This window comes from Thermomonas brevis (assembly GCF_014395425.1).
Lineage (GTDB): Bacteria > Pseudomonadota > Gammaproteobacteria > Xanthomonadales > Xanthomonadaceae > Thermomonas > Thermomonas brevis.
The window spans coordinates 1183102-2096231 of the sequence record NZ_CP060711.1 but is presented as its reverse complement, the minus strand read 5'-3'; the positions used below and the strand labels follow the sequence as shown (position 1 = coordinate 2096231).

Genomic DNA, 913130 nt, shown 5'->3' with positions numbered 1-913130 from the left:
TCTTCGCGCTGGCCACCGCTTGGGCCGAACGCCACGATGCCATCCTGGCGGTCACGCCGGCGGCGTCGCTGGGCAGCGTGGAAGCGCGCCTGCGCCGCATGGGCATCCGCTGGGGCATGATGCCGGGCGCGCGGATCACCGGCCAATTCCCTGCGTTGCCTGCCGTGGATGAAGAAGCCGAAGACCACGCGCAAGCCTGACGCGTTTTGCCGCCGCGCAAGCGAACGGCGCAAGTTGCGACCTGGACGACCTGAGTCATCCGCTGCGCAGCGAGCAGGTGCATCGGGAATACGAGGACGCCGCTGGCCCAGCCAAGCGTGCAGAACCGCGCGCTTCGCGCCACGATTGTCCCCGGCATCGTCCTGGTCGATCATCGACGTCTGATCCGCGCGGACCATCGACCCCATGATCGATCGCGACACTCTCCATCGCGACGGCTATGCCCTGCTCCGCCAGGCCATTCCGGCCGATTGGCTGGAAGCGCTGCGCATCGCCTTCGACACGGGCGTTCTGCCTTCCGACCGATGGCCCACGCCGCGCGGTCCGGACTGGCGGCATTCGCTGCTCGACCTCGACCCGACCGTGCAGGCGGTTTGCCGCTTGCCCGCGCTGCTGGCCGCGGTCGGCGCGCTGATCGGCGAGCGCTACTTCCTCGCGCAGGTCGAAGGCCGCGAGCCGCTGCCGGGCGGCGGCCATCAAGGCTTGCATCGCGACTTCTCGGCGGAGCGCCCCGGCGATACGGTGAACGCGCTGGTCTTTCTCGACGACTACGGCCCCGGCAACGGCGCCACCCGGTTCGTCCCCGGCACCCATCGCCCCGTTGCCGGCTCGACGTCGCCTTCCGATCCCGCCGACGAATCCCGAGCGCTGCAACCCGAAGGCCGGGCCGGCGACATTCTGGTCTTCGACGCCGATCTCCTGCACGCCGCCAGCCGCAACGTCAGCGGCGCTCGCCGCCGTTCGCTTTTGATCGGCTATCGCGCCGAACCTTTATACGCCGCGCACCTCAGGAGCGCAGGATTGCGCGGCGTGCGGATGGATACGAGCGGGCGATTCGATCCTTGAGGCGGCGACCGAACGGAGCGCGTCGCTTCGACCGGCCGAATGCCCAACACATGACGAAGCGGACATGCCCGCTCCATCGAGAGAAACCCACTCGCCCGCTGCCGCCGCTTTCCGTTCCTGAACGGATCGGGCCGCCAGTGCCGCCTCGTCGGGCAAGTTGCTGTATCGTGGCGGCACTGTTCAAGGCGGGATCACGGTACATCGTGACTCCGGTGCTGTAGGTCAACCGGCTATCGGGTCCATCGCGACCCTCCGACGATCCGCCTCATCGCTTCGCGTTACCCCTTGCTCGATACAGTCCCGACGGCGCGCTGCGCGTCCGGGTTTCCCCAACTGTTCCAAGGAGTAACACCATGTCTGATCGTCAAAGCGGCACCGTGAAGTGGTTCAACGACGCCAAGGGCTTCGGCTTCATCACCCCGGAAAGCGGCGCCGACCTGTTCGTGCACTTCCGCTCCATTCAGGGCAGCGGCTTCAAGTCCCTGCAGGAAGGCCAGCGCGTTTCGTTCAAGGTCGCGCAGGGCCAGAAGGGCCTGCAGGCCGAGGAAGTGCAGGCCGAGTAAGCCTCGCCCGACGCGGCCGACGCCGCATCGTTGCAACCAGACCCCGTGCGGCAACGCGCGGGGTTTTTTGTGCTCCCAAAAAACACGAAAGGCGCGTTGCCGCGCCTTTCGGGAACATCGATGCCGAGCCGTACCTTCAGGGCTCAGGCCCCCAGCAGTTCGACCTCGAACTTCAGCGTCGCGTTGGGCGGAATGACGCCGCCGGCGCCGCGCGCGCCGTAGCCCAGGCTGGCCGGGATGATCAGCGTGCGCGTGCCGCCCTCCTTCATGCCCTGCACGCCCTCGTCCCAGCCCTTGATGACCATGCCGGCGCCGAGCGGAAAGATGAAGGGCTCGCCGCGATCCTTGCTGGAATCGAACTTGGCGCCCTGCTCGCCGTTCTCGTACAGCCAGCCGGTGTAGTGCACGGTGACGTTGCGGCCGGGCTTGGCTTCGGCGCCGGAGCCGACGGTGGTGTCTTCGAATTGCAGGCCGGAGGGCGTGGTGGTCAGAGTCACGGATGTTCCTTTGTGGGAAGCAGGATCGGGTTCGCAGTGTAGCGGCGCCACTTTGCTCACATCGTTAGAGTAAAGCCGACTTTGACCCCTATTTTCGGAAATGGCGGGACTAGCCCACCTTTCGAAATTGTCCCTGACACCTTTTTTCAGACACCTTTTTTCAAACCGGCAGGTCTGTATTCTGACTACCTGTCTGTGGAATGCGGGGCGGTCCAACCCTTTCCCGTCTTTGATGTCCTCTGGAGGAACGTATGCTTGACCGCGCCCGCTCTCCTCGCACCGTATTTGACGAATCTGGCACTTATACGATCAGTGAAGCTGGCCTCTACGAGGTCACATCGCGTTCAGTCCAGAAATATCACGAAGTAGTTTTTGCGACCCGCGATCTTCGTACAGCTCATGAGATGGTGGAAGAGTGTTGCAGGACTGATCTAGACCGGACGCACCCCCTGCTAGAGCAAAGCCTCTGGATCAGTGCCGTGATCTCATATAGCAAACCCTTCAAGCCAAACAACGCCAGACAACTATTCAATGCGAAGGAATTTGTGCGCTCGAATGCTGACGGCGAGATGCTCAACCGGCACCACTATCTGATCACACTTCGAGACAAGATGATCGCTCACGACGACGCACTGGGTGAAGGCAAACAAGTAACGATAGGCCTGCCATATCGGGAGCCCAGAAACTACCTCGAGATCGGCATTGATCCAACCAGCCCGCGCATCGTCTCACTCGGGTCGAACATCGCGCGCGAGGTAGAGCCTCACTTCCGCTTAATGTTAAAAATATTTGATGACTACCGAAATCAATTGCGGGAAGACACGCTAAGAAACTTAGTTGATTCGAAATTTAGGGAAGTGACAGTAATTGGCCGCGCGAAAGAGGCCGCCTTGGATGTCAGCCAAGAGGGCGTTATCCGGCGCTGGCCAAGAATTGAAAAAACATGAGGCGCCGTTCACCGAAGGCGATCACGCCGCGCGCCGCTCGGCGGCGTGATGGGGCCTTTGCGTTGGGACGACCGAATCTCAAAAATTGTCCCTGACACCTTTTCTGCGACACCTTTCTTGTTCGAAATTGTCCCTGACACCTTTTTTTCATCGCCGGCACCCCTGTAGCTTCCAGACAAACGAGAGGCCGGCAAGGCCGGCCTCTCGGGGATCTGACGGCTGCAGCAATCAGAGGTCGTTGGTAGCGAGGGATTTGCCATCCCTCTTCGCCTGCCAGACGTCATTGTGCAGATGCTGGTCGAAGAGCTGCACCGCAGCGTAGGTGAAATTGCTGCTGTCGGTGTACGCGGCCGGCACAACGAGGATTGCCTGCTTGCCGTCCGCCGTCTTCCAGACCGGACGCCGGAAAACGATGGAGCGATCACGCTTCGGGCGGACGATGGTCACCCTGACCTCGTTATAGAAGTCCGGCTGCCCGTACTTCATCTTCAACGCATCGGCAGCGCTGAAGGCATCCTCCTGGGTCATGCGGGTCGCGGACACGTACACCACCTTGCCATCCAGTGCGCGAACCAGCAGCTCGGCTGGATAGCCGCCGAAGGTCGTGTGCTGCACCAGGCATTGCTCAGCTGTCCCGTCAGCGTAGGAATCGCAGTCGGGATTGGTCAGGCCCGCCTTTACGGCTTCCCAGTCTGCGCCGAGAGTGATTCCCTTCAGCTCGAGAACCGGCCGAGCAGCTGCGGGAGTTTCATTCGCGGGTTCGTCGATAGCCGCAGCCTGCCCCATGCCAAGCAGCAGTGCGAAAGCGGTGATGGCAGGAAGGAGCTTCTTCATGGTGAACCTCGGTTCGTTGGTGCCGAATAGATGAGAGCGGAACGTGCCTGATTTGCGAGCTGACGACTAGTGGACACTTCAACTCCATGCGAAGCTGGACGGGCCCTCTCCCTATCTGTGGGTTTGCCGAGAAGGCGCTACCTACGACCCAGCATGCACAGGGGCTTTGCCATCATCTAGCACCCTTTCGTGCTAGCAGTTGGCACCCTGAAGCCGCTATTTCCTTACGAGTTAGCACCTTAAAGGCGCTATTTCCGCCAAATTCGCAATTTTCTTTTATATTTCAATAGCTTATAGATATCGAATTGAGCGCTTCGACGCGGGTCACAACATATCCAGAGCCGCTCACTGCTCAGGCAATGATCTGTAGCCACTCAAGCCCACGTCTTCGGATTCTCGCGTGATCCGAGGCGGCATCCCGAAATCCTCACTTTTGAAGACTCGGTTTGTGAAAGGCAACCCGGCGTTTCCCAGCTCAATGAAGTCTTCGGGAATCCCGTTTTTCACCAGTTCGCTGAGCGTTGGGATCTTCATTTTCATTCGGCTACAAATGTCAGACAGTGCATCAACGAACTAGCTTGGCGCTTCGGCTTGGCGTCGCGCGTGCAGACCTCCACTACTATTCTGCTACGAATTTCGATCATTACAGTGTCCGTCGCGAGTTCGACACGGCGCCCCCCTTAACGCAGCGACTGTGCCGCCATTTGGCCGGCCGGAGTCGAGATCGATGGCGGCAGAACCATATCAGGCCTGAAATCCTGGGGTCTTCGCGCACAAATTTGCTTGAAATCGCATTCCTCGCATTTTCGTCGCTCCGGTCGCATTGGAAAATCATTCGCAAGTATGCCGGCCACCGCCCACTCTACGTTGGCGATCGCGTTATCAACCGAATGTTCATCGATCGGAACTTCGACCCGTTGGTTGTCTTTCAACAGGTGAATCGATCCCGTTGCCGCATCCTCGCCAAGAACCTCCCGAGCGGCCTTGGCATAGAGCTGTACCTGCAATGCCATCTCGGTCCATTCCAGATCCCTGTTGGCAAGTACGTCTTCTCCGCCTTCCATAGTCTTGAAGTCGATTACCTGAGCTTCCAGAATCTGTCCATGATCCGAATAACGCATAAGCAAATCGATCGCGCCAGTTATCAAGCACCCCTGCGCCGTCAACTCAAAGCGCACCTCAACTTGGCGCCTATGCGAAAAATCATTCGCATAACTATCAACATACTCAGCCGCGATCTCCTGCGCGCGACTTTTCGCGTTCTCGTAGGCACCGGGGCGTGTATCTGGATCGCGACTCGGCGCGATATGCTTCAAATGGAAGTTCGCAGCCGCAATCTCTGCAGCCTCCTCGCGTGTCGGTGCATGGCCAAAGTAGATTTCATGCAGCTTCTCAATTGCGACATGAACCACGCGACCATATCCGAAGAGTTCTGGCACGGGTGGACTGAACCCATATCCCTTTCGGAATCGATAGTCCGCCGGACAGCGCAAGTAATATTTAACGTCGCTATATGACGTAGGCAGCATGCTGCTATCGACTCTTGCCCGTGGAGGAGATTGAGTCAGCGCCTCGGGTTCTAGTGCGGAATCTCTAGTCAGCTCATCGTGTCCCAGCCTCGCGGCGAACACCGACTGCCTATTTCTCCGCTTTCCTCCTGGCAGTGATTCGCACCCCGTCACATACAAAAAGCGCTCCGCCCTCGTCATGGCTGTGTAAAAAAGCCTAGCCTCTGCCTCAGATGTTCCGATGTAGGCTCCACGTCCGACAGAATTGCCGATCAGCTCTTCCGGAATCCAGCCATCGTAACTGGAGCGTTTACCCGGAAAGCGCCCTGGCACCACGTCCACCACGAAAACTACCGGAAACTCTAGCCCCTTCACTTGATGCACGGTGCTGATGGTCACCGCATCCGGCTTGGCGACGACGTCGTCCGTCGACGTGTCGTAACCGTCTTCCGCCACATTTTCCATGAAGCGAACGATGGAGCGGAAACGATCCGCGCTATCCACACTCAGGAACACACCTTCAACATCCTGGAGAATTCGACTGAAGAGTCCGATGTCACGCAAGTCTTCGGCGCTAAGGTTCGCAGCGGGAAGATCAAGTGCCTCCAGCACATCCAAGAGCAATTTCTGCGGATACAGCCGCACGCGCACCGCGTCGTGCGGCCGATGTATGTCACGCCCCCATCTAGTGATAACTTCGAGGAACCGCGCTTCATTAGCATACGGAAAACTTCCGATCAGATGCACCCGGAGCAGTTCAATGGCTTCCGCACGAGTCGGATTCCCATTTTCGAAAGATCGGAACAGCTCCCGCAGCCCACGGGGAATCGGTCTTTCAAATGCATTCCCCCCGGCGCTCAGCGTGTACTTTATGCCTCGCGTCGCGAGAGCTTCCGAGAAAGCTACATGACGAGGAACACCGGATTGTTCAGCTGTCTTTGTTGAACGCATAAGGATTGCAAAATCAGCGGGCGTCAGCCCGCGCTGGGTTCCGTCACGTTCGGCGAACGTAGTCCCCATCAATCTATGTATCCGATCGGCGACCCAATCCGCTTCCTGCCCTCGTTGATCGAAGAACATGACGCCAACCTGACGCGGCAGAAGATCGTGGACATGGCGTGGCGCCTTATCCAGTCGAGAAGCACCAAGCTCGGCTCTGGCGAAGGCGTCCGAAGTCTCGACGATGGCCCTAGTGCTTCGGAAGTTCTCGTCCAGCGTATGCCTGCCGGCATTGGGATAGCGCGTCTCGAATTCCAAGATGTTTTGTACAATGGCACCGCGCCAGCCATAGATAGACTGATCATCGTCGCCGACTACAAAGATCGAACTACCCAGTCGGTGTATCGTCGCGATCAAGTCTTCTTGAGAACCGGAAACGTCCTGATACTCATCGACCAGAAGGTGACGTATGCGCGTTAACCGGGCAATTACCCGGGCATCGTTCCTAGCTTTATCCACCACCAGCCTTATCATCGACGCGAAATCGATGAACTGATCGCGCTCCATCTCTTGCTCGATCGCACTCAAGGATTCGGCCAACTCGGGATCCAGCTGCGCCACCTGCTCGATCGTCACACCCTCGTCCCGTAGTACATTCCATGCGTACTGGATCGACTTGAGGGTGTCGAAGTACCGATCGTTGTTCCTCCGCCTCAAAGGACCTATCGCGAGCCTGGGGTAACGAGAGATCAGGAACAACTTGAATCTGTTGCCATCAAGAACGTCGTATTGACGATAGCGTGCATCCGCATCTCCGAGCACATTCTGACAGAAGCCGTGAATGGTTCCGATGAACATCTTGCCGAGCAGATTCGCGCTCTGCCCAGTCGTCACCAGAACTTGGGCTGTTCTGTTCTTTATGCTTTCGGCAGCTTTCTCCGTAAATGTAAATACGACGATGGACTCCGGATCAACGCCACTGGCGACGAGCCTGGCCACCCGATACGCTAAAGTTTGCGATTTCCCCGAGCCAGCGCACGCGATACATAGCACCTCACGTCGATCGTCCAACGCGGCATCTGCCTGTGGGGACCGAAGTTCGCGGCGGAGAATGGGACTGATATCTGGCACGATGACGTACTCCTTATGGCTAGCGCGGATTCCGGATCGATTCGGTCTGATGCCTTAATTTCACATCGAAGATTCGAATCGCACCGACTCCTTTCGAAAATCTAGACACATCGAACTTGGCCGGCTTCAGATACCAAGCCTGCGCGATCTTGCGATGTGCGGCGAGAACGGCCGCAGCTACGGCTTGTGCCTTCGACCCGGTTAGTCCGAGTTCGACATTCGCACCACCATCCACGTAAAGCTCAAGATAGCGTTGATCCAATCGGTCAACAAGCGAGACCAAGTCGTTGGTGTCTACACGCTCAACATTGGCGTTCTGATAGTCCTTGCACAAGAACTGAGCGGCGTAATTCGCCACCTTCGATCTCGCCCCATCGTCGTTTGGCGCCATAACGTCCACCAGATCGAACTCTCGTCGATCCATAAGAGAAAAGAGTCTCTCGTGCTTTGCGGAAGCGAATGCAATCAGAGCCCTACTTCGAGATTGATCAACGTCCTCTTCCAACATTCTGATAGACGTATAAGGCCCCACCTCCCCTTTCAGCACTCCGGCCAAGCTCTCCAGCAAACGTAGTGGATCGTTGGCACGCTCGGCGGCAAGTAGATCCTTCAAGTCTTCATCGAGCGGATAATGGAACTCAGCACCTACATGCCCGATCAGCACCCGTCCCTTCTCAATCAGTTCGCGTCTAACTGCATTGAATATCATCGGCTTTGATAGCCCCGATACATCTACCAGAACGAGTCCGTCGACGCTAGAAATCTGCGCTGGCAGCATGGGGTAATCGTGCACGATGATTCGCGCATCCGTCGACCCCCAGATATCGAGTATTTCCTGTGAATACCCTGGCTCGTCGTACTTGATCAGATGCACTACTTCTGGCGACGAATTAAGCGAGAAAGCTCGGTTCGACTCTAACGTTCTTTCTTCGAACCCAAGGCCCGACAATATGGCACCGACTCGAACCTCTTCTAGTTGAGCCAACGACAATTCGGATATCTGGATGTTTATGCCCTCAGCCAAGACCTTAGCTTCCGAAGTGCCCTCGGCGCTCAACTCGACATCCAACTCCTTCTCGAACAATTCGGATTGAGAAGGAGTACTCGTTAGCGCCGAGCTTCCTGCATCGAAAGTAATGTCCATGCCAGAGTTCGCCCCATCGACATTGGCAACGTCTTCCTCACTCTCGGATAGGTTTTTAAGTAGGATCTCTTTGTCCGGATTATTCAGCCATTGCTCGAGGTCGGCTCCGGACAACTCGAACCTGTCGCGATCCGCCAGCCCGATGCAGGCAGCCAGGCCACAAATTTTGCGGTAACTGAGCTTGAATTGTTGGATCGGATTCGAATCTTTAGTCTTCGTCCGGGCCGATCCACCCGTATACACGAAGACCCCGGCGTCGATGAGATCTCGCAACTGATCAATCTGTTGCTTTAGCTTTTGCTTGTCGTCCGACGTCACGCGCACGTAGATGGAAGAATACTGCCTGAGACGAGCTGGCGCCCCATCTTTGCGCTTCTTGCCTTTTCGATACGAACGAACGAGCAACTCGTTCGCAGCTTCGGCGAAAGTGAGCGCGTGATCCTTGTATATGCCCGCCCGACGATTTAGCTCATATAGCCTTTGCGAGCTAAGCTCTTGAAAACATTCCGACTGCATGTTGGATGCGATCGGAGCGGTTATTCTCGTTCTTCCCGAAGATGCACGTTTGACGATCTCTTCATAGAGCCTAATAACGTCACCTATATCGCCCACGCAGACATTTGTCAGGCAGGAAAGTCCTCTGTATGCCTGCTTCCTATCTTTGGAAGTTATGTTCGATGAAGCAATCTCACGTGCGACCTGTTCGAGTGTGACGTCGCCCAAAAGCTCTTTGGGGGAGAACGCCGGATGGGCAACGTGGAATCGTGCTCGTTGCAACAGGATTTGCGATACGAAATCCGTACCCTTTCCCTTTCCCGTACCGTTTATCGTCTGATGTACTAGTGGCCCAAGGTCGAACACAGAGACGTCGCGATCAATACGAATAGGATGTACTCGACCAGGCGAGTAAAGCCCCAACTCAATCGTCTGCCATTCCGAGGTGAACTTGAAAGCACAAGTTGTATTTTGGAACAACAATGCCGACAGGAGCTCCTCTACTCGCTCCACTTCTATATAGCGAGTGGATACGTCATCGAGCAGGAAGAATACCTGCGAAGAACTCCAAGTGGACGAGCATAGACGAAGCTGTTCGGCTAGATGTGGAAAGGCCTGTGCTGGCGCCTGTTCGACCGAGTAACCTGATCCTACCTTCGACGTCAGAACCGCGATCTTATTGAGGCGAAGCTCCAACTCATCAATAGACGTGACGCCCCTGAGATCATCCGCTCCCTGAAGATAGTCAGCTACCGCATTAGCCAGCGTGAGGTGCGCACTTGCGGCGACAGCGGATGGATCAAGATCATACAGATGCAATAACGCTCTTGAAGCCTGTAACGCGTAATTGGCGAATAGCCTGGTGAGTCTATGCTCGATCTTGGATACCGAATCTCGCAGATCTAGTAAACGTTGGGCCGATACGAACAGCCCTATATATCCATCGTTCTTGAGCCGCTCTAGAGTTTCAGATGACTGCTCGCCATCGCTCTCCTTCGCGGCTCGTGCGTGGAAATCCAATCCACGTAGAAGCATCGTTTTTCCGCAACCGCGCATGCCGGTAATGATCTGCGGGCCCGGTCGTGTCACTTCGTTAAGCCATTGCCCTTCCGGATCAACCAACAGTCGCGGCACGTCCCATGAAACCAACGTCTGCGCGTTATAGTGGTCAGCGAATCCTGCTAGCTGCAGAGGAGTGGCCCACGGACGCCACGGCTGGGTCGCACGGTCGTAGGCGCTGGTTATCTGCTTAACGAGATCTTCGCAGGCGGGTTGGCGGGCATTCTGTGGCGCCGAAAGATATCCCTTCACTATGCCTTGTAATGCGAGCGCAACACGATAGTCCCGGTCTTCCAGGCCGAATAGATCTGATAGCAATCGATTTAACAGCGTATCTACGTGCTGTGCGATGAAATATAGATCGCCGTGTCGCTGGTCGGTGCTTTTGCTGTCCTCCGATATGCTGCCCAAGTCGATCGCCATCACGCGAATAGATTCGGCGATTACATTCACTCGTCGTGATTTCGAATCGAGTCGCTCGACGATCAGATTGTTTGCATGTAGATCGTTGTGATTTAGTCGATGCGCCTCAAACTCCGACCTCATTCGCAGTAGGTCTATCGCAATCTGGCATACAGTCCTTACGTCTAGTTCCACCTTCCCGTCGAGATAGTCATCCAAGGGGTCGCCGTCGATAAAATCGAGAACCATTACATGGCAATCGATTCTCGTCCCTACATCGTCCGTGAAAATAACCGATGCATCGAATCGATTGATGATGCCAACAACATGTTCAGCGGTAGAGGCCAACTGATTATGTAGTTGTGTTTCATCCTCAAACGATGTTTTCTTGAGGCCGTTATAGAAAGCGATAGGCGATATCTTCAGGACGAATTTCTTCTTGAAAGGCCCCCATTCCGCCACGTAAGCCGCGCCGTAGAACCCCCGGCCGAGTGCACCTATGATCTTGTAGTCATTTATCAAATCGGGAGGATTGGAAAGCATGAATCCGTATTCCCGTCCACACTCTGGGCATGGCTGCTCGAGCCGCTTGTCGGCGTAATCGGGCAACGGACAACAGAAGCAACAATACTTACCCATTCGGTTTCACCGCCTCGAACCCCGGCCCCTCCGGGTATGCTTGGATTGTGACAAAGGCCTGGAACGCGACCACGTCCTCTCCGGAGACCGGTCGCTCAACACGCAAAGTGGCGATTGGATCGCCGCACCGAACCCATTCGCCGGGTTGGCGTAGTAGCACCATCCCTACCGGATCAGCGAAAAAGGCTTCGGGCGCGGCCGCGCGTTGCACCTCTACAATGAGCCGCCTGATATCCGCTACGGCATAACTTACGAACCCGTCCGAAGGGGCGTACAGCGTTTCGACGTGCGCATGCAAGGTTGCCTCGCTTATTCGGACGAAATCGTCTGGGGACGCTCCTTGCGCCTCTAGGTTCGCGTAGAAAATGTCCCGCAATGATTCCACATCGACATGCATGATCGCGTCCCTGCTGTCGATAGGAACGCAAGCCAAGGCTAATTCACGGCAAAGTTCGAGATGGCTTGATAGCCAAAGCCCCGCTCTTGATTCGAACAAGAGCCAGAGGGCTGCCAGCGACTCTTTCCTGCCAATGTAGGGTTGATACGGATAGGAAGCCTTGGTCAACACCGGACGAGCATCGATACCAAGCGCGTCTGCCGCACTCGCGAACAAGGTTGCGTTAGCGCGGGCTTCCTCCCACGTGCGACCAAAGTTGCCGTGCGGTGCTACTCGGATATCCAGCCCAGCATACCTAACGCCAACTGCCAGTTTCTTGGACAGCAAGCTTGCTGCTACTAAAGTTGCGACTTCCTGATAGCCATGTTGCTGGCGAAGCCGGAACATCCTGGCATCTAAGGGGGCATACTGATCCGAAGCAAGGAAGTGTGCATACCCGCATCTCTGTAGTATTGCCTCCAAAGCCTTCGTGGCCAATGCGGTCCTATACCCCGGAAGCTGCGCCAAACAATCGATCCCTCCTGCCGGCCTACCCGGCACTCCGAGCTTGACGACTACGCAGTCTGCGGCCCGTAGAAAAAGTGGGCACAACAAAGTCGACAACGACGTCGGCCCGCCGGTGGAGGCAACGTCCGCTACCCTATTTGATCCCGAATGAAACCTTTGGCCAGAATCAGCGAGTGCGATGGCTAATCGTGCGGCCACTGCCGCATCCATCGGAGAATTGTTCTTGATGTCGCCCAAAAACCGTACTATGTCGCTATCGCTGGCGGAACCATCGATCATGCTGTTCGGCGACTACCGTTAGGACGGTGGTCACATCCCAAGTGTCCGCTTAGGTTTAAGGCTTGCCGCTTGCTGGTGGGCTTTTTCTCGGCCCTCTCTGCCATCTGGATACCATTACGAAGTGATTGTGCATGCGCCTTGATGAAAGGGGGAGGTAGCGCATTGCCGATCATTAGCGCTATAGCCTCCTTGCCGTGGGACACTTCAAACCTATAATCTCGCGGAAACCCTTGTAACAGAGCCGCCTCACGCAATGTGATTGTTCGATTCTGAGAGGGATGTAAGAACCTGCCTTTTGACGGGTTGATACAACCGCTGGTGATGGTCGGAGATACGTCATCCCAAGCCATACGTCCATACACGTCGCGAAATCCGTCGTTTCGCTGATGGCAATCCAGCTGATACACGAGAGGGAGATCCGAGCGACTTCCCCCATTCCGCGGAATCAGCTTGATGATTTCGCGTACGGCGGGCGTTCTACTCTCCGGAACCGCATGCAATGTGTCTTTCGTCTTGGATGGACGTTCTATGCTGGCAAGCACGTCCCGCACGGTGACTCTGCGCTCGATTTTTTCTGCAACGGCTGGGCTATGCACTCTAGAACCCAGCAATATGAGCCGTTTACGGCGCTGTGGAACGCCGTAGTCGGCGGCATTCAGAACATGAACTACGAACTCATACTTCAGCCTCGACAGATTTTTGCATAGGCTCTTGAACCTACGGTCATCCGCCAGGGCTGGAACGTTCTCCAGCATGATCGTCTTCGGCCGAAGTACCCGCACGAAACGCAGGAAATCGTGAACTAAGTCATTCCTAGGATCATTGACGGAGGTCTTTTGGTTTCGAGTACGCAAACGCGAAAAGCCTTGACACGGAGGACAGCCAGCCAGCAGATCCAATTCGCCCGGTTCTAGTCCAGTCTCCTGGAGAACAAGTTTCGCGGGAAGTTTCCTGATGTCTTGCTCATACAGCCGAACCGAGCGGTGATTAAGACGGTACGTCCGCTGCGCCTTAGGCTCGATCTCGACCGCGGCCTTTACTCTGAATCCTGCATTCCGCAAACCTTCACTCAGCCCGCCGCAGCCACTGAACAAATCGACCGCCGTATAGGCCCGCTTGTCGTTGTCCTTTTTCCTTTGCGCGCGTGTCATTGAGGTACTCGATTGCCGTTTTATTAGGACACGCTCATCGTTCATCCTGGCCGACTCATGCTTTTCGACCGGCAATAGCTTACCTTGCGCCGGAGCGCCATTTAGTCATCTGCAATTTAACCATCCACGCCCAATTGATCAAGGGGGAAGCGTGGTGCCTACCCAGGTCGAGGCGACACCCCACGGGGCACCATGAGTCTGAGACGCCACGGTTCCGCTGGTGATCTGTCACCGGTAGAGTACGAAAAGCGCTACGCGCTAGGCGGCACGTAGGTGTCTATGAAAATCTGAGCTGCTCAGCATCGTACTTGGCGAGCACCGATGATCCCTTGCCGTAGAGCTGGAAGTCCGCCCACAGCGTGGCGCCCAGGAAGCACACGCCACCGATCACCAGCTCGCGGCGATCAAGGTAGTGCACGTGCCCGGTCGCCGCGCAGGCCTCGGCGATCCCTTGCTGCACTTCGTCGATGTTGTCGCCGTAGCCTTTGTGGTTGCCGTGCACATAGACAACGGGAAAATCAGGAAAGGCTTGATCCACCCATTCGACGGCCCGGGCGCCCACGTCGATGTCGCTGGCGAGGATTACGACATCCGGCTGCGAAACGGCCAGGTCGATCTGCGGGCACGGATCCACCATGCCCTCGTAGCAGGCCTACGAGCGATACCAGACCTCCCGGTGCAGGTCGGAAAGGATCAACAAGCGCACGCCAATGCCTCCTTGACGACGCGCTGCGAAACTGGATCGCCGAGATCCCGGTTGCAATGAGCCAGATGGACCGCGGCATGGGCTGGCCAGCCGCTGTCGTCGTCATCGATCGCCACCCAGCGATTACCGATGCTTGGGCGGATGTGCTCGCGATACCAGGCAATTTCGGCCCAGCGTGAGATGAAGCCCTTTCCTTGGCCGATCGCTCCCAGCAGCGGCAAGCGATGGTGGACCGCATCTGTGACCCGTGCGGCGAGGGGCGGCGGTAAAAGCCCCTGCAGCGTTGCGAGGTCGCGCTTGCGGCCCCATGTGGAGGAAATGACGATGTCGATGTGCGACAGATACCCGGTCAACAGCTCAACCAGAATCGGCGCGTGAACGAAAAACGGGCCGGCGTAGGCCTTCGGGCCGCGGATCCGCTCCAAGGTCCAGTCGTTATACGGCGCCGGCTCCCACAGCGGATGCAGTACGCCGTCGAAGTCGAGGAACAGGGTGAGATTGCCGGTCATGGCGTCTTGCTCAGCACGGCCGCAAATGACCATCGCAAGGCCTCAGCATCGACGCCTGCATGGCGCTGGTGGCCAGCATGCTCGGGATGCTCGCGGAAATACTGTTCGATGCCCCCCGCACGTCATCGCGCGCGATCGAAGTCTGACTGACTCGCGGTGGCGGTGGCAGCCTCGCCAGCACCGTGTCAGGCAAGTCGAAGCCACATAGGGCGTCGCCGAATAGGACACCATCTGATCGACAGTCGAACAGCACGAACGGATCCTCGAACTGCGCCAGGAACGTGCGCAGGGCAAGGGTGAAATCAACCTTCTGGTGGGCGGCATAGCCGTGTTCCAGCAGCGGATAAACGACGGCGCGAACCCACTCCGTTGGTTGCTTTGGTAGCGGGTTTACTTCGGAATAGGATCGGTGCCGGCCAGCTTCATCGACCAAAGCAAGACTCACCAGCTCGCTATCGAGCGTGCCTGCCCATTCGCAGTCGAGGAAAAGGCGGGTCACAGCTGATTGCCTGAGGATGAGCAGCGAACATCACTCATCGCATTGTTCCTTCGATCACGTACTCAAACGCCCAGCGCAGCGCCTCAGCATCGACGCTCGCGTGGTGGCGTCTGGCCCGCGCCTCGGGATGACGATCGAAATACAGCTCTCGGTGGCCAAGCACGTCGCCCTGGGTGACTTCGATCGGCGTCCACTCGGGAACCGGCCCCGGGACATTGGATCCGAAGCCGGCCAGCGCAAAACGCAGCAGTGAAAAATCTGTCGGATGGTCGGCCAGGATCAATCGCGGCGAACCCTTCAACCGATCTAGGAAATTGCGCAGGCTCAAGCAGAATTTCCGTTGGTCTTTGGCCCAAAGGCCGCGCTGCAACAGCGGATAGACCCTGTCGCGCACGAACTCGGTTGGCTGCTGTGGCAGCGGATCGATTTCGCAGTAGTAGTTGTAGCGATTGGTCGAATCGACCAACGCGAGGCTCACCAATTGCGTGGCCTCTGGATCGGCCCATTCAGTGTCGAGATAGAGGCGCACGGCACACATCCTTGATGGAGTGGTGCCCTCGGTCGGAATCGAACCGACGTTGCCGCGCTTATCTGGCACGTGCTTTCACTGGCTTATAAGGCCAGCGCTTTGACCAACGTAAGCTACGAGGGCGCTGATCGGAGAGATCGATCAGCGCGGTATTCGACGGTAGCCGGAAAACGTGGACATGGAGTCTTTGTACCACAAAATCGAAGAGAGGCAACTGTAGCCAAGAAGCTAAGATCGTTTGGATCCTTGCTATATGCACTCCGTAGCGGCGATATGAGGCACTAGAAGATGACATCGCATGAGACGAAGCCGTACTGCCATCCTAATGCCGCCTGTCTAGAGTTAATCCGATCTGTCACTAGGTCACCAAGGATCTCGGCAGCACGCGAGCAAGCCGCTCCCTGCGGCGACAAGATTTTACGGGTAGTTCCCACTCATCCCGACCTATAGTTTAAGTTGCAAGTCCTTCACTCGCGGCCAGCACATGCAGCGCGCGGGCACGCTCTTTTGAAGAGCGAATCTTGTCTAACCTTCTCCCGTGAAAAATAACCCCACCAAGCTCACCATCTATTGAATAGCGAGCCACCACGGCATCCAGCTGTCCTTTGAATCTCCTGATGTCTTCGATCGCAAAATGCCCTTGTCTCCGAGTCAACAGCATCGGCCGATAGAACTGCTCCGCTAGGAGTATCGAGAAAAAATCAGGCGATAGGCCAAGCATTGCGGAAGCCGATCGAATTTTTACTTCCGGATGCGCCGAACACTTCTGATCCTTAGCCCACTTAAGGTCCACTTTGTAGTTCCGACTTCTTCGATATATCGCTGACTCCTTGACAGGCACAACTCCCTCGCGAATTCGTTTCAACAACGTTCTTGGATCGACCCCCATCACTTCTGCTGCGTCTGGCACTGATCCCCAGCGATAGTTCTCCCCAGTGATCCGTGCTCCAGCACCTCGCTTCAACTGATTCCGCGTCCAATACGTAGCACCAAAACGGGCTGCCTCTTCGCGCAAAAAAGCCAATTGCTCGGCATGCTCCCGCAAATTCCTACCAAGCGCGAATTCAAGCCATGGAAACGCAAATCGGAAGCTTTTCCTAGCGTCTGCGTCAGAAAGCTGCTTGTCAAAATACGTGCGGAGAGCCTCCCGGAAGCTTATGGGCCATGGCACCAGAATTTTGGCAACTTCAAGAAGATCTATTTTCACTTTTCGCTCTTCGAGGCTGACCGAAAGCAGCATCTCCTTTTTGTTGCGCCTACGCTGCCAGTAAAAGGTATTGCCAAGAACCTCGACCATACGCGTCAAGCGATACAAATCGATGTGCAAGAGATGAGACATTTCATCTGGAACACGTGTATCGACATATTCACTGCCATAAAGCGCCCGTCTGAACACGAGTAGCAACCCAGAAAGCCTACTTTCGCATCGCTCTGGCGATGCTTGCACCGTCAGATCGGCACCGCAACTACAGCGACCGATTCCGGGCCTATTCCAACGAAGCTGATGACCGCATACCTGACAGTGAGTGAGAAGCCGAACTTGGTGAATCGGGCACCACTCCACGAGACGCAGATGCCAGAAAGCTTCATGGCGATCCTGTTGCGCTACACAGTGCGGGCAAATGCGGAACGATCGCATGTCGACATAAGACGCATGCAACTCTGTTCCCACAAGCCGCAAGGTGGTTCGATCACCCACCCGATCAGGGCGCACACATACGCGGCGGGCCTCATCTACCGTAAGGTTGGCGATCTCCTGCATGACGGTGGGGGTGATCCGTCGGTAATCATCGGCGTGGTAGCCATTCCTGTACGGTTCGATGATCCAGGACGGCCTGTCATAACGGTTGGCCTTGCTAAGTTGATACAGATAGCCGGAAATGCATTCGGTAGGATGCGGCTTTGGCGTCAGGATCAGCATCAGAACGTCCTCCGAAGGTCTTCCTTGTCCTTGGCCACCTTGCTGCGCGTACTCGTTTGACGGGGCGTCTTGGCGCCTACAGAGGCTTTCGGCTCAACCCCATGCAGGTGGATCTGCCCATTGCCTTCCCGATAGGCACTGGCGTCGCTGGCCATGCCGAGCGCCCGAACGAGCAAGTCGTTGCGCTCCTGCGGCAAGTCACATAGAAAGGGGCCGCCCTTGAGTGGGAAGGTCGACGCGAACCAGATCGCCCGGGTATAGGCATCGGCCAGGTCCGTCAGCTGGATCTTAGTAGTCCTGCCCTGGATGGCGTGACGCACCGCGCGATCCATCAGTTTGGCGAACAGGCCGACGCGCCCGCTGGTCGCAAGATAGGTGCGGAAGGCGAGTTCCTCGCCTCCCAAGTCCGGCAACTCAAAGGGGTGCATCTCGGCCACGAATGAGCGCACGATCGAACGGAACTGGGTCCGGTCGCTGGCCACTGTCCAATCGAACAAGGGCATGACCAGACTGTGATCAAAGCGACCTTGCAACTGGCCATTGCGGTTGATGATCGCACAAGATTCGGGAAGGCCCGCCACGACCAAGGCCCAAGGCTTTTTCTCGATAAGGGTTTTCAGCCAGTCGGTGGTGTGATCCAGCCGTTTCTGCTGACCCTTGTCGCACAGGTGCTGGAACTCATCCAGGATGATCATTTTGCAACGGGTTTTTTCGAGGAAATCCAGCAACCTCGCGGTCTGATTGGACTCACTGCCCCGTGCCCAATGCGGGTCGCCGAACGCCCGCAAGAGCGCCTCGACCAACGCCTTGACAGTGCCGTTGTAGGGGATCGTGGCTTGCACAATCGACCGCCGAACCCCTTCGGCCAGCCGTTCCGGCGGATACCGGGACATGAAATCATCGATCACGCAGGATTTGCCGGTGCGATAGCCGCCGGCGATATGCACGCATTCCGGTGTCGCTGTCTTCCCCACCGAAAGAAGCGCCCCCTCCAGCGCATCCAGGATGGACGTGTACGCGAGATGGTCGATCCGAATGGACTTGACCAGGTTGAGGTATTTCATCAGTTCATTGACTTCGACGTTCATGCGCACACCTCGAGTGGGGTAGACACCCGGCGACTGGCGAGCATCGGGACGGTGTCCTGCTCGGGCGGGGTGTGGGAATAAGGAGCAGACTCGGCATGGATGTCGACGCCGGTCTGCTGAGCGACGGCAGCCGGATCCGGCGCACTCGTCGCCGGCGGCGAGGCAAAGGCGGCGAGCTGCACCGTCCCGTCGGCCTCTTCCGTGAAGCGGGACTGCTTTTTGCGCGTGGTGCGCTTGCCGCGTTTGGCATCGTCGCGAATCAACTGCCGGATGCGCTCCTTGGCACCCGTGAGCGAGATGTCGCGCTGCTCATCGTCCAGCATGCGTCGCTGGTACCGACGGCACACCTTGTGCTGCCAGCGCGTCATCCCTTGGGCATAGGCCTGATCCAACGCGGGCACCTTGATCACCGTGCGCCCATCGGGGGCCACTACGAACAGATAGCCGAGATCCTCGTCCATTACGCGTATTTCGACCTTGAGAGTCATGCCGTGCTGCTCCCGGAGCAAGCGCATGTCGTCCGAGTTGTAGAGCAGCCCGTCGAACTCGATTCCCTTATGGCTCAACACACGAACGTCGCGACGGCTGAACGCGGAATCGAAGACAGCGGACGAACTGGGCAACCAGCGATCAGTCCGCGAGATGGCCTCGGCCCAAGCCTCGCCCGGGGGCCTCCCCAAGGCCCGATGTGGCGCTTGGTGATACACGTCCACGACCCACGTCAGCACGACCTCACGCAACGTGGCCAGACCCACCACGGCATGCTTAAGCGGCTCGTAGTCGGCCTTCTCCAGCACGTTCAAGAACGTCCGACCTGGGATGCCTGCCAACAGCCCGGTATTGAGCGTACCGAAAAAGCGCTCGATTTTGCCTTTGTACCAAGGCTTTCGGCGAGGGCAGAACTGTACGACCATGCCAAAGGCATCCATCGCCATTTCGACGGCCGTGCCATGGAATTCCACACCATTGTCCGCGACGAGCGTATGCACGGTTCCCCATGCATCCCAGCTACTAATGATCTTTGGATGGCGCTTGAGGAGATCGGCCTTAGGCATGATCGCGTTGCGTAAGGCGCGCGCAATGCTGACTGAACTGGGATCTTCGAAACCAATGTAGTAGCCCAAGGCATACCGGCTGTACTCGTCTAGCACCAGAGTCAGCCAAGGGCGTCCTAACGGCAAACCCGTTTCGTCATCGACTACGATCAGATCCAGCCGGCAATGGTCGATCGCGGCGCGTGCCAACGGCGTTTCGGCAAACACTCCGTTTCCCGCCGCCCGAAACCGGATATCGGCGATACGCTTGCCATAGCGGGCCACGCACACGTCGTAGGCCGGCAGCGCTTTGATCTTCCGCTTCAGGTACTTGTACCGAGGCCGGGCCAACTGCTCTGACGGCAACCGCGCCTGGTTGAGCTTAGCGACCCGGCCTCGCAGGGTTTCTAGGCAATCGGCGATACTGCGCCGCTCGAGCGTTAGGTACAGCGTGTTGATGATGTCGTCGGCCAGATCCGACACTTCATTGCTGTAGCGGGCATTGCCATTGCCCTTGTTGTGGTGTCGATCAGCCAAAGCACGAATGTCGTCGCCTGCATTGCGATAGGCGCACACCCATTTGGCCACAGTGGTGAAATGGGGCACCTTGGCAAACAGGCACTGGCCTTTCCACAAGGCTTTGTTTGACCAGATTTCCTGGATGAGCGGTGTGATCGTGCAGGCCGTCATCGGCAAATCTTTCAATCGCTTGACGAATGCCAACTTGGCCTTCGCCCGCTCGATGATGGGTGCCGGGTACGACTGCATGAAGGCATCGACGGCCGCCGCCTTGAAGGCGGTCTGCTCGGCGGCGCTGGGAATCGCGTTCCCAGCACCGCCGGGAAACTGCAATTCCCCGGCTTGCCATTTGGCGAGCAACTCGTCGGTGGTCGTCTCCCAGATTCGCCCGTTCGAGAGGTTCTCCACAAACCACTCCGAGGTACCAATCGCACGCATGATCCGTGACGCATGTCCCTCCAACGAGAAATGCTGCCCCACTTGGATTACACCAGCCATGGCAAGCCTCCTTTGAGGTCATTGCGCTCCACGTAGAGTTGGCTTTCGGGGCCAAGCTTGCGGGTTCGGTCGACCTGGATCGTGCCAGCGAGGATCTCGTGGCAGAGCCACGCGATTTCGGGGCTGCCAGGATCGTCCCAGCCGAACGCACCGAGGGTGATCGCCTCCGACATGCGAATCCGCTCAAAGGTCGCAAGCGACCAATGCTCGGGCGGGCGCTGCCTGCCGCGGCGCAGCAGCTTCTCGGCGCTTTCCAACGCATAGCCCGTGCGAACGTCAGACTCCGTCACCAGCCGATAGCGCCAGCCGTACGATTTCAGCAGCGTAGTAAGGCGTGCCGTCCTCGACCGAATCTCATCGTCGATGTCGGTCTCGAACTTGACCTCAATGAATTCGCGACTGGCGTCAGCCTGCACCAGGAAATCAGGGACATGGAGCCGCGGCCCGGGGTTGTCGAGGAAATAGAGAGTCGCGGGCTGCTCCGCAAAGTGAGTGACGCCCGGGGAGGCGTCCAACAGCATCGCAACCTCGACCTCCAGTCGCGACTCACACTGAACCGTTCGCTTGAGCTTGAGCGAGGCCAGTTTCGAAGCGGGCCGAGGCGCTCCGCGATGCACGAGGCGGCGCATGCGGACTTGACCGGGCTTGGGCCAGTCGAACTGGACTTCATTCGGACCCGGCAGCCACTTGGCGAACCATGGATCTTTCGGTGCGTCGGCAGTCGGCGCCCACTGACTAACTGAGGAAACTCGCATAGTAGGATCGTCCAATGAGCCGCAGGCTGGGTTCAGCCCACGGCGTTTCTGAGGATCCCGGCTGGCGCGCTCGGAAAGCCTGGATGGCTTGACAGCAAGCACGCGCCTCCTGCACTATCGCGAGTAAGCGCACTGCTTAATCGCTTTACGGGCCCGGATCTCCTGCCAGAGATCCGGGCCCTAAGTGTTTTTGGCCGGGCAGATGGTGGAAGAGATCGATCGGTTAGGTCATATCGCACCTCCCGGCCTCTGCTCGAGTTTTTGCCAGCTCTTCGAGTTGGTCTAGATAGCGTGCAACGACACACGCGGTCACGAACCAGCCACGACGCCCGGGTAGGTGTTGGACAGTCACGCCTAAAGAGCCACGCTGCCGCGCCTTTCGCACAGCCTGCAAGCTTGTGTAATTCAAGACTTCCGCGAGATCTGCAAGGGTCAGCAACTCCCCATATTTATTGCGAAGGTATTGCTCACGAGCGTTTCCAAACATGGGGCGTCATCCGGTTTTGTCGCCTCCAGTATCTGCATGTCCTCCAACGTCGTGGGGGGTAGACTTTCCGGCATGCGAGACGCCTCGGAACAACCCCACAATTTGCTCGACGTCACATTTTCTTCCGCCGAAATCCGTAGCAAGATCAGTTCGCTTCGCACATGCCTGTGGCTAGACCACGCTCTTTGGCTAACCGGATTAGAGGCAGGTGAATTCGGTCGACGCTATGTGGAGGACGGCCGTGATCGCTTCCAAGACTCGAAAGCTGTCTACAAATGGCTAGCACTCAAGCGCAACCCATCCCCCGGTCTTGTCGCACGAATCGAAACCAAGGTGCCGGGGACGGCATGGGTGTTCCGCCTTCCGCTTTACGATTTACTGCTCCCTGCGCCTCCAAGCGACTCGACTCTAAGCAAACTGCGTCAGACATATCTCGCCGACCCTTCACTTGGCTGGCACTTCCCTTTAAGTGATCGCCCTTTCACCGCGGCATTTCTACCGCCATTCAAGTCGCAGCTGCCATTCGCGCCGGCACTTCAACCGCAAGCAGTAAGTGCGCTTGTAGATCGCGGAGATGCATGGGGCTTGATTGGCCTGCTGCTTTGCATGCGATCAGCTCAGAGAGCTAACGACGTAGATGCAGTTTCACTTATCTCCCGTGACCTTTTCCGCGCCCTGCCAGGTTTTCTTCAGGCGCCTTGGACACATCGATGCTGGCCACATCTGCGGTTCTTGATGGAGGCCCTACGAGATAGCCTGCCGATGGTTACGACTGCATTTGCCGTCAATTGGCGCTTAATTGAGGCCTATCGGGATGCTGCGTGGTATCAACCGCGGCGCGAACTACGGCCGCGTGAAGAGGATGGCCGTTTTGTCGAGTATCCCGATGTCATAGTCGAGGGGTCGACAATAGAGGGATGGCGCGGTGGCCGGCTCACGCGAGCAGCTCAAGAAGAGTTGATGTATCAATCGACCGACGCAATTCTCAGCGAAATTCTTGGGGTCTCTGAATCATTCGCTAGCGGTTAGTCAGTGTGCCCGCGCCCGAGTGATGCATCACCGAGCGAGCCAATGATCATTAGTTCGCCGACGGCAACTGCGACGACCAACTCAGGGATCAGCGCAATCATGACCAACCAAGCACCTGAGAGGCTGCTGGGCGGTACACAAAGGGGCCGTCCCCTAGTTGCGAGTTATGGGTCTCGCAGTAGCGCTTTATGGGGGCCAAAGTAGCGCCTTATGGGGTACCGCACACTATCCAAGCCATGGCAAGCGGGCTCCGCTACCTCATCCACACTTCGAATAACCGCAATTCAAACAAGTCGCACACCCGTCCATCAAAACAAGCGCCTTGGTCGAACACTTGTGGCACATGGTCGCGCTGGGCGGGAAGCTGGCCCCGTCGCCGGTCACGGCGATGTCTTCCGGATGCTCCTCGGCACTGCTCAGCCCTACCGGGCCGGCGTCAGCGTTTTTTTTTGAGCGTTCTTCGAACGCGCGGCGCTTCTCGGCGATCAGCGCGCGCTGGGCGTCGCTCATCTCGGGGTCGTGCAGCATGCCGATGGACTTCAGGTGGTCCTCGACGATGCTGCCGAGTTCGGCGACCAGCGAGGGCATGTACACGCCGCCCGCCTTGAAGTAGCCGCCCTTGGGGTCGAACACCGCCTTCATCTCGTCCACCAGGAAGGTGACGTCGCCGCCCTTGCGGAACACCGCCGAGAGAATGCGGGTCAGCGCCACGATCCACTGGAAATGCTCCATCGACTTGGAGTTGATGAAGATCTCGAACGGGCGGCGGTGTTCGTGCTCGGTGCCGGCGTTGAGCACGATGTCGTTGATGGTCACGTACATGGCGTGTTCCACCAGCGGCGACTTGATCTTGTAGGTGCTGCCGATCAGGACTTCCGGGCGCTCGATGCGCTCGTGCATCTGGATCACGTTGTCGTCGGAGGCAGCGACCGGCGCGGCCTCCGCGGCCTTGGCGCTTTCCTTGGCCTTGTCGTCCGGGGTGACGACGGCGTAGCCCTTGATTTTCTTTTCGATCCTGACGGTCATGGTCCTGACTCTGCGTGTCTGCGTGCGTTGCGTGCGGGTTGCGCGCCACGCCCGGCGTGCCGGGCGGGCGCAGGGACATGCTTACTTCTTCGCGGCCTTCTTGACGGCCTTCTTCACTGCTTTCCTGGCGGGCGCCTTCTTGGCCGGCGCTTTCTTGGCGACGGCCTTCTTGGCCGGTGCCTTCTTCACCGCCTTCTTGGCCGCGGCTTTCTTCGCCGGAGCCTTCTTGGCGACCGCCTTCTTCACCTTGGCGACGTCCTTCTTGACCGCTTTCTTGGCGGCGCCGACGGCCTTCTTCGCCTTGGCGACATCCTTCTTGACGGTCTTCTTCGCCGCCGCCTTCTTGCCGGCCACCTTCTTCTTCAGCGCGGCCACTTCCTTCTTCGCATCGGCGCTGGCGCTGGCGAGCTTCTTCTTCGCCGTCGCGACGGTCTTGCCGACCGCCTTCTTGGCCTTGGCGACTTCGGTCTTGACCTTCTTCTCCGCCGACTTCGCCGCCTTCTTCGCCTTCGCCACCGTGGCGCTGGCGGTGCTGGCGACGGCGCCGCTCACTTCCGCAACCTTCTCTTTCGCAGTTTCAACGGCATCCGACAGCTTTGCCGTCACTCCATCTCCGTTGCTCATGTGCCCTCCTCAGGGCGTGGGTTGGTGGGTACAACAGCGCGATCCTATACCCGCTGGAGCGCGCGTGCAGCGGTCGTTTCCGACCCGCCGCGCGCGTCGCCCACCGGCGGATCAGAACTTGCCGTAGTACCCCTCCTTGAGGGCGTCGAAGAGGTTGGCCGCGGTGTGCAGTTCGCCGTCGTACTCGATCTGCTCGTTGCCCTTCACTTCCACCACCTGGCCGTCCTCCAGTTCGAAGCGGTAGGTGGTGTTTTCGAGGTCGGCTTCCTTCACCAGCACGCCCTGGAAGGCGGCCGGGTTGAAGCGGAAGGTGGTGCAGCCCTTCAAGCCGCTCTGGTAGGCGTAGCGGTAGATGTCCTTGAAGTCCTCATACGGGTAGTCCGTGGGGACGTTGGCGGTCTTGGAGATGGACGAATCCACCCACTTCTGCGCCGCCGCCTGCACGTCCACGTGTTCCTTCGGGCTGATGTCGTCGGCGGCGATGAAGTAGTCGGGCAGCTTGGCCGCCGCGTCCTCGGCGAACGGCATCGCCTTGGCGTTCACCAGTTCGCGGTAGGCCAGCAGCTCGAAGGAGAACACGTCCACCTTCTCCTTGGTTTTCTTGCCTTCGCGGATGACATTGCGGCTGTAGTGGTGGGCGAACGACGGCTCGATGCCGTTGCTGGCGTTGTTGGCCAGCGACAGGGAGATCGTGCCGGTCGGGGCGATGGAGCTGTGGTGAGTGAAGCGCGCGCCGATGTCGGCCAGTTCCTCGACCAGCTCCGGCGCGACTTCGGCCACCTTCTGCATGTAGCGGCTGTACTTGGCGTGCAGGGTCTTGCCCTGGATTTCCTGGCCCAGCTTCCAGCCGTCGCGCACCATTTCCGGGCGCTTGCGCAGCATTTCGGCAGTGACGGTGAACACCTCGTCCATGATCGGCGCGGCGCCCTTTTCCTTCGCAAGCTGAAGGCCGGTTTCCCAGCCGGCCACGGCCATGTCGCGGGCGATGCGCTCGGTGAACTCGCAGGACTCCTTGCTGCCGTACTTCATCCGCAGCATGGTCATGGTGCTGCCGAGGCCCAGGAAGCCCATGCCGTGGCGGCGCTTGCGCATGATCTCGTCGCGCTGCTGCTGCAGGGGAAGGCCGTTGACCTCGACCACGTTGTCCAGCATGCGGGTGAACACGCGCACGACTTCCTTGTATTCCTCCCAATCGAACTCGGCCTGGTCGGTGAAGGCGTTGCGCACGAACTTGGTCAGGTTGACCGACCCCAGCAGGCAGGCGCCGTAGGGCGGCAGCGGCTGCTCGCCGCAGGGGTTGGTGGCGCGGATGGTCTCGCACCACCAGTTGTTGTTCATCTCGTTGACCTTGTCGATCAGGATGAACCCGGGCTCGGCGTAGTCGTACGTCGAGACCATGATCATGTCCCACAGGTGGCGGGCGCGGATGTGGCCGTAGATCTTGCAGGCCACCAGGCCGTCTTCGCGGGCGATGTAGTTGCGGTGGGTCGGCCACTCGCGCCAGACCACCTGCTCGGCGTCGTCCAGGTCGATCTCGCCCTTTTCCTTGATGTTCACCGGGAACACCAGCGGCCAGTCGGCGTCGTTCTCCACCGCCTGCATGAAGCCGTCGGTGATGAGCAGCGACAGGTTGAACTGGCGCAGGCGGCCGTCCTCGCGCTTGGCGCGGATGAAGTCCTTCACGTCCGGATGGCTGACGTCGAACGTGCCCATCTGCGCACCGCGACGGCCGCCGGCGCTGGACACGGTGAAGCACATCTTGTCGTAGATATCCATGAAGGACATCGGGCCGGAGGTGTACGCGCCCGCGCCGGCGACGAACGCGCCGCGCGGGCGCAGCGTGCTGAATTCGTAGCCGATGCCGCAGCCGGCCTTCAGGGTCAGGCCGGCCTCGTGCACCTTGTCGAGGATGCCGTCCATCGAGTCTTCAATGGTGCCGGAGACGGTGCAGTTGATCGTCGAAGTGGCGGGCTTGTGCTCCTGCGCGCCGGCGTTGGAGGTGATGCGGCCGGCCGGGATCGCGCCGCGGCGCAGCGCCCAGGTGAAGCGCTCCTGCCAGTACTGCTGTAGCTCGGCGGTGGGCTCGGCCTCGGCCAGCGCCTTGGCGACGCGCTTGTAGGTGCCGTCGATGTCGGCATCCAGCGCCTGCCCGGCCTTGGTCTTGAGGCGGTACTTCTTGTCCCAGATGTCCACCGACGCCGGCTGCATCGGGATGTCCTGATTTGCGTCCGTGGTCACCGCTTCCAGCCTCGCCGTGCTCATGCCCTTCGACTCTCCTGTGTCGTTATAGACCCACGCAGTGGTGGATCCGTTGCCCATGTCCCGCCCCCGGCATCCGTCGGGGGCGACGATGCGGGCCGCGACGCCGCGCAGCCTGCCGTTGTCACTGATTGGATGGCGTTGCCGCCGGTGCTTGCATCGTCACGCGCCGCTCCCCCGCCGACGTCGTTTCCCTTGGCCGGCGGCGCCCCCTGCGCCACTAGCTTTGGGTCTTCCTGCAAAACGAACCACTAGATCTAGTGGCCCAACCGGCAAGACCTTACCACCGCCCGGGCCCAAGTCAACGCCAAAAATCCGCCCGCGACGGCTTGCAATCCGGCAGGCCGGGCTGACATCCACCAGCGACGCGGCTTTCGCGTTTTCCGACCGCGCGGCGGGGCAAAAACTGAATGCGGCGCGCATGTTGCGGTGCGTGATCGGCGCCGGCCGATCCCGCCTCCGGCCACCGCCTTCAGCCGCGATTGCGCGATCCCCGGCGAGACTCGGCAATACTTGTCCGTTGCACCGCCATTCACGCCGAATCGCCGCATGAAGACCGCCACCAAGACCCTGCTCGCCCTCACCGCCGCCGCCGCGTTCGGCGGTTTCGCCGCCACCGGCCTGAACCTGATGCTGGAACAGCCGGCGCAGGCCGCGCCGACGCCCGCCGCCGCCGTGCCGGCCGCCGCGGCCCTGCCCACCGCGGTCAACGGGGTGCCGATGCCCTCGCTGGCGCCGATGCTGAAACGCGTGCTGCCGGCGGTGGTCAGCGTCAACACCAAGCAGCGGGTGCGGGTGAACACGCCGTTCGGCGACGACCCGGTGTTCCGCCGCATCTTCGGCATCCCGGCCGAACGCATCGCGCAGTCGCTGGGCTCCGGCGTCATCGTCGATGCGCAGCGCGGACTGGTGCTGACCAACAACCACGTGGTCGAGGACGCCGACGAGGTGCAGGTGACGCTGGCCGACGGACGCACGCTGAAGGCCGAGTTCGTCGGCAACGACGCCGACACCGACATCGCGCTGATGCGCATCCCGGCGCAGCACCTGACCGCCATTCCGGTGGCGAACAGCGACCAGCTGCAGATCGGCGACTTCGTCGTCGCCATCGGCAATCCGTTCGGCGTCGGCCAGACCGTGACCAGCGGCATCGTGTCGGCGGTCGGCCGCAACAACCTGCCGGGCGCCGGCTACCAGAACTTCATCCAGACCGACGCCAGCATCAATCCCGGCAACTCCGGCGGCGCGCTGGTCAACCTCAACGGCGAGCTGGTCGGCATCAACACCGCCAGCTTCAACCCGCGCGGGTCGATGGCCGGCAACATCGGCTTGGGCTTCGCGATTCCGGCCAACCTCGCCACCCGCATCAAGGACCAGCTGCTGAACGGCGGCGTGGTCCGGCGCGGCACGCTGGGCATCGACACCCAGGACGTGGACGCGCGCATCGCCAAGGGCCTGGGCCTGGCCGAAACGCGCGGCGCGGTGGTCACCCGCGTCTATCCGGGCTCCGCCGCCGGCGCGGCCGGACTGAAGGTGGGCGACGTGGTGACGGCCGCCAACGGCCAGGCGATCGACAACGCCGAGGCGCTGCGCAACTTCCAGGGCCTGCAGGCGCCGGACGCCAAGGTGGCGCTGGACCTGCTGCGCGACGGCAAGCCGCTGCAGATCACCAGCGGCCTGCGCGAAGCGCCGAAGGCATTGGATGGCGCCCAGCTCGACGCGCGCCTGACCGGCGCCAGCTTCGCCGAACTGCCGGAATCGCTGCGCCGCCAGGGCCTGGCCGGCGTGCTGGTGGAAAAGGTGGAACGCGGCAGCCGCGCGCAGCAGAACTACCTGCAGCCCGGCGACGTGATTCTCACCGCCAGCACCGGCGACTTCAGCGACCTCACCGGCTTCCGCGCCAGCCTGTCGCGCAGCAGCGACCAGCTGGTGCTGCAGGTGCTGCGCAACGGCCGCGCCTACAACGTGCCGATGCGCTGACGCGATCCTCACCCGAACGGTGCGACACTGACCCGACACTCCCACACCGAGGACGCGGCAGATGAGCGAACACACCGAAGCGGTCAAGAGCAATCTGGGCGAGGCCGGCACGCATCTGAAGCAGGCGGCCACCGCCGCCGGCGGCGCGGTCAAGAGCGCGGCCGGCGCGGCCGGCGACGAACTGCGGGTAGGCAAGGCGCAGGTGAAGGCGGAACTGGCCGACGGCGCGATCTCCGGCCTGAGCGCCGCCGAACACCTGGGCAGCGCGGCCAGCGAACAGGCCAGCGCGCTGATGGACAAGGGCCGCGACCTGCTCGACAGCGCCGCCGAACTGATCCGCGAGCGTCCGCTGGCCGCCTTCGGCGTCGCCTTCGCCGCCGGCTGGATCATTTCCAAGCTCGGCCGCAGCGACAAGTAAGCGCCCGGCATGACCGACGGGGAGCGGACGGGCGACGCGCAGGCGGATCGCGCGCACGACGGCGCAGCCGCGCCTGGCGTCGGCGAGGCGCTGCGCCTGCTGGGCGAGGACGGCCGCGCCGGCCTGCGCGCGGCGCGCGACACCTTGCAGGCGCTGCGCATCCTGGTCACCGCCGACTTCGCGCTGGCGCGCGGCGCCTTGGCCCGTGCGCTGGTCTGCGCCGGCGTGGCGGTGGCGTTCGGCGGTTCGGCCTGGCTGCTGCTGATGGCGACGCTGATCGCCGCGCTGCAGGCCACCGGACTGTCCTGGCTGTTGTCGCTGCTGCTGGCCGCGCTGCTGAGCATCGCGACGACCGCCATCGCCGCGCTCGCCGCCGTGCGCTATTTCGGACACACCGGCATGCACGCCAGCCGCCGGCAGCTCGCGCGGCTCGGGCTCAGCGCGCTGGACGACCTGATGCGCGGCTTCGACGAAGACGACGAACGCAAATCCGCGACGCCTGCGCCTCCGCAACCTGATGACGGTGCGGATGCGACGACGCGCCCGCCGCAGGAGCCGCAGCCGTGAGCCTCGATGCGCTGGTCAACCGCGTCCGCCAGGCCGAACAGGCGGTGGAAGTGCGCGAACAGCGCACGCGCAGGCAGTGGACGCAGTTCAAGGCGACCTGGCGCGCGGCCTGGACGCCGGGCCGGATCGTCGTCGCCGGGCTAGCGGCCGGCTTCGCCGCCGGCCGCGCCAAGCCGCTGCGGCTGGCCGGCAGCGGCGGCGTGCTCGACCTGCTGCGCGCGCTGACGCCGCTGTTCGTCGGCGTGCAGGCCGCGCAGGCGGCGGCCGAGGAACTCCAACCCGATCCGTCCAACAACCCGCCTGAGACGCCGCCCTCGCCATGAACGCGCCCATCGACGCTTCCGCGCCGGTTCCCGCGACACCTTCCGCCACCGGCGAACCCGCGCCGCCCGCACCGCGCCCGCGCGCGCCGATGTCGCTGGTGGTGCTGGCGACGCTGGCGGTCGCCTACACGCTGTGGGCCAGCCAGGACCTGATCCTGCCGGTGCTGCTGGCGATGTTCTTCGCGCTGATCGGCAACCCGATCATCCGCCTGCTGCAACGCATCCGCATCCCGCGCTTCCTGGCCGCACTGGCGGTGCTGTGCAGCGGCATCGCGCTGACGATGCTGCTGGGCCAGCAGCTGGTGCAGCCGGCCGGCGAATGGATCCGCGAAGCCCCGCGCGAGCTGCGCACGCTGGCGCCGAAACTACAGAAGCTGACCAAGCCGGTGCAGGACGCCAACAAGGCGGCGGAGAACATCGCCCGCGCCGCCGGCGGCGAGAGCACCGCGAAGCCGGTGCAGATCGTGCGCACCGAAGCGAACGATCCGTACAAGTCGCTGACCGCCACCCCGCGCGTGGTCGCCGGCGTGCTGGCGGTGGTGCTGCTGACGTTCTTCTTCATGGTCTACGGGCAGGACCTGCAGCGCCACGCCATCGCGCTGCTGCCGGACCGGCAGAAGAAGAAGCTGACGGTGGAGATTCTGCAGGCCATCGAAACCGAGGTCAGCCGCTACGTGCTCACCATCAGCGCGATCAACGCGGTGGTGGGCCTGGTGTTCGCCGGCTGCCTGTTCTTCCTGCTCGACGTGCCGCTGGACGAGGCGCTGCTGTGGGGCACGATGGCGATGCTGCTCAACTTCGCGCCCTACGTCGGCCCGCTGATCGGCATCGCCGCGATGCTGCTGATGGGCTTCGCCAGCTACGACGAAACCCTGCGCGCGCTGGTGCCGGCCGCGATCTACCTCGGCCTGCACACGCTGGAAGGGCAGATCGTTACGCCCATCGTGCTTGGCCGGCGGATGGCGCTGTCGCCGCTGGTGCTGATCCTGGCGCTGATGGTGTTCGGCTGGCTGTGGGGCATCGTCGGGCTGCTGCTGGCGGTGCCGATGCTGGTCTGCGTGAAGATCGTGCTGGCCCGGCTGGAAGGCATGGAGGGCTGGGCCAGGCTGCTGGAGTAGCCGGCGCGGCCTACAATGCCGGCGTGAATCCGTCCATCCGCGCCATCACCTTCGATCTCGACGACACCCTGTGGCCGTTCGCGCCCATCGGCGAGCGCATCGAGACCACCCTGCACGCCTGGTTCGCCGAGCACAGCCCCCGCACCGCCGAACGCTTCCCGATCGCCGAGATGCGCGCGCTGCGCGAACGCGTGTTCGCCGAGTTCCCGCAGCACGCGCACGACCTCGGCCTGCTGCGGCGGCTGACCATCGAGCGCGCGCTGAAGGAAAGCGGCGACGATCCGGCGCTGGCCAGCGCGGCGTACGCGATCTTCTTCCGCGAGCGCAACCGCGTGGACTTCTATCCGGACGCGCTGGACGGCCTGCGCCGCATCGCCGCGCACCTGCCGGTGGCCGCGCTGACCAACGGCAACGCCGACCTCGCCGCGATCGGCATCGCCGGCCTGTTCCGGTTCCAGCTCGGCGCACGCGAATACGGCGCGGCCAAACCCGACGCCGGCCTGTTCCACGAAGCCTGCCGCCGGCTGGGCTTCGCGCCCAGCGAAATCCTGCACGTCGGCGACCATCCGCACATGGACGTCGCCGGCGCCGCCAACGCCGGCCTGCGCAGCTGCTGGATCGACCGCGGCGACCACGCCTGGCCGGCCGCAGTCGCGCCGGCCGACCTGCACGTCACCACCCTGACCGCGCTGGCCGACCGGCTGGACGCGGGCCTCCTCTTCGAGAAAGCCGCATGAGCCTGCCCGCCGGTTTCACCGCTTCCACCGACGCCGCGCTGCCGCTGCACGTCGTCGGCAAGTCCGGCTTCGCCGCCTGGCGCGAGGCGCAGCCAGCGCCGGTGCGGGCGTGGCTGGACGCGCAGCGCTTCGACGCCGGCGCCGGCAGCGCGCAGAGCTGGGCCGATGCCGACGGACGTGTCGCCGGCGCGGTGATCGGCGTCGAGGACGCGCACGACCCGCTGGCCCACGCGCACGCGCCGCGCGCGCTGCCGGTGGGCGACTGGCGGCTCGCAAGCGAAATGGACGACGACGCGCGCAAGGCGCTGCAACTCGGCTGGGGCCTGGGCTGCTACCGCTTCGACCGCTACAAGCAGAACAACCGCCCGCTGCCGCGGCTGGCGTCGGACGCGTTCGACGCGGAGACCTTCGACCTGCTGGCCGCCTGCGCGCGCGTGCGCGATCTGGTCAACACACCGACCGAGGACATGGGCCCGGATGAGCTGGAAGCGGCGGCGCGCGGCATCGCCCAGGCGCACGGCGCGGCCATCGAGGTGATCGCCGGCGACGAGCTGCTGGCGCGGAACTACCCGGCGATCCACGCGGTCGGCCGCGCCTCGCACCGCGCGCCGCGGCTGATCGAACTGCGCTGGGGCGACGCGTCGCATCCGCATGTCGCCTTCTGCGGCAAGGGCGTGTGCTTCGACACCGGCGGACTGGACCTCAAGACCAGCGTCGGCATGCGCAACATGAAGAAGGACATGGGCGGCGCGGCGCACGCGCTGGCGCTGGCCGAGCTGGTGATGGCGCGCAAGCTGCCGCTGCGGATCACCCTGCTGATCGCCGCGGTGGAGAATTCCATCGGCCCGAACGCGTTCCGCCCCGGCGAAGTCATCGCCACCCGCAAGGGCGTGAGCGTGGAGATCGACAACACCGACGCCGAAGGTCGCATCGTGCTCAGCGACACGCTGGCGCGCGCCTGCGAGCTGTCGCCCGACCTGCTGCTGGATTTCGCCACCCTGACCGGCGCGGCGCGCGTGGCGCTCGGCCCCGACCTGCCGGCGCTGTACGCCAACGACGAGCAGCTTGCGCGCGACTGGCTCGACGCCGGCATGCGGCAGCGCGACCCGCTGTGGCGGATGCCGCTGTGGCGCCCGTACCTGCGCTACCTCACCAGCCACATCGCCGACCTCGCCAACGCCAGCAACACGACGATGGCCGGCAGCGTCACCGCCGCGCTGTTCCTGGAGCGCTTCATCGCCGAGGGCACGCGCTGGGCTCACCTCGACGTCTATTCTTGGAACGACAGCGACCGCCCCGGCAAGCCAGCCGGTGGCGAGGCGCAGGGCCTGCGCGCCTGCTACGCGATGCTGAAAGCGCGCGCTGGCGGCTGAAACGCGCAGCGCCGGTCAGGCGTCGCCGCGCAGCAAAGGCGCCAGCCGCCGCAGCGCGGCATCAGTCGCCGGCCCCACCAGCGCGAACGCGGTGCTGCCTTCCACCCAGTATTGCGCCAGCAGGCGGCCGTCGCGACGCTCGCCGGGCTGCGCCAGCCGCGCCGTGCGCGGGCGCAGGTACAGGGCGATGCGGGCATCCCCGGCATCCCGATACACCAGCATCGCCGCCGGCCCTTCGGGCGTGGACAACAGGCGGCCACCCGCCAGGGCATAGCCTTGCGAGGTGAGGTCGGGGATCGCGCCGGTCTTGCCGAAATGGGCGCGCAGCCAGTCCTGCATGGCCGCATGGCCGCCGCCGTCGAACGCCAGCGGCGCGCCGTCCCCGGCGAACAGGCGATAGGCGGCGACGGCGTCGGCCATCGGCGGATTCCCGGCGGCCTCCTGGCGTCCGCGCGCCTGCCAGCCGAGCAGCGAACCGCAGCCCAGCGACAGCACCAGCGCGGCCGCCATCCCGACGCGCGCGCGTTTGCGCGCGGCCGTGCGCCGACGCAGCGCACGCGGCGACAGCCCCGGCGCATCCGGCAACGCCTGCCCGGCCAGCGCCGCACGCAGGGCGGCGGCATCGCAACGCCAGCCCTCCACCCGCGCTGCATCGCGCGGATGCGCACGCAACCAGGCCTCCACCTCGGCCCGGCGTGCGGCCGGCAACTGCCCGTCCAGCCAGGCATGCAGATCATCTTCGCTGACGGGTTCGCTCATTTCAGGATCCTCAAGGCGGGGGCATCGGTGCGGTCGCCCGCGTCCAGCGCATGCAGGCGTTCGCGAGCGCGCGACAGGCGCGACATTACGGTGCCGACCGGCACGCCCAGCGTCTCGGCGGCCTCGCGATAACCGAAGCCTTCCACCGCCACCAGCAGCAGCACCGCGCGCTGCTCGGCCGGCAGGCGCACGAACGCGGCCAGTTGCTCGCGCCCGGCATGCACGCGCTCGGGCGATGGTGCCAGTTCGGGCTCTTCTTCGGCGCGACCCGCGAACAGCGCGCGCAGCCGGCTCCAGCGCGCTTCGCGGCGGCGCTCGTCGAGGAAGCGTCGGTACAGGATCGAGAACAGCCATGGCTGCAGAGCCGCCCGGTCGCGACGACCACGCCAGCCCGACAGCGCGCGTTCCAGCGCGGCCTGCACCAGATCTTCGGCATCGGTCGCATCCGCGCACAGCGAGCGAGCGAAGCGCCGCAGCGCCGGCAGCAGCGCCTGCAATTCGCGTTCGTCATGTTCGTCCATTCCGCCGCGTTCCGATGGCTACCTGCGTGTGACGCGCGAAGCCGCGATTTATTCCATCGCAGCGCCGCGGAATAACCGCCGCCCTGGCGCGTCCTACCTGCATCTTCCCTCGAAGGATGCCGCATGTCCGCATTCCACTCCCGGCTTCGGCGCGCGTGGCCGCTGGCCGCCATCGCCGCCATCGCCGCCGCGCTTGCCGGCGCGTTCGCCTGGACCGCCGGCTGGGTAGGCGGCCCGCGCCTGACCGCACAACGCTTCACCGATGCCATCGAGGCCGGCAACGGCAAGGCGTATCCCGGTTTCCGCCGCGCCCATGCCAAGGGCGTGTGCGTCACCGGCCGCTTCACCGGCAGCGGCGATGGCGCGGCACTGACCCGCGCCGGCATGCTCGCGCCCGGCGCGACCACGCCGGTGCTGGGCCGTCTGTCGATCGCCGGCGGCGATCCGCATGCGCCGGACGCCACCGCGCGCGTGCGCAGCATGGCCCTGCTGCTGACCGGCACCGACGGCCAGCAGTGGCGGATGGCGATGAACAATTTCCCGTTCTTCGCGGTCAACACCCCGCAGGGCTTCTACGACCAGGCCATGGCCAGCCGCCCCGACCCGGCCACCGGCAAGCCGGATCCGGCGAAGATGGCGGAATTGCTGCGCAAACACCCGGAAATCGCGAAGTTCCAGCAGTGGGCGAAAACCGCACCATGGCCGGACAGCTGGGCCAACACGCAGTTCAACAGCGTCAACGCATTCCGCTTCACCGACGCGGCCGGGAACGTCCGCTCCGTGCGCTGGTCGATGCGCCCGCGGCTGGCGTTCGCGGCGATGGAGAAGTCCCTGCGCGAAGATGCCGAAGCCGATTACCTCGCCGACGACCTACGCGCGCGGCTGGCGGACGGCCCGCTGCGCTGGGACCTGGTGCTGACCGTGGCGGAACCGGGCGACGCGGTCGACGATCCGTCGCAAGCCTGGCCCTCGAATCGCCGGCAGGTGGTGGCGGGCACGCTGGAACTGGACGCCACGCAAGCGCAGGCCGGAGGCGCCTGCCGCGACGTCAATTACGACCCGACCGTGCTGCCCGACGGCATCGCCCCGTCCGACGACCCAGTGCTGGCCGCGCGCGCCGGCGTGTATTCGCAGTCCTACAACCGCCGTGAGCGCGAAATCGCCCGCGACCAGGCGCCGGAGGCCACCGTCCAGGGAGACACACGATGAACGCACCGACCCATTTCAACCCGCTGGCGCGGACGCTGCACTGGACGATGGCGGCGATGATCGTCGCCATGCTGTTCGTCGGCGTGGCGATGGTGGCTTCGATCAGCCAGCGCGAATGGCTGATCGCGCTGCATCGTCCTCTCGGCATCGCCATCCTGCTGCTGGCGCTGCTCCGGCTTGGCAACCGCCTGCGCCACGCACCGCCGCCGCTACCCGCCGACCTGCCGCGCTGGCAGGCGCTGGCCGCGCACGCCTCGCACTGGTTGCTGTACGCGCTGATGCTGGCGATGCCGCTGCTCGGCTGGGCGATGCTGTCGGCCGGCGGCTTCCCGGTGCAGATGACGCCCGCGCTACAGCTGCCGCCGATCGCGCCGCGCGATCCGCTGCTCTACGCCGGGCTGCGCAGCGCGCACGGCTGGCTGGCGTATGCGCTGTTCGCCATCGTGCTGGCGCATCTGTCCGCGGCGCTGCTCCATGCCTGGGTGCGCCGGGATGGCGTGTTCCCCAGCATGGCCCGCGGCGCCCGCCGGCCTGCGACGGAAGAAACGCCACTGGAGTGATCGCGTGCGGAAGCAAGCGCCCTTGCCCGCGACGCCCGCTCAGCGGATCCAGCCGCGCGCGCTTGCCCTGCGCGCGAACAGCCACAGCAGCAGCGCGACCACGATCAGGAGCAGCGGGAACGCCGCGCTGGCCGCGCCGGTCAATGCCCATGCCGGCGTGGTCGCGTAGGCCGACACCATTTGCGCGGTCACCGCCAGGAACGAGAGCAGCAGCAGCGGCCTCGCCCAGCGCCGCTTCAGCAGCAGGCCGAGCGCGCCGAGCACGCCGGCGATCACGGCGACGCCGAACAGCACGTAGACCCAGTCCGGCATCGCCGCGTGGATCTGCTGTTGCTCCGGCGGCAGCGCCACCACTGCTTCCGGCGTGAGCGTGACCTGCTTCCAGAACATCAGCAGGCCAACCAGGTTCCACAGCAGCGCCAGCGCCGATACCGGCCAGAACCACGACGGACGTTTCGTGGGATGCATCGCGGCGTCTCCTCCCCATTGGATCGGGGCAGCCTACGCCGACGAGGTGCGCGCTGCACGGCGCACGGCGGATTCTTTGACCGCTACAGCCAACCCTTCTGTCGCGCCAGCCTGTACGCCTCGATGCGGTTGCCGACGCCGAGCTTGCCGATGGCCTCGGACAGGTAGTTGCGCACGGTACCGTGCGAGAGGTTGAGCCGCTGCGCGATCTCGCCGGCGGACAGGCCCTCGCCGGCCAGCCGCAGCGCCTGCCGCTCGCGGTCGTTGAGCGGATCGGCTTCGCCCCAGGCTTCCAGCGCCAGCTGCGGGTCGATGGCGCGGCCGCCGCGGTGCACCTTGCGCAGCGCTTCGGCCAGCTGTTCGGCGGGCGCGTCCTTGAGCAGGTAGCCGCACACGCCTGCGTCCAGCGCGCGGCGCAGGAAGCCGGCGCGGGCGAAGGTGGTGACCACCACCACCTTCACCGGCAGTTCGTGGCGCTGGATGCGCTGCGCCAATTCCAGCCCGGTCAGGCCGGGCATCTCGATGTCGGTGACCAGCAGGTCGGGCTTGAGCCGTTGCAGCTCGCGCCAAGCGGCCTCGCCGTCGGCGGCGGCGCCGACCACCTCGATGTCAGACTCCATGCCCAGCAGCGCGGCCAGCGCGCCGCGCAGCATGGCCTGGTCTTCGGCCAGCAGGATGCGGATCATGCGTCAGCTCCCACGACCAGCGCCGGGTCGGCGGATGGCAGCGGCAACACCACGTCCAAGGTGGTGCCGCTGCGCTTGGATGCGAACGCGAAGTTTCCCCCGAGCTGGTGCACGCGTTCGCGCATGCCGACGATGCCGTTGCCCTCGGCGCCGTCGCTGCCGCGGCCGTCGTCGGCGATGCGCATGCGCAGCTGGCCGCCCTCGCGCGCGAACCGCACCTCGGCGCGCGAGGCGTGCGCGTGGCGGGCGATGTTGGTCGCCGCCTCGCGCAGCACCAGCGCGAGCGGGCGTTCGATGTCCGGCGACAGCGGCGGCGGCGCGTCGTAGTCCAGCGTCACCGCCGAGGATTCCAGCAGCAGCCGCGCCGACGCCAGCTCCGCAGCCAGGTCGGCGGCGCGGAAGCCAGTCACCGCCGCGCGCACTTCGGCCAGCGCGTGTCGGGCGACCTGCTCGGCGTCGGCGATCTCCATGCGCGCGCGCGCGGTGTCGCGGTCGATCAGCTTGCGCGACAGTTCCAGCTTCAGCGTGATCAGCGACAGCGTGTGCCCGAGCAGGTCGTGCAGGTCGCGGCCGATGCGCTCGCGTTCGGCGGTCGCGGCCAGCCGCCGCACCTCGTCGTGCGAGAGCTGCAGCGCCAGGTCCTTTTCGCTGGCCGCCGATTCGACGCCGACGATCACGCCGATGACCACCGTGATCGGCAGCATCGAGACCAGCGATTGCCACGGATATCCGAGCCGAAGCGCGTACAGGTAGAGCAAGCCGTTCAACAGCAGGATGCACAGCAGGTAGCGGACGATCCGGCCGCGGTAGCCGGTTCCCAGCATCACGCAACCGAACACGAAATAGCTGAGCCCGGACGGATACCACGGCAGCAGGGCGAAGCTCAGCGCCACCATGCCCAACGCGTAGCGCGGCGCGATGCGGCGCGGCGCCAGCAGGACCTTGGCGTACAGCCACAGGAACAGCGGGTAGGACGCCAGCGTCAGCAGGCACCAGCGCAGGTCGTAACCGCCGCCGAACAGCGGGGTGATGAAGATCCACACCGACCACAGCAGGTGCACCGTATCGGTCCACGGCGACTTGCCGCGGATCCGCGCGCGCGCGGCCGAGGAATCCGGCGCGGACGCGAACGCCCTGCCCAGCGCGCGCCGCGCGCGGTCGCGCCATCCGTGCCGCATCGCCACCATCCCGTTCCCGCCCATCGCGTCCGCCATCGCCCGCGCAGATGCTACTTCAACCGTGGCGGCGCAGACGGCGCGCGGCCAGCAGCAGGAACGCCACGGTGAAGCCGGCCAGCACCAGCACGTGCGGCCAGCGCGCGCCGCTGTCGAAGCCGACCGCCGACAGCGCCAGCGCGTTGAGGTGGTAGCTCGGCCAGACCGGCGCGAACTGGCGCAGCACCGCTGGCATCATGTGCAGCGGGAACCACAGCCCGGACAGGAACGCCATCGGCAGGTAGATCATGTTCAGCAGGCCGGGCGCGCCCTGCCCCTTCAGCCAGGTGCCGACCAGCAGGCCGAGCGCGCAGAACGGCAGCACGCCGAGCGCATCCACGGCCAGCAGCGCGGCCATCTGCGAAGGCGCCAGCGGCGCGTGCGACACGCCCAGCGCGAGCGCCAGCAGCAGCGCGCCGACCACCAGCGCCACCAGCACCGCCATCAGCATCTTGCCGAGCAGGTAGGCGCCCGGCGGCATCGGCAGCGCGCGCTTGAGGGTGAGCAGGCCGCTGTCGCGCTCCAGCGCCAGCGACACGCCGAAGCCGAACAGGCCCGGCGCCATCACCCCGAACGTGCTGTAGCTGGCCAGCATGTAGCGCGCGGCCTCGCCATTGCCGTGGTTCAACACGATCCCGAACATCACGTAGAACACGTTCGGGAACAGGATGATCGGCAGCAGGAAGCCGGGGTTGCGCAGGTAGCGCAGCACTTCGCAGCGCGCTTCCTCGACGTAGGCGCCGAACGTGCGCGACGGCGGCATCGAGGCGGAAACGGGGTTGGCGTTGGCGTCCATCAGGCGGCCTCGGGTTGGCTGGCGGCCGCATCGGCCGCGTCGGTGAGTTGGGTGAAGGCTTCGGCCAGGTCGGCGGTGCGCACTTCGAGCGCGGACAGCGACAGGTCTTCGGCCAGCAGGCGGCGCACCAGCAGCTCGGGGAACTCGGTGGCGAGGCACAGGCGGTCGCCGTCGCGCGCGGCCTCCACTACTTCCGGCCACGTCTTGATGCGCTCCAGCGGCAGCGCGGTCGCGCACCACACGCGCTTGCGCGCGACCCGCGCGCGCAGCGCGTCGACGCTGCCCTCGCTGACGATGCGGCCGTGCGCCAGCACGCAGACGCGATCCGCCAGCGCCTCGGCTTCCTCCAGGTAGTGCGTGGTCAGCACCACGCCGCAGCCCTCGGCGACCAGCGCGCGGATCGCCGCCCACAGCTTCTGCCGGGCCTGGATGTCCATGCCCACGGTCGGCTCGTCGAGGAACAGCAGGCGCGGCCGGCCGCACAGCGCGACCGCGAACTGCACGCGCCGCTGCTGGCCGCCCGACAGCTTGGCGTAGGGCCGCGCCAGCAGGTCGGCCACGCCGGCCAGCGCGGCGGCCTCGGCCACGCCGCGCGGCGCCGGGTAGTAGCTGGCGGTGAGCCGCAGCAGCTCGCCGACCTTCAGCGTCGGCGGCAGCGAAGCGTCCTGCAGCATCACGCCGATGTTGCGGCGCGCGTCGATGTCCTGCGGGTCGCGCCCGAACAGTTCGACCGTGCCGGCATCGGCGCGGATCAATCCCAACAGCAGGCCGATCGCCGTGGTCTTGCCGGCGCCGTTCGGCCCGAGCAGGGCCAGCAGTTCGCCGCCGCGCAGCTCCAGGTCGATGCCGCGCAGCGCCTCGACCGCCCCGTAGCGCTTGCGCGCGCCCCGCAACCTCGCCATCACCGCTCGTTCGGCCTGCATGGATGTTCTCCCTGGATGAGGGCGCCATGCTCGGCCGCGGGCGGCGGTCGTGACATTCGCCGCCGTCAGCCGAATCACCTGACAACCGTCACCTGACCGGCGCGGGCGGCGCCGTTAGCCTTGTTCGCACAGGACAGGCAAGGGAGGCGCGACGCCGCATCCGGCCACCGGCTCCGGCATGTAAAGGACGCTTGACATGGCGGTTCGCATGCAGGAAGGTGGCCGTCACGCCGCGCGGCGGCTTCCGTCGCGCCCGCCCGCCTTCCCCGTTTCCCTCTCGCGCAGCCCATGAACACATCCGCCGACCTGCTCAATTCCCTGAAGATCGACCGCGCCGCGCCGCCGCCCCCGCCTTCGCGCAAGGGGCTGTGGATCGGGCTGGCGGTGGCCGGCGTGGCGGTGCTGGCGGCGGGCGCGTTCTTCGCGCTGCGCGGCGGCAAGGGCGTCGAGGTGCGCACCGCCGAGGTCGTGGCGATCGGCAACGGCGGCACGGCCAGCGCATCGGTGCTGGACGCGACCGGCTACGTGGTAGCGCGGCGGATGGCCACGGTCTCGGCCAAGGTCACCGGCAAGGTGCGCGAGATCCTGATCGAGGAAGGCCAGCACGTCGAGGAAGGCCAGGTGCTGGCGCGGCTGGACCCGGTCGACGCCGACGCGCAGCGCACGCTGTCGGCCTCGCAGCTGGAGGCGGCGCGCAGCCAGATCGCCAGCGTGCAGGCGCAGCTGAAGGAAGCCGAAGCCAACGCCGCGCGCCTGTCCGCGCTGGTCGGGCAGAAGCTGGTGTCGCGCGCGCAGTACGACCAGGCGGTGGCCTCGCGCGACGCCCTGCGCGCCCAGCTCGCCACCGCGCAGCGCAACGCGCAGGTCGCCAGCGACGGATTGCGCATCGCCGACAATGGCGTGGACAACACCATCGTGCGCGCGCCGTTCGCCGGCGTGGTCATCGCGAAGGCGGCGCAGCCGGGCGAGATCGTCTCGCCGCTGTCGGCCGGCGGCGGCTACACCCGCACCGGCATCGGCACGATTGTCGACATGAACAGCCTTGAGGTCGAGGTGGAAGTGGGCGAGGCCTACATCGGCCGGGTGAAGCCCGGCATGCCCACCGAGACCGTGCTCAACGCCTACCAGGAATGGAAGATCCCGGGCAAGGTCATCGCCATCATCCCCGCCGCCGACCGCGGCAAGGCCACGGTGCGTGTGCGGGTGGGACTGGACGCGAAGGGCGACGCCCGCATCGTGCCCGACATGGGCGCGCGCGTCGGCTTCCTGGAGGAAACCAAGCCCGCGCAGGCCGACGTGAAGCCTGGCGTATTGGCGCCGGGCGCGGCGATCGCGCAGCGCGGCGACAAGGACGTGGCCTTCGTGGTGGCCGGCGACAAGGTCGCGCAGCGCGCGCTGAAGCTGGGCCGCACGCTGGGCGACGACCGCGAGGTGCTGGAAGGATTGAACGGCGGCGAGCAGGTCGTGCTCGACCCGCCGGACACGCTGGCCGACGGCGCGCGCGTGACGGTGGCGCGTGAGGATTCGGCCGCCGACGCGAACAACGAATGACGATCACTGTCGTTCCCTCTAACAACGAACGACGAAACGAACATCAGGAGATCCGATCCATGACCACCCTCGTCAGCATCCGCAACCTGCACAAGACCTACCAGCGCGGCCCGGAGAACGTGGACGTGCTGCGCGGCATCGACCTCGACATCGACCGCGGCGACTTCGTGGCGCTGATGGGGCCGTCGGGCTCCGGCAAGACCACCCTGCTCAACCTGATCGGCGGGCTGGATTCACCCACTTCCGGCAGCATCGAGATCGCAGGCCAGCACATCGAGAAGATGGGCTCCGGCCAGCTGGCGCACTGGCGCAGCAACAACGTCGGCTTCGTGTTCCAGTTCTACAACCTGATGCCGACCCTGAACGCGCAGAAGAACGTCGAGCTGCCGCTGCTGCTGACCAGGCTGTCGGCCGCGCAGCGCCGCCAGAACGCGGCGGTCGCGCTGGAGCTGGTCGGCCTGAAGGATCGCGGCAAGCACCGCCCGAACGAACTGTCCGGCGGCCAGCAGCAGCGCGTCGCGATCGCCCGCGCCATCGTCTCCGACCCCACCCTGCTGATCTGCGACGAACCCACCGGCGACCTCGACCGCGCCTCGGCGGAGGAAATCCTCGGCCTGCTGCAGGAACTCAACCGCACCCACGGCAAGACCATCGTGATGGTGACCCACGACCCGAAGGCCGCGGAGTACGCCACGCACACGCTGCATCTCGACAAGGGCAACCTGGTCGAGCAGTCCGCGCACGTCTGAGCCGGAGGCCACCATGAAGTACTTCCATCTCGTCTGGGCCGCGCTCTCGCGCAGCAAGACCCGCACCCTGCTCACCCTGCTGTCGGTGGTGGCGGCGTTCCTGCTGTTCGGGATGCTGGATTCGGTGCGCGTCGCCTTCAATTCCGGCGGCAGCGTGGCCGGCGCCAACCGCATGGTGACGATGTCGCGGCTGTCGATCACGCAGATGCTGCCGTACAGCCTGGACGCGCAGGTGCGCGCGGTGCCGGGCGTGAAGAAGGCCGCCTTCGCGGCGTGGTTCGGCGGCATCTACCGCGACCCGAAGAACTTCTTCGCCAACTTCAGCGTCAGCCCCGACTACCTCGACCTGTATCCGGAATTCAAGCTGCCGGACGCGCAGAAGAAGGCGTGGCTGGCCGACCAGCGCGGCGCCATCGTCGGCGAGGCGCTGGCCAAGCAGTTCGGCTGGAAGGTCGGCGACACCATCCCGATGCAGGCCACCATCTTCCCCACCCACGGCAGCAACGACTGGCAGTTCACCCTGCGCGGCATCTACCGCGTCGACGATCCCAAGCAGAAGGCGCAGGAACGCGTGCTGTTCTTCCACTGGAAGTACTTCGACGAGGCCAACGACTACGTGAAGGGCCGGGTGGGCTGGTTCATCGTCGAACCGACCAGCGGCGACGCCGCCGACCGCGTGGCCAAGGCCATCGACAAGCTCAGCGAAAACTCCGACCACGAAACCAAGACCCAGAGCGAGGCCGCGTTCAACCAGAGCTTCGCCAAGCAGTTCGCCGACATCGGCCTGATCGTCTCCGCGATCATGGGCGCGGTGTTCTTCACCCTGCTGCTGCTGACCGGCAACACCATGGCGCAAGCGGTGCGCGAGCGCATTCCCGAGCTGGCGGTGCTCAAGACCATCGGCTTCAGCGACCGCAGCGTGCTGGGCCTGGTGCTGGCCGAGTCGGTGCTGCTGGTGGTGCTGGGCGGCCTGCTGGGCCTGGCGATCGCCGCGGCCATCGTGCCGGCGGTCAGCGCCGCCAGCGGCGGGCTGGTGCAGCTGCCGGGCCTGCTGGGGCAGACCTGGGGCATGGGGCTGGCGCTGATGGTCGGCATCGGCCTGCTGGTCGGGCTGCTGCCGGCGATCCGCGGGATGCGGTTGAACATCGTCGATGCGCTGGCTGGCCGATAAGGAGAACACCACATGAAACGATTCTTCTCTGGCCTGCTGACCGTGCTCATGCTCGTCGTGCTGCTGGCCGCCTGGATCCTGCTGCCCTGGTTCGCCGTGCTCGCCGTGGTCGTCGCCATCGCACTGTGGCTGTTCGCCACCCGCGGCGGCCGGCTGGCGCGCGAGGCGACCAAGATCGGCATCGCCGGGCTGCCGCAGCGCTGGGGCGCGTCCAGCGTCATCGTGATCGGCATCGCCGGCGTGGTCGGCGTGCTGGTGGCGATGCTGGCGATGGGCGAAGGCTTCAAGGCCACGCTCGACCGGACCGGCGACGACAGCACCGCGATTATTTTGCGCGCCGGTTCGCAGGCGGAAACCAATTCGGTCATCACCCGCGATCAGTCGCCGCTGATCTCGTCCCTGCCCGGCATCGCCCGCGGCGCGGACGGCAAGGCGCTGGCCTCGCCGGAGCTGTCACAGGTGGTGAACCTGCCGACCAAGGCCGACGGCACCGACGCCAACGTGCAGTTCCGCGGCGTGGGCCCGGCGGGCTGGGCGATCCGCCCGCAGCTGAAGATCGTCGAGGGCCGCAGGTTCAACCCGGGCCTGCGCGAAATCGTGATCGGCAAGGGTGCGCAGCGGCAGTTCCGCGGGCTGGAGGTCGGCCAGCAGCTGAAGCTCGCCAACCAGATGTGGACGGTGGTGGGCGTGTTCGAAGCGAAGGATTCGCACGACTCCGAACTGTGGACCGACGCCGACGTGCTCGGCCCGGCCTACCAGCGCAACGCCTTCCAGTCGGTGACGGTGAAGCTGGCGGGCAAGTCCGGCTTCAAGCAGCTCAAGGCCGCGCTGGCCGGCGACCCGCGCCTGAAGCTCGACGTCGACACCACCCGCAACTACTACGGCAAGCAGTCCGAGGGCCTGACCAAGCTGATCAAGATCCTCGGCACCGTGATCGGCGCGATCATGGCGATCGGCGCGGTGTTCGGCGCGCTCAACAGCATGTACGCCGCGGTCGCCGGCCGCGCCCGCGAGATCGCCACCCTGCGCGCGCTCGGCTTCCGCGGCCTGCCGGTGGTCACCGCGGTGATGCTGGAGACGATGCTGCTGGCGCTGCTGGGCGGCCTGCTCGGCGCGGCCATCGCCTGGATCGTGTTCAACGGCTACACGGTCAGCACGCTGGGCAACAACTTCAGCCAGGTGGTGTTCCAGTTCAAGGTCAGCCCCGAGCTGGCGTGGACCGGCCTGAAGTGGGCGCTAGGCATCGGCCTGGTCGGCGGCCTGTTCCCCGCGCTGCGGGCGGCAAGGCTGCCGGTGACGGAGGCGTTGCGCAGCGCGTGACATGAGTGCGACGCAGCTCGCTGGATAGCGAGCTGCGTCACGCGCACGCGGCCTTCACCGCCAGCTGTTCGTTCCGATCGAAGCACCGACGCCGACCCTCGATGGCCGGCGTCTTTTTGTCTGGCGTACTAAGATCGCGGCTTTGCCCGGGCCGCCATGAAACGTCTGTTCGCCCTCCTGCTGCTGATCGTGGCGATCCTGCTGGTTCTTATCGGCGTGATTCTCCTGGGCACCTCGCCGGTGCGTGGCCTGCCCTTCCTGATTCCCGGCCTTGCCTTGGGCGGTTTCGCCTTCTGGCTGGATCGCGGGCGCGTGCAAGCCGAGAAGGAACGCCTGCAAGCAACCATCCGCGCGGCGGAAACCGCGGGCCGATTCGAAGCGAACATCCGGCAGCGCGAGCTGTTGCTGGTGTCCGGCTTCCTCGTGGCCATGTCCCTGATCTGCATCTATGCGGGCGCCGACAAGCAGGAATACGCGCTCGTGCTGGGCGGCATCGGCATGGCCTTGCTGTTCGGCTACATCGGCTGGCACGCCCTGCGCCTGTCGATGGAGCCGGGGCCCGCGTTCTCGCTCGATATGCGCGGCCTGCGTCATGTCCAGTACGGCGCGATGCCGTGGCAGGACGTCGTGGGAATCGCGCTGAAGCAGGTCACCGTCAAGGGCCGGACGATCAGCTCGCTGCTCGTCGGCGTGCGCCAGCCGCACCGCTTCGTGGGCCAGTTGCCGCTGTTCGCGCGCTGGCGCTACCGCGGCTGGCGGCCCGGCCAGCCGGCGACGGGCGAGATCGAGATTCCCCTGAACAATCTCGACCAGCCGCCCGAGGCCATCCTCGCCGCCGCACAGACGATGCTGAAGCGGCACAACCCCGACGCATCGCCGCTCTGGCATGCGGGCATGAGCGCGCGCGATCTCGACACCGTCACCCGGCTGGAGCAGATCAACCGCGAGATGGCGGCGTTGCAGGACGCCTCCGGGCCTGCGGCCGAAGCGGCGCTGGCGGCGCTTTCCTCGCGGATGGAGGCGCTGGCGCCGGACATGCAGCGGCTGACCCAGGACATGCACGACCGCGCGATCAAGCAGCGCAACCAGAGCAGGCTGGCGCTGGCCGTGACGGTGATCCTGGTGGTGCTCTGGATCGCGGCGAAGATTCTTTAGCGCGCTACGGTGCGGGAACCGCCGCGCGCCTGCGCGAGCGCCAGAGTCCGTCGGCGGCGTACAGCGCCAGCGCGACCCAGATGAAGGCGAAGCCGACGGCGCGGTCGCGGCCGAAGGGTTCGTGCAGGATCAGCACGCCGGCCAGCAGCTGCAGCGTCGGCGAGATGTACTGCAGCAGGCCGACCAGCGAATACGGGATGCGCTGCACCGCCGCGGCGAAGCCGATCAGCGGCAGCGCGGTGAGCACGCCACCGAACACCAGCAACCCGACGACGCCTGCGCCCCAACTTGGCGCGTCGGCATGCGCCAGCAGATGGGCGCGACCGCTGGCTTCGGTCCAGACCAGGAAGGCCAGCGCCGGCAGCAGCAGGTACAGGCTCTCCACGCCCAGCCCGCGCACCGGCGGCGCGCCCAGCAGTTTGCGCACCAGCCCGTAGGCGCCGAACGAAGCGGCCAGCGCCAGCGCGATCCACGGGAAGCTGCCGTAGTTGAAGGTCAGCCACAGCACGCCGACGGCGGCGATCGCCACCGACAGCCACTGCACGCGGTTGAGCCGCTCGTGCAGCACCGCCACGCCCAGCACCACGTTGAGCAGCGGGTTGATGAAGTAGCCGAGCGCGGATTCCACCACGTGGCCGGCGTTCACCGCCCAGATGTACAGGCCCCAGTTGAACGCGATCAGCACGCCGCTGAGCGCGAGCATCGAAGCCGCGCGCGGCCGGGCCAGCGTCTCGCGCAGCCAGCCGCGGCCGTACTTGAAGCCCAGCCAGCTGCAGACCAGCAGCGCGCTCCAGACCACGCGGTGGGCGATGATCTGCATCGACGGCACCACCTTCAGCAGGTGCCAGTACAGCGGCATCAGCCCCCAGGCGACGTAGGCGCCGACCGCGATCCAGACGCCGCGGCGATCCAGCTCGCCCGCGCTCACGACGCCGCCTTCGGCTTGCGCGCCTTGGCCAGCGTGATTGCGACGACGCCGGACAGGATCACGCCCATCGCCACCAGTTCGCGCAGGCCGAAGCGCTCGTGCGCCAGCCACGCGCCCAGCGCGACGGCGATCGCCGGATTGACGTAGGCGTAGCTGCCGGCCAGCGCCGGGCGCACGTGGTGCAGCAGCCAGATGTAGGCGGAGAAGCCGGCCAGCGAGCCCATCACCACCAGGTACCAGAACGCGCCGATGGCGTGCGCGCTGGGCAGGCCGTGCAGGCGCTCGCCCATCGCGAGCCCGACGACCAGCATCATGATTCCGCCGCACAGCATCTGCGCCGCCGAGGACATGAAGGGCGACGGCAGGTCGCGGCCGCGGCTCCAGATCGACCCGAACGACCACGCGACCGACGCCACCAGCAGCGCCACCAGCCCCATCGGCGCGCCGGTCAGGCTGCCGCCGGTGCTGAGCCAGACCACGCCGACGAAGCCGATGCCCAGGCCCAGCGCTTCCAGCTTCGTCGGCCTGTCGCCGCGCATCGCCGCGAACACCGCCATCCACAGCGGCGCGGACGCCACGGTGACGGCGGCCAGCCCGGACGATACCTGCGTCTCCGCCAGGTTCACCATGCCGTTGCCGAGCAGCAGCATCAGCCCGCCCATCACCGCCGCGTTGCGCCACTGCGCGCGGGTCGGCAGCGGCACGCCGCGCGAGCGCAGGAACGCCAGCATCAGCGAGCCGGCGACGAGAAAGCGGATGCCGCCGAGCAGGAACGGCGGGAACCCGCCCTCCAGCGCGAAGCGGATCGCGAGGTAGGTGGAGCCCCAGATGACGTAGACGGCGGCCAGCGCCAGCGCGACGCGGGCGGCGGGCGGTGAGGAAGACGGCATTGCAATTCCCCGAACAGCGGCGGGCGTCCGAAGACGCCCGCCCGGTACACCATGGAAAACGGAAGCGGCGGCGCGATCAGTCGGCCCAGTGGCCGGCGGCGTTGCGCGTCGCCGGCAGCACCTGCGCCGCCAAGTTCGCATCCTTGCCGAGCAGGCCGATGGCGTCGGCCAGGATCGCCGCGGATTCGCGCAGCAGCGGATCGGTGGCCTTCTTCGCCGCCGCCTCGCGCGCCACCGAGTCGGCGACGTTGCGCTCGTCGGCGGTCAGGCCGTCGTCGGCGCGCGACTCCAGCAGCGGATCCTGCTCGATGCCGAGCCGCTTGCGCTCCTCGGCGCGCTGCTTGCGCTGCGCGTCGAAGCGGTCGCGCTCGGCGCGGCGCTCGGCCTCGTTGAGCGAGATCGACTTCTTCGCCTGTTCCTCGCGGAAGCGGCGCACGTCCTCGACCCACCACTGGTATTCCACGTCCTTGGCCGAACGCGCCTGGTGGCGCGCGCCCAGCGCGCCCAGCAGCGGCGCGAAGTTGCCGTAGCGCAGGTGCGGCGCGGAGGCGATGCGCGTCCACGGCAGCGCGTTGGGATAGGTGCTCTCGCCGAACTCGCTGGAATCCACGCTGGCCGGGAACGCCACGTCCGGGGTCACGCCCTTGTTCTGGGTGCTGCTGCCGTCCGGGCGGAAGAACTGCGCGACGGTCAGCTTGACCTCGCCGAAGCGCGGCTTCTCGTTGGCCGGCCAGCGGTCCAGGTCCACCATCGTCTGCACGGTGCCCTTGCCGAAGGTGGTCTCGCCGATCACCAGCCCGCGCCCGTAGTCCTTGATCGCGCCGGCCACGATTTCCGAGGCCGAGGCCGAGCCGCGGTTGACCAGCACCGCCAGCGGCCCGTCCCAGGCCACGCCCGCGTCCTGGTCGTACTGCACGCTGACCTTGCCGCCGGATTCGCGCACCTGCACCACCGGGCCCTTGTCGATGAACAGCCCGGTGAGTTCGACGGCCTCGGTCAGCGAGCCGCCGCCGTTGCCGCGCAGGTCCAGCACCACGCCGTCGACCTTCTGCGTACGGAAGTCGGCCAGCATCTTCGCCACGTCGCGGGTGGCCGAAGCGTAGCTGGCGTCGTTGCGGCGGCGCGCCTCGAAGTCCTGGTAGAAGCCGGGCAGCTTGACCACGCCGATGCGCCGCGCGGGCGCATCGCCCGACGCCGGCACCACGATGGTCTCGGCCTTGGCGCGCTGGTCCTCCAGCCGCACCTTGGCGCGGGTCAGCTGGACCAGCTGCGGCTTGCTGTCGAGCGGCGCTTCCGCCGGCACCACGTCCAGCCGCACCTGGGTGTCGGCGGCGCCGCGGATCTGCGAGACCACGTCGTCGATGCGCCAGCCGATCACGTCCTTGATCTCGCCGGACGTGCCCTGGCCGACGCCGACGATGCGGTCGCCCGGCTTGAGCTTGCCGCTACGCGCCGCCGGCCCGCCGGCCACCATCTCGCGGATCACCACCACGTCGTCCTGGCGGAACAGCACCGCGCCGATGCCTTCCAGCGAGTTGGACATCGAGACGTTGAAGTTCTCCGCGCTGCGCGGGGTCATGTAGTCGGTGTGCGGATCGATGCTGCCCGCGTAGGCGTTCATGAAGCTCTGGAACACCTCGTCGCCCTTCAGCTGCTGCACGCTGGTCAGCAGGTTGGCGTAGCGCTTGTCGAGGGTCTTGCGGATCTCGTCCGGCTGCTTGCCGGCCAGCTTCAGGCGCAGCCAGTCGTTCTTCACCGACTGCCGCCACAGCGTGTCCAGCCCGGCCGCGTCCGCCCACGGCGCGTCCTCGCGGTCGTACTGGTAGCGGTCGTCCTTGTTGAAGTCGAACTCGCCCTTGAGCAGGCCGCGCGCATAGCCGATGCGCTGCTCCACCCGCTGCCGGTACAGCGCGAAGATCGCCCATGCCGGTTCCACCTTGCCGCTCTTGATCGCGTCGTCCAGCGCGGTGGCGTACTTGTCGAAACCGGCCACGTCCTGCGCGGTCAGGAACACCTTGCCCGGGTCGAGCGTCTTCAGGTATTCGGTCAGCACCTCGCGCGACAGCGCATCGTCCAGCGCGCGCGGGCGGTAGGCGTAGCGGCTGTCCGAGAGCAGGCCGTGGACCATGCGCGCGGTGGTGGACTGGTCCTGGGTGGGACCGTTGGACAGCGCGATGTCGCCGCTGCCGGCCAGCAGGGCCAGCGGCGCGGCCAGCGCCAAGCCGATGGACAGAACGATCAGGGGGCGGTTGCGGATCATCTGGATTCCGCGGCGTGGGGGCCGCTGTGGAGGGTGGCGGTCAGGATGCTGGCGTTTTCGACCGCGGGCCAGTGCCGGAAGTTCGCACCGCGCGGTTTATCGCACTGTAACCGTCCGGCGTGAGCTTATGTGAACGCGGATTGCACCAAAGCGTCCTGTTTTCCGGCGTGCTGGCGCAGGCCGCCGACGCGGCGACGCGTCAGTCGGTCAGCGCCTGTGGTGGCGCCGCTTCATGCCGCCAGTCCAGCCCGAAGCGCCGGCCCAGCTGTTCCAGCAGCACCGGCTTCACCGCCTCCAGCGAGGACGGCCCGCCGAGGTCGGACAGCGCCACCACCTGCAGGCCGGCGTAGCCGCAGGGATTGATGCGCGCGAACGCGGCGGTGCTTTCGCCTTCGATGTTGAAAGCCAGCCCGTGGAAGGTGCGGCCGCGGCGCACGCGGATGCCCAGCGAGGCGATCTTGGCGCCGGCCACGTACACGCCCGGCGCGCCGTCCTTGCGTGCGCCCTCGATGTTCCATTCGGCGAGGGTGTCGATGATCGCCTGCTCGATCTTGCAGACGTAGTCGCGCACGCCGATCTTCAGCCGCTTCAGGTCGAGCAGCGGGTAGGCCACGATCTGGCCGGGGCCGTGGTAGGTCACCTGGCCGCCGCGATCGACGTGGATCACCGGGATGTCGCCCGGTATCAGCACGTGCTCGGGCTTGCCGGCCTGGCCGAGGGTGAACACCGGGTCGTGCTCGACCAGCCAGACCTCGTCGGCGGTGTCGTCGTCGCGCGCGTCGGTGAACGCCTGCATGGCGCGCCAGACCGGTTCGTAGGGCTGGCGGCCGAGGTCGCGGGCGATGCCGATGCGGGCGACGCCTGCCTCCTCCCTTGCGCGCAGCGCAGGGGGAGACCGGGAAGGGGTTGCTGCTGGCTGGGAGTCATGAAAAGCACCCCTCCCCAGCCCTCCCTGCTTCGCAAGGGAGGGAGCAAAGGGCGTCACAGCGTCCACTTCACTTCCGGATGGTCGCGCAGCGCCTGGTGGGCGCGGTCGTAATCCTCGCGCGAGTTGGCGCGGAACGAGATCCGCACCGACACGTACTTGCCGTTGGCCGAATGCCTCCAGTTGACGGTTTCGTGCAGCACTTCGATGCCGGCGTCGGCCAGGTGCTGCGGCAGCGCGCTTTCCAGGTGCTTGTCGGCGGCGCCCATCGCCGACAGCTCGAACGTGCCGGGGAACTGGAAGCCGTGCTCGGGATTGTCGGAATGAATGTCCATGTGCCGGATTATGGGGGCGGCAGGGGCATTCCCCAACCGCCGCCGAATGGCGGGCGCGGGGTCGATCCGCCCCGCGTCCGCATCCAAGGACTTAGTCGTTCCACCACATCAGCAGCTCGTGCCACAGGCGCTTGAAGAAGCCGCCCTCCTCGACCGCGGCGGTCGCCACCAGCGGCGCCTGCGCGATCAGCTTGCCGTCCAGCGTCACCTTCACCGTGCCGATGTGCTGGCCCTTGGCGATCGGCGCGATCAGCGACTTCGGCAGGTCCATCGTCGCCTTCAGGCGGTCGTACTTGCCGCGCGGGGTCGACACCAGCAGCGGTTGCGCCACGCCGACCGGCACCGTGTCGCCCTCGCCCTTCCACACCTTCGGCGAGGCCAGCGGCTTGCCGGCTTCGTACAGGCGGTGGGTTTCGTAGAAGCGGAAGCCCCAGTTGAGCAGCGCCTGCGAATCCACCGCGCGCTGGTTCTCGCTGGAATCGCCCATCACCACGCTGATCAGGCGCTGGTCGCCGCGCTTGGCCGAGGCCATCAGGCAGTAGCCGGCGCTGGAGGTGTGGCCGGTCTTGATGCCGTCCACGCTGGCGTCGCGCCACAGCAGCAGATTGCGGTTGGGCTGGGTGATCGGGCCGACCGTGAATTCCTTGATCTTGTTGTACGAATACGCTTCCGGGTAGTCGCGGATCAGCGCGCGGCCGAGCAGCGCCAGGTCGTGCGCGGTGGTGACGTGGCCCTCGGCGCTCAGGCCGTGCGGGTTCACGAAATGCGAGTGCTGCATGCCGATGCGCTTGGCGTAGGCGTTCATCAGCTGGGCGAATGCCTGCTCGCTGCCGGCGACGTGCTCGGCCAGCGCGATCGCGGCGTCGTTGCCGGACTGCACCACCATGCCCTTTTCCATCTGCTCCAGCGGCGCGGTCTTGTTGACCTCGAAGCCGCTGTAGCTGCCGTCGGTGCCGGCGCCGCCCTCGCGCCAGGCGTGCTCGGTCATCATCACCGGATCGGTGGCCTTGACCTTGCCGGCGGCCATTTCCGCGGCGATCACGTAGCTGGTCATCACCTTGGTGATGCTGGCCGGCTCCACCTGCGCATCGACGTTCTCGCCGGCCAGCACCTGGCCGGTGGCGTAGTCCATCAGCAGCCACGCCTTGCTGACCTTGGGCGCGGGCGCGTCGGGCACCGGCAGGTTGTCGCTCAGCGCGGCGGGGCGGGCGGGCGCGGGGGTCTGGGCGACGGCGAAGCCGGAGGCGAACACGACGCCGGCGGCAGCCAGCGCGACGGGCAGCAGGGAACGGGGATGCATCAACGAAAACTCCTGATGGGCCGCGCGGGCGCGGCGCGAAACATTCAAGCGGGCATTCTAAGCCGCGAGGCGGGAATGGCGGGCCGATCGGCGACGCGCGCGATCAGTCGCGCACGCGCTGCGGCTGCCCGAATCCCAGACCGACGATGCGCGCCGCAAGTTCCGGCGTGGCCGCCTCGCTGACCGGCCCGATCCGCAGCCGCCAGACCTTCTTGCCGTTGACGTCCGCATTCAGCAGCTGCGCGCGCGCGATCGCCGCGCCCTGCAGCATCGACAGCGCCTGCTCGGCGTTGCGCTGGTTGCCGAAGCTGGCGACCTGCAAGGTGACTTCGTCGCCCGTCGATGCGGCGGCGGGTGCGGTGACCGCAGGCGCGGCGGACGGCCCCGTGCGACGGACGGGGAAGCGATCGCGGTTGCGGTTGCCGGCGCGGAGGCGGGCATCTGCGCCGTCTCCGCCGCCGCGAGCACGGGCGCGGGCTTGCCGGTCGCCACGCGGATGCGGCGCGAGCGCATCCACGCGTCGAATTCCTCGGCGCCCATGGTGCGTCCGTCCTGGCGCATGTCGAAGCGATGGCCGGCGGTCGCCGCCGCCTGCTCCGCGCCCGGCAGCTTCTCGACCAACCGGTCCATGCCGCTCGCCGCGCCGTTCGCCGACGCCAGCAGCGGCGCATCGCCGTCCGGCGACAGCGCCTCCACGCGCACCCGCGCGGTGCCCTTGTCGCGATAGCCCAGCTTGACCGCCGCCGCGTAGCTGAGATCGATCACCCGGCCCTTGTGGAACGGCCCGCGGTCGTTGACCCGCACCACCACCGACTTGCCGTTGTCGAGGTTGGTGACGCGGGCGAAGCTCGGCAGCGGCAGCGTCTTGTGGGCGGCGGTGAAGGCGTACATGTCGTACACCTCCTGGCTGGAGGTGCGGCGGCCGTGGAATTTCTTGCCGTAGTACGAGGCCAGCCCTTCCTCGACGTAGCCGTTGTGGTCGTCGAGCACGCGGTACTTCGTGCCCAGCACGGCGTAGTCGCGGTTGCCGGTGCGGGCGCGCGGCTCGTCGCGCACTTCCGGCTCGGGAATCGCGTCGACGTCGGGAATCTCGTCCGGCACGGTGTCGGCCACGCCGGGGCGGAACAGCCCGCCGGCCACGTAGTCGCCGCGCTTGGACAGGTCTTCCTGGGCCGGCGCGTAGGGCGAGGCCTTCTTCGGCGGATGCGCCGACGCCGACGCTCCCGTCGAAGCGGGCGGCACGTGGGCGGCCGGTGCGGACGGCTGCTTCGCGCCGCCGCCGGTGGTGGCGCAGGCCGCCAAGGCCAGCGGCAATGCGGCCAGCAGCAGCGCGCGCGGCGTCATGCCGGATCCGGGCTGCGCCCGGCGATGGCTTCGGCGAGCTGGAACACCGCGGTCGCGTACAGCCGCGAGATGTTGTAGCTGGTGATCGCCTTGAAGTTGTTGAACACGATCCAGTCTTCCGGCCCGGCCACGCCCTCCAGCGTGATCAGCGTCGCCGGCGCGGCGGCATCGGCCAGCGGCGCAGCGGCGGGGCGGTAGCCCAGCGCCGCCAGCATCGGCAGGGTGCGATCCAGCGTCACCGCGTTGCCGGGATTGGCGAAATCGGCGGCCGATGCGTCGCGCACCGCGCGCTGCATCACCGGGCCGCCGCGCTGCCACTGGCCCTTCTGCGCGAAGTAGTTGGCGACCGAGGCGATCACGTCGTCGAGATCGTTGAACAGGTCGCGCTTGCCGTCGCCGTCGCCATCGACCGCGTACTGGCGATAGCTCGACGGCATGAACTGGCCCCAGCCCATCGCACCGGCGTAGCTGCCCTTCAGCGTCGCGATGTCGATGCCTTCCTCCTTGCCCAGCGCGAACAGCTGCGCCAGTTCGTCGCGGAAGAACGCCTCGCGCCTGTCCTCGTAGGCCACGCGCGCCGGGTCGCCGCTGCGCGGATAGGCGAAGGCCAGCGTGTACAGCGCATCGACCACCGGCCAGCTGCCCTTGTTGCCGCCGTAGCTGGTTTCCACGCCGATGATGGCGGTCACGATTTCCTTCGGCACGCCGTAGGCGTCCTCGGCACGCTGCAGCGCGGCGCGGTTGGCCTCGAGGAAGGCGCGGCCGCCGTCGATGCGCGACGGCTGGATGAAGATCGGCCGGTAGTCACGCCACGGCTTCGCTTCGGCGGGACGCGACATCGCCTTGACGATGGGCTCGCGAATCTGCGCCTTGGCCAGCACCGCCTCGATGTCGGCGGCGGGGATGCCGAAGCGCTGCGAGGTGCTGCGCACGAATTCGGCGCGGGCGACGGCGGGATCCCGGATCGGCGCCGGCAAGGGAGCATCGGGCGCCAGCACGGCGGCCGGTGCCTCCGGCATGGATTTCGGCGGCGGCACCGCACAGGCGGCGAGCGCCAGCGCGGCGAGGCAGGGCAAGGTGCGTCGGATCATCGGCGCGGAGGGTAGCACGCGTCGCAAGGCGGAACCGGAACGCCGCATTCAGCTCGATGCGGCGCGGGCGGTGCGTTTCAGCGGTGGATCGGCCGCCGCGCCTTCAGCGCCATCACCACGCCGAAGCCCAGCAGGATGGTCACCGCCGAGGTGCCGCCGTAGCTCAGCAGCGGCATCGGCACGCCGACCACCGGCAGCAGGCCGGAGATCATGCCGCCGTTGACCAGCACGTACACGAACAGCGACAGGCCGATGGCGCCGGCCAGCAGCCGCGCGTAGCCGTCGCGCGAGTCGGCGGCGATCCACAGGCAGCGCGCCACAAGGAACAGGTACAGCGCCAGCGTCGCCGCCACGCCGAGCCAGCCGAAGTCCTCGGCCAGCACCGAGAAGGCGAAGTCGGTGGTGTGCTCGGGCAGGTAGTTCAGGTGCGACTGGGTACCCTGCCCCCAGCCCTTGCCGGTCATGCCGCCGCCGCCGATCGCGATCTGCGACTGCAGGATGTTCCAGCCCGCGCCCATCGGGTCGTTCTCGGGATTGCGGAAGGTCAGGATGCGGTCCTGCTGGTACGGGCGCAGGAACGAGAACCAGCGGATTGGCGCGAACATCGCCAGCGCGAAGCCGCCGCCGCCCACCACGCCGGCCGCGCCCCACCACCACCACGAGGTGCCGGCCAGGAACAGCACGAACACGCCGGTGGCGAGGATCAGCACCGCGGTGCCGAGGTCGTGCTGGAGCAGGGTCAGCCCCACCGGCAGCGCGATGATCGCCACCCCGCCCAGCAGCACGCCGAAGCGCGGCGGCAGCCGTTGGCGGTCGAAATGCCAAGCCAGCATCATCGGCAGGGTCAGCTTGGCGAGTTCCGACGGCTGCACGTTGAAGAAGCCGAGGTTGATCCAGTGGTTGCCGTACTTGCCGCTGCCGATGAACAGCACCAGCACCATCGGCAGCAGCGACAGCGCGAAGATCGCCGGCGTCGCCTGCTTGAGCAGGTGCGCGGGAATCCGCGACGCCACCCACAGCGCGCCCAGGCCCACGCAGAAGAACGCGCCCTGCATCGCCACCCCGCGCAGCGACTCGTTGCCGGCGCTGTACTGGGTCGCCAGCCCGATCCCCATCAGCGCCAGCAGCGCGGCCAGCAGCGGCAGGTCGAGGGTGCGCGCGAAGCGCAGCAGCAGGTCCAGCAGCAGGCGCAGCAGGGTCTTCATGGGGTCTTGGCCTCCCGCGCCACCGGCGTCGCGCCCGGCGTGCCGCGCACGTCGGAGAAATCGGGCCGCGTCGCCGGCGCCAGCGCGTCCGCCGGCTGCGGCGGCGCCGGCATCCTGCCGAGCAGCCAGGCGTCGAACACCTTGCGCACGATCGGCGCGGCGGTATCCGCGCCGAAGCCGCCGCCTTCCACCGCCACCGCCACCGCGATGGTCGGCTCGTCCGCCGGCGCATAGCCGATGTACAGCGCGCGATGGCGCTTCCACAGCGGCAGCGAGCGCGGATCGACGGCGGCCGCGGCGCGGTTGACCACCTGCGCCGTGCCGGTCTTGCCCGCCGAACGGTACGGCGAACCGCGGAACACGCGCGCCGCCGTGCCGGAGCCCGTCGTGGTCATCGCCATGCCTTCCTGGATCACGCGCACGTTGTCCGGACGATCGCTGATGCGCACCGCCGGCGACTGCGGCAGCGGTTGCCACGGGGCGTCGAACCCCGCGCGCTGCTCGGCCGCCAGGTGCGGGCGCCGCATCCAGCCGCCGTCGGCGATCGCGGCCACGCCGCGCGCCAGCTGCAGCGGCGTCACCTTCCACAGGCCCTGGCCGATGGACGAGTTGACCAGGTCGCCCGGATACCAGCGCTGCTTGGCGTATTTCATCTTCGACGCGGGCGACGGCACGATGCCTTCGATCTCGCCGGCCAGATCGATATCGGTCTTCTGCCCGAAGCCGTACTTCGTCATGTACGCGTCGTAGCGCTGCACGCCCATGTCCAGCGCCAGTTCGTAATAGTAGGTATTGACCGATTCGTAGATCGACTTGCGCGCATCGGTCCAGCCGTGCACGCCGTCCAGCCAGCCGCGGCCGCGCATGCCGGGCAGGCGGAACACGCCGGTGGACAGGACCCGGTCGCCGGGCGTGCGCAGGCCGCTGTCGAGCCCGGCCAGCGCGGTCAGCGGCTTGATCGTGGAGCCCGGCGCGACGCCGCCCAGCACCACGCGGTTGAACTGCGGGCGCGAGGGGTTGTCGTTCAGCGCCTTGAAGTCGGCGTGGCTGATGCCGTTGACGAACAGGTTGGGATCGAATCCCGGCAGGCTGACCATCGCCAGGATCTCGCCGCTGCGCGGATCGACCGCCACCCCCGAACCTTCCAGCTGGCCGAAGGCGTCCACCATCGCCTGCTGCAGTTCGGCGTCGATCGACAGTCGCAGGTCGGTGCCCGGCGTGGCCGGCACCGTGTCCAGCGCGCGCACGGTGCGCCCGGCCACGTTGGTTTCCAGCCGCCGGTAGCCGGGCTTGCCGCGCAGCTGCTGCTCGTAATGGCGCTCCAGCCCGGTCTTGCCGGTGTGGCTGTAGGCGCCGCCGGCATCGCCCAGCGCGGCCATGTCCTTCTCGTCGATGCGGCCGACGTAGCCGACCACGTGCGCGAATAGCGCGCCGTAGGGATAGATGCGGCCGAGGTAGGGCACCAATTCGACGCCGGGAAAGCGCCAGCGGTCCACCGCGAAGCGCGCCACTTCCTCGTCCGGCACGCGCAGCTTGATCGTCACCGGCTTGAACGGCCGCGCCGCCCGGTAGTCGCGCAGGAACTGCGCCTTCTGCTCGTCGTCGAGGGCGACCACGCCCTGCAGGCTCGCCAGCAGTTTCGCGCCGTCGCCGGCGCGCTCAGGCACCGCCTCCAGCCGCCACGCCGCCACGTTGTCGGCGAGGATGCGGCCCTTGCGGTCGTAGATCAGGCCGCGCGCCGGCGCCACCGGCACCAGCCGCAGGCGGTTGGCCTCGGAGCGGGTGGCGAACTCGTCGTGGCGCAGCACCTGCAGGCGGAAATACCAGCCGCCCAGCATGCCCAGCCCGGCCAGCACGCCGAGGAAGCCGGCCAACGCGCGGCGCCGGAACAGCGCGGCTTCGGCGGCGTGGTCCTTGATCTGGCGGGCGCGGCGCTGCATCGCTCAACCGCGCCGGCGCAGGCGCAGCACGTCCAGCAGCAGGTGCAGCGGCGGCCACAGCAGCATCCCCACCACCGGCGCGGCCCAGTACGGCCAGGGCAGCTGCGGCACGCCCATCGCCAGGTGGATGCCCGCGGTGATGACACGGTCGTTGAGCAGCAGCACGCCGATGGTCAGCGCCTGCTGCGACACCGGGAAGAACCGCAGCCGCGCGCGGAAGCGTTCGAGGATGAAGGCCAGCACCACCAGCCGCAGCGACTGCTCGCCGAGCAGGCTGCCGAAGGCGAGGTCGGCCAGCAGGCCGAGCAGGAACGCCGTGCCCAGCCCGACCCGGTGCGGCGCCTCCAGCAGCCAGTAGGCCAGCACCAGCGCCAGCCAGTACGGCCGCAGCGCCTGCAGCACGCCCGGCAGCGGCACCAGCCCCAGCAGCAGCGCCAGTACCAGGCTGGCCGGCAGCACCCAGCCGTTGCGCAGGCGGCTCATCGCGCGCGCTCCGCAGGGGGTACGGATGCGGTCGGCTTCGATGCCGGAGGCGGCGCGGAAGCGGAAGCCGCCGATGCGGCGGGCGCGGCGGTCGAAGCCGCGGACGTCGATGCGGCGGCGGCCGGCGCGCCCGCCTCGGCCGGCTTGTAGCCGCGCAGCAGCAGCACGTCGCGGCCGCGGTCGAGCTGCGCGGCCGGAGCGACATCGGCTTCGAGGAAGGCGCGGGTATCGTCGGCGCGCAACGCGCCGACCTTGCCCACCGCAAAGCCCGGGGGAAAGCGGTCGCCCAGCCCCGAGGTCAGCAGCTCGTCGCCCTCGCGCACGTCGGCCGACAGCGGCACGTCGGCCAGCCGCAGCGCGTCGCTGCGGCCGGTGCCGTAGACCACCAGCCGCACGCCGCTGCGCGCCACCATCACCGGCACCGCATGGTCGGGATCGGTCAGCAGCAGCACGGTGGCGGTGGTCGGGGTGGTGGCGATGACCTGCCCCATCAGCCCGCCGGCGTCGATCACCGGCTGGCCGGCGCGCACGCCGCTGCCGCTGCCGGCGTCCAGCAGCAGGCGCTGGCGGGTGGGATCGAGGTCGATGTCGATGACGCCGGCCAGCTGCACGTCGAGGCGGCCGCGCTCGGCGCTGTCCAGCAGGCCGCGCAGGCGCGCGTTCTCGGCGGCGGCGGTGCGCAGCCGGGCGTTGCGCGCTTCGGTGAGCAGCAGGGCCTGGCGCAGGCGCGCGTTGTCGCTGGCCAGCTGGGTGCGGGTGACCGCGTTCTCGCGCAGGCTCTCGCCTGCCCGCGACGGCAGCCCGGCCAGCCACCACAACGGCTGCACCGCCGCCTCGGCGTGGACGCGCGTGGAGCGCAGCCAGCCGCCGCGATGGTCCAGCAGCATCAGCGCGACGCCCAGCACCAGGAACGCCAGCAGCCGCAGCACGCCGGCGATGTCGCCGGGGCGGGAAGCGGAAGGGCCGGCGTGGGGCATTGAGCGAGGAGTGAGCGGAGAGAAGTAAGAAGTGAGGAAGATCGGAAGCGAGCGGAACGGAGGAAACGAGGCAGCGCTTTTACTCGCTCCTCACTTCTCTCCGCTCACTCCTCGCCCCATCTCATTCCGGCGCGAAGAACTCGTTGCCGTGCATGTCCACCAGTTCCAGCGCCCGGCCGCCGCCGCGCGCCACGCAGGTCAGCGGATCGTCCGCCACCTGCACGTGCAGGCCGGTCTCCTCGGAGATCAGCTTGTCGAGGTCGCGCAGCAGCGCGCCGCCGCCGGTCAGCACGATGCCGCGCTCGGCCACGTCGGAACACAGCTCCGGCGGGGTCTGCTCCAGCGCCAGGCGGATGCCGGAGACGATGCCGGCCAGCGGCTCGCGCAGCGACTCCAGCACCTCGTTGGAATTGATGGTGATGATCTTCGGCACGCCCTCGGCCAGGTGGCGGCCGGAGATTTCCATTTCGCGCACGTGCTGCTGCAGGTAGGCGTTGCCCAGCTCCATCTTGATCTTCTCGGCGGTCGCGTCGCCGATCAGCATGCCGTGGTGGCGGCGCACGTAGGCGATGATCGCCTCGTCGAAGCGGTCGCCGCCGATGCGCACCGACTGCGAGTAGACGATGCCGTTCAGCGCGATCACCGCCACCTCGGTGGTGCCGCCGCCGATGTCCACCACCATCGAACCGCGCGCCTCGGTCACCGGCATGCCGGCGCCGATCGCCGCCGCCATCGGTTCCTCGATCAGGTAGACCTCGCGCGCGCCGGCCTCTTCCGCCGACTCCTTGATCGCGCGGCGCTCGACCTGGGTCGAACCGGCCGGCACGCACACCAGCACGCGCGGGCTGGGCCGCAGCACGCGCGACTTGTGCACCTTGCGGATGAAGTGCTTGAGCATTTCCTCGGTGTAGGTGAAGTCGGCGATCACGCCGTCCTTCATCGGCCGCACCGTGGTCATGTGGCCGGGCGTGCGGCCGAGCATCTGCTTGGCCTCGCTGCCGACCGCCGCCACCGCGCGCGCGCCGCCGCCGCGATCCTGGCGCACCGCCACCACCGAGGGTTCGTTGAGGACGATGCCCTGGCCGCGCACGTAGATCAGGGTGTTGGCGGTGCCGAGGTCGATGGACAGGTCGCTGGAAAAATAGCCCCTGAGGAACTTGAACATGCTGGAATCGCGCCGGGAAATGGGGGAAGGCCGCGTGGGGGGACGCGGGGCAGGAGCCGGGCCCGAAACGCGCGCGACAGCGCCGCGCCGGGGGGCGATTAGCCTAGCAGAACGGCGCCGCGGAATGGGGAATGGCGGCGCCGAAACCCTGTAGAATCGCGGCCCCTGCGCACGACCCGCCGGCCCGCATCGCGGCGCCTGGGGCGCCTGCGTTTAACATCCCCTCATTCATCCTCGACGGACGTCCCGATGGCTGCGCTGATCTGCGGTTCCCTGGCTTACGACACCATCATGGTGTTCCCCGACCAGTTCAAGAACCACATCCTGCCGGACAAGGTGCACATCCTGAACGTCTCGTTCCTGGTGCCGCGGATGCGCCGCGAGTTCGGCGGCTGCGCCGGCAACATCGCCTACAACCTCAAGCTGCTGGGCGGCGACCCGATCCCGATGGCCACCGTCGGCGCCGACTTCGGCCCGTACCGCGAGTGGTTCGACGAACAGGGCATCACCCTGGACCACGTCAAGGTGATCGACGAGCTGTTCACCCCGCAGGCCTTCATCACCACCGACCACGACAACAACCAGATCACCGCCTTCCACCCGGGCGCGATGATGCGCAGCTACGAGAACCACGTGCGCGACGTGCCGGGCGTGACCATCGGCATCGTCAGCCCGGACGGCTACGAGGGCATGCTGCAGAACGCGAAGGAATTCGCCGAGGCCGGCATTCCCTTCATCTTCGATCCGGGCCAGGCGATGCCGCTGTTCAACGGCGAGGAGCTGCGCCACTTCATCGAGCAGGCCGACTACGTCTGCGTGAACGACTACGAGTCCAACCTGCTGCAGGAACGCACCGGCTGGAGCGAGCGCGACATCGCCGGCAAGGTCAAGGCCTACATCACCACCCGCGGCCCCAAGGGCGCCGAGATCCACGCCGACGGCCAGACCTACCGCATCCCGCCCGCGCACGAGAGCCGCGTCACCGACCCGACCGGCTGCGGCGACGCGTTCCGCGCCGGCCTGATCTTCGGCATCGAGAAGGGCTACGACTGGATGACCATCGGCCGCATGGGCAACCTGATGGGCGCGCTCAAGGTCGAGCACCCGGGCACCCAGAACCAGCGCTTCGACTACGAGGAATTCGCGGAGCAGTTCCGCCAGCAGTTCAGCTACGCGCTGGCCTGAGGTTCGGCGCGCGCGGGGCATTCCGCCGCCGCGCGCTCCAGCCAGGCCGGCAGGTCGCGGCGCTTCACGTCTTCCGCCTTCGCCCGCCGCAGGCAGCGCAGCATGTAGTCGCGCCGGTGCGCGTCATCGCCGGCGAACGACAGCGCCAGGTCGCGGTCCATCCAGCGCCGGATCAGCACGAACAGGCCGACGTGCAGCGCCAGCGCGGCGGCGCTGACCAGCGCGACGACGGCGATGTCGAAACCCCGCACCACCCTAGCTTCGCGTCAGCGCCTCAATTCCACTTCGGCAGCTTCGACGGCTCCAGCCCGCCGACCTCGAACTCGGCGGTGCGCCGGCCCACGGGCTTGGTCGGGAACTCGATCGACAGCTGCTGGCCGGCCTTCGCCAGTTTCCACAGGCCCTTCCAGTCGTCGATGAACATCGCGATGGCCTCGTCGGTCTTCGGCCGCGAGCCGGGCAGCGTGTGCGTCTTGCCGTCGACCACGACCTTGAGCTTGCAACCGGAATAGCAGTCGAAGTCGCCGGCCTGCAGCACCAGGTAGGCGCTGCGGCCCCATTCCGGATGGTCGCGGAAGATCAGCCGCACCGGATGCGCGCCGCCGCCGTCGGTGTCCACCGGCTCCTGCGAATAGATCGACGCCGACAGCTGGTGGCCGTCCTTGCCGACGGGTTCGTCGCCGTAGCTCCACAGCGCGGCCAGCCGTTCCTGCCGCTGCTGCGCCTCGGCGCGGGCGCGCACGTCGTCGAGCTTCGGCTTGACCCGCGCCGCCGCCGCGCTGGTGGGATGGTCCATCTGCAGCACGTCGCCGTAGCCCTTCGCCAGCCGCCAGTTCTGCGCCGCCACCGCCTCCTCGAACTGCTTCTCCATCGTCTCGGCGGCCTGTTCCTTCGCCGCGGCCTGCTCGGCCGCGGCGCGCGCCGCGGCCTCGGGATCGTCGCGCTTGCAGGCGGGCAGGAGCAGGCACAGGGCGAGCACAGCAATCTGTTTCATCATCGGGATACCGTATAACGAAAATGAAAGCAGGTGAAGCCGAGACCAAGCATGCCTAAAAACGCGGTCCCATGAGCATCACGGCCTCGGCCAGACTCGAAGCGGAATATGATTCTCACCTCTGTACTTCAGGATATTCCGATACAGCTCCATGGCACGCTCGTCGGATCTCACCATTTCCCAGCTATCGAAGCCGCCGTACTTCTGTTGTGAAATATATGCCTCTCTTGGCGCTTTCCAGTCACCCAGAAGATAAGCAACTCTATAATAGGATCGCGCTTCGGACAAAGAAGAGCTTGGAATATCTGGAGTATTGCTTCTCGCCATCTCAATAGCTGCATATGTACTCCCATCCAGCAGGGCGCCCATCAAATCAGAGCGCCCAGCAATGTGATCCTTCATCTCGATTCGCTTTCTTCCAAGCACCACTCTTGCAGAAAGATCACCTTTATGGGCAAGCGCCTCCAGCTCAGACAATGACATCGCCTCAAGTTGTTCAAGACGACGATGCGATGGGTAACCAAACTGCTTCAACCAGCGCGCCTCGGCTTCCGTAGCAGCACTAATCGGATCATCGAGACAAAGCTCTTTCCTGATGGCGCACACATATTCTTCAAGTCCATCCTCCTCTTTCACACTGGCAGAAGGCCTTTCTACGCCCAAAGAAAATTTTTCATTGCGTTCCGGGACATTGACATCGGCAATCATTCCCAGCCGCTCACTTTTCGCTTTTCCCTCTTGCTGACGAACAAGCAAGCACACAAGTGCAACAATAGCCAACACTAGCAACAGTAATGCAGATAGCCAATATCGATTTCTTTCGCTCATGGAACACACCCAGCGGTACGCACATCCTGCCGCCACAACGCGCACTTTCTATTCTTTTCGATCATGTTAGATTTATTTTCAATGGAACTGACGGTTTCCACCCAAGAAATTAAGTCCTGAAAATCAAAATTAACGCTTCCGATTGAAAAGCAAAAATTTGCACTTTTGCACTGACCCACTAACTGAATCTTTTTCATCTGATGCCGGAAGAACAAAATACAGGCCAAGCTAAATTACGTCGCGCATTAAATACTGAAGTCACACTCTCTCAGCGCCTTCCATGCAGCATTTCACTCATTGACTGAGCCGCCTCGTAATCTCGTGGCGCTGAAGCCCTCCTAATTACTTCCAGCAAACCAAATTTGCTCGAACATGGGGGCAAAGATACACACGCAGCCAATGCGGGAAAATCTGAATCACCGCACTCGCCACCGCGTCTACAAAACTCTATATAACTCAAGATCGACAATTTTTCTGCTAGTGACGGATCGGCTCTGATATCAGCCTCAGAACTCAACTCTTCAGGAACAAGATCCGCATTTGAAGCATATTCCAGAATCATTTGAGCTTGATCCGCGTTAGCACTCCGAAGCTCAGCTGACAATTCTCGTCTGGCAACATCCTTTCCCGCCACCTCCTCTACCTTTCGGAGCCTAGCCTCTAATTTTGCGCTATAGGACTGCTTTCGAAGCACATTTACACGATAATCGAACTCCTCTTTGCTCGAATAATGCATAGCGCAAAAATCTCGCAACCTCTTGACTTCCACAGGAATTTCGACACCCGGAATGACACTTACTCCACTTTCACATGCCCCTTCAAGGCGTATGAATTTATCTATTGAAACCGGATCACCACTCAAGGCTCCAGTCGAATACTTATCATACAACTCCGTATATTTTCCAGGGCTGCGCCCCTTATCGGTAGAGAATATTTCGTCGCCACTTTCAGGCCGCCGATTCTCAACAGTCTTTTCATGAGTCTGCCTTTGCTCATGCCCTAGCGGAAAATTCTTCCACAAAGCATAAGCTCCAATTACAAAAAGAAGCAGCGAGCAAACCAGAGGCATAACGATTTTTTTCATTTCCATCACCGCGGGCAGTTCAGCGAATCAGGAACGCGCGCAAGCATATCTTCCGCTGGCGCCGTTGGACTCGCCATTGTTCCAGGAATCCAAACATATCTTTCATCTCCACCTCCAAGATACGATATCTTTAAGATTTCGCCCTTTCCGTAGATTTGAGTCGTCCGAGTCGAGGCTTTCCATTTCAGGAAATCTTGTCTTGCAGACAAATAACGGGCCGGACCATCTGCGCTACACTTTACATTCTCGGGATTATTCGAATCCCTCGGCACGGTGTAAGAACCAGCCCCTCCCCCACCGCCGCCACTTGGCGGCGGATCTGGTGGATATCCACCCCCTCCCCTCCCCCTCCACCCGTATCATCCATATAAAAGCAATCACCAACGAAATACCACGTCGTATCACCCGAAGTGGTTGACGCTATGTTGCATACATATCCGCCGCCCATATCCGCTATACGCGCTGGCGACGATATCGGCGCAAGTATCAATGCAATTCCAACACATACGACTCCAACGAATCCGCGCACGCTCTCGATCCTGAATTTAGAATGACTGACCAACTCTAAAAATAGAAAAAGAAATAGCAAATTATCTTCATAAATCTTTGCATTCTAAAAACTTATTGCAGGAATCTCACCAGCGCTTCGGCCACCTCGCGCGGGCGCTCCGCGATCGACATGTGGCCGCAGCCGTCCAGCAGGACCTGGCGCGCCTGCGGAATGCGCGCGGCGTACAGCGCCAGCGCGCTGGGGTCGATCACCGCGTCCTGCCGGCCCCACAGCAGCAGCGCGGGTTGGCGGATGCGGCTGGCTTCCTCGCCGGGCAGCAGGCTCTCGTCGCCGCGGCCGATGCGGTCCAGCACCGTCTGCTCGAAGGCGGCGTCGGCGCGGCGCTTGGCGATCAGCGCGGCGGAGGCCGGCCACGGAATCCACGGCTTGGCCGCGTCGTCGAAGAACACCGTGTCGACGAAGCGCCGCAGCGTCGCCGCGTCCTCCACCGCGAACGGGTTCTTCCCGGCCAGCACGTCCAGGCCGAATTGATTGTCGTCGAAGCGCACGCCGGCGGCGTTGAACAATCCCACTTTGGCGATGCGCTCCGGCCAGCGCGCCGCCACCAGCGCGGCGATGCCGCCGCCCATCGAATGCCCCAGCAATACGACGGGCCGCTCCGGCGACAGCGCATCGATGAACGCGGCCACGTTCGCCGCCTGCTCGACGAAGCCGTAAGCCGCGCCGGGCCTGCGTTCGGATTCGCCCCAGCCGGGCAGGTCCGGAATCAGCAGGCGATAGCGGCCGCCCAGCGCGCGCGCCAGCGGATACCAGTTCTCCTTGCTGCCGGTGAAGCCGTGGACCATCACCACGACCGGCGCGGCCGGATCGGCGGCGGCGCGGTGCGCATACACCCAGCGATGGCCCGCCGCCTCGACCATGCCGCGCGACAGCCCGGCGGCGCGGCGCTGGCGCGCGAACTCGCCGCGCACCAGCCGCATGGGATCGCGCCACAGCGCGACGATCGCGGCCAACAGCGCCGCGATCAGTACCGATGCAAAGAAAAGCAGCGCCATCGCGTCCGGACCGCCCCGCGCCGGCAGCGGCCGGCGCGGGCGCGGCGGTTACTGCGCGACGGGCGCGGCCGGCGCCTTGGCCTTGGCGCCGTCGATGATCGCCTCGACCGACCCCGCGGTGATCGGGTGCGTGCCCGGCCTGGCCTTCGCGAACACCTGCTCGGCGAACGCCAGGCCGTCAGGCGTCGCCACCAGCGCCTTGTAGACCGGCAGGATCAGCTTGCGGCGGCCCACCCGCTCCAGGAACTTGCCCATCTCCTCGCGCGCGGCGGCGTAGCCGCTGCGTTCGGCCAGCGGATACCAGCGCATCGCGATCTCGCCGTTGGGCGTACCGGTGAAGTGGTAGGCCTCGTCCAGCTGCTGGAGCTGCTCCGGCTTCAGCGTCTCCGGCATGCCTTCGAGGAAGTGCACCCATTCCTGCGTGCCCCACGCGCCGGTGATGCTCTTGTCCGGCAGCTTGGCGCTGCCCTGCCAGGCGATGCGCGCGGCGTTCACCGTGCTGAACCTGCCCGACTCCACCTGCGGCGCGTTGCCGGGGATGCCCGGCTCGTACAGCCACTGGTCGACTTCCTGCATCGTCACCACGTTCGGATGCTTGTCGATCAGGTTGGCTTTCAGGTAGTCGCGGAACTGCGACGTGGTGATGCTCTGGAATGAGAAGTGGTCGAAGTAGCCCTTCAGCCACGGATCGAACACCTCGCGGCCGAAACGCTTCTCCAGGAACTGCAGGAACCACGCGCCCTTGGTATAGACGGTGGCGCTGGACTGGTCGTCCGGGTCGGCCAGGGTGCCGGGCTTGAGCGACAGGCGCTGCAGCTTGGGATCGATGGAGGCGAACTCCTGCTTGAGCTCGTCGCGGTCGATCACCTCCTCCATCTCGGCCATGTCCTTGCCGTACAGCGCCTCGGTGATGCGGCCCTGCACGTAGGTGGTGGTGCCTTCGTTGAGCCAGCTGTCCTTGTCGGTGGCGAAGGTGACCAGGTTGCCGGACCAGCTGTGCGCCAACTCGTGCGCGACCAGCGACACCAGCGACTTGTCGCCGACGATCACGGTGGGCGTGGCGAAGGTCAGACGCGGGTTCTCCATGCCGCCGTAGGGGAACGACGGCGGCAGCACCAGCAGGTCGTAGCGGCCCCAGCGGTACGGGCCGTACAGCGACTCGGCGGTGTCGATCATCTTTTCGGTGTCTTCGAACTCGGCGGTCGCCTTGTCCACCATCGCCGGCTCGGCCCACACGCCGCTGCGCTCGGAGATCGGCTTGAACACCAGGTCGCCGGCGGCGATGGCGAGCAGGTAGGACGGGATCTTCTGCGGCATCTTGAAGCTGTAGTCGCCGTCGCGCGCCGCCTTCGGGTCGTTGTCGGCGCTCATCAGCACCATCGCGTCGGCAGGCGCGACGACGTGCGCGCTGTAGGTGAAGCGGATCTGCGGCGTGTCCTGCAGCGGCACCCACGAGCGGGCATGAATCTGCTGCGACTGGCTGAACATGAAGGGCTGCTTGCCGCCCTCGGTCATCGACGGCGCCAGCCACTGCAGGCCGGAGGCGTCCGGCGAGGTGGCATAGGTGACGCGCACCTTGGCCGGGCGGGTCGGCGTCTCGATGGTCAGCGCGCTGCCCAGCACCTTGTCCTTGTCCGACAGCGCGAACGTCAGCGGGCTCCACTGGCCGTCGGCGCCCAGGCCCTCGGCCTTGTCGATGGTCAGGTCGCGGGTGTCCAGCACCAGCTGGGTGGCGGTCTTGTCGACCCAGTCCAGCGTGTAGGTGGCGGTGCCGCCGATCGTCTTCTTGTCGAAGTCGATGGCCAGATCCAGCGCCAGGTCGTTGGTGCGGACCTTGTCCGGCTGCGAGAAGGAATGTTCGTCCACGACCTTCTCCGCGGCGGCGGCCGGCGCGGCCGGGGCTTGGGCGGCGGGTGCCGGGCTCTGGTTGCCCTGGCAGCCGGTGGCGGAGACGCCGAGCGCGGCGGCGATGGAAACGGACAGAAGCAATTGGCGCATGGACACGATCCGGTGGCGGAAAACCCGAGTTTATCGCCGCGGGCGGGCGTCCGTCGCATGCCCGGCGCGCGCGCCGGCCGTTGCACGCAAGACTGGCCGCGCCCTGCGGGCATGCGAACCCCTGCCATCAGTCATGGCAACCCGCGCGGATCGCGCCGCATCCCAGCAGGCAACGACGACGATCCACACGGAGAGACCGCTTGAAGCCGTTCGTTCCAACGCCGCATGCCCTGGCCGCCGCGCTGCTACTGTGCGCCCCGTTCGCCCACGCCGCCAGCCAGGACGCCGGCGCGCAGCCGCCGCCCGCCAACTACGTGCCCGGCGGCCGCATCCCGCAGTTGCAGGGCGAGATCGCCATCGACGGCAAGCTCGACGATGCCGCGTGGCAGGGCGCGCTGGTGCAGGAAATCGCCTACGACACCCGGCCCGGCGACAACACGCCGGCGCCGGTGAAGACCGTCGTGCGCATCGGCTACACCGCCGACGCGCTGTACGTGGCCTTCCACGCCACCGACCCGGACCCGTCGAAGATCCGCGCGCACCTGCGCGACCGCGACGCGATGTTCAACGACGACTGGGTGGGCGTGTTCCTCGACACCTTCAACGACCACCGCCGCGGCTACGAGCTGGTGGTGAATCCGCTCGGCGTGCAGGGCGACATCATCCGCGACGAGACCAATACCAACAACCAGGAAGACTCCAGCTGGGACGGCCTGTGGCAGAGCGCCGGCCAGCTCACCGCCGACGGCTACGACGTCGAGTTCCGCATCCCGTTCTCCACCCTGCGCTTCCCCACCGGCGGCGGCGACCAGCGCTGGGGCATCTCGCTGTACCGCAACTGGCCGCGCGACAAGCGCCACCAGCTGGCCAGCCACAAGGTGCCGCGCGACTCCAACTGCTTCCAGTGCGAATGGGGCAAGTACGACGGCATGGCCGGGGCGCAGCAGGGCCGCAACCTGGAAGTCGTGCCGACCCTGACCATGGGCAAGACCCAGACCCGCGACGCCGCGGGCGATCCGTGGCGCAGCGGCGACACCAGCATCGAGCCGGGCATCGACGTGAGCTGGGCGCCATCGCCGGCGATGACCCTCAACGCGACGATCAACCCGGACTTCTCGCAGGTCGAAACCGACCAGCTGCAGCTGGACATCAACAACAGCTTCGCCCTGTTCTACCAGGAGAAGCGGCCGTTCTTCCTCGAAGGCGCGGACTACTTCACCAGCCAGTTCGACGTGCTCTACACCCGCCAGATCGCCGATCCGGACTACGGCCTGCGCGTCACCGGCCGCGACGGCGGCAACACCTACGGCGCGATCGTCGCCCGCGACGCCGCGCCGCAGGTGCTGATCCCCGGCACCCAGGGCTCGCAGTTCCAGGCGCTCGAAGAAAAGGCGGACGTGGCGGTGGGCCGCTATCGCTACGACATCGGCACCGAGCTCAGCCTCGGCGCGATCGGCACCTTCCGCCAGGGCGACGACTACGCCAACAACGTGGCCGGCGTCGACGCGCGCTGGCGCAAGGGCGCGCACACCGCGACCGCGCAGTTCCTGCACAGCCAGTCCGAATACCCGGACGACATCGTCGATCTGTACAAGGACGACCTGGGCAACGACGCCACCCCGTCCGGCAACGCCTGGCGCGCGCAGTACGGGTTCAGCAACCGCAACTGGAACTTCGACGCCTGGCACGAGAGCATCGATCCCGGCTTTCGCGCCGACCTCGGCTTCATCGGCATGGTCGGCTACGACAAATCGCTGGTCGGCGGACAGCGCATGTGGTATCGCGACGGCAAGGCGTTCGAGCGCATCAGCCTGTACGCCGACTGGGACATCACCCATCGCTTCGACGGCCAGCTGCTGGAGCGCGAGCTGGAAGCGCAGGTCGGCGTGAACGGGCCGATGCAGAGCTTCGCCAGCCTGCACGGCATGACCCGCATCGCGTACTGGAACGGCAAGCTGTTCGACGAGCACTACGTCGACCTCAACGCCAACTTCCGCCCGACCGGCAACCTGCAGCTGGGCGCCTACCTGCAGGCCGGCACGATGATCGACCGCGACGCCAGCAAGACCGGCCAGCGGACGATGCTGGAGCTGTTCGGCAACGCCAACGTCGGCCGCGGCATCGCGGTGGACTGGGACCTGATCCGCCAGCGCATGCGCCGCGACGGCGGCACCGCGTTCACCGCCACCGTGCTCAACGCCGGCGGCAGCTGGCAGTTCGACCCGCGCCAGCGCCTGCGCGTGACCCTGCAGGGCAGCGAGGTGAAGCGCGACCAGGCGCTGTACGTGGATACGGTCAACGAGACCGCGCGCGACTGGGCCGCGCAGCTGGTCTATTCGTACAAGATCAACCCGCGCACCGCGCTGTACGCCGGCGCGTCCTACGGCGCGTTCATGGACGACGACAACCCGACCATGTTCGGCAGCACCCGCAGCGTGTTCCTGAAATTGAGCTACGGCTGGCAGCCTTGAGGAGCGAGGAGTGAGTGGAGAGAAGTGAGGAGTGAGGAGTGAGGAAAAGCGGTGGATTGCTCTCGCTCACTCCTCACTCCTCTTCGCTCACTCCTGCTTCATCTTCGCCAACCGCAGCTGGAACAGCACCTTGGTCACCAGCAGCCGTTCCTCGATCGGCTTGAGCACCAGGTCGTTGGCACCCTCGCGCAGCAGCGCGGCCTGGTTGTCGCGGTTGTCGTCGCCGGTCATCATCACCATCGGCAGGCGGCGCTTGCCGTAGCGGAACACGCCGCGGATCTGGTTGAGCAGTTCGCGGCCGCTGAGCGCGCCCTTCAGGTACACGTCGCTGAGCAGCAGGTCGGCGCCGACGTCGCCGTCCTTGCGGCCGAGGAACTTGTGCAGGTGGTCCAGCGCGTCCTCGGCGCTGATCATGTGCAGCACCTGCATGCCGTGGCGCTCCAGCATGCGCTTGGTCGCCACCGCCACCACCTTGCTGTCCTCGACGTACAGCACGCGCGCGCCCTCGATCGGCGCCGGATGCACGTAGCCGCGGATGAACGCGGCCAGCGCGCCCTGCCCCAGCGACTTGTCGAAGTAGTCGGTGATGTCCTCGGTGAAGGCGCGCGTCTCCAGCGCTTCCTGCGCGTTGCCGGAGATCACGATCACCGGCACGTAGGCCTGCCCCGACGCCTCGCGCACGCTGCGCGCCAGCGCCAGGCCGTCGCCGTCCGGCAGCACCAGCGCGGTGGTCACCAGATCGACCGCGCCGTCCTCCAGCGCCTTGCGCGCCTCGGCAATGCCGGAGCAGCCGATCACCTGCGCGCCCGGCAGCTCCTTCAGCAGCGTGTCGCCGACCAGCTTGCGCACCAGCTTGCTGCCGTCGACCACCATCACCCGCGGCGCGTCGCTGACCACGTGGCGAAGATCCTGTTTGCCAGCCATCTCAATGCTCCAGCGGGCGGGTTTGCCGCAGATAGTGCCCGGTCACGAGGCCGGCGCCGAGCCAGCCGAGCAGGCCGGCGCCGGCCAGCACGCAGATCGCGGCCAGCGGATCGAGCCCGCGCAGCGCGAACGTGCTGCCGTAACGCGCGGCCAGCGCGGCCAGCGGCGATTGCAGCGCCTTCCACGCCAGGGTGAGGATGCCCAGCGCCAGCGCGCCCGCCGCCAGCCCGTACCAGGCGCCGAGGTAGAGGAAGGGCCGGCGCACGAAGCCGTCGCTGGCGCCCAGCAGTTGCAGCACGCCGATCTCCTCGCGCCGCGACTGGATGTCCAGGCGCACGGTGTTGCCGACCACCAGCAGCGCGCCCAGCCCCAGCAGCGCCGCCAGCACCTGCACCGCGCGCGCGCCGAAGCCCAGCCACGCTTGCAGACGCTCGCGCCACAGCGCATCGAACTGGACGCGGTCGGTTTCCGGCAGCGCCTGCGCGGCCTCGACCAGCGCGCGCTCGTCGTCGCGCGGCGTCGCCCGCAGCACCTGCGGCAGCGCCGCACGCGCCGCGTCCGCGCCCAGCGCGTCGATCGCCGCCGCCAGATCCTCGCGCTGGCGCAACTGCGCCAGCGCCTGTTCCGGCGCGACGCGTTCCACCTTCGCCACGTCGGCGCGCGCGCGCAGCATGTCGGCCAGCGCGTCCGCCTGCGCCGCGTCGATGCCGGGCTTCAGGAACACCGTCACCTCGCGCGCGGCCTGCACCTGCCCGCCCAGCCGCTGCACGTTGTGCAGCACCACCCACAGGCCCAGCGGCAGCGCCAGCGCCATCGCCATCACGCCCACCGTGAGCAGGCTCGCCCACGGCTTGCGCAGCATGCGGCCAAGGCTGGCGACGACGCTGTAGCCGTGGTGCTCCAGCCACGCGCCGGCGCGGCTGGAATGCACGTTGGCGACGCGCTGGTTGTCCTGCTTAGCCATCGACCAGGTCCTCCGGGGCGATGTCGTCCACCAGCCGGCCGTGGTCCAGCACCAGCACGCGCTTGCGCATGCGCTTGACCAGCGCCAGGTCGTGGCTGGCGACCAGCACGCTGGTGCCGCGTTCGGGCAGCGCGGCGAATAGCGCCATGATTTCCGCCGACAACGTGGGATCGAGGTTGCCGGTGGGTTCGTCGGCGATCAGCAGCGGCGGCTCGGCGACCACCGCGCGGGCGATGCCGACGCGCTGCTGTTCGCCGGCCGAGAGCTGCGTCGGCAAGGCATTCGCGCGCGCCTCCAACCCGACCCGGCCGAGGATCGAGCGCACCCGCTTGCCGATCTCGGCGCGCTTCATCCCGCGCAGCACCAGCGGCAGCGCCACGTTCTCGGCGACGCTGCGGTCCATCAGCAGCTGGTGGTTCTGGTAGACCACGCCGACGTCGCGGCGGTGGCGGGCGATGCGGCCGCCGCGCACCTTCGCCAGGTTGCGCTCCTCGAACAGCACCGCGCCGCGGCTGGGCCGCTCGGCCAGCTGGATCAGCTTGAGCAGCGTGCTCTTGCCGGCGCCGGAATGGCCGGTGACGAACAGCATCTCGCCCGCGTCCACGGCGAAGCCGACCTCGGACAGCGCGGCATGGCCGCCGGGATAGAGCTTGCTGACGTTGTCGAAACGCAGGACCGGCATGCGGGAGGAAGGCGGACGGGCGAGTGCGCAGTATCGCCCGAGCCACGGCCTGCGGCCAGCGCGGCCGCTACCGCGTTCAGTGCTGCTTGCTGGGCGAGCGCGTCACCAGCGACTTCAGGCCGCGGCCGATGCGGCTGAGCAGCGACGGCTTGTCGGCGGCCGGCGCGGCAGCGGAGGCGGACCGGTTCGCCGGCACGTACTTCGGCGACGCGGGCTTGGCGGGCTGCCCCGCCTGCGCGTGCGCCTGCACCGCGCCTTCCGCGCCCTCGACCGGACGGCCGCGACGACGGCGGCGACGCTTGCGCGCCGGCGCATCGCCCTCGGCCACCGCCGCCTGCGCCGGCGCGGGGACGACGGGCTTCGGCGGCGCGGCGGCCTCGCCTTCCACGCGAGGCTTGCGCGGCGGACGCGGGCCGCGGCCCTCGCCGCTGCGGCGTTCGCCGGACCCGCTGCGCTCGCCGGAACGCCCGCCGCTGCTGCGCCCGCCGCGGCCACCGCCGCGCTTGGCGTCCTCGGCGGCGCGCGCCTCGCGCACCTCGCGGAAGATCTCGCCGATGCTGTCGCCGTCGTCGCTTTCGCCCTCGGCCGGCTTCGGCCGTTCCGGGCGCGGCAGCGCGGTCATCAGCTCCTGCGTGACCGGCTCGGACGGGATCTTCTGCTCGATGTAGGCCTCGATGTCCGGCAGCGACATCGCGTAGCGCTCGCAGGCGAAGCTGATCGCGTCGCCTTCCTCGCCCAGCCGTGCGGTGCGGCCGATGCGGTGCACGTAGTCCTCGGCGTCGAACGGCAGGTCGTAGTTGTAGACGTACTTGATGCCGTCGATGTGCAGGCCGCGCGCGGCCACGTCGGTGGCGACCAGGATTTCCAGCTGGCCGGCCTGGAACTTCTTCAGCAACGACTCGCGCTTCTTCTGCGGCACGTCGCCGGACAGCACGCCGACGCGGTAGCCGGCCCGCTCCAGCGCGCGCGCGACGCGCTCCACGAACGCCTTGGTGTTGACGAACACCATCGTCCGCGCGCCTTCGCTGCGCGACAGCAGGCCCAGCAGCAGCGGCAGCTTCTCGTCGTCGGCCGGGTAGTAGAGCTTCTGGCGGACGCGCGCGGCGGTGATGGTCTCGGCCTCGACCACGAGCTTCTGCGGCTCGTTCATGTGTTCGTAGGCCAGCTCCAGCACGCGGTGGCTGAGCGTGGCCGAGAACAGCAGGGTCTGGCGGGTGCCGCGCTCCGGCATGCGCCGCAGCAGGAAGCGGATGTCCTTGATGAAGCCGAGGTCGAACATGCGGTCGGCCTCGTCCAGCACGCACACCTCGCAGGCGTGCAGGCTGACCACCTTGTGCTGCTTGACGTAGTCGATCAGCCGGCCCGGCGTGGCGATGATGACGTCGGCGCCGCGCTGCAGCTGCTCGCGCTGCTTGTCGTAATCGACGCCGCCGTAGACCAGCGCGAACTTCAGGCCGAGGTCGGAGGCGAACTTCATCGCGTCCTTGTGGATCTGGATCGCCAGCTCGCGGGTCGGCGCCAGGATCAGCGCGCGCGGGTCTTCCGGCTTGCGGTCGGCCAGCGCCGGGCGCTTGAGCAGGCGGTCGATCACCGCGACCAGGAAGGCCAGGGTCTTGCCGGTGCCGGTCTGCGCCTGACCGGCGACGTCGCCGCCGGCCAGCGCCACCGGCAGGGTCATCGCCTGGATCGGCGTGCAGCGGGTGAAGCCGGCGGTCTCCAGCCCGGTTTGCAGCGCGGGGGCCAGTTCGAAGGTGGAAAAGGTGATGTCGGTCAGGGGCTTGTCGGACACGGAGGCGGCCTCGGGCGTGGCTGCGCGCGCTGCGATGGAACACCGCGTTACGTTGCGCCACTTGCATGAATGGAGGGCAGCCACGCAGACTGCCGGGAAGAGTTCCGGGGCTGGTCGTTCCCGGCACGGCGCCTTGAAAAAGCCGGCGCAACCTCCCAAGTCTACCACCGGCGCGGCCTGCCGCGTCCCGCAGCCATATTGGAGCCCCCATGAGCGATACCGTCCTGCACGCCACCGACGCCGATTTCTCCGACATGGTGCTGGCCTCCGACCAGCCGGTGCTGGTGGATTTCTGGGCGCCCTGGTGCGGCCCGTGCAAGATGATCGCCCCGGCGCTGGACCAGCTGGCCACCGACTACGCCGGCAGGGCCAAGATCGTGAAGGTCGACGTCGACCAGAACCAGCAGACCGCGCTGAAGTACCACGTGCGCAGCATCCCGATGCTGCTGCTGTTCAAGGGCGGCCAGGTACAGGCCACCCAGATCGGCGCGGTGGGCAAGGCCCAGCTGGCGCAGATGATCGACAAGTCGCTCTGATCCGTATTCCCCGCGGGAAGGGCGGACGCCGCCTTTCCCGCAGGCGCCGCACCCGCGGGCGGCCTGCCGCCCGCCCAAGCTGAACGAAGCCAGTTGCGCGCGATGCCGCGCCGGTGCTAGTTTCTGCCCACCCGGCCCGCCCCGTCGCTTTTCCCGGCGCGCCGCACCCATCTGATCCACTCCCCGACGATCCCGCCTGCGCACCCGCAGGCGCTCGCAACGAAGCGAGGTTTTTCCCCTTGTCCGATACCACCAACGACGCCACCGGCGAAGTCGCCGAGAAGCGCGTGCGCAAGCCCCGCGTGGCCAAGCCGCGCGCCCCCGAACAATCCGAGATCGCGCTGGCCGACGCGCCCGCGCCGACTCCGCCGCCGGCCGCGCCCGAAGCGTCCGCCCCGGCCCCCGCCGCGCCGCAGCCCGCCGCCGATGCCGGCAACGGCCAGCCGCAGCGCGAAGGCCAACAGGCCGAAGGCGCCAACCCGCATCCCGCGCAGCACGGCCAAGGCGGCCAGCAGCACGACGGCCAGCGCAACAGCCGCCGCGAGCGCTTCAAGAACCGCCGCGACCGCCAGCGCGAACGCTACCGCGACGGCGGCATGCAGGACGACGGCGGCAACGGCGAACCCTTCGTGCCGCGCCCGCATCCGCAGGTGCCGGAAGGCTTCCCGACCTACTCGCTGGGCGACCTCAAGCGCATGGCCGCGCACAAGCTGCTGGAAATCGCCGATCAATTGCAGATCAGCGAAGGCGTGGCCCGCGCCCGCAAGCAGGACATCATCTTCGCGATCCTGAAGGTGCTGACCCGCCACGGCGAAGGCGTGCAGGCCGACGGCGTGCTGGAAATCCTGCCGGACGGCTTCGGCTTCCTGCGCGCCGCCGAGGCCAGCTATCTGGCCGGCCCCGACGATACCTACATCAGCCCGTCGCAGATCCGCCGCTTCAACCTGCGCACCGGCGACCACGTCTCCGGCCGCATCCGCTGGCCCAAGGACGGCGAACGCTACTTCGCGCTCAACATCGTGGACACCATCAACGGCGAGCCGCTGGAAGCGTCCAAGAACAAGACCCTGTTCGAGAACCTCACCCCGCTGTTCCCGCGCAAGCGCTTCAAGCTGGAGCGCGGCGACGGTTCCAGCGAGGACATCACCGGCCGCATCCTCGACCTGATGGCCCCGCAGGGCAAGGGCCAGCGTGCCCTGATCGTCAGCCCGCCGAAGGCCGGCAAGACGATGATGATGCAGCAGATCGCCAGCGCGATTACCTACAACCATCCCGATGTCCACCTGATCGTGCTGCTGATCGACGAGCGTCCGGAAGAAGTGACCGAAATGCAGCGCACCGTGCGCGGCGAGGTCATCTCCTCCACCTTCGACGAGCCGGCCGCGCGCCACGTGCAGGTCGCCGAAATGGTGATCGAACGCGCCAAGCGCCTGGTCGAACACAAGAAGGACGTGGTGATCCTGCTCGACTCGATCACCCGCCTCGCCCGCGCCTACAACAACGTCATGCCGAGCAGCGGCAAGGTGCTGACCGGCGGCGTGGACTCCAACGCGATGCATCGCCCGAAGCGCTTCTTCGGCGCGGCCCGCAACGTCGAGGAAGGCGGCAGCTTGACCATCATCGCCACCGCGCTGGTCGATACCGGCAGCGCGATGGACAAGGTGATCTACGAGGAGTTCAAGGGCACCGGCAACAGCGAAGTGCATCTGGATCGTCGCATCACCGAGAAGCGCGTCTATCCGGCGATCGGCGTGAACCTCTCCGGCACCCGCCGCGAGGACCTGCTGATCGAACCCGACCTGCTGCAGAAGATCTGGATCCTGCGCAAGCTGCTGCACCCGATGGACGAAATCGCGGCGATGGAGTTCCTGCTCGACAAGATGAAGAACACCAAGTCCAACGACGAGTTCTTCAGTTCGATGCGGAAGTGATCCGTCGCTCCATCGCTGCATGATGAAACGCCCCGCATTTCTGCGGGGCGTTTCGTTTTTCGGGCGCCGGGATTCAGGGCGCGGACGGCGTCAGCAATTTCGCGCCCTCTTCGAGCGGGAACACGCCGTTATCCGGCAAGGCATCCGGATTGCCGGCCATCTTCAGCTGCTGCTGCGCCCATGGCATGTTCATGTTGCGCGGGCCGGGAATGTAGGTTTCCCAATCCCCCGGCTTCGGCTTTTCCTGGCGCACCAGGAACTGCACCGGCAGGCGCACCAGCCAGCTGTCCTTGCCGGACGCGGCGGCATCGGCGGGCAGCGTGAACCTCCACGTCCGCGCCGCACTGATCGACGCATCGGCAAGCAGCTTGCGCATCCATGCCATCTGCTTTTCCGTGCCCACCGAGTACAGGTTGACCTGTTCGGCATCGACATTCCGCACCTTGCCGTCCGCGCCCACCTGCGCGACCAGATAGACCGTGCCTTCGCCTCCCGCGATCGCGACTTCCTTGGGATATCGGGGCGGATTTTCGGGGATCAGCTTCGGCCCCTGTTTCGGCGTGTTGTCGCCGAAGTGCGTGCTGGCGATGCGGACGCTGTATTTGCCGTCTTCGGCTCGCCGTGCGACCAGCCGCAGGGACATCGCCACCTTGGCGCGCACCGCCGAACCGTTCACCTCGACCGGCTGGAAGCGCCACTGCCCGATGGCCTGGTCGACGAAGGCCGCCAGCGCCGGCGACAGCGGCGCGCCTGGATCAAGCTGATGCTCCTGCACCGCACCATCGGTGCCGATGACCAGCGAGCCGCTCAAGCGCAGGCTGGATTCGGCCTGCCTGCGCACGGCACGCGCGTTTTGCGCCGACAGCGGCAGGGCCACCAGCAACGCGAGCGAAAACAGGAAGAAGCGCAGCATCACATTCCCCAATGGAAACCTGCGGAAAAGTATAGAACTGCGCCTGCTCCGCCGCTCCCGGCTCACTCCAGCGTCTGGCTTCCGCTCCACCGTTCGCCCGGCGCCAGTACCGCCGCCTGCAGCACCTGCCCCGCCTCCACGCAGGCGAAGCGCCGCCAGTCGTCGGGCGCGAGATCGGCGATGCGGGCGCACAGGTGCTCGCCAGGATTCCAGACCACGGCGTCGCCGAAGCCGTCCTGCTCGATGGCGAGGCTGCGATCGCCGTCGATCAACGCCAGCGGGGCCACCACGTCGTTGTAGATGCGGTCCGTCTCCCCCTCGAACGTGACTTCGTAGTCGTGCTGGCGGTGCAGGGTGCCGCCGTTGGCGCTGTCCTCGTAGTCGCAGCCCTGCAAGCCTTCGATGGCGGCCTGGGCGATGTCATCCACGCGCAGGTAGGTGTGCAGGGCGGCGGTGAAGGCCAGCGGCGCAGCGCCGGTGTTTTCGATCTCCAGCGCCACCGTCAGCCGGGTCGCGGTCAGGCCGATGCGCAGGCGGGCGCGGAAGGAATGCGGCCAGCCGGCGTCGCGACCGTCGCCGGCCAGCGCGAACACGGCTTCGTCGCCCTCCGCGCCTTCGAACCGCCATTCGCGGCTGCGGGCGAAGCCGTGCTTTTGCAGCGGGCCGCGTTCGCCGAACTGCGGGAAGATCACCGGAATGCCGCCGCGGATGGCGGCGCGGCCATCGAACACCGCGCGTTCGGAGAGGAACAGGCGCTCGCGGCCGTCGGCCGGCGTCCACGACAGCACCTGCGCGCCGTGCAGGGCGACCAGCGCAGTGGCGCCCTCGGCCTGGATGCGGATGCAGGACGTGTCGCGGAAGGTGATTGGTTCGATTTGCATGGTGGGAGTGTCGCACGCGATATGCACATCGGCGGCGGGCAGGTCCCGCAGCGAAATCAAGGAGGAGACAGCGGCCCGGCCGCTGTCGGGGGACATTCGCTGCGGGGCCTGCCCGCCGCCGATGCACGCGACAGTTCCGCCGCCGGTGCGATAATCGCCGCATGAGCGAATCGACAGGCAAGGCCGGCACCACCCACTTCGGCTACCGCGACGTGCCGGTGGCGGAGAAGCAGAAGCTGGTCGGCGAGGTGTTCTCCTCGGTGGCCGGCAAGTACGACCTGATGAACGACGCGATGAGCCTGGGCATTCATCGCCTGTGGAAGCGCTTCTTCGTCGCCACCTCGCAGGTACGCAAGGGCGACCGCGTGCTGGATCTGGCCGGCGGCACCGGCGACATCGCCGCGCTGCTGAAGGAGCGCGTGGGCGAGACCGGCGAACTGGTCTTGGGCGACATCAACGGCGACATGCTGCGCGTCGGCCGCGACCGCATGACCGATCGCGGCAACGTGCGCGGCTTCGAGTACGTGCAGTGCAACGCCGAGGCCCTGCCCTTCCCCGACGCCAGCTTCGATCTGGTGACGATGGCGTTCGGCTTGCGCAACGTCACCGACAAGGACGCGGCGCTGCGCGAGATCGCGCGCGTGCTGAAACCCGGCGGGCAGGCGCGGGTGCTGGAGTTTTCGGAAGTGCAGGCGGAGTGGTTCAAGCCGATTTACGACTTCCATTCGTTCAAGGTGCTGCCGAAGCTGGGCAGCCTGTTCGCCGGCGATGCAGACAGCTACCAGTACCTCGCCGAGTCGATCCGCAAGCATCCGCCGCAGGCCGAATTGAAGGCGATGATGGAAGCGGCGGGCCTTGCGCGTTGCAGTTTCCGCAACATGAGCGCCGGCATCGTCGCCATCCACACCGGCTACAAGGTCTGACGCCATGGCCGACGCACCGCTCCGCAGTTTCCGCGACAGCCCCTGGCGCTATTCGCAGTTCGTGATCCTCGGCCTGATCGCGGCGGGACTGGCGAAGTGGCTGAGCCCGCTGGGCTGGCCGGCGTCGCTGGGCATCGGCGCGGTGGTCGGCATCGGCTACCTGCTGCTGGAAAAGAAGCGCGGCGTGATCTGATGAGCGCTTCCGGCCCGCCCGACGTCCGCCTGGAACCGAGCTGGAAAGCGCGCGTCGGCGACTGGTTCGCGCGCGAGGACATGCGCCAGCTGTCCGCCTTCCTGCGCCAGCGCAAGGCGGCGGGGGCGACGATCTATCCGCCGGGTCCGCAGATCTTCGCCGCCTTCGACGCCACGCCGTTCGACGCGGTGAAGGTGGTCATCCTCGGCCAGGACCCGTACCACGGGCCGGGGCAGGCGCACGGGCTGTGCTTCTCGGTGCTGCCGGGCGTGCCGGTGCCGCCGTCGTTGGACAACATCTACAAGGAGCTGGCGCAGGACGCCGGCTTCGTGCGCCCGGACCACGGCTGTCTGCTGCCGTGGGCGCGGCGCGGCGTGCTGCTGCTCAACAGCGTGCTGACGGTGGAGGCCGGCCAGCCCGGTTCGCATCAGGGCAAGGGCTGGGAAGGCTTTACCGATCACGTGGTCGATGTGCTGAACCGCGAGCGCGAGCACCTGGTGTTCCTGCTCTGGGGCAGCTACGCGCAGAAGAAGGGCGCAGTGATCGACCCGCGCCGGCATCGCGTGCTGAAGGCGCCGCATCCGTCGCCGCTGTCCGCGCACCGCGGCTTCCTCGGTTGCCGGCATTTCTCCACCACCAACGAATATCTGACCCGCACCGGGCAGGCGCCGGTCGACTGGTCGCTGCCGCCACGCGCGGAGCTCAAGCTGGACTGAGCCTGCCGCGCAGGTGTTCGCCCAGGTGGCGCTTGGCCGCGTCCACCGCCGCTTCCAGCGCGTCGCCGCGGGCCAGGCCGGCGGCGATGGCGGCGGACAGCCTGCAACCGGTGCCGTGGGTATCGGCGCCGACGACCCACGGCGCGGAAAAACGGCGCGCGCCCTGCGGCTGCACCAGCAGGTCGACCGCCTCCGGCAGCGGCGCGTGGCCTCCCTTCATCAGCACCGCGCGGGCGCCCAGCGCCAGCAGGGCGCGGCCCTGTTCGAGCATCTGCGCTTCGTTCGCCGCGCGCGGGACATCCAGCAGCGCGACGGCCTCGTCGAGGTTGGGGGTGAGGCAGTCGGCCAGCGGCAGCAGCCTGGCGCGCAGCGCCGCGACGGCGTCCTCGCGCAGCAGGCACGCGCCGCTGCTGGCGACCATCACCGAATCGATCACCAGCCAGCGCGGGCGACGCCGCACCAGCGCGTCCGCCACCGCGTCCACGATCCCGGCTTCGGCCAGCATGCCCAGCTTGGCCGCACGCACCTCGCCGTCGTCGAACACCGCATCGATCTGCGCGCGCACCAGCGCCGGCGGCACTGTCTGCACCGCGCGCACGCCCGCGCGGTTCTGCGCAGTGACGGCGGTGATCGCGGTGGCGCCGTGCACGCCGAACGCCGCGAACGCGGACAGGTCGGCCTGGATGCCGGCGCCGCCCGACGAGTCCGATCCGGCGATGCTGAGCGCGACCGGCCTCATGCGCGCGGCCGCGTCGCCCGCAGCCAGGCCGCGGCGCGCGCCTCCGGATCCGGATGCAGCACGATGTCGCCGACCATCGCCAGCGCGTCCGCGCCGGCATCGAAACAGCCCGCCGCACGCTCCAGGGTGAGGCCGCCGATCGCGACCAGCGGCAGCGCGCCGATCCGCCGCTTCCATTCGCGCAATCGCGCCAGCCCCTGCGGCGCCCACGGCATCGCCTTCAGCGCGGTCGGATACACCGGGCCGAGCGCGATGTAGTCCGGAGCCAGCGCCAGCGCGCGCTCCAGTTCCTCATGGCTGTGCGTACTGATGCCCAGCCGCAGCGCATGCCGGCACAGCGCGGGCAGGTCGGCCCCGTCCAGATCCTCCTGTCCCAGGTGCACGAAATCGGCGCCGGCATCGAGGGCGATCCGCCAGTGATCGTTCACCACCAGCTGCGCGCCGTGGCGGCGGGCGCAGGCGAGCGCGTCATCCACTTCGCGGCGGATCGCCTCCGGCGGCTGCGCCTTGATGCGCAGTTGCACCAGTTTCACGCCCAGCGGCAGCAGCCGCCGCACCCAGGCGGCGCTGTCCACTACCGGATAGAACGGGTCGAGCCGGATCATGGCCGCCACGCCTGGCCCACGACCGGCGTGGACGGTTCGGCGAAATCGCGCGGCGGCATCGGCCCGGCCGCGTGCGCGGCATGGCCGGCGCGCACCGCGTCGGCGAAGGCCGCGGCCATGCGCGCCGGATCGGCGGCCAGCGCGACCGCGGTGTTGGCGAGCACCGCATCGAAGCCCAGCTCCATCGCCGCCGCCGCGTGCGACGGCAGGCCGAGGCCGGCGTCGACCACCATCGGCACGCTGGGAAAGCGCGCGCGCAGCGCACGCAGCGCGAAGGGATCGACCAGCCCGCGTCCGCTGCCGATCGGCGCGCCCCACGGCATCAGCACGCGGCAGCCGGCATCGAGCAGGCGTTCGGCCACGCCGAGGTCGGCGGTGGTGTAAGGGAACACCCGGAAGCCGTCCTCGCCGAGGATGCGCGCGGCCTCGACCAGCCCGAACACCTCCGGCTGCAGCAATTCGCCCTCGCCGATCACTTCCAGCTTGATCCACGTTGTTCCGAACACTTCGCGCGCCATGTGCGCGGTGGCGACGGCCTCCTTCACCGTGTGGCAGCCGGCGGTGTTGGGCAGCACCCGCACGCCGAGGCCGCCGACCAGCGCCCAGAAGTCCTGCCCGGCGCGCTGCGCCGCGCTTTCCCGGCGCAGCGACACGGTGACCAGATCGCAGCCCGCGCCGCGCACGACCTCGGCGAGGACGGCCGGCGAGGGATAGCGGGATGTCCCCAGCCACAGCCGCGAAGCCAGTTCGACATCGTAGACGCGCATCTCAACCTCCCTGCATCGGCGCGAGAATTTCCAGCGCGTCGCCCTCGCGCAGCGGCCAGGCCGCACGCGCGGAGGCCGGCACGAACGCGCCGTTCACCGCGGTGGCGACGTGCGCGCCGAGGTAGCCGAGTTCCTCCAGCGCGGCGGCCAATGTGCCGGCGGCAACGTCGCGCGATTCGCCGTTGACCCGCAGCCGCATCAGCCTGCTCCCAGCAGCGTGGCGGCGGCGCGCCGCGCCATCGCCGGCGCGAGCAGGAAGCCGTGCCGGTACAGGCCGTTGAGATGCCAGCGGCCGTCGCGCCGCAGCAACTGCGGCAGGTTGTCCGGAAACGCGGGCCGCAGCCCGGCGCCGAGTTCGACGATGCCGGCTTCGGCGAAGGCCGGGTGCAGCGCGTAGGCGGCGTTCAGCAGCTCCATCGCCGAGCGCGCGCTGACCGGGCCGGCGGCGTCGCTTTCCAGCACGCTGCCGCCGAGCATGAACAGCCCGTCGCCGCGCGGCACCACATAGGCCATGCCGCGCGGATGCAGCAGCCGGACCGGCCGCGAGAACGCCAGCTCGGCGCTGCGCAGCAGCAGCATTTCGCCGCGCACGCCGCGCAGCTCGGGCAGCAGCTCGCGCGCGGCGTGGCCGCGGCAGTCCAGCACGATGCGGCCGTCCGCGGGCAGCGCACTGCCGTCGCGGCCATGGCGGATCGGCACGCCCAGGTCGCCCAGCCGCGCCGCCAGCGCGGCCAGCGCCGCGCGCGGATCGAGGTGGGCCTCGTCGGGAAAGAACAGCCCGTGGCGGAAGCGGCCGGCCAGGTCGGGTTCGAGCTCGGCCACGCCGTCGGCGTCCAGCCGGCACCAGCGCTCGCTGCGGCGGGCGAAGGCGTCGAGTTCGGCCACGTCGCGCGCGGCGGCCACCACCAGGGTGCCGTTGCGGCGCGTGCCCGGGAACCGCGCCGGCCACCAGTCCAGCGCCTGCCGGCCGAGTTCGGCGACCGCCGGATCGGCGCCGACGCATTCGCACCACGGCGCCAGCATGCCGCCGGCGAAGCGGCTGGCGCCCGCGCCTCCGGGCCGCACGGCGCGCTCCAGCACCTCCACCTCGGCGCCGGCCAGCGCCAGTTCCAGCGCCGCCACCAGCCCGGTCACGCCGGCGCCGACCACGGTGACGCGCGCGCTCACGATCGCGCCTCCACGTACAGCTCGCCGCCGCTTTCGGCGAACTCCGCCGCCTTCGCCCGCATGCCGGCGTCCGCCTCCGCGCGCAGCTCCTGGCTGAGCTTCATCGAACAGAACTTAGGCCCGCACATCGAGCAGAAGTGCGCGCTCTTGTGCGCCTCCTTCGGCAGGGTGGCGTCGTGGTAGGCCCGGGCGGTGTCGGGGTCGAGCGAGAGGTTGAACTGGTCTTCCCAGCGGAACGCGAAGCGCGCCCGCGACAGCGCGTCGTCGTGCGCCTGCGCGGCCGGATGGCCCTTGGCGAGGTCGGCGGCGTGGGCGGCGATCTTGTAGCTGACGACGCCGGTCTTGACGTCGTCGCGGTCCGGCAGGCCCAGGTGCTCCTTCGGCGTCACGTAGCAGAGCATCGCGGTGCCGAACCAGCCGATCATCGCCGCGCCGATCGCCGAGGTGAGGTGGTCGTGGCCGGGCGCGGCGTCGGTGGTGAGCGGCCCCAGCGTGTAGAACGGCGCCTCCGCGCAGGCGGCGAGCTGGCGGTCCATGTTCTCGCGGATCTTGTGCATCGGCACGTGGCCGGGGCCTTCCACCATCACCTGGCAGCCATGGCCCCACGCGACCTTCGTCAGCTCGCCGAGGGTGTCGAGTTCGGCGAACTGGGCGGCGTCGTTGGCGTCGGCCAGACTGCCGGGGCGCAGGCCGTCGCCCAGCGAGAAGGCGACATCGAACCGGCGCAGGATCGCGCAGATGTCGTCGAAGCGTTCGTACAGGAAGTTCTCGCGGTGGTGCGCCAGGCACCAGCGCGCCATGATCGAGCCGCCGCGCGAGACGATCCCGGTGACGCGGCGCACGGTCAGCGGCACATGGGCCAGGCGCACGCCGGCATGGATGGTGAAGTAGTCCACGCCCTGCTCGGCCTGCTCGATCAGGGTGTCCTCGAACACCGCCCAGTCGAGCCGCGCCGGGTCGCCGCCCACCTTCTCCAGCGCCTGGTACAGCGGCACCGTGCCGATCGGCACCGGCGCGTTGCGCAGGATCCACGAGCGCAGGTTGTGGATGTTGCGGCCGGTGGACAGGTCCATCACCGTGTCCGCGCCCCAGCGGATCGCCCACACCAGCTTCTCCACCTCCTCGGCCACGCCGGAGGACAGCGCCGAGTTGCCGATGTTGGCGTTCACCTTCACCAGGAAATTGCGGCCGATGACCATCGGCTCCAGCTCCGGGTGGTTGATGTTGGCCGGGAGGATGGCGCGGCCGGCGGCGAGCTCCGCGCGCACGAACTCCGGCGTCACCAGCGCCGGCAGTGCGGCGCCGAACGATTCGCCCGCCGCCAGCCGCTGCAGCTCCTCGGCGCTGGCGGCGGTGCGCGCCAGGTTCTCGCGGTGGGCGGCGAAGACCATTTCCTCGGTGACGATGCCGGCGCGGGCGAACTCCAGCTGGGTGACCGGCTGCCCCGGCCGGCCGCGGCGCAGGCGCCGCCGCGCCGGGCAGGGCGCGACCAGCCGCTCGCCGCTGGCGTGGCCGTTGTCCTCCGGGCGCACCGCGCGGCCCTCGATGTCCTCGAACCCGCGCGCGGCCAGCCAGGCCTCGCGCGGCGCGGGCAGGCCGGCGGCGAGGTCGATGGCGGCGGCGTCCTCGGTGTAGGGCCCGGAGGTGTCGTAAAGGCGCAGCCGCGGCGAGTGCGGATCGTCCAGCGCGACCTCGCGGAACGGCACGCACAGGTCGGGATGGCCGGGCGGCGACAGATAGACCTTGCGCGAGCCGCGGATCGGCCCGGTGGTGACGGGGCCCGGACGGGCGTCGGGATGCTGCTGCATGGATCTCCTCCTCGTGCGAAACGCGGGAGATCCGGGCGGGACGATGCAACGGCGCGCGCCGCCGCATGGGCGCCGCGCGTTTTCTTCCGTTCCTACGCCGGTATGACCCGGATCAGGTTCAAGGGTCAGCTCGACGCTTTCTCAGCCCCGTACGGGGCTCCCCTCGGAATGTGCGGGAGGATCGGCGCGGTCGCCGGCGCTGTCAAGCCGGGCCGGGCTTGTCCCCGCCCGGAACGTCCCCACATCGCCTTGACGGGGTGCATGGCCCAATGGAAGTTGAACGGGCCAGCGTTCCACGGATGCAACGCTCAGAACTTCCGGCCCGGTTAGCAGTCATAGATGGCGACTGCTAGAATCGACCGCATGAGGGAACCCGCCATGACATCCACCGCGCTCGTCGCCAACAATCTGCCGATCCCCAGCGCCATGGGCTCGCTGGAGGCCTACATCAGCGGCGTCCACCAGATCCCGGTGCTGTCCGTCGAGGACGAGCAGCAGCTGGCCCGCCGCTTGCGCGAAGACAACGACATCGCCGCCGCGCAGGAACTGATCCTGTCGCACCTGCGCTTCGTCGTGCACGTGGCGCGCGGCTACAGCGGCTACGGCCTGCAGCTGGGCGACCTGATCCAAGAAGGCAACATCGGCCTGATGAAGGCGGTGAAGCGCTTCGACCCGGCCGTGGGCGTGCGCCTGGTCAGCTTCGCGGTGCACTGGATCCGCGCCGAGATGCACGAGTTCATCATCAAGAACTGGCGCATCGTGAAGGTCGCGACCACCAAGGCGCAGCGCAAGCTGTTCTTCAACCTGCGCAAGAGCAAGACCCGCCTGGGCTGGCTCAACGCCGAGGAAGTCAGCGCGGTGGCGAAGGACCTGAACGTGTCCGAGCGCGAGGTGCTGGAGATGGAGTCGCGCCTGTCCGGCCGCGACATCGGCTTCGACGCGCCCGACGACGCCGACGACGACCACGCCCCGCCCGCACCGGCGCACTATCTGGTCGCCAACGAGCAGGACCCGGCCGCCGCCTACGAATCCGCCGACAGCGAGGCCGACCAGCTGGAAGTCCTGCGCGAAGGCATGGCGAAGCTGGATGCGCGCTCGCGCGACATCATCAGGCGCCGCTGGCTGGACGCCGACAGCAAGGTGACCTTGCAGGAACTGGCCGACGAGTACGGCGTCTCCGCCGAGCGCATCCGCCAGATCGAGGCCAACGCGCTGAAGAAGATGAAGGCGCTGTTCGCGGCGTAAGCGCCGCTTCGCCATCGATGCAACACCGAACGGCCCGGAGCGATCCGGGCCGTTCGCGTTCTAGCTGCTAGGCTGCCGTCTTCCGGGGAGGACAGCCGATGAAGAACAGCCTGCGGATCGCCCTGCTGATCGATGCCGACAACGCCTCGGTGTCCACCCTCGACTACGTGCTGGGCGAGATCGCCGACCTCGGCATGGCCAACGTGCGCCGCGCCTACGGCGACTGGGGCAGCCCGCACCTCCGCGGCTGGCGCGAGGCGCTGCTATCCAACGCCATCCAGCCGGTGCAGCAGATCGCCTACACCAGCAAGGGCAACGCCTCCGACATGGCGATGGTGATCGAGGCGATGGACCTGCTGCACGGCGGCGACTTCGACGCCTTCGCGCTGATGTCCAGCGATTCGGATTTCACCCCGCTGGTGATGCGCCTGCGCAGCGCCAACATGCAGGTCTACGGCTTCGGCAAATCGCAGGCGCCGACGGCGTTCAAGCGGGCGTGCTCGGTGTTCTTCTACGTCGATGCGCAGGAAGACAGCGCGCCCGCTCCGGAACAGAGGGCGGAACCTACCGCCCCGGCGGCGGCTCCGGCGGCAACGCCACAGCCCGCGCCCGCCGGCACGGCGACGATCCGGCTGGTCCAGCCCAGCAAGAAGACGAAGAACGAACTGCGCGGCGATACCGGGCTGGTCAACCTGCTACGCAACGCAACCGAGGCGAGCAAGCGGGAAGACGGCTGGTCGCACCTGGGAACGGTCGGCCAATACCTCGTCAACCGCAGCTCCTTCACCCCGAAGAACTACGGCTACAGCACGCTGAAGCCGCTGATCGTCGCGACCGAGCTGTTCGAATTGCACGAGGACGGCAACCACCTCCGCGCCAGGCCGGTCGGCAACACCGCCAAGAAAGCCGCGAAGAAGACGGCGAAGACCGCCGCGCCCGCGGCCACGAAGAAGAAATAGCGCGCAAGAAACGGGGTTCGCGAATCCGGCCCGCCTGCGACGCTGGCGCTCCCACTGCAGGAGCGCCGCCATGAACTACATCGTTTCCGGATTGCCGCCCGAGCCCTTCGCGCCGCTGTTCGGGCTGGACGACGCCGCGTTGCGTTCCCGCGGCATCCAGCGCATCCACGCCGACAGCGAATCGGGGTTCCCCTGCCGCATCACCCTGCAAGACGCCGCGCCGGGCCAGACCTTGCTGCTGTTGAACTGGCGGCACCTCGACGCCGACTCCCCCTACCGCGCCGACGGCCCGATCTTCGTCGGCGAATGGGCGCGCACCGCCGCGCGGGTGCGCAACGCTATCCCCCGGCAACAGCTCGGCCGCCTGCTCTCGGTACGCGCCTACGATGGCGGCGGCTGGATGCGCGACGCGGACGTGGTCGAGGGCACCGGCCTCGAAGCCCTGATCGCCAGGTTCTTCGCCGATCCGCAGGTCGCCTTCCTGCAGGCGCACTACGCGCGCCGCGGCTGCTATGCCTGCCGCATCGATCGCGCCTAGACGGGCACGACTACTCCCGCGGCCGCGCCACCGGCAACCGCCAGCCGTGGCGCAGCGCCATCCAGCGCAGGCCGAAGCAGGCCAGCGCGCCGGCGACCATCGCCGGATGCTGCGGCAGGTGCAGGGCCGAGGCCAGCGCGACCACGCCGCCGCCGGCCAGCGCGGCCACCGCGTACAGCTCGGCCTGCAGCACGACGGGCGTGCGCGCCACCAGCACGTCGCGTGCGATGCCGCCGCCGATGCCCGTCACCATCCCCAGCAGCATCGCCGCGAACGGCGACAGCCCGAACGCCAGCGCTTTGCCGGTGCCGAGCACCGCGAACAGGGCGAGGCCAGCGGCGTCGAACAGCTGCACCGGATTGCGCAGGCGCTCGATCAGGCCGTGCCAGCGGAACGTGACCAGCCCGGCCGCCATCGCCGTGACCAGGTAGCGCCAGTCGGCCAGCGAGGCCGGCGGATGCGCGCCGATCAGCACGTCGCGGACGATGCCGCCGGACACCGCCGCCGCGCAGGACAGCACCAGCACGCCGAACAGGTCCAGCCGCTGGCGCACCGCCAGGGTGCCGCCACTGAGCGCGAACACGAAGGTGCCGATCAGATCGAAGGCGAGCAGCAGCGTGGTCATGGCTCCGTCCTACTCCGAGGCCGACGGCTCGCGGCCGTCGTCGCCGAGGATGATCCGCGCCGCGCGCTGGTAGCTCCAGTACGCCCACCACCAGTTGAGCAGCACGACCAGCCGGTTGCGGAAGCCGATCAGGAAGAACACGTGCATCACCAGCCAGAACCACCACGCCAGCAGGCCGGAGAAGCGCAGCCGGCCGAGGTCGACCACCGCAGCCATGCGGCCAATGGTGGCGAGATTGCCGTAGTCCTTGTAAGCAAACGGCGGCGGCGACGCACCGCCCAACAGACGCGCGCGAATGACCTGCGCGACATAGCGCCCCATCTGCTTGGCCGCCGGCGCGACGCCGGGCACGGGCCGGCCGTTGGCCTGCATCAGCGAGGCGAGGTCGCCAGCGACGAAGATGTCCGGATGCCCCGGCACGCCGAGGTCGGGCCGCACCTGCACGCGGCCGGCGCGATCCAGCGGCACGCCGAGCATCGCGCCCAGCGGCGAGGCCGCCACGCCCGCCGCCCACACCACCGTCTTCGCCGGCACGAAGGCATCGCCCAGCACGTAGCCGTCTGAGGTGATGTCCTTCACCGGCGTGCCCAGCGAGACTTCCACGCCGAGTTTTTCCAGCTGCCGTTTCGCCTGCGCCGACAGGTCTTCCGGAAACGCCGCCAGCACGCGCGGCCCAGCTTCGACCAGGCGCACCCGCGCGCTGGCCGGGTCGATGCGGCGGAACTCGTCCTTCAGCGTATGGCGCGCGATCTCCGCCAGCGTGCCGGCCAGCTCCACGCCGGTGGGGCCGCCGCCGACGATGGCGAAGCTCAGCCACGCGGCGCGCTCGGCCGGATCGGTCGCCGCTTCGGCGCGCTCGAACGCGAGCAGCAGCTTGCGGCGCAGGTCCAGCGCGTCGTCCAGCGTCTTCAGGCCCGGCGCGTGCCGCGCCCACTGGTCGTTGCCGAAGTAGGCGTGGGTCGCACCGCTGGCCAGCAGCAGGTAGTCGAACTCGAGCGTATCGCCGTCGTCCAGGGCGATGCGCTTCGCGCCGGCATCGATGCCGATCACTGTCGCCATCCGCACTTCGACGTTCTTCTGCTTCCGCAAAATATGCCGAAGCGGCGCGGCGATGTCGGGCGCGGACAGGCCGGCGGTGGCGACCTGGTAGAGCAGCGGCTGGAACAGGTGGTGGTTGCCGCGATCGACCAGCACGATCTCCACCGGCGCCGACGCCAGCGCGCGCGCCGCCCACAGGCCGGCGAAACCGCCGCCGACGATCGCCACGCGCGGACGGACGGCCGTCATCGCCGCGTCCTCAGCCCAGCTTCGCCGCCAGCAGCGCTTCCAGCTTGCGCTGGTCGGCGGCGAACTTGCGGATGCCGTCGGCGAGCTTCTCGGTCGCCATCGCGTCCTCGTTGTGCTGCCAGCGGAACGCGGCTTCGTCCAGCGCGGCCGGCGGCGCGGCGCGCTGCCCGTCGTCGGCCAGGGCGCGCTCCACGGCGGCGTCGGATTGCGCGAGTTCGCCCAGCAGCTCGGGCGAGATCGTCAGCCGGTCGCAGCCGGCCAGCGCCAGCACCTCGCCGGTGTTGCGGAAGCTCGCGCCCATCACCACCGTGCCGTAGCCGTGGCGCTTGTAGTGCTGCCAGATGCGCGTCACCGACTGCACGCCGGGATCGTCCTGCGGCGCGGCCGGCTTGGCCATGCCGTTGGCGAGATGCCAGTCGAGGATGCGGCCCACGAACGGCGAGATCAGGAACACGCCCGCTTCGGCGCAGGCCACCGCCTGCGCGAACGAGAACAGCAGGGTCAGGTTGCAGTGGATGCCTTCGCGCTCCAGGCGTTCGGCGGCGCGGATGCCTTCCCAGGTCGAAGCGATCTTGATCAGCAGGCGGTCGGTACCGATGCCGGCATCGGCATACAGCTGCACCAGGCGCCTGGCCTTGGCGACGGTGGCCTCGGTGTCGAAGCTCAGCCGCGCATCGACTTCGGTGGAGACGCGGCCGGGGATCAGCTTGAGGATCTCGCCGCCGATGGCGACGGCGAGGCGGTCGCAGGCGTCGCCCACCTTGTCGTCGCCGCTGGCCGCCGCCACCGCCGCGTCGATGTGTGAAGCGTAGGCCGGCAGCGCTGCCGCCTTCAGCAGCAGCGAGGGATTGGTGGTGGCGTCCATCGGCCGGAAGCGGGCGATGGCCTCGATGTCGCCGGTGTCGGCGACCACGGCGGACAAGGTGCGGAGCTGTTCGAGCTGGTTGGTCACGGGTGCGTGCAGTGTGGGGAATGCGGCGATTGTCGCGCATTTGCGCCGTATCGATCCGCGCGGTGGTCGGCGAAAAAAAACGGCAGCCGCCTGGGGGATGTGGCTGCCGGGAGAATGGCTGCGTGTCGCCACACAGCCCTGGAGGAGAGAGCTCAGAACTTCCAGGTCGCGCCCAAGTAGAGGATGCGGCCGGTGTAGCCGTTGGAATAGAAGCGGTCCTTGGTGTCGTTGCCCAGGTGCGAGCGCGATTCTTCCTGCGTCAGGTTCAGCACCGAGGCGGTCAGGCTCAGCGCCGGGGTGAAGCTGTACGCCACGTTGAGGTCGACCTGGCTGTACGGTTCCTCGTACACGTTCAGGCCGTTGACCAGGCCGTCCACCACTTCGCCGCGGCGGTTGTAGGACGCGCGCGCCAGGAACTTGTCGGTTTCGTAGAACACGGTGAAGTTGGTCTGGTTCTTGGCGCTGCCGACCAGCGGCGACTTGCCGATCTCGGTGCCGTCCTCAAGCGTGATGGCAGCCTCGTTGGTGTCGTTGTAGGTGTAGTTGAACTGGAAGCCGAGGCCGAAGGACAGCGTGTGCTGCGCGTAAAGCTCGACGCCCTGCGACACCGCGTCGCGGCCGCCGGCGCTGGTCGAGTAGTTCTGCACCGTCACGGTCTGGCCGCCGACGTCCATCTGCACGTCGTTGATGACCGGCACCGCGAAGTTACTGACGTTCTTGCGGAACACGCCCATGCCGAGCACCGAGCCCGGATGGAAGTACCACTCCAGCCCCACGTCGAACTGGTCGGCGCTATACGGCTCCAGGTTCTTGTTGCTGCCCGAGCCATACCAACCCACCTCGTTCGCACCGCCGGTCAGGCGGCGGTCGTTGACGTATTCCTGGCTGTAGTACTGCAGGCTGCCGGGATAGGCGATGTCGCCATAGCTCGGGCGCGAGATCACCTTGGACGCCGCCGCGCGCAGCAGCAGGTTGTCGGTCAGGTCGTAGGCGATGTTGAAGCTGGGCAGCACGTCGTCGTAGATGCGGTCGATGCCGCTGACCGCGAACGATTCGCTGCGCTGCTGGCTGTCCGACAGCTTCCAGTACCCCTCGCTGCCGCAGTTGGTGCCGGCGGGCGCACCCGTCGGTGTCGCATCGCCCTGCTGGCAGGCCAGCGGATTGCCGTTGGCATCGTCGAAGAAATAGTCGTTGTAGGACGTCACCTTGTCGGTCGAATCGGCATGCTGCCTGGTGCGCACGAAACGCACGCCGACGTTGCCGCGCAGGCGCTCGGTCTTGAAGTTGGCCTGCAGATAGGTGGAGAAGATCTTCTCGTCGACGTTGTAGACGAAGTTGTCCTCCTCGTGGGTCTGCATGTCGCCGTAGGTGCTGTTGAGGTAGGCGATGTAGGCCGGGAAATCGATGGCCGGATACGCGCTGGCGTTGATGCCGCCGGCAAGATTGGACATCGCGTACAGGAAATCCGGCGAGAATTGGGTGGCAACGCTGTTGCAGCCGCCGTTCCAGTAGCGGTTTTCGTAGTTGCCGGGATCGGTACCCGGGCACGCCCAATAGCTGTTGCCGGTGCTGCGGTGGATGCCGCCATCGCGGTACTTCGCGCCGAACTGCAACGAGTCGAGGAAATCGTCGTTGCCGTTGTGCCACGTGAAATCGGCCTGCGCGTACTTCTGCTCGGTGTCGTTGCGCGTCCACGACGAACCGGTCGAACCCAGATCGACTTGCAGGATGCCGGCTTTCAGGTTCTCCATCAGTTCCGGCGAGAACGTCATCGTCGGCGTGCCCGTCAGGCTCCACGCGCTGAGGTAGTTGCCCAGGCTCCAGCTGCCGTCCTCGTTCTGCCGGCGCGGCTTGAGCGGCACCGAGAACTGCAGCGAGGGACCGCCCTTGGCCCAGGTGCGGCCGGCCTTGAAGCGGGCGTCGATCGACTCGCCCAGCCATTCGGCCTCGAAGTCCATGGTTTGCGACAGCGCCTTTTCGAGGTTGTAGCTGCCGGTGATCTGCGGCGTCGGGATGGTGCAATCGTCCGAGCCCCAGCCGCCCGACGGCATGCCGGCGTCGGCGGCCTCGTCCTCGCTGCAGTAGTACGCCTTGCCGGCGTGCTTGCTGTACTGCGCGCCGGTGACTACCGTGCCGCTGGGATCGAAGGTCAGGCCGTCCAGCAGGCGGCCGCCGGCCCAGTTGCCGTCGCCGGCATAGCGGGCGATGTTCCACTCCGGGATCTTCAGCGTGTTGGTCTGCGAATTCTGCGAAAGCTCGAAGCGGAAGTAGTTCGCGGTCAGCGTCAGCCGGTCGGTCGGCTTGAACTGCAGGGTCACCTGCCCGCCCTTGCGCTCGCGCTGTTCTTCCTTGACGCTGAGGTTGACCGAGGTCGGCATCATGAAGTTGCAGTACTGGCCGCACTGCGTGGGCCAGCCGTCTTCGTAGGCGCCGGTGTAGGGATGGTTCTGGTCGTTGAAGCCGGACCAGCCCCACCAGTAGGAATTGAAGTCCGACGGCTTGCCGTTGACGTCGGTGGCCGGATGCGCGTTGTAGTCGTCGCCGTACCACGTCCAGCTCTCGGTGCTGGCGCCCATGGTGCGGGTGGTGCGCTTCTGCTGGGTGTAGCCGACGAACACGCCGAAGCGGTCGTCCCGGTCGTGCCAGGCGTACGAGCCGGAGAACTGGCCGTCGGTCGTCTTGGTGGTGTCGGCCCAGGTGCCTTCGACGGACACGAAGCCGGTGTTGGCCTCCATCTCCAGCGGGCGGCGCGTGTGCAGGATCACGGTGCCGCCGACGCCGCCCTCGTCGATGCGCGCTTCCGGCGTCTTGAACAGCTCGGCGCTGGACAGCATGTTCGACGGCAGCAGCGTGTAGTTGAACGAGCGCGACGGATCGCCGTTGGATTCCGCGGTGGCGATGTAGTTGCCGTTCAACTCGGTCAGGGTCAGCTCCGAGGACAGGCCGCGCACGCTGACGTTCTTGCCCTCGCCGCCGCTGCGGCTGACGATCACGCCCGGCACGCGCTGCAGCGCATCGGCCACGTTCTTGTCGGGGAACTTGCCCACGTCCTCGGCGGTGATGATTTCCACCACCGCGTTCGCTTCGCGCTTCTGGTCGAGGCTCTTTTCGATGGAGTAGCGGTAGCCGGTGACGGTGACCTTGTCGAGGTCGGTGGCGGTCTTGGCCCCGGCCTGGTCGGCCTGCTGGGCGAAGGCGACCGCGGGGGTCGCCACGACGGCGGTCAGGGCGAGCGCGAGCGCGGCGGACAGCGGATTCCGGGTGTGCAGGCGTGGCATCGGTTTCATGGCGAATCCCCTCGGATGAAAGATGGCGGCGGAAAATTTAGATCGATTCAAATCGTGGTTGCAGAACAGGGCGCGGCGTAGCAACGGGATCGTCTCCACACGGGACGGGCCTGCCGGACCGCGCCACCCCCTTGGCCCGGTCCGCAGCCGCATCGATTTGGATCGATCCAATCTGCGCGAAAAATTATTAGCACAGCGCAACGCGCCCTGCATGCTGCCGTGCAGCACGTCACGGATTGGTTCGCTTCGCGGATCGGAAACAGCAAGCGCTGCTCGGCCAAACAGCGCCGCCGGCCTGCTCCATTCGGATGAAAGCCGGCTTGGGATCGGTTTGTGCACCGCAAGATGCCGTTGCCGGGTTTTGTGCTTTACTTGGATCGATCTAAAAATTTGCCGTATCCATCCGCAGCCGCTTCTCTCCCGTGCCAGGAGCCTCCGCATGCCCGTCCTCCCGACCCGCCTTGCGCATCCCGTCGTCGCCGGCCTGGCCTGCACGCTGCTGCTGGGACTGGCCTCCACGCCGGCCGCCGCGCAGCGCGCGCCCGAGCGCGAGGTCAACAGCTTCATCGGCACTCAGGACGAGGGCAACACCTTCCCCGGCGCGTCCGCGCCGTTCGGCATGATCCAGGTGAGCCCGATCGCCGAGCACTACGCCGGCTACCGCTACGGCGATCCGAAGATCCGCGGCTTCGGCCATTCCTTCGTCTCCGGCGCGGGCTGCTGGGAACAGGGCGGGCAGGTGGCGGTGCTGCCGGTGACCGGCAGCATCGGGCCGGGCGGCGCGTTCGACACCAGCGACGCGAAGGCCGCGTCGTTCGACTACAAGCGCTACGCCTCCGCTTACACCCACGACGGCGAAACCGGGCAGGCCGGCTATTACCGCGTGCGGCTCACCGACTACGGCGGCATCGATGCCGAAACCACCGCGCTGACCCGCGCCGCCGCCGAGCGCTACACCTTCGCGGCGGATGCGAAGACCGGCCACGTGCTGGTCAACGTCGGGCAGGCCAACGAGAAGCATGAAGTCGTCGGCAGCGTCATCGAGGTTGTCGGCGACCGCACGGTCGAAGGCAAGCTGGTCACCAAGAGCTTCTGCGGCGGCAAGCAGTACACGACGTGGTTCCGCATCGAATTCGACCGCCCGTTCCAGACTTTCGGCACGTGGGACAAGGACGGCGGCGTGCCCGGCGGACGCCACAGCGTCGGCACGCAGTGGGAAGTCGCCAACGGCGCGTGGCTGAGCTTCGACCTCACCGGTGCGCGCAGCGTGACCGCGACCAGCGCGATTTCGCACGTCGATGCCGAGGGCGCGCGCCGCAACCTCGACGCCGAAGGCAAGCGCGACGGCAGGCTGCTGGCGTTCGACGCGATGCGCGCGCAGGCGCAGGCCGCGTGGCGAAAGGAGCTGCAACGCGTGCGCATCGACGGCGCATCGCCCGACGACCGCACAGTGTTCTACACCGCGCTCTATCACGCGCTGCTGCACCCGATGACCGGCAGCGACGCCGACGGCCGCTATCGCGGCTACGACGAGGCCATCCACCGCGCCGACGGCTGGACGTACTACGAGTATTTCTCGCTGTGGGACACCTACCGCGCGCAGAACCAGTGGCTGGCGCTGACCCAGCCGGCGGTGGCGCGCGACATCGCCCGCACGATGCTGGCGATCCACGACCAGATGGGCTGGCTGCCGCGCTGGGGCTACGCCAATTTCGACACCAACATCATGACCGGCGACCCGGTGACGCCGTGGCTGGTCGACCTGTGGCGCTTCGGCGCGCTGGATGGGCGCGAGCGCGAGGCGTGGAGCGCGCTGTGGCAGAACGCCAGCGGCCGGCCGCCGGCGATGAATCGCGCGCAGGGCCGCGCCGGCAACGACACCTACCTCGCCGACGGCTTCGTGCCCTACGACCGCGCGTATCCGTCGAAGGGCATGGACGTGGACCAGCACCACGGCGGTTCGGCGACGCTGGAATACGCGCTGGCCGACTGCGCACTGGCGCAGATGGCGAGCGCGCTGGGCGAAACCGACGCGGCGGCGACGCTGCGCGAACGCGGCCGCAACTGGCGGCGCGTGTGGGACGCCGACACGGCGGACAAGGAACTCGGCTTTCGCGGCTTCCCACGCCCGCGCGTGGAAGGCGGCGGCTTCTACGTTCCCGCGCACGGCGCCTACGACCCGCGCTCCAACCACGGCTTCCACGAAGGCACGGCGTGGCAGTACCAGTGGCTGACCCAGCAGGACGTGCCGGGGATGGTCGCGGCGATGGGCGGGCTGGCGCGGACGCGCGACCGGCTGGACGCGTTCTTCGGCTACGACGCGCTGGCGAAGGACGTCGCCGGCGGCGCGCGCAAGCTGTGGGTGGTGGGCCCGTACAGCTACTACAACCAGTACCGCTACAACCCGAACAACGAGCCCGACCTGCACGCGCCGTGGATGTACACCCTGCTCGGCCAGCCGTGGAAAACCGCGACCGTGCTGCGCGCGGCGCAGGCGCTGTTCACCAACGCGCCCAACGGCGTCACCGGCAACGACGACCTCGGCACGATGTCGGCGTGGTACCTGTTCAGCGCGCTGGGCCTGTATCCCGCCGTGCCGGGCAGCGGCCAGGTGCTGCTGCACGCGCCGCGCTATGCGCATGCCGATATCGACCTCGGCGACGGCCGCCGCCTGCGCATCGACGCGCCCGGCGCCGATCCGCGCGGCGTGCGCTACGTCGACGGCGTGCGCGTCGACGGCCAGCCGCAGCGCAACGTCTGGCTGGACGTGGCGCGCCTGCGCCAGGGCGGCGAGTTGCGCTTCCAGCTGGGCCGGCAGGTGCATGAAAACGGCTGGGGCACCTCCCCCGATGCCCTGCCCGCCTCCGCCTGCGCCGCGCCGGGCGCGATGCTGGAATGACCCGTCGGGCAATCCTTTAGGCTGCGACGTTTCCGCCAACACCCGAGCGACGATGAGCAACGATTCCACCACCACCGGCAAGACAACGCGCAAGCCCGGCAAGCGCGCGGTCACCGTGACCGACATCGCCCGCGCGGCCGGCGTCTCGCGCGCCACCGTGTCGCTGGTGCTGCGCGGCAGCCCGCTGGTGGGCGCCAACACCCGCGCCCGGGTCGAGGCCGAACTGCGCAGGCAGCGCTACGTCTACAACCGCACCGCCGCCAACCTGCGCCGGCGCACTTCGTCCAGCATCGCGCTGGTCATCAACGACCTGTCCAATCCGTTCTTCGCCGAATTCGCCTCGGGCGTCGACGGGGCACTGGGCGGCAAGGGCTACGTCACCTTGCTCGGCAGCACCGGCGAATCGCCGGAGCGCCAGCAGGCGGTGCTGGCGACGCTGATGGAACACACCCCCAGCGGCTTCATCCTCTCGCCAGCCGAGGGCAGCGATGCGGCGCAGTTGAAGCAAGTGCTGGGCGCGCACGCCAATGTGCTGCTGTTCAATCGCGAACTGCCGGGCGCGGACGACTGGGACTTCCTCGCGCTGGACAACCAGCAGGGCGCCTACCAGGCCACCCGCCACCTGATCGAGCGCGGCCACCGCGACATCGCCTTCTTCGGCGGCCACGACCAATCGAGCTCCTGCCACCAGCGCCGCGCCGGCTACCGGCAGGCGCTGGACGAAGCCGGCATCGCGCCGCGCGCGCAGTGGTTGGTGGAATCCGCGCCGAACCGGGTGGACGCGGCGGCGCGCGCCGGCGACCTGTTCGCCGGCGCCGGTCACCCCAGCGCGGCGGTCTGCTACAACGATTCGGTGGCGCTGGGCCTGATGCTGGGCCTGGCCGCGCGCGGCATCCATCCGGGCCGCGACTTCGCCGTCACCGGCTTCGACGACATCTCCGAAGCCGCGCTCGCCACGCCCTCACTGACCACGCTCGCCGTCGATCCGCGCGAACGCGGCCGGCAGGCGGCGCTGCTGCTGCTGCAACGCCTCGACGCCCCCGACGCGCCCGCCTTGCGTACGGTCGCCCCGGTGCGATTGTGCGTGCGCGACAGCAGCGCCGCGCATGCCGACTGACCCTTCCATCCACCGCCACCAAGGCCCGCCGATGTCCGCACCTCCGCTCCAGCCCGCGCCGCTCGCATCCGACAACCCGCCGGCGGCCACCCAACGCGTGGCGCTGGCGGTGGTCACCAGCATCTTCTTCATGTGGGGCTTCCTGACCTGCCTCAACGACATCCTGATCCCGCACCTGAAGGCGATCTTCGAGCTCAACTACGCCCGCGCGATGCTGGTGCAGTTCACCTTCTTCGGCGCGTACTTCCTGATGTCGCTGCCGGCCGGCCGGCTGGTGGCGCACCTGGGCTACAAGCTGGGCATCGTCGCCGGGCTGGTGATCGCCGGCATCGGTGCGCTCGGCTTCTGGCCGGCGGCGGCGATGCGAGAATACCCCGCCTTCCTCGCCGCGCTGTTCGTGCTCGCCACCGGCATCACCGTGTTGCAGGTCGCGGCCAATCCCTACGTCGCGCTGCTGGGACCGACCCGCACCGCCTCCAGCCGGCTGACCCTGGCGCAGGCGCTGAATTCGCTGGGCACCGCCATCGCCCCGATCTTCGGCGGCATGCTGATCCTCGGCGGCACGATCAGAAGCGGCGACGAACTGGCGGCGCTGCCGCTGGCTGAACAGGCCGCCTATCGCGCGGCCGAAGCGCAATCGGTGCAGGGGCCATATCTCGGCCTGGCGGTCGCGCTGTTCCTGCTGGCGCTGTTCGTGTTCCTGTTCCGCCTGCCGCTGCTGCGCGAAAGCACCGAGCAAGCCGATCCCGCCCGCCACGGCTACGGCGAGGCGCTGCGCCACCGCCACCTGCGCTACGGCGTGCTGGCGATCTTCTTCTATGTCGGCGCGGAAGTCGCCATCGGCAGCTTCCTGGTCAACTACCTGTCGATGCCGGACATCGGCGGCATCAGCGAACAGGACGCCACCCGCTACGTCTCGGCCTACTGGACGATGGCGATGGTCGGCCGCTTCGCCGGCTCGGCGCTGCTGGCGCGCTTCTCGCCGCGCCTGCTGCTCGCCCTGTTCGCCGCGGTCAACATGGCCCTGCTGGCGGCCACCATGGCCAGCGGCGGACAGCTCGCGACGTACTCGGTGGTGGCGATCGGACTGTTCAACTCGATCATGTTCCCGACCATCTTCGCGCTCGGCATCGAACGCCTCGGCCCGCTGACCAACAAGGGCTCCAGCCTGCTGATCATGGCCATCGTCGGCGGCGCCGCGGTGCCGTTCCTGCAAGGGCTGCTGGCCGACGCGATCGGCCTGCACCGCAGCTTCGTGCTGCCGCTGCTGTGCTACGGCTACATCATCTTCTACGGCTTGTCGGGTTCGCGCCTGCCTGCCGCCATCCAACAGGGCGAATGATTCCACGATGGGCAAGATCGTCTGCTTCGGCGAAATCCTGATCGACATGCTGGCGCAGCCGCCGGCCACGGCGGACGCGCCGCGCGCGTTCCTGCAGTACGCGGGCGGCGCGCCGGCCAACGTCGCGGTGGCGGCGGCGCGGCTGGGCGCACGCAGCCATTTCGCCGGCATGGTCGGGCGCGACATGTTCGGCGACTTCCTCGTCGAAAGCCTCGCCGAGGCCGGCGTCGCCACCGACCTGATCGTGCGCACCGACGCCGCCAAGACCGCGCTGGCCTTCGTCGCGCTGGACGCGCACGGCGAGCGCAGCTTCAGCTTCTACCGCCCGCCCGCCGCCGACCTGCTGTTCCGCGACGAACACTTCCGGCCGGGCTGCTTCGACGGCACCGGCTGCTTCCACGTCTGCTCCAACAGCCTGACCGAAGCCGGCATCGCGGACGCCACCTTCGCCGGCATGGAGCGCGCGCGCGATGCCGGCGCGCTGGTCAGCCTCGACCTCAACCTGCGCCCCGCACTGTGGCATGCCGCCGTCGATCCGATACCGCGGCTGTGGCAGGCGCTGGAGCGCGCCGAGCTGGTGAAACTCTCGCGCGAGGAGCTGGACTATCTGGCACAGCCGCTCGGCCATGAAGGCGAAGCGCAAGTGCTGCACCGGCTGCTGGCCGCGCGCGCGCGCTGGGTGATCGTCACCGACGGCGCCGCGCCGCTGCGCTGGTGGACGCGCGACGTGCAGGGCATCGCTCCCAGCTTCCGCGTGCCCTGCTTGGACACCACCGCCGCCGGCGACGCCTTCGTCGGCGGCGTGCTGCACGCGCTGGCCGAACGCGGCGCCAGCGGCGCGGGTTTCGCGGCGTTCTGCCGCGACCGCGACGCCATCGCCGAAGTGCTGCGCTTCGGCGCGGCGGTCGGCGCGCTGGCGGTCACCCGCAAGGGCGCGTTCGCCGCCATGCCCACGCTCGACGAAGTGCACCAGCTGCTGGAACAACAGGACGCCATCGCATGAACCTGCCCGCCACGCCCATGCCCGATTTCCGCTCGCCCGCTGTCCTGCGCGCGCACATCGCCGACACCCTGGCCTTCTACCACCCGCGCTGCATCGATCCCGCCGGCGGCTTCTTCCACTACTTCAAGGACGACGGCACGGTCTACGACGCCGGCCATCGCCACCTCGTCAGCAGCACGCGCTTCGTCTTCAACTACGCGATGGCGTACCGCGCGTTCGGCAATCCCGAGTATCTGGATGCGGTGAAGCACGGCCTGCACTACCTGCGCGACGTGCACCGCAATCCCGCCACCGGCGGCTATGCGTGGACGCTGCGCGACGGCCGGGTCGAGGACGACATGAACCACTGCTACGGCGTGGCCTTCGTGCTGCTGGCCTATTCCTGCGGCCTGAAGGTCGGCATCGAGGACGCGCGCGGCTGGATGGACGAGACTTGGCAGCTGCTGGAGCGCCACTTCTGGGAACCGCAGCACGGCCTGTACCGCGACGAGGCCGACGCGCAGTGGAACTTCACCGGCTATCGCGGCCAGAACGCCAACATGCACATGTGCGAGGCGATGCTGGCGGCGTTCGAGGCCAGCGGCGAGCAACGCTACCTGCAACGCGCGCTGCAACTGGCCGACAACATGACCCGCCGGCAGGCGGCCAAGGCCGGCGGACTGGTGTGGGAGCACTACGACCGCGACTGGAACATCGACTGGAACTACAACCTCGACAACCCCAAGCACCTGTTCCGCCCTTGGGGCTTCCAGCCCGGCCACCAGACCGAATGGGCCAAGCTGCTGCTGATCCTCGACCGCCACGTCGATGCCGACTGGCTGGTGCCGACCGCGCGGCAGCTGTTCGACACGGCGGTCGCGCGCTCGTGGGACGAGGCGCGCGGCGGGCTGTACTACGGCTTCGCGCCGGAAGTGCGCCGCCAGCCCGGCATGGACGGCGCACCCATCGGCGGCGACAGCTTCGTCTGCGACGACGACAAGTATTTCTGGGTGCAGGCCGAATCGCTGGCCGTCGCCGCGCTGCTCGCGCACCGCACCGGCGATGCCGCGTACTGGCAGCAGTACGACAGGCTGTGGGCGTATGTGTGGCGACACATGGTCGATCACCAGTACGGCGCGTGGTTCCGCATCCTCGACGCCGACAACCGCAAGTACGACGACGAGAAGAGTCCGGCCGGCAAGACCGATTACCACACGATGGGCGCCTGCTACGAAGTGTTGAACGTGGTGGGCTGAGCTTTGCTTCTCCCCTTGCGCGCAGCGCAGGGGGAGGTCGGGAGGGAGTCGCTTTTCGCGCGAACAGCAACCCCTCCCCAACCCTCCCCTTCGCCTGCGGCGAAAGGGAGGGAGTTTTCGCGAGACGCGGCGACGACGAGTGAAGCTCGTCATCAGAGCAACTCCCGCCTTCGCGGGGATTGAGTGGACAGGAGGCAAAGGCAGCATGCAGCACAGACGCACTCGATTTGGATCGATGCAAGCCCGCGCCTTCCGGCTGTGGCAGGCCGCGCTGCTGCTTGCCCTGTGCGGCGTCGTCGGCATCGCCACCGCCGCTCCACTGCGCGCGCAGTGGAGCTTCCGCCTGCTGCCCGGCGATGCACAGCTTCAAGCGCATCCCGGCCTCGACGCATGGCGGCCGGCGCAGGTGCCGGGCAGCGTGCACACCGATCTGCTGGCGGCCGGCGTCATCGGCGATCCCTATGTCGGCGCGGCCGAAGCCGGCCTGCAATGGATCGGCCTCGCCGACTGGGAATACCGCGCGCGCTTCGACGTGGATGCTGAGACGCTGGCGCGCCCACACGCCGAACTGCGCTTCGACGGCCTCGACACCTTCGCCGAGGTCAGCCTCAACGGCGCGCCGCTGCTGGACGCCGACAACGCGCACCGCATCTGGCGCGCGCGCGTCGATGGCCGCCTGCGCGCGAAAGACAATGAACTGCGCATCGTGTTCCGCTCGCCGATCCGCACCCTGCTGCCGCGCGTGCAGGCGATGCCGCACAAGATCGCCGGCAACTACCCCTCGCCCTACGGCGACGAACCGGCGGACGCGATGGTCGGCAACTTCGTGCGCAAGCCGGCCTATCACTTCGGCTGGGACTGGGGGCCGCGCTACGTCACCGCCGGCGTGTGGCGCGAGGTGCATCTGGAAAGCTGGAACGAACGCCGCATCACCGATCTCGCGGTGCGCACCGACGCGCTGGACGCGCAGCGCGCGGCGCTGACCGTGCAGTTGCAGATGGACAACGCGGCGGCGGGCAAGGTGCGCGTGGCGGTGGAGATGTTCGATCCCGACGGCAAGCGCGTCGCCCGCAGCGAACGCCGCGTGATGCTGCAAATCGGCGACAACGCGCTGCAACTGCCCGTGCAGATCGCGCAGCCGCGCCGCTGGTGGCCGGTGGGCTACGGCGCGCAGGATCGCTACCGCGTGCAGGCGACCGTGGAAGGCGCACAGGACGCTTCGCTGCGCACCGGCCTGCGCACCGTCGAACTGCGCCGCGACGAGGACGCCGACGGCGGGCAGGGCTTCGCCTTCGTCGTCAACGGCGTGCCGGTGTTCGCCAAGGGCGCGAACGTGATTCCGTTCGACATGTTCCCGGCGCGGGTCACCCGCGAGCGCCTGCGCCGCGACCTGCAGGCCGCGCGCGACGCCAACATGAACATGCTGCGCAACTGGGGCGGCGGCTATTACGAGAGCGACGACTTCTTCGACATCGCCGACGAACTCGGCCTGCTGGTCTGGCAGGACTTCATGTTCGGCGGCGGCATGCAGCCCGCCTTCGATCCCACGTTCCGCGCCAGCGTGGTGGCCGAGGCGCGCGACAACATCCGCCGCCTGCGCCATCACCCCAGCCTCGTGCTGTGGTGCGGCAACAACGAGGAAGAAACCGCGTGGAAGGATTGGGGCCACGGCAAGGCGCTGACCGCCGCCGATCCCGGGTTCGCCGCCACGGTTTGGCAGGGCTACGCCGAGTTGTTCGGCAACGACTTGCGCAAGGTGGTGGCCGAGGAAGGCTTGGGCGTGCCGTACTGGTCGAGTTCGCCGAGCAACGATCTCGATGCCAAGGCCAACGATTCCAGGCGCGGCGACAAGCACTACTGGGACGTGTGGGGCGGCCCGGCGCTGCCGCCGACCGCCTACCTGCGCGAGACGCCGCGCTTCATGTCCGAATACGGGTTGCAGGCGTGGCCGCAGCTTTCCACCGTGGATGCGTTCGCCGCACGCGATGAGCAACGCATCGACGGCCCGGTGATCCGCGCCCACCAGAAGTTCATGGCCGGCAAGGGCAACGAGCGCCTGCTGCTCTACATCGAGCGCGACTACGGCACGCCACGCTCGTTCCCCGACTTCATCTACCTCAGCCAGGTGATGCAGGCCGAGGGCATCGAACTGGCCGCGCTGCACCATCGCGCTTCGCGTCCTTACACGATGGGCTCGCTGTACTGGCAGCTCAACGACGTGTGGCCGGGCGCGTCGTGGTCGAGTCTCGATTATTTCGGCCACTGGAAGGCGCTGCACTTCCACGCGCGCCGCTTCTTCGCCGACGTGGCGGTGGCGGCGCTGCGCGACGACGACGGCGTCACCCGCTTCAGCCTGCTCAACGACGGTCGCGACGCGGTCACCGCGCAATGGCGCGTGCGGGTGATGGACGTCGAGGGCCGCGAGTTCGCGCGCCAGCAGGAAACCGTCACCCTGTCGCCGATGGGCGTCACCGACGTGGCGCGCTTCGTCGATGCCGACCTGCTCATGGGCCACGATCCGAAGCGCAGCGTGGCCGTATTCGAGCTGCTGCGCGACGGCGCAGTGTTGGCGCGGCGGCTGGTGCACTTCGTACCGGCAAAAGAACAAGCGCTGGCCGCCCACCAGTGGCAGGCCGAACTCCGCACCGAAGGCGACCACGCCGTCCTGCGCCTGCACGCCAACCAGCTAGTGCGCGCGGCATGGATCGCGTTCGACGGCCTCGACGCCGTCATCGACGACAACGCTATCGACCTGCTGCCCGGCGAAACCCGCGAGCTGGCCGTGCGCAGCAGCGCCGACCTGCCCGCCCTGCGCGCCGCGCTGCGCGTGCAGACGCTGGGCGACGTCCTGCATTCCGCTTCCCTTCCACGCGACACCGCTTCCCCGACGAGGACACGATGATGACCCGAGCCCTGCGCACCGCCCCGCTGGTCGCCGCCCTGCTGCTGGCGCTGTCCGCCTGCAACGGACAGGCGCCCGCCGCTTCCGCTCCCGCCGCCGCGACGGCCACCGCCGGACCCGCCGCGCTGGCCGAGGTGCCGAAGGTGGACGACGTCGAAGCCGCCCGCCTCGCCGAACAGGTGCGCGCCGAAGTCCGCCATGCCTGGCAGGGCTACATGCAGTACGCCAAGGGCCACGACGACCTGAAGCCGATCAGCGCCGCACCGCGCGACTGGTACCCGGTGCCGCTGCTGATGTCGCCGGTGGATGCGCTGGACACGCTGCTGCTGCTCGGCATGGACAAGGAGGCGAACGAGGCGCGCGAGCTGATCGTTACCCAGCTCTCGTTCGACCAGGACATCGACGTGCAGAACTTCGAGGTCACCATCCGCCTGCTCGGCGGCCTGCTGTCCGGCTACCAGATGACCGGCGACAAGCGCCTGCTGGCGCTGGCCGACGACCTCGGCACGCGCCTGTCGCCCGTGTTCGACAGCCCCACCGGCCTGCCCTACACCCACGTCAACCTGCGCACCGGCAAGGTGAGCGGCAAGGTCAGCAACCCGGCCGAGACCGGCACCCTGCTGCTGGAGTTCGGCACGCTGGCCAAGCTGACCGGCAAGCAGGCGTACTACGACAAGGCCAAGCGCGCGCTGATGGAGACGTACAAGCGCCGCTCGAAGATCGGCCTGGTCGGCCTGAACATCGACGTCGAAACCGGCAAGTGGACAAACACCGACAGCTCGATCGCCGGCGGCATCGACTCGTACTACGAATATCTGCTGAAGTGCTGGAAGCTGTTCGGCGACGAGGACTGCAAGCGCATGTGGGACGACAGCATCGGCCCGGTGAACAAGTACCTCGCCGACGAGGTGCGCGACGGCGAACTCTGGTACGGCCACGCCGACATGGACAGCGGCCAGCGCACCTCCACCACCTACGGCGCGCTGGATGCGTTCATGCCCGGCCTGCTGGCGCTGGGCGGCGATCTCGACCGCGCCAAACGCCTGCAGGAATCCGGTTTGAAGATGTGGCGGCTGCACGGCATCGAGCCGGAATCGCTGGATTACGCGGCGATGGACGTGCGCTCGCCGGGCTACGCGCTGCGGCCGGAGATCGTCGAATCCGCCTATTACCTGCATCACTACACCGGCGACGCGCGCTACCGCGGCATGGGCAAGGTGTTCTTCGAGGATTTCGTGCGCGCCACCCGCACCGAGCACGGCTTCGCCGCGCTGAAGGACGTGCGCACGAAGGAGAAGCTCGACTCGATGGAGAGCTTCCTGTTCGCCGAGACGTTCAAGTACTACTACCTGCTGTTCGCCCCGGCGACGGCGCTGGACTTCGACGGCATCGTGTTCAACACCGAGGCGCATCCGCTGAAGCGGACGTGGTGACGCGCTAGTACAGGTCGACCGGATCCACGTCCAGCGACCAGCGCACCCGCCTCGCCTCGGGCGAGGCGTACAGCGTCGGGACCAGCGCATCCAGCGCCGCGTGCAAGTCGCGGCGCTGCGGCGCGGACAGGATCAGCTGCGCGCGCTGGTAGCCGGCGCGGCGCGGCATCGGGGCGGGCAGCGGGCCGGAGGCGTCGACCGGAAATTCGCGCAGCGCCTCCTTCGCTTCGTGCAGGAAGCGCAGCGGCGGATCGGCGTGCTTCGCCTCCGCGCGCAGCAGCGCCAGGTGCGCGAACGGCGGGAAGCCGGCCAGTTCGCGCATCGCCAGTTCCGCTTCGGCGAAGGCGTGGTAGCCGCCGCCCACCAGCGTTTGCAGCAGCGGATGCTCGGGATGATGGGTCTGCAACAGCACTTCGCCGGGCTTGTCGGCGCGGCCCGCGCGGCCGGCCACCTGCACCAAGAGTTGCGCGAGTTTTTCGCCGCTGCGGAAATCGGCGGAGAACAGGCCTTCGTCGATGCCGACCACCACGACCAAGGTGAGGTTCGGCAGATCGTGTCCCTTCGCCAGCATCTGCGTGCCGATCAGGACGCCGGGCCTGGCGCCCAGCGCATCGAAATGCTTTTGCAGCGCGTCGCGATGACCGGTGCTGCCGCGGTCGATGCGCAGCACCGGCACGTCGGAGAAGCGTGCCCCCAATTCCTCCTCGATCCGCTCGGTGCCGTTGCCCTGCGGCTGCAACGCCAGGCTGGCGCAGTCGGGACAGGCCGGCGGCGACGGCTTGCGGTAGCCGCAGTGGTGGCATTGCAGGCGCTTGCCGTGCGCGTGCACGGTCATCGGCGTGGGCTTGTCCTCCGTGCTGCAGCGCGGGCAGTGCGCGCTCCAGCCGCAGTCGTGGCAGAGCAGCACCGGCGCGTAGCCGCGGCGGTTGCGGAACACCAGCACTTGGCCGCCGGCGTCCAGCGCGCTCCTGATCGCACCCAGCGCGTCTTCCGACAGGCCGGCCTGCAGCGGCCGCTTGCGCACGTCCAGCACGCGCACGCGCGGCGGCTGCGCGGCGCCGGCCCGCTGGCGCAGGCGCAGATGCGCGTAGCGCCCGGCCTGCGCGTTGTGCAGCGTCTCCAGCGAGGGCGTGGCGCTGCCCAGCACGATGGGCACGCCCAGCGCGCGCGCGCGGACGATGGCGAAATCGCGGGCGTGGTAGCGGATGCCGTCGAACTGCTTGTAGCTGCCGTCGTGTTCCTCGTCCACCACGACCAGTCCGGCCTCCGGCAGCGGCACGAAGATCGCCGAGCGCGTGCCGACGACCACCCGCGCCTGCCCGCTGGCCGCCGCCCACCAGGCCGCCGCGCGCTCGCCGTCGTTCAATCCCGAATGCAGCGCGTGCACCGGCACGCCCAGCCGCGCGCGGAAACGCGCCAGCGCCTGCGGGGTCAGGCCGATCTCCGGCACCAGCACCAGCGCCTGTTTGCCGCGCGCGAGGCAGTCGGCGATGGCCTGCAGGTAGACCTCGGTCTTGCCGCTGCCGGTGACGCCGTCGAGCAGGAACGGGGCGAAGCCGTCGGCCGCGCGGATCGCATCGATGGCGAGCTGCTGTTCGGCGTTGGGCGAGAAAGTGGGGTCGGAGTCGCCTTTGCCTCGGAAAGGCGACTCCGACCCCACTTTCTCCTCCGGCACGACGCGCTCCACCAGCCCGCGCTCGCGCAGCCCCCGCAGCGGCGTGCGCCAGCCCGGCGAGGCATCGTCCAGCCAGTCTTCGCCGCGCGCTTCCGCCAACAGCGCGGCCAGCGCTTTCGGCTTGCCCGCGCGCATCGCCGGCAGCGCGGTGCGGCCGGCCTCGTTCAATACCCAGCCGTGGCGGGCGATGTCCGGCAGCGGTTCGCCGCGGCGCAGCGACGCCGGCAGCGCGGTCGCCAGCACCTCGCCCAGCGGCGCGTGCAGGTAGCCGGCCAGCCAGCGCAGCGAGGCGAGCAGTTCGCCGTGCAGCAGCGGGCCGTCGTCCAGAATCTCCAGCGCGGCGCGCAGTTCCACGCCCGGCTCCGCCTCGCCGTGCCCGACCACGACGCCGCAGACCTCGCGCTGCCCGAACGGCACCCGCAGGCGCTGCCCGACCGCCACCGCCCCGGCCTCCGCGCCTGGCGGCGGCAGGTAGCCGAACAGGCGCGGCAGCGGCACCGGCAGGGCGACGCGCAGCACGGGAAGCGGGATCGGCATCGCGCCAGTCTAGCGGTGGCCGCAACTCCGCATGGCCGGCTTGCGCGCCACACCTGACGAATCCCGCACGAACATGACGCAACGCATTGTTGTTGCTGGGGAATCGCCCTTATCCACATCGCCTGTGGATAACGCTGTGCATGTGTGGCCGGCACGGGTGCGCGAGGGCCGTTCCAGCAGCGCTCCCAAGCGCATGGTCAAAAAAGTGCCACGCCGGCAAAGTAATTTAATATCAATAGGTTGCGCGTGGAACGCGGCAGCGAGATCGCATCCCGAAATCGTGGAACCAGGGTTGAGGGCGGTTCTTTCCCGGCTGTGCACAACCGGTTCGCCCGCGACCCGCCCGCCGGCTCGCGGAGCCGCCGTCCACGCGGCTGTCAAGCGGCCATCGGATACCCCGCCTCCGTTCAGCTACCGCGCAAAGTTGAGAAATCGCGCACGAAATTCCAGCAAGCTCATGTTTCCAAAAGGAAACTGTCCTTATCCACACTTGCTGTGGATAACTCTGTGCATGCGCCCGGGAAGGGGGTGCGCAGGTCCCGTTCCAATGGACTTCCGGCCCCGATGGACAAAAAACCGCCACACTCTCAATCTCCATTGAAATCAATCGGTTGAGCGTGGAACCCGGTACCCCGCCGACAACCCTCGGGCGTGGAACAGGCAGATGTGACGGTTTTTTCACGGCTGTGCACAACCGCCAAGGCCGCAGCCCGCACGGTGGCTTGCGGAGCTTGCGCGTTCCGGCCTGTCAAGCATCCGTTGGCACCCCAAGCCCGGCTTGTGCGCGGACCGGTTCAGACCTTCCTCATTAAGATGCAGCGTGCCTGCCCGCCTGCCATGACCGCGAATACGCCCCCATCCCCACGACCTGCGGCGGTGGCCGCGTTCCTGCGCGGCCTGGACCGACGCGCCCGCCTGCTGGTCCAGGTCCAGGCCGGCGATGCCGACGCCGCGCGGCGCGCGCTGGCGGTGGCCGCGCGGGTCTTCGCCGCGGATGCCGGCCAATGGCCGCTGGCGCAGTGGCCCCGGCAATACTGGCGCCTGCTGCTGTCGGTCCCGGCGATGGCGCAGACCGTCGCCGGCACGCCGGGCCCGCTGCCCGGCGTCGCCCGGCTCGCCCCGCCGGTGCGGGCCGCCGTCCTGCTGCATCTGGTAGCCGCACTGGAGGACGCCGACGCGGCGGCCGCGCTGGGCATCGGCATCGACGCCTACCAGCAGCGGATCCGCGACGCCCTGCCGCGCACCCCGCTCGGCCAGCCGGACGTGGACGTCTGGCGCGCGTGGCGCGCCACCGCGCAGCGCGCGCTGGACGCATTGCCTGACACGCCACCGGAAGCCGCGCCCATCGCCGACGCCTCGTCGCCGGCGCAAGCTCCCGGCACCGACGCCGGCCCGCCCCATCGCCGCCGCCTGCGCTGGCTGTGGCTGGGCGTCGCCGCCTGCGCGGTGGCGCTGGCCGCGACCTTCTTCCTGCATCCGCGCGGACGCGAGCTGTTGGACGAATGGCGCAACCAGGTGAAGCGCGAAGCGCTGCCGCCGGCCGATGCGCCGAAGGCGCGCTTCGACGCCGCCGATCCGGCCCTGCATCCCGACCGCGACCTGCTGGCCGCGCCATACGAGTTGCAGTTGGCCCTTCGATTGCCGCTGCTGGCTTGGCTGCACGCGGAAGCCAGCGACGCCCTGCCGCTGGACGCCGCCACCCCCGCGCTCATCGCGGAAGACGGCGACATCGCCGGCCGCATGCAGGCCTGGGATCGCCTGTCGCCGCAGGCGCGTGCGGCGCAGCGCGGCGCCTGGACCGAATGGCAGGCGCTGACCGACACCGAGCGCGCCACCCTGCGCGCCACCGCCGCCCGCTTCGACGCGTTGCCCATCGACCAACAGGAAGCGCTGCGCAGCCGCTACGCGCAGCTGCCGTTCGACGCCCACCGCGGCTGGCACCTGGGGCCGCAGCTGGGCCGATTCTGGCCGCGCATCGTCGCGCTGTTCGCGCAGGTCGATGCCGATGAACGCGAACCGCTGCTGCGCCTGCTGCGCGAAGCGACGCCCGAGGACATCGACGCGCTGGCCCGGCTGGCGCAGACCACGCCGCCGGAAGCGCGCGCCACCCTGCGACGCGAACTGCTGGCGCAGTCGCCCGCGCAGCGCGGCGCCTGGCTGCGGGAGCGGTTGCAGCGCTGAGCGGTGCGGTCGGCGGCCCCTGGCCGTCCATCGCGAGCCGCTACACTGGCCGCGCCGGGACAGGGGCACGCATGAACGATTTTCCCACCGTGGCGCTCGCGCCCGCCTTGATCGTGGAGGACGACGCCTTCGCGCAGCAGCGCCTGCGCGGCCTGCTGACGGAAGTGGCGGGCGCGGACGCGCGCATCGACGCGGCAGGCACGCTGGCCGATGCGCGCCGCCTGGCGACGGGCGATGTTCCCTACGCGCTGGCCCTGGTGGACGTGCAACTGCCCGATGGCTGCGGCGTGGATTTCATCGGCTGGCTGCGCCGTACCCGGCCCGCGCTGCCAGCGGTGATCGTGTCGAGCTGGGCGGAGGAAGGCACCATCCTGGCCGCGCTGCGCCATGGCGCCTCCGGCTACCTGCTCAAGCACGCCGAGAACATCGAACTCGCCATGCAGCTGCGCTGCCTGCATCGCGGCGGCGCGGCCATCGACCCGGTCATCGCCCGCCGCCTGCTGGCCCTGCTGCCGCAGGCCGAACCGCCGCCGCCCGCGGATGAGACCATCCATCTGTCCGCGCGCGAAACCGAGATCCTGCGGCTGGTGGCGCGCGGCTTGTCCAACCGCGAGATCGCCGACAGCACCGGGCTGTCGCGGCTGACCATCGAAACCCATACCCGCAACATCTACCGCAAGCTGGAAGTCGGCTCGCGCACGGCGGCGGTGTTCGAAGCGCAGGCGCTGGGCCTGCTGCACTGATGCGGAATCCGCTCGGCGTCCTGCTCCTGCTGCTGTTGGCCCTGCAGGCCTGCAACCCTGCCCGCGCGCAGGCGCCGCGGACGCTCGTCCGCGCCGAAGCCGTGCGCGGCCACTGGAACGACGCTTCACCGCCCGCCACCGGCTGGACGCCGGTGACGCTGATGGACCAGTGGCAGACGCGCTGGCCGGAGCACGACGGCGTGGTCTGGTATCGCGTGCGCTGGCAGCAGGCCGACGCGCACGCGCCCACCGGCCTGCTGCTCGATTACATCTGCATGGCCGGCGCGGTGTACGTCAACGGCAGTCTGATCGGACGCGGCGCCTCGCTGTCGGAACCGCTGTCGCGCGCGTGGGTGGCGCCGCAGTACTACCTGCTGGATGCGCCGCTGCTGAAGCCGGGCGAGAACGAACTGCTGGTGCGCGTGTCCGGCCTCGTCGCCTACCAGCCCGCGTTCGGCACCGTCACCGTGGGCGATCCGGAACAGGTGCAGGCGCTGTTCCGCGCCAACAAGCGCGTGCGCTTCGACCTGCAGATGCTGGACACCGCCATCGGCGCGGTGCTGGCGGCGGTGTTCGGCCTGTTCTGGCTGCTGCGCCGGCAGGACACGACCTACGGCTGGTACGCGCTGAACGGCCTGTTCGGAATGCTGTACGGGTTGAACTGGGTGAAGGCCAGCCCGTGGCCGTTTTCCACCACCGACGGCTGGCAGGCGTTCGTGGCCGGTTGCTACATGGCGATGGCGGCCTGCTACCTGATCTTCCTGCTGCGCTTCGCCGATCGCCGCTGGCCGCGCACGGAGCGCGCGCTGCTGGGCGTGGCCGCGGTCGTGTTCGCACTGGCGCTGGCGCTGCCGCAGGTGTTCGGGCCGCACCGCAACGTCTACGTCATGCCGATGATCGGCCTGCACTACGCAGCCAGCGCGGCGTTCATGGTCTGGGCGTTGCGCCACGGCCGCACCGACCAGAAGGTGCTGGGCCTGTGCATCGTCATCCCGTTGTTCACCGCGCTGTACGACTTCGCCATCTACATCGGCCTGGTGCGCGCGGATACCATGATCGGCTCATTCGCCTCGCCCATCATGCTGCTGGGCCTTGGCTTCGTGCTGGCGCACCGCTTCGCCGCCACGATGCGGCGGGTGGAAGGCTTCAACGCCGAGCTGCAGCGCGAAGTGGCCGTGGCGACCGGCGAACTGTCGGCCATGCTGACCCAGAAACACGCGCTGGAACTGGCGCACAGCCGCGCCGGCGAGCGCCTGCAGCTGGTGCGCGACCTGCACGACGGCTTCGGCGGCACGCTGGTGGGCGCGATCGCGCGCCTGCAGCAGGCGCCGGAGGACACCTCGAAAGCCGACCTGGTGGCGCTGCTCAAGGAGATGCGCGACGACCTGCGGCTGGTGATCGACACCACCGCGCAGGAGCAGGCAAGCCTCGCCGAATTGATCGCCCCGTTGCGGCACCGCGCCAGCCGCCTGCTCGATGCCGCCGGCATCGACGCGCGCTGGCAAGTCGAGGGACTGGACGGCGTGCATCTGGAGCCGGCACACAGCCTGGATCTGCTGCGATTGCTGCAGGAAGCGCTGACCAACGTGTTCAAGCACAGCCGCGCACGGTGCGTGGACGTGCGCATCGAGCGCGAGGGCGCACGCCTGCGGATGCGGGTAACCGATGATGGCGTCGGCCCGATGGGCATGGCGTCACCACGGGCCGATGGCGGCGGCGCCGGGTTTGCCAGCATGCGCCTGCGCGTGCAGCGGCTGGGCGCATCGCTGGAGGTTCGCGATGCCGCGCCCGGCACCGAATTGCGGCTGGATATGCCGCTGGCGGCCTGACAGCCACCGATCCGTAGCCGCTACCTGATTTCGTGGATACCGCGCAGACACGGGCGGGACTAGCGTGCGCGCACCATCCACGGACCACGGTATTTCCTCATGCAACGCTTGCTTCCCGCTTCCCGCCGCCCCTCAAGCCGCCCGCTGGCCGCGGCCGTGTCCCTGATCCTGCTGGCCGGTGCCACGCCTGCGTTTGCGCAAGTCGCGGGCGGCACCACGGCCACCGAGCCCTGCACGCAGGACACCACCACCGGCGCGATGGCGTGCATGCCCGGAAGCAACGTCGGCAAGAACGGCAACGGCGGCCCCTCCGGTTCCGGCGGCAGCGGAGGCGCGGGTGGTCAGGGCACCGAAACCGACAACGTCGCCATCGGAAAGAACAGCTCCGCCGGCAGCGGCGGGAATGGCGGATACGGCAATTCGGGCGGCACCGGCGGCGCCGGCGGCATCGGGGGAACAGGCAATCTCGCCTTTGGCATAGGCAGCAGCGCAGGGCGCGGCGGCGATGGCGGCGAAGGCAACTCGGGGGGCTTCGGTGGAGCCGGCGGCAAGGGCGGCAACAACAATATCGCCATCGGCAACGGCAGCAGCGCAGGCACCGGCGGCACCGGCGAGGAGGGCTGCTGCGGCGGCGCGTTCGGAGGCGCGGCAGGCGCCACCGGCACCGACAACAACATCGCGCTCGGCAGCAGCGCGTGGGCCAACGGTGGCGGTTCGGTGGCGTTGGGCTACAACAGCAACGACGGCGGCCAGGCCAATGTCATCTCGATCGGCAATTCCGGTTTGCAGCGAAGGCTGATCAACCTCGCCGCCGGGATCAACGCCACCGACGCCGTGAATGTCGGCCAGCTCAACACCGCCATTGCCGGCAGCGGCTGGAGCCTGAGCGCCGGCGGCGGCGCCCAGGAAGCGATCAGCAACGGCGAAAGCGTGGATTTCGCGACCGACGATCCCAACAACAACCTCACCGTCACCCGCAGCGGCAACACCATCCGCTACGGCTTCAGCGGCACGCCCACGTTCACCGGCCTGACCGTGGGCGGCGGTGGCGCCAGCTTCACCATCGTCAACAACACCGTAGTCAATATGGGGAGCAACGTGGTCGGCGGCGTCGCCAACGGCGTGGCCGCGACCGATGCGGTCAACAAGGGCCAACTGGACACCGCGGTGGCGGGCGCGAACGCCAATGCCGCCACTGCGCAGGCCACGGCCGATGCCGCGCAGGCCACGGCCACCGGCGCCGCAACCGCCGCCGGCGCCGCGCAGGTCACCGCCGATGCCGCACTGGCCAATGCCGCGACTGCACAGACAACCGCCGACGGTGCGGCATCCGCCGCGGCCACCGCACAGACCACCGCAGATACCGCGCTGACCAATGCGGCCACTGCACAGGCCACCGCCGACACCGCGCTGACCAATGCGGCCACTGCGCAGGCCACCGCCGACACCGCGCTGACCAACGCGGCCAACGCGCAAGCCACGGCCGATTCCGCGCTGACCGCCGCCAACAACGCGGTCGGCACGGCCAACGCGCATGCCGATGCCGGCGACGCCGCCACCCTGGCCTCCGCCAACGCGCATGCCGACGCCGGCGCTGCGGCATCGCTGGCATCGGCGCAGGCCTACGCCAACACTGGCGATGCTGCCACCCTGACCGCCTCGAAGTCCTACACCGACACGCAGTCCGCCGCGACGCTGGCCTCGGCCAACGCCTACACCGACCAGAAGTTCGCCGCGTGGAACGACAGCTTCACCCAGTTCCAGCAGCAGACTGACCGCCGTTTCGCCCAGACCGACCGCCGCATCGACCGGATCGGCGCGATGGGCAGCGCGATGACGCAGATGGCGGTGAACGCGGCGATCGGCAACAGCCCGCGCGGGCGGATGGCGATCGGCGTGGGCGCGCAGGGCGGGCAGGGCGCGGTGTCGATCGGCTACGGCAAGCGCATCGGCGATCGCGGTTCGTTCTCGGTCGGCGCCAGCTTCGGCAGCGGCGAATCCAGCGCCGGCGCGGGCTTCGGTTTCGATCTGTAATCCGGTTCCGCACTGTCCGAGGGGGCGCTCAGGCGCCCCCGTCGCGTTTCAGACGATCCGCAGCACCCGCCGGCTGGCGCGGAATTGGTCGCCGAAGCGCGCCATGCCGTCGCCGCGCATGCCGGTGGCGTGGCGGTCGAAGTAGTCCTGCAACGCCGCCTCGTCGCGCAGGTGGTAGTGCACGCAGAAGACGACGCGGCCCGGCGCGGGCGCGGGGTCCAGCACTTCGGTCATGCGCGCGTCGACGAAGCCCGGCAGGGCCAGCATCCGCGCCACGTGGTCGTGCAGCCAGGTGCGATAGTCCGCCTCGATGCCGGCATCGACGTCGAGGTTGACCTCGTAGATCACCTCGTCGCTCGCGCTCACATCGCCACCAGGCCGATCGCCATGCTGGCGACGATCGCGAAGCTCAGCAGCACCGTGTAGCAGGTGCCCAGCACGAAGTACTTGAGCAGCGTCATCGGCCAGCCCTGCCCGTACACCCGCTTCTGCATCAGCAGCAGGTAGACCGGCATCCACACCAGCAGCGCCTTCTCGATCAAGCCGAGCAGCCCGTGCAGCACGCCCGCTTCCGGCGCCACCGCGCTCTGCAAGGCGAGCACCAGCAGCAGCAACAGCAGGTCCAGGCACAGGAAGGCGTGGCTGTGCAGGGCGATTACCAGATGCTCCATGTACAGCCGGCGCTTGAACAGGTAGGCCAGCTTCAGCATCAGCGCGAAGATCGGCACCAGCACGAACAGGGTGGATGGCACCGCGCTCAGCACCGCGTCCTTGAACGCGGATTTGTCGTTCTGGAGGCGCTGGATGTTCTCGTTGCTGCGTTCCAGCTGCTTGTTGAACCAGCGGTCGCCGAACGCGGGCAGCCAGGTGTCGAGCGGGTTAGTCTCGGCATTCCAGGGTTTGCCGTTGACCTTGAAGTTGAGGCCGTGGTTGCCGTCCTTGTCCGGCGCCGGCGGCGGTTCGCCCTTGGCCTGCGCGCCCTGCAGCTGCTTGATGCGCCTGTCGGCTTCCTCGCGCACCGCCTGTTCGCCGACTTCCATGCCGATGATGCCGGTGGCGGCGGGCGTGCCGATCATCTTCTGCTTGCCCTCGGCCAGTTGGGCCAGCGCGGCGTCGCGGCGTTTCTCCACTTCGGACACGGTGGTGGCGGCGGCGATGCCGTCCGCTTCGCCGCCGATGTTGAAGTTCGGCCCGTCGGTGGTGAGCTGGGCCACGAAGAACGTGACCACGGCCAGGAGGAAGAACAGCCGGAACGGGGTGACGTAGCGGATCTGGCGGCCAGCGAAATATTCGCGGCTCAGGAAGCCCGGCTTGGCGAACAGCGGGCCGATGGTGCGGAACACGCGGAGGTCGAGGTCGAACACGCTGTCCAGGATGTCGCCGAACAGATTGCCCAGCGGCCGCATCAGCCCTTTCACCGGCTGGCCGCAGGCGTAGCAGTGCTCGCCCAGCAGCGGCGTGCCGCAGTTGCGGCAGGCGCCCTGCGGGGCGGGAACGGTCGAACTGTCGGTGGCGTCGTTCATCGGCATCCTCCTGGCGCCGGGTAAGATGGCAGCCCGCGCGCGCTGACGCCAGCGTGCGAATCGTCATCCCTCTTCCAATTTCGTCATTCCCGCGCCGCTGCTGACAGACGAATGTCTGTCCAAAGCGGGCATGGCGAGAAATACCTGCATGCCCGCCATTCCATCCGCCCCGCCCCGCTTCCTCGACGAAGTGCGCCACAGCGCGCGCCTGGCCGCGCCGTTGGCGGCCGGGCACCTGTCGCACGGGCTGGTCGGCTTCATCGACACCGTGGTCGCCGGCCACCACGGCACCGTCACGCTGGCCTCGGTGGCGGTGGGCGCGGCGCTGTTCTGGCTGCCGATGATGATGCCGATGGGCACACTGATGGCGCTGCCGCCGTCGGTGTCGCAGCTGGACGGCGCGGGCCGTCGCAACGAGATCGCGCCGCTGTTCCGGCAGGCGCTGTGGCTGGCGGCGGCGCTGGGCGTGCTGCTGTTCGCGCTGATGTCGCTGTTCCCGCTGGCGCTGGGGCCGATGGGGATCGCACCGGACATCGTGCCGGGCGCCACCGCCTTCATCCACGCGATCCGCTGGGGCATTCCGGGCTTCACCCTCTACCTGTGCATGCGCTACCTCAGCGACGGCCTGCACTGGTCGATGCCGACCATGCTGCTGGGCTTCGGCGGCCTGTTGCTGCTGGCGCCGGCCGGCTATGTGATGACCAACGGCCTGCTCGGCTTCCCCGAACTGGGCGCGGCCGGCGTGGGCTACGCCTCGGCGGCGATGTTCTGGCTGCAGGCGCTGGCCTTCGCGCTGTACCTGTGGCGGGCGAAACGCTTCGCCGACCTGCGCCTGTTCGCGCGCTTCGAGCGGCCGAAGCCGGCGGTGATCCTCGACCTGCTGCGCACCGGGTTGCCGATCGGGGTGACGGTGACGATGGAGGGCGGACTGTTCGTCGCCACCGCGCTGCTGATCGGGCGGCTGGGCGACGTGCCGGTGGCTTCGCACCAGATCGCGCTGAACGTGGCCTCGATGTGCTTCATGGTGCCGTTCGGCGTGGCCGAGGCGACCACCGTGCGGGTCGGCCACGCGCTGGGCCGCGGCGACCGCGCCGGGCTGCGCCGCGCGGCGTTCGCCGGCTTCGCGCTGGCGCTGGGCACGCAGGCGCTGTCGGCGCTGGTGATGCTGTTCGGCCACCACGCCATCGCCGGGCTGTACAGCACCGACGCGGCGGTGATCGCGCTGGCCGGCAGCCTGCTGCTGTACGCGGCGCTGTTCCAGTTCCCGGACGGCATCCAGGTGGTCTCCGCCGGCGCGCTGCGCGGGCTGAAGGACACCCGCGCGCCGATGTGGCTGGCGGCGCTGGCGTACTGGGGCATCGGCATGCCGGTCGGCGCCGGGCTGGGCCTCGGCTTGGGCTGGGGCGCGCCGGGGATGTGGCTGGGCCTGACCGCCGGGCTGACCGTGGCGGCGGTGCTGCTGTGCCGGCGCTTCCTGCGCAGCAGCGCGCGCCTGCCGATGCCGGCGCCCGCTCCGTCGCCATCCGTCACCGTGACCGATTGCGCATGAAGCCTTGACGCCGGCCCGTTAGCATCCATCTTCGAACTTGCCGTCCTTCCCGTTTTCGGGGAGACGACGAATCCTCTTCCCCGTTCCATCCGTTCCACCGGAGCCCTCCATGAACGAACCGCGCCGTCGCGGCCCCATCGCCCGCCTGGTGGTCGGCACCTGGGACGCGATCAACTTCACCCGCCGGCTGGTGTTCAACCTGCTGTTCCTGCTGGTGCTGGTGATCGTGCTGGTGGCGATGTTCGGCGGCGGCAAGCTGGCGCCGCTGGAGCAGCGCTCGACCCTGGTGTTCGCGCCCGAAGGCCGGCTGGTGGAGCAGTACAGCTGCGACGCCTTCAGCCGCAACCTGGCGCGCGCCACCGACAGCCGCGACTGCCGCGAAGTCCGCCTGCGCGACGCCCTGCGCGCGCTGGAATCGGCCCGTACCGACAAGCGCATCGAACGCGTGGCGCTGTACCTCGACGACCTGCAGCCCAGCGGCTTCGCCTCGCTGCGCGACGTGGCGGCGGCGCTGGCCGCAGTGCGCGCGGCGGGCAAGCAGGTGGTGGCCTACGGCGACAGCTACGAGCAGGGCCAGTACCTGCTGGCCGCGCAGGCCAGCGAGATCTACCTCGACCCGATGTCGCCGGGCGGCGTGAGCCTGGACGGCCTGGCCTCGTACCGGCAGTACTACCGCGAGGCGCTGCAGGACAAGCTCGGCATCGACATGCACCTGTTCAAGGTCGGCCAGTACAAGTCGGCCGCCGAGCCCTACATCCTCGACGCCGCTTCGCCCGCCTCGAAGGAGGCCGACCTGTTCTGGATGGGCGACCTGTGGAAGCGCATGCTGGCCGACGTCGGCAAGGCGCGCGGCCTCGACCCGGCCGCGCTGGAGAACGACGCCAACACGCTGCCGGAACAGGTGGCCGCCGCCCGCGGCGACATGGCCCAGCTCGCGCTGCGGCAGAAGCTGGTCACCGGCCTGAAGACCCGCGAGGACGTGGACAACCTGCTGGCCGAGCGCGGCGTGGCCGACGACAACGCCGAGGGCGGCTTCCGCCAGGTCGCGCTGGACACCTACCTGCAGCACCTCGACGGCGCGCTGCCGCAGGCCGACATCCGCCCGCAGGTCGCGGTGGTGGTGGCCGAGGGCGAGATCGCCGGCGGCACCGCCGCGCCCGGCCGGATCGGCGGCGAATCCACCTCCGCCCTGCTGCGCCAGGCGCGCGGCGACGACGACGTGAAGGCGGTGGTGCTGCGGGTCAACTCGCCGGGCGGCGAAGTGTTCGCCTCCGAGCAGATCCGCCGCGAGGTCGCCGCGCTGAAGGCCGCCGGCAAGCCGGTGGTGGTGTCGATGGGCGACGTGGCCGCCTCCGGTGGCTACTGGATCAGCATGAACGCCGACCGCATCTACGCCGATCCGTCCACCATCACCGGGTCGATCGGCATCTACGGCCTGATCCCCACCATCGACCGCACCCTCGGCAAGCTGGGCGTGCGCACCGACGGCGTCGCCACCACCAGGTACGCCGGCGCGTTCGACGTCACCCGCCCGCTCGACCCGGGCGTGGCGGCCACCGTGCAGGCGATGATCGACAAGGGCTACCGCGACTTCACCGGCAAGGTGGCGCAGGCGCGCGGCAAGACCGTGGAGCAGATCGACGCGGTGGCGCAGGGCCGCGTGTGGAGCGGCGCGCAGGCGAAGGAGCGCGGGCTGGTCGATGCGTTCGGGGGCCTGAAGGACGCAGTGGCCGATGCCGCCGCGCGCGCCAAGCTGGGCAAGCCCGAGCAGTGGCAGACCCGCTACCTCGAAGACAGCGCGGTGCCGCTGTCGCAGCTGCTGGCCGGGCTGATGCGCAGCCGCGCCGGCCTCGGCCTGCTGCATACCGGCGTAGGCGAACTGCTGCTGGCCAGCCGCGCGCACGCGCTGGCGCAGGACGCGCCGCTGCGCTTCGTGCAGGACGCGCTGGAAGGGCGCGGCCGCGGGCGGACCAAGGCGCTGGCGTACTGCTTCTGCGAGCCGCGCTGAGCCCGTAGCGGCGGCGTTCGCGCCGCGCGCGCATCTTCCTATCGCGCGGCCTCGTTCGCCGCGCGCGCCTGTTCGGCGGCCTGCGTCCGGGTCGCATCCACCGCGTCGCGCGCCGCGTTCTTGTAGGCGTTGGCGGCGGCGACGGTGGATGCCGCCGCCTTCGGTTTCGGCGGCTGCTCCGGATCCGGCGGCGATGGCGCGCTGCACGCGACGAGCAGGCACAGGCTTGCGGCGAGGGAAAGCAGCGGGGTTTTCCGGCGCATGGCGGTCTCCGATGCGGGCCGTGCCCTATCCTACGCCGGTCGTCCGGATGGAGAGTCGCCGATGCATTCGCCCCGCTGGAACCTGTCGGGACAACGCGCGCTGGTCACCGGCGCCAGCGCAGGAATCGGTCTGGCGATCTGCCGCGAGCTGCTCGGCTTCGGCGCGCAGGTGCTGATGGTGGCGCGCGACGCCGAACTGCTGGAGGCCGCGCGCGCCGAGCTGGAGGACGAGTTCCCCGGCCCGGAAGACCCGGTGCTGGCGCTGCCGGCCGACGTCACCGACGACGAACAGCGCGCCGAGATCCTCGACTGGGCCAAGGACCAGGGCGGGCTGCACCTCCTGGTCAACAACGCCGGCGGCAACGTGACGCGCCCCGCGCTGGACTACGGCGAGGACCAGTGGCGCGGCATCTTCGAAACCAACCTGTTCTCCGCCTTCGAGCTGTGCCGGCTGGCGCATCCGCTGCTGTCGAAGCACGCGGCGTCGAGCATCGTCAACGTCGGCAGCGTCTCCGGCATCACCCACGTGCGCAGCGGCGCGCCCTACGGCATGAGCAAGGCGGCGCTGCACCAGATGACCCGCAACCTGGCGGTCGAGTGGGCCGAGGACGGCATCCGCGTGAATGCCGTCGCGCCGTGGTACATCCGCACCCGCCGCACCAGCGGCAAGCTGGCCGATCCCGACTATCTGGACGAAGTGCTGCTGCGCACGCCGATGGGCCGCATCGGCGAGCCGGAGGAAGTGGCCGCCGCGGTCGCCTTCCTGTGCCTGCCGGCGTCGGGCTACGTCACCGGCGAGTGCATCGCGGTGGACGGCGGCTTCCTGCGCTACGGTTTCTGACCATTGCCGCGCAGCGGCCGTTCCGGGGAGGGCGGATGATGCAGGACGACACGCTGAGCAGGAAGATCGCGGACATCCACGCGCAGATCCGGGGCCATGTCGGCGACATCGGCCGCATCGGCATCGCGCTGTACCACGCCGACAGCGGCCAGCTCAGCACCTTCGTCCACAGTTCCGACGGGCAATCGCCGCTGGAGCGCTACCAGGTGCCGCTGGCGGAGGTGCCTTCGCTGCGGCGTCTGCACGAGGACGGCCGCAGCCGGATCATCGACGACCTGGCCTCGCTGGCCGGTTCGCCCAGCGAACATACCCGGCGGATCCTGGCGGCCGGCTACCGCTCCAGCTACACCTGCCCGCTGTACGCGCAGGGCGAACTGCTGGGCTTCCTGTTCTTCGATTCGCGCCAGCCCGGCCATTTCCGCAACGACGTCACCCTGCGGCTCGACAGCTACGCCGGGCTGATCTCGTCGCTGGTGTCGCACGCGCTGTCCGCCACCCGCGCGCTGCGCAGCGCGATGGCGCTGGCGCGCGAGCTGGGCCGCCATCGCGACGAGGAAACCGCCGGCCACCTCGACCGCGTCGCCCACTACACCCGCTCGATCGCGATGGCGCTGCCGGAGCGGCTGGGCCACAGCGACGAGGATGTCGAGTTCCTGTTCCAGTTCGCCGGCCTGCACGACATCGGCAAGATCGCGATCCCGGACCACATCCTGCAAAAGCCCGGGAAGCTGGACGCGGACGAATACGAAATCGCCAAATCGCACGTGCAGAAGGGCAGCGAGATGATCGGGACGATGATGCGCGAGTTCGGCCTCGCCAACGAACGCTACGCCGGGCTGCTGCACGACGTCATCGCCTGCCACCACGAACGCTGGGATGGCGGCGGCTACCCGCGCGGCCTGGTCGGCGAGGCGATCCCGCTGGCCGGCCGGATCGTGGCGGTGGCCGACGTGTTCGACGCGCTGACCAATCCGCGGCCGTACAAGCGCGCCTGGACGCTGGACGAGGGCATGGCCTACCTGCGCGACAACAGCGGCGGCCAGTTCGACCCGCAGTGCGTGGCGGCGGCCGAGCGCTGCTTCGACGACTGGCGCCGCATCCACGCGCGCTTCCACCCGCTGGACGCGGCCTGACGGCGGGGCGCGGGCATGCTGCCGGGCTGGGCGCTGCTGCTGGTATCGGTGGGCTATGCCGCGCTGCTGTTCGGCGTGGCCTGGCTCGGCGACCGCCATCCGCTGTATCCGCAGAGCCGCCGCCTGCGCCCGCTGGTCTACAGCCTGGCGCTGGCGGTGTACTGCTCGTCGTGGACGTTCTACGGCGCGGTCGGCACCGCCGCGCGGCAGGGCCTGGGCTACCTGCCGATCTATCTCGGGCCGCTGCTGTTCCTGCTGTTCGGCTGGCGCATCCTGGAGCGGCTGGCGCTGATCGCGCAATCGCAGAGCACGGTGTCGATCGCCGACTTCCTCGGCGCGCGCTACGGCCGCTCGCAGCAGATGGCCGCACTGGTGGCGATCATCGCGCTGATCGCAGCGGTGCCCTACCTCGCGCTGCAGTTCAAGGCGGTGGCGATCAGCCTGGACGTGCTCGGCGGGCGCGGCGCGCAGTCGCCGGCGTGGGGCGACCCGGCGCTGTACGTGGCGGCGCTGATGGCGCTGTTCGCGATCCTGTTCGGTACGCGCCAGGTCGACGCCACCGAGCACCGCCCCGGCCTGATGCTGGCGGTGGCGCTGGAGTCGCTGGTCAAGCTGGTAGCGCTGGTGGCGATCGGCGTGTTCGCGGTGGGCTGGCTGGACGCGCGCGCGATCCCGCTGGCCGACGCCACCCGCGCGCTGGTGGACAACGCGCCGCCGGTCGGCTTCGTCGCGCAGACGCTGCTGGCGTTCGCCGCCATCGTCTGCCTGCCGCGCCAGTTCCACGTGGCGGTGGTGGAATGCGCGGACGTGGCCGACATCCGCCGCGCGCGCTGGCTGTTCGGCGCGTATCTGGTCGCGATCAGCGTGATGGTGCTGCCGATCGCGGTGGCCGGCGTGGCCCGCTTCGGCAGCGACGGCGCGGTGCCGGCGGACAGCTTCGTGCTGGCGCTGCCGCAATCCGACGGCCACAGCGCGCTGGCGCTGCTGGCCTACGTCGGCGGCTTCTCCGCCGCCACCGGCATGGTGATCGTGGCCAGCGTGGCGCTGGCGACGATGGTCAGCAACGACCTGGCGATGCCGCTGCTGCTGCGCCGCGGGCTGGCCGGCGCCAACGTCGCCTCCACCGTGCTGTGGATCCGTCGCGCCGCCATCGTGCTGCTGGCGGCGCTGGCCTGGGGCTATTACCGCGCCAGCGCCAGCGACACCGAGCTGGCCGCGTACGGGCTGATGGCGTTTGCGGCGATGGCGCAGTTCGCGCCGCCGCTGATCGGCGGACTGTACTGGCGCGGGGCCAGCCGGCGCGGCGCGGAGAGCGCGCTGCTGCTGGGCTTCGCGGTGTGGGCCTACACCCTGCTGCTGCCGGCGCTGACCCGCTCCGGCTGGCTCGATCCGGGCTGGCTGGACGCAGGCCCGTTCGGCATCGCCTGGCTGCGTCCGCAGCAGCTGTTCGGATTGTCCGGCTGGGACCCGCTCACCCACGGCACGGTCTGCTCGCTGCTGGCGAACGTGGCCGCGCTGCTGCTGGTGTCGATGCGCTGGCGGCCGAGCCTGGACGAGCGCCTGCGCGCCGCGCCCTTCCTCGATCCCTACGCCAAGCGCCGCACCCTGGGCAGCGGCGAATGGCTGGGCAGCGTGCGGGTCGGCGAGCTGCTGTCGCTGGCCGGGCGCATCGTCGGCGAACGCACCGCGCAACGCGCCTTCGCCGAGCAGGCGCAGGCGCTGCAACGCGAGCTGGCACCGGCCGCGCAGGCCGACCGCCAATGGATCCAGTTCACCGAGCGCCTGCTCGCCGCCGCGCTGGGCGCGGCCTCGGCGCGGCTGGTGCTGACCAGCGCGCTGCACGGCTCCGGCATGGAAGTGGCCGAAGTCGTCGCGGTGCTGGACGAGGCCGGGCAGGAGCTGCGCTTCAACCGCGAGATCCTCTCCAACACGCTGGAGAACATCGACCAGGGCGTCAGCGTGGTCGGCCGCGACATGCGGCTGGTGGCATGGAACCGCAGCTACCAGCGGCTGTTCGACTATCCCGACGGGATGCTCTACGTCGGCCGGCCGATCGCCGACATGATCCGCTACAACATCGAGCGCGGCGAACTCGGCGAACTCGGCGAGGGCGACATCGACGCGCAGATCGAAAAACGCCTGGCCTACATGCGCGCCGGCTCGCCGCACGTGGCGGTGCGCGTGCGCGCCGACGGCAAGGTGATCGAGCTGCGCGGGCAGGCGCTGCCGGGCGGCGGCTACGCCACCAGCTACAGCGACGTGACCGAGCACGTGCGCGCCCAGCGCGAGCTGCGCGAGATCAACGAGACGCTGGAGCAGCGCGTGACCGAGCGCACCCGCGAGGCCGAGGCCGCGCAGGAAACCCGCGCGCGCTTCCTCACCGCGATCAGCCACGACGTGTTGCAACCGCTGAACGCGGCGCGGCTGTTCGCCTCCGCGCTGCGCGAAACCGGCGACGCCGCGCAGCAGCGGCACTTGGCCGAGCGCGTGGACGCTTCGCTGCGTGCCGCCGAGGAACTGCTGGACGGCCTGCTCGACGTGTCGCGGCTCGACGCCGGCGCGCTGACGCCGACGATCCGCGATCTGGATGCCGGCCAGCTGCTGCGCGAACTCGCCGCGCAGGCTGCGCCGATGGCGGCGGCGCGCGGCATCGACATCCGCGTGCACGCGCCGCCGCTGGCGGTGCGCAGCGACCCGCGCCTGCTGCGCCGGGTGTTGCAGAACTTCCTCGCCAACGCGCTGCGCTACACCCCGCGCGGTCGGGTGGTGCTGGCCGCGCGCCGGCGCGGCGCGCAGGTGGCGTTGCAGGTCTGGGACACCGGCCCCGGCATCCCCGCCCACCACATGCGCCAGATCTACGACGAGTTCCACCGCTACGAGCAGCCGTTCGACTGGGACGGCCGCGGCATGGGCCTGGGCCTGTCGATCTGCCAGCGCATCGCGCGCCTGCTCGGGCATGCGCTGGACGCGCGCTCGGAGATCGGGCGCGGCTCGATGTTCTCGATCGCCGCCCCGTGCGGCGAAGCCGCGGCGCTGCCTGCGCCCGTTGCGGCCATCGCGGCGGCATCGGAGTCCGGCCTCGACGGCCTGCGCGTGCTCTGCCTGGACAACGATCCGGACATCCTCGCCGGCATGCGCGCGCTGCTGGAGCGCTGGAACGTCGAAGCGCTGTGCGCGGGCACCGTCGACGCCGCGCTCGCGCTGGCGGCGCGGCGGCCCGGCGTGTTGCTGGTGGACTATCACCTGCACGACCGCCTCGACGGCCTGGACGCGCTGGACGCCCTGCGCGCCGCCTGCGGCGACGTCCCCGGCGCGCTGCTCACCGCCGACGGCAGCGCCGCGCTGAAGCAGGCCGCGCGCGAACGCGGCTACCGGGTGCTGACCAAGCCGGTGAAGCCGGCGTCGCTGCGCGCGTTCCTGGCCGCGCAGCACGGTTTCCCCGCGGCGGCGGGCGCAGAATGAACCGGCCTGCCGTCCCGCGGCATCGTTGAGTTCCTCCGGCGCTCGACTATCCTGCGCGCGGGGCTCCAGGGACTGGACCGATGCTCGACCTGCCAATGCGACTGCCGCCGACACTGCGGACCCTGATCTCCAGGCGGGGCCAGACGCAGCGCTATGCCGCCGACGAGGTGCTGTTCCACGAAGGCGACGCCTCGGACGGCCTCTACCTGCTGCTGTCGGGCCGGCTGAAGGTCTACGCCACCGCCAGCGACGGGCGGGAAGTGATCTACAACGTGCTGGAGCCGGGCGAACTGCTGGGCGAACTGTCGCTGGACGGCGGCGCCCGCACCGCGTCCGTGCGGGCGGTGACCGACGCCCGGTGCCTGGTGCTGGACAACGGCGCCGCACGGGCGCTGATGCGCGCGCAGCCGGAGTTCGCCGAGCACGTGCTCGCGATGGCGGCGGCGCGGGCCAGGCACAGCACGCGCATGGCCCGCAGCATCGCGCTGGACACCGTGCGCGACCGCGTGGTCGCGCTGCTCGAAGCGCATGCGATTGCGGACGGCAACGTGGCGCGCATTCCCACCGAGCTGACCCAGCAGGAAATCGCCGACCGCATCGGCGCCAGCCGGGAAACGGTGCACAAGGTGATCGGCGCGCTGGTCAGGGACGGCGTCCTGCACAAGGACGCCGGGCACAGGATGACGCTGCTGAAGCCGCTGCCGGGAAAGCCCGGAAAAGCGCGGCGCCCGCGCTCCACCGATTGAAGCCGGCCCGGCTTCGGGCCGAGGTGTGCAAACAGTCGTTCCATGCGGGCGAAGATGGGCAACGTCCCTGTCGCCCAAACCGTTCGGCCGGATCACGCGCGGCCGATGCGGTTATTCAGGCGTTGCAGCGGATGCAAGGCCAGTGGCGATTTCACTTGACTTCGCGCGCCGCGACGGCAACCGGGCATCAACGAACGAAGCCGCGCACGCTCAGCCGGGCTCGTCCTCGCCCGGCGCCACCGCGCTGCCCGGATCGACCAGCAATCGCCCGGCCAGCAGGATCGCCTGGGTGCGGTTGGACGCGCCCAGCTTGCGCAGGATCGCGCTCATGTGGGCCTTGATGGTGGCTTCCGAGACGCCCAGCTCGTAGCCGATCTGCTTGTTGAGCAGGCCGGCGCCGAGCATCTGCAGCACGCGGAACTGCTGCGGGGTGAGTTCGCGGATGCGGGCGGCGATGGCGCGCTCCTCGTCGGCCATCGGGCTGGCGCCGAGCGCGGCCTCGGGAATCCAGCGTTCGCCATCGAGCACCTGCCGCAGCGCGGCGGCGAGGATGGCGGCGTCGGAGGATTTCGGGATGAAGCCCATCGCGCCGTGGTCCAGCGCGCGGCGCATGATCTCCGGCTCCTCGCGCGCGGACACCATCACCACCGGCAGCTGCGGATGTGCGGCGCGCAGGTGCACCAGCGCGGAATAGCCCTGCACGCCGGGCATGTTGAGGTCGAGCAGCAGCAGATCGGCGTCGGGCTCGGCGTCCACCAGCGCGTACAGCGCGTTGGCGCTCTCGGCCTCGCGGATCCGCGCGTCGGGCAGCAGGCGCAGGGCCACGCCGCGCAGCGCCTCGCGGAATAGGGGGTGGTCGTCGGCGATGAGGAGCGTGGTCATAAAGGCCAGAAGTGAGCGAGGAGGAGTGAGAAGTGAGGAAAATGCTCTCGCTCACTTCTCACTTTTCTCCACTCGCTTCTCGCTCTTCACGCTTGCCGCCGGTTCTGCACCAGCGAATCCACCACCGAGGGGTCGGCCAGCGTGGTGGTGTCGCCGAGCTGGTCCGGCGCGTCCTCGGCGATCTTGCGCAGGATGCGGCGCATGATCTTGCCGCTGCGGGTCTTGGGCAGGCCCGGCGCCCATTGCAGGAAGTCGGGGGTGGCGATGGGACCGATCTCGCGGCGCACCCAGGCGACCAGTTCGTTGCGCAGCGCGTCGCTTTCGGTCTCGCCGGCCACCAGCGTCACGTAGGCGTAGATGCCCTGGCCCTTGATGTCGTGCGGGAAGCCGACCACCGCCGCTTCGGCCACCTTCGGGTGCGCCACCAGCGCGCTTTCCACTTCGGCGGTGCCGATGCGGTGGCCGGAGACGTTGATGACGTCGTCGACGCGGCCGGTGATCCAGTAGTAGCCGTCCTCGTCGCGGCGGCAGCCGTCGCCGGTGAAGTACATGCCGGGATAGGTCTTGAAGTAGGTGTCGATGAAGCGCTGATGATCGCCGTACACGGTGCGCATCTGGCCCGGCCAGGAATCCAGCAGGACGAGGTTGCCCTCGGCCACGCCGTCCAGCAGCGCGCCGTTGGCATCGACCAGCGCCGGTTGCACACCCGGCAGCGGCTTGGTCGCGGAGCCCGGCTTGAGGTCGGTGGCGCCGGGGATCGGGGTGATCAGCATGCCGCCGGTCTCGGTCTGCCACCAGGTATCGACCACCGGGCAGCGCGAATCGCCGACGTTCTCGTAGTACCAGCGCCAGGCTTCCGGATTGATCGGCTCGCCCACGCTGCCCAGGATGCGCAGCGACTTGCGCGAGGTCTTCTTCACCGGCTCCACGCCTTCGCGCATCAGCGCGCGGATCGCGGTCGGCGCGGTGTAGAAGATCGTGACCCGGTGCTTGTCGATGACCTCCCAGAAGCGCGAGAAGCTCGGGTAGTTCGGCACGCCCTCGAACATCACCTCGGTGCAGCCGTTCGCCAGCGGGCCGTAGACGATGTAGCTATGGCCGGTCACCCAGCCCACGTCGGCGGTGCACCAGAACACGTCGTCCGGCTTCAGGTCGAAGGTGACGTCGTGGGTGTAGGCCGCCCACAGCAGGTAGCCGCCGGTGGTGTGCAGCACGCCCTTCGGCTTGCCGGTGCTGCCGGAGGTGTAGAGGATGAACAGCGGGTCTTCCGCGTTCATGCGCGCAGGCGTACAGGTGGCGGGCTGGTCGTCCACCACCGCATCAAACCAGCGGTCGCGCGGCATCTGCATGTCGATGGCGCCGCCGGTGTGGCGCACCACCAGCACGGTTTCCACCGAGTTGGTGCCGGGCAGTTTGAGCGCGGCGTCCACGTTCGCCTTCAGCGGCACCTTCTTGCCGCCGCGCAGGCCCTCGTCGGCGGTGATGATGAGCTTGCTGGCGCAGTCGGAGACGCGGTCGGCGATGGAATTGGGCGCGAAGCCGCCGAACACCACCATGTGGATCGCGCCGATGCGCGCGCAGGCCAGCATCGCGACGGCCGCTTCCGGGATCATCGGCAGGTAGATGGTGACGCGGTCGCCCTTGCCGACGCCGAGACTGCGCAGCGCGTTGGCGAGCTTGCACACGCGGGCGTGCAATTCGCGATAGGTGAGCTTCTGCGCCGGCGCGTCCGGGCTGTCCGGCTCGAAGATCAGCGCGACTTTGTCGCCGTGCTGGTCCAGGTGCCGGTCGAGGCAGTTGACGCTGGCGTTGAGCTCGCCGTCGGCGAACCAGCGGATGCGGAAATCCTTGAGGTCGTAGCTCACGTCCTTGATGACGGTCGGCGCCTTGTACCAGTCGAGGCGCTTCGCCATGTCGCCCCAGAAGGCGTCGGGAGCGTTCAGCGCCTGCGCGTACGCGCGCTCGTAGGCGGCGCGGTCGATGTTCGCCTGCGCCGCGAAGCCGGGTTCGACCGGATAGACATCGCTCATCTTGTTTTCTCCCTGGTTCGTCGCGGCCGCACCGCCCGTTCCAAGTGTGCCGCATCCGCGCTGTTGCGACGCAGCAAGCGGCTTAGACCTTGGTCGAATGCGGCGCCAACTTCGACCAATGGCGAATAGGCGCGCGCCGCCGGCCGCCGCACGCTCGGCCGGTGCACTGATCTCTGGGAGGGGAACGATGGACGCACGCAATCTCCGCAGGCCGCTGGCGCTTGCGATCGTGGCGGCGCTGCTGCTGCCCGGCATGGCCTTCGCGCAGACCGCGAAAGAGAAAGAGCTGGAAGCCCGCATCGTCCAGCTCGAAGCGCAGGTGCAGGCGCTGCTGGGCGCACAGCAGCGGCAGCAGGACGCGCTGGCGCAGCAGCAGGGTTCGATCGAACAGGCGCAGGCGAAGCTCGACGCGGTGCAGGTGGCGCAGGCCGACGGCAAGCCGAAGCTCCAGTCGACGCCGATCCTCACAGCGGGCAATCCGGACACGCGCTTCAGCTTCGGCGGCTTCATCAAGGTCGATGCGATGGCGACCAGCACCAACGCCGGCGAGATCGCCGACGGCAGCGCCGGCCGCATGTTCTACCTGCCCAGCGCGATCCCGGTGGGCGGCGCGGACGAATCGCGCACCGACCTCGACACCCACGCGCAGTTCTCGCGCTTCTGGTTCGCCAGCGACGGCGAGGTGCAGGGCCACAAGGCGCGCGCCTACCTGGAGTTCGACCTGTTCGGCGGCGGCATGGGCAACCTCGGCAACCAGGCCTCCACCAACACCCACGGCGTGACGTTGCGCCAGGCCTACGTGAGCTGGGACAAGTGGCTGGCCGGCCAGACCTGGTCGAACTTCCAGGACGTGGCGGCGCTGCCGGACGCGGTGGATTTCGTCGGCCCGACCGAGGGCACGGTGTTCGTGCGCCAGACCCAGCTGCGCTACAGCAGCGGGCCGTGGGCGGTGTCGCTGGAGAATCCGCAGACGGTGGTGTCGGCGTATCGCGGCACCGCGCGCACCACCAGCGACGACGGCAATCTGCCGGATATCACCGCGCGCTGGACCAGCAAGGGCAGCTGGGGCCACTTCAGCGTCGCCGGCATCGCCCGCCAGCTGCGCATGGACACCGCGACCTCGCACGCCAGCGGCAACGGCTACGGCCTGAGCGTGTCCGGCAAGGTCAACCTCGGCGCCAGCGACGACCTCCGCTACATGCTCACCGGCGGCACCGGCATCGGCCGCTACGTCGGCTTCGCGCTGGGCCCGGACGGCACGCTGGACGCGGCCGGCGGCGACATCGAATCGACCGGCGTGCTGGCCGGCTTCGTGGCCTGGCGGCACGTGTTCGATCCGAAGCTGCGCGGCAGCCTGATGCTCTCGCGCGCGCAGCTCGACAACGAAACCGGCTGGACCGGCTTCGGGGTCACGAAATCCGCGCAGTCGATCCACGCCAACCTGATCTATTCGCCGTTCCCGAAGCTCGACGTGGGCGCCGAACTGATCTGGGGCAACCGCGAACTCGAAAGCGGCGCCGACGGCGATCTGCGCCGGCTGCACGCCACTATCAAGTACAGCTTCTGAGGGAGAACCGCATGTCCAGCATTTCCGCCACCGGCGCGGCCCACGCCAGCGCGCTCACCCAGGGCCACAAGAAGGTCATCTTCGCCTCCAGCCTCGGCACCGTGTTCGAGTGGTACGACTTCTACCTCTACGGCTCGCTCGCCGCGATCATCGCCAAGCAGTACTTCAGCGGCCTCAACGACACCAGCGCATTGATCTTCGCGCTGCTGGCGTTCGCCGCCGGCTTCGCGGTGCGGCCGTTCGGCGCGATCGTGTTCGGCCGGCTCGGCGATATGATCGGGCGCAAGTACACCTTCCTGGTCACCATCGTGATCATGGGCCTGTCCACGTTCTGCGTGGGCCTGCTGCCCAGCTACGCCAGCATCGGCTTCGCCGCGCCGGCGATCCTGATCGCGCTGCGGCTGCTGCAAGGCCTGGCGCTGGGCGGCGAGTACGGCGGCGCCGCCACCTACGTGGCCGAGCACGCGCCGCACGGCAAGCGCGGCCTGTACACCAGCTTCATCCAGACCACCGCCACGGTGGGCCTGTTCCTGTCGCTGCTGGTGATCCTGGGCTGCCAGACGATGCTGGGCAAGGAGGCGTTCGACGACTGGGGCTGGCGGGTGCCGTTCCTGCTCTCCATCGTGCTGCTGGGCGTGTCGGTGTGGATCCGCATGCAGCTGCACGAGTCGCCGCTGTTCCAGCAGATGAAGGCCGAGGGCAAGACCTCGAAGGCGCCGATCACCGAGAGCTTCTTCTCGAAGAACGGCAAGATCGTGCTGCTGGCCCTGCTCGGCGCCACCGCCGGCCAAGCCGTGGTCTGGTACGCCGGCCAGTTCTACGCGATGTACTTCCTGTCGCAGACGCTGAAGGTGGACAACACCACCACCTGGCTGATGATCGCCGCCGCGCTGGCGCTGGGCACGCCGTTCTTCCTGTTCTTCGGCTGGCTGTCGGACCGGATCGGCCGCAAGAGGATCGTCATGGCCGGCTGCCTGATCGCCGCGCTGACCTACTTCCCGCTGTTCAGGGCGCTGACCCACTACGCCAACCCGGCCATCGAGGAAGCCGCCGCCACCAGCCCCACCGTGGTGCACGCGGACCCGGCCACCTGCTCGTTCCAGTTCGATCCGGTCGGCAAGAAGAAGTTCACCAGCTCCTGCGACATCGCCACCACCGCGCTGGCCAAGGCGGGCGTGCCCTACGCCGTGGAAGCCGCGCCGGCCGGCAGCGTGGCGCGGGTCACCGTCGGCGCGACGGCGGTGGACGGCTACGAAGGCGCGGGCCTGGGCAAGGACGAAGCCAAGGCCAGGGCGGACGCGTTCGGCGGCGAACTGAAGGCGGCGCTGACCGGTGCCGGCTATCCGGAGAAGGCCGATCCGGCGCGCGTGGACAAACCGATGGTGGTGCTGATCCTGACCGTGCTGGTGATCTACGTGACGATGGTCTACGGGCCGATCGCGGCGTGGCTGGTGGAGCTGTTTCCCACCCGCATCCGCTACACCTCGATGTCGCTGCCTTACCACATCGGCAACGGCTGGTTCGGCGGCTTCCTGCCGACCATCGCCTTCGCCCTGGTCGCCGCCACCGGCAACATCTACTACGGCCTGTGGTACCCGATCGTGATCGCGCTGATGACCTTCGTGATCGGCTCGCTGTTCCTGCGCGAGACCAAGGACGTGGACATCACCCAGTAACGCCCCGCCCCCACGCGGATGCAGCGGACGCCGGCCATGCGCCGGCGTTCGTCTGTCCGGCGGTCTGACTTCCTGCACTTGCCGCGGGCGCCGATCGGCGCAGGATAGGCCGGCCTTTCCACCGGACCGACTCCGCATGAACACCGCTTCCGTTCGCCGCACCCCGCTCGCTCTGGCGCTGCTGTGCGCCATTGGCGTCTCCCTGACCGCCTGCAAGCCGTCCGCCGGCGACGCGCCGAAGGCCGAAGCCGCCGCGCCCGCCCCGGCGGCGGCGCCCACCGTCGGCATCGACCTGGCCGGCATCGACAAGTCGGTGCAGCCGGGCGACGACTTCTACGCCTACGCCAACGGCAACTGGCAGAAGACCACCGAGATCCCCGCCGACCGCGCCAGCACCGGCGTGTTCTACACCGTGTTCCAGACCGCCGAGAAGCGCCTGTCCGACCTGGTGCAGGGCCTGCAGAAGAACAACCCGGCCGCCGGCAGCAACGAGCGCAAGATCGCCGACTACTACGCCGCCTACATGGACGAGGCCGGCATCGAATCGCGCGGGCTGGCCCCGCTGCAGCCGACGCTGGACGCGGTAGCGGGCATCGGCGACGGCAAGGCGCTGTCGGCCTACCTCGGCGGCGCGCTGCGCGCCGACGTCGATCCGGTCAACGCCACCAACTACTACACCGAGAACCTGTTGGGCCTGTTCGTGGCCGCCGGCCTCGACTCGCCGGACAAAAACACCGGCTACCTGCTGCAGGGCGGCCTGGGCATGCCCGACCGCGAGTACTACCTGTCCGCCGACAAGGACATGGCGAAGAACCGCGACGCCTACAAGGCCTACATCGCCGCGCTGCTCAAGCAGGCCGGCGACGCCGACGCCGACAAGAAGGCGCAGGCGGTCTTCGACCTCGAAATGAAGATCGCCAAGGCGCAGGCCAGCGTGGTGGACACCCAGGACATCCACAAGGCCAACAACCCGTGGCCGATCGCCGACTTCGGCAAGCAGGCGCCGGGCATCGACTGGCCGGCGTTCTTCGACGCCGCGCAGCTGTCCGGCCAGCCGTCGCTGGTGACCTGGCAGCCGGATGCGATCAGGAAGCTGTCCGCGCTGGTCGCCAGCGAGCCGCTGCAGACCTGGAAGGACTACCTGCGCTTCCACGCGATCAACCACAGCGCCGCGCTGCTGCCCAAGGCCTACGCCGACCTGCGCTTCGGCTTCTACGGCACCCAGCTGTCCGGCACCACCCAGCAGCGCAACCGCTGGAAGCGCGCGCTGGCCGCCACCGACGGCGCGCTGGGCGACGCCATCGGCCAGCTGTACGTGAAGCAGTACTTCCCGGCCTCGTCGAAGGCGCAGGTCGAGGCGATGGTGAACAACATCCTCGCCGCGTTCCGCGACGGCGTGGACAAGCTGGAGTGGATGACGCCGGAAACCAAGAAGCTGGCCAAGCAGAAGGCCGAAACCATGCTGGTCGGCGTCGGCTATCCGGACAGCTGGCGCGACTATTCCTCGCTGGAAGTGAAGGCCGACGACGCGCTGGGCAATGCGCTGCGCGCCGGCCAGGCCGAATACCGCCACCAGCTGGCCAAGCTCGGCAAGGCGCCGGACCGCAAGGAATGGTGGATGACGCCGCAGACGGTCAACGCGGTGAACCTGCCCCTGCAGAACGCGATGAACTTCCCCGCCGCGATCCTGGAAGCGCCGTTCTTCGATCCCAAGGCCGACGCGGCCGCCAACTACGGCGCGATCGGCGCGGTGATCGGCCACGAGATCAGCCACGGCTTCGACAACCTGGGCGCCGAGTTCGACGCGCAGGGCCGCCTGCACAACTGGTGGACGCCGGAGGATGCCGCCCACTTCAAGGCCGCCGCCGACCGGCTGGCCGCGCAGTACGACGGCTACGAGGCGCTGCCGGGCCTGCACATCAACGGCAAGCAGACGCTGGGCGAGAACATCGCCGACGTGTCCGGCCTGCAGGCCGCCTACGTGGCCTACCACAAGTCGCTGGGCGGCAAGGACGCGCCGGTGATCGACGGCCTGAGCGGCGACGAGCGCTTCTTCCTCGCCTTCGCCCAGGCCTGGCGCAGCAAGATGCGCGACGCCGCGCTGCGCGCGCAAGTGGTCGGCAACGAGCACGCCCCCGGCCAGTGGCGCGCGCTGACCGTGCGCAACATCGACGCGTGGTACGACACCTTCAAGGTGGCCGAAGGCCAGAAGCTGTTCCTCAAGCCCGAGGACCGGGTGAAGATCTGGTAAGCCGCGCTCGCCCGCGACGCCAGGGAACGCCGGCCCCGTGCCGGCGTTTCCTTTTTCAGGCGGCCGGAACGCCGCAGGCGTCGCGCAGGCGCTGCACCTCGCGCGGGATCGCGCCGCCCTCGGGAAGCGCCTGGCGCATTTCCGCCAGCACCGCGTCGAACGCCGCCTGCGCCTGCGCGGGTTTTCCGACGCACTGCGCCTGTGACGCGTAGGCGCGCGCCAGCCAGGCGGCCTTGCGCTGCTCCAGGTCGACGCTGCGCGTCTGCCCGTAGCCGGCCAGGCGCAGCAGCGCTTTGAGGTCGCCCTCGCGGGCCTGGAAGCGGGCCAGCGCGATTTCCGCGCGGCGGGTATGCGAGTGATCGGGGCCGAAGCCGTCGCGGGTCAGCCGCACCGCCTTCTCCAGCGCGGCGCGCGCGGGCGCGGTCTGGTCCAGCGCGGCCAGCACTTCGCCGAGCAGGCGCTCGGCATCGCCCACCAGCGCGTGGTCGGCGCCGAGCTGGCGGCCGCGCAGGGCGACGGCTTCGTTCGCCAGCGGCAAGGCTTCGCGGTCGCGGCCGGCGTCGTGCAGGACCAGCGCCAGGTGGAAGGCGCCACCGGCGATCAGGCCGGCGTTGCCGGTCTTGCGCCAGGTCGCCAGCGACTGGCGCAGCAGGCGCAGCGCGCGCTCGCTGTCGCCGCGCTCCCAGGCCACCAGGCCGAGGCTGTCGTTGGCGCGCGCCAGGTCGGGATGGTCGCCGTCGAGGCGCGCGCGCATCCATGCGGTGGTGTCCTGCAGGATCGCCTCGGCCTCGTTGAAGCGGCCGAGGTCGACGTACAGCGCGGCCAGCTGGCGGTTGGCGTCGATGACGGCGCGATGGTTGCGGCCATGCAGTTCCTCGGCCAGCCGCAGCGAGGCGCGGCAGTCGCGCACCGCTTCGGCCATCGCGTCGGTGGTGCGCTCCAGCACGCACATCGCGCGCAGCATGTCGATCGCCTGCGGATGGTGGTCGCCGGCCTTGCGGCGCAGCTGCGCCAATCCGGTTTCCAGCGCGCGCAGCGCCGCGCGCGGCTGGCCGGCGTCGGCCTGCAGGTTGGCCATGTCGAGCAGGGTCGCGGCGGTGCCGGCGGCATCGTCCTGGCGGCGGCGCAACTCCAGCGCGCGCGCGAACAGGCGTTCTGCCGCCGCACCTTCGTCCAGGTCGCGGCGGCAGCGGCCGAGCTGAGAATAGAACTCGGCCGCCTGCAGCGGCAGCCGCTGCTCCTCGTCGCGGGCGGCGGATTCCAGCGGCTGCATTCGCGCCGCGCAGCCGCGCGCGTCGCCCAGCTGGCGGCGCGCGTTGCCGTGCAGCGCGGCCGCCTCCAGGCGCAGGCTGGCCGGCGCGTCCGGCAGCACCGCTAACAGCACGGACTGGCGCTGCAGCAGGTCGTCGGCCTCGCGGTAGTCGCCAAGGTTGAGGCGCAGCTGCGCCACCGCGCCGTAGAGTTCGGCGCGCGCCTGCGGCTGCCGGGCCAGGCTGCGCTCGCCGCGCAGGATGCCCATGTCGAGCAGGCTGCGCAGGTCGATCGGGGTGTTGGGCGAGCTGCCGGCGTCCTGGAACAGTTCGGCCACGAAGCGCTGCATCGCCTGCGCGCGGGTCGCCTCGCGCAGCGCGCGCTGCGCCTGCCAGCCGACCACGCCCAGCGCCGCGCTCAGCACCAGCAGGATCGCGGCGCCGGCGGCGATCGCCCAGCGGTGGCGGTGGAAATACTTGCGCACGCGGTAGCCCAGGCGTTCGCCGCGCGCCTGCACCGGCCGCCCGCGCAGGTAGCTCAGCAGGTCCTGCGACAGCGCCTCGGCGGAGACGTAGCGGCGCGGCGGCGACTTCGCCAGCGCCTTCAGCACGATGTTGTCGAGGTCCCCGGCCAGCTCGCGCGCCAGCCGCGCCGGCGAATACGGGCGGATCACGTCGGGCTCGGCCTGCGCCGCCGCCTGCGAGGGCCGCTGCGGTTCGCCGTCGAGGATCGCCTCCTCCCACTCGGCGTCGGTCTGGCGCTTGAGCCGGTACGGCTTGCCGCCGGTCAGCAGCTCGTACAGCACCACGCCCAGCGAATACACGTCGGTCATGGTGGTGACCGGCTCGCCGCGGATCTGCTCCGGCGCGGCGTAGTGCAGGGTGAACGCGCGCACGCCGGTGCGGGTCTGCTCCACCGGCAGCGGCTGCACGTCGAGCAGCTTGGCGATGCCGAAGTCGAGCAGGCGCACGTGCCCGGCCGGCGTCACCAGGATGTTCGACGGCTTGAGGTCGCGGTGCACGATCAGGTTGGCGTGCGCGTGGCTGACCGCCTCGCAGACCTGGCGGAACAGGTCGAGGCGCGCGGCGATGTCGAGGTGGCGCGACTGGCAGTAGCTGGTGATCGGCTCGCCTTCGACGTATTCCAGCGCGAGGTAGGGCTGGCCGTTGTGGTCGATGCCGGCGTCCAGCAGCCGCGCGATGTAGGGATGGGCGAAGCGCGCCAGGATCTCGCGCTCGCGGTCGAAACGCTGGCGCAGCTTGGGATCGGCCAGCCCCGGCCGCAGCAGCTTGAGCGCGACCTTGCGCTCGTACATGCCGTCGGCGCGCTCGGCCAGCCAGACCTGGCCCATGCCGCCCTCGCCCAGCAGCCGCTCCAGCCGGTACGGGCCCAGCCGCGCGCCGGCGGTGACGCCGGCCGGCAGGGTCACCACCGGGGTGTCGAGGAAGCTAGCGTCGTCGGCGTCCAGCGCCAGCAGGCGTTCGAGTTCGTCGGCCAGCGCCGGGTCTTCCGCGCGCAATGCGCGCAAGTGTTCCTCGCGCTGTTCGTCAGGCAGCTCGAGCAGCGCGTCGAGCAGGGGGGACAGGCGTTGCCAGCGTTCCAGATCCATGCGGGCCGCCGCGTTCGCCCGACCTCGCGGTCAGCCGTCCGCCGGTTCCTTCAGCGAGGCCAGCAGGAACATCCGCGCCTTCTGCCAGTCGCGGCGCACGCTGCGTTCGGAACGCTGCAGCAGCGCCGCGATTTCCAGCTCCGACAATCCGGCGAAATAGCGCAGCTCCACCACCTGGGTCAGGCGCGGATCGACGGCGGTGAGCCGGTTCAACGCGGTGTCCAGCCCCAGCATGTCCTCGTCGAGGCTGAGCCCGCCCTCGATGTTCTCCGGCAGCTCGGTGACCCGGTGCAGGTCGCCGCCGCGCTTCTGCGCCAGCCGCTGGCGCGCGTAGTCCACGATCACCGAACGCATCGCCGACGCCGCGTAGGCGAAGAAATGCGCGCGGTCGTCGAACTGCGCGCTGCCGTTGCCGCGCCCGACCAGCTTGAGGTACGCCTCGTGCACCAGCGCGGTGGCGTCGAGCGTGTGCCCGTGCTGCTGCCCGGCCAGCTGCCGGCGCGCCATCCCGTGCAGTTCCTGGTACAGCGCGGAGAGCACGCGGTCGAGCGCGCCGCGATCGCCATCGCGCGCGGCGTCCAGCAGGACGGTGATGTCGCCATCAAGGGGCATCGCGACCAACGGGCGGCTCGGGGGAAGGCCGGACTATAGCGAATGCGGGAAGCGAGTGGAGAGGAGCGAGGAGTGAGCAAGAGCCGAATGGCTTCCTCTCGTTCCTCACTCCTCTCCACTCACTCCTCGCCCTTTCACCGCTGGCAATGCCCGCACCACACCGTCGCGCGCTGGCCGATGCTGGCCTGCTTCATCGCGCGTCCGCAGCGCGGGCAAGGTTCGCCGCCGCGTCCGTAGGCCAGCAGCTCCTGTTCGAAATAGCCGGGCGCGCCGTCCGGGCTGATGAAGTCGCGCAGGGTGGTGCCGCCGCGCGCGATGGCGTGCGCGAGGATCGACTTCACCGCCTCCGCCAGCGCCGCGTAGCGCTCGCGCGACACCTTGCCCGCCGCGCGCAGCGGCGAGAGCCCGGCCATGAACAGCGCCTCGGCGGCGTAGATGTTGCCCACGCCCACCACCACCGACTGGTCCATCAGGAAGGTCTTGACCGGCGCCTTGCGGCCGCGGCTCAGGTCGAACAGGTAATCCCCATCGAACGCATCGGACAGCGGCTCCGGCCCGAGCCCGGCCAGCAGCGGATGCGTCTCGCCCGGCATCTGCCACAGCAGGCAGCCGAACCGGCGCGGATCGTTGAAGCGCAGCACGCGGTCGTTGTCGAGCGCGATGTCCACGTGGTCGTGCGCCCGCACCGGCGTGTCCTCCGGCAGCACGCGCAGGCTGCCGGACATGCCGAGGTGCAGCAGCGCGCTGCCGGCGTCGGTGTCCAGCAGCAGGTATTTGGCGCGCCGGCGGATCGCGTCGATGCGCCGCTCCGGCAGCAGGTCCTCCACCTCGCGCGGGATCGGCCAGCGCAGGTCGGGCCGGCGCAGCAGCACGCGCTCCACGCGGCGGCCCTCGACGTGCGGCAGCAGGCCGCGGCGGGTGGTTTCGACTTCGGGCAATTCGGGCATGCGCGCATGATGCCGCGCCGGCTGGCGTACAGCCATGCCGTGGCATGATGACGCCGCACCTTCCCCCACGAGTCACCCGATGCCCGCGTCCTTCCTTGATTTCCTTGCCGGCGGCCTGCTCCAGTTCGGCTGGTGGGAAATGCTGCTGTACCTGCTGGTCGTCACCCAGATCACCATCTTCACCGTCACCCTGTACCTGCATCGCAGCCAGGCGCATCGCGGCGTGGATTTCCATCCGGCCGTCGCGCATTTCTTCCGCTTCTGGTCGTGGCTGACGACGTCGATGATCACGAAGGAGTGGGCGGCGATCCACCGCAAGCACCACGCCAAGTGCGAGACCGAGGACGACCCGCACAGCCCCATGCACAAGGGCATCGGCAACGTGCTGTGGAAGGGCGCCGACATGTACCGCGAAGCGCGGCTGGCGCGCGCCGATATCGAGCAGTACGGCAAGGGCTGCCCGGACGACTGGATCGAGCGCCGCCTCTACACCCGCTTCGCCAACGCCGGCGTGGTCCTGCTGCTGGTCCTGAGCTTCGTGCTGTTCGGCGCCAAGGGCGTGGCCGTGTGGGCGATCCAGATGGCGTGGATTCCGTTCTGGGCGGCCGGCGTCATCAACGGCCTCGGCCACTGGTGGGGCTACCGCAACTTCGAGACTACCGACACCGCCACCAACCTGACCCCGTGGGCGGTGTGGGTGGGCGGCGAGGAACTGCACAACAACCACCACGCGTTCCCGTCCTCGGCCAAGTTCGCGCTGCGCCGCTTCGAGTTCGACATCGGCTGGGCGGCGATCAGGCTGCTGGAGAAGCTGCACCTGGCGAAGGTGCTGCGCGTCGCGCCCTCGCTGGACCTGCGCCCCAACATCGCGATGCCGGACGCCGAAACGCTGAAGGCGCTGCTGGCGCACCGCTTCCAGGCGATGACCGATTACCAGCGCAACGTGCTGAAGCCGGCGCTGAAGGAAGAAGCCGCCGCCGCGGGCGCGAAGCTGCGCGCGCTGCTGCCGCGCAAGCTGCGCAAGGGCATGGTCGACGACGGCCGCTGGCTCAAGCCCGACGCGCGCGCGCAGCTGCAGGCGTGGATCGATGCGCGCCCACGCATCCAGGCGCTGGTCGAGCACCGCAAGCGCCTCGCCGACGTGCTGGAAAGCCGCAGCCACGACGCCGCCGAACGCCTGCGCCGCCTGCAGGCCTGGTGCGCCGAGGCCGAGGCCAGCGGCGTGCGCGCGCTGCAGGACTACGCGGCCCGCCTGCGCGGCTACGCGCTGGTGCAGGCCTGATCCGAAGGGGCCGCAAGGCCCCGCTCCGCGCATGAGGTTCGCCGCCGCCCTCGCGCTGTCGCTGGCCTTGCCGGCGGCGGCGCATGCGCAGGTGCAGCGCACCGACGACTATCTTTCGCGGATGGATGCGGACGGCGACGGCAAGGTGTCGCTGCCCGAATACCTCGACTGGATGGGCTACGCCTTCGACCGCATGGACCGCGACCGCGACGGCGTGCTGTCTCCCGCCGAGCAGCCGGGCGGCAAAGGCAAGCCCATCACCCGCGACGCGCACCGGGCGCAGCTCGCCGAACGCTTCCGCAAGCAGGACGCCAACCGCGACGGCCACCTCGATGCCCGGGAACTGGCCGCGCCGCCGCGGTAGGCCGGCTCCGCCTCCTACAATGCCGCCATGCTCGCCCTGATCCAGCGCGTGACCGAAGCCAAGGTGACCGTCGACGACGCCGTGGTCGGCGCCATCGGCCCCGGCCTGCTTGCATTGGTGGCGGTGGAGCCCGGCGATGGCGAGCCGCAGTTCCGGCGGCTGGCGCAACGCCTGCTCGGTTACCGCATTTTCGGCGACGATGCCGGCAAGATGAACCGCTCTTTGTCGGATATCGGCGGCGGCCTGCTGTTGGTCAGCCAGTTCACCCTGGCCGCCGACACCCGCAGCGGCATGCGCCCCAGCTTCACCACCGCCGCCCCGCCCGTTGAAGCTGAACGCGGCTTCGACCGGCTGGTCGCGATCTGCCGCGCACTGCATCCGCCGGGGGTGGAAACCGGGCGTTTCGGTGCCCATATGGTGGTCAGCCTGGTCAACGACGGCCCGGCCACGTTCCTGCTCCGGCCCTGATCCCGCCACGCTGGGTAGGCCGGCCACCCCGCCGGGCGGTATAATGCTTGGTTCTCTTTCTGCGGTCGCCCGCGGATCCCCACGACACGGTAGCACCCTCCATGGCCAACGAACGGCAGATCGCCCCCCAGTCCGACATCAAGCTCCTGATTTCCAAGGGTCTGGAGCAAGGCTATCTGACCTACGCCGAGGTCAACGACCACCTGCCCGACGACATGGTCGATCCGGAGCAGCTGGAAGACATCATCGGCATGATCAACGGCATGGGCATCGAGGTGCACGAAGTGGCGCCCGATGTGGAAACCCTGCTGCTGGCCGGCCAGCAGGCCGGCGGCCGCGAGGTGGACGAAACCGCCGCGGAAGAAGCCGCCGCCGCGCTGACCTCGGTGGACACCGAGGGCGGCCGCACCACCGACCCGGTGCGCATGTACATGCGCGAGATGGGCACGGTGGACCTGCTGACCCGCGAGGGCGAAATCGCCATCGCCAAGCGCATCGAGGAAGGTCTGGCGCAGATGAACGCCGCGCTGGCCAGCTTCCCGTGGTCCACCCAGCTGCTGCTGGAGGACTGGGAACTGCACAAGGCCGGCAAGAAGCGCCTGGCCGAACTGGTGGTCGGCTTCAACGACGAGGAACCGGAACCGGAGCCCGCGCCGGTGGCCACCGACGACGTCAATGACAGCGACGCCGAGGAAGACGAAGACGAGGACACCGGCGGCGACGCCGACGAGCCGGCACCGACCGGCCCGGACCCGGCCGAAGTCGCCGCCCGCATGGAGGCGCTGGCCGCCGCCTACGGCCGCTTCGAGAAGGCCTACGCCAAGGGCGGCCCGGAGGCCAAGGCCGCACTGAAGGCGCGCGAAGAGATCGCCGCGATCTTCGTCACCCTGAAGCTGCCGCTGCCGCTGACCGACGCGCTGGTGCGCAAGCTGCGCGACGCCGTCAACCAGGTGAAGGAACACGAGCGCCGCATCCTCGACCTGTCCACCCGCGTCGCCAAGATGCCGCGCAAGGACTTCCTGAAGGCGTGGGACGGCAACCAGACCAACCTCGAATGGGTCGACGAGCTGCTGAAGCGCAAGCAGAAGTGGGGCTCGGCCCTGCGCGACGTGCGCGAGCAGATCATCGCCGAGCAGGAAGCCACCATCGCGCTGGAGAAGGCGATGCATGTGAGCCTGGCCGACCTCAAGGAAATCAATCGCGCGATGGCCTACGGCGAAGCCAAGGCGCGCAAGGCCAAGAAGGAGATGGTCGAGGCGAACCTGCGCCTGGTGATCTCGATCGCCAAGAAGTACACCAATCGCGGCCTGCAGTTCCTCGACCTGATCCAGGAAGGCAACATCGGCCTGATGAAGGCGGTGGACAAGTTCGAGCACCGCCGCGGCTTCAAGTTCTCGACCTACGCCACGTGGTGGATCCGCCAGGCGATCACCCGCTCGATCGCCGACCAGGCGCGCACCATCCGCATCCCGGTGCACATGATCGAGACGATCAACAAGCTCAACCGCATCTCCCGCCAGATGCTCCAGCAGTACGGCCGCGAGGCCACGCCGGAAGAGCTGGCGAAAGAGATGGACATGCCCGAGGACAAGATCCGCAAGGTCATGAAGATCGCCAAGGAGCCGATCTCGATGGAGACGCCGATCGGCGACGACGAGGATTCCCACCTCGGCGACTTCATCGAGGACACCAACGTGATGTCCCCGATCGACGCCACCACCGACATCAACCTGATCGAGACGGTGCGCAACGTGCTGGCCGGGCTGACCCCGAGGGAAGCCAAGGTGCTGCGCATGCGCTTCGGCATCGACATGAACACCGACCACACGCTGGAAGAAGTCGGCAAGCAGTTCGACGTCACCCGCGAACGCATCCGCCAGATCGAGGCGAAGGCGCTGCGCAAGCTGCGCCATCCGTCGCGTTCGGAAACGCTGCGCAGCTTCCTCGACATCGACTGACCGCCCTTCCCTTCTCCCCGCCTGCGGGGAGAAGGTGCCGAAGGCGGATGAGGGGCGCTTCCCTCGCAAAACCCCGCTCCGGCGGGGTTTTGCATTTCTGCCTCTGCACCCGCGTGATAGCGTTCGACCTCCCAATGCGGAACCGGAGGTGCGGGATGCGAAGCGGAATGCGGATGGCGTTCGCGGGACTGGCGCTGCTGCTGGCGGCGGGCGCAGCGGCGGCGGACCGGGACGATGCCGGCCAGCGCGCATTCGCGGCGGTCGATCCCTTCATCGGCACCGGCGGCGAAGGCCACACCTTCCCCGGCGCGACGCGGCCGTTCGGCATGGTGCAGCTCAGCCCCGACACCCGCATCCAGACCCGCAAGGACGGCTACGGCTGGGCGGCGGGCTACCGGCATTCCGACAGCACCATCGTCGGCTTCTCGCACACGCACTTTTCAGGCACCGGCCATTCCGACCTCGGCGACGTGCTGCTGATGCCGACCGTCGGCGAGTTGAAGCTCGAACGCGGCGATCCCGACAAGCCGGGCTCTGGCTACACCTCGCGCTTCTCGCACGCCACCGAAACCGCCGAGCCCGGCTACTACGCGGTGACGCTGACCGACGGCGGCATCCGCGCCGAACTCACCGCCGGCGCGCGCGTCGGCGTGCACCGCTACGCCTTCCCGCAGAGCCAGCCGGCACACATCGTGCTCGACCTGCGCACCTCGATGTACGACTACCCGGGCAAGGTGCAGTGGTCGCGCATCCGCGTTCGGCCCGACGGCACCGTCACTGGCTTCCGCGAAACCCGCGGCTGGGCGCCGGGCCGGCAGCTGTACTTCGCGCTGCGCTTCTCGCAGCCGATGACCGGCCATGCGCTGCACGACACCGAGCAGAACGTGCCGTACAAGGGCTTCCCGCCGCCGGGCGAGAAAGACCCGGCGCAGCGCGCGCAGATCGAGGGCCGTCAGCTGGTCGCCGGCTTCGACTTCGGCAGCGCGCTGCGCGGGCCGCTGGTGGCGAAGCTGGCGATCTCGCCGGTCAGCGAGGACGGCGCCATCGCCAACCTCGACGCGGAAATGCCGGGCTTCGACTTCGACCGCGTTCGCGCCGACGCCAAAGCAGAATGGGCAAAGGCGCTGGGCGTGGCCGAGATCGACGCGCCTGAACCGCAACGCAAGGCGTTCTTCACCGCGCTCTACCACGCGCTGCAGGCGCCCAGCCTGTTCATGGACAGCGACGGCCGCTATCGCGGCCCGGACAACGCCGTGCACCAGGCGAAGGGCTGGACGAACTATTCCACCTTCTCGCTGTGGGACACCTACCGCGCCCTGCACCCGCTGCTGACCATCGTGCAGCCGGAGCGGCGCACCAGCGACATCGTCAACTCGCTGCTCGCTTCGCGCCGCGAAAGCCCCTACGGCGTGCTGCCGGTATGGGCGTTCCACGGCCTGGAGACGTGGTGCATGATCGGCTACCACGCGGTGCCGGTGATTGCTGATGCATACATGAAGGGCATCCGCGACTTCGACGCCAATGAAGCGCTAGATGCGATGGTGGCGAGCGCGAGCTATGGCCCGTATGACGGCATCGCCCAGTACATGCAGCTCGGCTACGTGCCGATCGACGAGGAAGGCGAAGCCGCCAGCAAGACGCTGGAATACGCCTTCGACGACTGGACGATCCACCGCATGGCGCAGGCGATGGGCCGCAAGGACGTCGCCGACGCATTCGGCCAGCGCGCAGGCAACTGGCAGCACGCTTTCGATCCCGACACCGGCTTCATGCGCGCCCGCAAGCGCGACGGCAGCTTCCGCACCCCGTTCGATCCGGACGCTAGCGGCTACGGCACCGACTACACCGAGGGCAACGCCTGGCAATACTCGTGGTACGTGCCGCAGGACGTGGCCGGCCTCGCCGCCGCGCACGGCGGAACGGACAAGCTGCTCGCGCGCCTCGACGCGGTATTCGACGCCAAGGTCGATCCCAAGGTGTTCGAGCACATGGAGGACATCACCGGCCTGATCGGCTGGTACGCCCACGGCAACGAACCCAGCCACCACGTCGCCTACCTCTACGCCTACGCCGGCCAGCCGTGGCGCACGCAGGCGCGGCTGAAGCAGGTGATGGACACCCAGTACAAGCCCACGCCCGACGGCCTGGCCGGCAACGACGACCTCGGCCAGATGTCGGCCTGGTACGTGTTCACCGCGCTCGGCTTCTACCCGGTCGCGCCGGGCAGCAACCAGTACATCCTCGGCCGTCCGTTCGTGCGCAAGGCGACGCTCAACCTGCCGAACGGCAAACGCTTCAGCGTGATCGCCGACGGCCTCGACGACGCGCATGGCTACGTCGGCAGCGTGACCCTCGACGGCAAGCCGCTGAATCGCGTCTACATCACCCACCAGGAACTGATGGCCGGCGGCGAACTGCGCTTCGCCATGCAGGCGCAGCCGAACCGCGAGTGGCCGGGGGCGAAGGCGAAGTCGCCTTATTCGATGTCGAACCCAGAAGAATGATCGGACTTCTTCCTCAAGCGTTGCACCGAACTCATGTCGAGTTCGGGAAAGTGCGCTTCGGCATGACAGTTGGCGCACAGCAGGATGCACTTGCGAAGTTCGGCGTCGATGGCATCGCGGTTCCGGTTGGATAGCGAGCGCACATCGAGATTGAACGCCTTCAGTTCCGGATCGAGGTGGTGCCAGGACAGGGCGGCCATGTTGCGGGCGTATCCGCAGCGGCTGCACTTGCCACCGCAGACCTCGACCAGCTCCAGCTTGCGCGCGAGCCCACGTTCCTGCTGACTCGAATAAGTCTGATGGCGATTATTCGTATCGCGGTTCTTGCAGATTCGGGAACAGAAGCGCCGCTGGCGTCCATGCAGGACAGCACCACAGACATGGCACGATTCGGATTCCATCCAATCAGGATAATCCGAAATCAGCGGATGACCGTTTCCGGCTGCGTTGCTACGATGTCGGGAACGGGCCTATAGCTCAATGGTTAGAGCAGAGGACTCATCGAAAGGTGACCCCGGCACCGGAAGGGCCGGCGGAAAAACGGGATGAATTCAGGGAAACCCTAGCGGTTCGGCCGAGGGCAATCCTGAGCCAAGCCGGCGGTACACCGCCGGAAGGTGCAGAGACTACCTGGGGGCTGCAGCGCCCTTGATGACAGGCTTGAGCCTCCCGCACCCCACCAGCGCAGGCTGAGGGTGATGAGATAGTCCACGCCGGTGCGAAAGCGCCGGGCAGCGTGAATCCTTTGGTTCCAGGTTCGAGTCCTGGTGGGCCCACCAGATCAGTGCAGGCGAATCGAAATCCGCCCGGGCGCGTCGAACGCCATCCGCCAGCCCAGCCGCGCGGCGAGGCGATCCAGCAGCGCGGAGCCGGTGCCGATATCGGCGCGCATCGATGCGCTAACGGCATCCATCTGCTCCGGCTCGATCCGCAGCAGCAGGCATTCCGGCTCCAGGTCCAGATGCAGCGTGCCGTCGGTGCGCGACTGCACCAGCTGGCGCGCCAGCCCCGCAATCAGCAGCACGGCCTCGCGCGACGCGGTTTGCAGCTCGCCCTCGGCGTCGACGTGCACGGCGATCCCGGGCCTGCCGGCCAGCGCCATGTCGGCCGCCTCCCGCAGCAGTTGCTCGACATCCACGGTTTCGATCTGCAACGGCTTGCGCCGCGCCGCCGCCAGCATCGCTTCCAGCAGGCGGCGCATCTCGGCGACGCCGCGCTCCAGCCGCGCGTGGCGCGCGCGCTGCGCGAGCGATGCGGTGTCGTCGTCCTGCAGCACTTCGGCCACGCCCTGGATCACCGCCAGCGGCGTGCGCAGTTCGTGGCTGGCGTCGGCCAGGAACGCCTGCTCGTGCGCGTCGGCGTCGACCAGCCTGGCCTGGTAGCCGTCGATGGCGCGCGCCAGCCGGCCGAGGTCGTCGTCGCTGACGCCGGCCGCCAGCCGCGTGGGTTGCGGCTGCACGGGCAGGGCTTCCACGCCTTCGGCCAGCGCTTGCACCGGGCGCAGCGCGATGCCGGCCAGCAGCCAGCCCAGCCAGCCGGACAGCGCGGTGCCGAGCACGAGCATCGCCGCCACCAGCAGGCTCAGGTGGCGCTCCGTCGCTTCGATGTCGCCCAGGTCGATGACGAACACCAGCCGCCCCGCCGCGGTGTCGAACACGCCCACATGGGCGTTCTCGTTGTCCGGATCTTCGTGCACGCCGAGCGGGAAGCCGGCGTAGACGCGCGGCAGCGCCGGATCGTCGATGCGATAGCCGCGCAGGCGCTGGGTCTGCGGCAGTTGCGCCGGCAGGCGGTTGGCAAGCCGAAGCCCGTAGTCCTCGGCCTGGCCGCTCAATATCTCGTTGGCGAACACGTATTCGTAATCGTCGGCCACCGCCAGCAGCGCGAACGACGCCAGCCCGCTGAGCAGCAGGCCCAGCAGCGTCGCCAGCAGGGCGAAACGGTGGCGCAGCGACAGCGGCATGCGCCTGGCGGTTGCCGACCCGGTCGAAGCGTTCATGCCGCCTCCACGATGCGGTAGCCGACGCCGCGCACGGACTGCAGCATCGCCCGTGCGAACGGCCGGTCGACCAGCGCGCGCAGTTCGTAGATCTGCGTCTGCAGGGCCGCCGCGCCGGCGCCGTCCGCGCCCCATGCGGCTTCGATCAGGCGCGCGTGCGGGACGATGCGCGGGGCGTCGCGCAGCAGCGCTTCCAGCAGCGCGCCCTGCAGGCGGGTCAGCGGGATGCGCCGGCCTTCGCGCTCCGCGGTCAGCGCCTGCGGATCGTAGGCCAGCGCGCCGTGCGCCAACCGCCCGGCCGGCGGCCGGCCGCGCCGCTGCACCGCGCGGATGCGCGCTTCCAGTTCGCGCATCGCGAAGGGTTTGACCAGGTAGTCGTCCGCGCCTTCGGCGAAGCCGCGCAGCTTGTCGTCCAGGGTGTCGCGCGCGGTCAGCATCAGCACGGGCACGCCGCGTCCTGCCTCGCGCAGGCGGCGGCACAGTTCCAGCCCGTCCATGCGCGGCAGGCCGAGGTCGAGCACGATGGCGTCGAAGTCGCCACGCATCGCCCGCGCCAGGCCGCTGATGCCATCGGCGCAGTGGTCCATTTCGTAGCCGCGCCGTTCGAGGAAATCCCAGATGTTGGCGGCGATGTCGTGCTGGTCTTCGATCAGCAGGACGCGCAGACCCAATGCGGGCAAGCCGGGCGGGTTCGGGCTGGACATGGCGATAGCCTGCCACCGCCGGCCGGCGCGGCGTTAACGGACGGCTGAGATTCGGCTGAGGCGCGCTTACCGGCCGCGCCACAGGCTGGCCGCATGACCTGGTTTTCCGACGCGCGCTTCGGCCGCTTCCGCCCGCTGCTATGGCTGGGCGCCTGTTTCCTGGCGATCTCCGCCCTGACACGGCTGGCGCTGCTGGCCGCCGCCGGCAGCGGCGTGCCGGCTTCGCCCGGGCTGTGGCTGTACGCGTTCGGCGTGGGGCTGGGCTACGACCTGCTGGCCTTCGTGTATTTCGCCTGGCCGCTGGTGCTGCTGCTGTGGCTGCTGCCGGCGGGCTGGCTGCTGCGCCGGCGCGGGCGCCTGCCGGTCGGCGCGCTATGCCTGGCGTTGCTGTTCGCGCTGCTGTTCGTGGCCGTCGCCGAGTGGACGTTCTGGGACGAGTTCCAGGCGCGCTTCAACTTCATCGCGGTGGACTACCTCGTCTACACCACCGAGGTGATCGGCAACATCCGCGAGTCGTATCCGGTGGGTTGGATCCTGGCGGCGCTGGCGGGCGCGACGCTGGCGATGTTCTTCCCGACCCGCCGCTGGCGGCAGCCGCGGCGCGACGATGCCGGCTTCGCGTTGCGCTCGCTGGTGGCCGGCGCATGGCTGGCGCTGAGCCTGCTGGGCGGCTGGCTGGTCAGCGGCGACATGAAGGACCGCACCGCCAACACCTACGTCAACGAGCTGGCCGGCAACGGCATCTACCAGTTCTTCGCCGCCTACCGCAGCGCCTCGCTCGACTATCCGCGCTACTACCGCACCGTGCCGATCGACGAAGCCTGGGCGCAGGTGCGCGCGCAGGTGGCGACGCCCGACGCGACCTTTTTCGGCCCCACCGGCATCGCCCGCCACATCCACAACGCCGCGCCGGAGCGGCGGATGAACGTGGTGCTGATCAGCGTGGAAAGCCTGTCGGCCGAGTTCTCCGGCAGCTACGGCCGCAAGGAGTCGCTGACGCCGAACCTCGACGCGCTGACCCCGCGCAGCCTGCTGTTCTCCGACCTGTGGGCCACCGGCACCCGCACCGTGCGCGGGCTGGAGGCGCTGTCGCTGTCGGTGCCGCCCACGCCCGGCGAATCCATCGTCAAGCGCGAACGCAACGCGGGACTGGCGACGCTGGGCGAGGTGTTCCGCCGCAAGGGCTACCACGCGCAGTTCCTGTACGGCGGCTACGGCGCGTTCGACAACATGAACGCCTACTTCGGCCACAACGGCTACGACGTGCACGACCGCACCGAAATCCCGTCCAAGGACATCCACCACGAAAACGTCTGGGGCGTCGCCGACGAAGACCTCTACACGATGGCGCTCAAGCGGTTCGACGCCGACTTCGCCGCCGGCAGGCCGTTCTTCGCGCACGTGATGACCACGTCGAACCATCGCCCCTACACCTTCCCCGCCGGCCGCGGGCCGTGGCCGCAGGGCAGGCGCGAAAGCGCGGTGGCCTACACCGACTGGGCGATCGGCGATTTCCTGCGCCGCGCGCGCGGCAGGCCGTGGTTCGACGACACCCTGTTCGTCATCACCGCCGACCACTGCGCCTCCAGCGCCGGCATCGCCGCGCTGCCGGCGTTCCGCTACCTCATCCCGCTGTGGTTCTACGCGCCCGGCGGGCAGGTCGCGCCGGGGCGCTTCGACCGCATGGCCAGCCAGATCGACATCCCGCCGACGCTGCTCGGCCTGCTCGGCATGGACTACGACAGCCAGTTCTACGGCGTCGACGTGTTCCAGCAGTCGCCCGGCCGCGAGCGCGCGCCGATCGGCACCTACCAGCTGCTGGGCTATCTGCGCGGCGGCAGGCTGGTGCAGCTCTCGCCGCACCGGAAGGTGGACACGCTGCGGCCGGCGCTCGCGCGCGACCAGCCGCAGCCCGAACTGCCGGAAGATCCGGCGCTGACGCTGCAGGCGATCAGCGCCTACCAGACCGCCGCCGCCGCGTTCGCCGACGGCGCGATGACGCAGGCCGCACTCGACCGGGCCGCACGCAGGATGCGGCCATGACCAAGGGAATCCCGACGATGGGCAACACCTCACTTCACCGCATCGCGCACGCGTTCTGGAGCGCCGCGTTCGTGCTGTTCGCATGTCTGGCGTACCGGGGCCGCTTCGATCACCGCGGCGACGGCCGGCGTTGAGCGCGCGGCATAATGCCGGCGTCCTCCGCCTGGAACCGCGCATGCTGCTCGATACCGTCGAACACGAAACCGGCCCCGATCCGCAGTGGTGCGTGCTGTGGCTGCACGGCCTCGGCGCGGACGGCAACGACTTCGCGCCGATCGTGCCGGAGTTGGTGCGTAGGGAATGGCCGGCGCTGCGCTTCGTGTTCCCGCACGCACCGGTGCGCGCGGTGACCATCAACGGCGGCGCGCGGATGCGGGCGTGGTACGACATCCGCGATTTCGATCTCGCCAACCGCGCCGACCTGGAAGGCGTCGACGAATCGGTCGCGCAGACCAACGCGCTGATCGAACGCGAAGCCGCACGCGGCATTCCGCCGCAGCGCCTGCTGCTGGCCGGGTTCTCGCAGGGCGGCGCGATCACGCTGGCGGCCGGTCTCGCCCGCGCGCAGCCGCTGGCGGGACTGATCGCGCTCTCGACCTATCTGCCGATGCCGCTGGCACTGGCGCAGCAGCGGCTGCAGCCGCAGGCCGCGTCGCAGCCGCTGTTCATGGCGCACGGCGCGTTCGATCCGGTGGTGCCGCCAGCCGCCGGCGAGGCCGCGATGCAGGCCATGCGCGGGTTCGGCTTCGACGCGCAGTGGCGGCGCTATCCGATGCAGCACCAGGTCTGCGCCGAGGAGATCGGCGACCTCGCCGACTGGATGGGCGCGCGCCTCGAAGCCGGCTGAGGTGACGCGCGCCGCGCCGCGCGGCTACCATCGCCCGCAGGGCCGGGAACGAGTCGGGGACGACGCGCCATGACCGCACCACCGCTGCGCGTGCTGATCGTCGACGACGAGCCGTTGGCCCGCGCGCGCCTGCGCGCGCTGCTGGAATCGCAACCCGGCGTGCAGGTGGCGGGCGAAGCGGGCGACGGACAAGCGGCGCTGGCCGCCTGCGTGGCGCAGGCGCCGGATCTGGTGCTGCTGGACATCGCCATGCCCGGCATCGACGGCCTGGAAACCGCGCGCCACCTGGCCGCGCTGCACCCGCGCCCGGCGGTGGTGTTCTGCACCGCGTTCGACGCGCACGCGCTGTCCGCGTTCGAGGCGCAGGCGCTGGACTACCTGGTCAAGCCGGTGCGCGGCGAGCGCCTCGCCGATGCGCTCGACAAGGTGCGCACCTTCCTCGCCGGCCGCGGCAACCGGCAGGCCGACGCCGCGCCCGCGCAGGCGCGCAGCCAGCTGTGCGCGCGGCTGCGCGGCAGCCTGCGGATGATCCCGGTCGAGGACATCCGCTACCTGCAGGCCGATGAGAAATACGTGGTGGTGCACCACGCGCGCGGCGAGGACCTGATCGAGGAATCGCTGAAGTCGCTGGAGACCGAATTCGCCCACCGCTTCATCCGCATCCACCGCAACTGTCTGGTGGCGCGCGAGCAGATCATCGAACTGCGCCGTTCGCCGGAAGGTCACATGCAGGCGGTGCTGCGCGACGTCGCCGAGCCGCTGGAAATCAGCCGCCGCTGCCTGTCGCATTTGCGCGAGACGCTGCGGCATCTTTGATTCACTGCGAGCGGCGTCGCCCTGCCCGCCGGGGTTCGCCGCTTGGGCTCCGCATCCGGCTCCGATGCGCGGCCGCGCGCCATCCGTGGCGCGCTCGAACCCCGGCGGGCGGAGCGACGCCGCAACAACCATCCCGCGCGCACCACTGGTAAAAGCGATAATGCGCGCATGACCACGCTGCGCATCGCCACCCGCAAGAGCCCGCTCGCCCTCTGGCAGACCGAACACGTGGCCGAGCGGCTGCGCGCGGCGCATCCCGGCCTGCGGGTCGATCTGGTGCCGCTGAGCACGCGCGGCGACGAGATCCTCGACCGCTCGCTGGCGGCGATCGGCGGCAAGGGCCTGTTCCTCAAGGAACTGGAGATCGCCATGCAGCGCGGCGAAGCGGACTGCGCGGTGCACTCGCTCAAGGACGTGCCGATGACGCTGGAACCGGGCTTCGCACTGCCGGCGATCCTCGCCCGCGCCGACCACGCCGACGCCTTCGTCAGCAACCGCTTCGACGACATCGACGCGCTGCCGCAGAACGCGCGCGTCGGCACCTCCTCGCTGCGCCGGCAGGCGCAGCTGCACGCGCTGCGTCCGGACCTGGAACTGCTCGACCTGCGCGGCAACGTCAACACGCGGCTGGCGAAGCTCGACGCCGGCGACTACGACGCCATCGTGCTGGCCTGCGCCGGCCTGCAGCGGCTGGGCTTCGATGCGCGCATCCGCACCCGCCTGGACGCGCCGCGCTGGCTGCCGGCCCCGGCACAGGGCGCCATCGCCATCGAAACCCGCGACGACGATCCGCGCGTGGCGTCGCTGTGCGCGGCGCTGGACGATGCCGGCACCCGCACCCGCGTCGCCGCCGAGCGGGCGATGAACCGCGCCCTCGACGGCAGCTGCCACGTGCCGGTGGCGGCGCTAGCGACGCTGCACGGCGACACGCTGCACTTGCAGGGACTGGTCGGCTCCGCGCGCGACGGCCGCCACGTGCGCGCGCAGGCGGAAGGCCCGGCCGACGCGCCGGAGGCGCTAGGGATCGCGGTGGCGGAAGCCCTGCTGGCGCAGGGCGCGCGAAGACTGATCGACGACTGAAGGTTCCGGCGACATGGTTCAGGGGGTACGGAACTCCCTCGCGACGACGACGCAATCGCTCTTGATTGGGTAGTACCGCCTAATCCGACTAAGGCCTTTTGCGTCCGGAATAGAGAGCCAAATCTTCGGTCGTGATGTCCGAGGCGGACACAAGCTCGTAGTGCTCTTCGGAGACGATCTTGATGTCTCCGTTCTGTTCGGCGAGTTCGAACATCGCGATCTTGTTCCGCGTGATGAATTGGGCGGATACCGGGCGGCAACGCAAAGAAGGGAATTTCTCTTTGCAGCACGCGATGTCCTGTTCCGTCTGCTGCCGGCCGTGCTTGTCCTTTCCGCCTTTCGCTTGGACCGGAATCACGTACTGGCATCCGTTGCGATCCACCCCTACATAGAGCTCGTCGATCTCGATCTGACCGATCCCACCCACAGTTGTGCGCAAGTGGTTCTGCAGCGACGAAGCCGCAATCCCAAGAAAAACGTCGATGAGCCGGTTATAACGGACTTTGGCGAGCAGCGCCTGCTCGTCCCCTTGAGCGTATGCTCCGATGATTTCTGGCGTGGCGTCCGGGATCTTGACGACGATCTTGTCCCTTCTCGGCGAAATGTCCAACGGTCGGACGAGCCTGAACTCGTACTTCGCGCGACCTGCGCCCGCAATGATCCATTCGTACCCTTCCGGCGCGGTCGAGACGATGGCCTCCGGCATCCCTACGCGATATTTGAACGAATAGATCGCATCGCCAAGATTCTTAGGAAGCTCGATCCCCTTGGCACGCGCAACGGACGCGAATTCGCTTCGTTCGAAACTCAGCCGAGTAGCTCCTTTCCGGTAGTGTTTCCGGAATACGGCCGAAACGATCTCCGCATACCTGTTCGCTTTGGATGCCCTTCCTGCCACAACGCCTCCTCTATCGCCCACCCATCCACAACATCATTCGCCCAACGTAGCGCGCATTCTCCGAGCCAACCGTTCCGACCGTTTGATTTCGCACTCCCAAACTATCACGACCTTCCATCCCAGCTCCCTCAGCTCCTTCCGCTTCCTCGCATCCCGGCGTCGGTTGCCTTCGATCTTTTCGAGCCAGTAGTCCTCTCTAGACTTCGGCATCTTCGTCCGCTTGCAGGCATGTCCATGCCAGAAGCATCCATGGACGAACACCACGACCCTTCTTCCAGGAAGAACGATGTCCGGCGTCCCCGGAAGGTCGCGACGATGCAACCGAAACCTGTACCCCATTCGATGCAGCAAAGAGCGTACCTGGATCTCCGGCTTGGTGTTCGCTCCTCGGATTCGGGACATCAGCCAGCTTCTACGCTCAGGACTCAACCTATCCATCCTCACCCCGATTCGCGCCGCATGAGACCGACAAGCGGCATCTTATGTCAGAAGGTTCCGCTTCAATCTCGGAATTTTCCGATCGACTTTCGCCAGACCGCCGCCTATACTTTCCCCATGACCAGACCAATTGGAATCGACCTTTTCGCCGGCGTTGGCGGATTGAGCCTAGGCTTCGAACAAGCCGGCTTTGACGTCGTGGCCGCCGTCGAGATCGATCCCGTGCACGCGGCCGCACACGCTTACAACTTCCCGAATTGCGCCGTCATTCCGCGTTCTGTCACGGACCTGACCGGAGCCGAAATCCGGCGCGCGGCGGGCATTGGCCTAAGGTCGGTCGATGTGGTGTTCGGAGGCGCTCCTTGCCAAGGCTTCTCTCTAATCGGCCAACGCGCGATGGACGACCCCCGGAATTCGTTGGTTAGGGATTTCGTTCGAATCGTGAGCGAATTGGAAGCCGACTATTTCGTTTTCGAGAACGTCAAAGGGCTCACCATTGGCAAGCATCGACGATTTCTCGACGAAATCATCCTGGAATTCGGCCGCATTGGCTACGACGTTCTGGAAGACTGGAAAGTGCTCAACGCATGCAATTTCGGAGTGCCCCAAGACCGGCAACGACTGTTCCTTCTCGGCGCGAAGAGAGGCATGAAGCTACCGGAATACCCCGCTCACATCACGTCGAAACCCGGCTCGAACGGCAAGCTACCGACAGCCCCGACCTGCGCCGAGGCTCTTGAAGATCTGCCCGACGCCGAGCGTTTCGAGCAGTTGATCCTCACCGACGAGATCAAGGCCAAGAAACGGGCGGCCAAGAGCGACTATTCAAAACTCATGCGTTGCGAAACGCCCGAAGGCTGGGCGTTCGGCTACAAGCGCAAATGGGATGAGGACATCCTCACTTCCAGCATGCGATCCGGGCATACCGAAGTCTCGCGCGAACGCTTCGCCCGGACAAAGCCGGGAGAGGTCGAGCCCGTCTCGCGATTCTTCAAGCTTCCGCCCCATGGCGTCAGCAACACGCTTCGCGCAGGAACCGATTCGGCCCGTGGGGCTTTTACGAGTCCCCGCCCCATCCATTACAAATGGAACCGCTGCGTCACTGTGCGCGAGATGGCCCGTTTGCACGGCTTTCCGGATTGGTTCCGCTTCCATGAAACGAAATGGCATGGAGCCAGGCAAATCGGAAATTCGGTTCCACCGCCGCTCGCGCGGGCAGTCGCTTCGCAGATCATGTCCGCAATAGGCTCCGAGCCAACCGCACCTTCCGAAGAAATCGCTTTAGGCGACGCCTCGCTTTTGCGGATGAACCTCGCCCAAGCATCCGCGCATTGGGGCATCGCCAATCCTATCAGCCAGCGTGATCGGAAAAGCGATTCGAAAAAATCCAAGCGGCCGATCCCCCAGGCGGAACGCTCAGCATCCCTTTTCTAGTTCTGGCATGAGTGAAAGTCTTCCGTTCGCGCCGAACGGTTCCGCGAGCTGCCGCATCCATTTCAGAACGCATATTTCAGCCTCAGCGTCGCGTCGGTCTGGTTGCGGCCGACCAGGTCGCTGTCGCGGCGCATCTCCACGCCGGAACTCAGCGTCAGCATCGGCTGCAGCTGCACGTTCACCAGCAGGCTGTTGCGCAGGTAGGCGCCGTGCTGGCCGGTTTCGATGCGGGTGGTCTGCGACAGCCGCGCGCGCTTGCCCAGCGCCTGGTTCCATTCCACCTGCCCGCGCAGGATCGGGCCGGTGCCGGCGGTGCCGTCGTCGGCGTAGCCCTGCAGGCGGTAGCCGGTGTCCACCGACACGCGCACGCTGGTGTCGCGGGTCTTCATCGCCTGCACGCCGTACTGCATGCCGACGCGGGCGTTGCTGCCCTGCGCCTTCATCCAGTCGCGGCGCTCGTCGGGCAGGCGCAGCCGGCCGCCGCTGCCGGGCAGGTCGTCGGCATCCAGGCGGCGCTGGCCGGAGGGGATGTCCGCCATCGCATCCACCGACCACTCGCCGTTCACGCAGCGCGCCTTCAGGCAGCGTGGCGGATCGATCAGGCGCTGCACCACCTCCGGCTGCAACACCGGCAGGGGCGGTAGGGCGATGGCGGTCGGCGGCGCGGAAAACGCCAGCCACAGCAGCGGCAGCATGGTCGTCCGGAACGGGAATCCGCCCGCATTCTAACCGCGCCCGCCGCCCACGGACCGTGAACGGCTGCCGCATAATCGGGGCATGGACCGCTACGAACGCATCATCGCCCTGCACCGCCACCTGCAAGCCGCGCGCCGGCCGGTGACGGTGGCCCGGCTGCAGGACGAACTGGGCTGCTCGCGCGCCACCGTCTACCGCGACATCGCCTTCCTGCGCGACGCGCTGATGGCGCCGGTGGTCGGCGACGGCGAGGCCGGCTTCCACTACGACAAGGACGAGGCCGAACGCTTCGAACTGCCCGGCCTGTGGCTCAATTCGGAAGAACTGCACGCCCTGCTGGCCGCGCAGCAGCTGCTGGCGCGCAGCAGCGGCGGAATGCTGTCGGCCGCGCTGGCGCCGCTGCAGCAGCGGGTGGAGAAGCTGCTCGACGCCCACTCCGGCGGCAAGCGCTGGCCGGTGGAACGGGTGCGCGTCATCCCGCACCGGATCCGCCGGATGGACGAGAACGCGTTCCGCATCGTCGCCTCCAGCGTGCTGGAGCGGCGCAAGCTGGCCTTCGACTACCGCGCCCGCTCCACCGACGAGAAGACCCGCCGCACGGTCAGCCCGCAGCGCCTGACCCACTACCGCGACAATTGGTACCTGGACGCCTGGGACGAAGACCGCGAGGGCCTGCGCAGCTTCTCCATCGACCGCATCGCCGGCGCGCGCTTCGTCGACGGCGGCGCGCGCGATGTGGCCGAGGACGACCTCAATGCGCATCTCGCCGGCAGCTACGGCATCTTCTCCGGCGCGCCCAAGGGCTGGGCGACGATCCGCTTCAGCCCCAAGGCCGCGCGCTGGGTGGCCGACGAGCACTGGCATTCGCAGCAGCAGGGCCGCTTCCTGCCCGACGGCCGCTACGAGCTGAAGGTGCCGTACTCGGTGCCGCGCGAACTGCTGATGGACGTGCTGCACTACGGCGCCGACGCCGAGATCGTCGAACCGAAGGCGCTGCGCGAGCAGCTGCGCGCGCACCTGCAGCTGGCGCTGTCCAACTACGGGGACGGTTGATGCGCGCCGGCGCGGGCGATGCGTCGGTGGTGCTGGCGCTGGGCGCCGGCGGCGCGCGCGGACTGGCCCAGATCGGCGTGATCGAAGTCCTGCAGGAGCGCGGCCTGCGCATCGAGGCCGTGGCCGGCACCTCTTGCGGCGCGCTGGTCGGCGGCGCGTTCGCCGCCGGCAAGCTGGGCGAACTGCGCGACTGGATGCTGCGCACCGGCCGCAACGAGATGCTGCGCCTGCTCGACCCCGGCTGGGGCCGCCCGGCCATGTTCACCGGCAACCGGCTGGTGCGCACCCTGCGCGACGTCATCGGCGAACCGCGCATCGAAGACCTGCCGATCGACTTCACCGCGGTCGCGGTGGACCTGCTGCGCCAGCGCGAAGTCTGGCTGCGCCACGGCGACCTGTGGAACGCCCTGCGCGCCTCGTTCGCGATTCCCGGCATCTTCACCCCGCTCACCCTCGACGGCATGGAGCTGGTCGACGGCGGCCTGCTCGCACCGCTGCCGATCACCGCCACCCGGCTGGCCGGCCCGCACCGGGTGGTGGCGGTGGACATCCACGGCAGCACGCCGCAGCGCAGCGACGATCCGGTGCGGGTGGTCGACGCCGTCGCCGAGGCGTCCCCGACCAACCCGCTGGGACGCTGGATGGAACAGCATTTCGGCAACAGTGAAGAGACCGCCCGCCCGACCCACCGCTTCGGCCTGATGGAAGTGATGTCGCGCGCGCTGGACACCATGCAGGAACGCATCGCCCGCGTGCAGATGGCGCTGGAACCGCCGGACCTGCTGATCCGCATTCCCCGCGACGCCTGCCAGTTCTACGAGTTCTGGCGCGGCGCGGAGCTGATCGAGATCGGCCGCAGCGAGGCGAAGAAGGCGTTGGACGCGGCGGGGTATTGAATTCCCGACCGGAAATTTGATTTTCGAATAATCCACGAACACGCATCGTGCGCGAATACGGAATTATTCCAGATTATCCGCCAGGTAAATCCCGGCATGCGCCTCGACGGTTTTGATGATCCGCCCCTGCTGGCGCCGCGGCACCGCGCGCAAGGCATGCAGCAGCCGGAGCTCCAGATGGTCGCTGACAAGCTCCATGCCGATCACGCCGGGAATGTCGTCCAGCAGCGGCTCGTATTTGCAGGCGCCGCGCCCCGTGGCCAACCATTCGAATGACACCCCGGTTTCCTGCGCGATGCGCTGGAGCCGCTCGGTTGCGGGAACCACCCCGTTGGCACCTTCCCAGTTGGCCACCGCGCCGCGGGTGACCTTCAACCGTTCTGCCAATTGCTGTTGCGATATACCCGCGCGCAGGCGCGCCTTGCGGATTCGTCCGGCCAATGTCGTCATTGCATGAAACCCCAGCGATGCAGCCGGCGTGAAACAAGACCGCTGCACCAAGGCCGCATAGCATAGCGCAATCAGTATCGAAGCTTTACTCCTTTGACCGCCAGCTGTCGGAAATGCGGACGCAAGCAATATTGACGAAGAGACGTACAGTATTGCTTGCATGATTCGTCTAAATCATTGACGACAATGATTGCTGCGATGCAGCAAAAGGGCAAATCGAGGCGGATTTCCCCCTTCCCGAGGGTTGTGCGGACATCCCCGGATCAGTCCAAATAAACGCTCGGGGACGTTATGCAAATTTGGAATGTCGGAATCACTTTTTCGCAGGGAAGCGCTGGAAGCCAAGCGCGGTAGCTGGCTGGGGAGCATTTCCCTGGCCCAGCCCCTGCCGCTATGGGCCATGACCGCCTTCGCAGCTGGTGCGGCATTGGCGATCGGGCTGTTCCTGACGCTGGGCAGCTACACGCGCCGCTCCACCGTGGTCGGGCAACTGGTGCCCACCAGGGGCTTGGCCACCGTCCTGGCACCCGCCACCGGCGTGGTAACGGAGCTGGACAGCGCGGAAGGCAGGCGAGTCCGTGCCGGGCAATCCCTGGCGGTAGTCAGCCTGCCGCGCGCCACCGTGAACGAGGGCGACACCGCCGCTGCCATGGCCCAGCGGCTGGCGCGGCGCCAACAAGGCTTGCAGGACGCGCACCGCGCGCAGAGCCAGCTGCTGAATGCACAGGCCGGCGGCTTGCTGGCGCAGCTGGACGCCGCCCGACGCGAACTGGCGCAGCTGGAACAGGAAATCGCCACCCGGCAGGGGCAGGTATGGATTGCCGACGAAACCCTGCAGCGCCTGCGCCAGCTGCAAGCGGACAAATACGTCAGCGCCCTGCAGGTGAAGCAACAGGAGGCCGCATGGCTGCAGGCCGTCAGCGACGTGCAAGCCATGCAGCGCCAAGCCATTACCGCACGCCGCAGCCTCGCCCAGCTCCAGCAGGCCCGGCAGGAGCTGCCCGGGCAACGCCTCGCCAGCAATGCCGACTTCCAGCGCGATCTGGCAGCGCTGGAACAGGAGCAAGTGGAAACGGAAGCACGCGGCGCCCTGGCAGTCAGCGCGCCGGTGACCGGCGTCATCGCCACGCAGCTGGTCAAGCCCGGACAGGCCGTGCAGGCAGGCCAGCCCTTGCTCAGCCTGCTTCCGGGCAACGGAATGCTGGAAGCGGAACTGCTGGTGCCCAGCCGCGCGATCGGTTTCATCGAACCCGGCGACAAGGTGCTGCTGCGTTACCAAGCGTACCCGTACCAGAAGTTCGGCCATCAGCAGGGCACGGTGACCCGGATCAGCCGAAGCGCCTTGAGCTCCGGTGAACTCGGCACGCTGATCGGCAATGCACAGCAGGGCGAACCGTTCTATCGCATCACCGTGGCGTTGGCGCGGCAGACCGTCACCGCCTACGGCAAGGCCGAGCTGCTGAAACCGGGAATGCTGCTGGAAGCCGATGTGCTGGGGGACAAGCGCCGGCTGATCGAATGGGTGTTCGAGCCTTTGTATTCGTTACAGGGGAAGGTCGGCAACAACTGAATCCCATGAATAACCCGACTGCAAATCACTACAGGGTTTGCAACCGAATTCTCAGCGCCTTTCGAGGCGCATCTACCCAAGGAAGCTCTATGTTCAATCGACACCTGCGCATCCGCTCACTCGCTCTTTCCCTATCTTTGGCACTGTCCACCGTGGCACTGGCCGAGACGCCAGCGGCATTGCCCAAGAGCGTCGCGGCCGCTCCCTGCATCGAGGGTCTCTGCGAATACCGCCTGCAGAATGGGTTGCGCGTGCTGCTGTTCCCGGATGCAAGCAAGCCCACCGTGACCGTCAACGTGGTGTACGGGGTCGGTTCGACGGACGAGAACTACGGCGAAACCGGCATGGCCCATCTGCTGGAACACATGCTGTTCAAGGGCACGCCCACCCATCCGGACATTCCCGGCGAGATGAAGCAGCGCGGCGTCGCCAAAAACGCCAGCACGTCGTTCGACCGCACCAATTACTTCGCCTCGTTCCCGGCCAACGACGACACCCTGGACTGGCTGCTCGGCCTGGAGGCCGATCGCATGGTCAATTCGAAGATCGCCAAGAGCGACCTCGACAGCGAAATGACCGTGGTCCGCAACGAGATGGAAGCCGGCGACAACAACCCCGGCGCCGTGCTGATGAAGCGCGTGCGCGCCGTCGCCTACGACTGGCACAACTACGCCAATCTGCCGATCGGCGCCCGTTCCGACGTGGAAGGCGTGCCGATCGCGAACCTGCAGGCGTTCTACAAGACCTGGTACCAGCCGGACAATGCGCTGCTGATCGTCGCCGGCCGCATCGACCCCGGCAAGACTTTGGTTCGCATCGCCAACCACTTCGGGCCACTGAAGAAGCCGGTCCGCGCATTGCCGGAGCGGCATACCATCGAACCCGCCCAGGACGGCGAGCGCGAAGTCACCGTGCGCCGCACCGGCGATATCGGCCTGATCGCCACCAGCTATCACGTCCCCGCGCTTGCACAGGCCGACAGCGCTCCCCTGGCGGTGCTGGCCAACGTGCTCAGCGACAACCCGAACGGTCGGCTGTACAAGGCGCTGATCGAGACCAAGCTGGCCGCGTTCGCCACCGCCTCCGGCGACGGCCAGCGCGATCCCGGCCTGTTCACCGCCATCGCGGCGCTGCCGAAGACCGGCGATGCGGTGAAGGTGGAAGCGGAGTTGCTGAAGCAGACCGAGGACGTGACTGCGCGCCCCGTGACGGAGCAGGAAGTGGCCGCAGCCAAGCAGCGCATCGCCAACGGCTATGAAAAACTGCTGGCCGATGCGAATGCGGTGGGCATGGCGCTGTCCGAGTCGCAGGCTGCCAGCGATTGGCGGCTGCTGTTCGTGCAACGCGACGCCATTGCCAAGGTCACCGCGGCCGACGTCAACCGGGTCGCGGCCACCTACCTGAAGTCCGGCAACCGCACCCTTGGCCGGTTCGTGCCGACCGACAACCCCGACCGCACCGAGGTTCCCGCGGCGCCGGCGATCGCCAGCCTGGTCGATGGGTATGTCGGCAAAGCAGCGGTGGCTGCCGGCGAAACGTTCGAGGCAACGCCGCAAAACATCGCCGCCCGCACCCAGACCTTCACCCTGGGCGATGGCCTGAAGGTCTCGCTGCTACCCAAGAAGACCCGCGGCGAAACCGTGGTGGTGAACGCCAATTTCGAATTCGGCAACGAGCGCGCGATCACCGGCCGCACGGATGCCGGCGCGCTGGTCGGGCCGATGCTGATGTTGGGCAGCAAGAGCATGACCCGCGAGCAGATCGCGGCCAAGTTCGATGCGCTCAACACCCAAGCGCAGATCGGCGGCAGCCTGCAGGGCGCTCAGATCGCGCTGCTCGGCAAGCGCGGAACGCTGGCCGATGCGCTGGCGCTTGCAGCCGATGTGTTGCGCAATCCCGCGTTCCCGGCAAACCAGTTCGAACAGCTGCGCCTGCAGGCAGCCACCGGCATCGAGTACCAGCGCAAGGAGCCCGGCCCGCTGGCCTCCATGGCGCTCGCTCAGCACTTCGATCCCTGGCCCGCCGGACATCCGCTGCATGTGGAGGGATTCGACGAATCCTTGGCCAAGCTGAAGACGCTCAAGCTCGAAGACGTACAGGCGTATCACCGCGACTTCTACGGCACGTCTCAAGGTGAAATCGCCGTGGTCGGCGACTTCGATCCCGCAGCGGTCAAAGCGCAGCTGGAACAGCTGTTCGCCGGCTGGAAGGCACCGGCCGCCTACGCACCGATGCCCACGCATTACACCGACACCAAGGCGACGCTGGCGAGCTTCACCACCCCGGACAAGCCGAATGCCGTCCTGGTCGCCCGCCAGAACCTGTCCCTGAACCTGGTCGATCCGGATTTCCCGGCCTTGAGCATCGCCGCCAGCATCCTGGGCGGTGATCCACTGAAGGCGCGGCTGGCCGACCGCATCCGCCAGAAGGAAGGGCTGAGCTATGGCGTGACCGCCGCGCTGCGCGCGGACGAAAGCCGCCAGGGCCGCGACGACGATGGCTACCTGACCATCCAGGCGATCGCCGCGCCGCAGAACATGGCCAAGGTCGAAACCGCCGTGCGCGAGGAGCTCGCGCGCCTCGTGAAGGACGGCATCACCGAGCAGGAACTCCGGGATGCCGTGCAGGCCAAGCTGGTCGCGCGCGAACAATCGCGGGCACAGGACGGCGCCGTGGCCGGCGTCCTGACGGAAAACCTGCAATACGGCCGTGACATGCAGTTCGAAATCGACCGTGATGCGGCGTACCGGGCGCTGACCGTCGCTCAGGTGAACGCGGCGATCCGCAAGCATTTCAGGCCGGACAGCTTGAGCGTGTTCGCAGCGGGGGATTTCTAGTAGGAGAAGGCAAACAGGTAGTCGCAAGCTACCTGTAGATGAAAAAGCGCACGGCTGACCAAGCGGGCACTCAAATCCTCATATTCGTTCATTGAGCAAGTTGGTTGACTCAAGAGCTATGAAATTGTTGGGGTGTATCCCCTTCCCTTCAGCGCAGAGGAACTGCGTTATTCCAATGGAGATGAAAAAATGCGTGAACTAGATGCTTGTGAGATCAGCCACATTGGCGGCGCCCTCAAGCCGGTGGATAATGCCGAATCAGAAGTTGGGAAAACCATTAATGATGTTATGCAGCTGTGCGACAAGATTGGAAGTTGGCTTGGCGGTAAAATCTACGATTGGACGCATTGACTTTATATAATTAAGTCCGCGCCATATGCCGATCATGGATGATCGATCGCAGACCAATCATACAAGTGACGGATCTGCGTGCTGGGCTCGGGGTGTGCTGACAAGTTCAGGATGGGCTTGTCAGCGTTGCGCCAATTGCGGCAAATGAGTTTTGTTTTTGTGTCTTTTATCCGTCCGGTTGATTTCATTCTAAAGCGAAGCGACCCGAATCCAGCTCAAATGACTTCCGGCTTACGGAAATAAATCCTAGGCTTGATCACCCAAGGACTTATCAAGATCGCTGGACACAAATTAATATACGAAACTCAATTTTAACCATTTAAATTATCAAACCCTATCCGAGGACCACAGAAAATGCGCGAACTTGGAGTAAGTGAAATTAAATTGACGGCTGGCGGAGTCAAACCCATCGACAATCCCGAATCGGAACTTGGAAAAAGGATTAATGATGCCGCGGAGCTCTGCGAAAAGATTGGAGCATGGCTCGGTAGTGCCATTTATGATTTAACGCACTAAGTCACGCATTTATCCCAGTCCCGCTTGACGATAGGCGGGATTGGGTTTTTCTTGGAGGGCGCATGAGAAATGGCAGAATGCGATTCATTGATTTGTTTTCATGTATCGCCGTATCCATGATAGTTGTAGGCACTGCGGCATCATATATAGCCCGCCTTTTCCCTATTGACAAGACTATTTCGACCAATGGCAGGCTTGTAATTGTATATTGCGCAATGTTTTTATTTGCAAGACATGTTGCGCGAGCAGCTGGAGTTTCGTTTAAGGCCATTTCAGGAGCAGGATTAAACGCAGCATCAATCCTAGTAGCGGCAATTTGCGCCGCGCTGCTTCTTATGTTTTCTTATGGAGAAAACTTTATAGAGGTATATCTTGCTGCACAGCATTATCCAGATTTCGCCCATGAATACTGGGGATTCCATGTGGCGCCATACGATCTTCACGAAACATTTTTCGGATTTGTAACTATAGGATTTGCTCAGCTTATAGCTGCTCCTGTCGTTGAAGAGTACTTATTCAGAGGCTTATTTCTTAGAGAAATGACCGCCAGATGGGGGGCAATGAGGGCCGTCATTGCGAACTCACTGCTTTTTGCTGCATTTCACATGCAGAAGCCGTATTTTCTTAGTACGCTTGTTTTTGGGATAGTCTTGTGTGTTCTTTACATTAGGTATCGTTCGATCTGGGTGAATGCATTGACTCATGCGATCTTCAACGCCTCCGCATTTATTCTTCAGTATATATTTAATTTTCACTGGATGAAATCTACGACTGATTTGAGGGAGTTATCAAGCTGGATTCCAGAAATTATGATGCTGCTGATATCAACTCCTGCTTTATTTTTTATGATTAAAAACAACTTCAGGCAGTTAAATTGTGGTCGCGCCTGAAGCCCTATTCTGTAAATTTATGATGCTGCTTGCATGACCCTCCAATCCGAAGCCGCTGAATGCGGCCTCGCCTCGCTAGCGATGGTGGCCGATGCCCACGGCCTGCGGATATCTCTGGCCGAGTTACGCCAGCGTTTCCCTCTCTCCCTCAAAGGCGCCAAGCTCAACCAGCTGATCCATGTCGCCCAGCAGTTGGGTTTCCAGACCCGCCCGCTGCGGCTGGACATGGACGACCTGGGCAAGCTCAAACTGCCCTGCATCCTGCATTGGGATTTCAACCACTTCGTGGTGCTGGCCAAGGTCAGACGGTCGAAGGTGACGATCCTCGACCCGGCCATCGGCGAGAAGACGCTCGCCTTTTCCGAGGTCTCCGATCACTTCACCGGCGTGGCGCTGGAACTGGCGCCCGGCCATGAGTTCAAGCCGCGCAAGGCCTCGCCATCGGTGTCGGTGCGCCAGCTGACCGGACGCGTGACCGGCCTGTGGCGGGCGCTGGGGCAGATCCTGCTGCTGTCGGTGGCCTTGCAGGTGTTCGTGGTGCTCGCCCCGTTCTTCATGCAGTGGGTGGTGGACCAGGTGCTGGTCTCCGCCGACAAGGACCTGCTGACGGTATTGGGACTGGGCTTCGGGCTGGCCCTGCTGCTGCAGATCGGCATCGGCCTGCTGCGCGGCTGGTCGGTGGTGTATCTGTCGTCCCGATTGGGGCTGCAATGGATGGGCAACGTGTTCGCGCACGCGCTGCGGTTGCCGCTGGATTTCTTCGAAAAGCGCCATCTGGGCGATATCACTTCGCGCATGGCCTCGGTGCAGGCGATCCAGCGCACCTTGACCACCAGCTTCGTCGAGGCGCTGATCGACGGCCTGATGGCGGTGGTGACGTTCGGCCTGATGCTGGTCTACAGCTGGAAGCTGGCGCTGGTTACCCTGCTGGCGGTGGCGCTGTATGCCGGCATTCGCCTGGCGGCCTACCGGCCGCTGCGCGACGGTACCGAGCGTCAACTGGTGGCGGCGGCGAAACAGCAGACCCATCTGCTGGAATCGCTGCGCGGCATGCAAAGCGTCAAGGTGGCCGGGGCGGAGGGGCTGCGCCGCTCCACTTACGACAATCTGATGGTGGATACCGTCAACCAGGACGTGCGCATCGCGCAGTTGGGGCTGGGCTTCACCAGCGCCAGCCAGTTGGTATTCGGGATCGAGCGCATCGCGGTGATCTGGATCGGGGCGCTGCTGGCGCTGTCCAACGTGTTCTCGGTCGGCATGCTGATCGCGTTCCTCGCCTACAAGGACCAGTTCGCGCAGCGCATGTCGGCGCTGATCGACAAGGGCATCGAGTTCCGCATGCTGCGCCTGCACGGCGAGCGCCTGGCCGACATCGTGCTGACGCCGCCGGAGGACGCGGAGCTGCGGCCGGAGCTGCCCGCGCCCGAAGTCTCCTCCATCGAGGTGGAGAACCTGGGCTTCCGCTACGCCGATGGCGAGCCGTGGGTGTTGAAGGGCTGCAACCTGCGCATCGAACCGGGCGAAGCGGTGGCGATCGTCGGCGCGTCCGGCTGCGGCAAGACCACGCTGGTCAAGCTCCTGCTGGGCCTGCTCAAGCCGACCGAAGGCACGATCCGCATCGGCGGGCAGGATCTGCACAAGGCGGGACCGGCGAACATCCGCCGGATCGTGGGCGCGGTGATGCAGGACGACCAGCTGTTCGGCGGCAGCATTGCCGACAACATCAGCTTTTTCGATCCGCAGATGGATCAGGCACGGGTGGAGCAGGCGGCACGCATGGCGGCCATCCACGGGGAGATCGCGGCGATGCCGATGGGCTATCACAGCCTGATCGGCGACATGGGCAGCAGCCTGTCCGGCGGGCAGAAGCAGCGGGTGATCCTGGCGCGGGCGCTGTACCGGCAGCCGAAGCTGCTGTTCCTGGACGAAGCCACCAGCCATCTGGACGTGGGCAACGAGCAGCTGGTGAACGCGGCGGTGAAGCAGTTGGAGGTGACCAAGGTGATCGTGGCGCATCGGCCCGAAACCATCGCCAGTGCCGATCGCGTGCTGGTGATGCACGGCGGGAAGATCGTGCAGGAGGTCAGGCCGGAGCCGGTGCAGGCCGCGGCCTAGGCGCGTCGCAGCCCGTGAGATGGCGGCAAAGCAACCTGCGCGCCATCCTGAACGGAGCGCTGCCATGACCCACCGCGATCTCGATTCCTGCCTGCGCCAGCTGGTGATCCTCGGCGCGCTGGCCGTGCTGCTGGTTCCCGCCGCGCGCGGCACCAGCGCGTGGCTGGGCTGGCTGCCGCTGTGGCTGCTGGGGATGCCGCTGGCGGCGTGGTGGAGTCTGCGCCGTTTCCCGCTGCCCACGGTCGCGCTGCGCCTGCCGCGGCGGCGGCGCGCGCAGGCCCGGCGGCGGATGCGCCACCCCGCGGCGAACCCGCGGATGGCCCGCCGCGCCTAGCGCTTCCGGGCCATTCCCGCGCCGGCGGGGCGTGCTAGCGTGGCGGTTTCCCCGACCGCAGCACGGAGCGCCTCCATGTCCCAGTTGTCCACTGTCTGCCAAGCGATGAGTGTCGCTGCCGGCCTTGCCCTCACCGGCGCCGTCTCCGCGCAGAACGCGCCCGACGGCGATCCCTACGCCTGGCTGGAAGACGTGCAGGGCGACAAGGCGCTGGACTGGGTGAAGGCGCGCAACGCCAAGGCGGAAGCCGAGATCGCCGGCACGCCGGCGTTCAAGACGCTGGAGGCGCAGATCCGCGCGGTCCTCGATTCCGACGCCAAGATTCCCAGCGTCGAGAAGATCGGCGAGTACTACTACAACTTCTGGAAGGACAAGCAGCACGAACGCGGCCTGTGGCGCCGCACCACCCTGGCCGAATACCGCAAGCCGGAACCGAGGTGGGAAACCGCGCTCGACCTCGACGCGCTGAACAAGGCCGAGGGCGCGAAGTGGGTCTGGCACGGCGCCGACTGCCTGCGGCCGAAGTACCAGCGCTGCCTGATCGCGCTGTCGCCCGGCGGCTCCGACGCCGACGTCACCCGCGAGTTCGACCTGGCCACCAAGCAGTTCGTGCAGGACGGCTTCTTCCGTCCGGAAGCCAAGGGCGGGCTGTCGTGGATCGACGAGGACACGGTCTACGTGTTCACCGACTTCGGCCCCGGCACGCTGACCAGCTCCGGCTATCCCAACATCGTCAAGGAATGGAAGCGCGGCACGCCGCTGGCGTCGGCGAAGACCGTGTACGAAGGCAAGCCGGGCGACATGTACATCGCCGCCGGCCGCGACCACACGCCGGGCTACCAGCGCGACTTCGTCAACCGCACCATCGCCTTCTACAACGACGAGCTGTACCTGCGGAACGCGGACGGCAGCCTGACCAAGGTCGACGCGCCGAACAGCGCGCAGAAGGGCGTGCACAAGGACTGGCTGGTGCTGGAGCTGCGCGAACCGTATGAAGCCGGCGGCAAGACATGGAAGCCGGGCTCGCTGATCGCGACGGACTTCAACGACTTCATGGCCGGCAAGCGCGACTTCACCGCGCTGTTCGAACCGACCGACAACGCCGCGCTGGCCGGCTCCACGTGGACGAAGGATCACCTCGTCCTCAACGTGATGGAGGACGTCAAGAACCGCCTGATCGTGCTCACGCCGGGCAAGGACGGCTGGGCGAAGTCGGCCTTCGTCGGCGCGTCGACCATCGGCACCATTGGCGTGGGCGCCGTGGATGCCGACGACAGCAACGCGGTGTGGCTGACCGCCACCGACTTCCTCAGCCCGACCACGCTGTCGATCGCCGAGATCGGACAAAAGCCCGAGGTGCTGAAGTCCAACCCGGTGTTCTTCGACGGCAGCAAGGACGTGATCGAGCAGCACTTCGCCGCCAGCAAGGACGGCACCAAGGTGCCGTACTTCCTGGTCCGCCCGAAGGACCTGGCGTTCGACGGCAAGGCGCCGACCCTGCTGTACGGCTACGGCGGCTTCGAGGTGTCGATGACGCCGGCCTATTCCGGCAGCATCGGCAAGGCCTGGCTGGAAAAGGGCGGCGTGTACGCGCTGGCCAACATCCGCGGCGGCGGCGAATACGGCCCGCGCTGGCACCAGGCCGCGCTCAAGGCCAACCGCCACAAGGCCTACGAGGACTTCGCCGCGATCGCCGACGACCTAGTGGCGCGCAAGATCACCTCGCCGCAGCATTTGGGCACCATGGGCGGCAGCAACGGCGGCCTGCTGATGGGCAACATGCTCACGCAATATCCGGAGAAGTTCGGCGCGATCGTGGTGCAGGTGCCGCTGCTGGACATGAAGCGCTACAGCCACCTGCTGGCGGGCGCCTCGTGGATGGCCGAGTACGGCGACCCTGACACCAGCGACTGGTCGTTCATCCAGACCTTCTCGCCGTACCACCTGTTCGACGCGAACAAGACCTATCCGGCGACGCTGTTCACCACCTCGACCAAGGACGACCGCGTCCATCCCGGCCACGCGCGCAAGATGATGGCGAAGATGGAAGCCGCCGATAAGGACGTGCGCTACTACGAGAACATCGAGGGCGGCCACGGCGGCGCGGCCAACAACGCGCAGGCGGCGCACATGAACGCGCTGGCTTACACCTTCCTGTGGAACCAGCTGACGAAGTGATGTTCGTCTCCTCCCCTGCGGAGGCAGGGGCAGCTGCTCTCCTTCCCTTTGCGCGCAGCGCAAGGGGGAGGTCGGGAGGGGGTGCTCTCGCGTTGACGCGCACCAGAAGCATCCCTCCCCAACCCTCCCCTTCGCTGTGCGAAAGGGAGGGAGCCAAAGCGTTCCCGTCACCCGCGGTGAACGGACCGATTGCAATCCGCTTCGCGGAGCCCCATCCATGAACTCCCACGTCCTGATCGCCGGTCTCTTCCTCATGAGCAGCCTCGCCAACGCCCAGACCCCGCCCACGCCGCCCGACGCGGACAAGAAGACGCACGTGGTCAAGGCGCCGTTCGGCGCCGAGCGCCAGGACGAGTACTACTGGCTGCGCGACGACAGCCGCAAGGACGCCGCGATGCTCGGCTACCTGATGGCCGAGAACGCCTACGCCGACGCCGTGCTGGCGCCGACCAAACCGGTGCAGGACAAGCTCTACGACGAGATCGTGGCGCGCATCAAGCAGGACGACGCCAGCGTGCCCTACCGCGATCGCGGGTACTGGTACTACTCGCGCTTCGAGACCGGCAAGGACTACCCGATCCACGCGCGCCGCAAGGACGGCCCGGGCATCGACGCGCTGTCGATCCAGCAGGCCAACGCGGCGGGCGACTTCGCCGGCGAGGACGTGCTACTGGACGTCAACGCGCTGGCCGCGGGCAAGGACTACTACAGCGTGGGCGACTTCGAGGTCAGCCCGGACAACCGGCAGCTCGCCTACGCCGACGACGACAACGGCCGCCGCCAGTACACCATCCGCTTCCGCGACCTCGCCACCGGGCAGGCGTATCCGGAAACCATCGCCGGCGTCTCGCCCAACCTGGTCTGGGCGGACGACAACAAGACCCTGTTCTACGTCGAGAACGACCCGGAGACCCTGCTCACCGTGCGGGTGAAGAAGCACGTGCTCGGCACCGACCCGAAGGACGACCCGGTCGTCTACGAGGAAGCCGACGACAGCTTCTACATGGGCATCGACCGCACCCGCGACGAGCGCTACATCGTCATCGGCGTGAGCAGCACGGTTTCCGACGAACTGCGCTACGCGCCGGCCGCCGATCCGCGCGAGTTCACCGTGCTGGCGAAGCGCGCGCGCGACGTGGAGTACGACGCCGACCATTTCGGCGGGCGCTGGGTGATCCGCACGAATGCCGATGCGGCGACCAACTTCAAGCTGGTCACCGCCGCCGACGGCGCGACTTCGCGCAAGGACTGGAAGGACTGGGTCGCCCATCGCGACGACGTGTTCATCGAAGGCTTCGAGCTGTTCGACGGCTTCACCGCCGTGGCCGAGCGCTCCGGCGGACTGGAGCGCGTGCGCCTGCTGAAGCCCGATGGCGAGGAGTACATCCAGGCCGACGAGTCCGCCTATTCGATGGGCCTGGACGTCAACAGCGAGCCGGACACCGACTGGGTGCGCTACGGCTACACCTCGATGACCACGCCGGCCACGGTGTACGAGCTGAACGTGACCACCGGCGAGCGCCGCCTGCTCAAGCGCCAGCCGGTGCTGGGCGGCTTTGATCCGTCGAACTACGTCACCGAGCGCCTGTGGGCGACCGCGCGCGACGGCACCAGTATCCCGGTGTCCATCGTCTACAGGAAAGGCTTCGAGAAGAACGGCAAGGCCGCGCTGCTGCAGTACGGCTACGGCAGCTACGGCGCGTCGATGGATCCGGGCTTCTCGGTCACCGCGGTCAGCCTGCTGGATCGCGGCATGGCCTATGCCATCGCCCACATCCGCGGCGGCCAGGAAATGGGCCGCAGGTGGTACGAGGACGGCAAGCTGCTGAAGAAGAAGAACACCTTCACCGACTTCATCGACGTGACGGATTTCCTGGTGAAGGAAGGCTACGCCGCGCCGGACCGCGTGGCCGCGCACGGCGGCAGCGCCGGCGGCCTGCTGATGGGCGCGATCGCCAACATGGCGCCGGACAAGTACCGCGTGATCCTGTCGCAGGTGCCGTTCGTGGACGTGGTGACGACGATGCTCGACCCGTCGATCCCGCTGACCACCAACGAATACGACGAGTGGGGCAACCCGGAGCAGAAGACGTTCTACGACTACATCGCCACCTATTCGCCCTACGACAACCTCGAAGCCAAGGCGTATCCGGCGATGTTCGTCGGCACCGGGCTGTGGGATTCGCAGGTGCAGTACTGGGAGCCGGCGAAATACGTGGCGCGGCTGCGCGACCTCAATACTTCGTCCGAACCGGTGGTGTTCCGCACCAACATGGAAGCCGGCCACGGCGGCAAGTCCGGGCGCTTCCGCCGCTATCGCGAACAGGCGGAAATGTATGCCTTCATGCTGGAGCGGCTGGGCGTCGAATAACGTTGCCGCCATTGCCGCGGACACCGAAAGCGCGCGTAGGGAGACGCCATGACCCGCCACCTGTGGGCCTTGCTGGCCTGGACCAGCCTCATCCTCGGCATCATCGGCGCGTTCCTGCCGGTGATGCCGACGGTGCCGTTCATCCTGCTGTCGGCGTTCGCCGCCTCGCGCGGCTCCGACCGCCTGCGCGGCTGGCTGCTGGCGCATCCGAAGTTCGGCCGCGCGATCCTCGACTGGGAGCAGAACGGCACCGTGTCGCGGCAGGCGAAACGGCTGGCGATCGCGATGATGTCGGTGTCCTCGGTGTCGATGGCGATCTTCGCGCCGCGCTGGTGGATGGCGGCGATCGGCATCGCGACCATGGCGCTGGTGTCGGTCTGGCTGTGGCGGCGCCCCGAGCCGCGACAGTGACGCGCGCGCGCGGGTACACTGCGGCGATGACCAAGCGCATCGCCCTGCTCACGCTCCTGTCCTGCCTGCTGGCCGCCTGCGGCAACAAGGGGCCGCTGGTGCTGCCGGACGCGCCGGCCCCGGCCGAGGCGCCGGCTGGAACGCCCGCCGACGCTCCGTCCGAAAGCCCGGCCGCGCCCGCGACGGAGCAGCCGGCCGGCGACGCTGCCGGCACGCCCGCCACCCAGCCCTGAGCCCGCCATGCGGTTCTCGAAGATGCACGGCGCCGGCAACGATTTCGTCGTGCTGGACCTGCGCAGCGACGTGCCGCCGCTCTCGCCGGACCTGTGCGCTCGGCTGGCCGACCGTCACTTCGGCGTCGGCTGCGACCAGATCCTGACCGTCGAAGCGCCACGCAGCGCGGGCACCATCGCCGCCTACCGCATCTGGAACGCCGACGGCTCGCCGTCCGGCCAGTGCGGCAACGGCGCGCGCTGCATCGCCGCCTGGCTGGTGCGCGACGGCGCCGCGCCGGCGGATGCGGCGTTCGCCATCGAAAGCCCGGCCGGCGTGCATCCGGTGACGCGCGACGGCGACGGCGGCTTCGTCATCGACATGGGCGCGCCGCGCTTCGCGCCGGCCGACGTGCCGCTGGCCGGCGTCGATGGCGAGCGCGACGAATACGCGCTGGAGATCGACGGCGAAACGCTGCGCTTCGGCGCGGTGTCGATGGGCAATCCGCACGCGGTGATCGAGGTGGCGGACGTGGATGCGGCCGACGTCGCCCGCATCGGCCCGGCCATGCAAAGCAATGCGATGTTCCCGGCCTCGGCCAACGTCGGCTTCGCCCAGGTGCTGGCGCCCGACCGCATCCGCCTGCGCGTGTTCGAGCGCGGCGTCGGCGAAACGCTGGCCTGCGGCAGCGGCGCCTGCGCGGCGGTGGCGGCGCTGGCGCGGCGCGGACGCGTGCTGAAAGACGCCGACGTCGCGGTGGAGCTGCCGGGCGGCACGCTGCGCATCCGCTTTGATGCCGCCGCCGGCACGGTCTTCATGGGCGGCCCGGCCGCGTTCGTTTTCGACGGGATCATGTCCGTCTAGGAGCAGGTTGTGACGATGGATTTCAACGACGCCACCGAGAAACTCGGCGCGCACGAAGTGGCCGCCTGGCTGCGCCGGCATCCCGGCTTCCTACAGCAGTTTCCGGACCTGGCGCTGACCCTGGTGGTGCCGCGCGACAACGGCCCCACCGCCTCGCTGGCCAGCTACCAGCTGGACATCCTGCGCGAGAAGAACCGCGAGCTGACCAAACGCCTGCACGAGCTGTTCGCCAACGCGCAGGAGAACGAGCGGCTGGCGGTGCGCACCCACCAGCTTACCCTCGCCCTGCTGAAGCAGGACAGCGCGGCCGACACCCTGCGCGCGATGGCGGCGGCGATGGCCGAGGATTTCCATGGCGACCTGGTGCGCATCGTCGGCTTCCGCGCCGTCGACGGGCTGGAGGATGCCGACTGGTTCCAGCACATCGCCGCCGACAGCCCACGCCTGGCCGGCTTCCAGGACATCCTCAACGCCGGCGACCCGGTCTGCGGCCGCCTGCATCCGGACAAGAACGCGCTGCTGTACGGCGTGCGCGCCGACGAAGTGCAGAGCTCAGCGCTGCTGGCGCTGCCGGGCGTGGGCCTGGTCGCGGTGGGCAGCCACGACGCCAACCGCTTCTTCCCCGGCATGGGCACGCTGTTCCTGCGCATGATGGGCGAGGCGCTGGCGGCGGCGCTGCAGCGGTTCGGTGGCTAACGACAACGCCCTGCTTTTTGCTCGTCATCCCCGCGAAGGCGGGCATGTTTTCGCAGACGAATGTCTGTGTATCCAGTTCTTGCGCCCTTGCAAGAAAACGGTGAAAAGCTTGACTCCCGCCTTCGCGGGAGTGACGGCCTGATCGCATGAATCCCATCCATGACTTCCTCGCCCACCTCGCGGTCGAACGGCAGGGCTCCGCGCACACGCTGGACGCCTACCGCCGCGACCTTGCGGCGCTGGCCGCCTGGGCCGGTGAACGCGACCTGCTGGCGCTGGACGGCAACGACCTGCGCGCCTTCGTCGCTGCCGAACACCGCCGCGGCCTGTCGCCGAAATCCCTGCAACGCCGGCTCTCCGCCTGCCGCAGCCTGTACCGCTGGCTGCTGAAACAGGGCCGCATCGACGCCAGCCCCGCCGACGGCGTGCGCGCGCCGAAAGCCCCGCGCAAGCTGCCGCAGGTGCTGGACGTGGACGAGGCGGTGCAGCTGGTCGAGCTGCCCACCGATGCGCCGCTGGGCCTGCGCGACCGCGCCCTGCTGGAGCTGTTCTATTCCTCCGGCCTGCGCCTGTCGGAAGTCTGCGCGCTGCGTTGGCACGACCTCGACTTCGAGACGGGCCTGGTCACCGTGCTCGGCAAGGGCAGCAAGCAGCGCATCGTGCCGGTGGGCTCGCATGCGCGCGCCGCATTGCAGGCATGGCGCGAGGACTCGGCGGGCCAGCCGGACGGCTTCGTCTTCCCCGGTCGCGGCGGCCGGCAGATCAGCGCGCGCGCCATCCAGCTGCGGATGAAGCAGCTGGCGATGCGCCAGGGCGTGCTCAAGCGCATCCACCCGCACCTGCTGCGCCACAGCTTCGCCAGCCACGTGCTGGAATCCTCCGGCGACCTGCGCGGCGTGCAGGAGCTGCTGGGCCACGCCGACATCGCCACCACCCAGATCTACACGCACCTGGATTTCCAGCACCTGGCGAAGGTGTACGACGCCGCGCATCCGCGCGCGAAGCGGGAGCGCTAATCATGTATGTAAGCGAGGGAAGCGCATGAAGAAAACCTGGATTCCGCTGATTGTTCTGGTCTTGCTCGCAACGGCTGCGGCGCTTTATTTCGCAACATCCAGGCCGGGCACCCCCAGATCGGCCCTTGGGCATTCGGACGCAACCTTGTCCGATACGGGTGAAAGCGTGTCGATTAAGCCTTTTCCTAGGGGGAAAGAACGCCCACTCCCGCCCACGGATCTCCCGCTAAGTGCGGTGATTGACGACCTGAAACGCAGGGCCGACCGCGGCGAGGCCAATGCCGCCTGCCGACTCGCCACAGAATGGACAGAGTGTCTTGGCCTGCAAAAACAGCTGCAGCGGAATGAAACCATCCTTCAAAACCGTGAACACATCGCGCTGCGCCTGTTGCCGGAGGGCAATAGCGGAAACTCGCAACGGAAGGACATATCTGTGGATGCGATCGAGCGGGGTGTCGACTACGCGGTGGCTGAAGTCGAACGCAGCAAATCAGCGCTTGTCCATTGTGAGGGTGTCCCTTCTCCCCAGCCAGAAGAAGTGACCCGCTATTGGCGTCAGGCTGCGCTTGCCGGGCATCTGCCGTCGATGCGCAACTACGCCGTGGGCAACGCATTCCGCCGAGACGAAATCCTGAACAATCTGCCGGCGCTGATGATCTATCGGCAGGAAGCCGAAAAAATCGCCCGACAAGCTGCCGATCGAGGCGATCTGCGTGCCGCCATCGCGCTTGCCGGTGCCTATTCTCCATTGACCGCCCGCCGCGGCAGCTTTCTTTCGCAGATCGTGGAGCCGAATGCCGCTGAGTCGCTGGTGTTGTCGTATCGCATCCATGCCGCGATGGAAGGAATCCAGGATCCTCTGATGCGTAGTGCGCGTTCGGAACTGGCGGGCATGATCAATGGCTTGGAAACGATGCTGTCTCCCCAGGATGCCCGTATCGCAAAGGATCGCGCCGAAAAATCCCGTCCGCTCGCGGCGGAAGCGCAGGATTTCCGGGGTCTGTACACCCTCGAAGGAGGGTTCGTACCCGATGCATCCAAGGAGGAATGCGATACGGCGACATTGCGCAAGGATCCATAGCCGGCAGAAAAGAGCCAACGGAAGGCCGCCGGCTTGAAGCGAAGGCGACAGGCCCCACATCGCCAACTGCAATGGAGAAAACGATGGACCCCAGCCAGAACCCCAACGTGTTCCACGCCACCACGATCGTGTCCGTGCGCCGCAACGGCCAGGTGGTGATCGCCGGCGACGGCCAGGTCACGCTCGGCCATACGGTGATGAAGGCCAACGCGCGCAAGGTGCGCCGGCTGGGCAAGGACGGCCGCGTGCTGGCGGGTTTCGCCGGCGCGGCGGCGGATGCCTTCACCCTGTTCGAGCTGTTCGAGGCCAAGCTGGAAAAGCACGGCCAGCTGACCCGCGCGGCGGTGGAGATGGCGAAGGATTGGCGCACCGAGCGCCGCTTCGGCAAGCTCGAAGCGCTGCTGGCGGTGGCCGACGCCGACACCTCGCTGGTCATCAGCGGCACCGGCGACGTGATCGAGCCGGAGGACGGACTGATCGCGATCGGTTCCGGCGGCATGTACGCGCTGTCCGCGGCGCGCGCGTTGCTGGCGCATACCGAACTCGACGCGAAAGCCATCGCCACCGAGGCGCTGAACATCGCCGGCGACATCTGCATCTATACCAACCGCAACATCGTGGTGGAGCAGCTTTGACAGTTGCGCTGCGGGCCAACCCGGCAGGGCGGCCCCATCAAGTCACTCCCCGATACTCGTTTTGCTGATGGGGCCGCCCTGCCGGGTTGGCCTCCGAAGGATTTCTCGATGACCGATTCCTCTTCCATGACCCCGCGCGAGATCGTCGCCGAGCTCGACCGCCACATCGTCGGCCAGCACGCGGCCAAGCGCGCGGTCGCCATCGCCCTGCGCAACCGCTGGCGGCGCGCGCAGCTCGCACCCGAGCTGCGCAACGAGGTGATGCCGAAGAACATCCTGATGATCGGCCCCACCGGCGTCGGCAAGACCGAGATCGCGCGCAGGCTGGCGACGCTGGCCAACGCGCCGTTCGTGAAGGTGGAAGCCACCCGCTTCACCGAGGTCGGCTACGTCGGCAAGGACGTCGAGCAGATCATCCGCGACCTCGCCGACACCGCGGTCAAGCTGTACCGCGCGCAGGCCAAGCAGCGCGTGCGCACGCAGGCCGAGGAGCGCGCCGAGGATCGCATCCTCGACGCGCTGCTGCCCAGGCGCGAGGCCGCGCCCGCGTTCGGCTTCAACGCCGGCGCGACGACCACCGTGGACATCGGCGCGGAACCGTCGTCGCAGGAATCCTCGACCCGGCAGAAGCTGCGCAGGCAGCTGCGCGCCGGCGAGCTGGACGAGCGCGAGATCGAGCTCGACCTCGCCATGAACATCGGCGTGGACATCATGACTCCGCCCGGCATGGAGGAGATGGGCCAGCAGCTGCGGCAGGTGTTCAGCCAGATGTCCGGCGGCAAGACCCACAAGAAGGCGATGACGATCAAGGCGGCGCGCCCGCTGCTGATCGAGGAGGAGGCCGGCAAGCTGGTCAACGAGGACGACGTGCGCGAACAGGCCATCGAAGCCTGCGAGCAGCACGGCATCGTCTTCATCGACGAGATCGACAAGGTCGCCAAGCGCAGCGAGGGCATGGGCGCCGACGTGAGCCGCGAGGGCGTGCAGCGCGACCTGCTGCCGCTGGTCGAAGGCAGCACGGTCAGCACCAAGCACGGCCCGGTGAAGACCGACCACATCCTGTTCATCGCCAGCGGCGCGTTCCACCTCGCCAAGCCGTCCGACCTGATCCCGGAGATGCAGGGCCGCTTCCCGATCCGCGTCGAACTGGGCGCGCTGGGCAAGGACGAGTTCGTGCGCATCCTCACCGAGCCGAAGGCGGCGCTGACCAAGCAGTACGTCGAACTGATGCAGACCGAGGGCGTGACCCTGGCCTTCGCGCCGGAAGCCGTGGAACGGCTGGCTGAGATCGCCGCGCACGTGAACGAGCGCCAGGAAAACATCGGCGCGCGCCGCCTGCACACGGTGCTGGAGCGGCTGCTGGAATCGCTGAGCTTCGACGCGCCGGATAAGGGCGGCGCGTTGACCATCGACCGCGCCTACGTGGACGCGCAACTCGGCGAGCTGGCGCAGGATCCGGATCTGAGCCGGTACATCCTGTAACGCATGCGGTGCGCCTCCTGCGGGAGGCGCGCCGTTCAACGCTTGACCAACTCCACCCGGCGATTCTGCGCGCGGCCGATGTCGGTGGCGTTGGAGGCGATGGGCGAGCCCGCGCCCTTGCCTTCGGCCTGCAGGCGGGCGGCTTCGATGCCGGCGCGAACCAGCCAGTCCCTGACCGCGTCCGCGCGCTTTTCCGACAGCGCCTGGTTGTAGCCGGCGCCGCCGACATCGTCGGTATGGCCCTCGATGGTGATGCCCAGGTCGGGCTGGCCGCGCAACAGGTCGGCGATCTGCCGCAGCACGGTTTCGGATTCGGCGCGGAGGGTATGCGAATTGAAATCGAAGTTGATGCCGTACACCGTGACCCGGCCGTCCTTGTCCAGTCCGTCGGCCAGGCGGCTGTCCTCCCGCGTGTCGCCGCCGCAGGCGCCGGCTTCGGCGCCGCTGCGCGGAACGTCGCGGAATTCGTCCAGGCCGTTGCCGTAGGCGTTGACCTGGGCGAAGAACAGGCGCGAGCCGTCGCGGGCGAACACCAGCAGCGCAGGCACGGGTTCGCCCGGCACGCCGTCGTCGCCGGTTTCCGCGTACAGGATCCTGGCCACGTTGCCCTCGATGCCGCCGCTGAACGTGCCCGGCCGGGTGGACTGGCCCTCGGGCCGGTAGCAGCCGCTGATCGCGGTGCCGTCCTGCACCACCTCGTAGCGGCCCCAGGCGTTGCCGTACGTGCCGCCGGCGTTGCCGGACAACGGCACCGGCGGCGCATCGCCGAAGGCGCGGATCTCGGCCAGCGAGAACCAGTCGCCGCCGTGGTTGCTCTTGAAGTTGGCGCGCACCCAGCGTCCGGCCACGGGCTTCGCCACGTCGAAGCGCTGGCCGTTGACGCCCTTTTCCAGCGTCCCGGAAAAAATCTCGCGGTAGCCGTCGCTGGCCGACGTGTCGGACACCTCCACCGTGAGTTCGCGCACCCCCGAATCCACGCCGCCCATGCCGCCGGTGTCGTCGTCGAATTCCAGACGGCGGAGGGTGGCGGTCTGCGGCAGTTCGAACACGAACGATTGCGGCCGGCCATCGCCCACCCAGTTCTGCATCGGCGAGCCGTCGATCATCAGGATCGGCGCGGTGACGCGCTCGCCTTCGAAGCGCGCGGGCATGATGGTGCCGTTGGCGAACGACAGCAGGTTCTGCGCCGGCGGCGCGGCTTCGGTCGCGGCAGCGGCGTCCCCGCCGGCGGCCGCATCGGCCGGGATCGCGGCCGCCGATGCTTGCGCCGGCGCCTCGGCCGGCGGCGCGGTATCGACCTTGGAACAGGCGCAAAGCGCGAACAGGGCGGTCAAGGACAGGACGAAGCTGCGCATGGCGTCACCGGGATGGGGAAGTGGCTCGGGAAACCGCCCGGACTCCACCAGTCCGGACGGACCAGCGTTCAGAACGAATAGCGTCCCTGCATGAACTGGTAATAGACCTCGCCGTAGCGCACGTACCAGTCGTCGTTGTCGAAATAGCGGGCTTCGCACTGGGCGAGCTCCTGCAGGCTGCCTTTGAGCTTGCCCAGCAGTTCGGCGTTCTTCTGGTGGACGGTGGCGTCGAACTGGTCCAACGCGCCTTCCACCTTCTGCACCTCGGCCACCGCGCCCATGTGCGAGACGCCGCCGCCGGCTGCACCGGCCGCGTACATCAGTTCGGTGCCGTTGCGGACGATGCGATGGGTGTAGTCGTAGATCGCACGCACCTTCTCCAGATTGCGGCGCTGCGTGTCCAGGCCGGCGTTGGCCTGCTCGAAGCAGGGCCGGCAACCGGCGTTCTCCGCGCATTGCGAAGGCATCTTCGGCGCGCCGGGCGGGTTGTGGTTGGGCGCCATGCTGGCGTCCAGATCCGTGAGGTAGGGATAGTCCTGGTTGGCGTTGCCCGCCTGTCCACCCTTGGCGTGATTCCCGCCGCCGGAAGCCTGCATGTTGTCGGTGCCGGGGGTCGGACCGGATTTGTTGTCGCCGTAGCCTTGCAGGTTGCCGGCTTCGGAGGGCGGACCGGACTTGCTGGCTTGCTGGTTATCCGTGGCGGGCGTAGGGGGACCCTTGTGGCCGCCGGAAGCCTGCATGTTGTCGGTGCCGGGGGTGGGACCGGATTTGTTATCACCGTAGCCTTGCAGGTTGCCGGCTTCGGAAGGCGGGCCGGACTTGCTGGCCTGCTGGTTGTCCGTGCCGGGCGTAGGGGGACCCTTGTGGCCGCCGGAGGCCTGCATGTTGTCGGTGCCCGGCGTCGGCCCGGCTTTGTTGTCGCCGTAGCCTTGCAGGTTGCCGGCTTCGGAAGGCGGGCCGGACTTGCTGGCCTGCTGGTTGTCCGTGCCGGGCGTAAGGGGACCCTTGCGGCCGCCGGAGGCCTGCATGTTGTCGGTGCCGGGGGTCGGCCCGGACTTGCCGCCGTTGCTTGGCTGGCCCTGGTCGTTCACCGGCTTGCCCAGCAGCGGCTCGTCGTTGTGCAGCAGTTTCGGCGGGCCCGATTCCTGCCCGTTCCTGGCGAAGTAATCGCCGTTGCCGGCGCCTGCCGGCAGTGCAGCCGCCAAGGTCAACGCCGTGGCGCAGCGGATAAAGCGGTTCATGCGACCTCCCTGGATGACCGGTTGCGACGCAGGAAGAACGCGGCGCTGGCGACCAACACCAGCAGCAGGGCCGCGCCGAGCCCGTGTTTCCACAGCGGACGGCGGGTGCCCGTCGCGCCGGCGTTGGCCGGATCGGCCGCGTATTCGCTAGCCGGGATTGCCGCCGGCGGCGGCGGCGGCGCGACGATTTTCTCGCCCAGCCAGACCACCAGCTGGTAGTCGGACGGTTCGGCCGCGCTGACCCACAGCTTGAAGCCGTCGTACGTGCGGAAATACAACTCGGCACGCCCCTGCGCATCGGTCTGCACCTCGCGCACCGGCTCGCCGAAGCTGTCCTTGACCACGCGGATGCGCAGCGGCCGGGCCGGATCGACGGCGTACAGGCCCACCGAGATCGGCTGGTCCAGCGCGATACCCTCGACCTGGAACTGGTGGCCGTAGGGCGTCGCCGTTCCCTTCAGGAAAGCGGACTTGCCGGTGGCGATGCGCACATCCTCCTTGAGCTCGATGTCGTAGACGGTGCGCACCTGATCGCCATCGCCCGCCTGCGCGATGGACGGCGCGGCGGCGGCCAGCCACAGCGCGGCGAGCAGGACGGCCAACAGCGGACGGACGGCGTTCATGCGCCCGCCTTCGGCAGCAGGCCGAGGCGCACGTAGGCGCGGGTGACGAGGTCGCGCAGCTGCGCATCGCTCAGGCCGCTGTGGCGGATCGCGATCTGGACGTCGCCCTTGCGGGTGTTGAACTGCAACGGCGTCTTCACCGCTTCGTCCCATGGCCCGTCCAGCGCCTGGTCGGCGGTCAGCACGTCGCGGCCATGTTCGGCGCGCAGGCCGGCGGCCAGGCTGGCGCTGGTGCGGTTGTCGTTGCGGTACATGCGCGCGCCGTTGCGCAGGGTGACGACGCTCATGAACATCTTGCCGCCGCCAAGGCCCAGCATGTCGTTCAACGGACCGCCGCCGCGCTTGTCGCCGTAGCGGTAGGTGCAGGTGTTGTCGCTGGCTTCCGGTTCGCCCTGCAGCGGGCCGGCGACGGCGGCGATGTCCGCCGCGTCCCACAGCCCGCAGAAGCCGTCCAGCGCCGGTCGGGTCTTGCGGCGCTGTTCGGCGGCGGCGGTGCCGGCGGCGCCGTCGATGGGAAGCGGGGACTCCAGCCGGGCCAGCGCTTTTTCCGCCAGCTGCGCGGCCTGCTCGAAGCTCGCGGTGGAGCCGCCGATGTCCACTTCGACCATGCTGTCGCCGCGCAGGGCGACGAAATTGCAGCAGCCGGTGATCTTCGCTTCGTCCCAGTCGCCTGCCAGCTCGGTGCCGTCCTGCAGGCGCAGCTGGCCGCGCGCCGCGCCTTCCGCCTTGTCCAATGCGGCGCCGACGCCGGCCGCGACCGCACCGGCATGCGTCCAGGTCGCCTGCACGGCGATGTTGGTGAAATCCGCGGCTTCGTACCAGCAGGCGCCGCCGGTGGGATCGGCCACGCCGGCGCGGTCGCCCAGCGGATTGCCGGTGCGGAACGGCGCGCCGGCCAGTGGCTTGCCGAGTACGGCTTCGACCTCGGACGGTTGCAGCAGGCGGCAGGGATCTTCGGGATCCAGCGCGGCGGACGTGGCGCCGGCGACGGGGCCGCCGCCGTTGCCGGCAGGCGGGGCATCGCCGCCCGGCTTGCCGCCGCAGGCGGATAGCGCGGCGACGAGGCCGGCGGACAACAGGCTGTTGCGGAGCACGGAGATCGCGTTCATCGGATGTCCTTGGCGGAGTGGATCAGCGGCATTGGCGGACGAGTTCCACGCGGCGGTTGGCCGCACGGCCTTCGAGGGTGGCGTTGGTGGCGACGGGCCGGGTCAGGCCCAGGCCGGTGGCGGACAGGCGCGACGGCGCGATCCGGGCCTGCGCGACCAGCGCGTCGCGCACGGCGGCGGCGCGACGGTGGGACAGCGCCAGGTTGTAGGCCGCGCCGCCCACGTTGTCGGTATGGCCTTCGATCGCCAGCCGCCAGTCCGGATGCCGTTGCAACAGCTGCGCCGCGGCGTCCAACGCGGGCTGCGAGCGCGGCAGCAGCTGCGCGCTGCCGGTGGGGAAGTACAGGCCGTCCAGCGGCGCGCGGCAGCCCTTGCCCGCCAGCGCCCGTTCCAGCACGCCCGCCTGCGGCTGCGGGCCCGGCCAGTCGATGCGCACCACCTGGCTGCGGCTGGCGCCCTGCCGGGTGACCAGCAACAGCGGGTTGGCCGGATCGTCCAGCGCCCAGACTTCGACGTCGATGCGCGTCCCGGCCACGGCCAGTTCGCCGCCGGCGCGCACCACCGGCAGCGCGACGGGCCTGCCGTTGGCCAGCACGGTGAGCGTGGCGGGACCGGCGAGGCGCTTGAGCGTGCCGCGGAAATACTTGCGGCCCGCCGGGGCCAGCTGCCAGTCGGCGCTATCGCCGAGGTCGGCCAGCGTGCCCAGCACCAGCGGCGCCCGGCCGTCGCGCTTGAGCGCCGCCAGCGTGGCCGCCGACAGGTGGTCGAGCAGCGCGCCGGGGAACGACTCCGCATCGCCCGCCTGGAACACCACGTTGAGGCGCGTGGCTTCGGCCAGATCGACGCGGCGCACACGGCGGGTGCGCTCGTGGACCGTCACTCCTTTGCCGTCGGCGATGCGGAACTCGACCTGCGTGGTCACCTGCGCGGCATCGGCCGCCGTCACCAGCGAGAGATGCTCCTCGTCCCCCGACGGTCGGCTGACCGCCGACACCACGACCAACCCTTCGCGCAGCGGAATGGTGGCGGCACTGGCCGCAACGGCGGCGGCCAGCAGCGCCAGCGCGGCCAGCAGGCGCACGAACGATCGCCGAAAGGGAGACGGCATGACAGGTATCCCCGCCGGGCGGATGCCCGGCTCCTGAGATAGCTATCGCAAAGCGGCGACGAATCCCGACATGCCCAACCGCCGCATTCCGCAAACCGACACGGCGCGCATCGCCGGATGCGCACGTGCGTCCGGATCAGGCCGCGCCGCCGAAGAGGTGGAACAACAGGACGGCGAGGGATGCGAGCCAGGACACGCCGATGTAGAACCTGAGCTGCTCGGCGGTCAGCATGGCGGCGAACCAGCCGAACAGGAACCAGGACTTCCAGCCTTCCAGCACCTCGGCGCCGTCCATGAAGACCGCCCAGCCGCAGAACGCGGTGTAGAGGGCGAAGACCAGCAGTTCCATCCTGCGTCCTTCGGTCCGGGCGGGAAGCGTCAGCCGTTGAGGCTGTAGGTGCCGTAGATCGCCGCTTCGCCCAGCACGTGGCCCTGCATCGCGCGCAGCGCGTCGGCGGCGGTGAACGCCTGCGGCAGCGCCAGCGACGCCACGTCCAGCGCGAACAGGCGGAAGAAGTAGCGGTGCGTGCGCAGGTCGTGCGGCGGCGGATACGGGCCGTCGTAGCCGAAGTACTGCCCGCCCATGCCGGCGTCGCCGGCGAACCAGCCGGTGTAGTCGTTGAGGCCGCGCGCGCCGCCGGCATCGCGGCCCGCGGGCTTGCCCTTCGCGGTCAGGCCGTCGCTGCAGCTGCCGGCGGCAATCTCGCGGACGTCGGCGGGAATGTCGGCCACCGCCCAGTGCACGAAGTCGCCGCGCGGATGCGCCACCGGGATCGGCGTGGTCGCGTCGGCCACCAGCGCGCCGTCGGTGGGCGCGTCGGTGTCGATGCACAGCAGCACGAACGAGCGCGTCCCGGCCGGCGCCTCGTCCCAGGCCAGGTGCGGATTGCGGTTGCCGCCGAAGCCGCCCTTCGCGCCGAGCGCGAACTCGGCGGGGAGCGGCTGGCGGTGTTCGAAGCTGTCGCTGTGGAGGCGCATGCGGGTTCCTCGCTGCAAGAAGTCGTCTCGATTCTACGGCGCGGCGCGGCGCACGTCGGCGCTACGGAAGCAGCGCCGACGCCAGCCGCCCGGCCACCCAGCGTTCGGCGTAGCCGTCCAGCGAGGCGCTCTCGATGAAGCCGCAGTGGCCGCCGTGCGCCGCCAGTTCCAGCGCGACGTTCGGATAGCCGGCGATGCGCTGGAATTCGTCGGCCGGGATCACCGGATCGTCCTGCGCCATCAGCACGTCGGCCGGCACCTGCAACGCGCGCAGGCGGTCGCGGGCGATGGAATAGCCTTCGAAGTACGCGTCGAGGTCGGGAAAGCCGGTGTTGTGCGCCACCATCCACGCAGTCAGCGCGCGCATGCGCAGCCGCAGCACGTCGTCGCCGAAGCCGTGCGCCTGCGGGAACAGCGCCCGCTTGCGCGCCAGCGAGCGCCGCCATTTGTGCTCGAAGTAGCGCATGTAGATCGCCGGGCCGGTTTCCATCGCGTCCATCGTCCGCGCCGGGTCGAGCAGCGGGCAGACCGCCGCCACCCGCATCAGCGGCAGGCCGGCTTCCGGCGCGCGCAAGGCCAGCCGCAGCGCGAAGTTGCCGCCCAGCGAAAAGCCGGCGGCGGCCATCGGCAAACCGGGCCAGCGGCGGGCGATTTCGCCGGCCGCGCCCACCACCTCGTCCAGCCGATTGGAATGGAACAGGCCTTCGTTGAGGTGGTGGCTGCCGCCGTGGTCGCGGAAGTCGAGGCGAAACACCGCGAAGCCCGCGCTCAGCAGGCGCGCGGCGGTCAGCCGCATGTAGCTGGATTCGGCGCTGCCTTCCCAGCCGTGCAGCAGCAGCGCCAGCGCGCGCGGTTCGACGCCGTCAGGCAGGCTGGCGATGCCCTGCAGGCGCACGCCCTCGCCCGCATCCAGCACCAGCGCTTCGTGGATGGCCGGCGCCTGCCGCAGGCGCGCCCGTGCGCGCAGGCCGCGCAGCGGGCTCGACGCGAGCACGGACTGCAGGTGCGGGCTGCGCAGCCAGCCCGGCGGATCGAAGGCGGACGCCGCCAGGCTCACGCCGTCGCCATCGCCCGTTCGACGCGTTCGCGCGCGGTTTGGGCGATGCCGCGCCGTCCCTCGTGTTCGCCCGGCAGGATCGGCTGCAGGAAGCAGACCCGCACCGGCCGCGCCGGCTCGCCGAGCAGGCGCACCAGGTTGGCGACGAAGCTCTCGCGCGGGGCGAACGCGACGATCGCCTGCGCCTCGCAGCGCGCGCCGTAGCACAGCGCCACCGGCTGCACCGGCGCGTTCGCGTCCACCGCGGCGGTGAAGATGCGCGCGTGGAAGGCGCCGAGTTCGCGGCCGTTGCGGGTGCCGCCTTCCGGGAACGCCGCCACCGCGCGGCCGGCGCGCAGGCGCTGCGTCATTTCGGCCATCACCAGCCCCAGCGAATCGCCGTTGCCGCGCTGCAGGAAGATGGTCTCCGCCTGCGCCACGATCCAGCCCAGCACCGGCCAGCCGCGGATTTCCGACTTGGCGATGAAGCCCATCATGTGCTGCGAGTGCAGCGCCATGATGTCGATCCAGCTGACGTGGTTGGCGACGAACATCGTGCCGCCCGGCAGCGGCGTGCCCTCGCGGCGCAGGCGCATGCCGAACACCCGCAGCAGCCCGCCCGACCACCAGCGCACCGCCGCGTGCGACAGCGCGCCGCCGTTGCCGACGGCGATCAGCAGCAGGGTGACCGGCAGGTGGATGAGCGCGTGCCAGGCCAGCATCGGCACGCGGTAGAGATAGCGGAACGCACGCATGGAATCGACGGTGGGGAGCGTCGTGGCGAAGCCGATAGTGTAAAGGCGCGCGCGGCAAGCCGCGCCGACGGAATCAGCCGCCGGACGCGGGCGGCTGCGGCAGCACCGCCAGGGTGATGCGGCTGATGCAGACCGGCTGGCCGGCCTCGTCGGCGATGTGGATCTCCCACACCTGGGTGCTGCGGCCGATGTGGATCGGCCGGGTGGTGCCGGTGACCGTGCCGCTGCGCACCGCGCGCAGGTGGTTGGCGTTGATCTCCAGCCCGACCACCGCGTTGCCGCCGGCCACCAGCGCGCCGGCGCTGCTGCCGAGGGTTTCGGCCAGCGCCACCGAGGCGCCGCCGTGCAGCAGGCCATAGGGCTGGTGGGTGCGCGCGTCCACCGGCATGGTGGCGCGCAGATAGCCCTCGCCCAGCTCGGTGAAGACGATGCCGAGCGACTCCATCAGCGTGCCCCTGGAGCGCGCGTTCAGCGCCTCCAGGGTCGCGCCTTCCGGCCAGGCGAAGTCGCGGGCGGCCAAGCGCGGATCAGCGGACGGTGAACACGCCCGGGCGCCAGGCGCGGACGTAGGAGCTGCGGCCGTAACCGCTGCTGCGGCCGTAGCCGATGCCGAAGTCGCGCTCGCGGCGGGCGTGCATGCGCTCCACCAGCTCCTCGCGGCGGCTGTCCAGCCAGTCGGTGCGGCCCAGCGTGGCCGGCTCGACGCCGCGGCGCGAGGCTTCGCGGGCGCGGTAGTCGCAGAAGTCGTCGTAGGCGTCCAGCTCGTGCGCCAGCTCGCGGCCCGACAGCTCGATCATCACCGCGTCGTCCAGGAAGCCCAGCACCTGCACGTTGTCCGGGATGATGTCGTTCGGGTCGGCGAAGTAGGCCAGCGCCGACAGCACCCGCTCGCGGTCCTCGGCGGGCATCGCCCAGGCGGTGTCGCGCACCATCGCGATCATGTCGTCCAGGCGCAGCAGGCGCTCGCGGATGAAGTCCGGCAGCGTGGCCTTCTGCGCGTCGTCCAGCAGGGCGACCGCCGCGTTGACGATCTCTTCGGCGCTCTTGCCCTCGACCGCCTTGCGCGAGCGCTCCGCTGCCGCCTGGAAATGGGCCAGATCGTGGTCGTTGAGCTCGAAGTTCAGGGTGATCGACATGGGGGCCCCGGCAGGCTTGGGAAAAGTGAGCTTGGCAGACTAGGGTGCGGGCGCGGGCGCGTCAATTGCCGTCGGTCACACCGAAGGCGACGCCGCTCACAGGATCGGCGAGAGCCCGGAGCCGAACGCGGTGAACGCGCGCACGCCCAGCCACTTCAGGCCGATGTCCACTTCCGGGAAGTCGCCCACCGGCCGGTTGCAGCGGCGGAATTCCGGCGCGAACGGCGACGGCGGTTCCACCGTCGGCGGGCAGCCCGGGCCCGGCGCGTAGTCGTAGCTGGTGGCGTACTTGTACGGCCACAGGTCGAAGATCGGCATGCGTTCGGACAGCTTGGCCAGGTTGTACTCGACCCCGGACAGGATCGGCGCGTCGTCGCGGCGGCCGATCGTCCAGGCGTTGGCCGGCGCCATGTCGCGGCGGATGCTGGCGGCCAGCGCGTGGGCGAAGCCGGGGTCGTCGATCACCACCGCGCTCTCGGTGTTGAGGGTGTCGCCGCGCGGATCGAAGTTGTGGGTGCCGACCACGCCGATGCGGCCGTCGATCACCATCGACTTGGCGTGCAGGCCCATGCGCAGGCCGGCGCGCTTGAGCCGCACCGGCATGCCGCCGGACGAGGCGAACGGCGACGGCCGCCCGGCCTCGCTGTCGGGTTCGCTGCGCAGGCCGCGCTCGGCCAACCGGCGCTCGCGCAGAGTGGCGGGCCGCGCCGCCGAGGCCGAGGCCGCCGCCGGATCGGCATCGTCCAGGCCCAGGTCGGCGCCGGTGGCGCCCAGCTCGAACGGCGCGTCGGCGGGAAACGGCTTGAACTCGTGGATCTCGAAGCCGTAGTCGCGCAGGTAGCGGCGCTTGTACTTGTACGACAGCGCGTAGGCGATGAAGGCGTCGGTGGAGGCCAGGCTGTTGGTGGACACCAGCACGCGCGGCGGTTCCGGCCGCTGGTGCAGGTCGCGGAACAGCGCCTGCGCCGGCTTCGACAGCACGAGGTAGGGCGTCTGCAACAGGATTTCCCCGTCGGCGCCGGCGATCAGCTCGCGCAGGCCGGCGCTGGTGCCGCCCTGCATGGTCGGGCCGGCGGCCTCGCGCCGGTGCTTGAGCGGCAGGTCGGCGATGAAGCGCACGCCCTGCACCGGCTCGGCCGGCTCGACGAAGCGCGCGCGCAGCACCGCGTCGTCGGCCACCTCGGCCAGCAGCGCGCGCACCCGGCCGGGCTTGTGGAAGGCGTGGTGCGGCGCAGGCGGCGGGCCGTGCGCGCGCAGGTAGCGGGCGACGTCGCCCAGCTGTTCGGCCGGCACGCTGCGCTTCGAATCCCAGAACGCCTGGAAGTTCGCCACCATCTCGCCCACCACCGGGCCGGCCAGCAGCAGGTCGCGGTCGCGGAAATTGAAGTCGGCGCCCCAGTCGTAATAGTCGTCCTGGTAGTTCCGGCCGCCGACGATGCCGACCTCGCCGTCCACCACCAGCAGCTTGTTGTGCATGCGCCGGTTGAGCTGGCGCCAGCAGCAGGCCGCCGCCACCGCGTACATCGGCAGCGACAGGCGGGCGCGGTCCAGCACCGGGTTGTAGACGCGCAGCTCCAGGTTGGCGTGCAGCGCCGACAGCGCGGCCAGCGTCTCCACCTTGCGCAGCGCGGCCAGCTGATCGACCAGGATGCGCACCTTCACGCCGCGGAAGGCGGCGGCCTGCAATTCGTCCAGCACCAGCTGGGCGGCGTCGTCCTCGTCGAAGATGTAGGTCTGCAGCTCGATGCTGCGCTTCGCCGCGCGGATCAGGTGGATGCGGGCGAGCAGCGCGTCCGGGGCGTCGTCGAGGATCAGCGCGCGGTGCTTCGGGGCTTCCGGCGTGGAGGCGGCCAGGGCGTCGCGCGCCATCGCCAGCAGCGGCGAGGGCAGCGCGCAGGCGTCGTCGCGCGCGCAGTCCACCTGGGTGCTGCGCGCGGCAACGGCTATTCCGGCGGCGGCGCTGCGCTGCTGCGGCGACAGGCTGGCGCAGCCGGCCAGCAGCAGGGCGAGCAGCCCCGCCAGCGAGCGGCGGGGGGAACGCGGGCTCATCGTCGTGGCGGGGCCCGTCTCACGGCCACCAGAAGCGCGACAGCCGCGCCGCGCCCGGCTCGATGGCGGCGTCCGGCGCGAACTCCAGCACCGCGATGCCGCCCGGCGGCATGCCGCGGTAGTCGCCGGACTGGCCGCTGTGCAGCAGCGCGGCCAGCTGCTCCAGGCCGGGGTTGTGGCCGACCAGCAGCAGGCGGCGGGCGTCGGCGTGGGTGTCGGCCAGCGCGATCAGGGTGCCGGGACTGGCCTCGTAGATCGCTTCCTCCTCGCGCACGTCGGCGCAGCCGGTGTCGCCCAGCGCGGCCAGGGTCTGGCGGGTGCGCAGCGCGGGCGAACACAGCACGCGGTCGGGCGCCAGGCCGTGCTCGCGCAGCCAGTCGCCGGCGGCCTGCGCTTCGGCCTGCCCGATCGGAGACAGCGGGCGGGCGCGGTCGTCCTGGCCGGGCGCGGACGATTCGGCGTGGGCATGGCGGAGCAGGATCAGTTGGCGCATGGGGCGACCTTTCCGTTGTCGTTCGCGATGTCCGCAGGGTACACGCAGGCGGTCAGGCCGGGTATCGGTCGGCGACGTGCACCTGCAGCCGCGCGTGCGCGGCGTGCAGCGCCTCCGCCAGCGCCGGCACGTGCGCGCGGTCGCCGCCGCGCAGCGCCGCCTCCAGCGCCGCCGCGGCCGCCGCCAGTTCCTGCGCGCCGACCAGCCGCGCCGCGCCCTTCAGGCGGTGCGCCTGGCTGATCAGCGTGGCCAGGTCGTCGGTGCCGCGCAGCCGCTCCAGCTCGCGCATGTCGTCGTCGGTGCAATGGAGGTAGTCCTCCAGCAGCGGGCGGATGTCCGCCGGCTTGCCGCCCACCAGTTCGAGCAGCACCGCATCCGACAGGATCTCCTCCGCATCGGATCGAGGCCGGGACGGGGCTTGCGCCTGCGGCGCCGGCGCGCGCGCCTCCACCCGCGCGTTGTTCTCGCTCTGGATGCCGGCGCGTTCCTCCGCCGACAGCTCGCCGCCGGCCGTGTGCGGCAGCCAGCGCTGCAGGCAGACGCCGAGGCTGGCGATGCCGACCGGCTTGGCGAGGTAGTCGTCCATGCCGGCGCCCAGGCAGCGCTCCGCCTCGCCCTTCAGCGCCGAGGCGGTCAGCGCCACGATCGGCGTGCGCGGCAGACCGCGCTGCGCTTCCTCCTCGCGGATCGTGCGCGCCAGCTGGTAGCCGTCCATGCGCGGCATGTGCACGTCGCTGAGCAGCAGCGCGTAGCGCCCGCTGCGCCAGCGCTCCAGCCCGTCCAGCCCGTCCTCGGCGGTTTCCGAGGCGTAGCCGGCCAGCGCCAGCTGGCGCTGGATCACCTGGCGGTTGGTGACGTGGTCGTCCACCAGCAGGACCAGGCTGCGGTCGCGCACCGCGTCCTCCACCGACGGCAGCGGGCGCGGCGCGAAGCCCGGCGCCGCCTTGCCCGGCAGGGTCAGGTCCGGCAGTTCGTCCGCCGGCGCGCGGTGCAGGCGTACCTTCAGCCGCATGGCGGTGCCCTTGCCGGGCGCGGATTCCATCTCGATGGCGCCGCCCATCAGCTCGGCGATGCGGCGGCTGATCGCAAGGCCGAGCCCGGTGCCGCCGAACCGGCGGGTGGTGTCCGCCTCGGCCTGCGAGAACGGCTGGAACAGCCGCGCCTGCGCCTGCGCGCTGATGCCGATGCCGGTGTCGGTGACGCTCAGCACCAGCGCATCGGCGCCGAGCGCGCCGTCGCCCGGATCAAAGCGTTCCAGCGCCACCGCCGCGGTCACGCCGCCGTGCTCGGTGAACTTGATCGCGTTCGACAGGAAATTGCCCATCACCTGGCGCAGCCGCACCGGGTCGACGTAGTGCGCGGGCGCCACCCGCGGATCGATCGTGCAGTCCAGCACCAGCCCCTTGCTCGACGCCGAGCCGGAGAAGTTGGCGGCGACGCTGCGCACCAGCTCGGGCAGCGAGGTCGGCACCGGCTCGATCTCCATCTTGCCGGCCTCGATCTTCGAGAAGTCGAGGATGTCGCCGATGATCCGCAGCAGCGTCTCCGCCGAGGCCTGGACGACGCCCAGCGAACGCCGCTGCTCGGCGTCGAGGCGGGTGTGGCCGAGGATCTCGATCATCCCGGTGACGCCGATCATCGGGGTGCGGATCTCGTGGCTCATCGCTGCCAGGAACGCGCTCTTGGCGTGGCTGGCGTCGCGCGCGCGCGCCTCGCTGTCGCGCAGCGCGCGTTCCAGCCGCTTCTGCATGGTCAGGTCGGTGGCCACCGCCAGCAGGCCGATCATGGTGCCGGTGTCGTCGCGCATCGCCGACAGCGCCAGCAGCACCGGCAGGGTGCGCCCGCGCTGGTGGCGCAGCGCGAACTCGCGCGGCGGCTCGCGGTGCCGGGCCAGCTCGCGCAGCACCGTCCAGTCGGCCGGCAGGGTGTAGCCGTAGGCTTCGCTGAGCGAGCGCGCCAGCGCGCCCAGCGCTTCCGGGTCGAGGATCGCGTCGAGCTTCTCCCGCCCCAGCAGCGAACCCGCCGGCCAGCCCAGCAGCTTCTCCGCGAACGGGTTGACCTGCGAGAACACGCCGTCCTCGTCCACCGCGAAGATCGCGGTCTGCGCCGCCTCCAGCAGCAGCCGCTGGAACTGCTCGCGGCGCTCCAGCGCCACCCGCACGCGCTCGTTGCGCGACAGCTGCTCGGTCAGCTGGCCTTCGATCCTGCGCACGTGGTCGCGCATGCTCAGGAAGCTGTCCATCACCTCGCCCAGCTCGCCGCGCGGGATGTAGTGCGGCTGCGCGGTGTAGTCGCCCTGGGTCATCCTGCGCGCGAGCCGGGTCAGGCTCTCCACGCCGCGGTAGCCGTTGCGCAGGATGCGCCGGCCGAACAGCGCCACCAGCACGAAGCACAGCAGCGACAGCGCGAAGCGCGTGCGGCTCATCCACTTGCCGCTGGCGATCTCCTCCCGCACCAGCGCGTCGGCGCGGTACTGGCCGCGCTCGGCGACCGCCAGCAGGCGCTCCGCCAGCGGGTCGGTGGCCGGGTACAGCTCGCGGTCGGCGAACCGGCCCAGCGCCAGGATGTCGCGCTGGCGCAGGATCCGGCGCAGCGTCGCGGCGGCCTCGTCGGCGCGCGGGCGCGCTTCCAGCGCCTGTTCCAGCAGCGCCTCGTCCTCGCCTTCGTAGCGGTGGACCTCCACCTGCTTCCATTCGGCCGCGGCTTCGGCCTGGGTGCGGTCCAGCGTCGCCAGCGCCTCATCCCAGTCGACCAGGTAGTTGCGGGTGCGGAAAGTGTTGTCGACGACGCCGCGCCGGTAGGCCTCGGACAGGCGGCGGAAGCGGCGGATGCCGGCCTCCATGTCGTCGCGCATCGTGACCATCAGCTGGCGCGAGCGGTACTGGTCGATCTCGTCCAGCACCAGCACCAGCAGGCCGGTCAGCAGGAACAGGCCGAACAGGCCCAGCAGCTGCTGGCGCATGCCGAGCCGGGACAGGTCCAGGCGCATGCGCTCAGCGCGGCTCCGGGCGATGCCGACGGCGCGCCGTCACGGTCACAGCACCGGCCGGCGCCAGCGCGCCACCGCGGCCTGCAGTTCGCTGCCCGGCACCGGCCGCCCGATCAGCCAGCCCTGGGCGATGTCGCAGCCCAGCTCGGCCAGCAGCTGCCAGTCCTCGGACGTCTCCACGCCTTCCGCCACCGTGGTCAGGCGCAGCTTGCGCGCCAGATCCAGGCTGGCCTCCACCATCGCCCGCTTGCGCGGCTGCGAATGCGAGGAGAATACGAAGTCCTTGTCGATCTTGAGCTCGGTGAACGGCACCTGCGCCAGCTGCGCCAGCGAGGAATAGCCGGTGCCGAAATCGTCGATCGACAGGCCGAAGCCCTTCAGCCGCAGCCGCGCCAGCAGACCCAGCCCGCGCGCGGCGTCGGCCATCACCGAGCTTTCGGTGATCTCCAGCACCACGTCCTCCGGCTTGATGCCGTGGCTTTCCACGATGGCCTGGTAGCGATCGGCCGCCGACGGATCGGCCAGCGACAATGGCGAGACGTTGACCGACAGCTTCAGCCGGATGCCGTCCATGCGCCAGCGCTGCAGCCAGCGGCAGCCCTCGTCCAGCATGTGGTCGGTGAGCGCGTTGGCGCGGCCCTCGCGCTCCAGCAGCGGCACGAACAGCGCCGGCCGCACCACGCTGCCGTCGCTGCGCTCCCAGCGCGCCAGCGCTTCCACGCCCACCGCCTTGCCGTTGCCGAACTCCACCTGCGGCTGGAACCACGGCACGATCTCGCCCTTGTCCATCGCCTCCAGCAGCGCCGGCACGCTGAAATCGGCCTCGCCCTCGTCGAGCGGCTCGCCGGCGTGTTCGCCCAGCCGCCCCAGCACGCCTTCCAGCTTGTCGCGGGTCAGCGGCTTCTCCACGCTGCCCAGCACGCGCAGCCCGTAGGCGCGGGCCATCGTCTGCACGGTGTTGAGCAGGGCCGGATCGAGCGCGCTGACCACCACCACCGCGCGCGCCAACCGCTCCTGCGCGATCTGGCCGATGCATTCGATGCCGTCCATGCCGGGCATGTCCAGATCGACCAGCACCACGTCCGGCGGCGCCGGCTGGCCGCGCAGCACGTCCAGCGCGTGCAGCCCGTCGGCGCCTTCGAGGGTGCGCTCGACGCCGAGCTCGGCCAGCAGGCGCAGCGCGATGCGGCGCTGGAAGCCGTGATCCTCGACCACCATCACCAGCAGTTCCGACCAGCTCATGCCATCTCCCCAAGACGCATGCGGCGAACGCCAAGCCTACCGCATGCGGCGGGCGGTGGAGGGTTGCTTCTTCTTTAGGTCGCGGTGAGGAATGGTGAGCGGCGCATCGGGCGCCGTGAGCCGAGCCCTCTCCGGAGAGAGGACTCGGCGAAGCGATGGCATCCGGATTCCGTTGACGTTGCCGAACCCGCGTCCAGCCTTCGCGGGCACCTTCTCCCGGAAGGAGGACGCGTTACTTCGGCTGCAGCGTGACGCGATCCAGCACCCACATCGCCGGACGGGTGTCGCCGGTGAACCACAGGCAGAGGTCGGCATCGGCCGGCGCGTCGTGCAGCGGCGCGCGCAAGGTGACGAAGCCGTCGGCGTTGGGCTTCTCCGGCATCGGCAGCGTGGCCAGCAGCGGGCCGTCGCAGCCGGCGTGCAGTTCCAGTTCGCCGTGGGCGGTCTTCGCCGGCTTGAAGGTGCGGTGCGGTTCGTCGTGGGCGAGCTGGAAGAAATACGGGATGCGCCCGGCGCGCACTTCGATCGCGCCGATGCCGGCCAGCGGCGCGCGCTTCCACGTCCAGCACGGATTGAAGATGTCGACGTTGAAGATCGCGCGGTCGCCGAGGCGCGGGCCGTCGTCCTCCAGCCGCAGCATCAGCTGATCGGTGCACATCGCCAGCTCCTCGTCGCTGCGGGTCAGCAGCGAGGCGGCGCTGAACGTGCGCGTCGCCGGCGCGCCCAGCGGCCGGTCATCGAAGAACGTCTGCACCGTCAGCGTGGCCGGCAGCGGCAGCGCCAGCGACGCGAAGTACAGCGGCGAAGCCGCGGTGGGCGCACTGCCGTCGGTGGTGTAGCGCAGCGCGTAGCCCAGCGGCTGCTGCACCGCCACTTCCGCGCTGCCGTCGGCCAGCGGCGTGCCGGCGTCGATCTGCGGCTGGAACGGCGTGGTCGCCACCGCCAGCCCCTGCGCCTTCCAGCGCGGCAGCATCGCCGGCAAACGCTGCAGGAAGCCGGCGTAGTCGCGCTCCGCCTTCGGCGACCACGCCACTTCCGCCAGCGCGGCGATGCGCGGGAAATACGCGTGCTGCACGCGCGCGAAGTTGCGCATGTGCTCGGTCCACACGTTCGCCTGCACGCCGAGGATGTGTTTCGCCTGCTGCGCGTCCAGCGCCTTCGGCACCGGCTCGAAGCCGTAGACCTGATGCAATTCGATGGTGGCGGGCCGGCCCGGCGGTTCGTCCGGCGAATGGGTCTGCAGGTAGTCGAGGTAGAGCACGTCGGACGGCGCCATCACCACGTCGTGGCCCTTCTTCGCGGCGTCGATGCCGCCCTCGATGCCGCGCCACGACATCACCGTGGCCGACGGCGGCAGTTCGCCCATCAGGATTTCGTCCCAGCCCAGCAGGCGCTTGCCGTGCGCGGCCAGCGCGCGCTCCAGCCGCGCGACCATCCACGCCTGCAGGCCTTCCTCGCCGTCCACGCCCAGCTCGCGGATGCGCGCCTGCATCTTCGGCGACGCCTTCCACTGGTCCTTCACCGCCTCGTCGCCGCCGATGTGGACGAACTTGCCCGGGAACAGCTTCGCCACCTGCGTCAGCACGTCTTCGAGGAAGCGCATCGTCGTCTCGTCGGCGTTGAACAGGTTGACGTTGACGCCCCATTCGTTGGACACCGCGACCGGCTCACCGGACACGCCCAATTGCGGATACGCGGCGATGGCGGCGGTGGCGTGGCCGGGAATGTCCACCTCCGGCACGACGTCGATGTGGCGCTCGGCGGCGTAGGCCACCACCTCGCGGATCTGCGCCTCGGTGTAGAAGCCGCAGTACGGCGCCGGCTTGCCGGTGGCGGCGTCGATGCCGCCGTCGCCGGCGGGCAGGCGGCAACTGCCCACCGTGGTCAGCTTCGGCCAGCCCGGCACCGGGAAGCGCCAGCCCTGGTCGTCGGTCAGGTGCCAGTGGAAGACGTCGAGCTTGAGCTGCGCCATCGCGTCGAGCAGGCGCTTGATCTCGTCCACCGACTGGAAATGCCGCGCCGAGTCCAGCATGAAGCCGCGCCAGCCGAAGCGCGGCGCGTCGTCGATGTGCAGCGCCGGCAGGCGCACGCTTGCGCCACCGGCATCGCCCGAGGTGAGCAGCTGCGCCAGCGTCACCGCGCCGTAATACAGGCCCTTGGCGTCGCCGGCGTACACGCGCACGCCGCGTTCGTCGATGTCGATGCTGTAGGCGTCCGGTGCGGACCATTTGCGCGTGGCGTCGAGCGCGAATTCGATGTTGTTGCCGCGGCTGCCGTCCTTCGCCAGGTCCAGCATCAGCGGCAGGCGCTCGCCTAGCATCGCCTTGAACTGCGCGCCGACATGGCGCAGCGCCGGCCCGTCGGCGGCGCGCACCGGCGTGTCCGCGGTGACCGTGAAGCCGCCCGGCTTGCGCACCATGTGCGCGGGCAGCGGCACCAGCTTCGGGACGACGACGGCATCGTCCGCCCGCGCGCCCGGCGCGGCGAGCAGGGCAAGGCAGAGGGCGGCGGGCAGGAAGGCGGTGCGTGGCTTCATCTCGGGCTCCTTGTGCGACGCGCGGATTCTCGCATCGCGGAAAAAAAGCGGGGCCCGGAAAGGGCCCCGAGGGGAGGGTTACGCCAGTGAAACGGAGTGCTCAGAACTTGAAGCGGAAGTTGAGGTAGTACTGACGGCCGTTGCTGTAGAACGCCGTCGGGATGGTGGGGCTCTGGTAGTAGTAGAGCGACGGGTTGTTGAGGTTCATGGCGTCCAGGCTGATGTTCAGCCAATCGGTGGCCTTGTAGTTCAGCGACGCCGAGACCGAGCCGTAGTCAGCCTGATAGAACGGGTTCGCACCCGACAGGCCGATCAGGAAGGCCGAGCGATAGGTGTAGCTGACACGCGCACCGAACCGGTCGTTTTCGAACCACACGCCCAGGTTGTAGGTGTTCTTCGACGTGCCAACCAGGCTGTCGCTGCCGTCGGCCCACTGGAAGCCGTTCACCTTGCCGTCGGCATAGGTGTAGTTGGCATCCAGGCCCACGTTGTCGCCCAGCGGCTGCTGGTAGGCAAGCTCGAAGCCGCGCACGTCGCCGCTGACATTGATCGGAACCGACACGTGATAGGTGCGCAGCCCCTGCGCCTGCTCGCTGAACATTTCGCGATCGACCACGCCGAACGCCACGTAATCCTTCAGGTGCATGCTGTACACGCTGGCGGACAGCAGGCCGCGCGGCATGAAGTACCACTCGTAGGACGCGTCGAAGTTGGTGGACATCACCGGCTTCAGGTTCGGATTGCCGCCGCCGCCGGTCAGGTTCAGGTCCGAACCCCAGCTGGAAGCGCCCAACGCGGAATAATCCGGCAGCGTCATCGTCTGCGACGCCGCCAGGCGGAAGACCTTGTCATCGGCCAACTCGTACTTGAAGTTGGCGCTGGGCAACACTTTGTTGTACGTGTTGCGGTAGGTCATGATCTTCCAGCCGCCCCACACCGGGCAGCCCCAGCCACAGACCGGCCCCGGCCCCTGGGCGAACAGACTGCTGACGTCGGCATTGGCGATGTCGGACACCGACTGGTAGGTCAGGATGTCCTGCTTGATGTTGACGTAGCGCAGACCGACGTTGCCGCTCCAGCTGTCGCCGGTGAAGTTGGCCTGGAGGTAGGCCGCCAGGTTCTTTTCCTCCACGTGCCAGTCGGCGCCCCAGTTGTGGCGGCCGTTCTTGCTGTCGTCGTCGGACAGCCACGTGGAGTTGTTGACGATGGCGTCCTTCAACGCGTCCGGCGTGAAGTACCAGAGGTCGCGCGGGAAATCGCCGCCGATGCCGCTGGCGAAACCGCCCGGATACGGCGCGGTGGCGCCGCTCTGCAGTGCGGCCCAGATGTTGCCCGGGCTGGCGCCTTCGGGCGAGATGGAGTCGCGCTTGTGATTGGTCCAGTGGGCGCCGAAGTTGATCGAATTCACCGCGCCATCGAAATAACGGGTGAAGTCGAGGCTGGCCCAATGCTCCTTGTCCAGGGCGATCACTTGCTGGTTGCCCCAGGTGCCGAAGCTGGTGACGCCGGCGGGCGTGATGTCGCCGCCCACGCTCCAGTCGAGCGGCGCGCTGTTGCCATGGCTGGTCCAGCTGGCGCCACCGCCGTTGGCCAGCGTCACTTCGGCGATGAACTGGCGGTCGGTCGAGCCTTCGCCCTTGGTCGTGCCGGCCTGGAACTTGGCGCTCAGGTTGTCGCTGATCTGCCAGTCGGCGTCGAAGGTGATGTAGCGGGTCTTGGCGTTGGCCTCGCGGGAAATCATGTCGTACACGGCGTAGTCGGTGCCCGCCACGCCGGTGTACGTGGCGTCGGTCAGCACGCCGTTCTTGACCACGTAGCCGGCGTCGGGCGCCTGGCTCCTGGCGAAGCTGCTGCCCCACAGCATGAAGTTGCGGTTGTAGTTGTTGGCCTTCATGTCCGAGCTGAAGCCCTCCAACCCGAGGGTCAGGTTGTCGGTGGGCTTGAACTGCAGCGAAACCAGGCCGCCCTTGCGGTCGCGCACCTGCTCGAACAGGGTGGAACCCAGCAGGCCCGGTGCCCACACGCCGACCAGGTCGGGATTGGTGGCGGCCACCGGATCGCTGGCGCCGATCTGGAAGAAGCCGCCCGGGATTTCCTGCGCCTGGCGGCTCAGGTGGCGCTTCTGCTTGAACGCCTGCACCATCACGCCGAAGGTGCCTTCGTCGTTGCGGTAGTTGAACAGGCCCGACAGCTGCGGATCGGTCGCATCGGCATTGTCGGAACGCACCGCACCGATCGACGCTTCGCCGGTGATCTTGTCGGCGAACTCCAGCGGCCTGCGGGTCTTGATGTTGACGGAACCGACCGTGCCGCCTTCCATCACCTTGGCCTGCGAGGTCTTGCTGACTTCCACCGAACTGACCAGCTCGGACGGCAGTAGCGTGTAGCTGACGCTGCGGCCCACGGTATTGCCCTGGCTGAGCACGAACCAGTCGGCGCTGCCGACGCTGTGGCCGTTGATCAGGGTCTGGGTGAGGCTGGGGCTGGTGCCGCGCAGGCTGACGCGGTCGGCTTCGTCGAAGCCGCCCTCGTCGGCGGAGGACGAGCTGATGTTCACGCCGGGCAGGCGTTGCAGGGTGTCGGCGACGTTGTGCGCCGGCAGCTTGCCGACGTCTTCGGCGGTCACCACTTCCACATGCGCGCTGGCATCGCGCTTCACATCCAGCGATTTCTCCTGCGAGCCGCGGATGCCGGTGACCACCACTTTGTCTAGATCCTTGGCCTCCTGCGCCGCAGGCTTCTGATCCTGCGCGTGGACGGTGCCGGCCATGCCAAGCACGGCCACGATACTGAGTGTCAATACGTTCTTGCGGACTTGCATTGCTGGTTCTCCAGGGCTGTTGTGGCGTCGGGTCCCGCTCTCCATCGGGCCTTCCGCTGTTGGGTCATGGTGCTGCGGCGGCCTGGCTCTGCTTGTGCGCGGCCTTTTCCCGGTGTCGACGCTCCTGCTGGTGCTGCAGGTACCAGCTCGCCGCACCGAGGACGCCGAGCCTTTCGTTTTCCACAAGCCGCACCGGCACCCGCTCCAGCACGGCGCGCATCGCGCCCTTGCCGACCAGGCGCGCGCGGAATTCGCTGCGCGGCAGGAAGTCGGCGATCTGCGGCACGATCCCGCCGGCCACATAGACGCAGTGGGCGCTGGCGGTCATGGCGAGGTCGCCGATCACGCTGCCCAGCAGCGCGCAGAAGGTGAGCACCGCTTCCAGCGCGACCGCCTCGCCCATGCGCGCGGCCTGGCTGATCGCCGCCGGCGCGTCCAGCCGCGGGGTCACGCCGCGCAGCTCGCACAGCGCTTCGTACAGGTTCACCAGACCGGGGCCGGACAGCAGCTGTTCGGTGCAGACGTGGGCGTGGCCGCGCCGGCGCAGCCAGCGCAGGATTTCGATCTCGCGCTCGTCGCCGGGCGCGAACGCGGCCATGCCGGCCTCGGTGGGCAGCACCACCACACCGTCCGCCCGCGGGATGCAGATCGCCGCGCCCAGCCCGGTGCCGGGGCCGATCACCAGGGTCGGGCCGGGTTCGGCCGTCGCCACGTCCGGGGTCAGCAGGCGCGATTCGCTGGCGGCCAGCCGGCCGGTGCCGTGCGCGGCGGCGGCGAAGTCGTTGACCACGTGCAGTTCGCGCAGGTGCAGGTCGCGGCGCAGTTCGGCCAGCGAGATCCGCCACGGCAGGTTGGAATTGATGACCTCGTCGTCCAGCAGCACGCCGGCGCTGGCGATGACCATGCAGTCGATGCCTTCGCGGGCCGGGTGATCGGCGACGAACTCGGCCAGGATCGCGCCCAGCCCCGGATAGTCGGCGCAGGGATAGCGGCGCCACGACAGCACTTGGATGGCGCCGTCGGCATCGGTGCGCACCAGCGAGATGCGGGCGTTGGTGCCGCCGACGTCGGCGGCGATGAAGCAGTCGCCGGCGACGGGCGCGGCCATCCGCACGACGTGCGCTTCCGCCGCCGCTGCCGTTCCGTTCGCGATGCCGATCGCCTCGCCCATGCCTGTCTTCCCCCAGTGCAGGGGGCCGACTCTGCACAACGGATGACATCGTTGTCAACAACTTGACCCGAAATTTTCACGAGTCTGCGGCAAGACCGTCCGGATCGCCCCATTCATGTTGCAAGGCAGCACTGGCGCGGGTCTCCGCATACGCCGGCGTAGGTCATATCGGCCGCCGTTCGTCGCGATTCCGATGGATCTCGGCGGTCTGTTTGACATCGTTGCACCTTCGCTTGTCCTGTGCGTCAATCGGCCGTCCGATCCGTTTCATCGAGCTGCTATCGTCCGTCCGCTTACCACCGGAGTCCCGACCGCCATGTCCACGCCGTCCACCGCCGCAGCACCGCGCACCCACTACGGCGCGATCGCCATCGTCGGCGCGCTGTTCTTCATCTTCGGTTTCGTCACCTGGCTCAACGGCCCGCTGATCCAGTTCGCCAAGCTGGCCTTCAACGTCAGCGACAGCCTCGCGTTCCTGATTCCGTTCGCGTTCTACATTTCCTACTTCTGCCTGGCGCTGCCGTCCTCGGCGATCCTGCGCAGGACCGGCATGAAGAAGGGCATGGCGCTGGGCCTGTTCGCGATGGCGGTGGGCGCGGTGGTGTTCGGCCAGTACACCACCGGTCGCGTGTACGCGGGCGCGGTGACCGGCATCTTCATCATCGGCGCCGGCCTTGCGATCCTGCAGACCGCGTCGAATCCCTACATCAGCATCCTCGGCCCGATCGAAGGCGCGGCGCAGCGCATCGCGGTGATGGGCATCTGCAACAAGCTGGCCGGCATGCTGGCGCCGCTCGTGATCGGCTCGCTGGTGATGCACGGCATGGGCGATCTGAGCGCGCAGGTGGAAGCCGCCGATTTCGCCACCCGCGAGCAGCTGCTCAACGAATTCGCCGCGCGCATCCACGACCCGTACATGCTGATGGCCGGCCTGCTGGCGCTGCTGGCGGTCGGCATCCTGTTCTCGCCGCTGCCGGAGCTGCGCCCGGAGGAAGCCAACCGCGAGGCCGGCGGCGACGGCGGCCGCACCAGCATCCTGCACTACCCGCACGTGTGGCTGGGCGCGCTGTGCATCTTCGTGTACGTGGGCGTGGAGGTGATGGCCGGCGACGCCATCGGCACCTACGGCGCGGGCTTCGGGCTGCCGCTGGACCAGACCAAGTTCTTCACCTCGTTCACCCTCGGCGCGATGCTGCTCGGCTACCTGGCCGGGCTGGTGCTGATCCCGCGCGTCGTCTCGCAGGAGCGCTGGCTGGCGGTGTCGGCGGTGCTGGGCGTGGCGTTCACGGTCGGCGCGTTCGCCACCCAGGGCATCGTGTCGGTGGCGTTCGTCGCGGCGCTGGGCTTCGCCAACGCGATGATGTGGCCGGCGATCTTCCCGCTGGCGATCCAGGGCCTGGGCCGCTTCACCGAGCAGGGCTCGGCGCTGCTGATCATGGGCATTTCCGGCGGCGCGATCATCCCGCAGCTGTTCGTGCACCTGAAGGAATCGCTCGACTTCCAGCTAGTGTTCCTGCTGCTGATGGTCCCCTGCTACCTTTACATCCTCTATTTCGCCGCGCGCGGCCACCGCGCCGGCCGCTGACCGCCTCCGCGAGACCATCCGTGCGCAAGCCCACCATCAAGGACGTCGCCGCCCGCGCGGAGGTGTCGCTGAAGACCGTCTCGCGGGTCATCAACGACGAGGCGGGCGTGCACGCGCGCACCCGCGAGCAGGTGCGCAAGGCGATCGCGGAGCTCGGCTACCGGCCGGACCCGTCCGCGCGCAGCCTGCGCAGCGCGCAGTCGTACGCGATCGGACTGCTGTACGACAACCCGAACCCGTACTATGTCATCGCGATGCAGAACGGCGTGCTGTCGGTCTGCCGCGAGACCGGCTACGGCTTGCAGATCCACCCCTGCGACGCGTCCTCGCCGGGGCTGGCCGACGAGATCGTGCAGCTGGTGCGCAACGCGCGGCTGGCCGGCATCGTGCTGGCGCCGCCGATGTCGGAGCAGCAGCCGCTGGTGGACGCGCTGGTCGCGGCCGGGGTGAAGCTGGTGCGGATCGTGTCGGCGTCCAGCGATCCGCAGGACGGCAGCCCCTGCGTCTACGTGGACGACCGCGACGCCGCCTACGCGATCACCGGCCACCTGATCCAGCTCGGCCACCAGCGCATCGGCTTCCTGTGGGGCGGCAAGTCGCACGGCTCCTCGTGGAGCCGCCACCAGGGCTATGCCGACGCGCTGCGCGACTACGGCATCGCCGCCGATCCCGAGCTGGTGGTGGAAGGCGACTATTCCTTCGACGACGGCTTCCGCGGCGCGCGCCGGCTGCTGGCCTTGAGCGATCCGCCCACCGCAATCTTCGGCAGCAACGACGAAATCGCCGCCGGCGTGCTGGCGGCGGCGCGCTCCAGCGGCCTCAACGTGCCCTACGACCTGTCGATCGCCGGCTTCGAGGACAGCCCGTTCTCCAAGCAGAGCTGGCCGGCGCTGACCACCGCCAAGCAGGCCACCGAGGACATCGGCCGGCTGGCCGCGCGCCGCCTGCTGGCGGAAATCCGCGAGCAGCCGGAAGCGCCGCTGGCGAACGCCGGGATCAGCCCGGAGCTGGTGGTGCGCGGCTCGACCGCGCCGCCGCGGCCGAAGCGCTAGGACGCCCCGAGCAACGCGCTCCTGATCGTCATTCCCGCGAAAGCGGGGATCCATGGACGTTAAGCCCTTGAAAGTAAAGTCCATGGTTTGGACAGACAGTCGTCTGTCATAAGCGGCTCACTTTCGCGGGGATGACGGCAATTGGTGGCCTCTCCTCGCTCCATCGCGCGGCCGAAGCCCCGCGAAGCCGACTCCCCCTGGTTCCCGCATGGCGCCGATCAGGCGCGCGCCGGGAAACAGCGCCAAGTGAGCGCCGATCAGCGCCGACACCGCACATCGATCCCGGCTTGTTGCCGGCAGCCATGGCAATACCAATCAGGCGGTCGAAGAGACCAATCGACCAAAATTCGCCCGGATGGTTGGATTTTGGTATCTGATTGGTATTATCCAATCATGGACGACTATCTCGCCGCCGAGTTCCGCCGCCAGTCCGCGGCGCAGCGCGCGCCCGCCTACCAGCACCTGCGCCGCGCGCTGCAGCACGCCATTGAGCAGGGCGCGCTGGCGCCCGGCCAGGCGCTGCCGCCGGAGCGCGAGCTGGGCAAGCAGCTCGCGCTGTCGCGGGTCACCGTGCGCAAGGCCATCGCCGGGCTGGTCGAGGACGGCCTGCTGCTGCAGCGGCAGGGCTCGGGCACCTTCGTCGCCGAGCGCATCGTCAAGTCGTTCTCGCAGCTGACCAGCTTCAGCGACGACCTGCGCGCGCGCGGCCTGGACCCGAAGTCGGTGGTGCTGGACAGCGGCAGCGGCGCGGCCACGCCGGAAGAGGCGATGGCGCTGGGCCTCTCCCCCGGCGCGCAGGTGGCGCGCTTCTACCGCCTGCGCACCGCCGCCGGCCAGCCGCTGGCGCTGGAACGCAGCAGCGTGCCGCTGGCCCTGCTGCCCGACGCCGAACTGCTGCGCGGCTCGCTGTACGCCACCCTGGCCGCGCGCGGCATCCGCCCGGTGCGCGCGCTGCAACGCCTGCGCGCGATCGCCTTCGACGCCGAACAGGCGCGCCTGCTCGGCCTGCCGGAAGGCGGCCCCGGCCTGTACATCGAGCGCCGCGCCTTCCTCGCCGACGGCGCCGTGGTCGAGTTCACCCGCTCCTGCTACCGCGGCGACGCCTACGACTTCGTCGCCGAACTGCACGCTTGACTCACTTCCCTCCGCCCCCCACCGGACACCGACATGCCCGCCCCCGACAGCACCTGGATGCATACCGAAGCCGCCGAAGCGGCCAACGCCGTCGCCCGCCAGTTCGCCGCCAACGCAGCCACCATCGACGCGCTGGTGGAACGCCTGCGCGCGCAGCCGCCGCGCTTCATCGTCACCTGCGCGCGCGGCAGCTCCGACCACGCCGCCACCTATGGCAAGTACCTGTTCGAAACCACGCTCGGGCTGGTGACCGCCTCCGCCTCGCCCTCGGTGGGCTCGGTGTACGCGGTGCAGCCGAAACTGGACGGCGCGCTGTTCGTCGCCATCTCGCAGTCCGGCAAGAGTCCCGATCTGCTGCGCAATGCCGAGATCGCCAAGGCGGGCGGCGCGCACGTGGTGGCGCTGGTGAACGTTGCCGACTCGCCATTGGCGCGACTGGCCGACACCGTGCTGCCGCTGCACGCCGGCCCGGAGAACAGCGTGGCCGCGACCAAGAGCTACCTGTGCTCGCTGGCCGCGCTGCTCCAGCTCACCGCGCGCTGGAGCGGCGACGCCAAGCTGCTAGCCGCCGTCGACGCGCTGCCGGACGCGATGCGCCAGGCGTGGGCGCAGGACTGGTCGCCGCTGGTGTCCGGCCTGCGGCTGGCCGATCACCTGTTCGTGCTCGGCCGCGGGCTGGGCCTGGGCGCGGCGCAGGAAGCGGCGCTGAAGTTCAAGGAAACCTGCGGCCTGCACGCGGAGGCGTTCTCGTCCGCCGAGGTGAAGCACGGGCCGATGGCGATCGTCGGCCCGGACTTCCCGGTGCTGGCCTTCGCCCAGGACGACGACACCGGCGCCGGCACCGCAGCGGTGGCCGACGAGTTCCGCGCGCGCGGCGCGCCGGTCTGGCTGGCGCGGCCCGGCGAAGCCGGCCCCGGCGTGCTGCCGCTGCCGGCCTCGCCGCATCCGGCGGCCACGCCCATCCTCACCGTGCAGGCGTTCTACGCGGTGGCGAATGCGCTGTCGGTGGCGCGCGGCTACGATCCGGACGTGCCGCCGCATCTGAACAAGGTGACGGAGACGGTGTGATCCATTCTTCTCCCCTACGCCGCATGAGAAGGAGGGGCGATGCTGTGCTCCTCCCCTTTCACCGCAGGTGAAGGGGGAGGTTGGGAGGGGGTTGGTTTTTGATTCCTTCCGAACAGCACCCCTCCCCAACCCTCCCCTTCGCTGCGCGAAAGGGAGGGAGACCCGCAGGAGCACCACCGCATGACCACCCGCATCTTCCACAACGGCCACGTCCTCACCGAGCGCGGCTTCGAGCGCGACGCCTGCGTGGTGGTCGAGGACGGCCACATCGTCGCGGTGCTGCACGGCGACGCGCCCACCGGCGCGGACCGCGTCGACCTGCAGGGCGGCTGGCTGGCGCCCGGCTTCATCGACGTGCAGGTCAACGGCGGCGGCGGCGTGCTGTTCAACAACGACACCAGCGTCGACGCCATCGACGCCATCGGCCGCGGCCATCGCCGGTTCGGCACCACCGGCTTCCTGCCGACGCTGATCAGCGACGACGCCAAGGTGATGCGCCGCGCCATTGCCGCCACCCGCGATGCCATCGCGCAGAAGGTTCCCGGCGTGCTCGGCATCCATCTGGAAGGCCCGTACATCGCGCCCGCGCGCAAAGGCACCCACGACGCCGGCAAGTTCCGCGTGCCGGACGCCGACGAGATCGCGATGGCGACTTCGCTGGACAACGGCGTCACCCTCATCACCCTTGCGCCGGAACGCGTGCCGGCATCGACCATCCGCGCGATGGTCGAGCGCGGCGCGATTGTGTGCGCCGGCCATACCGCCGCCAGTTTCGATGAAACCCGCGCCGGCCTCGACGCCGGCATCACTGGCTTCACCCACCTCTACAACGCGATGACCCCGCTGCAGGGCCGCGAACCCGGCGTGGTCGGCGCGGCGCTGGACGACGACGCCAGCTGGGTGGGCGTGATCGTCGACGGCGTGCACGTGCACCCGGCCAGCCTGCGGGTGGCGCTGAAGGCCAAGCCGCGCGGCAAGGTGCTGCTGGTCACCGACGCGATGCCGATGGTCGGCGGCGACGATCCCAGCTTCGACCTGTACGGCGAAACCATCACCGCCATCGACGGCGTGGTGCGCAACGCCGCCGGCTCGCTTGCGGGCTCCGCGCTGGACATGGCCAGCGCCGTGCGCAACACGGTGCGCCTGCTCGACCTGCCGCTGGACGAAGCCTGCCGGATGGCGGCGCAATATCCGGCGGAGGTCCTCGGCCTCGGCGGCGAACTGGGCCGCATCGCGCCCGGCTACCGCGCCGACCTGGTGCTGCTGGATGCGGAGATGCACGTGCGCGGGACGTGGGTCGGCGGGCGCTAGCGCCTGCGGTCAAACGGCTGGTTTTTTCGACGCGGATCAACGCGGATAAGCATCCGATCCGGACGCTTTGATCCGCGTCCTTCCGCGTCGATCCGCGTCCGGTGTTTTCGCTCGCAGCGCGCCAAACCGGGCGCCCGGAGGCCCGCTGCTAAAATGCGCGGTCTTTGCCCGGGCGCAGCCGCGCCCCTTCGCCGGATCAAGCCGCCGCCATGACCAGCACCGCCGAACTGTCCTCGCCCGAATCCGCCAAGTCGCTGCTCACCCACGACGTGCTGGACGCCGACTACACGCTGGAAGACAAGTACCGCCGCACGCAGGGGCGCATCTACCTCTCGGGCGTGCAGGCGCTGGTGCGGCTGCCGCTGGTGCAGAAGCTGCGCGACGAGCGCGCCGGGCTGAACACCGCCGGCTTCGTCAGCGGCTATCGCGGCAGCCCGCTGGGCGGGTTCGACCTCGAACTGTGGCGCGCGCGCAAGCATCTGGAAGCGGCGCAGGTGAAGTTCACCCCGGGCCTCAACGAAGACCTCGGCGCGACGATGGTCTGGGGCACCCAGCAGACCAACCTGTTCCCCGGCGCGAAGCACGACGGCGTGTTCGGCATGTGGTACGGCAAGGGGCCGGGCGTGGATCGCTGCGGCGACGTGTTCAAGCACGCCAATGCCGCCGGCACATCCAAGCACGGCGGCGTGCTGGCGCTGGCCGCCGACGACCACGCCTGCCGCAGCTCCACCCTGCCGCACGGCAGCGAGGACGAATTCGTCAGCGCGATGATGCCGATCCTCAACCCGGCCGGCGTGCAGGACATCCTCGACATGGGCGTGCTCGGCTGGGCGATGAGCCGCTACACCGGCCGCTGGGTGGGCTTCAAGACCATCGCCGAGACGGTGGAATCCTCGGCCTCGGTGCAGGTCGATCCGTTCGCGCTGCAGATCGTGCTGCCGGGCGACGACGAGTTCGCGATGCCGGCCGGCGGCCTCAACATCCGCTGGCCCGATCCGCCGATGGAACAGGAGATGCGCCTGCACCGCTATGCGGTCAAGGCGGCGCAGGCGTTCGCGCGCGCCAACCGCATCGACAAGCTGGTGCTGGACGCGCCGAACGCGCGGCTCGGCATCGTCACCACCGGCAAGTCCTACCTCGACGTGCTGCAGGCGCTGGAATACCTGGGCCTCGACGAGGTGACCTGCCGCGACATCGGCATCCGCGTCTACAAGGTCGGCATGACCTGGCCGCTGGAGCCGCAGGGCATCGAGCGCTTCGCGCGCGGGCTGGAAGACATCGTCGTCGTCGAAGAGAAGAAGGCCTTCATCGAGCGGCAGATGAAGGAGCAGTTCTACAACTGGCCGGCGAGCTGGGGCGCGCGGCCGTCCATCGTCGGCAAGTACGACGAGAGCGGCGAGTGGATCCTGCCGTCCACCGGCGAACTGACGCCCGCCACCATCGCCGGCGTGATCGGCCGCCGCCTGCAGCGCTTCCACCGCAGCGAGAAGATCGACGCCGTGCTGGCGTGGATGGAGAGCAAGGAAGGCGAACTGGCGCTGCCGCGCGCCAACTTCCCGCGCGTGCCGCACTACTGCTCCGGCTGCCCGCACAACACCTCGACCAAGGTGCCGGAAGGCAGCCGCGCGCAGGGCGGCATCGGCTGCCACTACATGGTGACGTGGATGAACCGCGACACCGACACCTTCACCCACATGGGCGGCGAAGGCGTGACGTGGGCGGGGCAGGCGGCGTTCACGGAAACGCCGCACATTTTCCAGAACCTCGGCGACGGCACCTATTTCCACAGCGGCTCGCTGGCGATCCGCCAGTCCATCGCCGCCGGGGTCAACATCACCTACAAGATCCTCTACAACGACGCAGTGGCGATGACCGGCGGCCAGCCGGTGGACGGCACGCTGTCGGTGCCGCAGATCGCGCAGCAGATGCGCGCGGAAGGCGTGCAAACGATCGCGCTGGTGTCCGACGACATCGACAAGTGGACGGATCCGTCGATCTTCCCGAGCGGCGTCAGCTTCCACGACCGCCGCGACCTCGATGCCGTGCAGAAGATGCTGCGCGAGGTGAAGGGCGCCAGCATCCTGATCTACGACCAGACCTGCGCCACCGAGAAGCGCCGCCGCCGCAAGCGCGGCAAGCTGGTCGATCCGCAGAAGCGCGTGATGGTCAATTCGCTGGTCTGCGAAGGCTGCGGCGACTGCGGCGTCAAGAGCTTCTGCGTGTCGGTGCTGCCGAAGGAAACCGAGTTCGGCCGCAAGCGCGAGATCAACCAGAGCGACTGCAACAAGGACTTCAGCTGCGTCGAAGGCTTCTGCCCCAGTTTCGTCACCGTGCACGGCGGCAAGCCGCGCAAGGGCAAGAAAGCCAATGTGGCGGAGCGTCTGGAAAACCTGCCCGCGCCGGCGATCCGCAGCGACCTGTCGCAGCCTTGGAACATCCTCATCACCGGCGTCGGCGGCACCGGCGTGGTCACCATCGGCGCGCTGCTCGGCATGGCCGGCCACCTGGAAGGCAAGGGCGCGACCGTGCTCGACCAGACCGGCCTCGCCCAGAAGGGCGGCGCGGTGACCACCCACATCCGCATCGCGAAAACGCCGGACGACATCCACGCCGTGCGCATCGCCGCCGGCGAGGCCGATCTGGTGCTGGGCTGCGACATGGTGGTGGTCAACGACTACTGGGTGCTGTCCAAGATCCGCCCCGAGCGCAGCACCGTGGTGATGAACACCTACGAGGCGATGCCGGGCACCTTCACCACCCGCCCGGACATGCAGTTCCCGGCCGCCGACATCGTCAAGGCGGTCAGCAGCGCGCTGGGTGGCAACGCGCCGCTGCAGATCGACGCCACCAAAATTGCAAATGCGCTGATGGGCGATGCGATCGCCGCCAACCTGTTCATCCTCGGCTACGCGTGGCAGCAGGGCCTGGTGCCGATTTCGTTCGACGCGCTGATGCGCGCCATCGAGCTCAACGGCGCGGCGGTGGACATGAACAAGACCGCGTTCGCGTGGGGGCGTCTGGCCGCCATCGACCTGCCCGCCGTCATCGACGCCGCCGGCATCGTGCGCAACGCGCCGACCGCCGCCGAAGCCACCCCGCACGCGCTGCCGCTGCTGGGCGCGACGCCGAACGAAGCCGCCGAATCCGGCCTGATGCCGCAGGCCGCCCACCTGCGCGACGAGGACGCGCTACGCCACGTGCCGGCGTCCGGCGACGGCGAAACCGCGTTCGCGCCGCTGGACGATGCGCGGCTGTCGCGCTCGCTGGACGAAGTGATCGCCCGCCGCGTCGCCTTCCTCACCGGCTACCAGAGCGCGAGCTACGCGAAGCGCTACGGCGATTTCGTAACGAAGGTGCGCGCGGCGGAAACCGCCAGGGCGCCGGGCTCCACCGCGCTGTCGGAAGCGGTGGCGCGCTACTTCTTCAAGCTGATGGCGTACAAGGACGAGTACGAGGTCGCGCGCCTGTACACCAGCGGCGACTTCCGCAGGAAGCTCGAAGCCCAGTTCGAGGGCGACTACAAGCTGCACTTCCACCTCGCCCCGCCGCTGCTCGCCAGGAAGAATGCGCAGGGCCAGCTGCAGAAGAAGGAATACGGCCCGTGGGTGTTCACCGCGTTCCGCGTGCTGGCCAAGCTGCGCGGCCTGCGCGGCACCCCGCTGGACGTGTTCGGCTACACCGCCGAACGCCGTGGCGAACGCGCGCTGATCGGCGAGTACGAAACCACCGTGGCGGGCCTGCTGGACAAGCTCGACGCCGGCAACGCCGGCTTGGCCGCCGACATCGCCAGCATCCCCGAACACATCCGCGGCTACGGCCACGTCAAGGAAGCGCACCTGCACAAGGCCAAGGCGCGGCAGGCGGAGTTGCTGCGCGAGTGGGACAACCCGCTGCGGATCGTGCAGGCGGGGTAATCATCACGCCGAGCGCATGAAAAAAAGGCCCGCGCGAGCGGGCCTTTTTTATAGGCGATGCCGCAGCACTGCGCTGTTCGCACCTCCATTAATCTATTCAATAATCTATTCACATTAGATCCATAGCAGTCCATAGCAGTCCATAGCAGTCCATAGCAGTCCATAGCAGTCCATAGCAGTCCATAGCAGTCCATAGCAGTCCACCTTGATTATCTATTCAAATATCTATTCAATCAGCACATGGCCGATGACCGCCTCAACCTGCTGGAAGACCTGCTCCGCCGCGACGGTCCGCTGACCGCGGCAGCATTGGCTGCAGCGCTAGGCATCAGCCAACCGACTGTCTCTCGGCTATTGGCATCCGCAGGCGAGCGTATTGTTCGCATCGGCAAGGCGCGTTCCAGCCGCTACGCGCTGGCCCATGACATCGGACGTGCCGGCAGCCGCTGGCCGCTGTACCGCATTGACTCACAAGGCCTCAGCGAAGCACTGGGCGAACTGAGTGCCCTGCACGGTGGCAGTTTCCACTTCGCACCAGCAAGACCGACTCCCGCCCTCCTGCATGGCGACTTTGCTGCCGGCGTGTTTCCCGAACTGCCTTGGTTCCTGGACGACCAGCGTCCTCAGGGCTTCCTGGGCCGGACCTTCGTGCGTCGCGTCGCCACAGACATCGGCGCACCGGATGATCTGACCCGCTGGCAAGCCGACGATGTCGTACTGGCGTTGTTGCGTTACGGCGAAGACGAGCCGGGCGACCTTGTTCTCGGCGAGCATGCCTTGCAACACGCACTGCAGGCGGCGCTTTCACCGGAGGCACTCTCCGCCAACCAGCGCGAAACGCGCTACCCCGCACTTGCAGATGCGGCGCTCGCAGGCGAGGACATCGGTTCCTCGGCCGGTGGCGAGCAGCCCAAGTTCACCGCGCTGCTGCGTATCGACGCAGGCATCCACGCCGTCATCGTCAAGTTCAGCGAGCGCGCCGGCACTCCCGCCGCGCAACGCTGGGCCGACCTGCTGCGCTGCGAACACATCGCCGGCCAGACCCTGCGCGCACACGGCATCGCCGCGGCAGAAACAACCGTGCTGGAAGCCGATGGCCGCGTGTTCCTGCAGTCACTGCGCTTCGACCGCACGCCGGTCCTCGGGCGACGCGGGCTGGTGTCGCTGGCGGCGCTCGATGCCGCGCATTACGGGCATGGCCGCATCGACTGGTGGAAGTTCGCGCCGCAGCTGCGCCGCGACGGCTGGCTGGACGCCGACGACGCGCGCACGCTGGCCGTGCGTGGCTGGTTCGGCGCGCTGATCGGCAACAACGACATGCACCTGGGCAACGCCAGCCTGGTACTGGCAGATACGCGCCCGCTGGCGCTGGCGCCGAACTACGACATGCTGCCGATGGCGCTGCGGCCCGCCTCCACCGGCGAAATGGTGGCGCGGGAGATCCCGGTCGCGGTGCCGCTGCCGGAACAGCGGGAAGACTGGCAGGCAGCGGTGGACATGGCGCGCGGATTCTGGCGGCAGGTGGCGGATGAAGCCGCGATTTCATCCGGATTCCACGCCATCGCCGAGACACAGCTCGCGAAGCTGGACACGGCGCATGCGCGTTTCGCCTGAGCACTTGCCCATTGCACACTGAAGGCTGTGATATCGGACAGCCTGCTCAACGGCCCCTTTCGATACCGTCCATTTTTCCGCCACTCAACCAGCGCTCCCGCAACCTCCGCTCCACCGGATCGCTGAAGAAACGCGCGACTACCTCACCCAGTCCCCAGCACAGCAGCACGGCCGGCACGTACCAGAGCCAGCCGCCGCGCATGTCGCCGCCGCCGGCCTTGAACAGCGCGACCAGCGAATACACCACGAACATGTGGGTGAGGTAGATCTCGTAGCTGCGCCGGCCCTGCGCGCGCAGCCAGCCCAGGCCGCGCAGTCCCGCACGCGGCGCCAGCTGTTGGCGCCAGTGCAGGCCGAGCAGCAGGCAGGCCGTCGACAGCGTGAGGACGAGCATCGTGCCGTTGCCGACCAGCTTCCACAGCCACGGGCCCCACAGCAGCGCGACCAGCAGGCCGATGCCGCCGGCCGCGCACAGCCAGGACGCGACGGCCAGGTTAGGACGCGCGCGCGCCGCGACGATCGCGGCGGCGATGCCGGCGGCGATCGCGGACATGCCGGGCAGGTAGGCCTTCTCCTGCCAGATCTCGTTGCTGCCCTCCAACCGCGCCAGGAACAGCGGCAGGGCCAGCGCCAGCGCGATCATCGCCGCGAACAGCCAGCGCTCGCGGCGCAGCAGCAGGCAGGCCAGCGGAAAGCCGAGGTAGAACGCTTCCTCGATCGACAGCGACCACAGCACGTCCCAGTTGCCGGGCAGCCAGCCGGTCGCGCCCTCGTACCAGTTCAGGTGCAGGCCGAGCGCGGCCAGCAGCGCGCCGCCGAGCGACTGGCCCTCGCCGTGGATGACGTAGTCCTGCGCGCCCGCCAGCTGCAGCAGTGAGAGCACCGCGAGCAGGGCCAGCAGCAGCGGCAGGATGCGGGTCGCGCGCAGCAGGTAGAACGCGCGCAGGTCGGGCCGGGCCAGCGTGCCCCAGCGGGCGATCGCGTGGCCGGCGATCAGGAAGCCCGAGATCACGAAGAACACGAACACCGCGCTCCAGCCGTTCCAGCTCAGCGCCGCCAGCAGGCGGGCCGGGACGAACCCGGCCAGCGCGGTCTGCTTCAGCGGGATGCGCAGCGCGAGGTGGTGCAGCACCACCAGCAGGATCGACGCGCCGCGCAGCGCGTCGATCCCGGGATTGCGCGGCACTTACTTGCGCGCGGTCAGGATCGGCGTCAGGTAGTCCGGCTTGCCTTCGATGCGCTCCAGGTGCGGGTAGCGCAGGCCGCCGCGGTAGTCGACCTTCACCGTGCGGTAGCGGTCGAACTCCTTGAGCATCAGTTCGATCGGCGCCTTGCCGTCCTTGTTCGCTTTCACCGCGTCCTCCAGCACGTCCTTGTCGTAGGCCTGGCCGTTGACCGCAACGATCGTGGTGCCGCTGCCGATGCCGGCGTTGAACGCCGGGCTGTCCCAGCGCACGTCGCCGACGCTGCCGTCCTTGCCGATCGACAGGCCCAGCGAATACACGAAGTCGCCGCCACCGCCGCCGCGCGAGCCGCCCTTGGCGTAGGCGTTCGGCGTGTCCTTGAACACCAGCTTCCAGCCCGCCGCCTCGATGCCGCCGGTCAGGCCCTTCTTGCCGTCCAGGCGCTCGCGCAGGAAGGTCGCCCAGTCGTACGGCACCACGCCGTTGAGCACGGCCACCACGTCCTCGAAGGTGTAGGTGTTCTGCTGTTCCCATTCGCCGTCGTTGACGCCGAAGAAGCCCTTGGCGAAATCGTCCAGCGACTTCTTGCCGCCGGTCTTCGCGCGGATCAGCGCGTCCGCCTCCAGCCAGATCATCTGGCCGCCGGAGTAGTAGTCCTCGCTCATCTGGTAGTTGCGGTAGGCGCGCGGGGCGCGGCTGGCGATGATCGGGTCGTTGGTGGTGTCCTGCACGTTGCGCCAGGTCAGGCCCGGGCGGTTCTCGGCGTAGGTGGCGGCGACCAGCGCCAGCGCGTCGATCGACGCCGGCAGCGGGCGCATGCCGCTGCGCGCGGCCAGCACGTTGCCCCAGTACTGGGTCTGGCCTTCGTAGACCCACAGCAGGCTGTCCTGCATCGGCACGTTGAAGTTCGGCGTCCACAGATCCTTGCCGCGGCGGTACTTGCCGTTCCAGCTGTGGGTGTACTCGTGCGCCAGCAGGTCGGTGAAGCCGGTCTTCTCGTTCCAGCCGGTGAAGTAGTCGGTGCCGACGCCATTCTCGCTGGAGCGCTGGTGCTCCAGGCCGTTGCCGCCCATCTGCTCGGACAGCGAGAACAGGAACTGGTAGTGGTCGTAGTGCTGCGCGCCGTACAGCTTCAGCGCCTGCTCGACCATCGCCTTGTGCAGTTCGATCTGCTTCGGCTTGGTCTCCAGGTATTTGGCGGCGTCGGCAATCACGCCCAGCTTCACCGGCACCTTGCCGCCGGCAGGGGTCAGGTCGATGTTCCTGGCGTAGCGGCCGGCGTAGACCGGCGAGTCGACCAGGATGTCGAACGGCACGTCCTTGTAGTCCACGGTGTCGCCGCTGCGGCCGTCCTCGTGCAGGGCGGTGAACGCGGTCCAGCCGGCCGGGTAGGTGACGCGCGGATCGACCATGATCCGGTGCGTGTAGTGGCCGGCCGGGTACAGCGCCGCCGACAGGAACTGCAGGTTGAGCATGTTCGGCGTCATCACCACGCGGCCCTGACCGCCGCCGGTGGGGGTGAGGAAGTCGAACTCGGCGGTGATCTCGGTGGCGCCGGCCGGCACGTCGATGTGGAAGGCGGCCACGTCCAGCGTGTCGCGCTTCCAGTCCAGCTTCTGGCCGTTGGCCTTGAAGGTGATGCCGGCGATCTTGTCGATGGCGTTGCGCGGGGTGTGGCCGCCCGGCACCCACATCGGGTACAGCAGGGTCAACGGGCCGGGCTGCGCCGGAATGGTTTCCTTCACCCGGAAGATGCGCTGGCCGAGGTTGGTGGCGTCGATCTCCAGCTTGATCGTGCCCGGATACGGCACGTCCTGCGGCTGCGGGATCGTCGATGCCGCGTTCTGGGCGTAGGCGCCGCCGGCGAGCAGCAGGGACAGGGCGAGGGGCAGCAGGCGGCGGGTCATGGCAACTCCGGGTGGACGGGCAAACCCGCATCCTACTGGCGGCATCCGGCGCGCCCCCCCTGCCGAAAGCCATGCACGCGGTGTTCATCGCCAAGCCGGGATGATGGACGGATCACATTTCCGCGAGATCGCCCATGAACCTGCGTCTTTCGATGCTGTCCCCGCTGCTCCTGCTGGCCGCCTGCGCCAGCCAGCCGGCCGCGCAGTCCTCCACCGATGCCGCCGACACGGCGCCCGCGGCCTGCAACGCCGACGCGGCGAAGGGCTACGTCGGCCAGCCGGTCAGCGAGGCCAACGTCGAGGCGGTGCGCAAGGCCACCGGTTCCAAGCTGGTGCGTTCGCTCAAGCCCGGCCAGGCGGCGACGATGGACTACCGCATCGAGCGCGTGAACGTGCTGCAGGACGCGGCCGGCAACATCGAACAGATCACCTGCGGCTGATCGCACGCAGGCCCGCCGGTCGCGCGATGCAACGCGCGCGATCGGGCATCACGGCCGTCAGTCGTGCTTGCCGCTGAAATCGACCTTCGCGCCCTTGCCGCTGGTCCAGCTGGTGCTGCCTTCCTGCTTGCACCACGGCGCCGGCGCCTGGCCGGGCGTGGCCGGCTTGTCCATGCAGCGCGGGTCGCGCGCCACGGCGGCGGCGTTGTCCTTGTATTCCGCGCCGGCGCAGCCGGCGAGCGCGATGGCCAGCAGGGACAGGAACAGGATGCGGCGCATGGACGGTCTCCGGTGGGCGTTGTGCCCTTGATACCGCATCGGCGCCGCGCCCGCCCGTGCCGATGGTTCAGTCGGCCACCGCCTCCGCATCGCCCTGCGCCGATGCCGGCAGGTGCGCGGCATCGGTGAAGCGCCAGGCGACCAGCGCGGCGACGGCGAGCAGCAGCGCCGCGATCAGGAACGCCACGCCCGGCAGCCGCACCGGCGCGTGCGGCCCGATGAAGAAGCCGAACGCGCCCGCGAACAGCCCCGGCGCCACGATCCCCGCCAGCGACACCAGGCTGCCCAGCGACCCCTGGATGCGGCCCTGCACGTCGGCCGGCACCTGCCGGGTGATCAGCGCCATCGTCGCCGGCGCGGCGATCGCCCACAGCGCGCTGACCGGCAGCCCGAGCAGGAACATCCAGCCGGCGCCCGCCAGCCCGTACATCACGAAGCCGACGGTGCCGCAGGCCAGCCCCAGCAGCAGCGCGCGGCGCTCGCCCAGCGCCTTCACCAGCCGCCCCACCAGCGCCACGTTGACGATCACGCTGAGCACGCCGACCGCCGCCAGCACGTAGCCGGCCTGCTTCTCCTTCCAGCCGAAGGCGGCGTCGGCGAACAGCACGAAGGTGCTCGGATAGACGTAGTGGGCGAAGTTGGCGACGAACACCACCGCCACCAGCCCCCAGATGCGCGGGTATTCCAGCAGCATCTTCACCCCGCCCATCGGCCGCGCGTGCTTCCAGTCGAAGCGCGGCGAACGGCGCTCGCGCGGCAGCGATTCCGGCAGCACGAACAGGCCGTAGAGGAAGTTGAGCAGGGCCAGCCCGGCGGCGAACCAGAACGGCAGGCGATGGTCGACGTCGCCCAGCACGCCGCCGATCAGCGGGCCGACGATGAAGCCCAGCCCGAACGCCGCGCCGATCATGCCGAAGCTTTTCGCGCGCTGGTCGGCCGGCACCACGTCGGCGATGTAGGCGTTGGCGGTGGAAAAGCTGGCCGAGGTGGCCGCCGACAGCAGCCGGCCCACGAACAGCCAGGCCAGCGTGGGCGCCAGCGCCATGAACACGAAGTCCGCGCCCAGCCCGAGGCAGGACAGCAGGATCACCGGGCGGCGGCCGAAGCGGTCGGACAGCGCGCCCTGGATCGGCGTGCAGAAGAACTGCACCACCGAGAACGCGAACGCGAACACGCCGGTCCAGTAGGCCGCCACCGACAGGTCGCCGCCCACCATTTCCTGCACCAGGTGCGGCAGCACCGGGATGATCACGCCGAACGCGATCACGTCGATCAGCACGGTGACGAAGATGAAGGCGAGCGCGGCCTTGCGCGCGCCGGAAGTGGAAAGTGCGTTCAAGCGGAAATCCTTGGAAGTTTCGGTGTTCCCTCTCCCCATCTGCGATGGGGAGAGGGTGCCGAAGGCGGGTGAGGGGTGCTCTTGACTTGGTATCGCCGAAAGCACCCCTCATCCGCCCTTCGGGCACCTTCTCCCCGCGCAGCGGGGAGAAGGAATTGCTCAGGCGATGAACGCGTCCGCCGCCAGCAGCGCAGCATGATCGCGCACGTCGTCCGGCCAGTGCTGGATCTTTTCCTCGAAGCCGCCGAAATCGCCGGCGAACAGCGCCCGCGCGGCGTCCTCGAAGCCCGCCTCGTTGCCGGCCATCGCCTGCATGAAGCGGTAGGCGGCTTCCTGCGCGGCGCGGCGGCGGTCGTCGCCGGCCGACACCTTGCGCGCATCGTCCACCAGCCGGCGCAGCGCCACCGACGCCCCGCCCGGCTGCGCCGCCAGCCAGTCCCAGTGGCGCGGCAGCAGGGTCACCTCGCGCGCCACCACGCCCAGCTTCGGCCGGCCGGGCCGGCGCGGGCGCTCCGGCTCGGCGCCGGTCTCGCCCAGCTGCGGACGGGACAGCCAGGCCAGCAGGTCGGCGGCCGGCAGCTCCAGCGGCAGCTCCAGCGTGCGCGCATCGGCGTCGTCGAACACCAGCACCGGGCGGTCCGGATGGCCGTCGAACGCCTGCTTGGCCTTCAGCGCCACGTGACGCAGTTCGCCGCTGGCGATCCGGTAGCTGCCGGAAAACGCGGTGCAACGCAGGGACGGGCTGGACACGGGCGGAACCTCCGGAAGCGGGAGGCGAATATTACCCGGATCAAATCAAGGCAACAAGCCCCGATTTCAGCGCCCCGGGCCGACCTCGATGAAGCGCAGGAACTCGGCGCGGGTGCGCGCGTCCTCGCGGAAGCTGCCCAGCATCTTCGAGGTCACCATGCTCACCCCGCGCTTATGGATGCCGCGCGTGGTCATGCACTCGTGCGCGCCCACCACCACCACGCCGACGCCGCGCGGCTGCAGCGCGCGCTGGATGCAGCCGGCGATCTGCGCGGTCATCTTCTCCTGCACCTGGAAGCGGCGCGCATAGGCCTCGACCACCCGCGCCAGCTTGCTGATGCCCACCACCTTGCCGTCCGGCAGGTAGCCGACGTGCACCTTGCCGATGATCGGCGCCATGTGGTGCTCGCAATGGCTTTCGTACTCGATGTCGCGCAGCACGATCATCTCGTCGTAGCCGCAGACCTCCTCGAAGGTGCGGGCCATGTAGTCGTCCGGGTCCAGCGCGTAGCCGCTGAACCAGTCCTCGTAGGCCTTGGCGACGCGCTTGGGCGTGTCCAGCAGGCCCTCGCGCGCCGGATCGTCGCCGGCCCACTTCAGCAGCGTGCGCACCGCGTCCTCGGCCTGCTGGCGGGTGACGTCGTGGCGCACGTCGTCGGGACGGTGGTCGGACATGGCGGCTCCGGGCGAAACGGGGGCGGGTATGGTAGCGCGGCGGCGCGGCCGTATCGGGCGATGCGGCGGCGCATCGTCCGGCGGGCGGCATCCGTGCTTTCATGCCGGCATGACTCCGCATCGCCTTCCGCTGCTGGCCGCGCTGCTGTTCCTGTCCGGCTGTTCGCTGCACGCGGGCGCGCCGCCCGCGCTGGTGCTGGGCGATTTCGTCGACGACTACGGCATCGCCCACCGCATCACGGCCGAAGAGTGGCGGCAGCTGCCGGACACGCGCTACCGCGTCGTACGCTGGGACGCGCGCGGGCAGTACCTGATCGCGCGCAACGACGCCGCCAACGCGGCCGATCCCGGCCTGTGGACGCGCATCGACTGGATGGCGCTGCCCGGCATGCCGCCCTACGCATGGGCGTTCTGCCTGAGCGCCTACGCGGCGAAGACGCAGGCGAACGCCGAAAGCACGCGCATCGCCAGGCGCGATACGCCGAAGACCGGCTGCAACGGCTATCCCTTCTCGCGGATGCGGCGGGCGGCGCGCTGATCCGCCGCGATCGCGCGGCCTGGCGGCAACGCTCCACGGCCGCACAAACGGCAACGCGCGCCGCCGGCCCGATGGCTTCAACGGGCCGACGACGCGCGCTGCGAACTCGAATCAGGCCGCCTGCGACGCCGGCTTCGGCGCCCCGCCGCCCAGCAGCCGCGCCGGCAGCATCAGCAGCGCGCGCAGGAAGGCGAACAGCGCCGAGAAGGTGATGCCGACCAGCCGGAACGGCAGCGACAGCAGCCACGCCACCGGCCACAGCACCAGCGCGAGCAGGGCCAGCGGCCAGCACAGCACCAGCAGCAGGCACCACAGCAGCAGGGCGGTCAGGGTTTTCATGGCGCGGCTCCGTCGTTCGCGCTGCATCGGCAGCGCCGTTACCGTCGCAATGGCGCCCCCGCCTGCGCAAGCGGTTTGCGACGAAGCCGGGAATGCGGCGACGAAACCGTCCGCCGCGCCCGTTACCGGCCGATGCCGAGCAGCCAGAGGTAGCTCGCCGCCGACCAGCTGAAGTTGCGCGCCTGATAACCCTTGCCGGTGGTCGGGTCGTAGTTCTCGTACATCGGCGCCTGCGCGTCCAGCCCGTCCGCCTGCAACAGCAGCCGCGCGGTCAGCGCGTCGGCGTCGGCCGCATGGCCGTAGCGGCGCAGCGCCTCCACGCCGAAGCGCGCCTGGTCCAGCCACAGCGGCCCGCGCCAGTAGCCCTTGACCGGCGAGAAGCGCGGATCGTCGGCGGCCAGGGTCGGCAGCGGCATCGGCGTGGCGAAGCGCTTCGGGTCGAGCATCGTGGCGATCACGCCGCGCGCCTCCACCTCGCTGGCGATGCCGGCCCACAGCGGCGTCCAGCCCTCGCTGCCGAACACGCGGACGTGTTCGCCCGAGCCGAGGCGCGCATCGAAGAACCAGCCGGCAGCGGCGTCGAAGAAGCGATTGCCGATGCGCGCCTTCATCGCCTCCGCGTCGCGCCGCCACGCCGCCGCCTCGTCGCGCTTGCCGAGCACGTCGGCCAGTTCGGCCAGGTCCAGCTTCTCGCGGTAGAGGTAGGCGTTGAGATCGACCGACTCCTGATCCAGCGACCACGCACCCTTGCCGTTCGCCAGCATCTTCGCACCGTCGAAGCGCACCGCGTTGTCCATCCCGCTTTCCCAGGCGGCGGCGATGCGGGTGCCGTCGGTGGCGCCGAACTCGGCCAGCCCGTTGCGGTCGTGGTCGCGCTCGGCGAACCACCAGCGGTGGTAGCGCACCAGCTTGTCGTACAGCTCGGCGACGAAGGCCGCATCGCCGGTGGCGCGGTGGATTTCCAGCGTGGCCCAGGCCGCCAGCGGCGGCTTGGTGTTGCGCCAGTTGTTCTCCTTCGCGTCGAGATAGACGCTGTCGGCGACCATGCCGTTGGCGGACTGGAAATCGAACATCGCGCGCATCTGGTCGCGCGCGAGATCCGGCGCGACGTGGGCCAGCGCGGCCGCATGCTTCCACGAATCCCAGGCCCAGAAGCCGTTGAAGTAGTCGGCCGAATACGAGGGGATGACGCCGTCGTGGCGCAGGTCGCCGCGCGCGGAACGCCAGTTGCCGATCAGGGTTTCGACCGCCTTCACCGCGATCCGGCGCGCGGTTTCGTCCGGCACGCCATCGACGTGGGCGGAGGCGACCGCGCGCAAGTAGCCGTCCCAGCGCGCGCGGTTCGCTTGCCATGCCGCGTCCGCATCGACATCCGCAGGCGCGGCTTGCGCAGCGGGCAGCAGCGCCTGCTCCAGCACCAGCGTCAGCGGCTGCCCGGCCTGCAGGCGCAGCGGCGCGTCGGCAGCGAAGCGATAGCCGCGCGCATCCCGCGTGGCGCGCAGATCGCCGGCGTCGCCTTGCAGGCGCGTGCGCAACCTTTCGCGCGAATCGGCGAAGGTCTGCACCCATGCGCCGGAATCCGGTGCGAGGCGGTCGCCGTCGGCCAGTATCGGCTCGCCTTCCACCGCCACGGCGAGCGTGCGCGCGGCGTCGGCCACGAGTTCGATCCGCACCAGCGCGCGGCGCGCGTCAGCGAAGAACAGGGTCTGCCGCAGCGCGAGGCCGTCGCCCTCGAAGCGCCGCTCCAGATAACCCGGCGCGGCGCGGCTGGCGACTTCCCGCAGCATGATCGCATCGCCGCCGCCGGCGTCCTTCAGCACCACCCGCGCGAAGCGTCGGCCGGCCCAGCGGCCGGGCCCGACGCTGTGCACGAACGGGCCGGAAAACCCGCTGCCGGCATCGCCCACGGCGGGCAGGCTGTAGCCGTGCCACGCGCCCGCGTCGAAGAAGATGTTGAAGCCGCGGTCGCCGGCCTTCGCCGGCGTGCCGCGCAGATCCAGCACGTCGGCGTAGGGATCGACCGGCTGCGCCGCCGACGCGAACGGCCCGGCAAGGACCAGCGCGCCGGCCAGCAGCAGGCGCAGGCGAACGGGCGTCGGCGCCATGTCAGAACGAATTGTCGCCGTCGAGGATGCGGCCGATCCCGCCCAGCACCGAGCCCTCGCCGCGCGAACCGCCGTTCTGCGGCGCGGCGGCCAGCATGCGGCCGGCCAGGCGCGAGAACGGCAGCGACTGCAGCCATACCTTGCCGGGGCCGGTCAGCGTCGCCAGGAACACGCCTTCGCCGCCGAAGAACATACTCTTGAGGCCGGCGACCGGGCGCACGTCCATGTTCACGCTGGCGTGGAAGCCGACCACGCAGCCGGTGTCCACGTCGATGCGCTCGCCCGCGGCGAGTTCGCGCTCGACCACGCAGCCGCCGGCGTGGATGAACACCCAGCCGTCGCCTTCGAGCTTCTGCATGATGAAGCCCTCGCCGCCGAACAGGCCGGTGAGGATCTTCTTCTGGAAGTGGATGCCCACCTGCACGCCGCGCGCGCCGGCCAGGAAGCTGTCCTTCTGGCAGATGATGCGGCCGCCGTGCTCGTCCAGCTTCATCGCCATCACCGTGCCCGGATACGGCGCGGCGAACGCGACCTTGGCCTTGCCGCTGCCGGCGTGCGTGTAGAGCGTGGTGAACAGGCTCTCGCCGGTGATGACGCGCTTGCCGGCGGAGAACAGCTTGTCCATGAAGCCGCCGCCCTGGGTGCCATCGCCGAACACGGTGTCCATCTGCACCGCGGCGTCCTTGAACATCAGCGCGCCGGCCTCGGCGATGGCGGATTCGCCCGGATCGAGCTCGATCTCGACGAACTGCATCTCCTGCCCGTGGATGCGGAAGTCGATCTCGTCGCTGCGGCCCTTGCCGCCATTGCGCGGCGGCGGCGGCGGGCCGCCGGCGGGGTCGCCCGGCACGCCGTCCACCAGTTCGGCGATGTTGTGCGCCGGCAGCCAGTCGCCCATGCCTTCCTTCCACGCCAGCAGCGACGGATTGCGCGCGGCCTCGGCGCGCGCGGCGTCCGCGTCCATCGGGCCGAGGCGGCGGTTGGCGGACGGATCGTGCAGATACCACTGGCTCATGGGGAACTCCTTTCCGGGATGGCTTGGAAGTGGAAGCGTATGCGACGCGGCCCACGGCGCGACGGCCGGAGGTCATGCCGGCGAACGCGGATTCAGGCGGAGGCGGCGACGCGGGCGAGAGCGGCATCGGCGTCGATGCCCGCCGGCAGGCCGCCGTAGGTGGCCGCACGCGCTTCGCCCAGCCGCGCCGCGCACCAGTCATGCGCCAGCGGATGGCGCGCGCGCAGCAGGGTCGCGCCTTGCAGCAGCAGCGCCAGCCGTTCGACGAAGGCGCGCGCGCCGGCTTCGTCCGCGCCCGCATCCAGCATCGCGAGGCCCACCCGCAGCGCCGCGTCGAACTGCGCATTGATGCCGGCCGCGGCCTGCCACTCGGCGCGCAGCGCGTCGCCCGTTTCCGGCTCGCGCGCCAGCGCGCGCAGCACGTCCAGGCACTGGATGTTGCCGCAGCCTTCCCAGATCGAATTGAGCGGCGCCTGCCGGTACAGGCGCGGCAGCAGCGTCTCCTCGATGTAGCCGATGCCGCCCAGGCATTCCTGCGCCTCGTTGACGAAGCCCGGCGCGCGCTTGCAGATCCAGTACTTGCCGATGGCGGTGGCGATCCGCGCCAGCGCCGCGTCCCGCGGATCGTGCGGCGCGCGGTCCACCGCGCCGGCCACGCGCAGCGCCAGCGCGGTGGCGGCTTCCGACTCCAATGCGAGATCGACCAGCACACTGCGCATCAGCGGCTGCTCGATCAGGTGCCTGCCGAACGCGCTGCGATGGCGCGCGTGGTGCAGCGCCTGCCGCAGCGCCATCCGCATCAGCCCAGCCGAGCCGAGCATGCAGTCCAGCCGGGTCAGCATCACCATCTGCAGGATGGTGGCGACGCCGCGGCCTTCCTCGCCGATGCGGTGCGCCCAGGCGCCCTCGAACTCGACCTCGCTCGACGCGTTCGACCAGTCGCCCAGCTTGTCCTTCAGCCGCATCAGCCGCAGCGCGTTCTTGTCGCCATCGGGCCGCCAGCGCGGCAGCAGGAAACAGCTCAAGCCGCCGGGTGCCTGCGCCAGCACGAGGAAGGCGTCGGACATCGGCGCGGAGAAAAACCATTTGTGCCCGACCAGCGCATATTCGCCGTCCGCCGCCAGCGGCGTGGCGCGGGTGGTGTTGGCGCGCACGTCGCTGCCGCCCTGCTTCTCGGTCATCCCCATGCCGAGGGTGACGCCGCGCTTGTGCGCCATCGGCACGTCGCGGCCGTCGTAGTCGAACGCGCAGGCCTTGTCCGCCCATTCGCGCAACGCCGGCGCCTGCCGCAGCACCGGCGCCGCCGCGTGGGTCATGGTCAGCGGACAGCTGCTGCCGGGTTCGGCCTGGTAGTGCAGGTAGCTCAGCGCCGCGCGCGCGACGTGCGCGCCGGGCAGCGGCTGCGCCCCGGACAGTGAGTGCGCCCACGACAGGCCGGCCACGCCGTGTGAAATCGCCGCGTCCATCACCGCGTGCCAGGCGGCGTTGAACTCGACGCGATCGAGGCGGCGGCCGTAGGCATCGTGCGTCTTCAGGCGCGGGCGGTCGCGGTGCGCGTCGTCGGCCAGGCGCAGCAGTTCGCCGCCGGCCAATGCGCCGTAGGTCGCGAGGCGCGCGGAAAATCCGTCGCCGCCTTCGCGCGCCACCGCTTCGCGCAGGCCGGGGTCATCCGCCCACAGGTCGAACGGGCCGGGCGGCGGCGGCTGGTTGTCGACGGCGTGGGTGGCGAACGGCGCCTGCATCGGACTGCCTCGCTGTGCGTTGGCTGCGAGGCTACTCCTCCGACGCGGCGTCCGGCGCGCAGATGCCCTTGCCGTAGATGCCGGACCGGTCGAAACAGCAGATCCGGCGCTTGCCGGCGGCCAGCATGTCGCAGGCGTTGCGGATGCGGCGCGCGCGGGTGTCGGCCTGCTTCGCCGTGCCCAGCCACTTGATGAAATCGCGCCGCGCCGCCGGCGTGATCGCCTTCCACTGCGCCAGCGCGGCGGGCGCATCGGCCAGCGCCTTGCGCAGGTCGGGCGGCACGACGGGCTCAGGCTCCTTGGCCGCCGGCGCGAGTTCCAGCATCACCGAGTCGCCGGCCTCGACGCCCGCCGCTTCCCGCAGCGCGCGCGGCACCTTCAGCCAGTGGCCGCCTTCGCCGTCGGGCTCCAGCATCGCGGTGAAGGCGTGGCCGTCGAGCGTGCCGTCCACGCCGACCATCCCGCGGGATGGCAGCTTCGCGCTGGCCGCCTGCGGCAGGCGCAGGAAACGCCAGCTGGCGTTCTTCGGATTGGCCGGTTTCAGCAAAGCGGCCTTGCAGCGAACGGCAAAGGCGCGCGCGGCCATCGGCGGATCAGTTTTCCGCCGCCACGCGCGCGGCCACCGCATCCGCGTGCAGCGCCTCGTTCAACTCGTCCACCACGATCGCCCAGTCGGCGTCCTCGCGCCATTCCTCGCGGATGAACTGGCGCTGGCCGTCGCTCCAGAACGGCGCTTCCGAGACCAGCACCGCCTCGGGCAGCTGGTGGTCGCGGATGAAGGCGGCGATGTCGTCCTTGCCCTCCGGCAGGCCCAGCTGGAGGAACAGGTTGGTCATGCTGGATTCGGTGGTGTCCATGCGGGTTTCCTTGATGTGGGACGCGCCCAGTATCCGCGGTGCGGCGTCAATGCGGCATCGCAGCCGCGAGCCTAACCGGGCGGCTGACCGGCTTCGCGAGCAGTCAGGTATAGCCGCAGGTCGAGTTCGAGTTGGTGATAGTCCGACTCGATGTGCGTGCACAGCTGGTAGAACGCCTTGTCGTGCTCGGGCTCGCGCAGGTGCGCCAGCTCATGCACCGTGATCATCCGCAAGAAGGCTGCGGGCGCATCCCGGAACACCGAGGCGATGCGGATCTCGCGGCTGGCCTTGAGGCGCCCGCCGTGCACGCGCGAGATGCTGGTGTGCGTGCCCAGCGCGTGCCGCACCACGTGCAGCTTGCCGTCGTAAAGCACCTTGCCCAACGGCACCGCCTTGCGCATGTGGCGCTCCTTGAGCGCCTGCACGTACTCGTACAGCTGGCCGTCGTTGCGCACCGCATGCGGCTCCGGGTATTTCGCACCCAGCATCGGGCCCAACCGGCCCTGTTTCAGCAGCGTCCGGGCCTGCGCCTGCAAGGAGGCGGGATAGCCGGCAAGGTACTTGAGCGGACGCGTGGACACGGTGCGGGCGGATCCGGCGGGGACGGCCGGTATCATGCCTACGATTCCAGGCAATACAGCGCGCGATGGCGAAGACGAACCCGCTCCAGGACCAACTTATCAAGGCCGGCCTAGCCAAGAAGTCCAAGGTCGCGGCCGTTGCGCGCGAGCAGCTCAAGCAGGCCAAGGCCGGCGCCGGTCCCAGCGAGATCGCACGGGACGCCGAACGCGCGCGCGCCGAGAAGGTGGAGCGCGACCGTGCCCTGGAGGCCGAGCGCAAGGCGCAGGCCCGCGCCGCCGAACTGCGTGCGCAGGCGCGCCAGATCATCCGCGACAAGCAGCTGCCTCGCAGCGGCGAGGGCGAATACCGCTTCGATGCCGATGGCGCTATCCGCACCTTGCTGGTGGACGACGATCAGCGCCGCAAGCTCGCGTCCGGCGCGGTGGTGATCGTCCGCTTCGGCGACGGCTACACGCTGCTGCCGCGCCCGGCCGGCCTACAAGTGCGTGAGCGCGATGCCGACTGCATCGTGCTCGACCACGGCCTGGCCACCGACACCACGTCCGACGCGTCCGACGACGACGCCTACTACGCGCAATTCCAGGTGCCCGACGACCTGATGTGGTGATACCCGATCAGGTGTCCGCCGCCCGCGCCTCGATCATCTTCCAGCCGTTGCCGGACGGATCGCGGAAGCCCGCGTCCACCGCGCCGTAGCGTTCCACCGGTTCCTGGGTGAACTCCACGCCGGCATCGCGCATGCGCGCGTACGCGGCGCGGCAGTCGTCCACCGCCAGCACCAGCGGCGGCATCGCGCCCTTGGCCACGGCCTCGCGCAGCGCCTGTGCGGTGGCAGCGTCGTGCATCGGCGGGCCGGGCAGGAACAGGCCCAGCTGGAATGCCGGCTGCGCCGGGTGCCGCACGGTCAGCCAGCGGTAGTCGCCGTTGCGCGCGTCGGTATGCGCCTGGAAGCCGAGCTTGTCGACGTAGAACGCCAGCGCCTCGTCCTGGTCCCGCACGTACACGCCCATTGTCGCGATGCCCTGCATCATGTCGCCTCCTTCGATTGGTGCGCCATCCTCGCCGCCGCCTGCGCCCGCCGCTTCTCCGAAACTGCTGTCTTCAGGTCGGGCCTGCGCACCGCGCGCGCCACGCACTCGGGCACCGGCATGGGCAGCGCGGCCTGCTCGCGCTCGCGCAGGTCGCCCGGATTGCGGCCAGTGATGTCGCGGAACACCCGACCGAACGTGCCCAGGCTCTGCCAGCCGGTGCGGTAGGCGATCTCGGTCACCGGCAGGCCGGTGTCGCGCAGCAGCGCCGCCGCGCGCTCGATCCGCCGCGCCAGCAGGTAGCGATGCGGCGGCAGCCCGAATGCCTGCTTGAACGAGCGCGCGAAATGCGCCGCCGACACCGCGCTCACCTGCGCCAGCCGCGCCACCGACCACGCCTCGTGCGAAGCCGCGTCCATTCGGTCCTTGGCTCGCAACAGGCGGCGCAGCAGCTGAGGGGATTGCGGCATGGCGCGCCGCTACACCTGCACCGTCTTCCACCGCCCGCGGCTGAACAACCACAAGGTGAACAGACCCACCGACGTTTCCGACACGAACACCGCCCAGAACACGCCGCGATGACCCAGTTGCAGGTGCAGCGCCAGCAGCCAGGCCAGCGGGATCTGGATCAGCCAGAAGAACACGACGTTGATCCAGGTCGGCGTGGCGGTGTCGCCTGCCCCGTTGAAGGCTTGCACGCTGACCATCCACCAGCCGTACACGAACAGCGAATACGACAGGATGCGCAGCCACTCGGCGCCGATCGCCACCACCTGCGCATCGCCGCTGAAGAAACCGACCAGCTCGCGCGGCAGCAGGAAGAACAGCACTGCGATGCAGATCAGGTAGCCCATGTTGTAGCGGCCGATCTGCCAGACCGCGGCTTCGGCGCGGCCGGCCTGCTGCGCGCCGAGGTTCTGGCCGACCAGCGTCGCGGCAGCGTTGGACATGCCCCAGGCCGGCATCATCGTGAACATCATCACCCGGATCGCGATGGTGGCGCCGGCCACCGCCTCGCTGCCGATGCTGGCGAGGATGCGCATCAGGAAGATCCACGAGGTCATCGCCACGATCATCTGGCCGACGCCGCCCAGCGAGGTACGCACGATCTGCCAGGCCACGCCCGCGCGCCACGCCAGCTGCGCCGCGCCCACGCGGATGTGCTTGCCGCCGTGGAACAGGATCCACAGCTGCAGCAGCACGCCGACGCCGCGGCCGGCGGTGGTGGCGATGGCCGCGCCCTCCACGCCGAACGCCGGCACCGGGCCCCAGCCGAAGATCAGCAGCGGGTCCAGCAGGATGTTCAGGCCGTTGGCCACCCACAGCACGCGCATGGCGATGGCGGCGTCGCCGGCGCCGCGGAAGATCGCGTTGATCACGAACAGCAGCAGGATCACCACGTTGCCGCCCAGCATCCACCGCATGTAGCCGACGCCGTGTTCGAGCGTCCACGCATCCGCGCCCATCAGCGCCAGCAGCTCGCGCGCCCACACGACGCCGGCGACGGCGAAAGGCACCGAAGCCAGCACCGCGATCCACAGCGCCTGCGCGGCGGTGACCGAGGCCTCCTCCGACGCGCCTTCGCCCACCCGGCGCGCCACCAGCGCGGTGATGCCCATCGCCAGGCCCATCGCGATGGAATAGAGCAGGAACAGGTAGCTCTCGGTCAGCCCGACCGTGGCCACCGCCGACGGCCCGAGCTTCGACACGAAGAAGATGTCCACCACCGCGAAGGTGGATTCCAGCACCAGCTCCAGCACCATCGGCACCGCCAGCAGGAACACCGCGCGGCGCAGCGGGATGCGCGTGTAGTCGGCGCTGGTGCCGCGGACGGCGTCGCGCAGGCCCGCCCAGAGCGATTCCGGCGGCGCGGCGGCGGGGGTGTCGGACGAAGGCGTCGGCTGCATGGAAGGCTCCCGTGGTGTGGCGATCCTACCTGCGACGGATGACGGGACGCGGAATCGACACCGGGGACGCGAATGCGGTCAGGAAATGCGGCGGGCGTCTGTCCGCTCTACCACACGCTCGGGGCTATTGACGTCTTCTGTATCGTGGAATCGACGACCTTGCGGACATGTCCATGGACCAGCAGCAGCTAGACGCCCTCTTCGACCAGCAGGCCGCGGGCTACGACACGCAATGGGCGCGGATGGCGCCGATCCGCGAGAGCCTGCACTTCCTGCTGGAAACCGTGTTCGCCGACCTGCCCGAAGAGGCACGGCTGCTCTGCGTGGGCGCCGGCACCGGCGCCGAGATCGCGCACCTGGCGCGGCGCTTCCCGCGCTGGCGCTTCCTGGCGCTCGATCCGTCCGCGCAGATGATCGCGGCCTGCCGGGCGCGCGCCGAACGCGAGGGCTACGCGGATCGCTGCGAGTTCCATGCCGGGCTGCTGGACTCGCTGCCGGACGCCGCCGCGTTCGACGGCGCCACCTGCTTCCTGGTGTCGCAGTTCCTGCTCGATCCCGCCGCGCGCACCGCCTTCTTCGCCGGCATCGCCCGCCGCCTGCACCCAGGCGGCACGCTGGCTTGGGCCGACCTCGCCTGGGACACCGCCGCTCCCGACTATCCGGCGATGCTGCGCCTGTGGCTGCGCACCATGTCCGGCGCCGGCCTGGACGCGGAGGCGATCGAGCGGATGCGCGCGGCCTACGCGCGCGACGTCGCGATCCTGCCGCCGGAGCGGGTCGCTGCCCTGGTGGCCGGTGCCGGCTTCGACGCGCCGCTGCGCTTCCACCAGGCGGGGATGATCCACGGATGGTGCGCGCGGCGGACATGACGCTTCCGCACTGCGCGCGGATGGCTCAGAGCTGCGAGCGGATCGGCAGGACGAACTTCTCCACCAGCTTCTCGCGCAGCGGCCGGTGCCGCCACATCGCATGGGTGTAGCGAACCGTCGGCTTCAGGTCGGCCTCGAACACCTCGGTCATCCGCGCGGCGAAGCCGGCGTCGTACACGTTGAGGCTGGCCTCGTCGTTGAGCTGGAAGCTGCGCACGTCGAAGTTGGTCGAACCCACCGACGCCATCAGCCCGTCCACGATCAGCAGCTTGTTGTGCATCATCGTGGGCTGGTACTCGTGGATCTCCACGCCAGCCTCCAGCAGCTCGCCCCATTGCGCCTTGGACGCCAGCCGCACGGTGTCCGAGTCGATGTGCTTGCCGGGTACCACCACGCGCACGCGCACGCCGCGCTGGCGGGCGGCCAGCAGCGCCTTGATGATCAGCGGATCGGGCACGAAGTAGGCGGCCTCCAGGTCGATGCTGCGCTCCGACGCCGCGATCGCCATCAGGTACATCAGGTGCATCGATTCGCTGCCGCCCGCCGGCGAGGCCACGAACACGTGCGCGTCCATCCCGCCCACCTGCTGCTGCGGCGGAAAATACGCCTCGCCGTTCAGCACCACGCCGGTGGTCTTGATCCAGTTGTCGTTGAACGCCGCCTGCATCTGCGCCACCACCGGCCCTTCGATGCGGAAATGCATGTCGCGCCAGTGCTCGGCATCCTGCGCATGCCCGGACCACAGGTCGGCGATGCCCACCCCGCCGGTGAAGCCGACCTTGCCGTCCACCACCAGCAGCTTGCGGTGGGTGCGATTGTTGAGCCGGCCCAGGTTGTACCAGCGCAGCGGCCGGTACTGGTGCAGCTCCACGCCGGCCGCGCGCATCCGCTCGATCAGCGCGTTCTCCATCTTGATGCTGCCCACCCAGTCCACCATCACCTTCACCGCCACGCCATCGCGCGCACGCTCGGACAGCGCGTCGGCGAACGCACGCCCGACCTCGCCCGACCAGTAGATGTAGGTTTCGAAGGTGATGGTGCGGCGCGCGGCGCGGATGGCCTGCAGCATCGCCGGGAAAATCTCGTCGCCGTTCTCGAGGTCGGCCACCGTATTGCCCGGCACGATGCCCGGCCCCAGCAGCACGCCCATCTCGCGGCGGAACTGCGGGTCGGCGACCGCATAGCGATGCTCGATCTTTCGTTCAAGTGCCTTGTCCGGCGTCTTGAAGTTCATCGCCACGGTCACCGCCAGCACGGTCAGCAACACGGTGGCAATGACGATCCAGCTCACGGACTTGCGGCTCCAGCGGCGCGGCATTGGCTCGGTTCGGTTGGCGCGAATGCGGCGGACAGGATGGGCGCGGGTTGTTCAGGATGGCGTGAACGCCCGCCGCGCTAGCCCGCGGCCAGATAGAACTCCAGCGGGATCAGCTCCACCGCCCATCCGCCCGCTTCGCCGATCTGCGCGGCCGGATGCATCGACGCGATGCGCAGCGCCTCGTCCTCGCTGTCCGCCTCGATGATGAACAGCCCGCCCACCACTTCCTTGCTTTCGGTGTGGGGCCCATCGGTGATGCGGGTCTTGCCGCCGTCCGGACGCAGCGTCCGCCAGCGCTCCAGATCGCCCAGCGACGCGGATACCCGCACCTTGCCGGTGGCGCGCATCTTCTCGTCCAGCGCAGGGCATTGGCCCACCAGCGCCTTGACGTCCTCCGGCGCCATCGCGGCGAACTTGTCGGGGGTGAAGTAGGCGAGGCCGAGGTATTTCATGGGGTGCTCCGGGGTGGTGGGATGCCTTGGCAACGATGCAAGGTGGGGCGAATCGACATTGGATGGTCGACTCTGACCCGGGTTTTTCCATGGCTGCGATGTACCCATCGGGGCGAAAAGGGGACGGAGGGAATTAAGACGCCTGAATCCCCTCCGTCCCCTTTTGCTTTGTCCCTGACACCGCTTTATTCGCACCTTTTCCGTCGTTGACTGTCGACCTCGACGGGTCTAGGCTGATGAAGCCTCGAAAGAGGCGCGCTTGCCGGATGGCAGGCAGTCCCGGATGGGACAACGGATGAAGCTCGACTGAGAAGTCGGCTGGTCGATATCAGTGCAACGCATTGCGTCTCCTGCCGGCTCCTTGTTCCGAGTTTCGTATTCACGAAACCGCAAGGAGTTCAAATGAAAAGTCATACCGTAATCCTGAAGTTCGATGAAGCTTGCCGTAGCGAGCGCTACAGCCTGCAACGCATCGAAGGAACCATCACTGCCGACAGCATGATCCGCCTTATTGATATTGCGGACTTGCATGCGAATCCGCGTGAAGCAAAGGTCGGCTCGGTCACTGAAGCGATCACTGAGACGCTGGAAACGTCTACTGACTTGTTTCCCTTCAAATCGAAGGGAATTCTGATTGCATCGGCCAACTGCCGCGAGCTGGAGCGCAGTCGCTTCGAACTTTCGTTCGGAGACGAAGACATCGAAGGTGTCCTTGATGGCGGGCACAACATGCTCGCGATTGCCCTTTTCATCATTCGTCAGGCTCTTGGCGAGAAAGAAGCCAAGAAGGCACTGCGCTCTGTCAGGCGCTGGGAAGAGGTTTCCCCTGTTTGGACGAAGTACAGGAGCGAGATCGAGGACGTAAAGAAGGATCTCGGGTTCTTCGTGCCTACGGAGATCATCTTTCCGAAGGATTCGGCCGAGGGTCGCGACGCGTACGAAGGTGCAATTCTCGAGATTGCCCAGGCCCGCAACAACAATGCCCAGCTGACTGAAGAGACCAAGGCCAACAAGGCAGGGCACTACGACGCATTGCGTGATGCATTGGATCGCCCTCTTGTCGAAGAGGTCGAGTGGAAGACCAATGACGGCGGCCGGATCAAGGCTCGCGACCTTGTCGCGTTGACCTGGGTTCCCCTTTCGGTGCTTCCCGAGAGCCTTGGACTGTCTGAGGTCAACTCGTTCAATCCGGTGAACATTTACCGGAACAAGGGCTACTGCGTAAACGCGTTCAACCTTCTGATGCAGCGAGATGAAGTGAGTCAGAAAACTAAGGGCGACATCCGTGAATTAACCAACCCGGCTGTAAAGAGCGCTATCAAGATCATGAGGGAGATCCCTGAGCTCTTTGACTACGTCTACACCAGCTTCCCGGACGCCTACAACGACGCTTCTCCGGGCTTCGGCCGAATCTCTAGCGTGAGGATTTTTGAGCCTGGGAAGTACAACGCACGCGAGAAAAAATACTTGGCCGCTCCTCCTAAGACCAAGTTTTATCAGCGCGATACTAAGTTCGATTTCCCGGAAGGTTTTATTGCCCCAGTCGTCTGGGCATTGCGAGAACTACTGGAGTTCAAAGAAGGGGCTGTGGCCTGGAGGACCGATCCCAAGAAGTTCCTCGACGCAAATCTCCGGAAGTTCATGCAGGTCTACCACGGCTTTATCGCCATGGCGAATTACGATCCGCAGAAGGTTGGCAAGACAAACTCTACTTATCAGCTGGCGTGCAACGACTTCAAGGCACGTCTCAAGTAATGGCAACTTTGACTACAGGGCCTCTTGGCCCTGTAGTCACCTTTCTAGGAGCGGAATCAGATTCCGTTCCCCAACCTCCACCCCAACCCCGACACCCGTCCCGCATGCCGCGCCAACGCTGCAGCAATCACGTCCACGCTCCCTGCGATATGCAACGTTGTCCGCGCGCGGGTCAGGCCGGTGTAAAGCAGTTCGCGGCTGAGCACGCGGGCATCCGCGCGCGGTAGTTGCAACCACACTTCGTCGAACTCGCTGCCCTGCGCCTTGTGCACGGTCATGGCGAAGGCGCTCTCGTGCGTGGGCAGCGCGGCGGGGTGGAACGCGCGCGCGCCGTCGCCGCCGGGGAACCATGCCAGCAGCGCGCCGTGTTCGTCGGGCAGGCAGACGCCCACATCGCCGTTGAACAGGCCGTGGCGATAGCTGTTCTCGGTGATGAGCAGCAGGCGGCCGGGGAACCACGCGGGCGGGCTGCCGATGCGGCGGCCGGAGAGTTGCGCTTCGATGCGGGCGTTGAGGCCGCGCGCACCCTGCGGGCCGTCGCGCAGGGCGGTGAGCAGGCGCAGGTGGTTGGCTTGGGCGAGGGCTTCGGCGGGATCGGCGCTGGCGGCGAGGCGGCGGAAATGCGCCAACAGGTCGAGACCACGTGCGGCCAGCGGGTCGTCCGCGCCTTCGTGGAAGTGGACGTTGGAGAGGGTGCCGCCACACAGCAGGGCGAGGGTTGCGTCGGCGTCGCCGCGACGCACGGCGTCGGCCAGCGGGGCGAGGTCGAGGGTGTCGCTTTGGCGCCAGCCGCGGTGGAGGTGGATGCGGTGGCCTTGGAGGCTTTGCCGTTGTTCCTGTGGTTCATCGCTTCCGCGAAAACGATTCGCTTCCGACGGACGTATGGCAGTGCCATCCAGCGTCTCCTGCGGTTCTCCCGCCAAGAGCGAAGACGCTGGACTTCCGCCTTCGCGGGAGTGACGGGCGGAAGCCTCGCCGAGCAACGATTGCAACGCTTCGGCGTCCTCGTCCAACAGCGTCTCGCCGTCGCCCGCCACGCGCAGGATGCTGGCCAGCACGTCGCCGGCTTCCACCGAGGGCAGCTGGTCGGGGTCGCCCAGCAGGATGAGTTGGGCGCCGTCGGGTACGGCTTCGGCCAGCTTGCACATCAGCGGCAGGTCCACCATCGAGGCTTCGTCCACCACCACGATGTCGAACGGCAGCGGGTTGTCCGCGTGGTGGCGGAAGCGCGGCGACTCGGGGATGACGCCGAGCAGGCGGTGCAGGGTGCTGGCGCCGTCCGGCAGCGCGGCGAGCAGGGCGGGGTCGATGCCGAGCGCGTCCATCTGCCGCGCGGCGCGACGCAGGCTTTCGGCCATGCGGTCGGCGGCACGGCCGGTGGGGGCAGCCAGGGCGATGCGCGGCGGCGGGTGGCCGGCCTGCAACGCCTGCGCGATGCGCAGCACCAGCAGTCGCGCGATCGTGGTGGTCTTGCCGGTGCCGGGCCGCCGGTCACCAACAGCAGGTTGCGGCGCAGGGCGAGTGCGGCAGCGCGGGCTTGGGCGTCGTCGGCAGAGGTCTGCGCAAGAGCGCCCTCGTCCGTCCTGCGGGCACCTTCTCCCGCAAGTGTGGGAAGGAGCGCTTCGCGGGGAAAAAGCGCTGCGAACAGCGGGGCGATGGGGGCGATGTCGCTTTCGATGCGCGGCGCGGCGATGGCGCGCAGGCGCAGCGCCAGCCGGCGTTCGTATTCGCGGTAGCGGCGCAGATAGAGCAGGCCATGCTCGAAGACCAGTGGCGCGACGTCGGACTGCGCGTCCTTTGATCCCGGGGTGGCGATGAAGGGCGATGCCGCCAGCGACTGCATCCACGCCTCGGCTTCCGGCCACGGCAGGTCGGCATCGACCAAGAGGCGCGGTTGCGCGGGGTCGAAGCCGGCGTGGCCCTGCGCCACCGCCAGCGAGGCCAGCGCGGCGGCGGCCAGCACGACGTCCGGCGTATCCGGAGCGAGGCGGCGCAGGGTGTTCGCCAGCGCGTCGTCCAGCGTGCGCAGCGCGCCGATGCGGTTGAGTTCGCGGAGAAGATTCATGCTTGAACCTCCTTCGGTTTTGCCGAACCCTCACCCCAACCCCTCTCCCGAGGGGAGAGGGGCTTTTCGGAGCCGAACAATGCGTCAAGCTCGTGCACCAACTCGGGCGCGAAGCGCTGCGCGTGGATGCCGGGCGACGCGGCAACGCCGGCGTCGAGGCCGCGGCAGAACAGGTAACGGATGCCGCCGAAGTCGCGCGCGTAGTCGTAGCCGTCGCCCAGCCGGAAGCGCAGCCAGCGGTGCAGGGCGAGGGTGTAGATCAGCGCCTGCAGGTCGTATTCGCTGTGCGCCATCGCGCGCTGCAGCGATGCGGCGTCGTAGCCGGGCAGGCGGTTGGATTTGTAGTCCAGCACGTACCACTTGCCATCGACGCGGTAGGTCAGGTCGATCAGCCCGGTCATCAGCCCTTCCAGCCGCTGGCGCAGGCCGAAGCCGTGGCGGTCGCGCACCACGCCATGCGCGTGCAGCAGGTCGAGCAGGGCGTCCACGCGGGTGGGTTGCAGGGCGAACTGGAACTCGATTTCCGGGCGGCGCTCGTCCACCGGCACGTTGCTCAGGCGCACGCCTTCGGGCAGCGCGACGGTGAGCGTGTGGCCGATCAGGCGCGTGGTCAGCGCGATGCCGTCCGCCATTGCGTCCTCGGCGTAGCCTTCCCCGCCCAGCGCGTCGGCGATGATGCCGGCCTGCTCGCCCGGCGCGGCATCACCGGCCTGCCAGCCGCGCCACGCGGCGAAGTCGGCATGTTCCAGCGCGGCGTGCAGGGCGACGCCGTAGCGGTTGCCGGCGAAGCGGGAGTCGAAGGCTTCGGTCTCGCCCGTCCCTTCGGCGAGATCGGGTTCGTCGTTGCCGCCAGGCGCGGGCAGGGTGGCGGCGCTGCTGGCATCGCCCGCTTCCGCCTTCGCCAGCTGGCTGAAGCTGTGCACCCACCAGTCGGCGTGCAGCGCGCGGGTGGCGGTGCGCGCGGGCGCGATGGCGGCTTCGGCGGCGAGCGGCAGGCGCGGCAGCTGTTCCGGCGGCGGCGTGGCGTCGATGATGACGCCAACGGCGGCGAGCGCGGCGGGATCGCCCAGCATCTTCGCCAGCGGCGTGCCGGCGTGCTGGTGGAACGGGCCGGTGGCGAGCCACAGCGCGTGCTTGGCGCGGGTCAGGCCGACGTAGAGCAGGCGCGCGTCCTCGGCGCGCTGTTCGGCCTTCCAGGCGTCGCAGGCGTCCTTCCATGCCGCATCGGGCAGGGTCTCGAATTTCCAGTGCAGGCGGCGACGCCCGCTGGCGCCGTCGTGCACCGCGCAGAGGTTGCCGGGCGCGCGTTCGCCGCCGCCGATGCCGACGAACGGCAGGAACACCAGCGGGTATTCCAGGCCCTTGCTCTTGTGCAGGGTGACGATCTGCACGCGGCGCGCGTCCGATTCCAGCCGCAGCTGCTGCGCTTCGTCGTCGGGATCGGCGTCGGCGATGCGCCGGCCCAGCCAGTCCACCAGTCCTTGCAGGCCGAGCGCCTGCGCCTGCGCTTCCTGCAGCAGTTCGGCCAGTTGCAGGTAATTGCTGATCCGGCGTTCGCCATCGAGCAGCGCCAGCAGGCGTTCGGCGTTGTCCGCGCACAGCTCGCCGACCAGCGCCAGCGGACCGCCGCCGCGCAGGCGGTCGCGCCAGTGCTGCGCCTGCAATTGCCAGCGGCGCTGGCGCTCGCCGTCGTGCTCCAGCGCGTCGATGCCGGCCGCGTCCACGCCGACCAGCACGGTGCCCAGCGCGGCGCGCAGGCGGCCCTCGTCGCCGCCGTGCAGCAGGGCCAGCAGCAGGACATGCAGGTCGCGCGCCTCAATGGTGGCGAACAGGCTCTGCTTGCCGGCCGCGACGGCGGGGATACCGGCCAGCGCCAGCGCCTGCTGCACCAGCGTCGCTTCGTTGTGCGAGCGCACCAGCACGGCGATGTCACCGGGCTGTACGGGCTCGCCGGCCAGCGTCGCCTTGCCGTGGCGCGCGGCGGTCAGCACGTCGTGGATCGCGGCCACGCAGGCCTGCGTGGCGAGTTCGCGCGAGCGCGGTGCGCTCCAGGCCTTCGGCTTGCCCTTGGCGTCGAACTCGCCGCTGTCCGGCGCGCGCCATACGGTCAACGCGGGAGCGACGGCGGCATCGCACAGGTAATCGGTATCGCTGCGTGCGTCGCCGGCGTCGAGCGGATGGAAGCGGATGCGCGCATCGACGAAGGCGTGCTCGCCGGCCTGCGCGTACAGCGCGTCGAGCGCCGCCAGCAGCAGCGGCCGCGAGCGGAAGTTGCGCGCCAGCGGCGGCGCACGCTTGGCGCGTTCGCCGGCGTCCAGATAGGTGTGCACGTCGCCGCCGCGGAAGCCGTAGATGGCCTGCTTGGGATCGCCGATCAGGAACAGCGACGGCGCGCCGCCATCGTGGCCGAACACGCGCGCGAAAATCGCCCACTGGTGCGCGTCGGTGTCCTGGAATTCGTCCACCAGCGCGACCGCGTACTGCGCGCGCAGGCGCTGCGCCAGCAGCTCGCCGTGCGGGCCGGCCAGCGCATCGGCCACCTGTTCGATCAGGTCGTCGTAGGTCTGCACGCGGCGCTGGCGCTTGAGCGTGGTCATGCGCGCCTGCGCGGCGGCGCGCAGTCGGTGCAGCAGGGCGGCGCGGCGGCGCGCGAGGTAGTCGGCGCGCGCCTGCACGGCGTCGAGGTAGGGCGGGATCAGCGCGCACAGCGGCGAGGCGGGCGTCTTGCCCTTGTGGGCGGCCTTGGTGCCTTTCTCCAGCGCTTCCGTCGTCAGTTTCTCCAGCTTGGGATGCGCTTCCGCGACGCTCGCCGCATCCGCCGCGAAACCGCAAAGCCAACCACGGAGATCGGCAAGCCACTCCTGGCGATAGCTGTTGCGGTTCATCACGTCCGCATCGATGGCGGCCGCCAACGCATCGAAGAACGCCTCGCCCTGCGCGTGGAACGCATCGGCCAGCGCCTGCCCCGCCGCCTGCACGCGCGGCAGCGGATCGGGTGGCAGCGGCGCGTCCGGCAGCAACAGCGGTTCGCGGCCCAGCAGCGCGCGCAGATCCTTCGCCAGCGCGCGGTAGCCCTGCGGCCACAGCGCCAGCAGGTCGTCGGCGTCCGCCGCGTCCTGCGCATGCGCGCGCCACAGGTCGGCGGCGACCTCCTCGCGCAGTTCGCGCTCGTTCGCCAGCAGCTCCGGCGCGTCGAAACCGTGGCCGGTGTCCAGCGCGTGTTCGCGCAATACGCGCGCGCAGAAGCCGTGGATGGTGAAGATCGCGGCCAGGTCGATGTCCACCACCGCCTGGCGCAGGCGGCGGCGCAGCGCGGCGTCGGATTCCTCGCCGCGTTGGCGGTGCGCGTGCAGCAGGGCGCGGGTCAGCGCCGCTTCCGCCGGTTCGTCGGCGCGCGGCGGCGCGTCGAGCAGGTCGAGGGTGAGCTGCAGGCGTTCGCGGATGCGCTTGCGCAGTTCCTGCGTGGCCGCTTCGGTGAAGGTCACCGCGAGGATCTGGCCGATGCGCAAACGGCGCTCCACCACCAATCGCGTGACCAGCGTGGCGAGGGTGTAGGTCTTGCCGGTGCCGGCGCTGGCTTCGACCAGCTGCACGCCGTCGAGCGGAACGCCCAGATAGGGATCGGGCAGATGCGGATCGGGCGCGCTCATGCGGCGTCCTCCGCGTCGTCGTCGGGTGCGTCGGCATCGCCGATGTCGATGGACGCGGGCGCGCCTTCCGTCACCGCGCCGTAGACGAGGCCGGCGACGCGGGCGAACTCGCGCAGCGAAGCCGCATCGGCGAACGGATCGCGCCCGCGCAGGGCGAGGCGCAGCGCTTCGCCGTCGCCTTCGGCCCAGCCGCCGTTGCCGGCGCCGCGCCATTTCTTCGCCGCCTCGCGCAGGCCGCGCGCCACGTCGTCGCGCTGGGCGAACAGCTCCCATGCGCAGTACGGCGCGAACGGCAGCGGCCGGCGCAATCCCTCGCCGCGCAACGCCAGCAGCGCGCGCAGGGCGTCGATGGCGACCTCGCGGGAAATCGCGTCGCGCGGATGCGGGCCGATGCCGCCGTCCTTGCGTTCCTGGAACTCGACGAACGGCGCGTCGAACCCGGCCGCGCAGGCCAGCAGCCAGTCGAGGCCGTCGCGGATCGCGTTGCGCCCGCCCGGCTTGCCGAACTGCAGCCGCGCGATGCCCTGCGGCCACACGTCATTGAGGCGGCCGTGCAGGCGCAGGCCGTCGATCGCGACCTCCAGCGGCTGCGAAACCGCCGCCGCATCGCCGCGCCAGCGCGCGAACGCGTCGGCGTACGGCGCGATGTCGCGCACCGCGCCTTCCAGCACGCGCCGACCCAGCGGGCCGGACGGCAGCTGTGCACGGGCGCGCAGCGTCGCCGCCATCGCATCGACGTCGCGGCCGGCCAGCAGCTGGTCGAACACCGCGCGTTGCAGCTGCGCGCGCTCCAATCCGCGCTCCGGCGCCTGCAAGGGTTCGATGTCCTCGGCCACGCCTTCGATGTCCGGCAGGCGTAGCTGCAGGCGCTGGCGCAGGAATTGTTCGGCCGGCGCCAACAGGAAGCGGCGCAAGGCGTCTAGCGAAAGCTCGCGCTCGGGTTCGCCGGACGCTGCCAGTTCGCTGCCGGCGTCCATCCATGGCGGCAACCTGCCGCGCGCGCCGGACAGGCGGCCGGCGGCCGGATGCCACTGGCGGCGGTAGCTGAAGCGGCGCGGATCGCCGTCGCCGCCGAACGCGGCGGGCGAGAACGGTTGCAGCGGATGCCGCAGCACCAGCTGCTTCCGCGCGCTGGCGGGATCGGCGTGCTGCGCGCCGGCGGCGGCCAGCAGCTCGGACACCAGCGCGGACGGTTCGCGCACGCTGCCGTCGCGCGGATCGGCGCCCAGCCAGCTCACGTAGAACACGTCCTGCGCGGCGGCGAACAGTTGCAGGAACAGGTAGCGGTCGTCGTCGCGGGTGCTGCGGTCGCCGGGGCGGCGGCGGTCGCTGCCGAGCTCGGCGGTCAGGCGGTTGAGGCCGGCGGCGGGATCGCGGCGCGGGAAGTCGCCGTCGTTCATGCCGAGCAGGCAGATGACGCGGAACGGCAGCAGCCGCATCGGCACCATCCGCGCGAAGCTGACGCCGCCGGTGAGCAGCGGCGCACGGGTGTCGGCGTCGCCCAGCACCTGCGCGAAGTGCGCGCGCACCGCTTCCACCGGCACGTCGCCGCTGAAGCCTGCGGCTTCCGCCTGTTTGGCGAACTCGTCGATCAGCTTGCGCAACCGTTCAAGCGCGCGCTGGGCGGAGGCCGAGGCCGGTGGTTTCGGCAGCAGCGCGTCGAGCAGGCGCAGCAGCGATTCGCGCCACTGCGCCGGCGGCATCGCCCGGCCGAACTGGCGTTCGCGGCGGGCCAACTCGCGCAGCAGCCGCAGCAGGCGGTCCAGCGCGTCCAGCGCGCCGCCTTCCAGCTCGCTCCACGGCGCGACGCCGGCGATGTCGTCGTCGCTGCCGCTGGCGTGGCCCAGCAGCAAGCGATCGAGCGCGAACTGCCAGGTGCAGGCGTCGTCGGCCGGCGCGCCCAGCCGCGCGCGGTGCGCGGCGTCCAGCCCCCAGCGCGCGCCGGCGGCGTGCAGCCAGCCGTGCAGGCGCTCGAAGGCGGCGGCGTCCAGGCCGGCCGCGTCGGCCAGCGGCGGGCTGGCGAGCAGGTCCAGCGTTTCCTCCAGCCCGAAGCGCGCCACCGGCAGCGCCAGCAGGCGCAGGAACACATCGGCCAGCGGTTCGTGCTGCAGCGGGCTGGCGTCGGCCACGGCATAGGGGATGGCGTCGCCGGGTGCGCCGAACACGGCGTCGAGGCAGGGCAGGTAGGGATCGATGTCGGGAGCGAGCACGGCGATGTCGCGCGGTTGCAGCGGCGGGTCGAAGCGCTCGTCTTCGAGCAGCGCGCGCAGGCGGTCGTGCAGCACCTGCAGTTCGCGCAGGCGGGTATGGCAGGCGTGGAATTGCAGGCTGGGATCGTCGAGATCGACGCCGGCACGCGGCGACGGCGGTGCGGCGCGACGGTGGAACAAATCGGCCTGCATGCGGTGCAGCAGGCTGTCGCCCGCGCCGCCCTGCGCCTGCTCGGGATCCACGCAGGCGTCGATTTCGCCCGAGGGCCGCACCGCGTCCTCGCTGCCGAGCAATGCCATGAAGTCGCGGCCGGCCGCGCCCCAGTCGCGCAGCAGCGGGTTCTCACCGGCATCGTCCGCGTCGTCCTGCGCGCCGCGCGCCTGCAGGTCGCCCCAGTAGCCGCGCGTCGGCGTCGGCAGGTAGAAGTGCAGCGTGCCGACACGCGCCTGGGTGGCGATCACCCGCAGCACGTCCGGCGAGACGTTGAGGATGGCGAAGGCGAACAGCCGCGCCGGCAGGCCGGCGGGCAGGGCGGCGCCGTCGTCGAAGCGGGCGAGGTACTGCTGGATGCGGCGGGCGCGATGCGCGCGGCCGCCGGCGACATGGCGCCACAGGATCGCCTGCGGGTCGTCGGGGTCGGCGCCGCCCTCCCAGCGCAGCAGCCAGTCGCGGCGCCACGCCTGGTATTTGCCGAACACGCCGGCCAGCTCGGCGGCCAGCGTCCACGGCCGGGCCGGATCATCGGCCACGTGCGCGGCGATCTGCGCCAGCGCCGGGTTCGCCAGCAGCGCGGGATCGGCCAGCGCGGCGTACAGGCGCCAGTGCAGGCCGGCGGCATCGAGGTCGTCTGGCGCCTTGCCAAGGTTGGCGTCCAGCGCGCGGGCGACGAATTCGCCGGGGGTGAGGAACTCGAGATTGGCGGCGATGCCGTGGCGCTGCGCCAGCGTCGCCTGCAGCCAGCGGCGCATCGCCACCTGCGGGATCAGCACGATGTCCGGCGCCAGCAGCGGCTGGCCGGGCGCGGGCCGGCGCAGCTCGTCGGCCAATAGCTCCGCCAGCACGTCCAGCGCGTTGGAGTGGTAGAGGCGGAAGTCGGAGGCGGCCGGCATCCGGGCATGATGCCGGAGCCATGTCTCATACAGTGCGCCTCATGCAGTGAGTCTCGGAAGCGAGACCGCGACCGGCGGGACGCTGCATTCCACGCCGCGATCCGGGCCGCCTGCACAAGCCCGGCCGGATGGGCGATAATTCCTGTACCAACCGGTTCAGTCGCTTCGTCCCTGTTCAGCCGAATCCACGCAAGCTGTGCGGCCTTGCGCCCACGCGCGCCGGATTCCGCTTCCTTGCCACGGTCTCCCGCATGCCCGCTTCGTCCGCCATCGCCGTGCGCCTGTCGTCCGTCCGCCTCGACCGCGGCGGGCGCACCATCCTGCGCGGGCTCGACCTGGACATCCCGCAGGGCAGCATGACCGCCGTGCTGGGGCCCTCCGGCACCGGCAAGTCCACGCTGCTGGCGGCGATCACCGGCGAACTGGTGCCGACGGAAGGCCATATCGAGGTGTTCGGCGCCGAAGTGCCGCGCACCGCGCGCGGGCTGCTGGAGATGCGCAAGCGCCTGGGCGTGCTGCTGCAGGGCAACGGCCTGCTGACCGATCTCACCGTGGCCGAAAACGTAGCGCTGCCGCTGCACGCGCACGCCCGCCTGCCGGATGCGGACGTCCAGCGCATCGTGCTGGAAAAGCTCGATGCCGTGGGCCTGCGCGCCGCCGCCGACCTGTACCCGCGCGAGCTGTCCGGCGGCATGGCCCGCCGCGCCGCGCTGGCGCGTGCGCTGGCGCTCGACCCGCCGCTGCTGCTCTGCGACGAGCCGCTGACCGGCCTCGACCCGATCGCCTCCAGCGTGATCATGCAGCTGCTGCGCAGGCTCAACCAGACGCTGGGCCTGACCTGCATCGTCATCAGCCATCACGTCCGCGAAACCCTGCCGGTCTGCGACCAGGCGGTGGTGATCGCCAACGGCGGCGTCGCCTTCTCCGGCACGCCCGATGCGCTGGAAGCCAGCGACGATCCGCTGCTGCGCCAGTTCCTCAACGGCGACGCCGAAGGCCCGATCAATTTCGAGGGCGCGCCGCCGGCGCGGGAGGCCGCCTGATGGCCTTCGCGTCCTCCCTGCGCTCGCTGGGGCGCTCCGGCCTGTTCGCGCTGTCGGTGCTGCGCGCGTCGAAGCCGGACGCCGACTTCTTCGCCGAGCTGGTGAAGGAGATCTACAAAGTCGGCGCGCGCTCGCTGCCGATCATCGTGGTCGGCGGCGCCTTCGTCGGGCTGGTGCTGACCTTGCAGGGCTACCGCACGCTGGCGACCTTCGGCGCCTCGGATGCGCTTTCGACGCTGTTGGGCCTGTCGCTGTACCGCGAGCTGGGCCCGGTGCTGACCGCGCTGCTGTTCATCGGCCGCGCCGGCAGCTCGATCGCCGCCGAACTCGGCCTGATGCGCGCCACCGACCAGATCAAGGCGCTGGAGCTGATGGCGATCGACCCGTTGGCGAAGGCGGTGGCGCCGCGCTTCTGGGCGGCGATCCTGTGCGTGCCGCTGCTGACCGGCTTCTTCTGCTCGCTGGCGATCGCGGCCAGCTGGTTCGAGGCGGTGCGCGTGCTCGGCCTCGACAACGGCACGTTCTGGTCGGCGCTGCAGAACAGCGTGGATGCGTGGGACGACTTCGGCGTGGCGCTGCTGAAGTCGGCGGTGTTCGGCGGCACCTCGGCGCTGGTCGCCGCGTATGCCGGCTTCCACGCCGAACCCACCATCGAAGGCACCTCGGTCGCGACCACCCGCGCGGTGGTCAACGCCTCGCTGCTGGTGCTGATGCTCAATTTCGTGATGTCGGCGCTGTTGTTCAAGTAAGCCCCTTATCAAGCGCCCGCGCCGCCATCGGCGCGGGATTCGGCAACAAAAACCGGGCATCCGCGGATGTTCCGGATGTTCGGACAGAGGTAGGTTCCCCATGGCAATCCGTGGCCCCAGGCTCGAATTCGCGGTCGGCGCGTTTCTGCTGTTGGCGCTGGCATCGCTGTTGGTGCTGGCCTTCGCGTCCACCAACCGCCAGTTCGGCGGCGGCGGCGACAGCTATCCGCTGACCGCGCGCTTCTCCTCGCTCGGCCAGCTGCGCCTGCAGGCGCCGGTGCGCATCGGCGGCGTGGCGGTGGGCCGGGTGGCGAAGATCGACCTCGATCCCACCCGCTTCGACGCGGTGGTGACGCTGGACATCCAGAAGCGCTACCAGCTGCCCGCCGACACCTCCGCCGGCATCTTCACCAGCGGCCTGCTGGGCGAAAGCTACGTCGGCCTGCAGCCCGGCGGCGACCCGGAAAACCTCAAGGCCGGCGAGGAAATCGCCTACACCCAGCCGGCGGTCGACCTGATCCAGATGGTCGGCAAATACATGTTCGGCGGCGGCGGCAGTGCGTCCGCGCCGGCGTCGAAGACCGAACCGTCCCCCACGGAAACCACCCCATGAAGACCCTGATCCTGTCCGTTTCCCTCGCCCTGTCCGCGCCGCTGCTGGCGCTCGCGCCGCTGGCCGCGCAGGCCCAGCAGGCCGCCGCCACGCCGGGCCAGCAGGTGGTCGCCACCGGCGGCCGCATCCTGTCCACCTTGCAGCAGCGCCGCGCCGAGTTCCGCAAGAACCCGGCGGCCCTGCGCAGCTTCATCGACGGCGAACTGCGCGGCAGCTTCGACAGCGACTACGCCGCGCGGCTGGTGCTGGGCGCGCACGGCCGCGGCGCCAGCGACGCCGACATCAAGCTGTTCGCCGACGCGATGATCGACAACCTGATGCAGCGCTACGGCTCGGCCCTGCTCGATTTTGAGGGCAAGCCGCGGCTGCGCTTGAAGTCGGAAACCCCGCTGCCGGGCGGCCGCGGCGTCAAGGTTTCCACCGAACTGCTGCGCGACAACGGCGCCGCCGTGCCGGTGGACTACCTGGTGCGCAACAACGGCGGCTGGAAGATCTTCGACGTGATGATCGAAGGCGTGTCCTACGTGCAGACCTTCCGCGGCCAGTTCGACACGCCGCTGCGGCAGAAGTCGATCGCGCAGGTCGCCGCCGACCTGCGCAGCGGCTCGTTGCAGGCCGCCGGCGGCAATGGCAAGCGCTGACGCCAGCGCCTCGATGGAACGCGCGGGCGCGCTGCTGCGCCTGCGCGGCCGGCTGGCCGGGCTGCGTGCCGCCTGCCGCATGACCCCGGATCTGATTCGTTCGGAAGGAACCGCATGAACCGCCTGCTGACCGGCGCCGCCCTCGGCGTCCTGCTCGCCACCGCCGGCTGCGCCAGCCAATCGCCCGTGCGCGACGCGCCGGCCGCTACTGTCGAAATCGCGACGCCTGCGTCCGATGCGACGGTCGCCGTCGATGCGGCGCCGGCCGACGCGGCCACGCTGCCCGCCGCGCCCGCAGATGTCGCGACTGCGACGGCGGATGCCGCCGCGTCTCCAGACGCCAACGTCAACGCCGGCGCCGCTGCCACGGTCGATGCCGATTCCAGCGCCGCCCCGACCGGCGACGACGACTTCGCCGCCATCTACGGCACCGACGCGACCGCCGGCGCCGACAGCGCCGACGGCTTCGCCGCGCTCGATCCCTGGGAGCCGATGAACCGCCGCGTGCACGCGTTCAACACCGCCATCGACCACGGCTTCATGCGCCCGCTGGCGCGCGCCTACGTGAAGGTCCTGCCCGGCCCGGTGCGCACCGGCGTCAGCAATTTCTTCGACAACCTCGCCGCGCCGCTGGCGTTCGGCAACCTGCTGCTGCAGGGCCGCCCGCGCGAGTCGGTGGAGACGCTGGGCCGCTTCCTGGTCAACACCGTCGTCGGCCTCGGCGGTCTGTTCGACCCCGCCACCAAGGCGCTGAAGATGCACCGCCACGGCGCCGACTTCGGCCGCACCCTGGCGCGCTGGGGCTGGCACGAGTCGCGCTACCTGGAGCTGCCGTTCCTCGGCCCGCGCACCGTGCGCGACGCGGTGGGCGCGGTCGGCGACATCTCGATGGCGCCGATGACCTACGTCGAGCACGACCGCACCCGGCTGTCGCTGGAAGCGCTGTGGCTGATCGACGTGCGCTCCGGACTGCTGTCGCTGGACGACCTGCGCGAAACCGCACCGGACGAATACGTGCTGACCCGCGACGCGTGGCTGGCGCGCCGCCGCTACCTGGTCGGCGCCGACCGCAGCGCCCGCGACGAAGGCAACGAAGCGCTGCCGGCGTATCTGCTGGAAGACGAACCGGACACCAAGCCGGAAACCCAGCCCCAGCCTTGAGCATCGGCCCGAAGTCGTTGCCGGGAAGACGATGCGCCGGGACTGGAGCCCGACCGCAAGACGAACGAAGCAGGCGAGCCATCAGGCTCGCCTGTTTTTTTGCTCCCGAAGCTAGGGCGACGGCGCAGGCGCTTCCAGCGCGGGGGTCGCCTCGCCCTCGCCGGGCAGGCTCTCCACGTCGCGCAGGCTGCGCTCGATGGCGCGGGTGCGCACGCCGGTCTGCTCGATCTGCTTGCTGGCCTGGTCGAGCTTGGCCTTCACGTTGTCGAGCACGTCGCCGAACTTGCCGAACTCGGTCTTGGCCTTTTCCAGGATGCGCCAGACTTCGGCCGAGCGCTTCTCGATGGCGACGGTGCGGAAGCCGATCTGCAAACTGGTGAGCAGCGCCAGCAGCGTGGTCGGGCCCGCGATCGTGATGCGCTGGTCGCGCTGCATCGCCTCGAACAGACCCGGCCGGCGCAGCACTTCCGCGTACAGCCCCTCGGTGGGCAGGAACATCACCGCGAAGTCGGTGGTGTGCGGCGCAGAGACATATTTGCGGATCTCCTTGGCCTGCGTCTTCACCGCACGCTCCAGCGCGTCGCCGGCCTGCCGCACCGCGTCGGCGTCGTTGCGCTCCTGCGCGTCCAGCAGGCGCTCGTAGTCCTCACGCGGGAACTTGGCGTCGATCGGCAGCCACACCGCGCCGTCGCCGGACGCGCCCGGGAAGCGGATCGCGAATTCCACCCGCTTGTTGCTGCCCGGAACGGTTTCGACGTTGGCGGCGTACTGCTCCTGCGCGAACACCTGCTCCAGCAGGCCGGCCAGCTGCACTTCGCCGAACACGCCGCGCGTCTTCACGTTGGTCAGCACCCGCTGCAAACCACCGACGTCGGCCGCCAGCTTGCTCATGTCGCCCAGGCCCTGGTGCACCTGCGCCAGCATCGCGGTGACGTTGCCGAAGCTTTCGGTCAGGCGCGTCTCCAGCGTGGCGTGCAGCTTCTCGTCCACGGTGGCACGCATCTGCTCCAGCCTGGCGGCGTTGTCGGCCTGCAGTGCCTTCAGCTGCTGCTCCAGGGTGGTGCGCATCTGCGCGATGCCCTGCTCGTTGCGCTGGGTCAGCTCGCGCAGCTGCTGGCCCAGGCCGTCGGCGAACTGCTGCTGGCGCACGCCCGATTCCAGCCGCGCCTTGTGTGCGTCCTCGGTCAGCGCCGCGCGCAGCTCGTCCAGGCGCGCGTCGGTGCGCTGGGTGAAATCGACCAGGTTGCGGCCGAAGCCGTCGATGCGCTGGTCCTGCTGGCGCGACAGGCTCTCCAGCTGCTCGCGCAGTTCGCCGCGGCCGGCGCGCTGTTCCTCGCGCAGCAGCGCGCCCAGCGCGTCGCCGGGCCGGCGCAGCAGCAACACGACCAGCAGGCCGACGGCCGCCAGCACGGCGACGAGCAGCAGGACCAGCAACAGCGTGTTCGTTTCCATGCCGCCAGTGTAGCGGCGGCGGTCGCAGCGGCTGCGACGTCAGCCGGCGCTGACGCCGAACAGCCAGCCGATCAGCGCGGTCGCGGCCTGCGCCAGCGCGCCCCACAACAGCACCCGCAGCGCGCCCTTGACGCCGCCGCCGCCGGCCACGCGCTCGGCCGCGTAGCCCAGCACCGCCAGCAGCAGCATCGTGCTGGCGACGATGGCCATGCCCAGCCCCGGCCCGCGCCACAACCAGGCCAGCAGCACCGGCGGCAGCGCGCCGAGGGTGAACGACGCGGCCGACGCCAGCGCCGCCTGCACCGGCCGCGCGCGCTGCGCCTCGTGGATGCCGACTTCGTCGCGCAGGTGCGCGGCCAGGTCGTCGTGCGCGGTCAGCTGCTCGGCCACCTGCCGCGCCAATCCCGGTTCCAGCCCGCGATGGACGTAGATCCGGGTCAGCTCCGCCAGCTCCGCTTCCGGATGGTCGCGCAGCGCGCGCGTCTCGATGCGGATGTCGGCGTGCTCGGCGTCGGCCTGCGAACTCACCGAGACGTATTCGCCCGCCGCCATCGACAGCGCGCCGGCCACCAGCCCGGCCAGGCCGCTGAGCAGGATCGTCTCCGGCGCCGCCTGCGCGGTCGCCATGCCCAGCACCAGGCTGCCGGTGGAGATCAGGCCGTCGTTGGCGCCCAGCACCGACGCGCGCAGCCAGCCGCTGTGCTGGCTGCGGTGCGGCTCGTGATGCGGCGCGTGCGTCCCTGCTTCGCTGATGTCCATGTCGTTGCTGCGTCCACGGCGCCGTGCCGGCATTGCCGCGCATGCTACCGCGCGTCGTGGCGGCGGTCAGCGCGGCGCCTGCTCCGCGTCGGCCGCGTCCATTTCCTCAGCGCGGGCAGGGCGTCGAACCAGGGCGGTGCGAAAAACCGACCGCGACGCCGGGCTGGAACTTCAGTCCAGCACCCGGCAGAACACCGCCTTCAGATAGCGGCTTTCCGGCACCTGCGCCAGCCACGGATGGTCGGGGCCGGCGCCGGCCACCTTCAGCACCTGCACGGTGCGGCCGGCGTAGAACGCGGCGCGGCGCAGCATGTCGAGGAACTGCTCCTCGCTGACCAGGCCGGTGCAGGAGAACGTCGCGAACAGGCCGCCGGGCTTGACCACGCCCAGCGCCAGCTTGTTCATGTCGAGGTATTTCTTCAGCGCGTTGATGACCTGCTCGCGGTCGCGGGTCATCTTGGCCGGGTCGAGGATCACCGCGTCGAAGCGCTCGCCGTTGAGCGCGGCGTCGCGCAGCCACGGGAAGATGTCGGCCTGCACGAAGCGCGGTTTCACGTGATTGAGGTGCGCGTTCTGCTTGGCGATCTCGATCACCGCCGGGTCGATGTCGATGCCCGTCACCTCGGACGCACCGTGCGCCGCCGCGTACACCGCGAAGCCGCCGGTGTTGCAGCACAGGTCGAGCACGCGCTTGCCCTCGATCTGCCGGCTGAACCATTCGCGGTTCTCGCGCTGGTCGGCGAAGAAGCCGGTCTTGTGCGCGCCGGCCGGATCGGCGCGGAACTTCACGCCGTATTCGGTGACCACGGCCGGCTCGGTGCCCTGGGTGTCCTTGTAGTCGAAGCTTTCCTGCTTCTGCACGTGCTCGTCGGCGAAGCTGTGGAAGCGGCAGCCGGGGAAGTGCTCGCGCAGCGCGTCGAAGATGATCGAGCGGTGCCGCCACGCGCCGGCGCTGAAGAACTCGACCACCAGCAGGTCGTCGTAGCGGTCCACCACCAGCCCGCTGATGCCGTCGCCCTCGCTGTGCACCACGCGCCAGGCGTTGCTGATGGCGTCCAACTTGAGGATGTCGCGGCGCAGATGGATCGCCTCGCCGATCTTGCGCACGAACCAGTCGGCATCGACGGCGACGTCGGGATCGCGCTCCAGCATGCGCAGCGCGATCCGCGAATGGCCGTTGTAGAAGCCGCGGCCGATGAACACGCCGTCCACGCCGACCACGTCGACGATGCTGCCCGGCTTGGGCCGCTGCGCCGGCTTTTCGACCAGGCGCTGGAAGATCCACGGGTGGGTGGAATTCCAGGCGTTCTTGAGGCGGACGACGGGCAGGGGTTCGGCCATGACGGCATTCACGAGCGGGCAGCGGGAATCTGCTATTGTCGCCCAAGAAGGGGAGTAACTCCGCGCACGATCGTCGTCATGACGGGCCAGCTGTCATCAGCACAGCGGCCCCGGCGTCGTGGCAGGCCAAGGGCCTGTGAGTGAGACCTTCGCCGAACGGCGAAGCGCGCTCCCTTTCCATGTGCCCTGCATGGACGCCTCCGTCGCTCGAACGGAGCGTATGGCATGGACACGATCGGTACTCCTTTCCTCTGGCTGGTGTTCGGCGCCGTGGTGGTGGTCGCGCTGCTGGCCGACCTGGTGCTGATGCGCCATGGCGGCCCGCACAAGGTCGGCTTCAAGGAAGCCGCCTGGTGGAGCGTGGGCTGGGTGGCGCTGGCGCTGGCGTTCAACGCCTGGCTGTGGTGGTACGCGGGCCAGCGCTTCGGCGCCGCGGCCGGCGAGCGCATCGGCATGGAATTCCTGACCGGCTACCTGGTCGAGAAGGCGCTGGCAGTCGACAACATCTTCGTGTTCCTGATGATCTTCGGCTACTTCGCGGTGCCGGAGATGCAGCGCCAGCGCGCGCTGGTGATCGGCATCGTCGGTGCGATCGTACTGCGCGCTATCCTGATTTTCGCCGGCGCGCTGCTGCTGTCGAAATTCCACTGGATCTTGTACGTGTTCGGCGCGTTCCTGCTGTTCACCGGCGTGAAGATGTGGCGCGCGGCCGGCGAGGAGCCGGACCTGGAGGGCAACCCGGTGCTGCGCTGGCTGACCACGCACGTGCCGTTCCTGCGCCGCTACGTGGGCAGCGCGCTGTGGGTCGGCAGCGGCAGGCGCCGCAAGTTCACCCCGCTGTTCATCGTGATCGCGATGATCGGCATCACCGACGTGATCTTCGCGGTGGACTCGATCCCGGCGATCTTCGCCATCACCACCGACCCGTTCATCGTGCTGACCTCCAACGTGTTCGCGGTGCTGGGCCTGCGTGCGATGTTCTTCCTGCTGCAGGGCATGGCCGACCGCTTCCACCTGCTGCCCTACGGGCTGGCGCTGGTGCTGGTGTTCATCGGCACGAAGATGCTGCTGATCGACCTCTACAAGCTCCCGATCCTGCTCTCGCTGGGCGCGGTGGCCTTGATCATCGGCGGCACCATTGCGCTCAGCCTGCTGCGGCCGAAGCAGGAGCATGCGCCGCCGGCCCCTTGAAGCCGGCTCGCAGCATGACCACCTGATCGGGATGTCCGCTTCCTCCGCCCGCGACGCCCAGCGCCAGGCCGACCGCAGCCGCGTCCGCCGCGCGCTGAACGCCAGCCTCAGCGTCGTGCTGCTGCTGTGGGCCTGCTTCGCCGCGCAGCAGGGCTTCGACTGGACGTTCCTGACGGTGATGCCGCACACCACGGAAGGATTGCTCGGCCTGCTCGCCGCGCCGCTGCTGCACGGCTCGGTGGAGCACGCGCTGGCCAACACCACCGCGCTGCTGCTGCTCGGCACGCTGGCCGGCACCGCCTATCCGAAGGCGACGCTGCGTGCGCTGCCGCTGCTGTGGCTGGGCTCGGGGCTGAGCGCGTGGCTGCTGGGCCAGCCCGGTTCGCACCATCTCGGCGCCAGCGGCGTGACCCACGGGCTGGGCTTCCTGGTGTTCGTGCTCGGCCTGCTGCGGCGCGACCGCGCGGCGATCGCGGCCGGCATGATCGCGTTCCTGTTCTACGGCGGGATGCTGATGTCGGTGCTGCCGCGCGAGGCCGGCGTGTCGTGGGAATCGCACCTCGGCGGCGCGCTGGCCGGCATCGTGGCGGCGTTCCTGTTCCGCCGCAGCGACCCGCAGCCGGTGCGGCAGAAATACAGCTGGGAGATCGAAGAAGAAGCCGAAGCGGCGCAGGCGCGGGAGCGCACCGAGGCCCGCTTCGAGACCTTCGAAACCCGCGCGCCGGACGACGTGCCGGTGCTGTGGCGTCGCGATGCGCAAGAAGACGCACGCGACCCGGAGCCGCGCGGTCAGGTGCTGCCGTTCCGCCGCCGCGACGGGTGAGTGCGCTCAGGCGCCGAGCGATCCCGCCTTGCGCCGCCGCTTCCCGGCATCCGTCAGTTCCACCAGCACCAGTCACCCCACGTGCCCTGGTGGGCGCAACTAAAATATCCGGCCCGTCCATGGCGGATGGGGTTCATTCGACAAGGAGTTTTCATGAAGAAGTTTCTGGTGCTGGCCTGTGCGCTGGCGCTTTCCGGCCTGTCCTCCGCCGCGCTCGCGGGCGAAGGCTTCGTTCGCGGCGAAGCCGGCCAGAGCGACGTCAAGGTGAAGGTGGACGGCCTGGGCAGCGACAGCGACAAGGACACCGCCTATTCCCTGCGCGGCGGCTACTGGTTCAATCCGAACTTCGCCGTGGAAGGGCACTACAGCCGCTTCTACGACAAGACGCTGTACGACGACGGCACCGACTACGTGGACGGCAAGCTGTCGGCGATCGGCCTCGGCATCGTGGCCAAGGAGCACTACTCCGAATCGAACCTGGGCTTCTTCGTCCAGCTGCGCGCCGGCGTGGCGCGCGGCAAGGTGTCGGTGGACACCTCGGAAGGCAGCGGTAGCGCCACCTCGACCAAGCCGTACTACGGCATCGGCGCCGGCTACGACTTCAGCCGCAGGTTCGGCCTGAGCCTGAACTACGACCACAACCAGGGCTCCGGCGACGGCCTCAAGATCACCGCCAACACCCTGTCGCTGGGTCTGGAAGCGCGCTTCTGATCCATCGCAAGACCGCGTCTCCGCAGCTGCCGCCGCAAGGCGGCAGTTGCGTTTCCGGCACCCGGCCCCGACGCTATTTGCCCGCCAGCACCGCCGCGCCCAGCTGCCGGTCGTGCCAGCGCGAGAGCAGCAGCAGCGAGACCGCCGCGCCGCACAGGCACAGGAACATGTCCCACTGCGTGTCCCACTGGTCGCCCTGGGTGGCGAGGAAGGCGTCGGCGTCCGCGCCGTAGATCAGCGCCGACCACCATTCGATCAGTTCGAAGAACGCCGAGAAGCTCAGGCAGGCGGCCAGCACCAGATAGACCAGCCAGCCGCCGCGGCGCAGCGGGGTGAGCCGCAGCAGCAGCTCGCGGGCGAGGATCGCCGGCACGAAGCCCTGCATCCAGTGGCCGAGCCGGTCCCACGGATTGCGTTCGGTGCCCAGCAGCTCCTGCAGCCAGAAGCCCAGCGGCGTTTTCGCGTAGGTGTAGGCGCCGCCGTGGATCAGCACCAGCGCGTGCAGCGCCAGCAGCCAGCACAGCAGGCGGGTCAGCGGGAAGCGCGGCCAGCGCCAGGCGATCAGCGCCAGCCCGACCATCGCCCAGATCACCTCCAGGAACCAGGTCAGGCGATCCTTCGCCACGGCGAACGACACCGCCAGCGCGGCCACCATGCCGACGGCCAGCAGCCAGCGCTCGCTGCGGGTGGGCGGAAGGGCGATGGCGCCCGCGGGTTCGGTCGGCATGCGCGGATGCTAGCGCACGGTTCCGCCGCCATTGCGGAAACGCGCATTAAGCTCTGGCCCTCTCGCCGGCCGCGCACGCGGCGCGGCGCATCCGCCGGGAACCACACGCCATGCTCCGCGCCTTCTCCATCGCCCTGTCGACCGTCCTGCTGGCCGCCTGCGCCAGCGCGCCCGTGGCGCCGCCCGCCGCACCCACCGCCGCGGCGCCAACGCTGCCGCCGGTGAAAGTGGGGCTGGCGCTGGGCGGCGGCGCGGCCAAGGGCTTCGCCCACATCGGCGTCATCAAGATGCTGGAAGCCAACGGCATCCAGCCGGCGGTGGTGGCCGGCACCAGCGCCGGCAGCGTGGTCGGCGCGCTGTACGCCAGCGGCATGGACGCCTACGCGTTGCAGGAGAAAGCGTTCGCGCTGGACGAATCCAGCATCCGCGACGTCAGCCTGTTTTCCGGCGGCGTGGTGAAGGGCGCGAAGCTGCAGGACTACGTCAACCAGCTGATCGGCAACCGCACCTTCGAGAAGCTGCGCAAGCCGTTCGCAGCGGTGGCGACGCGGCTGGAGGACGGCCAGCGCACCGTGTTCGTGCGCGGCAACGTCGGCCAGGCGGTGCGCGCATCCAGTTCGATCCCCGGCGTGTTCGAGGCGGTCGCCATCGGCAAGCACCACTTCGTCGACGGCGGCGTGGTCAGCCCGGTGCCGGTGGACGCCGCGCGCGAACTGGGCGCGGACTTCGTCATCGCGGTGGACATCTCCAGCAAGGCCGACGGCGTGGCCGATCCGTCCAGCATGCTCGGCAACCTCAACCGCAGCATCACCATCATGGGCCAGAAGCTGGGCGCGCAGGAGCTGGCGCGCGCCGACATGGTGATCCGTCCCGGGGTGAACGGCATCGGCGCGGCCGATTTCGCGCAGAAGAACCGCGCCATCCTGGAAGGCGAGCGCGCCGCGCAGGCCGCGCTGCCGCAGATCCGCGCGAAGATCGCCGCGCTGCAGTCGCAGCGGCTGGCGCAGGCGCGGCAGGCCGCGGACGCGAAGGCGGCGCAGCAGCGCGAAGCCGAGCGCAAGGCGCGATGCGCGCAGCAGACCGGCTGGCTGGACAGGCTGCGCCGCGATCCGGATTGCCGGACCGATTGAGCCGGCGGACTAGCGCCGCCCGGCCACGCCCACGCCGTGGCCATAGACCAGCTTGCCGCCCATCCAGCCGGCGGCCAGCAGGACCGCGAATCCCAATCCGCTCGCCGCCAGCGCGGCGGCGCCCGGCGCCAGCAGCAGCCGCGCGTCGACGTCGATGCGCAGGCCGAGACTGCCGGCGTACAGGCACCAGGCGGTCAGCGCCAGCGCCATGTGCACGGTGGCGTCGCGGCCCGCCGGATGCGCGGGCGGCAGCCCGAGCAGCTCCACGAAGCCCGCGACCGCCGCCAGCAGCCCGGCCGCGCAGCCGATCGCCAGCAGCACCGCCGCGTACTGCGCCAGCAGCGCATCCGGATGGAACGCGCCGGTCGCATCGGCCAGCGTCCCCAGCGACCAGCAGGCCACCGGGAAATGCACGAGAGCCGGATGCAGGGGATGCTTCATGACATCAGGATCGCGGCGATCAGCAGGCCGACGCCGGTGACCGCAACGCCCGCGTGGGCCAGCACCACCCGCTTGATCGCCACCGTCTTGTTGTAGTGGATCGTCGCCAGATAGAAGCCGAAGCCGGCCGCAACCAGCAGCACGCACAGCGCCGCGATCGCCAGGGCGCCGCCTTCGGCGTCGACCACGCCGAGCAGCAGCAGGGCCAGCCCGCTGGCGCCCAGCAGGGCGTGCAGCAGCGACACCGCCCAAGGCGCCAGCCGTCCGCGCAGCACGAACGAGGCCAGGAACAGGCCGCCCAGCGCGCCCACGAAAAACACCATCAATGCGTACTTCAACATGCGCGTCTCCTTCCGTTCCGATGTCGTTGGTGTTGCCGGCGCGCAGCGCGCGCGATCGCTCAGGCGTCGACGGCGGCGATCCGCGCCATCACCGCCTCGGTCATGCGCGCGCAGCGCGCGCCGAGGAACGCGAACGCGTCAGGCAGGCTGGCCGCCACGCGCTCGTGCAGCGCCTCGCGCAATTGCCGGCGTGCGCGGTGCAGGCGGGTCTTCACGGTTTCCTCGCGCAGCCCCAGCGCCGCGGCGGTTTCCTCGACCGAGCAGCCCTCGACCTCGCGCAGCACGTAGACCAGCCGGAACGCCTCCGGCAGCGCGTCCACGGCCTGTTCCAGCAGGCTCCGCATCTGCGCGCGCGCCGCCGCGTCGGCCGGATCGGCCTGCAATGCATGGCCGGGGAAGGCGACCACCTGCGCGGAGGCGCGCAGCAGCGCCTCGTCCTGTTCGATGTCCACGCTGTCGCGCCTCCGGCGCAGCCGGCCATAGGCTTCGTTGAGGGCGATCCGGGTCAGCCACGTGGCCAGCGAGGAGTCGCCGCGGAAGGTGTCGATGCGTTCGTAGGCGCGGACGTAGGCCTCCTGCACTGCGTCCTCGGCGTCGGCATCGGCATGCAGCACGCCGCGCACCACCCGGAACATGCGCTGGTTGCAGCGCTGCACGATGTGGCGGAACGCGTCGCGCTCGCCGGCGCGCACGCAGGCCACCAGCGCGCCGTCCTCCATCGCGGCGTAATCGCGCGCGGCGCTTGCGGGCATCGTGTCCATCGCCTCTCCCGGTTGCGGCCGCGGCGCCAGTATGTCGCCACGGTCCTGTCCCGGCAGATGCGCCAGCGCGGAAAAGGTTCCCGGCCGGCCGCTACTCGCCCGCCGGCGACAGCGCCTGGGTGCGCTTGACCGTGCGCAGCACGAAGCTGGAATTGACGTCGGCCACCTCGGCCTGCGCCAGCAGCCGGTCGAGCAGGAAGCGCGAGAAATGCTCCAGCCCGGCGACCACGACGTGCAGCAGGTAGTCCATGTCGCCGGTCAGCGCGTGGCAGGCCACGACTTCCGGCCAGTCGTTGACCTGCCGTGCGAAGGTCGCCACCCGCTCGGCATCGTGACTCTTGAGCTGCACCCGCACGAACGCCTGCAGGCCCAACCCGAGCCGCTCGGGATCGACCTCGGCGCGGTAGCCGACGATCACGCCTTCGCGCTCCAGCCGCTGCACCCGCCGCAGGCAGGCCGAGGGCGACAGGTGCACGCGCTCGGCCAGCTCGGCATTGGTCTGGCGGCCGGCGCGCTGGAGTTCGGCGAGCAGGACGAGGTCGATGCGGTCTAGGTCGACGGCGCTCATTTGTTCCCGTATCCAACGTGATCACGCACGAATCATGCGCTTCGAGCGGATTTTCGTGCAACAACGCAGGCACCTTGCGCCGATGCGCGCCTATTCTTGGCGGTGAGCCCGTCAGCGAGCCCGCCACCATGTCCGCGCAGCCCCAGCCCCGCCGCCTCGAAAACGTCCAGACCGACCGCGGCTCGGTGCCGGTCTACGCCACCGGCACGGTCGAGCAACCGTGGGACAGCTACAGCGCCGCCGATCACGACGTCTGGCGCCGGCTCTACGCGCGCCAGCGCGAGATCCTGCCCGGCCGCGCCTGCGACGCCTTCCTGCGCGCGCAGGACGCGATGGGGATGACGCCGGACCGCATTCCGAAATTCTCCGATCTCAACGCGGCGCTGGGCGCGGCCACCGGCTGGCAGATCGTCGGTGTGGAAGGGCTGCTGCCGGAGCTGGACTTCTTCACCCATCTTGCCAACCGCCGCTTCCCGGTGAGCTGGTGGATCCGCCGCGCCGACCAGATCGACTACATCGAGGAACCCGACCTGTTCCACGACCTGTTCGGGCACGTGCCGCTGCTGATGGACCCGATGTTCGCCGACTATCTGGAGGCCTACGGCAAGGGCGGGGTGAAGGCGCACGGCTTCGGCCCCGAGGCGCTGATGCAGCTGGCGCGGCTGTACTGGTACACGGTGGAGTTCGGGCTGATCCGCCAGCCGGACGGGCTGCGCATCTACGGCGCCGGCATCGTCAGCTCGAAGGGCGAATCCATCCACTGCCTGGAGTCCGCCGCGCCGAACCGGATCGGTTTCGACCTCGAACGGGTGATGCGCACGCGCTACCGCATCGACACCTACCAGAAGACCTATTTCGTCATCGACAGCTTCGAGCAGCTGATCGAGGCGACGCTGCCGGATTTCGCGCCGCTCTACGCGCGGCTGGCGGGGCAGCCCGAGCACGCGCCGGAAGCCGTGCTGCCGGCGGACCGGGTCCTGCACGCGGGCACGCAGCAAGCGGACTGACCGTTCACGGCGGCTGCACGCGGCCGTGGCTAGCGTGGCCCGGTCTTCCACGATCGGAGTTGCCGCCATGCTCAAGTGGGCTCTCATCTTTGCCGTGATCGGCCTGGTCGCCGGCGCGCTCGGCTTCGGCGGCATCGCCGGCGGCGCGTTCGGCATCGCCAAGTTCCTGTTCTGGGCCGCGATCATCATCGCGGTGGTGCTGTTCCTGCTGGGCGTGACGATTTTCCGGAAAGTCACCTGACGGCATCAGTCCGAAGTGAAAGCGCGGCGCGGGCTTGAAGCCGCGCCGCGCGGCGTCAGTCCAGCCTCACCTCCGGCCCCGGCGCCTCGGCGATGGTCTGGTCGATGGTGACGATGGCGTCCTTCAGCGTCGCATGCGCCGGGTCGAGAGCGCTCAGCACGAACCCGCTCGCGGCCGCGCCGGCTCCGCCTGCGCCCCGCGACGACGCTCCCGCAGCAGATGGTGCGCCAGGTTGCGCGCCGCCACCCGCAGTTCCGCCACCGCCGTGATTTCCCACAGCTGCCCGCGCAGCAGCGGCCCCAAGCAGTACAAACCCTGCACCGGCAGGCCATGCCGGTTCAGCGCCTCGAACTGCGGCGTCACCCGCACGCCGAGTCCGAACGGATCGGCGGACAGCAGGCCGTCGTCGCGCATCTGCGAAACCAGTACGTGGCTGGTGCGCTCGATGTCGGTGTCCAGCCCGGTGGCGCGGATCAGCACGTCGTAGCGTTCGGCCACGGCGTGACGCTGGCCGCGTCCGCGGATCAGCGTCTCCACCGCATCCGCGCCCACCCCGGCCCGCAGGAGCCGGCCGGCACGCACCTGCAGCCGGCCCTCGGCCCGCAACGCCTGCAACATCGCATGCGTCTCGGGCGCGAGGCGATGGCGCGCGGCTTCCCAGTGCGAGCGCAAATGCCGGAGGAAGCGCGCGCGCTGGGCCTTCGGCAGGGTTTTCCAGTAGCTCTGCAGGTAGGGCCGCAGCGCATCGACCAGGCTGCGCCAGTCGGGCACGATCGGCAGCAGCTGGCGCAACGCGCGCAGCAGCGCGCGCACGCTGCCGCTGTTCATCGCATGCAACACCGCCGGCGGCAGCGCGATCGGCGGCAGCGGCGCGTCCGCATGCGGCTGCGGCAGCAGACCGTGCCGCGACAGCACGGTGATCGGGCCGCGATGCCCGCGCCGCTGCAGGCTCGCCACCGTGTCGGCCATGGTCAGGCCGGTGCCGACGATCAGCACGCGCGCCGCGGGCGCGATGCGGTCCATCGCCTCATCGCCCGCCAGGCTGCGCTGCCAGGGCCAGGCGATGTACTTCGGGTCGACCAGCAGGCGCGGGCCGACGCCGTGCAGGCGCTGCGGCGGCAACGCGCCCACGGCCAGCACTACGACGTCGCTGGCGAGGTCGCGCCCGCCCGCCAGGGTGACCCGGAACGCTTTGCCGTCGCGCTCGATCGACACCGCCTCGCGCGCGTACAGGCGCACGCTGGCGCGCGCGGCCAGCACGCTGTCCAGCAGGCGTGAATGCAGGTATTCGCCGTAGGCCAGGCGCGGCAGGAACGTCCGCCGCGCGCTTTCGCCCAGGTGCAGCCACGCGGCGAATCCGTCCGGATCGTCGGGGTCCGCACCCAGCTCCGAGGCACGCACGTTGAGCAGATGCTCCACGCGCGCTTCTCCATAGGCGACGCCGCGGCCGAAGCTGTCCGGCACGCCGACCAGGTGGATTTCGGTGCCCGGCGCGGCGTGGCGGGCGAGTTCGGTGGCGAGCACGCCGCCGCTGAAGCCGGCGCCGACGATGGTGATCCGCATTGGAGTTTCTCCCTTGCCTGTGCGCGGCCAGTGATAGCCGGTCCGGGCGCGGCGCTTGTAAAACGCCGGTTATCCCCACCGTCCGATTCGGCAAGCCCGCATGAGCGATTGGAATGGGCTGCCGTCGCCGCGCGAACATCGGCGACAATGGCGGCCTCGCCGCAACGCATGGCCGCCATGACCAACCCGAACATCTCCCTGACCCGCTTCCTGATCGAGGAACAGCGCGCCGGCCGCATCAATTCGGAGCTGCGCCTGCTGGTGGAGGTGGTGGCGCGCGCCTGCAAGCGCATCTCGATCGCGGTGGGCAAGGGCGCGCTGGGCGGCGTGCTGGGCGATGCCGGCACGGACGGGCAGGCCAGCATCAACGTGCAGGGCGAGGCGCAGAAGAAGCTCGACGTGCTCAGCAACGAGATCCTGCTGGAAGCCAACGCCTGGGGCGGCCACCTGGCCGGGCTGGCATCGGAGGAGATGGACACCTCGCAGCCGATCCCCGACAAGTACCCGCGCGGCAACTACCTGCTGCTGTTCGATCCGCTGGACGGCAGCTCCAACATCGACGTGAACATCTCGGTCGGCACCATCTTCTCGGTGCTGCGCTGCCCGGACGGGGTGACCAACCCGACCGACGAGCACTTCCTCCAGCCAGGCACCGCGCAGGTCGCCGCCGGCTACTGCACCTACGGGCCGAGCACGATGCTGGTGCTGACCGTCGGCCACGGCACCCATGCGTTCACCCTCGATCGCGAAGTCGGCAGCTTCGTGCTGACCACGCGCGGGATGACGATTCCGGAGGAGACGAAGGAATTCGCGGTCAACATGTCCAACCAGCGCTTCTGGGAAGCGCCGATGCAGGCCTACGTCGGCGACCTGCTCAAGGGCAGTGAAGGCCCGCGCGGCAAGGACTTCAACATGCGCTGGGTGGCCTCGATGGTCGCCGACGTGCACCGCATCCTCACCCGCGGCGGCATCTTCAGCTATCCGCTGGACAGCAAGTGCGCGCCCAAGGGCGGCAAGCTGCGGCTGATGTACGAGGCCAACCCGATGAGCCTGCTGGTCGAACAGGCCGGCGGCGCGGCCAGCACCGGGCGCATGCGCATGCTGGAGGTGCGGCCCACGGGGCTGCACATGCGCGTGCCGGTGTTCCTGGGCTCGAAGGCGGAAGTGGAAGCGGCGGTCGGCTACCACCGCGCGCACGATACGGCGTCGACCTGAAGCGCCGCGCCGTCCGGCTCGCCCGCCGCATCCGCCATCGGCCCGTGATGCGGCACTCGACCGCGACTTGGGCAGAATGAGCCCATGCACCTGGACCCCCATCTCTGGCCGCAACTCGCCTTCGGCCTGATCCTGGCCGGCGGCCTGTACCTGTTCATCAGCGAGAAGCTGCGGGTCGACGTGACCGCGATGCTGATCCTGCTCGCGCTGGTGCTGACCGGCGTGCTGGACAGCCGGCAGGCGCTGTCGGGCTTCTCCAGCGAGCCGGCGGTGATCGTCGCCGCGGTGTTCGTGATCTCCGGCGCGCTCGGCGGCACCGGCATCAGCGAGCGCCTGGGCAGCTGGATGGAGCGCGCGTCGGGCAACCACGAATGGCGCACGATCGCGGTGGTGATGCCGCTGGTGGCGCTGCTGGCCTCGTTCACCCACCACGTGATGGTCACCGCGATGATGCTGCCGCTGCTGCTGCGGCACGCGCGCAATCGCCGCCTGCCGGCCTCGCGGCTGCTGATGCCGATGTCGCTGGCGGCCTCGCTCGGCACCACGCTGACGCTGTTCAGCGCGCCGGCCTTCCTGCTCGCCAACGACATGCTGCAGCGCGCCGGCGGCGAAGGGCTGGGGATATTCTCGATCACCCCGATCGGCGTCGCGCTGGTGCTGGTGGGCACCGCCTACATGCTGCTGACCCGCTGGCTGCTGCCCAAGCGCAGCGGCGAGCAGAACGAGGACGACTATCTGCGCCTCGACCGCTACCGCACCGAGCTGGTGATCGTGAAGGAAGGCCACTGGTGCACGCGCCCGCTGGCCGAACTGCAGAAGGCGCTGGGCGAACGCTTCCGCCTGCTCGGCTGGCTGCGCGACGGCGCGCGCCGCGACGACCTGGGCACGAACAGCCCGCTGCTGGCCGGCGACGTGCTGCTGGTGGAAGCGGCGGCCGACGAACTGCTGTCGCTGCACGACGACGCCGGCCTGGACCTCAACGCGATCGCCCGCTTCGGCGGGCTGGCGAGCGGCGAGGGCAAGGCGCAGCTGGTGCAGGCGGTGGTCGCACCGGGCTCCGAGTTCATCGGCCGCAGCATCCGCGAGCTGGATTTCGCCCGCCAGTTCCACACCGTGATCGCCGGCCTGTGGCGGCGCGGCGAGCAGATGGCCGACCGCCTCTCCGACGCGCGCCTGCGCGAAGGCGACCTGCTGGTGCTGTGGGGCCGGCCGGCGCGTTTCAACGAACTGGCGGCGCACCACGGCTTCCTGATGCTGGTGCCGTTCGCCGGCGAGGCCAAGCGCCGTCTGCGCGCGCCGCTGGCGCTGGCGATCCTCGGCCTGACCGTGCTCGCCGCCGCCACCGAATGGCTGTCGCCGCCGCTGGCCTTCCTGTCCGGCGCGGTAGCGATGGTCGCCACCCGCTGCATCGACGTCGAACAGGCCTACCGCGGCATCGACGTGCGCATCTTCGTGATGATCGCCGGCGTGATCCCGCTCGGCATCGCGATGGAGCAGACCGGCACCGCCGCGCTGCTGGCGCAGGGATTGGGGCAGGTGATCGCGCACTGGCCGCCGCTGGCGATCCTGCTGGTGATGTTCTCGCTGGCCGCGCTGCTCACCCAGGTGATGAGCGACGCCGCCACCACCGCGCTGCTCGGACCGATCTCGATCGCCACCGCCCAGGTGCTGGACCTGCCACCCGAACCGTTCGTGGTCTGCACCGCGCTGGGCGCGGTGGTCGCCTTCCTCACGCCCATCGGCCACCATGGCAACCTGCTGATCCTGCGGCCGGGCCAGTACCGCTTCGGCGACTTCCTGCGCGTCGGCCTGCCGCTGACCGCGCTGGTCGCACTGGTCAGCGCGTGGATGGCGCGCTGGCTGTGGATGGGCGGGCCGCTGCTGCCGTATTACGGTTGAACCACACCGGGAGACGCGCCATGACCACGCTGATCGCTCCACGCACGCACGACCTCGGCGGCTTCCAGGTGCGCCGCGCGGTGCCCAGCCTGCGGGCGCGCAGCGTCGGGCCGTTCGTGTTCGTCGACCACATGGGGCCGGCCCTGTTCGAACCGGGCCGCGGCATCGACGTGCGCCCGCATCCGCACATCGGCCTGGCCACGGTCACCTACCTGTGGGCCGGCGCGCTGCGACACCGCGACACCCTCGGCAGCGTGCAGGACATCCTGCCCGGCGACGTGAACTGGATGACCGCCGGGCGCGGCATCGCCCATTCCGAGCGCACGCCGCCGGCGCCGCGCGCGGCCGGCCACGACGTGCACGGCATGCAGACCTGGGTGGCGCTGCCGAAGCCGGACGAGGAGGTCGAACCGTCGTTCCACCACCATCCGGCGTCGAGCCTGCCGCTGCGTGAGCACGCGGGCGCGCGGCTGCGGGTGATCGCCGGGCGCGGCTTCGGCATGGAGTCGCCGGTGCGGGTGTTCGCCGACACCTTCAACGTCGCCGTCGATCTCGAACCGGAAGCGGAGCTGGCCATCGCGGCGGACGCGCCGGAGCGCGCGCTCTACCTGCTGGAAGGCGAGGCGCAGCTCGACGGCGCGGACATTCCGGAAAAGCACCTGCTGGTGCTCGACCGCGGCGTCCGCCACGTGCTGCGCGCGAAGACGCCGCTGAAGGCGATGCTGTTCGGTGGCGAGCCGCTGGATGCGCCGCGCCACATGTGGTGGAACTTCGTTTCCTCGTCGAAGGAGCGGATCGAGCAGGCCAGGGCCGACTGGAACAGCGGCGCGTTCGGCCTGATCCCCGGCGACGACGTGGAGCGGATTCCGCTGCCCGCGTATTGACGGCCGCGCGAACGCGGACGAGGAGGGCGCATGCGCCAGGAGAAGGTCTTCGCGATCCGGTTTTCCGGCCTGTATCCGCTGTACGTGAAGAAGGTGGAATCCAAGCGCCGGTCGAAGGACGAACTCGACCAGGTGATCCGCTGGCTGACCGGTTACGACGCCGACGGCCTGCAACGGCAACTCGCGTCCGACCACGACCTCGAAACCTTCTTCGCGCAGGCGCCGGCGTTCAATCCGGCCGCGGCGTCGATCAAGGGCGTGGTCTGCGGCATCCGCGTGGAAGAGATCGAACATCCGCTGATGCGGAAGATCCGCACTCTGGACAAGCTCGTGGACGAGCTGGCGAAAGGGAAGGCGATGGAGAAGATCCTGCGGCGATGAGCCTTCCTCGACCGGCGCCGCACCCGCATCAGAACAGTTCGCCCTGCGGCGACAGCTTCCGCGGCGCAATAAACAGGTCGCCACGCAGCGGCGGCAGGTGACCGAAGCCAAACCGCTTGCGCGCCTTGGCGAAGCGCATCGCGATCAGGTCGGCGAACGGGCCCTGTCCGCGCATCCGCGAACCGAACGCACTCTCGTAGTCCTTGCCGCCGCGCATCTGCCGGATCAGGCTCATCACGTGCTCGGCGCGCTCGGGATAGTGCAGGCGCAGCCATTCGCGCCAGATCTCCTTCAGCTCGTGCGGCAACCGCAGCAGCACGTAGCCGGCGGACTGCGCGCCGGCTTCGCGCGCGGCTTCGAGGATGTGCTCGAGGTGCATGTCGGTGATCATCGGGATCACCGGCGCCACGATCACGCCGGCGGGCACGCCGGCCTCGCGCAGCGCGGCGATCATTTTCAGTCGCGTGTGCGGCGCGGCGGCGCGCGGTTCCAGCTTCGACGACAGCGCGTTGTCCAGCGAGGTGATCGACACGTACACGCTCACCAGCCGGTGCTTCGCCAGTTCGGCCAGCAGGTCGAGGTCGCGCAGCAGCGCGCTGCCTTTGGTGACGATGCTGAGCGGATGCCGGGTTTCCAGCAGCACCTCCAGGCAGGCGCGGCTGATGCCGTGACGGCGCTCGATCGGCTGCCAGCCGTCGGTGTTGATGCCGAGCGCGATCGGCGCCGGCACGTAGCCGGACTTCGCCAGCTCCGCGCGCAGCAGGTCGGCCGCGTTGGTCTTGGCGAACAGCTTCGTCTCGAAATCCAGCCCCGGCGACAGGTCGAGGTAGGCGTGCGACGGCCGCGCGAAGCAGTAGACGCAGCCGTGCTCGCAGCCGCGGTACGGGTTGACCGACTGCGAGAAGGCGATGTCCGGCGACTGGTTGCGGCTGATGATGCTGCGCGCGCGCTCCTCGGTCACCTGGGTGCGCAGCGCCGGCGCTTCGTCCAGTGCGTCGTACACCGAGCCCCAGCCATCGTCCTCACCGCGCAGCTCGCGCTTCTCGAAGCGCCCGGCCACCTTCGACGCCGCGCCGCGCCCCTTGGTCGGCGCCAGCGCGCGGCGCGCGTCGTCGTCCGGATGGGCCTGGTCGGGTGCAATCTTCATCCGATCACCCTACCCTGTGCCCGTCGCAGCGGCTGTGACGGAGGAGCGATGCTGGAGGGGCTGTGGCAGGCCTGGAATGCGTTCTGGGCGATCCCGCACATCCGCGCCTGGCTGACCGCCGGCTGGGCGCTGTACCTGCTCTGGCTGGGCGGCTGGATCGTGCTGCAGAAGCGCGAGCCGGCGGCCACCCTGAGCTGGCTGGTCAGCCTGGCGGCGCTGCCGTACATCGGCTTCGCGGTGTACTACGTATTCGGCCCGCAGCGGATCGTCCGCCACCGCGCGCGGCGCAGGCGCCACCACGCCCACCTGCCGCGCGATCCCGAAGGCCCCGGCGATGAAAGCATCGAACTGCGCACGCTCGCGCACGCCACCACCGGCCTGGCGCCGAGCACCGCGCGCGACGTGCGCCTGCTGATCGACGGCGGCCACAAGTATCCGGCGCTGCTGGAGGCGATCGCGCAGGCGCGCGACCACGTGCACCTGGAGTACTACATCTACAACCCGGACCGCACCGGCGGCGCACTGCTGGACGCGCTGGTGGAGCGCGCCCGCGCCGGCGTCAAGGTGCGCCTGCTGGTCGACGCGATGGGCTCGAAGCTGGCCAAGCGGCGTTTCTTCGCGCCGCTGGTCGAGGCCGGCGGGGAACTCGCCTGGTTCCATCCGGCGCGACCGTGGACGCTGTGGAAGCGGCCGTGGATGAACCTGCGCACCCATCGCAAGATCGTGGTGATCGACGGCCGGGTCGGCTTCCTCGGCGGCATCAACATCACCGACGAGGAGGACGAGCGCCTGCGCGAGGACGCCTACCGCGACCTGCACCTGCGGGTGGAGGGCGACATCGTGCGCTCGCTGCAGGAGGTGTTCGTCGAGGACTGGGCCTACGCCACCCAGCGCACCGATTTCGTCGGCGACGTGGTGCGCGCGATGCCGCCGGCGCAGACCGGCCCGATGCGCGCCCAGCTGCTGACCTCCGGCCCGGATTCGCCGTGGGAGGCGATCCACCGCATGTACGTCGGCGCGATCCACGCGGCGACGCGGCGGGTGTGGCTGACCACGCCCTATTTCGTCCCCGGCGAGGCGGCGATGATGGCGCTGACCTCGGCCGCGCTCGGCGGCCTCGACGTGCGCCTGCTGGTGCCGAGGATGAGCGACAGCAAGCTGGTGACCTACTGCGTGCGCTCCTACTACGACGACCTGCTGGCCGCCGGGGTGAAGGTGTACGAGTACGGGCCGCGCATGCTGCACACCAAGGCGCTGCTGGTGGACGACGCGCTGGCGGTGATCGGCAGCGCCAACTTCGACCACCGCAGCTTCCGCCTCAACTTCGAAGCCTCGCTGCTGTTCGAGGACGCCGCCGTCGCGGGCGAACTGGCGCAATTGATCGAGCGCGAATTCGCCTCGGCGCCGCGGGTGCGCGCCGACCGTCCCCGGCCGCTGCTGTCCGTCCGCCTGCCGGAAGCGCTGGCGCGGCTGATGGCGCCGCTGCTGTGAGCCCAGCCGCGTCGTAAACTGCGCGCTATCCGTCCCGGAGCCGCACGCATGCACTGGCTGTTCCTGCTCCTCGCCATCGCCGCGATGGCGTTCGCGTTCCTGACCACCTCGATGGGCGTCCTGCTGGGCTGCCTGCTGGCCGCGCTGGTACTGTTCGTGCTGTGGGTACTCGGCCTGTACCAGAGCCGGGTCGCCGGCAGCGGTCGCGACGAGACCCTGATGATCGACCCGGGCGAGCTGCGCCGCCTGCGCGAGCAGGCGCAGGCGCGCAAGGACGAATCCGACGCGTCCGGCGCCGCGCCGTGACTGCGCTCAGCGTCAACCTCAACAAGATCGCCGTGCTGCGCAATTCGCGCGGCGGCGACGAGCCGGACGTGCTGAAGGCCGGCATCGCCTGCCTGGACGCCGGCGCGCACGGCCTGACCGTGCATCCGCGCCCGGACGCGCGCCACATCCGCAGCGACGACGTGCATGCCCTGGGTGCGCTGTGCGAGGTGCGCGGCGTGGAGTTCAACGTCGAGGGCAATCCTTTTGCACCGCCGCGGCCCGGCTATCCGGGCCTGCTGGCGCTGTGCGAGGCGACCCGGCCGGCGCAGGTGACGCTGGTCCCGGACGGCGACGGCCAGCTCACCTCCGACCACGGCTTCGACTTCGTCCGCGATGGCGATGCCCTGCGCCCGCTGATCGCCGCGTTCAAGGCGCTGGGTTGCCGGGTCAGCGTGTTCGTCGACGTCGGCGATCCCGAGGTGGCGCGCGCCGCGGCGCTCGGCGCCGATCGCGTGGAGCTCTACACCGGCCCGTATGCCGAAGCCTTCGCCAACGGCCATCCCGAGCACGCCCTGCGCGCCGCCGCCGGCACCGCCCAGCTGGCGCAATCCGCCGGCCTGCAGGTCAATGCCGGGCACGACCTCAACCAAGCCAATCTCGGCGTCTTCCTGGTGCAGGTGCCGGACGTGCGCGAAGTCTCCATCGGCCATGCGCTGATCGGAGAAGCGCTGTATGCCGGGCTGGACGCCACCGTGCGCGCCTACCGGCGCATCGTGGATGCCGTCGCGCCGTAGAGACATCCTCGCACGCCGTTCGGGCATCACTCCCCGATCAGTTGATGGAAAGCCCGATGCCTCGGGCCGAACAGAACACTTCTGTTTTCATCGCACAGACAAAAAAACGCCGCCCAATGGGCGGCGTTTCGTCATCCACGACGTGCTCCGGAAACCGGAGCCTGAATTGCTTATTTCTGGACGAAGCCGATCTTGATCATCTCGGCGTTCTTCGCGGCCGCCAGCACCTTGGCCAGCACGCCGTATTCCGCCGCATCGTTGGTATCGATCTGCAGTTCGGGCTGGTTGCTCGGGTCACGGGCAACCTCTTCCTCCATCATCTTCTGCAGCGCGCTGACCGCGGTCGGCGAGTTGTTCCAGAAGACCTGGCCGGAGGCGTCGATCCGCAGTTCGATCGGATCCGGCGGTTCCTTCAGGTTTTCCGGCGGCTTGTCCGTCTTCTGCGGCAGATCGACGTCCACCGGCACCGACTGGATCGGCATCGTCACCATGAAGATGATCAACAGCACCAGCATCACGTCGATCAGCGGCGTGACGTTGATGTCCGCCATTGCGCCGGCGCTGGCTTTGGCAAAGGCCATCGTGCGTTCTCCTTACTGCCCTTTCTTCGGCGGCGTGGTGATGAAGCCGACCTTGGCCATGCCCTGCGCCTGCGCGATCTTCACGACTTCGTTGATCAACCGGTACGGCGTGGTCTTGTCGCCACGGATCTGCACGGGCGGCTGCGGGGTCTTCTGAGCCTCGACCGACAGGCGGCTTTCGATCGCCTGCCGGGTCGTGGGCTCGTCGTTGAGGAAGAGCTCGCCCGCTTCGGTCACCGAGATGGTGATCGGCGGGATCTGTTGCTTCTTGTCTTCCTTCTTCTGGACCACCGCCTCCGGCAATTGCACCTTGACCTTGTGGTTCATCAGCGGCGTCGTGATCATGAAGATGATCAGCAGCACCAACATCACGTCCACGAGGGGCGTGACGTTGATTTCGGCCATCGGCGCGCCGTCTTCCTTATTACCGACACTTGCTCCCATGGTCAGGGGCCTCCGTCAGGTTCCGGTCGCCAACGATCAGCGCTTGCCGGCCGCGTCGCCGACGCGCGCGCCGGTGGCGAAGAAGTCGTGCAGGTCGTGCGCGAAGGTGTCGAACTGGTTGTTGGTGATGCGGTTCGAGCGCACGAAGGCGTTGTACGCCAGCAGCGCCGGGATCGCCACGAACAGACCGATCGCGGTCATGATCAGCGCCTCGCCCACCGGGCCGGCCACCGCGGAGATCGAGGCGTCGCCCGACGAACCGATCTTGATCAGCGCGTGGTAGATGCCCCACACCGTACCCAGCAGGCCGACGAACGGCGCCGACGAACCGGTGGTGGCGAGCACGGTCAGACCGGCTTCCAGGTTCAGCGACTCGCGGGTCACGGCCTGGCGCAGGGCGCGGTCGACGAACTCGGAACGGTTCAGCGACTCGGCCAGCTTGGAACCGTCATGGCGCTGGTGGTGCGCGGCGGCCTGGGCGGCGTCGAGGGCGATCTTGGAGAACGGCTCGGACTTCGGCTGTTCTTCCATGTAGCGGATCGCGTCCTGGGCGTTGGTGGTCTCCCAGAAGGTGCTGACCACGCGGTCGGCGCGGCCGCGCAGGCGCATGTTCTTGATGAAGTTGATGATGATCCAGTACCAGGACATCACCGACATGATGCTCAGGGTCAGGAAGACGATCCAACCGACGCCGTCGAAACCCTGAATCAGATGGTCGAAGCCCATCTGCTGCAGCGCGGCGGCGTTGTTGCCTCCGGCAGCGGCAGGTGCGGCAGCAGCAGTTTCTTGCAACATACGCTTAACCTTTGGTGTCGTGGATGAAGTGGTTCAAGAGGGAGTGAAGCAAGGGGTGGAACGGGTGGAGCAAAACAGCATTACATCTTGAATTCGACCGGGACGCGCACGCGGCTGGCGACCTTCTGCCCGTTCTTGACCTCGGGATTGAAGCGCCAGCGCTTGGCGGCTTTCATCGCTTCGCGGTCGAGATTGCGGTTGCCGCTGGACTTCTCGACTTCCACGTCGAGCACGCCGCCGTTGGCGTCGATGCTGACGATCAGGATGGCCGTGCCCTGGATGCCGCGGCGCATTTCCTCCGGCGGATACTTCGGCGGATTCATGTTGCGCGAGGACGGGTCCACGCTGGAACCGATATCGGGCACCGAGGCGGGCGGTGCGGGCGGCGACGGCGGCGGCGCGGCGACGTCCATCGGACGCGATTCGCTCAGCACCACCGGCGGATCGTCCGGCGGCGGCGGAATCGGGCTGGGCCGCGGCGGCGACAGCGTCTTCGGCGGCGTCAGCGGCTTGGGCTGATCCGGCGGCGGCGGCGGCGGCGGCGGGGGAGGCGGCGGCGGTTCGATGAACGTCACGCTCACCACATCGTCCTTCTCCACCTCCTGGGCGGGCGGGGAGAGCGGCGCCAGCAGCACCAGCAGCGCGGCGGCGTGCAGCGCGATGGCGAAACTGAAGCCGGCGATGCGCGGCCAACTCAGGCCGCCATCGCGGTTGTCTTTCTTCTCGATGTGGGCGAGATCTTCCGTCATGCGCACGGCTCTGGTATGGGGGGCCCCGGCCGGTTCGACTGGGGCGGATCACGGTGCGGCTTCTCGGCCGCAGGAATCTCGTAGTTTATACCAGTTGCCTCGACTTGTTCCAAGCATTGCGCCGGTGTAGGTCGGAAAACTGGGGCGTGCGTCTCAGCGCGCGAGAATGCGGTTGGCGTCTTCCGGCTTCTTCACGCCCTTCTCCAGCGCCTTCTTGGCGGCGGCCTTCGCCTCCGCCTTCTTGCCCGCGTAGTCCAGCACCTTGGCCAGGTTGAGATAGGCCTCGCCGTCGGCCGCCATCGGGGCGGCCTTGGAGTACAGCGCGATCGCCAGCGGGATCTTGTCGTCCATGTAGGCGTTCTGCGCCAGCACCTGGTAGTCGCGCGCCAGATCCGGGCCGGCCTGCAGGATGCCCTTGGCGATGCCGTCTTCGATCACCTTCTGTGCGTCGTCCCAGCGCTGAGAGTTCATGTAGCCGACATACAGTGCGCGCAGTTCGCGCGGCTCGGTCAGCATGCCCCGCTTGTAGGCGCCTTCCATCAGGACGTTCGCCTCGTCGAACTTGTCCGCGCCCTGCAATGCGGCCACGCCGTTCATCAGGATGCGCTTGTCGTCGGGATTCTTGGCGATCAGGTCCTTGTAGATCGCCGCGGCTTCGTCGTTGCGATCCAGATTCGCCAGAATGCCGGCGCGAAGCCCGAGATGTTCCGGTTTTTCCGATTTCGTCTCGGCCAGGAATTTATTCAATGTGGCCAGCGCGTCGGCGTATTTTTCCTCGCCGTACTGGATGACCACGAGGTTGTACATCGTCGAGTAATGGCTGTTGTTGTCCAGCCCGTTGGATTCGATCGCCTTGGCGAAGAATCCCGCCGCCTTGTTCTGGTCGTCCAGATTGGCGGCGGCGTTGCCTGCCATCGAATACGCGAAGGACTTGTCGTACGCATTCGCCGTGGGCATCGCCGCGATTTCCTCGGCCTTGGCGATCACTCCAGTCCAGTCGTCCTTCTCGTAGCGCGCCTGCATGTCCTGCAGATGCTTGATGAGTTTCGGAGAGACCTGGGTTTCCTCCGGTTGTTGACGGGTCGCGTTGGGATACAGCGCAGGCTGCGTCTCCGCCTGATCCTGCTTGTCCTGCTTGCCCAGCTCCGCCCGGCGTCTGGCACGCTCCTCGCGCATGGTCGATTGCGGATCGGCATGGACGATCGGCGCCAGGATCGCCAGCCCCAAGGCAGCGGTCACGGCGACGACGAGCGAATGGCGGAGTTGCTTGGACATGGAACACCTCGATGAAAAGGGCGCCGCGGCAAGCGCGGCCATGGGCGGAAACGTAGCAGAAAGCCGCTCCGGCGGCTTGTGCCGGAAGCCGGTTATCGGCAGCGTGGAGTGTGCCCCTGCTTGCGCGCTGCCTGCATGATCGGGGTCAATCCGGCCGCACGCGCCTGCAGTTCGCGCAGGCGCGACGCCGGATCGGGATGGGTGGACAGCCATTGCGGCGGACGCCCGCCGCCCGCGGCGGCCATGTTGCGCCACAGGGCGACCGCGCCCTCGGGGTCGAAGCCGGCCTTGGCCATCAGTTCCTGGCCGACCACGTCGGCCTCGGATTCCTGCGCGCGCGAATTCGGCAGCAGGAACGCGCCCTGCAGCAGCGCGCCGCCGAGCTGGCCGGTGGTCTGCTGCGCCGCATCGCCGTAGCGCGAACCGGCCAGCGCGCCGGCCACGCCCAGACCGGTCTGGGCATAGACCTGACGGGTGATGCGTTCGTCGTGGTGGCGGGAGACGACGTGGCCGATCTCGTGGGCGATCACCGCCGCCAGTTCGTCCTGGTCCTTCGCCACCTTGAAGATGCCGGTATAGACGCCGATCTTGCCGCCGGGCAGCGCCCAGGCGTTGGCTTCGTCGTTCTGGAACAGCAGGTACTCCCAGCGCACGCCGCTCCACGGCGCCGGCAGCTGCGCCGTGACTGCGCGGATCACGCAGCCGACGTACGCGGTTTGGCCGCTGTCCTTGCTCTGCGGGTTGGCGGCCTTGGCTTCGGCGAACGCCTGCGCGCCCATCTGTTCCAGCTGCGCCTGCGAGACCGCGCCCACGTACTGGGTGCGGCCGGTCGGCGAAGTGGTGGTGGCGCAGGCGGCCACCGACAGGACGATGGAGGCGCCCAAGGCGAAGGTCTTGGCGTACATGTCGATCTCCGGAACCGATGCGGCCGTCCGTTCTAGACGACCGCACTTCAAGAGGGCGTCAACCCGACGCGGATCAAATGTCGAGATTGGCGACCTTCAGCGCATTGTCCTCGATGAACTCGCGGCGCGGTTCGACCACATCCCCCATCAACGTGCTGAAGATGGCATCGGCGGCCACCGCGTCCTCCAGCCTCACCTGCAGCAGGCGGCGGGTCTCCGGGTTCACCGTGGTGTCCCACAGCTGCTCCGGGTTCATTTCGCCCAGGCCCTTGAAGCGCTGGATCTGGCGGCCCTTCTTGGCCTCTTCCAGCAGCCACGCCTGCGCATCGGCGAAACTGGCGATCGGCTGCGCCTTGCTGCCGCGCACGATCCGCGCGCCGTCGCGCACCAGTCCGTGCAGATGGATGGCGGCTTCGCGCAGCGGCTTGAGTTCGCCGTGCTCGAACAACGCCAGCGGCAGCACCTGGGTCAGTTCCTCGCCCATGTGCGTGCGGGTGGCCAGCAGCGCGGCCGGGCGGCCCTCCTGCGCCGGCTGCCAGCGCAGCGCATAGCGCGGCTTGCCCAGTCCGCTCTGGTTGAGGCGCGCGGCCAGCGCATCCAGGTCGTCCTGCGCGGGCTCCGTCGCCGCATCCAGCGGGACGAAGTCGATCAGCGCGTCCAGCACGCCTGGATCGAAACGGTGGGCATTGCGGGCGATGGCTTCGCGCGCACGCGCGAAGGTCAGCAGCAGCGTCTCCAGGGCCAGACCCTCGATCGGCGGCTCGCCCTTGGCGGGCACCAGGCCAGCGCCTTCCACCGCGTTGCCGGCCAGGTAGGCGTCCAGCGCGGCATCGTCCTTCAGGTACAGCTCGTTCTTGCCCTGCTTGATCTTGTACAGCGGCGGCAGGCCGATGTAGATGTGGCCGCGATCGATCAGCTCCGGCATCTGCCGGTAGAAGAAGGTCAGCAGCAGCGTGCGGATGTGGCTGCCATCCACGTCGGCGTCGGTCATGATGATGACGCGGTGGTAGCGCAGCTTGTCCGGGTTGTATTCGTCCTTGCCGATGCCGGTGCCGAGCGCGGTGATCAGGGTGCCGACCTCGGCGCTGGCCAGCATGCGGTCGAAGCGCGCGCGTTCGACGTTGAGGATCTTGCCGCGCAGCGGCAGCACCGCCTGGGTCTTGCGGTTGCGGCCCTGCTTGGCGGAGCCGCCGGCCGAATCGCCCTCGACGATGAACAGCTCCGACAGCGCCGGATCCTTCTCGGAGCAGTCGGCCAGCTTGCCGGGCAGGCCGGCGATGTCCAGCGCGCCCTTGCGGCGGGTCAGGTCGCGGGCCTTGCGCGCGGCTTCGCGGGCGCGAGCCGCGTCCACGATCTTGCCGGCGATCGCCTTGGCTTCGTTGGGATGCTCCTGGAGGAAGTCCTCGAACTTGGCGGCGAAGACCGCATCCACCACCGCACGCACCGGCTCGGTGACCAGCTTTTCCTTGGTTTGCGAAGAGAACCCCGGATCCGGCACTTTCACCGACAGCACCGCGATCATCCCCTCGCGCATGTCGTCGCCCGACAGCGAGACCTTGGCCTGCTTGGCGACGCCGCTGTTCTCGATGTAACGGGTCAGGGTGCGGGTCAGCGCGGCGCGGAACCCGGTGAGGTGGGTGCCGCCGTCCTTCTGCGGGATGTTGTTGGTGAAGCAGTACATCGTTTCCTGGTAGGAATCGCTCCACTGCACGGCGCAATCGACGACGATGCCGTCCTGTTCGCCGCTGATCGAGATCACGTTGGGGTGCAGCGGGGTCTTCAGCTGGGCCAGGTGCTCGACGAAGCTGCGGATGCCGCCTTCGTACTGGAAGACGTCGTGCTTCCCGTCCGGGCGCTCGTCGATCAATTCGATGCGGACGCCGGAATTGAGGAAGCTCAGCTCCCGCAGGCGCCGCGCCAGGATGTCGTAGTGGAACTCGACGTTGTCGTTGAACGCCACCACCGAGGGCCAGAAGCGGACTTCGGTGCCGCGCTTGTCGGATGCTTCCAGCTGCTTGAGCGGGTACATCGGCTCGCCATGCCGGTATTCCTGCTGCCAGTGGTGGCCGTCGCGCCAGATGTCGAGCGTCAGCTTCTCCGACAGCGCGTTCACCACGGACACGCCCACGCCATGCAGGCCGCCGGACACCTTGTAGCTGTTGTCGTCGAACTTGCCGCCCGCGTGCAGGACGGTCATCACCACCTCCGCGGCGGAGATGTCGCGCCCCTGCTTTTCGCTTTCCTTGGCGTGCCGGCCTACCGGAATGCCGCGGCCATTGTCCCAGACCGAAACCGATCCGTCGTCATGGATGGTCACCTTCACCGCATCGGCATGCCCGGCCAGCGCCTCGTCCACGCCGTTGTCGACCACTTCGAACACCATGTGGTGCAGACCGGAACCGTCGTTGACGTTGCCGATATACATGCCCGGACGCTTGCGGACGGCTTCCAGCCCTTCCAGCGCGGTGATGCTGTTGGCATCGTAGTTGCCGGCGTTGGCGGGCGTGTTGGCGGCTTCGGGCTGCTGGCCCGGGGTCTGTTCGTTCTGCGACATCGACGCGATCGGCTCCCGAGGCGCGCCGGAGAGCGCGCCAAGACACATTAGCTATAGGAACCCGCAGTATAGCCGACGCGGGAGGGCTGGCCCTGCTAGGGGCTGAGCGGGCCGGCGATGGCGCCATGTTCCACGTGGAACATGGCAATCGGAAGCTGCATCGCCGCCAGCGCAGGTGGCGGCTCGGTCCCCGTCACCAGTACCTGCGCCCCACTCGTCGCCAGCACGTCCAAGACGCGATGTTGGTGATGCCGATCCAGTTCCGACCCCAAGTCGTCCAGCTGCAGCATCGGCCAATGCCCCAGGATGTCGGCCAGATGCGCCGCCTGCGCCAGCAGCAGGGCCAGCGCCAGCTGCTTGGCCTGCCCGCGAGAGAGTCCGTCCCGTCCCGGCAGATCGCGCAAGGCGAAGCGCAAGTCGGCGCGATGCGGGCCCAGCGACGTATGGCCCAGCGCCAGATCGCGCTCGCGGCCAAGCAGCAAGGCATCCGCGAGCGCCAGTTCCTGCCGCTTCCATCCCGGCGACAGGCTCAGTTCGACGCTGCCTGCGGCCGGCAACAATTCCGGCAGCAACCGGGCCAGATGCGGTTGCAGGCTGGCGACGTAGGCATCCCGCAGCTGGGTCAGCGCTTCCCCGGATTGGGCAAGCTCGTGTTCCCAGGCATCCAGTTGCCCCTTGCCGCCGGACTGACGCAGCAGGGCATTGCGCTGCTTGAGTGCCCGCGCATAGCGGCGCCATTCCGGCATGAAGCCATGTTCCACGTGAAACATGCCCCAATCCAGATAGCGCCGGCGCACTTCGCTGCTGCCGTCCACCAGCGCGTGGCTGCCAGGTTCGAAACTGATCACGGCCAAGGCTTCGCACAGTTGGCCCAGTTGACGCACTTCCGCACCGTCCAGGCGCGCTTCCCAGCTGCTTCCGGAATGGCGCAACCCGGCTCGATGCATAGCGCTGTCCGGCGCTTCCCACTCCACATAGGCTTGCAGCGCCGGTTCGCCCTGCCGGATCAATCCGTCGCGAACGCGGCCCCGGAAGCTGCGCCCGTGCGCCATCAGATGCAGGGCTTCCAGCAGGCTGGTCTTGCCGCTGCCGTTGTCGCCGGTGATCAGGTTGAAACCGGGCTGCGGCAGGAACTCCGCCTCATCGAAGCGCCGGAACGCCTGCAGGCGCAAACGACGGATCAGCACCTCGCGTCACCCAGAACACAGACAAAATGACGACGCCCGGCGGAAACCGGGCGTCTTGAGCGATGTTCCACGTGGAACATGATGTCGGGGAAGCCGGGCTGCGCGTGGCCGGATTCCCGTGAAACTGTCTGGCCGGTCACAGACGCAGCGGCATCACCACGTGGCGCGCGTGCTGGCTGCCCGCGCCGCGCACCAGCGCCGAGGAGTTGGCATCGCGCAGCTGCATCACCACGTATTCGTCGCGCAGGGCGGAAAGCGCTTCCAGCAGGTAGGTGACGTTGAAGCCGATCGCCAGCGAATCCACCGAGGTCTCGGCTTCCACGTCTTCCTGCGCTTCTTCCTGCTCCGGGTTGTGCGCGCTGATCTTGAGCAGATTCGGCGTGACTTCCACGCGGACGCCACGGTACTTCTCGTTGGACAGAATCGATGCGCGTTGCAAGGCGGCGCGCAGGACTTCGCGATCGATCTTGACCTCGCGATCCGCGCCGATCGGGATCACCGCCTCGTAGTCGGGGAACTTGCCGTCGATCAGCTTGCTGGTGAAGGTGACATCGTCGCGCTTGATGCGGATATGGCCCTTGCCCAACTCCAGCTCGATCTGGCGGTCGCCGCCCTCCAGCAGGCGCTGCAGTTCCTGCACGCCCTTGCGCGGGACGATGATCTGGCGCTTGCCGCCGTGGCCCGCTTCCAGCGCCGCTTCGCACAGCGCCAGACGGTGGCCGTCGGTGGCCACGCAGCGCAGCACGTCGTCGCGCAGGTCGAACAGCAGGCCGTTGAGGTAGTAACGCACGTCCTGCTGGGCCATCGCGAAGGCGGTGCGTTCCAGCAGCTCCTTGAGCGAGGCTTCCGGCACGCTGACCTGCTCGGTGGCATCGACTTCGTCCAGCGAGGGGAAATCGTTGGCCGGCAGGCTGGCCAGGCTGAAGCGGCTGCGGCCGGCCTGCACCGTCACCTTGTCGCCGCTCTGGCTGACCGTCACCCGGCTGCCGTCGGGCAGCGCGCGGACGATCTCGAAGAACTTGCGGGCGGGAATGGTGGTCTCGCCGTCCTGGGCGTCCTCGACCGCCGTGCGCGCCACCATCTCCACTTCCAGGTCGGTGCCGGTCAGCGCGAGCTGACCGTTCTGGATCCTGACCAGCAGATTGGCCAGCACCGGCAGGGTGTGGCGACGTTCGACGACATTGACGACTTGCGCCAACGGCTTGAGCAGGACTTCGCGTTGCAGGGAAAACCGCATGTAAACCCCTCACCCTTAAGGCTGGTTCGTGAGCGATGCCGGCTGGCAGGCTCTGCTTCTTGAATATGGATAAATCTAAAAATCAGGTGGTGCTGGAGGCGCGAAAAAGCCGGGATAACTGATGCAACCGATTGTTTCTACTTGATTTTATGCGACTCGAAAGGCGCTGGAAAACCCTCGTGGAAGCTGCGGACAAGCTGTGGATGGTTTCGGCGGCCTGGCGTTGTCCAACGGTTGTCCACAGCTTGCCCCGGCGTCATTCACTGAGTTTGCGGATCAGCTTCTCCCAGTCCTCGTGCAGCTTGCCGTCGCTTTCCATCAGCTGGCGGATCTGCCGGCAGGCGTGCAGGACGGTGGTGTGGTCGCGGCCGTCGAAGGCGACGCCGATCTCCGGCAGGCTGTGCTCGGTCAGCTCCTTGGCCAGGGCCATCGCCATCTGCCGTGGGCGCGCCAGCGAACGGGTCCGCTTCTTCCCCAACATCTCCCGCAGTTGCAGACCGTAGTAGTCTGCCACGGCCTTCTGGATGTTGGCGATGCTGATCGCCTGCTGCTGCGCGCGCCACAGGTCGCGCAGGGTTTCCTGTGCGAATTCCATGGTCACCGGGCGGCCGAGCAGGCCGGCCTGGGCGGTCAGCTTGTTGATCGCGCCTTCCAGCTCGCGCACGTTGCTGCGCATCTTCTTGGCGATCAGCTGGGCCACTTCGTCCGGGATCGCCGCGCCGCGCTCGCGCGCCTTGGACAGCACGATCTGCGCGCGGGTCTCGAAGTCCGGCGGATCGATCGCCACCGACAGCCCCCAGCCCAGCCGCGACTTCAGCCGCGGCTCCAGGCCGTCGACCTCGCGCGGGTAGCGGTCGCAGGTCATGATGATCTGCTGCTTGCCTTCGAACAGCGCGTTGAAGGTGTGGAAGAACTCTTCCTGGGTGCGGTCCTTGCCGGCGAAGAACTGGATGTCGTCGATCAGCAGCGCGTCGATCTTCTGGAACTGGCGCTTGAACTGGTCGGTGGTCTTTTCCTGCAGCGAGCGGAAGAACGCGTCGTAGAACGTGTTGGAGCGCAGGTAGAGCACCCGCGCGGCCGGATTGATCCGGCGCATCTCGTTGCCGGCGGCGAACATCAGGTGGGTCTTGCCGAGGCCGGTGCCGCCGTACAGCAGCAGCGGATTGTGGGTGCGCTCGCCGGGCTTCTGCGCGGCATGCCAGGCGGCGGCGCGGGCCAGCTGGTTGCTGCGGCCCTCGACGAAGTTGTCGAAGACGTAGTGCGGATCGACGTTGCCGTGGAACGGTTCGATCGCCGCATCCGCTTCCTGGGGCGCGGGCGTGGCGATGCCGGCCGGCGCCGTTGCGGCGCGGCGCGGCGCGCCGATGTCCAGCGCCACCTCCACGCCGCCGCCGTAATGCCGGGCCAGCTCGCGGATGCGTTCCAGGAAGCGCGCCTGCACCTCGTCGCGGACGAAGGCGTTGGGCGCATACAGCACCAGCCCGCCCTCGCGGGGGCGGCCTGCAGGGGCTTGAGCCAAGTGCGCACGTCCTCCTGCGGGTATTCGGTTTCCAGGCGTTGCAGGCAGGCGGGCCAAACGGACATGTGCGGGGGATCCGGAAAAGCGCAGCGCCGCCGGGGCGCGGCCTCGGCAGGCTGTGGATAAGACAGGGGATGCCGCAGGTTACCACCGCGTTCCGGTGCCGCCAAACCCGGGACGCGAACCGGCCCGCGCATCTCCGGTTGCATGCGGTGCTTGCCAAGGCCGCGTTTCCCCCGTATAGTCCCGCTTCTTTTTCGCTGAAACCAAGCAAGCAGGCTCCGCCATGGCGACCAAGCGCACCTACCAGCCCAGCAACCTCAAGCGCAAGCGCGATCACGGCTTTCGCGCCCGCATGGCAACCGCCGATGGCCGCAAGGTGCTGGCGCGTCGTCGTGCCAAAGGCCGTCGTCGCCTGACCGTCTGACCCTCGGGTCGGATCGCGTCTCCGGCACATGCGCCGGAACCGAATGACGTTGCCGATGATGTTCCCGACGCCGGTATCCGCACAGGATGCCGGCGTCGTCGCGTCTGCGCGTCCCGCACCGGTCGGTTTCCCGCGCGTCGCGCGGGTGCGCGCCAAGGCGGAATTCGCCCGCGTGTTCGACGGCGGTCGGCGCACCGCCGAGCCGCGCCTGGCGCTGCACTGGCTGGCCGACGACGCGCTGCCCAGGCTGGGGCTGGCGGTGTCGCGCAAGGTCGACCCGAACGCGGTCGGCCGCAACCGCATCAAGCGCGTACTGCGCGACGGCTTCCGCCGGCTGCGCCCGCAGCTGCGGGGTGGCGCCTACGTCGTGGTCGCCCGCAGCGGCGCCGCGCGCGCCGACAACGCGGCGCTGCGGGCCGCCTTCGTCCAGCTGCTGCAGCGCGCCGGCGCGTTGCTCCCGTCGCCCGCGGCCGGCACAATGCCGCCCGCCGATTCCCTGACTTCCCCTGACGCGGCCGCGCGCTGAGCGGCCCTCCAACCACGGCTGTCCGAATGAACCAGTTCCGAACTTTCCTCCTGATTGCCTGGCTGATGGTGGCGTTCCTGCTCTGGCAGGAGTGGGGCAAGGAGAAAACCGCCGCCGCGCAACCCGCGCCGTCGGTGCCGGCTGCTGCGCAGGCAGACGTGCCCGGTGCGCCGGTGCCGCAGGCGGTGGTGCCGGGCGGCGCGCCGGCGGCGCAGGCCGTCGTGTCGGCCGCCGCGCCCAGCCTGCGCCTGAGCAACGACGTGCTGGCGCTGGAGCTGAACGGCCGCGACCTTACCCGCGCCGAACTGCTGAAGTATCCGCAGAACCGCGAGGCCGGCAGCCCGCCGGTGGTGCTGTTCGACGCCACCCCGGCCAGCCGCTTCGTCGCCGAGGCCTTCTGGCGCGGCAGCGACGGCCGCGAACTGGCCCTGCAGCCGCAGGGCGAGGCCCGCGACATCGCGCTGGCCGACGGCACGCAGACTGTGCAGGCGCGCTTCGTCGCCGACGCCGGCAACGGCCTGCAGCTGCAGCGCACCTACACGCTGTCGCGCGGCAGCTACGCGGTGGGCGTGCGCGACGAATTGGTCAATGGCGGCAGCGCCGCCTGGACCGGCGACATCGAGCGCCGCCTGGAGCGCGTCCCGCCGGTGGTCAAGACCGGCTTCACCAATCCCGAATCGTTCAGCCTGAGCGGCGCGGCCTGGTACAGCCCGGAAGACAAGTACAAGAAGCGCAAGTATCCGAAGTTCGTCGACGACGGCCCGCTCAACCAGACCGTGACCGGCGGCTGGATCGGCCTGTCGCAGCACTACTTCCTGGTCGCATGGGTGCCGCAGAAGGATCAGGCCGCGCTGTATTCGCTGGGCCAGAAGGGCCATCTCTACGACGTCGCCGCGCGCGGCCCGCAGGTCACGCTCGCGCCGGGCCAGCGCTTCGCCAGCGACGCAGTCCTGTGGGTCGGCCCCAAGCTGGCCGACAGGCTCGATGCCACCGCGCCCGGCCTCGGCCTCGCCATGGACTACGGCATCTTCACCGTGTTGTCCAAGCCGATCCACTGGCTGCTGACCCAGCTGCACAAGCTCACCCACAACTGGGGCTGGGCGATCGTGCTGCTGGTGGTGCTGATCAAGCTCGCGCTGTATCCGCTGTCCGCCGCGCAGTACAAGTCGATGGCCAAGATGCGCAAGTTCCAGCCGCGCATCGAGCAGCTCAAGGAGCGCTACGGCGACGACAAGCAGAAGTTCCAGATGGCGATGCTGGACCTGTACAAGAAGGAAAAGATCAATCCGGCCGGCGGCTGCCTGCCGATCCTGGTGCAGATGCCGGTGTTCCTGGCGCTGTACTACGTGCTGCTGGAAGCGGTGGAGCTGCGCCAGGCGCCGTGGATCGTCGGCTGGGTCAGCGACCTGACCGCGCGCGATCCGTACTTCATCCTGCCGGTGCTGAACGCGGCGGTGATGTTCCTGACCCAGCGGATGACGCCGACGGTCGGCATGGATCCGATGCAGAAGAAGATGATGCAGATGATGCCGCTGGTGATGGCGGTGATGTTCGCCTTCTTCCCCGCCGGCCTGGTGCTGTACTGGGTCACCAACGGCGCGCTGGGCCTGCTGCAGCAGTGGTGGAACACCAAGCGGTTCGCCGAGGAACCGGCGAAGGCCTGATTCCGGAATATGCCGCCGCGACGCTGCTGATGGCGGCGCACGGCAGGCCATGAAACTCCCGGCGGCGCGGATGCCGCCGGGAAGTCCCGGTGAACCACGCGCATGCCGGCATGATTCGCCACGCGCTGCCATCCCGCGATGCGCGGTCGATTCTGCAATCATCTCCCCATGCAAGACACCGACACCATCGTCGCGATCGCCACCGCGCCCGGCGCGGGCGGTGTCGGCATCGTGCGCCTGTCCGGGCCGACGGCGTTGTCCATCGGCGAGCGCATCTGCGGCCGCGCCCTGCGCGTGCGTTCTGCGCAGTACGCGCGCTTCACCGATGACGCCGGCGAGACGCTCGACGACGGCATCGCCCTGTATTTCCGCGCGCCCGCCAGCTTCACCGGCGAGGACGTGGTGGAGCTGCAGGCGCACGGCGGCCCGGTGCTGCTGCGCGAACTGGTCGCGCGCTGCATCGCGCTGGGCGCGCGCCCGGCGCAGCCAGGCGAGTTCAGCCAGCGCGCCTTCCTCAACGGCAAGCTCGATCTGGCCCAGGCCGAAGGCCTCGCCGACCTGATCGCGGCCGGCGATGCGCGCGCGGCGCGCGCGGCGCGGCGGTCGCTGGACGGCGCGTTCTCGCAGCGCGTCGATGCGCTGATGGCGCGAGTGCTGGCGATCCGCGTGCACGTGGAAGCGGCGATCGACTTTGCCGACGAACCGCTGGACACGCTGGGCGGCGCCGCGCTGCGCAAAGGGCTGGACGAGGCGCGCGCAACGCTGTCGCAGTTGCTCGACGAAGCGGAGCGCGGGCGCAAGCTGCGCGATGGCCTGCACGCGGTGCTGGTCGGCCCGCCGAACGCCGGCAAGAGTTCGCTGCTGAACGCGCTGGCCGGCAGCGACCGCGCCATCGTCACCGACATTGCCGGCACCACCCGCGACCTGCTGCACGAAACCCTGCGCATCGACGGCGTGGAGCTGACCCTGGTGGACACCGCCGGCCTGCGTCGCGCCGACGACGCCATCGAAGCCGAAGGCATCCGCCGCGCCCGCGGCGAGCTGGCGCGCGCCGACTTGGCACTGGTGGTGCTGGACGCGCGTGAACCCGAAGCCGGCCGCGCCGCGGTGGCCGTCGATCTGGACGGCGTGCCGCAGGTGCTGTGGCTGCACAACAAGGCGGACCTGCTGCCTTCGCCGCCGGCGCTTGGCGACGACGCGCTGGCGGTGTCCGCGCAGACCGGCGCCGGGCTGGCGGAGCTGCATCGGCGCCTGTTCGCGCTGGCCGGCGGCGGCGCGGGAGAAGGCGCTTTCTCGGCGCGCGCGCGCCACGTGCAGGCGCTGGCCCAAGCCGAAGACTGGCTGCGCCAGGCGGCAGGCGAACTGGCCGGCGAGCGGCTGGAGCTGGCTGCGGACGCGCTGGCGCAGGCACATGCCGCGCTGGGGGAGATCGGCGGCCGAGTGGATGCGGACAGCCTGCTCGGTCACATTTTCGGCACGTTCTGCATCGGGAAGTAGGGCGGATCCCTTGACAAGAGCTACCCGATTGCCGCGTGCTATTCTCGAAAACGTTGCGCATCAACAGGGGAAACAGAATGTCTGCAAGCGATAAAACGCGTGGCGGGTGGGCGCCGCTCGTACTGACCGTGGCCGTGGCCTGCGCGCTGACGGCGTGCAAGAAGGACGATGCCGCGGCCGCCGGCCAGCAGGCCGCGCAACAGGCCAAGCCCGCGCCCACGCCGGAATCGGTGGTGGCCGCTTCGGTGTCGGCGATGAGCGTCGACCAGCTGCGCGACGCGGCCAACAAAGCCTACAACGACAACCGGCTGTACGCGCCGGCCGGCGACAACGCGATGGAGTACTACCTCGCGCTGCGCGACAAGCAACCGGGCGACGCCGGCGCGTCCAGCGCGCTGAGCGACCTGCTGCCGATGACGGTGATCGCCACCGAGCAGAGCATCGCCCGCGACGACATCGAGGAGGCTTCGCGCCTGCTCGCCCTGATCGGCAAGGCCGACGGCAACCATCCGGCACTGGGGCGGCTGAAGGCCAGCATCGCCAGCGGCGAGGCCAAGCTCAAGCAGCAGGCCGATACGCAGAAGCTGACGGCCGAGGAAGAAGCCAAGCGCAAGGCCGACTTGGTCAAGCAGCGCGAGGAAGACCAGCGCAAGCAGCAGGAGCAGCAACGCCAGCAACAGGCGGCCGACCAGCAGCGCCAGCAGCAGGCCGCCGCCGATGCGGAAGCCGAGCGCCAGCGCCAGGCCGCCGCCGAGCAGCAGCGCCAGCAGCAGGCCGCCGAGCAGCAGCGTCAGCAACAGGCGGCGCAGCAGCAGGCCGCGCGTCCGCGTCCGGCGGCACCGTCCACCGAGCTGCGCCCGATCGCTCAGCCGGGTCCCAAGTATCCGGCGGCGGCCCAGCGCGCCGGCGCCACGGCCACGGTGCAGGTGGAGTTCACCGTCGGCACCGACGGTGCGGTGAGCAGTGCGCGGGTGGTGTCTTCCGATGGTCCGCGCCAGTTCCAGCGCGAATTCGAGCGCGAGGCGCTGGCGGCGGTGAAGCGCTGGCGCTTCCAGCCGGTCGGCCAGGCCACCACCAGCCGGCGGACGATCGCGTTCGAGCAGTAAGCGCGGCGTTTCGTGCGGCAAGAAAAAGCCCGGCGATCGCCGGGCTTTTTCGTTGCTTGGCGGAAGCGTTCGATCAGGCGGAAATCGCCAGCTTCTCCTGCTTGTAGCGCCATACCGCCAGTGCCCAAAGCACCGCGGCCAGCGCCAGCGAGCTGGCCAGATAGGTGCCCCACTGTTCGACGGATGTCACGTCGCCGCGGGTGATCTTCTGGATCAGCTGGTTCTGCGACAGGAACGGCACCGCGTACTGCCACAACGTGGTGTCCTTGAGCGGATACGCGCTCAGCACAACGCCCGACAGCATCGGCAGCATCATCAACCACACCATGTGGCTGCCGGCTTCCTTCATGCTCTTGGCGCTCGCCGCCAGCGCGGTGATCAACGCGGTGCCCATCAGCACCAGCGGCAGCAGGGTGAGCAGCAGCTTGCCCATCGCCAGGAAACTGACGTCCATCTGCTTGGCCATGCCGCTGGCCAGCGTCGCCGACAGCTTGAACGAGACGAGGATCAGCAGCATCGAGGCCAGGCCCAGCATTGCCGCCGCCAGCATCTTGCCGCCGACCAGCGCGGCGCGCGACGCCGGCGTCGCCAACAGCGGTTCCAGCGACTGCCGCTCGCGTTCGCCGGCGGTGGTGTCCATTGCCAGGTGCGCGCCGCCGATGAAGGCGAAGAGCGTCAAGATCATCGGCAATAGCATCGACATGAACTGGCTGTTCTTGGCTTCGGGCGTGGCCATGTCGCGGGTGCCGACGTGCAGCGGCGCGGCGATGCCGGGATTGATGCCGCGGATCAGCAGGCGCATCGCGCCCACGCCCTGTCCATAGCTCTCCAGTACCTTGCTGACGCGGGCTACGGCGACGTCCGCGTTGCGGCGGGTGGTGTCGGTGATCACGTCGACCTTGGCCGGCTTGCCGGCATGCCAGTCCTCGGCGAAATGCTCGTCGATGTTCAGCGCCAGGTCTTCCTGCTGGGCGCGTACGCGGGCCTCGATGTCGGCGGGCGCCGGGCGCGCCTCGATGCCGTAGCTGGCGAGGAACTTCACCAGATTGGGCGCGCGCTCCATGCCCACCACCGGCACGCTGAGGGTCTTTTCCAGCTGGGTTTCGGCGCGCATCTGGGTGAGCTTGCCGATGCCGAGGAACATCGCTGGATACAGCAGCGGCGCCACCATTACGCTGAGGAAGAAGGTACGGCGATCGCGGGCGAAGTCGCGCCACTCCTTGCGCATCACGGTGAACAGCGTGGCGAGGAAACCGCCGTGGTTGCGGGTGTTGGCGTTCATGCGTGCAGTCCTTCCTCGCTGCCGATCAGCTTCACGAATGCGTCTTCGAGATTGGGTTCGCCGGTGGCCGCGCGCAGCTCGTCCGGCGTGCCCTGCGCGGCGACGCGGCCCTGCGCGATCACCACGATGCGGTCGCACAGCGCGGCGACCTCCTGCATGATGTGGCTGGAGAAGATCACGCAGCGCCCTTCCGCGCGCAGGTCCTTGAGGAAGCCGCGCAGGCCGCGCGTGGTCATCACGTCCAGGCCGTTGGTGGGTTCGTCGAGGATCACGTTGCGCGGGTCGTGCACCAGCGCGCGCGCGATCGCGGTCTTGGTGCGCTGGCCCTGCGAGAAGCCTTCGGTGGCGCGGTCGAGGAAGTCCTCCATCTGCAGCGCCGCCGCGAGCTTGGCGGTGCGCGCGGCGATCTCCTGCGCACCCATGCCGTGCAGCTGGCCGAAGTAGTCGATGTTCTCGCGCGCGGTCAGGCGCTTGTACACGCCGCGCGCGTCGGGCAGCACGCCCAGGCTGCGGCGCACGCGCTCGGGATCGGCGGCGACGTCGACGCCGTCCACCAGCACGCGCCCGGTTTCCGGCGACATCAGGGTGTAGAGCATGCGCAGCGTGGTGGTCTTGCCGGCGCCGTTGGGGCCGAGCAGGCCGGTGATCTCGCCGTCGCGCGCGGTGAAGCCGACGTCGTCGACGGCGATCACCGGCGTCTTGTCCTTGCCCCGTCCGGGGAAGGTCTTGCGGAGGTTTTCTGCAACGATCATTGCAAAGGTCCTGTTGGATGGAGGCTTACGGCTCGGCGCCGTTGAAGCTGGTGAAGGGGGCGGCGTAGGCGAGCGTGTCCAGGCACTTGCCGTCCAGCGCCCTGGCGTCGGCCTTCTCCATGAACTGGGCGAACAGCTTCGGCATGCAGCCGGCGCCGATCACGTTGTGGCCCTGGCCGCGCAGCACGAACAGGCGGCCGTTCGGCAGCGTCTTCACCACGTCCTTGCCGTAGCGCGGCGGGGTGACCGGATCGAACTCGCCTTCCAGCACCAGCGCCGGTACCCGGGTGGCGAGCGGCTTGTGGAAGTCGGCGGGCACGTTGCCCTTCGGCCAGGCCTTGCACATCGCCGCCATGCCGTCCGGCATCAGGTTGCCGAGCACGGTGCCGGCGTCCTCGGCGCGCGACACCATGCTGTCGGCGTCCTCGCTGCACACCACCGACAGCTGCATGCCCATCGCCATGGCGTCCTTCATGCCGCTGGTCATCATCTTGGACAGCGCCATCAGGTTTTCGTAGCGGCCGGCGTTGGCCTCGTGGATCAGCTTCGGCAACAGCCCGGCGGCCAGCGGCATGTAGGCGTACATGCGCACCAGCGCGGCCACGGTTTCGGCGCGCAGCGTGTCCTGCCTGGTTTCGCCGCTGGTGGCGTCGCGATACTGCACGGCCACCGGCTGCGCGCGCAGCTTGACCAGCAGCGTGTCGAGTTCGGCGCGCGGATCGCCGAGCTTGTCCTTGCAGGTCGGTTCCTTCGTGCACAGCGCGAACTGCAGCGCCAGCGCGTCGTCCAGGTTGCGGGCGAAGATGTTGCCCAGCCCCAGCGCGTTCGGCACCACCGAATCCAGCACGATGCTGCGGATCGCCTCGGGATGGCGCATCGCATACTGCTGGGCGACGCGGGTGCCGTAGCTCACGCCGACCAGATTGACCTGCGCCGCGCCGATGGCTTGGCGCACGGCGTCGAGATCGGCGACCGCGTCGGTGGTGGTGTAGAAGCGCAGGTCGGCCTTCTTCGACAGCGCCTGCGCGCATTGCGCGGCCTGTGCCTGCATCTTCTCGGGCGCGTCGTCGCCGGCGCCGTCGTCGCCCTCGGCGATGGCGGCGCAGGACAGCAGGTTGGATTTGCCGGTGCCGCGCTGGTCGACCAGGATCACGGCGCGATGCTTGCGCACTTCCTTGAACACCGGATCGAGGGCCGGATAGCTTTCCACCGCCGCCTGGCCGGGCCCGCCGGCGAGGAAGAACACCGGATCCGGCATCTTCTCGCCGTTGCCGGTCGCCTGCAGCCAGGCGATGTTGAGCGCGATGCGGCGGCCACCCGGATTGGCGCGGTCTTCCGGCACGTCGAAGGTCGCGCATTGCGCGTCCACGTTGTCGCGGCTCATCTCCGAACTGAGGCTGCACGGCGTGAATGCGATCTTGCCCAGCATCACCGGTTTGACGGCTGCGACGGGCGCGGCGTCCTGCCTGCCGGCGGGCGCCTTGTCCGCGTCCGCGCCGGATTTCTGTTGCATGGCCTTGTAGCCGAAGATCGCGGCGGCGATCGCGACGGCAAGGACGACTCTGGTCTTGCGGGAATTCATCGGGAACAACCTCGTTGGATGGTTGCGGTTGGAAAAGGAAACGGGATCAGGCTTCGTCGGGCAGGAACACGTCTTCGATGCGGCAGGCGAACAGGCGGGCGATGCGGAAGGCCAGCGGCAGCGACGGGTCGTACTTGCCGGTCTCCAGCGCGTTGACGGTCTGGCGCGATACTTCCAGCCGCAGCGCAAGCTCCGCCTGCGACCAGCTCTCGCGTTCGCGCAGTTCGCGCAGGCGGTTGTTCACGGCGCGCGCCTCACATGTACCTCCGGGTCAGCACCATCTTGGCGATGCCGTAGATGGCGCACAGCAGCGGGAACACCCAGATCATCGCGGCGGCCGCGTCCAGGTGGATGACCTTCGCCTTCTGCAGCAGGCCGCCGGCGAAATACACCAGCGACACCAGCAGGCTGGCGATGCCGATCGCCTCGGTTTCGATGCGGCGCTGCAACTCGTCGATCTCGCGCAGGTAGCGCAGCGCGGCGCGCATCAGCAGGGCGATGGCCAGCGCCGGCAGCACCGCCACCGCCGCGCGCAGCGGCACCGATTCGATGCCGCGCTTCACCAGCCAGATCGACAGGAACAGGGTCAGCGAATAGCCGACCATGATCGGCCACAGCGCGCGCAGATAGCGACGCCCGGCCGGCTGCGCGTACATCTCGTCGCAGTGCTGCCGCCACCAGCGCGGCAGCAGCAGGAACAGCGCCGCGCCCAGCAGGTAGCCGGCGCCGATGCCGGCCCACAGGCCCACCGGCTCGGATGGCCAGCCGAGCAGCCACTGGCCGGCGGCGGCCAGCGCCAGGGCAGCCAGGCCGATGCCGACGAAGATCCACATCCAGCGGCGCATGGTCATGGTGAGTCCTTGCGCGATTTGGCGATGAAGGCGATGCCCAGCCCGAGGAAGGCCATGCCCACGCCGATGAAGGCGAACTGGTGGCTGATGACGGCGGCGGCCAGAAACGTGGTGCCGGCGCACAGCCAGATGATGCCGGTCGCTTTGAGATTCCGCGGCTTGTTCATCATGCAACTCCCGCATGTCAAGGATGCTTGACAAGAGGATGCGCACCGCCGCACGTAATGTCAAGCGACCTTTACATGATTTCTGGCGAATCTCAGTGACATATTTCCAATTGTCATAAGTGCTTGCTTTACACGTCACGAAACATCGTTACTATGCCAATTAACGTCACTAAGTGACGTTTTGCGCCATGGCTTGGGCCTTGGCGCTCCCGCCATGGCTTGGGCGGCATTGCGAGTCATGGACGAACAACACGCTGAAGGCTTCTCGACGCCCGATCCGGGTGGAGATGACGGCGCGTCTGCACGGTGTGCGGCGTAAGCGAAAACCTTTCCGGGGCAATCCCCTTAACCACGAGGTAGCAAGGATGAATCGCAATCGCATTTTCCGCAGTGGCCGTCACCAGGCGGGTCAGGGCATGACCGAATACATCATCATCGTCGCCCTGATCGCGATCGCCGCCATCGGCGTGTTCTCGATGTTCGGCAAGACCGTGCGCAACCAGGCGGCCGGCCTCGCCAAGGAATTGAGCGGCAACAAGGCGGATACCGCGATTCAGCAGGCCGGGACGGCAGCGGCTTCGGCGCAGACGCGCGCCAATACCGACAAGGGCATGAAGGAATACAACAAGGACAACGACGCCAAGTGAGTCGTTCCGCGCCTGCGCCTGTCCGGCGCAGGCGCGGTGTTGTTCCTTGCTGACGGAGAAAGAAGACATGGCTCGTTCCCCTTCCGGCACCACCGGCCGCCGCATCCAGCGCGGTCAAGGCATGACTGAGTACATCATCATCGTGGCGTTGATCGCGATTGCCGCCATCGGCGTGTTCTCGATGTTCGGCAAGACCGTGCGCAACCAGACGGCGGGCCTGGCCAAGGAGTTGAGCGGCAACAAGGCCGACTCCGCGATCGAGAACGCGAACAAGTCCGCCAATGCCGCGGCAGGGCGTGCCAACGATCCGCAGAAGGAAGGCATGGCGAAGTACAACTACGCCAACGACGCCAAGTAACGCGTCGACGCTGCCCTGCCCGCCTGAATGGCCGATTCGGTTGCAAGCGCATCGGATGGGCACCTTTGACAGGACGTCACATGCAACGACTTGCATCCATCCATCGCGGCAGGCAACAAGGCCAGGCATTGCCGCTGGTGCTGGTGCTGCTGATCGTGCTCTGCATCGGATTGCTGGTGACCTTCAACACCGGGCAGGTGGTCGGCAGGAAGGTGGAAGTGACCAACGCGGCCGACGCGGCCGCCTACAGCATCGCCGTGGAACAGGCGCGGGCGCGCAACCTGGCCGCCTATCTCAACCGCGGGCGGGTGGCGAACGAAGTGGCGATCGCGCAGATGGTGAGCCTGAACTCCTGGCTCACGATGGTGCACTCCACCTCGTACCACTTCGAGAAGTTCATGGACGTCGTCTCGGTGCTGCTGAGCTGGGTGCCGGGACTGGGCGAGGTCCTCATCGCCATCGACCGGGCGATGACGGCGCTCAACAAAGCGCTCAAGGGGTTCCGAAATGCCTTCATCCCCGGCGTCAATGCAGCGATCGGCACGCTGGATCAGGTGTTCGATCATCCGTACGCGCTTGCGGCGTCCGCGGCGTTGAGCGTGCCGGCCACGGAGGCGAATGTTTTCGCGATGGCCAGCAAGGTGGTGCGGGACAACGCCCCCGACGCGGAGATCACGTCAATCGGCCGCGGCGTGCTCGCCAAGAACGTGTATCAGGCGGCTTCACAGCTGGAGCACTACAAAATGCCCGGCAAAGGGCAGGGGCTGAACAACACGAATGCGGGTGCCGAGCGTTACCGCAACGTGGTGATGGCATCGCGCGATACCTTCACGCGCGCGCGCGAAGGTACGGCGTTCGGCGTGTTCCGCAATCGCGGCGGCACCGACCTGGTGGAATACGACCGCTGGGCGGCGGTGGACGTATTCGAATTCCACCTACCGTTGCCGTGGCCGTTGGACGATGTCGATTTCCCGCTGGGCTGGGGCGGCACCCAAGCGGTCAATGGCCGCAAGCCGAATTTTTTCCCCGGCATGCGCAATGGCCGCGGTTGGAAATCGCCCTACGACAACCGTACGTATGCGGCATACAACGGCACTTCCCGTGGAAGCATCTCCGGGCGCTTCATCGAGGGTGATCCTGCCGGTCAGGAAATGGGCTTCAAGCGGGACAAAGCCTATCTGAACCAGTATCGGCATGGCTTGAATCTCGCCTACGACGACGTCAAACAGCGCGATGCGAAGCATGCCTATTCGGAAATTCCGGAAGGGGCTGACGCGGGGCCGATCTATACGGTCGAAGTCGGCATGGCGATTGCCGCCGCCCCCACCAGCAGCGCGCTGGGAATCGGTGCCGGGCGGATGGCGCTGAAGGACGAGGCGCGCCACGACCAGATCCGCGCGATGGCCAGCGCGCAGGTGTATTTCAACCGACCCCACGAATATTCGCCGTTCCGGCGTTCAGTCTGGGGCAGGAGCGACGGGAAGTTCGAAATGGGCAATATGTTCAGTCCGTACTGGCAGGCGCGGCTGGTTGCCACGCCCGACATGGACCGTCGTCTGCTGGTAGGTGCGCCGTGAGCCTGCGGCGACTGACCCTATCCGCCTTGCTGTTGTCCTGCTGTGCAGCCTGTCAGCCCGCGGCGATTGGAAAAGACGCCGGGAACGCGGGAGATGCCGCACCGGATGGCATCGCGAACTTGCCGGCCGTCCATGCAGTGCTCCACTGGGAAAATCGGTTGAGCGGGGACAACCCTGAAACGAAAACCTACTACCTCAACATGAAAACCTGCCGCGATGCCGGCTGGGCAGTGCACGAACTCAGTGCGCAGGACGTGGCCAAGCTGGGAACTGGCCGGGTCGAGATCCGCATTGACCGGCGCCAGCAACGCATCACCGAAACCCACTGGACGCTTGGCGGCGGAGATCCAGACACCACAGCCGGCATCTGTTCTCCCCGGTTGATCGAGGACCACCGGGTCGAGGAGGCCGCGCCCGGACAGGGTTATTACCTCCCGCTTGAGTCGGATCCCGGTGGGGAAAAGAAGTTGCAGGCATCGCTGGGCTGGACGTTCGTCGGCGAAGACCAAGTGCAGGGCCAGCCGTGCAAGCGTTGGCGCAGCGAAAAATACGAGGTCTGCACGTGGTCGGGCGGCCGGCAGTGGGGATTCTCGGACGCACCGGTGAACATGATTGCCTGCCTCGATTCGAGCGGCGCTGATTACCTCACCGAGATCCCGCTGGAAGGCAAACCCGCAGGCGATTCGGGCTGCATCGTCCGCTTGGAATCCTTCAGCCTCGGCAAGGGCCTGTTGCCCGGCAACCTGCCGGCAGCTAGCAGCAAGGGAGCGCACTGAGATGCGCGCGATGCCTTCGCGCCGCCGGATGCGTGGCCAGGCGCTGACCGAGCTGGCGGTGTGCGCCGCGGTGCTGACGCCGCTGTTCCTGCTGATCGCGATCGTCGCCAAGTTCGGGCATGCCAATCAGATGGCGCAGCAGGCGGCGCGCAATGCGGCGTGGTCGGCCACGGTGTCCGACGGCTACGACGTGCCCGCGCGCGCGCGCCTGCAGCGCGAGGCGCTGGACCGCAGCTTCGCCGCCGCCGATGCGCCGATCCGCAGTAATCCCGCGGGCGATGCCCAGGGCGAATTCGACGACCAGATGCTCAACACCTTTTCCGGTAAGAAGTTGCTGGAGCGGGACAATCTGCGGGTCGCGGACATGCGCAACGCGTCCTCGCCGGGCTACATGGACGAAGCACTGAAGTTGCTGCCCCGGCTCGGCAGGTTTCCGCCGAATCCGAATGGCTACGTCACTGCCGAGGTGAGGCTGGATTACCGCAACCTGCAGAACCGCGACGGCAGCCGCCCTGCCTACCTGGCGCCGTTCGATCAGCTCGACGTGGTGCAGACCCGCAGGCAATCGCTGCTGGCGGATGCCTGGAACGCGTCTGGTCCGCGCAGCGGCCGCCGCAGCGTCGTCAATACGGTCGAACCACTGGTGCCCGCCGCGACGCTGTTGCCCAGCGGATTGACCGACATCTTCAGCGCGCTCAAGCCGATCGCGCCGCTCCTGCCCATGGTCGGTTCGCTGGGCGACCTGAAGATCGGCACCATCGAGCCGGACGTGGTGCCTTCCGACAAGCTGCGCGACTACCCGGTGCATCAATGAGCGCCGCGCGCCTCGTGACGACACTGGCATTGCTCCTGTCCGCGGCGATGGCCCCGGCAAACGCCGTGGACTGGCCGTCGGTGCCGGTTCCGCAGGGCGCGCGCGGCGAACGGGTCAGCGACCACATGATCTACAACGGCTTGTCGATGAGCGCCAGCAGGTTCACGGTCGACCAGCCGATCGCCCGCGTGCGTGCCTTCTATCTTCGCCAGTGGAAGGATCAGGTGGCCGACACGCCGATGCCGCATGGCCGCAGCGTGCTGGGGCATCTGTCCGGCGGGCGCTATTACGTCACTGTCGAACTCACGCCCGTCGGCGATTCGACCGAGGGCCAGATCGGGGTGATGCGGCTCCCCGACCGTGACCTGTCCCGGCAGGTGCTGGGCAAGGGGTTCGAGCGGATGCCGCAGACGCAGGTGGCCGAGGACATCGTCTACATGGACACGCCGCAGCGGGTGCGCAGCCTGCGCCTGAGCAACGCCTACAGCCCCTTCCAGAACGAGCGGTTCTACACCCGCCGGCTGGCTGCGCAGGGCTACGCGAAGACGCCGGCGGACACGCCCTGCGCGGCCGCGAGCGATCTCTGCCAGGTGCGCTACACCCGCGGCGAACGCCGGATCACGGTAACCGCGATCCGCGCGCGCGCCGGCAGCGAGATCGTGGCGGTGCTCGAATGACCGCGCGTTCCGACTGCCGCGCGCCTTCCCGCCAGCGCGGCCAAGCCACCATTGAATACTCGATCGTGGTGATCGCCCTGGTCATCGTCCTGATCGCCAAGCCCGACGTGATCGACGAGATCGTCATCGCACTGAAGGACGCCTACGCGGCGTTCGTCCACGCCATTTCCGCCTCCGACATCTTGGTCGGTTGACTCCCTTTCCCACACGTTGCGTCCCATGCAGAAGCCGAAGATCAGCAGGAATCACATCTACATCGTCGTCGCCCTGGTCATGGCGCTGCTGGCGGCGCTGGTCGCCGTCAACTACGTGCAGACCACGGTGGCCGAGCGCACCCAGGACAACCGCCGGATGATCGACGTGGCGGTGCCGCTGGCGGACATGCCGCAAGGAGCGATCGTGCAGCCGGGTGACCTGGCGGTGCGCTCGATGCCGGCGGAGTTCGCGCCCGCCGATGCGGTGACGCCTGATAACCATGCCGAGTACGAGGGCCGGATGCTGCGGGCCGCCGTCCGCGGTGGCGCGCCGCTGAGCGCCAGCGCGCTGATCCCGCTGAACGAGCATTTCTCGTCGCTGATCCCACAGGGCAAGGTGGCCTACACGCTGAGCGTGGACGAGAACAATTCGATCTCGGGGATGATCGTGCCGGGCGATCTCATCGACATCCTGTTCGTGAAGGACAAGAGCGACGGCCAGACGGCAGCGCCGGCGAACGCGCGTGCCGGTACGCGGGTGATGCCGCTGCTGCAGCAGGTGCGCGTCCTCGCCACGGGTACCCGGATCGGCGAACGGATCGCGCGCGAGGGGCAGCCGGAGGGCGATGCGCAGGGATTCTCCAGCGTGACGCTGGAGCTGGACCAGGTGCAGGCCAAGAGCCTGGTGATCGCATCGCAGGTCGGCGCACTGCGCGTGCTGCTGCGCGACGCCAAGGATCGTTCGCCGGGGCCGGTGCAGGGATTGACCGAGCGCGAATGGCTGCGCTCGCTGGGCGTGCTCGACGGCGGCAACGACGCGGAAGGAAGCGGCAGGCGCGCGAGCGCATCGCGGATCGAATTCATCATTGGCGGAAGGGGTTGAGGATGAGGTACAGCAAGGATCGCGGCGGCGTTTGCCGCGGCGTGGCGATGGCGTGCGCGTTCGGCGTGTTGGTGGGGATGCCGGGCTGGACAGCGCATGCGCAATCCGCCGATGCCGCAACGACGGCGCAGTCGGTGGACACGCCCACTGCCGGGACGGCGCCGGTGCAGGCGCCCGCGGATCCGCAGCGGCAGCCGCAGCGGCCCGCGGGCGGCACGATCCAGGAACTGGCAGGGGGGATGTCCGGTGGCAAGGCGTTGGCCGGCGACACCCGTGCGTCCAGCGCTCCGCTGGTGGCGCCGCGCATGTCGCTGTATGCCGGCGAAGCTGCGATCCGGCGCGTGCCGGGCGCATTGCGCCGGGTCGCCGTGGGCGATGGGGAAGTCGTCACCGTGTTCACGGTGGGCAAGAGCGAGCTGGTCTTCATCGGCAGCAAAGCAGGGGAAACCAACGTGCACCTGTGGCTTGCGGACGGCAGCCAGCGCGACATCAGCGTGGACGTGAGCGGCGGCAAGTCCGAGGGGCTGGCGTCGACGGTGCGCGAGTTGCTGGGCGATGCGCGCGGCGTCGACGTGCGCCCGGTCGGCGCGAACGTGGTCGTCTCCGGCAGCGAAATTGACGCCGGGATCGCCGCCCGGATCGCGGCGTTGCAGAAGGTGTATCCGCAGATCCTCAACCTCACCGGCACCGATCCGGTCGGCATGCGGCCCATGGTGCGGATGGACGTGACCATCATGGAGTTCAACAAGGACGCGGTGGAGGATCTGGGCATCCGCTGGAACAGCACCATCAGCGGCCCGGTGGGCGGCCTCATCCGGGACGCCACGACCAACGATTATTTCCGCGTGTTGCCGAAGGACGAGGACACCTTCCAGCAGATCCGCGACAGCCTGCCCAAGCGCGTGCCGGGGCCGCAGGGCTATTTCGGCATCGCCACCACCATCGGTTCGCAGATCAACTTGCTGATGAGCCGCGGCAGGGCCTGGGTGCTGGCCGAACCCAAGTTGAGCGCCAAGAGCGGCAGTAGCGCCTCGTTTCTGGTCGGCGGCGAGGTGCCCATCGTGATCCCCTCGGTGCTGGGCCAGACCCAGGTCGAATACAAGGAATACGGCATCCGCCTGAACATCAGTCCGACCGTCAACAAGGCCAGCGACGTGGCCACGTCGATCATGGCCGAGGTGAGCCGCATCGACCCGTCGGTCACGGTGCAGGGTGTGCCGGGCTTCCTGACCCGGCGCGTGGAGACGGAGATCAACGTGGCGGCGGGCGAAACCATCGTCATTTCCGGCCTGCTCGACCGCACCGCGTCCAAGGCGGCGGACAAGCTGCCGATCCTTGGCGACATCCCGATCCTCGGCAAGCTGTTCCGTTCCGACGCCTTCCGCGGCAACAGGACCGAGCTGGTGATCTTCGTGACGCCGCGGATCGTGACGCCGGAATCGCCGGAGAACCAGGAGCAGTTGCGCCAGGGCGAACGCATCGGCGAATCGCTGGAGAGCGACATCAGCCAGCGCCAGAACAAGCTCATCCACTGAGGCCCGCAGGAAAGCCCATGTTCACCGTTCTGATCGACGCCCCCGGACGCGACCCGCGACAGGTCAAGTGCATGCATCGCGAATGCGGTATCGGCCGCGGCGACGCCAACCTGGTGATGCTCCAGGGATGGAACATCGCCAGCCGGCACGCCACCCTGATGCGCGAGGAACATGGCGTGTTCATCCTGCCGCTGGGCGGCAAGGAGCCGATCATCCTCAACGGCAGGGCGGTGCTGGCGAAGCAGGGGCCCATCACCGGCCGGGACGAGCTGAAGATCGGCAACTACACCCTGCGCATCGCCGGCGACGAGGCGCGCGTCGCGGTGCTGCCGCAGGCGGCCAACGAGCAATCGCTGTCGCCGCAGGACGTCGAGCCCGCGCTCAAGCCGGTCGCCACCGACATCACCGTGCGCGGCGCCGGCCCCTCGGACATGACCGAATGGCGCACCCGCCTGCACATGGCGCTGGTGCGGCAGATGGACCTGCGCCGCACCGACGTGCGCAGCATGGACGACCAAGCGCTACGCGACACCACGATCAATCTGATCGACGACATCCTCAAGCGCGAATTCACGGATCTTCCCAAGGACATCAACCCGCGTCGCCTGGCCAAGCAGGTGCTCGACGAAGCCATCGGCCTGGGTCCGCTGGAGGACCTGATCGACGATCCGACCGTCACCGAGATCATGGTCAACGCGCACGACGACATCTTCATCGAGCGCAACGGCCGTATCCAGAAGTCGGAGGTGGTGTTCTCCACCGAGCGCGCCTGCCTCGCGGCGATCGAGCGCATCGTCACGCCGCTGGGCCGGCGCATCGACGAAAGCTCGCCGCTGGTGGACGCGCGTCTGAAGGACGGTTCGCGCGTGAACGCGGTGATTCCGCCGGTGGCGCTGCGCGGGCCGAGCATCAGCATCCGCAAATTCGCCAAGCGCCGACTGATGGGCGAGGACCTGCTCAAGTTCGGTTCGCTCGATGAGCGCATGCTGGAGTTCCTGACCATCGCCGTGCGCGAACGCCGCAACGTGGTGGTGTCCGGCGGTACGGGTTCGGGCAAGACCACGCTGTTGAACATCCTGTCCAACTTCATTCCCGATGGCGACCGCGTGGTCACCATCGAGGACGCGGCCGAACTGAAGTTGGTGCAGCCCAACCTGGTGGCGCTGGAAGCGCGCCCCGCCAACATGGAAGGCAAGGGCCAGATCACCATCCGCGACCTGGTGAAGAACGCGCTGCGCATGCGTCCCGACCGGATCGTGGTCGGCGAATGCCGCGGCGGCGAATCGCTGGACATGCTGCAAGCAATGAACACCGGCCACGAAGGCTCGCTGACCACCGCCCACGCCAACAATCCGCGCGAAACCCTGTCCCGCCTCGAAGTGATGGTGATGATGGCCGGCATGGACCTGCCGATGACGGTGGTGCGCGAGCAGATCGCCTCGGCGGTCAACCTGATCGTGCACCAGCGCCGCTATCCGTGCGGCTCGCGCAAGGTCAGCCACATCACCGAGATCACCGGCATCGAAAGCGGCACCATCCAGATGCAGGACATCTTCCTGTTCAAGCCGACCAGCTACCACGGTCCGGACGGCAAGGTCGTCGGCAGCTTCGTCGCCACAGGCGCGGTGCCCGAGTTCTACGAGGAGCTGGCCGAACGCGGCGTGCCGGTCGACCTGGGCATCTTCCGCAACCAGGGCGGATTCGCATGATGGCGGTCTGGCTGATCGCGGCGCTGGTGTTCGGCGGCACCGCGCTGGTGCTGCTGTTGTCGCTGCGGGTCGGCGAAAAATTCCTGGGCGAATACCGCGCCAACTTCCTCAGCCAGGCGCGGGTGAACCTGGCCGACATGTTCATGTTCATGGAGCCGGGACAGCTGTTCCGGGCCAACGCGGTCGCGCTGCTGGTGATTCCGCTGCTGGTTTGGCTGCTGGCCGGCGGGCTGTTCGCCATCCTGGCGGCGGTCGTGCTGGTGTTCGCGCCGCGCAAGATCTATGTGTGGCTGCGCGCGCGCCGGATCGAGCGGATCCAGGAACAGTTGCCCGACGCGTTGCAGATGCTCGCCAGCAGCCTGCGCGCCGGCGTCGGTTTCGCGCCGGCGATGGAAGTGCTGGTGCAGGACGGCCAGCCGCCATTGGCGCAGGAACTGGCGCTGGTGCTGCGCCAGCAGCACATGGGCGTGCGCGCCGAGGCCGCGCTGGACAGCTTCGCCAAGCGCGTTCCCATCGTCGATGCGGAGCTGTTCGTGTCGGCGGTGAACATCTCGCGCGAAGTCGGCGGCAACCTGGCCGAAACGCTGGCCACACTGGCCGAGACATTGCGCCGCCGCCTGATCATGGAGAAGAAGGTCAAGGCGCTGACCGCGCAGGGCAAACTGCAGGGCATCGTGATGGCCCTGCTGCCGGTGTTCCTGATCGGCTACCTGTCGCTGATGTACGCCGACACCATGCAGCCGATGTTCCACAGCTGGCACGGCTGGCTGGTGACCAGCGTCTGCCTGGTGATGGAGTACCTCGGCTACCGCATGTGCAAGAAGATCATGACGATCGACGTATGAACTGGATACTTGTCCTGGTGGCGTTGCTGGCGGCGGGGGCTGTGGTCCTGGCGATGCTGGGCACGCGCGGCGCGATCAACGAAGTGGCGCTCGAAGACCGTACCTACTACGATCCGCTGCCGAAACTGATGCAGATGATGTGGCCGCTGGTGACGGTGCTGACCCGGCGCATCGCGCCGCGGTTGAACGTGGTCCAGCTGGAGCATACCCATCGCCAGCTGCAGGCGGCGGGCCAGGACTACACGCTCACGCCGGAGGAGTTCTACGGCCTGCGCCTGTCCAGCGCGATAGTGACAGCGGTGTTCTTCGCGCTTTGCCTGCTGATGCTGGGGCGGCTCGATGTCGGATCGGCGTTGCTGTGTTTGGTGTTCGGCGGCTTCCTTGGCTGGTTGTATCCGATGCTGTGGCTGACCGAGAGACGCAAGCTGCGGGAACGCGCGGTGGTGCGCGACCTGCCGGTGTACCTGGACTTCATCACCATGTCGGTGGAAGCCGGCCTGAACGTCACCGGCGGCATCGAACAGGCGGTGGCGAAGGGACCGGCCGGCGCCTTGTCTCAGGAGTTCTCGCGGATGCTGCGCGACGTGCGCGCCGGCCTGCCGCGCGCGGAGGCGTTGAAGCGGATGGCCGAACGCATGGACATCGGCCAGATCACTAGTTTCACCAGCGCGTTGATCCAGGCCGACAAGGTCGGCGCCAACCTCAGCGACACTCTGCGCGCGCAGGCCAACCAGCGGCGCGAGGAACGCTTCCTGCGCGCGGAAAAGCTCGCGCTGGAAGCGCCGGTGAAGATGATGCTGCCGCTGGTGATGTTCTTCTTCCCGCTGATTTTCCTGTTCATCGGCTACTTCATCTATCTGAAGATGCTGCAGGAGGGGATCCTGTGAGATTGGGGCGGATCGAGCGCGGCGATGCGGCGCCCATTCCGCAAGTGTGGGCAGCGGATCGCTGGTGGTCGCGCATGCGTGGATTGCTGGCGCGCCCGCCGCTGGCCGCCGACGGCTCGCAGGCACTGCTGATCACGCCATGCGCCAGCGTGCATACCATCGGCATGCGCTACCCGCTGGATCTGGTGTACCTCGATCGCACCGGTATGGTAGTGGGCTGGCGCGAACACGTGGCGCCGTGGCGGCTGTCCGCCTGCCGGGGCGCCGCGGCGACGGTGGAGTTCCACGGCGGTGCATTGGCGCGCCTGCATCCTCGCCAGGGAGAACGTTGGCAATGGCGGAGCGCGCGGGAACTTCCGCACGAAGGCGGGCAGGCATGACGAAGCGTCGGGACAAGGGTGCGCATCGTGATCGTGCAGCCGGTCAGGCGATGGTCGAACTGCTGATCGTCGCGCCGCTGGTGTTCTTCATGATCCTGATGGTGGTGCAGGCGGCGCTGCTGTACCGGATGAAATCGACGCTGGACTATGCCGCGCTGATGACCGCGCGCGCCGGCGCCGTGAGCGGCGCGAATCCGGGCGAGATGCGAGTCGCCTTCGCCAAGGGCATGCTGCCGCTGTACGCGCACAAGACCGGTATGGCGGAGATGGAAGCGGCGTATGCCAAGGCACGGGCGGATCTGCTCCTGCACGGTAGGATCACCGTCGTCAATCCGACGCGAGCGGCCTGGGACGAGTTCAAGGAACGCCAGTACAACGGCCAGTACGCCTTGCCGAACGACACCTTGGCTTACCGCAGCCATGCCGCGGGCAGCAGTGGCGTGAACGTGCAGGACGCCAACCTGCTGAAGGTGAAGGTCACGTACGACGCGCCGTTGGTGGTGCCCTTTGTGGGCTGGGTGCTGGGCGGAAAGTCCGCCTACCTGAAAGCGGGGACGTTCGAATCCTCGCCCCTGAATGCCTTCAGTGGCCGCCTGCCCATCGAGGCGTATGCGATCGTGCGCATGCAGAGCCCCATCTACCAACGGGCGAACCTGGACAAATGAGCCGATTGGGAGTGTTCGCCGCGTTGTTGCCGACGTTGCTGGCCTTCCCTGCGGTGCAGGCGGCCGAACCGCTGTCCGGCACGGCCAGCGTGTTGACCAACCAGCTGAGCGCGTTCACCCGCACCCGGCCGCGCGGCGCGATGGATGAGGCAACGGTGTTCTTCCGCGGCGACGCCGTGCGCATCCAGTTCCGCGACAATACGGGCAAGGCGTATGCGCTGGTGTTGCCCGCAGGCAAGGCCGCTGGCTGGATCGAGGACGAGCACGGCGGCGTGCTGCCGTTGCCGTCCGGGCGCTGGCCGTTGCACGCCGACCCGGGACAACCGTGCGCCGGGCAGGGCCTGTTCGCCGACTGCCAGCGCATGGGCGAAGGCGTGTACGCCGGGCGCAATGCCAGGCAGTGGCGCTACCGACTGGCGAATCCCACCGGTCCCGGCATGACCCGGCAGGGCCGGATGTGGCTGGACGAGGAAACCGGCTTCGTGCTCGGCTACGAAGGCGATGCTAGTGCTGGATTGGGAAAGCGCTGGCAAGTGCGTTCGGTGCGTTACGAACCGCTGCCGGATGCGCTGTTCGAGAGGCCGGTGCCGACGGATCCTGCGGACTCCAGATAGCGCGACGTCCGTCTTGGGGCGTTCGCTAAAATCATGATTTGCAGACTCAAGGAGCGATAGATGCGTTTGGAAAAAATCGGATTGGCGATGGGCATGGCTGCGGCCATCGCGGCAGCGCTGCTGCCTGGCTGCAAAAACGAAAAAACGAACGAAACAATAAAGAACGCGGACGCGTCGGCGCTGGAAAAAGCCATCGATGCGAAGAAGGCCAAGGCCGAGGAAAGCTCGAAACCGGCCGAGTTCGACATCTCGGCGATTCCGGTGAGCACGGCGACCTTGGGCGACTTCCCCTACATCAGCCTTCCGCCGGGCTACATGAGCAACGGGGAACCTGAAACCAAGCGGTTCGCGCGCTTCCCGTTCTGGGTGAAGGCCCAGGCGCATTGGGTGGAAGGGCGCTTCTATCTGGTCAACGTCTATCCGGACGAGGAAGGCGAATACAACCCTTACGAGTTGCTCAGGAACCTGGAAGCCCAAGTCGAGCAAATAGGCGGGTCGAAGGTTTCGGACGAACACATTCCCTACGAGACCGTCAACGGCTGGGGCGAAGAGATCACCATGGGGTTCCTCAAGGGGCTGGGCGATGTCTACAGCGAAGACGTGAAGGTCAAGACGTACTTGGTGCGCCGCAACGACGGCAATATCTGGATCCATTTCGCCCAAGGCACGACCCAGGGCGGCATCATCGTCGGTCAAGAGAAAGCGTTCCAGCAGACCGCGCAGCTGCTGCCTGCGAGCGAAATAAAGAAGCAGCTGGACGCGGTCGGTAAGGTGGCGCTGCAGGTCAACTTCGCCACCGACAAGACCGATGTGCTGCCGGACTCGTTGCCGCAGATCGAGCAGGTCGCCGCACTGCTGAAGGATGATCCTTCGCTCAAGCTCGCCATTAACGGCCATACCGACAACACCGGCGACGCCGCGCACAATCAGCAGCTTTCCGAGGAACGCGCTAAGGCAGTCGTTGTGTTGCTGACCGGCAAGGGCATCGACGCCGCGCGCTTGAGCGCTGCAGGCTTCGGTTCCGCGCGGCCGGTGGCCGACAACGGCACGGGTGAGGGCAAGGCGAAGAACCGGCGCGTGGAGCTGGTCAAGCGCTGAGTGTAGATGCACAGCAACGTGTAACTCCTCCTTTTCTAGGAAGGAGGAGGAGCATGCGTTGAAGCGGGCGGCCCTTGAGCGGCTATGTCGACAGCAGTGGTAAAGCGATACCGCTGTGGACTCCTCAGGCGGTTCCGCCCGCGCCAGCCGCCAGCTCGTCGCAGACCACCCGGTTGCGGCCACTCGCCTTGGCCCGGTAGAGCGCAGCGTCGGCCCGCGCCAGCAGCTGGTCGAGGCTCGCGCCGACATCGGCCTCGGATACGCCGATGCTCACGGTCAGCGGAATCGCGGGCTGCTCTACGCGAGCCAGCGGATGCGCGGCCAGGGTTGCGCGCAGCCGCTCCGCGAGCGCGCACGCCTGCGCCATCGCCACTCCCGGCAGGAACAGCACGAACTCCTCGCCGCCGTAGCGGCCGAACAGCACGTCGTAGCTGCGCAGGTCGTCGCGCAGGGTGCGGAAGCTGTGGCGCAGCGCGTCGTCGCCGGCCTGGTGGCCCCAGGTGTCGTTGATGCGCTTGAAGAAATCCAGGTCCAGCAGCAGCGCCGAGAACGGACGCTGCTGGCGCTGGCACAGGGCGAGCTGGTGCTGGCCGTCGTCCAGCAGCGCGGCGCGGTTGAGCGCGCCGGTGAGCTCGTCGGTGCGCGCCAGCCGGCGCAGCTCCACCAGCTGCCGCTCGACCAGCAGGATCATCAGGGCGAAGGTCTGGGCGAGGATGACGAACAGGCCGCCGATATAGCCGATGTAGATCGGCAGGCCCGCGCGCATCACCTCGTTGCCCGCGTCGGGCGCCGTCGGCAGCAGGCCGCGCAGCAGGAACAGCGCGGCGTCGAGCAGGAACACGGTCGCCGCCAGCCGGCAGCTGACCCGCAGTTCGGCCGGCGCGTGGCGCAGCAGCAGCCAGGCTTCCCAGAACTTGAAGGCGGTGAGCACCACGCCGTACATCAGCAGCCGCGTGCCGAGGTCGGGCGTGACCAGGCTGAACCAGGCGATGCCGAGCAGGTAGGCGCCGCCCAATGCCGACGCCGCGCGCCAAGGCGGGCGGCGGCCGACGTGCATCGCCACGCCGGCGACCATCAGCACGCTGCTGAGCATGCCGAAGCCGTTGCGGATCAGGATCGACGCCGCTTCCGGGATCGGCAGCGGCAGGCCGAACATGGCGGTGTTGATCGCGGCGGCCCACAGGCTGGCGGCCCACAGGCGCGGCACCGGCTGGCCGCGCAGCATGAGCATGACCAGCGAGAACCCGACGGCGATGCCGAAGTACAGCAGCAGGCCGATGACGGCGATGGTGGGGAGATGCAGGGTCATCGGGAACGCGGGTGCGCGGACGCGGTGCGGTTATCGTGCCTCATTCTTCTTCCGCCCCGCGTGAGCGCGCGGCGCGTTCGGCGCTACTTGTTGCTGACGTATTTCTCGCGCCGGATCATCGGCACCGGCAGGCCGATCGCCTTCAATGCCTCGAAGCTGGCATCGACCATGTCGGGATTGCCGCACAGGTAGGCGATGTCGGCGGCCGGGTCGGGCGCCAGCTCCGGCAGCACGTTCTGCACGTAGCCGTGGCGCACGTCGGGATGGGCCAGCGGCGAATCGGCGGCCGGCAGCTCGCGCGACAGGCAGGGCATGTAGCGGAAGCGCGGATGGGCTGCGGCGAAGGCGCGGAACTCGTCGCCGTACAGCAGTTCGGCCGGCGTGCGCGCACCCTGCAGCAGCACGACCTCGACGCCGCGCTCGGCCATCTGCCGTTCCAGCTGCGGCAGCATCGCCCGGTACGGGGTGATGCCGGTGCCGGTGCCGATCAGCAGGTAGCGGCGGTTGGCGTCGTTCGGATACAGGCAGAAGCGCCCGAACGGGCCGCTGGCGTCGACCGTCGCGCCGAGCGCCAGCGCCTCGAACAGCGCGGTCGCCGCGCCGCCCGGGACGTAGCTGACCGCGATCTCCACCCGCGCGTCCGGCGCGGCGTCGGGGTCGCGGCCGATGGCGATGGAATAGCTGCGCCGCGCGGCGCTGCCGTCGGCGTACTGGAAATGGATCTGCACGAACTGGCCGGGGATGCAGGGCAGCGGCTCGCCGTCGTCGCGCAGGAACGACAGGTGCGCCACGGTGGGCGCGATCATCCGGCGCGCGGTCAGTTTCAGCGGGAAATGGGTGATGGCCACGTCGTTGCAACACAGCGTGGCAAGGGTGGCGCCACGAGGCTGCCTATACTACCGGCTTCCCGCGCGGGCTCCGCGCACGAGGCCATGCATGAGTTCCCATACCGCGGCTGATCCCGCTGCGCCCGCGCTGCGCGTGCGCGACCTGTGCAAGATCTACGACAACGGCGTGGAGGCGCTGAAAGGCGTCTCGCTGGACGTCGGCGCCGGCGATTTCCATGCCCTGCTCGGCCCCAACGGCGCCGGCAAGAGCACCCTGATCGGCATCGTCAGCTCGCTGGTCAACAAGAGCGGCGGCACGGTGGAGGTGTTCGGCGTGGACATCGACGCCGACCGCAGCGCGGCGATGCGTCTGATCGGGCTGGTGCCGCAGGAATTCAACTTCAACATGTTCGAGAAGCCGCTGGACATCTGCGTGAACTACGCGGGCTTCTACGGCATACCGCGCGAGCAGGCGCTGGCGCGCGCCGAGGAGGTGCTGAAGGACGCGCACCTGTGGGACAAGGCGGACAAGATGAGCCGCACCCTGTCGGGCGGCATGAAGCGGCGGCTGATGATCGCCCGCGCGATGATGACCAGGCCGCGCCTGCTGATTCTCGACGAACCCACCGCCGGCGTGGACATCGAGATCCGCCGCGGCATGTGGAAGACGCTGAAGGACATCAACGCCGGCGGCACCGCGATCATCCTCACCACGCACTACCTGGAGGAAGCGGAGAGCCTGTGCCGCAATCTCGCCATCATCGACCACGGCACGATTGTGGAACGCGGGCCGATGAAGTCGCTGCTGGCCAAGCTCGACGTGGAAGGCTTCCTGTTCGACGTCGAGGGCGAGGTGCCGGCCGTGCTGCCGCAGATCGAGGGCGCGACGCTGCTGGCGACCGACGCGCACACGCTGGACCTGGACATGCCGCGCGCGATGGACCTCAACCGCGTGTTCGCCGCCTTCGACGCCGCCGGCATCCGGGTGCGCTCGATGCGCACCAAGAGCAATCGGCTGGAGGAACTGTTCGTCCGCATGACCGCGCGCGAAGGAGCACAGGCATGAGCAACCCCAACCTGACTGCGCTCGCCACCATCGCCCGCCGCGAGATCATGCGCATCCTGCGCATCTGGACGCAGACGCTGATCCCGCCCGCGATCACCATGACCCTGTACTTCCTGATCTTCGGCAAGCTGATCGGCGCGCAGGTGCGGGAGATGGACGGCGTGCGCTACATGGACTTCATCGTCCCTGGCCTGGTGATGATGAGCGTGATCCAGAACAGCTACGGCAACATCAGCAGCTCCTTCTTCGGCGCCAAGTTCGGCCGTCATGTCGAGGAACTGCTGGTCAGCCCGATGCCCAACTGGGTGATCCTGGGCGGCTACGTGGCCGGCGCGGTGCTGCGCGGGCTGATGGTCGGCGTGATCGTGCTGGGCATCGCGATGTGCTTCACCCGCGTCGAGATGCCGCATCCGCTGGTGACGCTGACCTCGGTGCTGTTGGGCGCGACGATCTTCTCGCTGGCCGGCTTCGTCAACGCGGTGTACGCGAAGAAGTTCGACGACATCGCCATCGTCCCGACCTTCATCCTCACCCCGCTGACCTACCTCGGCGGCGTGTTCTATTCGGTCAAGCTGCTGCCGGGCTGGGCCGAGGCCGCCACCCACGCCAACCCGATCTTCTACATGGTCAACGCCTTCCGCTACGGCCTGCTGGGCGTGAGCGACGTGCCGCTGTGGGTGGCCTACGGGCTGATGCTGGGCTTCGTGGCCGCGCTGTCGGCGCTGGGGCTGTGGCTGCTCAAGCGCGGCGTGGGCTTGCGGAGCTGACGCGGGCGCGATTTCCGCCGCGATCCCATCGCTTACACTTCGCCGCTCATTCCCCCGAACTGGAGCCGAAGTGATGTCGATGAAGTCCGCCGTTCCGATGCTGGCGCTGGGCCTGGCCGTGGGCGTGGCCCTGACGGCGTGCAAGAAGCCGGAGGCCGCCGCCGCCGCCGCGGAGGCACCGGCCGCCGCCGATGCGCCCGCCGCGCAACCTGCCGCGGACACGGCGCCCGCCGCCGCACCGGCTGCCACCGCTGCTGCCGCCGCCTTCGACATCGGCGCCATTCCGGTCAGCGACAAGCCGCTGCCGGCGTGGCCCTACGTCGCGCTGCCGGCGGGCTACGAGTTCGACTACGCCGACAACCTGTCGTCGCGCAGCAAGGACCTGGCCCGCGTGCCGGTGTGGACCGGCGGCCAGCTGCTGTGGGTGGAAGGCAAGGTCTTCAGCGACGAGATCGACAACAGCGACGGCAAGACCTATTCCAGGTTCGAAGTCCGCAAGAACGTGCAACAGGCCATCGAGGCGCTGGGCGGCGTGCGCGTCACCGAGCGCAGCTTCGACGAGGCGACCTGGGATGCCAACGAGAAGGTGTTGAGCGATTTCCGCCAGGAATTCAGCCGCATGCAGAACGCCTACTGGTACGACGCCGACGCCGACACCTACGTCATCCGCCGCGCCGACAAGGCGATCTGGATCGTGTTCCAGAGCGGCAACGACCAGGGCGCGCTGATGGTGGCGGAAGGTCCGTTGCCGGAGGCGCCGGCGAAGTAAGCCGCGCCGCTTTGCGCGACACCGCGAACGCCCGGCTCATGCCGGGCGTTTTGCCGCGAGTAACGCAGCATGCGTGGGAGTGAAGCGAGAGGCCTACGTCGCGACGACGAAAACGAAGTCGCCATCGAAGTCGCGTTCGCTACACTTCGCGCTCCCCCGACCGCTGGAGTGAACCGTGCGTTTGAACAAGATGGCCCTGGCCCTGAGTATGGCGATGGTGGTGGTATGCGGTTGCAAGAAGGAAGCCGCCGCGCAGGACGCTACAACCCCGGAGGCCGCGGCTGCGGCGGTTCCGGCGGAAGCGCAGGAGGCCGCGGGCACGGAGGATGATTCGGCCAGCGCGTCGACGCTGAAGAAGTCCGACGCTTACAAGCTGGGTGCGGCGATGGCGGCGATGACCGTGGTCTGCGGCGTGGCCAAGCCGGCCGAGGCGGAAGCGGGCCTCGCCAGGATGAAGGTCGAGGCCGCCGTGAATGGCGTGAGCGCTGCCGAGATCGAGGTGCTTTATCGCAGTGCGCTGGCGCAGGGTGAGGCTGCCAAGGTGCAGAACCCGGCCAGGTTCGAGGAGGAGTGCGCGGGCCTGCGCAAGATGGCCGACCCGGCCGAGGTTAAGAAGATGGAGCAGGCGGCCAAGGAATTGGAAGCCTGGGCCAAGAAGATGGAAGCCAAGGCGAAGTAAGTTTCCGCGCGCCGCGCAAGCAAACGACGCCCGGCATCCGCCGAGCGTTTCGTTTTCGGGATCAGGCCGGAAGCCGGAAGAACGTCGCCGCCGTCGTCATACTGTTGGCGGCGGTGGCGGTGATGTCCTCGCTGCGGTCGCGTGCCAGCTCCTCGACGATGTGCGGCAGGAACGCAGGCTCGTTGCGGCGATCCTTCGGCATCGGCTTGAGCGTACGCGGCAGCAGGTAGGGCGCGTCGGTCTCCACCATCAGGCGGTTGGCGGGGATGTGCTTCACCAGCTCGCGAAGGTGCGCGCCGCGGCGTTCGTCGCAGAGCCAGCCGGTGATGCCGATGTGCCAGTCCTGGTCGAGGCAGTCGAACAGTTCCTCGCGGGTGCCGGTGAAGCAATGCACCACCGCCGGGCCGAGCCGGCCGTCGAAGTTGCGCATCATCGCCATGAAGTCGGCGTGGGCGTCGCGCTGGTGCAGGAACAGCGGCTTGCCCACGCCATCGACGGCAAGGTCCGCGGCGATCTGCAACTGCCGCTCGAACGCGCGCCGCTGCGCCGGGCGCGGCGAGAAGTCGCGAAAGTAGTCCAGCCCGCATTCGCCCACCGCGACGACTTCCGCATGCGCATGCAGCGCGCGCAGTTCGGCGTCGCATTCCTCGGTGTATTCCGTCGCGTGATGCGGATGCACGCCGGCGGTGGCGAACCATTCGCCGGGGCGGGTGCGGGCCAGTTCCAGCGCCTTCGGCGAATGCTCGCGGCTGGCGCCGGTGAGGATGGCGCGGGTCACGCCGGCGTCGCGCGCGCGCTGCCACACCGCATCGCGGTCGCGGTCGAAGCTGTCGTGGGTGAGATTCAGGCCGATGTCGATGAGCTGCATGCGTCTATTGTAAGAGTGTGCTCAGCGCGTCATTCCCGCGAAGGCGGGAATCCAGCTTTTGATCTTCTCTTCGAAGCAAAAAAGCCAGAACTGGATTCCCGCCTTCGCGGGAATGACGGGCAAAAAGCGAGAAAATGCGCGCATGCAATTTCCGATCACGCCGCTGCTGCCGGACATCGTCGCCTCGCTCGCCGCGCATCCCCGGCTGGTGCTGGAAGCGCCGCCCGGCGCGGGCAAGACCACGCAGGTGCCGCTGGCGCTGCTGGCTGCCGAGTGGCTGCAGGGCCGCAAGATCGTGATGCTGGAGCCGCGCCGCGTGGCCGCGCGCGCCGCAGCGGGGTTCATGGCCAAGCAACTCGGCGAGGCGGTGGGCGAGACCGTCGGCTACCGCATCCGCTTCGAGAACAAGGTGTCGGCGAAGACCCGCATCGAGGTGGTCACCGAGGGCATCCTCACCCGCATGCTGCAGGACGATCCCGAGCTTGGTGGGAGCGGGCTGGACGGCGTCGGCGCGCTGCTGTTCGACGAGTTCCACGAGCGCCACCTGGCTGGCGACCTCGGCCTCGCGCTGGCGCTGGACGTGCAGGCGGGATTGCGCGACGACCTGCGGATCGTGGCGATGTCGGCGACGCTGGATGGCGAGCGCCTTGCCGCGTTCCTCGATGCGCCGCGCCTGTCCAGCGCCGGCCGCAGCTTCCCGGTCGAGGTTGCGCATTTTCCGGCGCGCCGCGACGAGGCGCTGGAGCATCAGGTCCGTCGCGCCGTCGAGCAGGCGTTGGCCACGCATCCCGGCGATCTGCTGGTGTTCCTGCCGGGGCAGCGCGAGATCGCGAAGGTGTCGGCCCTGCTCCCTCCCTTTCGCGAAGCGAAGGAGAGGGCTGGGGAGGGGTGCTCTTCCGTGGATGGACAAAAGCCACCCCCTCCCGACCTCCCCCTTCGCTTCGCGAAAGGGGAGGAGCAGGGCATTGAAGTGCTCGCCCTGCACGGCGAACTCCCGATCGAACAGCAGTCGCGCGTCCTGCAGCCCGCATCCGACGGCCGCCGCCGGGTAGTGCTGGCGACCAACGTGGCCGAGTCCTCGGTGACGCTGCCGGGCGTGCGCGTGGTGATCGACAGCGGATTGGCGCGCGAGCCGCGCTTCGATCCGAACAGCGGCTTCTCGCGGCTGGAAACGGTGTCCATTTCGCAGGCGTCCGCCGATCAGCGTGCGGGCCGCGCGGGCCGCGTCGCCGACGGCTGGGCGTATCGGCTGTGGCCGCAGTCGCAGCGACTGGAGCCGCAGCGCCGTCCGGAAATCGCGCAGGTCGAACTGGCGTCGCTGCCGCTGGAACTGGCGGCCTGGGGCAGCGCCGACCTGCGCTTCGTCGATCCGCCGCCGGCCGGCGCGCTGGCGGCGGGCCGCGATCTGCTGCATCGGCTGGATGCGCTGGACAAGGCCGGCAGGCTCACGCCGCGCGGCAGGAGGATGCTGGCGCTGGGCACGCATCCGCGCCTCGCCGCGATGCTGCTGGCGGCGGACGATCCGTCGCGCCTCGCGCTGGCCTGCGACATCGCCGCGCTGGTCGAGGCGCGCGATCCCTTGCGCTCGCGTTCCGACGCGCTGGCGCCGCGCTGGCAGGCGCTGGCCGCGTTCCGCAATGGCCGTGTGGGTGCGGACGCCAGCCGTTCCGGCCTCGCCGCCATCGACGCCGCCGCGAAGCAGTGGCGTCGCCGCCTGCGCTGCGACGCGCCGCCGCCCGCGTCCGCACCGGCGCACGCGATCGGCGACCTGCTGGCGCATGCGTTTCCGGACCGCATCGCGAAACAGCATCCGCAGGACCCGCGCCGCTATCTGCTGGCGAACGGCCGCAGCGCGCGGTTGTTCGACGACAGCGCGCTGTACGGCGAGCCATGGCTGGTCGCCAGCGAGCTGCGCTTCGAGGCCAAGGACGCGCTGCTGCTGCGCGGTGCGCCGGTCGACGAAGCGGCGCTGCGGCGCGAGTTCGCCGCGCATTTTTCCGAGGCCGACGAAGTGCGCTGGGACGCGGACAGGCGCGCGCTGGTCAGCGAACGCATCGCCCGCTTCAACGGCATCGTGCTGGCGGCGAAATCCGCCGGCCGCGCCGATCCCGCGCTGGCCGCCGCCGCGTTGACGGCGGCGGTGCGCGAGCTCGGCCTGTCCGCGCTGCCTTGGAGCGAGGCGCTGTCGCAGTGGCGCATCCGCGTGCAGTGCCTGCGCGCTTGGCTGCCCGAGCTCGCGCTGCCGGATCTGTCCGACGCCGCACTGCTGGCGTCGCTGGACGATTGGCTGAAACCCGCCTTCGCCGGCAAGACCCGGCTGGACGCGCTGGGCGGCGACGAACTGGCCGAGGCGCTGAAATCCGGCGTCGACTGGAACCTGCGCCAGCGCATCGACCAGCTCGCACCGACCCGGATCGAAGTGCCTTCCGGCATGCAGCGCGGCATCGACTACGCGCTGGACGACCATGGCGAACCGGCCTCGCCGGTGCTGGCGGTGAAGCTGCAGGAACTGTTCGGACTGGCGGAAACCCCGCGCGTCGCCGACGGCCGCGTCCCGCTCACCCTGCACCTGCTCTCGCCCGCCGGCCGCCCGCTGCAGGTGACCCAGGACCTGCACGGGTTCTGGGAGCGCACCTATCCGGAAGTGAAGAAGGAAATGAAGGGGCGCTATCCCAAGCATCCGTGGCCGGACGATCCCTGGAGCGCCACGGCGACGCATCGGGTCAAGCCGCGCGGGACGTGATGCCGACCTGCCCTTGGATGCGAGAGAAGCGGCAACAGCCTTTTGGACACGGATCAACGCGGAAGATGCGCATCGAACCACAGGCATCCGCCTTTCATCCGCGTTGATCCGCGTCCAAATGCTTTTTGCACGATGGGACAGCTCCGCATCCGCAAGGGGCAGCGCAACAATCACGCGCCATGAACGCGGCGGCGACGACACTGCGGCGCAGCCACCAATCCTGAGGAGCGCACCATGGGCAAACTGGACAAGGCGCAGGATCGCGCGATGGAGCTGATCGGCGAGATCGGCGACGGCCTGCGCAGCAAAATGCCGGACAAGGCGATGCACTGGGTGGAAACCGGCGCTGCGCTCGGCGCGCTGCGCGCCGGTTCGAAGGTCGCGGGCGGATTCGTGCGCCGCAACCCGGTGCTGGTGGGCGCGGCGGTCGCCGGCGCCGGCCTGCTGTGGCTGGCGGCACGCCGCCGCGCCAAGCAGCAGGTGTTGATCGAAGGCCGCGCCACCCGCGTCGATGCGGTGCGCCGGAAATCGCAGGAACGGCAGGAACAGGACGAATACGGCGCCTGAGCCCTAGGCGCAGTCTTCGCCGCAGTCGATCTCCGGCAGCTCCAGCAGAAAGCGGGCGCCGCCGCCGTCGCGGTCCTCGTACCACAGCCGGCCGCCGGCATTGATCGCGATCTGCCGCGCCAGCGTCAGGCCCAGCCCGCTGGAATGGCTGGCTGCGGCGTCGTTCTCGTGCGCGCGCTTGAACGGCGTGAACAGCTGCGGCCGGAAGCCGGCGGGAACGCCTGGGCCGCGATCCTGCGCCACCAGTTGCCAGAAGCCGGGCGCTCCCGGCTTTGCGATCAGCTCCAGCTCGCCGCCGTCGCGGGCGTATTTCAGCGCGTTGCTGATCAGGTTCTCGCCGAGCTGGCGCAATACCTGCCCGCCGATCGCCACGCAGGCGTCGGGGTCGGGTGCCTCGATGCGCAGGCGCAGGCCGCTGGCCTCCAGCTGCAGTTCGTAGCGCGCGGCCAGCCAGCGCAGGGTTTCGCCCAGATGGGCGCAGGCCTTGCCGGCGGGCTGGGCGGAGGCGTGCGCCTGGCTTTGCAGGTAGTTGCGGATGTAGCCCAGCGCCTCGCGCGTGCTGTCGTCGATGACCTGCAGGTAGCGCGGCGCGCGCTCCGCCTTGCAGTCCGGCAGCGCCAGCATCTCGCAGGCGAACAGCACGCTGGTCAGCGGGTTCTTCAAATCGTGCGCCACCAGGGTGACCAGTTCCTGGCGTTCGCGCGCCACCTGCTCCAGGCGGTCGCGGGTCAGCTTCAGGCGCAGGTGCACGTGCACGCGCGCCATCATTTCCTCGGGCGAGCAGGGCTTGCCGATGCAGTCGACCGCGCCGGCTTCGAACGCGCGCAGCAGGCGCGCGTGGTCCGACGCGGAGGCCAGCACGATCACCGGGATCGGCCGCAGCGCGGGCTGTTCGTGCAGCGTGACGAGCAGCTCCAGCCCGACCTGCCCCGGCATCGGCAGGTCCAGCAGGATCAGGTCGGGGACGTGTTCGGCGGCGCTGGCGAGCGCTTCTTCGCGGGTCGCGGCGATCATCGCCGCGTGGCCGTGGCGCTCCAGCAGCGCGGCGATCGAGGCCGCGCTGGCCGGCTGCGCGGTGACCACGAGAATGCGGCCGGTCCTGGCGATCTGGTTCGGCATCGGCGAAGCGCTCCCCGCGCCTGTCAGTGCGGCGACGGTAGCAAACGCGCGCGGCGGAAAACAGCGATGCGATCCCGGTTCAGCGAACGCCCGTGTCCCGCCACCGCCCCGGCGGCAGTCCGTCCAGCCGATGCGGCCCGATCGCCGCCCGCACCAGCCGCAGCGTCGGCAGTCCGACCGCCGCGGTCATCCGCCGCACCTGGCGGTTGCGGCCCTCGCGGATCGTCAGTTCCAGCCACGCATCCGGCACGGTCTTGCGGAAGCGCACCGGCGGGTCGCGCGGCCACAGCGCGGGCGCGTCGATGCGGTGCGCCTGCGCGGGCAGGGTCGGGCCGTCGTTGAGGTCGACGCCGCGGCGCAGCGCGTCGAGCCGCGCCTCGTCCGGTTCGCCTTCCACCTGCACCCAGTAGGTCTTCGCTTCCTTGTGGCGCGGATCGGTGAGCCGATGCGCCAGCCGGCCGTCGTCGGTCAGCAGCAGCAGCCCTTCCGAATCGAAGTCCAGCCGCCCCGCCGGGTACACGCCCGCCGGCAGGCCGAAACCGGCCAGCGTCGGCCGCGGCGGCACGCTGCGGTCGGTGAACTGGCAGAGCACGCCGTACGGCTTGTTGAAGGCGATCAGCACGCGGCGTCGATCAACCCGGCTTGCGGAACCGCAGGGTCATCCGATCGCTTTCGCCGATGGCCTGGTATTTGGCGTCGTCGGCCGCCTCGTGGCGGTTGGTCGGCGGCAGCGTCCACACGCCGTTCGGATGCCGGGCATCGTCGGCCGGATTGGCGTTGGCCTCGCTTTTCGCTTCCAGCACGAAGCCGGCGCGGGTGGCGGTTTCGATCACCAGCGCTTCGGTCAGGTAGCCGGAGGCCTTCATCGCGTCCAGATCGGTTCCGGGCTTCGCCCGGTGATCGACCACGCCCAGCGTGCCGCCGGGCTTGAGCGCATCGAAGAACGCCTTGAAATAGGCGTCGGCGGTGCCGGCCGCCACCCAGTTGTGCACGTTGCGGAACGTCAGCACCGCATCCGCGGAGCCCGCGCCGCCGAACGCCGGCGCCTTGCCGTCGTAGTCCAGCCACTGCGCGCGGCCGTAACGGGCGGGGGCGGCGGCGAACTTCGCCTTCAGCGGGCTTTCGCGTCCGCTGGCCGGAACCGCGGCCACGTAGCGGCCGCCCGCGCGCAGCCACGGCGCCAGGAGTTCGCTGTACCAGCCGCCCGACGGGTTGATCTCGATGACGGTGTCGGTCGGCTTCACGCCGAAGAAGGCCAGCGTTTCGGCGGGGTGGCGATAGCGGTCGCGGGCGACGTTGGCCGGCGCGCGCCAGTCGCCGGCGATGGCGGCGGCCAGCGTCATGTCCTCTTGGGCCGGCGTCGCCTGCGTGGCGGCTTCCTGCGCGATCGACGGCGCGCCCGTGGCGAACAGGAGAACGGCGGCGATGGCGGCGGACAAACGGGTCATGGCACGGCTCCGGTCGAGGGGAAAGCAGAGGGTAGCGCGTGCCCGTCACGCATCCGGGCACGCGCGCCGCAGACGGTCAGCCCAGCGTGGCGAGCGCGGCGCTGAGCGTGGCGCTCGGCCGCATCGCCGCCGACAGCTTGCCCATGTCCGGCTGGTAGTAGCCGCCGATGTCCACCGGCTTGCCCTGCACCGCGACGAGCTCTTCGACGATTTTCGCCTCGGCTTCGGTCAGCGCCGAAGCCAGCGGCGCGAACTTCGCGGCGAGCTCGGCGTCGGCGGCCTGTTCGGCCAGCGCCTGCGCCCAGTACAGCGCCACGTAGAAATGGCTGCCGCGATTGTCGATGGTGCCGAGCTTGCGGCCCGGCGAGCGGTCGTTGTCGAGGAACTTCGCGTTCGCCGCGTCCAGCGCGTCGGCCAGCACCTGCGCGCGCGCGTTGCCGGTGGTGTTGGCGAGGTACTCGAACGAGGCCGCCAGCGCCAGGAACTCGCCCAGCGAATCCCAGCGCAGGTAGTCCTCTTCCACGAACTGCTGCACGTGCTTGGGCGCGCTGCCGCCGGCGCCGGTCTCGAACAGGCCGCCGCCATTCATCAGCGGGACGATGGAGAGCATCTTCGCGCTGGTGCCCAGCTCCATGATCGGGAACAGGTCGGTGAGGTAGTCGCGCAAGACATTGCCGGTGGCGCTGATGGTGTCCTTGCCCTCGCGGATGCGCGCCAGCGAGAACGCCATCGCTTCCACCGGGCTGAGGATGCGGATGTCGAGGCCGGCGGTGTCGTGGTCGCGCAGGTACTGCTCGACCTTGGCGATCAGCGCGCGGTCGTGGTCGCGCTGCGGGTCGAGCCAGAACACCACTGGCGTGTCGGACAGGCGCGCGCGGCTCACGGCCAGCTTCACCCAGTCGCGGATCGGCGCGTCCTTGGTCTGGCACATGCGCCAGATGTCGCCGGCCTGGACCGGGTGCTGCATCAGCACGGTGCCGGCCTCGTCGATCACCTTGACCACGCCGTCGCCGCTGATGCGGAAGGTCTTGTCGTGGCTGCCGTATTCCTCGGCCGCCTGCGCCATCAGGCCGACGTTTGGCACGCTGCCCATGGTCGCCGGGTCGAACGCGCCGTGCGCCTTGCAGTCCTCGATCACCGCCTGGTAGATGCCGGCGTAGCAGCGGTCCGGGATCACCGCCTTGGTGTCCTGCAGCTTGCCCTCGGCGTTCCACATGCGGCCGCTGTCGCGGATCATCGCCGGCATCGAGGCGTCGACGATCACGTCGCTCGGCACGTGCAGGTTGGTGATGCCCTTGTCGGAATTGACCATCGCCACCGCCGGGCGCTGCGCGTACAGCGCGGCGATGTCGGCCTCGATCTGCGCGCGCACGCCGTCGTCCAGCTGGCCGAGGCGCGCGTACAGGTCGCCGATGCCGTTGTTGGGGTCGAAGCCGATGCTTTCCAGCGCGTCGGCGTGCTTCTCCAGCACCGGCGCGTAGAAGCGGCTGACCACGATGCCGAACATGATCGGATCGCTGACCTTCATCATGGTCGCCTTCAGGTGCAGCGAGAACAGCACGCCCTTCGCCTTCGCGTCGGCGATCTGCGCATCGATGAACCCGGCCAGCGCCTGCGCGCTCATCACCGACGCGTCGATCACCTCGCCCGCCTGCAACGGCACCGGGCCGCGCAGCGGAAAGCTGCTGCCGGTGACGCTGGTGTATTCGATGCGCACGCTGCCGGCGGCGCCCATCGTGAACGACTGCTCGCTGCCGTAGAAATCGCCGGCCTCCATGTGCGCCACGTGCGAGGCCGACTCCGCGCTCCACGCGCCCATCCGGTGCGGATGCTTCTTCGCATACGCCTTCACCGCCTTCGGCGCGCGGCGGTCGGAATTGCCCTCGCGCAGCACCGGGTTCACCGCGCTGCCCTTGACCCTGTCGTAGCGCGCCTTGACGTCCTTCTCGCGATCGCCCTGCGGCGCGTCCGGGTAGTCCGGCAGCGGATAGCCTTTGTCCTGCAATTCCTTGATCGCCGCCTTCAGCTGCGGGATCGAGGCGCTGATGTTCGGCAGCTTGATGATGTTGGCTTCGGGCGTTTTCGCCAGCGCGCCCAGTTCGGCCAGGTCGTCGGTCACTGCCTTGTCGCCCAGCAGATCCGGGAACTGCGCGAGGATGCGGGCGGCCAGCGAGATATCGCGCGTGTCCACGTCCACGCCGGCGGTCTTCGCGTACGCCTGCACGATCGGCAGGAACGAGGCGGTGGCGAGGAACGGCGCTTCGTCGGTCAGGGTGTAGAGGATCTTGGACATGGCGGCTCGGAGTTCGCGGAGGAAGTCCGCCATTGTCGCGCCTAGCCGCCCCGGCGGGCAAAACCGGCGCGCATGCCGGCATGCCGCCGGCCAGGAACCGGCGCACGAAAAAGGGCGCGGCAGAAGCCGCGCCCTTGGCGTCGCGTTGGACGAAGCGCGATTACCGCACTTCGAACTCGCGCGTCTGTACCACGTTGCCGTCCAGCGAGACTTCCACCTTGTACTTGCCGGTCGGCCAGCCGCTCGGCTTGCTGATCTGGAAGTCGGTGACGCCGTCGCCGGCGAAGGTGATGTCCTTGGTTTCCTCGTTGACGGTCTGGTTGCTGTCCACGTGCGTCCACTTCACGCCCAGCTTGCCGGGCACCGAGGCCATCGGGTCGGAAGTGGCGGTCGCGACCGCGGCGTAGATGGTGTCCTTCGGCGCGAAGGTGGTCATCGGCGCGGTCACGCGCATGTCGGCGCCCACCGCGTTGCCGAGATCGACGCTGCCGACGGAGGCGGTGGCCGCCATCGGCGCGGGGGTTTCGGCGGGGGCGGGTTCGGCGGCGACCGGCGGCGGCGCGGGTTCTTCCTTCTTCTTGCAGCCGACCAGCGCGGCGCTGCCCAGCAGTGCGGCCAGCACGGCCATGTGGAGGCGATTGATCTTCATGCGGATGTCCTTTCTGTGATGGGGTTGAAGCGGCGGCGATCGCGCGGCGATCAGGCTTCGCCTTCCGGCGCGGGGATCTTCAGCACCTGGCCCGGCTGGATCCTGTCGGGATCGGAAAGCTGGTCGCGGTTGGCGTCGAAGATGCGCTTCCAGTCCTGCTTGCCGTAGAAGTGCTTGGCGATCTTCGACAGGTTGTCTCCCTTCGCCACGGTGTAGGTCTGTTCGCCGCCATCGCTTTCCGCGATGGCCTCGGTCGACGTCACCTTGGACTGGACGTCGGAGAAGTCTGGCTTGATCTGCTCCGTGCTCTGCACGCCGCTTTGCACGTCGGAGAAGTCGGGTTTCTTGTCGTTGCTCATGGGGACTCCTTGCCCGGTAGTCGGACAGGGCCACGCTTGCACGAGCCGCGTTAAGAAAACATGGCGGGCGTTGCCCGCGGTTCAGTCCGCTTCACTGCCGCGCAGTGCGCCACGCCTGCGGGACGAGATGGCCGGGCGTGGCCCGCCACGGATTGATGTCCAGTCCGCCGCGCCGGGTGTAGCGGGCTTCCACCGACAGCCGCTGCGGCGCGCAGCGGGCCATCAGGTCGATGAAGATGCGCTCCACGCACTGCTCGTGGAACTCGGCGTGGTCGCGGAAGCTGACCAGGTAGCGCAGTAGTCCCGCGCGGTCGATGCGCGGGCCGCGATAGGCGATGGCGACGTCGGCCCAGTCGGGCTGGCCGGTGACCGGGCAGTTGGATTTCAGCAGCGCGCTGGTCAGGGTTTCCTCGACGATGTCGCCGGCATCCGCCGACAGCAGCGCCGCATCCGGCGGGCCGTAGCGGTCGATGGCGACGTCGAGGCCGTCGATGTTTTCGGCGACGGTGCCCGCTTCCATCGACGGCAGGCCGAACGCCATTTCGACCGGCGCGCCCGCCGCCTGCGACAGATCCGCTTCGACGCGTGCGCGTACCGCCTCGGCGGCGTCGAAGCGACTGGCGTTGAAGGAGTTGAGGTAGAGCTTGAGCGACTTGGATTCGACCAGGTTCGGCGACTGCGCCGGCACCCGCAGCGTGGCGGTGGCGACGTGCGGTTTGCCGCGCCCGTCCAGCCACGACAGTTCGAACGCCTGCCAGCGGTCGAAGCCCACGAACGGCAGCGCATCGCCCGCGATGCCGAGCTCCGCGCGCGCTGCCGCGCGCGGGATCGGGTACAGCAGGCCGGCGTCGTACTGCGCGGGATAGGCGGTGTCGCGGCCAAGCGGCGAGCCGGTGGTGGTGTTGGCGTTCATTCGCTGCGGTGCTCGAAGGCGAGGTAGTCGGACGATTGCATTTCGATCAGCCGCGAGGCGGTGCGTTCGAACGCGCCGGTCAGGCGTTCGCCCGAATACAGCGCCATCGGCGCGGCGTCGGCGGTGCAGATCAGGTTGACGTGGCGATCGTACAGCTCGTCGATCAGGTGCACGAAGCGGCGCGCGGCGTCGTCGCGCAGCGCGTCGAAATGCGGGATGCCGCCGACGAGGATGGTGTGGAACTCGCGCGCGATCTCGATGTAGTCGGCGTTGCCGCGCGGGCCTTCGCACAGCGCGTCGAAATCGAACCAGCACAGCCCCTTGCTGCGCGCGCGCACCGGGATGCGGCGGCCGTCAACGACGATGCCGGCGTCGCGGTGCGCGTCGTCGCCGCCCAGCTCGCGCCAGCGCCGCTCCAGCCACGCGTCCGACTCCGCGTCCAGCGGTGCGCGGTAGACCGGCGACTTGGTCAGCGCGCGCAGGCGGTAGTCGGTGTCGCTGACCAGTTCGACCACCTCGCACTGGCGTTCGATCAGGTCGATGGCCGGCAGGAAGCGCGCGCGCTGCAGGCCGTCCTTGTACAGGTCCCGCGGCGCGGCGTTGGAGGTCGTCACCAGGGTCACGCCTTCGGCGAACAGGCGTTCCAGCAGCCGCGCCAGCAGCATCGCGTCGCCGATGTCGCTGACGAAGAATTCGTCCAGCACCAGCACCCGCAGCGAGCGCCGCCATTCGCGGGCGATGGCGACCAGCGGATCGCGCTGGCCTGCATGCGCGCGCAGGCGCTCGTGCACCTCGCGCATGAAGCGGTGGAAGTGGGTGCGGCGCTTCTCCCTGATCGGCAGCCCGGCGAAGAACAGGTCGATCAGGAAGGTCTTGCCGCGGCCGACGCCGCCCCACAGGTACAAGCCGTGGATGCCGGCCGGGGCTTCGCCGCCGCCGAACAGTCGATCCAGCAAGCCGCGCGTAGGTGCTGGTTGCAGCAACGCGTTGTGGATGCGGTCCAGCGCGCGCAGTGCGCCATGCTGGGCCGGATCGTCGCGCCAGTCGCCGCGCGCCACGCCCTCGGCGTAGCGCTGCGAAGGGGATGCCGCTTCGCTCATGCGGCGGGCGGCGACGGCAGCCAGCCGCGCACGCCGTTCTTCAGCGCGCCGCGCAGATCCATCAGCTTGCGGTGGAAGAAATGGCTGGTGTCGGGCATCTCGACCAGTTGCGGCGGTGTCGGCAGCGAGGCGACCCACTCGCGCACCGCCTCGGCATCGACGATCTCGTCGGCATCGCCCTGGATCACCAGCCACGGCACGGTGGGCAGTGCGATGCCGTCGAAGTCCCAGCTGCGGCCTACCGGCGGGGCGATGCTGACCAGCGCCTTCGCGTCCAGTTCCACCGCGCCGCGCAGCGACACCCAGGCGCCGAAGCTGAAGCCGGCCAGCCACAGCATCTTGTCCGGATGCTGCGCGCGCGCCCAGGCGGCGACCGCGCGCAGGTCGTCCAGTTCGCCTTCGCCGTCGTCGAACGCGCCTTCGGAGGCGCCCACGCCGCGGAAATTGAAGCGCAGCGTGTCGACGCCGCATTCGCGCAGCGCGCGCGCGGCCATCGTCACCACCTTGTTGTGCATCGTGCCGCCCTCGGTGGGCAGCGGATGGCAGACGATCGCCAGCACCGGCTGCGGCGTCGCTTCGGCGTCGGAGGCATCGAACGCGGCCTCGATCTGGCCGGCGGGACCGGGGATGGACAGCGTAGCGTTGGCGGTGGCTTCGTTCATCTCGACATGATGCCGCAGCCGGCGTTAAACCGGCTGCCGGAAACGCGGACGCCGCCCGCAGGCGGCGTCCTTACTTCTTGCTCTGCGCCACCATGTATTCGACCACGGCCTTCATCTGGTCGTCAGTCAGCGCCGGATTGCCGCCCTTGGCGGGCATCACGCCGGCCGAGCCGGTGAAGCCTTCGATCGCCTTCTTGATCAGCTCTTCCACGCCCTGCTGCGCCGCGCGCGCGCCGATGCCGGCCGCGTCGAGCTTGGGCGCGCCGCCCACACCGGCGGTGTGGCAGCCGGTGCAGGGACCGTTGTTGAAGATCTCGGCGCCGTCGGTGCGGCCCTCGAACGGCACGTTGGCGGTCAGCGCCGCGGTGGCGGCGGCCGCGGCGGCGGCCTGCGCGGCGGCGCCGGTGGCGCCCGCATAGACCGCGCCGACCGGGGCGATGCGGTCCTTCATGTTCTGCTCCACGACCGGATCGGCCGGGTACACGACCTTGTTGTTGAGGTGGTGGGCGAACAGGATCAGGCCCAGCGCCACCAGCACCAGGAAGGCGATCACCATCGAAAAACGCTTGAGGAAGGCCAGATCGTGAGTCCGCATGTTGCTCTCGCACAGTCGTGGCCGGTCGCGGCCGTCAAGCGCCGGATTATTCCAGAACCGACGCGGGGACGCGAGGTTTGTCCTCATTGGCCCGAGTTTCGTGGTGCGATGGCGTCATTCGATGAATGGGGACAGGCGTCACGCTTGGTTGACTTGATCGATTGGTTTCGGCGATAACTGAACGGTAGGCAACGCGTTGAGGGGAACGCGCGTCTGCCATTCGCTTCACCACCGCAAAGCCAAGGCAACGGGGCTGCTGTCGGGCCTCGATCTTCGAGCATTTCATCTGGAGGGGACATGGGCGACATCCGGAACGTCAGCAAGTCGGGCAAGGCGCGCAACCGCCGCATCATCAAGTTGGCTCCCATGACCCACGCGGTGCGTTCCGCGCTGGCGGTGTCCGCGTTGGCGTTTGCCTTCGGCGCCCCGGGTGCGGCGCTGGCGGCCGGCCCGAAAGTCACCGTCGGCCATGTCTTGCAAACCGGCCAGGGCGCGATCGATTTCGCCCCGGTGTTCGACTTGACCGCAGTGGTGGGCGCCCCGATGGCGCTGCCGCCCATCGACGTGACCGAGCCGGGGGACGTGTCGATCGACAACGTGGATTCGATCGACGTGGTCGGCGGCATCTACGACGCGATCGCCATCCGCGGCTACAGCGTCGAAGGCAGCGTCGACATCATCAATCAGGCCGACGGCGCGCTCTCCGCCGATTCCGTTTACGGCAATGCGATCGGCATCTACGGCTATGCGCTGTCCGGCGATGTGTCGATCGACAACGCCGGCGACATCGCCGCCACGTCCGCGTATGGACTGGCTGACGGTATTTTCGCGTCCGGTGCCAATGTCGGAGTGACGAACTCGGGCAACATCACGGCCGAGGGCTACACTTGGGCGGCTGGAATCGAAGCGCAGGGCAGCAACGCCACCAACGTCAGCAACAGCGGCGACATCAGCGTCTCGGCAACGCCTTTCTTGCAGATTGAAGATGACGCCGGGATCGTCGCCAGTTTCGCGGGTTACCAGGCGTTCGGCATTTACGCCACCGCGGGCAGCGGGGGGCGGTGGTGGGCAACACGGGCAATATGCATGTCGAGGGAGGCAATGCCACCGGCATCTATGTGCTGTCCGAAGGCGATGCCTCGGTAAGCAACGGCGGCAACATCTACGCCGGCAGCGGTCTGCACGGGTTTAGCGGGCCGCTCTACGACTACTACTACGGCACCGGATTTGCCGTCGGCATCAACGCGTCCAGCAGCGGCGTCGATGCTGGGGTCGAGGTCGACAATGACGGCATCATCGTCGCCTCCGGCATCCAAGGCGGCATCGGCATCACCGGCGCGGCCGGCGTCGAGGGCGGCACGATCAGCGTGAACAACGACGGCGTCGTCGTGGGTGCCAGCTACTTTGGCTCGGCCGAAGGCATCACGGTGTCCGGTTACGCCAGCGCCACCATCGAGAACAATGGTGATGTCGGCGCGTATATCTATTACGGCACGGCCTCGGGCGTGACGGCGCTGTCTTTCGGTGGCGACGCCAGCGTGACCAATGTGGGCAACGTCATTGCGGCCGGCTTCGATGGCGTGGCCATCGGCGCGATCAACGCCTACGGCATCGTTTCGGCCTCGGGCTTCGGCAATGCGTCCGTGGACAACAGCGGATACGTGAGAGCCTCGGGTGCCGTAACCGGCACCGGTATCGACGCCAGCGCCGGCGCAGCCGGCAACGTGAGCGTGACCAACAGCGGCGACATCGTTGCTGAAACCGGCCTCTTCAACAACGCGCGTGCCGACGGCATCAAGGTGTCGTCGGGCGAGGGCGGCATCGAGGTGGAGAACAGCGGATCGATCTACGCCAACAGCGCCCTGCTGGCGTTTGGCATCTACTCTTCGTCCACGGCAGGCGATACCCACATCGAAAACGCCGAATCCGGCAGCATCGGGTTCTATTCGTACCTGAACCGCGGCTTCGGCATGTTCGCGTTCGCGGAACAAGGCGATGTGAGCATCGACAATGCCGGCGACATCAGCGGTTACGCCTGGCAGCAGGCCTACGGCGCGCGCGTGCGCGACCTGTACGGCGATGCGAGCATCGTCAACAGCGGCACCGTCTCGGTCGAAAGCGGCGGCAACAAGGCGTTCGGCCTGCTGGTGTCCGCCACCTATGAAGGCACGGCGGGCATCACCAACAGCGGCGACATTGAAGTCGTCAGCCGCACCGGTTCCTACGGCATGCGCGCCTATGGTTACGCGGGTGCGGATGTCGGCAACAGCGGCACCATCTACGCGGCAAGCACCAATGGCGTGGCGGTCGGCATGATGGCGCAGGCGGGGGACGGCGACACCACGGTCACCAATACCGGCGGCAGCATCGAAGTGAAGGCCGCGACGGCGGCGTTCGGCATCTATGCCAGCTCCGTGTACGGCAACGTGACCGTTTCCAACGGCAGCGAAATCAATGCGCTGGGCGTCAACAGTGGCGCCACGGGCATCAAGGCCACGGCGGCCGGCGACGTGGACATCGCCAACAGCGCCTACATCTATGTCGCTTCCAACGGCAACGCGATCGGCCTCTACGGCTACACGGATGCGGGCAGCGTCACCGTCGACAACAGTGGCGACATGTTCGTGTACAGCGTGAACGGCCTTGCCGACGGCATCTTCGCATCCGGCGCGGATGTCGACGTGGCCAATTCCGGGGCGATCTCCGCAGTAGGTCGCAGTTGGGCTGCCGGCATCGAAGCGCAGGGCATGCAGACCAGCATCCAGAACGATGGCGATATCTACGCCGTCGCGGTGGGCGCGGGCGCGCACGCCTTCGCGCTCTACGCTACCGGCGATCAAGCCGTTTCGGTCGGTAACGCCGGCGCCATCGAGGCGCAGGGCTATAACGCCACCGGCATCGAGGCGCGCTCCTACGGTGATCTCGCCATCGACAACAGTGGCGGCATCACCGCCGGTTACGCCACCGAGGACGGCAGTTTCTACAGTGCACTGGCGATCGGCATCAACGCCACCAGCGGCGGTGCGGGTGCATCGATGGAGATCGGCAACAGCGGCGACATCAGCGCGGTCGGTTTCTATGGCGCGACCGGCATTTCCGCCGCGTCCAGCGGCGAAGGTGGCACCGTTTCCGTCAACAGCAGCGGCAACATCGATGTCCTGCAAGGCAACAAATACGGCTATGGCGCCTACGGCATCATCGCTTCGGGCGATGGTGATGCGTCCGTTACCAGCAGTGGTGCTATCACGGCGTATTCCGCCGGCGGCGCTACCGGCGCGGCCGCACTTTCCTTCGCTGGCAATGCCAGCGTGGTGAATGCGGGCGACATCGAGGTGGTTAGCGTCGCGCAGGCCTATTACGGCGCGACTGGCCTGCTAGCGTTCGGCGCCAATGGGTCGGCGTCCGTCGAGAACGCCGGCTCGGTATCGGCAACGGCGGCCGGCATCGCCTATTCGGAAGCTCGCGCGGTGGATGCGCAGGCATTGGGCGACGTGTCGGTTGAGAACTCCGGCTCGCTGTACGCCAATGGTGAGAAGTATGCGTTCGGCGTGTACGCCGTCACGGGTACCGGGGACCTGATGGTGGACAACGCGGGGGGCGACATCGGCTTCTATTCGTACTCGGGGCGCGGTTGGGGCGTGTTCGGTTACGCGACCCAAGGCGATACCGCTATCAGCAACGCAGGCAGCATCGAGGGTTACGCCTACGGCCAGTCCGCCGGCGTGTTCGCGGTCGCCGCCCAAGGCGACGTCGGTGCCACCAACAGCGGCGACATTTCGATTGCCAGCGGCGGCGATGCGGCCATCGGCATCTTCGGCCGTGCCGATCATGGCACCGCCAGCGTGACCAACAGCGGCGACATCGAGGCGGTGAGTGGTTATGTCGCCTATGGCGTCCTCGCGCGCGGCGCGGAGGTGGTGGTTACCAACAGCGGCGATATCTCCGCCGAAGGATATGGGGCATCCATCGGCATCGCGGTCAACGGCACCGAAAGCTCGACGGTCAACAACACCGGCACGATTCATGCGGGCGAAGGCGGATTCAACGCAGGTGTGCTGTTCGGCAACGGCGGCGCCAATATCCTGAACAACACCGGCGCGGGCGTCATCGGCGCCAGTGGTGACGAGGGCTATGCGTTTGCAGTGGTGGGCGGCGACGTGGCCGACACCATCAACAACGGCGCCCGCATCCTCGGCGCGGTTTCTTTGTACGGCGGTGCCGACGTGTTCAACAACAAGGCCGGCGGCGTGTGGGATGTCGGCGACAGCCGCAGCACTGACTTCGGCGACGGCGACGACGCCATCAACAATCAGGCGGGTGGCACCATCCGCCTGGCGGGTGGCGCGCTGTATCTCGGCAGCGCCAGCTCGACCGGGAACGCGTTCACCAACGCCGGCACGATCAAGGTGGTGGGCGACGACAATCTCATCGACATGGGCAGTGGGATCGCCCTGGTTCCCGCGCTGAACCCCCTGCCGCTGGTCAATAACGGCATCATCGACTTCGTCGACGGAGCCACCGACGATGTACTAACCATCGAGGGCGATCTCGGCGGAAGCGGGGCGATCAACGTCGATATGGACCTGGCCATTCTGACCAGCGACCAGCTCTATGTGGATGGCAGCATGGCCAGCGGCGCGGCGCAGAAGGTCAACGTCAGCATCACCCAGATGCCCAAAACGGCCAGCACTACGGCCGTGGAATTCGCCCATGTGGCGGGAACGTCGTCTGCCGGGGCGTTCGTTGGCGGCGCGTTGGTGGGGTACTCGCCTTCCAATTTCCTCGATATCGGCGTGCATACCAGCCGGCAGGCCGGCGCTGGCGATAGCGCAAGCTTCCTGGTGTCACTGGACGTGCTGGGTCTGAACGACACCGGCGCCTTGGCGGCGGCGACGGCTTCGGGCGCGGCGGCTTTCATGAACGCCCAAGTCAGTACGTTCCGTCAGCGCCTCGGCGTCAATCCCTACGGCGATGCCGGCAAGGTGATGAACGCCTTCGTCCGCTTCTATTCGAGCGAGGGCGATGTCGATCTCGCCCATACGGCGGGCAATTTCGGCCAAGGCGGAAATTTCGGCTTCAGCCAGAAGACCTGGGGCAAGGAATTCGGCATCAACGCCAATCTGTCCGAGAAGATCCACGCGGGCCTGGTGTTCGGCAATGCCGATAGCCGCCAACGGCTGAGCGAAGGCGTCGGCGAGAACCGCATGGACGGTGCCACGGTCGGCGCCTATGCGACCTGGCAGGCGCCGGAAGGCTTCTACGTCGATCTGACCGGTCGCTGGATGGCGGCGGACATCCGTGCGACATCCGCAGCGGGTGTGATGGCCGGACGCGTCCATACGCAGGCCACCAGCCTGGAGGCCGGCTACGAATGGAAGGTCGGCAGCTTCAGCGTGGTGCCGCAGGCCCAGTACACGAGCACCAAGGTCGACGGCATCCGTGCGTTCCACGGACAGATGGCCGATTTCGAAGCGCATGGCGGCACCTTCTCGCAGGGCCGTCTCGGCGTGGAGATCAACAGGACGATCCAGTCCGGGGATCTCCGCTGGACGCCGTACGGCGCACTCAGCGCAGTTCGCGAATTCGACGGCAAGACCACCTATACCGTGGCGGATAACTTCTTCGGCAGCACCAGCAGCAAGGGCACCAGCGCCTTGGCGGAGCTGGGCCTGGGCCTGCAGAAGGGCGCCTTCGGGTTTGGCGTGGGCGTGAACTGGACTGACGGCGGCGCGTACAAGAGCATCGTCGGCGGGCAGGCCAACGTCAGGTTCTCCTGGTAATCCTCCCGCGGCCCGGCTTCGTGCCGGGCCGCAGCGGTACACGCAGTCTGGACAACAAGTGACCAACGACAACAAGCAGAACGATCCCGACATCCAGTCCAACCAGGACAAGCCCGAGCTGGATACCGGGCTGGATGCGGTAGCAACCGGGGCGCCCGCTCCCGCGCAGGCCGATGCCGCCGCCGAACCCACGCAGGCCAAGCAGGCCCCACGCGACATCACCAAGCTGAAGGTCGAGAAGAGCTGCTCGCGCGGGCTGGCCGGCTGGCTCGGCCAGCACCGCCTGTCGCTGGCGATCACTTCCTACCAGACCGGCCGGATCTATCTGGTCGGCAGCGACAAGCAGGGCCGCGTCTCGTTCTTCGAGCGCATCTTCGAGCGCGCGATGGGCGTGGTCGGCAACGCCCAGCGCATCTACCTGGGCGGTCTGTACCAGCTGTGGCGGTTCGAGAACGTGCTGCGCCCGAACGAGATCATCCACGGCCAGTTCGACAAGTGCTACGTCCCGCGCAACGCGCAGACCATCGGCGACCTGGACATCCACGAGCTGGGCATCCGCAAGAACGGCAAAGTGGTGTTCGTCAACACCAAGTATTCCTGTTTGGCCGAGCTCAGCCAGACGCATAGCTTCAAGGCAATCTGGAAGCCGAAGTTCGTCAGCAAGCTGGCGCCGGAGGACAGGTGCCACCTCAACGGGCTGGCGATGGTCGACGGCGAGCCCAAGTACGTGACGGCGGTGTGCAAGAGCGACAGCGTCGACGGCTGGCGCGATCGCCGTCGCGACGGCGGCGTGGTGATCGACATCGACACCGACGAGATCGTCTGCGAGGGCCTGTCGATGCCGCATTCGCCGCGCTGGCACAACGGCCGGCTGTGGCTGCTCAATGCCGGCACCGGCCAGCTGGGCTGGGTGGACTTCGAGAAGAAGGCGTTCGTGCCGCATGCGTTCGTGCCGGGCTTCGCGCGTGGCCTGTCGATCATCGGCAACGTCGCCGCGGTCGGCCTGTCGAAGCCGCGCAACCAGCGCTTCGAGGGTCTGCAGCTGGACGACGAGTTGAAGAAGCGCGACGCTGATCCGTGGTGCGGCGTGCAGATCATCTCGCTCACCAACGGCGACGTGATGAACTGGATCCGCTTCGAGGGCGACATCAGCGAGATCTTCGACATCAGCTTCCTGCCGAACGTGAAGCACCCGATGATGATCGGCCTGCGCACGGCCGAAATCCGCGACCTGATCACGTTCGAATCCGACATCCCCGCAGAGGCCCCCGCTGCATGATCCGTCTTCTCGCTACCGGCGTCCTTGCTCTTGTCCTGTCCCAGGCGGTTCATGCCCAGCAGGGCAAGCCGGTCGCTATGCCGCAGGCGCAAGCAGCCGCCGATCCCGCAGCCGCCATGTTCAAGGCCTGGGACAAGAACAGCGACGGGCAGTTGTCCCTCATGGAGTTCCGGGCCGGCTGGCAGCAGGCGCAGGCCGTCGTCAAGACGCAGGCTGCCTTGGGCCGCCAGTTCGCCGCCCTCGACGCCAACCATGATCGCGCCATCGACGCGGGCGAATACGGCAACCTGCTGCTGGTGAAGAATGCGGGCAAGGCCGCACCGCCGCTGGCCCGGTTCGACGCCAATGCGAACGGCAAGCTGGAGTTCGCCGAATACGTCAAGCTGGTCGAAACGCTCGCGCCGCAAGAAGAGGCGCGCAAGGGCACGAACAAGTGAAGATCGAGTTCGTCCCGGTCTGGAAGCAGGTGGCGCCTGAACTGGTGCAAGAGCTGGTCGCGTTCTGGCGGGACAACAAGGCCATCGCCAGCGAAGCGGGAGCGGCCCTGCGCGCGCAACAGGCCATCTGCGTCGCGCGAGATGAGGATGGCGTGTTGTGCGGCGTTGGCACCGCCGTAGTGAAGGTGCTTCCGCGACTGCGCCAACCGACTTATTACTATCGCCAATTCTTCGCCAAGGCGCTTCGTGGGCGGCATCAGGAATTGCCGTTCTTCCAGCGCTGCAAGCGAATCCTGCAGGATTACAACGGTGGTCTGGCACGCCCGGAGAGCCTTGGCATCCTGCTGGAGATTGAAAACGCCAAGATCGCGACCGCCTACCGGCGTGCCGTGGAGCCCGGCTTCGATGCCGCCTTCATCGGTTATTCCCCGCGCGGCCTGCAGCTGCGCGTGTCTTGGTTCGAAGATGCCCTGTTGCAAGCCCCGGTACCGATCCGCATCGAATCGGCGCCGGGGCGCCTGCGCGCGGGTGCTGCACATTGATGGAATTCCAACGACTCACTCCCGGCATGCCAACCGCCGTCGGGCCGATCACCACGGAGAACGCGCCATGAAAGTAAAAGCAAGTCTGCTCTGCCTCGCTATCGCTTCCGCCATTGCCTCCGCGCACGCCTCCACGGCCACCAAGCCCCTGACGCCGGAAGAAGCGGCTGCCGCCTTGAAGGCCGCCGTGGTGGCCCGTGCCAACGTCTTGGTCAACAACAATGCCAAGGGGATCCATCGCGCCGCGGCGGATGCTTTCGCCGTGAAGGACGTGATCGTCGACAAGGACGGGACGGAACACGTCCGCTATGCGCGCACCTTCAACAACCTGCCGGTGATCGGTGGTGATTTCGTGGTTCATTCGCGTGAAAGCAAGCTGGGTGGGTTCAGCCAGGCGCTGGAGACCGAGAACCGCCCGGGCCTGGTCGGGCGCATCAACGCCGACGAGGCCATCGTGGAAGCCGGCGCGCGCTTCGCGCTGCGGTTCATCGGCGCGCCGACGTCCCGCCTCGTGGTCTACGCACGCAACAAGGAGCCGGTGCTGGCGCACGAGGTGGTGTTCAACGGCATCAAGGTCGACCAGACGCCGACGGAAATGCACTATTTCGTCGATGCCAACAGCGGCGCGATCCTCGACCAGTGGGATAGCATCCAGACCGCCAAGCCCGGTCCGGGTGGCGGCAGCAGCTGCACCCTGACCGCAGCCGTGGGCACGGGCAATACCATGGCCGAGGGCGCGGTCACGCTGAACACCGCCAAGTGCGGTAATACCTACCAGATGGTAGACACCACCCGCGGCGGCGGTGCCACCCACAACATGTCGATGCTGACGGCCGGTATGGGCGCGCTTGTCACCGGCAGCACCAATGTCTGGGGTACCGGTGTGATCAGCAACGCCCAGACCGTGGCGGCCGACGCTCACTACGGTATCGCCACCACCTGGGATTACTACAAGAACAAGCATGGCCGCATGGGCATCGCCAATGACGGCGAAGGCGCGATCAGCCGCGTCCACTACGGCCGCAACTATCAAAACGCGTTCTGGAGCGACGGCTGCTTCTGCATGACCTTCGGCGACGGCGACAACGGCGCGTCGATCCTGCCGCTGGTAGCGTTGGACGTGGCCGGCCACGAAATGTCGCACGGCGTCACCAGCCGCACTGCGGGCCTGGTCTACAGCAAGGAGTCAGGCGGCCTGAACGAGGCGACCTCGGACATCTTCGGCACCATGGTCGAGTATTACGCCAACAATCCCAACGATCCTGGCGACTACGTGATCGGTGAAAAGTTGTACCCCAACAATGCCGCCATGCAAGGGCTCCGCTATATGTTCAAGCCTAGCCTGGATGGCGCCTCGCCGGATTGTTATACCAGCACCCTCGGCAATCTCGACGTGCACTACAGTTCGGGCGTGGCCAATCACTTCTACTATCTGCTGGCGGAAGGGGCGGTGGTCCCGACTGGTTTCGGTTCGGGCACTTGGGCCAACCTGACGCCAGCGAAGCTGGTTTGCAACGGCAATACCTCGCTCGCCGGCATTGGCCGCGATAAAGCCGGTGCGATTTGGTATCGCGCATTGACGGTGAACATGAACTCCACCACGAACTATGCTGGTGCGCGTGCCGCGACCATTGCGGCTTCCACTTATCTTTACGGAGCGGATTCCGCCGAAACCAGCGCGGTCAAGGCCGCCTGGTCCGCGGTCAGCGTCAACTGATCGACTCGACCGACAAGCGACAAAACGAACGGCCCGCGCAAGCGGGCCGTTTCGTTGCGGGGGCGTGCAAACCGGGCGATCCATGCGAGAATAGCCGCCCGTTACCGCTTCGGTAACGCGACGCGCCCGTAGCTCAGCCGGATAGAGTAGTGGCTTCCGAAGCCATTGGTCGGGGGTTCGAATCCCTCCGGGCGCGCCACTTTCCGTATCGACGATGTCCCATCCGCGCGACGCCGCCCCGGAGCCTCAACCCGAGCCCTATTGGCGCGAACGCTTGCGTCAGTACTGGGTGTTGGTGCGTGGCGACCGCCCGATCGGCTGGCTGTTGCTGCTGTGGCCGACGTGGTGGGGGCTGTGGATCGCGGCCAAGGGCGTGCCGCCGTGGTGGCCGCTGATCGTGTTCTCGGTGGGTGTGTGGCTGACCCGCGCGGCCGGCTGCGTCATCAACGATTACGCCGATCGCTGGCTGGACGGCAGCGTGGAGCGCACGAAGCACCGTCCGCTGGCGACTGGCGCCGTATCCGGACGCGAAGCGCTGGCGGTGTTCGCGGTGCTGATGCTGCTGGCGTTTGCGCTGGTGCTGACGCTGAACCGCCTCGCCGTCTACATGAGCGTGGTCGGCGTGTTTCTGGCCGCCAGCTACCCGTACCTGAAGCGCTACACCTACCTGCCGCAGGTGTACCTGGGCATGGCGTTCGGCTGGGGCATCCCGATGGGGTTCGCCGCGCTGACCGGGGCGGTGCCGCCGATCGCGTGGGTGCTGTACGTCGCCAACATCTTCTGGGCCACGGCCTACGACACCTGGTACGCGATGGTGGATCGCGACGACGACATCCGCATGGGGGCGAAGTCCACCGCGATCCTGTTCGGCGAGATGGATCTGGTCGCGCAAGGCGTGCTGTACGCCTGCATGTTCTTCGCGCTGGCGTTGGTCGGGCGCGATGCCGGCATGGGCGCGTGGTACTGGGCCGGGCTGGGCGTCGCGGTGGTGCTGGTGGCCTGGGAGTTCGGGTTGGCGCGCGGACGCGAGCGCGACCAATGTTTTCGTGCGTTCCTGCACAACAACTGGGTGGGGATGGCGATCTTCGCCGGCATCGCCCTGGACTTCGCGCTGCGGGCCAAGGCCGTGGCGGCCTGAATCCCAAGTCGCGTGGTTACGCCACCCGCGCGCAAACCCACGCTTCCACCCGCGCGACGCCGGCGTTGCGCAACGCCGCTGCGGCGGCGTGCAGAGTGGCGCCGGTGGTCATCACGTCGTCGAGCAGGACGACATGCGCCGGCAGCGGCGCAGCCGGATTTACCGTGAACGCGCCGCGCAGATTGCGTCTCCGCGCGTCCGCATCCAATCGCGACTGCGCGGCAGTGGCTTTGGACCGATGCAGCACATCGGTACGCAGAGGCAGACACAACGCCTTCGCCAGCGGGCGCGCCAGTTCCAGTGCCTGGTCGTAGCCGCGCCGGCGCAGGCGCGCACGATGCAGCGGCAAAGGCACCAATGCATCGGGTCGCGGCAACGCGGCGAAGCGCTCGGCCATGCATTGCGCCAGCACCCGGCCGGCGGCGAAGTCGCGATGGAACTTCAGTCTCGGCAGCAGCCGATCCAGCGGAAAGGCATAGTCGAATGCGGCATGGACGGCATCGAGTGGCGAAGCGTGTCGCAGGCATTGCCCGCAGAGGCCTGCCTGCGGCAGCGGCAGCGCGCAGCGGGAACAGGCAGAACCCTGCCAGGGAAGATCGGCATGGCAGCCGGCGCACAGATCGCGCCCCGGCATGCCCGCATCGCCGCAGACGACGCAGCGCGGCGCGAACAGCCAGCACAGCGGCGCGCGCAGGCATCCGTCAACTTTCTGGATTGATGATTGGTTGACGGTGCCCGGCATGCATCCCAGACTGCGCGCTTCCCCGCATCGCGTCAGTCGGAAAATCCCCATGCCCGAGGTCGCCGTTTTCCCCATCCGCCACGACTGGAGCCGCAGCGAGGTCGAAGCGCTGTTCGACCTGCCCTTCCCCGAGCTGCTGCATCGCGCCGGCAGCGCGCATCGGCTGCATTTCGATCCCGCCGAAGTGCAGGTTTCGACGCTGCTGTCGGTCAAGACCGGCGGCTGCCCGGAGGATTGCGGCTATTGCCCGCAGGCGGCGCGCTACCACACCGGCGTCGATGCGACGAAGCTGATTGAGCTGGACGCGGTGGTCGAAAAGGCGAAGCAGGCGAAATCCGCTGGCGCCTCGCGCTTCTGCATGGGCGCAGCGTGGCGCTCGCCGAAGGATCGCGACATCCCCAAGGTGGCAGCGATGATCCGCGAGGTGAAGGCGCTGGGCCTGGAAACCTGCGCCACGCTCGGCATGCTGTCGGGCGAGCAGGCGCACGCGCTGCGCGACGCCGGCCTGGATTACTACAACCACAACCTCGACACCGATCCCGAGTTCTACGGCGACATCATCCATACCCGCGAGATGCAGGATCGCTTCGACACGCTGGAGCGGGTGCGCGACGCCGGCCTGAAGACCTGCTGCGGAGGCATCGTCGGCATGGGCGAATCGCGTCGCCAGCGCGCCGGCTTGCTGCGCACGCTGGCCAACCTGCCGGCGCATCCGGATTCGGTGCCGATCAACCGACTGGTGCAGGTCGAGGGCACGCCGCTGCACGGCACGGTGGAACTGGACCCGTTCGAGTTCGTGCGCACCGTCGCGGTCGCCCGCATCCTGATGCCGAGGTCGATGGTGCGCCTGTCCGCCGGCCGCGAAAGCATGAGTGACGAACTGCAGGCGTTGTGCTTCACTGCCGGCGCGAACTCCATCTTCTACGGCGAGAAGCTCTTGACCACGGGCAACCCGGACACCGAACGCGACCTGGCCCTGTTCGCCCGCCTCGGCCTGCGGCCGATGCAGGTCGAAGCCGCCCGCGACGACGCCATCGACGCCTGCACCGCCACGGCGCACGCGGGCATCACCGAAGCGGCCTGATCCGTGCCGCGCGAGTCGCTGCCCGCCCGCATCGCCGCGCAGCGCGAGCAGCGCATCGGCGAACACCGCATCCGCATCCGCCGCACCGTCCTGCGCCGCGATGGCGCGCGCTGCGAAGTGGCGGGCGCGGACGGTGTGCCGCGCTGGTTGCTGAACTTCTGCGGCAACGACTATCTCGGCCTGTCGCAGCAGTTCGCGGTGGCCGGCGCGTTGCAGGACGTGGTCTCGCGCGAGGGCGCGGGCGGCATGGCCTCTCACCTGGTCTGCGGCCACCACGCCGAACACGAGGCGCTGGAGCGCGAAGTCGCCGACTGGCTGGGCGTGCCGTCGGCGCTGTTGTTCGGCAGCGGTTACATGGCCAACCTCGCGGTGGTGCAGGCGTTGCTCGGCAGGGCCGATGTGTGCGTGCAGGACAAGCTCAACCACGCCAGTTTGATCGACGGCGCGCGGCTGGCCGGCTGCGCGCTGCGCCGCTATCCCCACGCCGATCCCGAAGGCGCGCTGCGGCAGCTGCGAATGACGCCGGACGGCGCTGCGCTGCTCGCCACTGACGGCGTGTTCAGCATGGATGGCGACGTCGCGCCGCTGAAGCAGCTGGCGCTGGTCGCGCGCGTGCAGCATGCGACGTTGTACGTGGATGATGCGCACGGCATCGGCGTGCTGGGCGAGGAGGGGCGCGGCAGCATTGCCGATGCCGGCCTCGATGCCGCCGCGGTGCCATTACGGTTGGTCACGCTGGGCAAGGCGCTGGGCAGCTACGGCGCGGTGGTCGCGGGCGATGCCGATCTGGTGCGCCATCTGGCCGAAACCGCACGGCCCTACATCTACACCACCGCGCTGCCGCCGGCGCAGGCTGCGGCATCGCTGGCGGCGGTGAAGCTGGCGCGGCGCGAGCACTGGCGGCGCGAGAAGCTCGCCGCGTTGGTGCAGAGGTTCCGCGCCGGCGCGCGCCGGCACGGGCTGGACCTGCTGCCGTCGGACACGCCGATCCAGCCGCTGCTCTGCGGCAACGATGCGGTCGCCGTGGCGATGGCGGCGGCACTGGAACGCATGGGTTTCTGGGTCGCGGCGATCCGCCCGCCAACGGTGCCGGAAGGCAGCGCGCGGCTGCGCGTCACGCTGTCGGCCGCGCATGCGGATGGCGATGTCGACAAGCTGGTCGATGCGCTGGCGCGCGCCCGCGATTACGCACAGGCCGGTGCGTCGTCCGGTGCCGTCGTGGTGTGATGCTGCGCGGTGCGCGTATGGAGAGCGGTTCTGAACGCGGATCAACGCGGATGGGACGCGGATAAAGAAACCAAAGGGGCGTTTGCTTGATCCGGCTTTTTCCGCGTTGATCCGCGTCAAAAATGCCTACACGCCGCCGACGCAGACGTACTTGAGTTCGGTGTAATCGTTCAATCCGTACTTGGATCCCTCGCGGCCCGTGCCGGACTGCTTCACCCCGCCGAACGGCGCGACCTCGGTGGAGATCAGGCCGGTGTTGATGCCGACGATGCCGCATTCCAGCGCTTCGGAGACGCGCCAGCTACGCGCCAAGTCGCGGGTGTAGAAATAGCCGGCGAGGCCGAATTCGGTAGCGTTCGCCATGGCGATCACCTCGTCTTCCGTCTGGAAGCGGAACAGCGGCGCGACCGGGCCGAAGGTTTCCTCCCGCGCGATCAGCATGCCGGCATCGACGTCCAGCAGCACGGTCGGCTCGAAGAAGGTGCTGCCCAGCGCGTGGCGCTTGCCGCCGGTGGCGACGCGCGCGCCCTTCGCCGTCGCATCGGCGACGTGCTCCTCCACCTTCGCCAGCGCCTTGGCATCGATCAGCGGGCCTTGATCCGTTGCGCCCTGCAAGCCGTCGCCGACGCGCAGCGCCGCCACCGCCGCAACGAGTTTTTCCGCGAACGCCTCATATACCCCTTCCTGCACGAACAGGCGGTTGGCGCAGACGCAGGTCTGCCCGGTGTTGCGGTACTTGCTGGCAATCGCACCGGCGACCGCCGCGTCGAGATCGGCGTCGTCGAACACGATGAAGGGCGCGTTGCCGCCCAGCTCCAGCGACACGCGCTTCATGCCCTCGGCGCACTGCGCCATCAGCCGCTTGCCGACCGCAGTGGAGCCGGTGAAGCTGAGCTTGCGCACCTTCGGGTTGCCGGTCATCTCCTCGCCGATGGCGGCGGCGTCATGGCCGGTGACGATGTTGAGCACGCCCGGCGGCAGCCCGGCGCGCTGCGCGATCACGCCGAGCGCCAGCGCCGAGAACGGGGTCTGGGTCGCCGGCTTGCAGACCACGGTGCAGCCCGCCGCCAGCGCCGGGCCGATCTTGCGGCCGAGCATCGCCGAGGGGAAGTTCCACGGCGTGATCGCGGCGACCACGCCCACTGGCTGGCGCAGCGTGAGGATGCGCTTGTCGCCGGCGTGGCCGGGGATGGTGTCGCCGTACATGCGCTTGGCTTCCTCGCCGAACCATTCGAGGAAGCTGGCCGAATACGCGACCTCGCCTTTCGCTTCCGCCAGCGGCTTGCCCTGCTCAGCGGTCATCAGCGCGGCGAGGTCGTCCTGATGCTGCAGCATCAGATCAAACATGCGGCGCAGGATCTGCGCGCGTTCCTTCGCTGTTTTTTTCGCCCATGCGGGAAACGCGGCATGCGCGGCGTCGATGGCGCGGCGGGTTTCGTCCGCGCCCATGTCTGGCACCGTGCCGAGCAGTTCGCCGCTGGCGGGATTGGTCACGTCGCAGGCGTTGCCGTTGTCGGCATCGAACCACTCCCCGTCGATGAGCGCACGCTGGCGCAGCAGGTCGGGATCGGAAAGAACGAGGCTCATGGTGCGGATTCCTTGTCGAGGCGATGCGCGCCCGCCAGCGTGGCGACGGCGGACAGCGCGAGTATGGTCAGGGCGGTGGCGATGAGCGCGTGATCGCCGCCGCCGCGCAGCACCCAGCCGGCCAGCAGCGGGCCGGAGGCCAGGCCCATCTTGGAAACGAAGCCGGCCAGCGTCGCCAGCCGGCCGCTATGGTCGATCTTCGAGAGCATGCCGAACAGGCAGGGCACCACGAACGACCAGGTGATCGCGGTGCCGACGTTGGCGGCGAAGAACACCGCCTTGCTGCCGCTCCAGAAAAATGCGGCGGTGCCGACCAGTGTCAGCGCGAAGGCCACCAGCAGCGGGTGCAGCCGGTTGCGCGGCGTGCCCATCGCGATGACGGCCACCGCGCCCAGCGCGCCGATCCACGTCGCCCAGCCCAGCGTGTGACTGATGAAGTCGCGCGCCAGCCCGAAGCGTTCGCCCAGCCCGATGATGAAGGCGGACAGCGCCATGTTGCCGCCCTGGAACAGGAACATCGCCAGCAGCGCGAACGCGGCGGTGCGGCGCGCGGTCGGGGTCAGTGCCTGCCGTTGCTCGTCCTGCGCGGCGGCGGCATCGTCGAAGCGCGGCAGCATCGGCAGGGCCAGCAGCGCAACGGCGGAAAAGCCGGCCAGCACCATGAACAGCAGTTGCGCGCCATGCGTCGGCACCAGCGGCGGCAGCACCATCAGGCCGAGCCCGGCCAAGCCGAACTGCACCAGCAGCAACATGCCGAAGGCGCGATCCGGCGACTGCGTGCGCGCCATCACCGAGTACGAGATGCCCACCGCCATGCCGCCGACGAAGCCGTGCACGGCGCGCAGCAGCGTCAGCGGAGTCGGTTCGCGCACCGCGACGGAGGCGATGTCGAGCAACAGCAGCACGCCCAGCAGCAGCGCCAGCGTCGGCCGCCAGCGCAGCTTGCGCACTACCAGCGCGGCGGTCAGCGCGCCGGCGCTGGCACCGTAGATGTTGGCGGCGGCGACGGTGCCGGCCTGCGCGTTGTCGAAGCCCCAGCCAGTGACTAGGCCATCGACGATCGCCGACATGATGTTGATGTAGAAGAAGCCGGCGGTGGCGACGAAGGCCAGCAGCGCGTACACCCACAGCGGCGTGGATGTTGCGGGGGATGCAGTTGTGGCGGGTGTCGTGTTCATCACTCGGCTTTATTGGGTGGGCTTTTGTTGCTCGTCATTTCTGCGGTGGGGATGCTTTGCTCGTCATTCCCGCGAAGGCGGGAATCCAGCTCTTGATCTTCAAAGCGAAAGCTGGATTCCCGCCTTCGCGGGAATGACGGCAGTTATTTGGGACGGGAGTCGTCATCAAGAAACGGCCTTGTCCTCGATGTCGATACCGGCAGCACGCAACGCCTCCGCCAAGGGAGCCAGCTCGCTCTCATAGCGCCGCCACAGCCCGACCGAGCTGCGGTACATCGGCTGCCGCACCTGCGCGGCGCTGGCGGTGAGCGAGGCCTGTTGGTTGCGCTCGAACTGCAGGCAGGCGTCTTCCCAGTCCAGCCCGGCATGCGCGACCAATCGGCGGCTGACGGCTTCCTGATTCGCCACGAGGTCTTCGTAGTCCACTTCGAGGAAGCGCTCCGTCGGCAGCAGCTTGCGCCAGTGCGCCATCAGCGCGTCGTAGGCTAGCCAGTAACGCGCCAGATCGTCGAGGTCGTAGGAGAACGGATAGCCCATCCGAAACAGCGTCTTGTACATCGCATGGCAGGCGTCCATTGGATTGCGGCGCAGATGGACGATGCGCGCCTGCGGCAGCGCTGCGGCGACGATGCCGAGGTAGAGAATGTTCAGCGGCGTCTTGTCGATCTGGCGCAGCGCGCCGCCATCGGACAGGTGCGCGCAGTAGCGTTCGCCCAATGCGCGGAAATCCAGCGTGGTGGATTTGCGCACCAGTTCGGCCTTGCCGCTGGCCGGGCCGGCGCATTGCATCAGCGCCATCGCCAGGTCGGTGCTTTCGCCGCGACTGGTGACGCGCGAATGCGAACCCAGGATGCGATCCACCAGCGTGGTGCCGCTGCGAGGCAGGCCGACGACGAACAGCGGGCGCGCGTCCTCGCAGCCCGCGTGCTTGCGGGCGAAGAAGCCGGCATCGAAGGCGTCGGCGATCAGGCGCATCGTCGCCACGTCGTCCTCGACGCGATAGCTCAGGCCGCGCCGGCGCGCATCCGCGCCCTGTTTCAGCGCGGCGAACGCGGCCGCGTATTCGCCGAGGTCTTCCAATTCCTTCGCCAGCGCATAGTGCAACGGCACCTGCATCGGCGACGCGACGGGCGTGGCTTCGCACTGCGCGCGCAGCGCATCGACGTGGTTGCGCGCCGGTGTCTGCTTGCGCAGCGTGGCGCGGTTGTACCAGGCGTCGCCGTCGCCGGGTGCTTTCGCGATCACCGCGTCCAGCGCGGCTTCCGCTTCGTCCAGTCGGCCCAGCGCGATCAGCGCAGTCGCGTGGTTGTAGAGGTACTCGGGATCGTCCGGGCACAGCGCCAGCGCGCGAGCGCTGCAGCGCTCGGCGTCTTCGTGCCGGCCCAGCGCGGCGAGGCGGCTGGCGATCTCCTGCAACAGCCGCGGGTCGTCCTGCGCCTCGCCGGCCAGCGCCAGCAGCGCCGCGATGCAGGCGGCGGCATCGCCTTGCCGCAACGCCAGTTCGGCAAGGCGCAGGGCCTCCATCCGCTGGCGCGTGATGGCGGCGTCAGCGGACGGCATGCCCATGCCTCAGAAGCGGTAGCTGACGGTCACGCCCACGGTGCGCGGCAGCGCGGTCAGCGCCTTCGACCCGTTGCCGAAATAGTGCTGTGCGGGCGAGGTGCCCATGTACTCGGTGGTGTAGACGCCGGTCACGCCCGCTTCGTTGCCGATGTTCTTCAGCCACAAGGTCGTGTCCCAGTTGCCGCGGCTGTAGGTCGCCGATGCGTTGAAGATAGCGAACCCGTCCAGCGTGCGCTGGAACTTCGGGCTCAGGCTCATCGCGTTCTCGGTCTCGGACTGGTAGTAGGCGTCGGCGCGCAGCACCAGCCAGGCTTCGCCCAGCGCGATGTTGTAGTTGCCGGACGCGTTGAAGCGGTGCTTCGGCGCGCCGGGCAGGGCCATGCCCTTCAGGCCGTAGGTGTAGGTGCCGTCCTGCGAGACTGCGTCGGCGTCGAGCTTCGCGTCGGTGTAGGCATAGCCCAGCGAATAGCCGAAGCCGTTGTCGAAGCTGCCGGCCAGTTCGAGTTCCACGCCGCGGGTGCTGGCCTTCTGCGCGTTGGCCACGGCGAAGAAGCCCCAGAGCGGCGTGGAGCTGTTGATCTGCGGGTCCTTCCAGTCCACGTAGAACAGGTCGGCGTTGTAGGTGAGGCGGCCGACCGCGCCCTTCACGCCGATCTCGTGGTTGCGCACGGTGTCGGCGCGGTAGGTCGTCCAGGCCGGGTCCTCGGCGAAGTTGCCGGCGGTCGGGGTGCCGTTGGTGCCGCCGCGGCGGAAGCCCTCGGACACGGTCGCATAGAGCTGGTTGCGCGGCGAGAACGCCCACGCCACGTTGGCCTTGAACAGGGTCTTGCCGGCCGACTCGTCCGCCGTGGAAGTGCTGGCCGCCGAGCCGGCCCACGGGCTCACCCGCATGGTCTGGCTGGCCTCGGACTCGACGCGGAAATGGCGGAAGCCGCCGGTGAACTGCACGGTGTCTGTCGCGTGCCAGGTCAGCTCGCCATACACCGCAGTTTCCTTGAAGTGTTCCTTGGTGCGGTAATGGAAGTCCTGGTCGTCGACGATCAGGTCCTCGTAGCCGGGGCCCCAGGCGTCGTTGCTGTAGGCGTCCCACCAGCGCTTGAAGCCGCGCAGGAAGCTGTCCTGCCCGCTGTTGCGATCCTGCTTCTGGTAGTACGCGCCCAGCACGTAGTCCACGGCGCTCCCCGTCTTCGAAACCAGCCGGAACTCCTGGGTCAGCGCCTTGTCGCCGTAGTCGCGCACCGCCGTCGCCAGCGGGCGCGGGTAGTTGTAGTAGAACGCCGCCAGCCAGCCGTTCTGTGCGTAGAAGCCGGTGTTCTCGCTGACGATGTCGCCCTTGTGGTCGTACTGCGAGGTGCTGGAGGTGAGGGTGGCGAAACCGAGGTCGATGCTGGCTTCCAGCGCGGCCATGTTCACGTGGCGGCTGGATGGCTCCAGCTGCACCGAGCCGATCTCGTTGTCGCCGTAGGCATCGCCCCAGCCGTCGGTGCCCAGGCTGGTGCCGCGACGGCCGCCGAAGCGGTCGGCCTGCGCGGTATAGCTCAGGGTGGCGTCGAAGCGATCGTTCGGCGTCCAGCGCAGCGCGATGCGGCCGTAGCTCTGCTCGACGGTGTCGGCGTCCTTGTGGTTCTCGTAGACGGCATCGTCGGCCAGCACGCCGTTCGGCGCGGTCGGCAGGCCGTCGGCGTCGAGCGCATAGACGTTGCGATAGTCGGTGACGCCGGGGAAGTCGTTGCGGGTGCCGTTCACGCGCAGCGCGAAGGTGTCCGACAGCGGCAGGTTGAAGGTGAACGAGCCGGACTTGCCGATGCCGCCGGAGCCGTCGACGCTGGACAGGCCCAGGCTCACGCGGCCTTCGGTGCCGGACGTGTCCGGCTTGCGCAGGATGTAGCGCACCGCGCCGCCCAGCGCGCCGGAGCCGTACAGCGTGCCCTGCGGGCCGCGCAGCACTTCCACCCGGTCGATGTCGGAGAGCAGGAAGTTGGCGAACAGCGGCGTGCTGTCCACGTAGGTGGCGACGGTGGCCGAGGCCGACACCGCGTAGTCGCCCAGCGCGGAGCTGTCCACGTTCAGCCCGCGGATGCGGATGCCGCTGACCACGCTGGAATTGCGCGCGCCGCGATCCACCACGCCGACGCCGGCCACGCCGCGCATCAGCTCGGCGTTGTCGAGGATGTTGCCCTGCTCGATGGCCTCGCCGGACACCGCGCTGATGTTGTAGGGCACGTCGAGGATGTCCTGCGCGCGGCCCAGCGCGGTTACCGTGACCGTTTCCAGTTCGGTCACGCCGGCTTTCTTCTGCGCGTCCTGGTCGGGTGCGGCGTCCTGTGCATGGGCGGCCTGCGCGCCGAGGCCGGCGGCGATGGCGAGCGCCAGCAGCGACAGGCGGCGCGGCGCGTGGTTGGTGCGGTGCGTGGTCATGGTGATCTCCCCCGGGAAAAGAATGACGTGATGAATGGGCGGACGGTCAATCGCGTTGCGGGCGTTCGAGCGGGCCGAGCCGCGCCAGGGCGTCGGAATCGGCGCGGCCGGCGCCGTAGGCCGGGTAGACGACCGGGTTGTCGCGGAAGCTCTTGAGCGGCTGCCCCAAGCCCTGCCAGCCGCGTTCGCGGCAGCGGCGCAGGTAGGCGAAGTCGATCTCAACGGCGATGATTTCCCGCCCGCTGCCGGCCTGGTGGATCACCTCGCCGCCCGGTCCGCAGATCACCGAACCGCCGACGCCGAGATCGCCGGCCACGTTGACGTCGATGAAGTAGCACTGGTTGGTGGCGGCGCTGGCGCGGGCGATGGCGACCTCGACATCGCGGTCGATGGTGTTGGTCATGGTCGGGTGCAGGATCACCTCCGCGCCCATCGAGGCCAGCGAACGCGTGGTTTCCGGGAACCACATGTCGTAGCAGATCGAGATGCCGAAGCGGCCCGCGCCGGGCACGTCGAACACCACGAACTCGTCGCCGCACGCGATGCCGCGCTCGTAGGGCGCGAACGGGAACACCTTGCGGTAGCGCGCGACCACTTCGCCCCGCGGGTCGATCACTGGCGTGGTGTTGAACACCGCGTCGTCGCGCCGCTCGTACAGCGAGCCGGGCACCAGCCACAGATCGTGCCTGCGCGCGAGATCGCGGAAGAAGCCTTCCGCCTCGCCCGGCATGCACTGCGCGAACTCCGGCGAGGCGCCGAAGCCGCACAGCTCGCCGGTCATCACCATCCGCACCCACGGGAAGCGCTTGGCCACCGCGGCCACTTCCGCGCCGATGCGCTCCAGGTTGTCGCCCGGGCCGTAGGCCAGCTGCAACCCGGCGATGCCGAACCCACCCGCGTTTGCGCTGTGTTCCAAGACGCGCTCCCCAGACTCCTGTGATGGAGCGACGGTAGCTGCGGCGGCGCGCGCGGTGTGGGGCCAGTTCCGGGAAACGGGTGGTGCCAGTGGCGCCAGCGCCGCCGTATGCCGGCGCGCTGGCTCCATCTGATGCGCAGGACTGGCGCTATGGTTGCGGCGGGAAGGGAGACAGCCTTCGGGTTGTCGTTCCCGCGAAAGCGGGAACGACGAGCAAAAGAACGGCCTTTCCATCGCCTGCCAAGCAACCGGAACATCGAACCAGATGAAGCGACGCACTCAATCCGGCTGGACGATGGCGGCGCTGCTGGCGCTGTCGGCGGCCTGTGCGGCGGGCGATGGCGCGCGCGGTGCGCTGGGCTTCGAGGTGTTGATGCACGGCGCCGATCCCGGCCAGCCGGTGGACTTCGCGTACTACGCGCCGCAGCCGAACAGTTCGACCACGCTGCCGCGCAACCGCTTCGAAGGCCGCCTGCGCCTGTCCGGCGCGGTCGAGCGTGGCGGCTTCCTCGCGCACGTGGATCGCTATCGCGCCGCCAGCGACGGCGACAGCCCGCGCAGGCACCTGCCCGATTTCGACTTCGAACTGGTGCAGGCCGGCAGCCATCTGATCCCAGTACGGCGCGACTCGGTGGCGAACGCGCATCCGGACTGGGAGTTCGTGCTGTCTCCGGGCCGCGTCTGGGACGAACTAGGCGACGCCGGCTACAGCCGCGCCGCGCTGCCGTTCGCCCTGCAGCAGAAGAACGCCAACTGCATCCACAACGGTGTGCTGACGTTCCTGTTCAAGGACGATGGTTCGGTCTCGCAGGCGAGCTACCAGATCGCCTCGGAAACCTGCGCCTACTTCAAGGCGGATTTCTGGGGCCTGCTGCCGGCGCGCTATACGCCGCAGGCCGTGGATGGTTCGGACAAATTGATCGCCGACTACCGCGCGGAGGTCGCCGCGCGCATGCCGGTCAAGCCGCTGGCCGGGCTGGCGAACGACCATCCCGGCATCGACCCGCTGAAGTTCGCCGCGCCCAACGGCAAGGACCCGCGAGAGATGTCGCTGGTCGGCCTTGTCATCGACGGCATCCACTACAGCGGCGGCTGCGCCACCCGTTACGGCGCGTATCCGTATTGCGAATCGCTGGTGGTGCCCTCGTACTCGCTGGCGAAAAGCGTGTTCGCCGGCCTCGGCATGATGCGGCTGGAAACGCTGTATCCGGGCGCGTTCGATGCGCGGATCGAAGACTACGTACCGGCCTGCACCAACGGCTGGAAGGACGTGCGCTTCGGCGACGCGCTGGACATGGCGACCGGCCACTACGCCAGCGCCGCCTACATGCGCGACGAGGACGCGGACACCGGCAGCGCCACCGGCCTGTTCCAGTCCGAACGCCACGCCGACAAGATCGCCTACGCCTGCACCCACTACCCGCGCAAAGCCGCACCCGGCGCACGCTGGGTCTATCACACCAGCGACACCTACTTGCTCGGCACCGCGATGAGCGCACTGCTGAAGAAACGGCGCGGCGCGGATGCCGACATTTTCGACGACCTCGTGTATGCCGACGTGCTGCGCCCGCTGCACATCGGCCCCACCGCCGCCTACACCCGCCGCAGCTACGACGACGTGCGCCAGCCGTTCGCCGGCTGGGGCCTGATGTGGCTGCGCGACGACGTGGCGAAGATCGCGCAATTCCTCGCTGCGGGAAGCCGCACGCAGACCGTGCTGGACCAGGCGCAACTGGACGCCGCGCTGCAACGCGATCCGAATGATCGCGGCCTCGTCGCGCTCCCCGGCTTCCGCTACAACAACGGCTTCTGGGCCCACGACATCGGCGCGCGCCTGCCGGGCTGCAAGGGCGACGTCTGGGTGCCGTTCCTGTCCGGCTTCGGCGGCATCACGCTGCTGGTATTGCCGAACGGCGGCGCCTACTACTACTTCTCGGACGACGAGAGTCCGCTGTGGATGGACGCGGCGCTGGAAGCGCACCGCATTCGCAGCCTGTGCCCATGAATGCAGGCCGCTCTTACTTGCCCTTCCGCCTCGCCGCCGGCAACAGCACCGCCGTATCCGCCAGGAACCCGTCCTCGCCGTACAGCCGCAGCTGGTCGCCGTCCACCACCAGCGCGTAGCCCGAGGCTTCGCCGTAGGCCCACTGCTGCCATTGCCGGTACCAGCGGTCGCCTTCGATCCACCAGTGGCCGCGGTCGCAGTCCTCGCCGTCGTAGCCGGCGGTGCCGGCGAGGTTGCCGTCGGCGTGGATTTCGAGGGTGCAGGGTTCGCCGTACACGGTGCTGTAGAGCAGGGACGCGCCGGCCACCGCGCGGCGCAGCGCCTTGCCCTGCAGCGGCGGGATCGCCTCGTCCTCGATCCGGCGCGAGGACGGCGAGAGGTCGCCGCGCAGCAGCCGCGCCAGGCTGCGCACGCCGTCGCGGATGCGGCTGGCGTCGATGCCGGTGACGCCCATGCACAGGGCGTCGCTTCCGTCCGCGTGGCAGCCGGGTTCCACCAGCACGCCGATCGCCGCCGCCTGCCGCGCCAGTTCGCGCGCGTCGATGCCGGCGGGCATGCTGACCCAGTAGGCGCTGGCGCCCGGGAAGGTTTCGATGCTGACGCGCTGGTGCAGGTAGTGGTTGAGCGCGTCGCGCAGCGCGGTGCGGCGTTCGGCCAGCACGCGGCCGGCGCGCACCAGCCCGGCCGAGTAGTGGCCGAGGCCGATGAAGTAGGCCCAGGCGCGCTGCATCACCCGCGGCGGCGCGGTGCCCTGGTTGCGGCGCAGCTGGCGGGCGCGGTCGATGAAGTCGGCGGAGGCGGCCAGCACGCCGGGCGGTTCGCCGCAGGACACCGCCGGCGCGAGGCCGCCCACGTACACCACCCGGCCCTGGGTGTCCAAGGCGCGCAGGGCGGGCGCGACGCGACCGCCGTCCTGCACGCCGGCGGGGATGTCGTGTTCGATCAGCACGCCGTCGGCTTCGGCGACGCGCGCCAGCAGGCGGGCCGGCCAAGGCGAGCCGGCGGCGATGCCCCGGCGCGCGCTGGTGACGACCACCGCGCCTTCCGGCAGCGGCGCGGCCAGTTCCGGATCGAGGAAGGCGATGTCGGCGTGGCGCTCGCGCAGGCGGCGCTCGAAGGCGGGATCGACGGGGCGCTCCAGCACGACGGGCGTGCCGCGCCGCACCAGCAGGTCGCCCGCCAGTTGCAGGGCATGGCCGCAGGAGGTCGCCATCAGCACTTCGTCGGCGCCGGCCTGGATGCCGCGCATCGGCAGGAGTTTGCCGCGCACTTCCTCGACCAGCATGGCGTCGTCGGCGTCGCCGCTTTCGCGGTGCCATTGCAGGACTTCGTGGCGCGAGCCGGCCAACCGGATCGCCTCGCCCCATTCCGGTGCGGGCGTGAGTTCGGCGTCGACGCAGCCGTCGATGAAGGGGAACGGGAAGCGGTGCCAGTGCTGCGGGGCGCGGAAGCCGGCGTCGTCGGTCGCCGGCGGCAGCCGCGCGGCCAGCGGCGATTCCGGCGCGGGACGCCGCCGGCCCGCGCCGATGCGGGTGCCGGCGAGGTCGGCGGCCACATAGATGCCGCTGCGCGCGCGGCTGGCCAGATAGCCTTCGGCCAGCAGCGCATCAAAGGCCAGGCTGACGGTGTTGCGGGAGACGCCGATGCGCTCCGCCAACTGGCGCGAGGACGGCAGCCGCTGGCCGGGCCGCAGCACGCCGCGATGGATGGCATCGACTAGTTTTTGCCGCAGCTGCTGCTGCAGGCTGAGCGGCGCGGCCGGATCCAGCGCAAGGCGAAGCGGATCGAGCGCGCGCGGTTCGGCCTTCATCGCGGGCGCGGGCGGCTCAGCCGGCCCCGTCCGCGGCCAGCGCCTGCTCCAGCAGCGCCATGCCCTCGTCCAGTACCGCGTCCGGAATGGTCAGCGGGAACAGCAGGCGGATCGCCTCGCCCTGGCCGCCGCAGCCGAGCAGGATCAGGCCCAGCGCATGCGCGCGCTTGAGCACGGCCTGGGTGGCGGCCGGATCGACCTCGACGCCGCCGCGCTCGCGCAGCAGGTCGAAGGCGATCATCGCGCCCAGCCCGCGGATGTGGCCGATCGGGCGCAGGTCGCCGCGCTGCGTCCAAGCATCGAGCCTGGCGACGACGCGCGCGCCCAGCGCATCCGCGCGGTCGAGCAGGCGCTCCTCCTCGAACACGTCCAGCACCGCCAGCGCGGCGGCGCAGGCCAGCGGCGAACCGGCATAGGTGCCACCGAGCCCGCCCGGCGCCGGCGCGTCCATCAGCGCGGCGCGGCCGATCACGCCCGACAGCGGCAGCCCGCCGCCCAGCGACTTGGCGGTGACGATCAGGTCCGGCTTCACCCCGGAATGCTCCATCGCGAACATCCGCCCGGTGCGGCCGATGCCGGTCTGCACCTCGTCGGCGATCAGCACGATGCCGTGGGCGTCGGCGATGCCGCGCAGCGCCTGCAGCAGCTCCGGCGGTGCGGCGTTGAAGCCGCCTTCGCCCTGCACCGGCTCGACGATGATCGCGGCGATCTCCTCGGCGGAGACGTCGGCCTTGAACAGGTCGTGCAGCGCCTGCAGGCTGCGCGCCACGTCGATACCGGCGTGCGCCACCGGGAACGGCAGGTGGTACACGCCGCCGGGCAGCGGCCCGAAGCCCTTCTTGTACGGCGCGGTCTTGCCGGTCAGCGCCATCGCCATGAAGCTGCGCCCGTGGAAGCCGCCGCCGAAGGCGACCACCGCGTGCCGGCCGGTGGCGGCGCGGGCGATCTTGATCGCGTTCTCCACGGCTTCCGCGCCGGTGGAGAACAGGATGGTCTTGGCCGGGCCATCGATCGGCGCCAGCGCGTTGAGGCGCTCGGCCAGCGCGACGTAGGACTCGTAGGCGTTCACCTGGAAGGCGGTATGGGTGAAGCGCTCCAACTGGTCGCGCACCGCCGCCATCACCTTCGGATGCCGGTGGCCGACGTTGAGCACGGCGATGCCGCCGGCGAAATCCACGTAGCGGCGGCCCTCCACGTCCCACAGCTCGGCGTTTTCGGCGCGGTCGGCGAAGGCGGTCATGGCGGTGCCGACGCCGCGCGGGATGGCGGCGTTGCGGCGTTGCAGCAGGCTGGCGTTGTCGGTCACGGCGGGGCTCCTTGGCTCGCTTGCCAGACTGCGGGGGCGCCGGGGGCTGTCATAGGGCCAGATTGAAACATGGACTGGTGCCAGCGGCGGTGGCGGCCCGCGCCGCGCCTCGACAGGCCCCGGCCTTCGTCCCACACTAGTGCGGTATTCCGCAGGTTTCTGGCTCGTCGTTCCCGCGCCGCTTCTGACAGGCGAATGCCGGTCCGAAGCGGGAACCCGAGACGTTGATCCGTCGAACGCCGACCTCCATGCATCCCCGTTTCCGGGGCGATGGGCGAGGGCTTCTCGCGGATCGGACATTCGACCGTCCCGCCGCCGCGCCGGACGCCGTCATCGCAAGGTGCAGTTTTGAGCAGCAGCAACGACGCCCCGCTGGCGGGGCTGAAGGTGGTGGAACTGGCGCGGATCCTGGCCGGCCCGTGGATCGGCCAGACCCTGGCCGACCTGGGCGCCGACGTGGTGAAGGTGGAAGCGCCGGAAGGCGACGACACCCGCCGCTGGGGCCCACCCTTCGTCCGCAACGCCGACGGCAGTGAGGGCGATGCCGCCTATTTCCACGCCTGCAACCGCGGCAAGCGCTCGGTGGTGGCCGACCTGCGCAGCGAGGAAGGCCGCGCGCTGGTGCGCGATCTCGCCGGCGATGCCGATGTCTTCATCGAGAACTTCAAGGTCGGCGCGCTGGCGAAATACGGCCTCGACTACGCCAGCCTGCACGCGCTCAACCCGCGCCTGGTCTATTGCTCGATCACCGGCTTCGGCCAGGACGGCCCGTACGCGGCGCGCGCCGGCTACGACGCGATGATCCAGGCGATGGGCGGGATCATGTCGCTGACCGGTGAACCCGACGGCGGCCCGCAGAAGATCGGCGTCGCTTTCGCCGACCTGTTCGCCGCCCAGCACGGCGTCATCGCCATCCAGGCCGCGCTGCTGCAGCGCGCGCGCACGGGGCGCGGCCAGCACGTCGACATCGCGCTGCTGGATTCGATGGTCGGGATGTTGGCGAACCAGGCGATGAATTACCTCGTCTCCGGCATGTCGCCGACGCGCATGGGCACCGCGCATCCCAACATCGTGCCGTACCAGGCGTTCGCCGCCAGCGACGGCGCGCTGATGCTGGCGGTGGGCAACGATGCGCAGTTCGCGCGCTTGTGCGACGTGCTGGACGTGCCGCAGCTGGCGAACGATCCGCGCTTCGCCACCAATGCCGACCGCGTGCGGCATCGCGACGTCCTGGTGCCGCTGCTGGCCGATGCGTTCGCGCGCAGTTCGCGCGACGACGTGCTGGCGAAGCTGGAAGCGCAGGGCGTGCCGGCCGGGCCGATCAACAGCGTCGCGGAGGTGTTCGACGATCCGCAGGTGCGCCATCGCGGCCTGCGCCTCGATCTCGATGCGCCAGACGTGGCGGATGGGCGCATTCCCGGCGTGCGCACGCCGATCCGGTTCTCGGGAGCAAAGCTGGCGCTGGATCGCCCGTCGCCCAAGCTGGGCGCACACACGCAGGAAGTGACCGCCGCACTGGCGAAGGAGCGCATCCCATGAGCCTGCACGTCGACGTGATCGGCAACGGCCCGCCGCTGGTGCTGCTGCATGGCTGGGCGATGCACGGCGGCATCTTCGCGCCGCTGGTCGAACGCCTGCGCGCGCACCGCACGCTGCACGTGGTCGATCTGCCCGGCCACGGCCACAATCGCGACTGCGGCGTGCCGCTCGAGCTGGCTGCGTGCGCGCAGGCGCTGCTCGACGCGGTGCCGGAGGCGCCGTGGTGCGGCTGGTCGCTGGGCGGGCTGATCGCGCTGCATGCGGCATCGACGCAGCCGGCGCGCGTGCCCGCGCTGGCGATGGTCTGCGCCACGCCGAAGTTCGTGGTCGCCGACGACTGGCCGGAAGGCATGCCGGCGAACGTCTTCCTCGGCTTCGCCGCCGGCCTGCGCGCCGACTGGCAGGGCACCATCGACCGCTTCATCGCGCTGGAAGCCTTCGGCTCCGACCGTATGCGCGAGGAGCTGCGGATGCTGCGCGACGCGGTGCTGGCGCACGGCGAGCCCTTGCCGCGCGTGCTGGCGGAAGGGCTGCGGGTCTTGCAGGCCAGCGACCTGCGCGACGCGCTGCCGTCGCTGCCCGTGCCCAGCCTGTGGCTCGGCGGACGCCGCGACCGGCTGGTCAACCCGGCGGCGATGCAGGCGTCCGCCGCGATCGCGCCGGACGCGCGCTTCGTGCAGATCGAGCATGCCGGCCATGCGCCGTTCCTGACCCATGCGGATGACGTGGCGGATGCGCTGCTCGATTTTCTTGATGTTTCCGACCGTCATTCCCGCGAAGGCGGGAATCCAGTTTTTGATTCTCAAGGGCAACCGCAAGAGCTGGATGGGACAGACCTTCGTCTGTCAGAAGCGGCCCGCCTTCGCGGGAATGACGAGCAAGGGCCAGATGACGGGCATAAGCAATGAACGCACCTCTGTTCGACGCCAAGCAGGTCCGCCGCGCGTTCTCGCGCTCCGCCGCCGGCTACGACGCCGTGGCGCAGTTGCAGCGATTGGCCGAGGCGCGGCTGATCGAATCGCTGGACTACCTCGACGATCCCGCCCTGAAGCGTGAGCCGCCGCGCCGCGTGCTCGACCTCGGCTGCGGCACCGGCCACGCCAGCGCGCTGCTGCAAAAGCGCTGGCCGAAGGCGGAAATCCTGTCGTTCGACCTCGCCTTGCCGATGCTGCGGCAGGCGCGCGCGGCGTCGAAGCCGGCATCGCGCTGGCTGTCCAACCCGTTCGCGCGCGCGCCGGTGCAGGTCTGCGCCGACGCGCGCCGCCTGCCGCTGGCCGAGGGCAGCGTCGACGTGATCTTTTCCAACCTGTGCCTGCAATGGGTGGAAGACCTCGACGCGGTGCTCAACGGCTTCCGCCGCGCGCTCAAGCCGCAGGGCCTGCTGCTGTTCTCCACCTTCGGCCCGGAAACGCTGTGGGAGCTGCGCGGCGCGTTCGCGCAGGCCGACGCCGCGCCGCACGTCAGCCCGTTCGTGGACACCGCCGGCATCGGCGATGCGCTGGTCAACGCCGGCTTCTTCCAGCCGGTGGTGGACCGCGACGAGGAGGTCACGCTGTACCCGGACATGCCCGCGCTGATGCACGAACTGCGCGCGCTGGGCGCGACCAACGCGCTGGCCTCGCGCCGCGCCACCCTGACCGGGCGCGGGCGCTTCGCCGCCGCCGCCGCCGCGTATGAGACGCACCGCGTCGACGCCGGCCTGCCGGCGACCTGGGAAATCATCAGCGCGATGGCCTGGGCGCCGGAGCCGGGCGCGCCGATCCGCGAAGGCGGCGCCGATCTGGTGGCGGTGCCGGTGTCGCGGATTCCGATCCGCCGCCGGGCGTAGCGCAAGCCGATACGGGATGCCGGCGGTCGTCGGCATCCCCTGGAAAGAAGTTCGCGCTGGATGCTACGTGCGGCCCGCGCGCGCAGGCATGGCGCGGCGATCAGACCGAGGATGAAGCCCGCGTCGACGCGATGCGGTTAGGCTAGGCCGTTTTCTCCGCCGGATGCATGCATGATCTCCCAGGAAGCCCGCCAGCAAGCCGTCTGGATCGCCATCGGATTGACCCTGGCGTTCACCCTGTTGCTGGATGCGGTCACCCCGCTCGGCTATGCGGAGTGGTGCCTGTACTTCGTCGCGGTGGCGCTGACCATCTTCCAGGCGCGCTCCGGCGCCCCGCTGGCGGTGGCGGGCATCGCCTCGATCCTGCTGATCGCGGGCAGCTGGATGTCGCCGGACGGCATCGACCCGTTCATGTCCAACGTCAACCGCCTCACCGGCGGAGCCGGCTGCTGGGTGATGGCCTGGGTGGTGCGCAATGCGCTGCTGGCGCGGGAGGACGCGCGCGAGGCGCTGTGGCTGGAGGAAAGCCTGAGCGAAGTGATGGTGGCCCTGCGCGGCACCCAGACGCCGGACGCACTGGCGCACAACGCGCTCGCGGTGCTGGGCACGCGTCTGGACGCGCCGGTGGGCGCGCTGTACCGGAGCACCGAGAGCGGGCTGACGCTGGTGGGCGGACTGGCGATGCCGCCCAACCAGCCGCGCAACCTGCGCCTCGGCGACGGCGTGCTGACCGAGATCGTGCGCAACGGGCGCGCCCAGCGCATCGCGCCGGTGCAGGCTTCGCACCTGGTGCTGGCGAGCAGCCTGGGCACCAGCGCGCCGGGCGAGCTGCTGCTGGCGCCGGTAACGGTGGAAGGCGAGATCACCGGCGCGTTCGAACTGGGCCGCATGGACGGGCAGTCGGTGTCGCCGCGGCTGGCGCTGAAGCTGATCCGCGCCGCCGGCGAACCGATCGGCGTGGCGCTGCGCGCCGCCGACGTCCGCCAGAAGCTGGTCGACCTGCTGGAGGAAACCCAGCGCCAGAGCGCCGAACTGCAGGCGCAGCAGGAAGAACTGCGGGTCGCCAACGAGGAGCTGGAGGAACAGAGCTCCTCGCTGCAGCAGTCGCAGGCCACGCTGGAGGCGCAGCAGGCGGAGCTGGAGCAGACCAACGTGCACCTGGAGGAGCGCACCCACGAGCTGGAGTCGCAGCGACGCATCCTGCTGGCCGCGCAGGCCGACCTGGAGCGCAACGCGCAGGCGCTGGCCGAAGCCAGCCGCTACAAATCCGAATTCCTGGCCAACATGTCGCACGAGCTGCGCACGCCGCTCAACAGCGCGCTGATCCTGGCCAAGCTGCTGGCCGACAACAAGCCGGGCACGCTGACCGAGGAACAGGTGCGCTACGCCAGCGCCATCTACGCCTCCAACAACGACCTGCTGACCCTCATCAACGACATCCTCGACCTGTCGCGGATCGAGGCCGGGCACGTGGAGCTGGCGGCCGAACCGCTGGATCTGCAATGGGTGGCGACGCGCCTGCGCGACACCTTCCAGCCGCTGGCCGCGCAGAAGGGCCTCGGCCTGCGCATCGAAGGCGATTTCGACGCCACGGCCGTCGGCGATGCGCAGCGCCTGAAGCAGATCCTCAAGAACCTGCTGGCCAACGCGATCAAGTTCACCGACCGGGGCGAGGTGTCGCTGCGGCTGGAAACGCGGCCGCAAGGACGGCTGGCGTTCGTGGTATGCGACACCGGCATCGGCATTCCCGACGAACAGCAGGACGTGATCTTCGAGGCGTTCCGCCAGGCCGACGGCAGCACCAGCCGGCGCTTCGGCGGCACCGGGCTGGGGCTGTCGATCTCGCGCGACCTCGCCCTGCGCATGGGCGGCGTCCTGACCGTGCGCAGCACGCCGGGCGAAGGCAGCTGCTTCACCCTGGAGGTGCCGGCCGACATGAGCGCGGCCGCGCAGGCGCCGGCGGTCCACGTGCCCGCGCCCCATCACGCGCCTGCCCCCGCCCCCGCGCCTGCCGCCGCGTCGACCGCGGCCCGCGCCCACAAGCCGGCGAAGCCTGCGCGGCCCGCGCCGGAACCGCGCGAGGTGCCGGCCATGGGGCTGGTGCCGGACGATCGTTCCTGCCGCGCCCGGCCGGGCCGGCTGGTGCTGGTGGTGGAGGACGAGCGCGTGTTCGCCACCGCGATGGTGGACATCGCCCACGAGCTGGACTTCGACTGCGTGGTCGCCGCCAGCGCGGAGGAAGCGATCGCGCTGGCCGGCGAACTGGCGCCCTGCGGCATCCTGCTGGACATCGGCCTGCCCGACGGCTCCGGCCTGGGCGTGCTGGAACGGCTCAAGCGCAACCCGGCCACCCGCCACATCCCGGTGCACGTGGTGTCGGCGCTGGACCGCACCCAGCTCGCGCTGGAAATGGGCGCGGTCGGCTACCTGCGCAAGCCGGCCACGCGCGAGATGCTGAGCGGCGCGCTGCGCGAACTGGAGTCGCGCAGCCGGCGCGGCAGCCAGCGCCTGCTGATCGTGGAGGACGACGCCGAGCTGCGCGCCAGCCTGTGCGAGCTGCTGGCGCGCGAAGGGCTGACCATCGACGCCGTCGGCAGCGCGGACGAGGCGCGCCAGGCGCTGGCCGGCGCGCCGTTCGACTGCGTGGTGACCGATCTCGCGCTGACCGACGGCAGCGGCGACGCGCTGCTGGAGCAGATCGCCCAGCGGCACGGCGAGTCGGCGCCGCCGGTCATCGTCTACACCGGCCGCGCGCTCGGGCGCGAGCAGGAGCAGCGCCTGCGGCGCTTCTCCAAGAGCATCATCATCAAGGGCGCGCGCTCGCCGGAGCGGCTGCTGGACGAGGTCACCCTGTTCCTGCACAGCGTCGAGGCGCAGCTGCCGAGCGACCAGCAGCGCCTGCTGGCCGAGGCGCGCCGCCGCGACAGTACGCTGGACGGCCGCCGCGTGCTGCTGGTGGAAGACGACGTGCGCAACATCTTCGCCCTGTCCAGCGTGCTGGAGCCGATGGGCGTGCGGCTGGAGATCGCGCGCAACGGCCGCGAGGCGCTGGAATCGCTGGAGCAGCAGGAATTCGACCTGGTGCTGATGGACATCATGATGCCGGAGATGGACGGGCTGGAGGCGATGCGCCGGATCCGCGCGCAGCCGCGGCTGGCCGAGCTGCCGATCATCGCGCTCACCGCCAAGGTGATGAGCGACGACCGCCAGCGCTGCTTCGACGCCGGTGCCAACGACTACATCGCCAAGCCCATCGAGGTCGACAAGCTGGTGTCGCTGTGCCGGGTGTGGTGCTCGCGGCCGTGAACGAGGAGGCGCTGTTCGACCTGGAGGTGCGGCTGTTGCTGGAAGCCGTGTTCCAGCGCTACCACCACGACTTCCGCGACTACGCGATGGCCTCGGTGCGCCGCCGCGTGCGCCAGGCCATGCAGCGCCTGGACTGCGCGCGCGTGGCCGATTTGCAGCACCTGGTCCTGCACGAGCCGGAGGCGTTCGCCCAGACCCTGCCGTTCTTCACCGTGCAGGTCTCGGAGATGTTCCGCGACCCGGCCTACTTCCTGGCCCTGCGCGTGCACGTGGTGCCGATCCTGCGCACCTATCCGTCGATCAAGATCTGGGTGGCCGGCTGCAGCACCGGCGAGGAAGTCTGGTCGCTCGCCATCCTGCTGGCCGAGGAAGGGCTGCTGGAACGCACCCTGATCTACGCCACCGACATCAACCCGCAGGCGCTGCGCGCGGGCGAGGCCGCCACCTACGAGAGCAGCCGGGTGGCGGGCTTCAGCCGCAACTACCAGGCGGCCGGCGGCACCGGCTCGCTGTCGGACTACTACAGCAGCGCCTACGGCCGCGCGGTGTTCGACCGCCGGCTGCGCAAGCACGCGGTGTTCGCCGACCACAGCCTGGCGACCGACGCGGTGTTCTCGGAAGTGCACCTGGTGTCCTGCCGCAACGTGCTGATCTACTTCAACGCCGGCTTGCAGGATCGGGCCGTCGGCCTGTTCCGCGACGCGCTGGTGCACCGCGGCTTCCTCGGCCTGGGCAGCAAGGAATCGCTGCGCTTCGGCGCGAACGCCGACGCGTTCGAGCCGCTGGTCGCCGCCCAGAAACTGTTCCGGAAGCGGGCATGACCCTGTTGCAGCCGCCGCCCAGGGCCATCGTGATCGGCGCGTCCGCCGGCGGCGTGGTGGCGGTGCGCACCCTGCTCGCCGGCCTGCCGGCCAGTCTGCCGTGTGCGGTGCTGGTGGTGATCCACCTGCCGCGCGAGCGCCCCAGCCTGCTGGCGGAGCTGATGGCGAGCGCCGCCGCGCTGCCGGTAGCGGAAGCCGAGGACAAGCAGCCCATCGCGCCCGGGCAGGTGCTGCTGGCGCCGCCGGACTACCACCTGATGGTGGAGGACGCCGGACACGTCGCGCTGTCGGTGGACGCGCCGCAGCTGTATTCGATGCCGTCGATCGACGTGCTGTTCGAATCCGCCGCGCACGTCTGGCGCCACGAGCTGCTGGCGATCGTGCTGACCGGCGCCAGCGCCGACGGCGCGCGGGGAGCGGTCGCCGTCCGCCATGCGGGCGGCAGGGTGTGGGTCCAGGATCCCGACGAGGCGGAGATGCCGGTGATGCCGGCCGCGGCGCTGGAAAGCGCCGGCGCGGACGCCGTGCTCACGCTGCGCCAGATGATCCAGCAACTGTCAGGGGTGTGCCGATGAATCTTACGCAGGCGGAATCGACGCTGCCGCAGGCCAACGTGCTGATCGTCGACGACGTGCCGCAGAACCTGCTGGCGATGCGCGCCATCCTGGAGGGCGAGGGCCTGTCGGTGCTGACCGCCGGCTCCGGCGCGCAGGCGCTGGAGCTGCTGCTGACGCATTCCATCGCGGTGGCGCTGCTGGACGTCAACATGCCGGAGATGAACGGCTTCGACCTGGCCGAACTGATGCGCGGCTCCAACCGCACCCGCGAGGTGCCGATCATCTTCCTCACCGCCTCGCCGCGCGATCCGCACCGGATGTTCCAGGGCTACGACAGCGGCGCGGTGGACTTCCTGTACAAGCCGGTGGAGCCGCACGTCATCCTCAGCAAGGTGCGGGTGTTCGTGGAGATGGCCCGGCAGCGCGAGCTGATGCGGCAGAGCAACGAGCGCCTGGCGCGCGCGCTGGCGCTCAACGAAACCATGATCGCGGTGATGACCCACGACCTGCGCACGCCGCTGTCGGTGATCAGCCTGTGCGCCGAATCGCTGGACCTGATGCCGCCGGAGGCCGACCGCGGCCGCATCGCCGGGCGCATCCTCGACAGCGCCCACCGCATGGCGCGGATGATCGCGCAGCTGCTGGACTTCTCGAAGATCCGCTCCGGCGTGCTGCGGCTCGAACCGCAGGAGGGCGACCTGCGCGCGGTGGCCGAGGAGGTCGTGGAGGAGTTCCGCCAGTCCGCGCCCGGGGTGGCGGTGGAGGTGGTGCGCGAAGGCGCGCTGTGTGGCCGCTTCGACGCCGACCGCATGACCCAGGTGCTGTCCAACCTGGTGGGCAACGCGGTGCGCCATGCCGACGACGCGCGGGTGTCGGTGCACCTGGACGGCGGCGATGCCGACCGGTTGCGGGTGCGGGTGCGCAACCGCGGCCGCATCGACGACGCGCTGCTGCCGCGCCTGTTCGAGCCGTTCAAGAGCAGCTTCCACGCCAGCAGCGGGCTGGGGCTGGGGCTCTACATCGTCGACCAGTTCGTGCGCGCGCACGGCGGCGAGGTCGGCGCGGCGAACGTGGACGGCGAGGTGGTGTTCACGCTGTGGATCCCGCGCCAGCCCGCCGCCGCCACGCCGGACGGAACGCGCACGCAGGCCGCGCCGCTGGCGCTGGACTGACGCTCAGGCCGCGAGGGCCAGCAGCGCCGGCAGGGCGTCCAGATCCACGTTGCCGCCGGACAGCACGATGCCGACCCTGCGTCCGGCGAACCGTTCGCGCTGCGCCAGCACCGCCGCCAGCGCGACGGCGGACGACGGCTCCACCAGCTGCTTGGTGCGCGTCCACAGCAGGCGCATCGCGGCGACGATGCGCGCGTCGTCCACCGTCAGCACCCGCGCGTCGGCCGCGCGCAGCAGTTCGAAGTTGATCGCACCGAGGGTGCCGCGCAGGCCGTCGCAGACGGTGTCGGGCACGAAATCGTGATCCAGCGCGCCGCGCGCGAACGAGCGCGCGCCGTCGGCCGCACCTTCGGGTTCGGCCAGGAACAGGTCGCAGCCCGGCGCCAGCGCGCGCATCGCCAGCGCCGTGCCGGCCGCCAGCCCGCCGCCGCCCAGCGGCACCACCAGCGCGTCGAGATCGGGCTGCGCGGTCAGCAGCTCCAGCGCGGCGGTGCCCTGGCCGGCGATCACCCGCGGATCGGTGTACGGATGCACGACGGTGCCGCCGGTGTCGGCCTGCACCTGCGCGCAGGTCTCTTCGCGCGCCCGGATCGTCGGCGCGCAGTGGTGCAGCTGCGCGCCGTAGTGTTCGATGGCGGCGAGCTTCGCCCGCACCGCGCCTTCCGGCACCACCACGTGGCAGGGAATGCCGCGCAGCTGCGCCGCCAGCGCCAGCGCCGCGCCGTGGTTGCCGGAGGAATGCGTGACCACGCCGCGCGCGGCCTGCGCGTCGGCCAGCGCGAACACCGCGTTGCACGCGCCGCGGAACTTGAACGCGCCGATGCGCTGCAGGTGCTCGGCCTTGAAGCGCAGCGCCGCGCCGGCTTCGGCGTCGAGCGCGCGCGAATGCAGCACCGGCGTGGCGTGCGCGTGCGGGGCGATGCGCGCGGCGGCGGCGAGGACGTCGTCGAAGCGCGGCGCGGGAAGATCGGGAGTCGTCATCGCCGCATGCTAGCGCATGCCGCGGATCGGTCCGGAACGCGCCGCAAGGTGCGGATTTACATGCGGATTTTCGCAACGCCGCGCGAAAGCGTGATGCCGTTCACAGGCTGAACCGCGGATTGTCGCGAGGTTGACCGAGGGCGTCACTTCGCGCCGGATCGCGCTACTCTAGCCGCGCCGGTGCCTGGCGGGATTCTCCGGATCCCCCCTGTTCCGTCTCGTCCTGCGGGCACCGGCGCTTCTCGCTTCCGCGCAAGACGCATGCGCGCGCCGCGCAAGCCGCGGCAGCCAAGGCGCGCAGCCGGATCGAAGACGAAAAAAGAGGGCCGGATGTCCCCCGACACCCGGCCCCCGAGCTTCCCCGACGCACGCAAGATCGGCCCCTGTTCAGTCCGACCATCGCCTGCTGGCGTGCCACGCCGAGTGCTGCCAGGTACAAAGCAGGAAGCGTGCCAACCTTGCGCGCCGTCCGGATCGCGCCGAAACGCGGGCGCTTCGCCCGACGCGCGATAATTCCCCGATGAGCGAGTCCTTCTACAGCTTCGACGTGATCGTGATCGGCGGCGGCCACGCCGGCACCGAGGCCGCGCTGGCGTCCGCCCGCGCCGGCGCGCGTACGCTGCTGCTGACCCACAGCATCGACACCGTCGGCGCGATGAGCTGCAACCCGGCCATCGGCGGCATCGGCAAGGGCCATCTGGTCAAGGAGATCGACGCACTGGGCGGGATCATGGCGAAGGCCGCCGACGCCGCCGGCATCCAGTGGCGCACGCTCAACGCGTCGAAGGGCCCGGCGGTGCGCGCCACGCGCTGCCAGGCGGACCGCGCGCTGTACCGCGCCTTCGTCCGCCGCGCGGTGGAGACGCAGGACAACCTGACCGTATTCCAGGCCGCCGTCGACGATCTGGTCATCGAACATGACGCGGTGCGCGGCGCGATCACCAATACCGGCCTGCGCTTCCACGCGCCGGCGGTCGTTCTCACGGCAGGGACGTTCCTCGCCGGAAAAATCCACATCGGCGAAACCCAGTACGCGGCGGGCCGCATGGGCGATCCGCCTTCGACCGCGCTGGCGCACAAGCTGCGCGACGGCCGCTTCGTGGTGGACCGGCTGAAGACCGGCACGCCGCCGCGCATCGACGGCCGCACGCTGGATTATTCGGTAATGCAGGAACAGCCCGGCGACGATCCGCGTCCGGTGATGTCGTTCATGGGCAGCAACAAAGACCAGCCGGCGCAGGTGAGCTGCTGGATCACCCAGACCAGCGAGCGCACGCATCAGCTCATCCGCGACGCGCTGCACCGCAGCCCGCTGTATTCCGGCCAGATCGAAGGCATCGGCCCGCGCTACTGTCCGAGCATCGAGGACAAGGTGGTGCGCTTCGCCGAGAAGGCCAGCCACCAGATCTTCGTCGAGCCGGAAGGGCTGACCGTCAGCGAGATCTACCCGAACGGCATCAGCACCTCGCTGCCGTTCGACGTGCAGCTGGAACTGGTGCGCAGCATCGCCGGCTTCGAGAACGCGCACATCACCCGCCCCGGCTACGCCATCGAATACGACTTCTTCGATCCGCGCGGCCTGAAGGCGTCGCTGGAAACCAAGGCGGTGGCCGGCCTGTTCTTCGCCGGCCAGATCAACGGCACCACCGGCTACGAAGAAGCCGCCGCGCAGGGCCTGCTGGCCGGCGTCAACGCCGCGCGCTTCGTACGCCAGCAGGACGCGTGGAGCCTGCGCCGCGACGAGGCCTACCTGGGCGTGCTGGTCGACGACCTGATCACCCACGGCACGTCCGAGCCCTATCGCATGTTCACGTCGCGCGCCGAATACCGGCTGCAACTGCGCGAGGACAACGCCGATGCGCGCCTCACGCCGGTGGGCCGTGAACTGGGATTGGTCGATGACGCGCGTTGGGCGCGCTTCAATCGCAAGCGCGACGCGGTGGCCGCCGAAACCACGCGCCTGTCCGCGCTGTGGGCCGCGCCTAACAACGCGCTGGGCGCGGCATTGGCGCAGCATCTGAACATCGAGGTCAGCCGCGAGAACAATGCGCTCGACCTGCTGCGCCGCCCCGAACTGGACTATGCCGCGCTGATGCGCGTGCCGGAACTCGGCCCCGCCGTCGAGGACGCGAAAGTCGCCGAGCAGGTGGAGATCGAAACCAAGTACGCCGGCTACCTCGACCGCCAGCGCGAGGAGATCGCGCGGCAACGCCGCAACGAATCCACCGCGATCCCCGACGCGTTCGACTACGCCGGCGTGCGCGGCCTGTCCGCCGAAGTGCTGCAGAAGCTCCAGCGCGTGCGTCCGCAGACCGTGGGCCAGGCGCAGCGCATCCCCGGCGTCACCCCGGCGGCGATCTCGCTGCTGCTGGTGCACCTGGAACGCGCAAGACGCGAACGCGCGGCCTGACCCGTTGTTCGTCATTCCCGCGAAAGCGGGCATCTTTCGCAGGCCGCGCGTCTGCGTATCCAGCGTCTTTGACCTTTGCCGCACCTCGCGAAGCCGCACAAACGTCACTGGACGGGACAGACATTCGTCTGTCGGAAGCGGCCCGCTTACGCGGGAATGACGACACGAAGCCGCCCAAGCCGCTTCGGTCGAAGCGCAGGCGTATCCTTCCCGCATGAACACACGCGCCGCATTCGCTCTCGTCCTCGCCCTGTCCGCCCTTACCGGCTGCAAGCGCGACGCCCAACCGCCCAAACCCGCCAACGGCGACTACGCGGTGCAGACCTGGGTGCTGCCTGCCGAAGCTGGGTCGGTCGCGCCGGACCTGGCGACCGCGCCGGGCGGACGCGTGCTGCTGGGCTGGATCAACCGCCGCGAGGGCCGCCGCAACGCGTTGCAGTTCGCGTCCTATACCGACGAGACCGGCTGGCAGAGCCAGCCGCGCACGATTGCCGTGGGCAACGCACTGGTCGCCAACGCCGCCGACACGCCGCACCTGCTGGCCACCCCGGACGGCGCGATGTGGGTGCAGTGGCTGCAGGCGCAGCCGGACGACGCGGCCGGCTACGACGTGGTGCTGGCGCGCTCGCGCGACGGCGGCATGCGCTGGGAACAGATCACCCGCGTGAACGGCGACGGCATCGAGGCCGAGCACGGCTTCGCGTCGCTGTGGCCGGACGGCGCGGACGCGCTCGGCATCGCCTGGCTGGACGGCCGCGCGCAGGGCGGCGGCGAGGACGAAAGCCACGGCCACCACGCCGCCGGCGCGATGCAGCTTCGCGCCAACCGCTTCGATATGAGCCTGCAGCGCGGCGCCGACGCGGTGGTCGATGCGCGCGTCTGCGACTGCTGCCAGACCGCGGTGGCGATGACCACGCGCGGCCCGCTGCTCGCCTACCGCGACCGCAGCGACGACGAGATCCGCGACGTCGCGGTGGCGCGCCTGGAGAACGGCGTATGGCGCGCGCCGAAGACCGTCCACGCCGATGGCTGGAAGGTGGACAGCTGCCCGGTCGCCGGCCCGGCCCTGGCCGCGGCCGGCAACGCCGCGGTGGTGCTCTGGTACAGCGAGGCCGGCGGCAAGCCGGCGCTGCGCCTCGCCCGCAGCGCGGACGCCGGCGACAGCTTCGCCGCGCCGGTCGCGGTGGAGGAAGGCGAACAGGTGCTGGGCCGCGCCGCGGTCGGCATCGACGCGCGGCAGGTATGGGTGGCGTGGCTGCGCGAACGCCCGCAGGGACAGACGCTGATGCTGGCCCGTTATGCGCCCGACCTGTCGAAGAAACTGCAGCAGCTCGAAGTGGCGACGCTGGGCGCGCGCGGCATGGCCAGCGGCTATCCGAAGCTGGCCGTCGATGCCGGCGGCGCGTGGCTGGTGTGGACCGACGTGGTCGATGGCGCCGCGCATCTGAAGGGCGCGCGCGTTACGCGCTGATTGTGTTCGCAGCTGCCGCGTTTCGCCGCCGCTAGACCCGCTCCCAGTCCGCTACGCCGCCCTCGACCATCACGAACAGCGGATGCGCCTCCGCCGCCGCATCGCGCCAGCGCGCGTGCAGCGCCGGATTGCGCACTTCCAGCTTGCGCAGCAGATGCGTCCATTCGTGGTCGAGCTGGCCGCGCGTCACTGCGATGGGCGCGACGCGGTGGATGCGGCCGAGCTTGCCGCGGTCGAACCGGTAGCCGCGCGCCGTCGCTTCTTCCTGCACCGCTGCGAGATAGGCGTCGATCGCGCGCTTCGGCTGCGGGTGCGCCTTGAAGCGGTCGAGCTGCGGATGCATGCGGTAGCCGCGGGTCTGCTCGTGCAGCACGGCGCGGGCCAGCAGGCCCTCGCGCCACAGGGCGACCAAGCCCTGCGGGTCGAGGTGGCGCGGATGCAGCGACCACAGGCGCATCGCGCTATTTCTCCTTGCGCCAGTTCACCGACGCGCGGTTCTCGACGGTGGAGGATTCGATCTGGATGTCGAAGCCCTTCCGCAGCAGGTATTTCAGGGTGACGATCTGGCCGGTGCCGAGCAGCGACACGCCGTAGCTGACGTACAGCTTCGGCGACAGGTACTTGCCGACGCCCAGCACCTCGCCGCCGAGCGCGCGCGAGGTGCTCACGCCGGCTTCGTCCAAGCCGATGCGCGCGCCCAGCTGCGCGGTCAGCATGCCCACGCCGGCGTTGAGCGCGGACTTGGCGACGTCCACCTGCTGCATCTCGCGGCTGCTCAGGCTGGGCAGCGGGCGGCCCAGGGTGAGGTAGGCCAGCGCTTCCGACTGGCTCATCGCCGGGTTCGACCAGACGCTGGCCTGCGGCGCGGAGGCGCGGCCGTTCACCTGCACGCCGGCGGTGACGTCGCCGATCTCGCGTTCGGCGCGGATGTCCAGCAGCGGGTCGCCGGCGAGCGCGTTCGACCAGATCAGCTTGCCGCGGGTGATGCGCAGATCCTGCCCGTAGGCGCGATAGCGGCCGCCCACGTCCAGCGCGCCGGTGGCGCGCAGCTCGCGGCCGGGCTGCTGGCGCACGCGCAGGCTGCCGCCGAGGGTGCCGGCCAGGCCGTAACCGTCGATGCGCACCTTCTGGCCCACGTCCACCGTCACGTCCAGGTCGATGGCCAGCGGCGTCGCGACCTTCTGCGGGTCGGCCGGGTCCAGCACCACCACGTCGGGCGAGGGCGAGACGCCCATCTCCAGGCGTTCGAGGTGGAGGTCGGCCTCCGGCACCGCGACCGTGCCGCGCACCTGCAGCGGCGCGCCGGCGCGGTAGCTGACCGCGATGTCCGGCGAGGCCAGCACGCGCACCTGGCGGGTGTCGGCCAGCAGCACGTCGGTGCCGCGCAGGTTGAGCTGCAGCGGGGTGGCGTCGTCCAGCCAGCCCAGGCTGCCGTCGATGCGCAGCGCGCCCTTGCCGGTGCCCAGGCTGCCGTCGATCAGCGCGCTGCCGTCCTCGCGCGCCTGCAGGCGCACGTCGCCGTCTTGCACGGCGATGCCCAGCGCGGGCAGTTCGGCGGCGAACGCCTGCAACCGCCCGTTGCCGCCCAGCAGCGGGCGCGCGCGGGTTCCCGCCAGGCGCAGATCGACGTCGAGCGTGCCCGCCGGTTCGACGATGTCGGGCGAGAACAGCTCCAGCCAGCCGAGTTCGCGCACGTTCGCTTTCAATGTGCCGGCCAGCGGCGTGTAGGCGTCCCAGCCGGTGGCGACGTGGGCGTCGATGCGGCCGCCGGCGTCGAGCCCCGCGCCGACGGTGGCGTCGATGCGCTGTGGGTCGATGGTGGCGTCCAGCTTCAGCTCGCGGTAGCCGAACAGGTTGCGGCGCGAGCGCGCGCTGTTGCGCAGGCCGCCGCTGGCCGAAGCGACGCTGGCGGTGGCGCGCCAGGCGTTGCCCTGCGGGCGCAGCTGCGCGTCGAGATCGACGCTGCCGTCGAAGGCCCACGGCCGGCCGTTCTCGCGCTTCGGCAGCCAGTCGGACACCAGCGCCAGCGGCAGGCCGTTGCCGTGCAGGTCGAGACCGCGACGCGGCCAGTCGGCGCTGGCGCAGAGCGCGCCGCCGATGGTCGATTGCAGGCAGGCCTGCGAGAGCGCGCCGTTGCGGCCGTCCCAGCTCCAGCGCGCCGGCGCCTGCAGCGTCCATGCCGCGGCCTGCGCGGGTGCGAGTTTCAGTTGCGCGAGCTGACCCTGCCAGCGCGCGCCCTGCTTCTGCGCGTCGCCGGCCAGCGCCAGCGTGCCGAAGCCGCCGTGCGCCTCGGCGTCCAGCCGCAGGCGTTCCACCGCGCCGCGCAGGGTGGCGCGCAGGCTATCCAGCGGCAGCCCGGCCTGCAGGCCGCCGGCGTCGATGCGCAGGGTGCCGTCGCCGCGCCGCCACGGCAGCGCGCCCTGCGCCTGCAACCGAGCGGCGCGGTAGTCGCCGAAGGCGAGGTCGCTGCCGGTGAGGTCCACGGCGACGTCCGGCGCGTTGCGCGCGCCGCGCAGCTTCAGCGTGCCGCGCAGCACGCCCTTGCCATCCGGCAGCAGGTCGTCGAGGTGCAGCGGCGCGAGGTTCGCATCGACCTCGATGGCCGAGGCGACCTTGCCGCGCGCGTCGATGCTGCTGCCGCCGAGCGTCAGCGCGATGTCGCCGGCATACGCATCGCCGTCCACGTCGGCGCTGGCATGGCCGGACAGCGCGCGGCCGCGCAGCTTGCCGCCGAGGTCGCGCGCATCGACGTGCGCGAGCAGGCCCTTGCCGTCGCGCAGAATGCCGTCGCTGCGCAACGTGCCGTGGATCGCGCCCGGCCAGTCCGGCGCGAAGTAGCCGGGATCGAAGCCGGCCAGCTGCGCCTGCGCCTTCCATTGCAGCGCCGGCGTCCATGCCAGCGTGCCCTCGGCATCCAGCCGGCCCTGCGGCATCGCGGCCTGCAGCGACTCGATGCGCATGCCGTCGCGGTCGCCGTTGCCGGTCACGTCGACGGTGGCGCGATCCTTACCGCGCGCCAGCCGCGCCTGTCCCTTCAGCGCCCAGCGCTCGGGCTTGCCGGCGACGCCGAGGTCGGCGTCGGCGAGGATCGCGGTGTTGCCGGCGGCGTCGCTCCAGCGCAGCCCGCGCGCGTTCAGCGCCAGCTTGAGCGATGTGTTGTCCGGGTCGTGCAGGTCGGCGAAGCCATTTGCGACGATGCGCCCGCCCAGCGTTTCCACCGCCAGCGGTTGCAGCTCCAGGCGCTGATCCTGCAATCGCAGCTTCGACGGCAACACGGTCAGGGCGAAGTCGCCGCGCTGCAACATGCCGTGCAACTGCGCATTGCCGCCGGTGCCTTCGGCGTCGAACTTGAAGCGCAGCGGCAGGCCGGTTTCGCCGCTGCCCGCGAGCAGGCCGATGTCGAGCGCGTCGCTGTTCGCATCCAGCTGCCAGCGCGGCGCGTCCTCGTCGCCGTACAGCATCAGCGTGGCGCGCAGCGATGCGGGCGCGCGGCCGGCGACGGCGACGACCATCCGCGACAGGTCGCCGCGCGCCACCAGCCCGAGGCGCGGTGCAGTGCGTCCCGCCAGCGCGGGCAGCACGGCGGTGGCGAGCAGGTCGCTGCGGAAATCGCGGCGCGGCGCGTAATCGCCGTGCAGGGTAAAGCGGCCGCGGTCGCTGTCCACGGCAAGGCGTTCGACGTGCAGGCTGCCGCTGCGCGCGTCCAGCCCGCCGCGCGCGCTGCGGATGTCGATCATCGGCTCGCCGTCCTGCAGCACGCGGAAGCCGTCGATGCGGATCGCGTCGGCCTCCAGGTTCAAGGGCGGTTCGATCTGCGGCAGCACGTCGGGCCAGGTCGGCAGTTCGAACGGCGTGTCGCTGCGCGGCAGGTCGAGCACGGCGCCGGCCACGTTCAGCGCGTCCAGCCGCAGGGTGCGGCCGAACAGCGGGCGGATCGCCGGGTCGAGCACCACGGTCTGCGCGTCGAAGGTAATGGTGCCCATCGCGCAGCTCGCCTGCGCGGTCGGCTTGCAATCGGGATCGCGCTGGCGCGGCATCGAGAAATGTACGCCGTGCAGGGTCATCGGCCCGGACACCGGGCCTTCCGCGCTTTGCCAGGTCAGCACCGTGTCGGCCGGCAGCCGCGCCACGATCTGCCGCAGCAGGAAGTCGCGCCCGCCGATGGTGGTCACCAGCCAGTAGATCAATGCCACCGCGGCCAGCGCCACCAGCAGGGTGCCGACGCCGCTGCGGATCGCCACCTTGCGCCGGCGCTTGCGGCGCAGCGCGCGCAGTTCGGCGATGCGCGCCTCGCGCTGCTCGCGGGTGGCGTCGTCCGGCAGCGGATCGAGGCCGTAGCGGCGATAGCGGCGGTAGCGTTCGCGCCAGTTCACGGCCGTGTCCTCACGCGCGCTTTCATAAATCGGCGCCGATGTTGAGGTGGATGGTCACCGGCGAGTCGGGCGACTTCAGCCCGTGCGCGATGTCGATGCGCACCGGTCCCACCGGCGAGCGCCAGCGCAGGCCGATGCCGACGCCCGTGTGCATGTCGGGGCGGCGGCCCTCGAACGCGCTGCCGCTGTCCACGAATACCGCCGCGCCCCACGGGCCCTTGAAGTAGCGTTCGTATTCCAGGCTGGCGGTGACCACGTTGGGCGCGCCGGTGTAGTAGTCGCCGAAGTCGGTGTCCACCTTCGGGCCGATCTCGTGCCAGCCGTAGCCGCGCACGCTGCGGTCGCCGCCGGCGTAGAAGCGCAGGCTGGGCGGCAGGTCCAGCAGGTCCTTGGTGAAGGTGTGGCCCAGCTCGCCGCGCGCGATCAGCCGGCTGTCGGCGTCGAAGCCGTGGAACCACTGCACGGTGGCGTGCAGCTGGGTGAAGGTGGCCTTGCCGTCGCTGCCGCCGGTGCCGCCGCGCAGGGTCAGCGTGCCGCCGGCGCCGCGGCGCGGGGCCATGCGCTCGTCCACGTCGATGTATTCCGCGCGCAGCGACGGGTAGACGAAGCTGGCGAAGCGGTAGTCGATCGGCGCCATCGCGCCGCCGCCGTCGTCGGCGACGTTGTAGGCCCAGCGCTCGCGCAGCACGTGCATCGAGGCGACCAGGTTGAGGTGGTCGTTGTATTGCCCGCTGCGGCTGGCGACGAGCTCCAGCCGCCGGCTGTTGACGTAGTCGGTGACTTCGTCGGCGGCCTGCAGGCTGGCGGTGTACCAGCCGTCCAGCCAGGCGAAGGCGGGGATGCGGTATTGCAGGGTGGCGGTCTTGCGCTTGTCGGCGTAATCGATCTGCGCCAGCGCCTTGTGCCCGCGCGCGTTGAGGTAGCGCCGCTCCACGCCCGCGCTGATGCCGGGGCCGCTGAGGGTGCCGTAGCTGGCGCCCCACGTGTAGATGCTGCGCCGAGCTGGGGTCAGCTGCACGTCGACCGGCACGCGCCTGTCGGCGGCGGCGTCCGGCGTGGCCTGCACGTCCACCAGGCCGAAGTAGTCGAGCGCGACCAGCGACTTGCGCAGGCGGTCCAGCTCGGCCTCGTCGTAAGCGTCGCCGAGCGTCCACGGCACCAGCTTGTCGAGCAGGCGCGGATCGATGACGGCGTTGGGCGCCTGGGTGAAGCGCGCCTCGCCCAGCGCGTAGCGCGCGCCGCTGGTCCAGCGCAGGTCGAGGTCGGCGGCGTGCTGCGCGCGGGTCACCTCAATCCGGTGGCTGGCGAAGCCGGCGTCGAAATAGCCGTGGTTGGCCAGCGCCAGCGCCACCCGCGCCTTGCCGGCTTCGTAGCGCTGGTGGTCGAGCACTTCGCCCGCGCGCGGATGGAAGGCGTCCAGCGCGGAGGCCACGCCGGCGTCGGCGGAGGCCGGGCCGTCGACGCCGAGGTCGAAGCCGCGCACCCGCACCGGCTCGCCCGGCTGGATGTCGATCGTCACCGTCAGGGTGCGGTCGCTGGCGGCGCTCCGGCGGGCGTTCGCGTCGTCGCCGGCGGCGTCTTCGGCGTTGCCGTCGCCGGCATCGTCGCCGTCGTCCCGGGCGCGGGCGCCGCTGCCGTCGTTCGCGTCCGCGCTCGCGCGGTCGCTGCGAGTCACCGTGACCGTCGGCGCGTAGTAGCCGAACGGCTCCAGCGCCTGCCGCGCCTCGTCCTCGGCCACGCGCAGCAGATAGCCCAGCCGGCGCGCGCGCAGGTCCTTGCCGAGCTCGTCGTTCAGCGACAACGCGCTGCGCACGTTGGCTTCCATCGCCTCGTCGGGCAGGCCGCGGATTTCGACCTTGGTCACCTTGGCCGCCAGCGCCGGCACGGCGGCGAGGCAGCAGGCGAGGAACAGCGTCAGGCGCGCGCGGGAGGGTGGCATCGGCGCAGCATACCGGGGACGCGTCAACGCGCGATTAACTGCGGGGCGGCGGTGCGTCTTCGCGCGATGGGAGCCCGCGCCTGTTCGTCACTCCCGCGCAGGCGGGCGTCCAGCGTCTTTTGACCGGACATTCCAGAAGAACGCTCGAAGAGCGAAAACGCTGGATACGCAGACACGCGCTCTGCGAAAGATGCCCGCCGGCGTGAGACGACGGGCAAAAGGCAAGCGGGCCGGCGTGCGCCGGCGCGTCCGTCAGACCGACAGGTGCTCGATCGCCGCCACGCTGCCCAGCCGGTCGGCCAGCCGCTTGAGCAGGGCCAGCCGGTTGGCGCGCACGGCCGGATCGTCGGCGTTGACCATCACCGCATCGAAGAACGCGTCCACCTGCGGGCGCAGCCGCGCCAGGTGCGCCAGCACGTTCACGTAGTCGCCGTGGGCCAGCGCGTGGCCGGTCTCGCCGTAGGCGGCTTCCACTGCCTCGGCCAGCGCCAGTTCGGCGGGCTCGGACAGCAGCGCCGCGTCCTCCATCGCCGGGATCGCGATGTCGGCCTTCTTCAGGATGTTGCCGATGCGCTTGTTGGCGGCGGCCAGCGCGGCGGCCTCGGGCAATTGCGCGAAGGTGCCGATGGCGTCGAGGCGGCGGTCGAAGTCGTACAGCGAGGTCGGCTTCAGTTCGGCGACGGCGTTGAAGTGCGCGGCCGGCACGCCGCGGTCGGCGTAGTAGCCGCGCAGGCGGTCGAGAATGAAGTCGTAAACCTCATTGACTTCTGCGAGTGACGTGCTGCCAACGGGCACTTCGATTCCAGAGACCTTCACGCCCGAAGCTTTTGCGGTTTCTGCGGCCAATGCGCGTTTATTGAACTCATCGAAGGTCTTGTTGGTGGCGATTTGATCCTGAGCCTGACCAACAAGGTTATGAATGTTTAGATCGTACCCACTCTCGATGATCGTCCGCGCCAACCCCAGCGCATTGCGCCGCAGCGCGAACGGGTCCTTGTTGCCGGTCGGCTTCAGGCCCGCCGCAAAACCACCGGCCAGCGTGTCCAAGCGCTCGGCGATGGCCAGCACTTTGCCGAGTGTGGATGCGGCGATGTCGTCGGCGGCGAAGCGCGGGCGGTAGGCCTCGTCGATGGCCAGCGCCACGTCATCGGGCTCGCCTGCACGCTGCGCGTAGTAGCGGCCGGCGATGCCCTGCAGTTCCGGGAACTCGTTGACCATGCGGCTTTGCAGGTCGTTCTTCGCCAGCTCTGCCGCGCGCCGCGCCATCGCCGCATCCGCGCCGACCTGCGTTGCGATGATCTCGGCCAGCCCTGCCACGCGCGCCACCTTGTCGGCCACGCTGCCGAGCTTGGCTTGGTAGGTGACGGTCTTCAGGCCGTCGCCCATCGACGCGAGGCCCTGCTTCAGGTCCTCGTCGAAGAAGAACTTGGCGTCGGCGAAGCGCGGGCGGATCACGCGCTCGTAGCCCTTGCGGATTTCCGAGGCGTCCTTCGATTCGATGTTGGCGATGCCGATGAAGCGTTCGGTCAGCCGGCCCTGCGCGTCCAGCACCGGGAAGAATTTCTGGTTGGCCTCCATCGTCTCGACCAGCGCTTCCTGCGGCACCGCCAGGAAGTCGCGCTCGAACGCGCAGGCCACCGCGACCGGCCATTCGTTGAGGCAGTTCACCTGCTCGAGGTTGCCTTCGTCGATGCGCGGGCTGCCGCCGGCGGCCTTGGCCGCACGTTCGACTTCATCGACGATGCGCGCGCGGCGCTCGTCGGCGTCGACCAGCACCTTCGCGCCGCGCAGCGTTTCCACATACTCCTGCGGACGCGCGATGGCGATGCTTTCCGGGTGGTGGAAGCGGTGCCCGCGCGTCTCGCGGCCGGCGCGGATGCCGAGCGCTTCGACGTTCGCCACGTCGTCGCCCAGCAGCGCCACCAGCCAGTGCAGCGGGCGGGCGAAGCCGTAGGCGTGGTCGCCCCACCGCATCGGCTTGGGGATCGGCATGCCGGCCAGCGCCTCGTCCAGCACTGCCTGCAACAAATCGAGAGTGCGCGCGCCCGGCTTGGTGGCGCGGTGCACGAAGCGCTCGCCCTTGGCGTCGCGGGTCTTCTCCAGCGCGGTCCATTCGACGCCGGCCTTGGCGGCGAAGCCTTCCAGCGCCTTGGTCGGCGCGCCGCTGCCGTCCAGCGCGATGTTGAGGTACGGGCCGAGCACTTCGGAGGTCTGCTCCGGCTGCTCGGTCGCCACGCCCGGCAGCAGCACCGCGAGGCGGCGCGGCGAATACAGCGGCTTGGCATCGCCACGCTCGACGGCGATGCCGCGCTTGTCCAGCGCGGCCAGCACGCCGTCGAAGAAGGCCTGCGCCAGGCCCGGCAAGGCCTTGACCGGCAGTTCCTCGGTGCCGAGTTCGATCAGGAGCGGTTGCATCGGCGAGGTGGTCATGCGGCGGCCTTGGAAGTTGGAACGGGAGCGTCGAACGGGATGTAGTGGGCACGGAACAGCGGCAGCGCCTCGCAGCGGTCCACGCGCATGCGCAGCGCGGGCCACGGCGACAGGTCGAGCGGCAGCGCCTCGCGCAGGTGGGTGACGAAGCAGGCGGCGGCGATGTCGGCGTGGGTCATGGCGTCGCCGACCAGCCAATCGTGGCCGGCGCGCGCGACGCAGTGCTGTTCCAGCGCCCCGAGCGCGCCTTCGACCTGGGTGCGGCAGCGCGACAGCCAGGCGTCGCTGTGCATCTCGACCGGGCGGAAGATCCGCTCCAGCACGATCAGGATGGCCTTGTCGATGGCGCCGGTGGCCAGCGCGATCAGCCGCTGCGCGTCGCGGCGGGCGACGCCGGTGGGCGGCAGCAGCGCGCGCTGCGGGCCGACGAGGTCGTCGAGGTAGTCCAGCATCATCGCCGACTCGGTCAGCACCTCGCCGTCGTCCAGCACCAGCGTCGGCGCGCGGCCGAGCGGGTTGTACTCGCGGATGCGGTCGAAGTCGCGGCCGACCGACCAGGCGCGGTGCTCGAACGGCAGGCCGTACAGGGCCATCGCGATCGCCACGCGCCGCGTGTACGAACTGTCGTACATGCCGATCAGGATCATGCAGCGTCGGCCTGCTGCTTCTTCAGGCTAGGGAAACCGAGCTTCTCGCGCTGCGCGTAATAGCTTTCGGCCACCGCCTGCGCCAGCTTGCGCACGCGCAGGATGTAGCGCTGGCGCTCGGTCACGCTGATCGCGCGGCGCGCGTCCAGCAGGTTGAAGCTGTGGCTGGCCTTGGTCACCTGTTCGTAGGCGGGCAGCGGCAGGCCGGCTTCGACCAGCTTGAGCGCCTCGGCTTCGCAGGCGTCGAAGCGATGGAACATCTCGGCCACGTCGGCATGCTCGAAGTTGTACGCGCTCTGCTCCACCTCGTTCTGGTGGTAGACGTCGCCGTAGGTGACCGGCAGCCCGTCCGGGCCGTAGGTCCACACCAGGTCGTAGACGTTGTCGCAGTTCTGCAGGTACATGCACAGGCGTTCGAGGCCGTAGGTGATCTCGCCCAGCACCGGCCGGCATTCCAGGCCGCCGGCCTGCTGGAAGTAGGTGAACTGGGTCACCTCCATGCCGTTGAGCCAGACTTCCCAGCCAAGACCCCAGGCGCCGAGCGTCGGCGATTCCCAGTTGTCCTCGACCAGCCGCAGATCGTGCACCAGCGGATCGATGCCCAGCGCCTTCAGCGAATCGAAGTACAGCTCAACGATGTTGTCGGGCGAGGGCTTCATCACCACCTGGTACTGGTAGTAGCGCTGCAGGCGGTTGGGGTTCTCGCCGTAGCGGCCGTCGGTGGGGCGGCGCGAAGGCTGCACGTAGGCGGCGTTCCACGGCTCCGGCCCGAGCGCGCGCAGGAAGGTGGCCGGGTGGAAGGTGCCTGCCCCGACTTCGAGGTCCAGCGGCTGGATCAGGACGCAGCCCTGCTCCGCCCAGTAGGCGTTGAGGCGCGAGACGAGTTGCTGGAAGGTGATCGGAACGGCCATGGCGGGCTGGGAAGTGCGATGTAGCCGATTAGTATAAGGGCGCCCGTTTTGCCGCCCCGCCGCTCCCGCCTTCCGAACGCCGATGACCGCGCCCTTCCTCATCATCGAAACCGGCCAGCCCGTCGCCTCGATGCGCCGCCACGGCAGCTTCGCCCACTGGATCCGGGTGGCGGCCGGGCTGGAACGCGACGAGGCGGTGGTCATCGACGTCCAGCGCGGCGACGCGCTGCCCGGCCGCGAGGGGTTCGCCGGGGCGATCGTGACCGGTTCGGCGGCGATGGTCACCGAGCGGCACGACTGGAGCGAACGCAGCGCCGGCTGGCTGCGCGAGGCGGCCCACGCCGGGCTGCCGCTGCTCGGCATCTGCTACGGCCACCAGCTGATCGCGCACGCGCTGGGCGGCGAAGTCGGCGACAACCCCAACGGCCGCGAGATGGGCACGGTCCGCATCGACCTGCACGCCGAGGCGCAGGCAGACCCGCTGTTCGCCGGCCTGCCCGCCGGCTTCCCGGCCCAGGCCACCCACCTGCAGAGCGTGCTGCGCCCGCCGCCGGGCGCGACCGTGCTGGCCCGCAACGGCCACGACGCCTGCCACGCCTTCCGCTGGGGCGAAGCCGCCTGGGGCGTGCAGTTCCACCCGGAGTTCAGCGCGATGCACATGCGCGGCTACATCCGCGCCCGCGGCGACGCGCTGGCCCGCGAGGGCCGCTGCCACAAGCGGCTGGCGGGGGACGTTTCGGCCGCGCCGCAGGCGCGCAAGCTGTTGCGCCGCTTCGTCCGTCACGCGCGGCGCTGACGCGCGCTCCGGTATCCTGTGCGTCTCTTTCCGGGGCGCAGCATGGACATTCGCAGATTGCCGGCCAGCCAGGGGCTGGTGTGGTTCCGTCAGGCCATCGACCTGGGCGCGAAGAACCCGCGCGCGGTGTTCGGCGCCTCGCTGCTGGCGATCGCCGCGCTGTACGCGGCGGCGCTGGCGCTGGCGGTGATCCTGGCGGCGCTGGTGGTCGGCGGCAAGGCCGAGGGCAAGACGCCCGACCTGGGCCTGCTGATGGCAGTGGCCGTGCCGTTGACGCTGGCGGTGATGCTGCTGGTGCCGGTGCTGCTGGGCGGGCTGATGCACGTGATCCGCGAAACCGAGGCCGGGCGCCCGGCGCGCGCGCGCGACGTGTTCGCGCCGCTGCGCAGCGCGCACGGCCGGCGGCTGGCCTGGCTGGGGCTGGTGCAGGTGGCGCTGGCGGTGCTCGGCGGCGCGCTGATGGTGGCGGTGGCCGGCAGCGACTACTGGAGCGACTATCTGCAGGCGATGCACGTGGCGATGCAGGGCGGCACGCCGACGATCCCGCAGCCGCAGAACTCCGGCCTGCTGTTCCTGGTGCAGCTGGTCTTCAACTATTTCAGCTACGGCCTGATGCTGTTCGCGATCCCGCTGATGCTGTTCTCCGGCGCCGGCCTGGGCGATGCGCTGCGCGACGGTCTGCGCGCGTCGGTGCGCAACGTCGGCGCCAACCTGCTGGCCGGCGTGCTGTTCATCGGCGCGCTGGTGGTGGCCGCGATCGTGGTGGCGCTGGTCGCCACCCTGCTCGCTCTGGTGGGCGGCGCCATCCATCCGCTGCTGGGCACGGTGCTGATGCTGCTCACCATGTACGGCTTCGCCGCGGCGGTGCTGGTGCTGGTGGTGGGCGCGGCCTACCTGGCCTGGCGCGACACCTTCGGCGCCGCCCCGCTGCCGCCGCAGGTGCACGGCTTCGAGGCCTGACCCGCGCTCAGGCGCGCGCGCCGTCCGCGCCGGGCGCCACGAACTTCGCGGCGATGATCCCGGCCTCGTACAGCAGGCACATCGGGATCGCCAGCATCAGCTGGCTGACTACGTCCGGCGGGGTCAGCACGGCGGCGACGACGAAGATGCCGACGATGGCGTAGCCGCGCCCCTCGCGCAGCTGCGCCGGCGTCACCCAGCCCAGCAGGGCCAGGATCACCAGCGCCACCGGCAGCTCGAAGCTCAGGCCGAAGGCGAGGAACAGCACCAGCACGAAATCGAGATAGGCGCTGATGTCGGTCATCATCGCCACGCCGGTCGGTGTCACCCGCGCGAGGAAGCCGAACACCATCGGCAGCACCAGGAAATAGGCGAACGCGCAGCCGGCGTAGAACAGCAGCAGTGCCGAGCTCAGCAGCGGCAGCGCCAGCCGCTTCTCGCGCCGGTACAGGCCGGGCGCGACGAACGCCCAGGCCTGGTACAGCAGCCACGGCATCGCGATCATCAGTGCGGCGAAGAACGCCAGCTTCATCGGCGCGAAGAACGGCGAGGCGACTTGGGTGGCGATCAGCTGGCCGCCCTTGGGCAGCTTGTCCAGCAGCGGCTGCGCCAGCAGCGCGTACAGCTTGTTGGCGAACGGCAGCAGGCAGGCCAGCACCAGCAGCAGGCCGACGATGCCGCGCAGCAGCCGCGTGCGCAGTTCCAGCAGGTGGGCGATCAGCGGACGCTCGCTGTCGTCGACGGCGTCAGTCATCGCGCTTCACCGCATCGGCGGGCGTGGCGGACGCGTCGTCGGACGGCGGGGCGATCGCGCGCGGCGCTTCGCTGGTCGCCTCGCGCAGCTGCGCCTCGGTCTCGCGCAACGCCTGCTGACTTTCGCGCAGGCTGCGCCGCAGTTCCTCGCTGGCCAGTTCCTGCTCCAGCTCGTTCTTCATCGAATACCACTGCGCGCGCGCCTTGCGCACCCACAGGCCGGCGAAGCGCGCGGCCTTGGGCAGGCGCTCGGGGCCGAGCACGACCAGCGCCACCAAGGCGACGACCAGCATCTCGCCGAGGGAGAAATCGAACATCGACCGCGCCTGGCGGCGTCAGCGCGCCGCGTCGTCGCGTTCGCGCTGCTCGGAGCCGGTGGACGCCGGCTTGTCTTCGCCGATCCGTGCGGCGGGCTGGTCGTCCTGCCCGCCTTCGCCGTGCATGCCCTTCTTGAACTCGTGCACGGCCTTGCCGAGGTCGCGCGCGCCCGAGGTCAGGCGCTTGGTGCCGAACACCAGCAGCACGATGACCAGCACGATCAGCCAATGCCAGATGCTGAAACCGCCCATGGATACGCTCGCTGTGGTGGGGAAGATTGCGGATTCTAGCTTACGGCCTGGTCGCCGTTGCCGGTTCCAGCGGCGTGGTGGTCGCGGCGTTGCCGGACTCCAGCGGCTGCACGGTGACTTCGCCCGAGGCGGTGGCGACGGGCGGCGCTGCCGGGGCGCTGGCGCCGCCACGGGCGTAGCGGGCGGCGGCGGTGGCCTCCTCCAGCGTGTCGCGGAAGGCGACGATCGCGGCCGACGGCGCCTGCGGCGCGCGGCCCTCGAAGATCATCCGCGGGGTCACGCCGGCGCCGTAGGCGCTGCGGTTGGCGCCGTTGTCGATCGACAGCACGGCGCCGTCCAGCGCGACGCCGGCGAACAGTCCGCGCGCGCGCGACCACGACCAGATTTCCGCCTTCAGCCCGCCATCGGTGGCGGCGGCGGCGTTGCGGCCCACCGGGCCGGCGGCCACGCTGGCGTCCGCGCCGAGGGTGAATTTGCCGTTGACGATGTTGTCCAGCCCGCGCTGGCTGCGGAACACCAGGATCACGTCGGCCGACTGCACGCCGGCCTGCAGGCCGAAGCTGGCGCCGGAGAGCTTCACGAACACCGGGTTCGACCAGGTGCCGTCGGAATTCTTCACCGCCATCACGCCGAGGCCGTGGCGGCCGCCGAGCATGAAGCCGGCCTTGATCGTGTCGGGCACCACCACGATGCCCTTGGCGTCGTCCAGCAGGCGATCCGGGATCGACGCCTCCGGAATGGCCTGGATCTGCTTCACCACCCGCACCGCGTCGTCGGCGCGGACGTTCTCGCGGTCGCCGGCCACGGCGGCGTTGGCGATGAGCAGGGCGGCAAGGGCGAAGGCGAGGCGGGTCGGCGCGTGGGACATGCGGGGAACTCCGGAGACGTTGGCGTTCAGGCTAGGCGCGGGGTGATGAACCGGTGTGGAACCGTCGCGGCGTGCGCCCGGTTCAACCGGCGAGTTCCAGGCGTTGTTCGATGCGCTCGACGCGGGTATTCAACCTGTCGAGCCGGACGCCCTGTTCGGCGACGATGCTGCGCAGGTTGGAGGCGTCCTGGTGCAGGACGGCGATGCCCTGCTCGACGCCGAGCAGGCGATTCTTGATTTCGCCGACATCCGTACGAAGCGCGTCGACCGACGAACGGATGCCGCGCAGGTGTTCCAGTACGAGATCGGTCATATCCATTTCTCCAGTGTACCCCGCAGGTGGATAGGCAGCCTGCGCCAGGCAGGGTGCGCCCGCCATCGGGGATTCCCGCATCCGCATGTCATCCTATGCGGATGCCGCAAGCCACCGACACGGCCCTGATCCTGGCCAATCTCGGCACGCCCGCCGCGCCCACCGCGCCGGCCGTGGCCGCCTACCTCGACGAGTTCCTGTCCGATCCGCGCGTGGTGCAGCTGCCGCGCTGGCTGTGGCGGCCGCTGCTGCGCCGGGTGATCCTGCCGCGCCGCAGTCCGGTGGTGGCGGAGAAGTACGCCGAGATCTGGCTGCCGGGCGGCTCGCCGCTGGCCGTGCATACGCGCGCGCTGGCGCAGGCCGTGCAGCAGCGCCTGCCGGACTGGCGGGTGGAGCATGCGATGCGCTACGGCGCGCCGTCTCTGGCCGATACCTTGCAGCGGCTGCGCATGGACGACGTGCGGCGGGTGCGGGTGCTGCCGCTGTATCCGCAGTATTCGACCACCACCACCGCCAGCGTGGCGGACGCCGTCGCCGCGCACGGCAGTGGCATGCAGGTGGAACTGCTGCATGACTACCACGCCGACGCCGGCTGGGCGGCGGCGGTGGCGGCCTCGATCCGCGCGCACTGGGACGCGCACGGGCGCGGCGAGCGCCTGCTGCTGTCGTTCCACGGCATCCCGCAGCGATTGGTGGATCGCGGCGATCCGTACGCGACGCAGTGCGAGGGCAGCGCGCGCGCGATCGCCGATGCGCTGGGCATCGCGCGCGAGGAGATCGTGCTCACCTACCAGTCGCGCTTCGGCCGCGAGCGCTGGCTGCAGCCCTATACGATGCCGACGTTGCAGCAGCTCGCGCGCGACGGCGTGCGCCGCATCGACGTGGCCTGCCCCGGCTTCGCGGTGGACTGCCTGGAAACGCTGGAGGAGATCGCGATGCAGAACGCCGAGGCGTTCCAGCAGGCCGGAGGGCAGGCGCTGCGCTACATCCCCTGCCTGAACGCGGATGCCGCGCACGCCGGCGCGCTGGCGTCGCTGGCGCAGCGCGACGCCGGGTGGCGCTGATGCGCGAGATCGGCTTCGACGTTCCGTTAGGCCGCATTGCCGCGCTGCGCAACGACGGCCGCGGCCCGCGCGTGCTCGCCCTGCACGGCTGGCTGGACAACGCCGCCAGCTTCCTGCCGATGGCGCCGCACTTGCGCGAGCTGGACCTGGTGGCGATCGACCTGCCCGGCCACGGCCGCAGCGCGCATCTGCAGCCCGGCGCGGAGTATTCCTTCAGCGTCGCAATTGCCACTGTGCTGGACGTGGCCGACGCGCTGGGTTGGGACAGCTTCCGCCTGCTCGGGCATTCGATGGGTGCGGGCATTTCCAGCCTGATCGCGGCCGCCTGCCCAGACCGCATCGAACGGCTGGCGGTGATCGAGATGCTGGGCGCGCTGGCCGACGTGCCGGAACACACTGCGGCCCGCATGCGCGAGGCGGTGGCGGCGCAGCGGCTGGTCGCGGACAAGCGGCTGCGCGTGTTCCCCGACATCGACACCGCCGTGCGCGCCCGCCTGCACGCCGGCCGCGTGCCTGGCAGCGGGCTGGACGAGGCGCTGGTGCGGCTGCTGGTGGAGCGCGGCGTGCGCGCCGTGGACGGCGGCTGGTGCTGGAGCAGCGATCCGCGCCTGACCCTGCCGTCGCTGACCCGGCTGACCGAAGCGCAGATCGACGACCTGCTGGCCGGCATCGCCTGCCCGACGCTGGCGGTGTTCGCCGATCCCGCCCAGCCCTACCTGCCGGACGCGCAGCGCCGCCGCCGGGCGGCGCTGCTGCCGCAGGGGCGATTGCTCACGATGCCGGGCGGCCACCATCTGCACATGCAGCAGCCGGCCGAAGCGGCGTCGGTGCTCCGCGATTTCCTGACCGGTTGAACCTCAGCCGTCGTTGCCGGTGCGGACGGTGAGCTGGGTGCCGTCCGCATTGAGCAGCAGGTAGAACATCCGTCGCCTGTCCTTGCTGTTGCGGGTTGTCGTCCCCGAGATTCTCCTGCCCGTGGACCATGCGTTCCGCTTCGTCAGCCGGCCAGCAGCTGCCGCAGCCGGCCCTTCAGGGCGCGTCCTTCCGCGCGCAGGTAGTCGCGTTCGCCGCGCCAGTGCGGGAAGCGTGCCTCCACTTCGTGCCAGAACCGGCGCGAGTGGTTCGCGTGCAGCAGATGGCAAAGCTCGTGCACCAGCACGTATTCGAACGCCGAGGGCCGCGCCAGCAGCAGCGCGAGGTCGAGCGCCAGCGTGCCGTCCGGGGCCAGCGAGCCCCACAGCGAGGAGGTGCGCTTGAACACGATCCGGCGCGGCGTGCGTGGCAGGCCGGCGATGTAGGTCGGCAGCCAGCGGCCGACGTCGGCGCGGCCCTGCGCTTCGTAGAAATCCTTCAGCGCGCGGCGCAGCGCGGCGTCGCCGGCGGTGGCCGGGGCGATGAAGCGCAGGTTCTCGCGCTCATCGGCGAACTCCAGCCGGGTGGCGCGGCCGCTGTCCCATTGCAGCGGCACGTCGATGCCGCGCAGCGGCAGCGAGGCGGTGATGCCGCGCGCCAGTTCCATGCCGGCGGCGTCCGCATGCGTGGCGAGCTGCGCGGCCAGCCAGGCGCGATGTTCGTGCAGGAAGCGTTCGCCGGAGACCAGGCTGGCGCGCAGCGGCAGGGTCAGCCGCGCGCCGCGTTCGTCGACCGAGAGCTTGATCCGCCGCGCGCGCGGGTCGCGCACGCGCAGCACGTCGATGCGGCGGCCGTCGTCCAGCAGGAACGCGAGGCTGTCGCGTTGCACCGCGGGCGCTTTCGGCGCGATGCGGGCGGGAGCGAGCAGGCGGAACAGGGAGCGCATGCGGCGATTCTAAGCGCCCTTTCTTTCGGCGAAGGGGAAGAGTGGGCGGCGCGATTGCGAACCAAGGAGCGTGCGTTGGCGGGTCGGGGAGGTGCCGCGCAAGGTGCAACCCCCTCCCGGCCTCCCCCTGCTGCGCAAGGGGAGGAGGAAATCCTCAGTCCGCCTTGCTGAGCTTGAACGCCTTCTCCAGCACCGCGAACAGCCGCTTGAACTCGCCGGCCATCAGCGCGAAGCGGGCGTCGAGTTCGGCGGCGATGTCGTCGCGCTCGGTGGATTCGAGCTGGTCCACGGCGCCGTCCAGCAGCTTGAACTTGCGCACGATCAGGTCTTCGCCGATCACGAAGCTGACGTGGTCGTCCAGGGTCAGCGCCAGCCGCGTGCACTGCTTGCCGGCTTCGAGGTGCTTGGCGATCTCGTCGCCGACCAGCTCCATGCGCTGGATCTTCACCACCGCGCCGGAGTCGGCGGGATCGCGCAGCTCGCATTCGTCGCCCAGCGAGAGGCCGTCCGGCAGCGGGTCGCCGGCGATCCAGCCGGTGAGGATGGCGCGCGGCGCGACTTCGGCGTTCACCGGCAGCGCCGGGAAGCTGCCCAGCGCGCGGCGCACTTCCGACACCACCGACTCGGCGTTCTTGCGCGAGGAGCTGTCGATGGCGATCACCCCCAGCCTGGTGTCGATCAGCGCATCGCAGCGCACCGGACGCACGAAGGCGCGCGGCAGCAGCTCGGTGACCAGTTCGTCCTTGATCCGCTTGCGCGTGCGTCCGCCGGGCTTGCGGCCTTCCTTCTCCTCGATGGCGGCCAGCTTCTTCTGCAGCAGGTCGTTGACCACCGCGCCGGGCAGCAACTTGTCCTCGCCGCCGACGGTGATCCACAGCGATTCCTCGATGGCATGGCTGAGCGCCTCGCCGTGGTGGCCGAACGGCGAGACGAAGCCGCGGCTGGACAGCTCCATCGGGCCGACCGGCTTGAGCGCGCATTCGGCGAGGTGGGCGTCGAGGTCGGACAGGTCGAGCGCGACGGGGAAGCGGAACAGGGTCAGGTTGCGGAAGAACATCGGAAATCCTGTTTGTGCTCCCTCCCTTGCGAAGCAGGGAAGGGCTGGGGTGGGTGCTTTTTCCGTCATTCCCGCGAAGGCGGGAATCCGGCGTCTGATTTTTGCCTGAAATGGCAAGGGCTGGATTGGACAGACATTCGTCTGTCAAAAGCGGCCCGCCTGCGCGGGAATGACGATGATGAGGGGTCAATCGTCGTCGCGCTGCGTCTCGCCGCCCGCCAGCCATGCATGCGCATCCGGCAACGCATCGTCGCCGCGCTTGCCCAGCGCCATGAAGTCGAACAGCTTCGGGTCGCTCAGCTGCGACGGCCGGATGTCGCCCAGCGCGCGCGCCATCGTCTCGATGCGGCCCGGCGCGTCCTTCTCCCACTGCGCCAGCATCTTCTTGACCTGCTTGCGCTGCAGGTTCTCCTGCGAGCCGCACAGGTTGCAGGGGATGATCGGGAACCGCTTCGCCTCGGCGTAGGCTTCGATGTCGTCCTCGCGCACGTAGGCCAGGGGGCGGATGACGACGTGCTTGCCGTCGTCGCTGAGCAGCTTGGGCGGCATGCCGCTCAGCTTGGCGTGGAAGAACAGGTTGAGGAAGAAGGTGTTGACCAGGTCGTCGCGATGGTGGCCCAGCGCGATCTTGGTGAAGCCGTGTTCCTCCGCATACGTATACAGCGCGCCGCGGCGCAGCCGCGAGCACAGCGAGCACATGGTCTTGCCTTCCGGGATCACCCGGCTGACCACCGAATAGGTGTCCTGCTCGATGATGTGGAAATCCACGCCGATCGACGTCAGGTAATCCGGCAGCACGTGCTCCGGGAAGCCGGGCTGCTTCTGGTCGAGGTTGACGGCGGTGATCGAGAACTTCACCGGCGCCTTCTTCTGCAATTGCAGCAGCACGTCCAGCAGGGTGTAGCTGTCCTTGCCGCCGGACAGGCAGACCATGACCCTGTCGCCGTCCTCGATCATGCCGAAGTCGGCGATGGCGCGGCCGACCTGGTGGCGCAGGCGCTTGGCCAGCTTGTCGGCCTCGTGCTTGTTCGCCGGCGGTTTGGCGCGCTGCGAACGCGAGGGCGGCTCGGCGATGGGGAGCGGAATGGTGTTCATCTGGCCGGCATTTTACCCCGCGCGCTCCCGGCCTCCGGGGCGGCGCGTTATGCTCGGCGCATGAACCAGCCCTCCGATCCGGCCGAACTTTCGCGCATGGCGCGGCGCGTGGTGGAACTGCGCCAGGAGCACCGCGACCTGGACCTGGCGATCGAGCGCCTGCAGGTCGACATCGCCAACGACGAGCTGGCGATCAAGCGGATGAAGAAGCGCAAGCTGCAGCTGAAGGATCAGATTTCCTGGCTGGAGAACGCGCTGATCCCGGACGAACCGGCCTGACGACCCGCCCGTTCAGGCCGGCCGCCGCCAGCCGCCCGGCACGCCGTCCTTCGACAGCAGCCATTGCCACAATTGCAGCTCGCGCGCGCGGAAGGCGCCGGCGCAGCTGAGCAGGTAGTAGCGCCACTTGCGCCGGAAGGTTTCGCCCAGCGCGCCGGCGAAGCGCGGCCAGGCGGCCTCGAAACTGGCGTGCCAGGCCATCAGCGTCGGGTCGTAGTCGGCGCCGAAGTTGTGCAGGTCCTCGCAGACGAACAGGCCGTCCAGCGCGTCGCCGATCTGGCCGATCGAGGGCAGGTCGCCGTTGGGGAAGATGTGGCGGTCGATCCAGCGGTCCGGCACCGACTTGCGGCGGTTCTTGCCGATGGTGTGCAGCAGGACCAGGCCGTCGTCGCGCAGGCAGCGGTGGGCCACTTCCATGAAGCGGCGATGGTTGCGCCGGCCGACGTGCTCGAACATGCCGATGCTGGCGATCCGGTCCACCGGCCCGCCGAGGGCGTCGGCGTCGAGCTGGCGGTAGTCCTGCAGGCGGAACTCCAGCGGCAGGCCGGCGTAGCGCTGCTGCGCGTAGGCCGCCTGTTCCTCCGACACGGTGACGCCGATGCAGCGCACGCCGTAGCGCTCCGCGGCATGGCCCATGAAGCTGCCCCAGCCGCAGCCGATGTCCAGCACGCGCATGCCCGGCTGCAGCCCCAGCTTGCGGCAGACCAGGTCGAGCTTGGCCTCCTGCGCCTGCGCGAGATCGGCCGCACCGCCCTGCCAGTACCCGCAGGAATAGGCCATGCGCGGCCCCAGCATCGCCGCGTAGAAATCGTTGCCGAGGTCGTAGTGCGCCTTGCCCACCTGCCAGGCGCGGCGGCGGTTCTGGCGGTTGAACAGCTTCACCTGCAGCGCGTGCCAGGCCAGCTGGGCCGGCTGCACCTCGCGGTCGAGGTGCGCGCGCAGCAGGTGCTCGAAGAAGACGTCCAGCCGCTCGCAGTCCCAGGCGCCGGCCATGTAGGCCTCGCCGAGGCCGAGGTTGCCTTCGGCCAGCGCGCGGTCGAGCGCGGCCGGATCGTGCAGCCGCATGTCCCAGGGGCGGTCGCCGTTGACGCGGATGTCGGCGCGGCCGAGCAGGCCGGCCACCCACTGGCGCGGGGCGGTGTCGAGGACGGCGTCGTCGTGGCCGGCGGGTGCGCTCATGGCGGCAGGTCTCCCGGAACCCTGCCGCGAGTATTCCGCCGGCGGCGTTAACCCGGAGTGCTGTCGCCGTCCGCCGGCGGTGCGGCCTCGTCCGGCAGCGCCGGCCGCTCGCCGGTGGTGCGACCGGTGTCCGGGCTGATCTTCTCGATGGTGTGGCGCAGCTCGCGGCCGAGCACCACGCGCGCGTCCTTCGCCCATGCCTTGAGGCGGTCGTCGAAGGTCAGCTTGCTGTTCTCGTCCGGCCAGACCAGCTTGAGCTCGCGCAGCTTCTGGATGAAGCCGCGGAACAGGGTCTTGTCGAAGAACTCCGGCGCGGCCGGGGCGTACAGCAGCGACAGCCGCTGCGCGGTGAGCTGGCACAGGCTTTCCAGCTCGCCCGCACCGAGCACGCCGGAGCCGTTCTTCACCAGCACCGCGATGGCGATGTAGTAGCGCTCGAACGCCTGCTGCAAGGTGTGGCCGAGCGCGCGCAGGCGGAACACCTCGTCGCTCTGGCCGGCGTTGCGCTGGAGGATGCCGCCGTCCTCGTCGCTGACCTGCTCCAGCAGGCCCTCGCGGATGAACACCTCGATGGTGCGGTCGATGCGGCTGGCGAAGGTGTCCTCGTCCCAGGGCAGGAACAGCTCGGCCTGCAGGAACGGATACAGGGTGCGGCCGATCTGCTGGAGCTGGCGGCGGCCCATGCGGCGGTTGTTCTGGAAGCAGACCGCGATCCACGAGGACGCGGTGAACAGGTGCAGCACGTTGTTGCGGAAGTAGCTCAGCAGCACCGCAGCGTCGCCGTCAACGCCGAGCACGTCGCCCAGCGGGTGGCGGGTGCGGGCGATCAGGCCGATCTCCTCGCCGTGGGCGATGATCTGCTCCGGCGTGTGCGGAGTCACCGTCACCCAGTCGGAGTACGGCACTTCCGCCAGCAGGGTCTTGGACAGCGCGATCTGCGCGCGCAGGTCGCTTTCGCCCATCGCGTGCTTGGGCGTGGACAGCAGCGCCAGCGCCAGCAGGTTGATCGGATTGACGTCGGCGGCGCGGTTGACGTTGGTCTGGATCTTCAGCGCCAGCGCGTCGACGGCGCGCGCGAACCACGCGGGCTTCTCGTCGTCCGGCACTGCCTTGCCGTCCCAGTCCGGCGCGTGCTCGGCCAGGATCTGGTCGAGCCGGATGCGCTCGCCGAAGTTCACCACCACCTGGCCGTAGTTGCTGCGCAGCACCTTGGGGATGCCGGTCAGCAGCTGCCAGATGGATTCCTTCTCCTTCGGCTTGCCGGACAGCTCGTCGAGGTAGCTGCGGCCCTCCATCAGCTTCTCGTAGCCGATGTAGACCGGCTGGAACAGCACCGGCCGCGTGGGCTGGCGCAGGTAGGCGCGCACGGTCATCGCCAGCGAGCCGCCCTTGGGCTGCAGCAGCCGGCCGGTGCGCGAGCGCCCGCCCTCGATGAAGTATTCGATGGAATAGCCGCCGGCGACGAGCTGCGCCATGTATTCGCGGAACACCGCCGAATACAGCGCGTTGCCCTTGAAGCTGCGGCGGGCGAAGAACGCGCCGCCCTTGCGCAGCACGGTGCCGACCACCGGCAGGTTGAGGTTGATGCCGGCGAAGATGTGCGGGGCGACGATGCCGTGGCTGTAGAGCAGGTAGCTCAGCAGCAGGTAGTCCATGTGGCTGCGGTGGCTGGGCACGTAGACCACTTCGTGGCCCGGCGCCTCCTGCTTGAACTGGTCGAGGTGGTGCACCAGCACGCCGCGGTAGATGCGGTTCCACACCGAGGTCAGCAGGAAGCTCAGCGAGCGCACCACCGTGTTCGAGTAGTCGGCGGCGATTTCCCAGAAGTAGGCGTTGGCCTTCTTCCACGCTTCCCCGGGCTTGCTGTTGTCGCGCCGGGCCTGGTCGGCGATGGCGTCCTTGACCAGCGGCGCGGACAGCACCTGGTCGGCGAGCATGCGGCGGGTCGACAGGTCGGGTCCGATCACCACCTCGCGCACGCGGCGGAAGTGGGTGCGCAGCACGCGCGAGAGCTTGCGCACGGTGCGCTCGGGCTCCAGCCCCTCGGCGACGATGTCGCGCAGCGGAATGGGGATTGCGAACTGGACGAGCGTGTCGCGGCCGTTGAGCAGGATCGCCAGCAGCCGGCGGAAGCGGCCCACCAGCGTCCAGTTCTCCGAGAACAGCACGCTGAACCAGCCGCTGCTGCGCTTGGGCGCCTGGCCGACGAAGATCGACACCGGGACCAGCTGCACATCCAGCGACGGGTCGTCGCGGTGCGCCTGCAGCAGCCGTGCCAGCGAGCCGGAATGGGTCTTGTGCTCGGCGCCCGGCAGCAGGCCCAGCGCGTTGGCGTGGCGGCGCGACAGCGCCACGTAGGCGCGCTTGCGGCCCAGCGGGTCGCCGGCGATGGGCTGCAGCGGGGGCGGCAGGCCCGCCTCGCGGCAGGCGCGCTGCAGGATCAGCGCGTTGGACAGGCCGTAGTCTTCCAGCACGTAGCAGACCGGGCGCGGGTCGCCGGCGATCTGCGGATCTGTTTCGATGTCCAGCTTCAGCCAGGGATGCAGCGGCCGGCCGAGCAGGCGCGCCCACAGCGGCACGCGCACCTTGCCCGCGCGCGGCGGCGGGGGGGCGGGCGCGTCGGCGGCGGCATCCGCGGCGAGGAAGCCGGGCAGCGGCAGCGGCGGCGCCTCGGCCTGCGCGGGCGCCTGCCCGGCATCGGCGGCGGTGCCGGAGGGGGCGGCGGAAGGCGTCGGCGCGTCGAACAGGCCGGCCTGGGCGGGAGTCTGGCGATCTGGCATCGCCGCCATTATGGACGAGGCCCGTCGGGGGCAGGCAAAGCCGCCCCGGCGCTGGCTGGCGCGTTTATGTGAATCGCGTCACGGATTTCCGGCCGCCACCGGCCTCTCCAGCCAGTGCGAGGCGGGTTCCGGCCGGCCGAACAGGAAGCCCTGCGCGTGCGGGCAGCCCACCGCCAGCAGGGCCTGGCGCTGGCATTCGGTCTCCACGCCCTCGGCCACCACGTTCAGGCTCAGCGAGCGGGCCAGGCTCTGCACCGCCTCGATGATCGCCGAGCTGCGGCGCGCGCCCTCCTGGCCGAGGTCGCGGATGAACGAGCGGTCGATCTTGATCGTCCGCAGCGGGAAGCGGTGCACGTAGCTGAGCGAGGAATAGCCGGTGCCGAAGTCGTCCAGCGCGGTGCCGACGCCGGCGTCCTGCAGCCGCTGCAGGATCCGCGCCGCCGCCTCCGGGTCGCCCAGCAGGGTGCTTTCGGTGACCTCGATGCGCAGCTGCGCCGGCGCCAGCCCGGTGTCGCGCAGCAGCTCCAGCAGGCGCTGGTCGAAGTCCTCGTACTGGAAGTGCCGCGGCGAGATGTTGATGCTCACGTAGCCGCCGCCGGCCACCAGCGCCGCGCCGGCGGTGCAGGCCAGCCGGTACATGTGCCAGTCGATCGCCTCGATCATCCCGCTTTCCTCGGCCACCGGCAGGAACTCGCCCGGGCCGAGCACGCCGCGCGTCGGATGCTGCCAGCGGATCAGCGCCTCGTAGCCGACGGCGGCGCCGTCGTCCAGGCGCACGATCGGCTGGAAGTACGGGCGGAACTCGCCGGCGTGCAGCGCGTTGCGCAGTTCCAGCTCCAGCTCCAGCACGTTCATCGCGGCCTTCTGCTGGGTTTCGTCGAACAGTACGAAGCGCTGCCGGCCGGTCGCCTTGGCGCGGTACAGGGCCACGTCGGCGTCGTGCAGCATCTCGTCGATGGTCAGGTAGCGCGGGTGGCTGATCGCGATGCCGATGCTGACCGAGGCCTGCAGCTCGCGCTCGCCGACGTGGATCGGCTCCTGCATCCGCGCCTGGATGCGCTGCGCGATCTTGCAGGCGGTGGCCGGCTGCTGGCCTTCCTCCAGCAGGATCGCGAACTCGTCGCCGGACAGGCGCGAGACGATGTCGGGGCCGCGCACGCATTCCAGCAGGCGGCGCGAGACCTCGCGCAGCACCGCGTCGCCGGCGAGGTGGCCGAGGCTGTCGTTGAACAGCTTGAAGCGGTCCACGTCGAGGTACAGCAGGGCGAAGCCGTGCTGCGGGTTGCGCTGCTGGCTGGACAGCGCGCGCTCCAGCCGGTCGCGCAGGTACAGGCGGTTGGGCAGGCCGGTGAGCGGGTCGTGCATCACCTGGTGCTTGAGCTGGGCTTCGACCTGCTCGCGCACCGAGATTTCCCGGCGCAGCTCGCGGGTGCGCACCTGCACGCGCTGTTCGAGCTCGGCGTTGAGGTTGCGCAGCGCCTCGGCGTGCTGGCGGCGCTGCACGCTGCTGGCGATCTGGTGGGCGACGAAGGTCAGCAGCTCGGCGTCCTGCGCGCTGTAGATCAGGTCGGGCCGGTAGCTCTGCACCACCACCAGCCCGATGACGCCGTCCGGGCCGAGCAGCGGCGCACCCAGCCAGCACACCGCCGAGGTGCGGGTGTTGTGGTGCTGCCGGTCGATCTCGCCGGCATCGACCAGCCCGCGCACGCCGGCGGTGTCGATCAGCAGGGTCTTGCCGTGGCGGAGCATGTATTCGCTCAGGCCCTGGCTCATCGGCCGCGCCTCGCGCTGTTCGCCGGCGGCGTCGACCGAATACGGGAAGCGCAGGGTGGCGCCGTCGTCCGAGACCAGCGCGATGTAGAAGCTCTCGGCGTCGATCAGCTCGCCGACCGCCTGGTGGATGCTGCGGTAGAAGTCCTCGTCGCTTTCCTGGTTGTTGGCCAGCGCGGCGATCCGGTACAGGGTGGCCTGCAGGTGGGCGGCGCGCTCGCGCTCGGCGATCTGCGCCTGCAGTTGCGCGTTGGCTTCCGCCAGCTCGCGGGTGCGGTCGGCCACGCGCTGCTCCAGCGCCTCCTGGCCGCGCTTGCGCTCGACCGCGTTGAGCACGTGCTCGGCCACGAAGCCCAGCACCGCGCAGTCGGACTGGGTGTAGCCCATGCCCTCGCGATAGCTCTGCACCACCAGCGCGCCGACGATCTGCCCGTCGCGGCGCATCGGCACGCCCATGAAGTCGATCGACGGCGTGCCGAACGCGCCGTCCTCCGCCAGCCCCAGCATCTCGGTGATCTGCGCCGAGGCGCCGCGCACCGGGCGGCCGTGGCGGATCAGGCCGAGGGTGATGCTGTTGCCCATCTGCGAGGTCGGGATGTCCACCTCGGGGTCGTACATCCGGCCGTCCATCTCGTCGGCGAAATAGATGAAGCGGATGGTCTCCTGCTGGCGGTCGTACAGCGCGATGTAGAAGTTCTCGGCGTACATCAGCCGGCCGATGATCTGGTGCAGGCCGCGCAGCAGGCTCTGCATGTCGCGGTCGGAGGCGGCCATGTCGGCGATCGCGAACAGCGCGTGCTGCAGCTGCTCGGCCTGTTCCAGGTCCTTGACCGAGGTTTGCAGGCGCTGGATCGAGAACAGCTCGGACAGGCGCCGCCCGGCCAGCGCCAGCAGCCGCGCCTGCGCGGGCTCCAGCGCGGCCAGGCTGCCCGGCGGGGCCAGCAGGACCGCGCCCGCGTCCTCGGCGCCGGGCGGCAGCAGGCGGGTGTCGAGCGCCTGCGCGGAGGCCGGCGCGCGGCCGGCGAAGGCGTCGGTGGCCGCCTGCACGCGGGCGGGCGAGGCGGCTTCGGGCGGCTCGAACAGGATCTCGCCGTGGTCGGTCCAGGCCACCGCGACGGGCGGCACGCCGCCGTCGCGCAGGCCCTGCAGCAGGGTGGCGGCGGCCTTGCGGATGTCGGCGGCGGCGAGGATCGACAGGCCGGCGGTGGCGAACCCGGACCCGCCTTCCGCGTGATCGTCGCCGCCCCGGTCCGGAGATTGCCTTTCGCTCATGCCTTGGTCCTGTGTCGATGCGGGCCGGCCGCGGGGCCGCGCGTCCCCAGTGTATCGGCCGGCGCGGCCGGTTCTTGGGCGGAAATCCCCGGTTCTGCGCGCCAATCGTGGTTTTCGGCGCCGATCAGCGCGGCCCGCCGTCCAGCGACTGCCGCGCCCGCCGCACGTAGCCGGCCAGGTACCAGCGCCCGTCGATGCGCACCGCCGGCATCCGCGCATCCACCGGCAGCCCGGCCAGCGCGTACTGCACGCGCAGGGTGGCCTCGTCGCCGGTCTGCCGTTCCAGGGTGACGCGCAGGCCGCGCAGGGCGGCGTCGATGTCCAGCCCGTACTGCTGGCGCAGCTGCGCCAGCAGGGTGGCGAGGAAGGGCGACAGCCGGTTCAGGCTCTGGGTCATGCCGAGCGCGGCGAAGGCGGCGTTGCCGGCCTTGCCGTCGATGCCGCTGCGCACCGCGGCGGCGGACAGGGTGGCGAAGAAGCGCTGCGCGCGCTTCGGGTCGGCCAGCGGCGCAGCCAGCGCCCAGCGGCCCAGCGCGGCGATCGCCTGGGCGATGTGGTCCCGGGCGTCGGCGTCGTACTCGGGGTCGTTTTGCACGTATTCGCCGCCGAACACCATCAGGGTGCGGACCGCCTGGTCGATGTCGCGGTCGGCGTTGGCGAACTGTTTGCGGAAGGTCGCCATCAGCGCCTTGTCCGCCTGCGGCACCTGCAGCGCGGCCAGCATGCCGGGGATGTGCGCGTCCAGCGGCAGCTCGTCCAGCGGCCAGCGGCTGCGGCCCTGCGTCCACGCCGTCTCCAGTTCCGCGTGCAGGTCCGGCGGCACCGCCAGCCGGGCGAAGCCGGCGCCGTCGCGTTCCAGCAGGCGGTCGCGCAGCAGGTAGACGGCATCGACCGGACGGAGCGCGGCGGCCTCCGTGGTGCCGGGCCGGGCCGGACCGGGACCGGCGCCGCGCTGGCAGGCCGGCAGCCAAAGCGCCGCCAGCGCCAGGCACAGGGCCAGCGCAAAACGGCGGAGTCGGGCGGGCGTGTCCCCGGCGGGCATCGGCGGAGTGTCGTGGCGCAGGCCGGCTTGTGCAAGCCGCCCGCGCCGGGGCGGGCGGCAAAGAAAAAGGAGGCGCGTGGCCTCCTCGAAATCCGGCTGAGCCGGTGGACGACAGTTGTGGCATGGCTCCGGCCGCAGCCGGATGCCGTGCAGGTTAGCGTCGCCCGGAAGTTTATGCAACAGGCAAGAAAGTCAACGTAACCGATTGATTCTCAATAAGCGCAATGCCCGCTTTCGAGGGCTTGCAGGCGCTGCGGGTAGGCGCCGGCCAGCAGCTGCCGCCAGGCCTGCCAGCCGGCGCGGCCGGCGTCGGCATCGGCCTGGTCGATGGTCTTGTCGACGCGGGTGTAGTGCAGGCCGAGGTAGTCGATGCCGGCCGCGCGCAGCGCCGCGCGCATGTTGTCGATGTTCTTCTGGCCGTCGTCCACCAGCACCACGCGCGGGTAGTGCAGGTTCGCGCGGCGCAGCAGGTCGAGCAGCGCCAGGCCCTTGTCCTGGCCGGTGGTCATGAACACGCCCTGGTCGTAGAGCACGCGCACGGGCTTGGCGTCGGGCGCCTTGCGGAAGTCCCAGCTGCGGCCCTCGGCCTGCCCGCCCAGCATCGTCGGCAGCGCGTAGCCGGCGTCGTGCAGGGTGCGCAGGGTGCCGCCGCGCGACAGCGGATTGCGCGAGGTCAGCAGCAGCTTGTCGTTCGGAAGCGCGTTGATCAGCGCCGGGCCGTCGGGCTGGGTGGCGCGCTGGGTGCCGGTCTCGTAGTTCAGCGAGATCACGTCGAACAGGCAGGGCACCTTGCCCGGATCGCCGGCCGGCAGGGTCTTCTGCCACTCGTACCAGGTGTCGCTGCCGAAGAACCCGGCCGAGGTCAGCAGGGTGTCGTCGATGTCCAGCACCAGCAGGGTGCGCTGACCGGTCTCCGCCAGCGCGGGCGCGACCAGTGCCAGATCGTCGATGTCGCGCACGTCCGAGGCCGCCGCGTCGGGGCGGACCGCGGGCGCGGCGCAGGCGGCGAGCAGCAAAGCGAAGGCGACGGGAAGCAGGCGGCGCATGGGCGGTTCCGGGAAGTGCGGTGGGGCGAGTGTAGCGGCCTTCGATGACGCGTCCGCGGCCGGATCACTCGGCCAGCATCGCGCGGATGTTGGCGAGGCTGGCGCTGCGGCGCTCGGCCTTCTGCATCGCCTCGGCCTCCGGGTCGGCGCCGTCGCGCTGCAGCTCGGCGGCCGGCAGCTCGTCGAGGAAGCGGCTCGGCGACAGCCGCAGCTTGTCGCCCCAGCGCTGCGCCTCCTTCGCGTAGGACAGCCACAGCCGCTCCTTGGCGCGGGTAATGCCGACGTAGAACAGCCGGCGCTCCTCGTCGATGCGGCCTTCCTCGAGGCTGGCCTCGTGCGGCAGGTTGCCGTCCTCGACGCCGACGATGAACACGAAGCGGAACTCCAGCCCCTTCGCCGCGTGCATCGACATCAGCCGCACCTGGTTGCCGGCCTCGCCCTTGTCGGCGTGCGAGAGCAGCGCCAGCGCGGCGGCGAGTTCGCCGGGGCCGGAGGTCTTCGGGCCGTCGAACCAGTCCGCCAGCTCGTCCAGGTTGCGCCGGCGCATCTTGAACTGCGCCTCGTCCTTGCAGCTGGCGCGCAGCGCGGCCAGCAGGCCGGAGCGTTCGTTGAGCTTGCGCACCAGCTCGGCCGGCGGCAGCGCGCGTGCGTCGCCGCGCAGCGCGTTGACGATGTTGGAGAAGCCTTGCAGCGCATTCGCCGCGCGCGCCGGCAGCTGCTGTGCCACCACCATCGACTCGGCCGCGCGCGCCAGCGGCAGGTGCTTGTGCGCGGCCAGCTCGCCCAGCTTCGCCAGCGTGCCGGCGCCGACGCCGCGGTTGGGCGACTGCACCGCGCGCAGGAAGGCGGCGTCGTCCTCGGGATTGGCGAGCAGGCGCAGCCAGGCCAGCGCGTCCTTCACTTCGCCGCGATCGAGGAAGGCGGTGCCGCCGCTCAGGTGGTAGGGAATGCGCAGCAGTTGCAGCGCCTTTTCCAGCGCGCGGCTCTGGTGGTTGCCGCGGAACAGGATGCAGAACTCGTTCCACGGCGGCGTGCCGTCGGCGGCGGCGTGCTTCTTGGCGACGAAGTCGATCTCCGCCGCCACCTTGTCCGCCTCGTGGGCGGCGTCGCGGCATTCCCAGACGCGGATGCGCTCGCCGTCGGCGGCCTCGCTCCACAGCGTCTTCGGATGCTCGTGCGGGTTGTGGGCGATCAGCGCGTTGGCGCTGCGCAGCACGCGGTTGGAGCAGCGGTAGTTCTGCTCCAGCTTGACGATCTTCAGCGCCGGATAGTCGCTGCCCAGCGCCAGCAGGTTGTCGGGATTGGCGCCGCGCCAGGCGTAGATGCTCTGGTCGTCGTCGCCCACGCAGGTGAACTGCCCGGCGTCGCCGGCGATGGCCTTGAGCAGGCGGTACTGGGCGTCGTTGGTGTCCTGGCACTCGTCCACCAGCAGATAGCCGATCCGCTCGCGCCAGCCGGCGCGGGCGTCGTCGTCGGTTTCCAGCAGCTGCACCGGCAGCCGGATCAGGTCGTCGAAATCGACCGCGTTGAACGCGGAGAGGCGCTGCTGGTAGCGCGCGTACAGCGCGGCGGCCTCGCGTTCGCGGGTGCTGCGCGCGGCCTCCGCCGCCTGCTCCGGCGACAGCCCGGCGTTCTTGGCGCGGGAGATCAGCTGCTTCATCGCCTCGATCGCGTCCGGCTTGCTGCCCGGCGGCAGCAGGTCCTTGATCTGCGAAGCGGAATCGTCGGCGTCGAAGATCGAAAAGCCGCGCCGCAGCCCGAGCTTGGCGTGGTCGATCTGGACGATGCGCAGGCCCAGCGCGTGGAAGGTGGACACCGTCAGCTCCTGCGCGGCGTCGCCCCGGATGCGCTTGGCGACGCGCTCGCGCATCTCGCGCGCGGACTTGTTGGTGAAGGTGATCGCGGCGATGCGCTTGGCCGGATAGCGCCCGCTCTGGATCAGGTGCGCGATCTTCTCCACGATCACCCGCGTCTTGCCGCTGCCCGCGCCGGCCAGCACCAGCAGCGGGCCTTCGACATGGAGGACGGCTTGGCGTTGCGGGGGATTGAGGCCGTTCAGCGCGGGGTGGTGCATCCGCGCATTCTCGGGCGCGGCCGGCGCGGTCGCCAGCCTTGTGCGCGGCTAGAATCCGTGCATGGCGAAGCTCTATTTCTATTTCTCGGCGATGAACGCCGGCAAGACCACCACCCTGCTGCAGTCCGCGCACAACTACCGCGAGCGCGGCATGCGGGTGGCCATCCTCACCCCGAAGCTGGACCACCGCGCCGGCAGCGGCACGGTGGCCTCGCGGATCGGGCTGAAGGCGGAGGGCATCGCCTTCGACCGCCACGACGACCTGCAGCGGATCGTGGAGGCCGACATCGCCGCGCACGGCCCGCTGCACTGCGTGCTGGTGGACGAGGCGCAGTTCCTGACCAAGGCGCAGGTGTGGCAGCTGTCGGAAGTGGTCGACGCGCTGCGCATCCCTGTGCTGTGCTACGGCCTGCGCACCGATTTCCGCGGCGAGCTGTTCGAGGGCAGCCAGTACCTGCTGGCGTGGGCGGACGACCTGCAGGAGATCAAGACCATCTGCCACAGCGGCAGCAAGGCGACGATGACGGTGCGCGTGGACGACGCCGGCCGCGCGGTGCAGGACGGGCCGCAGGTGGAGATCGGCGGCAACGAGCGTTACGTCTCGGTGTCGCGGCGCGAATTCAAGAAGGTGATGCGCGGCGAGGGCGGCATCGAGCCGATGCAGGCGCCGCTGCCGCTGTAGCGATGCCGCGCCTTCTACAATGGCGGCGATGACCGAATTCGCCGCCGCCCTGCTGTACGCCCTGGCCTGGAGCGCCGCGCGCCTGCCGTGGCCGCTGCTGCGCGCGCTGGCCGACGGCATGGCGCGGCTGTGGGTGCTGCTCGACGCGCGCGAGGCGCGGGTGGCGCGGCGCAACCTGGAGCTGATCCGCCCGGAGCTGGACGCGACCGCGCGCGAGGCGCTGCTGGCCGACATCCTGCGCACCACCGCGCGGCAGGCGTTCGAGACGCTGCGGCTGTGGACGCGCCCGGCCGCGCGCAACCTGGCCGACATCGCCGAGGTCCACGGCGAGGCGCTGTTCGACACCGCCCTGCGCAGCGGCGACGGCCTGATCGTGGCCGCGCCGCACATGGGCAACTGGGAGCTGCTGAACCAGTGGCTGGCGAGCAAGACGCCGCTGGCGATCCTGTACCGGCCGCCGGAATCCGCGATCGGCGAAGCCTTCCTGCGCCGCGTGCGCGCCAATGCCGGCGGGCAGGTCGAGCAGGTGCGCGCCGAGGCCGCCGGCGTGCGCACCCTGCTCAAACGCCTGCAGAAAGGCGGCGTGGTCGGCATCCTGCCCGACCAGCAACCGCGCGTCGGCGACGGCGAATTCGCGCCGTTCTTCGGCAGGCAGGCGCTGACCATGACCCTGCTGGGTCGCCTCGCCCACCGCAGCGGCGCGCGGGTGCTGCTGTGCTGGTGCCAGCGCCTGCCGGGCGGCGGCGCGCCGCGCTTCGCCCTGCACGTCGAGGCGGCGCCGGACGGCATCGCCGACGCCGACCCGCGGCGCGCGGTGGCGGCGCTCAACGCCGGCGTGGAAGCGGTGGCGCGGCGCGACTTCGCCCAATACCAGTGGACCTACAAGCGCTACAAATACCGGCCCGCCGGCAGCGGCGAGGAAAACCCGTACGTGGGCATGGGCCAGTGAGCCGCATCGAAGGGACCGCAGCGCGATGACCACACCCATCCTCGTCGTCGGCGGCGCCGGCTACATCGGCTCGCACATGGTCAAGCGGCTGCGCCACGCCGGGTTCGAGGCGGTGGTGGCCGACGATCTCAGCAGCGGTCGTCGCGAAGCGGTGCTCGGCGCGCCGCTGCACGTCGGCGACATCGGCGACGCGGCGTTCGTGGACGCAGTGCTGTGCGAGACCCGGCCGGCGGCGGTGATGCACTTCGCCAGCTTCATCCAGGTCGGCGAGTCGGTCGCCGATCCGGCGAAGTACTACCGCAACAACGTGGCCGCGACGCAGGCGCTGCTGGACGGCATGCGCGCGCACGGCGTGGCGCGCTTCATCTTCTCCTCCACCGCGGCGATCTTCGGCGACCCGCAGTACGTGCCGATCGACGAGGCGCATCCGAAGGCGCCGATCAATCCCTACGGTCGCAGTAAGTGGTTCGTGGAGCAGATGCTGGAGGACTACGACCGCGCCTACGGGCTGAAGTCGGTTTGCCTGCGCTACTTCAACGCCGCCGGCGCCGATCCCGACGGCGAGCTGGGCGAATGCCACGAGCCGGAGACGCACCTGATCCCGCTGATCCTGCAGGTCGCTTCCGGCCGCCGCCCGCACATCACCGTGTACGGCGAGGACTACGCCACCGCCGACGGCACCTGCGTGCGCGACTACATCCACGTCGAGGACCTGTGCGACGCGCACCTGCTGGCCCTGCGCGGATTGATCGAGGGCGGCGGCAGCGCCCGCTACAACCTCGGCAACGGCAACGGCTATTCGGTGCGCGAATTGATCGAGGCCGCGCGCCGGGTCACCGGGCACGCCATCCCGGAGGCGGTCGGCGAACGCCGCGTGGGCGATCCGCCGGTGCTGGTGGCCGACGCGCGCGCCGCGCGCGAAACGCTCGGCTGGCAGCCGCGCCATGCGGCGCTGGACGCCATCGTCGCCCATGCCTGGGCGTGGGAGCGCCGCGCCGCCGCGGTCTAGCTAGGCGCGGGCCAGCGCTTCGGCCAGCGAGCCGATCCGCGCTTCCAGCCACGCGGTCAGGCGGGCGGCGGTGTCGCGGTCCGCCTTGTCGAGGCTTTGCACGCAGGCGAACGCGTAGGACGGATCGCGGTCGGCGCGCCGCAGCTTCGCCCACATCCGCAGCGGCAGCTGTTCGTCGGGCTTCAGATGCGCCAGCTTCAGGCGGCTGTCGAGCTTCGCGCGGTCTTGCGCGAGGTCCAGGTGCGCCGCCAGGCATTCGGTATTGAAGTTGCGCGGCGAGCGCAGCCGGTGCTCCAGATTGCGTTCCAGCTGCTCGGGATGGGCGGCGAAGTACGCTTCGAGAGTGGAGCGCCGCATCGGATAGGGCGTGTGGAACAGGCGCACGAACGTCCGCTCGTAGCCGGCCATGCGCGCGCTTTCCTCCTGCGCGGCCTGGTGGCCGACCCGCGCGCCGGGCTGCGCCGCCGACGCACGACCGACCAAGCGGCGCAGGGCATGGGCCAGCCGCTTCACCGGCCGGTAGGCGGCCTGCGTCTGCCAGCGGCCGCGGACCAGCATGGTGTCGCCGTCGAAGAAATCCTCCGGCCGCACCTCGCGAATCAGCGAGAAATCGTCGTTGAAATAGACGAAGCGATCGCCGAGGCCGTCGATCCGCCACAGCGCGGCGATGATCGCGTAGCTGTTGAACGAGGGCAGGTGGCGCTCGTATCCGGCGAAGATCTCGCGATGGTCGACCAGCCGCACGCGGTCTTCCCACGGCGTGCCGCGCAGCGCGTCCAGCAGCGGCGGGCGCTGGTCGTCGGTGACGATGTGGATGCGCCGGAACCACGGCGCGAAGCGGAGGATCGAGGCCAGGCAGAACGGCAGCTCGCCGGCGTCGTCGAAGCGGGTCGGATCGGCCGCCGCCGGCCGCGCCCGGTTCAGGCTGGCGAGGTAGTCGTCCAGCTTGCGGCGATGGGCGGGGTCGTTGCCGTTGACCCAGGTGACGACGGCGTCGATGGGCTCAGTCGTCATTGTCGTCTCCGTCGTCGGGCGCCGGGCCCGGCTTCGCCGCCGTGGCGGCGGATGCCGTGCAGCCGCGCGCCGCCGCCGCGTCCATCAGCCACCAGCGCCTGCCGTTCGCCACGTCCATGTCGCGCGCCAGGGCCTTGTCCGCGCAGTCCGGCAACGCGCTTTCCTCCACCAGCAGCCGGCGCGATGCCGGCGCCTGCCGCAGCCACGCCACGCCCGCCGCGAACTGCTCGGGCTTGGGCCGCTTGAAGCCGAAATCCACCGCCGGGCGATCCGCCATCAGCAACTGCTGTTCGCGCCAGCCGACCAGCCCGAGCTGCGCGTCCGGCCCGATCGCGATGCCGACGTCGCGCATCAGCCCGCGCGAGGAGCTGCCGTCGTTGAGCAGCGGCGCGCCGATCAGCGAATACAGCACCCACAGCGCCGCCAGCAGCGCCACCAGCGCGGCGTGCGCGTGGCGGCGGCCGAACCACAGGCAGCCGGCGAGGCCGAAGCCGCCGACCGCGACGAACATCCACGCCAGGCCGTGCGCGACATGGGCGTCGCGGCCTTCCATGAACCTGCGCTCGAAGCCGGGTTCGCCCAGCAGCATCGCCAGGCCCGCGCCCAGCGCCGCCAGCGCGAACAGGACGACGAACGCCAGCAGCAGGCGCTGCGCGCCGCGCCTGCGCAGGATGCCCGGCAGCAGCGGCGCCAGCGCCAGGCACAGCATCGGCAGCGCCGGCAGGATGTACATGTCGCGCTTGCCGGTGGGGATGCTGAAGAACGCGAACACCAGCAGCACCCACGCCAGCGGCAGCAGGAAGCGCGCGTCGCGCCGGCGCAGGCGGCGGCGCCACGCGGGGATCGCCCACGGCAGTGCCAGCACGGTCGGCAGCCAGGCGGTCAGCGCCACCTCGATGAAGTACCACCACGGGTGGCCGTGGTGCCAGGAATTGGCGTAGCGGGTGACGGTCTGGCGCAGCAGGATGTCGTCGACGTAGGCGCGGTAGTCGCCGCCGCCGTTGCCCAGCGCGGCGACCAGCATCGGCACCAGCCAGACGCAGCAGGCGGCGACGAAGGCCAGCGGGCCGAGCCAGAATTTCGCCTCGCGCGCGCCCACGCGCACGCCCGGCCAGCCGCGCAGCGCAGCGATGCCGGCGGGAATCAGCATCAGCAGCGCGATCACGCCGACGCCCTTGGTGATCGTGCCCAGGCCCGCCGCCGCCCAGCCCAGCATCCACATCCGCCAGTCGGGGCCGCGCAGCGCGTGCCGCAGCAGGCCGTAGCAGGACAGGGTGATCCAGAACACCACCATCGGGTCGATCTGCGCCTTCTTAGCCTGCCAGGCGAACTGGATGGTCAGCAGCGTCGCCCAGCCGGCGTACAGGCCGACGCGGCGCGTCCACAGCCGCGCGCCGAGGTCGGTCACGCACCACAGCGTGCCCAGCGCCGCCAGCAGCGAGGGCAGCAGGAAGGCGATGCGCGGATCAAAGGTCAGCCACAGCAGCGCCGCCTGCATCCACATGAACAGCGGCGGCTTGTCCGAATACAGTTCGATGCCGCGGTGCGGGAACAGCCAGTCGCCGCTTTCGACCATCTGCTTCGCCACCAGCGCGAAGCGCGGTTCGTCGGCCGGCCACGGGTCGCGCAGTCCCAGCCCGGTGGCGAGGATCAGCAGGGCGAACAGCCAGAACAGCCAGGTTTCGCGGCGGGTGCTTGTCATCGCCGAATGATAGTGGCGAAGCGTTACGCCTTCCTCAGCCGCGCGCAGAAAAAGCCGTCCATGCCGCCTTCGCCGGGCAGGTGCTGGCGGCCGGAGCCGGTGTCGTGGCCGAAGCGCGCGTCCAGCGGTTCCAGCGCGGCAGCCGGCGTGCGGGCGAGGAAGGCGTCGACCTGGGCCGCGTTCTCCGCGCGCAGGATCGAGCAGGTGGCGTAGAGCAGCGCGCCGCCGGGGGCGAGCAGCGGCCACAGCGCGTCCAGCAGGTTCGCCTGGGTGTCGCGCAGCGCGGCGATGTCGCTTTCGCGCCGGTGCAGCAGCACGTCGGGCTGGCGACGGACGATGCCGGTGGCGCTGCACGGGGCGTCGATCAGGATCGCGTCGAAGGGCGTGCCGTCCCACCAGCCTTGCGGCCGGGTGGCGTCGCCGGTGCGCGCGGCGATGTCGAGCCGCAGCCGCGCGAAGGTGTCCTGCATGCGGCGCGCGCGGCGCGCGTCCGCGTCCAGCGCGAGGACGCGCAGCGACGGATCGCGTTCGGCCAGGTGCGCGGCCTTGCCGCCGGGGGCGGCGCAGGCGTCGAGCACGCGCGATCCGGCGGCGGGCGCCAGCGCATCGGCCACCGCCTGCGCCGCGCCGTCCTGCACCGAGACGGCGCCGGCGTCGAACCCGGGCAATTGCTGCACCGGCAGCGGTGCGTGCAGGCGCAGCGCGTCGGGCAGCGCATCGTCGGTGGCGGCGTCGATGCCGGCCTCCTGCAGCAGCGCCAGATAGGCGTCGCGCGATTGCGCGCGGCGGTTGGCGCGCAGCCACATCGGCGGCACGGCCATGCTCGCGGCGAAGATCGCCTCGGCCTGCCGTGGCCAGTCCGCGCGCACCTGCCGCGCCAGCCAGTCCGGCCAGGCGGCGTCGGCCGCGCCTTCGGGCAAGGGTTCGCGGGTGGCCCGGCGCAGCAGCGCGTTCACCATTCCGGCCTGATGGGCGCGGCCCAGCGCGCGCGCCGCATCCACCGTGGCGGCCAGCGCCGCGTGCGCGGGCAGGCCCAGTTCGAGTTGCGCGAAGCCGGCCAGCAGCAGGGCGCGCAGCAGGCCGTCGCGCTGCCCCAGCGGGCGGGCCATCCACGCGTCGAGCGCCGCGTTGTAGCGCACGCGCTGGCGCAGCGCGGCCAGCACCACGGCTTCCACCAGCGCGCGGTCGCGCAGGTCGTCGAGCTGCGGCAGCGCCGCGCCCAGCGCCGCCTTCAGCGAGCGCCCGCGGTGCAGGACATCGTCGAGGACGCGGGCGGCGGCGGCACGGGCGGCGGCGCCGTCGCTCATGCGGTCAGGTCGCGCCGCGCGTTGAGGTAGTCCTGCGCGCTGACCGGCTTGCCGCCGTCGCGCTGCAGGGTGCGGATGCGCAGCGCGCCCTGCCCGCAGGCGATGTCGATGCCGTCGCGGGTCGCGTGCAGTACGCTGCCGGGAGCCGCGTCATGGGTGTCGTCCAGCGCAACGGCGGCATGGATGCGCACCCGCTCGCCGGCCAGCTGCGCTTCCGCCACCGGCCACGGGTTGAAGGCGCGCACCTTGTTCGCAAGCCGCGAGGCCGGCTGCGACCAGTCCAGCTTCGCCTCGGCCTTGTCCAGCTTGTGCGCGTAGGTCACGCCTTCGGCCGGCTGCGGATGCGGCGGCAGCTGGATGGTGGCGCGCAGCAGGCCCAGCGCGTCGGACAGCACCTTCGCGCCCAGTTCGGCCAGGCGGTCGTGCAGCTGGCCGCCGGTTTCCTCGGGGCCGATGTCGATGGCCTGGGCCAGTAGCACGGGGCCGGTGTCCAGGCCCTTTTCCATCTGCATCAGGCAGACGCCGGTGCGGGCGTCGCCGGCCTCGATGGCGCGCTGGATCGGCGCGGCGCCGCGCCAGCGCGGCAGCAGCGAGGCGTGGACGTTCCAGCAGCCGTGTTCGGGGATGTCCAGCACCGACTGCGGCAGGATCAGGCCGTAGGCGACCACGATCATCACATCGGGGTTCAACGCGCGCAGCGCGGCTTTCGATTCCGCCGAGCGGAAGTTCTCCGGCTGGAGCACCGGGATGCCGCGCTGCACGGCTTCCAGCTTGACCGGCGACGGCGTCAGCCCGCGCCCGCGTCCGGCGGGGCGGTCCGGCTGGGTATAGACGGCCACCACCTCGCCCTTCGAGGCGGCGGCGCGCAGGCAGGGCACGGCGAATTCGGGCGTGCCGGCGAAAACGATGCGCATCGGGTCAGGCGGCGCTGCGCTTGGCCTTCAGCAGCTTCTTCCGCACCATCTCGCGCTTGAGCGGCGACAGGTAGTCGACGAACAGCTTGCCGTCCAGGTGGTCCATCTCGTGCTGCACGCAGACCGCCAGCACGCCGTCGGCCTCCAGCGAGAACGGCTGGCCGTGGCGGTCCAGCGCTTCCACGGTGATGGTGTCGCTGCGGGTCACGTCGGCATAGATGCCGGGCACCGACAGGCAGCCTTCCTGGTAGACCTGCTCGCCGGCGCGGGCGGTGATCCGCGGATTGACGAACACCAGTGGCCGGCTGCGGTCTTCGGTTACGTCAATGACCATGAAACGCTTGTGCACGTCGACCTGGCTGGCCGCCAGGCCGATGCCGGGGGCCTCGTACATGGTCTGGAACATGTCGTCGAACAGCGTCTGGAACGCCGGCGCGGCCAGTTCGGCGGGATCGACCTCGGCCGCCTTGGTGCGCAGGCGGGGGTCTGGAAATTCGAGAATCGGGAGCAGGGCCATGACGGAAATCCGGGGATCGGCGGCCGAAGCGGCCGCGACGGGGGCGATTGTATCGCGCCCAGGCTGCATGGCCGCTTGCCAGGGGGCGCGGTTTGTGGGCTATATTGGTCGGGCTTCAGGGGGTTTTCGCCATAGGAAGCGGGGAGATAGCGAACATGCTTGAACGGGTTTCCAACCTGGCGCGCACCGTTGCGCCGCGTCCGCGCGGACTGCGCACCATGCTCGCCGCGGCGCTGCTGACGGTGGCCACCTACGCGGCGGCCGTCGAACTGCGCGGCGACCATCCGGACTCCTACGTGGTGAAGCGCGGCGACACCCTCTGGGACATCTCCGCCCGGTTCCTGAAGAAGCCGTGGCTGTGGCCGGAAATCTGGCAGGCCAATCCGCAGATCAAGAACCCGCACCTGATCTATCCGGGCGACGTGATCAGCCTGGCCTACCTCGACCGCGTGACGGCCAAGGTGACGGCCGGTGAGCGCACCGCCAGCCCGGTGAACGCGGTGCCGCTGGAGGAGATCGAGCCGTTCCTGCGCGATACCCGCATCGTCTCCGACATCGACAACCTGCCCTACGTGGTCGGCCTGGAAGACAACCGCCTGCGCGGCGTGCGCGGCCATGTCGCCTACGTGAAGGGCCTGGACGGCATTCCCGCCGGCCAGCGCTACCTGGTGGTGCGCCCCGAGAAGCGCTACCGCATGGTCGAGCGCGCCGGCCTGTGCTGCGACCTGTTCCAGAGCCAGGACCTCGACGCCCGCGGCCGCCCCGGCCCGGACGACGGCACGTTGTGGAGCAACGCGGTGTTCCCGAGCAAGAACACCGAGTTCATGGGCTACGAACTGGTCACCCAGACCACCGGCACCGTGACCCGCGGCGAAGTCGGCGGCATCCAGGCCAGCACCCTGCTGCTGGACACCGAAGGCCGCGACGTGCGCGTCGGCGACCGCCTCCTGCCGGTCGAGGCGCAGCCCTACGACCTGCAGTTCTTCCCGCATCCGCCGAAGCAGCAGGCCAAGTACGGCCGCGTGACGGTGATGTCGGTGGCCGACCGCTACACCACCGGCGGCACCCACGACGTGATCGCGATTTCCGGCGGCGCCCGCGAGGGCATCGACAACGGCACCGTGTTCTCGCTGTGGCGCCGCGGCGATTCCGTCACCGACAAGGTGAAGGACGGCCTGGACCGCGACGAAGACCTGACCATGTTCGAGAACAAGGTGCGCCTACCGGACGAATTCGCCGGCCACGCGATGGTGTTCCGGACCTTCGACAACGTCAGCTACGCGCTGGTGATGAGCAGCGTCAAGCCGGTGCGCGTGGGCTACGAGCTGAAGCATCCGGACGCGCCCTACTGAGTTTCAGGGTTTCCTGACGCAAGACCGCAACGGCGCCCGAGGGCGCCGTTGTCGTGTGCGGGCGATGCTGGCCGCATGCCCGTCGCTGCCGACCACGAATCCCTGCTGCGCCTGCTGCACGGTGGCGCCCCGGCCTCTGCCCTGCGCCGCCTGCTGGACACCCATGGCGGTGCCGCAGCGGCGGTTGCCGCCGGCCCGCGCGACTGGGCCAGCCACGGCCTGGGCGCGGGGGCCTGCAACGCCATCCGCCATCCCGATGCCGCCACGCTGGGGCGCAGCCTGCATTGGCTGGAGGATGACGGCCACCACCTGCTGGGTTGGGGCGACGACGGCTACCCGCCCTTGCTGCGGCGGATCGCCTCGCCGCCGGCGATACTGTTCGTGGCCGGCGATCCGGGGTTGCTGTGGCGGCCGGCGGTGGCCGTGGTCGGCAGCCGCGCCGCCACTGCCGGGGGGCGCGCCAATGGGGCGCAGTTCGCCACTGCGCTGGCCCGCGCCGGGCTGTGCGTCGCCAGCGGCCTGGCCGCCGGCATCGACGCCGCCGCGCATGCCGCCACGCTGGAGGCCGGCGGCGCCACGGTGGCGGTGCTCGGCACCGGGCCGGACGTGGCCTATCCGGTCCGCAATCGCCCGCTGATGGCGCGGATCGAAGCCGAAGGCGCGCTGGTGTCGGAGCATCCGCCGGGGACGGGGCCGCTGCGGGCGCACTTCCCCAGCCGCAACCGCATCCTGGCCGGGCTGGCGCTGGGCACGCTGGTGATCGAGGCCGCGCTGCAGTCCGGCGCCCTGATCACCGCCCGGCTGGCGGCCGAGGCGGGGCGGGAGGTGTTCGTGCTGCCGGGCTCGATCCACAACCCGATGGCGCGCGGCTGCCACCGCCTGCTGCGCGACGGCGCCGCGCTGGTGGAAACCCCGGACGAGGTGGTCGAGGCGCTGGCGCCTGTGGCGCTGGAGTTGGCGCGCGCCCTGCGAGGCGTGCTGGAAACGTCCGCTGCGGTTCCTTCGCCCATCGGGACGCCGCCGTTGGTGGAGGATTCGGACACCCACAGGTTGTGGCAGGCCCTCGGTCACGACCCAACCACTATGGATGAACTGGTGGAGCGCTCCGGATTGACGGCGGCAGCGGTGTCGTCCATGCTGCTGGCGCTTGAGCTGGAAGGACGGATCGCGGCCGAGCATGGCCGCTACAGCCGGATCGGTGGCTGATGCCGGGAAGATCCCCGCCATTCGCCTCCGTTTCACCCGCGTGGCGCGCGCCTGGGGGACAATGCGGACATGAAAGAGAGCATCCTGGACGTCCTGCTGTACCTCTTCGAGCACTACTTCGCCAACGAGGACGCGCCGAAGACCGAGGGCATGTTCGCGTCGCGCGACGGCACCCTGACTGGCGAACTGCTCGAAGCAGGCTTCTCCCGCGCGGAAATCCACAAGGCCTTGGACTGGCTGGATGCACTGGCGCAGCAGCGCCCCGATCCGGGGCTGGCGCGGGCCAGCGGCCCGATGCGGGTGTTCCACGAATCGGAGCTGGACAAGCTCGATGTCGAGGCGCGCGGCTTCCTGCTGTACCTGGAGCAGCACGGCGTGCTGGACGCCGACCAGCGCGAGCTGGTGCTGGACCGCGCGATGGCGCTGGACCAGGACGAACTGGACCTGGACGACCTGAAATGGGTGGTGCTGATGGTGCTGTTCAACCAGCCCGGCTCGGAAGCGGCCTACGCCTGGATGGAAACCCAGATGTACCTGGACGAGCCGGAGCCGGTGCACTGAACGGCCGCGTCCGCCCGCCGCCTTCCGCCTGCGGCGGGATGGCGCCGCTTGACAGGGGGGCGTCCCCCGTGATTCCACTATAAATAAAGCGCCCGGGGCCACCGCCCCGGGCGTTGGCTTCTCTGCGGCGTCGCCGACGCCGCCCTGACCGCACACCGGAACCCGCTCCGCCATGGCCAAGAACCTGCTCATCGTCGAATCGCCCGCCAAGGCCAAGACGATCAACAAATACCTCGGCAAGGACTTCACCGTCCTCGCCAGCTATGGCCACGTCCGCGACCTGGTGCCGAAGGAAGGCGCGGTCGATCCTGACCACGGCTTCGCGATGCGCTACGAGACCATCGAGAAGAACGAGAAGCACGTCGATGCGATCGCCAAGGCGGCCAAGGCGGCCGACCACCTCTATCTCGCGACCGACCCGGATCGCGAAGGCGAGGCGATCAGCTGGCACATCGCCGAGATCCTGAAAGAGCGCAACCTGCTCAAGGACAAATCGCTGCAGCGCGTGGTGTTCACCGAAATCACCCCGCGCGCGATCAAGGAAGCCATGCAGCAGCCGCGCGCCATCGCCAGCGACCTGGTTGATGCGCAGCAGGCGCGCCGCGCGCTGGACTACCTGGTCGGCTTCAACCTCTCGCCGGTGCTGTGGCGCAAGATCAAGGCCGGCCTGTCGGCGGGCCGCGTGCAGTCGCCGGCGCTGCGGATGATCGTGGAGCGCGAGGAAGAAATCGAAGCCTTCATCGCCCGCGAATACTGGACGATCGAAGCCGAATGCGCACACCCGTCGCAGGCGTTCACCTCCAAGCTGGTGAAGCTGGACGGCAAGAAGTTCGAGCAGTTCACCATCACCGACGGCACCACCGCCGAGGCCGCGCGCCTGCGCATCCAGCAGGCCGCCGCCGGCGCGCTGCACGTCACCGACGTCGCCAGCAAGGAGCGCAAGCGCCGCCCAGCGCCGCCGTTCACCACCTCGACCTTGCAGCAGGAAGCCGCGCGCAAGCTCGGCTTCACCACCCGCAAGACCATGCAGGTGGCGCAGAAGCTGTACGAAGGCATCGCGCTGGGCGACGAAGGCACGGTCGGCCTGATCTCCTACATGCGTACCGACTCGGTGAACCTGTCGCAGGACGCGCTGGCCGAAATCCGCGACGTGATCGCCCGCGATTTCGGCACCGCCTCGCTGCCGGATCAGCCCAACGCCTACCAGACCAAATCGAAGAACGCGCAGGAAGCGCACGAAGCCGTGCGCCCCACCTCCGCGCTGCGCACGCCCGCGCACGTCGCCCGCTTCCTCACCGACGACGAGCGCCGCCTGTACGAACTGATCTGGAAGCGCGCGGTGGCCTGCCAGATGATCCCGGCCACCCTCAACACCGTCACCGTCGATCTGTCCGCCGGTAGCGAACACGCCTTCCGCGCCAGCGGCACCACCGTGGTCGTGCCCGGCTTCCTCGCCGTCTATGAAGAAGGCAAGGACAACAAAGCCAAGGAAGACGAGGACGAAGGCCGCAAGCTGCCGGTGATGAAGCTGGGCGACCGCGTCCCGCTCGACCGCATCCACGCCGACCAGCACTTCACCCAGCCGCCGCCGCGCTACACCGAAGCCGCGCTGGTCAAGGCGCTGGAGGAATACGGCATCGGCCGGCCCTCCACCTACGCCGCGATCATCCAGACCCTGCTCGGCAAGCAGTACGCCGTGCTGGAAGGCCGCGCCTTCAAGCCCACCGACATCGGCCGCGCGGTCGGCAAGTTCCTGTCCAGCCATTTCGCCAAGTACGTCGATTACGACTTCACCGCCAACCTCGAAGACGAGCTGGATGCGGTGAGCCGCGGCGAGGAGGAATGGGTGCCGCTGATGGAGAAGTTCTGGGGCCCGTTCAAGACGCTGGTGGACGACAAGAAAGCCACGCTGGACAAGGCCGATGCCGGCAGCGTGCGTGTGCTCGGCGGCGATCCGGTCAGCGGCCGCCCGGTCAGCGCGCGGATCGGGCGGTTCGGCCCGCTGGTGCAGATCGGCACCGTCGAGGATGAGGAGAAGCCGCGCTTCGCCTCGCTCAAGCCCGGCCAAAGCATCTACAGCATCACCCTCGACGAGGCGCTCAAGCTGTTCGAGATGCCGCGCAAGCTGGGCGTCGATGGCAACGGCGAGGAAGTGAGCGTGGGCATCGGCCGCTTCGGCCCGTTCGCCAAGCGCGGCAGCACCTACGCCTCGCTGAAGAAAGAGGACGACCCCTACACCATCGACCTCGAGCGGGCGGTCTTCCTCGTCGAAGAAAAAGAGGAAATCGCGCGCAACCGCGTCATCAAGGAATGGCCGGGGCACGACGTGCAAGTATTGAACGGACGCTTCGGCCCGTACATCAGCGACGGCAAGCTCAACGGCAAGATCCCGAAGGATCGCGAGCCGTCCTCGCTGTCGCTGGAAGAAACGCTGAAGCTGCTGGAGGAAACCGGCAAGCCGGCGCGCAAGGGCTTCGGTGCGAAGAAGGCGGTGGCGAAGAAGGCCGCAGTGAAGAAGGCGCCGGCGGAAAAAGTGGCGAAGAAGACCGCCGTGAAAAAGGCCGCGACCAAGAAGCCCGCAACGAAGAAAGTGGCCGCGAAGAAAGCCGCACGCCCGTTCTCCGGCGATATCGAACCCGCCAAGCCGCTGCTGACGGCGGCCAAGGTGGAACCGGGCAAGAAGCGCGTGGTGAAGAAGCCCTCGCCGGAGGATGCGCCGTTCTAAGGATTGCACGCGCAAGCGCGTGCGGTTCGCAGTGGTCGTAGTCAGGCGTCAATGAGGCCCACATGCTCGTCAAGCATCTAACGCCGATTCTGAATGTCTCCGACATTCAGCAGTCTTTCTCGTGGTTCGAGAAGTTCGGTTGGAAGAAAGGCTGGGACTGGGGTACGCCCCCGACGTTCGGCGGTGTCTGCTCGGGGCATTGCGAGATTTTCCTTTGCCAGAACGGCCAAGGCGGTCGGGGAGCCAGCGGCTATCCGGCGACATTCGGCCCGGCATCCAACGAGGCTGCGGAAAAGGCTGTTTGGATGTCGCTGTGGGTGGACGACGTGGATGCCGTGTACCGGCGTTGCCTTGAGCAAGGGATCGAAGTGACGTGGCCGCCGACGGACATGCCGTGGAATGTCCGGGAAATGCATGTCCGCCACCCGGATGGGCATGTGTTCAGGGTGAGTCGCGGGATCGAGGCGCGGGACGGTGCATCGGGAGATGCCTAGCCATTCGATCAAACCAATGCGCTTTTCGGCGCGGCTTGCGGGGATCAGGAAGCCGCAAACGGTGATCGCATGATGTTCTACATCGGCCAAGGCGAGCGCACCGTGCCCATTGGCCCGACGGAAGAGCGGCATTGCCCGCGCTGCGACGAAGCGACGGCGTTCCAGCCGCAACTCAAATACAAGTTCGGCCAGTTCGATTTGCTGTTCGGCTTCGTTTACGGCAAGCGATACCAACTCGCATGTTCTCAGTGCAACCACGGCTGGGTGCTCGACACGAAGGAAACGGAACGGGGCTTGGACAAGGTGCCGATTCCTTTCCATCTGCGCTATGGGTCTCTCGTGCTCGTTGCCATCGCGGCGCTGGGTGCGTCGGTCTATTTCGTTAGGCATGCCGGCTAGCTTTCACGCCGCCGCTGTAAGCTTCGCGCATGACCGACATTACTGCCGCCCTCGCTTCGCTTCGCAATAGCGGCGTCATCGCCTACCCCACCGAAGGCGTGTGGGGCTTGGGTTGCGATCCGCGCGATGAAGCAGCGGTGCTGCGCCTGCTGGCGCTCAAACAGCGCGACGTCGCCAAGGGGTTGATCCTGATTGCATCGGATGAGGTGCAGCTCGCGCCCTTCATCGACACCGCATCGCTTGCCGCCGCGCAGTTGGCCGAAGTGCGCGCCAGCTGGCCGGGGCCGAACACGTGGATCGTGCCGGCGTCCAACGACGCGCCGCGCTGGATCACCGGCGCGCACGACGGCATCGCCGTGCGGGTGACCGCGCATCCGCTGGTGCGCGGGTTGTGCGATGGCTTCGGCGGTGCGCTGGTGTCCACCAGCGCCAACATCGCCAGCGAACCGTCGCCGCGTACGCGAGAGGAACTCGATCCGCGCATCGTCGCCGGCGTCGATGCGGTCAGCGGCGGCGAAACCCTGGGCCGTGCGCAGCCCAGCGCCATCCGCGACGCGCGCAGCGGCGCGACGTTGCGCTGAAACCCGCGCCCAGCTTGTCTTTGCGGACAATTCGGAAGTTTCGTCTGCAACAATAATTTCTTCGCCAAACCCTCTTGTTGCGCCGCACAAACTATGCTCTAGTCGGGGTGCGCGTCGCGTTCCACAGGGAGATCGGGAACGCGGGCGTTCCCCACCTTCTGCACGGACACGACGATGCGGCGCAGCCCGACTCGGGGTCTGTACGACCCTGCCAGCGAACACGACAGTTGCGGTTTCGGCCTGATTGCACAGGTCGAGGGCAAAGGGTCGCGCGCCATTGTCGATGCTGCGCTGGAAGCCTTGTCGCGGATGGTGCATCGCGGCGGCGTAGCGGCGGATGGGTTGTCCGGTGATGGTTGCGGCGTGCTGATCCACGGCGCGGATGCGTTCGTGCGTGCGTTGGCGAGCGAAGCCGGCATCGCGCTGCACGCGAGCCTCGTCGCCGCCGGCAATGTGTTTCTGTCGCAGGACGATGCGCTCGACGCGCAATGTCGCGCCGCGTTGGAGCAGGAACTGCAAAACGCCGGCCTGCGCATCGCCGGTTGGCGCGCGGTGCCGGTCGATCCCGCCGTATGCGGTGCGCTGGCACGCGCGTCGCTGCCGCGCATCGCACAACTGTTCGTGGAGAGCGACGGCGACGATGCCGACGCTTTCGAGCGCGCGCTGTTCCTCGCCCGCAAGCGCGCCGAACAAACGCTGCGCGACGTGCCGGATTTCTACATCGTCAGCCTGTCTGCGCGCTTGCTCGGCTACAAGGGCATGGTGCTGCCGAAGCACCTGCGGCAACTCTTTCCCGACCTCGCGCATCCGCTGCTTGCTGCGCGCGCGGTGGTGTTCCACCAGCGCTTCTCCACCAACACCCAGCCGCGCTGGCCGCTGGCGCATCCGTTCCGCCGGCTCGCCCACAACGGCGAGATCAACAGCATCGAGGGCAACCGCCGCTGGGCGCAGTCGCGCAAGGATGTGTGGAAGTCGCCTCTGCTGGACGTGAGCGGCTTCGACGACGTGGTGTCGATGCACGGCTCCGATTCGCAGTCGCTCGACAACGCGCTGGAATGGCTGCTGCTGGGCGGCATGGACTTGCCGAAGGCGATGCGCATCCTGATGCCGCCGGCCACGCAGTCGCTGGAATACAAGGACGCCGACCTGTCTGCGTTCTACGAGTATTACGCGATCAATTCCGAACCGTGGGACGGCCCCGCCGGCGTCGTCACCTGCGACGGCAAGCACGCCGCCTGCACGCTCGACCGCAACGGCCTGCGCCCCGCGCGCTGGACGCTGACGACCGATGGCGTGTTCGCCATCGCGTCCGAGGCCGGCGTGCTCGACATCGAACCCGCGCGCGTGCAGGCCAAGGGCAAGCTCGGCCCCGGCGAAATGATCGCGGTCGATTTGGTCAACAACCGGCTGCTGGACAACGACGCCATCGACGCGCTCAATCGCGCGCGCGCGCCGTACAAGCAATGGCTGCGGCAGGGCATGACCTACCTGCACACCGAGCTGATCGACCCGGCGCTGTGCGACGAGCCGTTCGACGACGCCACCGTGCTCGGCTTCCAGAAGCTGTTCCAGCTCACCCGCGAGGAACAGGAGCGGGTGCTGCGCCCGCTGGCCGAAACCGAGCAGGAAGCCATAGGCTCGATGGGCGACGACATTCCGATGGCCGCGATCAGCCAGCGCGTGCGCCCGCTGTACGACTGCTTCCGGCAGGCGTTCGCGCAGGTGACGAACCCGCCCATCGACCCGCTGCGCGAAGCTTGCGTGATGACGCTTTCGACCCAGATCGGGCGCGAGGGCAACCTGTTCCATGATGGGCCCGAGAACGTCGACCACGTCCTGCTGAACTCGCCGGTGCTGTCGCAGCGCAAGCTGCACCAGCTGCTGGCGCTGCCGCGCTTTGCCACCGCGTACCGCTACATCGACCTGTATTTCGACGACGCCACCGCGCTGCCGCAGGCGCTCGACCGCATCTGCGCGCAGGCCGAGGAAGCGGTGCGCGCGGGCGATGAACTCCTGATCCTATCCGACCGCCGCCCGCGTCGCGGCACCGCCGCCGTGCACGCGCTGCTCGCCACCGGCGCGGTGCACCAGCACCTGGTGCGCGTCGGTTTGCGCTGCGACGCCAACCTGATCGTCGAAACCGGCACCGCGCGCGATCCGCACCACTTCGCCTGCCTGATCGGTTTCGGCGCGACGGCGGTGTATCCCTATCTCGCCTACCAGACCCTGCACGCGCTGGGCCGGCGCGGCATCCTCGGCGGCAAGACCAGCGGCGAGACGCAGCAGATCGGCCGCAGCTACCGGCGCGGGGTGAAGAAGGGACTGCTGAAGATCCTGTCGAAGATGGGCATCGGCAGCATTTCCAGCTATCGCGGCGCGCAGTTGTTCGAGATCGTCGGGCTGGACGATGCCGTGGTGGCGCGCTGCTTCGACGGCACGCCTTCGCGCATCGGCGGCGCGGGCTTTGCGCGATTGGAAGCCGATGCGCGCGCCTTGGCCGCGCACGGCTGGGACGACGACGCGCTGCCGGAGATCGGCGGCCTGCTGCACTACGTCCACGGCGGCGAATACCACCAATACAACCCGGACGTGGTGCAATCGCTGCAACATGCGGTGCTGACCGGTGAGCGCGACGATTGGAAAACGTATGCGAACCACGTCGATACCCGCCCGCCGGCTGCGCTGCGCGACCTGTTGCATCTGAAGCTGGCCGATGCGTCGCTGCCGCTGTCCGACGTGGAGTCGGTGGAAAGCATCGTGCGCCGCTTCGACAGCGCGGCGATGAGCCTCGGCGCGCTGTCGCCGGAAGCGCACGAGGCGCTGGCGATCGCGATGAACCGCCTCGGCGGCCGCAGCAATTCCGGCGAAGGCGGCGAAGACCCGGCGCGCCACGGCACCGAGCGGCGCAGCAAGATCAAACAGGTCGCGTCGGGCCGCTTCGGCGTCACGCCCGAATACCTGATCAGCGCCGAGGTTCTGCAGATCAAGCTGGCGCAGGGCGCGAAGCCCGGCGAAGGCGGGCAGTTGCCGGGCAGCAAGGTCAATCCGCTGATCGCGCGGCTGCGCTACGCCAAGCCCGGCATCGGCCTGATCTCGCCGCCGCCGCACCACGACATCTATTCCATCGAAGACCTCGCGCAACTGATCTTCGATCTGCGGCAGGTCAATCCGCAGGCGCTGATTTCGGTGAAGCTGGTCTCGCACGCCGGCGTCGGCACGATTGCCGCAGGCGTCGCCAAGACCGGTGCCGATCTCATCACCATTGCCGGGCACGATGGCGGCACTGGGGCCAGCCCGCTCGGCTCGGTGCGCTATGCCGGCGTGCCGTGGGAGCTGGGCCTGTCCGAAGCGCGGCAGGCGTTGCAGGCGAATGACTTGCGCGGGCGCGTGCTGCTGCAAACTGACGGCGGCCTCAAGACCGGCCTCGACGTCATCAAGGCCGCGCTGCTGGGCGCGGACAGCTTCGGCTTCGGCACCGCGCCGATGATCGTGCTGGGCTGCAAATACTTGCGCATCTGCCACCTCAACAACTGCGCCACCGGCATGGCGACGCAGGACGAACGCCTGCGCCGCGACCACTTCAAGGGCCTGCCCGAGCGCGTGGAATGCTTCTTCCGCAACGTCGCCGAGGACGTGCGCGAATGGCTGGCGCAGCTGGGCCTGCGCACGCTGGACGAGGCCATCGGCCGCACTGACCTGCTGGAGCAAACGCTACGCGCGACCCGCGATCAGGTCGATGTCGATCTGTCGCGGCTGCTGGCGCGCGATCCCGCGCAGGCCGCCAGCTTCTGCGGCACGCCCGCGCTGCAAGCGCCGCCGGATGGGTTGGCCGCGCAGCTCGATGCCGCGCTGGGCGATGCCATCGACCAAGGTGCAGGCGGCGCATTCGTCGGCACCATCCGCAACACCGACCGCAGCATCGGCGCGCGCCTGTCGGGCCGCATCGCCCGCAGTCACGGCAACACCGGCATGAGCGCCGCGCCGCTCGACGTGCGCCTGACCGGTAGCGCCGGCCAGAGCTTCGGCGCGTTCAACGCCGGCGGCCTGCATCTGCATCTGCAGGGCGAGGCCAACGATTACGTCGGCAAGGGCATGGCCGGCGGTCGCATCGTGCTGCAACCTCCACACGGCAGCCGCTTCGCCTCGCAGGACACGCCGATCCTCGGCAACACCTGCCTGTACGGCGCGACCGGCGGCGAACTGTACGCGGCGGGCCGCGCGGGCGAACGCTTCGCGGTGCGCAATTCCGGCGTGACGGCAGTGATCGAAGGCGCGGGCGACCACTGCTGCGAATACATGACCGGCGGCGCGGTGGCGGTGCTGGGCCGCACCGGCCTGAACTTCGGCGCGGGCTTCACCGGCGGGCTGGCCTACGTGCTCGACCTCGAACGCGATTTCGTCGATCGCTACAACCACGAACTGATCGACATCGCCCGCATCACCCCGGAAGGTCTGGACGGCTACCGCCAGCACCTCACCGACCTGATCGACGCGCATGCGCAGTTGACCGGCAGCGCCTGGAGCGCGCACATCCGGGAGAACTTCCGCGACTTCGTGGGCAAGTTCTGGCTGGTCAAGCCGAAGGCGGCGAGTCTGGAAGCGTTGGCGAATGAATTGAAGAGGGCGGCGTGATGACAGGCACCACGAACGCCACGTCTTTGCTCGTCATTCCCGCGAAGGCGGGAATCCAGCTTTTGATCTTCAAGGAAAAAACTAGAGGCTGGATTCCCGCCTTCGCGGGAATGACGACACAGGGTCCCACGTACTGCACTTGTCGAGACAGTCCATGAGCAAGAAGCACCTCTTCCAATTCCTCGACTCCCCGCGCGACATGCCGCCGAAAGTGCCGCTGGCAGCGCGTGTGGCCGGCAGCTTCGACGAGTTGTACGGCAGCTTCGGGCAGGCCGAAGCCTCGCACCAAGCAGGTCGCTGCCTCGACTGCGGCAATCCGTACTGCGAGTCGAAATGCCCCGTCCACAACTACATCCCCAACTGGCTGCAACTGGTGCAGGAAGGGCGCATCGTCGAAGCGGCGGCGCTCTGCCACGAAACCAATCCGCTGCCGGAAATGTGCGGGCGCGTCTGCCCGCAGGATCGCTTGTGCGAAGGCGCATGCACGCTCAACGACGGCTTCGGCGCGGTCACCATCGGCGCGGTGGAGAAGTACATCGTCGATACCGCGTTCGCGCAGGGCTGGCGGCCGGATCTGTCGAAGGTGAAGCCCACCGGCAAGCGCGTGGCGATCATCGGCGCGGGGCCAGCCGGTTTGGCCTGCGCGGATCGCCTCGCGCGCAGCGGCATCGAGGCCACCGTGTTCGACCGCTACGAACAGATCGGCGGGCTGCTGCAATTCGGCATTCCCAGCTTCAAGCTGGACAAGGCGGTGATCGCCACGCGGCGCGCGGTGCTGGAAGGCATGGGCGTGCATTTCCGCCTCGGCGTCGATGTGGGACGCGACGTCGCCATCGACGAATTGCTGAGTGAGTTCGACGCGGTCTTCCTCGGCCTCGGCGCGTACCGCTACACCGACGGCGGCCTGCCGGGGCAGGAGCTGCGCGGCGTGCTGCTGGCGCTGCCCTTCCTCGTGCAGAACGGGCGCATCGTCACCGGCGGCGATCCGCAGGGCCGGCCCATCGCCGGCTGGGAAACCGCGCTGGCGCTGCCCGACCTGCGCGGCCAGCGTGTGGTGGTGCTGGGCGGCGGCGACACCGGCATGGACTGCGTGCGCTCGGCGATCCGCCTCGGCGCGGCCAGCGTGACGTGTGCCTACCGCCGCGACGAGGCCAACATGCCCGGCTCCGCGCGCGAGGTGGCGAACGCGCGCGAGGAAGGCGTGCAGTTCCTGTTCAACCGCCAGCCGCTGGAGATCGTCGGCGACGGACAGGCCAGCGGCGTGCGGATGGTGGAGACGCAGCTCGGCGAGCCCGACGCCAACGGTCGTCGCGCGGCGCAGCCGATTCCCGGCAGCGAATCGATCATCGACGCCGATGTCGTCGTCATCGCCTTCGGCTTCAGCCCGCGCGCGCCGCAGTGGCTGGAAGCGCTGGGCGTGCAGGCGCAGGCCAACGGCCGCATCAAAGTCGGTGGCAATGGCCGGTTGCCGTACCAGACCGGGCACGACGCGCTGTTCGCGGGCGGCGACTGCGTGCGCGGCGCCGACCTGGTGGTGACCGCCGTGCAGGAAGGGCGCGACGCGGCGGCCAGTATCGCGCGCATGCTGCGCGGCGTGAAGGCGATTCCGGCGGCGCTGACGGCCGCCTGAAAGCCGACGCGGCGCGGGGTTCCGTCGCGCGCTCCGGCGCGCCAAGATACGGGCATGCGCCTCGCCGCCGCACTTGCCGTCTGCCTGTTGCCGTTATTGGCCGGCGGTGCGCGCGCGCAATCGGCGTCGAAACCGCCGGTCACCGTCACCGTCTATCGCTGCACCGACGCCGCCGGCAAGGTCAGCCTGCAGGATGCGCCCTGCGCAAAGGGGCAGGCGCAGCAGGCGCGCGAGATGCTGCGGCCGGTCGATGCGCCCGCGCTGCCCGCCATGCCCTCGAAACCGTCATCCGCGGCTCCCGTGCCGGCATCGCCGTCGGAGTCCCGCACCGTGTACCTGGCGCCGCCGCGGCCGATGTACGAATGCGTCACGCCGGAAGGCAAGCGCTACACCAGCGACGACGGCCGCGGCAATCCGCGCTGGGTGCCGCTGTGGACGCTGGGCTATCCGGCGGTGCGGCCCCGGTCGATGCTCGGCGACAACATCGGCCAGCCCGACAAGGTGATGCACCCGCCGCGTCGCGACATCAATTGGCCGGTCGCCACCGGCGGCGGCACCTGGATTCGCGACGACTGCACGATGCTGCCGCCGCGCGAAGCCTGCGCGCGCCTGCGCGATCGCCGCAGCGAACTGCGCACCCGCTTCTTCAACGCGCAGGAAAAGGAGCGCGACGCGCTGCGCGCCGAGGAACGCGACATCAACGAACGTCTCGACAACGACTGCGGGGGCCGCTGAGATGCGCCGCCTCGCCATCGCGCTGCTGCTCCTGTGCCTGCCATGGATGGCGCGTGCGCAGGAGACGGTGTTCTACAAATGCACCGACGCCAAGGGCAACGTGTCGATGCAGAACGGCACGCCCTGCGCGGCCGGCATGAAGCAGGAGATCCGCCGCATCGGCTCGGTCAGGACGGTGCCGGTGCCGGCGAAGAAAGCGAAGCCCGAGGAGCCGCCGCCGGAGCCGAAGCAGTACGGCGAGTTCGTGCTGGTCGGCGGCCCCAACAGCCAGCGCACGCCCGCGCCGGAAGCCGCCGGCCTGCCCGCGCCGCCGCCGCTGTACCAGTGCGCGAGCTGGAAGGGCGACACCTACTACGGCGAAACCGCCACGCCCGAGCCGAGCTGCGTGCCGCTGCAGGTGACCGGCATCGACGGCAGCGCCGCGCTCGGCATGGGCAGTGCCTGCGAGATGAAGCAGGACAGTTGCACCGAAGTGCCCGCCGAGCAGCTGTGCGCCGCGTGGTACCGGCGGCTGGATGAGGCCGACTTCAAGCTGCGCTACGCCGACGACGACACCCGCCGCGCGCGCCAGGCCGCATACGACGCCGTGGACGCGAAGATCAAGGCCAGCCGCTGCTCGACCACCGCGCCCGCGCCGCCTGCCGTGCCGTAAGCTGGTTGCCGGTTGGCATGGAAGGATCGGATGGATAGCGGCGGCCTGGAACTCGCGTTGGTCTTCCTGCTGGCGGCGGTGCTGGCGGTGCCGCTGTTCAAGCGCTTCGGGCTGGGCGCGATCCTCGCCTACCTCGCCACCGGCGTGCTGCTGGGGCCGCACGAACTGGCGCTGGTGCGCGATCCCGGCAAGGTGCTGGCGGCCAGCGAGATCGGCGTGGTGATGCTGCTGTTCGTGATCGGGCTGGAGCTGTCGCTGCCGCGGTTGAAGGTGATGCGCAAGCCGATCTTCATGGTCGGCGGGTTGCAGGTGCTGCTGTGCGGCGCCGCGCTGGGCGGGCTGGCGTTCCTCGCCGGGCTGGGCTGGAAGGCGGCGCTGGTGGTCGGCCTGGGATTGGCGTTGTCGTCCACGGCGGTGGGCCTGCAGCTGCTGGCCGAACGCAAGGAGCTGGCCGCCGACCACGGCCGGCTGGCGTTCGCGATCCTGCTGTTCCAGGACCTCGCCGCCATCCCGCTGTTGGCCGCCATCCCGCTGCTGGGCAAGGCCAAGAGCGTCGGCCTGGAATGGAGCGAAGTGGTGCGCGCGGTGGCGCTGATCGCGGCGCTGGTGTTCGGCGGCCGCTACCTGCTGCGCCACCTGTTCCGCGCGATCGCTCGCACCGACCTGCCCGAAGTGTTCACCGGCGCGGCGCTGCTGGTGGTGCTGGGCAGCGCCTGGCTGATGGAGCTGGCCGGGTTGAGCGCCGGCCTGGGCGCGTTCCTGGCCGGCGTGCTGCTGGCCGAATCCGAATACCGGCATGAACTCGAAGCGCAGATCAAGCCGTTCGAGGGCCTGCTGCTGGGCCTGTTCTTCATGGCCGTGGGCATGGGCATCGACGTGCAGCGGATCGTCGCCGAGCCGCTGCTGATCGCCGGCGGCGTGGCGACGCTGCTGGCGGTGAAGACCTGCCTCTTGTTCGCGTTGGGCCGGCGGCCGGGCGGGCTGGACACGCGCGGCGCGTTCCTGCTGGCCGGCGTGCTGGCGCTGGGCGGCGAATTCGCGTTCGTGGTGTTCGGCGAGGCGAGGAAGGCCGGGCTGCTGGACGCCGCCACCCGCGACCGCCTGACCGCCATCGTCGGCCTGTCGATGGCGGCCACGCCGCTGCTGCTGATGCTGGCCTCGAAGTTGCTGCCCGACAGGCTGGCGTCGCAGGCGCGCGAGTACGACACCATTCCCGACGACCGCCACCCGCAGGTGCTGCTGGCCGGCTTCGGCCGCTTCGGCCAGATCGTCGCGCGTCTGCTGCGCGCGCAGGGCATCGCGTTCATCGCCATCGACCCGGACATCGAACAGGTCAACCTGTCGCGCAAGATCGGCACCGACCAGATCTACTACGGCGACCCCACCCGGCTGGCGCTGCTGCGCTCGGCCGGAGCGGCGCGGATCAAGGTGTTCGTGGTCGCGATCAACGGCGTCGAGGCGAGCCTGCGGATGGTGCGGCTGGTGCGCAAGCACTACCCGCAAGCGAAGGTATTCGCGCGCGCCCGCGACCGTCGCCATGCCTGGCAGCTGGTGGACCTGGGCGCGCAGGCGCTGCGCGAAACCTATGGCAGCAGCCTGGAGATGGGCCGCGACGTGCTGGTGGCGCTTGGCATGGAGCGCGCGCAGGCCGACGATCGCGCGCGCCGCTTCCGCGAGTGGGACGAGTCGCTGCTGGAAACGCAGCGCCTGCTGCAGGACGACGAGGACGCGCTGCTGCAGGCCGCCCGCGACGCGCGGCGGGAGCTGGACGGCTTGTTCGAGGCCGACGCGGGGGAGGGCGCGATGGCGCAGGCGGCGCGCGGGGAGCAGCCGCAGTCATCTTGAATCAAGCGAGGAAACCGCCTGTCTTGCATCGTTGCGGCGGAAGGACGATGCAATGGTGCCGGTTGCTTAACGGCGCGCGCTTTCTTCGCTACTCGCGCAGGAAGCGCGCCATCGACACGCCGCCCGGCGGCGGTGCGGCGGGCGGCACCAGTTCGGCGGCGATGTCCACGTAGCCGCGCGTCAGCGCGATGTCGCGCGGGGTGCGGTCGGCGTTGTCGCGCAGGTCAGGGTCGGCGCCGGCGCGCAGCAGCGCCTGCACGGTGCGCTGCAGGCCGTGCAGGGCGGCCAGATGCAGCGGGCCGAAGCCGCGCGGGTCGCGCGCGTCCAGCCGCACGCCTTCCTCCAGCAGCAGGTCCAGCGCGGCCAGCAGCACGTCTTCGCTGCTCGGCGTGCCGGGCTCGGCGCGCGCGCCCAGCAGCAGCAGCAGCGGGGTGGTGCCGTTGCCCGCCGTGCGGTGCGGGTCGGCGCCGGCCAGCAGCAGGCCGTCCAGCAGGGCCAGCAGACGGGCGCGGTCGCGAGCGGTGAAGCCGTACAACGCGGCGCAGTGCAGCGGCGTCAGGCCCTGCGCGTCGACCGCGTTGAGGTCGGCGCCGGCCTGCAGCAGGCGCGAAACCAGTTCCGGCAGGCCCAGCGCGGCGGCCAGCATCAGCACAGTGACGTCGCCGGGCAGCCGCTGTTCCAGCCCGCAGCCGGCCTGCAGCAGACGGTCGACGATTTCGAGGTGGCGCATGCTCACCGCCGCCGACAGCGCGGTGGCGCCGGTGTTGGCGGTCAGGCCGGGATCGGCGCCGCGCGCCAGCAGGTCGTCCACCAGCTCGCGGTGGCCGCCTCCGGCCGCACGCAGCAGGGCGGTGCAGCCCTGGCCGTCGGTGGTGTCGATGGGGAAGCCCAGGTCCAGCAGCCGGCGCACCGCGTCGCGGTCGCCGGCGACCGCTGCGGCAGGCAGGTCGGTGGCGGCCAGCGGGCGCCGCGGCAGCCGCCAGCCGCGCCAGTCCAGCCAGTCGGCGAGGTCGCGCTGGCCGCTGGCCAGCGCGATGCCGAGCGGCGTCTGGCCGTCGGCCGCGCGCCGGTCGGGCGAGGCGCCGGCGGCCAGCAGCGCGGTCAGCGCGTCCTTGCGGCCCAGCGTGGCGGCGAAGTGCAGCGCGCTCATGCCGCGGCCGTCGCAGGCATCGGGATCCGCGCCCAGCGCGATCAGCCGTTGCAGCAGCGCCGGCCAGTGCAGCCGCACGGCCAGCAGCAGCGGCGGTTCGCCACCGGGGCCGGAACCGAACGGGTCGGCGCCACGCGCCAGCAGGTCGAGCGCGAAGGCTTCGCCCTGTCCGTCGTCCGCGGCGTCGAGGCAGGCGGCCAGATAGCGGGCCAGCCTGCCGCCGCCGGCCGGCGAGGCGCCGTGCGCGAACAGCAGGCGGGCGGTTTCCATCCCCGCCGCGCCGCGCGCCAGCGCGGCATCCAGCGGCGTCGACGTGCCGGGCGCGCGCAGTTCCGGGTTGGCGCCGTGCCGCAGCAGCCAGTCCATGCGTTCGGGCTGGGCAGCGACGTCGGCATCGCCCAGCAGGTGGTCGAAGTCGCTGCGCTCCAGCGGCGCGGCCAGCGCGGCCAGCCGGCGCGGATCGGCGCCGTCCAGCAGCGCTTCGCGCAGTTGCAGCAGCGGCGGGCGTTCCGGCGGCGCCGCATCGTCTCCGGCCAGCGAGGCCGGCAGCGCGCGGGACGGGTCCAGCACCGCGACCAGCGGCCAGCGGCCGGCGTCGCTGGCCACGTCCAGCGCGCTGCGGCCGTAGGCGTCGCGCGCCTGCGGGTCGATGCCCAGCGCCAGCAGATGCTGCACCAGCTCCGGCGCCGGGCTTTCCGCGGCGCAGGCCAGGTGCAGGGCGTTGGCGCCGTTGGCGTCGCTGGCCAGCGGATCGGCCTTGGCGGCCAGCAGCACGTCGAGCGCCTCCGATGCGCCGGTGCGGGCGGCATCGAGCAGCGGCGTGCGGCCTTCGCCGTCGCGCGCGTCGATCTCCGCGCCGGCGTCCAGCAGCGCCTGGCAGATAGCGGCGTGGCCGGCGGCGGCGGCTTCGTGCAGGGCGCTGCGGCCGCGCGCGTCGCGGGTATTGGCCTTGGCCTTGTGGCGCAGCAACAGCTGCACGCCGGCGGCATCGTCCTCCTCGCTGCCGGCCGCGGCCAGCAGCGCCGGCTGGCCGCTGGCGGGTTCGGGCTTGGCGCCGCGTTCCAGCAGGAAGCGCGCCAGCCGCCAGTTGCCGCAGGCGCAGGCGCTGCCCAGCGGCGACTGGCCGCCGGCGTTGAGCGCGTCGATGTCGGCGCCGGCGTCGCGCAGCAGCGCGGCCACGCCAGGGTCGGAGCTGCGCGCGGCGTGGTGCAGCGGCGTGTTGCCGTCGGCGTCGGCGCTGCGCGGGTCGGCGCCGTTGGCGAGCAGGGTCATCACCGCTTCCGGGCGACCGTGCCAGCTGTCGCGGGTGGCGGCCAGCAGGGGGGTCATGCCGTCCTGCATGCGGTTGACGTCGACGCCGCGTTCGATCAGCGCGCGCAGCAGGCGCAGGTCGGGCAGCACCGCGGCCAGCACCGGCAGGCTGCGGCGGTCGCGGGTGTCCGCATCGGGCGCGGCCATCGGGTCGGCGCCGGCGCCCAGCAGGGCCAGCGCGCGCTCCACCCGGCCGTTGCGCGCGGCCGCGTACAGCTGGCGGTTGAGGCCGGCGAGGTCGGCGGCGGAGCTGGCTTCCGTGGCGGCCGGCAGCGGCGCGGTGGCGAGCTCGGCCTGGAGAATGTCGTCATCGGCATCGGCCGGATCCGACGCGTCCATTTCGACCACCGGCAGGCCGTGCAGCGCGGGCTGGCCCGACGCCGATTGCAGGACCAGGTGCGCCAGCGGCAGGACCAGCGCATAGACGGCGCAGGCGACGATGCGCGCGCCGCCGGCCAGCAGGCCGGACCACGCCAGCAGCACGCCGCCGGCCAGCAGCAGGAACGCCGGCAGCGCAGCCATCAGCAGTCCGCGCCAGCTTTGCTGATCCAGCGATTGCCGCGCGGCGAAGCGCGCCTGCGCGCTGCCGCCACTGCGTTCCAGCAGATGCCAGTCCGGCCAGCGCCACCACAGCGCGATCAGCAGGACGCCGGCCAGCCCGGCCAGCAGCAGTGCGTGGCCCAGCGACGGCGCGGCCAGCAGGCGCGACAGCGGCCACGCCAGCAGGACGCCGGCGCCGACGAACCCGCCGCCCCACAGCAGCGCCAGCCGGCCGGCATCGGCGCCGAGTCCGCGCCGGCTCCGGCCGCGCAGCAGCGCCATGCCCAGCGCGGCGGGAATCTGCGCCAGCCAGGCGATGCCGGCCACCGCCGCGCCGCCATCCAGCCAGCAGGCGCCGGCCAGCAACACGCCCAGGGCGAGCAGCGCCGTGCCGGCGACGGGCGCGCCCGTGGAGAGCGTGCGCTCAGGCATCGGTGCCCCAGTCGTCGCTCATCGGGTCCTGCACGGTCGGCGGGAACTGGATGTGGAAGCCGCGCGCGGCGAGGTTCGCGCGCACCACCGCCGGGTCTTCCTGCGCGAGCCTGCGCTCCGGCGTCAGCGCCACTTCCAGCACGAAGCGCAGTTCGCCCAGCTGCGCGCGCAGCGGCTCGGGCAGGCGGGCGAGTTCGTCGCGGCCGGCGAGATAGACGTAGGTGTCGGCCTTTTTCAGGCTCTTGTAGACGTAGGCGAGCATCGCGATCCGGGGGAATCGGTGTGCGGAACAGCCATGGATTGTGCGGGAAAGCGCGCGCCTGCGGAACCGGCGCGCGTCCGCACGTCCATGGCGGCCGCGTCAGTGATAGCCGGAATCCGCCGCCACCTTGCCCGCGAACACCCGGTACGACCACCACGTGTAGCCCAGGATCACCGGCAGCAGCACCGCCAGACCGACCAGCACGAACAGCTGCGACGACGGCGGCGACGCGGCCTGCCACAGCGTCAGCGTCGGCGGCACCAGGTAGGGCCAGAGGCCGAACACCAGCCCGGCGAAGCCGAGCCCGAAGAAGCACAGGGTCAGCACGAACGGACGCGCGTCGCGGCCCTGCGCGGCATACACATTCCGCCACAGCGCGACCGCGTTCGCCAGCACCAGCAGCGGCACCGGCGACAGCCACCAGAAGTTCCCGTCCTCGAACCAGCGCGCCATGACCCGGCTGGCGAGGAACGGCAGCCAGGCGCTGACCAGGCCCATGAACGCCACCACCAGCAGGGTCAACGGCCGCGCGAAGGTGCGCGCCACCTGCTGCAGGCGCCCCTCGGTCTTGAGGATCAGCCAGCCGGCGCCGAGCAGCGCGTAACCGGCCACCACCGCCATCCCGGTCAGCATCGAGAACGGGCTGAAGAAGCCGAACACGCCGCCGGCGTAGTGGCCGTCCTGCACAGGCAGGCCCTGGACGATCGCGCCGAGGATCACGCCCTGCCAGAACGCCGTGCACAGCGAGCCCAGCGCGAACGCCCAGCCCCACAGCGCCTTGCTGCGCTCGGCCTTGAAGCGGAACTCGAAGGCCACGCCGCGGAAGATCAGCGCCACCAGCATCAGCAGCACCGGCAGGTACAGCGCCGACAGGATCAGCGCGTACGCCTTCGGGAACGCCGCCAGCAGGCCGGCGCCGCCGAGCACCAGCCAGGTCTCGTTGCCGTCCCAGATCGGCGCGGCGGTGTTCATCATGTGGTCGAGCTGGTCCTCGTCCTCCGCGAACGGGGCGAGGATGCCGAGGCCGAGCACGAAGCCGTCCAGCAGCACGTACATCAGCACGCCGAAGCCGATCACGCCGAACCAGATGATGGGAAGCCAGTATTCCATCGCCAACCGCCTTTGCTCTTGCCGTCATTCCTGCGCAGGCAGGAATCCAGTGTCGTTCGCCTCTGACCCGATGATTCGCGGCCACAGGTCGTTCCAGTACGGATTGAACTCCTCGATCAAGCGGATTTTCCATTCCCGCTTCCAGGCCTTGATCTGCTTCTCACGCCGGATCGCCGATTCCATATCGCCGTGCATTTCATGCCAGACCAGCATCGTCACGCCGTATTTGCTGGTGAATCTTTCGGTCGCATGTTCCCGGTGTTGCCAGGTTCTGGCGATGAGATCGCTGGTGACCCCCGTGTACAGGGTGCCGTTCCGGCCGCTCGCAAGTATGTAGACGGCGGGCTGCTTCATCGAAGCGGACTCGAAGACGCAAAGACACTGGATGCCTGCCTGCGCAGGCATGACGATGAGGACTTCATGCATCGCCCTCCACCGGCTCGTCGGGCAGCGACAGCGGCCGCGCCGGGGTCTTCTCGCCGCCTTCGGTGTCCTTCGGCGGCTGCTTCACCGGGCCCTTGCGCAGCAGCTTGCGCAGGTACCAGATGCCGAAGCCGAACACGAAGCAATACACGGCGGCGTACACGATCAGCGACGACAGCACCGCCGCCGCCTGGATGTTCGGGCTGACCGACTCGGCGGTGCGCAGCACGCCGTAGACCGTGTACGGCTGGCGGCCGATCTCGACCACGTACCAGCCGGCGAGCAGCGCGACGAAACCGGCCGGGCTCAGCCAGCGCCAGCCGTCGAGCAGCCATCTGGATGCGAACAGGGTCCTGCGCTTCCACGCCCACAGCGAGGCGAAGGCGAGCAGCAGCATCGCCACGCCGAGGCCGACCATCACCCGGAACGCGTAGAACACCGGCTTCACCGGCGGGCGCTCGCTGCGCGGCACCGCGGTCAGCGGCTGGATCTCGCCATCGAGCGAATGGGTGAGCACCAGGCTGCCGAGCCGGGGGATCGCGAGTTCGTAGTCGTTGCGCTCGGCCGTTTCATTCGGCACCGCGAACACCACCAGCGGTACGCCGCGACCCTCGCCCTCACTGCGCCAATGCGCCTCCATCGCCGCCAGCTTGACCGGCTGGTGTTCGCGCACGTTGAGCCCGTGCAGGTCGCCGACGAACACCTGCGCCGGCACCGCGATCGCGGCGAACGCCACCGCGTGCACCAGCATCCGCTTGCCGGCCTCGACGTGCACGCCGCGCCGCAGGTACCACGCGGCGACGCCGCCGATCACGAAGCAGGTGGTGATGAACGCCGCCAGCACCATGTGCGCCAGCCGGTACGGGAACGACGGGTTGAACACGATCGCCCACCAGTCGGCGGGCTGCAGCACGCCCTGCGCGTCGATCGCGTAGCCCTGCGGCGTCTGCATCCAGCTGTTCGCGGAGATGATCCAGAACGTCGAGATCAGCGTGCCCAGCGCGACCAGGCAGGTGGCGAGGAAGTGCAGCCGGTCGGACACCCGTTTCCAGCCGAACAGCATCACGCCGAGGAAGCCGGCTTCGAGGAAGAACGCGGTCAGCACCTCGTAGCTGAGCAGCGGGCCGAGGATGTTGCCGGCCTTCTCGCTCAGCACGGCCCAGTTGGTGCCGAACTGGAAGCTCATCACGATGCCGCTGACCACGCCCATGCCGAACGACACCGCGAAGATCTTCAGCCAGAAGAAATACAGGTCGCGCCAGAGGTCGTCCTTCGTTCGCAGCCAGCGCCATTCGACGAAGGCCAGCCAGTTCGCCAGCCCGATGGTGAAGGCCGGGAACAGGATGTGGAACGAGATGACGAATCCGAACTGGATCCGCGACAGCAGCAATGCATCCACGCAGCGCGCTCCGCGCCGCGCGAGGGCGACGCCCGCTGCATAGTGTGCGCCGCCGCATCGTTCGCGGCCAGTGACGACGCGCGTGCCGGACGTTTGGCACAGCCTTCCGCGCGGCGCGGCTGCTACCCTGCGCCGACTTCGATTCCGGACCGCACCATGCGCCTCGCTCCGCTCGCCCTCGCCCTCCTGCTCGCCTCGCTGTCCGCGCAGGCCGCCGACCCGATCACGCTCTCGCAGGCGATGGCCGACCCGGACTGGATCGGCCCGCCGGTGGAGAACGCGTGGTGGCGCTGGGACGGCAAGGCCGCGCTGTACACGCTGAAGCGGCCGGGCGCGCTGGTGCGCGATACCTGGCAGGCCGGCCTCGACGGCGCCGCGCCGGCGAAGGTGGACGATGCCGCGCGCGCCGGCCTCGACGCGGACGGCGCCGTCATCGACGCCCGCGGCGAGCGCAGCGCCTTCGCCCGCAACGGCGACGTGTTCGTGCGCGACCTGCGCAGCGGCGCGCTGACCCAACTCACGCGTGGCAGCGACGCCGCCTCGCGCCTGCAATGGGGCAGCGACGGCGCGCTGGTCTGGCGCACCGGCGACAGCTGGTGGCACTGGGACGGACACGCCATCGCGCAGGCGGCGACGGTGCTGGCGGCGGACGCACCGGGCAAGCCGCCCGCGGCCGACGATCTGCGCGACCGCCAGCTGCGCCTGATCGAAACGTTGAAGAACGACCGCGCCCAGCGCGAGGCCGCGCGCGCGCAGGGCGACGCGTGGCGCAAGGCCGACCCGACCCGCGCGCCGGCACCGGTCTATCTCGGCAAGGGCGTGGACATCGTCGATTCCTCGCTGTCGCCGGACGGCCGCTGGCTGCTGGTCGCCACCAGCGAGAAGGGCGCGGACGCGGGCCAGGGCGGCAAGATGCCGAAGTACGTCACCGAATCCGGCTACGAGGAGTTCGAGGACGCGCGCACCCGCGTCGGCCGCAACGATCCGGTGCCGCAGACGCTCTGGCTGGCCGAGGTCGCCACCGGCAAGGTCAGCGAGCTGAAGTTCGACCCGCTGCCCGGCATCAAGGACGACCCGCTGGCCGCGCTGCGCAAGGCCGCCGGCAAGGACGCATTGACCGACAATCGCGCGGTGCAGGTCGCCACCAGCGGCGACAACGGCGACGCGCCCACGCTGCGCTGGAGCGCGGACGGCCGCAACGCGGCGGTGATGGTCCGCGCCATCGACAACAAGGACCGCTGGATCGCCACCGTCGATCTCGCCGGCGCCGCGCTGCAGCCGCGCCACCGCCTGCACGACGACGCCTGGATCAACTGGAGCTTCAACGAGTTCGGCTGGCTGCCGGACGGCACGCTCTGGTACCTGTCCGAGGAAAGCGGCTGGTCGCACCTGTACGCGCTGAATGGCGCGCGCCGCCGGCAGCTGACCGACGGCAAGTGGGAAACCTCGCAGGTCGTCGCATCGAACGACGGCGCGACGTTCTGGTTCCTGTGCAACCGCGTTTCGCCGGTGGACTACGAAGTCTGCAAGGTGCCCGCGCGCGGCGGCGAGGTGCATGAAGTGACCGCGCTGGACGGCGTGGAGAACTTCGCGCCGTCGCCGGACGGATCGAAGCTGCTGGTGCGGCATTCCGCCGCCTGGCTGCCGCCGCAGCTGTCGGTGGTCGATGCCGGCGGCGGCGAGGCGCAGCGCCTCACCGACACCCGCAGCGCCGACTTCAAGTCGCGCGAGTGGATCGTCCCGCAGAGCGTGCAGGTGCCCAGCAAGCACGGCGCCGGCAGCATCTGGGGCAAGTTCTATGGCCCGGCGACGATGGAGCCGGGGAAGACGTACCCGGTGGTGATGTTCGTGCACGGCGCCGGCTACCTGCAGAACGCCGAGCTGCGCTGGCCCGACTATTTCCGCGAGCAGATGTTCCACAACCTGCTGGTCAACGAGGGCTACGTCGTCCTCGACCTCGACTACCGCGCCTCCGAAGGCTACGGCCGCGACTGGCGCACCGCGATCTACCGCTGGATGGGCAAGCCCGAGCTGGAGGACTATCTCGACGGCCTCGACTGGGTGGTGGCGAACAAGCAGGGCGACCGCGACCGCGCCGGCATCTACGGCGGCAGCTACGGCGGCTTCATGACCTTCGTCGCGCTGTTCAAGGCGCCGGGCACGTTCAAGGCGGGGGCCGCGCTGCGCCCGGTCAGCGACTGGTCGCAGTACAACCACGAATACACGTCCAACATCCTCAACACCCCGGAACTCGACCCCGAGGCCTACCAGCGCTCCTCGCCGATCGAATACGCCGACGGCCTGCGCGACAACCTGCTGATCGCCCACGGCATGATCGACGACAACGTGTTCTTCAAGGACTCGGTGATGATGACGCAGAAGCTCATCGAGCTGCGCAAGGACAAGTGGGAGCTGGCGCCGTATCCGCTGGAGCGGCACGGCTTCACCCACCCCGACAGCTGGTACGACGAATATCGACGCATCCACGAGCTGTTCGAGAGGACGCTGAAGCCGTAGTGGCGAAAACCGCACTGCCGCCGTCGCTGGACCCCGCGGATCTGCCGCGGGTCTTGCCCGGCTTCCGCCACTGGTTCCGCTACCCGCTGCACCGCCACGACTTCCACGTCCTGCGCGACGCGCGGGCGCGGCGGCTGCTCGGCTACTACAGCGCCAAGCCGCTGTACGGAACGCTGGACGCCAACGGGCGGGTGGACCGCAGCGCCGGATTCGACGGCCGCATCGCCGGCGTGTTCGTGCCGTCGCCCGCGCGCTCGTGGGCGCAGGCGGAGCTGTTCTTCGCGCAGATGCCGAAGCGGGATGTCGCCCGCGCGGACGGGCGGCGGAATTGGCCGGCGATCAATGCGGCGGTGGAACGCGAATTGCGCAACTGCCTCGGTTAACGCTCATCGTCATGCCCGCGAAGGCGGGCATCCAGCGTCTTATTCGCGCTAGAGCAAGTTCAGGTTCTCTGAAATGGTCGGTATCCAGCCGCTTTACGACATGTCGCTATGGTTTTGTTCGCTCAATGTCGAGTTGGTAGGCGGTCGATTGAGTCCAAATCTATTTTTTGGTCGATTGTTCTTGATTGAAATCATGTCAAGCTGCAAGACGATTGAATCACTATCCCAGCATGAGCGGCGCAACTGTTGAGCTATATCTGCTCGCAGGGATGAGTAATCAATCTGATCCAGGAGCGAGAGCGCCGAACTGAATTTTCCGAGCTCACGGAGTATTTCTGCTTTCATGATCAGGTAGTGATCGCGGATGTCGTTATTTTCATCGTGTAGCCCACTGCCTGCCAATTCGGCAAGAGCCTCCAAATTTTCCTGCCTCTCCAAGGACGTCATGGAGATTGTCGCGGCGTCGGAATCCGTATGCCTGCGAAATGCGTCATTGCTTCTACGCCATGCTGCGGTCCGCAGTGATAGTTGTTGGCTGCGAGTTTTTGCGAATCCGTCGGAAATCAATTGATAATATTCTTTTTCAGTTGGCTTGTCGGGATGTCTGGCAAATGCGGTGAGTATTTCAGGAATGCTTGTGTGTTCTGATTCGAGTTCTCGATCCTGGTGGACGTAGTGGCAAACGTCTTCGGCCTCATTCCACCAAAAATAATTTTTGCATTTTATGCATTTCGCGGGATTGTCCGAACATCCCCTGCCCAGTCCGAATGATGTTCTTCCGTCCGACCATAATTCCCTAACTAATTTGATTATGGTTGGAAGAAGGATGTATGGGGAATCGCCTTGGGATTTGACGATAGGCGCCGCGCAGTGCGGACAAGCGACAATCCAATCAGCTCCTAGTTGCATAATTCACCCGTTGTTATGAGGTCGGCGGCTTGCAGAGTGATGCTTGGCACGTCAAGAAGCCTCGCTTAAGCTGTTAACTTCGGGAAGTTGCTAATAAGTCATATACGTCCAAAAGCTGAAGCATGCCTGAGGTAACGTACTGTGCGGCGTATCCATTGATCAGATTATTTCTGGGGACGCCAGAAATCTCAAAGGCTCGGCACCAAATCGGTGAGAGTAGGTGGATTGCGGGTTCTATGGCGGCGCTTGATGAAAGAACGTTGGTAGAGTTGATGAGGTTGATAAATTGATTAATTGAATAGTGGGTATCTTCCTTGATTTCAGAAAAATGCGGAGTCCCACGGATATTTCCAAGTGGTTGAAGTGCTATGCCGCTAGCGAGGTTCCATACATCTTTCCCGGAGACGGGGGAAAATTCTGTGACGGATGAGGGGATGGCATCGGATGATTCTGCAATTGCATAGGAAGCTACGGGAAACAGGGATGTGGCTAATCGGGCAAGTGCGATTCCGCGAACATTAGGATGCGCTCCTAGTGTTTCCATTTGCGCACGATATGCGCGCTCACCTACTTCTGCTGCATTTTTAATTGATTCAAGGTATCCATCAAAGATTGCCTTTGATGAAGCCTTATTTTTGCCTGCGCGGGCGATGAAAAAAACAGCTAAAAGAAAGGCGATGATGATTCCTATAATAATAGTCACGGCGCATCCTTGATGCTTAATATAATATTCATGAAAAATATGGTAATCGCATGGGTCATTTCCTAAGCCAGTCGCGGCATGCTTTATTCAGTTCTTATATTTGTCAGAATGAGCATCGTCAGTGCCGCTGCCGAAAAGCCGAAAAGCACCGGCTGCACGGGAAACAGCAGCCACATTGTCGTTCTCAGCTTCCAAACGAACGCTCTGTCTGATGCCAAGCTATCGTCCGTCGCACCGTCCTCCTTGCCCGACACAATCCGTGTCGTTGCCCTGAAATCTTTCAGCCGGTTCACGGCACCCCATAGGGCAACCAGCACTGAAAGCCCTGCAGCCCGAACGCCGCTAGAGCGAAGGCAACGGTGCACGGTACAAGCGGATTTCCGTCCCATAGCAGATTGCCCAGAAATGCGACCGCACCTGATGCCAAGCCCAGAACTAAAGTCTGATCCCCGACTCATGTGCTCGCGTGTGACGGCTTGCCAACGGATGAAGCTCTCTTTAGCTTCGGTCACGGCACCTCCGTTTCTTCAATAGCTAATTGAAGCAGCTGTTCAATTTCTGAATGAAATCAAACTTCAACAAAGAGTGCAAGCGGCGCTTCAACGTAGCCGCATGGATGATAAGCAGCAGTTTTCCAAGCGGCTGAAGGCCGCGATGGCGGCCGCCGGCCTGGAGATCAGGCCAACGGCTTTGGAAAAGCTGTTCAACTTGCACTACCGAGGTACACCGGTCACGTACCAAGGCGTCAGGCGCTGGCTGATTGGTCTGTCAATACCGGAGCAAGACAAGCTGGAGTTGCTGGCTAGCTTGCTGGATACCGACGCGGACACGCTGCGCTACGGCACGAAACCGCGCGCTCGTGCCCATATGCCTAAGACGGCATGGGCGGAAGCGACAACGGTTGACGACAGGATTGCCATCGAAATCTATCTGCGCCTGCCGTCGAAGAAGCGGCAGGCAATCCGGCAGGTCATCAAGGCGATGGCGGACAAGACCTGAAACGCTACCGTTCCCGATTCAGTGCGGGGCAGAATGAGCGGATAAATCCATGCCGTCGTGCAGCAGGCGGAGCACGTCAATGCAGTGCTCGTCGCTGACGCGGAATACGATGAAGCAGCGGCCTTTGCAGTCCTGTTGCGCGACGTGCAAGGTGCGAATGCCCGTACCGAGATCTACGCGGGGTTGGCTGCCGATGATGTGCGGGCCGGATGCCGGTACGGCAAATTCCAGGAAGGTTTCAGCCTCTGAGCCGCCAACTACTAATTCGAGACAAATTAGTAGAAAACTGACAGTTCCCTTCAAGTGATTGTCTGGAAAGGAATTACCTTTCCAGAATCGCCACCACGCCCATCCCGCCCGCGGTGCAGATGCTGACCAGGCAGCGCCCGCCGCCGCGCTGCTTCAGCTCCTTCGCGGCGGTGGCGACGATGCGTGCGCCTGTCGCCGCGAACGGGTGGCCGGCGGCCAGCGAGGAGCCGTTCGGATTGATCTTGGCCGGATCGATGCGCCCCAACGGCGCGTCCAGCCCGAGGCGGTTCCTGCAGTAGTCCTCGCTCTCCCACGCGCGCAGCGTGCACAGCACCTGCGCGGCGAAGGCTTCGTGGATCTCGTAGAAGTCGAAATCCTGCAAGGTCAGGTTGTTGCGCTTGAGCATCTCCGCCACCGCCACGGTCGGCGCCATCAGCAGGCCTTCGCCGTGGACGAAATCGACGGCGGCCACCTGCGCGTCGCGCAAATGGCACAGTACCTCGTGGCCGTGCTGCGCGGCCCATTCGTCGGTGGACAGCAGGCAGGCGGAGGCGCCGTCGGTCAGCGGGGTGGAATTGCCGGCGGTCAGGGTGCCCTTGCCGGAGGTCTTGTCGAACGCCGGCTTCAACGTCGCCAGCTTCTCGATGCTGGTGTCCGGGCGCAGGTTGTTGTCGCGCGAGACGCCGCGGAAGCTCACCACCAGGTCGTCGAAGAACCCGCGCGCGTAGGCGGCGGCCAGCTTGTGGTGCGAGGCCACGGCCAGCTCGTCCTGCGAATCGCGGGCGATGTTCCACTCCTTCGCCATGTCCTCGCAGTGCTGGCCCATCGACTTGCCGGTGCGCGGCTCGGCCACGCCGGGGAAGTCCGGCTTCAGTTCGGAGAAGCGGAAGCCCTTGAACGCCGCCAGCTTGTCCTTGAAGGTCTTGCCCGCGGCGGCCTTGAGCAGGCGCTGGCGCAGCGCCTTGCCGTAGACGATCGGTACGTCCGAGGTGGTGTCGGAGCCGCCGCCGATGCCGGCTTCGATCTGCCCGGTCGCGATCTTGCCGGCGATGTGGACGATGGTGTCCAGCGAGGTGCCGCAGGCGCGCTGCAAGGTGATGCCGGGCGTCAGCGGCGACAGGCCGGAGGACAGCGCGGCCTCGCGGCCGAGGTTCCAGTCCGACGAGTGCTTGATCACCGCGCCCATCGCCACTTCGCCCAGCTGCTGCCCGTGCAGGCCGAACTTCTCCACCAGCGCGCCCAGCGTGCGCACCGACATGCCGAGGTTGCCGACGTCCGCATAGGCCGTGTTCTGCCGGCAGAACGGGATGCGGACGCCGCCCAGGATGGCGACAGGACGACCGTGTTGCATGGGTTCACCTCGGGCACGCGCATAATGACGGGACGAGTGTAGCGTCGCCCTTCCGAGTCGGGACTCCACATGCCGTTCACCCCCACCGATTCCGATCCCGTCGCGTTCCGCGGCGTCATCGCCATCGAGCTGCGCGACGGCGGCCTGCCGGAGCGCGCGGCGCTTCCCGCCGATGCCGCCGGCGAGGTCGCCGCCTTGCTGGGCCGCGACCTGGCGCAGCTGGCGCCGGACGTGGCCGGCTGCGACCTGGCCCTGATGGCCGCGCATTTCGACCCGGCCGAGGCGCTGCGCCCCGGCTGGCCGCTGCACCGGCGCGTGCTGGAACTGCTGCAGCGCGCACCGGGGCAGGCGCAGGGCGCGCGCATCATTGGATTCGGCGCGGACGCGCAGGGCGAAGTGCCGGCGCCGCTGCGCTGCGATCCGACGCTGGCCGGCGGCGGGCTGCGGCTGCTGCCGTTCGTGCTGCGCGGGGCCACTCTCGACGCCGCCGCCGCGCAGCTGGAGCTGATGCTGTTCGACACCGGCATGGCCAAGCCCGACACCGCGCTGGCGTTGCAGGACGGGCTGGGCGCGCGCATCGAGCACGTCCGCTACCTGAGCCTGCACGACCTGCTGGCGATGATGGCGATGCAGTACCGCAACGTCGGCCTGGACGGCCTGTGGGCGCTGCTGGAAACCGCGTTGCTGGAACCGGCCGGCGAATGCCTGCTGGACGCGCCGCCGGAACCGCTGGTGCGCTACGGCGACGGCGAAGTGCGCATCGCGATGCTCGACCCGGCCGCATGGCGCCGCCGCAACGCGCCGGAGGACAGCGACGGCGACGCGCTGGAGCGCGGCTTCGGCCGCTTCCAGAAGCGCCAGCGCCAGTACGCGGCGGTGTTCGAGGTGCACGGCGTGCCGGTGCAGTTCGTGCACTGCGCGGACGGCGACGCGGCCTGCCTGCGCTGATCGAGGGCGGAAACGGCGCGGCCATGCGCGCCGCGCCGTCGCCTCACAGCCCCTGCCAGTACACCTGGAAGGTCAGGTCGCGCGGCAGCAGCGTGCCCCACGGCCGCAGAAACGGCCGCGAACGCGCATCGAGCCGCGCCTCGCCCGCCGCGTAGGTATCGCCCTGCGGGCCGTACCAGAGCTGGCAGGTGCCGCCGACGGCGTCGAGGACGAACGCGTACAGGCCCGGCTGCACCCGCGCCGGGCGGTCGAACGGGATCATCCGCAGGCCGACCTCGCCGACCGTGCCCGGCACGGCGTCGACCCGCCAGCCGCGCGCGCGCTGCACGGCGAGGGTGGTGCCGCTGGGCCGGCCGAGGCTGTCTAGGGTCTGGATGCTGACGGTCAGGGTCGGCTCCGGCGAGGTCACGCAGTTCACCGGCACCATCAGGTGGGTGATGTACCCGTCGCCGCGCACCTGGAACACCTGCGCGAACCGCTGGTTCACCGCATCGCCGAACACGGCGCCGGCGCCGTAGTCGATCGCGGCCTGCTCGGCGATGGCGATGGGCGGATCGCCGGCAACGGCGATCCCGGTGGAAAGGCACAGCGCGGCGGCGAGGCCGAGCTGCTTGCTGCATCGATGGCGTTGCATGGTCGATTCCCCGATGGAGGGCGTGGCGCGACGGCGCGCGCCACGCCGTGGTGGCGATGGATTACAGGTCGAAGCCGAAGCCCGCGCCGGCCGACGATTCGCCGCTGCCGAACGCCGCGCCGAGGCTGAACGAGCCGCGGTCGCCGATGCGCTTGCCGTAGCCGATCGACACCGCGCCCTGGCCGCCCTGCGCGCCAATACCTATTGCGATGCGCCCGCGCGGGCTGGCGCCGATCGCCGCGTTCACCGCCATGTGGGTCATCGCGCTGCCCATCGCGCCGATCCGGTCGATGCGGCGGTCGGTCTGCACGAAGCGGCGGTCCACCTGCTGCTGGTACTGGGCGAACGTGTCGTTCCAGGCGGCGAACCTGCTGTCGGTATAGGTCTTCGCGGACGACAGCGTGGCGGCGTCGCCCGCCTGCATCTGCCGCACGTTCACCGCGTCCATCGGCGCGACGCCATCGGCCAGGTTCTTCACCTGCGTGCCTTCGTTGCCGCCTTCGCCGCTCGCGCCCGCGAGGGTGATGCTGGCGCGGTCGGCGTCGTCGTATTCCACCGCCAGCGCGGAGCCGCCGCCGGTGCCGTCCGCGCCCGCCGGCCCCTGCGGGCCTTGCGGACCGGCCGGTCCCTGCGGGCCAGCGGGACCCTGCGGCCCGGCAGGGCCCTGCGTGCCGCCGGTGTTGCCGCTCATCCACGTGTCGATGGCGGCGAGGGCGTCGCCGACGTTGCCGTAGCTGGTGCCCTGGATGGTGTAGCTGGGCGGCGTGAAGATGCCGCCCGTCCATGCCGCGCCGCCGCCGAAGGCCGCCACCATGCCGGAGAAGTCGGCGAAGCCGCCGGCCGTGGCGATGGCCGTGTTCAACTGGCCCACGTTCACCGCGTCGGTATCGTCGATGCCGCCGGCGATATGGATCAGGCGCGCGTCGAGATCGCTGCCGTAGCCGTTGCCGTTGCCGTCGAGGTCGCTGGCCGCATGCCCGAACGACACCACGAACGATTCGTTGGCGACCGCCTGGAACCCGATCGCGGTGCCGTAGTCCGCCTTGGCCAGCGCGCCGGCGCCAAGGGCGGTGCTCCAGTTTCCGCCCGCCTGGCTAGAGAAGCCGAACGCGCTGCTGCCCGTCCCGCCGGCCGCGTTGCCGTAGCCGAAGGCGCTGCTCTGGAGGCCGCTGGCGGTGTTGCCGGTGCCGAAGGCGCTGCTGCCCGAAGCGGTGGCGTTGTTCACCAGGCCGAACGCGTTGGCGTTGTCGCCGGTGGCGTTGTTGAAGCGGCCGAAGGCGCTGCTGTAGTCGCTGGCGGTGTTCATGTCGCCGAACGCCATGCCCGACGTGCCGCCGACCACGTTGTTGATGCCGACGGCCTGGGCATAGCTGCCGCTGGCCGTGTTGTTGTTGCCCACGGCCGTGCTCATCTCCCCCGAGGCCGTGTTGCGGGTGCCGACGGCGCTGCTCTGGTTGGCGCTGGCGAGGTTGTTCACGCCCGCCGCGATCGCATCCGTGCCGGACGCGCCGTCGTTGTTGTAGTTGCCGGCGCCGCTGTCGGTGGAATTGACGCTGAAGAAGTGTGCGTCGGCGCCGCCGCCGCTGACGCCGGCGATGGCCGCGTTCAGCTGGCCCAGGTTGACCGCGTCGGTATCTTCGGTGCCGGCGGCGAGGTGGATGATCTGGTGTTCGGCGCCCGCCTGGCCGATGGACACCGCGTAGTTGCGGTCGGCGATGGCCTGATAGCCGATGGCGGTGCCGCCGACGTTGAGCACCTGCGACTGGTAGCCGAACGCGCCGGCATAGTCCGCCGAGACCGTGTTGTACATGCCGAACGCGGAGGAGCCGGTTCCCGCCACGGTGCTGTAGCCGCCGACCACCACGCTGTCGCCGCCATCGGTGCGCACGCCGCCGCCGATCGCCACGGAATTGCGCCCGGTGGCGATGGCGCCGCGGCTGCTGGCATCCATCATCCCGTCGCCGTCCAGATCGATGTCCAGCCCCGAACCCTCGCCCGCGAAGAACGTGGACAGCGCCAGACTGCCGTCGCCCGTGGCCGCGCCATGCGAGCCGAACACGCTGCTGTCGGCGCCGCGCGCGGTGTTGGCCACGCCCACCGCCACGCTGCGGTTGCCCTGCGCCAGTACCGCGCCGCCCACCGCGACCGAATAGTTGCCGACCGAGCGCGCCGCCTCCGTGCTGCCCCAGCATTCGCCCACCATCGGATCGCAATTGGGATCCAGGCCGCCGATGGCGATGTTCCAGTCCATGTAGCCGTTGCCGTCGAGGTCGTAGAAGCTGGACAGCGCCAGGCTGCCGCGCCCGGAGGACAGGCCGCCGTAGCCGATCGAGCTGCTGTACATCGACTCGGCGTTGCTCCAGATGCCGATGGCGTTGCTCCAAGGCGCCATGGCGTTGCTTGCCACGCCCATGGCATTGGAGTTTTCGCCGCTGGCGTAAGCGCCATTGCCGATCGCGATGGCGGAGTCGCCGAACGCGGTGGTGCCGCGCCCCATGGCCACGCTGTACGGGCCGCTTGCTTCGGCACCGACGCCGAAGGCCACGCTCTCCTCGCCACCGGCGGCTGCATTCACGCCGACCGCGACGGCATAGCTCGCGGTCGCGTTCGCCCCGGCGCCCAACGCGACGGCCGAGGTGCCGGTGGCGCGCGAGGTTTCATCCAGATCGAAATTGCCGTCGCGGTCGCGGTCGTACCACCCGGAAAACACCACGCTGCCCACCCCGACGCGATGCCCAGGAGGCCGAACGCGCTGCTCCGCAGCCCGGTGGCCTGGTTGAACGCGCCGAATGCGCTGGCCCATTGGCCCGAGGCGAAGTTGCCGTTGCCGAAGGCGGAACTTTCCATGCCGGTGGCCACGTTGTAGTTGCCGAAGGCCATGGACGCCACGCCGCTGGCGTTGTTCCGCACGCCATACGCGCTGGCGCCGGTCGAACAGGTGCTGTTTTCCTGCCCGTGTTCGCTGCCCTGGTCGGTCGATGCGCCGGTCGGGTTGCCGGCGGTGTCGATGCAGGCCGGATCGGCGGCGAATGCGGGCATCGACAATGCGGCCAGCAGGGCCAGGCTGAGGACGGACAGGACCGGCGACGGCCGGCGATTCCTGGAGTTCGTGTTCATGGTATTCCTCGCAGATGTGGTGCCGGCGGAATGCCGGCGTTGATCGGATAGGTCGTTGATCGGGAAGGCCCGCGGGCTCACCAGCTGAAACCGGTACCTGCGGAAACGGCGTGGTCGTTGCCGGAGAAGGCGCCAGTCAGCGACACGCTCACGTTCGGACGCACCAGCCTCTGGTAGCCGATGGCAACGGCGGTGCGGCCGTTCTGCGCGCCCACGCCCACGCCGACGCGGTTCTGGCCGGGCAGGCCGGCGGTGTTGATCGCGGCCGCGGCCATCGCGCTGCCCATCGCGCCGACCTGGTCGATGCGCTTGTCGGTCTGCGCGAAGCGGTGGTCCACCTGCTGCTGGTACTGGGTGAATGTGTCGTTCCACGCGGCGAACTTGCTGTCGGTGTAGGCATTCGCCGAAGCCAGCGTCTGTGCAGACCTCGTGTCCGTGTAGGTCTTCGATGACGCCAGCGTGGCCGCATCGCCCGCCGTCATGTCGGCGCGGATCGCGGTTTCGCGCGTGTCGGTGTACGTGTTCGCCGTCGTGATGGCGTTGCCTGCGGCGGCCAGCGCGGTGTCCGCCGTGGCCTGCGCGGCGTCGGCCTTGGTGACGGCGGTGTTGGCCGTCGCTTGCGCGGCATCCGCCTTGGTCACGGCGGTGTTGGCAGTGGCTTGTGCAGCATCCGCCGACGCCTGCGCGGCGTTTGCGGCAGTCAGTGCCGTGTCTGCCGTGCCCTGCGCTGCTGCGGCATCGCTCACCGCCTGATTCGCGGTGTTCTGCGCCGCGCCTGCGGCGGTCAAGGCACTGTTCGCGGTGGCTTGCGCCGCCGCCGCGTTGTTGTTGGCGGTCAGAAGGCCGGCATCCAGTTGCCCCCTGTTCACCGCATCGGTGGAGGCGACGCCATCAGCCACGCCGCCCACCACGTTGCCACCCATGTTCACGATGGTGTTGTTGACGATGGTGAAGCTCGCGCCACCGCCCCCCACGGTCAGGCCGCTGAAGGTCGGCGCGGCGGCGAAGCCGTAGGTGATGGTATTGCCGGTGCGCGATACGGTGAGGTTGCCGTTCGGGTCGGCGTCGGCGAAATCGACGGTTTCGCCATCGCCAATCGCTTTCGCCACGCCACCGTTCGCGCTGATTGAGAACCCGCCGAAACCATCCACGCCGGCAATCGCCGCGTTCAACTGGCGCAGGTTCACCGCGTCGGTGTCTTGCGTACCGTCGGCCAGGTGGATGATCTGCTTTTCGCCACCGGTCTGGCCTACCGAGAGCGCATAGGCACGGTCGCCGATGGCGCGATAGCCAATCGCGGTGGCGCCGACTTCCAGCGCCTGGGACTGGAAGCCGAACACGCTGGACGCGGAACCGCTGGCGATGTTGTCCACGCCCACCGCCGTGCTGGCGTAGTTGGTGGCCTGCACGCCCGCGCCCACGGCCACCGAACTCCTGCCGCTGGCATAGGCGGTTTCGGTGGAATCGGTACCGGCGATGTCGATGTCTTCATGCCCATTGCCGTTGCGGTCGAAGAAGCCGGCGATCGCCACACTGCCGATGCCTCTGGCCGCACCGCGCAAGCCAAGGGCGGTGGCGTAGGTATTGCTGGCGCTCCACAGACCGAAGGCATTGCTGTAGTCGCCATAAGCCCTGTTGCCATCGCCGAGCGCGCTGGAGTCCTGGCCGGAAGCCCAGTTGTTGCGGCCGAAGGCGCTGCTGTTGATGCCGGTGGCGCGGTTCGACGCGCCGAAGGCGCTGGTTTCCCACTCGCTGGCGGTGTTGTCGTAGCCGAAGGCGCTGCTGCGGTAACCGCTGGCGACGTTGTAGGCGCCGAAGGCGCTGGCGGCATAATTCCAGGCATCGTTTTGCCAGCCGAACGCGCTGCTGATGTCACCGCTGGCGTTGTTGTACTGGTCGAAGGCGCTGGCGAACATGTAGCAGGTCGTGTTGTCGAGACCGCCTTCGCTGCCTTTGCCGGTGGGGGCGCCGGGAGTACCTCGCTGCCATCGGGGTACTTGCATGGCGGATCGGTCGCCATCGCCGGCATCGACATCGCCCCCAGCAACGCCAGGGTCAGGACGGACAGGACCGGCGACGACCGGCGGCGAAGGATGGCGTGCATGGTGTTCCCCGTTGGATGAAACCGGCGGCTCTGCCGGCGTGATTGGGGTATGCGAAACTCCGCCGCGAAACAGGACACATTCGGACGCAGGCCATGGAAGCGAGCCCCGGAACCGAGGTCACCGTGCTGCTCGCCCGTGCCCGCGCGGGCGACGACGCGGCGCTGGGGGCGGCCTATTCCGCCGTGTACGACGAGCTCAAGCGCGCCGCGCGCCTGCAGCTGCGGCGCATGCGCGACGACTTCCAGACCACCGCGCTGGTCCACGAGGCCTATCTGAAACTGGCCGGCGGCGCGCGGCTGGCGGCCATCGACCGCAACCACCTGCTGGCGCTGTCGGCGCGGGCGATGCGGCAGGTGCTGGTGGACGACGCGCGCGCGCGCAAGGCGGACAAGCGCGGCGGCGGCCAGGACGCGCTGACCCTGACCGCGTCGCTCGGCAGCGGCGACGCCGCCGCGATCGAGGTGCTGGCGCTGGACGAACTGCTGACCTCGTTGCACAGGCTCGACGAGCGCGCCGCGCAGATCGTGGAACTGCGCTACTTCGGCGGCTACGAGGAAACCGAGATCGCCGCGATGCTGGGCATCACCGACCGCACCGTGCGCCGCGACTGGCGCAAGGCGCGCGCCTTCCTGCTTGCGGAAATGGGCGCATGAACGACACGCAACGCCGCCAGCGCGCGCTGGCGATCTTCGACCTCGTCGCCGACCTCGAAGGCGAGGCGCGCGAGCGGCGCCTGCGGGAACTGTGCGCAGGCGACGACGCGCTGCTGGCGCAGGTGCGCACTCTGCTCGACGCGGACGCGGCGGCCACCGAACCGTTCGGCAACGCGCCGCGCTGGGGCGAGGCGCTGGCGGTGGAGGCGGGTGACGGCGACCACCAGGTCGGCCGCAGCATCGGCGCGTGGAAGATCGTCGGCGTGATCGGCCGCGGCGGCATGGGTGCGGTGTACGCGGCGGAACGCGGCGACGGTGCCTACGCGCAGCGCGCCGCGCTCAAGCTGATCCGCGCCAGCGCCGATTCGCAGGCCGCGCGCGAGCGCTTCCTGCGCGAGCGGCAGATCCTGGCCGGCCTGCAGCATCCCAACATCGCCACCCTGCTGGACGGCGGCATCAGCGCCGAGGGGGAGCCGTATTTCGTGATGGAGCGCGTCGACGGCGAGCCCATCGACCGCTGGTGCGACGCGCGCAAGCTCGGCCTGCGCGGGCGCATCGTGCTGTTCCTTCAGGTGCTCGACGCGGTGCGCTACGCGCATCGCAACCTGGTGGTGCACCGCGACCTCAAGCCGTCCAACCTGCTGGTGGACACCGACGGCCGGGTCAAGCTGCTCGACTTCGGCATCGCCAAGCAGCTGCAGGACAGTGGCGCCACCGCCACCAACGACCGCGCGCTGACCTTCGAATACGCCAGCCCCGAGCAACTGCACGACGCGCCGATCACCACCGCCACCGACCTCTGGCAGCTCGGCGTGATCCTGCACCGGCTGCTGTCCGGCGCGCACCCGTTCGGGCTGACCCGCGACACGCCGGTTGCCAACCAATTGCAGCAATTGGAGCGCGACCCGGAACCGCTGACCCGCGCCGCTGCGCAGGCCACGCCGGAACAGGCTGCGCAGCGCGGCGGACTGAGCCCGGCGACCTTGTCGCGCGCCCTGCGCGGCAGCCTGGCCGACATCGTGCAGGCCTGCCTGCGCCGCGACCCGGAACAGCGCTACGCCTCCGCCGACGCGTTGGCGAACGACCTCAAGGCCTGGCTGGACGACCGGCCCATCGTCGCGGTGCCGCTGTCGCGCGGGAAACGCGCGAAGCTGTGGTTGCGACGCAATCGACTGTTGGCGGCATCCATCGGCGCGGTGAGTGTCGCGCTGCTTGCAGGCACTGGTGTGGCGCTGTGGCAGGCGCGCATCGCGGAACGGGAAAGCGCGGTTTCTCGGGCGACCCTCGGCTTCCTGACCCGCACGCTCGCCGCTGCCGCGCCTGAGCAGGCATTCGGCCGCCAAATCAGCGTGCATCAACTGCTGGATGCGGGCCGCACTCAGCTCCGTGACCAGCGCCTTGTGCCTGAAGTCCGCAAATCCATCCAGCGCACGCTGGGCCAGCTGTACTTTTCCATCGGCGATTACGCGGCCGCCGAATCCCTGCTCGCCGCCGGCCTGACAGGTATCGAGCCGACCCGCAGGGAAGACGCATTGGCGCTGGCGGACGAACTGGTGGCCTATGCCGAAACGCTGGACATGCGCGACAAGCCCGATCAGGGCATGGCGCCGGCCCAGCGTGCGATCGCGCTGCGCAGGCGGTTCGCACCCGGCGATCCGATGCAGAATTTCCTGGCGCTCGCACACATAAGCCTCGGTCAATTGCAGCGACAGGGCGCTGAGCCGCTCATCGCGCAGGGAAACCGGGCGCTGGCGCTGGGCCGCAGCCTGCCCGATGTGTCGGTGCCGGTGATGTTGAAGCTCTATCAGAACGTGACCGAACTCCACGGCGTGGCCGGCGACCACCTGCGGCAATTGCGCACGGCGAGCGAAGCCCTCATCTATGCGGATCGGCAGCATGTTCCGAAAGCCTCGCCGTTGCGGCTGGGGCTGTACCACGAGAAGGCGATCGGTCTGACGTTCGTCGGCAGGCCGGACGAGGCCGTCGTCCTCTTCCGGCAGGTCATCGCGCAGCAGGAAAGCACGGGTGCCGGCGGGCAGAAAAGCGTGGACGTGCTCTACAACGGACTGGCGCTGGCGTTGCAGCGCAGCGGTCGTTATCGCGAGGCGATCGCAGCGATGGAGAAAGCGAACGGCCTGGGCACGGCGATCGGGATGACGTCACCGTTGCAGCGGGCGATCGGCCTTGCCAACCTGGCCAATGCCAAATCGGAATTCGGCGATGTCTCCGGCGCGATCGCCGACGCGCGCGCGGCCATGGCGTTCATCGACGAAGCGAAACTCGCACCGAACGATCCGTTCCGCATCAGCCTCGAACGTCATGTCGCCTTGGTCATGGCGGCCGACCGCGGGCACGCGCGGGAACTGGCGCGGTTGCGGGAGCTGCGCGTGATCGCGCAGGGCATGGGCGAGGACGGTGCCAGCGAATATCGACTGCTGACGCTGCAGATCCTGCGGATCCTGCTGGAAGACGGCGATGGCGCCGCAGCTGTCGCCCTGCTCGGAGAAGCGAACAGCGCGTTTGCGGCAGCACCCGGTTCCGACCCGCAGATGCAGACCGTGCTGACTCGCGTCAATGCGGGTTTCGCGCGCCTGCGCGGCGATTTTGCCGTCGCGGAGCGCGAACAGGACAAGGCGATCGCGCAGTATCAGGCCGGTCAAAACCCGGTCAAGACCGCCATCGCCCAAGCGGAAATGGCCGCCATCCTCGCCGCGCAGGGCAAGCAGAACGATGCACGCACATTGCTGCAGCAAGCCTTGCCCGTGCTGCGCGAATCCCTCCTGCCGCAGGAACTCAACCGAGCCGCCGCCGAGTCGCTGGCGAAGCAACTCGGCCTGCACTGACCGCGCTTCGCCCTTCTCGCCTCAGCCCGACCGCCGCCCACAGCGGAAATCGCCGCTCTTGATGCTCTCGCCCGGTCGCGGATTGCCGTAGTCGTTCTTGCGAAACACGATGGCCTCGCCCCGGCGCGCGCCGCGCCAGCCATCGTAGGTGCCGCTGTGGAAGCCGACGACATCGCCGCCGGCCTCGATCCTGCCGCCGCCCGATTGCGCCGAATACGTGCCGCCCTTGATCGTGAACCACATCCCGGTGGGCCGGTATTGGGTGACGTAGCTCACGCCGTCGAACTGCAGCGCGGCCATCTGGCAGTCGTAGCGGCCGTCGAGCCCGGTCGCGCCGCCGGAGGCGGTCGCCTGCGTGGTCGGCGCACTGGCAACAGGCGTGCCCGCACCGCCACCGGCACCCAGCATCCCGGTCAGTTCCCGCATCTCCATGTTGAACAATTTGCGACCGAACCCCGCCGCCATCACCTTCGACTGTTCCACCAGTCCGGCATTGTTCTTCTCCTTGCCCTCCACGTAGATCACCAGCGGCAGGCCGGCGCTGGCCAGCAGCACGTTGTACAGCCCGGTCTTCTCCGCGTTCGAGGCGCGCACGATGTCCGATTGCGCCAGCATGGCGTTGAGCGAGTTGAACAGCGCATTTTCCGCCTCGGCGCTGGGCTGCTGTTCGGTATCGACGATGTACGCGGCGACGACGAAGAACGTCATCGCACCGGCCAGCGTGTTGTCCCACTTGCCCTTGTACTTCTGCGCGAATATTTCCTTGCCTGCGCCGGCCAGTTGCAAAATCTGCCCGCGTTCCTCCGGCGTGTTGCCCAGGCTGTCGGCCAGCTGCTTCACCGAATCGTCGCCGGCGACCGGGGTGAACCGGGTCGCCGCCGGCGACGCTGGCACCGCCGATGCCGCCGGCTTCGACGGCGCCATCTTGCCGTTGACCCGGTTCATCAGCATCCGGTTGGTGTCCTGCATCATTTGATAAGACGACCGCTGCGCTTGTGCCGGCAAGGCGATGCACGGCATGGCGAGCAGGGCGAGCAGGGCAGCATGGCGTGGTCTCACGGCGGGTTCCTCGATTGGATGGTGGGCGGACGGATCACTTCACGCCGACGTAGAGATCGTCTTCGGTCTGGCCGCCGCCGGTCTTTTTCTTCGCGGCGCGCAGCGATTGGGGTTGCGGCTGCGCGGGTTTGTCGGCGGCGTTGACGGCGCTCGCTTTGGCGGCCGCTGCCGGCAATGCCTGCGCGGACACGACGACGGGCGCGGGCTTGGCAGCGGCGTCGACAGGCTTCTTGTCCTGCGCCATGACGTCGATGGCGAAGGCGAGCAGGAGGCTGGCGATGAGGAGATGGCGGGTGTTCATGGGTGTTCTCCGTTGGTGGTGGGTGGTCGCTCGTTGTCGATGCTCAATACGCCCAGGTGCGCACCGTTTTCGCCGCCGGGTCGTAGCGGCGCAGCAGGTGGTAGTCGATGACGTACAGGCTGCCGTCCGTGGCGAAGCACATGTCCCCGCTCGCGCGGAAATTGCTGGTGCTGGCGGTGCCGTCCACCGGATAGCTTTCGTTGCCCGGCGCGAAGCTGGTGTAGCCGGTGCCGGTCAGGAACGTCGTCTTGCCGCCGGCTTCGTCCAGCCGCAGGATCGATTGGTTGCGGCCGGGCCGGCCCACGCCCGCGTGCAGGGTGCCCTGCGCGTCCAGTGCCAGGGAGTGGATGCCGTCCAGCGCCAATGCAGTACCGCCGTTCTTGCGGGCGTACAGCACGCGGCGCGCCTGCCCGTCGGGACGGATGCGCCAGATCGTGTGGTACAGGTCGTGCGGCTTGGGACGGATGAAATTGCCGCCCACGATCAGTTCGCCGCGCTGCGCGTCCCAGAGCATGTTGTCGGGGATGATCTGGTCTTCCGCCGCCGTCTGCGCGGGGTTGCACAGGCGGTCGGGGCCGATCAGCGTGCTGACCGTGCCATCGGCGGCGATCTTGCGGATCGCGCAGCCGTCCTGATCGGCCAGCCACAGATTGCCTTGGTCGTCCTCGACCGGACGCCCCGGATGCTTGAAGCGCACCGCGCTGCCGGTGCCGTCGGCAAAGCCCTGTTCCCCCGCCTTGCCGGCCACGCGCCGCACGCGGCCGTCGCGCGCGATGCGCACCACGACATCGCTCGCGCCCAGCAGGAGGTCGCCGTTGCGTCCCAGGCCGAAGCCATCGACGCGGTAGTACGAATAGCCGGGCGACGGGAGATTGCCGTCCGCCCAGGACTTGTTGGGCGGATTGGCCGGCAGCATGGGCGCGTTTGAGCGCACGCCGCCGTCCTTGTAGCGGCGGCTCAGCAGCGGCGTGATGGCACCGTCGGCGGCGATGCGCCAGTAGCCTTCGCCGATGGGGTTGCCGTTCGCACTGAAGCCGGCATCGCCGGCGACGATCAGGCCGCCTTCCGCCGGGCACTGCACGCCGGCCATGCCGGAGAAAAAGATGTCGTCCGGTTGCAGGTAGGGATTGACCGCGATGATCTGCGGCTTGCCCTGCGCCGGGTCGAACTTCTTGCCGACCGCCGGCTTCAGCAGCAGGTGCTGCGGCACGTCGCCGGCGCGCACGTCCCGGCTCGGCGCGGCGTAGTCGCGGTCGGACGACGAGGACGCGCCGGCGCTGTTGCGTGCGTCCTTCGCGGGCCGGGTTGCGGCTTCGCGCGCACTGTTCTCGACCTTCCGTTCGATCTGCTGCCTGGCGTCGTCGAGCGCGCGCTTGAACATGCCGCTCAAACTCTGCGCACCGGCGGGCGGGGCCAGCAGCAGGGCCAGCGCGGGGACGAGCAGGGTCAAGGTGTTCCGGGGTTTCATGGGCTGGCTCGCTTCAAGTCGGGAGGGAGACGGGTTCGATCCGGTCGCCGTCGGCAATGTCTGCGCGGGCGCATCGGCCGGCGGCCCTTCGCGGCGGGCATGCATCAGCAGTCCTTGACCTTGATCCAGGTGGACGAGAACTGCGCTTTCTTCGCGGCGGCGCACACGGTTTTGCCCGCCGCGCTGCCGCAGACGGCGGCGGCGGCGGTCATGGTGCCGGTCATGCGTTCCTCGGGCCCGCTCAGCGTGTAGTCGTAGGTGGTATCGGCGGTGCCTCGGGCATTGCCGAAATGGAAGCGCATCTGCCCACGCTTGTCGTCGGCAGGCGTGAACTGGAGGGTGATCTGGCCGCCGCCGATCTTGCCGCTGAACGGCTGGGTGATGTCGCAGGTGGTGATGGATTCGCCGTTGTCCAGCACGATGCGGTAGCCGTTCCTGGTGTCGAACTCCAGCGTCGCCTTGCCCACGCCGCGCTTGCTGCGCGCCTCGAAGTCGATGGTCGCGCTCTGGCCCTTCTTCTCCGGATTGGCGTAGTCGAACTTGGCATCCGCCTTCACCTTGCCGGTGGGATTGAGGCGGTTGCCGCCATTGAGCGTGGCCTTGACCGTGCCGCCGGTGGGCCGGCCGTCGGTCTTCGCGCGCGGTTCGGCGAACAGGGTGTAGGCGGTGTTGGGACGCGCGCCCTTGCGCTTGGCCGGGTCGCTGCGCACTTGCAGATCGACGCACTTGCCGGATTGCCAGGCCTTCTGCGCGCCCATGAGTACCGCCGAAAGTGCGGCGTAGCGCCCCATCCCCGCCATGCCTTGCGCCATCTGCCCGTCCTGGGCGCTGGCACCGCCGCCGAGGTTGGCCGTGCTTTCGACCTTGCCGCTGCTGGTGGAGATCGTGCTGGTGGCATCGACGGTGCCGCCGTTGCTGGTGCTTTGCTGCGCGCGTGACTCCGAATCCATCTTGTCGTTGATCAGGTTGGCGTCGTCGTCCACGAACACGTCCATGCTCGTCCTGACCGTGCTGTTCGCGCTGCCGCCGCCGGCGGCGACGCTGGACACCGACTCGAACTCGACCGTCACCTTGCCCTCGGGATCGGGGCAGGTCTTCATCTTCACCGTGGTCTTGACCGTGCCCTTCAGGCCGTCGATGTCGGCCTTGACCTCCGTGGTCATGGTCACCGAGTCCGGCGTCCAGTCCACCGAGACCTGATCGCCGGTGACATTGGATTCGGCATGGCCGGTGGTTTCGCCGCGATCCACGCCGTTTCCCCAGGCATCCGCCGCCGTTGCGGCCTGCGACCCGCCCAGCACCGTCGACGCCGCCGCGCCGCCCCAGCCCTCCGCGCCCGTACCGCCGCCGCCGCCCTCGTTCGCGGGTGCAAAGGCCGTCGGTAGCTGCGCCTGCAGGGCACGCGCCTTGCGCTCGTAGTCCATGTACAGCGCGGTGAGCGCGGCATCGGCCTTGGCTTCGCCGCCCAGCGCGGCATCCAACCCGCCGGCCTGCATCAGGCGGCGGGTCAAGGGGTATTCGAGCTGGGTGATTTCGCGCGCGATCGCGTCGGTGCCTTGCGCCTGCAGGCGGGCGAATTCGGCATGGACCGTGGCCGCCGGCGAGGCGGACGCGCTTGCGGCGTCCTGTTCCGCAGCGGGCCTGGAGCAGGCCGCCAGCACCAGCAGAGCCAGCGGGAGGGTGGTGCGGAACGAAGGGCGCATGGCGGGCTTCCGGCAACGGGGCTAGTCCCGTTAGCGGAAACCCGCACTCGAAGCGGACATCGATCCGCGGCGCGCAGTTACTGGGTGACGCGAATCACTCCGCAGGCCACGCGCGCACCGGCGTTGCCGGCCGGCTGGCTGCTGTAGTCGTCGGCCACGGCATGGATGATGATCGCGCGGCCGGCAACATCGTTAGCTGCGCCGCCGCCGAGGCTGACGCCGGACACGTGCGCATCGACATGGGCCACGCCGTTGGCGTCGGCGACCAGGTTGTCGCTGTCGCCGGCATGGTGCGCGCCGTGGCCGGCGCGGCCGTGCGGCTGCGCGCCGGGATTGAAATGGCCGCCGGCGCTGCTGGCATCGACCGCGCTGCAGTCGCCCTTCTCGTGGATGTGGAAGCCGTGGCTGCTGCCCGGCTGCAGGCCGCCGATGTCGCCGGCGAGGTGCACGCCGTCGCCCATCGGCGCCAGCGTCAGCCGGCCGCTGACCAGACTGCCCGAGGCCGAGGCGAGGTTGGCGACCGCCTGCTTCGCGGTGCTGGCGTTGTGCGCGGCCGGCGCGGGCGCACTTGGGGTGGCGGTCTGCGGCGGCGCGCTGGCGCAGGCGGCGAGCGTGGCGGCGACGGCAAGGGCGAGGGCGGCGTGGGACAACGGCTTCATGGGGAGTCTCCCTTTGCGTGGATGGGCACTATGCCGGCGGATGGCTTCAGCAGGCATGAAGAGGCGTCACCGGCGCTTGCGCGAGGAGCCGAGCTTGCGGGTGACGGTGTTGCGGGACAGGCCGAGCAGGGCGGCGGCGTCGCCGCGATGGCCGCCGCAGCGTTCCAGCGCGGTTTCCAGCAGGCTGCGGTCGAGCTGCTCGCGGGCCTGAGCGTGCAGGTCGGTCGCGCCGGCGGCGAGTCGTTCGCGCGCCCAGTCGGCCAGCGCCTGCGTCCAGTCGGCCGGCGTGGCGGTGACGTCCGTCGCGACGGCATCGGGAAACGCCAGCGCCAGGTCGGCCGCGCCGATGGTGTCGCCGGGGGCGAGCGCGGCCAATCGCCAGCACACGTTCTCCAGTTCGCGCACGTTGCCCGGCCAGGCGTGCGCGCGCAGGCGCTCCAGCGCGGGCGCGGACAGCGTCTTCGCCGGCACGCCCAGCTTGCGCGCGGCGTGGGCGAGGAAGCGCGCGGCCAGCTGCGGGATGTCCTCGCGGCGCTGGCGCAGCGGCGGCAGGCGCAGGCGCACCACGTCGAGGCGATGCAGCAGGTCGGCGCGGAAGCGGCCCTGTTCGACCAGCGCTTCCAGCGGTTGGTGGGTGGCGGCGACGACGCGCACGTCGACGCGGATCAGCTCGCGCCCGCCGACGCGGAAGAACTCGCCTTCGGCCAGCACGCGAAGCAGGCGGGTTTGCAGCGCCGCCGGCATGTCGCCGATTTCGTCGAGGAACAGCGTGCCGCCGTCGGCCTGTTCGAAGCGGCCGATGTGGCGCTTGTGTGCGCCGGTGAACGCGCCGGCCTCGTGGCCGAACAGTTCCGATTCCAGCAGCTCGGCGGGAATCGCGGCGGTGTTCAGCGCCACGAACGGGCGCGACGCGCGCGGCGATTCGCGGTGCAGCGCGCGCGCCACCAGCTCCTTGCCGGTGCCGGTTTCGCCGGTGATCAGCACCGACAGCGGCACCTGCGCCAGCCGGCCGATGGCGCGGAACAGCTCGCGCATCGCCGGGGCCTGGCCGATCAATGCCTGCGCCGGTTCGGGCGGCGAAACCGCCGGCAGCGCGGCGCGCTCGATCGATTGCTCCGGCAGCGCGCGGCGCACCAGCGCCACCGCCTCGTCCATGTCGAACGGCTTGGACAGGAACTCCTGCGCGCCGCCGCGGAACGCGCCCGCGGTGCTGGCGACGTCGGTATGCGCCGACATCACGATCACCGGCAGCCGCGGCCGCTGCGCCTTGAGCTTGTCCAGCAGCACCAGCCCGCTGTCGCCCGGCATGCGCACGTCGGTGAGCAGCAGGTCGGGCGCGCGGCCCGAGGCCAGCGCGTCCAGCACTTCGCCGGCGTCGGCGAAGGCGGTGACGCGGAAGCCGGCTTCGCCCAGCGCGGCGGCCAGCACGAAGCGCACCGAGCGGTCGTCGTCGACGATCCAGACCTGCGCCGCCTCAGCCATCGGCCTGCTCCGTTTCGACGCCCAGCGGCAGCAGCAGGGTGAACACGGTATGCCCCGGCCGCGAGCGCCAGGTCAGCGCGCCGCGATGCTCGCGCGCCACCTGCTGCGCCAGCGCCAGCCCCAGCCCGGTGCCGTCGGCGCGGCCGCTGACCAGCGGCAGCAGCAGGTGCTCGGCCAGTTCCGGCGGCACGCCGCGGCCGTCGTCGGCCACTTCCAGGCGCAGCGCCAGCGGCAGCAGCGCCTCGCCGATGCGCGCGCCGTGTTCGACGCGGGTGCGCAGGGTCACCGTGCCGGCGTCGGCTTCGATGGCGTTGCGGACCAGGTTCCAGATCGCCTGCGAAAGCCGGTCGGCGTCGCCCGGAAACTCCGGCAGCGAGGGGTCGTAGTCGCGCTGCAACTGCACTGCCCAGCCGGCGTCGCTTTCCGCCAGCCGCAGCACGCGCTCCAGCACCGCGTGGATGTTGAGCGGCGCGAACGCCTGCGGCGGCGCCGGGTTGAGCAGGCCGTCCACCAGCGCGGCCAGCCGCTGCACTTCGCTTTCGATGATGGCGGTGAGCTCGCGCGCATCGGCATCGACGCGCCGCGCCAGCAGCTGCGCCGCGCCCTTGATGCCGAGCAGCGGGTTGCGCAGTTCGTGGGCGAGGCCCTTCAGCGAGGCGGCCAGCGCCGAGGGCAGCAGCTGCGCCGGATCGTCGCCGGGGAACTCGTCCACCGGGTGCGCCTCCAGCCACAGGCCGTCCTCGGCCGGGGTCAGCCACAGGTCGGCGAAGCGCAGCGCGTCGCTGCCCGGCAATGCCAGCCCGACCCGGCGCAGCCGCGTCGGCGCGTCCTGCGGCTGCGCCAGCCGCGCGGCCAGCTGGTTGCCCTCGCGCTCCAGCGCGGCGGCGTGCAGGCCGGCCAGGCGGCGGCGGCTGACGCCGAGCCAGCGCGCCATCGCCGCATTGGCGAACGCCACCGCGCCCTGCGCGTCCAGCCGCAGCAGCGGGGTGGTCAGGGCGTCGAGGACGCTGTCGGCGGGCGCGGGCTCCATTTGCACTAATTTAGTGCAAATGCGGCAGCGCTGCGGCAATCCGTTTCGTAGGAACGCACTGGGCAGAACTCCATAGTTGGTACCGTTCAGTACCAACTATGTGCTCCGGGGCTCACTCGACGGGCAAATTCCAAGCCTATGCCGCCTACGAGGCACGCTGAAAGGGTGCAGCACATCGCCATAACCCCATTGGCACGTCGCGACGTGGTCAAAGCAGCCGCTATCTAGACATCTAGGGGCGCGCAGAAGCCGCTTCTCTTTGGTGAGCGGATAAGTTGTTGTGACTACTTTGGCAGTTGCTTCGAGTGAACAAACGGAAAAGTACGATCGGTTTGATGGTGCGTTTGTCTCGATGCATCCAGTCAGGAAGCGGAAGAGGCCGATGCTAGCCAGCGCCATCCTTCAGGAGGCGCCAGGCCTCAATTTCCAATCCCATGGCAACGCGTTCAAACGTGTCTAAGCGCATCGTCTTCTCACCGCGCTCGATAGCCCCATAGTAGTTCCGGTGCATGCCAATTCGGTCAGCAAATGCCTCCTGACTAAGTCCCAAGGCTTCGCGGCGCTTGCGCACCACGGCACCAATGCGTTCGGGCAGGGAGGTTGTCATGCCCGACACACTAGAAATGGACCACCTAAAGCTCTACAGTCTTATAGATGGGCCATCTTTAGGTGTTGAAGGGAACGCGATGAAGCAACTGACTATGCTTGTGCTTTTTTGCCTAACTGGCTTTGCATTGTTGGGCAACGTCTCCGGCCAGCAACGAGAGCCATCCGATGGAACTCTGGAATTCATCGGTCCTGGAGACAATGAGCTTCGGGATGCGGCGGACGCATGCGGCATGGCATTTGGCTTTTCATATGTCATCAGCCAAACGGAAGGGCTACGCAAAGGCAACGTGGATGACATCTCCGCAAACCAAGTCAAGGTGACGACGTTCAAGGGCGCGGCAGATGGGACAATCGGGAAGGGTGCTCGGCAAGTTTTCCATCGAGAGATTGCGCGCTCAACCGAGCGATGCTCCCTCAAATTCAAAGCGGAGAGCGAGCCGGAGCCTTACAAGGCGGGCAAAATCATGAACTGGTGGGATGAGCCGAATTTTTCCCCAACAGATGTACTCCGAGACACGTACAAGTTCAGGTACCGCTTTTCTTTAGCAACCAACTATCCAGCCGATGCTGTCATCGCAAATTTCGATCGGATCGCAGACAAGGGATGCCAGAACAGCACCTATTCGCGCGGAACTGGCGGAGTTGGATTCGACTATCGAAATGACGTAGGCGATCCGGTGTACTGCATCCATGTCGGTGGCAACGTACAGCCAGTCCAGCTTGGGTGTGTGCCTTATCGGAATGGTTCGAAATGTACGGCGTTCGCTGTGCTGCAATCGACTAGGGATAGGGATACGGTCTTTGCTCTTGAAGGGGCAAAGCTGCTTCGCGAGCGAATTGATGCGATTGCCAATGACTAAGCCGAATGGGTAGGCGGCAAGGTATGGCGATGAGATGGGAATGGCGTACCCACTGCGCTAGTCGGCACTCTGTGGTGAGTCCGTCCCATCATATTGACTCGCCAAATGGAAGGCGTAGCATTGAACTCAAGCCAAGGGACAGACCCGAGGCAATTCACCGTGAGGGAGCCTCATGGACTTCGACTATCTCGTCTTCATCGGGCGATTCGAGCCCTTCCATAACGGCCATGCCGCCGTTGCCCGCCACGCACTGGGCCGGGCCAAGAAGCTCATCTTCCTCGTCGGTTCCGCCGACACCCCCCGCACCATCCGCAATCCATGGACCGTCGCCGAACGGGCCGTGATGATCCAGTCCGCGCTGGACGGGGCGGAGGATCGTCTGCTCATCCGCCCGCTGCGTGACCACCTCTACAACGAGAGCCAGTGGATCGCCAACGTGCAACGCACCGTGGCAGAAGCGATCCAGGTGGATGGCGGCAGCGCCGATGCCAAAGTCGGCCTGATCGGCATGAGCAAGGACACCTCCAGCTACTACCTGCAGGAGTTCCCGCAGTGGGCGCTGGTGGACGTGCAACACACCGAAACCCTGTCGGCGACGGAACTGCGCCGCTACCTGTTCTCGGCCGGTCACATCGACTTCCACGGCGCGCTGCTGATGCTGCGCGGCAATGTACCGGCACCGGTGTTCGACATGCTGGAGGCCTTCCGCAAGAACTCACCGGCCTACGGCCAATTGGTGGCCGAGTACCAGTTCATCGAGCACTACAAGGCCGCCTGGAAGGACGCCCCGTATCCGCCGACCTTCGTCACCACGGATGCGGTGGTGGTGCACTCCGGCCACGTCCTGCTGGTGCGCCGGCGGGCGGAGCCCGGCAAGGGTCTGTGGGCGCTGCCGGGCGGCTTCGTCAACCAGGACGAAGGCCTGCTCGAATCCTGCCTGCGCGAATTGCGCGAGGAAACCCGCCTCAGGATTCCGGTGCCCGTACTCAAGGGTTCCCAGAAAGGCCAGCACGTCTTCGATCATCCGGAGCGCAGTCAGCGCGGTCGCACCATCACCCACGCCTTCCACTTCGACTTCCCGGCTGGTGAACTGCCGGAGGTGCGCGGCGGCGATGACGCCGACAAGGCGCGCTGGATCCCGGTCAGTGAGGCGCTGGAGATGGGTCCGAAGCTGTTCGAAGACCACCTGCACATCCTGGAGTTTTTCCTGGGCCGGGGTTGAACCCGACCTTTCCCGCCGGCGGATAGACCGCTGGCTTCACCCGACGCGAAGGAGCTTCCGTCATGCAATGCCTCAACAACCTGCTGCTCAACACCGACAGCTACAAGGCCAGCCACTGGCTGCAATACCCGCCCGGCACCGACGCCACCTTTTTCTACGTGGAGTCCCGTGGCGGCACCTATGACCGCACCGTGTTCTTCGGGCTGCAGGCCATCCTGAAGGAATACCTGGCCAAGCCGATCACCCACGCCGACGTCGATGAGGCCCGTGACGTGTTCGCCGCCCACGGCCAGCCGTTCAACGAGGCCGGCTGGCGCTACATCGTCGACCACCATGGCGGGCTGCTGCCGATCCGCATCCGCGCCGTGCCCGAGGGTACGGTGGTGCCGACCCACAACGCGCTGATGACGATCGAGTCCACCGATCCTCAGGCGTTCTGGGCGCCGTCGTATCTGGAAACGATGTTGCTGCGCATCTGGTATCCAGTGACGGTAGCCACGATCAGCTGGCATGCCAAGCAGACCATCCGCCAGTTCCTGGAGCGCACCAGCGACGATCCCGAGGGGCAGCTGCCGTTCAAGCTGCATGACTTCGGGTCGCGCGGTGTGTCCAGCGTGGAGTCCGCCGCCTTCGGCGGCGCGGCGCACCTCGTCAACTTCATGGGCACGGACACCGTCTCCGGCCTGCTGCTGGCCAAGGCCCACTACCACGAGCCGATGGCGGGCTTCTCGATCCCCGCCGCCGAGCACAGCACGATCACCAGCTGGGGCCGCGAGAACGAAGCCGAGGCCTACCGCAACATGCTGCGGCAGTTCGCCAAGCCCGGTTCGATCGTCGCCGTGGTGTCGGACAGCTATGACATCTTCCACGCCATCCGCGAGCACTGGGGCAAGACGCTGCGGCAGGAGGTCATCGATTCCGGGGCCACCGTCGTCATTCGTCCGGATTCCGGGGATCCGGTGGCAGTCGTGCACCAGTGCATGGAACTGCTGGACGAGGCCTTCGGCCACACCGTCAACGGCAAGGGCTACAAGGTGCTGAACCACGTCCGCGTGATCCAGGGCGACGGCATCAATCCGACCAGCATCCGCGCGATCCTCGAACGCATCACCAGCGCCGGTTACGCCACCGACAACATCGCCTTCGGCATGGGTGGCGCGCTGTTGCAGCAGCTCAATCGCGATACCCAGAAGTTCGCACTGAAATGCTCGGCGGCCCGGATCAACGGCCACTGGATCGACGTCTACAAGGATCCGGTCACCGACAAGGGCAAGCAGAGCAAGCGCGGACGGATGACGCTGCTCAGGCATCGCGAATACGGCAGCTACCGCACGGAGCCGGTGCCACCCGAAGCGGCATCGTTGGCCGACATCCACAAGCCGATGGGCCATGAGGACGCGATGGTGACGATCTGGGAAGACGGCAGGATCGTCAACGACTGGACGTTCGCGCAGGTGCGTGAGCGCGCCAACGCCGAGCGGCTCTGAGTTCCTGATTGATCGATTCGAGTCCTGTGGCCGGGAGTGTCCCGGCCGCAAGGGTTTCCTGCATCCAACGTCCCCTTTCCAGGAGAACATCCATGTTCGGTTTCCGCTACGTCAAATCCTCTCCCAGCCAGTACCTGTTCCAGTACCGCGACGGTCGTGTCGTCCGCGAAGGAACCGGATTGGCCTTCTGGTACTTCGCTCCCAAGTCCACGCTGGTCGGCGTGCCGGTCACGGCGGTCGAAGCCCCCTTCATGTTCGAGGAGGTCACCCGCGACTTCCAGCAGGTGACCTTGCAGGGCCAGGTCAGCTACCGGATCGCCGATCCGAAGCGCCTGGCCGAGCAGCTCGACTACACCCTGCAAGCCGACGGCAAATACGCCTCCGAGGATCCGGAGCACCTGCCGGTACGCGTCCTGAACGCGGTCAAGGCCATTTTCCGCAACCTGCTGCAGGAGCTTGATCTGCGTGATGTGCTGCAAGGCACCGAGCGACTGTCCTCATCTGCCCATCGTGGAGTTGCCGGCACCGGCAGCCTGTCCAGCCTCGGCATCGAAATCACCGCGTTGAATCTGTTGGCCGTGAAGCCCAATCCGGAAACCGCCCGTGCCCTGGAAGCGCCGATGCGCGAGGAGATCCTCAAGCAGGCCGACGATGCGACCTACGCCCGCCGCAACGCTGCAATCGAGCAGGAGCGGATGGTCAAGGAGAACGAACTGCGCAGCGAATTGTCGATCGAGCAGAAGAAGCGGCAGGTGCGCGAGACGCAGGTCGAGTCCGAACGGGCTCTGCTGGAAAAGCGCCAGCAGATGCAGGCGCAGGAACTGGCCGGCAAGGTCGAACTGGAACAGGAAAACGCGAAGCTGGTGCAGTTGCAGACCGAGAACAAGAAGCAGGAGGCTGATGCCAAGGCATACGGTGTGCAGGCCTTGGTTAATGCGATGAAGGGGCTGGATGCCCGTTCGTTGCAGGCGCTGGTGCTGGGGCAAGCGAGCCCTGAAACGCTCATGGCATTGGGCTTCCAGAACATTGCCGACAACGCCGCCAAGATCGGCGAGTTCAACTTCTCCCCCGACCTGTTGCGGCAGCTGGCCAAGCAGAAGGCGTAAGCCATGGGATCGAACGATCTGAAGATCATCCTGGTGACGCGGCGCACGCGTCTCCAGGAACTGGTCGCCCGCTACAACACCGTCGAGCAGGCCCGCTTCCAGGCCGAGCATCTGGGCATGGACTTCGGGGACTTCCTCGAGGAAGACCGGAACTACCGTGCGGCGGTCGATGCGGTGAACGTCGCGCTCCAGCCTCACGGACGACTGCAGCAACTGGATCGTGGCTTCCTGCCGAACTTCCTGTTCCCGCCCGGTTGTCTGGTGGTGGTGCTGGGGCAGGATGGTCTTGTCGCCAACACGCTCAAGTATCTGGATGGGCAGTCGGTGCTGGCCGTGAACCCGGATCCCGCCCGCTGGGAGGGCGTGCTGCTTCCTTTCCAGGTGGACGATGTGTCCAAGGTGCTCCCGGAGGTGGTGCGGCAACAGCGGCCGATCCGGGAAATCACGATGGCACGGGCCACGCTCGGCGATGGCCAGACCCTGCTGGCGGTCAACGACCTCTTCATCGGCATGCGCAGTCATGTTTCGGCGCGCTATGAAATCGCCTTGGGTGATCGGAAGGAGCGTCAATCCTCCAGTGGCATCATCGTCTCGACGGGGCTCGGATCGACAGGTTGGCTGCGCAGCATCCTGACCGGTGCCCATGCGGTGGCAGGGCGGGATGCAAGCAAGGAAATGCTGGACATCCGCGAACATGGCATGGCATGGGACAGCCAGACGCTGATTTTCAATGTCCGGGAGCCTTACCCCAGCCGTTCGACCGGAGCGGAGCTGGTGTTCGGGCATGTTGGCCGCCGGCAACCCTTGCGCATCCGCTCGCTGATGCCGGAGAACGGGGTGATTTTCAGTGACGGTATGGAAGCTGATGGGCTGGACTTTCGGTCGGGACTGGAAGCTACCATCGAGATGGCACCAAAATGTGGCGTGCTCTTGACCTGACGGGGCATCCCTGCACCGCTCGATGCGATCTCCTGGTGAAGGATCGCGCTAGCTAGTGCCCTCCAACGGGGAGAACACTATCTGATGCAAACATTGGCCGATGCCATTTTTCAAATGAACCTTGCCAGGCGAGCCCACGAAAAGGCGTCTCATGAAGTGTGGCTTTGTCTGTTGGCAACTTGTCCTGAAGTTAGAGCAGTCCTCGACGAGTGGGCTATGCCAGAGCAGAAGGCTGCGCGGTGGTTCTGCGATCCTCACTTCGATGGTGGAGCGAAGAGTGCAGCAGAGCTCTTTCAAGAAGGCCGAGCTAGTGAAGTCATGATGCGGATAGGGCAGATTGCGCACGGCATTTATTGACAGCTAGGGCAGCACACGTGCCCGCGCTTTCATGCGGCGATTATCAGCTCTTCGTAACAGCTGTAGATGCCGACACACTGTCCACTGCGATCAGTGGCATCGGTGCGTCGCCAATCTCAGGAACGCCAATGCTTTGCCTGATCAGCAACGATGCGTGATGTGTCACAGACCTGTGCCCGGGAACAGGGATCTGGTTGGAACATAGCCCGCCTCCCATCGCTGCGTCACGGTCTTGAGCCATGCCTACAAACAACCAGGCAGCTGGCAGCGTCGCCAAACGAACTGGACGCTACCGCCAGCCAGTTGGACATATGGCATGGCTCCGATGACAGCTTTCGGCCAGAAGCAGACATCAGAGATGTGGGGAATTTGAAACCTTGTGCCTTCGCCATATCCCCACGGCGCTCTGTCCTTGCCTCTTGGCAGCGCGATGGACAACCGCTGCATTCGGGGAGATCCACGCAGGCAGCTATTCGAGGGCACCGATGAACCCATGCACGTCGGGCGACTGAAGGCGGTCAAGCTGCGCAACAATGGAAGCCTGCTCTATATCCAGCCTGAGCTAGATCTACAAATCCCCCCGATCCCGTTCGATCGGATTGAACCGCTGCAAATGGTCCTGGACATACGCAACTGGGAGCTGAATCGGACGCACTGGGCGATCAAGGATGAGGATCTTTTCGAGGTCTTGAGGACTGCCGGCCTCATGCCCGCTCGCATGCCCAGCCTCAAGGTCTCGAAGGCAGATCTGCCACCTGCTTTGATCCCGGAATTTCAGGCCAACAGCGTCAGTTCCTTCATCAAGAACGTGCTAGACATCGATCATCATGGCTGCGAGGTGTTCTACCGCGGGCACTCCAACCGGGCCAAGTACCGGCTTGAACCGTCCATCTTACGTAAGGACGACCGCGGCAATTTCATCTACCGCGATGCCGAGGATCGAATGTACCGGGAGTTGCTGGTATCCAACTCCGTCGACTTCCACGGCGATGTCTACACGCTCGACCGTCTCGTCAGGATGCAGCACTATTCGCTGCCAGCGCGCCTGCTCGACATCACCTCTAACCCGCTGATCGCGTTGTACTTCGCCTGCAAGAGCAATCCAGACGACGATGGCGAAGTAGTCGTGTTTTCCATGGAGCGCAGCCAGATCAAGTATTTCGATCCGGACACCGCCAGTTGCATCGCGAACCTGACGCGGTTGCCGCAGGACTCGAAGGAATCGATCGACTACAGCAGCAACGACTTGCGCAAGTTCACCGGTAGCCGGCCGTCAAGCGATTGCTGCATTTCGTCAAGGAAGAGAAGCCGTTCTTCGAAAGCCGGCTGGACCCGCGGCATCTTCGATCCGTCATCTGCGTCAAAGGGAAGCACACCAACAGCCGAATCACGTTCCAATCGGGGGCGTTCTTGCTGTTCGGCCAGGACGCAACGTTGGATGAGGGAGGAAGCCCGGAGATTTCGGTTCAGCGCATCGGCGTTTCAAACAAGCGGACCGTTCTCAAGCAACTGGATCAGCTGAACATCAACGACAGCACAGTATTCCCGTACATCGAAAACTCCGCGAAGTACATCGCGTCGAAGTTCCAGTTCAAGGAAACGTGACATAACCGGCATAGCTCTCCGTGCAGGCAGGCTAAGCCGTCAGGCGGCAAGCTTGGACGGAACAAGCAGCCAAAGGTGAATGACAACCACGTCCACGCAGGACGGTACGAGCGCTCGGCGGGGGTGCTGCGTAGAGCATGTATCCTCGGATCTCCCGCGCGTGATGGTTGTTGCGCCATGCAGTGGGAGCAAAGGTTCAAGGCTGTCAGCCGGCCGCCTATTGCCACGTACAAACGCGATCATCATGGCTGACGGCATCCGCGCCGCATACTCGCCAACGGCAAATCGTCGAATACCTTCGTCGCTATAAGACTTGACCGTGCGGGAGTCATGACCATCTTCGATGAGCTTGCATTCGACAAAACAGCCCCAGCTGGCGGTATTCGTGACACGCTGGTAGCGGGAAGTCGGTGGCCTGAACGTAAGATCGGGTTGCTTCTCAATACGCCCGTCCGCTGTGCGCTGCTTTGCGCCACGAACAGGGTGGTCGAAGTCCTTTAGTCCAGGTGCAACACGGCACCCATGCTCCATTCGACCGAGCTGGGTTTCGAGCGCCGCAGTGATGGCCTCCTCGGAACCGTCATTCAATACGACGTCATTTGCCGCAACAAGTTGTTGCCAAGCCCATCGCAGCGCTCCCTCAATGGCTCGCTTATGGGCGGGTGAAAGATCCGGCTCTGCCGCAAGCTGCGTAGGCGGATCCGCAAGGGAGGGCCGTTTAGCCATCGCCAAACGGCCCTCCGAGAAGATCGTGTGCTAGGAGCACTGCTTGTGTTCTTGTCCAATACCGATAGCGGTCTGGCAGGCCTACGTAGACATGCGACTTGCTCACTGGAACCACCACTAAGCTTGCGCCGGACTCATCGGCTTCCTTGAGTAGCGCATCCACTGACAAAGACTTTCTCGGAGTGGAGCGAGTAGCGATGGAAAGTACTCGCCACGGGATGGTCCTGATTGATACCTCTTCTATCGTCGCTTGGAGATTCGATGCCTGAAGTACGTCATCGAGTGAATTCTTCAATGCCGCGATGAACACCGCACGTTCTTTTATGTCAGGCGGAGTCACTGCCCGTTCCACCGATGCGGATGTTGGTCCCCGCGTTTGAAGCGTGTCCTCGATAGCTTGGCGCTCTAGATTTCCAAGCCCATAAAGGTCAAACACGAACGTGTTCAGCCTCTCGAAATGCGCATCGCCAAGCCCACCCTCCATCTCCTTTGAAATCTGCCGCATCTGCGCCAATTGGCCATCCGAAAGCCGGTCAAGCGGGATCACTGGGATGGCATCGAGGCTTTCTTGGTAGATCGTATCGCGCTCGACACCGAACCTCGCATCCATAAGCAAGGACACAAATGGACTTATCTGCGATTGGAGAAGTATTTGCAGCAATCTTGCATGGTCCGCTCCGCTGGTAACTCCAGAGAACGAGATCCCATGGAACGACTCGTGGAATGCGACTGGTGATTCGGTGCGGAGCGCCCGCGGTCGGAGCGGGTCTGCCGGGATCGTCTGCCGCACGAGCAACAAAGGCGATTTATAGATCGCCTGATCACGCGGGAACAGAAGCGTCTTTCTCTTGAACTTGGGAAGTTCCGACGTAGTGACGAGGAATTCATCGGCATCTGTGTCTTTCAGATCCGGCATTCCGTGCATCTGCCTTGCGGATTGCTGTGTGCCAGCCTTGCCACCAACCTGATAGCCATTCCTGAAGCGTAGGCCCGGCTTTAGACCGTCCAGGTAATTTCCGAGCGGAACGCCGACCGCACGCAACGTCTCGAATGCGCGGCGCGCCAGAGGATCACCCCGGAAGCGAACCTTGAGTATCCACGGCGTGGATCTAACTTCCTCATGAGGAACGACCTGCGCATCGGCCCAATCAACCCGGAGAACCGTTTGCTCTTTCGTGTCATCAGCTTCCACGAATGGGTTGACAAACTGAAACGCACCGTTCTCTGGCGCAACCTCATTCCGCGCAAAGACAAGGCAAAAAGGAGCTGTAACGTTTGGCCAAACCCTTGTCTGGCGAAGCGCGGCGCCGTTCAAGACACCCGTCACGTTGAACGCAGTGAAAATCCGGCTACGCGCCTTGAGCAATCGTTCCGACAGCCCAAACAACCAGCGCGCATGAATAACAAGCGCGATCTGCCCCTTGGGTTTCGCCCATTCACCAGCGCGCCACAGGAACGCCAAGTCGGGATTGGCGTCTGGCAAATCGAACGAACTAGATTCCGAGTCTAGCCGCCCCAGGATCGCCTTTCCTGTGTTGGAAACCCAGCGTCGCTTTGCGGCGTTGTCGTGTCCGGTCCATGGCGGATTACCTACGACCAGATCGAATTGGCCGGCATCTTCCTTCGCTACACCCGCGAGGCTCCCATCAATCTCATCGCGCAACCGCAGCACCGATTCGAGATCATCGAACTTTAGATCTTCGACAGGCGTCGGGCTCGGATCGAGTTCCAGGGCAGTGAGATAGAGGCCCAGTTGCGTCAGGCGCAAAGCACGCTTGTCCACATCAAATGCCGAAAGCTGATTCGAGAGGATGCGACGAATCTGCCGCCGCTTTGGGCGCGTCCCGGTTCTTTCCCACTCGCGCTGCACAAGATGACGGAACGTGGAGATTAGGAAAACACCCGCACCAACTGCCGGGTCAAGTACGCGGGGACGATCAATGTCCCGGATGGCGCTGAGCGCTTCGCCGACTACGAACTCGGCGATGTGCTGTGGCGTGTAGTGGATGCTTGTCTTTTTTGCGTTGGGAGCATCGAGCGTCGTTGCGAATGCCTCATAGACTTCGCTGAGCAAGCCCACTGGAACATGGGAGAAGTTGATTTCGTCCCAATCGGTAGGCAGGCGCAGTTGGCCTTGTGGCGTAGCGCCGGCCGCAATGTTCCCGAGCACTTGCGAGAACACTTCTGGGGCGTACTCCTTGGGCGACGTCTCGAACGGCAGCAAGCCACCATTGAAGGTGCCCTCCAACCATTTCAGTGTCTTCAGGGCGCGACCCTTCGTGCTAAGGCAATCTGTCCATGAATTGGCGCCATCGGCGATAGCATCCGGCGTTTTCCCCACGAGCAAGTCGCGGTCCACAAGAAAGCGCCAGAAGAGACCCCAACCAACGAGCGACACGGCATCGATGTGCGATACGCCCAGATCAACGGCCTGCCGCATCGATTCCGAGAGCAGATCCTTGAGGTACGCACGCCGCGGCAGGTCGGCGGCGCCACTGCGCACGTCGTGGATGAACCGCGTAAGCCCGCCCGAATCTGGCGCGATCGACTCTATTGAAGTGGCTACGTCCTTGCCATGGATCTCGAACGAGAGCACATCAAGGCGGCCGGGCCGGAGGATCGCAGTCCACGCGGGATCCCCACGCAGCAGAATCCGCCGGCACCACTGGTCAACGATGGATTGGGAAACTTCCCCGGACTGGCTTCGACCATCAAAGATGAACACCCGGGGGACATGCTCATGCTCCGCTACGACTGGCGGCGACCAGGCCTCATCCCCATTTTTCAGGTCGGCGTAGCGCAACGCCCGAGGCGAGCTGCTCCCAAGCTCGACTAGCTGATCCGGCTGCGCGCCGTACGAGTGCAGGGCTTTGGCTAAGGCGGAAGGCACTAAGGACAATTTCTTTTTGTTTCAATGGCATAGGATTTGGCGTGGAATTTAAGCGCCTCCAGCCTCACGGGTTGAGACTATAACTTTGTCTGCGCCACATGTGTTCGAGCGACCCTCTTGAACTCAGGACGTCATGGCCAATTTCCCGCGAGTGACCCAGTCGTTGTCGATGTCCGCTTTGGGTCGAGAGCTGCCTGATCGATCGGTCGTAGGCCCGGTCATTGAAGACCGTTTGCTGATGCAATCGGGCCGGCGCACGAAGCATCCTCACCTACGAAGCAGTCGGGCTCGTGACCAGTGGACTTCGCAAGCCGCTCCCTAGCTCATCATCAAGCGTCTGACGCGTCACTCGGATTCAGATTGGTACCGACTATGCGCTTTCACTGTATTGATGTAATCGCAGTAACTTATTGATTTTTTTATGTGACTCATCGTACGTGCGCATAGACGAAGCGCATAGTTGGTAGCGAATATGATTCTGGAGCGACGGACTACTTGCCCTCGTTAGTACCGACTATCGAGTTCTGGCCAGCACTCCGGGGGCGCGATTGCTTTTCTCTCCTTCCCCTTCAAGGGGAAGGCCGGATGGGATGGTGTTGATTGCGGCAATTTCGCTTGAACACCATCCCCACCCAACCCTCCCCTTGAAGGGGAGGGCTTTGATCGCGCTTGCCGGAACCGGGCGGGATGGGCGGCTCAAGGGAGCGCGCGGTCGCTCCACGCGCCGTCCACCCGTCGCTGCAGGCCGATCGGATTGGCGTCGCGCAGTTCGGCGGGCAGGCGGTCGTCGCGCACGTTGTCGTAGCTCTGCCACTGCGCGAAGCGGTGGATCGCGCCCGGCATGCCCACCGAGGTGAAGCCGGCGTGGCTGGTGCTGGGATACGGGCCGCCGTGTTGCATTGCCGCACTGACCGCAACGCCGGTGGGCCATTTGTCGTCGATCAGCCGGCCGACACGCGGGCGCAGGGCGGCGGCGATGCGGCGCCAGGCCACGTCGTCGCTGCCGTCGGCGGCGCTGTGCAGGCTACCGGTGAGGTTGCCGTCGAAGGCGCGGGCGAGCGCGACCGCTTCGTCCTCGTCGCGGTAGCGCACCAGCAGCGAGACCGGGCCGAACGCTTCCTGCTGCAAGGCCTGCGCGTTGGCGAGGAAGGCGGCACCGCCCACCTCCAGCAGCGTGGGCGCATAGCGTGCGCCGGGGCCATCGGTCTGCGCCTTGCCCGCCGCCACCCGCGCACCGGCGGTGCGCAAGGCCTGCACGCCATCGGCCAGGTGCCGCTGCACGCCCAGGGAGAACAGCACCATCGGCGCGGCGGCATCGAACTTTTCCGCCGCACGCGCGACGAACGCATCGCCGTCCGCGTCGGCGGGCACCAGCACGATGCCGGGATTGGTGCAGAACTGGCCGCTGCCCATCGTGCAGGAGGCGAAGAACTCCTGCGCCAAGGCGTCGCCGCGTTCGCGCAGCGCGCCCGGCAGCAGGAACACCGGGTTCACGCTGGACATCTCGGCGTAGATCGGGATGCCGGCCGCGTCCGCTGCCGCCTTCAGCGCAAGGCCCGCGCTGCGGCTGCCGGTGAAGCCGATGGCGCCGATCCGGCGGTCGCCGGCCAGCCGCAGGCCCAGCGCGGGTTCCACGTCGTAGAACAGCTGCACCGTCGCCGCCGGCAGGCCGTTGGCGACGGCGGCGTCGAACGCCAGCGCCGCCAGCAATTTGCTGGTGGCCGGATGCGAGGGATGCGCCTTGGCGATGACCGGGTTGCGCGCGGCGATGGCGGAGGCGAAATCGCTGCCGGCCACCGCGTTGAACGCGAACGGGAAATTGTTTGGGCCGAACACCAGCACCGGCTTGTGCAGCGGCGCGAAGTGCGCGCGCAGGCCGGCCTTGGTGTCGATGACCGGCTGCGTCCACGCATGATCGCGCACCGCCCGCGCGGCCTGCCGCAGCTGGCCGCTGGCGCGCGGCAGCTCGACGTCGGCCAGGCGCGGCGAGACGGGCAGGCCGGTTTCCGCGTGCGCGGTGGCGACGAGCGCGTCCTTCGCCGCGTCGATGGCATCGGCGTAGGCGTCGAGGAAGGCGGCGATGCGTTCCGGCGCCGTCGCCGCCAGCGCGTCGGCGGCCTGCGCGGCGGAGACGATCGCCAGCTCGATGTCGTCTTCGCCTGAGCGTGGGAACGCCGGGCCGATGGCGTCGCCGGTGGCCGGATTCACCGCGCGGAAGCTGCCGGTGGCGTCCGTCGGGTTGCGCCATTCGCCGGCGAGCAGTACCTGTTCCATCCGTTCCACCTTATCGCAATGGTTCGATTCGTCACTCCCGCGAAGGCGGGAGTCCAGTGACTTGGCTTTTAAGACAATCAAAGACGCCGGATTGGACAGACATTCGTCTGTCGGTGGCGACCCGCCTTCGCGGGGATGACGAGCAAAAATCTTAAAGGGTCGGACGCGAGGTGATCGCGGCGTCGATCACCCGCAGCGCCTGCTCGCGCTCCGCGCCTTCCACCACCATGCGCGGCGCGCGCACGCGCTCGCTGCCCTGCTGCACGCGCTCCTGCATCAGCTTGATGAGCTGCACGAACTTCGGCACCGTATCCATGCGCAGCAGCGGCAGCAGCCAAGCGTACAGCGCCATCGCCGCGTCGGAACCGCCGGCGCGCGCCTGCTCGAACACGCGCACCGATTCCGCCGGGAACGCGTTGACCACGCCGGCGATCCAGCCGGTCGCGCCCATGGTGACGCCCTCGACGATGGCATCGTCCATGCCCACCATCAGGTCGAGGCGGTCGCCGATCAGCGCGCGGATCGCGGCGAAGCGGCGGATGTCGCCGGAGGATTCCTTGACCGCTTCGATCTGCGGGAACTCGGCGGCCAGCTCGGCGATCTGCTCGGCGCTGAAGTCGGTCTTGTAGGCGACCGGGTTGTTGTAGAGCAGCACCGGCAGCTTCGTGGCGCGCACCACCGCGCGCACGTGCGCCCCCATCTCGCGCCAATCGGTGGAATACACGTAGGGCGGCAGCACCATCAGGCCGCGCGCGCCGAGGCGTTCGCATTCCTGCGCCAGCCGCACGGCTTCGTCGGTGGACAGCGCGGCGATGCCGGGGATCACCGGCGCGCGTTCGCCCAGCGCCTCGACCAGCGTCTTCACGATCGCCAGCTTCTCGTCGAACGACAGCGTCGCGCCCTCGCCCAGCGAGCCCAGCGGTACGATGCCGGTGCAGCCGGCGTCGATCATCCAGTTGGCATGGCGGGCGAGGAAGGCGTGGTCGACGTCGCCGTCGGCGGCGAAGGGCGTGGTGATGGCCGGCACGACGCCGCGCCAGAAAGTGGCTTTGCTCATGGTGGGGTGATCCGTGGTGGCGAACGTGGAAGGGAACCGCCGCGCTCAGCGCGCGACGATGCCCCAGGCGAAGGGATCGTCGTCCTCGACCAGCAGCCGCCCCTCGCCGGAGAGGTGGGCGCGGCCGGTGATGCGCGGGCGGATGCGGCCGTCCGTGGCCGTAGCGTAATCGGCTTCGAACACGCTGCCGATCACGCTTTCCATGCGGAAGACCTCGCCCGGCGCCAGCCTGCCGTCGGCGGCGAGGCAGGCGAGCTTGGCGGACAGGCCGGTGCCGCAGGGCGAGCGGTCGTAGGCCAGGCCCGGGCAGAGCACGAAGTTGCGCGCGTGGTTTGCGGGGTCGTGGGCTGCGGCGTTGAGTTCTATGTGGTCGATCTCGGCGCCGTCCGCGCCGCGGATGCCGGCGGCGTCCAGCGCGTCGCGGATCGCGGCGGTGCATGCGGTGAGTTCGCGCCAGTGCGCGTAGTCCAGCGGCAGCGGCGCGTCGTCGCTGATGAAGAACCAGTTGCCGCCCCAGGCCACGTCGCCGCGCACACGGCCGACGCCGGGCACGTCGAGTTCGACGTCCTTCGCTTGCCGCCAGCTCTCGACGTTGTCGATGGCGATGCGGCCGTCGTCGTGCAATTCGGCGACGACGGTGCCGACCGGCGTGTCGATGGCGTGGCGGCCGGGCCGGATGCGGCCCAGGTGCGCCAGCGTGCGCACCACGCCGATGGTGCCGTGGCCGCACATGCCGAGCGCGCCGACGTTGTTGAAGAAAATGACCGACGCCACCGAGCCGGCCCGTTCCGCCGGCAGCAGCAGCGCGCCGACCATCGTGTCCGAGCCGCGCGGCTCGCAGGCGATCATGCTGCGCCAGCGGTCGTGCTCGCGCACCAGTGCGGTGCGGCGTTCGGCCAGCGTGCCGCGCTCCATGCCGGGCAGGGCGGTGAGCACCACGCGGGTCGGTTCGCCGCCGGTGTGGGAGTCGATGTAGTCGATCTGGCGCATGCCGGCCAGCATCCTCCCGCGCCGCCGGGCCGTCTAGCCGCGTTCCCGCCATGCAGATGCCGAAGTCGGCACAATTCGGCGGCCAAGCCGAGGCCATAATCGGGCCATGGAGACGCTGCCCGCCCACGTCGACGCCGACCAGCTGCAGAAGCTGCTGGACACGCTGCCGGACACCGTGTTCTTCCTCAAGGACGCGCGCGGCCGCTACACCCACGCCAACCTGACGCTGGTGCGCCGGCTGGGGTTGAGCCGGCGCGAGGACGTGGTGGGGCGCACGCCCGCCGAGCTGTTCCCGCAGCGGCTGGGCGACGCCTACGCCTCGCAGGACCGGCGCGTGCTGGCCGGCCATGCGATCAGCAGCCAGCTGGAGATCCACCTGTTCCCGAACCGCGCGCCCGGCTGGTGCCTGACCCACAAGACGCCGCTGCGGCGGGACGACGGCATCGTCGGCCTGATCGGCATTTCCCACGATCTGCAACAGCCCGATGGTCGCCACCCCGGCTTCGCCCGCCTGCGCCGCGTGCTCGACCACATGGAGACGCATTACGGCGAAGGCGTGCGCATGCAGGCGCTGGCGAAGCTGGCCGGGCTGTCGCTGTCGCAGCTGGAACGTCAGTTCCATCGCGTGTTCCACCTCACCCCGCAGCAGTGGCTGACGCGCCTGCGCATCGAGGCGGCGATGGAGCACTTGCGCGGCGGCGACAGCGTGGCGGCGATCGGCCAGGCCTGCGGCTTCAGCGACCAGAGCGCCTTCAGCCGGCAGTTCAAGGCGTCGGTGGGCACCACCCCGCGCGACTACCGGCGGCTGGTCGCCGGCGCGGGCGGCTGATGCGTCCGCGATCCGTCTCCGCGATGCGGATTGCGGCATAGCCTGCGCGGCGCGATGCGCCTAGCATGGCCGCTTCGCCACGCCGCATCGCGCCCATGACATCGTCGTCCGCATCCGCTCTGGTCGTTGGTGGTGGCGTGGTCGGGCGCGCCTGCGCGCTGGCGCTGCAGCGCGACGGCTGGCGGGTGACGCTGGCCGACGCCGATGCGAACGGCAACGCGCCGTCGTGGGGCAACGCCGGGCACATCGCCATCGAGCAGACCGAACCGCTGGCCTCGCTGGCGACGCTGCGCAGCGCACCGCGCCGCTGGCACGCGTTCGGCGGGCCGCTCGACCTGCGCGAGCCGCTGCGGTTGCTGCCGTGGGTGGCGCGCTACCTGCGCGCCTGCGCGCCGTCGCGCTTCGAGGCCGGGCACGCGGCCCTGCGCGGCCTGCTGGCGGAAGCGCTGCCCGCGTGGCGCAGGCTGGCGCAGGCGGTCGATGCGCCGTCGCTGTTGCAGGAGCAGGGCCATTGGGTGTGCTGGGAAAGCGCGGCCAGCGCGCGACGCGGCGAAGCGGCGTGGCGCGGCGCGGATATCGGCACCGCAACGCTTTCGAGCCTGGGCGATGCGCAGCGCGCGACGCTGCAATCGCAGCTGTCGGTGCCGGTCGCGGGCGGCCTCGCGTTCGAGGGCACCGCGCAGATCGCCGACCTGCCCGCGCTGGCGCAGCGGCTGATGGCGGCCTTCGTCGAAGCCGGCGGCGTCCAGCGGGCGCTGCGCGTGCAGGCGCTGCGGCGCGAGGGCCGGCACGTCCACGCCGTCGCCGCCGACGGCGCGCGCCTCGACGCCGATCTGGTACTGGTTTGCGCCGGCGTGCGTTCGCGCGAACTGATGGCGACGCTCGGCCTGCGCGCGCCGCTGGTCGCCGAGCGCGGCTACCACCTGCAATGGGCCGCGCACGACTGGCCGGCGCTGCCGCCGGTGGTGTTCGAGGACCGCTCGATGATCCTCACCCGCTTCGCCGGCGGGCTGCGCGCGGCCAGCTTCGTCGAATACGCCGGCGTCGACACGCCGCCCGATCCGCGCAAATGGGCGCGGCTGCGCGAACACGTGGCACAGCTCGGCATCCTGGTGCAGGGCGAACCCGCGCCGTGGTTCGGCGCGCGCCCCACGCTGCCGGACTACCTGCCGGCGCTGGGCCGCAGCGGGCGCTTCGACAATCTCGCCTACGCCTTCGGCCACCAGCACCTCGGGCTGACGCTGGCCGCGATCAGCGGCGAACTGCTGGCCGACTTGTGCGCAGGGCGGCCGGGCGCGGTGGCGTCGGCGGCGTTCGATCTGGAGCGTTTTGCCTAGCGCGGGCGCCGTCCTCTCCGGGTGCGTCATCAGCGCGCTGCAAGGCATATGGTGCGCGTCGCCAGAAAAAGCGGGCTGCTTGTTGAAGGCGGCAAAGTCCATCGCGGAGAAGCAGGTACGCAGGAACGTGCGCAAAGCGCGCCGCGCACCAGCGGCTTGTGCCTGATTCCGCGCGGCGCCGGCGGGATCGGCGCTAGTCCGCGCCGTCCATCGCGCCGAGGATGGACGCGGGGTCATCGGCGGAGCCATCCATGAACGAGCAGATCGGCCAGCTGTCGTCGGCGCAGGTGCGCGAACGGCTGGCGATGCCGCTGCCGGCGCGGCCCGCCGCGATCGCCGCGGCGGAATACGAGGCGCGGCTCGAACGCGCCCGCGCGCTGATGCGCGGCTGCGGCGCGGACGCGCTGCTGGTGACCGCGGGCGCGTCGCTGCGCTGGTTCACAGGCATCGCATGGGGCGCGAGCGAGCGGCTGGTGGCGATGCTGCTGACCCTGCGGGGCGATCCCGTGCTGATCTGTCCGGCCTTCGAAGAAGGTTCGCTGGACGCGGTGCTGAAGATCCCCGCGGACAAGCGGCTGTGGGAGGAACACGAAGACCCGCACGCGCTGGTCGCCAGCGCGATGGCCGAACGCGGCGCGCGCACGCTGGCGCTGGACCCCGAGGCGGCGTTCCGCATCCACGCCGGATTGCGCCGGCACCTGGACGCGAGCGCCATCCTCGACGCGCAGCCGGTCATCGACGGCTGCCGCATGCGCAAGTCGCCGGCCGAGCTGGCGCTGATGCAGCACGCCTGCGACATCACGTTGCAGGTGCATCGCCTCGCCGCCGGCATCGCCCGCGAAGGCATCGGCACCGACGAGCTGGCGCGCTTCATCGACAGCGCCCATCGCGCGCTGGGCGCGGACGGCGGCTCGACCTTCTGCATCGTCCAGTTCGGCCACGCCACCGCGTTCCCGCACGGCATCCCCGGCGTGCAGCACCTGCGCGAGGGCGAGCTGGTGCTGATCGACACCGGCTGCAGCGTCGAGGGCTACAACTCCGATGTCACCCGCACCTGGAGCTACGGCCGCGCAGGCGACGAAGCGATCCGCATCTGGAACCTGGAGCGCGCCGCGCAGCAGGCGGCGTTCGACGCGGTGCGCCCCGGCGTGGCCTGCGAGGACGTGGACCGGGCCGCGCGCGACGTGCTGGAAGCGGTCGGCCTCGGCCCCGGCTACCGTCTGCCCGGCCTGCCGCACCGCACCGGCCACGGCTGCGGATTGACGATCCACGAGGCGCCCTATCTGGTGCGCGGCAATGCGCTGCTGCTGGCGCAGGGCATGTGTTGCAGCGACGAACCGATGATCGTGGTGCCGGAGCGCTTCGGCGTACGGCTGGAGGACCACTTCCACGTCACCGACGACGGCGCGCAGTGGTTCACGCCGCCGTCGATCGCCATCGACCGTCCCTTCGCCGACTGATTTCGCTCGTCATTTCCGCGAAGGCGGGAATCCAGTTCTTGCCGCCCGTGTTTTCCAAAAAGCTGGATTGGACAGACATTTCGTCTGTCAGCAGCGACCCGCCTTCGCGGGAATGACGGTCACGAATATCCGGAGTGCATTCCATGTCAGTGTTTCGCAACTTTCGCATCACGAGTTGCATCGTAGTTCTGCTGCTCATCAGCGCCCCAATGCAGGCATTGGCGCAAACCGCCATGCCGAAAGCGCCCGACGAAGCCGCCTACGACCGCTCGCTGCATCTGCGCGAGCAATGGATGTACCTGACGAAAGGACTGGCCGGCCCGGCGACGTGGATCGACGCCGAGCGCTACCGCTACCGGCGCACCGCCGAGGGCGGCTTCGAGTTCGTCGTCCGCCGCGTCGGCGTCTCGCAGGCACAGCCGGCCTTCGACCAGCAGAAGCTGGCGTCGGCGCTCGGCAACACGCTGGGCATCGCCATCGACGGGCGTCGCCTGCCATTCGCCGAGTTCGAGTACGAATCCGGCGAGCGCGCGATCCGCGCGTGGACGGACTCGGGCCGCGTGCGCTGCGAACTCGGCGACGCCTATCGCTGTGAGCGCATCGGCGACGACATCAACAAGTCCCGCCCGCGCGCCTGGGGCGTGGTGCGCGACCTGTCGGTGCCGGCTGACGACACGCCGCGCCGCTCGCCCGACGGCCGGTACGAGGCGTTCGTGCAGGGCGACAACCTCATGCTGCGCATCCTCGCCAGCGGCGAAACCCGCACGCTCAGCCGCGACGGCTCGCCGGGCGATTTCCACGATCCGGACACCCTCGTCTGGTCGCCGGATTCCAGCCGCGTCGCGCTGTACCGCGTGCGTCCCGGTTTGCAGCGCCGCGTCACCCGCGTGGAAACCTCGCCGCGCGACCAGCTGCAGCCGAAGCTGCAAACCCAGCTCTACCCGAAGCCAGGCGATCCGGTGGACGTCGAGCGGCCGGTGATCTTCGAGGCCGCCAGCGGCAAACGCATCGACGTGCCCGACGCGCTGTTCGCCAATCCGTTCCAGCTCTCGCCGCTGGCGTTCCGCGCCGACGGCCGCACGCTGGCCTTCCGCTTCACCGAGCGCGGCCACCAGCGCGTGCGCCTGATCGAAGTGGATGCGCGCAGCGGCGCGACGCGCACAGTGGTGGAGGAGCGCAGCGACACCTTCGTCAACGACTGGTGGCAGCGCAGCGAGTTCCACGACGTCGGCAACGCAGGCCGCGAACTGCTGTGGATGTCCGAGCGCGACGGCTGGAACCATCTGTATCTGGTCGATGGCAAGAGCGGCCGGCTGCGCCAGCTCACGCGCGGGCCGTGGGTGGTGCGGCGGATCGTGAAGGTGGACGAGGCGCGCCGGCAGGTCTGGTTCGCCGCCAACGGCCGCGAGCCGGGCGATCCGTACATGCAGCATGTCTACCGCGTCGATTTCGATGGAAAAAATCTCGTCCACATGACGCCCGGCGACGGCTGGCACGAGATCAGCCTGTCGCCCGACCTGGCGCACTACGTCGATACCTGGTCGCGCCTCGACCAGCCCAACGTCACCGAGCTGCGCGACGCGCGCGACGGCCATCTGCTGGCGGAGGTCGAACGCGGCGACGCCAGCGCGCTGTTCGCCGCCGGCTACAAAGCGCCGGAAACTTTCGCCGCGCCGGGCCGCGACGGCAAAACGCCGATCTGGGGGTTGGTGGTGCGGCCCACGCACTACGATCCGTCGCGCAAGTATCCGGTGATCGAAAGCATCTATGCCGGCCCGCACGATTCGCACGTGCAGAAGAAGTTCTGGCCGTTCGATGCGCAGTCCAGCAACGAGCGCCTGGTCGGCGCGCAGGCGCTGGCCGACCTCGGCTTCATCGTCGTCCAGATCGACGGCATGGGCACGATGAACCGCTCCAAGGCCTTCCACGACGTGGCCTGGAAGAACCTCGGCGACGCCGGCTTCCCCGACCGCATCGCCTGGCACAAGGCGATGGCCGCGCGCGATCCGTCCTACGACATCGGTGGCGGCGTGGGCATCTACGGCGCGTCGGCCGGCGGGCAGAATGCGCTGGGCGCGCTGGAGTTCCATCCGGAGTTCTACACCGTCGCCGTGGCCTACGCCGGTTGCTACGACAACCGCATGGACAAGATCAGCTGGAACGAGCAGTGGATGGGCTGGCCGGTGGACGACAGCTACGCGCGCGCGTCCGGCGTGGACAACGCGGACAAGCTGCGCGGCCACCTGCTGCTGATCGTCGGCGAGCAGGACGAGAACGTCGATCCGGCGTCCACCTATCAGGTGGCCGACGCGCTGATCCGCGCCGGCAAGGATTTCGATTTGCTCGCCGTGCCCGGCGCGGGCCACGGCGTCGGCCGCGGCAACGGCGAAACCGACCGCTACGTGCAGCGGCGCAAGTTCGATTTCTTCGTGCGGCATCTGCTGAAGCGGCAGACGCCGGATTGGAACCAGTAGCGGGGTTCGCGGACGGGCGATCCGGAGGGGGCCGGATCCGGGCGCTGTGCGCCGGCCTCGTTCGCGTCGGGGATTGAGTTCGTCTTTCTGGCGGCGTTCCCGTCCGCTCCAGCCGGCAGCCCGTGCCGCCGGCGTACGTATCGGCAGCGCCCGGGAGGGGCGCCGCCGATTGCGGCCATGCGCCGCATCATCCCAACGACGGAGACGATCCAATGCCATTACCAAGCAAACACCGCGCGTATCGGTTGGCGGTCCTCGGCGGCATCGCCGCGCTCGCCAGCCTGGTGGCCTATGCGGGCCAGAACCTGGCGCTCTGGCGCACGTCCGCCACCGCGGCCGAAGCGCTCGCGGTCAGCCAGTCGCAGGCCGCGACGCCCGCGAACGCCATCCAGCGACGAAGTCCGCTGCTGTATTCGGGAAACGGCGCGCAGCGGCGCGCGGCGAGGACGCGCGCCATCGAGAAATCGCCGCAGACCGAGCGCCAGGTGTTCGGCGGCCACGTGCAGGACGGGAAACTCGACGCATCGCAGCGGATGCCGCTGCAGTCGCCGCTGAGCCGGTGGGTGGACGCCACCTTCGACCAGGGCGGCAGTCGTGAGAACCTCCTCGACCGGCCATCCCTCGCCGCGCGGAAGGGCCTGCGCGCCGCCGCCACAGCAGCGTGCAGCAGCACCCAGTTCGCCAGTCTGAGCGGGCAGGCGCTGGTGGCCGCGGTGACGGCCGCGCCGGTGAGCTGCATCAACGACCTGTTCGGGCTGACCGGCAGCGTCGCCGCCAGCACCTTCCCCGAAGCGAAGATGGCCACGATCGCCGGCGCGTTCGCCACGGTGGCCGGGCGCTACGACGGCACCAACCGCGACGGCGCGCTCCAGCTCATCCTGTTCCTGCGCGCCGGCTATTACGTGCAGTTCTACGACCCGGCGGTCGGCAACTACGGCGCGACGCTGCGCAACGCGATCCGGCCGGCGCTGGATGCGTTCGCGAACAACGCCAACTTCGGGCTGGTGAACGACGTCCACGGCGAGATCCTCGCGGAGTACGTCACCCTCATCGACAGCAGCTCGGAGAACGCGCGCTACCTGCCCGCGATCAAGCGCCTGCTCGACGGCTACGGCAGCGGTCACAACGCCTACTACTGGATGCTCACCGCGGTGAACAACACCTACACGGTGCTGTTCCGCGGCCACCAGCAGGACGACTTCCGCCAGCTGGTGCAGACCGACACCTCGATCATCGACACCCTGTACGGCTTCGCCAACCGCAACTTCGGCCTGATGGGCGGCGCGAACGACTATCTGGTGAGCAACGCCGGCCGGGAGATGGCGCGCTTCCTGCAGTACGCGGGGCAGCCGAAGACGCTGGCGCGCTCGCGGGTCAAGGCCTTGCTCGACCGCTCCTCGGTGACCGGCCCGACCGCGCCGCTGTGGATGGGCTTGGGCGACATGGTGAGCTACTACGACGCCGCCAACTGCAGCTACTACGGCATATGCGACTTCAAGGCCCGCGCGGAAGCCGCGGCGCTGCCGATCCGCCACACCTGCAGCGCCACGCTGACCATCCGCGCGCAGGCGATGACCGCGTCCGAACTGGCCGACACCTGCACGATCGTGGGTGGCGAGGAAGGCTACTTCCACGACCTGCTGAAGACCGGCCGCGTTCCCGTCGCGGGCGACAACAACGCCGCGCTGGAAATGGTGGTGTTCAACAGCAGCACCGACTACGGCACCTACGCCGGGGCCATCTTCGGCATCGACACCAACAACGGCGGCATGTACCTGGAAGGCAACCCGTCGGCGGCCGGCAACCAGGCCCGCTTCGTCGCGTATGAAGCCGAGTGGCTGCAGCCGCAGCGCTTCGAGATCTGGAACCTGACCCACGAGTACATCCACTACCTCGACGGCCGCTTCAACATGTTCGGCGACTTCTCCGCCGCCATGGCGCAGCCGACGGTGTGGTGGGTGGAGGGCTTCGCCGAATACATGTCGTATTCGTACCGCAACGTCGCCTACGTCGACGCGCAGCAGGAAGCCGCCAAGGGCACCTACAGCCTCAGCAGCATCTATGCGAACGACTACAACAGCGGGCAGACCCGGATCTACAACTGGGGCTACCTGGCGGTGCGCTACATGTTCGAGCGCCAGCCCGCCCAGGTGAGCGCGATCCTCGGCTACTTCCGCCCCGGCAACTACGCCGGCTACGGCAACTACATGCGCAGCATCGGCACCGGCAACGACGCCGACTTCCGCGCATGGCTGCCCTGCGTCGTCAGCGGCTGCACGCCGGCCAACCAGCCGCCGGTCGCGGCCTTCAGCGTCGTCACCAACGGCCTGAACGCGAGCTTCGCCGACGCCTCCACCGACGCCGACGGGCGCATCGTCTCGTACGCTTGGCGCTTCGGCGACGGCGCCACCGCGAGCAGCGCCTCGCCGTCGCATGCCTACGCGGCAGCGGGCACCTACACGGTGGAGCTCACGGTGACCGACGACCGCGGCGCGAAGGCGGTCAGCACCAAGCCGGTGACGGTCACGGCCACCCAGGCGAACAAGCCGCCGGTCGCCGCGTTCACCGTGGCGGTCAACGGCCTGTCGGCGCAGTTCACCGACGGTTCGAGCGATCCCGACGGCCGCATCGTCTCCCGTGCCTGGAACTTCGGCGACGGCGGCACCGCGACCTCGGCCAATCCCGCGCACGCCTATGCCTCGGCGGGCAGCTACACCGTGCGGCTGACGGTGACAGACGACTCCGGCGCCACCGCCACGGTGCAACGCACGGTGACGGTCAGCGCCGGCGGCCTGTCGGAATGCCCCGGCGTACCCGCCGCGCTCGGCCGCAACTGCGTGCGCAGCAACCTGACCGTGCCGCTGCGCGATTACGTGTACATGTACGTGTACGTGCCGAAGGGCATCGCCTCGCTGCGGATCACGACGCAGGGCGGCACCGGCAATGCCGATCTCTACGTCAACAGCCTCGGCAGCTGGGCCACCCGCGAGTACCACAACTACCGCTCGACCAACGCCGGCAACAGCGAAACCGTGCTGGTGAACTATCCGCCGGAAGGCTACCTCTACGTCAGCCTGTACGGCGCGAGCCAGGCGCAGGGGGTGTCCGTGAGCGTGGAGTACTGACTGCACCCGCACAGGCCGGCAGTCGCTGGCTGTGCGATATACGACCGATCGGATGCGATGGCCGGTCCTGGTCAAGGAAGCGCCCCGCGATATGCGGGGCGTTTTTTTGCATGCGGAACTGGACGGGGATTGAAGCGCCTGCGGTCGAATGATTGGTGTCAAGCAAGATCGACGCAAGGATCTAAAGCATCCTGATCGAATGGTTTGTTTCGATCCTCAGTTGCCAATCCAGAAACCCAGCCAGCCTGAAGCTGCCGAACCCGTCGTGCAGATCCAGACCGGCATCCGCGCACCGCATGGCCTCGTCACCGCGCGTCGGGTTGGTCATGGAGCCGCAGCAGCTCCATCGCCGCTTCGCGGGTGGCAGTGATTGCGGCCTCGTTTCCCGTGTTGGTCAGGACCGCGACCGCAATGTCCCGTTCCGGCAGCATGATCACGCGGGAAAAGAACGCCTTCGTGGCGCCCGTGAACCAGTGCGCCTCCATTCCGTCGAATTCGCGCAGGAACCACCCCATTGCGTATTCATCGGGGCCGTCGTGCAGGGGCGGGATCGAACCGGCATGCAGATGCCGTATGGACGATGCCTTGAGCAGCCCGTCGCGACCCGCAAGCCCTGCAAGGTGGAGCTTGAGGAATGTTGCGTAATCGGCAAGTGACAGCGAGTAATCGCCCGCCGGCTCGAAGATGACGCTCAGCGCCCAGCCGTCCCCGGGGGGCTGCGGCTCGACGACATTCTGGTGGGACGCCATGCCGAAGAATGCGGGCTTCGCCGTGTGCCCCCACGGTTGCGGGCTGTCGCCGCGTGCAGGCAGGCCATGCGTCAGGTGGATTCCAAGGGGTCGGGCCAGCCTGCTCTCGACCAGCGACTCCCACGCCTCTCCGGTGACGGCTTCGGCCATCGCGGCGGCAACGGGATAGCCTGCGTTCGAGTACTCCAGCCTGGTTCCCGGCGTGACGTACGGCCGTTGCTGCAGGAGCCAGACGCTGAACGCGCGGCGTTGGTCGCGCGCGGAGCCGGAACTCGCTCGCGCCGTCGCCCCTTTTATTTCGGCGATCGAATCGTACTTCGGCGTGCCGCCCTGGTGCCGCAGCAGCTGTTCGATGGTGACGTTCCGATAATCCGGATGGATGGTCTTTGCGAGTTCCGGGAAGACGTCGACGGGCCGCGTGGTCCACGAAAGCGTTCCTTCCTCGACCAGCCGGGCGATCACGGTGGCGGTGATCGCCTTCCCCATGGAGCCCAGATGGAAACGGTCGGTGGGTTCGACCTTTTCCGGTTTTCCTTGTCGCCGCAGGCCGGTCGCGGCCAAGTCGAGCGTCGTGTCCGAACGCACGACGACGGCGGCGAGCGCCGGCAGTTCGTGCTGCTCGCGGAGCCGGGTCAGCAGCGCTTCCGCGCGGTGCGCCTGGCTTCCGGGCGCTTCGGCAGCCGGACGAGCGGGTGCATTGATTTCGGGGGGCGGCGCTGCCGCGGTGGTCAGCAGGGCGAACGCGAATGCAAGGCTTTTCAAGCGTTCCCTTGGATGGCGTGGGTTGGCAGGCGAAATTCTACCTGCGTCCGGCGGGTGCGCCGCCTCGGGATTCGTGGAACCTATTCGGTTTGACGCTGGCAGCAACCTCGATGCCGTGGTGCGTCCCGGAAACCAATGTTTCTGCCATCCAATGACCGCACTGCGGTTCCGATGACGTGCAGACTGTTGAATGTCTCTTCCTGACCGTCAGGTTGCCAAACGGCCCAAAGCCGCCATGAACTCCAGTTCAGTGACAGCCCTGAAATCGCCGGCATCGTGATGCGGGAAACCCAAGCAGCGGGCGCTCGGACGACGAGTACCCAGCGCCGCTGCCTGGACCCCTTGCGGGGATTATTTGCCGTCGGTGTTGTTCTTTCCGTCCGCCGAAGCGTTGGCTTCTTCCGCGGCGTCCTGCGCCTGCTTGGCGGCGTCTGCTGCATTTTCAGCAGCATCGGCCATATCCCCGCGACTGGACGCGTCGCTGCCTGCGACATTGCCTGCGGCGGTGGCCGCTGCGTCTGCCGAGGCCGCCGCCGCGTCCGCCGCGGCCTGTGCGGTGTCGGCCGCTGCGGCGTCGCCAGTAGCGGCGGCGTTGTCCGCAGCCTGCTGGGCTTCCGCAGCGGAGGCCTGAGCGTCGTTGGCCGAATCGGCCGCTTGATCGCGGTTGCATGCGGTCAGGCCGAGACCCAACGCCACGGCCAGAAGTGCGTATTTGATCGTCATGACAATCTCCAGTTGATGCCTGTCGGCGTTTTGAGGATATGGGTACGGTGTCAATGCCGCGCGAAGGCGGTTGCAACGGCAGATAGGCCGGGCTGTAGTCCGCTTTCGGCCAGAAGCGGTCACCACTGACACGCGGTTGAGGCCGACGGATACTACGCGCATGAGTGAACCAATCCGAATCGACGCAGTCACGCTGCAGATCTTGATAAATCGAGCAGAACGCCTGCACGCCGCGGCCTTCCCGCCCGCAGACTGCGGCCGCGTCGACGTGCCACGCGAGTTGGATGCAGTCAGACAAAGATTGAACGCGCAGCGTGAAGAACATTTGCAACCATGGTTTGTCCTGCTCGACGAGGGCATTCAATTCTTCATCCAGTTTGAGCGCTATCTGTACGAGGTTCCGCCCAGCAGCAACCTCATGTCATACGCCGTAACCATTTCAAAATTGAAGCGAGATCTCGTCTCTATTCGCGAGCTCCTCGCGTTTGGCCAGGACATGGCGGCCAACGTACTTGCCAGAACTTTCATTGAGAATATCGAGATCGCCATGGCACTCGCATTGGACGCGGCCACGTGCGAGGCATTTGCTCACACGACCGATACGAACGCTTTTTGGAATAAGCACATCGGGTACGGACGAGTCTACGAGCAGATGCTTCAGTACTCGGCTGCATGCGACGTGGATGATGCACGCGCAAGACAACTTGTTGAACGCCACAAAGAAGCTAAGAAGCTTTTCTCCGATAGCACACACGGTGGGCGCGAGTCATCATTGTTCACCGCATTCAGCCCCTCGCTGACGAATTCGGACGAGGTCCACTTTTTGTCACTCGGCGCCCACACCTATCACACCCAGTTCCTTGCGCTATTTGTGGCACAAGAAATTCAGGCTTTTGCCGGTTCGATTGTCAAAGGGACGATGAGTCGCAATCCCCTTCATCTCTACAGAGGCTTCAAGTCCACTGGGCGCTTCATGAATGCCGCGGCCTCAGCTCATGTACTACAAGAACTGCTCGCGCGATACGAGACACAGCTTGAATCCAGCGCGGCAACCTGACTTCGCATATGTCGTTGGGCCGGATCTTGAAGCGTGCCACACAGTCTTAGCCTCGCCAGATGATTCAAGAACCCCAGGTCATGTTTCGGGTTTCAATGGTAACGCCTCACGGCCAGGAGCGGACCTTGGCTTTCGCTGGGCGCGTAAGCCGAAGGCGTGATGCGACATGACACGTCGTCTCGTGAATTAGCTCAAAGAAGGTGCATGACGCTTCGCTTATATGCGCCTAACGGCTTTAGCTAAAGCAACCCGAAGCGACCATCCTCCGGATTGCCCGTGAATACGTTCATGACGAGGCGCTCCTCGAAATGCTCTGGGGGATGCTGGTTCTCTATCACGAGAATCTGACTATTCTCGCCGTGATGTTTGACAAGGTAATCGTAGAACCGCTCCTTCAGATCCGTGCCTTTCAACGCAAGGTCATCGTCCCCTTCTGGCTTGAAGTACGCAAGCAATGGGGAATCGAGCACAACGAATCCGGGATGCGATAGGCCTCTCTCTTGGCAGTACTCCAGCAACGCAATGTTTACGGCGGCATGCGTGATTGCGCGCAGGCCCTTACCCCGGCTAGCACGTGGCTTTCCATCAATGACGAAATCCGTGGACTGCTTGTCGAAGTAGACATGACATTCGCCGGGAAAATTCCATGCCGTGAGGATAGTCGCGACCTTCGAAGACAACGCATGCGCGACAGAGTCTGGGATTCCCGCCTTGACAGGCTCTTCCCCGACGCTGCCCTCTCCGTCGTCCTGCAACGATCGCTTGCGGTCTTCCAGCTTCTCGCGCCTAGTGAACATCTCGACGAGTTTCTGGACACCTGCCCGTTTCTCCACGAGTTCCGAAAATGAAGCTTGATAGCCCCTCAAGTCCGGCGCGACTGTTTCTTGGATCGCCGCATCTAGATCTTGGTAAACGGCGTCTCTCTCAACGATTGAACCCCTTAGACCGACCTCCTCAGACCTGATGTCGGAGACAGTGCCTTCAAGCTCCCCGAGAAGCCTCTCGATCTTCTCTATCTCGGAATTGGCCGCAAAGACGATCGCGTCAATATCACCCTCGCATGTCGCGTCGATGTGCTGCGCCTCTGGCTTCGCTCCGCAAACCGGGCACGGTATAGCCTCGACATGCGAGAAAAGAGATCCGCTCTCGCGGATCGCCTTCAACCTATCGATATCGACGTTGTAATGATCACGGAGCAAGTCGAACCGGGCGAGGAGTTCGCCGATTTCGCTCAAGCGGTCCTGCATGCTGCTTCGTTCTTCAAGCACCTTCCGTCGCTGTGCTAGCAGCTCATTGAGCTGGCGCTGCGCAAGATCCAGCGATTGGCGCTGACCCGAAATCGAGACCTCGAGCCGACCGAGCTGGGCGACGAGCTCATCACGATCCTCTCCTGCATCCTCGATCTCACTGGCCAGATCGGCCAGAAGCTCGTCGATGAGCGCGATCTGCTTTGCACTATCCGGACCGGCATCGGCGGCAGGCACGACCGCGGAATCATCGATTCCGGTAAGCAACAGCTTGACTGTCGCCAGCTCGGCGGTCTTGGTCGTGAACTGGCCGCTCCAGAACGGAGATCCCCGTTGCTGGATCTCGCCTTCCTGGACGATCACGAGTCGCGCGAGATCACGAAAGCTGAGGCTTCGGGTCGTGGCCTTCGCACTGCTCTTCAGGACCCGCTTTCCCAGCAAGCCGATCTTCTCAAGCAGGAAGCCGGACAGGTTGTCGGTCTTGTCATGAGCATGGATCTGCTTGAGGACAGTCACGGCATGGTCGGGCTGGTCGAGGTCGACCAGGGTGAAATTGCCTCCGGATGCGGCTCTCCGTAGACGCCAGTGCTCCCCGTGCTGACGCATAGGTCAAGCTCAACCTCCCCATACGGCACGCGTTCCGGAATTTCACGAAGCTCTGAACCGCCAAGCATGTAATCGATCGACTCGGCGAGGAACGATTTACCCGTATCGGATGCACCGCAGACCACGTTTACGCCCGAAATAAAGTCGAGATTCGAGTCTCCCTTCGGGCCCTTGAACACGATCCTGCGAAGCTGGAGGTAGCCGTCACTCACTGGCTGCCTCCGCTCGACTGCACCAGCTGGAACTCGCTCGACCATCGTTCGAATAGGCGATGGGTTATGCGGCGAATCTCTTCCGTGGACACACCCTGGAAACGCCCGACCGCCCACTCGGCGCGCTCCCTGAGTCGGCAAGAGTAATCGGCGGCGAGTGACGAAATGAACGGCGCGGCCGTTTCCTCGGCTACGAAGCGGAATCCGTCCTGGGACGGCATGCGCTTCACCAGACCCCGACTCATCATCAAGATCAATCCCTTTTCAATCAGGCCTCGTCTCACAAGAAGCTCTCCGGCACGCAATGGCAGAGGCGCATGAAGGCTCTCAGGACCATCGGCATCTCCCGAGTGGACCACGAGGTAGTCCATCTCCACCAATCGTTGCAGGTCGAACGCCGCAGGGAACGCAACGACCAGGATCGTAAGCGAGCGCACTCCCGTTTCCAGGGAGCTGTTGAACGGGTTAGGAAGGGACGCCCTAGTCATTCTCCGGCACCCAGTTCAGACGGTCCTCGTTTGCCAACTGATGGCATATCCCTTGTCGATCCTGCGTCTTCATCGTCGACACCAGCGGATTCGAAGTCGCAGCAACAGTCGCGGCCTGTGTGATGGTGGCTTTCATCCGCTCGAAGCCATTGGCGTGAGAATTTTCACAGACGTCAACAACACCGTGATAGATCTCATCCTGAAGTGCGCCGAAGGTTCCCTCCGGAACAGTGTCCCTTGCGAAGTTCTTCAACGACTCGGCATGGTAGAAGCGCTCGCGTTGCCGCAGATAGTCCCGCTTGAGGGAATCATGGGAATCCAAGGCAGCGGCATCGGCCAGGCTGGTTCCAAGATGATCGCCGTAAGCATCGAGAATCTGCCGGATGTAGCGGCTTTCGTTCTCGGTCGGCGTATCCGGCGGCAAGTCTGGATTCGGGCGCTGCGGAAGCCCACCACCAAAACGGACCGTATGGAATCCGGTCTTGCTGTGTTCTTCGATGATTTCGACAAGTGATCTTGAAGAGAAAATCGAGAAGTCGAAGGCATCAAAGTAATCCCTCAGCGCACCAGTGAGTGCGACTGGAGAGGTGGACGTGATGCCATTGAGACAATGCTTGTCCCAATTCTCAAGCATCTTTTCTTTCAGCGTGCCCGGCGTATTCAGCAGTTTCTCCAAGCTGGTGCCGACACCCTGCGAGCATACGAAATAGTGTCGCCGCGGAGGGCTATATTCAACAAGGTGCGAGTAGTAGATGATCTTGCCGATTTCTACCCAAATGTCCCCGGGGCGCAATGGATGGTCATACCTTTTGCACTGGAAGCTGTCCCAGTCACCAAGAAAACCCTGGTCGGTGCAGAACCCGGCGATATCCACGCCAAGATCACCGGCACCACCGAAGCGCCGCACTTTTGCGTAGAGAGAGTTAAGCGCGCTCGCCCATTCTTCGATGAACTCCTCCCACTCGTCAGGGCTGAAATGCCTGATCCGAATCGCTTTGGGGACGGGAACCCCGCTCTGAACATGTGAAGGAGACGACACATGGCTAGGCGTCTTCGGTTGGATTTCCTCTAGATCGGACTCCGAAATCACATGAGCCCCCCGCTCGTGATTGGATCGGTGTATGGCGCGCTGCTTGATTCTAAGTGAACCTAGACTCGATCAGAGCCGCAGGCGCGCTAGCTCGACCCAGCTGCCCATTTGGCAACTGGGACAATACCCGATATCGGCAAGCTCAAGCAGCGGGATCGTAGCCGCCCTCCGTCTCACGGTCTGCGCCTTGCGCAGCCAGTCCTACCCTCACTACCCGCGGCGGAAAATCGAATCAGCATGCACTGATTGAACCAGCCACTTGTTGAGATCACCAGAGCAGATGCATGAGTCAATGTCCGCTCAGGGTCGGAAGCCGCCATCGCTTCCCTGATGAAGCGGACAGGAACCTATCCCGCTTTTCGTACCTGATTCGAACGTTCCATCCGAGGATCAGATGCCGGCAGGCAATGCCCACACACTGTTGCGTTCGCCCGTGCGCGAGCGCCTGCCGGTCAGCCAGGCCAGCCATGCGAAGCCCGCCGCCATCGCCAGCGCGCCGGCGTCGATGGCGAACAAGGCGGTGTGGCCCGCTGCGGCGCTGCGCCACAGCCAAGCGCCGGTCATGGCGCCGTGGGCGAGCGGCACGAGGGCGGTGACGATCGCGGCGGCCCAAAGCAGTTCGATCGCGGCGCGGATCGGCGGACGCACCGCCGCCCATGCCAGGCAGGCGGCCCAGCTGCCGAAACAGGCGACGTTGAGGCCGGTGGCCGTGTCCATTCCCCAGGCCGCGCCGTGCGATTCCAGTACCTGCGCGGCGACGAAGGCCGTCGAGATCGCCACGCACGCGCCGATGCAGAAGCCGACGGTCGCCTTCGCCATCCACACCTGCGGCTTGCCCTGCTCGGGTTGCCGCCGCTTGCGGCGCGATTCGATCCACAGCAGGTTGCCGGAAAAGAACAGGAAGGCGCCGCCGATGCCGAGCAGGAAATAGAGCCACCGCACCCATGCGTTGCCGTATTCGCCGAAGTGCAGCCGGTAGGCGATCGACAGGGTGGCATGGTTGATGTCGCGATGGCCGGGCAGCTGGCTGGCGACGACTTCCCCGGTGTTCGCGTTCAGGGCCACGGCGCCCAGCGAGCCCAGCGTGCGCGGGACTTCGCCGGTGATCTCGACCAGCGCGTTCGCGTCGCCGGCATGGGTCAGCTTCAGGTAGGTGGGCTCGAAGGCGTCCAGTCCCCGCTTGCGGGCTTCTTCCTGCGCGCGTGCGCGCCACATCGCCAGGCCGCCCGGCGACGCCGGCGTGCCCGCCGCCGCCATCTGCGGCGCGGTGTCCAGCGCGGCGGGCATCGCCTCCGCCAGCTTGCCGCCGTAGATCAGCGGATTGAGCGCGAGCGCCACCACCGTCGCCAGGCAGAGCAGCGCGCCGGTGGCGGCGAACATCACGTGCATCGGCAGGCTGAGCACGCCGATGACGTTGTGCGCGTCCTGCCAGAAGCGCTTGAGGTTGCGGCCCGGTCGCAGCGCGAACAGGTCCTCGACGAGCTTGGGCAGGTGGATCACGACGCCCGACACCAGCGCCACGCCGTACAGCAGGCTGACGATGCCCATCAGGTAGAGGCCCGCCACCGGCAGGCCCAGCGAGAAATGCAGCGCGTTGACCAGTTCGGACAGCGCGGCCGAGGGCGGTTCGGCGCCGCCCTGCAGATCGTCGGGCGTGGCGTAGTGCCAGCGGCCCTGCGCGTCGGGCCAGTACGCGAGCGGCTGCGCGGATTCCTCGCCCGGGAACAGCATGCCGACCCAGTTGCGTGCCTCGGGATGGCGCTTGAGCGTCTCGTCGAGCAGGTATTGCGCATCCTCCAGGGTGCCGACCGGCTGCTCCACTGCATGCGGCGACTGCCAGACCATCAGGTCGTGGTGGAAGACGGTGATCGCGCCGGCGTAGAAGGCGACGAACAGCGCGAATCCCGCGACCAGGCCGACCCAGGTATGCAGCGCGGTGAAGGTGCGCAGGGTGGAGGATTTCAGTTTCACCGGAAGGCTCCTACTGCACCCACTGGAGATGGCGCAGCAGCGCCAGCCCCGCCAGTCCCGCGGCCGCCAGCAGGCTGTAGGCCAGCCAGGCGCGCGCGCCGCTGCGGAACAGGAAGCCGAGGCAGAACACGCCCACCCAGACCGGGAAGAACGCCAGCCCGCCCAGCACCAGCGTGGACTGCCAGGGCCCGGGCAGCAGCCAGCTGGCCAGGCCCACGATGGCCGCGGACAGGAAGAAGCCGGGCACGATGCCGGCGGTGGCGCGCGCCCACATCAGGCGTCGCTCCCCGCGTTGCCGCCGACGCGCATGCCCGCCATGTACGGCAATGCCATCAAGGCGAGCATCCACGAGCCGAGCATCGCGCAAAGCCCGGCGCCCGCGCCCAGCGCGCGCATCCACAGCGCCAGCGCGACCACCGCCAGCAGCAGCCCGAGCCACGTGCCCACCCGCCCGATGCGCCGCCAGCTTGGCCAGCGGCAATGGCGCGAGCCGGCGTACAGGCCCGCCGCCGACGCCCAGGCCGCGAGCGCGGCCGCCATGCTCATCCACGCCATCGCATCGTCGCCCTGCACTTGGTCGTCTTCATCGTTTGCTGCGCCACGGGAACGTGCGGGCCAGGGTAATGCCCATCACCGGCACCGCGGCGAGCGGCCCGCACGACGTCCATGCGGCGCCGTGGCGTTACCAGGCGTAACGCACGGTGGCGGTGACGGTGCGCGGATAGCCGTAGTAGCACCAGTCGCCCGAATTGCAGGTGCCGACGTATTCCTTGTCGGTCAGGTTCTGCACGTTCAGCTGGAAGCGCCAGGCGCCGAAGTCGTAATGCGCGGACGCGTCGAACAGCGTGTGCGAGGGCGCCTCCCAGGCGTTGGCCGCGTCGCCGAAATGGGTGCCGACGTAGCGCACGCCCGCGCCGAAGCCCAGCCCGGACAGCGCGCCGCCGGCGACGGTGTAGTCGCCGCCGAGCGAAGCGGAATGGCGGGGCTGCAGCGGGATCCGCTTGCCCAGCATCGCCGGGTCGGTGGTCTTCGTGACTTCCGAGTCGATGTAGGCGTACGCGCCGTGCACGCTGAGGCTGCGCCCGATGTTCCAGCGTCCTTCCAGCTCGGCGCCGCGCGAGCGGTACTGGCCCTGCTGGATCGTGTACGACACGTAGTCCGGGTCGATCACCGCGACGTTGTTCTGCTTGATCTCGTAGGCGGCCAGGGTGAGCAGCACGTCGCCGCCGGCCGGCTGGTACTTCAGGCCGAGTTCGACCTGCTCGCCGGTGGTCGGATCGAACGCCTTGCCGCCGCGCTGCGGCGCCTCGGTGCCGCTGACGACTTCGAACGACTGGCTCCAGCTCGCGTAGGGCGCGAAGCCGTTGTCGAACAGATAGGTCAGGCCGACGCGGCCGGAGAACTTGTCGTCGCTCTGGTGCTGGCCGTTGGTGTCGGTGCCGACCCAGTCCTGGCGCCCGCCGACGGTCAGCAGCCACTGGCCGATCCTGATCTGGTCCTGCAGGTAAAGGCCGAGCTGGCCGGTCTTCTGCAGCGTGTTGCCGGTGAAGGTCGGCACCGCGTTCGGCATCGTGCCGTAGACGGGGTCGAACGCGTCCAGGCCGGTCGCGTCGAAGCCGAAGCCATAGCTGTAGTCGCTTTCCAGGCGGCGGTAGTCCAGCCCCGCCAGCACCGTGTGTTCGGCCGCGCCGGAAGCGAAGCGCCACTGCAGGTTGTTGTCGATGCCGAAGGTCTTGGCGTCCTCCTTGATCGACCACGTGTAGCGGTACAGCGTGCGGTTGTCGCCGAGGTAGCCCCACGGCACCACCATCACCGTCGGATCGACTTTCGAATCCTCGAAGCGCACGTTCTGCTGGAACACCGTGCCGCCGCCGAAATCGTGGCGGAAGTCGTAGCCGATCGCGGCGACGGTCTTGACGTAGTCGTTGGTGTTCGGCTCGCCGGTGTACAGGCTCGGCGAAATCCTGCCGTTCGGGTTCGGCAGCAGCGTGCCCACCGACGGTAGGAAGCCGGCGCCGTTCTTGGTGTCGGCCTTCTGCCAGCGCGCCAGCACGGTGAGTTCGTTGGCCTCGTCCGGCTTCCAGGTCAGCGCCGGGGCGAAGTAGTAGCGGTCGTCGCGGATGTAGTCGACGAAGTTGTCGCTGTTGCGCGCCAGGCCGGTCAGCCGGTACAGCAGGGTGCCGCTTTCGTTGACCGCGCCGCCGACGTCGAAGGCGACCTGCTTCATGGCGTCGCTGCCGACCTGCAGCTCGACTTCCTTCGGCATGTCCGCGTCCGGACGCTTGGTGACGTAGTTGACCAGGCCGCCCGGCGGCATCGCGCCGTAGTTGACCGAGGCCGGCCCCTTCAGCACCTCGATGCGCTCCATGCCGTAGGGCTCGATGCGGGTCTGGCCGCTCCAGGTGCCGATCGGCAGGGCCAGGCCGTCGAGGTAGCGCGCCGGCTGGAAGCCGCGCACCAGCAGCCACTCGCTGCGGGTATCCATGCCGTAGACGCCGCCCTGGGCGCCGGCGACGTACCACATGGCCTCGTCGACGGCGTGCAGGCCGCGATCCTGCAGGTCGCGCGCGGTGACGATCGAGATCGACTGCGGCACTTCGACGAGCGGGGTGTCGGTCTTGGTCGCGGTGCCGGTGTCCTTCGGAATCGGCGCCTGCACCACGACGGTGTCGAGGGTGGTGGCGTCGCCGGAGGCGGACTGGGCCAGCGCCAGGCCGGGAACGGCCAGCGCGGCGAGGATGGCAAGGCTGAGGGTGCGGCGGGAAACGGCGTTCATGGCGACGGCTCGAAAGCGGCCGGCGCCCCTGCCGCCGCCTATCGGTCGACACCGGGCCGCGGGCATGGCCCGCTACCAGCCAATTTAAGAATGATTCTCATTTTAGACCATACGCCCCGGTCCGGACAATCGCGCGCCGCCGCCGCAACGCGAACGGCCCCGGTTCCCCGGGGCCGTTCGCCATCGCGCCAACCGCCGCGACCTCACTTCAACTTGTATTCCACCGTCAGGAAATACTCCGCGCCGGTCGGGTTGTACTTGCTGATGTCGGCGTAGGGCCACCACTTCTCCGAGTCCACCAGGTCCGGCCGGCGGTCCAGCAGGTTGGTCACGCTGATGCCAGCCCAGAGCGCGTCGCTGAAGCGCCAGCCCAGCGACAGGTTGGCGGTCGTCCACGCGGGCAGGCGCTTGTAGGTGTCGGCCCAGCGCTCGGGCGAGGTGCCGAGGCGGTTGACGTGCAGGTTGGCGTTGAAGCGGTCGATCTGCCAGCCCAGGGTGGCGTAGCTGCGGGTGCGGAATTCGCTGTTCCACTGCGCGTCGCGGACGTCCTCCACGACGTCTTCCGGCAGGTAGCGCTCCAGCGTCTTCAGGATGTGGGTGTAGCCGAAGCGGAGGCTGAAGTCGCCGTAGGGCGTGCCGTTGTACTGGCTCAGCCAGGTGAAGTCGAAGCCGTCCTGCTGGCGCATGCCGGTGTTGAACGGGCTGGTGATGACCGAAGTCACCCGGTCCTTCTGGCCGCGGGTCACGCGCGCCAGCATCGCCAGGCACTTCGGCGAGCCGGCATCGACGGCGGCGCCGGTGGCGTCGAAGCCCAGCTCGCATTCCGCCGCGTAGCGCAGCACGGTGTCGGCGCCGATGACGCCGACCTGGTCTTCGAGGTGGATGCGGAAGCCGTCCAGGGTGAACGAGTGGTGCGTGCCGAGCTGCGCCACCACGCCGAGCGAATCGGTGTAGCCGGTTTCCTCGCGCAGGTGCGGGTCGCCTTCCGAATACTGGCGGATCGAGCCGGTGCCGTACTTGGTGCCGCAGCCCTGCCAGCTCTGGCCGGGCTGGAGGTGTTCGGTCTGCACGCAGGTCAGGTAGTCGACGCCGCTGGTGTAGGACGAGCTGCGCTCGGCGAACATCACGTGCATGTCCGGCGCGCGGAACGAGGTGGCACGCGAGGCGCGGAACATCAGCGATTCGATCGGCTTCCACGACAGGCCGATCTGGTAGGTGCTCGCGCCGGACACGTCGGAGGCGTCGTCGTAGTAGTCGTAGCGCGCGGCGATCTTCGCATCCAGCTGGCCGATCGCCGATTCCTGTTTGGCCAGCGGCACCGCCAGTTCGCCGCCCACGGCGTAGCGGTTGCGCTTGCCCTGGCCGCGGATGCCGCTCCAGCCGTAGATTTCGCCGTCCACCGTGGTCTGGTCGGTGAGGAAGCTGTACGAGTCGCGGCTGGCTTCCACCACCGCCGCGAAGCCCAGCGGGCCTGCCGGCAATTGGAGCAGGTCGCCGCTGATGTCGGCGCTCAGCGTCTGCGAGGTGGAGCGGCCGTCGCCCACCGAGGTGCGCACCGCGCTGGCGAACATGTCCGGCGTCAGCGCGCCGAAGAAGTCCAGCCCGGTCGGCAGCAGGTTGGCGTCCAGCGAATCGCGGCTGACGGTCAGCCAGCGGTCGGGCGCCCACGGCCGCGCCCAGTCGGTGCCCTTCTGCCCGAACACCAGCGCCATCATCGCCTGGTCGTCGAAGCGGTCGACCGAATCCTTGTAGCGGTAGGTGCCGTAGGTGTAGCCGAGGTTGTAGTCGAACCTGCCCAGCGGCCCCTGCAGCCCGGCGCTGAAGATGTGGCTGGTCTCGCTGAAGTGCTGGTTGCTGGTGGGCGTCTCGAAATCGCGGAAGGAGCGGTAGACCTGGCGCGAGCCGTAGTAGTCGGAATCGAGGTCGTTGGCGTCCTCCAGCACGTCGTAGTCCACGGCGTAGCTGTAGCGGTACAGGCCGGCGTCGGCCTTGGAGCGCGCCGACATCAGGTTGGCGCGGAATTCGTGCTCGCCGAAGCTGTGGCTGAGGTTGGCGAAGCCGAACACGCGCTCGCGCCCGTTGCGCACGGTGTAGGTGTCGAAGGTGTTGTCGCCGCAGTACTGCTCGCTGCCGGGGCCGGCCCAGCCCGGACGCACCGCTTCATAGCCCAGCGCGCTGCAGCGGCCGCCGACGTCCAGCAGGCCCCAGCCGCCCGCCGCGCCGCGGTCCCAGAACGACATCACCTGGTCGAGCGCGCGGTAGTCGGGATCGGGCGACTTCGACGGATCGGAGAACCAGTCGCGCTGGTCGCCGCGGATCGGCCGGCGCCGGTCCCATTCCAGCCCGTAGCTGACGTGGGTGTCGCCGCGCGAGAAACCCGACGACACGGTGAAGTTGTCGGAGCGCCCGCCGCCGTTGGCGGTGTCGCCGTAGCGGTACTTGAAGGTGGTTTCGTCGATGCCGTCCTTGAGGATCACGTTGACCACGCCGGCCACCGCGTCGGAGCCGTAGATCGCCGAGGCGCCGCTGGTCAGCACTTCCACGCGCTGCACGGCGGAGGCCGGAATCATCGCCAGGTTGATGACGTTGCCGGAGATGTTGCCGGCGGGCTTGGGCAGCATCGGCATGCGCCTGCCGTTCAGCAGCACCAGCGTGTAGCCGGGGCCGAAGCCGCGCAGGTTCAGCGCCTGCGCGTTGGCGTTGAAGTTGTTGGTGTTCTCTTCGCCGACGAACACGCCGGTGTTCACGCTGAGGTTGGAGAGCGCGTCGTACAGGGTGGAATAGCCCTGTTTGGTCAGGTCTTCCGCGGTGAACACCTGGATGGGATCGACGGTCTCGATCTCGGTGCGCTTGATGCGCGAGCCGGTGACTTCCACCTTCTCCAATGTCTTGGCGGCGTCCTGCTTGTCCGCGGTCGCGCCGTCCTGCGACTGGGCGACGGCTGGCGCGGCATGCAGCGCAAGGCAGATCGCCAGCGCCAGTGCGCCCGGCAGGCATGTGGATTTCGTCGACATCGGTGCTCCCCCAGAGTTTCGATTGGTATGGCGGACGCGCGCGGCCTGCGGGCCGGGCATCACGTTTGCCATGCTCCAATGCGTCGCTCTGCGGCAGCTAGCCGCGAATGCGCCCGCGCCGTGCGGATTTCCGCACAGTGGAACGCGTCGTCAGGGCGGCGATGCGGACATGTCGCCGACGCGCTGCGCAGCCAGCGCGTGCAGGATGCGCAGGTCGTCGGCATCGAACGCCGCCTGCGGATCGTCGCCGTCGTTGCGGCCCCGGTAGTGGCGATGGAAGGCGCGCACCGCGGCGGCGCGGTCGTCCAGCGGATAGCCGATCGCGGCCATCGCCAGCCACGGATCGAAGCCGGGCGGCGGATCGCGCAGCTCGCCGCGCGGCCACAGGCCGTAGCCGGCGTCGGCCAGCCGCTGCCACGGGAAGTGAGCGCCGGGATCGCGCTTGCGGGTGGGCGCGAGGTCGGCGTGCGCGATCACCTGCGTCTTCGGGATGTACAGGCGCGCGGTGAGGTCGTCGAGCAGGCGCAGCAGCGCGGCGATCTGCGCGTCGCTGTACGGCTCGCTGCCGTCGTTGTCGATCTCGATGCCGATCGACGCCGAATTGAGGTCGGTGATGGTGCCCCAGCGCCCGCCACCGGCGTGCCAGGCGCGGTCGGCGTCGGCGACAAGCTGGTAGATGCGGCCGTCGTCGCCGACCAGGTAGTGCGCGCTGACCGGGCCGCCGCTGTTGGCGGTGCGCAGCGTGTCCAGGCTTTCGCGCGCGGAGCCCTGCTCGGTGGCGTGCAGGACGATGAGCACCGCGCGCCGCGCGTCGAAGTTGGGCGAGGGCACCCATTCGGCCAGCGGATTGCGCGTCGGCGCGGCGACGTGCGCGCAGGAGGCGGCCAGCAGGCAGGCCAGGAACGGCAGCAGGAATCGGCGCATGGCTTGATCTTAGCCCGTGCGCCTGGCCGGATGGGCTGATAGCCTGCTCGCTTCGTCAGCCGATCCACGCAGCATGCCTCGGCCATCGCCCCCATCCGCGGACGCGTCGCGTCCGGCCCTGTTCCAGCGGCAGCAGCAGCGGCGCCTGCAGCAGATCCTGTGGGCGCTGGTGTCCGTGTTCGGCCTGCTGATCGTGATGAACCTGTTCACCGGCCGCTTCCGCAGCGCCGGGCTGGAAGGGCTGATCGTGTCGCTGCTGGCGCTGGCGATGCACTGGAACGTGCGCGAACAGGCGGCGCGCGCGGTCGCGTTGACCGTGGCGACGCTGATGCTGGGGCTGTGCGTCCTGATGATCAACAATCAGGGGCTGTACGACGAGGCGCCGCTGGCATTCCCGGCGCTCCTGCTGTTCACCGGGCTGTTCGGTTTCCGGCGCATGTTCTGGGTGCTGATGTGCAGCATGCTGGCGGTGGTCGCGCTGCTGTTCTTCCTGCACCGGGCCGACGTGTTCCACAGCGCGCCGGTGGTGCCGCTGGACTGGCGGCGGCCGTTCGTCATCAGCCTGATCGTGCTGGTCACCGGGCTGTTCGCCTGGCTGCTGACCAGCGACCTCGGGCGGACCATGCTCCAGTTGGAGACGGAGAAGCGCGCGCTGGAGGAGTCGCACGCGCGCATCGAGGTGCTGGCCCAGCGCGACAGCCTCACCGGCCTGCCCAACCGCGCGCTGGCCCGCGACCGGCTGGCGCACCTGCTGCGGCAGGCGCGGCGCAGCGGGCGGATGGTCGCGGTGATGTTCCTCGACCTCGACAACTTCAAGACCATCAACGACTCGCTGGGCCACGCGGCCGGCGACGATCTGCTGTGCCAGGTGGCCGCCAAGCTGCGCGCCTGCGTGCGCGAGACCGACACGGTGGCGCGCGTCTCGGGCGACGAGTTCCAGATCCTGCTCGGCGACCTGCAGGACGAGGACGCGATCGTGGCGGTGGTCGCCAAGGTCACCCACCTGCTGGGCCGCGCCTTCGTGCTCGACGGCATCGAAGTGCTGGTGACCGCCTCGCTCGGCATCGCGGTGGCCCCGCGCGATGGCGCGGAAGGCGACGTGCTGCTGAAGAACGCGGACATGGCGATGTATCAGGCCAAGGATTCCGGCCGCAACACGTTCTGCTTCTTCGACGCGAGCATGAACGAGAGCGTGGTCGAACACCTGCACATCGCCTCCGGCCTGCGCGCGGCGCTGAGCCAGGGCGAACTGCAGTTGCACTACCAGCCGCAGTTCGACCTGCGCAGCGGGCGCATCCTCGGCGCCGAGGCGCTGCTGCGCTGGAAGCATCCGGAGCTGGGCATGATCCCGCCCGGCAAGTTCATCCCGGTGGCCGAGCGCAGCGGGCTGATCAACGAGGTCGGCGCGTGGGTGTTGCAGCAGGCCTGCCGCGAGGCGCAGGCGTGGCGCGGGCAGGGGCTGGGCGCGCTGAACGTGGCGGTGAACGTGTCGCCGCTGCAGTTCCGCCGCGACGACATCGAGCGCGAGGTGGCGAAGGCGCTGGCCGCCAGCGGCCTGTCGGCGGACGCGCTGGAGCTGGAGCTGACCGAATCGCTGCTGGTCGCCGACGCGCGCAACATCGGCGACGTGCTGCAGCGGCTCAGCGCGCAGGGCGTGCGGATCTCCATCGACGATTTCGGCACCGGCTATTCCAACCTCGGCTACCTGCGCCGCTTCGCCGTGCACCGGCTCAAGATCGACCAGTCGTTCGTGCGCCGGATGCGCGCCAACGCGCACGACGAGGGGCTGGTGCGCGCGATCATCGAGATGGCGCATTGCCTCGACCTGCAGACGGTCGCCGAAGGCGTCGAGGACGTCGAAACCCTGGACCGCCTGCACGCCTTCGGCTGCGAGATCGGCCAGGGCTTCCACTGGTCGCCGGCGCTGCCGGCGGAGGCGTTCGTCGCCTTCGTGCGCGAGCGCCAGGTCGAGGTCGGCTGACCGCGGCCCGGCGCCCGCCGCGGTTCACGACTGGTAGGCGGTTTCGCCGTGGGTAGCGATGTCCAGGCCCTCGCGCTCGGCGTCCTCGCTCACGCGCAGCCCGCCGAACGCCAGCCTGGCGACCAGGAACCCGACCACCGACACCAGCCCGATCCAGACCAGCGTGATCGCCACGCCCAGCGCCTGCACGCCGACCTGTGCGGCGATGCTGTAGCCCTCGGCCACAGCCTTGGTGCCGCCCAGCGAATCGGCGGAGAACACGCCGGTCAGGAGCGCACCGACGATGCCGCCGAGGCCGTGCACGCCGAACACGTCGAGGCTGTCGTCGGCGTCGAGCAGCTTCTTCAGGCCGTTGACGCCCCACACGCAGACGATGCCGGCGATGAAGCCGAGCGCGATCGCGCCGAACGGACCGACCGTGCCGCAGGCCGGGGTGATCGCCACCAGCCCCGCCACCATGCCCGAGGCCACGCCCAGCGCCGACGACTTGCCCTTGACGATGCGTTCGGTCAACGACCAGCCCAGCACCGCCGCCGCCGTCGCCAGCAGCGTGTTGAGGAAGGCCAGCGCCGCGCCGGCGTTCGCCTCCAGGTTGGAACCGGCGTTGAAGCCGAACCAGCCCACCCACAGCAGCGACGCACCGACGAAGGTCAGCGTCACGTTGTGCGGCTTGAGCGCGGTCTGGCCGTAGCCCAGCCGCTTGCCGACGAACCACGCGCCCACGAGGCCGGCCACGCCGGCGTTGATATGCACCACCGTGCCGCCGGCGAAGTCCAGCGTGCCCTTCTCGAACAGGAAGCCGCCGGTGGCCCAGACCATGTGCGCCATCGGCAGGTAGCCGAAGGTGAACCAGATCGCCGCGAACAGCAGGATCGCGCCGAACTTCGCGCGCTCGGCGAACGCGCCCACGATCAGCGCGCCGGTGATGCCGGCGAAGGTGGCCTGGAAGCCGGCGAACACGTATTCCGGCAGGGCGACGCCTGCGCTGAAGGTGGCGGCCAGCGACGCCGGGGTGACGCCCCGAAGGAACAGCTTGTCGAGATCGCCGATCCACGCGCCGCCGCCCGAGAAGGCGAGGCTGTAGCCGTAGCAGGCCCACAGCACCACCAGCAGCGAGAACACCACGGCGACCTGGATGAGCACGGACAGCACGTTCTTGGCGCGCACCATGCCGCCGTAGAACAGCGCCAGGCCGGGCACCACCATCATCAGCACCAGCAGGGTCGAGACGAGCATCCAGGCCACGTCGCCCTTTTCGACGACGGGCGCGGCGGCGTCCTGCGCGAGCGCCGGCGCGGCGGACAGGGCGAGGGCCAGCATTGCGTACAGCCGGGTCGTCCACCCGGAAACGGAAGCGGTTTTCATGTGGGTCTCCGTGGGGTGGTCAGAGGGCGTCGGCGTCGAGTTCGCCGGTGCGGATGCGCACCACGCGGTCGAGCGCGACCGCGAAAATCTTGCCGTCGCCGACCTTGCCGGTGCCGGCGGAGGCGACGATGGCGTCGATGGCGGCGTCGAACAGCGCGTCCGTCACCGCGACTTCGATCTTCAGCTTGGGCAGGAAATCGACGACGTATTCGGCGCCGCGATACAGCTCGGTATGGCCCTTCTGGCGGCCGAAGCCCTTGACCTCGGAGACGGTCAGGCCGGACACACCGGCCTCGCCCAGCGCTTCGCGCACGTCGTCGAGCTTGAACGGGCGGATGATGGCGGTGATCAGTTTCATCTTGGCTCCCTGGTGTGTGCCGTCAGAACGCCCTGGAGAGCGACAGCACGAAGGCGTCGTCCAGGCCGTTGAGGTCGGTGTCGTTGTAGGACGCGGCGACGCTGAAACCGCTGCCGAAGCGTCGGGTCACGCCGAGCTTCCAGTAGCCGTAGTCGAGGTCGCGGTTGCGCTTGACCCATTGCCTGCCGACGCCGGCGTCGAGCGTCCAGCCGGGCGTGAATTCCCAGTTGGCGGTCACGTCGAGATCGCCGCTGCCCTTCGAGCCGGGCACGCCGAACAGATCGGTGGTCGAGTGGCAGTACTTCGCGCCGAGGATCTTCCAGGTCACGCCGGCGTAGAGTTCGAGCGTGTTCGGGCTGTTGAAGCCCGCCGGATAGTCGCCGGGATACCAGTAGTAGTTGGCGCCCACGTCATAGCCGACGCCGCTGTCGCCGAACGCGCCGGAATAGCCGAGGAAGCCGTCGAGCTCGACCTGGCTGGACACGCCCGGATCGGCATCGGACAGCCAGCCGATGCTGCTGCCCCAGGCGCCCGCATAAGTGCCGTTATCGGCCGTCCAGGTGACGCCGCCCTGCAAGGCGGGCTTGCGGCCGGTCTGGCTGACGCCGCGGAAGAGATAGTCGCTGGTGACGGCCACGCTGCCGCTGGTATTGCCGGCGTGCGCGGTGGCGGCGGATCCCGCCAGTGCGAGCGCCATCGCGGCGCCGCGGATGCAACGGATGAAACGGTGCTGAGACGACATGACGCAGGCTCCTCATAAGCGGCAGCCCTCCCCGGTCATTGGTTTCGTGCTCGTGCAGCACAGGGACGATGCGTGTCCTGCCTGCCGCGATCGGCGATCGCGTGCGTTCTCCCGTGGTCGCGTGTCGCGCGGCGCCGCCGCGCATGGCCCCGCTTCGCACCCTCCGCCAGCCGCATAGGCGCGGGAGGGACGCACCCGTCGGTGCGCCCTCCCGTCCCGTCCGATCCTCGCCGGGGAGGGGAGCGAAGCGAGGATCAGCCTGCTTCGCTCCGACGCGTCTGGCGCGTCAGATCGTGTAGTACATCTGGTATTCCAACGGGTGGGTCGCCGCGCGGAACGCGGTGACTTCCTTCATCTTCAGCGCGATGTAGGCGTCGATGAAGTCGTCGGTGAACACGCCGCCGGCCTTGAGGAACTCGCGATCGGCGTCCAGCGCTTCCAGCGCCTGGTCGAGCGAGTGGCAGACGATCGGGATGCCCTTCTCCTCTTCCGGCGGCAGGTCGTACAGGTCCTTGTCGCTGGGCGCGCCCGGGTCGATCTGGTTGCGGATGCCGTCCAGGCCGGCCATCAGCAGCGCGGCGAAGGTCAGGTAGCCGCTGTTCATCGGATCGGGGAAGCGGATCTCGATGCGGCGCGCCTTCGGGTTCGCCACGTACGGGATGCGGCAGGATGCCGAACGGTTGGACGCCGAATAGGCCAGCATCACCGGCGCCTCGAAACCCGGCACCAGCCGCTTGTAGCTGTTGGTGGTGGAGTTGGCGAAGGCGTTGATCGCGCGCGCGTGCTTGAACACGCCGCCGATGTACCACAGCGCCATCTGCGACAGGCCGCCGTAGCCGTCGCCGGAGAACAGGTTCTTGCCGTCCTTCGCCAGCGACATGTGCACGTGCATGCCGCTGCCGTTGTCGCCGACGATGGGCTTGGGCATGAAGGTCGCGGTCTTGCCGTTGCGGTGGGCGACGTTCTTGATGACGTACTTCATCGTCAGCAGGTCGTCCGCCTTCTTGGTCAGCGAATTGAACTTGGTGCCGATCTCGCACTGGCCGGCGTTGGCCACTTCGTGGTGGTGCACCTCGGTTTCGATGCCGACTTGTTCCAGCGTCTTGCACATCTCCGCGCGCAGGTCGTGCAGCGAATCCAGCGGCGCCACCGGGAAGTAGCCGCCCTTCACCATCGGGCGGTAGCCGCTGTTGCGGCCGTCATAGTCGCGGCTGGAGTTCCAGTGCGCCTCTTCCGAATCGACGTGGAAGAAGGTGTGGCCCATCTCGTTGGCGAAGCGCACCGAGTCGAAGATGAAGAATTCGGGCTCCGGCCCGAAGAAGCCCTGCTCGGCGATGCCGCTGGCCTTCAGGTAGGCCTCGGCGCGACGGGCCACGCCGCGCGGGTCGCGGGTGTAGGCCTGCATGGTGGTGGGATCGAGGATGTCGCAGGTCAGCACCAGCGTCGGATCGGCGGTGAACGGATCCAGGAAGGCGGTGGACGGGTCGGGCAGCAGCACCATGTCGGAGTTCTGGATGCCACGCCAGCCGCTGATCGAACTGCCGTCGAACATCTTGCCGTCCTCGAACAGGCTGGCGTCGACGATGGACTTCGGGAAGGTCACATGGTGCTGCACGCCGCGCATGTCGGCGAAGCGCAGGTCGATGAACTCGACCTTGTGATCCTTGATGAGCTTTTCGACGTGTTCGAGGGACATGGTGGCTCCGGGCGGTATGAGGACGGATTCGGACGATGGATCGCGCGCTGGCGATGCGCTGGATAAAGCATGGGGCGTGCCAATTCGCGCGGTTTCGCAAGCCATTGATTTTCAAGGTCAAGCGATCAAGGGGTTCACTCAATTGCCCGGTCTTTGCGAATTTATCTAGAACAATGCACGTTAATGGTGCAATCGCCGCTTCGGGTTAAGCTGCGCGCCTGCCCGTGCGGCCACCGCACCTTCCTCCGGCGCCCGTTCCCCCATGTCCGACCTGCTTGCCGCCCTGCTGCTGGGCATCATCGAAGGCATCACCGAGTTCCTGCCGATCTCCAGCACCGGCCACCTGCTGATCGCCGAGCGCTGGCTGGGCCACCGCAGCGACCTGTTCAACATCGCCATCCAGGCCGGCGCGATCCTGGCGGTGACCGTGATCTACCGGCAGCGCCTGTGGGGCCTGCTGGCCGCGTTCGCCGGCCGCGACCTGCGCGCGCCCTTTGATCCGCTGGGCGTGGACGTGCGCCCGGCCGAGGTGCGCAACTACGGCTTCAAGCTGATGCTGGCGTTCGCGGTGACCGCGGTCGGCGGCCTGCTGCTGAAGAAGATGGGCTGGGAGCTGCCGGACACGGTGCGGCCGATCGCCTGGGCGCTGATCCTGGGCGCGTTCTGGATGGTCGCGGCGGAGCAGCTCGCCGCGCGGCGGGCGGCGAGCGAGGGCGAGCGCACCGCGATCGCGTGGCGCACGGCGGTGCTGGTCGGCGTGGCGCAGGTGGTGGCGGGCGTGTTCCCCGGCACCTCGCGCAGCGCCGCCACCATCTTCGTCGCGCTGCTGGCCGGCACCACCAGCCGCGCGGCGGCCACCGAGTTCGCCTTCCTGGTCGGCATCCCCACCATGTTCGCGGCCACCGGCTACGAATTCCTGTCGATGCTGAAGGACGGCGGCATCGCCGGCGAGGACTGGAACGCGCTGGGCGTCGCCTTCGTCGCCTCCGCCGTCACCGCGTTCGTGGCGGTGAAGTGGCTGCTGCGCTACATCCAGAGCCACCGCTTCACCGCGTTCGCCGCCTACCGGCTGGCGCTGGGCGTGGCGCTGCTGCTGTGGCTGCCCGCCGGCGGCTGACGCCCCGGCCGGGCGCGCCCGGCGTACGCTTGGCATCCGGCTGCAACCCCATCGGCCGGCTTCGGCCGTTCACCCCGGTTCCCCCGCTGGAGACACCTCTCGTGCGCAATCCGATCCCCGTCCTGTTCCTGCCCCTGATCCTCGCCGCCTGCGCCGCGCCCACGCAGCCGGGCTCCGCCGTGACACCCGCCGCAACGCCTGCGACGCAGGAGGCCGGCGCGGCGAAGCCGAGCGCGCTGCAGGCGGCGCTCACCCTGAGCGGCCATCACTGGCGGCTGACCGACGCCCGCGACGCCGGGGGCAAGCGCATCGACGCGCTGTTCGCGCGCGCGGACAAGCCGCTGCAGCTCGACTTCAATGCCTCAATGCTGTCGGTCGTCAACGGCTGCAACTCGATGAGCGCCCACCACGTCCTCGCCGGCGACTCGCTGACGGTCAACCCGATGGCCTCGACCATGATGGCCTGCCAGGACAAGGCGCTGATGGCGCTGGACCAGGAGATCGGCAAGCGCCTGCAGGGCAAGCTCGCGATGCGCATCGACGAGGGCGACGCGCCCACGCTGGTGCTGACCAACGCCGCGGGCGACGTGCTCACCTTCGCCGGCGAGATGACCGCCGAAACCCGCTACGGCGGCCCCGGCGAGCGCATCTTCCTGGAAGTGGCCGCCGCCGCCCGCCCGTGCAGCCATCCGCTGATCCCCGACAAGCAGTGCCTGCAGGTGCGCGAGGTCAAGTACGACGACAAGGGCCTGAAGATCGGCGAGCCCGGCGCGTTCCAGAACTTCTACGACGACATCGAGGGCTACGAGCACCGCGACGGCGTGCGCAACGTGCTGCGCGTCGACCGCTACACGCGCAAGGACGTGCCGGCGGATGCGTCGAAGTACGCCTACGTGCTCGACATGGTGGTGGAGAGCGACGCGTCCGGGAAGTGAACCGGGCGATGTCCGCGCAAAAAGAAACCCGCCGTGAGGCGGGTTTCTTCGTTGGAAGAGCTGGATCCCCGCCTTCGCGGGGATGACGTCCTTGCAAAGGCGCTTTCACGTTGTGAAAGCGCGTCAGGACGTCACTTGATCTTGCCTTCCTTGTACATCACGTGCTTGCGAACGACGGGGTCGTACTTGCTGACCTCCATCTTGTTCGGCGTGTTCTTCTTGTTCTTGTCGGTGGTGTAGAAGTGGCCGGTGCCGGCCGAGGAGATCAGGCGGATCTTGTCGCGCTTGGTAGCCATGGTTCAGTCCTCCTCAGACCTTCTCGCCCTGCTTGCGCAGGTCGGCCAGGACGGCGTCGATGCCGTTCTTGTCGATGGTGCGCAGCGCGGCGGTGGAAACACGGAGCTTGACCCAACGGTTCTCCGAGGCGACCCAGAAGCGGCGCTCGTGGAGGTTGGGCTGGAAGCGGCGACGGGTCTTGCGGTTGGAGTGCGAGACGTTGTTACCGGTCGTCGTGCGCTTGCCGGTGACTTGGCAGACTTTGGACACTGGGCACCTCGATGGTGTGGTGGATGGCTTCCGTAGCCCGGAAACCGGCGGCCCCGCCGCGGATGGATCCGGCGACGGGAGGTGCTGCGGGACGCAGCGAGCCGCGCATTATGCGGGGGTTTCCCTTGTCGCGCAAGCACTTAGGGGATTGCATGGCCGGCCGGCGCAAACGCCGCGTCGCCAGCCGCCGCCCCGGGTGAAGCGGAGCGCCTGCCGTCACCGGGTTGCGCGACGGCACAAGTCAGGTCCTTCGCGGGGCTCAGGGCGACGTGGACGCGTTGCCGGCCAGGGCCTGTCCGCCGTCCTCGCCGCGTTCGCGCCGCACCCATCCGGCCAGGATCGCGAAGATCGCCAGGTGCACCGCCGCCGACACCAGCCGCGCGCCGGCCACGTCCTCGACCGGACCGGGCCAGGCCTGCGACAGCAGCGCGTTGGCGAGGTTCCAGCCCCAGTGCAGGCCCACCGCCGCCCACAGCGAGCGGAACCGCCACGCCGCCGCCCCGTAGGCCAGGCCGAGGCAGAACAGGCGGAGCTGCTCGGTGGCGCCCCAGTCCAGCCGCCACAGATGGTTGGCGGTGTAGAGCAGCGCGCTCGCCAGCGTGTAGCCCCAGAATCCCAGCGGCTTCGGCGCCAGCCGCAGCAGGAAGCCGCGGGTGAGGATGTCCTCGGCCAGCGAGGGAATGAACGTCGTGACCAGCAGCAGCGCGACCGCCGACAGCGGCAGCGCCACCGGCGCGGCGAAGGTTTCGATGCCCAGCCACAGCGCGATCGCTTCCGCGGCCAGTTTCGCCAGCATCGCCAGCAGCAGGCCGCCGCCGAGGATGCCGACCCAGCGGCGGCCATGCAGCCCGAACGCGCGCCAGCCGCTGCCGTCGAGCCAGCGTCCCACCGGCCACGCCAGCAACAGCGCCAGCAGCATCAGCGCCGGTCCGAGCGGATTGCCGGGTGCGAACACCGTCTGCAGGCCTTCCGACGTCTGGTAGACGACGAACAGCAGCAGGAAGCCGAGTACGAGGCGCTTGTTCATTCCGATTCCCCTGCGATGGAGCGGTTCGCCCGTCTCACTTCACCTGCTGTGCCACCACCCACGCCCGCACCTGCGACTCCAGCACCGGCAGCGGTACCGAGCCCTGCGACAGCACGGTGTCGTGGAAGGCGCGCACGTCGAACTTCGCGCCCAGCGCGGTTTCCGCCTCGCGGCGCAGCCGCATGATGGTCAGCTCGCCCAGCTTGTAGCTCAGCGCCTGCGCCGGCCAGCTGATGTAGCGGTCGACCTCGGTGGTCACCTCGTGCTCGGACAGCGCGGTGTTGTCGCGCAGGTAGGCCAGCGCCTGTTCGCGCGTCCAGCCTTTGTGGTGGACGCCGGTGTCGATCACCAGCCGGCAGGCGCGCCACATCGCGTAGGTCAGGCGGCCGAAGTCCTCGTAGGGCGTCTGGTAGATGCCCATCTCCTTGCCCAGCCATTCGCTGTACAGGCCCCAGCCCTCGCCGTAGGCGCTGATGTATTCCTTGCGGAAGCCGGGCAGCTCGCCCTGTTCCTGCACCAGCGACTGCTGCAGCGAATGCCCCGGCGAGGATTCGTGCAGGGTCAGCGCCGGCAGGTTGTACAGCGGGCGGCTGGGCAGGTTGTAGGTGTTGACCCAGTAGGTGTCGGCGCCGCCGCGGCCCGCCGTCCAGAACGGCGCGATGCTGGGCGGCACCGGCACGATGGTGAAGCGCCCGCGCGGCAGCGTGCCGATGAGCTTGCCCACTTCGCCATCGACGCGCTTGCTGATCCAGGCGGCGTCGTTCAACAGTTCCTGCGGCGTCTTCGCGTAGAACTGCGGGTCGGTGCGCAGGAAGGCGAGGAAATCGGCGAAGCGGGTGTCCCGCGCTTTCCCCTGGAAGCCGAGCTTGTCGATGATCGCGTCCATCTCGGCGCGGATCGCCGCGACTTCCTTCAGGCCGATCGCGTGGATCTCGTCCGGCGACAGGTCCAGCGTGGTGTAGTTGCGGATCTGCTCGCGGTACCAGGCCACGCCGTCCGGCATCGCCTCGGCGGCCAGCGTGGTGCGCGCGTGCGGCACGTAATCCTCGCGGAAGAACGTCAGCAGTTTGGCGAACGCGGGGATCACCGCGTCGCGGATCGCGGCAACGCCCTCGGCGCGCAGCGCGTCCTGCTCGGCCGCCGGGATGGTCGCCGGCATCTTCGCGTAGGGCGCGTACAGGCTCGACTCTTCGGGCGTCTTCAGCTCGGCGGTCATCGCGATGGACACGTCGCGGCCGTCCAGCACCGCGCGCGGCACCGAGAAACCGCGCGCCAGCCCGGCGCGCATGTTGGCGATCTGCTGGTCGAAGTAGCGCGGCACGTCGCGCAGGCGCGCGGCGTAGGCGCGGTAGGCGTCGGCGTCGCGCAGATCGGCGCGGGCCATGAAGTCGAGGTTCGACCAGAACGAGCTGTCGGCGTTGAACGGCATCTCGTAGTCGCGGAAGCGGAGCGACGCCGCCTTGTGCTCGATCTGGGGACGGTAGATTTCGTAGTTCACCCGCTCGGCCGGCGACAGTGCCTGCACGTCGACGGCGTCGAGCCGCTTCAGCACGCCGTCCAGGTAGGCCAGCTTCCTGGCCTGCGCCTGCGGGCCGACATCGGGCAGGCGGGTGCTGGCCGAAGCCGCGTCGTTGTCGCTGTCCTCGTCCCAGCCGGCGGCCTGCTGCGTCCGCCACGTCCATTCGGACTGGTAGATCGCGCGGAAGGCGGCGTCGGCCGGCGTCGCCGGCGCGGCTTGCGCGACCGCCAGCGCGGGCATCAGGCACAGGGCGAGTAGGCAGGCGCGGAGCGGTGTCTTCACGATGCGGCGTCCAGGGAGCGAGGCTGCGGATCGTAGCATCGGGCCACGAGGGGCTCGCCTGTGCTATTCGCCTGCGTGCCTGCGCCACGGCTTTTGCTCGTCATTCCCGCGAAAGCGGGCCGCTACCGACAGACGAATGTCTGTCCAATCCATGGACTTCAGTTCTCGCCAATCCGAAGGCAACGTCCTTGGATACACAGACATTCGTCTGCGAAAGACGCCCGCTTTCGCGGGAATGACGGAATTGAGTCAATGCCCCGCGCGGTCGCGCTTCCATCCGCGATGGCGGATGTCCAGATACAGGCTGTAGCAGGCGGTGAAGCTGGGGAACAGGTTCTGCAGGATGCCGACCGCGTCGTTCTTGCCGAAGATGAAATAGGCCAGCGTCATCAGGCTGCCGAGGATGCTCATGTACCAGAACAGCCGCGGGATCACCGGCTTGCCGTGGCGCTTGCTGGCGATGAACTGCACCAGCCAGCGGCCGCCGAACATCAGCGCGCCGACCAGCCCGATCAGCTTCCACGGGCTCATGTGGATGCCGGTCCAGGCCAGCGCGGCCAGCGGCGTGTCCATGAAGCCGGGCGGCGGCGCGGCGATCATCGCGGCCCGCCTTGACCGGGCAATTCCTCCACCGCGGTGCGCCGGCTGCGCTGGATCAGCCAGGCCACGCCGAACAGGTCCTTGATGCCGACCAGCGCGCGGCCGAGGTTGTTGTACTTCGACACGCCGGCGGTGCGGTGGCGGTGGTTGACCGGCACGCTGACGGTTTGCCAGCCGGCGCGCTGCATCAGCGCGGGCAGGTAGCGGTGCATGTGGTCGAAGTAGGGCAGGTCGAGGAAGGCGTCTCGCTCGAACAGCTTGATGCCGCAGCCGGTGTCCGGGGTGGCGTCGCGCAGCATGCGGCTGCGGATCGCGTTGGCGAACTTCGACGCCCAGCGCTTGCTGCCGGAATCCTGCCGGTTGACCCGCCAGCCGGCGAACAGCTTCACCTCGGCGGGCGAGGCGTCGCGCCTGGCGAGCAGGTTCGGGATGTCGGCCGGATCGTTCTGGCCGTCGCCGTCGAGGGTGGCGATCCACGGCGCGCGCGCGGCCTTTACCCCGTTGCGCACGGCAGTGCTCTGGCCGGCGTTCGCCAGGTGGCGGACGACGCGCAGCTCCGGCGTTGCCGCCTGCAAATCGCGCAGGCGTTGCAGGGTGCCGTCGCGCGAGGTGTCGTCGACGTAGACGATCTCGAACGCGACCCGCCCGCGCAGCGCGGCCAGGATTTCGGCTACCAGCGGCGCGACGTTGTCCTCCTCGTTGTGGACGGGGACGACGACCGAGAGTTGCGGCAGTTCGCTCATGCGGCGGGCGCGGTCAGGCCTTGTTGCGCAGGCGTTCCAGCACGCCGTCGAGCGCGTCGAGGTTGGCGTAGTGGATCACCAGCTTGCCCTTGTTGCCGCGGCCGTTGAGCACCGCGACCTTGCTGCCCAGCGTCTCCGACAGCTCGCGCTCCAGCGCGGCGATGTCGGCCTGCGGCGCCTTCGCCTTGGGCGCGGCCTTCTTCGGCTCGGTCGGCACCTTGCCGGCGGCGAGCTGCTGCACGCGGTGTTCCACCTGGCGCACCGACCAGCCTTCCTCGGCGGCCTGCTTCGCCAGCGCGATCGCCATCGGTTCGGCCAGCGGCAGCAGCGCGCGGGCGTGGCCCATTTCTATTGCGCCGCTCTGCACCAGCGCGCGGATCGGCTCCGGCAGTTCCAGCAGGCGCAGCAGGTTGCTCACCGCGGCGCGCGAGCGGCCCACCGCCTCGGCGGCGGCGGCGTGGGTCAGGTCGAACTCGTCGATCAGCCGCTGCAGCGCCTGCGCTTCTTCCAGCGGGTTGAGGTCTTCGCGCTGGATGTTCTCGATCAGCGCCATCGCCACCACGGTGCGGTCGTCCACCTCGCGGACGACCACCGGCACTTCGGCCAGGCCCGCGCGCTGCGAGGCGCGCCAGCGACGCTCGCCGGCGATGATTTCGTAGGTGCGGCCGCCCTTGCCGCCGCGCTCGCGCACCACGATGGGCTGGATCACCCCCTGTGCGCGGATCGAGGACGCCAGTTCCTCGAGTTTTGCGTCGTCCATCGTGCGGCGCGGCTGGTACTTGCCCGGCACCATCGCATCGACCGGCAGCGTGCGCAGCACGTCGCCCGGCATCGCCTGCAACGCCGGCGCCTCGGCGGCGGCCTTCGGGCCGAGCAGGGCTTCCAGGCCGCGGCCCAATCCGCGCTTCTTGGCGCTTCCCTTCACCGCATCGCTCATGCGGCCTTCTCCTTGTTGTCTCCGGCGCGCTGCTGCCGTTCGCGCTGGCGGCGGATGATTTCGCCGGCGAGGCCGAGGTAGGCCACGCTGCCGCGGCTGGCCTTGTCGTAGCCGATGATGCTCTGGCCGTGGCTCGGCGCTTCGGCCAGGCGCACGTTGCGGGGAACAATCGTGCGGAACACGAGGTCGCCGAAGTGGTTGGTCAATTCGGCCGAGACGCCGTTGGCGAGGTTGTTGCGCACGTCGAACATGGTGCGCAGCACGCCTTCGATCTCGAGATCGGGATTGAGCCGGCCCTTCAGCGCGTTGATGGTGTCGAGCAGCGCCGACAGCCCTTCCAGCGCGTAGTACTCGCACTGCATCGGCACCAGCACCGAGTCGGCGGCGTTCAGCGCGTTGAGCGTGAGCAGCGACAGCGAGGGCGGGCAGTCGATGATGATGAAGTCGTAGTTGCCGCGCACCATTTCCAGCGCGACCTTGAGCTTGGCTTCGCGGCCTTCCGCATCCATCAGCTGGATCTCGGCGGCGGTCAGGTCGATGTTGCCGGGCAGCAGATCAAAGCCGTCCTCGCAGCGCGCGATCGCGGCCTGCGGCTGCGCCTCGCCCAGCAGCACGTCGGTGATCGACACCTCCAGCTCGCGCTTGTCCACGCCGCTGCCCATGGTGGCGTTGCCCTGCGGGTCCAGGTCCACCAGCAACACGCGCTTGGGCGTGCGGGCCAGCGCGGCGGCGAGGTTGACGGCGGTGGTGGTCTTGCCGACCCCGCCCTTCTGGTTGGCGATGGCGATGATGCGGGCCATGCGGCGTGTGTTCCTGCGTCTGGGCCTGCGCGGCGCGCAGGCAGGACAGGGGATTATGCCCTATGCCCGCGTCCGCACGATTTCGACCAGATGCCGTTCGGCGGGAAGCCCCGGCACCCGCAGCGGATGCAGCGAGGACACGCGCCAGCCGGGCGGCAACGCGGCGATCTCGTCCTCCGGCACCACGCCTTTCATCGCCAGCAGCTTGCCGTCGGGGCCGGGCAGGTGCCCGCCCAGCTCCAGGATCAGCGGCAAGGTCGCCAGCGCGCGCGCGGTGATGGCGTCGAAGGTGGCGTCGGGCTGGAACGCCTCGATCCGCGATTCGGCCACCTGCGCATTGGGCAGCTTGAGCTGGCGCACGGCTTCGCGCAGGAAGCGCGCCTTCTTGCCGTTGCTTTCCACCAGCGTGACCTGCAGGCCCGGCGTGGCGATCGCCAGCGGGATGCCGGGCAGGCCGGGGCCGGTGCCGAGGTCGGCCAGCGTTTTGATGTCGCGCACGAACGGCTGCATCGCCAGCGAATCCAGCAGGTGCTTGACCAGCATCTCGCGCGGGTCGCGGATCGCGGTGAGGTTGTAGGTGGCGTTCCAGCGCGCCAGCAGCGCGAGGTAGTCGAGCAGCGGGCCGGCCAGCGCCGGCTCCAGCGAAAGCTGCGCGAGCCCGGCTTCGAGCTCGGGGCGCAGGGCGTCGGTGTCCACGGTCATGCGCACAGTATGCCGCGCCGGCGGCCGTCTTCACGCGGCGACGGCATCGCTGAACGCACGTTCGGCGACGCCAACGCGGTCATCACGCGGGGTGGGGAAGACTGCCGCCGTCCCCCGCTCGTCCGCGCCGGGGCGTCGTGCAAGCCGCAGCCCGTCCGGGCCCACTTCCTCTCTTTCGGAGGCAACGCAATGAATCTCATCGTCTGGTTGATCATCGGCGGCATCATCGGCTGGCTGGCCAGCATCGTCATGCGCACGGACGGCCAGCAGGGCATCGTCCTCAACGTGGTGGTCGGCATCGTCGGCTCGTGGATCGGCGGCTGGCTGATCGCGCCGATGATCGGCGGCGCCGGCTTCATGGGCTACGTCTCGGCCTTCCTCGGCGCGGTGATCCTGCTCGCCATCGTCAACCTGCTTCGTCGCGGCCGCGTGCGCTGAAACGCGGCACGACACGGAGGTCGCACGAAGGCCCGGCTTGCCGGGCCTTCGTTCTTTCCGGGGCCGCTTCGATCAGCCGAGCACGACGAACGCCGGCGCGTGGTCGCTGGGGCGCTCCCATTCGCGCGGCGTGCGGTCGATGCCGGACGCCACCGCGGCGCCGCGCAGCGCGTCGGACACCAGGGTCAGGTCGATGCGCAGGCCGAGGTTGCGGCGGAACGCCGCCTGCCGGTAATCCCACCAGCTGAAGATGCCGCCTTCGTCGTTGTGCAGGCGGAAGCCGTCGTGCAGGCCCAGCGCCAGCAGGTGCCGCAGCGCGTCGCGCTCGGCGGCGGAGGTGAGGATGTGGGCGTCGTTCCAGACCGCCGGGTCGTGCACGTCGCGCGCGTCGGGCGCGATGTTGAAATCGCCCAGCACCACCAGCTTCGGATGCGCCAGCAGCTCGGCCGCCAGCCAGCCGCGCACCGCCTCCAGCCAACGCAGCTTGTAGGCGTATTTCTCGGTGCCGACGTCCTGGCCGTTGACCACGTAGAGATTGACGATGCGCACGTCACCGACGGTGGCGGCGATGGCGCGCGCCTGCGCGTCGTCGAAGCCGGGAATGGCCATCTGCACGTCCTCAATGGCGCGGTCGCGCGCCAGGATCGCCACGCCGTTGTAGGTCTTCTGCCCGTGGAACACGCTGCGGTAGCCGAGCTCGGCCAGCGCGGCGTCGGGGAAGCGGTGGTCCTCCAGCTTGGTTTCCTGCAGGCCGATCACGTCCGGCGCGAAGTCGCTTAACCACTGCTGCAGCTGCGGCAGGCGGACGTTGAGGGAGTTGACGTTCCAGCTGGCGATTTTCATGGAGTCCCGAACGGTGTGATGGGCCGGAGGCGGCGCTGCGGATGCGGCGCAGCCTACCGCACCGGGCGATGACGCGATGCGACGCGCGTGGACGGCGGGTGAGCGGCGTCGCGCCGGCCGCCTGTATCCTGCCGCCATGCCGAGCGCCCGCCACGGCCCCGCGTTCCTGTACGTGCTGCGGATGAGCGGCGCGGAGGACCTGCTCAAGGTGGGGCTGACCGCCGATCCGGTCGCGCGCTGGTCGGGCTTCCACCGCCGCTGGTTCGAGGCGTTCGACCTGGAGCGCAGCCTGCTGGTCGAAACCGAATCCCGCCGCGACGCGCAGCGGCTGGAAACCGCCCTGCATCGATTGCTGAAGGAGCACGGCTGTCCGGTCCCGCTCACCATGCGCGCGTTCGCCGGCGGCGCCACGGAATGGTATCGGGGCGCATCGGCCGCGGCGCGCGGGTTCGTCGCCCGCTGCGGGGACGAGGGCTTCACCGTGCATGCGGACGCGCGCCCGCACGTCGCCTCGGCGATGTATGCGCAGCGGCACATGCTGGCGTCGGTGCTCGACCAAGTGGCGCGGAACGAACGCGACGGCGTGCTGACGCCGGAGGAAATCGCGGCGGTGCGTGATCTCGCGGACGCGCACCGCGCGTTCGGCGCGGAGTTGTCGGCGCTGATCCCGGCGGACGTGCTGGAGCTGCTTCGCCTGGACGATCAGGCGGGCGGCGGATAGAGCACCTGACAGCGCACGCAGAAGAAGGTGCGGCGATTGCGCACGCCCATGTGCTGGCGGGCCAGCTTGCCGCCGCAGTTCGGGCACAGCGACTTGTTGTGCACCAGCCAGTGCTGACGCAGCACGTACTGCTTCTTCCATTCGAGGAACTGGAAGCTGTAGGCGCGCGCGTCCTCGATCATCCGGCCGAGCGTGCGCGGCGGCAGCGCCCCGACCTTGCTGGCGGGATGCACGCGGATGCGGAACAGCACCTCGTTCTTGATGATATTGCCGACGCCGGCGAAGACGTCCTGGTCGAGCAGCGCGTCGCAGACCAGCGCGTCCGGCTGCTTCTTCAGCTTGGCTCTGGCCAGCTTCGGATCCCATTCCGGCGCCATCACGTCGCCGCGCCAGTCGTAGGCCTCGTCCAGCGGGCCTTCGATGTATTTCAGCGAACAGGCGTAGAAGTTCAGCGTGCCGTTGTCGAAGCGCAGCGACACCCGCGGCGCCGCCTCCTTCTCGGCGTCGATCAGGTAGGAGCCGAACAGCAGCAGGTGCACGCGCAGGCTGAAGCCGCGAAACTCGATCAGGAAGTGCTTGCCCCAGCTGCGCAGCGCGACGATCTTCCTGCCACGCATCCGTTCCAGGTCCAGCTTGCTGTTGCCGGAGACTTCGCGCACCGTCCTGCCGCGGAACTTCGCCGCCTCTTCGCGCAGGATGACGATGGACGGGCCTTCAGGCATCGCCGCGTCCTGCCGTCGCGCCGGTCGCGGCCAGCAGTTCCCGCAGGCGGTTCGCGTTGGCGATCGCGTGGCCTTGCGCGGTGTTGTCGAAGATCACCCAGGTTTCGCGGCCCGCGCCGATGCCGGCGATCCCGGCGGCCAGCGCCTGCAGGCGCGCCTCCTGGTAGTCGCTGTAATAGACCTCGGGCGAACCGTGCCAACGCCAGTAGCGCCAGCGCGCGTCGCCGGCGGGAACCGCGCCGACCACGGCGCGCGGAGGATCGGCCGCCACCCGCGACACACCGTGCTCCGCCAGCAGGGTTTCCGCGGGCGGCGTGAACCAGCTCGAATGACGCGGCTCGCAGGCAAGCAGCGCCTCGCTGCGCTGGCGGTAAGAGCGGAAGAACGCGGCGGCGATGCGCGCGTCGAACGCCAGGTTGGGCGGCAGTTGCAGCAGGAAGCCGCCGAGCCGGTCGCCGAGCGCGCCGGCTTCGCAGAGGAAGCGGTCGAGCGGCGCATCGGCATCGCGCAGGCGGCGTTCGTGCGAGATCGTGCGCGGCATCTTGACGGAGAAACGGAAGCCCGCCGGCACGCTGTCCGCCCAGCGCGCATAGGTCCTGGTCTGGTGCGGCCGGTAGAACGAGGAGTTGATTTCCACCGCGGAAAACAGGGTGGCGTAGCGCGCGAGCACGCTGTCCCCCTCGCCGAACAGGGCGCGATGCCGCGCCGGGATCGACCAGCCCGCGCAGCCCACCCGGATGGCGGGCGTCCGTGGCACACGCGCGTCTTCGTCGCGGATTCCGGTCTCCGCGGGTTCAGCCGGCTCCGGGGCGCCGGAGGTCGAAGGCGAACGGTCTGCCATGCGCACACAAGACCCGTCCGCCGATGAAGATGCCGTGAGCGGATGCGCTGGCGCGGCAGCGCAAGTGAAGACGCGCGCGATGCATCAACGGCGCGCCTTTACGGCATTCGTAGCGGCATCGCCGATGAAGCGCGTGCGCTTACCGCACGATCAGATCGATCAGCCACTTCGCCTTCGAATACGGCGGCTTGAGCAGGTCGCCGCCGGTGCGGCGCGCCTGCCACAGCACCGGCAGCAGCTTGCTCATCGCGTCGAAGCCGACGCGGCTGTGGTACGCGCCCATGCCGCTGGCGCCGACGCCGCCGAACGGCAGGCCGGTGATGGCGAAGTGGAACAGCGTGTCGTTGACCGACACGCCTCCGGCGATGGCGTCGTGCAGGATCTTCTCGATGGCCGTGCGGTCGTGGCTGAAGGGATACAGCGCCAGCGGGCGGTCGTGCGCATTGATGTAGGCGATCGCCTCGTCCAGCGTGCGGTAGCTCTTGACCGGCAGCAGCGGGCCGAAGATTTCGTCCTGCATCACCTTGGCATCGTCGCCCGGCTCCAGCAGCACGGTCGGCGGCAGCAGGCGCTGCGACGGATCGGCGCTGCCGCCGAGGGTGACGATGTCGATGCCGCGCTGCTTCGCGTCGTCGAGATAGCCTTGCAGGCGCGCGTACTGGCCGTCGTTGACGATGCGGGTGTAGTCGCCGAGGTTGGCGAAGTCGGCGCCGTAGCGCGCCGCCACTTCGCGGCGCAGCGCCTCGATCAGCGCGTCGCGCTTGTTCGCCGGCACCAGCACGTAGTCCGGCGCGATGCAGGTCTGGCCGCAGTTGAACCATTTGCCGGTGGCGATGCGGGCGGCGGCCTTTTCGACAGGATAGTCGTCGCAGACCAGCGCCGGCGACTTGCCGCCCAGCTCCAGCGTCAGCGGCGTGAGGTGGGGCGCGGCAGCGGCCATCACCTTGCGGCCGACGGCGGTGGAACCGGTGAACACCAGGTGGTCGAACGGCAGCGCCGCGAACGCCGCGCCCACTTCGGCGCCGCCGGTGGCGACGGCGACGCGGTCGGCCGGAAACACTTCGGCCAGCAGGTCGCGCAGGAAGGCGCTGGTGCGCGGCGTGTGCTCGGAGGGTTTCAGGTAGACGTGGTTGCCGGCGGCGATCGCGGTCGCCAGCGGGATCAGGGCGAGATTGACCGGGTAGTTCCATGGCGCGATCACCCCGACCACGCCCAGCGGCACCGGCCGCACCTGCGCGCGCGCCGGCAGGAAGCGCCAGCCCACGCCGACCCGGCGCGGCTTCATCCAGCCGCGCAGGTGGCGGATGAGATGGTCGATCTCGTTGAGCGCGGTCATGCCGTCGGCGATGCGGCTTTCGTCCAGCGAGCGGTGGCCGAAGTCGGCGGAGATCGTGCGAGCCATCTCGTCCAGCCGCCGCTTCAGCGCATCGCGCAAGCGCTGCAGGTCGTCGCGGCGCTGCGCGTAGTCCGGCTTGCGGGCCTGCCAGGCGGCGCGCAGGCGCTGCAGGGTGGGAGCGAGGTCGGCGGGCTGGGTGTCGGCGATGGCGTCCATGCGCCGGAGTGTAGTGCCGGTCTTCCGCGGCGTGGCCCTAGAATGGCGGCATGCACACGAAAATGTCCGTTCTGCGCCCCTACCGTGGCCGTTTGCCCACCCTCGGCCAGCGCGCCTACGTCGATCCCGCCGCCAGCGTGATCGGCGACGTGGTGCTGGGCGACGACGTCTCGGTCTGGCCGTTCACCGTGATCCGCGGCGACGTCAACTTCGTCCGCATCGGCGATCGCACCAATATCCAGGACGGCACCGTCGTCCACGTCAGCCACGACGGCCCGCACGCCAAGCTGGGCGGCTTCGCCACCCGCATCGGCAGCGACGTGACCATCGGCCACAAGGCGATCATCCACGCCTGCACCATCGAGGACGCGGTGCTGATCGGCATGGGCGCGATCGTGCTGGATGGCGCGGTGGTGAAGAAGCATGGCTTCGTCGGCGCCGGCGCGCTCGTCGCGCCCGGCAAGGTGGTGGGCGAAGGCGAGCTGTGGCTGGGTAATCCGGCGAAGAAGGCGCGGATGCTCAGCGATGCGGAGATCGAGGCGCTGTATTACAGCGCCGGGCATTACGTGCGGTTGAAGGATGAGTATCTGGCGGGTGGCGTGGACTGAGCGATTCCACACGTGCCGCGTGTAGCATGATCCGGCTTCGCGGGGGCGAAGCCGACACATTGCTGGGGAGAATGGGGATGCACAACACGTTGAGGTTTGGACTGCTTGCATTGCTGCTGGCGTCCGCGGGCGCTTGGGCCGGCGATCGGCTGGCGGTGCAGGCGGGCGGCGAAAGCGTGATGACGATGCGGGTGGATGGCGAGCTGACCATCGGCTCGGAAGGTCAAGTGCTGGAGTACAAGCTGCGCACGCCGCTGAGTGCGAACTTGCAGCAGATGCTGGACAAGGCGATTCCGGCGTGGAAGCTGGTGCCGATGCAGCAGGGCGGTCGAGCGGTCAATGCCAGGACGCCGATGCGGATTACCTTGGCCGCATCGGAAGTGGCCGGCGGGTACGAAGTGCGGATCGACAACGTGGTGTTCGCGCCGTTGACCAAGGAAGACCATGAAGCGGCACGGGCCGCGGAGCGAGCCGCCGCCGAGGCGGGCGAAGCCATCGCGCCGGTGGGTGAATCGGCGCAAGCGCCGGTGCTGATTTCGGCACGCAGGCTGCAGCCGCCCGGTTATCCCGTCGGGCTGATGCGGGCCGGCGTCGAGGGCATCGTGTTGCTGAACCTGCGCCTCAATCCGGACGGAACGGTGGCCGAGGTGTTCGCGGCGCAGTCCAGCCTGCTGAATGTCAAGGGCGGATCGGAGATCCTGGACAAGGCGCGGGCGCTACTGGAGAAGGAATCGATGCGGGTAGCGCGACACTGGACGTTCAATATCGAAGCCCAGGATCCGGCAGCGCTGGACAACGATGCCGTGACCGTCAGGATGCCGGTGGAATACGTGATGGACGTTCCAAGGAAAGACAAGGGGGCGCATTTTGCCGGTGCATGGCGCTATGAGTTCCGTGGTCCGAATCTGCCAGCCCCATGGCTGCGCGCCAAGCCCGGCGAACAGATCGTCGGCGTCTCGGATCTCGCCGGCAGCGAGCAGGTGTCCGGCAGCACGCCATTCCGCCTGACCGACCGCAGCGTGCTGAACCGGGCGCTCTGATCCTTCGGGTTTCGATGCGCCGGAGCGGCGCGCGCTTTGCCGCTACTCAGTCCGCCGTCACCAGCGCATCGCCCTGCCCGTTGAGCGCCGCGTACACGGGATCGGTTTCCGGGCGCACGCCGTGCCAGAGCAGGAAGCTTTCCGCCGCCTGCTCCACCAGCATGCCCAGGCCGTCCATCGCGTGGGTGCAGCCGGCGGCGCGGGCCCAGGCGAGGAAGGCCACCGCCGCTTCGCCGTAGCTCAGATCGACCGCCGCGCTGCGCAGGCCGGCCAGGGCCATCGGCAGCGGCGGCAGCGCGCCGCCGCGGGTGGCCGAGGTGGCGTTGACGAGAAGGTCGAATTCGCCCAGCGCGGGCAGCGCGTCCCAGCCGCGCGCGTGCACGCGGCCCGGTTCGCCCATCGCATCGGCCAAGGCGTCGGCGCGTTCCGGCGTGCGGTTGACGACGAACAGGGCGCTGATTCCGGCGTCCAGCAGCGCCGGGGCCACACCGCGCGCGGCGCCGCCGGCGCCCAGCAGCAGCACGCGGCGTTCGCGCAGGTCGAGGCCGTGGCGTTCGGTGAGGTCGCGCACCAGGCCGAGGCCGTCGGTGTTGTCGCCGCGCCAGCCGTCGCCGTCGCGGATCAGGGTGTTGACCGCGCCGGCGCGGCGTGCCCGCTCGCTGGTCTCGCGGCATAGGGCGAAGGCATCTTCCTTCAGCGGCAGGGTGACGTTGGCGCCCTGCGCGCCGCTAGCGGCGAGCTTCGCCGCGAAATCGTCGTGGCCGGCTTCGATGGAGACATAGTCCAACTCGATGCCGGTCTGCCGCGCGAACGCGGCATGGATGCGCGGCGATTGCGAATGCGAGATCGGCGTGCCGAACACCGCGTAGCGCTTGCCCATCGGAATTTCCCTGTCAGATCCGCTTGAGGTAGACGTGCTGGGTCTTGGCGTGCGCGTAGCCCAGCGCCGGGTAGAAATCGTGCGCTTCGCCGCGCGCGACGTTGGAGCGCACCAGCACGCGGTCGATGCCGCGCGCCCGCGCCCAGTCCTCGGCGGCGGCGACCAGCCTGCGGCCCGTACCACCGCGTCGTATGTCGGCATCGACCACCAGCGCCACGATTTCCGCGCGGTCGCCGCTTTCGATCATCAGCCGATGTTCGGCGCCGATGAAGCCCACTAGCCCGCCGGCCTCGCCTTCGCAGACCAGCACGGCATGGGTGGGCATCGCCGCGATCCGTTGCAGGCGATCTTCGAAGACCGGCGCGTCCGCCACGTAGCCGAGCTGCGCGGACAGGCGCGCGATTTCGGCGGCATCGGCGAGGTTGGCGTCGCGGATCACTTCGTCTCGCGCATCCAACGCGCCGCATCCAGCGCGTAATAGGTCAGCACGCCGTCGGCGCCGGCGCGCTTGAACGCGGTCAGCGCTTCCATCGCCACCATCTTCTCGTCGATCCAGCCGTTGGCGGCGGCGGCCTTGATCATCGCGTACTCGCCGCTGACCTGGTACGCATAGGTCGGGCGCTTGAACTGCTGTTTCACCCGATACAGCACGTCGAGGTAGGGCAGGCCCGGCTTGACCATCACCATGTCGGCGCCTTCGGCGAGGTCGAGGCCGACTTCGTGCAGCGCCTCGTCCGAATTCGCCGGATCCATCTGGTAGGTGTACTTGTTGCCCTTGCCGAGGTTGCCGGCGCTGCCCACCGCGCTGCGGAACGGGCCGTAGAAGGCGCTGGCGTACTTGGCGCTGTAGGCCATGATGCGGGTGTGGATGTGGCCGGCGGCTTCCAGCGCGTTGCGGATCGCGCCGATGCGGCCGTCCATCATGTCGCTGGGCGAGAGGATGTCGACGCCGGCCGCTGCGTGCGCCAGCGATTGCCTGATCAGCGCTTCAATGGTCTCGTCGTTGAGGATGTAGCCGGTGTCGTCGATCAGGCCGTCCTGGCCGTGGGTGGTGTACGGATCGAGCGCCTGGTCGCTCATCACCCCGAGTTCGGGGAAACGCGCTTTCAATGCACGAATCGCGCGCGGGACGATGCCGTCCTCGTCCCAGGCGATGCGGCCGTCGGCGGTCTTGGCGTCCGGGTTCGGCACGCCGAACAGGTCGAGCACCGGCACGCCGAGTTCCAGCGCCTGCTCGCCGACCTTCAGCAGTTCGTCGATGGACAACCGCTCCACGCCCGGCATCGAGCCGACCGGCGCGCGGCCTTTCTCCTCGTGGACGAAGACCGGGTAGATCAGGTCGTTGGCAGTGAGCACGTGCTCGCGCATCAGCCGGCGCGAGAACTCGTCGCGGCGCATGCGCCGCGGGCGGACGGGGAATCGGTTTGCGGGGGTGTTCATGGCGGCAAGTTTACGCCCGTGCCCCGTCGCGGCTTTGCGTCAGGTCAAGTCAGACCAGCCCGCCGCCCAGTACGAGGCGGAACGCGCCGACCGCGATCGCGACCAGGTTCAGGATCAGGCCGGCCTTGGCGCGGCCGCGCTTTTCCGGAGAGGTCATCGCCAGGCCGATGGCGGCGATGATCGCGCCCACCGTCGCGAACGGGATCATGAACCAGTTGCCCCAGCCCAGCAGCGGGATGAAGGCCAGCAACATCCACAGCAGGGCGAAGATGCCCCAGATCAGACTGATGATGCCCATGCGCGGTTGCCCCCGTGAGTGAACGATGGGGACGATATGCAGGATGCCGGCGGGCAATGCAAGCGCCGGCGTGGCCAGCCTAGCCGTGGGTGCCGTCGATCTCCACCAGCAGCTCGCGCCGGCAGACGTGGCCGTGCAGCACGATCCGCGGCACGCCGGGCAGGCGCGCCTGCATCAGCGCATCGACCCGCGCCAGCGCGCCGGCGTCGCGCACGTAGACCTTCAATTGCGATGCCGCACCGGGCTGCGCCGGCAGGCCGGGCCGCTGCGCGCGCGCCGTTTCGATCAGGCTACCGAGATTGGCCAGCACTTCGTCCAGCTGCGCTTCCAGCGAGTCGCCGTGCTGCGAGGCGTGGCCGACCACCGCGGCGGTGCCGGACAGCAGCAGCGGCATCGCGCCGGAAGCCGGCAGCAATGCGCGGGCGAAGCCGGGCGGCTGCGGGCCGTACTGGCGCGGGTAGCGCCAGGCCTGCACCTGGCGCGGGTTCTCCAGCGGCGTGCCGGCGCTGCGCGCGGACAGCCAGTACAGTTGGAAGCGGCCGGTGCGGGCGGGATGGCCGATGGCGGTAGCGGCCGGCAGTTCGCCCGGCGCCAGTTCGCGGCCGATGCCGCGCGCGCGGCCCACGCAGAAGCGGCGGTAGCGCTCGGCGTCGTCCTCGCCCTCGGTGATCGCGTCGAGGTAGTTCCAGATCCGCAGCGGATGCGGATGGTCGCTCTCCGCGAGCCAGCGCTGCAGGCGCGCGTAGCCGATGTCGGCGGCGGTTTCGATGTCGCCGTCGTCGGCGATTTCCAGCGCGCCGAACTGCAGTCCGTCGCCCGCGCTCCAGGCGATGTCGCCGTCGCGGCCGTGCGCCACTTCGCCGTCGACCCGCCAGCATTCCAGCGGCGCGCGGCCGAACGCCGGCAGCGCCACGCGCAGGTAGCGCGGATCGGCATGGGCGGCGGGCGCGTCGGCGCCGAAGCCGAATGCGGCCAGCAGCCGCGGGTCGGCCAGCGCCTCGGCCAGCGGCGCATCGGCGTAGGCGACGCGCAGCGCGGCGGCGCGGGCGGGGGGTGCGAAGGGAAGCAGGGACATCAGGGCGCGGATGATACCGCGCCGGCCCGCCGCACCCCGTGCCGACCCCACCAACGGCACGGGTGCCGGATGCGCCGGCGCGCTAGGATCGGAGGACTGCGCACGGGCGCGAGGACTTCACGGGGATGCGATGGCAGGACATTCGAATGCGGTCTGGCTGCTGGGCGCGCTGCTGATGGGCGGCGCGGGCACGGCAATGGCGCAGACGGTGACGGCGGCGGACTACGAGCGCGCGGCGAAGATGCTGGGCGATCGCACCGGGCCGCTGGTCGATCACATGGTGAGCGGCGCGAGCTGGCTGGACGACGGCAGCCTGGTGTACCGCGAGCAGGCCGAGGGCAAGACCCGCGCGCTGCGCTTCGATCCGGCCACCGGCAAGACCGCGCCGGCCTTCGACGCCAAGGCGCTGGCCGACGCGATGAACGCGGCCGCCGGCGGCAAGGGCCGGCCGGTGCAGGCGGACAAGCTGCCGCCGATGACGGTGAAGCGCAACGCCGACGGCTCGCTGACGCTGACCAGCCTGTTCGGCGGCAACGCGTTCCGCTGCGAAGTGACCGCCTGCACGGCGGTGGCGCAGGCCAAGGCGAAGTCCGGCAGCGAGCCGGGCGCGGCTTCGCCCGACGGCAGCCGCGAAGCCTTCGTGCGCGACTGGAACCTGTGGCTGCGCGACGTCGCCAGCGGCAAGGAAACCCAGCTCACCTTCGACGGCAAGGCGGACTACGGCTACGCCACCGACAACGCCGGCTGGAAGCACACCGACAACGCCGTCGTGGTGTGGTCGCCGGACGGCAGCAAGCTCGCCACCTTCCAGCAGGACCAGCGCAAGACCAGCACGATGACGCTGGTGGGCACCGGCGTCGGCGCGCCCAAGGTCGAGCAGTGGAAGTATCCGTTCGCGGGCGACGCGGACGTGACCATGATCGAGCGCGTGGTGATCGACCTGTCCGGCGCCAAGCCGCAGGTCGTGCGCCTGCAGATGCCGCCGGACCAGCACCGCTCCACCTGCGCGGACGACGTGGTCTGCAACGACGGCTGGGAAGACGTGCAGTGGGCGAAGGACGGCAAGACGCTGGCCTTCGTCAGCACCGACCGCGGCCACAAGTCGGCGCAGCTGCGCGTGGCCGACGCCGCCACCGGCAAGGTGCGCGACGTGTACAAGGAAACCGTGGCGACGCAGTACCAGAGCGCGCCCGCGCTGGATTCGGTGAACTGGCGCTATCTGCCGGAGAGCAACGAGTTCCTGTGGTTCAGCCAGAAGTCCGACTGGGGCCACCTGTACCTGCACGACCTCGCCACCGGCAAGGAAAAGCGCCAGATCACCAGCGGCGACTGGAACGTCACCCAGATCGTGCGGCTCGATCCGGCCAGCCGGACGCTGTGGATTCGCGGCGTCGGCCATGAGGCGGGGCGCGATCCCTACTTCGTGTACCTCTACAAGGTCGGCATGGATGGCGGCGACGTGCAGCTGCTGACGCCGGAGAACGCCAACCACGCGGTCACCCTGGCGGACGACGGCAAGCATTTCGTCGATGTCTATTCGACCATCGACACCGCGCCGGTGGCGGTGGTGCGCGACGGCGACGGCAAGCAGGTCGCCGAACTGGCCCGCGCCGATCTGTCGCGCCTGAAGGCGGCGGGCTGGGTCGCGCCGGAGTCGTTCACGGTCAAGGCGCGCGACGGCAAGACCGACCTGTACGGCCAGATGTTCAAGCCGTCGAACTTCGATGCGTCGAAGAAGTACCCGATCGTCACCTACATCTACCCCGGTCCGCAGGTCGGTTCGGTGCGCAGCCGCAGCTTCATGGCCGCGCACGGCGACCACCAGGCGCTGGCGGAGCTGGGCTTCATCGTCATCGCCGTGGACGGCATGGGCACGCCGCTGCGCAGCAAGTCCTTCCAGGACGCGTGGTACGGCAACATGGTCGACAACACCCTGCCGGACCAGGTGGCCGCGCTGAAGCAGCTGGCCGCGAAGTACCCGTGGATCGACGCCACCCGCACCGGCATGTGGGGCCATTCCGGCGGCGGCAACGCCACCGTGGCGGCGATGTTCGGCTACCCGGACGTGTACAAGGTCGGCATCGCCGAATCCGGCAACCACGACAACCTCACCTACGAGGACGACTGGGCCGAGCGCTACCACGGCCTGCTGGAGAAGAAAACCGACGGCACCACCAACTACACCGGTCAGGACAACGCGCCCAAGGCGAAGAACCTGAAGGGCAAGCTGTTCCTCTTGCACGGCCTGATGGACGACAACGTGCCGCCGCAGTCCACCCTGCAGGTGGTCGATGCGCTGATGAAGGCCAACAAGGACTTCGACCTGCTGCTGCTGCCGCACGCCCGCCACGGCTTCGGCGCGGACAGCTACTACGTGATGCGCCGGCGCTGGGACTACTTCGTGAAGAACCTGCTCGGCGTGGAGCCGCCGACGCAGTTCGAGCTGAAGCCGGCGGGCATGTGATGCGCGACGGGGCGATCAACTTCGAGGCCAAGCTGGTCCGGTTCTCGGAGCACTGGTCGCCCCGCGTCATCGCGGAGATGAACGACTACCAGTTCAAGCTGGCCAAGTTCCAGGGCGAGTTCGTCTGGCATTCGCACGCGGAGACCGACGAGGTCTTCATCGTCCTTTCCGGCGCGATGGCGCTCGAGTTCCGGGACGGAACGGTGCCGCTCGCCGCCGGCGAGATGTACGTCGTGCCGAAAGGCGTCGAACACCGCCCGGTGGCGCCGCAGGAATGCTGCGTGCTGCTGGTCGAGCCGCGCGGCGTGGTCAACACGGGCGATGCGGGCGGCGCCTATACCGCGCGCAACGACGTGTGGGTGTAGCGAGGCGTTCGGCATGCGTCCCTTCGGGACGTGGCTGGATGGCCTGATCCTCGATGGCATGCAGCGACGGCGCCGCAGGGCGCCGTCGCCGTCTCCGGCCTCAGCGCGCGCCCTGTCCGAACAGGATCTTCTTTTCCTCGTCGCTCAGCGGCTTGCCCGCGTCCGGGTTGACCTGCTTCGACAGCGCGTAGGCGCGCTGCGTGGCCGGGCGCGCGGCGATGTCGGAATGCCAGCGCTCGACGTTGGGGAAGCGGGTGATGTCCAGCGGCGCCTTCGTGTACGGATTGATCCACGGATACGCGGCCATGTCGGCGATGCTGTAGTCGCCGCCGGCGATGAAGGCGCGGCCTTCCAGCCGCTTGTCGAGCACGCCGAGCAGGCGCTCGGTTTCCTTGCGGTAGCGCTCCTTCGCGTAGGCGATGTCCTCCGGCGCATACACGTGGAAGTGGCCGTACTGCCCGGTCATCGGGCCGAGCCCGGCCATCTGCCAGAACAGCCATTCGTTCACGGCGATGCGCTGGCGCAGCGCGGTCGGCGCATCCGCGCCCTCGGGGATGCCGAGGAAGCGGCCGGTCTTGTTGGCGAGGTAGAGCAGGATCGCGCCGGACTCGAACATCGGGATCGGCGCGCCGCCGTCGGCCGGGGCGCGGTCGACGATCGCCGGCATCTTGTTGTTCGGCGAGATCGCCAGGTAGTCCGGTTCGAACTGCGCGCCCTTGCCGATGTCCACCGGCTTGATCGCGTAGTCCAGCCCGGCTTCCTCCAGGAACAACGTCACCTTGTGGCCGTTCGGCGTGGGCCAGTAGTACAGGTCGATCATCGCGGATGCTCCGTGCGTGGGAGCGCCACTCTAGCGCCGGCAGCGTTGCGTTGGAGGCAACATCGCGTTGCGATTACCGATTGGTCATTCCCGCGAAGGCGAGAATCCAGCTCTTGACGTTGCCAGTTCGAACAAATGGCAAGAGCAAAGGCTGGATGGGACAGACGTTCGTCTGTCAAAAGCGGCCCGCCTTCGCGGGAATGACGGGCAAGGGCGGGCTCGCTACGGCAGCGGCCGGCGCTGCGCGGGTTCCGGCGCCACCAGTTTCGCGTCCGCGCCGACGGTCGCGCAGCCGCTGCCGTCGGGCCTGCCCGCGCCGCAGCGGTACACGCGCACGTAGTCCACCAGCATCGCCTGCGGGAACGCGGCCTCGTCGATGCCGGTTGCGTTGACCTTGCCGGCCCAGTCGCCGCCGACCGCGAGGTTGAGCAGCAGGTGGTACTTCGACGCCGCATCGAACGGCGCGCCGGCCGGCGGATCGCTCCACCGGCCGTCCTTGCGCAGCTGCGACCACCAGCCGTCCGCGCGCTGGGTCGCGTAGTGCACGCCGTCGACATACCAGCGGATCTCGCCGGCTTCCCATTCCAGCGCATAGACGTGGAAATCGTCGGCGGGATTGGCGCCGTCGGGCAGCCGGTGCCAGGTGCCCGTGTGCACGTTGCCGGGCGGCGTGCGGCCGTAGTGCAGGGTGCCGTGCACGCGCGTCTCCGGCGTGCCGGGCGCGACGCCGGGTTCGTCCGAGGGCGCGCCCAGGTTCACCGCCTCCATGATGTCGATTTCGCCCGACGATGCCCACGCGCCGTAGGGCGAGCCGGTGGGCAGCATCCAGATCGCCGGCCAGCTGCCCTGCCCGCGCGGCAGCCGCGCGCGGATCTCGAAGCGGCCGAACGTCCATTCCTGCCGGTGCCGGGTGCGCAGCCGCGCCGAGGTGTAGGGCAGGGTGGCCATCGCCTTGCCGCCGCCGTCCGGCGCTGCCGACGCAGTGTAGCGCTCCCGGCGCGCCACGATGTGCAGCAGGCCGTCCGCGAGGAAGGCGTTGGCGCGCGGATGGCGGTCGCGGCGGCGGGTGTAGCACTGCGACTCGTGGTTGCCGCCGCCCCAGCAGTTTTCCTCCAGGTCCCACTTCGACAGGTCGATGGCCTCGCCGTCGAATTCGTCCTGCCAGACCAGCGTCCAGCCCGCGCCCGACCCGGCGGCGGCGCCACCGCCGGGTGCGAGCAGGGCTGCGGCGAGCGCGAGCGCGTGCATGCTCAGCGGACGGGGCAATCGACCTTGCGGTCGTAGTCGGTGCTGGCGGTCACCTTCGCCAGCGCCAGCTGGACCCCGTCGCTGCCGTGCAGGGTGAACGGCATGTCCAGCCTGCCGGTGTCGGCGCCGGCCACGCGCAGGCATTTCAGCTGCACGCCCAGCCGCGTCCATTCGCCCTTCGGCAGCTTCGCCAGCGCGTCGCCGACCGGCACGTCGCCCTTGCAGCTTTCGCCGCAGCCGGCGCCGATCGACGCCTTCGCGCCGACGGGCAGCGCGTCCACGCGCACGGTGGCGACCACGAACACGTCGCCGTTGGTTTCGCGCACCAGATCGACGGGCGTGTTCGAGCGCAGTTCGACGGCGCCGTCGCCCCGGAACGCGAACCGCCGCGCGCCGTCCTGCACCTCGGTGTTGATCGCGGTCATCGCCACCGAGCCGTCGCCGGTGGCGGCGTTGGGATGCACCACGTCCATGGCGTCGCCATCGGCGCCGACCAGCCGCAGGGTGAGGCCGGTGGTGGCGCTGCCGCGGTCGAACCACAGGTTGGTGCGCACGGCGTCCGGGTCGATGCCGGAGTCTTCCGGCAGCGGCGTCCACGCGGGCTTGTCGGCATAGGTCAGGCCGTAGCCAAACGGGAACAGCGGGTCGTAGCCTTGCTGGCCGACGTTGTTGGCGTACTGGTCGGCGCGCTTCGGCCAGGAGAACGACAGCTTGCCGTGGAAATCGAATTGCACGCCGCCGTCGGGCTTGCGCAGCAGCACGTCGGCGATGCCGGCCCCTTCCGAGCCCGGCAGCCACGCGGCGACGAAGGCGTCGGCGGCGTTGAGCTCGCGGTTCATCCACAGCGGACGACCGCTCAGGAACACCGCCACCACCGGGATGCCGTCGGCCTTGAGCCGCTTGAGCAGTTCGAGGTCGCCGGACTTGCCGGCCTTGAACATCAGGTTGGGCAGGTCGCCTTGGAATTCGGCGTAAGGCTCCTCGCCGAACACCACGACGGCGACGTCGGGCTTCGCCCTGTACTTGCCGTCCGCCGCCAGTTCGGCCTTGCCGCCGGCCGCTTCGACCTGCTGGCGGAAGCCGTCCCAGATCGAATCGGCGTTCGGGAAATCCGCGCGTTTGGTGCCGTCGCCCTGCCAGGTCAGCGTCCAGCCGCCGGTCTGCTGGGTCAGGTTGTCGGCGCCGCCGCCGGCCAGCAGCACGCGCTGTTTCGGCGCGAGCGGCAGCAGGTGGCCTGCGTTCTTCAGCAGCACCAGCGATTCGCGCACCGCGCGGCGCGCGACGGCGCGGTGTTCGGGCGAGCCCAGCAGTTCGAACCTGCCGCCCAGCGCGCGCTGCGAGGGCTTCGGCTTCTCGAACAGGCCCATCCGGAACTTCGCGCGCAGGATGCGGCGCACCGCGTCGTCGAGGCGCGCCATCGGCAGCGTGCCGGCCTTCACGTGCGCCAGCGTCGTTTCGTACAGGCCCTTCCAGCTGTCGGGCGCCATCGCCATGTCGAGGCCGGCGTCGAAGGTCTGCGCGCAGTCGGTATTGCTGCAGCCCTTCACCTGCCCGTGGCCGTTCCAGTCGCCGACCACGAAGCCGCCGAAATGCATGCGGTCCTTCAGCACGCCGGTGAGCAGCGCCTTGTTGCCGTGCATCTTCTCGCCGTGGAAGCTGTTGAACGAGGCCATCACCGATTGCGCGCCGGCCGCGATCGCCGGCACGTAGCCGGCGGCGTGCACGTCGCGCAGCGTCGCTTCGCTCACGAGGGTGTCGCCCTGGTCCTTGCCGTTGGTGGTGCCGCCGTCGCCGAGGAAGTGCTTGACCGTGGTCATCACGTGGGCGTCGTCGAGGAAGTCGGCGGCGCCGGCCTTGCCCTGCAGGCCTTCCACCATCGCCGGCGCGAACTGCGCCACCACCTCGGGGCTTTCCGAATAGCCTTCGTAGCTGCGGCCCCAGCGATCGTCCTGCGGCACCGCCACGGTCGGCGCGAACGTCCATTCCATGCCGGTGACGCGCGTCTCGGCGGCGGTGATGCGGCCGATCTCGCGGATCAGCTCCGGGTCGCGGGTCGCGCCCAGCCCGATGTTGTGCGGGAACAGCGTCGCGCCGACGATGTTGCTCTGGCCGTGCACGGCGTCGATGCCCCAGATGACCGGAATGGCATGGCCGCCGCCGGCCGTGTCCATCGACGCTTCCCAGAACGCGTCGGCCAGCGCCAGCCAGTCCTTCGCCGGGGCGTTGTAGCGCTTGCCGGGGTCGGAGCCGCCGCCGGCCAGGATCGAACCCAGCCGGTACTTGCGCAGGTCGTTCGGGGTGATCGAATCGATGTCGCCCTGGATGATCTGGCCGACTTTCTCCTCCACCGTCATCGTCGCCATCAGCGCGTCGATGCGCCGCTCCAGCGCCGGATCGGCGGGCAGCGGCCACGCCGGCTGCGGCCATTCGGCGGGATGGATCGTCACCGGGCCGGCAGATGCGGCCGGCGCCTGCGCGGCGTGCAGCGAACAGGTGCAGACGGCCACGGCGGCGGCCAGCGCGCCGATGCGCAGCGGCCGGCGGCGCGTGGACAGGGAAGAGGCGGAGAGGCGAAGCTTCATGGACGGCGGGCTCCTGAGGGTTCGATGGGCGGCGACGGAAGATTTGGTGCAGGGCGCCATGACAGCGTTGTCACGTGGCCGCAGAATAGCGGCTGCGGCCCGCGATGGCTTGTTGCATAGCGGCATGCCGCGGCGGGTAAGGTGGCGGCAGCGCCCGCATGCAGCCGGCGCAGGGGCCGGCGGTCGGAACCGGAAGTCGAATCGGAAGGTTATGGGCAACAGGAAGCGCGAAGGAAGCGACGACGCCGTCGGCAGGCCCAAGGCCGGCCGCGTGCGCATCGAGGACGTGGCCGAGCGCGCGGGCGTGTCGATGAAGACCGTCTCGCGCGTGCTCAACAACGAGCCGAACGTGTCCGAGCGCACCCGCCAGCGGGTCGAGGCGGCGGTGGAGACGCTGCGCTACCGCCCGCTGCCCTCGGCGCGGGTGTTGGCCGGGCGGCGCTCGTACCTGGTGGCGCTGCTGTTCGACAACCCGTCCGCCAACTACCTGATGGAAATCGAGATGGGCGTGCTGGACGCCTGCCAGGCGCAGCACTACAACCTGATGCTGGCGCCGCTGAGCTACGGCGCCGACGACCTGGTCGAGAAGGTCGAGGCGCTGGTGCTGCAGTCGCAGCTGGACGGCGTGGTGCTGACCCCGCCGATCACCGACCACGTGGCCCTGCTGCGCCGCCTGGAGGAGCTCGGCATTCCCTACGCCAGCATCTCCGCCAAGGAGCAGAACCGCCACGTCGGCGTGGTGGTGGACGAATACGGCGCGGTCTGCGAGCTGATGGCGCACCTGGCCGCATTGGGGCACCAGCGGATCGGCCACGTCATGGGCCACGCCGCGCACGGAGCCAGCGGCTGGCGGCTGGCCGGCTACCGCGAGGGCCTGCGCCGCGCCGGCCTGCGCTACGACCCGGCGCTGGTGGTGGAAGGCGAGTTCTCCTACGAATCCGGCGTCGCCGCCACCCACCGCCTGCTCGATCTGGAGCGCCCGCCGACCGCGATCTTCGCCGCCAACGACGACATGGCCGCCGGCGCGATCTGCGCCATCGGCGAGCGCGGGCTGTCGGTGCCGCGCGACGTGTCGGTCTGCGGCTTCGACGACACGCCGATCGCGCGCCAGATCCACCCCGCGCTGACCACCATCCGCCAGTCCACCCGCGACATGGGCCGGCTGGCGGCGGCGGAGCTGCTCAAGGACATCCGCGAGCTGGGGGCGGGCGGGATCGTGGACGTGCCGTACACGCTGCAATTGCGGCGTTCGACGGGGCCGGTCGGCGCATAGGAAGCGGCGTTTTCTGCACCTCACTATGTCGATGGGGACAGGGAAGTCGCCCTTCATCGGCCTGCTTTCCCTTTTGCAGCGCAGCAAGAATTTCTCCGGATTCCGCATTGCGGCGCCATTTGCGTTCTCTGCTGCGCCGCAATTTGACAACGCTGTCATATTGCCTTCCTAATGCCGGCGCGACACCGGGGAGGTGGCGCTCGGTACCCGCCGCTTCCCCGGCACTCATCAATCCGTTCATGCGAATCCTGGAGGGGAGAAGACCATGAAGCACCGTCACGCAGCACCCAGAAAGCGCCTGCTCGCCACCGCCATGCTGTTCGCGCTGGGTGCGCCCGCATTGGCGCAGGAAGCCGCACAGGCACAGTCGTCGAACTCCGCCCAGGCGGACGACAAGGAAGCCAAGGACCTGGACACCGTGGTGGTGAAAGGCATCCGCGGCAGCATGCAGTCGTCGATGAACCTCAAGCGCGACTCGCAGGGCGTAGTGGACGGCATCGTGGCCGAGGACATCGGCAAGTTTCCGGACACCAACCTCGCCGAATCCCTGCAGCGCATCACCGGCGTGTCGATCGACCGCTCGATGGGCGAAGGCTCGAAGGTGACGGTGCGCGGCGTCGGCCCCGACTTCAACCTGGTGCTGCTCAACGGCCGGCAGATGCCCGCTTCCAGCATCGAGGCCACCAATGCCTCCAACTCGCGCGCGTTCGACTTTGCCAACCTGGCGTCCGAGGCGATTTCCGGCGTCGAGGTCTACAAGACCAGCCGCGCCGCCACGCCCACCGGCGGCATCGGCGCGACCATCAACATCAAGACCACCCGGCCGCTGGAAAGCGGGCCGCTGGCGAGTTTCGGCGTCAAGGCCGTGCACGACACCTCCGCGGGCAACCTGCCGGACGTGATGAAGGGAAGTTCGTGGACCGGCGAATACTCCGGCATCTTCAGCCGTACCTTCGCCGACGGCCGCTTCGGCTTCGCCCTGACCGGCAGCTACCAGGATCGCGACCTCGGCTACAACGAAGCCGGCGCCGCCGGCGGCTGGTACGCCTGCCCGAAGTGGTGCGGGCCGTTGAGCCAGCCCGGCCCCGCCGCCAACGCGACCAATCCGCCGGGCGCGGGCGACGTCTATTCGCTGCCGCAGAACATGCTGTATGCACTGAACGCGGTGAAACGCAAGCGCACCAACGCGCAGGCCACGCTGCAGTTCAAGGCGACCGACAGCATCACCGCCACGCTCGACTACACCTTCTCCGAGAACCGCATCCAGCAGCGCCGGCACGAACTGTCCACTTGGTTCAACCAGCTCGCCACCGCGACCTCGTGGACGGACGGCCCGGTCGCCGCGCCGATCACCTACACCGAAGCCGCCAACGGCGCCGACCTGGCGATGGCCGGCGCGCTGTTCGCGACCAAGAACGAGAACAAGTCGCTGGGCTTCAACGTGGAATGGGCGGCCAGCGACGCGCTGAGCCTGGAGTTCGACTACCACAGTTCCAGCGCCGAATCCGGCGCCGACAGCCCGTACGGCTCCAATAACGTGATCGGCACCGCGGCGTTCGTGCGCGGCACGACCAGCGTGGATTACAGCGGCGACCTCCCGATCCTCAACGTGCAGCTGCCGGCCGGCATGACCCAGGTGCCGGCCAGCGCGATGATGGTCACCGGTTCCTCGTTCCGCAACAGCTACATGAAGTCGAACGTGGACCAGGGCCAGGTGCGCGGCCAGTTCGTCTTCCAGAATTATTCCAAGCTCGACTTCGGCGTTTCGCATACACGCGTGAAAAACCGAACCGCCTACAATTTCGTCCAGCGCGACGATTGGGGCGGCTTCGCCGGCGGCGCCGCGGACTACGCGGACGATCTGTGGATCGCCGACGACATGAGCCGCTACTTCAGCAGCTTCTCCAACAGCGATTCGCTGTTCGGGCAGTTCTTCGTGTTCGATTTCGACAAGGTGCGCGATGCCGCCATCGCCGCGCGCGGCGGCGACGCCGTGCCCTACCTGTCGCCGACCGGATTCACCACCGATCGCCGCGCCACCGAAACCTCGCAGAGCGCCTATGCGCAGTGGAGCAACGTCTGGGGCGAGAAAATGCCGTTGCACACCGCGGTAGGCCTGCGCTACGAGAAGACCGACGTGGTGTCGCGCGCGCTGGTGCCGATCGCCACCGGGCTGGTGTGGACGGGCAGCAACGAGTTCTCGGTGCAGTACGGCGCGCCCGACTTCACGGAGCTGAAGGGAAGCTACAAGTACTGGCTGCCGAGCCTCGACTTGGGCCTGGAGATTTCCGACCAGGTGATGTTGCGTGCCAGCTACGGCGAGAGCATCGGCCGCCCGCAGTGGAACTACATCCAGGGCGGCCAGACCATCGACTCGTTCGCTGCCTACGAAGGCGGCACCGGCAACCAGGGCGATCCTGGCCTGAAGCCGCTGGAGGCCCGCAACTTCGACCTGTCGCTGGAGTGGTACTACGGCGAGGCGAGCTACGTGTCGGTGGGCTGGTTCCGCAAGAACATCGACAACTACATCGGCACGTCCAGCATCGAACTGACCCATCCCGACCTGCACACGCCGGTCGGCGGCGCCTACTTCAACGAGGCGGTGGCCAACGGCTGCGATCCGGCCGGCACCGATTTCCGCGCCTGCGTGCGCCAATACATCTTCACCAACCACGCGAACGATCCTGGCGTGACGGTGACGGGCCTCGACCAATCCGGCAATCCCACCGGCACCATCGCCGGCCAGCCGGGCGATCCGTCGGCGGTGTTCCGCATCACGGTGCCGGTCAACAAGGACTCGAACATGCTGCGCGGCTGGGAGCTCAACGTGCAGCACATGTTCGGCGACAGCGGCTTCGGCATGTCCGCCAACTACACCATCGTCAAGTCCGACCTGACTTACGACAACTACAACCTCGAGGAGCAGTTCCCGCTGGTGGGCCTGAGCGATTCGGCGAACCTGGTTGGCTTCTACGACAAGGGGCCGTGGCAGATCCGCGCGGCCTACAACTGGCGCGACGAGTTCCTGACCAGCACCTGGGACAGCTGGCGGCCGAACCCGATCTACGTCGATCCGTACGGCCAGCTCGACCTCAATATCAGCTACCAGTTCAACGAGCACCTGACCCTGATGGCCGAGGCGATCAACCTGACCGACGCGACCATGCGCACGCACGGACGCAACGACCTGCAGACCTTCCTTGCCACGCAGACCGGGCCGCGTTACATGCTGGGCCTGCGCTACAAGTTCTGATGTTTCTCCAGTGGAGGGCGGCGGCGTTTTGCCGCCGCCCTTTTTTTCGGGTCGGCCCAACACATATGGAACGCGAGCGATGCGTTTCCGTCGGCCTGATGTGATCCGGTCCGCGCATGACGATCCGCCGGTTCGGGTATCGTGAACCTCCGGCCCGCTGGTCGTGGACGCCGCATGCTGCCGCAGATCGATCCCACTCCCATCCATGAAGTTCCAGCGCATACGCCGCTGGAAGCGGTGCTGTCGTCGTCGCGGCCTGCGGTGATCCGCGGACTGGTGTCGGGGTGGCCGCTGGTGGCTGCCAGCCACAGCGGTGACGAGCAGGCGGTGGCCTATCTCAAGCGCTACGCCAACGACGCGCTACCGGCCATCGCCACCGTCGCGCCGCCGCAGGCGCGATTCTTCTACGACGACGACTTCCGCGGCTTCAATTTCCGCCGCGAGCCAGTGGCGCTGACGGCCGCGCTCAACACCCTGTTGCGCGACCGCGTGCGTGCCGACGCGCCCACCATATATCTCGGCGCGACCACCTGCGAGACCTTCCTGCCGGGGCTGTGCGCCGACAATCCGCTCGACCTCGGCGGGCGCGACGCGCTGGCCAGCATCTGGATCGGCAACCGCAGCCGCGTTCCCGCGCACCAGGACCTGCCGGACAACCTGGCTTGCGTCGCCGCCGGCCGTCGCCGTTTCCTGCTGTTCCCGCCTGAGCAACTGCCCAACCTCTACGTCGGTCCGCTGGACGTCACGCCCGCCGGCCAGCCGGTGAGCCTGGTGGATCCGCTGGCACCCGACCTCGAACGCTTCCCGCGTTACGCCGAAGCCATGCGGCATGCGCAGACGGCGATACTGGAATCGGGCGACGCGCTGTTCATCCCGTCGATGTGGTGGCACCACATCGAGGCGCTGGAGCCGTTCAACGTGCTGGTCAACTACTGGTGGCGCTCGGCGCCCGCGTACATGGACGCACCGGTGAACGCGCTGATGCTCGCCATCCTGTGCCTGCGCGATCTGCCGCCGGAGCAGCGCGCGGCCTGGCAGGAAACCTTCCGCCACTATGTGTTCGAGTTCGATGCCGAACGGGTCGCCGGCCACATCCCCGAACACGCGCGCCACGTGCTGAGCGCGCTCGATGCCGACAAGGCCGCGAATCTGCGAGCGCACCTGCTGCGCAACCTGCAGAAACAGGACGCGGCGCAGGGCTGACGCCGCCGCGCCCGTCCGCACCGGCGCTTAGTGCCCGCCTTCCGCCGTCAGCTTGTCCAGGTCGATGCCCTGCGCCTTGAGGATGCCGGCAGCGCGCAGCGCGTAGAACGCGAGGTAGGCGAAGCAGATCACGCCGACCCAGAAGCTCATGTGGATGCCCACCGCATCCGCCAGCAGGCCTTGCAGCAGAGGCACCAGCGCGCCGCCCATGATCATCATGATCAGCAGGCTGCTGCCCTGATTGGTGTGGCGGCCCAGACCGGCGATCGCCAGCGCGAAGATGCACGGCCACATCGTGCTGCAGAACAGGCCGGAACTGATGAAGGCCACGGCGCTGGCATTGCCGTCGCTGAACATGCCGATCAGCAGCGCGGCGATCCCGCACAGCGCGAAGTACAGCAGCATCCGCGCCGGGTTGCCGCGGCTGAGCAGGGTGGCCGCGATCATCAGCACGATCACGCCCGCATAGCCGTAGAACTGCGCCACTTCATGGCGAAGGATGGCGTTCACCGCGAGAAAGACACCGAACGCGATGAACGGCAAGATCAACGTCAGCATCTTCTTCGCGCCGGAGCCGATCTCGAACGCACCCGCCGCGCCCGTCCAGCGGCCGATCATCAGGCTGGCCCAGTACAGCGACACATAGGGCGCAACCGAGGCCGTTTCCACGCCGAGGTTCTCGCGCATATACGCCGGCAGGTGCGCGCCGGTGGACACTTCGACGCCGACGTACAGGAAGATCGCGATCATCCCCAGCACCAGCTGCGGATATGCGAAGGCGGAGCGCCGGTGCGCCAGCTTCGAGCTGTCCTCGGCTTCGTCGCGCGCCACCTCCTCCAGGTCGATGTGATTGGGCACCGACGAGAACTTGATGAACAGCGCCACCAGCACGAACGCCGCGCCCAGCACCAGATAAGGCGTCTTGACGCTTTCGATGCTGGCCTCGGTATTGCCGGTGGCGACGCTGCCGAAGATCGCCACGCTGACCAGCAGCGGGCCGATGGTGGTGCCGAAATTGTTGACGCCGCCGGCCATGGTCAGCCGCTGCGCGCCGGTGGCCGGGTTGCCCATCACGATCGCCAGCGGGTTGGCGGCGATCTGCTGCAGCGAGAAGCCGAGGCCGACGATGAACAGGCCAGAGAGCATCAGCGCGAACGAACCGCTGTTGGCCGCCGGATAGAACAGCAGCGTGCCCAGTGCCGAGATCAGCAGGCCCACGCAGATGCCGTTCTTGTAGCCGATCCGGTTCAGCAGGTCGCTGCCGACCGATTTGGACACGCCGAAATAGATCAGCGAACCGACGGTGTAGGCAATGTAGAACGCGAATGACACCAGCTGGCTTTGGGTGTGGCTGAGATTGAAGGCCTTCTGGAAGACCGGGATCAGGATGTCGTTGCTGGCGGCGACGAAGCCCCAGAAGAAGAACACCGTGATGAGGACGCCGAACTGCGACCAACGTGTTTGCTGGTGGGCCATGGGTTCCTGCCGTGTCGAATGTTGTCGTGTGCGCCACGGCGGCGGACGCCGGCCGTGTTCCCCGGGCGCCCGATCGCGGGCGCAGCGATGCTTGTACAGGGCCTTTGACAACGCTGTCAAATAACCTCGGGAAATAGTCGGCGCGCGGTTGACGGGCCTGCGGTTTGCCGCTGCAATGCAGCAATTCCGCGCGGCGCCCGACCTCGCTTCGCGCATCCATGACCCAGACCGCCGACCGCCCGCCGATGACGCCCGACCCCAATTCCCGCCTGCGCCCGCTGCCCACGCTGATCTTCGCCTCGCGCTGGCTGCAGCTGCCGCTCTACCTCGGCCTGATCGTGGCCCAGGGCGTCTACGTGGTGCTGTTCCTGAAGGAACTGTGGCACCTGATCCACGGCGCGGTCAGCCTGAGCGAGCAGGACATCATGCTGCTGGTGCTGGGCCTGATCGACGTGGTGATGATCTCCAACCTGCTGATGATGGTGATCGTCGGCGGCTACGAGACTTTCGTCTCGCGCATGCAGCTGGAGAACCATCCCGACCAGCCGGAATGGCTGAGCCACGTCAACGCCAGCGTGCTCAAGGTCAAGCTGGCGATGGCGATCATCGGCATCTCCTCGATCCACCTGCTCAAGACCTTCATCGAAGCCGGAACGCTGGGCGGCTTGCCGCTGTGCGGCGGCGTCGATGCGGCCGCCGCGGCGGCGCTCGCCACCACCGCCGCCAAGACCTGCACCAAGGTCACCTCCACCGGCGTGATGTGGCAGACCATCATCCACTGCGTGTTCATCCTGTCCGCGCTGGGCATCGCCTGGACCGACAAGGTGATGACCGCCAGCGCCGGCAAGCGCGAGCACGCGGCGCACTGAGCGCTCGCTCGTCTTCCCGCGAAAGCGGGAATGACGGAGTCGGTTCCGCATTGCCTTAAAATGCGGCGATGGATGTCTCCCACCTCCTCGACGGGCTGAACCCGGCCCAGCGCGAGGCCGTTTCCGCCGCGCCCGGCCACTACCTCGTGCTGGCCGGCGCGGGCTCCGGCAAGACCCGCGTCCTCACCCACCGCATCGCCTGGCTGCACGAGGTGTTCGGCGTGCCGCTGCACGGCATTCTCGCCGTCACCTTCACCAACAAGGCGGCGGGCGAGATGCGTTGGCGCATCGCCGCGCAGCTGGGCGGCGAACCGCGCGGCGCGTGGATCGGCACCTTCCACGGCATCGCCCATCGCCTGCTGCGCCTGCACTGGCAGGAAGCGAAATTGCCGGAAGGCTTCCAGGTGCTGGACAGCGACGACCAGCTGCGGCTGGTCAAGCGCGTGGCGCAGCAGCTCGAACTCGACGACGGCCAGTTCCCGCCGCGCCAGATCGCCTGGTGGATCAACGCGCAGAAGGACGAGGGCCGCCGCCCGCAGCATATCCAGCCCGCCGCGAACGATCCGTGGAACGACGCGCTGCTGCGCGCCTACGCCGCCTATCAGGAGCGCTGCGAACGCGCCGGCCTCGTCGATTTCGCAGAACTGCTGCTGCGCGCGCACGAACTGCTGCGCGACAACCCGGCGCTGCTGGCGCACTATCGCCACCGCTTCGGCCAGATTCTGGTCGATGAGTTTCAGGACACCAATGCAATCCAGTACGGCTTCGTGCGCCTGCTCGCGGGCGACTCCGGGCAAGTGTTCGTGGTTGGCGACGACGACCAGGCCATCTACGGTTGGCGCGGCGCGAAGGTGGAGAACGTGCAGCGCTTCCTGCGCGACTTCCCCGGCGCGCAGACCATCCGCCTCGAACAGAACTACCGCTCCAGCGCCAACATCCTCAACGCGGCGAACGCGGTCATCGCCCACAACGACGACCGCCTCGGCAAGCGCTTGTGGACGGACGCCGGCGAAGGCGAAACCATCGACCTGTACGCCGCCTACAACGAGATGGACGAAGCCGCCTACGTGGTGGACCGCATCGCCCAGTGGGTGCGCGACGGCGGCAGCCACGGCGACGCCGCGATCCTCTACCGCAGCAACGCGCAGTCGCGCGCGTTCGAAGAGGAACTGCTGAAACGGCAGATCCCGTACCGCGTCTATGGCGGCATGCGCTTCTTCGAGCGCGCCGAAATCAAGGACGCGCTGGCCTACCTGCGCTTGCTCGCCAACCGCGACGACGACGCGGCGTTCGAGCGCGCGGTCAACACGCCCGTGCGGGGCATCGGCGACCGCACGCTGGACGAGATCCGCCGCACCGCGCGCGAACACCGCGAATCGCTGTGGCGCGCCTCGCGCCGGCTGTGCGAACACTCGGCGCTGGCCGCGCGCGCGCGCAACGCCGTGGCTGGCTTCCTCCAACTGATCGACACGCTGGCCGGTGAAACCGCCAGCATGCCGTTGGCGGAAAAGACCGACCACGCGCTGGCGCGCTCCGGCCTGCGCGTGCACTACGAAAACGAATCGCGCGGCCAACAGGATTCGCGCACCGACAACCTCGACGAATTGGTGTCGGTCGCCTCGCGCTTCGTGCGCGGCGACGAGGAAGACGCCGCGTCGATGCCGGAACTGATCGCCTTCCTCGCCTACGCCGCGCTAGAAGCCGGCGAGGGGCAGGCGCAGGCGGGCGAGGACGGCGTGCAGCTGATGACCCTGCACAGCGCCAAGGGACTGGAGTTCCCGCTGGTCTTCCTCGTTGGTCTGGAAGAAGGGCTGTTCCCCAACATGCGCTCGGCGGAAGAGCCGGGCCGCATGGCCGAGGAGCGCCGCCTCGCCTACGTCGGCATCACCCGAGCCCGCCAGCAGCTGGTGCTGTGCCACGCCGAATCGCGCCGCATCCACGGTAGCGACATGTACGGCCTGCCGTCGCGCTTCCTGCGTGAAATCCCGAAATCTCTACTGCGCGAAATCCGTCCGAAGCCGCAGGCCACCTTCGCACGCGGCGGCTTCGCCCAACAGCCGCGCCGCGACTTCGGTCACGCCCCGCTGGAAGCCCCGCCGATCCGCCTCGGCGCCAACGTCCGCCACCCCAAGTTCGGCACCGGCTTCGTCACCGACGTGGAAGGCAGCGGCGCGCACGCGCGCGTGCAGGTGAATTTCGATGAGGTGGGCAGCAAGTGGCTGGTGATGGCCTACGCGAATCTGACGCCGGCGTGAGTTGTTTGCTCGTCTGCCAGCGAAGGCGGGCATCCGGCTTCTGGAGTTGCCGGCTTGTCACAAGAATCCAAAGATAAAAGCTGCACTCCGGCCTTCGCGGAAGTGACGGATCGAGGCGTGGTGCGGGACTACAGCTGGAACCCCACCGACCGTACCAGCCCTTCGCCCACGTCGCGCCACCATCCCGGTGCGCGCGCTAAATAGACCGACGATTCGGCTCGCCGCATCGCGAACCACCCGGCCAGCGCGTCGGTCTGCGCGGCGTCGTGGAACAGCACATTGAGTTCGTAGTTCAGGAACAGGCTGCGGCCGTCGAAGTTGATCGAGCCGCAGCTGGCGAAGCCGGCGTCGATCACCAGCGCCTTGGCATGCAGCATCCGCGGCAGCAGGCGGATCCGCGCGCCGGCGGCGGCGAGTTCGCGCAGGCTGCGTTCGCGGGCGATGTTGGCCAGTGCGTGGTTGGACTGCGCCGGCAACACCAGTTCGACCTGCACGCCGCGCCGTGCGGCCAGCACCAGCGCCAGTTGCAGGGCGTCGTCGGGGACGAAGTAGGGCGTGGCCAGCAGCACGCGCGCGTCGGCGCGGTGGATCGCGCTCAGGAAAAGATCGTAGGCGGTGTCGTCGCGGCGGTCGGGGCCGCTGGGGAGCAGCTGCGCCAGCGGGCCGTCGGCAGCAGCGGGTGCGGCAGGCGGCGCGGGCGCGGGCTCGCCGCCGGCCATCGCCCAGTCGCGGGCGAAGCCGGCGATGGCGTCGATCACTATCCCGCCTTCGACGACCACGCTGAGGTCGTGCCACGCCGGCGCATCCGGCGCATCGAGGAAGTATTCGCGGGCGAGGTTGCGGCCGCCGCTCCACAGCGCGCGGTCGTCGACGATGACGAGCTTGCGGTGGTCGCGCAGGTTGTCGCGGGCGAACTGCGGGCGCAGCCGCAGCGGCGAGAACCAGCGGATCGCCGCGCCCGCCTCGCGCAGCATGCGCAGGCTCCGGCGACGCCCCGCGAACGCGCCGACGCCGTCCAGCAGCACGCGCACCGCCACGCCGCGCGCGCGGGCGCGCGCCAGCGCCTCCGCCACCGGCAGGCCGACGACGTCGTCGCGGAAGATGAACATCTCGATGTCGATGCTGCGGGTCGCGCCGTCCAGCAGCGCGAGCAACGACTGCAGTGCGCGCGGGCCTTCGGTGTCGAGGACGATCGAGGCGCAGCGGCGCGCGGGCGGCAGGTCCAGCCCGCGCGTCAGCGCCGCTGCCCATGCGGCATCGCCGCCCTGCGCGGACGGCGGCGGATCGTCGGCGGCGCGCGCGTGCGCCAGCTTGCGGGTGCCGAACAGCAGGTAGACCGGCAGCGCCATGTAGGGGAAGGCGATGAGCGCGATCACCCACGCCATCGCCGACGCGGGCGAACGCCGCTGGCGGCCGGAATGGGTCAGCGCGACGTACAGCAGCAGGCCGGTCGCCACCGCCGCCGCGTGCAGCAGCGGCAGCGCATGGACGACGGCGGGCGGAAGCGCGAGCGGCATGCCCGCGCGGCTTACCAGCTGAACAGCTTGTAGTAGGTCATCGGCCCGCCGTTGGCGTCGGCGTCGTTGACCACGCCGTCGCCGTTGCGGTCGTAGATGTAATACGCCGGGCCGCGCTGCGGCACCACCTTGACCATCGTCAGCCGTTCGCCGACGCGGTACTCGGTGACCACGTCGCCATTGGCTTCGGTGCGCGTGGCCGGCACGGCGTCCTTCGCCAGCATGTCTTCCGGCGAGGCGGTGGCGCAGGCGGCCAACGCGAGGGTGAGGGCGAGGGGAAGGGCGATGCGCATGGCGGCGGCCTCGGGAGGGATGCCGCCAGTATGCGCGATGCGCGGCGGGCCGGCTCAGGCGTCCGCCGCCGCCTCCAGCTCCAGGAAGCCGCCGGACTGCCGCTTCCACAGCTGCGCATACAGACCGCCCTTCGCCAGCAGTTCCTCGTGCGTACCGGTTTCGACGATGCGGCCGGCGTCCATCACCACCAGCCGGTCCATCGCCGCGATGGTGGACAGCCGATGCGCGATGGCAATCACCGTCTTGCCCTGCATCAGCCGGTACAGGTTCTCCTGGATCACCGCCTCCACTTCCGAATCCAGCGCCGAGGTCGCCTCGTCCAGCACCAGGATCGGCGCGTTCTTCAGCAGCACGCGGGCGATGGCGATGCGTTGGCGCTGGCCGCCGGACAGCTTCACCCCGCGCTCGCCCACCTGCGCGTCGAAGCCGCGCTGGCCCTTGGCGTCGACCAGTTCGGCGATGAAGCCGTCGGCGTTGGCCTGGCGCGCGGCGTCCAGCATCTCGGCTTCGCTGGCGTCGGGGCGGCCGTAGAGGATGTTCTCGCGCACCGAGCGGTGCAGCAGCGAGGTGTCCTGCGTGACCACACCGATTTGCGCGCGCAGCGAATCCTGCTGCACGCCGGCCACGTCGATGCCGTCCACGGTGATGCGGCCGGCTTCGACGTCGTGGAAGCGCAGCAGCAGGTTCACCAGCGTGGACTTGCCCGCGCCGCTGCGGCCAACCACGCCGATCTTCTCGCCGGGCGCGACGTGCAGATCGAGATGCTCGATCACCCCGCCGCCCTTGCCGTAGTGGAAGGCGACGTTCTCGAAGCGGATGTCGCCGCGCACCTGCGGCAGCGCCAGCGCGCCGGGCGCATCGTCCACCGTGGGCGGCAGCGAGATCGAGCTGATCCCGTCGTGCACCGTGCCGATGTTCTCGAACAGCGCCGACAACTCCCACATGATCCAGTGCGACATGCCCAGCAGGCGCAGCGCCAGCGCCGCAGCCACCGCCACCGCGCCGGTGCTCACCGCGCCCTGCAGCCACAGCTGGATGCCGAGCGCGGCCACCGCGAACAGTAGCGCCATGTTCAGCGCGTACAGCAGGCTGTACACGTTGGTCGCCAGCCGCATCTGCCGGTACACGGTGGCGAGGAAGCCGCCCATCGCTTCGCGCGCATAGGCCTGCTCGCGCTGCGAATGCGAGAACAGCTTGACCGTGGCGATGTTGGTGTAGCTGTCCACGATGCGACCGGTCATGGTCGAACGCGCGTCGGCCTGGTCCTGCGACACCTTGCCCATCTTCGGCACGAACCAGCGCATCAGCACGCCGTAGCAGACCAGCCAGCCGGCGAACGGCAGCATCAGCCGCCAGTCCGCGCTGGCCGCCACCAGCAGCGTGCCGCCGAAATACACCAGCACGTAATTGCCGATATCGAACAGCTTGACCACGGTCTCGCGCACCGCGAGCGAAGTCTGCATCAGCTTGGTGGCGATGCGGCCGGCGAACTCGTCCTGGAAATAACCCATCGACTGCCGCAGCAGGTAGCGGTGCACGTTCCAGCGGATCCGCATCGGGAAGTTGCCCAGCAGCGTCTGGTGCTGCACCGCCGAGTTCAGCCACACCAGCAGCGGCAGGCCGAGCAGGACGAGTGCCGCCATCCACGCCAGGCGCGCCCCTTCCTGCGCGAGGAAGCCGCCGACGCCCAGCGCCGTCATCCGGTCCACCAGTGCGCCGACGTAGGCGTACAGCGCCACTTCCGCCAGCGCGATGCCGGCGGTGGTGGTCGCCATCAATAGCAGCCACGGCTCCGCGCCGCGGGTGAAGTGGCGGCAGAAGGCGTACAGGCTTGCCGGCGGCTGCGTCGGCGGCGCGTCGGGGAACGGATCTAGGCGGGTTTCGAACCAGCGCAGCATGCGGGCGTTCCGTGGGGGATGCGGGCATTGTGCCGCTTTTGCTCATCATTCCTGTCCGCTCCACGCCCGTCATTCCCGCGAAGGCGGGAATCCAGCGTCTTTAGTTCTCCGGTCGGATTGCCGTGGACTTGAAAAAAGTCACTGGATTCCCGCCTTCGCGGGAATGACGGCAACAGGGCTTCCGCGTCTGCACGCCGCCGGCGGCATTTCCTTAGAATCCCCACATGACACGCCTCGTTCTGATCGACGGTTCCTCCTACCTCTACCGCGCCTTCCACGCGCTGCCCCCGCTCACCAACGCGGCCGGCGAACCGACCGGCGCGCTGTTCGGCGTGGTCAACATGCTGCGCGGGCACCTGAAGGAGAAGCCAGAGCACATCGCCTTCGTGGTGGATGCCTCCGGGCCGACCTTCCGCGATGCGCTGTATCCCGAGTACAAGGCCAACCGCCCGCCGATGCCGGACGAGCTGCGCGCGCAGATCGAACCGATGATGGAGATCGTGGCGGCGCTCGGCATCCCGATCCTGCGCGAGCCGGGCGTGGAGGCCGACGACGTGATCGGCACGCTGGCCCTGCAGGCGGCGGAGGGCGGGCTCGAGGTGACGATCTCCACCGGCGACAAGGATTTCGCGCAGCTGGTGCGCCCGCGCGTCGCATTGGTCAACACCATGAGCGGCAGCCGTATGGAGTCGGACGCGGCGGTGATGGAGAAGTTCGGCGTGCGTGCCGATCAGATCGTCGACTTGCTGTCGCTGATGGGCGACGCCATCGACAACGTGCCCGGTGTCGAGAAATGCGGGCCGAAGACCGCCGCCAAGTGGCTGGCGGAATACGGCAGCCTCGACGGCGTGATCGCCGGCGCCGATGCGATCAAGGGCAAGATCGGCGACAACCTGCGCGCCGCGCTGGCGCGCCTGCCGCTGAACCGCGAGCTGGTGACGATCAAGACCGACGTGGCGCTGGCGCAGTCGCCGGCCGACCTTGCATTGCGCGAGCGCGACGTCGAGGCGCTGCGCGGGCTGTACGCGCGCTACGGCTTCAACCAGGCGCTGAAGGAACTCGACGGCGGCGCGGCGGCGGGCGCGATCGCGGAGAAGGAGCCGGGCGTGGCGCGCGGCGGCGGGTTCGTCGCCGCGGCGGTGCCGGCATCGGTGGAAGGCCTCGATCCCGCGCTGTCCGCGCCGGGCGAATACGAAACGGTGCTGACCGATCCGCAACTGTCGGATTGGATCGCAAAGTTGCAGGCCGCCGACGAATTCGCCTTCGACAGCGAAACCGATTCGCTCGACCCGATGCGCGCGAACCTGGTCGGCCTGAGCTTCAGCGTCGAACCGGGCAAGGCCTGCTACATCCCGCTGGGCCACGACTATCCCGGCGCGCCCGGGCAGCTGCCGCGCGACGCGGTGCTGGAGGCGCTGCGCCCGCTGCTGCAGGACCCGGCGAAGAAGAAGCTCGGCCAGCACGGCAAATACGACCTGCACGTGCTGCGCCGCCACGGCATCGTGGTCGCGGGCTACGCCGACGACACCATGCTGGAGAGCTTCGTGCTCAGCGCCGGCATCGCGCGGCACGACATGGATTCGCTGGCCAAGCGCCATCTCGGCTACGAGACGATCAAGTACGAGGACGTGGCCGGCAAGGGCGCCAAGCAGATCCCGTTCTCGCAGGTCGCCATCGACGACGCCACGCGCTATGCGGCCGAGGACGCCGACATCACCCTGCGCCTGCATCGCGTGCTGTCGCCGAAGCTGGAAGCGGAGCCGTCGCTGCTGTCCGTCTACCGCGACATCGAGATGCCGCTGGTGCCGGTGCTGGCGCGGGTCGAGGCCAACGGCGTGATGATCGACGCCGAGGAACTGCGCCGACAGTCCGCCGAGCTGTCGCGGCGGATGCTGGCCGCGCAGCAGAAAGCCACCGAACTGGCCGGGCGCAGCTTCAACCTCGATTCGCCGAAGCAGCTGTGCGCGCTTCTGTTCGACGAGCTGAAGCTGCCGGCGCTGGTGAAGACGCCCAGCGGCGCGCCTTCGACCAACGAGGAGGCGCTGGAGGCGATCGCCGACCAGCACGAGCTGCCGCGCGTGATCCTCGAATACCGCGGTCTCGCCAAGCTGCGCAGCACCTACACCGACAAGCTGCCGGAGATGATCAATCCCGACACCGGCCGCGTGCACACCAGCTACCACCAGGCCGGCGCGGCCACCGGGCGGCTGTCCTCGTCCGATCCGAACCTGCAGAACATCCCGATCCGCAGCGAGGAAGGTCGCCGCATCCGCACCGCCTTCGTCGCGCCGCCCGGACGCCGGCTGGTGGCCTGCGACTACTCGCAGATCGAGCTGCGGATCATGGCGCACCTGTCGGAAGACCCGGCGCTGCTGCGCGCGTTCGCGGAAGGCGCGGACATCCACCGCGCCACCGCCGCCGAGGTGTTCGGCAAACCCATGGCCGAGGTGTCGGCGAACGAGCGTCGCGCCGCCAAGGCGATCAACTTCGGCCTGATCTACGGCATGGGCGCGTTCGGGCTGGCGCGCCAGCTCGGCATCGGCCGCGGCGAGGCGCAGGACTACATCGCGCTGTACTTCAGCCGCTATCCGGGCGTGCGCGACTACATGGAGCGCACCCGCCAGCAGGCGCGCGACGCCGGCTACGTGGAAACGGTGTTCGGCCGGCGCCTGGCGCTGGACTACATCCACTCGCGCAACGCGTCCCAGCGCGCCAGCGCCGAACGCGCCGCGATCAACGCGCCGATGCAGGGCACCGCCGCCGACATCATCAAGCGGGCGATGGTGCGGGTGGACGATTGGCTGGCCGACAAACGCAGCGCGTCTGGCGAAAGCAGCGCGCTGATGATCCTGCAGGTGCACGACGAACTGGTGTTCGAGGCGGACGAGGCGTTCGTGCCTGAATTGCTGGAGCGGGTGCCGGCGCTGATGGCCGACGCCGCGCAGCTGCGGGTGCCGCTGGTGGTGGACAGCGGCGTCGGCATGAATTGGGAAGAAGCGCACTGAAACTGCTTTCGTTTTTGGCGCTGAAAGCGTGATGTGGAGCGGGTTTGGAAGGATTCCGTGGAATTGCAATGAATCATTCCTGAACCGAACGGTTTTTTAACCCGAATCTTCACGAACCATCCATGTGCGGAGTGGTCATATAGCTCGCAACAGGTGCAACGCCTGTTGCCGATCACTACCCCTCCCCTGGTGTGATCACCCCGGAAGGCAATCGGTCCTCCCCAACCGGCCTTCCCCCGGCCCCGCAGTCCCCCCTGGCTGCGGGGCTTTTTTATGCCTGCGCTTTTTTGCGCAGGCATAAAAACCCAAAGTTTGCTGCGCAAACCTTGGGCCCCGAGCCGCGACCTCCAAATCCCCGCGGCTTCGCCGCGCCCCCTTTACTAAAGGGGGCTCTCCTCCAGATGAAATTCCTTTGTCGTCATGCCATTCCCCACGGCGGCAATAGAGGGCAGGCTAGCGAAGGCGACCATCCTGGGGATTCCGAATGAACGAGCTGTTCCAGCTGTCTGCGCCGTGGTGGGTGTTCGTGTTGCGGGCGACGGCGGTCTACGTGCTGGTGATGCTGCTGGTGCGGGTGTCGGGCAAGCGGGCGGTGGGACAGTTCACGCCGTTCGACCTGGTGCTGCTGATCCTGATCGGCAACGCGGTGCAGAACGGCATCAACGGTGGCGACAACTCGCTGACCGGCGCGGCGATCATGGCGGTGACGCTGATCGTGCTGAACTACACGGTGGCGCTGCTGACCTCGCGCAGCCGCCGGGCGGAACGGTTGCTCGAAGGCGTGCCGGTAGTGCTGGCGCGCGACGGCAAGGTGTTCGACCGCGTATTGCGGCGCGAGCTGGTCAGCAGCGAAGACTTCGCCGAGGCGCTGCGCAGCAACCAGATCGAGGACATCGGCGAGGTCCGCCTCGCGCTGCTGGAGACCAACGGCCACATCACGGTGATCGCGCGCAACCGGGATTGATTCATCCGCGGTTTTGCCTGGCTCGCCGGCGTGCACATCTGCTTCACGCCGGGCCGGGATAAATGGAGGCTCACACGACAGCCGTAGGAGGCTCCATGAAGCGCATGTTCGCCACGCTCATTCTGGTCATGTTCGTCAGCGCGGGCCTCACGGCTTGCAACACGATGGCCGGTGCCGGCAAGGACGTGCAGAAGGCCGGCGAGAAGGTCGAGCAGAAGGCCGAAGACTGCAAGGACATGAAGTGCTGATCGTTTCCGCCCGCCGCGCCGGTACTCCGCAGGGACGCGGGTGCCGGCGCGGCGGGCGGCGTCTTGCTGCGCTCCCCGCCGCCCGGTAATGTGCCGCCGAACGCGAGGAGAACCGCATGAACAAGACGATGAAACTGGCCGTGCTGGCGCTGACCTGCATGGCCTTCTTGGCCGGTTGCAACACCATTGCCGGCGCCGGCAAGGACATCCAGAAGGCCGGCGAGAAGATCGAGGGCGCGGCGAAGTAAGCCGCGCCTTCATGCTGTCCGATCTGCCGATTCAGCGCTCGCGGTAGCGCGGCGGGTCGGGCACGAACCCGTTCGGGAACGCGCGCGGCCCATCGCCCGCGTAGGCGGGGTGCCGGCGCGGCAGCACGCCCATCGCGACCAGCGCATCGACGCTGTCATAGCGCAACTGGCTGACCTGCTCCGGTGCGTAACTGGCGCGCACGAACTCGGTCCGGCCGACCGGCGCCCGTTCGCGCTGGCCGTGGCCGGTGCCGATGCGCTGCGGCATCGCCTCCGCCGCCATCGCGCGGTCCGCGCTGGCGGGCGCCGCGGCCTTCGCCGCGCCGCGGGCTTCCGCCACCGGCGGCGGTGCGGGCATCGGCGGCGGCACGGCGCGTTCGCGGAACACCGCGATGCCGACCACGCCCACGTTGTCCGGCCGCCCGGTGCGCGCGGCGTAGCTGTCGGGAAGCGCGGTGAACACGAATTGCGCGACGTCGTCCAGCGACTTGCGCCAGCCGGCGATGTCGGCGGTCTCCCATGGGCCCAGCACGTAGCCGGCCTGCGACGGCGCGGCGGTCTCGCCGCTCACTGCGTTGACGCCATCGACCGACAGCACCACCAGCACGCGCTCGCCGGTGGTATTGGTCAGGCGCACCGAATAGCGGTGCGCGGGCGTGCCGGCGATCCAGTCCTGGCCGCGATGGCGGTATTCGGGCAGGGTCTGCCCGAGGTCGCGGTCGACCACGTCGAGGCGGACGAGCTCGCGCGCCGGCAGCGGCAGCGCGCAGGCGAGCAGGGAGGCAGCGGCGAGGGCGGGCAGCAGGCGGCGGAACATGGCGGTCTCCGGGGGCGCAGCGATCGCGCTGCATCCCTGCCAACGCGCCACGGGCGGGAACGGGGTTGCGGCCTCGCCAGTTAGAATGCCCGGCACATCGCAGACCGCAGCCACGCCGCATTCCATGAGCAAGACCCGCATCCTGACCGGCATCACCACTTCCGGCACGCCGCACCTCGGCAACTACGTCGGCGCCATCCGGCCCGCGCTGGCCAGCGCCGGGGCGACCGACGTCGAGAACTTCTACTTCCTCGCCGACCTGCACAGCCTGATCAAGGCGCAGGACCCGGCGAAGACGCAGCGTTCGACGCTGGAGATCGCCGCGACCTGGCTGGCCTGCGGCCTGGATCCGGACAAGGCGTGGTTCTACCGGCAGAGCGACATCCCCGAGATCACCGAGCTGACCTGGCTGCTGACCTGCGTGGCCGGCAAGGGCATCCTCAACCGCGCGCACGCCTACAAGGCGGCGGTGGACAAGAACCGCGCCGAGGGCGAGGACGACGACGCCGGGATCACCGCCGGGCTGTTCATGTACCCGGTGCTGATGGCGGCCGACATCGTCCTCTTCAACGCCCACAAGGTGCCGGTGGGCCGCGACCAGATCCAGCACATCGAGATGGCGCGCGATTTCGGGCAGCGCTTCAACCACGTGTACGGCAAGGACCACTTCGTCCTGCCCGAGGCGGTGATCGACGAGCAGGTGGCGACCCTGCCCGGCCTCGACGGCCGCAAGATGAGCAAGAGCTACGACAACACCATCCCGCTGTTCGCGCCGCGCGGCGAGTTGAAGAAGCTGATCGCCGGCATCGTCACCGATTCGCGCGCACCGGGCGAGCCCAAGGACACCGAAGGCTCGGCGCTGTTCCAGCTCTACCAGGCGTTCGCCTCGAAGGAGGAAACCGCCGCGTTCGCGCAGGCCTTCGCCGACGGCATCGGCTGGGGCGACGCCAAGCAGCGGCTGTTCGAGCGGATCGACGCGGAAATCGCGCCGCTGCGCGAGAAGTACGAGGCGCTGATGGCGAAGCCCGCCGAGATCGAGGCGATCCTGCGCGACGGCGCGGCCCGCCTGCGCGCGCTGCACGCCACGCCCGCGCTGGTCCGCCTGCGCGAAGCGGTGGGCCTGCGCGACCTGTCGGCGATCGCCGCCGTCGAAGCGAAGGCGGCGAAGAAGGACGCCGACGCGCTGCCCGCGTTCAAGCAGTACCGCGACGCCGACGGCAAGTTCTACTTCAAGCTGGTGCAGGGCGAACGCGTACTGCTGCAGAGCGTCGGCTTCGATTCGCCGCGCGACGCCGGCCAGCGCGTCGCCTCGATCAAGAACGGCGCGCTGGATGCGGAGATGACCGATTTCGCGTTGGGCGAAGGCGTCGGCAGCGACGAGGTGAACGCGGCGCTGGCGGCGTTCGTGGCGGCGGCGCTGGAAGGCGAGGGCGGCCAGGCGTGAGCAGCGCGCTGTCGACGCTGCCGATCCTGGCGCTGATCCTGTTCACGCCGTGGTTCCTGATCCTGGCGGCGCTGTACTGGCTGTATCCGCGCCAGCCGCGCGGCGCCGCGCGCGCGCGTTTCGACGCGGCGGCGCTGCTGCTGGCGTTCGCCGGCTGCGCGGCCAGCCTGTACTGGAGCTACGGCTACGCGGATCGCAGCTACGGCGCGCTGTGGCCGCAGATCCTCGCCACCTCGGTCGGCTACGGCGTGTTCCTGGCGGTGCTGGGCGGCGCGTTCTGGCTGCGCCGCAGGGTGCTGGCGCACGCCTGACGCGGTTCAGTCCGCATCCGTCGCCAGCGTGAGCTTGCGCAGCAGGCGGGCCAGTTCCTTGCGCTCGGCCTGGTTGAGCCCGGCGACGCGCCGATCCGCTTCCGCGAAGCGCAGGGGCAAGGCCTTGTCCACCAGCGCCCGGCCTGCCGGCGTGAGTTCGGCGTGGATCGAGCGGCGGTCGTGTTCCGATGGCGTGCGCGCGATCAGGCCCGCGCGTTCCAGCCGTCCCAGGCAGGCGGTCATCGCGCCGGACGTCAGCAGCACCGACGCCTGCAACTGGCTGGGGCTCAGCCGGTACGGCCGGCCGCTGCGCCGCAGCGTGGCCAGCACGTCGAGATCGGTGTAGTGCAGGCCGAACGGCGCGAGCACGCGCGTCGCATCGGCCTCGAACCGGTGCCCGAGGTGGATCACCCGGCCGACGACGCCCATCGCGCCGGTCGCCAACTCCGGCCGCTCGCGCGACCAGTCTTCTTGCAGGCGGTCGATCAGGTCCTGTGCGGGCGCGGGCGTCTTCGGCATCGCCGCAGCGTAGCAAACCTTGCCAATGGCTTCATGTGAAGCTAATTTATTTCACGTAAAGATAAACCCGGAAGGGGCAGGCGATGTCGCGAAAGCGCGCATGGGGCAGGAAGCTGGGATGGACGCTGGCGGCGGCGTGCGTGCTGGCGCTCGCGGGGCTTGCCGCCTGGCTCGAGAACGCACAGGTGAAGCAGACCGCCGGCGGCGTCGACGTCCGCCTGTTGCTGCCGTTGCCGCGCGTCGGCTCGATCGCGGTGCCGCTGTACGCCGACGGCGCCGGGCAGGCGCGGATCGCCGGTTTCCTGGATGGCCCGGTGGTGCGGCGGGACGCGGAGGGCGGCTGGCATGCGGCATGGTTCTGCGAGGATCGCGTCATGCGCGCGGACGGCAGCGGGCCGGCGCTGTCGTTCGAATGCGCGGGCCAGCGCCACGCGCTGCGGATCGAACAGCCGACGCCGCCGGTCGCCGATGGCGCGATGCCCGACGAGATCACCGTGGTCAGCGACATCGAGGGCAACGCGCGTTTCCTGGACGACACCCTGCGCAAGCTGGGCATTGCGGACGGCGACGGGCAGTGGCGCTACGGCAAGGGCCATCTGGTGGTCCTGGGCGATTCGGTGGATCGCGGGCGCGCGGTGTTCGGCGTGCTCTGGCGCCTGCACCAGCTTGCGCTGCAGGCGCAGGACGCGGGCGGTGCCGTGCACGTGCTGCTCGGCAACCACGAGCAATACGCGCTGCGCGGCAATTTCTCGCGCGCCGATCCGGAGCATGCCTACGCGCTGGAACGCCTGGGCGGCTATGCGGCCGGCTATGGGCCTGGAACGCTGCTCGGCGACTGGCTGCGCGCGCAGCCGGTGATGCTGAAACTCGGGCGCACCCTGTTCGTGCATGGCGGCATCAGCCCGCAGCTCGCCGCCGGGCCGGACGATCTGCCCGCGCTCAACCGGCGCATGCGCGACTACTGGCGCGCGCCGCGCGCCGGCGCGGCGGAATTCGAACCCGTGCTCGGCTTCACCGGGCTGACCCAGTATCGGGGCATGGTCGCGGCGCTGGACGGGAAATACCCGCGCGCCACGCAGGCCGACGTGGACCGGGCCGGCGCGCGATTCGGCGTGGACCGCATCGTCGTGGCCCATACCCAGGTGCCGCGGGTGACGTCGTTGTACGGAGGCCGGGTGTGGGCGGTGAACACCGGCGACGCGGACGTGCGCCAGCAGGTGCTGCAATTCCACGCCGGCGAGCCGGCGGTGGTGGAGACGGGCGTGTCGCGCAGCAGCGACAAACCGGAAGGCCGCGTGCGCGCGTTCTCGCTGTCCAGTGCGCGCGACCGCGCGGTGCTGGCCGCCGCGTGGCGGCGGATGCGGCAACTCTCAAGCCTGCCGCATCCGTATTGACGGTTCAGTCCCAGGTCTTCGCCGGCGCGCCGCGCTCGGGGTACTTCATCTTCACCACGCAGAAGCGCTGCCCGGTCGGCGCTTCCATCACCCACCAGCGCTTCACGAAGGCGATCTTCCTGGCGCCGAGTTTTTCCAGCCGTTCGGCTTCGGCGTCGATGTCGTCGGCCTCGATGTCGAGGTGCACGCGCGAGGGGTGATCGACCTTCTGCACTTCGATGTGCAGATCGCCCGGCGTGTCGCCCAGCATCTGGTATTCGGCGGTGGCGTCGCCGGCATCGCGGTCGGCGACGGTGCAGCCCAGCGCCTGCGCCCAGAAGTCGGCGGCGGCGTCGAGGTCGCCGGTGTTGCAGTCGATGATGAAGCCGGAGAGGCGGCTGCGGTGGGTCATGTAAGGGCTCCTGCGGGGCGACCGTGACGTTTGATTCTCGCCATTGGTCAGGGTTGCGGGGGTGAAAAGGATGGTTTAGTGTTGTACTTCAATACAACACTAGGATTAGTGTCATGCGTTCGATCCCCTCCTTGGCCGTCGCCCTTGCCTTGGTCACCATGTTTCCGCTTCCCGGCTCCGCCGCCGCAGCGCCAGCGGACGGGCCCGGATCGGCATCGCCGGTCGCGCTCGGCGATTTCATGGGGCGCAAGCGGGACATCAAGATCGAAGTGGCGGGCCAGCAAGGCCGGTTCCTGCTGGATACCGGCGGCGGCGTCACCGTCTTGGACAAGGCCTTCGCCAAGCGGATCGGCTGCGCGCCGTGGGGCCAGATTTCCGGTTTCCGCCTGACTGGCGAACGCCTCGACATGCCGCGCTGCGAGAACGTGCAGATCGCGCTGGCGGATGGCCGCACGCTGGCCCCCATCACCGCCGGCGTGTTCGATCTTGCGGCCGTGCTGGCCAAGGGCGACGAGCCGGTGGACGGATCGCTGGCGCTTGATGCACTGGACGGCCAGGTCTTCACCCTAGATCTGCGGGCCGGGACGCTGACGTTCGAAACGCAGCAGAGCCTGGCGGCGCGCGTGGCGGACGCGGTGGAATTGCCGATCAGGGTGAGCCGATACGGCAGCAGCGCGCGCGGCGTGGGTGTCTACGCGCGCTCCAAGACCGACAAGGGCGACCTGTGGCTGGAACTGGACAGCGGGGGCGATGCGCCGGTGCTGCTGCCCACCGCGATGGCCGCCGAAGCCGGCGCCGATCCCGCCGTGGAGAAGGCCCAGCCGTACGAGCTCACGTTGAACGGCAAGGGGCGCGACCTGACCCTGAAGACCCGCGCGCTGGTGCGCGACATGGTGCGCGATGGCGTGGTGGGCATCCCGGTGCTGGTGAACTGGCAGATCACCTTCGATCTGGCCGCCGACCGCTTGTGGATCGCGCCGACCAAGGGATGACGCTGGCGCACTGATCCTCCGCAGACCGTAAGCCTTGCGATTGCGTGCGGGGCGTCGGCATTCGCCACGCCCCGATGCTTCCCTATTCCGGCTGCGATGCCGGCGGACGTTCCGAACAATCGATACCCGACGAGGGCGTGGCGGCAGCGGCACAGCCGAGGCCGCCGCCGTTGCGCCTCAGTTCGGCTGCGCCAGATCGTCCAGCAGCGCCTTCAGGAAGCGCGCGGCCTCGCCGCCGGTGCAGGCGCGGTGGTCGAAGGTCAGCGAGATCGGCATGCGGCGGTGCACTTCGATGCCGCCCATCACCGCCACCACGTCGTGGCAGAGCTTGCCCGCGCCGACGATCGCCACGCACGGCGGCACCACCACGGGCGTGGCGTAGCGGCCGGCGAACATGCCGAAGTTGGACAGCGAGATGGTGTAGCCGGACAGTTCGCTGGCCGGGATCGTGCGCGATTCGACCTGCGTGCGCAGGCGGTTGATGCCCTCGCGGATGCCGCGCGCGTCGAGCATGTCGGCGTTGCGCAGGGCCGGCACGAACAGGCCGTCGTCGGTGTCGACGGCGATGCCGATGTCGACGTGCGGGTGCAGGGTGCGGGCGAGGTTGTCGCCGTCGAACCAGGCGTTGAGCGCGGGCACCGTCTTGCAGGCGGCGACAATGGCGCGGATCAGGCGCGCGGTGATGTCCTGCTTGCCGATCCAGGCGTGCAGGTCGGCGTCGTCCGCCAGCGTGGTCGGCACCACCTTGGCGTGGGCGTCGGCCATCACGCGGGCCATGTTGCGGCGCACGCCCTTGAGCTGTTCCGGCTGGCCGGAGGCGGCCACGCCCGGTGGTTGGGTGCGCATCGGCTTGCCGGACTGCGACAGGGTGCTGCGCTGCGCCGGCGCGGCGGGCGCCGCAGCGACGGCCGGGGCTGCCGCGCGCGCGGCGGCGGGAACGGCGCCGGCCTTGGCCGAGCCGTCCGCGGCGGCGCGCTTCACGTCGTCCATGCCGACCGTGCCGTCGGGGCCGGTGGCGCGCACGCGGGCGATGTCGACGCCGAGCTTGCGCGCCATCGCGCGCACCGCCGGCACCGCCTTGACGCCGCCGGAGGCGACCGCCGCCTCGCTGACCACCGCATCGCCGACCTGCATCGCGCCGACCACGGTGCCGGCGTCGTCGCGCTTGCCGTCGGCGTGGCCCTTCGCCGCCGGTGCGCCCTCGGCCGGGATCGCGCCGCCTTCGTCGGAGGCGACCACGCGGTCGCCCGGCGCCGGGTCCTGCGAGCCGACGCCGTGTGCGGGGCCGTGGTGGTGGCCGGTGTCCTGGCCTTCCGCGCGCTGCGGCAGGCTGGGGTCGATCTCGAACTCGGCAAGCCAGGTGCCGGTGACGATCACGTCGCCCGCGCCGCCGGCCAGCTTCACCACCTTGCCGGACACCGGCGAGGGCACGTCGACCACGGCCTTGGCGGTCTCCATCGAGACCAGGTTCTCGTCGAGGCGGATCACGTCGCCTTCCTTGACATACCACTCGACGATGGTGGCGTCCGGCAGGCCTTCGCCGAGGTCGGGGAGATTGAAACGCTTGTTGCTCATGCGGAGGTCTCGTCGATGATTTCGAGGTTGCGGGCGGGAATCCAGCCCCGGGTGCCGTCGCCGCGCTCCGCCCACCACCAGCCGCCCAATTCCTGGTGCAGGTGGAGGGCGTCGCCCGCGTCGGCGTCCAGTTCGCGCGCGCTGTAGTCGCGCAGGGCGGTGGCGCGGCCGTCGTCGCGCGGTTGCAGCCAGTCCGCCGGGCCCCAGCCGGCGTTGCCGTCGGCGGTGGTGATCCAGGCGAAGTCCGGCCATTCGGTGTCGCGCGCGCCGACCGCGACGACCTCGCCCGCGCGCCAGCCGATCGGGCTGGCGTACTGGGTGCGGTACGGCGTGTGGACGCGCGCCTGCATGGTCAGCGGTAGGCCATCGCGCGCTTGGCGGCGGCGACCACCTTGTCCACGCTCGGCAGGTACTTCATTTCGAGGCGGAACAGCGGGATGTGGGTGTCGTAGCCGGTGACGCGCTCGACCGGGGCCAGCAGGTCGAACAGGCATTCCTCGGCGACGCGGGCGGCGATTTCCGCGCCGAAGCCTGCGGTCTTCGCCGCCTCGTGCACGATCACGCAGCGGCCGGTCTTGGCCACCGATTCGGCGATGGTGGCGAAGTCCAGCGGCTTCAGCGTGGCGACGTCGATGACCTCGGCGCTGATGCCCTCGGCGGCCAGCTTGTCGGCGGCCTCCAGTGTCTCCTTCACCTGTGCGCCCCAGGTGACCAGGGTGATGTCGGACCCGTCGCGCAGCACGTAGCACACGTCCAGCGGCAGCGCTTCGCCGTCGTCCGGCACCAGCTCCTTGTACTGGCGGTAGATGCGCTTGGGCTCCATGTAGATCACCGGATCCGGGTCGCGGATCGCGGCCAGCAGCAGGCCGTAGGCGCGCTGCGGGGAGCTGGGCATCACCACGCGCAGGCCGGGCACGTTGGTGAAGATGGATTCGTTGGCTTCGGAATGGTGTTCCGGCGCGCGGATGCCGCCGCCCCACGGCACGCGCAGCACCATCGGGCAGGTCAGGCGGCCGCGGGTGCGGTAGCGCATGCGCGCGGCGTGGCAGACGATGAAGTCGACCATCGGGTACATGAAGCCGTCGAACTGCGCCTCGGCCACCGGCTTCATGCCCTGCGAGGCCATGCCGACGGTCAGGCCGGCGATGGTGGTTTCGTCCAGCGGCGTGTCGAGGATGCGCTCCGGCCCGAACTGCGCGGACAGGCCGGCGGTGGCGCGGAACACGCCGCCGTTGACGCCCACGTCCTCGCCCAGCACGACCACGGATTCGTCCTTGCGCAGTTCGAAGGCCAGCGCCTGGGTGATCGCTTCGATCAGCGTAATCGGCTGCGCGCTCATGCCCGGCCCTCCAGCGCGAGTGCGGCTGCGCGCTGCGCCAGCACGTCCGCCGGCATGTCGCCGTACAGGTAGTCGAACATCGCTTCCACCGGCTGCACCGGGGTGTTGAGATAGGCGTTGATTTCCTCGTCCACGCGCTTGCCGCTCTCCTCGATCCAGGCTTTCTCCTGCGCCTCGTCCCACAGGCCGGCGTCGGTCAGGAACTGGCGCAGGCGCAGGAACGGTTCCTTCTCCCACGCGGCCTTCACTTCTTCCTCGCCGCGATAGCGGCGGGCGTCGTCGGCGGTGGTGTGGTCGTGCAGGCGATAGGTGATGAACTCGATCACGCTGCCGCCTTCGCCGCTGCGGGCGCGCTCGTGCGCGCGGCGCATCGCTTCCAGCACCGCGACCAGGTCGTTGCCGTCCACCTGCAGGCAGTGCAGGCCGCCGGCCAGACCCTTCTGCGCCAGCGTCTGCGCGCCGGTCTGGGCCTTGCGCGGCACGCTGATCGCCCAGCCGTTGTTCACCACGCACAGCACCAGCGGCAGGGTGTAGGCGCCGGCGGAGTTCACCGCGGCGTAGAAGTCGGTCTTCGACGAACCGCCGTCGCCGCAGCAGGCCACCGCGACGCGCGGCTGCTTGCGCAGCTTGAAGGACAGCGCCGCGCCCGAGGCCATCAGGCATTGGGTGGAGATCGGCACGCACCACGGATAGTCCTGCGCCGGCGCGCCGGTCAGCAGGTTGCCGCGTTCGTCGCCGCCCCAGTACATCAGCACTTCGCGCGGCTGCATGCCGCGCGCGAACTGCGCGCCGTATTCGCGGTAGCTGGGGGCGAACACGTCCTCGGGCTGCATCGACGCGCCGATGCCGACGTGGGTGGCCTCGTGGCCCAGGCAGGCCGCGTAGGTGCCGAGCTTGCCGGTGCGCTGCAGGGCGATCGCCTTGCCGTCGAAGGTGCGCAGGAACAGCATCTGCTTGAACAGCGGCAGCAGCGCCGCCGCGTCCGGCACCGCCGGCGGCAGCGGGGCGGCCAGCGTGCCGTCGGGCCGCAGGTATTGCAGGTATTCGATTTCGAAGGTGGCGGCAGTGGTCATGGTTGCCTTGGCATTGGAGCAATTGCTCAATGATACCGGCGGCGCGCTAACAAACCGTTGCGCGCTGCGGCATCGCACGGCACTTGACGCCGGTCAGCGCGATGCGCTGCGGGGGCGTGCGAGAATCGCGCGATGAGCAGCGAACACGACACTGCGGGCGCCAACCGCCGCGACCTCGAAGCCGACATTCACACCGACCTGGCCGGCCGCATCACCTACGGCGGCTACCTGCGGCTGGATCGCCTGCTGTCCGCGCAGCAGCCGCTGTCGAACCCGCCGCACCACGACGAGATGCTGTTCATCGTCCAGCATCAGACCAGCGAGCTGTGGCTGAAGCTGCTGATCCACGAATTGAGCGCGGCGGTGGAGCACCTGCGCAACGACCGCGTCTGGCAGTTCGGCAAGGCGGCCGCGCGCTGCAAGCGCGTGCTCGACCAGCTCACCGCGCAGTGGTCGGTGCTGGAGACGCTGACGCCGTCGGAATACATGGAGTTCCGCGACATCCTCGGGCCGTCGTCCGGCTTCCAGTCGCTGCAGTACCGCACGGTCGAGTTCCTGCTGGGCAACAAGAACGCGGCGATGCTCAAGGTGTTCGCCCACGACGCGGAAGGCCAGGCGACGCTGGACGCGGCGCTGCGCGCGCCCAGCCTGTACGACGAGTTCCTGCGCTACCTGGCGCGTTGGGGCCATCCGGTGCCGGAAACGCACCTGGTGCGCGACTGGACCCAGCCGCACGTGCTGGACGAGGCGCTGGTGCCGGTGTTCGAGCGCATCTACGAGGACACCAACCGCTACTGGCGCGAGTACCAACTCTGCGAGGACCTGGTCGACCTGGAGACCCAGTTCCAGCTGTGGCGCTTCCGCCACATGCGCACGGTGATGCGGATCATCGGCTTCAAGCGCGGCACCGGTGGCTCCAGCGGCGTGTCCTTCCTCAAGCGCGCGCTCGACCTGACCTTCTTCCCGGAGCTGTTCGAGGTGCGCACCTCGATCGGACCGGGCCGCGACTACGCCGCGCCCTGAGGGTCGTTTCTGCTGCGTTGCAGCACGTCGTCCTGAATGCGTGCGGTTTGACGTTGCCCGCGCGCCTCGGCGATGCTCCCCCGGTTCCGCGCCCGCCGTCGGCCGGTTCGACACGCCAATTCCTATAACCAAAAACGGGGGGAGTCCGCATGAGCGGAGCCGCTGACACGACGCCGGGCGCAGTTCCGGAATTCAAGCAGGTGATGGGCCATCCGCGTCCGTTGTGGATGCTGTTCATGACCGAGTTCTGGGAACGCTTCGCGTTCTACGGCATCCGCTGGGCGCTGACGCTGTACATCGTGCAGCAGTTCTACGCCGGCAGCGGCGAAGGGCAGGCGCCGGCGAGCCGCGTCTACGGCGCCTACCTGGCGCTGGTCTATGCCGCGGCGATCTTCGGCGGCTACATCGCCGACCGGGTGATCGGTTACCAGCGTTCGATCCTGCTCGGCGCGCTGGTGATGGCGGCGGGCTTGTTCATGATCGCCTGGCCCGACGAGACGGTGTTCAAGATCGGCCTGGCCACGGTGATCGCGGGCAACGGCCTGTTCAAGCCGAACATCTCGACGATGGTGGGCAAGCTGTATTCGCAGGGCGACGAGCGCCGCGACTCCGGCTTCACTCTGTTCTACATGGGCATCAACCTCGGCGCGATGATCGCGCCGCTGCTGACCGGCTGGATGGCCGAGCGCACCTTCGGCGGCACGCCGGAGCTGCCGACCTACAAGATCGTGTTCATCACCTCCGGCATCGGCATGCTGATCAGCCTGGTGTGGTTCTGGTTCGGCCGCCGCCAGCTCGGCGGGATCGGCCGTCCGCCGGAAGGCGACGGCGGCATGCAGAAAGTGCTGTACGTGCTGCTGTTCTGCCTGGTGTCGGTGCCGGTCTACTACTTCCTGCTCGCCATCGACGCGGCCAAGCTGCAGCTGGTGCTGACCGCGCTGTTCCTCGCGCTGTGCGCCATGCTGCTGATGGAAGGCATCCGCGAAGGCAAGGTCGCGCGCGACCGCGCCATCGCGATGCTGATCATCTTTACCTTCAACATCCTGTTCTGGTGCTTCTTCGAGCAGGCCGGCAGCTCGTTCAACTTCCTCGCCGAGCAGATCGTCAACCGCGATTTCGGCGGCTGGATCTTCCCGGTGGGCTGGTTCCAGTCGGTGAACTCGCTGGCGATCATCACCCTGGCGCCGGTGGTGGCGTGGACGTGGATCAAGATGGGCCGCTACAACCCGTCGATCCCGCGCAAGTTCGGCCTGGGCATCATCTTCAACGGCCTGGCCTTTCTGCTGCTGATGGCGGCGCTGTCGGGCATGGTGGTGGCCGGCAAGATCCCGTTCTGGACGCTGTTCATGGTCTACGTGATCCAGTCGGTGGGCGAGCTGTGCCTGTCGCCGATCGGCCTGTCGATGACCACCAAGCTGGCCCCGGTGCGCCTGGTCGGCTTCGGCATGGGCGGCTGGTTCCTGTCCACCGGCATCGGCAACAACCTGTCCGGCATCTTCGCCAGCCACGCCAGCGGCGAGACCGGCATGACCACGGCGTCCGCGCTGTCCAGCTACACCCAGGGCTTCTGGATCCTGATGGCCGGCGGCGTCGCGCTGTTCCTGGTCGCGCCGCTGATCCAGAAACTGATGCACGGCGTGAAGTAAGACGCGCCCTGCACGTCGGATCGGAACGGCGCCTGCGGGCGCCGTTTCCGTTTGCGCGCCGCTCAGGCGACGATCAGCTCGATGCCCAGCCGCTGCAGCCCGTCGCGGTATTCCTCGCCGATCCCGGCGTCGGTGATGACGGTGTGGATCTCGTCGAGGCGGGCGATGCGGTGCAGGCTGACCTTGCCGAACTTGGACGAGTCGGTCAGCACCACGATCCGCCGCGAGCGTTCCACCATGCGGTGGTTGAGGCTGGCTTCCGGCTCGTGGTGGGTGGTCGCGCCGAACTGCAGGTCCAGCCCGTCCACGCCCAGGAACAGGGTGTCGAAACCGTAGCTGTGCAGGCTGGCCTCGGCCTGGCTGCCGTGCAGCGACAGCGACGGCTGGTGCAACAGGCCGCCGGTCAGGCGCAGCACGATGCCGGGCGCGCCGGCCAGCTCCCAGGCGATGTTGAGGCCGTTGGTCATCACCGTGACGTCGCGCTGGCCGCGCAGGTGGCGGGCCAGCATCATCGTGGTGGAACCGGAGTCGAGGATGATGTTGTCGCCCGGCTTCACCAGCTGCGCGGCGCGCGCGCCGATGGCGTCCTTCAGCGGCAGGTTGAGCGTGTCCTTCTCGTGGATGTCGCGCTCCTGCGGCGGCATCCGCAGCAGGCTGGCGCCGCCGTGGCTGCGCACGGCCAAACCCTGCGACTCCAGGTGGTTGAGGTCGGCGCGGATGGTCACCGCCGACACGCCGTGGCGTTCGACCAGCTCGCCGACCTGCACGCTGCCCTGCTGCAGCAGCTGTTCGACGATCCGCTGCCGGCGCTGGCGGGTGTTGCGGGTGGTGGGAGCGGGCGTTGCGGTCATGCGCCGAAGCTTAGCCTTGCGGCAGCGGTTGCGCGCGCCCGGCGTCGTTGCCGTCGCGCGGGTCGGCCTGGTTGCGGGCGCAGGCGCGCGCGTACTCGGCCAGCTTCAGCGCGATCCTGTGGCGCACCAGCGCCAGCGGCTCCGCCGGCAGCCGGCCCGCGATCACCTCGGCATGCTGCTCGGGCAGGTACTGGCTGAGCAGGATGGCCGGCGGCGCATGGCGTTGCAGGTTATCGATCAGCGTGTCCACCGCCGCCGCGACCCCGGCGTCGCCCCAGTAGTAGCGGCAGCGGTCGCTGAGGGCGTAGGCGCGCAGCAGGCGCAGCTGCCGCTCGTCGCCATGGTAGTGGCCCTGCCAGTACTTCGGGTTGTCGCGCATCGCGCGGTCCAGCACGTCGATCAAGTGCGAGCGTTCGCTTTCCGGCAGCAGCTCGTCCTCGATCCTCGCCAGCGCGAACAGCGCCTCGCGGTAGGCGAAGGTCGCCGCCGGGCCGACCTTGAGGATGGCGAAGTGGTCCCGCACCAGCGCGTGCAGCGAGGCTTCGAGCTGGTAGTCGGTGGAATGCGCCTCGAATACGATGCGCGGCTGCGCTTCGAGGAAGGCGGACAGGTCGCGCGCGGCGGCGGGCGCGTAGTGCTGCACGTCGCTGTGGTCGAAGTCCACGCCGGGCTGCACCACCATCGCGATTACGCGCTGCCAGGCGTCGCGCAGATCCGGCGTGTCGAACGCGACGCGGTGGATCTCCAGCGTCTTCGCCGCCGCCTCCGGCGTGGTCGCCTGCACGCCCCCGCCCAGCGAGCTTTCGCCGCCGGGGATCGGGACTTCGGTGCCGATCACGTACACCGGCGGCGGCAGTCCGGCCGCGCGCGCGGTGGCTTCGGCGACGCGCGCCAGTTCCGCCGAGCGCGCCGCCACGATGTCGTCCGGCAAAGGCACCGGGTCGCCGGCGCAGGCCATGCTGCAGTCGAGGTGGATCTTGTGGAAGCCGGCGGCGACGTAGGCGCGGATCAGCTCGCGCGCATGCGCCATCGCATCCTCGGCGGGCTGTTTCTGCCAGGCGTTCGGGCCGAGGTGGTCGCCGCCGAGGATCAGGCGCTCGCGCGGGAAGCCCTGCGCGTCGGCCAGCCGCTCCACGTAGGCGCGGTACTGCGGCGGGGTCATGCCGGTGTAGCCGCCGAACTGGTCGACCTGGTTGGAGGTCGCCTCGACCAGCAGCGGCGTGCCGTAGAACTGCGCGACCAGCATCGCCGCCAGCAGCGCCTGCTCGTTGCTGCAGCAGACGCTGTACAGGCCGATGGGTTCGCCCTTGCGGTGGGCGTCGATGAGCGATTGCACGAGGGACATGGAGGTCTCCGGAAGGATGTCAGGCGCGCGCCAGCAGCGCCGCGCCGCGCGCGCCGCCGGCGTCGCCGAAGCGCGGCGGCAGGATCGGCGGCACGCGCATGCCGGCGAACAGATGCGCCTGCACCGCCGCCGGCAGCACGGCGTAAAGGGGTTCGTAACGCGACAGGCCGCCGCCCAGCACGATGACGTGCGGATCGAGCGCCATCACCAGGCTGGCGAAGGCGTGGCCGAGCAGGTCGAGGTGGACGGCGAGCGCCTGCCGCGCGGCAGCGTCGCCGGCCTGCGCCGCCGCGATCACGGCGGCGGCGTCGGCGGATGCGCCGCCGAGGTGCCGGTGCAGCGCGGCGACGCCGCTGCCGGACACATAGCGTTCGAGGCAGCCGCGCAGCCCGCAGCCGCAATCCAGCAGCGGCAGGCCGTGCTTCGCCAGCAGGTGCGCGGGAATGCTCCAGTGCCCCCATTCGCCGGCGATGCCGTTGTGGCCCGTCACCAGCCGGCCGTCGAGACAGTAGCCGCCGCCCGCGCCGGTGCCGAGGATCGCGCCGAACATGCTGGGGTAGCCGTCCGCCGCGCCGCCGTTGGCTTCCGAGAGGGCGAAGCATTGCAGGTCGTTGCCGAGCTGCAGCGGGCGTTGCAGCCGCGCTTCCAGATCGGCGCCGACGCGCTGGCCGGTCAGCGCGGGCACGTTGGCGCTGAGCTGGCGCCCGCTGGCGCGGTCGCGCACGCCGGGCAGGCCGATACCGATGGCGGCGCAGCGGCTGCCGAGCGCGGCGTCGGCCTGCGCCACCAGCGTGCAGACCGCATCGAGGAAGGCGGCGTAGCTTTCATGCGGCGTGTTGATGCGCTGGCGGTGGACCGCCCGCATTGCGCCGTCGAACGCGACCAGCTCGATCTTGCTGCCGCCGATGTCGAGGCCGTAGCAGGTGCCGCCGGTCGGGTCGCGTTCGCTCATGGCCGGTCAATCATGCCGGTGGATGACGACGCCCTGCACGACGCGGTTCACGGTGCCGTCCGGGAACGGATTGTCGGGGGTGAAGCCGAGCGCAGCCGAGCGGCGCAGCGCGTAGCGCTGGGCGAAGCCCAGCCACAGCGGCGCCAGCCACGGATCGGGCAGGTCGGGCACGGCGAGCGCCACGTCGTCGGCATCGCCTTCGACTACCGGGCCGAGCGACAGCACGCGGCCGGCGACGCCGTCGCGGCGCAATTCGTCGAGCAGGTCGCGCTCGTAGCGGCGCGCCAGCGGCTGCGCGCTGCGCACCACCACCACCAGCGTGTCGCGGTCGAGCAGCGACTTCGGACCGTGGCGAAAGCCCAGCGGCGTGTTGGCGAAGGCGGGCACGCGGCCGGCGGTGAGCTCCAGCAGCTTCAGCGCGGCCTCGCGCGACCAGCCTTCCAGCGGGCCGCTGCCGAGGTAGATCACGCGTGCGTGCCCGGCCGCCGTCAGCGCCTCGACCGCGGGCTCCCACCGCGTTGCCGCCTCGTGCCCGAGCGCGGCCAGCGTGCGCAGCCGTTCCAGCCGCCGCGGCCACGGTGCGGCGTCGAACACGGCGAGCGCCGCCAGCAGCATGCAGGTCAGGCTGCTGGTCATCGCGAAGGCGCGGTCGCAGCTGGTCGGCGGCATCAGCAGGGTGCAGGTATCGGCGCGGTCCTTGCCGCGTTTCGCCAGCTCGCCGTCGGCGTTGCAGGTGATGTCGAGGAAGCGGGTTTCGTCCACGCAGGTGCGCACCAGCTCCACTGCGGCCACGCTTTCCGGGCTGGAGCCGCTGCGGCCGAACGACACCAGCAGCGTCGGGCGGTCCCGTTGCAGGTACAGCGCCGGATGGGTCAGCAGGCTGGTGGTGTGCACCGCGCGCGCATCGGCGGGGAACGACGCGTTGACGTGGTCGGCGACCATCTCGGCGATGAAGCCGGAGCTGCCCGCGCCGGTGAAGATCACCTTGCGCAGCGGGTCGCGCAGCCAGTCGCCGAGGAAGCCGTCGAGCTGCGCCTGCGCGCGTTCCAGTCCGTCCGCCAGTGCGTTCCAGAGGGCGGGCTGCTGGGCGATTTCTTCGGCGGTGTGTTGGCCGCCGGGAGGCGACCAGAGGGTCGCGTCGGGGATCGGGGAGGCGTGCATTCCACTTTCCTGTGAGGCCGATGCAAGATCGGCCTTTTCTTTCGAAATGTCAAATATCGAAAACAAATTGAAAGATCGGGTTTCCGGACTTGTCCAGCGACTGCGGCAAGGCGAGGGCCGCAGGACGCCGGCGTATGGCGATCCTGAATGGGGATTTGCGAAACTCCCGCCCAACACAATCTTTCGATAATCGCATTAATCTTGCTATTTGGTTTCTTTTTTGTTGACACATCGAAAAAAACTGCCCTAGAGTCGAAACGTCGATTCCATCAGCCGCGCGGGACGCGGCGCCGGGGGCTTGCTTGTCGGATCGCGTACCACGCAGGAACGGATTGGTCGCCGCGCTGGCGGTGGCCTTGCTGGCGCTGGCGCAGCCGGTCTGCGCCGCCTCGGTCGGCGCGCTGCGCACGGTCGCGCCGGTCGCCGCCGCCGACGGCGCGCAGGCCTGGCAGATCGCCACCGACACCGGCGCGGTGCTGCGCATCGACGTGCTGCGGGCCGACCTGATCCGCGTGCAGGCCGGCCGCGACGGCAGGCTGGTGCCGGCCGGCGACAAGGCCGCGCCCATCGTGCTGCCGCAGCCGGCGGGCAACGTGACAGCCACGCTGGAGCAAGACGCCGGCGAGCTGCGCATCCGCACCGACGCGCTGGTGCTGCACATCCAGCGCGCGCCGCTGCGGTTGTCGCTTGCGCGCATCGAAAACGGCAGGGCGATCCCGCTGTGGCATGAGTTGCAACCGCTCGACCTCGCGAAAGAGCAGAGCGTGCAGGTGCTGTCCAGCGACGCCGGCGAACAGTTCTACGGCGGCGGCCAGCAGAACGGCCGCTTCGCCTTCAAGGGCCGCGAGCTGCCGATCTCCTACTCCGGTGGCTGGGAAGACGGCGACCGCCCCAGCCCCGCGCCGATGCTGCTCAGCTCGCACGGCTGGGGCATGCTGCGCAACACGTGGAGCGATGGCAATTACGACCTGCGTGAACCTGAAGCCGCCACGCTGCTGCACCAGGAAGACCGCTTCGACGCCTACTACTTCGTCGGCGCCGACCTGCACGCGCTGCTCGACCGCTACACCGCGCTGACCGGCCGCGCCGGCCTGCTGCCGCGCTGGGCGCTCTCCTACGGCGACGCCGATTGCTACAACGATGGCGACAACAGGAAGAAGCCGGGCACCGTGCCCGCCGGTTGGAGCGACGGTCCCACCGGCACCACGCCGGACGTGATCGATTCCGTGGCGAAGCAGTACCGCGAGCACGACATGCCCGGCGGCTGGATCCTGCCCAACGACGGCTACGGCTGCGGCTACACCGACCTGCCGAAGGTCGTGCAGGGGCTGGCGAAGTACGGCTTCCGCACCGGGCTGTGGACCGAGAACGGCGTCGACAAGATCGCCTGGGAGGTCGGCAAGGCCGGCACCCGCGTGCAGAAGCTCGACGTGGCCTGGACCGGCAAGGGCTATCAGTTCGCGATGGACGCCAACAAGTCGGCGTTCGACGGCCTGCGCGACAACTCCGATTCGCGCCCGTTCCTGTGGACGGTGATGGGTTGGGCCGGCATCCAGCGCTACGCGGTGGCGTGGACCGGCGACCAGAGCGGCAGCTGGGACTACATCCGCTGGCACATCCCGACGCTGATCGGCTCCGGCCTGTCCGGCTACGCGTATGCGACCGGCGACGTGGACGGCATCTTCGGCGGCAGCGCGGAAACCTTCACCCGCGACCTGCAATGGAAGGCGTTCACCCCGGTGCTGATGGGCATGTCCGGCTGGTCGGCGAACGAGCGCAAGCATCCGTGGGCGTTCGACGAACCCTACCGCAGCATCAACCGCGACTACCTGAAGCTGAAGATGCGGCTGACGCCGTACATGTACGGGCTGGCGCGCGAGGCCGCCGACACCGGCGCGCCGATCGTGCGCGGGCTGATGTGGGACTACCCGGCCGATCCGCAGGCGCAAGGCGAAGCGCACAAGGACCAGTTCCTGCTCGGCCGCGACCTGCTGGTCGCGCCGGTCTACCGCAGCCAGGCCGCGAGCCGCGGCTGGCGGCGCGGCATCCACCTGCCGCAGGGCCGCTGGTTCGACTACTGGGACGGCCGGCAGGTCACGGCGGGTGCGCAGGGCCGCGACCTCGATCGCAAAGTCGACCTGGCGACGCTGCCGGTGTTCGTGCGCGCCGGCGCGATCCTCCCGATGTATCCGGCGATGCTGTTCGACGGCGAGAAGCCGCTCGACGAGGTGACCTTCGACCTGTATCCGCAGGGCGAGTCGCAGTACGTGCTGTACGAGGACGACGGCAACACGCGCAGGTTCGAGCAGGGCGAGTCCAGCACTCAGGCCGTCGCGATGTCCGCGCCGGCGCAGGGCAGCGGCGAGGTGCGCGTGCGCATCGACGCGGTACAGGGTAGCTATGCGGGCCAATTGCCGCAGCGCCGCTACGCGCTGCGCGTGCTCGCCCGCAATGCGCCCAAGTCCGTCGAGCTCGATGGTCGCGCGCTGCCGCAGCTGACCGACCGCGCCGCCTTCGACGCCGCGAACGAAGGCTGGTACTTCGACGCGAGCGAGCGCCACGGCAGCGTCCACGTGCGCACCGCGCCGGTCGACATCCGCAGCGCGCTCGCGTTCCGCATCGACCTGCCGGCGGCGAAGGATGGCGCCGACGACGTCTTCCCGGCCGCGCCGGAGCAGGGCCGCGCGCTGCCGCCCGACGGCCTGCTGGTGGTCAACCGCCCGGCCGAGGAGCCCGGCCATCCGCTGGAGAACGCCTTCGACGACGACCCGGCCACCTGGTTCCGCACGGTGCGCGACCAGGCCGTGCGCACCGGCGCGCACGAATGGACGGTGGCTTTTAGCGAACGCAAGCTGATCGACGGCGTCGAGCTGGCGCCGCGCAACGACAAGAACTGGAAGCACGGCCAGGTCCGCGACTACGAGGTCTACGTCGCCGACAGCAACGGCGAATGGGGCGAACCCATCGCCGCCGGCCGGCTGAAGCTGGAACAGGGCCTGCAGCGCATCGACTTCGCGCTGCACGCCGGCCGCCTGCTGCGCTTCCGCGTGCTAAGCGTGCAGAACCCGGACGGCGACGGCGCGAGCGCGCTCGATCCGATGGTCACCGCCGCGCAGGGCGACGCGGCGCGCGCGGTCGATGCCTTGCAGCCGCGCGACGTGGGCCCGATCGCGCTGTCCACCTTCCACGTCCTCGAACATCGCGAAGACGAGCGCCCGCCGCAGCAGCGCTATCTCTCCGAGCTGGCGATGCCGGCCGCGCTGGCGAACGCCGTCGCCCGCGACAAGGCGTTCGGCGGCGGCGCGGACATGCGCATGAACGGCCTGCAGTTCCGCCGCGGCCTCGGCGTCGGCGCGGACAGCCGCATCGAGCTGAAGCTGGACGGCGGCTGGCGCCTGCTGCGCGCCGACCTCGGCATCGACGACACCTGCCGCGCCGCCGGCGGCATGCGCTTCCAGGTCTGGGGCGACGGCCGCCTGCTCTACGACAGCGGGCTGGTGAAGGCCCCCGGCGTGGTCAAGCCGGAGCTCGACGTGCGCGACCTGCGCGCGCTGAGCCTGCGCACGCTCGGCGCCCAGTCGCCGCAGGTCTGCGGCAACTGGGCCAACGCCGTCCTGATCGGACAGGAGGGCGACGCTGCCAGTCTCGTTTCGCCCTGACCGCCCCGAGCTTCCCCGCGCATCCGCTGTCCATCCATCACCCAACGCCGCAGCCGCTTCGCTGCCGAACGAGGAAACACCGATGTCTTCCAGCCGCCGCCAACATCGCATCGCCCTGAGCACGCTGTCCGCCGCCCTGATCGCCGCGCTCGCCGCCGGCCCGCTGTACGCGCAGCAGGCCGGAACCGACCAGGACAAGAAGGACGACAAGGTCACCGAACTGGAGCGCGTCCAGGTCACCGGTTCCAACATCAAGCGCGTCGACGCCGAGACCGCCTCGCCGGTGCAGATCATCACCGCCAAGGACATCGAGAACATGGGCGCGCGCACGCTGCTGCAGGTGCTCGACAACCTGCCGGCGGCGCGCCCGGCGCAGGTCGATTCCAAGTCGCTGTTCACCGGCTCGGACGGCGCTTCGCAGGCCAACCTTCGCGGCCTCGGCGCGCAGGGCACGCTGGTGCTGCTGAACGGCCGCCGCCTCTCGTACTACGGCGCGCCGGCCGGCTTCCAGACCCAGTTCGTCAACATCGACTCGATTCCCGCCGCCGCCATCGAGCGCATGGAAGTGCTGACCGACGGCGCCTCTGCCGTGTACGGCACCGACGCGGTGGCCGGCGTCATCAACGTCATCACCAAGCACACCTACCAGGGGCTGGAAGTCAGCGGCATCTGGGACACCGCGCCGCGCTTCGATTCCTACGGCGAGAAGCAGGCCAGCATCACCGGCGGCTTCGGCGACCTGTCCGAGGACCGCTACAACGTCTACGCCACGGTCAACCTGTACCAGCGCGACGGCATCCCGCTGAGCGAGTGGTACGACAAGAACCCGGCGCAGTACTACGTCAACAACCCGAGCTACGTCGAGAACCTGCGCCTCGGCACCGGCAGCGCGCCGGGCGTGTTCAACCCCGGCTACTACTTCGCCATCGACCCGGTGACCAAGGTGCGCCGGGACGAGGCCGCGCCGGGCTGCGACAACGTGCTCGCGGTGTCGAGCGGCACCCGCTGCATCTGGCAGACCTGGCTGAACAACGAGATCAACGGCGGCGCCGAATCCAAGCGCATGACCGCCTACGTCAACGCGCACTTCCTGCTCGGCGAGAGCACCGAGGGCTTCGCCGAGGCCACCTTCACCGACATCGACCTGCGCGCCAACGGCGGCACGCCGCGCGCCTACGGCACCACCACCGGCAACCCGCAGAGCTGGTTCTCGCGCAACACCGGCACCACCGTCAACCAGTTCCTGACCCCGTGGCTGGGCCCGAACAACGAGTACAACCACGCCAGCCCGGAGCTGCGGGCGATGAACGGCGGCGTGGTCGGCCTGAGCTACCTGCTGCAGGACGTGGGCGGCAACCACTTCGGCCAGCGCAACACCGACCAGAGCTACCGCTTCCTGGCCGGCCTGCGCGGCGCGCTCGGCGAGGACTGGAGCTGGGAAACCGCGTTCGCCACCGCCGGCTCGCACTCGGTCACCTACCAGACCACCAACGTCAACATTGACGGCTTCATCAAGGCGTTCGGCCCGTTCACCATCGACCCGGGCACCGGCCGCGTGATCATCTCCGACCACCCGGCATACAAGTTCGGCGAGATCAGCGACGCCAACGCCGCGCTGATCCGCGAGGCGTTCCCGACTTTCGACATCCAGTCGTGGACGCGCCTGCACACCCTGGACGGCAAGATCGAAGGCCCGCTGTTCAACCTGCCGGCGGGCGAGGTGCGCGCGGCGTTCGGCTTCAACATCAGCCGCGAGAGCTTCTTCACCCCCGGCAACGAGGATGCTGCCAACGGCAAGATCACCCAGCAGGGCGGCTCTTGGTTCGACGGCAAGCGCACCACCTACGCGCTGTTCGGCGAGGCGGTGGCGCCGCTGACCGAGAAGCTGGAGCTGGACGCCGCACTGCGCGTGGACAAGTACCCCAACTTCAGCGCCAACGTCGCCCCGAAGATCGGCCTGAAGTACCAGATGCTGCCGGAGCTGGTGCTGCGCGGCACCTATTCGCAGGGCTTCCGCGCGCCCAGCCTGGCCGAATCCGGCACCGGCGGCGTGTACGCGCAGATCGGCGGCTATCGCGACGAAACCCGTTGCGCCGAGACCAACGCGATCGCCAACCTGCTGCGGCAGTCGCAGCGCCAGACCGACAAGGACCTCGGCAATTCGCTGTACAACTCCGACTGCAGCCGCAACGTCGCGCGCATGACCCAGCCGAATCAGGACCTGGCGCCGGAGAAGGCGAAGATCGCGACCCTGGGCTTCGTGTTCGAGCCGGCCAAGTGGCTGTCGGTGTCGGCCGACTGGTGGTTCGTGTACCGCCGCAACGAGATCGTCGCGCCCGACTACTCCAACGAGGAGGAGATCATCGCGAAGACCCGCTTCCCGATCACCGAGACCGACCTCGCCAACCTGGCCGCGCTGGCCGCCATGTGCAACGACCCCGCCAGCGGCGTGACCTGCCCGAGCGTCCTGCCGAGCTACAGCATCGGCAACGTTGCCAGCGTGATCGGCCAGTACAAGAACCGCGGGCGCACCCTGATCGACGGCTTCGACGTGGACGCGCGCAGCCGCTTCGACCTCGGCGAATGGGGCCGCCTGAACATCGGCGTGGCCGCGACCATCGCGCGCCGCAACATGTACAACTTCGACGACGGCGAAGGCTGGTACTACGGCAACTTCGTCGGCTACTACAACAACCCGCGCGTGCGGGCCACGTTCAACGCCGACTGGAACTACAAGAACTGGGACACCGGCTTCTACATCAACTACGTCGGCCCGACCAAGTGGGCCTGGGACCAGATCGACGCGCAGGACAACAACGCGGAGACCTGCACCGGCGGCTATCTGGATGTGCCCGCAAGCCAGTGCGACGGCGCGCCGTCGTGGTGGACGGCCAACCTCAGCGTGAACTGGCGGCCGATCGAGAAGCTGACCCTGGGCGTGACGGTGAAGAACCTGTTCAACCGCCTGCCGTTCTACGACCCGAACGACTGGATGAACTTCCCCGGCTGGACCAACAACTTCGGCCGCGTCTTCAGCGTGAACGCGACCTACAAGTTCTGAAGAAGCTGTCTGCGCTCGTCATTCCCGCGCAGGCGGGAATCCAGTGTCTTTGCTTTTCCAGGGCTTAAAGTCGCTGGATCCCCGCCTGCGCGGGGATGACGGGCCTATTTCTTTCCGCCTATTCCGGTTGCATCCACAATTCAAGTCACTGGTATCGCCATGAAACGACGCGACTTCCTGATCTCCACCGCCGCCGCCGGCGTGGCCGCCGCCACCTTCTCGCCCGCCTTCGCCAAGGGCCGCGGCGGCGACAAGCTGCGGGTGGCGATGATCGGCACCGGCCTGCGCGGGCAGTCGCAGCTCGGCCCGATCCTGAGCCGCGACGACGTGGAGCTGGTCGCCATCTGCGACACCCAGCAGGTGATGCTGGGCCACGCGCTGGCGAACATCGACAAGGCCGGCCGGCGCAAGCCGAAGGTGTACGGCGGCAACGGCGACGCCAACGCCTGGAAGGCGCTGCTGGCGCAAAAGGGCATCGACGCGGTGTTCATCGTCACGCCGTGGGAATGGCACGCGCCGATGGCCATCGCGGCGATGGAGGCCGGCGTCGCGGTGGGCTGCGAGGTCGTGGCCGGCATCACCCTGCAGGACCACTGGGACGTGCTGCGCGCGCAGCAGCGCACCGGCACGCCGTACATGCTGCTGGAGAACGTCTGCTACCGCCGCGACGTGATGGCGGTGCTGCAGATGGTGCGCGCCGGCCTGTTCGGGGAACTCGTCCACATGCAGGCCGGCTACCAGCACGACCTGCGCGGGGTGAAGTTCAATTCCGGCAATCCGGACGAGCCCTACGGCAGCGGCGTCGAGTTCGGCGCCAAGGGCTTTTCCGAGGCGCAGTGGCGCACGCAGCATTCCATCGACCGCAACGGCGAGCTGTACCCCAGCCACGGCATCGGCCCCTGCGCGATGTACGCCAACATCCACCGCGGCAACCGCTTCACCCACATCAATGCGTTCGCCACCAAGGCGCGCGGGCTGCACGACTACATCCTCAAGCACCCGAAGGGCGGCCCGGACCATCCGAACGCCAAGGTGCAGTTCAAGCTCGGCGACGTGGTCACCACCACGCTGCGCTGCGAGAACGGCGAGACGATCATCCTCCAGCACGACACCTCGCTGCCGCGCCCGTACTCGCTGGGCTTCCGCGTGCAGGGCACCGACGGGCTGTGGATGGACGTCAACAAATCGATCCACATCGAAGGCAGGAGCCCGCCGCACAAGTGGGAAGACGCGCAGGCGTACTACGACCAGTACGACCATCCGCTGTGGCGCAAATACGCCGACAAGGCCGCCGGCGCCGGCCACGGCGGCATGGACTGGTTCGTGGTGCACGCCTTCATCGAGGCGGTGAAGGCGAGCGCGCCGATGCCGATCGATATCTACGATGCAGTCGCGTGGAGCGCGATCACGCCGCTGTCGGAGCAGTCGATCGCCGAGGACTACCGGACGCTGGCCTTCCCCGACTTCACCGAAGGCAAGTGGAAGTCGCGCCGGCCGATCTTCGCGCTGGACGACCGCTACTGAGCCGACGCGCCGCGCACGAACGCGGCGGCCAGCTGCAGCGCGTCGTCGCCGTCCGGATCGCCGCGCAGCGCGCGCACCAGCCGGGCCGGGGTGATGCCGGTCCAGCGCTGCAGGTCGTGGGTGGCGTGCGCCTGATCGCTGTAGCCGTGGCGCGCGGCGGCGTCGGCGATGCCGGCGCGCTCCGCATCGAGCGTGCGCAGCAGCGCCTGCAGGCGGCGTACGCGGGCGTATTCCTTCGGCGTCATGCCGACGCCGTCGAGGAAGCGCGCCTGCAGCGTGCGCAGGCCGACGCCGAGCCGCTCCGCCAGTTCGGCGATGCGCAGGTCGCCGTCCGCGCCGTCGAGGAGCTCGACGGCCCGTTCCGCCAGCGGGTCGGGCGCGAAGCCGGCGCAGCGTTCGCGCAGCAGCGCCCATAGCGGTTCGGGCGAACCGGAATCGACGACGGTCTGCGCGGCGGCGCGGAACGCGCCGGCGAACGCGGCATCCAGCGTGTGCAGGTCGGGCGCGTGGTCGCGCAGCGCCGGCAGCCGCTTGCCCGCGACCAGCCCGCTGCACGCCGGCGCCAGCCGCAGGCCCAGGCACAGCACCGGGCCGGTCGCCTGCAGGCGGATCGGGCCGAGCTGCTGCGCGGCGAAGCACAGCGGCTGGTCGGCGCGGACCGCGCCGTCGGCGCCGTGGAAGCGCAGCGGCACGCCGAGTTCGGCCAGCAGCTCGCAGCGGCCGTCGGGCCAGATCGTCTGGATGCCGTCGCCCGGCGCGTCGTCGCGCAGCAGCCACAGGCACTGCACGTGGCGGCGTAGATCGTCCGGCGGAAGGTGTTCGGCGTAGTCCATGCCGGCATCGGACCGCGGCCTGCGCGTTTTTACAAGCGGCCCCTGCGAGGCGGCGCTAGCCTGCGTCCGTCCATCACGGGAGAACGGCGATGCGGAAGGCGAAGGCGATGCTGGGCGCGGGACTGGTGCTGGCGGCGGGCGCGGCCACGGCGGCCGGGCCGGAGTTCGACTGGCTGGCCGGGCATTGGTGCGGCGGCAGCGCGGGCCGGGCGATCGACGAGGTCTGGCTGCCGGAGGCGGGCGGCGTTCTGCTCGGCATGTCGCGCACCGTGCGCGGCGGCAAGACCGAATCGTTCGAGTTCATGCGGATCGTGCCGGCCGGCGACGACGCGGGCTTCCACGTCCAGCCCAACGGCGTGGCGCCGACGGTGTTCGCGATCGCGGAACGCGGCGAGCGGCGCGTCCGCTTCGAGAACGCCGCCCACGATTTCCCCAACCGGATCGAATACCGGCGCGAAGGCGACGCCCTGCACGCGTGGATCGCCGGGCCGGGCCGCGACGGCAAGGAGATGCGGATTCCGTTCGAATATCGCCGCTGCGGCGGATAGGCGGCGCTCGGGCTCTGCGTCGGGAGAGGGCGTCGGACGCGGATCAACGCGGAAAGACGCGGATCAAGCTTTTCCTGATCGGAATTTTTATCCGCGTCGATCCGCGTCAAAAACCCATGCGTCAGGCGTACGACGATCCCGCTTCCGCGCGCAATTCCAGTTCGTCCAGCCTGTCGAGCAGGCGGAACAGCAGCTCGCGCTGCTCCGCCGGCATGTCGCCGAGCAGCTGCTGCTCGAAGCCCAGCGCCATCGGGACGATCTGGTCGTAGACCGCGTAGCCCGCTTCCGACAGCCGCAGCACCGAGCGGCGGCGGTCGTCGTCGTCGAAGCTGCGCAGCAGCCGGCCCGACTCCAGCAGCCGCGCCACCGCGCGGCTCACCGCCACCTTGTCCATCGCGGTGCGCTGCGCCACCTGGTTGGCGGACAGATCGGGCGCGCGGCCCAGGATCGCCATCACCCGCCATTCGGTGACGGTCAGGTCGAAGCGCTGCGAATACGCGCCGGCGATCGCGCCGCTGATCCGGTTGGACAGCACGCTGAGGCGGTAGGGCAGGAAGCGTTCGAGTTCGAGGGCGGCGTGGTCGGGCATGGCGGGCGGCATCTTGTGATGGTTGCAATTGCAACTATAGAATGGGGGCTCACGGCGTTGAGGACACCGACATGAGCGCGCACCCCAATCTTGGCATGCAGCCGACCACCTTCGACAACCCGATGGGCATCGACGGCTTCGAGTTCGTCGAATACACCGCCCCGCAGGCGCAGCTCGGGCATTTGCACGACTACTTCCGCAAGCTCGGTTTCGTGCAGGTCGCGCGCCACAAGACCCGCCCGATCCATACCTATCGGCAGGGCGATTGCACCTTCCTGATCAACGAGGACCCGGACTCGTTCGCCGCGCGCTTCGCCGAGCAGCACGGCCCGTCCGCCTGCGGCTTCGCCATCCGCTTCAACAAGCTGGCCGAGTGGGTGCGCGTGCAAGCGCTGAAGAACGGCGCGGAAGCGTTCGACGCCAGGGACGAGCTGACCAAGGCGGTGGCCGCGCCGGTCATCAAGGGCATCGGCGGCTGCATGCTCTACATCGTCGATCGCTACGACGACAAGGGCACCATCCACGACCCGGACTACGAATACCTGCCGGGCGTCGAACTGATGCCCAAGGGCTTCGGCCTGACCTTCATCGACCACCTGACCCACAACCTCTACCAGGGGAACATGGCGCAGTGGTCGGGCTACTACGAGCAGCTGTTCAACTTCCGCGAGATCCGCTACTTCGACATCAAGGGCGCCAAGACGGGCCTGCTGTCGAAGGCGATGACCGCGCCGGACGGCATGGTGCGCATCCCGCTGAATGAGTCGTCCGATCCGAAGTCGCAGATCAACGAATATCTCGACGTGTACAAGGGCGAGGGCATCCAGCACATCGCCTGCTTCACCGACGACATCTACGACACGGTGGAGAAGATGCGCGCGGCCGGCGTGGAGTTCCTCGACACGCCGGACACCTATTTCGACGTGATCGACCAGCGCATCCCCGACCACGGCGAAGACGTGGCGCGGCTGGCGAAGAACAAGATCCTGATCGACGCCGACCCGGAGACCAAGCAGCGCAAGCTTCTGCAAATCTTCACCCAGAACGCGCTGGGCCCGATCTTCTTCGAGATCATCCAGCGCAAGGGGAATGAGGGGTTCGGCGAAGGCAACTTCCAGGCGCTGTTCGAGAGCATCGAACGCGACCAGATGCGCCGCGGCGTGCTGTGACGATGATGCGCGGGCCGGTTTCGCCCGCGCGATGAATCAATGGAAAGGCGGGCCGGGCCCGCCTCTGCGGGGGCAACGATGGAATCGAACGGCTACCAGTCCGGCTTCGGCAACGAGTTCGCCAGCGAGGCCATCGCCGGCACGCTGCCGGTCGGCCGCAATTCCCCGCAGCGCGTCGCCCACGGCCTGTATGCGGAGCAATTGACCGGTACCGCGTTCACCGCGCCACGCCATGCCAACCGCCGCAGCTGGCTGTACCGCATCCGGCCGGCGGCGATGCACGGGCGCTTCGAGCCGTTCGCCCAATCGGCGTTCCACAACGATTTCAGCCAGAGTCCGGTGACGCCGGAGAAGCTGCGCTGGAACCCGCTGCCCATGCCGCAGGCGCCCACCGACTTCATCGACGGCCTGTTCACCATGGCCGGCAACGGCGGGCCGGAAGCGGGCACCGGCGTCGGCATCCACCTCTACGCCGCCAACCGCGACATGCAGGGTCGCTGGTTCTACGACGCCGACGGCGAACTGCTGATCGTCCCGCAGCAGGGCCGCCTGCACATCGAAACCGAGCTCGGCGTGCTCGACGTGGAGCCGCAGGAGATCGCGGTGATCCCGCGCGGCATCCGCTTCCGCGTGGCGCTGCCGGATGTGGATCAGGCGCACGATGCACAGGGACGTGCGGGTGTCGCGGGCGCAGGATGCGCAGGAGCGACCGGTTACGTCTGCGAGAACTTCGGCGCATTGCTGCGCCTGCCCGACCTCGGCCCGATCGGCAGCAATGGCCTCGCCAATCCGCGCGATTTCCTCGCGCCCAATGCCGCCTATGAAGACGTCGAAGGCGACTTCGAACTGATCGCCAAGTTCCAGGGCCACCTGTGGCGCGCGGCCATCGACCACTCGCCGCTGGACGTGGTCGGCTGGCACGGCAACTGCGCGCCGTACAAATACGACCTGCGCCGCTTCAACACCATCGGCTCGATCAGCTTCGATCATCCCGATCCGTCGATCTTCCTGGTGCTGCATTCGCCCAGCGACACGCCCGGCACCAGCAACATGGATTTCGTGATCTTCCCGCCGCGCATCCTCGCCGCGCATGACACCTTCCGGCCGCCGTGGTTCCACCGCAACATCGCCAGCGAGTTCATGGGGCTGGTGCACGGCGTGTACGACGCCAAGGCGGACGGCTTCGCGCCCGGCGGCTGCTCGCTGCACAACTGCATGACCGGGCACGGACCGGACGCGGCGACCTTCGAGAAGGCCAGCGCGGCGGACACCTCGAAGCCGGATTACATCGACGGCACGATGGCCTTCATGTTCGAGACGCGCGCGGTGATCCGCCCGACCGCGCAGGCGCTGGACGCCGCGCATCGGCAGCAGGATTACCCGGACTGCTGGGCCGGGCTGAAGAAGCGCTTCCCGGGCTGAGCCGGGCGCTCAGCCGCCGACCAGCTTCAGCTGCGGCGCGCTGCCCGCCGTTTCGGCCGGCGGCGCGTGCAGCGCCGCCACCGCGCGCTCCAGCGCGGGCAGCAGGGCTTCCGGCAGCGCCTCGCCGAGGCGCACGACGATCCGCTGGCCGTAGCTGGCGCTGGTCAGCCGGTGCAGCACGCGCAGGCCGTCGAGGATCGCGTCCAGCAGCTCGGCGTCGCCACCGGCGAACTGGATGCGCGCCTTGCATTCCACCGCGTCGGGATGCCGCTGCAATTGCAGCATGTCGATCATGTACATCTTCGCGGCGACCAGCGAGCGGCGCTGTCCGCGCGCGGGACTGGGCGATGCCGGTGCGACTTGCGTGATGGCGGGCGTCACCGTTGGCGCGCTGGACGATCGTGAAAGCGTCGGCGCAGTGATTGCCGGCGCGGGCTGCCGCGCGATGCCGGCGCGGATCTGTTCTGTGCGCGCCTGCAAGGCCTCGGTGGTGGCGCGCAGCAGTCCGGTGAAGGCGCCGGTCACGCCGCCGCCGGACGAAGCGGCATCGGCATGCGGATCGGATTGCCGGATGTAGCCGTCCTTCAGCAGGCGGTCGAGCGCCGGCAGGATGCCGGGCCCCAGCAGCGCCACCACCTCGTCGAGCGTGCGCTTGCCGTCGATGACGATCAGGATGCGCCGCTCCGGCAGGCTCAATCCGGCGCGGGAACCGGCCTGCAGGGCGTCGTGCGCGAGTGCGGTCTTGGTGAGCGGCATGGGATGGCCCTGTTCGACGCGCAGCACGCTAACGGCGGCCCGTGTCGCCCGCATGACGGTTGCACGACGCGGCAGTCGGCGCGCTTCGCGCCGCGTTCACCACGGTCGGCGACACTGCGGATTCCGTCGGAACAAGGAGTCCCGCGATGCGCACCCTGCTGTCACTGGCGTTGCTCGCCGCGCTCGCCGCCTGCGGGGGCGCGCCCGACCGCGCTCCCGAAGACGCCGCCGCGCCGCCGCCGGCCGTTTCGACAACTCCGGCTCCCGTACCCGCGCCGGTGGATGCCGCTGCGCCGGTCCCATCGGTCGAACAGACCGGCCTGGCCGGCTTTTCCGGCTACGGCGACGTGAAGCTCGGCATCGCCGCCGCCGACATGGAGCAGGCATGGGGCGGCGCGCTCGAACGGCTCGGCCCGCCGCAGGACGACGCCTGCTACTACCTGCGCCCGAAGCGCGCCGCGCGCTCGGACAACGATCCGGCGTTCATGGTCGAAGGCGGCACGTTCGTCCGCTACGACATCGCCGGCGACAAGGAGGTCGCACCTGGCGGCGGCAGGATCGGCATGAGCAAGGCGGACATCGCCCGGCTCTATCCGGGCCGGATCGAGGAGCAGCCGCACAAGTACACCGACGGCCAGTACCTGCGCATCAAGGATCCCGCCGGCGGCAAGGGCGTGCTGCTGTTCGAGACCGACGGCAAGGGCGATGCGGCGAAGGTGGTGCGCTGGCGGGTCGGCCTGGCGCCGCAGGCGGATTACGTCGAGGGCTGTTCGTAACGACGAGGGCGGTTCGCGCGGCCTCGCCTTCTATACTGCGGCGATGATTCCAAGCGCTCCCATCCTCGCCCGCGCCCAGCGCGCGTTGGCCGAGTTCTTCCGGCTGGAAGCGGCCGGCGGCATCGTCCTGATCGCCGCCGCCCTGCTTGCGATGCTGGCCGCCAATTCGCCGCTGGCGCATGCCTACGAAGTGTTCCGCGACACGCCGCTGGGCGGCGGCGCGTGGGCGAAGTCGGCGCACTGGTGGATCAACGACGGCCTGATGGCGGTGTTCTTCCTGCTGGTGTCGCTGGAGATCAAGCGCGAGGTGGTGTCGGGCCAGCTCTCCAGCCGCGACCAGCTGGCGCTGCCGGTGGTCTGCGCCTGCGCCGGCGTGGCGGTGCCTGCGCTGCTGTTCGTCGCGCTCAACCACGGCGACGCCGGCGCGATGCGCGGCTGGGCCGTTCCCACCGCCACCGACATCGCCTTCGCGCTGGGCGTGCTGGCGCTGCTCGGCCCGCGCGTGCCGCTGGGGATGAAGCTGCTGCTGTCGACCATTGCGGTGGCCGACGACCTGATCGCGATCCTCATCATCGCCCTGTTCTATTCGCAGGGCCTGGACTGGGCCGCGCTGGCCGGCGCGGGGCTGGTGACGCTGGCGATGTTCGCGCTCAACCGGCGCAAGGTGACGCGGCTGGCGCCCTACCTGCTGCTGGGCCTGCTGCTGTGGGCGCTGGTGCTGAAGTCGGGCGTGCATGCGACGCTGGCCGGCGTGGTCACCGGGCTGATGATCCCGCACGTCGATCCGCGCAACGCCATCGACGACGAGGTCGAGCATTCGCCGCTGGAGACGCTGGAGCACGCGCTGCATCCGTGGGTGGCGTTCGCGATCCTGCCGCTGTTCGCCTTCGCCAACGCCGGCCTCGCGCTGGCCGGGCTGCGCCTCGACGACCTGCTCTCGCCGCTGCCGGCGGGCATCGCGCTGGGGCTGGTGCTGGGCAAGCCGGCCGGCATCGTCGGCGCGGCGCTGCTGATGCGTGCGCTGGGGCTGGCGCGCTTCCCGCAGGGCATGGACCTGCGATCGATGCTGGGCCTCGGCCTGTTGTGCGGCATCGGCTTCACCATGAGCCTGTTCATCGCCTCGCTGGCCTACGCCGGCCAGCCGGCGCACTACACCGAAGGCGTGCTGGGCGTGCTCGGCGCGTCGGTGATCGCGGCGCTCGCCGGCACCGCCTGGCTGGCGCTGGTGCTGCCGCGCGGAGTGCGGCAATGACCAGCGCGCTGGTGTTCGGCGGCAGCGGCCAGATCGGTGCGGCGCTGCTGGAGCGGCTGCGCGGTGCGGGGTGGAACGTGCACGCGCTTTCGCGCCAGCCGCGGGACGATACGACCGGCGTGCGCTGGCTGCACGGCGATTTCGCGCACATGCCGCCGCTGCCCGACGCGGTGGACGCGATCTTCAGTTGCGGCCCGCTGGACCAGTTCGCGCGCTGGCACGTGCAGGCCGGCATCCGGTGCCCGCGCGTCGTCGCGTTCGGCTCCACCAGCGTCCACGTCAAGCAGGATTCGGGCGATGCCGGCGAGCGCGACGTGGCGCGCCGCCTGCGCGAAGCCGAGGCGCTCCTGTTCGCCGTTGGCCAGGAACGCGGTGTAGCGGCCACCGTGCTGCGTCCCACCCTGGTCTACGGCGCCGGCCGCGACGCCACCCTGACCCGCATCGCGCGGATGGCGCGCCGCTTCGGCCGCTTCGCCTTGCCGGGCGGCGCGGACGGCCTGCGCCAGCCGGTGCACGTCGAAGACCTCGCCGACGCCGCGCTCGCCGCGGCGCCGCTGCCCGCCACCCATGGCCGCGCCTACGACCTGCCCGGCGGCGAAACGCTGCCCTACCGCGAAATGATCCGCCGCGTGCTGGCCTGCCAGTCGCCGCCGCTGCGCCTGCACGCGCTGCCGATGCCGCTGTTCCGCGCGCTGCTGGCGGCGGCGCGGGCGCGCGGCATCGCGCGCGACCTCACCGACGACGCCATCGCGCGCATGCGCGACGACCTGACGTTCGACGCGGAACCCGCGCGCCGCGATTTCGGCTATGCGCCGCGCGCGTTCGCGCCGGACGCGCGGATGTTCGGCGAATCCTGAGGCGTCATCCGAACCGAAGCGATGCTTGCTCTGTCGGCATCGCGGAGAGTGAACGAGCTCGGCCGCGCATGCGTGCGCGGCCGGCCCGGCTCCCGCTCAATCGACCGAAATGCCGGCCAGCTTCTCCAGCGCCTCGGCGTACTTGGCGCGGGTCCTGTCGATGACCTCGGCCGGCAGCTTCGGGCCGGGCGCGGTCTTGTTCCAGTCCAGCGTTTCCAGGTAGTCGCGCACGAACTGCTTGTCGTAGCTCGGCGGGCTGGTGCCGACTTCGTATTGCTCCGCCGGCCAGTAGCGCGACGAATCCGGCGTCAGCATCTCGTCCATCACGTAGAGCTTGCCGTCCTCGTCGGTGCCGAACTCGAACTTGGTGTCGGCCAGGAGGATGCCGCGCTGCGCGGCGTAGTCGCGGGCGAAGGCGTACAGCGCCAGCGTCGCGTCGCGGACCTGCTCGGCGCGCTCGCGGCCGACCAGGTTCGCCGCGGCGGCGAAGTCGATGTTCTCGTCGTGGTCGCCCACCGCCGCCTTGGTGGAGGGGGTGAAGATCGGCTCCGGCAACCGCTGCGCCTGTTGCAGGCCGGCCGGCAGCGCGATGCCGCTGATCGCGCCGCTGCGCTGGTAGTCCTTCCAGCCGCTGCCGATGATGTAGCCGCGCGCGATGCACTCCACCGGGACGGGTTTCAGCTTCTTCGTCACCACCGCGCGCTTCGCGTACAGCGCGGCGTCCGCGCCGGCCGGCAGCACGTTGGCGACGTCGATCCCGGTCAGGTGGTTGGCGATGATGTGCTGCGTTCGGCCGAACCAGAAGTTGCTGATCTGGCAGAGCATTTCGCCCTTGCCGGGGATCGGGTCGGGCAGCACCACGTCGAAGGCGCTCAGGCGGTCGGTCGCCACCATCAGCAGGGTGCCGTCGCCGAGATCGAACACGTCGCGGACCTTGCCGCGGTGGATCAGGTTCAGGCCGGGCAGGTCGGACTGGAGCAGGGTGGTGGCCATGGGCGCGCGCGGGACGAAGGGGCCGCTAGTTTAAGGCCGGGGAGCGCCGCCCGCCCTGTAAACTGCGCGGATGCGACGCTGGTACGGACAATTCTTCGGGTTCATCGCGGGCTGGCTGCTGCTCCGCCATCCGGTCGGCGGCCTGCTCGGCCTGCTGGTCGGCTATGCGTTCGATCACGACGCCTTTTCCCCGTCGCGCAAGCCCGCGCCGAAGCGCGATGCGCCGCCGCGCCCGGACGCCGGCAACGCGGACGTGGACTGGGCCTATCGCGTGTTCGATCTGTCCGAAAGCGCGAGCGACGCCCAGATCGACCGCGCCTACCGCAAGCTGATGAGCCAGTACCACCCGGACCGCGTCGCCAGCGCCGCGCCGGAGTTGCAGAAGCTCGCCGAGCAGAAATCGCGCGAGATCAACGCGGCCTACGACCGCATCCAGAAACTACGGAAGAAGTGACCATGCAATCCACCCTGCTTCAAGACACGGTGATCGCCCCCTCGATCCTCTCCGCTAACTTCGCGAAGCTGGGCGAGGAAGTGGACAACGTGCTAGCGGCCGGCGCGGACTGGGTGCACTTCGACGTGATGGACAACCACTACGTCCCCAACCTCACCATCGGCCCGCTGGTCTGCGAGGCGCTGCGCAAGCACGGCGTGACAGCCCCCATCGACGTGCACCTGATGGTGGAGCCGGTCGATGCGCTGATCCCGATGTTCGCCGACGCCGGCGCCAGCCACATCAGCTTCCATCCCGAGGCCAGCAAGCACGTCCACCGCAGCGTGCAGCTGATCAAGTCGAAGGGCTGCCAGGCCGGGCTGGTGTTCAACCCCGCGAGTTCGCTGGACGTGCTCGACACCATGCTGGACGAGATCGACTACGTGCTGCTGATGTCGGTGAACCCCGGCTTCGGCGGCCAGTCCTTCATCCCGTCCGCGCTCAGGCAGCTGCGCAAGGTGCGGGCGATGATCGACGCCGGCGGCAGGCCGATCCGCCTGGAGATCGACGGCGGGGTGAAGCCGGACAACATCGGCGAGATCGCGAAAGCGGGCGCGGACACCTTCGTCGCCGGCAGCGCGATCTTCGGCAAGCCGGACTACGCCGCGGTCATCGCGCAGATGAAGCAGGCGGTGGCGGCGGCACGCGCCTAGCGCCGCAGCGCCAGCACCGCCACGCCCGCGGCGATCAGTCCGATCCCCAGCCAGTCCCGCCCCGCCGGGCGTTCGCCCAGGAACATCAGCGCGAACACCGCCACCAGCAGCACGCTCAGCTTGTCGATCGCCGCCACCTGCGCGGTAGGCCCGGCCTGCAAGGCGCGGAAGTAGCAGACCCACGACGCGCCGGTCGCCAGCGCGGACAGGCCGAGGAACAGCCACACGCGCGGAGCGAGCGTGGTCGGATCGCTCCATTTGCCGGTGCCGACGACGAAGACGGCAAGCACGCCCAGAATCATGGCCGTGCGGATCAGCGTGGCGTAATCGGAATCGACGCCCTGCAAGCCGGCCTTGGCGAAGATCGCCGTCAGCGCGGCGAAGGCGGCGGACAGCAGCGCCCAGTGGAGCCATGTCGAAGCCATGCGGTGTCTCCGTGACGGTGACGCGTGCGCCCAGCCTGACACGCCCGCACCGAATGGGTTAACGCGGCGCTGAGATTCCCCTGAGCGGCGCTTACGCAGCGAGCCGCAGGCTGTCCGCCATTGCCGATGCGGTGGAGATTCACGATGAACGAACGCATGACCGAAGCAGGCGTTGCCACGCCGTTTGCCAAGGTGCCGGCGGTAACGCTGGCGTTCTGGATCACCAAGATCGCCGCCACCACGCTGGGCGAAACCGGCGGCGATGCGGTGACGATGTCCTGGTTGGGCGAAACCACGTCGGCTGCCGACGGCATGGGTTATCTGATCGGCACCGTCCTGTTTGCCGCGGTCTTCGCGGTGGCGGTATGGGTGCAGATTCGCGCGACGCGCTTCCGCCCGGCGCTGTACTGGTTCGCCATCATCGCCAGCACCACCGTCGGCACCACGCTGGCGGACTACGTGACGCGCTCGCTGGGCATCGGCTACGCCGGCGGTTCCGCCTTGCTGCTGGCGATGGTGTTGGGCGTGTTGTGGCGGTGGAAGCGCGCGCTCGGCACCGTGTCCGTCGAAAGCGTGGGCGAGCCGGCATCGGAAGGCTTCTACTGGCTGACCATCATGGCCTCGCAGACGCTGGGTACCGCGCTGGGCGACTGGGTGGCGGACACGGCTGGGCTGGGCTACACCGGCGCGATGCTGATCTTCGGTGGCGCGCTGGCGATCGTTGCGGTGCTGCATTTCCGCTCGAAGCTCTCGCGCACGCTGCTGTTCTGGGCCGCTTTCATCCTGACCCGGCCGCTGGGTGCGGTGGTCGGCGATTTCCTCGACAAGCCGGTGGAAAGCGGTGGCCTGGCACTGAGCCGGTTCGCCGCCACCGTGGCATTGCTGGTGTTCATCGCCGGCTGCGTGATGTTCTTCCCGCAGCGCGCAGCGGCCAAGGCGCACTGAGTCGTGCGCCTGTCGCGATACGCCGCCTTGGGAGCGACGGGCGCGCGAAGCCGGGCAATCTCCGGGCCAGTGGAAGCGTGCGTGCACCCTCTTGCTGCCGGCAGCGCGATCTTCGCCAAGCCCGACTGCGCCATCGCGATCGCGCAGATGAAGCAGGCGTGGTTGCCGCGCGTTGAGCCCGGCGCGGCGCGGGCGAAGCCGTCGGGTCTTGCCGTCATCGCGTAAAAAAGAAGCCGGCGCCACGAGGGGGAGGCGTGACGCCGGCTGCCGAGAGAACTGGGCGTCCTGCCCGTCAATCGTCCCTGCGATGGACTCCCATGCTGCCCGCGCCGGATGACGGGGATATGACGGACGCGTTTGCGCCGCCGCGCCGGCTGCCGCTACAGTGGCGGCATGAACCGGGCGATTCCCTCTTTCGAGCATGGCTGGCGATGGTGGCGTGGCAATGCCGCCCCGTTCGTTTCCGTGCATTTCTCGAAGGACGCTTCCCGTGACCACGCAGGCCCGGTTCCAGCAGTACGCATCTGACGGCTTCACCCTCGTTCCCGTGGTGCGCGAGGTGCTCTCCGACCTCGACACGCCGCTGTCCGTCTACCTGAAGCTGGCCGACGGCCCGCACACCTACCTGTTCGAATCGGTGGAGGGTGGCGAGCGCTTCGGCCGCTATTCGATCATCGGCTTGCCGGCGCGGCGGGTGTACGAGTTCCGCGGTTGCGACCTGTCGGTGCGCGAGCACGGCGAGGTGGTGGAGACGCGCACGCTGGCCGATCCGCTGGCCGAGGTCGAGCGCCTGCGCGCGATGCACAAGGTGCCGGAGATCGAGGGGCTGCCGGGCTTCACCGGCGGGCTGGTGGGCTGGTTCGGCTTCGAGTGCATCGAATACATCGAGTCGCGCCTGCGCGCGAATGCGAAACCCGACGAGCTCGGCACGCCCGACATCCTGCTTATGCTCAGCGACGAGCTGGCGGTGTTCGACAACCTCAAGGGCCGCCTGTACCTGATCGTCCACGCCGACCCGCGCGAGCCGCAGGCGTGGGCGCGCGCCAACCGCCGGCTGGACGCGCTGGCGCATCGCCTGCGCCACGGCGGCGCGCCGTATCCGGAAACCCTGCAGCCGGCGGCGCTGGACGAGGCCGATTTCGTCAGCGGCTTCACCCGCGAGGGCTTCATCGCCGCGGTGGACGAGGTGAAGGACTACATCCGCGCCGGCGACGCCTTCCAGGTGGTGCTGAGCCAGCGCATGAGCGTGCCGTTCCACGCCCGCCCGGTGGACGTATACCGCGCGCTGCGGGCGCTGAACCCGTCGCCGTACATGTATTTCCTCGACGTCGGCGGCACCCAGGTCGTGGGGTCCTCGCCGGAAATCCTGGTGCGGCTGCAGGGCGGCAAGGTCACCGTGCGTCCCATCGCCGGCACCCGCCCGCGCGGCAAGACGGTCGAGGAAGACCTGGCGCTGGAAGCCGAGCTACTGGCCGACCCGAAGGAGCGCGCCGAGCACCTGATGCTGATCGACCTCGGCCGCAACGACGTCGGCCACGTCTCGCAGGCGGGCAGCGTCGAAGTCGGCGAGCGCTTCGTGATCGAACGCTACAGTCATGTCATGCACATCGTCAGCGAAGTGACCGGCAAATTGCAGGACGGCCTGAGTTACGCCGACGTGCTGCGCGCCACCTTCCCGGCCGGCACCGTGTCCGGTGCGCCGAAGATCCGCGCGCTGGAGATCATCCGCCAGCTGGAGCCGGTCAAGCGCAATGTCTACGCCGGCGCGATCGGCTACATCGGCTGGCACGGCGACGCCGACACCGCGATCGCGATACGCACCGCCGTCATCCAGAACGGCCGCCTGCACGTGCAGGCCGGCGCCGGCATCGTCTACGACTCCGATCCGGAAAAGGAATGGGACGAGACGATGAATAAGGGCCGCGCGCTGTTCCGCGCGGTGGCGCAGGCGGCGAGGGGCTTGTGAGCGGGATTCCAGCCGTGGGCCATCGGCCTGGCTCTCCTACTTCGGTCCGGGCTTCCGGCTACTTGCCGCATGTGGATGGATTGCGCTGCGTCGCGGTCATGGCGGTCCTGCTGTATCACTTCGGCGTTCCTGGGCTGGATGGCGGCTACGTCGGCGTCGATGTGTTCTTTGTCATCAGCGGCTTCCTCATCACTCGGCTCATCGCGGATGAAGTGGCAGTCACTGGTCGCTTCGATTTTCGCAACTTCTACGCACGGCGTATTCGACGAATTCTTCCGGCCTTGCTTGTAACCATGGCGGCGACTGCGGCGGTGGCCATCATCAGCCTGGCGCCTACCGATCTGGTGGCGTTCGGAAGATCGTTGGTGGCATCGGCGATGTCGCTGTCGAACATCCTGTTCTGGTCGGAAAGTGGCTATTTCGATGCCGCTTCCGAAACCAAGCCGCTGTTGCACACGTGGTCGCTTGGTGTGGAAGAACAGTTCTATCTTGTCTGGCCAGCGCTTCTGTATCTGTGCAGTCGCAAGTACGGCAAGCGAGGGTTGTTCTGGGGCATTGTGGTGGTGGGTGCAGTCAGCTTCCTGGCGAACCATGCCGCCGTCATCGCCCGAGGCGTTGGTTACCAATCCAGCCTTTTTTTTCTCCCGCACTTCCGGGTGTTCGAGTTCGCCATTGGTGCTTTGGGGTGTCTGCTGTCGAGCAGGTTGATCGCAAACCGCTGGGTGCACGAGGCGATGATGATTTCGGGGTTGGCCCTGATCGGATGGTCGATCGTTCGCCTGGACGAAGGGGCGATCTTCCCTTACGTCAACGCGATTGCACCTTGCCTGGGGCACTGCTGGTGATCGGCGCGGAGGGCTCGCGCCTGACGGGCAGTCTGCTTGCCAATGGCGTGTCTGTTTGGATAGGCAGAATCAGCTATTCGCTCTACCTAGTGCACTGGCCGATTGTGGTGTTTCTTGGGCAATCCATGCCTACGGCGCCATGGGGAATGAAGTTCCTGCTGATGGCGTCGCTGTCGTTGGTTGCCGCCATCGCCCTTCATTATCTGATCGAAGTGCGCTTCCGCCATCCAACCCCCGGTACCGGTAAGCGCGGAAGGCTATCGGGGATCCTGGCCGGCGCGGTTGCGCTGGGCATGGCCGGTGGAGCGTTGTCTGCATCCAACGGGATGCCGGGGCGCTATCAATATTTCACGCCGGGGTCTTGGGGGAAGCCGGCCGGGACAGGTTCCCCGCCTCCGGGCGGAATCAAGGATGAAGGCCCTGCCGGGCAACCGCCTGCCTTCCTGCCTCTGGACGCGGCGATGGTCGATGCCGGCAAGGTGCGGCGCCTGGAAGATCTGGCCGGTGCATGCCGGATCGATGCGCTTGCGGATGCCGACCGCTGTTTCATGCGCAGGCCGGCACAGGTGTTGCTGTTCGGAAATTCCCACGAACCCGATGCCTTCAATGCATTCAATCAAATCTACGGGCAGGATGATCGCGTCAACCTGATCAACTTCGGCACCGTCAACGAGTGTCAGATCGTGTTCGATGCGGGTGGCTTTTCCTCGCCGACGCAGGAGCTTGGCTGTTCGGAACGATTCCGCGTGCTGAACGATCCTGCCTTTCTCCGGCAGGTGGGTGTGATCATCTACAACACGCATCAGGGGTTTGATCCGGTGGCGCGCGACTTGTGGCGAGTGCTGGAGAATGTGAAGGTCAGAAATCCTGGAATCAGGATCGTGGCGATCGGTTCTTATCTGCAAACCACGATGGAATGCGCTGCCCTGTACAACAGGTTCAGAACCTTCGATGCCTGCCGGCGGGCGGAATTCGTGGACTACCACAATCCACGGGAGCGGGTGGACAGTGCCGTCGATCAGGTGCATTCCCTCGACTACCTTTACATCAGCAAATACCGGCTGCTGTGTGGCGGGGACGCGCTGGAGCATTGCGAGACATCCGCCGGTGGCGAGCCGGCGTTCTATGACAAGCACCATCTTTCCAGGGGCTTTGCCCGCCATCTCGGCGATCGGATTGCACAGGTGCATGGCGCCGACCTCGTCCGTCTTGGGCTGCCGGCCCCGGCAGGCAAGGGGATGGAAGGAGACCATGCGCGGTGACTGCATGGCCGCGTGACAGCGGGATATTGTGAGCATCCAACTGGAGGAGCAGGCATGAAACGTATCAGTGTGTCGCTTGTGCTGGCGCTTTCTGTGCTGGGCGCACAGGCGCAGTCCATCAGCGGGCAGCCCTTCATCGCTGTGCACGGCAAAGCGAAGACCGAGGTGGTTCCGGATGTGTTTCCGCTGGAAATCACCTTGAAGGACACCAGTCTGGATGCCGCGGCAACGCAGGCGGAGATCGAAGGTCACGCGCAGCAGGTGGTTGCGCTGACCAAGGCCATGACGATGGCGGATCGCGATGTGGAGATTTCCAATCTCAGCGTGTCGCCGGAGTATCGATGGGACGACAAGGAAGACAAGCAGGTTTTCCTCGGGAACACCTATGCGCGCACGATCAAGCTGCGCTTCCACGCATTGGCGGATCTGCAGAAGGCCATCGACGCCCTGCCGAAATCGAAGCAGGTGCAATTGGACACGGGCAACTTCCAGTCGTCGAAGCAGGATGACATTCGTCGCCAGTTGCTGGCGCAAGCGGTGCAGGATGCGCGCAAGACGGCGGACATCATGGCCGGCGCGGTAGGCAAGCGCATCGGCAGCGTGCACAACATCTCCAACCAGGGTTTCAACGTGCGCTATGTGGAATCGAACGAGGCCGGCACCCTCGATTCCGTGATGGTTTCGGGCGCGCGAGCGCCTGCGCCGGCCCCGCCGGTCGCGCTGCGTGAAGGCGTGATCCAGCTTGTCCAGGACGTGTACATCATCTACACGATGGCGGATTGACGCGGCGCTGGCGGGCATTGCCCACCACGTCGCTGGATTAACGATTTTTCATGTTGCCGCAAGCGCGCGGTGAGGCGCGCCGGCGCAGTCTGGCCTGGCGTTGGGGATGTCCCCCATCGAACCCGAATCCAGACTCCGAGGAATCCGCCATGAACGTCATCCGCAAGTCCCTGTTCGCCGTCGCCTTCACCGCCCTGGCCGGCGCCGCCGTCGCCGCCACACCGGCCGCCCCGGCCAGCAGCGCGGCCAAGCCCGCCGCCCACGCCAAGGCCGCCAAGCACGACAAGGCGAAGAAGGAAGACGCCAAGACCGGCAAGACCGAAACCGCCGCGCCGGCCGCCGCTCCCGCCAAGAACTGATCGTGCGTTGCGCGGATCCGTCCGTTCTCCGGGCGGATCCGCGGTTTCCCCGTCCTGCCCGCCGTGTGCGGGCCACGCCCCGCGTGCGCGAGCCCGCGGGGTATTCTTTTTCGGAAGTCCGAGGAACCGTCATGCGCGTCCTGCTGGTCGAAGACGATGCCCACACCGCCGCCTTCATCGCCAAGGGCCTGCGCGAGGACGGGCATGCGGTGGACCACGCCGCCGACGGCAAGCAGGGTCTGTTCCTGGCCAGCACCGAGCCGTTCGACGCGGTTGTCCTCGACCGCATGCTGCCTGGACTGGACGGCCTGACGCTCCTGCGCACGCTGCGCGGTGCGGGCAACGCGACGCCGATCCTGCTGCTGACCGCGCTGGGCGATACCGACCATCGCGTCGAGGGCCTGCGCGCCGGCGCCGACGACTACCTGGTCAAGCCGTTCGCCTATGCCGAACTGAGCGCGCGGCTGGACGGCATCGTCCGCCGCAACCGTCGCGAGGACGGACGCGAATCCACCCGCCTGCACGCCGGCGATCTCGAACTGGACCTGCTCTCGCGCGAGGCGCGCCGTGACGGCCGCCGCATCGAATTGCAGCCGCGCGAGTTCCGCCTGCTGCAATACCTGCTGCGCCATGCCGGCCAGGTGGTGACCCGCACCATGCTGCTGGAGGCGGTGTGGGACTACCACTTCGACCCGCAGACCAACGTCATCGACGTGCACATCAGCCGGCTGCGGCAGAAGATCGACCACGGGTTCGCGAAGCCGCTGCTGCACACCGTGCGCGGCGCCGGCTACCGGCTGGGCGAATGAGCCGCGCCTTGCCCTCCACCAGCACGCGGCTGGCGCTGCTGGTGATGGGGTTCTTCCTGGCCTCGTTCGTGCTGATCGGCGCCGGCGTGTACGTCGCCGTCTCCACGCTGCTGCTGCACGACGCGCGCGAGCTGGCGCGCGCCGATGCCATCGCGCTGGTGGACACCTACCGCGACGGCGGACGCACCGCGTTGCTGGCGGAGTTGCAGCAACGCATCCACGGCGACGAGGGCGACCCGGACGCGGTGTACGCGCTGGCCGATGCCGAAGGCCGCGCGCTGCTCGGCCGCCTGCCCGACATGCGGGCACCCGGCCCGCGCGGGCGCTGGGTGGAATTTGTCGAACTCGCCGCGGAAGGCGCGCAGGCGCAGCGCGTGATCGCCTTCGAACGGCGGTTGCCGGGCGGCGAAACCTTGCTGGTCGGGCAGCGCCTGCAATCGCAGGATCGGCTGCTGGCGCTGATGCAGCAGGCGGCGCTGCTCGCGCTGCTGATCGCCGCCACGCTGGGCGCGCTGGTAGGCTGGCTGACTTCGCGCTGGGTGGCACGGCGGCTGCGCAGCCTGGACGCCACCGCGGCGCGCGTCGGCGCCGGCGAGCTGGGCCTGCGCGTGCCGCTGGACCGCAGCGGCGACGCTTTCGACCGGGTGGCGCAGCGCTTCAACGCGATGCTCGACCGGATCGAGGACCTGCTCGGCGGCGTGCGCCACGCCACCGACCACATCGCCCACGACCTGCGCACGCCGCTGACCCGTCTGCGCAACCGGCTGGAGGACCTGCGCCAGCAGCCGTCCGGCGACGCCGCGCGGCACGAGCTGGAGCGGGCGCTGGCGGACACCGACCAGCTGTTGCAGGCGTTCGCCGCGCTGCTGCGGCTGGCGCGGATCGAGGCGCAGGCGACGGATGCCGACGCACCGGAACTCGACCTGTGCGCCCTGATCGACGATGCGGCGGAACTGTACGCGCCGGTCGCCGCCGAATGCGGCATTCGCATCGCGGTGGCGACGAACGAAGCAAGCGTGCGCGGCGACCGCGACCAACTGTTCCAGCTCGTCGTCAACCTGCTGGACAACGCGCTCAAGCACGCGCCGCCGGGCAGCGAAGTCGAACTCGCGCTGGACATCGCGCCCGACGGCGTGCGCCTGCAGGTCGCCGACCACGGCCCCGGCATCCCCGAGGCCGAGCGCGAGCGCGTGTTCGACCGCTTCCAGCGGCTGGAGGCGCACCGCGGCACGCCCGGGATCGGTCTCGGCCTGAGCCTGGTGCGCGCCATCGTCCGCCACCACGGCGGACGCATCCAGCTGCTGGACAACGCGCCGGGCCTGCGCGTGCAGGTCATGCTGCCATCGCCATAGGTTGGGGCGGGCGGCAGGGCGCTTGCGCTATCCTGCGCGGCTCCCCCACGCATCGCCCGCATCCGGGCGCAGGCCGCCATGCTGCTGATGCTCGACAACTACGACAGCTTCACCTTCAACCTCGTCCAGTACCTGCAGGAACTGGGCGCCGAGGTGCGGGTGGAGCGCAACGACGCGCTGACGGTGGACGAGATCGAACGGCTCGCGCCGCAGCGCATCGTGATTTCGCCGGGGCCGTGCACGCCGAACGAGGCGGGCGTGTCGCTGGAGCTGATCCGCAGGCTGGGGCCGACCACGCCGATCTTCGGCGTCTGCCTGGGCCACCAGACGCTGGGGCAGGTCTACGGCGGCGACGTGGTGCGCGCCGGCCGGATCATGCACGGCAAGACCTCCAGCATCCGCCACGAGGGCAAGGGCGTGTTCGCCGGCCTGCCGGACGGCTTCGAGGCGACCCGCTACCACTCGCTGGTGGTGGACAAGGCGACGCTGCCGGACTGCCTGGAAGTGACCGCGTGGACGGAGAACGAGGACGGTTCGGTCGAGGAGATCATGGGTCTGCGCCACCGCGAGCATCCGGTGGAAGGCGTGCAGTTCCATCCCGAGTCGATCTTGACCCAGCATGGCCACGCGATGCTGAAGAACTTCCTGAGCCGCTGACGCCATGCCCATCACTCCGCAGGAGGCGCTGCAACGCGCCATCGAACACCGCGAAATCTTCTTCGACGAGATGGTCGAGCTGATGCGCCAGATCATGCGCGGCGAGGTCAGCCCGGTGATGACCGCGGCCATCCTGACCGGCCTGCGCGTCAAGAAGGAAACCGTGGGCGAGATCGCCGCCGCGGCGACGGTGCTGCGCGAGTTCGCGCGCCCGGTCGAGGTCGCCGACCGTCGCCACATGGTGGACATCGTCGGCACCGGCGGCGACGGCGCGCACACCTTCAACATCTCCACCGCGTCGATGTTCGTGGTCGCGGCGGCCGGTGCGAAGGTCGCCAAGCACGGCAACCGCAGCGTCTCGTCCAAGTCCGGCAGCGCCGACGTGCTGGAGGCGCTGGGCGCGAGGATCGAACTGCAGCCGGAGCAGGTGTCGGCCTGCATCGAGCGCACCGGCATCGGCTTCATGTTCGCGCCGGTGCACCACCCGGCGATGAAGGCGGTGGCGCCGGTGCGCCGCGAGATGGGCGTGCGCACCATCTTCAACATCCTCGGCCCGCTGACCAACCCGGCCAATGCGCCCGGCATCCTGATGGGCGTGTTCCATCCCGACCTGGTCGGCATCCAGGTGCGCGTGCTGCAGGAGCTGGGCGCCGAGCGCGCGCTGGTGGTGTGGGGACGCGACGGCATGGACGAGCTCTCGCTGGGCGCGGGCACGCTGGTCGGCGAGCTGCGCGACGGCCAGGTGCGCGAATACGAACTGCATCCGGAAGACTTCGGCATCGCGATGGCGCACAGCCGCAACCTCAAGGTCGCCGACGCGACGGAATCCAGGGCGATGCTGCTGGAGGCGCTGGAGAACCGCGACGGCCTGCCGCGCGAGATCGTCGCCTACAACGCCGGCGCGGCGCTGTATGCGGCCGGCGCGGCGGAAGACATCGCCGGCGGCATCGCGCGCGCGCGCCAGGCCATCGCCAGCGGCGCGGCGCGGGCCAAGCTGGACGAGTACGTGGCCGCCACCAACGCGCTGGCCGATGGCTGAGGCCGCGTCCCCGGCGTTCGCCGCGCTGCCGTCGCCGCCCTTCTACGCGGCGATCTTCTCGTCGCTGCGCAACGGCGACGACGAGGCCGGCTACCAGGCCGCCGCCGCGCGCATGCTGGAACTGGCCGCGCGCCAGCCCGGCTTCCTCGGCGTGGAATCCGCGCGCGGCGCCGACCGCTTCGGCATCACCGTGTCGTACTGGGAAAGCGAGGCGGCGATCGCGGACTGGAAGCGCCACGCCGAACACGCCGCCGTCCGCGCCCACGGGCGCGGCCACTGGTACGACCACTTCGAACTGCGCGTGGCCAAGGTCGAGCGCGCCTACGGAAAATCCGCATCCCGATGAGCACCATCCTCGACACCATCCTGCGCCGCAAGCATGCGGAAGTCGCCGAGCGCCGCGAGCGCGTCTCGCTGTTCGAACTGAAGACCCGCGCCGCGTCCGCGCCGCCGACCCGCGGCTTCGCCGACGCCGTCGCCGCGAAGATCGCGGCCGGCCGGCCGGCGGTGATCGCCGAGGTGAAGAAGGCCAGCCCGAGCAAGGGCGTGATCCGCGCCGACTTCGACCCGGCGGCGATCGCGCGCAGCTACGAAGCCGGCGGTGCGGCCTGCCTGTCGGTGCTGACCGACGTCGATTTCTTCCAGGGCAGCGACGAGTATCTGAAACAGGCGCGCGCCGCGTGCGCGCTGCCGGTGCTGCGCAAGGACTTCATCGTCGATCCATACCAGTTGTACGAGGCGCGCACGCTCGGCGCCGACTGCGTGCTGCTGATCGCCGCCGCGCTGGACGACGCGCAGCTGTCCGAGTTCGCCTTCGTCGCCGCCGAGCTCGGCATGGACGTGCTGGTGGAAGTGCACGACCTGGACGAACTGGAGCGCGCGCTGCCGGTGCCGGCGCGTCTGCTCGGCATCAACAACCGCAACCTCAAGACCTTCGATGTGTCGCTGCGGGCCACGCTGGACCTGAAGGACGCGGTGCCGGCCGACCGCGTGCTGGTGACCGAGAGCGGCATCCTCGCGCCCGCCGACGTGGCGCTGATGCGCGAGGCCGGCGTGCACGCCTTCCTGGTCGGCGAGGCGTTCATGCGCCAGCCCGATCCGGGCGTCGCGCTGCGGGAGCTGTTCGCGTGAGTGGTGCGTATCCGCCGCCGCGCGACGATGCGCCGCTGGTGGTGTTCGACTTCGACCACACCCTGTACGACGGCGATTCCGGCAGCCACCTGTTCAAGTGGCTGATCGAACGCGCGTGGTGGCGCGTGCTGCTGGCGCTGCTGGTCGCGCCGGTGGCCGGGCCGATGGTGGCGTGGCTGCCGACCCGGCGCGCCGGCATCTCGGTGTTCGTCTGGACCGGCACGCTGGGCGTGCGCGACCGCGCCGCGCTGGACGCGCTGATCGACCGCTACGTCGCCTCGCACGTCGAGGCGGTCAAGGCGCGGCTGCTGCCGCTGGCGCTGGACGTGTTCCACCAGCACCGCGAGCGCGGCGACCGCGTGGTGGTGGCGACCGGCGCGCCGCCGGAACTGGCGCGGGCGATCCTGTCGTTCGTCGCGCACGAGGACGTGCCGGTGATCGGCACCCTGCTGGGCCCGAAGCTGGGCGGCATGGGCGCGCTGCGCCATTGCCACCACGCGATGAAGATGACGATGCTGCGCGCGGCCGGCTTCACCGGGCCGGTGGAAAGCGCCTATTCCGACAGCAGCGCAGACCTGCCGCTGCTGCGGGCGGCGCGCAGGCCGGTGGTGGTGAACCCGAAGGCGGCGCGGGTGGCGCTGTTCCGCCGCGTGCTGCCGTCCGGCACGCCGATCCTCAACTGGGGCTGTCCGGGCAGGGCGGGGGAGCCGGCAGGCGGCTGACGCGAGGGGAACGGGCTTGACGGTCGCATTCCGGTTTAATACGTTACGTATTACGAAATACGTAATGAAGAGGGTCCGATCATGCAGTTCCTGTTCGATCAGGGCGTCCTCGCGCTTGGCAGCCGGTTCAAGGCGCTGAGCGATCGCTGCTACGACGCGGTCGACCAGCTCTACCGCGATGCCGGCATTGCCCTGCAGGCGCGCTGGTTCCCCATCCTCCGCCTGCTGCAGGCCGCCGGGCCGATGCCGGTGACCGCGATCGCCGATGCCGTGGGGCAGACCCATTCGGCGGTCAGCCAGCTGGCGTCGCGGCTGGAGAAGGACGGCTGGCTGCGCTCGGAGGCCGATCCCGCCGACCGGCGCCGGCGCACGCTCGCGCTCGGCGCGCGCGCGGAAGCGGAGCTCCGGGTCGCGCAGCCGCTATGGGACGCCCTGGAGGAAACGCTGGAGCGGCGGCTGGCCGCGCAGGGCACGGGACTGCTGCATGCGCTGGCGTCGTTCGAGGAAGACCTGGCCGCCAATCCGCTGGCGGGCGAGGTGCTGGCCCGGCTGCGCGAGCGGCAGGGCGCCGCGGTGCGCATCGTCCCGTTCTCGCCGGAGCTGCGCGCGCATTTCTACCGGCTCAACGCGGAATGGTTGAGCCGGCATTACAGCATCGAGCCGATCGACCACGCGGTGCTGTCCGAACCGGAACAGCACGTGCTCGCCCCCGGCGGCGCGATCTTCTTCGCCCTGCTGGATGGCGAGCCGGTCGGCACCTGCGCATTGCTGCAGGAGGCGCCCGGCGTCTACGAGCTGTCGAAAATGGCGGTGACGGAGCGCTGCCGCGGGCTCGGCACCGGGCGGAAGCTGCTCGACGCCGCCATCGCCGACTTCCGCGCGCGCGGCGGGCAGCGCCTGTTCCTGGAATCGCACAGCGCCCTGCGGCCGGCGTTGCGGCTGTACGAAAGCGCCGGGTTCGAGCTGCAGCCGGGACTCAAGCCCGGCTCGCATTACCAGCGCTCCGACGTCTACATGATCTATCGCGGAAGCCGACGCCCGCTCATGCCGAGCCCAGCGGCTTGACGAAGCGCACCGAGCTGTCGCTGTAGCCGCAGGCCCGGTAGAACGCGTGCGCCTCGACGCGCTGGGTGCCGGAGGTCAGTTCGATGCGCGCGGCGCCGCCGCCGCGGGCGCGGCGTTCGGCCTCCTTCAGCAGGTGCCGGCCGATGCCTTGGCCCTGCGCGCTGGGCGTGACCACCAGCGCGGTGACGCGGCAGGTGGTGGTGCCCAGCGGCAGGTAGTACATGAAGTCCAGCGCCACCAGCCCGCACACCGCGCCTTCGCGGCGCGCCAGCACCAGCGCCTGGCGCTCGTTGGCGAGGATCGCGCTGATCCGTTCGGAGGCGTCGTCGAGGTCGCAGGGATAGCCCAGCTCGGCCAGCAGGTGCGCCACGTCGTCGGCGTCGGCCGGCACCGCGTTGCGCAGGTCGACGTCGGGGGCGCGGTGGCCGGGGGAAAAGGCGTGGCTCATGCGCACCGTGCTCCGTTCGGGGAATCGCTAGCGTGTGCCGTACACCACCACGGTCTTGCCGCGGGCGTGCAGCTTGCCGTCGGCCTGCAGCTTCTTCAGCACGCGGCCGGCCATCTCGCGCGAGCAGCCGACCAGCCGCGCCAGCTCCTGCCGCGACACGCGCAATTGCGTGCCCAGCGGATGCGACATCGACTCGGGCTCGTTGGCCAGGTCGAACAGGGTGCGGTAGATGCGGTCGGTGACGTCGAGGAACGCCAGCCGGCCGGCTTTGCGGCTGGTGGTCAGCAGGCGCTGGCTGATCTGGGTGCCGATCGAATACAGCAGGCGGGTGGCGTCGTTGGCCTGCGCCACCAGCAGCGACTGCAGGCGCTCGTAGCTGATCTCGGCCAGCTCGCAGGCGGTGCGCGTGCGCAGCGCCACGCCGCGCTGTTCGGTCTCGATGAACAGGCCCATCTCGCCGACGAACTCGCCCGCGCCGATGTAGCCCAGCACCAGCTCGCGCTCGTCGTCCTCGCGGGCGATGATGCTGACCGAGCCGGAGATGATGTAGTACAGCGTGCCGGCCGGATCGCCCGGGTGGAACACCTCGGTGCGCGCCGGATACTTCCGCCGGTGGCAATTGGCGATGAAGCGCTCGATGGTGTCGGGATCGGCGCCAAGCGGGTTGAATGCGCGCGGCATGGCGGGTTTGGGGAATCTGCTGCTCATTCGGGCGGACATTCGTGAATGCCCAAGCTTAGGCCGATCCGTGATGGGGGGCAAACTTCCCGAACCCGCCCGGGAGCCGGCCTCGACGCGCCGCCGGGCGCTTTGCCGCATAATCGCCGCCCTGTCCCGTTTCCGCCGGATGCCAACCGCCGTGGTCAAACCGCTGCCGCGCCTGAAGCTGCAAGGCTTCAACAACCTCACCAAGTCGCTCAGCTTCAACATCTACGACGTGTGCTACGCCGCGTCGGAGGACGAGCGCAGGCGCTACATCGAGTACATCGACGAGGAATACAACGCCGACCGCCTCACCCAGATCCTCACCGACGTGGCGGAGATCATCGGCGCGAACATCCTCAACATCGCGCGCCAGGACTACGACCCGCAGGGCGCGTCGGTGACGATCCTGATCTCCGAACAGCCGGTGATCGACAAGGCCGACGCCAAGGGCGTGATCTCCGACGCGGTGGTCGCCCACCTCGACAAGTCGCACATCACCGTGCACACCTATCCGGAAACCCATCCGGACAACGGCATCGCGACCTTCCGCGCCGACATCGACGTATCCACCTGCGGCGTGATCTCGCCGCTGAAGGCGCTGAACTACCTGATCGAGTCGCTGGAATCCGACATCGTGGTGATGGACTACCGCGTGCGCGGCTTCACCCGCGACGTGAAGGGCCGCAAGCACTTCATCGACCACAAGATCAATTCGATCCAGGACTACCTGGCGAAGAACATCCGTTCGCGCTACGAAATGCTCGACGTGAACGTGTACCAGGAAAACATGTTCCACACGAAGATGCACCTGAAGGACTTCGACCTCGACCAGTACCTGTTCGAGGAGAAGGCGCGCAACCTGTCGTTCAAGGAGCGGATGAAGATCGAGGCGCGGCTCAAGCGCGAGATCGAGGAGCTGTACCACGGGCGCAATCTGGTCGACTGAGGTCGACGCCCCGCGGAACCGGAACGCCGGCGCAAGCCGGCGTTTTCGCGTCCGGGCCCGGTCAGCCGGCGCCGGGACGCGCGGACATACCCAGCGCGCCGGCGACCAGCTGCATCGCCTCTTCGTCGCGTTCGTGGGTGATCCAGCCGGCCAGGGTGGCCTCGCCGGTTTCCACCGTCCACAGGCTGTAATGGCGTTCGCGCAGTTGGACGAACGCCGCTTGCAGCAGCGCGCCGGTGTCCGGCGCCTCCCGCGCGTCGTCGTCCATGCCCCAGTCGATGCGCTGGCGCCAGCGCGACGCCAGTTCGTCCAGCGCCTCCATCAGGCCCTCCGCGTCCTCTTCGCCGACGTGGAAGCCGGCCCTCCAGTCGATGGCGTCGCGCAGCAGCAGGGCCGGGTCGGCCTCCCCGCCGGCCTCCTCCAGCGCGGCCCGGAACGCGGCGAACTGTTGCAGCGCCGCGTCCTCGTCGTCCGGGTTCACCAGCAGCAGGAATTGCCACGCCACCACATCCAGCGCGTCCTCGTCGTCTGCCTCGATGTGGCGGGGGAACGCGTGGCTGAAGTTGTCGTCGGGGTCGTACTCGTGGCCGGACATCGGAAGGTTCCCGTCTGCGCGCAGGTGCGCAGGATACGGCCGCAGCGTCGTCCCGCGCTTGCGTGTCCGTAGAATGGCGCCCTCCCGATCCGGCCGCGTGGCCCAGGACGCGCCATGGCCGCCAACGCCACCATCTACAAGATCGAGTTGCAGGTCACCGACCTGGACCGCCACTACTACGCCAGCCATGCGCTCACGCTGGCCCGGCATCCGTCGGAGACCGAAACCCGCCTGCTGGTGCGGCTGCTGGCCTTCGCGCTGCACGCGGACGAGCGCCTGGAGTTCGGTCGCGGGCTCAGCGACGAGGACGAACCCGCGCTGTGGCGGCGCGACTACACCGGCGACATCCAGCAATGGATCGAACTGGGCCAGCCGGACGAGAGCCGGCTCCGCAAGGCCAGCGGCCGGGCCGCGGGCGTGGTGGTGGTCGGCTATGGAGGGCAGGCGGCGGAGGTATGGTGGAAGCGCAATGCGCCTGCATTGGCGCGGCTGCGCAACCTCACCGTCATGGAACTGGACGATGCGGCCATCGCGCAGGCGATCGGACTGCTGGAGCGCGGCATGCGGGTCACCGCGATGATCCAGGACGGCGAACTGCAGCTGATGGACGATGCGCGCAGCGTCTCGCTGCGGCCGCGCCTGCGGATGGTCGCCGGGACCGCGTTGCCCGAGTGAACGGGCGCTGGCGCGCGTCGCCGCGACCGCGCGCTCAAATCCGGTAGGCCACCGTCTTCATCACCGTCGACATCGCCGCCATCACCGTCGGGATCGGCCACGGCAGCACGCGTGCGCCGGCGGCCAGCGCATTGTCGGCGTGGCGGGCCTCGTCGTCCTTCATCACCGACAGGATCGCGCGGCTGCGCGCGTCGGCCGGCGGCAGCGTCTGCAGGTGTTCTTCCAGGTGCGCTTCGACCTGGCGCTCGGTTTCGACTACGAAGCCCAGGTTCCAGCCGTCGCCGCGCAGCCCGGCCGCCGCGCCGATGGCCCAGCTGCCGGCGTACCACAGCGGGTTGAACAGGCTGGGCCGGCTGTCCAGCTCGCGCAGGCGGTCGGCGCACCAGGCGAGGTGGTCGGTTTCCTCCTGCGCCGCCTCCAGCAGGTGCGCGCGGGTGGCCGGCTCGCGCGCCACCGCGGCCTGGCCGATGTACAGCGCCTGCGCGCAGACCTCGCCGACGTGGTTGATGCGCATCAGCCCCGCGGCGTGACGGCGCTCGGATTCGTCCAGCACGACGTCGGGCTCGCCCAAACCGGGATTGGGGCGTTCGGCGCGCGGCGCGCCCAGCACGGTGGACAGGGCGTTCTGGGCCGAATCCAGCAGGCGGTCCAGCGGGTTCAGGTGGCGAAGGGTGTCCATGCCGGCATTCTAGGCCGCCGCCGGCGTGGACAGGGGGCGGCTTGCGCCGGCCCGGCGGGGCGGTTATGATTCCGCTCCTTTCGCGCCCGGAATGCTGTCTGGCCGGCCCGAAACGAGACACAACGCGAGGCGACGTTCCGCAGTCAGGAACCAGCCCGACCAGGCACCCCCGATCAAGAGTTCCCAATGAAGACTTTCATCGCCAAGAACGAGACCGTCCAGCGCGACTGGTACGTCGTCGACGCCGAGGGCAAGACCCTGGGCCGTCTGGCCGCAGCACTGGCCTATCGCCTGCGCGGCAAGCACAAGCCCGTTTTCACCCCGCACGTCGACACCGGCGATTACCTCGTCGTGATCAACGCCGACAAGATCGCGGTGACCGGCAACAAGCTGCAGGACAAGATGTACCACCGCTTCACCGGCTACATCGGCAACCTGAAGACCGAGAGCCTGGGCCAGGCGCTGGAGCGCCATCCGGAGCGCGTCATCGAAATCGCGGTCAAGGGCATGCTGCCGAAGGGTCCGCTGGGCCGCGCCATGTACCGCAAGCTCAAGGTCTACGCCGGCGCCGAGCATCCGCACGCCGCCCAGCAGCCGCAGCCGCTCGAACTCTAAGGCACACGATCCCATGGCTATTTCCCAGAATTACGGCACCGGCCGCCGCAAGTCCTCCACCGCCCGTGTGTTCCTGCGCAAGGGCACTGGCACCATCACCGTCAACGACCGTCCGCTGGACGAGTTCTTCGGCCGTGAGACCGCGCGCATGATCGTGCGCCAGCCGCTGGAGCTGACCAAGAACACCGAAAGCTTCGACATCGTGGTCACCACCACCGGCGGCGGCACCACCGGCCAGGCCGGTGCGATCCGCCTCGGCATCGCCCGCGCGCTGGTCGAGTACGACGAAACCCTGAAGTCCGAGCTGCGCAAGGCCGGCTTCATGACCCGCGACGCCCGCGAGGTCGAGCGCAAGAAGGTCGGCCTGCACAAGGCGCGTCGCGCCACGCAGTTCTCCAAGCGCTGATCCTGCTTCGCCTTCCGGCCTTTTTGGCTGGAAGGCGATGGCGAAGCGCCTGTCGGCATTCATCCAGCAGGCGCGTTTCACGCTACAATTCGCTGCATAGCCCCGTCGCCAAGCGGTAAGGCACCTGACTCTGACTCAGGCATTCGGTGGTTCGAATCCATCCGGGGCTGCCATCTCTCCGAAACCCGCCGCAAGGCGGGTTTCGTCTTTTCCGGCCGCCGATTGCGGCGGCGCGATCCGATGCGGTGCGACAATGGCGCCCTCATTCGCGGAGACGCCGATGGTCGCCGGTTTTGCCGCCCCGCAGACGCCGCTGGACGGGCTCGATGCCGCCCTGCGCGATCGCGGCTTCGCCGTGCTCGCCCCCGACGCCGTGGCCGCGCTGGCCGGCGTGCCGCGCGCCGCCTTCGACGCGCTGCTTCCCAGCTGGGACGACCTGTGCAGCGACGAATACCTCAAGGACGGCGGCCGCTACCGTCGGCGCCGGCATGCCTGTTTCGTGGTCGAAGGCGACGCGCTGCGCCAGGTGCCGCACCGCATGCACTGGCAGCCGGTGGAATACAACGCGCTGCACGGCGGCATGGAACGCTGGTTCGAGCCGATCGAAGCGGCCACCATTGCGCAGCCCGCCTGGACCGCGCTGATCCGCGCGCTGGCGCGGGTCTGCTCGGCGCGGATGCCGGCGCCGCGCTGGCACGTGGAAGCGCACCAGTTCCGTATCGACACCAGCGACGGCCTCGGCCGGCCCACGCCGGAAGGCGCGCATCGCGACGGCGTGGATTTCGTCGCGGTGCTGCTGGTGTCGCGGCACGCGATCAAGGGCGGCGAGACGCGCGTGTTCGAGGCCAACGGCCCGGACGGCCAGCGCTTCACCCTCGCCGAGCCGTGGTCGCTGCTGCTGCTGGACGACGCGCGGGTGATCCACGAATCCACCCCGATCCAGCCGCTGGCCGCGGAGGGCGGGCACCGCGACACGCTGGTGCTGACGTTCCGCGCGCAGGGTTTCCAGGGCGACGCATGAGCGGCGCGGACGTTTGCGACGGACGTGCATGCAGGCCGCGATGATCGTTACAATTGCAACAAATAAAATCGACGCAACGAGGTCACGATGAAGCTGGGTTCTCTCAAGGAAGGCGGGCGCGACGGCACCCTGATCGTGGTATCGCGCGACCTCGCGAAAGCCGTACGGGCCGCCGGCATCGCCCTGACTCTGCAGCAGGCGCTGGAGGACTGGGAGAACGCCGCGCCGCGCCTGAACGCGCTGTATGAGGCGTTGAACGCCGGCGCTGCCGAGGGCGCGTTCGACCTCGACGCGCAGGCGCTGGCCGCGCCGCTGCCGCGCGCCTACGAATTCGTCGACGGCAGCGCCTACCTGCCGCACGTCGAGCGCGTGCGCCGCGCGCGTGGCGCGCAGGTGCCGGAGAGTTTCTACGTCGATCCACTGATGTACCAGGCGGTCAGCGCCGGCTTTCTCGGCCCGCGCGACCCGGTGAAGGTGGTCAGCGAGGACTACGGCATTGACCTCGAAGCCGAGATCGTCATCGTCACCGACGACGTGCCGATGGCGGTAACAAGGGAGCAGGCCGCCGGCCACATCCAGCTGGTCGGCATCATTAACGACGTTTCGCTGCGCAATCTGATCCCGCCGGAGCTCGCCAAAGGCTTCGGCTTCCTGCAGTCCAAGCCGCGCAGCGCGCTCGGCCCGGTGTTCGTCACGCCCGACGAACTGGGCGAGGCCTGGCAGGGCAGCAAGGTGCACCTGCCGATGCTCACCCACATCAACGGCGAGTGGTTCGGCGCGCCGGAGGCGGGCGTGGACATGCAGTTCGACTTCGCCCAGCTGGTGGCGCACGCGGCCAAGACCCGGCCGCTGTCGGCCGGCACCATCGTCGGTTCCGGCACCGTGGCGAACGAGGACACCGCGCTGGGCGCGTCCTGTTTCGCCGAGCGGCGCACCGTGGAAACCCTGCGCGACGGCAAGCCGAGCACGCCGTTCATGTCGTTCGGCGACACCGTGCGCATCGAGGTGCTGGACCGCGACGGCCGCAGCGTCTTCGGCGCCATCGAACAGCGCATCGAACGCCAGCCCGCGCTCTGAGCCGGACCGGGCGGTCGAACCGGCATCGCCAACGGTTTTCGCGCCGCCCGCGCGGCGCGCTAAGGTGGCCCTCATGAGCGAACCGCTGCAGCTGTATTCCTATTGGCGCTCCAGCGCGGCCTACCGCGTGCGCATCGGCCTGAACCTGAAGGGGCTGGCCTACGAGATCGTGCCGGTGCACCTGGTGCAGGACGGTGGGCAGCAGCACACGGACGCCTACCGCCAGCTCAATCCGCAGGAGCTGATCCCCACGCTCGGCCACGGCCAGCGGCGGATGGGGCAATCGCTGGCGATCCTCGAATACCTGGACGAAGTGTGGCCCGAGCCGCCGCTGCTGCCGGCCACCGCGCGCGCGCGCCAGCGGGTGCGCGCGCTGGCGCTGCTGGTCGCCTGCGACGTGCATCCGCTCAACAACCTGCGCGTGCTGCAGTACTTCGAGCGCGAGTGGAACGTGCCGCCGCCCGAGCGCGATGCGTGGGTGAAGCACTGGATCGAGGACGGCTTCCGCGCCGCCGAGGCGCTGCTGGCCGGGCATCCGTCCACCGGCGACTTCTGCGAGGGCGAAGCGCCGACGCTGGCCGACTGCTGCCTGATCCCGCAGATCTACAACGCGCGCCGGTTCGGCGTGGACATGGCGGCGTATCCCACGTTGCAGCGGATCGAGGCGGCCTGCCTCGCGCTGCCGGCCTTCGACGCCGCGCGCCCGGAAAACCAGCCGGACGCGCCCGCCGCGAACTGAGCGCGGCGCGCCCGGCGCGTGCCGTTACTGCGTCGCGAACACGTCCGCGTAGGGGTCGTGCTCGCTGCTGGCGCCTTCCGACAGGCGGAACTTGAGCGCCAGGCCGTCGCGCGAATCGGCCGCCTTCAGCGCCTCCTCCAGCTCGATCCGGCCTTCCTTGTGCAGGCGGAACAGGCACTGGTCGAAGCTCTGCATGCCGTCCTGCAGCGATTCCTCCATCGCCGCCTTGATCTCGTGCACCTGGCCGCGGCGCAGCAGGTCGCGGATCAGCGGCGTGTTGATCAGCACTTCGGTCGCCGGCATGCGGCGGCCGTCCACGCCCAGCACCAGGCGCTGGCTGACCACCGCCTTCAGGTTCAGGGCGAGATTCATCAGCACGTTCTTGTGCGCACCCTCGGGGAAGAAATTGAGGATGCGCTCGATGGTCTGGTCGGCGTTGTTGGAATGCAGCGTGGCCAGGCAGATGTGGCCGGTCTCGGCGAAGGCGATCGCCGCCTCCATCGTCTCGGCATCGCGGATCTCGCCGATCAGGATCACGTCCGGCGCCTCGCGCATCGCGTTCTTCAGCGCGGCGTGGAAGCTGTGCGTGTCCAGCCCGACCTCGCGCTGGTTGACCACCGACAGCTTGTGCCGGTGCAGGTATTCGATCGGATCCTCGATGGTGAGGATGTGGCCGGTGGTGGTGGTGTTGCGGTGGTCGATCATCGACGCCAGCGTGGTCGACTTGCCGGAGCCGGTGGAACCGACGATCAGCACCAGTCCGCGCGGCGCCATGATGATGTCCTTCAGCACCAGCGGCAGCTGCAGCTCCTCGATGCTGGGGATGATGCTGCGGATGGTGCGGATCACCATCCCCACTTCGCCGCGCTGCTGGAACACGTTGACGCGGAACCGGCCGCAGCCCGGCACCGAGATCGCCATGTTCAGCTCCTTCTCGCGCTCGAACTCGGCGATCTGCGCCGCGTCCATCAGCCCGTAGGCGATGTCCTTGCACTCGCCGGCGGTCAGCGGCGCATCGCTCATCGGCTGCAGCATGCCCTCGATCTTCACGTTCACCGGCGCGCCGGTGGACAGGAACATGTCCGACGCGTCCTTTTCCGCCATCAGCTTGAAGAAATGGCCGATATCCATCCTGGTTCCCCTTGCTGCGCGCGCCGGCGTTTGCATCGTCGGCGGCGGCTTCCCACAATGGCCGCGACGTACCGACGAGCCGCGACCTCCCATGCGCCAAAGCTTCGCACACTTCCGCACCGCCCTGTATGCCCCGGTCCTCTGCGGCGCGCTGTTCGCCGCCGGTTGCGCCAGCCTGCCGCCGCCCACCGCCGAGCTGGACGCGGCGCGGCAGGCGGTGACGCGCGCCGAGTCCGCCGATGCCGACCAGTACGCGCCGGACGCGCTGGCTAGCGCCCGCGACGCGCTGCAGCGCGCGCAGGCGGCGATGGCGCGCGGCCGCGACGACGACGCCCGCGACGCCGCGCTGGCCGCCGCCGCCGATGCCGACCTGGCGCGGGTGCGCAGCGGCGCCGCACGCACCCGCGCCGAATACCTGCAGAAGCAGGCGGAGATCGCCGAGCTGCGCGCGCGCCTGCGGATCGACGACATGCCTGTCGCGGACGACCCGCTCGACATCCCGGCCCCGGCCGGCCCGGTCGAACAGCGCCTGCAGCAGCTGGACGCCGATGCCCGCCTGGGCCAGTTCGCGCAGTACGAACGCCTGCAGGCGCGGCAGGCGCTGGCGGCGCTGCCGGGCACGCCGCGCCGCAACCTGCCGGCGGCGCTGGCGCGCGCCGAGCGACGGGTCGGCATCGCCGAACAGGCGGCGCGGATCGAGGCCGCGCGCCGCGAGATCGACAGGCTGGAGCGCGAGCGCAGCGAACTGCTGGTCGAAGCCAGCCGCCGCGAAGCAGAGCGCGCCCGCGCCGAAGCCGAGCAACTGCGCATCCAGACCCAGATCCAGGCCGAGGAAGCCGCACGCCTGCGTGCGCAGGCGGAACAGGTCGAGCTGGTGCTAGACGGCGCGCAGGCCGAGCAGCAGGGCAAGGTGGACGCCGCGCGCGAGAAGGAAGCGGCGCTGGCGCGCAAGGAGGCGGAACTGGTCGCAGGTGCGAAGCTGCCGCCGGTGCGGCGCGACGCGAACGGCGAGGTGTTCACCCTGGCCGGCGACGCCTTCGCCTCCGGGCAGGCCCAGCTCACGAAAGCCGCCTCGGCCAGCATCAAGGCGCTGGGCATCTACCTGGCCGCGCTGCCGGGCGGCGCGGTGCAGGTGGTCGGCCACAGCGACAGCCAAGGCGATGCCGCCACCAACCAGACGCTGTCCGAAAAGCGCGCGCAGCAGGTGCGCGCCGGCCTGGTCGCGGCCGGTCTGCCCCGCGCGCGGGTGACCGCGCAGGGCCGCGGCGCGGCGGAGCCGGTGGCGGACAACGGCTCCGCGGCAGGTCGCGCGAAGAACCGCCGGGTCGAGATCGTCGTCGCCGGAAAACCCTGAAAAATCATCCGTTTGGGTGCGGTTTTGGCGGCTTCGCCGGCGCATCCCGCCGTTCATCGGGCGCACTTGCCAAGCCGTTTTGGCAGGCGTAGGGTCGGATACCCGGAGATTGCGATTTCCCGCAATCCTCCGGCCGGAGACCGGCCGATGATTGATCCGTTCGACAACCCGGAGATCGCCGCCGCAAGCCGCAAACGCGGCGGGGGCGGCCGGGTGGCGAATGCCGCAATCCTGACCGGTCGATCCTGCAACCCCGAAACGCCCCGTGCCCGACCGTGCCGGGGCGTTTTCGTTTCCGCCGCCCGCGCGGCGCTTCCCCTTTGCGCAACCGGGCCGAGGCCCGGCCGCGTCATCCCGGCAGCTCCGCTGCCATCCCCCGTGCCGGCCGCACCGCAGGCGAGGCCGGCGCCTTGCCGATCAGGAGGTCTCCATGTTCGAAGGGCAACCCCAGGCTGAACTCGACGCGATGATGAAGGCGAACAGCGAGTTCAGGCAGCTGTACTTCCGCCACAAGGAACTCGACAAGCAGGTACTGGATGCCGAGCTCGGCGTGCTGCCGATCGACGACACCACCCTGGGCCAGATGAAGCGCGAGAAACTCGCCGCCAAGCAGCGCCTGCTGCAGATGTACGAACGCGCCAACTGAGGCGCAGGCCCGGTCGCGCGGGCGGCGGTGGCGACTTGCTGCACCGCCCGCGTCGTTTTCGTTCAGAAGGCATTCCGGCTGGCGCCGCCGGCGGGGGCGGGCGGGGGCGAATGGTAAACTTGCGCGTCGGCGGCAATGGACGCAGCCGATGAACAACGCCCCTCCGAGACGCCCTCCATGCAAGCCGATGCCGCTTCCTCCCACGGCGACCTGCGCGACCTGATCCCACGCCCGTTCGCCGACCGCGATACCGTCATCGTGGCGCCGGCCGAGTCGCTGAACACCGCCTGGCAGCGCATGCGCGAACACGACATCAGCCAGCTGCCGGTCATGGACGGCGAGCGCATCGTCGGCATGCTCGACGAATCCGACGTGCTGCTGCACGTCTACGGCGACGAAGCCCGCTTCGCCGACCCCGTCTCCGCCGCGATGGTCGCCCGCCTCGACAAGGTGGACGTGCATGCCCCGATCGAAGCGCTGCTGCCGGTGTTCGACCGAGGGCATGTGGCGATCGTGATGGATGGCCAAAGCTTCCTCGGCCTGATTACCCGGATTGACTTGCTGAATTACTTGCGACGGAGAATGGGTTAACCCATCTGAGAGGGGGTCGCCCAAAAAACGAAGGGGCTTGCGCCCCTTCATTTTCAGATCAGCAATTCATGCCGACAAGGGACATCATTCCTTGACTTCGGCAAAGGTCGTACAGGCGATCTGGATGTGCTCCTTGCTCGCTTCCGCCAAGGTCTTCCAATAGAACGGACAGGCCAAGAGATTTTCCGACGCTGCGGCCTTGGCTGAGGTGACATTGATGGTCAGCTGCACTTCGCCGACGATGGAATCCAGGCGGGTTTTGTCGATCACATCGTCCTGAAATACCACCGAGCCGGCGCCGTCCAGGGTCTGCTTGTTTTCGCCCAGCTTGATCATGCCGGACTGCGGGTCGGCCATCTTCTGAGCCTGTTCCGTGGCGCGAGGGTCGCCTGCATAGGTCGCGAGGACCATCACTTTTTCCGACTTTGATGCGAGCAGCGTTTGCGCCTTGGGTGACAGCATGATCTGTACGTTCACTGGTGCGATGGTGGCCTTCGGCACCAGTTTTTCCACCTCCGCCTCGGAGACGGGAGCGGCAGCCTGCGGGGGCGTTTGGGGTTCCGGCTCTTCCCGGCGTGCGCAGCCAGCGAGAGTCAGGATGGCGAGCAAGGATGCAGCAAGGAGGTTCTTGTTCATGGGTTTTCGGATCAGCGACGGGGGGGGGGTGTTTGCGTTTCCGGATTCGCCGGTGCGCGTTTCGGGAACTGTTCGAGTTCGAGGAATTCGGCTCGATCCATGATTGCCTGGCTGACCGCTGCCGCATGCTCATCGTTCTCGACGATGTAGGGAACAATGACTAGCACAAGCTCCTTCTTTTCGGTCACCTTCTTCCTGCTCTTGAACAGATTGCCAAGCAGGGGGATGTCCTTGACCAAGGGCACACCGGTATTGCCGTCGCTATTGTCGCTGCTCATCAGGCCACCCATGATGATCGTCTCGCCATCCTTGAGGGTGAGCGACGTGTTGAGTACGCGATTCCTGATGGTGGGCGAAGCGGCGGACGCGGCGGTGGATTGTGAGGGGGCGTCGTCGCTTGCCTTGCTCACTTCCTGGGAAAGGTCGATGTCCACTCTGTTGTCCGAGTAGACGGTAGGCTTGATCTTCAGGAGAACGCCGGTCTTTCGGTACTGGATCGACTGGAGCAGATTGGACGAGCCACCGGTCTGCTGGCCCGAAGTCGTGGTCATGGAGACGGTCGGGATCTCGTCGCCCACGTCCATGGAGGCTTCGCTGCCGCTTTTGACCATCAGGCGCGGAGTGGACAGGATATTGACGCGGCTGTCCTGGGCCATCGCTTTGAGTACGGCGCGGTTTTGTCCTGCGGCATCGCTCAGCAGCCAAGTCAGGCCAGAGCCGACCGCAACCGGCTCCGTGCCGCCGGCGCCGGAGCCGGACCAAAGCTTGCCGTTGAAGCGACCGAAGCCGTGTAAGGCAAACCAGTTGAGGCCGACGTCAGTGGTGTTGCTGAGTGTGATTTCGGCGATGGTCACTTCGATCATCACTTGGCGCGGGGCTTTGTCCATCTGCCGGATCAGGGTCAGCATCCGCTCCCATTGCGCGGGCTCGCCTTGATAGATCAAGGCATTGCGCGGTTCATCCACCTGCAAGAAGCCCTTCATGCCTGAAGATGATTGCGGCGTCGTGTTCGGGTTGGTTGGCGCGGGTGCAGCGCCGGCTGCAGATGTGTCTGCGCTGGCAGGGGAGTTTACTCGGCCACCGGACAAGACATTCGCGATGTCGGAGGCTTTGGTGTTCTTCACCTGGTAATAGAACAGAGACTGGGCGCCGGCTTGTTTGCTGGGCTTGTCCAGCTCGCGTGCCCAGGACACCGCATAGTCGAGCGCTTTCTGGGTGCTGGCGAAGATCAGTACGGAATTGGTTGCTGCAATGGGCAGGGCGATGATGCTCGAGGGCGAGCCCACGCTTCGATTTGCGCCATAGCCTTGCACATTCAGTACGTCCACCAAGCGATCCGACAACTGTTCGGCGCTGAGGAATGCCGGTTCCAGGCGCATGCTGAGCCTGCCCCGCATCAAGGGGCGGTCGAAGACCCGCAATGCCTCGACGGCTTGGCGAACCTGTTCGGGCTTGCCGCTGACGACGATCGAGTTGCGGCCGGATTCGTCCAGCACCTTGATGTCCTGCCCGAAGATCGTGCTGAGCCAGCGCGCCGCATCGCCGCTGCGCACGACATCCAGTTCAATTAGCTGGAAGACGGGGCGGTGGGATGCAGGTACCTGGGGAAGGGCATTTCCACTGAAGATCAGGGGTGGCGACGCCGAGTTGGATGTCGCTCCCGTCGCCAACCGCACCAGCTTGCCCTCCACCGTCACTGCGACGCCGTATTCGGCGAGGAGCTGTCGGGTCAGCAAGAACAGATCCTGGGGTTTCTGGCGGGCTTCGGTGCGAAGGGTTACAAGATCCTGGAGCTTGGAAACCTCTGGAGTCATCGTCATGTTCAGGCCGAGCAGGTTCCCGAAGACCTCGTTGGCGAAAACGGGAACCGGCACGTTCTGCACGTTGACGCTAACCGGCGTGGTGCCCATCGGCGGCAGCGCGTCATGGATTTGGGTGCCTGCGGCGGAGGGGCCCAAGTCTTCGATGCGCGGCGTCTCCACCTGCGTCAGCGTTCGATGCAGATCCCCCGAGGAATCCAGCTCTTGTTCCGCGGCAATCTGCTCCTTTGCCGGTACGTCCAACCCCGTGGGTACGCGGAACGGCGGAGGCGTAGCGCAGCCGGCCAGCAGTGCCGTGCCGAATGCGGCGAGGCTGACGAGAAGGCGGCGATGGACGATCATTGAGAGTTTCCTTGAGCGGGTGCTTCCGGTTCCTCGCACTTGCCGGACGAATCGACGGCCTCGGCTTGGAACAACTGATAGGTCTTGATGCAAGCGTCGAGCTGAGTGGTGGCATGATCGCCCCTTGCGGATTGCAGGAGGCTGCCGTCCGGCAGTCGTCCACCGATTACGATGCGCTGTGGTTCTTCGGGCTTGTCTGGCGTCGTGACCAGAATCGCGGGGCCGTCCTTGCTGACGATGCCCGCCAGCCGCCAGGCGCTGCGCTCACCCAGCGATCCGCCTGCGTCCCCCTTCCAGCGAACCTGGGCGACAACAGCGGCCATGTCCTGTGGGACATGGCGCTGAATGTCCGTGGCGGCAGGCAGGCTCCATGTGACGCTGTCGTGTTGGGCTTTGGGCAATGGCGGGGGAGGCCAGGCCGCACCTGCCGCGATGCCGGCGATCAGTGCTGTCGCCAAGTACAGCCAGCTACGGCGGGCGATCATGGTGCGGCATCTCCGCCGGAGATCCGGTAATACGCATTGAGCGTGAGGTGCAGGGTATTGCTGGTATCGCTTTGCAGATTGATCGTTTCCAGCACAACCAGATTCGGAGCACTTTCGATCTGGCGCAGCATTGCTAGTGCCTGCCGGGGGTTGAAGGTGCCATTGAGGGCGATGTTCACTCGTAGGACGCCCGGCATGTTTTCCACCGGCGCGGAGCGGTTGATGCGTATAGTTGCTGCTTGTTGCGCATCGAATCCAGACGTGATGCCACGCAGCCAGTTCTGTAGGGCCGCCTGCGCTAGGCCCGGTGTAGCAACCTCGGGCAGCTGCGCTTTCAGCGCGTCGCGAAGTTGCAGCGCGCTTTTCTCGCGCGCCAGCCAAGCATCCTGGCCCTTGAGCGCTAGCGTCCGGCGCAGGGTTTGTTCAGCTTCGATGCCGGCTTTCTGGCGCGCTACGCGCCACGCATCCAGGCCTTGGAGCGCGAAGCAGGCAACCAGTACGGCGATGGCAAGTCCGGCCCATTTCAGCCAAGGAGCAGCATCGACCTGCCGTTTCAAACTCTGGATCTGTGTGTCGAACGCCTTCACGGTGCGGGCTCTCCGCTCAGGCGAGTGGGAGGTGTGACCGTGGCCTTGACGACAAGTTCATTGTCGCGGCCCAGCTCCGTGGTGACATTCTTGAACATTGGCGAGGCTTCCCATTCGGAAACCAGCTGTTCCGGATTGCTGCCCGGGGCGACCAAGCTCACCTCCAAGGTGTCGGGCGTAGGCTGGCTCCACCGTTTGATCTGCCAATTGCCGCCCGGCATCAATCGGATCAGCTCCGCCATCAGCGATGTGGTGGGGCGTGGGCCATGTAAAGACAGCAGGCTGGTGATTTCGGCGCTGGCCTCGTCCGCGGCATCGCGTGCGGCAAGGATGCGCTTAAGGGGGGCATCCAGCCGGTTGACAGCGGACTGGGCGCGCCAAATGTCGATCTGCGCTCGCGCACCGCTGCCGAGTTCGGCACCTGCCGCCAGCAGCAGAACCACTGCAGCCGCGAAGATCGCTTTCGGTAGATATTGATCGAGTCCGGATAGCTGGAGTGCGTCGGTACTTATGGGTTGCTTGGTCCAGGGCGATGCGGCGAGCTCAACGGCTACCGGTTCGGGGACGACGTTCTCGCGCGGGAGAGCGTGCCCTGTGCCGCGCAGGAAATCCGCCCATTGTGCGGGTGCAGGCAGTTGTGGCCACCACCGGCTGGCATGAAGCTGGCCGGCCTTCCAGGCACGCGCCTCGACGCCCTCAGCCAACTGGAACAGCTCCACGCCCTCTTCGATGGGGCGACCCATATGCAGCGCTTCTGCCGCGAAACGCTTGCGCTTTCCGGGTTCTCCCGCCGCAAGAGCGGCGACGCGGGCGCGGGACCAGTACCAAATAGCCGCCGATCCATCGGCAGACCAGGCGGCATCGAAATCGGGATCGGGAAATGGTGCGACGCGGCGTACGGCCAAGGCCGCGAAAGCCTTGCGCTGTTTCACTGGAACCTGACGGGCATCCAGGATTGTGAACAGGCAAAGCTCCCGCCCGACGAGGAAGAGAGTGGTATCGCTTGCGCCAACTTCCAAAGGAAGGTTATTGGCGCTCCCCAGCCTGATCCGGTTGGGCGAAAAGCGGCGTTTGAGGCGTGCCAACCACGGCCTGATCGGATTCGTTGCCACGTGGGAGGGTGACCTCGTAGTCAATACGCCAAGGAGGTCCGTCGGTCTCGAGAGGCGTAAGCGTCCAGTGCAGGAGCCGACGCGCACCTGAGCGTTCATCCCATAGGATAAGGTTGCCCGACGGAATTGCAAAGAGGGACAGAACTTCTTCGAAGACGGGAGTGATGCCGAACGTCTCCTGCGCCTGTCGGATGGACAGGAAAGGTGCCGCCCGGCGCAGTTCCGTCATCCTGGCCGCATTCTGAGGAGACAGTCCGGGTAGCAGTTCCAGAAGGGGAGCCGGGGCCGTGTTGATGTTCAGGTCCACGGTCTGGGCCAAGGTCAGCGTTGACAACAGCCGGGCATCGTCCATGTCCGCCAGTATCTTGTTCCAGCCGGGGATGCGGCGAAGCTCGAGCGGTGTTGTCAGGGTGCGATTGGTAGGAGGGGGCAGGCCTTCTCGCTGGTATTGCGCTTTCTCGGCCCCGTTCAGCCGGTGCAGGTCGTCCGGATCCTGATAGTCCAGGCGCTTGGCATCGAGGCCGTTCCAGTCGCCGTCAGGGACGTCAAGTGATTTGTAGAGCGCGAAGCGCAGAATGCTGCCCGCCCAGTTGACGCTCAGCAACCCACGGTCATCCTGCAAGGCGAATCGGGTCTGGGCCAAGCCCTGGTAAGGGGTGCTGTCCAGACGGATCTCGTTGCCTACCGGCAGTGCGGTGAAGCCGTCCGGATCGTCGTTTTCGCCGGGTGGCGTGGCCGAGGCAGAGGCATCGGATTCGTTGACCGTCAGTCCGGCAATCGTCTGTCTCTGGGTGGCGAGCAGGAACAACAGGGTTTCACGTGTCCCGGTCATCGCCAATTCACTCTGGAACCGGTCAGCATCGGCTTGTGCAGCCCGGATGGCGCGTTCGGCAGACGTGGCCACTGCGGTGGCCAGCAACGTCAGCACTACCAGCACCGCGAGCACGATGATGAGCACGAAGCCGTGTTCGGTTCGGGCGCGAGCCTCACTCAAGGTCGACCTCGAATGGATTGAAACGTGGATTGCGGGCGCCGGAAATAGTGGCGGCCCATACGCGCTGGCTGCCGTCTTCCATCTCCTGTTCGAGCACGACAACGGTGGGAAGATGGGCATGCAGGCCAAGTTCCGGCGGCCATTGCGTGTGCAGACGTCCATCCTCGTCCATGTAAACGAAACTCGCTCGGTTTGCGCCGGGCAGCGCGAGGTCGAGGCGGCGGTCTTCGTCTTCCTTCAGAAGCAAATGCTGGACACCGCCTTCATTGCGAATCGACCATTCGATGTTGGTGGCGCCGCCTTGATGGGACTGCACGGGCTGGGTCGTCACACCTTCCAGACGATCCTGTTCTCCCTTGAAGGGTTGTTCCTGCACCGGTATCAAACTGCGCAGCGATTCCTCCAGCCAGGCTTCCGTCAAAGCGGCCTGCTGGGTGGCGCCGCTGATTTCGGAGATGGCCGCATTGGCGCGCTGCCATTGCCCGAGCGATTGGAAGCCGAGGGTGATCGCCATGCCCGCGATCAGCAGCACCACCATCATTTCGAGCAAGGTCAGGCCGTGTTGCCATGTCCGCCGGGATTCAGAAGTCATCGGGGGCAACCCTGCGGGCGGCAACCCACCCGGTCTTGCGCAGGTTGAACTCGCGTATCGACCGGCCGTTGCGCAGGACTTCCACGTCCAATTCGTACAGCCGGAAATCGAACTGCGTGGCGCCACCGGCAGGACTCATTCCAAGCCGGAGATCGGTCAGCGGGCGCGCCTTCCAGCGGATTTCCAGCGGCGGCAGATCGCGCTTTCCGTTCGGCTCGGCCATCGGGTTGATTGTTTCGACAACGGCCATGGCTGCGCGGGCATCGGCCAATGCCAAGGCGCTGGTGCGGACGTGGCCCAATGCGAGCGTACTGGTGGAGAGCCAAGCGTAGAGGGCCAATAGGCATGTCGCCATGATGGTGAGCGCGACGATGGCTTCCAGCAGTGAGAAGCCTTGTTGTCGCGGAGCGGCGGCCATCATGTTTCGATCCGTTGCACGCGGCAAAAGGGTGCCAGGATCCGGAAGGCGATGATTTGGTTTCCCGTGTTCAAAGCGCCCTTCGTATCCGAGCACGCACCATTGGCCCGTACGTGGAGGGGAGCCTGTAGTTGCAGCGTCCAGCCCGGAGGCAGGGCGACGATTGCAATGCTCTCGTCTGTCTTGAGATCGAGCGGATTGCCACTGTCGCGCACAGTGCCTGGCAAGTGCGCTATCTGTTGCAGGACATCGTCGACCTGGGTTGCTTCTTGCCAGGAGCGAATCATCCGATAGCTGGGGGGCGCCGCGATCGCGGTCGCCATCGCCAGGATCGCCATGACCACCACCAGCTCAAGCAGGGTATAGCCCGGCTGGCGTCGACTCATTGCTGGGGCAGCATCCCGACGTCCGAATCATATCCGTCGCCGCCGTTCTTGCCGTCCGCGCCGAAAGAGAAGAGCGCGAAAGCATGGGTGCCGGTCGACTTTGGCGAATACTGGTAAGGGTTCCCCCAAGGATCGTCGGGCAGCCCGTCTTCCAGATAGGGGCCTTTCCAGCGCTGCGCCAGCTTGGCGTCCGTAGGCTGCTCGACGAGGAGAGTCAGGCCTTCTTCCTGGGTCGGGTAGCGTCCGGTATCCAGCCGCATGGTTTCCAGGGCGCCCTTCAACATCTTGACCTGCGTCTCGGCAGTCTGCACCTTGGCCTTGTCGGCTTGGTTGAACAGGCGAGGACCCACCAAGCCCATGATGAGGCCGATGATGACCAACACCACGATCATTTCCAGCAGGGTGAAGCCTTGCGCGGAGGCGCGGTGAAGGCCAAGCGGGCGGCTTGGGCGGAACTGGGTGGCATTCATGGGGTCGGCCTCGCTTGGAGCGCCGCAAATTCTAGCAGCTTGCCCGGTGGCGGCGGCAGGAGGGGCCTGCGGCTGTTAACCTATCGGTCGAACAGCATGCCGCAGTATCGTCACTCGATGAAACCCCACTTCTTTTCCCGAAGCGCCGGGTACGTCGCCCTGTGGCGAACCTTGGTCCAACAGGATCTTGCGGTGAAATACCGTGGGACTTTGCTGGGCCGGGCATGGCCATTGTTGATGCCCTTGATGTTGTTGGCGATCTATGGCTTCGTGTTCGGGGCGGTGTTCCGTGCGCGTTGGCCCGGATTGGCGGAGGGGGACCATCTGGGGTTTGCCCTGAATCTGTTCCTCGGACTGCTGGTGCATGGGGTGCTGGCGGAATCGGTCGGGCAGGCTCCATCCCTGTTCCAACGCAACAGCAATTTCGTCCGGAAGATCGTTTTCCCGCTGCCGGTGCTTGTGGCGGTTCCATTGGGCAGCGCGCTCTTCCATATGCTGTTGGGAGTGTTGCTGGTCGCCCTCGTCAATGCAATCTGGGGCACAGGATGGCAGTGGCAATCGTTGGCATTGCCGCTGATCCTGGCGCCTTATGTGTTGATGCTGTATGGGATCTCGCTTGTCTTTGCCGCATTGGGCGTGTATTTGCGGGATCTTGTCCAGATCGTGACCGTGCTGGTCATGCTCGTGCTCTTCACGGGAACCGTGTTCTATCCGCGCACGATGGTGCCGTCGGTTTTCGCCTCCATCGTTGGCGCCAACCCCATCAGCTGGCCGACCGATGCGCTGCGCGGCGCGCTGCTGAATGGGCAATGGCCCGGCGTCATGCCGCTGGTTGTTTACGGATTCGTTGCTTTACTGGTGTTGTTGTTTGGGGCGTTGGTGTTCCGGGCATTGCGCCCGGGATTTGCCGACGTGCTTTGATGGCTCAATTCTCTCCTCGGTCATGACCTCTATCGTTCCCATTGCAACAGTATCGGATGTCGCTGCTGGGGAGAGCGCTCTGCTTGGGCAAATGCTCATCGCGCGCGACCTGATCGGCGTGGCCGATTTGGAGCGGGCGCTGGAGCTGCAGGCCAGCATGGGTGGGCGTATCGGCAACTTGTTGGTACGTATCGGCGCACTGTCCGAAGAGCAGTTGCTAGCCGTGCTGTCGGATCAGCTGGGGTTTCCTCTGGCCGGCCGGGATGTCGCGTTGCCGGAGCTGGATGCATGGGTGATTCCGGGAGATGAGCCTGTCCCGGTGGACTGGATGCAGGATCGCGGTGTCCTGCTCTGGCAGGATCCCGAGGGCGAAACAATTTGTGCCAGTCGAGATCCCTTGGAGCCATCGCTGCGGGAAGCGATCGACTATCTGTTTCCGTCGACGCCCGTGCGGCATGTGTTGGCGCCAGCCCAATTGATGGACAACACGCTGGACAAGTTGGCGAACGGCCTGTTGTCCGCAACGCAGGGCGGTGACGATGTTCGTCACCTGCGCGAGCTTGCGGAAGAGGCGCCGGTGGTGGAACTGGTCAATAGCCTGTTGGCGCAAGCGGTGGAGCAGCGCGCTTCGGACATCCATCTTGAGCCCGACGAGCATGAATTTTTCGTCCGCTTCCGTATCGATGGTGTGCTCTATACCCGGCTGCAACTGCCTCGCGAGCGCTTCAATGCGGTCGCTTCGCGCCTGAAGCTGATTTCCGGCATGGATATCGCCGAACGGCGGTTGCCGCAGGATGGCCGCCTGAGCGTCCGCGCCAGTGGTCAGGCGATGGATATCCGTGCATCGGCGCTGCCCGGTGTGCACGGGGAGTCCATCGTATTGCGCTTGCTGCCCAAGGAGCGCAAGGATCTTGGCCTGGAACGGCTGGGTATGGAGTCGGATCATCTCGCGCTGTTGCACGACTGGAGTCGGGAGGCGCACGGCATCATCCTGGTGACCGGGCCAACGGGTTCGGGCAAGTCCACCACGCTGTACGCCACACTGGCGGCGGCCGACGACGGGATGAAGAAGATCATCACCGTCGAGGATCCTGTGGAATTCCAGTTGCCGCGGATCACCCAGATTCAGACCCACGCGGACATCGGATTGACTTTTGCCGGCGCGTTGCGCTCCATCCTGCGCCAGGATCCGGATGTCATCATGGTCGGCGAAATCCGTGATCGCGAAACGGCGGAAATCGCCATCCAGTCCGCGCTTACCGGCCACTTGGTGCTGTCCACGGTGCATACCAACGACGCCATTGGTGCGTTCACACGACTCATCGACATGGGCGTGGAGCCATTTCTCGTGGCAACGCCGGTCAAGGGACTGCAGGCCCAGCGCCTGGTGCGACGGTTGTGCCCGCATTGCGCGCGTCCCGCGGCGCATGTTCTTCCGGCGATTGTCGAAGAGGCGGCTCAGTGGGCAGTCAGGGTGTTGGGTGATGTGCCCATGCGCTGGCATGAGCCAGTCGGATGCGCGCGTTGTCAGCATTCGGGTTATCGCGGGCGCGTCGGCATCTACGAACTGATTCCCGTGGATGAGGCCATGCAGCAGGCGGTGGTAGCCGGTGCTGGACACGCCGAATTGAAGGCGATGGCGCGCACTCGCGGGTATCGGTTCTTGCGCGAGGATGGCTTGCTCAAGGCTTGGCAAGGGTTGACCTCGGTGGACGAGGTATTGCGCGTGACGGCGGTCTGACCCCTTGATGAGCCAGTATCGTTACAAGGCATTCTCCGCGGAAGGTGCCGCGCTGGAGGGCGTGGTCACTGCGCAATCCGAGCGCGAAGCGGCTCGCCAGTTGGAGCGGCGTGGATTGTCTGTGGTGTCGGTGCAACCGGTTGTCGCTCACGGCCGAGGTCCGTCTGGAGCGCGCGTTGCACGCCTGAGGCAACGTGACTTGATCCTGGCTCTGCATGAGCTGTCCACGTTGCTTGGCGCTGGCGTAGGCCTTGCCGAAGCGGTGACGGCTCAAGGACGGTCTGCTTATCACCCGAGGCTGGTTGCTGCGTTCGATGCAATTGCTGCCGGATTGCGTCGAGGCCAGACCTTCTCTGCGGCATTGGAGGGGGCGGACTTGCCCTTGCCTCGCTATGTCCTGACCCTGGTGCGTAGCGGCGAGAAGTCCGGTTTGCTGGGGCGGGCATTGCAGGATGCAGTGGGGCAGATGGAGTACGACCAAGCCGTTCGAGGCGAAATCCGGCAAGCGCTCACCTATCCTGCAGTGCTCATCTGCGCAGGCTTGGGCGCAGTGGTGATGATGTTCACGTTCGTGGTGCCCAAGTTCGCCGTCCTGCTCAAGCGCGCCGACGATCTCCCGCTGCTGGCCTCGGTGGTGTTGAACACCGGTATGTTCTTGCGCCAGTGGTACTGGGCTGCCCTACTCTTGCTGCTGGCCTTGGGAATAGGCTTGGCGAGAGTTTTGCGCGATCCCGGTAAGCGCGCCCAGTGGCTGGAGGCCATGGAGCGGTTGCCGGTGCTGGGAGTCTGGCGGGTGGAGTCGGAAACTGCCACTTGGGCGCGGGTTTTGGCTACCTTGTTGTCCAACCGCGTGGCGCTGATGGAGGCGCTGGGGTTGGCGCAAGAGAGTGTTCTGGCGCCCGGTCGTCGCGCGCGACTGGAAGAGGTGGCACGCAACGTGCGTAGCGGTGTCCCGCTCGCGGATGCGTTGGAGGAGCAGCAAACCCTCACCGCCACGGGATACAATCTGGTGCGTGTGGGCGAACGTTCGGGCGAATTGCCGGCAATGCTGCAGTCGTTGGCGCGGCTGTGTCAGGAGGCTGGTCGCGCCCGTATGAAGCAGTTTCTGGCCTTGTTGGAGCCGGCGGCCATTCTGCTGATCGGCGGCGCCATCGGCGTCATCATGATCGGCATCATCCTGGCCATCACCAGCGCCAACGATGTCGTTGTCTGAGCCGGAATTGAGGCTGGCAGGGGGTCCCTAGGCGCGTGCGGTTGCCTCGGTTTGCCGGTATCGACCAAAGAATTGCGTTTTTGCGGCCCATCCGGGCTTGACGCCCCGGTAATGCTTGGTTAACGTTCCGCCGGTAGCTTGCTCTACGGGGAACCATGGGGAAGGACTCTCTTACCTGTGAATCACCTAAAAGCGGCCGGATGCCAACGGGCTGGCCCGTACGGTACCGGGGTAGGTCTGGCGACCGGTAACGCTACAGCGGTACCTTTTAGTTAACTAAAAAACCTTCAATGGAGTTGATTCACATGACGAAGTTCAACAAGAACCTGCTGGCCGCTGCTGTGGTCGGCGCCCTGGCCCTGCCGGGTATGGTTTCGGCAGCGTCGCTTACGTATCCGAATGGCAAGCAGATCACCTTTGCCAAGGATCTGATCGTCAACAACGGCACCACCATCTACACCCCGGCCGACCTGACCCTGGCGGGCGATGCTTCCGACACGACGCGCCTCGCCACTGTTGCCGCGGGCAGCAATGTCACCTTCAAGGTCACCCTGACCGACGGTGCCAAGTTCGATTCCACCGCCGATGCCGCGACGCTTGTCGCCGGTTTCGTGGTCGGCAATCAGCTGGGCGGCGGCGGTACCGTTGTCGGTACCCCGTACTATTCCGCCAGTGGCCAGGAGTTGAACTTCACCATCAGCGTCACGGGCCCGGGTGCCTACATCGCTGGCGGCGAAGCGCTGGTGTTGAACAGCATGCAGGTGACCAACCTGGTGCAGGGCCTGTTCACCGGTTCCAAGATCGGCGTGGAAATCACCGCGCAGAATTCCTCGGGTCAGCAGATCCTTGCGCAGAAGGCCGATCTGGCTTACTCCAAGTGGGGTCTGACCGCGGCTGCCGACCTGAGCGGCACCGACTCGGCGGCGGGCGCCACCAAGAAGATCGACGTGGGCAGCACCAACAACGACGGCACCCCGGATCCGCGCACTTGGTTCTCGCCGAGTGGCGCAGTGGGCGGCAGCGGCCTCAATGGCGGCGTGGCCGGTTCGGCTTGGTTCAACATCGGTGCCGTGGTGATCGATGTCGCCAAGGCCGCGCAGACTGGCGTTGTCACCCAGAGCTACATCAACAACTACAGCGCCGTGCTGCCGAACCCGCAGTACAACGTGGTCAGCACCGCCAAGTTCTCGCTGGCGCTGACGGCGGATGGTTTCGCTGCCTACAACAACGCCATCGGCTTCTACACCGATACGGCCTGCTCGGTTTCGGTCGGCGGCACCACCACCCAATCGGGTGACACCGTGACCCTGAGCATCCCGGCCTCGTCGCTGCCCTCCCCGGGCGTGACCGATGCCTCGCCGTCGCCGACCAAGCTGTATGTCTGCGCCATCGCCAACGGTACCCGCGAGCTGGTGAAGGTCGAGTCGGTCTCCGCCAAGCTGAGTGTGGACTATCAGCTGTCGACCCAGCGCGTCAACCCGACCCTGGATCCGTTCAGCTTCGGCGCTATCGGCTACAACGGCACCGATCTGGTGTTCCAGAACGTCAACCCGGCCGGTAATCCGACCGCGCAGTCCTTCCTGCGCCTGACCAACAACAACGGCGCTGCATGCCGCGTCGAGCTCGAAGGCAAGGACGATCTGGGCCGTTACAACAAGAACACCACCGTGCTGAACATCGACAAGCACGCGTCGGTGACCGTCAACTCCGACGATCTGGAAAACGGCAACTCGGCCAAGAACATCACCGGTGGCTTCGGTGACGGCACGGGCAAGTGGTATGTCCGTGTCAACGCGCAGTGCAACAACTTCAAGGCTTCGGCCCTGAACCGCAATGCGCAGACCGGCACTGTGACCGATCTGACCGCCGAGAAGACCATCGGTGGTGAGTGGTCGGTGGACAAGACCGTTCGCGTCCCGTAATCGGTAAATTGGCGGTTAGTCGCCAAACTGATCGGTGAGCAACACCAAGGCGGATGGCAGCAATGCCATCCGCCTTTTTTTTGTCTTCGTATCCCGGAGATGCGCATCGGCGATGCGGGGCGGTATCCTGTATGGCTAACCTTTCCTTGTACTTAAATGACCCAGGCGCCTGCACTAGAGCTGAGGGGTATCGCCAAGATCTACCGGCTGTGGGCGACGCCGGGCAGTCGGCTGTGGGTGCCCCTTCTATATCGTTTGTCCATGTTGCTGGCGCCGGTGCCTGCACTGGCTCGTAGAATGCGCGCAAAGGCCGAGGCGCGTGTCCACCATCATCATGCACTCAGTGAGGTGGGGTTCACCCTGCGCCGCGGCGAGGCATTAGGCATCATTGGCCATAATGGCAGCGGCAAGAGCACCTTGTTGCAGATCGTGGCCGGCGTGCTGGAACCCAGTGCCGGATCGGTGCATGTGCATGGGCGGGTGGCGGCGTTGTTGGAGCTTGGCTCCGGTTTCAATCCCGAATTGACCGGGCGAGAGAACGTGCGGGTCAATGCCGCGATCCTGGGGCTGACTCCTGCGCAGATCCGCGACCGGATGGAGACTATCGTTGCTTTCGCCGACATCGGCGACTACATCGATGAGCCGGTCAAGACGTATAGCTCGGGCATGGCGCTGAGGTTGGCGTTTGCAGTGCAGGTGCACACCGATCCGGACATCCTGATCGTGGACGAAGCCTTGGCTGTGGGCGACGCCGCGTTTCAGGCCAAGGCCATGGCGCGCATTGACGAGATCCTGCGACGCGGAACCACGCTGCTGTTTGTCGGCCATGATCTCAACGCGGTGAAGGCGTTCTGCCACCGCGCGATGCTGCTAGAGAAAGGGCATATCGTGCTGGAGGGGCTGCCTGACGAGGTCATCACCGAATATCTGCATCGCACCCACAAGCGAGCGCTGGCTGCGCGGCAGGATGCGCGCGCGGACGCATTGGAGCAACTAGATGGCGGCTATGGTTTGCAGGACGCATGCGTGGTGCGGGCCAGCGTCAATGGCATTCGGCATGCGTCGGTTATGTATGGGGCTCATCTGTGCTTCGAGTTGGCGGTACGTCGCAACGCCGGCATCGATGCGCCGTACTTGATCTTCGACGTCCTCGACGGGCGTGGACTTCAGCTCACCGGCCGCCGCATCGCGCTTGGGCAGGGTGACGGCGAGGCGATTGTGCGAATCGCCTTGGACGCCATGTTCCAGCAGGGCATCTACAGGATCCGTACGAGGGTGGTGGATGCGCCCACGATGGATCGTACTACGGTGCTGGCGCGGCAAGAGGGATGGCTTTCGTTCGAGATTGTGGACGACAGCCGGCATGTGTTCACTGGCTTGTTCCCTGTGCCGATGCAAATCGAGGTGGATGCCTGACGATGCCCCGTATCCTGTTCCACCGCAGCTTTACTGAATATACCGGTGGGCACGGCAAGGTCTGGAGTTATTTCCAGCATGCGTTGGCATTGGGCTGGGATGCACGGGTATATCTCACGCCGGATTCGTTGCTTGATGCCAATAATCCCTGGATGGCGGTGAAGGAACGTATTGCCCCCACTTGGCAGCCGAGTGATTGCGATTTGTTGTTCTTGGCCGGCATGGATTGGTTGGCCTTGGATGATGTCCGGCGTCCGCCACGCCCGGTGATCAATCTACTGCAGCATGTACGTCATGGTCGATCAGGGCACCCGTTGCGAAGCTTCCTACCCTCCCCGGCATGGCGCGTTTGTGTCAGCCAAGCCGTTGCCGAGGCCATCCAGGATACCGGCGAGGTCAACGGGTCAGTGACGGTGATTCCGGCCGCGCTGGATCTACCGGAATGCTCCTTACAGCTCCAGCATGCCGCAGATCGTCGAGTGCTCGTCGCAGGCATGAAGGCGCCAGCGCTTGCACGCGCGTTGGCGGACGCTTTGCACACGCGCGGTGTTGCGGTCGAACTGCTGGATCGCTGGTTGCCGCGCCATGAGTACCTTGCCAAAGTGGGCTCGGCAGTCTTGGCGGTTACCTTGCCGCATCCCGAGGAAGGCTTCTATCTGCCTGGACTTGAGGCAATGGCCTTGGGCGTACCAGTGGTGCTCGCAGACTGTCTGGGGTCGCGGGAATACGCACGGGATGGCGAGAACTGCCTGTTGGCGGCATTTGAATCCCAATCCCTTGCCGACGCCGTGCAACGTGCGCTGCAACCGCCCGTGGCCGCCCGGTTGCGTCGACAAGGGCTCGCAACAGCGGCGCGGCATGGGTTGGAGGAAGAGCGCAAGCGTTTTGCGGAGGTATTGAAGCAAGTGGAGGCGGACACTTGAAGCCACGCGAATTCGTCTTGACGGGCGTGCCGCGGGCGGGCACCACCTTGTGCTGCGAACTGCTAGGCCGGGCCGACGATACCGTGGCCCTGATCGAGCCAATCCCTGTGCATTGCTTGCCGCTCGGTCATGGCGAAGCGGTGGCGGAAATCCGAAGGTTCTTCGAGGCGGAGCGCACGCGCTTGCTCGAAGCCGGCACGGCTGCAAGTCAACAGGTAGATGGCCGGGGAACGGACAATTTTTTCGACGCCGAGCGTCGGGAGAGTGACGGCATGCGCATACGCAAGGCGTCGCTTGCCGACATCCGAATCGAGAAGCCCCTGTCCGCCGATTTCACATTGGTCATCAAGCACAACGCGGCATTTGCGGCACTGTTGGCGCCGCTCGCGACTGCCATCGATTGCATCGCAGTGGTTCGTAACCCATTGGCGGTTCTGGCATCGTGGAACTCGGTTGATCTGCCGGTGAGGTCGGGCCGTCTCCCTGCTGGAGAACGGCTGGAGCCAGCATTGGCCGCTTGCCTGGACGCTGAGCCGGATGCTTTAGAGCGACAGTTGCAGTTGCTGAACTGGCTGTTCGGTAGATTTTCGCAGTGTCTCCCGGCCGAGAGGATTCTTCGCTACGAAGATGTGGTGAGAAGCGGTGGCGGTGTGCTGGCGAATGCTTCGGGAATCGCCTTTCCGATTTCATCGCTTTCGAGCCGCAATGCGAGCCGTCTGTACGACGCCCAGGCGTGCGCCGGATATGCCGAGCGTCTGCGCCGCGACGATGGTGCTTGGCGCAAGTTCTATGGAAATGAGGATGTGTCGTGCGTGCTGGAAACGATGCGGGCGGGCGGGTGAGCTCGCCGAGGATCGCTTTTGTTGTCGGTGGCGTGCAGAAGGGCGGAACGACGGCGCTCGCGCGATGCCTTGCCCAGCATCCGCACATCAGGTTGCCGCGCAGCAAGGAAGCGCACGTGTTCGATGCGCCCGATTTCGATGAGACTTGGGAGATGCAACGGATCGATGCTCGTTTCGAGCCGCACTTCGATCCTGCGCCGGAAGATGTCGTGCACGGAGATGCGACGCCCATCTATTGCTTCCATCCGGCCTTCGTGCGACGCATTGCTGCGTATAACCCGGCGATGCGTTGGATCCTGATCCTGCGGGACCCTATCGAGCGGGCTGTTTCGCACTACTGGATGGAGAGGAGGCGCGGCGTTGAGCGTTGGCCGTTCTGGCCGGCTATGCTGCTGGAACGCTGGCGATTGGTCGGGCATGCCGATGACTTTTCCGCAGACTCGCCCTTGCGTCGCTTCAGCTATCGGGCACGCGGAGACTATGCGCGGCAGTTGGACGTGCTGTATTCGCATTTTCCTCACGAACAAGTATTGCTGATACATAACACCGAGTTGGCAAGCGCCCAGGAAGAGACGCTTTCGAAAGTTTTCCGCTTCCTTGGGCTGAAGCCATTGGTGGGACTGGCATGCCATCGGGTATTCCAAGGCGACTATGAAGCGTTGCCGCAGGGTGGTTGGAAGCGACGGTTGCTGGCATGGCTTCTGCGGCGCGAACTTGCGGCAGCACAAGCTCGTTATGGGCTGAATCCGGAGTGACCCGGGAGGCCGAGGGAGTGAGTGCGGCACCGTATAATTGATCTGATGAGTAACGCCCGTTTTAGGCCATGACTCCCATCGCTAGTCATCCCCATTCCGGCAAGCCCCTGGCTGTGCTGGTACTGGGCATGCATCGCAGCGGCACATCGGCAGTGACGCGGGTTTTGAACCTGCTGGGCGCCGAGCTGGGCGACGACCTGATGCCAGCAGGCTCCGACAATCCGGGAGGATTCTGGGAGCACCGAGGCGTCGTAGAGTTGCACGAGCGCTTATTGGCTGGCTTGGACATGGCATGGGACGATCCTCGTCCGCTTCCTCGAGATTGGCTGGAAAGCACGCCTGCACGTGAGGCCAAGGCCGCGCTTCGGACACTCTTGCAGGATGTCTTCGGTGGACATGCTTTCTGGGCAGTCAAGGATCCGCGCATGAGCAGGTTCTTGCCTCTATGGGCAGAAGTGCTGCACGAAATGGGAGTGCAGCCGAAGGTGCTGCTGGTCACCCGTAGCGTGATCGAGGTCGCCGAGTCGCTGCAGAAGCGCGATGGCTTGCCTTCGGCTGTGGGGCAACTGCTGTGGATCCGCTATCTGCTGGAGGCGGAGGAGGCTTCGCGGCGGATGGACCGTCATGTCGTCCGTTATGAAACATTGCTGAGCGATTGGCGCACGACGATGGCTGCCGTGGAACAGGCATTGGCGTTGCCGCTGATTCGTACGGAGGAGATCGAAGACGCGGTGGAAGCTTGGCTCGTTCCGCAACTGCGTCATCATTGGGCGCTCGCTGCGGATGAGTCGGCGGCGCCGTTGGCGTATCCGCTCGATGCTGCGAGTCGCCTACGTCCGATGGAACTGCAATCTGCGGTGCAAGTTTTCGAGCGCTTGCTGGCACCGGCTAGGGGAGCGGTGGACGGGCTTGCGGCGATGCTGGCCAAGTCGAGGAACGCTCTGCAGCGCCAAGCGGAGGTGGCGAAGGAAGAGCTGGACCGGCGTACGTCATGGGCCAAGGCGCTGGACGGTGAGCTGGATCGGCTACGTGCAGCGCATGCCGCGACCGTATCGGAACACGCCGGTGCGGTGGCGTGGGCAAGGGCGTTGGACAGCGAGCTGGAGCAGCTTCGGGCTGCGCATGCCGCGACTGTATCGGAGCATGCCAAGGCGGTCGCTTGGGCAAAAGCGCTGGACGGCGAGTTGGAGCAATTGCGGGCGAGCCGCGATGAAGCGCTGGTGCGAGTGGGAAGTTTGCAGCTGGCTGCGGCCAACGATGCGGAAAGGATGCTGGCACTTGAGCAGCGCCATGCCGCATTTGTTGCCGAATTCGACGAGCGGACACGGTGGGCCATGGCGTTGGATGCCGAATTGCAAAGCATGCGTGCGTCGCGTTCTTGGGCATTGACGCGCCCACTGCGGCTGGCCGGCAGATTGTTGCGGGGCGACTGGGCTGCCGTGGTGCAGTACTTACGAAAGTCCCCACTGGCAAGATCGACATGGCTGGCGCCGCTACGGATGCCTGTGAAACGCTGGTTTCTGCGTCGACTGGAGTCAGGAGCCAGGCCTCTGGAGGGGTTGCTGCTGCCTTCTTCCCAGGACGTATCGGTATCCGTACCCGAGGAATTGCGGTTCTTGGAGGAAGCGGATCCGGTTGTCACCGTGATCGTGCCCACTTACGGCAATTTTCCCTACAGCTTGGCTTGTGTTCGATCATTGGCCAATAGCGGGGCCAAGGTGCCGTTTGAAGTGTTGGTGGCCGAGGATGCGTCTGGTGACCCCGACATCGATGCGCTGGCTGCTATCCCCGGACTTCGTTACCACCGGAATTCGGAGAATCTCGGATTCCTGAGGTCGTGCAATCGTGCCGCCCTGTTGGCGCGGGGTGAGTACTTGGTGTTCCTCAACAATGACACCGAAGTAACCTCGGGCTGGCTGGATGCGTTGCTGGACGTGTTCCGCACCCGTTCCGATGCAGGCATGGCCGGCTCCAAATTGATCTACCCGGATGGCCGGCTGCAGGAGGCCGGGGGCATCGTATGGAGCGATGGTTCCGCGTGGAACTACGGTCGCCTGCAGGATCCGGCAGCCTCCGGTTTCAATTATGTCAAGGAAGTCGATTACATCTCCGGGGCGGCCATCATGTTGCCGACATCGCTGTTCCGCCGGCTTGGCGGCTTCGATGAGCATTTCGTCCCGGCTTATTGCGAGGACACCGATCTCGCTTTTCGGATTCGTGCCGACGGATTGAAGGTTTACTACCAACCCGCCTCGACCGTGATCCATCATGAAGGGATTTCCCACGGTACCGACACTGGGCAAGGCGTCAAGGCCTACCAAGTGATCAACCAAGGAAAGATGCTTGAACGCTGGGGCGCGGTATTTGCCGGGCAGCATTTTGCCAATGCCGAATGGCCGTTCCTGGCACGGGATCGCTCGCAGCTGAAAAAGACCGTCTTGGTCATCGACCACTATGTGCCACAACCGGACCGTGATGCCGGTTCGCGCACGATGTGCCAGTTCATGCAGCTGTTCCAGCGGCATGGCATGAACGTGAAGTTCTGGCCGGACAATCTCTGGTACGACCGGACCTACACGCCGCTTTTGCAGCAGGCGGGGATCGAGGTGTTCCATGGCTCGGAGTATGCGGGGCGCTTCACAAAATGGCTTGAGCAGAACGGCGCAGCCATCGATTACGTGCTGTTGAGCCGGCCGCACGTTTCCGTGGGCTACATCGAAGCACTGCGCAGGTACAGCGATGCCGTCGTGCTGTATTACGGTCACGACGTTCACCACCTGCGGATGCGCGAACAACTGAAGGTTGAGCCAGAAGAGAAGCTGGAGCGCGAAGCGATGCGATTCCAGCAGTGGGAGCATGCACTATGGGGCCGTGTCGACACGGTCTACTATCCGTCGACAACGGAAACGGAGATGGTCGCAGGCTGGTTGCGGCAACAGAGTGGTCAGACGAAGGCGCGGACCATTCCGGTTTATGCCTTCGACAGCTTCCCGGATGCGCCTTGGGAAAATCTGGCTTCGCGCCAGGGTCTGTTGTTCGTCGCGGGATTCGCCCATGCGCCGAATGCGGATGCTGCGGTATGGTTCGTTCGCGAAGTCTGGCCGCTGCTGCGTGAGCGCCATCCCTGCCTATGCCTGTCGCTGGTGGGCTCCAATCCCACCGAGGCCGTGCGCGCGCTGGCCGGGGGCGGAGTGGAGGTGACCGGCTTCGTGTCGGACGAGACGTTGGCAGGGTATTACCGACGCTCTCGGGTTTCGGTTGCGCCTTTGCGCTATGGCGGTGGCATGAAGGGCAAGGTTGTCGAGGCGATGCGATTCGGCATTCCCTGCGTCACTACTGAGGCTGGAGCGCAAGGCTTCTTCGGAGCCGAAGCCTTTCTCGCCGTGGCTGAATCGCCCAAGGCATTCGCCGATGCGGTAAGCGCGCTGCTTGACGATGATGCGGCATGGCTGGCCGCATCGCGGGCATCGCAAGCGTTCGCCCGTGTCAATTTCTCCGAGGATGCACTGTGGCACGTGGTGGCCGAAGATGTTGACCCCACTCCCTACGCTTCAGTGGCCGAGCGCAGGAAGCGGATGGAGCGGGCGAAGTTGAACATCGGGAGAAAGGCATGAACATTCTTGTGCTGGGCGCGACCGGCTTTGTAGGTAGCTACCTGATGGAGCGAGCGATCGCCGCAGGCCACTCGGTGGTTGGCACGCATTGCATCGCGACCATCGATAACGGGGACTGGGCCGTCTACCAAGACAGACTGATCCGTTGCGATATTCGTTATCGGGAGCAGGTGGATCAGGCCATAGCCCAGTCGAAACCGGACGTCATCTATCTGCTGGCGGCGCAGAGCTACCCGGCTTTGTCTTGGCGGGCGCCGATCGAAACGCTGGATACCAACGTGCTGGGAACCGCCAATGTATTCGAGGCGATCAAGGCTGCGGCGCTGGATCCCATGGTTGTGGTGGCGTGTTCCAGCGCCCAGTACGGCGAGGTGGCTGCCGAGGACATCCCCGTAAAAGAATCGCACCCCATGCGGCCCCTCCATCCCTATGGAGTCAGCAAGGTCGCCACCGAGCTGCTGGCGTTGCAGTATTGGGCAAATGATCGTGTGCGCAGCGTCTGCGCACGTATCTTCAACACCACCGGGCCGCGCAAGACCGGAGATGTTTGTGCTGATCTGACCCAACGTGCGGTACGCGCGGAACTGGGTTTGATCGAACCGGTATTGAAGGTCGGGAATCAGGACACTTGGCGTGCAATCACCGACGTGCGCGATCTGGCGAATGCGTTAGAGTTGCTTGCCGCGCATGGCGAGGCGGGCGGTGTGTACAACATCAGTGGCGCCAAGACCTATCAGATCCGCGGAATCGTGGATCTGGTGCTGGCAGGCGTGCACACCGATCTGACGGTGGAAACCGAATTGGCGTTGCTGCGACCGAGCGACGAGAAAGTGATTTTCGGCGACTCATCCCGGCTTGTCGCGGCCACTGGGTGGAGGCAGCAGGTGGCACTAGAACAGACGGTCGGCGACATGCTGGACTATTGGCGCGGCAAGTATGCGGTCAGAGTAAGGTGATGATCGTCCGCGCGCGCGCGCCTTTGCGTTTAGGGCTTGCCGGTGGCGGCACCGACGTATCGCCGTATTGCGACCGGCATACGGGATTCGTCATGAATGTCACCATCGACAAGTTCGCATATGCGACTCTCGATGCGGCGCCATCCGGGATGGCGGAGTTTCATGCGCTCGATGCCCAATCCGTGCAGCAGATCGATCCTGTCGCGGTGGATGCTGGGCCAGGCCCGCAACAGCTCATGCGCGGCGTGTACCTGCATGTTGCCGATCGCTTGTTGGGAGGGCGCCGCCCGGCATTGCGCATCCGCACCCATTCCGATGCTCCACCCGGCTCGGGTCTTGGCTCGTCTTCGACAATGGTTGTCGCGTTGGTCACCGCGTTCAACGAGTATTTTGGCCTCGCATTGGGTGAGTACGAGATCGCGCAACTGGCCTACGAAATCGAACGCAAGGGTCTTGCCCTCGCCGGTGGAAAGCAAGATCAGTATGCGGCCGCATTCGGTGGTTTCAATTTCATGGAGTTCTATGCCGACGATCGTGTGATCGTGAATCCGTTGCGGATCAAGGAATGGGTCTGGAACGAACTGGAAGCCAGCCTGGTGCTGTACTTCACTGGGGTTTCGCGCGCGTCGGCGAAGATCATCGATGAGCAGTCGCGCAATATTCGCGAGGGTCGAAGCGATTCGCTCGATGCCATGCATCGCCTCAAGCAGGAAGCGGTACAGATGAAGGAAGCGTTGCTGCGCGGCGATCTGGCCCGCTTTGGGCAAGTCATGCAGTCCGGTTGGCAAGCAAAGAAGCAGAGCGCATCGAGCATCACCAATCCGATGATCGACGAACTGGAGGCGTTGGCATTCGCCAACGGCGCGCATGCAGCCAAAGTTTCCGGCGCCGGCGGCGGAGGCTTCATGATGTTCGTTTGCGATCCGGCCGAACGCATACGCTTGGTGCGCGCGCTGGCGGGGCCCGGAGGGACCGTATATGACACGCATTTTACTCAGCATGGAGCCTCCTCTTGGAAAGTCGCATGAATGAATTCGTCCAGGGCGAATTCGACAAGACCCTGTCAAACTTCAATGCCATGGCGGCTGATGCCGCATTGCGCTTGCAGATCGCGCAAGCGGTGACGCTGTGCGTGGATGCGCTGAGCGCCGGTGGCAAGATCCTGTTCGCCGGAAATGGCGGCAGCGCTGCCGACGCCCAGCATTGGGCCGGCGAGCTGGTCAGCCGGTTTTACTATGATCGTCCCGGTCTTCCGGCGATCGCGCTGACCACGGATACATCGATTCTTACCGCGATCGGCAATGACTACGGTTATGACTACACCTTTGCCAGACAGGTCGAGGCGCTGGGCCGGGAAGGGGATGTATTCGTCGCCATCTCCACGTCGGGAAATTCGTCGAATGTCGTCCGTGCGGCGGAGGCGGCACGGGGGCGAGGCGTGAAGGTGGTGGGATTTACGGGGCAAGGCGGCGGCAAGTTGGCGCCGCTCAGCGACATCTGCTTCCGCATTCCGTCCAATGAGACACCGCGCATCCAGGAGGGGCACGAATTCATCGGCCATCTGCTGTGCGCGCTGATCGAACAGGCGATGTTCCCGAAGTGAGCATGACCGACGAAGCCATCGTGCTCGCAGGTGGCCTTGGCACGCGCCTGCGCACGGTCGTGGCCGACGTGCCCAAGCCGTTGGCACCGGTAGCGGGGCGGCCATTCCTGGCATGGTTGCTGGACCGGCTGGCGAATGCCGGATTGCGCCGTTGCATCCTGGCCACCGGTCATCGGGCCGGGATGATCGAGCAGGCGATCGGAGCGCGCTGGCGGGACATGGAGATTGCGTACTCGGTGGAATCCGAGCCGCTGGGAACCGGCGGCGCGATCAGGCTTGCGGCTTCGCACCTGCAGGGCAGCGCCGCGCACGTTCTCAATGGCGATACATGGCTCGATTACCTGCCAGCTGCGCTGGAAGCGGCAGCGCTTACGGCGCGCGCGCCGATGGCCATTGCATTGGCCAGGATGGACGACGTGACGCGCTATGGCGCGGTGGACGTTTGCGGCACACGCGCGATGGATTTCCGTGAGAAGGGCGAATCAGGGGTGGGTTGGATCAACGCTGGGTGCTATTTCCTTGGTGCCGCCGCGTTGTCGGCATTGCCGGCGCGAGCGGCGTTCTCGTTCGAGCGCGAGGTGCTGCAGCCGTGTGCGCTGGCCGGCCAGGTCGCCGCGTTCACTGATACGTCCGGGTTCATTGACATTGGCGTGCCCGAGGATTTTGCGCGGGCACAATCGATGTTCGCTGCACGCATGTGAACATGCCCACGCTTCGCGATCCCTACCTCGATCCTGCCGTGGCGGCGTTGCTCGCTGCGAATCCCGCGCCACGCATGGCGCTGTTCCTCGACCGCGACGGGGTGGTCAACCTCAATCACGGCTACGTGCATACCCCCGAGCGCACCGAATGGGTGCCCGGCATTTTCGAACTGGTGGCGCGGGCGCATCGACGTGGCTACCTGCCGATCGTGGTCACCAATCAGGCCGGCATCGGGCGCGGGCTTTACGACGAAGCCGCATTCCTCGACTACACCGCATGGATGCATGAGCAGTTTGCAGGACGTGGCACGCCATTGCTCGCCACGTTCTGGTGTCCGCATCATCCCGAAGCAGGTATCGGCGAATACCGCGTCGCATGCGGATGCCGCAAGCCGCAGTCGGGCATGATGCTGGCTGCCATCGAGCGGTTCGACATCGATCCGGTTCGTTCGCTGCTGATCGGTGACCAGCCAAGCGACGTGGAGGCCGCGCATGCGGTCGGCGTTGCTGCGCGCTTGATCGCCGAACGCGACTGGGGACGGGGCATGGCCGGCGTGCTCGGAGCGGAGCCATGAGTGCGGGCGCGGCAAGCGTGAGACGGGCGCCGACGAAAAGCGTCTGGTTGCTGCTGATTTCGCTATTGCTGAGCCTGGCGTTGCATCAAGCCTACTTGACCCGCGCCTATCCTGATGCGGTCTACATGGACAGCTTGCGCTTGTTGAGCCAGTTGTCCGAGTGGCAGCGCGGGCAATTGTCGTCGCTGGAGTTCTGGAACCAAGGCCAGCATCGCGGCTTGGTGTTCCAAGCGGCGCTGCTGGCGAATGTCGAGTGGTTTTCCCTCGATCCGCTGCTGGCGAATCGAATGACCGGATTCGCGATCTTGGCGCTGTCGGGTTGGCTTGGGTTCGCTGCAAGCGGTGCTGGTGGCAAGGAGAAGGCGACGCCGCTCCGGCTTTCGCTGGCGTGCCTGATCCCTTTATTGCTGTTCAGTTGGGCCGGTTTCGAACTCCTGACCCTCGATCTCGGTTGGCCATTGTGGGGGAAGAATCTCCTTGTCGTGGCGTATTTCGCCCTGCATGCCTGCTCTCTCCGACGTGCACTATCCGGAGAAGGCGTTGCGCCTGGCCGACTGGTGCTGCTTACAGTGACCGGCGTTTGCCTTGTCCTGCTGATCGCCATGGGATGGTCGTATGCGTTCGTCGGCGCCGTACTGGGGGTGCAGATGCTCGTGTTCGCGATCGGGCCTGCGAGCAGCAGGCGGCGGATCTGGTCGGCGTGGCCTCCTGCGGCTGGGCTGATCGTGGCCTTGCTGGTGTACGTGGCAATCGGCAGCAACAGCGGCACTAGTGCTGGCATGTCGTTGGCCCAGACGGTGAGTAGCTTGTTGCGCGCGCTGGCCTTGTTGCCCGATGCCTTGGGCTCGACCTGGATCGGGCTGGAGACGGTACGGGCGCTAGGAATCAGCCGTGATTGGCTTTGGGTGTTTGGAATGGCCAGCCTGCTGCTGGCGGGTTTCGGCGTCCTTGGCCGTTGGCGGCGCGGCCTCGCTTCGAACTCCCTGCTGCCCCTGTATCTGCTGGCATACGGCGTGTTGACGGCATTTTCGATTTGCGTGGCGCGAGGCGGAACCGATCCCGCCGCCGTTGGCGCCTCGCGATACTACATGGACTTCGTCCTATTTCAGGTGGGCATGCTCTGGTTGCTTGCGGAGCAAGCGGACGAATCGCCTGCAGGCCATGGCCGTCTAGCCGCGGCGACGTATGTCCTGGCATGCGTGCTGGTCCTTGCGGGGCAATTGCTTACCTATCGCCAGGAATGGAAGGCAGCGCCTTATCGGAAGGAAGCCTTCGCCGCGATGAACCGTGCGCTGCTGGCGGGAGTGCCGGATGCCGCCGCCGCGCAATTGCTGCAAGCACCGCTGGAGGATGCGCGGCTTGGTGCCAAGGTCATGCGCGAACGCTATCTGGGCGCATTCGTCTCCTTGCGGCCTGCGCGCAGCTGCGATCCGGCCGGGATTCGATTCTTGTCGGGCTGGCACCAGCCGGAACCGGGTGGGGTGTGGATGTCGGGCAAGGCGCGTTTGTTGATCCCCGCTTGCGCGTGCGCATTCGAGGCCAAGGCTTATGTTCCCTCCGATTTCGGCAAGCGCCGGCTCCGGCTGTCGGATCCGTTCCAACCGGCTTTTGTGCACATCGACTTGCCTGCGGGAGCGACCACAGGCATACGCTTGCCGGGCGGCAGCTCGAGCCGGGCGGTGGAGATCAACATCGACCGTATCGTCATTCCAGCGCGCGATCTGGCTGGCGGGCGGGACGTGCGCGAGTTGGGGGCGTTCTGGAGCCAATCCGCTTTCGCGTGCGGAGTCGGCGCGGGTGGCGGGACGCGATAGGCTGCGTCCCCTCGCGCACGGTTATTTTCCTGCGGCGGACGTCTTGCGCCGGATGACGGCACGGCTGATCAGGTAGGTCAATGGGACCGTCGCGACGATGATGACGAGCGGCGCCCACTCGGCCGGAACCCCGATCCTGTCGACCAGGACCTTGAACATCAGGAAGGCCGCGGCCGCTTGCGTCAGATAGACCAGCGGATAGCGCATGAAGCTTTGCCAGCTCGGCGCCGTATGGAAGACCCAGTGCGAATTTGCTAGGTACGACCATATGTAGCCGGCGACGTAGGAAATTGCATAGGCAATGTCAGCGCGCATGGCCGTCGTGAGCAGCAGATACGACGCATACGAGGCGAGCGTGGTCGACGCACCGACGACGAGGAAACGGATCTTCTCGTTGCCCAGAGCATCGGACAGCACTTTGCGCATGGCGGGAGCGGGCTGGTCAGCCCGCGGCGGCCTTGCAGGCTTGCAGGAATTCGTCGTACGAACGGATGTAATCGTCGTTGTCGTACGGGTGCGACGCGAATACCAACAGCACCGCATCCGCGGAATAGTCGTATTGCGTGCCCCAGGTCATCGGCGGCAGGTGCAGGCCCTTGTTCGGCGCGTCCAGCAGCACGTCTATCCGCTTGCGCCCGTCATCGGCCAGCACTCGGCAGCTCCCTGCCACGCAAACCAGGTATTGATGGCAGATGCGGTGGGCGTGTTCACCTCGCGTCTCCCGGCTGGGAACGCCGTAGACCATGAAGAAACGCGCGGGCGCGAATGGCACATCTGCGCCGAAATTGCCGACGGTAAGTGAGCCGCGGATGTCGCTGAACACCGGTAGCTTCACGGGGATGCTTCCGGATCCATCCGCTGCCGTCGCAATGGCGATCGCCGCTTCGGCCGGCTCGCCTGCGACCGACGCAGGAGCGTCCTGCGTGACATAGCCCTTGATGCGCCCCGGATTGCCGACCACGATCGCGTTCGGCGGCACCGAACGGGTCACTACCGCGCCTGCGCCGATCATCGCGCCGCGGCCGATGGTGATGCCCGGCAGGATGGTGGCGTTGGCGCCGATCGATGCGCCGTCTTCCACTACTGTTGCGGGATAGGCAGGCAGGTGTCGCCGGCTGCGCGGAAAGCCGTCGTTGGTGAACGTGGCGTTCGGTCCGATGAAGACATCGTCGCCGAGCCGCACGCCGTCCCACAGTTGCACGCCGCATTTCACGGTGGTTCTGTCGCCCACCGTCACGTCGCCTTCGATGAAGACGCCATCGCAGATGTTGCAATCGCGCCCGATCCTCGCTCCCGCCAGGATGTGCGCGAACGCCCATATCCGCGTGCCGTCGCCGATCTTGGACGATTCACAGAGGGCCTTGTCGTGGATGAATGGATTCATCTGGGATTTTCCTGCCCGAATCGTTCGGTCTGTTGCGCGATGGTGAGCGGGCGTCCCTTGGTGTTTTCGAACGCGCGCCAGACATAACTGCCGATGATGCCGAGACCGAGCGAGTTGAACGCGCCGAAGAACAGCACCACAAGAATGGTCGCCGCATAACCGGGCACTGCGACGTGCCCGGTCAGCTTGGCCGCGACGACGGCGATCGCCAGCGCGACCGAGAATGCCAGGCCGCCCAGACCCAGTCCGAGCAGAATGCGGATCGGCAGGTCGGTGAAGGAGAAGGCGCTGTCCATGAGATAGCGCAGCTTTTTGCGCAACGTCCAAGCACTCTTGCCGACTTCGCGTTCCCGCCGGACATATGGAACGAACGCGCGCCGCCCACCCAGCCAGAACAGTTGCCCAAGCAGACTGGTATTGGCTTCCGGCATCGCCATCAGCGCATCGCGGACGCCATGGCTGACGGCGAAGATGTCGACGCCGCCCTTCGGGATGTCGGGCAGCACCCAACGTCGGTAGAGCGACCAGTAGGTATTGGACAACGCCTTGGACAAGGCCGGATCGTTGCGGCCCTGCCGCGTGCCGAAAGCGATGTCGGCACCGGCCTCTACCCGCTTCAGGAGATCGATGGCGAGTTCCGGCGGCTCCTGCAGGTCGGCGGCCATGACCGCGATCTGCCGACCCCTGGCTTCGCCGAGCCCATGCCGGATTGCCGCGAAGGCGCCGAAATTCCGGGCGAGCGAGACCAGAGTGGAAGCGAACGGCTGTGCGGGCAGTGCCTCATTGAGGCGTCGATGGCTTTCATCAGGGCTGCCGTCTACAACGAAGACGGCTTCGAAAGACGGACCAAGTTGCCTGTGCATGTTCGCCATGGCCGCCAGCAGTGCCGGAATGTTGTCTTCGTTCCGGTACACCGGAACGACAATGCTGTAGCTCAGAGCCGGTTGCATGCGTCGATGACCGTGGACACTTCGAAGTCGGTCAGCTCGGGGAAGCAGGGAAGCGTCAGCACGCTGCGCGCGTCGGCTTCCGTGCAGGGCAGCGGTGATGCGTCGGCCTTGCCCTGCACAGATGGCTGCAGATAGTCCGGGATGGGATAGTGCAAATCGGTCTGGACGCCCATCGATGCCAATTGCTCGCGCGTCGAATCCCGATCCTTGCAGCGGACCACGTACAAGTGCGCCACGTGTTCCCCGCCGCAGGCGGGCGGCAGCGCCAACGCCTCACTACGGATCTCGCGCGAGTAACGGTTCGCGATTTCGCGCCGGCGTTCGTTCCAGCCATCGAGTTCAGGCAGCAACTCCAGAAGCAAGGCCGCCTGCATTTCATCCAGCCGGCTGTTCCTGCCGCCGGCCAGTTCATTGACATACTTCGCCGACCAACCGTATTGGCGCAGTTGCCGCGTGCGTTCCGCGAAAGCATCGTTCGATGTGGCTACAGCGCCGCCATCGCCCAGCGCACCAAGGTTCTTGGTGGGATAGAAGCTGAAGCTGGCGATGTCGCCGAATGCGCCGGCACGGGTTCCGCTGATATCCCGTGCGCCATGCGCCTGGGCGCAGTCCTCCACCACGAGGATGCCGTGTTTGCGGCACAAGGGCAGTAAGGACGCCATGTCGGCCAAGCGGCCGTAGAGGTGGGTGACGATGACCGCCTTGATCGGCCCGGTTGCGAGGACGGATGCCAGCGCTTTCGGGCACATGGTGTGCGTGGCGGGGTCGATGTCCACGAACACCGGCGTGCCGCCGCAGGCGAGAATGGCGGTGGTGCCGTACATCGCGGCGTTCGCCACCACGGCAACGCGGTCGCCCGGGCCGATTTCAAGAGCGCGCAGGGAAAGCTCCAGTGCATCGGTGCCGTTGCCGACGCCCATTACATGCCGCACGCCGCAGTAGGCGGCGAACGCCTGCTCGAAACGCTGGACGTGCGGGCCGAGTACGAAATAACCGCTGTCGATGACTGCGCGCGACGCGGTGGCGAGGCGGTCGGCCAGCGGTTGGATGTGCCGTTGCAGGGAGTTGACGGGGATCATGGTTGTTCTCGGTGCCGGTCGAAGTCAGAGTGCCGCTTCCAGCTCCGGCAAAATCGCGAACAAATCCCCCACCAGCCCGATATCCGCAATCTCGAAAATCGGCGCATCGCCATCCTTGTTGATGGCGACGATGGTGCCGGCGTCCTTGATGCCGGTCAGATGCTGGATCGCGCCGCTGATGCCGACTGCGACGTACAGCTCCGGCGCGATGATCTTGCCGGTCTGGCCGACCTGCAGCTCGTTCGGCACGTAGCCGGCGTCGACCGCCGCGCGTGACGCTCCGACCGCCGCGCCGAGCTTGTCGGCGAGGCTGTAGACGATCTTGAAGTTTTCTTCCGAGCCGACGCCGCGCCCGCCCGAGACTACGCGCTTGGCGCTCTGCAGGTCGGGACGGTCGGACTTGCCGGCGGCGAGGCCGACGTAGCGCGTATGGGCGGGCAACGCGGCATCGACGCTGGCCGCTTCGATGGCGGCGCTGCCGCCCTTGGCCGCTTCCGGCCACGAGGCGGTGCGCACGGTGGCGACCACGATCTGGTCGGCCGGCGCTTCCACGGTGATGATCGCGTTGCCGGCGTAGATCGGGCGCTTGAAGGTATGCGCGCCTTCCACCGCCATCAGGTCGGACACCTGGTTCACGCCCAGCAGCGCGGCCACGCAGGGCATCAGGTCCTTGCCGAAGGTGGTGGAGGGGCCGAACACATGGGTGTAGTTCTTCGCCAGCGCGGCGACCTGCGGGGCCTGCACCTGCGCGACGGCATGCGCGTTGGCGGCGTTGGCGATGGTCAGAACCTTGCCGACGCTGGCAATTTGCGCGGCTTCGGCGGCGACACCGGCCGGATCGGCGGCCAGCACCACGACGTCGATGGCTTCCGGCGACAGCGCCTGCGCGGCGGCCACGGTCTTGGCGGTGGCGGCGTTGAGCTTGCCGTCCAGGTGTTCGGCAACGACGAGAATCTTGGCCATCACAGGAGCCCCTTCTGCTTGAGCGCGGCGACCAGTTCGGCCGCATCCTTCACCATCACCCCGCGGCTGCGCTTGGCCGGCGCGGCGTAGTGGACGGTGTTGAGCGAATCGTTGGCGTCCACGCCGAGGTCGGCGAACGCGATCGTCTCCAGCGGCTTGCTCTTGGCCTTCATGATGTCCGGCAGCTTGATGAAGCGCGGCTCGTTCAGGCGCAAGTCGGTAGTGACCACCGCCGGCAGATCGACTTCGAGGGTTTCGAGACCGGCATCGACTTCGCGCACCACCGTGGCCTTGCCGTCGGCGATGTCGAGCTTCGACGCGAACGTCGCCTGCGGGCGGCCCCACAGCGTCGCCAGCATCTGGCCGGTCTGGTTGGCGTCGTCGTCGATGGCCTGCTTGCCGAGGATCACCAGATCCGGCTGCTCCTTCTCGATCAGCTTGAGGAAGGCGCGCGCGGCGGTCAGCGGCTGCACCGGGCTATCTGCCACCACGTGGATGGCGCGGTTGGCGCCCATCGCCAGGCCGTTGCGCAGGTGCGGCTGGGCGTCTGCGGGCGCGATGGTGGCGACCACCACCTCGGTGGCGATGCCCTTGTCGCGCAGGCGCAGGGCTTCTTCCAGCGCGATGTCGTCGAACGGGTTGGGCGACAGCTTGACGCCGTCGGTGACCACGCCGGAACCGTCCGGCTTGACCTGGATGCGGACGTTGAAGTCCACCACGCGCTTGTAGCCGACGAGGATTTTCATCGTGCGGAAGTCCTTGGAGGAAGCGGAAAGCGGCCGTCGCCGGCCAGCCCGTCATTTTAGCGGACGCCCGCCGCCGCTGCCCGCGCGGGGCGGCGATTGCCCGAAGGTACGCTGGGCGTTGTCGCACGAATGGCTAGAATGACGGCTCTACCGGTATTGGAGACGCGCTCGTGGGCAAGCAGTACGCAAGCGCCGCCGCCGCCCTGGACGGGCTGGTGGCGGATGGTCAAACCCTGGCCGTGGGCGGTTTCGGCCTGTGCGGCATCCCCGAGGCGCTGATCGCCGCGTTGCGCGATTCCGGCGCGAAGCACCTGACCGTGATCTCCAACAACGCGGGCGTCGATGGCTTCGGGCTGGGCCAGCTGCTGGGCACGCGACAGATCAGGAAGATGATTTCCTCCTACGTCGGCGAGAACAAGGAGTTCGAGCGCCAGTTCCTGGCTGGTGAACTCGAACTCGAATTCAACCCGCAAGGCACGCTGGCCGAACGTCTGCGCGCCGGCGGCGCGGGCATCCCGGCGTTCTTCACCGCCACCGGCTACGGCACCGTGGTGGCGGAAGGCAAGGAGACGCGCGAGTTCGACGGCCGCATGTACGTGATGGAAACCGCGCTGAAGGCCGACGTGTCGCTGGTCAAGGCGTGGAAGGCCGACAAGGCCGGCAACCTCGTGTTCCGCAAGACCGCGCGCAACTTCAACCCGGCCTGCGCGATGGCCGGCAAGGTCTGCGTGGCCGAAGTCGAGGAGCTGGTGGAGATCGGCGACCTCGATCCCGACCACGTGCACCTGCCCGGCATCTACGTGCAGCGCATCGTGGTGAACCCGACTCCCGAGAAGCGCATCGAACAGCGCACCATCCGCCAGGAGGGCAACTGACATGGCCTGGACCCGCGAACAGATGGCGCAGCGCGCCGCGCAGGAACTCACCGACGGCGCCTACGTGAACCTCGGCATCGGCTTGCCGACGCTGGTGGCGAATTACATCCCGGACGGCGTGAACGTGTGGTTGCAGAGCGAGAACGGCCTGCTCGGCATCGGCCCGTTCCCGACCGAAGCGGAACTCGACGCCGACCTCATCAATGCCGGCAAGCAGACCGTTACCGCGCTGCCCGGTGCGAGCTTCTTCGGCAGCCACGATTCCTTCGCGATGATCCGCGGCGGACACATCAACCTCGCCATCCTCGGCGCGATGGAAGTGACCGACAAGGGCGATCTGGCGAACTGGATGGTGCCCGGCAAGATGGTCAAGGGCATGGGCGGCGCGATGGATCTGGTGGCCGGCGTGCAGCGCGTGGTGGTGCTGATGGAGCACGTCACCAAGGCCGGCACGTCGAAGATCCTGCCCGAGTGCACGCTGCCGCTGACGGGCGTGGGCGTGGTGGATCGGATCATCACCGAGCTGGGGGTGTTCGACGTGACGCCTGATGGCCTGAAGCTGGTGGAGCTGGCCGAGGGCGTGAGCCGCGAGGAAGCAGTCGAAAAGACCGGCGTGCCTCTGCACTGAAAATGCGGTGCGCAGTGCGGCAGTCAGGCGGGCCATGCCCCTGCCGCGAAATCAAGGAGGAGGCAGCGGCCACAGGCCGATGCCGGGGGACATTCGCGGCAGGGGCATGGCCCGCCTGACCCGAAATCCCCGCGCACGACGAAGAAGCCGCCCATCGGGCGGCTTCCTTGTTTGCGACAGATGCTTCGATGTCACATGTTCTGGTAATTCGGCCCGCCGCCGCCCTGAGGCGCGACCCAGACGATGTTCTGGGTTGGATCCTTGATGTCGCAGGTCTTGCAGTGGACGCAGTTGGCGGCGTTGATCTGCAGGCGCTCGTTGCCGGCCTCGCCGACGAATTCGTACACACCTGCCGGGCAGTAGCGCGCTTCGGGGCCGGCGTATTCCTTCAGGTTCACCTCGACCGGAATCGCCGGGTTCTTCAGGGTCAGGTGGGCGGGCTGGTTCTCGTCGTGGTGGGTGCTGGACAGGAACACCGAGCTCAGGCGGTCGAAGGTCAGCACGCCGTCGGGTTTCGGGTATTCGATCTTCGGCTGCGTCGCCGCCGGTTCCAGGCAGGCGTAATCGGGCTTCTGCTTGTGGATGGTCCACGGCGGGTTGCGGATGCCCAGCTTCGGCAGCAGCCATTGTTCGATGCCGGTCATCAGCGTGGCGAAGCTGCGGCCCTTCTTGAACCACTGCTTGAAGTTCTTCGATTGCAGCAATTCGGCGTGCAGCCAACTGTTCTCGAAGGCGGCCGGGTAGGCGGCCAGCTCGTCGCGTTCGCGGCCTTCGCCCAGCGCCGCGAACGCGGCCTCGGCGGCCAGCATGCCGGTCTTGATCGCGGCGTGGCTGCCCTTGATGCGGCTGGCGTTGAGATAGCCGGCCTCGCAGCCGACCAGCGCGCCGCCGGGGAACACCGTCTTCGGCAGGCTCAGCAGACCGCCGGCGGTGATCGCGCGCGCGCCGTAGCCGATGCGCTTGCCGCCTTCCAGGTGCTTGCGGATCGCCGGATGGGTCTTGAAGCGTTGGAACTCGTTGAACGGGCTCAGCCACGGGTTCTTGTAATCGAGCCCGATCACGAAGCCGACCGCGATCTGCCCGCCTTCGGCGTGGTACAGGAACGAGCCGCCGTAGGTGTCGCCGTTCAGCGGCCAACCGGCGGTATGCACGACGAGGCCAGGCTGGTGCTTCGCCGGATCGGCCTGCCACAGTTCCTTGATGCCGATGCCGTAGCTCTGCGGATCCTTGCCTTCGTCGAGCTTGAACTTCGCGATCAGCTGCCGGCCGAGCTGGCCGCGCGAACCTTCGGCGAAGATCGTGTACTTGGCGTGCAGCTCCATGCCCGGCTGGTACTGGTCGGTCGGCTGGCCATCCTTGCCGATGCCCATGTCGCCGGTGGCCACGCCCTTGACCGCGCCGGCCGCGTCGTACAGCACTTCGGCGGCGGCGAAGCCGGGGAAGATTTCCACGCCCAGCGCTTCCGCCTGCTGCGCCAGCCAGCGCGTGAGCGCGCCGAGGCTGACGATGTAGTTGCCGTGGTTGTGGAAACACTCCGGCAGCAGCCAGTGCGGCGTCGATTTCGCGCCGGTTTCGTCGAGGAACAGGAATTCGTCGCGGGTCACCGCCTGCTTCAGCGGCGCGCCGCGCTCGGCCCAGTCGGGGAACAGTTCGGTCAGCGCCTTCGGATCGACGATCGCGCCGGACAGGATGTGCGCGCCGGGTTCGGAGCCTTTTTCCAGCACGCAGACCGAGACTTCGCGACCGGTTTCCGCGGCCAGCTGCTTGAGCCGGATCGCGGTGGCCAGTCCGCCCGGGCCGGCGCCGACCACGACGACGTCGTAGTCCATCGATTCGCGTTCGACGGCGTGCTGGCTCGGTTGGCTCATCGGGCTCTCCTGTGGCTAACCCCGGATTGTCCGGGCTTTGGCTGGAGCCGGCAATCCAGCGGGTCGGGCTAGGGCGTCGCGCGATGCGCCTGTTGCTGGTGCGCCTGCCCGGTCTGCAGCGTCCAGCCGGCGATGTCGTGACCCAGCGCGCTCAGGCCCTGCGCGAAGGCGTCCGCGACCTTTGCCACTTCGACGCCCGCGGCGGGTTGCGCCTGCCGGAAAGTGCGGCTGCCGACCAGCGTCTGGTCGTCCTGGTGCAGCAGCTTGGCGTTGACCTCGATCACTGCGGAGGGCGTAGCGTTGCCGGCGTAGTCCGCCTTGAACGTGCGCACGTCCAGCAGCAGCCGGTAGTTGGAGCCGATGCCGCTGCCCTGGCGCATGACCGCCGCGATCCGGCCGCTGTCCTCCAGCGTGCGCAGCACCGCGTCGTCCGCCATCTCGGCGGGCGTGCGCGCCCACAGCGCGGCGCGATAGACCTGCAGCTCGCCGGGCACCGGGCTGACCACGATGCGCTGGCCTTCCGTCGATCGTCCCTCGCCGAGGCGCGCGATGGTCAGCGTCCAGGTCGCCGAGGGCCAGCCGGGATCGGGTCGGATGGCGGGTTCGGGGGCGTAGATCGTCGGCGTTTCGCGGGGCCGCCGATCAGGCTGCTGCAACCCGTCGCCAGCAGGCAGGCGGCGAGCAGCGCGGGGAACAGGCGCGGTGCGTGTGTCATTTCGGATCGAACTCCTTCGGCGCGTCGCGGCCCAGGATGTAGCGCGCGGGATTGCCTTCCAGTCGCCCGCTCAGGGCGCGCAGGTCGCGCAGCAGCGCGCGCAGTTCGGCCAGCGTCGGGCCCATCTGCGCCAGCCCGTCGCGGGTGAAGCTCTGCAGCCCCGGGCGGTTCTCCGCGATCATCGCGTTGGCGTTGCCGGCGGTCGCGTCGAGCTTGGTCACCACGGCGTCGAGCTTGTCCAGCAGCGCCGGCAGCCGCTGCACCAGGTTGCGGTCGATGCCTTGCAGCGTGCCGTTGGCGTTGTCCAGCGTCGCCTTCATCGAAGCGGTGGCGTCGCGCGCGTTGACGATCAGCTGGCCGATCTCTTCGCGGCGTTCGGCAATGCTGCCGCTGGCCTGTTCGAGGTTGGCGAGGGTGGCGGAGATGCGGCGGATGTTCTCTTCGCTCAACACCTGGTCGAGCCGCGCCACCAGCCGGTTGGCGGTGTCGGCGATGTTCTGCAGCGCCGACGGTTCGGTGCGGATGACCGGCAGGCGGCCGTCGGCGGATGCCTGCAACGCGGGCGCGTCGGGGCTGCCGCCGGTCAGCTGGATGAAAGGCACGCCGGTGATGCCCTGTTGCGAGAGCTTGGCGCGGGTGTCGGTCTTGACCGGCGTGTTGGCCTTCAGCTTCAGGCGGGCGATGACCCGGCGCGCATCGTTGTCGTCCAGGCTCAGGCTTTCCACCGTGCCCACCGCCAGGCCGTTGTACTGCACGCTGCCGCCCTCGGTGAGGCCGGTCACCGGTTCGGTGAACACCACCATGTATTCGCGCCAGTTGCGCGACGCCGAGAAATTGCTGGCCCACAGCGCGAACAGCAGCAGGAGCACCGTCGTGACGATGGTGAAGGCGCCGATCAGCACGTAGTTGGCACGCGTCTCCATCAGATGTGCTCCATCAGTCGTTTCCTTCCGCCGTCGCCTGCGCGGCGCGCGCGCGCGGCCCGTTGAAATACTCCTGCACCCACGGATGGTCGAGCGTCTCCAGCTCGGCCACCGGCGCGGTCGCCAGCACCTTGCGGTCGGCCAGCACCGCCACCCGGTCGCAGATAGCGTATAGCGTGTCGAGGTCGTGGGTGATGAGGAAGACGGTCAGGCCCAGCGCGCGGCGCAGGGTCAGGATGAGCTGGTCGAACGCCGCCGCGCCGATCGGGTCGAGGCCGGCGGTGGGTTCGTCGAGGAACAGCAGCGGCGGGTCCAGCGCCAGCGCGCGCGCCAGCGCGGCGCGCTTGCGCATGCCGCCGGAGAGTTGCGAGGGCAGCTTGTCGATGGCGTCGGCGGGCAGGCCGGCCAGCTTGATCTTCAGCAGTGCCAGCTCGTAGCGCAGCGATTCCGGCAGCTCCGGGTAGTACTCCTTCAGCGGCACCTGCACGTTCTCGCCGACGGTCAGCGAGGAGAACAGCGCGCCGTCCTGGAACAGCACGCCGCTGTTGCGCTCGATGTGCCGGCGCACCGCCGGGTCGGCGGACATCGCGTCCATGCCCAGCACGTCGATGCGGCCGGCGTTGGGCCGGCGCAGGCCGAGGATGGAGCGCATCAGCACCGACTTGCCGGAGCCCGAGCCGCCGACCACGCCGAGGATCTCGCCGCGCCGCACGTCGAGGTCGACGCCGTCGTGCACCACCTGCTCGCCGAAGCGGTTGACCAGGCCGCGCACGCGGATCAGCGGCGCATCGCCGAGGTCGGCGCCGTCGAAGCTGCGCATCACCGTCGCGCCGGCCATGCTCAGTAATCCATCTGCATGAACCAGAGCGCGGCGAAGGCGTCGATCACGATCACCATCGAGATCGCCTGCACCACGCTGGAGGTGGTGCGTTCGCCCAGCGACTGCGCGGTGCCCTGCACCTGCAATCCTTCCAGGCAGCCGATCAGGCCGATCACCAGCGCGAACACCGGCGCCTTCACCATGCCGACCACGAAGTGGCGGATCTCGATCATCTCGTGCGCGCGCGCCAGGTAGGCGGCGACGGGGATATCGAGGTTGAACGCGCCCACCGCCATGCCGCCCAGCATGCCGGCCAGCATGGCGATGAAGGTCAGCAGCGGCAGCATCGCCAGCAGCGCCAGCACGCGCGGGATCACCAGCAGGTCGATGGGATCGAGGCCGAGCACGCGGATCGCGTCGACTTCCTCGCGGTTCACCATCATGCCGATCTGCGCGGTGAACGCGCTGGCGGTGCGGCCGGCCAGCAGGATCGCGGTGAGCAGCACCCCGAATTCGCGGAGAAAGGCGGCGTTGACCAGTTCGACCACGAAGATGGTCGCGCCGAAGTCGGCCAGCACCATCGCGCCGAGGAAGGCGATCACCGCGCCGACCATGAACGACAGCAGCGCCACCAGCGGCACCGCGTCCAGGCCGATCTGCTCCATGTGGTGGACGGTGGCGGTCAGGCGGAAACGGTGCGGCTGCTTGACCAGCCGCAGCAGCTTGAGCTGCACTTCGCCGAAGAAGCCGATCAGCGCCATGGCCTCGCGGCTGTTCCCGACCACCGCCCGGCCCAGTCGCTCCAGCGCGGCGCCTACCCCGTATTCGCGCTTGCGCTGCGGGCGGTCGTCGTGGACGTCCTCGATGGCGTCGACCAGCGGCTGTTGGTCGGCGCGGAAATGCAGCGCCGAATACGCCAGCCCGCGCCGGTCGGCGAAGCGCAGCAGCTGCAACACGCCCAGCGTGTCCAGCCGCTCGCAGTCGCGCGCGTCGACCGTGGCGACGCCGTCGGGCGCGCCGGCCAGCGCGTCGGAGATGCCGCCCGCATAGCGCAGCGTCCAGCGCCCGCGCAGATGCAGGGTGCCGGCATCGTCCGTGGCGACGCCGGCCGCCGGCGCGTAGTGGTCGCTTGCGTGATCCATGCGCGGCCAAGCTTACGCAATGCGGCGTGTGAATGTGGTGCAGCGCATGCCATGCTTGCACGATGCCGACCCGCAACCCGCTGTCCGAAGCCACCTATACCGAACGCATCGCCTTCGTGGTGGACCTGGCGCGGCACCTGCACGCCTACGGCACCACCTCGCAGCGCATGGAGGCGGCGATCGAATCGGTGGCCCGCAAGCTGGCGCTGGAATGCGAGCCGTGGTCGAACCCGACCGGGATCATCCTGGCCTTCAGCGACCCGGCGCGCCCGGCCGGCGAATCCGACACGACGCGGGTGATCCGGCCGGGGCTGGGCGACACCAACCTGCGCAAGCTGTGCGAGGCCGACCGCATCGCCGAGGACGTGATCAACGGGCGCATCGGCGTGTCCGCGGGGCGCGCCGCGCTGCGCGAGCTGGACCGGCCCGGCAGCCGGCGCGAGCGGTGGATGCTGGCGCTGGGCTTTGCGCTGGCGTCGGCGGCGGTGGCCGGGCTGCTGCGGCTGCCGTGGCTGGACATCGGCACCTCCGGCGCGATCGGGTTCCTGATCGGCGTGATGGCGCTGGCGGCGCAGTCGCGGCCGCGCCTGCACGAGAGCTTCGAGGCGGTGGCCGGCCTGCTGGCGGGCACGGTCACCATCCTGGTCAGCAGCGTGGTCGGGCCGCTGAACCTCAATACCGTGATCATCGCCTCGCTGATCGTGCTGCTGCCCGGCATGACCCTGGCGCTGTCCACCAACGAGCTGACCAGCCGGCACCTGGTGTCGGGCACCGCGCGGTTCGCCGGCGCGCTGATGACCATCATCAGCCTGACCATCGGCACCGCGATCGCGCTCGGGATCGCCGGCGCGGTCGGCATCGAGCCGCAGGTGCGCGCGCTGCGGCCGCAGCCGGAATGGGTGGTGTGGTGCGCGCTGGCGCTGGCCGCGTTCGCGTTCGCGGTGCTGTTCCAGGCGCAGCGGCGGGATTATCCGCTGGTGATGCTGTCGGTGATCGGCGGCTATTTGATTTCGCGCTACGGCGGCGAATGGTTGGGGCCGCAGGCGGGCGTGTTCCTGGCGGCGCTGGCCGCGACCGCCGCCGGCAACGCCTACGCGCGCTGGTTCAACCGGCCGGGCGCGCTGGTGCGGCTGCCCGGCATCATCATCCTGGTGCCCGGCAGCATTTCCCTGCGCGGGGTGATATCGCTGGTGCAGTCGCAGGACATCGGCGCGGGCGGAGCGGCGGCGATGGCGGCGCTGAATACCCTGATGGCGCTGCTGGCCGGGCTGGTGTTCGGCAACCTGCTGGTGACGGCGCGGCGCAGCCTCTAGATTCCGGGGCGAAATCCCGAAAGCGGCGCTCCGTCGCGACAAACGAAAAACGCCGGCGCAGGGCCGGCGTTTCCGATATCGGGAAGGATGTCTTCCCGCGATTACTTGATCAGGAACTCTTCCACCTTGCGGCCGTTGGCGATTTCCGCCGCCAGCCAGCGCGGCTGCTTGCCGCGGCCGGTCCAGGTGTCCTTCGGGCTGGCCGGATTGCGGTACTTCGGCGCGACCTTGCCGGTGCTGCGGCCCTTGGTGGCGCCGCCCTTGCGGGCCTTCTTCGGCGCCGCTGCCGCGGCGGTGGCGCCGCCGGCCTTGCCGTACAGCTCCTCGAACGTCCAGCCTGCGCTCTTCAGGACCTTGGCCACCGCGGCCTTGGTCTGCGCGGCGGGCTTGCGCTTGGACAGCACCTTGCGGCGGCTGTTGGCGCGCTTGATGAGGGCGGCCAGTTCCTGCGGATTGAGGTTCTCGATATTCAGGCTCATGGGCGATTATTCTTTTATGGGAATGAAGGGAATTATCCAGTCCTTGGACGATCGGATCATAATCGCCTCGTTATTCCACGGCAACGGCCGCGAATAATTCCGTTCAGCCCGCGAGCTTCGCCAGCAGGGCCGCCTTGTCCAGGTTTTCCGATTCCGCCGCGGTGCGCGCGCGGTATTCGTAGGTGCCAGCTTCCAGCCCGCGCCCGGACACCACCACCCGGTGCGGAATGCCGATCAGCTCGATGTCGGCGAACATCGCGCCGGGGCGCAGACCGCGGTCGTCGAGCGCGGTGTCGATGCCGGCGGCATTCAATTCCGAATACAGCGCTTCGGCCGCAGCGGCGACCGCCGGGTCGTTCTTCGGATTGATGACGCAGACCGCGACCTGCCACGGCGCCATCGCTTCGGGCCAGCGGATGCCGGCGTCGTCGTGGTTCTGCTCGATCGCGGCGGCGACGATGCGCGACACGCCGATGCCGTAGCAGCCCATCGCCGGATTGACCGCCTTGCCGGCGGCGTCCAGCACGGTGCATTTCATCGCCTCGGAATATTTGCGGCCGAGCGCGAACACGTGGCCGACCTCGATGCCGCGGGCGATCTGCAGAATGCCCTTGCCGTCCGGCGAGGGATCGCCGGCGACCACGTTGCGGATATCGGCGGTTTCCGGCTCCGGCAGGTCGCGGCCCCAGTTCACGCCGGCGATGTGGAAACCGGGCCTGTTGGCGCCGACCACGAAATCCGCCATCGCCGCGACGCTGCGGTCGGCGATCACGCGGATCGCTTTCTTCGCGTTCAACGGGCCGAGGAAACCGGGTTCGCTGCCGAGGGCTTCGGCAATCTCGGCTTCGGTCGCCAGGCGGTAGTCGCCCATGCCCGGCAGCTTCGCCAGCTTGATCTCGTTGACCACGTGATCGCCGCGCACCAGCGCCAGCACGAACTGGTCATTGCCGTCCGCATCGACGCCGATCATCGCCACCGATTTCACCGTGCGCTGCAGCGGGATGTCCAGCAGCGCGGCCACGTCTTCGCAGGTTTTCTGCACGGGCGTTTCGACGTCGCGCAGGGATTCCGACGCGGCGGGACGCGGGCCGGGCGAAACGGCTTCCGCCAGCTCCACGTTGGCGGCGTAATCGGAGCCGTCGGAAAACACGGTGGCGTCCTCGCCGGACTCGGCCAGCACCTGGAATTCGTGCGAGGCGCTGCCGCCGATCGCGCCTGTATCCGCGGCCACCGCGCGGAACTTCAGCCCCAGCCGGGTGAAGATGCGCGAATACGCGTCGTACATGTTGCGGTATTCGGCGTGCAGCGAATCGTCGTCGATGTGGAAGGAATAGGCGTCCTTCATGACGAATTCGCGCGCGCGCATCACCCCGAAGCGCGGGCGGATCTCGTCGCGGAACTTGGTGGTGATCTGGTAGAAATTGACCGGCAGCTGCTTGTAGCTGGCGATTTCCTGGCGGAAGAAATCGGTCACCGCTTCCTCGGCGGTGGGGGTGAAGCAGTATTCCTGCTCCTTGCGGTCGCGGATTTTCAGCAGCTGCGGGCCGAATTTCGCCCAGCGCCCGGTTTCCTCCCACAGTTCCTTCGGCTGCACCGAAGGCATCGCCATTTCGATCGCGCCGGCGCGGTTCATTTCCTCGCGCACCACACCTTCCACCTTGCGCAGCACGCGCAGCCCCAGCGGCGACCAGGTGTACAGGCCGGCGGCGAGCTTGCGGATCATGCCGGCCTTGAGCATCAGCTTGTGGCTGACGATCTCGGCGTCGGCGGGAGTTTCCTTTTCGGTGCGGAGGTGGAACTGCGAAAGGCGCATGGGGCGGGCTGGTGGGGAAAACCCGCATTCTGCCATGCGCGGATTCAGCCGCGGCCGCCGTGGACTTCGATGCCGTCCTTCGGCGCGCGACTGATCCGCTCGTAGCGGCGGCCCTTCGGCGGGTCCTCGGTGACGTGCAGGTTGCCGGCGTCGTCGCGCCAGCGGTACAGCGTGTTCGCGCGCTCGGCCTGGATGGCGGCGGCCTCGGCGGCAGCGGCGCGCTCGTGCTGGCGGCGCGGCATCTCGGCGGTGAACCACCACCACGCCGCGGCGGCCAGCGCGATCGCCAGCGCCAGCATGCCCAGCTGTTTCATCGTGCGGCCGGGGTGCAGAACGCCTTGACCGCGGCCTGGTTCAGTTCGATCTGCGGCTTGCGCTCGTCGTCGCTCATGTTGCGGTCGGGCTTGCCGTCGCCGTTGGTGTCGATGCCGATCGGGCCGCCGCCCTCCAGGCGCACGAGGTTGGCGCGGGCGTTGGTGCACTGCTCGCTCTCGGGTTTCTTGGCGGCGGCTTCGGCGGGCTTGCCGTCCTTCACGTCGAGGTCGCGGGTCTGGTGGGCCTGGGCCGGCGGCACGTCGGTGTAGTGGGTCACGCCCTTGGCGTCCTTCCACTGGTAGACCCGCTGCTGCTGGGCCAGCGCCGGTGCGGCCGCCACGGTCACGGCCAGCGCGAGGGCGAGGGTGCGGAGGGTGTTCATGCGGGCGCTCCGGGGGAATGTCCGCCGATTGCAGCACCGCGCCGCCGCCGCCGCAAGCCCGTACACTGGGCGGATGGACGAAAACCACGCCCCCACGCCGCGCCCGCGCGGACGCGGCATCTACCTGCTGCCCAACCTGTTCACCACCGGCGGGCTGTTCGGCGGCTTCTTCGCGATCATCGCCGCCTCGCAGGGGAAGTTCGAGGCCGCCTGCATCGCCGTGTTCGTGGCCGCGGTGCTGGACGGGCTGGACGGGCGGGTGGCGCGGCTGACCAACACCCAGAGCGAGTTCGGCGTGCAGTACGACTCGCTGGCCGACCTGATCAGCTTCGGCATGGCCCCGGCGATGGTGATGTACCACTGGGCGCTGGTGGCGATGAAGCTGGACAGCCCGACCCTGGGCAAGATCGGCTGGCTGGCCGCGTTCCTGTACGCCGCCTGCGCGGCGCTGCGGCTGGCCCGCTTCAACAGCCAGGTGGGCACGGTGGACAAGCGCTGGTTCATCGGCCTGGCCAGCCCGGCGGCGGCGGGGCTGATGGCGAGCTTCGTCTGGACCTGCCAGATCTTCGGCTGGTCGGGCGAGGAGCTGCGCTATGCGGCGCTGGCGCTGACCGTGATCGCCGGTCTGCTGATGGTCAGCCGGATCCGCTACAACAGTTTCAAGGGCAGCGGGCACGGACCGAAGGCCGACCGGGTGCCGTTCTTCACCCTGGTGATCGCGCTGGCGGTGCTGATCGCGCTGTGGATCGCGCCGGCGGTGACCCTGCTGACCGCGAGCACGCTGTACGCGCTGTCCGGGCCGCTGCTGTGGTTCCGCCGGCGGCGGCTGCCGGGGCCGGACGCCGCGGCGTGAACTGGGACCCGTTCCAGCGCGCGGTGTTGTCCGAGCTGGGGCTGGCGCTGTACCGGCTGCCCGGAGCGCCGTCGCCAGCGCCGATGCCGGCCGTGGCGGCGGATGCGGCCGGCGATGCCGGCATGCTGGCGCGCCTGGCCCGCGCGGCGGGGGTGGCGCCCGAAGCGCTGCTGGCGCACGCCGAGATCGCGGCCACGGCCGCCCGGCTGCGCGGCGACGCCGCCGCCAAGCGCGCGCTGTGGCCGCGCCTGCGCGCCCTGCGGCGGAGCGCGGGATGAGCGCCGTGCAGGCCTATGGCGCGCTGGCCGCGCCCAGCCTGCGGCCGATGCGCGAGGCCGACCTGGACGCGGTCATGGACATCGAACTGCGCGCCTATCCGTTCCCGTGGACGCGCGGCATCTTCCGCGACTGCCTGCACGCCGGCTACCCGATGTGGCTGCAGGAGCGGCAGGGCGCCATCGTCGGCTACGGCGTGCTGAGCATCGCCGCCGACGAGGCGCACGTGCTGAACCTGTGCACCGCTCCCGGCAACGAGGGACAGGGGCTGGGCCAGCGCATGCTGCAGGCGCTGCTGAAGATCGCGCGCGGCCACGGCGCGCAGCGGGTGTTCCTGGAGGTGCGGCCGTCCAACCCGCGCGCCATCGCCCTGTACGAGCGCAGCGGCTTCAACGAGATCGGCCGTCGCCCGCGCTACTACCCGGCGCACGCCGGCCGCGAGGACGCCATCGTCATGGCGATGGAACTGCTGGACTGACGCCCGGTTCCGGGTCGCCGCGCCGCGCGCCGTAGAATGCGCGGCATGGACATCTTCAAGACCTTCACCCTCGAAGCCGCGCACCGGCTGCCGAACGTGCCGGCCGGGCACAAATGCGCGCGTCTGCACGGGCATTCGTTCCGGGTCGAACTGCATGTGTCGGGCGAGCCCGATCCGCACGCCGGCTGGGTGATGGACTTCGCCGAGCTGAAGGCGGCGTTCCTGCCGCTGTACGAGCAGCTCGACCACCATTACCTCAACGACGTCGAGGGTCTGGAAAATCCCACCAGTGAGCGGCTGGCGCAGTGGATCTGGGCGCGGATGAAGCCGCGGGTGCCGCTACTGTCGGAGGTCGTGGTGCACGAGACCTGCACGTCCGGCTGCCGCTACCGAGGCTGAATGGGCGGCGGCTTGATCGTCGTCAATTGACAATCATTCGCAGTTGCGATTCAATCGCGCCCAACGGCAATCAACGGGTGGCGTGCGATGTACGTCTGCATCTGCAACGGGGTGACGGATCGGCAGATCCGCGAGGCGGCGGAAGCCGGCTGCGCCTCCGTGCCCGAAATGACCATGCGCACCGGCGCGGGCGCCAACTGCGGCTCCTGCCTGGGGCTGGTGGCCGAGATGATCGAGGAAACCCGCGCCCGCCGCGCGCTGGACCTGCCGGTGCTGGCGCGCGCCGCCTGAGCCGCGCCGCGGGGCGATCCCGAAGCAAGAGGAAAAGTGCGGACGATTCGCGTTCCGCCGCGCCGCCGCGGCGCGCGCTACAGTGCGCGCAGTTCACGCACGGAGCGCAGCCATGCAGGGCGACGCCAAGGTCATCGGGTTCCTCAACAAGGCGCTCTACAACGAGCTGACCGCCATCAACCAGTACTTCCTGCACGCCAAGATGCTGAAGAACTGGGGGCTGAAGGCGCTGGCCGCGCACGAGCACCACGAGTCCATCGACGAGATGAAGCATGCCGACGCGCTGGCCGAGCGCATCCTGTTCCTCGACGGGCTGCCCAACTTCCAGGCGCTGGGCAAGCTGAAGATCGGCGAGACTCCGGTGGAGATCCTGCGCTGCGACCTGGCGCTGGAGCTGGAGGCGGTGCCGCTGCTGCGCGAAGCCATCGCCTACTGCGAATCAGCGGGCGACTACGTCAGCCGCAAGCTGTTCGCCGACATCCTCGATTCCGAGGAGGAGCACATCGACTGGATCGAGACGCAGCTCTCGCTGGTCGAGCGCCTCGGCGAGCAGAACTACCTCGCCCAGCAGATCGAAGAGGATTGATCCGCGCGGCCCGCGGCGTCGGCCGCGGGCGTGCCGGGGTTCAGCGCGGCAGCGTGGCCTGCAAGGCGGCCCGCACCTGCGCGAATTCGCTGACGATCCGCGCCACCGCGTTGCCCGGCTGCGCCAGCGTGCCGTCGCGTGCGCCGTGCTCCAGATCGCGCGCGGCCTCGGCCAGGGTGGTGGCGCCGACGTTGGCGCTGGACGATTTCAGGGTGTGCGCGGCGACGCGCAGGGCGATCGGGTCGTTGTCCACCGCCGCGCGTTCGAGCTGGGCGATCAAGCGCGGCGCGTCCTCCAGGTAGACCGCGACGATGCGGTCCACTTCCGGGCCCAGCACTTCGCGCAGCTCGCCCAGCACGCCGCCGTCGAGCACCGGCGGCGAGCGTTCGGCCAGTTCGGCGGCCGGCGGCAGGCTGTCCGGAACCGCCAGGTTGGAACCCTTCCAGCGCGCCACGCACTGCTCCAGCTCGGTGCGGGTGACCGGCTTGGCCAGGTAGTCGTCCATGCCGGCGTCCAGGCACTTCTGGCGGTCGCCGGCCATCGCGTTGGCGGTCATCGCCACGATCGGCAGGCGGCGCTCGACGTTGCGCTCCTGCTCGATCTCGCGCCAGCGGCGGGTGGCGCTGTAGCCGTCCAGCACCGGCATCTGGCAGTCCATCAGCACCAGGTCGTAGTCGCCGCCGTCCATCTTCTCGATCGCGGCCTGGCCGTTGCCGGCGGCGTCGCAGTCCACACCCAGCACCTGCAGCAGCCGCTGCGCGACCATCAGGTTGACCGGGTTGTCCTCGACCAGCAGCACCCGGGTCTTGCGGGACGAGGCCGGGCGCGGCGCGCGCGGCGCCGGCGCGGGATGCGGGTCGTGCTGCGCCCAGGACACGCCGGAGGCGGACAGCACCGCGCGCAGGTCGGCGTCCTCGACGTTGCGGGGGACGATCGTGGCCGACATCGGCAGGTCGAGCGAGGTCACCTCGTCACCGCGCAGGTACACCAGCCGCACGTCGCCGAACTGGGCGCGCCGCTCCATGTTGCGCGCCAGCGACAGCGCGGTGCTGCGGATGCTGGACAGGTCGGCCAACACCACCGAATACGTCCACGGCTCGCCCTGGCCGCGCGCCGCGCGCAGGCGCTCAAGCGCGTCGTGGGTGTTCTCGACGGTGGTGACGCGCAGGCCCCAGTTCGGCAGCAGCATGGTCAGGCGCATGCGCAGGCGCTGGTCGGTGGTGATCAGCAGCACGCGGCCGCCGTGCAGGTCCTCCTGATGGGTGGGCATGTCGCCCTGCACCTTGAGCAGCGGGATCTCGAACCAGAAGGTGGAGCCGCGCCCCGGTTCGGAGTCCACGCCGATCCGCCCGCCCATCAGCGAGACGATGCGTTGCGAGATCACCAGCCCCAGCCCGGTGCCGCCGTACAGGCGGGTGGTGGAGGCGTCGGCCTGGCTGAACGGCTGGAACAGCTTCTCCCGCCCGGCCGCGTCGATGCCGATGCCGGTGTCCTGCACCTCGAAGCGCAGCTGGTGCTGGGCCGCGGTTTCGCCGAGGCGTTTCACGCTGATGGCGACGCTGCCGCGTTCGGTGAACTTGATCGCGTTGCTCAGCAGGTTGCTGAGGATCTGCCGCAGCCGCACCGGATCGCCGCGCACCGGCAGGCGCACCGAGGCGTCGATGTTCAGCAGCAGGTGCAGGCCCTTGGCCTCGGCCGGGCGCTCCATCAGGGTGATGACGCTCTGCAGCAGCTCGCGCAGGTTGAAGCCGGTGGTTTCCAGCTCCAGCCGGTCGGCTTCCAGCTTCGAGTAGTCGAGGATGTCGTCGACGATGCGCAGCAGCTGCTGCGCGGAGGCGGTAGCGGTTTTCAGGATTTCCTGCTGGTCCAGCGCCAGGCGCGAGCTGGACAGCAGGTCCAGCATCGGGATGATGCCGTTGAGCGGGGTGCGGATCTCGTGGCTCATGGTGGCCAGGAACTCGCCCTTGGCCATCACCGCCGATTCGGCCGCCTGCTTGGCGCGGGTCAGCTCGGCTTCGAGCTGGGTGTGGCGATCGATCTCGCGCTGCAGCGCGCTGATCTCCTCGACGTTGCGGCGGCCCTGCTCCTCCTGCCGGTGCAGGCGGGTTTCGCGCTTGCGCACGGCGAAGGCCAGGGTGACGGTGGCGAACAGCGCCAGCAGGGCCAGCACCAGCGCGACCAACTGCCAGGGGCCTTCCACCCCGAACCGCTCGACCAGCAGGGACAGCGAGGCGCCGGCGGCCGCGCCCAGCGCCAGCCAACGGGCGGTCAGCAGGTTGAGGCCGCGCTCGGCGTCGTCGTCGCTCACAAGGTCGCGCTCCGGAAATCGAAGTCGAGCGCCTGCTCCGGGCGCTGCACCAGGTTGCCCTGGATGAAGTCGATGCCGCCCACCCACAGCGCCGCGGCGGCCTGCGGGTCTTCCACCGCCTGGCCGATGACCTGCAGGCCCAGCCGGTGCGCGCGTTCGATGACCTCGCGCATCTCGTCGTGCAGCTCCGGCGGCAGCGGCTGCTGGGCGAAGTCCGCGGACAGGCGCAGATAGCCCAGCGGCAGTTCCTGCAACAGCTGGTTGGCGTCTTCGCCGCGGCGGAACTGGCTGAGGCAGAACTGCACCCCGGCCGGAACCAGCTGCTCGCAGAACTGGTGCAGCAGCACCACGTGCACCACCGCGTCGTCCAAGCGCAGGTCGATGACCAGCGAGGGCGGATCGACGTTGTGGCGCTCCAGCGCCTGCAGCAGCCAGCCGACGTAGCTGTCCTGCGCCAGCGTGCTGGGCGACTGCGAGACGAACAGCCGCATCGGCCGGCTTTCCGCGCGCCGCTTCTGCAGCAGCGCCAGCGCCTGCTCCATCACCCAGCGATCCAGCTGCGGCATCAGCCCCGCGTGCTGCGCGGCGGACAGGAATTCGCCGGCGCGGCGCACGTTGCCGTCGGGGCCGCGCATCCGCACCAGCACCTGGAACTGCGCGTCGTCGCCGCCGGCCACCGCGACCACCGGCTGGAATGCGAGGTAGAGGGTGTCGTCGCCGGAGGTCAGCGCGGCGCGCAGCTCGTCGGCGATGTCGCTGGTCGCGGCGGTGTCCGGCGGCACGTAGGCGGCCAGCCCGATCGGCGAGCCCTGCGCTTCGCGGGCCGCGTCCTCGCAGGCCGACAGCACTTCGCCGGCGTCGGTGAAGCCGTGTTCGAAGGTGGTGTAGCCGATGGTGCAGCGCAGCCGCAGGGTTTCGCCATCGGTCTTGAAGTCGTGGTAGCCGACGCCGTCGCGCAGGTTGCGCGCGTAGCCGTCCAGCCAGCCGCGGTCGCCGCCGCGCACCACCACCAGGAAGGCGTTGTCGCTCAGGCGGGCGGTGGCGTGCTCGCCGGTCAGGCTGCCGAGGAAGCGGCCGGCGTCGTTGATCAGGCTCTCGAAGGCGGCATAGCCGTAGTGCTTGCGCAGCGCGGCGGCATTGCCCATCTCGACCAGCAGCGCGCCGCCGGGCGTGCCGCTGGCCAGCTGCGCGGCCAGCAGCTTCATCAGCAGCGGGCGGGTGTGCAGGCCGGTGACCGGGTGGCGGTCGGGCTCGGCCGGCGCCTGCCGGCTGCTGCTGAGCGCGCGCGCGCGGCGGACGCGGTTCTGCACCGCCGCGATCAGGTGGCGCGGTCGCACCGGCTTGAGGATGTAGTCGTCGCCGCCGTGCTCCAGCACCTCGACCTGCTTCTCCGGGTCTTGGTCGCCGGTCAGGAACACCACCGGCGTGTATTCGAAGCGCGGGTGCTCGCGGATCTGCGAGGTCAGCGCGGTGCCGCTGGAGCCGGGGATGTGCAGGTCCATCAGCACCAGGTCGGGATCGAAGCGCTCCATCGCCTCCATCATGCGTTCGGGGATCGCCACCACTTCGGCCTGCATGCCGGCGCCGCGCAGGATCGCCTCGGCGAACACCGCCTGGCTGCGGTCGTCCTCGACGATCAGCACGCGGAACGGATCGGCGTCGGCGGCGACGTCGTTCTGGCCGCTCATGCCCGCACTCCGTGTCCGCCGTGGCATAGACGGGTCGGCGAGATGGCGCGTGCCTGCGAAAGGGGCGGCACGGCGTCCGTGGCGGGCAACTTCATGGTTCTCCTTGGGGGCATGGCGACGATGTACGGCATCTTCATATCTGGTTTCTGACGCAAAACGGTACTACGGACGGCCGGGCCGGGGCGAGGTGAAGGCGCCGCGCAGGCGCGCCATTCCGCGCAGCATCGCCCGGCACAGCCACCAGGCGAGCAGCGCCAGGCACAGGCTGACGGCGACGGTCGCGCCCAGCGCCAGCCACGGATGGCTGAAGGCGAGCGTCAGCGCGCCGACCACCAGCGCGTCCTCGGAGATCGACGCCATCCAGTTGCTGACCGGCTCCGGCGAGCCGTTGATCAGGCCGCGCGTGCCCGCCTTCAGCGCGTGGCTGGTCAGCGCCACGCCCGCGCCGGTGGCGAGCATGCCGGCGCCGAGGTGGCCATCCGGCGACAGCGCGGCCGCCGCGAGGAACGCGCCGGCGGGGATGCGCAGCAGCGTCTGCAAGAGATCCCAGGCCGAATCCACGCCCGGGATCTTGTCGGCGAAGAACTCGGCGACCGCCAGCGCGCCCGAGGTGCCCAGCACCCACGGCGACTGCGCGACCTGCAGCGCGGGCGGCAGCTCCAGCCAGCCCATCAGCCCCGCGACGCCGACGCCGAACACCGTCAGGTAGGCGCGGATGCCCGCCAGCCAGGCCAGCAGGATGCCGATCGCGAACACATGGGCCGTCTCCATCGTATGGATTCCGAAGCCAGCGCAAGGCAGCCCAGTCTATACGCCTCCGCGTCCGCGCGGCGTCGCGGCTTGACGCGGGCGCGGGCCGGATGCGATACCACGGCGATGCCGATGTCCGAGCACATTCCGCGGCCGCGCGGCGCGGGCCAACCGCGTGTTGCCTTGATCGCGCTGGTCGCGGCGGCGCTGCTGCTGGGCCTGTGGGGCGCCTGGCGCAGCTTCGCGCCGCAGCCGGCGAACGCGCGCGAGCAGCTGCGCGCGCAGGCCGGCAGGATCGCGACGCTGGAACAGCAGAACGCCACCCTCGCCCGCTCCGACCAGATCAGCCGGCAGGCCAATGCCGACCTGCAGGCGACGCTGGCCGAACGCGACGAGGAAATCGCCGGCTTGCGCGCCGACGTCGCCTTCTACGAGCGCTTCGTCGGCGCCACCGGCCAGCGCCACGGACTGGCCGTGCACGACCTGCGGCTGGAACCGCAAGGCGACCCGCAGCTCTGGCATTTCGTCGCCACCCTCACCCAGAACCTGAACCGCGGCGCGGTCAGCAGCGGCCATCTGCAACTGGCGCTGGAAGTCACCGACGGCCGCAGCATGCGCCGGCTGGACTGGAACGTGCTGCGCCAGCAGGCCGGCGCGGCGGAGGTCGCGTATTCGTTCCGCTATTTCCAGCAGGTCGAGGGCGACATCGTGCTGCCGCGCGGGCTCAAGCCGGTGCGGGTGATCGCGCGGCTGCTGCCCGCCACGGGCGCGCCGGTGGAGCAGTCGTTCACCTGGAGCGCGGCGACCGCGCCGGCCGGCGCCGCCGGAGGTTGAATCGGCGGCATTCGCGCCCCATGCTGGATGCATGGAAATCGCCGTACTCGACCAGCCCGCCGCGTCCCCGCCGCCGGCCCCGCTGCGCTTCACTGCCGCTGCCGCCGCCAAGGTGCGCGAACTGGTGGCGGAGGAAGGCAACGCCTCGCTCAAGCTGCGCGCCTACATCCAGGGCGGCGGCTGTTCCGGTTTCCAGTACGGCTTCGAGTTCGACGAGGGCCAGAACGAGGACGACATCGCCATCGTCACCGACGGCGCCATCCTGCTGGTCGATCCGCTCAGCCTGCAATACCTGATGGGCGCGGAAGTCGATTACAGCGAATCGCTGGCCGGCGCGCAGTTCGTGATCCGCAATCCGAACGCGAAGACCACCTGCGGCTGCGGCAGCAGTTTCACGGTGTAGCGCGGCCCCGCGGCGCGGGCGACAGGAACCGAGCGGCGCGATTGCGGGCCGGAGCCGGCCTGCGCGGATAATGGCGCCGCAGCGACGGGGCAACGCGGAGCGAAGATGGTGAGTCCTTTTTCATTCGTCGATGGCGCGCTGGATCGCGCCGACCACCTGCGCGACGATCCCGCCGCGCTCGCCGCCGCGTGGCCGTCGGCAGGCGTGATCGCGCTGGACGCCGCCGGCAACGCGCTGGCCGATGCCGCATCGCAACTGCTGCCGCTGGACGGCGCGGCGCTGGCCGATGGGCCGGGCGCCGCCGTCTTCCTCGGCCAGCGCGAGGGCCGCGCGTGGTTCTTCGTCGACGCCGACGCACCCGGCGTCGACGCGCCCGCCCGCATCGACCTGCGCCGCGCCGCATCGCGCTGGCCGGCCTGGCAGGCGACGCTGTTCGCGCAGGCGCGCGCGGTGCAGCACTGGCACCAGCGGCACCGCTACTGCGCGGCCTGCGGCGGCGCGCTGCGCTTCGTCCGCGCCGGCTGGCTCGGCACGTGCGACGCCTGCGGCAGCGAGCACTACCCGCGCACCGACCAGGCCATCATCGCCGCGATCACCGACGGCGAGCGCCTGCTGCTGGGCCGGCAGTCCGGCTGGCCGGCGCGGCGCTGGTCGGTGGTGGCCGGCTTCGTCGAACCCGGCGAAACGCTGGAGCAGACCGTGGCGCGCGAGGTAATGGAGGAAACCGGCGTGCGCGTGCACGTGGACAGCGCGCGCTACCTCGCCTCGCAGCCGTGGCCGTTCCCCGGCTCGCTGATGCTGGGCTTCATCGCCCGCGCCGAGCCGGACGCGCCGCAGGCCAGCGAGGAGCTGGAGGACGCGCGCTGGTTCGGCGCCGACGAGGTGCGCGCCGGGCTGGAGCGCGACTGGCGCGATGCCGACGCTGCGGGCGAGGGCATCGTGCTGTCCTCGCCGATTTCCATCGCCCGCCACGTCATCCGCGCGTGGCTGGACGAATACGACGCGGCTCAGCGCAGCCAGTAAACTCCGGCCATGGCCGCCACCCTGCTCGCCGTCGTCGCCGCGCTCGTCATCGGGCATCTCGCGCCCGCGCTCGCGGCCGGCCTGCGCCAGTTCGGCTGGTTCCGCACCTGGCTGCAATGGCTGAACGGCCAGTTTCCCGAGCACAGCTTCTGGCGCGGCCCCTACGGCATCGCGCTGGCGCTGGCGGTGCCGCTGTTGCTGCTGGGCCTGCTCCAGCTCGGCCTGCGGCATTCGCTGTGGGGACTGCCGGGCCTGCTGCTGGGCATCGCCGTGCTGTTCTGGTGCTGGGGGCCGCGCGATCTGGACGTGGACGTCGAGGCGATCCTCGACGCACCCGATCCCGCCGCCCGCCGCGCCGTTGCTGCGCGGCTGTGGCCGCCGGGCGTGTCGCCGCAGCTGGACGGCGCATCGCTGGTCGAGGCGGTGTTCCGCAACGCCTTGCAGCGCTGGTTCGGCGTGCTGTTCTGGTTCTGCCTGCTCGGGCCGTTCGGCGCGCTGCTGTACCGGCTCGCCGTGCAGGCCGCGCAGCAGGACGCCGACGCGCTGCCGCACGAGACGTCGCAAGGCGCGCGCACCTGGCTGGCGCTGCTGGAATGGCCGGTCGCCCAGCTGGCGACGCTGTCGCTGGCGCTGGTCGGCAACTTCGACAGCGTGGCCGGCGCCTGGCGCGAACCGGGCGCCTTCGGCCTGCACGGCCGCCTGCTGGCGAACGCCGCACGCGCCAGCGTGCGCAGCGAGATTGCCGAGGAAGTGGCCGACTACACCGAATCCGGCATCCCCGCCTCGACCGCGCTGGTCGAAGCCTTCGGCGAACTGCCGGAGCTGCGCGACGCCATCAGCCTGGTCTGGCGCGTGCTGGTGCTGTGGCTGGCGCTGATCGCGCTGTTCGTGGTGGCGGGCTGGGTGGGCTGACGCCTACGGTCCCCTCGCGGAACGCCTTCAGTGCTTTCCATGCCCGCTTGAGGTCGAATCAATCGACTGGAATATAGATGGCGATGGCCTTGCCCACTTTGCTGGTCTGCGTCGAAGAGATGCCAAGCCCGGACGTGTAGGCGGAGCTCCCGCTGATTGAGGTATTGGCGTAGCCGCTGCCGATGGCGCCCGTGATCTGGGTGTCTATGCCCTGAAGAAGGATGGCATTGGCGCCAAGGCTGGCCGCTTCCGCCTTCAAGCGCTTCATGACCTTGTTCATCCTGCTTTGCGCGGAAAAGCCATTCGCGCCCAGATCCGAGGCTTCCAACAGTGCGACGGTTTCATACGTCGCGGGCGGTTCCAGCAGGATTTTCACTTGGTCTGGCGATATCGGTTCGCGGGCTTTCCCGACAAGCACATGCGAAGAAGCGCATGCGGACAGCAAAACTGCAAAGACAACGACGAGTGCGGCCTTGACTGCATTCATTTCTTTTTCCCCCTTTGGTTTCTTGATTGACCGATTGCCAGAGCGGCAGGCATGGCACGTCAGCTGTCCTTGGGACTGGAATCCGACAGCACGTAGCCGGCGATGGTGCCGAGCAGGGCGGTCAGCGCTTCCGGCCGGAAGTCGGTCAGCAGCGCCAGCATGAAAAGGATCGGCAGGAACATCACGATGCCGAGGGCACGTATCGAGTTCGGCCCGAATCCTTGCTCTTTCGCTGCAAGCCGCGCATGCACCTTGTACAAGCCATACAGCATCGCGACCGTGGCTCCGAGCACCGCCAGCGTCTTCAACGCAATCAAATACCGATCGTCGACCAGCACACTTTTTGTCCCCTGACGGATTCGAGGTCATCTATAGTCTATTTTGGACTATTCCGCAATGGACTTTAGCGTGCCGTGGCCTTCCGGTCGCGGCGCGATGACAGGTTCGACTCACAACTCCGATTACCGCTTGCTGCTTGGTGTCTTGCGCGACGCAAGGCAGAGGCAGGGGGTGTCGCAAGTCGAACTGGCTTCACGACTGGGCAACACCCAGACTTTCGTGTCCAAGTGCGAGCGTGGCGAACGCCGCATCGATTTCGTGGAGTTCGTGGAATTTGCGGAAGCTTTGGGCGTTCCGCCGGAGACCTTGCTCGCCGATTATCTAGGGCAGCGCAGTAACAGTGGCTTCAAGGACAGGAAGGCGGCCCGGCGCGGAAAGACGCGCAAGGGAATGTAGTTTCCAGGTCGAAGGCTTGCCCGCGGACTTTGCGTCCCCGCTGCTTCATTTCCGCCCATTCCGAAACGCTTCCAATGCCTTCCAGGCCTTCGCGCTTCCCCACCGTCCGGTGGCGATGCCGTTCACGTCCCAGATCGCGATGCCCGCGCCGACGGCTTGCACGTCCTTCAGTTGCGCCGGCAATGCCCTGCGGCCTTTGCCTGCGCCCCACGCGTATTCGCCGCCGGGAATCCCCATCAGCACCTGCGATGCGTCGATGCCATGCTGCGTCGCCCAGGCTGCCTGCCAGCTGTAGCGGAACAGCGCCGCACCCTGCGCGCATGTTTCGCCGCCTTCGGGCGTGAAGGTTTCGACGCTGCCTTCGTACAGGTCGCCGTAGCCCATCGAGTGGATTGCATCCACGTGGCCTTGCCAGTCTTCCCACCACACCATGTTCGGCGCGTTGAAGCAGGGGCTGTGGAAGCTGTCGATGGTCAGTTCCTTGCCATGCGCCTTCAGCGCCGCCGACAGCTTCGCCACGAAGCCGGCGAATGCCGCGCGATCCGCGTCCAGCGCGCCGTTGCCTTCGAGGTCGAGATCGACGCCGGCAAGGCCGTGGCGTTCCACCGCCGCCAGCAGGTTGGCGACCAGCGCGTCGGGATGATCGCGGAAGGCGCTGCGGGCGAGCTCCCAGTCCCAGTGGTCGTTGCGGAAGTTGTACAGGGTCAGCAGCACCTTGACGTTGTTGCGCCGGCCCCAGTCGGCGAACCAGTCGGCGTCGGCGGGGCCGAGCGGTTCGCCGCGTTCGGCGAACACCAGCTCGCCGGTTTCCGTCGGCAGCCAGAACTGCAGGCCCAGCCGGGTGATCCACTGGCCGGCGGTCACGTCGCCCGCCTCGTGTTGCAGCGACAGGCGCGATTGCTGGAGCTGGTAAGGCGGCACCCAGGTCGTCACTTCGCCGGCGGACGCGGCGGTTGCGTACAGCACGCCGGCCAGCATCGCGATGGCGAGGCGATGCCGGTTCACGCGTCCGCTCCGCGCAGCGTGCGCACCTTGTCTTCCAGCAGCGCCGCCGTGGCGATGCCGCCGTCCACCGGCTCGCCGGCCACCACTTCGACGTGCGCACGCAGCCGTCGCGGCACGCGCATGCGGCCGAGCCGCGAATCGCGCTTGCTCCACATGCTGCCCCACATGTTCTTCAGCGCCAGCGGCACCACCGGCACGGTTTGCCCGCGCGCGGCGGCGCGTTCAAGGATCTTCTCCACCCCGGATTTGAACGGGGCGATGCTGCCGTCCCTGGTCAGCGCGCCCTCGGGGAAGATGCAGACCAGTTCGCCTTCGGCCAGCGCCGCGTCCACGGCGTCGAAGGCGCGTTGCATGATCTCGGGATTCTCGCGCGCGCCGGCAATCGGGATGGCCTTGGCGGTGCGGAAAATCCAGCGCATCACTGGGATGTTGAAAATCTTGTAATACATCACGAAGCGCGCCGGACGCGGGATGCACGCCGACAAAATCAGCGCGTCCATGTAGCTGACGTGGTTGCAGACCAGCAGCGCCGCGCCTTCGTCCGGCACGTGCTTTTCGATGCCGTGCAGCTTCAATCGGTACAGCGTGCGCACCATCGCCCAGCTCAGGAAGCGCATGAAGAACTCGGGAACGATGGTGAAAATCCAGATCGCCACCAGCGTGTTGGCGATGGCCAGCGCCAGGAACACCTGCGGAATCGTCCAGCCCAGGTAACGCTGGAGGGCCAGGCCGATGACGGCTGCGGCGACGATGAACATCGCGTTCTGGATGTTCATGCCCGAGATCACCCGCGCCAGCTCGTGCTTCGGCGAGCGGCTCTGGATCAGCGCGAACAGCGGCACCACGAAGAAGCCGGTGAACAGGCCGATGCCGACCAGGTCGAACATGATCCGCCAGCTGCCCGCCGCTTCGACGAATTGCATCACCGACAGCCCATGCGCCAGCGCCTGTCCGGGCCGCGCGAAATACAGGTCGAGCAGGAAGGCGCTGACGCCGAACGCACCCATCGGCACCAGGCCGATTTCCACCGTGCGCCCGGACAGCTTTTCGCACGACATCGAACCGATGCCGACGCCCACCGAGAACAGCGCCAGCGCGAAGATGTAGAGGTTCTGCGTGCCGCCCAAATTGGTTTCGGCATACACCGGCAGCTGCGCGGTCAGCACCGTGCCGACGAACCAGAACCAACTCACGCCCAGCACCGCGTTGCGCACCGCCAGCTGCCGGCGGGTGAGCTGCCAGATGCGCCACGATTCGCGCAGGATGTTCCAATCCACCTTCAGCGATGGATCGCCCGCGTCCACCTTCGGGATGCGCCGCGCCACGGTGTTGCCGGCAATCGCCATCAGGATCACCGACACCGCCGCCACCTGTGGCCCGTGCTCGCCGGCGACCTGGAAAATCAGCCCACCGAAGATCATGCCGATCAGGATCGACAGCGAGGTGCCCATCTCTACCAGCCCGTTGCCGCCAGTGAGTTCCTCGGGTTTGAGCACCGAAGGCAGGATCGAATACTTCACCGGCCCGAACAGCGTGGACTGCATGCCGGTGCCAAACAGCGCCACCAGCAGGATCGGCATGCTCTGCAGCAGGAAGCCCAGCGCCGCCAGCGACATCACCGCGATCTCCATCGTGGTGGTGATGACGATCAGCCTCTGCTTCTCCAGCTTCTCCGCGATCTGCCCGGCGGTGGCGGAGAACAGGAAGTAGGGCAGGATGAAGATGGCGGGCGCGAGGTTGGCGTACAGCCCCATCTGGCTGCTGCCGACGGCCATGTAGGCCAACAGGCCGATGATCGCCTGTCGATAGACGTTGTCGTTGAATGCGCCGAGCGACTGCACGACGAAATAGGGCAGGAAGCGGCGCTGCTTGAGCAGGTCGAACTGGCTATGGCCGGACATGCGGATCCCCGTCTGGATGGGCGAAGGATAGCGGAGGTACGCGCATCGGTTCGTTCCATCCGCCGCACGCTTGCTGCATGCGGCGGTTGATAGAGTGCCGGCATCCACCGATGGATGCCGCCATGTCCGCTTCCCCAATGCCCGCCGTCTTCCTCGGCCACGGCAGCCCCATGAACGCGCTGGAGCGCAATCGCTATACCGAGGCGTGGCGGGCGTTCGGCGCCTCGGTGCCGAAGCCGCGCGCGATCCTGGCGGTGTCGGCGCACTGGTATGTCAACGGTCTTGCGGTCACGGCGATGCCGAACCCGCGCACGATCCACGATTTCTACGGTTTCCCGCAGGCGCTGTTCGACGTGCGGTATCCGGCGCCGGGACTGCCGGAATTGGCCGAGGAAGTGGCGGACACCGTATCGCCGGATTTCGTGGTGGGCGCCGACCGCGATGCCTGGGGGCTGGACCACGGCACCTGGTCGGTGCTGGTGCATGCCTTTCCCGATGCCGACATTCCGGTGGTGCAGCTGTCCATCGACGCGCGCCGTCCGCTGGACTGGCATCTGGCGCTGGGCACGAAGCTGGCGGCGCTGCGCGAGCGCGGCGTGCTCGTGGTCGGCAGCGGCAACGTGGTGCACAACTTGCGTGCGATCGACTGGCAGCGGCCGGACGGTGCGTTCGATTGGGCCGAGCGGTTCGATACCGAGGCGAAGCGGCTGATGCTGGAGCGTCCGTACGACATCGCATCACTGGCCTCGCATCGCGACTATCGGATGGCGGTGCCGACCGACGAGCATTTCCTGCCGCTGCTCTACATCGCTGGGCTGGCGTCGGCTGCGGGCAAGCCGGCCGAGATGCTGGTGGATGGCTATGCCTACGGCTCTCTGTCGATGACGGCGTTCACGCTGGACGCGCATTGCCCGGAGGCGACTGACGAAACGGGTGGCGCGGCCTCGCTGGACACGACGCTGCCGCCGGAGGATGCGAACATCTGAGTCAAGCTGCGTCGCCGTGACGCGGTCAGGGAGCGTCAGTGAAAAACATCGGGCTTGGTCGTTGGGTGCTTGCATTCCTGATTTGCCTGGCTTCTGCCCAGGTTTTAGCGGTGTCGGAAATTTCCGGAACGGCCGATCCATCGTCACCCGAAATTGACCGGGTGGTCGATGCGCTTTGCTCGAAAGACGTTGTGCTTCTCGGGGAAGACGCTCACCACGCGGGAGCGACGACGATTGCCGTGAAGGTGGAACTCATTGAACTGCTGACGCGGAAATGCGGATTTCGAGGCGTGGTTTTCGAAAGTCAGTTTTACGACCTGCTGGATTTCGAACATGCGGTCGCAGCCGGTTCCGCGACCAGGGAGCAACTTGCCGACGCAATCGGCGCGGTGTGGTCTCGCTATCCGGAATTCAGGAGTTTCGCCGGCTGGCTGCATGAGGAAGCCAGCGTCGGGCGCATCCATGTGGCCGGAATGGATGCCCAGGCTGGCGGCGTTGCGCAGAATTACTCGCTGCAACGGTTGCCGGGTGTCCTTTCGTCAGTTCTTGCGGGCGCGCGTCGAGTGGACTGCGAAACCCGCATTGCGCGTCAGAACGGATGGGGCTATGACGACACCCATCCGTACGATGCCGATGCCTTGGAGGAATTGCACCGCTGCCTGCGCGATATCCGGGACAACCTGGATGCGGCGAAGGCGTCCGTGGATTTGCGTGCGATGGCCGATTCGTACGCGCGCTATCTGGAATTTTCCGATGGCGACGAGCATGGCCTGCGCGACAGGGCCATGTACGAAAACCTCCTGTGGATACGCTCCCATTGGCCGAAGGGTGTTCGGGTGATTGTCTGGTGTGCGAGCGTGCATGCGGCAAAAACGGCGGACGGCGTGCGGGAAGGATTTCGGCCGCTGGGCAGTTACATGCACGAGGCGTTCGGCGACAAAGTCGCGGCAGTTGGTTTCAGCGCGCTCGACGGCAGTTACGGAAATGTCGGCGGCGGTGGTACGCCGCATGCGCTTGGCATCTCTTCGGAAGGTTCGTTGGAGACGCGCGCCTACGAGGATGTGAGCGGACAGGCGTTGCGATTCCTGGATTTCCCGCAGCTCAAGGCCATGGGCGTGATTTCGGCGCGTGCCTTGAATTACGTCAAGCCCATGACCGTTGACTGGTCGAAGCTGCTGGATGGGATGATTGTGCTGCGCCGGGAAACGCCGGCAGTAGCTAAGCCGTGATCTGAATCTGCGGCATGTCTCACGGTCGCACCGGTCGTTGCTGAAACGCCCATAGCCCCGCTGCCGATCTCAGTGCGCCGCCGACAGCGTGCTGCGCACGGTGGCGCGCAGGTGGCGGCGCATGCTCAGCCAGCCGGCCAGCATCGCCGCCAAGGTGCCGACGATGGCACCGGTGGCGAGCGTGGAAACGCTCCACGTCGGCGGCAGATCCAGCACGCGCTGGGCGAAGGCGGTGCCGATGCCGGCGGCGGCCACTGCGGCCACGCTGCCGGCAATTGCCCCGATCGCCCCGAACTCCACCAACTGCGAGCGTCGCAGCTGCGCGGTACTGGCTCCCAGCGTGCGCAGCACGCCGAGTTCGGTGGCGCGTTCGGCGCGGGTGGCGGTCACGGCGGCCACGAACACCAGGCAGCCGGACAGGAAGGCGAACCAGAACACCACCTGGATCACCATCGCGGCCTGGTCGCCGATGCGCTGGATCTCGCCGGTGACGGCATCGATATCGATGACGTTGGCGTTCGGAATCTCGCGCGACAGCGCGGTGGCCAGCGTGGCGTCGCCGCGCGGGACGCGCACGGCGGTGATGTACGTGCCGGGCAAATTGCGGGCGAGATCGGGCGAGGCCAGCACGAAGAAGTTGGGCGTGAAGCTTTCCCAGCGCACGTCGCGCAGGCTGGTGATGGTTCCTTCGATGCGTTGGCCGGCGACGTCGAAGGCGAGCATGTCGCCGAGTTGCCAATGCAGTTGGTCGGCGAACTTGCGCTCCACCGAGAACTCCTGATGTGCGGTCGCCGGGTTCCAGAACCTGCCCGCCTTCAGCGTATTGCCGTTCGGCAACGCATCGGCGGTGGACAGGTTGAACTCGCGATCCATCAGCCGCCCGCCGCGACCGCTCGGTTCCGGGCGTCCGCGCTGGGTCGCACTGATGCCGACATAGCGCGCGCGGATCATCGGCGACAGTTCGGCGGTCTGGAAGCCGAGCCGTTGCAGCACTGCATCGAACGTCGGCCGTTGCTCCTGCTGCACGTTGATGACGAAGCGGTTGGGCGCATCGCCGCGCACCGTGGCCTGCCACTGTTCCCACACGTCGGTGCGCACCAGCAGCAACAGCAGCAGCGCCATCAGGCTGGTGCCCAGCGCGACCACCTGCGCGATGGTCAGCCGGCGGCGGCGCGACAGGTTCAACAGCGCATAGCGGACGATGCCGCTGCCGCCGCGTCCCAGCCGCGCGACCAGCGCCGCCAGCAGCCAGCCGGCGATGCCCAGCACCAAGACCGTGGCCAGCAGGCCGCCCAGCAGCACCGTCGCAGCGGTGGCGCTGCCGGCCGCCTGCCAGAACATCGCCAGCATGCCGGCCAATGCCAGCGCGAACAGCAGCAGGGCCGGCGGCGACGGCGTGCGCAGGTCCTGCCGCAGTACGGCGAGCGCGCTGACCCGGCGCAGTGCCAGCAGCGGCGGCAGTGCGAAGGTGAGCAGGATCCAGGCACCGACCAATGCGCCCTGCAGCAGCGGCCACGGCGTCGCCGCCGGCAGCGATGTACCGAGTTCGCGCGCGATCCAGAGGCCGGCGATCTGCTGCAGTACCAGCGCCGCCAGCAGCGCGGCGAGGATGGCGATACCGCCAAGGATCGCCAGCGTGCCGACGTACAGGCCGGCGATGTCGCGCTGCTGCGCCCCGAGCGCGCGGAAGGTGGCGGCGATGCCGCGATGCCGCTCTGCATGCTGGCGCGCGGCCATGCCGATGGCGACGGCGGCCAGTGCGGCGGTCAGCACCAGCGACACCGACAGGAAGCGCCGCGCCCGATCCAGCGCGTTGCGCAACTGCGGGCTGATGTCATCGCCGGTCTCGACCCGCGCGCCCGGTGAAGGATCGGCTTCTCGCTGCTGCACCCAGGTCTTGATCGCGGCCGGCGCGCCGGCCACCGCGATCCGCTTTGATGCGCGCGCGCCGGGGCCAAGCAGGCCGCCGGCTTCGACTTCGGCCAGCGGCAGGATCACGCGCGGGCCGAGTTCCACGCCGTTGAGCGGGCGATCCGGTTCCTCGACCACGACGCCGGCCAGCGTCAGCGGGCGGCCGCCGACCATGATCGTTTCGCCGAGCTTCGCCTGCAATCGCTGCGCGCCGCTGGCGCTCAACCACAGCGTGCCTGCATCGGGGCGCGCGCGTTTTTCCGTGCCGCGCGCGGTGCGCACCGTGTACGGCCCGAGCAGCGGCGCATCGTCCGACAGCGCCTTCAGCGTGCCGAGCTGCGGCGCGCCATGCGCGGTGCCGACCATGCTGGACAGCTCGACGCTGCGATAGAAGCGCAGCGCGAGTTTGCGCGCATCGTCCGCAGCGGCTTCCACGTCGCCGCTGTCGCGGCTGAAGGCCGCATCGCCGCCGACCAGACGCCGGCTCTGTTCGGCCAGCGCGTCGGTGGTGCGTTGCGCGATGCTTCCCACGCCGGCCAAGGCCACCACCGCCACGAACAGCGCGGCCAGCAGCACGCCGAACTCGCCGTTGCGCCAGCCCTGCCACGCCTGTCGCGCGGCCAGCTTCCACAGCCCGGTCGCGGTCACGGCAGCAGGCGTCCGGCGTCCAGCCGCAGCTGGCGGTCGCAGCGCGCGGCCAGGCGCTCGTCGTGCGTCACGATCACCACGGTCGCGGCGCGCGCGGCGTCCATGTCGAACAGCAGGTCTTCGATGGCAAGCCCGGTGCGGCGGTCGAGGTTGCCGGTGGGTTCGTCGGCGAACAGGATGCACGGCCGCGCGACGAAGGCGCGGGCGATGGCGACGCGCTGCTGCTCGCCGCCGGAGAGCTGGCGCGGCAGATGGTGCAGGCGTTCGCCCAGGCCCACGCGCTGCAGCAGGTCGCGCGCGGCGTCGCTGCCGGATTTGCCGCGCAGCTCCAGCGGCAGCGCCACGTTGTCGAGCGCGCTCATCGCCGGCATCAGTTGGAAGTTCTGGAAAACGAAGCCCACCGCCTCGGCGCGCACGGCGGCGCGCGCGTCCTCGCTGGCCGCGTGTATCGGTGTGCCGTCCAGCCACACCTCGCCGCGGCTGGGCAGATCCAGCCCGGCCAGCAGCGACAGCAGCGTGGTCTTGCCCGAGCCCGATGCGCCGACGATGGCCACGCGCTCGCCCGGCGCGATGTCCAGGTCGATGCCGTCGAGGATGGTCAGCGGCGCGTCGGGCAGCGGCACGGTCTTGCCGACGCCGCGCGTTCGCAGGCTGCCGCGTTGCGGCGTGCTAGCGTCTGCGTTCGGTTTCGGATCGGACGGTGCATCGATGGCGGCAAGATGGCGGGCGTGGGTGCTGGGCGTGTGTTCCATGCTGGCGATGCTAGCGGCTCCCGACGCAATTGCGCGTGAGCGGAAAGTACTGGTCATGGGCGACTCGCTGTCCGCCGCCTACGGCTTGCGCCCGGAGCAGGGCTGGGTAGCGCTGGCCGATGCGAAGTCGGACAAGTACGGCTTCCACAACGCCAGTATCTCCGGCGAAACCAGCGCCGGCGGGCGCAGCCGCATCGCCGACGAGCTCAAACGCGTGAGGCCGGATATCGTGGTGATCGAACTTGGCGCCAACGATGGCCTGCGCGGGCTGCCGCTGAAACAGATGGGCGCGAACCTGGGGTGGATGATCGGCAGCGCCAAGGCGGCCGGCGCGCGCGTGCTGCTGATCGGCCTGCAGCTGCCGCCGAACTTCGGCGTCTACGCCCGCGATTTCCAGCGTAGCTATGCGCTGATCGCGCAGCGCCTGGACACCGGCCTGATCCCGCATTTCCTTGCGCCGCTCGGCGTGGAGCGCAACTGGTTCCAGGCCGACAACCTGCACCCGGTGGCGGAGGCGCAACCGCTGCTGGCGGACGAGGTGCTGGCGGCGCTGGATGCGTTGCCCTGAGTGATTTGCTCGTTATTCCCGCGAAGGCGGGAATCTAGCATTTGACGTGGCTTGATGCGGTTCCGGAATGGCAAAAAGCAAAAACCGGATTGGACAGACATTCGTCTGTCACAAGCGGCCCGCCTTCGCGGGAATGACGGTTACTGCTCGCGGATGATCGCGCGCCAGCCGAGCAAGCTCGGCACTACGGGGCGGGGTGTTCCCGCGCGATCGCGCGCCAGCCGATGTCGCTGCGATGGAACTCGTTGGCCCACGTGATCGCATCGACGCCGGCGTAGGCATTGCGCTGCGCGTCGCGCACGGAGTCGCCCAGCGCGGTCACGCACAGCACGCGGCCGCCGGCGCTGACGGTGTGGCCATCCGCATCCAGCGTGGTGCCGGCGTGGAACACCTTGGCATTCGCGGAAACCGCATCGAGGCCGGAAATGACGTCGCCGGTGATCGGCGTGTCCGGGTAGGGCCTGGCCGCCATCACCACGCCCAGCGACGGACGCGGATCCCACTGCGCGTCGATGCCGTCGAGCTTGCCGTCGATGGCGGCTTCGACGAGTTCGACCAGGTCGGATTGCAGGCGCAGCATCACCGGCTGGGTTTCGGGATCGCCGAAACGCACGTTGAATTCGATCACCTTCGGCGCGCCGCTGGCGTCGATCATCAGGCCGGCGTAGAGGAAGCCGGTGAACGGCACGCCGTCGGCGATCATGCCGGCTACGGTGGGGTTCACCACCTCGCGCATCACCCGCGCGTGGACTTCGGGCGTGACGACGGGCGCGGGCGAGTACGCGCCCATGCCACCGGTGTTGGGGCCGGTGTCGCCATCGCCGACGCGCTTGTGGTCCTGCGAGGTCGCCATCGGCAGCGCGGTCTTGCCGTCCACCATCGAGATGAAGCTGGCTTCCTCGCCGTCCAAAAATTCCTCGATGACGACGCGCGCGCCGGCGTCGCCGAAGGCGTTGCCGGCGAGCATGTCGCGTACCGCCGTTTCGGCCTCGGCCAGTGTCATCGCCACAATCACGCCCTTGCCGGCGGCGAGGCCGTCGGCCTTGATGACGATGGGCGCGCCCTTCTCGCGCACGTAGGCGAGCGCCGCATCCACATCGCTATGCACGGCATAGAACGCGGTGGGGATGCCGTGGCGGGCGAGGAAGTCCTTGGCGAACGCCTTGCTGCCTTCCAACTGCGCGGCGGCGGCGGTAGGGCCGAAGATGCGCAGACCGGCGGCGCGGAAGCGATCCACCACGCCCGCGACCAGCGGCACTTCCGGGCCGACCACGGTCAGCGCGACGCCTTCGTCCTGCGCCAGCTTCAGCAGGCCGTCGATGTCGGTCACTTTCACGGCGGCGTTGCGGCACTTCGCTTCACGCGCGGTGCCGGCATTGCCGGGGGCGACGATGACTTCGGAGACGCGCGGCGATTGCGCCAGCTTCCACGCCAGTGCGTGCTCGCGGCCGCCGGAACCGATGACGAGGAGTTTCATGCGTGGCTCCAGTGCGAAGACATCCGGTCAGGCGACCGAGAAGGCAGGGTGGTAGGCGACATCGGCGGACGGAAACGCCGCGTCCGCCGACAGTGCCATGAAGTATTCGGCCGGCGCGCCGGGGTAGCGCAGCGAGGTGTGCCGGCGGAAGCCGAAGCGCGTGTAGTACGCGGGGTCGCCAAGCACCACGCAGCCGGCTGCGCGCAGCGCGGAAAGTTCCGCCAGCGCTGCACGGATCAGCGCGCTGCCCACGCCGCGTCCCTGGTCGCGTGGATCGACGGCGACCGGGCCCAGCCCGTACCAGCCGGTGGAACCGTCGTCCAATGTCACCGGCGACAGCGCGACGTGGCCGGCGACGCGCCCGTCGATGTCGGCCACCAGCGACAGGCTCAATGCGCCTGCGTCGCGCAGTGCATCGACAATGCGCGCCTCCGTGCCCGAAGCGTGCTTCGCGCTGGCGAACGCCGCCGCGGTCAAGCGATGGATCGCGTCATGGTCGGCAACGGTTTCGGCACGAATCCACATGGCGCGGCGGCTTCAGTGGCGGAAGTGGCGGACGCCGGTGAACACCATCGCGATGCCGTGCTCGTCCGCCGCCGCGATCACTTCCGCGTCGCGCATCGAGCCGCCGGGCTGGATCACCGCCTTGATGCCGGCTTCCGCCGCCGCGTCGATGCCGTCGCGGAACGGGAAGAAGGCGTCGGACGCCATCACCGAACCTTCCACTTGCAATCCGGCGTCCTGCGCCTTGATGCCGGCGATGCGCGCCGAGTACACGCGGCTCATCTGGCCGGCGCCAACACCAATCGTGCGGTTGTCCTTCGCATAGACGATGGCGTTGGACTTCACGAACTTGGCGACCTTCCAGGCGAACAGCAGATCATTGAACTGCGCGTCGGTCGGAGCCAGCTTGGTCACCACCTTCAGCTCGTCGCGCGTCACCACGCGATCGTCGGCGGTCTGCATCAGCAGGCCGGAATTGACGCGTTTGGTGTCGATGAAGAACTTCGATGGCGGCGCCAGCGGAATGCGCAGCACGCGCACGTTGACCTTCTTCTTCGCGTAGGCCAGCGCCTCCTCGTCGTAGTCCGGCGCGATCAGCACTTCGACGAACTGGCGGTCCAGGATGGTCTTGCAGGTCGCGCCATCCAGCCTGGTGTTGAAGGCGATGATGCCGCCGAAGGCGGAGGTCGTGTCGGTGGCGTAGGCCGCCTCGTAGGCGTCGGCGCAGCCCGCGCCGACCGCCACGCCGCAGGGATTGGCGTGCTTGACGATCACGCAGGCCGGCGCATCGAACTGGCGCACGCATTCCCAGGCCGCGTCGCTGTCGGCGATGTTGTTGTAACTCAGCTCCTTGCCCTGCAACTGGGTGAACGTCGCCAGCGAACCCGGCGCGGGCCACAGGTCGCGGTAGAACGCGGCCTGCTGATGCGGGTTTTCGCCGTAGCGCAGATCCATCACCTTCACGAAATTGCCGTTGGCCTGCGCCGGGAACAGCGCCTGCGCGCCGTCGTCGCCGAGCGAGGACAGGTGGCTGCTGATGCTGGCGTCGTAATGGGCGACGTCGTTGAACGCGGCGACCGCGAGCTGCCAGCGGGTCTTCGCCGACAGCGCGCCATCGTGGGCGTTCAATTCTTCGACGATGCCGGCATACTGCGCCGGCGCGGTGGCGACGGCGACGCGGGCGAAGTTCTTGGCCGCGCTGCGCAGCATCGCCGGGCCGCCGATGTCGATGTTCTCGATCACGTCCTCGAAGCTGCTGTCCGGGTTCGCCGCCACCCGCGCGAACGGATACAGGTTCAGCACCAGCAGGTCGATCGCGCCGATGCCGTGTTCGGCCATCACCGCGTCGTCGATGCCGGCGCGGCCGAGCAGGCCGCCGTGCACCTTCGGATGCAGGGTCTTCACGCGGCCGTCCATCATCTCGGGAAAACCGGTGACGTCGGACACGTCCTTCACCGCCAGGCCGGCGTCGCGCAGCGCTTTCGCGGTGCCGCCGGTGGAGAGCAGTTCGACGCCGTGCGCGGCCAGGGCCTTCGCGAGGTCGATCAGGCCGGTCTTGTCGGAAACGGAGAGCAGGGCGCGGCGGACGGTCACCGGCGCGCCGGAAAGGAAGTCGGCGGACATGCGGGGGCGGTGCGGTGGGGAAGCGCCGATTATACGGGCCGTGCCACCTCCGGCCCATTCGTCCGCGTCGCGCGGCTCAGGCCATCGAATAGTCGCGCAGCTTCTTGCGCAGGGTGGCGCGGTGGATGCCGAGCATCGCGGCGGCGCGGCTCTGGTTGCCGTCGCAGTGTTTCAGCACTTCGGCGAACAGCGGGATTTCCAGTTCGCGCAGGGCGATGCTGTACAGGTCGTCGGTGTCGCAGCCGTCCAGGTCGCGCAGATAGCGGCGCACCGAATCGGCGACATGCTCGCGCAGCGGCGCGCGGGTGGCGGCGTCCTGGCGGTGGTTGGAAGAATTCAACGGAGGCCCCTCGAAGCTGCCCGCATCGGCACGGCGCGCGCGACACGGGCGGAGGAGTCTAGCGCGATGCCCGCGGCGGCGTCAGTGTCGACGCGCATTCATCGCCGCTTTGTTGATCGGGGTCGCGCTTCGCGCCGGCCTTCACTCGAAGCGGAAGTCGAAGCCGACCACGCCGGGCGCGGGTTCGGCGATGTCGAAGGCGATCTGGCTGGCCTGGCCGGGCGCGATCAGGTCGGTGCGCGCACCGCCGGCGGGCAGGTAGTCCGCAGGCAGGAAGCGGCGCGCGCCGAGCGTGCGGCCGTCGACGTCGCTCAGGCGCAGCGAGAGCGTCGGCCACGGCTGCGGCCAGCGCGCGTCGTTGCGGAAGCTGGCCTGCACGCGCAGCACCCCGGGCCGATCCGGCGGCGCGATCACGTCGCGCGAGAGCAGGGCGAACGCGGACGGTTCGCGCCAGGGCGGCAGGACGCAGCCGAGCGTGCCGCAAACGGAAGCAAGCAGCGGCCGCAGCTGCGGGCTGGCGGCCAGCCGGTCGTGTTGCAGCCAGCCCAGCTGCGCCAGCAGCGCCAGCGCGAGCGCGGCGGCGGCGAAACCTTCGCCGCGACGGCGCGACGGCGCGCGGGCGGCGGAGGCGGCGAAGCTGGGCGTGCGGCTCATCCGGCCACCGCGGTCGCGTTGCGCACGCCATCGATGCGCATCCAGTCGTCTTCGCGCGTCGCGCGCAGCGCATCGAACCAGGGCGCGAAGCGTTGCAGCAGTTCGTCTTCCTGCCCGGCCAGGATGCCGGACATCGCGATGCGTCCACCGGGCGCGGTGCGCGCCGCCAGCGTTTCCGCCAGCGCGTCCAGCGCCGAGGCGAGGATGTTGGCGACCACGACGGGATACGTCGCCGCCGGTTCTTCCTGCGGCAGGTGCGCGTCGATGGCGACGCCGTTGCGCTGCGCGTTGTCGCGGGTGGCGATGATGGCCTGCGGATCGTTGTCCACGCCGACCGCGCGCGCCGCGCCCAGCTTCAGCGCGACCAGCGCGAGGATGCCGCTGCCGCAGCCGAAGTCGAGCACGGCCTTGCCGCGGAGGTCACCGGCGGTCGCCAGCTCGTCCAGCCAGCGCAGGCACAGCGCGGTGGTGGGATGGGTGCCGGAGCCGAACGCCAGCCCCGGATCGAGGCGGACGATGGCGGCGTCGGGCGTGTCCGCCTCGGCCGGGAGGTCGTGGTTCCACGGCACGATCCAGGTGCGCGCGCCGAAGCGCATCGGCTGGAAGGTATCCAGCCACGCGCGTTCCCAATCCTGGTCTTCGACCTTCTCGAAGCGGGCCTTGCTCCAGTCCAGCTCCGGATCGAACGCCTCAAGCGCGGCGAGCAGCAGCAGCGCGTCGGTGTCGGCGTCGAACAGCGCGGTCAGCGTCATTTCGTCCCACAGCGGCACTTCGCCGACGCCGGGTTCGAAGATCGCCTGCTCGTCGGCGGCGTCGAGGTGCGCGTCCTGCAAGGTCACCGCCAGCGCGCCGACGTCTTCCAGCGCGCGTTCGAGGCGCGGTTGCAGGGCTTCGGTGCAGGGGGCGGACAGTTGCAGGTAGGGCATCGGGAATGGGCGCGGTGCGACCGCGCCATTCTCGCAGGTTCCATCCCGGCTGCGCGGCGGGTCAGTGGCCGAGCAATCCCTTGAGCAGCCCCTTCATCGTCGGCTTGGTCTGCTGCTGCCGCGGCTGCTGGCCGTTGCCGCCGTCCATCCGCTGCACGCCGCCCAGGTCGACGCCGAGCATCGCGGTGGCGCTGGACTTGGCGCGCAGCCGCACGCTCCATTCCGGATTCCAAGGCTGCTTCGGATCGGCCGGCTTGGGCGGCCAGGTGATCCAGCGTTCCGGGCCGTAGGCGGTCATCGCCAGCATGCCGGGCATGGCCTGCTGCTGGCCCTGCACGGTGGAGGCGCCGGCGAAAATGCCCTTGGGGATGGTGCAGCCGGTGGCGGTCGCCGGCAGCAGGATCTTCTGCTTCAGCCATTTGTCGATCTGGCCGCCGCCGAGGTAGGCGTGCAGCTCGCTGCCGGCGCCCGGCGCTTCGGCGCTGCTCCACACGGTCATCGCGAACGAATGCTCGCCGAGCATCTGCATGTGCACGCCGGTGATGAAGTAGGCGCGCGCGCGCTCCACCGCCGGCCAGTCCAGGCCGATGGCGTCGTCGAGCCCGCCCTGCGTGCGCAGCGCGAGCTTCGGCATGAAGTCCGCATCGTCCTCGACCGCGAACCGCATCGAGGCCGGGATGCCGTCGCCGGTGATCCGATGCTCGCCGGCCAGTCGCGCGCCGGTCGGCACCTGCTTGCCGTAATCGCGGTTCGGCCAGTAGACGTAGCCGGGCTTGAGGTCGATGTCGCGGTCGGGCGCGTAGAGGCCCTTCGACAGGCTGCCGGTGGATTCGATGCCGACGCCCTGCATGCCGGCCATCGGGTTCTTCGGGTCGATGGCGCGGTCGCCGCCCTTGATCTTGAAGGTGGCGACCTTGGGCTGGCCGGGCCGAACCGATTCGCCGCAGCCCCAGTATTCGGAGATCTTCACTTCGACGTCGGGCACCTTGCCGGGCGGGCTGTCGCCTTTGGCCGGCGTGGTCGGTTCGACCGGGATCAGGGTCAGCGACTTGCCCAGTTGCAGGCCGCCCGGGATCAGGTCCTGCGCCTCCGCGCCCGGCTTCAGTGCGTTGTGCAGGGCGATGTCGAGGAACTGCCCGGTCGTGCCGGCATGGCGCGCGGTCGGGTAGGTGGGCTTGCCCGCGTTGCCGCCGCCCATGCGGCGGGCCATGAAGCCGCCCAGCCCGCCCATCATCCCGCCCATGTCGGGCATCCCGGCCATGCTGTGGGTGGCGACGTCGATGTAGAGGTTGGTGGGCGGCGCCTTGCCCTGCTGGCTGGCGGCGGGCAGTGCGGCCAGCGTGGCGGCGAGGGCGGCGTAGAGGGCGTGGCGGCGTTGCATGGCGGCTCCGGCGTTGGGCGATATCCCGTTAGCGGGATATCGCCTGCGGAGCGGACATGCCGCCGCCTTCAATCGCGCCTTACAGGATCGACAGCGCCTTTTCCTTGCGCTCGGCCAGCTTCTTTTCCAGGTAGTGGATGTTCTGGCCGCCCTGCGAGAAGCCGCCGTCGGCCATGATCCGCTGCTGCAGCGGGATGTTGGTCTTGATGCCGTCCACCACCATCTCGGAGAGCGCCACCCGCATGCGTGCGATCGCCTGCGCGCGGTCGGCGCCGTGCACGATGAGCTTGCCGATCATCGAATCGTAGTTCGGCGGGACGCGGTAACCCTCGTAGATGTGCGAATCCACCCGCACGCCCGGGCCGCCCGGCGCGTGGAAGTGCTGGATCAGGCCGGGGCAAGGGAAGAACGTGTCCGGGTCCTCGGCGTTGATGCGGCATTCGATGGCGTGGCCGCGCAGCACCACGTCGCTTTGCTTGATCGACAGCCTGTGCCCGGCGGCGATCAGCAGCTGCTCGCGCACCAGGTCGATGCCGGTCACCAGCTCGGTCACCGGATGTTCTACCTGGATGCGGGTGTTCATCTCGATGAAGTAGAAGCGGCCGTTCTCGTACAGGAACTCGAACGTGCCGGCGCCGCGATAGCCGATGCGCAGGCAGGCTTCCACGCAGACCTTGCCGATCTCCGCGCGCTGCTCCGGCGTGATGCCGGGCGCGGGCGCTTCCTCGACCACCTTCTGGTGGCGGCGCTGCATCGAGCAGTCGCGTTCGCCGAGGTGGATGGCGCTGCCTTGGCCGTCGGCGAGCACCTGGATCTCCACGTGGCGCGGGTTCTCCAGGAACTTCTCCATGTAGACCATGTCGTTGCCGAACGCGGCCTTGGCTTCCTGCTTGGTGGTGGCGATGGCGTTGGTCAGCGCGGCCTCGGTGTGCACCACGCGCATGCCGCGCCCGCCGCCGCCGCCGGCCGCCTTGACGATGACCGGGTAGCCGATCTCCGCCGCGATCTTCACGTTGGTCGCCGGATCGTCGCCCAGCGGGCCGCCGCTGCCGGGCACGCAGGGCACGCCGGCGGCCTTCATCGCGCGGATCGCTTCCACCTTGTCGCCCATCAGGCGGATGGTGTCGGCCTTCGGGCCGATGAACACGAAGCCGGACTGCTCCACGCGCTCGGCGAAGTCTGCGTTCTCCGACAGGAAGCCGTAGCCGGGATGGATGGCCTGCGCGTCGGTCACCTCGGCGGCGGCGATGATCGCCGGCATGTTGAGGTAGCTCTCCGCCGAGGGCGCGGGGCCGATGCAGACGGACTCGTCCGCCATCGCCACGTGCTTGAGGTTGCGGTCGGCGGTGGAATGCACGGCCACCGTGCGGATGCCCATCGCATGGCAGGCGCGCAGGATGCGCAGCGCGATTTCGCCGCGGTTGGCGATGACGACTTTTTCGAGCATGGGAAGGCCTCGTTCAGCCGATCACGAACAGCGGCTGGTCGAACTCCACCGGCTGGCCGCTTTCGCACTTGATCGCCAGCACGGTGCCGGAGACGTCGGCTTCGATCGGGTTGAACATCTTCATCGCCTCGATGATGCCCAGCGTGTCGCCGGCCTTGACCGTCTGGCCGACGCTGACGAAGGCCGGCTTGTCCGGCGACGGGCTGGCGTAGAAGGTGCCGACCATCGGCGCGCGCATCACGTGGCCGGCGGGCAGTTCCGGGTCGGCGGGCTTGGGGCTGCCGCCGGTGGCGGCCTGCACCGGTGAGTTCATCGGCATGGCCGGGGCGGGCGCGGCGACGTGCTGGACGACCGGCGCCGGCGCGGCGGCGAAGCCGCCCTTCGGCACGCGCGCCAGGCGGACGGACTCTTCGCCTTCCTTGATCTCGATCTCGGCCAGGTTCGATTCTTCGAGCAGGTCGATCAGCTTCTTGATCTTGCGCAGATCCATGAGGGTTTCCTTTTTTCCTTCCTCGCGCCGACGGGCCGAGGGATGGTTGAGCCGGGGTGTCAGGGCAATCGCGCCAGCGCGGCGTCGAGCGCGTAGCGGTACGAATCCGCGCCGAAGCCGCAGACCACGCCGACCGCCTTGTCGCTGAAATAGCTGTGCTGGCGGAAGGGTTCGCGGGCGTGCGGGTTGGACAGGTGGATTTCGACGAAGGGGATGGCGACCGCCGCCAGCGCGTCGCGCAGGGCGACCGAGGTGTGGGTGAAGGCGGCGGGATTGATGAGGATGAAGGCGGTGCCGTCCTCGCGCGCGGCCTGCACGCGGTTGACCAGCTCGTGCTCGGCGTTGGACTGGAACGCCTCCAGCGCATGCCCGGCGGCCTGCGCGCGGGCGCCGAGGTCGGCGTCGATGTCGGCAAGCGTGGTGCGCCCATAGACCTCCGGCTCGCGCGTGCCGAGCAGGTTGAGGTTGGGGCCGTGCAGGAGCAGGAGCTTCGCCATCAGGCGCGCAGTGTCCCGCGAATGGAGGATGCTGTCCAGTTCGGCGAACTTTCGCCGGATAACGCATTTTTAAGCGGATGTTTGAGTGACCGCTCTAAACGGCGCCAGCGCTGCGTTTCGCTAACGCACCCAGCCGGCGATCTCGCCGCCGTCCGCGAACGGCCCGATCCGCGTCTTCAGCACGCGCCCATCGGCCGAGACCAGCACCGAATAGGGCAGCACGCCGGCCGGATTGCCCAGGCGCACGCCGGCGTCGGCCGGGCCGGGCGCATCGACCAGCACCGGGTAGGCGATGCCGTGCCGGTGCAGGAAGGCGCGCACCGCCTGCACGTCGTCCAGCGCGATGCCGACCACCTGCACGCCGTTGCCGCCCTGTTCGTCGGCGAACGCCTGCAGGTCCGGCATCTCCTTGAGGCAGGGCGCGCACCAGGTCGCCCACAGGTTGACCAGGGTGGTGCGGCCGGCCCAAGCGCGGGGAAGCTCGACCCGATTGCCGGCGACGTCCTTCAGCGTCATTGCCGGCACGATGCCGTCTTTTTCGGCGATGTCGAGCCCGGCCGGCGGTTTTGGCGCCTGCGCTTTCAGGGATGCGTCCAGCACCTGCTGGCCGACTTCGGTGCCGGCCAGCCGGTAGGCGAGGGTCGGCTCGAAGAACAGGCTGGCCGCCGCGCCCGCGAGGGCGGCGGCCAGCGCCACCAGCAGCACCGCGCGGTTGGACGGCATCAGCGCGCCGCCTCGCGCAGCGCGTCCTCGGCCATGCCGGGCGTCAGCAGGGTCGGCAGGATGCGGCCTTCGCCGCCGCCGCGCGGATACACCACGTACAGCGGCACGCCGACCGCGCGGTGGCGCTGCAGGTAGGCGGTGATGGCGGGATCGACGTCGGTGTAGTCGCCGGTCATGTAGACGGCGTTGGCGGCGGCCAGCGCTTTGCTGAAGCGGTCGCGCGAGAACACCGTCTTCTCGTTGGCCTTGCAGGTGACGCACCAGTCGGCGGTCATGTTGACGAAGACGACGCGGCCCTGCGCGCGCAGGTCGGCCAGCTGCCGTTCCGACCACGCCACCGTGGCGAGGCCGTCGTTCGCGGCGGCGGCCGTCGCCGCCTGCGGACGCGGCAGCGCGTGCAGCTTCGCCAGCGGCATGCCGAGGGACAGCAGCGCCAGCAGCGCCAGCGCCTGCCAGCCGCGCGCGCCGCCGCTGCGCCCGCGCGTCCACGCCCAGGTGGCCAGCGCCAGCAGGATCGCGGCGGCCAGCCACAGGCCCACGGCGTCGGCGCCGCGCAGCTTCGCCAGCACCCACACCAGCCAGGCGGCGGTGGCGTACAGCGGGAACGCCAGCAACTGCTTGAGCGTGTCCATCCACGCGCCTGGTTTCGGCAGCAGGCGGGCGAAGGCCGGCACGAAGCCGATCAGCAGGAACGGCAGCGCCAGCCCCAGCCCCAGCATCAGGAACACCAGCAGCGCGCCGGCGGTCGGGCCAGTGAAGGCGTAGGCCAGCGCCGCGCCCATGAACGGCGCGGTGCAGGGCGTGGCCAGCACCACCGCCAGCACGCCGGTGAAGAAATCGGCGCGGATGCCGTCGCCTTGCAGCAATGCGCCGCCGCGCTGGCCGATGCCGACGTTGGCGTGCCACAGCCCGGACAGCGACAGTCCCAGCGCGAACATCACCAGCGCCAGCCCCGCCAGCACCAGCGGCTGCTGCAACTGGAAGCCCCAGCCCAGCGCAAGCCCGGCCTTGCGCAGCGCCAGCGCCAGCGCGCCCAGCGCCAGCATCGACAGCAGCACGCCGGCGGCGTAGGCCAGCGCGTGGCGGCGGGCGTGCTGCCGGCTTTCGCCGCTCTGCGCCAGCGACAGCGCCTTCAGCGACAGCACCGGCAGCACGCAGGGCATCAGGTTGAGGACGAGGCCGCCGCCCAGCGCCAGCAGCAGGGCGGCGAGCAGGCCGGGCGTCTTCTGCGTCGGCGGCGCTTCGCGCGCGGGCTGCGGCGGGAGGATCGCGGCGTTGCCGGTTTGCGCTGTTGCGTCGGAAGCGTCGGGCGATGCGGCGCTGGTCTGCGTCGAGCCATCGGCCGCGTCGGGCGCGGCGATCGCGGTGTCCGCTGGCGAGCCTGCAGTCGAAGCCGTGGCGTCCGCGGCCGGCTTCACCGTGCCCGCCGGCAGCGACACCGCCAGCCGGCGCGTCATCGGCGGATAGCAGATGCCGTCGGCCTGGCAGCCCTGCAAGCCCAGCGTCAGCGCGCCGCTGGCCGCGCGCGGCGTGGTGCGCGCCACCGGCAGCGGGATCTCGACCTGGCCGAAGTACACCGCCACGTCGCCGAAATGCTCGTCGCGGTGCGAAGTCGCCTTCGGCAGCCGCGCGATTGGCGGCAGCGCGGTGGACAGGCCGTTGCCGGCGTCCAGCTTCACCGAGAGCTTGTCGCGGTACAGGTAATAGCCGCGCGCCGGGGTCAGCCGCAGCAGCAGGGTGTTGCCGTCCAGCGCGATGACCTCGCTGGCGAACGCCTGCTCCGGCGGCAGCGGCGCGGTATCCACCGTGCCGGCCGCGCCGTTGCCGAGGCCGAACAGCCCGCCGCCGGCCTTGCGTCCCAGCCCGAAGCCGCCGCCCGCGGCCGCCTGCGGCAGCGCCACCCGCAGCTTGCGGGTCTGCGGCGGATAGCAGACGCCGGCGTCGGCGCAGCCCTGGTATTTCACCGTCAGGATGGTGGCGGCGGCATCGACGCCGGGCGTGCCGGTCAACGCGCCCACCAATTGCTTGCGGTAGGTCTCGACGTCGCCGAAGAACTCGTCGCGGTGCTTGTCGCCGTCCGGCAGCGCCAGCCGCGCGCCGGGGAACGCGGCGTCAGCCTGCACCGAGGTGCGGTGGCGGTACAGGTAGTAGCCGTCGGCGATCTTCCAGCGCACCTCGATGCGGTCGTGCGCGGTCGCCGTGGCCGAAAGCACGAACACCTCGTCGACCGGCGGCAGGTCGACGTCGGCGGAATGGGCCGGCGCGGCCAGCAGGCCTGCGAGCAGGGCCGGCGCGGCCAGCCAGCGGCGCAGTCGGAAAGGCAGTCGGAACATGGACTTATTCTAAGGGACGGGCGGCGTCGGCCACCCAGCGCAGGTAGGCGGGCAGGCCGTCGGCGACTTCGACCGCCACCAGCTCCGGCAGTTCATGCGGATGCAGCGCCGGCAGCCGCGCCTGCAGCGCCGGGTAGCGCGCCCGCGTGGTCTTGATCAGCAGCAGGACTTCCTCGTCGCGTTGGACCGCGTCCTGCCAGCGGTAGACCGAGCGCAGCCCCGGCACGATGTTGACGCAGGCGGCCAGCCGTTCGCCGACCAGGGTTTCCGCGAGTTGCCCGGCAGTGGCGGCATCGGGGCAGGTGCACAGGCAGAGCAGGACGTCCATGCGCCTAGGGTAAGGCCGCGCGGGAAATTTGCCCGCGGCCCCTTGAAAGCCCCGCGGCCCGCCCCATCTCCCCGGCATCCCGGTCGCGGGATTTTCTCGTCCCGTGCATTGGCACTCGGCTCGGCCGGCTGCTAAAATTTCCGGGTTTTTCCCACACAATCAACCATTTGCAGAGGTTGCACATGTCCAACATCAAGCCGCTGTACGACCGCGTGGTCATCAAGCGCATGGAAGAAGAGAAGCTGTCCGCGGGCGGCATCGTCATCCCCGACAGCGCCACCGAGAAGCCGATCAAGGGCGAAGTGATCGCCGTGGGCACCGGCAAGGTGCTGGACAACGGCCAGGTGCGCGCGCCGCAGGTCAAGGTCGGCGACAAGGTGCTGTTCGGCAAGTACAGCGGCACCGAGGTGAAGCTGGACGGCCAGGAACTGCTGGTGGTCAAGGAAGACGACATCTTCGCGATCCTCTGATCGCGCGTCGCCTCCTTTCCTCTCAATCGATTGAATTCTTACTGAGGTAATTCGCAATGGCTGCCAAGGACATTCGTTTCGGTGAGGACGCCCGCGCGCGCATGGTGCGCGGCGTCAACGTGCTCGCCAATGCCGTCAAGGCCACCCTCGGCCCGAAGGGCCGCAACGTCGTGCTGCAGAAGAGCTTCGGCGCGCCGACCATCACCAAGGACGGCGTCTCCGTCGCCAAGGAAATCGAACTGGCCGACGCCTTCGAGAACATGGGCGCGCAGATGGTGAAGGAAGTCGCCTCCAAGACCTCCGACAACGCCGGCGACGGCACCACCACCGCCACCGTGCTGGCGCAGGCGTTCATCCGCGAGGGCATGAAGGCGGTCGCCGCCGGCATGAACCCGATGGACCTGAAGCGCGGCATCGACAAGGCCGTGACCGCCGCCGTGGGCGAGCTGAAGTCGCTGTCCAAGCCGTCGTCCACCAGCAAGGAAATCGCCCAGGTCGGCACCATCTCCGCGAACTCGGACGCCAACATCGGCGACCTGATCGCGCAGGCGATGGACAAGGTCGGCAAGGAAGGCGTGATCACCGTCGAGGACGGCTCGGGCCTGGAGAACGAGCTGGACGTGGTCGAGGGCATGCAGTTCGACCGCGGCTACCTGTCGCCGTACTTCATCAACAACCAGCAGTCGATGCAGGCCGAACTGGACGACCCGTACATCCTGCTGCACGACAAGAAGATCTCCAACGTGCGCGACCTGCTGCCGGTGCTGGAAGGCGTGGCCAAGGCCGGCAAGCCGCTGCTGATCGTGGCGGAAGAGGTCGAGGGCGAAGCGCTGGCGACGCTGGTGGTCAACACCATCCGCGGCATCGTCAAGGTCTGCGCGGTCAAGGCGCCGGGCTTCGGTGATCGTCGCAAGGCGATGCTGGAAGACATGGCCATCCTGACCGGCGGCACCGTGATCTCCGAAGAGGTTGGTCTCTCGCTCGAGAAGGCCACCATCAAGGATCTGGGCCGCGCCAAGAAGGTGCAGGTCTCGAAGGAGAACACCACCATCATCGACGGCGCGGGCGACACCGCCGGCATCGAAGCGCGCATCAAGCAGATCAAGGCGCAGATCGAGGAAACCTCCTCGGACTACGACCGCGAGAAGCTGCAGGAGCGCGTGGCCAAGCTGGCCGGCGGCGTGGCCGTCATCAAGGTCGGCGCGGCGACGGAAGTGGAGATGAAGGAAAAGAAGGCGCGCGTCGAAGACGCCCTGCACGCCACCCGTGCTGCCGTGGAAGAAGGCATCGTCCCGGGCGGCGGCGTGGCCCTGATCCGCGCCAAGGCCGCCATCGGTGAGCTCAAGGGTGCCAACGAAGACCAGAACCACGGCATCCAGATCGCCCTGCGCGCGATGGAAGCCCCGCTGCGCGAGATCGTCACCAACGCCGGCGACGAGCCGAGCGTGGTGCTGAACCGCGTCGCCGAAGGCAAGGGCGCGTTCGGCTACAACGCCGCCAACGGCGAGTTCGGCGACATGATCGAGTTCGGCATCCTGGACCCGACCAAGGTCACCCGCACCGCGCTGCAGAACGCCGCGTCGATCGCCGGCCTGATGATCACCACCGAAGCGATGGTGGCCGAGCTGCCGAAGAAGGACGAGCCGGCGATGCCGGGCGGCGGGATGGGCGGCATGGGCGGGATGGACTTCTAAGTCCTGCCATCCGCAAGCTTGACCACGAAGCCCGGCCCTGTGCCGGGCTTCGTGTTTCTGCCCGTCGGGCTGGGCCGGTGGCCTTGTCGGAGGGGGCGGCGTTTTGTCGAACGAAAGGCTATGCTCGCGCCATGAGCCGACATCCCGCCTCGCCGCCTTTGCTCGTTTCGCGCCGCCGCGCGCTCGCCATGCTGTCTTCGACCCTGGTGCTTGCCGCGTGCGGCGGGGGCGGGGGTGGAGGCAAGCCGCATACGACGCCTTCGCCGCCTTCTCCGCCGACGCCGCCTCCACCGCCCCCGCCCACTACGGTGACGGGACCGGCATGGTTCGGCTATGGGCACGATGCGCAGCACACGGCGGCGAGCGCGATCGCCTCACAGGATCTCGGGCGCATCGCGTGGACGACCCCCGTCGACCTCGCCCCCCAGTACACGCCGTCCGGCGCGCTGTTGACCCACTACGGCTCCCCGGTGGTGACGACGCACAACACCGTGGTCATCCCGTTGAAGACGATGGCCACCGGCAGCTATCGCATCGAAGGCCGCAACGGCGCGAACGGCGCGCTGATCTGGTCGGCGACCACCGACTACGTGATCCCGCCGCACAACTGGGTGCCGCCCTACAACCTGCTGCTCACCCCGCAGGGCCGCCTCTATGCGCCGGGCGCCGGCGGCAAGCTGCTGGTGCGCAACGACGGGGACGCGGCCAGTGCCACGTTCGCGCCGCAGGTCTTCTATGGCGCCGCCCAGTACAACACCAATTCCGCAGCGTTCGACGGCAGCGTCTTCATCAACACGCCGCTGACCTCGGACGCGCAGGGCAATGTCTTCTTCGGCTTCCATGTGACGGGAGCGAATCCGGCCGGCTTGGTGAGCGGCATCGCCCGGATCGCGCCGAACGGCACGGGCATCTGGGTCGGGGTCGCCGCGGCGGCCGGCGATCCTTCGATCCTGAAGCCGGTGTCCAATTGCGCGCCGGCGCTTTCGAACGACGGCGCCACCGTCTACATCGCGGCGAACCGTGGCGCGACGAGCGCGACCCAGAACGGCGTCCTGCTCGCCCTCGATAGCACGACGCTCGCGACGCGCGCCAGCGTCGAACTGCTCGATCCGTACCTGGGCGGCCCGGCCCGCCTCAGCGACGACGGCACGGCGGCGCCCGTGATCGGGCCGGATGGCCGCGTGTTCTACGGCGTGCTGGAAAGGACGTTCGCGACCCACAACGCCCGCGGCTGGCTGCTGCAGTTCGACGCCGCGCTCAATCCGGTGGGCGCGCCGGGCAGCTTCGGGTGGGACGTGTCGCCGAGCGTGATCCCGGCGTCGATGGTGCCGTCCTACACCGGCACCTCGACCTATCTGCTCGCGCTGAAATACAACAACTATGCAGGCACCGGCACGGGCACCGGGCTGAACCAGCTCGCCGTCCTCGATCCGGGCGCGAGCCAGACCGACACGATCACGCCGACCATGCAGGTGATGCGCGAGGTGCTGACCATCCTCGGGCCGACGCTGGACGTCGGTTCGGCCACGGCGCGGCGCGAATGGTGCATCAACACCATGGCGGCCGATCCGGCGCGGAAGTCGATCCTCGCCAACAACGAGGACGGCATCCTGTATCGCTGGGACCTGACCACGAACACGTTCTCGCAGAGCGTGCGGCTCAACGCCGGGCTCGGCCAGGCCTACACGCCGACGTGGATCGGCGCGGACGGCGGGGTCTACGCGATCAGCAACGCGACCCTGTACGCGATCCGGGCCAGCTAGCGCCGGAACGGATCGCCGAAGCGGGGATCCGTGGCGAGCACGGGATCGTCCAGCGTCTTGAGGAAGGCGACGAGCGCTGCGCGGTCGGCGGCGCTCAGGTTCAGGCGGCGCGGCTCGTCCCCTTCGCGCAGGCGAGGGTCGAGCGCCGGGCCATCGCGCACGCCGGACGCATAGAAATCGACCACCTCCGCCAGCGTGGCGAAGCGGCCGTCGTGCATGTACGGCCCGGTCAGGCCGACGCTGCGCAGCGATGGCGCCTTGAACAGGCGCGTCTCGCCGGTGTCCAGGCCGTTGCTGCGCGCGTTCGCCGCCAGTGCGAAGGTCGGCGGCAGGTGGCAGGCCGCACAACCCGCACCGCCCTTGTCCACGGCGGCCATGAACAAGTGCCGGCCGCGATTTTCCTCCGGGGTGAAGTTCGGAAGATCGACGTCCAGCGCACGGTTCGGCGCGGTGGCGGAAAAGACCTGCGCATACCCCGTGTCCCAGCGGCTGTCGTGCGAAACCATCGCGCGCACGAACTGGGCGAGCGCTTGCTGGATGCGCGGCTCGGTGATCGTCGCGCTGCCGAACGCCCAGGCGAACAGCTCCGGGTAATCGCGCGTGGCCGACATCTTGCGGATCAGGCCTTCGATGCCGCCCATGTTCTCGCCCCAGCCCATCTCGACCAGGCTATGGAGCGGATGGCTGGCCTGCGCCTCCGCATCGGCGACGCGCCGATCCCAGAACGTGGTGCCCGGCTGCCAGTAACGCAGGTTGCCCAGCCGCATGGCGTGGAAATCGGTGGTGCCGGCGGTGCTGATCCCGTTGCTGAACCGCATCGGATCGGTGAAGCCGAACCGTTGCTGGTGGCAGGCGGCGCAGGAGGCGCGGTTGTTGGTGCTCAGCCGCAGATCGTGGAACAGCACGCGGCCGAGCGTCGCCACCCGATCATCGATGGGATTGGATGCCGGGCTGTTGTCCAGCGCGGCCACCGTCCCGTCGAAATAAGTGGGAAGCGGCGGCGCGGCGTAATTGGCGACATGCGCGAAATCGAGGGTGGTGGTCGCCGCGACGCCGGCCGGCGTGGACGGCTGGGCGCGTTCTCGGCCACATGCGGCCAACGCCAGAATCGCAGCGGCCAGGAACAGTCCTTTCAGGTCCTGCAAGTCCAATCTCCCCCATGTCCGCAGACCCATCCTAGCCCGGCTTGCGGCCGAGCGAAGGCTTGTTTTCCCCGCACCAGAAACGCGGCAGGGTCGGATTTTCTTATAGCTACGCGAGGCCGTCATCAGTGCCGACGACGAGACGGCGTGTTGTTGAACCGCGTTGCCGAAGGCGGGGGCGCGTTTCGGCGAAGTGATCGGGATCGGTCTTCCTGGGTCTCCTGCACGCCGCTTCCATCACCGATGCCAAGGGCAAGCTGCAGCAAGCGCTGGAAGCGCTCTGAACCCGGGCCGCCGAGGCGCCGCGCCGGATGCCCTGCCAGGCCCGCTACGGCGGGCCTTTCGCTTTTCCGGCGCCGCGCGGATCATCGGCTTCTTTCCGCCAGCGACGATGCGCATGCAAACCCGGCAACACGACGACGTCCTCATCATCGGCGGCGGCCACAACGGTCTGGTCTGCGCCGCCTATCTCGCTGGCGCCGGGTTGAAGGTGCGGGTGCTGGAACGCCGCGCTCTCGTCGGCGGCGCGGCCGTCACTGAGGAGTTCCATCCCGGCTTTCGCAATTCCGTCGCCAGCTACACGGTCAGCCTGCTCAATCCGGCGGTGATCCGCGACCTGCGCCTGGCCGAACACGGGCTGCGCGTGGTCGAGCGGCCTTATGCCAACTTCCTGCCGCTGCCGGACGGGCGCAGTTTCCGGCTCGGCGGCGAGCACACGCATTCCGAGGTGGCGAAGTGGTCGGCACGCGATGCGCAGCGCTTGCCCGAGTATTACGCGATGCTCGACCGCATCGTCGTCGTCCTGCGCGAGCTGATGCGGCGCACGCCGCCGAACGTGTCGGATCGCTTCGTGCTGGCGGACTGGCTGAACTCCGTCGCCGTCGGCACGCAGTTGAAGTCGCTGGACATGCGCGGCCGCCGCGACCTGCTCGACCTGTTCACCAAGTCCGCCGGCGAGCTGCTGGACGACTGGTTCGAGGGCGAACCGCTGAAGGCGGCACTGGGCTGGGATTCGGTGGTGGGCAATTTCGCCAGTCCCTACACGCCGGGCAGCGCCTACGTGCTGCTGCACCACGTGTTCGGCGAAGTGAATGGCAAGGCCGGCGCGTGGGGGCATGCCATCGGCGGGATGGGCGCGATCACGCAGGCGATGCGCAAGGAGTGCGAGGCGCGCGGCGTCGCCATCGAAACCGATGCGGAAGTCGCGCGGTTGCTCGTCGAAGGCGGCAAGGCGGTGGGCGTTGCGCTGGCCGACGGGCGCGAGCTGCGCGCGACGACCATCGCCAGCAACCTCAATCCGAAGCTGCTCTACACGAAGCTGGTCGAACCCGGTCAGCTCGACGACGACACCGCGCAGCGCATCCGCCGCTACCGCTGCGGTTCCGGCACCTTCCGCATGAACGTGGCGCTGTCCGAGCTGCCGGATTTCACCGCGATGCCGGGAACGCAGCTGCAGCCGCACCACCAGAGCGGCATCCTGATCGGGCCGTCGCTTCAGTATTTCGAGCAGGCGTATTTCGATGCGAAGTCGAAGGCGCACAACGCCGGCTGGGCGCGCAAGCCCATCGTCGAAGTCGTCATTTCCTCGACGCTGGACGACACGCTCGCGCCGCCCGGCCAGCACGTCGCCAGCCTGTTCTGCCAGCAGGTGAACCCGGAGGTGGACGGCGGCTGGGACGCGCACCGCGATACGGTGGCGAAGCTGATGATCGACACGGTGACCGAGTACGCGCCGAACTTCGCGCGCAGCGTGCTCGGTTACGAGGCATTGAGCCCGCTCGATCTGGAGCGCCGCATCGGCCTCGTCGGCGGCGACATCTTCCACGGCGCGCTCGGTCTCGACCAGATGTTCAGCGCGCGCCCGCTGCTGGGGCAGGGCAACTATCGCGGCGCGTTCAAGAGCCTGTACCTGTGCGGTTCCGGCACGCATCCGGGCGGTGGCGTCACCGGCCTGCCGGGGCGCAACGCGGCGCGCGAAATCCTCAAGGACCTGGGCCGGACGCCGCGCCCCGACTGAGTTCGCCATACGCCATTCGTGAACCGGCGAGTGCTTTTTTGCAGTGCAGCGTGCAAGACCCTAACGCTTCCTTCACGATCGCCCGGCGTCCCGACGTGGGGGAGGGAGCAGGCCCGCTGAGACTTCGGTCTAAGCGGGCTTTTTTATTGCCTGCCGTTTTCGTCCGGTCATCATTGCCGCAGGGACATTCCGGGGATGGGCACCATGTTGCGTCGCTGTGGATTGCTGCTGCTGTCGCTCGCGCTGGCCGCGTGTTCGGGCGTGAACAAGGACTTCACCCAGTCCTTCGTGGACGCGAATCGCGGGCTGGACGACGACGCCTGGGCGGCGGCGTATTCGCCGGAGATGAAGCTGCTGGCGGTGGGTCGCGATTCCGGCCGGCTGGAGCTGTGGGACGCGCGCAAGACCGATGCGCGGATCGCGCGGCAGGCGCATGCGCTGCGCGTGCAGGGCATCGCCTTCGGCCCGGAGGACGGCATCGTCATCACCAATTCGGCGTCCGGGAACGTCGACTTCGGCGAAATCGTCGAGCGCGAGAACGGGCCGAAGGTCTGGAACGCGCGCACCGGCGAACTGCTGCACGCCTTCCGCGAGGACGACTGGCTGCCGGGCGCGGTGTCCGCGACGCCGGTGCGCGGGCTGTACCTGCTCGCCAGTTACGACGAACTACGCATCTACGACCATGCGCGGCGCGCGCTGGTCGGCGCGCCGCTGGAGCTGCAGGCGGACGGCGGCATCACCGCCATCGACTGGGACAAGAACTCCGGCCTGATCGCGGCCGGCACCGACAAGGGGTTGATCGTCCTGCTGCGGCTGCATCGCGAGTCGGAGGGCGGCGCGCGGCTGGAGGTCGTCGGCACGCATGCGCCGCACGCGCGCGGCCCGCGCAGGAACATCCTGGCGGTGAAGTTGCTCGATGGCGGCAGCAAGCTGGTGACCGTGCAGTATTCGCCGGCGCGTACGGAGGCGCTGGGCGACGACGTGCCGGCGCTGTACCGCGGGCACCAGCATGAAACCGTGCGCTGGGACGTCGCCAGTTGGCGGCGCGAGCACGTGTATTCCAGTTCGCTGATCGCCGCGCACCACGCCACCCATACCCACGGCGAGGATTGGCTGGTGCTGGCCGGCGTGGCCGGCGGCACCGCGCGGGTCGAGGGCAAGATCGAACTGGTTGACCTGCGCAGCGGCGTGTCGTGGCTGTACAAGGCGAACACCAGTCATCCCACCGCGGTGCTGCTGCCGGAGGCGCGCGAGGGGCTGGTGCTGCAATACGGCCGAGCCACCCGCATCCGCTACCTGGACCAGCAGGACGACGTGCCGTGGTCGGCGCCGCGCTAGCGCGACGCCGGCTTCAGTCCGCCGGCACGGTGCGCGGCAGCGCCCAGTCGCGCAGCGCCTGCACCTGTTCGGCCATCAGCACCGACAGCGGGCGGGTATCGCGGATCGCCTGCATCAGCAGGTGCGTGTCCAGCGTGGCGCCGGTGGCGTGCGCGGCGTACAGCGCGCTGACGATGACCTGCTCGATCTCCGCGCCGGAATAGCCGTCCGCCGCGGCGGCCAGCGCCGACAGGTCGATGGCCTCGCGCGGCAGCGCGCGCCGGTCGAGGTGCAGGGCGAAGATCTCCGCGCGAGTGGCGGGGTCGGGTAGGTCGACGAAGAACAACTCGTCGAAGCGGCCCTTGCGCAGCAGCTCCGCCGGCAGCTGCTGCACCTGGTTGGCGGTGGCGACCATGAACACGCGCGCGCTGCGCTCGGCCATCCAGGTCAGCAGGTAGCCGAGCACGCGGCGCGACAGCCCGCCATCGGTCTCGCCGCCGTCGGTGGCGAGCGCCTTTTCGATCTCGTCGATCCACAGCACGCAGGGCGCGAGTTGTTCGGTCGAGGCCAGCGCCTCGCGCAGGTTCTTCTCGGTTTCTCCTTGGTATTTGTCGTACAGGGTGCCGAAGTCCAGCCGCACCAGCGGCACGCCGAAGCCGCCGGCCACCGCCTTCGCCAGCAGCGACTTCCCGCAACCCTGCACGCCGAGCAGCAACATGCCGCGCGGGGGAGGCAGCCCGGCCGGCGGCGGGTCCTGCACGAAGGCCGGGCGGCGCTGTTCCACCCAGCGCTTCAGGCGCGTAGCGCCGCCCACGTCGGCGAAGCGTGCGGTGTCGTATTCGTAGTGCAGGTGGCCGCTCTTGTTGAGCAGCTCGAACTTCAGCCGCGCCAGCTCCGGCAGGTCGTCGAAGTCCAGCGCGCCGTCGCGCCAGATCAGGTGGCGGGCGATGCGGCGGGCGTCGGTCGAGGTCAGGCCGTGCAGGTTGCGGACGATCTGCCGCACCGCGTCGGCGTTCGCCTCCACCCGCCGGCCGCCGTTCTGCGCGGCGTAGTCGCGCGCCTCGTCCTTGACCAGCTTGAGCAGGGCGTTGGCGTCCGGCAGCCGCAGCGAGAAGCGCGCCGCGAACGGCTCCAGCGCCTCCGGCAGTTCCACCTTGGTGCCCACCAGCACCACCACGTGCGGCTGGCAGCCGCGCCGCTGGATCACGTCGCGTAGCGCGCGCTGGTAGCTGGCGTAGCCGAGGTAGGGCGTGGCGTCCAGCAGCAGGTAGATGCCGCGCTGGTTGGCGTCGCGCATCGCGTTGAGGGTGGCGCTGAGGTCGGGCGCCAGTTCGCTTTCGTCCTCGCGGTCCAGGTCGACCCGGCGCAGGCCCTCGGTGACGCTCCAGCGGTACAGCGCGCGCCAGACGTGCATCAGCGACTGCCGGAACAGTTCCAGCACCCGCGCTTCGTCGGGCGTTTCGATGACCAGCAAGGGGGTTTCCGCGCGGATCAGCGCGGCCAGGTCCAGCAGTTCGCTCATGGCGGTGCACGATAGCGGCGCGCCGGCGATGCCACAATCGGCGCATGAGCGACGACATCACGCCGGCCTTGGCCGGCCTCCGCGAACGCGCCCTGCAGCGCCTGCGCGCGGCAGGCTGCCACATTCCCGCCGAGGCGGAAGAAGCGGTGGCGCGGCTGGCCGTCGCCAGCGATTTCGCCATCGACGTGCTGGCCGCGCAGCCGGGACTGCTGGCGCAGTTGCGCACCGATGCGCGCGCGCCGCTGGCCTCGCCCCTGCTGGAGCCCGACGCGCAGGGCGACTGGCCGCGCCTGCTGCGCCGCTACCGGCAGGCGGAATCCGCGCGGCTGGTCTGGCGCGACGTGGTGGAGAGCGCGCAGGTCGAGGAAATCCTCGCCGGCAGCAGCGCGCTGGCGGAAACCTGCCTGCGGCTGGCGTTGGAGGCGCTGGAAGCCGATTTCGCCCGCCGCTTCGGCACGGTACGCGACGCCGATGGCATACCGCAGCGGCTGGTGGTGTTCGGCCTCGGCAAGCTCGGCGGGCGCGAGCTGAACTTCAGCTCCGACATCGACCTCGTCTACGCCTACGAACACGAGGGCGAATCCGACGGCGCGCGCGCGCTGCACGCGCAGGACTACTTCGCGCGGCTCGGGCAACAGCTGGCGAAGCTGCTGGACGAAGTGACGGCGGATGGCTTCTGCCATCGCGTCGACCTGCGCCTGCGCCCGTTCGGCAACGCCGGGCGCGTCGCGCTTTCGTTCGCGGCGATGGAGCTGTATTTCCAGCGCGAAGGCCGCGACTGGGAGCGCTACGCCTGGCAGAAGGCGCGGCCGGTGGCGGGCGATATCGATGCCGGCGAGCGCCTGCTCGACGCGCTGCGGCCGTTCGTCTACCGGCGCTACCTCGACTACGGCGCGCTGGACGGGCTGCGCGCGATGAAGGCGATGATCGCCGCCGAAGTGGCGCGCAAGGACATGGCCGGCGACATCAAGCGCGGCCCCGGCGGCATCCGCGAGATCGAGTTCCTCGCCCAGGCGCTGCAGCTGATCCGCGGCGGGCGCGAGCCGGCGCTGCGCAGCCGCCATCTGCTGGCGACCCTGCGCGCGCTGGCGCAGGCGGGGCACATGGAAACGGAGGCGTCGTCGGCGCTGGCGTCGGCCTACCGTTTCCTGCGTCGCCTGGAAAACCGCCTGCAAATGCTGGCCGATGCGCAGACCTACGCGCTGCCGGAGGATGGGCTGGCGCGCACGCGCATCGCCATCGGGCTGGGCCATGCGGACTGGGAGGCGCTGGCGGCGGAGCTGGACGCGCAGCGCGCGCGGGTGTCGGAGGAGTTCGGCGCGCTGCTGGCGCCGCGCCGCCGGCGCGCGACCGGTGGCGACGAACTGGTGGCGTACTGGCGCGCGCTGCCCGACCACGGCGAGGTGGCGCAGCTGGACGCGGCCGGCTTCGACAACGCGGCGGACCTGCACGCCAGCCTCTGCGACTTCGCCCGCGCGCCCGGCGTGCGCGACCTGTCCGACGCCGCGCGCGCGCGCCTCGACCGCGTGCTGCCGGCACTGCTGCAACACGCATCCGCATCGGCGCAGCCGGACGCGGTGCTGCGCCGCGTGCTGCCGCTGCTGCACACCATCCTGCGCCGCGCCAGCTATCTGGCGCTGCTGGACGAACAGCCGGCGGCGCTGGCGCGGCTGGCCGACACGCTGGCGCGCAGCGCGCTGCTGGGTGAACGGCTGGCCGCGCATCCGCTGCTGCTGGACGAACTGCTGGACGTGCGCGTCGGCGGCGAGCTGCCGGATGCGGCCTCGATGCGCGCGCAGTGCGAGGCGGTGCTGCGCGACGGCGATGCCGAAGCCTCGCTGGACGCGCTCAACGAGGTGCGGCAGGCGCTGAGCTTCCGCTTCGCGCTGGCCCTGCTGGACGGCCGCATCGACGCGCAGGACTGCGCGTGCCGGCTGGCCTGGCTGGCCGACGCGGTGGTGGCCTGCGTGCTGCGGCTGGCCGAGGACGAACTGCGCGCCGCGCACGGCGGCATCGACGGCGGCCGCTTCGCCGTGCTCGGCTACGGCACGCTGGGCGGCGAGGAGCTGGGTTTCGGCTCCGACCTCGACCTGGTGTTCCTGTTCGACGCGCCGGCCGAGGCGCATTCCGACGGCGCGCGCCCGCTGGACGCGCCGCGCTGGTACGCGCGGTTGGGGCAGAAGATCGTCGCCCTGCTCGGCGTGCGCACCGGCGCCGGCCGGTTGTTCGACGTGGACGTGCGGCTGCGCCCGGACGGCGCCAAGGGCCTGCTGGTGTCCAGCCTGCCCAGCTTCACCGACTACCAGCGCCACCGCGCGTGGGCGTGGGAGCACCAGGCGCTGGTGCGCGCCCGCGCGATCGCCGGCGACGCGTCGCTGGCGGAGGCGTTCGAGGCGCTGCGCGCGGAAGTGCTGTCGGCGCCGCGCGACGGGCAGAAGCTGATCGACGACGTGGCCTCGATGCGCCGCAAGATGCGCGCCGAGCTGGACCGCAGCGACGCGGCGATGCTCGACCTCAAGCAGGGCGAGGGCGGGCTGGTCGATCTGGAGTTCCTGCTGCAGTTCCTGGTGCTGCGCGATGTCGGCGCGCATCGCGAGCTGCTGGCGTCGCGCGCCACCCGCGCCCTGCTCGACGCCGCGCAGGCGGCGGGCCGCTTCGACGCGGCCGTCCACGCCGCGCTCGTGCAGGCGCATGCCGACCTGCTGGACACGGGGCTGCGCTGCACCCTCGATCGCCGTCCACGCCGCGCCGCGCGCGACGAACGGATCGAGCGCGCCTGCGCGGCGATCGGCGCGGCGGTGCGCGCGCAGGGGCTGCGGTTCGTGGACGCTTCCGTTACGCCGCCTTCTGCCGCGATGTAGGCGCATCGCAGAGGCGTGTTGAGCCCTCCCCTTCAAGGGAAGGGTTTGGTTGGGGATGGTGTTCGGCGATGTTGCTGCAATTGCAATCCACACCATCCCCGTCCCGGCCATTCCGGCCTGCGCGCATAGCGCTCCGGCGTTCAGACGGATGCCGAGCCAGTGGCTCGCAAGCAATCCGTCTTCACCCCCTTGAAGGGGAAGGAGAACAGCCTCGCGCCCTTGCGGCGCGCGCCTACAGTGGCAGCGCCAGGCGCCGCCGGATTTCCTGCGCGACCCGCGCGGTTTCGCGCAGCGGTTCGGCCGCGAACGGGCCCATCGCCTCGTCCAGCGCGCGGGCGCGGCCGCGTTCGAGCAGGGCGTCGACGAAATCGCGCGGCCGCCCCTGCACGCATTGCGGCGACCAGACGTGCAACGGCGCGCGGGTGGCCGCCGCCTCGCTGAGCATGTTCACCGAATCCGGCGTGCAGACGATGCGGTCGGCGCAGGCCAGCAGGCCGGCGTAGGGATTGGCGCCGTCGCCGGTGTCGCGCCAGCGCAGGCCGGGCAGCCGTTCGTCGATGCGGCCCAGCGCGTCGCGCCATGCGGGCGGCGTGCGCCGCGAGGCGATCGCGCTGAAGCTGCCGCCTTCCTCGCGCGCCCGTGCGGCCAGCCGTTGCAGCAGCGCCTCGAAGCCGGCGTCGTCCAGCGGCGCGTGCCGGGTCGGGCCGCCGACCAGCAGCACGCTGTGCGGGGACGGCAGCGCGGTCAGCGCCGGGAAGGCGGCGATCGCGCACAGCAGGTAGTCGTCGTCGACCGGATGCAGGCTGCCCAGCGTGGCGACCACGTTGCCGCCTTGCAGGCCGTCGTGCGCGGGCGCGACCACCACGTCCCAATGCGCGGGGTCGATGCGCGGATCGAGGATCTGCACCGCCTTGCTGCCGCGCGCGCGCAGCAGCCGGGTCGCCAGCGCGGCCTGCCGGCCGCAGCCGATGGCGAGGAGCGGCGGAGTTGCGCGTTCGGTGCGGAACGCCGGCCCGAACGCGTCGCCGGCGCCGGGCAGCCGGCGCGGCGCCAACCAGCGCCACGGCGCGCGCGGCGCCAGCACGGTTTCCGCGGCGCGGGTGTCCAGCGCATGCGCCAACGCCAGCGCCTGGCGCGCGTTGCCGGCGCGGCCGTCGTGCAATGCGCGCAGCCCCGACAAGGTGGAAGAGACGGAGCTTCGTTGCATGACTGGCATCTATTCGTTCCGAATATGCTGCATTACATGCGCCCGTGGAACTATACACTGTGCGCCATCGCCCAGACACGATACAGAGATTGCCATGTCCCAGCCGCTGTCCGACGCCGCCCTCGACCAGTTGTTCCGCACCGCCCGCACCTACAACGCCTTCACCGGCGAAGTGTCGGACGAGACCCTGCACAAGCTCTACGACCTGCTGAAGTTCGGCCCCACCGAGGCCAACACCACGCCGGCGCGGATCGTGTTCGTGAAGTCGGAGGAGGCCAAGGCCAAGCTCGGCCCGGCGCTGAGCGAGGGCAATTACAAGAAGACGATGGCGGCGCCGGCCGTGGCCATCGTCGGCTACGACATGCGCTTCTTCGACAAGCTGCCGGTGCTGTTCCCGCACACCGACGCCAAGCCGTGGTTCGAGCACCGCGACGAGGCCAATTTGGCGTGGGTGGCGATGCGCAGCAGCGCGCTGCAGACCGCCTACCTGATCCTGGCCGCGCGTTCGCTGGGCCTGGACTGCGGGCCGATGACCGGCTTCGACAACGCCAAGGTGGACGAGGCATTCTTCGCCGGCACGCCGATCCGTTCCAACATCCTGGTCAACCTGGGCCACGGCGACCCGGCCAGCATCTTCCCGCGCTCGCCGCGTCTGCCGTTCGACGAAGCCTGCCGCATCGCCTGAGCCGCCTTTCCTTTTTCCCCTTCCGGAGCCATGCCATGAACAAGATCCGCACCCTGCTGTTGCCGCTCGCCATCGCCGCCGCCGTCGCCGCCTGCGGCAAGCAGGCCGAACCCGCCGCCAATACCGCTGCCGCGCCCGCCGCCGCCGAAGCCGCCGCCGCGCCGGCCGAAGCGCCCGCCGCCGAGGCGATCAAGCCGGTGGCCGGCACCTACCAGCTCGATCCGTCGCACACCGACGTGCTGGTGCAGTGGACGCACTTCGGCTTCTCGCAGCCCAGCGCGCAGTTCGGCATCAGCGAAGGCACGCTCATCTGGGACGCGGACGACGTGTCGAAGTCCAGCGTGCAGGTGAGCATCCCGGTCGCCGCCATCGACACCTTCGTCGACAAGCTCGACGAGCACCTGAAGAGCGGCGACTTCTTCGACGCCGGCAAGTTTCCGAACGCCACCTTCAAGAGCACCAGCGTGGCCGCGGCCGGCACCAACAAGCTGACCGTCACCGGCGACCTCACCATCAAGGACATCACCAAGCCGGTCACCCTGGACGTCACCCTGAACGGCGCGGGCGAGCACCCGATGCTGAAGAAGCAGGCGATCGGCTTCTCCGCCACCGGCACCATCAAGCGCAGCGACTTCGGCGTGGGCGCCTACGCGCCGAACGTCAGCGACGACGTGCAGCTGCGCATCACCACCGAAGGCACGCTGGCCGACGCGCCGGCCGCCGAAGCCGCGCCGCAGGGCTGATACCGTGATCGTCGAACGCCCCTCCGCTGCCCGCGGCGAAGTGGACCTGGGCTGGCTGCGCAGCCGGCACACGTTCTCCTTCGGCCACTACTACGACCCGGCGTGGATGGGCTTCGGCGTCCTGCGCGTGATCAACGACGACACCGTCGCCCCCGGCGGCGGTTTCGCCCCGCACCGCCACGCCAACATGGAGATCGTCAGCGTGGTGCTGGACGGCGCGCTGGCACACAAGGACAGCGCCGGCAACGCCGGCGTGATCCACGCCGGCGACGTGCAGTGGATGAGCGCCGGCCACGGCATCGAGCACAGCGAATACAACGGCTCCGACGCCGCGCCGGTGCACTTCCTGCAGATCTGGATCCAGCCGGAGCGGCTCAACCACGCGCCGGCCTACGACCAGAAGCATTTCGCGCCGGACGCGCGGCGCGCGCGCTGGGCGACGCTGGTGTCGCCCGACGGCGCGGACGGTGCCATCGCCATCCGCCAGCAGGCGACGCTGCGCGCGACCCGGCTGCTGCCGGGCGATGCGGTCGCCGCGACGCTCGATCCGGCGCGGCGGTATTGGCTGCACGTCGCCACCGGCGAAGTCGCGCTGGGCGAGCGCGCGCTCGCGGCCGGCGATGCGCTGGGGTTCATCGTGGAGGACGGCACGCTGGAGCTGCGCGGCATCGCCGAAGCCAGCGACGTGCTGCTGTTCGAGCTGCCGACGTAGCTGGTACGGCTCGTCATTCCCGCGAAGGCGGGAATCCAGCTCTTGGCTTCCTGCATTGATCTAAAAAGCTGGATTCCCGCCTTCGCGGGAATGACGAGCATTAAGGCTGTGCGGGAATGACGAGCAAAAGCGACGCGGGAACGACAGGGGCGCGGTAAACTGGCCGCGTTTCCGCAACCGCGCCGCTATCGTCATGGCACAGCCCGCTTCGTCCGCTCCGTCGTCCGCCCTCGCCCAGCAGACCTACGAGGTGCGCCGCGCCGATCTGCCGCTGAGCTGCCCGCTGCCGTCGATGGCGGTGTGGAACGAGCATCCGCGCGTGTATCTGTCGATCGTGGAAGACGGCGGGCGCAGCAAGTGCCCGTACTGCGGCACCAACTACGTCCTCGTCGACTGATCCCCCGGCGCGGACGATGCGCCGCCTGACCGTGGTGCAGCTGCTGCCGGCGCTGGATGCCGGCGGCGTGGAGCGTTCGACGCTGGAGATCGCCGAGGCGCTGGTGCGCGCCGGCCATCGCGCCATCGTCGTGTCCGCCGGCGGGCGGCTGCTGCCGCAGCTCGAAGCGCTGGGCGCGGAGCACGTCGCGCTCGACATCGGCCGCAAATCCCTTTTGAGCCTCCGCCATGTGCCGACCTTGCGCCGCCTGTTCGCGCAGGCCGACATCGTGCACGCGCGCTCGCGCCTGCCGGCGTGGCTGGCCTGGTTCGCGCTGCGCGGCATGGGCGAGGGCAGGCCGCATTTCGTCACCACCGCGCACGGGCTGAACTCGCCGTCGCGCTACAGCGCGATCATGGCGCGCGGCGAGCGGGTGATCTGCGTGTCGAACACGGTACGCGGGTACCTATTGCGCCATTACCCGGACGCCGATCCGGCGCGGCTGGTGGTGATCCCGCGCGGCATCGATCCGGCCGCATTCCCGCGCATGCCATGGCCCGACCGCGCCGCACGCGACCGCATCGCGGCGCTGCATCCGCAGCTCGGTGGCGACGGCCCGCTGCTGCTGCTGCCGGGCCGCGGCACGCGCCTGAAAGGCCACGCCGATGCCATCGCCCTTCTCGCGACGCTGCGCGCGGACGGCGTCGCTGCGCGGCTGTGGATGCCGGGCGCGGCGCAGGGCGGGCGCGAGGACTACATCGAAGAACTGACGGTTCAGGCGCGCAACGCCGGCGTCGCCGACGCGCTGGCGATGACCGCGCCGACCGCCGCCATCGCCCAGGCCTACGCCGCCAGCGATCTGGTGCTGCAGCTGTCGCGCAAGCCGGAGGCATTCGGGCGCACGGTGGTGGAGGCGCTGTCGGTGGGCCGGCCGGTGCTGGGCTGGGCGCACGGCGGCGTCGGCGAGCTGCTGGCCGAACTGCAGCCGGAAGGCGCGGTGCCGCCGTTCGATGCGCAGGCGCTGGCGCATGGCGCACGCCGGCTGCTGGCCGCGCCGCCATCGCCACCGGCGGCGATCCCCTATACCCTGCAAGCCATGCAGGACGCCACGTTGGCGCTGTATCGGACGATGGGGACGGAATGAACGCGCAGGCGAACGAGGCGATGCCGGTAGCGGGATGGCGCTGGGCGCCGGCGTGGGTGCTGGCCTTCGTCGCGCTGTGGCCGGCGCGCGGCATCGCCGAGGCGGTGCTGGTGCTGGGCGCGCTGGCGGGGCTGTGGAAGCTGATCGCCACCCGCTTCCGCGGCGGCGCCGCGCTGCTCGGCGGGCCGGCGTGGGCGCTGACCTGCGTGCTGTTCGCCGCCTACTGGCTGCCCGAGGCGATTTCCGCCGTGGACGCGCAGGACCACGCGCGCGCGCTGCGCGAAGTATTGATCGATCTGCGCTACCTGCCGTTCCTGTGGGTGGTCGCCGCCGCCGTCGCCAGCGAGCAGGGGCGGCGCAAGACCTTCGGCGGCCTGGCGGTGATCGCGCTGGTGTGGACGGGCGATGCGCTGATCGAGGCGGCCACCGGCACCAGCCCGCTGTTCTGGCTGCTGGATCAGGCCAAGCACGCGATCAGCGGGCATGGCATGTGCACCGCGCGCGAGGCCGCGGCGGCGGACCGCCTGGCCGGCGTGCTGGGTCCGTGCAACCTCAAGCTGGGCATCGTGCTGGCGAGTCTTTCGCCGTTCGCGCTGGCGGCGGCATGGCGTCGGGCCGGGGCGACCGGCTGGCTGCTGGCGGCTTCGGCCGTCGGGCTGGTGGTGCTGCTGGCCGGCTCGCGCGCGTCGTGGCTGACCTACGGGCTGGTGCTGCTGTGGACGGGCTGGCGCAAGCTGGGCAGGCGCAAGCTGTTGATGGTATTCGCGGCCGGGGCGCTGGCGCTGGCCGCGGCCACCGCGCTGTCGCCGCAGGTGCGCGAGCGCGTGCAGCGCACCACGCTGGCGCTGACCGCGCAGCCGGACGGCGTGGACGAGGCGCTGTCGGGCCGCAGCCGGATCTGGTCGGCGGCGCTGTGCATGGTGCGCCAGCATCCGGTGAACGGCGTCGGCCCGCGCGCGTTCCGCGAGGCGTTCCCGGCCTGCGATCCGGAGCCGGGCGTGGTCGCCGCCTGGGGCAGCGGCGCCGCCTTCCACGCGCACCAGATCGTGCTGGAGGTGCTCAGCGAAACCGGCGCCATCGGCCTGCTGCTGTGGCTGGCCGGCGCGGCGCTGGCGTGGCGCGCGTGGCGCTACGCGGACGAGGCCGCGCGCGAGCGGGCGCGGCCGGCGATGCTGGCGTTGGCGGCCAGCGTGTTCCCGTTCAACACCCACCTGGCGGCGTATTCGACGTTCTGGGGCAGCGTGCTGCTGTTGCTGGCGGCGCTGTATGCCGGCAGCCTGTGGGGCACGCCCGGGACTTCCGAGCCTTCGGCTCAGCCGTAGCGCGAGCGCCCGTCCGGCTGGCGCTTGAAGCGCCGATGCAGCCACAGGTACTGCGACGGCGCCTCGCGCACCATCGCCTCGATGGCGGCGTTGACGGCGGCGGTGTCGGCCACCGCATCGTCGGTGGGGAAGGGCGCCAGCGGCTCGCCGACGCGCAGCACGTAGCGCCCGCCCTCGCGTCGATGGAAGAACGGCACCACCGCGCAGCCGGTCATCCGCGAAAACTGATGGGTGGCGGTGATGGTGGCGGCCGGGATGCCGAAGAACGGCGCGAACACCGTGTCCTTGCCGCGCATGTCCTGGTCCGGCGCGTACCACAGCACGCCGCCGCGCTTGAGGTGGCGGATCGCCGCGCGGGTGTCGCTGTTGGCGAACATCGCGCAGGCGTAGCGCAGCCGTCCGCGCAGCACCGCCCATTCCATCACCGGGCTGCGGTGCTTGCGGTACATGCCGGCCAGCGGCACGTGGTCGCACAGCAGCCGCCCGCACATCTCCAGGGTCATGAAATGGCCGGACACCAGCAGCACGCCGCGGCCCTCGGCCTGCAGCCGCTTGAGCGTGTCCAGCCCCTCGATGGAGGCGGTGGCGCGCATCGGCGCGGCGTCGCCCCACCAGGCGCGGGCGAATTCGAACAGGCCGATGCCGAGGTCGCGGAAGTTGGCGCGCAGCAGCGCCTCGCGCGCGGCCTCGTCCAGCTGCGGCAGGCACAGCGCCAGGTTGGTGCGCGCGGCCTCGCGGCGGTCCGGCAGCAGCCGCAGCGCCAGCCAACCGACGCCCGCGCCGAGCCGGCGCTGCAAGCCCCATGGCAGCCGCGCCAGCGCCATGCACGCGCCCACGCCCAGCCACGCCGGCCAGTGGCGCGGGGCGAACGACGGGCGATCGGGGGAGTCGAAGCCATGCGGGGATTCTACCGGGCGCCGCCGCTTCAACCCGCAATGCCGGGCGCTGAGCCGTGGAGCCTGGGCCGTGTTGCCGCGTTCGCGTCTGCGGAATCAAGGAGGAGATGCCGGCCGCAGGACGGCATCGGGGGACATTCGCGGACGCGAATGCGGCAATACGGCGCGCGCGGAATCTCCGCCATGGCTATCCTGTGCGCATGCGGGCCGATCTCACAGAGCGTGTGCTGCGCGGCCTGTATTCGGCCGCGCTGTACCTGCTCGTGCCGGTCACCCTGTACCACCTGATCTGGCGCGGCTTCCGCCAGCGCGCCTACTTCCAGCGCTGGGACGAACGCTACGCCAGCTATCCGGCCGGTGCGCCGGGCGCGCCGCTGTGGCTGCACGCGGTGTCGGTGGGCGAGGTCAACGCCGCCGCGCCGCTGGTGAACCGGCTGCTCGCGCAGCGCCCCGACCTGCGGCTGGTGGTCACCACGATCACCCCCACCGGTTCCGAGCGGGTGCGCGCGCTGTGGGGCGACGCGGTCGCCCACGTCTACCTGCCCTACGACCTGCCGGGCGCGGTGGGCCGCTTCCTCGACCGCTTCCGGCCGACGCTGGCGCTGATCGTGGAAACCGAGCTGTGGCCGAACCTGCTGTTCGGCTGCCGCGACCGCGGCATCCCCGCCTACATCCTCAACGCACGGCTGTCCGCGCGTTCGCTGCGCGGCTACCGGGTGCTGGGCGCGCTGATCCGGCGCGCGCTGGGCAGCGTGCGGCTGGTGGCGGCGCAGTCGAAGGCCGACGCTCGCCGCTTCCTCGAACTGGGCGCACGGCCGGAGTGCGTGCACGTCGCCGGCAACCTGAAGTTCGACATGGCGCCGGTGGAGGCGGACGGCTTCGTCGCCGGGTTCCGCGCGGCGCTGGGCGAGGCGCGCCCGGTCTGGATCGCCGCCAGCACCCACGAGGGCGAGGAAGCGGCGGTGCTGGAAGCGCACCGCGCACTGCGCGCCAGCCATCCCGACGCGCTGCTGCTGTGGGCGCCGCGTCATCCGGAGCGGTTCCGCGCGGTGGCGCAGGCCGCGCGCGACGCCGGCTTCGCCGTGGCCAAGCGCAGCGGCGACGGCTGGCCGCGCGCGGACACCGGTGTGTTCGTGATCGACACCCTGGGCGAACTGCTGCGCTTCTACGCCTGCGCGCCGGTGGCCTTCGTCGGCGGCAGCCTGCAGGCGATCGGCGGGCACAACCTGCTGGAGCCGGCCGCGACCGGCGCCGCGATCCTCAGCGGCCCGCACCTGCACAACTTCGCCGACATCGCGCGGCGGCTGCGCGAGGCGCAGGCGATGCGGATCGTGGCGGACGCGCCGGCGCTGGCGGACGCGCTGCGCGCGCTGTTCGACGACGAGTCCGCGCGGCGGCGCATGGCCGACAACGCGTCGAGGCTGCTGGAGGACGGGCGCGGCGCGCTGGCGCGGACGCTGGCGTTGATCGAGCCGATGCTGCCGGAATGACGCCAAGCCTTGGGGCTTGGGGCGCACCGACTGCAACGATGGCAAACAGCGCAGTGCTTTTCGTCGACGCACGGCGACAGTCGACGCGACGGCCCGCAGGCACAAAGAAAAATCCCCGCTTTCGCGGGGATTTTCGTATCGCAGGTTTGTTCGGGGCTTACTTCGTGCTGATCGCGTTGGCGACCGATTCGTTGGTGGTGAGCAGGCGGTTCACGTCTTCGAGATCGGAGACGTCCAGGGTGCCCGCGGCCTGTTCCAGCAGCAGGCGGTTCTGCAGGAAGTTGTACTTGGCCTGCGCGTAATCCTGCTGCGCGGAGAACAGGGTGCGCTGGTTGTTCAGCACGTCCAGCACGGTGCGCGTGCCGACTTCCAGGCCGACCTGCGAGGCGTCGTAGGCGCTCTGCGCGGACACCAGCGCCAAGCGGCGCGCTTCCACTTCGCTGATGCCGGCCACCAGGGCCTGATAAGCGTTGCGGGTGTTGCGCTCCAGCGCGCGCTTCTGCTGTTCCAGCTGGTCGCGCGCGATGTCGCGCTGGGCCAGCGAGCTGCGAACGTTGGACTGGGTGGCGAAGCCGGAGAAGATCGGGATGCTCAGGGTGATGCCGACGCTGGTGTTGGCGTCGTTGTTGCCGAAGTAGGCCGGGTTGTCGTACAGGCCGGGAATGGCCTTGCCGTAGGACGCCTGCAGGCCCAGCGTCGGGTAATGGCCCGAGCGCGCGGTGGCGACATTGGCTTCGGCCGCCTCCACGTCCGCGGACTGCGCCTTGAGCGACGGGTTCTCGGCGAGCGCGGTGGCGACCCAGCCTTCTGCGTCGCGCGACTCGGGCAGCGCCGGCTTGAAGTCGTCCGGCAGGCCCTTGAGGTTGGCGACCGGCGTGCCGGTGATCTCGACCAGCGCCTGATAGGCGTCCTGCACGGCGTTGCGGGCGAGGATGGAGTTCGCGCGGGCCGCGTCGTACTGCGCGCGCGCCTCGTGTACGTCGGTGATCGGCGCCAGGCCGACTTCCAGGCGCTTGCTGGCGAAGTCGAACTGCTTCTTCAGCGCGGTTTCCGCGGCTTCGGCGGCGGACAGCGTTTCCAGCTGCACCAGCACGTTGAAGTAGGCGGCGGACGTGCGGGTGATGAGGCTGTGGCCGGCCGCTTCCAGGTCGAACGCGCCGGCGCGGTCCTGCGCCTTGGCGGCGCGCAGCGCGGTGAAGTTGCCGTAATCGAAGATCGACTGCTGCGCACCGACCCGCCACGAGGCGCTGCGGGCCGTGCCGTCGCTCTGGCCGTCGCCATCGGTGTCGCCGCGATTGGCGAGGTCGTAGCCGACGGTGCCGTTCACCTGCGGCAGCAGCGATGCGCGCGCCTGCACCGGGCGCTCGGCGGCGATGGCGCGGTTCGATTCGGCGGCCGCGAATTGCGGGTCGCTGCTGCGCGCGTTCTGGTAGCTCTGGAGCAGGTCGTCCGCTTGGGCCGCGGCGGGCAGCAGGGCGACGGCGAGGGCAAGGGCGAGCGGGCGAAGCGACATGGGGGAGTCCTTGGCGGCTTACAGGGTGAAGGCGGGCACCGGCTCGGCGCCCGCGAGATAGGGAAGGTCGGTTTCGAACAACGATTCGACGCGGGTGCCGTTGACAGTGCGGTGCACCAGCGCCGCTTCCATCGCCGGCGAGCGGCCGTGCACCACGAACATGCGGCCGCCCGGATTGAGCCATTCGACGAAGCGCGCCGGGATCGCCGCCATCGCGCCGCTGACGCAGATCACGTCGAAGCCGCGGCCCGGGTTCCAGGCGAACGCGTCGGCGGCCTGCACGGTGGCGTTATTGATTCCCTGCGCCGCCAGCCGCGTCTGCGCGGCCTCGGCCAGGTCGGCGTGGCGCTCGATGCCCACCGTCTCGCGCGACAGCCGGGCGAGGCAGGCGGTCAGGTAGCCGTTGCCCGCGCCGATCTCCAGCACGCTTTCCGCTTCGGTCGGCAGCAGCGCCTGCAGCGCGCGGCCTTCCAGCACCGGCTTCATCATCGTCTCGCCGTGGCCGATCGGCAGCGCGGTGTCGGCATAGGCCAGGCTGCGCAGCGCGTCGGCCACGAAGGCGTCGCGCGGCAGGCGGGCGAGGGTGTCCAGCACGCGCACGTCCAGCACGTCCCAGGGACGGACCTGCTGTTCCACCATGTTCTCGCGGGCGAGGGCGAAGTCGATGCTCATGCGGGGAAAATCCGTTGCGGGGAACCGTGCATTGTAGTGCCGGCGGTTCCCGATCTGGCGGGCAGTCTGGCCGTACCGGTACACCAGCACGCAGTGCCGGAAGTCACCGCGACCAAGGGCAGGGCCGACTGCCGTTCAGGCGACGGAACGGCGGGCCGCAGGGCGTCAGCGCTTCGCATAGGCGCGCAGGAACAGGTCGACGACGCTGGCGATGTGCGCGTGCGGCGTGTCGTGGCGGCCGCTGCAGCAGTAGCCGAACACGGCCTGCGCGTGCGGCTCGCCCTTGAGCAGGGTGAAGAAGTGGCCGGCGGCGCGCACGGGATCGTCGATCTCCAGCTCGCCGGCGGCGATGCGCCGCTGCAGCAGCGCGGTGAACGCGTCCTGCACGCGCTGCGGGCCGGCTTCCCAGAACATCGCCGGCATGTGGCTGGTGGCGATCTGCGGCGAGCACAGGATGCGGTGCCCGGCGATCGCCTCGGGCGTCATGACCATCGCGAAGAACGCCTCGGCGATGTCGGTCAGGCGTTCGCGCAGCGGCACGTCGGGGTCGGGCTCGAACAGCCGGGTCGGCATGCCCTGCTCGCAGTGCGCGCGCACTGCGTCGGCGAACAGGCTGTCCTTGTCGCCGAAGTGGCTGTACACGGTGAGCTTGGACACGCCGGCCTCGGCCGCGATCTGGTCCATGCTGACGCCGTCGAACCCCTGCAGGACGAACAGGCGCTTGGCCGCTTCCAGGATCGCCGCGCGCTTGGCGAGATCCTTCGGGCGGCCGGGACCGGCGGGCTTGCTGGCGGGGGTGGTGCGGGTCATGCCTTGATACTGGACTGCGAAGTTTCGTAATTATACCATACCGGGCAGTTCAATTATGGCGCAGGCCGACGGAGCGGGCATGGAGCAGGGCGGAAAGAGGCTGCGCGACGCGCTGCCGGTGCTGGCGATGGCATTGGCGCTGGTCGGCTGTGGCGGCGCGACGCAGGCGCCGGAAGCGGCGCGCAAGGTGCTGGTGGTGCAGCCCGGCGCCGCCGCCGACATGGCCGCCGAAGCCTTCGCCGGCGAAGTGCACGCGCATCAGGAAAGCGCGCTGGCGTTCCGCGTCGGCGGCAATCTGAGCAAGCGCTTCGTCGATGCCGGCCAGCCGGTGAAGCAGGGCCAGGTGCTGGCCGAACTCGATCCCGGCGATGCGCAACTGCAGGCCAGCGCCGCGCAGGCCGACATGGCCCGCCTCGGCGGCGACCTGGAGCGCTACCGCAAGCTGCTGGCGCAGAAGCTGGTCAGCCAGTCCGCGTTCGACGCGCAGCAGGCCGCCTACCGCGCGGCGCGCGCGCAATACGAACTGGCGCGCAACCAGTCCGCCTACACCCGGCTGCGCGCGCCGCGCGACGGCGTGATCGCCGCCCGCCAGGCCGAGGCCGGGCAGGTGGTGGCGGCCGGTCAACCCATTTTCCTGCTCGCCGCCGACGGCGGACGCGAAGTGGCGATCGGCCTGCCGGAAGCGCGCATCCGCGACTTCCGCACCGGCCAGTCGGCCATCGTCGAACTGTGGAGCGCGCCCGGCCGGCGCCTGCCGGGGCATATCCGCGAGATCGCCGCCGCGGCCGATCCGCAGACCCGCACCTACGCCGCGCGCGTCGCGCTGGACGGCGCGCTGGCGGCGGAGGTCGGGCTCGGCCAGAGCGCGCGCGTGTTCGTGGCCGATGCGGCCGGCGGCGGCCTGCGCCTGCCGCTGGCAGCGGTGCAGCGCGACGACGGCGGCGCCACCGCGGTGTGGGTGGTCGATGCCGCCGGCACGGCGCGCCAGCGCGCGGTGAAGCTGGGCGGCTACGGCGAGGACAGCGTGCCGGTGCTGGACGGCGTGAAGGCCGGCGAATGGGTGGTGGCCGCCGGCGGGCACCTGCTGCGCGAGGGCGAGAAGGTCGCGCCGGTGGACCGGCGCAACCGCCCGGTCGCGGTCGGGGCGCGCTGAGCCGTGGGCCGCTTCAACCTTTCCGAATGGGCGCTGCGCAACCGCGCGCTGGTGCTGTTCGCGATGATCGTGCTGGCGCTGGCTGGCGCGTGGTCGTACCGCCAGCTCGGGCAGTCCGAAGATCCGCCGTTCACCTTCAAGGCGATGGTGGTGCGCACGCTGTGGCCGGGCGCGACGGCGGAGCAGGTGTCCAAGCAGGTCACCGAGCGCGTCGAGAAGGCGGTGATGGGCACCGGCAAGTACGAGTTCGTGCGTTCGTATTCGCGGCCCGGCGAATCGCAGGTGATCGTGATGGCGCGCGATTCGATGCCGTCGAAGGACGTGCCGGAACTCTGGTACCAGGTGCGCAAGAAGGTCGGCGACATTCGCGCGACGCTGCCGGCCGAGGCCATCGGCCCGTTCTTCAACGACGAGTTCGGCGACACCTTCGGCAACATCTACGCCCTGACCGCGCCCGGTTTCGACTACGCGCTGATGAAGGACTACGCCGACCGCATCCAGCTCGAATTGCAGCGTGTGCCGGACGTCGGCAAGGTCGAACTGATCGGCCTGCAGGACGAGAAGATCTGGATCGAGCTGTCCAACACCAAGCTCGCCACGCTCGGCATCCCGCTATCGGCGGTGAAGCAGGCGCTGGACGAGCAGAACGCGGTGGCGCAGGCCGGTTTCTTCGAGACCGGCAGCGACCGCGTGCGCCTGCGCGTGGACGGGCAGTTCGATTCGGTCGAGCAGATCCGCGCGTTCCCGATCCGCGCCGGCGAGCGCACCGTGCGGCTGGGCGACATCGCCAGCGTGGCGCGCGGCTTCGCCGATCCGGCCGCGCCGAAGATGCGCTTCATGGGCCAGGACGCGCTCGGCATCGCGGTGGCGATGCGCGACGGCGGCGACATCATCCGTCTCGGCCAGACGCTGGAAAGCGAGTTCCTGCGCCTGCAGAAGACGTTGCCGGCGGGCATGCAGCTGCGCAAGGTGTCCGACCAGCCGCAGACCGTGCACGACGCCGTGGGCGAATTCGTGCGCGTGCTGGCGGAGGCGGTCGCCATCGTGCTGCTGGTCAGCTTCTTCTCGCTGGGCCTGCGCACCGGCCTGGTGGTCGCGGTCAGCATCCCGCTGGTGCTGGCGATGACCTTCGCGGTCATGCACTTCTTCGACATCGGCCTGCACAAGATTTCGCTGGGCGCGCTGGTGCTGGCGCTGGGCCTGCTGGTGGACGACGCGATCATCGCGGTGGAGATGATGGCGATCAAGATGGAGCAAGGCTACTCGCGGCTGAAGGCGGCGAGCTTCGCCTGGGAGTCGACCGCGTTCCCGATGCTCACCGGCACGCTGGTGACCGCGGCCGGCTTCCTGCCGATCGCCACCGCCGCGTCGAGCACCGGCGAATACACGCGCTCGCTGTTCCAAGTGGTGACGATCGCGCTGTGCGTGTCGTGGGTGGCGGCGGTGTTGTTCATCCCGTGGCTGGGCGACAAGATGCTGCCGGACCTGCACGACGCGCACTTGCGGCCGACCCTGATGCAGCGCCTGCGCCAGCGCTTCGGCGGCGCGCCGGCGGCGCCGGCCGGCGAGGCCGCGCACGATCCCTACGCCAGCGCGTTCTACCGCCGCCTGCGCGGCTGGCTGGACTCCTGCCTGCGCCACCGCTGGCTGGTGATCGGCGCGACGGTGCTGGCGTTCGCGGCGTCGATCGCGCTGTTCCGGTTCGTGCCGCAGCAGTTCTTCCCGGATTCGGTACGGCCCGAACTGATGGTCGATCTGGAACTGGCCGAAGGCAGTTCGCTGCGCGCCACCGACGCGCAGGCGAAAAAGCTCGAAGCGCTGCTGAAGTCGCGCAAGGACATTGACAACTTCGTCGCCTACGTCGGCACCGGCTCGCCGCGCTTCTACCTGCCGCTGGATCAGCAATTGCCGGCGGCGAACTTCAGCCAGTTCGTGGTGCTGGCGAAGGACATGGACGCGCGCGAGGCGACGCGGCGCTGGCTGATCGAGGAGGTCGCGCCGCAGTTCCCGGAGATCCAGTTCCGCGTGACCCGGCTGGAGAATGGCCCGCCGGTGGGCTATCCGGTGCAGCTGCGCGTGTCGGGCGAGGACATCGGGCAGGTGCAGGCCATCGCCCGCCGCGTCGCGGACAAGGTGCGTGCGAACGCCAACGTCACCAACGTCAACCTGGACTGGAGCGAGCCGAGCAAGGTGGTGCGCCTGCGCATCGACCAGGATCGCGCCCGCGCCCTGGGCGTGAGCAGCGCGCAGCTGGCGCACTTCCTGTCCGGCTCGCTGTCGGGCCTGCCGGTGAGCACCTACCGCGAGGACAACGAGCTGATCGAGATCCTGCTGCGCGGCACCGCCGACGAGCGCGCGCGGCCCGACCTGCTCGGCAGCCTCGCCGTGCCGACGCCGAACGGCAGCGTGCCGCTGGCGCAGATCGCCACGCTGGACTACGGCTTCGAGGACGGCATCATCTGGCACCGCGACCGCCTGCCCACGGTGACGGTGCGCGCCGACCTCCGCACCGACGCGCTGACCCCGCCCACGGTGGTAGCGCAGATCCTGCCGACGCTGGACGACATCCGCGCCTCGCTGCCGGAGGGCTACCTGCTGGAAACCGGCGGCACGGTGGAGGACTCCGCGCGCGGGCAGAACTCGATCAAGGCCGGCATGCCGCTGTTCGTGCTGGTGGTGACCGCGCTGCTGATGCTGCAGCTGCGCAGCTTCCCGCGCACCGCGCTGGTGCTGCTGACCGCGCCGCTGGGGCTGATCGGCGTGGTCGCGGCGCTGCTGCTGTTCCGGGTGCCGTTCGGCTTCGTGGCGATGCTGGGCACCATTGCCCTGGCCGGCATGGTGATGCGCAACTCGGTCATCCTGGTCGACCAGATCCAGCAGGACATCGACGCCGGTCACGACCGTTGGCACGCCATTGTCGATGCCACCGTGCGCCGCTTCCGGCCCATCGTGCTGACCGCGCTGGCGGCGATCCTGGCGATGATCCCGCTGTCGCGCAGCGCCTTCTACGGTTCGATGGCGGTGGCGATCATGGGCGGCCTGACCGTGGCGACCCTGCTCACCCTGTTCTTCCTGCCGGCGCTGTACGCGGCGTGGTTCCGGGTGCGCGAGGACGAGGCGCGCGGCTGACGTTCCGGCCCGCCGGCGCCGCCGGTGGGCCGCGCCGCAACGGTGGTAGATTGGCTCCGGGCAAGGCCTGCAGGGGGCTGGTTTGCCAAACGGGAGCGGTCATCGCAGGAGGGGCGCGGAGGTTTGCCGACGCTGGTGGCGTCGCGCCTGCCTGCTGGCCGTGCTCGCGCTGGCGGCGCCATGGGTGCCGGCGCATCCGGGCAAGCCGCATTTCACCGTCAACGGCTGGTCGATGGCCGACGGCCTGCCGCATCCGCTGGTGCACGCGGTGGCGCAGGACCGCGACGGCTTCCTGTGGGCGGGCACCTGGGAAGGCGTGGTCCGCTTCAACGGCCGCGCCTTCACCCTGTTCGACCGCCAGAACACGCAGAACGCCGAATTGGCGGGCGTGTTCCGGATCGTCCCCGAGGCCGACGGCGGCGTGCTGTTCGGCACCGCCAGCAACGGCATCTTCCGCTACTACCAAGGCCGCTGGCAGCGGCTGGGCGGCGCCGCCGCGCGCAAGCTGGCGGTGATGGCGATGCTGCGCGACCGACACGACGGCGCGCTGTGGATCGCATCCGACCAGCGCCTGTTCCGGCTCGACGTCACCGGTCGCCTCGGCGAGGCGGGGGCCGGCTCGGGATTGCCGGCGGCGGAGATCAACGACCTGGAGCAGGACGACGCCGGCGATCTGCTGGTGGCGAGCGAAGCCGGCGCCTTCCGCTTCGCGCAGGGCCGCGCGGAACGCTGGGGCGGGGACTGGCTGCGCGCGGGCGCGGTACGGGCGCTGCTGCGCGACGGCAACGGCGGCTGGCTGGTCGCGGGCGACGACGGCGTCAGCTGGCGGCATGCCGACGGCCGCGTCGAACACATCGTGCCCGGGCGGCGCGTGGACGCGGTGGCGCGCGACGCGCACGGCGCGCTGTGGATGAACATGAACACCGGCGTGCTGCTGCGGCGCGACCCGGACGGCAGCCTGTGGCCGGCGCCCGTGCAGGGCGCGGTGAGCCGGGCGCTGCTGGTGGATCGCGAGGGCCTGGTCTGGGCCGGCAGCACCGATGGCCTGTACCGGGTGGCCGACGGCATCGCCAGCGGCATGACCCGCAAGGACGGATTGAGCAGCGACTACACCCGCGCGGTGTTGCAGGACGACGACGGCACGGTCTGGGTCGGCGACAACAACGGCCTGAACCGCTGGGCGCAGGGTCGGGTGCGGCACATGCGGCTGGGACCTGCCGGCGCGGGACGCGATACCTCGGTGCTCGCGCTGGCCTGGCGCGACGGCGCGCTGTGGGTCGGCACCTACGACCTCGGCGTGTTCCGGCTGGATCGCCAAGGGCGCGTGCTGGAGCGCATCCGGCTGGGCGAAGGCGCGCAGCCGCTGGTGCGGGTGGTGCTGCCGGATGCCGACGGCGGCGTCTGGATCGGCGGCAGCCACGGCCTGGCGCTGCGCCGCGGCGGCCGCACCCGCCATTATCTCGGCGGCGAGGGCGGGCAGCCGGCGACGATGGTGCAGGCCCTGTACCGCGACCCCGACGGCACGCTCTGGATCGGCAGCAACGACGGCATGGCGTCGCTGGACGCCGCCGGCCGGCTGCGCCGCTGGCGGCCCGACGCCGGGCTTCCCGCGCAATACGCCTTCGACTTCCTGCGCGATCCGGACGGCGACCTCTGGATCGCCAGCGACCGCGGCCTGCTGCGCATGCGCGGCGGCCGCTTCCGCGTCTACGACCACCGCGTGGGCCTGCCGCGCGACCGCCTGTTCCGGATCATCGACGACGGTGCCGGCAACCTCTGGCTGTCCAGCAACGTGGGTGTGTTCCGCGTCGCCCGCGCCGAATTGGACGAGATCGACGCCGGCAAGCGCGGCCTGCTGGCGGTGCACGTGGTCGACCACAGCGACGGCATGCCGGGCAACCAGTGCAATGGCGCGACCATGCCGGCCGGCTGGCGCATGCGCGACGGCACCCTGCTGTTCCCGACTTCGGCGGGGCTGGCGATGATCGATCCGGCCGGTACCGGCGAGGCCGCAGACCGTCCAAAGGCGCCGCCGGTGGCGTTCGAGAGCATCGCCGTCGACGGCGCGCAGCAGCCGCTGGAGCCGAACCTGCGGCTGGAGCCGGGTGCCAACCGCCTCGCCATCGGCTATGCCGGCATGAGTTTCCGCGCGCAGGGAAAGCTGCGCTACCGCTACCGCCTGCACGGTTTCGACCAGGACTGGGTGGATGCCGGCGGCAGCACCGACGCCGTCTACACGCGCCTGCCGCCGGGCCGCTACCGGCTGGAAGTGCAGGCGATGGCGATGCCGCTGGACTGGACGCGCCAGGCCGGCATCGGCGCGTCGAGCATGGGGATCGACGTGGTGCCGGCGCTGTGGCAGCGGCCCGGCATGCGCGCGCTGGGAGCCGGGCTGCTGCTGGTCGGCGTGGTCCTGATCGGCTGGCTGCGCACCGCCAGCTACCGGCGCAACCAGCATCGCCTGAGCCGGGTGATCGCCGAGCGCACCGAAGAGCTCAGCGAAAAGAACCGCCAGCTGGAAGTCGCCAGCAGCCGGCTGGAATACCAGGCCAGCCACGACGAGCTGACCGGCCTGCCGAACCGGCGCGCCGGCGACCGCCATCTCGATGCCGCGGTCGCGCGCGCGCATGCGCGGGACGGACGGCTGAGCGTCGCATTGCTCGACATCGACCACTTCAAGCAGATCAACGACCGCCACGGCCATGCCGCCGGCGATGCCGCGCTGCAGGCGTTCGGCGGCATGCTGGGCGGATTCGCCGCCGGCCAGGGGTTGTTCGCGGCCAGGTTTGGCGGCGAGGAGTTCCTGGTATGCATGGAGGGACTGCCGCTGGAGGAGGCCGCGCAGCGGATGCGAGAGCTGCTGCTGCGCATCGCCGGCCACGAGATCGCGCTGGGGAGCGACGTGCCGGTGCGCTGCACGTTCAGCGCGGGCGTGGCCGGACTGGAGCCGGGACAGGCCGCGCATGCGCTGCTGGCGCAGGCGGATCTTCGCCTGCTGCGCGCCAAGCAGGGCGGCCGCCGCTGCGTCGTGTCCGATTGAGGCGGCGGCTCAGCCGGCCGTTTCCTCCCGCAGCAGGGCGATGAACGCCTGCGCCGCACGCGACAGCGTGCGTCCGCCGTGCGCCACGCAGCCCAGCGTGCGCGACAACCGCACGCCGGCCACCGGCAGCGCGCGCAGGCTCCGGTCCAGCATGGTCTGCGGCAGCACGCTCCAGGCCAGTCCGACGCCGGCCAGCATCTTGATCGTCTCCATGTAGTGCGTGGTCATCCGCAGCTGCAGCGGCAGCCCGCGCGCGGCGAAGGCGTCGGCGACGATGCGATGGGTGAAGGTGCCGGGATCGGGCAGCACCGCCGGATGCGCGGACAGGTCGGCCAGCGTCGGCCGCGCCTTGCGCGCCAGCGGATGGTCGGGAGCGGCGACGAAGCACAGCGGGTCGTTCCAGAGCTTCGTCGCCCGCAGCGGCGGCGTGGCCGGGCCGAGCGTGGTCAGCGCCAGCTCGATCCGCCCCTGCAGCACCTCCTGCCAGGCCTGTTCGGAATCCATGAAGCGGATGTCCAGCGCCACCTGCGGATGCTTGGCCGCGAACCGGCGCAGCAGCGGCGGCAGCCGGTGCAGGCCGATGTGGTGGCTGGTCGCGAAGCGCAGCGAACCGCCGACGCCTTCGCCCATCCCGCGCAGCGCCTGCCGCGCCGCCTCGGCCTCGGCCAGCAGCTGGCGCGCGCGCGGCAGCAGCAACTGGCCGGCTTCGGTCGGCGCCACCTGCCGGCCCAGCCGGTCGAACAGGCGCGCGTCCAGCGACGCCTCCAGCTGCGCGATGCGCTTGCTCACCGCCGGCTGGGTGAGGTGCAGCTGCTCGGCGGCGGCGGAGAAGCCGCCGTGTTCGGCCACCGCGACGAAGGCGGCGAGGTTGGCGAGTTCCATGTTCATTCCTAATGGGAATCGAATGGATGAAAAATATCCATTTGAGTCATCGAAGGAAAGGCGGCAGTCTGGCTCCAGCGGTCGTCATTCCCGCGAAGGCGGGAATCCAGCGTCTTGGCTCACCGTTGCAAATCAAAACCACTGGACTCCCGCCTTCGCGGGAATGACGTGCCCCACAAGACGGCGCCAGGAGCGCAATCGAGCGAGACACCCCATGCCCGGCAAAACCCTGTACGACAAACTCTGGGAGATGCACGAAGTGAGCCGCCGCGACGACGGTTCCTCGCTGCTCTACATCGACCGCCACATCCTCCACGAGGTGACCTCGCCGCAGGCGTTCGAGGGCCTGCGGCTGGCGGGCCGCAGGCCGTGGCGGGTGGACGCCAACCTCGCCACGCCCGACCACAATGTGCCGACCACCAAGGCCGAGCGCGCCGGCGGCCTTGCCGCCATCGCCGACGAAATCTCGCGCACGCAGGTGCGCACGCTGGACGAGAACTGCGCGGACTTCGGCATCCTCGAGTTCCCGATGAACGACGCGCGGCAGGGCATCGTCCACGTGGTCGGCCCCGAACAAGGTGCGACGCTCCCCGGCATGACGGTGGTCTGTGGCGATTCGCACACCTCCACGCACGGCGCGTTCGGCGCGCTGGCGCATGGCATCGGCACCTCGGAAGTGGAGCACGTGCTGGCGACGCAGTGCCTGGTCGCGCAGAAGATGAAGAACATGCGGGTGCGCGTCGAAGGCGAGCTGCCGCTGGGAGTGACCGCCAAGGACATCGTGCTGGCGATCATCGGCCGCATCGGCACCGCCAGCGGCAACGGCCACGCGCTGGAGTTCGCCGGCAGCGCGATCCGCGCGCTGTCGATGGAGGGCCGGATGACCGTCTGCAACATGGCGATCGAAGCCGGTGCGCGCGTCGGCATGGTCGCCGTCGACGAGAAGACCATCGACTACGTGCGCGGTCGTCCGTTCGCGCCGACCGGCGAACAATGGGACGCGGCGGTGACGCTGTGGCGCACGCTAGTCTCGGACTACGACGCGAGGTTCGACGCCGACATCGAACTGCAAGCCTCCGACATCAAGCCGCAGGTCAGCTGGGGCACGTCGCCGGAAATGGTGCTGGCGGTGGACCGCAGCGTGCCCGACCCGGCGAACGAATCCGACCCGGTGAAGAAGGACTCCATCGAGCGCGCGCTGAAATACATGGGCCTGCGCGCCAACCAGCCGATCACCGACATCCGCCTGGATCGCGTGTTTATCGGCTCCTGCACCAACGCGCGCATCGAGGACCTGCGCTCGGCGGCGGCGGTGGCGAAGGGCCGCAAGGTCGCCGCGACGGTGAAGCAGGCGCTGGTGGTGCCGGGTTCCGGGTTGGTGAAGGCGCAGGCCGAGCGCGAAGGGCTGGATCGCATCTTCCTCGATGCCGGCTTCGAGTGGCGCGAGCCCGGCTGTTCGATGTGCCTCGCCATGAATCCCGACCGGCTGGAAAGCGGCGAGCACTGCGCCTCCACTTCCAACCGCAATTTCGAGGGCCGGCAGGGCGCAGGCGGCCGCACCCATCTGGTCAGCCCGGCGATGGCCGCCGCCGCCGCGATCGCCGGCCACTTCATCGACGTGCGGGAGCTGCAATGACGCCTTTCACCACGCATACCGGGTTGGCCGCGCCGCTGGATCGCGCCAACGTCGACACCGACCAGATCATCCCCAAGCAGTTCCTGAAGTCGATCCGTCGCAGCGGCTTCGGCCCCAACCTGTTCGACGAATGGCGCTACCTCGATGTCGGCCAGCCGGGGCAGGACTGCGCGACGCGTCCGCGCAATCCCGATTTCGTGCTCAACCGGCCGCGCTACGCCGGCGCCAGCGTGTTGCTGGCGCGTGCCAACTTCGGCTGCGGCTCCTCGCGCGAGCATGCGCCGTGGGCGCTGGCCGAATATGGCTTCCGGGCGATCATCGCGCCGAGTTTCGCCGACATCTTCTTCAACAACAGCTTCAAGAACGGGCTGCTGCCGATCGTGCTGAAGGACGAGGAAGTGGATGCGCTGTTCGCGCAATGCGAGGCGACGGAAGGCTATGCGCTGTCCATCGACCTTGCCGCGCAGACCGTGACTCGCCCGGACGGCGTGCAGCATCGCTTCGAGGTGGATGCCTTCCGCAAGCACTGCCTGCTGCACGGACTGGACGACATCGGCACCACCTTGCAGGCGCGCGACGCCATCGCCGCGTTCGAGGCGAAGCATCGCGCCGCGCAGCCGTGGTTGTTCGCTGCGCCGTGATTGCACGGCCATAGAGGGAACCCTCGCGCGGCAAGCCTATGGTCGCGCACGGCGAGTCGCGTTGCCCTGGCGGGGCGGCCGGAACTTCCGGCCGTTCCGGCGGTCGATGCCGGGGTTGCCGGCAGCGGCGCAGGGACGGGCTTGGGCATGGAAGCAGTGCGGGCGATGCCCGGTGGCGCATTTCCGTTGCGGCGTGTCCGAAGGGCGGATGCGCGCCTGTTGCGCATCGAGCGCTGGGGCGTCGGCCTGCTGGTCGCCGTGTTGCACCTGTTGCTGGTGGCTTCGGTGCAGCGGCTGCTGTTCGGACGGACGCCGTCTTCCGATGAGCCGGCCATGCAGCTGGTGTACGTCGATTGGCTGCCGCCGCTGCCGGAGCCAAAGTCGGAGCCGGAGGCTGTTTCGCCTGCGTCGGACCCTGCAAGCGTCGCGCGCGTGGAGGAATCGCATCGTGTGCTGGAAAGTGCGGCACCTGCGCGATCCGCGCCAGCGGATGCGCCATTGGAGCTTTCAATGCCGGCGGACGACGGTTGGGATGCAACGGCCGCACAGCGTTCCGCGCAGGCGCGCGACGCGCACGCATTTGATCGCCGCAATCCGGTCACGCCACCGCCCCCGGAGCGGTTCCCGATGATCGACCGCAGTCCCGCAGCCCTCGTTCGGAGGATCGCGATGGGCCTGTTCTGGCCGCCTGGCTACAGCGACGATCCCTGCGCCGGCGTGAACGAGGCCATCGAGGCGTTCAGCCGGCAAGCCGCCAGCGAACGCCACCGCCGCATGCTGGCGGATGCCGTACTGCAACGGAACCGCTATTGCCCGCCGTAGATGAGGGGCTTGGTCCGGATGGCGCGTGGCGGGGCAAGCCTTCAGTCCACGGCGATCCTGCTGACGCAGGTGCGGGACAAGCCCCGCACCTGCGCATCACGGATCAGTCGCGCAGCTCCATCACCTGGCAGGGCAGCTCCAACTGCTCCAGCACCGCCTCGGTGACGGCGCGGGTGCCGACGGCACGCGTGCGGTCGCAGGTCAAGTCGGCGGTGAACACGCCGGCGTCCAGCGCGCGCGACACCGCCAGTTCCAGGCACTGCGCTTCGGCATCCAGCCCCAGCGAGTGGCGCAGCAGCATCGCCGCGCTGAGGATCGCCGCGTACGGATTGGCGACGCCCTTGCCGGCGATGTCCGGCGCGCTGCCATGGATCGGTTCGTATAGCCCGATTCGATGTTCCGGCTGCGCCGATCCATCGGGCCCGTTCGTGCCTTCGCCCAGCGATGCGCTCGGCAGCAGGCCCAGCGAGCCGGCCAGCATCGAGGCTTCGTCGGTGAGGATGTCGCCGAACATGTTCTCGGTGACGATCACGTCGTATTCGCGCGGGCGCGCCAGCAGGTGCATCGCCATCGAATCGACCAGCTGGTGTTCCAGCTGCACGTCCGGGAACTCCTCGCGCACGATCCGCGTCGTTACGTCGCGCCACAGCCGCGAGGTTTCCAGCACGTTGGCCTTGTCCACCGAGGTCAGCTTGCCGCTGCGCGTGCGCGCCAACGCGGCGGCGTGGCGTACCACGCGTTCAATCTCCGCCACGCTGTAGCGGCACAGGTCGCTGGCGTCGCTGTCGCTGCGGGTCTTGTCGCCGAAGTAGATGCCGCCGGTGAGTTCGCGCACCACGATCAGGTCGACGCCCTGCAGCAGATGCGGCTTGATCGGCGAGGCGCCCAGCGTGGCCGCGTGCGGCTTCACCGGACGCAGGTTGGCGTACAGGCCCAGCGCCTTGCGGATCGCCAGCAGGCCCTGCTCCGGGCGCACCTTGGCGTTCGGGTCCGACCACTTCGGGCCGCCGACCGCGCCGAGCAGGATCGCGTCGGCATCGCGCGCCGCCGCCAGCGTGTCGTCCGGCAGCGCGCTGCCGGTGGCGTCGATGGCGGCGCCGCCGATCAGGTGTTCGCGGAAATGGAAGTCGTGGCCGTAGCGCGCAGCGACGGCGCGCAGCACTTCGACCGCGGCGGCGGTGACTTCGGGGCCGATGCCGTCACCCGGCAGTACGACGATGTTGGCGTGCATGGAAGAAAGTCCGGAGTTGAAAGGGAAGGGGATCAGGCGGTGGCGGCGACGCGCTGCGTCGCCTGCGCGCGCAGCACGCGGTTGGCGACGTCGAGCCAGGCGATGGCGCTGGCTTCCAGCACGTCGCGGCTTGTGCCCTGGCCGCTCAGCGTGTCGCCGTCGATGCGCGCGCTGAGGTTGGCTTCGCCGCGCGCGTCGCGGCCCACGCCCATGCTGTGCACCTCGTAGCTTTCCAACTCGAAGTCCACGCCGGTGGCCTGCGCCAGCGCGGCGAACAGCGCGGCGACCGGGCCGTCGCCCTGCGCGTCCTGGCGCACGCGGCGACCGTGGGGATCGGAGAGTTCCACCTGCGCGCGGGTGTGCTGGCCGGCGTCGATCAGGCTCATTGCGGCGATGCGCCAGCCGGGGCCGAAGCGCTCGCCCTCGACCAGCCGCAGCAGGTCGGCGTCGCCGATCACGTGCTGGGTCTGGGTCAGCGCCTTGGCATCGGCGATCACGCGGTCCAGCAACGCGTCGTCCAGCACGTGGCCCAACGCGCGCAGGCGGTCGGCCACCGCCGCGCGCCCGCTGTGGCGGCCAAGCACCAACTGCGAGTCGGGCCAACCCACGTCCTGCGGGCGCATGATTTCGTAGGTGTCGCGGTTCTTCAGCATGCCGTGCTGGTGGATGCCGGATTCGTGCGCGAACGCGTTCAGGCCGACGATGGCCTTGTTGCGCTGCACCTGGATGCCGGTGATGCGCGACAGCAGGCGCGAGGTGTCCAGCAGTTTCGGGGTATCGATGCGGGTATCGACGCCGTACCAGCCGCCGCGCACCTTCATCGCCATGACCAGTTCTTCCAGCGCGGCGTTGCCGGCGCGCTCGCCGATGCCGTTGATGGTGCATTCCACCTGCCGCGCGCCGCCCTCGATGGCGGCCAGCGAGTTGGCGACGGCCAGGCCCAGGTCGTTGTGGCAGTGCGCGCTGAACACCACGCCGTCCGCGCCCTTCACGGTGGCGCGCAGGAAGCGGAACAGGTCGCGGATTTCCTCGGGCGTGGCGTAGCCCACGGTGTCCGGCACGTTGACGGTGCGCGCGCCGGCGGCGATGGCCGCTTCGAATACTTCGACGAGGAACTCGCGTTCGGTGCGGAAGGCGTCCTCGGCGGAGAACTCCACGTCGTCCACGTGCCTGCGCGCCAGTTCGACGGCCATGATCGCGCGCTCGACCACCTGTTCCTTGCTCATGCTGAGCTTGTGCTCGCGGTGCAGCGGGCTGGTGGAGATGAAGACGTGGACGCGCGGCGCGGCGGCGGCGTCCAGCGCGCGCGCGCAGGCTTCGATGTCGCCGGCGTGGCAGCGGGCCAGCCCGGCGATGGAGGCGCCGCGCACTTCGCGGGCGATGGTCTGCACCGCGCCGAAATCGGCCGGCGAGCTGTTGGGGAAGCCGGCCTCGATCACGTCCACGCCGAGATCGGCCAGCGCGTGGGCGAAGGCGATCTTCTGCGCGGCGCTCATGGTGAAGCCGGGCGACTGCTCGCCGTCGCGCAGGGTGGTGTCGAAGATGGTTACATGATTAGAGGAAGCGCGGTCGGAAGCGGTGTGGCGGGGGGGAGCGTTCATGCGGTGACGGTCTCGATGGGTTCGGCGCACGCCGGGCGCTGCGTGGAAGCGGAAGGGGAAGCGAAGGGAGAAAGGCCGGCAGGAGGCAGGGGCGTCCTCGCTGCCGGCAATGGAAGTCGCTCCTGTCGCCGCTGCCGCGGCTTGCGCGGCGGACGCGGACGCACGTCCTGCAGCAGCGCCGCCAGCACGCCGGCATCGAGGTTGCCGCCGGACACCACCGCGCATTTGCGCTTGCCGGCCACGCGCTTGCCGGCGGCCAGCGCCAGCGCGCCCGCGCCCTCGGCGATCAGGTGTTCCTCCAGTGCCAGCCGCACCAGCGTCTCGCGCAGTTCGGCCTCGCGCACGATCACCACGTCGTCCAGCAGCGCGTGCAGCACGCGACGGGTGAGCAGGCCGGGGACTTTCACGCGCACGCCGTCCGCCAGCGTCGCGGTTGGTTCGACGATGGCGTCGTCGCCCTTCAGTGCGCGCGCCATCGCATCCACGCCTTCGACCTGCGCGCCGACGATCTTCACGCCCTGCGCCTTCAGCGCCAGCGCGACGCCGGAGGCCAAGCCGCCGCCGCCGATCGGCACCAGCACCACGTCGGGTTCCAGCGCGGCGGCGATTTCCAGCCCGACCGTGCCCTGCCCGGCGATCACGTCGGGATCGTCGAAGGCGGACAGCAGGCGATAGCCGTTCTGCGCGGCCAGATCATTGGCGAAGGCCTTGGCCTCGTCGTAGGTTTCGCCGTGCAGGCGCACCGTCGCACCCCAGTGGGCGACGCCGGCGATCTTGGTTTCCGGCGCGGTTTTCGGCATCACCGTGATCGCCTGCATGCCCAGCCGATACGCCGCCCACGCCAGGCCTTGCGCATGGTTGCCGGCGGAGGCGGCGATGGTCGGGCGCAGGTCGCCGCGCTCGCGCGCCGCCAGCAGCGCGTTCATCGCGCCGCGCACTTTGTAGGAGCCGGTGCGCTGCAGGTTTTCCAGTTTCAGCCAGCAGCCGGAACGCTCGGCGTAATGCAGCGGCGTGGGGCTGAGGTAGCGGCGCAGCCGCGCCTGCGCCGCCAGCACGTCGCTGGCGGTCACGGAGGCGGCGCTGGCTACGTCGGAGTCCATCAGGCCTTCGCCGGTCGATGGTTGCAGGCGGCTTCGCGCCTGCACGTCGTGCGCGCGTTCGGCATCGCCGGTTCGCGCGCGCTCACGGACACGGCTGCACCTCCACCGCCAGGCAGTCGTACAGCTTGGCCAGTTGCTGTTGCAGGCCGTCCGGCTCGCGCGCGCCTTCCACGGTCATGCGCAGGTGCCAGCGGTCGCCGTCGTCGCGGGCTTCGCCATCGACGCTGACCGGCTGGAAGCCGCGCCGTTCGGTGGTGCCGAGCACGCGGGCCAGCGCGCCCTCGGCGCGGCGCAGGGTGAGGTCAAGCCGGTAGCGCATGGGACGTCTCCGTGGGCGTGCGGGCAGGGGCGGCCGCCTCGTCGAGGGCGGGATCGAGCATCTGCGCGTTGTTGCGGTTGGGCGGCACCAGCGGCCAGACGTTGGCGGCGGTGTCGATGGCGACGTGCAGCAGGGCGGGGCCGTCGGCGTCCAGCAGCGCCTGCAACGCGGCATCGACGCCTTCGGCCTTGTCCACGTGCAGCGCCTTGATCCCGAAGGCGGCGGCGACGGCGGCGAAGTCCGGGTTGTCGGACAGGTCGATCTCGGAATAGCGCTTGTCGAAGAACAATTCCTGCCACTGGCGCACCATGCCCAACGCCTGGTTGTCGAGCAGCACGATCTTCACCGGCGAGCGGTAGCGCTTCAGCGTCGCCAGCTCCTGGATGTTCATCATGATCGAGCCATCTCCGCTGACGCAGATCACCTGCGCACTGCGGTTGGCCTCCTGCGCGCCCAGCGCCGCCGGCAGGCCGAAGCCCATCGCGCCGAGTGCGCCGGAGGTCAGATGCTTGCGCGGGTGGTCCATGCGCCAGTGTTGCGCCACCCACATTTGGTGCTGGCCGACGTCGCAGGCGACCGTGGCCTCGGGCGCCAGTTCCGACAGCCGCTTCAGCAGCGCGGGCGCGTACACGCCGTCGCCGGGCGCGTCGTAGCGCGGCGCGAACTGCTGCACGCGCTGCCGGCACTGCGCGCGCCATGCCTTGCGCGCTTCGCCGTGGCGGCCGTGCAGGTGGGCGGCGCAGGGCAGCGTCAGCTTGGTCAGCGTGGTGACGATGTTGCCGCGCACACCGGCGTCGGCGTGGCGCAGCTTGCCGATTTCGCAGGCGTCGATGTCCATGTGGACGACGCGCGCGTTCGGCGCGAACTCTGCCAGCTTGCCGGTGGCGCGGTCGTCGAAGCGCGCGCCGACCACGATCAGCAGATCGGCCTCCTGCACCGCCAGATTGGCGGCGCGGCTGCCGTGCATGCCCAGCATGCCGAGGTTGAGCGGATGCTCCGTGGGCAGCGCGCCCAGGCCCCTCAGCGTCAGCACGGTCGGGATCTGCGTCGCATCGACGAAGGTGCGGAACGCCTGCACCGCCTCGCCCAGCGCGATGCCGCCGCCGCCGTACAGCACCGGCCGCTGCGCCTGCGAGATCAGCGCCAGCGCTTCGTGCAGGAAGGCGTCCTTCGGCGCTTCCGGCGCATCGGTGCCGGAGGAGGCGTGCGCGGGCAGGTGCGCGGCGTCGGCGATCTGCACGTCCTTCGGCAGATCGATCAGCACCGGACCGGGGCGACCGCTGCGCGCCAGCCGGAACGCCTCGCCCACCATCATCGGCAGGTCCTCGACGCGCCGCGCGATGAAGCTGTGCTTCACCATCGGCATGGTCATTCCGAACACGTCCAGTTCCTGGAACGCATCGGTGCCCATCAGCGCGGTCGGCACCTGCCCGGTGATGACCACCATCGGCACCGAATCCAGCATCGCGTCGGCGATGCCGGTGACGAGGTTCGACGCGCCGGGGCCGGAGGTCGCCACGCATACGCCCACGCGCCCGCTGGCCCGCGCATACCCGTTCGCCGCGAACGCCGCGCCCTGCTCGTGGCGGGGCAGCACGTGCCGCAGCTGCGGGGTGTCGTGCAGGGCGTCGTAGAACGGCATGATCGCGCCGCCCGGATAGCCGAACAGGGTGTCCACCCCTTCGGCCACCAGCGCCTGCGCCAGCCAGCGGGCGCCGTTCATCACGCGGCCTCGCTCTGCGGCTGCGCGGCGGCGGGCTTCGGCGCGGCCTGCGACGATGCCAGCCACTTCATGTTGGCGCGGAGCTTCTTGCCGATGGCCTCGATGGGATGCTCCAGGTCGGCCTGCTTCATCGCCTTGTAGTTGGCGTTGCCGGCGGCGTATTCGGCGATCCACTGGCGGGCGAAGGTGCCGTCCTGAATCTCGGTCAGCACCTTCTTCATCTGCGCGCGTGTGTTGGCATCGACCACGTAGTCGCCGCGCGTCAGCGCGCCGTACTGCGCGGTTTCGCTGATGAACTCGTGCATGCGGGTGATGCCGCCTTCGTAGAACAGGTCGACGATCAGCTTCAGCTCGTGCAGGCATTCGTAGTAGGCGACCTCCGGCTGGTAGCCGGCTTCCACCAGCGTTTCCCAGCCGGCCTGCACGAGCCGCGTCGCGCCGCCGCACAGCACCGCCTGCTCGCCGAACAGGTCGGTTTCGGTTTCTTCCTTGAAGGTGGTCTTGATCGCGTTCTGGCGCGCGCCGCCGATGCCGGCGCAGTAGGTCAGCGCGAACTGCTCGGCGTTGCCGGAGGTGTCCTGATGCACGGCATAGACCGACGGCACGCCGCGGCCGATCTCGTATTCGCGGCGCACCAGCGCGCCGGGGCCCTTCGGCGCGACGAGGACGACATCGAGATCCTCGCGCGGGGTGATCTGCCCGTAATGCACGTTGAAGCCGTGCGCGAACAGCAGGCAGGCGCCCTGGTCCATGTTCGGCTCGATCACCTCGCCGTACAGCTGCGGCTGCACCATGTCCGGCGTGAGGACGGCGACGATCTGCGCGCCCTTCACCGCCTCGGCCGGCGTCTTCACCGCGAAGCCATCGGCCTTGGCCTTGATCTCGGTGGGGCCGCCGGGGCGCAGGCCGATGGTGACGTCGAAACCGGAGTCGCGCAGGTTGAGCGCATGCGCGCGGCCCTGGCTGCCGTAGCCGACGATGGCGATGCGGGGTTTGCTGCTGGTCATTGCGGGAGTTCCTGAGAGGGAGGGTTGTTGGCTTTCGGGAAGGCCAGAAACGAAAAACCCCGCACCTTGCGGTGCGGGGTTTTGCGATTCGGGCGTTGGTTTGTTGCTTGCTTACACGCCGGATCGTCCCGCACCTGTGGGCGAGGTAATAAGTACGAGGACGAGAATGGAGGCCGCCTGCGAGGCGGTCCGATGGGTCGGCAGTGGCGTGTGGCGCTGCAACATGTTTTTCAGGAAAGCACGCCCTTGATGGGGCTGTCAACAGTTTCATTCATGCCGATTTCGCATGAGAGAAAGTTGCAGCCGAAACCGCGCAAACGCAGCAGAATCAAGGCGTGCAGCGCTTCCCCCACGGCGCGCGATCCTTCCCACGATGCCCGACTACCGCTCGAAGACCTCCACCGCCGGCCGCAACATGGCCGGCGCCCGCGCGCTGTGGCGCGCCACCGGCATGCGCGACGACGACTTCCACAAGCCCATCGTCGCGGTCGCCAATTCCTTCACCCAGTTCGTGCCGGGCCACGTGCATCTGAAGGATCTCGGCCAGCTGGTCGCGCGCGAAATCGAACTCGCCGGCGGCGTCGCCAAGGAGTTCGACACCATCGCCGTGGACGACGGCATCGCGATGGGCCACGACGGCATGCTGTATTCGCTGCCTTCGCGCGAAGTGATCGCCGATTCGGTCGAGTACATGGTCAATGCGCACTGCGCCGACGCGCTGGTGTGCATCTCCAACTGCGACAAGATCACGCCCGGCATGCTGATGGCCGCGCTGCGGCTGAACATCCCCACGGTGTTCGTCTCCGGCGGGCCGATGGAAGCGGGCAAGACGCGGCTCGCCGAGCACAAGCTCGACCTGGTCGATGCGATGGTGATCGCCGCCGATGCCTCCGCCTCCGACGCCACCGTCGCCGAGTACGAGCGCAGCGCCTGCCCGACCTGCGGCTCGTGCAGCGGCATGTTCACCGCCAACTCGATGAACTGCCTGACCGAAGCGCTGGGCCTGTCGCTGCCGGGCAACGGCACCGTGCTGGCGACGCATGCGGATCGCGAGGCGCTGTTCAAGCGCGCGGGACGGCTGGTCGTGGAGCTTTGCCACCGCTGGTACGGTGCGGAGGACGCGCGCGCCTTGCCGCGCGGCATCGCCACCGTCGAAGCGTTCGAGAATGCGATGGCGCTGGACATCGCGATGGGCGGCTCCACCAACACCATCCTGCACCTGCTGGCCGCCGCGCAGGAGGCCGAGGTGGCGTTCGACCTGCGCGACATCGACCGGCTGTCGCGGCGCATCCCGCAGCTGTGCAAGGTCGCGCCGAATTCGCCCAAGTACCACATGGAAGACGTGCATCGCGCCGGCGGCATCATGGCGATCCTCGGCGAACTGGCGCGCGGCGGGCTGCTGCGCGCGGGCGTGCCGACCGTGCATGCGGACACGCTGGGCGAGGCGATCGCGCAGTGGGACATCGCCACGGTCGATGACGAGTCCGTGCATACGTTCTACAAGGCCGGCCCGGCGGGCATCCCGACGCAAACCGCCTTCAGCCAGGCCACCCGCTGGCCGACGCTGGATGCGGATCGCGCCGAAGGTTGCATCCGCGACGTGCCGCACGCCTATTCGCAGGAGGGCGGCCTGGCCGTGCTCTACGGCAACATCGCCCGCGACGGCTGCGTGGTGAAGACCGCCGGCGTGGACGAATCCATCCACGTGTTCGAGGGCAGCGCGCGCGTCTACGAAAGCCAGGACGCAGCGGTGGCCGGCATCCTCGGCGACGAGGTGCGGGCCGGCGACGTGGTCGTCATCCGCTACGAAGGCCCGAAGGGCGGGCCGGGCATGCAGGAGATGCTGTATCCGACCAGCTACCTGAAATCGAAGGGGCTGGGCAAGGCCTGCGCGCTGCTCACCGACGGGCGCTTCTCCGGCGGCACCTCGGGTCTGAGCATCGGCCACGTGTCGCCGGAAGCGGCGGCGGGCGGCGCGATCGGTTTGATCCGCGACGGCGACCGCATCCGCATCGACATTCCCGCGCGGCGCATCGATCTGCTGGTGTCCGACGACGCGCTTGCGGCGCGTCGCATCGAACAGGATGCGAGCGGCTGGAAGCCTGCGCAGCCGCGCGCGCGCAAGGTCAGCCTGGCGCTGAAGGCGTATGCGCTGCTGGCGACCAGCGCCGACAAGGGCGCGGTGCGCAACCGGGAATTGCTGGACGGGGCGTGACGCCCCGCCTCAGAACACCTGCGGCGGCTGCCCGCCGACGATCACCACGTCGGCCGGGCGGCGCGCGAACAGGCCCACGCTGACCACGCCGGGAATTTGGTTGAGCTCGCGCTCCATCGCCACCGGATCGACGATGGACAGGTTGTGCACGTCGAGGATGACGTTGCCGTTGTCGGTCACCACGCCGTCGCGCCACACCGGCTGGCCGCCGGTCAAGCGCACGATCTCGCGGGCGACTAGGCTGCGCGCCATCGGGATCACTTCCACCGGCAGCGGGAACCTGCCGAGCACGTCGACGCGCTTGCTGGGGTCGACGATGCAGACGAACTTCGCGCTCGCCTCGGCGATGATCTTCTCGCGGGTCAGCGCCGCGCCGCCGCCCTTGATGAGGTGCTTGCGCGGATCGCATTCGTCCGCGCCGTCCACGTACAGCGACAGCGGGCCGGCGGCGTTGAGGTCGATCACGTCGATGCCGTGGGACTTCAGGCGCGCGGTGCTCTGTTCGGAGCTGGACACCGCCCCCTGGATGCGGTCCTTCCACGCCGCCAGCGCGTCGATGAAGTAGGCGACGGTGGAGCCGGTGCCGACGCCGACGATCATGCCGTCTTCCACGTAGTCGATGGCTTTTTCGGCGGCGAGTTTCTTGGCGTCGGACATGGGAATGGATTCCGTGGCGTGGTGGCGGTGCGCCGGGGCGCATGAGGTATCGCGGACGACGCGCCGATGCGTGCCGTCAACCGAGGATCATTCCAGCGAGAGCAGCAGCTTCCATTGCGCGGCCGTCACCGGGAACACCGACAGCCGGCTGCCGCGCGCGGTCAGCGCGAAGCCTTCGCCGAGTTCGTCGGTGTGCTGCTTGATTTCCTCCAGCGGGATCAGCCGCTTGAGCTTGCGCTCGAAGGCGACATCGACCAGGAACCAGCGCGGCGTTTCCTGCGTGGCCTTGGGATCGTAATAGTGCGACTTCGAATCGAACTGGGTGCTGTCCGGATAGGCGGCGCTGGCGACGGTGGCGAGGCCGGCGATGCCCGGCACCTTGCAGTTGGAATGGTAGAGCATCACGCCGTCGCCGATGCGCATGCCGTCGCGCATGAAGTTGCGCGCCTGATAGTTGCGCACGCCGTTCCACGGCTCGGTGCCGACGCGCGCGAGGTCGTCGATGGAGAACGCGTCGGGCTCCGACTTCATCATCCAGTAGCGCTTGCGCGTGCTCATGCAATGTCCTCGGCGATGTGGGTGGCGTCCTCGCAGCAGACGGCGTCGAGGCGCACGTCCCACGCCTCGCGCGGCAGCGCGTCCACGCGCTGGACGGCGAAGGCCGCGCCGACCAGCCACGGCGGCGCCGGCCGTTGGTGGCGGAACGCGAGGCTGCGATCGTACCAGCCGCCGCCCATGCCCAGCCGGTGGCAGGCGGCGTCGAAGCCGACCAGCGGCATCACCAGCACGGCCATGTCCTCGGCGCGCAGCGCGCCGTCGGGGGTGACGTCGGGTTCGGGGATGCCGAAGCGGTTGGTGACCAGCGGATCGCCCGGGCGCCACGGCGCGAAACGCAGACTGCCGTCGTCGTGCAGCAGCGGCAGGCAGTAGACCAGCGGGGCCGGCAGGCGCAGCTGGAAGGCGTGCAGGCCGATCTCGCCGTCCATCGCCCAGTAGCCGGCGACGTAGCCGGAAGCGGGCAGGCTCTCTCGGGAAAAGAATGGAAGCGACAGCAGCCGGTCCGCCAGCGTTTCGGCGGCGGCGATGCGGTGCTGCGGCGGGAGGCCGCGGCGGCGTTCGCGCAGTTGCTTGCGCAGCGTGGCGCGGTCGGAGGGCGTGCTCACGCGGGGGCGACGGGCTGCGGGGGAAAGAGGAAATGTCTCCGCCGTGGCGATGCATGCGAAACGACCTTGAACCCGGGGTTCAAGTGGGAACGCTCGGCGGCCATCGGGCTTTCCGCTCGGGGCGGACTTGCACTCCCGGTCATCGTTGCGTCCCCGCGGTCGTCATTAAGGGACAAGGCGAATGTTGCGCACGCCGTCGCACACAGCAGAGGACGCGCGCAGTATAGCCCGCCGTGTGCGTGGTGGAAGCGCCCGCGGGCGCCGCGGTTCAGTTTTGCAGCAGCGCGTCCAGCTTGCGGTTGGCTTCGTCGATCAGCGCGAACGGATCGCCGCCCTGCGCCGATGCGCCGGCGCGGCCCTGCTGCAGTTCGTGGGCGAGGTTGAGCGCGGTCAGCACCGCCAGCCGGTCGGGTGCGACCATCTTGTTGCCGCCGCGCAGCTCGCGCATGCGCGCGTCCAGCATGCGCGCGGCGGCGGCCAGGCCGGCGCGCTCCTCCTCGCCGACGCCGACGGTGTATTCGCGGTCGAGGATGCGGACGGTGACCGGCTCGCTCATGTGTGCTGCTCCAGCGACTTCAGCCGGCCGATCATCGCTTCCACCCGGCTGCGCGCCTGTTCCTGCTTGGCCAGCAGCTGGGCGCGTTCGCCGTTCATCTGTTCGACCTGCTGGCGCAGGCTGCGGTTCTCGTCCTGCAGGCGCTGCATACGGGTCGCGAGCAGGTCGATCCGCGCCAGCAGTTTGTGCAGTTCGCCGTGCAGGTCGCGTTCGCTCATCCGCGCACCTTAGGCAGGCGCCGTGTCGGGGTCAAGCCGCGGCGCGGGCTGCGCCTGGCGCTCCAGCAGGAAGCGCAGGCAGGCGTCCTCCGTCAGCGGGCGCGAGATCCAGTAGCCCTGCGCGATGTCGCAGGCGTTCTGCTCCAGGAACGCCAGCTGGCCTGGGGTTTCCACGCCCTCGGCGACCACCCGCAGGCCGAGCGTGCGCGCCATCGCGATGACGGTGGTGGTGATGGTGGTGTCCTCGCGGTCGTCCGGCGTGGCCAGTCCGTCGATGAAGGCCTTGTCGATCTTCAGCGTGTTGATCGGCAGGCGGTGCAGGTAGGACAGCGAGGAGTAGCCGGTGCCGAAGTCGTCCACCGCGATGGACACGCCCAGCCGGCGGAACGCGTGCAGGCGCTCGCTGGCGACTTCCGCATTCGCCATCAGCATGCTTTCGGTCAGCTCCAGCTCCAGCGCGGAGGCCGGCAGGCCGCAGCGGCGCAGCGCCGAGGACACCGAATCGGGCAGGTCGCTGCGCAACAATTGCAGGGCGGAAACGTTGACCGACACCTTCAGCCGTTCGTCCACGCCGGCACGGTGCCAGCCGGCCAGCGTGCGGCAGGCTTCGTGCAGCACCCATTCGCCGATCGAGATGATCGTGCCGCTTTCCTCGGCCAGCGGGATGAACTCGCTCGGCGAGACGTCGCCGAACTCGGGATTGTGCCAGCGCAGCAGCGCTTCGACCGCGCCGATCCGTCCTTCCGCCAGCACCAGCTCCGGCTGGTAGACCAGCGACAGCTCGCCGCGCTCCACCGCCTTGCGCAGCGCGGCGATCAGGTTGGCGCGGCGGCGGATGTCGCCGTCCATCGCGTCCGCGTAGCGCAGGAAGGCGCGCTTGCCGCTGGCCTTGGCCTTGTACATCGCGGTGTCGGCGTGCTTGAGCAGGTCGGTGGGCACCTGCGCGTGGTCCGGGAACAGGCTGATGCCGATCGACGGCGAGATGGTGAACTCGTAGCGGTCGTCGAGCCGCAGCGGCGCGTCGAAGGCGTCGATGATGCGCTGCGCGCAGGCTTCGGCCTCGGCGAGGTCGCCGATGTCCTCCAGCACCGCGGCGAATTCGTCGCCGCTGACCCGCGCCACCGTGCGCTGCGCACCCACCGTTTCCTGCAGGCGCTGGGCGGCGGCGCGCAGCACCCGGTCGCCGGTGGCGTGGCCGAGCGAATCGTTGACGTTCTTGAAGTTGTCCAGGTCGAGGAACAGCACCGCCAGCCGCGTGCCCTGCCGGCGCGCCCGCACGATGGCGCGCGACAGCCGCTCGGCCAGCAGGGTGCGGTTGGGCAGGTTGGTCAGCTGGTCGTAGTTGGCGAGGTAGCGCAGCTCGTGCTCGATCCGGCGGCGCTCGGTGATGTCGCTGGCCACCAGCACGTACAGGCGGCGGTGCGTGCCCGGCTCGTCGAGCGCGTTGCACTGCATCGCGCAGAGGAAGTCGCTGCCGTCCTTGCGCTGCTGCCACATTTCGCCGGCCCAGCTGTCGCGGGTGCTGATCGCCTGCCGGGCTTCCTGGTAGAACTCGGGTTCGTGGCGCTCGCCGTTGAGCAGCGAGGTGTCCTTGCCGATCACGTCCGCCTCCGGATAGCCGGTCATCCGGCTGAAGGCGGGATTGACCGCGACGAAGCGGAAGCCGGCGTCCAGCACCGCCACCGACTCGGCCATGCTGCGCATGACTTCGGTGGCGATCTGGCGCTGGCGTTCCATCTCGCGCAGCGAATCGATGTTGCGGGCGGTGCCGGCGATGCGCACGACCCGGCCGTCGGCGTCGTGCTCGACCGCGCGGCCGCGCGCGCGCATCCACTGCCACTGGCCGTGCTCGCCGCGGATCCGGTGTTCGGACAGGAAGATCGGCGCGTCGCCGCGCAGGTAGGCGCGCAGCCGCAGCAGCAGGCCCGGCATGTCGTCCGGGTGGACCTGCGGGTCGGCGTCGCGGGCGCTGTGCATGGTCAGGCCGTCGCCGCCGTCGGGCGCGACCCGGGTGATTTCCACTTCGCGCCGGCGCAGGTCGTACTGCCAGTAGAGTTCGTTCGAGGCCCACAGCGACAGCCGCAGCTGCTGCTCGCTTTCCTGCTGCTCGTGCAGGTGCTTGCGCTGCTCCTGCTCGCGGCGGCGGTGCGCGGCGATCGCCAGCCACGCCAGCAGCAGCACCAGCATCGACAGGGGCAGCACCAGCGGATGCCCGGAAGAGGCGTCGCCCTCCGCCGCGAGGGCGGGCAGCGACGCCAGCAGCGCGCTGCAGGCCAGGCCCTGTTTTGCCGGAACGACGCGATACCCCATCCGCGGAGTGTAGGCACGTGTCCACGGCGGCAACAAGCGCGATACGGCGGTTGTTACACTGACTTCTCACTTTTCCCCGGGGGTTCCCGTGAGCGAAACCGAGTTGCCGGCCTGGGGCGACGTGGCCGGGGCGGCCGACCGCCTGGCGCTGTCCAGCAGCCCGGCCGAATTGCACGGCGCGCTGTGCGGCTGGCTGGCGGCCGGCGGCGCCGACGTGGCCGGCTGGCTGGCGCCGGTGATGGCCGACGCCGCGCTGCCCGCGCCGCAGCCGGGCGACGCGCTGGACCGCCTGCGCGTGGTCAGCGCGGCGCAGCTGGGCGATCCGTCGTTCGGCTTCCAGCTGCTGTTGCCGGACGACGAGCGCGCGCCGCAGCGCGCGGAAGCGCTGTTCGCCTGGTGCCGCGCTTTCCTCGGCGGGTTCGGGCTGGCGGTGGGCGACAAGCCGTTGTCCGACGAAGGCCAGGAAGCGTTGCGAGACCTCGCCAACCTGGGCGCGGCGCAGATCGACGAGGCCGACGACGACAGCGACGAGGAGGCGCTGGCCGAAATCGAGGAATACCTGCGGATGGCGGTGCTGTTGCTGCACGCGGACTGCGCGATGGGCGAGCAGCATCGCCAGAGCCTGCATTGAGCCGCGCATGCGGCCGATGACCGCCCACTGGCGCAAGGCGCTGGCCCGCCGCCGCCGGCAGCTGATGCAGGCCGCCGGCGACGGCGCGATCCTGATCCTGCCGGCCGCGCCGGAACGCATCCGCAGCCGCGACACCCATTACCCCTACCGGCAGGATTCCGATTTCTGGTACCTGACCGGTTGCGACGAGCCCGACGCGGTGCTGGTGCTGGTGCCGGGCCGCAAGCACGGCGAAGCGATCTTGTTCTGCCGCGAGCGCGATCCCGAGCGCGAGGGCTGGGACGGCCCGCGGCTCGGCCCCGAGGGCGCGGTCGACGCGCTCGGCCTGGACGACGCCTATCCGGTGTCGGACATCGACGACATCCTGCCCGGCCTGCTGGAAGGCCGCCGCCGCGTGCATTACCACCTGGGCCGCGACGCCGACTTCGACCTCAAGCTGATCGGCTGGATCAACCGCGTGCGCGCGCAGGCCCGGCAAGGCGCGCAGCCGCCGCAGGAGTTCCTCGAACTCGGGCACCTGCTGGACGAGATGCGGCTGTTCAAGTCGGCCGACGAACTCAAGCTGATGCAGCGCGCCGCCGACATCAGCGTGGAGGCGCATCGCGCGGCGATGCGCGCCGCCCGCGCCGGCATCCACGAATACGAATTGCAGGCGGAGATCGAGCGCGTGTTCCGCCTGCACGACGCGCAGCCGGCCTACGCCAGCATCGTCGGCGCCGGGCCCAACGCCTGCGTGCTGCACTACCGCGCCAACGCGGCGAAGTCGCGCGCCGGCGAGCTGGTGCTGGTCGATGCCGGCGCCGAATACCGCGGCTACGCGGCCGACATCACCCGCACGTTCCCGGTCGACGGCCGTTTCACGCAGGAGCAGCGCGCGCTGCACGATCTGGTCTGCGCCGCGCAGGCCGCCGCGCTGGCGCAGGCGCGGCCCGGCGTGCCCTACGAAGCCGGCCACGAGGCGGCGGTGGAAACGCTGACCGACGGCCTGCTCTCGCTCGGCCTGCTGCAGGGCACGCTGAAGGCGGCGCTGGCCGAAGGTGCCTACCGGCGCTATTACCGCCACAAGACCGGCCACTGGCTGGGCCTGGATGTGCACGACGTCGGCGAATACCGCATCGACGGCGCCTCGCGGCTGCTGGAGCCGGGGATGGTGTTCACCATCGAGCCGGGGCTTTACGTGCCGGCCGACGACGCGACGGTGGCGGCGAAGTGGCGCGGCATCGGCATCCGCATCGAGGACGACGTGCTGGTCACCGCCGACGGTCACCGCGTACTGACCGCTGCGCTGGAGCGCAGCGCGGACGAGGTGGAGGGCTTGATGGCGCGGTAAGCCGCCCGCTTCGGAGCGAGCGGCGTTCGAGCGCGTGGCAGCGGGCCTGCACGGCGATCTTCGTGCAGGCAGATTGACGGATTGCCGCTTGGGCGAGGGACAGCGCGAAGGCGATGCGGCATTGCCATCCCGAACCCTCATCCGCCCTGGGGGCATCTTCTCCCGGGGGGAGAAGGAACGTCTCCAGTCAGGCGCGCGCGGTCGCGCGGCCCAGCCAGGCGCCGATGCGCGGCCACAGCGCGATCACCGCCAGCCCGGCCAGCAGCAGCGCGCAGGCGCCGAGCTTCCACGCCGGCAGCGGCTCGCCGTAGGCCAGCGCGGCGGCCAGCATGCCGAACACCGGCACCAGCAGCGAGAGCGGCGACACCGTCGCCGCCGGGTAGCGCGCCAGCAGCCAGTTCCACGCGCCGTAGCCGAACAGCGTGTTCGCCGCGCCCTGCCAGAACGCGGCGCTCCAGCCGATCCAGTTGGCCTGCGCCAGCGCCTCGCCGATCCGCTGCGGGCCTTCGAAGACGAGGCTCGCCAGCAGCAGCGGCGGCACCGCGAACAGGCTCGACCAGACCATGAAGCCGAGCATGTCGATCCGGCCGGCGCGCTTGGCGATCAGGTTGGCGACCGCCCAGGACAGCCCGGCGCCGAGCGTCAGGATCAGGCCGCGCACGGTCAGCGAGGCGTCGGTATGGGCGAACAGCACCGCCATGCCGGCCACGCACAGCGCCAGTCCGGCGGCCTGGAACCCGCGCAGGCGTTCGCCCAGCAGGAGCATCGACAGGCCGATGGTGAAGAACGCCTGCGTCTGCACCACCAGCGAGGCCACGCCCGGGGTGATGTCGGCGCGCATCGCGATGAACAGCAGCCCGAACATGCCGAAGCCGAGGAACACGCCGTTGCCGACCAGCCAGCGCCACGCCACCGGCGGCCGCTTCACGAACAGCAGCCACGGCAGGAACGAGAGCGCGAAGCGCAGGGTGGCGAACAGCAGCGGCGGGAATTCCGCCAGCCCCAGCTTGATCACCACGAAGTTGGTGCCCCAGACGATGACGACGGCCAGGGCGAGCAGCAGATGGGCGGGCGACATGCGTCAGGCGTCGGCGGCGAACGCCTCGCGGGTCAGGTTGAGCGGTTCGCCGTCGGTGCAGACCACGTCGTCCTCGATGCGGATGCCGCCGTAGGGCTTGAACGCCTCCACGCGCGCCCAGTCCACCGCGTCGCCCAGGCCCTTGGCCTTGAGTTCGTCCAGCAGCATGTCGATGAAGTAGATGCCGGGTTCGATGGTCACCACCATGCCCGGCGCCAGCGTGCGGGTCAGGCGCAGATAGGGATGGCCGTCGGGCTTGGGCAGCGTGCCGCCCGTGTCGGATTCGGCGAAGCCGGCCACGTCGTGCACCTGCAGTCCGATGCCGTGGCCGACGCCGTGCGGGAAGAACGCGCTGCTCACGCCGCTGGCCAGCGCGTCTTCTGGCGAGATCTTGAGGACGCCGAAGTCGCGCAGCACGCCGGCCAGCAGCAGGTGCGCCTGCAGGTGGATGCGCGCGTAGTCGGTGCCGGCGCGGACCATGTCGCACAGCTGCAACTGCGCGGCGTCGACGGCGCGGATCATCGCCGCGAACTCGTCGTCGGCCGCGGAATAGGTGCGGGTGATGTCGCAGGCATAGCCGCCGAAGCTGGCGCCGGCGTCGATCAGGAAGCTGCGCACCGGCTTCGGCGGCAGGCGGTCGCGGTGGGTGTAGTGCAGCACCGCGCCGTGTTCGTTGAGGGCGACGATGTTGCCGTAGGGCAGGTCGTTGGCGTCCTGGCCGGCGGCCTGGCAATAGGCGAGGTGGATGCCGAATTCGCTGGAGCCGGCGCGGAACGCGCGCTCGGCGGCGCGGTGGGCGCGCGCGCCGATCCGGCTGGCCTGCCGCATCATCTCGATCTCGTACGCCGTCTTGAACGCGCGATGGTATTCCAAGTAGGCGATCACCGGCTGCGGGTTGTTCGGCGCGTAGCCTTCGATCGCGCTCTGCGGCTCGCCGAGGATGGCGCTGCGGGCGGCGTCCGGCAGGTGCTGCGCGGCTTCTTCCGGCGTGCGGATGACGACGATTTCGAACTGATCCACCCAGTAGCCGCTGGGCGCGGCCGGCACCACGTGCCAGTAGTCGTGCGGCTGCAGGAACACCAGCTTCGGCTTCGAGCCCGGCGTGACCACCAGCCAGCTGCCCGGCGTCTGCGTCAGCGGCAGCCAGGCCTTGAACTGCGGGTTCACCGCGTAGGGATAGTCGCGGTCGTCGAACGCCTGGTAGTGCAGGGTGCCGCTGGGCACGACGAGATGGTCGAAGCCGCCGCGGCGCAATGCTTCGGCGGCGCGCGCCTGCAGGACGTCGAGATGCTGCGGGTACAGGGACGAAAGCGTGGCGTGGGACATGGCGTGCGGATCGCGGCGTGGGGAATGCGATTGTCGCGCATCGCCCGCCGCGCCGCAGGCTTCAGCCTTCCGGCTGGGCCGTCCACACCCGCAGGCGGTGCGCGGCTTCCGGCGACAGGCCGAGGAAGCGCATGCCGATCCACGACTGCCCCGGCGCGCCGGCCTTGTCCTGCCACAGCACGTGCGCGCCGACTTCCAGCGGCTGCGACGCGTCGAGGTCGTCCGGCAGGTTGAAGCGGAACTGGAACAGCGCGTCATCCGGCAGGCTGCGGTTGGCGATCAGCAGCATGCCGCCGATCGACAGGTTGCCGAGGTAGCCCACCGGTTCCTCGATGATGGTGTCGTACACCTCCACCATGCCCGGCACCGGCCGGCGCGGCTGGCGGCGCGATTCAATCCCCATAGCCGGGCTCCCCGTCCAGCGGACCTTCGCTCATCGCGATTCGCTGCAGGCTGTTCATGGTCGCGTCCCAGGCGGCTTCGGCCGGCGTGGGATCGCCGTCCAGCAGGCGCATGCGGCCGGCGGCGAGCTTGCGCGCCAGCGCTTCCAGGTCGTCGTTGCCGACGCGCAGCCCGCGCCGGTTGACCACCAGCGCCTGCCCCGAATTCGCGCTGACCCAGGCCAGGCGGCGGCGCAGCGATTGGTCGTCGTCCTCGAGTTCGATCCAGACCGGGCGCTGCAGCGCGCGCAGCTGCTCGCGGGCGGCCCGTTCTTCCGGCCCGTGCGCGGCCGATGCCTCGGCGGCCGGCGCGGTGGCGGCGTTGCCTTCGCCCAGCCGCGCGCGCGCGCGCAGCTGCACCAGCAGCTCGGTGCGCGAGGCCAGATCGTCGGTCTCGCTGCGGCCGTGGGCCAGCTGGCGGGCGATCGCGTTGGCGTCCTCGGCGTGGTAGCCGACCTGCTCCAGCGCACCGCGCACCTGCGCGACGAACTCCGGATCGGCCTCCTGTGGCGCGTCGGCGGTGCTGGCGTCGATGATCCGCGCGGTGACGTCCAGCAACTGCTGCCAGTCGGCGGAATGCTCGCCGCTGCGCAGGTGGACCAGCGACAGCACGTCGGCCCAGGCCTGCTCCATCAGGATCGAATGGAAGCGCGGCAGGTCGCGGCCGTGCAGCAGGCGCTCGATCTCGGCGTGGGCGCGCTGCCGCGCCAGCGCCAGCTTTTCGCGCCCGCGCGCGGCTTCCACCTGCCGGCGTTCGGTCATCTCCGCCTTGCGGGCTAGCGCCTGCAGGCCGGATTGCAGGGTCTGGTTGGCTTCGACGAAGGTGTCGAACGCGCCGTCGCTGTCCTGCTGCACCGAGGAGACGGCGCGCTGCAGCAGGCCCAGCCACTGGCTGTCCATGTCGTCGTCGGCCAGCCAGTGCGCGCCGGCCACGGACACGGCGCTGAGGATCTGGCGCGCCGGATGCGCGGCGTCGGTGAAGAAGCGGTGGTCGCGCAGCGCCAGCTGCGCCAGCGGCAGGCGCAGGCGCTCCACCAGCGCCTCGCCGGGGCTGGCCTTGCGCAGGTCGCGATGCAGCTGGGCGGTGAACAGGGCGAGCAGGTCGAAGCTGTCGCTGTCGGCGTCGGCCAGGGTGACGCCGTGGCCGTGCATTTGCCGCGCCTGCGCCAGCAGGATCTGCCGGTAGTCGGCCAGGGTGTCCGCCTTGGTGGCGGTGTTGCGCATGCGCTGCAGCGCGTCCAGCACCTCGTCGCGGCGCAGCGGCTCGCGCACGCGCTCGTCGTTGCCGCCGGGACGCAGCTTGGCCAGCAATACGCGGCGGCGTTTCAGCAGGTTCTGAAGCAGGGCGAAGCCGGCATTGGCCGGTTTCGCCGGCGCGGGTTGCTGCGGCGAGCCGGGCGCCCAGCCGCGGTTGGAGGATTCGGCGCCGGTGGGCGCCTGCATGCCGCGACCGCCCGTCATGCCGGCGGCATGGCCCGAGCCGGCATGGCCGCCGCCACCGCCACCACCGGGTTGGGGAGCGCCGCCAGGCGCGCCTGCGCTGCCGTGGCCGCCCTGCGCCTGCTGATCTTCGGCTTCTTTCGCCGCCCGCGCCGCGGCCGGCGCGACCGAGCCGGGGCGCACCCGCACCGGCACGAAGCTCAGGTGCGGCAGGATGCCGTCCTGCGCCAGCCGCGCGTTGAGCGCGTCCACCATCGCCGGGTAGAACGCGGTCATCGCCTTCTCGAACTGCTGGAACAGCTGCATCCGCGCGTAGCGCGACAGCTCCAGCGCTTCGATGGCGTCGGCCAGCGCGTTGCACAGGGCATACGGGCCCAGCGGCAGGCTTTCGCCGTCGAAGGCGGGCGCGCCGGCCAGCACGCCGAAGCGCTGGCCCAAAAGCTGCAAGCCCAGGCTGTTGCGCGCCTCGATCCGGTTGGCCATGTTCTCCAGCACCGACTGGTCGCTTACTGCTTCCTCGTCGAGCAGGCTGAGCGTCAGCACCGGCGGCATGTCGCTGGGGTCGGCGTGCTTGCGGCGCGCGGCCTGCAGATGGGCCAGCGAGCCTTCGATCTGCGCCATGAAGCGGCGGGTGACCGCGGCCGCGCCGCCGCCGAGGCTGCGCATCGAGGAAAAGCGCGCGGCCTCCAGCTTGGGGTCGTTGCCGGGGGCGGTGCGGGCCAGCGCGAGTTCGGCGTCCTGCAGGAGCTGCGGAAGCTGCTGGCCCATTTCGGCGCGCACGTCCACCAGCAGGCGTTCCAGCGCGTGGCGCGCGCGCCGCGGCAGCGCGGCTTCCGCGAGCGTGGTCGTCTGCGATGTCGGGAAAGTGGATGCGGGCACGTCCGGTCTGCTCCCCCCTGGGCGCTTGACGAGTCCCCGCATGGTATGCGCGAAGCGCCGTCGCCTCAATGCACGCGAGTCAGTCCAGGAACAGGCCAATCACGTCGTTGGCGAAGCGCCGGCCCAGTTCGGTGGGGCGCAGCCAGCCGGCGTCGGGTTCGAGCCAGCCGCGTTCATGGGCGACGGCGAGCCGGTCGGCGATGGCCGCGCGCGGCAGTCCGGTGCGCGCCTCGAACATCGCCATCGGCACGCCTTCGTTCAGGCGCAGCGCGTTGAGCATGAAGTCGAACGGCAGCCGCGCGTCGGTCAGCGTTTCGTCGCCGCCGATCGCCGCCTCGCTGCCGGCCTTTTCGAGATACAGGGTGGGATGCCGGATCTTCCAGCGCCGCAGCACTTGCTGCGCGGCGCCCAGGGTCAGCTTGCCGTGCGCGCCCGCGCCGATGCCGAGGTAATCGCCGAAGCGCCAGTAGTTCAGGTTGTGCGCGCACTGCCGGCCGTCGCGCGCGTAGGCGCTGATCTCGTACTGGGCGAAACCGGCCTCGGCCAGCCGCGCCTGGCAGGCCTCCTGCATGTCCCAGGCGCCGTCCTCGTCGGGAATGCCCTGCGGCGGGCGCGCGGCGAAGCGCGTGTTCGGCTCCAGCGTGAGCTGGTAATGGCTGACGTGGGTGGGATGCAGCGCGAGCGCGCGTTCGACGTCGTCCAGCGCCATCGCCAGCGTCTGCTCCGGCAGCGCGTACATCAGGTCGAGGTTGAAATTGTCGAAGCCGGCGTCCTGCGCCGCCTTCACCGCGCGCACGGCATCGCCGCTGGAATGGATGCGGCCCAGCCGCTGCAGGCAGCCGTCGTCGAAGCTCTGCACGCCGAAGCTGAGCCGGTTCACGCCGGCCGCGCGGTAACCGGCGAACGGGCCGTGCTCCACCGTGCCGGGATTGGTTTCCAGGGTGATCTCGACGTCGGGCGCGAAGCGCAGCCGCGCCGCGGCTTGCTGCAGGAAGCGGTCGATCGCCTCGGACGGGAACAGCGAGGGCGTGCCGCCGCCGAAGAACACGCTGTGGACGACGCGGCCCCAGGCCAGCGGCAGGTCGAAATCGAGGTCGCGGATCAGCGCGTCGACGTAGGCGTCGAACGGCAGCTCGCCCTTGCGCTCGTGCGAGTTGAAGTCGCAGTACGGGCATTTGCGCACGCACCACGGCAGGTGGACGTAGAGCGAGAGCGGTGGAGTCGTGAGCATGGAGGTTCGTTTTTTGCCCGTCATTCCCGCGCAGGCGGGCATCGTTTCGCAGAGCTTGTCTCCGCGCATCCAGCTTGCGCTTTTTGGGGAGATCCCGTGCGGGAGTGCCGGGGACTCCGGAGTCGCGCTTGCGCGGGAGTTTCGGAATTCAGGGTTGCCGCAATCCGTCCCGCAGCTTCGCCAGCGCGACGCCGCGATGGCTGTCGCGGTTCTTCACGTCGGCCGGCAGCTCCGCCGCGCCGCAGCCGTGCGCGGGCGAGAAGAACACCGGATCGTAGCCGAAGCCGTTGCCGCCGCGGCGCTCGCGCAGGATGCGGCCTTCCCACGTGCCTTCGGCGACCAGCGGCATCGGATCGTCGGCGTGCCGCACCAGCGCCAGCACGCAGACGAAGCGTGCGTCGCGTGCGTCGTCGGGCACGCTGTCGAGCTCGTGCAGAAGCTTGTCGATGTTTGCCTCGCTGTCGCCATGCCTGCCGGCGTAGCGCGCCGAATACAGCCCGGGTGCGCCGTGCAGCGCATCGACGCACAGGCCGGAATCGTCGCCCAGGGCGGGCAGGCCGGTGGCGCGCGCGGCGTGGCGGGCCTTGAGGATGGCGTTCTCGATGAACGAGAGTCCGGTTTCCTCGGCGTCGGCCACGCCGAATTCGGACTGCGCGTGCAGCCCGAAATCGCTGCCCAGCAGCTCGCGCAGTTCGGCCAGCTTGCCGGTGTTGGACGAGGCGAGTACCAGCTTCATGCGATGACCTTTCGTCGTGTGATGCGTCGTGGGCATAAGAGCCCGTTGGACGCGGATCAACGCGGATGAGCGCGGATCAATTTCGATCGGCTTCGGGTTCATCCGCGTTCATTGGCTCTGATCCGCGTCAAAACGCGTTCAGTTTCACGAGGCCAGCGCGGCCCGCTGCGCGGCGAACAGCTCGGCACAGCCCCGTTCCGCCAGCGCCAGCAGCGCGTCGAGTTCGTCGCGGCGGAAGGCGTGGCCCTCGGCGGTGCCCTGCAGTTCGATGAAGCCGCCGCCGTCGTTCATCACCACGTTCATGTCGGTGTCGCAGGCGCTGTCCTCGGCGTAGTCGAGGTCGAGCACCGGCACGCCTTTGTAGATGCCCACCGAAATCGCCGACACCGCGCCAACCAGCGGCGTGCGCCCGCTCGCCGGCAGCTTGAGTTCGCGCCGGTCGATCAAGCCCTGCACCGCGTCCGCCAGCGCAACAAAGGCGCCGGTGATGGCGGCGGTGCGGGTGCCGCCGTCGGCCTGCAGCACGTCGCAGTCCAGCGTGATGGTGCGCTCGCCCAGCAGCGCGCGGTCCACGCAGGCGCGCAGGCTGCGGCCGATCAGGCGCTGGATCTCCAGCGTGCGCCCGCCCTGCCTGCCACGCGCGGCCTCGCGGTCGCTGCGGGTGTGGGTGGCGCGCGGCAGCATGCCGTATTCGGCGGTCACCCAGCCCTCGCCCTTGCCGCGCAGGAAAGGCGGCACCTTGTTCTCCACGCTGGCGGTGCACAGCACGCGGGTATCGCCGAAGCTCACCAATACCGAACCTTCGGCGTGGCGGGTGAAGCCGCGCTGGATGGAGACGGCGCGCAACTGGTCCGCGGCGCGGCCGCTGGGACGGGAAAAGGACATGCGGGGGAAGCCGGAAATCGACGGGGTGCTAGATTAACATTCGCATCCCGACGGCCCTGGATTCCGCATGATCCGCAGCATGACCGCCTTCGCCGCCGGCGAGCGCGCCACCGAATGGGGCGTCCTCTCCGGCGAGTTGCGCGCGGTGAACCATCGCTTCCTGGAGCTGGGCCTGCGCCTGCCGGAGGAGCTGCGCGCGTTCGAATCGCCGCTGCGCGAACGCGTCGCCGCGCGGGTCTCGCGCGGCAAGCTGGATCTGGTCATCCGCCTGCGCGCGCCGGAGTCCGATGCCGGCCTGCATCTCGACGACGCGATGGTCGCGGACCTGGCGCGGCTCAACCTCGACTTGACCTCGAAGTTCCCCGGCCTGCGCACCAGCCTGACCGAACTGTTGCAGTACCCCGGCGTGCTGCGCGGGCGCGACGCCGACCCCGAAGCGATGCAGCGCGAAGCCCTGGCCCTGCTCGACGCCGTGCTGGACGACTTCACCGCCGCGCGCGAACGCGAGGGCGGCAAGCTGGCGGCGGTGATCGCCGAGCGCGCCGACGCCATCGCGAAGATCGCCGGCGAAGTGCGCACGCTGGTGCCGCTGATCCGCGCCGGCCAGCGCCAGAAACTGGAAGCACGGCTGGCCGACCTGGCCCAGCCTGCCGATCCAGGGAGGCTGGAACAGGAGCTGGTGATCTGGCTGCAGAAGCTCGATGTCGATGAAGAGCTGGATCGCCTCGACAGCCATCTGGTGGAACTGCGCCGCATCCTCAAGGGCGGCAAGGAGCCGGTCGGCCGCCGCCTCGACTTCCTGCTGCAGGAATTCAATCGCGAGGCGAACACGCTGGGCAGCAAGTCGGTCGACGCGCGCACCAGCAACGCGGCGGTGGAGCTGAAGGTGCTGATCGACCAGATCCGCGAGCAGATCCAGAACATCGAGTGAAAGGCAGCTGAGCCCATGCGCGGAACCCTCTACATCGTCGCCGCGCCCTCGGGCGCCGGGAAATCCAGCATCGTCAACGCGGTGCTGGCGCGCGACACCAACATCCGCCTGTCGATCTCGTTCACCTCGCGCGGGCCGCGTCCGGGCGAGCGCCATGCCGAGCACTACAACTTCGTCACCGCCGAGGAGTTCAAGGGCATGATCCGCGCCGGTGATTTCTTCGAGTACGCCGAGGTCCACGGCGACTGGAAGGGCACCGCCCGGCAGTCGGTGGAGCCGCTGCTGGCGGCCGGTCACGACGTGCTGCTGGAGATCGACTGGCAGGGCGCGCGGCAGGTGCGGGCCAAGGTGCCGGATGCCGTCAGCGTGTTCATCCTGCCGCCCTCGCGCGCCGCGCTGGAAGAGCGCATGCGCAAGCGCGGGCAGGACAGCGAGGAGGTCATCCAGCGCCGGCTGGCCGCCGCGCGCGAGGAAATGAGCCATTACGGCGAGTTCGACTACGTGATCGTCAACGAGGTGTTCGACGTCGCCGTGGCCGAGATGTGCAGCATCTTCACCGCCAGCCGGCTGCGCAAGGACGCCCAGGTGGCGCGGCACGCGCGGCTGATCACCTCGCTGCTGGTCGATCCGTAGCGGGCCGCGAGCCGTCCCGCGGGGCCGCCGTGGCCGGTCGAAATCGCCCTATGTGATTGATTTTCAAGAGCGCGACTTGCGATTCCGGTCGCGCACGGCTACACTCCCCGGTTCTTTCGAACCCTTGCGCGGCCCATCGCCGCAGGACAGACATGGCCCGTATTACCGTCGAAGACTGCCTGCAGGTGGTCGACAACCGCTTCGAACTCGTGATGATGGCCTCCAAGCGCGCGCGCCAGCTGGCCGGCGGCGTGGAGCCGAAGCTGGACAACAGCGAAGCCAACGACAAGCCCACCGTGCTGGCCCTGCGCGAGATCGCCGCGCGCGCCATCGACACCGACTTCATCGACGCGGTGGAGAAGGCCGAGCGCGAGCGCAAGGAGCGCGAGGCGCTGGAATGGGCCGCCGCCGAAGTGGTGGCCGCCGACGACGACATGAAGGGCGACGACTGATCGCAGGCCTGCGACCGCGTCCACGAAAACGGCCCTGCGGGGCCGTTTTCTTTTGCGGCGTCCATTGCTGAAACCGTTTGCCGGCATGACGTTGCGAGGTTAGTCTCGACGCATGACGCCCGGCGATCCCGCGCTTGCCCTGACCGACACCGTGCCCGACGCGGCGGTGCCGGACTACGTGCGGTCGCTGGAGCGCGCGGGGTATTACCTCGACGAAGCCCAGCGCGCGCAGCTGCGGCGCGCGTGGATCGCCGGCGCGGCGGCGCATGAGGGGCAGACGCGCAAGTCCGGCGAGCCCTACATCACTCATCCTGTGGCGGTGGCGCAGGTGCTGGCCGAGCTGGGGCTGGACGTGGAGACGCTGGTCGCGGCGATCCTGCACGACACCATCGAGGACACCCCGCTGACCCGCGCCGATGTCGCCGCGCAGTTCGGCGAGACGGTGGCCGAGCTGGTCGACGGCGTCACCAAGCTGGACAAGCTGCGCTTCGCCGACCGCCAGGAAGCGGCGGCGGAGAGCTTCCGCAAGATGCTGCTGGCGATGTCGCGCGACCTGCGCGTCATCCTGATCAAGCTGGCCGACCGCCTGCACAACATGCGCACGCTGGGCGCGCAGTCGGCCGAGGCGCGCCGCCGCATCGCCGTCGAGACGCTGGAGATCTACGCGCCGATCGCGCAGCGGCTGGGCATGAACCTGATCAAGGCCGAGTTGCAGGATCTCGGCTTCAAGGCGCTGCATCCGTGGCGGCACGCGGTGATCGACAAGCGCATCCGCAGCCAGCCGCTGGTGCGGCGCGAGGCGCTGGGGCAGATCGAGGCGCGGCTGGCGCAGCGGCTGGCATTGGAAAAGCTCGAACACCGGCTGGTCGGGCGGGTGAAGACGCCGTGGAGCGTCTACACCAAGATGCGCGGGCAGCGCCGCAGCTTCGATCAGGTCATGGACGTGTTCGGCTTCCGCGTGGTGGTGGACACGGTGGCCGACTGCTACCACGCGCTGGGCGTGGTGCACGCGGTGTACAAGCCGCTGGACGGGCGCTTCCGCGACTTCATCGCGATCCCCAAGGCCAACGGCTACCAGTCGCTGCACACGGTGCTGTTCGGGCCGTACGGCTCGCCGATCGAGGTGCAGATCCGCACCCGCGAGATGGACCTGATCGCCGAGCGCGGCGTGGCCGCGCACTGGGCCTACAAGATCGGCGTGGACGGCGGCGGCAACAGCGCGCAGAGCCGCGCGGCGGCGTGGATCGCCAATCTGGTGGAGACCCAGCGCGGCACCGGTTCGTCGCTGGAATTCCTGGAGAACGTCAAGGTCGACCTGTTCCCGGACGAGGTCTACCTGTTCACGCCCAAGGGCGACATCCTCTCGCTGCCGCGCAATTCCACCGCGCTGGATTTCGCCTACGCGGTGCATACCGACGTCGGCAACCACGCGGTCACCGCGCGCGTGGACAAGCGGCTGGCGCCGCTGCGCACCAAGCTGGCCAGCGGGCAGTCGGTGGAGATCATCACCGCGAAGTCGGCGGCGCCGACCACGCAGTGGCTGGAGTTCGTCGCCACCAGCAAGGCGCGCACCGCGATCCGCCAGCAGCTCAAGCAACTGGAGCACGAGGACGCGGTGCAGCTGGGCCACTACATGCTGGACCGCGCGCTGGGCGCGCAGGGCACCGCCTTGGACCGCATCCCGATGGAGCGGCTGGAGGCGTACCTGGCCGACAACCGCTACACGCGGCTGGAGGCGATGCTGGCCGATATCGCGCTTGGCAACCGCATGCCCTCGCAGGTGGCGCTGGCCTTGGCGCAGCAGCAGAGCGCGGGTGGTGCGCAGCGACCGGGCGCACCTGCGCCGCAGGAGCGCATCCTCATCACCGGCAACGAGCGCGGCGTCATCAGCTTCGCGCAGTGTTGCCTGCCGATTCCGCGCGACGAGATCATGGGCTACCACAGCGCCGGCAAGGGGATCGTGGTGCATCGGCTGGAATGCCCGAACGTGGCCGAGTACCGCAAGTCGCCGGAGCGCTGGGTGGCGATCGGCTGGGATCGCGAGGTGTCCGGCGATTTCAGTTCGGCGATCCGCATCGAGGTGGAGAATCGGCCGGGCGTGCTGGCGCAGGTGGCGGCGGCCATTGCCAATGCGGATTCCAACATCGACCGCGTCGAATACCTGGAGCGCGACAGCAACATCGCGGTGCTGCGCTTCGGCATCGACGTGACCGACGGCCGCCACCTGGCCGAAGTGATCCGCGGCGTGCGCCGGCTGCACGTGGTGCAGGACGTGCAGCGCACGTAGGCGGAACGACCTGTCCGCATGGGACATCCGGCGCGAAGCAATTCGGACGCGGATCGACGCGGATCAAATGCCGATAAAGCAAAAGAATCCGCGCTCATCCGCGTTGATCCGCGTCAAAGAATGGTTTCCGGGGGAAGACCGCTGCGCCACGTGTTCGGTAACGGCGGGCCTGCGGCGACGGAGCAATGCCACGGCCTACAATGGGATGGTTGCCAATTCCCCGAGGAAATCCCCCATGCCCCGCACCGCCATCCATACCGATTCCGCTCCCGCCGCCATCGGCCCGTACTCGCAGGCTACCCGCGCCGGCAATACGGTGTTCTTCAGCGGCCAGATCCCGCTCGATCCCGCCACCGGCGACCTGGTCGGCGCGGGCGACGTCGCCGCGCAGGCGCGCCGCGCGTTCGAGAACCTGAAGGCGGTGTGCTTCGCTGCCGGCGGCACGATGGACGACATCGTCCGCGTGGGCCTCTACCTCACCGACCTGTCGCAGTTCGGCGCGGTCAACGCGGTGATGGGCGAGTACTTCGCGCAGCCCTATCCGGCGCGTTCCACCATCGAGGTGTCGGCGCTGCCCAAGGGCGCGGCGTTCGAGGTCGATGCGGTGATGGTGCTGGGCTGATCGTCGTCGGTCGCCTCGCCGCGGCGCAGCGCGCCCGGCAGGCGGCCGGTCCAGCGCTTGAACGCGCGGCGGAAGTCGCGCGGGTCGGAAAAGCCCACCGCCGCCGCCACCTGGGCGAGCGGCAGCGCGCGCTCGCGCAGCAGCCGGCGCGCGGCGCGTTCGCGCACGCGGTCCAGCAGCGCGCGGTAGCTGGCGCCTTCCGCCTGCAACTGCCGGCGCAGGGTGCGCTCGGTCATGTGCAGTTCGGCGGCCAGTTCGGCCAGCCGCGGCGCCTTGGCCGGTTGCAGCGCCAGCCGCTGTTCGACCATCGCGCAGATGCCGCCGGCCGGCTGGCCGGGCGGCATCTGCGCGCGGCACAGTTCGGCCAGCTGGCGCGCGGTGTTGGGATTGGCGGCCGGCATCGGCAGGTCCAGCCAGCGGCGGGCGACCACGATGCGGCTGTCGGCGCAGCCGAAGCGGACCTCGGCGCGCAGCAGCGGGGCGTAGCGCTCCGCGTAGGGCGGGGGCGGATAGGCCAGTTCGACTCGTTCGGGGCGGAACGCTTCGCCGAGCACCGAGCGGCACAGGTTCAGGCAACTGGAGACCAGCTCCTCGCAGAGATACACCTCCAGCTGCGGGTCGGGCCGGTACATCCGCATCGTCACCGCGATGCCGGCCGGGTCGTCGGCCAGGGCCAGGTCGAGCATCGCCCCGGAGATCGGCGCGTAGCGGATGCCGGTGTGCAGCGCCTCGCGGAAGGTGGGCGCGGCCAGCATCGCCAGGCCCAGCACGCCGAAGTTCGACAGCGACTGCCGGCCGCCCAGCTCCAGCCCGTGGCCCTCGCCGGGCAGCGAGGCCAGCGCGCGGCGCAGGATGCCGCAGACCTCGCGATAGGACAGGCAGGGCGGGTCCGGCGCGTCGAAGTCGGCCGGGCCGATCCGCAGGCCGTCGAACCACGGCGCGCTGCACACGTCCAGCTCGACCGCGCGGGCGAGCAGCGCGGCGATGATGTTGCCGTGGAAGTGATTGCTGCCCGGTAGCCGGGCGTCGAGGCCGGAATGACGATGGGGCATGGGCGCGTTCTGTCCGTTTCGCCCCCATTCTAGGGCGAATGTCCCCTAGGCATGCGCGGGCCCGCGTGCCCACACTTCGGCATCCGGGGAGGAGAACAAGACATGAAGCGTACCTGCGTCGCATTGGCCATCGGATTCGCGTTGTCGCTGTCGGGCTGCGGCAAGCAGGGCGGAGACGCCGCGCCGGCCGGCAAGGCCGAAGCCGAGGCCGGCTTCGCCGCCGAACTGCGCAACAAGCTGCTGGACGCCAAGCCGGGCGACGTCATCGACGTGCCGGCCGGCACCTTCCACTTCGACCGCAGCCTCAGCCTGCGCGTGGACGGCGTGACCCTGCGCGGGCAGGGCATGGACAAGTCGATCCTCAGCTTCAAGGGCCAGAAGGCCGGCGCCGAGGGCCTGCTGGTGAACGCCAACGGCTTCACCCTGGAAAACCTGGCGATCGAGGACAGCAAGGGCGACGGCTTCAAGATCAGCCAGGCCGAGAACGTCACCGTGCGCGGCGTGCGGGTGGAGTGGACCGGCGGGCCGAAGACCAGCAACGGCGGCTACGGGCTGTACCCGGTGTTGTGCAAGAACGTGCTGATCGAGAACTCGGTGGCGATCGGCGCGTCGGATTCCGGCATCTACGTCGGCCAGTCGCGCGACGTGATCGTCCGCGGCAGCCGCGCCGAGCGCAACGTGGCCGGCATCGAGATCGAGAACACGATCAACGCCGACGTCTACGACAACGTGGCCACCGGCAACACCGGCGGCATCCTGGTGTTCAACATGCCGGCGCTGACCCAGCAGGGCGACGCGATCCGCGTGTTCCGGAACAAGGTGTTCCAGAACAACCTCGACAACTTCGGCGCCAAGGGCACGCCGGTGGCCAGCGTGCCGGCCGGCAGCGGCGTGGTGATCAACTCGAACGACAACATCGAGATCTTCGACAACGACATCGCCGACAACCAGACCGCCAACATCATCGTCTCCAGCGTGTATTCCACCGGCTACAAGGACGACAAGGCCTCGGGCGAGTTCGATCCGTACCCGGAGCGCATTTACGTGCACGACAACCGCCTGTCCGGCGGCGGCGACTCGCCCGACCGGATGGACTTCAAGGCGCTGAAGGTGGCGATGTACGGCCTGGGCGGCCATTTCCCGGACGTGCTGTTCGACGGCTACGTCAACCCGCAGCGCAAGGAAGGCCCGCAACTCTGCCTGCGCGGCGTGTCCGGCGTGCTCAACGCCGACGGTCCCGGCGGCTACAAGAACCCGAGCAAGGACGCCAAGCCCTTCGACTGCGCGCTGCCGTCGCTGCCGGCGGTCGACCTGAAGCGCGGTTGATGCCGATGCGTCGCTTCCTCGCCGCGCTGGGGCTGGCGCTGCTGGCCGCCTGCACGCGCGCGCCGGCGCCGGTGGCGTTCTTCGCCGAGGGCATGCCGGAGCGGCTGTCCGACTGGAACGTGGTCTACGTGGCCGACGGCCGCCTGCGCCTCAACGCGCGGGTCGAGCCGTACACGCTGGACTCGCCGCTGTTCACCGACTACGCGCACAAGCTGCGCACGGTGTGGATGCCGGAAGGCAAGGCGGCGCGCTACCAGCCGGTGGACGCGCTGGACTTCCCGGTCGGCACCATCATCAGCAAGACCTTCTACTACCCCGTGCCCGACGGCGGACGCGGCGGCGACGTGGTGCTGCGCAGCGCCGACACCGGCCCGGAGCCGGACGGCGGCCTGGCGCTGGACAAGGTGCGGCTGGTGGAGACGCGGCTGCTGGTGCGGCGCGAGGCCGGCTGGATCGCGCTGCCCTACGTGTGGAACGCGGAGCAGACCGAGGCGCGGCTGATGCGCAGCGGCGAGCTGTTGTCGCTGACCCTGCTTGCCGCCGACGGCAGCAAGGCACAGGTGGACTACACCGTGCCGGACGAGAACCAGTGCGCCGGCTGCCACGGCACCGACCTGAAGTCCAAGGCGATCTTCCCGATCGGGCCGAAGGCGCGCCATCTCAACCGCGACTTCGCCTATCCCGGCGCCGGCAGCGAGAACCAGCTCGCGCACTGGCAGAAGATCGGCTACCTCACCGACGTGCCGGCGGGCGAGCTGCCGAAGAATCCGTCGTGGGACGATCCGGCCGCGCCGCTGGATGCGCGCGCGCGCTCGTACCTCGACATCAACTGCGGCCATTGCCACAGCCGGAAGGGCGCGGCGCGCACCTCCGGCATGTGGCTGGACGCCACCACCCGCGACCTGCTGCGACTGGGCCGCTGCAAGCTGCCGATCGCCGCCGGCCAGGGCACCGGCAACCGGCCCTGGGACATCGCGCCCGGCAAGCCGGACGATTCGATCCTGCCGTACCGGATGGAAAGCGTCGATCCGGGAGTGATGATGCCGGAGCTGGGGCGCAGCGTCGTCCACGCGGAAGGCGTCGCGCTGATCCGCGACTGGATCGCGGCGATGCCGGCGCAGGACTGCGGGAGCTGACCGCTCCGCAACGACGGAACCGATAACGACAACCGTTCGCGGCACTGCACGCGAATCCAACCAGAGGGGACTTGCGATGACGTACGACAAACTGGCCGGAAGCATCCGCCGCGCCTTGCTGGCTTCGCTGCTGGCGTCCGCGGCGCTGTCCGCGCAGGCGCAGGACAAACCGCAGGACGCGCCGCAGGACAGGAAGGACGCCACCACCCTCGACCGGATCGTGGTCACCGCGCAGAGCCGCGAGCAGGAACTGCAGGACGTGCCGATCGCGCTGCAGGTGCTCGACGCCAGCGCCATCGAAACCACCGCCGCGTCCACCATCGGCGACCTCGACAGCTTCGTCCCCGGCCTCGAAGTCAGCGACGGCCAGGCCACCCAGACCCGCTTCAAGCTGCGCGGCCTGAGCACCGACGACATCGGCATCGGCACCGATCCCACCGTGGGCGTCTACGTGGACGGCGTGTACGCCGGGCGCGGCGGTGGCACCGTGCTGCCGTTCCTCGACGTCGAGCGCATCGAAGTGCTGAAGGGCCCGCAGGGCACGCTGTTCGGCCGCAACACCGCCGCCGGCGCGATCTCCATCATCACCCGCCGCCCGTCGCAGGAAAACGAGGGCCGCATCCGCGTGCGCGCCGGTAACCACGACGCCCGCCACATCGACGGCACCTTCAACGCGCCGCTCAACGACACCATGGCGCTGCGCATCAACGCGCTGCACGACGAAACCGGCGGCTGGCTGCGCGACGCCGCCACCGGCAAGCGCCTGGACGACGGCCGCAACGACGCGCTGCGGCTGGCATTCGGCTGGAACATCGGCGACAACACCCGGCTGCTGCTGAGCTGGGACCACGAGAAGCTCGACCAGCGCTCGCACCCGTCGATCGGCATCGTCGACCTCGATCCGGACACCGGCCTGCCCGAGTTCCCGGCCGATCCGGCGCACTACCGCAATCCCTTCGACATGCCGGCCTACACCGACGTGGCCGGCAACGACGAGACGCGCGACTTCGACGGCAGCACGCTGCAGATCGAGCACGACTTCGAATGGGGTCGGCTGACCTCCACCACCGCCTGGCGCCACTACGAGACGATGAACCGCGCCGAGGAGGACGCCACCAACCGGCAGTACCTCTACATCGACACCAACAACGTCGAGGACAACACCACCTGGTACCAGGAATTCAAGTTCAGCGGCAACACCGACCGCATCGACTGGGTGGCCGGCGCCAGCTGGTTCAAGGAGAACGCGAAGCAGTCCAGCATCGTCGACCTCAACAGCAGCAGCGTCGACACCGCGGCGATGTACGCGCTGGGCGTGCCGATCTTCAGCGTGCTGCAGATGGTGGCGGACATGTACGAGGTGCCGGTGCAGCTGCTCGGCAACCCGTGGACCGAGTCCTACGACAACACCCTGCATTCCACCGCCTACGCCGCGTTCGGCGACGTGATCTGGCACGCCACCGACAAGCTCAACCTGACCTTCGGCCTGCGCTACACCCGCGACCAGAAGAAGTTCACCTGGTACAACGGCTACCACAGCGCCGACGCGCTCAACGCTGCGCTGCAGGTGCTGGACGACGCCGGCATCCTGGCGGCGGTCGGCCAGGACGCGGGCATGCCGCTCAGCGCCGAGATGCTGGCGGCGATGGACCTGGCCTTCCAGGATCCGATCTCGATGGCCAACAAGGGCGTGCTCAACCGCGCCTCCAACAGCTGGAGCGACTTCAGCCCGCGCTTCGTCGTCGACTACCACCTGACCGACGACACCATGCTGTTCGCCTCGCTGGCGAAGGGCTACAAGGCCGGCGGCTACAACGCGTTCTCGCCGGGCGCGCACTTCGAGAACGAGGATGTCTGGAACTTCGAGACCGGCATCAAGCGCTCGCTGGCCGGCGGTCGCTTCCAGTTCGAAGCCTCGGCCTACCGCTACAAGTACGACAACCGCCAGGCGATCTGGCTGGACACCAGCTCGGCGGTGCCGCGCTACGTCACCAACGTCAGCGACCTCACCGCCACCGGCGCGGAGCTGAGCGCGCGCTGGTTCCCGACCTCGGCGCTGCAGTTCGACTTCAACCTGGGCTGGATCGACTCCACCTACGACCGCTACGTCACCCCCGAGGGCATCGACCTGTCCGGCAAGCCGACCGGCGAGCCGCAGTTCTCCTATGCGCTGGGCGGCAGCTACCGCTTCGAGCTTAACGACGCCGGCAGCCTGACCCTATCGGCGCGGCACGGCCACCGCGGCGCCTCGCGCTGCAACGACGCGTCCTCCACCCAGGGCAACTGCGGGCGCTACGCGGCGTTCCGCATCGGCGGCGCCAGCAACCGCACCGACCTGTTCCTGCAGTGGCGCTCGCCGCAGGACGCCTGGAGCGTCGCGGCCTACGCCAACAACGTGTTCGACAACCGCTACGTGACCGGCCTGAACCAGTACGGCACCACGGTGTTCGGCACGGTCGGCGCCAACGTCAGCGAGCCCCGCCAGGTCGGGCTGGAAGTGCAGTACCGCTACTGATCCGCGCCGTCGCGGACTGGCGCAATCGCGCGCGCGCCGGCATCCTTGCGGGATGCCGGCAGCGCCCCTCCACGCCATCGCGGGTGCCGACACCCCGCTTTCCGTTCTTGCCGGCGTCGGCCCCGCGCTGCGCGAAAAGCTCGCCGCGCGCGGGCTTTCGACCCTGCAGGACCTGTGGCTGCACCTGCCGCGCGAATACGAGGACCGCACCGCGCTGACCGCGATCCGCGACCTGCGCCCCGGCGTGGCCGCACAGGTGGAAGGCCGCGTCGAGGCGGTGGAACGCGGCTTCCGCTACCGGCCGATGCTGCGCGTGGCGCTGTCCGACGCCGGGCGCGGCACGCTGGTGCTGCGCTTCTTCCATTTCCGCGCGCAGCAGGTGGCGCAGTTCGCGGTCGGCGCGCGCGTCCGCGCCTACGGCACGCCGCGCCCCGGCCAGCTCGGGCTGGAGATCGTGCATCCCAGCTACCGCGTGCTGGACGACGGCGAGCACGCGCTGGGCGAGGCGCTCGATCCCGTCTATCCCGCCGTCGAGGGCATCGGCCCGGCCAGCCTGCGCAAGCTGGTGTTGCAGGCGCTGCAGCGGCTGCCGGACGAAGCGGCGCTGGAGCTGCTGCCGCAGGCGTGGCTGCGCGAACTCGGCCTGCCGTCGCTGCGCGAGGCCATCCTCACCCTGCACACACCCCCGCGCGACGCCGACCTCGCCGCGCTGCAAAGCGGCCTGCACCCGGCACAGCGGCGGCTGGCGCTGGAGGAGCTGCTGGCCCACCAGCTCAGCCTGCGCCGGCAGCGACTGGCCTTGCAGGCCGAGGGCACGCGCGCGCTGCGCGGCGACGAGAAGCTGGTGGCGCGGTTGAGGAAATCGCTGCCGTTCGCGCTGACGAAGGCGCAGGCGCGCGTCTATGCGCAGCTGCGCGACGACCTGCGCCAGCCGCGCCCGATGCTGCGGCTGGTGCAGGGCGACGTGGGCAGCGGCAAGACCGTGGTCGCGGCGATGGCGGCGCTGCTCGCCGTGGCCGACGGCCGGCAGGCGGCGCTGATGGCGCCGACCGAGCTGCTGGCCGAGCAGCACCTCAACAACCTGCGCGCCTGGCTGGAGCCGCTGGGCCTGCGCGTGTGCTGGCTGGCCGGCAAGGTGACCGGCAAGGCGCGGGCGAAGGCGCTGGAGGAAGTCGCATCCGGCGCGGCGCAGGTGGTGGTCGGCACGCATGCGCTGATGCAGGAAGGCGTGGATTTCCATGACCTCGCGCTCGCCATCGTCGACGAGCAGCACCGCTTCGGCGTGCATCAGCGCCTGGCGCTGCGCGACAAGGGTCGCGGCAGCGTGCCGCACCAGCTGGTGATGACCGCCACGCCCATTCCGCGCACGCTGGCGATGAGCGCCTACGCCGATCTCGACGTCTCCGCCATCGATGAACTGCCGCCCGGACGCACGCCGGTGACGACGATTGCCTTGTCCGCCGAACGCCGCCCCGAGCTGGTCGAGCGCATCCGCAATGCCTGCGCCGAAGGCCGGCAGGCGTACTGGGTGTGCACGATCATCGACGAGTCCGACGAGGTGGTGGCGCAGGCCGCGCAGTCCACCTTCGAGGCCCTGCAGGCCGCGCTGCCCGGCGTGCGCGTGGGGCTGGTGCACGGCCGCCAGAAGGCGGCGGAGAAGCAGGCGACGATGCGCGCCTTCAAGGCCGGCGAACTCGGCCTGCTGGTGGCGACCACCGTGATCGAAGTCGGCGTGGACGTGCCCAACGCCTCGCTGATGGTGATCGAGAACGCCGAGCGCCTCGGCCTGGCGCAGCTGCACCAGCTGCGCGGGCGGGTGGGGCGCGGCAGCGCGGCGTCGAGCTGCGTGCTGCTGTACCAGCCGCCGCTGTCGATGATGGCGCGCGAGCGGCTGGACACGCTGCGCCAGACCAGCGACGGCTTCGCCATCGCCGAAAAGGACCTGCAGCTGCGCGGCCCCGGCGAACTGCTGGGCACCCGTCAGACCGGGCTGGCTGCGTTCCGCATGGCCGACCTGGCGCGCGACGCCGACCTGCTGCCGCGCGTGCACGGATTGGCCGACCGGCTGCTGCGCGAGCAGCCCGATATCGCCCACCGCATCATCGAGCGTTGGGTGGGCGGCGCAGCGCGCTACGCCGCCGCGTAAGGCGCGCACTCGTCATTCCCGCGCAGGCGGGAATCCAGCTCTTGAATTTTGTGATTCTGGGAAAGCTGGATTCCCGCCTGCGCGGGAATGACGAGCAAAGGATGCCCTGCTCATTCTTTCCCGAAATGGTCGATCGGCAGCTTCAGATAGCGCACGCCGTTGTCCTCCGGCTCCGGCAGCGCGCCGGCGCGGAGGTTCACCTGCACGGCCGGCAGGATCAGCGCCGGCATCGCCAGCGTGGCGTCGCGCGCTTCACGCATCGCCACGAATTCGGCCTCGGATACGCCGTCGCGCACGTGGATGTTGGCGCGCTTCTGTTCGCCAATGGTGGTTTCGCAGGCCACTTTGCGTCCGCCCGGGCCGTAGTCGTGGCAGACGAACACGCGGGTGGCGTCGGGCAGCTCGAACAGGCGGCGGATCGAGCGATAGAGCGTGGCCGCGTCGCCGCCCGGGAAATCGCAGCGCGCGGTGCCGCCGTCGGGCATGAACAGCGAGTCGCCGGTGAACAGTGCATCGCCGATCAGGTAGGCGTTGCTGTCGCTGGTGTGGCCGGGAACGGCGATCACCCGCGCGTCCAGCGCGCCGATGCGGAACGCTTCGCCGTCCTCGAACAGATGGTCGAACTGCGAGCCGTCCACCGGGAAATGCTCGCCGAGGTTGAAGATCGGCCGGAAGGTCTTCTGCACGCTGCGGATGCCCGCGCCGATGGCGAGCGTGGCGTCCGGCCAGCGCGTCGTCTTGAGCCAGTGCGCCGCGCTGAGGTGGTCGGCGTGGGCGTGGGTTTCCAGCAGCCAGCGCACGTCCAGGCCATCGGCGGCGACGCGTTCGGCGATGCTTTGCGCCGACGCCGTGGACGTGCGTGCCGCCTTGGGATCGAAGTCCAGCACCGCGTCGATCACCGCCGCCGTATTCGAGGCGGGGTCGCGCACCACGTAGCTCCACGTGTTGCTGTCCCGGTGGAAGAATGGCGTGACGCTGGGCGAGCCGGGCATGTCAGGCCTCGCAGGCGGCGTCGGCGCCGCAGTAGATCGCATGCAGGGTTTCGATGATGCGGTGCGCGGGGCCATCCGCCAGCGAGTAGTAGATCGTCTGCGCCTCGCGCCGCGTCGCCACCAGCCCGTCCGCGCGCAGCACCGCCAGGTGCTGGGACAGCGCCGACTGGCTCAGGTCCACCTTCGCGTTCAGCTCGCTCACCGAGCGCTCGCCCTCCACCAGCAGGCACAGCAGCATCAGCCGCTTGTCGTTCGCCAGCGCGCGCAGCAGCTGCGCGGCGTCGGCGGCGTGCGCGCGCATCCGCTCGGGGTCCATGGCGGGGGCGGCTTTGCGGCGGGGTTTGCTCATCTGTCTACCGTACCACCCGACGTCCGCGTGGCCTGTCGTTCCGGCATCAAAATATCAGTTGACACTAATATAAGCAATTGCTAATTTAATGTCGTTGCCGGAACGGCGTGCTGGAAGGGGCGGGGCGATGGCCAGGATCGTGGTGATGGGAGCGGGGCTGGGTGGGATGAGCGCGGCGTACGAGCTGCGCGAGACGCTCGGCAAGGGGCACGAGATCGTGCTGGTGGGCAAGGGCGAGACGTTCGACTTCACGCCGTCCAACCCGTGGCTGGCGGTGGGCTGGCGCAGGCAGGAAGAGATCACCCTGTCGGTGGCCGAGCACGTCGGCCGGCACGGCATCCGCTTTGATGGCAGCGGCGTGGAACGCATCGATGCCGACGCCAACGCGGTCGTCACCGGCGGCGGCGAGCGCATCGGCTACGACTACCTGATGATCTGCACCGGCCCCAAGCTGGCCTTCGACGAGGTGCCGGGTACCGGCCCCGACGGCGGCTTCACCCAGTCGGTCTGCACCACGCCGCACGCCGCGCACGCCTGGGAGGCGTACCAGCAGTTCCTGCACAACCCCGGCCCGGTGGTGATCGGCGCGGTGGCCGGCGCGAGTTGCTTCGGTCCGGCCTACGAGTTCGCGATGATCGTCGATGCCGACCTGCGCAAGCGCAAGCTGCGCGACAAGGTGCCGATGACCTTCGTCACCAGCGAGCCCTACATCGGCCACATGGGCCTCGGCGGCGTCGGCGATTCCAAGGGATTGATGGAGTCCGAGCTGCGCCAGCGCCACATCAAGTGGATCGCCAACAGCAAGGTCGCCGAGGTACACGACGGCGAGATGACGGTGGTCGAGCACGACGCCAAGGGCCAGCCGGGCGAAGCGCACGCGCTGCCGTTCAAGTTCGCCATGCTGCTGCCGGCGTTCAAGGGCGTGGACGCGGTGGCGGCGATCGAAGGACTGTGCAATCCGCGCGGTTTCGTGGTCGTCGACAGGCACCAGCGCAGCCCAAGGCATCCGAGGATCTTCGCCGCCGGCGTGTGCGTGGCGATCCCGCCGGTGGAAGCCACGCCGGTGCCGACCGGCGCGCCCAAGACCGGCTTCATGATCGAGTCGATGGTCACCACCATCGTGCGCAACATCCAGGCCGAGCTGAGGGGCGAAACGCCGGACTACGAAGGCACGTGGAACGCGGTCTGCCTGGCCGACATGGGCGACACCGGCGCGGCCTTCGTGGCGCTGCCGCAGATCCCGCCGCGCAACGTGACGTGGACGAAGATCGGCAAGTGGGTGCACCTGGCCAAGATCGGCTTCGAGAAGTACTTCCTCTACAAGATGCGCAACGGCACCAGCGAGCCGATCTACGAGAAATACATCCTCGGCCTGCTCGGCATCGAGCGGCTGAAGGACGTGAAGCGTTCCAGCTGATTCCCGACCCCCAAGGAGAAATGCAATGACCCTCGACCGTGCCGTACAGGCATTCGCCGGCGTGATGGTGCTGGTCAGCGTGGCGCTGACGCAGTTCGTGCACCCCGCCTTCTTCTGGCTGACCGTGTTCGTCGGCGCCAACCTGTTCCAGTCCGCGTTCACCGGGTTCTGCCCGGCGGCGATGGTGATGCGAAGGCTCGGCGTCGGCTGCGGCGAAGCGTCGTCCTGCAATCGCTGCTGACGGATAGCGACATGCGCACCCTGCGAGTCCTGCTGCTGCCCGCGCTGCTGGCGCTGTCCGCCTGCGGCACCGACAAGCCGGCCGCCGTGCCGCCGCTGCCGAAGGATCTGGCCACCTTCACCGTGGCCGCCAACGGTGCGCTGCCGGGACGCGGCTGGGACGGCGTGGTGGAAGCGGTGCGCCGCGCCGACCTCGCGGCGCAGACGGCGGGGCGGGTGTCGGCGGTGAACGTCGACGTCAACGACCGGGTGAAGGCCGGCGATGTACTGCTGCGGATCACCGCGGTGGAGCAGGACGCCGGCGCGAACGCGGCGCGCGCGCAGCTGCGCGCCGCCGAAGCCGCCGCCGCCGAAGCGGAGCAGAACTACCGCCGCTACGCCGCGCTGGCTGACGGCCAATACGTGTCGAAGGCGCAGATCGACCAAGCTCGCGCCGCCCGCGATTCGGCGGCGGCCGCGCGCAACGCGGCGGCGGCCATGCTGGCGCAGGCGTCCCAGCAGGCGGCCTACACCGTGGTGCGCGCGCCGTTCGACGGCGTGGTGGCACGCCGCGACGTGGAGCCCGGCGAAACCGTCGCTCCCGGCAGGCCGCTGGTCAGCGTGCATGCGCCGGACGCGCTGCGCATCGAAGTGGCGGTGCCGCAGAGCCGCGCCGAGGCGATCCGCCGCGATCCGCGCGCGCAGGTGCGGCTGGCCGATGGCCGCGCGCTGACGCCTGCCGAGGTCATCGTGTTTCCGGCGGCGGATGCCGCCAGCCACAGCGTCAACGTGCGGGTGGCGCTGCCCGCGCTGGGCGCGCCGCCCGCGCCGGGCACCACCGCCAAGGTGGTATTCGCGGTCGATGCGGCGGACGCGGATGCCGGCCTGCGCGTGCCTGCTTCCAGCATTGCCCAGCGCGGCGAACTGTCCGCCGTGTACGTCGTCGCGGACGGCCGCCTGCTGCTGCGGCAGCTGCGGCTGGGCGCGCGCACCGGCGACGAGGTCGAAGTGATCGCCGGCCTGCGCGCGGGCGAGGTGGTGGCGGCCGATCCGGTCGCCGCGCTGCAGGCCATCGCGGCGCAGCGCAAGGCGGCGGACGCGCGCCATGACTGACCGGCAGCGCCTCGGCATCTCCGGCCGGCTGGCCGCCGCCTTCCAGGCCAATCCGCTCACGCCCATCCTCGCGGTGATGGGCCTGCTGCTGGGCCTGCTGGCGGTGGCGATCACTCCGCGCGAAGAGGAGCCGCAGATCGACGTCACGATGGCGAACGTCATCGTCCCGTTCGAGGGCGCAGGCAGCCGCGACGTCGAACAGTGGGTGGCGACGCCGCTGGAGCAGAAGCTGTCCGAGATCGAAGGCGTCAAGCACGTCTATTCGATCAGCCGGCCCGGCGCGGCGGTGCTGACCGTGGAATTCGAGGTCGGCGTGCAGCGCCAGCCGGCGCTGGTGCGGCTATACAACCAGGTGTTCTCGAACGCGGATTTCCTGCCGCAGCGCGCCGGCGTCGGCCAGCCCCTCATCAAGCCGAAAGGCATCGACGACGTGCCGGTGATGGCGCTCACGCTGTGGAGCGACGATCCGCACGTCGACGCCACCGCGCTGGCGGAAGTGGCGCACACGCTGGAAGCCGAGCTCAAGCGCATCCCCGGCACCCGCGACGTCTACACCATCGGTGCGCCCGACCGCAGCGTGCTGGTGACGCTGGACGCCGCGAAGCTGGCCGCCTACGGCATGGGCGCGGACGAACTCGCGCAGGCATTGCAGGCGGCCAACGCGGTGCGGCAGGCAGGCGAGCGCGTGGACGCGGTACAGGGCGCGGTGCCGGTGACAGCAGGCGCGTATCTTGCCGATGCCGACGACGTGGCCGGCATCGTCATCGGCAGCCGCGACGGCAAGCCGCTCTTGCTGTCCGACGTGGCGACCGTCGAGCCGCGCGGCGACCTCGCCAGCCGCTACGTCTGGCACGGCGCGCCGCCCGGTCGCGCCGGCCCGCAGGCGGGCATCGCGCCCGCCGTCACCCTCGCCATCGCGAAGAAGCCCGGCAGCAACGCCGCCGACATCACCACCGCGATCGCGAAGCGCATCTTGCAGCTCAAAGGCGAACTGATCCCCGCCGGCGTGCAGGCCAGCGTCACCCGCGACTACGGCGTGACCGCCAGCGACAAGGCGCAGAAGCTGATCCAGAAGCTGGTCTTCGCTACCGCATCGGTGGTGCTGCTGGTGCTGTTCGCGCTGGGCTGGCGCGAGGCCGTCGTGGTCGGCAGCGCGGTGGTGCTGACGCTGGCGGTGACGCTGTTCGCCTCGCACGTGATGGGCTTCACCCTCAACCGCGTCTCGCTGTTCGCGCTGATCTTCTCCATCGGCATCCTGGTCGACGACGCCATCGTGGTGGTCGAGAACATCCACCGCCACATGGCGCGCGACGGAAAATCGCTGTTCGAGGCGATCCCATCGGCGGTGGACGAGGTGGGCGGCCCGACCATCCTCGCCACCTTCACCGTGATCGCCGCGCTGATGCCGATGGCCTTCGTGTCCGGGCTGATGGGGCCGTACATGCGGCCGATCCCGATCAACGCCTCGGTGGGCATGCTGCTCTCGCTCGCCATCGCGCTGATCGTCACGCCGTGGCTGTCGCTGAAGCTGCTGGCGCGGCACGGCCATGGCGCGCAGGCCGGGCATGCGCACGAGGAGAAACAAGCGGGCTGGCTGCATCGCCTGTTCGAGCGGGTGATGTCGCCGTTCCTGCGCGGCGATGGTGCGGGAAAAAAGCGCGGCCTGCTGTTCGCGGCGATGGCCGGGCTGGTGTTGCTGGCCGCCTCGCTGGCCGTGTTCAAGCTGGTGGTGCTGAAGATGCTGCCGCTGGACAACAAGTCGGAAGTGCAGGTCGTGGTGGACATGCCGGAAGGCAGCACGCTGGAGCGCACCAACGCGCTGCTGGTGGAACTGGCGGCGAAGCTCGACAGCGTGCCGGAAGTGCTGGACTACGAGGGCTATGCCGGCACCGCCGCGCCGATCAATTTCAACGGCCTGGTGCGGCAGTACTTCCTGCGCAGCGGCAGCAACGTCGGCGACCTGCAGGTCAATCTGGTGGACAAGCACCACCGCGAGCGCCAGAGCCACGAGATCGCGCTGGCGATGCGGCCGATGCTGGCGAAGCTCGGCGAACAATACGGCGCATCGGTGAAGGTGGTGGAGGTGCCACCCGGTCCGCCGGTGCTTTCGCCGCTGGTGGCCGAGGTGTACGGCCCGGACTACGCCGGCCAGCGCCGCGTCGCCCGCGCATTGGCGAAGGAGCGCTTCGCCGCCAGCGACGGCATCGTGGACATCGACACCAGCGTGGAGGCCGACGCGCCGCGCGAACGCATCGTGGTGGATCGCGAGCGCGCCGCGCGCCTCGGCGTGCCGCAGTCCGCGATCGCCGACGCCATAGCCATGGCCGTGTCCGGTTTCGATGCCACCTGGGTTCACGACGGCGCGTCGAAATACCCGCGCCCGGTGCGCCTGCGGCTGCCGGCGCAGGACCAGGCCACATTGGCTTCGCTGCTGGCGCTGAAGGTGCGTGGTGCGCAGGGACAGCTGGTGCCGCTGTCGGAGCTGGTGCGCGTCGAGCGTGCGACGTGGGATGGCGCGATCCACCACAAGGACGGCCTGCCGGTCGTCTACGTGACGGCGGACGAGGCCGGCAAGCTCGACAGCCCGCTGTACGGCATGTTCGGCATCGTCGGCCAGCTCGATGACCACAAGGTCGCCGGGCAGACGCTGGCGCAGACCTTCATCGCCCAGCCATCCGACACCAGCGGCTACGCGGTGAAGTGGGACGGCGAATGGCAGATCACCTACGAGACCTTCCGCGACATGGGCATCGCCTACGCCGCCGGCATGGTGCTGATCTACCTGCTGGTGGTCGCGCAGTTCCGCAGCTACCTGGTGCCGCTGGTGATCATGGCGCCGATCCCGCTGACCGTCATCGGCGTGATGCCCGGCCACGCGCTGCTGGGCAAGCAGTTCACCGCCACCAGCATGATCGGCATGATCGCGCTGGCCGGGATCATCGTGCGCAATTCCATCCTGCTGGTGGACTTCATCAACCAGGAGACCGCGCGCGGCGTGCCGCTGGTCGATGCCGTGATCGACGCCTGCGCGGTGCGCGCCAAGCCCATCGTGCTGACCGGCGTGGCGGCGATGCTGGGCGCGTTCTTCATCCTCGACGACCCGATCTTCAACGGCCTCGCCATCTCGCTGATCTTCGGCATCTTCGTCAGCACGCTGCTAACGCTGGTGGTGATTCCATTGCTGTACTTCGTGCTCAAGCGCCGCGAGGCGCAACGGGAGGTGCAGGAATGAATGCGAATGTCGAGGCCGTGGTGATCGCCTGCCCGCGCTGCAACGGGCTCAACCGGGTGCCGCAGGCGCGGCTGGCGGACGCGCCGAAGTGCGGCAAATGCGGCGCCGCGCTGTTCGACGGCCATCCGCTGGCGCTGGACGCCGCCGGCTTCCACGCCCATGTCGAACGCGCCGGGCTGCCGGTGCTGGTCGATTTCTGGGCGCCGTGGTGCGGCCCGTGCCGGATGATGGCGCCGCAGTTCGAGGCTGCCGCCGCGCAGTTGGAGCCGCGGATTCGGCTGGCGAAAGTGGATACCGAGGCGCAGCTGGCGCTGGGCGGCCGTTTCGGCATCCGCAGCATCCCCACGCTGGTACTGTTCCGGCAGGGCCGGGAGCTTGCGCGCCAGTCCGGCGCGATGGGCGCGGCCGACATCGTGCGCTGGGCGCGCCAGTTTCTTTGACTGCAGGAGTTCCGCGTGAGCCAGTCCTTTCCCGACCTGATCGACGACCTCAACGCCGCCATCGCCAAACTGCGCGAAGGCGCGGCAGAACCGATGCGCGGCTTCTCCGCGCTGGCGCGTGAGGCGCTCAAGCCCGGCGCGCTGGACGTGAGGACCAAGGAGCTGATCGCGATGGGCATTGCCGTCGCGGTGCGCTGCGACGGCTGCATCGGCTTCCATGCCAAGGCCGCGATCAAGGCCGGCGCCAGCCGCGAGGAACTGCTGGAAACGCTGTCGATGGCGATCTACATGGGCGCGGGGCCGTCGATGATCTATGCGGCGGAGGCGCTGCGCGCCTTCGACGAACTGTCGCCGCAAACGGAGGCATGAAATGAACCGTCGAATCGCGTTTTCGCTGCCGCTCGTTGCGGCACTCCTCGCCGGCTGCGCACATGCGCCCACCGGCAGCGCGGCCACGATCGCCGTTGCGCCCGCAATCGCCGTGGAACTGAAGCAGCCGCTGCCCGGCCTCTACACCGCCGGCCAGCCGGCCGCGACGGACTGGAAGGCGATCCGCGCGCGGGGCGTGCGCACCGTCGTCAACCTGCGTCCGCCAGGTGAACTGAAGGAACGCGACGAGGCCGCCGAAGTGCGCGCCGCCGGTCTGCGCTACGTGGAAATCCCGGTGGCCGGCGCGGACGGCATCACCGCCGCCAATGCGCGCGCGCTGCACGACGCGCTGTCGCCGAGCCACGGCGGCGTGCTGGTGCACTGCGCCAGCGGCAACCGCGCCGGCGCGCTGCTGGCGCTGGAGCAGGCGGACTTCGACGGCGTGCCGAAGGAGGCCGCGCTGGAACTGGGCCGCAAGGCCGGCATGACCAGCACCGAGGCCAGGCTGCGGCAGGCGCTGGGCATCGGCGACTAGGAGAACGGCATGGCCGCACGCATCACCGTGGTGGGCGCGGGTTTCGCCGGCCTGACCGCGCTGCGCACCCTGCGCAGGCAGTCGCGCGAGGCCGACCTGACGCTGGTCGCGCCCGCCGCCGAACTGCATTACCTGCCGGGCACGATCTGGCTGCCGTCGGGCAAGCGCAGCCGCGCCGATCTGGTGGTGCCGCTGGACGCCTTCCTGCGCCGCGAGCAGATCGCCTTCCATCGCGCACGCGTCACCGGCCTGTCGGCCGACGGTCGCGTGCTGCACACCGATGCCGGCGACGTGGAGAACGATGGGCTGATCGTCGCCACCGGCGCGCGCTTCCTCCGCAAGCTGCCGGGCATCGAGCACGCGATCGTTCCGTGCGAAGGCGTCGATGCCGGCGAAGCGATCCGCGACCGGCTGGCCGCGCTCGACGGCGGCACGCTGTGCTTCGGCTTCGGCAGCAATCCGAACGAACCGATCGCGATGCGCGGCGGCCCGATCTTCGAATTCGTCTTCGGCATCGACACTCTGCTGCGCAGGCAGGGGCGCCGCGAGCGGTTCCGGCTGGTGTTCTTCAGTCCATCGGAGAAACCCGGCCAGCGGCTGGGCGAGAAGGCGGTGGGGATGATCCTCGGCGAGATGCGCAAGCGCGGCATCGACACGGTGCTGGGCGAGAAGCCGCAGCGCTTCGAACCCGGCGCGGTGCAGCTGGAGCGCAGCCGCATCGACGCCGACCTGATCCTGTTCATGCCCGGCCTGACCGGACAGGCGTGGCTGGACGCGACGCCGTTGCCGCGCTCGCCCGGCGGCTTCGTGCAGGGCGACGCGCAATGCCGCGTGCCCGGGCTCGCCTATGTCTACGTGGCCGGCGACGGCGGCAGCTTTCCCGGCCCGGACTGGATGCCCAAACAGGCGCACCAGGCCGATCTGCACGCCGAGGTCGCCGCCCGCAACCTGCTGCGTGAACTGCGCGGCGAGCCGGCGACTGAGCCTTTCCGCAGCGAGTTGATGTGCATCGTCGACACGCTCGATCGCGGCATGCTGGTGACCCGCAGCGAGCGCGGCGGTCGCGCGCTGCCGCCGCTGCGGGCGATGCACTGGGCCAAGGCGATGTTCGAGAAGCGCTACCTGCGCCGCTACCGTTGAGCCCGTGCGGGTTGCGTCCATAATGCGGCGATGAACGAATCCCGCATTCCCCTGTTGATCGATACCGACCCCGGCGTGGACGACGCACTGGCCCTGCTGATGGCCTTCGACGACCCGCGCTTCGAGGTGGTCGGCCTGACCATCGCCGCCGGCAACGTCGGCCTGGAGCACACCGTCGCCAATGCGCTGAAGCTGTGCGAAGTCTGCGGCGTCGACGTGCCGGTGTTCGCCGGCGCCGACGCCCCGCTGGTGCATCCGGCCCGCGACGCCGCCTACGTGCACGGCCGCGACGGCTTCGGCGACACCGGCTACGCCAGGGCCGCGCGCTCCGCCGAGGCCGAGCACGCCGCGCTCGCCATCCTGCGCCTGTCGCACGAGCACGCGGGCAAGCTGCTGCTGGTCGCGCTCGGCCCGCTGACCAACCTCGCGCTGGCGCTCAAGCTCGACCCGACCCTGCCGCAGCGCGTCGCCCGTTGCGTGGTGATGGGCGGCGCGGTGACCGCCCACGGCAACATTACCCCGGCGGCCGAGTTCAACATCGCCTTCGATCCGGAGGCCGCGCACGTGGTGTTCGCCGCGTTCCCGAGGATCGAGCTGGCCGACTGGGAAGCGGTGCTGGCGCACGGATTCCTGCACGGGGATGCCGAACGCTGGCTGGCCGCGGACTCGCCGCGGGCCCGGTTCTACGCCGGCATCTCCGCGCATACCCGCGCCTGGTCGAGGCAGGGCCGCGGCGAACGCTGGCACGCCGCCGATGCGCTGGCGATGGCACTGGCACTGCAGCCGGAGGGCGCGCTGGAGATGGTCGAGCGGCCGCTGGCGGTGGAAGTGGCCGGCATCCACACCCGCGGCGCCACCGTGGTGGACTGGAACCGGCAGGGCGGCCGGGCGGACAACGCGGCGATCCTGATGCGCTACGACCAGCGGCGGTTCGAGGACACGATCGAGCGCGCCCTGGCCGCTTCCTGAGCCGGGAAGGGCGCGTCGCGCCGGGCCAGTTGCGCCGGCGGCCAAAGAGCCGCTACAATACGCGGCTCCGTCCCGTTCCAATTCAGGTTTTACGCCATGAAAGCCGGCATCCATCCCGAATACCGCGACGTCGTCTTCCAGGACGTGACCTCGGACTTCAAGATCCTGACCCGCTCGACCCTCTCCAGCAAGGAGACGGTGAAGTGGGAAGACGGCAACGAGTATCCGCTGGTCAAGGTGGAAGTCTCGTCGTCCTCGCACCCCTTCTACACCGGCCAGAACAAGGTGATCGACACCAGCGGCCGCGTGGACAAGTTCCGCAAGCGCTACCAGAAGTAAGCGCGCGCGTATCGCTGTGCAGGAACGGCCGCCTCCGGGCGGCCGTTTCCGTTTTTCCGGCACGACGGCCTGATCCGGATCAGGCGGCTGCGACTTTCGTCCAGGGTCGCAGGCGGGCGGCTATGCGATAATTCCGTTTTCCCATGCGCCGGCGCATGGCCCGCGGGCCGCGTGCAGCGCACACCAGATTGGAGTTGCGTCGTGTCCGAACTTGACCAGATCACCCTGACCGCAGGCGACAAATCGGTCGCCCTGCCCGTGCTGAAGCCGACCCTGGGCCAGCCCTGCGTGGACATCGCGAAGCTGCCTAAGGAAACCGGCTGCTTCACCTACGATCCTGGTTTCGGCGCGACCGCGAGCTGCAAGTCCGCGATCACCTACATCGACGGCGACGCCGGCGTGCTGCTGTACCGCGGCTACCCGATCGAGCAGCTGGCCGAGAAGTCCAGCTTCACCGAGGTCGCCTACCTGCTGATGCACGGCGACCTGCCGAACGCGCAGCAGCTGGAGGGCTTCGAGCACGAAGTCACCCACCACACGATGATGCACGAGGCGTTCCGGACCTTCCTGTACGGCTTCCGCCACGATGCGCATCCGATGGCGATGCTGGTCGGCATGCTCGGCTCGATGGCGAGCTTCTACCACAACGACCTCGACCTCGAAGACCCGGCCCAGCGCCGCTTGGCCGCGATCCGCCTGATCGCCAAGGTGCCGACGATCGCCGCCGCCTGTCACCGCTATTCGATCGGCTGGCCGATCCGCTACCCGCGTAACAACCTCGAATACACCACCCGCTTCCTGCACATGATGAAGGAAGTGCCGAGCGAGCCGTTGGAGCTGAACCCGGTGGCGGCCAAGGCGCTCGACCTGCTGTTCATCCTGCACGCCGACCACGAGCAGAACGCCTCGACCTCGACCGTGCGCCTGGTCGGCTCCACCGGCGCCAACCCCTACGTCAGCGTCGCCGCCGGCGTGGCCGCGCTGTGGGGCCCGGCGCACGGCGGCGCCAACGAGGCGGTGCTGAAGATGCTGGAGGAGATCGGCCGCCCGGAGAGCGTGCAGTCGGCGGTGGACAAGGCCAAGGACAAGGAATCCGGCTTCCGCCTGATGGGCTTCGGCCACCGCGTCTACAAGAACTTCGACCCGCGAGCGAAGATCATTCGCGAGATGACCTACAAGGTGCTGGGCGAGCTGGGCGTCAACGATCCGCTGCTGGACGTGGCGATGAAGCTGGAAGAGGCGGCGCTGAAGGACGATTACTTCGTGCAGCGCAAGCTCTACCCGAACGTCGATTTCTACAGCGGCATCATCTACAAGGCGCTGGGCATCCCGGTGGAGATGTTCACCGTGATGTTCGCCATCGCCCGCACCGCCGGCTGGGTCAGCCACTGGCTGGAGCAGCAGGAGGATCCGGAGAACCGCATCGGCCGTCCGCGCCAGATCTACACCGGCTCGGCCCAGCGCGACTACGTGGCGATGGGCCAGCGCTGAGCCCGTTTCCCGCGCGATCCGAAACGCCCCGCATCGCGGGGCGTTTTCGTTTGGGCGGCGGTCCGGTTCAGGGCGTGCCGGCTTCGTAGCCGGCGATCTCGTCCTCGGCCAGCAGCGCGCGCAATTGCGATGCCGAGGCGCGGCGCATCGGCCGCTCGTCGACGCCGGACAGCGGCGCCTGACGCAATCCGTCCAGCGGCAGCACGGTGGCGTCGAAGGCCAGCCCCTCCGCGCCGAACAGCCAGGCCGGCGCGTCGAGGTCGCGCTCGCGGTCCAGCCGCAGGTGGCGGCTGCGCGCCTGCGCGGGGATGCCGTGCTCGTCCAGCCAGCGCGGCACCGCGTCGGGATCGTCGCTGTGCAGGTGCAGGGCGACCGGCGAATGGGCGTCGGCGGTGCCGTCCAGCACCGGGCCGACCAGGCGCGGCTCGAACGCGGCGAAGAACTCCAGCGCGCGCAGGGCGGCTTCGCGGCGGCGGCGCAGTTCGGTAAGCTGGCTGTCGCCGAGGAACAGGCGCTGGTATTCGCGCAGCGCGTCCTCGATCTCGCGGTTGCGCGGCAGCGAGGCGTCGTCGTGGATGCCCAGCCGCTGCGCGGCCTTGCGCTTGGCCATCTGGAAGTCGCGGATGCCGCCTTCGGCCATCAGCCGGGCGGCCTCGTGGGCCAGCCGCTGGCGGCGTTCGCGGACGCGGGTCTGGGCGTGCAGGTGGGCGTGGGCGTGCTGGCGGGCATCCGACATCGCGACTCTCCACTGCGGCCTGGGCAGACTGTACCCGAGCCGGCGTGAGCGTGTCCGCGCCGGCCGCCGCCGCCGGCCGCGTCAGAAGATGTCGAACGATTCCTCGGTCGGCTGCTCGTCGGTCTCCGGCTGGGTCAGCGCCTCTTCTTCCATGCGCTGCAGGTCCTCGGCCTTCACCCATTCGACGATGCCGCCGCCGTCGCCCGGCAGCAGCCGGCCGCTGGCGCTGACGCTGACCTTGATCATGCCCTCGGGCGGGTCGGGCAGCCGCTCGGGCTGGTCCTTCAGCGCCGTCTGCATGTAGCTGATCCAGATCGGCAGCGCCGCCTTGCCGCCGTATTCGCGGTAGCCGAGCGAGCGGAAGTCGTCGCGGCCCACCCACACGGTGGTGACGTAGGGGCCGCCGAAGCCGGAGAACCAGGCGTCGCGGTGGTCGTTGGTGGAGCCGGTCTTGCCGCCGATGTCCTCGCGGTTCAGGACTCTGGCGGCGGTGGCGGTGCCGCGCTTGACCACGTCGCGCATCATCGAGGCCAGCTGCCAGGCCACGCGCGGATCGATCGCGCGCGGGGCGACCAGCAGGTCGGGATCGGCGGGCTTGGCGTCGGCGGCGGGGATCGCGTTGGCGGCTTTTCCGGCGTCCGCGGGCTTGGCGGGTGCCGCCGGCGGCGCGGTGCCGGCCGGGCCGAGGTCGAAGCCGTCCACCTTGCCCGACGCCGCCACGGTGGCGGTCTGGCCGGGTAGCGCCGACGCGGCGCAGGCCGGGCAGGCGGTGGGCGGATGCTCCTTGAACACCTCGCGGCCGTCGCGGTCGCGCACGCTGTCGATCACCCAGGGCGTGACCAGGAAGCCGCCGTTGGCGAAGGCGGTATAGCCGCGCGCCACCGACAGCGGAGTCAGCGAGGCGGTGCCCAGCGACATCGACAGGTTCGGCGGCAGGCTGGCCTCGTCGAAGCCGAAATGGCTGATGTAGCGGCGCGCATAGTCCACGCCGATGCTGTCCAGCAGCCGCACCGACACCAGGTTGCGCGACTGCACCAGGGCCTCGCGGATGCGCATCGGGCCGGCGAAGTTGCCGGAATCGTTCTGCGGGCGCCACTCGTGGCCGCGCCGGTCCTTGAACACCACCGGCGCGTCCAGCACGATCGAGGCCGGGTTGAAGCCGCGCTCGAACGCCGCCGCGTACAGGAACGGCTTGAAGCTGGAGCCCGGCTGGCGGCGCGCCTGGGTGGCGCGGTTGAACTTGTTGCCGGCGAAGCTGTAGCCGCCGACCAGCGCCCGCAGCGCGCCGTTGTCGGCGTCCAGCGACACCAGCGCCACCTGCGCGCGCGGCAGCTGCTCGATTTCCCACTGTGCCGGCGCATCGGGCTTGTCGTCGGGCAGCCGGCGCACGCGCACCACGTCGCCGGGCTGGGCCAGCGCCGAGGCCGGCTTGCCGGTCCAGAAGATCGCCTTGCCGGCCAGGTCCAGCTCGTTGCCGTTGGCCAGCACGACGTGCAGGCTGCCGCCCGCATTGCCGGTCACTACTGCCGGCAGCAGGCCGCCCTGCGTCGGCGTGCCGCGCAGCAGGCGGCCGATGGTCGCGGCGTCGGCACCGCTCGGGACCTGCACCGTCTGCTCCGGCTTGCGCCAGCCGTGGCGGTGGTCGTAGACGCGCAGGCCGTCGATCACCGCGCGGTCGGCGGCGGCCTGCAGGGTCGGGTCGATGGTGGTGATGACGTGGTAGCCCTTGTTCAGCACGTCGCCGCCGAAACGTTCGACCATCTGCTGGCGCACCATCTCGGCCACGTAGGGCGCGTACACCTCGATCTGCCGCTCGTGCGGCGCGGCGTGCATCGGCGCCCGGCGCGCCGCGTCTGCCTCGGCGCGGCTGACGAAGCCCAGTTCGGCCATGCGCGGCAGGATGTAGTTGTCGCGGCGCAGGCGGGCGCGCTCGGGATTGCTGATCGGATTGCCGCTGGACGGGAACTTGGGGATGCCGGCCAGGGTGGCGGCCTCGTCCAGGGTCAGCTGGTCCAGCGGCTTGCCGTAGTAGTACTCGGCGGCTGCGGCCACGCCGTAGGCGCGGTTGCCGAAGAAACTCTTGTTGAGGTACAGCTCGAAGATCTCGTCCTTGTCCAGTTCCCGCTCCATCTTCATCGCCAGCAGCATTTCCGCGAACTTGCGGCGGAAGCTGTACTCGGAGCTGAGGAAGAACTGCTTGGCGACCTGCTGGGTGATGGTGGAGCCGCCGGCCACCCGCTCCTGCCCGCCGGTCTTGGCCAGCAGCCAGACCGCGCGCAGCACGCCCTTCACGTCGATGCCGTGGTGCTGGTAGAAGTTGGCGTCCTCGGCGGCCAGGAAGGCCTGCTTGACCCGCGGCGGGACCTTGCCGATCTCGACCGGATAGCGCCGCATCTCCCCGAACAGGCCGATCAGGCGGCCGTCCCTGGCGTACACGTACATCGGTTCCTGCAGCTCGATGCTGCGCAGGCTCTGCACGTCCGGCAGGCGGGCGCTGACCGCATAGACCACGATGCCGAAGGCGAGCGCGCCGGCCAGGCAGGCGAGCGCGGCGCCCAGGAGAAGCCAGCGCAGCAGGCGGGGGAGGCGGGGCATGGATGCAGATTCCGATTGCAGCAGGCGGAGCCGCGGAGTATAGATTAGGCGCTGGCAGCAGCCGGCCCACGGGGGTGGCCGGTTCCCGTTCGCGCATGCGTATATGGAAACCGGACAGGGCAGAATGGAGGGCGCGCGACGGGGCGATCGACCGAAACCGGTTGCCTTGGCGTGAAAAGTCCGTTATTCATGTATTACAGCACCTGTGGCGCGTAAGCGCCCGTGGCAAGGGGAGATACCGTGGTTCTGGGGACGAAGACGCAACCGCCGTTGATCGGCGTGGACATCAGTTCGACCGCGGTCAAGCTGTTGCAGCTTGCGCGCACCGGCGATCGCTACCGCGTGGAGCACTACGCGGTCGAGCCGCTGCCGCCCAATGCGGTGGTCGAGAAGAATCTGGTCGAGGTCGAGGCCGTCGGCGAGGCGATCCGCCGCGTCGTGGCCCGCTCCGGCACGCGGGTCAAGAACGCCGCCGCCGCGGTGTCCGGCTCATCGGTGATCACCAAGGTGATCTCGATGCCGGCCGCGCTGGACGAGGACGAGATGGAATCCCAGATCGAACTCGAGGCGGTCAACTACATCCCGTACCCGGTCGAGGAAGTGAACCTCGACTTCGAGGTGCTGGGCCCGATGCCCGGCAACAGCGAGATGGTGCAGGTGCTGCTGGCGGCCTCGCGCTCCGAGAACGTCGAAGTGCGCGCCTCGGCGCTGGAACTGGGCGGGCTGACCGCCAAGGTCATCGACGTCGAGGCCTTCTGCATCGAGAACGCCTTCGCGCTGATGGCGCCCACCCTGAACGTCCCGCGCGACGGACTGGTGGCGCTGGTCGACGTCGGCGCGACGATGACCACGCTCAACGTCCTGCGTGGCGGCCGCAGCATCTATACCCGCGAAAATGTCTTCGGCGGCAAGCAGCTCACCGACGAGGTGATGCGCCGCTACAGCCTGAGCTACGAGGAAGCCGGCCTGGCCAAGCGCCAGGGCGGGCTGCCGGAAAGCTACGAGATCGAAGTGCTGGACCCTTTCAAGGAAGCGATGGTCCAGCAGGTCAGCCGCCTGCTGCAGTTCTTCTACGCCGGCAGCGAATTCAACCGCGTCGACCAGGTCGTGCTGGCTGGCGGCTGCGCCTCCATTCCCGGCATCGCCGCGATGGTGGAGGAGCAACTGGGCATCCCGAGCGTGATGGCCAATCCGCTGGCGCAGATGACCCTGGGGCCGCGCGTGCAGGCGCACGCGCTGGCGCAGGACGCCCCGGCGCTGATGATCGCCTGCGGGCTCGCACTGAGGAGCTTTGACTGATGGCACGGATCAATCTCCTCCCGTGGCGCGAAGAGCGCCGCAAGGCCCGCCAGAAGGAATTCATCGGCATGCTGGGGCTGGCCGTCGCGGCCGGCGTGCTGCTGTCGTTCCTGATCTACAGCTTCTACAGCGGCCGCATCTCCAGCCAGACCGCCCGCAACGAGTACCTGCGCGGCGAGATCACCAAGGTCGACGGCCAGATCAAGGAGATCGAGGCGCTCGACCAGAAGAAGTCCAAGCTGCTGGCGCGCAAGGAAGTCATCGAGCAGCTGCAGTCCAACCGCTCGCAGATGGTGCACCTGTTCGATTCGCTGGTGCGCACCATCCCCGACGGCGTGGCGCTCACAGGGATCAAGCAGGAAGGCGACATCCTCACCCTGAGCGGCCGCTCGCAGTCCAACGCGCGCGTGTCCACCTACATGCGCAACCTGGAGAGCTCGGGCTGGATGACCAACCCCGACCTCAACGTGATCGAGGCGAAGGAAGGCAATCCCGGCCTTCCCTACGAGTTCAATCTGAAGGTCAAGCTCGCCAACCCGAACGCGCCCAAGGATGAGGACGGCGAGGCGGCGACGCCCGCGACCGCGCCGGCCGCCGCGCCTGCTGCTGGAGGAGCCGCGTCGTGAACAACAAGAAGAAGATCAATTTTCGCGAACTCGACATCAACAACATCGGCAACTGGCCGCGCCAGGCGCAGCTGATTTTCTGCGGGCTGGTCGCGCTGCTGATCGTGGTGCTGGCGTGGTGGGTGATGGTGCGCGGCAAGCAGGACGAGCTGAAGACGCTCGAATCGCAGGAAACCGACCTGCGCACCGAGTTCGAGACCAAGCAGGGCCGCGCCGCCAACCTGGAACCGCTCAAGCAGCAGCTGGCGCAGATGGAGCAGCAGCTGCAGCAGATGCTGCGGCAGCTGCCCAGCAAGACCGAAATGCCCGACCTGATCGTGGACATCTCGCAGACCGCGCTGGCCACCGGCATCCAGAACGACCTGTTCCAGCCGGGGCCGGAAGCCAAGCAGGAGTTCTACGCCGAGAAGCCGATCATGCTGCGGATGGTGGGCACCTACCACCAGTTCGGCGCCTTCGTCAGCGGCGTGGCCTCGCTGCCGCGCGTGGTCATCATGACGATGCACGACATCTCGCTGCAGCCGAAGAAGACCAAGGACAACCCGAACGCCCGCATCGGCGCCAACAGTGCGCTGGAGCTGGCCGGCACGGTCAAGACCTACCGCTATCTGGACGAGGATGAAGCGGCGCAATCCGAAGCGGCCGCGGCCGACGCCGCCAAGAAGGAGGGCAAGTGACCATGCGCCTGTCATCGCTTCGTCGCGTCTCCGGCCTGCTGGCCCTGCTGCTGCTCTGCGGCCTGTTGTCCGCCTGTGGCGGAAGCCGCGGCGACCTGGAGAAATGGGTGGCCGAGGTGAAGGCCAAGCCGGCCCCGCCGCTGGAACCCCTGCCGGTCATGCAGCAGTTCGAAACGTTCGAATACACCGCGCAGAACATGCGCGACCCCTTCGACCAGGCCTTCAGCGGGGAAGGCTCCGGCAACGGCCCGCGGCCCGATCCGGGCCGGCGCAAGCAGACGCTGGAAATGTTCTCGCTCGACAGCCTGAAGCTGGTGGGCTCGCTGGGCGCCGGCAAGGGCCTGGTGGCGCTGGTCATGGCCCCCGACAAGGTGACCTACCGGGTGAAGCCGGGGGACTACATGGGGCAAAGCGACGGCCGGGTGACCGGCGTCTATGAAGACCGGGTCGAACTGGTCGAACTGGTTCCGGATGGCGCAGGCGGCTGGCTGGAACGTCCCGCCAAGCTGGCGCTCGAAGACAATTGATTGGGGAATAGACCGATGACCGTCAACAACGCCAAGCAAACGCTGCCCGTCCGGCGTCCCTTGCACCTCGGGGTTCTCGCGGCAGGACTCGCCGCGGGCCTATACGCCGCCGGCTCCAGCGCGCTGCCCGTCACCGTGGTCGCCGCCGGCATGGGCCAGGCCGCGACCGGCGCGCTGGCCGATCCCGCCAAGCGTCTGCCGGATGCCGTCAGCGTGTCCGCGATCGACTTCAAGCGCGGCGACGGCGGTTCCGGCAAGCTGATCCTGCGCTTCTCCGGCGACGGCGCGGCTCCGGACCTGCGCAACATGGGCTCCAGCGTGGTCGTGGACATCGGCAACGCCCAGCTGCCGGCCGCGCTGCAGCGCCCGATCAACGTCACCGATTTTGCCACCCCGGTGCAGCGCATCGACGCGCGCGCCACCAGCAGCGGCGCGCAGTTGGTGCTGGGAACCAAGGGCACGTTCGAGTCGATGGCCTACCAGAGCGGAAGCGAATACATCGTCGAGATCGTGCCGCGCGCCGCGGCGCCGGTTGCCGCCAAGGTGCAGGACAAGACGCCTGCCGCCATGGGGGCGGTGGCCAGCACCGGCAGCAGCAATGCCGCTGTGCGCTACAGCGGCAAGCCGGTCACCTTCAACTTCCAGGATGTGCCGGTGCGCACCGTCCTGCAGCTGATCGCCGACGAATCCAACCTCAACATCGTCGCCGCAGACACCGTGCAGGGCAACGTCACCTTGCGCTTGGTCAACGTGCCGTGGGATCAGGCGCTGGATCTTGTGCTGCAGGCCAAGTCGCTGGACAAGCGCCGCAGCGGCAACGTGGTCTGGGTGGCCCCGCAGAAGGAAATCGCCGACTTCGAGCAGGCCAAGGAAGACGCCCGCATCAACCTGGAAGAGCGCGCGGAGAAGGTGACCGAATACATCCCGGTCAACTACGCCAACGCCGAGGACATCGCCCGGCTGCTTACCGAGGAAAGCAAGGGCAACCAGCAGGGGGGGCAGCAGCAGGGCCAGAATTCTCAGGATCGCGGTTTCCTGTCCGGTCGAGGTAGCATTAGTTACGACAAGCGCACCAACACTCTGCTTGTGATCGACATCCCCCAGCGCGTGGCGAACATCAAGGATCTGGTGCAGAAGCTCGACAAGCCGGTCGATCAGGTGGTGATCGAGGCCCGCATCGTGCTCGCCAACGAAAACGTGGCGCGGGAGCTGGGTGCCAAGTTCGGCATTACCGGAAACAAGGATAATGTGTCCTACGGCGGTAATCTGAGCGACACTCTGACCAACCGTCAGTCGGTAACGAATACGAACAACGCCAACAACAAGCTTTACGCAGATGCCCTGAAGACCTATCTGACGGGGGGTGCTGGCCGGTTACCCACCGATGCCGATGCGCCGCAGGCACCCGGTTCCGGCCGGTGGAGTACCAATACCCCGACCTATGGCGTGAACACCATCACGCGCAGCCTGATGACCAATCTTCCGGCAGCCATGACCGGGACGAACCCGGGTTCCTTGGCATTGTCCATCCTCAATGCCGGTTACCTGCTGGATGTCGAGCTGTCGGCAATCCAGACCCAGGCGCGTGCTGAGGTCATCTCCAATCCGCGCATCGTCACCAGCAACCAGAAGGAAGCGGTGATCCGCCAGGGCAAGGAGATCGGCTACCTCACCGTCACCGGCGCCGGCGGCCAGCTCACCCCCACGGTGGCGTTCAAGGAAGCCCTGCTGGAGCTGAAGGTGACGCCGACCATCACCAACGATGGCCGCGTTTTCCTGAACATGGCCGTCAAGAAAGACGAGCTGGATGGTTGGGTGGACATGGGCAATTTCGGCCAAGTGCCGCAGATCGCCAAGCGCGAGGTCAATACGGCGGTGCTGGTCGAGGACGGGCAGACTGTGGTGATCGGTGGCGTTTACGAATTCAGTGATTCCTCCGACATTTCCAAGGTGCCCTTCTTGGGCGATATCCCGGTGCTGGGCAACCTGTTCCGCAACAAGAACCGCAGCAAGAGCAAGGCCGAGCTGCTGGTGTTCGTGACCCCGAAGGTGATGCGCGTCGCGCAGCGCTGAGCCGCCTGGAACGCGTAGGCAGGAAACGGGAGCCGCAAGGCTCCCGTTTCGTTTTCGGTCGTGTGGTGAGGATGTGGCGTCACCTGCGGACAATCCAGGGTGCCGGCATTCACCCGCATGATCGCCATGCATGCGAACCTTTCCCTTCACGATGGGTCGAAGCAGCCTGCGCCCAGAGAGTCGATATGGACACCCCCGTGCCGGATACTTCCCGCCTCCACGCCGTCTTCCATGCTCTGCGCGACGACCTGTCGCGCGAGATTGTCGGCCAAGCCGCACTGATCGAGCGTCTGCTGATCGCCCTGCTCGCGGACGGCCACCTGCTGGTCGAAGGCGCGCCGGGCCTCGCCAAGACCACCGCGATCCGCGCGCTAGCCTCGCGCCTCGAAGCCGATTTCGCTCGCGTCCAGTTCACCCCCGACCTGCTGCCGGCCGACCTGACCGGCACCGAAGTGTGGCGCCCGCAGGACGGCCGCTTCGAGTTCCAACCCGGCCCGATCTTCCACTCCATCCTGCTGGCCGACGAGATCAACCGCGCGCCGGCCAAGGTGCAGTCGGCGCTGCTGGAGGCCATGGGTGAGCGGCAGGTGACGGTGGGCCGCACGACCTATCCGCTGCCGCCGCTGTTTCTGACGATGGCGACGCAGAATCCGATCGAGCAGGAAGGCACCTTCCCGCTGCCGGAAGCGCAGCTCGACCGCTTCCTGATGTACGTGCGCATCGGCTATCCGCAGGCCGACGCCGAAACCGAGATCCTGCGCCTCGCCCGCGAGCGGGCCCGCGACGCATTGCAGCCGGCATCGGCGCCGCCGTCGAGGATCGCGCAGGCGGACGTGTTCGCCGCCCGCCGCGCGGTGCTCGACCTGCACATGGCGCCGGCGCTGGAACGCTATCTGGTGGAGCTGGTGCTGGCCTCGCGCGATGCCGGCCGCTACGACACTGCGCTGGCGCGGCGCATCGCCTGGGGCGCCAGCCCGCGCGGCTCGATCGCGCTGGAGCGCTGCGCGCGGGCGCGGGCCTGGCTGGCCGGGCGCGATTTCGTCGCGCCCGAGGACGTGCGCGCGGTCGCCCCCGACGTGCTGCGCCATCGCGTCCTGCCCAGCTTCGAGGCCACCGCCGAAGGCTGGGACGGCGAACGCCTGGTGGCCGATCTGCTGCGGCTGGTGCCGTTGCCATAGGGTGCGCCTGGCCCGCCGAGCGAGACGCCATGTCCGGATCCACCGCCAGCCCCGAGCCCGCAAGCGGCGGCATCGTGCCGACGCTGGCCGAACTCATCGGCCTGCGTGCGCTGGCGCAGGGCCGGCGTACCGCGCGGTTGGGACGCCACGGCGCGCAGGGACACGCGTTGTCGAACCTGCGCGGACGCGGCATGGAATATGCGGAATCTCGCGAATACGCCATCGGCGACGACGCCCGCCACATCGACTGGCGGCTGACCGCGCGCAGCGGCAAGGCGCACACCAAGTTGTTCCAGGCCGAGCGCGAGCGGCTGACGCTGGTGGTGGCGGACACCTCGCCCGCGCTGTATTTCGGCACGCGTACGCGCTTCAAGTCGGTGCAGGCCGCGCGCGCGGGCGCGCTGGCGGCGTGGCTGGCGGTGCGCGACGGCGACCGCATCGCCGCGCTGCGCGGTTCCGCGCAGGAGCCGCCGGTGCCGCCGGCGTCGGGCCAGCGCGGCGCGCTGCGCGTGCTGGATGCGCTGGTGCGCTGGTACGCGCGGCCACCCGCCGACGATGCGGGTTTGCCGGTCGCGCTGGACCATGCGCGGCGCCTGCTGCGGCCAGGTTCGCGACTGGTCGTGCTCGCGGATCCGGCCAGCGTGCTGGCGGTGCCGGCCGAACGCTGGGCGGGCGTGGTGCAGCACACCGATGCCGTCGCGCTGCTGCTGACCGATCCGCTTGAGCGCCAGCCACCCGCCGCGCGCCTGCCCTTCGCCAGCGAGGGCGGGCGGATGGAACTGGCGCTGGACGCCGCCGCCGTGCGCCAACGCTGGAAGCAGGCGTTCGACGCGCCGCTGGACGCCGCGCTGGAACTGCTGCGGCGCCAGCGCGTCCGCGCCATGCCGTTGTCCTGCGACGCGCCCGACGATGCGTGGCTGGGCCTGCTGGATCGACCGAAGGGCCGCGCGCGATGAGCCTCCAGCCCGCGCCATCGCTTCCGCTCAAGGATGTCCATCCGGGCCTGGCGCCCGCATGGTGGCCGCCGGCGCCGGGCTGGTGGATGTTGCTGTCCGCACTGCTGTTGCTCGTCGTCGGCATCGGGCTGTGGTTCCACCTCCGTCGCAGGCGCATCAATGCGGTATCGCGTTATTTCGACGATGCGCTGGCGCGGGCCGAAACGCCGGTCGCGAAGATCGCGGCGATGTCCGAGCTTCTGCGCCGCGCCGCGCGTCGGATCGACCCGCAGGCCGACCGTTTGCAGGGCGACGATTGGCTGAGTTTTCTCGATGCCGGATCGAAGCGGCCCGCGTTTCTGGATGGGCCGGGTGCGCTGCTGCGCGACGGCGCGTTCCGGCCCGAGGCCGATCCCGCCGACGTGGAGGCGTTGCGCCTGGTCGCACGGCGGCGTTACCTGGACTGGATGCGCCGCGCATGAACATGCTGCGCGAGCTGTTGGACATCGACGGCTTCGCCTGGCCTTGGGCGCTGCTGGCCGTGCTGTTGCCGTGGCTGGTTCACTTCGCGCTGCCGGCACGCGCGAGCGCCGATGCGGCGGCGCTGCGCGTGCCGTGGAGCGAGCGGCTTCGCCAGGTGGCGGATGGCCACGCCGGATTGCCGCGCCCGCGCGGCTTCCCGTGGCTGATGTGGCTGACGTGGTGCCTGCTGTGCGTGGCCGCCGCGCGCCCGCAGCAGCTCGGCCCGCCGGTCGCACCGCCGCAGGCCGGGCGCGACCTGATGCTGGCGGTGGACCTGTCGGCCAGCATGGGCGAGGAGGACATGCAGCTCGGCGGGCAGGTCGTGGATCGCCTCACCGCGGCGAAGGCGGTGCTGGCGGATTTCCTCGACCGCCGCGCCGGCGACCGGGTCGGCCTGATCGTGTTCGGCGACCGCGCCTTCGCACTCACGCCGCTGACGCTGGATCGCGACAGCGTGCGTCAGCAGCTGGACGATGCGGTGGTCGGGCTGGCCGGTCGCGCCACCGCGCTGGGCGATGCGATCGCGCTGGCGGTCAAGCGCCTGCAGCGCCAGGACGCCGCGCAGGGCGAATCGCGCGAGCATGTATTGATCGTGCTGACCGACGGCGTCAACACTGCCGGCGTGCTGGAGCCGGACAAGGCCGCGGAGATCGCGCGCGACGCCGGCGTGCGCGTCCATGCCATCGCCTTCGGCGGCGACGGCAGCGCGATGTCGGTCTTCGGCTTCCGGCTGCCGCTGGGCGGCGGCGACGAGGTGGACGAAGCGGGACTGGCGCGCATCGCCAAGCTCACCGGCGGCCGCTTCTTCCGCGCTCGTGCGGCCGACGAGCTGGCCGGCATCTACGCCGAAATCGACCGGCTCGAACCGGTCAAGCGCGCGGGGCAGGCGGTGCGTCCGCGCATCGAGCGCTACCCGCTGCCGCTGGGCGCGGCGCTGGCGCTGGGCATGCTGGCCCTGCTGCTGCGGAGGCGCGGCGCATGAGCGCGTTCCTCGCCGATCTCGCGCAGCTGCATTTCCTGCGCCCGTGGTGGCTGTCGGCGCTGCTGCTGTTGCCGCTGCTGGCATGGCGCGCGCGGCGTCGGGCGCGCGAACGCTCGCCGTGGCGCGAGGCGGTGGATGCGCACCTGCTGCCGCATCTGCTGGAAGAGGCATCGCCGGCGGCGCGGCGCGACCGGGCCGCCCGGCTCGCCCTGCTGGGACTGGCGCTGGCGATTCTGGCGCTGGCCGGGCCGAGCGTCCGCAAGGACGAACAGCCGCTGTGGCAGAGCCGGCAGCCGCTGGTGATCGCGCTGGACCTGTCGCGCGCCGTGCTGGCCCGCGACCTGCCGCCCAACCGGCTGGCGCAGGCGCGGGCCAAGCTGGCCGTCCTGCTGCGCGAGCGTGCCGGCGGCCAAGTCGCGCTGGTGGCGTTCGCCGACGACGCCTACACCGTCGCGCCGCTCACCGACGATGCCGCCAACGCCGCCCTGTTCCTCGATGCGCTCTCACCGGACGTGATGCCCGCCGACGGCCAGCGCATGGATCGCGCCATCGCCTGGTCGCAGCGCCTGCTGCAGCAGACCGGCGCCGCGCGCGGCGAGATCCTGCTGCTCACGGATCATGCCGATGCCGCCGCCATCGCCGCCGCCGCGAAGGCGCGCGCCGCCGGCTACACGGTGTCCGCGCTGGGCCTGGGCACCGCGCAGGGCGGCGTGTACGAAGCGTCGACCGGATTGGCGCGGGCGAACCTGGATGCGACATCGCTGCGCGCGCTGGCGAGCAGCGGCGGTGGACGCTATCAACCGCTGTCCGCAGACGATGCCGACCTGCGCGCGCTGGGCGTGCTGGCGCCGCGGCAGGACGAGGGCGTGTCCGCGCGCGGCGAAACCGTGGCCCGCTGGCGCGACGACGGCTACTGGCTGCTGCCGCTGGCGCTGCTCTGCTTCCTGCCGCTGTTCCGCCGTGGCGGCGGCGTGATGCTGATGCTCGCGTTCGTTCTATGGCTTCCGCTCCCGCAAGCGCAGGCGCAGCAGGCGGAATCGCAAGGCGGCACGCTGTGGCGCCGCGCCGACCAGGCCGCGCATGCGCGCATGCAGGAGGGCATCGCCGCCTATCGCGGCAAGGAGTACGCGCGCGCCATCGAACGCTTCTCGACGGTGGGCGACGCCGACGGTCAGTACAACCTCGGCAATGCGCTGGCGCAGGCGGGACGCTTCGACGAGGCCATCGCCGCCTACGACCGCGCGTTGAAGCTGCAGCCCGGCATGCGCGACGCCATCGACAACAGGAAGGCGGTGGACGCGGCGCGCAAGCGGAAGCAGCAACAGCAACAAAACCAGAACCAGAAGAACCAGCAGAAAGACCAGAGTCAGCAGAAGAACGAAAACCAGCAGGGCCAGCAGCAACAGCAGCAACAGCAGCAACAGCAGCAACAGCAGCAAGGCCAACAAAACCCGCAGGACGATCCAAACCAGCCCCGCAAAAGAACGCGCAGCCGCAACCGCCGCAGGACGGCAAGCCATCGCCCGCGCAGTCCGACAAGCCGCAGGATGCCCGGCAACAGGCGCAGGCCGATGCCGCGCAGCGCCAGCGCATGCAGGAGGCCTTGCGCAAGCAGCAGGGCGAACAGGAAGAACGGCCGCAGCCCGAACCCGGAAAGCCGAAGGAAACGCCGGAGCAGCGCGAACGCCGCCTCGCCAACCAGGCGTGGTTGCAGCGCGTGCCCGACGATCCCGGCGCGCTGCTGCGCGCGCGCTTCCAGCTCGAAGCGCGGCGCCGGCGCGGAGACGGCGAGCCATGAGCCGCGGCATCGCCCGCTGGCTGTGCCTGCTGCTGGCGTTGGTCGCGCTGCCGGCGTTCGCGCAGACGCGCGCGTGGCTGGATCGCGCCGAGATCACCTACGGCGAAACCGTGGCCCTCAACATCGCCACCGACCAGTCCATCGCGCAGATCGATTACGGCCCGCTGCGGGCGCAGTTCGACCTCGGCGGGCAGAGCGTGCGGCGCAGCTTCGAGCTGGCGAACGGGCGCTCGCGCACTGTCTCCGTGTTCTCGGTCGGCCTGCGCCCGCGCGCGCCGGGGCTGGCCAGCATTCCGGCGCTGCGCGTCGGCAACGCCAGCACCGCGCCGCTGCGGCTGGTGGTGCTGGAACCCACCGTGCAGCCGGCCGGTGCGAACGCCGACGTGTTCGTGGAGACCGACGTCGACGCCGCGCGCCCCTACGTGCAGCAGGCGGTGGGCGTGACCGTGCGGCTGAACTACGCCATTCCGCTGATGTCCGGCCAGCTCGATCTGGACGCGCCCGCGCACGCCAGCCTGCAGCGGGTGGGCGAGGACATACAGTATCAACGCATGCTCGACGGCCGCCGCTACAACGTGGTCGAGCGCCGCTTCCTGCTGATCCCGGAGCGCAGCGGCCCGCTGCTGCTGCCGGGCGCGCGCCTCAATGGCGTGACCGGCAGCGGCTTCATGGGCTTCGACGGCGAGCGCCAGCCGGTGTCCGCCGCCGCGCCGGCGAAGCGGCTGCAGGTGCTGCCGATTCCCGCGAATGTGCCGCAGCCCTGGCTGCCGCTGCACGGGCTGACGCTGCGCTACCTGCAGGCGCCGAAGCAGGCGTTCGCGGGCGAGGCGGCGAGCGTGCAGATCGAAGCGGTCGCCGATGGCGCCACCGCCGCGCAGATGCCGGAGATCGGCATCGCCGACGTGCCGGGCGCGCAGGTATTCGCCGAGCCGGCGCAGGTGGATGAGCAGTTCGTCGAAGGCCGCCCGCGCACCACCGTGCGGCGCACGTTCTCGCTGGTGCCGGCGCGGCCGGGCGCGCTGGTCGTGGCCGGGCCGCGCATCGCGTGGTGGGATGCCGCGAACGGCGTGGCGCGCGTCGCCGAACTGCCACCGCTGCAGATGCAGGTGGCGCCGGGCGCGCATGCGGATGCCGCGCCTGATCCTGCCTCGCCCGCTGCACAGCCGACGCACGACTTGGAGCCGACTGCCCCGCAATCCGCCGCATCGCACGCATCAGGCGCGCGCGAATGGCGAGGCATGTTGCTCGGATTGCTCGCGTTGATGGCAGCGGCGCTGATCGCTTTCCTGTGGTGGCGACGTCGAGACGCCACGCGCGCCGTGACCAAGGAAACGCCCGCTGCTCCGAGCACGCCCGGCGTGTCGTTGGCGTCGGCCCTGAAGGCCGGCGACCTGGCTGCCATCGCGCATGCGCTGGCGAAGGACGCCGGACTGGCGACGGACGATCTCGACGCGCTGCGCGCGCGCCTCGCCGACTCCGCACAGGTGGACGCGCTGCATCAACTGCAAGCGGCGCGCTGGGGCGGCGGCGACGTGCAGGCCGCGCTGCGGGCGCTGCGCGCGGCGTTCGCCGGCGGCGCGCGCTGGCGGCAGACGAAGCAGAAGGCGGAATCCCTGCTTCCTCCGCTGTATCCGGAGTGAGCCGCGGCGTTTGCTAAGCTGCGCCATTGCTTCAATCCGCGAGCGCCGCATGCACACGATCGACACCGCGTCCCCCACGCCCGCCAAGGGCATGCCGCTGCACTTCAAGGTGCTGATCGGCTTCGTCCTCGGCACCGCGCTGGGATTGACCGCGCACGCCATGGCGACGGACGCGGCGTGGCTGCACGGCCTCATCGACTACGTCACCAAGCCGTTCGGGCAGATCTTCCTCAACCTGCTGTTCATGCTGGTGGTGCCGCTGATCTTCTCGGCGCTGGTGCTGGGCGTGGCCGAACTGGGCGACATCGCCGCGCTCGGCCGGCTCGGCTGGAAGACGCTGATCTACACCGCCACCGTCACCGCGGCGGCGGTCGGCGTCGGCCTGCTCTGCGTCAACCTGTTCCAGCCCGGCCTGCACATGGATCCGGGGCTGGTGGAGAAGACCCTGAGCGGCAACGTGCTGCAGGCCGGCGAGATCGTCAGCAAGGGCAACGAACTGCGGCTGATGGACCTGTTGGTCAACATCGTGCCGCACAACATCGTCGGCGCGATGGCGGACGACAAGCAGAAGCTCGGCATCGTGTTCTTCGCGCTGATGATCGGCATCGGCCTGGTGATGAAGCCGACCGCCGGCACGCAGGCGTTCAAGAACGCGATGCACGGGCTGTTCGAAATCTGCATGCACCTGATCGGGCTGTTCATCCGCCTGGCCCCGTATGCGGTGGCGGCGTTCATGTTCAACCTGACCTTCCAGCTGGGCTGGGACGTGATCCGCAGCCTGGTGTGGTTTGTGGTGACGGTGCTGGTGGCGCTGGCGATCCACGGCTTCGTGATCCTGCCGCTGTGGGTGCGGCTGATGGGCGGGATGTCGCCGCGCCTGTTCTTCCGCGAGACCCAGGAAGCCACGCTCACCGCGTTCGCAACCGCCTCGTCCACCGCGACGTTGCCGGTGACGCTGCGGGTGGCCGAGGAGAACCTGCGGCTGCCGCGCAAGGTCAGCCGCTTCGTGCTGACCGTGGGCGCATCGGCCAACCACCACGGCACTGCGCTGTTCGAGGGCATCACCGTGCTGTTCCTGGCGCAGGTCTACGGCCTGCACCTGCCGCTGACCCAGCAGCTGATGGTGCTGGTGCTGTGCATCCTCGGCGGCATCGGCACCGCCGGCATCCCGTCCGGCTCGCTGCCGGTGATCGCGATGATCTGCGGGATCATCGGCATCGACCCGGCCGGCATCGGCATCATCATCGGCGTCAACACCTTCCTCGACATGTGCCGCACCTCGCTCAACGTCACCGGCGATCTGGCGACCGCGGTGGTGGTGGCGCACCGCAGCGGCGAAAAGGACCTGGACGAGTCGGCGCTGGAGAAACTGGACGAGATCGTGCGCTGAGGCGCCGCATGGCAAGTGCGTCAACGCACTCGCCATGCGAATCGGTCCATCTAAGCTGCGCGGACGTGCGGGATGTCGTGTCGGCTAGCGGCTCGCAACTGGGTCGCCAACAGCGTTTCCAGCGCGACGGTGGCGCCGTCCAGCGAGAGGAATTCGACTTCGTAGGCTTCACCGCCGCGATGTACATGCACGACGACGCCCACGTCGCCTACCTGCAAGCCGGAAGCGGGGAGGTCCTGCGTCAATACGACAGAAGCGTGTTCCTGCAACATGCGAACCTCATGCCGGAAAAGCGGTGATCAAGCGCGGCCGTTGCGAGGTGGCGGATTCCAGGAGCCACACAGTGGCGATTCTGGCAGGTGGCCATCGGCCATCCGGACTGAGCAGCGATCCTTCCACAACGTAGCGCGTGCCGTAAGGCGAATCAAATTGCGAGCAGACCGGGTTGCTGGAAGCCTGGTGCCGAAGTGCATCGGCCAATTCTTCCCAGCGATCCGAGTGAAAACCGAGTCTGCGGAAGAATCCAGCTTTGCCCCTACCGTTCCCGTCGCTCAACAAGTAATCGACAATTTTGGCTCGTTCGATATGCAGTCGATCACATTCAGGCAGATAGATGGCAGACGGGCGATGTCCCATGCCGACAGCCTGCAGCGGCATCACGGCGCGAAGCAGTCGGCGTTTGCCGCATCGATGGGTTGGGAAGTGGCGCCCCAGCGAGCGCCGGCCGCCTCAATCCGCCGGCCGGATCAGATCCAGCAGCGCCGCGCGGCGCTTGGCGGGCAGGGTGCGGTAGCGCAGCAGCAGCGCGCGTTCCTTTTCGTTGCGGGCGACCGGCGAGGCTTCACCGGCGGCGTAGGTCAGGGGTTCGTCGCCGATTCGGCCGTCGCCGGGCGCGACGCCGCAGATCAGTTCGTCCAGCGAACGCCCGAGGTGGCGACGCAGTTCCGGCAACATGCGGAAGCTCGGCGTCTCGCGGCCGTTTTCCCAAGCCGAGACCGACGACTTGGTGATCCCCAGCGCGAAGCCCAGCTGCTCCTGCGTCATCCCCGCGGCCACGCGCGCTTCGCGAAGGCGGTCGGCGAATCGCTTCATCCGCGGGCTCCATGAATGGGGCCCTAGACAGTATGGCGACGCCGCACCGGTGTCGTGCGGGCATCGGTTGACAGCAAAAGTTCGGAAATACAATACTTCGGGATCAGGTACGGCTTGACTTGCGTGCCGGGACGACGGCCGGCGCATCGGATGGATGACGGGAGGACAGGGTGTCGTGCATGGGGTGCGGCAAGGAGCCGCCCGAAACCGCGCCGGTGTGCCTGCGCTGCGGGGAACCGCGGCAGGTAGCGGCGCGACGGGCCGATCCCGACATGCGGGAAAACCCGCTGCGCAACGCGGCGATCACCACGCTGGTGCTGGGCGCGCTCTGCGTGCTGGCGGCCCTCGACGATTCCGCGTGGAGCAGCGACGCCACCGCGGGCATGGCGCTGTTTTCCGTGGTCGGCCTGGCGCTGGGCATCGTCAGCCTGCGGATCAGCCGGCGCGGCAGGGGCATGGCCGTCGCCGGCATCGTGGTGTCGGCGATCGGCCTGCTCGCCAGCCTGTGGCTGGTCTGAGCGGACCGCGCCGCGACACCGCCCCGCCCGGGATGGGACAATAGGCGTTCCCTCCGCCTTGCCCGATGCCATGACTGCGCCCAGCCGCCGCGACCTTGCCAACGCCATCCGTTTCCTCGCCATCGACGCGGTGCAGGCCGCCAACTCCGGCCATCCGGGCATGCCGATGGGCATGGCGGACATCGCCGAGGTGCTGTGGAACGACTACCTGCGCTGCAATCCGGCCAACCCGCACTGGGCCGACCGCGACCGCTTCGTGCTGTCCAACGGCCACGGGTCGATGCTGCAGTACGCGCTGCTGCACCTGAGCGGCTATGACCTGACCCTCGCCGACCTCAAGCACTTCCGCCAGCTGGAATCGAGGACGCCGGGCCACCCGGAAAACTTCATGACCCCGGGCGTGGAAACCACCACCGGCCCGCTGGGGCAGGGCCTGGCGAACGCGGTGGGTTTCGCGCTGGCGGAGAAGCTGCTGGCGCAGCGTTTCAACCGCGATGGCCACGACATCGTCGACCACCGCACCTGGGTGTTCCTGGGCGACGGCTGCCTGATGGAAGGCGTCTCGCACGAAGCCGCGTCGCTGGCCGGCACCTGGGGCCTGCACAAGCTGGTCGCGTTCTGGGACGACAACCACATCAGCATCGACGGCAACACCGACGGCTGGTTCACCGACGACACGCCGAAGCGCTTCGAGGCCTACGGCTGGAACGTGATCCGCGGCGTCGATGGCCATGACGCAACCGAGATCAAGACCGCCATCGAGACCGCGCTGAAGTCCAGCGACAAGCCGACGCTGGTCTGCTGCCGCACCACCATTGGTTTCGGTTCGCCGAACAAGGCCGGCAAGGAGTCCTCGCACGGCGCGCCGCTGGGCAAGGACGAGATCGCGCTGACCCGCGAGGCGCTGGGCTGGACACACGGCGCGTTCGAGATCCCGCAGGACATCTACGCCGGTTGGCGCGCGCGCAACCGCGTCGCCGCCGAGGGCGAGTGGACCGCGCGCTTCGCCGCGTACAAGGCCGCGCATCCGGACGCCGCCGCCGAGTTCGAGCGCCGCCTGCGCGGCGAGCTGCCGGACAGCTTCGCCGCCGATGCGCTGGCCTATGTCGCGCAGACCCAGATCGACGCCGCCACCATCGCCAGCCGCAAGGCCTCGCAGAACGCGATTTCCGCGTTCGCGCCGCTGCTGCCGGAGCTGGTGGGCGGCTCGGCCGATCTCGCCCATTCCAACCTGACCCTGTGGAAGGGCAGCAAGTCGGTGGCTGGCAGCGACCCGGACGCGAACTACGTCTATTACGGCGTGCGCGAGTTCGGCATGAGCGCGATCGGCAACGGGCTGGCACTGCACGGCGGCTTCATCCCGTACGACGCGACCTTCCTCGTCTTCAGCGACTACGCCCGCAACGCGGTGCGCATGAGCGCGCTGATGGGCGTGCGCGCGATCCACGTCTATACCCACGACTCCATCGGCCTGGGCGAGGACGGCCCCACCCACCAGCCGGTCGAGCACCTGGCCTCGCTGCGCTACATCCCGAACAACGATGTGTGGCGCCCTTGCGACGCGGTGGAATCGGCGATGGCGTGGAAGCGCGCCATCGAGCGCACCGACGGTCCCAGCTGCCTGATCTTCAGCCGCCAGAACCTGCCGCACCAGCTCCGCGACGAAGGCCAGGTGCTGGACATCGCGCGCGGCGGCTACGTGCTGAAGGACAGCGTGGGCGCGCCCGACGCGATCCTGATCGCGACCGGCAGCGAAGTCGGCCTGGCGATGCAGGCGGCGGCACAGCTGGGCGACAAGGTGCGCGTGGTGTCGATGCCGTCGAGCGACGTGTTCGACCGGCAGGACGCGGCCTATCGTGAAAGCGTGCTGCCGAAGGCGGCGCGCAAGCGCGTCGCCGTGGAAGCCGGCGTCACCGATTTCTGGCGCAAGTACGTGGGCCTGGACGGCGCGGTGGTCGGCATCGACACCTTCGGCGCCAGCGCGCCGGCGGAGGCGCTGTTCCCGCACTTCGGCATCACCGTCGAACGCTTGATCGAGGTCATCAACGCGCTCTGAAAACGGGCGTAACTTGGTCGACGCGATGAACCTGCGCTCCCGCCGCTTCCAGCACTGGATGGCCCGCCTGGCACTGGCGGCCGTCCTGCTGGTGTCGGTCATGCCGACGGTCAGCCGCTGGCTGGAAAGCGGCGCGCAGCGATTGCCGGCCGCCGTGCTGGCGATGTGCACCATGGACGGACTGGCGATGAAGCCGGCCAATCTGCTGGACGACGCGGGCAAGGCGCCCGCGCCGTCCGGCGCGATGCCGGACGAGTACTGCGGCTACTGCCCGCTGCTGTCCGCGCTGGCGCCTGTGCTGCTGGCGCTGGCGATCCTGCTGCCGCCGGTGCGGCGCGTATTGTTGCCGGCGTGGACGCTGCCGGCAGCGCCCGCGCCGCCGCTGCTGCGCGGCCTCGGCGCGCGAGGGCCGCCACTCCCGCTCTGAACCACGACGCATTCCCCGCGGGGCACCGCCCCGCCTTCTCGTGATTTGGAGCCACCATGTCTTCCTTCCGTTCCGCGACGGCGCGTCCGTCGCGTCGCGCGCTTGCCTGCGCGCTCGCCATCGTCCTGTTTCCCGTCGTCGCTTCCGCCGCCGATGTGGATGAGGACGCGAAAACCCTCGACCGCGTGGTGGTCATCGGCATGCCCACCCAGCCGCTGACCTTCGAAACCGATCCCAAGCTGCCGCGCCAGCCGGTGCCGGCCAGCGACGGCGCCGACTACCTCAAGACCATTCCCGGCTTCTCCGCCGTGCGCAACGGCGGCAGCAACGGCGATCCGGTGCTGCGCGGCATGTTCGGCTCGCGCCTCAACCTGCTGTCCAACGACGGCGGCATGCCCGGCGCCTGCCCGGCGCGGATGGACAACCCGCTGTCCTACGTCTCGCCGGAAACCTACGACAGCTTGACCGTGGTGAAGGGCCCGCAGACCGTTCTTTGGGGGCCGGGCGCATCCGCCGGCACGGTGCGCTTCCAGCGTGCGACGCCGCGTTTCGATGAAGCTGGCGTGCGCGCGCAGGCCAGCCTGCTGGGCGGCAGCTTCGGCCGCAACGACCAGGTGCTGGATCTCGCCGCCGGCGCGCCGCGCGGCTACGCGCGGCTGGCCGCCAACCGCTCGCAGGCGGACGACTACGCGGACGGCGACGGCGAGCGCGTGCCGTCCGCGTGGAAGAAGTGGAACGCCGACGCGGCGCTGGGCTGGACGCCGGACGAGGACACGCTGCTGGAGGTGTCCGCCGGCATCGGCAACGGCGAAGCGCGCTACGCCGGGCGCGGCATGGACGGCGCGCAGTTCCGCCGCGACAGCCTCGGCCTGCGCTTCGAGAAATCCTTCCACGGCGCGCTGCGCACGCTGCAGGCCAGCGCCTACCGCAACGCCGCCGATCACGTGATGGACAACTACACGCTGCGCGATCCCAATCCGATGAGCGCCATGCCGATGCCGATGGCCTCGAACGTGGAGCGCGTCACCACCGGCGGGCGCGTCGCCGCCGATTGGGCATGGGGCGACGTGGCGCTGACCGCCGGCATGGACGCGCAGCGCAGCACGCACCGGTCGCGCAGCGCGATGGGACGTGGTGCGTACGCGGCGCTGCCGTGGTCGCAGGACGCGCGGTTCCGCAACCTCGGCGCCTTCGCCGAAGCCACCTGGACGCCCGCGCCGGGGCGGCGCGTGGTGGCGGGCGCGCGCGCGGATCGCGCCGAAGCGACCGACACCCGCGCCACCGCCGGGATGATGCACATGCCGAATCCGACCTTCGGCCAGACCCGCCGCGAAACCTTGCCCAGCGGCTTCGTCCGCTACGAGCGCGACATCGCCGGCAGCGGCCTCGGCTGGTATGCGGGCGTGGGCCACGTCGAGCGCATGCCCGACTACTGGGAGCTGTTCTCCGCGAACATGGGGCCGATGGGCGCGGCCAACGCGTTCGCCGGCATCGCGCCGGAGAAAACCACCCAGCTCGACGTCGGCGCGCAGTGGCGAGGCGAGCGCGGCAGCGCGTGGGTGTCGGCCTATGCCGGGCGCATCGGCGACTACATCCTGTTCCGCTACACGGGCGGCGGGATGATGGGCATGACCAGCGCGGTGTCGAACGTGGATGCGCGCATCCACGGCGCCGAAGCCGGCGGCGAGTTCCGTCCCGCGCCGGACTGGACGCTGGGCGGCAGCGTGGCCTGGGCCTGGGGCGCGAACGCCGACGCGGGCGCGCCGCTGCCGCAGATGACGCCGCTGGAGGGCCGTTTCACCGCCGCCTGGGACAACGGCCGCTGGAACGCCGGCGTGCTGCTGCGCGCGGTGGCGGCGCAGCGGCGCGTGGCGCTGAACCAGGGCAACGTGACCGGGCGCGATCTCGGCCCGAGCGCGGGCTTCGCCACGCTGGCGCTCAACGGCGGTTACCGCTTCAATGAGCGGGTGCGGCTGACTGCGGGCATCGACAACCTGTTCGATCGCGCCTACAGCGAGCATTTGAACCTGGCCGGCAGCGCCGATTTCGGCTATCCGGCCGAGCCGGTGCGGATCGCCGAGCCCGGCCGCAACCTGTGGCTGAAGCTGGAGTTCGCGCTGTGACGCGGGCGCGCGAAGAAGCGAAGGCGCGGCAGGCGATGCCGCGCCGGATCATCGGACGAGGAGGACGCATGGGTCGGAACACGGGTTGGCTCCTGGCGCTGCTGCTGGCGGCATCCGCCGGTGCGATGGCGAAGAACGGCGGCGTGCGCGTCGAGAACGCGTGGACGCGCGCCGTGCCGGCGGTGGCGCCGGTCGCGGGCGGCTTCCTCACCGTGGTCAACGACGGCGGCAGTGCGGATCGCCTGCTGCGCATCGAAACCGACGCGGCGCAGCGGGTGGAAATCCACCAGATGCGCAACGACGGCGGGGTGATGCGGATGCGCGCGCTGCCCGACGGCGTGGCCGTGCCCGCGCACGGCCGGGTGGAGTTCAAGCCTGGCGGCTACCACCTGATGCTGATCCAGCCGAAGCGCGCGCTGGCCGAAGGCGGGCGCTTCGACGCGACGCTGGTGTTCCAGCGCGCCGGCCGGGTGAAGGCCACGTTCGAGGTGCGCGGGATGGGTGCGGGCGGCTAGGCGCCGCTCGCCGCGCGATCGTCATGCCCGCGGAGGCGGGCATCCAGCGTCTTGGCTTTTTGAGAAATGGCGCCTGCACATCGCAGGCGCCAGCCATCGGCGTCGCCGCGCATCCGCTTGACATGAGCATTTACATCTGTAATCTGAAAAAAGATTACGGATGTAAACGATGCAGATCAGCGAAGCCGAATCGGTGGTGATGGACATCCTGTGGGCGCGCAGCCCGCTGGGTGCGGACGAGGTGGCCGCCGCGCTGGCCGACCGCCGCGACTGGCAGGAGGCGACCATCAAGACCCTGCTCAACCGCCTGCTCAACAAGGGCGCGGTGGAAGCGGTGCGCGACGGCCGCCGCTATCTCTACTCGCCGAAGATCCGCCGCGAGGACTGGGTGCTGGAGGAAAGCCGCGGCCTGCTGGAGCGCCTGTTCGACGGCCGCGTCGCGCCGCTGGTCGCGCATTTCTCCGCGCATCGGAAGCTGAGCCGCAAGGACATCGCCGAACTGCGCAAGCTGCTGGAGGAGATCGACGATGGCAAGCAATGAGCTGTTGCAGGGCTTGGTCGAAGCCACGCTCGCCGGCAGCGCCGCGATCCTGCTGGTGCTGGTCCTGCGCCGGCCGCTGCGTCGCGCGTTCGGCGCGCGGGCGGCGTATGCGCTGTGGCTGCTGGCGCCGCTGGCGATTCTGGCGACGCTGCTGCCGGCCGCGACCGTCGATGTCGGGCGCACGCAGGTGGCGCAGGCCTTGGTGCTGCCGCCGGTGTTCGCCGCGCCGGCCGCGCCCGCGCAGGGCGGCCTCGACGGGAGCAGCCTTCTGCTTGGGCTGTGGTTGTTCGGAGCCGCGGCATCCGCCGCGTGGCTGTGGCGCACGCAGATCGCGTTCCGCCGCAGCCTCGGCCCTCTGCTGCCGCACGGCGACGCGCTGCGCGCGCAGGCCACGAACGCGGGGTTGCCGGCGACGCTCGGCCTGTGGCATCCGCAGGTGGTGCTGCCCGCCGATTTCGAGACCCGCTTCGATGCCGTCCAGCAGGCATTGGTGCTGGCGCACGAGCGCCGCCACATCGCCCGCCGCGACGCCTGGGCCAACGCCGCCGCCGCGCTGCTGCGCTGCCTGTTCTGGTTCGACCCGCTGTTCCACCTGGCCGCCGCGCGCATGCGCCACGACCAGGAACTGGCCTGCGACGCCGACGTGCTCGCGGCCCACCCACGGCAGCGCCGCCATTACGGCGACGCCCTGCTCAACGCCCAGCTCGCGCTGCAGACCGCGCCGCTGGGTTGCCACTTCGGCTTCGGCCATCCGCTCAAGGAGAGAATCGCCATGCTTGCATCTTCCGTATCGACAACACGGCGCCGGGCGGGCAGCGGTGTTCTGCTCTGCATGTTGCTGGGTGGTGGTTATGCCGCATGGGCAGCGCAGCCGGCGGTGCCGGTGGCCGTCCCGGCAGATGGGATCGCCGCCGACATCGTGTTGCGGGTGGACGAGGAGGCGCCGCGGGCGCTGCGCATCGTGAGCGAGGCGGACAAGCCGTTTTCATTGAAAACGGATGCAGGCGGCAAGCACTTCGCCATTGCCGGAACCGTGTCGCGCATCGAGCATCAAGGCCAGCCCGCGCTGGCACTGAAAATGGACATAGACGAGGACGGGAAGCGGATCGCGGCGCCGTCGCTGGTCGTGCTGAGCGGCAAGCCGGCTGCCGTCCAACTCGGTTCCGAGATCCAGGCAAAGGATGGAAGCAAGGCATTCAAGGGGCTGCGACTCGATGTCACGTTAACCGACGCGTCGGCATCCAGCCAAACCCTCTCCGTCAAGCCAGCACCGACCAAGAGCGATACCCTCCAACCGGGACAAGTGTTGGACGAATCGCGCGCGCTGCATCCGCCGCGCTATCCCGCCGACGCGCTGAAGGAAGGCAAGACCGGCGTGACAGTGCTGGTGGTCGCCATTGACGCGCAGGGTGGCGTCATCGACGTGAAGGTCGAGCGTTCCTCCGGCGATGCGCGGCTCGATGTCGCCGCGCAGGAAGCGGCGGAGAAGTGGCGGTTCAATCCGGCGATGAAGCAGGGCCAGCCGGTAGCCGGCAAGGTGCGGGTGCCGGTCGAGTTCGCGATGGACGAACCTGCCGATGCGCAGGTCGGCGAACGTCCGGCCCGGATCGCGGCGACGATGCCGCCCGCGTATCCGGCTGCGGCGAAGAAGCAGGGCATTTCCGGAAACGTGGTGCTGCTGGTCGATGTCGATGCGCGGGGCAAGCCGACCCGCGTGACGATTCAACAGTCGAGCCCGGCCGGCGTGTTCGATGCCGCCGCGCTGGACGCGGTGCGCCAGTGGCGCTTCGAGCCCGCGCTCAAGCAGGGTCAGCCGGTGGCCGGCCGGGTGCGCGTGCCGCTGGGCTTCGGGCCGCAGGGCGGCGCGGGGAACGGTTCGGACTTCTATTCCCAGCCGACTGCCGACGCGCGCGGAAGCTGAGCCGTGCGTTTCGTCGTTCTCCGCGTTCCATTGGCCGGTGCGTTGTCCGCGATGCTCGCCGCCGGCTGCGCCTCGTCGCCGCGTGCGCCGGAGCCGCGCGAAGGCTACGCCGCCGATGGCGCAGTCAGCGCGGAGATCGTGGACGCGGCGGACGAGAGCGCGCGCTACCAGCCGGTGCCCGGCAGCAGCTACCTGAGCCCGCTGCCGGTGCGCGAGAACGCGAAGCCGGAATACCCGCCCGCATTGCTGGACCGGCGCCTGCCGCCGGTGACGCTGGTCGTACGGCTGATCGTCGACGGCGCGGGCAAGGTGGCCGACGCGCGCATCGTCGAAGATGGCGGCGGCGAAGCGGCGTTCGCCGACGCGGTGCTGGCGGCGGTGCGGGGCTGGACGTTCTTCCCGCTCAAGCGCGTGACCGGCAGGCAGGTGGAGCCGCTGCCGTTCACGCAGGACTACCGCTTCACCTTCCGCCAGCTCAACGGCCGCGCGGTGGTGGAAGCGGGCGGCTGAGACGCGCGATCAGGGCGCCTGTTCGCCGATGGTTTCGTTGAGCAGGCGCGCCAGCCGCCATGCCGCCTGCCGCACGCGCTGCTCGGCCAGCGGCCGCAGCGCGTCGAGGTAGGCGCTGTCCAGCGTGTGGGTGGGCGGATACAGGCCGCGCGCGTCGATCAGGCGGCAGGATTCCCTGGCCCACGGCATCGGCATCAGGTCCTGCGGCGCCGGCGCCGCATAAGGCGGCCACGGCAGCTTGTCCAGCCGGTCCGCGTAGTCCTTCAGGCTCAGGCCCTTGTCGGCGAGGATGTAGTAGTCCCAGATCGAATGCAGGTTGGTGCCCATCACGCCGTCGACGTAGTTCTTCTTCGCGTAGGCCTCGGGTTCGATCGGCGTGCGCAGGCTGATCTGGTAGCCGTTGCCGCCGCTGTCGGTGCGGTTGCCGGCGTGCATCGGCTGGTGCGCGTCGCCGACCAGGTGGACGACGAACTTCAGCGCGTCGCGGCGCGCGTCCAGCGGCTGGCTGCGGTCGGCCAGGATCGCGCGCTGCTTCTCGATCGCGCCGACCACGCAGTTGCCGTCCGGGCAGTCGCGGGCCATGTCGAAGTCGCAGCCGCCGCCCTTGGCGTTGATGTAGTGCCAGCGCGAGGTCTGCTTGAAGCGCTCGGGATCGGTGTTGCGCAGGTCGTCGGCCCAGGAGGCGATGCCGCCGAGGGTCGGATCGGGTTCGCCGGCCAGCAGGCGGACCACTTCGGCCTTCGCCTTCGGGTCGAGGTGGCGTTCCGCCAGTTCGCCGACCAGGCCGTGGCCGAGGCGGCTCCAGGCATAGGCGGTGGTGGCGATGCCCAGGCAGAGCAGGGCGGCGATCAGGAGGCGGGAGCGGCGGCGTTTGGTCATGCCGGCAGGATACCCCGGCCTTGCGTCCGCGGCATGACGTCATGCCGTTCGCGCATCGCGCCGGCGTTGACCGGGATCAACCTTGGCGGCCGGGTGCGGGGAGGGGATTCGGTAGAATGGCGGTCTGCCCAGTCCTGTCAGGAGTTCGTTCCATGGCCATCAAGGTCGGTATCAACGGTTTCGGTCGCATCGGGCGCTGCGTGTTCCGCGCGGCGGTGCAGAACTTCGGCGACGACATCGAGATCGTCGGCATCAACGACCTGCTGGAGCCGGACTACCTGGCCTACATGCTGCGCTACGACTCCGTGCACGGCCGCTTCCAGGGCGACGTGAAGGTCGAGAACGGCCAGCTGGTGGTGAACGGCAAGACCATCCGTCTGACCGCCGAGCGCGATCCGGCCAACCTGAAGTGGGATGCCGTGGGCGCCGACGTGGTGCTGGAATCCACCGGCCTGTTCCTGACCGAAGAGACCGCGCGCAAGCACATCGACGCCGGCGCGAAGAAGGTGCTGATGTCGGCGCCGTCCAAGGACGCCACGCCGATGTTCGTGTACGGCGTGAACCATGCGAAGTACGCGGGCGAGCAGATCATCTCGAACGCTTCGTGCACCACCAACTGCCTGGCGCCGGTGGCGAAGGTGCTGAACGACAAGTGGGGCATCAAGCGCGGCCTGATGACCACCGTGCACGCGGCCACCGCGACGCAGAAGACCGTCGACGGCCCGTCCAACAAGGACTGGCGCGGCGGCCGCGGCATCCTCGAGAACATCATTCCGTCCAGCACCGGCGCGGCCAAGGCGGTCGGCGTGGTGATCCCGGAGCTCAACAAGAAGCTCACCGGCATGAGCTTCCGCGTGCCGACCAGCGACGTGTCCGTGGTCGACCTGACCGTCGAGCTGGAGAAGCCCGCCACCTACGCCGAGATCTGCGCGGAGATGAAGGCGCAGAGCGAAGGCGCGCTGAAGGGCGTGCTGGGCTACACCGAGGACAAGGTGGTCGCCACCGACTTCCGCGGCGACGCGCGCACCTCGATCTTCGACGCCGAGGCCGGCATCGCGCTGGACGACAGCTTCGTCAAGCTGGTGAGCTGGTACGACAACGAGTGGGGCTATTCGAACAAGTGCCTGGAAATGGTGCGGGTGATGGCCGGCAAGTAAGCCGCCATCCATTCGATGCCGCGAAGCCCGCCACGCGCGGGGCTTCGCGTTTCCGCGGTCGCGCGATGCCGCGTCAAGGCCGCCTGCACGCGGCAGGCGATAATGGCGAGCCGTCGGCGCACGCCGCGCCGCGAGGACCGCAAGCAGCATGACCCGGACCGCATGAACCAGACCGACGCATCGCCGGACACCGACGGCGCGATCCCCGGCTTCGAGCAGATCGAAGCGCTGGTGGACCGCTTCTACGACCGCATCCAGGCGCATTCCGACCTCGGCCCGGTGTTCAACGCCGCCGTGCACGACTGGCCGGCGCACAAGCGCCTGCTCACCTCGTTCTGGACCTCGGTGATCCTGCGCGCCGGCACCTACCGCGGCAATCCGATGGCGGCGCACCACGGCCATCCCATCACCACCCGCCACTTCGTGCAGTGGCTGGAGCTGTGGCGCGCGACCGCCGACGAGTTGCTGGCGCCGGCGCAGGCCGAGCTGGTGCACGAATACGCCAGCCGCATCGGCCGCAGCCTGCGCTACGGGCTGGGGCTGCCGGAGCCGGGACGCGAACCGCTGCCGCTGGGGCCGCGCCTGCCGCTGCTGCGCGGCGGCTGACGGCGCGACCGCCGATCAGACGTAGAACATCAGCTTGGCGAGCACCACGATGCCGACCATCAGGGCCAGCACGATGCGATGGGTGTGGCGGAACCGGCACGGATCCATGCCGCCGCGCAGCCCCGCGCGGATCGCGCCGATGAACACCGCCAGCACCGCGAACGCCAGCGCCGCCTTGAGCAGCAGCAGCCAGCCCCAGCCGAACGTCGGCCCGATGCAGGCGAAGCCGTTGCAGCGGATGTCGAACAGGGCGAAGCCGCTGAGGAACAGCAGCGCCACCACCACCGGCATGAAGCGGCGCACGCGCGCCATCACCGCCGCTTCGATCCGTTCCATCAGCGCGTGGTCGAAGCTGCGGTGGAACGACTCCAGCACCAGCACCTCGAAGCACACCGCGCCGACGAACACGATGGCGCAGGACAGGTGCAGCAGCAGGATCAGCGGATACCACGAAGCCATGGCGCCAGCTTACGCCGCGGGCCCGCGCGCCCCGCATGACCTGGATCAAGCGCGGGCTGTGCGCCCGGCGTGCCTATGGTAGAAGGCATCGAATGATCGAACCGGCGGCCAAACCACCGTGGAGCCTGCGCCGGCGGCTGGCGCAAGGACTGGTGTTGACCGCGCTGCTGCCGGTGCTGCTGTTCGGCGCGGCGCTGCTGCTGAGCCAGTGGCAGCGCAATCGCGAAGACCTGCTGCTGCGGCTGGACGCCAACGCGCGCCTGAGCGCCAGCGTCATCGACGACTTCCTGGACGCGCAGCTGGCCGGCGTGCGCCTGCTGGCCGACCGGATGTCGGAAGACCCGGCGGTGCGCAGCGAGGAACTGGCGCGGCTGCTGTACGTGTATCCGGCGATGCTGCGCGCCTTGCAGGTCGACGCGCACGGCGACGTGGTCGCGGTGCGCGACGCGCGCGGGCGGACGCTGCTGCCGATCGCGGGGCTGGTGTCCGACGAGGACTGGTTCAACGCGGCGCGCAGCCAGTACCGCCCCTACGTGTCCGACGTCTACCAGCGCCGCGCCTACGGCAGCGAAGCGGTGGTGGGCGTGTCCGCGCCGCTGGTGCGCGGGCGCCGCTTCGAGGGCGCGCTGCAGGCGGAGATCCCGGTGCAGGGCTTCGTCCGGCTGAGCGCCGAGAGCCTGGCGCGGCGCAACCTCGAACTGCTGCTGCTCGACCGCGCGGGCCGCGTGGTCTATGCCGGCGACCGCCTGCGCCTGGCGCTGCTGGAGGACGCCGGTGCGGCCGGCGAGGCGATCCGCCGCACCGCCGTCGAGCCGGACAGAGCGGGCCACGCCACCCTGCGCGAGGGCCTGCTGCGCGACGGCGACAAGGCCTACGTGCAGGCGGTCGCCATGCGCAACGGCTGGACGCTGGTGCTGGTGGCGCCGCATGGCCAGCTGCTGGCGCCGATCCTGTCGCGCATGCTGCTGCTGGCCGCGCTGGTGGCGGCCACCCTGCTGGGCGTGCTGTGGGCGCTGTGGCGGCAGCGCCAGCTGCTGCGCAAGAGCATGGGCTACCTGCTCGCGAGCCTGCGCGGCTACGCCCTGGGCGGCAGGCTCGGCCCGACCCAGGCGGACACCTTGCCGGAGGAACTGCAGCCGCTGGCCGCCGGCATCGGCGAACTCGGCGCGCGGATGAACGCCGCCTTCGACGAACTGCAGCAGGTGCTGGACGAACGCGAGAACGTGATCGCCGCGCGCACCGATTCGCTGCGCCGCGCGGTGGCCGAGCTGGACCGGCTCAGCCGCACCGACGCCATGACCGGCAGCCTGAACTACCGCGGCTTCGTCGAGGCCGGCGAGCGGCTGTGGGAAGAAGCTGCTGGAAGCGGCAAGCCGCTGGCCGTGCTCGCCCTCGATATCGACCACTTCAAGCTCTACAACGACCTCTACGGCCACGCCGAGGGCGACAGCGCGCTGCGCCGGTTCGCCGGCGCGGTGCGCAGTGCGCTGCTGCATTCCGACGACGTACTGGCGCGGCCCGGCGGCGAGGAGTTCATCGTGTTCCTGCCGGCCACCACCCATGAACAGGCGATGCACGTGGGCCGGCGCGTCTGCCAGCGCGTGCGCGACGCCGACATCGTGCACGCCGGCTCGCTCAAGGGCCGGCTGACGGTGAGCGTGGGCGTGGCGGCGCTGGAGCCGGGCGATGCCGAGATCGAGGACATCCTCAAGCGCGCGGACGCCGCGCTGTACCGGGCCAAGGCGGCGGGGCGCGACGGCATCAGCGATTGACCCGGCGCGCGGGCCGGGGCGGCGACAGCGCGCGGTTCGCCGGTATCCTGCATCCGGCCGATGACGGGATCGGCAACGGATGGGGACGGCATGGAAGGTCTGATCGGATTGTTGGTGCTGGCGGTCCTGGCGGTGCCGGTGCTGCTGGTGGTAGCGCTGGTGTCCGTCTCTGGGCTCAAGCGGCGCGTGGCCGACCTGGAGACGGAAGTGGCGCAGCTGCGCCGGCGGCCGGCATCGGACACGGTGCGCGCGGCGGCGCCTGCCGAGCCCACGCTGGACGACTGGATGCGGCAGGCGCCGCCATCGCCGCAGATGTCGCCGTCGCCGCCTGTGGCGCCATCCGCGCCTGCGCCGGTGGAGCGCGCTGAGCCGCAGCCTTCCGCGCCATCGCCGCCGCCCGCGCGTCCGGCTGCCGCCGAAGCGTCGCTACCGCCACGACCGCTGCCGCCGCGTCCGGCGCCGACTCCCGAGCCCGCGCGCCCGGACGTGGTCACGCTCGCCTTCCGTGCGGTGAAACGCTGGTTCAGCGTCGGCAACGTGCCGGTGAAGATCGGCATGCTGGTGCTGTTCGCCGGCGTCGCCGCGCTGCTGAAGTACGCGGCCGACCAGGGCTGGCTGACGCTGCCGCCGGAGCTGCGGCTGGCCGGCGTCGCCGCCGCCGCGCTGGGCGCGCTGGCGTTCGCCTGGCGCAAGCGCGAGAGCAACCGCAGCTTCGCGTTGAGTTTGCAGGGCGGCGCCATCGGCGTGCTGCTGCTGGTGGTGTTCGCGGCGTTCAAGATGTTCGGCTTCCTGCCGGCGGGCGCGGCGTTCGCGCTCAGCATCGTGCTGGTGGCGGGCGCGGGCGTGCTGGCGGTGTTGCAGGACGCGAAGGCGCTGGCGGTGTTCGCGCTGCTGGCCGGCTTCCTCGCGCCGATCTGGCTGTCCACCGGCGGCGGCAATCACGTCGCGCTGTTCTCCTACTACGCGGTGCTGAACGCGGCCATCGTCGGCATCGCCTGGCGCAAGGCGTGGCGGCTGCTCAATCTGCTGGGCTTCGCCTTCACCTTCGGCATCGGCACGGTCTGGGGCGCGCTGGACTACGCGCCGGAGAAATACGCCAGCACGCAGCCGTTCCTCGCGCTGTTCTTCCTGTTCTACCTGGCGATCCCGCTGCTGTTCGCGCGCCGCCAGCCGCCCGGCCGGCGCGACGCCATCGACGGCTGCCTGCTGTTCGGCGTGCCGCTGGTGGCGTTCTCGCTGCAGGCCGGCCTGCTGGAAGGCCAGCGCATGCCGCTGGCGTTCTGCGCGCTGGGCCTCGGCGCGCTGTACGTCGCGCTGGCGTGGTGGCTGCGGCGGCGTCGCGACTACGGCGTGCTGGTGCAGGCCTACGCGATGCTGGCGGTGGGCTTCGCCACGCTGGCGGTGCCGCTGGCGCTGTCGGCGCGCGCCACCGCCAGCGTGTTCGCGCTGGAAGGCGCGGGCCTGGCGTGGCTGGGGCTGCGCCGGCAGCGGCGGCTGCCGCAGTTCGCCGGCGCGGGCTTGCAGCTGGCGGCGGCGGTCGCGTTCGCCATCGGCCTGGACGGCAGCGCGACGGACGGGGCGATGTTCGCCAACGCCGGCTTCATGGGCGCGCTGCTGATCGCGCTGGCCGGCTTCGCCAGCGCGTGGACCTATCGCGCCGCGCGCCGCGACGACGTCGCCGGCCCGTACTACGGCTGGGCGCTGCTGTGGTGGCTGGGCAACGGCGTGCACGAGATCGACGCCTTCCTCGCCGACGGCGTCGTGCCCGACGCCCTGCTCGCCTTCGCCGCGCTCACCGGCTGGCTGGCGGCGGAAGCGCATCGCCGCAGCCCGGCGCGCGCGCTGGCGTGGACGACGCTGGCCGCGCTGGCCTCGGCGATCCCGCTGGCGCTGTGGCAGAGCGCGGCGCACCAGCAGCCGTTCGCCGGCTACGGCCTGTGGGCGTGGCTGGCGTACGTGGCGCTGGGCCTGCGCGGCCTGCTGTGCCTGCGCGACAGCGACGACAAGACGATGGCGCCGGTCGCGCAGTTCGTGATGTGGATGGTCTGGCCGCTGGCGGCCAGCCTGCTGCTGACGTGGCTGCCGGGACGGTTCGAGGCGATGGGCGAGGGCTGGCGCATCGCGCTGGTCGCGCTGCCGTGGCTGGCGACGGCGGCGCTGGCGCTGCTGCGCTGGGCGTGGGTGGCGACGCCGCTCGGCGACCTGTTCGACGGCTGGCGCGAACGCCTGCTGTCGGTGGTGTTCGCGCTGCTCGCGCTGTGGTGGCTGGGCGCGCTGTTCCAGGCCGGCGACGCCGCGCCGCTGCCGTGGCTGCCGCTGCTCAATCCGCTGGAGCTGGCCCAGCTCGCCGCGCTGGCGTTGGCGCTGCGCTGGCAGCTGGGCGATGCGCGCACGCTGCCGCCGCGTCGCATCGTGCTGCTGGCGGCGCTGGCCTTCGCCTGGGTGACCGCGCTGGTGCTGCGCACCGTGCACCACTGGGGCGGCGAACCGTGGGGCGACGGCCTGCTCTCGACCAGCCTGGCGCAGACCAGCCTGACCGTGATCTGGAGCGTGCTGGGCGTGATCGGCTGGGTGGTGGGGTCGAAGCGCGGCCAGCGCATGCTGTGGCTGGCCGGCGCGGTGCTGATGGGCGTGGTGCTGGCGAAACTCGTGCTGGTGGACCGCCAGCACCTGGGCAACCTGCTCGGCATCGGCTCGTTCATCGCCTACGGCCTGCTATGCACGGTGGTGGGCTATTTCGCGCCGGCGCCGCCGAAGCGCGCCGACGAGGATGCGACGGAGGTGTCCGCATGAAGACGATGACGCGATGGGCATGGCTGCTGGCGCTGCCGCTGGCCGCGTTGGCGGCGGTCGGCGACGACTACGCCGGACGCTGGCCGCTGGCGCTGGAACGCGGCGACGGCGGCGCCTACAGGGTGGTGCTCGACGCCAGCGTGTATCGGCAGATGCAGTCGCCCGGCCTGCGCGACCTGGTGGTCGTGAACGCCGACGGCGCGCCCGTCGCCACCGCCGTGTTCCCGCCCGACGCACCGCTGGCGCAGGCCGGCGACAGCGTCGCGCTGCCGTGGTTCCCGCTGCCGGGCGATGCCGGCGCGGCGACGCTCGACATCGCCGCGATCAGCGAAATCGCCACCGACGGCAGCCTGCGCCGGGTCGAGCTGCGCGGCGCGGATGCCGGCGCGGCTGGCGACAACGGCTTCGTGATCGACGCCAGCCGCCTGCGCGAGCCGGTCGTCGCGCTGCGCTTCGCCTGGTTGGATGCGGAGGCGTTCGACCGCGGCTATCGCGTCGGCGCGTCCGACGACCTGCGCCAGTGGCGCGAGGTCGAAGCCGACGGCCGGCTGCTGCAGCTGCGCAACGGCGATCGCCGCATCGTCGAAGACCGCATCGTCCTGTCGGGCGTGCGCGCGAAGTACCTGCGCCTGCTGCCGAACGCGCGCCAGCCCGCGCCGCTGGCGCTGACCGACGTGCGCGCGGAGCTGGCCGGCCACGTCGCCGCGCCGGCGCTGCAATGGGAGGAACTGCGCGGCCGCCGCATCGAGGGGCGCGACGGCGTGGCCTTCGAATACGCATTGGAAGGCCGCTTCCCGGTCGAGGCCGCCGACGTGACCGTGGCCGGCAACAGCACCCGCAGCTGGCTGCTCGAAAGCCGCGACGGCGCCGACGCCGCGTGGCGCGAAGCGGCATCGCCGTGGGTCGCCTACCGTGTGGACAGCGGCGGCCAGTCCAGCCGCTCGCCGCCGCAGCCGCTGCACGGCCTGTCGCGCGACCGCCAATGGCGGCTGCGCACGCGCGACGGCAGCGCGATCGAGGCGCCGCTGCTGCGCCTCGGCTATCGCCCGGAAACCGTGGTGTTCCTCGCCGAAGGCCAGCCGCCGTTCGCCCTGCTGGCCGGCAGCGCGCGCGCCGCGCGGCCGGTTTCGCCGCTGCCGCAGCTGGTCGATGCCCTGCGCACCGCGCGCGGCAAGGACTGGCAGCCGGCGGCCGCCACGCTCGGCGCGCGCCAGGCGCAGGCCGGCGACGCCGCGCTGCAAGCGCTGCCGCGCGCCGACTGGAAGCGCTGGCTGCTGTGGGCGCTGCTGGTGACCGGCGCGGCGCTGGTGGCGGGATTCGCGCTCTCGCTCCTGCGAAAAAAATAGGGCGGGGTGGGGCCTGCTTCGGCATCGGCTCCCTTTGCTCGAAAAGCGTCTTTCATCCGCCTGACGCACGCCGCCATCGCGTTCGTCCTTCGGGCCGGCTTTGCTCGCGGGCGCTCATGCGCCGCAGCCGGCATCCTCTTTTCAGCGGGGAACAGAAAGCGCCCCGCGTTTCCTTCTCCCAGCGGGAGAACGTGCCGAAGGCGGATGAGGGTCGCTCCCGTTTGCGACGCCCGCCACCGACCCGGACAATGGCCGTCTTCGCCCACGCAGGAACCCCCATGTCCATCCTCCGCATGACCGATCTCGACCTCGCCGGCAAGCGCGTGCTGATCCGCCAGGACCTGAACGTGCCGATCGACGGCAACGGCCACATCACTTCGGAGCAGCGCATCCTCGCCTCGCTGCCGACGCTGAAGCTGGCGCTGGAGAAGGGTGCGGCGGTGATGGTGACCTCGCACCTCGGCCGGCCGAAGGAAGGCGTGTGGAGCGAAGCCGATTCGCTGGCGCCGGTGGCCGCGCGCCTGTCCGAATTGCTGGCGCGCGACGTGCCGCTGGTGAAGGGTTGGACGGACGGCGTCGAAGTCGCACCGGGCCAGCTCGTGCTGCTGGAGAACTGCCGCATGAACGTCGGCGAGGGCAAGGACGACGAGGCGCTGTCGAAGCAGTACGCCGCGCTGTGCGACGTGTTCGTGATGGACGCCTTCGGCACCGCGCACCGCGCGCAGGCCTCGACCCACGGCGCGATCCGCTTCGCTCCGATCGCCTGCGGCGGCCCGCTGCTGATGGCCGAGCTCGACGCGCTGGACAAGGCGCTGGCGAACCCCGCGCGCCCGCTGTTGGCCATCGTCGCCGGCAGCAAGGTCAGCACCAAGCTCGAACTGCTGGGCAACCTGGTCGGCAAGGTCGACCAGCTGATCGTCGGCGGCGGGATTGCCAACACCTTCATCGCCGCGCTGGGCCACGGCGTCGGCAAGTCGCTGGTGGAAATGGACCTGCTCGACACCGCGAAAAACATCATGGCCGACGCGAAGGCGCGCGGCGCGGAGATTCCGCTGCCGGTGGACGTGGTGGTCGCGCCGGCCTTCGCCGCCGACGCGCCGGCCACGGTCAAGCCGGTGGACGCGGTGGGCGAGGGCGACATGATCCTCGACATCGGCCCGGCCACCGCCGAGCGCTACGCGGAAATGATCGCCAAGGCCGGCACCGTGGTCTGGAACGGCCCGGTCGGCGTGTTCGAGTTCGACGCCTTCGCGGCCGGCACCGAAGCGGTGGCGCGCGCGATCGCCTCGTCCCGCGCCTTCTCCATCGCCGGCGGCGGCGACACGCTGGCGGCGGTGGACAAGTTCGGCATCGCCTCCGACGTCTCCTACATCTCCACCGGCGGCGGCGCGTTCCTGGAGTTCCTGGAAGGCAAGCCTCTGCCGGCGGTGGCGGCATTGGAAGCGCGCGCCGGCTGAAGTCGATTGCAGTGCCCTGCGACGGCGTTCCCGCGCCGCAGGGCTGTGGTAGCGTTGGCGATCATCTCTGACAACGATGTCATCGCCGTCCATGACCGCTCCCGCCGCCTCCGAACAACGCCGCCACACCCGCATCGTCGCCACCCTCGGCCCGGCCACCGATCCGCCGGAAGTGCTGGAGGCGGTGCTGCGCGCGGGGGTGGACGTGGTGCGGTTGAACTTCTCGCACGGCGACCCGTCCGCGCAGGTCGCGCGCGGCGAGGCGGTGCGGGCGATGGCCGCGAAGATCGGCCGCGAGGTCGGCATCCTCGCCGATCTGCCGGGGCCGAAGATCCGCATCGAGACCTTCGCCGACGGCAAGGTGCAGCTCAAGGCCGGCAACCGCTTCGACCTGGTCGCCCGCCTCGACGCGCCGCCCGGCGACGTGAGCCAGATCGGCGTCAGCTACCTCGAGTTGCCGGGGGACGTGAAGCCCGGCGACGTGTTGCTGCTGGACGACGGCCTGGTGCAGCTGCAGGTGGACGCGGTGGAAGGCGAGCGCATCGTCACCACCGTGCTCAACGACGGCGTGCTGTCCAACCGCAAGGGCCTGAACAAGCAGGGCGGCGGGCTGTCGCTGGGCGCGATCACCGAGCGCGACCGCGAGCTGATCGCGGTCGCCGCCGGCATGCAGGTGGACTTCATCGCCGTCTCGTTCTGCCGCAACGCCGAGGACATGCACGAGGCGCGGCGGGTGGCGAAGGCGCACGGCAGCAGCGCCGCGCTGGTGTCGAAGATCGAGCGCGCCGAGGCGATCGAGAACCTGGCCGAGATCGTCGAGGCCAGCGACGTGGTGATGGTGGCGCGCGGCGACCTGGGCGTGGAGATCGGCGACGCCGAGCTGCCCGGCCTGCAGAAGAAGATCATCCGCGAGGCGGTGGCGCGCGAGAAGGTGGTCATCACCGCGACGCAGATGCTGCAGTCGATGGTGGACAGCCCGATGCCGACCCGCGCCGAGGTGCTGGACGTCGCCAACGCGGTGATCGACGGCACCGACGCGGTGATGCTGTCGCAGGAATCCGCCGCCGGCAGCTGGCCGGCGCGCGCGGTGGAGACGATGGCGCGGATCTGCCGCGGCGCCGAGCGGCAGTTCGCCTCCGACATCGACTTCGAGAAGGCGCGGCGCGGGCTGGAGCGCGCCGACCAGGCCATCGCGATGGCGACCATGTTCCTGTCCGAGCACATCGGCGTGCGCGCGGTGGTGGCGATGACCGAATCCGGCGGCACCGCGCGCTACCTGTCGCGCTTCCGCTCGGCGGTGCCGATCTACGCGTTCTCGCATCACGCGCACGCGCGCCGGCGCATGGCGCTGATGCGCGACGTGTTCCCGATGGACTACGACAGCCGCGGCCAGACCCCGCGCGAAGCCGCGCGCGGCGCCATCCGGCTGCTGGTCGAGGCCGGCCTGCTGGCGCCGGGCGACCGCGTGGTCTTCACCAGCGGCGAGCACATGCAGACCCACGGCGCCACCAACACCTTGCGCCTGCTGGAAGTCGGCGTCGACGGCTACGCCACCGGGCTCGGCGAGCTTTGACGCCGGGCGGCAGCGCGCCGCCGCGCATGTGATCTCGCGCATGTAATCATTCGGCGATGAGCATGTCGTTGCGGGTGCGGGCCTTCCGCGCATTGGCCGGTTGGGTCGCGGGCAGGACGCCGGCGCGACGGCTGGCGCTGGCGCGCTGGCTGGCGCCGGTCGCCGCCGTGCTGGCCGCCAAGCGCCGGCGTGTCGCCCGCACCAACCTGCGGCTGTGCTTCCCCGACATGCCGGAGCGGGAGCGCGAGGCGCTGCTCGGCCGCATGCTGGTGGCGAACGTGAAGGGCCTGCTCGACGCCTGCGCCGCCTGGTACGCGGACGAACTGCGCGTCGAGGAACTGTACGAGGTCGAGGGCCTGGAGCACCTGCGCGGCGCCGTCGCGCAGGGCCGGGGCGTGGTGATCCTGGGCGCGCATTTCCACGGCAGCGAGCTGCACATGCGCGCGATCCGGCAGCTGGCGGGGATTCCCGTCAGCCCCATCGTGCGCGCGTTCCGCGACGCCGGCGTCGACGGCGAAATCAACGCCCGCCGCCGCCAGCGGCTGGGCGGGACGATCGCGCGCAGCGACCTGCACGCGTTCTGCGCCACCGTGCATCGCGGCGAGGCCGCCGTGTACACGCCGGACGTCAACGTCCGCGTGCGCAACGTGTTCGCACCCTTCTTCGGCGTCGCCGCGTCCACGCTGGATGCGATGCCGGTGCTGCTGCGCCGGGCCGGCGGCACCATCGTCCCGACCTGGACCCGGCCGCTGCCCGACGGCCGCTACGCGCTGGTGTTCGAACCGCCGCTGCCGGACTTCCCCGGCCGCGACGGCGTCGCCGCGGCAGCCCGCTACAACGCCTGGGTGGAAGCCCGCGTGCGGCGGGCGCCGGAGGCCTACGACTGGGGCGTGAAGCGGTTCAAGACGCGGCCGGCCGGCGAAGCCGACCTGTATGCCCGGCGGCTATAATCGCGGTCTTTCCCGCCGCCGGACCGCCAGCCATGAGCATCGAACAACTCGCCGAAACCGCCCGCGCCATGGTCGCCCCGGGCAAGGGCATCATCGCCATCGACGAATCCTCCAGCACCTGCAAGAAGCGCTTCGACGGCGTCGGCATCGAGTGCACCGAGGAAAACCGCCGCGCCTACCGCGAGCTGCTGCTGACCGCACCCAACGTCAACCAGTACCTGTCCGGCGCGATCCTGTTCGACGAGACCATCCGCCAGTCCACCCGCGACGGCGTGCCGTTCGCCAAGTACATGGCCGACCACGGCATGATCCCGGGCATCAAGGTAGACAAGGGCACGCATCCGCTGGCCGGCTTCCCCGGCGAGCTGGTGACCGAGGGCCTGGACGGCCTGCGCGAGCGCCTGAAGGAGTACTACAAGCTCGGCGCGCGCTTCGCCAAGTGGCGCGCGGTCATCACCATCGGCGAGGACATGCCCTCCGGCACCTGCATCGAGGCCAACGCCCACGCGCTGGCGCGCTACGCGGCGCTGTGCCAGGAGCAGGGCCTGGTGCCGATGGTCGAGCCCGAGGTGCTGATGGACGGCGACCACGACATCGAGACCTGCTACGAGGTCACCGAGGTCACCCTGCGCGCGCTGTTCGACGCGCTGTACAACCAGAACGTGATGCTGGAAGGCACCATCCTGAAGGCCTCGATGGTCGTGCCGGGCAAGGGCTGCGCGGAGCAGGCCAGCGTCGAGGAAGTGGCCGAATCCACCCTGATGTGCCTGAAGTCGGCGGTGCCGGCGATCCTGCCGGGCATCGTGTTTCTGTCCGGCGGCCAGAGCGACGAGGACGCCACCGCGCACCTCGACGCGATGAACCGCATGGGTCCGAATCCGTGGCCGCTGTCGTTCTCCTACGGCCGCGCGATGCAGCAGGCCGCGCTGGGCCTGTGGGCCAAGGACATGGCCGGCAACTGGGCCAAGGCGCAGCAGACGGTGTTCGAGCGCGCGAAGGCGAACGGCCTGGCGGCATTGGGGCAATGGGAGGGTTGATCTTCCCGCGCATCGCGCCGCCGTCGTCCTGAAACACAGCGAAGGATGACAGCGAAAAAACGCCGGCTCCGCGCCGGCGTTTTTCGTTTTCGACTCCCCGCCGCGATTGCGTCGTATGCTCCGATCATCGACGCGGGGAGCAGCGATGGCGGACGAATTTCTGGCGGCGCAGGTCATGCAGGCATTGGCGCGGGGCGACAAGCTCGCCGCGGTGAAGCTGGTGCGCGAGGCCGGCGCCGGTTCGCTGCGCGAGGCGATGCAGTACGTCGAGGCGCAGGCGGTGAGCCGCAATCCCGCGATGAAGGACGGGTTGCAGCGGGCCGCCGCCGACCTGCACGGCCTGCAGTCGCACGCCCGCAGCGCCGCGCAGGCGCTGCACGCCCACAACCGCACGCCGACGGTGGTGATGGGCGAGGCGCCCGGCCACCTGCGCTGGGTGATGATCGTGCTTGGCCTGCTGGCGCTGGCGGCCTGGCTGGCGTTCGGCGGACTGTGAGCCGGGTCGGGGAACGCACCGGCGCGGCCCGCGTTGACAGCGCCCGGCCCAGCCGATGGCACAGGAGGCGCTTCATCCGCACCGGCTAGAATCGCGGGCCCCCGCAAGAGCCGCGCCATGCCGCAGATCCGCCGCGTTTCCCCGCTGTTCGCCGCCTGCGCGGCCCTCGCCCTTTGCGCCTGCGGCAAGCAGGCCGCGCCAGGCCAGGGCGGGCCGGGCGGCGGGCGCGGCAACCAGCCGGTGCCGGTGGAGATCCAGACCGTGCAGCAGCAGGACTGGAGCGACACCCTGCGCGCGCTGGGCACGGTGCAGGCGCACGAGGCGGTGACGGTGACCGCCAAGGTCAGCGAGACCGTGCAGCAGGTGCATTTCGAAAGCGGCCAGGAGGTCGCGCGCGGCGCGCCGCTGGTGACGTTGAGCGGCCAGCAGCAGCAGGCCGCGCTGGCAGCGGCCGAGGCCACGCAGAAGGACGCCGAGCAGCAGTTCCGGCGGATGGAGCAGCTGGTGAAGCAGCAGCTGGTGGCGCACGCGTCGCTGGACACCGCCCGCGCCACCCGCGACGCCGCCCGCGCGCAGGCCGCGCAAATTCGCGCCAATCTCTCCGACCGGGTGATCCGCGCGCCGTTCGCCGGCGTGCTCGGCATCCGCCAGGTCAGCCCCGGCGCGCTGGTGACGCCGGGCACCGCGATCGCCACGCTGGACGACATCGCCCGCGTCTACGTCGATTTCCCGGTGCCGGAAACCGAGCTGGCCGAAATCGCGCCGGGCCAAGCGCTGACCGGCGGCGCCGGCGCGTATCCGGGCCGCCGCTTCGACGGCAGCGTCGCCACCGTGTCGGCGCGGCTCGACGTCGCCACCCGCGCGGTCACCGTGCGCGGCGAGTTCGCCAATCCCGAGCGCCTGCTCAAGCCCGGCATGCTGGTCGAGGTGGCGCTGGTGCGCGGCACCCGGCCGGCGCTGGTGGTGCCGGAGCTGGCGGTGCAGCAGATCGGCACCGAAACCTTCGTCTGGCGGGTGAAGCCGGACGACACGGTGGAGAAGGCCGACGTGGTCGTGGGCGGGCGCATCCCCGGCAAGGTGATGCTGAAGGACGGCATCCGCGCCGGCGAGCGCATCGTCGTCGAGGGCACCGGCAAGCTGCAGCCGGGCGCGAAGGTGGCGGAAGGCGGCAGCGCGCCCGCCGCCGACGGCGCGAAGAAGTAAGCCATGAAGCTGTCCGACCTTTCCATCAAGCGGCCGGTGCTGGCCGTGGTGATGAGCCTGCTGCTGATCGTGCTGGGCACGATGTCGTTCCTGCGCCTGACCCTGCGCGAGCTGCCGGCCATCGATCCGCCGATCGTCTCGGTGCAGGTGGACTATCCGGGCGCCTCCGCCGGCGTCGTCGAGACTCGTATCACCAAGCCGCTGGAAGACGCGCTGGCCGGCATCGAGGGCATCAACACCATCGATTCCAACAGCCAGAACGGCAGCTCGCGGATCAGCATCGAGTTCTTCGCCTCGCGCGACATCGAGGCCGCCGCCAACGACGTGCGCAACGCGGTCAGCCGGGTCGCCGACCGCATGCCGGAGGAGGCCGACGCGCCCGAGATCAGCAAGGTGGAAAGCGATTCCGACCCGATCATCTGGTTCAACCTGCGCTCTACCGGCATGGATCAGATGCAGATGTCGGACTACGCGCAGCGCTACCTGGTCGACCGCTTCTCCAGCCTGGAGGGCGTGGCGCAGGTGCGGCTGGGCGGCAGCCAGCGCTACGCGATGCGGGTGTGGCTCAACGGCGACGCGCTGGCCGCGCGCGGGCTGACCGCCGCCGACGTGGAGAGCGCGCTGCGCGCCGAGAACGTCGAGCTGGGCGCCGGCAGCCTGGAGTCCACCAACCGCGACTTCATCCTGCGCGTGGCGCGCGACTACACCAGCCCCGGGCAGTTCGCGCAGCTGCCGCTGGGCAAGGGTAAGGATGGTTACGTGGTGCGTCTCGGCGACGTGGCGCGGGTCGCGCTGGAGTCGGCCGAGCGCCGCGCCTACTACCACAGCAACGGCGAGCCGGCGCTGGGCATCGGCATCGTCAAGACCTCCACCGCCAACAGCCTGGAAGTGGCCGACGCGGCCAAGGCCGAGGCCGACCGCATCCGCCCGACGCTGCCCAAGGGCACCGACATCTACGTCGCCTACGACAGCACCACCTTCATCTCGGCGGCGGTGGAGCGCGTCTATCACACCCTGCTGGAAGCGCTGGTGCTGGTGCTGCTGGTGATCTGGCTGTTCCTCGGCAGCGTGCGCGCGGCGCTGATCCCGGCGGTGACCGTGCCGGTGTGCGTGATCGCCTCGTTCATCGCGCTGTACGCGTTCGGCTTCTCGATCAACCTGCTGACCCTGCTGGCGCTGGTGCTGTGCATCGGCCTGGTGGTGGACGATGCCATCGTGGTGGTGGAGAACATCCAGCGCCGCGTCGACCTGGGCGAACCGGCGCTGGTCGCGGCCAAGCGCGGCACCGCGCAGGTGGCGTTCGCGGTGATCGCCACCACCGCGGTGCTGGTGGCGGTGTTCCTGCCGGTCGGCTTCCTGCAGGGCAACACCGGCCGCCTGTTCCGCGAGCTGTCGGTGGCATTGGCGGCGGCGGTGGCGATCTCCGCCTTCGTCGCGCTGACCCTGACGCCGATGATGGCCAGCAAACTGCTGCGCCCGCACACCGGCCCGCACGCGGTGCACGGCAACCGCGTCAGCGAATGGATCAACGCGCGCTTCCAGACCCTGGCCGGCGGCTACCGCCGCGTGCTGGACCGCCACGTGCATCGCGCCGGCCTGTTCGGCGCGCTGATGCTGGCGGCGGTGGTCGGGCTGGTGCTGCTGTTCAAGCTGCTGCCCACCGAGCTGGCGCCGACCGAGGACCGCGGCGCGTTCCAGCTGACGATGGAAGGCCCGGAAGGCGCCGGCTTCGACTACACCGTCGGCCAGATGAAGCAGGTGGAGGCGATCCTCGCCGGCGAGACCGGGCCGGACAAGCCGATCCTGCGCGCCAACCCGCGCGTGCCCGGAAGTTTCGGCGCCAGCCAGGAGATGCATACCGGCCGCGCGATGATCTTCCTGCAGGATTGGGGCAAGCGCGACCAGAGCACGGTGGAGCTGGCCGCCGAGCTGGAGAAGAAGTTCGCCGGCCTGACCGGCGTGCGCGTGCGCACGCAGGCGGGCGGCGGGCTGGTGCGCACCCGCGGGCAGCCGTTCCAGATGGTGCTGGGCGGGCCGGACTACAAGGAACTGTCGGCCTGGCGCGACATCATGCTGGCGAAGATGGCGGACAACCCGGGCCTGGTCGGCGCGGATTCCGACTACAAGGAAACCCGCCCGCAGATGCGCGTGGTGGTGGACAAGGCGCGCGCGGCCGACATCGGCGTGTCGGCGGCGGCGATCGGCGCGGCGCTGGAGACGATGATGGGCGGCGTGCGCGTCACCACCTTCGTCGACAACGGCGAGGAATACGACGTGATGCTGCAGGCCGACCGCAAGGGCCGCGATTCGGTGGCCGCGCTGGACGCGTTGCAGGTGCGCGCGGGCGACGGCTCGCTGGTGCCGCTGTCCAACCTGGTCACGCTGAAGGAGATCGCCGAGCCGGGCACGCTCAACCGCTTCAACCGCCTGCGCTCGATCACCCTCAGCGCGCGGCTGGCGCAGGGCTATCCGCTGGGCGACGCGGTGGCGTGGGCGCAGCAGACCGCGCGCGCCAGCCTGCCGGACTACGCGCAGATCAGCTGGAAGGGCGAGGCGCGCGAACTGCAGCAGTCGGGCGGCGAGGTGCTGGTCACCTTCGCGCTGGCGCTGCTGATCGTGTACCTGGCGCTGGCGGCGCAGTTCGAGAGCTTCCTGCATCCGCTGGTCATCATGCTGACCGTGCCGCTGGGCGTGCTGGGCGCGCTGATCGGCCTGTGGGTGACCAAGGGCACGGTCAACCTGTTCTCGCAGATCGGCATCGTGATGCTGGTGGGCCTGGCGGCGAAGAACGGCATCCTGATCGTGGAGTTCGCCAACCAGCTGCGCGACGCCGGCAAGTCGGTGCACGACGCCATCGTCGAGGCCGCGTCGGTGCGCCTGCGCCCGATCCTGATGACCTCGATCGCGACAGTGATGGGCGCGGTGCCGCTGGTGGTGTTCGGCGGGCCGGGTTCGGCCAGCCGCGCGACCATCGGCATCGTGGTGATCTTCGGCGTCACCTTCTCGACCCTGCTGTCGCTGTTCGTGGTGCCGGCGTTCTACGCGCTGCTGGCGAAGTACACGCGCTCGCCGGAAGAACTGGCGCACAAGCTTGACACATTGGAAGCGGAAACCCCGCAGGCGGGCGGACATGCGTGATCGCGACGGCAACTCCCCGTGGAAGCCGCGCGGCCCGCGTCCGCCGCGCGAGGGCGCGCCGCCACAGCGGCACGCGCCGCGCCACGAAACCTCGCGCGATGCGATGCCGCGCCACGACGCGCAAACCGAAGACGTGCCCGCGCATCCCGCGCGCGAACGCCGCGACGCGGAGCTGCGTCTCTACGGGCTGAACGCGGTGCGCGCGATGTTCGAGCGCCGGCCGCAGGCGCTGCGCAAGCTCTATCTGCTGGAGTCGCGCATTCCGCAGTTGCAGCCGCTGCTGAAGTGGTGCGTCGCCCACCGCGTCGGCTATCGCGTGGTCGAAGACGGAGATTTGCAGAAGCTCGCAGCCAGCGCGCACCACGAAGGCGTCGTCGCCGAGGTGCTGCGCGAGGAGCCGTTGCCGCTGTCCACCTGGCTGCGCGACCTGCCGGCCGGCCCGCAGTGCGCGCTGTGGCTGGACGGCGTGGGCAATCCGCACAACCTCGGTGCGATCCTGCGCAGCGCGGCGCATTTCGGGATCAACGCGATCCTGCTGCCGAAGCATTCGACGCTGGCGCTGTCCGGTGCGGCCGCGCGCGTGGCCGAAGGCGGCGCGGAAGCGGTGCCGATGGTGCGGCTGGGCCGCGAGGACAACAGCATCGCCCAGCTGCGCGGCGCGGGCTTCACGCTTGCCGCCACCGTGGTGCGCGGAGGCGAGGATCTGTTCGCGGCGGAATTGCCGCGGCGGCTGGTCTACGTGCTCGGCGCGGAAGGCGAGGGCATGTCGGCGGAGCTCGCCGCCGCCTGCGACATGCGCCTGTCGATCCCCGGCAGCGGCGCGGTGGAAAGCCTCAACGTCGCATCGGCGACGGCGGTGCTGCTGGCCGCCTGGGCGCGCGGCTGAGCTGTTCTCCTTCCCCTTGAAGGGGAGGGGCAAAAACGTTGCATTTACCAGCCGGTCGCGCCCTGTTCCTCGGTGGCGCTGAAGTTGGAATGCGCGCCGCTGGAATCGTTGGCGACGCCGGTGGCGAAATAGGCGACGCCGGTGCCGGCGACGCGGTCGATCCAGAGGCCAGAAAGCAGCCCGTAAGCGTTGCCGCTGTGGCCGATGCGCGCGCGGCCGTCGCCGAACAGATCGTCGCGGCAGGTCTTGCCGTCGCCCTGCGCGAGGTGCTGGGTCGCCAGTCCGTAGGCGCAGAAGAAGCCGCCGCGGTTGGGCTCGTCCTCCTCGCCGATCACGCCGTTGCTACCGTCGTAGCGCCACACCGGTGTCGCCAGCAGCGCCACCGAGGCGGGCGTCAGCACGCGCACGCCGTCCAGCTCGCCGTCGCCCAGCAGCATCCGGCCGATGCGGGACAGCCCGCGCGCGGAGATGCGCAGGCCGCCCTGCGGCGAGAACAGGGTGCCGTTCACGCCCGCCTGCCAGCGCGACAGGTCGCAGCTGCCGTCGCGGGCTTCGATCACCGGGCAGGACGAACGCTTGCCGTGCAGGTCGTCCTTCTGCGGCTTGCCGGCTTCGTCGTACAGCACCACCGCGCGCGCGACCGCACCGTCGCTGCAGCCCGACCAGTTGAAGCAGGCGTCGATGCCGAGCGGGAACAGCACCAGCCGCCGCATCAGCCGGTCGAAGCGTTCGCCGCTGGCGCGTTCCATCGCCTGCGCCACCAGCGGGAAATTGAGGTTGGTGTAGCGGAAGTAGGTGCCCGGCGCGTGCTTCGCGTCCCAGGCCTCGGGCTTGCCGGTGATGAGGCGGATGTCCTCGCCCAGCGGCACGTTCCAGTAGCCGGCGTCGTCGGTCAGGCTGGAGGTGTGCGAGAGCAGCATGCGCAGGGTGATCGGCGCGTCCGGGAAGGCGGGGTTGCGCAGCGGGAAGCCGAGCAGGACGGAGGCATCGGCATCGAGCGACAGCTTGCCGGCTTCGACCAGCCGCAGCGCGCCGATGGTGGTGACCAGCTTGCTGACCGAGGCGATGCGCGCCGGATCGTCGGCGGTCAGCGCGCGGCCGGCGGCCACGTCGGCCAGGCCCTCGGCGCGCACGCCGGTTTCGCCGTCGCGGTCGAAGGCCACGCGCACGCGCGCCTGCGGCGAAGCGGGCGCCGGTTCGGCGGCTTGCGCGATGCCGATGCAGGCGAGCAGGGCCAGCGGGAACAGCAGAGGCATGCGGTGCGTCATCGGGAGAGCTCCTTGCGTGCATCGTCCACGGATTTGCGGGCGAAGCAGTCGTGCTGGTGGTCGTTGACCAGCCCCATCGCCTGCATGAAGGCGTACAGCGTGGTGGGGCCGACGAACTTCCAGCCGCGCTTCTTCAGGTCCTTCGACAGGGCGATGGCTTCGGGCGCGGTGGTGATGCCGCGCAGGACGTCCTGGGTGAGTTGTTTCGGGCGCTTCGACACGTCCACTTCGTACCGCCAGAAATAGCGCGCCAGCGTGCCGAATTCGCGCTGCAGCTCGATGGCGCGGCCGGCGTTGTGGATTACTGCTTCGATCTTGCCGCGGTGGCGGACGATGCCGGCGTCGTCCAGCAGGCGCGCCACGTCGCGCTGGGTGTAGCCGGCGACCTTGTGGAAGTCGAAGCCGTCGAAGACGGCGCGGAAGCGTTCGCGCTTCTTCAGGATGGTGATCCAGCTGAGGCCGGCCTGGAAGCCTTCCAGCGAGATCTTCTCGAACAGGCGCACGTCGTCCGTCACCGGGCGGCCCCATTCGTGGTCGTGGTAGGCGTCGTACAGCGCCGAGCCGTCGACCCAGAAGCAGCGTTTCAACGCGATGGCGGCGTGCGGCATCGAACTTCCCTGAGGACGGGCGGGCAGGATAGCTGAACCGCTCCCTGCCGGGCTCTCTGCCTGAGTCGCGACCATGACTTCCTGCCCATGTCCGCAATGGTCTGGTGTATTACATTACTAACACACTAATTCAGGAGGCAGTCATGTTCACGTCCCAGCTCCCCCGTCCGGTCTTCGTCGAACGCCGCAAGAGCGAGCGCAGCGCCAACGCCCGCGAATTCCAGCCGCGCGCCGCCGGTGAACGCGAATTCGGCATCGGCTACGGCCGCAGCAGCGGCTACGTCCGCACCCGCAGCTACGTGGCCTCGCAGCCGGCGCTGTTCCGCTGCCGCTGAACCGGGAAGGATTTCGGGTATCGTCCCGCCACCCTTTCCCCTTCAACCCTTCCGAATCGCACCCATGAAGACTCCGTTCCTCGCCGCGAGCGTCCTGGCTCTCCTCGTCCTGCCGCTCGCGGGCCACGCGGGGAACTGCAAGCTGGACATCAATCCGGTCACCAGCGGGTTCTTCCTCAATCCCACCCTGGACAAGCTGACGGTGCGCTCCATGAAGTCGGTGAAGCCGGGATTCGACTGCAAGCTGCAGCAGGGCGACGAGATCGTGCAGATCAACGCCCAGCCGGTGCCGGGCCGGAAGGCCAAGGACGTCCAGTCCTACTGGAAGGCGTTGAAGCCGGACCAGCCGGTGACGTTCAAGGTGCTGCGCCAGGGCAAGCCGCTGACGCTGGTGCTCGAAGACTGAAGCCCCGCGCTTCGTCTGCCCGATCGGTCAATCGTCGACGCGGAGCGCGTCCCGCATCCGCGCCGCGGCCTCGACGAGATCCGGGAAGAACGCTTCGAACGCCGCCTGCGCCGCGTCCTCGTTGGCGCGCAGCACGTCCAGGCAGGCCACCAGCTTCTCGCCGTTGCGCGACAGCCGCGTGGCGATGCCGCGCACCGCGTGGTCCACGCTTTCGCGATGCGCATACGACCCCAGCCAGTCGTGCGCGGCCATGCGCGGCGCGATGGCGGCCAGCCGCGGCGGCAGCTCCGCGCGGCGTTCGGACAGGATGCGATAGACGCGCGCGGTGAACCCGGCCAGCGGCGCGGCGTTCCAGCGCGTCCAGCCGCGCGCCAGGCAATGGTCGAAATACACGTCCAGCACGATCCCGGCATAGCGGCGCAGGCCGGCGGCGTCGAACAGGCCGCGCGCGGCGACCACCGCCGGATGGTCGTCGGTATAGCGGTCGATGCGGCGGTGGCGCACGATCTCGACGCGCACCGGCGCCGGCCAGTCCGGCAGCGCGCTCTGTCCGAACACGAAATCGCCGAGCAGCGCGCCGAGAATGGCGTCGTCCGAATGTCGCGCCAGCCAGGCGTGGGCGAGGTAGTTCATGCGCCCATGGTAGGCGCTGGGCGATGACGCGAACGCTTCAGCGCGACGCGTCCAGCACCTATTGAAAGAATGCGGTGGAGCGCCTTGCGGTCGTGGCCGACGCGGCAGCAGTTCGAAGCGCGCGGCCGCGCCCAGCAGCAGGCGCAGCGTTTCGGACCGCCGTCAGGGCGCCTTGCCGGCCGGCTGGCAGTCCGGGCCCAGCGCGGCGGCGTCGATGCCGACGCAGACGCGGAACGCGTCGAGCCCCGCGACCTGGCGGGTTTCCCCGCGCGCCACGCTGAAGCGTTGCAGCGGCGCCAGCGTGCAGTCCGCCTTGCCGGCGCAGGCATCCGGGTACAGCGTGTAGTGGCAGGCGCCGCTGTCGCTGGCCTTGCATTCGAAGCGGGCGACGCCGTCCTTCACGTGCGCCTTGCTGTACAGCACGTCGTGGCCGTTGCTGCCGATGCGGTTGCTGTAGCTGGTGCCGCCGACGCCGCAGGCGGACAGGATCAGCAGCAGCGGGGAAAGCAGGAGTCGGGCGATCATGACGAGCTCGGCCATTGGAATGTCCCGTGGTGGCGCGCCGCGCGGGAGGCGTGGCGCCGTGGCTGTTGCGGATGCGGGCGTCGTGCCGCGCATCCTTCCTGTGGACCGTCTCCGCCGGCGCCTCGCGCACGTTCGACGCGCACGGCATGGCGCGGCACGGGCAGGCCTACATGTGCTTGAACAGCGCCATGAACGGCTGGCTGACGATCAGCGTTTCCGGGCGCTGCTTCAGCCGCACGGTGCCGCGTCCGCTGTCGTCGCGGACGATGCCGGCGATGGCCTTCAGGTTGACGATGGTGGAGCGATGGATCTGCTTGAAGAGGGTGCCGTCCAGCCGCGGCAGCAGTTCGCGCAGCGAGCTGCGCAGCAGTGCTTCGCCGTCGGCGGTGACCACCGTGGTGTATTTCTGGTCGGCGCGGAAATAGGCGACGTCGTCGATCAGGATCAGCTTCGTCTCCCGTCCCGCGCTGGCGGTCAGCCAGGTCAGCGGCTCCACCGCGCCGGCCTGCTTCGGCAGCGCGCCCAGCTTGTCCAGCAACGCCGCCAGCGACGCCGCATCCGGCAACGCGTCGCGTGCCTGCAGGCGTTCGACGGTGGCGGCCAGCCGCTCGGGCTTCACCGGCTTGAGCAGGTAGTCGATCGCGCCGCGCTCGAAGGCGTCGATGGCGTACTGGTCGTAGGCGGTGACGAACACGATCTGCGTGCGCGGGCTGGCCTCGGCGGCGACCTGCGCCACTTCGAGGCCGGTCAGGCCGGGCATGCGGATGTCGAGGAAGGCGACGTCGGGCTGGTGCTCGGCCAGCGCTTCCACCGCGCTGGCGCCGTCCTCGCATTCGGCCAGCACCTGCAATGCCGGCCAGGCGCGCTTGAGTTCGGCCACCAGCGCCTGCCGCAGCAGCGCTTCGTCCTCGGCGACGACGCAGGTCCAGGTCTTGGTCGGATGGGTTTCAGTCATGGCGGCCGGCTCCGTTGGAAGGCACGGTGATCGTGGCGGCCACGCCGCTGGGGAAGTTGGCGATCACCGACAGGTTGGCGCCGCCGGCATAGCGCAGGCGCAGGCGCTCGCGCACGTTCTTCAGGCCGATGCCGGTGCCGCTGGTCTTGCTGTTGAAGCCCTCGCCGTCGTCGGCCACCGTCACCGCGACCCCGCCGTCGTCGCGGTGCGCGCGGATCCACACGGTGCCGCCGCCGGTGCGCGGCTCCAGCCCGTGCTTGATCGCGTTCTCCACCAGCGTCTGCAGCATCATCGCGGGCAGCGGGGTGGCGCGCAGCGCCTGCGGCACCTCCACCTGCACGGCGAGGCGGTCGCCCATGCGGATCTTCAGGATTTCGAGATAGGCCAGCGCGCGTTCCAGCTCCATGCCCAAGGTGGACATGTCGTCCTCGGCGTTCGGCAGCGAGCGGCGCAGGTACTGGATCAGGTGCCCCAGCATCGCCTCGGCACGGGCCGGGTCGCTGCGGGTCAGCAGCTGCGCGCTGGCCAGCGTGTTGTAGAGGAAGTGCGGTTCGACCTGCGCGTGCAGCAGATGCAGCTTGGCCTCGGTCAGTTCCTTCTCGGTGGCCGTCTGCGCGGCGCTGGCGCGTTCGCCGCGGCGGCGCTCGCCAATGCGACGGGTGATCGCGCGGGCGATGGCTTCGGCGTTCTCGAAGTTGGTGCCGTCGTCGACCAGGAACCAGTCGCTCCACGCCGGGCTTTCCGGCTCGCAGATCAGGGTCACGCGGCCGCTGTCGCCGGCCGGCGTCACCGTGGCCTGCAGCTGGTTGTAGTCGGGCGCGAACCAGAGCAGCGGGTTCCAGCGCCGCAGCGGCGGTTCGCCGTACAGGTGCGGGCGCGCGATCTTCGCCCGCACCTGCAGGCTGTCGCGCGCGCTGCGCACGCCTTCGACGCCGGGCAGCTCGCGGATCGCGGCATCGACCAGGTCGAAGGCTTCGCCGGCTTCCAGCGGGATTTCGATGATCCGCTTCTGGCGGTTGTCGAGCGTCTCGTTGTCGACCCGCCCGGCGATCAGCCGCACCCGGTGCAGGTGCGAGAACGCGCCGGCGATCACCAGGCTCATGGTGAACAGCGAGAACAGGATGGCCGGGAACTCCAGCTGGCCGATCAGCGGCAGCGCGGAGTACAGCCCGACCACCAGCATCACGCCGAGGCCCCAGGCGGTGGCGATGCGCAGGAGGAAGAACAGCTTCTTGAACATGGAGGTCGGGTCGCGGAGTGGATGGCGGCGAGGATAGCCGCGTCGGCCGCAGGCGGAAGCGGACGTGCGACGAAGCCGCCGGCCCGGCGACGAACGCGGGGATCGGCGCGCCGAAGCGCGCGCTGCGATCGTATTCACGCCATGCCGGGGATGTTGCGATGCACAATGCGCGGATGACGACTGCCACCGGAACCGCGCCACCCCCGCACGCCCCGCTGACCCCGCGCCAGGCCGCGTGGGTGCTGTTCGCACTGTCGATGGGCGGCTTCGCCATCGGCACCAGCGAATTCGTGGTGATGGGCCTGATCAGCGAGATCGCGCGCGGCTTCGGCGTCACCGAGCCGCAGGTTGGCCACGTGGTCAGCGCCTACGCGCTGGGCGTGGTGGTGGGCGCGCCGCTGCTGGCGATCCTCGGCGCGAACATGCGCCGCCGCAGCCTGCTGCTGTGCCTGATGGGCTTCTACGCGGTCGGCAACCTGGCCAGCGCGCTGTCGCCGTCCTACCACTGGATGATGGCGTTCCGCTTCGTCGCCGGTTTGCCGCACGGCGCCTACTTCGGCGTGGCGGCGCTGGTGGCCGCGCACGTCAGCCCGCCGGAGCAGCGCGGCATCGCGGTCGGCAAGGTGATGCTGGGACTGTCGGTGGCGCTGCTGGTGGGTAATCCGCTGGCGACGTGGATGGGACAGACGTGGAGCTGGCGGGTGGCGTTCGTGCTGGTGGCGGCGATCGCGCTGGCCACCGTGGCGATGACCGCGTGGCGCCTGCCGTCCGGCATGGGCGCGCCGCGCACCGACGCCAGGCGCGAACTGCGCGCCTTCAACCGCGCGCCGGTGTGGCTGGCGCTGGGCATCGGCGCCATTGGCTTTGCCGGCATGTTCGCGGTGTTCAGCTACCTGCCGCCGACGCTGGTGCAGGTGACCGGCGTCAGCGAAGCCTTCGTGCCGGCCGGGCTGGTGGTGTTCGGCGTCGGCAGCATCGTGGGATCGCTGGCCGGCGGCTGGCTGTTCGACCGCTTCGGCTTCCGCGCCGCGGCGCTGGTGCTGTTGTGGTCGATCGCCGTCCTGTTGCTGTATCCGTGGGCGGCGCATTCGGTGTGGACGGTGCTGCCGGCGGTGCTGGCGGTGGGCACGATGGGCGCGCTCGCCACCATCCTGCAATCGCACCTGATGGACGTGGCCGGCGACGCGCAGACGCTGGCGGCGGCCTCCAACCATTCCGCCTTCAACACCGCCAATGCGCTGGGCCCGTGGCTGGGCGGGATGGCGATCACCGCCGGCTACGGCTGGACTTCGACCGGCTATGTCGGCGCGGCGACGGCGGTGGGCGGGCTGCTGGTGTATCTGGTCGCGCGGCGCGAGCGGCGTGCGGCATTGGCGACGGGCGTCGCTGCGACGGACTGACCTCGAAACAGGCGGCGCGTGCCGGACGTGCCGATCTGCTAACGGCGCGGATGAACGGCCGAGTCCCGCATGCCTTCGCGCATGACCTCCGGCCCGCGCCCGCAGACGCGGATGGCGCATGATGCGCGAAACATCCACCGGGAACCCGCCATGCGCTTGCCCCTGCTTGCCACCTGCCTTGCCGTCGCCACGCTGTCCGGCTGCGCCGGCGTCAGCATCAACGAATCCGCCGGCATCGAGCGCGTGCTCGCCAATCCCGCGCGCAGCGCCGCCGACCGCGAGCGCGACGCCCGCGACAAGCCCGCCGAGGTACTGGCGCTGGCGAAGTTCAAGCGCGGCGACACCGTGGCCGACCTGCTGGCTGGCGGCGGCTACTACAGCGAGATCCTGTCCGGCATCGTCGGTCCGAACGGCAAGGTGCTGCTGGTCAACAACACCGGCTACGAGGCCTTCGGCAAGAAGGCGCTGGCCGAGCGCCTCGCCAACGACCGCCTGCCCAACGTGGTTCACGTCGTCGGCCCCAGCGACGCGCTGGGCATGGGCGAGAACGTGCTGGACGGCGCGGTGATCGTGATGTCCTACCACGACCTCTACTGGGTGGACGAGAAGGAAGGCTGGCCGAAGATCGACGCCGGCCAGTTCCTCGACCAGATCGTGCGCGCGCTCAAGCCCGGCGGCGTGCTGTTGGTGGTGGACCACAGCGCGAAGTCCGGCACCGGCAGCAATGATGCGCAAACCCTGCACCGCATCGACGAACAGTTCGCCATCGCCGACTTCCGCAAGCACGGCCTGCAATGGGAAGCGGCGATGCCGATGCTGCGCAACCCGGCCGACGACCACAGCAAGAACGTGTTCGATCCGGCGATCCGCGGCAAGACGGATCGTTTCGTGCATCTGTACCGCAAGCCCTGACGGCGCAACGCGGCAGCGCGGCTTGCCGGTCGCGCCGTTCGGCGTGAAAGCGCGCATCGGGTGGTGCCACCCGGTGTGCGTCGGGAGTAGAAGCATGCAACCGGCCGTGCGCCGACCGTATCCGGATAAGCACCTTTCTCCGGAATCGCATCATGGCCGGTTGCTTCGCCTTGCTTCTCGCCGCGCTGCTACCCCTGGCGGCGCACGCTCAATCAACGGCGCCTGCCGCAGCCCAGGCCATCGCGCCTGCCAGCGATCCCGCGCGACAGGCGCTGGACGCGTGGCTCGACGCCTTCAACGCGAACGATCACGCGCGGCTGGAAGCGTTCCGCGATCGCTATCTGCCCACGTTCGACGTGAACGGCATGCTTGATTTCCACGGCCAGACCGGCGGTTTCCGCCTGCTTCGGCGCGAGCCGTCCGCGCCGGGATCGGCGCGCGCGCTGGTGCAGGAGGCGGAATCGGAAACCGTCGCGCGGGTGACGCTGCGCGAGGGCAAGCCGCTGGCGTTGGATATCGAGGCGATCGAACGGCCCGCCGACCTGCGCATTCCGCGATTGGACCATGCGCGCGCGATCACGGCGCTGGCCGCCAAGGCGGACGCGGACGCGGCGAAGGATGCGTTTTCCGGCGTGCTGCTGGTCGCGCATGGCGACGAGGTGCTGCTGCAGCGCGCGTGGGGGCTCGCGGATCGCGCCGCCGGCACGCCGGTGACACTGGACACCAGGTTCCGTCTTGGTTCGATGGACAAGATGTTCACCGCGGTGGCCGTGCTGCAACTGGTGAATGCCGGCAAGCTGTCGCTGGACGGCAGCGTCGGCCAGTACCTGCCGGGCTATCCGAACGCGGAAATCGCCAAGGTCATGATCCGCCAGTTACTGACGCACGCCGGTGGCACCGGCGACATCTTCGGGCCCGAGTTCGACAAGCATCGGCTGTCGCTGAAGACCCATGACGACTACGTGCGCCTGTACGGGGCGCGCGGCCCGACCCAGCCGCCGGGCAAGGGCTACGAATACTCGAACTACGGCTACGTGCTGTTGGGCGACATCATCGAGCACGTCAGCGGGCAGTCGTACTACGACTACGTCGAGCAGCACGTCTTCGCGCCCGCCGGCATGCGCGACACCGGTTCGCTGCCGGAGGACGCCGAGGTGCCTGGACGCGCGCATGCCTACACGCGCAAGGACGGCAAATGGATCGACGCCGCCGGCACCCTGCCATACCGCGGCACCGCGGCACCGCGGCCGGCGGCGGCTACAGCACCGCGGCCGACCTGCTGAAGTTCGCTCGCGCGCTGCGCGCCGGCAAGCTGCTGCCGCCCGCGCTGCTGGCCGAGGCCACGCGCCGGCAGACACCGTGGTACGGCTACGGCTTCATGGTCGGCGAGCGCCAGGGCGTGGCCGGCTTCGGCCACGGCGGCGGTGCGGAAGGGATGAACGGCGCGCTGGAACTCTTTCCGGCGCAGGACGAGATCGTGATCGGCCTCGCCAACCTCGATCCGCCGGAAGTGGAGCGACTGGTCGATTACTACACCGCGCGGATGCCGCTGGGGCGGTGAGTCAGTGAGCGAGTCAGTCGCGTGCGCGGGGCAACTCCCCGCGCACGCGCAGATAGCGGGCGAAGCGCGGCGTGCCCTTGGCGGTCAGGCCGTTGTAGCGGAAGGTGACCCACTGGCCCTGGCGTGGCGGATGCCGGCGCTCGGCGTCGGACAGGCCGCTTCCCAGCGCGAAGCGGCGGCCGTGCGCGTCCTCCACCAGCAGCGCGCCGACCATGCCGGCGTATTTGCCCTGGCCGGGGCGGTAGCCGACGACGCGGGCCTCGGCATCGTCGGCGGGCTTGTACTTGCGCAGGTCGTCGCTGCGCCCGCCGCGGTAGTGGGCGTTCGCGCGATGCAGCATCAGCCCTTCGCCGCCAGCGGCCACCACCGCGTGCAGGCGGGCGTCGAGCGCGGCGCGGCTGTTCATGCTGGTCTGCGCGATGGCGTGCAGCTGCGGCGCGTTCGCCTGCGCGACCAGCGAGCGCAGGCGGTTTGCGCGCTGCGAAAACGCGCCGGCGTTGCCGGGCAGATCGAAGGCCATGAAGCGGACGGTGCGCCAGCCGGCCTCGTCCGGGCGCAGGGCGCGCACCAGGTCGCTGACCTGCTGGAAGCGGCCGTGCGCGATCCACAGTTCGCCGTCGATGGCCTGCGCCGGCCAGCCGGCGGTGAACCAGCCCGGCGCGTCGATGGGATCGCCGTTGCGGGTCAGCAGCCGGCGGCCGTCCCAGCGGGCGCGCACGCCGTCGAGCTTTTCGCTGACCAGCCAGGTGGAGAGATCGCCGCTGTCGTGGAAGCGGGTCGCCAGCATCGGCGCGGGCAGCGAGGACGACGCGAACGCGGGCGATGGCGACAGCAGCGCGGTCGACAGCAGCAGGGCAAGCAGGGCGGTGCGCGGCTCCATGACGAGGCTCGATGCGGGCGTGGAACCAGCATCGCGCCCGTAGCGCGGCGGCGCCGTCGGCGCGCGGCGCGGATCGGGGTCAGGCTTTCCCGCGGCTCAGGCCGCGCCCACCCGCTCGCGCACCGCCTGCATGTCGCGCACCGGGCGAACCTCGATACTGCCGAAGCGCGACCACGGGAACTGGCGGGCGATCTCCATCGCCGCGTCCATCGACTCGGCCTCGATCAGGTTGAAGCCGGCCAGGAACTCGCGCGTCTCGGCGAACGGGCCGTCGGTGATCCGCGCCAGTCCGTCGCGCACGCGCAGGGTGCGCGCGGTGTCCGGCTCCAGCAGCTGCTGCGAGCCGTGCAGGTGGCCGGCGTCGCGCAGGGCGTCGGCCTTCTCGAAGCAGCCGCGCATCAGCCGGTCGTAGTCGTCCTGCGGCAGTTCGGCCAGCAGCGCCGGATCGATGTGGATCAGGGTCAGGTACTGCATCGCGCGCTCCGCGGGAATGGCCCGCGGATGATGCCGGCCCGGTTCGGTCGACACAAACTGAATGCGCGAAAGAATTTTTTCGGACGTGTCGATCCCGGCCGCCGCCGGTCGTCGCCTTCCATGCAAGCGGGCAACGCCGCCCGCGCGGAGGACGACATGAAAGTGATGGTGATGGTGAAGGCCACGGCCGATTCCGAAGCGGGCGCGATGCCCAGCACCGAGCTGCTGGAGGCGATGGGCAAGTTCAACGAGGAGCTGGTGAACGCCGGGGTGATGCTGGCCGGCGAGGGGCTGCATCCCAGTTCGCGCGGCGTGCGCGTGGCCTTCGACGGCCCGCAGCGGCGGGTGATCGACGGCCCGTTCGCCGAAACCCGCGAATTGGTGGCCGGGTTCTGGCTGTGGGAGGTTCGCTCGATGGACGAGGCGATCGAATGGGCCAAGCGCTGCCCCAACCCGATGCCCGGCCCGTCCGAGCTGGAAATCCGCCCGCTGTTCTGTTCGAAGGATTTCGGCGCCGAATTCATCCCCGAGCTGCGCGAGCGGGAAGACCGCCTGCGCGAACGCCTCGATCATTGACGACTATCCGCCAGAGGAGAACCACATCATGAAAATCGTCACCAGCCTGAGCTTCCGGGGCCAATGCCGCGAAGCGTTCGAGTTCTATGCCGACGTTCTGGGCGGCAGGATCACCGCCGCCTTCGCGTATGCCGACGCGCCGCCGGGCATGCCGACCGACGAGAAGTACAAGAGCTGGCTCATGCACTGCTGGCTCGAAGTCGGCGACCAGGCGCTGATGGGCGCCGACATGGACACCGACTGGGCGCCCAACGTGGACAAGCCGAAGAACGGTTTCGACGTCACCCTGCACACCGAGGACGCGGACGAGGCCCGGCGCTGGTTCGAGCGGCTGTCCGAAGGCGGCCGGACGGTGATGGCGTTCGGCGAGACCTTCTGGTCGCCCGGCTTCGGCTCGTTGGTCGACAGGTTCGGCGTGCCGTGGATGATCAACGTCGTGGCCGCCGCCGACTGGACGCCCTCGCAAGGCTGATCGCACCTTCCGCAATCCAATACAAAGGACATCCCATGCCCCGCAATCTCTACGTCACCCTGCCGGTGAAGGACCTGGAGCGCAGCGTCGATTTCTTCGAGGCGCTCGGCTTCTCGTTCAATCCGCAGTTCACCAGCGAAAACGGCGCCGCCCTGGTCATCAACGACAGCACCAGCGTGATGCTGGTGGCCGAATCGTTCTTCTCCACCTTGTCCAAGGTGCCGATCACCGATCCGCGCAAGGCCACCGAGGCGCTGTTCTCGCTGTCGCTGGACAGCCGGGAGGAGGTGGACGCGCTGGTGCGCAAGGCGATCGCGGCCGGCGCGACGGAAGGCCACGACCCGGAAGATCTCGGCTTCATGTACTCCTGGGCCTTCGTCGATCTCGACGGCCACCAGTGGGGCGTGTTCCACATGGACGCCGCGCCTGCGCCGCAGCAGTAAGCGGCCGCTTGCGTGGCGGGGGCGGGCGATGGTGTCATCGGCGGGATGAACGCCGACGACCTCCATCGCCGTCTCGACGCCCTGTGGCGGATGGAATCGCCGAAGCTGCTGGCGCGGCTGGCCCGCATCACCGGCAACATCGACACCGCCGAGGAACTGGCGCAGGACGTGCTGCTCGCCGCGCTGGAGCGCTGGCCGCGCGAAGGCGTGCCGGACAATCCGGCCGCCTGGCTGATGACCGCGGCCAAGCACCGGGGCATCGACCACGTCCGCCAGCGCCTGCTGCATGCGCGCAAGCAGGACGAATTCGGCATCGAACTCACGCTGCACGGAGCCGACATGCAAGGCGACGATGCCCAGCGCTACGCGGACGACGACATCGGCGACGACCTGTTGCGCCTGCTGTTCGCCAGCTGCCACCCGGCGCTGCCGATGGAGTCGCGGGTCGCGCTGACCCTGCGCATGCTGGGCGGGCTGTCCACGCCGGAGATCGCGCGCGCTTTCCTGCAGCAGGAGGCGACGGTGGCGCAGCGCATCGTCCGCGCCAAGCGCACGCTGGCCGAGAAGCGGGTGCCGTTCGAGGTGCCGCGCAAGGCGGAGCTGCCGGAGCGCCTCGATGCGGTGCTGGAGGTGCTCTACCTCGTCTTCAACGAAGGCTATGCGGCCACCAGCGGCGAGGACTGGATGCGCCCGGCGCTGTGCGAGGAGGCGCTGCGGCTGGGCCGGGTGCTGGCCGGGTTGTTGCCGCGCGAGCCGGAAGTGTTCGGCTTGCTCGCGCTGATGGAGCTGCAGGCCTCGCGCATCCCCGCGCGCACGCGGGCCGACGGCGCACCGATCCTGCTGGCCGAGCAGAACCGCGCGCGCTGGGACCGGCTGCAGATCCAGCGCGGCCTGCAGGCGCTGGAGCATGCGCGCCGGCTGGGCGGTGCGGACGGCGCCTACGCGCTGCAGGCGGCGCTGGCGGCCTGCCACGCGCGCGCGCTGCGCTTCGAGGACACCGACTGGACCGGGATCGCGGCGCTGTACGCGCGGCTGATGCGGGTGGCGCCGTCGCCGGTGGTCGAACTCAACCGCGCGGTCGCGGTGGGGCGGGCGCAGGGCGCGGCGTCGGCGCTGCCGATCGTGGACGCGCTCGCGGTCGATGCGAAGCTGCGCGACTACGCGCCGCTGCCGGCGGTGCGCGGCGACCTGTTGCAGCAGCTGGGCCGGCTGGACGAGGCGCGCGCCGAGTTCGCTCGCGCGGCGTCGCTGACCGGCAATGCGCGCGAGCGCGAGACGCTGCTGGCGCGCGCCGCCGCCTGCGCCTGCGCCTGAAACGACGAAGCCGCCCGCAGGCGGCTTCGCGCATGGCGCATCGCGGTGGGTTCAGCGCGCCGCGACCGGCTCGCGCAGCTCGCGGCGCAGCCAGCTGTCGATCATCCGCTTCTCGTAGCGCAGCGGATCGGTGTCGTTGAACGGCGCGGCGTTGACGAGGAAGGCCGGGTCGGTGATCTTGCGCTCGCCTTCCGCGACCACCGCGCCGCTGGCGTCGAAGCGCTTGTATTGCACGGTCATGCGCGGCGGATAGATGTCGCGGATGATGCGGATGTCCTGCTGGCCCGGATGGCGCCACGGCTCGTAGTCGCCGGCGCGGTCGATGTCGACGATGGTGAGCTGCAGGCGCTCGCCGGCCGGCAGCTGCGCTTCGGCGCGCTTGCGCATGTACTTGGCCAGATCGGTCAGCCAGCTGCCGCGCTCGCTGTCCCAGCGGTTGCGGCTGTGGCGCAGCTCGGTGAAGGTGGCCGGGTCGGCCCAAGCGACGCCGACCGGGCCGGCGTCGGGCAGGGCGCGGGGGGCGTCGGCGGACAGCATGTTGGCGCCGCCGCTGGAGGCGCAGCCGGCCAGCGCGAGGGCCAGTGCGAATGCGGTGAGCTTGGCGTGCATGGGCGTTCTCCGCGTGGGGTCTGCCCGCAGTGTGCCCCCGCCGCAGCGCGGGCGGGAGGTGCGCCGCGCCGATCAGTCAGCCGGCGTTTCGGCTTCCCCGGCGGCGTCCAGGAACCACGCTTCCACGCTGCCCTTGACCTTCATCGTCATCGGCATGCCGCGGCGATCCAGCGAGCGGCCCGCCTGCACCCGCACCCAGCCTTCGCTGATGCAGTATTCCTCGACGTTGTTGCGCTCGGTGCCGTTGAAGCGGATGCCGATGCCGCGTTCCAGCAATTCCGGCTGGTAGAACGGGCTGCGCGGGTCGTTGGAAAGGCGGTCGGGCGGTGCGTCGGACATGGGCATGCTGTCGGCGTTGCGGGGCCGACAGCATACCGGAGTCGATCAGCGCAGCTTGCGCGAAACCGCGAAGAAGACCAGGTTGCCCAGCCCCAGCGCGCCGACCAGCACCGCGATCGCGCCCGGCGTGATCTGCTCCCAGCCGCGCGCTTCGACGATGCCGAAGCCCAGCGACAGCGCCACCAGGGTGATGCCCCAGCGTAGCGAGGACAGGCGGCGTGCGGTTTCGTCGCCTTCCAGGATGTTGCGCACCAGCGAGGGATCGCCGTTGCTGGCGACCAGCTGCTTGCGCACGCGGGCATCGACCACGGCCTTGATCGAGTAGGCGATGCAGAGGAACAGGGTGATCGGGATCAGCAGCTCGAAATTCATGGGTGTCTCCTTGGGGTCGGGCGGCCGTGCTGGCCGTTCGGGGCAAGGGATACGGCCGGGCGGCGGGCGGTTGCAGTCGATTATTTCGAAATCCGTTGCAACCCTCCGGCCCCTCGGCGTATCCCATGCCGGATGGATGCCGATCGCGCCCTCGTCGAAGCCGTGCTCGAAAACCGCCCCGGCGCGTTCGAGCGGCTGGTGCGCGACTACCAGGGGCTGTGCTGGCACGTGATCCAGCGCATGGTCCGGCATCCCGAGGACACCCGCGAGCTGTGCCAGGACGCCTTCCTGCGCGTGCATCGCTACCTGCACCAGTACCGCTTCGACAGTCCGCTGAAGTCGTGGATCGGGCAGGTGGCCTATTCGGTGGCGAAGCGGCACCTGGAGCGCAAGCGCATCCCGCTGGCGGAACCGGCGGGCGACGAGGACGGCCTGTCCCTGCTCGACAACATCGGCGACGGCTTCGACCTCGCCGCCGCGCACGCCGGCGCCGAGGCCGAGCGCGAACTGCACGCCGCCATCGAGCGCCTGCCGCCGCTGCAGCGCACGATCCTGACCCTGTACCACCTGGAAGAGCTGCCGATCGGCGAGATCGCGACCATCACCGGCCTGGCCGACGGTACGATCAAGAGCCACCTGTTCCGCAGCCGCAACAGATTGCGCGAGCTGCTCGCCCCGCGCATCGGAGTCGCCGCATGACCACCCACGACCGCGAACACGACCGCACCGCGCATGCCATCGACGCCCAGCGCTGGCTGGCGCAGGAGCAGGCGCGCCGGGGCGATCCCGACGCCGATGCCGGCGACCTGCGCATCGCCCGCGCGCTGCGCCGCGCGCCGCCGGTGGACCTGCCGCCCGATTTCGCGACTGCCGTCGCGAGAAGCGCCGCCGCGCAGGCGCGCGCGCGGGCCGAGGCGTCCACGCTGCTGGAACAGCGCCTGCTGCGCGGGCTGGGCTTCGTGTTCGCGCTATCGGCGGCGGTGGTCGTGGCCTGGTACGGGCGCGGCTGGGCGGCGGCGCTGGCGGCGACGCTGCCGGGCGGTGGTGAGGCGCTGGGGTGGTGCGCCGCCGCTGCCGTTTGCCTGCTGGGGAATTGGGGGTTGGGCGCAATGAAGCGGCGGTGGGTCGCGCCGGCCTTTTGAGCGAATGACTCCCTCCCTTTCGCCGCAGGCGAAGGGGAGGGTTGGGGAGGGGTGCTTTTGCTTCTCAAGAACAACCCCCTCCCAACCTCCCCCTTGCGCTGCGCGCAAAGGGGAGGAGCACGCATCACCTCCGAATTTTTCTCCGGATAGTCCTGCGCCTCCGGAAATGATGGAAGGTGTGCCCTGCGCACGGCATCGAGAGACGGGCCTGTAAACTTTGCCCATGTCTTCCGGCCTGCGCGACAACCCCCTCGACGCCCTCATGCACCCCTTCGCCGACGGCCCGCTGCGCTGGCCGGGCGAAGGCGGCGTGCTGTTCCTGCGCGCCCGCGAAGGCGCGGCCCTTCACGCGGCGCGTCCGTCCGCGCTGGTCGCGACGCAACCGTTCCGGCCGGAAGCCGAACGCCTGGAGCGCCTCGGTATCGACCTGTTGGACGAGGACGCATTGCCGGACGCCGCCTACCCGCTGGCGCTGGTACTCCCGCCGCGCCAGCGCGAGGAAGCGCGCGCGCTGCTGGCGAAGGCCTGCGTGGCGGTAGCGCCGGGCGGCATGGTGGTCGCGGCGGTGGCGAACGACGAAGGCGCGAAATCGCGCGAGGCCGACCTGAAGCAACTGGCCGGCGGCGTCGCCGCGCAGAGCAAGTTCCATTGCCGCACGTTCTGGACGCAGCCCGGCGCGGCCTTCGATGCGGCGCTGGTCGCGCAGTGGCGGCAGTTCGACGCGCCGCGCCGGATCGCCTCGGCCGACGTGCCCGGCGGCGGCTTTCATAGCCGGCCCGGCGTGTTCGCCTGGGATCGCGTGGATGCCGCCTCGGCCATGCTCGCCGCCGTGCTGCCGGCCGATTTGCAGGGCCGCGTGGCCGACTTCGGCGCGGGCTGGGGCTATCTGTCGATGCAGGCGCTGGCGCGCTGCCCGCGGATCGCCTCGCTCGACCTGTTCGAGGCCGACGCGCGCGCGCTGGCGCTGGCGCGGCGCAACCTGGCGGACGCTCGTGTCCCAGTGGCGTTCCACTGGCATGACGTCGAACAGGGCGTGGCCGAACGCTTCGACGCCATCGTCTGCAACCCGCCGTTCCACGCGCTGGGGCGCGGCGAGCGGCCCGACATCGGCCGCGCCTTCATCGCCGCCGCCGCGTCGTCGCTGAAGCCCGGCGGCCGGCTGTGGCTGGTCGCCAACCGCCATCTTCCCTACGAGGACGCGCTGGGCGCGGGCTTCGCGCGGGTGCGCATCGTCGCGCAGGACGGCGGCTTCAAGATCGTGGAAGGTGAAAAGGCGCGCGCCTAGCGGACGCCTTCAAGGCATCTGCTGCGCCTTTGAACGACCGGCCATGGATGGCCGGGCCATGGTGTCCGGAGACTGCATGGTTTCGCCATGGATGACATCGATACGTTGCAAGGAATCCGAATGAAGCTGGTCAAGCACATCGCCAACCTCGGCTACGGCAGCCGCCGGGACGTGCAGTGGATGTTCCGCGAAGGCCGCGTCACCGACGCGGCGGGCGAGGTGCTGTACGCCGACGACCGGGTCGAGCACGACGCCATCCGCATCGACGGCGAGCCGCTCGATCCGCCGTCCGGCCTGCTGCTGATGCTGCACAAGCCGGTCGGCATCACCTGCTCGACCAAAGATCCGGGCCGCGTCGTGTACGACCTGCTGCCGCCGCGCTTCCGCCTGCGCAGCCCGGCGCTGTCCACCGTCGGCCGGCTGGATCGCGACACCTCCGGCCTGCTGCTGCTGACCGACGACGGCCAGCTGCTGCACCGGATCATCGCGCCGAAGTCGAAGCTGCCGAAGGTGTACGTGGCGCAGCTTGCGGACGAACTGCGCGGCGACGAGGCGGCGGCTTTCGCCAGCGGCGCGCTCATGCTCGACGGCGAGAAGACGCCGCTGCTGCCGGCGGAACTGGAGCCGCTCGACGCGCGCACCGCGCGGCTGACCCTGCACGAAGGCCGCTACCACCAGGTGCGGCGGATGTTCGCGGCGGTCGGCAACCACGTCGCCGCCCTGCATCGCGAACGTATCGGCGGGCTGGCGCTGGGCGAGCTGCCGGCCGGCGAGTGGCGAACGCTGGACGATGCGGCGCGTGCGGTGCTGTTCGCAACGGACACGGCATGAGCGCGGTCGCGCCGCTGCCGTTCCGTCCCGAGGCGGTGCTGTTCGATATGGACGGACTGATGCTGGACAGCGAGCGCGCGATCAACGCCTGCATGGCGCAGGCCGCGCGGGAGCTCGGCCATGACGTGCCGGACACGCTGTGGCTGCGGATGATCGGCGGCGGGGAAGGGCTGTGCCGGCGCCTGCTCGCGGGCCACATCGGCGACGCGGCCGGCGTGGCGCTGCTGGCGCATGCGGAAGTCCTGTACGACGCGGTCGCCGACGCCGGCATCGACCATCGGCCGGGCGTCGTCGCGCTGCTGGAATGGCTGATCGCACGCGGGATGCCGCGCGCGGTGGCGACCTCCACCCGCCGCCCACTGGCGATGCGCAAGCTGGCCGCCGCCGGGCTGCTGCCGTACTTCGATGCGGTCTGCACCAGCAGCGACGTGCAAAGGCCCAAGCCCGCACCGGATGTTTATCTGCTGGCGGCGTCAACGCTAGGCGTCGCGCCGGCCCTCTGCTTGGTGCTGGAGGATTCGCCGACCGGCGTGCGCGCCGCGCTGGCGGCGGGCATGACGCCGGTGCAGGTGCCGGATCTGCTGGCGCCGGATGAAACCACGCTCGCGCTGGGGCATCGCATCGTCGCGTCGCTGGACGATGCGCGGCTGTTGCTGGAAGCGCGCCTGGCCGCCTGACGTCTTGCGGGCGCTGTTGCCCGCATCAGTGCGCACCGCGCGTCGTCGTCGAGTGGATTGCGTTGGCCGGGATGCCGCCGTTTACCGCTGCGGGTTGTCGCGGCGGAAAAGCGCCCATTCCTCCACGACGGTGCCGTCGGGAAGGTGGCACATGCCCTTCTCGCCGGAGGCGTCCCTGACGATTTCGAGCTTGCCGCCTTGCTCGACGCAATACTCGGACGCGGGGTTGGCGATGGCTGCAGCCTGGCCCGGTTCGTTGGAGGAGCAGCCGGCAAGGAGGGCAAGCGCGAAGGCGCTGGAGAAGCGCGCGATTTTTCCGGAGGAAATCTTCATGGAGCCTCCTGCTGTGTCGACGGCCTGACGCCGTTTCGGGTTCTGTTGATCGTTTCCGCGAAGCGGCGATCGCCGGGATGTTCTTTCAGTCTTCCAGCAGCTTGTCCCAGCCGTCGAAGCCAAGCTCGCGCACCGTGGCGATGTTGCGTTCGATGATCGCGTCGGGCTCCGGATACGCCGCCACCGCGCGGTCGATGCTGGCCTCGCGCAGCAGGTGCAGGATCGGATACGGCGCGCGGTTGGTCAGGTTGGCCGCGTCGTCCGGCGCGCTGTCGGCGAACTGGTAGTCCGGATGGAAGCTGGCGACCTGCAGCACGCCGTCCAGTTCCATCGCCTCGACCAGCGCATCGGCGTCGCCGAGGAAATCGTTGTAGTCGAGGAAGTCGGCCAGCACCTGCGGATGCACCAGCAGGGTAGTGTCGATGGCGTCGACGGGCGTGTCGCGCAGCAGCGCCAGTTCCTCGCCCAATTGCTCCAGCAGGGCGCGTTCGGTGCTGGCGTCGCTGACCACGATCCGCACTTGCTGCTTCACGACCACGGCCTTGGCGAACGGGCACAGGTTCAGGCCGATCACCGCGCGTTCCAGCCAGCGGCGTACGCCGGTTTCGATCGCTTCGGCGTCGAATGTGGTGTCCTGCGTCATCGGATCAGTCTCTGCGGGTGAGCGCTTGCGCGAGCCGATCAATCGCGGAAGTTGTCGAACTGCAGCGGCAGTTCGAACTCCTGTCCGCGCAGCAGGGCCATCGCCGCCTGCAGGTCGTCGCGCTTCTTGCCGGTGACGCGCAGCTTGTCGCTGTTGATCTGCGAATCCACTTTCAACTTGGCATCCTTGAGCGCGGCCTGGATTTTCTTCGCCAACTCGCGCTCGATGCCCTGCTTCACCGTCACCTTCTGGCGCGCGCCGGCCAGGTTGGTTTCCACGTCGCCGAACTCCAGGCAGCGCACGTCTATCTTCCGCGCGATCAGCCGCGCGCGCAGGATGTCGGTCATCTGCTGCAACTGGAAGTCGCTGGGCGCGGATTGGTTGATGACGTTCTCCTCGCGGACGAACTTCGCGTCCACGCCCTTGAAGTCGAAGCGCGTGGACAGCTCGCGGTTGGCCTGGTCCACGGCGTTGGTGAGTTCGTGGGTATCCACTTCGGAAACGATGTCGAAGGAAGGCATGGCATTCGGCACGGTGACGGGGCGCGCAGGTTACCGCATGCTGGACGGATGCCGCCGAAACCCGCCATGCCCGATCCGCAGCCGCGCCGCGCCCTCTGGCTGATGCTGGTCTCGGTGGCGCTGTTCGCGCTGATGGACGCGGCCCTGAAGACCCTGTCCGCGCATTACCCGCCGATCCAGGTGGCGGCGCTGCGCGGGGCGGCGTCGCTGCCGCTGGTGCTGGCCTGGGCGCTGTGGACGGCGGGGCCGCGCGCGCTGCTGCGGGTGCGCTGGCCGCTGCACCTGCTGCGCGGCGCGCTGGGCATCCTGATGATGGCGAGCTTCGTCTACGCGCTGAAGCGCCTGCCGCTTTCGACCACCTATTCGATCTTCTTCGTCGCGCCGCTGATGATCACCGCGCTGTCCGTGCCGTTCCTCGGCGAGCGGGTCGGCCCGCGCCGCTGGACGGCGATCGCCATCGGCCTGCTCGGCGTGCTGGTGGTGCTGAGGCCGACCGGGCAGGGCATGCTGACCCTGGCCGGCGGCGCGGTGCTGCTGGCGGCGTTCGGCTACGCGGTCTCGGCGATCACCGTGCGGGTGCTGGCGCGCACCGACAGCACCCAGGCGATCACCTTCTGGCTGCTGGCGCTGATGGCGCTGGGGGCGGGGCGCTGGCCCTGCCGGACTGGGTGGCGCTGCGCGGCGAGCACCTGTGGATCGTCGCTGCGATCGGCGTTGCCGGCGCGCTGGGCCAGTACACCATCACCGAGGCGTTCCGGGTCGGCGAGGCGTCCCTCATCGCCCCGCTGGAATACACCGCGCTGGTCTGGGGCGTGGCCTTGGATCTGCTGCTGTGGGGCGTGCTGCCGGATGCGGTGACGTGGGTCGGCGCGGGGATCATCGTCGCCAGCGGGTTGTACCTGTTGCGCCGGGAGCGGGTGCATGCGGAAGCGGAACATCCGTGATTTCGCCAGGGATGAAAACCATCTGTTCGGCGTGTCCGTGAGCGGGTTTCCGCTATTTTTCGCTCTGAGAATGTAATTGCCCGGATAAAACATGGGAATTGCTGCGCTGCGATTTGTGCCGCGCGCCGGGATGTGCTGACATGGCGGTTTCCCACCTAGCGGAGTCCCGGCCATGGCCGAGCTGAAGGAAGCGCGCGTCCCCGACATCGGCGGGCACAACGACGTGCCGGTGATCGAACTGCTGGTCAAGCCCGGCGACACGGTGACCAAGGACCAGGGCCTGGTCACGCTGGAATCCGACAAGGCGACGATGGAAGTGCCGTCGCCGTTCGCCGGCGTCATCAAGGAAGTGAAGGTGAAGCTGGGCGATACCGTCTCCGAGGGCGGGCTGGTGGCAATCATCGAGAGCGCCGAGGCCGCGCGCGCCGAACCGGTTGCCGCCCCCGAAGTCGCCAGCGCGGAAACTGGCGCGAAGGTCGAGCCGGTGGCCGTGTCGGTCACGCCTGACCGCCTGACACAACAGTCGATCACAACCGCCGCCGCGCCGGTGGAAAGCGGCGCGCCGGTGCCGGCGCTGGCCCCGGTGGCCGAACCCGGCCAGCTAGGCATCCCGCCGATGCGCTTCGAGGCCGACGCGGTGCTGCCGGCCAAGGTGCCCTACGCCAGCCCTGCGGTGCGCCTGTTCGCGCGCGAGCTGGGCGTGGACCTGATGCAGGTCGCGGGCAGCGGGCGCGGCGGACGCATCGCCAGGGAGGATGTGCAGAAGTTCGTCAAGGCCGCGTTGGCCGGCGGCATCGCCGCGCCGGTGGCGGCGTCGGGCGGTGGCGGCGGTGGCCTCAACCTGCTGCCGTGGCCGAAGGTGGACTTCGCCAAGTTCGGCGAGATCGAGACGAAGCCGCTCTCGCGCATCCAGAAGATTTCCGGCGCGAACCTGTCGCGCAACTGGGCGATGATCCCGCACGTCACCCAGCACGACGAGGCCGACATCACCGAGCTGGAAGCCCTGCGCGTCGCCCTCAACAACGAGAACGCCAAGGCCATCGCCGCCGGCAAGAGCGGCAAGGTGACGATGCTCGCCTTCCTCATCAAGGCCTGCGTGGCGGCCTTGCAGAAGTTCCCGACCTTCAACGCCTCGCTGGAGGGCGACAACCTCGTCCTCAAGAAGTATTTCCATATCGGCTTCGCCGCCGACACGCCGAACGGACTGGTGGTGCCGGTGCTGCGCGACGCCGACAGGAAGGGCGTGGTGGAGATCGCGAAGGAAATGGGCGAGCTGGCCGCGCTGGCGCGCGACGGCAAGCTCAAGCCCGAGCAGATGCAGGGCGGCTGCTTCACCATCAGCTCGCTGGGCGGCATCGGCGGCACTGCGTTCACGCCGATCATCAACGCGCCGGAGGTGGCGATCCTCGGCGTGTCGAAGTCCGACACCAAGCCGGTGTGGGACGGCAAGCAGTTCCAGCCGCGCCTGATGCTGCCGCTGTCGCTGAGCTACGACCATCGCGTGATCGACGGCGCCGCCGCCGCGCGCTTCACCAGTTATCTGGGACAACTGCTGGCCGACCTGCGTCGGGCCATGCTGTAAGGAGCGCGACATGGCAGACATCGAAAGCAAGGTTCCGGACATCGGCGGTCACGACAAGGTGCCGGTGATCGAGCTGTTGGTGGCGGTCGGCGACAGCGTGAAGAAAGACCAGGGCCTGGTCACGCTGGAATCCGACAAGGCGACGATGGAAGTCCCGGCGGTCGCCGACGGCGTGATCAAGGCGCTGAAGGTGAAGCTGGGCGATACGGTGACGGAAGGCAGCGTGATCGCCGTCATCGAGAGCGTGGCGGGCGACACTGCGGCGGCGCCGACGGCCCCCGCCCCGGCCAAGGCCGAAGCGCCGAAGCCTGCCGCCGCGCCGGCCGCGAAGGCGGAGCCGGCAGCGCTCGCCCCGCAGGCCGCCGCGTCCTCGGGCCGCAAGGCCGACGTCGAATGCGCGATGGTGGTGATCGGCGCCGGCCCCGGCGGCTACACCGCCGCGTTCCGCAGCGCCGACCTCGGTCTCGACACCGTGCTGGTCGAACGCTACGCCACCCTTGGCGGCGTCTGCCTCAACGTCGGCTGCATCCCGTCGAAGGCGCTGCTGCATGCCGCCGACGTGATCGAGCAGGCCGCGCACGCCAGCGACTACGGCGTTGATTTCGGAAAACCACGCATCAGCATCGACAAGCTGCGCGACTACAAGGAGAAAGTCGTCGGCCAGCTCACCAAGGGCCTGGCCGGCATGGCCAAGCAGCGCAAGGTGCGGACGGTGCAGGGCACGGCGAAGTTCGTCTCGGCAAATGAGTTGGAAATCGCCGATGCCGACGGCAAGACGCAGCTGCTGCGCTTCGCCAATTGCATCATCGCCGCGGGCAGTCAGCCGGTGAAGCTGCCGTCGTTTCCGTGGGATGACCCGCGCGTCATGGATTCCACCGACGCGCTGAACCTCGCCGACGTGCCGAAAAAGCTGCTGGTCGTCGGCGGCGGCATCATCGGGCTGGAGATGGCGACGGTCTATCGCGCGCTGGGCGCAGAGGTCACCGTGGTCGAGTTCATGCCGCAGCTGATCCCCGGCGCGGACGCCGATCTGGTCAAGCCGCTGGCCGATCGCCTGAAGAAGCAGGGAGTCGCCATCCACCTCAAGACCAAGGTGGTCGAAGCCAAGGCGCAGAAGAACGGCATCGCCTGCAGCTTCGAGGGCGACAGCATCCCCGAGGGCAAGCTGTTTGATCGCGTGCTGGTCGCGGTGGGCCGCAGCGCCAACGGCGGCAAGCTCGATGCCGAAAAGGCCGGCGTGCGCGTCGGCGAGCGCGGACTGATCGCGGTCGATGCGCAGATGCGCACCAGCGTGCCGCACATCTTCGCCATCGGCGATCTGGTCGGCCAGCCGATGCTGGCGCACAAGGCCACGCACGAGGGCAAGCTGGCCGCCGAAGTCGCCGCCGGCGAGAAGAAGGAATGGGTGGCGCGGGTGATCCCGAGCGTGGCCTACACCGATCCGGAAATCGCGTGGGTCGGCGTCACCGAAACCGAGGCGAAGGCCAAGGGCCTGAAGATCGGCGTCGGCAAGTTCCCGTGGGCGGCGTCCGGCCGCGCGATTGGTTTGTCGCGCACCGAAGGATTCACCAAGCTGGTGTTCGACGAGGACAGCCACCGCGTGATCGGCGGCGGGATAGTGGGAGTGCATGCGGGCGAGCTGATCTCGGAGATCGCGCTGGCCATCGAGATGGGCTGCGAGGTGCACGACATCGGCCACACCATCCACCCGCATCCCACGCTGGGCGAGTCGGTGGGCATGGCGGCCGAGGTGTACGACGGCAGCATCACCGACCTGTACATCCCGAAGAAGAAGTAGGGCGGTCTCGATCCGCCGATGCGGCATCGTCGACGGCGCGGCCTGATCCGCGCCGTTTTCGTTCAGGCCGTGACGACGTCCCGATCCGGCGTGCGATTGGCGTTGCGGCGCGCCTCGATCCGCTTCCATACCTTCTCGTGGAAGTGGAACACCACCGTGTTGCAGGCCGGCTCCACCAGCGCCAGCGCGCCGCCGACCAGCCAGCTGCCGGTCATCAGCCAGCCGACCGAAAACGCCACCGTGAAGTGCAGGGCGGCAAAGCTCAGGGTCTTGCGCATGGCGACCTAGAAGATGGGAATTATTCTCATCTTACCGCCGGAGCGCGCGCTGTCCAATGGAGGCTGTCGATGGCTGCGATCCGCGCCCTGCATGGCGGATCGGACGGGCGCGCAAAAAGAAGCCCCGGCCGGGGACGGGCCGGGGCTTCGCGCACGCCCGCACGGGGATCGACGAGGATGTTGCGGACGCCACGGTTGTGACAGGCGCCACGACGGGAAGTTCCGGCGGATTCCGGCAGCTTTTGGCGGTTGCCGGTGAAAAAGAGCGCCTGCTATAATTCGGCGGCTTCGCAGGACGGTTTTCGCAACCGCCCCGCGAGTCCGTGCCGATACCGGCTGATTTTGCAGGGAACGTCCGCGTGCTCAATTCCGTCAACGCGGGCTGGCGGCTGGCGCTGCGGGTGGTGGTCTTCCAGATCATCGCCACGCTGGCGACGGCGGCGGCCTGCTACATCAGCGGCCCGCGCGCCGCCCTGGCAGCGCTGGCGGGCGGCGGGTCGATGGCGCTGGGCAGCATGCTGGCCGCCTGGGGCGCCTTCGGCGGCGGCGTGGCGGGAGCCGGCGTGGCGCTCGGGCGCCTGCTGCTGGGCACCGCGGTGAAATGGCTGGTCGTCATCGTCGGGCTGTATCTGGCGATGGCGGTGTGGAAATTGCCGGCGGTGCCGGTATTGGCCGGAGCGGCGATGGCCGCGGCGGCCTTCGTGGTTTCGATGAGATTCGTGGCGCAGCGCAGTACGACGAGGACGAACGCGTGATCCTGGAAGCAATGGGGCTGGCACCTGAAGGCGGCGAAACCGGCGGCGGTCTGACCGGTTACATCGTCCATCACCTGACCCACAACACCAAGCAGTTCTCGTTCGGCGAAGTCCATATGGACTCGTGGATCGTCGCGCTGGCGCTGGGCCTGCTGGCCAGCTTCTGGCTGTGGTGGTACGCCCGCAAGGCGACCTCCGGCGTGCCGTCCAGGGGTCAGGCCTTCGTCGAGCTGGTGGTCGAGTTCGTCGATTCCGAAGTGAAGAACACCTTCCACGGCGACCGCCGCTTCATCGCGCCGCTGGCGCTGACCATCTTCGTCTGGGTGGTCTTCATGAACGCGATGGACCTGCTGCCGCTGGACATCCCCAGCGCCGCCGTGGAAGCCGTGGCCGGCAAGGAAGCCGCGCACCACACCTATCTGCGCTGGGTGCCGACCGCCGACATCAACACCACCTTCGGCCTGTCGCTCACCGTCCTGCTGCTGATCATCTTCTACTCGATCAAGGCCAAGGGCGCGGGAGGCTTCACCAAGGAGCTGTTCACCGCGCCGTTCCACGCCGAGGGCACCTTCGCCAAGATCGTGCTGGCGCTGCCGAACCTGTTCCTCAACGTGGTCGAGTACCTGTCCAAGCCGGTCAGCCTGGGCATGCGGTTGTTCGGCAACATGTACGCGGGCGAGCTGGTGTTCATGCTGATCGCTGGCCTGTTCGTCTCTTGGTTCACCTTCCTGCCGGGCATCGTGTTCCAGTCGATGTGGGCGATCTTCCACATCCTGATCATCCTGCTGCAGGCCTACATCTTCATGGTGCTCACCGTCGTCTATCTGGCGATGGCGCACGAGCACCACTGATTCGCGTTCCAGCATCTTCGCTTCACCTTCCGTCGTTCCACCTTCAATTCACCGCAAGCACCGCAACTGGAGATCCACCATGGAATTCATCGCCCAAGTCCAGGCCTACACCGCCATCGCCATCGGCATCATCGTCGGCCTGGGTGCCCTCGCCGCCGCCCTCGGCATCGGCATCATGGGCAGCAAGTTCCTCGAATCCGCCGCCCGCCAGCCGGAGCTGGTGCCGATGCTGCAGGGCCGCATGTTCCTGCTGGCCGGCCTGATCGACGCGGCGTTCCTGATCGGCGTCGGCGTGGCGATGATGTTCGCGTTCGCCAACCCGCTGCTGGCCGCGGTGCAGGCTGCCGCCGGCGCCTGATCGCGCTGGGCGACAAGGCGCGCGCAACCTTCGGGACGCGCGCGCCGGCAACACCGCGCTGCGGCATGTCGCCGCAGCGCAGCCTTGAAAGGCCCGGCGCACTGGGCCTTTTGGAACGTCAGGTCACGACATGAATCCGAATATCACCCTGCTGGGCCAGATGATCTCGTTCGCGATCCTCATCTGGTTCTCCGTCAAGTTCATCTGGCCGCCGCTGATCAAGGCGATCGAGGAACGTCAGCAGAAGATCGCCGAAGGCCTGGCCGCCGCCGACAACGCGCAGAAGAATCTCGCGCAGGCCGACGCCAAGGTCGCCGACGAGCTGAAGGCCGCCCGCGCCAAGGCCAACGAGATCATCGAGCAGGCCCACCAGCGCGCCAACGCGCTGATCGACGCCGCCAAGGCCGACGCGATCGCCGAAGGCGCGCGCCAGAAGGCGCTGGCCGAGGCCGAGATCGAGGCCGCCGCCAACCGCGCCAAGGAAGACCTGCGCAAGCAGGTGTCCGCGCTGGCCGTGTCCGGCGCCGAGAAGCTGCTCAAGCGCGAGATCAACGCCAACGACCAGAAGGCGCTGATCGACGAACTGGCCGCGCAGCTCTGAGGCCCGAACGATGAGCCTGACCCTCGCCCGTCCCTACGCCCGCGCCGCCTTCTCGGTGGCGCGCGAGGCCGGCGCGCTGCCGGCGTGGTCGGCCGCGCTGGGCTTCGCCGCCCGCGCCGCGGCCGAGCCGCAGGCCGCCGTGCTGCTGGACAACCCGAAGCTGACCCGCGCCGACGTGGTCGCGCTGCTCGCGCCGGAAGGCGCGGACGAGACGTTCCGCAACCTGCTCGGCCTGCTGTTCGACAACCGCCGCCTGGCGCTGCTGCCGGAAGTCGCCGGCCTGTTCGACGAGCTGCGCTTCGAGGCCGAGCGCGTGGTGCGCGTAAAGGTCACGTCCGCCGCGACGCTGGCGGACGGCGAGCTGGAGACGATCAAGGCCGCGCTGCGCAAGCGCTTCGGTCGCGACGTCGAGGTCGAGACCGCGATCGACGAGAGCCTGATCGGCGGCGCGCTGATCGACGCCGGCGACATCGTCATCGACGGCTCGATCAAGGGCAAGCTGGCGCGCCTGCAGACGGCGCTGTCGCACTAATTCATTTGCATACGCGGGCGGCAACGCCGGCACCAAGGAAACCAAGATGGCCACCACCACGCTCAACCCGTCCGAAATCAGCGAACTGATCAAGACCCGCATCGAGAAGGTCGCGCTTTCCGCCGAAGCCCGCAACGAAGGCACCGTGACCTCGGTGTCCGACGGCATCGTGCGCATCCACGGCCTGGCCGACGTGATGCAGGGCGAAATGATCGAACTGCCGGGCGGCACCACGGCGCTGGCGCTGAACCTCGAACGCGACTCCGTGGGCGCGGTGGTGCTGGGCGACTACGAGCACCTGCGCGAAGGCGACGTGGCCAAGACCACCGGCCAGATCCTGTCGGTGCCGACCGGCCCCGAGCTGCTGGGCCGCGTGGTCAACGCGCTGGGCGAGCCGATCGACGGCAAGGGCCCGATCGACGCCAAGACCACCTCGCCGGTGGAAACGATTGCTCCCGGCGTGATCTGGCGCAAGTCGGTCGATCAGCCGGTGCAGACCGGCTACAAGTCGGTCGACTCGATGATCCCGATCGGCCGCGGTCAGCGCGAGCTGGTCATCGGCGACCGCCAGACCGGCAAGACCGCGCTGGCCATCGACGCCATCATCAACCAGAAGTCCTCCGGCATCCGCTGCATCTACGTGGCGATCGGCCAGAAGAACTCGACCATCGCCAACATCGTGCGCAAGCTCGAGGAATACGGCGCGATGGCGTACACCACGGTCGTCGCCGCCTCGGCCTCCGAGTCGGCCGCGATGCAGTACATCAGCGCCTACTCCGGCTGCGCGATGGGCGAATACTTCCGCGACCGCGGCGAAGACGCGCTGATCGTGTACGACGACCTGTCCAAGCAGGCCGTGGCCTACCGCCAGATCTCGCTGCTGCTGCGCCGCCCGCCGGGCCGCGAAGCCTACCCGGGCGACGTGTTCTACCTGCACAGCCGCCTGCTGGAGCGCGCCGCGCGCGTGTCCGAGGAGTACGTGGAGAAGTTCACCAACGGTGCCGTCAAGGGCAAGACCGGTTCGCTGACCGCGCTGCCGATCATCGAAACGCAGGCCGGCGACGTGTCCGCGTTCGTGCCGACCAACGTGATCTCGATCACCGACGGCCAGATCTTCCTCGAAACCGACCTGTTCAACGCCGGCATCCGCCCGGCCGTGAACGCCGGCATCTCGGTGTCGCGCGTGGGCGGCGCGGCGCAGACCAAGATCATGAAGAAGCTGTCCGGCGGCATCCGCATCGCGCTGGCGCAGTACCGCGAGCTGGCCGCGTTCGCGCAGTTCGCTTCCGACCTGGACGACGCCACCCGCAAGCAGCTGGAGCGCGGTCAGCGCGTGACCGAGCTGATGAAGCAGAAGCAGTACGCACCGATGTCGGTCGCCGAGCAGGCGCTGTCGATCTACGCGGTGGACAAGGGCTATCTGGACGACGTGCCGGTCGGCAAGGTGCTGGCGTTCGAAGCCGGCCTGCAGGCCCACTTCGCCAACACCGCAGGCAGCCTGATGGGCGACGTGGCGGCCACCGGCAACTGGAACGACGAAATCGAAGCCGCGTTCAAGAAGGGCATCGAGGACTTCAAGACCACCGGTAGCTGGTAAGTCATTCCGTCACTCCCGCGCAAGCGGGAGTCCATGGACGTTGAACATCAAGACGCTGGATTCCCGCCTTCGTGGGAATGACGAGCAAAGAGAAAAGAGATGGCAGGCGGACGCGAAATCAAGACGAAGATCAAGAGCGTGCAGAACACCCGCAAGGTGACGCGCGCGCTCGAAATGGTCTCGGCCTCCAAGATCCGCAAGGCGCAGGATCGGATGAAGGCGTCGCGCCCGTACGCGCGCGCGATGAAGCAGCTGATCGGCCATTTGGCGCAGGCCAATACCGACTACCGCCACCCGTACCTGGTGCAGCGCGAGAACGTGAAGCGCGTCGGCTACGTCGTGGTGTCGTCGGACCGCGGCCTCGCCGGCGGGCTGAACAACAACATGTTCCGCAAGCTGCTGGTCGAGTTCCGCGCCTTGCAGGAACAGGGCATCGAGGTCGATGTCGTCACCATCGGCCAGAAGGCGTCGGTGTTCTTCCGCCGCGTCAAGGTCGGCATGCTGGCCTCGGTCACCCACCTGGGTGACGCGCCCAAGCTGGAACAGCTGATCGGCGTCATCAAGGTCATGCTGGACGCCTACACCGAAGGCAAGGTGGACAAGGTGTTCCTGTCGTACAACGACTTCGTGAACACCATGACCCAGAAGGCCACCTTCGACCAGCTGCTGCCACTGCCGGCGGCGGAAACGCAGATGGCCAAGCACGAGTGGGACTACATCTACGAGCCGGACGCGGAATCCGTGCTGGAGCACGTGCTGACCCGCTACATCGAGTCGCTGGTGTACCAGGCGGTGATGGAGAACGTCGCCTCCGAGCACGCCGCGCGCATGGTGGCGATGAAGGCCGCCAGCGACAACGCGACCAAGCTGATCGGCACGCTGAACCTCGTCTACAACAAGGCGCGGCAGGCGGCGATCACGCAAGAGATTTCGGAAATCGTCGGCGGCGCCGCGGCGGTTTGACACAACGAAGCAGCATTCAAGAGTTTTCGAGGAAACAACCATGAGCAACCAGGGCAAGGTCGTACAGATCATCGGCGCGGTCGTCGACGTCGAATTCCCGCGCGAGAGCGTGCCGAGGGTGTACGACGCGCTGAAGGTGCAGAACACCGCCATCACGCTGGAAGTGCAGCAGCAGCTGGGCGACGGCGTGGTGCGCTGCATCGCGCTGGGCTCGACCGACGGCCTGAAGCGCGGCCTGATCGCCGACAACACCGGCCGCGCCATCTCGGTGCCGGTCGGCATCGGCACGCTGGGCCGCATCATGGACGTGCTGGGCAACCCGATCGACGAGGCCGGCCCGGTCGCCGCCGACACCACGTGGGAAATTCACCGCGCTGCGCCGTCGTACGAAGATCAGGCTTCCACCACCGAGCTGCTGGAAACCGGCATCAAGGTGATCGACCTGATGTGCCCGTTCGCCAAGGGCGGCAAGGTCGGCCTGTTCGGCGGCGCCGGCGTGGGCAAGACCGTCAACATGATGGAGCTCATCAACAACATCGCCACCGAGCACAGCGGCCTGTCCGTGTTCGCCGGCGTGGGCGAGCGCACCCGCGAGGGCAACGACTTCTACCACGAGATGCAGGAGTCGGGCGTCGTCAACGTGCAGGAGCACGCCAAGTCCAAGGTGGCGATGGTGTACGGCCAGATGAACGAGCCGCCGGGCAACCGCCTGCGCGTCGCGTTGACCGGCCTGACCATGGCCGAGTACTTCCGCGACGAAGGCCGCGACGTGCTGCTGTTCGTGGACAACATCTACCGCTACACGCTGGCCGGTACCGAAGTGTCGGCGCTGCTGGGCCGCATGCCGTCGGCGGTGGGCTACCAGCCGACCCTGGCCGAGGAAATGGGCGTGCTGCAGGAGCGCATCACCTCGACCAAGACCGGTTCGATCACCTCGATTCAGGCCGTGTACGTGCCCGCGGACGACCTGACCGACCCGTCGCCGGCCACCACCTTCGCGCACTTGGACGCGACCGTGGTGTTGAGCCGCAACATCGCCTCGCTGGGCATCTACCCGGCGGTCGATCCGCTGGACTCGACCTCGCGCCAGCTCGACCCGAACGTGATCGGCAACGAACACTACGAAACCGCGCGCCGCGTGCAGTCCACGCTCCAGAAGTACAAGGAGCTGAAGGACATCATCGCGATCCTGGGCATGGACGAACTGTCGGAAGAGGACAAGCTGGCCGTGGCCCGCGCGCGCAAGATCGAGCGCTTCTTCAGCCAGCCGTTCCACGTGGCGGAAGTGTTCACTGGCTCGCCGGGCAAGTACGTGCCGCTGAAGGAAACCATCCGCGGCTTCAAGGGCATCTGCGACGGCGACTACGATCACCTGCCGGAGCAGGCGTTCTACATGGTCGGCTCGATCGAAGAAGCCGTCGAGAAGGCGAAGAAGCTGGCGGCCTGATCCGCCCGCTTCCCGTAACCTGAGGAATCACGATGGCATCCACCATCCGTTGCGACATCGTCAGCGCCGAAGCCGAGATCTTCCACGGCGACGCCGAGCTGGTCGTGGCCACGGGCGAACTCGGCGAGCTGGGCATCGCGCCCAAGCACGCGCCGCTGATCACCCGCCTGAAGCCGGGCAAGGTCGTCGTCACCCTGCCGGGCGGCGAGAAGCTGGACTTCGCCATCTCCGGCGGCATCCTCGAGGTGCAGCCGACGGTGGTGACCGTGCTGGCCGACACCGCGGTCCGCGCCGACGAGATCGACGAAGCCGCCGTACGTGCCGCCAAGGACGAGGCCGAGCGGATCATCGCCCACCGCGGCGAGGCGATGGAGATCGCCGAGGCGCAGAAGCGTCTGGCCGAAGTCACCGCGCAGCTGCAGGCGCTGGAGCGCCTGCGCAAGAACCTGCGCCACTGACCGGGCCCGATCCGGTTGGTCGACGCGAAGCCCCGCACTGCGGGGCTTCCGTTTTTGCGGCGCCGGCCGCCGTTCATGCGCCGTATTCACGCCGGTGCGATCATCCTCCAAGACGTCCCGCCGGGAGAGCCACCATGCGTTCCATCCGAATCCTTGCCTGCGCCCTGCTGGCCGCCGCCACGCTGGGGCTTTCCGCCTGCGCGACCGGTCCGACGGTGCGCACCGATTCCGATCCCACCGCCGACTTCGGCCAGTACCGCACCTGGGGCTTCTACAAGCCGATCGCGATGGAGCAGTCCGGCTATTCCAGCTGGATCTCCGAGCGCATCCGTGCCGACGTGCAGCGCGAAATGGAAGCGCGCGGCTACCGCTACGCCGCCGAAGGCGCCGACCTGCTGGTCAACTTCCAGGGCGTGGTGGAAGACAAGACCGCCGTCTGGAGCGTGCCGCGCAGCGACGTGCAGTGGTTCTACAGCTACCGCCGCCGCAGCTACGTCGCGGTGCCGGTGTGGTACGACGAAACCCAGGTGAGCCGCTACCGCGAGGGCACGCTGACCGTGGATCTGGTCGACGGCAAGCGCAACCGCATGGTGTGGACGGGCGCGGCCAGCGCGCCGGTGGCGGGCAAGAACACGCCGGCGGAGAAGCGCATGGCCGGCATCGACCAGGCCATCACCGCCATCTTCGTCAAGTATCCGTACCGGGCCACGCCGTAACCGGGGACGCCGGCGGCGGGGGAAATCCATGGAGATGGGATCCTGGCGCGCGCGCCGCTGGCGGGTGATCGTCAAGCGGCATCCGTCCGCGTTCCTGCTCGCGGCGCAGTTGCTGAGCCTGCTGCTCTATCCGCTGATGAACGACGGCAGCGGCGGGCGCCTGCTGTTCGGCGCGGTCGCGCTGGTGGTGGTGCCGCTGGCGCTGTGGGTGGTGATGCGCAGTCCGCTGATGAGCTGGATCGGCTGGCTGCTGGCGATCCCGGCGATGGTGCTGACGGTGTTCGGCGTGCTGTTCGAGCACGCCGCGTTGCTGCCGGTGTCCGCGATGCTGGAGGCGGCGCTGTACTTCTACGCCGCAGGCGGATTGATCGCCTACATGCTGCGCGACCACAAGGTCACCTCCGACGAACTGTTCGCCGCCGGTGCGACCTTCACTTTGCTGGCCTGGGGCTTCGCCTACGCCTATTTCGTCTGCCAAGCCTGGTTCCCCGGCAGCTTCTCCGGCATCGAACCGGAGCGGCAGCGCCGCTGGCTCGATCTGCTGTTCTACAGCTTCAGCAACCTGTCGGCGACCGGCCTGGGCGACACGCTGCCGCTGACCGCGCCGGCCAAGGTACTGACCATGCTGGAGCAGTTCGCCGGCGTGGGCTACATCGCCGCGGTGGTGTCGCGGCTGATCGGCCTGACCATCGTGCGCGGCGACGCGCGCGGGTAAGCGTCAGGGCAGGGCGGCCAGCGTCTTGCGGATGTCGCCGGCCAGCGCGGACAGGGCCGGATTGGCGCTGACTGCGGTGGCGCTGCCCAGCGCATTGAGGAAGTTCTCCAGGTTCGCGCGCCGCGTCCACCATGCCGCCTGCGGATCGGTTTCCGGCCGCGTTCCGAGTGTAGAGACCAGCCGGTTCAGCCATGCCGCAACTGCCGTCTGTTCGAGATCGCCGCGCGCGATTAGATAGACGGCCGCGCGCGCGAGCCGGGCGGGTTCGCCGAAGGCATAGGCCCGATCGTCGGCAGGCATCGACTGGCTGCCGACGGCATCGAGCAGCGCCGACACCTGCGCCGGTTGCAGCGCTTCGTTGAGCGCCAGCTGCATCGCCCAGTCGGCGCCGTGCGCGACGCCGTGCCGCCAGCCTTCGCCATCGACATAGCCGCGGTAGTCGCGCACCGAGCGCAGATAGGCCGCCGCGGCATCGACCAACCGCGTGCGCTGCTCCTGCGTCATCCACGGGCGGATGCGGTCGGTGCGCGCGACTTCCGACAGCACCAGCGCCGCGAACGGCTTGCGGAAGCCGTCGCCGTCTTCGCCATCGAGCTGTGCCAGCAGCCGGGGTTCGATCGCAAGCAGCGACGCATCGTCGAGGAGGCCGCCGCGCATCCAGCTCGAAAGCGCCTCGAAGGCGATGCCGTCGCGCAGGAACGGATCGGCGTCGCCCAGGCAATCCACCAACGCCAGCGCGCGAGCGTTGCGTCCCACAGCGTCGGCGACGTCGAAGCCGGCGGCTTTCCAGCGCTTCAGGGAATCGTGCGCGTCGGTGGAGAGCGCGCAGCGCGCATGCGCCGGAAGCGTCGCCAGCATTGCGAGCAGCAGGAACAAAGCGCGAATCCTGAAGGACATGGCGGGCAGGGCGAAGATGAGTGGGCGGACAGCCTATGCCAGCGGAGCGTCGGAGCGTTTTTCCCGGTTTGTCGGAATGCTCCGGAACTGCCCGCGATGCGCCGCGTGCTTGCCAAGGGCATGACGGCCGCACTTATGATTCCGGTTCCTCCGGCGCGCAGTACAGAAGCCATGCCTCCCAACCGACCGGGCCCGACCGATGCGCTGCCGGCGAATCGCCTGCGGGTCGGTGCGTGCACGGTGGACGTGCCGCTGCGCGAGATCGTGCGCGCCGATGGTGCGAAAACGCGCGTCACCGTGAAGTCGATGGCGGTGCTGGTGCTGCTGGCCGAGCACGCGGGGCAGGTGGTGAGCCGCGATGCCCTGCTGCACTCGGTCTGGGCGGGCACCATGCCGACCGACGATGTGGTGACGCAGGCCGTCACCCTGCTGCGCAAGGCGCTGGGCGACGACCGCGATGCGCCGGCCTATGTCGAGACGATTCCGAAGGCGGGCTATCGCCTGCTGGCGGATGTCGAATGGTCGAGGGGCGCCGAGGTGCCGATGCCGAAAGCCCCGCTTCCCGCCGGAACGATGGGCGACCGTCGCCGCGGATGGATGGTGGCGCTGCTGGGCTTGGCCACGGCAGCGGCACTGGCATGGGGAACGCTGCACTGGCGCAAGCCGCAGGCATCGCCGCCGGAGAAGGCCGCTGCCGATGCGCCGACGACCGATCTGCCCTACACATTGCTGACGGCGCGCCCCGGCCCGGAAACGCAGCCCGCGCTGTCGCCGGACGGCGCGCTGGTGGCGTACGCGATGCCGCCGGGTGCTCCGGAAGATGCGCCGGCGATTTTCGTGCAGACCGCGCAGCCGACCCCGCCGCGCCAGCTGACGGCGCCTCCGGCCGGTCATTCCGACCACCTGCCGCGCTGGTCGCCCGATGGACGCCAGCTGATGTTCGCCCGCATCGACGACACCGGCGGCTGCGAACTGCTGCTGATGCCGGCCAGCGGCGGCGCGACCCGCGCGGTGGGGCGCTGCGACCGCCTCAACGGCCGCTACGACTGGCTGCCCGACGGTACGGGCATCGTGGCGGGATTGAAGCCCGAAGGCGGCGCATCCGCACGCCTGTCGGTGCTGCGCCTGGACAGCGGGCAATGGCGGCCGATGGCGTATCCGGCCGACGCCGGCAGCGTGGATTTCGACCCGCGCTTCTCGCCGGACGGCACGCGGCTGGGATTCCGTCGCGGCCTCAGCCATTCGGACCTGTGGGCGATGCCGGCGGCGGGCGGGGCGCCGACGCGGCTCACGCGCCTGCAGGGCAACATCACCGGCTGGGACTGGACGCCGGACGGACGTGCGCTGCTGTTCGGCTTCCTCGGCAATCCGCCGCAGCTGTTCCGGCACGAGTTGGCCAGCGGCCTCACGCGGGCTTTGGGGCGGTTCCCGGCGAGCGGACTGGACGTGGCGGCGCGGCGCGGCGCGATGGTGTTCGCTGTCGACGACGCGCGCGTCGCGATGTTCCGCTACCCGCTGCCGTTGCGCGCGGGCGTTCGCGCCGAGCCGCTGTTCGCTTCGACCGGCGACGACATGCTGCCGTCGCCCTCGCCGGACGGACGCTTGCTGGCCTTCCTCTCCGACCGCAGCCGCGAGGCGCGGCTGTGGCTGGGCGAGCCCGACCAACCCGAACACCTGCGCATGATCGAAGGCATCACGCCGGTGGCCCGGCATCCCGCGCAATGGTCGGATGACAGCCGGCGCCTGCTGGTGATCGGCGATGAGGCCGATGCGGACGGCGTGCATCGGCCGCGGCTGTACGAGGTCGATGCCGCCAGCGGCCGGTCGCGGGTGCTGGCGGTCGCGGATGCGACGCCGTATTTCGCCCAGTACCTGCCGGACGACCGTTTGTTGCTGGTGGTGGACAGGGGCGCCGGCAGGCTGTCGCTGTGGATCGTGGTGGGGACGGCGCCGATGCGGATGATGGCGACGCTGGACGACGTGGGCGAGGCGCGCTTCGACCGCGACAGCGGGAACGTGTACTTCGTGCGCGTCGGGCAGCCGGGACTGTGGCGGGCCGGGCCGGATCTGCGCTCGCCCGTGTCGGTGGATGACCGCAGGCCGACCGGCTACTGGCTGCGCCGCTGGGGCGTGCTGGCCGGGCGGCCGTTCGCGCTGCGCACGGCCGCGCCCGCATGCCTGGCGGACTGGCATTGGCTCGGCCCCGGCGAGCAGGCCGCGCCCGGCTGCCTCGACCCCGACCGGCGCGGGGTGCCGACGCAGGCGCTGATGGTGTCGCGCGACGGGAAATGGCTGTACGCGGGCATGACCGCCGGGCAGGAAAACAGCGATATCGGCCTGATGGATCTCGACGCATTGAAGGACTTGGCTTCGGCAACCCTTTGATTCCATAGGGTTCGGAAAAATTTCGGGCGGTTTTCGCCGGGATTTCCTGACGTTCCGAACCGCTCGCCGCAGTGATGGCGGCCGACCCTTTCGCAGGAGCCGGCCGTGCCTCCCATTCCTTCCTTCGCCGGGCGGAACCGCCCGTGCGTTCCGACGCCCGGCGCCGGTAACCGGCTGCATCTGTCCGCCGCGTCAGGCGCCGTTTCGATGGATGCGGCGGGACATGCCGCCGTGCTCTGGCTGGTGCTGCGCGGACAGGTCGATGTGTCGGCGCGCGAGGGAGAGTTCGTCCTCGGCCCCGGCGACTGGATCTCGCTGGCCGGCGACTCCGCGCCCCGCGCGCTGGGCCGCATTGGCACGTTGCTGCTGGGCGTCGGCGTGGCGCCGGGCGTGGCCGTGGAGTCGGGACTGCTGTTTCCGGCGCGCGGCCGGATGCCGCCGCGCGCGCGCGGGCAGGCGCTGCGGATCTGGCGCTCGTGCGGGGCCTTCGACGGCGCCGCCACGCTCGACGCCCCGGATGAGGTGCCTGCGTTTCTGGCCGCGCTGCAGGCCGATCTGGCCGATCGGATCGGGCGCTGTCCCGGCCATTCCGAGCGCCGCAAGCGGCAGGTGCTGTTGCGCATGCAGCGCGCGCGGCTGTGCCTGGAGGGACAAGTGGATGGCGGGCTGCGGATCGGCGAGCTGGCGCAGCGCATCCATTTCTCGCCCTGGTATTTCAGCAAGCTGTTCCAGGCGCTGTACGGGATCGGGCCGTTGCAGTTTTCGGCTCGGATGCGGCTGGAGCGCGCGCGCCGGCTGTTGGCGACCACGGCCATGCCGATCACCGAGGTGTCGGCCGCCTGCGGTTTCGACAACCCGTGCAGCTTCGCGCGCGCGTTCCGCGCGCGCTTCGGCACTACCGCGTCCGACTATCGCCTGCGCCATGCGCGCGGCGGCGATGCGGGCGGCGCGGCCGCCGCATGCGCGTGGAGCGTGCGATGAACCGGTGCTTCCGCTATTCCGCTTCGCGCAAGGTCGAAGCGGTGCGCCGCGTGGTCGAGGACGGCTGCCGCGTCTGCGACGTGGCCGCGGAGCTGGGCGTCAGCGAAGGTTCGCTGTTCTTCTGGGTGCGTCGCTACCGCGAATTCGCGTCGCGCGCCCACCAGCGCTCCGCCGGACTGCTGCCGGCGCCGCCGCGTGCGGAAACGGAACCCGTGCGCGAGGCCGGCAGCCTAGTGGCCTGGTTGCGCCGAGCGAACGGCGCGCGCGATGCGCACCCGTCCGCGGCATCGCGCATACCGCCAAGTCCGGCAAAGCGGACCGGTATGGGCCGCACCTAGCATCGAATCGTTAAGAAATCCTGAAGCCGCATCGCCGCGGTTTCGGGTTCACCGCCACCATCACGCTGGAGAACCGAAGTGACGATCAACACCCGTTCCAACCGGCAGCGCCGCAAGGCGCTCGCCCTCGCCGTAGCCCTTTGCTTCGCTGCCGGCGCGCAGGCGCAGACCAACACCGCAGGTGCGGTGACCGGCCGCGCCGTCGCGGGCGACACCCTCACCATCAGCAATCCGGCGACCGGCTTCAGCCGCACGATCACCGTGGGCGGCGACGGCAGCTACCGCTTCGCCCAGTTGCCGACCGGCCAGTACCAGCTGAGCCGCAACGGCGGCGCGGCGCGCAGCGTGACGGTCAACGTCGGTACCGCCACCGGCGTCGATTTCGCCGGCGACGCCACCACGCTGGACGCGGTGACCGTGGTCGGCAGCGGCGTGGTGAACCCGATCGACGTGTCCTCGGTCGAATCCGCCACGATCATGACCGAAGCGCAGATCGACCGCCTGCCGGTGGGGCGCGACGCCACCAGCGTGGCGCTGCTGGCGCCGGGCACGGTGCGCGGCGACAACCGCTTCGGCAACCTGGCCTCGTTCGGCGGCGCGTCGGTGGCCGAGAACGTCTATTACGTCAACGGCTTCAACGTCACCAACATCGTCAAGGGCCTGGCCTTCAGCCAGATCCCGTTCGAGGCGCTGGCCGAGCAGCAGGTCAAGACCGGCGGCTACGGCGCGGAGTTCGGGCGCTCGCTGGGCGGCGTGATCAACATGATCACCAAGCGCGGCACCAACGAATGGAAATTCGGCGGCAACGTCTACTGGAGCCCCGATTCGCTGGCCAGCGGCCTGCGCTTCGCCTATGACCCGCAGCGCGACGGCAGCTATACGGTCGAGGAGGGCGGCAAGCGCGACGAGCTGCGCTACAACCTGTACGCGAGCGGTCCGCTGGTGAAGGACAGGCTGTTCGTGTTCGCCCTGTACCAGGGTCAGAAGAACGACGAGGGCCAGATCTTCGAGGGCGGCAGCGGCATGATCAAGGAAGATTCGCCGCAGGGCCTGGTGAAGCTCGACTGGCAGATCAGCGACGACCACAGCCTGGAGCTGACCGCATTCCGCGACACGCTGGAAACCGACACCGTGACCTACCTGCGCACGGCGGGCGACCTGGGCCTGGGCGGCGGCACCGAAAACGGACGCAGCTATGCGAAGACCGGCGGCGAGAACTACGTCCTGCGCTGGAACGGCTACATCACCGACAACCTCACCCTGTCGGCGCTGTACGGGCGCGGCGAATATTCGCGCGGGGCCACCGACACCAATTCGGCCAAGTGCCCGCTGGTGGTGGATGCGCGCAGTTCGGCCGCGGTCGGCCCGCTGGGCGTGCAGGGTTGCTGGATCGGCACCGGGCAGGTGGCCGACGCCAATGCCGGCGACGTGCGCAAGGCGTGGCGCTTCGACGGCGAGTGGGCGCTCGGCGACCACCTGATCCGCTTCGGCCTGGACCGCGAGGAGTTCTCGACGGTGGACGGCTCCGTGTACACCGGCACCGACTACGAGCCGGAAACCCCCGGCGGCGTCTACTGGCGCTATTCCAACGTCATCGCCGGCCAGGTGCTGCCCGGCAACGGCGCGGTGGTGCCGGGCGGCATCACCGAGGTCGTGCGCCTGCGCTACTTCGAGAACGGCGGCAGCTTCGTGACCAGGAACAGCGCCTGGTACATCGAGGACAACTGGAGCGTCACCGACAACTTCCTCGCCTACCTCGGCATCCGCAACGAATCGTTCACCAACCTCAATTCGCTGGGTGGCGCCTTCATCGACGTCAAGAACACCTGGGCGCCGCGGCTCGGCTTCTCCTGGGACGTGCGCGGCGACTCCAGCCTGAAGGTGTTCGGCAACGCCGGCCGCTACTACATCCCGGTGTACGCGAACACCAACGTCCGCCTGGCCGGCTCGGAGCTGGACTACATCGAGTACTACACCTTCACCGGCATCGACCCGGCGACCGGCGCGCCGACCCTGGGCACGAAGATCGGCGACCGCTTCTACACCGGCGACGGCGACGTGCCCGACCCGAAGGCCGTGGTGGACAACGAGCTGACCCCGATGTACCAGGACGAATACATCCTGGGCATGCAGCTGGCGCTCAGCGAGAAATGGTCGCTCGGCCTGCGCGGCATCCACCGCAACCTCAAGTCGGGCATGGACGACGTGTGCGACGGCACCGGCGCACAGAAATGGGCGGTCGCCAACGGCTACACGCCGGACGAGGCGGAGGCGATCCGCGACGCCATCGGCCACTGCTTCCTGACCAACCCCGGCAACGACCTGTCGATCAACGCCGACCTGAAGGGCGACGGCAAGCTGGTGCGCGTGGACGTGCCGGCGTCGGCGATGGGCTATCCGATGGCCAAGCGCAAGTACAGCGCGCTGGAAGTGTTCGTCGAGCGTTCCTGGGACGAGAAGTGGTCGATGCAGGCCTCCTACACCTGGGCCAGGAGCGTCGGCAACACCGAGGGCTACGTGCGTTCCGACAACGGCCAGGACGACGCCGGCATCACCACGTCGTTCGACTTCCCCGGCCTGATGGACGGCGGCTACGGCTACCTGCCGAACGACCGCCGCCACAGCCTGAAGGTGTTCGGCGCCTACAAGCTGGCCGAGGAATGGACGCTCGGCGCCAGCCTGCTGGTCCAGAGCGGGCGTCCCTACAACTGCTTCGGCGTGTACCCGGACAGCGGTCCGAATCCGACCGCGGGCAACTACGGCGCGGAATCGTTCTATTGCGGGTACTACGATCCGGAAACCGGCGGCGGTGACTATGCGTCATATCTGAAGCCGCGCGGCACGGCGGGCCGGGTCGGTTGGGCGCACGAGCTGGATTTGCGGCTGGGCTACGAGCCGAAGTGGGCGCCGGGCCTGAGGCTGAGCGTGGCCGTCCGCAACGCGTTGGACAGCAAGGACTACTACCGGGTGCAGGACGCGCGCGACGACGGCACCGCCGGCGCGCCGCTCTCGACCTACCTGCATCCGCGCGGCTTCGTCGCGCCGCGCACGGTGACGTTCTCGGTGCAGTACGACTTCTGACCGAACCGTTCGACGCTCCGTAACGAAAAACCGCCGGCATTGTTGCCGGCGGTTTTTTTTTCGTGCTGCGGTTGCAGATGCGGCGTCAGAATTTCGGCTTGTCGTCGCTCGCCTGGTAGCGGGCCATCGCGTCGACCAGGATCTGCTTGGCTTCGGCGGCGCCGCCCCAGCCGTCCAGCTTCACCCACTTGCCGTCTTCGAGGTCCTTGTAGTGCTCAAAGAAGTGGCCGATGCGCTGCAGCCAGTGCTTGCTGACCTTTTCGATGTCGTCGATGTGGCTGTAGCCGGCGAATACCTTGTCGATCGGAACGGCGAGGATCTTCTCGTCGCTGCCGGCCTCGTCGCTCATCTTCAGCACGCCGACCGGGCGGCAGCGGATCACCGAACCCGGCACCAGCGGCAGCGGCAGGATCACCAGCACGTCGGCGGGGTCGCCGTCGCCGCAGACGGTGTAGGGCACGTAGCCGTAGTTGCAGGGATAGCGCATCGGGGTGGACAGGATGCGGTCCACGAAGATCGCGCCCGAGGCCTTGTCCACCTCGTACTTGACCGGCTCGGCGTCCTTCGGGATTTCGATGATGACGTTGATTTCGTCCGGCGGGTTCTTGCCGGTGGGGACGAGGTCCAGACCCATGGGGAATTGCTCCGACGTGCTGGCCGCACCCGGAGGGGGCGCGGCGGTGATGAATGGGGGAGAGAACGCGCATTTTAGCGGAGCGGGGCGGCGCCATGCGCCCGCGCGTGTCCGGCGGCGTCGGTGCGCTTGACGGGTGGGAGCTAGATGCGCATGATGAATGCGCATTCGATGAGGACATGTCATGCGCATCCGGGATGAATACGCCGCCTACGGCAAGCGCGCCGCCAACGTCAGCGTCAACCAGCGCCTGCTGGAGGACGCCAAGGCGCTGGACATCAACCTGTCCGCCACGCTGGAGCGCGCGCTGGAAGCGGAAGTGCGCGCGCGCCGGCGCGAGCAATGGCTGGAGGAGAACCGCGAGGCGATCGCGGCGTACAACGCGCGGATCGCCCGCGACGGGCTTGCCGGCGATCAGGTGCGCGCCTTCAAGGCGGCGCTCAAGGCGTCGTCCACGGCATGAGCCAGTTCTGCGTCTATGCGAATGAGGATGCGGCATCGAAGCGCGCCATCCCGTATTGGCTGAACGTGCAGAGCGATCTGATCGGCATCGCGGATTCCCGAGTGGTCGTGCCGCTGATCGCGCTCCAGCAGGCCGGGCCGTTGATCAAGGATCTGATGCCGTTGCTGGACGTTGCGGGCAGACGGATGGCGATGGACACCGCGCAGATCACCAACGTGCCGATCCAGATGCTGGGCCGGCAGGAGGCGGATTTGTCCGCCGAGCGCACAGCCATCGTCAGTGCGCTGGACTTCCTCACCCACGGAATCTGAGATGACTTCCCCCTCCGCATCGCGATGGCGCAATTCGATTTCCCGGTCGGCGACGTGGCCGGGAACGCGCGGCGCATCGCCGACATGATCGCGTTCGCGCGCGACGAGTACGCCGCCGACGTCGTGCTGTTCCCCGAGCTGGCGCTGTCCGGCTACCCGCCGGAAGACCTGCTGTACCGGCCGGCGTTCCTGCGCGCGTGCGAGGAGGCGATGAACGACGTGGCGAAGGCGGCCACCGGCATCGTCGCCGTGGTCGGCTGGCCGCAGGCGGCCGGCAGCGTGGTCTACAACGCCGCCAGCGTGCTGCGCGACGGCGCCATCGAGCAGACCTACCGCAAGCGCGAGCTGCCGAACTACGCGGTATTCGACGAGCGCCGCTATTTCGACGTCGATCCGGACCGCGAGGACTGCGTGTTCGAGGTCGGCGGCGTGCCGGTCGGGCTGGTGATCTGCGAGGACCTGTGGTTCGCCGAGCCCATCGCTTCGACCGTGGCCGCCGGCGCGCAGCTGGTGCTGGTGCCGAACGCCTCGCCCTACGAGCACGACAAGCACGCGCAGCGCGACGCGCTGCTGGCGGAGCGCGCGCGCGAAACCGGCGCGGCCATCGCCTACCTCAACGTGGTCGGCGGGCAGGACGCGCTGGTATTCGACGGCGCCTCGGTGGTGGCCGACGGCGACGGCACGGTGCATCCGGCGGCGCTGGCGTTCGACGAGCAGTGGCTGGTGGTGCAGTTCGATCCGGCCACGCGCCGCTTCGCGCCGCTGCAGTGGACGGTGGACGGCGACGAGAGCCGCGACGCGCTGGCCTGGCGCGCGGTGGTGCGCGGCACCCGCGACTACTGCCGCAAGAACGGCTTCGACAAGGTGTGGCTGGGGCTGTCCGGCGGCATCGATTCGTCGGTGGTGCTGGCGATCGCCGCCGACGCGCTGGGCGCGGAGAACGTCACCGCGGTGCGGATGCCGTCGCGCTACACCGCCGGCCTGTCCAACGACCTGGCGCAGGAGCAGTGCGACGCGATGGGCGTGACGCTGCTGACGCTGCCCATCGAAAAGCCGTTCCAGGGCTATCTGGACACGCTGGCCGAGGTTTTCGCCGGCAGGCCGGTGGACACCGCCGAGGAGAATCTGCAATCGCGCACCCGCGGCGCGCTGATGATGGCGCTGTCCAACAAGTTCGGCGGGCTGCTGCTGACCACCGGCAACAAGAGCGAATACGCGGTCGGCTACGCGACGATCTACGGCGACATGTGCGGCGGCTATGCGCCGATCAAGGACCTGTACAAGACCGAGGTGTTCGCGCTTGCGCGCTGGCGCAACACGGTGGGCGACCGGATCATCCCGCAGGCGGTGATCGACCGGCCGCCGTCGGCGGAGCTGCGCGAGAACCAGCTCGACCAGGATTCGCTGCCGCCCTACGACGTGCTGGACGCGATCCTGCTGCGCCACGTCGACCAGGAGCAGTCGCGCGCGGAGATCGTGGCCGCCGGCTTCGACCCCGCCGTGGTGGACCGGGTGCTGCGGCTGGTGCGGATCGGCGAGTGGAAGCGCCACCAGGCCGCGCCGGGGCCCAAGGTCAGCAGGCGCGCGTTCGGGCGCGAGCGGCGCTACCCGGTCACCAGCGGCTGGCGCGATTGAGGCATCGAAACGAAGAAGGCCGGCGTTTCCGCCGGCCTTCCTTTATCCGCGTTCGGGCGAGGATCAGCGCGATTCGCCGGTGAACGGATTCAGGCGCTTGAACACGCTCGGATCCTTCGGCCAGTGGCCGGCCAGCCACGGGTGCTGCGGGTCGTTCTGCTCCAGCACGCGGCGGGCGTCCGCCGCCAGTGCGGTGTTGCCCATGCGGGTGTAGGCCTCGCCCAGCAGCGCCACCGCGTCGTTCTGGTATTGGCTCTGCGGATAGGTTTCCAGCAGGTAGGTGGCGCGGTCGGCGGCCGACACCCAGGCGCCGCGGCGCAGGTAGTACAGGCCGGTGTTCAGCTCGAAGCGGGCGAACTCGTTGCGCAGGAACACCATGCGCTGGCGGGCGTCGCCGGTGTAGCGGCTGTTGGGGTAGCGGGTGGCGACGGTGTTGAAGTCGGTGTACGCCTGCAGCGGCGCGGCCAGGTCGCGGGTGCTGGTGTCGAGATTGAACGCGCGCGCCATGAACACCGTGTTGCGGGCCATGTTGGACAGGCCGCGCAGGTAGTAGAGGTAGGCGATGTTGCGGTGGGTCGGATAGGTGCGGATGAAGCGGTCGATGCTGGAGATCGCGTCTTCGTGCTTGCCGGCCTTGTATTCGGCGTAGGCCTGCTCCATCAGCGCCTGCTCGGTGTACGGGCCGTAGGGGTACTGCGCGATCAGGCGGCCGAACACCTCGCCCGCGTTGCTCCAGCGGCCCTTCTCCATGTAGCCGTGGGCGCGGTCGTACAGTTCGCTGACCGGCAGGCCTTCGTTCTTGTCCTTGTCCTTGAACTTGTTCTTGATGCTCGCGCAGCCGCTGGCGGCAAGGACGAGCATGAGCACGAGGACGGGGCGCAGCAGGGCGGAACGCTGGGTCATGGGCATCGAACGGGCGCCGGGGGCATGAACGCTGGATAATACCAGCCCCCGGCCGCGATCAAGCCCGGGCGCTTCCCGCCGTTGCCGGCGGCTTACGGAACTTTCATGCCCCAGACCGGATCCCGCACCGCCCTCGTTCCCGACACCTGCGCCGGCCGCCGGCTGGATGCGGTGCTGGCCGAGCTTTTCCCCGAGTATTCACGTTCGCGGCTGTCGGCCTGGATCAAGTCCGGCGACGTGACCGTGGACGGCGAGTCCGCCCGCCCGCGCGACCCGGTGCGCGGCGGCGAGACCATCGCCCTGGACGCGGTGGAGGAGGTGCAGACGCACGCCGTCGCCGAGGACATCCCGCTGGACGTCCTGTACGAGGACGAGCACGTCTTCGTCATCGACAAGCCGGCCGGGCTGGTGGTGCATCCGGGCGCGGGCAATCCGGCCGGCACGCTGGTGAACGCGCTGCTGCACCGCGACCCGGACCTCGACAAGCTGCCGCGCGCCGGCATCGTCCACCGCCTCGACAAGGACACCAGCGGCGTGATGGTCGTCGCCCGCACCCTGCAGGCGCATACCGCGCTGGTGGCGCAGCTGTCCGCGCGCGAAGTGCACCGCCAGTACCTGGCGGTGGTGGTGGGCGCGCTGGTCTCCGGCGGCACTGCCAATGCGGCGATCGACCGCCACCCGCGCGACCGCCTGCGCATGGCCGTGCGCGAGGACGGCAAGGACGCGGTGACGCATTACCGCCTGCGCGAGCGCTTCCGCGCCCACACCGCACTGGAGTGCCGGCTGGAAACCGGCCGCACCCACCAGATCCGCGTGCACATGGCGCACCTGAAGCATCCGATCGTCGGCGACCCGCTGTACGGCGGGTCGCTGAAGCTGCCGAAGGGCGCGTCGGAGGAACTGATCGTGGCGCTGCGCGGCTTCAAGCGGCAGGCGCTGCACGCGGAAGTGCTGGAGTTCGCGCATCCCGTCACCTTTGATCCGGTGCGCTGCGAAGCGCCGGTGCCCGAGGACATGCAGCGGCTGATGCGCCTGCTGCGCGAGGACGCCGCGGCGCACGCGGAAGCCGAGCGCGCGCGGCGATGAGCGCCTTCCTCGGCGCCGACTGGCCCGCGCCGCCCGGCGTCCGCGCGCTGACCACGACGCGCTTCGGTTTGGGCATGTCGCAGCCGCCGTTCGACACGTTCAATCTCGGTTCGCGCTGCGGCGATGATGCCGAAGCCGTGGCCGAAAACCGCCGGCAGCTGGAAGCCGCGCTGGCGCTGCCGTCTGCGCCGCGCTGGCTGCGGCAGATGCACGGCGTCGAGGTGGCCCGCTTCGCTCCCTCCCTTTCGCGCAGCGAAGGGGAGGGCCTGTCATCGGCACAACAAGCGGAAGCGACCCCCTCCCGACTTCCCCCTTCGCTGCGCGAAAGGGGAGGAGAAAGCGAGGAGCCAGAAGCCGATGCCGCCGTCACGTCCACGCTCGGCACCGTCCTCGCCATCCTCACCGCCGACTGCCTGCCGGTGGTGTTGGCGGCGAAGGACGGCTCCGAAATCGCCGCCGCGCACGCCGGCTGGCGCAGCCTGTGCGCCGGCGTGCTGGAAGCCACGGTGGCGGCGATGCGCACGCCGCCGGATCGATTGATGGCCTGGCTCGGCCCCGCGGCCGGGCCGCAGGCGTATGAAATCGGCGAGGAGGTCTTCGACGCCTTCACCGCCCGCGACGGACGCGCGCGGATGGCCTTCCTGCCCACGCGGCCCGGTCATTGGAAGGTGGACCTGTACACGCTGGCGCGGCAGCGCCTGCTCGATGCGGGCGTGTTCGACGTGCACGGCGGCGGCCTGTGCACGATCTCCGATCCGGCGCGGTTCTTCTCGCATCGCCGCGACGGTCGCAGCGGCCGCATCGCCACGCTCGCATGGATCGCGCCTTGAACAACGCGCCGCAGGCGACGCTGTTCCAGCAGGCGCTGGGCGCGGCCTTCTACAACCTGCCCGAAGCCGTGCGCCGCCTGCACGCGGTGCGCGGCACGGCGCGTTTTGCCGGCGTCGCCGCCGTCGAGCGCGGCCGCAATCCGCTGGCGCGGCTGTGCGCGCGCATCGCCGGGCTGCCGAAGCCGATGCGGGACGTGCCGCTCACCGTGGAGTTCGTCGCCGATTCGAAGCGCGAAACCTGGCGCCGCGATTTCGGCGGCACGCGCATGCAGACGCGGCTGGCGTTCAGGGGCGGGCTGCTGCGCGAACGGCTGGGGCCGCTGCAGTTCCGCTACCACCTGCATCCGGGCTTTGATGCGCTGTGGTGGCAGGTGGCCGGCGTGCGTGCGTTCGGGCTGCTGCCGCTGCCGGCCGGCTGGTTCGATGGCGTGCGCTGCCGCGAGCGCGAACACGACGGTCGCTACGAATTCCTGGTCGAAGCGAGCCTGCCGCTGATCGGGCTGGTCGTCCGCTACGAAGGCTGGTTGCTGCCGGTGGACGATGCCGAGCGCTGACGCTGGCCGAGCCGTCATCGTCTTCGATGGCGTGTGCGTGCTCTGCAACGGCTGGGTCGATTTCCTGCTGCGGCACGACCGCACCGGCCGTTACCGCTTCGCCGCGATGCAGTCCGAATCCGGCCGCGCGCTGCTCGCGCGGCACGGGCTCGATCCCGACGATCCGGCGTCCTTCCTGCTGCTGGAATACGACGCCGGCCCGACGCCGCGCGCCTCCACCGATACCGATGCGATCCGTCGCGTGCTGGTCGGCCTGGGCGGCGGTTGGAAGCTCGCGCACGCGATCGCGCTGCTGCCGCGCGGGCTGCGCGATGCGGCGTACCGCTGGCTGGCGCGCAACCGCTACCGCTGGTTCGGCCGGCACGACGCCTGCGCGCTGCCTGCGCCCGAACATCGGCAGCGCTTTCTCTAGACGCTTCCGAACACTTCCGCTTTTGCTTGTCATCCCCGCGAAAGCGGGGATCCATGGACGTTAGCCCGTTGAAATCCAAAGTCCATGGATTGGACAGACATGCGTCTGTCGGAAGCGGCCCGCTTTGGACAGACATACGTCTGTCAGCAGCAACGCGGGAACGACGGCAATCTTTGAGCCCTTTCCCGACTGACCGCTACGTCGCCGCATCCGCCTCGGCCAGCAGCCACGCCAGCTTGCGCGCCTTCGGCTGGCGCTTGAGCGCGCACTCGGCGCGCAGCGCGCTGCCGCGATCCGGATAGGCGCGGCTGCCGAGCACGCATTCCGGCGGATGCGAGCGGGTGTACTTCGCGCCCTTGCCGGTCGCGTGCTGGCGGAAGCGGCGTTCGACGTTGGTGGCGATGCCGGCGTACAGGCTGCCGTCGCGGCAGCGCAGCAGGTAGAGGTGCCAGCCGTCGCTCATCGCTCTGCGCTCATCGCGGCGCTTGCGCCAGCCGATGCATCAGCAGCGCGGCGCGCCTGGCCTGGCGCGGCAGCGAATCCAGTTCGACGTACTCGCCATCGGCATGGCTGTTGCCGCCGGACGCGCCCATGCCGACCAGCCCGTCCACGTCGGCGGCGACGAAGGAAATGTCGCCGGCGCCGCGCGCGAGCGGATCGAGTTCGCCCATCTCCGCCAGGCCGAGGTCGCGGTTCACGGCGTTGAGCTTCGCCAGCAGCGCGCGGTTGCCGGCGGTGGGCGCCATCGGCGGGTAGTTCTCCTCGATCTCCAGCGTCGCGTCGGTGCGCGGCAGATGGCGGGACACGATCGCGCGCATCTTCTCGCCGACGCGTTTCGTCTGCTCCGCGCTCAGCGTGCGGAAGTCGCCGCGCGCCAGCGCGACGGGCGGCACGATGTTGTCCTTGCCGCTGGCGCTGAGCCGGGTCCTGCCGGCGTCGAACGCGGCCTGTTCGCCGCCGCCGAGCAGGCCGACGTTGAAGGTCAGGTTCGGCTCCGGCAGCTCCGTGCGGAACGCGGCCAGGATGCGCGCCAGTTCGAATGCCGCGCCGTCGCCCATCGATTCGGAGAAGATGCCGGAGCTGTGGCCTGTCTCGCCGCGCACGGTCAGCGTCCAGGTGTTCGAGGAGCGTCGCGCGATCGAGCCCATGTCGCGACCGTCGGCATGCGAGAGGTTCTCGAAATCCAGCGCCACGTCGGCGCGCTTGCCGGCGGCGATCAGGTCGGCGCGCGCCTGCGCCACCGGCTGGCCCACGTCCTCCTCGTCGCCGGTCAGCACCACGACGACGTCGGCGTCGCGCAATGCGCCGGCGTCGTGCAGCGCGCGCAGCGCCAGCAGCATCACCGCCACGCCGCCCTTGTCGTCGCCGACGCCGGGGCCGATGGCGCGGTTGCCTTCGATGCGGAATCCGGTGAAGGCGCTGTCCGGCTCGAACACGGTGTCGAGGTGTCCGATCAGTAGCATCCGCTTGCCCTTGCCGTTGCCCGCGTGGGTGGCGATCAGATGGCCGGCGCGGCCGGCATGCGTCATCGGTTTCCATTCAACCGCGAAGCCCAGCGTCTCGAACTCGGGCCGCAGCATCGCCGCCACCGCTTCCACGCCGGCGTGGTGATAGGTGCCGCTGTTGCGTTCCACCAGCCGGCCGAGTAGGGCGACGGCGTCTTCGTTGCGCGCATCGACCGCCGCGGCGATGCGCTGCTCGGTCGGCGCCAGCGCCGGCTGCGCGGCGGCGGGCAGGGCAAGCAGCAGGGCGCAGGCGAGGGCGGCGAGTCGGGGCATCGGCGTAAGAGCGTGCGAGGATGGCGCGACCATAGCGCAGCCGGCGCGGCGCCGGAACGCCGCGATGGCATGCTGGATCCGGTTGGGCGTGCAGGGAAGGACATGACGGCAATGCGCGGGGCGCCTGCTTTCCTCGGATGGATCGTGTCGCTGGCGTGGCTGCTGGCCGCGCCGCCGGTGCCGGCGGCCGATGCCGCGCGAGCGCCGGAGGACGCGCTCGCCCTGCATTCGCCGCCGGTGCTGCGCCACTACGGCGCGGCCGACGGCCTGCCGCAGGTCAGCGCCAACACGCTGCTGCGCACGCACGACGGGTTCCTGTGGATCAGCACGTTCGGCGGGCTGGTCCGGTTCGACGGGCACGAGTTCCGCACTTTCCGTTCCGATGGCGGCGACGGCGGGCCGCCGAGCCGGCGCATCGTGTCGCTGTACGAGGACGCGAGGCTGCGGCTGTGGATCGGCACCGAGGATGCCGGCATCAGCGTCTACGAGCGCGGCCGCTTCCGCCAGCTGCCGGTCTGCGGCGGGCGCTGCCTGGTCCATCGCGTGTTCTCGACGGACGGCCGCGACGTCTGGGCGCTGACGTCGAGCGGCATCGTCCGCATCGACCCGGACCGCCTGCGGGAAGTGGACTCGGCGGTGATCGAAGGCGAATACAGTCTCAGCGCGCGCATCGGCAGGCAGGTGCTGGTGGGCGGCCTGTCGGGATTGCTGCGCTACGCGGGGGCGGGCTTCGAGCCGGTGCCGCTGCCGGACGGGCATCGCTGGGTCGGCTCGATGGTCGGCGACGGCAACGCCGCCTGGATGACGCTGGACGGCAGCGCGCTGTATCGCCTCGACCTCGACAGCGGGCGCTGGACCGCCATGCGCGGCAATCTGGGCCGGGTGGCCCGGGTGCTGTCCGACGGCGCCGGCGGCCTCTACGTGTCCGACGACATCGAAGGCACGCGCCGGCTCGCGCGCGACGGCGTCGAGACGCCGCTGGAAGGCGCGGAGCGGCTGCACGCGATCAGCCTTGTCGCCGACGCGGACGGGGCGCTGTGGATCGGCACGCCCGGCAAGGGCCTGTGGCTGCTGCGGGATTCGCGGGTGGACCTGCTGCGTTCGACGGCGGTGCCCGACGCGCCGGGCCGCGTGCTCGCCGCGGACGGCGCCGGCGGGATGTGGCTGGCGATGAGCTGCATGTCGCTGTGGCACCTCGATGCCAAGGGCCGGCAGACCGCCTGGCCGGTCGAGGCGAGCGTCGGCGAAGGCTGCATCCACAGCCTGCTACACGATGCGGCCACCGGCACGCTGTGGATCGGCACCTCGGGCGGCAGCCTGGCGCGCCTGGCCGGCGGGCGCGTCGAGCGCGTGGCGACGTGGCCGCAGTCGAGCCAGGTCGGCATCTGGAAGATGCGGGACGGCAGCTTCTGGACGGCGAACCTGCGCTTCGTCGGCCGCCTGCGCTTCGCCGACGACGGCACGGTGGAAGTGGTCGAACACGTTCCCGAGCTCGCCGGCATGGAGGTGAAGCGCATTCTCGACGCGCGCGCCGGCGGCGTCTGGGTGGTGGGCGACCGCGGCGCGTTCCGGGTGGCCGGCGGCGCCGTGGTCGAGCGCTGGACGCCCGCGCAGGGCATCAGCGGACGCTTCTTCCGCGCGCTCCACGAGGATGCCGACGGCGTGCTGTGGATCGGCAGCTACGGCTACGGGCTGATCCGCATCGAGCGCGGCAGGGTGCGCCAGTACACCGAGGCGAACGGCCTGTTCGACGACACCGTGTCCTGCATCCTGCCGGGCGCCGACGGCCGGCTGTGGCTGGCCGGCAACCGCGGCATCGGCCTGCTGCTCGATCGCGACATCGGCGCCGACGGTCCGCTCATGCGCACTCTGACCGTCGACGACGGGCTGGATCCGTCCGAACTCAACGGCAGCCCGGTGCCGCCCTGCGCGGACGACGGCGCGGGGCACCTGTGGTTCGCGATGATGACCGGCTTCGCGCGGGTGACGCCGGCGCGGCTGCGCGGCTGGATGGGCAGCGCCGTGCCTGCCGCCTACATCGACCATGCGGCGGTGTCGCAAGTCGCGCTGGACGTGTCGCGGCCCGTCGCGCTCGGCGTCAACGCCGCGAACCTGGAAATCCGCTACGGCGCGATCGACCTGCTCAACCCCGACAAGGTCCGCTTCCGCTACCGCGTCACTGGTCTCGGCGACGAGAGCGGCTGGATCGACGCCGGCGACAACCGCAGCCTGCTGCTGCCGTCGGTACCGTGGGGACGGCTGGCGTTCGAGGTGCAGGCGCGCGAGCTGGGTGGCGCGTGGTCGCCATCCGCGACGCTGCGCCTGGATCGCCCGCGGCCCTGGTACCGATACCAGTGGGTGTGGATGGCGGTGAGTCTCGCAAGCCTGCTGGCCCTGCTGTGGATGACGCGCGAGCGCGCGGTGCCCGACGTGGACGACGCATTGCTGGCGCGCCTGCGCCAGCCCGATGCGGCGCGGGACGATTGAGTCAGAGCGTCGATGCCTTCATCGCGGCGGTCGGCGCCGCGCGCAGCGGCAGGCGCAGGGTGAAGCAGGTGCCTTGCCCCGGCGCGCTGTCCACGTCGACGCGGCCGCCGGATTCGGTGACGGTGCGGTAGACCACGGACAGGCCGATGCCGGTGCCCTGCTTCGCCGGCTTGGTGGTGAAGAAGGGGTCGAAGATGCGCGCGACGACACCGGGCGGCATGCCGCAGCCGTCGTCGGCGAGGCGCAGGAGGACGTCGCCGTCGGCGATCTCGGTTTCGATGCAGAACGTGCCTTCGCCCGTCATCGCGTCGCCGGCGTTCTTGGCGATGTTGAGCACGCCGGCCTCGAACTCGGCCAGATCCATGTGGATCCACGCGGCCTGCCGGCAAAGCGTCGCGACCACGCGGATGCGCTTGCCGAACATCGATTCGATCATCGGCAGCAGTTCGGCGACGGCATCGTTGACGTCGAAGGTCTCGCGCCGCGGCGGCGTCGCCCGCGCCAGCGTCATCAGCTTGTCGGTCATCTGCTTGCCGCGCTGGGTGGCGGCGGCGATCCCCGCCATGCGTCCGGCCGCGTCGCCGCCGTCGCGCTGGGTGGCGTAGCCCAGGATCACGCTGAGCAGATTATTGAAATCGTGGGCGACGTTGCCGGCCAGCTTGCCCAGCGCGTCCATGCGCTGCGAATGGACCAGCTGCGCCTGCGAGCGTTCCTTCTCCTGCATTTCCACTTCCAGCTGCCGGCACAGCAGCGCCAGATCGTGGCTGCGCCGTCGGCTGGCGTCGGATTTCAGGATCAGCCGGTCCAGGATCAGCGCCACGATCGCGCAGCCCATGACCGGCTGCAGCAGGTTGGACAGCGCTTCGGTCCAGGTGGACGCATCGGCGACGCCGTGGCGCTGGTCGGCCCAGGCACCGATCAGCAGGACCGCGAAGTAGGCCGCGGCCGTCGCCCACAGCCCCGTGCGGCCCAGCAGCAGGCCCGCGAACAGCAGCGGCACGATGCCGATCAGCAGCCCCTGCTGCGCCGCCAGCCCGTAGTGGTAATGGCTGAGCGCGAGCAGGCACAGCCCGAAGGCGGTCAGCAGGACGGCGAGCTTGCGGGGCAGCGACATGGCGCGAGTATCGCGCGGCGGCCGGGATCTCTGTACCGCTCCTGCTTTCCCGGCCACCTGGCGGGCATGAAAAAGTGGAATGTGCCCGGCGTCGCAAAAAAACTAGAATGCGCATGTCGCTTGTCGCTCACTCCCCCCGGTCCGCATGCAGACAAACACTGGTAGACCCTCCGTCATGGTCGTCGAGGACGACGACGAATTGCGCGATCGCATCCTCGTGCCCGGACTGCGGGGCGAAGGGTTCGATGCGGATGGCGTCGATAGTGCGATGGCGTTGTATCGCGCGCTGAACCTGCGGTCCTACGGCATGTTCGTGGTGGACATCGGCCTGCCGGACGAAAGCGGTTTCGCGGTGGTGCGCCACCTGCGCGAACTGGGCGGCGTCGGCATCGTCATGCTGACCGGGCGCGCCGATGAAGAGGACCGGGTGCGCGGCCTGGACGGCGGCGCGGATGCCTATCTTGCGAAGCCGATAGGCGTGAACGTGCTGGCCGCGACGTTGCGCAGCGTCCTGCGTCGCATGGCGCCCGACGCTTCGACCGTGGAGCCGGCGCCGCACGCCTCGTCCGGCTGGCGTCTGGAGCAGCAGGGCTGGCAGCTGGTGTCGCCGTCGGGCAGCCAGGTCGCGCTCTCCAAGGGCGAGCGCCTGCTGTTGACGCTGCTGGCCGATTCCGCAGGGACGGCGGTGGAAAAGGAGACGATCCTCCAGCACCTGTGCGGCAACGACGACGACTTCGATCCGCACCGGCTCGAGATGCTGGTGCATCGGCTGCGGCGCAAGGTGCAAACGCTGGCCGGCGAGGAACTGCCGCTCGTCACCGTGCGCGGCGTAGGGCATCTGTTCCTGCCTTGACTCGCTCCAACTTCACCGAATTTCACCTTTCATTGCATATGAGGTGAGCTTGCGTGCGTGCATTGCATGCCCCTTGCTCTCTACATTGCCGCCTGCAATCAGGGGTTCCAGGCGTGATTCCGCAGCACCGAACGCATCGGCGCGCGTCCGTCCTGGCGTTTCGGAGTTGCTGGCGGGCGGCTGCTCGGGTGCGACTGACGCATTGCGTCAGATATGGGCATCGAAGGGCTAGTGAATCAGAAAAGCGAAGTCAAGGGGCATTTCAGGAAGCGTGATTGAAGTAACATTTGCAGCAAGACCCTGATCTCGATCCTGCTTTGGCGCCGTTCCGGTTTCCGGACTATGGCGCAGGGACGACAGGGGCTGAGCGGATGTGCATGAGCGAAGTGGTGCCTGACCGGGCATCGCACAGTGGAGGAGCGGTCAGCCGCTCGACAGGGGAATCTCGGGGTCGTGGCAAGTTTCGGAATTGCAGCGCGCGCTGGAAATGCAGGAGTGCGGATGGCGTTTGCCGTCCGCTGCTGCGTTGCCGTGGGTCTGTTGCTCGCCGCGAGCCTGTCCGCCGCCGCGCAAGGCGCGAAGAAGGCCGCGGATGCAGGACACGCCGATCCGCGCGCCAGCCTGCCGGTGCGCAAGGCCGGGCTCTGGGAAGTGACTGTGCAGGCGCATGCGCCGCGGGGCATGGGCGGAATGCGGCAACCGCCGCAAACAGTGCAGCAATGCACCAATGTCAAGGCGGAGCGGGTGATGCTGCTGTCCATCCTGCCGGGACAGGAAAACTGCAGTCAGTTCAAGGTCGCGAAGCGCAAGGGTCAAGGCGGCTACGACATCGCCGGGGCGTGCAGGGTGCATGACCAGCGCGTCGTCATGAATGTGCAGTTGCGGGGCGATCTGCAATCGATTTACAGCGGTACCTACAAGGTCGAATACCCGGGAGCCCCGATGGGGAACACCGGATCCGTCGATTTCCAGGGGCGCTGGTTGGGGAGCTGCAAGCCGGGCCAGCGCCCGGGCGACATGACGCTCCCCAACGGAATCAAGGTGAATGTGGTCGATGACATCGGACGTGCGGAAAAGCACGCCCATTGAGGATATGTCCATGAAGGTTTCTCGTTCGTCTGCAATCGGGACAAGGTGGGTCATGCGAATTGCCGAGGCATTGCGCAATCTGCGCACGGATATCCGGAATCGCCTGTGTGGCGGAGCCGTGCTTGCCCTGTTGCTGGTCGCTCCGGTGGCGCAGGCGCAGATCCAGAACGGCGGTTTCGAAACCGGGAGCTTCTCCAGTTGGACGTTGCGCGATTACAACCGCGGCAATTCGACGATGCCGGTCACGAGCAGCTCGCAGCTGGGCCTGACGGCGACGGGCACGGTCTCGAACGGAGGCAACGGCACCGGCTTCCGCAGCTCGGTGCTGACCAGCCCGGGCACGGCGCCGAACACCAACGGCAACCTGAAATATCCGTTCTCCGGAAACGCGTCGGCGCTGATCGGCGGCAACGGCGGCCTCAAGGGCACCTCGATCGAGCAGGTGGCCACCATGGCCCTGTCCGATGTCGATCCGGTGGATGGCAAGGTGCACATCCGCTTCGCGATGGCGCCTCTATTGAACAATCCGAGCCATCCCGCGAACCAGCAGCCCTTCTTCTATGTCGAGGTGATCAACCAGACCAAGGGCAACAGCACGCTCTTCAACACCTTCAACTATTCGAACCAGCCGGGCATTCCCTGGCAGAGCGTGGGCAACTACCAGTACACCAATTGGCAGGGGTTCGACATTTCTCCCGGCAATGGATTGCTGGACGTGGGCGATCAGGTATTGCTGAAGATCTACGTCTCCAACTGCGCCCAGGGCGCCGCGGATCACACCGGTCAGGTCTACGTTGACGTGTTCGGCTCCAAGATGCCCGGCCTGAGCGTCTACGCCACCGGGCCGGCCATCACCAAGCCCAGCGAGCAGATCACCTACACCTACAACTACATCAACAACAGTGGCGTGTTCGCCATTGACTCGTGGGTGCGCCTGGCCGCGCCGATTACCGAGAACGGATTGCATCTCACCTTCGTGCCGGGCTCCTGGCCGCCCGGATGCACGGGCATCCATACGGGCACCTCGCCGCGCGCGGATTACATCGATTGTCCGGTGGGCAATCTGAACGACGGCGACGGCGGCAATTTCCAGGTCACCTTCACGGTTCCGGCCGGCGCGGCCACCACGTCGCCCAACAACGTCATCAACAACGGCGACTACGACATCCGTGCGAGCACAGTCAGTCCGTTCATCGGGCCATTGGTCAAGACCATCATTCTGCCCAGCGCCACGCCCACGGTGGACCTCGGCATCACCGTCAGCAACGGCGGCGTGCCGTCCTATGTGGTGGGCGGAGCGGTTGCCTATACGGTGACAGTGACCAACAACGGTCCGATCGACGTCACCGGCGCGATCATCACCCAGACGCTGACGGGCGTGAGCGGCACGGCTGCATGGACCTGCGCCCCGGCGCCGGGAAGCACCGCAGTCTGCGGCGTCGCGAGTGGCACCGGACCGATCACGACCACCGGCAATCTGCCGTTGAACCAAAGTCTGATCTATACCGTCTCCGGCATCACCGCGACGGCGGCGGGCACGCCGGTCGTCACCGTGGTCAAAGTCGCCCCGCCTGCTGGAACCTCGGACAGCGTGTCGTCGAACAACACCGACGGCTTGAGCACGCCGGTCAGCGCGGAACAGCACACCCTGACGGTCAATACCACCGGCTCGGGCACGGGACGCGTCAATGCGGTTCCCGCCACCTTGGCCTGCGCCTCGCCCGGCGGAGCGCCTTGCAACAGCCAGCTTCTCGGCAAGGACCAGGAGGCCTACCTGACGGCGGTGGCCGATCCGGGTTCCATCTTCAAGAACTGGACCGGCGACTGCACCACCATCACCGGCAACCAGTGCTACGTGAAGATGGGCACGGTCGATCTCTCCGTCACGGCGGTGTTCGCCAAGGTCTGGACGGTAACGCCTTCCATCGTGGGCGGCACCATCACTCCCAATACTCCGCAGACGGTCGAGGACGGCCAGGGCACCAGCTTCACCATCACCCCCGGCACGCCGGGCCAGGTGCCGGTGATCACCACGCCCGGCGGCGCGAACACCTGCCCCGGCACGCTGACCGGTCCCGTTGGCGGCAACTACACCTACAGCGTCAGCCCGGTGACGGAGGACTGCGCGTTCCATGTGACGTTCTCGACCCCGGATCCCAAGCTTACGGTAACCAAGAGTGTCACCTCGACCGGCCCGTATACCCTGGGCAACGCCATTGCCTATGGCTTCGTGGTCGAGAACACCGGCAACGTGGTTCTCACCGGCATCGTGGTGAATGATGCGCAGCTGGATGCGCCGGCCAACTGTCCGGTGACCACGTTGGCGCCGGGTGCGTCGACGACCTGTACTGGCAGCCACACCGTGACCGCGGCGGAAGTCGCCGTGGGCAATGTGCACAACAGTGCCACGGCATCCGGTACACCGCCCAGTGGCCCGGCAGTCAGCAGTCCGCCGAGTACGGTGGACACGCCGACTGCGCAGAACCCGGCGATGACGGCGGTGAAGTCGGTGACCTCGGCCGGCCCGTACACCGTCGGCAGCGTGATTGCCTACCAGTTCGTGGTGACCAACACGGGCGACGTGACCCTGACGGGCATCGTAGTGAACGATGCGCAGCTGAACGCGCCGGCGGTCTGTCCGCTGACGACGCTTAATCCGGGCGACACAACCACCTGCACGGGCAGTCACACCGTGACCGCGGCAGAAGTGGCTGCGGGCAACGTGCACAACAGCGCGACGGTGACCGGCCAGCCGCCGACCCCGCCGGGTGGCCCGACGCCGCCGCCGGTGACGACCCCGCCGAGCACGGTGGATACGCCGACTGCGCAGAACCCGGCGATGACGGCGGTGAAGTCGGTGACCTCGGCCGGCCCGTACACCGTCGGCAGCGTGATTGCCTACCAGTTCGTGGTGACCAACACGGGCGACGTGACCCTGACGGGCATCGTAGTGAACGATGCGCAGCTGAACGCGCCGGCGGTCTGTCCGCTGACGACGCTTAATCCGGGCGACATAACCACCTGCACGGGCAGTCACACCGTGACCGCGGCGGAAGTGGCTGCGGGCAACGTGCACAACAGCGCGACGGTGACCGGCCAGCCGCCGACCCCGCCGGGTGGCCCGACGCCGCCGCCGGTGACGACCCCGCCGAGCACGGTGGATACGCCGACTGCGCAGAACCCGGCGATGACGGCGGTGAAGTCGGTGACCTCGGCCGGCCCGTACACCGTCGGCAGCGTGATTGCCTACCAGTTCGTGGTGACCAACACGGGCGACGTGACCCTGACGGGCATCGTAGTGAACGATGCGCAGCTGAACGCGCCGGCGGTCTGTCCGCTGACGACGCTTAATCCGGGCGACACAACCACCTGCACGGGCAGTCACACCGTGACCGCGGCGGAAGTGGCTGCGGGCAACGTGCACAACAGCGCGACGGTGACCGGCCAGCCGCCGACCCCGCCGGGTGGCCCGACGCCGCCGCCGGTGACGACCCCGCCGAGCACGGTGGACACGCCGACTGCGCAGAACCCGGCGATGACGGCGGTGAAGTCGGTGACCTCGGCCGGCCCGTACACCGTCGGCAGCGTGATTGCCTACCAGTTCGTGGTGACCAACACGGGCGACGTGACCCTGACGGGCATCGTAGTGAACGATGCGCAGCTGAACGCGCCGGCGGTCTGTCCGCTGACGACGCTTAATCCGGGCGACATAACCACCTGCACGGGCAGTCACACCGTGACCGCGGCGGAAGTGGCTGCGGGCAACGTGCACAACAGCGCGACGGTGACCGGCCAGCCGCCGACCCCGCCGGGTGGCCCGACGCCGCCGCCGGTGACGACCCCGCCGAGCACGGTGGACACGCCGACTGCGCAGAACCCGGCGATGACGGCGGTGAAGTCGGTGACCTCGGCCGGCCCGTACACCGTCGGCAGCGTGATTGCCTACCAGTTCGTGGTGACCAACACGGGCGACGTGACCCTGACGGGCATCGTAGTGAACGATACGCAGCTGAACGCGCCGGCGGTCTGTCCGCTGACGACGCTCAATCCGGGCGACACGACCACCTGCACGGGCAGTCACACCGTGACCGCGGCGGAAGTGGCCGCGGGCAACGTGCACAACAGCGCGACGGTGACCGGCCAGCCGCCGACCCCGCCGGGTGGCCCGACGCCGCCGCCGGTGACGACGCCGCCGAGCACAGTGGATACGCCGACTACGCAGAACCCGGCGATGACGGCGGTGAAGTCGGTGACCTCGGCCGGCCCGTACGGTGCGGGCGATCAGATCGCCTACCAGTTCGTGGTGACCAATACGGGCGACGTGACGCTGACGGGCATCGTAGTGAACGACGTGCAGCTGAACGCGCCGGCGGTGTGTCCGCTGACGACGCTCGCCCCAGGCGCTACGACCACCTGCACGGGCAGTCACACCGTGACCGCGGCGGAAGTGGCTGCGGGTTTCGTGCACAACAGTGCGACCGCGACCGGTCAGCCGCCGACGCCTCCGGGTGGTCCGACGCCGCCGCAGGTGACGACGCCGCCGAGTGAAGTGGATACCGCTACCGCGCAGAATCCGTCGCTGGGCATTGTCAAGTCCGTGACGTCAGCAGGCCCGTACGGTGCGGGCGATCAGATCGCCTACCAGTTCGTGGTGACCAACACCGGCGACGTGACGCTGACGGGCATCGTGGTGAACGATGCGCAGCTGGATGCGGCGGCCGTATGCCCGATGACCACGCTGGCGCCTGCCACCTCGACGACCTGCACCGGCAACCACACCGTGACGGCGACGGAAGTCGCCGCAGGCAACGTGCATAACAGTGCCACCGCGACGGGTACGCCGCCTGCAGTGCCGAATGGTCCGGTGCCGACCCCGGTGACCAGTACGCCGAGCGCCACCGACACGCCGACCGCGCAGAACCCGGCGATGACGGTGGTGAAGTCGGCGACCTCGACCGGTCCGCACGGCGTGGGCGATCAGATCGCCTACCAGTTCGTGGTGACCAACACCGGTGACGTGACGCTGACGAGCATCGTGGTGAACGATGCACAGCTGGATGCGGCGGCCGTGTGCCCCGTAACCACGCTGGCGCCGAGTGCCTCGACCACATGCACTGGCAGTCATACGATCACGGCTGCGGAAGTGGCCGTCGGTTACGTGCACAACAGTGCGACGGTGACCGGCCAGCCGCCGACCCCGCCGGGTGGCCCGACGCCGCCGCCGGTGACGACGCCGCCGAGCACGGTGGATACGCCGACTACGCAGAACCCGGCGATGACGGTGGTGAAGTCGGTGACCTCGGCTGGTCCGTACGGCGTGGGCAGCGTGATCGCCTACCAGTTCGTCGTGGAAAACACGGGCGACGTGATCCTGAGCGGCATCGTGGTGAACGACGCGCAGCTGGACGCGCCGGCGGTGTGCCCGCTGACGACGCTCGCTCCGGGCGCTACGACCACCTGCACGGGCAGCCACATGGTGACCGCGACGGAAGTGGCCGCGGGCAACGTGCACAACAGCGCGACGGTGACCGGCCAGCCGCCGACACCGCCGGGCGGCCCGACGCCGCCGCCGGTGACGACGCCGCCGAGCACGGTGGATACGCCGACCGCGCAGAACCCCGCGATGACGGCGGTGAAGTCGGTGACCTCGACCGGCCCGTACGGCGTGGGCGACCAGATCGCCTACCAGTTCGTGGTAACCAACACGGGCGACGTGACCCTGAGCGGCATCGTGGTGAACGATGCGCTGCTGGATGCGCCGGCCGTGTGTCCGGTGACCACGTTGGCGCCTGGCGCCTCGACCACCTGCACCGGCAGCCACACCGTGACCGCGGCGGACGTCGCCGTGGGCAACGTGCACAACAGTGCGACGGTGACCGGCCAGCCGCCGACCCCGCCGGGCGGCCCGACCCCGCCGCCGGTGACCACGCCGCCGACGACGGTGGACACGCCGACCGCGCAGAACCCCGCGATGACGGTGGTGAAGTCGGTGACTTCGGCGGGCCCGTACGGCGTGGGCGACCAGATCGCCTACCAGTTCGTGGTGACCAATACCGGCGACGTGATCCTGACCGGCATCGTGGTGAACGATGCGCTGCTGGACGCGCCGGCGGTCTGCCCGCTGACCACGCTCGCTCCGGGTGCCTCGACGACCTGCACCGGCAGCCACACGGTGACCGCGACGGAAGTCGCCGCGGGCTTCGTGCACAACAGCGCCACCGCGACCGGCCAGCCGCCGACCCCGCCGGGTGGTCCGACGCCGCCGCCGGTGACGACGCCGCCGAGCGAAGTGGATACGCCGACCGCGCAGAACCCCGCGATGACGGTGGTGAAGTCGGTGACCTCGGCCGGCCCGTACGGTGTGGGCAGCGTCATCGCCTACCAGTTCGTGGTGACCAATACCGGCGACGTGACCCTGACCGGCATCGTGGTGAACGATGCGCTGCTGGACGCGCCGGCCGTCTGCCCGGTGACCACGCTCGCTCCGGGCGCCTCGACGACCTGCACCGGTAGCCACACGGTGACCGCGCAGGAAGTCGCCGCCGGCTACGTGCACAACAGTGCGACCGCGACCGGCACCCCGCCGACCCCGCCGGGCGGTCCGACGCCGCCGCCGGTGACCACGCCGCCGAGCACGGTGGACACGCCGACCGCGCAGAACCCCGCGATGACGGTGGTGAAGTCGGTGACCTCGGCCGGCCCGTACGGCGTGGGCAGCGTGATCGCCTACCAGTTCGTCGTGGAAAACACGGGCGACGTGATCCTGAGCGGCATCGTGATCAACGATGCGCTGCTGGACGCGCCGGCGGTGTGCCCGGCGACCACGCTGGCCCCGGGCGACACGACCATCTGCACCGGCAACCACACGGTGACCGCGCAGGAAGTGGCCGCCGGCTACGTGCACAACAGCGCGACCGCGACCGGTACGCCGCCGACCCCGCCGGGCAGCACGGTGCCGCCGGCCCCGGTGACCACGCCGCCGAGCGCGGTGGACACGCCGACCGAACAGCATCCGGCGCTGTCGGTGGTGAAGTCGGTGACCTCGACGGGTCCGTACACGGCCGGCAGCGTGATCGCCTACCAGTTCGTGGTGACCAACACCGGCAACGTGACCCTGGACGGCATCGTGGTGAACGACGCATTGCTGGACGCGCCGGCGGTGTGCCCGGTCACGACGCTCGCTCCGGGCGCCTCGACCACCTGCACCGGCAGCTACACGGTGACGGCCGCGGACGTCGAAGCGGGCAACGTGCACAACGTGGCGACCGCCACCGGCACGCCGCCTTCGGTGCCGGGCGGTCCGACGCCGACGCCGGTCACCAGCGAGCCGCATGAAGTGGACACGCCGATCGCGCAGCATCCGGCCATCGCCACCGCCAAGACGGCGACCCTGACCGTGGACAACGCCACGCCGGGCAAGGCCAACATCGGCGACGTCATCACCTACGCGGTGACGGTGACCAACACCGGCGACGTGACCCTCAACGACGTGGCGGTGGAGGACACCATGGACGGCTATGCCCCGACCACGCTAGCCTGCACGCCGACCACGCTGGCTCCGGGCCAGACCGCGACCTGCGCCACCTATACCCACACGGTGACGGTGGAGGACGCCAACCGCACCGGCGGCAGCCTGGACAACAAGGTGGTGGCCACCGGCATCGCGACGACGGGAGGCAGCGTGTCGTTCAGCGTCACCGCGCTCGGCAACGCGGTGGTGATGGTCGAACCCGACCCGATGCAGATCCGCATCGTCAAGTCGGCGACCCCGTACGACGTGAAGGTGGGCGACCTGGTGCGCTACACGCTGGCGATCCAGAACACCGGCACCACGCCGCTGGTCGGCGGCACCATCGTCGATACGCCGCCGGCGGGCTTCAGCTACGTCGACGGTTCGCTGGCGGTGGACGATGCCGACAAGGCGGGCCAGTTGACCGGCATCCACCCGATCACCATCGCCAACATCGACCTGCCGGCGGGCCAGACCGCGATGGTCACCTACCTGCTGCGCGTGGGCGCGGGCGTGCGCGCCGGCATCCACACCAACAGCGCGCTGATGCGCGACGGCGGCGAGACGGTGTCGAACGTGGCCACGGCCAGCGTGCAGCTGAGCGCCGATCCGATGCTGGACGAATCGCTGATCGTGGGCACGGTGTTCGACGACCGCGACGGCGACGGCTGGCAGGACAGCGCCGCGCTGGGCGGGGTGAAGGTGCAGGGCGGCTTCGCGCCGGGCGCCTACGTGGCCGGCTCGACCACGGTGGACCGCGGCAACGGCGCGCAGCCGGAAGCCGACGCCAGCGCGCCGCTGCTGCACGGCATCGCCCTCGGCGCGATCGCCGGGCGCGAGTCGGAGGCCGATCCGGCCGCGAAGCACCGCGTGGTGGTCAGCCAGACGCTGTCCGCGCTGGACTTCACCGGCGACTTCGTGCTGACCAGCGACGAAGGCGTGACGGTGCGCATGGACGCCGCCGGCAACACCACGACGGAGCGCGCGGGCCAGGCCGCCAAGGGCCTGACCGCCGCCGCGCCGACGGTGTCGCGCACGGTCAGCCAGGTGGCCGACGGCTACCGCGTGGACTACGTGATCGAGAACGCGGGCGTCGACGAGCGCGGCATCCCGGGCGTGCGCATCGCCTCGGTGGAAGGCTTGCTGGTGGAGACCGACCAGTTCGGCCGCTACCACCTGACCGGCATCGACGGCGGGCGCTGGGAGCGTGGCCGGAACTTCATCCTGAAGGCCGACCCCGCCACCCTGCCGCCGGGCAGCGTGTTCACCACCGAGAACCCGCGCCTGCGCCGGGTCACCCCGGGCCTGCCGGTGCGCTTCGACTTCGGCGTGAAGCTGCCGGCCGGGCTGATCGAAGGCGGCACGCAGCCGGTCGAGCTGGAGCTGGGCGAGGTGCTGTTCGATCCCGAGAGCGCCAGCCTGCGCAGCGAGTACCTGCCGGTCGTCGAGAAGATGGCCGCGCAGATCCGCGAACACGGCGCCGGCGAAGTCGTGATCTCCGCCAACGGCGAGCGCGAGGCCTTGGCCTACGACCGCGCGAAGGCGGTGCGCGAGGCGCTGCTGGCGAAGCTCGATCCGGAACTGGCGCAGGCGACCACGGTCAGCCTGCGCACCGACCTGGCCGACCCGCGCAGCACGCTGCTGTCGCTGGGCGAGTCGCCGGTGCTGGGTACGGTGCTGTTCGACACCGACAAGTCGGCGATCAAGCCCGAGTTCGCGCCGGTGATCGAGAAGATCGCCGCCGACATCGAGAAGCTGGGTGGCGGCGTGGTGGGCGTGATCGGCCATGCCGACCGCCGCGGGTCGGACGCCTACAACGTGGCGCTGGGCCTGCGCCGGGCCAAGGCGGTGTACGAGGCCATCGCGGCCAGGCTGGGCGCGGAGGCGCGCAGCCGGCTGCGGGTGGAAATCAACGATGACCCGACGGCCCCGGTCGGCCTGAAGAGCCGCTGAGGGGAACGGTGATGAAGACGATGAAGATGAAGGTTCTGGACTGCGCCCTGATCGGCATCCTGGCCGGCCTGGCGTCGCAGGGCGCGGTAGCGCAGGAAGCGGCCGCGCCGGCCGCCGATGCGGCCACCGGCGTGGACTGCACGGACGCCGGCTGCGCCGCGAAGGGCGAGATCCTGATGCGGGTGCGCACCCGCGGCGAGCGCCAGCCCGAGACGGCCGGCGCGGCGGACACCTCGCCGGCGCTGCAGCCCGACCGCCGCGTCACCGTGGAAACCGAGCAGCCCGGCAAGGCCGTGGCGCTGGGCAAGTGGTCGGTGCAGCTGCCGAACGGCGGCGTGCTGTGGGCGACCGAAGACCCCAGCCTCGGCCAGCCGCAGCTGGACGTGTCGGCCAGCGCGATCGTGCCGTTCGACGGCAGCCGGATCACCAAGCCGGTGCGCTTCTACGGCTACAGCAACTACAGCGCGTTCATCGAACGCGCCGAGGTGCTGGTGTTCCGCGCCAGCGACGCCGACCTGGTGACGCCGGTGGCGACCATTCCGCTGCCGGTGGCGGCGGTGGCCGACGCCGAATGGGACGGCACGCTGCCCGCCAGCTTCCAGGCGCGGGCCGGCGACGAGCTGGTCTACCTGGTGCGCGCCTACGGCCAGGACGGCAGCTTCGACGAGACCTATCCGCGCCGCATGCAGCTGGTGACGCCGGACGAGGCCGAACGCGGCAGCCAGGCCCTGCGCAATGCCACCGAGCGCAAGCTGGGGCAGAGCCTGGGCGCCGACGACGCGGAATCCGCCAGCCTGGTGGACGGCGTGTTCGGCAGCAACAACCTGCGCGTGCAGAACATCCCGATCCACGGCTCGCGGATCCGCATCCAGGGCCGCAACCTGCCGGACAACGCCAGCGTCAGGATCAACGGCCGCACCTTCCCGCTCGACATCGAGCGCAAGCTGGTCGCCGAATACCTGGCGCCGGTCGGGCACCACCGCTTCGACATCGAAGTCGGCGGCGCCGGCCTGCCCGCGCCGATCCAGCGCACGCTGGACGTGGACGTCAGCGGCAAGTACATGTTCGCGGTGGCGCTGGCCGACGTGACCGTATCCGGCAACAGCGTGTCCGGTTCGATCGAGCCGCTGGCCGGCGACGACCACTTCGAGAAGGACCTGACCGTGGACGGCCGCCTGGCCTTCTACCTGAAGGGCAAGATCCAGGGCAAATACTTGGTCACCGCCCAGGCCGACACCCGCGAGCGCGAGGTGAGCGACCTGTTCAACGGCTTCTGGAAGGCCGAGCCGCAGGACATCTTCCGCCGCCTCGACCCCGACCAGTACTACCCGGTCTACGGCGACGACTCCACGACCTACCGCGACGTGGACACCATGGGCCGCCTGTACGTCCGTGTGGACTGGGACAAGAGCCAGGCGCTGTGGGGCAACTTCAACACCGGCATCACCGGCACCGAGTACGGCCAGTACTCGCGCTCGCTCTACGGCGGCGCGCTGAGCTGGCGCAGCCGGCGAAGCACCGCGCAGGGCGAGGCCGGCAGCGAGCTGAAGGTGTTCGGTTCCGAGGCGCAGACCGCGCCGGGCCACAGCGAATTCCTCGGCACAGGCGGCAGCCTGTACTACCTCAAGCACACCGACGTGCTGCCGGGCTCCGAGCGCGTGGTGCTGGAGGTCCGCGATCCGGCCACCGGCCGCACCGAGGCCCGCGTCGAGCTGCAGGACGGCGCCGACTACCAGATCGACGACATGCAGGGCCGGATCATCCTGACCCGCCCGCTGTCGGTGGTGACCCGCGAGAACGTGCCCAGCCTGACCCGCGACACCCCGCTGGACGGGCTGCTGCAGGTGCTGCTGGTGGACTACGAGTACATCCCGCAGGGCTTCGACGCCGACGAGATGACCGCCGGCGTGCGCGGCAAGCACTGGTTCGGCGACCACCTCGCCATCGGCGGCACCTACGTCGACGAGAACCGCGCGGGCGACGACTACACCCTGGCCGGGGTGGACATCACCCTGCAGGCCGGGCGTGGCACCTACCTGAAGGTGGAGCAGAGCCGCACCGAGGCGACCAGCGCGCCGGTGTTCTTCTCGAGCAACGGCGGCCTGAGCTTCACCCAGACCAACCCGACGTCCGGCGTCCGCAAGGGCGACGCGCGCGCGGTCGAGGCGCGGGCGAACTTCAAGGAGCTGGGCTGGACCGAGCTCGACTGGTCGAGCGCCGCGTGGTGGCGGCAGGTCGATGCCGGCTTCTCGATCTCGCGCTTCGACACCGGCATGGACATCGAGGAATACGGCGGCGAGCTGCTCGGGCAGTTCACGCCGAACCTCAGCCTGCACGCCCGCTACAGCCGCGCCGAGCGCGGGCTGGAAGCGCTGACCCAGGGCCAGGCCACGGTCGAATGGCGGATCAGCGACTTCGACACCCTGGCGGCCGAACTGCGCCGCGTCGAGGAAAATCGCATCGGCGGCAGCGCCGCCGGCCTGCTGGCCGCAGTGCAGTACAAGCACCGCTTCGGCACCTCGCTGGAGCTGTACGGCACCGCGCAGAAGACCGTGGACGACGATGGCGGCAAGTACGCCGACAACGATGCGATCACCATTGGCGGCAAGTACCTGTTCGGCGACCTGTCCAGCGTCAACGCGGAGTTCACCAGCGGCGACCGCGGCGACGCGGCCGTGGTCGGCGCCGAGTACCGGCTCAACCCGAACCACTCGCTGTACGCCAACTACACCCACAGCACCGACCGCAGCCCCTACGACCCGCTGTTCAACGCCCGCCGCGACACCGGCTGGACGCTGGGCCAGCGCTGGCGGCTGTCCAACCAGGTGAACCTGTACAACGAAAGCCAGTGGCTGAAGGCGCCGAACCAGTCGGGGCTGGCGCACACCTTCGGCATGGACTTCTACCCGGCGCTGGGCTGGAACGTCGGCTTCGCGCTGCAGCAGGCGGACCTGGACACCGGCGCGGGCGACGTCGACCGCCGCGCGGTCAGCGTCAACGGCGGGCGCACCTCCAACGCCACCCAGTGGCAGAGCAAGCTGGAGTTCCGCCGCGACACCGGCGCCGAGCGCCGCGAGCAGTGGGTGACCACCAACAGCCTGACCCACAAGATCAGCGAGAGCTTCCGCATCGCCGCGCGGCTGAACTACTCGAAGACCACCGACGAACTGGACGCCAGCGCCGGCGCGAAGTTCATCGAAGGCAACCTGGGCTTCGCCTGGCGGCCGTGGGACAGCACCCGCTGGGCGCTGTTCGGGCGCTACACCTACCTGTACGACGTGTCCGCGCTGCCGCAGATCGGCGACAACGTGGCCAACTACGACCAGCGCAGCCAGGTGCTCTCGCTGGAAGGCGTGTACAAGGCGGACGACCGCTGGGAGTTCGCCGGCAAGCTGGCGCGCCGCACCGGCGAGGTCCGCATGGGCCGGTTGGAAGGCGTGTGGGCGGACGCGACCACCAGCTTCGCGGCCGGGCAGGTGCGCTACGACATCGGCGGGCAGTGGCACGCGCTGGGCGAGTTCCGCTGGCTGGGCGTCACCGACGGCGGCAACCGCTCCGGCTTCCTGGCCGGCGTGGACCGCGACATCGGCCGCAACTTCCGCATCGGCATCGGCTACAACTTCACCGACTTCAGCGACGACCTCACCAACTTCGACTACGACCACAAGGGCTTCTTCCTCAACGTGGTCGGTCGCTACTGAGCCGGGGTCGGCGCAAGCCGGCGATCGTTCGCACGAGGGCGCCCCATGGGCGCCCTCGCTGTTTTTACGGGAACCCAGAACGTCGTCTCAACGGCCCGTGCGATTTGACTTGAATCACGGCGCGTGGACCGCATGTAGCGGACATTCCTTCACCGCTCGTCATTCCCGCGAAGGCGGGAATCCAGCTCTTGACTTCCACGGCCAAGGGCGAAAGCTGGATACGCAGACATAGGGTCTGCGAAAAGATGCCCGCCTTCGCGGGAATGACGGCATCCCCCAATGGCGGAGTCTTCACCATGCGCATGGACAAGCTCACCTCGCGCTTCCAGCAGGCCATCGCGGACGCGCAGTCGCTGGCCGTCGGCCGCGACCACAACTTCATCGAACCCGCGCACCTGCTGCTGGCCTTGCTGGACCAGCAGGGCGGCGGCGCGCGCCCGCTGCTGGCGCAGGCCGGGGTCAACGTGCCGGTGCTGCGCGAGCGGCTGGCCGAGGCGCTGGACAAGCTGCCCAAGGTCAGCGGTCAGGCCGGCAACGTGCAGGCCGGCAACGACCTGGTCCGCCTGCTCAACGTCACCGACAAGCTGGCGCAGCAGCGCGGCGACGCCTACATCGCCAGCGAGCTGTTCCTGCTCGCGGCGCTGGACGATTCGGGCGAGGCCGGCAAGGCGCTGAAGGCCGCCGGCGCGAACAAGCAGAAACTGGAAGCGGCCATCGACAAGCTGCGCGGAGGCGAGAAAGTGACCGACGAGAACGCGGAAGACGCGCGCCAGGCGCTGGAGAAATACACCATCGACCTGACCGCCCGCGCGGAGAGCGGCAAGCTCGATCCGGTGGTGGGGCGTGATGAGGAGATCCGCCGCACCGTGCAGGTGCTGCAGCGGCGCACCAAGAACAACCCGGTGCTGATCGGCGAACCGGGCGTGGGCAAGACCGCGATCGTGGAAGGCCTGGCCCAGCGCATCGTCAACAACGAAGTGCCCGAGGGGCTGCGCGGCAAGCGCCTGCTGTCGCTGGACATGGGCGCGCTGATCGCCGGCGCCAAGTTCCGCGGCGAGTTCGAGGAGCGCCTGAAGGCGGTGCTCAACGACCTCGCCAAGAACGAAGGCCAGATCATCCTGTTCATCGACGAGCTGCACACGATGGTCGGCGCCGGCAAGGCCGAGGGCGCGATGGACGCCGGCAACATGCTCAAGCCCGCGTTGGCGCGCGGCGAGCTGCACTGCATCGGCGCGACCACGCTGGACGAATACCGCAAGTACATCGAGAAGGACGCCGCGCTGGAGCGCCGCTTCCAGAAGGTGTTCGTGGGCGAGCCGTCGGTGGAGGACACCATCGCCATCCTGCGCGGGCTGAAGGAGCGCTACGCCGTGCACCACGGCGTGGAGATCACCGATCCGGCCATCGTCGCCGCCGCCACGCTGTCCAACCGCTACATCGCCGACCGCCAGCTGCCGGACAAGGCCATCGACCTGATGGACGAGGCCGCCAGCCGCATCCGCATGGAGATCGATTCGAAGCCGGAGGAGATGGACCGCAAGGAGCGCCGGCTGATCCAGCTCAAGATCCAGCGCGAGGCGCTGAAGAAGGAGAAGGACGCCGAATCCAGGCAGCGGCTGGCCGACCTCGAAAAGGAGATCGAGGTGCTGGAGCGCGAATACAGCGACCTCGAAGAAGTGTGGAAGGCCGAAAAGGCGACGCTGCAAGGCGCGACCAAGATCAAGGAGCAGATCGAGGCCGCGCGCCTCGAACTGGAAGCCGCGCAGCGCAAGCAGGACTTCGCCGCGATGAGCGAGATCCAGTACGGGCGCATCCCGGCGCTGGAGAAGCAGCTCGCCGTCGCGCAGGAGGCCGAGACCAAGGGCTTCACCCTGTTGCAGGACAAGGTCACCGCCGAGGAGATCGCGCAGGTGGTGTCGCGCTGGACCGGCATCCCGGTCAGCAAGATGCTGGAGGGCGAGCGCGAGAAGCTGCTGAAGATGGAGGAGCAGCTGCACGCGCGCGTGGTCGGCCAGGAGGAGGCCATCAAGGTGGTGTCCGATGCGGTGCGCCGTTCGCGCGCCGGGCTGTCCGATCCCAACCGGCCCAGCGGCTCGTTCCTGTTCCTCGGCCCCACCGGCGTCGGCAAGACCGAGCTGTGCAAGGCGCTGGCCGAGTTCCTGTTCGACAGCGCGGACGCGATGGTGCGCATCGACATGAGCGAGTTCATGGAGAAGCACGCGGTCAGCCGCCTGATCGGCGCGCCTCCGGGCTACGTCGGCTACGAGGAAGGCGGCTACCTGACCGAAGCGGTGCGCCGCCGCCCGTACAGCGTGATCCTGCTGGACGAGGTGGAGAAGGCGCATCCGGACGTGTTCAACATCCTGCTGCAGGTGCTGGACGACGGCCGCCTGACCGATGGCCAGGGCCGCACGGTGGACTTCCGCAACACCGTCATCGTGATGACCTCCAACCTCGGTTCGCACCAGATCCAGGAAATGAACGGCGACGACAGCCCCGAGGCCTACATGCAGATGAAGGCGGCGGTGATGGGCGTGGTGCAGGCGCACTTCCGCCCGGAGTTCATCAACCGGCTGGACGACATCGTGGTGTTCCATCCGCTGGACAAGGCGCAGATCAAGCAGATCGCGCGCATCCAGCTGCGCGGGCTGGAAAAGCGGCTGGCCGAGCGCGGCATCCGCATCGAGCTGTCCGACAAGGCCTACGATCTGCTCGGCAACGTCGGCTTCGATCCGGTGTACGGCGCGCGCCCGCTCAAGCGCGCGATCCAGCAGCAGATCGAGAACCCGCTGGCGCAGGAAATCCTGTCCGGCCGGTTCGGCAGCGGCGACGCGGTCAAGGTCGACGCCGAGGGCGGCAGGCTGGCGTTCGCCAGGGACTGACCGCCCGCGCCCGCGCGATCCTGCACGCCGTCCCGGCCATCGCCGGGGCGGCGTGTTGCTTTTGGCGGAGCGGTGGATGTATTTAGAGGTCTGGGGCGACGCCGCCGGCACGGGGCACAAGCGACCGGTCGGGGGATCGGGATGCACCAATGGGCCACAACCCGCGGCGGCAAGATCCTGTTGCTCGGCGGACTGTGTCTGTTGTTGCAGCAGGTGGCCGTTCCCTATGCGCTGGAGCTGGGAGGAACGCGCGAGGACGCCTCGCTGATCCATCTCCAGACCGGCCTGCTGCTGGCCATCGCCATGCTCTCGCGCGACCGCTGGGTGATGCCCGGCTGCTACGCGCTGATCATCGTCGGCTGGCTGGTGCGCGCGTGGGCGTTCGCCTACACGCCCGCGCAGATCGGCATCGGCGTGGTCGTGTCCGCCATCGGCTGCGTCTGGACGCTGCTGTGCGCGCAGGCGATGGGCTGGCCGCGCCCGCCGGAGCGTGAGCACGCCTCGCGCGCCGACCTGCTGCGGTTCATCGCCTTCGGGCTGCTGGCGTATCCGCTGGGGAACGCGGTGCTGGCCCTGCTGTACGGCGCGCCGTTCGGCGTCACCAGCCAGCTCAGCAGCCTGATCCAGACCCTGTTCGCCAAGTATTTCGGCGTGGTGGTGGTCACCCTGCCGCTGGTCATCGCCTGGACGGAACGCAGGCGCCCGCCGCTGGTGGAAAGCAGCGCGCGCCGGTCGTGGCTGCTGCTGCTCGGGTTCGGGCTGCTGGCGAGCGCGGCGCTGGGCATGCGCGTCCGCAGCGGGCTGCCTGCGCTGGGCGGCGGCGACGTGGTGTTCAGCGACTACCGGATCGCCGCGCTGGCGGTGGTGGCGTGGTGCATGCTGCACTTGCGGGTGGCGCTGGCTCTGCCGCTGCTGTCGCTGGCGCTGCTGTCGATGGTGTTCGGGCTGGGCCGCACCGCTGAGCTGGGCAACACCTCGCTGGGCTTCGTCAACCTGCTGCACCTGGCGCTGGAGCTGGGCATCGTGTCGATGGCGATGCTGTACTACCTGGTCGCCAACCGCGACCGCGAGGACATGGCGCAGCGGCTGGCCGACCAAGCCCAGCACGATTCGCTGACCGGTCTGCCGAACCTGCGCGCGCTGCGCCAGCAGGCCGCGCGGCGGCACGGCGTGCGCGAGCTGGGCTGCCTGCTGCTCGACCAGGCCGACGCGTTGGCGGTGGGCTACGGACTTGGCGCGCAGTCGTCGGTGATGACCGCGGTGGCCGCGCGGCTGGGCGAGAGCGGGGTGACGCCCTGCTATCTCGGCAGCGGCCAGTTCGCGCTGCTGGCCGGCGGCTGCGGCGAGACGCCGTGGGCGGAGCTGCTGCACGGGATCGAGCAGCCCGGCTTCAGCGTCGCCGGGCAGAACGTGCGCCTGCTGCCGTACCTGGGCGTGGCGCGTTTCGGCGGCGACACCGGACTGGACCTGGACGCGGCGCTGATGCAGGCGTCCAGCCTGGCGTTCGAGGCGCGCGGCAGCAACGAGGTCGAGCCGCTGCACGCGGACGCGGCGCAGGCCACGCTGCAGCAGGCGCAGGCGCGGATGCAGGGCGCCAGCGAGGCGCTGGCGCACCTGCGCCGGCCCGACGGACTGGAGCTGTATTTCCAGCCGGTGCTGCCGCTGCGCAATCGCGCCCTGCGCGACGGCCGCATCGTCGGCGAGGTGCTGTGCCGGCTGCGCGACGAGCACGGCCAGCTGTTGGCGCCGGGCCAGTTCCTGCCGGCGCTGGAAGCGGCGCGGCGCGGGCCGGAGCTGGACTTGGCGGTGATCGCCGCGCTGTTCGCGCAGCTGCGCGGCGAGCCCGAGCTGGTCGAAGCCTGCGCCAGCGTGTCGGTGAACCTGACCGGGCAGAGCCTGGCCTCGGCCAGCTTCCGCCAGCACCTGTTCGCGCTGCTGGAACAGGCGCCGCTGCCGCTGTCGCGGCTGTGCTTCGAGGTCAGCGAGACGGTGGCGGTGTTCAGCGCCGAACAGGCCAGCCGGCTGCTGGACGAACTGCGCGCGCGCGGCTGCCGCATTGCCATCGACGACTTCGGCGTGGGCATGCAGAGCTTCGCCCGGCTGAAGGAGATGCCGGTGAACGTCATCAAGATCGACGGCTCGTTCGTGCGCAACATCGTCCGCGACCACCGCGACTACGCGATGGTGCAGGCGTCGGTGGCGGTGGCGCGCGCCTGCGGCGCCGAAGTGGTGGCCGAGTACGTGGAGGACGAGGAAACCGCCGGCTGCCTGCACAAGCTGGGCGTGCACTGGGGCCAGGGCTACCTGTACGCGAAGCCGATGCCGCTGCTGGACGGCATGCGCTGGATGCACCGGCAGGAAGGCGGAACCCGGCCGGAACCGCCCGAGGCGGCGCCGGCCCGCATCGGCCACGGCTGATGCCGATGGCGAATCAGGCCGGCTGCGCGGCGGCCTGCGTGCGCAGCGCGCGGTAGGGCGGCGTCGCCATCACCATCTCGGTCAGCGAATAGGCCAGCTCGCGCTCGGCCAGCACCGCCGCGTCCGCGCCGTGCTGCAGCAGATGCTTCACCTGCGCCTCGCTGTGCGCGCGGGCCAGCACGCTGAGCGCGGGGTTGATCGCCTTCAGCCGCTCGATCGCCTCGCCGGCCTCCAGCGCCTGCGGCATCGCGAAGATCGCCAGGTTGGCGCGCTCCGGCGCCGCCTCCAGCATCACCCGCCGGTTGGCGACGTTGCCGCGCACGGTGGGGAAGCCGTTGCCGCGCGCCTGCGCTACCCGGTCGGCGTCTTCCTCGACCACCACCACCGGCACGCCGCGCTCCTGCAGCAGCTGCGCCAGCTGGCTGCCGACGCGGCCGTAGCCGACCACGATGGCGTGGTTGGCGATGTCCACCGGTACCACTTCCGGTTCGGGTTCCGCGCGCGCGGCGACGCGCGCGTCCTCGCGCGCCTGCCAGCGGTCCAGCACCATGAACAGCAACGGATTGAGCATGATGGTGATCAGCGCGCCGGCCAGCACCAGGTCGTGGCCGTCCTTGGGCAGGATCTTCAGGGTCATGCCGAGGCCGGCGATGATGAAGGCGAACTCGCCGATCTGCGCCAGGCTGGTGGAAATGGTCAGCGCGGTGGCATTGGGATGGCCGAACGCGCGCACGATCGCATAGGCCGCCACCGACTTGCCGAACACGATGATCAGCGTGGTCGCCAGCACCTGCAGCGGCTGTTCGACGAGGATGCGCGGGTCGAACAGCATGCCGACCGAGACGAAGAACAGCACCGCGAACGCGTCGCGCATCGGCAGCGAATCGTTGGCCGCCTGGTGGCTGAACTCGGATTCGTTGAGCAGCATGCCGGCGAAGAACGCGCCCAGCGCGAAGCTCACCCCGAACAGCGCCGCCGAGCCGAACGCCACGCCCATCGCGATCGACAGCACCGCCAGCGTGAACAGTTCGCGCGAGCCGGTGCCGGCGATCCGCTCCAGCACCCACGGGATCGCCTTGCGGCCGACGATCAGCATGAAGGCGACGAACGCGGCGACCTTGCCGAAGGTGACCGCCAGCGCCTTGGCCACGTCGCCGGCGCTCACCGAACCTCCGCCGCCGTCGCCCAGCGCGCCGGCCAGCGCCGGGATCAGCACCAGCGCGATCACGCAGGCCAGGTCCTCGACGATCAGCCAGCCCACGGCGATCTTGCCGCGGCGGGTATCGAGCAGGCGGCGCTCCTCCATCGCCCGCAGCAGCACCACGGTGCTGGCGGTGGCCAGCGAGAAGCCGAACACCAGCCCTTCGATATGGCGCCAGCCCATCAGCTCGGCCAGGCCCCAGCCGAGCAGGGTGGCGACCGCGATCTGCCCGACCGCGCCGGGAATGGCGATGTTCTTCACCGACATCAGGTCGCGCAGCGAGAAATGCAGGCCGACCCCGAACATCAGCAGGATCACGCCGATCTCGGCCAGCTGCGGCGCCAGCTCCGCGTCGCCCACGAAGCCGGGCGTGAACGGCCCGGCCAGCACACCCGCAAGCAGATAGCCCACCAGCGGCGACAGCCGCAGCTTGTTCGCCAGCGCGCCCAGCACGAAGGCGAGCACGAAACCGAACACGAGGATGGCGATCAGCGAGGTGTGGTGTGGCATGGGCGCTCCGTGGGGTCGATGCCCCGATCATCGCACGCGAAATTGCAGGGCCGGAGACAAAAGCGCCCCGGATGGCCGGGGCGCGAGTGCAAAAATGAACCGCGGATTCAGCTCACCATTTGTAGGAGACGCGGCCGTACACGTAGCGGCCGTTGAAGCCGAACGGCGAGTACAGGCTGTACGGGATCAGGCCGAACGTCGAGTTGGCGGGCGTGTTCTCCTCGGGGTATTCGTCGAGCGCGTTGTCCGCGCCCAGGGTGACGATCCAGTGCTCGCTGGGGCGGAAATTGGCGGACAGGTCCAGCGTCCACTTCGCGCTGTAGGTCTGGTCCTGCGCCGGGTTGGTGGCGTGGCGGCCGGTGAAGCTGCCGTAGCGGGTGGCGCCGGCGTTGAAGTCCCAGCGCTGCAGGTTCCAGCCGGCGGTCAGCGCGAACTTGTCGCGCGGGAAGCCTTCCTCGATGCGCCCGCGCTCGTCGCGGCCCATGCGCTCCAGGTTGGCGCCCAGCGCGTCCAGCGCCGCCGGGTTCGGCGCGATCCGCGTCACCTCGGTCTTGTTGTAATTGTAGCTGGCGGTCAGGTTGAGGCTGCTGGCGTCCAGCGGCACGTTCCAGGTGCCGACCACGTCGATGCCCTTGGTGCGGGTGTCGATGGCGTTGTTGAAGTAGCGCGCGCTGGTGACGTTGGTGATGCCGAGATTGGCCAGCAGCGCCTGCGCCGCTGCGTTGCCTGCGATGTTGAGGTTGGACGAGAGCACGATGCGGTCGTCGATGTCGATCTGGTAGGCGTCGACGGTCACGTAGACGCGCTCGGCCGGCTGCAGCACCAGGCCCAGGCTGTAGGACAGCGAGGTTTCCGCCTTCAGCGGCTCCGCGCCCAGCGCCTGCGCCGCCGCGCCGGCGGCCGGGAAGGTGCCGGTCTCGTAGGCGACGCCGCTGTTGATGTTGGTGGTGACGGCCTGGTAGTGCTGCTGCGCCAGCGACGGCGCACGGAAGCCGGTCGCGACGGTGGCGCGCAGCGCGGCCGCGTCGGTGAACGCGTAGCGCGCCGACAGCTTGCCGGAGAACTGGTCGCCGAAGTCCGAGTAGTCCTCGTAGCGGCCGGCCAGGCCGGCGGAGAACTTGTCGGTGAAGTCGCCTTCCAGCCCCGCGTACACCGCGTAGTTGTGGCGCTCGTAGTCGCCGGCGTTGCGCGGCGTGAAGCCGCCGAAGCCCTGCGCACCGGGCAGCGAGCCGGGGATGCCCAGGCCGCCATCGATGTACGAATTGGGTTCGCCCGCGATCTGTTCCCAGGCTTCCTGCCGGTACTCGGCGCCGAACGAGAACGTGGCCGGATATGCCAGGCCGATGTCGATCGGCTTGGAGAAATCCGCGTTCACTACCTGCTGGGTGTACTGCAGTGCGCCGTCGTAGAAGCTGCGCGGGCTGGACGCGCCCAGGGTGTAGTTGACGGTGTTCTGGGTGCGGAAATCCAGCCGGTTGTCGCCGAGGTTGTAGCTGACGTCCCAGTTCCAGCCGCCCGCGCTCGTGCCCTTCAGGCCCAGCACGACGCTGCGGTCGCGCGCGTCCTGGTTGATCTCCGGCACGTAGCCGTCCGGGTAGACCTGCGCCAGCAGCGCGCCCTGGTTGTTGTGGGTCTTCGAGCGATAGAACGCGAACGAGGTGATGTCGCGCTTGCTGCCCATCGCGGTCAGGTAGAGGCTGGTGTTGTCGCCGACCTTCAGATCCGCGTTGACCGACAGCGCCGACTGGTCGACGTCGGGATCGCCCAGCTTGAACGCGGTTTCGCCCACGCCCGGGAAGTTGCCGGTGTTCGGGGCCGTGCCGGTGTAGGCGCCGGAGCGGTTGGTCATGTCCTGGTGGCCCGTCTGCGCCGCCACGTGGATCGTGCCGCCGCCGCCGCTCAGGGTGATGCCGGTGTCGCCGGACAGCTGCCACTGCTTGCCGTCGCCCTCGGAATACCGGCCGCCGCCGAGCGCCAGGCTGCCGCCTTCGCCGGAGCCCTTGAGCACGATGTTGACCACGCCGCCGATGGCGTCGGAGCCGTACTGTGCGGAGGCGCCGTCGCGCAGCACTTCGACGCGTTCGATGGCGGCCACCGGGATGGTGTTGAGGTCGACCGCCGAGGAGCCGCGGCCGATGGTGCCGTTGACGTTCACCATCGCCGAGATGTGGCGGCGCTTGCCGTTGACCAGGATCAGCACCTGGTCCGGCGACAGCCCGCGCAACTGCGCCGGGCGCACGCCGCTGGTGCCGTCGGCCATGGCCGGGCGCGGGAAGTTCAGCGAGGGCAGGGCGCGCGCCAGCGCGGTCGCCAGCTCCGTGGTGCCGGTGGCTTCCAGCGTTTCCGGGGTGATGATGTCGATCGGCGACTGCGATTCGGCCACGGTGCGGTCGGCCACGCGGGTGCCGGTGACGATCAGGGTGTCGAGGGTGCGGGCGTCCTTGCCGGCGTCCTGCGCCAGCGCCGGGGTGGCGGCCAGCAGCGAGGACAGGGCGAGGGCGAGCGGGGAGATGCGGGGCATGGGGCCTTCCTGGTTCGGTGACGACAGTCACCTGTTTAACACCGGCTTAACCCCGCTGCAAACAAGCCCGCGCCATGCGGACATGCGCTAAGGTATGGAGTTTCGCACCCTTGATATCGGCGGCCCCGTCGCCACCGGCTGGCAAGCCGCCGGTCGGAAGGCGTTGGCCGGCGGGCGTTGACGGTAGAATCGCCGCCCCATGATTTCCTTCCGCAATTTCGCCCTCCGTCGCGGCGAACGTCTCCTGCTGTCCGATGTCGATCTGGCCCTGCACGCCGGCTGGCGCGTGGGCGTGGTCGGCCGCAACGGCGCCGGCAAGTCCAGCCTGTTCGCCGCGCTGCTGCGCGAGGTCGAGCCCGACAAGGGCGACCTCGACCTGCCCGGCAAGGCCCGCGTCGCCTCGGTGGCGCAGGAAACCCCGCACCTGCCGAACCCGGCCATCGACTTCGTGCTGTCCGGCGACGAGGCCGTGCACGCCGCCATCCAGATGGAGGCCAATGCCTTCGCCAACGAGGACTGGGAAGCGGTGGCCGAGGCGCACCAGCGGCTTGAGGAAGTGAACGGCTACGACGGCAGCGCCCGCGCCGGCCGGCTGCTGCACGGCCTCGGCTTCCCGACGGAGACCCACGAAAAGCCCGTCTCCGACTTTTCCGGCGGCTGGCGCGTGCGCCTGAACGTGGCGCGCGCGCTGATGTGCCCGTCCGACCTGCTGCTGCTCGACGAACCCACCAACCACCTCGACCTCGACGCCGTGGTCTGGCTGGAGGAATGGCTGAAGCGCTATGACGGCACGCTGCTGGTCATCAGCCACGACCGCGAGTTCCTCGACAACGTCACCACCCACATCCTGCACCTGCACGACGGCACCGCGAAGCTGTACGTCGGCAACTACACCGACTTCGAGCGCCAGCGCGCCGAGCACCTGCGCCAGCAGCAGATCGCGCACCAGAAGGAACAGGCCGAGCGCGCACATTTGCAATCGTTCATCGACCGCTTCAAGGCCAAGGCCAGCAAGGCGAAGCAGGCGCAGTCACGGGTCAAGCGCCTGGCGAAGCTGGCCGGCACCGAGGCGGTGCGCGTCGAGCGCGCGCTGCGCATCGACTTCCCCGAGCCGCTGAAGCTGCCGAACTCGCTGCTGTCGCTGCACGATGCGGACTGCGGCTACGGCGACGACGCGCGCATCCTCGCCAACGCCAATTTCGGTCTCGAGGCCGGCGATCGCATCGGCCTGCTCGGCCCCAACGGCGCGGGCAAGTCGACGCTGGTGAAGACGCTGGTGGGCGAACTCGCGCCGATGACCGGCGAGCGCAAGGCGCATCCCGACCTGCGCATCGGCTATTTCGCCCAGCACACGGTGGAATCGCTGGTGGCCGGCACCTCGCCGCTCGACCACCTGCGCAAGATCGCGCCGGACGTGGCCAATCAGGAACTGCGCGACTTCCTCGGCAAGTGGAACTTCCCCGGCGACCGCGCCTTCGAGGTCATCGACACCTTCAGCGGCGGCGAGAAGGCGCGCCTCGCGCTGGCGCTGATCGCCTACCGCCGCCCCAATGTGCTGCTGCTGGACGAACCCACCAACCACCTCGACCTCGACATGCGCGAGGCGCTGGCCGAGGCGCTGGCGGACTTCGACGGCGCCATCGTGATGGTTTCGCACGACCGCCACCTGATCGGCCTGGTCTGCGACAGCTACTGGCGCGTGGCCGGCGGCAAGGTGGAACCGTTCGACGGCGACCTCGACGAATACGCGGCGTGGCTGCGCTCGCGTCCCGGCAGCGACAACCCCAAGACCCCCGCGCCGAAGGCCGAACCCGCATTGCCCGCACCGCTGCCGCCCGAACCGAAAAAACCGGCGGCCAAGGTCAACCCGCACAAGTTGCAGAAGGCCGAAGCGCGGGTGGCGCGGCTGGAAGAAAAGCTGGCCGAGTGCGCCGCTCTGATGGCCGACCCGGCGGTCTATGCCGACGCCGGCAAGGTCGCCGACCTCGGCCGCCAGCAGATGCAGCTGCGCGGCGAGCTGGACGAGGCCGAGGCCGAGCTGCTGGCGCTGTACGGCTGACGGATTCGTAACGCGATGCCTGCCGCATTCAGGTACGGTCGCGGCATCGTCCAAGCGCAACGGTCGTCCGCATGAGCCGCGAACTCGTCTATCTGCTGCTGATCTTCGGCCTGCTGGTGATCCCGCGCGCCCTGCAGCGCTTCCGGCTGCCCGCGCCGATCACCTGCCTGGCGTTCGGCATCGGCGCGATGCTGGTGCTGGGCGGCGGCGTGCACGACCCGGTGGTGACCCTGCTGTCCACGCTCGGCATCTCCTCGCTGTTCCTGTTCGCCGGGTTGGAAGTGGACATGCGCGCGCTGCGCAAGGGGCTGTGGCCGCTGCTGGCGCACCTGGCGATCCGCATCGCCAGCCTGTGCCTGCTGGCATGGCTGGGCTGGCGGTATCTCGCGCTCGGCTGGCAGGCCGCCGCGCTGCTGGCGCTGGCGCTGCTCACGCCCTCGACCGGCTTCATCCTCGACACGCTGGAGCGGCTGGGGCTGGACGAGGAAGAGCGCTTCTGGGTGACCAGCAAGGCGATCGCCGGCGAGCTGCTGGCGCTGGCGGCGCTGTTCGTGGTGTTGCAGGCAGGCGATCCGGTGCAGCTGGGCCTGTCCACGCTGGCGATGCTCGCGCTGCTGGTCGGGCTGCCGCTGCTGTACGTCGCGTTCGGGCGCTGGATCGTGCCGCACGCGCCGGGCTCGGAGTTCTCGCTGCTGGTGATGGCCGGCTTCATCGCCGCCTTCATCACCTACAAGCTGGGCGTGTACTACCTGGTCGGCGCGTTCATCGCCGGGCTGGTCGCGCGGCTGCTGCGCGCGCGCATCCCGCGCATGGCCTCGGACGAGAACATCCACGCGCTGCGTCTGTTCGCCTCGTTCTTCGTGCCGTTCTACTTCTTCCACGCCGGCACCCAGATCGCCCGCGACGCGCTGACGCTGGAGGCGCTCGGCCTCGGTCTGCTGCTCACCGCGCTGGTGGTGCCGCTGCGGGTGGGAATGGTGTGGCTGCAGCGGCGGGTGCTGTTCCGCGAGCATCGGCACAGTACCTTCCGCGTGTCCGTGGCGCTGACGCCCACGCTGGTCTTCACCCTGGTGCTGGCGGAAATCCTGCACAGCCGCTTCGGCCTGTCCGGCACCCTGACCGGCGCGCTGGTGCTGTACACCACGCTCAACACGCTGCTGCCGTCGCTGCTGCTGCGGGTGCCGTTCGACGTCGACCCGATGCAGGAGAATGCCCCCGCAACGCTGGCCGACATGCCCGCCGCGGTTGAAAATACGGCCGCCGTCCCCACTCCGGGGCAGTAATCCGGACCACACGATTCCATCGCCATGCCGATCTACGCCTTCGCCTGCGACGCCTGCGGGCACACCTTCGACCGTTTGCAGAAGCTGTCCGACGCCGACCCCGCCGTTTGCCCGGCCTGCGGCGCGGAAGGGCGCGTGCATCGCCAGCTGACCGCCCCGCAGTTCCGCCTGGCCGGCGGCGGCTGGTACGAGACCGATTTCAAGAAGGACGGCGACAAGAAGCGCAACCTGGCCGGCGACGCCGCCAAGCCGGCGGACGCCAAGGCCGAGGCGAAGCCGGAAGCTGCCAAGCCCGCGACTGAAAGCAAGCCGTAAGCCACGTCGCCGTCATGCCCGCGCAGGCGCGCTGAAAGGCTGGACTCCCGCCTGCGCGGGAGTGACGAGCTTTTCATGTCACAAGCCGCCCGAATCTCTCCAGCGGGACAGGGGCGGCATCGCAACCAAGCGAGTATCGGGAAGCGACTTGCGATGCCGGCCCTGTCCCGCCCGCGTAGCCCCGCCTTTCCGCACCCGCCCATCAGCTAAAATACCCGGCTCCGCGCAGGCCACCGCCCGCGCGCCCTCGCGTCCCCCGGAGCTTCCATGCGTACCCATTTCTGCGGCCTGATCGACGAAGCGTTGATCGGCCAGACCGTCACCCTGTGCGGCTGGGCCGACGTCGCCCGCAACATGGGCCAGATCGTGTTCATCGACCTGCGCGACCACGAAGGCATCGTGCAGATCGTCGCCGAGCCGGCCGAGGTCGAAGGCAACGCCGACATGCTGGCGGCCGCCGCCGCCGTGGGCTACGAGGACTGCCTGCGCGTCACCGGCACCGTGCGCCGCCGCCAGTCGGTGAACGACAAGATCAGGACCGGCCAGGTCGAAGTGGTGGCCGAGCGCATCGAACTGCTGAACAAGGCCGAGCCGCTGCCGTTCCACCACCACGAGAACCCGGGCGAGGACATCCGCCTGAAGTACCGCTACCTCGACCTGCGCAGCCCGGACATGCAGCGCAAGATGCGCACCCGCACGAAGCTGGTGTCGGCGCTGCGCCATTACCTTGACGCGCGCGGCTTCCAGGACATCGAAACCCCGATCCTCACCAAGGCCACGCCCGAAGGCGCGCGCGACTTCCTCGTCCCGGCGCGCATGCACCCCGGCGAGTTCTACGCGCTGCCGCAGAGCCCGCAGCTATTCAAGCAGATCCTGATGATGGCGGGCTTCGACCGCTACTACCAGATCGCCCGCTGCTTCCGCGACGAGGCCCTGCGCGCCGATCGCCAGTTGGAGTTCACCCAGCTCGACATGGAGTTCGCGTGGGTGTCCGAGCGCGACGTGCAGGATCTCACCGAGGACATGATCCGCAGCGTGTTCCGTGAAGTGATCGGCGTCGAGCTCGACGGGCAGTTCCCGCGCATGACCTGGGCCGAGGCGATGCGCCGCTACGGCTCCGACAAGCCCGACCTGCGCATCGCGCTGGAACTGGTCGACGTGGCCGAACTGGTGAAGGACTGCGAGTTCGGCGTGTTCACCGCCGCTGCCAACGATGCCGACGGCCGTGTCGCCGCGCTGCGCATTCCCGGCGGCGCGGCATTGAGCCGCAAGCAGATCGACGAATACGCCGCCCACGCCGCCAAGTACGGCGCGAAGGGTTTGGCCTACGCCAAGATCGACGAGGCCGGCGCGGTCAATTCGCCCGTCGCCAAGTTCTTCGCCGAGGGCGCATTCGACGCGCTGCTCAAGCACGTGGGTGCGGGCAACGGCGATATCGTGTTCTTCGGCGCGGGCGCGTACAACAAGGTCAGCGACTTCATGGGCGCGGTGCGCCTGAAGGCCGGCAAGGACTTCGGTCTCGTGCAGGACGGCTGGAAGCCGCTGTGGGTGACGGACTTCCCGATGTTCGAGTGGGACGCCGAGGAAAACCGCTACGTGGCCTTGCACCATCCCTTCACCGCGCCGGCGGTGGATTCCATCGACGATCTGCGCGCGAACGCCAAGACGGCGGTGAGCCGAGGCTACGACATGGTGCTCAACGGCAACGAGATCGGCGGCGGCTCCATCCGCATCCACCGCCCGCAGATGCAGTCGGCGGTGTTCGACCTGCTCGGCATCGGCGCGGAGGAACAGCGCGCCAAGTTCGGCTTCCTGCTGGACGCGCTGAAGTACGGCGCGCCGCCGCACGGCGGCATCGCTTTCGGCATCGACCGCATCGCCGCGCTGATGGCCGGCACCGAGTCGATCCGCGACGTGATCGCCTTCCCCAAGACCACCTCGGCGCAATGCCTGATGACCGATGCGCCGTCGCCGATCGCCGACGCGCAGCTGGCCGAAGTGCACGTGCAGGTGCGGGAAAAGCAGGAGTGAGTGTGGAGGAGTGAGAAGTGAGCGAGAGCAACGCTCTGGTTTCCACTCACTCCTCGCTTCTCTCCGCTCACTCCTCGCTCATGCCCATCCGCCGCGCCACCGTCGCTGACGCCGCCACCCTCGCCGAACTCGGTGCGGCGACGTTCGTGGAAACCTTCGGCCATCTCTACACGCCCGAGGATTTGCAGGCGTTTCTCGACGAGAGCCATACCATCGAGGCGTACGCCAAGGCGCTGGCGAATCCGCACTACGCGCTGTGGCTCGCCGAAGACGAAGCAGGCCGCGCCATCGGCTACGCGCAGGCCGGCTGCTGCGGGTTGCCGCATGAAGACGTGCGGCCGGAAGACGGCGAACTGAAGCGGCTGTACGTGCGCGCCGGCATCCAGGGCGGCGGCATCGGGCGCGCGCTGATGGACGCGGCGATGGCGTGGCTGCTGCGCGACGGCCCGCGCACGCTGTGGCTGTCGGTGTGGTCGGAGAACCTCGGCGCGCAGCGCTTCTACGCCCGCTACGGCTTCGACTTCGCCGGCGAATACGCCTTCGTCGTCGGCGAGCAGCGCGACCGCGAGTTCATGTACCGGCGGCCCGCGCAGCCGTAAGCCGCGCCAGCGGCGGCTTGCCGAGCGGCGTCGGCGGCCATAGGTTTCCTGGAACCGCCCCGCCGATCGCCCGCCCATGACCCGCCGCCTGCTCCTCGTCCACGGCCTGCACAACGCCCGCTGGTGGCTGCGGCCACTGGCCGCGCGGCTGCGGAGCGAGGGCTTCGAGCCGGAGCCGTTCGGCTATGCCAGCGTGTTCGGCGGCCCGGAGCGGGCAATTCCGGCGCTGGTCGAGCGCCTGCGGGCCGCGCCGGTCCATGGCGTGATCGGGCACAGCCTGGGCGGATTGATCGCGCTGGAAGCGCTGCGGCGGGCGCCGGATGCGGCGGTGTCGCGGGCGGTCTGCCTGGGCTCGCCGCTGCGCGGCAGCCGGATCGCGCGCCATCTGGCCGCGCGCGGATGGACGCGGCCGCTGCTGGGACGCAGCGCCGCGCTGTTGCAGGCCGGACTGGTGCATTGGGACGGAACGGCGGCGCTGGGCGTGGTCGCGGGCGACGTGGCGCAGGGCATGGGGCAGTTGTTCGCCCGCTTCGACGACGCCTCCGACGGCACCGTGGCGGTGGCGGAAACCCGCCTGCCGGGCCTCGCCGACCATTGCGTCGTGCATTGCAGCCATACCGGCCTGGTGTTCTCGGCGGAAGCGGCGGCGCAGGCGGCGCACTTCCTGCGCGAGGGACGCTTCGCTCGCCCGGCCTGAGCGCCGCGCCGCTATCCGTCGCTGGCCAGCAGGTATGCCTCGAATTCGTCCGCCGGCAGCGGGCGCGAGAACAGGTAGCCCTGCGCGAAGTCGCAGCCCATGCGCTGGAGGATGTCCGCCTGCTGGGCGGTTTCGACGCCTTCGGCGACGGTGCGGAAGCCGAGCTTGTGCGCCATCACGATGATCGCCTCGGTCAGCGCGTGGTCGTTCTCGTCGTTGGCGACGCCGCGGGTGAAGGACGCGTCGATCTTCAGGAAGTCGATGCTGAAGGTTTTGAGGTAGGACAGCGACGAGAAGCCGGTGCCGAAGTCGTCGATGGACACGGCGATGCCGTGGCGGCGGAAGTCGAGCAGGCAGTCCTTCACCCGCTGCTGATCCTCGATCAGCACGCTCTCGGTGATCTCGATGCCGAGGCGGCCGTCCGGCGGCGGCAAAGCGGCCAGCTTCGCGCCCCAGTCGATCGCGCCGGCGCCGTGCGCGGCGAACTGCACGGCGCTCATGTTGACGCTGATCTGGACGGTGCGGCCGAGCCGCCGCGCGAGGCGTTCGGCCTGCGCGGCGGCTTCGTCGAAGACCCATTCGCCGACTTCGTGGATCAGGCCGGTTTCCTCCAGCAGCGGGATGAAGTCCAGCGGCGGGATTGCGCCGCGCTGCGGGTGCCGCCAGCGCAGCAGCGCCTCGGCCTTGGTCGCGCGGCCGTCGGCGAAATCGATGATCGGCTGGTAGTGCAGCGAGAACTCGCCGCGCTGCAGCGCGCCGTGCAGGTCATCGCTCAGCGCGCGGCGCTTCTGCGCGCCGTCCTGCATCTCCGGCGAGAAGCGGACCACGCGGTTGCGCCCGCCGGACTTGGCGGCGTACATCGCCTGCTCCGCGTACTTCAGCAGGTCGGGGGCGGTGAGCGCGTCGTCGGGGCAGGTGGCGATGCCGGCGCTGGCGGTGAGGTAGAGCGGCTTGCCGTCGATGTCGAACGGCACGCTCAGCTTCTCCACTAGCCGCTGCGCGGTGCGCTCGGCGGCGTGCAGGCCGTCCAGCCCGGGCAGGATCAGCGCGAATTCGTCGCCGCCCAGCCGCGCCAGCGCGCCGTGCGGGCCTGCGAATTCGCGCACCCGTTCGGCGGTGTGGGCCAGCAGGCGGTCGCCGGTCTCGTGGCCGAGCGTGTCGTTGATCTCCTTGAAGTGATCGAGGTCGAGCAGCAGCAGGGCGAGCCGGCCGCCCGGCGGCTGTAGTGCGGCGACCAGCGAGTCGCGGAATTTCTCGCGGTTGGGCAGCCCGGTGACCGGATCGAACGGCGTGTGCGCGTCGCTGAGGTCGCGCACGATCAGGCACAGCGACGGCCCGGCGCTGGTCTCGATGTAGGTCGGCGAGACCTTCGCCGGGAACGCCTGGCCGTCGCGGCGCTGCGCGCTGAAGGTGGGCATGTCGTCCGTGGCGTGCGCGGCGTGGCGGGCGAACGCCTGCTCGCGCAGCACGTGCCACGCGCCGCGCTCCTGCTCGCTCAGCAGCAGTTCGAACGGCTGCCCGGCCAGCATCTCGCGCGGATAGCCGAACACCGATTCGGCGCTGCTGTTGACGGCGCAGATCCGTCCCTGCGCGTTGCACAGGATGACCGGGTGGATGCCGGTTTCGAGCAGGCTGTGCAGGCTGCTGTCGCGGTGGCGGCGCGCGGCGGTCTCGGTCTGGTGGCGGTGCATCGCCAGCCGGATCGCCATCACCAGGTCCTGCTCGCGCCAGGGCTTGATGAGGTAGCCGAACTGGCCGGCGATCTGCGCCTGCTGCAAGGTGTCGCGGTCGGAATGCGCGGTCGAGAACACCACCGGCACGCCGAGTTCGCCGTGGATCAGGTCGGCGGTCTCGATGCCGTTGAGGTCGCCCTTGATGCGGATGTCCATCAGGATCAGGTCGGGCCGCGTGCGCCGCGCGATGTCGATCGCGTCGGCGCCGTTGTCGGCGACGCCGACGACCTCGTGGCCGAGGCATTGCAGGCGGTCGCGGACCTCCTCGGCCAGCAGCGCCTCGTCCTCGACGACCAAGATCTTCCAGTGGGGGTCGGCGTTCGCGTTCATCCAGTCGCTGGTTTCCTCGGCGGGACGTGGAGGGTCAGCCGCGCCAGCGTGCCGGGCGAAGCGGGCAGGAACTCGTAGGCGCCGTCCACCTGCCGCGTCAGCGAGCGGATCAGGTGCAGGCCGAGCGAGTGCCCGCCGGCGGGGTCGAAGCCGTCCGGCAGGCCGGTGCCGTCGTCGCGCACCTCCAGCACGCAGGTGCGCGGATCGGGCTGCGACAGCGACAGGTGGATGCTGCCGGCGCGGCCGTCCGGGAAGGCGTGCTTGACCGCGTTGGCGACGATCTCGTTGAGGATCAGCCCGCACGGCACGGCGGTGTTGATGCTCATGCTCACCGGTTCGAGCGTGGTGGTCAGGCGGATGTGGTCGTCGCGGCTGTAGCTGTCGATCAGCTGGCGCGCGAGGTTGTCGGCGTAGTCGGCGAAATCGACCTCGGCCATCGAATCGGAGTTGTACAGGCTCTCGTGCACCATCGCCATCGAGCGCACGCGGTCCTGGCTTTCCTGCATCACCCGGATCATGTCCGGGTCGCTCAGGTCGCGCTGCTGCAGGTAGAACAGGCTGGCGATCACCGCGAGGTTGTTCTTCACCCGGTGGTGCACTTCCTTCAGCAGCATCTCCTTCTCGTGCAGCGAATCGAGGGTCAGCTTCTCCGCGCGCTTGCGCTCGCTGATGTCGCGGATCGCGCTGGACACCAGCATGCCGCTGTCGGTTTCCAGCGGCGAGAGCGACAGCTCAATGGGGAACTCGCTGCCGTCCTTGCGCTGCCCGAACAGCTCCAGCCCGCTGCCCATCGGCCGCACACGCGGCGCGCTGGCGTAGTCCTTGCGGTGGCCCGGATGGCGGCCGCGGAAGCGCTGCGGCATCAGCAGCTCCACCGGCTGGCCGATCAGCTCCGCCGCGGCGTAGCCGAACATCCGCTCGGCCTGCGAATTGGCGAGCTGGATGACGCCGCTCGCATCGGCGATGACCATCGCGTCCGGCGCCGATTCCAGCAGCTGGCGGAACTGCCGCTCCATGCGCCGGCGGTGGCTCAGGTCGTTGACGATCTTCGAGGCCGACACCACCTCGCCGTTGGCGTCGCGCACCGGCGAGACGGTCAGGCCCACTTCGACCAGCGAACCGTCCTTGCGCCGGCGCACCGACTCGTAGGATTCGACGCGCTCGCCGGCGCGGATGCGCAGCATGATCCGCGCTTCCTCTTCCACCAGGTCCTCGGGGATCAGCATCGCGATGTTGCGGCCGATGGCTTCCGCTGCGGTGTAGCCGAACAGCAGTTCGGCCGACGGATTCCAGACCTGGATGGTGCCGTCCAGATCCTTGCCGATGATCGCGTCGGTGGCCGATTCGATGATCGCCGCCAGCCGCGCGCGCTCGTCGTGGATGCGCTTGCGCTCGGAGATGTCGCGGACCACGCACAGCACGCGCTCACCCTGTTCCAGCGGGCTGAGCATCACGTCCACCGGGAATTCGCCGCCGTCCTTGCGCTGGCCGAACAGGCTCAGGCCGCCGCCCATCTCGCGGGTGCGCGGCGCGGCGACGTAGCGGTCGCGGTGGCCGGCGTGCGCGCCGAAGCGGCGCGGCACCAGCAGATCGACCTGCTTGCCGATCAGCTCGTCGGCGCCGTAGCCGAACAGCGCCAGCGCGGCGGCGTTGGCCTGGACGATCAGGCCGTCGTGGTCGACGACCAGCATGCCGTCCGGCGCGGCGTCGAAAATGTGCCGGTACTCCTGCATCCCTCCTTCTCCCCCTGTCCCTGGGATGCCCGGATCGGTCACGGGCGGCCCGAATGGCACCGTGAAGGCGTTATAGCAGCATGCAACGGGAAGGGGAGGACGGGACCGGCCATGTCGGCCGATGCGGGCGCAAGCTCACGCATGTTCACGTCACATCACGCCGAATCACTCCGGATCGTCGGGCACATCCAGCAGCGCCGGCAGCGGTTCGCGGCTGCCGTCCAGCAGGCCGCGGCTGAGCGTGTCGCCGTCGATGAACAGCAGTTGCCCGGACTTGCCGCGCTTGATGCCGCTGTCGATGGCGATGATCTTGCCGTCGTGGAAGCTGGCGACCTCGCCGATGGTGGTGTGGCCGACGACGATCCGCGCGACGCCCAGCTTCGCCACCAGCGCCCGCACGCCCGGCGTGTCCAACTGCCCGTTGAAATAGCCGCGGTACCAGACTGGGCTCGCCTTGGAGTCGTACAGGCGGGCGATGGCCGGGTCGGCCTTCACCTGTTCGCGGGGCATGCCGAGGGTGCGCTGGTAGCCGGCGTTGGTGGCGTCCATCGCGGCGACCAGGTCGAGGTTCTCCGGCGAAACCCCGCCGTGCAGGAACAGCGTGTCGCCCAGCTTCAGCAGCACCGGCCGCGTGCGCAGCCAGCCGCCCAGCACCGAGTCCGGGCCGAACAGGTCGGCGTAGGAGCGGCCCAGCCGTTCGGCGGTGGCGACGTATTTCGGATTGACGTAGCGCAGGCTGCCGTACAGCGCCATCGTCTCGTGGTTGCCCAGCAGGAAATGCACCGCGCCGCCGGCCGCGCGCGCCTGCTGCTGCAACTGGAACAGCAGCCACAGCGCCTCGGTGACGCCGGGGCCGCGGTCGAACACATCGCCGGCGACGACCAGATGGTCGCGACCCAGCGCCCAGCGGTCGCGGCCGTCGATGACGTGATGGGCGCGCAGCAGCCGCACCAGCAGCCCGTACTGGCCGTGGATGTCGGACAGCGCGACGATCCGCGCGCCCGGCGCCAGCGGCGCCTCGCCCGGTTCGATCGCGGCCGGGATGACCAGCGGATGCGGATAGCCGCAGCGCGGCTTGATCGTGGCGCCGTCGCGCGCGGGCCGGGTCGTGCGCACCAGCTTGCCGTCGCAGATCCAGACGGCGTCCAGCTTGCTCCCTTCCGCCCGGAACACGTAGGGGCCGTCGTCCGCGGCTGCCGGCGTGGGCGCGGTGCCGGCGCAGGCCGCGGCGCCAACGGCCAGGCAGACCAGCAGCAGGAGCGCGCGCAGCGCCGTCGGGGCGGATCGGGAAGCAAGGCGCATGGCGGGTCCGGAAGCGGGGTCCGCCGCATGGTACGCCGGGGCCGGCGATTCGAGCGCGCAGTCGAACCGGCCGCCGTATAATCCGCCGCTTCGCATTTCCGGCCGGATATTGTCATGGGACGTGGCCCCTCCATCGAAGCCCGCAAGAACGCGCAGGACGCGCAGCGCGGCAAGATCTTCACCAAGGTGATCCGCGAGATCTCGGTGGCGGCGCGCGCCGGCGGTGGCGACCCGCACAGCAATCCGCGCCTGCGCGTGGCGATCGACAAGGGCCTGGCCGCGAACATGACCAAGGACGTCATCGAGCGCGCCATCAAGAAGGCCACCGGCGAGCTGGAAGGCGTCACATACGAGGAGATCCGCTACGAGGGCTACGGCGCGGGCGGCGTGGCGGTGATCGTCGACTGCCTGACCGACAACCGCGTGCGTACCGTGGCCGACGTGCGCCACGCCTTCGGCAAGTTCGGCGGCAACCTCGGCACCGAAGGCTCGGTGGCCTTCATGTTCAAGAAGCTGGGCGTGCTGAGCTACGACGCCGGCGCCGACGAGGACAGGATCACCGAGGCCGCCATCGAGGCCGGCGCGGACGACGTGGTGGTGTATCCGGAAGACGGCGCCATCGACGTGCTGACCTCGCCCGACGCCTTCGCCGAGGTGAAGGCGGCGATGGAGGCGGCGGGCCTGGCGCCCGGCTTTGCCGAAGTGACGATGCGCGCGGACAACGATTCGCCGGTCGACGGCGAGACCGCCGAGCAGGTGCAGAAGCTGCTGCGCTGGCTGGAAGACATGGACGACGTGCAGAACGTCTATTCCAACGCCGCGGGCCTGGGCTGAGCCTCGACGCCGCCCGTCGGCCATCCCGCCATGCTTCCCGCGTCACCTTCCACGCTCCAGCGCCCGGCCTCCGTCCGCGTGCTGGGCATCGATCCCGGCTCGCAGCGCACCGGCGTCGGCATCATCGACATCGCCGGCGACGGCAGGGTGACGCACGTGCATCACCAGCCGCTGGTGCTGCTGGATGCGGAGACCTTTCCGCTGCGCCTGCGCAAGCTGCTGGACGGGCTGTGGGCGCTGATCGAACAGTACGCGCCGGACGAAGTGGCGGTGGAGCAGGTGTTCCTGTCCAACAACGCGATGAGCGCGCTCAAGCTGGGCCAGGCGCGCGGCGCGGCGGTGGCCGCCTGCGTGGCGCGCGACCTGCCGGTGAGCGAATACGCGGCGAAGGAAATCAAGCTGGCGCTGGTCGGCAGCGGCGGCGCCGACAAGGCGCAGGTGCAGCACATGGTCGGCGCGATGCTGGGCCTGACCGGCAAGCTGCAGGCCGACGCCGCCGACGCGCTGGCGGTGGCGATCACCCATGCGCACGTGCGCGCCAGCGCCAACCGCCTGGGCGTGGCCGCGCGCGAGGCGTGGGGCCGCAAGGGCAGGGGGCGGCGATGAGCGCGCGGATGGACGAGCCCGCGGCGCATCTGCAACGCAACGCCGGGATGCTTGCCGCGGTGAGCATGGCCGCGTTCGTGGTCGCGGCGCTGGCGTGCTTCTTCCTCGATGGCCCGGCCGGCCTGGAGCGGACGCTGCTGCTCGCGCTGTGGGCGGCGTGGTGTTTGTCGGCCATCGGCGTGCTCGCGGCCTATGCGCGGACCGGTGTGATCGTCTCCACGCTCGGCCTGCGGTTCTCGCATTCGCAGGTATTCCGGAAGGATGCGTCGAAGGCCGCCTTCGGGATGTTCCTGTTCCTGTTCGCCCTGCTGCTGGTCCTGCTGGGCGGGCTCATGTATATCGCGGTGCTGTTCCTCGGCGCCGGCGCCGGAGTGCAGCCATGATCGGTCGTCTCAAGGGCATCCTCATCCACAAGGCGCCGCCGTGGCTCGTCATCGACGTGCACGGCGTCGGCTACGAGCTGGAGGCGCCGATGAGCACCTTCTACGACCTGCCGGACGTGGGCCGCGAGGTATTCCTGTTCACCCACTACGCGCAGAAGGAGGACAGCGTCTCGCTGTACGGCTTCCTGCGCGAGGCCGAGCGGCGGCTGTTCCGCGACGTGCAGAAGGTCAGCGGGATCGGCGCGAAGATCGCGCTGGCGGTGCTGTCCGGCGTGTCGGTGGACGAGTTCGCGCGGCTGGTGCAGACCGCCGACGTCACCGCGCTGACCCGCATCCCCGGCATCGGCAAGAAGACCGCCGAGCGCATGGTCGTCGAACTGCGCGACCGCGCGGCCGACCTGGCCGGCGGCCCGGTCGCGGCCAGCGCCGGCCTGCCGGGCGATCCGCTGTCCGAGGCCATCACCGCGCTGCAGGCGCTGGGCTACAAGCCGGCCGAAGCCGAACGCATGGCGAAGAAGGCCGCGGGCGACGGCGACGCCGCCGAAACCATCATCCGAAAAGCGCTACAGTCCGCGCTCCGCTGAGCCGGGCCGGCAAGGACACACGGTCGAACCCATCATGGCGAACGCAAACCACAAGCCGGCGGGCCGGCGCAGCCGCGGGCACGGCCAGGTCGGCCTGACCGGGCTGGTCGTCGGCGCGATCGGCGTCGTGTTCGGCGACATCGGCACCAGCCCGCTGTACACGATCAAGGAAGCCTTCATCCCGCACTACGGGCTGGACGCGCGCGATCCCGCGGAAGTGCTCGGCCTGCTGTCGCTGATCTTCTGGGCGCTGATGGTCATGGTGACGCTGAAGTACGTCGCCATCATCATGCGCGCCGACAACGAGGGCGAGGGCGGCATCATGGCGCTGATGACGCTGGCCCAGCGCACCTTGCCCAAGGGCGGGCGCGGCGCGTACGCGGTCGGCATCCTCGGCATCTTCGGCGCCTCGCTGTTCTTCGGCGACAGCGTGATCACGCCGCCGGTGTCGGTGCTGGGCGCGCTGGAAGGCATCGAGGTCGCCGCGCCGCAATTGCACGACTGGATCGTGCCGCTGGCGGTGGTGATCATGCTGGTGCTGTTCTCGACGCAACGCTTCGGCACCGAGAAGGTCGGGCGGGTGTTCGGGCCGATCACGCTGGTGTGGTTCCTGTCGATCGCCGCGCTCGGCGTCCTCAACATCCGCCACAACCCGGAAGTGGTGCAGGCGCTCAACCCGTGGTGGGGCGTGAAGTTCTTCATGGCCCACGGCTGGCACGGCATCTTCATCCTCGGCGCGGTGGTGCTGGCGGTGACCGGCGGCGAGGCGCTGTACGCCGACATGGGCCACTTCGGCGCCAGGCCGATCCGCTACGCCTGGTATTTCCTGGTGCTGCCGGCGCTGATGCTGAACTACCTGGGGCAGGGCGCGTTGGTGCTGGAGAACCCGGACGCGGTCAAGAACCCGTTCTACGTCGGCGTGCCGGACTGGGCGCAGTGGCCGATGATCGCGCTGGCCACGATGGCCGCGATCATCGCCTCGCAGGCGGTCATCACCGGCGCGTTCTCGGTGTCGCGGCAGGCGATGCAGCTGGGCTACATCCCGCGCATGCTGGTGCGGCACACCTCGAAGGACACCATCGGCCAGATCTACGTGCCCGGCATCAACTGGCTGATGATGCTCACCGTGATCGCGCTGGTGCTGGCGTTCCGCAGCTCCACCAACCTGGCCTCGGCCTACGGCGTGTCGGTGTCCGGCACGATGCTGATCGACACCCTGCTGCTGGCCTTGCTGGCCAAGTCCACCTGGACGCGCGCGCGCTGGTGGGTGCTGCCGGTGTGCGCGGTGGTGCTGGTGATCGACCTCGGCTTCCTGGTCGCCAACGGCGCCAAGTTCTTCCACGGCGCGTGGTTCCCGATCGCGCTGGGCCTGCTGGTGTTCACCGTGCTGCGCACCTGGCGCCGCGGCCGCGAGCTGCTCACCGCCGAGGTGCGCAAGGAAGGCATCCAGCTCGACACCTTCCTGCCCGGCCTGATGCTGGCGCCGCCGGTGCGGGTGCCGGGCACGGCGGTGTTCCTGACCGCCAGCCCCGACGTGGTGCCGCATGCGCTGCTGCACAACCTCAAGCACAACAAGGTGCTGCACGAGCGCAACGTGTTCCTGACCGTGGAGACGCTGGGCGTGCCGTACGCGCCGCGCGAGAAGCGGATGAAGATCTCGCCGATCGCCGGCGACGACTTCCACCGGGTGATCATCCGCTACGGCTTCATGGAAACGCCGGACGTGCCGGTGGCGCTGATGCGCAGCTGCGACCAGTGCGACCTGGTGTTCAACCCGATGGACACCACCTACTTCGTCAGCCGCGAGAGCATCGTCGCCAGCCGCCACCGCGGCATGCCGATCTGGCGCGACAAGCTGTTCGCCTTCATGCACCGCAACGCCGCGCCGGCGACCACGTTCTTCCGGATTCCCGGCAACCGGCTGGTCGAGCTGGGCGCGCAGGTGGAGATCTGAGGCGCGCGCGGCGCCGCGTCCGGGTTCAGGACGCGGACGCGCGCTCCGGCCAGGTCGGCGCGACCGCCAGCCGCCAGGTGTTCCGGCCGGCGGCCTTGGCCTGGTAGAGCGCCTCGTCGGCGAGCCGCATCAGCGCCGCCGCGTCCGAATGCCCCGGCCCGCTCATGCCGATGCCGATGCTGGCGCTGATGCGCAGCGGGATGCCCTCGAACCGGATCGGCTCGCGCATCGCCGCGACCAGCTTGTCCGCGACGAACTGCGGGCTCTGCGGGGTGGCGATGTCCTCCACCAGCACCGCGAACTCGTCGCCGCCCAGCCGCACCGCCAGGTCCACCGAGCGGATGCAGCCGCCCAGGCGCAGCGCGAATTCGCGCAGCGCGTGGTCGCCGGCGGCGTGTCCGTGGGTGTCGTTGATCGCCTTGAAATGGTCCACGTCGATGTACAGCAGCCCGACGCGGGTGCGGTTGCGCCAGCCGCGCGCCAGCGCCAGCGCTAGGCGCTCGTCGAACAGCAGCCGGTTCGCCAGGCCGGTGAGCGGATCGCGCCGGGCCTGCTGCTCCAGCGCCTGCTCGGCCTCGATGCGCGAGGTCACGTCGCGGCCGGAATACACCAGCGCCGGCTGGCCCTTGCCGTCGCGCGCGCTGCGCACGTTGGCCGCCAGCCAGATGTAGTGCCCCTGCTTGTGCCGGCAGCGGTACACGATGCTCGCCATGCCGCCGCTTTCGTACAGCGGCGACATCGTGTTCTGCAGGATCGCCACGTCCTCCGGATGGATCAGCTCCCAGCGCGCGCGTTCGTATTCCTCGCGCGTCCAGCCCAGCAGTTCGGTCACGGAGGGCGAGATGTAGTCGAGGCTGCGTTCCGGTCCGATGCGGATGATCAGGTCGCGGGAATAGTCGGCCAGCATCCGGTACTGCTGCTCGCTGCGCGCCATCCGATGCGTCAGCACGCGGCGTTCGGTCAGCACCGAGGCGACCGGGAACGCGACCCAGCAACAGCACAGCAGGAACAGCTGCAGCATGCGCGAGCGCGCCACGTCGTCGTCGGCGCCGGCGCCCAGCACGAGCGGGCCGTGGCCCGCCGCCGTGGCCATCGCCGCGATCAGCGCGATCAGCGCCATCGCCGGCACGAAGCCGCTGAAGCGGTGCCGCAGCACGCAGAGCAGCAGCGGCGGCAGCAGCAGGAACGAGACCGGCAGGGCCGACTGGGCGAAGATCAGCCAGGTGCTGGCCGCCACCAGCGCCACCGTCGCCGCCAGCTCCAGCCGCCGCGCCGGCGGGCCCAGCATGCGGCGGCCTTCGACCCGCGCGATCACCGTCAGCGTCCCGAAGATCACCATGCCCAGCGCGTGCGAGGCCAGCCAGGTCTCGAACAGCACGCCGAAGCCGTGCTGCTGCGGCATCAACGCCTGCCGCGCGGTGGCGGCGGCCAGCGCGGAGAGCGTGCAGGCGAGCAGGGTGGCGACGCCGCCGACGCGCAGCGTGCGGTTGATGCTCGCCAGCTGGCCGACATCGCCCACCCGCGACGTGACCAGCCGCGCCGCGAACCACGCGTCGAAGAGGTTGCACAGGCTGAGCGCCAGGGTCAGCAGGCCCGCGCCGTTGCGCTGCAGGTTCGACGCCAGGAACGCCAGCAGCGCGCAGACGAGGTAGGCGGGCCAGTGGCCGCGCGGCGAGGTCAGCAGGACGCCGAACAGGATGCCGCTGGGAATCCACAGCATCGAAAAGCCCGACGGCCCCAGCGCCATGTGGATGGACCACCACCCGCAGGCGGCGACGGCCAGGGTGAACAGGGCAAGTCGCGGCAGCCTCTCGGCGAGCGGTGCGGGCGTTTTCACGGCCTGCATCATGCCGGCAGCTTAGTCGCCGCGTCGGGGGAGGACAACGGCATGGCGCCTGCCTGCGGGCATGCCGGCCGGGCCGCATCGCGACGGCCGCGGCAAAAGCCGCGATAATCGGGGCATGACCGACCCCCGCATCATCGCCCCCGGCGCCACCCGCGAAGACGAGGCGCTGGAGGCCAGCATCCGCCCGAAGCGGCTGGACGAGTACCTCGGCCAGCAGCCGGTGCGCGAGCAGATGCAGATCTACATCGAGGCGGCGAAAGGCCGCGGCGAGGCGCTCGACCACGTGCTGATCTTCGGCCCGCCCGGGCTCGGCAAGACCACGCTGTCGCACGTCATCGCCAACGAGCTTGGCGTCAATCTGCGCGTCACCTCCGGCCCGGTGATCGAGAAGGCCGGCGACCTCGCCGCGCTGCTGACCAACCTGCAGCCGCACGACGTGCTGTTCGTCGACGAGATCCATCGCCTGTCGCCGGTGGTCGAGGAAATCCTCTACCCGGCGATGGAGGACTGCCAGATCGACATCATGATCGGCGAGGGCCCGGCCGCGCGCTCGATCAAGCTCGACCTGCCGCCGTTCACCTTGATCGGCGCGACGACGCGCGCCGGCCTGCTGACCGCGCCGCTGCGCGACCGCTTCGGCATCGTGCAGCGGCTGGAGTTCTATTCGCCGGAGGAACTGACCCGGATCGTGCGCCGCTCCGCGCAGATCCTCGGCATCGCCTGCGACGCCGAGGGCGCGGGCGAGCTGGCGCGGCGCTCGCGCGGCACTCCGCGCATCGCCAACCGCCTGCTGCGGCGCGTGCGCGATTATGCGCAGGTGAAGGGCAATGGCAGCATCGACGCCGACGCCGCGCGTGCGGCGATGGACATGCTGAAAGTCGATCCCGAAGGCTTCGACGAACTCGACCGGCGCATGCTCGGCATCATCATCGACGCCTTCGACGGCGGCCCGGTCGGCGTGGAATCGCTGGCGGCGGCATTGAGCGAGGAGCGCGGCACGCTGGAAGACGTGATCGAGCCCTACCTGATCCAGCAGGGCTTCCTGGTGCGCACCGCGCGCGGGCGCATGGCGACGCCGAAGGCGTACCGCCACCTCGGCTTCAAGCCGAAGGCGGCGACGCCCGGACTGTTCGAGGCCGACAATGGCTGAAGCGTTCGTCTGGCCGGTCCGCGTCTACTGGGAAGACACCGACGCCGGGGGCGTCGTGTACCACGCGCAGTACCTCGCCTTCATGGAGCGCGCGCGCAGCGAATGGCTGCGCGGCATCGGCCTGCACCAAGACGCGATGCGCCAGCGCGACGACCTGGTGTTCGTGGTGCGGGCGATGGACGTGGACTTCCGCGCCCCGGCCCGGCTGGACGATCAGCTTTCGGTCAGCGTGCGCCTGCTGGAATGCCG

Annotated in this window: 798 protein-coding genes, 3 tRNA genes, 1 other RNA gene, 11 pseudogenes and 1 riboswitch (2 of these 814 only partly in view); of the genes and pseudogenes, 423 read left to right on the top strand and 390 right to left on the bottom strand. The window is 68.8% G+C overall.

The annotated features are described in order from the left end of the window. From H9L17_RS09620 to H9L17_RS09610, 3 genes are all read left to right on the top strand, one after another. Positions 1-200, top strand: the 3' portion of a protein-coding gene (locus H9L17_RS09620) for a hypothetical protein (RefSeq protein WP_187569253.1). 97 nt of this gene lie to the left of the window's left edge; 200 of the gene's 297 nt are visible here — the last part of the coding sequence; its start codon lies off the left edge, out of view; the stop codon is at positions 198-200. 205 nt (positions 201-405) lie between these two features. After that, on the top strand, positions 406-1065 hold the full coding sequence (locus tag H9L17_RS09615) for a phytanoyl-CoA dioxygenase family protein (RefSeq protein ID WP_187569252.1): 660 nt from the start codon (positions 406-408) through the stop codon (positions 1063-1065). Positions 1066-1418: 353 nt separating this feature from the next. Next, entirely contained in the window at positions 1419-1628 is a 210-nt protein-coding gene (locus H9L17_RS09610; protein ID WP_187569251.1) for a cold-shock protein, read from the top strand. 143 nt (positions 1629-1771) lie between these two features. On the opposite strand, the gene H9L17_RS09605 is transcribed toward H9L17_RS09610, so the two are convergent. Beyond that, positions 1772-2125, bottom strand: a complete 354-nt coding sequence (locus tag H9L17_RS09605) for an FKBP-type peptidyl-prolyl cis-trans isomerase (RefSeq protein WP_187569250.1) — start codon at positions 2123-2125, stop codon at positions 1772-1774. Positions 2126-2376: 251 nt separating this feature from the next. On the opposite strand from H9L17_RS09605, the gene H9L17_RS09600 reads away from it, so the two are divergent. Next, positions 2377-3072, top strand: a complete 696-nt coding sequence (locus tag H9L17_RS09600; protein ID WP_187569249.1) for a hypothetical protein — start codon at positions 2377-2379, stop codon at positions 3070-3072. Between the two features lie 228 nt (positions 3073-3300). On the opposite strand, the gene H9L17_RS09595 is transcribed toward H9L17_RS09600, so the two are convergent. From H9L17_RS09595 to H9L17_RS09525, 15 genes are all read right to left on the bottom strand, one after another. Further along, positions 3301-3906 (bottom strand): hypothetical protein, encoded by a 606-nt coding sequence (locus H9L17_RS09595; RefSeq protein ID WP_187569248.1) that lies wholly within the window; start codon positions 3904-3906, stop codon positions 3301-3303. Between the two features lie 345 nt (positions 3907-4251). Continuing rightward, on the bottom strand, positions 4252-4446 hold the full coding sequence (locus tag H9L17_RS09590) for a hypothetical protein (RefSeq protein ID WP_187569247.1): 195 nt from the start codon (positions 4444-4446) through the stop codon (positions 4252-4254). A 140-nt stretch (positions 4447-4586) separates the two neighbouring features. Further along, positions 4587-7484: an ATP-dependent helicase gene (locus H9L17_RS09585; protein WP_223158042.1), complete on the bottom strand. Its 2898-nt coding sequence runs from the start codon at positions 7482-7484 to the stop codon at positions 4587-4589. Positions 7485-7503: 19 nt separating this feature from the next. After that, positions 7504-11127, bottom strand: a complete 3624-nt coding sequence (locus H9L17_RS09580) for an ORC-CDC6 family AAA ATPase (protein WP_187569246.1) — start codon at positions 11125-11127, stop codon at positions 7504-7506. Between the two features lie 88 nt (positions 11128-11215). Then, a complete protein-coding gene (locus tag H9L17_RS09575; protein WP_187569245.1) occupies positions 11216-12097 on the bottom strand; it encodes a hypothetical protein in 882 nt (293 codons plus the stop codon). A 305-nt stretch (positions 12098-12402) separates the two neighbouring features. Then, the gene (locus H9L17_RS09570; protein WP_187569244.1) at positions 12403-13557 is read right to left on the bottom strand and encodes a DNA cytosine methyltransferase; all 1155 of its coding nucleotides are present in this window, start codon (positions 13555-13557) and stop codon (positions 12403-12405) included. 277 nt (positions 13558-13834) lie between these two features. Further along, on the bottom strand, positions 13835-14191 hold the full coding sequence (locus H9L17_RS09565; RefSeq protein WP_187569243.1) for a metallophosphoesterase family protein: 357 nt from the start codon (positions 14189-14191) through the stop codon (positions 13835-13837). A gap of 59 nt (positions 14192-14250) precedes the next feature. After that, complete coding sequence (locus H9L17_RS09560) at positions 14251-14772, bottom strand: HAD domain-containing protein (RefSeq protein ID WP_187569242.1); 522 nt, start codon at positions 14770-14772, stop codon at positions 14251-14253. 10 nt (positions 14773-14782) lie between these two features. Next, the gene (locus H9L17_RS09555; protein WP_187569241.1) at positions 14783-15271 is read right to left on the bottom strand and encodes a hypothetical protein; all 489 of its coding nucleotides are present in this window, start codon (positions 15269-15271) and stop codon (positions 14783-14785) included. Between the two features lie 34 nt (positions 15272-15305). Then, positions 15306-15800 (bottom strand): hypothetical protein, encoded by a 495-nt coding sequence (locus H9L17_RS09550; RefSeq protein ID WP_187569240.1) that lies wholly within the window; start codon positions 15798-15800, stop codon positions 15306-15308. A 20-nt stretch (positions 15801-15820) separates the two neighbouring features. Then, a tRNA-Ile gene (locus tag H9L17_RS09545) sits at positions 15821-15923 on the bottom strand. 328 nt (positions 15924-16251) lie between these two features. Then, the gene (locus H9L17_RS09540) at positions 16252-17721 is read right to left on the bottom strand and encodes a TniQ family protein (protein WP_187569239.1); all 1470 of its coding nucleotides are present in this window, start codon (positions 17719-17721) and stop codon (positions 16252-16254) included. After that, positions 17721-18809, bottom strand: coding sequence for a TniB family NTP-binding protein (locus tag H9L17_RS09535; RefSeq protein ID WP_187569238.1), 1089 nt, complete (start codon positions 18807-18809; stop codon positions 17721-17723). The genes H9L17_RS09540 and H9L17_RS09535 overlap by 1 nt, the downstream gene beginning before the upstream one ends. Further along, positions 18806-20860, bottom strand: coding sequence for a Mu transposase C-terminal domain-containing protein (locus H9L17_RS09530; protein WP_187569237.1), 2055 nt, complete (start codon positions 20858-20860; stop codon positions 18806-18808). The genes H9L17_RS09535 and H9L17_RS09530 overlap by 4 nt, the downstream gene beginning before the upstream one ends. Continuing rightward, positions 20848-21489: a TnsA endonuclease N-terminal domain-containing protein gene (locus H9L17_RS09525; protein WP_187569236.1), complete on the bottom strand. Its 642-nt coding sequence runs from the start codon at positions 21487-21489 to the stop codon at positions 20848-20850. The genes H9L17_RS09530 and H9L17_RS09525 overlap by 13 nt, the downstream gene beginning before the upstream one ends. A 649-nt stretch (positions 21490-22138) precedes the next feature. On the opposite strand from H9L17_RS09525, the gene H9L17_RS09520 reads away from it, so the two are divergent. Further along, positions 22139-23131: a hypothetical protein gene (locus tag H9L17_RS09520; RefSeq protein WP_187569235.1), complete on the top strand. Its 993-nt coding sequence runs from the start codon at positions 22139-22141 to the stop codon at positions 23129-23131. Between the two features lie 258 nt (positions 23132-23389). Here the strand turns inward: H9L17_RS09520 and H9L17_RS09515 are convergent, their stop codons facing one another. The 3 genes from H9L17_RS09515 to H9L17_RS09505 form a co-directional block, all read right to left on the bottom strand. Then, a complete protein-coding gene (locus H9L17_RS09515) occupies positions 23390-24157 on the bottom strand; it encodes a TSCPD domain-containing protein (RefSeq protein WP_187569234.1) in 768 nt (255 codons plus the stop codon). Positions 24158-24238: 81 nt separating this feature from the next. Continuing rightward, positions 24239-24709, bottom strand: coding sequence for a hypothetical protein (locus H9L17_RS09510; RefSeq protein ID WP_187569233.1), 471 nt, complete (start codon positions 24707-24709; stop codon positions 24239-24241). 183 nt (positions 24710-24892) lie between these two features. Next, positions 24893-27043, bottom strand: a complete 2151-nt coding sequence (locus H9L17_RS09505; protein WP_187569232.1) for an adenosylcobalamin-dependent ribonucleoside-diphosphate reductase — start codon at positions 27041-27043, stop codon at positions 24893-24895. 546 nt (positions 27044-27589) lie between these two features. On the opposite strand from H9L17_RS09505, the gene H9L17_RS09500 reads away from it, so the two are divergent. The 7 genes from H9L17_RS09500 to H9L17_RS09470 all read left to right on the top strand — a co-directional run bounded on the left by H9L17_RS09500 (position 27590) and on the right by H9L17_RS09470 (position 33556). Next, complete coding sequence (locus H9L17_RS09500) at positions 27590-29020, top strand: Do family serine endopeptidase (RefSeq protein WP_187569231.1); 1431 nt, start codon at positions 27590-27592, stop codon at positions 29018-29020. A gap of 61 nt (positions 29021-29081) precedes the next feature. After that, complete coding sequence (locus H9L17_RS09495; RefSeq protein ID WP_187569230.1) at positions 29082-29438, top strand: hypothetical protein; 357 nt, start codon at positions 29082-29084, stop codon at positions 29436-29438. A gap of 9 nt (positions 29439-29447) precedes the next feature. Continuing rightward, positions 29448-30005: a phage holin family protein gene (locus H9L17_RS09490; protein WP_187569229.1), complete on the top strand. Its 558-nt coding sequence runs from the start codon at positions 29448-29450 to the stop codon at positions 30003-30005. Next, positions 30002-30328: a hypothetical protein gene (locus H9L17_RS09485; RefSeq protein WP_187569228.1), complete on the top strand. Its 327-nt coding sequence runs from the start codon at positions 30002-30004 to the stop codon at positions 30326-30328. The genes H9L17_RS09490 and H9L17_RS09485 overlap by 4 nt, the downstream gene beginning before the upstream one ends. Beyond that, positions 30325-31446 carry an AI-2E family transporter gene (locus tag H9L17_RS09480; protein ID WP_187569227.1) on the top strand — a complete coding sequence of 374 codons (1122 nt, stop codon included), beginning with the start codon at positions 30325-30327 and terminating at the stop codon, positions 31444-31446. The genes H9L17_RS09485 and H9L17_RS09480 overlap by 4 nt, the downstream gene beginning before the upstream one ends. A 23-nt stretch (positions 31447-31469) precedes the next feature. Next, complete coding sequence (locus H9L17_RS09475) at positions 31470-32183, top strand: HAD family hydrolase (RefSeq protein WP_187569226.1); 714 nt, start codon at positions 31470-31472, stop codon at positions 32181-32183. Next, a complete protein-coding gene (locus tag H9L17_RS09470) occupies positions 32180-33556 on the top strand; it encodes a leucyl aminopeptidase family protein (RefSeq protein ID WP_187569225.1) in 1377 nt (458 codons plus the stop codon). The genes H9L17_RS09475 and H9L17_RS09470 overlap by 4 nt, the downstream gene beginning before the upstream one ends. A 15-nt stretch (positions 33557-33571) precedes the next feature. On the opposite strand, the gene H9L17_RS09465 is transcribed toward H9L17_RS09470, so the two are convergent. Both H9L17_RS09465 and H9L17_RS09460 read right to left on the bottom strand, forming a co-directional pair. Further along, positions 33572-34315: an anti-sigma factor family protein gene (locus H9L17_RS09465; protein WP_187569224.1), complete on the bottom strand. Its 744-nt coding sequence runs from the start codon at positions 34313-34315 to the stop codon at positions 33572-33574. Then, complete coding sequence (locus H9L17_RS09460; RefSeq protein ID WP_187569223.1) at positions 34312-34836, bottom strand: RNA polymerase sigma factor; 525 nt, start codon at positions 34834-34836, stop codon at positions 34312-34314. The genes H9L17_RS09465 and H9L17_RS09460 overlap by 4 nt, the downstream gene beginning before the upstream one ends. Positions 34837-34959: 123 nt before the next feature. Here H9L17_RS09460 and H9L17_RS09455 point away from each other — a divergent pair, with 123 nt between their 5' ends. Both H9L17_RS09455 and H9L17_RS09450 read left to right on the top strand, forming a co-directional pair. Further along, positions 34960-36045 (top strand): catalase family peroxidase, encoded by a 1086-nt coding sequence (locus H9L17_RS09455; protein ID WP_187569222.1) that lies wholly within the window; start codon positions 34960-34962, stop codon positions 36043-36045. After that, positions 36042-36605, top strand: a complete 564-nt coding sequence (locus tag H9L17_RS09450) for a cytochrome b (RefSeq protein ID WP_187569221.1) — start codon at positions 36042-36044, stop codon at positions 36603-36605. Before H9L17_RS09455 ends, H9L17_RS09450 begins: the two co-directional genes overlap by 4 nt. Positions 36606-36644: 39 nt before the next feature. On the opposite strand, the gene H9L17_RS09445 is transcribed toward H9L17_RS09450, so the two are convergent. The 5 genes from H9L17_RS09445 to H9L17_RS09425 all read right to left on the bottom strand — a co-directional run bounded on the left by H9L17_RS09445 (position 36645) and on the right by H9L17_RS09425 (position 40692). Then, positions 36645-37073: a hypothetical protein gene (locus H9L17_RS09445; protein WP_187569220.1), complete on the bottom strand. Its 429-nt coding sequence runs from the start codon at positions 37071-37073 to the stop codon at positions 36645-36647. An 83-nt stretch (positions 37074-37156) separates the two neighbouring features. Then, positions 37157-37759 carry a response regulator transcription factor gene (locus tag H9L17_RS09440; RefSeq protein ID WP_187569219.1) on the bottom strand — a complete coding sequence of 201 codons (603 nt, stop codon included), beginning with the start codon at positions 37757-37759 and terminating at the stop codon, positions 37157-37159. After that, positions 37756-38937, bottom strand: coding sequence for a sensor histidine kinase (locus H9L17_RS09435; protein WP_246455066.1), 1182 nt, complete (start codon positions 38935-38937; stop codon positions 37756-37758). The genes H9L17_RS09440 and H9L17_RS09435 overlap by 4 nt, the downstream gene beginning before the upstream one ends. A gap of 55 nt (positions 38938-38992) precedes the next feature. After that, positions 38993-39769, bottom strand: coding sequence for an ABC transporter permease (locus tag H9L17_RS09430; protein WP_187569218.1), 777 nt, complete (start codon positions 39767-39769; stop codon positions 38993-38995). Next, a complete protein-coding gene (locus H9L17_RS09425; RefSeq protein ID WP_187569217.1) occupies positions 39769-40692 on the bottom strand; it encodes an ABC transporter ATP-binding protein in 924 nt (307 codons plus the stop codon). Before H9L17_RS09425 ends, H9L17_RS09430 begins: the two co-directional genes overlap by 1 nt. 288 nt (positions 40693-40980) lie before the next feature. On the opposite strand from H9L17_RS09425, the gene H9L17_RS09420 reads away from it, so the two are divergent. From H9L17_RS09420 to H9L17_RS09400, 5 genes are all read left to right on the top strand, one after another. Then, positions 40981-42243 carry an efflux RND transporter periplasmic adaptor subunit gene (locus H9L17_RS09420; RefSeq protein ID WP_187569216.1) on the top strand — a complete coding sequence of 421 codons (1263 nt, stop codon included), beginning with the start codon at positions 40981-40983 and terminating at the stop codon, positions 42241-42243. A 59-nt stretch (positions 42244-42302) separates the two neighbouring features. Next, entirely contained in the window at positions 42303-42992 is a 690-nt protein-coding gene (locus tag H9L17_RS09415) for an ABC transporter ATP-binding protein (protein ID WP_187569215.1), read from the top strand. Positions 42993-43005: 13 nt separating this feature from the next. After that, complete coding sequence (locus H9L17_RS09410; RefSeq protein ID WP_187569214.1) at positions 43006-44163, top strand: ABC transporter permease; 1158 nt, start codon at positions 43006-43008, stop codon at positions 44161-44163. A 12-nt stretch (positions 44164-44175) separates the two neighbouring features. Further along, complete coding sequence (locus H9L17_RS09405) at positions 44176-45483, top strand: ABC transporter permease (RefSeq protein ID WP_187569213.1); 1308 nt, start codon at positions 44176-44178, stop codon at positions 45481-45483. 156 nt (positions 45484-45639) lie between these two features. After that, positions 45640-46638: a hypothetical protein gene (locus H9L17_RS09400; protein WP_187569212.1), complete on the top strand. Its 999-nt coding sequence runs from the start codon at positions 45640-45642 to the stop codon at positions 46636-46638. Between the two features lie 4 nt (positions 46639-46642). Here H9L17_RS09400 and rarD read toward each other — a convergent pair whose 3' ends face one another. The 13 genes and pseudogenes from rarD to H9L17_RS09330 form a co-directional block, all read right to left on the bottom strand. After that, positions 46643-47566, bottom strand: coding sequence for an EamA family transporter RarD (rarD, locus tag H9L17_RS09395; RefSeq protein ID WP_246455065.1), 924 nt, complete (start codon positions 47564-47566; stop codon positions 46643-46645). Beyond that, complete coding sequence (yedA, locus tag H9L17_RS09390) at positions 47563-48456, bottom strand: drug/metabolite exporter YedA (RefSeq protein WP_187569211.1); 894 nt, start codon at positions 48454-48456, stop codon at positions 47563-47565. Before yedA ends, rarD begins: the two co-directional genes overlap by 4 nt. Before the next feature lie 76 nt (positions 48457-48532). Then, a complete protein-coding gene (locus tag H9L17_RS09385) occupies positions 48533-50716 on the bottom strand; it encodes a carboxy terminal-processing peptidase (RefSeq protein WP_187569210.1) in 2184 nt (727 codons plus the stop codon). A 199-nt stretch (positions 50717-50915) separates the two neighbouring features. Beyond that, positions 50916-51599: a lipoyl(octanoyl) transferase LipB gene (gene lipB, locus H9L17_RS09380; RefSeq protein WP_246455214.1), complete on the bottom strand. Its 684-nt coding sequence runs from the start codon at positions 51597-51599 to the stop codon at positions 50916-50918. Positions 51600-51697: 98 nt separating this feature from the next. Next, positions 51698-51976, bottom strand: a complete 279-nt coding sequence (locus H9L17_RS09375) for a DUF493 family protein (protein WP_187569208.1) — start codon at positions 51974-51976, stop codon at positions 51698-51700. A 91-nt stretch (positions 51977-52067) separates the two neighbouring features. Then, positions 52068-53276, bottom strand: a complete 1209-nt coding sequence (locus tag H9L17_RS09370; protein ID WP_187569207.1) for a D-alanyl-D-alanine carboxypeptidase family protein — start codon at positions 53274-53276, stop codon at positions 52068-52070. Between the two features lie 103 nt (positions 53277-53379). Further along, positions 53380-54620: pseudogene (locus tag H9L17_RS16150) on the bottom strand (septal ring lytic transglycosylase RlpA family protein). Further along, a complete protein-coding gene (mltB, locus tag H9L17_RS09355; RefSeq protein WP_187569204.1) occupies positions 54617-55711 on the bottom strand; it encodes a lytic murein transglycosylase B in 1095 nt (364 codons plus the stop codon). The pseudogene H9L17_RS16150 and the gene mltB overlap by 4 nt, the downstream one beginning before the upstream one ends. Positions 55712-55788: 77 nt before the next feature. After that, positions 55789-56916 (bottom strand): rod shape-determining protein RodA, encoded by a 1128-nt coding sequence (rodA, locus tag H9L17_RS09350; RefSeq protein WP_187569203.1) that lies wholly within the window; start codon positions 56914-56916, stop codon positions 55789-55791. Between the two features lie 83 nt (positions 56917-56999). Continuing rightward, a pseudogene (gene mrdA / locus H9L17_RS09345) lies at positions 57000-58856 on the bottom strand (penicillin-binding protein 2); the annotation flags it as partial. A 3-nt stretch (positions 58857-58859) separates the two neighbouring features. Then, entirely contained in the window at positions 58860-59339 is a 480-nt protein-coding gene (gene mreD, locus H9L17_RS09340; RefSeq protein WP_187569201.1) for a rod shape-determining protein MreD, read from the bottom strand. Beyond that, on the bottom strand, positions 59336-60316 hold the full coding sequence (gene mreC / locus H9L17_RS09335) for a rod shape-determining protein MreC (protein WP_187569200.1): 981 nt from the start codon (positions 60314-60316) through the stop codon (positions 59336-59338). Before mreC ends, mreD begins: the two co-directional genes overlap by 4 nt. Positions 60317-60437: 121 nt before the next feature. After that, positions 60438-61481 carry a rod shape-determining protein gene (locus H9L17_RS09330; RefSeq protein WP_187569199.1) on the bottom strand — a complete coding sequence of 348 codons (1044 nt, stop codon included), beginning with the start codon at positions 61479-61481 and terminating at the stop codon, positions 60438-60440. A 249-nt stretch (positions 61482-61730) separates the two neighbouring features. On the opposite strand from H9L17_RS09330, the gene H9L17_RS09325 reads away from it, so the two are divergent. Further along, the gene (locus tag H9L17_RS09325; RefSeq protein WP_187569198.1) at positions 61731-62666 is read left to right on the top strand and encodes a carbohydrate kinase family protein; all 936 of its coding nucleotides are present in this window, start codon (positions 61731-61733) and stop codon (positions 62664-62666) included. Here H9L17_RS09325 and H9L17_RS09320 read toward each other — a convergent pair. The 6 genes from H9L17_RS09320 to H9L17_RS09295 form a co-directional block, all read right to left on the bottom strand. Next, positions 62651-62917, bottom strand: a complete 267-nt coding sequence (locus H9L17_RS09320) for a hypothetical protein (RefSeq protein ID WP_223158041.1) — start codon at positions 62915-62917, stop codon at positions 62651-62653. The genes H9L17_RS09325 and H9L17_RS09320 overlap by 16 nt on opposite strands. Positions 62918-62940: 23 nt before the next feature. Further along, on the bottom strand, positions 62941-63660 hold the full coding sequence (locus H9L17_RS09315; RefSeq protein WP_187569197.1) for a hypothetical protein: 720 nt from the start codon (positions 63658-63660) through the stop codon (positions 62941-62943). Positions 63661-63738: 78 nt separating this feature from the next. Further along, positions 63739-64488 (bottom strand): hypothetical protein, encoded by a 750-nt coding sequence (locus tag H9L17_RS09310; protein WP_187569196.1) that lies wholly within the window; start codon positions 64486-64488, stop codon positions 63739-63741. Between the two features lie 268 nt (positions 64489-64756). After that, entirely contained in the window at positions 64757-65572 is an 816-nt protein-coding gene (locus tag H9L17_RS09305) for a hypothetical protein (protein WP_187569195.1), read from the bottom strand. Positions 65573-66193: 621 nt separating this feature from the next. Further along, the gene (locus H9L17_RS09300) at positions 66194-67138 is read right to left on the bottom strand and encodes an alpha/beta fold hydrolase (RefSeq protein ID WP_187569194.1); all 945 of its coding nucleotides are present in this window, start codon (positions 67136-67138) and stop codon (positions 66194-66196) included. Positions 67139-67186: 48 nt separating this feature from the next. Continuing rightward, on the bottom strand, positions 67187-69136 hold the full coding sequence (locus H9L17_RS09295) for a M1 family metallopeptidase (protein ID WP_187569193.1): 1950 nt from the start codon (positions 69134-69136) through the stop codon (positions 67187-67189). 200 nt (positions 69137-69336) lie between these two features. On the opposite strand from H9L17_RS09295, the gene H9L17_RS09290 reads away from it, so the two are divergent. Further along, the gene (locus H9L17_RS09290; protein ID WP_187569192.1) at positions 69337-71607 is read left to right on the top strand and encodes a carbohydrate binding family 9 domain-containing protein; all 2271 of its coding nucleotides are present in this window, start codon (positions 69337-69339) and stop codon (positions 71605-71607) included. An 87-nt stretch (positions 71608-71694) separates the two neighbouring features. Here H9L17_RS09290 and H9L17_RS09285 read toward each other — a convergent pair whose 3' ends face one another. From H9L17_RS09285 to rhlB, 4 genes are all read right to left on the bottom strand, one after another. After that, on the bottom strand, positions 71695-72531 hold the full coding sequence (locus H9L17_RS09285) for a response regulator (RefSeq protein ID WP_187569191.1): 837 nt from the start codon (positions 72529-72531) through the stop codon (positions 71695-71697). Position 72532: 1 nt separating this feature from the next. Further along, positions 72533-73495: a permease-like cell division protein FtsX gene (gene ftsX / locus H9L17_RS09280; protein WP_187569190.1), complete on the bottom strand. Its 963-nt coding sequence runs from the start codon at positions 73493-73495 to the stop codon at positions 72533-72535. Continuing rightward, the gene (gene ftsE, locus H9L17_RS09275) at positions 73488-74177 is read right to left on the bottom strand and encodes a cell division ATP-binding protein FtsE (RefSeq protein ID WP_187569189.1); all 690 of its coding nucleotides are present in this window, start codon (positions 74175-74177) and stop codon (positions 73488-73490) included. Before ftsE ends, ftsX begins: the two co-directional genes overlap by 8 nt. 76 nt (positions 74178-74253) lie before the next feature. Beyond that, on the bottom strand, positions 74254-75966 hold the full coding sequence (rhlB, locus tag H9L17_RS09270) for an ATP-dependent RNA helicase RhlB (RefSeq protein WP_187569188.1): 1713 nt from the start codon (positions 75964-75966) through the stop codon (positions 74254-74256). Between the two features lie 209 nt (positions 75967-76175). Here rhlB and trxA point away from each other — a divergent pair, with 209 nt between their 5' ends. After that, positions 76176-76502, top strand: a complete 327-nt coding sequence (gene trxA, locus H9L17_RS09265) for a thioredoxin (protein WP_187569187.1) — start codon at positions 76176-76178, stop codon at positions 76500-76502. A gap of 239 nt (positions 76503-76741) precedes the next feature. Beyond that, positions 76742-78433, top strand: coding sequence for a transcription termination factor Rho (rho, locus tag H9L17_RS09260; protein WP_187569186.1), 1692 nt, complete (start codon positions 76742-76744; stop codon positions 78431-78433). A gap of 73 nt (positions 78434-78506) precedes the next feature. Here rho and H9L17_RS09255 read toward each other — a convergent pair whose 3' ends face one another. Next, positions 78507-79346: an energy transducer TonB gene (locus tag H9L17_RS09255; RefSeq protein ID WP_187569185.1), complete on the bottom strand. Its 840-nt coding sequence runs from the start codon at positions 79344-79346 to the stop codon at positions 78507-78509. A gap of 62 nt (positions 79347-79408) precedes the next feature. Further along, entirely contained in the window at positions 79409-80227 is an 819-nt protein-coding gene (locus H9L17_RS09250) for a D-hexose-6-phosphate mutarotase (protein WP_187569184.1), read from the bottom strand. A 161-nt stretch (positions 80228-80388) separates the two neighbouring features. Here H9L17_RS09250 and ubiE point away from each other — a divergent pair, with 161 nt between their 5' ends. Genes ubiE through ung form a run of 3 tightly spaced genes read left to right on the top strand, consistent with a single transcriptional unit; the run spans position 80389 to position 82059 of the window. Next, positions 80389-81150: a bifunctional demethylmenaquinone methyltransferase/2-methoxy-6-polyprenyl-1,4-benzoquinol methylase UbiE gene (ubiE, locus tag H9L17_RS09245; RefSeq protein WP_187569183.1), complete on the top strand. Its 762-nt coding sequence runs from the start codon at positions 80389-80391 to the stop codon at positions 81148-81150. Between the two features lie 4 nt (positions 81151-81154). After that, a complete protein-coding gene (locus tag H9L17_RS09240; protein WP_187569182.1) occupies positions 81155-81343 on the top strand; it encodes a hypothetical protein in 189 nt (62 codons plus the stop codon). Further along, positions 81343-82059 (top strand): uracil-DNA glycosylase, encoded by a 717-nt coding sequence (gene ung, locus H9L17_RS09235; protein WP_187569181.1) that lies wholly within the window; start codon positions 81343-81345, stop codon positions 82057-82059. Before H9L17_RS09240 ends, ung begins: the two co-directional genes overlap by 1 nt. Here the strand turns inward: ung and thiD are convergent. Genes thiD through thiC form a run of 6 tightly spaced genes read right to left on the bottom strand, consistent with a single transcriptional unit; the run spans position 82046 to position 87145 of the window. After that, a complete protein-coding gene (thiD, locus tag H9L17_RS09230; protein WP_187569180.1) occupies positions 82046-82798 on the bottom strand; it encodes a bifunctional hydroxymethylpyrimidine kinase/phosphomethylpyrimidine kinase in 753 nt (250 codons plus the stop codon). The genes ung and thiD overlap by 14 nt on opposite strands. Then, complete coding sequence (locus H9L17_RS09225) at positions 82795-83403, bottom strand: thiamine phosphate synthase (protein ID WP_223158040.1); 609 nt, start codon at positions 83401-83403, stop codon at positions 82795-82797. The genes thiD and H9L17_RS09225 overlap by 4 nt, the downstream gene beginning before the upstream one ends. After that, on the bottom strand, positions 83400-84170 hold the full coding sequence (locus H9L17_RS09220) for a thiazole synthase (protein WP_187569179.1): 771 nt from the start codon (positions 84168-84170) through the stop codon (positions 83400-83402). Before H9L17_RS09220 ends, H9L17_RS09225 begins: the two co-directional genes overlap by 4 nt. Before the next feature lies 1 nt (position 84171). Further along, positions 84172-84369 (bottom strand): sulfur carrier protein ThiS, encoded by a 198-nt coding sequence (gene thiS, locus H9L17_RS09215; protein WP_187569178.1) that lies wholly within the window; start codon positions 84367-84369, stop codon positions 84172-84174. Continuing rightward, the gene (locus H9L17_RS09210) at positions 84369-85337 is read right to left on the bottom strand and encodes an FAD-dependent oxidoreductase (protein ID WP_187569177.1); all 969 of its coding nucleotides are present in this window, start codon (positions 85335-85337) and stop codon (positions 84369-84371) included. The genes thiS and H9L17_RS09210 overlap by 1 nt, the downstream gene beginning before the upstream one ends. Continuing rightward, the gene (gene thiC / locus H9L17_RS09205) at positions 85334-87145 is read right to left on the bottom strand and encodes a phosphomethylpyrimidine synthase ThiC (protein ID WP_187569176.1); all 1812 of its coding nucleotides are present in this window, start codon (positions 87143-87145) and stop codon (positions 85334-85336) included. The genes H9L17_RS09210 and thiC overlap by 4 nt, the downstream gene beginning before the upstream one ends. A 72-nt stretch (positions 87146-87217) precedes the next feature. After that, a riboswitch (TPP riboswitch) is annotated at positions 87218-87319 on the bottom strand. A 204-nt stretch (positions 87320-87523) separates the two neighbouring features. Here thiC and rpoH point away from each other — a divergent pair. From rpoH to H9L17_RS09190, 3 genes are all read left to right on the top strand, one after another. Beyond that, entirely contained in the window at positions 87524-88390 is an 867-nt protein-coding gene (gene rpoH, locus H9L17_RS09200; RefSeq protein ID WP_187569175.1) for an RNA polymerase sigma factor RpoH, read from the top strand. A 98-nt stretch (positions 88391-88488) separates the two neighbouring features. After that, entirely contained in the window at positions 88489-89349 is an 861-nt protein-coding gene (locus H9L17_RS09195; RefSeq protein WP_187569174.1) for an NYN domain-containing protein, read from the top strand. A gap of 70 nt (positions 89350-89419) precedes the next feature. Continuing rightward, positions 89420-89887 carry a DUF1203 domain-containing protein gene (locus tag H9L17_RS09190; protein ID WP_187569173.1) on the top strand — a complete coding sequence of 156 codons (468 nt, stop codon included), beginning with the start codon at positions 89420-89422 and terminating at the stop codon, positions 89885-89887. Between the two features lie 10 nt (positions 89888-89897). Here the strand turns inward: H9L17_RS09190 and H9L17_RS09185 are convergent, their stop codons facing one another. From H9L17_RS09185 to H9L17_RS09170, 4 genes are all read right to left on the bottom strand, one after another. Next, positions 89898-90512, bottom strand: a complete 615-nt coding sequence (locus H9L17_RS09185) for a trimeric intracellular cation channel family protein (RefSeq protein ID WP_187569172.1) — start codon at positions 90510-90512, stop codon at positions 89898-89900. Between the two features lie 9 nt (positions 90513-90521). After that, a complete protein-coding gene (locus H9L17_RS09180; protein WP_187569171.1) occupies positions 90522-91799 on the bottom strand; it encodes an NAD(P)/FAD-dependent oxidoreductase in 1278 nt (425 codons plus the stop codon). Positions 91800-91809: 10 nt separating this feature from the next. Then, the gene (gene tal / locus H9L17_RS09175; RefSeq protein WP_187569170.1) at positions 91810-92751 is read right to left on the bottom strand and encodes a transaldolase; all 942 of its coding nucleotides are present in this window, start codon (positions 92749-92751) and stop codon (positions 91810-91812) included. Between the two features lie 152 nt (positions 92752-92903). Beyond that, complete coding sequence (locus H9L17_RS09170; RefSeq protein WP_187569169.1) at positions 92904-96038, bottom strand: TonB-dependent receptor; 3135 nt, start codon at positions 96036-96038, stop codon at positions 92904-92906. Positions 96039-96477: 439 nt separating this feature from the next. Here H9L17_RS09170 and H9L17_RS09165 point away from each other — a divergent pair, with 439 nt between their 5' ends. The 7 genes from H9L17_RS09165 to H9L17_RS09135 all read left to right on the top strand — a co-directional run bounded on the left by H9L17_RS09165 (position 96478) and on the right by H9L17_RS09135 (position 107969). Then, entirely contained in the window at positions 96478-98937 is a 2460-nt protein-coding gene (locus tag H9L17_RS09165) for a GH92 family glycosyl hydrolase (protein WP_187569168.1), read from the top strand. 52 nt (positions 98938-98989) lie between these two features. Continuing rightward, a complete protein-coding gene (locus H9L17_RS09160; protein ID WP_187569167.1) occupies positions 98990-100054 on the top strand; it encodes a LacI family DNA-binding transcriptional regulator in 1065 nt (354 codons plus the stop codon). A gap of 31 nt (positions 100055-100085) precedes the next feature. Beyond that, complete coding sequence (gene fucP, locus H9L17_RS09155) at positions 100086-101396, top strand: L-fucose:H+ symporter permease (RefSeq protein WP_187569166.1); 1311 nt, start codon at positions 100086-100088, stop codon at positions 101394-101396. Positions 101397-101403: 7 nt separating this feature from the next. Next, positions 101404-102399 (top strand): carbohydrate kinase family protein, encoded by a 996-nt coding sequence (locus H9L17_RS09150; RefSeq protein ID WP_187569165.1) that lies wholly within the window; start codon positions 101404-101406, stop codon positions 102397-102399. Then, entirely contained in the window at positions 102396-103634 is a 1239-nt protein-coding gene (locus tag H9L17_RS09145) for an AGE family epimerase/isomerase (RefSeq protein WP_187569164.1), read from the top strand. The genes H9L17_RS09150 and H9L17_RS09145 overlap by 4 nt, the downstream gene beginning before the upstream one ends. A 235-nt stretch (positions 103635-103869) precedes the next feature. Then, on the top strand, positions 103870-106536 hold the full coding sequence (locus H9L17_RS09140) for a beta-mannosidase (protein ID WP_187569163.1): 2667 nt from the start codon (positions 103870-103872) through the stop codon (positions 106534-106536). Next, positions 106536-107969, top strand: coding sequence for a glycoside hydrolase family 47 protein (locus tag H9L17_RS09135; protein ID WP_187569162.1), 1434 nt, complete (start codon positions 106536-106538; stop codon positions 107967-107969). The genes H9L17_RS09140 and H9L17_RS09135 overlap by 1 nt, the downstream gene beginning before the upstream one ends. 4 nt (positions 107970-107973) lie before the next feature. Here the strand turns inward: H9L17_RS09135 and H9L17_RS09130 are convergent, their stop codons facing one another. Then, positions 107974-110181 carry a primosomal protein N' gene (locus tag H9L17_RS09130; protein WP_187569161.1) on the bottom strand — a complete coding sequence of 736 codons (2208 nt, stop codon included), beginning with the start codon at positions 110179-110181 and terminating at the stop codon, positions 107974-107976. An 837-nt stretch (positions 110182-111018) separates the two neighbouring features. Here H9L17_RS09130 and H9L17_RS09125 point away from each other — a divergent pair. The 4 genes from H9L17_RS09125 (at position 111019) to H9L17_RS16145 (ending at position 116968) form a co-directional block, all read left to right on the top strand. Further along, positions 111019-112362, top strand: coding sequence for a DUF3106 domain-containing protein (locus H9L17_RS09125; RefSeq protein ID WP_187569160.1), 1344 nt, complete (start codon positions 111019-111021; stop codon positions 112360-112362). A gap of 71 nt (positions 112363-112433) precedes the next feature. Continuing rightward, positions 112434-113105: a response regulator transcription factor gene (locus tag H9L17_RS09120; protein WP_187569159.1), complete on the top strand. Its 672-nt coding sequence runs from the start codon at positions 112434-112436 to the stop codon at positions 113103-113105. Continuing rightward, the gene (locus tag H9L17_RS09115; RefSeq protein WP_187569158.1) at positions 113105-114934 is read left to right on the top strand and encodes a sensor histidine kinase; all 1830 of its coding nucleotides are present in this window, start codon (positions 113105-113107) and stop codon (positions 114932-114934) included. Before H9L17_RS09120 ends, H9L17_RS09115 begins: the two co-directional genes overlap by 1 nt. Before the next feature lie 156 nt (positions 114935-115090). Further along, entirely contained in the window at positions 115091-116968 is a 1878-nt protein-coding gene (locus H9L17_RS16145) for a hypothetical protein (RefSeq protein WP_187569157.1), read from the top strand. Positions 116969-117016: 48 nt separating this feature from the next. Here H9L17_RS16145 and H9L17_RS09105 read toward each other — a convergent pair whose 3' ends face one another. After that, on the bottom strand, positions 117017-117334 hold the full coding sequence (locus H9L17_RS09105; RefSeq protein ID WP_187569156.1) for a DUF4286 family protein: 318 nt from the start codon (positions 117332-117334) through the stop codon (positions 117017-117019). Next, on the bottom strand, positions 117331-118491 hold the full coding sequence (locus tag H9L17_RS09100) for a DUF3667 domain-containing protein (RefSeq protein ID WP_187569155.1): 1161 nt from the start codon (positions 118489-118491) through the stop codon (positions 117331-117333). Before H9L17_RS09100 ends, H9L17_RS09105 begins: the two co-directional genes overlap by 4 nt. Before the next feature lie 148 nt (positions 118492-118639). Between H9L17_RS09100 and H9L17_RS09095 the strand changes: the two genes are divergently transcribed. Both H9L17_RS09095 and sppA read left to right on the top strand, forming a co-directional pair. Beyond that, on the top strand, positions 118640-120040 hold the full coding sequence (locus H9L17_RS09095; protein WP_187569154.1) for an MATE family efflux transporter: 1401 nt from the start codon (positions 118640-118642) through the stop codon (positions 120038-120040). Between the two features lie 109 nt (positions 120041-120149). Beyond that, positions 120150-122048, top strand: coding sequence for a signal peptide peptidase SppA (sppA, locus tag H9L17_RS09090; RefSeq protein ID WP_187569153.1), 1899 nt, complete (start codon positions 120150-120152; stop codon positions 122046-122048). A 38-nt stretch (positions 122049-122086) separates the two neighbouring features. Here sppA and H9L17_RS09085 read toward each other — a convergent pair whose 3' ends face one another. Beyond that, on the bottom strand, positions 122087-122311 hold the full coding sequence (locus H9L17_RS09085; RefSeq protein ID WP_187569152.1) for a hypothetical protein: 225 nt from the start codon (positions 122309-122311) through the stop codon (positions 122087-122089). Between the two features lie 61 nt (positions 122312-122372). Here H9L17_RS09085 and H9L17_RS09080 point away from each other — a divergent pair, with 61 nt between their 5' ends. The 4 genes from H9L17_RS09080 (at position 122373) to H9L17_RS09065 (ending at position 128493) form a co-directional block, all read left to right on the top strand. Then, the gene (locus H9L17_RS09080) at positions 122373-123152 is read left to right on the top strand and encodes an SDR family oxidoreductase (protein WP_187569151.1); all 780 of its coding nucleotides are present in this window, start codon (positions 122373-122375) and stop codon (positions 123150-123152) included. Positions 123153-123187: 35 nt separating this feature from the next. Further along, the gene (locus H9L17_RS09075; protein ID WP_223158039.1) at positions 123188-124285 is read left to right on the top strand and encodes an HD-GYP domain-containing protein; all 1098 of its coding nucleotides are present in this window, start codon (positions 123188-123190) and stop codon (positions 124283-124285) included. Between the two features lie 15 nt (positions 124286-124300). Beyond that, complete coding sequence (locus H9L17_RS09070) at positions 124301-127747, top strand: hybrid sensor histidine kinase/response regulator (protein WP_187569150.1); 3447 nt, start codon at positions 124301-124303, stop codon at positions 127745-127747. An 80-nt stretch (positions 127748-127827) separates the two neighbouring features. Continuing rightward, positions 127828-128493 carry a Crp/Fnr family transcriptional regulator gene (locus H9L17_RS09065; RefSeq protein WP_187569149.1) on the top strand — a complete coding sequence of 222 codons (666 nt, stop codon included), beginning with the start codon at positions 127828-127830 and terminating at the stop codon, positions 128491-128493. A 210-nt stretch (positions 128494-128703) separates the two neighbouring features. On the opposite strand, the gene H9L17_RS09060 is transcribed toward H9L17_RS09065, so the two are convergent. Both H9L17_RS09060 and acs read right to left on the bottom strand, forming a co-directional pair. Further along, complete coding sequence (locus tag H9L17_RS09060) at positions 128704-129375, bottom strand: response regulator (RefSeq protein ID WP_187569148.1); 672 nt, start codon at positions 129373-129375, stop codon at positions 128704-128706. 86 nt (positions 129376-129461) lie between these two features. Beyond that, the gene (acs, locus tag H9L17_RS09055; RefSeq protein ID WP_187569147.1) at positions 129462-131405 is read right to left on the bottom strand and encodes an acetate--CoA ligase; all 1944 of its coding nucleotides are present in this window, start codon (positions 131403-131405) and stop codon (positions 129462-129464) included. 187 nt (positions 131406-131592) lie between these two features. Between acs and H9L17_RS09050 the strand changes: the two genes are divergently transcribed. From H9L17_RS09050 to H9L17_RS09040, 3 genes are all read left to right on the top strand, one after another. Continuing rightward, positions 131593-132972 (top strand): DcaP family trimeric outer membrane transporter, encoded by a 1380-nt coding sequence (locus tag H9L17_RS09050; protein WP_187569146.1) that lies wholly within the window; start codon positions 131593-131595, stop codon positions 132970-132972. Positions 132973-132983: 11 nt separating this feature from the next. Continuing rightward, positions 132984-134648, top strand: coding sequence for an MFS transporter (locus H9L17_RS09045; RefSeq protein ID WP_187569145.1), 1665 nt, complete (start codon positions 132984-132986; stop codon positions 134646-134648). 136 nt (positions 134649-134784) lie between these two features. Continuing rightward, positions 134785-136899 carry a M13 family metallopeptidase gene (locus H9L17_RS09040; RefSeq protein WP_187569144.1) on the top strand — a complete coding sequence of 705 codons (2115 nt, stop codon included), beginning with the start codon at positions 134785-134787 and terminating at the stop codon, positions 136897-136899. A gap of 55 nt (positions 136900-136954) precedes the next feature. Here the strand turns inward: H9L17_RS09040 and H9L17_RS09035 are convergent, their stop codons facing one another. The 3 genes from H9L17_RS09035 to mutM form a co-directional block, all read right to left on the bottom strand. After that, the gene (locus tag H9L17_RS09035; protein WP_187569143.1) at positions 136955-139759 is read right to left on the bottom strand and encodes a serine/threonine-protein kinase; all 2805 of its coding nucleotides are present in this window, start codon (positions 139757-139759) and stop codon (positions 136955-136957) included. A gap of 30 nt (positions 139760-139789) precedes the next feature. Beyond that, on the bottom strand, positions 139790-140371 hold the full coding sequence (locus H9L17_RS09030) for an ECF-type sigma factor (RefSeq protein WP_187571919.1): 582 nt from the start codon (positions 140369-140371) through the stop codon (positions 139790-139792). 134 nt (positions 140372-140505) lie between these two features. Next, positions 140506-141318, bottom strand: a complete 813-nt coding sequence (gene mutM / locus H9L17_RS09025; RefSeq protein WP_187569142.1) for a bifunctional DNA-formamidopyrimidine glycosylase/DNA-(apurinic or apyrimidinic site) lyase — start codon at positions 141316-141318, stop codon at positions 140506-140508. Positions 141319-141397: 79 nt separating this feature from the next. On the opposite strand from mutM, the gene H9L17_RS09020 reads away from it, so the two are divergent. The 5 genes from H9L17_RS09020 to H9L17_RS09000 all read left to right on the top strand — a co-directional run bounded on the left by H9L17_RS09020 (position 141398) and on the right by H9L17_RS09000 (position 147894). Next, a complete protein-coding gene (locus H9L17_RS09020) occupies positions 141398-142600 on the top strand; it encodes a DesA family fatty acid desaturase (RefSeq protein ID WP_187569141.1) in 1203 nt (400 codons plus the stop codon). Positions 142601-142631: 31 nt separating this feature from the next. Continuing rightward, the gene (locus tag H9L17_RS09015; RefSeq protein ID WP_187569140.1) at positions 142632-142964 is read left to right on the top strand and encodes an EF-hand domain-containing protein; all 333 of its coding nucleotides are present in this window, start codon (positions 142632-142634) and stop codon (positions 142962-142964) included. A 27-nt stretch (positions 142965-142991) separates the two neighbouring features. Further along, entirely contained in the window at positions 142992-143432 is a 441-nt protein-coding gene (gene dtd / locus H9L17_RS09010) for a D-aminoacyl-tRNA deacylase (RefSeq protein ID WP_187569139.1), read from the top strand. 101 nt (positions 143433-143533) lie between these two features. Further along, entirely contained in the window at positions 143534-145390 is a 1857-nt protein-coding gene (rpoD, locus tag H9L17_RS09005) for an RNA polymerase sigma factor RpoD (RefSeq protein WP_187569138.1), read from the top strand. 155 nt (positions 145391-145545) lie between these two features. After that, entirely contained in the window at positions 145546-147894 is a 2349-nt protein-coding gene (locus tag H9L17_RS09000; protein WP_187569137.1) for a GH92 family glycosyl hydrolase, read from the top strand. On the opposite strand, the gene H9L17_RS08995 is transcribed toward H9L17_RS09000, so the two are convergent. The 3 genes from H9L17_RS08995 to H9L17_RS08985 form a co-directional block, all read right to left on the bottom strand. Further along, the gene (locus H9L17_RS08995) at positions 147867-148295 is read right to left on the bottom strand and encodes a hypothetical protein (RefSeq protein ID WP_187569136.1); all 429 of its coding nucleotides are present in this window, start codon (positions 148293-148295) and stop codon (positions 147867-147869) included. The two genes, H9L17_RS09000 and H9L17_RS08995, sit on opposite strands and share 28 nt — an antisense overlap. A 380-nt stretch (positions 148296-148675) precedes the next feature. After that, positions 148676-149893, bottom strand: coding sequence for a sensor histidine kinase (locus H9L17_RS08990; protein WP_187569135.1), 1218 nt, complete (start codon positions 149891-149893; stop codon positions 148676-148678). Then, positions 149890-150597: a response regulator transcription factor gene (locus tag H9L17_RS08985; protein WP_187569134.1), complete on the bottom strand. Its 708-nt coding sequence runs from the start codon at positions 150595-150597 to the stop codon at positions 149890-149892. Before H9L17_RS08985 ends, H9L17_RS08990 begins: the two co-directional genes overlap by 4 nt. A 93-nt stretch (positions 150598-150690) precedes the next feature. Here H9L17_RS08985 and H9L17_RS08980 point away from each other — a divergent pair, with 93 nt between their 5' ends. The 5 genes from H9L17_RS08980 to hemC all read left to right on the top strand — a co-directional run bounded on the left by H9L17_RS08980 (position 150691) and on the right by hemC (position 155383). Further along, entirely contained in the window at positions 150691-152640 is a 1950-nt protein-coding gene (locus H9L17_RS08980) for an LTA synthase family protein (RefSeq protein WP_187569133.1), read from the top strand. Continuing rightward, the gene (locus H9L17_RS08975; protein ID WP_187569132.1) at positions 152637-152774 is read left to right on the top strand and encodes a hypothetical protein; all 138 of its coding nucleotides are present in this window, start codon (positions 152637-152639) and stop codon (positions 152772-152774) included. The genes H9L17_RS08980 and H9L17_RS08975 overlap by 4 nt, the downstream gene beginning before the upstream one ends. A gap of 41 nt (positions 152775-152815) precedes the next feature. After that, entirely contained in the window at positions 152816-153487 is a 672-nt protein-coding gene (locus H9L17_RS08970; RefSeq protein ID WP_187569131.1) for an alpha/beta hydrolase, read from the top strand. A 69-nt stretch (positions 153488-153556) separates the two neighbouring features. Beyond that, positions 153557-154303: a LytR/AlgR family response regulator transcription factor gene (locus H9L17_RS08965; protein ID WP_187569130.1), complete on the top strand. Its 747-nt coding sequence runs from the start codon at positions 153557-153559 to the stop codon at positions 154301-154303. 168 nt (positions 154304-154471) lie between these two features. Next, on the top strand, positions 154472-155383 hold the full coding sequence (hemC, locus tag H9L17_RS08960; RefSeq protein ID WP_187569129.1) for a hydroxymethylbilane synthase: 912 nt from the start codon (positions 154472-154474) through the stop codon (positions 155381-155383). Between the two features lie 88 nt (positions 155384-155471). On the opposite strand, the gene H9L17_RS08955 is transcribed toward hemC, so the two are convergent. Then, positions 155472-156281: an endonuclease gene (locus H9L17_RS08955; RefSeq protein WP_187569128.1), complete on the bottom strand. Its 810-nt coding sequence runs from the start codon at positions 156279-156281 to the stop codon at positions 155472-155474. 33 nt (positions 156282-156314) lie between these two features. Continuing rightward, entirely contained in the window at positions 156315-156719 is a 405-nt protein-coding gene (locus H9L17_RS08950; RefSeq protein ID WP_187569127.1) for a very short patch repair endonuclease, read from the bottom strand. Positions 156720-156836: 117 nt separating this feature from the next. Here H9L17_RS08950 and H9L17_RS08945 point away from each other — a divergent pair, with 117 nt between their 5' ends. Further along, positions 156837-158153, top strand: a complete 1317-nt coding sequence (locus tag H9L17_RS08945) for a DNA cytosine methyltransferase (RefSeq protein WP_187569126.1) — start codon at positions 156837-156839, stop codon at positions 158151-158153. Positions 158154-158215: 62 nt separating this feature from the next. Here the strand turns inward: H9L17_RS08945 and H9L17_RS08940 are convergent, their stop codons facing one another. Beyond that, entirely contained in the window at positions 158216-158848 is a 633-nt protein-coding gene (locus tag H9L17_RS08940; RefSeq protein ID WP_187569125.1) for a DUF481 domain-containing protein, read from the bottom strand. An 82-nt stretch (positions 158849-158930) separates the two neighbouring features. On the opposite strand from H9L17_RS08940, the gene H9L17_RS08935 reads away from it, so the two are divergent. After that, entirely contained in the window at positions 158931-159902 is a 972-nt protein-coding gene (locus H9L17_RS08935) for a helix-turn-helix transcriptional regulator (protein WP_187569124.1), read from the top strand. After that, positions 159902-160798 (top strand): patatin-like phospholipase family protein, encoded by an 897-nt coding sequence (locus tag H9L17_RS08930; protein WP_187569123.1) that lies wholly within the window; start codon positions 159902-159904, stop codon positions 160796-160798. The genes H9L17_RS08935 and H9L17_RS08930 overlap by 1 nt, the downstream gene beginning before the upstream one ends. A gap of 63 nt (positions 160799-160861) precedes the next feature. Here the strand turns inward: H9L17_RS08930 and H9L17_RS08925 are convergent, their stop codons facing one another. Further along, positions 160862-161248, bottom strand: coding sequence for a helix-turn-helix domain-containing protein (locus tag H9L17_RS08925; protein ID WP_187569122.1), 387 nt, complete (start codon positions 161246-161248; stop codon positions 160862-160864). Between the two features lie 304 nt (positions 161249-161552). On the opposite strand from H9L17_RS08925, the gene H9L17_RS08920 reads away from it, so the two are divergent. The 16 genes from H9L17_RS08920 to hslU all read left to right on the top strand — a co-directional run bounded on the left by H9L17_RS08920 (position 161553) and on the right by hslU (position 180808). Further along, positions 161553-162818: an HlyD family secretion protein gene (locus tag H9L17_RS08920; RefSeq protein WP_187569121.1), complete on the top strand. Its 1266-nt coding sequence runs from the start codon at positions 161553-161555 to the stop codon at positions 162816-162818. Positions 162819-162907: 89 nt separating this feature from the next. Beyond that, entirely contained in the window at positions 162908-165655 is a 2748-nt protein-coding gene (locus H9L17_RS08915; RefSeq protein WP_187569120.1) for a M16 family metallopeptidase, read from the top strand. A 132-nt stretch (positions 165656-165787) separates the two neighbouring features. Continuing rightward, a complete protein-coding gene (locus H9L17_RS08910) occupies positions 165788-166006 on the top strand; it encodes a hypothetical protein (protein WP_187569119.1) in 219 nt (72 codons plus the stop codon). A 593-nt stretch (positions 166007-166599) separates the two neighbouring features. After that, positions 166600-167412: a CPBP family intramembrane glutamic endopeptidase gene (locus tag H9L17_RS08905; RefSeq protein ID WP_187569118.1), complete on the top strand. Its 813-nt coding sequence runs from the start codon at positions 166600-166602 to the stop codon at positions 167410-167412. A gap of 33 nt (positions 167413-167445) precedes the next feature. Beyond that, the gene (locus H9L17_RS08900; protein ID WP_187569117.1) at positions 167446-169527 is read left to right on the top strand and encodes a peptidase domain-containing ABC transporter; all 2082 of its coding nucleotides are present in this window, start codon (positions 167446-167448) and stop codon (positions 169525-169527) included. A 19-nt stretch (positions 169528-169546) separates the two neighbouring features. Further along, the gene (locus H9L17_RS08895; RefSeq protein WP_425507320.1) at positions 169547-169861 is read left to right on the top strand and encodes a hypothetical protein; all 315 of its coding nucleotides are present in this window, start codon (positions 169547-169549) and stop codon (positions 169859-169861) included. A 105-nt stretch (positions 169862-169966) separates the two neighbouring features. Next, entirely contained in the window at positions 169967-172039 is a 2073-nt protein-coding gene (locus tag H9L17_RS08890; protein WP_425507420.1) for a prolyl oligopeptidase family serine peptidase, read from the top strand. A gap of 217 nt (positions 172040-172256) precedes the next feature. After that, positions 172257-174410, top strand: a complete 2154-nt coding sequence (locus H9L17_RS08885) for a S9 family peptidase (protein ID WP_187569114.1) — start codon at positions 172257-172259, stop codon at positions 174408-174410. A gap of 48 nt (positions 174411-174458) precedes the next feature. Continuing rightward, the gene (locus H9L17_RS08880; protein ID WP_187569113.1) at positions 174459-174821 is read left to right on the top strand and encodes a YbaN family protein; all 363 of its coding nucleotides are present in this window, start codon (positions 174459-174461) and stop codon (positions 174819-174821) included. A gap of 26 nt (positions 174822-174847) precedes the next feature. Beyond that, the gene (gene lptM / locus H9L17_RS08875) at positions 174848-175054 is read left to right on the top strand and encodes an LPS translocon maturation chaperone LptM (RefSeq protein WP_187569112.1); all 207 of its coding nucleotides are present in this window, start codon (positions 174848-174850) and stop codon (positions 175052-175054) included. A 7-nt stretch (positions 175055-175061) separates the two neighbouring features. Beyond that, positions 175062-175898 carry a diaminopimelate epimerase gene (dapF, locus tag H9L17_RS08870; RefSeq protein WP_187569111.1) on the top strand — a complete coding sequence of 279 codons (837 nt, stop codon included), beginning with the start codon at positions 175062-175064 and terminating at the stop codon, positions 175896-175898. A 15-nt stretch (positions 175899-175913) separates the two neighbouring features. Further along, a complete protein-coding gene (locus tag H9L17_RS08865; protein ID WP_187571918.1) occupies positions 175914-176594 on the top strand; it encodes a DUF484 family protein in 681 nt (226 codons plus the stop codon). Positions 176595-176740: 146 nt separating this feature from the next. After that, entirely contained in the window at positions 176741-177610 is an 870-nt protein-coding gene (gene xerC, locus H9L17_RS08860) for a tyrosine recombinase XerC (RefSeq protein ID WP_187569110.1), read from the top strand. Positions 177611-177635: 25 nt separating this feature from the next. Continuing rightward, positions 177636-178691: an SEL1-like repeat protein gene (locus H9L17_RS08855; protein ID WP_187569109.1), complete on the top strand. Its 1056-nt coding sequence runs from the start codon at positions 177636-177638 to the stop codon at positions 178689-178691. A gap of 83 nt (positions 178692-178774) precedes the next feature. Beyond that, the gene (gene hslV / locus H9L17_RS08850) at positions 178775-179326 is read left to right on the top strand and encodes an ATP-dependent protease subunit HslV (protein ID WP_187569108.1); all 552 of its coding nucleotides are present in this window, start codon (positions 178775-178777) and stop codon (positions 179324-179326) included. A gap of 108 nt (positions 179327-179434) precedes the next feature. Continuing rightward, positions 179435-180808, top strand: a complete 1374-nt coding sequence (gene hslU / locus H9L17_RS08845) for an ATP-dependent protease ATPase subunit HslU (RefSeq protein WP_246455063.1) — start codon at positions 179435-179437, stop codon at positions 180806-180808. 35 nt (positions 180809-180843) lie between these two features. On the opposite strand, the gene H9L17_RS08840 is transcribed toward hslU, so the two are convergent. The 18 genes from H9L17_RS08840 to H9L17_RS08755 form a co-directional block, all read right to left on the bottom strand. Next, positions 180844-182163, bottom strand: a complete 1320-nt coding sequence (locus tag H9L17_RS08840; RefSeq protein WP_187569107.1) for an OmpA family protein — start codon at positions 182161-182163, stop codon at positions 180844-180846. 68 nt (positions 182164-182231) lie between these two features. Beyond that, positions 182232-183404 (bottom strand): dermokine domain-containing protein, encoded by a 1173-nt coding sequence (locus H9L17_RS08835; protein WP_187569106.1) that lies wholly within the window; start codon positions 183402-183404, stop codon positions 182232-182234. Continuing rightward, positions 183401-184027: a hypothetical protein gene (locus H9L17_RS08830; protein WP_187569105.1), complete on the bottom strand. Its 627-nt coding sequence runs from the start codon at positions 184025-184027 to the stop codon at positions 183401-183403. The genes H9L17_RS08835 and H9L17_RS08830 overlap by 4 nt, the downstream gene beginning before the upstream one ends. After that, complete coding sequence (locus H9L17_RS08825) at positions 184024-185136, bottom strand: hypothetical protein (RefSeq protein ID WP_187569104.1); 1113 nt, start codon at positions 185134-185136, stop codon at positions 184024-184026. Before H9L17_RS08825 ends, H9L17_RS08830 begins: the two co-directional genes overlap by 4 nt. A gap of 22 nt (positions 185137-185158) precedes the next feature. After that, positions 185159-186244 (bottom strand): OmpA family protein, encoded by a 1086-nt coding sequence (locus H9L17_RS15920; protein WP_223158038.1) that lies wholly within the window; start codon positions 186242-186244, stop codon positions 185159-185161. Positions 186245-186380: 136 nt separating this feature from the next. Further along, positions 186381-186593, bottom strand: coding sequence for a hypothetical protein (locus tag H9L17_RS08815; RefSeq protein WP_187569103.1), 213 nt, complete (start codon positions 186591-186593; stop codon positions 186381-186383). 29 nt (positions 186594-186622) lie between these two features. Beyond that, the gene (locus H9L17_RS08810; RefSeq protein ID WP_187569102.1) at positions 186623-187222 is read right to left on the bottom strand and encodes a YbhB/YbcL family Raf kinase inhibitor-like protein; all 600 of its coding nucleotides are present in this window, start codon (positions 187220-187222) and stop codon (positions 186623-186625) included. A 61-nt stretch (positions 187223-187283) separates the two neighbouring features. After that, entirely contained in the window at positions 187284-188273 is a 990-nt protein-coding gene (locus H9L17_RS08805) for a YheT family hydrolase (RefSeq protein WP_187571915.1), read from the bottom strand. Between the two features lie 2 nt (positions 188274-188275). Further along, on the bottom strand, positions 188276-189013 hold the full coding sequence (locus tag H9L17_RS08800; RefSeq protein WP_187569101.1) for a lysophospholipid acyltransferase family protein: 738 nt from the start codon (positions 189011-189013) through the stop codon (positions 188276-188278). A 73-nt stretch (positions 189014-189086) separates the two neighbouring features. Further along, positions 189087-189458, bottom strand: coding sequence for a hotdog fold thioesterase (locus H9L17_RS08795; protein ID WP_187571914.1), 372 nt, complete (start codon positions 189456-189458; stop codon positions 189087-189089). 82 nt (positions 189459-189540) lie between these two features. Then, entirely contained in the window at positions 189541-190149 is a 609-nt protein-coding gene (locus H9L17_RS08790; protein ID WP_187569100.1) for a YkvA family protein, read from the bottom strand. A 96-nt stretch (positions 190150-190245) separates the two neighbouring features. Next, the gene (locus H9L17_RS08785) at positions 190246-192198 is read right to left on the bottom strand and encodes a phospholipase D family protein (RefSeq protein ID WP_187569099.1); all 1953 of its coding nucleotides are present in this window, start codon (positions 192196-192198) and stop codon (positions 190246-190248) included. Positions 192199-192217: 19 nt separating this feature from the next. Then, positions 192218-192691, bottom strand: a complete 474-nt coding sequence (locus H9L17_RS08780; RefSeq protein ID WP_187569098.1) for a SixA phosphatase family protein — start codon at positions 192689-192691, stop codon at positions 192218-192220. Between the two features lie 52 nt (positions 192692-192743). Further along, positions 192744-195680: an ATP-binding protein gene (locus H9L17_RS08775; RefSeq protein ID WP_187569097.1), complete on the bottom strand. Its 2937-nt coding sequence runs from the start codon at positions 195678-195680 to the stop codon at positions 192744-192746. Positions 195681-195725: 45 nt separating this feature from the next. Beyond that, entirely contained in the window at positions 195726-196922 is a 1197-nt protein-coding gene (locus H9L17_RS08770) for an EAL domain-containing response regulator (protein ID WP_187569096.1), read from the bottom strand. A gap of 232 nt (positions 196923-197154) precedes the next feature. After that, positions 197155-199458, bottom strand: coding sequence for a beta-N-acetylhexosaminidase (locus H9L17_RS08765; RefSeq protein WP_187569095.1), 2304 nt, complete (start codon positions 199456-199458; stop codon positions 197155-197157). Between the two features lie 100 nt (positions 199459-199558). Continuing rightward, positions 199559-202279, bottom strand: coding sequence for a TonB-dependent receptor (locus H9L17_RS08760; protein WP_187569094.1), 2721 nt, complete (start codon positions 202277-202279; stop codon positions 199559-199561). A gap of 64 nt (positions 202280-202343) precedes the next feature. Further along, on the bottom strand, positions 202344-203450 hold the full coding sequence (locus H9L17_RS08755; RefSeq protein ID WP_343044048.1) for a glucokinase: 1107 nt from the start codon (positions 203448-203450) through the stop codon (positions 202344-202346). Between the two features lie 316 nt (positions 203451-203766). Here H9L17_RS08755 and H9L17_RS08750 point away from each other — a divergent pair, with 316 nt between their 5' ends. The 7 genes from H9L17_RS08750 to yjjJ all read left to right on the top strand — a co-directional run bounded on the left by H9L17_RS08750 (position 203767) and on the right by yjjJ (position 215128). After that, positions 203767-205035, top strand: a complete 1269-nt coding sequence (locus tag H9L17_RS08750) for a sugar MFS transporter (RefSeq protein WP_187569093.1) — start codon at positions 203767-203769, stop codon at positions 205033-205035. A gap of 20 nt (positions 205036-205055) precedes the next feature. After that, positions 205056-206087 carry a LacI family DNA-binding transcriptional regulator gene (locus tag H9L17_RS08745; RefSeq protein ID WP_187569092.1) on the top strand — a complete coding sequence of 344 codons (1032 nt, stop codon included), beginning with the start codon at positions 205056-205058 and terminating at the stop codon, positions 206085-206087. 393 nt (positions 206088-206480) lie between these two features. After that, positions 206481-207221, top strand: coding sequence for a GntR family transcriptional regulator (locus H9L17_RS08740; protein ID WP_187569091.1), 741 nt, complete (start codon positions 206481-206483; stop codon positions 207219-207221). 33 nt (positions 207222-207254) lie between these two features. Beyond that, a complete protein-coding gene (locus H9L17_RS08735) occupies positions 207255-208289 on the top strand; it encodes an SIS domain-containing protein (RefSeq protein WP_187569090.1) in 1035 nt (344 codons plus the stop codon). Between the two features lie 180 nt (positions 208290-208469). Continuing rightward, complete coding sequence (gene nagA / locus H9L17_RS08730; RefSeq protein ID WP_187569089.1) at positions 208470-209600, top strand: N-acetylglucosamine-6-phosphate deacetylase; 1131 nt, start codon at positions 208470-208472, stop codon at positions 209598-209600. 269 nt (positions 209601-209869) lie between these two features. Further along, positions 209870-213514, top strand: a complete 3645-nt coding sequence (locus H9L17_RS08725; RefSeq protein ID WP_425507419.1) for an indolepyruvate ferredoxin oxidoreductase family protein — start codon at positions 209870-209872, stop codon at positions 213512-213514. A 240-nt stretch (positions 213515-213754) separates the two neighbouring features. Further along, positions 213755-215128 (top strand): type II toxin-antitoxin system HipA family toxin YjjJ, encoded by a 1374-nt coding sequence (gene yjjJ / locus H9L17_RS08720; protein ID WP_187569087.1) that lies wholly within the window; start codon positions 213755-213757, stop codon positions 215126-215128. A 46-nt stretch (positions 215129-215174) separates the two neighbouring features. Here the strand turns inward: yjjJ and H9L17_RS08715 are convergent, their stop codons facing one another. After that, complete coding sequence (locus H9L17_RS08715) at positions 215175-216314, bottom strand: acyltransferase family protein (protein ID WP_187569086.1); 1140 nt, start codon at positions 216312-216314, stop codon at positions 215175-215177. Continuing rightward, positions 216315-218219 carry a M61 family metallopeptidase gene (locus H9L17_RS08710; RefSeq protein ID WP_187569085.1) on the bottom strand — a complete coding sequence of 635 codons (1905 nt, stop codon included), beginning with the start codon at positions 218217-218219 and terminating at the stop codon, positions 216315-216317. A gap of 134 nt (positions 218220-218353) precedes the next feature. Here H9L17_RS08710 and H9L17_RS08705 point away from each other — a divergent pair, with 134 nt between their 5' ends. Next, positions 218354-218659, top strand: a complete 306-nt coding sequence (locus tag H9L17_RS08705) for an I78 family peptidase inhibitor (protein ID WP_187569084.1) — start codon at positions 218354-218356, stop codon at positions 218657-218659. A 57-nt stretch (positions 218660-218716) separates the two neighbouring features. Here H9L17_RS08705 and H9L17_RS08700 read toward each other — a convergent pair whose 3' ends face one another. From H9L17_RS08700 to folE, 4 genes are all read right to left on the bottom strand, one after another. Continuing rightward, the gene (locus H9L17_RS08700) at positions 218717-218938 is read right to left on the bottom strand and encodes a hypothetical protein (protein WP_187569083.1); all 222 of its coding nucleotides are present in this window, start codon (positions 218936-218938) and stop codon (positions 218717-218719) included. Between the two features lie 67 nt (positions 218939-219005). Next, positions 219006-220316, bottom strand: a complete 1311-nt coding sequence (locus tag H9L17_RS08695) for a TCR/Tet family MFS transporter (protein ID WP_187569082.1) — start codon at positions 220314-220316, stop codon at positions 219006-219008. Positions 220317-220436: 120 nt separating this feature from the next. Beyond that, complete coding sequence (locus H9L17_RS08690) at positions 220437-221027, bottom strand: DUF2239 family protein (protein ID WP_187569081.1); 591 nt, start codon at positions 221025-221027, stop codon at positions 220437-220439. A 66-nt stretch (positions 221028-221093) separates the two neighbouring features. Next, a complete protein-coding gene (gene folE, locus H9L17_RS08685; RefSeq protein WP_187569080.1) occupies positions 221094-221702 on the bottom strand; it encodes a GTP cyclohydrolase I FolE in 609 nt (202 codons plus the stop codon). A gap of 109 nt (positions 221703-221811) precedes the next feature. On the opposite strand from folE, the gene H9L17_RS08680 reads away from it, so the two are divergent. After that, positions 221812-222240, top strand: a complete 429-nt coding sequence (locus H9L17_RS08680; protein WP_187569079.1) for a hypothetical protein — start codon at positions 221812-221814, stop codon at positions 222238-222240. A gap of 111 nt (positions 222241-222351) precedes the next feature. On the opposite strand, the gene H9L17_RS08675 is transcribed toward H9L17_RS08680, so the two are convergent. The 7 genes from H9L17_RS08675 to H9L17_RS08645 all read right to left on the bottom strand — a co-directional run bounded on the left by H9L17_RS08675 (position 222352) and on the right by H9L17_RS08645 (position 228915). Continuing rightward, positions 222352-222579, bottom strand: a complete 228-nt coding sequence (locus H9L17_RS08675; RefSeq protein WP_187569078.1) for a hypothetical protein — start codon at positions 222577-222579, stop codon at positions 222352-222354. A gap of 122 nt (positions 222580-222701) precedes the next feature. Next, the gene (locus tag H9L17_RS08670; protein ID WP_187569077.1) at positions 222702-224684 is read right to left on the bottom strand and encodes an MGH1-like glycoside hydrolase domain-containing protein; all 1983 of its coding nucleotides are present in this window, start codon (positions 224682-224684) and stop codon (positions 222702-222704) included. Between the two features lies 1 nt (position 224685). Then, the gene (locus H9L17_RS08665; RefSeq protein WP_187569076.1) at positions 224686-225699 is read right to left on the bottom strand and encodes a TIGR00266 family protein; all 1014 of its coding nucleotides are present in this window, start codon (positions 225697-225699) and stop codon (positions 224686-224688) included. Positions 225700-225791: 92 nt separating this feature from the next. Then, positions 225792-227441, bottom strand: a complete 1650-nt coding sequence (locus H9L17_RS08660; protein ID WP_187569075.1) for an acyl-CoA dehydrogenase family protein — start codon at positions 227439-227441, stop codon at positions 225792-225794. A 31-nt stretch (positions 227442-227472) separates the two neighbouring features. After that, the gene (locus H9L17_RS08655; protein ID WP_187569074.1) at positions 227473-228027 is read right to left on the bottom strand and encodes a YdeI/OmpD-associated family protein; all 555 of its coding nucleotides are present in this window, start codon (positions 228025-228027) and stop codon (positions 227473-227475) included. 7 nt (positions 228028-228034) lie between these two features. Further along, positions 228035-228298, bottom strand: a complete 264-nt coding sequence (locus tag H9L17_RS08650) for a DUF2789 domain-containing protein (RefSeq protein WP_187569073.1) — start codon at positions 228296-228298, stop codon at positions 228035-228037. A 71-nt stretch (positions 228299-228369) separates the two neighbouring features. Further along, positions 228370-228915, bottom strand: a complete 546-nt coding sequence (locus H9L17_RS08645) for a YgjP-like metallopeptidase domain-containing protein (protein WP_187569072.1) — start codon at positions 228913-228915, stop codon at positions 228370-228372. A 29-nt stretch (positions 228916-228944) separates the two neighbouring features. Between H9L17_RS08645 and H9L17_RS08640 the strand changes: the two genes are divergently transcribed. Further along, positions 228945-229487 (top strand): DUF2058 domain-containing protein, encoded by a 543-nt coding sequence (locus H9L17_RS08640; RefSeq protein ID WP_187569071.1) that lies wholly within the window; start codon positions 228945-228947, stop codon positions 229485-229487. Between the two features lie 7 nt (positions 229488-229494). Here the strand turns inward: H9L17_RS08640 and H9L17_RS08635 are convergent, their stop codons facing one another. Genes H9L17_RS08635 through H9L17_RS08625 form a run of 3 tightly spaced genes read right to left on the bottom strand, consistent with a single transcriptional unit; the run spans position 229495 to position 231815 of the window. Beyond that, positions 229495-229911: a VOC family protein gene (locus H9L17_RS08635; RefSeq protein ID WP_187569070.1), complete on the bottom strand. Its 417-nt coding sequence runs from the start codon at positions 229909-229911 to the stop codon at positions 229495-229497. Then, the gene (locus H9L17_RS08630; protein WP_187569069.1) at positions 229908-230378 is read right to left on the bottom strand and encodes a helix-turn-helix transcriptional regulator; all 471 of its coding nucleotides are present in this window, start codon (positions 230376-230378) and stop codon (positions 229908-229910) included. Before H9L17_RS08630 ends, H9L17_RS08635 begins: the two co-directional genes overlap by 4 nt. 9 nt (positions 230379-230387) lie before the next feature. After that, a complete protein-coding gene (locus tag H9L17_RS08625) occupies positions 230388-231815 on the bottom strand; it encodes an MATE family efflux transporter (protein WP_187569068.1) in 1428 nt (475 codons plus the stop codon). Between the two features lie 167 nt (positions 231816-231982). Here H9L17_RS08625 and H9L17_RS08620 point away from each other — a divergent pair, with 167 nt between their 5' ends. After that, entirely contained in the window at positions 231983-232684 is a 702-nt protein-coding gene (locus tag H9L17_RS08620; RefSeq protein WP_223158037.1) for a class I SAM-dependent methyltransferase, read from the top strand. 25 nt (positions 232685-232709) lie between these two features. Here H9L17_RS08620 and H9L17_RS08615 read toward each other — a convergent pair whose 3' ends face one another. Both H9L17_RS08615 and H9L17_RS08610 read right to left on the bottom strand, forming a co-directional pair. Next, entirely contained in the window at positions 232710-233975 is a 1266-nt protein-coding gene (locus H9L17_RS08615; protein ID WP_187569067.1) for a phospholipase D-like domain-containing protein, read from the bottom strand. A gap of 104 nt (positions 233976-234079) precedes the next feature. Further along, positions 234080-234454 (bottom strand): YciI family protein, encoded by a 375-nt coding sequence (locus tag H9L17_RS08610; protein ID WP_187569066.1) that lies wholly within the window; start codon positions 234452-234454, stop codon positions 234080-234082. Between the two features lie 402 nt (positions 234455-234856). Here H9L17_RS08610 and H9L17_RS08605 point away from each other — a divergent pair, with 402 nt between their 5' ends. Continuing rightward, positions 234857-236209 (top strand): hypothetical protein, encoded by a 1353-nt coding sequence (locus tag H9L17_RS08605; protein ID WP_187569065.1) that lies wholly within the window; start codon positions 234857-234859, stop codon positions 236207-236209. Here H9L17_RS08605 and recD read toward each other — a convergent pair. The 3 genes and pseudogenes from recD to recC all read right to left on the bottom strand — a co-directional run bounded on the left by recD (position 236202) and on the right by recC (position 245244). After that, positions 236202-238274, bottom strand: a pseudogene (recD, locus tag H9L17_RS08600) (exodeoxyribonuclease V subunit alpha). The gene H9L17_RS08605 and the pseudogene recD overlap by 8 nt on opposite strands. Continuing rightward, positions 238271-241924 (bottom strand): exodeoxyribonuclease V subunit beta, encoded by a 3654-nt coding sequence (gene recB, locus H9L17_RS08595; protein WP_187569064.1) that lies wholly within the window; start codon positions 241922-241924, stop codon positions 238271-238273. The pseudogene recD and the gene recB overlap by 4 nt, the downstream one beginning before the upstream one ends. Further along, a complete protein-coding gene (recC, locus tag H9L17_RS08590; protein ID WP_187569063.1) occupies positions 241921-245244 on the bottom strand; it encodes an exodeoxyribonuclease V subunit gamma in 3324 nt (1107 codons plus the stop codon). Before recC ends, recB begins: the two co-directional genes overlap by 4 nt. 251 nt (positions 245245-245495) lie before the next feature. Between recC and H9L17_RS08585 the strand changes: the two genes are divergently transcribed. The 6 genes from H9L17_RS08585 to H9L17_RS08565 all read left to right on the top strand — a co-directional run bounded on the left by H9L17_RS08585 (position 245496) and on the right by H9L17_RS08565 (position 249451). Then, the gene (locus H9L17_RS08585) at positions 245496-246287 is read left to right on the top strand and encodes an ATP-binding cassette domain-containing protein (protein ID WP_187569062.1); all 792 of its coding nucleotides are present in this window, start codon (positions 245496-245498) and stop codon (positions 246285-246287) included. Continuing rightward, complete coding sequence (locus H9L17_RS08580) at positions 246287-247036, top strand: MlaE family lipid ABC transporter permease subunit (RefSeq protein ID WP_187569061.1); 750 nt, start codon at positions 246287-246289, stop codon at positions 247034-247036. Before H9L17_RS08585 ends, H9L17_RS08580 begins: the two co-directional genes overlap by 1 nt. A 100-nt stretch (positions 247037-247136) precedes the next feature. Then, a complete protein-coding gene (gene mlaD / locus H9L17_RS08575; protein ID WP_187569060.1) occupies positions 247137-247649 on the top strand; it encodes an outer membrane lipid asymmetry maintenance protein MlaD in 513 nt (170 codons plus the stop codon). Continuing rightward, positions 247646-248290: an MlaC/ttg2D family ABC transporter substrate-binding protein gene (locus tag H9L17_RS08570; protein ID WP_187569059.1), complete on the top strand. Its 645-nt coding sequence runs from the start codon at positions 247646-247648 to the stop codon at positions 248288-248290. Before mlaD ends, H9L17_RS08570 begins: the two co-directional genes overlap by 4 nt. Continuing rightward, the gene (locus H9L17_RS16140; protein ID WP_281401878.1) at positions 248277-248408 is read left to right on the top strand and encodes a hypothetical protein; all 132 of its coding nucleotides are present in this window, start codon (positions 248277-248279) and stop codon (positions 248406-248408) included. Before H9L17_RS08570 ends, H9L17_RS16140 begins: the two co-directional genes overlap by 14 nt. Continuing rightward, positions 248405-249451, top strand: coding sequence for an MlaA family lipoprotein (locus H9L17_RS08565; protein WP_187569058.1), 1047 nt, complete (start codon positions 248405-248407; stop codon positions 249449-249451). The genes H9L17_RS16140 and H9L17_RS08565 overlap by 4 nt, the downstream gene beginning before the upstream one ends. Before the next feature lie 111 nt (positions 249452-249562). Here the strand turns inward: H9L17_RS08565 and H9L17_RS08560 are convergent, their stop codons facing one another. The 3 genes from H9L17_RS08560 to H9L17_RS08550 all read right to left on the bottom strand — a co-directional run bounded on the left by H9L17_RS08560 (position 249563) and on the right by H9L17_RS08550 (position 253003). Beyond that, positions 249563-250903, bottom strand: a complete 1341-nt coding sequence (locus H9L17_RS08560) for a DNA recombination protein RmuC (RefSeq protein ID WP_187569057.1) — start codon at positions 250901-250903, stop codon at positions 249563-249565. Positions 250904-250942: 39 nt separating this feature from the next. Further along, positions 250943-251662 carry a VIT1/CCC1 transporter family protein gene (locus H9L17_RS08555; protein WP_187569056.1) on the bottom strand — a complete coding sequence of 240 codons (720 nt, stop codon included), beginning with the start codon at positions 251660-251662 and terminating at the stop codon, positions 250943-250945. A 171-nt stretch (positions 251663-251833) separates the two neighbouring features. After that, positions 251834-253003: a class I SAM-dependent rRNA methyltransferase gene (locus H9L17_RS08550; protein WP_187569055.1), complete on the bottom strand. Its 1170-nt coding sequence runs from the start codon at positions 253001-253003 to the stop codon at positions 251834-251836. Positions 253004-253228: 225 nt separating this feature from the next. On the opposite strand from H9L17_RS08550, the gene H9L17_RS08545 reads away from it, so the two are divergent. The 3 genes from H9L17_RS08545 to H9L17_RS08535 all read left to right on the top strand — a co-directional run bounded on the left by H9L17_RS08545 (position 253229) and on the right by H9L17_RS08535 (position 255728). Then, positions 253229-254194 carry a TerC family protein gene (locus H9L17_RS08545; protein WP_187569054.1) on the top strand — a complete coding sequence of 322 codons (966 nt, stop codon included), beginning with the start codon at positions 253229-253231 and terminating at the stop codon, positions 254192-254194. Positions 254195-254225: 31 nt separating this feature from the next. Continuing rightward, complete coding sequence (locus H9L17_RS08540; protein ID WP_187569053.1) at positions 254226-255017, top strand: rhomboid family intramembrane serine protease; 792 nt, start codon at positions 254226-254228, stop codon at positions 255015-255017. Positions 255018-255170: 153 nt separating this feature from the next. Further along, positions 255171-255728 carry a porin family protein gene (locus H9L17_RS08535; protein ID WP_187569052.1) on the top strand — a complete coding sequence of 186 codons (558 nt, stop codon included), beginning with the start codon at positions 255171-255173 and terminating at the stop codon, positions 255726-255728. 73 nt (positions 255729-255801) lie between these two features. On the opposite strand, the gene H9L17_RS08530 is transcribed toward H9L17_RS08535, so the two are convergent. After that, entirely contained in the window at positions 255802-256455 is a 654-nt protein-coding gene (locus H9L17_RS08530; RefSeq protein ID WP_223158036.1) for a DUF2238 domain-containing protein, read from the bottom strand. A 110-nt stretch (positions 256456-256565) separates the two neighbouring features. On the opposite strand from H9L17_RS08530, the gene H9L17_RS08525 reads away from it, so the two are divergent. Further along, positions 256566-257585, top strand: a complete 1020-nt coding sequence (locus H9L17_RS08525; protein WP_187569051.1) for a patatin-like phospholipase family protein — start codon at positions 256566-256568, stop codon at positions 257583-257585. 9 nt (positions 257586-257594) lie between these two features. Here H9L17_RS08525 and H9L17_RS08520 read toward each other — a convergent pair whose 3' ends face one another. The 4 genes from H9L17_RS08520 to H9L17_RS08505 form a co-directional block, all read right to left on the bottom strand. Beyond that, on the bottom strand, positions 257595-258026 hold the full coding sequence (locus H9L17_RS08520) for a DUF2231 domain-containing protein (RefSeq protein ID WP_187569050.1): 432 nt from the start codon (positions 258024-258026) through the stop codon (positions 257595-257597). Beyond that, entirely contained in the window at positions 258023-258367 is a 345-nt protein-coding gene (locus H9L17_RS08515; protein ID WP_187569049.1) for a hypothetical protein, read from the bottom strand. The genes H9L17_RS08520 and H9L17_RS08515 overlap by 4 nt, the downstream gene beginning before the upstream one ends. A 59-nt stretch (positions 258368-258426) precedes the next feature. Then, the gene (locus H9L17_RS08510) at positions 258427-259128 is read right to left on the bottom strand and encodes an RNA polymerase sigma factor (RefSeq protein ID WP_187569048.1); all 702 of its coding nucleotides are present in this window, start codon (positions 259126-259128) and stop codon (positions 258427-258429) included. A gap of 91 nt (positions 259129-259219) precedes the next feature. After that, positions 259220-259696, bottom strand: a complete 477-nt coding sequence (locus tag H9L17_RS08505) for an Lrp/AsnC family transcriptional regulator (RefSeq protein ID WP_187569047.1) — start codon at positions 259694-259696, stop codon at positions 259220-259222. A gap of 128 nt (positions 259697-259824) precedes the next feature. Between H9L17_RS08505 and phhA the strand changes: the two genes are divergently transcribed. Both phhA and H9L17_RS08495 read left to right on the top strand, forming a co-directional pair. After that, positions 259825-260703, top strand: coding sequence for a phenylalanine 4-monooxygenase (gene phhA / locus H9L17_RS08500; RefSeq protein WP_187569046.1), 879 nt, complete (start codon positions 259825-259827; stop codon positions 260701-260703). A gap of 67 nt (positions 260704-260770) precedes the next feature. Next, complete coding sequence (locus tag H9L17_RS08495) at positions 260771-260944, top strand: DUF1328 family protein (RefSeq protein ID WP_187569045.1); 174 nt, start codon at positions 260771-260773, stop codon at positions 260942-260944. Between the two features lie 153 nt (positions 260945-261097). On the opposite strand, the gene H9L17_RS08490 is transcribed toward H9L17_RS08495, so the two are convergent. Next, positions 261098-262507: an FAD/NAD(P)-binding protein gene (locus tag H9L17_RS08490; protein WP_187569044.1), complete on the bottom strand. Its 1410-nt coding sequence runs from the start codon at positions 262505-262507 to the stop codon at positions 261098-261100. A gap of 177 nt (positions 262508-262684) precedes the next feature. Here H9L17_RS08490 and H9L17_RS08485 point away from each other — a divergent pair, with 177 nt between their 5' ends. The 4 genes from H9L17_RS08485 to H9L17_RS08470 all read left to right on the top strand — a co-directional run bounded on the left by H9L17_RS08485 (position 262685) and on the right by H9L17_RS08470 (position 266886). Further along, positions 262685-263722, top strand: coding sequence for a class 1 fructose-bisphosphatase (locus H9L17_RS08485; RefSeq protein ID WP_187569043.1), 1038 nt, complete (start codon positions 262685-262687; stop codon positions 263720-263722). Between the two features lie 84 nt (positions 263723-263806). After that, positions 263807-265621 (top strand): SLC13 family permease, encoded by a 1815-nt coding sequence (locus H9L17_RS08480; protein ID WP_187569042.1) that lies wholly within the window; start codon positions 263807-263809, stop codon positions 265619-265621. Positions 265622-265641: 20 nt separating this feature from the next. After that, positions 265642-266505, top strand: a complete 864-nt coding sequence (locus H9L17_RS08475; RefSeq protein WP_187569041.1) for a pirin family protein — start codon at positions 265642-265644, stop codon at positions 266503-266505. Positions 266506-266535: 30 nt separating this feature from the next. Continuing rightward, positions 266536-266886 carry a DUF2200 domain-containing protein gene (locus H9L17_RS08470; RefSeq protein ID WP_187569040.1) on the top strand — a complete coding sequence of 117 codons (351 nt, stop codon included), beginning with the start codon at positions 266536-266538 and terminating at the stop codon, positions 266884-266886. Positions 266887-266914: 28 nt separating this feature from the next. On the opposite strand, the gene H9L17_RS08465 is transcribed toward H9L17_RS08470, so the two are convergent. Beyond that, entirely contained in the window at positions 266915-268033 is a 1119-nt protein-coding gene (locus H9L17_RS08465; protein ID WP_187569039.1) for a PA0069 family radical SAM protein, read from the bottom strand. Positions 268034-268081: 48 nt separating this feature from the next. Here H9L17_RS08465 and cls point away from each other — a divergent pair, with 48 nt between their 5' ends. Genes cls through H9L17_RS08450 form a run of 3 tightly spaced genes read left to right on the top strand, consistent with a single transcriptional unit; the run spans position 268082 to position 270585 of the window. Then, positions 268082-269524, top strand: a complete 1443-nt coding sequence (gene cls, locus H9L17_RS08460) for a cardiolipin synthase (RefSeq protein WP_187569038.1) — start codon at positions 268082-268084, stop codon at positions 269522-269524. Between the two features lie 48 nt (positions 269525-269572). Further along, on the top strand, positions 269573-269830 hold the full coding sequence (locus tag H9L17_RS08455) for a hypothetical protein (RefSeq protein ID WP_187569037.1): 258 nt from the start codon (positions 269573-269575) through the stop codon (positions 269828-269830). Continuing rightward, the gene (locus H9L17_RS08450; RefSeq protein ID WP_187569036.1) at positions 269827-270585 is read left to right on the top strand and encodes a pyridoxine 5'-phosphate synthase; all 759 of its coding nucleotides are present in this window, start codon (positions 269827-269829) and stop codon (positions 270583-270585) included. The genes H9L17_RS08455 and H9L17_RS08450 overlap by 4 nt, the downstream gene beginning before the upstream one ends. A gap of 170 nt (positions 270586-270755) precedes the next feature. On the opposite strand, the gene H9L17_RS08445 is transcribed toward H9L17_RS08450, so the two are convergent. From H9L17_RS08445 to dnaA, 10 genes and pseudogenes are all read right to left on the bottom strand, one after another. After that, entirely contained in the window at positions 270756-271166 is a 411-nt protein-coding gene (locus H9L17_RS08445; RefSeq protein ID WP_187569035.1) for an ExbD/TolR family protein, read from the bottom strand. A gap of 12 nt (positions 271167-271178) precedes the next feature. Continuing rightward, on the bottom strand, positions 271179-271610 hold the full coding sequence (locus tag H9L17_RS08440; protein ID WP_246455061.1) for an ExbD/TolR family protein: 432 nt from the start codon (positions 271608-271610) through the stop codon (positions 271179-271181). Positions 271611-271646: 36 nt separating this feature from the next. Further along, the gene (locus tag H9L17_RS08435) at positions 271647-272405 is read right to left on the bottom strand and encodes a MotA/TolQ/ExbB proton channel family protein (protein ID WP_187569034.1); all 759 of its coding nucleotides are present in this window, start codon (positions 272403-272405) and stop codon (positions 271647-271649) included. An 80-nt stretch (positions 272406-272485) separates the two neighbouring features. Beyond that, positions 272486-273154 (bottom strand): energy transducer TonB, encoded by a 669-nt coding sequence (locus H9L17_RS08430; RefSeq protein ID WP_187569033.1) that lies wholly within the window; start codon positions 273152-273154, stop codon positions 272486-272488. Between the two features lie 153 nt (positions 273155-273307). Beyond that, complete coding sequence (locus H9L17_RS08425) at positions 273308-274429, bottom strand: tetratricopeptide repeat protein (RefSeq protein WP_187569032.1); 1122 nt, start codon at positions 274427-274429, stop codon at positions 273308-273310. A gap of 92 nt (positions 274430-274521) precedes the next feature. Beyond that, positions 274522-275334, bottom strand: coding sequence for a M48 family metallopeptidase (locus tag H9L17_RS08420; protein WP_187569031.1), 813 nt, complete (start codon positions 275332-275334; stop codon positions 274522-274524). A 73-nt stretch (positions 275335-275407) separates the two neighbouring features. Beyond that, positions 275408-277888 carry a DNA topoisomerase (ATP-hydrolyzing) subunit B gene (gene gyrB / locus H9L17_RS08415; protein ID WP_187569030.1) on the bottom strand — a complete coding sequence of 827 codons (2481 nt, stop codon included), beginning with the start codon at positions 277886-277888 and terminating at the stop codon, positions 275408-275410. A gap of 95 nt (positions 277889-277983) precedes the next feature. Beyond that, positions 277984-279075 (bottom strand): DNA replication/repair protein RecF, encoded by a 1092-nt coding sequence (recF, locus tag H9L17_RS08410; RefSeq protein ID WP_187569029.1) that lies wholly within the window; start codon positions 279073-279075, stop codon positions 277984-277986. A 136-nt stretch (positions 279076-279211) separates the two neighbouring features. Then, positions 279212-280312, bottom strand: a complete 1101-nt coding sequence (gene dnaN / locus H9L17_RS08405; protein WP_187569028.1) for a DNA polymerase III subunit beta — start codon at positions 280310-280312, stop codon at positions 279212-279214. Between the two features lie 256 nt (positions 280313-280568). Continuing rightward, positions 280569-281896: pseudogene (gene dnaA, locus H9L17_RS08400) on the bottom strand (chromosomal replication initiator protein DnaA). 221 nt (positions 281897-282117) lie between these two features. Here dnaA and rpmH point away from each other — a divergent pair. From rpmH to H9L17_RS08375, 5 genes are all read left to right on the top strand, one after another. Continuing rightward, positions 282118-282258, top strand: coding sequence for a 50S ribosomal protein L34 (rpmH, locus tag H9L17_RS08395; protein WP_028840469.1), 141 nt, complete (start codon positions 282118-282120; stop codon positions 282256-282258). A gap of 58 nt (positions 282259-282316) precedes the next feature. Next, the gene (rnpA, locus tag H9L17_RS08390) at positions 282317-282784 is read left to right on the top strand and encodes a ribonuclease P protein component (RefSeq protein WP_187571909.1); all 468 of its coding nucleotides are present in this window, start codon (positions 282317-282319) and stop codon (positions 282782-282784) included. Between the two features lie 26 nt (positions 282785-282810). After that, positions 282811-284448: a membrane protein insertase YidC gene (gene yidC / locus H9L17_RS08385; RefSeq protein ID WP_187569027.1), complete on the top strand. Its 1638-nt coding sequence runs from the start codon at positions 282811-282813 to the stop codon at positions 284446-284448. A 168-nt stretch (positions 284449-284616) separates the two neighbouring features. Beyond that, positions 284617-285945 (top strand): tRNA uridine-5-carboxymethylaminomethyl(34) synthesis GTPase MnmE, encoded by a 1329-nt coding sequence (mnmE, locus tag H9L17_RS08380; protein WP_187569026.1) that lies wholly within the window; start codon positions 284617-284619, stop codon positions 285943-285945. Positions 285946-286022: 77 nt separating this feature from the next. Then, positions 286023-287051, top strand: coding sequence for an energy transducer TonB (locus tag H9L17_RS08375; RefSeq protein ID WP_187569025.1), 1029 nt, complete (start codon positions 286023-286025; stop codon positions 287049-287051). Between the two features lie 73 nt (positions 287052-287124). On the opposite strand, the gene H9L17_RS08370 is transcribed toward H9L17_RS08375, so the two are convergent. The 6 genes from H9L17_RS08370 to H9L17_RS08345 are packed head-to-tail and all read right to left on the bottom strand — an operon-like array spanning position 287125 to position 291685. Beyond that, positions 287125-288333 (bottom strand): ABC transporter permease, encoded by a 1209-nt coding sequence (locus tag H9L17_RS08370; RefSeq protein ID WP_187569024.1) that lies wholly within the window; start codon positions 288331-288333, stop codon positions 287125-287127. Beyond that, on the bottom strand, positions 288330-289085 hold the full coding sequence (locus H9L17_RS08365; RefSeq protein ID WP_187569023.1) for an ABC transporter ATP-binding protein: 756 nt from the start codon (positions 289083-289085) through the stop codon (positions 288330-288332). The genes H9L17_RS08370 and H9L17_RS08365 overlap by 4 nt, the downstream gene beginning before the upstream one ends. Before the next feature lie 25 nt (positions 289086-289110). Beyond that, a complete protein-coding gene (locus H9L17_RS08360; RefSeq protein WP_187569022.1) occupies positions 289111-290667 on the bottom strand; it encodes an alpha/beta fold hydrolase in 1557 nt (518 codons plus the stop codon). Between the two features lie 46 nt (positions 290668-290713). Continuing rightward, positions 290714-290911: a helix-turn-helix transcriptional regulator gene (locus H9L17_RS08355; RefSeq protein WP_187569021.1), complete on the bottom strand. Its 198-nt coding sequence runs from the start codon at positions 290909-290911 to the stop codon at positions 290714-290716. A 10-nt stretch (positions 290912-290921) separates the two neighbouring features. After that, positions 290922-291518 carry a hypothetical protein gene (locus H9L17_RS08350; RefSeq protein WP_187569020.1) on the bottom strand — a complete coding sequence of 199 codons (597 nt, stop codon included), beginning with the start codon at positions 291516-291518 and terminating at the stop codon, positions 290922-290924. Beyond that, positions 291515-291685, bottom strand: a complete 171-nt coding sequence (locus tag H9L17_RS08345) for a hypothetical protein (protein ID WP_187569019.1) — start codon at positions 291683-291685, stop codon at positions 291515-291517. Before H9L17_RS08345 ends, H9L17_RS08350 begins: the two co-directional genes overlap by 4 nt. A gap of 416 nt (positions 291686-292101) precedes the next feature. Here H9L17_RS08345 and H9L17_RS08340 point away from each other — a divergent pair, with 416 nt between their 5' ends. The 16 genes from H9L17_RS08340 (at position 292102) to H9L17_RS08265 (ending at position 305344) form a co-directional block, all read left to right on the top strand. Next, positions 292102-292332, top strand: coding sequence for a pilus assembly protein (locus H9L17_RS08340; protein ID WP_246455059.1), 231 nt, complete (start codon positions 292102-292104; stop codon positions 292330-292332). Positions 292333-292399: 67 nt separating this feature from the next. Beyond that, the gene (locus H9L17_RS08335) at positions 292400-292690 is read left to right on the top strand and encodes a pilus assembly protein (RefSeq protein ID WP_187569018.1); all 291 of its coding nucleotides are present in this window, start codon (positions 292400-292402) and stop codon (positions 292688-292690) included. A gap of 80 nt (positions 292691-292770) precedes the next feature. After that, on the top strand, positions 292771-294267 hold the full coding sequence (locus H9L17_RS08330; RefSeq protein WP_246455054.1) for a pilus assembly protein TadG-related protein: 1497 nt from the start codon (positions 292771-292773) through the stop codon (positions 294265-294267). After that, a complete protein-coding gene (locus H9L17_RS08325; RefSeq protein WP_187569017.1) occupies positions 294264-295043 on the top strand; it encodes a hypothetical protein in 780 nt (259 codons plus the stop codon). The genes H9L17_RS08330 and H9L17_RS08325 overlap by 4 nt, the downstream gene beginning before the upstream one ends. A 1-nt stretch (position 295044) precedes the next feature. Then, on the top strand, positions 295045-295857 hold the full coding sequence (locus H9L17_RS08320) for a TadE family protein (protein ID WP_246455052.1): 813 nt from the start codon (positions 295045-295047) through the stop codon (positions 295855-295857). Next, the gene (locus H9L17_RS08315; protein WP_187569016.1) at positions 295854-296534 is read left to right on the top strand and encodes a hypothetical protein; all 681 of its coding nucleotides are present in this window, start codon (positions 295854-295856) and stop codon (positions 296532-296534) included. The genes H9L17_RS08320 and H9L17_RS08315 overlap by 4 nt, the downstream gene beginning before the upstream one ends. Continuing rightward, positions 296531-296728 carry a hypothetical protein gene (locus H9L17_RS08310; protein WP_187569015.1) on the top strand — a complete coding sequence of 66 codons (198 nt, stop codon included), beginning with the start codon at positions 296531-296533 and terminating at the stop codon, positions 296726-296728. Before H9L17_RS08315 ends, H9L17_RS08310 begins: the two co-directional genes overlap by 4 nt. Positions 296729-296753: 25 nt before the next feature. Further along, positions 296754-297611, top strand: coding sequence for a Flp pilus assembly protein CpaB (cpaB, locus tag H9L17_RS08305; protein ID WP_187569014.1), 858 nt, complete (start codon positions 296754-296756; stop codon positions 297609-297611). A gap of 2 nt (positions 297612-297613) precedes the next feature. Beyond that, complete coding sequence (locus tag H9L17_RS08300; RefSeq protein WP_246455051.1) at positions 297614-299146, top strand: type II and III secretion system protein family protein; 1533 nt, start codon at positions 297614-297616, stop codon at positions 299144-299146. A gap of 17 nt (positions 299147-299163) precedes the next feature. Then, entirely contained in the window at positions 299164-300855 is a 1692-nt protein-coding gene (locus tag H9L17_RS08295; RefSeq protein WP_187569013.1) for a TadA family conjugal transfer-associated ATPase, read from the top strand. Further along, positions 300855-301700, top strand: a complete 846-nt coding sequence (locus H9L17_RS08290; protein WP_187569012.1) for a type II secretion system F family protein — start codon at positions 300855-300857, stop codon at positions 301698-301700. Before H9L17_RS08295 ends, H9L17_RS08290 begins: the two co-directional genes overlap by 1 nt. After that, positions 301697-302587: a type II secretion system F family protein gene (locus H9L17_RS08285; RefSeq protein WP_187569011.1), complete on the top strand. Its 891-nt coding sequence runs from the start codon at positions 301697-301699 to the stop codon at positions 302585-302587. Before H9L17_RS08290 ends, H9L17_RS08285 begins: the two co-directional genes overlap by 4 nt. Then, positions 302584-302967, top strand: a complete 384-nt coding sequence (locus tag H9L17_RS08280; protein WP_187569010.1) for a DUF192 domain-containing protein — start codon at positions 302584-302586, stop codon at positions 302965-302967. Before H9L17_RS08285 ends, H9L17_RS08280 begins: the two co-directional genes overlap by 4 nt. Beyond that, on the top strand, positions 302964-303632 hold the full coding sequence (locus tag H9L17_RS08275) for a TadE/TadG family type IV pilus assembly protein (RefSeq protein WP_187569009.1): 669 nt from the start codon (positions 302964-302966) through the stop codon (positions 303630-303632). The genes H9L17_RS08280 and H9L17_RS08275 overlap by 4 nt, the downstream gene beginning before the upstream one ends. After that, complete coding sequence (locus H9L17_RS08270) at positions 303629-304246, top strand: hypothetical protein (protein ID WP_187569008.1); 618 nt, start codon at positions 303629-303631, stop codon at positions 304244-304246. Before H9L17_RS08275 ends, H9L17_RS08270 begins: the two co-directional genes overlap by 4 nt. 60 nt (positions 304247-304306) lie before the next feature. Beyond that, positions 304307-305344: an OmpA family protein gene (locus H9L17_RS08265; RefSeq protein ID WP_246455049.1), complete on the top strand. Its 1038-nt coding sequence runs from the start codon at positions 304307-304309 to the stop codon at positions 305342-305344. Positions 305345-305468: 124 nt separating this feature from the next. Here the strand turns inward: H9L17_RS08265 and H9L17_RS08260 are convergent, their stop codons facing one another. Then, the gene (locus tag H9L17_RS08260) at positions 305469-306653 is read right to left on the bottom strand and encodes a GGDEF domain-containing protein (RefSeq protein ID WP_187569007.1); all 1185 of its coding nucleotides are present in this window, start codon (positions 306651-306653) and stop codon (positions 305469-305471) included. Between the two features lie 83 nt (positions 306654-306736). Beyond that, on the bottom strand, positions 306737-307459 hold the full coding sequence (locus tag H9L17_RS08255; protein ID WP_246455210.1) for an FAD-binding oxidoreductase: 723 nt from the start codon (positions 307457-307459) through the stop codon (positions 306737-306739). A 130-nt stretch (positions 307460-307589) separates the two neighbouring features. On the opposite strand from H9L17_RS08255, the gene H9L17_RS08250 reads away from it, so the two are divergent. From H9L17_RS08250 to H9L17_RS08235, 4 genes are all read left to right on the top strand, one after another. Beyond that, positions 307590-308546, top strand: a complete 957-nt coding sequence (locus tag H9L17_RS08250) for an ABC transporter ATP-binding protein (RefSeq protein WP_187569006.1) — start codon at positions 307590-307592, stop codon at positions 308544-308546. After that, positions 308543-309313 (top strand): ABC transporter permease, encoded by a 771-nt coding sequence (locus H9L17_RS08245; RefSeq protein ID WP_187569005.1) that lies wholly within the window; start codon positions 308543-308545, stop codon positions 309311-309313. Before H9L17_RS08250 ends, H9L17_RS08245 begins: the two co-directional genes overlap by 4 nt. A 73-nt stretch (positions 309314-309386) precedes the next feature. Next, the gene (locus tag H9L17_RS08240) at positions 309387-310082 is read left to right on the top strand and encodes a hypothetical protein (protein WP_187569004.1); all 696 of its coding nucleotides are present in this window, start codon (positions 309387-309389) and stop codon (positions 310080-310082) included. Between the two features lie 175 nt (positions 310083-310257). Next, positions 310258-310761, top strand: a complete 504-nt coding sequence (locus H9L17_RS08235) for a hypothetical protein (protein ID WP_187569003.1) — start codon at positions 310258-310260, stop codon at positions 310759-310761. Between the two features lie 61 nt (positions 310762-310822). Here H9L17_RS08235 and H9L17_RS08230 read toward each other — a convergent pair whose 3' ends face one another. Beyond that, positions 310823-311629 carry a TatD family hydrolase gene (locus H9L17_RS08230; protein ID WP_187569002.1) on the bottom strand — a complete coding sequence of 269 codons (807 nt, stop codon included), beginning with the start codon at positions 311627-311629 and terminating at the stop codon, positions 310823-310825. 21 nt (positions 311630-311650) lie between these two features. Continuing rightward, positions 311651-311773 (bottom strand): hypothetical protein, encoded by a 123-nt coding sequence (locus tag H9L17_RS16135; RefSeq protein WP_281401877.1) that lies wholly within the window; start codon positions 311771-311773, stop codon positions 311651-311653. Here H9L17_RS16135 and hrpB point away from each other — a divergent pair. Both hrpB and H9L17_RS08220 read left to right on the top strand, forming a co-directional pair. Next, positions 311742-314372 carry an ATP-dependent helicase HrpB gene (gene hrpB / locus H9L17_RS08225; RefSeq protein WP_425507316.1) on the top strand — a complete coding sequence of 877 codons (2631 nt, stop codon included), beginning with the start codon at positions 311742-311744 and terminating at the stop codon, positions 314370-314372. The two genes, H9L17_RS16135 and hrpB, sit on opposite strands and share 32 nt — an antisense overlap. 234 nt (positions 314373-314606) lie before the next feature. Then, positions 314607-314939, top strand: a complete 333-nt coding sequence (locus H9L17_RS08220) for a hypothetical protein (protein WP_187569000.1) — start codon at positions 314607-314609, stop codon at positions 314937-314939. Between the two features lie 3 nt (positions 314940-314942). Here the strand turns inward: H9L17_RS08220 and H9L17_RS08215 are convergent, their stop codons facing one another. The 10 genes from H9L17_RS08215 to H9L17_RS08170 all read right to left on the bottom strand — a co-directional run bounded on the left by H9L17_RS08215 (position 314943) and on the right by H9L17_RS08170 (position 324077). After that, entirely contained in the window at positions 314943-316058 is a 1116-nt protein-coding gene (locus tag H9L17_RS08215; protein ID WP_187568999.1) for a hybrid sensor histidine kinase/response regulator, read from the bottom strand. A gap of 79 nt (positions 316059-316137) precedes the next feature. Further along, the gene (locus tag H9L17_RS08210) at positions 316138-316680 is read right to left on the bottom strand and encodes a pseudouridine synthase (RefSeq protein WP_187568998.1); all 543 of its coding nucleotides are present in this window, start codon (positions 316678-316680) and stop codon (positions 316138-316140) included. Between the two features lie 10 nt (positions 316681-316690). Continuing rightward, a complete protein-coding gene (locus H9L17_RS08205; RefSeq protein ID WP_223158035.1) occupies positions 316691-317506 on the bottom strand; it encodes a class I SAM-dependent methyltransferase in 816 nt (271 codons plus the stop codon). A gap of 76 nt (positions 317507-317582) precedes the next feature. Further along, complete coding sequence (locus tag H9L17_RS08200) at positions 317583-319799, bottom strand: NADP-dependent isocitrate dehydrogenase (RefSeq protein ID WP_187568997.1); 2217 nt, start codon at positions 319797-319799, stop codon at positions 317583-317585. 160 nt (positions 319800-319959) lie between these two features. Further along, a complete protein-coding gene (locus H9L17_RS08195) occupies positions 319960-320448 on the bottom strand; it encodes a hypothetical protein (RefSeq protein WP_187568996.1) in 489 nt (162 codons plus the stop codon). 50 nt (positions 320449-320498) lie between these two features. Further along, positions 320499-320807 (bottom strand): LysM peptidoglycan-binding domain-containing protein, encoded by a 309-nt coding sequence (locus H9L17_RS08190; RefSeq protein ID WP_187568995.1) that lies wholly within the window; start codon positions 320805-320807, stop codon positions 320499-320501. Positions 320808-320898: 91 nt separating this feature from the next. After that, on the bottom strand, positions 320899-321720 hold the full coding sequence (gene queF / locus H9L17_RS08185) for an NADPH-dependent 7-cyano-7-deazaguanine reductase QueF (RefSeq protein ID WP_187568994.1): 822 nt from the start codon (positions 321718-321720) through the stop codon (positions 320899-320901). Continuing rightward, on the bottom strand, positions 321717-322820 hold the full coding sequence (gene zapE / locus H9L17_RS08180; RefSeq protein WP_187568993.1) for a cell division protein ZapE: 1104 nt from the start codon (positions 322818-322820) through the stop codon (positions 321717-321719). Before zapE ends, queF begins: the two co-directional genes overlap by 4 nt. Next, positions 322817-323482 carry an alpha/beta hydrolase gene (locus tag H9L17_RS08175; RefSeq protein ID WP_187568992.1) on the bottom strand — a complete coding sequence of 222 codons (666 nt, stop codon included), beginning with the start codon at positions 323480-323482 and terminating at the stop codon, positions 322817-322819. Before H9L17_RS08175 ends, zapE begins: the two co-directional genes overlap by 4 nt. A 70-nt stretch (positions 323483-323552) precedes the next feature. Beyond that, positions 323553-324077 carry a c-type cytochrome gene (locus H9L17_RS08170; RefSeq protein WP_187568991.1) on the bottom strand — a complete coding sequence of 175 codons (525 nt, stop codon included), beginning with the start codon at positions 324075-324077 and terminating at the stop codon, positions 323553-323555. Between the two features lie 297 nt (positions 324078-324374). Between H9L17_RS08170 and H9L17_RS08165 the strand changes: the two genes are divergently transcribed. From H9L17_RS08165 to ubiA, 8 genes are all read left to right on the top strand, one after another. Beyond that, entirely contained in the window at positions 324375-325223 is an 849-nt protein-coding gene (locus H9L17_RS08165; protein ID WP_187568990.1) for a hypothetical protein, read from the top strand. Beyond that, positions 325142-329857 (top strand): autotransporter outer membrane beta-barrel domain-containing protein, encoded by a 4716-nt coding sequence (locus H9L17_RS08160; RefSeq protein ID WP_187568989.1) that lies wholly within the window; start codon positions 325142-325144, stop codon positions 329855-329857. Before H9L17_RS08165 ends, H9L17_RS08160 begins: the two co-directional genes overlap by 82 nt. Positions 329858-329915: 58 nt before the next feature. After that, on the top strand, positions 329916-331136 hold the full coding sequence (locus H9L17_RS08155; protein WP_246455043.1) for a TIGR03032 family protein: 1221 nt from the start codon (positions 329916-329918) through the stop codon (positions 331134-331136). Beyond that, positions 331133-331573 carry an EF-hand domain-containing protein gene (locus H9L17_RS08150; protein WP_187568988.1) on the top strand — a complete coding sequence of 147 codons (441 nt, stop codon included), beginning with the start codon at positions 331133-331135 and terminating at the stop codon, positions 331571-331573. The genes H9L17_RS08155 and H9L17_RS08150 overlap by 4 nt, the downstream gene beginning before the upstream one ends. Next, positions 331570-332115, top strand: coding sequence for a hypothetical protein (locus tag H9L17_RS08145; protein WP_187568987.1), 546 nt, complete (start codon positions 331570-331572; stop codon positions 332113-332115). The genes H9L17_RS08150 and H9L17_RS08145 overlap by 4 nt, the downstream gene beginning before the upstream one ends. 67 nt (positions 332116-332182) lie before the next feature. After that, positions 332183-333832: a M4 family metallopeptidase gene (locus H9L17_RS08140; protein ID WP_187568986.1), complete on the top strand. Its 1650-nt coding sequence runs from the start codon at positions 332183-332185 to the stop codon at positions 333830-333832. A gap of 122 nt (positions 333833-333954) precedes the next feature. Next, a tRNA-Arg gene (locus tag H9L17_RS08135) sits at positions 333955-334031 on the top strand. A 15-nt stretch (positions 334032-334046) separates the two neighbouring features. Next, entirely contained in the window at positions 334047-334970 is a 924-nt protein-coding gene (ubiA, locus tag H9L17_RS08130; RefSeq protein WP_187568985.1) for a 4-hydroxybenzoate octaprenyltransferase, read from the top strand. 16 nt (positions 334971-334986) lie between these two features. Here the strand turns inward: ubiA and H9L17_RS08125 are convergent, their stop codons facing one another. Further along, the gene (locus tag H9L17_RS08125) at positions 334987-335712 is read right to left on the bottom strand and encodes a ComF family protein (RefSeq protein ID WP_187568984.1); all 726 of its coding nucleotides are present in this window, start codon (positions 335710-335712) and stop codon (positions 334987-334989) included. 49 nt (positions 335713-335761) lie between these two features. On the opposite strand from H9L17_RS08125, the gene bioB reads away from it, so the two are divergent. Both bioB and bioF read left to right on the top strand, forming a co-directional pair. Further along, the gene (gene bioB, locus H9L17_RS08120; RefSeq protein ID WP_187568983.1) at positions 335762-336796 is read left to right on the top strand and encodes a biotin synthase BioB; all 1035 of its coding nucleotides are present in this window, start codon (positions 335762-335764) and stop codon (positions 336794-336796) included. A gap of 3 nt (positions 336797-336799) precedes the next feature. After that, the gene (gene bioF / locus H9L17_RS08115; protein ID WP_187568982.1) at positions 336800-338023 is read left to right on the top strand and encodes an 8-amino-7-oxononanoate synthase; all 1224 of its coding nucleotides are present in this window, start codon (positions 336800-336802) and stop codon (positions 338021-338023) included. Positions 338024-338149: 126 nt separating this feature from the next. On the opposite strand, the gene H9L17_RS08110 is transcribed toward bioF, so the two are convergent. The 5 genes from H9L17_RS08110 to H9L17_RS08090 all read right to left on the bottom strand — a co-directional run bounded on the left by H9L17_RS08110 (position 338150) and on the right by H9L17_RS08090 (position 345685). After that, positions 338150-339610, bottom strand: a complete 1461-nt coding sequence (locus H9L17_RS08110; protein WP_187568981.1) for an NAD-dependent succinate-semialdehyde dehydrogenase — start codon at positions 339608-339610, stop codon at positions 338150-338152. Continuing rightward, on the bottom strand, positions 339607-340788 hold the full coding sequence (locus H9L17_RS08105) for an MFS transporter (RefSeq protein ID WP_187568980.1): 1182 nt from the start codon (positions 340786-340788) through the stop codon (positions 339607-339609). Before H9L17_RS08105 ends, H9L17_RS08110 begins: the two co-directional genes overlap by 4 nt. A gap of 165 nt (positions 340789-340953) precedes the next feature. Further along, positions 340954-342348, bottom strand: a complete 1395-nt coding sequence (locus H9L17_RS08100) for a tetratricopeptide repeat-containing sulfotransferase family protein (protein ID WP_187568979.1) — start codon at positions 342346-342348, stop codon at positions 340954-340956. A 9-nt stretch (positions 342349-342357) separates the two neighbouring features. Then, a complete protein-coding gene (locus tag H9L17_RS16130) occupies positions 342358-344769 on the bottom strand; it encodes a TonB-dependent receptor (protein WP_187568978.1) in 2412 nt (803 codons plus the stop codon). A gap of 46 nt (positions 344770-344815) precedes the next feature. Beyond that, the gene (locus H9L17_RS08090) at positions 344816-345685 is read right to left on the bottom strand and encodes a carbon-nitrogen hydrolase family protein (protein ID WP_223158034.1); all 870 of its coding nucleotides are present in this window, start codon (positions 345683-345685) and stop codon (positions 344816-344818) included. Positions 345686-345950: 265 nt separating this feature from the next. On the opposite strand from H9L17_RS08090, the gene H9L17_RS08085 reads away from it, so the two are divergent. Continuing rightward, complete coding sequence (locus H9L17_RS08085) at positions 345951-347690, top strand: serine hydrolase (RefSeq protein ID WP_187568976.1); 1740 nt, start codon at positions 345951-345953, stop codon at positions 347688-347690. A 13-nt stretch (positions 347691-347703) separates the two neighbouring features. Here the strand turns inward: H9L17_RS08085 and H9L17_RS08080 are convergent, their stop codons facing one another. Both H9L17_RS08080 and gabT read right to left on the bottom strand, forming a co-directional pair. Then, complete coding sequence (locus tag H9L17_RS08080; RefSeq protein WP_187568975.1) at positions 347704-349500, bottom strand: aminotransferase-like domain-containing protein; 1797 nt, start codon at positions 349498-349500, stop codon at positions 347704-347706. A 16-nt stretch (positions 349501-349516) separates the two neighbouring features. Next, complete coding sequence (gene gabT / locus H9L17_RS08075) at positions 349517-350806, bottom strand: 4-aminobutyrate--2-oxoglutarate transaminase (RefSeq protein ID WP_246455041.1); 1290 nt, start codon at positions 350804-350806, stop codon at positions 349517-349519. Between the two features lie 348 nt (positions 350807-351154). Between gabT and H9L17_RS08070 the strand changes: the two genes are divergently transcribed. The 7 genes and pseudogenes from H9L17_RS08070 to H9L17_RS08040 all read left to right on the top strand — a co-directional run bounded on the left by H9L17_RS08070 (position 351155) and on the right by H9L17_RS08040 (position 360029). Continuing rightward, on the top strand, positions 351155-352345 hold the full coding sequence (locus H9L17_RS08070) for a CaiB/BaiF CoA transferase family protein (RefSeq protein WP_246455039.1): 1191 nt from the start codon (positions 351155-351157) through the stop codon (positions 352343-352345). Positions 352346-352347: 2 nt separating this feature from the next. Beyond that, positions 352348-353097, top strand: a pseudogene (gene bioH / locus H9L17_RS08065) (pimeloyl-ACP methyl ester esterase BioH); the annotation flags it as partial. Between the two features lie 152 nt (positions 353098-353249). Then, on the top strand, positions 353250-354173 hold the full coding sequence (gene bioC / locus H9L17_RS08060) for a malonyl-ACP O-methyltransferase BioC (protein WP_187568972.1): 924 nt from the start codon (positions 353250-353252) through the stop codon (positions 354171-354173). A 171-nt stretch (positions 354174-354344) separates the two neighbouring features. After that, positions 354345-357479, top strand: coding sequence for a response regulator (locus tag H9L17_RS08055; protein WP_187568971.1), 3135 nt, complete (start codon positions 354345-354347; stop codon positions 357477-357479). Then, positions 357452-358300, top strand: a complete 849-nt coding sequence (locus H9L17_RS08050) for a CheR family methyltransferase (RefSeq protein ID WP_187568970.1) — start codon at positions 357452-357454, stop codon at positions 358298-358300. Before H9L17_RS08055 ends, H9L17_RS08050 begins: the two co-directional genes overlap by 28 nt. Then, positions 358297-358875 carry a chemotaxis protein CheB gene (locus tag H9L17_RS08045; protein ID WP_187568969.1) on the top strand — a complete coding sequence of 193 codons (579 nt, stop codon included), beginning with the start codon at positions 358297-358299 and terminating at the stop codon, positions 358873-358875. The genes H9L17_RS08050 and H9L17_RS08045 overlap by 4 nt, the downstream gene beginning before the upstream one ends. Then, positions 358872-360029, top strand: coding sequence for a hybrid sensor histidine kinase/response regulator (locus tag H9L17_RS08040; RefSeq protein ID WP_187568968.1), 1158 nt, complete (start codon positions 358872-358874; stop codon positions 360027-360029). Before H9L17_RS08045 ends, H9L17_RS08040 begins: the two co-directional genes overlap by 4 nt. A 3-nt stretch (positions 360030-360032) precedes the next feature. On the opposite strand, the gene H9L17_RS08035 is transcribed toward H9L17_RS08040, so the two are convergent. Then, positions 360033-361010, bottom strand: a complete 978-nt coding sequence (locus H9L17_RS08035) for a pyridoxal-phosphate dependent enzyme (protein ID WP_187568967.1) — start codon at positions 361008-361010, stop codon at positions 360033-360035. A 520-nt stretch (positions 361011-361530) separates the two neighbouring features. Here H9L17_RS08035 and mnmG point away from each other — a divergent pair. Together mnmG and H9L17_RS08025 are read left to right on the top strand one after the other, a co-directional pair. Beyond that, positions 361531-363420: a tRNA uridine-5-carboxymethylaminomethyl(34) synthesis enzyme MnmG gene (gene mnmG / locus H9L17_RS08030; RefSeq protein WP_187568966.1), complete on the top strand. Its 1890-nt coding sequence runs from the start codon at positions 361531-361533 to the stop codon at positions 363418-363420. Between the two features lie 214 nt (positions 363421-363634). Then, the gene (locus tag H9L17_RS08025; protein ID WP_187568965.1) at positions 363635-364891 is read left to right on the top strand and encodes a hypothetical protein; all 1257 of its coding nucleotides are present in this window, start codon (positions 363635-363637) and stop codon (positions 364889-364891) included. Between the two features lie 31 nt (positions 364892-364922). On the opposite strand, the gene H9L17_RS08020 is transcribed toward H9L17_RS08025, so the two are convergent. The 6 genes from H9L17_RS08020 to glyQ form a co-directional block, all read right to left on the bottom strand. Then, a complete protein-coding gene (locus H9L17_RS08020) occupies positions 364923-365348 on the bottom strand; it encodes a pyrimidine dimer DNA glycosylase/endonuclease V (RefSeq protein WP_187568964.1) in 426 nt (141 codons plus the stop codon). A gap of 4 nt (positions 365349-365352) precedes the next feature. Further along, positions 365353-369264: a translocation/assembly module TamB domain-containing protein gene (locus H9L17_RS08015; protein WP_246455036.1), complete on the bottom strand. Its 3912-nt coding sequence runs from the start codon at positions 369262-369264 to the stop codon at positions 365353-365355. 22 nt (positions 369265-369286) lie between these two features. Further along, complete coding sequence (locus H9L17_RS08010) at positions 369287-371203, bottom strand: autotransporter assembly complex protein TamA (RefSeq protein WP_187568963.1); 1917 nt, start codon at positions 371201-371203, stop codon at positions 369287-369289. Between the two features lie 252 nt (positions 371204-371455). Then, positions 371456-373633 (bottom strand): glycine--tRNA ligase subunit beta, encoded by a 2178-nt coding sequence (gene glyS / locus H9L17_RS08005; RefSeq protein WP_246455029.1) that lies wholly within the window; start codon positions 373631-373633, stop codon positions 371456-371458. Continuing rightward, on the bottom strand, positions 373630-374280 hold the full coding sequence (locus H9L17_RS08000; protein WP_187568962.1) for a glutathione S-transferase family protein: 651 nt from the start codon (positions 374278-374280) through the stop codon (positions 373630-373632). The genes glyS and H9L17_RS08000 overlap by 4 nt, the downstream gene beginning before the upstream one ends. After that, positions 374277-375191, bottom strand: a complete 915-nt coding sequence (gene glyQ / locus H9L17_RS07995; protein ID WP_187568961.1) for a glycine--tRNA ligase subunit alpha — start codon at positions 375189-375191, stop codon at positions 374277-374279. Before glyQ ends, H9L17_RS08000 begins: the two co-directional genes overlap by 4 nt. Before the next feature lie 82 nt (positions 375192-375273). On the opposite strand from glyQ, the gene H9L17_RS07990 reads away from it, so the two are divergent. Further along, positions 375274-375987 carry a glutamine amidotransferase gene (locus H9L17_RS07990; protein ID WP_187568960.1) on the top strand — a complete coding sequence of 238 codons (714 nt, stop codon included), beginning with the start codon at positions 375274-375276 and terminating at the stop codon, positions 375985-375987. A gap of 42 nt (positions 375988-376029) precedes the next feature. Next, complete coding sequence (locus H9L17_RS07985) at positions 376030-376947, top strand: hypothetical protein (RefSeq protein WP_187568959.1); 918 nt, start codon at positions 376030-376032, stop codon at positions 376945-376947. Between the two features lie 7 nt (positions 376948-376954). Here H9L17_RS07985 and tatC read toward each other — a convergent pair whose 3' ends face one another. The 5 genes and pseudogenes from tatC to H9L17_RS07960 all read right to left on the bottom strand — a co-directional run bounded on the left by tatC (position 376955) and on the right by H9L17_RS07960 (position 379450). Continuing rightward, positions 376955-377701: a twin-arginine translocase subunit TatC gene (gene tatC, locus H9L17_RS07980; RefSeq protein ID WP_187568958.1), complete on the bottom strand. Its 747-nt coding sequence runs from the start codon at positions 377699-377701 to the stop codon at positions 376955-376957. Positions 377702-377720: 19 nt separating this feature from the next. Then, positions 377721-378017 (bottom strand): annotated as a pseudogene (gene tatB, locus H9L17_RS07975) (Sec-independent protein translocase protein TatB); the annotation flags it as partial. An 18-nt stretch (positions 378018-378035) separates the two neighbouring features. After that, positions 378036-378269: a Sec-independent protein translocase subunit TatA gene (tatA, locus tag H9L17_RS07970; RefSeq protein WP_187568956.1), complete on the bottom strand. Its 234-nt coding sequence runs from the start codon at positions 378267-378269 to the stop codon at positions 378036-378038. A 55-nt stretch (positions 378270-378324) separates the two neighbouring features. Then, positions 378325-379137 (bottom strand): annotated as a pseudogene (locus H9L17_RS07965) (lipid-binding SYLF domain-containing protein); the annotation flags it as partial. An 82-nt stretch (positions 379138-379219) separates the two neighbouring features. Further along, positions 379220-379450 (bottom strand): hypothetical protein, encoded by a 231-nt coding sequence (locus H9L17_RS07960; RefSeq protein ID WP_187571785.1) that lies wholly within the window; start codon positions 379448-379450, stop codon positions 379220-379222. 101 nt (positions 379451-379551) lie between these two features. Here H9L17_RS07960 and hemH point away from each other — a divergent pair, with 101 nt between their 5' ends. Further along, positions 379552-380514 carry a ferrochelatase gene (gene hemH, locus H9L17_RS07955; RefSeq protein ID WP_187571784.1) on the top strand — a complete coding sequence of 321 codons (963 nt, stop codon included), beginning with the start codon at positions 379552-379554 and terminating at the stop codon, positions 380512-380514. Further along, the gene (locus tag H9L17_RS07950; RefSeq protein WP_187571783.1) at positions 380514-381368 is read left to right on the top strand and encodes an alpha/beta fold hydrolase; all 855 of its coding nucleotides are present in this window, start codon (positions 380514-380516) and stop codon (positions 381366-381368) included. Before hemH ends, H9L17_RS07950 begins: the two co-directional genes overlap by 1 nt. A gap of 143 nt (positions 381369-381511) precedes the next feature. Here the strand turns inward: H9L17_RS07950 and H9L17_RS07945 are convergent, their stop codons facing one another. The 3 genes from H9L17_RS07945 to ttcA form a co-directional block, all read right to left on the bottom strand. Continuing rightward, positions 381512-382312: a YgjP family zinc-dependent metalloprotease gene (locus tag H9L17_RS07945; RefSeq protein ID WP_187571782.1), complete on the bottom strand. Its 801-nt coding sequence runs from the start codon at positions 382310-382312 to the stop codon at positions 381512-381514. A gap of 154 nt (positions 382313-382466) precedes the next feature. Then, the gene (locus tag H9L17_RS07940; RefSeq protein WP_187571781.1) at positions 382467-383369 is read right to left on the bottom strand and encodes a recombination-associated protein RdgC; all 903 of its coding nucleotides are present in this window, start codon (positions 383367-383369) and stop codon (positions 382467-382469) included. Positions 383370-383555: 186 nt separating this feature from the next. Continuing rightward, positions 383556-384464: a tRNA 2-thiocytidine(32) synthetase TtcA gene (ttcA, locus tag H9L17_RS07935; RefSeq protein WP_187571780.1), complete on the bottom strand. Its 909-nt coding sequence runs from the start codon at positions 384462-384464 to the stop codon at positions 383556-383558. Between the two features lie 60 nt (positions 384465-384524). Between ttcA and H9L17_RS07930 the strand changes: the two genes are divergently transcribed. Continuing rightward, positions 384525-384743, top strand: a complete 219-nt coding sequence (locus H9L17_RS07930; protein ID WP_187571779.1) for a YdcH family protein — start codon at positions 384525-384527, stop codon at positions 384741-384743. Positions 384744-384755: 12 nt separating this feature from the next. Here H9L17_RS07930 and cfa read toward each other — a convergent pair whose 3' ends face one another. The 6 genes from cfa to H9L17_RS07900 all read right to left on the bottom strand — a co-directional run bounded on the left by cfa (position 384756) and on the right by H9L17_RS07900 (position 395891). Next, on the bottom strand, positions 384756-385922 hold the full coding sequence (gene cfa / locus H9L17_RS07925; protein WP_187571778.1) for a cyclopropane fatty acyl phospholipid synthase: 1167 nt from the start codon (positions 385920-385922) through the stop codon (positions 384756-384758). 47 nt (positions 385923-385969) lie between these two features. After that, complete coding sequence (plsB, locus tag H9L17_RS07920; RefSeq protein ID WP_425507413.1) at positions 385970-388711, bottom strand: glycerol-3-phosphate 1-O-acyltransferase PlsB; 2742 nt, start codon at positions 388709-388711, stop codon at positions 385970-385972. Positions 388712-388780: 69 nt separating this feature from the next. Beyond that, complete coding sequence (locus H9L17_RS07915; RefSeq protein WP_187571776.1) at positions 388781-391744, bottom strand: GGDEF domain-containing protein; 2964 nt, start codon at positions 391742-391744, stop codon at positions 388781-388783. A gap of 124 nt (positions 391745-391868) precedes the next feature. Further along, the gene (locus H9L17_RS07910) at positions 391869-392786 is read right to left on the bottom strand and encodes a hypothetical protein (RefSeq protein ID WP_187571775.1); all 918 of its coding nucleotides are present in this window, start codon (positions 392784-392786) and stop codon (positions 391869-391871) included. Positions 392787-392998: 212 nt separating this feature from the next. Beyond that, complete coding sequence (locus H9L17_RS07905; RefSeq protein WP_187571774.1) at positions 392999-393832, bottom strand: DUF2608 domain-containing protein; 834 nt, start codon at positions 393830-393832, stop codon at positions 392999-393001. 64 nt (positions 393833-393896) lie between these two features. Continuing rightward, positions 393897-395891, bottom strand: a complete 1995-nt coding sequence (locus tag H9L17_RS07900; protein ID WP_187571897.1) for a UvrD-helicase domain-containing protein — start codon at positions 395889-395891, stop codon at positions 393897-393899. A 76-nt stretch (positions 395892-395967) separates the two neighbouring features. On the opposite strand from H9L17_RS07900, the gene H9L17_RS07895 reads away from it, so the two are divergent. Genes H9L17_RS07895 through galE form a run of 3 tightly spaced genes read left to right on the top strand, consistent with a single transcriptional unit; the run spans position 395968 to position 398546 of the window. Beyond that, entirely contained in the window at positions 395968-396588 is a 621-nt protein-coding gene (locus H9L17_RS07895) for a thymidine kinase (protein ID WP_187571773.1), read from the top strand. A 19-nt stretch (positions 396589-396607) separates the two neighbouring features. After that, a complete protein-coding gene (locus H9L17_RS07890; protein WP_246455195.1) occupies positions 396608-397537 on the top strand; it encodes a lauroyl acyltransferase in 930 nt (309 codons plus the stop codon). A 25-nt stretch (positions 397538-397562) separates the two neighbouring features. Next, positions 397563-398546, top strand: coding sequence for a UDP-glucose 4-epimerase GalE (gene galE, locus H9L17_RS07885; RefSeq protein ID WP_187571771.1), 984 nt, complete (start codon positions 397563-397565; stop codon positions 398544-398546). On the opposite strand, the gene H9L17_RS07880 is transcribed toward galE, so the two are convergent. From H9L17_RS07880 to def, 5 genes are read right to left on the bottom strand one after another with little or no spacing between them, the layout of a single operon-like run. Further along, complete coding sequence (locus tag H9L17_RS07880; RefSeq protein ID WP_187571770.1) at positions 398547-399560, bottom strand: Stealth CR1 domain-containing protein; 1014 nt, start codon at positions 399558-399560, stop codon at positions 398547-398549. It abuts the gene before it with no gap. Then, entirely contained in the window at positions 399550-401262 is a 1713-nt protein-coding gene (locus H9L17_RS07875; RefSeq protein ID WP_187571769.1) for an ArnT family glycosyltransferase, read from the bottom strand. The genes H9L17_RS07880 and H9L17_RS07875 overlap by 11 nt, the downstream gene beginning before the upstream one ends. A gap of 23 nt (positions 401263-401285) precedes the next feature. After that, positions 401286-402569 (bottom strand): 16S rRNA (cytosine(967)-C(5))-methyltransferase RsmB, encoded by a 1284-nt coding sequence (rsmB, locus tag H9L17_RS07870; RefSeq protein ID WP_187571768.1) that lies wholly within the window; start codon positions 402567-402569, stop codon positions 401286-401288. Further along, complete coding sequence (fmt, locus tag H9L17_RS07865) at positions 402566-403483, bottom strand: methionyl-tRNA formyltransferase (RefSeq protein WP_187571767.1); 918 nt, start codon at positions 403481-403483, stop codon at positions 402566-402568. Before fmt ends, rsmB begins: the two co-directional genes overlap by 4 nt. A 4-nt stretch (positions 403484-403487) precedes the next feature. Then, positions 403488-404000 (bottom strand): peptide deformylase, encoded by a 513-nt coding sequence (gene def, locus H9L17_RS07860; RefSeq protein ID WP_187571766.1) that lies wholly within the window; start codon positions 403998-404000, stop codon positions 403488-403490. A 155-nt stretch (positions 404001-404155) separates the two neighbouring features. On the opposite strand from def, the gene H9L17_RS07855 reads away from it, so the two are divergent. From H9L17_RS07855 to H9L17_RS07800, 12 genes are all read left to right on the top strand, one after another. Beyond that, positions 404156-405352: a LysM peptidoglycan-binding domain-containing protein gene (locus tag H9L17_RS07855; protein WP_187571765.1), complete on the top strand. Its 1197-nt coding sequence runs from the start codon at positions 404156-404158 to the stop codon at positions 405350-405352. A 75-nt stretch (positions 405353-405427) separates the two neighbouring features. Continuing rightward, entirely contained in the window at positions 405428-406558 is a 1131-nt protein-coding gene (dprA, locus tag H9L17_RS07850) for a DNA-processing protein DprA (protein ID WP_187571764.1), read from the top strand. Between the two features lie 69 nt (positions 406559-406627). After that, positions 406628-407119 (top strand): DUF494 family protein, encoded by a 492-nt coding sequence (locus tag H9L17_RS07845; protein ID WP_187571763.1) that lies wholly within the window; start codon positions 406628-406630, stop codon positions 407117-407119. Positions 407120-407291: 172 nt separating this feature from the next. After that, positions 407292-409844: a DNA topoisomerase I gene (locus H9L17_RS07840; protein WP_187571762.1), complete on the top strand. Its 2553-nt coding sequence runs from the start codon at positions 407292-407294 to the stop codon at positions 409842-409844. A gap of 62 nt (positions 409845-409906) precedes the next feature. Beyond that, positions 409907-410338 (top strand): bleomycin resistance family protein, encoded by a 432-nt coding sequence (locus H9L17_RS07835; RefSeq protein WP_187571761.1) that lies wholly within the window; start codon positions 409907-409909, stop codon positions 410336-410338. Positions 410339-410407: 69 nt separating this feature from the next. Then, a complete protein-coding gene (locus H9L17_RS07830) occupies positions 410408-410737 on the top strand; it encodes a hypothetical protein (protein WP_343044064.1) in 330 nt (109 codons plus the stop codon). Positions 410738-410766: 29 nt separating this feature from the next. Further along, complete coding sequence (gene tsaC / locus H9L17_RS07825) at positions 410767-411318, top strand: L-threonylcarbamoyladenylate synthase type 1 TsaC (protein ID WP_187571760.1); 552 nt, start codon at positions 410767-410769, stop codon at positions 411316-411318. A gap of 174 nt (positions 411319-411492) precedes the next feature. After that, positions 411493-415950, top strand: coding sequence for a glutamate synthase large subunit (gene gltB / locus H9L17_RS07820; RefSeq protein WP_187571759.1), 4458 nt, complete (start codon positions 411493-411495; stop codon positions 415948-415950). A gap of 154 nt (positions 415951-416104) precedes the next feature. Beyond that, positions 416105-417580, top strand: a complete 1476-nt coding sequence (locus tag H9L17_RS07815; RefSeq protein WP_187571758.1) for an FAD-dependent oxidoreductase — start codon at positions 416105-416107, stop codon at positions 417578-417580. 54 nt (positions 417581-417634) lie between these two features. Then, a complete protein-coding gene (locus tag H9L17_RS07810; RefSeq protein ID WP_187571757.1) occupies positions 417635-418315 on the top strand; it encodes a DUF4124 domain-containing protein in 681 nt (226 codons plus the stop codon). A gap of 1 nt (position 418316) precedes the next feature. Next, positions 418317-418967, top strand: coding sequence for a hypothetical protein (locus tag H9L17_RS07805; protein WP_187571756.1), 651 nt, complete (start codon positions 418317-418319; stop codon positions 418965-418967). A gap of 30 nt (positions 418968-418997) precedes the next feature. Then, a complete protein-coding gene (locus H9L17_RS07800) occupies positions 418998-420812 on the top strand; it encodes a monovalent cation:proton antiporter-2 (CPA2) family protein (RefSeq protein WP_187571755.1) in 1815 nt (604 codons plus the stop codon). Between the two features lie 88 nt (positions 420813-420900). Here the strand turns inward: H9L17_RS07800 and H9L17_RS07795 are convergent, their stop codons facing one another. The 5 genes from H9L17_RS07795 to H9L17_RS07775 all read right to left on the bottom strand — a co-directional run bounded on the left by H9L17_RS07795 (position 420901) and on the right by H9L17_RS07775 (position 427439). Then, on the bottom strand, positions 420901-424245 hold the full coding sequence (locus H9L17_RS07795; RefSeq protein ID WP_187571754.1) for an ankyrin repeat domain-containing protein: 3345 nt from the start codon (positions 424243-424245) through the stop codon (positions 420901-420903). After that, positions 424238-424507, bottom strand: coding sequence for a YcgL domain-containing protein (locus H9L17_RS07790; RefSeq protein ID WP_187571753.1), 270 nt, complete (start codon positions 424505-424507; stop codon positions 424238-424240). The genes H9L17_RS07795 and H9L17_RS07790 overlap by 8 nt, the downstream gene beginning before the upstream one ends. 99 nt (positions 424508-424606) lie before the next feature. Further along, on the bottom strand, positions 424607-425623 hold the full coding sequence (gene cydB / locus H9L17_RS07785; RefSeq protein ID WP_187571752.1) for a cytochrome d ubiquinol oxidase subunit II: 1017 nt from the start codon (positions 425621-425623) through the stop codon (positions 424607-424609). An 18-nt stretch (positions 425624-425641) separates the two neighbouring features. After that, positions 425642-426043, bottom strand: a complete 402-nt coding sequence (locus H9L17_RS07780) for a GIY-YIG nuclease family protein (RefSeq protein ID WP_343044063.1) — start codon at positions 426041-426043, stop codon at positions 425642-425644. Beyond that, positions 426036-427439, bottom strand: a complete 1404-nt coding sequence (locus H9L17_RS07775) for a cytochrome ubiquinol oxidase subunit I (protein ID WP_187571751.1) — start codon at positions 427437-427439, stop codon at positions 426036-426038. Before H9L17_RS07775 ends, H9L17_RS07780 begins: the two co-directional genes overlap by 8 nt. A gap of 156 nt (positions 427440-427595) precedes the next feature. On the opposite strand from H9L17_RS07775, the gene H9L17_RS07770 reads away from it, so the two are divergent. Both H9L17_RS07770 and H9L17_RS07765 read left to right on the top strand, forming a co-directional pair. Next, positions 427596-429956 carry a S9 family peptidase gene (locus H9L17_RS07770; protein WP_187571750.1) on the top strand — a complete coding sequence of 787 codons (2361 nt, stop codon included), beginning with the start codon at positions 427596-427598 and terminating at the stop codon, positions 429954-429956. Beyond that, positions 429956-430339, top strand: coding sequence for a hypothetical protein (locus H9L17_RS07765; protein WP_187571749.1), 384 nt, complete (start codon positions 429956-429958; stop codon positions 430337-430339). Before H9L17_RS07770 ends, H9L17_RS07765 begins: the two co-directional genes overlap by 1 nt. 93 nt (positions 430340-430432) lie before the next feature. On the opposite strand, the gene H9L17_RS07760 is transcribed toward H9L17_RS07765, so the two are convergent. Together H9L17_RS07760 and H9L17_RS07755 are read right to left on the bottom strand one after the other, a co-directional pair. Then, positions 430433-431248 carry a hypothetical protein gene (locus tag H9L17_RS07760; protein ID WP_187571748.1) on the bottom strand — a complete coding sequence of 272 codons (816 nt, stop codon included), beginning with the start codon at positions 431246-431248 and terminating at the stop codon, positions 430433-430435. Positions 431249-431321: 73 nt separating this feature from the next. Further along, entirely contained in the window at positions 431322-431951 is a 630-nt protein-coding gene (locus H9L17_RS07755; RefSeq protein WP_187571747.1) for a hypothetical protein, read from the bottom strand. Between the two features lie 612 nt (positions 431952-432563). Here H9L17_RS07755 and H9L17_RS07750 point away from each other — a divergent pair. After that, positions 432564-432950 carry a transcriptional regulator gene (locus H9L17_RS07750; RefSeq protein ID WP_187571746.1) on the top strand — a complete coding sequence of 129 codons (387 nt, stop codon included), beginning with the start codon at positions 432564-432566 and terminating at the stop codon, positions 432948-432950. 57 nt (positions 432951-433007) lie between these two features. Then, on the top strand, positions 433008-433199 hold the full coding sequence (locus H9L17_RS07745) for a hypothetical protein (RefSeq protein ID WP_187571745.1): 192 nt from the start codon (positions 433008-433010) through the stop codon (positions 433197-433199). A gap of 73 nt (positions 433200-433272) precedes the next feature. Here H9L17_RS07745 and H9L17_RS07740 read toward each other — a convergent pair whose 3' ends face one another. Then, a complete protein-coding gene (locus H9L17_RS07740) occupies positions 433273-434550 on the bottom strand; it encodes an acetyl-CoA C-acetyltransferase (protein WP_187571744.1) in 1278 nt (425 codons plus the stop codon). A gap of 69 nt (positions 434551-434619) precedes the next feature. Here H9L17_RS07740 and H9L17_RS07735 point away from each other — a divergent pair, with 69 nt between their 5' ends. Then, positions 434620-435498 (top strand): hypothetical protein, encoded by an 879-nt coding sequence (locus H9L17_RS07735; protein WP_187571743.1) that lies wholly within the window; start codon positions 434620-434622, stop codon positions 435496-435498. Between the two features lie 43 nt (positions 435499-435541). Here the strand turns inward: H9L17_RS07735 and H9L17_RS07730 are convergent, their stop codons facing one another. From H9L17_RS07730 to H9L17_RS07720, 4 genes are all read right to left on the bottom strand, one after another. Beyond that, complete coding sequence (locus tag H9L17_RS07730) at positions 435542-436132, bottom strand: hypothetical protein (protein ID WP_187571742.1); 591 nt, start codon at positions 436130-436132, stop codon at positions 435542-435544. Between the two features lie 61 nt (positions 436133-436193). Continuing rightward, positions 436194-438755, bottom strand: a complete 2562-nt coding sequence (locus tag H9L17_RS07725; protein ID WP_343044067.1) for a YadA-like family protein — start codon at positions 438753-438755, stop codon at positions 436194-436196. Next, positions 438704-439249: a hypothetical protein gene (locus H9L17_RS16020; protein WP_246455194.1), complete on the bottom strand. Its 546-nt coding sequence runs from the start codon at positions 439247-439249 to the stop codon at positions 438704-438706. Before H9L17_RS16020 ends, H9L17_RS07725 begins: the two co-directional genes overlap by 52 nt. Before the next feature lie 77 nt (positions 439250-439326). Then, positions 439327-441252, bottom strand: coding sequence for a YadA-like family protein (locus H9L17_RS07720; RefSeq protein ID WP_187571740.1), 1926 nt, complete (start codon positions 441250-441252; stop codon positions 439327-439329). Between the two features lie 194 nt (positions 441253-441446). On the opposite strand from H9L17_RS07720, the gene H9L17_RS07715 reads away from it, so the two are divergent. Both H9L17_RS07715 and H9L17_RS07710 read left to right on the top strand, forming a co-directional pair. Continuing rightward, positions 441447-442007, top strand: coding sequence for an ECF-type sigma factor (locus H9L17_RS07715; RefSeq protein ID WP_187571739.1), 561 nt, complete (start codon positions 441447-441449; stop codon positions 442005-442007). After that, positions 442004-444850 carry a serine/threonine-protein kinase gene (locus H9L17_RS07710; RefSeq protein WP_187571738.1) on the top strand — a complete coding sequence of 949 codons (2847 nt, stop codon included), beginning with the start codon at positions 442004-442006 and terminating at the stop codon, positions 444848-444850. The genes H9L17_RS07715 and H9L17_RS07710 overlap by 4 nt, the downstream gene beginning before the upstream one ends. 21 nt (positions 444851-444871) lie before the next feature. Here the strand turns inward: H9L17_RS07710 and H9L17_RS07705 are convergent, their stop codons facing one another. The 8 genes from H9L17_RS07705 to H9L17_RS07670 form a co-directional block, all read right to left on the bottom strand. Further along, the gene (locus H9L17_RS07705) at positions 444872-445909 is read right to left on the bottom strand and encodes a DUF6683 family protein (RefSeq protein ID WP_187571737.1); all 1038 of its coding nucleotides are present in this window, start codon (positions 445907-445909) and stop codon (positions 444872-444874) included. Between the two features lie 34 nt (positions 445910-445943). Further along, the gene (locus H9L17_RS07700) at positions 445944-446210 is read right to left on the bottom strand and encodes a hypothetical protein (protein ID WP_187571736.1); all 267 of its coding nucleotides are present in this window, start codon (positions 446208-446210) and stop codon (positions 445944-445946) included. 43 nt (positions 446211-446253) lie between these two features. Next, complete coding sequence (locus H9L17_RS07695) at positions 446254-447678, bottom strand: NHL repeat-containing protein (protein ID WP_187571735.1); 1425 nt, start codon at positions 447676-447678, stop codon at positions 446254-446256. 104 nt (positions 447679-447782) lie between these two features. Beyond that, entirely contained in the window at positions 447783-449381 is a 1599-nt protein-coding gene (locus H9L17_RS07690; RefSeq protein WP_187571734.1) for a hypothetical protein, read from the bottom strand. Positions 449382-449458: 77 nt separating this feature from the next. Further along, a complete protein-coding gene (locus tag H9L17_RS07685; protein ID WP_187571733.1) occupies positions 449459-450040 on the bottom strand; it encodes a superoxide dismutase family protein in 582 nt (193 codons plus the stop codon). Between the two features lie 66 nt (positions 450041-450106). After that, the gene (gene ntrC, locus H9L17_RS07680; protein WP_187571732.1) at positions 450107-451522 is read right to left on the bottom strand and encodes a nitrogen regulation protein NR(I); all 1416 of its coding nucleotides are present in this window, start codon (positions 451520-451522) and stop codon (positions 450107-450109) included. Continuing rightward, positions 451515-452552, bottom strand: a complete 1038-nt coding sequence (locus H9L17_RS07675; protein WP_187571731.1) for a two-component system sensor histidine kinase NtrB — start codon at positions 452550-452552, stop codon at positions 451515-451517. The genes ntrC and H9L17_RS07675 overlap by 8 nt, the downstream gene beginning before the upstream one ends. 385 nt (positions 452553-452937) lie before the next feature. After that, positions 452938-453159 carry a helix-turn-helix domain-containing protein gene (locus H9L17_RS07670; protein WP_187571730.1) on the bottom strand — a complete coding sequence of 74 codons (222 nt, stop codon included), beginning with the start codon at positions 453157-453159 and terminating at the stop codon, positions 452938-452940. On the opposite strand from H9L17_RS07670, the gene H9L17_RS07665 reads away from it, so the two are divergent. From H9L17_RS07665 to H9L17_RS07635, 7 genes are all read left to right on the top strand, one after another. Beyond that, entirely contained in the window at positions 453158-454021 is an 864-nt protein-coding gene (locus H9L17_RS07665) for a hypothetical protein (RefSeq protein ID WP_187571729.1), read from the top strand. The two genes, H9L17_RS07670 and H9L17_RS07665, sit on opposite strands and share 2 nt — an antisense overlap. A gap of 172 nt (positions 454022-454193) precedes the next feature. After that, positions 454194-455243 (top strand): bifunctional nicotinamide-nucleotide adenylyltransferase/Nudix hydroxylase, encoded by a 1050-nt coding sequence (locus H9L17_RS07660; protein WP_187571728.1) that lies wholly within the window; start codon positions 454194-454196, stop codon positions 455241-455243. A gap of 62 nt (positions 455244-455305) precedes the next feature. Then, positions 455306-456730, top strand: a complete 1425-nt coding sequence (locus tag H9L17_RS07655) for a nicotinate phosphoribosyltransferase (protein WP_187571727.1) — start codon at positions 455306-455308, stop codon at positions 456728-456730. 92 nt (positions 456731-456822) lie between these two features. Further along, complete coding sequence (locus tag H9L17_RS07650; RefSeq protein ID WP_187571726.1) at positions 456823-457836, top strand: SPFH domain-containing protein; 1014 nt, start codon at positions 456823-456825, stop codon at positions 457834-457836. Positions 457837-457839: 3 nt separating this feature from the next. Further along, positions 457840-458775, top strand: coding sequence for a diacylglycerol kinase catalytic domain-containing protein (locus tag H9L17_RS07645; protein ID WP_187571725.1), 936 nt, complete (start codon positions 457840-457842; stop codon positions 458773-458775). Positions 458776-458859: 84 nt separating this feature from the next. After that, positions 458860-459132: a hypothetical protein gene (locus tag H9L17_RS07640; protein WP_187571724.1), complete on the top strand. Its 273-nt coding sequence runs from the start codon at positions 458860-458862 to the stop codon at positions 459130-459132. A 493-nt stretch (positions 459133-459625) separates the two neighbouring features. Further along, entirely contained in the window at positions 459626-460654 is a 1029-nt protein-coding gene (locus H9L17_RS07635) for an FRG domain-containing protein (RefSeq protein WP_223158096.1), read from the top strand. A 122-nt stretch (positions 460655-460776) separates the two neighbouring features. Here the strand turns inward: H9L17_RS07635 and H9L17_RS07630 are convergent, their stop codons facing one another. The 5 genes from H9L17_RS07630 to H9L17_RS07610 form a co-directional block, all read right to left on the bottom strand. After that, positions 460777-461463 carry a hypothetical protein gene (locus H9L17_RS07630; RefSeq protein ID WP_187571723.1) on the bottom strand — a complete coding sequence of 229 codons (687 nt, stop codon included), beginning with the start codon at positions 461461-461463 and terminating at the stop codon, positions 460777-460779. Beyond that, the gene (locus H9L17_RS07625; protein WP_187571722.1) at positions 461456-464188 is read right to left on the bottom strand and encodes an HsdM family class I SAM-dependent methyltransferase; all 2733 of its coding nucleotides are present in this window, start codon (positions 464186-464188) and stop codon (positions 461456-461458) included. Before H9L17_RS07625 ends, H9L17_RS07630 begins: the two co-directional genes overlap by 8 nt. A gap of 861 nt (positions 464189-465049) precedes the next feature. Then, on the bottom strand, positions 465050-466627 hold the full coding sequence (locus H9L17_RS07620; RefSeq protein ID WP_187571721.1) for an aldehyde dehydrogenase family protein: 1578 nt from the start codon (positions 466625-466627) through the stop codon (positions 465050-465052). 151 nt (positions 466628-466778) lie between these two features. Then, positions 466779-467684: a dihydrodipicolinate synthase family protein gene (locus H9L17_RS07615; RefSeq protein WP_187571720.1), complete on the bottom strand. Its 906-nt coding sequence runs from the start codon at positions 467682-467684 to the stop codon at positions 466779-466781. A gap of 45 nt (positions 467685-467729) precedes the next feature. Next, positions 467730-468674 carry a proline racemase family protein gene (locus tag H9L17_RS07610; RefSeq protein WP_187571719.1) on the bottom strand — a complete coding sequence of 315 codons (945 nt, stop codon included), beginning with the start codon at positions 468672-468674 and terminating at the stop codon, positions 467730-467732. 106 nt (positions 468675-468780) lie between these two features. Here H9L17_RS07610 and H9L17_RS07605 point away from each other — a divergent pair, with 106 nt between their 5' ends. From H9L17_RS07605 to H9L17_RS07585, 5 genes are all read left to right on the top strand, one after another. Next, positions 468781-469503, top strand: coding sequence for an AraC family transcriptional regulator (locus H9L17_RS07605; protein WP_187571718.1), 723 nt, complete (start codon positions 468781-468783; stop codon positions 469501-469503). A 95-nt stretch (positions 469504-469598) separates the two neighbouring features. Further along, entirely contained in the window at positions 469599-470840 is a 1242-nt protein-coding gene (locus H9L17_RS07600; protein ID WP_187571717.1) for an NAD(P)/FAD-dependent oxidoreductase, read from the top strand. Positions 470841-471091: 251 nt separating this feature from the next. After that, positions 471092-472300: a M24 family metallopeptidase gene (locus H9L17_RS07595; protein WP_187571716.1), complete on the top strand. Its 1209-nt coding sequence runs from the start codon at positions 471092-471094 to the stop codon at positions 472298-472300. A gap of 233 nt (positions 472301-472533) precedes the next feature. Beyond that, entirely contained in the window at positions 472534-474774 is a 2241-nt protein-coding gene (locus H9L17_RS07590) for a S9 family peptidase (RefSeq protein WP_246455193.1), read from the top strand. A 212-nt stretch (positions 474775-474986) separates the two neighbouring features. Then, positions 474987-477899, top strand: coding sequence for a collagenase (locus tag H9L17_RS07585; protein ID WP_187571714.1), 2913 nt, complete (start codon positions 474987-474989; stop codon positions 477897-477899). Between the two features lie 305 nt (positions 477900-478204). On the opposite strand, the gene H9L17_RS07580 is transcribed toward H9L17_RS07585, so the two are convergent. Further along, positions 478205-479410: a serine hydrolase domain-containing protein gene (locus tag H9L17_RS07580; RefSeq protein ID WP_187571713.1), complete on the bottom strand. Its 1206-nt coding sequence runs from the start codon at positions 479408-479410 to the stop codon at positions 478205-478207. Positions 479411-479761: 351 nt separating this feature from the next. Next, a complete protein-coding gene (locus H9L17_RS07575; protein WP_187571712.1) occupies positions 479762-480133 on the bottom strand; it encodes a hypothetical protein in 372 nt (123 codons plus the stop codon). Positions 480134-480293: 160 nt separating this feature from the next. Here H9L17_RS07575 and H9L17_RS07570 point away from each other — a divergent pair, with 160 nt between their 5' ends. Beyond that, positions 480294-481190: a hypothetical protein gene (locus tag H9L17_RS07570; RefSeq protein WP_187571711.1), complete on the top strand. Its 897-nt coding sequence runs from the start codon at positions 480294-480296 to the stop codon at positions 481188-481190. A gap of 239 nt (positions 481191-481429) precedes the next feature. On the opposite strand, the gene H9L17_RS07565 is transcribed toward H9L17_RS07570, so the two are convergent. From H9L17_RS07565 to H9L17_RS07525, 10 genes are all read right to left on the bottom strand, one after another. After that, the gene (locus tag H9L17_RS07565; protein ID WP_223158095.1) at positions 481430-482953 is read right to left on the bottom strand and encodes a hypothetical protein; all 1524 of its coding nucleotides are present in this window, start codon (positions 482951-482953) and stop codon (positions 481430-481432) included. After that, on the bottom strand, positions 482950-483255 hold the full coding sequence (locus tag H9L17_RS15915) for a hypothetical protein (protein ID WP_223158094.1): 306 nt from the start codon (positions 483253-483255) through the stop codon (positions 482950-482952). The genes H9L17_RS07565 and H9L17_RS15915 overlap by 4 nt, the downstream gene beginning before the upstream one ends. Beyond that, positions 483252-483743 carry an ABC-three component system middle component 2 gene (locus tag H9L17_RS07560; RefSeq protein ID WP_187571710.1) on the bottom strand — a complete coding sequence of 164 codons (492 nt, stop codon included), beginning with the start codon at positions 483741-483743 and terminating at the stop codon, positions 483252-483254. Before H9L17_RS07560 ends, H9L17_RS15915 begins: the two co-directional genes overlap by 4 nt. Then, positions 483736-484782: an ABC-three component system protein gene (locus H9L17_RS07555; RefSeq protein ID WP_223158092.1), complete on the bottom strand. Its 1047-nt coding sequence runs from the start codon at positions 484780-484782 to the stop codon at positions 483736-483738. The genes H9L17_RS07560 and H9L17_RS07555 overlap by 8 nt, the downstream gene beginning before the upstream one ends. Before the next feature lie 441 nt (positions 484783-485223). Beyond that, positions 485224-486804 (bottom strand): PepSY-associated TM helix domain-containing protein, encoded by a 1581-nt coding sequence (locus H9L17_RS07550; RefSeq protein ID WP_187571708.1) that lies wholly within the window; start codon positions 486802-486804, stop codon positions 485224-485226. A gap of 10 nt (positions 486805-486814) precedes the next feature. Then, a complete protein-coding gene (locus tag H9L17_RS07545) occupies positions 486815-487078 on the bottom strand; it encodes a hypothetical protein (protein WP_187571707.1) in 264 nt (87 codons plus the stop codon). Next, positions 487078-487377 carry a hypothetical protein gene (locus tag H9L17_RS07540; protein ID WP_246455192.1) on the bottom strand — a complete coding sequence of 100 codons (300 nt, stop codon included), beginning with the start codon at positions 487375-487377 and terminating at the stop codon, positions 487078-487080. The genes H9L17_RS07545 and H9L17_RS07540 overlap by 1 nt, the downstream gene beginning before the upstream one ends. 109 nt (positions 487378-487486) lie before the next feature. Then, positions 487487-489580 (bottom strand): TonB-dependent siderophore receptor, encoded by a 2094-nt coding sequence (locus tag H9L17_RS07535; RefSeq protein ID WP_187571706.1) that lies wholly within the window; start codon positions 489578-489580, stop codon positions 487487-487489. A 203-nt stretch (positions 489581-489783) separates the two neighbouring features. Next, positions 489784-492594 (bottom strand): TonB-dependent receptor plug domain-containing protein, encoded by a 2811-nt coding sequence (locus tag H9L17_RS07530; protein ID WP_187571705.1) that lies wholly within the window; start codon positions 492592-492594, stop codon positions 489784-489786. 150 nt (positions 492595-492744) lie between these two features. Then, positions 492745-493518, bottom strand: coding sequence for an N-acetylmuramoyl-L-alanine amidase (locus H9L17_RS07525; RefSeq protein ID WP_187571704.1), 774 nt, complete (start codon positions 493516-493518; stop codon positions 492745-492747). Between the two features lie 73 nt (positions 493519-493591). Between H9L17_RS07525 and H9L17_RS07520 the strand changes: the two genes are divergently transcribed. Continuing rightward, a complete protein-coding gene (locus tag H9L17_RS07520) occupies positions 493592-495499 on the top strand; it encodes a putative bifunctional diguanylate cyclase/phosphodiesterase (protein ID WP_187571703.1) in 1908 nt (635 codons plus the stop codon). A gap of 24 nt (positions 495500-495523) precedes the next feature. Here H9L17_RS07520 and H9L17_RS07515 read toward each other — a convergent pair whose 3' ends face one another. The 4 genes from H9L17_RS07515 to glnA all read right to left on the bottom strand — a co-directional run bounded on the left by H9L17_RS07515 (position 495524) and on the right by glnA (position 499660). Then, positions 495524-496864, bottom strand: coding sequence for an ammonium transporter (locus H9L17_RS07515; protein ID WP_187571702.1), 1341 nt, complete (start codon positions 496862-496864; stop codon positions 495524-495526). A 19-nt stretch (positions 496865-496883) separates the two neighbouring features. Then, positions 496884-497222: a P-II family nitrogen regulator gene (locus tag H9L17_RS07510; protein WP_187571701.1), complete on the bottom strand. Its 339-nt coding sequence runs from the start codon at positions 497220-497222 to the stop codon at positions 496884-496886. Positions 497223-497244: 22 nt separating this feature from the next. Beyond that, a complete protein-coding gene (locus H9L17_RS07505) occupies positions 497245-497964 on the bottom strand; it encodes a TorF family putative porin (RefSeq protein WP_187571700.1) in 720 nt (239 codons plus the stop codon). A 286-nt stretch (positions 497965-498250) separates the two neighbouring features. Beyond that, a complete protein-coding gene (glnA, locus tag H9L17_RS07500) occupies positions 498251-499660 on the bottom strand; it encodes a type I glutamate--ammonia ligase (RefSeq protein ID WP_187571699.1) in 1410 nt (469 codons plus the stop codon). A gap of 262 nt (positions 499661-499922) precedes the next feature. Here glnA and H9L17_RS07495 point away from each other — a divergent pair, with 262 nt between their 5' ends. After that, positions 499923-500777, top strand: a complete 855-nt coding sequence (locus H9L17_RS07495; protein ID WP_187571698.1) for an undecaprenyl-diphosphate phosphatase — start codon at positions 499923-499925, stop codon at positions 500775-500777. Positions 500778-500878: 101 nt separating this feature from the next. Then, positions 500879-501712, top strand: a complete 834-nt coding sequence (locus H9L17_RS07490) for an META and DUF4377 domain-containing protein (RefSeq protein WP_187571697.1) — start codon at positions 500879-500881, stop codon at positions 501710-501712. Between the two features lie 131 nt (positions 501713-501843). Here the strand turns inward: H9L17_RS07490 and rpmG are convergent, their stop codons facing one another. The 9 genes from rpmG to rsmG all read right to left on the bottom strand — a co-directional run bounded on the left by rpmG (position 501844) and on the right by rsmG (position 508868). Next, positions 501844-502008 (bottom strand): 50S ribosomal protein L33, encoded by a 165-nt coding sequence (gene rpmG / locus H9L17_RS07485; protein ID WP_028840080.1) that lies wholly within the window; start codon positions 502006-502008, stop codon positions 501844-501846. A gap of 13 nt (positions 502009-502021) precedes the next feature. Continuing rightward, the gene (gene rpmB, locus H9L17_RS07480) at positions 502022-502258 is read right to left on the bottom strand and encodes a 50S ribosomal protein L28 (protein WP_187571696.1); all 237 of its coding nucleotides are present in this window, start codon (positions 502256-502258) and stop codon (positions 502022-502024) included. 259 nt (positions 502259-502517) lie between these two features. Continuing rightward, positions 502518-503285, bottom strand: a complete 768-nt coding sequence (locus H9L17_RS07475; protein ID WP_187571695.1) for a CPBP family intramembrane glutamic endopeptidase — start codon at positions 503283-503285, stop codon at positions 502518-502520. Between the two features lie 34 nt (positions 503286-503319). Beyond that, positions 503320-505086 (bottom strand): DUF885 domain-containing protein, encoded by a 1767-nt coding sequence (locus H9L17_RS07470; protein WP_425507412.1) that lies wholly within the window; start codon positions 505084-505086, stop codon positions 503320-503322. Between the two features lie 249 nt (positions 505087-505335). Then, complete coding sequence (locus H9L17_RS07465) at positions 505336-505686, bottom strand: lipid-A-disaccharide synthase N-terminal domain-containing protein (protein WP_425507411.1); 351 nt, start codon at positions 505684-505686, stop codon at positions 505336-505338. Beyond that, complete coding sequence (locus tag H9L17_RS07460; RefSeq protein WP_187571694.1) at positions 505683-506429, bottom strand: glycosyltransferase family 2 protein; 747 nt, start codon at positions 506427-506429, stop codon at positions 505683-505685. The genes H9L17_RS07465 and H9L17_RS07460 overlap by 4 nt, the downstream gene beginning before the upstream one ends. Positions 506430-506442: 13 nt before the next feature. Then, positions 506443-507366 (bottom strand): ParB/RepB/Spo0J family partition protein, encoded by a 924-nt coding sequence (locus tag H9L17_RS07455; protein ID WP_187571693.1) that lies wholly within the window; start codon positions 507364-507366, stop codon positions 506443-506445. After that, complete coding sequence (locus H9L17_RS07450) at positions 507363-508166, bottom strand: ParA family protein (RefSeq protein ID WP_187571692.1); 804 nt, start codon at positions 508164-508166, stop codon at positions 507363-507365. The genes H9L17_RS07455 and H9L17_RS07450 overlap by 4 nt, the downstream gene beginning before the upstream one ends. Positions 508167-508226: 60 nt before the next feature. Then, positions 508227-508868 (bottom strand): 16S rRNA (guanine(527)-N(7))-methyltransferase RsmG, encoded by a 642-nt coding sequence (rsmG, locus tag H9L17_RS07445; protein ID WP_187571691.1) that lies wholly within the window; start codon positions 508866-508868, stop codon positions 508227-508229. 189 nt (positions 508869-509057) lie between these two features. Here rsmG and H9L17_RS07440 point away from each other — a divergent pair, with 189 nt between their 5' ends. Further along, positions 509058-509306 (top strand): GlsB/YeaQ/YmgE family stress response membrane protein, encoded by a 249-nt coding sequence (locus H9L17_RS07440; protein ID WP_187571690.1) that lies wholly within the window; start codon positions 509058-509060, stop codon positions 509304-509306. A gap of 72 nt (positions 509307-509378) precedes the next feature. Here the strand turns inward: H9L17_RS07440 and xth are convergent, their stop codons facing one another. Beyond that, positions 509379-510149, bottom strand: a complete 771-nt coding sequence (gene xth, locus H9L17_RS07435; protein ID WP_187571689.1) for an exodeoxyribonuclease III — start codon at positions 510147-510149, stop codon at positions 509379-509381. Positions 510150-510285: 136 nt separating this feature from the next. Here xth and H9L17_RS07430 point away from each other — a divergent pair, with 136 nt between their 5' ends. Continuing rightward, a complete protein-coding gene (locus H9L17_RS07430) occupies positions 510286-510870 on the top strand; it encodes a GIY-YIG nuclease family protein (protein ID WP_187571688.1) in 585 nt (194 codons plus the stop codon). On the opposite strand, the gene H9L17_RS07425 is transcribed toward H9L17_RS07430, so the two are convergent. The 3 genes from H9L17_RS07425 to H9L17_RS07415 all read right to left on the bottom strand — a co-directional run bounded on the left by H9L17_RS07425 (position 510852) and on the right by H9L17_RS07415 (position 513985). Then, positions 510852-511592 carry a DNA-formamidopyrimidine glycosylase family protein gene (locus tag H9L17_RS07425; RefSeq protein ID WP_187571687.1) on the bottom strand — a complete coding sequence of 247 codons (741 nt, stop codon included), beginning with the start codon at positions 511590-511592 and terminating at the stop codon, positions 510852-510854. The two genes, H9L17_RS07430 and H9L17_RS07425, sit on opposite strands and share 19 nt — an antisense overlap. Next, positions 511585-512433, bottom strand: coding sequence for a DUF72 domain-containing protein (locus H9L17_RS07420; RefSeq protein ID WP_187571686.1), 849 nt, complete (start codon positions 512431-512433; stop codon positions 511585-511587). Before H9L17_RS07420 ends, H9L17_RS07425 begins: the two co-directional genes overlap by 8 nt. Before the next feature lie 139 nt (positions 512434-512572). Then, a complete protein-coding gene (locus tag H9L17_RS07415; RefSeq protein ID WP_187571685.1) occupies positions 512573-513985 on the bottom strand; it encodes a coniferyl aldehyde dehydrogenase in 1413 nt (470 codons plus the stop codon). Positions 513986-514047: 62 nt separating this feature from the next. On the opposite strand from H9L17_RS07415, the gene H9L17_RS07410 reads away from it, so the two are divergent. Continuing rightward, entirely contained in the window at positions 514048-514593 is a 546-nt protein-coding gene (locus tag H9L17_RS07410; RefSeq protein WP_187571891.1) for a gamma carbonic anhydrase family protein, read from the top strand. 77 nt (positions 514594-514670) lie between these two features. Beyond that, complete coding sequence (locus H9L17_RS07405) at positions 514671-515633, top strand: energy transducer TonB (RefSeq protein ID WP_187571684.1); 963 nt, start codon at positions 514671-514673, stop codon at positions 515631-515633. Positions 515634-515679: 46 nt separating this feature from the next. Here the strand turns inward: H9L17_RS07405 and aroE are convergent, their stop codons facing one another. The 5 genes from aroE to H9L17_RS07380 all read right to left on the bottom strand — a co-directional run bounded on the left by aroE (position 515680) and on the right by H9L17_RS07380 (position 519326). After that, positions 515680-516519, bottom strand: coding sequence for a shikimate dehydrogenase (gene aroE, locus H9L17_RS07400; RefSeq protein WP_187571890.1), 840 nt, complete (start codon positions 516517-516519; stop codon positions 515680-515682). Between the two features lie 7 nt (positions 516520-516526). Next, complete coding sequence (locus H9L17_RS07395; protein WP_187571683.1) at positions 516527-516970, bottom strand: GNAT family N-acetyltransferase; 444 nt, start codon at positions 516968-516970, stop codon at positions 516527-516529. Next, positions 516949-517953: a porphobilinogen synthase gene (gene hemB, locus H9L17_RS07390; RefSeq protein ID WP_187571682.1), complete on the bottom strand. Its 1005-nt coding sequence runs from the start codon at positions 517951-517953 to the stop codon at positions 516949-516951. The genes H9L17_RS07395 and hemB overlap by 22 nt, the downstream gene beginning before the upstream one ends. Positions 517954-518002: 49 nt before the next feature. Further along, positions 518003-518251, bottom strand: a complete 249-nt coding sequence (locus tag H9L17_RS07385; RefSeq protein WP_187571681.1) for a hypothetical protein — start codon at positions 518249-518251, stop codon at positions 518003-518005. Positions 518252-518330: 79 nt separating this feature from the next. Next, a complete protein-coding gene (locus H9L17_RS07380) occupies positions 518331-519326 on the bottom strand; it encodes a chorismate transformation FkbO/Hyg5 family protein (protein WP_187571680.1) in 996 nt (331 codons plus the stop codon). 130 nt (positions 519327-519456) lie between these two features. Between H9L17_RS07380 and H9L17_RS07375 the strand changes: the two genes are divergently transcribed. After that, on the top strand, positions 519457-521790 hold the full coding sequence (locus H9L17_RS07375; protein WP_187571679.1) for a S9 family peptidase: 2334 nt from the start codon (positions 519457-519459) through the stop codon (positions 521788-521790). Then, positions 521790-522155, top strand: a complete 366-nt coding sequence (locus H9L17_RS07370; protein WP_187571678.1) for a cupin domain-containing protein — start codon at positions 521790-521792, stop codon at positions 522153-522155. Before H9L17_RS07375 ends, H9L17_RS07370 begins: the two co-directional genes overlap by 1 nt. A 100-nt stretch (positions 522156-522255) precedes the next feature. Here H9L17_RS07370 and H9L17_RS07365 read toward each other — a convergent pair whose 3' ends face one another. The 3 genes from H9L17_RS07365 to H9L17_RS07355 form a co-directional block, all read right to left on the bottom strand. Beyond that, complete coding sequence (locus H9L17_RS07365; protein WP_187571677.1) at positions 522256-522975, bottom strand: glutathione binding-like protein; 720 nt, start codon at positions 522973-522975, stop codon at positions 522256-522258. Positions 522976-523197: 222 nt separating this feature from the next. Further along, positions 523198-524223 carry a glycoside hydrolase family 16 protein gene (locus H9L17_RS07360; RefSeq protein WP_187571676.1) on the bottom strand — a complete coding sequence of 342 codons (1026 nt, stop codon included), beginning with the start codon at positions 524221-524223 and terminating at the stop codon, positions 523198-523200. A gap of 2 nt (positions 524224-524225) precedes the next feature. Beyond that, positions 524226-526805, bottom strand: a complete 2580-nt coding sequence (locus H9L17_RS07355; protein WP_187571675.1) for a glycoside hydrolase family 3 protein — start codon at positions 526803-526805, stop codon at positions 524226-524228. 211 nt (positions 526806-527016) lie between these two features. Between H9L17_RS07355 and H9L17_RS07350 the strand changes: the two genes are divergently transcribed. The 3 genes from H9L17_RS07350 (at position 527017) to H9L17_RS07340 (ending at position 532534) form a co-directional block, all read left to right on the top strand. Then, complete coding sequence (locus H9L17_RS07350) at positions 527017-528078, top strand: LacI family DNA-binding transcriptional regulator (protein WP_187571674.1); 1062 nt, start codon at positions 527017-527019, stop codon at positions 528076-528078. Between the two features lie 265 nt (positions 528079-528343). Continuing rightward, the gene (locus H9L17_RS07345; RefSeq protein ID WP_246455190.1) at positions 528344-531331 is read left to right on the top strand and encodes a TonB-dependent receptor; all 2988 of its coding nucleotides are present in this window, start codon (positions 528344-528346) and stop codon (positions 531329-531331) included. A gap of 174 nt (positions 531332-531505) precedes the next feature. Then, positions 531506-532534 carry a cupin-like domain-containing protein gene (locus tag H9L17_RS07340; protein ID WP_187571673.1) on the top strand — a complete coding sequence of 343 codons (1029 nt, stop codon included), beginning with the start codon at positions 531506-531508 and terminating at the stop codon, positions 532532-532534. Between the two features lie 27 nt (positions 532535-532561). On the opposite strand, the gene H9L17_RS07335 is transcribed toward H9L17_RS07340, so the two are convergent. Continuing rightward, positions 532562-534010, bottom strand: coding sequence for a sugar MFS transporter (locus H9L17_RS07335; RefSeq protein ID WP_187571672.1), 1449 nt, complete (start codon positions 534008-534010; stop codon positions 532562-532564). A 218-nt stretch (positions 534011-534228) separates the two neighbouring features. Between H9L17_RS07335 and H9L17_RS07330 the strand changes: the two genes are divergently transcribed. Together H9L17_RS07330 and uvrD are read left to right on the top strand one after the other, a co-directional pair. After that, entirely contained in the window at positions 534229-534879 is a 651-nt protein-coding gene (locus tag H9L17_RS07330) for a TIGR00645 family protein (protein WP_425507410.1), read from the top strand. Positions 534880-534947: 68 nt separating this feature from the next. Next, complete coding sequence (gene uvrD / locus H9L17_RS07325; RefSeq protein ID WP_187571671.1) at positions 534948-537134, top strand: DNA helicase II; 2187 nt, start codon at positions 534948-534950, stop codon at positions 537132-537134. Positions 537135-537262: 128 nt separating this feature from the next. Here the strand turns inward: uvrD and H9L17_RS07320 are convergent, their stop codons facing one another. Genes H9L17_RS07320 through H9L17_RS07310 form a run of 3 tightly spaced genes read right to left on the bottom strand, consistent with a single transcriptional unit; the run spans position 537263 to position 540843 of the window. Then, positions 537263-538651, bottom strand: coding sequence for a phospholipase D-like domain-containing protein (locus H9L17_RS07320; RefSeq protein ID WP_187571670.1), 1389 nt, complete (start codon positions 538649-538651; stop codon positions 537263-537265). Positions 538652-538662: 11 nt separating this feature from the next. Next, positions 538663-538944 carry a DUF2782 domain-containing protein gene (locus H9L17_RS07315; RefSeq protein WP_187571669.1) on the bottom strand — a complete coding sequence of 94 codons (282 nt, stop codon included), beginning with the start codon at positions 538942-538944 and terminating at the stop codon, positions 538663-538665. Positions 538945-538998: 54 nt separating this feature from the next. Further along, the gene (locus H9L17_RS07310; RefSeq protein ID WP_187571668.1) at positions 538999-540843 is read right to left on the bottom strand and encodes an ABC transporter ATP-binding protein; all 1845 of its coding nucleotides are present in this window, start codon (positions 540841-540843) and stop codon (positions 538999-539001) included. Between the two features lie 224 nt (positions 540844-541067). Here H9L17_RS07310 and polA point away from each other — a divergent pair, with 224 nt between their 5' ends. From polA to H9L17_RS07290, 4 genes are all read left to right on the top strand, one after another. Beyond that, the gene (polA, locus tag H9L17_RS07305; RefSeq protein ID WP_187571667.1) at positions 541068-543848 is read left to right on the top strand and encodes a DNA polymerase I; all 2781 of its coding nucleotides are present in this window, start codon (positions 541068-541070) and stop codon (positions 543846-543848) included. Between the two features lie 484 nt (positions 543849-544332). Continuing rightward, the gene (locus tag H9L17_RS07300) at positions 544333-544812 is read left to right on the top strand and encodes a DUF421 domain-containing protein (protein ID WP_187571666.1); all 480 of its coding nucleotides are present in this window, start codon (positions 544333-544335) and stop codon (positions 544810-544812) included. Positions 544813-544907: 95 nt separating this feature from the next. Beyond that, a complete protein-coding gene (locus H9L17_RS07295; RefSeq protein WP_187571665.1) occupies positions 544908-545060 on the top strand; it encodes an entericidin A/B family lipoprotein in 153 nt (50 codons plus the stop codon). A gap of 128 nt (positions 545061-545188) precedes the next feature. Next, entirely contained in the window at positions 545189-545308 is a 120-nt protein-coding gene (locus tag H9L17_RS07290; protein ID WP_425507418.1) for an entericidin A/B family lipoprotein, read from the top strand. Positions 545309-545339: 31 nt separating this feature from the next. Here H9L17_RS07290 and H9L17_RS07285 read toward each other — a convergent pair whose 3' ends face one another. Then, positions 545340-546125 (bottom strand): hypothetical protein, encoded by a 786-nt coding sequence (locus H9L17_RS07285; RefSeq protein WP_187571663.1) that lies wholly within the window; start codon positions 546123-546125, stop codon positions 545340-545342. Here H9L17_RS07285 and H9L17_RS07280 point away from each other — a divergent pair. After that, entirely contained in the window at positions 546124-547569 is a 1446-nt protein-coding gene (locus H9L17_RS07280; protein ID WP_343044062.1) for a tryptophan--tRNA ligase, read from the top strand. The two genes, H9L17_RS07285 and H9L17_RS07280, sit on opposite strands and share 2 nt — an antisense overlap. Further along, positions 547566-547880, top strand: a complete 315-nt coding sequence (locus tag H9L17_RS07275; protein ID WP_343044061.1) for a hypothetical protein — start codon at positions 547566-547568, stop codon at positions 547878-547880. Before H9L17_RS07280 ends, H9L17_RS07275 begins: the two co-directional genes overlap by 4 nt. Positions 547881-547886: 6 nt before the next feature. Here H9L17_RS07275 and H9L17_RS07270 read toward each other — a convergent pair whose 3' ends face one another. Then, positions 547887-548399: a MarR family winged helix-turn-helix transcriptional regulator gene (locus tag H9L17_RS07270; RefSeq protein ID WP_187571661.1), complete on the bottom strand. Its 513-nt coding sequence runs from the start codon at positions 548397-548399 to the stop codon at positions 547887-547889. An 83-nt stretch (positions 548400-548482) separates the two neighbouring features. On the opposite strand from H9L17_RS07270, the gene H9L17_RS07265 reads away from it, so the two are divergent. Further along, entirely contained in the window at positions 548483-549793 is a 1311-nt protein-coding gene (locus tag H9L17_RS07265; RefSeq protein WP_187571660.1) for a metallophosphoesterase, read from the top strand. A 4-nt stretch (positions 549794-549797) separates the two neighbouring features. Here the strand turns inward: H9L17_RS07265 and H9L17_RS07260 are convergent, their stop codons facing one another. Next, positions 549798-550184 (bottom strand): VOC family protein, encoded by a 387-nt coding sequence (locus tag H9L17_RS07260; RefSeq protein WP_187571659.1) that lies wholly within the window; start codon positions 550182-550184, stop codon positions 549798-549800. 239 nt (positions 550185-550423) lie between these two features. Between H9L17_RS07260 and H9L17_RS07255 the strand changes: the two genes are divergently transcribed. Then, positions 550424-551176 (top strand): aspartyl protease family protein, encoded by a 753-nt coding sequence (locus H9L17_RS07255; RefSeq protein ID WP_187571658.1) that lies wholly within the window; start codon positions 550424-550426, stop codon positions 551174-551176. Positions 551177-551353: 177 nt separating this feature from the next. Here H9L17_RS07255 and H9L17_RS07250 read toward each other — a convergent pair whose 3' ends face one another. Genes H9L17_RS07250 through pdhA form a run of 4 tightly spaced genes read right to left on the bottom strand, consistent with a single transcriptional unit; the run spans position 551354 to position 555163 of the window. Then, the gene (locus H9L17_RS07250) at positions 551354-552751 is read right to left on the bottom strand and encodes a dihydrolipoamide acetyltransferase family protein (protein ID WP_187571657.1); all 1398 of its coding nucleotides are present in this window, start codon (positions 552749-552751) and stop codon (positions 551354-551356) included. Beyond that, the gene (locus H9L17_RS07245; RefSeq protein ID WP_187571656.1) at positions 552748-553101 is read right to left on the bottom strand and encodes an SH3 domain-containing protein; all 354 of its coding nucleotides are present in this window, start codon (positions 553099-553101) and stop codon (positions 552748-552750) included. Before H9L17_RS07245 ends, H9L17_RS07250 begins: the two co-directional genes overlap by 4 nt. A gap of 2 nt (positions 553102-553103) precedes the next feature. Beyond that, positions 553104-554090 carry an alpha-ketoacid dehydrogenase subunit beta gene (locus tag H9L17_RS07240; protein ID WP_187571655.1) on the bottom strand — a complete coding sequence of 329 codons (987 nt, stop codon included), beginning with the start codon at positions 554088-554090 and terminating at the stop codon, positions 553104-553106. Continuing rightward, positions 554087-555163 (bottom strand): pyruvate dehydrogenase (acetyl-transferring) E1 component subunit alpha, encoded by a 1077-nt coding sequence (pdhA, locus tag H9L17_RS07235; protein WP_187571654.1) that lies wholly within the window; start codon positions 555161-555163, stop codon positions 554087-554089. Before pdhA ends, H9L17_RS07240 begins: the two co-directional genes overlap by 4 nt. Positions 555164-555295: 132 nt before the next feature. Here pdhA and H9L17_RS07230 point away from each other — a divergent pair, with 132 nt between their 5' ends. After that, positions 555296-556186: a tryptophan 2,3-dioxygenase gene (locus tag H9L17_RS07230; RefSeq protein WP_187571653.1), complete on the top strand. Its 891-nt coding sequence runs from the start codon at positions 555296-555298 to the stop codon at positions 556184-556186. Between the two features lie 149 nt (positions 556187-556335). Continuing rightward, positions 556336-557832 carry a peptide MFS transporter gene (locus tag H9L17_RS07225; protein WP_187571652.1) on the top strand — a complete coding sequence of 499 codons (1497 nt, stop codon included), beginning with the start codon at positions 556336-556338 and terminating at the stop codon, positions 557830-557832. 62 nt (positions 557833-557894) lie between these two features. Here H9L17_RS07225 and H9L17_RS07220 read toward each other — a convergent pair whose 3' ends face one another. From H9L17_RS07220 to H9L17_RS07205, 4 genes are read right to left on the bottom strand one after another with little or no spacing between them, the layout of a single operon-like run. Then, positions 557895-558683 carry a DeoR family transcriptional regulator gene (locus tag H9L17_RS07220; RefSeq protein ID WP_187571651.1) on the bottom strand — a complete coding sequence of 263 codons (789 nt, stop codon included), beginning with the start codon at positions 558681-558683 and terminating at the stop codon, positions 557895-557897. Positions 558684-558693: 10 nt separating this feature from the next. Continuing rightward, positions 558694-560028, bottom strand: a complete 1335-nt coding sequence (locus H9L17_RS07215) for a D-tagatose-bisphosphate aldolase, class II, non-catalytic subunit (protein WP_187571650.1) — start codon at positions 560026-560028, stop codon at positions 558694-558696. Between the two features lie 19 nt (positions 560029-560047). Continuing rightward, positions 560048-560980, bottom strand: a complete 933-nt coding sequence (locus H9L17_RS07210) for an ROK family protein (protein ID WP_187571649.1) — start codon at positions 560978-560980, stop codon at positions 560048-560050. A 6-nt stretch (positions 560981-560986) separates the two neighbouring features. Continuing rightward, positions 560987-562141 (bottom strand): SIS domain-containing protein, encoded by a 1155-nt coding sequence (locus tag H9L17_RS07205; protein WP_187571648.1) that lies wholly within the window; start codon positions 562139-562141, stop codon positions 560987-560989. A 332-nt stretch (positions 562142-562473) separates the two neighbouring features. Between H9L17_RS07205 and H9L17_RS07200 the strand changes: the two genes are divergently transcribed. The 3 genes from H9L17_RS07200 (at position 562474) to H9L17_RS07190 (ending at position 570385) form a co-directional block, all read left to right on the top strand. Then, the gene (locus tag H9L17_RS07200) at positions 562474-565800 is read left to right on the top strand and encodes a TIM-barrel domain-containing protein (protein WP_246455189.1); all 3327 of its coding nucleotides are present in this window, start codon (positions 562474-562476) and stop codon (positions 565798-565800) included. An 82-nt stretch (positions 565801-565882) separates the two neighbouring features. After that, positions 565883-568861 carry a TonB-dependent receptor plug domain-containing protein gene (locus tag H9L17_RS07195; protein ID WP_187571646.1) on the top strand — a complete coding sequence of 993 codons (2979 nt, stop codon included), beginning with the start codon at positions 565883-565885 and terminating at the stop codon, positions 568859-568861. Positions 568862-569020: 159 nt separating this feature from the next. After that, positions 569021-570385, top strand: a complete 1365-nt coding sequence (locus tag H9L17_RS07190; protein WP_187571645.1) for a Gfo/Idh/MocA family protein — start codon at positions 569021-569023, stop codon at positions 570383-570385. On the opposite strand, the gene H9L17_RS07185 is transcribed toward H9L17_RS07190, so the two are convergent. Further along, positions 570379-571218 carry a helix-turn-helix domain-containing protein gene (locus H9L17_RS07185; protein ID WP_187571644.1) on the bottom strand — a complete coding sequence of 280 codons (840 nt, stop codon included), beginning with the start codon at positions 571216-571218 and terminating at the stop codon, positions 570379-570381. The genes H9L17_RS07190 and H9L17_RS07185 overlap by 7 nt on opposite strands. A gap of 89 nt (positions 571219-571307) precedes the next feature. On the opposite strand from H9L17_RS07185, the gene H9L17_RS07180 reads away from it, so the two are divergent. Next, on the top strand, positions 571308-571766 hold the full coding sequence (locus H9L17_RS07180) for a DUF6265 family protein (protein ID WP_187571643.1): 459 nt from the start codon (positions 571308-571310) through the stop codon (positions 571764-571766). A gap of 121 nt (positions 571767-571887) precedes the next feature. Here the strand turns inward: H9L17_RS07180 and H9L17_RS07175 are convergent, their stop codons facing one another. Continuing rightward, the gene (locus tag H9L17_RS07175; protein WP_246455188.1) at positions 571888-572355 is read right to left on the bottom strand and encodes a MarR family winged helix-turn-helix transcriptional regulator; all 468 of its coding nucleotides are present in this window, start codon (positions 572353-572355) and stop codon (positions 571888-571890) included. Positions 572356-572426: 71 nt separating this feature from the next. Here H9L17_RS07175 and hppD point away from each other — a divergent pair, with 71 nt between their 5' ends. Beyond that, entirely contained in the window at positions 572427-573524 is a 1098-nt protein-coding gene (hppD, locus tag H9L17_RS07170; protein ID WP_187571641.1) for a 4-hydroxyphenylpyruvate dioxygenase, read from the top strand. A gap of 78 nt (positions 573525-573602) precedes the next feature. Next, complete coding sequence (gene hmgA, locus H9L17_RS07165; protein ID WP_187571640.1) at positions 573603-574946, top strand: homogentisate 1,2-dioxygenase; 1344 nt, start codon at positions 573603-573605, stop codon at positions 574944-574946. Positions 574947-574955: 9 nt separating this feature from the next. Here the strand turns inward: hmgA and H9L17_RS07160 are convergent, their stop codons facing one another. Then, positions 574956-575756 (bottom strand): hypothetical protein, encoded by an 801-nt coding sequence (locus H9L17_RS07160; RefSeq protein ID WP_187571639.1) that lies wholly within the window; start codon positions 575754-575756, stop codon positions 574956-574958. A 92-nt stretch (positions 575757-575848) separates the two neighbouring features. Between H9L17_RS07160 and H9L17_RS07155 the strand changes: the two genes are divergently transcribed. From H9L17_RS07155 to H9L17_RS07145, 3 genes are read left to right on the top strand one after another with little or no spacing between them, the layout of a single operon-like run. Continuing rightward, a complete protein-coding gene (locus H9L17_RS07155) occupies positions 575849-576478 on the top strand; it encodes a lectin (RefSeq protein WP_187571638.1) in 630 nt (209 codons plus the stop codon). A 43-nt stretch (positions 576479-576521) separates the two neighbouring features. Then, on the top strand, positions 576522-577730 hold the full coding sequence (gene nhaA, locus H9L17_RS07150; protein ID WP_187571637.1) for a Na+/H+ antiporter NhaA: 1209 nt from the start codon (positions 576522-576524) through the stop codon (positions 577728-577730). After that, the gene (locus H9L17_RS07145) at positions 577727-578587 is read left to right on the top strand and encodes an NAD-dependent epimerase/dehydratase family protein (RefSeq protein WP_187571636.1); all 861 of its coding nucleotides are present in this window, start codon (positions 577727-577729) and stop codon (positions 578585-578587) included. The genes nhaA and H9L17_RS07145 overlap by 4 nt, the downstream gene beginning before the upstream one ends. A gap of 96 nt (positions 578588-578683) precedes the next feature. Here H9L17_RS07145 and H9L17_RS07140 read toward each other — a convergent pair whose 3' ends face one another. Then, positions 578684-579580, bottom strand: a complete 897-nt coding sequence (locus tag H9L17_RS07140) for a phosphoribosylaminoimidazolesuccinocarboxamide synthase (RefSeq protein WP_187571635.1) — start codon at positions 579578-579580, stop codon at positions 578684-578686. 70 nt (positions 579581-579650) lie between these two features. Here H9L17_RS07140 and H9L17_RS07135 point away from each other — a divergent pair, with 70 nt between their 5' ends. Both H9L17_RS07135 and rpe read left to right on the top strand, forming a co-directional pair. Further along, entirely contained in the window at positions 579651-580034 is a 384-nt protein-coding gene (locus H9L17_RS07135) for a J domain-containing protein (RefSeq protein WP_187571634.1), read from the top strand. A 2-nt stretch (positions 580035-580036) separates the two neighbouring features. Beyond that, the gene (rpe, locus tag H9L17_RS07130; RefSeq protein ID WP_187571633.1) at positions 580037-580726 is read left to right on the top strand and encodes a ribulose-phosphate 3-epimerase; all 690 of its coding nucleotides are present in this window, start codon (positions 580037-580039) and stop codon (positions 580724-580726) included. Here rpe and H9L17_RS07125 read toward each other — a convergent pair. Then, entirely contained in the window at positions 580723-581151 is a 429-nt protein-coding gene (locus tag H9L17_RS07125; RefSeq protein ID WP_187571632.1) for an EamA family transporter, read from the bottom strand. The genes rpe and H9L17_RS07125 overlap by 4 nt on opposite strands. A gap of 144 nt (positions 581152-581295) precedes the next feature. Between H9L17_RS07125 and H9L17_RS07120 the strand changes: the two genes are divergently transcribed. From H9L17_RS07120 to H9L17_RS07050, 15 genes are all read left to right on the top strand, one after another. After that, positions 581296-582096, top strand: a complete 801-nt coding sequence (locus tag H9L17_RS07120) for a COG4705 family protein (protein WP_187571631.1) — start codon at positions 581296-581298, stop codon at positions 582094-582096. 81 nt (positions 582097-582177) lie between these two features. Beyond that, positions 582178-582321, top strand: a complete 144-nt coding sequence (locus H9L17_RS07115; protein WP_187571630.1) for a hypothetical protein — start codon at positions 582178-582180, stop codon at positions 582319-582321. A gap of 220 nt (positions 582322-582541) precedes the next feature. Continuing rightward, on the top strand, positions 582542-584062 hold the full coding sequence (gene trpE, locus H9L17_RS07110) for an anthranilate synthase component I (RefSeq protein WP_425507409.1): 1521 nt from the start codon (positions 582542-582544) through the stop codon (positions 584060-584062). 98 nt (positions 584063-584160) lie between these two features. Further along, positions 584161-584907: an acyltransferase family protein gene (locus tag H9L17_RS07105; RefSeq protein ID WP_187571628.1), complete on the top strand. Its 747-nt coding sequence runs from the start codon at positions 584161-584163 to the stop codon at positions 584905-584907. Between the two features lie 146 nt (positions 584908-585053). Further along, positions 585054-586169, top strand: coding sequence for an SGNH hydrolase domain-containing protein (locus H9L17_RS07100; RefSeq protein WP_187571627.1), 1116 nt, complete (start codon positions 585054-585056; stop codon positions 586167-586169). Between the two features lie 54 nt (positions 586170-586223). Then, positions 586224-586952, top strand: a complete 729-nt coding sequence (locus tag H9L17_RS07095) for an SIMPL domain-containing protein (RefSeq protein WP_187571626.1) — start codon at positions 586224-586226, stop codon at positions 586950-586952. A gap of 149 nt (positions 586953-587101) precedes the next feature. Beyond that, entirely contained in the window at positions 587102-587311 is a 210-nt protein-coding gene (locus tag H9L17_RS07090; RefSeq protein ID WP_187571625.1) for a hypothetical protein, read from the top strand. 131 nt (positions 587312-587442) lie between these two features. Then, a complete protein-coding gene (locus tag H9L17_RS07085) occupies positions 587443-588120 on the top strand; it encodes a response regulator transcription factor (RefSeq protein ID WP_187571624.1) in 678 nt (225 codons plus the stop codon). Continuing rightward, the gene (locus H9L17_RS07080; RefSeq protein ID WP_187571623.1) at positions 588117-589472 is read left to right on the top strand and encodes a sensor histidine kinase; all 1356 of its coding nucleotides are present in this window, start codon (positions 588117-588119) and stop codon (positions 589470-589472) included. Before H9L17_RS07085 ends, H9L17_RS07080 begins: the two co-directional genes overlap by 4 nt. A gap of 78 nt (positions 589473-589550) precedes the next feature. Beyond that, positions 589551-590129, top strand: a complete 579-nt coding sequence (locus H9L17_RS07075; protein ID WP_187571622.1) for an anthranilate synthase component II — start codon at positions 589551-589553, stop codon at positions 590127-590129. Between the two features lie 4 nt (positions 590130-590133). Beyond that, positions 590134-591168, top strand: coding sequence for an anthranilate phosphoribosyltransferase (gene trpD, locus H9L17_RS07070; protein WP_187571621.1), 1035 nt, complete (start codon positions 590134-590136; stop codon positions 591166-591168). After that, on the top strand, positions 591161-591514 hold the full coding sequence (locus H9L17_RS07065) for an antibiotic biosynthesis monooxygenase family protein (protein WP_187571620.1): 354 nt from the start codon (positions 591161-591163) through the stop codon (positions 591512-591514). The genes trpD and H9L17_RS07065 overlap by 8 nt, the downstream gene beginning before the upstream one ends. Further along, on the top strand, positions 591511-592299 hold the full coding sequence (gene trpC / locus H9L17_RS07060) for an indole-3-glycerol phosphate synthase TrpC (RefSeq protein ID WP_187571619.1): 789 nt from the start codon (positions 591511-591513) through the stop codon (positions 592297-592299). The genes H9L17_RS07065 and trpC overlap by 4 nt, the downstream gene beginning before the upstream one ends. After that, the gene (locus H9L17_RS07055) at positions 592296-593021 is read left to right on the top strand and encodes a haloacid dehalogenase-like hydrolase (protein WP_187571618.1); all 726 of its coding nucleotides are present in this window, start codon (positions 592296-592298) and stop codon (positions 593019-593021) included. Before trpC ends, H9L17_RS07055 begins: the two co-directional genes overlap by 4 nt. Before the next feature lie 81 nt (positions 593022-593102). Next, on the top strand, positions 593103-594086 hold the full coding sequence (locus tag H9L17_RS07050) for a bifunctional helix-turn-helix transcriptional regulator/GNAT family N-acetyltransferase (protein ID WP_187571617.1): 984 nt from the start codon (positions 593103-593105) through the stop codon (positions 594084-594086). On the opposite strand, the gene H9L17_RS07045 is transcribed toward H9L17_RS07050, so the two are convergent. Together H9L17_RS07045 and crp are read right to left on the bottom strand one after the other, a co-directional pair. After that, positions 594064-594534 (bottom strand): GNAT family N-acetyltransferase, encoded by a 471-nt coding sequence (locus tag H9L17_RS07045; RefSeq protein WP_187571616.1) that lies wholly within the window; start codon positions 594532-594534, stop codon positions 594064-594066. The two genes, H9L17_RS07050 and H9L17_RS07045, sit on opposite strands and share 23 nt — an antisense overlap. Positions 594535-594561: 27 nt before the next feature. Further along, complete coding sequence (gene crp / locus H9L17_RS07040) at positions 594562-595242, bottom strand: cAMP-activated global transcriptional regulator CRP (RefSeq protein ID WP_187571615.1); 681 nt, start codon at positions 595240-595242, stop codon at positions 594562-594564. Positions 595243-595393: 151 nt separating this feature from the next. On the opposite strand from crp, the gene speD reads away from it, so the two are divergent. Next, the gene (speD, locus tag H9L17_RS07035; RefSeq protein WP_187571614.1) at positions 595394-596185 is read left to right on the top strand and encodes an adenosylmethionine decarboxylase; all 792 of its coding nucleotides are present in this window, start codon (positions 595394-595396) and stop codon (positions 596183-596185) included. 61 nt (positions 596186-596246) lie between these two features. Here speD and H9L17_RS07030 read toward each other — a convergent pair whose 3' ends face one another. After that, entirely contained in the window at positions 596247-596780 is a 534-nt protein-coding gene (locus H9L17_RS07030; RefSeq protein ID WP_187571613.1) for a DUF6630 family protein, read from the bottom strand. A 114-nt stretch (positions 596781-596894) separates the two neighbouring features. On the opposite strand from H9L17_RS07030, the gene H9L17_RS07025 reads away from it, so the two are divergent. Continuing rightward, positions 596895-597455 carry a YaeQ family protein gene (locus H9L17_RS07025; protein ID WP_187571612.1) on the top strand — a complete coding sequence of 187 codons (561 nt, stop codon included), beginning with the start codon at positions 596895-596897 and terminating at the stop codon, positions 597453-597455. A gap of 34 nt (positions 597456-597489) precedes the next feature. Here the strand turns inward: H9L17_RS07025 and coq7 are convergent, their stop codons facing one another. Next, entirely contained in the window at positions 597490-598134 is a 645-nt protein-coding gene (gene coq7, locus H9L17_RS07020; protein WP_187571611.1) for a 2-polyprenyl-3-methyl-6-methoxy-1,4-benzoquinone monooxygenase, read from the bottom strand. Positions 598135-598320: 186 nt separating this feature from the next. Here coq7 and rplM point away from each other — a divergent pair, with 186 nt between their 5' ends. The 6 genes from rplM (at position 598321) to maiA (ending at position 601992) form a co-directional block, all read left to right on the top strand. Further along, positions 598321-598749, top strand: coding sequence for a 50S ribosomal protein L13 (gene rplM / locus H9L17_RS07015; RefSeq protein ID WP_187571610.1), 429 nt, complete (start codon positions 598321-598323; stop codon positions 598747-598749). Positions 598750-598762: 13 nt separating this feature from the next. Then, positions 598763-599155 (top strand): 30S ribosomal protein S9, encoded by a 393-nt coding sequence (rpsI, locus tag H9L17_RS07010; RefSeq protein ID WP_187571609.1) that lies wholly within the window; start codon positions 598763-598765, stop codon positions 599153-599155. A gap of 98 nt (positions 599156-599253) precedes the next feature. Next, positions 599254-599328 (top strand) — tRNA-Gln (locus H9L17_RS07005). Between the two features lie 80 nt (positions 599329-599408). Then, a complete protein-coding gene (locus H9L17_RS07000) occupies positions 599409-600176 on the top strand; it encodes a 2OG-Fe dioxygenase family protein (protein ID WP_223158091.1) in 768 nt (255 codons plus the stop codon). 87 nt (positions 600177-600263) lie between these two features. Then, on the top strand, positions 600264-601253 hold the full coding sequence (locus tag H9L17_RS06995) for a fumarylacetoacetate hydrolase family protein (protein ID WP_187571608.1): 990 nt from the start codon (positions 600264-600266) through the stop codon (positions 601251-601253). Between the two features lie 73 nt (positions 601254-601326). Then, on the top strand, positions 601327-601992 hold the full coding sequence (maiA, locus tag H9L17_RS06990) for a maleylacetoacetate isomerase (protein ID WP_187571607.1): 666 nt from the start codon (positions 601327-601329) through the stop codon (positions 601990-601992). A 24-nt stretch (positions 601993-602016) separates the two neighbouring features. Here the strand turns inward: maiA and H9L17_RS06985 are convergent, their stop codons facing one another. Next, positions 602017-603123 carry a PilT/PilU family type 4a pilus ATPase gene (locus H9L17_RS06985; RefSeq protein ID WP_187571606.1) on the bottom strand — a complete coding sequence of 369 codons (1107 nt, stop codon included), beginning with the start codon at positions 603121-603123 and terminating at the stop codon, positions 602017-602019. A 91-nt stretch (positions 603124-603214) separates the two neighbouring features. Here H9L17_RS06985 and H9L17_RS06980 point away from each other — a divergent pair, with 91 nt between their 5' ends. From H9L17_RS06980 to H9L17_RS06970, 3 genes and pseudogenes are all read left to right on the top strand, one after another. After that, the gene (locus H9L17_RS06980) at positions 603215-604477 is read left to right on the top strand and encodes an OmpA family protein (RefSeq protein WP_187571605.1); all 1263 of its coding nucleotides are present in this window, start codon (positions 603215-603217) and stop codon (positions 604475-604477) included. A 430-nt stretch (positions 604478-604907) separates the two neighbouring features. Then, a complete protein-coding gene (locus H9L17_RS06975; protein WP_187571604.1) occupies positions 604908-605123 on the top strand; it encodes an HP1242/YdcH family protein in 216 nt (71 codons plus the stop codon). 201 nt (positions 605124-605324) lie between these two features. Continuing rightward, positions 605325-605714: pseudogene (locus H9L17_RS06970) on the top strand (CBS domain-containing protein); the annotation flags it as partial. Between the two features lie 84 nt (positions 605715-605798). Here the strand turns inward: H9L17_RS06970 and H9L17_RS06965 are convergent. From H9L17_RS06965 to gspG, 10 genes are read right to left on the bottom strand one after another with little or no spacing between them, the layout of a single operon-like run. After that, positions 605799-606350, bottom strand: a complete 552-nt coding sequence (locus H9L17_RS06965) for a hypothetical protein (protein ID WP_187571602.1) — start codon at positions 606348-606350, stop codon at positions 605799-605801. Between the two features lie 11 nt (positions 606351-606361). Further along, positions 606362-608512 (bottom strand): secretin N-terminal domain-containing protein, encoded by a 2151-nt coding sequence (locus H9L17_RS06960; protein WP_187571601.1) that lies wholly within the window; start codon positions 608510-608512, stop codon positions 606362-606364. Continuing rightward, on the bottom strand, positions 608509-608997 hold the full coding sequence (locus tag H9L17_RS06955; RefSeq protein ID WP_187571600.1) for a hypothetical protein: 489 nt from the start codon (positions 608995-608997) through the stop codon (positions 608509-608511). Before H9L17_RS06955 ends, H9L17_RS06960 begins: the two co-directional genes overlap by 4 nt. Then, entirely contained in the window at positions 608994-609584 is a 591-nt protein-coding gene (locus H9L17_RS06950) for a hypothetical protein (protein ID WP_187571599.1), read from the bottom strand. Before H9L17_RS06950 ends, H9L17_RS06955 begins: the two co-directional genes overlap by 4 nt. Next, a complete protein-coding gene (locus H9L17_RS06945) occupies positions 609581-610669 on the bottom strand; it encodes a hypothetical protein (RefSeq protein ID WP_187571598.1) in 1089 nt (362 codons plus the stop codon). The genes H9L17_RS06950 and H9L17_RS06945 overlap by 4 nt, the downstream gene beginning before the upstream one ends. After that, positions 610611-611654, bottom strand: coding sequence for a type II secretion system protein GspK (locus tag H9L17_RS06940; RefSeq protein ID WP_187571597.1), 1044 nt, complete (start codon positions 611652-611654; stop codon positions 610611-610613). The genes H9L17_RS06945 and H9L17_RS06940 overlap by 59 nt, the downstream gene beginning before the upstream one ends. Before the next feature lie 28 nt (positions 611655-611682). Further along, entirely contained in the window at positions 611683-612282 is a 600-nt protein-coding gene (locus tag H9L17_RS06935) for a prepilin-type N-terminal cleavage/methylation domain-containing protein (RefSeq protein WP_187571596.1), read from the bottom strand. Then, positions 612272-612703, bottom strand: a complete 432-nt coding sequence (locus H9L17_RS06930; RefSeq protein WP_187571595.1) for a PulJ/GspJ family protein — start codon at positions 612701-612703, stop codon at positions 612272-612274. Before H9L17_RS06930 ends, H9L17_RS06935 begins: the two co-directional genes overlap by 11 nt. Beyond that, positions 612700-613086 (bottom strand): pilus assembly FimT family protein, encoded by a 387-nt coding sequence (locus tag H9L17_RS06925; RefSeq protein WP_187571594.1) that lies wholly within the window; start codon positions 613084-613086, stop codon positions 612700-612702. The genes H9L17_RS06930 and H9L17_RS06925 overlap by 4 nt, the downstream gene beginning before the upstream one ends. Beyond that, the gene (gspG, locus tag H9L17_RS06920) at positions 613083-613556 is read right to left on the bottom strand and encodes a type II secretion system major pseudopilin GspG (protein WP_187571593.1); all 474 of its coding nucleotides are present in this window, start codon (positions 613554-613556) and stop codon (positions 613083-613085) included. Before gspG ends, H9L17_RS06925 begins: the two co-directional genes overlap by 4 nt. Before the next feature lie 117 nt (positions 613557-613673). Here gspG and H9L17_RS06915 point away from each other — a divergent pair, with 117 nt between their 5' ends. From H9L17_RS06915 to H9L17_RS06845, 15 genes are all read left to right on the top strand, one after another. Beyond that, positions 613674-614477 carry an ABC transporter permease gene (locus tag H9L17_RS06915; protein ID WP_187571592.1) on the top strand — a complete coding sequence of 268 codons (804 nt, stop codon included), beginning with the start codon at positions 613674-613676 and terminating at the stop codon, positions 614475-614477. Between the two features lie 91 nt (positions 614478-614568). Beyond that, positions 614569-616218 (top strand): GspE/PulE family protein, encoded by a 1650-nt coding sequence (locus tag H9L17_RS06910; RefSeq protein WP_223158090.1) that lies wholly within the window; start codon positions 614569-614571, stop codon positions 616216-616218. Between the two features lie 7 nt (positions 616219-616225). Continuing rightward, positions 616226-617431, top strand: a complete 1206-nt coding sequence (locus H9L17_RS06905) for a type II secretion system F family protein (RefSeq protein WP_187571590.1) — start codon at positions 616226-616228, stop codon at positions 617429-617431. A gap of 305 nt (positions 617432-617736) precedes the next feature. Continuing rightward, positions 617737-619353: a hypothetical protein gene (locus tag H9L17_RS06900; protein ID WP_187571589.1), complete on the top strand. Its 1617-nt coding sequence runs from the start codon at positions 617737-617739 to the stop codon at positions 619351-619353. Between the two features lie 261 nt (positions 619354-619614). After that, entirely contained in the window at positions 619615-620769 is a 1155-nt protein-coding gene (locus H9L17_RS06895; protein WP_187571588.1) for an ABC transporter ATP-binding protein, read from the top strand. 2 nt (positions 620770-620771) lie between these two features. Continuing rightward, positions 620772-621692: a glycosyltransferase gene (locus H9L17_RS06890; RefSeq protein WP_187571587.1), complete on the top strand. Its 921-nt coding sequence runs from the start codon at positions 620772-620774 to the stop codon at positions 621690-621692. Next, on the top strand, positions 621689-622534 hold the full coding sequence (locus H9L17_RS06885; RefSeq protein WP_187571586.1) for a hypothetical protein: 846 nt from the start codon (positions 621689-621691) through the stop codon (positions 622532-622534). Before H9L17_RS06890 ends, H9L17_RS06885 begins: the two co-directional genes overlap by 4 nt. Then, positions 622501-623289, top strand: a complete 789-nt coding sequence (locus H9L17_RS06880; RefSeq protein ID WP_187571585.1) for a sulfotransferase family protein — start codon at positions 622501-622503, stop codon at positions 623287-623289. Before H9L17_RS06885 ends, H9L17_RS06880 begins: the two co-directional genes overlap by 34 nt. Positions 623290-623357: 68 nt before the next feature. Beyond that, a complete protein-coding gene (locus tag H9L17_RS06875) occupies positions 623358-626903 on the top strand; it encodes a glycosyltransferase (protein WP_223158089.1) in 3546 nt (1181 codons plus the stop codon). Continuing rightward, complete coding sequence (locus H9L17_RS06870; protein ID WP_187571584.1) at positions 626900-627859, top strand: GDP-mannose 4,6-dehydratase; 960 nt, start codon at positions 626900-626902, stop codon at positions 627857-627859. Before H9L17_RS06875 ends, H9L17_RS06870 begins: the two co-directional genes overlap by 4 nt. Next, entirely contained in the window at positions 627859-628887 is a 1029-nt protein-coding gene (locus tag H9L17_RS06865) for a GHMP family kinase ATP-binding protein (RefSeq protein ID WP_187571583.1), read from the top strand. The genes H9L17_RS06870 and H9L17_RS06865 overlap by 1 nt, the downstream gene beginning before the upstream one ends. Then, complete coding sequence (locus H9L17_RS06860; RefSeq protein WP_187571582.1) at positions 628884-629462, top strand: D-sedoheptulose-7-phosphate isomerase; 579 nt, start codon at positions 628884-628886, stop codon at positions 629460-629462. Before H9L17_RS06865 ends, H9L17_RS06860 begins: the two co-directional genes overlap by 4 nt. 2 nt (positions 629463-629464) lie before the next feature. Next, on the top strand, positions 629465-630163 hold the full coding sequence (locus H9L17_RS06855) for a nucleotidyltransferase family protein (RefSeq protein ID WP_187571581.1): 699 nt from the start codon (positions 629465-629467) through the stop codon (positions 630161-630163). Positions 630164-630165: 2 nt separating this feature from the next. After that, positions 630166-630738: a D-glycero-alpha-D-manno-heptose-1,7-bisphosphate 7-phosphatase gene (locus tag H9L17_RS06850; protein ID WP_187571580.1), complete on the top strand. Its 573-nt coding sequence runs from the start codon at positions 630166-630168 to the stop codon at positions 630736-630738. Continuing rightward, entirely contained in the window at positions 630735-632552 is a 1818-nt protein-coding gene (locus tag H9L17_RS06845; protein WP_187571579.1) for a hypothetical protein, read from the top strand. The genes H9L17_RS06850 and H9L17_RS06845 overlap by 4 nt, the downstream gene beginning before the upstream one ends. Before the next feature lie 21 nt (positions 632553-632573). Here the strand turns inward: H9L17_RS06845 and H9L17_RS06840 are convergent, their stop codons facing one another. The 6 genes from H9L17_RS06840 to H9L17_RS06815 are packed head-to-tail and all read right to left on the bottom strand — an operon-like array spanning position 632574 to position 637674. Next, the gene (locus H9L17_RS06840; RefSeq protein ID WP_187571578.1) at positions 632574-632978 is read right to left on the bottom strand and encodes a GtrA family protein; all 405 of its coding nucleotides are present in this window, start codon (positions 632976-632978) and stop codon (positions 632574-632576) included. 16 nt (positions 632979-632994) lie between these two features. Continuing rightward, positions 632995-633936, bottom strand: coding sequence for a WxcM-like domain-containing protein (locus H9L17_RS06835; protein WP_187571577.1), 942 nt, complete (start codon positions 633934-633936; stop codon positions 632995-632997). Beyond that, positions 633933-634886 carry a glycosyltransferase family 2 protein gene (locus H9L17_RS06830; protein WP_187571576.1) on the bottom strand — a complete coding sequence of 318 codons (954 nt, stop codon included), beginning with the start codon at positions 634884-634886 and terminating at the stop codon, positions 633933-633935. The genes H9L17_RS06835 and H9L17_RS06830 overlap by 4 nt, the downstream gene beginning before the upstream one ends. Further along, a complete protein-coding gene (locus H9L17_RS06825) occupies positions 634871-635965 on the bottom strand; it encodes a DegT/DnrJ/EryC1/StrS family aminotransferase (protein ID WP_187571575.1) in 1095 nt (364 codons plus the stop codon). Before H9L17_RS06825 ends, H9L17_RS06830 begins: the two co-directional genes overlap by 16 nt. 24 nt (positions 635966-635989) lie before the next feature. Continuing rightward, entirely contained in the window at positions 635990-636928 is a 939-nt protein-coding gene (locus H9L17_RS06820) for an electron transfer flavoprotein subunit alpha/FixB family protein (RefSeq protein ID WP_187571574.1), read from the bottom strand. Further along, entirely contained in the window at positions 636928-637674 is a 747-nt protein-coding gene (locus H9L17_RS06815; RefSeq protein ID WP_187571573.1) for an electron transfer flavoprotein subunit beta/FixA family protein, read from the bottom strand. Before H9L17_RS06815 ends, H9L17_RS06820 begins: the two co-directional genes overlap by 1 nt. Before the next feature lie 155 nt (positions 637675-637829). Between H9L17_RS06815 and H9L17_RS06810 the strand changes: the two genes are divergently transcribed. Next, a complete protein-coding gene (locus H9L17_RS06810; protein ID WP_187571884.1) occupies positions 637830-638549 on the top strand; it encodes a CoA transferase subunit A in 720 nt (239 codons plus the stop codon). Between the two features lies 1 nt (position 638550). Then, entirely contained in the window at positions 638551-639177 is a 627-nt protein-coding gene (locus H9L17_RS06805) for a CoA transferase subunit B (protein ID WP_187571572.1), read from the top strand. A gap of 191 nt (positions 639178-639368) precedes the next feature. On the opposite strand, the gene H9L17_RS06800 is transcribed toward H9L17_RS06805, so the two are convergent. The 5 genes from H9L17_RS06800 to H9L17_RS06780 form a co-directional block, all read right to left on the bottom strand. Continuing rightward, positions 639369-641045: an electron transfer flavoprotein-ubiquinone oxidoreductase gene (locus H9L17_RS06800; RefSeq protein ID WP_187571571.1), complete on the bottom strand. Its 1677-nt coding sequence runs from the start codon at positions 641043-641045 to the stop codon at positions 639369-639371. A 68-nt stretch (positions 641046-641113) separates the two neighbouring features. Continuing rightward, positions 641114-641701, bottom strand: coding sequence for an ABC-type transport auxiliary lipoprotein family protein (locus H9L17_RS06795; protein ID WP_246455186.1), 588 nt, complete (start codon positions 641699-641701; stop codon positions 641114-641116). Between the two features lie 55 nt (positions 641702-641756). Continuing rightward, positions 641757-642683 carry an MlaD family protein gene (locus H9L17_RS06790; RefSeq protein WP_187571570.1) on the bottom strand — a complete coding sequence of 309 codons (927 nt, stop codon included), beginning with the start codon at positions 642681-642683 and terminating at the stop codon, positions 641757-641759. A gap of 13 nt (positions 642684-642696) precedes the next feature. Beyond that, complete coding sequence (locus H9L17_RS06785) at positions 642697-643521, bottom strand: ABC transporter ATP-binding protein (RefSeq protein WP_187571569.1); 825 nt, start codon at positions 643519-643521, stop codon at positions 642697-642699. A gap of 2 nt (positions 643522-643523) precedes the next feature. Next, positions 643524-644645 carry an MlaE family ABC transporter permease gene (locus H9L17_RS06780; RefSeq protein WP_187571568.1) on the bottom strand — a complete coding sequence of 374 codons (1122 nt, stop codon included), beginning with the start codon at positions 644643-644645 and terminating at the stop codon, positions 643524-643526. 62 nt (positions 644646-644707) lie between these two features. On the opposite strand from H9L17_RS06780, the gene H9L17_RS06775 reads away from it, so the two are divergent. Then, entirely contained in the window at positions 644708-645958 is a 1251-nt protein-coding gene (locus H9L17_RS06775) for a threonine/serine exporter family protein (RefSeq protein ID WP_187571567.1), read from the top strand. A 101-nt stretch (positions 645959-646059) separates the two neighbouring features. On the opposite strand, the gene H9L17_RS06770 is transcribed toward H9L17_RS06775, so the two are convergent. From H9L17_RS06770 to H9L17_RS06755, 4 genes are all read right to left on the bottom strand, one after another. Then, the gene (locus H9L17_RS06770) at positions 646060-646437 is read right to left on the bottom strand and encodes an H-NS histone family protein (RefSeq protein WP_187571566.1); all 378 of its coding nucleotides are present in this window, start codon (positions 646435-646437) and stop codon (positions 646060-646062) included. Positions 646438-646540: 103 nt separating this feature from the next. Continuing rightward, positions 646541-648250 carry a proline--tRNA ligase gene (locus tag H9L17_RS06765; RefSeq protein WP_187571565.1) on the bottom strand — a complete coding sequence of 570 codons (1710 nt, stop codon included), beginning with the start codon at positions 648248-648250 and terminating at the stop codon, positions 646541-646543. Between the two features lie 44 nt (positions 648251-648294). Then, the gene (locus H9L17_RS06760) at positions 648295-648564 is read right to left on the bottom strand and encodes a DUF4124 domain-containing protein (RefSeq protein WP_187571564.1); all 270 of its coding nucleotides are present in this window, start codon (positions 648562-648564) and stop codon (positions 648295-648297) included. Then, positions 648561-648947 carry a DUF4124 domain-containing protein gene (locus H9L17_RS06755; RefSeq protein WP_187571563.1) on the bottom strand — a complete coding sequence of 129 codons (387 nt, stop codon included), beginning with the start codon at positions 648945-648947 and terminating at the stop codon, positions 648561-648563. Before H9L17_RS06755 ends, H9L17_RS06760 begins: the two co-directional genes overlap by 4 nt. 73 nt (positions 648948-649020) lie before the next feature. Here H9L17_RS06755 and pssA point away from each other — a divergent pair, with 73 nt between their 5' ends. The 6 genes from pssA to bfr all read left to right on the top strand — a co-directional run bounded on the left by pssA (position 649021) and on the right by bfr (position 651830). Further along, on the top strand, positions 649021-649800 hold the full coding sequence (gene pssA / locus H9L17_RS06750) for a CDP-diacylglycerol--serine O-phosphatidyltransferase (RefSeq protein ID WP_187571562.1): 780 nt from the start codon (positions 649021-649023) through the stop codon (positions 649798-649800). Beyond that, positions 649797-650078: a hypothetical protein gene (locus H9L17_RS06745; protein WP_187571561.1), complete on the top strand. Its 282-nt coding sequence runs from the start codon at positions 649797-649799 to the stop codon at positions 650076-650078. The genes pssA and H9L17_RS06745 overlap by 4 nt, the downstream gene beginning before the upstream one ends. Further along, on the top strand, positions 650075-650554 hold the full coding sequence (rimI, locus tag H9L17_RS06740; RefSeq protein WP_187571560.1) for a ribosomal protein S18-alanine N-acetyltransferase: 480 nt from the start codon (positions 650075-650077) through the stop codon (positions 650552-650554). Before H9L17_RS06745 ends, rimI begins: the two co-directional genes overlap by 4 nt. A gap of 45 nt (positions 650555-650599) precedes the next feature. Beyond that, the gene (queD, locus tag H9L17_RS06735; protein WP_187571559.1) at positions 650600-650953 is read left to right on the top strand and encodes a 6-carboxytetrahydropterin synthase QueD; all 354 of its coding nucleotides are present in this window, start codon (positions 650600-650602) and stop codon (positions 650951-650953) included. A gap of 87 nt (positions 650954-651040) precedes the next feature. Continuing rightward, on the top strand, positions 651041-651244 hold the full coding sequence (locus tag H9L17_RS06730) for a (2Fe-2S)-binding protein (protein WP_187571558.1): 204 nt from the start codon (positions 651041-651043) through the stop codon (positions 651242-651244). A 112-nt stretch (positions 651245-651356) separates the two neighbouring features. Then, positions 651357-651830: a bacterioferritin gene (gene bfr / locus H9L17_RS06725; protein WP_187571557.1), complete on the top strand. Its 474-nt coding sequence runs from the start codon at positions 651357-651359 to the stop codon at positions 651828-651830. 40 nt (positions 651831-651870) lie between these two features. Here the strand turns inward: bfr and H9L17_RS06720 are convergent, their stop codons facing one another. The 3 genes from H9L17_RS06720 to H9L17_RS06710 all read right to left on the bottom strand — a co-directional run bounded on the left by H9L17_RS06720 (position 651871) and on the right by H9L17_RS06710 (position 656597). Then, a complete protein-coding gene (locus H9L17_RS06720; RefSeq protein ID WP_246455185.1) occupies positions 651871-654138 on the bottom strand; it encodes an ATP-binding protein in 2268 nt (755 codons plus the stop codon). Then, positions 654135-655826 carry an EAL domain-containing protein gene (locus H9L17_RS06715; protein ID WP_187571556.1) on the bottom strand — a complete coding sequence of 564 codons (1692 nt, stop codon included), beginning with the start codon at positions 655824-655826 and terminating at the stop codon, positions 654135-654137. The genes H9L17_RS06720 and H9L17_RS06715 overlap by 4 nt, the downstream gene beginning before the upstream one ends. A gap of 162 nt (positions 655827-655988) precedes the next feature. Beyond that, positions 655989-656597, bottom strand: a complete 609-nt coding sequence (locus H9L17_RS06710) for a DUF4126 domain-containing protein (protein WP_187571555.1) — start codon at positions 656595-656597, stop codon at positions 655989-655991. 111 nt (positions 656598-656708) lie between these two features. Between H9L17_RS06710 and H9L17_RS06705 the strand changes: the two genes are divergently transcribed. The 4 genes from H9L17_RS06705 (at position 656709) to H9L17_RS06690 (ending at position 659748) form a co-directional block, all read left to right on the top strand. Beyond that, positions 656709-657410, top strand: a complete 702-nt coding sequence (locus H9L17_RS06705) for a DUF6776 family protein (RefSeq protein WP_246455184.1) — start codon at positions 656709-656711, stop codon at positions 657408-657410. Positions 657411-657441: 31 nt separating this feature from the next. Then, positions 657442-657813 carry an iron-sulfur cluster insertion protein ErpA gene (erpA, locus tag H9L17_RS06700; RefSeq protein ID WP_187571554.1) on the top strand — a complete coding sequence of 124 codons (372 nt, stop codon included), beginning with the start codon at positions 657442-657444 and terminating at the stop codon, positions 657811-657813. Positions 657814-657918: 105 nt separating this feature from the next. Continuing rightward, the gene (nudC, locus tag H9L17_RS06695; RefSeq protein WP_187571553.1) at positions 657919-658836 is read left to right on the top strand and encodes an NAD(+) diphosphatase; all 918 of its coding nucleotides are present in this window, start codon (positions 657919-657921) and stop codon (positions 658834-658836) included. 9 nt (positions 658837-658845) lie between these two features. Further along, a complete protein-coding gene (locus H9L17_RS06690) occupies positions 658846-659748 on the top strand; it encodes a hypothetical protein (protein ID WP_187571552.1) in 903 nt (300 codons plus the stop codon). Positions 659749-659806: 58 nt separating this feature from the next. Here H9L17_RS06690 and H9L17_RS06685 read toward each other — a convergent pair whose 3' ends face one another. Continuing rightward, positions 659807-660235, bottom strand: a complete 429-nt coding sequence (locus tag H9L17_RS06685; protein WP_187571551.1) for a hypothetical protein — start codon at positions 660233-660235, stop codon at positions 659807-659809. A gap of 59 nt (positions 660236-660294) precedes the next feature. Next, entirely contained in the window at positions 660295-660573 is a 279-nt protein-coding gene (locus H9L17_RS06680; RefSeq protein ID WP_223158088.1) for a hypothetical protein, read from the bottom strand. A gap of 58 nt (positions 660574-660631) precedes the next feature. Between H9L17_RS06680 and H9L17_RS06675 the strand changes: the two genes are divergently transcribed. Next, positions 660632-660970, top strand: a complete 339-nt coding sequence (locus H9L17_RS06675; protein ID WP_246455183.1) for a helix-turn-helix domain-containing protein — start codon at positions 660632-660634, stop codon at positions 660968-660970. Between the two features lie 45 nt (positions 660971-661015). Here H9L17_RS06675 and H9L17_RS06670 read toward each other — a convergent pair whose 3' ends face one another. Both H9L17_RS06670 and H9L17_RS06665 read right to left on the bottom strand, forming a co-directional pair. Further along, positions 661016-661975 (bottom strand): glycosyl hydrolase family 18 protein, encoded by a 960-nt coding sequence (locus tag H9L17_RS06670; protein WP_187571550.1) that lies wholly within the window; start codon positions 661973-661975, stop codon positions 661016-661018. Then, positions 661972-663876 (bottom strand): MFS transporter, encoded by a 1905-nt coding sequence (locus H9L17_RS06665; RefSeq protein WP_187571549.1) that lies wholly within the window; start codon positions 663874-663876, stop codon positions 661972-661974. Before H9L17_RS06665 ends, H9L17_RS06670 begins: the two co-directional genes overlap by 4 nt. A gap of 122 nt (positions 663877-663998) precedes the next feature. On the opposite strand from H9L17_RS06665, the gene ygiD reads away from it, so the two are divergent. Beyond that, the gene (gene ygiD, locus H9L17_RS06660; protein ID WP_246455182.1) at positions 663999-664862 is read left to right on the top strand and encodes a 4,5-DOPA-extradiol-dioxygenase; all 864 of its coding nucleotides are present in this window, start codon (positions 663999-664001) and stop codon (positions 664860-664862) included. 38 nt (positions 664863-664900) lie between these two features. After that, the gene (locus tag H9L17_RS06655) at positions 664901-666091 is read left to right on the top strand and encodes an erythromycin esterase family protein (RefSeq protein WP_187571548.1); all 1191 of its coding nucleotides are present in this window, start codon (positions 664901-664903) and stop codon (positions 666089-666091) included. A gap of 69 nt (positions 666092-666160) precedes the next feature. Here the strand turns inward: H9L17_RS06655 and H9L17_RS06650 are convergent, their stop codons facing one another. Together H9L17_RS06650 and H9L17_RS06645 are read right to left on the bottom strand one after the other, a co-directional pair. Further along, positions 666161-668650, bottom strand: coding sequence for an ABC transporter permease (locus tag H9L17_RS06650; protein ID WP_187571547.1), 2490 nt, complete (start codon positions 668648-668650; stop codon positions 666161-666163). After that, positions 668647-669402, bottom strand: a complete 756-nt coding sequence (locus H9L17_RS06645; RefSeq protein WP_187571546.1) for an ABC transporter ATP-binding protein — start codon at positions 669400-669402, stop codon at positions 668647-668649. The genes H9L17_RS06650 and H9L17_RS06645 overlap by 4 nt, the downstream gene beginning before the upstream one ends. Before the next feature lie 55 nt (positions 669403-669457). Here H9L17_RS06645 and H9L17_RS06640 point away from each other — a divergent pair, with 55 nt between their 5' ends. After that, a complete protein-coding gene (locus H9L17_RS06640; protein WP_246455181.1) occupies positions 669458-669970 on the top strand; it encodes an arylesterase in 513 nt (170 codons plus the stop codon). Positions 669971-670154: 184 nt separating this feature from the next. Here H9L17_RS06640 and purD read toward each other — a convergent pair whose 3' ends face one another. From purD to cutA, 13 genes are all read right to left on the bottom strand, one after another. Continuing rightward, on the bottom strand, positions 670155-671447 hold the full coding sequence (gene purD, locus H9L17_RS06635) for a phosphoribosylamine--glycine ligase (RefSeq protein WP_187571544.1): 1293 nt from the start codon (positions 671445-671447) through the stop codon (positions 670155-670157). Between the two features lie 27 nt (positions 671448-671474). Beyond that, entirely contained in the window at positions 671475-671972 is a 498-nt protein-coding gene (locus H9L17_RS06630; RefSeq protein ID WP_187571543.1) for a GNAT family N-acetyltransferase, read from the bottom strand. A 12-nt stretch (positions 671973-671984) separates the two neighbouring features. Further along, on the bottom strand, positions 671985-673574 hold the full coding sequence (gene purH / locus H9L17_RS06625; protein ID WP_187571542.1) for a bifunctional phosphoribosylaminoimidazolecarboxamide formyltransferase/IMP cyclohydrolase: 1590 nt from the start codon (positions 673572-673574) through the stop codon (positions 671985-671987). Positions 673575-673650: 76 nt separating this feature from the next. Continuing rightward, complete coding sequence (gene fis, locus H9L17_RS06620) at positions 673651-673914, bottom strand: DNA-binding transcriptional regulator Fis (protein WP_187571541.1); 264 nt, start codon at positions 673912-673914, stop codon at positions 673651-673653. A gap of 141 nt (positions 673915-674055) precedes the next feature. Then, positions 674056-674568, bottom strand: coding sequence for a DUF3426 domain-containing protein (locus H9L17_RS06615; RefSeq protein ID WP_187571540.1), 513 nt, complete (start codon positions 674566-674568; stop codon positions 674056-674058). After that, positions 674565-675494 carry a 50S ribosomal protein L11 methyltransferase gene (gene prmA, locus H9L17_RS06610; protein ID WP_187571539.1) on the bottom strand — a complete coding sequence of 310 codons (930 nt, stop codon included), beginning with the start codon at positions 675492-675494 and terminating at the stop codon, positions 674565-674567. Before prmA ends, H9L17_RS06615 begins: the two co-directional genes overlap by 4 nt. A 61-nt stretch (positions 675495-675555) precedes the next feature. Then, entirely contained in the window at positions 675556-676875 is a 1320-nt protein-coding gene (locus H9L17_RS06605) for a hypothetical protein (protein ID WP_187571538.1), read from the bottom strand. Between the two features lie 79 nt (positions 676876-676954). After that, a complete protein-coding gene (gene accC, locus H9L17_RS06600) occupies positions 676955-678322 on the bottom strand; it encodes an acetyl-CoA carboxylase biotin carboxylase subunit (RefSeq protein WP_187571537.1) in 1368 nt (455 codons plus the stop codon). Positions 678323-678335: 13 nt separating this feature from the next. Further along, positions 678336-678812 (bottom strand): acetyl-CoA carboxylase biotin carboxyl carrier protein, encoded by a 477-nt coding sequence (accB, locus tag H9L17_RS06595; RefSeq protein ID WP_187571536.1) that lies wholly within the window; start codon positions 678810-678812, stop codon positions 678336-678338. Between the two features lie 59 nt (positions 678813-678871). After that, positions 678872-679309, bottom strand: coding sequence for a type II 3-dehydroquinate dehydratase (gene aroQ / locus H9L17_RS06590; protein WP_187571535.1), 438 nt, complete (start codon positions 679307-679309; stop codon positions 678872-678874). A gap of 120 nt (positions 679310-679429) precedes the next feature. After that, the gene (locus H9L17_RS06585; RefSeq protein ID WP_187571534.1) at positions 679430-680032 is read right to left on the bottom strand and encodes a TlpA disulfide reductase family protein; all 603 of its coding nucleotides are present in this window, start codon (positions 680030-680032) and stop codon (positions 679430-679432) included. Then, positions 680032-682365 carry a protein-disulfide reductase DsbD family protein gene (locus H9L17_RS06580; protein WP_187571533.1) on the bottom strand — a complete coding sequence of 778 codons (2334 nt, stop codon included), beginning with the start codon at positions 682363-682365 and terminating at the stop codon, positions 680032-680034. The genes H9L17_RS06585 and H9L17_RS06580 overlap by 1 nt, the downstream gene beginning before the upstream one ends. A gap of 4 nt (positions 682366-682369) precedes the next feature. Continuing rightward, positions 682370-682693 carry a divalent-cation tolerance protein CutA gene (gene cutA / locus H9L17_RS06575; RefSeq protein ID WP_187571532.1) on the bottom strand — a complete coding sequence of 108 codons (324 nt, stop codon included), beginning with the start codon at positions 682691-682693 and terminating at the stop codon, positions 682370-682372. Positions 682694-682875: 182 nt separating this feature from the next. Here cutA and groES point away from each other — a divergent pair, with 182 nt between their 5' ends. From groES to H9L17_RS06560, 3 genes are all read left to right on the top strand, one after another. Further along, on the top strand, positions 682876-683163 hold the full coding sequence (gene groES / locus H9L17_RS06570; protein WP_187571531.1) for a co-chaperone GroES: 288 nt from the start codon (positions 682876-682878) through the stop codon (positions 683161-683163). Positions 683164-683219: 56 nt separating this feature from the next. Beyond that, positions 683220-684857 (top strand): chaperonin GroEL, encoded by a 1638-nt coding sequence (gene groL, locus H9L17_RS06565; RefSeq protein WP_187571530.1) that lies wholly within the window; start codon positions 683220-683222, stop codon positions 684855-684857. 131 nt (positions 684858-684988) lie between these two features. Then, positions 684989-686620 (top strand): hypothetical protein, encoded by a 1632-nt coding sequence (locus H9L17_RS06560; protein ID WP_187571529.1) that lies wholly within the window; start codon positions 684989-684991, stop codon positions 686618-686620. Here H9L17_RS06560 and H9L17_RS06555 read toward each other — a convergent pair. Then, a complete protein-coding gene (locus H9L17_RS06555) occupies positions 686617-687765 on the bottom strand; it encodes a cytochrome-c peroxidase (protein ID WP_187571528.1) in 1149 nt (382 codons plus the stop codon). The two genes, H9L17_RS06560 and H9L17_RS06555, sit on opposite strands and share 4 nt — an antisense overlap. 394 nt (positions 687766-688159) lie before the next feature. Between H9L17_RS06555 and H9L17_RS06550 the strand changes: the two genes are divergently transcribed. Together H9L17_RS06550 and H9L17_RS06545 are read left to right on the top strand one after the other, a co-directional pair. Further along, positions 688160-689779, top strand: coding sequence for a phytoene desaturase family protein (locus H9L17_RS06550; protein WP_187571527.1), 1620 nt, complete (start codon positions 688160-688162; stop codon positions 689777-689779). Between the two features lie 204 nt (positions 689780-689983). Next, positions 689984-691117: a WD40 repeat domain-containing protein gene (locus H9L17_RS06545; protein WP_187571526.1), complete on the top strand. Its 1134-nt coding sequence runs from the start codon at positions 689984-689986 to the stop codon at positions 691115-691117. A 13-nt stretch (positions 691118-691130) separates the two neighbouring features. Here H9L17_RS06545 and H9L17_RS06540 read toward each other — a convergent pair whose 3' ends face one another. After that, positions 691131-692618 carry an AAA family ATPase gene (locus tag H9L17_RS06540; protein WP_187571525.1) on the bottom strand — a complete coding sequence of 496 codons (1488 nt, stop codon included), beginning with the start codon at positions 692616-692618 and terminating at the stop codon, positions 691131-691133. 44 nt (positions 692619-692662) lie between these two features. Between H9L17_RS06540 and glnE the strand changes: the two genes are divergently transcribed. Next, positions 692663-695479, top strand: coding sequence for a bifunctional [glutamate--ammonia ligase]-adenylyl-L-tyrosine phosphorylase/[glutamate--ammonia-ligase] adenylyltransferase (gene glnE, locus H9L17_RS06535; RefSeq protein WP_187571524.1), 2817 nt, complete (start codon positions 692663-692665; stop codon positions 695477-695479). Between the two features lie 232 nt (positions 695480-695711). On the opposite strand, the gene H9L17_RS06530 is transcribed toward glnE, so the two are convergent. Next, on the bottom strand, positions 695712-696695 hold the full coding sequence (locus H9L17_RS06530) for a mitochondrial fission ELM1 family protein (RefSeq protein WP_187571523.1): 984 nt from the start codon (positions 696693-696695) through the stop codon (positions 695712-695714). 85 nt (positions 696696-696780) lie between these two features. On the opposite strand from H9L17_RS06530, the gene H9L17_RS06525 reads away from it, so the two are divergent. The 6 genes from H9L17_RS06525 (at position 696781) to H9L17_RS06500 (ending at position 701668) form a co-directional block, all read left to right on the top strand. Beyond that, complete coding sequence (locus H9L17_RS06525; RefSeq protein WP_187571522.1) at positions 696781-697371, top strand: malonic semialdehyde reductase; 591 nt, start codon at positions 696781-696783, stop codon at positions 697369-697371. A 35-nt stretch (positions 697372-697406) separates the two neighbouring features. After that, positions 697407-698114 (top strand): YceI family protein, encoded by a 708-nt coding sequence (locus tag H9L17_RS06520; protein WP_187571521.1) that lies wholly within the window; start codon positions 697407-697409, stop codon positions 698112-698114. A gap of 4 nt (positions 698115-698118) precedes the next feature. Next, positions 698119-698826 carry a pirin family protein gene (locus tag H9L17_RS06515; RefSeq protein ID WP_187571520.1) on the top strand — a complete coding sequence of 236 codons (708 nt, stop codon included), beginning with the start codon at positions 698119-698121 and terminating at the stop codon, positions 698824-698826. Between the two features lie 193 nt (positions 698827-699019). Continuing rightward, positions 699020-699223 (top strand): zinc-finger domain-containing protein, encoded by a 204-nt coding sequence (locus H9L17_RS06510; protein ID WP_187571519.1) that lies wholly within the window; start codon positions 699020-699022, stop codon positions 699221-699223. 16 nt (positions 699224-699239) lie between these two features. Continuing rightward, positions 699240-700346, top strand: coding sequence for a glycosyltransferase (locus tag H9L17_RS06505; RefSeq protein WP_187571518.1), 1107 nt, complete (start codon positions 699240-699242; stop codon positions 700344-700346). After that, positions 700343-701668, top strand: coding sequence for an O-antigen ligase family protein (locus tag H9L17_RS06500; protein ID WP_187571517.1), 1326 nt, complete (start codon positions 700343-700345; stop codon positions 701666-701668). Before H9L17_RS06505 ends, H9L17_RS06500 begins: the two co-directional genes overlap by 4 nt. Here the strand turns inward: H9L17_RS06500 and lpxL are convergent. Next, entirely contained in the window at positions 701659-702597 is a 939-nt protein-coding gene (lpxL, locus tag H9L17_RS06495; RefSeq protein WP_484600458.1) for an LpxL/LpxP family Kdo(2)-lipid IV(A) lauroyl/palmitoleoyl acyltransferase, read from the bottom strand. The two genes, H9L17_RS06500 and lpxL, sit on opposite strands and share 10 nt — an antisense overlap. A gap of 167 nt (positions 702598-702764) precedes the next feature. On the opposite strand from lpxL, the gene waaA reads away from it, so the two are divergent. Next, positions 702765-704054, top strand: coding sequence for a lipid IV(A) 3-deoxy-D-manno-octulosonic acid transferase (gene waaA, locus H9L17_RS06490; protein ID WP_187571516.1), 1290 nt, complete (start codon positions 702765-702767; stop codon positions 704052-704054). Between the two features lie 157 nt (positions 704055-704211). On the opposite strand, the gene H9L17_RS06485 is transcribed toward waaA, so the two are convergent. The 3 genes from H9L17_RS06485 to H9L17_RS06475 all read right to left on the bottom strand — a co-directional run bounded on the left by H9L17_RS06485 (position 704212) and on the right by H9L17_RS06475 (position 707049). Further along, positions 704212-705567 carry a TolC family outer membrane protein gene (locus H9L17_RS06485; RefSeq protein ID WP_187571515.1) on the bottom strand — a complete coding sequence of 452 codons (1356 nt, stop codon included), beginning with the start codon at positions 705565-705567 and terminating at the stop codon, positions 704212-704214. 18 nt (positions 705568-705585) lie between these two features. Next, on the bottom strand, positions 705586-706239 hold the full coding sequence (locus tag H9L17_RS06480; RefSeq protein WP_187571514.1) for a protein-L-isoaspartate O-methyltransferase family protein: 654 nt from the start codon (positions 706237-706239) through the stop codon (positions 705586-705588). Between the two features lie 165 nt (positions 706240-706404). Beyond that, entirely contained in the window at positions 706405-707049 is a 645-nt protein-coding gene (locus H9L17_RS06475) for a TetR/AcrR family transcriptional regulator (RefSeq protein WP_187571513.1), read from the bottom strand. A 79-nt stretch (positions 707050-707128) separates the two neighbouring features. On the opposite strand from H9L17_RS06475, the gene H9L17_RS06470 reads away from it, so the two are divergent. From H9L17_RS06470 to H9L17_RS06460, 3 genes are all read left to right on the top strand, one after another. Further along, a complete protein-coding gene (locus tag H9L17_RS06470) occupies positions 707129-708202 on the top strand; it encodes an efflux RND transporter periplasmic adaptor subunit (RefSeq protein WP_425507407.1) in 1074 nt (357 codons plus the stop codon). 63 nt (positions 708203-708265) lie between these two features. Beyond that, entirely contained in the window at positions 708266-711331 is a 3066-nt protein-coding gene (locus H9L17_RS06465; protein WP_246455202.1) for an efflux RND transporter permease subunit, read from the top strand. Between the two features lie 160 nt (positions 711332-711491). Then, positions 711492-714371 (top strand): ligand-binding sensor domain-containing diguanylate cyclase, encoded by a 2880-nt coding sequence (locus H9L17_RS06460; RefSeq protein ID WP_246455179.1) that lies wholly within the window; start codon positions 711492-711494, stop codon positions 714369-714371. Between the two features lie 9 nt (positions 714372-714380). Here H9L17_RS06460 and H9L17_RS06455 read toward each other — a convergent pair whose 3' ends face one another. After that, entirely contained in the window at positions 714381-715253 is an 873-nt protein-coding gene (locus H9L17_RS06455) for a LysR family transcriptional regulator (RefSeq protein ID WP_187571511.1), read from the bottom strand. Positions 715254-715467: 214 nt separating this feature from the next. Here H9L17_RS06455 and leuC point away from each other — a divergent pair, with 214 nt between their 5' ends. From leuC to H9L17_RS06440, 3 genes are all read left to right on the top strand, one after another. Continuing rightward, entirely contained in the window at positions 715468-716889 is a 1422-nt protein-coding gene (gene leuC / locus H9L17_RS06450; protein ID WP_187571510.1) for a 3-isopropylmalate dehydratase large subunit, read from the top strand. After that, positions 716886-717530 (top strand): 3-isopropylmalate dehydratase small subunit, encoded by a 645-nt coding sequence (leuD, locus tag H9L17_RS06445; RefSeq protein ID WP_187571509.1) that lies wholly within the window; start codon positions 716886-716888, stop codon positions 717528-717530. Before leuC ends, leuD begins: the two co-directional genes overlap by 4 nt. 219 nt (positions 717531-717749) lie before the next feature. Then, entirely contained in the window at positions 717750-718352 is a 603-nt protein-coding gene (locus tag H9L17_RS06440) for a hypothetical protein (protein ID WP_187571508.1), read from the top strand. 103 nt (positions 718353-718455) lie between these two features. Here the strand turns inward: H9L17_RS06440 and leuB are convergent, their stop codons facing one another. The 7 genes from leuB to H9L17_RS16125 all read right to left on the bottom strand — a co-directional run bounded on the left by leuB (position 718456) and on the right by H9L17_RS16125 (position 725686). Then, a complete protein-coding gene (gene leuB, locus H9L17_RS06435; protein ID WP_187571507.1) occupies positions 718456-719583 on the bottom strand; it encodes a 3-isopropylmalate dehydrogenase in 1128 nt (375 codons plus the stop codon). A gap of 32 nt (positions 719584-719615) precedes the next feature. Further along, positions 719616-721184, bottom strand: a complete 1569-nt coding sequence (locus tag H9L17_RS06430; protein ID WP_187571506.1) for a 2-isopropylmalate synthase — start codon at positions 721182-721184, stop codon at positions 719616-719618. Next, positions 721181-722284, bottom strand: coding sequence for a threonine dehydratase (locus tag H9L17_RS06425; RefSeq protein ID WP_187571505.1), 1104 nt, complete (start codon positions 722282-722284; stop codon positions 721181-721183). Before H9L17_RS06425 ends, H9L17_RS06430 begins: the two co-directional genes overlap by 4 nt. Before the next feature lie 82 nt (positions 722285-722366). Next, entirely contained in the window at positions 722367-722603 is a 237-nt protein-coding gene (locus H9L17_RS06420) for an ACT domain-containing protein (protein WP_187571504.1), read from the bottom strand. Beyond that, on the bottom strand, positions 722587-724326 hold the full coding sequence (gene ilvG / locus H9L17_RS06415; RefSeq protein WP_187571503.1) for an acetolactate synthase 2 catalytic subunit: 1740 nt from the start codon (positions 724324-724326) through the stop codon (positions 722587-722589). The genes H9L17_RS06420 and ilvG overlap by 17 nt, the downstream gene beginning before the upstream one ends. Next, positions 724326-725333, bottom strand: coding sequence for a ketol-acid reductoisomerase (gene ilvC, locus H9L17_RS06410; RefSeq protein ID WP_187571502.1), 1008 nt, complete (start codon positions 725331-725333; stop codon positions 724326-724328). Before ilvC ends, ilvG begins: the two co-directional genes overlap by 1 nt. 230 nt (positions 725334-725563) lie before the next feature. After that, positions 725564-725686 carry a hypothetical protein gene (locus H9L17_RS16125; protein ID WP_281401925.1) on the bottom strand — a complete coding sequence of 41 codons (123 nt, stop codon included), beginning with the start codon at positions 725684-725686 and terminating at the stop codon, positions 725564-725566. Between the two features lie 20 nt (positions 725687-725706). Here H9L17_RS16125 and ilvD point away from each other — a divergent pair, with 20 nt between their 5' ends. Beyond that, entirely contained in the window at positions 725707-727548 is a 1842-nt protein-coding gene (gene ilvD, locus H9L17_RS06405; protein ID WP_187571501.1) for a dihydroxy-acid dehydratase, read from the top strand. 9 nt (positions 727549-727557) lie between these two features. Here ilvD and rpiA read toward each other — a convergent pair whose 3' ends face one another. The 7 genes from rpiA to H9L17_RS06370 all read right to left on the bottom strand — a co-directional run bounded on the left by rpiA (position 727558) and on the right by H9L17_RS06370 (position 732452). Beyond that, positions 727558-728205, bottom strand: coding sequence for a ribose-5-phosphate isomerase RpiA (gene rpiA / locus H9L17_RS06400; RefSeq protein WP_187571500.1), 648 nt, complete (start codon positions 728203-728205; stop codon positions 727558-727560). 87 nt (positions 728206-728292) lie between these two features. Next, on the bottom strand, positions 728293-728763 hold the full coding sequence (locus H9L17_RS06395; protein WP_187571499.1) for an EVE domain-containing protein: 471 nt from the start codon (positions 728761-728763) through the stop codon (positions 728293-728295). Beyond that, complete coding sequence (locus H9L17_RS06390; RefSeq protein ID WP_187571498.1) at positions 728760-729368, bottom strand: 5-formyltetrahydrofolate cyclo-ligase; 609 nt, start codon at positions 729366-729368, stop codon at positions 728760-728762. Before H9L17_RS06390 ends, H9L17_RS06395 begins: the two co-directional genes overlap by 4 nt. Positions 729369-729399: 31 nt before the next feature. Then, positions 729400-729583: non-coding RNA, 6S RNA (ssrS, locus tag H9L17_RS06385), on the bottom strand. Between the two features lie 53 nt (positions 729584-729636). After that, on the bottom strand, positions 729637-729924 hold the full coding sequence (locus H9L17_RS06380; RefSeq protein ID WP_187571497.1) for a cell division protein ZapA: 288 nt from the start codon (positions 729922-729924) through the stop codon (positions 729637-729639). After that, positions 729921-730142 carry a TIGR02449 family protein gene (locus H9L17_RS06375; protein WP_187571496.1) on the bottom strand — a complete coding sequence of 74 codons (222 nt, stop codon included), beginning with the start codon at positions 730140-730142 and terminating at the stop codon, positions 729921-729923. Before H9L17_RS06375 ends, H9L17_RS06380 begins: the two co-directional genes overlap by 4 nt. Positions 730143-730151: 9 nt before the next feature. Further along, positions 730152-732452, bottom strand: a complete 2301-nt coding sequence (locus tag H9L17_RS06370; protein ID WP_187571495.1) for a putative bifunctional diguanylate cyclase/phosphodiesterase — start codon at positions 732450-732452, stop codon at positions 730152-730154. 88 nt (positions 732453-732540) lie between these two features. Between H9L17_RS06370 and H9L17_RS06365 the strand changes: the two genes are divergently transcribed. Both H9L17_RS06365 and H9L17_RS06360 read left to right on the top strand, forming a co-directional pair. Next, entirely contained in the window at positions 732541-733083 is a 543-nt protein-coding gene (locus H9L17_RS06365; protein ID WP_246455178.1) for a UPF0149 family protein, read from the top strand. Positions 733084-733090: 7 nt separating this feature from the next. Then, positions 733091-734413 (top strand): aminopeptidase P N-terminal domain-containing protein, encoded by a 1323-nt coding sequence (locus H9L17_RS06360; RefSeq protein ID WP_187571494.1) that lies wholly within the window; start codon positions 733091-733093, stop codon positions 734411-734413. A 187-nt stretch (positions 734414-734600) separates the two neighbouring features. On the opposite strand, the gene H9L17_RS06355 is transcribed toward H9L17_RS06360, so the two are convergent. The 7 genes from H9L17_RS06355 to rph all read right to left on the bottom strand — a co-directional run bounded on the left by H9L17_RS06355 (position 734601) and on the right by rph (position 742428). Next, entirely contained in the window at positions 734601-735491 is an 891-nt protein-coding gene (locus H9L17_RS06355) for an EamA family transporter (protein ID WP_187571493.1), read from the bottom strand. 3 nt (positions 735492-735494) lie between these two features. Then, a complete protein-coding gene (gene pepQ, locus H9L17_RS06350) occupies positions 735495-736817 on the bottom strand; it encodes a Xaa-Pro dipeptidase (RefSeq protein ID WP_187571492.1) in 1323 nt (440 codons plus the stop codon). Between the two features lie 61 nt (positions 736818-736878). Next, the gene (locus H9L17_RS06345) at positions 736879-737220 is read right to left on the bottom strand and encodes a PilZ domain-containing protein (RefSeq protein WP_187571491.1); all 342 of its coding nucleotides are present in this window, start codon (positions 737218-737220) and stop codon (positions 736879-736881) included. Continuing rightward, positions 737210-739576: a DUF1631 family protein gene (locus tag H9L17_RS06340; RefSeq protein WP_187571490.1), complete on the bottom strand. Its 2367-nt coding sequence runs from the start codon at positions 739574-739576 to the stop codon at positions 737210-737212. Before H9L17_RS06340 ends, H9L17_RS06345 begins: the two co-directional genes overlap by 11 nt. A 79-nt stretch (positions 739577-739655) precedes the next feature. Continuing rightward, positions 739656-740807 carry a radical SAM family heme chaperone HemW gene (gene hemW / locus H9L17_RS06335; RefSeq protein WP_246455177.1) on the bottom strand — a complete coding sequence of 384 codons (1152 nt, stop codon included), beginning with the start codon at positions 740805-740807 and terminating at the stop codon, positions 739656-739658. A 148-nt stretch (positions 740808-740955) separates the two neighbouring features. Further along, positions 740956-741543 (bottom strand): RdgB/HAM1 family non-canonical purine NTP pyrophosphatase, encoded by a 588-nt coding sequence (gene rdgB / locus H9L17_RS06330; RefSeq protein ID WP_187571488.1) that lies wholly within the window; start codon positions 741541-741543, stop codon positions 740956-740958. Positions 741544-741687: 144 nt separating this feature from the next. After that, positions 741688-742428, bottom strand: a complete 741-nt coding sequence (rph, locus tag H9L17_RS06325) for a ribonuclease PH (RefSeq protein ID WP_187571487.1) — start codon at positions 742426-742428, stop codon at positions 741688-741690. Positions 742429-742495: 67 nt separating this feature from the next. On the opposite strand from rph, the gene H9L17_RS06320 reads away from it, so the two are divergent. The 5 genes from H9L17_RS06320 (at position 742496) to H9L17_RS06300 (ending at position 747353) form a co-directional block, all read left to right on the top strand. Further along, a complete protein-coding gene (locus H9L17_RS06320) occupies positions 742496-743359 on the top strand; it encodes a YicC/YloC family endoribonuclease (protein WP_187571486.1) in 864 nt (287 codons plus the stop codon). Between the two features lie 15 nt (positions 743360-743374). Beyond that, positions 743375-743992, top strand: coding sequence for a guanylate kinase (gene gmk / locus H9L17_RS06315; protein ID WP_187571485.1), 618 nt, complete (start codon positions 743375-743377; stop codon positions 743990-743992). 152 nt (positions 743993-744144) lie between these two features. Continuing rightward, positions 744145-744444 carry a DNA-directed RNA polymerase subunit omega gene (gene rpoZ, locus H9L17_RS06310; RefSeq protein WP_187571484.1) on the top strand — a complete coding sequence of 100 codons (300 nt, stop codon included), beginning with the start codon at positions 744145-744147 and terminating at the stop codon, positions 744442-744444. A 112-nt stretch (positions 744445-744556) separates the two neighbouring features. Beyond that, entirely contained in the window at positions 744557-746731 is a 2175-nt protein-coding gene (locus tag H9L17_RS06305; protein ID WP_187571483.1) for a RelA/SpoT family protein, read from the top strand. A 235-nt stretch (positions 746732-746966) separates the two neighbouring features. Further along, positions 746967-747353 carry a RidA family protein gene (locus H9L17_RS06300; protein WP_187571482.1) on the top strand — a complete coding sequence of 129 codons (387 nt, stop codon included), beginning with the start codon at positions 746967-746969 and terminating at the stop codon, positions 747351-747353. Here H9L17_RS06300 and H9L17_RS06295 read toward each other — a convergent pair. After that, positions 747269-748405 carry an AraC family transcriptional regulator gene (locus H9L17_RS06295; protein WP_187571481.1) on the bottom strand — a complete coding sequence of 379 codons (1137 nt, stop codon included), beginning with the start codon at positions 748403-748405 and terminating at the stop codon, positions 747269-747271. The two genes, H9L17_RS06300 and H9L17_RS06295, sit on opposite strands and share 85 nt — an antisense overlap. 102 nt (positions 748406-748507) lie before the next feature. Here H9L17_RS06295 and H9L17_RS06290 point away from each other — a divergent pair, with 102 nt between their 5' ends. The 4 genes from H9L17_RS06290 to recG all read left to right on the top strand — a co-directional run bounded on the left by H9L17_RS06290 (position 748508) and on the right by recG (position 755528). Beyond that, entirely contained in the window at positions 748508-749731 is a 1224-nt protein-coding gene (locus tag H9L17_RS06290; protein ID WP_187571480.1) for a parallel beta-helix domain-containing protein, read from the top strand. Then, the gene (locus tag H9L17_RS06285; RefSeq protein ID WP_223158085.1) at positions 749731-750867 is read left to right on the top strand and encodes an SO2930 family diheme c-type cytochrome; all 1137 of its coding nucleotides are present in this window, start codon (positions 749731-749733) and stop codon (positions 750865-750867) included. The genes H9L17_RS06290 and H9L17_RS06285 overlap by 1 nt, the downstream gene beginning before the upstream one ends. Before the next feature lie 76 nt (positions 750868-750943). Then, complete coding sequence (locus H9L17_RS06280; protein ID WP_187571479.1) at positions 750944-753382, top strand: TonB-dependent receptor; 2439 nt, start codon at positions 750944-750946, stop codon at positions 753380-753382. Between the two features lie 52 nt (positions 753383-753434). Beyond that, positions 753435-755528 carry an ATP-dependent DNA helicase RecG gene (gene recG / locus H9L17_RS06275; protein WP_187571478.1) on the top strand — a complete coding sequence of 698 codons (2094 nt, stop codon included), beginning with the start codon at positions 753435-753437 and terminating at the stop codon, positions 755526-755528. Positions 755529-755638: 110 nt separating this feature from the next. On the opposite strand, the gene H9L17_RS06270 is transcribed toward recG, so the two are convergent. After that, complete coding sequence (locus H9L17_RS06270) at positions 755639-756520, bottom strand: MBL fold metallo-hydrolase (protein ID WP_187571477.1); 882 nt, start codon at positions 756518-756520, stop codon at positions 755639-755641. 1 nt (position 756521) lies between these two features. Beyond that, positions 756522-756869 (bottom strand): ArsR/SmtB family transcription factor, encoded by a 348-nt coding sequence (locus H9L17_RS06265; protein WP_246455176.1) that lies wholly within the window; start codon positions 756867-756869, stop codon positions 756522-756524. A gap of 127 nt (positions 756870-756996) precedes the next feature. On the opposite strand from H9L17_RS06265, the gene H9L17_RS06260 reads away from it, so the two are divergent. From H9L17_RS06260 to H9L17_RS06210, 11 genes are all read left to right on the top strand, one after another. Continuing rightward, complete coding sequence (locus H9L17_RS06260) at positions 756997-758286, top strand: NAD(P)/FAD-dependent oxidoreductase (protein ID WP_187571476.1); 1290 nt, start codon at positions 756997-756999, stop codon at positions 758284-758286. A gap of 25 nt (positions 758287-758311) precedes the next feature. After that, entirely contained in the window at positions 758312-758527 is a 216-nt protein-coding gene (locus H9L17_RS06255; RefSeq protein WP_187571475.1) for a YgaP family membrane protein, read from the top strand. An 11-nt stretch (positions 758528-758538) separates the two neighbouring features. Then, entirely contained in the window at positions 758539-759618 is a 1080-nt protein-coding gene (locus H9L17_RS06250; RefSeq protein ID WP_187571474.1) for an efflux RND transporter periplasmic adaptor subunit, read from the top strand. Continuing rightward, the gene (locus tag H9L17_RS06245) at positions 759611-762850 is read left to right on the top strand and encodes an efflux RND transporter permease subunit (protein ID WP_187571473.1); all 3240 of its coding nucleotides are present in this window, start codon (positions 759611-759613) and stop codon (positions 762848-762850) included. The genes H9L17_RS06250 and H9L17_RS06245 overlap by 8 nt, the downstream gene beginning before the upstream one ends. Then, positions 762847-763290: a thioredoxin TrxC gene (gene trxC, locus H9L17_RS06240; RefSeq protein WP_187571472.1), complete on the top strand. Its 444-nt coding sequence runs from the start codon at positions 762847-762849 to the stop codon at positions 763288-763290. Before H9L17_RS06245 ends, trxC begins: the two co-directional genes overlap by 4 nt. A 15-nt stretch (positions 763291-763305) precedes the next feature. Further along, on the top strand, positions 763306-763659 hold the full coding sequence (locus H9L17_RS06235; protein ID WP_187571471.1) for a carboxymuconolactone decarboxylase family protein: 354 nt from the start codon (positions 763306-763308) through the stop codon (positions 763657-763659). Position 763660: 1 nt separating this feature from the next. After that, a complete protein-coding gene (locus tag H9L17_RS06230) occupies positions 763661-764194 on the top strand; it encodes a protein tyrosine phosphatase family protein (RefSeq protein ID WP_187571470.1) in 534 nt (177 codons plus the stop codon). Positions 764195-764203: 9 nt separating this feature from the next. After that, positions 764204-765334, top strand: a complete 1131-nt coding sequence (locus H9L17_RS06225) for an NAD(P)/FAD-dependent oxidoreductase (RefSeq protein WP_187571469.1) — start codon at positions 764204-764206, stop codon at positions 765332-765334. Positions 765335-765364: 30 nt separating this feature from the next. Beyond that, positions 765365-766303 (top strand): nucleoside hydrolase, encoded by a 939-nt coding sequence (locus H9L17_RS06220; protein WP_187571468.1) that lies wholly within the window; start codon positions 765365-765367, stop codon positions 766301-766303. A gap of 96 nt (positions 766304-766399) precedes the next feature. Continuing rightward, positions 766400-766642: a type B 50S ribosomal protein L31 gene (locus H9L17_RS06215; protein ID WP_187571467.1), complete on the top strand. Its 243-nt coding sequence runs from the start codon at positions 766400-766402 to the stop codon at positions 766640-766642. A 201-nt stretch (positions 766643-766843) separates the two neighbouring features. Then, on the top strand, positions 766844-768133 hold the full coding sequence (locus H9L17_RS06210) for a citrate synthase (protein ID WP_187571466.1): 1290 nt from the start codon (positions 766844-766846) through the stop codon (positions 768131-768133). Positions 768134-768200: 67 nt separating this feature from the next. Here the strand turns inward: H9L17_RS06210 and H9L17_RS06205 are convergent, their stop codons facing one another. Together H9L17_RS06205 and H9L17_RS06200 are read right to left on the bottom strand one after the other, a co-directional pair. Then, a complete protein-coding gene (locus H9L17_RS06205) occupies positions 768201-768869 on the bottom strand; it encodes a hypothetical protein (RefSeq protein WP_187571465.1) in 669 nt (222 codons plus the stop codon). Between the two features lie 81 nt (positions 768870-768950). Next, positions 768951-771464: a penicillin-binding protein 1A gene (locus H9L17_RS06200; protein ID WP_187571464.1), complete on the bottom strand. Its 2514-nt coding sequence runs from the start codon at positions 771462-771464 to the stop codon at positions 768951-768953. A 240-nt stretch (positions 771465-771704) separates the two neighbouring features. Here H9L17_RS06200 and H9L17_RS06195 point away from each other — a divergent pair, with 240 nt between their 5' ends. The 12 genes and pseudogenes from H9L17_RS06195 (at position 771705) to H9L17_RS06140 (ending at position 785111) form a co-directional block, all read left to right on the top strand. Then, entirely contained in the window at positions 771705-772763 is a 1059-nt protein-coding gene (locus H9L17_RS06195) for a pilus assembly protein PilM (RefSeq protein ID WP_187571463.1), read from the top strand. Further along, complete coding sequence (locus H9L17_RS06190) at positions 772763-773389, top strand: PilN domain-containing protein (protein WP_187571462.1); 627 nt, start codon at positions 772763-772765, stop codon at positions 773387-773389. The genes H9L17_RS06195 and H9L17_RS06190 overlap by 1 nt, the downstream gene beginning before the upstream one ends. Further along, the gene (locus H9L17_RS06185; protein ID WP_187571461.1) at positions 773386-774066 is read left to right on the top strand and encodes a type IV pilus inner membrane component PilO; all 681 of its coding nucleotides are present in this window, start codon (positions 773386-773388) and stop codon (positions 774064-774066) included. Before H9L17_RS06190 ends, H9L17_RS06185 begins: the two co-directional genes overlap by 4 nt. A gap of 2 nt (positions 774067-774068) precedes the next feature. Beyond that, the gene (locus H9L17_RS06180; RefSeq protein ID WP_187571872.1) at positions 774069-774593 is read left to right on the top strand and encodes a pilus assembly protein PilP; all 525 of its coding nucleotides are present in this window, start codon (positions 774069-774071) and stop codon (positions 774591-774593) included. A gap of 15 nt (positions 774594-774608) precedes the next feature. Then, positions 774609-776666: a type IV pilus secretin PilQ gene (locus H9L17_RS06175; protein ID WP_187571460.1), complete on the top strand. Its 2058-nt coding sequence runs from the start codon at positions 774609-774611 to the stop codon at positions 776664-776666. Between the two features lie 185 nt (positions 776667-776851). Then, positions 776852-777844: an AAA family ATPase gene (locus H9L17_RS06170; protein WP_187571459.1), complete on the top strand. Its 993-nt coding sequence runs from the start codon at positions 776852-776854 to the stop codon at positions 777842-777844. Between the two features lie 29 nt (positions 777845-777873). Then, positions 777874-778800: a DUF58 domain-containing protein gene (locus tag H9L17_RS06165; protein ID WP_187571458.1), complete on the top strand. Its 927-nt coding sequence runs from the start codon at positions 777874-777876 to the stop codon at positions 778798-778800. Continuing rightward, entirely contained in the window at positions 778797-779261 is a 465-nt protein-coding gene (locus tag H9L17_RS06160; protein WP_187571457.1) for a DUF4381 domain-containing protein, read from the top strand. The genes H9L17_RS06165 and H9L17_RS06160 overlap by 4 nt, the downstream gene beginning before the upstream one ends. Continuing rightward, positions 779258-780283 (top strand): vWA domain-containing protein, encoded by a 1026-nt coding sequence (locus H9L17_RS06155; RefSeq protein ID WP_187571456.1) that lies wholly within the window; start codon positions 779258-779260, stop codon positions 780281-780283. Before H9L17_RS06160 ends, H9L17_RS06155 begins: the two co-directional genes overlap by 4 nt. Beyond that, positions 780280-782081 (top strand): annotated as a pseudogene (locus H9L17_RS06150) (VWA domain-containing protein). The gene H9L17_RS06155 and the pseudogene H9L17_RS06150 overlap by 4 nt, the downstream one beginning before the upstream one ends. Further along, entirely contained in the window at positions 782078-783721 is a 1644-nt protein-coding gene (locus H9L17_RS06145; protein ID WP_187571455.1) for a BatD family protein, read from the top strand. Before H9L17_RS06150 ends, H9L17_RS06145 begins: the two are co-directional and overlap by 4 nt. A gap of 49 nt (positions 783722-783770) precedes the next feature. Beyond that, positions 783771-785111, top strand: a complete 1341-nt coding sequence (locus H9L17_RS06140) for a dicarboxylate/amino acid:cation symporter (protein WP_187571454.1) — start codon at positions 783771-783773, stop codon at positions 785109-785111. Positions 785112-785161: 50 nt separating this feature from the next. Here H9L17_RS06140 and H9L17_RS06135 read toward each other — a convergent pair whose 3' ends face one another. From H9L17_RS06135 to H9L17_RS06125, 3 genes are all read right to left on the bottom strand, one after another. Next, positions 785162-785383 (bottom strand): DUF4926 domain-containing protein, encoded by a 222-nt coding sequence (locus H9L17_RS06135; protein WP_187571453.1) that lies wholly within the window; start codon positions 785381-785383, stop codon positions 785162-785164. A gap of 7 nt (positions 785384-785390) precedes the next feature. After that, positions 785391-785768: a DUF6883 domain-containing protein gene (locus H9L17_RS06130; RefSeq protein ID WP_343044066.1), complete on the bottom strand. Its 378-nt coding sequence runs from the start codon at positions 785766-785768 to the stop codon at positions 785391-785393. A gap of 72 nt (positions 785769-785840) precedes the next feature. Continuing rightward, positions 785841-786203 (bottom strand): helix-turn-helix transcriptional regulator, encoded by a 363-nt coding sequence (locus tag H9L17_RS06125; protein WP_187571451.1) that lies wholly within the window; start codon positions 786201-786203, stop codon positions 785841-785843. Between the two features lie 272 nt (positions 786204-786475). Here H9L17_RS06125 and H9L17_RS06120 point away from each other — a divergent pair, with 272 nt between their 5' ends. The 8 genes from H9L17_RS06120 to H9L17_RS06085 all read left to right on the top strand — a co-directional run bounded on the left by H9L17_RS06120 (position 786476) and on the right by H9L17_RS06085 (position 794814). Then, complete coding sequence (locus tag H9L17_RS06120; protein ID WP_187571450.1) at positions 786476-786721, top strand: hypothetical protein; 246 nt, start codon at positions 786476-786478, stop codon at positions 786719-786721. A gap of 70 nt (positions 786722-786791) precedes the next feature. Next, complete coding sequence (gene tkt, locus H9L17_RS06115) at positions 786792-788777, top strand: transketolase (RefSeq protein WP_187571449.1); 1986 nt, start codon at positions 786792-786794, stop codon at positions 788775-788777. Positions 788778-788802: 25 nt separating this feature from the next. After that, positions 788803-789204, top strand: a complete 402-nt coding sequence (locus tag H9L17_RS06110; protein ID WP_187571448.1) for a DUF2946 family protein — start codon at positions 788803-788805, stop codon at positions 789202-789204. A gap of 56 nt (positions 789205-789260) precedes the next feature. After that, the gene (locus H9L17_RS06105) at positions 789261-791327 is read left to right on the top strand and encodes a TonB-dependent copper receptor (RefSeq protein ID WP_187571447.1); all 2067 of its coding nucleotides are present in this window, start codon (positions 789261-789263) and stop codon (positions 791325-791327) included. A 68-nt stretch (positions 791328-791395) separates the two neighbouring features. Further along, positions 791396-791842: a copper chaperone PCu(A)C gene (locus H9L17_RS06100; protein WP_187571446.1), complete on the top strand. Its 447-nt coding sequence runs from the start codon at positions 791396-791398 to the stop codon at positions 791840-791842. A gap of 169 nt (positions 791843-792011) precedes the next feature. Then, positions 792012-792383: a BlaI/MecI/CopY family transcriptional regulator gene (locus H9L17_RS06095; protein ID WP_187571445.1), complete on the top strand. Its 372-nt coding sequence runs from the start codon at positions 792012-792014 to the stop codon at positions 792381-792383. After that, positions 792370-794304: a TonB family protein gene (locus tag H9L17_RS06090; protein WP_187571444.1), complete on the top strand. Its 1935-nt coding sequence runs from the start codon at positions 792370-792372 to the stop codon at positions 794302-794304. The genes H9L17_RS06095 and H9L17_RS06090 overlap by 14 nt, the downstream gene beginning before the upstream one ends. Before the next feature lie 3 nt (positions 794305-794307). Further along, positions 794308-794814, top strand: coding sequence for a TonB family protein (locus tag H9L17_RS06085; RefSeq protein ID WP_187571443.1), 507 nt, complete (start codon positions 794308-794310; stop codon positions 794812-794814). 9 nt (positions 794815-794823) lie between these two features. Here H9L17_RS06085 and H9L17_RS06080 read toward each other — a convergent pair whose 3' ends face one another. Then, positions 794824-795693 carry a S1/P1 nuclease gene (locus H9L17_RS06080; protein WP_187571442.1) on the bottom strand — a complete coding sequence of 290 codons (870 nt, stop codon included), beginning with the start codon at positions 795691-795693 and terminating at the stop codon, positions 794824-794826. Between the two features lie 152 nt (positions 795694-795845). On the opposite strand from H9L17_RS06080, the gene gap reads away from it, so the two are divergent. Further along, entirely contained in the window at positions 795846-796850 is a 1005-nt protein-coding gene (gene gap / locus H9L17_RS06075) for a type I glyceraldehyde-3-phosphate dehydrogenase (protein WP_187571441.1), read from the top strand. A gap of 102 nt (positions 796851-796952) precedes the next feature. Then, entirely contained in the window at positions 796953-797456 is a 504-nt protein-coding gene (locus H9L17_RS06070) for a group III truncated hemoglobin (protein WP_246455175.1), read from the top strand. Positions 797457-797471: 15 nt separating this feature from the next. Here the strand turns inward: H9L17_RS06070 and H9L17_RS06065 are convergent, their stop codons facing one another. Then, positions 797472-797915 carry a hypothetical protein gene (locus H9L17_RS06065; protein WP_187571440.1) on the bottom strand — a complete coding sequence of 148 codons (444 nt, stop codon included), beginning with the start codon at positions 797913-797915 and terminating at the stop codon, positions 797472-797474. A 92-nt stretch (positions 797916-798007) separates the two neighbouring features. On the opposite strand from H9L17_RS06065, the gene H9L17_RS06060 reads away from it, so the two are divergent. From H9L17_RS06060 to H9L17_RS06010, 11 genes are all read left to right on the top strand, one after another. Beyond that, positions 798008-799687 carry a sensor domain-containing diguanylate cyclase gene (locus tag H9L17_RS06060; protein ID WP_187571439.1) on the top strand — a complete coding sequence of 560 codons (1680 nt, stop codon included), beginning with the start codon at positions 798008-798010 and terminating at the stop codon, positions 799685-799687. A gap of 90 nt (positions 799688-799777) precedes the next feature. Then, positions 799778-802480 (top strand): DUF2339 domain-containing protein, encoded by a 2703-nt coding sequence (locus H9L17_RS06055; protein WP_187571438.1) that lies wholly within the window; start codon positions 799778-799780, stop codon positions 802478-802480. Beyond that, positions 802477-803826, top strand: coding sequence for a DUF3999 domain-containing protein (locus H9L17_RS06050; protein WP_187571437.1), 1350 nt, complete (start codon positions 802477-802479; stop codon positions 803824-803826). The genes H9L17_RS06055 and H9L17_RS06050 overlap by 4 nt, the downstream gene beginning before the upstream one ends. Positions 803827-804104: 278 nt before the next feature. Beyond that, entirely contained in the window at positions 804105-805283 is a 1179-nt protein-coding gene (locus tag H9L17_RS06045) for a phosphoglycerate kinase (RefSeq protein ID WP_187571436.1), read from the top strand. 91 nt (positions 805284-805374) lie between these two features. Continuing rightward, entirely contained in the window at positions 805375-806856 is a 1482-nt protein-coding gene (gene pyk / locus H9L17_RS06040) for a pyruvate kinase (protein ID WP_246455174.1), read from the top strand. Between the two features lie 56 nt (positions 806857-806912). Continuing rightward, positions 806913-807806, top strand: a complete 894-nt coding sequence (locus H9L17_RS06035) for a lysophospholipid acyltransferase family protein (RefSeq protein ID WP_187571434.1) — start codon at positions 806913-806915, stop codon at positions 807804-807806. 32 nt (positions 807807-807838) lie between these two features. Further along, positions 807839-808843, top strand: a complete 1005-nt coding sequence (locus H9L17_RS06030; protein WP_187571433.1) for a class I fructose-bisphosphate aldolase — start codon at positions 807839-807841, stop codon at positions 808841-808843. Between the two features lie 145 nt (positions 808844-808988). Beyond that, the gene (locus tag H9L17_RS06025; protein ID WP_187571432.1) at positions 808989-809339 is read left to right on the top strand and encodes a hypothetical protein; all 351 of its coding nucleotides are present in this window, start codon (positions 808989-808991) and stop codon (positions 809337-809339) included. A 117-nt stretch (positions 809340-809456) separates the two neighbouring features. Continuing rightward, positions 809457-810542, top strand: a complete 1086-nt coding sequence (locus H9L17_RS06020; protein WP_187571431.1) for an efflux RND transporter periplasmic adaptor subunit — start codon at positions 809457-809459, stop codon at positions 810540-810542. A gap of 3 nt (positions 810543-810545) precedes the next feature. Further along, entirely contained in the window at positions 810546-813680 is a 3135-nt protein-coding gene (locus H9L17_RS06015) for an efflux RND transporter permease subunit (RefSeq protein ID WP_187571430.1), read from the top strand. Continuing rightward, complete coding sequence (locus H9L17_RS06010; RefSeq protein ID WP_187571429.1) at positions 813673-814566, top strand: TrmH family RNA methyltransferase; 894 nt, start codon at positions 813673-813675, stop codon at positions 814564-814566. Before H9L17_RS06015 ends, H9L17_RS06010 begins: the two co-directional genes overlap by 8 nt. A gap of 44 nt (positions 814567-814610) precedes the next feature. On the opposite strand, the gene H9L17_RS06005 is transcribed toward H9L17_RS06010, so the two are convergent. Together H9L17_RS06005 and H9L17_RS06000 are read right to left on the bottom strand one after the other, a co-directional pair. Further along, on the bottom strand, positions 814611-815834 hold the full coding sequence (locus tag H9L17_RS06005; RefSeq protein ID WP_246455173.1) for a serine hydrolase domain-containing protein: 1224 nt from the start codon (positions 815832-815834) through the stop codon (positions 814611-814613). After that, the gene (locus H9L17_RS06000) at positions 815831-816442 is read right to left on the bottom strand and encodes a DNA-3-methyladenine glycosylase I (protein ID WP_187571428.1); all 612 of its coding nucleotides are present in this window, start codon (positions 816440-816442) and stop codon (positions 815831-815833) included. Before H9L17_RS06000 ends, H9L17_RS06005 begins: the two co-directional genes overlap by 4 nt. A 143-nt stretch (positions 816443-816585) precedes the next feature. On the opposite strand from H9L17_RS06000, the gene H9L17_RS05995 reads away from it, so the two are divergent. Further along, the gene (locus H9L17_RS05995) at positions 816586-816777 is read left to right on the top strand and encodes a hypothetical protein (protein WP_187571427.1); all 192 of its coding nucleotides are present in this window, start codon (positions 816586-816588) and stop codon (positions 816775-816777) included. A 64-nt stretch (positions 816778-816841) separates the two neighbouring features. Beyond that, a complete protein-coding gene (locus tag H9L17_RS05990; protein ID WP_187571426.1) occupies positions 816842-817183 on the top strand; it encodes a PDZ domain-containing protein in 342 nt (113 codons plus the stop codon). A gap of 27 nt (positions 817184-817210) precedes the next feature. Here H9L17_RS05990 and H9L17_RS05985 read toward each other — a convergent pair whose 3' ends face one another. The 4 genes from H9L17_RS05985 to H9L17_RS05970 form a co-directional block, all read right to left on the bottom strand. After that, positions 817211-817816, bottom strand: a complete 606-nt coding sequence (locus H9L17_RS05985; RefSeq protein ID WP_187571425.1) for an acyl carrier protein phosphodiesterase — start codon at positions 817814-817816, stop codon at positions 817211-817213. 162 nt (positions 817817-817978) lie between these two features. Continuing rightward, positions 817979-818356 carry a hypothetical protein gene (locus tag H9L17_RS05980; protein ID WP_187571424.1) on the bottom strand — a complete coding sequence of 126 codons (378 nt, stop codon included), beginning with the start codon at positions 818354-818356 and terminating at the stop codon, positions 817979-817981. 151 nt (positions 818357-818507) lie between these two features. Further along, positions 818508-819296 carry a LytR/AlgR family response regulator transcription factor gene (locus H9L17_RS05975; protein WP_187571423.1) on the bottom strand — a complete coding sequence of 263 codons (789 nt, stop codon included), beginning with the start codon at positions 819294-819296 and terminating at the stop codon, positions 818508-818510. After that, complete coding sequence (locus H9L17_RS05970; RefSeq protein ID WP_187571422.1) at positions 819289-820536, bottom strand: sensor histidine kinase; 1248 nt, start codon at positions 820534-820536, stop codon at positions 819289-819291. The genes H9L17_RS05975 and H9L17_RS05970 overlap by 8 nt, the downstream gene beginning before the upstream one ends. Before the next feature lie 173 nt (positions 820537-820709). Between H9L17_RS05970 and H9L17_RS05965 the strand changes: the two genes are divergently transcribed. From H9L17_RS05965 to H9L17_RS05955, 3 genes and pseudogenes are all read left to right on the top strand, one after another. Further along, the gene (locus H9L17_RS05965; RefSeq protein ID WP_187571421.1) at positions 820710-821936 is read left to right on the top strand and encodes an MFS transporter; all 1227 of its coding nucleotides are present in this window, start codon (positions 820710-820712) and stop codon (positions 821934-821936) included. Positions 821937-822086: 150 nt separating this feature from the next. Further along, the gene (locus H9L17_RS05960; protein WP_187571420.1) at positions 822087-822848 is read left to right on the top strand and encodes a class I SAM-dependent methyltransferase; all 762 of its coding nucleotides are present in this window, start codon (positions 822087-822089) and stop codon (positions 822846-822848) included. A 152-nt stretch (positions 822849-823000) separates the two neighbouring features. Continuing rightward, a pseudogene (locus H9L17_RS05955) lies at positions 823001-824409 on the top strand (serine hydrolase domain-containing protein). Between the two features lie 13 nt (positions 824410-824422). On the opposite strand, the gene H9L17_RS05945 reads toward H9L17_RS05955, so the two are convergent. Continuing rightward, positions 824423-825289, bottom strand: coding sequence for a DNA ligase (locus H9L17_RS05945; RefSeq protein WP_187571417.1), 867 nt, complete (start codon positions 825287-825289; stop codon positions 824423-824425). A gap of 96 nt (positions 825290-825385) precedes the next feature. Further along, positions 825386-825763, bottom strand: coding sequence for a YciI family protein (locus H9L17_RS05940; protein WP_187571416.1), 378 nt, complete (start codon positions 825761-825763; stop codon positions 825386-825388). A gap of 156 nt (positions 825764-825919) precedes the next feature. Between H9L17_RS05940 and H9L17_RS05935 the strand changes: the two genes are divergently transcribed. The 4 genes from H9L17_RS05935 to H9L17_RS05920 are packed head-to-tail and all read left to right on the top strand — an operon-like array spanning position 825920 to position 828568. Next, positions 825920-826339 carry a YciI family protein gene (locus H9L17_RS05935; RefSeq protein WP_187571869.1) on the top strand — a complete coding sequence of 140 codons (420 nt, stop codon included), beginning with the start codon at positions 825920-825922 and terminating at the stop codon, positions 826337-826339. A gap of 28 nt (positions 826340-826367) precedes the next feature. After that, on the top strand, positions 826368-826811 hold the full coding sequence (locus H9L17_RS05930) for a VOC family protein (RefSeq protein ID WP_187571415.1): 444 nt from the start codon (positions 826368-826370) through the stop codon (positions 826809-826811). A 35-nt stretch (positions 826812-826846) separates the two neighbouring features. Beyond that, entirely contained in the window at positions 826847-827254 is a 408-nt protein-coding gene (locus H9L17_RS05925; RefSeq protein WP_187571414.1) for a VOC family protein, read from the top strand. A 45-nt stretch (positions 827255-827299) separates the two neighbouring features. Beyond that, positions 827300-828568, top strand: a complete 1269-nt coding sequence (locus H9L17_RS05920; RefSeq protein ID WP_187571413.1) for an RNA polymerase sigma factor — start codon at positions 827300-827302, stop codon at positions 828566-828568. A 51-nt stretch (positions 828569-828619) separates the two neighbouring features. Here H9L17_RS05920 and H9L17_RS05915 read toward each other — a convergent pair whose 3' ends face one another. The 3 genes from H9L17_RS05915 to H9L17_RS05905 all read right to left on the bottom strand — a co-directional run bounded on the left by H9L17_RS05915 (position 828620) and on the right by H9L17_RS05905 (position 829888). Beyond that, on the bottom strand, positions 828620-829177 hold the full coding sequence (locus H9L17_RS05915; protein ID WP_187571412.1) for a DUF3016 domain-containing protein: 558 nt from the start codon (positions 829175-829177) through the stop codon (positions 828620-828622). Between the two features lie 72 nt (positions 829178-829249). Next, positions 829250-829516 carry a DUF3297 family protein gene (locus tag H9L17_RS05910; protein WP_187571411.1) on the bottom strand — a complete coding sequence of 89 codons (267 nt, stop codon included), beginning with the start codon at positions 829514-829516 and terminating at the stop codon, positions 829250-829252. Between the two features lie 45 nt (positions 829517-829561). Beyond that, on the bottom strand, positions 829562-829888 hold the full coding sequence (locus H9L17_RS05905) for a hypothetical protein (RefSeq protein WP_187571410.1): 327 nt from the start codon (positions 829886-829888) through the stop codon (positions 829562-829564). Between the two features lie 132 nt (positions 829889-830020). Here H9L17_RS05905 and H9L17_RS05900 point away from each other — a divergent pair, with 132 nt between their 5' ends. The 5 genes from H9L17_RS05900 (at position 830021) to H9L17_RS05880 (ending at position 833823) form a co-directional block, all read left to right on the top strand. Beyond that, on the top strand, positions 830021-830587 hold the full coding sequence (locus H9L17_RS05900) for an RNA polymerase sigma factor (RefSeq protein WP_187571409.1): 567 nt from the start codon (positions 830021-830023) through the stop codon (positions 830585-830587). Continuing rightward, positions 830584-831030 carry a hypothetical protein gene (locus tag H9L17_RS05895; RefSeq protein WP_187571408.1) on the top strand — a complete coding sequence of 149 codons (447 nt, stop codon included), beginning with the start codon at positions 830584-830586 and terminating at the stop codon, positions 831028-831030. The genes H9L17_RS05900 and H9L17_RS05895 overlap by 4 nt, the downstream gene beginning before the upstream one ends. Before the next feature lie 223 nt (positions 831031-831253). Then, positions 831254-832315, top strand: a complete 1062-nt coding sequence (locus tag H9L17_RS05890) for a class I SAM-dependent methyltransferase (RefSeq protein WP_187571407.1) — start codon at positions 831254-831256, stop codon at positions 832313-832315. 120 nt (positions 832316-832435) lie between these two features. After that, positions 832436-833146, top strand: a complete 711-nt coding sequence (locus tag H9L17_RS05885; RefSeq protein ID WP_187571406.1) for a pseudouridine synthase — start codon at positions 832436-832438, stop codon at positions 833144-833146. Continuing rightward, positions 833143-833823, top strand: a complete 681-nt coding sequence (locus tag H9L17_RS05880; protein WP_187571405.1) for an HAD family hydrolase — start codon at positions 833143-833145, stop codon at positions 833821-833823. The genes H9L17_RS05885 and H9L17_RS05880 overlap by 4 nt, the downstream gene beginning before the upstream one ends. An 81-nt stretch (positions 833824-833904) precedes the next feature. On the opposite strand, the gene H9L17_RS05875 is transcribed toward H9L17_RS05880, so the two are convergent. The 3 genes from H9L17_RS05875 to H9L17_RS05865 all read right to left on the bottom strand — a co-directional run bounded on the left by H9L17_RS05875 (position 833905) and on the right by H9L17_RS05865 (position 835320). After that, positions 833905-834156, bottom strand: a complete 252-nt coding sequence (locus tag H9L17_RS05875) for a putative hemolysin (protein ID WP_187571404.1) — start codon at positions 834154-834156, stop codon at positions 833905-833907. 85 nt (positions 834157-834241) lie between these two features. Then, entirely contained in the window at positions 834242-834799 is a 558-nt protein-coding gene (locus H9L17_RS05870) for a DUF1415 domain-containing protein (protein WP_187571403.1), read from the bottom strand. Between the two features lie 38 nt (positions 834800-834837). Continuing rightward, complete coding sequence (locus tag H9L17_RS05865; protein ID WP_187571402.1) at positions 834838-835320, bottom strand: YajQ family cyclic di-GMP-binding protein; 483 nt, start codon at positions 835318-835320, stop codon at positions 834838-834840. 66 nt (positions 835321-835386) lie between these two features. On the opposite strand from H9L17_RS05865, the pseudogene H9L17_RS05860 reads away from it, so the two are divergent. The 3 genes and pseudogenes from H9L17_RS05860 to lpdA all read left to right on the top strand — a co-directional run bounded on the left by H9L17_RS05860 (position 835387) and on the right by lpdA (position 839644). Then, positions 835387-836264 (top strand): annotated as a pseudogene (locus H9L17_RS05860) (DMT family transporter). 172 nt (positions 836265-836436) lie between these two features. Further along, positions 836437-837846 (top strand): dihydrolipoyllysine-residue acetyltransferase, encoded by a 1410-nt coding sequence (locus tag H9L17_RS05855; RefSeq protein WP_187571401.1) that lies wholly within the window; start codon positions 836437-836439, stop codon positions 837844-837846. A 10-nt stretch (positions 837847-837856) separates the two neighbouring features. Further along, positions 837857-839644, top strand: coding sequence for a dihydrolipoyl dehydrogenase (gene lpdA / locus H9L17_RS05850; RefSeq protein WP_187571400.1), 1788 nt, complete (start codon positions 837857-837859; stop codon positions 839642-839644). A 62-nt stretch (positions 839645-839706) separates the two neighbouring features. Here lpdA and H9L17_RS05845 read toward each other — a convergent pair whose 3' ends face one another. Continuing rightward, on the bottom strand, positions 839707-839922 hold the full coding sequence (locus H9L17_RS05845) for a DUF2061 domain-containing protein (RefSeq protein WP_187571399.1): 216 nt from the start codon (positions 839920-839922) through the stop codon (positions 839707-839709). 359 nt (positions 839923-840281) lie between these two features. Here H9L17_RS05845 and H9L17_RS05840 point away from each other — a divergent pair, with 359 nt between their 5' ends. From H9L17_RS05840 to H9L17_RS05790, 11 genes are all read left to right on the top strand, one after another. Next, positions 840282-840677, top strand: a complete 396-nt coding sequence (locus tag H9L17_RS05840; protein ID WP_187571398.1) for an ATP synthase subunit I — start codon at positions 840282-840284, stop codon at positions 840675-840677. Positions 840678-840688: 11 nt separating this feature from the next. Further along, entirely contained in the window at positions 840689-841528 is an 840-nt protein-coding gene (gene atpB / locus H9L17_RS05835) for a F0F1 ATP synthase subunit A (protein WP_187571868.1), read from the top strand. Positions 841529-841607: 79 nt separating this feature from the next. Then, a complete protein-coding gene (gene atpE, locus H9L17_RS05830) occupies positions 841608-841886 on the top strand; it encodes a F0F1 ATP synthase subunit C (protein ID WP_028838711.1) in 279 nt (92 codons plus the stop codon). A gap of 130 nt (positions 841887-842016) precedes the next feature. Next, positions 842017-842487, top strand: a complete 471-nt coding sequence (locus H9L17_RS05825) for a F0F1 ATP synthase subunit B (protein WP_187571397.1) — start codon at positions 842017-842019, stop codon at positions 842485-842487. A 10-nt stretch (positions 842488-842497) separates the two neighbouring features. After that, the gene (locus H9L17_RS05820; protein ID WP_187571396.1) at positions 842498-843019 is read left to right on the top strand and encodes a F0F1 ATP synthase subunit delta; all 522 of its coding nucleotides are present in this window, start codon (positions 842498-842500) and stop codon (positions 843017-843019) included. 46 nt (positions 843020-843065) lie between these two features. After that, positions 843066-844616 carry a F0F1 ATP synthase subunit alpha gene (atpA, locus tag H9L17_RS05815; protein WP_187571395.1) on the top strand — a complete coding sequence of 517 codons (1551 nt, stop codon included), beginning with the start codon at positions 843066-843068 and terminating at the stop codon, positions 844614-844616. A gap of 99 nt (positions 844617-844715) precedes the next feature. Then, complete coding sequence (gene atpG, locus H9L17_RS05810; protein ID WP_187571394.1) at positions 844716-845579, top strand: F0F1 ATP synthase subunit gamma; 864 nt, start codon at positions 844716-844718, stop codon at positions 845577-845579. Positions 845580-845619: 40 nt separating this feature from the next. Then, entirely contained in the window at positions 845620-847026 is a 1407-nt protein-coding gene (gene atpD / locus H9L17_RS05805) for a F0F1 ATP synthase subunit beta (RefSeq protein ID WP_187571393.1), read from the top strand. Between the two features lie 32 nt (positions 847027-847058). Beyond that, the gene (locus tag H9L17_RS05800) at positions 847059-847484 is read left to right on the top strand and encodes a F0F1 ATP synthase subunit epsilon (RefSeq protein WP_187571392.1); all 426 of its coding nucleotides are present in this window, start codon (positions 847059-847061) and stop codon (positions 847482-847484) included. A gap of 134 nt (positions 847485-847618) precedes the next feature. Continuing rightward, positions 847619-848200 (top strand): DUF4136 domain-containing protein, encoded by a 582-nt coding sequence (locus tag H9L17_RS05795; protein WP_187571391.1) that lies wholly within the window; start codon positions 847619-847621, stop codon positions 848198-848200. Between the two features lie 34 nt (positions 848201-848234). Beyond that, positions 848235-848915: an ion channel gene (locus tag H9L17_RS05790; protein ID WP_187571867.1), complete on the top strand. Its 681-nt coding sequence runs from the start codon at positions 848235-848237 to the stop codon at positions 848913-848915. Between the two features lie 3 nt (positions 848916-848918). Here H9L17_RS05790 and H9L17_RS05785 read toward each other — a convergent pair whose 3' ends face one another. Next, on the bottom strand, positions 848919-849812 hold the full coding sequence (locus H9L17_RS05785; protein WP_187571390.1) for a DUF2785 domain-containing protein: 894 nt from the start codon (positions 849810-849812) through the stop codon (positions 848919-848921). Positions 849813-849983: 171 nt separating this feature from the next. Here H9L17_RS05785 and H9L17_RS05780 point away from each other — a divergent pair, with 171 nt between their 5' ends. The 4 genes from H9L17_RS05780 to H9L17_RS05765 all read left to right on the top strand — a co-directional run bounded on the left by H9L17_RS05780 (position 849984) and on the right by H9L17_RS05765 (position 856597). After that, positions 849984-852197, top strand: a complete 2214-nt coding sequence (locus H9L17_RS05780; protein WP_187571389.1) for a winged helix-turn-helix domain-containing protein — start codon at positions 849984-849986, stop codon at positions 852195-852197. Between the two features lie 207 nt (positions 852198-852404). Further along, on the top strand, positions 852405-853178 hold the full coding sequence (locus tag H9L17_RS05775) for a helix-turn-helix transcriptional regulator (RefSeq protein ID WP_187571388.1): 774 nt from the start codon (positions 852405-852407) through the stop codon (positions 853176-853178). Continuing rightward, positions 853175-853516 (top strand): transposase, encoded by a 342-nt coding sequence (locus H9L17_RS05770; protein WP_187571387.1) that lies wholly within the window; start codon positions 853175-853177, stop codon positions 853514-853516. The genes H9L17_RS05775 and H9L17_RS05770 overlap by 4 nt, the downstream gene beginning before the upstream one ends. Before the next feature lie 78 nt (positions 853517-853594). Continuing rightward, positions 853595-856597 (top strand): TonB-dependent receptor, encoded by a 3003-nt coding sequence (locus H9L17_RS05765; protein ID WP_187571386.1) that lies wholly within the window; start codon positions 853595-853597, stop codon positions 856595-856597. An 85-nt stretch (positions 856598-856682) separates the two neighbouring features. On the opposite strand, the gene ppa is transcribed toward H9L17_RS05765, so the two are convergent. Beyond that, positions 856683-857231 (bottom strand): inorganic diphosphatase, encoded by a 549-nt coding sequence (ppa, locus tag H9L17_RS05760; RefSeq protein ID WP_187571385.1) that lies wholly within the window; start codon positions 857229-857231, stop codon positions 856683-856685. Positions 857232-857415: 184 nt separating this feature from the next. Between ppa and H9L17_RS05755 the strand changes: the two genes are divergently transcribed. Genes H9L17_RS05755 through H9L17_RS05745 form a run of 3 tightly spaced genes read left to right on the top strand, consistent with a single transcriptional unit; the run spans position 857416 to position 859640 of the window. Then, positions 857416-857694, top strand: a complete 279-nt coding sequence (locus H9L17_RS05755; protein WP_187571384.1) for a type II toxin-antitoxin system CcdA family antitoxin — start codon at positions 857416-857418, stop codon at positions 857692-857694. Then, a complete protein-coding gene (locus tag H9L17_RS05750) occupies positions 857691-858005 on the top strand; it encodes a CcdB family protein (RefSeq protein WP_187571383.1) in 315 nt (104 codons plus the stop codon). The genes H9L17_RS05755 and H9L17_RS05750 overlap by 4 nt, the downstream gene beginning before the upstream one ends. 24 nt (positions 858006-858029) lie before the next feature. Next, a complete protein-coding gene (locus H9L17_RS05745; RefSeq protein WP_187571382.1) occupies positions 858030-859640 on the top strand; it encodes an NAD+ synthase in 1611 nt (536 codons plus the stop codon). Between the two features lie 63 nt (positions 859641-859703). Here the strand turns inward: H9L17_RS05745 and H9L17_RS05740 are convergent, their stop codons facing one another. Further along, on the bottom strand, positions 859704-860543 hold the full coding sequence (locus H9L17_RS05740; RefSeq protein WP_187571381.1) for an outer membrane protein assembly factor BamD: 840 nt from the start codon (positions 860541-860543) through the stop codon (positions 859704-859706). Between the two features lie 105 nt (positions 860544-860648). Here H9L17_RS05740 and rluD point away from each other — a divergent pair, with 105 nt between their 5' ends. The 4 genes from rluD to H9L17_RS05720 are packed head-to-tail and all read left to right on the top strand — an operon-like array spanning position 860649 to position 863425. Continuing rightward, positions 860649-861629 carry a 23S rRNA pseudouridine(1911/1915/1917) synthase RluD gene (rluD, locus tag H9L17_RS05735; RefSeq protein WP_187571380.1) on the top strand — a complete coding sequence of 327 codons (981 nt, stop codon included), beginning with the start codon at positions 860649-860651 and terminating at the stop codon, positions 861627-861629. After that, on the top strand, positions 861626-862459 hold the full coding sequence (gene pgeF, locus H9L17_RS05730) for a peptidoglycan editing factor PgeF (protein ID WP_187571379.1): 834 nt from the start codon (positions 861626-861628) through the stop codon (positions 862457-862459). Before rluD ends, pgeF begins: the two co-directional genes overlap by 4 nt. Beyond that, the gene (locus H9L17_RS05725) at positions 862456-863013 is read left to right on the top strand and encodes a DUF4166 domain-containing protein (protein ID WP_246455172.1); all 558 of its coding nucleotides are present in this window, start codon (positions 862456-862458) and stop codon (positions 863011-863013) included. Before pgeF ends, H9L17_RS05725 begins: the two co-directional genes overlap by 4 nt. Then, positions 863000-863425, top strand: coding sequence for a thiol-disulfide oxidoreductase DCC family protein (locus tag H9L17_RS05720; protein ID WP_187571377.1), 426 nt, complete (start codon positions 863000-863002; stop codon positions 863423-863425). The genes H9L17_RS05725 and H9L17_RS05720 overlap by 14 nt, the downstream gene beginning before the upstream one ends. A gap of 196 nt (positions 863426-863621) precedes the next feature. On the opposite strand, the gene H9L17_RS05715 is transcribed toward H9L17_RS05720, so the two are convergent. Both H9L17_RS05715 and H9L17_RS05710 read right to left on the bottom strand, forming a co-directional pair. Then, positions 863622-863888 (bottom strand): GIY-YIG nuclease family protein, encoded by a 267-nt coding sequence (locus tag H9L17_RS05715; protein WP_187571376.1) that lies wholly within the window; start codon positions 863886-863888, stop codon positions 863622-863624. A gap of 10 nt (positions 863889-863898) precedes the next feature. Then, positions 863899-865203, bottom strand: coding sequence for a M20/M25/M40 family metallo-hydrolase (locus H9L17_RS05710; protein ID WP_187571375.1), 1305 nt, complete (start codon positions 865201-865203; stop codon positions 863899-863901). A gap of 102 nt (positions 865204-865305) precedes the next feature. Between H9L17_RS05710 and H9L17_RS05705 the strand changes: the two genes are divergently transcribed. Next, complete coding sequence (locus tag H9L17_RS05705; RefSeq protein ID WP_187571374.1) at positions 865306-867690, top strand: ligand-binding sensor domain-containing protein; 2385 nt, start codon at positions 865306-865308, stop codon at positions 867688-867690. A gap of 1 nt (position 867691) precedes the next feature. On the opposite strand, the gene H9L17_RS05700 is transcribed toward H9L17_RS05705, so the two are convergent. Continuing rightward, positions 867692-868804 carry a sensor histidine kinase gene (locus tag H9L17_RS05700; RefSeq protein WP_187571373.1) on the bottom strand — a complete coding sequence of 371 codons (1113 nt, stop codon included), beginning with the start codon at positions 868802-868804 and terminating at the stop codon, positions 867692-867694. 175 nt (positions 868805-868979) lie between these two features. Here H9L17_RS05700 and H9L17_RS05695 point away from each other — a divergent pair, with 175 nt between their 5' ends. The 6 genes from H9L17_RS05695 to H9L17_RS05670 all read left to right on the top strand — a co-directional run bounded on the left by H9L17_RS05695 (position 868980) and on the right by H9L17_RS05670 (position 889210). Next, positions 868980-869657 carry a response regulator transcription factor gene (locus H9L17_RS05695; RefSeq protein ID WP_246455171.1) on the top strand — a complete coding sequence of 226 codons (678 nt, stop codon included), beginning with the start codon at positions 868980-868982 and terminating at the stop codon, positions 869655-869657. A 501-nt stretch (positions 869658-870158) separates the two neighbouring features. After that, entirely contained in the window at positions 870159-870746 is a 588-nt protein-coding gene (locus H9L17_RS05690; protein ID WP_187571371.1) for a DUF3617 domain-containing protein, read from the top strand. A 118-nt stretch (positions 870747-870864) separates the two neighbouring features. Further along, positions 870865-880209 carry a DUF7507 domain-containing protein gene (locus tag H9L17_RS05685; RefSeq protein ID WP_187571370.1) on the top strand — a complete coding sequence of 3115 codons (9345 nt, stop codon included), beginning with the start codon at positions 870865-870867 and terminating at the stop codon, positions 880207-880209. Positions 880210-880220: 11 nt separating this feature from the next. Further along, positions 880221-883910: a hypothetical protein gene (locus H9L17_RS05680; RefSeq protein ID WP_246455170.1), complete on the top strand. Its 3690-nt coding sequence runs from the start codon at positions 880221-880223 to the stop codon at positions 883908-883910. A 296-nt stretch (positions 883911-884206) separates the two neighbouring features. Continuing rightward, positions 884207-886792 (top strand): ATP-dependent chaperone ClpB, encoded by a 2586-nt coding sequence (gene clpB, locus H9L17_RS05675; protein WP_187571369.1) that lies wholly within the window; start codon positions 884207-884209, stop codon positions 886790-886792. Positions 886793-886933: 141 nt separating this feature from the next. Continuing rightward, positions 886934-889210 (top strand): bifunctional diguanylate cyclase/phosphodiesterase, encoded by a 2277-nt coding sequence (locus H9L17_RS05670; protein ID WP_187571368.1) that lies wholly within the window; start codon positions 886934-886936, stop codon positions 889208-889210. Positions 889211-889223: 13 nt separating this feature from the next. Here H9L17_RS05670 and ybaL read toward each other — a convergent pair whose 3' ends face one another. Next, positions 889224-890921, bottom strand: coding sequence for a YbaL family putative K(+) efflux transporter (gene ybaL, locus H9L17_RS05665; protein WP_187571367.1), 1698 nt, complete (start codon positions 890919-890921; stop codon positions 889224-889226). Between the two features lie 112 nt (positions 890922-891033). Further along, complete coding sequence (locus H9L17_RS05660; protein WP_187571366.1) at positions 891034-893442, bottom strand: TonB-dependent receptor plug domain-containing protein; 2409 nt, start codon at positions 893440-893442, stop codon at positions 891034-891036. A 199-nt stretch (positions 893443-893641) separates the two neighbouring features. On the opposite strand from H9L17_RS05660, the gene H9L17_RS05655 reads away from it, so the two are divergent. The 6 genes from H9L17_RS05655 to H9L17_RS05630 all read left to right on the top strand — a co-directional run bounded on the left by H9L17_RS05655 (position 893642) and on the right by H9L17_RS05630 (position 900426). Next, the gene (locus H9L17_RS05655; protein ID WP_187571365.1) at positions 893642-895501 is read left to right on the top strand and encodes an ABC-F family ATP-binding cassette domain-containing protein; all 1860 of its coding nucleotides are present in this window, start codon (positions 893642-893644) and stop codon (positions 895499-895501) included. Between the two features lie 71 nt (positions 895502-895572). Further along, the gene (locus H9L17_RS05650) at positions 895573-896784 is read left to right on the top strand and encodes a cation:proton antiporter (RefSeq protein WP_187571364.1); all 1212 of its coding nucleotides are present in this window, start codon (positions 895573-895575) and stop codon (positions 896782-896784) included. Between the two features lie 24 nt (positions 896785-896808). Continuing rightward, complete coding sequence (locus H9L17_RS05645; protein ID WP_187571363.1) at positions 896809-897099, top strand: FmdB family zinc ribbon protein; 291 nt, start codon at positions 896809-896811, stop codon at positions 897097-897099. Positions 897100-897366: 267 nt separating this feature from the next. Then, positions 897367-899130 carry an aspartate--tRNA ligase gene (gene aspS, locus H9L17_RS05640; protein ID WP_187571362.1) on the top strand — a complete coding sequence of 588 codons (1764 nt, stop codon included), beginning with the start codon at positions 897367-897369 and terminating at the stop codon, positions 899128-899130. Positions 899131-899210: 80 nt separating this feature from the next. Continuing rightward, entirely contained in the window at positions 899211-899729 is a 519-nt protein-coding gene (locus H9L17_RS05635) for a GNAT family N-acetyltransferase (protein ID WP_187571361.1), read from the top strand. A gap of 76 nt (positions 899730-899805) precedes the next feature. After that, positions 899806-900426, top strand: coding sequence for an esterase/lipase family protein (locus H9L17_RS05630; RefSeq protein ID WP_187571360.1), 621 nt, complete (start codon positions 899806-899808; stop codon positions 900424-900426). Between the two features lie 11 nt (positions 900427-900437). Here H9L17_RS05630 and H9L17_RS05625 read toward each other — a convergent pair whose 3' ends face one another. From H9L17_RS05625 to H9L17_RS05615, 3 genes are all read right to left on the bottom strand, one after another. After that, positions 900438-902489 carry a putative bifunctional diguanylate cyclase/phosphodiesterase gene (locus H9L17_RS05625; RefSeq protein WP_187571359.1) on the bottom strand — a complete coding sequence of 684 codons (2052 nt, stop codon included), beginning with the start codon at positions 902487-902489 and terminating at the stop codon, positions 900438-900440. Continuing rightward, entirely contained in the window at positions 902486-904222 is a 1737-nt protein-coding gene (locus H9L17_RS05620) for a PAS domain S-box protein (protein ID WP_187571358.1), read from the bottom strand. The genes H9L17_RS05625 and H9L17_RS05620 overlap by 4 nt, the downstream gene beginning before the upstream one ends. A 165-nt stretch (positions 904223-904387) precedes the next feature. Beyond that, complete coding sequence (locus H9L17_RS05615) at positions 904388-905524, bottom strand: metallophosphoesterase (RefSeq protein WP_187571357.1); 1137 nt, start codon at positions 905522-905524, stop codon at positions 904388-904390. 114 nt (positions 905525-905638) lie between these two features. Between H9L17_RS05615 and H9L17_RS05610 the strand changes: the two genes are divergently transcribed. From H9L17_RS05610 to H9L17_RS05590, 5 genes are read left to right on the top strand one after another with little or no spacing between them, the layout of a single operon-like run. Continuing rightward, positions 905639-906358, top strand: coding sequence for a YebC/PmpR family DNA-binding transcriptional regulator (locus H9L17_RS05610; protein ID WP_187571356.1), 720 nt, complete (start codon positions 905639-905641; stop codon positions 906356-906358). A gap of 30 nt (positions 906359-906388) precedes the next feature. Beyond that, complete coding sequence (gene ruvC / locus H9L17_RS05605; protein ID WP_187571355.1) at positions 906389-906964, top strand: crossover junction endodeoxyribonuclease RuvC; 576 nt, start codon at positions 906389-906391, stop codon at positions 906962-906964. After that, entirely contained in the window at positions 906961-907347 is a 387-nt protein-coding gene (locus H9L17_RS05600; RefSeq protein ID WP_187571354.1) for a hypothetical protein, read from the top strand. The genes ruvC and H9L17_RS05600 overlap by 4 nt, the downstream gene beginning before the upstream one ends. Further along, the gene (ruvA, locus tag H9L17_RS05595; RefSeq protein ID WP_187571353.1) at positions 907344-907931 is read left to right on the top strand and encodes a Holliday junction branch migration protein RuvA; all 588 of its coding nucleotides are present in this window, start codon (positions 907344-907346) and stop codon (positions 907929-907931) included. Before H9L17_RS05600 ends, ruvA begins: the two co-directional genes overlap by 4 nt. 34 nt (positions 907932-907965) lie before the next feature. Next, positions 907966-909885 (top strand): potassium transporter Kup, encoded by a 1920-nt coding sequence (locus tag H9L17_RS05590; RefSeq protein WP_187571352.1) that lies wholly within the window; start codon positions 907966-907968, stop codon positions 909883-909885. A gap of 25 nt (positions 909886-909910) precedes the next feature. Here H9L17_RS05590 and H9L17_RS05585 read toward each other — a convergent pair whose 3' ends face one another. Further along, positions 909911-911734, bottom strand: a complete 1824-nt coding sequence (locus tag H9L17_RS05585) for a diguanylate cyclase domain-containing protein (protein WP_187571351.1) — start codon at positions 911732-911734, stop codon at positions 909911-909913. 112 nt (positions 911735-911846) lie between these two features. Here H9L17_RS05585 and ruvB point away from each other — a divergent pair, with 112 nt between their 5' ends. Both ruvB and ybgC read left to right on the top strand, forming a co-directional pair. Continuing rightward, complete coding sequence (gene ruvB, locus H9L17_RS05580; protein WP_187571350.1) at positions 911847-912881, top strand: Holliday junction branch migration DNA helicase RuvB; 1035 nt, start codon at positions 911847-911849, stop codon at positions 912879-912881. Continuing rightward, positions 912874-913130, top strand: partial view of a tol-pal system-associated acyl-CoA thioesterase gene (gene ybgC / locus H9L17_RS05575; protein ID WP_187571349.1) — the 5' portion only. 160 nt of this gene lie beyond the right edge of the window; the window shows 257 of its 417 coding nt (coding positions 1-257); the start codon lies at positions 912874-912876; its stop codon lies beyond the right edge, outside the window. Before ruvB ends, ybgC begins: the two co-directional genes overlap by 8 nt.

Bases quoted from the DNA above. Each gene is read 5' to 3' on its own strand.
- H9L17_RS09615 (WP_187569252.1), top strand. From the start codon at position 406: ATGATCGATCGCGACACTCTCCATCGCGACGGCTATGCCCTGCTCCGC.
- H9L17_RS09610 (WP_187569251.1), top strand. From the start codon at position 1,419: ATGTCTGATCGTCAAAGCGGCACCGTGAAGTGGTTCAACGACGCCAAG.
- H9L17_RS09600 (WP_187569249.1), top strand. From the start codon at position 2,377: ATGCTTGACCGCGCCCGCTCTCCTCGCACCGTATTTGACGAATCTGGC.
- H9L17_RS09595 (WP_187569248.1), bottom strand. From the start codon at position 3,906: ATGAAGAAGCTCCTTCCTGCCATCACCGCTTTCGCACTGCTGCTTGGC.
- H9L17_RS09590 (WP_187569247.1), bottom strand. From the start codon at position 4,446: ATGAAAATGAAGATCCCAACGCTCAGCGAACTGGTGAAAAACGGGATT.
- H9L17_RS09580 (WP_187569246.1), bottom strand. From the start codon at position 11,127: ATGCTTTCCAATCCTCCCGATTTGATAAATGACTACAAGATCATAGGT.
- H9L17_RS09570 (WP_187569244.1), bottom strand. From the start codon at position 13,557: ATGACACGCGCGCAAAGGAAAAAGGACAACGACAAGCGGGCCTATACG.
- H9L17_RS09560 (WP_187569242.1), bottom strand. From the start codon at position 14,772: ATGACCGGCAATCTCACCCTGTTCCTCGACTTCGACGGCGTACTGCAT.
- H9L17_RS09540 (WP_187569239.1), bottom strand. From the start codon at position 17,721: ATGCTGATCCTGACGCCAAAGCCGCATCCTACCGAATGCATTTCCGGC.
- H9L17_RS09535 (WP_187569238.1), bottom strand. From the start codon at position 18,809: ATGAACGTCGAAGTCAATGAACTGATGAAATACCTCAACCTGGTCAAG.
- H9L17_RS09530 (WP_187569237.1), bottom strand. From the start codon at position 20,860: ATGGCTGGTGTAATCCAAGTGGGGCAGCATTTCTCGTTGGAGGGACAT.
- H9L17_RS09525 (WP_187569236.1), bottom strand. From the start codon at position 21,489: ATGCGCCGCCTCGTGCATCGCGGAGCGCCTCGGCCCGCTTCGAAACTG.
- H9L17_RS09520 (WP_187569235.1), top strand. From the start codon at position 22,139: ATGTCCTCCAACGTCGTGGGGGGTAGACTTTCCGGCATGCGAGACGCC.
- H9L17_RS09515 (WP_187569234.1), bottom strand. From the start codon at position 24,157: ATGACCGTCAGGATCGAAAAGAAAATCAAGGGCTACGCCGTCGTCACC.
- H9L17_RS09505 (WP_187569232.1), bottom strand. From the start codon at position 27,043: ATGAGCACGGCGAGGCTGGAAGCGGTGACCACGGACGCAAATCAGGAC.
- H9L17_RS09500 (WP_187569231.1), top strand. From the start codon at position 27,590: ATGAAGACCGCCACCAAGACCCTGCTCGCCCTCACCGCCGCCGCCGCG.
- H9L17_RS09495 (WP_187569230.1), top strand. From the start codon at position 29,082: ATGAGCGAACACACCGAAGCGGTCAAGAGCAATCTGGGCGAGGCCGGC.
- H9L17_RS09490 (WP_187569229.1), top strand. From the start codon at position 29,448: ATGACCGACGGGGAGCGGACGGGCGACGCGCAGGCGGATCGCGCGCAC.
- H9L17_RS09480 (WP_187569227.1), top strand. From the start codon at position 30,325: ATGAACGCGCCCATCGACGCTTCCGCGCCGGTTCCCGCGACACCTTCC.
- H9L17_RS09470 (WP_187569225.1), top strand. From the start codon at position 32,180: ATGAGCCTGCCCGCCGGTTTCACCGCTTCCACCGACGCCGCGCTGCCG.
- H9L17_RS09465 (WP_187569224.1), bottom strand. From the start codon at position 34,315: ATGAGCGAACCCGTCAGCGAAGATGATCTGCATGCCTGGCTGGACGGG.
- H9L17_RS09460 (WP_187569223.1), bottom strand. From the start codon at position 34,836: ATGGACGAACATGACGAACGCGAATTGCAGGCGCTGCTGCCGGCGCTG.
- H9L17_RS09455 (WP_187569222.1), top strand. From the start codon at position 34,960: ATGTCCGCATTCCACTCCCGGCTTCGGCGCGCGTGGCCGCTGGCCGCC.
- H9L17_RS09450 (WP_187569221.1), top strand. From the start codon at position 36,042: ATGAACGCACCGACCCATTTCAACCCGCTGGCGCGGACGCTGCACTGG.
- H9L17_RS09445 (WP_187569220.1), bottom strand. From the start codon at position 37,073: ATGCATCCCACGAAACGTCCGTCGTGGTTCTGGCCGGTATCGGCGCTG.
- H9L17_RS09440 (WP_187569219.1), bottom strand. From the start codon at position 37,759: ATGATCCGCATCCTGCTGGCCGAAGACCAGGCCATGCTGCGCGGCGCG.
- H9L17_RS09435 (WP_246455066.1), bottom strand. From the start codon at position 38,937: ATGCGGCACGGATGGCGCGACCGCGCGCGGCGCGCGCTGGGCAGGGCG.
- H9L17_RS09430 (WP_187569218.1), bottom strand. From the start codon at position 39,769: ATGGACGCCAACGCCAACCCCGTTTCCGCCTCGATGCCGCCGTCGCGC.
- H9L17_RS09425 (WP_187569217.1), bottom strand. From the start codon at position 40,692: ATGCAGGCCGAACGAGCGGTGATGGCGAGGTTGCGGGGCGCGCGCAAG.
- H9L17_RS09420 (WP_187569216.1), top strand. From the start codon at position 40,981: ATGAACACATCCGCCGACCTGCTCAATTCCCTGAAGATCGACCGCGCC.
- H9L17_RS09415 (WP_187569215.1), top strand. From the start codon at position 42,303: ATGACCACCCTCGTCAGCATCCGCAACCTGCACAAGACCTACCAGCGC.
- H9L17_RS09410 (WP_187569214.1), top strand. From the start codon at position 43,006: ATGAAGTACTTCCATCTCGTCTGGGCCGCGCTCTCGCGCAGCAAGACC.
- H9L17_RS09405 (WP_187569213.1), top strand. From the start codon at position 44,176: ATGAAACGATTCTTCTCTGGCCTGCTGACCGTGCTCATGCTCGTCGTG.
- H9L17_RS09400 (WP_187569212.1), top strand. From the start codon at position 45,640: ATGAAACGTCTGTTCGCCCTCCTGCTGCTGATCGTGGCGATCCTGCTG.
- yedA (WP_187569211.1), bottom strand. From the start codon at position 48,456: ATGCCGTCTTCCTCACCGCCCGCCGCCCGCGTCGCGCTGGCGCTGGCC.
- H9L17_RS09385 (WP_187569210.1), bottom strand. From the start codon at position 50,716: ATGATCCGCAACCGCCCCCTGATCGTTCTGTCCATCGGCTTGGCGCTG.
- H9L17_RS09375 (WP_187569208.1), bottom strand. From the start codon at position 51,976: ATGGACATTCATTCCGACAATCCCGAGCACGGCTTCCAGTTCCCCGGC.
- H9L17_RS09370 (WP_187569207.1), bottom strand. From the start codon at position 53,276: ATGCATCCCCGTTCCCTGCTGCCCGTCGCGCTGGCTGCCGCCGGCGTC.
- mltB (WP_187569204.1), bottom strand. From the start codon at position 55,711: ATGATCCGACGCACCTTGCCCTGCCTCGCCGCGCTGGCGCTCGCCGCC.
- rodA (WP_187569203.1), bottom strand. From the start codon at position 56,916: ATGAAGACCCTGCTGCGCCTGCTGCTGGACCTGCTGCTGCGCTTCGCG.
- mreD (WP_187569201.1), bottom strand. From the start codon at position 59,339: ATGAGCCGCCTGCGCAACGGCTGGGTGCTGCCGGCCAGCCTGGTACTG.
- mreC (WP_187569200.1), bottom strand. From the start codon at position 60,316: ATGCCCCACGCCGGCCCTTCCGCTTCCCGCCCCGGCGACATCGCCGGC.
- H9L17_RS09330 (WP_187569199.1), bottom strand. From the start codon at position 61,481: ATGTTCAAGTTCCTCAGGGGCTATTTTTCCAGCGACCTGTCCATCGAC.
- H9L17_RS09325 (WP_187569198.1), top strand. From the start codon at position 61,731: ATGGCTGCGCTGATCTGCGGTTCCCTGGCTTACGACACCATCATGGTG.
- H9L17_RS09315 (WP_187569197.1), bottom strand. From the start codon at position 63,660: ATGAAACAGATTGCTGTGCTCGCCCTGTGCCTGCTCCTGCCCGCCTGC.
- H9L17_RS09310 (WP_187569196.1), bottom strand. From the start codon at position 64,488: ATGAGCGAAAGAAATCGATATTGGCTATCTGCATTACTGTTGCTAGTG.
- H9L17_RS09305 (WP_187569195.1), bottom strand. From the start codon at position 65,572: ATGAAAAAAATCGTTATGCCTCTGGTTTGCTCGCTGCTTCTTTTTGTA.
- H9L17_RS09300 (WP_187569194.1), bottom strand. From the start codon at position 67,138: ATGGCGCTGCTTTTCTTTGCATCGGTACTGATCGCGGCGCTGTTGGCC.
- H9L17_RS09295 (WP_187569193.1), bottom strand. From the start codon at position 69,136: ATGCGCCAATTGCTTCTGTCCGTTTCCATCGCCGCCGCGCTCGGCGTC.
- H9L17_RS09285 (WP_187569191.1), bottom strand. From the start codon at position 72,531: ATGGCTGGCAAACAGGATCTTCGCCACGTGGTCAGCGACGCGCCGCGG.
- ftsX (WP_187569190.1), bottom strand. From the start codon at position 73,495: ATGGCTAAGCAGGACAACCAGCGCGTCGCCAACGTGCATTCCAGCCGC.
- ftsE (WP_187569189.1), bottom strand. From the start codon at position 74,177: ATGCCGGTCCTGCGTTTCGACAACGTCAGCAAGCTCTATCCCGGCGGC.
- trxA (WP_187569187.1), top strand. From the start codon at position 76,176: ATGAGCGATACCGTCCTGCACGCCACCGACGCCGATTTCTCCGACATG.
- H9L17_RS09255 (WP_187569185.1), bottom strand. From the start codon at position 79,346: ATGCTGCGCTTCTTCCTGTTTTCGCTCGCGTTGCTGGTGGCCCTGCCG.
- H9L17_RS09250 (WP_187569184.1), bottom strand. From the start codon at position 80,227: ATGCAAATCGAACCAATCACCTTCCGCGACACGTCCTGCATCCGCATC.
- ubiE (WP_187569183.1), top strand. From the start codon at position 80,389: ATGAGCGAATCGACAGGCAAGGCCGGCACCACCCACTTCGGCTACCGC.
- H9L17_RS09240 (WP_187569182.1), top strand. From the start codon at position 81,155: ATGGCCGACGCACCGCTCCGCAGTTTCCGCGACAGCCCCTGGCGCTAT.
- ung (WP_187569181.1), top strand. From the start codon at position 81,343: ATGAGCGCTTCCGGCCCGCCCGACGTCCGCCTGGAACCGAGCTGGAAA.
- thiD (WP_187569180.1), bottom strand. From the start codon at position 82,798: ATGAGGCCGGTCGCGCTCAGCATCGCCGGATCGGACTCGTCGGGCGGC.
- H9L17_RS09225 (WP_223158040.1), bottom strand. From the start codon at position 83,403: ATGATCCGGCTCGACCCGTTCTATCCGGTAGTGGACAGCGCCGCCTGG.
- H9L17_RS09220 (WP_187569179.1), bottom strand. From the start codon at position 84,170: ATGCGCGTCTACGATGTCGAACTGGCTTCGCGGCTGTGGCTGGGGACA.
- thiS (WP_187569178.1), bottom strand. From the start codon at position 84,369: ATGCGGCTGCGGGTCAACGGCGAATCGCGCGACGTTGCCGCCGGCACA.
- thiC (WP_187569176.1), bottom strand. From the start codon at position 87,145: ATGCAGCAGCATCCCGACGCCCGTCCGGGCCCCGTCACCACCGGGCCG.
- rpoH (WP_187569175.1), top strand. From the start codon at position 87,524: ATGACATCCACCGCGCTCGTCGCCAACAATCTGCCGATCCCCAGCGCC.
- H9L17_RS09195 (WP_187569174.1), top strand. From the start codon at position 88,489: ATGAAGAACAGCCTGCGGATCGCCCTGCTGATCGATGCCGACAACGCC.
- H9L17_RS09190 (WP_187569173.1), top strand. From the start codon at position 89,420: ATGAACTACATCGTTTCCGGATTGCCGCCCGAGCCCTTCGCGCCGCTG.
- H9L17_RS09185 (WP_187569172.1), bottom strand. From the start codon at position 90,512: ATGACCACGCTGCTGCTCGCCTTCGATCTGATCGGCACCTTCGTGTTC.
- H9L17_RS09180 (WP_187569171.1), bottom strand. From the start codon at position 91,799: ATGACGGCCGTCCGTCCGCGCGTGGCGATCGTCGGCGGCGGTTTCGCC.
- H9L17_RS09170 (WP_187569169.1), bottom strand. From the start codon at position 96,038: ATGAAACCGATGCCACGCCTGCACACCCGGAATCCGCTGTCCGCCGCG.
- H9L17_RS09165 (WP_187569168.1), top strand. From the start codon at position 96,478: ATGCCCGTCCTCCCGACCCGCCTTGCGCATCCCGTCGTCGCCGGCCTG.
- H9L17_RS09160 (WP_187569167.1), top strand. From the start codon at position 98,990: ATGAGCAACGATTCCACCACCACCGGCAAGACAACGCGCAAGCCCGGC.
- fucP (WP_187569166.1), top strand. From the start codon at position 100,086: ATGTCCGCACCTCCGCTCCAGCCCGCGCCGCTCGCATCCGACAACCCG.
- H9L17_RS09150 (WP_187569165.1), top strand. From the start codon at position 101,404: ATGGGCAAGATCGTCTGCTTCGGCGAAATCCTGATCGACATGCTGGCG.
- H9L17_RS09145 (WP_187569164.1), top strand. From the start codon at position 102,396: ATGAACCTGCCCGCCACGCCCATGCCCGATTTCCGCTCGCCCGCTGTC.
- H9L17_RS09140 (WP_187569163.1), top strand. From the start codon at position 103,870: ATGCAAGCCCGCGCCTTCCGGCTGTGGCAGGCCGCGCTGCTGCTTGCC.
- H9L17_RS09135 (WP_187569162.1), top strand. From the start codon at position 106,536: ATGACCCGAGCCCTGCGCACCGCCCCGCTGGTCGCCGCCCTGCTGCTG.
- H9L17_RS09130 (WP_187569161.1), bottom strand. From the start codon at position 110,181: ATGCCGATCCCGCTTCCCGTGCTGCGCGTCGCCCTGCCGGTGCCGCTG.
- H9L17_RS09125 (WP_187569160.1), top strand. From the start codon at position 111,019: ATGACCGCGAATACGCCCCCATCCCCACGACCTGCGGCGGTGGCCGCG.
- H9L17_RS09120 (WP_187569159.1), top strand. From the start codon at position 112,434: ATGAACGATTTTCCCACCGTGGCGCTCGCGCCCGCCTTGATCGTGGAG.
- H9L17_RS09115 (WP_187569158.1), top strand. From the start codon at position 113,105: ATGCGGAATCCGCTCGGCGTCCTGCTCCTGCTGCTGTTGGCCCTGCAG.
- H9L17_RS09100 (WP_187569155.1), bottom strand. From the start codon at position 118,491: ATGAACGACGCCACCGACAGTTCGACCGTTCCCGCCCCGCAGGGCGCC.
- H9L17_RS09095 (WP_187569154.1), top strand. From the start codon at position 118,640: ATGCCCGCCATTCCATCCGCCCCGCCCCGCTTCCTCGACGAAGTGCGC.
- sppA (WP_187569153.1), top strand. From the start codon at position 120,150: ATGAACGAACCGCGCCGTCGCGGCCCCATCGCCCGCCTGGTGGTCGGC.
- H9L17_RS09085 (WP_187569152.1), bottom strand. From the start codon at position 122,311: ATGCGCCGGAAAACCCCGCTGCTTTCCCTCGCCGCAAGCCTGTGCCTG.
- H9L17_RS09080 (WP_187569151.1), top strand. From the start codon at position 122,373: ATGCATTCGCCCCGCTGGAACCTGTCGGGACAACGCGCGCTGGTCACC.
- H9L17_RS09075 (WP_223158039.1), top strand. From the start codon at position 123,188: ATGATGCAGGACGACACGCTGAGCAGGAAGATCGCGGACATCCACGCG.
- H9L17_RS09070 (WP_187569150.1), top strand. From the start codon at position 124,301: ATGCTGCCGGGCTGGGCGCTGCTGCTGGTATCGGTGGGCTATGCCGCG.
- H9L17_RS09065 (WP_187569149.1), top strand. From the start codon at position 127,828: ATGCTCGACCTGCCAATGCGACTGCCGCCGACACTGCGGACCCTGATC.
- H9L17_RS09060 (WP_187569148.1), bottom strand. From the start codon at position 129,375: ATGACCACGCTCCTCATCGCCGACGACCACCCCCTATTCCGCGAGGCG.
- acs (WP_187569147.1), bottom strand. From the start codon at position 131,405: ATGAGCGATGTCTATCCGGTCGAACCCGGCTTCGCGGCGCAGGCGAAC.
- H9L17_RS09050 (WP_187569146.1), top strand. From the start codon at position 131,593: ATGGACGCACGCAATCTCCGCAGGCCGCTGGCGCTTGCGATCGTGGCG.
- H9L17_RS09045 (WP_187569145.1), top strand. From the start codon at position 132,984: ATGTCCAGCATTTCCGCCACCGGCGCGGCCCACGCCAGCGCGCTCACC.
- H9L17_RS09040 (WP_187569144.1), top strand. From the start codon at position 134,785: ATGAACACCGCTTCCGTTCGCCGCACCCCGCTCGCTCTGGCGCTGCTG.
- H9L17_RS09035 (WP_187569143.1), bottom strand. From the start codon at position 139,759: ATGGATCTGGAACGCTGGCAACGCCTGTCCCCCCTGCTCGACGCGCTG.
- H9L17_RS09030 (WP_187571919.1), bottom strand. From the start codon at position 140,371: ATGCCCCTTGATGGCGACATCACCGTCCTGCTGGACGCCGCGCGCGAT.
- mutM (WP_187569142.1), bottom strand. From the start codon at position 141,318: ATGCCCGAATTGCCCGAAGTCGAAACCACCCGCCGCGGCCTGCTGCCG.
- H9L17_RS09020 (WP_187569141.1), top strand. From the start codon at position 141,398: ATGCCCGCGTCCTTCCTTGATTTCCTTGCCGGCGGCCTGCTCCAGTTC.
- H9L17_RS09015 (WP_187569140.1), top strand. From the start codon at position 142,632: ATGAGGTTCGCCGCCGCCCTCGCGCTGTCGCTGGCCTTGCCGGCGGCG.
- dtd (WP_187569139.1), top strand. From the start codon at position 142,992: ATGCTCGCCCTGATCCAGCGCGTGACCGAAGCCAAGGTGACCGTCGAC.
- rpoD (WP_187569138.1), top strand. From the start codon at position 143,534: ATGGCCAACGAACGGCAGATCGCCCCCCAGTCCGACATCAAGCTCCTG.
- H9L17_RS09000 (WP_187569137.1), top strand. From the start codon at position 145,546: ATGCGAAGCGGAATGCGGATGGCGTTCGCGGGACTGGCGCTGCTGCTG.
- H9L17_RS08995 (WP_187569136.1), bottom strand. From the start codon at position 148,295: ATGGAATCCGAATCGTGCCATGTCTGTGGTGCTGTCCTGCATGGACGC.
- H9L17_RS08990 (WP_187569135.1), bottom strand. From the start codon at position 149,893: ATGAACGCTTCGACCGGGTCGGCAACCGCCAGGCGCATGCCGCTGTCG.
- H9L17_RS08985 (WP_187569134.1), bottom strand. From the start codon at position 150,597: ATGTCCAGCCCGAACCCGCCCGGCTTGCCCGCATTGGGTCTGCGCGTC.
- H9L17_RS08980 (WP_187569133.1), top strand. From the start codon at position 150,691: ATGACCTGGTTTTCCGACGCGCGCTTCGGCCGCTTCCGCCCGCTGCTA.
- H9L17_RS08975 (WP_187569132.1), top strand. From the start codon at position 152,637: ATGACCAAGGGAATCCCGACGATGGGCAACACCTCACTTCACCGCATC.
- H9L17_RS08970 (WP_187569131.1), top strand. From the start codon at position 152,816: ATGCTGCTCGATACCGTCGAACACGAAACCGGCCCCGATCCGCAGTGG.
- H9L17_RS08965 (WP_187569130.1), top strand. From the start codon at position 153,557: ATGACCGCACCACCGCTGCGCGTGCTGATCGTCGACGACGAGCCGTTG.
- hemC (WP_187569129.1), top strand. From the start codon at position 154,472: ATGACCACGCTGCGCATCGCCACCCGCAAGAGCCCGCTCGCCCTCTGG.
- H9L17_RS08950 (WP_187569127.1), bottom strand. From the start codon at position 156,719: ATGGATAGGTTGAGTCCTGAGCGTAGAAGCTGGCTGATGTCCCGAATC.
- H9L17_RS08945 (WP_187569126.1), top strand. From the start codon at position 156,837: ATGACCAGACCAATTGGAATCGACCTTTTCGCCGGCGTTGGCGGATTG.
- H9L17_RS08940 (WP_187569125.1), bottom strand. From the start codon at position 158,848: ATGCTGCCGCTGCTGTGGCTGGCGTTTTCCGCGCCGCCGACCGCCATC.
- H9L17_RS08935 (WP_187569124.1), top strand. From the start codon at position 158,931: ATGGACCGCTACGAACGCATCATCGCCCTGCACCGCCACCTGCAAGCC.
- H9L17_RS08930 (WP_187569123.1), top strand. From the start codon at position 159,902: ATGCGCGCCGGCGCGGGCGATGCGTCGGTGGTGCTGGCGCTGGGCGCC.
- H9L17_RS08925 (WP_187569122.1), bottom strand. From the start codon at position 161,248: ATGACGACATTGGCCGGACGAATCCGCAAGGCGCGCCTGCGCGCGGGT.
- H9L17_RS08920 (WP_187569121.1), top strand. From the start codon at position 161,553: ATGTCGGAATCACTTTTTCGCAGGGAAGCGCTGGAAGCCAAGCGCGGT.
- H9L17_RS08915 (WP_187569120.1), top strand. From the start codon at position 162,908: ATGTTCAATCGACACCTGCGCATCCGCTCACTCGCTCTTTCCCTATCT.
- H9L17_RS08905 (WP_187569118.1), top strand. From the start codon at position 166,600: ATGCGATTCATTGATTTGTTTTCATGTATCGCCGTATCCATGATAGTT.
- H9L17_RS08900 (WP_187569117.1), top strand. From the start codon at position 167,446: ATGACCCTCCAATCCGAAGCCGCTGAATGCGGCCTCGCCTCGCTAGCG.
- H9L17_RS08895 (WP_425507320.1), top strand. From the start codon at position 169,547: ATGGCGGCAAAGCAACCTGCGCGCCATCCTGAACGGAGCGCTGCCATG.
- H9L17_RS08890 (WP_425507420.1), top strand. From the start codon at position 169,967: ATGAGTGTCGCTGCCGGCCTTGCCCTCACCGGCGCCGTCTCCGCGCAG.
- H9L17_RS08885 (WP_187569114.1), top strand. From the start codon at position 172,257: ATGAACTCCCACGTCCTGATCGCCGGTCTCTTCCTCATGAGCAGCCTC.
- H9L17_RS08880 (WP_187569113.1), top strand. From the start codon at position 174,459: ATGACCCGCCACCTGTGGGCCTTGCTGGCCTGGACCAGCCTCATCCTC.
- lptM (WP_187569112.1), top strand. From the start codon at position 174,848: ATGACCAAGCGCATCGCCCTGCTCACGCTCCTGTCCTGCCTGCTGGCC.
- dapF (WP_187569111.1), top strand. From the start codon at position 175,062: ATGCGGTTCTCGAAGATGCACGGCGCCGGCAACGATTTCGTCGTGCTG.
- H9L17_RS08865 (WP_187571918.1), top strand. From the start codon at position 175,914: ATGGATTTCAACGACGCCACCGAGAAACTCGGCGCGCACGAAGTGGCC.
- xerC (WP_187569110.1), top strand. From the start codon at position 176,741: ATGAATCCCATCCATGACTTCCTCGCCCACCTCGCGGTCGAACGGCAG.
- H9L17_RS08855 (WP_187569109.1), top strand. From the start codon at position 177,636: ATGAAGAAAACCTGGATTCCGCTGATTGTTCTGGTCTTGCTCGCAACG.
- hslV (WP_187569108.1), top strand. From the start codon at position 178,775: ATGGACCCCAGCCAGAACCCCAACGTGTTCCACGCCACCACGATCGTG.
- hslU (WP_246455063.1), top strand. From the start codon at position 179,435: ATGACCGATTCCTCTTCCATGACCCCGCGCGAGATCGTCGCCGAGCTC.
- H9L17_RS08840 (WP_187569107.1), bottom strand. From the start codon at position 182,163: ATGCGCAGCTTCGTCCTGTCCTTGACCGCCCTGTTCGCGCTTTGCGCC.
- H9L17_RS08835 (WP_187569106.1), bottom strand. From the start codon at position 183,404: ATGAACCGCTTTATCCGCTGCGCCACGGCGTTGACCTTGGCGGCTGCA.
- H9L17_RS08830 (WP_187569105.1), bottom strand. From the start codon at position 184,027: ATGAACGCCGTCCGTCCGCTGTTGGCCGTCCTGCTCGCCGCGCTGTGG.
- H9L17_RS08825 (WP_187569104.1), bottom strand. From the start codon at position 185,136: ATGAACGCGATCTCCGTGCTCCGCAACAGCCTGTTGTCCGCCGGCCTC.
- H9L17_RS15920 (WP_223158038.1), bottom strand. From the start codon at position 186,244: ATGCCGTCTCCCTTTCGGCGATCGTTCGTGCGCCTGCTGGCCGCGCTG.
- H9L17_RS08815 (WP_187569103.1), bottom strand. From the start codon at position 186,593: ATGGAACTGCTGGTCTTCGCCCTCTACACCGCGTTCTGCGGCTGGGCG.
- H9L17_RS08810 (WP_187569102.1), bottom strand. From the start codon at position 187,222: ATGCGCCTCCACAGCGACAGCTTCGAACACCGCCAGCCGCTCCCCGCC.
- H9L17_RS08800 (WP_187569101.1), bottom strand. From the start codon at position 189,013: ATGCGTGCGTTCCGCTATCTCTACCGCGTGCCGATGCTGGCCTGGCAC.
- H9L17_RS08795 (WP_187571914.1), bottom strand. From the start codon at position 189,458: ATGGAGTCGCTCGGCATCGTCTTCACCGAGCTGGGCGAGGGCTATCTG.
- H9L17_RS08790 (WP_187569100.1), bottom strand. From the start codon at position 190,149: ATGTCGATCACCCTGAACTTCGAGCTCAACGACCACGATCTGGCCCAT.
- H9L17_RS08785 (WP_187569099.1), bottom strand. From the start codon at position 192,198: ATGAGCCCGCGTTCCCCCCGCCGCTCGCTGGCGGGGCTGCTCGCCCTG.
- H9L17_RS08780 (WP_187569098.1), bottom strand. From the start codon at position 192,691: ATGCGCCAACTGATCCTGCTCCGCCATGCCCACGCCGAATCGTCCGCG.
- H9L17_RS08775 (WP_187569097.1), bottom strand. From the start codon at position 195,680: ATGCGCCTGGACCTGTCCCGGCTCGGCATGCGCCAGCAGCTGCTGGGC.
- H9L17_RS08770 (WP_187569096.1), bottom strand. From the start codon at position 196,922: ATGAGCTGGTCGGAACTGCTGGTGATGGTGGTCGAGGATCACGGCTTC.
- H9L17_RS08765 (WP_187569095.1), bottom strand. From the start codon at position 199,458: ATGAAGCCACGCACCGCCTTCCTGCCCGCCGCCCTCTGCCTTGCCCTG.
- H9L17_RS08760 (WP_187569094.1), bottom strand. From the start codon at position 202,279: ATGCAAGTCCGCAAGAACGTATTGACACTCAGTATCGTGGCCGTGCTT.
- H9L17_RS08755 (WP_343044048.1), bottom strand. From the start codon at position 203,450: ATGGGCGAGGCGATCGGCATCGCGAACGGAACGGCAGCGGCGGCGGAA.
- H9L17_RS08750 (WP_187569093.1), top strand. From the start codon at position 203,767: ATGTCCACGCCGTCCACCGCCGCAGCACCGCGCACCCACTACGGCGCG.
- H9L17_RS08740 (WP_187569091.1), top strand. From the start codon at position 206,481: ATGGACGACTATCTCGCCGCCGAGTTCCGCCGCCAGTCCGCGGCGCAG.
- H9L17_RS08735 (WP_187569090.1), top strand. From the start codon at position 207,255: ATGCCCGCCCCCGACAGCACCTGGATGCATACCGAAGCCGCCGAAGCG.
- nagA (WP_187569089.1), top strand. From the start codon at position 208,470: ATGACCACCCGCATCTTCCACAACGGCCACGTCCTCACCGAGCGCGGC.
- yjjJ (WP_187569087.1), top strand. From the start codon at position 213,755: ATGGCCGATGACCGCCTCAACCTGCTGGAAGACCTGCTCCGCCGCGAC.
- H9L17_RS08710 (WP_187569085.1), bottom strand. From the start codon at position 218,219: ATGACCCGCCGCCTGCTGCCCCTCGCCCTGTCCCTGCTGCTCGCCGGC.
- H9L17_RS08705 (WP_187569084.1), top strand. From the start codon at position 218,354: ATGAACCTGCGTCTTTCGATGCTGTCCCCGCTGCTCCTGCTGGCCGCC.
- H9L17_RS08700 (WP_187569083.1), bottom strand. From the start codon at position 218,938: ATGCGCCGCATCCTGTTCCTGTCCCTGCTGGCCATCGCGCTCGCCGGC.
- H9L17_RS08695 (WP_187569082.1), bottom strand. From the start codon at position 220,316: ATGGGGAGAGGGAACACCGAAACTTCCAAGGATTTCCGCTTGAACGCA.
- folE (WP_187569080.1), bottom strand. From the start codon at position 221,702: ATGTCCGACCACCGTCCCGACGACGTGCGCCACGACGTCACCCGCCAG.
- H9L17_RS08680 (WP_187569079.1), top strand. From the start codon at position 221,812: ATGACTCCGCATCGCCTTCCGCTGCTGGCCGCGCTGCTGTTCCTGTCC.
- H9L17_RS08675 (WP_187569078.1), bottom strand. From the start codon at position 222,579: ATGAAAACCCTGACCGCCCTGCTGCTGTGGTGCCTGCTGCTGGTGCTG.
- H9L17_RS08670 (WP_187569077.1), bottom strand. From the start codon at position 224,684: ATGGCGCCGACGCCCGTTCGCCTGCGCCTGCTGCTGGCCGGCGCGCTG.
- H9L17_RS08665 (WP_187569076.1), bottom strand. From the start codon at position 225,699: ATGAGCCAGTGGTATCTGCACGATCCGTCCGCCAACCGCCGCCTCGGC.
- H9L17_RS08660 (WP_187569075.1), bottom strand. From the start codon at position 227,441: ATGCAGGCGCCGTTCGCCACCCACGCCGTCGACAACCAGCCGCCGCCG.
- H9L17_RS08655 (WP_187569074.1), bottom strand. From the start codon at position 228,027: ATGGCCGCGCGCGCCTTTGCCGTTCGCTGCAAGGCCGCTTTGCTGAAA.
- H9L17_RS08650 (WP_187569073.1), bottom strand. From the start codon at position 228,298: ATGGACACCACCGAATCCAGCATGACCAACCTGTTCCTCCAGCTGGGC.
- H9L17_RS08645 (WP_187569072.1), bottom strand. From the start codon at position 228,915: ATGATACCGGCCGTCCCCGCCGGATCCGCCCGCACCGTGTCCACGCGT.
- H9L17_RS08640 (WP_187569071.1), top strand. From the start codon at position 228,945: ATGGCGAAGACGAACCCGCTCCAGGACCAACTTATCAAGGCCGGCCTA.
- H9L17_RS08635 (WP_187569070.1), bottom strand. From the start codon at position 229,911: ATGATGCAGGGCATCGCGACAATGGGCGTGTACGTGCGGGACCAGGAC.
- H9L17_RS08630 (WP_187569069.1), bottom strand. From the start codon at position 230,378: ATGCCGCAATCCCCTCAGCTGCTGCGCCGCCTGTTGCGAGCCAAGGAC.
- H9L17_RS08625 (WP_187569068.1), bottom strand. From the start codon at position 231,815: ATGCAGCCGACGCCTTCGTCCGACACCCCCGCCGCCGCGCCGCCGGAA.
- H9L17_RS08620 (WP_223158037.1), top strand. From the start codon at position 231,983: ATGTCCATGGACCAGCAGCAGCTAGACGCCCTCTTCGACCAGCAGGCC.
- H9L17_RS08610 (WP_187569066.1), bottom strand. From the start codon at position 234,454: ATGAAATACCTCGGCCTCGCCTACTTCACCCCCGACAAGTTCGCCGCG.
- H9L17_RS08605 (WP_187569065.1), top strand. From the start codon at position 234,857: ATGAAAAGTCATACCGTAATCCTGAAGTTCGATGAAGCTTGCCGTAGC.
- recB (WP_187569064.1), bottom strand. From the start codon at position 241,924: ATGAGCGCGCCCGATCCGCATCTGCCCGATCCCTATCTGGGCGTTCCG.
- recC (WP_187569063.1), bottom strand. From the start codon at position 245,244: ATGCCGGCCGCCTCCGACTTCCGCCTCTACCACTCCAACGCGCTGGAC.
- H9L17_RS08585 (WP_187569062.1), top strand. From the start codon at position 245,496: ATGCCCGCTTCGTCCGCCATCGCCGTGCGCCTGTCGTCCGTCCGCCTC.
- H9L17_RS08580 (WP_187569061.1), top strand. From the start codon at position 246,287: ATGGCCTTCGCGTCCTCCCTGCGCTCGCTGGGGCGCTCCGGCCTGTTC.
- mlaD (WP_187569060.1), top strand. From the start codon at position 247,137: ATGGCAATCCGTGGCCCCAGGCTCGAATTCGCGGTCGGCGCGTTTCTG.
- H9L17_RS08570 (WP_187569059.1), top strand. From the start codon at position 247,646: ATGAAGACCCTGATCCTGTCCGTTTCCCTCGCCCTGTCCGCGCCGCTG.
- H9L17_RS16140 (WP_281401878.1), top strand. From the start codon at position 248,277: ATGGCAAGCGCTGACGCCAGCGCCTCGATGGAACGCGCGGGCGCGCTG.
- H9L17_RS08565 (WP_187569058.1), top strand. From the start codon at position 248,405: ATGAACCGCCTGCTGACCGGCGCCGCCCTCGGCGTCCTGCTCGCCACC.
- H9L17_RS08560 (WP_187569057.1), bottom strand. From the start codon at position 250,903: ATGGAAACGAACACGCTGTTGCTGGTCCTGCTGCTCGTCGCCGTGCTG.
- H9L17_RS08555 (WP_187569056.1), bottom strand. From the start codon at position 251,662: ATGGACATCAGCGAAGCAGGGACGCACGCGCCGCATCACGAGCCGCAC.
- H9L17_RS08550 (WP_187569055.1), bottom strand. From the start codon at position 253,003: ATGGCCGAACCCCTGCCCGTCGTCCGCCTCAAGAACGCCTGGAATTCC.
- H9L17_RS08545 (WP_187569054.1), top strand. From the start codon at position 253,229: ATGGACACGATCGGTACTCCTTTCCTCTGGCTGGTGTTCGGCGCCGTG.
- H9L17_RS08540 (WP_187569053.1), top strand. From the start codon at position 254,226: ATGTCCGCTTCCTCCGCCCGCGACGCCCAGCGCCAGGCCGACCGCAGC.
- H9L17_RS08535 (WP_187569052.1), top strand. From the start codon at position 255,171: ATGAAGAAGTTTCTGGTGCTGGCCTGTGCGCTGGCGCTTTCCGGCCTG.
- H9L17_RS08530 (WP_223158036.1), bottom strand. From the start codon at position 256,455: ATGCCGACCGAACCCGCGGGCGCCATCGCCCTTCCGCCCACCCGCAGC.
- H9L17_RS08525 (WP_187569051.1), top strand. From the start codon at position 256,566: ATGCTCCGCGCCTTCTCCATCGCCCTGTCGACCGTCCTGCTGGCCGCC.
- H9L17_RS08520 (WP_187569050.1), bottom strand. From the start codon at position 258,026: ATGAAGCATCCCCTGCATCCGGCTCTCGTGCATTTCCCGGTGGCCTGC.
- H9L17_RS08515 (WP_187569049.1), bottom strand. From the start codon at position 258,367: ATGTTGAAGTACGCATTGATGGTGTTTTTCGTGGGCGCGCTGGGCGGC.
- H9L17_RS08510 (WP_187569048.1), bottom strand. From the start codon at position 259,128: ATGGACACGATGCCCGCAAGCGCCGCGCGCGATTACGCCGCGATGGAG.
- H9L17_RS08505 (WP_187569047.1), bottom strand. From the start codon at position 259,696: ATGAGCGCCGTCGACCTAGACCGCATCGACCTCGTCCTGCTCGCCGAA.
- phhA (WP_187569046.1), top strand. From the start codon at position 259,825: ATGTCCGCGCAGCCCCAGCCCCGCCGCCTCGAAAACGTCCAGACCGAC.
- H9L17_RS08495 (WP_187569045.1), top strand. From the start codon at position 260,771: ATGCTCAAGTGGGCTCTCATCTTTGCCGTGATCGGCCTGGTCGCCGGC.
- H9L17_RS08490 (WP_187569044.1), bottom strand. From the start codon at position 262,507: ATGCGGATCACCATCGTCGGCGCCGGCTTCAGCGGCGGCGTGCTCGCC.
- H9L17_RS08485 (WP_187569043.1), top strand. From the start codon at position 262,685: ATGACCAACCCGAACATCTCCCTGACCCGCTTCCTGATCGAGGAACAG.
- H9L17_RS08480 (WP_187569042.1), top strand. From the start codon at position 263,807: ATGCACCTGGACCCCCATCTCTGGCCGCAACTCGCCTTCGGCCTGATC.
- H9L17_RS08475 (WP_187569041.1), top strand. From the start codon at position 265,642: ATGACCACGCTGATCGCTCCACGCACGCACGACCTCGGCGGCTTCCAG.
- H9L17_RS08470 (WP_187569040.1), top strand. From the start codon at position 266,536: ATGCGCCAGGAGAAGGTCTTCGCGATCCGGTTTTCCGGCCTGTATCCG.
- H9L17_RS08465 (WP_187569039.1), bottom strand. From the start codon at position 268,033: ATGAAGATTGCACCCGACCAGGCCCATCCGGACGACGACGCGCGCCGC.
- cls (WP_187569038.1), top strand. From the start codon at position 268,082: ATGCTGGAGGGGCTGTGGCAGGCCTGGAATGCGTTCTGGGCGATCCCG.
- H9L17_RS08455 (WP_187569037.1), top strand. From the start codon at position 269,573: ATGCACTGGCTGTTCCTGCTCCTCGCCATCGCCGCGATGGCGTTCGCG.
- H9L17_RS08445 (WP_187569035.1), bottom strand. From the start codon at position 271,166: ATGGCCTTTGCCAAAGCCAGCGCCGGCGCAATGGCGGACATCAACGTC.
- H9L17_RS08440 (WP_246455061.1), bottom strand. From the start codon at position 271,610: ATGGGAGCAAGTGTCGGTAATAAGGAAGACGGCGCGCCGATGGCCGAA.
- H9L17_RS08435 (WP_187569034.1), bottom strand. From the start codon at position 272,405: ATGTTGCAAGAAACTGCTGCTGCCGCACCTGCCGCTGCCGGAGGCAAC.
- H9L17_RS08430 (WP_187569033.1), bottom strand. From the start codon at position 273,154: ATGACGGAAGATCTCGCCCACATCGAGAAGAAAGACAACCGCGATGGC.
- H9L17_RS08425 (WP_187569032.1), bottom strand. From the start codon at position 274,429: ATGTCCAAGCAACTCCGCCATTCGCTCGTCGTCGCCGTGACCGCTGCC.
- H9L17_RS08420 (WP_187569031.1), bottom strand. From the start codon at position 275,334: ATGTACGCCAAGACCTTCGCCTTGGGCGCCTCCATCGTCCTGTCGGTG.
- gyrB (WP_187569030.1), bottom strand. From the start codon at position 277,888: ATGTCGCAGAACGAACAGACCCCGGGCCAGCAGCCCGAAGCCGCCAAC.
- dnaN (WP_187569028.1), bottom strand. From the start codon at position 280,312: ATGCGGTTTTCCCTGCAACGCGAAGTCCTGCTCAAGCCGTTGGCGCAA.
- rpmH (WP_028840469.1), top strand. From the start codon at position 282,118: ATGGCGACCAAGCGCACCTACCAGCCCAGCAACCTCAAGCGCAAGCGC.
- rnpA (WP_187571909.1), top strand. From the start codon at position 282,317: ATGTTCCCGACGCCGGTATCCGCACAGGATGCCGGCGTCGTCGCGTCT.
- yidC (WP_187569027.1), top strand. From the start codon at position 282,811: ATGAACCAGTTCCGAACTTTCCTCCTGATTGCCTGGCTGATGGTGGCG.
- mnmE (WP_187569026.1), top strand. From the start codon at position 284,617: ATGCAAGACACCGACACCATCGTCGCGATCGCCACCGCGCCCGGCGCG.
- H9L17_RS08375 (WP_187569025.1), top strand. From the start codon at position 286,023: ATGTCTGCAAGCGATAAAACGCGTGGCGGGTGGGCGCCGCTCGTACTG.
- H9L17_RS08370 (WP_187569024.1), bottom strand. From the start codon at position 288,333: ATGAACGCCAACACCCGCAACCACGGCGGTTTCCTCGCCACGCTGTTC.
- H9L17_RS08365 (WP_187569023.1), bottom strand. From the start codon at position 289,085: ATGATCGTTGCAGAAAACCTCCGCAAGACCTTCCCCGGACGGGGCAAG.
- H9L17_RS08360 (WP_187569022.1), bottom strand. From the start codon at position 290,667: ATGAATTCCCGCAAGACCAGAGTCGTCCTTGCCGTCGCGATCGCCGCC.
- H9L17_RS08350 (WP_187569020.1), bottom strand. From the start codon at position 291,518: ATGACCATGCGCCGCTGGATGTGGATCTTCGTCGGCATCGGCCTGGCT.
- H9L17_RS08345 (WP_187569019.1), bottom strand. From the start codon at position 291,685: ATGAACAAGCCGCGGAATCTCAAAGCGACCGGCATCATCTGGCTGTGC.
- H9L17_RS08340 (WP_246455059.1), top strand. From the start codon at position 292,102: ATGACCGAATACATCATCATCGTCGCCCTGATCGCGATCGCCGCCATC.
- H9L17_RS08335 (WP_187569018.1), top strand. From the start codon at position 292,400: ATGGCTCGTTCCCCTTCCGGCACCACCGGCCGCCGCATCCAGCGCGGT.
- H9L17_RS08330 (WP_246455054.1), top strand. From the start codon at position 292,771: ATGCAACGACTTGCATCCATCCATCGCGGCAGGCAACAAGGCCAGGCA.
- H9L17_RS08320 (WP_246455052.1), top strand. From the start codon at position 295,045: ATGCGCGCGATGCCTTCGCGCCGCCGGATGCGTGGCCAGGCGCTGACC.
- H9L17_RS08315 (WP_187569016.1), top strand. From the start codon at position 295,854: ATGAGCGCCGCGCGCCTCGTGACGACACTGGCATTGCTCCTGTCCGCG.
- H9L17_RS08310 (WP_187569015.1), top strand. From the start codon at position 296,531: ATGACCGCGCGTTCCGACTGCCGCGCGCCTTCCCGCCAGCGCGGCCAA.
- cpaB (WP_187569014.1), top strand. From the start codon at position 296,754: ATGCAGAAGCCGAAGATCAGCAGGAATCACATCTACATCGTCGTCGCC.
- H9L17_RS08300 (WP_246455051.1), top strand. From the start codon at position 297,614: ATGAGGTACAGCAAGGATCGCGGCGGCGTTTGCCGCGGCGTGGCGATG.
- H9L17_RS08295 (WP_187569013.1), top strand. From the start codon at position 299,164: ATGTTCACCGTTCTGATCGACGCCCCCGGACGCGACCCGCGACAGGTC.
- H9L17_RS08290 (WP_187569012.1), top strand. From the start codon at position 300,855: ATGGCGGTCTGGCTGATCGCGGCGCTGGTGTTCGGCGGCACCGCGCTG.
- H9L17_RS08285 (WP_187569011.1), top strand. From the start codon at position 301,697: ATGAACTGGATACTTGTCCTGGTGGCGTTGCTGGCGGCGGGGGCTGTG.
- H9L17_RS08275 (WP_187569009.1), top strand. From the start codon at position 302,964: ATGACGAAGCGTCGGGACAAGGGTGCGCATCGTGATCGTGCAGCCGGT.
- H9L17_RS08270 (WP_187569008.1), top strand. From the start codon at position 303,629: ATGAGCCGATTGGGAGTGTTCGCCGCGTTGTTGCCGACGTTGCTGGCC.
- H9L17_RS08265 (WP_246455049.1), top strand. From the start codon at position 304,307: ATGCGTTTGGAAAAAATCGGATTGGCGATGGGCATGGCTGCGGCCATC.
- H9L17_RS08260 (WP_187569007.1), bottom strand. From the start codon at position 306,653: ATGACCCTGCATCTCCCCACCATCGCCGTCATCGGCCTGCTGCTGTAC.
- H9L17_RS08255 (WP_246455210.1), bottom strand. From the start codon at position 307,459: ATGATCGCGCCCACCGTGGCGCACCTGTCGTTCCTGCGCGACGACGGC.
- H9L17_RS08250 (WP_187569006.1), top strand. From the start codon at position 307,590: ATGAGTTCCCATACCGCGGCTGATCCCGCTGCGCCCGCGCTGCGCGTG.
- H9L17_RS08245 (WP_187569005.1), top strand. From the start codon at position 308,543: ATGAGCAACCCCAACCTGACTGCGCTCGCCACCATCGCCCGCCGCGAG.
- H9L17_RS08240 (WP_187569004.1), top strand. From the start codon at position 309,387: ATGTCGATGAAGTCCGCCGTTCCGATGCTGGCGCTGGGCCTGGCCGTG.
- H9L17_RS08230 (WP_187569002.1), bottom strand. From the start codon at position 311,629: ATGCAGCTCATCGACATCGGCCTGAATCTCACCCACGACAGCTTCGAC.
- hrpB (WP_425507316.1), top strand. From the start codon at position 311,742: ATGACGGGCAAAAAGCGAGAAAATGCGCGCATGCAATTTCCGATCACG.
- H9L17_RS16135 (WP_281401877.1), bottom strand. From the start codon at position 311,773: ATGCGCGCATTTTCTCGCTTTTTGCCCGTCATTCCCGCGAAGGCGGGA.
- H9L17_RS08220 (WP_187569000.1), top strand. From the start codon at position 314,607: ATGGGCAAACTGGACAAGGCGCAGGATCGCGCGATGGAGCTGATCGGC.
- H9L17_RS08215 (WP_187568999.1), bottom strand. From the start codon at position 316,058: ATGCCGAACCAGATCGCCAGGACCGGCCGCATTCTCGTGGTCACCGCG.
- H9L17_RS08205 (WP_223158035.1), bottom strand. From the start codon at position 317,506: ATGACCCGTTTGTCCGCCGCCATCGCCGCCGTTCTCCTGTTCGCCACG.
- H9L17_RS08200 (WP_187568997.1), bottom strand. From the start codon at position 319,799: ATGTCCAAGATCCTCTACACCCTGACCGACGAAGCGCCGTTCCTCGCC.
- H9L17_RS08195 (WP_187568996.1), bottom strand. From the start codon at position 320,448: ATGAAGATCAATCGCCTCCACATGGCCGTGCTGGCCGCACTGCTGGGC.
- H9L17_RS08190 (WP_187568995.1), bottom strand. From the start codon at position 320,807: ATGAGCAACGACAAGAAACCCGACTTCTCCGACGTGCAAAGCGGCGTG.
- queF (WP_187568994.1), bottom strand. From the start codon at position 321,720: ATGAACGCCAACACCACCACCGGCTCGCCGCTTGGCCGCGACACCGCC.
- zapE (WP_187568993.1), bottom strand. From the start codon at position 322,820: ATGAGCGAAGCGGCATCCCCTTCGCAGCGCTACGCCGAGGGCGTGGCG.
- H9L17_RS08175 (WP_187568992.1), bottom strand. From the start codon at position 323,482: ATGAACGAAGCCACCGCCAACGCTACGCTGTCCATCCCCGGTCCCGCC.
- H9L17_RS08170 (WP_187568991.1), bottom strand. From the start codon at position 324,077: ATGCGGACTCACGATCTGGCCTTCCTCAAGCGTTTTTCGATGGTGATC.
- H9L17_RS08165 (WP_187568990.1), top strand. From the start codon at position 324,375: ATGGGCGACATCCGGAACGTCAGCAAGTCGGGCAAGGCGCGCAACCGC.
- H9L17_RS08150 (WP_187568988.1), top strand. From the start codon at position 331,133: ATGATCCGTCTTCTCGCTACCGGCGTCCTTGCTCTTGTCCTGTCCCAG.
- H9L17_RS08140 (WP_187568986.1), top strand. From the start codon at position 332,183: ATGAAAGTAAAAGCAAGTCTGCTCTGCCTCGCTATCGCTTCCGCCATT.
- ubiA (WP_187568985.1), top strand. From the start codon at position 334,047: ATGTCCCATCCGCGCGACGCCGCCCCGGAGCCTCAACCCGAGCCCTAT.
- H9L17_RS08125 (WP_187568984.1), bottom strand. From the start codon at position 335,712: ATGCCGGGCACCGTCAACCAATCATCAATCCAGAAAGTTGACGGATGC.
- bioB (WP_187568983.1), top strand. From the start codon at position 335,762: ATGCCCGAGGTCGCCGTTTTCCCCATCCGCCACGACTGGAGCCGCAGC.
- H9L17_RS08110 (WP_187568981.1), bottom strand. From the start codon at position 339,610: ATGAGCCTCGTTCTTTCCGATCCCGACCTGCTGCGCCAGCGTGCGCTC.
- H9L17_RS08105 (WP_187568980.1), bottom strand. From the start codon at position 340,788: ATGAACACGACACCCGCCACAACTGCATCCCCCGCAACATCCACGCCG.
- H9L17_RS08100 (WP_187568979.1), bottom strand. From the start codon at position 342,348: ATGCCGTCCGCTGACGCCGCCATCACGCGCCAGCGGATGGAGGCCCTG.
- H9L17_RS16130 (WP_187568978.1), bottom strand. From the start codon at position 344,769: ATGACCACGCACCGCACCAACCACGCGCCGCGCCGCCTGTCGCTGCTG.
- H9L17_RS08085 (WP_187568976.1), top strand. From the start codon at position 345,951: ATGAAGCGACGCACTCAATCCGGCTGGACGATGGCGGCGCTGCTGGCG.
- H9L17_RS08080 (WP_187568975.1), bottom strand. From the start codon at position 349,500: ATGAAGGCCGAACCGCGCGCGCTCGATCCGCTTCGCCTTGCGCTGGAT.
- bioC (WP_187568972.1), top strand. From the start codon at position 353,250: ATGAACGCACCTCTGTTCGACGCCAAGCAGGTCCGCCGCGCGTTCTCG.
- H9L17_RS08055 (WP_187568971.1), top strand. From the start codon at position 354,345: ATGATCTCCCAGGAAGCCCGCCAGCAAGCCGTCTGGATCGCCATCGGA.
- H9L17_RS08045 (WP_187568969.1), top strand. From the start codon at position 358,297: ATGACCCTGTTGCAGCCGCCGCCCAGGGCCATCGTGATCGGCGCGTCC.
- H9L17_RS08040 (WP_187568968.1), top strand. From the start codon at position 358,872: ATGAATCTTACGCAGGCGGAATCGACGCTGCCGCAGGCCAACGTGCTG.
- H9L17_RS08035 (WP_187568967.1), bottom strand. From the start codon at position 361,010: ATGACGACTCCCGATCTTCCCGCGCCGCGCTTCGACGACGTCCTCGCC.
- mnmG (WP_187568966.1), top strand. From the start codon at position 361,531: ATGAGCGAGTCCTTCTACAGCTTCGACGTGATCGTGATCGGCGGCGGC.
- H9L17_RS08025 (WP_187568965.1), top strand. From the start codon at position 363,635: ATGAACACACGCGCCGCATTCGCTCTCGTCCTCGCCCTGTCCGCCCTT.
- H9L17_RS08020 (WP_187568964.1), bottom strand. From the start codon at position 365,348: ATGCGCCTGTGGTCGCTGCATCCGCGCCACCTCGACCCGCAGGGCTTG.
- H9L17_RS08010 (WP_187568963.1), bottom strand. From the start codon at position 371,203: ATGCCACCCTCCCGCGCGCGCCTGACGCTGTTCCTCGCCTGCTGCCTC.
- glyS (WP_246455029.1), bottom strand. From the start codon at position 373,633: ATGACCACCTCGCCGATGCAACCGCTCCTGATCGAACTCGGCACCGAG.
- H9L17_RS08000 (WP_187568962.1), bottom strand. From the start codon at position 374,280: ATGATCCTGATCGGCATGTACGACAGTTCGTACACGCGGCGCGTGGCG.
- glyQ (WP_187568961.1), bottom strand. From the start codon at position 375,191: ATGGCCGTTCCGATCACCTTCCAGCAACTCGTCTCGCGCCTCAACGCC.
- H9L17_RS07990 (WP_187568960.1), top strand. From the start codon at position 375,274: ATGACCGCGCCCTTCCTCATCATCGAAACCGGCCAGCCCGTCGCCTCG.
- H9L17_RS07985 (WP_187568959.1), top strand. From the start codon at position 376,030: ATGGACATTCGCAGATTGCCGGCCAGCCAGGGGCTGGTGTGGTTCCGT.
- tatC (WP_187568958.1), bottom strand. From the start codon at position 377,701: ATGACTGACGCCGTCGACGACAGCGAGCGTCCGCTGATCGCCCACCTG.
- tatA (WP_187568956.1), bottom strand. From the start codon at position 378,269: ATGGGCGGTTTCAGCATCTGGCATTGGCTGATCGTGCTGGTCATCGTG.
- H9L17_RS07960 (WP_187571785.1), bottom strand. From the start codon at position 379,450: ATGACCGATCTCGTACTGGAACACCTGCGCGGCATCCGTTCGTCGGTC.
- hemH (WP_187571784.1), top strand. From the start codon at position 379,552: ATGCCGCAAGCCACCGACACGGCCCTGATCCTGGCCAATCTCGGCACG.
- H9L17_RS07950 (WP_187571783.1), top strand. From the start codon at position 380,514: ATGCGCGAGATCGGCTTCGACGTTCCGTTAGGCCGCATTGCCGCGCTG.
- H9L17_RS07945 (WP_187571782.1), bottom strand. From the start codon at position 382,312: ATGCGCTCCCTGTTCCGCCTGCTCGCTCCCGCCCGCATCGCGCCGAAA.
- H9L17_RS07940 (WP_187571781.1), bottom strand. From the start codon at position 383,369: ATGTTCTTCCGCAACCTGACCCTGTTCCGCTTCCCCGTCGCGCTCGAC.
- ttcA (WP_187571780.1), bottom strand. From the start codon at position 384,464: ATGAACACCATTCCGCTCCCCATCGCCGAGCCGCCCTCGCGTTCGCAG.
- H9L17_RS07930 (WP_187571779.1), top strand. From the start codon at position 384,525: ATGAACCAGCCCTCCGATCCGGCCGAACTTTCGCGCATGGCGCGGCGC.
- cfa (WP_187571778.1), bottom strand. From the start codon at position 385,922: ATGAGCGCACCCGCCGGCCACGACGACGCCGTCCTCGACACCGCCCCG.
- plsB (WP_425507413.1), bottom strand. From the start codon at position 388,711: ATGGCGGCGATGCCAGATCGCCAGACTCCCGCCCAGGCCGGCCTGTTC.
- H9L17_RS07915 (WP_187571776.1), bottom strand. From the start codon at position 391,744: ATGAGCGAAAGGCAATCTCCGGACCGGGGCGGCGACGATCACGCGGAA.
- H9L17_RS07910 (WP_187571775.1), bottom strand. From the start codon at position 392,786: ATGCCCGCCGGGGACACGCCCGCCCGACTCCGCCGTTTTGCGCTGGCC.
- H9L17_RS07905 (WP_187571774.1), bottom strand. From the start codon at position 393,832: ATGCGCCGCCTGCTTCCCGTCGCCTTCGCTTTGCTGCTCGCCGCCTGC.
- H9L17_RS07895 (WP_187571773.1), top strand. From the start codon at position 395,968: ATGGCGAAGCTCTATTTCTATTTCTCGGCGATGAACGCCGGCAAGACC.
- H9L17_RS07890 (WP_246455195.1), top strand. From the start codon at position 396,608: ATGGCGGCGATGACCGAATTCGCCGCCGCCCTGCTGTACGCCCTGGCC.
- galE (WP_187571771.1), top strand. From the start codon at position 397,563: ATGACCACACCCATCCTCGTCGTCGGCGGCGCCGGCTACATCGGCTCG.
- H9L17_RS07880 (WP_187571770.1), bottom strand. From the start codon at position 399,560: ATGACGACTGAGCCCATCGACGCCGTCGTCACCTGGGTCAACGGCAAC.
- H9L17_RS07875 (WP_187571769.1), bottom strand. From the start codon at position 401,262: ATGACAAGCACCCGCCGCGAAACCTGGCTGTTCTGGCTGTTCGCCCTG.
- rsmB (WP_187571768.1), bottom strand. From the start codon at position 402,569: ATGAGCGACGGCGCCGCCGCCCGTGCCGCCGCCGCCCGCGTCCTCGAC.
- fmt (WP_187571767.1), bottom strand. From the start codon at position 403,483: ATGCGCATCGTTTTCGCCGGCACGCCCGAATTCGCCGTGCCCTGCCTG.
- def (WP_187571766.1), bottom strand. From the start codon at position 404,000: ATGGCCCTGCTCCCGATTCTCGAATTTCCAGACCCCCGCCTGCGCACC.
- H9L17_RS07855 (WP_187571765.1), top strand. From the start codon at position 404,156: ATGCTTGAACGGGTTTCCAACCTGGCGCGCACCGTTGCGCCGCGTCCG.
- dprA (WP_187571764.1), top strand. From the start codon at position 405,428: ATGCCCGTCGCTGCCGACCACGAATCCCTGCTGCGCCTGCTGCACGGT.
- H9L17_RS07845 (WP_187571763.1), top strand. From the start codon at position 406,628: ATGAAAGAGAGCATCCTGGACGTCCTGCTGTACCTCTTCGAGCACTAC.
- H9L17_RS07840 (WP_187571762.1), top strand. From the start codon at position 407,292: ATGGCCAAGAACCTGCTCATCGTCGAATCGCCCGCCAAGGCCAAGACG.
- H9L17_RS07835 (WP_187571761.1), top strand. From the start codon at position 409,907: ATGCTCGTCAAGCATCTAACGCCGATTCTGAATGTCTCCGACATTCAG.
- H9L17_RS07830 (WP_343044064.1), top strand. From the start codon at position 410,408: ATGATGTTCTACATCGGCCAAGGCGAGCGCACCGTGCCCATTGGCCCG.
- tsaC (WP_187571760.1), top strand. From the start codon at position 410,767: ATGACCGACATTACTGCCGCCCTCGCTTCGCTTCGCAATAGCGGCGTC.
- gltB (WP_187571759.1), top strand. From the start codon at position 411,493: ATGCGGCGCAGCCCGACTCGGGGTCTGTACGACCCTGCCAGCGAACAC.
- H9L17_RS07815 (WP_187571758.1), top strand. From the start codon at position 416,105: ATGAGCAAGAAGCACCTCTTCCAATTCCTCGACTCCCCGCGCGACATG.
- H9L17_RS07810 (WP_187571757.1), top strand. From the start codon at position 417,635: ATGCGCCTCGCCGCCGCACTTGCCGTCTGCCTGTTGCCGTTATTGGCC.
- H9L17_RS07805 (WP_187571756.1), top strand. From the start codon at position 418,317: ATGCGCCGCCTCGCCATCGCGCTGCTGCTCCTGTGCCTGCCATGGATG.
- H9L17_RS07800 (WP_187571755.1), top strand. From the start codon at position 418,998: ATGGATAGCGGCGGCCTGGAACTCGCGTTGGTCTTCCTGCTGGCGGCG.
- H9L17_RS07795 (WP_187571754.1), bottom strand. From the start codon at position 424,245: ATGCCTGAGCGCACGCTCTCCACGGGCGCGCCCGTCGCCGGCACGGCG.
- H9L17_RS07790 (WP_187571753.1), bottom strand. From the start codon at position 424,507: ATGCTCGCCTACGTCTACAAGAGCCTGAAAAAGGCCGACACCTACGTC.
- H9L17_RS07780 (WP_343044063.1), bottom strand. From the start codon at position 426,043: ATGCATGAAGTCCTCATCGTCATGCCTGCGCAGGCAGGCATCCAGTGT.
- H9L17_RS07770 (WP_187571750.1), top strand. From the start codon at position 427,596: ATGCGCCTCGCTCCGCTCGCCCTCGCCCTCCTGCTCGCCTCGCTGTCC.
- H9L17_RS07760 (WP_187571748.1), bottom strand. From the start codon at position 431,248: ATGCAACTAGGAGCTGATTGGATTGTCGCTTGTCCGCACTGCGCGGCG.
- H9L17_RS07750 (WP_187571746.1), top strand. From the start codon at position 432,564: ATGGATGATAAGCAGCAGTTTTCCAAGCGGCTGAAGGCCGCGATGGCG.
- H9L17_RS07740 (WP_187571744.1), bottom strand. From the start codon at position 434,550: ATGCAACACGGTCGTCCTGTCGCCATCCTGGGCGGCGTCCGCATCCCG.
- H9L17_RS07735 (WP_187571743.1), top strand. From the start codon at position 434,620: ATGCCGTTCACCCCCACCGATTCCGATCCCGTCGCGTTCCGCGGCGTC.
- H9L17_RS07730 (WP_187571742.1), bottom strand. From the start codon at position 436,132: ATGCAACGCCATCGATGCAGCAAGCAGCTCGGCCTCGCCGCCGCGCTG.
- H9L17_RS16020 (WP_246455194.1), bottom strand. From the start codon at position 439,249: ATGAACACGAACTCCAGGAATCGCCGGCCGTCGCCGGTCCTGTCCGTC.
- H9L17_RS07720 (WP_187571740.1), bottom strand. From the start codon at position 441,252: ATGCAAGTACCCCGATGGCAGCGAGGTACTCCCGGCGCCCCCACCGGC.
- H9L17_RS07715 (WP_187571739.1), top strand. From the start codon at position 441,447: ATGGAAGCGAGCCCCGGAACCGAGGTCACCGTGCTGCTCGCCCGTGCC.
- H9L17_RS07710 (WP_187571738.1), top strand. From the start codon at position 442,004: ATGAACGACACGCAACGCCGCCAGCGCGCGCTGGCGATCTTCGACCTC.
- H9L17_RS07700 (WP_187571736.1), bottom strand. From the start codon at position 446,210: ATGAACACCCGCCATCTCCTCATCGCCAGCCTCCTGCTCGCCTTCGCC.
- H9L17_RS07695 (WP_187571735.1), bottom strand. From the start codon at position 447,678: ATGAAACCCCGGAACACCTTGACCCTGCTCGTCCCCGCGCTGGCCCTG.
- H9L17_RS07690 (WP_187571734.1), bottom strand. From the start codon at position 449,381: ATGCGCCCTTCGTTCCGCACCACCCTCCCGCTGGCTCTGCTGGTGCTG.
- H9L17_RS07685 (WP_187571733.1), bottom strand. From the start codon at position 450,040: ATGAAGCCGTTGTCCCACGCCGCCCTCGCCCTTGCCGTCGCCGCCACG.
- ntrC (WP_187571732.1), bottom strand. From the start codon at position 451,522: ATGGCTGAGGCGGCGCAGGTCTGGATCGTCGACGACGACCGCTCGGTG.
- H9L17_RS07675 (WP_187571731.1), bottom strand. From the start codon at position 452,552: ATGGAGCCCGCGCCCGCCGACAGCGTCCTCGACGCCCTGACCACCCCG.
- H9L17_RS07665 (WP_187571729.1), top strand. From the start codon at position 453,158: ATGCCCGACACACTAGAAATGGACCACCTAAAGCTCTACAGTCTTATA.
- H9L17_RS07670 (WP_187571730.1), bottom strand. From the start codon at position 453,159: ATGACAACCTCCCTGCCCGAACGCATTGGTGCCGTGGTGCGCAAGCGC.
- H9L17_RS07660 (WP_187571728.1), top strand. From the start codon at position 454,194: ATGGACTTCGACTATCTCGTCTTCATCGGGCGATTCGAGCCCTTCCAT.
- H9L17_RS07655 (WP_187571727.1), top strand. From the start codon at position 455,306: ATGCAATGCCTCAACAACCTGCTGCTCAACACCGACAGCTACAAGGCC.
- H9L17_RS07650 (WP_187571726.1), top strand. From the start codon at position 456,823: ATGTTCGGTTTCCGCTACGTCAAATCCTCTCCCAGCCAGTACCTGTTC.
- H9L17_RS07645 (WP_187571725.1), top strand. From the start codon at position 457,840: ATGGGATCGAACGATCTGAAGATCATCCTGGTGACGCGGCGCACGCGT.
- H9L17_RS07640 (WP_187571724.1), top strand. From the start codon at position 458,860: ATGCAAACATTGGCCGATGCCATTTTTCAAATGAACCTTGCCAGGCGA.
- H9L17_RS07635 (WP_223158096.1), top strand. From the start codon at position 459,626: ATGCACGTCGGGCGACTGAAGGCGGTCAAGCTGCGCAACAATGGAAGC.
- H9L17_RS07630 (WP_187571723.1), bottom strand. From the start codon at position 461,463: ATGGCTAAACGGCCCTCCCTTGCGGATCCGCCTACGCAGCTTGCGGCA.
- H9L17_RS07620 (WP_187571721.1), bottom strand. From the start codon at position 466,627: ATGGAACAGGTACTGCTCGCCGGCGAATGGCGCAACCCGACGGACGCC.
- H9L17_RS07615 (WP_187571720.1), bottom strand. From the start codon at position 467,684: ATGAGCAAAGCCACTTTCTGGCGCGGCGTCGTGCCGGCCATCACCACG.
- H9L17_RS07610 (WP_187571719.1), bottom strand. From the start codon at position 468,674: ATGCGCCAGATCGACTACATCGACTCCCACACCGGCGGCGAACCGACC.
- H9L17_RS07605 (WP_187571718.1), top strand. From the start codon at position 468,781: ATGGAGACGCTGCCCGCCCACGTCGACGCCGACCAGCTGCAGAAGCTG.
- H9L17_RS07600 (WP_187571717.1), top strand. From the start codon at position 469,599: ATGACATCGTCGTCCGCATCCGCTCTGGTCGTTGGTGGTGGCGTGGTC.
- H9L17_RS07595 (WP_187571716.1), top strand. From the start codon at position 471,092: ATGAACGAGCAGATCGGCCAGCTGTCGTCGGCGCAGGTGCGCGAACGG.
- H9L17_RS07590 (WP_246455193.1), top strand. From the start codon at position 472,534: ATGCCGAAAGCGCCCGACGAAGCCGCCTACGACCGCTCGCTGCATCTG.
- H9L17_RS07585 (WP_187571714.1), top strand. From the start codon at position 474,987: ATGCCATTACCAAGCAAACACCGCGCGTATCGGTTGGCGGTCCTCGGC.
- H9L17_RS07575 (WP_187571712.1), bottom strand. From the start codon at position 480,133: ATGACGATCAAATACGCACTTCTGGCCGTGGCGTTGGGTCTCGGCCTG.
- H9L17_RS07570 (WP_187571711.1), top strand. From the start codon at position 480,294: ATGAGTGAACCAATCCGAATCGACGCAGTCACGCTGCAGATCTTGATA.
- H9L17_RS07560 (WP_187571710.1), bottom strand. From the start codon at position 483,743: ATGACTAGGGCGTCCCTTCCTAACCCGTTCAACAGCTCCCTGGAAACG.
- H9L17_RS07545 (WP_187571707.1), bottom strand. From the start codon at position 487,078: ATGTGGGCGCGCGCCACCGCCGGCATCGTGCCCGGCTTCTTCCTGTCC.
- H9L17_RS07535 (WP_187571706.1), bottom strand. From the start codon at position 489,580: ATGAACGCCGTTTCCCGCCGCACCCTCAGCCTTGCCATCCTCGCCGCG.
- H9L17_RS07530 (WP_187571705.1), bottom strand. From the start codon at position 492,594: ATGTCGACGAAATCCACATGCCTGCCGGGCGCACTGGCGCTGGCGATC.
- H9L17_RS07525 (WP_187571704.1), bottom strand. From the start codon at position 493,518: ATGCGCCGATTCCTGCTGCCGTTCCTGGCCTGCCTGCTGGCCGCCTCC.
- H9L17_RS07520 (WP_187571703.1), top strand. From the start codon at position 493,592: ATGCCTCGGCCATCGCCCCCATCCGCGGACGCGTCGCGTCCGGCCCTG.
- H9L17_RS07515 (WP_187571702.1), bottom strand. From the start codon at position 496,864: ATGAAAACCGCTTCCGTTTCCGGGTGGACGACCCGGCTGTACGCAATG.
- H9L17_RS07510 (WP_187571701.1), bottom strand. From the start codon at position 497,222: ATGAAACTGATCACCGCCATCATCCGCCCGTTCAAGCTCGACGACGTG.
- H9L17_RS07505 (WP_187571700.1), bottom strand. From the start codon at position 497,964: ATGTCGTCTCAGCACCGTTTCATCCGTTGCATCCGCGGCGCCGCGATG.
- glnA (WP_187571699.1), bottom strand. From the start codon at position 499,660: ATGTCCCTCGAACACGTCGAAAAGCTCATCAAGGATCACAAGGTCGAG.
- H9L17_RS07495 (WP_187571698.1), top strand. From the start codon at position 499,923: ATGTCCGACCTGCTTGCCGCCCTGCTGCTGGGCATCATCGAAGGCATC.
- rpmG (WP_028840080.1), bottom strand. From the start codon at position 502,008: ATGGCTACCAAGCGCGACAAGATCCGCCTGATCTCCTCGGCCGGCACC.
- H9L17_RS07475 (WP_187571695.1), bottom strand. From the start codon at position 503,285: ATGAACAAGCGCCTCGTACTCGGCTTCCTGCTGCTGTTCGTCGTCTAC.
- H9L17_RS07465 (WP_425507411.1), bottom strand. From the start codon at position 505,686: ATGATCGCCGCGCCGCCGCCCGGCTTCATGGACACGCCGCTGGCCGCG.
- H9L17_RS07460 (WP_187571694.1), bottom strand. From the start codon at position 506,429: ATGAGCGAACTGCCGCAACTCTCGGTCGTCGTCCCCGTCCACAACGAG.
- H9L17_RS07455 (WP_187571693.1), bottom strand. From the start codon at position 507,366: ATGAGCGATGCGGTGAAGGGAAGCGCCAAGAAGCGCGGATTGGGCCGC.
- H9L17_RS07450 (WP_187571692.1), bottom strand. From the start codon at position 508,166: ATGGCCCGCATCATCGCCATCGCCAACCAGAAGGGCGGGGTCGGCAAG.
- rsmG (WP_187571691.1), bottom strand. From the start codon at position 508,868: ATGACCGTGGACACCGACGCCCTGCGCCCCGAGCTCGAAGCCGGGCTC.
- H9L17_RS07440 (WP_187571690.1), top strand. From the start codon at position 509,058: ATGAATCTCATCGTCTGGTTGATCATCGGCGGCATCATCGGCTGGCTG.
- xth (WP_187571689.1), bottom strand. From the start codon at position 510,149: ATGAAAATCGCCAGCTGGAACGTCAACTCCCTCAACGTCCGCCTGCCG.
- H9L17_RS07430 (WP_187571688.1), top strand. From the start codon at position 510,286: ATGCCGAGCGCCCGCCACGGCCCCGCGTTCCTGTACGTGCTGCGGATG.
- H9L17_RS07425 (WP_187571687.1), bottom strand. From the start codon at position 511,592: ATGCCTGAAGGCCCGTCCATCGTCATCCTGCGCGAAGAGGCGGCGAAG.
- H9L17_RS07420 (WP_187571686.1), bottom strand. From the start codon at position 512,433: ATGGCAGACCGTTCGCCTTCGACCTCCGGCGCCCCGGAGCCGGCTGAA.
- H9L17_RS07415 (WP_187571685.1), bottom strand. From the start codon at position 513,985: ATGGACGCCATCGCCGACACCCAGCCCGCCGACCTCGCTCCCACCCTG.
- H9L17_RS07410 (WP_187571891.1), top strand. From the start codon at position 514,048: ATGTCCGTTCTGCGCCCCTACCGTGGCCGTTTGCCCACCCTCGGCCAG.
- H9L17_RS07405 (WP_187571684.1), top strand. From the start codon at position 514,671: ATGCACAACACGTTGAGGTTTGGACTGCTTGCATTGCTGCTGGCGTCC.
- hemB (WP_187571682.1), bottom strand. From the start codon at position 517,953: ATGAACACCCCCGCAAACCGATTCCCCGTCCGCCCGCGGCGCATGCGC.
- H9L17_RS07385 (WP_187571681.1), bottom strand. From the start codon at position 518,251: ATGGGCATCATCAGTCTGATCTGGGGCATCTTCGCCCTGCTGTGGATG.
- H9L17_RS07380 (WP_187571680.1), bottom strand. From the start codon at position 519,326: ATGTCCCTGCTTCCCTTCGCACCCCCCGCCCGCGCCGCCGCGCTGCGC.
- H9L17_RS07375 (WP_187571679.1), top strand. From the start codon at position 519,457: ATGGCAGGACATTCGAATGCGGTCTGGCTGCTGGGCGCGCTGCTGATG.
- H9L17_RS07370 (WP_187571678.1), top strand. From the start codon at position 521,790: ATGCGCGACGGGGCGATCAACTTCGAGGCCAAGCTGGTCCGGTTCTCG.
- H9L17_RS07365 (WP_187571677.1), bottom strand. From the start codon at position 522,975: ATGATCGACCTGTACTACTGGCCCACGCCGAACGGCCACAAGGTGACG.
- H9L17_RS07360 (WP_187571676.1), bottom strand. From the start codon at position 524,223: ATGCACGCGCTCGCGCTCGCCGCAGCCCTGCTCGCACCCGGCGGTGGC.
- H9L17_RS07355 (WP_187571675.1), bottom strand. From the start codon at position 526,805: ATGAAGCTTCGCCTCTCCGCCTCTTCCCTGTCCACGCGCCGCCGGCCG.
- H9L17_RS07350 (WP_187571674.1), top strand. From the start codon at position 527,017: ATGGGCAACAGGAAGCGCGAAGGAAGCGACGACGCCGTCGGCAGGCCC.
- H9L17_RS07345 (WP_246455190.1), top strand. From the start codon at position 528,344: ATGAAGCACCGTCACGCAGCACCCAGAAAGCGCCTGCTCGCCACCGCC.
- H9L17_RS07340 (WP_187571673.1), top strand. From the start codon at position 531,506: ATGCTGCCGCAGATCGATCCCACTCCCATCCATGAAGTTCCAGCGCAT.
- H9L17_RS07335 (WP_187571672.1), bottom strand. From the start codon at position 534,010: ATGGCCCACCAGCAAACACGTTGGTCGCAGTTCGGCGTCCTCATCACG.
- H9L17_RS07330 (WP_425507410.1), top strand. From the start codon at position 534,229: ATGACCCAGACCGCCGACCGCCCGCCGATGACGCCCGACCCCAATTCC.
- uvrD (WP_187571671.1), top strand. From the start codon at position 534,948: ATGGATGTCTCCCACCTCCTCGACGGGCTGAACCCGGCCCAGCGCGAG.
- H9L17_RS07320 (WP_187571670.1), bottom strand. From the start codon at position 538,651: ATGCCGCTCGCGCTTCCGCCCGCCGTCGTCCATGCGCTGCCGCTGCTG.
- H9L17_RS07315 (WP_187571669.1), bottom strand. From the start codon at position 538,944: ATGCGCATCGCCCTTCCCCTCGCCCTCACCCTCGCGTTGGCCGCCTGC.
- H9L17_RS07310 (WP_187571668.1), bottom strand. From the start codon at position 540,843: ATGCTGCGCTGGTTCGAAACCCGCCTAGATCCGTTCCCCGACGCGCCG.
- polA (WP_187571667.1), top strand. From the start codon at position 541,068: ATGACACGCCTCGTTCTGATCGACGGTTCCTCCTACCTCTACCGCGCC.
- H9L17_RS07300 (WP_187571666.1), top strand. From the start codon at position 544,333: ATGAACGAGCTGTTCCAGCTGTCTGCGCCGTGGTGGGTGTTCGTGTTG.
- H9L17_RS07295 (WP_187571665.1), top strand. From the start codon at position 544,908: ATGAAGCGCATGTTCGCCACGCTCATTCTGGTCATGTTCGTCAGCGCG.
- H9L17_RS07290 (WP_425507418.1), top strand. From the start codon at position 545,189: ATGAAACTGGCCGTGCTGGCGCTGACCTGCATGGCCTTCTTGGCCGGT.
- H9L17_RS07280 (WP_343044062.1), top strand. From the start codon at position 546,124: ATGGCGGTCTCCGGGGGCGCAGCGATCGCGCTGCATCCCTGCCAACGC.
- H9L17_RS07285 (WP_187571663.1), bottom strand. From the start codon at position 546,125: ATGTTCCGCCGCCTGCTGCCCGCCCTCGCCGCTGCCTCCCTGCTCGCC.
- H9L17_RS07270 (WP_187571661.1), bottom strand. From the start codon at position 548,399: ATGCCGAAGACGCCCGCGCCCGCACAGGACCTGATCGACCGCCTGCAA.
- H9L17_RS07265 (WP_187571660.1), top strand. From the start codon at position 548,483: ATGTCGCGAAAGCGCGCATGGGGCAGGAAGCTGGGATGGACGCTGGCG.
- H9L17_RS07260 (WP_187571659.1), bottom strand. From the start codon at position 550,184: ATGACCCACCGCAGCCGCCTCTCCGGCTTCATCATCGACTGCAACACC.
- H9L17_RS07255 (WP_187571658.1), top strand. From the start codon at position 550,424: ATGGGGCGCAAGCGGGACATCAAGATCGAAGTGGCGGGCCAGCAAGGC.
- H9L17_RS07250 (WP_187571657.1), bottom strand. From the start codon at position 552,751: ATGAGCAACAAGCGTTTCAATCTCCCCGACCTCGGCGAAGGCCTGCCG.
- H9L17_RS07245 (WP_187571656.1), bottom strand. From the start codon at position 553,101: ATGCAGGCGCGCGTCCACACGCCGTACCGCACCCAGTACGCCAGCCCG.
- H9L17_RS07240 (WP_187571655.1), bottom strand. From the start codon at position 554,090: ATGAGCGCGCAGCCGATTACGCTGATCGAAGCGATCACCCAGGCGCTG.
- pdhA (WP_187571654.1), bottom strand. From the start codon at position 555,163: ATGACCACTGCCGCCACCTTCGAAATCGAATACCTGCAATACCTGCGG.
- H9L17_RS07230 (WP_187571653.1), top strand. From the start codon at position 555,296: ATGAGCAGCGAACACGACACTGCGGGCGCCAACCGCCGCGACCTCGAA.
- H9L17_RS07225 (WP_187571652.1), top strand. From the start codon at position 556,336: ATGAGCGGAGCCGCTGACACGACGCCGGGCGCAGTTCCGGAATTCAAG.
- H9L17_RS07220 (WP_187571651.1), bottom strand. From the start codon at position 558,683: ATGACCGCAACGCCCGCTCCCACCACCCGCAACACCCGCCAGCGCCGG.
- H9L17_RS07215 (WP_187571650.1), bottom strand. From the start codon at position 560,028: ATGTCCCTCGTGCAATCGCTCATCGACGCCCACCGCAAGGGCGAACCC.
- H9L17_RS07210 (WP_187571649.1), bottom strand. From the start codon at position 560,980: ATGAGCGAACGCGACCCGACCGGCGGCACCTGCTACGGCCTCGACATC.
- H9L17_RS07205 (WP_187571648.1), bottom strand. From the start codon at position 562,141: ATGCACGCCTCCCCGATCCCCGACGCGACCCTCTGGTCGCCTCCCGGC.
- H9L17_RS07195 (WP_187571646.1), top strand. From the start codon at position 565,883: ATGTCTTCCAGCCGCCGCCAACATCGCATCGCCCTGAGCACGCTGTCC.
- H9L17_RS07190 (WP_187571645.1), top strand. From the start codon at position 569,021: ATGAAACGACGCGACTTCCTGATCTCCACCGCCGCCGCCGGCGTGGCC.
- H9L17_RS07185 (WP_187571644.1), bottom strand. From the start codon at position 571,218: ATGGACTACGCCGAACACCTTCCGCCGGACGATCTACGCCGCCACGTG.
- H9L17_RS07180 (WP_187571643.1), top strand. From the start codon at position 571,308: ATGCGGAAGGCGAAGGCGATGCTGGGCGCGGGACTGGTGCTGGCGGCG.
- H9L17_RS07175 (WP_246455188.1), bottom strand. From the start codon at position 572,355: ATGCCCGACCACGCCGCCCTCGAACTCGAACGCTTCCTGCCCTACCGC.
- hppD (WP_187571641.1), top strand. From the start codon at position 572,427: ATGAGCGCGCACCCCAATCTTGGCATGCAGCCGACCACCTTCGACAAC.
- hmgA (WP_187571640.1), top strand. From the start codon at position 573,603: ATGGAATCGAACGGCTACCAGTCCGGCTTCGGCAACGAGTTCGCCAGC.
- H9L17_RS07160 (WP_187571639.1), bottom strand. From the start codon at position 575,756: ATGCGGGCGACACGGGCCGCCGTTAGCGTGCTGCGCGTCGAACAGGGC.
- H9L17_RS07155 (WP_187571638.1), top strand. From the start codon at position 575,849: ATGCGCACCCTGCTGTCACTGGCGTTGCTCGCCGCGCTCGCCGCCTGC.
- nhaA (WP_187571637.1), top strand. From the start codon at position 576,522: ATGATTCCAAGCGCTCCCATCCTCGCCCGCGCCCAGCGCGCGTTGGCC.
- H9L17_RS07145 (WP_187571636.1), top strand. From the start codon at position 577,727: ATGACCAGCGCGCTGGTGTTCGGCGGCAGCGGCCAGATCGGTGCGGCG.
- H9L17_RS07140 (WP_187571635.1), bottom strand. From the start codon at position 579,580: ATGGCCACCACCCTGCTCCAGTCCGACCTGCCCGGCCTGAACCTGATC.
- H9L17_RS07135 (WP_187571634.1), top strand. From the start codon at position 579,651: ATGCGACGCTGGTACGGACAATTCTTCGGGTTCATCGCGGGCTGGCTG.
- rpe (WP_187571633.1), top strand. From the start codon at position 580,037: ATGCAATCCACCCTGCTTCAAGACACGGTGATCGCCCCCTCGATCCTC.
- H9L17_RS07125 (WP_187571632.1), bottom strand. From the start codon at position 581,151: ATGGCTTCGACATGGCTCCACTGGGCGCTGCTGTCCGCCGCCTTCGCC.
- H9L17_RS07120 (WP_187571631.1), top strand. From the start codon at position 581,296: ATGAACGAACGCATGACCGAAGCAGGCGTTGCCACGCCGTTTGCCAAG.
- trpE (WP_425507409.1), top strand. From the start codon at position 582,542: ATGCCGCCCCGTTCGTTTCCGTGCATTTCTCGAAGGACGCTTCCCGTG.
- H9L17_RS07105 (WP_187571628.1), top strand. From the start codon at position 584,161: ATGGCGGTCCTGCTGTATCACTTCGGCGTTCCTGGGCTGGATGGCGGC.
- H9L17_RS07100 (WP_187571627.1), top strand. From the start codon at position 585,054: ATGAAGTTCCTGCTGATGGCGTCGCTGTCGTTGGTTGCCGCCATCGCC.
- H9L17_RS07095 (WP_187571626.1), top strand. From the start codon at position 586,224: ATGAAACGTATCAGTGTGTCGCTTGTGCTGGCGCTTTCTGTGCTGGGC.
- H9L17_RS07090 (WP_187571625.1), top strand. From the start codon at position 587,102: ATGAACGTCATCCGCAAGTCCCTGTTCGCCGTCGCCTTCACCGCCCTG.
- H9L17_RS07085 (WP_187571624.1), top strand. From the start codon at position 587,443: ATGCGCGTCCTGCTGGTCGAAGACGATGCCCACACCGCCGCCTTCATC.
- H9L17_RS07080 (WP_187571623.1), top strand. From the start codon at position 588,117: ATGAGCCGCGCCTTGCCCTCCACCAGCACGCGGCTGGCGCTGCTGGTG.
- H9L17_RS07075 (WP_187571622.1), top strand. From the start codon at position 589,551: ATGCTGCTGATGCTCGACAACTACGACAGCTTCACCTTCAACCTCGTC.
- trpD (WP_187571621.1), top strand. From the start codon at position 590,134: ATGCCCATCACTCCGCAGGAGGCGCTGCAACGCGCCATCGAACACCGC.
- H9L17_RS07065 (WP_187571620.1), top strand. From the start codon at position 591,161: ATGGCTGAGGCCGCGTCCCCGGCGTTCGCCGCGCTGCCGTCGCCGCCC.
- trpC (WP_187571619.1), top strand. From the start codon at position 591,511: ATGAGCACCATCCTCGACACCATCCTGCGCCGCAAGCATGCGGAAGTC.
- H9L17_RS07050 (WP_187571617.1), top strand. From the start codon at position 593,103: ATGCAGTTCCTGTTCGATCAGGGCGTCCTCGCGCTTGGCAGCCGGTTC.
- H9L17_RS07045 (WP_187571616.1), bottom strand. From the start codon at position 594,534: ATGAGCCACGCCTTTTCCCCCGGCCACCGCGCCCCCGACGTCGACCTG.
- crp (WP_187571615.1), bottom strand. From the start codon at position 595,242: ATGAGCAGCAGATTCCCCAAACCCGCCATGCCGCGCGCATTCAACCCG.
- H9L17_RS07030 (WP_187571613.1), bottom strand. From the start codon at position 596,780: ATGTCCGGCCACGAGTACGACCCCGACGACAACTTCAGCCACGCGTTC.
- H9L17_RS07025 (WP_187571612.1), top strand. From the start codon at position 596,895: ATGGCCGCCAACGCCACCATCTACAAGATCGAGTTGCAGGTCACCGAC.
- coq7 (WP_187571611.1), bottom strand. From the start codon at position 598,134: ATGGACACCCTTCGCCACCTGAACCCGCTGGACCGCCTGCTGGATTCG.
- rplM (WP_187571610.1), top strand. From the start codon at position 598,321: ATGAAGACTTTCATCGCCAAGAACGAGACCGTCCAGCGCGACTGGTAC.
- rpsI (WP_187571609.1), top strand. From the start codon at position 598,763: ATGGCTATTTCCCAGAATTACGGCACCGGCCGCCGCAAGTCCTCCACC.
- H9L17_RS07000 (WP_223158091.1), top strand. From the start codon at position 599,409: ATGGCGCCCTCATTCGCGGAGACGCCGATGGTCGCCGGTTTTGCCGCC.
- H9L17_RS06995 (WP_187571608.1), top strand. From the start codon at position 600,264: ATGAAGCTGGGTTCTCTCAAGGAAGGCGGGCGCGACGGCACCCTGATC.
- maiA (WP_187571607.1), top strand. From the start codon at position 601,327: ATGAGCGAACCGCTGCAGCTGTATTCCTATTGGCGCTCCAGCGCGGCC.
- H9L17_RS06985 (WP_187571606.1), bottom strand. From the start codon at position 603,123: ATGGATATCGGCCATTTCTTCAAGCTGATGGCGGAAAAGGACGCGTCG.
- H9L17_RS06980 (WP_187571605.1), top strand. From the start codon at position 603,215: ATGCGCCAAAGCTTCGCACACTTCCGCACCGCCCTGTATGCCCCGGTC.
- H9L17_RS06975 (WP_187571604.1), top strand. From the start codon at position 604,908: ATGTTCGAAGGGCAACCCCAGGCTGAACTCGACGCGATGATGAAGGCG.
- H9L17_RS06965 (WP_187571602.1), bottom strand. From the start codon at position 606,350: ATGAACAAGAACCTCCTTGCTGCATCCTTGCTCGCCATCCTGACTCTC.
- H9L17_RS06960 (WP_187571601.1), bottom strand. From the start codon at position 608,512: ATGATCGTCCATCGCCGCCTTCTCGTCAGCCTCGCCGCATTCGGCACG.
- H9L17_RS06955 (WP_187571600.1), bottom strand. From the start codon at position 608,997: ATGATCGCCCGCCGTAGCTGGCTGTACTTGGCGACAGCACTGATCGCC.
- H9L17_RS06935 (WP_187571596.1), bottom strand. From the start codon at position 612,282: ATGACTTCTGAATCCCGGCGGACATGGCAACACGGCCTGACCTTGCTC.
- H9L17_RS06930 (WP_187571595.1), bottom strand. From the start codon at position 612,703: ATGATGGCCGCCGCTCCGCGACAACAAGGCTTCTCACTGCTGGAAGCC.
- H9L17_RS06925 (WP_187571594.1), bottom strand. From the start codon at position 613,086: ATGAGTCGACGCCAGCCGGGCTATACCCTGCTTGAGCTGGTGGTGGTC.
- gspG (WP_187571593.1), bottom strand. From the start codon at position 613,556: ATGAATGCCACCCAGTTCCGCCCAAGCCGCCCGCTTGGCCTTCACCGC.
- H9L17_RS06915 (WP_187571592.1), top strand. From the start codon at position 613,674: ATGAAACCCCACTTCTTTTCCCGAAGCGCCGGGTACGTCGCCCTGTGG.
- H9L17_RS06910 (WP_223158090.1), top strand. From the start codon at position 614,569: ATGCTCATCGCGCGCGACCTGATCGGCGTGGCCGATTTGGAGCGGGCG.
- H9L17_RS06905 (WP_187571590.1), top strand. From the start codon at position 616,226: ATGAGCCAGTATCGTTACAAGGCATTCTCCGCGGAAGGTGCCGCGCTG.
- H9L17_RS06900 (WP_187571589.1), top strand. From the start codon at position 617,737: ATGACGAAGTTCAACAAGAACCTGCTGGCCGCTGCTGTGGTCGGCGCC.
- H9L17_RS06895 (WP_187571588.1), top strand. From the start codon at position 619,615: ATGTTGCTGGCGCCGGTGCCTGCACTGGCTCGTAGAATGCGCGCAAAG.
- H9L17_RS06890 (WP_187571587.1), top strand. From the start codon at position 620,772: ATGCCCCGTATCCTGTTCCACCGCAGCTTTACTGAATATACCGGTGGG.
- H9L17_RS06875 (WP_223158089.1), top strand. From the start codon at position 623,358: ATGACTCCCATCGCTAGTCATCCCCATTCCGGCAAGCCCCTGGCTGTG.
- H9L17_RS06870 (WP_187571584.1), top strand. From the start codon at position 626,900: ATGAACATTCTTGTGCTGGGCGCGACCGGCTTTGTAGGTAGCTACCTG.
- H9L17_RS06865 (WP_187571583.1), top strand. From the start codon at position 627,859: ATGATCGTCCGCGCGCGCGCGCCTTTGCGTTTAGGGCTTGCCGGTGGC.
- H9L17_RS06860 (WP_187571582.1), top strand. From the start codon at position 628,884: ATGAATGAATTCGTCCAGGGCGAATTCGACAAGACCCTGTCAAACTTC.
- H9L17_RS06855 (WP_187571581.1), top strand. From the start codon at position 629,465: ATGACCGACGAAGCCATCGTGCTCGCAGGTGGCCTTGGCACGCGCCTG.
- H9L17_RS06850 (WP_187571580.1), top strand. From the start codon at position 630,166: ATGCCCACGCTTCGCGATCCCTACCTCGATCCTGCCGTGGCGGCGTTG.
- H9L17_RS06845 (WP_187571579.1), top strand. From the start codon at position 630,735: ATGAGTGCGGGCGCGGCAAGCGTGAGACGGGCGCCGACGAAAAGCGTC.
- H9L17_RS06840 (WP_187571578.1), bottom strand. From the start codon at position 632,978: ATGCGCAAAGTGCTGTCCGATGCTCTGGGCAACGAGAAGATCCGTTTC.
- H9L17_RS06835 (WP_187571577.1), bottom strand. From the start codon at position 633,936: ATGAATCCATTCATCCACGACAAGGCCCTCTGTGAATCGTCCAAGATC.
- H9L17_RS06830 (WP_187571576.1), bottom strand. From the start codon at position 634,886: ATGCAACCGGCTCTGAGCTACAGCATTGTCGTTCCGGTGTACCGGAAC.
- H9L17_RS06825 (WP_187571575.1), bottom strand. From the start codon at position 635,965: ATGATCCCCGTCAACTCCCTGCAACGGCACATCCAACCGCTGGCCGAC.
- H9L17_RS06820 (WP_187571574.1), bottom strand. From the start codon at position 636,928: ATGGCCAAGATTCTCGTCGTTGCCGAACACCTGGACGGCAAGCTCAAC.
- H9L17_RS06815 (WP_187571573.1), bottom strand. From the start codon at position 637,674: ATGAAAATCCTCGTCGGCTACAAGCGCGTGGTGGACTTCAACGTCCGC.
- H9L17_RS06805 (WP_187571572.1), top strand. From the start codon at position 638,551: ATGGCCTGGACCCGCGAACAGATGGCGCAGCGCGCCGCGCAGGAACTC.
- H9L17_RS06800 (WP_187571571.1), bottom strand. From the start codon at position 641,045: ATGAGCCAACCGAGCCAGCACGCCGTCGAACGCGAATCGATGGACTAC.
- H9L17_RS06790 (WP_187571570.1), bottom strand. From the start codon at position 642,683: ATGGAGACGCGTGCCAACTACGTGCTGATCGGCGCCTTCACCATCGTC.
- H9L17_RS06785 (WP_187571569.1), bottom strand. From the start codon at position 643,521: ATGGCCGGCGCGACGGTGATGCGCAGCTTCGACGGCGCCGACCTCGGC.
- H9L17_RS06780 (WP_187571568.1), bottom strand. From the start codon at position 644,645: ATGGATCACGCAAGCGACCACTACGCGCCGGCGGCCGGCGTCGCCACG.
- H9L17_RS06775 (WP_187571567.1), top strand. From the start codon at position 644,708: ATGCCGACCCGCAACCCGCTGTCCGAAGCCACCTATACCGAACGCATC.
- H9L17_RS06770 (WP_187571566.1), bottom strand. From the start codon at position 646,437: ATGAGCCTGAATATCGAGAACCTCAATCCGCAGGAACTGGCCGCCCTC.
- H9L17_RS06765 (WP_187571565.1), bottom strand. From the start codon at position 648,250: ATGCGCCTTTCGCAGTTCCACCTCCGCACCGAAAAGGAAACTCCCGCC.
- H9L17_RS06760 (WP_187571564.1), bottom strand. From the start codon at position 648,564: ATGAAACAGCTGGGCATGCTGGCGCTGGCGATCGCGCTGGCCGCCGCG.
- H9L17_RS06755 (WP_187571563.1), bottom strand. From the start codon at position 648,947: ATGAACACCCTCCGCACCCTCGCCCTCGCGCTGGCCGTGACCGTGGCG.
- pssA (WP_187571562.1), top strand. From the start codon at position 649,021: ATGGACGAAAACCACGCCCCCACGCCGCGCCCGCGCGGACGCGGCATC.
- rimI (WP_187571560.1), top strand. From the start codon at position 650,075: ATGAGCGCCGTGCAGGCCTATGGCGCGCTGGCCGCGCCCAGCCTGCGG.
- queD (WP_187571559.1), top strand. From the start codon at position 650,600: ATGGACATCTTCAAGACCTTCACCCTCGAAGCCGCGCACCGGCTGCCG.
- H9L17_RS06730 (WP_187571558.1), top strand. From the start codon at position 651,041: ATGTACGTCTGCATCTGCAACGGGGTGACGGATCGGCAGATCCGCGAG.
- bfr (WP_187571557.1), top strand. From the start codon at position 651,357: ATGCAGGGCGACGCCAAGGTCATCGGGTTCCTCAACAAGGCGCTCTAC.
- H9L17_RS06715 (WP_187571556.1), bottom strand. From the start codon at position 655,826: ATGAGCGGCCAGAACGACGTCGCCGCCGACGCCGATCCGTTCCGCGTG.
- H9L17_RS06710 (WP_187571555.1), bottom strand. From the start codon at position 656,597: ATGGAGACGGCCCATGTGTTCGCGATCGGCATCCTGCTGGCCTGGCTG.
- H9L17_RS06705 (WP_246455184.1), top strand. From the start codon at position 656,709: ATGTCCGAGCACATTCCGCGGCCGCGCGGCGCGGGCCAACCGCGTGTT.
- erpA (WP_187571554.1), top strand. From the start codon at position 657,442: ATGGAAATCGCCGTACTCGACCAGCCCGCCGCGTCCCCGCCGCCGGCC.
- nudC (WP_187571553.1), top strand. From the start codon at position 657,919: ATGGTGAGTCCTTTTTCATTCGTCGATGGCGCGCTGGATCGCGCCGAC.
- H9L17_RS06690 (WP_187571552.1), top strand. From the start codon at position 658,846: ATGGCCGCCACCCTGCTCGCCGTCGTCGCCGCGCTCGTCATCGGGCAT.
- H9L17_RS06685 (WP_187571551.1), bottom strand. From the start codon at position 660,235: ATGAATGCAGTCAAGGCCGCACTCGTCGTTGTCTTTGCAGTTTTGCTG.
- H9L17_RS06675 (WP_246455183.1), top strand. From the start codon at position 660,632: ATGGACTTTAGCGTGCCGTGGCCTTCCGGTCGCGGCGCGATGACAGGT.
- H9L17_RS06665 (WP_187571549.1), bottom strand. From the start codon at position 663,876: ATGTCCGGCCATAGCCAGTTCGACCTGCTCAAGCAGCGCCGCTTCCTG.
- ygiD (WP_246455182.1), top strand. From the start codon at position 663,999: ATGTCCGCTTCCCCAATGCCCGCCGTCTTCCTCGGCCACGGCAGCCCC.
- H9L17_RS06645 (WP_187571546.1), bottom strand. From the start codon at position 669,402: ATGGAACACACGCCCAGCACCCACGCCCGCCATCTTGCCGCCATCGAT.
- H9L17_RS06640 (WP_246455181.1), top strand. From the start codon at position 669,458: ATGGGCGACTCGCTGTCCGCCGCCTACGGCTTGCGCCCGGAGCAGGGC.
- purD (WP_187571544.1), bottom strand. From the start codon at position 671,447: ATGAAACTCCTCGTCATCGGTTCCGGCGGCCGCGAGCACGCACTGGCG.
- H9L17_RS06630 (WP_187571543.1), bottom strand. From the start codon at position 671,972: ATGTGGATTCGTGCCGAAACCGTTGCCGACCATGACGCGATCCATCGC.
- purH (WP_187571542.1), bottom strand. From the start codon at position 673,574: ATGTCCGCCGACTTCCTTTCCGGCGCGCCGGTGACCGTCCGCCGCGCC.
- H9L17_RS06615 (WP_187571540.1), bottom strand. From the start codon at position 674,568: ATGAGCCGCACGCCCAGCTTCGCCGCCTCCGCCGCCCGCGCGCCGTCG.
- prmA (WP_187571539.1), bottom strand. From the start codon at position 675,494: ATGCCCTACCTGCAACTGTCCGCCCCCTGCACCGAAGCCCTGCAACCG.
- H9L17_RS06605 (WP_187571538.1), bottom strand. From the start codon at position 676,875: ATGCAACGCCGCCACGCCCTCTACGCCGCCCTCGCCGCCACGCTGGCC.
- accC (WP_187571537.1), bottom strand. From the start codon at position 678,322: ATGCTCGAAAAAGTCGTCATCGCCAACCGCGGCGAAATCGCGCTGCGC.
- accB (WP_187571536.1), bottom strand. From the start codon at position 678,812: ATGGATCTGCGCAAGATCAAGAAGCTGATCGACCTGCTCGAAGAATCG.
- aroQ (WP_187571535.1), bottom strand. From the start codon at position 679,309: ATGGCGAAGCTCCTGCTCCTGCACGGCCCCAACCTCAACCTGCTCGGC.
- H9L17_RS06585 (WP_187571534.1), bottom strand. From the start codon at position 680,032: ATGCCGTCCAACCGCGCGGTGCTGCTGGTGGCGCTGGCCGCCGCCCTC.
- H9L17_RS06580 (WP_187571533.1), bottom strand. From the start codon at position 682,365: ATGTTCCGACTGCCTTTCCGACTGCGCCGCTGGCTGGCCGCGCCGGCC.
- cutA (WP_187571532.1), bottom strand. From the start codon at position 682,693: ATGGACGTCCTGCTCTGCCTGTGCACCTGCCCCGATGCCGCCACTGCC.
- groES (WP_187571531.1), top strand. From the start codon at position 682,876: ATGTCCAACATCAAGCCGCTGTACGACCGCGTGGTCATCAAGCGCATG.
- groL (WP_187571530.1), top strand. From the start codon at position 683,220: ATGGCTGCCAAGGACATTCGTTTCGGTGAGGACGCCCGCGCGCGCATG.
- H9L17_RS06560 (WP_187571529.1), top strand. From the start codon at position 684,989: ATGAGCCGACATCCCGCCTCGCCGCCTTTGCTCGTTTCGCGCCGCCGC.
- H9L17_RS06550 (WP_187571527.1), top strand. From the start codon at position 688,160: ATGCAAACCCGGCAACACGACGACGTCCTCATCATCGGCGGCGGCCAC.
- H9L17_RS06545 (WP_187571526.1), top strand. From the start codon at position 689,984: ATGTTGCGTCGCTGTGGATTGCTGCTGCTGTCGCTCGCGCTGGCCGCG.
- H9L17_RS06540 (WP_187571525.1), bottom strand. From the start codon at position 692,618: ATGAGCGAACTGCTGGACCTGGCCGCGCTGATCCGCGCGGAAACCCCC.
- glnE (WP_187571524.1), top strand. From the start codon at position 692,663: ATGAGCGACGACATCACGCCGGCCTTGGCCGGCCTCCGCGAACGCGCC.
- H9L17_RS06530 (WP_187571523.1), bottom strand. From the start codon at position 696,695: ATGCCAGTCATGCAACGAAGCTCCGTCTCTTCCACCTTGTCGGGGCTG.
- H9L17_RS06525 (WP_187571522.1), top strand. From the start codon at position 696,781: ATGTCCCAGCCGCTGTCCGACGCCGCCCTCGACCAGTTGTTCCGCACC.
- H9L17_RS06520 (WP_187571521.1), top strand. From the start codon at position 697,407: ATGAACAAGATCCGCACCCTGCTGTTGCCGCTCGCCATCGCCGCCGCC.
- H9L17_RS06510 (WP_187571519.1), top strand. From the start codon at position 699,020: ATGGCACAGCCCGCTTCGTCCGCTCCGTCGTCCGCCCTCGCCCAGCAG.
- H9L17_RS06505 (WP_187571518.1), top strand. From the start codon at position 699,240: ATGCGCCGCCTGACCGTGGTGCAGCTGCTGCCGGCGCTGGATGCCGGC.
- H9L17_RS06500 (WP_187571517.1), top strand. From the start codon at position 700,343: ATGAACGCGCAGGCGAACGAGGCGATGCCGGTAGCGGGATGGCGCTGG.
- waaA (WP_187571516.1), top strand. From the start codon at position 702,765: ATGCGGGCCGATCTCACAGAGCGTGTGCTGCGCGGCCTGTATTCGGCC.
- H9L17_RS06485 (WP_187571515.1), bottom strand. From the start codon at position 705,567: ATGTCGCTTCGCCCGCTCGCCCTTGCCCTCGCCGTCGCCCTGCTGCCC.
- H9L17_RS06480 (WP_187571514.1), bottom strand. From the start codon at position 706,239: ATGAGCATCGACTTCGCCCTCGCCCGCGAGAACATGGTGGAACAGCAG.
- H9L17_RS06475 (WP_187571513.1), bottom strand. From the start codon at position 707,049: ATGACCCGCACCACCCCCGCCAGCAAGCCCGCCGGTCCCGGCCGCCCG.
- H9L17_RS06470 (WP_425507407.1), top strand. From the start codon at position 707,129: ATGGAGCAGGGCGGAAAGAGGCTGCGCGACGCGCTGCCGGTGCTGGCG.
- H9L17_RS06465 (WP_246455202.1), top strand. From the start codon at position 708,266: ATGATCGTGCTGGCGCTGGCTGGCGCGTGGTCGTACCGCCAGCTCGGG.
- H9L17_RS06455 (WP_187571511.1), bottom strand. From the start codon at position 715,253: ATGGAACTCGCCAACCTCGCCGCCTTCGTCGCGGTGGCCGAACACGGC.
- leuC (WP_187571510.1), top strand. From the start codon at position 715,468: ATGCCCGGCAAAACCCTGTACGACAAACTCTGGGAGATGCACGAAGTG.
- leuD (WP_187571509.1), top strand. From the start codon at position 716,886: ATGACGCCTTTCACCACGCATACCGGGTTGGCCGCGCCGCTGGATCGC.
- leuB (WP_187571507.1), bottom strand. From the start codon at position 719,583: ATGCACGCCAACATCGTCGTACTGCCGGGTGACGGCATCGGCCCCGAA.
- H9L17_RS06430 (WP_187571506.1), bottom strand. From the start codon at position 721,184: ATGAACGCTCCCCCCCGCCACACCGCTTCCGACCGCGCTTCCTCTAAT.
- H9L17_RS06425 (WP_187571505.1), bottom strand. From the start codon at position 722,284: ATGGACTCCGACGTAGCCAGCGCCGCCTCCGTGACCGCCAGCGACGTG.
- H9L17_RS06420 (WP_187571504.1), bottom strand. From the start codon at position 722,603: ATGCGCTACCGGCTTGACCTCACCCTGCGCCGCGCCGAGGGCGCGCTG.
- ilvG (WP_187571503.1), bottom strand. From the start codon at position 724,326: ATGAACGGCGCCCGCTGGCTGGCGCAGGCGCTGGTGGCCGAAGGGGTG.
- ilvC (WP_187571502.1), bottom strand. From the start codon at position 725,333: ATGACCAGCAGCAAACCCCGCATCGCCATCGTCGGCTACGGCAGCCAG.
- ilvD (WP_187571501.1), top strand. From the start codon at position 725,707: ATGCCCGACTACCGCTCGAAGACCTCCACCGCCGGCCGCAACATGGCC.
- rpiA (WP_187571500.1), bottom strand. From the start codon at position 728,205: ATGTCCGACGCCAAGAAACTCGCCGCCGAAAAAGCCATCGACTACGTG.
- H9L17_RS06395 (WP_187571499.1), bottom strand. From the start codon at position 728,763: ATGAGCACGCGCAAGCGCTACTGGATGATGAAGTCGGAGCCCGACGCG.
- H9L17_RS06380 (WP_187571497.1), bottom strand. From the start codon at position 729,924: ATGAGCGAGCCGGTCACCGTCCGCATCCTCGACCGCGAATACACCGTC.
- H9L17_RS06375 (WP_187571496.1), bottom strand. From the start codon at position 730,142: ATGAGCGAACGCGACCTGCACGGCGAACTGCACAAACTGCTGGCGCGG.
- H9L17_RS06370 (WP_187571495.1), bottom strand. From the start codon at position 732,452: ATGGGGTATCGCGTCGTTCCGGCAAAACAGGGCCTGGCCTGCAGCGCG.
- H9L17_RS06360 (WP_187571494.1), top strand. From the start codon at position 733,091: ATGCGGCCGATGACCGCCCACTGGCGCAAGGCGCTGGCCCGCCGCCGC.
- H9L17_RS06355 (WP_187571493.1), bottom strand. From the start codon at position 735,491: ATGTCGCCCGCCCATCTGCTGCTCGCCCTGGCCGTCGTCATCGTCTGG.
- pepQ (WP_187571492.1), bottom strand. From the start codon at position 736,817: ATGTCCCACGCCACGCTTTCGTCCCTGTACCCGCAGCATCTCGACGTC.
- H9L17_RS06345 (WP_187571491.1), bottom strand. From the start codon at position 737,220: ATGGGGATTGAATCGCGCCGCCAGCCGCGCCGGCCGGTGCCGGGCATG.
- hemW (WP_246455177.1), bottom strand. From the start codon at position 740,807: ATGCTCACGACTCCACCGCTCTCGCTCTACGTCCACCTGCCGTGGTGC.
- rdgB (WP_187571488.1), bottom strand. From the start codon at position 741,543: ATGAAGCTGGTACTCGCCTCGTCCAACACCGGCAAGCTGGCCGAACTG.
- rph (WP_187571487.1), bottom strand. From the start codon at position 742,428: ATGTCCTTTTCCCGTCCCAGCGGCCGCGCCGCGGACCAGTTGCGCGCC.
- H9L17_RS06320 (WP_187571486.1), top strand. From the start codon at position 742,496: ATGATCCGCAGCATGACCGCCTTCGCCGCCGGCGAGCGCGCCACCGAA.
- gmk (WP_187571485.1), top strand. From the start codon at position 743,375: ATGCGCGGAACCCTCTACATCGTCGCCGCGCCCTCGGGCGCCGGGAAA.
- rpoZ (WP_187571484.1), top strand. From the start codon at position 744,145: ATGGCCCGTATTACCGTCGAAGACTGCCTGCAGGTGGTCGACAACCGC.
- H9L17_RS06305 (WP_187571483.1), top strand. From the start codon at position 744,557: ATGACGCCCGGCGATCCCGCGCTTGCCCTGACCGACACCGTGCCCGAC.
- H9L17_RS06300 (WP_187571482.1), top strand. From the start codon at position 746,967: ATGCCCCGCACCGCCATCCATACCGATTCCGCTCCCGCCGCCATCGGC.
- H9L17_RS06295 (WP_187571481.1), bottom strand. From the start codon at position 748,405: ATGCCCCATCGTCATTCCGGCCTCGACGCCCGGCTACCGGGCAGCAAT.
- H9L17_RS06290 (WP_187571480.1), top strand. From the start codon at position 748,508: ATGAAGCGTACCTGCGTCGCATTGGCCATCGGATTCGCGTTGTCGCTG.
- H9L17_RS06285 (WP_223158085.1), top strand. From the start codon at position 749,731: ATGCCGATGCGTCGCTTCCTCGCCGCGCTGGGGCTGGCGCTGCTGGCC.
- H9L17_RS06280 (WP_187571479.1), top strand. From the start codon at position 750,944: ATGACGTACGACAAACTGGCCGGAAGCATCCGCCGCGCCTTGCTGGCT.
- recG (WP_187571478.1), top strand. From the start codon at position 753,435: ATGCCGGCAGCGCCCCTCCACGCCATCGCGGGTGCCGACACCCCGCTT.
- H9L17_RS06270 (WP_187571477.1), bottom strand. From the start codon at position 756,520: ATGCCCGGCTCGCCCAGCGTCACGCCATTCTTCCACCGGGACAGCAAC.
- H9L17_RS06265 (WP_246455176.1), bottom strand. From the start codon at position 756,869: ATGAGCAAACCCCGCCGCAAAGCCGCCCCCGCCATGGACCCCGAGCGG.
- H9L17_RS06260 (WP_187571476.1), top strand. From the start codon at position 756,997: ATGGCCAGGATCGTGGTGATGGGAGCGGGGCTGGGTGGGATGAGCGCG.
- H9L17_RS06255 (WP_187571475.1), top strand. From the start codon at position 758,312: ATGACCCTCGACCGTGCCGTACAGGCATTCGCCGGCGTGATGGTGCTG.
- H9L17_RS06250 (WP_187571474.1), top strand. From the start codon at position 758,539: ATGCGCACCCTGCGAGTCCTGCTGCTGCCCGCGCTGCTGGCGCTGTCC.
- H9L17_RS06245 (WP_187571473.1), top strand. From the start codon at position 759,611: ATGACTGACCGGCAGCGCCTCGGCATCTCCGGCCGGCTGGCCGCCGCC.
- trxC (WP_187571472.1), top strand. From the start codon at position 762,847: ATGAATGCGAATGTCGAGGCCGTGGTGATCGCCTGCCCGCGCTGCAAC.
- H9L17_RS06230 (WP_187571470.1), top strand. From the start codon at position 763,661: ATGAACCGTCGAATCGCGTTTTCGCTGCCGCTCGTTGCGGCACTCCTC.
- H9L17_RS06225 (WP_187571469.1), top strand. From the start codon at position 764,204: ATGGCCGCACGCATCACCGTGGTGGGCGCGGGTTTCGCCGGCCTGACC.
- H9L17_RS06220 (WP_187571468.1), top strand. From the start codon at position 765,365: ATGAACGAATCCCGCATTCCCCTGTTGATCGATACCGACCCCGGCGTG.
- H9L17_RS06215 (WP_187571467.1), top strand. From the start codon at position 766,400: ATGAAAGCCGGCATCCATCCCGAATACCGCGACGTCGTCTTCCAGGAC.
- H9L17_RS06205 (WP_187571465.1), bottom strand. From the start codon at position 768,869: ATGTCGGATGCCCGCCAGCACGCCCACGCCCACCTGCACGCCCAGACC.
- H9L17_RS06200 (WP_187571464.1), bottom strand. From the start codon at position 771,464: ATGCCCCGCCTCCCCCGCCTGCTGCGCTGGCTTCTCCTGGGCGCCGCG.
- H9L17_RS06190 (WP_187571462.1), top strand. From the start codon at position 772,763: ATGGCACGGATCAATCTCCTCCCGTGGCGCGAAGAGCGCCGCAAGGCC.
- H9L17_RS06180 (WP_187571872.1), top strand. From the start codon at position 774,069: ATGCGCCTGTCATCGCTTCGTCGCGTCTCCGGCCTGCTGGCCCTGCTG.
- H9L17_RS06175 (WP_187571460.1), top strand. From the start codon at position 774,609: ATGACCGTCAACAACGCCAAGCAAACGCTGCCCGTCCGGCGTCCCTTG.
- H9L17_RS06170 (WP_187571459.1), top strand. From the start codon at position 776,852: ATGGACACCCCCGTGCCGGATACTTCCCGCCTCCACGCCGTCTTCCAT.
- H9L17_RS06165 (WP_187571458.1), top strand. From the start codon at position 777,874: ATGTCCGGATCCACCGCCAGCCCCGAGCCCGCAAGCGGCGGCATCGTG.
- H9L17_RS06160 (WP_187571457.1), top strand. From the start codon at position 778,797: ATGAGCCTCCAGCCCGCGCCATCGCTTCCGCTCAAGGATGTCCATCCG.
- H9L17_RS06155 (WP_187571456.1), top strand. From the start codon at position 779,258: ATGAACATGCTGCGCGAGCTGTTGGACATCGACGGCTTCGCCTGGCCT.
- H9L17_RS06145 (WP_187571455.1), top strand. From the start codon at position 782,078: ATGAGCCGCGGCATCGCCCGCTGGCTGTGCCTGCTGCTGGCGTTGGTC.
- H9L17_RS06140 (WP_187571454.1), top strand. From the start codon at position 783,771: ATGCACACGATCGACACCGCGTCCCCCACGCCCGCCAAGGGCATGCCG.
- H9L17_RS06135 (WP_187571453.1), bottom strand. From the start codon at position 785,383: ATGTTGCAGGAACACGCTTCTGTCGTATTGACGCAGGACCTCCCCGCT.
- H9L17_RS06130 (WP_343044066.1), bottom strand. From the start codon at position 785,768: ATGCCGCTGCAGGCTGTCGGCATGGGACATCGCCCGTCTGCCATCTAT.
- H9L17_RS06125 (WP_187571451.1), bottom strand. From the start codon at position 786,203: ATGAAGCGATTCGCCGACCGCCTTCGCGAAGCGCGCGTGGCCGCGGGG.
- H9L17_RS06120 (WP_187571450.1), top strand. From the start codon at position 786,476: ATGCGGGAAAACCCGCTGCGCAACGCGGCGATCACCACGCTGGTGCTG.
- tkt (WP_187571449.1), top strand. From the start codon at position 786,792: ATGACTGCGCCCAGCCGCCGCGACCTTGCCAACGCCATCCGTTTCCTC.
- H9L17_RS06110 (WP_187571448.1), top strand. From the start codon at position 788,803: ATGAACCTGCGCTCCCGCCGCTTCCAGCACTGGATGGCCCGCCTGGCA.
- H9L17_RS06105 (WP_187571447.1), top strand. From the start codon at position 789,261: ATGTCTTCCTTCCGTTCCGCGACGGCGCGTCCGTCGCGTCGCGCGCTT.
- H9L17_RS06100 (WP_187571446.1), top strand. From the start codon at position 791,396: ATGGGTCGGAACACGGGTTGGCTCCTGGCGCTGCTGCTGGCGGCATCC.
- H9L17_RS06095 (WP_187571445.1), top strand. From the start codon at position 792,012: ATGCAGATCAGCGAAGCCGAATCGGTGGTGATGGACATCCTGTGGGCG.
- H9L17_RS06090 (WP_187571444.1), top strand. From the start codon at position 792,370: ATGGCAAGCAATGAGCTGTTGCAGGGCTTGGTCGAAGCCACGCTCGCC.
- H9L17_RS06080 (WP_187571442.1), bottom strand. From the start codon at position 795,693: ATGACCAAACGCCGCCGCTCCCGCCTCCTGATCGCCGCCCTGCTCTGC.
- gap (WP_187571441.1), top strand. From the start codon at position 795,846: ATGGCCATCAAGGTCGGTATCAACGGTTTCGGTCGCATCGGGCGCTGC.
- H9L17_RS06070 (WP_246455175.1), top strand. From the start codon at position 796,953: ATGGCGAGCCGTCGGCGCACGCCGCGCCGCGAGGACCGCAAGCAGCAT.
- H9L17_RS06065 (WP_187571440.1), bottom strand. From the start codon at position 797,915: ATGGCTTCGTGGTATCCGCTGATCCTGCTGCTGCACCTGTCCTGCGCC.
- H9L17_RS06060 (WP_187571439.1), top strand. From the start codon at position 798,008: ATGATCGAACCGGCGGCCAAACCACCGTGGAGCCTGCGCCGGCGGCTG.
- H9L17_RS06055 (WP_187571438.1), top strand. From the start codon at position 799,778: ATGGAAGGTCTGATCGGATTGTTGGTGCTGGCGGTCCTGGCGGTGCCG.
- H9L17_RS06050 (WP_187571437.1), top strand. From the start codon at position 802,477: ATGAAGACGATGACGCGATGGGCATGGCTGCTGGCGCTGCCGCTGGCC.
- H9L17_RS06045 (WP_187571436.1), top strand. From the start codon at position 804,105: ATGTCCATCCTCCGCATGACCGATCTCGACCTCGCCGGCAAGCGCGTG.
- pyk (WP_246455174.1), top strand. From the start codon at position 805,375: ATGACCGCTCCCGCCGCCTCCGAACAACGCCGCCACACCCGCATCGTC.
- H9L17_RS06035 (WP_187571434.1), top strand. From the start codon at position 806,913: ATGAGCATGTCGTTGCGGGTGCGGGCCTTCCGCGCATTGGCCGGTTGG.
- H9L17_RS06030 (WP_187571433.1), top strand. From the start codon at position 807,839: ATGAGCATCGAACAACTCGCCGAAACCGCCCGCGCCATGGTCGCCCCG.
- H9L17_RS06025 (WP_187571432.1), top strand. From the start codon at position 808,989: ATGGCGGACGAATTTCTGGCGGCGCAGGTCATGCAGGCATTGGCGCGG.
- H9L17_RS06020 (WP_187571431.1), top strand. From the start codon at position 809,457: ATGCCGCAGATCCGCCGCGTTTCCCCGCTGTTCGCCGCCTGCGCGGCC.
- H9L17_RS06015 (WP_187571430.1), top strand. From the start codon at position 810,546: ATGAAGCTGTCCGACCTTTCCATCAAGCGGCCGGTGCTGGCCGTGGTG.
- H9L17_RS06010 (WP_187571429.1), top strand. From the start codon at position 813,673: ATGCGTGATCGCGACGGCAACTCCCCGTGGAAGCCGCGCGGCCCGCGT.
- H9L17_RS06005 (WP_246455173.1), bottom strand. From the start codon at position 815,834: ATGACGCACCGCATGCCTCTGCTGTTCCCGCTGGCCCTGCTCGCCTGC.
- H9L17_RS06000 (WP_187571428.1), bottom strand. From the start codon at position 816,442: ATGCCGCACGCCGCCATCGCGTTGAAACGCTGCTTCTGGGTCGACGGC.
- H9L17_RS05995 (WP_187571427.1), top strand. From the start codon at position 816,586: ATGTTCACGTCCCAGCTCCCCCGTCCGGTCTTCGTCGAACGCCGCAAG.
- H9L17_RS05990 (WP_187571426.1), top strand. From the start codon at position 816,842: ATGAAGACTCCGTTCCTCGCCGCGAGCGTCCTGGCTCTCCTCGTCCTG.
- H9L17_RS05985 (WP_187571425.1), bottom strand. From the start codon at position 817,816: ATGAACTACCTCGCCCACGCCTGGCTGGCGCGACATTCGGACGACGCC.
- H9L17_RS05980 (WP_187571424.1), bottom strand. From the start codon at position 818,356: ATGGCCGAGCTCGTCATGATCGCCCGACTCCTGCTTTCCCCGCTGCTG.
- H9L17_RS05975 (WP_187571423.1), bottom strand. From the start codon at position 819,296: ATGACTGAAACCCATCCGACCAAGACCTGGACCTGCGTCGTCGCCGAG.
- H9L17_RS05970 (WP_187571422.1), bottom strand. From the start codon at position 820,536: ATGTTCAAGAAGCTGTTCTTCCTCCTGCGCATCGCCACCGCCTGGGGC.
- H9L17_RS05965 (WP_187571421.1), top strand. From the start codon at position 820,710: ATGACGACTGCCACCGGAACCGCGCCACCCCCGCACGCCCCGCTGACC.
- H9L17_RS05960 (WP_187571420.1), top strand. From the start codon at position 822,087: ATGCGCTTGCCCCTGCTTGCCACCTGCCTTGCCGTCGCCACGCTGTCC.
- H9L17_RS05945 (WP_187571417.1), bottom strand. From the start codon at position 825,289: ATGGAGCCGCGCACCGCCCTGCTTGCCCTGCTGCTGTCGACCGCGCTG.
- H9L17_RS05940 (WP_187571416.1), bottom strand. From the start codon at position 825,763: ATGCAGTACCTGACCCTGATCCACATCGATCCGGCGCTGCTGGCCGAA.
- H9L17_RS05935 (WP_187571869.1), top strand. From the start codon at position 825,920: ATGAAAGTGATGGTGATGGTGAAGGCCACGGCCGATTCCGAAGCGGGC.
- H9L17_RS05930 (WP_187571415.1), top strand. From the start codon at position 826,368: ATGAAAATCGTCACCAGCCTGAGCTTCCGGGGCCAATGCCGCGAAGCG.
- H9L17_RS05925 (WP_187571414.1), top strand. From the start codon at position 826,847: ATGCCCCGCAATCTCTACGTCACCCTGCCGGTGAAGGACCTGGAGCGC.
- H9L17_RS05920 (WP_187571413.1), top strand. From the start codon at position 827,300: ATGAACGCCGACGACCTCCATCGCCGTCTCGACGCCCTGTGGCGGATG.
- H9L17_RS05915 (WP_187571412.1), bottom strand. From the start codon at position 829,177: ATGCACGCCAAGCTCACCGCATTCGCACTGGCCCTCGCGCTGGCCGGC.
- H9L17_RS05910 (WP_187571411.1), bottom strand. From the start codon at position 829,516: ATGTCCGACGCACCGCCCGACCGCCTTTCCAACGACCCGCGCAGCCCG.
- H9L17_RS05905 (WP_187571410.1), bottom strand. From the start codon at position 829,888: ATGAATTTCGAGCTGCTGATCCCGATCACCCTGTTCCTCTGCATCGCC.
- H9L17_RS05900 (WP_187571409.1), top strand. From the start codon at position 830,021: ATGGATGCCGATCGCGCCCTCGTCGAAGCCGTGCTCGAAAACCGCCCC.
- H9L17_RS05895 (WP_187571408.1), top strand. From the start codon at position 830,584: ATGACCACCCACGACCGCGAACACGACCGCACCGCGCATGCCATCGAC.
- H9L17_RS05890 (WP_187571407.1), top strand. From the start codon at position 831,254: ATGTCTTCCGGCCTGCGCGACAACCCCCTCGACGCCCTCATGCACCCC.
- H9L17_RS05885 (WP_187571406.1), top strand. From the start codon at position 832,436: ATGAAGCTGGTCAAGCACATCGCCAACCTCGGCTACGGCAGCCGCCGG.
- H9L17_RS05880 (WP_187571405.1), top strand. From the start codon at position 833,143: ATGAGCGCGGTCGCGCCGCTGCCGTTCCGTCCCGAGGCGGTGCTGTTC.
- H9L17_RS05875 (WP_187571404.1), bottom strand. From the start codon at position 834,156: ATGAAGATTTCCTCCGGAAAAATCGCGCGCTTCTCCAGCGCCTTCGCG.
- H9L17_RS05870 (WP_187571403.1), bottom strand. From the start codon at position 834,799: ATGACGCAGGACACCACATTCGACGCCGAAGCGATCGAAACCGGCGTA.
- H9L17_RS05865 (WP_187571402.1), bottom strand. From the start codon at position 835,320: ATGCCTTCCTTCGACATCGTTTCCGAAGTGGATACCCACGAACTCACC.
- H9L17_RS05855 (WP_187571401.1), top strand. From the start codon at position 836,437: ATGGCCGAGCTGAAGGAAGCGCGCGTCCCCGACATCGGCGGGCACAAC.
- lpdA (WP_187571400.1), top strand. From the start codon at position 837,857: ATGGCAGACATCGAAAGCAAGGTTCCGGACATCGGCGGTCACGACAAG.
- H9L17_RS05845 (WP_187571399.1), bottom strand. From the start codon at position 839,922: ATGCGCAAGACCCTGAGCTTTGCCGCCCTGCACTTCACGGTGGCGTTT.
- atpB (WP_187571868.1), top strand. From the start codon at position 840,689: ATGGGGCTGGCACCTGAAGGCGGCGAAACCGGCGGCGGTCTGACCGGT.
- atpE (WP_028838711.1), top strand. From the start codon at position 841,608: ATGGAATTCATCGCCCAAGTCCAGGCCTACACCGCCATCGCCATCGGC.
- H9L17_RS05825 (WP_187571397.1), top strand. From the start codon at position 842,017: ATGAATCCGAATATCACCCTGCTGGGCCAGATGATCTCGTTCGCGATC.
- H9L17_RS05820 (WP_187571396.1), top strand. From the start codon at position 842,498: ATGAGCCTGACCCTCGCCCGTCCCTACGCCCGCGCCGCCTTCTCGGTG.
- atpA (WP_187571395.1), top strand. From the start codon at position 843,066: ATGGCCACCACCACGCTCAACCCGTCCGAAATCAGCGAACTGATCAAG.
- atpG (WP_187571394.1), top strand. From the start codon at position 844,716: ATGGCAGGCGGACGCGAAATCAAGACGAAGATCAAGAGCGTGCAGAAC.
- atpD (WP_187571393.1), top strand. From the start codon at position 845,620: ATGAGCAACCAGGGCAAGGTCGTACAGATCATCGGCGCGGTCGTCGAC.
- H9L17_RS05800 (WP_187571392.1), top strand. From the start codon at position 847,059: ATGGCATCCACCATCCGTTGCGACATCGTCAGCGCCGAAGCCGAGATC.
- H9L17_RS05795 (WP_187571391.1), top strand. From the start codon at position 847,619: ATGCGTTCCATCCGAATCCTTGCCTGCGCCCTGCTGGCCGCCGCCACG.
- H9L17_RS05790 (WP_187571867.1), top strand. From the start codon at position 848,235: ATGGGATCCTGGCGCGCGCGCCGCTGGCGGGTGATCGTCAAGCGGCAT.
- H9L17_RS05785 (WP_187571390.1), bottom strand. From the start codon at position 849,812: ATGTCCTTCAGGATTCGCGCTTTGTTCCTGCTGCTCGCAATGCTGGCG.
- H9L17_RS05780 (WP_187571389.1), top strand. From the start codon at position 849,984: ATGCCTCCCAACCGACCGGGCCCGACCGATGCGCTGCCGGCGAATCGC.
- H9L17_RS05775 (WP_187571388.1), top strand. From the start codon at position 852,405: ATGGATGCGGCGGGACATGCCGCCGTGCTCTGGCTGGTGCTGCGCGGA.
- H9L17_RS05770 (WP_187571387.1), top strand. From the start codon at position 853,175: ATGAACCGGTGCTTCCGCTATTCCGCTTCGCGCAAGGTCGAAGCGGTG.
- ppa (WP_187571385.1), bottom strand. From the start codon at position 857,231: ATGGGTCTGGACCTCGTCCCCACCGGCAAGAACCCGCCGGACGAAATC.
- H9L17_RS05755 (WP_187571384.1), top strand. From the start codon at position 857,416: ATGCGCATCCGGGATGAATACGCCGCCTACGGCAAGCGCGCCGCCAAC.
- H9L17_RS05750 (WP_187571383.1), top strand. From the start codon at position 857,691: ATGAGCCAGTTCTGCGTCTATGCGAATGAGGATGCGGCATCGAAGCGC.
- H9L17_RS05745 (WP_187571382.1), top strand. From the start codon at position 858,030: ATGGCGCAATTCGATTTCCCGGTCGGCGACGTGGCCGGGAACGCGCGG.
- H9L17_RS05740 (WP_187571381.1), bottom strand. From the start codon at position 860,543: ATGACCCAGCGTTCCGCCCTGCTGCGCCCCGTCCTCGTGCTCATGCTC.
- rluD (WP_187571380.1), top strand. From the start codon at position 860,649: ATGCCCCAGACCGGATCCCGCACCGCCCTCGTTCCCGACACCTGCGCC.
- pgeF (WP_187571379.1), top strand. From the start codon at position 861,626: ATGAGCGCCTTCCTCGGCGCCGACTGGCCCGCGCCGCCCGGCGTCCGC.
- H9L17_RS05720 (WP_187571377.1), top strand. From the start codon at position 863,000: ATGCCGAGCGCTGACGCTGGCCGAGCCGTCATCGTCTTCGATGGCGTG.
- H9L17_RS05715 (WP_187571376.1), bottom strand. From the start codon at position 863,888: ATGAGCGACGGCTGGCACCTCTACCTGCTGCGCTGCCGCGACGGCAGC.
- H9L17_RS05710 (WP_187571375.1), bottom strand. From the start codon at position 865,203: ATGCCCCGACTCGCCGCCCTCGCCTGCGCCCTGCTGCTTGCCCTGCCC.
- H9L17_RS05705 (WP_187571374.1), top strand. From the start codon at position 865,306: ATGACGGCAATGCGCGGGGCGCCTGCTTTCCTCGGATGGATCGTGTCG.
- H9L17_RS05700 (WP_187571373.1), bottom strand. From the start codon at position 868,804: ATGTCGCTGCCCCGCAAGCTCGCCGTCCTGCTGACCGCCTTCGGGCTG.
- H9L17_RS05695 (WP_246455171.1), top strand. From the start codon at position 868,980: ATGGTCGTCGAGGACGACGACGAATTGCGCGATCGCATCCTCGTGCCC.
- H9L17_RS05690 (WP_187571371.1), top strand. From the start codon at position 870,159: ATGGCGTTTGCCGTCCGCTGCTGCGTTGCCGTGGGTCTGTTGCTCGCC.
- H9L17_RS05680 (WP_246455170.1), top strand. From the start codon at position 880,221: ATGAAGACGATGAAGATGAAGGTTCTGGACTGCGCCCTGATCGGCATC.
- clpB (WP_187571369.1), top strand. From the start codon at position 884,207: ATGCGCATGGACAAGCTCACCTCGCGCTTCCAGCAGGCCATCGCGGAC.
- H9L17_RS05670 (WP_187571368.1), top strand. From the start codon at position 886,934: ATGCACCAATGGGCCACAACCCGCGGCGGCAAGATCCTGTTGCTCGGC.
- ybaL (WP_187571367.1), bottom strand. From the start codon at position 890,921: ATGCCACACCACACCTCGCTGATCGCCATCCTCGTGTTCGGTTTCGTG.
- H9L17_RS05660 (WP_187571366.1), bottom strand. From the start codon at position 893,442: ATGCCCCGCATCTCCCCGCTCGCCCTCGCCCTGTCCTCGCTGCTGGCC.
- H9L17_RS05655 (WP_187571365.1), top strand. From the start codon at position 893,642: ATGATTTCCTTCCGCAATTTCGCCCTCCGTCGCGGCGAACGTCTCCTG.
- H9L17_RS05650 (WP_187571364.1), top strand. From the start codon at position 895,573: ATGAGCCGCGAACTCGTCTATCTGCTGCTGATCTTCGGCCTGCTGGTG.
- H9L17_RS05645 (WP_187571363.1), top strand. From the start codon at position 896,809: ATGCCGATCTACGCCTTCGCCTGCGACGCCTGCGGGCACACCTTCGAC.
- aspS (WP_187571362.1), top strand. From the start codon at position 897,367: ATGCGTACCCATTTCTGCGGCCTGATCGACGAAGCGTTGATCGGCCAG.
- H9L17_RS05635 (WP_187571361.1), top strand. From the start codon at position 899,211: ATGCCCATCCGCCGCGCCACCGTCGCTGACGCCGCCACCCTCGCCGAA.
- H9L17_RS05630 (WP_187571360.1), top strand. From the start codon at position 899,806: ATGACCCGCCGCCTGCTCCTCGTCCACGGCCTGCACAACGCCCGCTGG.
- H9L17_RS05625 (WP_187571359.1), bottom strand. From the start codon at position 902,489: ATGAACGCGAACGCCGACCCCCACTGGAAGATCTTGGTCGTCGAGGAC.
- H9L17_RS05620 (WP_187571358.1), bottom strand. From the start codon at position 904,222: ATGCAGGAGTACCGGCACATTTTCGACGCCGCGCCGGACGGCATGCTG.
- H9L17_RS05615 (WP_187571357.1), bottom strand. From the start codon at position 905,524: ATGCGCCTTGCTTCCCGATCCGCCCCGACGGCGCTGCGCGCGCTCCTG.
- H9L17_RS05610 (WP_187571356.1), top strand. From the start codon at position 905,639: ATGGGACGTGGCCCCTCCATCGAAGCCCGCAAGAACGCGCAGGACGCG.
- ruvC (WP_187571355.1), top strand. From the start codon at position 906,389: ATGCTTCCCGCGTCACCTTCCACGCTCCAGCGCCCGGCCTCCGTCCGC.
- H9L17_RS05600 (WP_187571354.1), top strand. From the start codon at position 906,961: ATGAGCGCGCGGATGGACGAGCCCGCGGCGCATCTGCAACGCAACGCC.
- ruvA (WP_187571353.1), top strand. From the start codon at position 907,344: ATGATCGGTCGTCTCAAGGGCATCCTCATCCACAAGGCGCCGCCGTGG.
- H9L17_RS05590 (WP_187571352.1), top strand. From the start codon at position 907,966: ATGGCGAACGCAAACCACAAGCCGGCGGGCCGGCGCAGCCGCGGGCAC.
- H9L17_RS05585 (WP_187571351.1), bottom strand. From the start codon at position 911,734: ATGATGCAGGCCGTGAAAACGCCCGCACCGCTCGCCGAGAGGCTGCCG.
- ruvB (WP_187571350.1), top strand. From the start codon at position 911,847: ATGACCGACCCCCGCATCATCGCCCCCGGCGCCACCCGCGAAGACGAG.